The organism is Haloarcula taiwanensis (genome assembly GCA_002844335.1).
GTDB classification, from domain to species: Archaea; Halobacteriota; Halobacteria; order Halobacteriales; family Haloarculaceae; genus Haloarcula; species Haloarcula taiwanensis.
On sequence record CP019154.1, the window covers coordinates 1,070,095 to 1,985,220 of the forward strand.

Consider the following 915,126-nt stretch of genomic DNA (forward strand, 5'->3'; position numbering starts at 1 on the left):
GTCGACGGGCCGCCCGGAAGTGCCGGAACGAGGTCCATCGGACTGGAAATCGGGTAGTCAGCTTCCTCGAACGCATCAACGAACTGTGATCTGAGGTCTTCTTTGTCAACCATGGTCGGACGTTGTGCGAGTGTTATGATAAAAGGTTCGACATCGGTACACTTTCCCATTGTTTTTAGTTTATTCGAACCTTGCGCCGTTCTGACAATCGTGGTGCTGTATCACTGTGTGAACAACTCGCCGCTGCGGTCGACGAGACGGCCCGGGCCACTCACCGGGTTCGACCCTCGTCGTTCGTATCGCGGCGGGCAAGCCGTTCGGCAGTCTCCCGGTCCGTCTCGACCCGCTGGTCGTGTTCGCTTCTGACCAGCGCGTACAGGGCCAGCGGTGCAACCAGTGCGAGTAACACGACCACGACGAACAGTCCGCTTACGGCGGCCATCGTCACCCGAGGAAGATGTCTGCCAGGTCACTGCCCGCGGACCCGGTGTCACGGTATAGTTCAGAGTAGCCGCAGTTCGTACACGTGACGACCTGGAACTGGTTCGTCTGGATGTCGAACATCTTCGAGAGACCGCCGCCGGTGGTTGAGATGCTACCCACGTCAGTGCCAGTGTGGCCGCACTTCGGACAGCCGCGGTCGTCGTTTCGGGAGGTGTCGGAGGGCATTACACACGACTGTTCTCTCCCCAGCATAACAAATCTGGTGGCACTGTGACACGCACTCGGTCCCTTCTTGGCGGTGGCAGTTCGTTACTGGAATCTGTTATATTTTGTAATTGTGGAAAACGAGGCGGGCGAACGTAATGGTGCACTATGCCAGTTCCCACCCGCCTCAACGAACGGAAACGGTCCGGTTATTTGTTTGTTATGAATTCGTCTACTCGTGTGTTGTCTCAGTCGTCGGCGAGGATGGGTTCGCCGTGGGACACGTCGTCCCCGAGCAGGGCGATGAACTGCGCGAGCCACTCGGGGTGGTCGGGCCAGGCCTGCCCGGTGACGAGGTTGCCGTCGGTGACCACTTCGTCGACCCACGAACAGCCGGCGGCCTCACACTCTGCGCGACAGGCCGGGTACGATGTCATCTCGTAGCCGTCCAGTACGTCGGCGGCGGCGAGAATCTGTGGACCGTGACACAGCGCCGCGACTGGTTTGTCTTCCTCGAAGAAGTGCCGTACAGCGTCAAGCACCTCGTCATACGTCCGGAGATACTCGGGGGCACGCCCGCCGGGGACGACGAGCGCGTCGTAGTCGCTGGGATTCACGTCGGCCATCGTCGCGTTGAGGACGAAATCGTGGCCGCGGGACTCCATGTAAGTCTGGTCGCCGCGGAAGTCGTGTATCGCTGTTTTGATCGTCTCTTCGGCCGCTTTGTCGGGACACACTGCGTCGACCTCGTGGCCGACCATCTGTAGCGCCTGGAACGGCACCATTATCTCGTAGTCTTCGCCGAAATCACCGACGATCATGAGGATGTCTTTGCCCATTGGAAACACCACTGAAAGCTACTGCCGCAGTCAAAATAAAGCCGCAGGTGAATTACCAGAACGGTGTCATGCGTCGAGCGCCACCAGCACGTCCTCAATCTCCGCCAGCGAGTCGATGACATAGTCAGGTGTCACAGCACTCCGTTCCAGCGACCGCTCGTTGGACACGCCGGTCCGGACAAGAACGGTCGTCATTCCGTTCCGTTCGCCCATTGCGATGTCCGTCTCCAGCCGGTCGCCAACGACCAGACAGTCCGCTGGCCCACAGTCCAACCGTTCCAGGGCCGCCTGGACGGCAATCTCCGAAGGCTTCCCGAGTATCCGGTCCGGGTCCCGTTCGATGACGCCAGCGACGGCGTTGATTATCGCTCCGGAGCCCGGAACCGGGTCGCCGTCTTCGCCAGGGAACGTTCGGTCCGGGTCGGTTCCGAGGAAGACGGTGTCGTCGTCGACGGCCCGGAGCGCGTCGACCATGTCGTGGTAGTGGAAGCCGTCCGTCCAAGAGGCCAGTAACACGTCTGTCTCGGCTGGGTCTTCGGACAGCCGTGCCTCTGTCCCCGTGACCATGCTGCGGAGCGGCTCACTCCCGATGACGAACACGTCGTCACCCGCATGAGATCCGTTGAGGTACTCGCGGGTGACGACGCCGGAGGAACAGGCCTCGCCCTCGCGGGCGTCGACACCCAATCCCTGCAACCGCTCGACATACTCGCTCCCGTCGTGGATGGGGTTGTTCGAGAAGAAGCAGATTCCCAGACCACGCTGCCTGAACGTATCGATTGCCGACGCCGCGCCCGGCAACAGCGTGTTTCCGTGGTACACCGTTCCATCGAGGTCGATGATAACCCCCGCAACTGTCATTACCACTGCTCGGGTCCCAGCAGTGAAAAGTCCGTCTCAGTTGTGCAGTTCGACGCCTGCCACTTCAAAACGCGCCCCGCCGCTGTCACTCTCGGTCAGAGATACTTCCCAGCCGTGGGCTTCAGCGACTTGTTCGACGATAGCCAGGCCGAATCCGGTTCCGTCCTCCGTCGAGGAGTAGCCCATCTCGAACACGTCCTCAGCGTCGCCCTCGACACCTTCGCCGTTGTCTGCGATGTAGAAGCCGTCGTCGGACCCCAGTAGTCCGACTTCGATTTCCACGTCGCCGTCGTTGTGTTCGATGGCGTTCCGGAACAGATTCGCCAGCATGTCCTGGACACGCCCGCTATCGGCGTTGAGCTCCGTGCTCGACTCGACCGACATGGAGGCCTGCTCAGCCTCGATCCATGTCCACGCGGTCGACGCCAGCGTCGACAGCTCTGTCTCCTGTGGGTCACTGACCGTCTGGCCTTGCCGCGCCAGCGTGAGCACGTCCTCGATAATACAGCCCATCCGGTCCAGTGACCGGTCGATCTTGGCGACCAGTTCGGCTTCCTCGCTATCGGCGGGCTCCTCAAGCAGATCGACCGCGCCCTGAGCGACGTTCAGCGGGTTCCGCAGGTCGTGGCTGACGACGCTGGCGAACTCTTCGAGTCGCTCGTTCTGGCGTTCCAGTTCGCGCTGGCGTTCGACGCGTTCCGTGATATCGCGTGACACCAGCTGGAAGGTATCCGCCTTGCGGTGGCTGTCGACGGGGATGTACTGGTTGTGGTAGTGTCGTCCCCCAACGGCGTCCTCGGAGCGTGTCGCAGTCCCGTTTTTGACTGCGCTTTTCCCGGCTTCCAGACGCTGATTGGCCGCCTCACTGTCCATCACGTCACTTAGTTGTTGTCCGACGAGCGTGGCGGGGTCGCCACCCAGTCTGCGTGCCATCGAGGGGTTCGCTGAGAGGATGGTCCCGTCAGTCGTCAGGTGGACGATACCGTCCGGCGAGTCCGACACAAGCGATTCGAACTTCTTGCGGGTCCGCTCTTGGGAAACAACGTTCTCGATTCGGTTCGCTAGCCGACCGTACTGCTTGTCTTCGACGACTTCCAGTTTCAGCAGGTAGTCGGCGACGCCCGCCGCGATAGCCGCGCTCGCCGTCTCTTCGTCCCCGCGGCCGGTCAGCAAAATGAACGGGATAGACGGGTTCGTTTCTCTGATTGCCTCGAGCAGTTCCAGCCCGTCCATTTCGGGCATTTCGTAGTCACTGACGACGCAGTCAAACCCGCCCCCGTCAAGTCGTTCCAGCGCTTCCATGGCGCTGTTTGCAGCAACGGACTCGATGCCGTGTTGTTGCGTGAGCGTATCAGCGGTCATCTCCGCGAAAAAATCGCTATCGTCAACAACAAGCGTTCGTATATTAGTTTCAGCTGTCATATGGGCGGCAGGGTCCTTGTTCCCCCAACGGTCTGTCCGTACTTATATTTCAAGGGAGCCAGGTTGCCCGCTGGTCACGGCTCTGGCGGTACCGGTGGGGCCACCGAAACCCGAAGCGCAGGGCTGTGGTGGACCAGCGGGTCCGAGTTAGGAGCCGATATATCAACTATCGAGAGCACAGATCCGGTCACAGTAGCGTCAACGCGGTCGAGTCGCCACGGGTCGTGACCGACGCTGCCGACGAGGTGCGTCCCGAAGCGCCCGGTCGTGAAATATCGCTGCCGGTCGACGAGGAAGGCGGCCAGCGAGTCCGGTGGAAGCGCCACTGGCTCACCGCCGGAGGTGTACCGACACTCGAACAGTCGTCGCTCCCCGGCGTCAAGGACCCGGCGACGGTCAGCCGTTGAGAGCGTCCGTGGGACGGCATCACCAACCGTAATGCGAAATAGTTCCGAAACCGCCGTCGCTGTCCGCCTGTCGTCACCGAACAGCCCGAGCACACAGACCCCGCGCTGGCCGGTCGGCCCGCGGACGTAGGTTCGAACCGTGAGCAACTCAGACGGCCCAGCAACCTCGATACCAAACGTCTCGACGCGGTCGACGGTCGCTACAACGGCCGACACCCAGGCGTCACCGTCGGCCGTCTCGACGGTGAGCCAGTCGGGGACCGCCGATCGTACCGCGGCCTCGGAGACCGGCCAGTGACAGAAGCAGACGTCATCAAGCGTGACCTGCAGCGGACGGAGGGCGACCACATACTCACTGGGGCCGACACGCTAATCAGTGTACTGGGCACCCCCGTCGAGCCGGTGAAGCCGACCCGCAGTCACTGGAATCTCGGCGCAGTAGTGGACGAGCGGGTCGCCATCGGGGTTCTCAAAGCCCGACGCGGCGAACAGGCCGTTCGTCCGAATATCTGCGTGTCCTCTCTGCAGTGGCCACGGCTCGTGGTCGATGTCGGCGTAATACACCGTCCCGTCGTCACTCGCGGCATAAAAGCGGTACCGCTCTACTAGGAACGACTCCACCGAGCCCGGTTCGGGCGGCGACGGCGGTTCGGTCGGCTCGTATGTGGCGTGGAAATCCGCCGGTGGCGCGCGCGAACTGGTCCGGCGACTCCGGAACTCGACGCTGTCGCCGTCAGTCCGGACCTGCATCGACGCCTGGTAGTAGGACAGCTGGAACAGCTGCCGTGCCAGCGTGACGCTGAGGCGGTCGTCAGCGTCGAGGTTGTAGAAGTACACCCCCGGCGTCCCGTCGGCGACTACGTAGGTCCGGAGATTTAGCTCGCCGAAGGACCGCCCAATCGGACTGCCTCGCGGTCTGATGTCCGCCATCTGGAACGGGACCACGCTGAGCCACGCCTGCCCGTCGTACGTGTCGACATCGAGCTGATCCGGCAGTGTCGTCTGGATACTGTCGGGCTCGATCGGCCAGTGTATGAACCCCACGTCTCGCCACGTCATCGTCAACAGGTCCATACCTGTTTGTAGGGACCAGAGGGGTTTTTGCCTGCTGTGGGGTTCGGTGACAGGCACCAATAAAACCGCTCGCTCGCGCTGGCGCTAAAACTTTGTCAGTGCCGCTCCCAGCGTCGCGTATGGAGTTCGAGGTGATCCAGGGCGACATCGCTACACAGTCGGCGGACGCACTGGTCAACGCGGCGAACACGAGCCTCCGGATGGGCTCCGGCGTCGCCGGGGCGCTCAAGCGCGCTGCCGGGTCGGGCCTGAACGATGAAGCCGTCGCGAAAGGCCCGGTCGACCTCGGCGGTGTCGCCACGACCGACGCCTACGACCTCGACGCCGAGTACGTCATCCACGCCGCCGCGATGCCGCCGGGCGGTCAGTCAACCGCCGCAAGCATCCGCAACGCAACCCGAAACGCACTGGCAGAAGCTGACGCGCTGGACTGCGAATCAGTCGTCCTCCCGGCCATCGGCTGTGGCATCGCCGGGTTCGAGTTTGAGGCGGGTATCAGGGTTATCTGTACTGTTATCGACGAGTACCAGCCCGACTCTCTGACAGACGTGCGACTCATCGCTTACTCCGACGACGACTTCGCGGCAATGCAACGGGTCGCGGCCGACGTTCGCAGCTGACTGCCCGCTACAGCAGGTGTATCCGGCCGGCACGCCACTCCCAGGCGAGTTCCAGTGCGATCCAGCAGACGAGCCATATCGCAGCGAAACTAAACACCAGCCACGTCGAGCCGAGATACGTCGTGGTCCCGGTGACGGACTGGAGCCACGGATACGCTTGCACACCGACGATGAGCGTCGCGGCAAGTCCCAGTATCCCGGTCACGTAGTGCTCAATTGCGTTCCGTACCGGACACACGCAGGCGTCACCGCCCGTCGGCTCCTCGAACGCCTCGTTGCTCGGCCCCCGAGCATTGGTCATTGTTACCTTTCCTCAGTGTCAAGCTTCACCATACAGCGCAATAACCGTTTCGGCGGCTTACTCGTGGCCCGACACCCGAACTGGCTCGTATGGCTCTTCCAGCCACTCTACGTCGCTCGCCGTGAGGTCGATCTCCAGCGCCGAAACCGCTTCTTCGAGGTGTTCGAGGCTACTCGTCCCGATAATGGGTGCGTCGACCCACTCCTTGTCGAGCACCCAGGCCAGCGCGATCTGTGCCATCGAGGCGTCGTACTCGTCGGCCAGTTCCTGCACGCGCTCGTTGATTTCGCGGCCGTTGCCCTCGAAGTAGGGGTGTTCACGAGCGTAGTCGTCTGTCTCGCCCCGGACCGTCTCCTCGACCTGCTCGTGCGGGCGGGTAAGATAACCCCGGGCGAGCGGACTCCACGGGATAACGCCGACGGCCTCCTTCTCACACAGCGGGAGCATCTCGCGCTCCTCCTCGCGGTACAGCAGATTGTAGTGGTTCTGCATCGTCTCGAACCGCTCCAGTCCTTCGCGCTCGCTCGTCCGGAGCGCATCCGCGAACTGGTGGGTCCACATCGACGACGCGCCGACGTGCCGTGCCTGTCCCCGTCGGACCGCGTCGTCCAGCGCCCGGAGCGTCTGTTCGATAGGTGTGTCGTAATCCCAGCGGTGGGTCTGGTAGAGGTCGACAGTGTCCATCCCGAGCCGGGACAGCGAGTTCGCCAGTTCTTGCTCGATGGCCTTCCGCGAGAGCCCCCCGGAGTTTGGGTTGTCCTCGTCCATCTGGAAGTATCCTTTCGTCGCCACGACCTGTCCGTCGCGGTCGTAGTCGTCGAGGACGGTTCCGAGAACACGCTCGGACTCGCCCATCGAATACATATTGGCCGTATCGAAGAAGTTGATGCCGAGGTCGATGGCCCGCTCGATGACCTCGCGGCTTTCCGCTTCGTCGAGCACCCAGTCGCGCCACTCCGAGGTTCCGAAGCTCATACAGCCCAGACAGAGCCGGCTGACTTCCATGCCAGTCGACCCGAGTGTCGTGTACTCCATGCTCAGGTTCGCGTCCGCGCTGGCGAAAAAGGTTCGCCGCTGGTTACAGTGATTCCGCCGCGACCCGCCCGATGTATAGTCTGGCTACGACGTAGCCAGCGACCGCCAGCAGGACCGCCCCACCGACGTGGCCGTAGGTCAGTAGGGTCGGGCTATCCACTGCAAGCTTCGCCACCGTCGTCGCCGGGTGTTCCGGGAGGACGACGGCCCCACCGAAGAGGACGAGGGTGAGCACGGAGAACAGCAACTGCGCCGGGCGACGGTTCTGGAGCGTGACGCCCAGCACGACGCCGAGCGTCACGACGACGACGGTGACGGCGGTGATAAACAGCAGAATCGCGGCCGGGTTCGAGACGGCGATACCGTTCGTCGACAGCAGGGCGAGCCACAGGAGCGCCTGTGCAGGGGCAAGCAACACCATTCCGAGGGCTTTCCCGTCGATGATGTCGAGCAGCGACACCGGGGCCACGCGGAGTAGTTCCATCGTCCCGCGTTCGAGTTCCTCGGTGACGGTGTCGACGGCCACCGAGCCGCTGATGAACGGCGGCAGGAACAGGAGCAGTGGAATCAGGATGGTGTAGGTGAACCCGAAGTACTGGCTCGCACTGACGGTCTCAGGCAGTGGTACGGGGGGCGAGTCGAGATACGGCGTCCGCTCCAGTCGCTCCTGACGCTCCAGCGCGCTGAGGACCCGGCGCACTTCGACGACGATGAGCGTCGACCGAATGCTCCCCTCCGGCACGATAGCAGTGACCGCTATCTGCTCTCCTGGCCCGCGCGCTGACGGCACGTAGTCGCCGCGCAGTATCGCGTCAACCTGGCGCTGGTCGAACGCCCGCTGTGCCGCGCTCTCGTTCTCGAAGGCGGTAACGCTGGTTCCGTCCTGTTCGGCGGCCGCGGCCACCAGTTCCTCCCGGGCGTCGCCGGTGACGGCCATCTCCACCTCGCCGGCTGCGACCGAGCTGGGGTCGTACAGCGACGTGAGGCCGACGACGAGGAACGAGGAGAACCCCGCGACGAACAGCTGAATGAGCAACGCCAGCACGATGGTCTTCTCGCGGGACAGCGACCGAATGTCACGCCGCGCGATGACGATTCGCGGGTCGCGCCAGACCGGACGGTCTTCAGACAAGGGTACTCACCACCGCGAAGTTGTAGGCGAAGTGGACGACGATGGCCACAGTCAGGGCAGTCACGTAGGCGCGCCGCCCGCGGCTCGCGCCAACCGACGAGATGGCTGCCGTCACTGTGTGCAGTGCCAGCGGGAGCAGGAACAACAGGCCCGCGACCCACAGCGGCAGGCCGGCCGGCAGGGTCGCGCCCTGCAGGGCGGCTTCGCCGATGGGGAGGCTCTCTAAGTCTGACAGCCGTGCGATAAGCAGCCCTTTCTCCCCGATGAAAAAGCCGAGTCCGGAGAGCGCACCGACGCCGAGCGCCGACCGGAGCGTCCGCTCGTAGCGGGCGTGCTCGTAGCCGGCGTAGACGTGCAGGCTCTTGGCCACCTCCTCGATAACGACGATGACGCCGAGCACGAGCACGATGCCCAGCGACTGGTTCGTCCCGAAGACGTTCAGCGACACCGAATCGAGGACAAACAGGAACGCGATGGCTGCCAGCTCGGCGACGATGACCAGCGGCAACAGAACGATGCTCATCTTCAGCGCGCTCCGGCGACCAGTGATACCGCCGGCCAGCGCGTCGAGCACCTTCAGCGGAATCGGCCGCTGGGTGAACATGTCCTCTTCTCGATAGAGACCGGCCCCCAGACCGAACAGCACCAGTCCGGTCAGCAGCGGCGGTGCCGTCGAGAAGACGAACGACGAGAGCCCGATCGGCTGGCCGGTGAGGTCCATCACGACGAGCGTCAGCGGCGAAATGAGCGCAATCGGCGTCACGTCGGTGAAGATGGCCGGCACGAACGCGTAGGAGGTCAGCGTCACCGTGATTGTCACCGTCACGAAGGTGAGTTCCTTGAACGAGCGGGCGAACATCGCCCCGCAGAACGTCGCCGAGAGGAAGAGGACGACGAGCGGGACCACCGCCAGCACCGCGACGTAACTCCCCGCCGGCGCGATGTTCCCGAACCGGAGCGCCGCGGTGATGAGCGCCGCCACGCCGACAGCGCCCGCAAGGTACGGGAGCGTCTTCCCACCGATGATGTCGCCCCGCGAGGCTGGCGTCACCAGCAGGAGTTCACCGCGGCGGTTCAACCGTTCCGAGAGCATCGACGAGCCGTAGGCCTGGATGACGAAGTTCATCGGCACGATGTAGAGGAAGGCGAGCACGAGCGACTCGAAAGGGAACGGTGGCGAGATATCAGAGGGGGTGCCGCCCTGGACATCGCCGGTCAACCGCGCGCCGATAGCGCCGAGGTTCGCGCCGCTGCCACCGGCGGTTCCGCCGTTACCGACGCCACTTGCCGTTGCGCCGCCAGTGCCGCTCGTACCTGAACTGTCACCACTGTCGCCGGTGCTCGTCTTATCGCTGTCCGAAGACTCGGAGCCCGACTCGCCACCGTTGCCGCCGCTTCGGGGGTCAAACTGACTACTCCCCGACTGCTGCTCGTAGATGAGCGTCACAGAAACGGGAAACGCGGCGGTCTGGTTGTCATCCCGGGCGAGTGTTCGGTCGTTGTACTGCGCCGTACTGTCGCGTAGTTCGGCCAGTGCCGCCCGCTCTTTGGCTGTCTGTGGAACGCTCTGGAGCTGTGTCCCCCGATACAGGAGTTCCTGCTGGCGTCGCTCGATGGCTGCAGGATCCGGCTCACGGACGCCGAAGGTCGAGTCATTAGCTGCCACGTCGTAGTACGGGCTGCTCTCGTCGACGCCGATCCGGTAGATGCCGTCGTCCATGCCCGCGCCGGTACCACCGCTGACGGCTATCGCGGCGACCGCGCCCATCGCAACGAGGGACAGCGCCATCACGACGATGGTCCGCTTGTCGACACCGCCGGCGTTTTTTGTCACCTCCCACTTCGCGACGCGCAGGAGCTTGTCGGGTTGCATCTACTCCGCGTCCTCCCCGACGTATCGCGTGCCGCGGGTCCCGGCCTCGGCGACGTTGAGGAACACCTCCTCAAGGCTGGACTCCTCCGTTCGTATGTCGACTACGTCTCCGCCGTTTTCTTCTGCCTGTTCGCGTGTCGCTTCGACGGCGTCCATGCTCTCGACCACCCGCTTGTACGATCCGTTTTCCTGCACCGCGTCGGGCACGTCGACGGTCGTATAGACGTGATACCGCGTGTGACCGTACTCGGCCTGAAGTTCGTCGAGGTCGCCGCGAGCGACGATTTCGCCTTCGTTCATGATGACGACCCGGTCGCAGATAGACTCGACGTGAAAGAGATTGTGTGCAGAGAAGACGATGGTTTTGCCCTCTTTCGCCAACTGCTCAGTGAACTCGATGACGTAGTTCGTCGTCAGCGGGTCTAGCCCCGATGCCGGCTCGTCGTAGATGAGCACGTCAGGGTCGTTGATGAGCGACCGGGCGATGGCAACCTTCCGTTTCATCCCCTTGGACATGTCGCCGAGCTTCCGGTCGCGGTGTTCGAGTTCGAGTTCGTCCAGTGTGTCGTGCATCCGTTCCTCGGCCACGTCCGGATTTACGTCGTACAGATCGGCGAAGAACTTCAGATAAGAGACCGGCGTCATCTCCTCGTACAGCGGCGACTCCTCGGGCAGAAAGCCCAGTTGTTGGCGCATCTCCGCGGTCTCGGTGTCGAGGCCCGCTATCTCGGCCGAGCCGCTCGTCGGCTCCAGCAGGCCCGCGAGCATCTTCAGCGTCGTCGTCTTGCCGGCCCCGTTCGGCCCGATGATACCGAACACCTCGCCGCGGTCGACCGAAAACGAACTGCCCTGTACAGCGACGAAACCGCCGTACTCCTTTCGAATATCTCGGGCGTCAATCATCTGGCGATTGGTTGTGAGTGAACTAACCTATACCTTGGCTCCGGCCTATTGCTTCTGATAATGGCACTCGAACTCGGCGCGAGTAGCGTCTCACTCGAACGAACACCGGACGGCCGACGCCTGCTCGTCCGACACGATGTCGATGCGTCGGTCGACACTGTGTGGGATGTTCTGACCGACACCGACTGCTGGGCAGACTGGGGGCCGTCTGTCACAGCCGTTGAGACAGCGGACCGGTACATCACCGCGGGGACGACCGGTCGCGTTCGCGTCGCCGACGCGGTGTGGCTCCCGTTCGAGGTGACGGCTTGTGCGCCGTATCGCTGGACGTGGACCGTCGCACGGCTCCCCGCGACCGGACACTTCGCCGAGGAACGGACCACCGGCTCCGTCGTTGGGTTCGAGATTCCGCCGTTGGCGACTGGCTACGCCCCGGTGTGTGCCCGAGCGTGCCAACGGATCGCCGCTCTGGGAAAGCAACGCGAGGCGTAGGTAGCGCCGGGCCGACCCGTCAGGGCTGCACTGGCGTCTTCGAGCGCGTGTGAGTGTCTTCCTCGGGGTCGCCCGTCCTCGTGATGTCCGTAATCTCGAAGCGCGTCCCACCCTCGTCGCTTTCGGTCACGTCGATTTCCCAGCCGTGGGCTTCGACGATGCGCTGGACGATTGCCAGCCCCAGCCCGCCTTCACCGTCGGTGGCAGTATAGCCGTCGTCAAGCACCGCATCACGCTTTTCCGGCGGAATTCCGGAACCGTCGTCGGCGACATAAAACCCCCCAGACAGCTCGCCGACACGAATCGTCAGGTCAGCACTGCCACGTTCGAGGGCGTCGTCGGAGTTCACACTGCCCGTGGAGCCATGTTCCACGGCGTTCCGAAACAGGTTCTCGAACAGGTGACGGAGCCGATCCGGGTCGGCGTCGATGACGGCTGTTACTTCGTTTGCTAGTGTCGCATCCGCCGTCGGCACTGCCTCCCAGCAGCTCTCGACCAGTTCTTCGAGGTCAACGGGCTCAGTCTCGCTGATGACGTGTCCGCTTCGGGCCAGCGTCAGCGTCCGGTCGATGAGCGTTTCCATCCGGTCCAGCGCTGTCGCAGCCGTTTCCAGGTGTTCCGAGTCGCGGTCCATTCGTTCGAGTTCGAGCTGACCGGACGCGACGCTGAGCGGGTTTCGGAGGTCGTGTGCAACAACGGCCGCGAACTCGTCGAGGCGTTCGTTGCGCTGCTCGACGGCCCGCCGCTGGAACCGCTGTCGTTCGGCCTCGACGGCTCGCGAAATCGCTCGCGCTTCAAAGATGCCCGCGACCAGACCACCGGAGCCGCCGACACCAATCGCAAACAGCGCCCATCCGATAGTCCACCGGAGCGACCCGGCGGGCCAGGTCCACATCATAACCAGGTTCAGTAATAGGAAGCCACTGAGCCCGCCGGTGAACCAGATTCCGACCCGCTGGTACCGTGACGAAGTCAATGCTGAGTTTCCTAGCCAGAACCCACCGACGATAATCACCGCGGCAAACGGCACGACTGCCAGCATACTGACGACGAAATCGGCCGTGAGGACAGCCGGAATTCCAGAATCAGAAAAATAAAAGTAATTGCCGATAGTCCCGAGCAGAAGAGTCCATCCAACCCCCTGAATAAGGGCTGGCAGGCGATCTGGGTCTGTCACTTCTGTATCAGTTTGTTAGGTGGGCATTTACTGCTACTGGCCAACGGAACAGGTGTGTGTCGAGTTCTCCGCGCTGCCGTCCACCGGATTGCTAACCTGGCCTGTCCTTCCCGATGCTACTGTTTGGTTACGCGTGCGTCAGATACCTTGTGGATGTCGTCGTCGATCCCGGTGCCGTCACAGTCGTCATTCGGACATCGATAGTGCCAGCCGTCCTCCGTCGCCGCTCGCTCGGTAAACCGGTCACCACATTCGTCACAGTAGAGCTGCCCGTCCGAACACGTGTCGCGGTGGAGTTCGAGTTCGAGTTCTGTGCCGAAGGTCCGCTTGCAGTTCCGACAAATATGAGGCATATTCGAAGATACAGATTCATCCCTTATAGCGATACCGGAACGTTCACGCCCGCTTCTTTCCGTTGACGGAGGGTTCGGGTCGTCCGCCGTCCGTCGATTTTCGATATCTCATACACCTCATATCTTGGACAGTAATGGTTCCCAACGCTGACTACCAACGTACACATCTCGGCAACAGCCAGTTCGAGAGCAGACACGCAAGCTACCGTTCCAAGCGGTCCACGGTTATCGTCTGTCACGACGCCGCTAGACTGTTGTCACGTCAATCCGCGTGCCGCCGGATTCGCTGTCCCCGACCGACACCGTCCATCCGTGTGCCCGCGCCGCGGTGTCGACGAGGAACAGTCCGTATCCTTCCCCTTCCCGCGTCGTCCCGAAGCCCTGTTCGAACACTTTGTCGCGGTCTGATTCGGGAATCCCCGGGCCATCATCGGCCACGTAGAATCCCGACTCGGTGTCACCGACGCTGACAGTCACCGGTCCCTCGGTGTGAGCGACGGCGTTGTCAAATAGCTCGCGAAGGAGCAACTGAAGTCGGTCGTTTTCGGCGTCGATAGCCGCGTCTGTCGTCACTTCGAGCGTCGCGTCCTCGTAGCTCGCTGCGGCCCAGACTTCGGTAGCGACGTCAGAAAGCGAGAGCGAGTCGGGTTCCGAAACGGGGCGTCCGATGCTTCCGATACGAGACAGGTCGGTAAGGAGCGACTCGACCCGGGTGACGGACCGAAGCAATGCGTCTTCATGCGGCTCACCGATATCAAGTAGCTCTAACCGGCCCATGACGACGTTCAGCGGGTTCTTCGCGTCGTGGGAGACGCCGCTGGAAATACCGTTCCACTGGCTGGCACCGACCCACCAGTCAGTCGGCCACCGGGTCGCGTACGCTTCGAGCTTCGCGGCCAGCAGGGATGCCGGCGTTGCTGCGGTCACGTAATCACTGACGCCGGCCCGGAGCGCCTCGGTGACCCGGTCCGGTTCGGGGTCGGTTCCGACGAGTACTATCGGAATATCGGTACCCGCTGCCCGTAGCCCCTCGAATACCGCAACCCCGTCACAGTCGCCGTCGTCACTGATGACGACACCCCTGATATTCCCGTCAGCCGGTTCTGTACGTCGCTCGTGTCTGGGACCGCCTCGGCTGTTGCCCCGTCCGTGGTCAGCGCTTCGGAAAGTGCCTCAGCTAGATCAGTCACTTCGCGCCCGGCGACGAGATAGACGGTCCCACGAGCAGGCGTCATCCCGTGATATTACGAAAACGGGTGATAAGAAACCGACGGTGCCCTACAGCAGGTCCTCGACGTGATCGGCGACTTCCTCTGGCGTGTCACCGACCGGGACGCCGTTGTTCTCCAGCGCGTTGATTTTCGACTCGGCGGTCCCGGTGCCGGAGCCGGAGACGATAGCGCCCGCGTGGCCCATCCGCTTTCCGGGCGGCGCGGTGCGGCCGGCGATGAAGCCGGCGACCGGCGTGTCCATGTGCTCGCCGATGTAGCGGGCGGCCTCCTCCTCGTCCTCGCCGCCGATTTCGCCGCACATGACGACGGCGTGGGTGTCGGGGTCGGCCTCGAACTGCTCTAGGGCCCCGATGAAGTCCGTCCCGATGATGGGGTCGCCGCCGATGCCGATGGCCGTCGACTGGCCGATGCCGCGGTTGGTGAGGTTGTCGACGACCTGGTAGGTCAGCGTCCCCGAGCGGGAGACGAGACCGACGTTCCCGGACGAGAAGATGTTGCCGGGCAGGATGCCGAGCTTGGCGACGCCGGGCGTGATGACGCCGGGGCAGTTCGGCCCGACGAGGTGCGTGTCGGTCTCCTGGAGTTTGCGGTAGACCCGCGCCATGTCCTGGGTCGGGATGCCCTCGGTGATGGCGACGACGAGGTCGATGCCCCGGGCGTCCAGGGCCTCGAAACAGGCGTCGCCAGCGAAGGCCGGCGGCACGAACACGACGGCGGCGTTGGCGTCCTCCTCGCGGGCGGCCTGCTGGACCGTGTCGTAGACCGGCACGCCGGCGACCTCCTGCCCGCCGCGGCCGGGGACGGCCCCGGCGACGACGTTGGTGCCGTACTCCAGCATCTGTTCGGTGTGGAACTTCCCTTCACCGCCGGTGATTCCCTGTACAACGACGCGCGTGTCTTCGTCGACTAGCACACTCATGCTTCCACCTCCTTCGCGTACTCGACTGCACGCTGGACGGCGTCCTCCAGCGTATGTTCGACCGTGACGAGGTCTTCGTTCAGAATCTCCATTCCCTCTTCGGCGTTGGTGCCTGCGAGTCGGACGGTGACCGGCTTCGGAATCTCGTCGAACTGCTCCAGGGCCTGATTGATACCGTTGGCGACCTCGTCGCCGCGGGTGATGCCCCCAAAGATGTTGAACACGACCGAGTCGACGTTGTCGTCGGAGAACACCATGTCGAGGGCGTTCGCGATGCGGTCGGCCTTCGCGCCACCGCCCACGTCGAGGAAGTTGGCCGGTTCGCCGCCGTAGTAATCGACGAGGTCCAGCGTCGTCATCACGAGGCCCGCACCGTTACCGATGATGCCGACGTTGCCGTCGAGTCGGACGTAATCGAAGCCGTACTCGTCGGCCTTCTGTTCGAGTTCGTCGCCCTCCGCCGCTTCCTCGCCCATCTCCGCGATCTCGGGCTGGCGGAACAGGGCGTCACCGTCGATGTTCATGACGGCGTCGGCCGCGATAACCTCGTCGTCGCCGGTAATCATCAGCGGGTTGATTTCCGTGTCAGCGCCGTCACGGTCGTCCCAGAGCTGGTACAGCGTCGTGAGGACGCTCGCAACGTCGTTTGCGACCTCGCGGTCGACGCCGGCCTCGTAGACGACCTTCCGGGCCTGGAACGGGTGCATTCCGAAGGCCGGGTCGATGTGTTCACGAGCGATGGCGTCAGGGTCCTCCTCGGCGACCTCCTCGATGTTGACGCCGCCCTTCGTCGAGACCATGGCGACGGGGCGACCCTCGCCACGGTCCATCGTCACGCCGACGTACAGTTCGTTGACGAAGTCGACGGCCTCCTCGACGAGCACCTTCGAGACGTGGTAGCCCTTGAGGTCCATCCCGATGATGTCCTCGGCGGCCTCGCGGGCCTCCTCCCTGGACTCGACGAGCTTGATGCCGCCGGCCTTGCCGCGGCCGCCCACGTGGACCTGTGCCTTGATGGCGACCGGATATCCGATTTCCTCGGCCGCGTCGACGGCCTCATCTACTGTCTCGGCCAGCTGCGAGGCGGGCGTCGGGATGCCCGCGTCGGCGAAGACTTGCTTCGCCTGGTATTCGTGCAAGCGCATGTCATGCAGAAAGGCGAGCGGTGGCGATTTAAATCCGTCCGTTTCTCTTCTTGCGACCAAGCGGAGAGCGTCCCAGTTCATGTGGAAACCGTAAACGAGCCCGAAGGACGCTGTGCGTGGTACGGGACGGCAACTCAGGACGTGCGGGCACGTCCACGGTCGTCGGGTTCGAGCCGATAGACCCACAGCGTCGCACTCCGAAGTGAGCGCATGGCCGACAATAGGCACGGAACCGGCGACGTTGACAGTGAGACGCTCGATGCCGTAGCCGAGGCGCTTCGGACCGCTGAAACCGGCGTCGCGCTCACCGGCGCAGGCGTCTCGACGGCGTCGGGGATTCCCTCCTTTCGCGGCGACGACGGTCTCTGGGAGCGCCACGACCCGGCAGACTTCCACCGCCGCCGGCTCGACGCCGACCCGGCGGGCTTCTGGGCGGATCGAATCTCGCTCCGGGAGGCCATCTACGGCGACGTAGGCCCCGAACCCAACGCTGCTCACGAGGCACTGACGGCGCTCGAATCCGCGGGCCACCTCGACGCCGTGCTCACACAGAACGTCGACGGGCTGCACGACGCCGCCGGGACGGACCGGGTCGTCGAACTCCACGGCACCCATCGGCGCGTGGTCTGTGACGACTGTGGCCACCGGCGGGACGCTGAAGCAGTGTTTGCGGAAGTCGCTGAAGGTGGCGACTTGCCCCCGCGATGTGACTGCGGTGGTGTCTACCGGCCCGACGTGGTGCTGTTCGGCGAACCGATGCCCGACGTGGCGATGAACGAGGCCCAGCGTCTCGCACGGGACAGTGACGTGTTTCTGGCGGCTGGGTCATCGCTGTCGGTCCAGCCGGCGTCGCTCCTGCCGAAGATAGCGGCTGAGGCGGGGAGTACACTGGTCGTGATAAATTACGATAAGACGCCGCGTGACGCGGCTGCGGCGCACGTGCTCCGTGCGGATGTCACGCAGGTGCTCCCGGCGATTGTCGAGCGGCTGTAGCGGGCTACAGCTCGACGCCGCCGGGGATGAGGCTCTGTCCGCGCAGGAGGCTCCCGTCGTGGTCGTAGACGAGCAGCGTCCGCAACTCGTAGGCCCGTGACTCGCCCTCGCCGTCGGTGAGACGGACCCTAAACTGTGGGTCTTCTTGGGCGTCCGCTGTGGAGACGAGCGCGTCGACATCCGCTGTCGGTGCTGTCGCCTCGAAGACGTACTCACCGGTGAGTCGGTTCGTTAGCGAAAGCACACCGTCGCTTTCAGGCTGGCGGCGGAAGGTCACGTCAATGTCCTCGCCATCGAGTGTGCCACCGTCTACTTTGGTGAGGCGCTCGCGAAGCTCTCCTGTCGGCCCATCGTATACAATCGCGATCGTCGGGTCGTCGTTGTCGGTGGCCGAAGCCTGGATGTCGACAGTGAAGTAATCACGCCTCATTCCGGTGTTTACTGGTACGTGTCCCGGCCAAATGAACGTAACGGCGCACCGACTGTCGGTATCGGTAGCTTTTACCGGACCGGCCCACCCTCTGACAGTAGCATGGCCTGGGTGAAGTCAGAGTACGCCGGCGAGTTCGCGGTGCTTGCGACGTGGCTCGTGGGACTGGCCCCGTGGTCGGTGTCGCTGTTCGAGATTGAGGGGGTGACTGTCGTCGGGCTTCGGTTTCTCCCGTTCCGGTTCCAGTTCATCTTCGGTGCGACGCTCCCCGGAGAGCGGCCGTTTCTCTGGGCCTGGCAGGTCGCCACGTTTCAGGAGTCGGAGCCGCTGGCGCTCGCCGGGACACTCGGGGTCACAGCCCTCGCTGTTTTCCTGCTGCCGCTCGGCCTCAGCCTCTACTACTACGCCGCTGAGGAGCGTGTCGAGGCGGCGCTCCCTGTGGACCCAGTCCGACTGTTCGGCGGACTGCTCGGCCTTGTGGGCGTTCTGACGCTCGCGGCCAGCGGGCTGTTCATCACGTCGTTTCCCGGCATCACCGTCCCCGTCGGAACGCTCGTCGCCCTCGTGTTCGCCTTCTTCCTTCTGACCGTCGACCGAGCGTGACTGCCAGCCGGTCTCGTTCGTCCGACCGCTGGCGATTATACTCCTGATAATTTGGCGAGCGAATTTAAGTAGGTGGATACGATAGCAGAGGTATATTCCGCGGAGCACCGTGTGCTCCCCACTACACTACCGATGTCGAATCCAGAATCTCCCAAACCCGGTGACATCGTTTCGGACCCGCTCGGCCACATCCAGTCGTGGCTCTCACGGACCGCGACGGTGTTGAGCGGGGCGGCGGTTCCGACGGCGAACTACGACCCCAGCCGCCACGGGACACTGGTCGAGTTCGACGGCCTCGACGGCTACAACGAGGTGGAACGCTACTGGCTGAACGCCCCCTTCGCCTTCGCCTCTATCAACCACGACCCGGACCGTGACGAGCACCTGTATCACGTCGTCGAGCCGTCGCTGACCGATATTGAGCGAGAACTGCTCGACCGCCTGTTTGAAGACATCCGCATTCCACTCATCTACCGCGACGACGTCGACACTGACCCGGAGCGTGTCCTCGCCGAGGAACTCGAAGCCAGGCTGGAGGAGTACGGCGTCGTCATCGAGCCGGAGACGTTCTACCGGCTGTTTTATTACCTGCATCGCTCCTTCCAGGGCTACGGCCACATCGACCCCCTGATGCACGACCCGGATATCGAGGACATCTCCTGTGACGGGGCGAACCTCCCCATCTTCGTCTACCACGACGGCTACACGGATATCGAGACGAACATCACCTACGACGCCGACGAACTGAACGACTTCGTCATCCAACTGGCCCAGCGCTCGGGCCGACACGTCTCTGTTTCGGACCCTGTCGTCTCCACGACGCTCCCCGACGGCTCGCGCATCGAACTGGCCCTTGGCGAAGAAGTGACCCCGCGCGGCTCCGCGTTCACGATCCGGAAATACGCCGACGAGCCGTTCACGCCCATCGAACTGCTGGAGTACGGCACGTTCTCCGTGGAGATGCTCGCCTACCTCTGGCTGGCCATCGAGTCCAACAAGTCGCTCATCTTCGCGGGCGGGACGGCGGCCGGTAAGACCACGTCGATGAACGCGCTCGCGATGTTCCTGCCGCCCCGGTCGAAGGTGCTCTCGATCGAAGACACCCGCGAGCTATCCCTGTACCACGATAACTGGCTCTCCTCGGTCACCCGCGAGCGGCTGGACGACTCGGACATCACGATGTACGACCTGCTGCGGTCCGCGCTCCGGCACCGCCCCGAGTACATCATCGTCGGCGAGGTCCGCGGCGAGGAGGCGATTACGCTGTTCCAGGCGATGAACACCGGCCACACGACGTTCTCGACGATGCACGCCGACTCCGTCCAGACCGTCATCAACCGGCTGGAGAACGAGCCCATCAACGTCCCGCGGCCGATGGTCCAGAGCCTCGACATCCTCTGTGTGCAGGTGCTGGCCCGCTCGGGCGACGAGCGCGTCCGCCGCGCGAAGACCCTCGCCGAAATCGAGGGGATAGACCAGCGGACCGGCGAACTGGACTACTCGACGACGTACAACTGGCGGGCCACTGAGGACCGATTCTCCGAGAACAACAGCGAGCTACTGGACGAGATCCGCGAAGAGCGCGGCTGGACACAGTCGGAACTGCTCACCGAACTCCGCAACCGCCAGCGGTTCCTTCGCTATCTCCAGTCCGAAGGCATCACCGACTACCGGAAGTTCACGGCGATGGTCAACAAGTACTACGCGGACAAAGAGCAGGTCATGGCGAACATCGACGACGAGATAGCCTGACATGGCGCTGAATCCGCTCGGTCTGGCACCGCTCGCCGTCGTCGTTGGGATTCTCGGGCTTATCGGCTACAGCACGGTCAACGAGCGCTTCGACCGCAACGTCACGCGGCTGTCCCGACGGCTTTTCGGTCGGTATGTGGGACAGTCGCCCGAGCGGGAACGCCAGCTCGAAGCCGCATACGTCGACGAGACCTACCGCGGCTACGCCGCCAGAACGCTGGTGTACGCCTGTGCTGGTGCTGTTTCGGGAGCGATAACCGGCGCGTACGCTATCGGCGGCCTGCTGTTGATTCTCCCGGCGCTGGTGGAGCTTGCGCAGGGACTCCCCTCGACGATGGTGAACGCCTTCGGCCTGCGAACGTTCGAACTCGTGCTGACGCCGACACAGACGCTGTACATCCTCATCGGCGGCGGCGTGCTTTCCGGCGCAGTAACGGCCGGACTCGCGTACCTCTACCGCTGGGAGCGGCTCAAGAATCAGGCGGATGTGCGGAGCCGGAACATCGACGAGGGGATGGCCCGCACTATCGCCTTCATGTACGCGCTGTCCCGTGGTGGGATGTCCTTCCCAGATGTTATGCGTGTACTGGCCCGAAATCAGGAAATCTACGGCGACACGGCGAGGGAAGTCGGTGTCGCCGTCAGGGAGATGGACCTGTTCGGCCGGGACATGATCACGGCGCTCGAACATGTCTCCCGGCGGACCCCCAGCGAACAGTTCAAGACGTTCACCGAGAACCTCTCCAGCGTCCTCCAGAGCGGCCAGTCGCTGGCCCCGTTCCTCCGCGAGCAGTACGAGCGCCATCAGGAGGAGGCCGCCGAACGCCAGGAGGATCTGCTCGAACGGCTGGCCACGGTCGCCGAGGCGTACGTCACCGTGTTCGTCGCCGCCGTGCTCTTCCTGATGACGATTCTGCTCGTGTTCGGCCTGACGACGACGGACACCCTCTGGCTGTTACAGATGATGGCGTATCTCGTCATCCCGCTCGCCAACGTCGGGTTCATGGTGTACTTGGATATCAAGCTCCAGTCGCTCGGCATCGGGAGCGCCGGCACGACGGACGTTCTAGAGCGCTACGAAACGGCGTCGCTCGGCAAGCCCAGTTTCGCCTCCGGCCGTCTCGGCCTGCCCGACGGCGGCGTCGTCCCGGCCGACGAAGCGAACTGGCTCCGACTGCGGTTCTACGACCGCGTCAAATCGCTTCGGGACCTGCTCAGCTCCCCGATCCAGTCGCTCGTCTGGAACCCGGTGTACGTCCTCTACCTCGCCGTCCCAGTCGCTGTGGTGCTACTGCTCCTCCGCGCCCCCGCGGCGTTTCAGACCTCGTCTGTCAACGTCCGCATTCTCGACGATCTCGTTATCCAGTCGCTCCTGCTGGTTCTGGGGCCATTTGCGCTGGTGCGGTTCGTCTACACCCAGCGGCTCTCACGTATCGAGAACGCGACACCCGACCTGCTCGAACGGCTGGCGAGCCTGAACGAGGCGGGGATGACCGTCGTGGAGAGCCTCCGACGGGTCCGGGGCAGTGACATCGGCGTCCTCACACAGGAGATGCACCGCATCTGGGCCGACATCCGGATGGGCGCGAACGTCACTGACGCCTTGGTCCGGTTCGGCCGCCGCGTCCAGACGACGGCGATAACGCGCATCGTGACCCTGCTGACTCACGCGATGCACGCCTCGGGCCAGCTCGGCCCGGTGTTTCGCATCGCGGCGACCCAGTCACGGGCCGACCTCCGGCTGAAACGGCGGCGACGCCAGCAGATGCTCACTTACCTCGTCGTCATCTACGTCGCCTTCCTGGTGTTTCTGGTCATCATCGTCGCTGTACAGGAAGTGCTCGTCCCGAGTCTGCCCTCCAGCGTGCCGACGCCGGCCGGCGAGTCGAACCGCCTCGGCGTCGGCGTCGACCAGTTCGCTCGCTTCGGGCGCGTCGACAAGGCCGCGTACACGCTCGTGTTCTTCCACACTGCTCTCATTCAAGCAGTTCTCACCGGCTTCATCGGCGGCCAACTGGGTGAAGGGACGCTCAAGGACGGCGCGAAACACGCCGCGATTTTGCTGGGCGTCGCCTACGTCGCCTTCATTCTCCTCTCCTCGCCGGTTGCGTCGATGACGGTCACCAGCCCTGCTGTTTCCGGTGATCAAATAACGGTCGAATCGGCATCGCTGTCAGAGGGCGGGTTCATTGTTGTCCGGGAGTTCGAAGCGGACGGTAGAGTGCTCGGGACCTCTGAGTATCTCTCGTCGGGGTCCCACAGCGATGTCCAGATAACGCTGGACAGGCCGCCGTCGACCGGCCAGTCGCTCGTGCTCGTCGCCCATCAGGACACCAACGGGAACCAGCAACTCGACTATCCCGTCAGCGACACTTCGGGGTCGCCGGACCGACCGTATGCGTCGTCGACGGCCGGCGAGAACGTCACCGTCGAGTACACGGTCGAGTGACGCTGGATTTACGGTGCCCAATCGGGTAGGAGGCGCTGATGGAGTTTGCCGCCTTCGCCGACCGGGCCGACGCAATCGAAGCCGAGAGTGCCGATACCGCGATTACGGAGGCGGTCACTGACCTGTTCACCGATGCGGGATCGGACCTCTCGACGCTCGCTCGCTTCGTCCAGGGCCGGGTGTTCCCGGCCTACGAGTCGCGCACGCTCGACATCGGGCCGCGGCTTTGCTACGAGGCGATTGCCCGAGCAGCGGGCCAGAATATCAGCGCTGACGACGTGGAGGAGCGCCTCGCCGACATGGGCGAAATCGGGGCCGTCGCGGCCAGCTACGACCTCGGCGGCCAGCAGGGCCTCGCCGCGTTCGGTGCCGGCGGGACCGCCGCGCTGACCGTCGCGGAACTCGACGCCGAGCTACGGGACCTGGCCGCCGTCGATGGCAGCGGGAGCCAGGGGACGAAAGTCGACATCCTCTTTGGCCTGTTCTCGCGGTGCTCGCCGACGGAAGCGAGCTACCTCGCCCGGCTCGTCCTCTCGGAGATGCGCATCGGCGTCGGCGAGGGGACCGTCCGGGACGCCGTCGCGGCCGCCTTCGACGTGCCGGTCGACGCCGTCGAACGGGCCGTCCAGGTGTCGAACGACTACGGCACGGTCGCCGAGATGGCCCGCGACGAGGGCGAGGCCGGACTGGCGACCATCACGCTGGAAATCGGCCGCCCGGTCCAGGCGATGCTGGCCCAGGCCGGGACAGTCGCCGGCGCGCTCGAAGACTGGGACCGCGCCGCCGTCGAGTGGAAGTACGACGGCGCTCGCGTGCAGGTCCACTTCGACGGCGAAACCGCCCGGCTGTTCTCGCGGAACATGGAGGAGGTCACCGACCCGCTGCCGGAGGTGGTCGAAGCCGTCGAGGCGGCGCTCGACGCCCCGGCAATCCTCGACGGCGAGGTGGTCGCGGTCGACGCCGACGGCGACCCGCTCCCGTTCCAGGAAGTGCTGCGGCGCTTCCGCCGGAAACACGACGTGGCCGCGGCCCGCGAGGACGTGGCGGTCCGCCTGCACGCCTTCGACTGCCTGCACGCCGACGGCGAGGACCTGCTGGACGCGCCGCTGGAGACGCGCCACGACCGTCTCGAATCGCTGTTCCCCGACGGGAGCGACGCCGTCTCGGAGATGTGGCTGTCCGGCGACCCCGAGGAAATCGAGGACCTGGAAGCGGCGGCCCTCGCCGCCGGCCAGGAGGGCATCATGCTGAAGGACCCGACGGCGGCGTACTCGCCCGGCAAGCGGGGCAAGCACTGGCGCAAGCGCAAGCCCGACGTGGAGACCCTGGATTGCGTCGTCACCGGCGCGGAGTGGGGCGAGGGCCGCCGGGCGAACGTCCTCGGGTCGTTCGAACTCTCGGTCCGGACCGACGACGGCTACGCCACCGTCGGCAACGTCGCGACCGGTATCACCGACGAGGAGCTGGACGACCTGACCGAGCGGTTCGAACCACACGTCCGCGCCGAGGACGGCCGCGACGTGGCGCTTACCCCGGCGGTCGTCTTCGAGGTCGGCTACGAGGAGATACAGGTCTCCCAGTCCTACGACTCGGGCTACGCGCTCCGGTTCCCCCGGTTCCTCTCGGTCCGCGAGGACAAGACGCCCGCCGACGCCGACTCGCTCGAACGGGTCGAGCGGCTGGCCGAGTCCCAGTAAGACCGTCGAGACTGGGACGGACCGACACGCGTAATGGGCCGCTCCGAGAACGCCCGTACATGACAGTCAGACACGACGGCATCACCGCCGAGTGGCTCGGCTACGCGACGCTGCGGCTGGAAGGCGATGACACGGTCGTCTACTTCGACCCCGGCCGCTACGGCGTGCTCACCGGCGAGTGGGAACCGGACACGCCCGGCGTCGGCCATCCGCCGACGCGGGACTACGCCCCGAATGACGGCGACATCGTCTGTGTGACCCACATCCACCACTACGACCCCGACGGCATCCGCCGCGTCGCGGGCGAGGACGCCACCGTCGTCGCCTTCGAGGGTATCAACGTCCACGCGACTGACCGCGACCTCGACCGCCTCGCTGACCTCGACTACGAGGTCCGCAAAGTGTCGATGGAAGCTGACGTGTTAGTCGACGACGTGCCTATCTGGACCATGCCGGCGTACAACCACGAGGACGGCCGGAATGTGAAAGACGACGGCAACCCGATTCACCCGAAGGGTATCGGCTGTGGGTTCCTCGTCTCGCTGGACGACACGCGCGTGTTCTGGCCCGGCGACACCGACGTGCTGGACGGCCACGCCGAACTGGACGTGTCGCTGTTCGTCCCCTCCATCGCCCAGAACTACACGATGAACCGCCACGAGGCCGCCGACCTCGCCGAGGCGATGGACCCGGACCTCGTGCTCCCGATGCACTACAACACGTTCACGTCGCTGGAAGCCGACTCGGGCGCGTTCGCCGAGGACGTGGCAAAGCGCGGCGTTCCGGTCGTGCTGGACGAGAACTGACTGGCGAACCCGTCTGCGGCGACCCGAGACGGTGGTTTCCCGGTCCATCTGTCAGTCAAAACAATATTGGGGCGTTCAGCAGAACACCACCGACATGGAACGCGCCAGTGACCGAACAAGGGAAACACGTTCCCCAGCCGAACGAACGCCCTCGTTCGGTCACCTACTGCTTGTCTGGCTCCTTGTCGGGCCGTCGCTGTGGTCCCTCGGTTCTGCCGTGGCCGATGCGATTCAGGCCGAACTGCCGCTGTCGACGATGGGAGCCGGCCTGCTGTTCGGAACGATAGTCGTCGTGTCGTTCTGGACCGCCGGCTTTCAGCCCTCACTCAGGGCCAGTTTCGGCTATTTTGTCGCGGAACTGAGTATCTATCTGGTCTTGGCTGTCGGGGTCGTTACGGTCTTCGTTCCGACCTTTACACCGTGGGTTACGATTGCTGTCCAACTCGTGTCTATCTGTCTCGCCGCGACGCTGGTGTTCACCCCGGTCGGTGCGAACATACGGAACTGGTTCCGGCGACATGTCCGCTCTCTGCTGAAACTACCGCCACAAGACCGGTCAGTCGATCGCGACTGATGGATTCTCGACCGAGCAAACGCGGATTCGCTTTGTCGGTCAGTCGTTCCGGGTAGTACACTAATTGCGCACCGGTCTCACCACGACTGTTCCCATTTTCCACTCGACAGAAAACACTTACCGAGAGACAGTAGATGGACTCCTAATGCCCTCCTCCCGTCGGCGATACCTTCGTGGCTGTGTCGCGACCCTCGGACTGGCGTCCGCTGGCTGTCTCGGTTCGAACGGGTACATAGAGACTTCACCGATTGGAACTGAGACGACACCGGAATCAGGGGCTGGGACGCCCGCCCACAAGCGGAGCGGGGAAACGGAACCGTTCGTCGCCTGGCAGCAATCACTCGACGCAGAGATCACAGCGCCTCCAGTGAGTACGGGTGAGCGCCTGTACGTCGGGACGGCGTCGGGAACGGTCGCAGCACTCGCAACTGCTGACGGGAGCCAGCAGTGGTCATACGACGCGAGCGACCCCGTCAGTCACAGCCGAGACGCGTCGGGGACACCGTCTTCGTCGTACGCGGGAAAGAAGGACTGTACGAGGACCACAGCGTCGTCGCACTCGACCCCGAAACCGGCGCGAAACAGTGGACGTTCTCGCCCGGAGAGTGGTGGCTAGAGTTACTCGACGTAACCGAGGACACGGTGTACGTCGGGACGAACACCGACGCCCCGTCGAAGCAGGGGCGAACGCTCTACGCGCTCGCCGTCTCTGACGGGTCGGTGCAATGGTCCGGGGAAACCGGCGACCAGTACGAGGGAGCGGTGCGCAACGGGGCGATATACGTGGCGTCGTACGGGCGGTTCTACGCGTACGACGCTGAGACCGGTGAGCAACGGTGGACCAGTGACGTTTCGGACTACTACTCCCAGACGATGGTCGCCACCGACGACACGCTTTGTTATGCCGGCGACGTGGACGAGACTCACGGTACGCTCATCGGCGTCGCCGCCGACACCGGTGCGACCCGCTGGACCCACGACGACGGGTTCGTGACATCGACGACCCTCCACGACGGGACGCTCTACGTCGGTGGCACACACGTCGCCGCGCTCGATCCCACGACCGGCGAGCAACAGTGGCAAGCGGACCAGTCCGGGTACGTCCAACGGGCCCCGGTTCAGGACGGGACGCTCTATGCGGGTGGCGACGTGGTTCGCGGTCACGACAGTAGTACCGGCGAACTCGACTGGTCGTGGGAGCCGGACGTGAACGTCGAGGGACTGATGCCGGCGGCGGCCGTCTCCGATACCCTATACGTGAACTCGTGGACGGACGGCGACCCGCGGAACCGATTCAAGTTCGCGGTCGAGGCGACGGCTGGAACGAAACGGTGGACGTTCGACGCCGAGCGCGACCTGACCGATCTGTCTGTCGACGAACATCGGGCCTACGTCGCCGCTGACGATACCGTGTACGTGCTGGAATAACCGAGAACGCTCCGTCGATGCCGTGCCTACAGTATGCCCATCTCGCCCAGCCGCTCGGGCAGGTACGTCTCCGTCACGAAGTCAAGCCCCCGAGAAGCGAGCGCCTGCTGCTCGGCCTTCTTGTTGATGTCGAGCTGGAGCTCGATCTGTTCTTCCCAGAAGTCAGTCTGGAAACGCGGGTCCTCAAGTTCGCTCTCTAGGGCGTTGACGTCGGAGTCCGACAGCGGGTCCGTCGGCAGTTCGTACTCGACGATGTCCTCCGGGCGGATGCCGATGAACTGGGCTTCGGGGGTCGCCAGGTACTCCGAGAGGTGGGCAGATTTGATGGAGCCGTAGGAGACCGACCCGAAGATGCGGTACGACCACGGGTCACCGTCAGTGAACACCGTGACCGGGAGGGCCAGTTCGTCGTGGAGCCGTTTGATGAGCCGCCGGGTCGCCCGCGCGGGCTGGCCGCCGAGGTGGACGACAAGGGCGTCGTACTCGTCGTCGAAGCCGTTCTCGACGAGTCGGTCCCGCATCCCGCCGGTCTCCACGCAGAGGACGAACTCCGCGTCGTTGTCGAGGAACTCGATGGTGTCGGGGTTGTTCGGAATCTGGTAGCCGCCCTGCCCCACGTCGTCCTGACAGTGAATCTCGCGGTCGCCGCGGTTGGTCTGCTCGCGGAGGAGCAGCGGCCCCATCACCTTCGCGCCGGATTCTTCCGGGCGCATGTGGAAGTCCTCGCGTTTGACGTCGGAGACGATTTCGAGGTCCTCGATGAGGTTGTTCGACTCGTCCTGCGTGTTGAACTGGGCCTCGTCGAGGTCCCAGGACTCGGAGAGGTAGTACAGTTCACGCAGGGTCGACGAGCGGTCTTCCTCCAGTTGCTGGGAGAGGAAGTCGATGGTGTAGACGGCCTTCAGAATCTTCTCGGCCCCGGAAATCGTCTTCGCCGACCGGGTGGAGTTCCGGTCGCCGTACACCCAGACCTGTTCGTCCTCGTCGAAGACGATGTTCGATTTGGTCCGGGTGGGGATGGTCATCGTCGGCACCTCGCCGTCGGCGAACTGGTCGTAGAAGTCCGCCGCGAGGTCGATGAGTTGCTCGCGCGCTTCCTCGGTGTCGGGTGTGGTGTCTGAGTCGGTGCTCATATCAGGCGTTCACCGTGAGTTTCTCCTCTTCGACGCCGTCGACCGAGACGGTGAACTCGGCCTCGTCGGGGACGCTGTATTCGAGAACAGCGGTCTCGCCGGCCGCCACCGTCGGCGACCACTTGACGAACCACTCGCCGTCCATCTCGACGACGGTCGCGCCGTTCGTGTCCTGTGGCTCGGCGGTGACGATGTCGGTCAGGTCGATGTCGGCGTTCGTGTCGTCGTTGTTCTCGACGGTCACGCGGACGGTGCCGTCCTCGATTTCGCGCTCGACGAGCACGTTGTTCATGATGCGGGCCAGCGAGTCGTCGATGTGCAGGTCGTCGTTGCCGGTCACTTCGGTGAGCTTCTCGGCCATCTCCGGCAGGATGGTCGCCAGTTTGTCCTGTTTCTCGCGGCGCTGTTGCATCGACTGGCGCTTGTTCAGGTAGCTCTTGAGCTCGCGGGCGGCCTCCCGGATGGCGAGTTCGATTTCGTCTTCCATCTCCGGGACGTTGGCGATGGCGTCCTTGGACTCACTGGTGAAGGGCACGTTCGTCGAGGCGACGTGGACCATGATGACAGCCGGCCCCTTCGGGATGCCGGAGCCGCCGGGCTGGTCGAGGTTGTAGTTGCGCCAGCGGATTGACTTCACCACGTCCGTCGTCGCACAGGCACCGCGCTGGTACACCAGCGGTACGCGGTTGGCGAAACGCATCACGTCGACGCTGCCCTCGGCCTCCAGTTCGCCGCCGTAGGCGATGCCGGCCTCGACGATGAACGGGTCGCCGCCGTGGACTGACGCGTCACGCGTCGAGGCGGCGTAGAAGTCCGCGTCGAACTCCTTCCGGAGGCCTTCCTCGACGAGTTCCGCGCTGATGGGGGAGAGACAGTCCGTCGGCGGCGCGATGATGTCCGTCTCGCGCATCGCCGACAGCAACTGACTCGCAGTATCGCGGTCGGCGGCGATGTCGTCTACCTTCGGCGGGTCCTCCGGGATGTTCACGGCCGCGGTCCAGAGTACCTCCAGCACGTTCTCGCGGGCCGTCTCGCCGAAGGTGGCGTCGTCCTGCTTCTCGGTCATGTCGGCCGCGCGGTCGACGTACTCCCGGAGTTCGTCGCGGGTCAGTCGGTGGCGGCCCTCGTCGGCGAACTTGTCGGCCAACCGGCTCGCCAGCCCCTCGATTACCGCGTCGTCTTTGCGTTTCGTCGTTACGTCGTCAATGAGGGTGTAGAGGTCGCTCGACAGGGTATCACTGACGGCATCCCAAGCGGCCTCGACGGCGTTTTCTCGAACTGTCGCGCCGAACGTCGTGTCGCCGTCGGCCTCGGCGTCTTCGGCCGCCGAATCGACGATGGCTTCGACCTCGTGGTACGCGACCCGGGCGCGGTCGTGAATCGCCTCGGAAACGGCGGCGGCGAAGGTCGCCGTGGTTTCAGCGCCTTTGTTCGCCACGGCGTCCTCGACAGCGGCCTCGATGTCCGCGTCCTCGCCGACTTTCGGCGGCTGCCAGGCCATGCCGCGGCCGTAGTGGCGGTCGTTGAAGTTCGCGATGACGCTGTCGGCGGTCTTGCCGCCCACGCGGGTGAACTCCTCCTGCATGAACCCCGAGACGGAGTAGGAGTCGGTGGCTTCGAGCATCTTCAGCAGGGTCCCGAGTTCGACGCCGTGGGGGTGCGGGCGGATTTCTTCGGTCTCGTCGGGAAGGTCCGCACCTTCCGCGCGCTCGAACTTCAGGGACTCGTCCAGCCCCGGTTCGTCGAACTCGATGCGGGCGTGAGGGTTGACGACGGCGGTGTCCTGGATGTAGTCCCGCAGCGTCGAGCGGGCGCGCATGTTGGCCTCCATCTCCAGTTCGATCCGGGTCCCGTGAGGGCGCTCCCACGTCGTCGTCTCGTCGACGCTGATCTCGGGTTCGTTGGTGTCCGTGTCGACGATGAGTTCGAAGTACTGTGCCTCGTCCTGGCCCTTCGGCCGGGAGGTTATCTTCGCGGGCTTGCCGGAGGTCAGTTGCGAGTAGAGGACCGCCGCAGAGATTCCGATCCCCTGCTGGCCGCGGTTCTGCTCTCTGGCGTGAAAGCGGGAGCCATAGAGGAGCTTTCCGAAGATTTTCGGGGCCTGCTCTTTCGTGATACCGGGCCCGTTGTCCTCGACGACCAGCCGGTAGTAATCCCCGGCCTCCTGAATCTCGACGTAGATATCGGGGAGGATACCGGCCTCCTCGCAGGCGTCGAGCGCGTTGTCGACGGCTTCCTTGACGGCCGTGACGAGCGCCCGGGCCTCCGAGTCGAAGCCCAGCATGTGTTTGTTCTTCTCGAAGAACTCGGCGATGGAGATGGCCCGCTGGGATTCGGCCAACTCCTCGGCGATCCCCTCGCCCTCGCCGAGTCGCGACTGATACGAGGTCATTGTCGTGCGGTACGTACCCGCGTCGGGGTTAAAAGGTAATCGCCACCGGAGTGAAAGTGAACGCTGTCCCCGAAACCGCGGCCCCGCGCGCGTGCGGGAGCTTTATACGTGCCCCTCTATTAGAACTGGTAAGTTCCTATGTCAGGAGAGTCTGATGAGTACGGCGCAAAGTCGATCCAGACCCTCGAAGGGCTGGAAGCCGTCCAGAAGCGACCCGCGATGTATATCGGGTCGACGGACGCTCGTGGCCTCCATCATCTCGTCTACGAGGTGGTCGACAACGCGATCGACGAGGCGCTCGCCGGCTACTGTGACAACATCGACGTAACGATTCACGACGACGGCTCCGTCTCTGTCAGCGACGACGGGCGGGGAATCCCCGTCGATACCCACGAAGAACACGGCCGTCCGGCCGTCGAGGTCGTAATGACGATTCTCCACGCTGGTGGGAAATTCGACAACAAGTCCTACCAGGTCTCTGGGGGTCTCCACGGGGTCGGTGTGAGCGTCGTCAACGCCCTCTCGAAGTGGCTTGAAGTCGAAGTCAGGCGCGACGGCGCGCTCTGGAAGCAGCGCTTCGACCACGGTAAACCGGAGTACGACCTCAAGAAGGTCCGCGACCTCGAACCCGATGAGGAGACGGGCACGACGGTCCGGTTCTGGCCGGACGACGAAATCTTCGAGACCGGCGAGTTCAAGTTCTCGACGCTGTCGTCTCGACTACGCGAACTCGCCTTCCTCAACTCCGGTGTCGCCATCTCTATCCACGATGAACGCGACGGTGACACGGAGACGTTCGCCTACGACGGCGGTATCCGCGAGTTCGTCGAGTATCTGAACGAGACAAAGGACCCGCTCCACCGAGATATCATTTACTTCGAGGACGAAGAGGAGATCGCGGAAGGGCCGGTCCAGGTCGAAATCGCCATGCAGGGGACCGACGACCTGCAGGGTTCGATTCACGCCTTCGCCAACAATATCAACACGCGCGAGGGCGGGACACACCTCACAGGATTCAAAACCTCGCTGACACGGGTGGTCAACGACTACGCGACCGACAATAATCTGCTGAAAGATCTGGATGATACACTCAAAGGCGACGACATCCGCGAAGGGCTGACGGCTGTCATTTCTGTTAAACACCCTGACCCACAGTTTGAAGGGCAGACCAAGACCAAGCTCGGCAACAGCGAGGTCCGCGGCATCGTCGAATCGGCGATGCACGACGGACTTGCGACCTTCTTCGAGGAAAATCCCGACACGGCCGAAGCCATCGTCGGCAAGGCCGTCGAGGCCGCGAAGGCACGGAAGGCCGCACAGAAGGCCGAGGAACTCACCCGCCGGAAGTCTGCGCTCGACTCGACCGCACTGCCCGGAAAGCTGGCCGACTGCCAGACGCGGGACCCCGAGGAAGCCGAACTGTTCATCGCCGAGGGTGACTCCGCGGGTGGCAGCGCCAAACAGGGCCGCAACCCGGATTTCCAGGCCATCCTCCCGATCAAGGGGAAGATTCTGAACGTCGAGAAACACCGGCTAGACCGGATTCTTGAGAACAACGAGATACGGAACCTCATCACCGCGCTGGGGACCGGTATCGGCGACGAGTTCGACATCGACGACCTGCGTTACGAAAAAATAATCCTGATGACGGACGCGGACGTCGACGGAGCACACATCCGGACGCTCCTGTTGACGCTGTTCTATCGGCACATGAAGCCGCTGCTGGAAGCAGGCTACGTGTACGCCTCCCAGCCGCCCCTGTACCGGATTCGCTACCGCGGGAACACCTACGACGCGATGACGGACGCGGAGCGCGACACAATCATCGAGGAGAAGTGTGACGGGAACCCCACGCAGGTCCAGCGGTTCAAGGGCCTCGGTGAGATGAACCCCGACCAGCTCTGGGAGACGACGATGAACCCCGACAACCGGATTCTCAAGCAGATAACCATCGAGGACGCCGCAGCCGCGGACAAGATGTTCAATATCCTGATGGGCGACGCCGTCGAACCGCGCAAGGAGTTTATCAAGGAGCACTCGCCTGAAGCGGAGTGGGTCGACATATGAGTTCCGACGCTAACGACGCTAACGCCCCGGCAGAGCAGATCAAGCACGTCCGCATCGAGGACGAGATGGAGCAGTCCTACATCGACTACGCGATGTCGGTCATCGCGGGTCGGGCGCTCCCAGACGTTCGGGACGGGCTCAAACCCGTTCATCGGCGTATCCTCTATGCGATGCACGAGATGGGCGTCTCCTCGAACACCGCCCACCGGAAGTCCTCCTCGATTGTCGGGGACACGATGGGTGACTACCACCCACACGGCGACTCGGCCATCTACGACACGCTCGTCCGGATGGCACAGGACTTCTCGATGCGGTATCCGTTGATAGACGGCCAGGGGAACTTCGGCTCGATGGACGGCGACCCGGCGGCCGCCATGCGGTACACGGAGGCGCGGATGGCGCCCATCGCCGAGGAACTGCTTGAAGACATCGAAAAAGACACAGTCGATTTCTCCAGCAACTACGACGACCGCCTGCAGGAACCCGACGTGCTGCCGTCGAAGGTCCCGAACCTCCTGCTCAACGGGTCGTCCGGGATTGCCGTCGGCATGTCGACCAACATCCCGCCGCACAACCTCGGCGAACTGGTCGACGCGACGGTCCACCTGCTGGAAAACCCCGACGCCACCGTTGAGGACCTGATGGAGCATGTCAAGGGGCCGGACTTCCCGACCGGCGGCAACATTGTTGGCCGCGATGCCATCTACTCGGCGTACGCGACCGGCCGGGGCCGTTTGCGGGTTCGCGCAGAGTACGAGGTCGACCCCGAGGAGGGTCGCATCGTCATCAGTGAACTCCCCTATCAGGAGAATAAGGCCCGCGTCGTCGAGCGAATCGCCGACGACGTGAACGAGGGGAAAATCGAGGGCATCTCGGACCTGCGCGACGAGTCCGACCGCAACGGCGTCCGCATCGTCGTCGAACTCAAGCGTGGGGCAAACATCGACGTGGTCGAGAACCGGCTGCTCGACCATCATCTGGAATCCACCTTCGGCGTTATCAACCTCGCGCTGGTCGACGGTCAGCCGAAGGTCCTCTCGCTGAAAGAGAGCCTCCAGCACTACATCGACCACCGCCGCGAAGTCGTCCGTCGGCGCTCCGAGTACGACCTCGCCGAGGCAGAGGAGCGCGCCCACATCCTCGAAGGCCGGCTGAAGGCCCTGAACAACGTCGAGGACGTGGTCGAACTGATCCGCGACAGCGAGGACCGCGATGCCGCTCGGGCCGGTCTGCAGGAGTCCTTCGAGTTCTCCGAAGAGCAGGCCGCTCACATCGTCCGGATGCAACTCGGCTCGCTCACCTCGATGGAAGCGGCCGAAATCGAAGACGAGTACGAAGACGTACAGGACACGATCGACTACCTCGAATCCGTCCTCAACAGCCGCGAGAAGCTCGACAGCGTCATCGCTGACGAACTCCAGGAAGTCAAAGACGAGTACGACGACGACCGCCGAACGAGTATCATTGAGGACGAGGGGCAGGTCACTCACGAGGACCTCATCCCGGAAGAAGACTGCGTCGTCATCATCACCGAAGACGACTACATCAAGCGGATGCCGGTCGAGAACTTCGACCCCCAGAATCGCGGCGGCAAAGGGATAATCGGGGCCGATCCCAAGGAGAACGACCGTGTCTCGAAGGTGTTCCGGGCCAACAGCCACGACTACCTGCTCTGTTTCACCAATCAGGGCCAGGTCTACCGGCTCAAGACCTACGAGATTCCAGAGATGTCCCGGACGGCGCGGGGCAAGTCTGCTATCAATCTCATCGACCTGGACAACGGCGAAGAACTGACCGCCGTCGTCTCGACCGACGAATTCGGCGACGACGAGTGTATCACGATGGTGACCCGGAACGGCTACGTCAAGCGGACCTGCTGTTCGGAGTTTGAAAACATCCTCTCGACGGGAATCATCGCCGCCAAACTCGAAGACGGCGACGAACTCATCGACGTCGATGTCACTGACGGCACCGGCGACCTCGTCATCGCCACGGAGGCGGGGATGACAATCCGCTTCAGCGAGAGTGAGGTCAGCGAGATGGGCCGTTCAGCACGCGGTGTCAACGGCATCAAACTACAGGGCGACGACAAGGTCGCGGCGATGGTCGCCACTGACGACGACGACCCCCGGTCGCTGCTGACCGTCACGAAACACGGCTTCGGAAAGCGGACCAAACTCGACGAGTACCGCACGCAGTCCCGGTACGGCAAGGGGCTCATCGACATCAAGACCGACGACCGCAACGGTCGGGTGTCGACGGCCAAGGCGGTCACCGACGAGGACCATCTGGTCATCATGTCCGAACAGGGCCAGATCATGCGTATCCGCGCCGGCGACGTGTCCCAGGTCGGTCGGAACACGAAGGGTGTGACGATTATGGGACTCGAAGACGACGACCGCGTGGCGAGCGTGACGGTCGTTCCTGCTGTCACCGACGAGTAGCGGGTTCCGGCCGCGCTGTTTTCGGCGACCCCGTCGCAGTTACAGTACGCGCTTGCCAAAGGCGCTGGCGACGAGCTCACAGGCCAGTTCCGCAGTGCGGTTGTGTTCGTCGAGAATCGGGTTCACCTCGACCATCTCCATCGAGCGCAGCTGGTCATGCTGTTCAGCGACGTATTCCATCGCGATGTGGGCCTCGCGGTAGGAGACGCCGCCCCGAACCGGCGTCCCGACGCCGGGCGCTTCCGTCGGGTCGAGCCAGTCGAGGTCGAGCGAGACGTGTATCCCGTCCGTCCCGTCAGTCGCGATGTCCAGTGCCTCGTCGACGATCTCCGGCGCGCTTCGGGCGTCGATATCCGACATCGTGTACGCCGTGATATCGCTGTCTTCGATCAGCCGACGTTCCCTGTCGTCCACGTCTCGCAGCCCGACGATGACAACGTTTTCCTCGCTCACGGCCGGCGTGTGCGCCCACTCGTGGTCGGAGAACACACCGAGACCGAGGACGGCCGCCAGCGACATCCCGTGGATGTTTCCGCTGGGTGTTGTCTCCGGTGTGTTGAAATCACCGTGGGCGTCGAACCAGATGACGCCCAACTCCTCGTCGTCGCTGGCTGCGCCGGCCATGGTTCCGATACCGATCGAGTGGTCGCCACCCAGAACGAGCGGGAACCGGCCTTCCCTGCGCGTCGCATCGACCGCCGTCGTCACGTCCTCACAGACTTCCTTCGTCTCCCTGAAAAACTTCGCGTGACCGCTTTTCAGGCCGCCGGCGTCGGGGTCGCGTTCCTCCGGCCGCGGCACGGCGATGTCGCCGCCGTCGACGCAATCGATCCCGATATCTGTCAGCTGGTCAGCGAGGCCGCCGTACCGTATCGCTGACGGCCCCATGTCGACGCCACGCCGGTCGGCCCCGAGGTCCATTGGGACGCCGAGGACACGAACCTGTTGTTGCATACCGTCGCCTCCACGGGCGGCGAATAAAGACCCAGCGTTGGGCAAGCGATATTCAGCGGTCCCTACGTGTAGGGCGCACAGACCAGTTCGATACCCTCTTCAAAACGTATCTCAGGTTCCCAGCCTGTCGCCTCGTGCATCTTCGAGAAGTCAGCACAGGTGTCGTGGACGTACACGTCCTCAGGGATCGGGTTCTCGACGTAGTCCGGTTCGATGTCCGTTCCCAGTTCATCGTTCAGCATTTCGACGACCGTGTTAAAGTCGTAGGCCTCGCCGGTACCGAGGTTGTACACGCCGTTTAGTTCGTGTTCGGCGGCCAGAACAAGCCCGCGGACGATGTCGTCGACGTGGGTGAAATCCCGGGTCTGCTCGCCGTCACCGTACAGCTTCGGTGCGTCACCGCTTGCCAGGTCGTCGGCGAACTGCGCGATGACGTTGGCGTACTCCCCTTTGTGTTCCTCTGCGCCGCCGTAGCCCTGATACACCGAGAAAAAGCGCATCCCGGCCAGTGTCAGGTCGTAGTGGTTCTGGAAGTACTCCGCGTACGTCTCCCGGGCCATCTTCGAGGCCTCGTAGCCGGTGTTGACCGTCACGTCCATGTCCTCTGGCGACGGGTCGGTCCGGCTGCCGTAGATGGAGGAAGTGGAGGCGTAGACAACGGTGTCACAGCCGTCGTCCCGGGCCTGCTCGACAGTGTTGACGAACCCCTCGACGTTCACGCGAGCGCCGTGGGTCGGGTTGTCCTCATGCATCGCGTAGGAGGAGAGCGCTGCGAGGTGAAACACCACGTCCACGTCAGTCGGCAGGTCGTCATCGAGGACACTCTTCTCGACGTACTCTACGTCTTCTGATACGTTTTCCGGCGTACCGAGGTAGCCGTCATCCAGGGCGACAACGTCGTTGTTTTCGGCCAGTTTGTTCGCGAGGTTTGCCCCGATAAACCCCCCACCGCCGGTCACCAAAACGCGATTATCTTCCATATCTATGTCAGGTCAGCGATGCAATAAAGTACTAACGTTTTCCGCGATTCTAAGACGGTTCCAGACGGTTTACCGTCGCATTTAAGGACGGCTGTACCGAACAGGACATTATGTCATCTATCGAACTGACACCCAGTCAAAAGAACATTCTGCAGGAACTGGTAAATCTCTATCGGGAAAGTGAAAGCGCTGTCAAAGGCGAGGATATTGCCGAGAAGGTCGACCGAAATCCCGGTACGATTCGCAACCAGATGCAGAGTCTCAAAGCCCTGCAGCTTGTCGAGGGCGTCCCCGGCCCCAAGGGAGGGTACAAGCCCACCGCCAACGCCTACGACGCGCTCCAGATCCAGGACATGGACCAGGCCGCGGAGGTCCCGCTTCGGCACAACGGCGAGCTTGTCGAACATTCAAACGTCGAAGAGATTGACCTGACCAGCGTCCACCACCCCGAGGAGTGCCGTGCGGAGATCCAGCTGCAGGGCACGATGTCCGAATTCCACGAGGGTGACTCAGTGACAGTCGGTCCGACGCCGCTGTCGAAGCTCCAGATTATCGGGACCCTCGAAGGGAAGGACGACACCAACAACAAACTCATCCTCGCTATCGACGATATGCGGGCACCGGCGGGCGAGCCGGAACACTAGTCCGTGTCACTGGTCTTTTGAATTGTTTTCCTGCGGTCACCGGGATCGCATCATTTTGCATGGCGGCGAGTCTCACGGGAGAATCCTGTCCCCGCTGAGAGGGATTTCAAAGGGTTTGTATCAGTTGGTTTCGGAGTCCTCGGTATGACAGAGAACGTGGTCGTGCTCGGGTCGGGGTATGCCGGCGCGGGGGCGATAAAGAGTTTAGAGGACGAGTTAGACGGTGAGACGGACGTTGATGTCACGTGGGTTTCTGAGACGGACTATCATCTGGTCTTGCACGAGTCTCATCGGTGCATTCGGGACCCGAGTGTTCAGGAGAACATCGCTATCCCTGTTCACGAGATCAAGCAGCCCTCGACCGCCTTCATTCAGGACGAGGTCGTCGGCATCGACACCGACGCTCGGGAGGTCGCCCTCGCCGACTCCGCTGCTGTCGAGTACGACTACCTGCTGGTCGGGCTGGGTTCCCAGACCGCATTCTTCGGTATTGACGGGCTCGAAGAGCACGCTCTGACGCTCAAGAGCCTCGACGACGCCCTCAATATCCACGACAACATCCAGCAGGCCGCTCGCGAAGCCTCGACCAACGACCCCGCGCAGGTCGTCATCGGCGGCGCTGGCCTCTCGGGCATCCAGACCGCCGGCGAGGTCGCCGAGTTCCGCGACGAACACAACGCGCCCATCGACATCCACCTCGTCGAGGGCCTCGACCAGGTGCTGCCCAACAGCGACCCGGAACTCCAGGGCGCGCTGCGCAAGCGCTTGGAAGCCGCCGACGTGAACATCAAGTGCGGTGAGTTCATCGGCGAGGTCGACGAGGAGACCGTATACATCGGCGACGAGGACGAACTGGACTACGACGTGCTGGTCTGGACCGGCGGCATCACCGGCCGGGATTGCATGCAGGATGTGGATCTGGACAAGGACGAGCGCAACCACCGCGTCCACGCTGAGGGGAACTTCCAGACGGAGGACGAACGGGTCTTCGCCATCGGCGACTCGGCGCTGATCGACCAGCCGGGCGACCAGCCCGCGCCACCGACCGCTCAGGCCGCCTGGCAGGCCGCCGAGGTGGCCGGCGAGAACCTCGCTCGCGCCGCCCGCGGCCAGCCGCTAAAGACCTGGACCCACAAGGACAAAGGGACGGTTGTTTCGGTCGGCGAGAAAGCCGTTGCCCACGACGTGGTGAACGTCCCAGTTGAGACGTTTGGCGGGCTGCCGGCGAAACTGCTGAAAAAGGCGATTGCCGCCCGCTGGATCAACGACGTGACCGGCGTTGGTCGGGCCGCCAAGGCCTGGCCCGACATGTGAGACCACCTTTTTCAGCGTCGGGTTCGCGCTGATAGCGCGAACCACTCCTTGAAAAACGTGGGCGAACAAGGCCGGACTCGCCGCGAGGTGGCGAGTCCGGGGAAACCGCGCTTCGTTCCGCTCGCGCGGTATGCTGTTTCTGCCGGACTGCACCGCTACTACACAGCATTTGCCGCTGCCGCACTGTTTCTGCAATAGCATCCAGTCCCGATTAGCAGCGATTGGAAATCGGACTAGCGGTCAATAGACAGACCGGCGTGCCAGCTGTCGGCATCGGCTTCCTCGACAGCGGCGTCCATCTCGGCCAGATACGACACGGCGAGGCTGGCGCATTTCGCCGCTTTGCGCTCGCCTTCGGTTCGGAACTCGCCGGTGACTCGGTTGGCGTACACCGTACAGACAGCGCCGGCCCGCAGTCCGTACAGGTTCGCGAGCGTGAGAATCGTCGCGGCCTCCATCTCGAAGTTGAGGACGCCGGCCTCTTGCAGCGCCGCGATGCGCTCGTCGCTGCCGCTGGCCTCGAAGTCCTTGAAGCCGGGGCGTGACTGCCCGGCGTAAAAACTGTCTGTCGAGCAGGTGACGCCGAGGTGGTAGTCGTAGTCGAGTTCCTCGGCGGCGGCGACGAGCGCCGAGACGACCCGGTGGTCGGCACTGGCTGGATAGTCCTCGCGGACGTACTCCTTGCTGGTCCCCTCCTGTCGCACCGCGCCGGTGGTGATGACGAGGTCGCCGATGCTGGCGTCCTCCTGGATGGCCCCGCAGGAGCCGACCCGGATGAACGAGTCCGCGCCGACACGGGCAAGTTCTTCGAGCGCGATTGCGGCCGACGGGCCGCCGATACCGGTCGAAGTTACCGAGATGGGCGTGCCGTCGTGGGTGCCCGTGGCCGTGCGGTACTCGCGGTGTTCAGCCACGATGTCGTGGTCGTCCCAGTAGTCGACGACCTTTTCCACGCGCTCGGGGTTCCCCGGCAGTAGGACGCTGTCGGCCACGTCGGCCTCGCTCACTTCCAGATGGTACTGTACGTCGTCGTTCGGGTCTTCACTATCGCTTGTCATTTGTCGAGATGGTCGCTGGTGATTGTCGTCGGCAGGAGCTCCCCGAGTTCGTACACCGTCGGCTCGTCGCCGTCGGTGATGATCTCGAACGACTCGTCACAGAACTCGCTGAACGTCTGGCGGCACATCCCACAGGGAGTGACGCCGTCGCGTTTGCCCGAGGTGACGGCAACACGCTCGAACGACTGGTGCCCGTCGCTGACAGCCGCGCCGATGGCTACTTCTTCGGCATGTAAGCTGTTACTGTAGTTCGCGTTCTCGATGTTACAGCCGGTGTAGACGCTACCGTCACTCGTTTCCAGCGCTGCGCCGACGGTGTACTCCGAGTACGGCGCGTACGCCTCGTCGATAGCATCTCGCGCTGCGTCGAGGAGATCCTCCATGCACTGGGCGTCGCAGGGCCGTGTAGAAATTCTGTCGGTCTCTATAGCGGTCGGTGGTGTCAGGCGTCGGCGGCGCTGACGGCCTCGACGGCGTCGCGGACCGCCTGTGTGGTGTCGGCGACCAGCGCGTCGATGTCGTCGCTCTCTGCGTACACCCGGACGTACGGCTCGGTGCCGCTCGGGCGGACGAGCGTCCACGACCCGTCGTCGAAGGAGAGCCGGACGCCGTACTCGGTCGAGACATCCGCTTCGGGGAACGCGTCCGGCAGGCTGGATTCGAGTCGGGCCATCGTCTCGACCTTGGCATCGTCGGGACACTCAACGCTCACCTTCTCGTACGGCCGTTCAGAGATGACGGCTCGCCTGTCAGCGACGCTCTGTTCGGCGAACAGACGCGTCAGCACGGCCGCACTGGCCACGCCGTCTATCCAGCCACCGAAGGCGGTATGGATGTGTTTCCATGGTTCTGCGGCGAAGACGACTTCGGTTTCATCGGTCGCGTCCGCGCGAACGTCAGCGATTCCGACGTGGAGGGAACCAAGGTGGATGCGTTCGACGCGGCCGCCGGCAGCCTCGACCCGTTCGTCGATGCGGCCGGAGGCGTTGGGCGTCGTCACGACGACTGGGTCAGAAACGTCCGCGGCACGCGTGTAGTGTTCGGCCAGCATCGCGAGTATCGTGTCCTCGTGGATGACATCGCCGTCGGCATCGACGACGACGATACGGTCGGCGTCGCCGTCGTGACCGAACCCGAAGTCGGCGTCGGATTCGGCGACGAACTCGCGGAAATCGGCCAGCGTCTCCGGCGTGGGTTTGCTCTCGCGGCCGGGGAAGGTTCCGTCAACGTTTGCCTCCGTCGCCAGCACGTCGGCCCCCAGCTCCCGGAGCACCTGCGGCGTCGCCACGCTGGCCATCCCGTTCCCGCAGTCGACGGCGACTGTCAGTCCAGACGGGTCACCGCCGAGCGATTCAGCGTAGTCGGCGACAGCGCTCCGATACTCGTCGAGGTAGTCGACCGACTCTGTGTCGCCCCAGTCGCGCCAGGCCGTCGGCGTCGAACCATCCTCGATTCGCCCTTCGATTCGCGTCTCGTCGTCGTCGCCGTACTCGGTGCCGTCGGCGAACACCTTGATGCCGTTGTCCGTCGGCGGGTTGTGGCTCGCGGTGATCATCACCCCGTGGCGGCCCTGCGAGGCGTAGGCCAGCGCCGGCGTCGGCACGCGGCCGATTCTGACGACTCGCGCGCCGGCGCTTTGCAGTCCCGCGGCCGTCGCATCAGCGAGCGCTGGCGAGGTCACGCGCCCGTCGTACCCAAGCACGAACGTCTCGCCGTCCTGCCCAGCCGCCTGTCCGACTCGCAGTGCAAGGTCCGGCGTCACCTTCGATACAACATCACCGCGGATCCCCGCGGTCCCGAACAGTTCCATACCGGCGATGCGGAAGCCGACCGTATAATTCTCTCGTTCGCACGTCAGTTCAGAGACGCCCCGTGGACGGCTGGTCGAGAACTGTGGTTAGCGTCGGAGACAAGCGGTCGAAAAGAGACTGGAAAAGCCGATTACAGCAGTTCGTCGAAATCGTAGCCGTTGATGTCGACGCCGTCGGCAGTGACATCGGCGAGGTAAATACCGTTACCAGAGCCGGTGTCACGCTCGGCGGCGGCGTTGATCGAGGCGGCAGCGACTTCTTTTGCCTCTTCGTTTGTCATCTCTTCCTCGTAGCGGTCTTCGAGTGTCCCGTACGCGACGGTGAGCCCGGAGCCGGTGACAGTGTAGTCGTCCTTCATGACGCCGCCGGCCGGGTCGATGGAGTAGACGTGGTTGCCGTCGTCGTCGACGCCGCCGAGGATAGGGTTGATAGCGAAGAAGGGGCCGCCGCGGGCGAAGTTACCTGCCAGCGTCGAAAGCGCCTTCATGCTGATATCCTCACCGCGGCGTGCCTCATAGAGATTGACCTCCGCGCGAAGCGTCCGGATGAACGACTGTGCGCCGCCGACGCTCCCAACGAGGGTCAGCGCCGCCGTAGGGTGAATCTGTTCGACTTTCTGGACGTTCTTGTTCGAGACGAAGCGACCGCCAAGCGAGGCGCGCATGTCCGTCGCGATGACGACGCCCTCGGACGTGCTGATACCGATAGTGGTCGTTCCGGTCTTGTTCACCTTCTCTGAATCCTGTGTGGACTGTGCGGGGAGCTCGCCGACTTCGGGTGCGTACGGGTCGCTCTGGAACTCGTCAGCAGCCTGGGGTCCAGAAAGATCCGGCCCCGGAGTCATATCTCGCATTACTGTGGGGTACTAGTCGGGCGCTGATAAAACCTCTTTTCCTGATGAGCCTGACCGCAACCGTCGGTAGGCTCAGTCGGCTGTCCCGTCTTACGCGCTCGCCTGATCGTAGGCCTCGTTGAGTCCTGACACGGCCCGGTCCATCGGCAGTCGGAGTCCGAACCGCTCCGTGAGCATCGCTACCGGTAGCAGCACGATGCCCAGGAGCAGGGTAAGTTGATACAGTGCGAACAGCGTTGCGGTGTACAGTCGAGCTACCATCTTCCTCGGTCGTTTCAGAGAGAGACTTGTATATAAGTCTTGCTGCCACATTTCAGTCAAGAATTATCGATTATGAAGAACTGATGGGCCGCAGTCCTGCGGTTTACTCAAACGCCCGAGAAGACGAGCAACCGACTGGACAACTCTCTGAACAGATATAATGGGGGGATGAGTCAGACGGCTGGTTTGCATAAGTTATAGAGATAGTAACGGTGACGTGCGCAACAGAAGCGAATCAAAACTATCGAATAGTCGGGCCACGAGAGCTAATGTATGAACTACCTCGTGGCGATGGAAGCAGCCTGGCTGGTTCGTGATGTAGACGACATCGACGACGCTATCGGTGTCGCAGTAAGCGAAGCGGGGAAGCGGCTCAACGAGGCCGAGATGGACTACGTCGAGGTCGAGGTCGGCGCGACCGGCTGCCCGGCCTGTGGCGAACCGTTCGACTCGGCGTTCATTGCGGCCGACACGGCGCTCGTCGGACTGGTACTCGAGATGGATGTGTTCAACGCCGAATCCCCGGAACACGCACAGCGGATCGCCAAAAGCGAAATCGGCGGTGCACTCCGGGATGTCCCGCTGAAAGTCGTTGAGGTATTTGAGACCGAGGCCGACGAGGACGAAGCCGAAGCCGAGGCATAACTAAACCCACCTTGATTCGCTTGCCGTGGTAGCCGTGGGCTTTTTATATTACCTCTGGTAATTAGCGGATATGGACTTACCGACGCCACAGGACCTGCGGGAACGCCGCAACGAACTCGGGCTGACCCAGAGTGAACTGGCGGAGCGGGCTGACGTCTCCCAACCCCTTATCGCTCGTATCGAAGGTGGTGACGTGGACCCGCGGCTGTCGACACTCCGTCGCATCGTGACTGCTCTCGAAGAGGCCGAGGGCGGCATTATCAAAGCCCGCGACCTGATGAACTCGCCTGTCGTTGGCGTTGCGCCCGACGATTCCGTCCACCAGACGAAAGACGTGATGGACGAGAAGGGGTACTCACAGGTCCCCGTCATCCGGGATGGGGCCCCGCAGGGCCTCATCGGCAACTCCGATATCCGTCAGCGGCCCGAGGAGAACGTCGGCGACCTTCCAGTGGCTGAAGTGATGAACGAATCTATCGCAACCGTTGAGCCAGACGCACCCATCGACGAAGTCGACGCTTACTTGAACCATAATGCGGCTGTGATGGTCGTTGAAGGTGGAGAAACTATCGGTGTCATAACCGAAGCAGACATCGCGCGTACGGTCAGCTAACTCTGATTCTCACAAACGCGAATAGGGATAGTGGGCCCGTACTCCCCGTAGGAGGGGCTTACTACCGAAAACAGTGTCAGGGGTATATGTCTATTCTCACCAACGATAGACGTATTCACATGGCCAATCCCAGCGACCCACTGTACGCCGAACTCGAAAAGGCACTCGAAACCGCCGAAACTGAAGCGGCCAGATACCATATCCGCCAAGCACTCCAGATTCGGATTGCGGAGGAGACCGCCGGCAAAGACATCCTGTCAGCCTGAACGCGCCCGATGGGCATCCGTCGCGCCGCTCACTCGGTAAGTCCGAGGCCGCGAATCGAGACCGCCTCGTCCCCGTCAGTCACTTTGCCGATGACGCGCGCGTCCTCGCTGTCGTTGACGATTGCCGCAGCATCGGCCTCGGACACTGCGGCGACGAACCCGGTCCCCATGTTGAACGTCCGGTGCATCTCCTCGTCAGAGACCTCGCCTTCCGCTTGAACGAACTCGAAGACGGGCTGGGCCTCGAAGGGATCCGTAATCTCGTACCGGTAGCTCCCCATCCGCGTGAGGTTCGTCCAGCCGCCGCCGGTGACGTGTGCGGCCGCATGGGTCTCGCTGGCCCGGAGCGGGGCCAGCACCTCGCTGTAGATCCGTGTTGGCGTCAGCAGTTCCTCGGCGATGGTCCTGTCGGGGTTCGGCGGGAACGGGTCGTCGTACTCGTGGTCGCGCGTGACCGCCTCGCGCGCCAGCGTGAGCCCGTTGGAGTGGATGCCCGAGGAGGGCCAGCCGACGATCGCGTCGCCGGGCTCGGCCTCGCCGGGGAAGACGGCGTTTTTCGGTGCCAGTCCGGCGCAGGTCCCGGCGATGTCCAGCCCCTTAATCACGTCCGGCATCACGGCAGTTTCGCCACCCACGAGCGCCACGTCGGCCCGCTCGGCCCCTGTTCGGAGCCCCGCGCCGATGTCCTCGCTCGTCTCCTCGTCCGGCGTCTCGACCGCGAGGTAGTCGACGAACGCCACCGGCTCGACGCCGGCCGCGATGAGGTCGTTGGCGTTCATCGCGATGCAGTCGATGCCGATAGTCGAGTAGTCGTCGATGGCCTCGGCGACGAGGAGTTTCGTGCCGACGCCGTCCGTCGCGAGCGCGAGGTACTGGTCGCCGATGTCGACCAGCCCGGCGTAGTCGCCCTCGAACTCGCCGGCCGCGCCGATGAGCGCCTTCGTCGCTGCCTCGCTGGCGTCGATGTCCACACCGGTTTCTGCGTAGGTCAGTCCCTCCTCGCCCTCGGTGTCGTCCGCGGACTCGCTGTCGGTCATACCCGAGAGCGCGCGTGGCGCGGGCAAAAGAGCGTCGTTCCGGCGGAGGCGGCTTAGAGGACAAACAGCGCGCCGACACCGAGCAGAATCGACGGAATCGCCACGACGAGAAACACCGGCGTGCTCCATTCTCGGACCGTTCGGCCGTCGAGCGGGCCGAAGGGCAGCATGTTGAAGCCGGCGAGCAGGAGATTGATCTGCAGGCCCATCTGCGCGACTTCCCAGAGGAAACCGCCCGTGCCCGACAGTAGCGCCGCGACGAACGGGACGAGGAAGACGGCGGCGAGCGCGAGGTTCGTCACCGGCCCGGCGACGGCGATGAGGCCGTGTTGCTTGGCCGTCAGGCGGCCGCGGTGGACGACCGCACCCGGCGCGGCAAACAGGAAGCCGACGAGACCGCCCAGGACCGCGAACCCGAGCATCCGGTAGTCGGCCTTGAACGCGGCTATCTGGCCGAAGCGGACGGCGACAACCTTGTGAGCCAGTTCGTGTAGCAGGAAGCCGACACCGACGGTGAGCAGACTGACTGCGAACGTGCTGGCGATTTCGGCACCCGAGAGGCCGCCGAACTGGCCGAAGACGATGCGCCGGAACTCCCGTTCAAGGAAGAACGTGAACGCCAGCCCGAGCGCGAGCCAGGCGACGAGAAGGTCCCGGAGTTCGCGCTGGCTGAAGCTGAGGCCGCCGATGGTCCGACCCGCAGCGGTTCGCCGTCGTCGACCCGCCATCAGAGGACCCCCACGAGTATCTGCGTTCCTTCGCGGACGCCCTGCCAGAGCAGGCGCGAGACGCCCTGCATTCCGCCGATGTCCGACGAGATGTACGGGATCAACACCGGGAAAACGACGTACGACGCGATGGCGCTGCCGACGTTCGTCAGCGCGACGACGAGAATCAGCCGGAACAGTGGCACCGCACGCATCCGGCTGACGAGGTCCATGACCGGCGACTCCTGGTCGTTGAGTATCTCGTTGAGCGTCGCGATGTCGCTGATGTTGACGGAGATGTACCGGAGTTCGACGTAGCCCGCGAACCAGCCGGCCGCGAGCAGCGGGAACAGGCTGGTCAGCCAGCCGAAGGCACCGGCGGCGGCCGCACTCGACCAGTGTGCGCCGGCCACCTTCGCCAGCCCGCCGGCCAGCACGGCGTTGACGGCGACCAAGGCGACGAAAAGCTCCAGCAGTACCGCCTGGCTCGCGCCGCCGAGGATGAGCAGGCCAAAGAAGACGAGAAAGACGACCCCGAAGCCGTAGCCGACGAGCTTGTACAGCGACACACGACGGCCCCCCTCGGTGCCGGTGAGCGACTCCATCGGCGGGAGCGTCTCCGGATTGTCGAGATAGTTCTCGATGCCCTCACGGTGGCCAGCACCCACAACGGCGAGGACGTGATAGCCGGCCTCGCGGAGGGCGATAAGTCTGTGTGCAATGAACGCATCGCGTTCGTCGATGAGCGCCTCCGCGCCGCCGGGAGAAAACTGACGGAACTCCTCCATCATCGCGCTGACCACGTCGGTATCCGTCAGTTTCTCCATGTCGAACTCCTCAACGTCGGCCTCGCCGCGGAACTGGACCAGCAGTGCGGCGATAGGGATTCCGAGACCGGCCGCGGCAACACAGATGAGCAACAGCGTATCGAGCAAGCCCTCGACGGTCCCGCCGAGACCGCCCGGCAGAACCCCCGAGAGCGCCCCACTCGGGACAATAAACGGACCGCCGAAGGCCCCGGCGACGACCGCAAACAGCCCGCCGAAGACAGCGCCGACAGTCAGCCCGACGGTCAACGGCGGCCCCATCTCGGCCGCGAGACTGCCGACGAGCTTGAGCTTCTCGACGGCCGTCAGCCGCGCCCAGAACCGCTGGACGGTCGTCTGAATATCCCGGTCGACGAGTGCGACGCCGAGGCCGAGCCGTTCGGCGGTGTCGATGCCCGCTTTCATATCCGCACCCGGCTCGATGTCGAACCGGTCGCCCAGTCTGGTCTGGATGTACGACAGCATCCAGTACGCGAGGAACTGAAAGACGGTGTTCCCGCGCAGGAGGTCGCTCGCATCGAGGTCGTCAGGCGTTTCGCCTTTGATCTGGCGATACCGACCCTCGTCCAGTTCGACGGCGACGATATCGGGCTCGGAGTCCTCAATCGCTGATTCCACTTCCCTGACGCTGTGCTCGGAAACGTGAGCGGTTCCGACGACATCTACGCGTCCCGCCCCCGACGGTTCCGGGAACTCGTCTGCCGCCGACTCCGCGTGTTCGGTCATCACCCGCGTTACACATCCGCTTCCCTTACCCTTGTCGGGTCCAGGTGACTACGCTGAAACACCGACCGAAATCATGTTTGTGGCATTGTATGTTCCCGCCACGGGGCGAAGCTATTACCGACTCTCGTGTTAATACAGCCAGAGATGCCGTGGTAACTACTGGACGGTGACGGCATCTGTAAATACGTAATAGATTTGCTGATTCAAAAGACTGATATGTATAGAGTCAAACTGTATCGGATATACGATGTATGACCTGACTGGATTCCAGCGGGACCTGCTGTACGTCATTGCAGGCCTTGACGAGCCCCACGGGTTAGCAATCAAGGAAGAGCTCGAAAACTACTACGAAAGCGAGGTCAACCACGGCCGGCTGTATCCGAACCTTGACACGCTCGTCGAGAAGGCACTCATCGAGAAGGGCGAACGCGACCGCCGAACGAACTTTTACACGCTGACCAAGCGCGGCCAGCGCGAACTTGACGCCCGGAAAGAGTGGGAAGCACAGTACGTTTCGGCGTAGCCACGTTTTCGAAGCCCGTTCGACAGACTCAACCCAAGTGCTGGCCAACCTCGGGCCATGCCAACGGTACTGGAAACCTATATCGAGAACCGCTGGATGGTCCAGCCCAACCACTCGAATCATCTGGGTTCAACCCACGGGGGAAACGTCCTGAAATGGATGGACGAACTCGGGGCGATGTCGGCGATGCGCTTTGCCGGTGAAACCTGTGTCACCGCGCGGATGGACCAGGTAAACTTCAAGCGACCCATCCCTGTCGGTGACACGGCTCTTATTGAGGCGTTTGTCTACGACGCTGGCGAGACGAGTGTCAAAGTTCGGCTCCGGGCCGCCCGAGAGAACATCAGAACCGGCGAGACTGAATCGACCGCTGAGTCGTACTCGGTGTACGTCGCGGTCGACGAGGACCGGAACCCGGTTCTCGTACCCGACGTGGCGACCGAGACTGACCGTGGTGAACAACTGCGACAGCGCGCCCTCGACGGGGAAGCGAACCGCTGATACTGTCTGCTGCAATTACCACACTGTCACCTCGGAGCGACGACTACCGTACCGTCACGACGGGACAGCCAACAGTATGAGCTTTATTCGGCTCCGCCACGTACCACGACTATGACACTCGATGTTGAGACGCCGGAGCGGCCGGCGCTGTCTACCGGCGTCGCTGCCGATGAGTACGACGATGCGGACGTACAGGGCGACGAATACCGGCGCGAGGAACTCGCCGAGGCCCTTGACGACGGCGCGTGGGCCGACGCGTTCGAAGAATGGGCCGCGGACGCGTCGCTCGATGCCGACCAGTGGCAAATCGTCACCGACCTGGGACTCATCGAGGAGTTCGATTTCTTCTGGGACTCCTTCGCAGGTCGCGTCGGCTACCACGCACCGGGCTTGCCCGAGGACTGGCGCGAGCGGGAGACCCATCCGGGCATCGACTCCTGGGGGACGGTCTCGGGTATCAACGCCGGCCTGACCGAGTTCGGACAGGTCGTCTGTGAGGTACTGGCCGACGAGTACATTGACTGGGAAGCGGAAGAAGTCAGCGCGGACGACCTCCCGGACTTTTGAGCGCGGTAGCGGTTGCTGTCGTCAGTGCCGGTGTGGCACTCCAACGCTGTCGGCTCTGACTCGTCCCGAAGACCGGTCAGGGACCGGCAGCCTGATAACGACCCACGCGCTTGGACCAGATATGGCTGAAATCGTCACCCCACGCAAACGCGAGTGTGAGCGGTGTGGGCGGGTCGACGAGTGGGACCCGGACCAACACAGCTGGCGTATCGTCACTGACGACGGCACCAAGCAATCTGGCGACCCACACTGTCTCCACGAGTGGGATATCAACGGCACGTTCAATCCGCTGGCCGAGTGAGTTCGCCGCCCGCTGCTCCCGACTTTTCGACCGGCAGGCCTGTCACTGTTAGAACGGAGTCAGCCGACAGAATCCAACAAAAAGTCTCGGGTAGGCCGCACAGGCTCCGCCAGTGACCAACCGCCGGGACGCAGCTATGCCCCCGCTTCAGCCACGCCTTCGGTCACTGGTGCGCGTGATTCACCGCTGGTCTCGTTGCCCTGCTGAATCGTTACCGGTTCCAGCTCGACGGTCGCGGCGGAGTCGTCCTCACCGATAACCTGTCCCTCGGTGACCTCGGTCGTGCCAGTAAAGCCGGTCCTGTTACCGTTGTTAGTACCGACTGCGCTGAACTGGTACTGGGTCTCGGCACGGACACTCACGTTCGTGTAGCCCTCGTCAGTTCCCCAGTCGTCGTAGCCGGTCGTCGAGTAGGGCACGGTCATCTCGAAGTTCCCGTTCTGATCTGTCTGGGTCCGCTGGCGGTAGATGAACGTCTTGTTCGTGGCTGGGTTGCGCATCTGGACGGCGGTCTGGACTGTCGTGTTGGCCGGTCCGGTCCCTTCAATCGTCGCACCGGGGACGCGCTCGAATATTTTCGTCCAGGCGGAGTGCTGGTATTGCGGACTGTTCGGGAACGCCTCAGTCTCACTGGAACCGACCAGACGGTAGTGCTCCATCGCCGGTACACGCTCGCCAGGTGCGTCGCCGTAGCCGCCGAGTTGCGAGGTCGCATCCTGTTCGACGTACTGACGGGCCAGTTCAAGTGACTGGAACTGGCGGATGACCTGGCCCTGCTGTTGGCCCTCCGGCTCCTGTTCGTTCGTCGGTGCACCACGGTACTGCACGCCTTGGCTCGTCTGTTTGTTCTCCCAGTCGATGACAATCGGCTGAGGCTCGGCGGCACTTCCGTGGAAACGGTACAGCCGAGTGACCATCGTCTCGTAGTAGGCCTGGTGCTGGAACGTCACCTGGCGGACCCCACCGGCTTGGGACTGGATGTACAGCCGACTGTAGTAATCACTAGTCTGTACTCCGTCAACGAATGCCGGTGGTGCAAAGAACTTGCCACCGAGGTTTCCGTTGGTCTCAGCCATCTTCCAGTCGACGGCAACGTACCGCGTCTTCGCGTCGTCTTCGTCTGTGCTATTGAGGATACTGTTGGCCCGCGTCTCGTTCTGTGCGATCAGGAACGGTGCGGCCGTATCCGTTCCCTGCTGGAAGGGGTTCGCGTTCGGCACCCGTTCGCCTCGCGTCGTAATCCAGTGCCCGTAGTCCCACCACGACAGGACGCCGTACTGCCCCTGCTGGTAGTCGAAGTCGTCCTGTTTCTGATAGGTGCCGTAGTAATCGAGAGTCGCGTCACCACCGGTGCCGTACGCGCCCTCCGCGGGCGTGTTCCCTTCCATCCACTGTAGGCTCTCGTCCCAGCCCTGAATACTCGGCCCGGGACCGGTCGAACCGGCTTCGACCGGCGCTGTGCCGAACGCGAATAGTGGGACGACGATGACGAGAAGTACCGTGAGAATCGTCATGACCTGATAGTATTCGATCCCGTCGTCGGCGCTGAAATCGAACCAGTGGATGAATTGGCCGACGACCATTCCCGATAGCACTGCAATCGGCGCGGCCAGATAATACGCGAACCGCTGCTGTGTAAACGCGGCAAGTAGAATGAACAGTGCCCAGACGACGACGAGCAGTTCTTCAGCGGGCGCATCGTCGGAGAGGAACTGTTTTGCGAGCAGAAAGATTCCACCGATAGCCGCAACGATGACAGCAAACCCGTGTGCCTCGAACAGGACCCCAGCGCCCCGTAGCGGCGCGGCCTCGCCGACGGTTCCGGCCGTTTCACTGATCGTGAACCCGATGACTCTCGTTACGTTTCGCGTGAAGAAGTCCCACAGGCTGGGAGTCAGCAATGCCATCAGAACAGCCCCGGACGCGAGGATTCCAAACACGACCGCTGGATACACGTACCGGCCGTATTTGCGCTGCTCCATGAAGCGGGCTAGCCACGCCATGAACACACAACCGAAGCAAACGGCCAACGCCAGCCCCGGCTGGAGCAGCGACTGGGCGGTCGCTGTGATCTCTAGGACGTTGATTCTCGATGCACTCACCACGGCGGCAGTCGCCATCGTGATTGCGCCCGCGATAGCTGTGTGTTCTGGGCTGCTGTCGTGAACGTACTCCAGACACAGTCGGAGCAGGAAGAAGACACCGAGTATCCCGAGAAGGAGCACACCCGGGGGCCAGACCCAGAGATACATCGCAATTGCCACACCGGCCAGCATGGACCAGCTGATGGTGTCCCGGAGTGCGTCTATGTCTCGCTCGGTGAACTGCTCGTAAATCGGTTTGTCACGTGCGGCGACGCTGACCGCCACCATGACACCGAGGACACCGAGTACCTGAAAGAGCGCTTCGGCGACGTGGTGGTCAGAGAAACCGACGAGGCTCCGCTGCAAGAGCCACCCGGTCGAGAATGCCATCACAGTAACCGCAGTTACGCCGCCGAGGCGGCCGCCGAGTCGCCGTCCGATAAGATACGTCGGAATGGCAACTAGCGTCCCGAACACGGCCGGCGCGAACAGAACCGTCATCGCGACTGTCTGGTCACTGGGGGAACCCAGGCCGATAATCAGGGCCACTGTCGCGATGATCTGGTCGAAAAGCGTCCCGAACTGCCCGTTACTGGTCCCGTATGGGAACGCTGTCCACGGATCGAACGGCATCGTCGAGGGCCAGTTTTGTACGACGTACTGGGTCGAACGGTAGTGATACCAGGCATCGTTCCCGCTGAAGAGAACTTCGCCGTCAACAATGAAGTTCTCCCAGCTCCGGACGCGATTCCACAGCATGAACCCGAGCAGTACCAGGAGGACCGGAATGTGGTACCAGCGCTCGGCCCACTCTAGGGCGGACTCGAGTTCGGGGTTGTCGTCAAGATAGCCCCGTGATTGACTCATTGCACGGAAAAACTGCCAAGGCGCGCATAAGCCTTTTGACCTCTATGCGGGCGCAGGATGGAAACGCCTAACAGTACCGGTGGCACACCACCGACCATGCGAGTCTCGGTCGTGCTCTGTACGCACACGATGGAGCGATACGACGACTGTCGAGCGGCGGCCGAGAGCGTCTTAGCCCAGACCTACGACGACGTGGAACTCGTACTGGTTTCGGATGGGAACCGGGACGTGTACGAACAGTACGAATCCGACTTCGGCAACCGAGACGATGTCCTGATACACTGTAACGACGAGAACGTCGGACTGCTAGAGAGCCGGAACAATGGGGCCGAAGTCGCCACCGGGGACGTTGTCGCATTCATCGATGACGACGCCATCGCTGACGAGAAGTGGGTCATGGCGCTAGTCGATGCCTACCAACAGGAGAACGCGCTCGCGGTCGGCGGCCGAATGACGCCAGCGTGGGTCGCCGGCAAACCCAGCTTTCTGCCTGCGGAGTTCTACTGGCTTATCGGTGTGACCCACCGCGGATTTGGACCGAACGGCGACCCCGACGAATCCGGCGTCGTCCGCAATACCTTCGGCTCGAACATCTCCTTCAAACGGGACGTGTTCCTTGAACTGGGCGGCTTTGAGGACGACATCGGCGGCCGACAGGGCGAGAAGAACCTCCAGGGCGGCGAGACGGAACTCTGTGCGCGCCTGCGTAGCGAATACGACAAAGGGGTGTACTACACCCCCGACGCGCTGGTCGCACACAAGATATTCGACTACCGGACCGACCCGGGGTGGCTCGTGGACCGCGCGTTCTGGCAGGGCTACTCCAAGCGCGGGATGGAGGTGTTCGTCCCTGAATCGACCGGCGCGGAGTCGGACTTCCTGGGGGACCTCCTGTTCCGGTTCGCCCCGTCGCGTCTCCGCGATATCGTCACGTCCCCGTCGCTCGGGGCCGTCCTGCAGTTCCTCTTCCTCTTTCTGCTCACGGGGAGCGTCGGCGTCGGCTACCTCTATGGGATGTACGTCTGGCGGTAGCCTCAGCCGCGCCCCACTGACTCAGTTCAGCACCGAGTCCAGTACCTCGGTGGCCTCGTCGAACGTCAGGACGCCGGAGACGTGGCTACCGAGCGCGTAGACGCCGAGGCCCACGAGCGGGAGGATGCTCAGGTCGATGAACCACGGCCCGTATGGTTCCAGCGCGAGCAACAACAGCGTCGTGCCGAGGCCGAGAGCGAGCACCCGGACTGCCGGGAACCCGGTGAGTGGCTTGAGACCGACGTTACGCGCCGCTACCACGTGAGTCACCGCCATGAGCCCGTATGCGGTTGAGGTGCCGATAGCCGCGCCGACGATGCCGATTCGCGGTATCAGCGCTAGGTTCAGGACGACGTTCACCACCACCGACGCGCCGGTCGCGAGCAGCAACTGCCGCAGGTGTCCCCCAGCCTGTAGCACCGGCCAGATGACCCGCGCAATGGCGAAGCCGAGCACGCCCGGCAGGAGAACCTGGAGCGGTCGGACGCTCGCCTCATACGGTTCGCCGAAGTACACGGTGAGGAACTGCTCGCCCAGGACGAACACGCCGGCGACGAGCAACACCGTGAGGACGACGACGTACCGGAGGAGCCGCGACAGCAGCGACGTGAGGCGGTCTATCCGCCCGTCGGCCCAGAGGTCCGCCGTCGACTGAATCATCACCATCTCCATCGCCACCGAGACGACCCACATGAACTCAGAGACCTGCAGTGCCGCCCGGTAGTGACCGGTTGTCGTTGCGTCCCAGAAGTGACTGACAAGCAGGATGTCGACCTTGTACATGCTTGTCAGGAGGAGCGTGAGTACCATCGACTGGGCCCCGAACCGAACGAGCGGCCGCGCGTAGGTCCGGAGAGCCAGGCTACGTATCGACGGGAGTACGCCGGCCTCGCGGAACGCAAGTGCCGTCGAGAGCAGGCCGGTGAGCAGGAACCCGGTCGCGAACCCGGCGAAGACACCCGGCACGCCGTACCCGGCCCCGGCCAGCCCGAGCCCCACGACGGCAAGGATGACCGACCGGGCCGGGACGAGCGGTTCGGCGAGTTCCTCCCGCTTGTAGGCGTGGAGCACGCCGCGCCCAAAGTAGTACAGCTGCTCCCCGACGACCGCACCGAGCATCAGGTACAGCGCCGTCTGGAGCGTCCCGTCGGTAAGCCAGGTTATGAGCCCGACCAGCGCCGGAATCCCGACGAGGAGGCTCCCGACGTGGAGTGCGAAGGACGTGGTGACAACGCTTGCTCGCTCCTCGCCGCGCTCCCGCGAGGCGTAGGTCTTGGTCGCCTCGAACAGCCCGAGGTTCAGTATCTTCCGGCTCGGGAGGAAAATCGCCATCACGAGCGCGTAGGTCCCGAACCCGCCTTCGCCGACGGTACGGACCAGCAACGGGATGAAGACGGCGAAGGTCAGGAGTCGGCCGAGGTCGCCGGTAAACACCGAGAGGTAGCCTTTCAGGATGCTGTCGTCATCGGCCATCACTCGACGTAACCGAGGTCGCGCATCTGCTGTTTGAGGTCCTCGTCGACGTCCTCGCGCTCGACGTCGACCGTCTCGCCGTTCCGCACCATCGACACGTCGGCGTCGCGGCTCACGATTTTCGTCTCGAAGTCCTGCCACGCGACGGTCGTCGTGCCGTGCCACGGGGCGATGGTGAGCGTCTGGTCTCGGGGCGTCTCGCGGACGTCTTTCCCGTGCCACTCGGACGGGATCTCGCCGCCGACTTCGGCAAGCAGCGACGGGGCGATGTCGAGGACGCTGAGTGGCTCACACAGCGAGAGGTCGTTCGTCGCCACGGGCACGGTGGTCAGCGCGTCGACCACCCGCCGCCGCTGTGGCTGGTGGAAGTAGTGTCCGTCCTCGCCGAACTCGTCGCCATGGTCCGAACTGAACACCACGAGCGGCTCCGACGAATCCACCGAGTCGACGAGGCGCTCTATCTCGGCGTCCGCCCGAGAGAGGGTCTGGCGGTACTTCCGCGTAATCGTCTCCTTCTCGTCGGCAGTGAGCTTCTCAGGGGCGAACAGCGCCTTCCGGTCTATCTCCTTGGGCACGGCGTCGTCGCCGAGGCCGTACGGGCGGTGGGTGCCCATCATGTGGAGCCACATGAACCGCGGGCCCGACTCGTCGTTGAACGCCGCGATGGCGTTGTCGATGAGTTCGTCGTCCGGGAGCCGGTTCGATAGCTTCGCGTGGGGCGGCCGGAAGCGGTGGTAGACCTTCCGGATGAGGTCGAACTGTGAGGCGAACTGTCGGAGCGGGTTGCCGCGGTTGCCCGCCTCGCAGTAGTTCTCGTAGACGTCAAATCCCGCGTCGAACCCGAACCGCGGGTCAGTGTGGGGAGACGAGGAGAGGCCAATCGTCGTGTATCCGGCCTGGGAGAAGGCTTCGGCGACTGTCGGGGACATCGCGCGGGACTCGATAGCCCCCTGGTACGAGGCGGTCAGAATACTGGCGAGGCTCGGTCGCGTGTAGTGGGCCCCGGTCACGCCCCGGTGGTTCGAGAACGTAGAAACGAACTCCATCGCGTCTAGGAAATCGTGACGGACGGAGTCCGCAGTAACGAAGATGACATCCCTCATTGCTACCAGCACCGATTGAGAAACACTTGAGTCCTACGGTCAGTCCACGTAGCCGAGGTCTTTCAGCATCTCTTGCGTGTCGGCATCGATGTCCTGGTCGCTGACGTCGCTGCCGGCGCTGTCCCACGCCTGGAGCTTCTCGCGGAGGTCGTCGTACGGCGTCCCGTCCGTCGCGCCGGCGGCGACGAGGTCGTTCGTCTCCTCGGGGTCCGCCGAGAGGTCGTACAGTTCGTGCTCGGTCCCCTCGCGAATGAGCTTCCACCCCGGCGTGCGGAGGCCGATGGACTCCGCGAACTCCGGATAGGCGGTCAGGAACGCGTCTCGGTCTCCCGGCGGCGTCCCGTCGTCGTTCACGCGGAGGCTCCGCCCCTCGAACGCGTCCGGGACCTCGACGTCCAGCAGGTCGAGCACCGTCGGCGCGATGTCGATTGTCCGGACCTGGTCGGAGACGGTCTCCGCGTCGATGTCCGGGTGGTGGAACGCGAGCGGGACGTGCAGTTCCTCGTCGTAGAGCTGGCGGCCGTGGCCCGTGTAGCCGTGGTCGTCCAGCGCCTCCCCGTGGTCGGCCGTGAGAATCACGAGCGTCTCCTCGCGGAGGTCCCGCGCTTCGAGTTCGTCGAGTACCTGCTGGACGTACCCGTCGACGAGCTTCATCGCGGCCGTGTACTCGTCGTGCGTGTCGAGGTCGCCGCGGTCGTAGTTCCGCGGTTCGTGCATGTCGAAGTAGTGGACCCAGCCGAAGAAGGGGCCGTCGACGCGGTCTAGCTGCTCGACGGCGTCCTGTGTCACGCTCTTTGCCGTCCGACAGTGCAGTCTGATGAGTCCCGTCTGTCGCAGGAGCGACTTGAGGTTCCACTGCTCGGTCCCGACGTCTTTCACCGCACCGAACACCGTGTTGAACGTCTTCGTGTCGTATATCCGGCTCAGAATCGGGTACAGCGTATCGTAGGAGCCGCCGCCGTCACAGTACTCGTCGAAGCCCCGGCCCAGCCCCGAGTGCTCGTCGCTGAGGTGGTCGACGCTGACGACGCCGAACGTGTCGTGGCCCGCGTCCTGTACCGACTCCGCGAGGACGGGGATAGACTCGTCGAGCCCCCAGCCGTTCTCCTGGACGCCGTGGGTGTGGGGGTACGAGGCGGTCATGAACGACGTGAGGCTCGGGTCGGTGGTGTTTGCCACGGTGAACGCCCGGTCGAAGTACAACCCCTCGGTCGCCAGCCGTTCGAGCGTCGGGACGATGCCCTCCGAGATGCCCCGCTGGAGCCAGTCTTCCCGGAGACAGTCGATGCTGACGAGCAGTACGTTCTCGATAGCGTGTGAGTCGAAATCTTGCATTGTCAGTCCTCACCGATGATGGCGTTGACGCGGTACGGTCGCTCGTCCCGGTACTGCTGTTTCACTATCATCTCCGCGAGGAACCCGAACATCACCAGCTGGACGCCGAACAGGACCAGCGCGACGGTCAGGATGAGCCGCGGGACGTGCGGTGCCAGCGACTGTCCGAAGGCGTACTTGAGAAACACCATGTGTGACCCGATGAGGCCGCCGGCCGTCATCAGGACGAGCCCGATACCGCCGAAGAAATGCGACGGCCGGGTGGAAAACCGGTTCCAGAAGACGTGAAACAGGAGGTCGACGAACCCCTTGACCAGCCGCTTCATCCCGTACTTCGTCTCCCCGGCGGTTCGCGGCCGGTGGTCGACGGGCAGTTCCGTTATTTTGTACCCTCGCTTGTGGAGCTTCGCCGGGATGTACCGGTGGCCCTCGCCGTAGAGGTCTATCTCCTTCAGCCCCGCAGCTCGGTAGGCGGTCAGCGTGCATCCGAAGTCGTGAATGTCCGGCCCTGTCAGCTTCGCCAACCGTGTCTGTATTGCCGACGGAATAGTTTTCGAGAGCGGGTCGTCGCGGTCGCGCCGCCAACCGCTGACGCAGTCGTACCCCTCTTCGAGTTTCGTGAGGAGCTTCGGGATGTCTGCCGGATTGTTCTGCCGGTCGGCGTCCATCGTCACGATGTATTCCCCTATCGAGTAGTCGATTCCGGCAGCCAGGGCCGCACTTTGCCCGAAGTTACGTCGAAGTAAGACTCCTGTCACTTCGTCACGGTCCGTCGCGATCTGCTGTATCGTCTCGGCCGTCCCGTCCGTACTCCCATCGTCAACGACAACTATCTCGTATGGGCCGTACGTCGTATTCTCACGGAACGTAGACTGGATCTCGTCGACTAGCGGCTCCAGATTCTCGGACTCGTTATATGCAGGAAGCACAATAGACGTTTGGACGTCACTGTCGGTATCTGTCGCTGATACGGCCGACCCGTCCGGTAGACTCCCTGTTTTTGCCATTCTGAGGGTCTGTATGTGCTACAAGATGCGCATTTATTAACAGTTGCCATTTGCTACCTGCTCAAATTATGCCGATACCGCGAACATCCCGATCATTAGTCCTTTAGAGTGGTTTTCAGGCTGACACTCCCCTGATGAAGAGACGTATACAAAATCAACACGCATGCCTGTAATCGGGGTGCTGTCTCCCGGAACCGTACAGACTATTACAGTCAGTGGTCAATCACGAGGAAATGCCCTCTATCCTGTGGAACAGAATCAGCAAGTCGGTCCGACGTGAGCCGTTTGTGCCGCTCATCGCGCTCGCTGCGTTCCTGCTGATGGTCTTCGGTACCTGGCGACTGCGGCCGCATCTGACGTTTCCGGACGAAACCGGCGCTATCGAACTCGCTCTCAGGATGGGATACGAGCAGAACCCCTTCATCGATAACTTCCGGAAAGGCGGGAACCTCCACCTCTACCTTCTGGCGCTCTCTTTCGTCCCGGTGACGCTGTACTGGCTTGTGACCGGACAGTTCGGCGACATCATGTCGGGCGCAGCCAGCGTCGGAAGCTCGCCGAGCTGGGGTGTGTCTCCCGACCTTCTCACAGCCTTCTACGACGTGCTGTTCGCCGGTCGGCTTGTATCTGTCTTGTTCGGTGTCGGGACTGTTGTCGTCCTCTATTACCTTGGTAGAGAACTACTGGACCGCCGTGCCGGAATCCTCGCGTCCGTTTTTCTCACGACTTCTGTCGGGTATGTCCTCACCGCCCACTACGCTACTGAGGACGTCCCGATGACGTTCTTCCTCATGCTCGGATTCCTGCTAACGGTTCGTGCGTTTCATTCGAGAGAGACCAGAACGTTGTTGGCTGCCGCACTGGTCGCTGGTTTAGCAGCGTCGACGAAGGCAACCGCCGGGCTCCTCGTCTTGCCTATTGCTATCGTCATCATCGAACGCCACTGGGACGAATCGGGGACCGTCGGTGAGTTCATCAAAGCGGTTTGGAGGTACCCGACGCTAACTATACTCGGTTACATCGCCACGACCCCGTCAATCTTTTTCCATCCAGTGTCGTGGGCCGATGAGATTTCTCGGTACGTCGTCCGCAGTACGAGCGACTCCGTCTCGTACAACTGGTCTGACCCCGGGTGGCTCATTCAGCTTGCACACCTCGCCGAAGGACAGGGCATCGTACTGTTCCTGTTTTCGATACTGTCCGTACTACTCGTCATCGCTTTCCTCTTGCGAGGCACCCTTGACAGTGCGGTCTGGTTGTTGCTTCTCTATGCTATCCCGTACTTCGCAGTCATCACTCAGGGGAACATGACACAGTTCCCGCGTGTGATGCCGTTATTCCCGGTTCTCGCGGTCCTCGCCGGCGTCGCCGGGTCCGATCTGACCCGATCCGATCGCTCAATGCGCGTGGTCGGCATCGGATTTCTCACGCTCGTCGTCGTCTTTTCGGGCGTACACACTGTCGCCGGTGTCGCCGATGTCAGCCAGTCCCGGCAGGAGGCAACTGAGTGGACACACGCGAATCTGGATAGCGCTGATACTGTCGACGTGTATTCCCAGCGCGTGTACCTCCCGGAGTTCCCCGAAGAAGCGACCGTGAACCGGTACGTCATTCATTCGACGTTCCCTCGCGAGGAGTGGCAGCCGGGGCTTGAACGACTGGACTGTAACGCGCCCGAGTACGTCGTGCTCTCCAGTTACCACTACTTCCGCTTTTTCAAGGATCCGTCCGTGTACCCGGGTGTGACTGAACGCATGTCGGCGCTGTTTGCCGAGGAGGACTACGAAATCGTCCGGACGTTCGGTCCGCCGGTGGACACCGAACTCAGCGCGGAGCGAAAGTTCAGAGACAGCGCCGGACTTTCGTCGTTCCCCGAAGACGGAAACCCGACTATCGTCGTGCTAAAGCGGATAGACGATGAACCGGCTTGCTAATGACAACTATATGTCGAAATCACTCCCCGGGACCCGTTCTCTCCGCCCACAGACACTACAGAGTAGCCAGCGAATCACCCGTGACACCGAACGAAAGTGGATTCTATGACTGACGAATCACTCCCGAGTGTCTGCGTCGTGACCCATCCCCTCGCCGCTGCTGGCGAGAACGCCACACGAAGCCTGCTCGACATCCTGTCGGCTGTGACATCGGTCGCGCTCGTGACGGCTGATCTGCCGGCTGATTCCGAGATTCGCGACCGGCACGAACTCGTCGAGCTCACGCAGAAAGGCGCGGGCGACTCCGTCGTCACCGCCGCCGTCCGGTTCCTGTTGAACCAGCTCCGGATGTGCCGCGTCATCGCCGACCGTGACGAAGACGTAGTCCTGTTTTTCGGCGCAACGTCGTACCTGCTTCCCATTATCGCGGCTCGGTTGCTCGGTAAAACGGTTCTCGTCGAACCCCGCGGTGATGTGCCGCTGACGCTCCGGCTGAACTGGGAACAGCAGTTGCCGGACCCGGTGGCTGCCGGGCTCGCCAGTGCCGTCCGTGCACTTGAACGAGCCGGCTTCGCCGCGGCTCACGGGGTCATCACATACACGCCCGAGATGGCCCGCCAACTGGACCTGCATCCGGAATCCCCGACCGTGTATCCGACGGGGGCGCGCTACGTCCGGACGGATGAATTTCGCGTCCAGCAGCCCTACGCCGACCGCGACCGCATCGTCGGGTTCCTCGGTCGGCTTGACGAAGAAAAGAACGTCCGCGAACTCGCTGCTGTCGCCACAGAGCTACCCGACGACGTGACCTTCCGGTTCATCGGCGACGGTGACCTCCGGGAGTGGCTGGAAACCGAACTCGCGTCTGAAATCGAGCGCGGCGCAGTCGAACTCACCGGCTGGGTGGATCACGACGATGTGCCCGACCAACTCAACGATCTCTCGCTGCTCGTGTTGCCGTCACAGCCGACGGAGGGACTACCGACGACAATACTGGAAGCGCTGGCCTGCGGAACGCCGGTACTGGCCTCACCGGTTTCGGGCGTTCCAGACGTTGTCCGCGAGGGCGAAACCGGCTTCCTGCTTGATTCACGGGAGCCGCCGGCGCTTCGACAGACTATACTCGATAGTCTGGACCGAGACGATCTTGACAACATCAGCGAGAACGGACGCAACCGAATCGAGACTGAGTACAGCTTTGAGGCGGCCTGTGAGCGGTACAGGTCGATACTCAAGCGGCTGTAGGTGTGCTATCTTGCTGATTGGCCAGCGTTCCGATAGTCGGCACGTCACCTATCGCCTCACAGGCTGATTAGGCGCGTTACCACGGTATACGCTGATTTACACACCCACTCACAGAGATATCAACAAGTTCTAATAACGTCTTGTCCATCTCCTGATGCATACGGATGCGAATCGGACAAACATCGTTCATCTCTTTCGTTTCGAAGGGGCTCTCTTCTGCGGCCGGCTTCATCGCCACGATCCTGTTCGCACGATTACTCGGTGCGGAAGTCCTCGGGAGATACTATCTCTTGCTCTCTATCGTTGCGTGGCTCTCGCTTCTGGGATCTATCGGAATCGGCAGCGCGATTACGAAACGGGTCAGCGAGGGGACGGACATAGGGGAGTACAAGCTTGCGGGGGGGCTCACAATTGCAGCCATCGGTGGCGTAATCATTGTCGGTCTGTTGCTGTTTCAGGACGTCGTCACCAGCAGCTTTGATGTCGACCATATCGGGTTCGTAATTATCCTTCTCGCGGTTGGACTACTCGGGTCGTACGTCGATGCGATGCTCAACGGGGCCCACATGGTCCACGTCGCGGCGGTGCTCAAGGTTGCACGACGAATCGCCAGGACGGTCCTGCAGGTCGGAGGTGTACTTCTCAGCTTCGGATTGACTGCGCTCGTCATGGGGTATGCGCTGGGTGGCCTCGTCCTCGTGGTCGCCGGGCTCTACGTTCTCGGTGGACCGTACAACCTTCCGGAGAAGAAACACTTCGAGCGTCTCGTCGACTACGCGAAGTACGCTTGGATGGGGCGGCTCGAAGGGAAAACGTTCCAGCAAGCCGACGTTATCATTCTCGGGCTGTTCGTGCCGAGTTCGCTCGTCGGCGTCTATGGGATCACCTGGAACATCGCGAACTTCCTCATTATCTTCAGTACGTCGATCAGTGGCGCGCTGTTTCCAGAACTGAGCAAGCTGTCGGTAGACGATCGAGACCAACAGGTCGCATCCCTCGTAGAGGATGCGCTCTCGTACACCGGGTTGGTGACGATACCCGGTCTCGTCGGCGGGCTGTTGTTGTCCAATCGCATCCTTCGAATCTACGGTGACGAGTTCGTACAGGGGGCACAGGTCCTCGGGCTGCTTATTCTCTCTGTGTTGTTCTACGGCTACCAGAAGCAGTTCACGAACGCGCTCGGGGGGATCGACCAACCGAAGGCGGCGTTCAAGGTAAACGGGATACTGATCGCCTCGAACGTGACACTGAACGCGGCGCTTGTCTATACCATCGGTATGACCGGGGCTGCGCTGGCGTCCGCGCTGTCTTCGCTCCTGAGCCTGATCGGTGGCTATCTCATCCTTGGCAGACATCTCGACTTCAGTGTTCCAGTCACCGAAATCTTGCGACAGATTGGTGCGACGGTAGCGATGGGGATACTCGTCACCGTTCTCAACGGTGTGCTAACGCGGGCGAACGAACCGTTCCCCAACGAGGTCGCGACGACCGCACTTATCATCCTTGGGGCGGCCACCTATTTCGCAGTGTTAGTGTCTATCTCGTCTCAGTTCCGGACTGTAGTCCTCGACAACATCCCGCAAGTCGCTTCACTGCGATAACCGGTGAAGCTGATTACCGGAGATAGCCCAGCTCTTCCAGCTGTTTTTCGACATCATCATCAAGCGCCTGTCCGTCCTTCTGATCCTTCCGAACGCCCTTAGTTTCGAAGCTGTCGTAAACGGCTCCCAGAGACGATTCCTCGTCGTCTCGCGGATAGGACACCTGAGCGTTCTCTATCAGTATCGTTCGCGCCGTCGATCCGTGGTCGGCGACCTTTCTGACGCGGTCGCCGTCCTGTCGATAGACCGCTCGCCACGGGCCGCCGTATTTCGACCGGTCCTGACACGCTGCCGGTAACACTCGTTCCGGCTGTTCGAGACGGTGGGTCATGGCAATCGCATGATCGTCGACGGTGAACGATCCACGCTCGCCGTCGATCTCGTTTCTGACTACGTCGGGGAACCGGGTGAGGCTCGCGATCCGGTTCTCGACGACGCCGTCTGACTCGCCCGGCCGGCTAACGACGAGCGGGACGTGCGTCTGTACCTCGCTGATCCCCCAGCTGTGGTCCGCGACCTGAACACTGGGGTCGATACGACTTCGCTCGCCGAATCCCTCGCCATGGTCGCTTGTGATGACCAGCAGTGTTTCGTCTAGATCGCCTCGGTCCCTGAGCGCCGCTGTGAGGGACTCCATCGCGGCATCGAGTTGCCTGATACACCCGTCGTAGAGACTCTCCACCGCCCGGAGCTTCCACCAGTCCCCGTCGGTGGCAATCTCTCGTGACGGTGGGGCCGGCAGGGAATCGTGGAGGGCCTGTAACTCGTCGCCACCCCACTGATCGTACTCCGCGCCCGGCTCGTACGGGTAGTGTGCGCCCATCAGGTTGAGACACGCCGCCCATGGCCCGTTCCGGGACCCTGACCAGTCCAGAAACGAATCGATGTATTCAGTGGCTGACTCGTCTTCCGCCTCGGTTCCGCCGTCGTAATACTGGAAGTACAGCCCGTTGATCACCGACCGCAGCGGCGCATCGCTGTTGAAACACCGAGTGAGGTACTCGCGGTTCGTCTGATGCCCTTCGACATCTGAGGGTGCGATTCCCTCCTCAAAGTAGCGGTGACCCGGGTCCTGTCGCGGCCCGTCGACAGTCTGGAACGGTTCGACGAGGTTCGAGGAGACGCTGACGACGACGTTTGGGGTGAAGACACCCGTCTCATAGCCGTAGTCGTCCGCGAGCTCGCGCCAGATCGTGCTCTCCGGGTCCAGTTCCGATTCGTGCTTGGTCACGCCGTGCTCAGGGACGTGATAACCGGTAAAAATGCTCGCGTGGCTCGCAACGCTGTGAATACTCGGCGCACGCGCCTGTTCGTACACCTCTGCCTCGTCGGCGAACCGTTCGAGAAACGGCGTCGTCCGGGCACCGTACCCGTAGAGACTCATGTTTTTCGCCCGGACGCTATCGAGAATGACGAGGAGAACGTTCGGCGGATCCATTGTGTTGAGTGACCGGAGTGGCAATAATATGTCTTTCGTGAACTGCGGCGCGTAAAATACCGAGCGTGATCAATGCCAAAACGCCAGATATAACGGTTAACTCCACCACTGCTCCACCACCACTCATGCCGCGGGTTCTCGTCGGGCCGACCAAGGCGGATATGTCCAACGACGAATACGGGAAGAGCTACAATCTCTTGAATAATCTCTACGACGACGACTTTACTGTCGACACGTACACGCGGACGGTCTCCGACCGGCTTGACCCCGAAAACGTCACTGTGTACCCGCTCGGTGGCGCTAACCGGATCGCGTACTACGTGAAGTTGTACCGGACGCTTCTGGGAGATTTACGCACTGGTCCTGTAGACATATACCACCATATGAACCTTAGCTATCGGTGGTTCAATCCGCTTCTGGTTTCGGGCCTTCAGGGAGACGTCCCGATCGTCATCGGACCATGTCAGGCGGGACACGCGATTATGGCTGAGGAGTTCAACCGCATGGTCTCCTCGTGGGTGGGGTCGGATCTGCCGCGTCCACTTACGGACCCGCTACACGCGGCTGTCGACGCAACGCGTGACGCGGTTCTGGACCCGCCCCGGATGGAACTATTCGAGCGAACGCTGGAAGCCGCTGACCGGGTCGTCGTCGTCCACGAGGAAGCTCGGGACGTGTACGCCGAGTTGGTCGACGAGTCAAAGCTCCGGACGATCCCGCTCGGCGTGGATCCGGATCTCTTCGAGTACAGCGAGCCTGCCGACTCCAAGGTGCTCGTGGCTATCGGGAGTCTCAGGGAACGGAAGGGCTACGATATCCTGTTCGATGCACTTGACATAATCCGACAGGAGCATCCAGATGTCCATCTCAACATCTTCGGTGATGGGCCGCTGGAAGACGAACTGCACGAGCAGGTTGAGCACCTCGATCTGGAGGAGAACGTCACGTTCCACGGGTACGTCGACCAGTCAATCGTCCGGGAACACCTGTCGCAGGCGCGTGCCTTCATCCACCCGTCCCGGTCGGAGAGCTTCTCCCTCGTCCGTCTGGAAGCGATGTCAACCGGCTGTCCGGTGGTCGTCACCGATATATCCGGGGCGCGCGAGATGGTCCGCGACGGGGAGGAGGGCTTTGTCGTTCCGACAGAGTCACCGGAACCAATCGCAGACGCCGTCACCACCTTGCTCTCCGATTACGAACTCACGAAACATATAGCCAGACAGGCACGAGACCGTGTTGAGGAGAAGTACGACTGGCAGAAAATCGCGGAGGAGTACCTCGACCTGTACCGTTCGCTGTCTGGCTAAGGTCGCACCGACGTCTATCGCGTGCATCGAAAGGTCTTAAGCCGTCGACTGAGACGTTCGAGGTAAATATGGTCCTCGTAGTGCTGGGTATCGATGCACTCGACCCGGAACTAGTAGACTCGACGGCACATCCGAATTTGACGCTCGCTGATCACCACGCTATCGAGACGATCAGGAGCGTCGAGGGCGGCCCCAGCACGCACGAACTCTGGCCGACGATCATTACCGGCCTCAGGCCACCGGAACACGGGATCACGCTCGACAACGGCGTCGCCTGGGAGAACCCTGCCCTCCGATTCGGGAGCGCTGCCGCGGATTACCTCCTCCCGTCGGGGCTGCAGACGCGTCTCGGGGCGTGGCTACTGAATAACACCGAACAGGACGCGTTTCGGATCCCGGCGACGTATTACGAGGAGAACGGCCTGTCGACAGTGTTCGACGGCCGAGAGGCGGCACCAATCGGCATCCCGAACTACGTGATCGACCCGGACACCGAGGACCGCGAGCACAGCCTTCGGCGAAACCTCGGCGACCTCTTCGAGCGCGACCTCGAAGCGAAAGGCGGGCACTCGTCGACGGACCCGGCGCTGTTCTACGAGCAGTGCCTCGAAATGTCGATGGTTCGCCTCGCTCGCGCACGACGGGCGCTCAGAGGCGGCCGACACGAACTGGTGTTTGCATACACGAGCGGGCTCGACCTCGTCGGCCACGTCGCGTACGAACAGCCATCGCTGCAGGACCGCGCCTACGAGGAACTCGACGAGTTCGTCGGCGAGGTCCGTGACGACCTCGGTGACAACGACGAGCTACTGCTCGTCAGCGACCACGGTCTGCAGGACGGGGTCCACACCGACGAGGCGATGATTGCGGGGACCGACGCGGCCATGGTCGACGCGATCGAGAGCGTCGTCGACGTCCGTGCGGCCATCGAAGCAGAACTCGACGGGACCGACCACACGTCGACGCCGCAGGTGACGGCGTCGCACGACGGCGACCGGTCAGGGGAGGAAGTCAAGGAGCATCTCGAAGACCTCGGGTATATGTAGCTATGTCGGACGATCCAAACGTCTTGCTGGTCATCCTCGACAGCGCCCGGGCACAGAACCTCAGCGCCTACGGCCACGTCAACGAGACGACGCCGTTTCTGGACTCCTTTGCCGCGGAGCGGGCGACACTGTACGAGCAGGCCCGGGCCCCCGGTGCGCGGAGCGTCACGAGCCACGCGAGCATCTTCTCCGGTCTACACGTCGAAGAACACGGCGTCGTCTCGGCGGGCCACCGGCTGGACCCCTCGGCGTCGGTATTCTCGCAGTTGCGCGAGGACGGCTACGAAACGGGCGTGTTCACCGAGAACGACTGGCTGACGGCCGTCGATGTCGGACTCCGGGACGGGTTCGACGAGGTCGTCGGTGCACGGAACGTCCCGTTCCCGGGCGCAGTCAATCCCCACGAGTTCGTCTCGAACGAGGGGCGGGGCCAGTACGCGGAGTTCGTCAAACTCGCGCTAACAGACGACGCGCCGCTCCGGTCGCTGGCAAACGGTGTGGCGACGAAACTCCAGTCCGATTACAAGCGGCTCCTCCCGGACAGCGTCAGAGCGTCGACGCCGGCGGACGTCTACGTGGATTCGCTGCTGGACTGGAGCGACCGGCAGGAGGGGCCGTGGGCGGCGTGTCTCAACCTGATGGACGCACACATTCCGTACGAACCGATGCCCGAATACGACCAGTGGGGCGGCTCGGAGGCGTCGTCGCTGCAGGCCTCCTTCGAGGACCAGAAGTGGGACTTCAACGGCGGCCACCGGCCGTGGTGGCAAAAGAAGGCGGTGGAGTCGTTGTACGATGGGGCGATTCGCCAGATGGACGCGGAGCTCGAACGGTTGGTTTCGGCACTGGAACAGCGTGGCGAACTCGAAAACACCCTCCTCGTCATCACGAGCGACCACGGTGAAGGATTCGGCGAACGGAGCGACGTGCGGCCGGGCGTCCGGGTCGCAGAGCACGGCGTCACGATTCACGACAGCGTGCTCCACGTCCCGCTCATCGTGCGCCATCCGGGCCAGACCGAACCCCAACGGGTCGACGGTCCCGCGTCGCTGGTCGAATTTCCGCGGGTCGTGAATCGGCTTCGAGACGGAGACCGGCAGCCGGCCGGCTTCTGTCCTGACGGGCCGGTCCTCGCCACTGCGGTCGGCCTCGACGAACCGCTGCAGGAGCGTGCCGGTGCGTACGTCGACGACCTGTCGCCGTGGACTGCCACGTCGCGAGCGGTGTTCGAAGACGATAGCGAGGGCGTTGTCAAGTACTGTACTAGCCGCGACCACGCCGCCACAGTTGTCAGCCGCGACGCCCAGACGTCCTACAAGGTTTCCGACGACGGTGCGGAACACGTCGACCGTGCGTTCGAGTCGATAAAGGAACGCGACGTCAAGACGGCGGGCGAGGACTTCGACGACCTCGACGACAGGACATACCAGCGACTGGAGGACCTTGGCTACGTCTGACGGGCCGTGTCGACGCTCTCATACTCCCAGATCAGATCGAAGTAGCGCTGCATCCCAGCGACGAACGAGCCGTTGTCCGTGAGTGCGGCCTGCCGCATGTGGTTGGGAACGTCCGGCTCCTCGACCAGTAGAATCGCCTCACCGCTGTCGTAGTCCATGCTCGGATCGACGAGCGTCCCGCGCCAGGGGAGTTTCTCCGTGCTGAATCGCAGGTCGACAGCAGGGTACTCCGAGGCCAGTTGGTCGACGATGTCGGCCTGAACAGCAGCCTTCTCCGCTGGTAGCTCGTCGGGATGCAAGAAGAGAACGCTGACCTCGACTCCACGGTCGAGTGTCTCCGCCAGTGCGCGTTCGACGCTATCGAGGTAGGCGAAGCTATTGGTGATGACACGAAGCGTCGCTTCGGCGTCATCATACAGCCGGCGGGTCTCGCGTTCGCTTGGTTCGCCCACGTCGACGACGTGGAACAGTTCTGCCGTCGGCGAGATGTCTTCGCTTGCCCGTTCAAACCGTGGTTCGTACTCGGCGAGGAAGGCTTCGCGGTAGGAGTCGATGTCTGTGGCAAACGATTCGTATGATTGCCTGCGGTTCTCGACGGCCCGGTCGAGGATTTCGCCAGGCGATTTCGGCTGGTACTCTTTGGGACGGCCGGGAATCACCTTGATGAATCCGCGGTCGGAGAGCGACTCCAGCACGCCGTAGACGCGGGCCTTGGGGATGCTGCTCGCTTCCGCGAGATTCGGGGCCGTCGTTCGGCCGAGCGAGAGCAGCTGTTCCAGCGCTGTCGCCTCGTATTCGGTCAGCCCGACTAGGTCGAACACGTCCGCAGGGTCGCTCATACACGCTCATGTGTGGCAGGGAATGTAAAACGCGTCGCCCGCCGCCCAAATCTATTAGTGGGTGGCGGCGAGTAGTTACTCGCAGAGTGAGTAACATGACTGCGACATCCCAGACAGAGGAAGACGATCACCTGGCAGACATCGAAGACGGCTGTGGCTGTGCGGAGGTCTGGGAGCACATGAGCGAGCAGCGCAACGACTGACACGGCTGTTGTCAGCGCTTCCTGGCAGTCACCGCTTTTTTATCGGCGACTGCGAGAATCTGACCGAAAACCCGCACGCGGGCAGACCCGCATTTATTTGTCTTCGCGTGGATGACGTTGAGTCAATGGCCGACCGAGACGACGTCTGTATACTGTTGCCGACGTTCAACGAGGCAGAGACCATCGAGTCGGTCGTGTCCGGGTTTCGTGAGCAGGGCTTTACCAACGTTCTCGTCATTGACGGCGGCTCGACCGACGGAACACAGGAGGCTGCCGAGTCAGCCGGCGCGCGAGTCGTCGAACAGTCCGGCTCGGGGAAGGGGCAGGCCGTCAGAGAGGCGGTGACGCGTCACATCGAGCAGCCGTACGTCCTGATGGCCGACGGCGACGCGACCTATCGGCCCGACGAGGCGGACAGGCTACTCGAACCGCTGTTGTCAGGCCAGGCCGCCCACGTCATCGGAAACCGGTTTGCGGATATGCGACCCGGCGCGATGACGAAACTGAATCAGATCGGCAACCGCATCATTAACAGTGCCTTCGAAACGATTCACGGACGGGACCTCACCGATATCCTCTCCGGGTATCGAGCCTTTACGCGCCAGTCCTTCCAGCGGAGCTCGCTGACGGCTTCTGGCTTCGGTATCGAGACGGAGATGGCCGTCGAGTGTGTCAAACACAATATCTCGACGACGGTGGTGCCGATCACCTACCAGCCCCGGCCCGACGAGTCCGACACGAACCTCCGTCCGTTCCGGGACGGCGCGACAATCATCCTGACGCTGTACCAGATGGCAAAGACCAACAATCCACTGTTTTATTTTGGGAGCGTTGGCCTCGGGAGCACTGTGGTCGGGTTCCTCCTCGGCGCGTACGTGGCCTATGACTGGGTCGTCAACAGCATCTCACACGAGGTGATCGCAGTTGTCGGCTCGTTCGCCATTCTGCTGGGGATTCAGCTCCTCATGTTCGGCGTCCTGTCTGATATGCTCGTGGCGGTAAACCGCGAACAGACACGCCGCCTAGAGGACATTGCTGTCCAGCTCACACACGAGACCCGCGATCAGCCGGCGGACGTGTTCGACGACCAGCCGGTCGGTGACGCGGAGGGTACCGGAGAGAGTGATACAGAGACAACGCCAGCGGTCTCTCCGCACCAGCCCGACGAGTAGTTTAGAACGGGACCAGCGCGCGGAGCTGGGAGAGCAGACTGTTTCTGGTCGCTTCCCGTTTGCGCTCGAATATCGGATGGAGATCGTTGAGTAGCTCCTGCTCGTTGTCGAATTCCGTGGCGTTCGTCTCGTCAAGCGCCTCGGCGACGGTCATCGAGTGGCCCGACGCGTCGAACGGGACCGTGATGTGGCCGGCGGCGTCCCGGACCTCCCTCGCGGTCGCGGGATACTCGATGTCCACGTCCGACAGGCGGGCGTCGAGTGCCGCGATACCGAACTCGATGACGTCTGGCTCGTCGCTGTTATCGGCTGGTGGCCGTACTCCCATTGGTAAAGCGATGGGGCCGGGGGATAGAAAAGTCTGCGTTGTCCAGTCAGTTCTTGCACCCGGCCAGCCACTCCTCAGCCCAGTCCTCGATTTCGTCGAACACCGGACAGAGGGATTCACCCTTTGACGTGAGTCGGTAGTACGTCGCGACTGGCGCGTCTTCTTCGAGCCGTCGGTCGACAAAGTCCATCTCCTGGAGATCATCGAGGACCCGCGAGAGGGTACGAGAACTGGCATCGGTGGCCCGTTTGAGTTCGTTGAACCGCTGTTCGCCGTTCTGGAGTTCGTGGAGCACGACCAGTCGCCAGCGCGACCCGATCTGTTCCAGTGACTCGATGACGGCACACGGCCCGCTCTCCTCTTCCTCGTCCGCGGCAGTGAATACTTCAGATGACATCAGTGCTACCTGGTATCCCCATTGTCCGGGAACGTACAAATAGGTTCGGATACGAACCAAGTAACGTAATGAAACCACTAATCGCGGTTCGACAGTCTCGTAGCGAAACGACTCCGGCCATGGAGGTGAGCGCCTGATGGCGTTTGAGTCCGCCGGAGCGGGCGAGCTGTTCTTGCTGGGCCGACTCCTGTTCGGTGGGGTGCTTGCCTTCATGGGCCTGAACCACTTCCAGAACGCCGGCCAGATGACGCCCTACGCGGCGGCGAAAGGGCTCCCGGCACCCGCGGCGTCGGTCTACGGGAGCGGCGGATTGCTCCTCGTCAGCGGCGTCCTCGTCATCCTCGGCGCGTACCCCGTCATCGCGGCCGGGGCGCTGGCGACGTTCCTCGTCGCTTCCGCCGTCATGATGCACAACTTCTGGGCGGTCCCGGACGAGCAGGTACAGGACGAGATGACGCAGTTCCTCAAGAACATCGCCCTCGCCGGCGGCGCGCTGTCGCTGCTTGCGGTAGCTGGTACGTCGTGGCCGTACAGCGTCGGCCTGTCTATGTTCTGAGGTCCCGCGTCTACCACAGTCGGTTGCCTTCGCCCAGCACCATCAGTCACTGTTGGCGAGTGACACCTGTCGCCATCCATAAGCCGTCGCGTACCCGAACTGTGCGTGAATGATGCAGTCGCTGCCGACGCCGGCCATGCCCGCGTGGCTCCCATGGCAGGAAGCGGTCGTCCTCGTCGTGGTGCTTGTCATCCTTCTTGCCGTCCGCCGACTCTCGGGTGTACGACTGGGCGATGGTGTACGGGCGCGACTCCTGCTTGGGGTCCCGTGGGGGACGCTGGTGACAATTGCGGGTGTCACGGCGGTGTACCTGTTCCTGCAGGGCGCATGGTGGCACCCGCGGGACCCGCTTGTGACCCCGTTCCGGACGTGGTCGTACTTCTACCCGTTCGGGATGCTCACGGGGGCGTTCACTCACGGCAGTCAGGGCCACATCACGGGCAACCTCATGGGCACACTGGTGTACGGAACGGTCGCGGAGTACGTCTGGGGCCACTACCCTCGCAAGCGGGGTGTCCAGACCTTCACGTCGCTTCGGACGAACCCGTTTGCCAGGATTCTGGTTGTTCCCGTCGCCATGTTCGTCGTGGGTGTGTTCTCCGCGGTGTTCGCTATCGGGCCGATTGTGGGCTTTTCCGGCGTGGTGTTTGCCATTGCCGGGTTCGCGCTCGTGACGCGGCCGACGCTGTTTCTCGGTGCATTTCTCGGAACCCGCGTGCTCGACCTCCTGTATTCGGCACTCCGATATCCGGTGTCGACGGCCGCTGGCCAGACCCGGTTTGTGACGCCGTGGTGGTCGAACATCGCTATCCAGGGGCACGCTATCGGCATACTCGCAGGCGTCGTCGTGGCGCTCGCGTTGCTTCGGAGCCGGGACGAACACCCGGACATGTTGCGGGTGTTCTTTGCGACGCTCGTGTTCGCCGTCGCACAGGGCCTCTGGGCGGTGTACATCCCGCTCGGCAGCGGCCGGTTTCGGTTGTTCCGCTGGGCTGGGACGGCACTGGTGTTTCTCCTCGCGCTCGTCGTCGCCGCCGCGACCGTCGGCTCTGACCGGCGCCTTCGCCCGTCGTTCGACCGCCACCCGGCATCACTCGCAGTGATAGTGCTGCTCGTCGTCCTCGGTGCACTGAGTCTCGCTGCCGTCCCGACGAACGTCGTCGACCTGCAAGCGGACCAGCTCCCCGAAGACGGCATCGAGGTCAGAGACTACGTGGTGGCCTATGACGAGAACGTTCCGAACGCGTACTTCGAGAGTATCTGGGTGCCTACGCAGCAAGCGGAGACAACCGTCAACGCCAGCGGCGTCATCGTCGCTAGTGCAGAGCGGGAGGTCTGGATCGCCGCCGTCCAGCCGGGTCAGCTCGCAGTTAACGGCAAGGAGCGTGTCACGGTCGGTGGCTCGACCTGGCGTGAATCGGTGTACGCGAACCGGACGGACTGGTCGGTGCTTGGCAATGCCAGCGTCTACCGGGTTCAGCTCAGGCGCGAGAGGGGCCAGTCTCGGACCGCGTACACCTCGGAGCCATCGACGGCGGACGTGATACTCGACGGGCGGAACGTGACCGTGGCGGCCCGGCAGAACGGATTCGACGTGGTCGTAACACGGGGGAATGAAACGGTCGGGCAAGCACCGCTTCCGGCGAACATGACGCGGACGCGAATCGGCGGGCTGACCTTCGAGCGGAACCGCTCGCGGCTGTACGCGGGGACAGATGGGACTCGTGTGAAGATTGCGGAGCGCCGCCAGCAAGCGGCCTAGGTCCAGTCGATGCGGTACACTTCTGCGGTAATCGCCTGACGGTCCGATTCGTGGAACTCGAACTGTCGCGGCAGGTCGAACTCCGTCTCGAAGGCATGGGTCACTTCGCCGCCGTTGTCCCCGGCGAAGGATTCGACGAACGACTGGCTTCCGTCGTTGTGAATCGAGTACGACACGGCTGCGATGGACGCAGCAGTTTCGAGGAACCGTCGGTCGGCGTGTTCGTTGTCCGACTGCGCGCCGAAGGGCGGGTTCATCACGACGGTCGTTTCCTCGACAGGCGGGGACAGCGGAGCGGTGGTGGCATCTGCCCGAACCCACGACACTGGGGTCGTCGAACCGACCTTCCGCTCGTTTTTGCGCGCCGTCGACAGCGGCGCGGGGTCGATGTCCAGCCCCACAACCCGCGCCGGCGACCGCAACGCTGCACCCAGCGCCAACATCCCGGTGCCACAGCCCAGATCGACGACCATCCGTCCCTGAATGTCGCCTTGAAGATCCGCAGTATGGACCAGATGGGCCGCCAGATTCGGCGGAGTCCGGTACTGTTCGAGACTGGCCCGCGGATTGTCGAATCCGGCGACAACGGCGAGTTGCTGGGCGAGCGCACTCTTTGTCGGCATTACCTGAAATACGCAGAAATCATTCAAAAACGTTTGGAAATGCCCACTGGTTATGCTACCGGGAGCGTAACGACGAACTCGCTGCCGCCGAGGTCGCTGTCTTCGACCCAGATGTCGCCGCCGTAGTTGTTGACCATCACCGACACGAAGTACAATCCGAACCCTGTCCCCGTCGACTCGGGTCCACGCTCTCCCTTCTCGAAGATTGCCTCACGCTCTGCGGGCGGTATCCCGGGTCCGTCGTCAGCGATGCGAAGATGGACCATCGAGCCGACGCGGTCCGTCGTCACCTCGATTGTGGTGCCTGGACCGCCGTGCTCGACAGCGTTCGTCAAGATATTTCCGACGACATCGTCGAGGAGGTCGTCAGCCACGACCACGGTATCGCCATGGATGTCTGTTCTGAGCGTACAGTCTTCAGCCATTGAAACCGCTTTTTTCGTTGCCCCTTCGACGACCGGCCCTAATTCTATCGTCTCTGCCTCGGTCAGCTCATCGTCTGACATCGTGCTCAGGACGCTCCGGACCTTCTGTGTGAGGTCGACGATGTCCTGACTCCAGTCCAGAATCGTCTCGGCGTAGGCCGCCTGTGTCCCAGTAAGTGCATCTGCCAGCGTTTCTGCGCGCGCCTCGATGACTGTCATCCCGTTGAGGATGTCGTGCCTGAGAATACTGTTGAAAAACTCCATTTGCTCTTCGCGGCGCTTGAGATCCGTGATGTCCGTCCCCTCGACGATTACCTTCTGGACGGTCCCGTCGACCATTACCGGCCGGGCCACGACGGCGGTCGAGATACGCTGGCCGTCTGCACCGACATGCTCGGCCTCGAACCTGACCATCTCGCCCTCACTCGCCCGCTCAACAGCGTTCTGGCAACGGCACGCTACTTCGTCACTGTGGTTCCACCAGGGCGTTTCCCAGAACAGTTCCCCGAGGACGGCGTCGTCATCGGCGTCGATGAATCCGAGGGCTGTTGTGTTCGCCCTGAGAAGGTTTCCGTCAGCGTTGAGAATACCGATGAACGTCTCCGGTGAGTTGAACGTCGCTTCCAGCAGTCGCTGGCTCTGCTCGCGTGTATCAACAGCTAGCTCGCGTTCGATCTCTGCTTCGACCCACTGCGTGAGATGTTCGAACAGCGTCTGCTGCCAGTCCGAGAACTCCGAAATCGACTCGCTGTCGTTGACGAAACACAGCGTTCCGTACTCCGCCCCGTCCGCCCGCAACGTCGCGCCGACGTAGGCCTCTAGTCCGAACCGCTCGTAGGCAGGGTCAGTCGCCATTTCCTCACTTGCGTTGGTGACTATGTACATCCCGGATTCGCTGAGGGTGTGTCTACAGTACGTCTCGGAACGTGGTGTCTCGTCACCCGCCGTAATCGTGGATTGTAGACCGCTACTGGCGACGATTTCGTGGCTGTCGCCAGCGATCACTGCGATGTGTCCGTTCGGAAACCCGAGGTGTTCTCGACCGACGGCCAAAACTGGCTCGACGCGCTCCCGAAACGAGGTTCCGCTGGCCGCCATCGCCGCAGTGAGGTCCTGCATAGCCGCAAGATAGCGATCCTGTTCTTCCGGGTCGCTACCCTCGGCACCGTCCAGCGGATCATTCATAGCCGGAGACTCGACCTCCCCGGAATTGAACATTCGGCCCCGTTTCTCAGAAGCTGAAATGCGGCTGACCGGTAACAGTGTGGCAATCGATTCCCTCTACGGAGTCGCGTGTGGGAGTTCGATATAAAACGCTGCGCCACCAAGGTCGCTGTCCTCGACCCAGACATCGCCACCGTAGCTCCGGACCATCGTGTCCACGAAGTAGAGCCCGAAGCCGGTGCCGCCGGACTCAGAGCCCTTCTCGCCGCGCTCGAAGATGCGCCGGGCCTCGCTGCTCGGAATGCCGTCCCCGTCGTCGGCGAGACAGACTGTGACAACCCCGTCCTCGACCCTCGTCGTCACATCGATGGTCACATCGGCACCACCGTGTTCGACTGCGTTGAGAAAGAGGTTCGCGAACACGTCGTCGAGCAGTTCGTCGGCGACGACGGTAACGGCCTCCGATTCGACGGTGACAGTACAGTCGTCACCGACCGACCGGGCGCGCTCCGCCGCGGCCGTGAGGACGGCCTGTAGCTCCCGGTGTTCGTGGCTTCGCCCGTCCTCGTCGGTGACCGTCTCCAGCACTGACCGGACCTTCTCCGTGAGGTCGATCAGGTCGTCGCTCCACTGGACGATGGTCGACGCGTACTCGCGTTCCTGGCTGTCGAGCGTGTCTTCGAGGAGTTCGCCGCGTGCCCGAATGACGTTCATCCCGTTGAGGATATCGTGTTGCAGGATGCTGTTGAAGAAGTCCATCTGGTCTGTCTGGCGCTGAATCGCACGCTGCTGGCGGCTCCTGACGACTGCGTACCGGAGTGCCCTCACGAGTCGGTCACCGTCCAGATCCGCTTTCGGCAGATAGTCCTGTGCGCCGCGGTTGATCGCTTCGATAGCCATCTCCCGGTCCTGCATGCCCGTGAGAACGATGATCGGCACTCCCCTGACCATCTCGGTTGCCCGGTCGAGTGTCGCGAGCCCTGTTGACTCGGGGAGTCCGAGGTCCAGCAGCACCACGTCGTAGGCTGTGTCCGGCTGTTCACCGACCGGCGCCAAGGACTCGACGTGGGAAATCGTCACGTCATCGACGAAGTGCGCTACGGCTGGCGAGTTCAGGTGATGCTCGACGAGCTGAGCGTCGCCCGGATTGTCTTCGACGAGGAGCACGTTGAGGTGTATCGTCTCAGTCATCGTCATTTCGGTGGCCGCTTGACTACCGTGAGGAAGAACTCCTCGACGCTGCTCACGATGTCGACGAAGCCGTCGAAGTCGACTGGCTTCGTCAGATAGGCGTTCGCGTGGAGGTCGTACGATTCGATGATGTCTTCCTCCGCCTCAGAACTGGTCAACACGACGACCGGAATCCGCCGAAGCGACTCGTCGTCTTTCATCTCTTCGAGGACCTCTTGCCCTCCTTTACGTGGCATATTGAGGTCGAGTAACAACAGATCAGGCCGCGGTGCGTCGTCGTACTCGCCTTCCTGACGGAGGAACGCCAGTGCCTCGACACCGTTGTTGACGACGTGCAGGTTGTTCAGCACCTTGCCCTTCTCCAGCGCTTTCTCGGTCAGCTTGACATCGCCGGGATTGTCCTCCGCCAGTAGAATCTCCACCGGCCGTCCCTCGCTGGATTCAGTCATCGCCGCACACCTCCGTTACCGCGGGCAACGTAAACTTGAACGTCGCGCCGTCGTCCGACGGTTCGACCCAGATGCGTCCGTCGTGGCGCAGGACAATTCGCTGGCAGACGGCTAGCCCGATGCCGGTTCCTTCCGTGTCGTGGGCTCCGGCCCGGTGGAAGATGTCGAACACCTCCTCGCGGTCCGCCGCCGGAATCCCCGGCCCGTTGTCCGAGACGGTGAACACAACATCGTCGTCATCTCTGTCTGCGCTGACCTCGATACGTGGCTCCATGCCGGCTTCCACGGCGTACTCGATAGCGTTTTCCAGTAGATTCTGGAATACCTGCCCGACCTGGTTCGGATCGGCTTCGACGGGTGGCAGTGCCCCCACTGTGATGGTCGCGTCTACCTCTTCTATTCGCATCTGTAAGGCGTCCAGCGTCCGGTCGATCACCGCGTCCGGGTCCGTCTCCTCGAACTCGCTTGAGGTTGTCTCGACCCGCGAGTACCGGAGCAGGGCATTGACCATCTCCTGCATTCGGCGAGCCCCGTCGATGGCAAAGGCCATGTACTCGGCGGCCTCGTCATCAAGCTCGTCGCCGTATTCGCTGTCCAGCAGGTCCACGTAGCTTGATACCATCCGGAGGGGCTCCTGCAGGTCGTGTGAGGCGATGTAGGCGAACTGCTGGAGCGCCTCGTTCGACCGTTCGAGTTCCGTCTGCTTTGATTTGAGCCGCGTCTCCCGTTCGACCCGGTCAAGCGCTGCGGCCCCAGTACTCGCAAGAATATCGAGCAAGAACCGGTCGTGGCTGTCGAAGGATTCGACAGTCGGCGAGCCGATACACAGCATCCCGTAGTCCTCGAGCGGGAGAAACAGCACCGTCCGCAACGATGCCTGTGGCGATGACGGGTTCGATAGCGCCTGATAGTCCTCGACGACGGTCGGACTACCATCGTGGAACAGGCGGTTCTCGTCGCTTTCGGGACCCATCGGTGGGAGATCCGACGCTGCCTCCACCGCCGCGAAGTCGACCGCTTCGTCCGTCGCACCAATCGGATAGAGGGTGTCGTCGTCACTGTCGTAGGACCACATCGCTGCCAGTGGCTGGTCGATGATGCGCTGTGCGATCTGTGTCACCGTGTCCGCGACCGCCTGCTCCGTGCGGGTGTACAGCAGTTCATTCGTCGCTTCGCTGAGTGTTTCGATGCGCGCCTCACGCTGTTTGAGGTCAGTGATGTCGCGGGCGACGCTGACGACCTGCGTCAGTTCTCCGTCATCGCCGAACACTGGCCGATACCACGTCTCGAAGACGAGGCCATCCACTTTCTGTGTCACGCGGACCTCTTCGCCGTCCAGCGCTTGCTCGACAGCGGCGACGATGTCCGGATACTGGCCGTACGCCTCGAACACCGAGACGCCTTCGAGTTCGCCGGGTTCTAAACCGAGTTCGGCCAGTCCCTTCCCGGCCGAGTAGGTGAAGACGCCATCGGAGTCGAGAGTGAACACAACGACCGGAAGGTTCTCGATCAGTGTCTGGAGTTGCTGGCTCCGTTCAGTATGTTTGCGTTCCTGTCGCCGGATTTCGGTCACATCGTGAATGAACGCCACAACACGAGTTACGTCGTCGATAACGGCGCGCTCGAGCGACACTTCGACCCGCCGGCTCTCCCCATCCGGACCCTCTGTCGTCCACTCGACCTGTGTCGACCCCGACGTGGCTGCCTCCGCAATCAGGGCGTTTGCGTCCGCCGTCGAGAACCCCGGCGGGCTGAACTCGCCGACGTGCATCCCGACGACATCCGCCGGGGGACACCCGAGCAACGCGCCCGCTGCCTCGTTAGCCCTGACAACAGTCCCAGTGTCGGCGTCGTGGATCATAATCGGGTCCGGGTTCACCTCGAAAACGTCGCGGAAAAGAGTAGTGTCCTCCGTAGAAGCCATACAGAGATTCGGCTGGCGGAATATAAGACTGTATTCCCGCCGTTCTCAGGTCTGAGAACGCTACCAGGTGCCGTGGAAGGTGTCGAACTCCAGGGATTCTAGCGGCTTCTCGCCGATGGCAATCTCGTACTCTCCGGGGGTGAGCATCGGCTTCTTGAACTGCGGGCCGTCGTCGGTCGTGATGCGCGGACAGCCGGTGTTGACGTAGGCGTCCATCCCGAAGTTCGTCAGCCGGTCCGGTGTCACCTCATCCATGGTGATGAGGTATGCGTTCTCGTTGTTCTCGACGATTTCCTGGGCCTTGTCCCAGCGGCCCTGCCCGATTTTGGTACAGAAGATAACCCCCCAAGACTCGGCGTCCATCGCGCGGTGGACCGCGCCGTAGCGCTGCTTCATGAACTTCTCCGTGTCAGCGACGGTAACGACGTTGTTGACCGGGTCCGCGATGACGACGTGCTTCTCAGGGTGTTCCATCGCCAGCCCGAGCGGGTGGAACTTCCCGCCACCGACGTACAGCATCTGGTCGGCGTCCACGTCGGCGCTGGCGTAGTTACAGCCAAGCACCTGCCCCTCGTGGGTCAGCCGCTCGTCGCCGCGGCGCGTGTGGACCGTGTAGCCGCGCTCCTCTAGCCACTCGCGCATCTCCTCGAACTTGTTCATGTGCTGGGCCGTCGTCACCAGCCCCACGTCGGGGTCCTCTTCGGGGTCGGCGAGTTGCTCCTCACGGGCCTGCTCCATAATGGGGAAGACGTCGACGTTGGAGAACAGCGGCACGTAGATAATCTTGTCAGACTCCTTCATCGGTGAGTGACCGAAGTGGACGAACACGTCCGTCCGGCGCATCATGTACGTATCGAGGTCACAGGCCCCATAACAGGGCTGGCCCGAGAGCAACACCGTCACGTCGTCAGGCAGTTCCTCGCGGAGGTCGTCGGCCACGGCCGGGCCGCGGCGTTTCAGTCCCTCGGGGAACTGCAGGCCCACCTTCTCTGCGTCGCGCTCCTCGACAGCTTCGATGATTCGGTCGAGCTCGTAATCCCACTCGCGGTCGTGTTTGAGCGACAGTCCGGTGTTCCGGAGGTCGCCGTCAGTCCGCTCTTGACTCATTGAAACCCTGTACCCGTTCGAGCGTCATAACCCCCGTGTTTCGATGAGCGGGCAGTCACCTCATGATCTCGGCGAGTCGGCGCTCGACACGCTCGACGTTTTCCTCTAAGTCCCGGGCCATCTGATGTTGGGTTTCGTTTTCGTCAGCCAGCTCGTCGATGGACTCGGACACCTCGGCGGCACGCTGGGCGATTTCGTCGATCATGCTGGCGATTTCCTCGGCACTTGCGGCCTGGTCGTCAGTCGCCGCCGCAACCTCGCCGATGCCCTGTTCGGTTTCCGACGCGGCGTCGAGAATGGCCTCCTGATTGTCAAGCACCGTCTCGAGGTCAGTAAGCGCCTGCTGGATCGCGTCCGTCGTTTCCTCGACGTTTTCGGCGGTGTCGTCGGCCATTTCGCGGACCTCCCCCACGATACGCTCGACCTCGTCGGCGTGCTGCTTGGACTCGTCGGCCAGTTCCTTGATCTCGTCGGCGACGACCGCGAACCCGTCGCTGTCGCTGTTGCTCCGCGCAGCTTCGATGTTGGCGTTCAGTGCCAGCATGTTCGTCTGGTCCGCGATGTCGTTGATGACCTCGACAAACTCGTCGATTTCTTCGATGTGGCCCCGGAGCTCCGCCGAGTCCGACGCGACCTGTTCGGCGGACTCAGTCGCATCCTCGACGCGTTCGATGGTTTCCTCGGCTGTTTCGACGGATTCCTCGGCGAGTTCCCTGGCCTCACCGCTCTGGCTGCTCACTTCCTCGGCGCTGGAGGCGATTTCCTCGACGGTGGCGCTGAATCCGGAGACCTCGGACTGGACCTCGTCGAGATTGTCGGACTGCTCTCCGGCCATCTCCTTGATCTCGTCGGACTGCTCGGTAACGGCTGCGGCGGAGTCGCTGATTTCGCTGACCGCCGACTCGACGTCTGTCGCCATCTGTGACTGGAGGTTCTGGAGCGCTTCGCGCTGTTCAACGATATCGCTGAAATCGATCAGTAACTCCAGTGCTCCGATAGCCTCCCCGCCGGGACCCATGAGTGGGACAGCAACCGCCCGCGCGTGGGCCATCGTCCCGTCGGGCCGCTCGGCGGAGCGGAACTCGTCCTCGCGGACTGGCTCCCCTGTCCTGATGACCTCCTGAGCGAGCGTCTCGTCTTGACCTTCTGTGCCAAACACATCGTAGGCGTTCATCCCGACCGCCTCACTCGCCGGAAGGCCGAGAATGTTTGCCACTGCTTGATTCCAGTGTGTGATATCGCCGTCCGCATCAACCACGAACGCCGGCTCGGGTAAATCCGCGACAAGCGACTCGAACGCATGGAGCCAGAACTCTCCGCTGTTGTCCATTGACTCTGGTAGTAGACCGCTTTCAGGTGCAGTTTCCGCCATTGTGGGTGATATCTCGGAAACGGATATACCGTTTTCGACCGATTATGCGAGTTGATAACTGGATTGGGTCGCCTTTCCCGCGGGTGAAGCTACAGCCCGATCAGTATAGCGACGGTCCTGGCCGGAACAACCCGGTTTCGGCAGGCCTATACCGCCCGAGCCCATACACGACGATGATGAGCATCGAGACCGATACCGCCGCTGATATCGACGGTGACCACGTCGAAGCGCTCGCTACAGAGTTCGGCGAGGCAATCGCCGAGCTGCCGGTGTACCAGCGATTCAAGGAGACGAAAGACGCCGTCGAGAACCACGACGAGGCGCAGGCGGCTATCAAGGAGTTCGAGCAGATCCGAGAGGAATTCATGCTCGCCCGTCAGACCGGGAACGCTTCGCAGGAAGACCTCCGGAAAGTCCAGCAAAAGCAGGAGGAACTCCACGACATCCCGGTAATGAGCGACTATCTGGAGGCTCAGAACGAACTCGAACTGCGCCTGCAGGAACTCAACGAGATTGTCTCTGAGGAACTGGCCGTTGACTTCGGGCAGAAAGCCGGCGGTTGCTGCGAGGACTGAACACCGGGATTTTTGCGGTCGCGGTTCTGCTGACCCTGAGGCAGCTGGTCAGAAGCGGCGATACCGCCGCCAGCTATCGCCAGTCAGCGGTCCACTCGACTGACTGGGCGGTTACTCCTCGACTTCAGTTTTCACTACGACCGCCGGTCGTTCGCTCAGCCTGAGCACTTTGTCTGTGATGCTGCCGAGAAGGCTCCGGTACTCCGCCGGCCGCCGCTTCGTCCCGAGTACGAGCAGATCGACGTCCGCCTCGTCGGCGGTTTCGATGATGGACTCGGCTGGCCGTCCGTGTTTCAGGGTCGTCGTTGCGTCGACGCCGGCCGACTCTGCGTCGGCCTGTATCCGGGCCAGCGTCTCCTGACCCGTCTCTTCGAGGCCGTGTTCCGGTCCTTCCGACTCGTCGACGTACTCGTCGCCGCTGTAGGCCGTGTACACGTCTTCGTCGACGACATACAGCACGTGGAGGTCCGCATCGTGTTCCGCTGCGAGGGCAATTGCGTGGGATTCGGCATTGGTTGACGCTGCTGTCCCATCCGATGCGAGGAGGATATGATCGTACATACAGGTCACATTTCTCTCAGGTGGGAAATAAACTGAGGGCTCCGTTCTCAGACAGCGGGAGACACTACGACCATCGTGGAACTGGGTCCGGATGTCAGGCCGAACCATCCGTACAGCATCCAGCGGCCCCGGCACAGCGTCTTCGAAACACCTTAGCGACCGGGCGTGGCATCTCCCGGCATGACAGTCGAATCTGATTGGGACGACTGGCTCCCGCGTGCGGTGGAGTCGGCGACGCCTGACGGGCTGGCGATCTGGTATCTTGGCTGCAACGGCTTCATCGTGAAATCGAGCGGCGGGACGACCGTCTTCATTGACCCGTACCTCGGTACGGGCGACCCGCCGCGAACCGTCCGGATGGTTCCAGTGCCGTTCAACCCTGAGGACATCACTGAGTGTGACGCCGTTCTGGGCACCCACGAACACACCGACCACGTTCACGGGCCGTCTCAGGCCCCGATTCTCGCCGGGACGGGCGCGGACTACTACACCACTGACAGCGGTCACGACGTCATCCGCGAGGAGGCGTGGCTGGAGAACTACAGCGTTACTGACGATCAACTCCACGAGGTCACGGAGGGCGACACGCTCGATATCGGTGACGTGACCGTCCACGTCGAACCGGCCAACGACCCCGACGCCGAGCATCCGGTGTCGTACGTGTTCGAACATGACTCCGGGACGTTCTTCCACGGCGGCGACGCCCGTCCCGGCGAATTCGAAGCTATCGGCGAGCGCTACGACATCGATGTCGGCGTCCTCGCGTTCGGAACGGTCGGGATGATCGACGACAAGGAAACCGGCGAACCCACGCGAACACAGTGGTATAACGATGAGAACATGATCATCGAAGCCGCGAACGAACTCCAGCTTGACACCCTTGTCCCGACCCACTGGGATATGTGGAAGGGGATGACCACGGAGCCGACCGTCTTGCACAACCACGCCAACAGCTTCGCATATCCATCGGCGCTTTCAATAGTTGAAATCGGCGACCGGTACGATCTCGACTGAGAGCGGCCTGCCAGTGGCACACGGACGGCCTGCCCTGACTTCCGGGATCACGCCCTGTTCATGTTCCTGAACGTATGTATATAGATTATATTAACTGATAGGTTGTAGAAAAAAGGCGTAAATGTTGGTCAGGTACGTACCTTTAATACTATTGCTGAGACCATACAGACCATGAGCAATTCGCAAGCCTACGATGAAGTCACTGTCGCCGCAGATGGCGTGACAGTGACCAAGCGGTTCGAGGCGGACGAGTTTCCCGTGCCCGCCATAGCATTTAATCTCACGTCGCGACGGTCCGTTCCGGTGACAGTCAGGCTGGTCGACACCGTGCCGGCGGATGTCGCCGTCGAAGACCTGGGCTTTCACCCCGAGTACGGCAGTGAGTACTGGGACATCAACGAAGACCGGATCGCCTTCGAAAAGGAACTCGAACCGGAAGCCGACTACACGACCGTCTACGGTATTCGTGCGACGGGAACTGACGACGTCGAGAAGTTCCTGACAGAACCCGACATCGAGCGTGTGAACCCGCCTCTAGACGAGGACGAGGAAGACCTCGTCGGTGGCGGCGACGAGGCTGTTCGGGACGTCATCGCCGGTGACGCCGACAGCGTTCCCGGCCTCGAAGACGATGACGACGAAGACATCGAGACCCTCGACCTCTCGGACCCGAACAACCCGGATTCAGGCGTCGAAGCCCCCGAAGCGAGCAACGCTGCACCGGCAGACTCCGAGGTCCAATCCGGCGCTGTTGTCGCGACGATGGCACAGGAAATCCGGGATCAGAACGTCTCCCCGGAAGACGTGAAGCTACTCAAGCGTGCGCTTGACGCCGTCTCCGAAGATGAAGACGACGGTAACACCGGCGGCGTCAACGACGCCCGGATCCAGCGCATCCAGAGCGACGTCGCGGACCTCCGTGCGTACACCGACGCGCTCGAAGAATTCCTCGAAGAGAACGGTACCGGCGAGGACATGATCCAGGAGTTCGGCGAGCGTCTCGACTCCTTCGAAGCGGCTCTTGAGGATTTCCAGGACGAAGTCCAGTCGGCGACGAAGACAGCCACGTCTGCCTCCGATCAGGTCGACGACCTCTCCGAGGAAGTCGAGAGTGTCGAAGGGCAGCTCGACGACCTCGAAGACGACATCGAAGCCGTCCGCGCGGAAATCGACGACGGTGACCTCGCCGACCGGATCGACGAAACCGAATCGGAAATCGAGGAACTCAAACAGTGGCGCGAACAGCTGTCGTCGGTTATCGGCGGCGGCGATTAACCGAACTCGTTTTACCGGTCCCCCGTCTGTGCCTGCATAATGACGACGACGAGAGTGGCTGTGCCGCGCAAAGGCCGGCCCCTCGAAGCAGTGCTGGAGCGACTCGCCGGGCGCACAGGGACGACCGAGCTGGTCGACGATATCATCTCGACGCTTCGCTACGAGAAGGCTGTCACCAAGGGCAACCAAGACGCGGTCGCCGACGTGTACCATCGCATCAGCGACTACTCCTCGCTTGATGAGCCATACAGGCCGGAGTACACGCTGCTCCGTGACGACCGCGACGGGATGCCTCGACGGATCGTCTTCGACAGCGTCACAATTCCGACAGCGTACGGTGATGTCCAACTGGTCGGCCGCGAGGAGCCGTTCCGGGCGCTCCGGACTCATGAGTTCGCGCTCGGATTCGACAGCGCCGACCTCGTACTCGAAGAAGTCGTCCAGCTTCGGGACGACCCGCTGACCGCCATCCACGAAATCAACGACCGTATCGACCCGCTTGATACGGACGTACGGGTCGTAACCGGGCTGGGCGATACAGTGTACCACACGCTGCTTGCGACGCCGGATGTCATCGATGCACAGGACGGTCCTCTCGACCGGGCCTTCGTCACCAACTACGAGGGCGACCTGTGTATCTCACCGCGGTACGAACGGCTCGTCGAAGCCGTCCTCGGGACGAGCGCACTCGATGGTGTCTCCTTTACGTATCCCACCGAAGGCGGCGAGGAAGAAGAAGATATTGCGGCGACTGGTATCGGTGTCTACCTTACTGTCACGGGATCGACTGCACGCGATCACGGCCTCGAACTCGGCGAGCGGCTGTTCCCCAGTGAGACCGTGCTGCTGGAGAACGCCCACGAGCGTACCGAGACGACGGAACAGGTCGCCAGTCTGTTCGAAGACCCCGAAGAGACGGCGCTGCAATCGGTCTGAGACGCCGTCGTCTCAGAGACGCCGCCGCTCGATGAGTTTTGCCGCGACGCCGACGGGCACGACGACCCACGCCAGGAGCCCCGCGGCGACCATCGGCGTAGTCAGCCCGGCCTGTGCCAGCACGCTGCCGAAGCCGCCGGCGACCACGTCCACCTGCGAGAGCGCGAGCACGCGGAAGCAGTCCACCGGGTTGAGCAGTATCGCCGCGGCGATAGCGCCGGACCCGAGGTCGAACCCAGCGACGGCCCCCAGCGCGACCAGGTCGTGCAACAGCGCGACCCACAGCCAGATGGCCAGCGCGGCACCGAGTGCGTGTGTTTTCGTCCGTGCGACCGTCGAGACCAGTACCGCGACGCCGAGCATCGCGCAGGCGGTCAGGACCGCGGCGAGGGCGACGGCCGCGTACTGGCCGACGCTGGCGAGACCGAGATAGCGAACGGTCAACAGTGCGCCGGGAACGAAGCCGAGCAACATCGCGCCGGACAACACCGCCGCCCGGCCGATGGCAGTGCCGACGACGACACGGCCTTTCGTCACCGGGAGCGCGAGCAGGAGTTCGAGCGAGCCGCGCTCGTCGGCCCCGACGATGGCGTCGTAACCGACCGCCAGCGCGGCCAGGGGGACGAGGTAGACGCCGAGTTCCGCGATGGTCGCAATGACCGCGTCGAAGCGACCCGGGCCGACTGAACTCGCCCCGAACTGGACGACGGCGGTGGTAAAGAGGCCGAACAGTAGCGCCACGCCGAGCGCCCATCGGCTCCGGACGGCCAGCCGGTACTCACGGCGCGCGATGGTGAACAGGCTGCTGTCGGCAAGTCGGGCGAACGCCGATTCGTCGGCAGCGTCTGTGGTCGTGCTTCCCTCGGTACCGCCATCGTGCAGCCGGGTACCCGGAGCGTCGGCCGCGACGACGCCGCCGTCGGGTGTCGGATCTGTCGAGGAGTCGTCTCCCATCATGCCGGCTCGCCTCCCGAGTCCTCGGCGGCCGCAGCCGCAGTGCTGTCGGAACCGGTGCGCTCGTCGCCGTCGGCCGCCCCGACGACCTCGTGGAATGCGGCTTCGAGACCCGGTTCGCGGACCTCGAAACGGTCGATATCGTACTTGTCGCCGACGGCCGTCAGGAGGTCGTAGGCGTCGGTGGGGGCGGTGGTGACAGTCAGGTCGACGCCGCCGCGGCTGACACTCGACGCACCCTCGTAGTCTCGAAGCATGCCTGCCACGTCGCTCGCAGCCGCCTCAGACGTGAGCGACAGCGACACTGTCACCTCGTCGGCGGCGGCGCGGCGAAGCTCTTCGACCGGCCCCGCAGTCGCCACCTGTCCGTCCGCGATGATGACCGCCTCCGAGCAGAGCCGCTGAATCTCCCCGAGCGCGTGCGAGGAGAAGACGATAGTCACGTCGGTCTCCGCCGCCAGCGACTCCACAACCTCGTGGAACGCCCGGATACCGTCGGGGTCGAGTCCCGCGGTCGGTTCGTCGAGGATCAGCACGGCCGGCTCGCCGACGAGCGCAGTGCCGAGGCCGAGCCGTCGGTTCATCCCGTTGGAGTAGCCGCCGACGCGGCGGTCCGCGGCGTCTGCGAGTCCCACGGTGTGCAGGATGCGCTCGACGTGGTGGCTCCGGTCTTCCCGTGGTACCGAGCGCATCCGGGCGTGGAAGCGGAGTATCTCGCGTCCGGTCAGGCTCGGCGGGAAGCCGGCGTGTTCCGGCAGGTAGCGCACCCGCTCGCGGACGGTGGTACCGCCGGTCGGGTCCGCGCCGGCGACGGAGACGCTGCCATCGTCAGGCCGGTTCAGCCCGACGAGTAGCTTGAACAGCGTCGTCTTGCCGGCACCGTTCGTGCCGAACACGCCGAGGGTCGTCCCCTGTTCGACCGAGAGATTCAGTCCGTCGAGCGCCTGCACGTCGCCGTAGGCTTTCGATACGTCGTCGACTTCAATCACGTTCATAGTATTTCCTCCAGTCCTCGTGGGGCGGTTCGGTGAGCGGACGGGCGTCGACCACGCCGGGCGACTGGACGACCGGCACGGACGACTCGGCCAGCCGAACGGCATCAAAGGCCGGACTGCTTGCGAACACTCGCGCGGCGGGCTTCTCGGCGGTGACCTGCTGGACGGTCCCGGCTGGCTGGTAGCGCGTGTCGCCGACGCCGTCGTCGTCGATGTCGGTCGGGTTCGCCCGGGACCAGTAGTTCCCGACGCTCTCGTTCCAGTGGACCTGGTCGCTCATGACCGCAAGGACCGGCCTGTCGTTGCGGATAAAACTGTTCTCGGTCACGGTGCCGTCGGTACTCCCTGCGGCGATATGGACGCCGATATCGTTACCGACGACGAGGTTATCGACGATGCGGTTGCTGACGGAGTTGTAGACAAACAGCCCGTTCTCGTTGTTGACGAGGTGGTTGCCGCGGATGTCCGTGTCGTCGATGCTCTTGACGAGGATCCCGTGGCCGGACTGCCCGCTGTTGTTCACCGCCACGTTGTCCTTGATGACGAGGTGTTTCGACACCATCAGCGCGTACCCGACGTCGTTGTCGAAGGCGGTGTTGTTCCGCAGGTTCGAGTCGTCCGAGTACATGTAGTGGACCCCGTACCGGAGGTCCCACATCGTGTTCTCGCTGGCGTTGACGTCTTTCGCCCAGTTGAAGTAGAGTCCGTCCCGGACAGTGGTGATGTCGTTGTTCCGGATGACGCTGTCCTCGGTCTTCCATATCTGGATACCGTTGCCACGCTTGGTCAACTGCCGTATCTCCTCGCGGCCGACGATGGTGTTGCTCCGTATCTCGGTGTCGTCGACGCCGTTGAGCCAGATACCGAAGGTCATGTCGGTCACGCGGCTGTCGCGGACGGAGACCTCGCTTGCGTTGACGAATATCGCGGCGTCGTTGTCGGCGGTACTGTAGCCGCTGTTTCGGACCCAGAGGCCCGTCACGGAGACGCCCCGTGCTTCGACGGCGAGCACATCGCCGTCGCCGTCGCCGTGTAGCAGCGCCGATCCGGGACCGCTCCCGGCCAGCGTGACGTTCGGCGTTGTCACGACGAGCGTCTCGTCAAAGCGACCGTCGAGCGTGACGGTATCGCCGGGGCTCGCGGCATCGACCGCCGCCTGCGCGCTGTCGTAGGTCTCGCCGTCGACCGTCGCGGTCCCCTCGGCCGATGGGGCGGTGAACGAGTCGGTGTCAGGCACGTCGGGGTCGAAGTTGAGGCTGTCGCGGGCGCTGTCGGCTTCGCCGGCGCTGGCCATCCCGACAGCGACGACCGACAGCACGAGCAGGGCTGCGGTCCCGATGGCGAACACACGCTCGGAATCGTGGGACAGTGGGATCATGAGTGTGTTTCCGGGTGGTTTGGTTCAGCCGCAGTGGTCGTCGGGCGGTGCGGGGCGTCTCCCTCGTCGTCGGTGTCGCCGTCACGGTCCCGAACGGCGTCGGGAAGCCCGGTGAGCCCGCTACGGAATCGGGCCGGGAGTTCGCTGAACGTCGCGGCCTGATCGCGGTAGTAGTACGAAACCGCAAGCAGTCCAACAGCTGTGGCGGCCATGTATGCGCCGAGGCCGAACCGGGAGACGCTGGTGATATTGGCGACCTGGTACTGCCCCCACAGTGGCGGCGTGAAGCCGTCGACGCCCATCACCGGCGCTCCGGGGTCGAGCGTGTGACCAGCCTGCCAGAGGCGGTACTGGATATCGGCCAGCATCACGGTGAACACCAACACGGTGCCGCCGAACTGGTATTTCAGGCCGCGTTTGAGTTTCTCGGTAGTCGGTGCGACAGCGACGAACACCGACAGCAGCGACACGCCAATGAACGCCACCGGACCCAGCGCCCACTCGGGCACGTCGATGGCGTTCTCCTCAACGGGGAAGTTGGGCTCGACTAACACCGGGTCGGGGAAGTAGAACCCGACGTAGTGGTTCAGTCGCGCCATCTCGGTGAAATCCCCGGCCAGGTGCGGGTAGGCGTACAGAGAGACGCGGAGCGTCGTGCTCGGGTACTGCACCGCATCAACGCTGATGCGCCACATCGGGAACGCGAGCGCCGCGACGAACAGCAGCGCCGCTACCACGGGGAGGCCCCGCCTGATCTCGCGGAAGTCGTCAAGGGTGGGTCGTTGCATGGCTGGACACCTCCGAGGTGAATCGTGACTTACCCCTCCGCCGGTTCGACGATCATCCGGCTGCGCATCTCTAAGTGCAGGGCGCTACAGAAGTACGTGCAGTAGATCCAGTACACGCCAGGGTCGTCAGCCGTGAACGTGACCTCGCGGGTGTCCTGTGGGGCCACGGCGTAGTTGATGTCGTGTTCGGGGATGGCGACGCCGTGGATGATGTCCTGCACGCCCTCGATGTTGGTCGTGGACAGTTTCACCTCGTCGCCCTCCTGGACCGTGAAGTCCGGCAGGCCGAACTCCGAGCGCTTGGTCGTCATCTTGACGTGGACGCTGTTCTCGCCCGTGCGCTCGACGCCGGAGTCCTCCTCGGTGATGTAGGTCTCTTCGTAGTCGGCCTTGTCGTAGACCTTCTTCGCGTCTATCTTGTCCTTGTGGGCGAAGACGCAGTCGTGTGGCTCGGGGTAGGCCGGGTGGTCCGCGACCAGTTCCATCTCCGCCTCGCCCTGCCCGATGTGGATGAGCTGGTCGTTGTCGGGCATAATCGGGCCGACCGGAAGGAACCGGTCTTTCGAGAGCTTGTTGAGACTGACGAGCCACTCGCCGTCGGGATCGGTCGTCATCGCCTCCAGCGCCTGGATGTGGCCCGGGTTGTAGTGGACATCCTGTTTCTCGATGATGGGGTCTTCTGACCCCTCCTCGGCCTCGACGGCGGCCTGAATATCCCACTTGACGGCCTGCGAGTCGATGAACAGCGACGTGTAGGCGTGGCCGTTGCCGTCGAAAGTAGTGTGCAGCGGGCCGAGTCCGACGCGCGGTCGCCCGGCGACGACGTCCTCCGGGTCGGAGGAATCGGCCAGTGCCTCCAAGTCGATCATCGTCACCGTCGGCGAGAGCTTCCCCGCGACGAAGGCGTAGTCGCCGTTGGGTCCGACCTCGACGCAGTGGGGGCTTTTCGGCGTCGGAATGTACTTCACGATGGGGCGGTCACCCTGATTGAGCGAACTGCCCTGCGTGCCGTCGACGACCGGAATACCGTTGACTTCCTCGTAGTTGCCGTTCTCGACGGCCTGCTCGATGGCCGGGATGTCGAAGGCCTTGACGTTGTCCCGGTCGTCCTTCGTCATGCCCTGAATGTCGGTGGCCTCCTCGCTGTTGTACGCCGAGGAGATGGCCCACCGACCCTCTTTGCCGGTGTCGACGATGTCGAGGTTGCCGTCGACCTTGACCTGCCACTGGGTCTCCATCGACTCGGGGTCGACGGCGACGAACAGCGACGTGTAGTTGTCCGGGTTCTTGGCGTCGGTCCCGTCGTTGGGCAGCGGCGCGCGGAACTCGCCGTTGCCGAGCACGTACTTCGTGTCCGGCGAGAGGACACAGCAGCCGTGGATGGCCTGCATGTTCGGCACGTCCGTGATGGCGTCCGTCTCGAAGTACGTGAGGTTCACGCGGGCGATGCGACCGTTCGCCTTGTCGTTGACGTACAGGTACTCGCCGTCGTAGTCCCCGTCTGTCTCCGAGAGGTTCGGGTGGTGGTTGTCACCCCAGGAGTAGCCGCCGCTCTCTTCGAGCAGTTCCTTGGTATCATCGGTGAAACCATAGCCCGACGCACAGTCGGTGTTAAACACCGGAATGCGGGTGAGTTCGCGCATCGACGGGATGCCGATGACCCGCAGTTCGCCGGAGTGGCCGCCGGACCAGAAGCCGTAGTATTCGTCGTGTTCGCCCGGTTCGACCGTGTGGCTCGCGCCGCTGCCAGAGGGCGTCGACTGGCTGCCGGCGCTGCCATCGCCGCCGGTCAGCGCCGAACAGCCCGCAACGGAGCCCATCGCACCAGCGGCTACGCCGGCCTTCATGAAGTCTCGGCGACCGAGCGAGAGGCCGGGCAGTCCCAGCGAGATGTCGTCGTCTGCAGCCGTCTCATCCGGGGACTCGACATCAGCCAGTACCGAGTCGAGCGTTTCTTCGTACTCTTCGAGGACTTCGTTCGGGTCGCGGGGAGTCTCGTTTTCACTCATATCAGACCACCTTGATTGTGCCGACCATCCCGTTCATCTCGTGGGGGATGCAGTAGTACTCGTACGTTCCGGTCGTCTCCAGCGTGACCTCGTAGCTCTCGCCTTTCGGGATATTTCCTTTCTGCCCGTTGCTGTAGCCGTCCTTCGCGGCCTGCAGGGAGTCGAACCCACCGGAGGCGAAGTAATCCGCGCCATCGGGAATCTTGTCCTCATAGGCCGTCACCGTGTGGCCGATGCTACCGACGTTCTCGAACGTGACTGTCGTCCCTGCCTCGACCTTGATTTTCTTTGGCTCGTATGCCAGTCCGTCCGTCATTTCGACAGTACTTGTCTCGGCCCACTCGGAGCCGCTCCCGCCGTCGCCGGACTCGGTCTCACCGCCGTCTGCGCCGTCACCGCCGCTACCCGAGTCGCCGTCACTGCCACTGTCGGACCCGCCGCCTGATGAACAGCCAGCTAGTGTGACTCCAGCCGCGAGAGCCAGACCGCGAACGAATGTTCTACGTGTTTCCATGGTAGCTCACGGCTGCAACTCGAAGACCTACCTGTATATATAGGGACCCGCACTCTCATTTCGCAGGAAGTGGGGCGAATATGTTCGTCGGTAAATAGTGAATGGTAACTACTCGCGAACATCGCCGCAGAGTACAACAACTGTGCAATCGTCTCCGTACTCTCTGGGGTGGGTGGTGGGTGCCGGCGTCGGATGCACCGCGCTTCGGTGACACGGTCTGCTGTAGGCACCGCCTTCGTTCAACTGTCCACAGACTCTTGTAGCCGTGCGAGACTGGTCAACACCGGATACGTCCAGAGTTGGTCTTCGTACATATACGTGCAGAACTCGTGTGTTTCGAACCGGTGAACGCTAGAGTGGAGTTGATCCTGCCGGTCCTGTAAAATCGCAGCAATGTCGCTCTGGAACGTTTCACGATACCACTCGGGCACGACCGTACTGTCGAGTGTCTCAATAATCTCCTGCAGACTGCCGTGGTACTCCTGTATCGATTCTTGTTCGATTTTGACAGCGCGGTCCAGCGACGTCCGTTCGTCGATTGCTTGCTCAGCCGCAGCTACGAGTGACCGTTTGAGCGGCGGGGAAAATCCGACGTTCGTCTCAGGGTGAAATAGTGCTGCGTAGTCCTGTCCAAACTCGATCGCGACGTTTTCGACCAGCGATTCATCGTACACTGACTCGTAGTGGTCGACAGCTAGCACCGTGTCGGTGTAAGCGTCTCGTAGCGCTTTGACGGGGTCGGGTGCGGGTTGTCGGCTTCGCGGACCGACGGGGGAGGAGGGCTGTTCAACGGGGTCGAGGGCGCGGAGGCGCTGCAGGAATTCTTCGAGACCAGCCTGCTCGGCGGCAAGTTCAGTATGCTCCTCGTCAAGCACAGTGAGAGCCGTCTCTACCGGCTCGAGGATGTGGTCTCGCCATGTGTGCAGGAACCACTGCGCGCCGTCCTGCGCAGGCGTCGTTGCCATGCTAGTGTATCGTCTGGTAACAACAATAAGTGTTTTAGTTACCGGACAACACCGCTCTGTTCCGGACGGCTATTTATATAGTCCCGGCGTCGTTGCCGGGGCCATCGTGCGGTTTCGATATATTGGTATTTTCAATCCTCATAGAATACCAGGCGCCTCGGTGAACTGGCATGATTTATCTAGTTTTCCGGCAGGTATATCTGAGTATGTCCATATACGACCAAATATGCACCAGTAAATCCGTAACACGGATTTTTGAAATAGTAATGCTGTATTCGTTAGTGGTATTGAATTATATCTATATAAACTCGGCATAATGAGATAGAGAAATCTCATTTGGATCCATATTCCCAGAGATACACATTTCGATACATTCCGGTCCTGTCGTCCAGTCAATTGGTTGCGGGCAATTTTGCGGTGCTAAGTATTGCTACCAGTCAGTTGGTAGCGGCTGAGCGATTGCTCTGGCCGCACATCGCTCACATCCGGGTTTTTAAATAATGACGGCAACTCTACTCGGGTAATGACCGACGACGCCGACACACAAAACACGGGCCGACGGATACAGTCCGTGGAGAACGCCTGTGAGATTATTGAAGCTGTTCAGGAGTCACATAGCGCGACGTTGCAGGAGTTGAGCGAGCGAATCGAACTCTCCCAGGGAACGCTTCACACGTATCTTGCGACGCTGACCGACTGCGGCTTTCTCTCGAAGGACGACGACACGTACCAGCTTGGCTTTCGGTTCGTCACGATGGGTGAACACGTCCGAAACGAGACGGAACTCTATACCGCCGGCCAAGAGGAAGTGGACAAGCTGGCGGACAAATCCGGCGAGTACGTCCATCTGGTCGTTGAGAACGACGGGCGCGAAGTCGCCATCTACGAGCGGCGAGGGGAGCATGCCGTCGGGATGGACTATCACCTCCAGCTGCGGGAAGCACCACAGCATCTCCACGACAGCGCGTCTGGGAAGGCGATCCTCTCGTGTCTCCCAGACGAGCGTGTCAAGAGAATTATCGACCGAGAAGGGCTCTCACGACAGACACAGCACACGATTACGGACCGAGAGACGCTCTGCGACGAGCTAGAGACCATCCGGGAGCGGGGATACGCGACGAACGACGAGGAAGAAATCCGCGGTCTCCGGGCAGTCGGTGCGCCGATACTGGACAACGATGGGACCGTCGTCGGCGCGGTCAGTGTGACTGCACCGACCAGCCGTCTGAAAGGAGCCCGCTTCGACACTGAGATCCCCGAGATGGTGATGGAAGCTGCGAACCTCATCGAAGTCAATCTCGAAATGACGTCGTTCGACCGCGGCACATAATCGCGGTGTCTGACACCTGTCGCTCTGTGTCGGCGACGACCGCTACCCAACAACGGCGTTCAGTCTCCGTGATTTGGATACCTCAAATCTCTGCTGTCCGACTGTGACTGCGGAACGGAGCGATTCTCCCGGTGACTGAACCACAATAACAGTCGTACCACCGTTAGGAAGACCCTTGGATGGGCGTCTCCAGCCCGACAGCAGGCCTACAGGCTGTCTCCGGCGTCTCACAGGGGAATCTAGGTGGTATGCTCATGGACGGGAGTCTGCCACCGCCGTGCTCTGTTTATTTTTGATTTGGTCAAAAAGTCTATCCACCCTCTCTTCGGTACGTAGATTAGATCACAGCACACACGCGTCGATATCTTCGCGGTCATGTCCACTTTTATCGGCTCAGTGTCGCTTTTTCTATTGAATATACCAAGTTCGATTTTGCGAAATCTTCCGCATAGACAGCGAGAGTTTGGCCCATAATCCCGCAAGCACTTCTCACGAGAGTCTTCGATTGGTTTTGCTATTTTCAAATAGTTTGCTCCGGAGACACTCCCAAATATTTATTAACAATACCGGTATTGATGCCGATACACTGTCTCACTCCAGCCATTGGATGCTGACAGTCAGGACGGAACCGGCAGCTGAACAACGCAGCGTACTCGCCCCGTTGGTCCCGAATCGAGTGGGCGTACGCACCGCCGAACCCACAAACACTCATGAGCACACAGACGGAGCCACCAGAGCAAGCGCCAGATGAGGACGAATCGCCAATCGCGACTGCCCGCCGCCAACTGGAGCGGGCGGCCGAACACCTCGACCTTTCCGAGGGGCTGCTTGAGCAGCTCCGCCATCCATCGAAAACCGTCGAGGTATCTGTCCCGATCCGCCGAGCCGACGGGAGTGTCGAGGTGTTTAACGGGTATCGCGTCCAGCATTTCGAGGTTAGAGGCCCGTACAAGGGCGGTATGCGATACCACCCGAGCGTCTCCGCAGAGGAGTGTACGGCGCTGGCGATGTTGATGACGTGGAAGTGTGCGGTGATGGACCTTCCCTTCGGCGGTGCGAAGGGCGGAATCGTCGTCGACCCGTCGACGCTCACTGCACAGGAAACCGAGCAACTGACCCGCCGGTTCGCTGAGGAACTACGCGAAGTCGTCGGGCCGACGAAAGACATCCCCGCACCTGACATGGGGACCGACGAGCAGACCGTCGCCTGGTTCATGGACGCGTATTCGATGCAGGAAGGCGAGACAGTCCCCGGCATTGTGACCGGCAAACCAACAGCGGTCGGCGGCACACACGGCCGTGAAGAGGCACCCGGCCGAAGCGTCGCCATCGTCGCCCGCGAAGCGCTCGACTACTATGACGGAAATGTCGACGGTGCCACCGTCGCTGTACAGGGCTTCGGTGCTGTCGGCGCGAACGCCGCACGTCTGCTCGATTCCTGGGGCGCATCCGTCGTCGCTGTCAGCGACGTCGACGGCGGTATCTACGATGAATCCGGCCTCGATGTCGAATCAATCTCCGCTGACGGCGACGAACACGGCCAGCTGGGGGACGTTGACGCACCGCGTCAGCTATCCAACGCCGAGTTGCTGGAACTCGATGTCGATGTCTTGATTCCCGCGGCGGTCGGAAACGTATTGACCAAACAAAACGCTGCGGACGTGCAGGCAAGCATTATCGTCGAAGGTGCGAACGGGCCGACAACGACAGCAGCCGACGCTGTGTTCAAAGAGCGCGACATCCCAGTTATCCCAGACATCCTCGCCAACGCCGGTGGCGTCACTGCGAGCTACTTCGAATGGCTCCAGCACATTAACCGGCGGAGCTGGTCCCGCGAGGAGGTCAACGAAGAACTCGAAGCCGAAATGCTCGATGCATGGGAGGCGCTCCAGACCGAAGTCGAGGACCGCGATGTCACGTGGCGAACGGCGGCCTACATCGTTGCGCTCTCGCGAATCGGTGACGCTATGAACGCCCGCGGGCTATGGCCGTAGCAACGGATGTCGCTTCAGTCTACTCACTCGCGAGACCACAGTCGTTCCGTGTCACCTGTCGCGGTGCTCGGTGTCCCCTTCGCGCTCGGCGCTGACCGGCGTGGCGTCGACATGGGACCGTCGGCGATTCGCTACGGCGGCCTCAGTACCGCGCTCGATACGGCCGGCATCGAATACACTGACGCCGGGGATCTAGCACTGCCGACGCTACAGTCGCAGTCAGCGACTCCCGACGACAGTGCGAAGTACCTCGATGCGATCGCCGAAATGACCGACACCCTTGCCGACCGGGTGGCGACCGAGATAGCCGACGGGAGCGTGCCGCTGGTGTTAGGTGGCGACCACTCTATCGCCATGGGCACTATGCGCGGTGCAGCCCAGACGTCTGAACTCGGCGTCATCTGGTTCGACGCGCACGGCGATTACAACACCCCGACTACGTCGCCCAGCGGCAACGTCCACGGCATGCCGCTCGCGGCCGCCCACGGCTACGGCGACTTCGCAGAGATGCCGTGGGCCACCGCCCCGAGCGTCGCCGAGGAGAACACCGTCATCGTCGGCGCGCGGAGCCTCGACGCTGACGAACGAGCGGTCCTCCGTGAGAGCGATATCTCCGTCTTTACGATGGCAGATATCGATAAACGGGGTATCGAGCCAGTCACCGACGAGGCACTCGACATCGCGACTGACGGCGTCGACGACATCCACGTCAGCCTCGACCTCGACTGGCTTGACCCGGAGGACGCACCGGGAGTCGGGACACCGGTACCCGGTGGCGTCACCTACCGGGAGGCGCATACGGCGATGGAACGGGTCGCCGACCGCGACGCCGCCGAGTCGGTGCTGCGCTCGCTCGATGTCGTCGAAGTCAATCCCATCCTCGACCAGCGCAACACGACGGGCGAACGAGCGGCCGAACTCGCCGCCAGCGCGTTCGGCAAGCGGATTCTGTAGCTCTTTTCGAACCGCGGCAGGTACCCGGTCGTGTGGCCGCACGCTGGCCCGGAACACAGTGATTTATTACCAATGATTGCTACTGTGATAACATGGACCGCAATACTGCAGAGCCGCGTGTCGATAGCCTTCCTGGCCCACAGAGCAGCGAGTGGGTCGAGTACCACCACGAGACCGCCGCGCCGAGCACGTACGTGTACGATTTCGTCTGGGACATCACCGAAGACGCAATCGGTCCGTTCTGCACAGACGCGGACGGCAACGTCCTGCTCGATTTCACCTGCCACGTCGCCGCGTCGCCGCTCGGCTACAATAACCCGAAAGTGCTCGACAGGGCCGACGAGTTTGACATGGTCGACCCGCTGAAAATCGCCGGTCAGGACTTCTACGTCAGTACCGGTGGGTCGCCCGACGAAACGTCGCTGCCGGGCCCTGCCCACTTGATGGATCGGCTGACCGATATTACCAGCCACTACGACTTCGACACCGTCTTCCTCTCGAACTCCGGCGCTGAGGCCGTCGAAAACGCAATGAAGATCTGTTACGATAACTGCGAGACGCCGAAGTACGGCATTACCTTCGACGGCGCGTTCCACGGACGGACCCTCGGAGCGCTTTCACTGAACCGTTCGAAGTCCGTCTACCGCCGGAAGTTCCCCGAACTCAGCGGGATTCACGACGTGGAGTACTCAGAGGCCGGCGTCGAGCGCCTCCGTTCGAAACTCGACGCAGATACCGGCCATATCCCGCCCGAAGAAGTCGCGTTCCTCATTCTGGAGCCGATACAGGGCGAAGGCGGCTACCGCGTCCCGAGCCCCGAGTTCCTCTCGGCCGTCGACGACCTCTGCCGGGAACACGACATTCCGATCATCGCCGACGAAATCCAGTCGGGAGCCGGCCGCACTGGCGAGATGTGGGCCGTCGACCACTACGACATCGAACCGGATGTCATCACGAGCGCCAAAGCGCTCCGGGTCGGCGCGACCATCTCCCGGTCGGACATCTTCCCGTCCGAAACGTCGCGGCTCTCCTCAACGTGGGGGGCTGGCGACATCCTCGGCTCGATGCGTGGCGCGCTGACCCTCGCCGCTATCGAGGACCACGACCTGCTGGACAACGCCGCCGAGAAAGGGACGTACTTCATGGACCGACTCCGCGATATCTCGGCAGACCGTCCGCTGGTCGAAGACGTTCGCGGCCTCGGCCTTATGACCGCGGTGGAATTTGATACGGCTGACCGACGCGATGCCGTGATGGAAACAGCGCTCCAGCACGGTCTCCTCACGCTCGGCTGTGGCCAGAAATCCCTCCGACTGCTCCCGCCGCTTGATGTCACCGAGCGCGAGCTGGAACTCTGTGTCGACATCCTCGATTCGGTCTTTACCGAGGTTGCAGACGCTGTCGCGTCGGCCTGACTCTCGCTACTTCTGCGGTAACCGAAATGTTAAAATATGATTGATTCGACTGTGGCACTATGCCACGAGAGGCACGCGTAGACAGACGGAGGTATCTGCAGGCAATCGGTGGCACTGTCGCGACCCTGTCAGTCGCCGGCTGTCAATCGGGCAGCGGTGACTCACAGACGCTCACTGCGGGAACGGCGCCGGGCTTTCCGCCGTTTGAGATGAAACAGGACGGCGAACTCGTCGGCTTCGACGTCGAGCTACTGGAAGCCGTTGTCGCGGCGACGGAGTACGAGCTGAGCGGCTGGGAGGAACTGGAGTTCAAATCACTTATTCCCGCGTTGAACAACGGCAACGTCGACGTCGTCGCGGCTGGCATGACGATAAACGATGACCGCGACGAGGCAATCGACTTCTCTGACCCATACTACAGCTCGAATCAGGCCATCATCGTCCGGGAGAGCGGGTCGTTCTCGCCGTCGTCGCTGGCTGACCTCTCCGGGGCGACGGTCGGGGCACAGAAAGGGACGACCGGTGAATCCGTGATCAAAGACCAGCTCATCGAAGCCGGGACGATTCAGGCGTCTCAGTACAACGCGTACGGCAACTACGTGCTCGCCGTCGAGGACCTGCTGAACGAAAACGTCGATGTCATCATCATCGACGTCCCCGTGGCGAACTCGTTCGTGGCAGATCGCCCCATCAAGTCTGCGTTCGTCCACGAGACTGGCGAGCAGTTCGGCTTCGGGATTCAGTCCGGTGACGACGAACTCGCGGGCGCGCTCAACAGCGGGCTGACCACAGTTGAGGACGACGGGACGTACCGGGACCTGACCGAGAAGTGGTTCGGACAGAAGTGAGGCCATGGCAGCAATCCTACTCCAGACCGCTGACTGGCTGTTCGTCATCGACAATCTGGGCCTGTTGCTCGGCGGGACAGCTGTCACCATCGCGCTCACTGTCGCCAGTATTCTCCTTGGATTCGCCATCGGGTTCCCGGCCGGTGCGATAGAGGTGTACGGCTCGGAAAGGGCCAGTCGGCTGGTCGAACAGGTCGGGGTTGTCCTTCGCGGCACCCCGCTGTTGGTCATCATTATGATCCTGTACTTCGGCCTGTCCGTTTCCAGCAGCGCATTTGTCACGGCGACTATCGCGCTCGGACTCCGGAGTGCCGCTTACCAGTCACAGATTTTCCGCGGTGCGCTCCAGAGCGTCGACGACGGGCAACTGGAAGCGGCCCGCGCCGTCGCTATGTCCCGGTTCGAAGCGATCCGGTACGTCGTCGTCCCGCAGGCGCTCCGCCGGAGTGTGCCGGGATTCCAGAACGAGTTCACTATCGTCCTCAAGGACACGAGCATCGCCATCGTCATCGGCATCGGCGAACTGCTGACGACGGGTCAGAACCTCTACGAAGGCGGACAGTCGACCGCGGCGCTGGAGATATTCCTCGCCGTCAGCCTCGTTTATTTCGTGCTGACGTTCGCGACGAACCGGTCGCTCGATAGACTCAGTGACTACTACGCAGTACCGGAGGGAACGACATGACACAGCCATTACTCTCAATCGACGACCTGCACAAGTCCTACGGGAGCGAAGAAGTACTGGAAGGCGTTGGCCTCGATATGGATCAGGGAGACGTGACGGTTCTCATCGGCCCGAGCGGCTCAGGGAAGTCAACGCTGCTCCGGTGTGTGAACCGCCTGACCGAGATCAACAGTGGTCAAATTGTTCTCGATGGGCGGGACGTGACCGGGGCCGACACCGATGTCAACGAACTGCGAAAGCAAGTCGGCATGGTGTTTCAGGATTTCAACCTCTTTGCGCACCTGACGGCGCTCGAAAACGTCACGCTCGGCCCGAAAAAAGTGCTCGGCATGGACGCTGCTGACGCCGAGGCGGCCGGACGGGACCACCTCGAACAGGTCGGATTACTGGAACAGGCGGACTCGTACCCCGCTGAACTCTCCGGCGGACAGAAACAGCGCGTCGGCATCGCACGCGCACTCGCAATGGACCCAGAGCTGCTGCTGTTCGACGAGCCGACCAGCGCACTCGACCCCGAACTCGTCGGCGAAGTCGTCGAGGTAATGCGTGACCTCGCCGCCGAGGGCATCACCATGCTCGTCGTCAGCCACGAGATGGACTTCGCCCGGTCGGCCGCATCTGACATCGTGTTCCTCGACGACGGTGAAATCGTCGAACACGGCCCGCCGGAGCAACTGTTCCGGAACCCCACAGCGGACCGAACCGAACAGTTCCTGAGCAGATTGCACGCACACGAGGCGACGCCATGAGCACGGCCGAATCGACGACATCACCGAACCCGGGACTCCGTGACCGCGTCGGCACAGTGTTCACTATCCGCCCACTTACCGTGGGTCTAGCGCTGTTCTGGGTCTGGGTTCTCGCTCGCTGGACCACCGATTTCGTCCTCGCAGGGCTACTCGGGCTCGACCGCGGCACACCGTTCATCCCGGCAGCTCCGTTTCTGACAACAGCGGACACTATCAGCTCGCTCGCCGCGTCACTCGGTGCGGCCGGAGCGCCACTCGCGTGGGTCGCTGACACGCTCCGGTTCGCCGCCGACGCGACGGCGTACCTGCCGGCGCTGGCCCAGGGCATCTGGACGACGGTTCTACTCACGGTCTTCAGCGTCTGTCTCGGATTCACGCTGGCGCTTCCGCTTAGCGTCGTTCGCGTGTACGGTGGACGGTGGGCTCGCTGGCTCGCGCTGTCGTACACTGAACTCATCCGCGGGACGCCGCTGCTCGCCCAGTTGTTCGTGCTTTACTTCGCGACCTCACTCACGCAGGTTCTCAGAGGTGTCCCGGGGGTTGGTGTCGGCTTCGTTCCGGCGCAGGCGTTCTGGGTGGCCGTGATCAGTTTCACGCTGAACAGCGCTGCCTACCAGTCCGAATACCTGCGTGCGTCGCTGGAATCAGTCGACGGCGGTCAGTTGACTGCCGCACGCGCCATCGGACTCTCAAAGCTCGAGGGAATACGGTACGTCGTTGTTCCCCAGGGCCTTCGGCTCGCGCTGCCCAGTTGGACGAACGAACTCGTGTATCTCATTAAGTACTCCTCACTGGCGAGTTTCATCACTGTACAGGAGCTGTACGGCAGAACAAGTACTATCGCGAACGAAACGTACCAGTATACGGAACTCTTCGTGCTGGTGGCGATACTGTACTTGGCCCTTGTCGTGTCGGCATCGGCATTGATGGACCGCGTCGAATCGCACACTGCAACCGCCGGTGTCGGACACACGAGATAATGATTACCCTCTTGGGGCCTCCGATCAACTATTATAACACATCCTATGAGTCACGCTGATAGCGCCGGAGCACGGCTCACACTCGACCTGTGGCACCCGAACTGCTGGGCTATCGAGGCGACCGACCGCACGGACGGCGGCATTCTGGCGCACACGGTCCAACAGACCGTTCAGTCGTCGACAGTATCGGTCAACGGTGTGTTTACAGTGTATGGAGCTACGAAGTCGGCTGTCGAAGACTGCCTCGACGCAGTCCGTGCCTCACCCCACGCCGGAGAGATACAGGAACTCCAAGCACGGATCGGACACAAGCGCGATGCACCCGGCACCGTCGTCAGACAGTTTCTGCTAGAGTACGATCCAGACGAACTAGTCTGCCCGACGCTCCTTGAACACGGGTTCGTCCACAGTGCGCCTGTTCGTATCGAAGACGGTCGCGAACGCTGGCAAGTGAGTTTCACCGGCGAGCGGCCCGAAATTCAGTCAGCACTCGATGCCGTCGAAGCTGACGCCGACGCTGACGTGTCGGTCGAATCCATTGTCACGCCTGACAGCGATTCTGACCGGTCGGTGGGTAGGCTACGAACTGACTCGCTGACGCCGGCGCAGCGACGAGCCTTCGAAGCGGCCCGCGAAGCGGGCTACTATCAGTGGCCGCGCGGGATCTCGGTTCGCGAACTCGCCGCACAGATGGATATCTCGAAGACGACGCTCCTCGAGCACCTCCGAACTGCCGAGTCGAAACTTCTGGATCCCGAGTAGCCCTATCAGTGGCGCTTTCTTCGGATGGATTTTCCTGAGACGGCTGTAGTCATGGCACCTGCAGTTTCTTGCGGGGCAGCTCGTACGAGCCCGTGATAGCCTGGCTCGCTTGAGACAACTGAAATCGTCCGCTGAGCCAGTGCAGTTGCCAGGCAGTATCTGCTTAATTCGATATAGCGGTATGTGATTTACAAGTCCAGCACCCACCATCTTGGCTACGGCTAAAGCATGATAGAAATAACAAATCAGTCACAGCAGCGAGTAGATTTCAGCCTCGTACACATCCCTGACCCGAGTCCCCCATTCGTGGGTGTACGTGTCGATGACATCCTGTGCCACGTCGCCTCTGAGGTACTTGACGACACCGCGGTCGCCAGTCCGATCCCGGAGATGTGTCGTGAAGAAGTGTCGAAAGTAGTGCGGTGTCACGTTTTCTTCGGCCCCCCCACCGTCCGTGTACCACCCGAACTCGCGAGCGTGGGATTCGACGATGTGGTGTACCATGTTCGGCGTGAGTCGCTCTCCCCAGCTGTCGCTTGTGGACACAAACAGCGGCGCTGCGGGGGACTGCGTGTCCGGTCGAATCGCGAGCCAGCGTCGCAACACTGCGCCTAGCTCTGCGTCGACTGGAATCGTTGTCTCGCGCTTGCGCTTGTTGGATGCGGTCCGCTCTTCGCCGTTACTAGCCTCACCACGAGTCGGGTCTGCCGCGATGAACAATGAGTCCGGACGCCCATCAAGCCCCGGTCGGACCGGAATATCTGGTCTGGGGCCGGGGGTGTCGAGGTTGAGGTCCCGGATGTCGAGGTTACACAGTTCGCCGGCCCGCATTCCCGTTTTCAACAGTGTCACTGTGATAGCTCGCTCAAGTGGGTGTGAAATGCTATCAACGAACGCACGCATCGATTGGAGGTCTACCTCCCGACGGGTCGGGTCGGTGTTGATCGATTCGTCCATCTCCTCCATGACTAACGTCATCGGGTTCGAATCGAAGACGCCGACCTGAGTCATGTACGCAAAAAACCGGTGCAGATAGGATGCATACGTTGCGACAGTGCTTTCCTCGGCATCTCCACGGATACTGTGGACGTATGCCATACAGTCGCGGTGGGAAGCCTCCTGAACAGGAAGGGGCTGGCTGCTATCCGACAGATAGGACTCGAAGTCTCGCAGGACGCGCTCATAGGAGGCACGAGTCCGGTCGCTCTTTCCGTGGTACCTGATGTCATCGAGGAAATAGCCGATCGGGTCCGATTCGGCGTCTGGTGTGGCTGTATCCGTGCTCATTCGTCTCGAACGTACCCTCCATGTCGCCCGCTGTACTGCACTTCGTTGTTGGACTGCAGTTCCTGCAGCGTGTCTTCGAGTCGTTCCTCGATATCGTCGGTCAACTCGGCGAGCAGGTCATCCCACTCGTAATACTCCCCGTCAGCCAGGATGTCTCGCACCCGGTCTTTCAGCCCGTCACCCCCGGGGGTAGCGCCCGGAGAACGGGGCTTCTCGCTATCGCTCTCTATGGCGTCCGATTCAGCCGTCTCGGACACTGCTGGCTCGAAACCGCTTCGGCCTGCCTGTACCATCGTCCGGACGAACTCGCTTTGACTCATATCCAACTCCTCGGCGTGGGCCTGCCACTGTTCCTTCTGATAGGCCGGAATGTACGTTCGAACCGTCGTTCGCTCACTGTCACTGGACACAGTTTCCCCTCGGACGCCGGGAACTTCAATGTAGTCCCACATTCAGAGATAAAAGCCTTTATTTGGGTATATGATACCCTATTTCGCCGCATATGTGGCAGATATTCTATAATTTTGCGGAAATATAAGCATACACTCACAAATATAATAAATGCCAGAAAGCTGGCCCCATTTGTTGGTTCGCCCAGACGGGGGTTGATCTGGCACGCCGTGAAGTGTCGATACGGTACTCCGAATGACCTGGCTGCCCTGCGCGGTTGCTTCTTTGGCCGTCTCACGCACAAACATCCGCGGCCCCAATGACACATGTGCTGCCGCTGTTGGCATCCTACGGTGAAACAGTTCGGTCCTCTCCGTAGACACCCCAACCGGTCACTGAGCTCTTGGCAGACTATTCTAGTATGCTGGGCGACACCATCTCTCGCACTACTCTCTGAGACGCTGCGATTCCAACAGTCGTGGTCGTCCTATCCAAAGCTATGCATCTATTTGCATGTTTTACTGGCGTTTCAGACTCGTTTCCGACACTGTGCGGCTGGCGGAATCGCACTGCAGACGGTCCTGCTACGGTGTTGTCCGGCCTGTCCCGCCACACGCAGAGAGTCTTAGTCGGCCACGCTCCGACTTGCCATCAACATCCACTGTCCACACCATCTCCGTATAGCAATTCCAGCAGGCACGACGTACTGCTTTTCCTCGTGACTGCGCGGTTCCCGGGATCGCTTCCAGCACAGTCGCTAGAAACGCTTACGACTGTCTCGATCCTCCCGGAAATCGTCCGGAAAACTCCACCTTCAGCGGTTCCGGAAGGCTTCGTTTCTCAGATAGTCGCTGTATTTTCGCGTCATTTCATTGCGTCACTGACCATCTCATGACTTTTGTACAGACCTATTTGCCTGTCGTGATGGTGTAGCTGCCTTGCCACTCCCTGGGCGGCCGTGTCGTCGGGCAGTTGCGTGTCCTCCGCCAGAAGCAGTCATCAGTAAGCTCGGAAGAGGCACCCGGTGTTTCGTACCACAACCCAACGACTCTATCCCGTGTTGTCGAGCTACTTCGGGTTAGCAGCGATGTAGAACTGGAAACATCCTGTGGTTGTCTGCTCACAGTGAACTTCCGATCAGCATCTCAGGCCCTCGGGACTGCCAATCTCTTTTATCGCTCTACGATATGCTGCGAATGCTGCCCTTGCGTACACGCCCGTTGCCCTCGTTGCAACGGAAATCCGGTAGGTGTTCTGCAACCGATGTCCTCCGTCTGGAAGACTTTCTTCGTCTTCAAGTATTCGTGCCACGTGTCGCTGTTCCGTGTCACCTATTGAGTAGCAGGCCATCGAAAAAACATCGCACTGTCTTGGGGCGGTCTGTACGACTCTGTCCGCTCCTGTATAGTACCACCAAGCGTCCGATCGCTGGGACGCAACATCGAGCTATAGAGTACCGAACCGAAACCCTCCTGCATTAGCGTGTCGAGACTGAAACTAGCGATATGCGTTCCCGACGACACGCGTCCGCTCAGGTGGGTGAGTCCGGTGGCTAACGACGCACTTGTTCTTTTGTTCATGATTGCGATCGTTCTGGTAGTCATGATTGTGACCCTTATTGGTGGGTTCTATCTGGTTAAGTATCTCGTCGAGCGCACGTTCAATTCGTAAGCGTGGCTCACCAAAGCGCTCTAACTAGCTGACACTTTAATTACTATCGGTAATTCCGATGGCCGCCCCAGTGATGTACTCGGAACAAGTAAACTGCATATGACTATATGAATTAAGGGACAATCAGTCCTGCACAGGTTCGGAACGTGGAACCTACAAACCGAGATATTTCTAATATTTATTATAGGGAGTTAATACCTCATGAGTTATTGAAGCGCCCCAAGGCTGTAGATCAGCAAACAAACAGCGTCAACTAATGCCAGTTTCTTAAATAATATGCCCTGTGAAATCCTCGTTGGGTAACACACTCCTGTCCCGTTCCAGTCAATACAATGATTGTAACTCAAAGGCCACAAATGTCACAGGTTGGCCGAGACCCACTTCGGGGTTGAAACTAAAGGCGTCAAAAGGATACACTACCGATTGTCAGCCGTTGGGTCGGCTTCCTCATTCACCAAGCGATACACTCCGAGCACTAATAGGACTATCCCAGCGAGCCCAGCCCCGTAGCCGAGTGCATCCACGAGGCCACAGAGTTTGCATCTTGAGGCGGTGATTATACTGTATACCGTCCCGTTTTTTTCCACAAGGGCAGTGGCCGATGTGTCTCCAGTTGGATACTCGAAATCTGGCGGTGACTGATACACCCGAATAAATTCATCAGCACGAAGTCCTTGGTCAAACAACTCTTGGCCCCCCTCTGAAAGGTCACTGTACCTGAGCACCTCATCATCGGGAGAGACAACCGATTCATCCACCTCCGTGACGAGAACTTGGGTTCCCGTATCGGGGGCAACAAAAAGGAGTAGGCCAGATATGACGAGTGCTGCTACTCCAATTATAATGAGAGCCCGGCCGCTGAATCGAAATCCTGCTGGTGATCCCATTTTGTAGCCTGTCTGGAATGAATAAAGTATGTTTTCTAGATTCCTAATACGTCAGCTGAGGTAGCAAGCGCATCTTCCGTGCAAGAACTTATATCGGTTATGGCACCGTTGGCCTCCTGTTCGGGATTACCCGAGCGGTTGTCGCAAGGTGGTGGGTTCCCCGATGCGATAGCGGTTGCATACCAGATTTGTGCTGGTGATGCGTTATTGTGTGAAGTGATTTCACCAAGAGAGTGGTCCTTGGAATGAGCTTGGGAACAACCGCTGACGGTGTATCAATATTATCCACCAGAGGCGAGTGGAGGGCATTGTGGATGACAGTGAGCTCAAATTTATCATTTCGACCCACTAGACGCGACCGCGTAAGTTCCGGGTTCATCCGAAATCGGTAGTAACACGTCCGGTATTTCGACCTTTTTTTACGATCATTCTTCTGTAAATCGTAGTTCTCTGTATCGATTGTGCTGGCGAGCAATTGTTTCTGCAGCTAGTAGCTCGAATCCCGGCTTCTCTCCCTGTTTGTCTGTTATTACCCCTACCCTCAGAATCTGTGAGTCCGTATTCGGATTGGAGATCCGCCCCCCAGTAGAAGGCATCTGGTGTAGCATGTCGGCAGCGATCTGAACGGACCGAGCCGGGATAGTTCATCCTCGTGGCGAGGATATCTCTTCTCACGAGCCACTCGAATTCAGCGTTAGGCTCCCGTGAAAACGATGGCTGTCAACCGAAACCAGCGATGTATGGTCGACCGACCCGGACTTCCGCTAGAACACCTGTCAGTCTCGGTTTCTTCCGGTCGCTACGCCCAGAACCGTCGTCTCAGCGTCGAAATACGCCGGCGCGTCGGTTTCGATTTCGAATTCAAGAACGGTTTCGAGATCGCCAGAGTCTTCGGCGAATTGCTCTGCAAGATCTGTATATCCCTCAGCGAGTGTCCGGTATTCCTCTATTGTTGCCTGTTTCGATTGCGCTCGCTCCTGCTTAGCCTCGATTTCGCCGATAGTAGCTTCCGTATCACTGTCGGGGCGCTCGGAACTCTCGGTCAATGTCGCGCGAGCGTTGGCAGTGTCCTGTTCGATTTCTTCGAGCAAATCGGAGAGCACCGCGCTCTGTCGATCTATGTGACCCGCAAGAATCGCAGCCTGTGTTCGACAGTACTCGGCGAGTTCAGCCCGTGAAATATCGCCTACGTCGTCGCTCATTGAATGCGGTACGTCGCCAGCGCGAAAGTCGGTTTCGGTGAAAGCGGCGACGCGGGTTACTCTTCTTCCTCTTCACCGAGACTCTGTGACGGACCACCCGAGAAGACGAACTCGTGTTCGGCCTCGGTTTCGAAGCGGTTCAGGATGTCACCGAGTGGCTTCGCGTAGCGTTTGAGCTGTTCGGCCCGCGAAGACACCTCGTTGAGCTCTGCGGCCTGCTCTTCAGCTGCGCCAGCGACGGTCTGAGTCTCGGCCATCATCTGGTCACTCGTTTCAGCGGCCGACTGCAGTGTCGTTGCAACCGTTCGGAACCGGTCAAGTGAGTCACCCAGATCGATGTCCGGATTGTCCGCGTCCAGTTCTTCTAGCGTGTCCACGAGGGTGTCGAGGTCCTCCGAGATGGTAGCGAGACGATCCTTCTGATCGTAGGCGTCGTCGGAGATTTTCTGTGTCGATTCGGCGACCTGCTCGGACGCGTCACGGACGGACTCCGCACTGGACAGAACGACATCCCCGGATTCCGCGACTTCATCGGCGAAGCTGTTGAGCTGGCCGATTGTCTTTTCGAGTTCGTCGACCATACCGTTGAACTCGCTGGCGATACGATCCATCGATTCGTTCTCGCCGTCGGTGGCCATCCGCTCGGTGAGGTTTCCAGCGGCCGTCTCCTCCATCACGTCGGAGAACTCCTCGGCCTTCTTCTGGAGATACTTGTTAACTTCGAGGGCTTCGGCCCGGGAAACTTCCGCCTCTTTCTGTGCACGCTCGGCCTCGTTGATCTGCTGTTTGAGCGCGTCACGCATATCAGCGAACCCGCTGTACAGGCGGCCCACGTTGTCGATGCGGCTGGTAGCGATATCGACGTCGAGGTTCCCCTGTCGCATCTGGTCCGTTTTTCGGGTCAGGCGGTCAATCGACGTCGCCGTGTTGTATCCGAGTATCGCACCGACACCCGCAATGAGCAACACCATCAGTGCCGTCCCGATGAGCCCGTACTGTTGGACGTTCTGGACGAACCCAAATACCGCAGAGTTGGGCGCGTGCACGAGGACGACCCAGTCCGTTCCCTGTATCGGTGCGTAGCCGACGGTGTAGCGTTCGCTGAGGACGTCGGCCGCCGGCATGTCAGCGGTGACGCCGGATTGCTGTTCCGAGGACCGGAGGTCGTTTGCCTCGCTGATCGGCGCGGTAGCGCGGCTGTTCTCGCTGTACGACTGCAGCATATTCTCCCCGAGGCCACGGCTCCCGTCTCTGGGCTCGTCGATCATGACGACCGCCGACCCGTTGACGACTTGCGTAAATCCACCTTCGGCCCTGTTGTTCCCCTGTAGCGAGTTCGCAATCTCGTCGAGTGAGTATTCGATGAGTATATACCGGTTTTGCGAGGCATCGACAGGGCTGACAAAGCCAACGACTGGGCCGGAGTTTGTCTGATACACATCGGAGACGACGACATCGCTTGCCGTCTCGAAGTCGGTACCGGCAAGCCACCCCCTGCTCGTCGATTCGAGGGGTGAGTTGGTCAGTACCTGTGAGTTAGATGTGCTGGCGACAACTTGAGACTGGGCGGCGTTTCGTTCGATCAGATGGATATCAGCAGCGTCTGCCGACAAGGCGGCTTTCCGATTGTTGAGTTCGATATTGATATCGTCGGCATCGCTACTGGCCCAGATGTCATCTGAGGAGACGAATTGAGTCGATAGACGGTTTCGGTCTACCCACTGTGACAGGATGTCCGCTTCCTGTGCGGCGGCGTTCTGGTAGTCACTCAGAACCTGTTGTTCAGTGTAATCTCTGACTTGTTCTGTCGCGGCAAGGCCGATGAGCCCAACCGACAGCGCCATGATGAAGAGAACGATGCCGAATTTGAGTGCGAAGTTCCGCCGGATGAAATCCGGGACAACTGTCGCCAAAATCCCACCGGAGGCGTTCGAATCGGTCTCTGAACTGTCTGGTATCTGTGTGTCTCCTGAACTCATAGTTAGTTTCCTCCAAGCGAACAGTTCGCCGCTGGGTCGCTATCGCACGCGTACTGTACGTCCGCTGGTTCCCCGACCAGCTCGTAGTAGGTACCATAGGATTGCTGTATCTCCGACTTTCCTCTCACAACCGGCACCTGACGCATCGCCTGATGATCACAAGCTCGAAGCGTCTGCGGTCCGAGGCCGGCGTCGTACTCGTACCCTTCGAGCGCTCTGATGACATCGATCGGGTTGAACGTTCCCGCGCGCTCGACTGCGCTGGCGTATTGCAACGTTTGCGTATATGCGATATGTGCTGGCCCTGATGGAGTGGCTGATTTCGAGGAACCAGTCGAACTGCCGTACTCCTTACGGAACGCCTCTCGGAAGGTATTGGACAGCGGCGAGTTGATTGCCGGACTCCAGGCGACAGTTCCGATAACGCCCTCTATCGCATCGCCTGCGGTCTGGGCAATATCCTTCGAAGCCATCGGAAGAACGATATTCGACTCCGGGAACTCATCTCGGAACGCCCGGAGTGCGTTTACTGCGTCAAGGCCCCCGAGTCCAAGCACAATCACGTCGAAATCGACCGATTTGATGTCTGCTGCGTACTGGGAGTAGTCGCTTGTCCCGACCTGTGCGGTCGTGTCCCAGACAGGTGCCCAGCCGATATCTCCGAGGGCTGCATCCATATCATCCCGGAGCGTCTGTCCCCAGTCGCTGTCCTGAAAGATTTTGACGTAATTGACGTCGTCTCCGAACTCGGTACTGAGTGCCGGGGCCAGCGCCTTTGCCGCCATGCGGTTGTTGAATATCTCGCGGAAGGAGTACCGGTTACAGTCGGCCCCCGTCAGCGAGTTTGTGTTGGCCATCGTCGCCATGTACACGACTTGGTTCTTCGCGGCTACCTTCTGATTAGCCAGGCCGGAACTGCTGGACGTACCGCCAGCAAGCATAATCACTTCCTCGCTATCAACAAGCCGCTGTGCGTTACGCCGAGCGGTATCTGAATTGCCACCCGTGTCTTCGACAGCGAATTCGACATCCTTATCGAGAAGACCGTCACCGTCAAGAGGCGACTCGTACTTCTCGCTCGTTACCCACCCACCGCCGTTGTTAATGTGCTTGACAGCGAGTTTGAACCCCCGGAGTTCCTGCTTGCCGGCAGTTGAGTACGCCCCAGAGGAAGCGATGTTGAAACCAAATGTCACCGAATCCCCGGACACCGGAAAGTTTCCAACCGCTGTTGGGGTCGGTGTCCCATCTCCATCTGTTCCGGCCTCGCTGCCACCACAGCCTGCAAGTCCGGCCAACCCGGCCGCACCAATCGAACGGAGTAGGTTCCGCCTAGAGACCGACGGTCCACCTCCATCTCTCCCTGAATCCATACTGCCGTGTCTTAATTAGTATAGCACATAAACTTTTGGAGAAAACTTATACTGCCTATAAGCTGTGGCGAAAAATACGACCTTACGCGCTCCACTGCAGTAAGGAGAGACTAACAAAGCCGTCTGGCGGCTGGTTCTCCGGGATTTATACCCAGTCAGTGAGCAACGTCGGATATGACGGAGTTAGTTACGTTCGGTGAGACAATGTTGCGGTTGTCGCCACCCGACGACGAGCGACTGGAGACCGCAGACCAGTACACTGTCAGAGCAGCCGGCGCAGAGTCAAACGTTGCGGTCGCTGCGCAGCGGCTTGGACTCGATGCACTGTGGGCCTCAAAACTCCCCGATTCGCCGGTCGGTCGACGAGTCACAGGAGAACTCAAGCACCACGGCGTGTCGGTCGATATCGCTTGGGACGACGCGGACAGCGCCCGACAGGGAACCTACTATCTAGAACAGGGTAGTCCACCGCGTGGGAACGATGTCATCTACGACCGTCAAAACGCCAGTGTCACAACCGCCACACCGGCGGAGCTTCCAACCGAGACTATCGCAGACGCCGCGGGGTTCCATACCTCGGGTATCACACCGGCGCTGTCGGAGACGCTCAAATCGACTACTGCTGACCTCCTCTCGCTCGCACAGGACGCGGGTACGACCACGAGCTTCGACCTGAACTACCGCTCGAAGCTCTGGACGCCAGCCGAAGCCCGTTCAGTCCTGACCGAGCTATTCCCGTCTGTCGACGTGCTCGTCGTCGCAGAACGGGACGCGAACGTCGTGCTGGACCGGACTGGCGACCCGGAAACGATTGCTCGGGACCTTGCTGCCGAGTACGGGTTCGAAGCGACAGTGATTACCCGCGGCAGCGACGGGGCGCTCGCGCTCGCTGACGGGACCGTAACGGAGCAGCCGACCTTCGAGTCGACCGATGCACATCCGGTCGGCACTGGCGATTCCTTTGTCGGCGGCTTCCTCTCGCAGTACCTCTCCGGTGGCTCCGTTGCAGACGGGCTTGCCTGGGGGGCCGCGACGGCCGCACTCAAACGGACGATTCCGGGCGACATTGCCGTTGTGTCCCCCGACGAAATCCGCTCGATTCTCAGCGGCGACACGGAAGCGATTTCGCGGTAGCTACGCCGTCCAGCAAGCTTCTTATCCCTTCGCGGGGAACGGCAGGATATGATTAACTATGAACGCTGTAAACTGTGGCTCCCCGGAGACGGAGGTCACAATGCGTAGCGCGAAGATCGTCTGTACTCTCGGTCCCGCGTCGGATTCAGTCGACGACATCGCGTCACTTGCAAAAGCCGGGATGTCCGTTGCCAGACTGAACGCGAGCCACGGTTCGCCGGAACACCGCCGTGAGATGATTGATCGAATCCGTGAGGTAGACGAAGCGGTCGAGGAGCCGGTCGCGGCCATGCTTGATATGCCAGGACCGGAGGTCCGCACCGCAGAGATCGACGAACCGATTCAGCTCACGGAAGGGTCTACCATCCGGTACGTCGTCGGTGACGACGCGACGCCGGAAGAGGTCGGTCTCTCGCAGTCGATTACCGCAGTCGAGCCGGGTGATCGCGTGCTGCTTGATGACGGACGCATCGAAACGACTGTCGAGCGCGTCGATGATGATACAGTGTTTGCGACCGTTGAGAACGGCGGCAAGCTGTCCGCCCGCAAAGGCGTCAACGTTCCCGGTGTCGAACTCGACCTGCCGACCATCACGGAGAACGACAGACAGGAACTCGACGTGGCCGCCGAGAAAGAACCCGACTTCGTGGCCGCGTCGTTCGTCCGCGACGGCGAGGACATCTACGAGATCAGCCAGGCCCTCGAAGAGCGCGGCGTCGACATCCCCATCATCGCCAAGATCGAACGAGCCGGGGCCGTCGAGAACCTCGATTCGATCATCGACGAGGCCTATGGCGTGATGGTCGCCCGCGGTGACCTCGGTGTGGAGTGCCCGCTCGAGGATGTCCCGATCATTCAAAAGCGCATCATCCGCCGGTGTCACGAGGCTGGTGTTCCCGTCATCACGGCCACCGAGATGCTTGACTCGATGGTCCACTCCCGGCGGCCGACCCGTGCAGAGGCATCGGACGTGGCAAACGCAGTTCTTGACGGCACGGATGCAGTGATGCTCTCTGGCGAGACGGCCATCGGCGACCATCCGACCCGCGTCGTCGAGACCATGGACCGGATCATCCGTGATGTCGAGGGCAGCGAGGAGTACGCCGAGTCCCGCGAACAGCGCGTGCCAAACGCCGGTGATACCCGAACGGACGCGCTCGCGCGCTCCGGTCGGTTCCTCGCCCGCGACATCGGCGCGTCGGCGATTGTCGCGGCGTCCGAGTCCGGCTACACCGCGCTGAAATCGGCGAAGTACCGGCCGTCGATCCCCATCGTCGCGTCGACGCCGAGCGAGCGCGTCCGCCGGAAGCTCGCGCTTTCGTGGGGTATCACGCCCGTAACGACCGAGTACACTACCGAGGGCGCTGACGCCGTCATCCAGACGGCAGTTCAGGCGGCCCTCGACACCGAGGCCGCGGACAGCGGTGACACGGTCGTCGTCCTCTCTGGAATGATGACCGAACTGGAGGGGATGAACACGGCGAATATGCTGAAAGTCCACGTCGCGGCCGAAACGGTCACCAGCGGTCGCTCCATCGTCGACGGGTTAGTGACCGGTCCTGTCCATCGGATTTCGACAGCACCGCCCCGGGAGTCGCCGGGCGATCTCTCAAACGTCCCCGACGGGGCGATCTTGGCTGTTCCGGAGGGATTCGACGGCGAATTCGTCGGCGACACCAGCCACATCGGCGGCATCATCGACGGCCACGAGGGTGTCACGAGCTACGCGGCCATCGTTGCCCGTGAGCTTTCGATTCCGATGATATCGAACGCGGACCTGCCTGATACGGTCTCCGACGGGGCGACTGTCACACTGGATTCCGAACGCGGCGTCGTCTACGAAGAGGCCGTTGGACGAGAGGACATCTCGGGCAGAGAGCGAGACTACTAATCGCAGTAGAATCTGTGTAGTTAAGTATCGGTGGGGCAACCCTTCGACCAGCATGGGCGCTTACGCAGGGGTCGACCTCGGAGCGACACATATTCGGGCTGTTATCGGTGACGAGACGGGCTCGATAGTCGAGTCACACAAAACTGAGACACCGCGTGGACCGGCAGGTATCGCGGTCACGGAAGCGGTCCTCGACGCGATTCGGCAGGCCTGCGACGCTGCTGATATCGCCCCGACAGACGTGATTGCCGCCGGTATCGGGTCCTTCGGTCCGATGGATCTGGCTGAAGGCGTCGTGGAAAACCCAGCAAACCTTCCAGACACCATCGACCGGATTCCGCTGACCGGGCCGGTCGAGAACCTCATCGGCAGCGAGCGGGTCTCGTTGCACAACGACGCCAACGCCGGCGTCATTGGCGAACGGTTTTATTCGGACCGAAGCCCCGATGACATGGTGTATCTCACTATCTCCTCCGGAGTCGGCGCTGGAGTCGCTGTCGACGGGAACATCCTCTCAGGCTGGGACGGCAACGCCGGGGAAGTCGGCCACTTGACGATTGACCCGCACGGGTTCATGACCTGTGGCTGCGGACACGACGGCCACTGGGAAGCGTACTGCTCGGGCGAGAACATCCCGCGGTATGCCACACAGCTCCACCGAGAGGACCCTGTCGAGACGGCACTCCCAATCGAGACAGAGGAGTTTTCTGCGGCGGATATCTTCGAGTACGCCGGCGAAGACGAGTTCGCCTCACACGTTCTCGATCAGATCTGTCACTGGAACGCAATCGGCGTTGCTAACATTGTCCACGCGTACGCGCCCCTCGTGGTTTACGTTGGCGGGGCCGTTGCGCTCAATAACCCTGAGCAGGTGCTAGACCCCATCCGGGACCGACTTGATGACATGGTGATGTCGAACATTCCGGATATCCAGTTGACGCAGTTTGGCGACGATGTCGTGGTTCGCGGCGCACTGGCGTCCGCGCTGACTGGCGGCACAGGCGACCCGTCACAGCGCGTCTGAAAAGCGTCGACAAAACCGCACCGTCGCGTTACTGTTGCAGGTCGTACAGCCGCCGGAAGGCCGTCGGAGGGAACCGCGGCTCGACACGGCTCGGCGGACGTCCCTGCCCGTTGGTGACTGTCGCCTCGACACGGTCGACGACGCCGGATTCCGCCATTTCATAGAGGAACCGCTTGACGGTCCCGGCGGAGAGCTCGACTGATTCTGCCGACGCAATCGCCTCAGTCGTCGCCGTTACCGAAGAGCGTTCGCCCTCCTCTAAGTCGATGAGTTCTCTGAGGACCGCCTGCCGGTTCGTCGGCAGAGAGAGGACGATGCCCAGCGACACACAGGGGTCGGGAACTTCCCCGATAGCCGCGTCGACGTTGGCCTGTGTGATGCGGTCCTGACCCCGCTCCTCGGCTAACTCTGCAGCAATAAACAGCGCGGCAAGGGCATCGTGGGCGTTTCCGTCTGCCCAGTCGGCGATATGCCTCGCCAGACTGTGGTCGAGCCCCTGCTGAGCCAGCCCGTTCGAAGCTCTGGTCATCAACACGTCGACGAGCATCTGCCGTTGATAGCGGTCGATACTGATCGACTCCGCGGTGTACCGTGTCAGTTCAGTCGCCGACGGGTCGTCGCGACCGATAGCCAGCCAGCTGACGTTGCTCGGTAAGCCAGCAAACAGGTCAACGAGGTCCGGTGCCTGGATACTCTCCGGTTCGCTGATGTGGTCGACTGCAATGACGATCCCCGTGCGTTGCTCTCGGACGAGGTCGTGGAGCCGTGATTTGAGCGTCTCCGTCCCAATTCCGTGTTCCGGCACCGATTCGTCAACGAGTGCGTCCAAGATTGCGTGGTAGAACGCAAACTCGCTTGCGGTCTCTCTGGCGTTCACATAGACGAACGACGGAGAGGTCGGTGGCTGTGCACGGGTCGTCGTGTGGATGATCGCCTGTTGCTCCGTCGGGAGCTGTTCTAAGTTGGCGAACAGCGCCGTGATAACCGCGGACTTCCCTGAACCGTGGGGGCCGTACACGTACGCGTTGGGCGGAAGCTGGCCATCAAACACCGGATCGAGGTGGTCGAGCAGCCGTTCGAGGACCGGACCTCGGTCGGCCGGCTCCTCTATGTGGACGACCGGTGAGATGGACTCGTAATCCTGAATGAGCCGTGGCTCACCGTTCCGGCGTTGTCGACGCTTGATTCTCGCTTCAATGTCCATGCTTGGAAATTAGATCGTGTGTATATTCGATTGGACCTGTAAATAAAAAGCCGTATGAGTTCTTACGGCAGGGGGATCGCTGCGGACGTCGTGAACACTCCAGCCAGTGCCAGAATGCCCAGGATGAGGGTCGTCGTGATGATCGATGCGGCTGGCGGGTCGAAGTGCGTATCCGAGTGCGCGTAGAAGATGCGCTGGTAGACCTCACCGAACAGCGCGCCTAGGATACCGAAGAATGCGCCCAGCCCGAGCGCGACTAGGACACTCGCTCCGTCCGTCATCGCCATACTAGCGACGAACGTTGCTGGGAGCGTCATGTGGTGTGTGACCGGGAATTTCTCCACGCCGAGGTTCAGGAACAGCAGACTCGCTGCTGAGATACCGAACGGGAGGAAGAGACTCCCGGTCTTCGCGAAGATGTACGCACCGAGGATGCCGGTGATGAGCCCGAGCATTGCGACGTGTGTCCACTTGTACTGGTGTGGCAGCCACGGCTCGACAGCCGGTCGCTCGGCAGCCATGGCTCCGCCATCCGTTGCGACTTCGTCACTGTTGCTCGACCGCATCTTTCCGCTCTCGAACGGCGACATATCGAGCAGGCCACTTCCGCGGGCACGGCCGATAACCGGGTAGCCAAAGACCAGACGGGCGATAACAGCGGTCAGGATGACCCCTGCCGCAGGCGGATCGATCGGAATTCCGAGTCCGCCGGACGTCTGCCTGATCGCCATCCCTAAGATACCGAATACCCCACCGACAGCAAGCACGTCCGGCCGGGTACCGAGGGCGTAGGCGATGTCCTTCGCCGGGTGGTAGTCACCGTCGTCCGGCTCGTACATTCCGTCGTATTTCGCGGCGTAAGCGGCTGCTGCCACACCACCAGCGAAGGCGACGTGTGGCCCGAACACGGGACCGAAGGCCAGCGGGCCGACGATGCCGGCTCCGTACCCACCGGCGGCACCGGCAATGACGTCAGGAGACCCGCCGATGAACGACTCTGAGACGACGTTACCGGCTTCTCCGATAAGCACCATGAAGCCGGTGAAACAGAACGCCGGGAGTGCACCGATAGATGCCCCGAACGCGCCGCCCGCGAACGCCGCGATGGCGAGGACGAGCATATCGACTGCCGTGAGTCCGAATGCGATTGCCATCTGTTATTCCTCCTGTGCCCAGTCGCGGGAACGGTCGACGGCGTCGTCCCAGCGAGCGTACATCTTGTCTGCATCCTCGGCGTCCATCTCCGGCGAGAACTCCTCGTCGACCTGCCAGTTGTCCCGGAGTTCGTCGACAGTGTCCCAGTACCCAACAGCGAGGCCGGCGGCGTATGCTGACCCGAGGGCAGTGGTCTCGTCAACCTGCGGCCGAGCGATGTCCGTCTGGATGATGTCGGACTGGAGCTGACAGAGGAAGTTGTTCTTGACGGCACCACCGTCGACTCGCAGCGTCGTCATCTCGACGCCGGAGTCTTCTTCCATCGCTTCCGCGAGGTCGCGGGTCTGGTACGCGATAGACTCTAGAGTCGCACGCACGATGTGCTCCTTTCGCGTGCCGCGAGTCATCCCGACAATGGTCCCGCGAGCGCGCCCGTCCCAGTGCGGAGCGCCGAGACCAGTGAAGGCCGGAACCATGTAGACACCGTCGGTTGAGTCAACCGAGCGGGCCAGTTCTGCGGTCTGGGCGGCGTTGTTGATGAGGTCGACGTCTTCGAGCCACTCGATGGCCGCGCCGGCGATGAAGATGGAGCCTTCCAGCGCGTACTGAACGGGTTCACCGGACATCTGGAAGCCGACGGTCGTCAGCAGGCCGTTGTCCGAGGCGACTGCTTCGGAGCCGGTGTTCATCAGATAGAACGCGCCGGTCCCGTACGTGTTCTTCGCATCACCCTTATCGAAGCACGTCTGGCCGAACAGTGCGGCCTGCTGGTCACCCAGCGCGCCCGCAACGGGGACTTCCTCTTCGAGGAAGCCGTCCGCGTCGGTGTGGCCGTACAGACTCTCGTCGGAAGACGGGCGGACTTCCGGAACCATGGACTTCGGAACGCCGAACTCTTCGAGGAGTTCGTCGTCCCACTCCATGTCGTGGATGTTGTAAAGCATCGTCCGCGATGCGTTCGAGACGTCCGTGATGTGGTTGCCGGTGAGCTTGTAGATGAGCCACGCGTCGATGGTCCCCATCAGGAGCTCGCCGTCTTCGGCCCGTTCGCGGAGGTCAGCGCCGCGCGAGCTCTGCATCTTGAGCGGTTCCGCGTTGTCGAGGATCCACTCAGTCTTTGTCGCCGAGAAGTAGGCGTCACATTCCAGCCCGGTCTTCCCCCGGATCCACTCGACCTTGTCCTCTTCCTGGATTTCCTCGACCCGGTCGGTGGTTCGGCGGTCCTGCCAGACCAGCGCGTTGTGGACCGGTTTGCCGGTCTCCTTGTCCCAGACGATCGTCGTCTCGCGCTGGTTCGTGATGCCGAGCGCCTCGAGCTGTTCGGCACCGACACCTGCGTCCGCCAGCCCTTTCGTCACGACTTCCTGCGTGTTTTCCCAGATTTCGACGGGGTCGTGCTCAACCCAGCCGGGCTCCGGATAAATCTGTTCGTGCTTCTCGTAGGCGTTCGCAACGACCTGGCCGCTGTGGTCGAATACCATGAAGCGGGTACCGGTCGTTCCCTGGTCGATCGCGCCAACGTATGTGTCTGCCATTGTTGTGTTCTCCGTGGTGGAGGTAGCTTATTTATGAAAGCTACCACCTTGCCAGTAAACAACATAGTGAACCATTATAAAGATTACTAATGGTGATGTTTGGGGAGTAAAGAAAGGCCGGGACGGCGCTACCGTCCGGAATTGTACCGCTCAAGCTGCTTTGTGACCTGTGTGTCGAGGCGGTCAAGTGCAGACGGAACCGAATCAGGCCCATCCATACTGTCGACGGCATCTTCGATGATTGTTCGAACCGTATCGAACGGTCCGATCTGCGCGCCCCGCGTTGCAGTGGTATCGCGCGTCTCCATGAGCTGGTCGAACGCCGTTCTGTAGTGGGGGTTCCGGTCAAACCAGTTGTCGGCCCGGAGCCGTGGAATCGTCTCCTCGTGGACCGGGAAGTACCCGGTTTCCTGGTGCCACCGTCGCTGCTGGGCTGGTTCGGTAAGCCAGGTGAGGAACTCCCCGACAGCGTCGTGTACGGCCCCGGAAACTGCATCGCCGACCCAGAGGGATGCGCCGCCGACGAGTACACCGGTCCGGTCGTCGAGCACTGGGAGCTGGCTGGTTCCGACATCGAAGTCGGCGCTACGTTCGATACTGTTCAGCGACGACGTCGAGCCGATGAGCATCGCGGCGTTCTCCTCGGCAAAGTGGGTCCGAGCCGCCCCTCTGGCTTCGATTCCGGGGTCGTGGTACAGTCCGTCCGCTTCGAGGGTCTGCCACCATTCGAATAAGTCGTGGGCGAACTCCCCGTCAAGATAGCTCTCTGTCGGCGACCCGGACCGTCCGTTGTTCTCGTCTACGAGGAGCTGGTCAGCTTCGGCAAACCACTGTTCGACGAACCACGAGTAGTTCGCGAACGTGATACCAGTGTCCACGCCACCCCGGTCGACGAGCGTCTCAGCTGCGCTCCGAACGTCAGCGAGGGTTTCCGGCGGCGAACTGGGATCGAGCCCAGCCTGTCTGAACGCGTCCCGGTTGTACGCCATCACCGGGTTCGACGCATTGAACGGCAGCGAGTGGAGCGTCCCGTCGAAACGGTAGTAGTTCGTCACTGGATCGAGCAGCGCGTCGATGTGAGCGCTCGGGAGCAGTTCTTCGACCGGGATGAAATGACCACTATCGCGCGCACGCGTGGTGCCAATCTCGAATATCTGTGCGATCGCCGGTGGGTCACCGTTTTCAGCGGCGTTCAGCGTCGCATCGAGAGTCCCGCGATAGCTCCCTTTCGACCGCAGCGCGAGACTGATCCCGTCGGTCTGTGATTCGAACTCGCGGACGAGGTCTTCCAGCAGTAACGCCTTCTCGCCGCCCATCGCGTGCCAGAATTCGACGACAGTTCCGTCCGTGGTCGCCGCCGCCGAACCGGTCGCCAGTTCGAAGGACTCCAGCGACGCTTCAAGCGATTCAGCCCGCTCGGTAAGCGTGGAAACTCGCGTCGAGACCTCTGCAAGTTCCGTTGTCTGGTCCGCTGCGGCGTCGGCGGCGACAGCTGCCTCTTCGGCTGTCCGGGCGCTGATATCCTCGACATCGTCGACCATCGACACGACTTCTTGTGTGGAGTCGGCCTGCGTATCCGTCGCATCGTCAATCTCCTGGACGCTCGAATCGACCTCCTCGACCATCGAGACGACGGAATCCAGTTCATCAAGCGCACTGGCGACTGACGAGCGGGTGTCTTCGACACTCTTCCGGGTATCGTACATCTCCGAAACCGTCGCGTCAGCCTGTTCGTGAACCTCCTGGATAGACGCTGCAATCTCGTCAGTCGCTTCCTTCGTCTCTGTTGCGAGCGATTTGACCTCCTCAGCCACGACGGCGAACCCGTCGCCGGATTCCCCTGCTCGGGCAGCCTCGATGTTGGCGTTCAGCGCCAACATATTGGTCTGGTCCGCGACGTCCGTGATGAAGCCCACAATCTCCTCGATGTCAGACAGCAGGTCGTTCAGTTGTTCGACCTTGTCGACGGTCGCTTCGGCGTTGTCAGTCAATCGGTCGAGCGTCGTCATCGCCGAGGACGCCGACTCTAGTGCGGATTCGCCCCGAGCGCTGGCTTCGCTTGACGTGTCCGCAACCTCGTTTGCGGCGCTCGCTATCTCCTCAATCGTCGCCGAGAGGTTCCGCATCTCGTCGGAAATCGACTGTATCTCGTCGCGCTGCTCGTCCGAACCAGCCGAAATCTCGCCGACAGCACCGCTCACATCCCGGCTGGCGGACTTGACCGATCCGAGACGGGTGTCGACCTGTTCCGTTGCGGCGGTCACCTGTTCGCTGAACGACGCCATCCGATCGACAGTGTCAGTCCATTCCCGGAGCAGTTCCTCGTATGCGTCGTACAGCGGCTCAGCCGCCTCAGCTGGTGGCTGTCCGGGTTTTGCGGTCAGGTCGCCGTTAGCGTTCGCCTTGGCAACAGACGTGAGACGGTCGACAGTGGTTTCGAGCGCCTGGCGGTCTGCCCGCTCCTGTTCGAGTTCCGCCGCCAGTTGCTCACATCGTGCTTCCAGTTCCGCCCGTTCAGGGTCGTTTTCGGTCTCTGCGTCCTTCTGGAGGGCTTCTGCTGACGGCGGTTCAGTCTCAGACTCGTTTCCATCCCGCCCCTCTGTGACGCCGCCGTCGGTGTGCTCCCTGTCAGGCGGGCCGTCTTCTGAATCAAGTGGGTTCCATTTACTCATTGTCGCTCCCGTTGGCCGAACGACCAACACGCTCTCGGGAATAGTCCACTATCAAAATATATAATAGTTACTGTCGAAACGGTAGGAGTGATAATTAATACGCGAGCGCGGTTTCCATTCTACAACGTCGTCTCTAGTACGCCAGTATTTGAAAATATGGAGTTATCTCTCGAATTTGAGAGAATGTGGTCAACCACTACCTGGCCAATCAGCGAAAAATAATATGCTGTGCGTTCACAATTAACAGTAGGTGTCACGGTATTCCTCATGATTACATAGAAAATTTACTGTCCAAGCACCAGCAACGGTAAAGTGAAGTGTGTGCGCTCCAAAATCACGGAAAGATAGATGGGACCGACACCACACATCGCCGTCATCGGTGGCGGCTCGACTGGGGCGGGCATCGCGCGGGACCTCGCGATGCGCGGGCTCGACGTGACCCTCGTAGAACAGGGGAATCTAACCCACGGGACCACCGGTCGAATGCACGGGCTGCTCCATAGCGGCGGGCGATACGCCGTCTCGGACCAGGCCAGCGCGACCGAGTGTATCGAGGAAAACCGGGTACTGCGTGACATCGCAAGCCACTGTGTCGAAATGACCGGTGGCCTGTTCGTCAAGCGACCTGAGGACTCCGAGGAGTATTTCCAGAAGAAGCTCAGCGGCTGTGAGGAGTGCGGCATCCCCGCCGAAGTCGTCTCGGGCGAAGAAGCCCGCGCGATGGAGCCACACCTGGCGAAGGACATCGACAAGGCAATCAGCGTTCCTGACGGGGCCATCGACCCGTTCCGGCTGGTCGTCGCGAACGCCGCGAGCGCACAGGAACACGGCGCGCGCATCGAGACCCACTCCAAAGTGACCGACCTCCTCGTCGAGAGCGGCGAGGTCGTCGGCATCGAGGTCGAACACGACTCCGGCCCCGGCAAGCGCGTCCACGGCACGGAGGGCGGAACCGAACAGATCCGCGCTGATTACGTCGTGAATGCAACTGGTGCCTGGGCCGGCCGCATCGGTGACATGGCCGGGCTGGATATCGAAGTTCGCCCCTCCAAGGGTGTCATGACCATCATGAACATCCGTCAGGTCGACACCGTCATCAACCGCTGTCGACCGAAGGGCGACGCGGACATCGTCGTTCCCCACGAGACGACTGCGATTCTGGGGACGACTGACGAGGAGGTCGAGGACCCCGAAGACTACCCCGAGGAGCAGTGGGAGGTCGACATGATGATCGACACCCTCTCGGAGTTGGTTCCGATGCTCGACGAGGCGCGGACCATTCGCTCGTTCTGGGGCGTTCGCCCGCTGTACGAACCGCCGGACGTCGGCAGTGACGACCCGACCGACATCACGCGGGACTTCTTCCTGCTCGATCACGACGAGCGCGACGACCTCCCCGGCATGACCAGCATTGTCGGCGGGAAGTTCACGACCTACCGGATGATGGGCGAGCAGATAAGCGACCACGTCTGCGGGAAGTTCGGCATCGACGCCGACTGCCGGACCGCCGACGAGCCACTTCCGGGCAGCGAGGACTTCTCGGTGCTCCGGGACTACATGGACGAGTTCGGGCTGCGCTCGCCCATCGGTCGGCGGAGCGTCGAGCGACTCGGCTCCCGGGCCGACGAGGTACTCAAAACGGACGGCCCGAACCCGACCGTCTGCGAATGTGAAGGCGTCACCCGCGCCGAGATTCAGGACGCTATCGAAGGGTCCGGCTCGGACCTCAACGCCGTCCGCATCCGCACCCGCGCGTCGATGGGCAACTGCCAGGGCGGCTTCTGTTCCCACCGGATGGCGAGCGAACTCCACTCGGAGTACGACGAGAGCATCGTCCGCGAGGCCTGGGATGAACTGCTCCAGGAGCGCTGGAAGGGCCAGCGCCACGCCCTCTGGGGCGAACAGCTCTCGCAGGCGGCGTTGAACTACGCGTTGCACGCAACGACACAGAACCGCGATCAGGACCCGGCGGACGGCGAGCCGGTCGACTTCTCGGCGTTCGACACCGGCCACAGTCAGGCGGGCGGCGTCGACAGCGCGGACGTGGCCGCCGACGGAGGGACAGATGGCTATTGAGTCAGAGGTACTCGTCATCGGCGGCGGCCTCGGCGGACTGACCAGTGCGCTGGCGGCCGCCCGAGAAGGAGCCGACGTGCGACTGGTTTCCTACAAGCAGAGCACGCTTCGCCAGGCGTCTGGCCTGGTTGACGTGCTCGGCTACACGCCAGACGGCGACGGCCCACTGACCAACCCGTACGAGGCGATTCCGTCGCTCCCGGAGAGCCACCCGTACCGGAAAGTCGGCGTCCAGACGGTCCGTGACGCGCTGTCGCTGTTTGACGACGCGGTCCCGACCTACGAAGGCGAACACACGGAGACGAACGCGCTCTTGCCGACCCACGGCGGGAGTATCAAGCCGACCGCCCGCTACCCGGCTGGAGCCAGCGCCGGCCTCGCCAGCGACACCCGCGACACGCTGCTTGTCGGCATCGAGGAGATGGTCGACTTCGACGCCCCCCACGTCGCTGCCCATCTCGACGCGACGGGCGTCCCGTTCGATGTCCGCGGCGAGACGATCCGATTCCCGGGCGACCTGCGCGCGGACGCGAAGGTCACCCGATACGCCAAACTGCTCGATACCAACAGCGAGGTGGCGGTCCGCGGGCGCATGGTCCCGGCCCGCGAGGCGCTGGCACAGCGCGTGAACCCGTTGCTGGAGGACGAGGATCGGGTCGGGTTCCCGGCAATTCTCGGCGACGACAATCCCGGCGCGATCCGCGACGCACTGGGCGACCGCCTCGGCGTCGACGTGTTCGAAGTCCCGATGGGGCCGCCGTCGCTGCCCGGCCTCCGCCTTGAGGACGCGCTGTTTGCGGCGCTTGACGAGGCCGGGGCCAGCATCGAGACCGGCAACCCCGTCGTCGACTTCGAGGGCGAGGACCGCATCGAGAAGGTATTCATCGAGAAGAACGGTGCGAAGATTCCCAACAGCGCCGACCAGTACGTCCTCGCGACCGGCGGCTTCGTCGGCAAGGGCGTCGAGTCCGACCGCGAGGGTGTGTACGAACCTATCTTCGATTGCCACGTCCCCCACGCCGAGGACCGTTACGACTGGTTCGAGGGCCAACTGTTTGGCGACCACGAGTTCGCCCGCTACGGCGTGGCGACCGACGACGACCTGCGCCCCCTCGACGCGAGTGAGCACAGCGAGTTCGAGAACCTGCGGGCCGCCGGCTCCGTGCTTGGCGGGTACGACTTCGCCGCCGAGAAGTCCGGTAGCGGGGTCTCGATTGCAACAGGCTACGCGGCGGGCCAGCGCGCCGCACAGGAGGCACGATGAGTGACGCTGAAACCCCACCAGAGACAGAGTTTGACCCGGTAGCACCGAATACAGGCGAAGAGTTCGAACCAGTTGATGTCTTCCCCGACAGCGACGACTTCGACCTCCGTCCCGGCGCGGACTCCTGTTATAAATGCTCGACCTGCGACACGAACTGCCCTGTCGCGGAGGTCGACGACGACTTCCCCGGCCCGAAGTTCCAGGGTCCCGAACAGTGGCGGCTCAAGCAGTCCGACGACGACTACACCGTCGACGACTCGGTGATGGACTGCTCGAACTGCATGCGCTGTGACAACGCCTGTCCGTCTGGCGTCCCGCTCAGCCAGATGCACAACACCGCTCGCGGGGAGTATGTCAGCGAGCAGATGGACAAACTCTCCGTCGAGTACATCCGCAACCGCATTCTGGCGAACTACCGCACCTCCGCGTTCTTTGCGAGCAAGGTCCCGCGGTTGGCCAACTTCGCCATGAACTTCGGCCCGGCCCGCTGGGTCATGGAGAAGACACTTGGCGTCACCAGCGAGCGCGACTTCCCCGAGTTTGCACGGCAGACCTTCCGCGAGTGGTGGGCCGACCGCGGCGGTCAGGCGGCCTCGCGTGAGAACGCGAGGGAAGCGCGCGAGCGCCGCGGACTCCCCGAGGACGCCGACAAGAAGGTCGCGTATTTCCACGGCTGTTACTCCAATTACAACACGCCGGAGGTCGGCAAGGCCATGGTCCGGGTGTACGAGGAGTTCGGCTACGAGGTCGTCGCGCCAGAACAGAAGTGCTCTGGGACGCCGATGTTCGCCAACGGGATGCTCGACGACGCCCGCCGCCACGCCGAGACCAACGTCTCGTCGATGTCAGAACTCGTCGACGAGGGCTACCACGCCATCGCCTCCTGTACCTCCTGTTCGATGGCGCTCCGACAGGAGTACCCCGAACTGTTCGACATCGACGGCATCGACAAAGTGGCGGAGAACACGTTCGAAGCCGTCGAGTACCTCCGCATCCACGAGGACCTCAAGGGCGAAGTGCAGGCGGCTGACGTGGACGGCGAGCTGGCCGAAGAGTTCGCCTACCACGCCCCGTGTCACTCACGCAACCAGGGGCTTGATCGCCAGGCCGTCGAACTGTTCCGCGACCTCGACGGCGCTGAAGTTGAGGACGTGGGCGACTCCTGTTCCGGCATCTCGGGAACCTACGGCTGGAAAGAGGAAAAATACGAGAAGTCGATGGAAATCGGCGAGGAGATGTTCGAGCACATGGAACACGCCGAAGGCGATACCGGTATGACCGAGTGCCCGACCTGTGCGATGCAGATGGAACACGGGAGCGGATACGAGATCCGCCACCCGCTCGAACTCCTTGAAGCCGCGCTGGTCGAGTAAGTACCTCCTACTCTTCGCCGCGGACGAACGTGACTGGGCACGGCGCGTTCAGCATGACTTCCTGTGCGGTGGAGCCGAAGACGGCCTTGCCGGTCGGCGAGCGCTTGCGGCCGCCGACGACGACGAGGTCCGACTCCGTCACCTCTGCGAGGCTGACGATCTGTTCGCCGTGGTTGCCCACGGCACCCCGGACCTGCGTCGACAGACCGGCGTCGTCGAACCGTGAGACAAGTTCCCGGACGGTTGTGTGGCGGTCGGCGACTTCGTCGGGGTTGGCTTCGCCGGTCGATTCGAATTCGAGCCTGTCGACAACGCCGTCGTACTGGTCGTCGGTGAATACGTGTGCAACGATGACCGTCGCGCCGGCCGGACTCGCGATATCAAGCACGGCGTCAGCGAGTTCGTCGATTCGGTCGGCGTCGTTCGGTCCGACTGCGAGAAGAACGGTTTCGAGTGCCATACCGGCTACTCCGGGGGCAGACGCCTAAATCCTTCGATGGGTACTACTTTCGTAGTAAGTTATTCCAGCTATGCCGCAGCCGGTGACGCTCAGTGGCTCACCCAGTGTTTTTCATTCCGGCCGCGATGCCCTGGACGGTCAGCCGCAGGGTCCGGCGCTCGGTTTCGGTCCGGTGGGACTGCTTGAGCAGGCGGACCTGCAACAGGTTCAGCGGGTCGACGTACGGGTTCCGGCGCTCAAGGTTCTCCTTGAGCCAGTCCCGCGAGAGGAGCCCGTCCTGCCCAGTGATTTCGAGCACCTTCTCGACAGTGTCCTCGTACTCCTCGACGATTCGCGGGTAGATACGCTCGCGGAGTTCGGGGTCGGCGAGGTCGGCGTACTCCTCGGCGATTCCGAGGTCGGTACGGGCGAGTGCCAGCGACGCGTTGTCGAGTTTCGTCCGGAAGAACGGCCAGTTCTCGTACATCTCCTGTAGCGTTTCCATATCGCCGCCGTTTTCTAGGTATGCGTCCAGCCCGGTCGAGATGGAGTACCAGCCGGGGATGATACAGCGGGCCTGCGTCCAGGAGAACACCCACGGGATGGCACGGAGGTCCTCGACGCTGCGGTCCTCGCTGCGGGAGGCCGGTCGCGAGCCCATGTTGAGGTTCTCGATGACGGTGATGGGCGTCGCCTGCTCGAAGAACTCGACGAAGCCGTCGGTCTCAAGCAGGTCCTGATACTCGTCGCGGGCAGCATCGGCCGCCGTCTCCATTGCGTCCTCCCACTCGTCGGGGATCTCCTCGACCGGCTCCTCGATGGCGTTTTTCCGCGCCCGAATCTGGGCGTTGAGCATCTGTTCGAGGTTGCGCTCGGCGATGTCGTGGTTGGCGTACTTCTCGGCGATGGCCTCGCCCTGCTCGGTGAACTTGATCTGGCCGGTCACCGTCTCGTTTGGCAGGGCCAGCATGGCGTCGTTCATCGGACCGCCACCGCGAGAGATAGAGCCGCCGCGGCCGTGGAACAGACGCATCTCCACGTCGTAGTCGTCCGTGATGTCCGCCAGACGCTTCTGGTTGTTGTACAGCGACCAGTTGGCGGCGAGGAAGCCGTTCTCCTTGTTCGAGTCGGAGTAGCCCAGCATGATTTCTTGAATGTTGTCCCGGGCCTCCAGTGCCTGAGAGTAGGCTTCGTTCTCGAACAGCGTGCCCATGATGCGGCGCGCGCCCGAGAGGGCGTACTCCGATTCCAGCAGCGGCACCACGTCGAACCCGCAGTAACCGGGCAAGTCGACGATGTCGACCTGGTCAGCGAGGAACAGAACTTCAAGCGCGTGGCTGGGCTCCTCACACCACGAAATGGCGTAGGTGTCGATAGCGTCGATGCCGAACTCGTTTTGCCAGTCGGCGGTGGCGCGGAATCGGTCGAGGACGCGGGTAGCATCCTCCGAGAGCCCCTCGGTGTCTTCCATGTCGATGACGGGGTTGTCCTGCAGAATCGCTTCGGTCAGGAACTCGACGCGCTCGTCCTCGTCCATCGCCGCGTAATCGATGCCTTGCCGGTCGACAGCCTCGGCGATGGCGTCGGTGTGCATCTTCCGGTGGTCGCGCAGATCGAGGCTAGCGAGGGTGAAGCCGAATGTCTCGACTTTGCGGATCAGCGGGTCGACGTGAGCCTCTGCGATGACTTCGGCGTCGTTCTCCCGAAGACTGTCGGCGATGACGCGGAGGTCGGTCAGCAGTTCCTCCTCGTTCTCGTAGCCGCCCTGACGAACGTCGCTGACCCGGATGACGGATTCGCGCATCAGCCGGAGCTTCTGGCGGTAGGGCTCGTCCGGATAGCGTTCCTCAGCCTCCGCGGCGATGCCGGGGAGCCTGGACTTGTGCCGGTCCAGTCGCTCGTTGAACAGCGCGTCGGTCGCGATGTTCGAGGCGTCCTGACTGAGCACGCCGGAGAGTTCCTTGAGCTTGTTGCGGTACAGCGGCAGGACGGTATCGCGCTGGCGCTCTAGGGTCTCCTCGGTCACCTCGGTGGTGACAAACGGGTTGCCGTCACGGTCCGAGCCGGCCCACGAGCGGAACTCGTAGAGGGTGTCGATATCGATGTCCTCGTCGTACACGTCTTCGAGCGTGTGTTCGAGTTCGTCGTACACCTCGTCGATGACATCGAACAGGACGTTTTCGAGGTACCACTGCACGTTCAGTGCCTCGTCGGTGACCTCCGGCCGGCGGTCCCGTACCTGCGGGGTCTGCCAGAGGCTTGTCACTTCGGCGTCGAGATCCCGCTCGATACGATTCTGTTCGCGTTCGGTGAGTCGCCGCTCGTCGAGTCGTTCGATGTCACGGGCCACTGACCGGAGCTTCGCCTTCACTGTCTTCCGGCGGGCTTCGGTCGGATGGGCCGTGAACGTCGGCTGGATGAGCACGTCTTCGAGGACCTGCTCGAACTCCTCCGGGTCCGCGCCGCGTTCGGCCAGGTCCCGGACGGCTTCCTCGACGCTGTCTGCCAGCACGCCTTCCTGACTGCCTTCTCGGATTTCCCGGACCCGTTCGCGTTCCTCGGCGAGATTGATAAGTTCGAAGTAGGTAGTAAACGCGCGTGCGACAATGTCCTGCGTCTCCGGATTCAGCCGGTTCAGTGCCCGGTGGACCTCGTCCCGCGTCTCGGCGTCCCCGCGCCGGTAGTCGATACACGAGTTCCGAATCGTTTCTACCGTTTCGAACGCTTCGGTCGAGGTCTGTGCCTCCAGCACTTCGCCCAGGAGCGCACCCAGCTCCCGTACGTCCTGGTTTATCTCTCTGGCGTGCAAAGTCATACCACTTCATCCAGAACCGAGCCCTAAAACACTATTGAAACGGTGTATCAGGGATAGACGTTCGTGAAGAACCCGTTTGCGGAAAACAGCTATTATTAATCGTGGGGTTCTTTACCGTATCACACGAACCACATACGAGACAGTGGACTGCCAATGATAGACATCGCTCTGGACATGGAGCAGTACGACTGCCCCTTCATCGACACGACGGCAGACCACAGTGTCGCCTTTGCAGCAGTACACTGGGACTTCGATCAGCGTGCGCGGGAGTTGGAGACGCGGATGGTTGTCGAAGCCGAGGACGCGGGGATACTCGATACGGGGCTTGACAGCTTGCAGGCTCACGAGAACATGAACGACTGTGTGCTGTTACGCCGCGAAGAAAACGCCGCGCACATCCGGACGACGATCGAAGAAACAGCGGCGATGCAGACCATCAGGGACAACGGCGGGTACATCACCGGCCCGTTCCATATCGAGGCGGGCAGCGAAACCTGGCACGTCGGCTTCGACCGCGGCCGGGACGCCGACACGACGCTCTCGGAACTGGACCGCGACAACGAGTACGACGTGGTCGAACGCACGTCGACGACGCTCCCACAGCTTCAGGACCTTGTCCAGAACGCCGGCGCGGCGATGACGCTCGTCGACGGCTGTCGGGACCTCTCGGACACCGAACGCGAGACGCTGGAGACCGCCGTCTCCGAGGGCTACTTCGAGTCGCCCCGGGACGCGACGCTGGGGTCGCTGGCCGAGGACTTCGGCGTGTCCAAACCCGCCGTCTCGAAGAATCTCCGACGCGGCGAGCGGAAGATGATCGAGCGCGTCGTCGACGCACTGGACGAGATCGAGGACTGACACGGGACTCACTGCCGCCGCTGTAACGCGACCAGTCCCAGCACGCCGATTCCGGTCCCGACGTTCAGTAGGACCGTCGGCCGGGAGAAGCCGACGCTCACCTCGACGGCAACCCACGCCAGGAGTGCCACGGCGACGCCGACGGCCGCCGGCCGTGCCCACCGGCGAGTCGCGTAGGCCCCGTAACAGACGACCGCGGCTGTCAGCCCGAACACCACGAACAGCACCAGGCCGGGGACGAGGAAGGTATCGAACGGCGTGTTGTCGAGCGGCCCCGGCGGTAGTCCGACGAGCGTGCCGGCGGGAGCGGTAAGCAGCGCCGCGCCCCCGACGAGCGCGCGAACCGAGAGCTGGCCCAGCAGGAGTACCAGCAGCCAGCGCGACAGTTGCTCTCGTCCCGGCATCGATTGCGTTCCGTCCGCCCCACACTCGAAGGTTAGGGCCGCTGCAGGCCCGACGGCCCCGCCGCGTTAACATGTTAACTCAGGGCACTATGTGGCCGGCGAGTCTACAATTATTTGTTATGCAGAATACGGCTACACGGAGGCGCGTTCTCGGCGCGCTCGGTGCCGGTGTTGTCGGACTCAGCGGCTGTGTCAGTGACGACTCATCCATGACTGAACAGGACGATTCGGACGGCGGTGCGACGGACAGCGGCACGAACGGTGAATCGGGCGGCAGTGGCTCGGCACAGACAGTTACCATCGGGGTGCTCCAGCCCCGAGCCGGCGACCTGAAGTACTACGGCGACCAGGCGCTGTGGGGCTTCCTCTCCGGGCTGGCGTACAAGGGCGGGACGGAACCGCCGACAGACGCCGGGAGCGGCGAAATAACGGTCACTGCTGATGACACGGAGTACCGGCTGCTGATACGGGACACGGAGTTCTCGGCGGACACGGCCCAGACGGCGGCGACGAACCTCGTCGAGAACGAGAGCGTGGACCTGCTCGCGGGCTGTACGTCCTCGGCGGCGGCCAGCCGGGTCGTCACGACGGTCGTCAATCAGGCACAGGTCCCCATCATGCTCGGGCCGGCGGCGTCGGCCGACATCACGTCTAACTCGGCTACCTGTAGCGACCTCGTCTATCGGGCCAGCGAGAACACCGCGATGGACGCGCGATCGGGCGGGAAGTACGTCGCCAGAGAGACGGACGTATCGAGCGTCTACCTGTTCGGCGCGGACTACAGCTTCGGCCGCGCAGTCGTCAACAACTACCGAGACGTGCTCGAAGCTGAGGGCGTCGACATCGTCGGTGAGCGCTTTGTCGAACAGGGCTACGCCGAGTGGGACGGTTTGCTGGACAACGCCGAGGAGGCCGGAGCTGAGGGGGTCGTCGGCGGCTTCACGGTCGCGACGCTCCCGGCGATGTTCAATGCGTTCCTCTCGGGCGAGTATTCCTACCGCGTGTTCGGCGGGTTCGCAACCCGAATCACCAACAGCGTTGTCGGCGGGACGATGCAGAGCGTACTCGGCGAACCCCTGACCGAGGAGAAGATACGGAACTCACAGCTGGGGCCATTCACGACTCGCTACCACTGGAATCAGTACGACAATCCCATCAACGACGCGTTCGTCGAGAGCTACACCGACGCTTACGGCGTCGTCCCGGACCTGTTCTCGGCGGGGACGTTCACGGGCGCGTCGGCGATTCATCAGGCCATTCAGGAGAGCGGGTCGACCGACGGTGCAGACATCGCCACTTCCCTGAAGGGGCTGACTGTCACCGACACGCCGAAAGGCGAGAACGGCTACACTTTCCAGTCGTACAACAACCAGGCGCGGTCGGCGATGACCGTCGCGAACCCGATTCCGACGACCGACGAGTGGGCCGACAACTGGGGCGCAGCCATCATGCCCGGTGAACCGCTCGCCCGCATCAGCGACGACGAGACGACCATCCCGCAGGACAGCGATCAGATGGGCTGTTCACTGTAGGTATGCTCAGAACACAGGGACTGACCAGAGAGTTCGGGGGACTCACTGCCGTCGACAGCGTCGACTTCGAACTCGACACCGAACTCTGCTCGCTCATCGGTCCGAACGGGGCCGGGAAGACGACGTTCTTCAATCTGCTGACCGGGACCCTCTCGCCCACTGAGGGGACGGTCGAACTCCAGCGTGACGGACGGTGGGAAAACATCACCGACGCGTCACCCCACGAGACAGCCAGCAAGGGCCTCCACCGCTCCTATCAGGTGACGAATGTCTTCCCCAACAGCACGGTCTTGGAGAACGTCCGGGTCGCCGAACAGGCCCACAGCGACGACGCCACGACGTTCTGGCGTAACGTCGACCACTACGACGAGTTCACCGAGCGCGCCCACGAGCTTCTCGACCGGGTGGGGCTCGCCCGCCGGGCGCAAGATATCGCGAGCACGCTGAGCCACGGCGCGAAGCGCAAGCTCGAAGTCGCCATCGCGCTGGCCGGCGACCCCGCGGTCCTCCTGCTCGACGAGCCAAACGCCGGCGTCTCCTCGGAGAGCGTCGACGAAATCCGGGACCTCATCGAAGCAGTGGCGGAGGACTACCCGGTCCTGCTGGTCGAGCACAATATGGACATCGTGATGGGGGTCTCCGACCGCGTTGTCGTCCTGCATCAGGGCGCGGTCATCGCAGACGGACCGCCAGCAGAGGTACAGGCTAACCCCGACGTACAGTCGGCGTATCTCGGCGGCTACGAACCGGGGAGTCTGAATGATGAGTCGACAGCGGCCGAGTCAGACCCGGACTCGGGGGAGGGGACGGCGTGAGCCTGCTCGAACTCGCCGGCGTCCAGACCTACTACGGCGACAGCCACATCCTCGAAGGCGTCGACCTCTCGGTCGAGGAGGGAGAGGTGGTCGCGCTCGCCGGCCGTAACGGCGTCGGCAAGACCACCACGCTCCGGACGGTTCTGCAGTTGACGCCGCCCCGCGAGGGGTCGATTACCTTCCGGGACGAGTCGCTGGTCGGCCTGGAGACCCACGAGGTCGCCGGCCGCGGCCTCGGCTGGATTCCGGAGGACCGCCGGATATTCGGTCAGCTCACGGTCGAGGAAAACCTCCGTGCAGCGATACCGGACCCGGACGACGTGGGCGACGGCCTCCGGCTGGCCTTCGACTCGTTCCCCATCCTCGAAGAGCGACGCGGTCAGGACGCCGGCACGCTGTCGGGCGGGCAACAGCAGATGCTCGCCATCGCCCGCGGGCTGGTCGGCGACAACGACCTCCTGCTGGTCGACGAGCCGAGCGAGGGGCTGGCCCCCCAAATCGTCACGGACGTGGCCGAGGCGCTGTCGACGGCGAGCGAGGACGTGACGATGTTGCTGGTCGAGCAGAACCTCCCGCTGGCGCTGGACCTGGCCGACCGGTTCTACATCCTCGACAAAGGACGGGTCGTCGACGACGGCGAGACAGCGGCGGTCACGGCCGACGACGAACGGTTCAGGAGGTATCTGTCGGCATGATACTGGAAGCTCTCGCGGAGTTTCTGACGCTGGGCGAACTCGGCGGCGTCATCGTCAACGGTCTCGCCAAGTCGGCGCTGTACGTCATGATCGCAAGCGGCCTCACACTCATCTTCGGCCTGATGGGCGTGTTGAACTTCGCCCACGGCTCGCTGACGATGGTCGGGGCGTACCTCGGCGGCCTCCTGATGGTGGTGACGGTCACCGGCGGGACAGCGCCGCTGACTCGCCTCGGCCTGTTCTTCGTCGCCATCGTCGTCGCCTTCGCCCTGCTGACGGCGCTCGGCGGGGCCATCGAGACGACCATCATCCGGCCGCTGTACGACCGCCCGCCGATATACCAGATTCTGCTGACGTTCGGCCTGACGCTTGTCATCGAGGAGCTGACCCGCATCGTGCTGGGGGTCTACGGCCTCCAGCCGCTGTCTGACTGGCAGGCCGCGCTGGCGACCAAGCCGCAGTTCCTCCGGGAACCGGTCGCTCTCGGTCCCGTCAGCGCCGGCTGGATGTCGCTGTTCCAGATACTCCTGGGGGCGATTACCGTCGTCGGCATCTGGGCGTTCCTCACGCGGACCCGCTACGGCCTGTACATCCGGGCCGGGAGCGAGGACGCGGAGATGGCGGCGGCGCTGGGCATCGACGTGCGCCAGGTGTTCACTGTCGTGTTCGCGCTGGGTATCGGCCTGGCCGGCGCGGCCGGAACGCTCCTGATGTGGGACCCGACGTGGGGCGCGAGTGTGCCGCTTGCGGCCGAGACGCTGCTGCCCGCGTTCATCGTCGTCATCGTCGGCGGCCTCGGCACGTTTCGGGGCACCGTCGTGGCCGCCCTCGTAGTGGGGATGGCCGACGCGGTGACGACCTGGTGGTTCCAGAACGTCATCGAGTTCACCGGCCTGCCGGAACTGGTGCTGTTCCTCGTGCTCGTGGTGACGCTCATCGTCCGCCCGCAGGGCCTGTTCGGCGTCGAGGAGGTGGGGGGCCATTAGCGCCGAGACCGAGGCCGACGCCGAGGCGGCGTCCGAGCCACCGGAGACGACCGTCGAGACGGGGTGGCCCCGAGAGTACCTGCGGGACCACACCGCCCACATCCTCGTCATCGCCCTGCTGGCGCTGTATCCGCCGGTGTACCACACCCTGTTGAGCTCGCCGGTCAGCGCCGAGACGCAGATGCTCCTGCCGACGGTGGAGACGATGGTCGGCGTCCTCTATTTCGGCCTCTTTGCCATCTCGTTTGACTTCATCAGCGGCTACACCGGCTACCTCTCCTTCGGCCACGCGGTGTTCTACGGCACCGGCGCGTACACGGTCATCCTCATCGCCAACGGAAAGGTGCCGCTGCTTGGTCCCGGGACGCCGTTCATGCTGTCGTTGCTGGTCGGCGGTCTCATCGCCATCGTGCTGGCGATACTCGTCGGGCTGGTGTCGTTCCGCCTCTCGGGCGTGTACTTCGCGATGATCACGCTCGGCTTCGCGCAGGTGTTCTACGTGTTCGTCCGCGGCTGGGACTACGTGGCGACCAACCCCCGGGATGGCCCCGCCGTCGGACCAAGCCACGCCGAGGGCTTCCAGATCGGAGTCCCCGGAATCGACCAATTATCGCTGTCTATCGGCGTCCTCACTGGCGACGAGGTGGCCCTGCTCGGGGCCACGCTGTCCGGGACGGAAGTGTCCTACTACATGGTCGGGCTGGTCGTCCTCGCGTGTTACTTCGCCATGCAGCGGGTCATCCACTCCCCCTTCGGCCGGGTGTTACTCGCCATCCGGGAAAACGAGGAGCGGGCAATCGCCGTCGGCTACAACACCTACCTGTACAAGCTCGGAGCCTTCGCTATCAGCGGGTTCTTCGCCGCCGTCGCAGGCGGGCTGTTCGCCGGGTTCAAGCGCTCGGCCAGCCCGGAGAACTCGTTTTACTTCCTGGTGACCGGCGACGCGCTGCTGGCGAGCATCATCGGTGGCTTCGGCACGCTCGCCGGCTCGCTGTACGGCCATCTGTTCGACGAAACGGTGCGAGAGTTCCTCTCGAAGGCCGGGCAGGGCGGCGGCCTGTTGCCCTACCTCCGCGCGCTGCTGGGCCAGGGGACGCTGGACACGACGCTGGTCGGCGGGACGACCATCGGCGGCCTCATCGACCTGCTGTTGAACGGGCATGCCAGCCTCTACGTCGGCCTCGTGTTCGTGCTGTTCGTCCTCTACGTCCCCGACGGCCTGCTGGGCACGCTTCGCGCCCGGCTCGGCGGCACGTTCGCCGAGGCACTGCCCGCAAAGCTATGGGGTGACTCGGAATGACCGACGCCGGACACCCGACCGCCGGACCGACCGCCCGACAGCCCGACCGACCGAAACCGGAGGCAGAACCACGATGAGCCAGGAACCGGACCACTTGAAGGATTTCCAACCAGAACCGACCACTATGCAATACGCGACCAACGACGGCGTCGACATCGCCTACGAACGTGAGGGGCCGCCGGACGCCGAGACCGTCGTCTTTGTCGAGGGTATCGGCTACGGCCGCTGGATGTGGCTGTGGCAACAGGAGGCGCTCGTCGACGAGTACCAGACCATCGTGTGGGATAACCGCGGCACCGGGGACTCGGACGAACCAGAGGGGCCGTACACGATGGGCCAGATGGCCGGGGACCTGGAGGCCGTCCTCGACGACGCCGGCATCGAACAGGCCCACGTCGTCGGGGCCAGCATGGGCGGGATGATAGCCCAGCAGTACGCCCTAGAGTACGACCGGGCGCAGTCGCTGACGCTCATGTGTACCTCACCGGGCGGGCCGGAGGCCAGGCCGGTGCCCGAGGAGACACAGCAGCGGATGTTCGACGTGCCCGAGGACCTCGACGAGCGGGAACTCCGGCGGTACAAGATGCAACCGGCGCTCTCGGACTCGTTCATGGACGCCCACGAGGACCTCATCGAACGCATCGTCGACTGGCGCATCGACAGCGACGCGAGCGACCGGGCACTGGAGTGGCAAGGCGCGGCAGTCCAGGCGTTCGACGCGTCGGACCGCCTCAGGGAAATCACGGAGCCGTGCCTGGTCATCCACGGGACCGCCGACGAGGTGGTGCCATACGAGAACGGGGAACTGCTGGCCCGCGGACTGCCAAACGCCGACTTCGTCACCGTCCACGGCGGCCCGCACCTGCTGTTCATCGAGGAGTACGAGCGCGTCAACACACAGATTCGGGAGTTCGTCGACGATGTCTGAAATCGGTCCCGGCACCCCACAGGAGTGGGTCAGTGCCTGGAGCGAGCGCCGGGCCGCGCTCACGCCGGACCGCGAGGGACTGGTGGACGCGACGACCGGCGAGCGGTTCACGTACGCCGAACTGGACCGGCGCGCGAACCGGACCGCTCGCCTGCTCCGGCAGTACGTCGTCGGCGATGAATCGAGTGTTGCGGTCGTCTCGCGGAACCGCCCCGCCGTCGTGGACCTCTTCTTCGCGACCGGCAAGACCGGGAGCCGACTGGCCCCGCTGTCTCACCGGCTCGCACCTCCTGAACTCGCTGAACTGCTCGACCGCGTAGACCCCGACCTCCTCGTCGTCGAAGTCCCCTTCGCCGAGACTGTCTCGACCGCACTGGAGACAGCCGACGCGACGGCCCCCGAACTCATCCATCTCGAAACCGCCGACGGCGCGTCCTCGGATTCCACGCTCGACAGCACGCCCTACGCTTCGGCCCTCCCCGAGGACGACGGGCCCGTCGAAACCGCCACTCCGGCCCCCGGCGACACGCACCTCCTCCTCCACACCGGCGGGTCGACGGGGACGCCGAAAGAGACGAAAATCACCCACCGCGGTATCGTCTGGAACTCCCTGAACACGATCACGGCCTGGGGGCTGCGCGAGGACGACGTAACGCCGATGGTGTTCCCGATGTTCCACACCGGCGGCTGGAACGTCCTCACCGTCCCGCTGTGGCACATGGGCGGAACAGTCGTCATCGCCCGCGAGTTCGACCCCGGCGACGTACTGGAGACCATCGACGCGGAGGGCGGGACCGTCCTCGTCGCCGTCCCGGCTGTACTGCGGATGATGACGGACCACGACCGCTGGGCAGAGACGGACCTCTCGACGCTCCGCTTCGCCAAGTCCGGCGGCGGCCCCTGCCGCAAGAGCGTGATGGAGACGTGGTGGGACCGCGGCGTCGACCTCTCACAGGGGTACGGCCTCACCGAGTGCGGTCCCAACAACTTCGCGATGCCCGAGGGCTGGCCCCGTGAGAAGGCCGATTCGGTCGGCAAGCCGGCGATGCACGTCGACGCCAGAGTCGTCGCGCCTGACGATGCGGGCGATGGTGACAAGCAACCCGACCAGCGAGAGCCAGTCGACCCCGGCACCGTCGGCGAACTCCAGTTGCGCTCGCCCCACGCCGCGACGGGCTACCTTGCCAACCCCGACGCCACCGCCGAGACGTTCGGCGACGGCTGGGTGTCGACCGGCGACCTCGCCCGTGTCGACGCGGACGGCTACTACTATATCGAGGGTCGTACCAAGCATATGTTCGTCAGCGGCGGCGAGAACGTCTATCCAGCAGAGGTCGAGGACGCTATCGCCGACCATCCCTCGGTCAGTGAAGTCGTCGTGATTCCGGTCCCCGACGACAGGTGGGGACAGGTCGGGAAGGCCGTCATCGAACCTGCGACCGATAGCACGACGGGCGGGGCCGACGACCGGCCGCTGACACTTGACGGCCTCCGGACGTTCCTTGACGACCGACTAGCCCGGTACAAACACCCCCGCGAGGTTGCGTTCCTCGAGGCGATGCCGACCAGCGGCCCGGACAAGATTGACCGGGGTGCAATCTCGGACCGCTTTGGGTCGTAATCCGTCAATCCAGGCGTAGCTTCAAGAGGGGTGATGCAGTTCTATTTACACAATATGGTTGACACATATGCGACCGCAGATTCGATGCACGTGTTGCAGGTAGACGACACGCCGCTACTCGACGAGCCTGTCGATTTCCCGGATAGTCGAAACCAGGACTCGCTTACGCTGACCACAACCGACCGGGCAGACAGAGCGCTCGAACGCCTCGAAGGTACCGCTATTGATGGCATCGTCGTCGCGGATGACCTCCCGGACCGGTCCGGCTGTGCGTTCGCTGACGCGGTCCGCGAGCGGGACAGCACTGTCCCGGTGCTATTGCTGACCGAGTCGGACTCCGTCGCCAGCGACGTCCTCTCGAACGGTGTCACCGACGTTTTCAGCAGAGACACAGCTGCTGGCCGTAGTGACCTCCTCGCCAATCGGATTCGGCTGCTCGCCGAACATCACCAGTCGGCGGAACTCGCCAGCCGGACCAGACAGCAACTCACAGAGCTGGCAGAACAGTCGAACGAACTGCTATGGGTGTTTTCCGGGGACTGGTCCGAGATACAGTTCGTCAATTCGGCATACGAAACCATCTACGGCCGCTCCGTCGAGTCCTTGCAGGCCAATCCCGCGGAGTTCATGACGGCGATTCATCCCACAGACCAGGACAGTGTCATGCAGGCGATGCAGCGCGTTTCAGCCGGCGACTCTGCCGATATCGAATTCCGAATCACTAGACCGGAGGGCGAACAGCGCTGGGTACGGGCCACAGCCCAACCCATTATCGAGGATGGCACTGTCGCCAGAATCGTCGGCGCCTCGCGTGACATCACCGAGCGGAAGCGACGCGAGTCCGAACGCGCCGCGGAACTGGATAGCCTCGACGCGCCGGTCGATGCAGTCCCGGATCTGTTCTATGCACTCGACGAAAGCGGTGATCTCGTTCGCTGGAATGATGCACTGGCGGCAGCCACTGGATACGGGGACGCTGATCTCGCGTCGATGGCGCTACCAGCCCTCTTCGCCCCATCTGACCGTGAACGCGTTCGCCGAGGTATCGAGACGGCTCTTGCGACCGGTGAGTCGTCGTTCGAAGCTGAGCTGTTGACTGCCGACGGAACGGCAGTCCCGTACGAATTCACCGGTGGCCGAATATCAGCTGCTGACGGCTCGACGCTCGGCGTGGCCGGTATCGGACGGCAGACCGCTCCCCGCGGCAGCCGTCAACAGGCTCTTGAACGGCAAAACGAGCGCCTCGACGAGTTTGCCAGCGTCGTCAGTCACGACCTCCGGAACCCGCTTGACGTTGCCCGGGGCCAGCTAGAGCTCGCACAGCTGGAACACGACAGCGAGCACCTCGACGCAGTCGAGCGAGCCCACGACCGTATCGGACAGCTCATCGAGGACCTCCTGACACTGGCCCGGAACGGCGAGGCCGCACTCGACAGCGAGCCGGTGCCGCTCCAGACAGTCGTCGAGCAGTGCTGGCAAACCGTCGAGACTGGCGATGCAACGCTGGAGCTACGGACCTCGGCCGTGGTCCGGGCGGACCCAAGCCGCCTCCGGCAACTGTTCGAGAACCTGCTCCGTAACAGCGTGGAGCATGGACAGACGCCGCCTACCCAGAGACAGAATGACGCCGCCGGGCAGTTGGGGACGGCCTCGGTATCACAGTCGGAGGGAGCAACCGCCGGCCTGACGATAACTATCGGCGAACTGGACGGCGGGTTCTACGTCGCGGACGACGGCGTCGGGATTCCGGTTGACGAGCGTGAAGACGTGTTCGAGGGCGGCTACTCGCTGGCTTCGGGTCCCGGGTTCGGCCTCCGAATCGTCAGTGAGATCGTCGGTACCCACGGCTGGTCGATAACGGTCACGGAAAGCGACGCCGGCGGTGCTCGCTTCGAGGTCACCGGCGTCGAGTTCGAGACGGCGTAACTGTACCGCCGTGAGTACTCTCGGGTGACCACCACGTCACCCGGTGCCGTCCCAGTCAACACCAACAGATGGGGGCTGAACCTTACGCTTCGTCGAAGACGGTGTCGCCCTCGACGACGTGCTCTTCGACGGCGTCGAGGTCGAGTGTGACTCCGAGCCCCGGCTCTTCCGGAATCTCGATATAGCCGTCCTCGATGACGGTCTCCTCGACCAGATCCTCCCACCAGCCGAGTTCGTAGGAGTGGTACTCGACAGCCAGCGAGTTCGGGACCGCGGCCCCGACGTGGGCGCTCGCCATCGTCGCAATCGGTGAGGAAACGTTGTGCATCGCGACCGGGATGTAGTACTGGTTCGCCACGTCGGCGACCTTCCGCGTCTCGCGCATGCCACCGACCTTCGGCATGTCCGGCGCGATCATGTCGACAGCCTGGTTCTCGATAAGCCGCCGCTCCTCGGTGACGCGATAACGGTTCTCGCCGACGGTGATCGGCGTGGTCGTGGACTTGGTGACTTCCTCCTGTACCTCGAGGTTCTCCGGCGGAACGGGGTCTTCCAGCCACCAGACATCGTACTCTTCGATAGCCTCTGCGAGGCGCTTCCCGGAGCTACCCGAGAACGTCCAGTGACAGTCGAAGGCCACGTCAGCCTCGTCTTTGACCTCTTCGGTGACTTTCTCGACGATCTCGGCCTTGTGTCGAATTTCGCCCGGACGGAGGTGGCGGTTCGCGCGGTCCTTCTCCAGGCCGCTTGGCACGTCGAGGTCGAACTTCAGGGCGTCGTAGCCCAGTTCGTCGACGACGCGGCGCGCCTCCTCGGCGCAGGCCTCGGGGTCGGCCTCTTCCTCGGTGTGACAGTCGCAATACACGCGCATCTCGTCGCGGTATTTGCCACCCAAGAGCTGGTAGGCTGGCACTTCGAGAATCTTGCCCGCGAGGTCATGTAGCGCCACTTCGATACCGGCGATGGCCGTGACGGTCACGCCCTCGACGGACCCCTCGCCGCTCATCTTCTGGATGAGGTGTTCGTACAGGCGGTCGATGTCCAGTGGGTTCTCGCCGACGACGAACGGCTTCATCCGCTCGATGAGTTCCGGGACGCCAGCGCCCCAGTAGGCCTCGCCCGTGCCGACGATGCCTGCGTCAGTGTAGATTCGGACGAGCGTCCACGGGAAGTTCCCGTCGACCATCGTCGTCTGTACGTCGGTGATCTCCACGTCGCGGCCACCACCGCGCTTTGCGGTGACGCCCATCGTCTCCGCAGAGAGCTCCCGCATTGTGTACTCTGCGTTCGGGTCGTGCAGGTCAGCGTAGTCTACGTCGTTTGCCTTTCCCATACCCCCGCTTGCTAGTGGCGTCACAAAAGTGTAGAGGAAATCGGTTTCACACTGCCACGGCTACACGACACTCACTTTGCCTCACAGCCCTGCGCTCAGCTCACCGCCCTTGCTACGCTGATGCCCGTTACCCCCTGATTATAGGTTAGAAGTCGACTTAGTCGAGTGTCGCTGTTGCTATCTGAGATGGCTTTAGAGAAGTTGAAGTGGGACCGCCGAGATTCGAACTCAGGTCCGACGCACCCCATGCGCCGAGGATACCGCTACCCCACGGTCCCGCACTCTGGGAGAGGTGGGTGTTTTAATTAAGAGCTTCGCTTTGATGACGAGAGTGCCAGCCCGTGACGGGGAAGAGCAGTGGCGGAGCGGCCGGTCACTCGGCGACTTCGATACCGGGGCTTTCGATGGTGACGTCGGTAAGCGACCAGCCGTCGGTCGCAGACCGGGCATCGACACCGATGGCATTTTGCTCTGCGGTCACGGAGATTGTCGAGTCAGAGACAGTCCAAGAGGCGTTCGTCTTGACGGCGTGGATTCCCTGCAGTCGGCTCTCGATAGTCGTGTTCTGGATGGTCCACGCACCGGTCGTGCGAGCAGTGAAGACCCCAATATCTCGGGTTTCGAGCGTGGTATCTTCGAGTGTCCACGCGCCAGTCGAGAAGGCGGTCACGAGGCCGGTGTCGCTCTGGGAGACTGTCAAATCGGTCACCGACCAGTCACCACCGCTGTTGATGGCTTTGACGCCCGTATCACTCCGGCGGACCTCTGTGTTCTGGACCGTCCAGTCGCCAGTCGTTCCGGATGCGTCGACGCCGTCTGCGCCGGACCGGTCAACGACGACCGCGGCGACCGTCCAGTCACCGGCGGACTTGCGGACGTCGACGCCGTCACCGCCGACTTCGACGAAGCGGGTATCGCGAATCGTCCAGTCGCCGCTGGTGCCGCGGGCGAACACGCCGCTGTAGGTCGTGCTGGCGACGGCGGCGTCCTCGATAGTCCAGTTTCCAGTCGTGTTGGGCGCGTAGACGCCGACATCGGTAGCGATAACTGTCGTATCAGTGACCGTCCAGTCGCCGCTGGTTCCGTTGGCCGCGAGACCGAAGCGGTAGTTCCGTACGGTGAATCCGGTGACGTTCGCTTCAGCTGTGCCGGCCACCGTGATGCCGGTCCCGTTGACGAAGCGCGACCCGTCCAGTATCGCCCGGTCAGGGGCGACGAGAGTGATACTTTCGTTGATCCGGATCTCCTCACGGTAGGTGCCCGGCCTGACCTCGACAGTGTCGCCGCTATCGGCGGCATCCACGGCGGCCTGTATCGACCGGTAATCGGCACTCCCGGATTTGTCGACGGTCAATGTCTCCGCTGCTGTCTGGGACCCAGCTACGCTGGCTGGCATGACAGCCAGTGTCAGCAGTATCGACAACAGGATAGCACGTAGCCTCGTACGCGTACGTCTCATAGTTGGGATGATAGGGCGCGAATAGATGTAAACCGTAGTGTTCGTTTACTCGTCGCCGGCAGTACACTGCAGTAAAGCTGGAAGTACCGGCGACGCACGTGGCGGCGCAGCCCGCGAAAGCGTTATCGGCCGGACCGGCGAATCACCGGATGTGCTGGAGCTGAGGTACGAGTCGGGAACAATCCGCGTGTCAGGGGACCCGCCGTCGGACCTGCCCGCTGTCGAGTACGACCGGCGTTCACAGACAGGGCGAGCGCCGGCCTACCGGTACGCCGAACTCGCAGCCGAACTCGATGAGCGTGGGCTAGCATACGAGGACTGCGTCTGCTCTCTCCCGTCCCTGTCGCTCTCGACGGCGTACGACCTCAGAGACTACCAGCAGGCGGCTCTAGACGCCTGGCGCGAAGCCGACGACAGGGGGTGTCTCGAATTACCGACGGGGAGTGGCAAGACCGTTATCGGCATCGCAGCACTGGTCGCGCTGGGGACGCCAGCCCTGATCGTGGTTCCGACCATCGACCTGCTGGAGCAGTGGCAACGCGAGCTACAGCGGGAGTTCGACCAGCCGGTCGGCCGCATGGGCGGGGGCGAACAGCGAATCGAGGATATCACGGTTTCGACGTATGATTCCGCGTACCTGCGGGCCGACGAACTCGGCGACCGGTTCGGGCTCGTGGTCTTCGACGAGGTCCACCACCTCGGCGGCGAGGGATACCGCGACATCGCCCGCCTGTTCGCTGCCCCGGCTAGACTGGGACTGACGGCGACGTTCGAGCGGGCGGACGGAGCCCACGAGGTCATCGAAGAACTCGTCGGGCCGCTCGTCCGGCGAGTCAGCGTCGACGACCTGGCGGGTGAGCATCTCGCGGACTACGACATCAAGCGGATCGAGGTTTCGCTCACGCCGGACGAACGAGAGCGCTACGAGGAACAGCAGGGAATCTTCACCGACAAGCAGTCAAACATCCAGCTCCGGTCGGGTAGCGACTACCAGGAACTCGTGAAGCGGTCCGGTAACGACCCGGCGGCCCGCGAGGCGCTGCTGGCGAAACAGCGCGCCCGCGAGGTGATGATGAACGCCCAGCGGAAGGTCGACCGGCTGGCGACGATTCTGGACCGCCACCGCGGGGACCGAATCATCGTCTTCACCGCCCACACCGACCTCGTGTATCGGCTCTCCGAGCAGTTCCTGATTCCGGCGATAACGCACGAAACTGGGGCGAGCGAGCGCCGGGAGATTCTGGAGCGGTTCCGCGACGGGACGTACTCGCGGGTCGTGACGGCGAACGTCCTCGACGAGGGTGTTGACGTGCCCGACGCGAACGTCGCCGTAGTCCTCTCGGGGAGCGGTTCAGAGCGGGAGTTTACCCAGCGACTCGGCCGGATTCTCCGGCCGAAAGCCGACAGCGGACGGGCACTACTGTACGAACTCGTGACCGAAGAGACCGCGGAAGAGCGGGTCGCCAGGCGGCGGCGGTAGCGCGCCGTCGTTCCGCACCGCGGCGGCTGTCGACAGCGTTTTTGTCGCTCCACGGCGGAGGCACGCGTGTGCTGACGAAAGACCTCCTGCGCGTCTCGCGGGCCGGCGGCGGCTATCATTTGCAGTTCGCCGACGCCGACGCGGAGCGGCTGGCGGCCCGCGTGCTCGGGATCTACCAGGGCCACGTCGGCGAGTCCCGCGAGACGCTGGAGGCGGCACTTGTGGACGTAGAGCGTGAAGCCGACGATTTCAAGCTGGTCCGCGGGCTGGCGAAGCTCGTCGAGCGAGAGGCCACCTTCGAGACGCGAGCACCGGTCGACCCTGTCCGAGCCCGTCGCCGGGTGTTCGAAGCCGCCGCGGGCGTCGGCGTCGTGAGCGAGGCCGAGCGCGAACAGGCACTCGCAGAGGCCGCCGACCACTTCGACACGGACGCCGCCGCGCTGGCCGACGCGCTGTACGCCGACCGGGACTCACGACAGATTCTCACCGATGTCGATTCCCGCTGGGGGCCGGCCGAACTGCGGACCCAGTACAACCTCTCGCTGGCGCAGACGGCGCTGTTCGACGCAACGGAACTTCGGGTCCGCTCTTCGGACCCGAAGGCACTCGTCTCGGCGGTCAAACGCCTCCGGCTGATGTACGAGATTCGCCGGACGGAGACCGGCCGCGAAGTGGTCGTCACGGGGCCGGACGCACTGTTCTCGAACACGCGCCGGTACGGGACCCGGTTCGCCCGCCTCCTGCGCACGGTCGCGGCTGCGAGCGAGTGGGAGCTGACGGCGACCATCGACGACCGGGGTACCGAGCGGGAACTCACCGTCTCAGACGGAGACATCTCCGTGCCCGGTGTCGAGCCCGTAACGGAGGTCAGCTACGACAGCGGGGTCGAAGCGGACTTCGCGGGCCGATTCGCCGCGCTGGATCTCGACTGGGACCTCGTCCGCGAGCCGGAGCCCCTGGCCGCGGGCGAACACGTCGTCATCCCGGACTTCGCCTTCGAGTGGCGACCCGGGGCCGACACCGGGGTTCGGGACACCGGGCGCGGCAGAGATTCGGACAGGGCTGACGGGACTGCCGGTGAGGACGCCCCCTTCCGCGTCTTCTTCGAGATTATGGGCTTCTGGACGCCGGAGTACGTCGAGAAAAAACTCGCCCGCCTCGACGCCTTGGAGGACGTGGAGATGCTGGTCGCCGTCGACGAATCGCTCGGCGTCGGGGAGGAAATCGAAGCGACAGACAACCGGGCAATCCCGTATGCCGGGACAGTCAGCGTGAAAGACGTGCGGGACGCCCTGCGACCCTACGAGGAGCGACTCGTGCGTGAGAGCGCTGCGGAGATACCCGACAAACTGCGTCCGGATGCCAGCGTTATCTCGCTCGCCGACCTCGCCGCGGAGTACGGTGTCAGCGAGGATGCGCTAGAAAACGTGGCCTTTCCGGCTCACGAGCGCGTCGGCCGCACGCTCATCGATCCCACTGTGCTGGACGAACTGGCTGATGAAATTGAACCCGGGATGGCATACGAGGCGGCGACCGACCGGCTGGCCGACTACGGTATCAAGGACGACAGCGCTGCGCTCGCACGCATTGGCTATCGCGTCGTCTGGAAAGGACTTGGTGAGGGGACAATCCAGCCACGGGAGTGAATGGGCTGTGAGAAACGGCGGGGAACCCGCTCTCAAATACAGCAGATCCACACCGCAATGAATGGAGCCACCGTCGCTCAGGTCGGCTCGTCAAGTTGCTTCTCAGAAGACTGTCGCCGCCACTGTGGCGTTTCGAGGAGGAGTCGGAGCGGCCAGATAACGTAGTACAGCGGATGCAATGGACCAGGAAGCGGGTAAAACTGATACTCCGAGTAGGTCGGGTGAAGTGGCGAATACAACAGCAAGAACGGAACCAGCGCAGTCATCGAATCGCTGGCAGTCAGGTAAAACCGAGCGGCTTCGAACTTCGTGGGCGCCTCTGGCGTCCCGGCAGCCAGCGACTCGACGACGTCCTCGACTAATTCGGAGACGCGGCTATCCGTGCGAAGGCGGTCCAGTATCGGCGCTGGGAGGGAATATCCGAAGACAGAATGGGCGAGTGCGGCCCCGAGCAGTAGATTCCGCTCAACGCCGGTTTCCCGCGCCCGAGCAAGGACGTGTGGCCAGTCGGCTTCTCTCGACTCCAGTGCCGCAACGAAATCACAGAGCCACTTCAGGAGATACCAGCGGTGCTTGGTTCCGTGGAAAGCCAGCACGAGCAGTCGGTCTGGCTGTGCAAGCGCTGGAAGCGGTTGACCGCCGACCGATACGGTGTCGCGGTGATCCCAGAGTTCACTGAACGGTATGGAGAACGGTCGCTCGGCATCGCCAACACGCCAGCGAAGCTCCACGTCGAAATCTGGACCTCGCATCTCGTACTCGTGAACGATAGCTTTCGTCACAGGACCACCTAACAGCGCGGCGTCGTCCAGCCGCGGCGTGCCCCCGTGCCATTCGTATCCCCTCTCTTCCAGAATATCCGCAGCGACGGGGATATCTTCCGGATGGACGAGCAGATCCAAGTCGTTGTACTCACGCACCGTTGCGTCATCGTAGGCAGCGGCTGACAGCGCCGGCCCCTTGAACGGTATCGCGCGCACCCCGCGTGCCTCGAAGCGTTTCAGTATCTGCTGCAGCTCGGTCGTGAACGCGAGATTTCGCATCTGCTTTCCCTGTACGATGCTGCTAAGTCGTGTCAACACGGCCTCCGGCACGGTGAAGTCATCACCACACTTGCGTGCCATCGCTTCCAGCCCCTCATAGAGGAGTTGCACGACGCCGTGGTACCGGGCGAGTTCAACGACGCGGTCCCAGTCCGGCGTGCCATCCCTCGTGGGAGGCTCGGGGGAAGCGCCGGTGATAGTTGCGGTACGAGTACAATTGAGTACCAGTCGGAGTTCGGGTTCAGCCTCCGTCAGCATGAGTCACTCTGGAGATCAGATTGAATCCGGGCTGCGACATCCGGGATCGCATCGAGATGACGCGGCCGGCGGAGCCGTTTTATATCTGTCACATCGACAATCTCACCACAGGCGTTGAAATTGGATACAGCCTGGCCGTCGGCTTCCAGCGCGCCCAGCGTATACGTGTTATCTACGAGCGCCATGACCTGTTTGTCCGGCCTGACTGCGTCCACCTCGATTGTCTCGCCGTCTTCGAGCAAATAAATCCGTTCTAGCGGCACCGGAGTCGCGGGCTGGTCGTGCCTGAGTCCGTAGAAATGTCGAGGGCGTCCGCTGTGGACCTGTTCCGGCGGTTCGACCGGGGGGTCAAACATCTCGACCGCCTCCGGGTCGAGTTTCATCGATGGGTAGCCGCTCCGGACAATCGGTCCTTCATCGTCCAGCGCTATCGCAGCCACGTCGTCGCTGAGGACACGGTGTCCATCGAGCAGGCAGGCCATCGCAGTTGTCGTTTTTCCGACCCCCGACTCTCCGACGAACGCCACTGCACGCCCGTCGATGCTGACGGTACTGGCATGCAGCACGAAGTAGCCGCGCTGATCCAGCAGATGGTTCAACGCCGGGCCAACCAGTACGTGGCGGAGGACTTCGCTTGGCACGTCCGAGGCCGGGTCTACAGCGATGGATTTCCCGTCGAGAATTCTGACCGTTGCGGCGTCGTATAGCAGATAGTATTCGCGCTCGTCTACCGCGTGAAAGGTCGACCGGGGGTCTGCAGCCAGTGGGCGAGGAATACATTCGTCAGTGATGGTGACGTCAGCCTGCCCGTCGGGCGCTGGCTCAGCGAGCGGAAGCTCCGGTACGTCGAAAGCAGAGCGGACTGTCAGTCCAAAGGCTTCGTACGTGGCTGTCTTTGCCGTTGCCATCCTGCTAGTTGCCTCCCTGCGTGGCTGTCCATTGGTTCCATCCATGCTGAGATACACCCCATCGACGGCGCCCCTGATTCATACCAGACCGCTTGACTGCTGTGGTGGATAAGAATGGACTCTCTACTCCCAGCACACAGGCACAAAACCGTCGCGATGTATCCACTGAACGGTGCCAATGTCGAGTGCCGATAAAAAGGAAACTATTAGATATATGAACCGGCTGTGGACGCTAGTCCCACTTCCCGTATCCGTCGTCGTGGTCCCACCAGTTCGTCTTTTCTTCGACAGTTCCGTACGTTTCTACCGACGGCGTTTCGTATTCCTTCATGGGTTACCCCCACCTCTGCTTTCAGATGTTTTTGTATTTGTTATATAATCTATTACTGCTAAATTTCGAGAGAATAGGGTATTTACTATCCGTTAGCCACGCACTTCGTGTTCAGTGAGTATTTGGAAACGCCCAAAGTTGTCGACATCCCCAATGAGGACCTCACCGTTCGACTCGATCCAGGCGTGGGCCTCGAAAGTGTTGGATTGCGTATCCACGCCGAAGCGGAGACAGTGTGGCAAGTCGCTCGCCTCCAGCAGTGTGCTACCAGTCAGTGCTCGATCAAGACAGTCGTAGGTGCCCGGAAGATGTGATCCTGCTGTCAAAACCGCCCAGCGTACCACTTCTGGTGATCCAGACTGACGATGACACGGGAGAAACTGAGAGACCGTGCCGAAACAGCGCTCTGCGTCTTCCAGCCCAGCGACTGTAAGCAGTACTTTGCTCGTAACGATCAGTACCACTGCTTCACAGAGGAATAGCTTCTGCGCCCATGACAACGCTCTGAAATCACGGAGCCGGGCTCTCATCGACCTTGATGAGTTGCTCCGCGGCAAGCGTTTCCAGAAAACGTTCCACGTCATTTACTGCTCGGTCTCTGTCGATATCGTACTCTCTGACCAGCGCCGAGACGATGTCCGCTGGTTCCGTCGGTTCCTGAACCCGATCCCAGATATCCGGGCCAACCCCTGTCAGGCCCTGATACTGCCCCGTCTCGTTGTTGAGCAGCACGATCTCGCCGTCGATAGTTGTGGTGACACAGTCGTCAGTTGCGACGACAGTCGATCCGGAATCTATTGCGACCATGTGGATATCGGCGATACTCGCACTATTTGTTATGGACCCTTTTCACCCCCGTGGCAATTCTGATCACCGTAAGACGTGCCCTTCGCGCCCGTAGGAACCGACCGTAGTAAGTCGGTAACTATGCCGCATAGAAACCGCATCGGGAACAATGGTGGCTGCTACTCCCTCCGTCAGTGAAAAATACGCATCGTTGCGCCGCGTGGCACTGTACCGTCCGGCGTTGACAGGGAGTATCGTCGCAGCCAGCCTCTTCGTGATGCTACTGGAGGGTGTTGGCCTCTCGTTCCTGTTTCCGATACTCGACGCCGCACAGGCCGGGCAGGGTCTCCCGCTTCAGGCGGACGGCGTCACCGGTCAGTTCCTTTCGGCGTACGCCGCTGCAGGACTGCCGCTCACGCTCGAATTCATGTTGGTCGGCCTCGCGTGCGTGATGGTTATCCGATACACGGCATCGTTTGCGGTGAAATGGCTCGCAGCGAAGCTTACACAGACGTACGAACGCGATCTCAAGAACAGGGCCTACGAACTGGCGATGGGCGCGTCGGTTGCCTACTACGACGACAAGGGGTCCGACGACATCATGAACACGATTCTGACACAGACCCGGTACGCTGGCCGTGTCATCGGTCGGATCATCCAGTTCTTCCAGCAGGGAATCCTCTGCCTGGTGTATATCGGAATCGCACTGGCTATCGCACCGGTGCTGGCAGTCGGTGCGGCTGTCGCCCTCGGCGGCGTCACGGCGATTATCAGATACGGCATCGAGCCCGGCTACGCTGTCGGCGACCGTGTGGCGACGGCAAACGAACAACTGCAGGAGACAACACAGGCGGGGACGCAGGGGATCCGTGACGTGAAGCTGTTTGGTATGCGCGACGGACTGCTTGCTGAGTTCCGGGATACACTCGACCGATACACTGCAACCAGTGTCGCCGTTCGCCGGAACCAGGTCGCAATCGGAAGCCTCTATCGGCTCTCAGTCTCGCTGCTCCTGTTTGGGCTCGTCTACGTCGCCATCAGTTTTCGGGCGCTGTCTATCGCGGAACTCGGCGTGTTCCTGTTCGCGATGCTCCGACTCGCCCCCCGGCTGAGTTCGCTCAACTCTACCATCTACGCTATCGAGGGGGAGCTCCCACATCTGGTCCGAACCCACCAGTTTATCGACCGCCTTGAGGCCCAGCAGGAGCCAACTAACGGGCAGTCGGTTCCGGCCCGAATCGAGGCCCTCGCGTTCGAGAACGTCTCGTTCGCCTACGAGGACGAGCCAGTGCTTGCGGACTTCTCGATGGCTGTCGAGCGGGGGGAGTTCGTTGGCATCGTCGGCGAATCCGGCGGCGGTAAATCAACAGTCGTCTCGTTGCTCACTCGGCTCTACGAGCCGGACAGTGGTGACATCCTGGCAAACGGGACGCCGATTTCGACATATGCCCTTGACGAATGGCGTGACGCTGTTGCGATGGTCCGACAGGACCCGCATATCTTCAACGACTCCTTGCGGTACAACCTCACCGTCGGCAGGGATATTTCCGACGAGACGCTGTACGAGGTCGCAGAGAAGGCCCTCGTTCTCGAATTTCTCGAGGACCTCCCGCAAGGGCTCGACACGGTGCTGGGCGACGACGGCGTGAAACTCTCCGGCGGGCAACGCCAGCGCGTCGCACTGGCCCGCGCGCTGCTGACGGATGCAGAGATACTCGTACTCGATGAGGCAACCAGCGACCTCGACTCGAATCTGGAACGGCAAATCCACCGTACTGTCGAGACGCTTGACGGGGACCAGACCGTGATCGCAATCGCCCACCGGCTCTCGACCGTCTCGAACGCCGACCGAATCTACACCGTCGCGGACGGGCAGGTCACAGAACAGGGCAGCCACGCCGAACTACTCGACGACGGCGGGACGTACGCGGAGCTGTACGCGATGCAGGGAACGGCAGCCACACAGTCTTCAAGCGGTTGAGCGGCGCTCACTGGGACGGGTGGGCCACCAGATCAGACCTCTCGACGGCGCCCTTTCGGCACCTGTGACCTGAGTTCGCCGTAGACGTACAGGCCGACGCCGGCCGGTTCAGCCTCACCGGCGAGATCGTGAGTGACGACGAGATATCCCCAGTCGCCGTCCCAGTCGAGTTCCCGGTCCTCGCCGGCCACGAACGCTCGGGCGGCGTCCTCATCGAGGTGGATGACGTTCTTCGAGGCGCGGTCGCCGAACCGCTGGACGGCCTCCAGCGTCGGTTTCCAGTGTTCCTGGCGCGTCCGCAGGAACGTCATCCCAAGCCCCTCGATGTCCACCGGTGACGGCGGGCGACCCCGATACAGCCACAGTTTGCCAGCGCCGCGTTCCCAGAAGGAGTACCCCTCGAAGGTCTCCGCCGGGACGCCAAAGCGGTCCTGCCAGAACTCGAGCACTTCCTCGCGGGTCGCCTGCTCGGGGTCCTCGCGCTCGGCGTCCGTCTCGGGGAGTCGCGTGAACTCCGTGCTCCCGTCGCTCATTCCGCTCGCACCTCCAGTTTCGCACAGAAGAACCCGCCCGTATCGTTGTGATGCGGATAGATGCGCTTGGCGTTTGCCACGCGGGGGTCGAAGCGCTCGTCCTGCCACTCGGTGATGCCCGGAGCGTGGTCCAGTGGGAGGTCGTACTCGACGATTTCACAGGCCACCTCGTCGAGCACGTAGTCCAGCACGGCCTCGTTTTCCTCCGGAGCGAACGTGCAGGTGGAGTAGACGACGGTGCCGCCCGGCTTGGTCACCTCGACGGCCCGCTTGAGGATGCCTTTCTGAACACCGGAGATGCCTTCGACGTGCGAGAGCGACCAGTCCGCCAGCGTGTCGGGGTTCTTTCGGATGGTCCCCTCACAGGAGCAGGGCACGTCGACGAGCGCGCGGTCGTACCCCTCGCCGCCGAAGGGCTTGAGCGAGTGGTTGCGGCCGTCCTCGTGGGTGACGGCGACCGTCGTCGCGCCCAGCCGCTCGGTGTTCGTCCGCAGCGCCGAGATGCGCCCGAGGTTGTTGTCGGTCGCGACGACCTCGCCGGTGTCGTCCATCAGCGCGGCGAGCTGGGTCGTCTTGCTGCCCGGCGCGGCACAGGCGTCCCAGACCCGGTCGCCGGGCTGCGGGTCCAGTACGGTCGCCGGAATCGCCGACACCTCTTCCTGGCCGTGAATCCAGCCGTGGAAGTACGGCCAGTTCGCGCCGGGAGAGTCATCGGGCAGGACGAACAGGCCGTCGTGCCAGTCGACGGGGTCGTGGGCGATGTCCGTGTCGGCGAGCGCCGTCCGGACCCGCTCGACGGTTGCTTTGATGGTGTTGACCCGAACGGCCGACGGCAGCGGGCGTTCACACGCGTCGATGAACGCCTCGAAGTCGTCGATGATGGGTCGGTAGCGGTCGAGTGGTTCCATTGCCCGGCGTTCGCTGGCGGTCGGTTTGTGGGTTTCGAACGGCACCGGCCCATGGCTTTCAAGCCGTCGGCGGACGATACCCAAGGTATGGCACACATACAGGTCCACCGCGACGACATTTCTCTCGACTCACCGACATTGATCGAGGGACTCCCGGGCGTGGGGCTCGTCGGCAAGATCGCCGCTGACCACCTTGTCGATGTCTACGACATGGAGTACTACGCGTCGGCCCACTGTGAGGGGTTGCCAGAAATCGCCGTGTACGAAACGGACGACCCAGACGTTCGCCCGCCGGTCCGGCTGTACGCGGACGAGGACCGCGACCTGCTTGTCCTCCAGAGCGATGCCCCGATCTCCCCGTCCGGCGCGAAGGAGTTCGCCGGCTGTATGGTCAGCTGGTTCGAGGCTAACGACGCGACGCCGGTCTATCTCAGCGGCCGTCCGGCCGAGAAAGACGGGGTTCCGGGCGTGTACGGCATCTCGACGGGCGACGGGGCGAGGCTGCTCGCCGAGGCGGAGGTAACTCCGCCCTCTGAGAACGGCGCGATCACTGGGCCGACCGGCGCGCTGGTCCACGAGTCACAGCGAATCGGCCTGACGAGTGTCGGACTCATCGTCGAAGCCGACCAGCAGTTCCCCGACCCGGAAGCGGCGCGGGCGCTGCTCCAGACGGGCCTCAGTCCGCTAGCTGACTTCGAAATCGACACCGAGGCGCTGGTCGAGCAGGCTGAAGAAATCGGGCGCGCCAAGGCACAGCTGGCACAGCAACTACAGGAGAATCAAGAGGAGAGTACGAGCGCGCGACCGCTCGGGATGTATCAGTAATGGCGGGCGCAGATGACATCGTTCGTGGGCTACTGGTCGTAATCGTCGTCGCTATCGGCACGGTTCTGGGATGGGTGCTGTTTGTCAGAACACCTGACAACCTCGCCCAGTTGCTCGGCGTCCTGCTGGTCGTCGCTGTCGCCGTCGCCACAGCCCGTATCGGCAGCAACATCGCCAGCTCCCTCCTCCCGGTACACAACGTCGCGGAGGTCGCTGTCGAAGGGCCGATCAGCCGTGACGGCGGTAGCGGCATCACCAGCCCGCCGGTCGGTGCGTCGGCTGACGACATCGTCGAACAGATCGAACGGGCCGACGAGGACCGCGGCTCGAAGGCACTGCTCCTGAAGCTCAACACGCCGGGAGGCGAAATCGTCCCCAGCGAGGACATCCGCATCGCCGCCGAGGAGTTCGACGGCCCGACCATCGCTTACGCGACGGACGTGTGTGCAAGCGGCGGCTACGACATCGCCGCCGGCTGTGACGAGCTGTGGGCGCGAGAGGGCTCTATCGTCGGGTCAATCGGCGTCGTCGGATCGCGGGTCAACGCCAAGGAACTGGCCGACCGGTTGGGCCTCTCTTACGAGCAGTTCACCGCCGGTGAGTACAAGGACGCCGGCGTGCCGCTGAAGGAGATGTCCGAGGACGAGCGCGAGTACCTGCAGGGTATCGTTGACGATTATTACGACCAGTTCATCGACACCGTGGCCGAGGGCCGCGAGATGGACACCGAGACGCTCAAAGCCACCGAGGCGCGTATCTTCCTCGGCGAGGAAGCGGACGAGCGTGGACTCGTCGACCGACTCGGCACGCGAGACGATGTCGAGGCGAGTCTGGAACAACGGCTGGGCGAGGATGTGACGATCAAGGAGTACGAGCCTGAACGCGGACTTGCAGGGAAACTCCGCGGGGGCGCACAGCAGGTCGCCTTCGCCCTCGGTGCGGGTATCGCCGGCGTCGCCGACGGCGATATCGAAGGCCTCTCCTTCCGGCGATAGCTCGGGAGGTTTTTTATTCGGGGACCGCCTTCGCCGTAGTGTGACTACGCTGGTGGTGTGTATCGACAGAGACAGTCCGGCTGCAGCGGCGTGTCCCGTCGTCGGCCGCGACGCCGTCGAGTCACTCATCACCCAGACGGGCGTCGTTGACCCGGAAGACAGCCGGGTCAACTGCCTCCTCGAAGGGCTCGCAGTCACCGATGAACTCGAAGCCGAGGGGTCCTCGCCGGTCCTCGCCGTCGTCGGTGGCGGGAGCGACAGCGTCGGCTCGGACCGGGAGATAGCTAGCCAGATAGAGAGTCTGGTCGCCGAGCACGACCCCGACTCCGCGGTCGTCGTCGTCGACAGCGCCGACGACGAGCGGCTGGTTCCAATCATCGAGAGCCGCGTTCAGGTCGACGCCGTCGACCGCGTCGTCGTCCGTCAGGCCCGCGACATCGAGTCGACGTACTACCTGCTCAAGCAGTTCCTGGCCGACGAGGAACTGCGAAAGACAGTGCTGGTCCCCGTGGGAATCATCATGCTCGCGTTCCCGCTGTTGCTCGTCGTCACCAGCCCGACCATCGCCGTCGGCGCTATCGCGGCCGCCGTCGGCGTGTTCCTCATCTACAAGGGACTGGGTATCGACGCGTACCTGTCGCGGCTTCCCGGCCAGACCCGGGAAGCGCTGTATTCGGGACAGGTATCGCTCGTGACCTACGTCGTCGCCGCCGGGCTCTCGCTCGTCGGGGTCTTCGCCGGCGTGCTGGGCGTCTCCGCGGTCGGTGACATCAGTCCGTTCTTGCTTGCGAACCGTTTCGCCTTCGCGTCCGTCCCGTGGCTGACCGGCGCGGCGCTGGCCGCCTCGCTCGGTCGCCTGCTGGACGAACTCATCCAGCAAGAGGGGGTTCGGAGCGCGTACGTGAATCTCCCGTTCGGTGCGGTCGCAGTCGGCCTCGTCGTTCGTGGTTTTTCTGCGTACTTCCTCGAACGCGGTGGCGTGTTCGAGCCGTTTCAGGTGCCGGAGACGAACCTCGGCATCGTACAGATTCAGGGGTTCTTGCTGGAGGCTGGCACCCGTCTCGCGCTATTCATCCTCGCGGGTATCCTCATCAGTCTCGTTGGCGTCCGAGTGGCGACCTACGTCAGCCACACCGATATCGAAGACGAACTGGTGGAATAGACAGCGATTTACGCCGCCGACGGCTACCGGCGGCCATGACAGACGGCGCGTGGGTTTCGCTGTTCTCCGGCGGCAAAGACTCCTCGTGGGCGCTGTACCGGGCACTGGAACGAGGCCATCCCCTCGAACGCCTGGTGACGGTCCACCCGGACGGCGACTCGTACATGTACCACGTCCCGGCGACCCGGTTAGCCCGCCTGGCTGCCGAGAGTATCGGCATCCCACTGGTCGAGGTCGAGCCTGCCGATTTCGAGGCCGAGGACGTGTCCGACTCGGGCGAGCAGGGCGACGCCGAACTCGAACCGCTGGAAGCAGCACTGCGCGAACTCGACGATGAACTGGACGGCGGCATCACCGGTGTCACCGCCGGGGCTGTCGAGAGCGAGTACCAGACGACCCGCATCGAATCGATGGCCGAACGACTCGAAGCCAACGTGTTCGCGCCGCTGTGGCAAGAGAACCCACGCGACCTCGCCGACGCGATGCTGGATGCCGGCTTCGAAATACAGATTATCCGCGTGGCCGCCTACGGCCTCGACGAGTCCTGGCTGGGTCGCACGCTCGACGCCGACGCGCTCGACGAACTGGAATCGCTCAACGACGAGTACGGTGTCCACATCCTCGGGGAGGGCGGCGAGTTCGAGACGCTGGTCACCGACGGCCCGCACATGGACCGGCGAATCGAACTGGCGTACGAGACGGAGTGGGACGGCAGTCGGGGGACGCTCAAAATCGAAGACGCGTGGCTGGCGTAACTCACAGCGCCTGCAACATCGGTGGCTGTTAGCTCCCGTCCGTCAGCTGCGTGTGTGCACCGATGAGTGCGCCGGCGAGGTCTAAACTCTCGACCTGTGTCTCTCGGTCGATAATCGACTGGCGGATATCCGAATCGAGGATCATCGTGTCCGGGAACACGATGGTGTTGTCGAGGCTTGAGTTGACGACCTCGGCTCCCGAGAGGACGTGGACGTTCGCTCCGAGCGTAGTGTTCTCGATGGTCGCGTCCTCCGCGACAACGCTGTCCCCGTCGAGTTCCCACGCGACGGCCTCCAGATAGCTTTCGGGCGTCCCGATGTCGTACCAGGCGTCGTCGAAGGTGAACGCACGGACCGGCCCGTCGTCGACGAGCCACTGGATGAACCAGCCGGGTTCGTCCGGATTGTTCCCGTCTTCGAGGTACTCGTCGAAACGAATCGCACCGGGCGGAAAGGCGTAGCAGGCAATCGAGACGAGGGTACTGGTGGGGTCGTCGGGCTTCTCCTGGAACTCCGTAACTTCCTCGCCGTCGAGTTCGATGAGACCGTAAGAGCTGGCCTTTTCTAGGGATCCGACATCGTAGGCGGCGAGCGTGGGGTCGTCGTACTGCTCGAAGTAATCGACGAACTCCGCGATGTCGAAGCTAATGAGGTTGTCGCCGGCAATGACCAGCAGGGCTTCATCGCCGAGTCCTTCCCGGTCGACCAGTTGGGCGAGTGCGCCGACGACGCCGAACTTCTCGTCCTCCTCGGCGGTTTCCTCGACGGTCAGGGACGGCTTCTCGAAGTTGCTCGCGGCGATGTGGTCCCGGAAGTCGTCGGCAAACCGCTGGTTCGTGCTGACAAACACGTCGGTAATGCGATCGTCCGCCTCTAACTCGCCGAGAATCCGGTCGATGACAGTCGTCTCACCGACAGGAAGCAGCATCTTGGGCCGGTGCTTGGTGACAGGCCAGAGTCGGGTGGCGTACCCGCCTGCAAGGACAATCGCTTTCATGTTCGAAAAGAGACAAGCAGAATACAAGTTCTTTTTCATCGGCTGGACCGCGGCACTTATCGGTGCCCCGGAGTACAACCCCGTATGACTGACGACGCCGACGGGCAGGGGACTGCGGATGCGAACCTCACGGAAAAGATCAACCAGACGAACGTCGACGAGCGCATTTCCAGTCTGGAGGCGGCCTACGACGAGGTTCCGGTCACCGAGAAGACCTTCGAGCTATCACCTGACGAATATGCCGACGTGTTTACTGCGACACGTGGCACTGGGTACTCCGGGAACAGCGTCGTGTTCGTCACCCGAGACGGCTCCAATTTTCCGGACCTAAGCCAGCAGATACCCGAGCAGGCTGCCGGCGACACCCGCGACCGGGTGCTGCTGGTGCTGGGGCGCGGCGCTGACATGTGGGCACTCCCGGGCGGCGGCAAGGGCGATGAGTACGAGTCAGTGCAAGGGACAGCCATGCGCCGTGTCAACGAACAGACAGGGATCCGCTGTACGGTCACTGGAGTCGCGGAGGTCGTCCACTCCAAGTACTATCCGAACACCGATGCACAGGGGTCGGTACATACGCTCGATATCTACCTCGAAGCGGAGTACAAGAAGGGGAGCCTCGACGTGGACGAGTCGGAACTCGTCGGCGCGGCGTGGTTCGCGGAGCCACCCGAGCGCCTGACGCCGGGAGCCGAGGAACGGTTTGCGGCCCTCCTCGACGACAAGTGAGTATCGCAGGCGGTCAGTGCTCGACCAGTTCCACGAGCACGCCGCCGGTCGACTTCGGATGGAGGAACGCCACGTCGTGGCCCCACGCGCCAGGTCGCGGTTCCTCGTCGATTCGGTCGATACCACAGTCACTGACAGTCTCCAGCGCGGCAGCAATGTCGTCTGTCGCTAGCGCCACGTGGTGGATGCCTGGACCGTTGCTGTCGAGGTATCTGGGAATCGCGCCGTCGGCGTCCGGCAGCGGCTCTAGCAGTTCGAAGTAGCCGTTGTCCATTTCCAGAAACGTCACGTGGAGGCCATCAAACGTCTCCTCGTGGACGACCGGTGTCCCGAAGGCGTCAGCGAACAGTTCTGCGAGCGGGTCGGCGTCATCCGTCGCGATGCCGGCGTGGTCGAATTGCATGGACGGCCGTACACCGGGATAGCTTATAATTCTGGGAGCATTGAGGGCTGGAAAGCAGGCTGAATCTACGTTTCGACCGATCTCACATCGACGAGCCGGGCTGGTATTCGCCGAACACGTCGCGGAACACGTCACACACCTCGCCGGTCGTGGCGTACGCCTTTACCGCGTCGATGATATAGGGCATGACGTTCTCGTCGCCCTCGGCGGCGGCTCGGAGCGCGTCGAGTTTCGCCTCGACGGCCTCCTCGTCGCGTTCCTCCCGAACTGTGGCGACGTTGTCCTGCTGGGCCTGCTCGACGGCCTCGTCGACCTCCTCGATGTCTTGCTCGCCCTCTTCCTCGACCTGATACTCGTTGACGCCGACGATGATGCGCTCGCCCTCCTCCTGTTCGCGCTGGCGCTCGAAGGCCACGTCCTGAATCTGGCGCTGGACCCACTGCTCCTCGATGGAGCGGCGCATGCCGCCGCGCTCGTCGACCTCTTCGATGAGTTCGCGGGCCTCCGCTTCGAGTTCGTCGGTCAGCGACTCGACGTAGTAGCTCCCGGCGAGCGGGTCGATGGTGTCCGCCGCGCCGGACTCGTGGGCGAGAATCTGCTGGGTCCGCAACGCCGTTCGGACGGACTCCTCGGTCGGCAGGCCGATAGCCTCGTCTTTGCCGTTGGTGTGGAGGCTCTGGGTCCCCCCGAGGACGGCCGCGAGCGCCTGGTAGGAGACCCGAACGACGTTATTCTCGATCTGCTGGGCGGTCAGCGTTGATCCGGCGGTCTGAGTGTGGAACTTCAACTGTTTGGACTTCGGGTTCTGGGCGTCGAAGCGCTCGTCCATGATTCTCGCCCAGAGGCGACGCGCCGCCCGGAACTTCGCCACCTCCTCGAAGATGTTGTTGTAGGAGGCAAAGAAGAACGATAGCTGGGGCGCGAACTCGTCCACATCGAGGCCGGCGTCGATGGCGGCTTCGACGTACTCTATGCCGTCGCCGAGGGTGAACGCGATCTCCTGCGCGGCCGTGGAGCCGGCCTCGCGGATGTGATACCCTGAAATGGAGATGGTGTTGAACTTCGGCGTCTCGGCGGCGCAGAACTCGAAGATGTCGGTGATGAGCCGCATCGACGGCTCCGGCGGGTAGATGAACGTGTTCCGGGCGATGTATTCTTTGAGGACGTCGTTCTGGATGGTCCCGCGAAGTTCCTCGCGGTCGACGCCCTGCTTGTCGCCGACAGCGATGTACATCGCCAAAAGCACCGATGCGGGAGCGTTGATGGTCATGCTCGTCGACACCTCGTCCAGCGGGATGCCGTCGAACACGGTCTCCATGTCGTCGAGTGAGTCGATAGCGACGCCGGTCTTGCCCACCTCGCCGGCGGCCATCGCGTGGTCGGAGTCGTAGCCCATCTGCGTCGGCAGGTCAAACGCCATCGACAGCCCGGTCTGGCCCTGATCGAGCAGGTAGTTGAACCGTTCGTTGGTCTCCGTCGCGGTCCCCATCCCAGCGTACTGGCGCATCGTCCAGAGTCGGCCCCGATAGCCGGTCGGATACACGCCGCGAGTGTATGGCTCCTGGCCGGGGAAGCCGATGTCCTCCTCGTAGTCGACATCGGAGATGTCTTCGGGGGTGTACAGACGGTCTACTTCGTGTCCCTCGGTGTCCGTGGTGAACGTCTCCTTACGTTCGCCAAAGCGGTCGACGGTGGGCTGGACGTCGTCTTCTTCCCACTGAGCCTTCGACTCCCGTATCTCCGCCAGCTCGTCGGGGTCAAACATGGGCGGACTGTCGGACGGCGGAGGCTTAAGGGTTCTTAAATCCTTCACGGTTTGTAATACATCTCCTGCGGCGATCCACGGCGGGGTGTTCCGAGGTGGGTTTATATCGTCGTCATCTACCGAGGACGTATGCCAATCGAACCGGGTGACGGTGTCACCATCGAATACGTCGGCCGCTTCGAGGACGGGGACGTCTTCGATACGTCACGTCCCGAAGTCGCCAGAGAGCACGGCCTTATCGAGGCACAGGGCGTCGACGCGAGCGAGTACGCACCGCTTTCATTCACTGTCGGTGCAGGAGAGATCATCGAGGGGATCGACGAGGCGCTCGTCGGCATGGCTGCGGGCGAGGAAGCAACTGTCACAGTCCCCCCGGAGAAGGCCTACGGTGAGTTTCAGCCCGACCGCGTCCGCGAGTACGACCCCGACACGTTCGAGGGCATGGTGGGAAAAGAGCCCGACGTCGGAATCCATGTCGAGGCCGAAAACGGGCTTCACGGAGACGTGACTGCTGTCCGAGACGACGTCGTCGAGGTGGACTTTAACCACGAGTTGGCCGGCAAGACACTCGTGTTCGACATCGAAATCGTCGACGTCAGATAAGCCGTTCGTCGTGGGTAGCCGATCAATCGCCCGTGTCGTACTTATAGGTCGCTTCGTCGGGGTCGATGCCGAAGTCTTCGGGACCCTCCTCCGGCTCGGCCTCCTCGGATTCCCCGGCACTAGCCTGCTTGAACCGCGTGCGGAGGTGGCCGGGTACCTCGAATCGGTCGACGGCCACCCGGAGCGGTACCGCGTCCGGCTGGGTGTTCTCCTGTTTGGTCGCGAGCCGGTCCCGAAGCGAGTCAGGGAGTTGCGCCGGCTCGAGGCGCTCGAAGCCGAACTGCGCGAGGAACTCCGAGGCGTTCGTCAGCGAGTAGACGGTGTCGAACCCTTCATCGCCCGCGTACTCGACTAGCCGCTCGATGACGTGGGCACCGACGCCCTGATTGCGCCATTCGGGCAGGACACCGATGCTGGTCAGTTCACAAACCGGTTCGTCGCCGCCCTTGTGGATACGGATGCGGCCAAAGCCCGCCTTCTCGTGGCTCTCCTCGTCGATAGCGACAACGTAGTCCCGGGATCTGAAAGCCGTCTCGTCCAGCCCCATCTCCTCGATACGGTCGAGCAACCAGACTTCCTCGCGGTTTTTCGCATCCCGGACGTACATACCTGAAAGTTAACTGCCGCAGTCAAAAGGGTTTGCGGCGTGGCTGACATGGGCTAACGAGGTGGCGGAGAGGCAATCACTAAGGCAATCCAACATGATTGATTGCCCATGATATCGCTCGAGATGGACATGGTCCAGTACGACTGTCCGTACATCGACACGACACGGGACTACGAGGTGTCGTTTCTGGCCAAACAGTGGGATTTTCACCCTGTCGAGCGAGAGCTTGAGACCCGGATCATGGTCAACGGGGCGGACCGGGAAGAGCTGGACCGGGGGCTGAACGCGCTCGAAGCACACGACCACATGGAGTCTTATCAGCTGCTCCGCCGGAAGGGCGATCTGGCGCTCATCCGCTCGCGCATCGATGAGACGAACGCGATGAGCGTCATCCGCGACCACAGCGGCTACATCACCGGGCCGTTCCGCATCCGGGATGGGTCGGAGATCTGGCACGTCGGCTTCGATACCGAGCGCGTCGCCGAGGGGACCCTGTCGGAACTGGACCGGGACAACGACTACACGATCCGGTCCCGCGAGTCAGTCGACCTCGAAGATTACTACGACTTGCTACAGAACATCGATTCAGCGAAGCGGCTGGTCGATGGCTGTCGGGAACTATCGGACGTAGAACGAGATACGCTGGAGAAAGCCGTCGAAGGCGGCTACTTCGACACGCCCCGAGACGCCACCCTGTCGTCGCTCGCCGAGGAGTTCGGCGTCTCAAAGATGGCCATCTCAAAGAACCTCCGGCGGAGTCAGCGGAAGATACTCGACCGCGTCACGACGGCGATGAACGACGTGACGGAGTGAAGGTAGTTGATATTTGCCGCTACTCCGCCCCGCTCCCCTGCATCAGTTTCTGGATGTCTTCGTCGGCCGCTAGCTCTTCGGGGTCGCCGCTGGCGATGATATCTCCGCGCTCGATGACGTACAGGCGGTCCACGACTTCTGGGACGTGCGTGACGTTGGACTCCGCGATGAGAACCGCGATGCCTCGGTCGTTGATAGCCCGGATGTAGCGCTTGAGGCTCTCGACGACGACCGGAGCTAATCCCTCCAGTGGTTCGTCGAGGATGAGCAAATCAGGCTGGAGCGCCAGCGCCCGGCCGATAGCGACCATTTTCGCCTGGCCGCCACTGAGGTTCTGGACCTTCGCGTTCCGGCGGTCATCGAGTTCGGTGAGCACGTCGTAGACGCTCTCGATAACTGCGTCCTCGTCGTCGATGGCGCGGGCCTCCCCGCTGGTCCATATCGGGAGCCGGAAGTTCTCGTCGACAGTCATCCCGGTAAACAGCTTCCGGTCTTCGGGCTGATAGCCGATGCCTCGCTTGGGAATCAGCTCCGAGCGGATGCTGGTCAGCTCCTCGCCGCGAAATTTGACTGAGCCGCTCCAGACCGGTGTCAGACCCATGATACCGCGGAAGGTACTCGTCTTACCGGCTCCGTTGCGGCCAACGAGCCCGACCGCCTCGCCGGCGTTCACGTCGAGGTCGATGTCCTCGGTCACCTGGAACCCCTCGACGGCGGCGTTGAGGCCGCGAACGGACAGCAGCGAGTCGCTACTCATCCTCACCCACCCCAAGGAGGAGCCGCCGGAGTTCGTCGTCGGTTTCGAGCATCGTCGGCGGGCCGACCCCGTGGACTGCGCCCTGATGGAGCGCGACGACGCGGTCGGCGTACTCCGTGACGATGTCCATGTCGTGCTCGATGGTGACCGTCGTGACGCCCTCGGCCCGGCCGACCTCGACAATGGTCTCGATGACGTACTCCTTCTCACGGGTCGACACCCCGGAGGTCGGCTCGTCGAGCAGGAGGTAATCCGGGTCGAGGCCGAACGACATCGCCACGTCGAGCAGTTTTCGGTCGCCGTGGGGGAGCTCTTCAGCGACGGTGTCGGCCGCGTCTTCTAGGCGGAACTTCTCGAGCAGTTCCTCGACCTGTGCCTCGACCTCCTCGTGACCGTCGGCCATCGAGAACAGGCTCCAGGTCTTGTCCCGTTCGGTCAGCACGACTGTTCGGAGGTTCTCCCGGACCGTCATCTCCTCAAACACCTTGACGACCTGAAAGCTCCGAGCGATACCGGCGTCGACGCGCCCGTTCGCCGACATCCCGGTGATGTCGTCGCCGTCGAGGACGATGGAGCCCTCATCCGGTGAGAGGAAGCCGGTGAGGAGGTTGATGAACGTCGTCTTCCCGGCCCCGTTCGGGCCGACGATGAAGACGAGTTCGCCTTCCTCCTTGCCGAATTCGAGCGTGATATCGTCCGTTGCGACCAGTTCACCGAAGGACTTCCGCAGATTGCGTGCTTCGAGCATCTCAATCGACTCCAAAGAGGATTATCCGCAGGCTGGTCAGTGCCGCTGTCACCTTCCGTTCTATCGACTGCGCGGCGCTCCGGCCCCACGTCGACAGGATGGACGGTTCCCGGCGCAGTTCACTGAGCCGCGCGTTGACGACACCGCCGGACCGGAGGGACCCGACGATGCCCCGTGGGAACCCATACACCAGTATCAGGAGCACCACGCCGGTCAGGAACTCGTAGTACTGGGTGATGTCCTGCCCCACGTCCTGCAGGAATATGAGGACGACACCGCCGATGAGCGGGCCGACCAGCGTCCGGAACCCGCCCAGAATTGCCATGAACAGGATGTCGCCCGACCGGAGAAAAAACAGCGTCCCCTCCGGGCGGACGTACTGGCGGACGACGGCGTACAGCCCGCCCGCCACGCCGCCGTAGAGGCCCGAGATGACGAACGCGGCCCAGACGTACCGTCTGACCGGCAGGCCGATGAACCGCGCCCGGGTCCGCTCCTGCCCGATGGCGTCTAAGGCGTTGCGGAACGGCGACTGCGTGATGCGGTACATCACGAACAGGCCGACGAGGATGACGACCACTGTCAGGTAGTACGTCAGAATCTGGTACACATCGGGGCTGAACGCAGTCCCGAACAGAAGCGGCTGGTTCGCCGGCCCCGGCCGAATCGGAAGTCCGTCGCTCCCGCCGAGGGCGCTCTGTCCGAGCGCGATTGCGTAGAGGAGCTGTCCGAAGGCCAGCGTCAGGAGCGCGAAGTACAACCCCGTGTGTCGCAGCGACAGGACCCCGATGATGGCAGCCATCACCGTCGCGGCCGCGATGGCCCCGAGCAACAGCAGGCCGACGCTCTGGACGCCGGCATAGCGTGCGAGGACTGCAGTCGCGTACGCGCCGGTGCCGAAGAAGGCCGCGTGGCCAAACGATGTGAGCTTCGTATGGCGAAGCAGGAGATTCAGTCCGACTGCCGCGAAGCCGAACAACAGCCCCTGATGGATGACGCTGAGCTGGAGGCTATCTGAGAGGCTCGCGATGTCGGGGATGAGGAACAGGAACACGACCCCGAAGACGAGAAAGGCTCCTTCCCGACGGGTCAGCTCAACCCCGAGGAAGCGGTACGCTGGCGTTCCGTCGCGGTCGATGCGCTCAGGCATCACGCTGTCTCACCCCACGTTCCGAACAGGCCCTCTGGCTTGACCAGCAGGATGAGCGCCATGATTGCGAACGGGGCCGCGATTTCGCCGGGCGGGTACAGCGTAATCATCCAGCTCCGGATGACACCGACGAGGAGTGCGCCGACGAACGCGCCGCGGAGGCTTCCGAGGCCGCCGATGACGATGACGACGAAGGAAAGCACGAGCGGATTGGTGCCCATCTCAAGCGTCGCCGCCGTCGGCGGGACGGCCATCGCGCCAGCGAACCCCGCGAGGAAGGCTCCGAGAGCGAACACGAGCGTGAACACGCGGTCGGTGCTGACGCCGATGGCAGTCGCCATCTCGCGGTCGATGGCCGTTGCTCTGATGATGCGCCCGGTCTTCGTGCGTTCGAAGAACCAGAACAGTCCCGCAACGACGGCCGTGCCGACGAAGATGACGAACACGTTGTAGGTCGGGTAGTTCAGCCCGACGAGTTCGCTCGTCGGGATTGTGTTGATAGCGCTGTAGACGGCGTCGGTCCGTATCGAGCTGTCCCCCCAGATGAACTTCTTCACGTCGAGGAGGATAAGCAAGAGAGCGAAGGTCAGAACCAGCTGGTACACCTGGTCGCGGTCGTAGATCTGGCGCAGGAACACCGCTTCAAAGAGGGTGCCGACGGGGAGGAGGATGGCCGCCGTCACCAGCACGGCGGCGAGGACCGCGAGTATGAACACGGCGGTGCTGACGACGCCACCGCCCGGCGGGCCGACGATACCGATAAGAAACCCGAACACGCCGATGGCGGTGTACGCGCCCAGCGAGAACAGTTCTCCGTGGGCGAGGTTCAGGACATCCAGAATCCCCAGGATGACGGTCAGTCCCGAGGCGATCATGAACAGGATGAACCCGAACTGGATGCCGTTGAGCGTCTGGACGAGCGCGGCTGTGGGTGTTACGGCCATGGCTCGGTATCAGGCGCTCCAGCTGTCCAGCCAGTCGCTCCCGGTAACGCCCGGCGGCGGCGCTGTCTCGGTGGCGGCGTAGGTGTTCACGTCTTCGAGCCTGGCCGCGCCGAGATCGTCGTTGTACACCATCTGCCCGGCGAAGGAGTTCGACGCGCCCTGATGGTCCTCGGCGATGTTGTGGTAGCCGGCCGGTGTGAAGAAGCCGTGGCCCTCCAGAACCTGCGCGATCTGCTCCTGACTCGGGTAGGTGCCCAGCAGGTCGATGGCCTTCTCGACGGCCGTCGCCCAGGCGGTGACCGCCCCGTACCCGCTCATGTAGTGAGCCGTCGGGACCGTCACGCCATCCTGCTGTGTCGCGGCGTCGAACAGTTCGCGGCCGGGCTGCCAGTTCCCGAGCGCCGGCAGGCCCCAGTAGTAGTTGCGCGACCCGGAGTAGATGTCCGTCCCGGCCAGTGCATCGCCCGGCACGTCGCCGGCCGCGCTGTACAGCGTCGTGCCGAACACCGTCGTGTTCTCGAACATGTCGTTGGCGTTGGCCTGCCGGACGAACGTCGTCACGTCGCCGCCCCAGAGGCTAGAGAAGGTCACGTCCGGCTCTTCGTTGTTGATCGAGGTGATGTGATTCGACATGTCACTGGCCCCGAGTTCCGGGAATCCCTCGTAGACGATTTCGGCGTCCGTGAGCTTCTGAATGGCCTGTGTGAACACCCGCATCTCGTCCTCGCCGAAGGAGTAACCGGGGTTGACACCGGCGACGGTCGAGATGTTGTCAGCGCCGATGCGCTCGACGGCCTCGCGGGCCATCGTCACCACCTCCATGATGTCGTAGTTCTGGAAGCGGAAGGAGTAGGTCGGGTCGGTGACCGTCTCCTCGTAGAGCGTCGTCACCGTCCCGTCGGTCCCGACGTTGATGACCTCGTTTTTCTCGACTTCGGGGGCGATCTGACTGTGCGTGCCACTGGAGATAGGACCGAAGGTGACCTCTTTCCCTTCCTCGATGAACTGGTTGTAGCTGTCAAGGGGATTTGACCCCTCGTTGACCACGTCCAGTTCGATTTCTCGTTGCCCGCCGATGCCGCCCGCCTCGTTGATGCGCTGGACTGCGAGCTCGGCCCCGCGCTGGGCCTGAATCCCGAGGACGCCCGGGGCGCCACGGGTGAACGTCAACAGCCCGGCCTGTATCGGTTCCTCGGAGATGCCGCCGCCGGACTGCCCGCCCTGGTCCGCCGTGTCGCTGTCGCTCAGCAACGTCGAGCAGCCAGCGAGCGCTGCGGCGACGGCCGAGCCGCCAATCGCGGAGAGCAGTTGTCGCCTGCCGATACCTTCGCTGTCATGGTCCGTTGTCGTTCGTTTCATAGGTGTGTCCCAATACGCCCCGGACGAGTCCGGGGAAGCTGGTCACGCAGTGTGTGCCACGCTCACAGGGATAGCTGTTGATTCCGACGTAACCCCCGAATAACGAGAGGTTTACACGTAAACCACGGTAGCCGGCGAGACAGCGGAACGGCGTTCTCGCGCCGGACTGCGGGTCCGCCACAGCAGCCAGTCGGGTATACATGTCAACCCGCCCCTATTCGGACGTGTCTGGAGAACGTGTGACCGAATGGCATCCAGCACCTCTCACGAACGGCTCGAAGTCGAGCCGATCGACGAGTCCTCGATCCTGTTCGTCGACGACGACCACTACACGAGCGACACCGTCTGTCTGGTGACCGGCGGCGGGTCGGGCATCGGGCGGGCGACGGCGCTGGCGATGGCCGCCAACGGGGTGACCGCCGTCGCGACGGACATCGACGCGGACGGCCTCGGCGAAGTCGCGGACACAGCGGCGGCCCTCGACCTCGATGGGACCGTCGAGACAGTGACCGGCGACCTCGCGAATGATGCGGACATCGAGGCCATCGTCGAGACTGCGGCTTCTCACGGCACGGTTCGCTACCTCGCCAATATCGCCGGCCTCCAGCATATCGACGCCATCGAGGACTTCCCGATGGAGAAGTACGACCAGATGCACGACGTGATGTTGCGCGCCCCGCTCGCGCTGTCGAAACGCGTCATCCCTCACATCCGCCGGACCGACGACGGCGTCGGTGCCATCGGGAACATGGCGTCTGTTCACGGACACTACGTGACCTCGGATAAGGTGGCCTACAACGTCTCGAAGTTCGGCCTGCGGGGGCTGACACAGTCAATCGCCGCCGAGGGCGGTGACGGGCTCCGCGGGTTCTCTATCAGCACCGGCTACGTCAAGACGCCGCTGGTCGTCGACCAGATCCCCGACACTGCCGAGCAACGAGGAATCAGCGTCGACGAGGTCATCGACGACGTGATGCTGGGACAGGCCCGGGTCAAGGAGATGATGGACCCCATCGACGTGGCGAACCTCTTCGTGTTTGGCTTCTCGGCCCACGCCGACCATCTCAACGGCGGGGACCTGCTGTTCGACGGCGGCATGACAAAGACGTACGAGTGAGACAATGACGTGAGTAGCTGACCGGCCCCTGTGTCACACGGGCGGTGCGGAACCGGACTACCCGACCGGCCCAGTAACGCGTGCCGGGCGGCGGTACCAGTTTATACCAGACGACCAAACACTACGGAATACTGACGCAATGAGCGAACAAAACCACGTCGACTCCATCGTCCACGAACCGAGCCACGCGTTCGTCGAATCGACGAACGTCTGGAAATTCATGCAGGCGTACGACATCGACAACTACGACGAACTCATCGAGCGAACGACCACAGACCTACCCGAGGAACCCGACTCGGGCGTCGAGTGGTTCTGGGACCTGCTCCCGGAGTACCTCGACATCGAGTTCTTCGAAGACTACGATCAGGTCCGGGACAATAGTGCGGGGCCACAGTTCACCGACTGGTACACCGGCGGGACAATCAACGCCGCCCACAACGTCTTGGACCGCCACGCAGCGCGGGACAGCCCGACCCGAAACACAGTCGCGCTCATCTGGGAGGGCGAACCCGGCGACGTGCGGGAAGTCACGTACCACGAACTGAATCGGCAGGCCAGTAAAGTAGCGAACTACCTGGAGTCCGTCGGCGTCGGCACCGGCGACACCGTCGGCCTGTATATGCCGATGGTTCCCGAAGTCGCGTCGATACTGTACGGCTGTCTCAAGGTCGGCGCAATCGCCGTCCCCATCTTCTCCGGGTTCGGCGTCGACGCGACGGCGACCCGTATCGCCGACGCCGAGTGTTCCGTCCTGTTCACCGGCGACGGCTTCTACCGCCGCGGTTCCGGTGTCCACCTCAAGGGCAGCGCGGACGAGGCCATCAAGCAGGCCGGCGAAGAACTGGGGACGACGCCGGTCGAACACACTGTCGTCTACGACCGCCTCGGCGTCGCGGACGACCCCGACGAGACGATCCGCTGGACCCGCCGCGATGAGTGGTGGGACGAGGCTATCGAGACCGCCGACGACGAGTACGCGGCCACAGAGCTTCCGAGCAATCAGGAGTCGATGCTGCTGTACTCCTCTGGAACGACCGGCAAGCCGAAGGGTATCGTCCACACGCACGCCGGCGCGCTCATGCAGGCGGCCAAAGAGATATACTTCGGCTTCGACCACAAGCCCAGCGACCGCTTCTTCTGGGTGAGCGACATCGGCTGGATGATGGGGCCATGGACGCTGCTGGGGAACCACGCCTTCGGCGGGACTGTCTTCATGTACGAGGGCGCGCCGGACCACCCGGAACCGGACCGCTTCTGGGAGATGATCGACCGGCACGACATCACCACCTTCGGTGTCTCGCCGACCGCGATTCGGGCGCTCCGCAAGAAGGGCGACGAGTGGCTGGACGGGCACGACCTCTCAAGCTTGCGGCTGTTGGGGTCGACCGGCGAACCTTGGGACCCCGAGAGCTGGCAGTGGTTCTACGAGAACGTGGGCAACGAGGACTGTCCAATCATCAATATCTCCGGCGGGACCGAGATCATGGGGTGTTTCCTGATGCCGATGCCGATTCAGTCGCTCAAGCCCTGCACGCTGGGCGGTCCGGGGCTGGGGATGAACATCGACATTGTCGACTCCGCCGGCGAATCCATCGCTGACACGCACGAGCGCGGCTATCTGGTCGCTCGGGACTCCTGTCCGTCGATGACGAGGTCGCTGTGGAGCGGCGACGAACGCTACCTGAACGAGTACTGGTCGACGTGGGACGACGTCTGGGACCACGGTGACTGGGCACAGAAGGACGAGGACGGCCTCTGGTTCCTCCACGGCCGGGCCGACGACGTGCTCAACGTCGCTGGACGGAAGGTCGGACCGGCGGAAGTCGAAGGCGCGGCGATGGAACACGACGCCGTTAATCAGGCTGCCGCCGTCGGTGCCCCGGACGACACCACCGGCACTGCCGTCGTTCTCTACACCGTGCTCGAGCCCGGCTACGAACCCTCGGCCGACCTCCGCGACGATATTCGCGCCGCCGTCGGCGAGGAACTCGGTAAGCCGTTCCGGCCCCGCGAGGTACTGTTTGTCGACGAGTTCCCCAAGACGCAGAGCGGGAAAATAATCCGCCGAGCAATTGCTGGCGTCTACCGCGGGGAGGACCTGGGTGATATGTCCAGCATCGAGAACCCAGAGGCGCTTGACGAGGTCCGCGACGCGTCGTAATCAGCCCCTGACGGCATCCTCGGTCGGCTGCTCCAGCCGTAGCAGTCCGGGCAGTGCGAGCACCGCGAGGACGACTTCCGTCCCGCCGGCGACGAGGAACGCGGCGGGGTAGCCGAAAGCGCCAGCGACGGTGCCACCGACGAGGATGCCAGCGAGGAAGCCAACGCTACCGAAAATGTTGAACCCGGCCATAGCGGTGCCGCGCTCCGTTTCGCTGGCGAGGTCCGACACGAGCGCCATCGTCGCCGGGGCCATCAGCGCGCCGATAACGCCGGTCAGTACCATCCCTGCGCCGGCGATGGTGACCGTCGGCGCTTGCCCGACGCCGACAACAGTGAGTCCGTACAGCACCGACCCGACAACAATCGGACCGGTTCGGCCGATGCGGTCAGAGAGGATGCCGAAGGGATACTGCAAGAGGGCGAACGGGGCGAAAAAAAGCGCCAGCATGACGCCGGTTTCGCCGGGTCCAAGCTCGAACGTCTCTCTGAAATACAGGGTGCCGACGAGCGCGAAAAAGCCCGCGGTGAGGCGGTCAATGAACCCGAAGGCGTACGGCACGCCGAGCGTCGGCCGCTGTTTGAGCCCGGACACGGTCGCAGAAAGGCCCGACCGCCCGTCCGACGGTGCGCGGTCGGTGACAAGCAAGGCAGCCACTGCGACGACGAGTGACAGCGTGCTCGCCACGTACAGCGGAAGCGTCGTCTGAATTTCGTACAGTTGGCCGCCGAGTGGCGCTCCGAGCGCTGTGCCACTGCCGATCGCAATGCCTGCCGCACCCATATTCTTGCCGTGGCCGCCGCCGAGGTCCATCAGCATCGTCATCGCCAGGGAGAACGCGGCGATTGTCGCTCCACCCTGCAGCACCCGCAAGACCAGCACGCCGACAAATGGAAGCGAGACTGCCTCGGGAAGCCACGCGATGAGGGCGTACAGCACTGCGCCCGCGCCCGCCCCGCCGGCGATGTATGGCGTTCGCCGTCCGGTGGCGTCGCTGAGCACGCCCCACACGCCAGCGAAAACGACGAAAGCCCCGAACTCAGCGGCGAGGAACCACATGCTCGCATTCAGGTCCGTGGTCGCACCCAGCCTCCGGACGAGTCTGTCGACACCCGGATACAGCAGGACCTGCGCCAGCAACACGGCAAAGATAACGCCCGCGAGAACGCCCCGGTCTGTGCGGTCGGTCACAGACAACGGATACAGCGAGCCGAGAAAAATAGATGTCGGACCCGAGTATGGGACTCTCCTCGTGGAACTCGATAACCACCGACGACAGAACAGCACGTCCGGTTACTCGTCCCAATCCGCGTTACTCGGCACTGTGGGGCGGAACGAAACCGCAGTTCGAACAGCCGTTGTGCTTCGTCGTCTGGTAGCTCAATTCCGCCCCGCAGTTCGGACAGTTGTACTGGTCTGAACTCATTCGCTTACCTGTAGTGTTCGACAGTACCTAAACCTTTTCTCGACAATTGTACATAGCTCATCTTACGCATGATTTCAGGGAGTAGACGCCCTCAAATCCGAGGCGGCCTGCTGGTATGGCGGATATTCACACTGTTCAATTACAGTGAACAAGTCACAACATAGAATCGCTGGTCGACATGTATGGCTGTTCCTCTGTAGAAACTGGAAGAAACGCACACTCTGTTGGAGTGAACTGCGCAGTTCCACATGTCCTGAGACCGGGACAGGCGCGGACGACATCGACTCGCGTCGAAGTACTATCACGCCACCATTCAGTGCCGGCTGTCGGCTCCGAGTTCAACAACCACCTTACCGATTGATACGTCACCTCGTGGGGGTGTGGGGACAGATGTGAACGACTCATCGAGGGCAGTGACATAGGTGTTCCTATCAAAAAAAGAACGACGCAGAAACGGCGAGGCTTGCGCCCGTTTACATGTAGCCGAGGTCGCGCAGGCGCTCCATCAGGTCTTCCTTGTCCTGGGCGCGGCCGGCGCGCTCGGTCGTGTTCGCCATGTCCTGCAGCCAGGCAGGCTCTTCCGCGGACTTGTCGGTGCTGACCTCGCTCCCGAGCGAACGGAATCCAGCGAAGTACTTCGGCGAGACCGGTACGTCTTCCTTCTCGATGCCCTCGGGCAGGTCGTCTTGGCCCTGCGGGACGTAGCCGTCGTCCGGGTACCCCTCGACTGTGTCTGGGACGACGAAGTTCCAGAAGGCTTCCCACACGTCAGCCTCCGCGAACTGGAGAATCGACTGGATGCGGTCGTGCGGCGGGTAGATGTCCGGGTCGTGACGCGGCGAGAAGAACGTCTCGTCGGCGCGAGACTCCTGCTCGTCCCAGCGGATGCCCGACAGGATGCCGTCGACGTCGTGTTCCTCGATAGTGTCGTTGAGCGCCACCGTCTTCAGGAGGTGGTTGCCGACGTAGGTGTCGAGCAGGAACGGGAACGTGTCCTCCTCGTATTCGAGGATGTTCCGGATGTGGTGCTGGTTGTGCTCGGAGAGTTCGTCGACAGGGATGTCGTCACCCGGTTCGAGACCGTTCTCGTCGACGTAGTTGCCCACGTCCTCGTTGCGCGCCCAGATGACGTCGAGGTCCCACTCGTCGGCCCAGTGCTCGACGAAGTCGATGAGCTCGTCGAAGTGCTGGTAGTGGTCGATGAAGACGACCGGTGGGACTTCGAGGTCGAACCGCTCGGCGACTTCCTTGACGAAGTACAGCGTCAGCGTCGAGTCCTTGCCGCCGGTCCACATCACGACAGGGTTCTTGTACTCTTCGAGGCCAGTCTTCGTAACCTCGATAGCCTTCTCGATCTTGTGGTTGACAGTCGGGTACTCTTCGGGGTCTTCGCCTTCCCCGTCAGTGTAATCAACGTCCAGATAGTCCGGGAACTCTGCTGATTCGGACATAGTGTAATGAGATATAATTACGAATGCCAAGTACTTTTTGGATGACCGACAGGTGTGTGAGACAGTGGCAAATGGCTGACGGTCGCGTGCACACGGTCACTCAGTTTTTTGCGGCCCGCGCAAAAGACGTGATATGGACGACCGCCCAAGCCTCCCGGCCCGTCTCTTCCACCGCTGGCTGTTACGCTACGTCCCCGCCGCCGCGCTGATACTGTTTGCCAGCGCGCTGGTCGGGTACGGACTCGGCAGCCAGGTCCCCACCGAATGGCTTCAGACCCCCGGAACGGCCGGCGAAAACCCCTTTATGCCGGCTGAGTTAACGACCCTCTCGCTGACGGTCAACAACCTCGGTGCGTTGCTCGTGATGTTGCTCGGCGCGATTTCGCTCGGTTCGATGACGGTCCTCTCACTCGTCTTGAACGGATTGCTCATCGGGGTCGTCGTCGGTATCGCACTCAAGCAGGTTTCGCCTGTCGTCGTCGCCGCACTCATCGTCCCACACGGCCTTATCGAGATTCCCGCACTGCTCATCGTCGCCGCCGTCGGACTCCGGTTCGGCTGGCGCACGATTCAGTACATTCGCGGCCGGACGAACGAACTGGCCACTCGACAGGATATCCGGGAGGCCGGATGGCTGCTTGCGACGGCCGCCGTGTTCATCGTGATTGCGGCCTACATCGAAGCGAATCTCACCATCGAAATCGCGTCGCGATTTACCGACGCTGACCTCTCAGGCATTGCGCCGGCATAGCGGCATAGACCGCCCGGTAACGGTGTTGAGCTGCAGCTCGGCAAAACTGAATCCGTGACCGGGACGGGGCCGCGTTACGAGATAAACTCGTTGTCGCGCCAGTTGACGCCCTCTTCTTCCTCGCCGTCGCGGGGTTCCTCTGCAACGTTGATTGCAGCGGGCCGCTCTTCCCCATCGACGATGCGGACAGCTTCGAGTTCCTCGTCGACCGCCGCAATTGCCGTCAGCGTTCCCTTCTCTGCGACTTTCGCGACGTCACACAGGACTTCGAACATCGCGTACTGGAGTGCAGTGTTCTGGAGCACGGTCTCGCGGTCGCCTTTGAAACAGGCGTACTCGACGAGTTCAGACTCGATCTCTTCCTCCTCCTCTTCGAGTGCGCCCCACTGGGGGCCACCTCCGGAGCTTCCAGTACTCGCGGCTCCGGGCGGCCCCATTTCGTCGGGGTCCTCCTCGTACACCCGATTCTCCGTGACGCTCGCCTTGAGTTGGGCCGTCGGAGTGTACTTGCTCATAGAGTCGTCTTTGGCGACGGCGCTGACGATGAGCGTATTGTTTCGACGGGTGATATCGATGTCAGCGATTTCAGGTGGAAGATCCGGATCCTCGAAGAAATCGTATGCGTCTTCCAGTGGCAGTTCAAGTGTCGAGTGAAGTCTGTATACGCGGCTGGTCATGGTTGGGGAAGCGTGTATCAGTCGTCGAAGGCCGTCCGCTGACGCTGTAGTCACTACACCATAGGGGCCACTTGCTTATATGACCTGTCCTTCATTCGCGGTTGCACCGCTCTATATCAGGCAATCTATCAGGCGTATGTTAAAGGTATTTACAGACCTTCTAGTAGGCCATATGCTAGTAGTATCCAGTGCCTACTAGTCGTCCGCTGGTGTGGGGTCGCCGTCTTCCGGGGTCACATCCCCTTCAATACTGGGCGGGTACTTCCCGCGGTCGAGTTTCAGGTCCGACTGCGGTCGTGCCATGCAGGTCAGTGCGTAGTTCTCCCGTTCCCGGTCGGTCAGTCCACGGGCGGCAGGCTGGGTAACCGACCCCTCGACAATTTCCGCCGAACAAGCCAGGCACATCCCCACGCGGCAGGAGTACTCCTGTGCGATACCCTCCTCGATACACCGCGAGAGAATCGTCTCCTTCTCGGAGACAGTAATCTCCTCGCCAGTCCCCACAAATGTCACCGTATGCTCGGTCATGATCGGCCATTTGATACCCCCCAGCAAAACTCTTTATCACCGCTGCCCCGGAGTGAAACGGACTGTTACCGTCGACGCCACACCAAACACCCGCAACGGACCGCTCATTGCGAAGAATGGTTCCAGTCGTCCGCTGAAACCCGTAGCGGAATAATTTTCTCTCTCCGGGCAGGACGAGAGTGCATGACCACACACCAGGACGGCAACGCCGACGGAGCGTCGGCGACGGCACGGACCGTTTCCGTGGACGTTGTCGTCGTCGGGGCCGGGACATCCGGCTGTTACGCCGCCGCGACTGTCGCGGACGCGGGCTACGATGTCGTCGTCGTAGAGCGCAAAGACGAGACCGAAGCCGGCCACATCGCCTGCGGAGACGCACTGAAGGGAGCCAGCGACTTCCCCGATGCGATTCCGAAGTCACAGCTCGAACCGGCCTTTACCAACACAGATGTCGACCACGGCCGCTTCGAGATTCCGCAGGAAGACACTGTTCTCGAGATCCCCGTCCCGGGCGAACTCGCCGTCATCGACCGCTGGGAGTACGGTCGTTGTCTCATTGAAGGGGCAAACAACAGCGGCGTGGAGTTCCACTACGACACGGTCGTTCAGGACGTGCTACAGGACGACAGCGGCCGTGTGACCGGCGTAAAAGCCATGCGGAAAGGCGACCCCGTCACGTACGAGGGTGACATGGTCATCGACGGGGCCGGCGCACTGTCTATTCTGCAGGACAAGACGGACCTCGAAGACGCGACCTTCGACACGAACGTCCAGTACTCGCAGTTCTGTTCGGCATACCGTGAGATAATCGAAGTCGACGAGCCGGTCGAGTGGGACGACGCGCTCGTGTTCAAGCCGACCGAGCGCTCTGCCGGCTATCTCTGGTATTTCCCGCGCACGGACACGGAGATCAACGCCGGCCTTGGCTTCCAGATGAACGAGGAGCCGATGGAGCTAGTCGACGACCTCAAGCGCGACCTCCAGGGTCGAAGCGAGTTCGAGGGCGCGAAGGTACAGGATAAACTCGGCGCTGCGCTGCCGACACGCCGGCCGTACGATTCCGCCGTCGCGCCCGGATTCATGGCCGTCGGCGACGCCGCCGGACACGTCAATCCGACGACCGGCGGCGGTATCGCCGGTGCAGCCTACGCCGGGACCTACGCCGCTGAACAGGCTATCGAAGCCATCGAATCTGGCCGGACGGACGACGAAGCCGCGCTCTGGGAGTACAACGAGCGCGTGATGGACCACTTCGGCGCACGGTATGCGGCGCTTGACGTGTACAACATATTCACCACCGCCTACGACGTCGACGACCTGATGGCCCTGCTGGCCGCGTTGCCCGGCGAGAAGCTCGCAGAGGCACTGTACGGCGGTTCGACCAGCATCGGACTCGGACTCAAACTCAAGATGGCCGTCAAGAGCATCGGCCACCTCGGGACGATCAGGGACCTCTACCAGACAAAAAAGGCTGCCGACCGGCTACTGGACCATTACGAATCCTACCCGAGCGACCGGAGCGGCTTCGAAGCCTGGCAACGCGAGCGCGATTCGATTATGGACGATATCTACGACGTCACTGGCGCAGACCCCAAGTACTGATTCAGCGGTTCGTTGCGGCTTTCGGCTACATCTAACTCTCTGATAGACGTCTGTCAGTGTCAAGTGTCTGGCTTTGAATGTTATCTTGATAGTAATTAATTACTATATGAACTGAAATTCTGAACGACAAGTTTTATTATTCGACAACATGATAACAAAATGAAGTCGCACCGGCGTCGGTTGACCGGGGGGTCACCGAGATGGTGACAGCGTGTCGACCGTCGCCGAGTGGGGGTCAATCATGCTAGCACGTAGATTCAAATCTGACGACAGTGCAGTCTCGCCAGTTGTGGGTGTCATCCTAATGGTTGCAGTAACAGTACTGTTAGCGGCGACAGCAGCGACGTTCTTCCTCGACTTCGGCTCAGGGAACATCGGCCAGAGCGCGCCACAGGCGGCGTTCTCATTTGATTACGATGCCGGGAGTCCCGACACCCTGACAATCGAACACCGAAGCGGCGACTCGATTCGGGCCGGAAATCTGTACATCACTGTTAGCGGGGCTTCAGGAGCCAACGGACAGCACGATTTCTCGAGTCTCAGCGGCACGCTGTCGGCTGGTTCGGAAATCACGGCCGGGTCACGGGTGACGTTTTCCGGGGCATCGGACCTTTCTGACGCGACAGTCACACTGAACTGGAAGTCGCCGGATAGCGGCAAATCGATCCGACTCGCCAGCTGGGAAGCGCCGTAGCGTAGTCACTCGCTCAGCCGGCGGACTGCCCCGGTGACGACATCGACGCCGATAGCCAGCGAGTCTTCGTCGACATCGAATGTGGGGGTGTGGTGGCCGCCCGGATGGTCGGTCCCGATACCGACAAACGTCGCCGTCCCGCCGTGATTCTGGACGCGGTCCATCAGATAGGTGGCGTCCTCGCTGCCGCCGAGATCGTCGGTTCGAAGGCGGCTGGTGACGCCGGGAACTGTGTCGGCCATTTTATACACCACGTCTGCAAGCGTGTCGTCGCTGACCGCGCTCGGTGCTTCCGCCGTCGTCTCGATGGCGACCTCGCAGTCGTGGATCTCTGCAGCCGACGACATGACGGTGTCTGCCCGCCCGCTCATGTACTCCTTGAGCGGGGTCGTTTCGCCGCGGACTTCCCCTTCCAGCGTCGCCTCCCCGGGGACGATGTTCGTCGCTGTGCCGCCCTCGACGACGCCAGCGTTGACCCGTGTCGCGCCCTCGCCGTGGCGGCGAATCGCATGGAGGTTCTGTACGGCGGTCGCAAGGGCCTGTACAGCGTCCCGTCCCTGTGCTGGATGTCCTCCTGCGTGGGCTGTCTCACCGCTGAACGTCGCCTCGAACTGCCGAACGGCGAGGAAGCCGCCGACGCCGGCGACAATCTCTCCAGTCGGATGGTCGAGACCGACGTGTATCGCCAGCAGGTGGTCCACATCGTCCAGATGACCGCTTTCGGCGACGGCCTTCCCGCCGCCGATGACCTCCTCGGCGGGCTGGAAGACGACTTTGAACGTGCCGCGGAAATCACTCTCTTTCACCGCCTCCAGCACGCCGAGGCCGATTGTCGCGTGGGCGTCGTGGCCGCAGGCGTGCATGTACCCCTCGTTCCCCGAGCGGAACCCCGCGGCCGCCGGGGCGTGTGCGGCGCTGTCGGCCTCCCGTATCGGGAGCGCGTCGATGTCGACCCGGAGCGCGACGGTCGGTCCCTCGCCCTGTTCGACGACGGCCAGCGCACCGGTGAACCCTCCGTTGGCGGCCTCCAGCACGTCCTCCCGGGCACCGGCCTCGCGGGCCTTCGTCCGCCAGGCGTCGAGCTCGTCGTCGTCGGGGACCGCCATCCGCGCGTCGGCGTCGACGACATCCCGCCCGAGATGCAACTGGTCGACGCCGATGCGTTCCAGTTCGTCGACGATGCGACTGGTGGTGTAGAACTCCCGCCACGCGGGTTCGGGATAGCTGTGCAGGTCACGCCGGAGGGACCGGAGCCGCTCCTGCTGGGACTCGTTCATGCCGGCGAAACGGGGCACACTCACTTATAATAATCCACGGGAACGGCGGCGGGCCTACGACCCGCTGCCGACCTGCGTGCGCTGTTCGACGCCGGCCTCGACGTGGATGGCGTCCGGGAACGTCCGCTGAGTGACTGTCCGAGCGAACTCCTCGTAGCCGACTATCTCTATGGTCCGGGTGTAGACGGTGTGAGTCCAGGACTCGAAGCGGCCGCCGCCCGGCCCCAGCGACTTCGACTGCGGGATGCGTAGCTCCTGTGGCTGTTTCGGATGGGGGCCTTTCAGTTCGACCCCCTTCTGCTCGGCGTTTTCCTTGATCTCCGTGACGACGTCGTCGAGTCGGTGTCGGTCCCCACTGGTGAAAGTAAGCGTCGTGACAAAGGGCATCTGTAGACGAACACTCAGCCGCGAGTGACAAAAGACCATCTGTTTCCGTTGTGTCTCCGATATTCTCTTAAGTAGCGGTGTCATAAAATCCGATAATGATAGAGGCCACGAGCGCGGGAGCCATCCTCTTTCGCGATACGCGTGGCCGGCGGGAGTACCTCCTGCTCAAGAGCCGACCCGGCGATTGGGAGTTCCCCAAGGGCGGCGTCGAGGGCGAGGAAGAGCTCCAGCAGACCGCCATACGCGAAGTGAAAGAGGAGGCCGGTATCGGCGATTTCCGGCTTTTAGACGGGTTCCGCGAAGACTACGACTACGTGTTCGAGGCGAACGGCAACACCATCCACAAGACGGTCCACCTGTTCGTCGCGAAATCGTTCGAAGCGTCAGCCGAACTGTCCACAGAACACCGCGACCTGCAGTGGCGCGACTACGAACAGGCCATCAACACGGTCACGCAGGACGGCCCGCGCGAGATACTCGAAGAGGCACACGAGTTCCTCGACGAGCGCGACGACGAGGAAGAGTAACCGGAGTCGTGAACCCGGTTCTCAGAGCGCGACGCCGGCCAGCAGCGCCACTGCCGTCGCGTTACCCATACCGATGACGAAGCTCCCGACGACGGCGGCAAAGAGGAGCAGCAGGACCGGAATCCCCAGCAGCGCGACCGCGATGGCGATTTTCGCGCCCGTCTCGCCGCCGAGTTCGACCGCGACGATGCCGAGGATACCGACGAGGATGACCGCCCACGCCTCCCAGGCCCCCTGCTCACTGGCGGTGCCGTTCGAGGTCTTGATGTAGAAGTAGGCCGGCACGGCGATTCCGATGGGGAAGGTCAGCAACGCGACGATGCCCGCCGCAATCCACTGTATCGTCGTGTACTGGTCGAATATCCCGTCGCCGCGGGCGGCGGAACTCATACTGTCCCTCCACTGAGGGCACTGAACGCGGCGTCGCCTGTCGGCTGGGGCGCTGTGTTGAGGGCAATCGCGGCTGGACTGTCTCCAGGCTTCTGGTGTGTCATTCGTAACCGACGGTTTGTTTCTGAAGCTATCACATAAATAATCGGGTTGTGTCACCGAACGAAACGATTGCCAGGGACGCCGGCCCGGACAGGGCTCCGGCATCGGAACGAAGGGTTTTGGTCCGAAGCCGACAACGACTGCTCGTGGCTCCTGACTCCGAGTTCGCCTTCGAGTTGTCTGTCTGCCAGTGGGCCGAGCGAGCGTGGTCGCCGGCCGACGACGCGGCGGTGCTGGTCGCCAGACAGTTCGGGACGAAACACCGCCGCTGGGACACGATTGTACTGGAGTGTGACCCCGATGGACTCCGCGAGCGAGCGACGTTCGGCGGAGACGCGTTCGACTCGGACCTCCTGCACGTTCTACAGAACGCGCCGGCCGACTGGACGTACTACCGCGACGCGCTGCCTGACCCGGGCTATCCGTGGCGGTACGTCCGGGAGTCGATTCACGAGGCGGCCGACCGGGGTGCCGTCGAGACCCGCAAGCGCGGCAATCGCATCGAAATCCGTCGGGTACGCCCCTATCCGGACTGGCTCCGGCGGGTCGTCGCCATAGAGAACAAGCCCGACCTGACTGCCAGCGCCGCCAGGAACCTCGTTCCGCAACTACAGCGGGACATCGCGCTGTCGCTTGCCGACGAGGTGTGGGTCGCGACGGCGGCGACCGACGAGCGCGTGGAGCCGATTCTGCTAGCGGACCTGCCCGCTGCCGCCGGTGTGTTGACAGTCGACCCAGAAGCCGGTACGGCCGAGGCGGTCTGGCAACCGCGGTCGCTGTCGGTCGACGACCCCGGAACGCGCATTCTCGACCGCCCGACCGACGACACCAGCGCGGCCCGCTTCGAGTACGTAGACCCCGACTGGAAGCAGGAGCGGCGACTCACCATCGCGGAGCGAGCGTACGCTCGTGGGTGGCGCGCCTACGCCGACACGATGCGCCCCGACTGCCGGCACTTCCAGCTCACCGCTGGCGAGACTGGTGTGTATCCCTACTGTGCGGCGAAAGACTGTCTGCCGACAGCGGCGGAGTGTCGGGGCCAGTGCCCGTCCTACGAGCCGGAGCCGCCGGCGTGGCGGTCGATGGATTGGCCGCTCGACGGCGGGCCGGGCAAGGCAATAAAGCGGTTGTTAGCGCGGCGACGACGCCGCCAGCGGCCGGGGCTGTCAGAGTAACCGACCGATACCGCGGTCCGGTCTCATTCCTCGGACAGCTCGATATCTAGTTCGTCACGCGGAACGGCCAGCCTGAACGTCGGCACGGTCTTCTCAACGGTCTCCACGATACCCTTGTCCGCGAGGCTGCGAAGCGCAGAGCGAACCTCGTCGGTGTCGCGGTCCTCGCCGACCTCGCGGAGGGCGTGTAACACGGCGACGACACTCTGGCTCTCCTCGTCCGGTCCAGCGATTACGTCGACGATAGCCTGCTGGAGCGGGGTGACCGTCACTGTCTGAATCCGCTCGGAGTCTTCCCCGTCGATGAGCGTCGTCGCTTCCGGCGTCGCACAGATGAGGCTGTTGTCGTTGCGGTAGTAGTACTCCTTGAGTTCGGCTTCGAGGTACTGGTGGACCTCGCTTCCGCTGTCCATGTCCCAGCGCTCCTGCAACTCGCCGTTTTTCGTCGGCTGGAGCTCGACGATGTCGGCGAGTCGCTCGCGGGCCTCCTCCGAGAGGGTCATGGCCCGTCGGTACGACGACCACGTATTTCGGTGTTCTGAATCCGGGTAAGGCTCACTCGTGTCTGAGTGCGTCGATCGGGTCGACCCGTGCCGCCCGCCATGCCGGGTAGAGACCGGCGACGACGCCGACAAGGACGCCGACGCCAACAGCCAGCGCCATCCACAGCGGCGCGAGCGAGAACGTCACTTCAGCGTACCGAGTCGCGCCGTAGCCGACGAGGAGTCCCAGCGGGACGCCGAGCAGCGAGCCGATCGTCCCGAGCAGTGCGGCCTCGACGAGGAACACCTGCATCACGTCTCGGTTGCGCGCCCCGACGGCTTTCATGATGCCGATTTCACGGGTGCGCTCGGTGACGCTGACGAGCATCACGTTGGCGATGCCGATAGCGCCGACGACCAGCGCGATGACGGCGATACCTGTCACGAAGCGCGTGATGCGCTCGATAACGTCGCTAATCTCCTCAACGAAGTCGTTGCCCGACCGCGCGACCAGTTCCGTGTCGTCGGCCGACAGCGACCGCGCGTCCGCGTCGCCGGAGATGTAGCCCTGAATCGCCGACTGGGTCTCCGGAATCGCCCGCGGGTCGACGACGAGCGTCACCTGCGGGTACGCGCGCTGTCGCACGCCCGCCGCCGGGCTCTCGACGACGGAGTCGTAGAACGGGTCGATGGGGACGTACACCCGCGGCTGGCGGGCGAAGTCGCTAACCGGGACTTCCCCGCGAGTCCCGTTGACGACGCCGACGACAGTAACGTTCCGCTCGCTCCCGTCAGGCATCGTCATCGTGAGCCGCTCGCCGGCCGTGAGGTTCTCGGCGAACGACCCGGCCATGCGCTCGTTGACGACGACCGCCGACTCCTCGGCCCCGAAGGACCGGCCCTCGACGAGGACGCCGTCGCCGATGCTGGCCGGTCGCACTGCCGTGACCTGCTGTCTGGCCAACGTCCGGTTTCCGTGTCGTATCGACTGGGTCCGGACGATACCGCGCGGAAGCGCCGCCTGCACGCCCGGAATCCCCTCCAACTGCTGGACGTCGTACTCGGTAAACACCGGCTGGAGCGTCCGGTCGAAGTCGTCGTCGCCGGCGGGCGTCCCGAACACGTAGATGTTGCCCGCGTTCGAAGTCTCGATGTCGCCGACGATTTCGGCCTCGACGCTGGCCCCGAACGTGGCGAAGGTGATGACCGACGCGATGCCGATGATGACGCCGACGACCGTCAGCGCCGACCGGAGTTTGTGGGCCCTGATAGACCGGAGCGTGATGCGGACGCTCTCGCCGGCGTCCATCACTGTTTGCCCCCGGAGACGTCCTCGACGGACTGGATGTGGCCGTCCTCGACGTGGACGATGCGCTCGGCCCGCTCGGCGACGTGGCGCTCGTGAGTCACGAGCAGGAACGTGTTGCCCGCCGCGTGCAGGTCGTCGAACAGGTCCAAGATTTGCGCGCCGGTGTCCGTGTCGACGTTGCCGGTGGGCTCGTCGGCGAGAATCAACGCCGGGTCGGTCGACAGCGCACGGGCGATGGCGACCCGCTGGCGCTGGCCGCCGCTGAGTTCCGCGGGGACGTGGTCGGTGCGGTCGCCGAGTCCAACCTCAGAGAGGAGCGACCTCGCCCGCTCGCGGCGACGGGCGCGGTCCCAACCGTCGAAGACCAGTGGCAGAGCGACGTTTTCCACCGCGGAGAGTCGCGGCATGAGATTGAACGTCTGGAAGACGAACCCGACCTCTGTCCCGCGGATGTCGGCCCGCTCGGCCTCGCTGGCCGCCGAAACGTCCTGTCCGTTGACCACGACCTGCCCCGACGACGGCGTGTCCAGCCCGCCGATGAGGTTCAACAGCGTGCTCTTGCCGGAACCGCTCGGACCCATCACCGCCGTGTACGACCCGGCCGCCAGGTCCAGGCTCACGTCGTCGAGCGCCGTCACCGTCCCGCCGAGGTCGTACTGCTTGCTGACGCCCTCGACGCGGACGGTCGTGTTCGCTGGCTCGCTCACGGCCCCGCGTACGGACTGGACAGCAATGAGGGGTTCGACCGTTGTCAGCCCTGACGAAAGTTCCGGTGCTGTGATAGGAGCAACCCACTTACCACTCCAGTCCTAAGGCAGGCCAATGACAGCCAATACCGGACGGAGACTGGCTATCGTCGCTGTGTTTGTCACTATCGGACTGCTGGCCGCTGGGGCGGTCGCTGGTGTGTCCGGCCTCAGCGAGATGGGGCAACCGTCCGGCGACGAGGTGCTGGACCAGACCGAGCAGCGCTACGACGTAGCCGAGACGATTACCGGAACCGCGACTGTGACTGTGATGAACGACTCGGCGTCGAAGACTGCAACGGTCGAATATGCCGCCGCTGAGCCGAACAAAACGTGGGCCGCCGTCACGAGCGAGACCCGGTCGTACGAGATGGGGACGAACGGGACTGTCGTCTGGGCGGTCGGCGAGAACCGGTCGTATGCCCGCGAACTGACTGCGGAGTCCGTGGCGATGAACGACTCGACCGACCCGGTTCCCGAGGAGAACGTCACAGCGACGCTCCGCGGGACTTCAGAGGTCAACGGCGAATCGACGTACGTTCTCGACCTCGAACCGACCAACGAGAGCATCGACGCGCCGAACACGACGCTGTGGGTCGATACCGAGGACTACCGCGTTCATAAGATGACCACTGACGACGGAACGAACCGGACGGAGCTCACCGTCGAGGAGACGAATTTCAACGTCAGCATCGACGACAGTCAGTTCGCCCCGCCGGCTGACCGGGTCGCCGTCACGACCGTCGAAACGTACGACACCTACGACGCGGCTCAGTCGGCGACGGATATGGACCTGCCAGAGTACGAGAACGGGACTTTCGAGGAAGCGCGATATATCAGCCGGCCGGAGAGTACGGCCGTGGTCCAGCAGTACGACGCTGACAGCGAGAACGTGACCGTCCTGAGCGCCACTGGCGCGTTGAGGTACTTGGAGGACGTGGAGAACGGGACGGCAGTGCAGGTGAACGGGCAGAACGCGACCGCAATCGAGCGCGACGACAGGGCTGTCGTCTACTGGACCGAAGACGCTGTCACGACTGGCGTGGTCGTCGAGGGGACGACCGACGAGGCCGTCGCCGCCGCTGAAGAACTGTAGCGACGCCCGCTAACTGTCTGTATTCTATAGCTCTTCCAGCGTTCTCTTGACTGCTTCCCAGTGGCTCCCTTTCCAGAAGTGTTGCCCGCAGTCCGTACAGCGCCAGACCCGTTCGTCGTCCGCGGTCGGTGCGTACTCCGGCGTGGGTTCGACCGGGTCGACCTGCTCGACCGGCCCGTTACAGACGCCACAGTGGGCCGGCTCGTCGGCGAGCGAGAGTCGGAAGCCGGCGTCGGCGAGTTCCCGCAACTGGTCCTCGACCGCCCGTTCGGTGAGGAGCACGCTCTCGGATGCGCGGGCGGCGAGGTCGCTGTCCCGAGTTATCACCAGCCGGTCCTCACGTGCCGCTACAGCGAGGAGATCGTCGTCGGCCTCGGCGGCCCGGTCCAGCGCGTAGGCCGTGTCGTAGCCACACATCCGGAGATAGGTGGCGAGCTTGCCGAGCATCGCATCGAGGGCGAGCCGGTCGCGCGGGGTCTCCTCAGACATCGAGGAACTCGCGGACCCCCTCGGCGTCGCGGGTGTTCAGCACGTCCGCCGTCTCGGCCCATCCCCGCCGCGCCGTGTGGACGCCGTAGCGCAGGAGGTCGAGGTCGCCCGGGCTGTGGGCGTCCGTGTTGATGGCGATTGTCGCGCCGGCCTCGATAGCCTGCTTTACCGCGCCGCCGCCGAGGTCCAGCCGCGCCGGGTTGGCGTTTATTTCCAGGGCCGTGTCGTTGTCGGCGGCGACGGCCGCGAGCCGCTCCACATCCGCGTCCAGTCCCTCCCGGCGGTTGAGATAGCGGCCTGTCGGGTGGCCGATGACGTTCACGTCGGGATGTTCTGCGGCTGCGACGAGGCGGTCCGTGCCGTCGCCGTCGAGCGCGGCGTGGGGTGAAGCGACGACCACGTCCAGTTCCGCCAGCAAGTCGTCAGCGACCGAGACAGTGCCGTCTTCAGCGATATTAGCCTCGACGCCGGTGAACACGTCGATGTCGGCCTCGGCCGCGACCGATTCGACCTCGGCTATCTGCTCGCGGAGCTTCTCGTCGGAGACCCCGACGCCACCGACCATCCCCGGCCCGGTCGCGTGGTCGGTGACGGCGAGGTAGTCGTGACCGAAGTCGGCCGCGCCCGCGACCATCTCCGCGATAGTGTTCCTGCCGTCCGACCAGTTCGTATGGGTGTGGACGTCGCCACGGACCTCGCCTTCGGCCAGCAGGTTCGGCAGCGTCCCGTCGGCGGCGGCCTCGACCTCGCCGCGGTTCTCACGGAGTTCCGGCGGGACCCAGTCCATTCCCAGCGCGTCGTACACCGCGTCTTCGGTCTCGCTGGCAACCAGTTCGCCGGCCCGCTGGTCGTCGTCCTCGACGCCCTCGACATCGAAGACCCCGTACTCGTTTACCTTCAGGTCCCGCTCTATGGCGCGATTGCGGACCGCCACGTTGTGGTCCTTGCTCCCGGTGAAATACTGCAGCGCCGCGCCGAACTCGGCGGGGTCGACCACCCGCAGGTCGACCCGCACGTCGTCCGCGTAGGCGCTCGCCTTCGTCTCGCCGGACTCGATGACGCGGTCGAGCCCGTCCCAGTCGGCGAACCGCTCGACGACGGCGTCGGCGTCGGTGCTCCCGACGAGCACGTCCACGTCGCCGATGGTCGGCCGCCAGCGCCGAATCGAGCCCCCGAGCGCACACTCCTCGACGGCGTCACCAGCGGCCATGTACTCCCGAATCCGGTCGCCCTGTGGTCTGGCCTCGCCCAGCAGCGACCGTTCGTGGGCCTCGCGGGCGAAGTCGATGTTGTCGAGGATGTTCTGCTCGGTCTTCGCGCCGAAGCCGGAGACCTCCTGTATCTCGCCGGCCTCGGCCGCGGCCTCCAGTTCGTCGAGGGTGGTGATGCCCAGTGCATCGTACAGCGAGCCGACGGATTTCGGCCCAACGCCCTCGACCGCCGTGAGGGCGTCCATCTCGACGGGGAGTTCCTCGCGCAGTTCGGTCAGCTCCTCGATTTCGCCGGTCTCGAAGTACTCGACCACCTTCGCGGAGATGGCGTCGCCGACGCCGTCAATCTCGCCGACGCTGTCCTCGCCTTCGGCGGCCAGCCCCTCGATGGCCCCGGGGTAGTCCCTGATGTTCTCGGCCGCCCGGCGGTAGGCCCGGGGCTTGTACTCGACGCCCTTCGCGTCCAGCAGGTCGGCGAACTCTTCGAGCAGTGTCGCGATCTCGTCGTTCCGGCTCATGTCAGTAGCTCCGCCCGGCACGGCCAGTGCCGGAGTCCGCGTCCTCGTGTCCCAGCGCTTTCTGCAGGAATTTCATCCAGCGTTTTCTGTCAGCCGCCTCCTGTGCCTGCGCTTCCTGCTCGATATCCGCCGCACCGAGCTGTTCGAGGGCGTTGAGCGCCCGGTCGATGCCGATGATGGCCGTGGCGAGCTCTTCGCCGCGCTCGTAGCTCACGTCGTTGTCCTCGATTCGTTGCTTTCGCTGGAGGCGCTCGCGCCGCAGGTTCTTTTTCGCTTGCTCGACGCGCTCGCGCTCGCCCCGCGGAACTGTCTCCCGACGTTTGATTTCGAAGACGAACGACCGAAGTTCGATCTTCTCACCCTGGATGGTGATTTCATCGGGAATGTCCGCACCGACAGTCGCGCTGTCGCGTTCGATGCGCTCCAGCAACTGTTTGCGCTCGAACTCTTTCACTACCGGCTGTTAGGCCGGGGTGCCCTTACCCGCTTCGCCCGTGTTCTATCGAGGGTAGCACAGCGTTGCCCATTTGCTACACTCGCGTGTGCCTAGTTAACATCTCAAGCGAACTCTGTGAGCGGTCTCGACCGAGGTCGGCGATATCTTTTTTATCATCTCTATCGTTCGTATGATACGAGAATAACACCGTCCCTCTCGGTTATTATATGACTCTAACCTTCGAACCGCTTGACGACCGTCCGGGACTCGCGGTCATCGACCAGATAGAGCGCCAGCGCTACCGGATACACACGCCCGCTCCCATCGCGCTCAGGGACGCCGCGACCGACGTGTTCCAGTATCCCGTCGGGGACGCCGTCCGGATACGGACCCAGGCCATCGAACTCCCGACGGTCGTTATGGTGTACGTCCGTGACGACGACGGGGCGATAGCCGCTGAGGTCGCACAGTTCGAGTCGGAGACGCTGCCGTCGGACGATTACGTACTGGACCCGCTGACGCAGATAAAGACATATATGCGGGTCGAGGACGCCCAGATTGCCGTCACCGTCGACTCGGACCGGACCCGAATCGAGTTCGATTCCCCGACGGACGTGCTCATCGGCGCTCGGTCCCAGCACGACCGGCCCGCGGCCGCGGTCACGACGACCAAGGACCCGACCGACATGATGGCCGCTGTCGAGACCTTCGGGTCGGCGCTCAAGGCCTACGACCCCGAGCGCTCCTATCCAACGCTTCGCGGCCACCCCCCGGCGCTTGAGATCGGTGAAACGCTGGACATCCCGGCGGCTATCGACAGTCCGGACACCGGTGTCACGCTCGAACTTCCGCCCAATCTCGCGTCGGTTTTCGTCGCCGCACCGCTCTCGTACTACCTCGGAGCCTCGCTCGTCCCCGCATCCGAACCGCGGCTGACGACCGACACCGGATTTACCTACTCGCTCGACACAGCACGAGGCTTCGAATCCGAGGTCGGACGCACGCTCAAACGCCTGTTTTTCCTCGACTGTGTCACGCGCACGGAAGGATTCCATCAGATAGACCTGCACGAACGGGCGGCCATCGAACCGTACGTCGACCTCGACTTCCAATCGCTGTATCAGCAGCCGCTAGCGGAGCAGGTCGCCACCTATCTGCAGGTCCCGTACGACGTTATCGAGGACCACATTCCGAAGTGGCGACTGACGACCCACATCGACCCGGTGCCGGCGAACGCGGAACAGCTCCCGTATGTCGTCGACGACCTCGCCATCGTCCGGACACACCAGCAACAGCGGCTGAACCAGGCGAGCGTTCCGGCGGAGGTCGAGGCCGAGTTCACTCGTGATGATGTCATCACCCGCGCTGCGAGTTCCGACACTGCCACCGCCGCAACCGAGACGGACTACGTCGAACCGCAGGCCGAGGACTCACTGGAACAGGCCTGGATTGGGGACAGTATCCCAATCGGTGCGAGCAAGCTAACCAAAGCAGCGTTCGAACACCGGCTTGACCGCGACACGAACGCCGAGGACATCACGATTCGCGTCGTCCAGAACGACGCCCGGATGGATGAGGAACGACAGCTCGTCGACGACGTGTATGGCACCCGCGACGACCTGCCGTTCGATGTCACGGTCCACGACGACCTGACGACGGCGGAGCTCAGAACAGTTCTCACGACCGACGCGGAGTTCTTCCACTATATCGGCCACACCGAGCATGACGGCTTCGTCTGTAGCGATGGCAAACTGGACGTGACGACGGTCGACTCGGTCGGCATCGACACGTTCCTGCTGAACGCCTGCAACTCCTACAATCAGGGATTGGTGCTCGTCGAAAAGGGTGCAATCGCTGGCATCGTCACGCTCAACGAAGTTCTGAACGACGGCGCAGTTCGCATCGGTGAGACGGTCGCACGGCTGCTGAACTGCGGCTTCCCCCTTCGCGCGGCGCTTACCATCGCACGCGGTGAGAGCGTCCTCGGTGGTCAGTATATCGTGGTTGGTGATGGGGGAGTGACAGTTGCACAGACAGATGGTGGGATGCCAAACCTGCTTGAATTACAAACTACTGAAACCGGTTATACTGTAGAAATGAATGTATACTCGACGGACGGAAATGCGTTAGGCGCTATTATGTACCCGCATATCAATAAGTCTGAAGAACATTATTTAGTTCCGGGCAAAATTGACAGTTTCAGTGTAAATTGCGAGGAATTAATAGATTTTCTAGAGATGCAACAGATACCGGTCCGATATAAAGGCGAACTGCATTGGAGTGACTCAGTAGATATAGATTCTATAAATTGAGCGTTTCAACTAGCCAGCAATGCATCCACTGTGAAGGGAATTATTCAACTGAGTTTATTAGTTCTAGTGTCTATGGCCCGGGGTAAGCACTGTTATTAGCTGCCGCAGTCCCCGCCTGTGACAGTAGCAGCAGGAGGGTGAACAGCGCGCCGGTCATTTTTGGGTGCTCTGCGAGGTATTCGCGCATGGTGGTATCTGACATGATACAACTTCGATGATGGCGGGGAGATAATTAAATTTATTTGAAAAGTACCTACATATTATATATTGTATTAAGCATAGAATTAACAGTCAAATCCAGAAACTAACATCCACAAGACTGGAATCGCACGTTTAGAGGAAAGTAGCGCACGAACCGGTCGTGCGTACACATGAGAGGGAACCAGCGATACCCCCATCAGTAGCGTTTAGTAGCCAAGTATGTAATTGATAATCAGGGTCTAGTATTAATGTATGAATGGAAAATAGCTGATAACTATCTGAGAGATACACGTCCTGCTGGTTCGCTCCGGGGGTCGGACGCAGGGCGGATGTATGCGGCAATCGCTACCAGTTTGATGGAATGGCTGCTTGCTGGCGGCTTTGTCGACACCACCCGGAGGAAGGATGACTTCTGAGGAGCAGTGGCGGCTCGGAGACAAGACAGTTGAGCTGTCCAGTGCGGTCATCAGCGGCAGCCGCCGCGCGGCAACGCGCCATACACCGCTTCTCCGGACGGAATCAGTGGACCGACGCGACGAGCTGCGGACAGAGGTTCCGGTTCCACTTGCGAAAGTCGAGCAGCCTCAGGAGTGTACGGTGTTGCACGTCGATGATGATCCGCAGGTCGGTGAGCTGGTCGAGATGTATCTCGAACGCATCAACGACAAGTTCGACGTCGTTACCAAGACCAGCGCCGTCGCTGCGCTTGACGTCCTCCGGAGCGAGCAGGTCGACTGTATTGTCAGCGATTACGATATGCCAAACACCGATGGACTGGAGTTTCTAGAACTCGTCCGTGAGCAGTATCACGACATCCCATTTATTCTGTTTACCGGCAAGGGCAGTGAAGAGATAGCCAGCGAGGCAATCGCGTCGGGCGTCACGGACTATATGCAAAAAGGAGGGAGGTCAGACACGTACGATGTCCTGGCCAACCGAATCGAGAATGCTGTCGAACAACATCGCACCGAACAGCGGTTCTGGAACGCCCTCTCGTGGTATCAGCGGCTCGTTGAACAGGAGCTTGCGGGCGTCTGTATCATTCAGGACGGGGCGTTTGTCTACGTGAACCAAAAGCTAGCTGATATTTTCGGCTATGACCAGAGTGAACTCATCAACGAGTCTCCGGCCCTCCTCACGGCGGAAGGCGACGGCGACAGACTACCTGAGTCACTCCGAACAGCAGAGTCAGACGAGCTCGATACGTTCCACTCGGAGTTTGAGGGGCGACAGGCCGACGGTGAAACGCGTCCCATCGAAGTATCCGGCGGGTCGATTGAGTACGACGGCGACCCGGCGTGGATAGGCGTGCTCCGAGACGTCAAAAGCAATCCCGGTACTGGCGAGTAAGTCGCTGTTTGGCTGCTGCGTACAGCCCTTTGCTTTTCCGACTCAGACATCGCAGTATCATCGTAGTCTGCCGGTGACTGGCCCAGTATAAGCACAATCCATTTCCACGGCCCACTCCTACCGTAGTATAATGTCGGAGTGCGATGCCTGTGGGAAGCAGGAGAACATGCCGTATCAGTGCGGGCACTGTGGTGGGACCTACTGTGCGGAACACAGACTGCCAGAGGCCCACGATTGCCCCGGACTTGACAACTGGAGCGATCCGGGCGGCGTGTTCGACAGCGGGTTCGACGAGAGTGTAAACACCGGTCAGACCTCCGGTGGCGTCGCCGACCGGCTCGGTATCGACACCGGGCCCGGCGGGCCGCTGGCGTACTTCCGGGGGAACGTCACGTACCTGTTCTTGGCGATTATGGGTATCGTGTTCATCCTCGAACACGTTGTCATTCTCTCTCTGGGCAGCGACGCGTTTCAGACGCTGTTCGTCCTCCATCCGAACAATCCCGAGTACGTCTGGACCTGGGTCACGTCGGTGTTCTCACACGCTCCCTTCGGGTTCTATCACATCCTCGGCAACGGGATTATTATCTACTTCTTCGGCCGGATCGTTGAGCAGCAGATTGGGTCGAAGAAATTCGCGGTCTTCTTCCTCGCTTCCGGCGCGCTGGCCGGCCTCGGACAGATTGCAATTCAAATGGTGCAGGGCACTTCCGCCGGCGTGCTCGGAGCCAGCGGCGCGGCGCTGGCGATTATGGCGTTTCTGACCGTCTTGAAACCTGACCTCCGCGTATACCTGTACTTCTTGATTCCCGTTCCGATCTGGGCCATCACCGGCTTTTACTTCCTGTTGAGCATCTTCGGATCGCTCAATCCGATGGGGGCCGGCCTGCTCGGCGGTAACATCGCGCACCTCGCCCACCTCATCGGCCTCGTCATCGGACTCTGGTACGGCCAGAAAATAAAGGGACAGGCCCGGATCCCCGGCCAGATACAGTTCGGCGGTGGCGGCGGCCCCGGTGGACCGGGCGGTCCCGGCGGTCCCGGCCGGCGTCGTCCGTGACGATGCAGCTGGTTCGCCCCGAGTTGGTCCCCGACCCGTCGCTCTCGCAGGCCGAGATGGAGGCGCTGCAACGCGACATCGCCGAGGATGCGCGGTTCGAAGACGACCTGGACTTCTCCCCCGAAACCATCGCGTCCGCTGGGGATGCACCGGTCGACGACCAGACGACGCTGCGGACTGGCGACGGGGCCGCTGACCCACCGCTCGTCGCCGGCGTTGACCAGGCCTTCGTCGACGACAAGGCCATCTCGGCCATCGTCGTCCTGCGTGGCGGCGAGGTCGTTGAGCGGGTCAGCGCTGTCGAGCAGACCGAGATTCCGTACATTCCCGGCCTGCTGTCGTTCCGTGAAGGCGGCGCAATCCTGGCCGCGTTTGCGGAGTTGGAGATTGACCCCGACGTAGTGCTGGTCGACGGCAGCGGCCGCATTCATTTCCGGGAAGCCGGGCTGGCGACACACATCGGCGTCACACTGGACGTGCCAGCTGTCGGCGTCGCCAAGAATCTCCTCTGTGGCACGCCGGAGCAGTCGCTCGAGGAGACATACCCGGAAGGGGCGCGGATTCCGATTACTGCCGACGACAGCGTTGAGACCTGCCCTGGTGGAACGGTTATCGGTCACGCGCTCCAGACGCGTCAGTACGATTCACCGAACCGGTATATCAATCCGCTCATCGTCAGCCCCGGCCATCGCGTCAGTGCATCCACGGCGGCGGATATCGTCGACGCTACCACCGACGGCTACAAGCTCCCCGAGCCGACCCGACTGGCCGACAGCTACGCCGATGGGGCAAAGGCGTCCGTGGAGTGATGCTACGGTATCTGCGTCGGATAACCGACAGTATAACTTCCCGGGGTGTGTTCTCCCGGCCAACACATGGCGAAGACGGTGCTGATTACCGGAGCGTCCTCGGGTATCGGGCGGGCGAGTGCCGAGGCGTTCCTGGCCGACGACTGGACTGTCTGGGCGACCGCTCGCGAGGAATCGGACATCGGCGATCTCGCCGAAAACGGCTGTCAGACCGCCGAAATCGACGTGACGAACCCCCGCGAGTGCGAGCGGGTCGTCGAGGCGCTCGTCGACGCCGAGGGACGGCTGGACTGCCTCGTGAACAATGCCGGGTATCCGCAGTTCGGCGCAGTAGAGGACGTGTCGACGGCGGCGCTCCACGAGCAGTTTGACGTGAATCTTTACGGGCCGCATCGACTCATCCGCGAGGCCCTCCCGCACATGCGGGCCCGCGAGAACGGCACTATCGTCAACGTCTCAAGCGTTGCAGGCCGAATCGCGTTCCCGAACCAGGGGAGCTACGCCGCCTCGAAGTTCGCGCTGGAGGGCCTCAGCGACGCCCTCCGGATGGAAGTCGAGGAGTTCGGCATCGACGTGGTGCTGGTCGAACCCGGGCCGGTCGAAACCAACTTCAGCGACCGCGCTGACGAGGAACTCGACAACCTGGAAACGTCCGGCGCGTACGACTGGCTGTATCAGGCCCACGCGGATTCGAGCCTCGTCGGCATTCAGGACGCGCTCTCGGTCACGCCCGGGACAGTCGCGCTGACCATCCGCGATGCCGCCAACGCCAGCGATCCCGAACCGCGGTATCCCGTTGGGCAGGGCGCGCAACTGCTGCTCATGCTCGATTACCTGCCGGCGCGGTGGCGTGACGCGGCGTTCGGCGTTATCCGGAAACTGACCAGCTAAGCCGCGGCTGTCGCCTCTCTCAGTCCAGACAGGCCGCGACAACCGACAACAGGCGCTCGCCGCGCACTTCTTCGGCGAACAGCGGGACTCGGCGCACGTCGTGGCCGCGGAACATGTCCTGTGATCGGGCCAGCGCGTCTTGCTGGACTTGCCAGCGCCGCGCGCAAAACTCGCAGTCGGCGTGGTTCGGACCGGCGATGTCCACGTCCTTGCCGAGCACCTCGCTCGGGTCCTGCATCACCCGATTGACGACGACGGTGCTGACCGGAATATTAAACTCGTCGAGTTGAGCGAGCAAGCGCTCGGATTCGACAACAGACAGTTCCTCGGGCACCATCACGATGCGGAAGTCCGTCTTCCGGGGGTCCTGCAGAATCGACCGCAGGTGCTCGATTCTGTCCGACAGCTCCTGAAGATCCTCGATGCCGGCTTCGGCGTCGACCTCGTCGTCATCGCCACCGAACATCCCAGTGAGGTTGTCCATCATCCCCGAGAATCGCTCGCGGAGTTGCAGAATCTTCCCGACCATCGAATCCATCGTCTCGGGGAGTTCCAGCAGTCGGAGCGTGTGGCCGGTCGGCGCGGTGTCGATGACGACGCGGTCAAAGCGGTCGTCGTCGACGTAGTCCAGCAGGAGTCGGAGCGCCGCGGCTTCGTCGGCTCCGGGCATCGAACCACCGAGCAGTCCGTCCTCGCCGCCGATGGGGTCCTCGGCCTGGCTTGGACCTGCCGCACCGCCCGCACCCCCACCGAACATCCCACCGCCGCCGAGGAGTTCGCCCACACCGCCCAGTGCGTCCTCCTCGACGCCCAAGGGCCCCTCGCCCACGGCGGCCTCCGGATCGATCTCTGCGGCGTAGAGGGGAATATCCTCCCGGATGCGCGTCGGTGTCGCCGGGATATCCGCATCCAGCGTGTCTGACAGGGAGTGGGCAGGGTCTGTGGAGACGACGAGCGTCGCCGTGTTATCTCGCGCGGAGGCCAGCGCCGTGGCTGCGGCACACGTCGTCTTGCCGACGCCGCCTTTCCCGCCGTAGAGAACGTACTCCGCCGCGTCGATTCCCGCGGGTGCGTCGATATCGTCGACCGCCTCGACGTCGAGTTCGCTCATGCCAGAAGCTACGCTCGTCCGGCCTTGAGTACTTCCCGAAAAGGAGTTGTCCTACTGTCTCGAAGACCGCGCTTCACGGACATCGGCGCCGTCACGGAGTTTGTCCTCACAGTTCGGACAGACCCGAGGACCGTGACCCTCGACGGCTTCTGGTGTGAAAACCCGTACGTACTGCTCGGTTACGAACTCGCCGCAGTTCTGACACTCGGGCATCTATAGGTACACTCGTTCCACGATGTATATGCCTTCCGCTGCCAACGATTTCTTCCGGTTGATACGCAGGCGGCGTTACCGGTGGTCGGCCCAGAATGAGTCCAGTTGGCTCGCAAGGAAGTCCGGCGTCATTCGAGTGAACTCCTCGCGCTCGCCCGCCGGCAGGTACGGATACACTGAATGTCGTGCGTCCGGTGTGTACCGACAGCCGACCAGTGCCCGCACGCCGACTTCGTCGATGCCGCGGATGACGCGGCCGATAGCCTGGCGCGCGCGCCGCACAGCCGGCACTGTCAGGGCGTACTCGAAGGCGTTGTCCTCGCCGAAAGCGTCGCCGTATGCTCGCTGGACACCTCGGACGCGGGGCGAGCCGATGTTCACGAGCGGGATGCCGACGACCGCACAGGTCGAGAGCTTCTCCCCGTCGTAGTCGACACCCTCAGTCAGCGTCCCGCGCGTCGACGTGACCATCACCTTCCCGTCGCCGCTGAAGAACTCGCGTTTCAGCCGCTCGGTCTCCTCATTGCTCGAAGACTCGTCGACGAGGACCGGCTTCTCGACGGCCTCCTGCAGGTATGCGCCGGCCCAGCGTGCCTCCCGATAGTTCGGCATCGCCACCATCACATTTCCGGGTGAGCGGGCCAGCGCGCGCAGCGCCTGTGCGTACTCGTCGCGCGTCGGGTTCCAGTTCTCCCCGAGCGGTCGCATCGTTTCGGGGTCGCCGCGGTTGCGGGCGGTAAACGGCGTCGCGTCGACGAGGTACGATGCCCGGTTTTCCGCCGGGAACGGCAAATCGTAGGTCGTCGACCGGACCGGCCGTCCGTCGCCGGATTGCTCGTCCGGAGCAGTTGACCCTGTCTCGGCCATCGAGTCCAGTCCCGACACGCGAGTAAACACGTCCAGCGGCTCCAGCGTCGCACTCATCAGAATACCGCCCCCGAGTTCGTCGAAGACGTTCCGCAGGGCCGTCGCTGGCATACAGTTGTAACACACTAGACCCGGCGTGTACACGGTCTGGTAGTCGACATCGAGACCCTGTCCGTGGTTCGGTGAGTGCTCCAGTTCAATCTCTCGGAGGAACGTCGCGTGGTCGCGCTCCCACCATTGCCCGGCCAGCACGCCGACGGCGGCACACACCGGCTGGCGGGTCAGGCCCAGTTGGTCGATTGCGTCCTCGACCGCGGCCCCAACTTTCGACAGCGAGCGCCAGAGCGACCCGTCGTAGCCCTTGCGCTCGGCCCACTCGGTCAGTTCGTCCTGCTCAACCGTGTCGGGGTCCCGGAGCGGAATCTCCCTATCGTGTTCCGGCAGGGTCGACGGGTCCGCGCGCCAGCCCTCGTGTTCGGTGTCAAGGAACGACTCGATGCGGTCGTCGAGCCACCGCACGAGGTCGTCGTAGAACTTCCGGGCTTGGTCGACCGCGTCCAGCGGGACCTCCCGAGCGGACAGCACCTCGCGCACCTGCGCCTTGTGGTCGGCGCTCTGCTGGGCGCGCTGAATCAGCATGTTACAGTCGTTGCGCGCCTGCACGATGGTCTGGCGGCCGATGCGGTCCGACAGGAGGTCCCGCACGCGCTCTTCGAGCCGATGGGCCTCGTCGACGATGACGAGCGTCTGGTCGTCGAGCACGTCCGACAGGAGCGGGCGAGAGCCCGGGTCGAACAGGTGATTGTAGTTCCCGACGATAACATCGGCCTCGTTCAGCAGCACGCTCATTACCCGGTGGGGACAGGTCCCTCGTTCCGTCGCCGCTGGGAGGTAGTCGTCCATCGTCACGACGTGCCCCTCCCCGGCGGAGAAATCGACGGGCGAACCCTTGTTGCGGGCGTACCAGTCCGCCTCGAACGGACAGTATAGCGGCGGGTCTGATCCCTCTGCCAGCGACTCCGGGGCCGTTGGCTGGGCCCGCCGGTACGGTGAGGCCGCGCCCGCGGTCGAGAGCGTGTCGTCACCGAGGGTCGACTGCTCGGCCGCGTCGGGGCGCGCGGCCGCGGCAAGGTCCTGTCCTATCCGTGGGTCCCACCACTGGTCGTCGTCGGCCTCACCGTCGATTGCGGCGTCTGCGACAGCCGCGCCGTCCGAGCGCCCATCGTCTTCGACTAACCGCGCTGTCGTCTCCCTGAGGTCCTCACACCGGTCGTGCGTACCTACATCGTCCGGGAACTGACCCTCACGACCGTACGGGCAGAGGTCGCGTTTGCCGACCAGCGAGATGCCGTCGAAAGGCTCCTCGATACCGGCGTTGAGCGCTCGCAGGTCGTCGACAAACTGCTGGAGTTGCTGTTTGACCGGCGTGACGACGACCATCCGCTCGTACAGGTCCGTATCGCGAACCAGCGTCGCGCCGGCGGTGAGCGCGGCCATCGTCTTGCCGGTCCCGCATGGCCCTTCCATTGCGAGAAAGCCGCGTGCCTTGCCCGCCTCGATGGCTCGCTCGACGGCGTCGGCCTGGTTCTCGTACGGCTCGTCGAAGCCGAAATACGTGCGCCAGGACTCCGTGCCCGTCGATGCGGGGTCTGCCATTGAACCGGGGTTAGTCGCCTTCGTATTTGAACCGCAGGGTTCCTCGCCGTCGCAGCTGCTCAGTGCGAATCGCGTCAGAGCCGCAGTGAACCGAAAAACGGGCTGTGACTGACCGCCGTCGTCCAGTCACCGGCACCGAGCCGTTAGTCCAGCAGACCGAGGTCGCTGAGCCGCTCGACGATAGTATCGACGGCTTCTTCGGCGTCTTCCTTTCGCTTGCCACCAGTGACGACGAGCTTCCCCGAACCGAACAGCAGCGCGACCACGTCGGGTTCGTCGAGCCGGTAGACGAGACCCGGGAACTGCTCGGGCTCGTACTCGATGTTCTCCAGCCCGAGCCCGATGGCGATGGCGTTGAGGTTGAGCGAACTCCCGAGGTCCGCGGAACTGACAATGTTCTGGACGACGATTTCCGGGTCATCGTCGACCTGGATGTTCAGGTCACGGAGCTTATCGAAGACGATGCGCAGGCTCTGGTGGACATCGTCCGTGGATTTCGCACCCGTGCAGACGATCTTGCCCGACCGGAAGATGAGCGCGGCGGATTTCGGGTCCTGTGTCCGATAGACGAGGCCCGGGAACTGCTCGGGGTCGTAGTCGGCGCCTTCCAGGTCCATCGCGACGCTCTCAAGGTCGAGTTCTTGTCCGATACCGGTCGAAGCAACGACATTTTCGATGTCAATGCTCTCTTTTGGGTCGACCATATAGTGTTTTAAATACCGGATTTAAATCATATAAACGTTTGTGATGCTGTGATTACTAGTCGTTCTTCGACCTCTACCACGTCCGACAGATTCCATTCAAGTAGGTGTCTGTCGGTTGAGCGCTTCTGCGTTGGCCGGGTATTCCTGCCCTTCAGGCTGCCGGCCCGGCCGTCACTGGGCCGTTAAAAACGAACCTGTAGCGCTATACGGTCCGACCGTCGTTGTCGACGACGCTCGCGAACGCGACGTTTTCCTGTACGGTCTCGATTTCGACGGTCGGTGAGTCGCCCGGTTCGCCGTCGGGGACGATGACGACGTATCCGCGTTCGACCTTGGCAATGCCGTCGCCCTGATCGCCGAGCGATTCGATGGTCACGTTTCGGATTTCGCCCTCGTCGACCGGCGGCTGCGGGACGCCAGTGTCGACCCGGCCCGGGTCGGTCTCCTGTTTGGCCGTCTGTGTCGGGGTTGCCGTCGATGAGCCGGCGTCGACCTGCGAAAGCAGGCCGACACGGTAGGTCTCGCCCGGTGAAACTGCGCCGTGGGAGACTTCACTTTTCGGAACTTCGACAATATATCGGTCCCCGTCAGTCTCTATTTGGGCACTGAACAATGTACTGAGCGCGTCTGGAACTTCGACCATAGCCTATTCTACGGCTCATGATAGATAATGGTCCTGCCCTGTTGTGGTGAAAATTGCCGGCAGTTGTCGATTAGTCGTCGCCTTCGACGCGATTCGTTTCTGTCCCGACCCCGGCTTCGTCGAGCAGTTCCGTCCTGTGCTCGTCTAGCAGCGGTGCGCGACCACTAGGTGAGGGCATCGTCTCGGTCATCTTTATCGGACTGCCAGCGATGGTCATCTGGCTCTCCGCGCCGGGTTGCTCCACCTCGGCGAGCATCTCCCGGTCGTGGATGTGGGGGTCTTCGAAGATGTCCGCGGTGTTCTGGACTGGCGCGGCCGGCACACGCCCTTCGAGCAGACCGAGGAGCGTCTCCGAGTCGATGGTGGCGGTCCAGTCAGCGATCTCGCGGCGCAAGGACTCCCGGTTTGCGAGCCGGCTGCCGGCGTCGGGGTAGTCCGCGGCGAGGTCCGGGCGCTCCATCGCCTCACACAGTGCCTCCCAGTGGCCGTCGGCGAACGCCGCGATGACGACGTGGCCATCGGCAGCCTCGAAGGAGTCGTACGGGAACAGCGTTGGGTGGGAGTTCCCCTGCCGGGTCGGTGACTCGCCGTCACAGGAGTACTGGTACACCGTCCGCTCACATAGTGACACCATCGAGTCGTACATCGCTGTATCGACGTATTGCCCTTCACCAGTACGCTCGCGGTGATGGACGGCCGCGAGGATGCCGACGGCGTTCAGCACGGCGGTGAAGAGGTCGCCGACGCCGGGGCCGACCTTCGTCGGAGGGCCATCCGACTGGCCGGTGATTTCCATGACGCCGCCCAGCGCCTGTGCAATGAGGTCGAACGAAGGCTGGCCCTGCCGGTGAGTTTCGCCCGTCCGCGGGTCGCCAAAGCCCCGGATCGAGGAGTAGATGAGGTCTGGGTTGTGTTCCCGCAGCGTCTCGTAGCCGCAGTCGAACTTCTCCATCGTGCCGGCCTTGAAGTTCTCGACCACCACGTCTGCGCGCTCGACGAGCGAAAGGAACGCCTCGCGGTCTTCATCGGCCTCCAGATCGAGTTCGAGCGAGCGTTTCCCACGGTTGACGCTCTGGAAATACCCGCCGTAAGCCTCTTCATCGCCGTCGTTCACGAACGGTGGGTTCGACCTGATGAGGTCGCCGCCGGGGCGTTCGACCTTTACCACGTCCGCGCCCATGTCCGCGAGCAACATCGTGCAGTACGGTCCGGCGAGGACCTGTGTCAGGTCGAGCACACGCAAGTCGTCAAGCGCACCCATGCAAAAACCACGACGGGGCGGCCGCATAAACCTTCTTGAACGTCCGTTATAAATTCTTTAAGGCCATATTATCATGAAAGACCATTAGGTTTATCACTGCCCGACGACGACGACGTAGTACATGCCCCGGACCGTTATCCTCGGCGTGATTGGCTCCGACGCGCACGTCGTCGGCATCACGATTCTAGAGCAGGCGCTCTCGGCCGCTGGCTTCGAGGTCATCAACCTCGGCGTCCAGACGTCACAGGACGAGTTCGTCTCCGCCGCGAAATCTCACGACGCCGAGGCGGTACTGGTATCCTCGCTATACGGGCACGCCCGCCAGGACTGCGAGGGGCTGCACGACAAGTTCGACGACGCTGGACTCGACGTGCTCACCTACGTCGGCGGGAACCTCGCCGTTGGACAGTCCGACTTCGAGGAGACGCAGGCGACCTTCCGACAGATGGGTTTCGACCGCGTCTTCGACGCGGAGACGGACCCGGAGGAGGCAATCGAAATGCTCCGCGAAGACCTGCAACTGACGACAACAGAGACGGAGCAGATCAGGGTTGACGGGTGACTATGCCAACTGACGAGCGACTCAGCGACGACCAGCTACAGCGCATCGCAAACGACCTCAGAGACAACTGGCACACGGGCCGCGAAGTCGACTTCGAGGAGGCTATTGCCTTCCACGAGTCACTGCCGGCCTCGAAACAGTTCGCCAAAGTGCTGGAATCCGCCGACCAGCCGCTCCTCCAGCCACGGGCGGGCGTTCCCTGCCTCGAAGAACAGATCGATCTGCTGCGGTACCTGCAGGACGAGGGTGGCGCGGACCTCCTGCCGACGACCATCGACTCGTACACGCGGGACAACGAGTACGAGAAGGCCGAGGAGGGACTGGCCGCCTCCCGCGGCAGCGACGAGAACGAACTGAACGGGTTCCCGGCGGTCAACCACGGTGTGGAGGACTGCCGCCGGCTCATCCGTGCGCTCGACGCACCAGTCGAGGTCCGGCACGGCACGCCGGACGCCCGACTGCTGGCGATGGTCACGCTCGCCGGCGGCTTCCAGAGTTTCGAGGGCGGGCCGATATCCTACAACATTCCGTACACGAAACGGCACGACCTCGCGACGACCATCGAGCACTGGCAGTTCGTCGACCGGCTCTGTGGGGCCTACACCGAGCGCGGCGTCACCATCAACCGCGAACCGTTCGGCCCGCTGACGGGCACGCTCGTCCCGCCGAGCATTGCCATCGCGGTGATGCTCGTCGAGGGGGAACTCGCTGCGACACAGGGCGTCCGGTCGCTCACGCTGGGCTACGGACAGGTCGGAAACCTCGTGCAGGACGTGGCGGCGCTGCGCGCCCTGCGGAAGCTCGGCAACGAGTACCTCCGTGACGAGGTGACAGTCACGACCGTCTTCCACGAGTGGATGGGCGGCTTCCCGCCGGACGAGGCCCGCGCTAACGGCGTCATCAGCCTCGGCGGCGCGACGGCGGCCGTCGCCCAGCCGGACAAAGTCATCACGAAGTCCGCCCAGGAATTCCAGGGCGTGCCGACGAAGGAAGCCAACGCGGCCGGACTGCGAACGACGAGACAACTCATCGACATGATGATAGAACAGGACATCGACCTCGGGGGTATCGAAGAGGAACAGGCGCTCATCGAACGGGAGACGCGCCACCTGATGGACGCTATCTACGAAGCCGGCGACGGCGACGTGGCACAGGGGGTCATCAACGCCTTCGACAGCGGCGCGCTGGACGTGCCGTTCGCGCCGAGCGACGCCGCCAAGGGGGCGGTATTGCCGGCCAGAGACGACGACGGCCGGGTCCGCATTTTCGAGTTCGCGGACCTCGCGCTCCCTGACGAGATCAAGGAGATTCACGCCGCCCGGCTCGGCGAGCGGGCCGAGACCGAGGGCCGCGACCAGTCGTTCCGGATGGTCGCCGACGACGTGGACGCCATCAGCGACGGGAAGCTCATCGGGCGTCCAACGGGTGACAGCAAGCCCGCAGGGGGGGCCAGCGATGCGGATTGAGGACGTTCGAACAGTCCCGGGTCTGTCGGGCTTTTTTTTCGACGACCAGCGGGCCATCAAGGACGGCGCGACACAGTCCGGGTTCGCCTACGACGGCCAGCCCGTGACCGAGGGGTTCGACCGCATCCGCGAGGCCGGCGAGGCGCTCATCGTCGAACTCGAACTCGCGGACGGCACGGTCGCGACCGGCGACTGCGCCGCGGTCCAGTACTCCGGTGCAGGCGGCCGCGACCCGCTGTTCCGGGCCGAGGCCTACCGCCCGGTCGTCGAGGGGCCCGTCGCCGACGCCCTCCGCGGGCAGGATCCGACGGAGTTCGGGGCCAACGCGACGATGCTGGAAGAGATGAGCGCCCAGCGCTCGGGCGGCGACCAGCTGCACACGGCGGTCCGCTACGGTGTGTCGCAGGCGCTGCTGAACGCCGCCGCGCAAGCGCGGGGCGTGACGCCGACGGACGTACTTGCAGACACCTACGAGACCGAGCCGGCGACCTCTCCGGTCCCGGTGTTCGGCCAGTCGGGCGACGAGCGGCGTATCAACGCCGAAAAGATGCTCATCAAGGGCGTTCCGGTGCTGCCACACGGCCTGTTCAACAGTGTCGAGAAGGTCGGAGAGGACGGCGAAGGGCTGCGAGACTATCTCGCGTGGCTCTCTGACCGGGCGACGACGCTCGGGCCGGAGCCGTACTCGCCGCGCTTCCACGTCGACGTGTACGGCATCCTCGGCAAGGTGCTGGGCCCGCCGTACGACCGGACCGAGGTGATAGACTACTTCGAGACGCTTCGGGAGGCAGCCGCGCCGTATCCCCTACAAGTGGAGGGCCCGATGGACGCCGGCGGGCGGGCGGAGCAGATATCCCGAATGGCCGAACTCCGCGAGGGACTGGCCGATGCCGGCGTCGACGTGGACATCGTCGCCGACGAGTGGTGTAACACCTTCGAGGACGTGCAGGCGTTCGTCGACGCGGAGGCGGCCGACTTGGTCCAGGTGAAGACGCCGGATCTGGGCGGCATCCAGCGCTCGGCCAAAGCGGTGCTGTACTGCGACGGGACGGACACCCGCGCCTACGTCGGCGGGACCTGCAACGAGACGGTCACCTCGGCGCGGGCCTGCGCCCACGTCGCGCTGGCGACCGACGCCGCGCAAGTGCTCGCAAAGCCCGGGATGGGCTTCGACGAGGGCTTCATGGTGGTCACCAACGAGATGCGCCGGGCGCTTGCCAGACGAGACGCCGCCCGGGAGGTGCCGGCCGATGACTGAGTGGTCCGACCCCGACGCCATGGACCTCTCGGACGGCGAGACGTTCGACGCGCTGCTTGACCGCGCCGACACCCGGGAGAAGGGCCACTTCTTCGAGTTCTTCTCGGAGGGCGACGAACTCGCTCACGACCCCGGCCTGCGTCTCTCCCACCACGGCAGCGAGCAGTGGATGGGCCAGACGCTCAACCACGACCCGGCGTACTGGCGGGCCGACACCGCAGCGGAGCGCGGCTTCGAGAAGCGCCCGGTCCACCCGGACTACCTGCTGGCGTGCGTGATGGGCGTCACCGTCGAGGACCTCTCGGAGAAGGGCGGCTACTTCCTGGGGCGCGACGACGTGGAATTTCACAGACCGGCAACGGCAGGCACGCCGCTGTCGGTCACCTCGACCGTCGTCGACACACGTACGTCCTCGTCCCGGCCGAAGTACGGCATCGTGACGTGGGAGACAGCGGGCCGGAACCGCGAGACGGGCGAAACGCTGGTGTCCTACCGGCGAACGAACATGATTCCGCGCCGCGAGCCGGCGGCGACCGACGGCGGCGCGGTCGGCGAGCAAGACGAGGGCGGTCCGACGCTCCCCGACACGCTCCTCACGCCTGACGGCGAACGTTTCGAGGACTTTCAGGCAGCCCTCGACCGCGCCGACGCAGAGAACGCCGCCGTCGCCTACCGCCACGAGCGCGGGCGGACGATGGACGACCAGTTGGTCGCCGGCCTGCCGCTGGCGACGCTCAACACCGCGCGCCAGCACCACAACCGCGACGAGATGGCGGACTCGCCGTCGGGTGACATCGTCGCGTACGGCGACGTGACTCGCTCGATTGCGCTGGCCCACGCCCGCTCCGACGAAGCGACATACCGCGAGCAGCGGTTCGCTGACGAGCGGTTCCACGACTTCGTCACGCTCGGCGACACCCTCTACGGCTTCACGCGCGTCCTCGACTGTGACCCCGAGGCCGGGCCGGAGCGGGCCGGCGCGGTCACCTTCGAACACGTCGCGTTCAACCAGGACCAGACCCCGGTCTACTCGGGCCGGCGAACCGCACTCATCCAGCGAGACACATGACACGACTCTGCCGCACCTTCCAGACCGCACCGGCCGCGATACCGAACGACAACAGCGCGAAGTTCCTCGTTTCGGGGCTCACCAGCGAGGGGTTCCAGGCCCCCGACTGGCTCGTCCCCGACATCGAGGACGGCACCGCCCCGTCAATGAAAGGGGAAGCCGTCGACAACATCGTCGAGCACGTCCCCGACCACGCCGACGAGTTCGCTGGGGACATCCTCCCGCGCGTGGAGTGGGCCTACGACGACGCCGACGCCCGCGAACGCGGCATCGAGCAGGTGACTCGTCTGGCCGAGGCGGTCGGCGAGGAACTCGACGGCTTTGTCTTCCCGAAAACCGGTCGGCTCGACGACGTGCGTGACGCCGCGGGGGTCGTCGCCGACGCCGAGCGCGACGCCGGGCTTGCTGAAGGGACGCTGGAAATGGCAATCATTCTCGAAACGGCCCCCGGCCGCTCGGACCTCCGGGAAATCTGCCAGTACGCCGCCGAATCCCGGCTCTCCGGGCTCGTGTTCGGGCCGGTCGACTACACGGCGGAACTCGGCGGCCGCGCGCTCGACGGCGAGCGGCCCCGCTGGGACGGCCTGCTGGAGGCGCTCTCGAACGAGACGAGCGCGGCCGACATCGTCGCCATCGGCGGCCCCTTCGACCAGCTGTTTCACGAACGGGCCGGCGTCACCTACTACAACGCCGAGGGCTACGCCGACCAGGTCGAACACGAGGCGACCATCGGCATCGACGGCTCGTGGTCGCTCCATCCCAAGCAGACCGAGCAGGCCAACCGCATCCACATGCCCACGACCAAGGAACTGGAGCGGGACCTCCACAAGATAGAGTCGTTCAACGAGGCCAAACGGGAGGGGACTGGCGCGGTCGTCGTCGACGGCCAGATGGTTGACGAAGCGACCTACAAGAACTTCGCAAACACCGTCAAAACTGTCAGAGCTATCGACGAGACCCATCCCCCCCAGACCGAGGAGTACTACGATGACGACCTGCTGGCACGAGCGAGGGACGTGGAGCTTATCTTCGGCTAAGTCAGCAACAGCTTTTTATTCGAAATAGTTCGCCAGCCGTTGGGCTGCCTCGTCGACCCGTGGTGTCACCAGCGCAAACCTGACCCAGTCGCTTCTGGACTCGCCGAACGCTTCGCCGGGCATCCCGGCGACGCCGGCCTCATCGATGAGTTCGTACACGTTCTCGAACGACCCAGGGAAGTCGGGGAACCGCGCCATCACGTAGAAGCCGCCTTCTGGGCGGTTGTACTCGGCTCCGGCCGCCGCCAGCGCGTCACAGAAGGCGTCGACCCGGCCTTCGAGACGGCGTCGGCAGGCGGCGTAGTAGTCCGGGCTCGTCGTCTTCAGCGCCCGCAGGACGGCGTACTGGGCCGGCCGACTCCCGGTGACGTTCGTGAGCATGTGCTGGGTGCGAGCACGCTCCAGAAGCGAGCCCGTGGGACCGTCTTCCGGTGGGAAGATCGCGTAGCCGACCCTGAATCCCGTTATTGCCATCGTCTTCGAGAGGGAGTTGGTGGCGACGACGTGGTCGGAGTCGGCGTGCAGCGCCGAACTGAACCGGCCCGCGTAGTCGAAGTGGTCGTACACCTCGTCGCTGAGCAGCAGGGCGTCGTACTCCTCGGCGATGGCCGCGAACTCGGCTATCGCGTCGGCGTCGTACACCGCGCCGGTGGGGTTGTTCGGCGAATTGACGACGATGACGGCCGTCTCCTCGCTCGCGGCCGCCCGCAGGTCCGAGGGAGCGAGTCGGTTGTGGTCGTCGACCGGGACGAACGAGATGTCCGCGCCGATGAAGTTCGCCCGGCCGGCGTAGTAGGGGTAAACGGGGTCAGTCAGGAGAATCTCGTTGCCATCGAAGTAGTGGAGCCCGCCGGTCATCGCGAGGTGGTTCGCCTCGCCCGCGCCGTTGGTGACGAGGACGCGGTTCCGGTCCACGCCCCGCCGAGCGGCGATTTCGTCGCGGAGCGTCGTCAGCCCGACGCTGGGCGGATACTGGTAGTCGTCGGCTGGGGCCTCGGCGTAGTCCCTGAGCCCGTCCCGAAGGCCCTCCGGCGGGTCCCAGTCGGGATTGCCCGACACCATGTCCACCACGTCCCGGTCGGCCCGGGCCGCGTACTGCATGACCCGGAAGAACTGGGGTTCCGTGTAGTCCATACAGGTTCTGTGGCCGCCGGCCCCGTCTGTTTTTCTGTCTATTGGCGGACGTACAGCGTCAGCCCGCCAGCCGCCAGCAACAGCAGTCCCCACAGGAGGTCCGACCCCGGCAGGACCCAGAGGAACAGCGTCACGAGGCCCGACGTAACGAGTGACCAGCCAAGCGTCGTCTGATAGCTCATACCCGCAGTTGTGTCTCCGAACTGAAATACCCCGGCCTGCCATGAACGCTTATTCGCCCGTCACGACAACTACCGCCAATGGCAGACGACACAGCGAACCCAGTCGAGAAGCGCGTCGGCAAGCGTCTCCGAGAAGCTGATGCCACAGTCGCTACCGCGGAGTCCTGTACCGGTGGCCTTGTTGGCTCAAAAATAACGGACATCCCCGGCTCAAGCGACTACTTCGACCGCTCGCTGGTCACCTACTCCTACGAGGCCAAGCGGGAACTGCTGGCCGTCTCGCGGGAATCACTGGATGCTCACGGTGCAGTGTCAGAACCGGTCGCAGCGGAGATGGCTCAGGGCGTTCGCGACACCGCCCGAACCGACTGGGGCGTCGCCACGACCGGCGTCGCCGGCCCCGACGGTGGCACACCGGAGACGCCCGTCGGGACGGTCTACATCGCCGTCGCCGAGGCCGCGCCGTGGGGGACAAACGAGTCCGGCGTGACGGTGTCCCGCTACGAGTTCGACGGCACCCGTCGCGAGGTCAAGGCGGCCATCGCGACACAGGCGCTCCGGGACCTGGAAACCGCCTTACAGGAGTAGTAAGCCCTTTCAGTCGGGACACAGACGGTCAGGTAGATGAACAAACGTGGGCACGTCCTGAACGCCGTCCTCCTGAGCATCGGACTGGGGTACGTTCTCGACCCTTCGGGCGACGTGACAACTTTCGCGACAATCGCGGAAGTGTTTCTTCCCATCGTCCTGGGCGCACTGTTCCCCGATGTCGATACGGCCTTCGGCAAGCACCGCAAGACGCTGCACAACATTCCCGTCCTCATCATATTCCTGGCCCACCCACTGTATCACGGCGGCAATCTCCAGTGGGTGTGGCTCGGTGTCCTCACGCATTACGTGCTGGACTACTTCGGCTCCCGTCGGGGCATCGCGCTGTTTTACCCCATCTCGGACACGGAGTACGGCTCACCGACGGGCGTGACAACGTCCAGCGACCGCGCCGAAGCTGTTACCGTCGTGATTACCGCCTTCGAACTACTCGCGGTCGCCCTGCTCGTCCACGTCCTCCCGCAGTACCTGCCGCCGGTGGTCAGAACCTTCGTCGTCGACAACAGCGCATTTCTGGTTTAGTACACCTTCACATCGTTGAACCGACCGTCGTACGCGACATGGTCGGGGTGCGTCGGCTCGGTCCCCTGCAGCATCAGCCGGTCGAACTTGCCCCACGTGTTTTCTAGCCCCAGATGTGCCCACTCGACCGCCCGCCGGAGGTCGTGTGAGAGCCCGTCGCGATGGAACAGTGACCGCTCAACGTCGTTTTTCAGCGCCGTACTGAGCGCCGCCACGTCGTCGAACGCCTCGGCAAAGGTCACGTACGCCTCACCGACAGTCCCACGGACGTGGGCATACGACGAGACGAACGGCTCGTGACCGGTTTCCGACGTGAACGACTGCGCGCGGTCCCGGTGGTGGGCCAGTTGTTTGGGGTTGTACACTTCCAGCGCGTCGATATTGTCCTCATACGCTTCAATATCATCCAGTCCGAGACTGACGTTGAGAAAGCCGGGATGGGGGACGAGGACGGCGGCGTCTTGGCGGTCCAGCTCTCGCATCGCGCCGTCGAAGGTAATGAAATCTGGAATCGGCTCTTCGAGACCGATGGCCAGTACGTGCCGGCGCTGTTGCCAGGTGCCAGTAAAGATCTCTCTGGCTGGAAACACTGTCAGCTCTTCGTCGGAAAACGCCTCTGCTTGCTGCCGTATCTCCGGGAGCCGCGTGAAATGCGGCGCGTACACCAGCCCGTCGAGGCCACGTGCCTTCGCGCGCTCGACGACCCGGTCGTCGAGTACTTTCACGTGGAGATCAACGGCGTACCCCTCGGGTTGCACGGTCGACGCTAACTCCGTACTGCCATTAGGGGTTTCCGTTTCGGCAGTCTGCGAGACAGACGGCTGACAGGTGGCAGCCAACGTTTTTAACCCCGCGTCGCCTGCCACTGAGCAAATGCCACGCTGGGAGTGCGACATCGAAGGGGACGACAGACAGTTCGACCGCGTCGAGGAGCTCATCATCCACCAGTCGGTCGAACACGACCGCATCGAGTGCAAGGTCTGTGGTGCCGTTGTCCCCGACGGCTACTTCGCTATCAAGCACGCGTTCGACGAACACTCCCGCGCGGAGTACGTTCGCGCCTACGACGCCTCCGCCGCCGAGGTCCGCCGCCGCGAACAGATCAAGGAGTCCGTCGAGGCCGCCGCCAACATGAGCGAAGTCATCGACCGACTGGAAGGCGGCGAAGCGTAGCGACTGCCGTTGTGTTACCGCGTCGCCTGACCTGCACAGTGGTGACTGGAAACCAGTTTGAAACCGCTATGTGATCGCTTTTCCGCGGCGTACACCGCTCCGATTCGGGTTGAACGGAGAGCTATCGCTCTTCGGAGTCAAGAACCCGAATCTGGTCACCACGCACGGTAACCGGAATCGGGACCGTCGCCTCGTACAGTTCGACGGTGACCTGGTCCTTGCCCTCGTCGATGCGCTGGACCTGTGCCTTCTCGCCCTTGAACGGGCCGGCGATGAGTTCGACGATGTCGCCCTCTGCGATCCCTTCCACGTCCGGTTTCGGGGAGAGGAAGTGCTCGACTTCCGCCATCGAGGACTCGCCCTGCACGACGCCGTTGGCGTGGGGAATCTCGTCGAGGATACGGTCGAACACCGCAGCGTCGTCGGCTTCCACCATCACGTAACTCGTCAGCGAGTCCGGCGCGAGCGCGGCGTGAATCTCGTCTTCTTCCCGGGAGATGATCATGTCTGCGACGGTGCGTTCCTGGCTGGCCGTGGTTTTGACTGCGTAGATACCCATCGGTTTACACCGGCTTGCTGCCAGGTACGAAGGTCATCACGGCGAAGATGATGAACCCGAGCAGTCCGACCAGCGCGATGCCCGCGCCGGCGATTTTCGCGATCTGGGAGAACTCCTCCCACGACGGCGTACTCGCCAGTTTGAGTACGCGGATGTAGGAGGTGAGATCGTATGGAACGTCCATAGCGGGTCGTACCCACTGGTGGCTTTTCTATATTGTGGTGCGCGGCGACGACTCGAACCGCTCACAGCGTATCGCCTCGCTGAAAAGCGTAGTCGACAGAAGGGCCGACACCCCGGAACGGGCGTACAGAACCCGTTCGGTCAGTCGTCAGTCAGCGCAGTTCCGCCCGCTCCGTGGGTCCCCAGGTCGCCCCCGTCACCGGCATCGTCGGTTTCGAACTGGTCGATAAGCTCCTTGAGGTCAGTCGCCTGACTGGAGAGCGACTGTATCTTCTCGGTGACCTCCGTGATCGACGCCGTCTGTTCCTCGGCAGACGCAGCGACGTTTTCTGCCTCGGCGGATGTCTCCTCGCTGATCGAGCCGACTTCCTCGGCCATCGAGACGACTTCTTCCATCGAGGCGGCCTGTTCGTCAGTCGCGTCGCTGATAGCCTGCACACCGTCGTTGGCCTCGTTGACCTGCTGGACGATACTGGTCAGCGCGTCGGTCGCGTTCTCGACCGTCTCTTTCCCGGTGTCGACGCTCTCACCCATCTCCTGCATGTCCTCGACGGTGGTGTCCGTCCGGGACCGGATGTCGTCGATCATCGACTCGATATCAGTCGTCGCTTCCTGCGTTTCCTCGGCGAGCGTCTTGATCTCGCGGGCCACGACGGCGAACCCTTCGCCCGCCTCACCGGCCCGCGCAGCTTCGATGTTCGCGTTGAGCGCGAGCATATTCGTCTGTTCAGCGATTTCGTCGATAAGCGTCGTAACCTCGCCGATGCGCTCCATCTCCTCTGCGAGGGACTCCACCTGTTCGATAGCTTCGGTGGACTTCCGTTCGAGCGCCTCAATTTCGGCGGCGGCCTGCTCGGCGTATTCGCGGCCGGACTCGCCGTCGTTGACGGCCTGCTGGGACTTCGACGCGACTTCGTCGGTCGACGAGGTGATTTCCTCGACGGTCGCCGACAGGTCGGTCATCTCGTCGCTCACCTGCTGGATGTTCCGGTTTTGCTCGTCAGCGCCTTCGGCGATCTGTTGCACCGACTCACTCACCGACTCGCTGGCCGACCGCACTTCCTGTGCGCTCGCGGAGATCGTCTCCGTCGAGCTGTCGACAGTGCCGGCGAACCCTTCGATGCGGTTGACTGTCCGTTCGAGTTCCGCAATCATCTCGTTGAAACTTTCCGCGATGTCGACCATCGCGTCGTAGTCGCTATCGGTGGCCATCCGCTGGGTGAGATCCCCGTCTGCCGACTTGTCCATCACTTTGCTGAACTCGGCCGCCTTGGCTTCGAGGGCGGCTGCCATCGACTCGGCGTCTTCTTTTGCCGCCTCCGCCTCATCTCTGGCAGCCTCGACGTCGGTAATCAACGCCTGGATGTCCTCGCCCATCTCCTCTAGCGCCGCACCGAACTCGCCGGGGATGCTCTCGTCCAGCGCCGGGTCGTCGAACCGCTTTGCAGCGAGCGCGTCGGCCTGGTCTGCGGCGGTCGTCAGATACGCCTGCATCGATGCGAAGGAGTCGTACAGCTGTCCCATCTCGTCGACGCGAGTAGTCTCCGGGAGGGTGCTGTTGATCTCACCTGCGGCGATATCCTCTGCGCTTTCAGCGACACGGGCGAGTGCGTTCGCGGTTCCGCGTCCGATTGTCACGCCGACGACGAACAGCGCCCCGACGGCAAGCGCAAGCAGAAGCGCAATGTTCTGGGAGACAGCCGACTGCAGTGCAAACGCGCGGTCCTGGGGCACGTGATACAGCAACGCCCACTCAGTGCCGGTCACCGGCGTGTACGCCATCACGTACTTTCCGTCTTCCATGCCCGTTCTGGCAGAGACGGATTTGTAACCGGTTTCGCCGTTCAGCGCCGCCTCAACGCTCGTATCGGTCGCGTCTCCGGTTGCCGCGTACTCTTCGAGAATCGAGCTTTTCCGGTTGTCGAGTATGATCTGGCCACCTGACCCGACGACTTTCACGTCGCCCGTCGCAAACGGTGACGTGAACTCATGAGAGCGCGCCTCAAGCGACGCCGTCAGTACGACGTATTCGTCGCTGCCAGAGACAGGCTGAACGAACGCGATGACTGATTCATTACCGCTCTGGTATGCTTCGGACGTGTCCGTCGGTCCTGACGAGACGACTGCACCACTCGCGTCCGTCCACGGGTCGTCAACGTCGCTCAGTGCGACGCCGTTCAGGTCGTCGTCAGTGCTGGCGGTGACTGTGCCGTCAGCAGCGTCGACGTAATGCAGCGCCCGGACGTCTCCGGGAAGCCCGATGAGCTTCTGTTCGAGCCACCGCTGGTGTTCTGTATCCGAGGTTGACTCGGACCGGTCGCCGATAGACGCCGCGAGGAACGATGCCGTGGATTGCTTGTTCGAGACCCAGCTTGACACGGAACTGGACTGAGACTCCGCAACGCCGAGGATCTGCTCCTCGGTCTGTGACTCGACCAGCGAGCCCGTGTCGAGGTGGATCGCCGCGCCGCCGAGGGCGAGGATGACGACCACACCGAGCAACAGGACACCGAACTTCGCGGCGTAGCGCCGGCGAATAACGTCAGGGAGCGCACGTTCCGTCGCCTGTACCATTCGGCTGGGGAGTGAACTCATTGATTGCCTCCTGATTTGAAGAACCGTGACTGCAGTAGCTCCAGCGACTCGACCGACCCGTTCGTGACCCGTTCGATCAGGTACGAACTCAGCGGTTCGAGGTTCGCCGTCAGGTCAACGCTTCCGGACGCGCCCTGATAGTTCACCGCTCGACCTGCCTCGGTGAGTGACCGAACACGACCGAAGTCGCCGACTGAAACAGTGTGTCCAGACCCGCCGGAAACCGACTGAATGGTCTCGGCGATTGCCGGGCCGCTGGCTTCACCGGCCTGTTCGGCGGCACACGCCATCAAAAACAGCGCGTCATACGCGTTGACCGAGTACGCTCTGGGCTGGTCGATATCTGAGAGCCGACGGACGAGTTCGAAGTACGCTTGCGTCCGTGCAGAGGACAGCGACGCGCTGTAGAACCCGTCGTAGTACGACGGGAGGTCGCCACCGAACATCCCTGCAGACAACACCCACGGAACATCGTGCTCCGACTGGCTGTATGCGTCAAGGATACCCCGCTCCTGCCCGGAGACGCTGGTGAAAGTGACGGCATCAGGGTCGTTCTGGAACACGTCCGCAAGCGTGTCGTCGAACGACTCCGACGACGGGTCGTACCGCACATCGGCGACGACCTCGGCGTCCAGCGCCTCACGCTGTGCCGCTGCCAGTCCAGCACCGAACGAGTTGTCGATGCTCAGTAATGCGACGGAATCAGCGTTGATGTACAGCGGGTCGTCGACGACCTTCGCCATCACCACCGCTTGCGTCCCGTCGCTTGGCACCGTTCGGCCGAAGTATTTCCGCCCGTTGGCTCGACCGGCAGTCGATAGCTGCGGGGCAGTACTGGCCGGGCTGACCTCCATAATCTCGTCGCTGGCCGCCTCCGGTGCGAGAGCGAGCGACGCGTCACTGACGAGGCCACCGACGAAACCAATGACACCTCGGTCGACGAGTGTCCCGTACTGCTCGACAGCGGTTTCGGCGTTCGCTTCAGTGTCAAGGATGGTCACTTCGACATCATTCCCGCGGATACCACCGGCCGCGTTGACATCGCTTGCTGCCTGCTCAACCATGCGCTTGCCGTGTTGCCCGAGTGGGGCGAGCGCACCACTGAGCGGGAGGAGCGCGCCGAACTGCACAGTGCCACCGCTCCCGTTCAGGGACCCAAGGCAGCCAGATGAGATGCCCAAACCCCCGGCTGCCAGACATTTTTTGAGTACACCACGCCTCGAATCCGAGTACATGAACAGAGAATCTGAATTTCCGGATAAACGCTTTTCGGCGGGAGTATCATTTATGATAGCAAAAATGTAGATAGAGCGGCACGTAACGGCGATTAGTGGAAAGTAAAACCGAGGCGGCGAGGCAGATTAGTCGACGTAGTCGATGTCTTCGCCGAGTTGCTGGGCGGCCTTCTCCTGTTCGGCCTCGCTCTGACCGTAGATCTGTGGACTCTCGACGCCGGTGACGACAATCATCGTCTCCATCTTGCCCTCGAACTCATTGTTGACCGACGCGCCCCAGATAATGCGAGCGTCGGGGTCGATGCGGTCGTAAATCTCCTCGACGACGCCCTCGGCTTCCTCGATGCTCATGTCGGGACCACCGACCACGTTGACGAGCGCGGAGTTCGCGCCATCGAACTCCACGTCGAGCAGCGGCGAGCGCAAGGCAGAGCGGATGGAGTCCTGGGCCTTGTTTTCGGAGTCGGATTCGCCGAGGCCGATCATGGCGACACCGCCGTTCTCCATGATGGTCCGAACGTCGGCGAAGTCCACGTTGACGAGGCCGGGCTTGGTGATCAGTTCGGTCATCCCCTTGACCGAGCGCATCAGCACACGGTCGCAGATCTTGAACGCGTCCTGCAGCGGCATGCTGGGTGCGTAGTCGAGCAGACGGTCGTTCGGGACGACGATGACCGTATCAGAGACGGAGCGGAGGCGTTCGAGGCCGGCGTCAGCGTTGGCACGGCGGCGCTCACCTTCCGCGGTGAACGGAATCGTGACGATGGAGATGGTGAGTGCGCCGGCTTCCTGTGCGGCCTGTGCGACCACCGGGGCCGCGCCAGTCCCGGTGCCGCCACCGAGACCGGCGGTGACAAACACCATATCCGAGCCGTCGATAGACTGCTGGATATCCTCGATATCCTCCTGTGCGGCCTCCTCACCGATCTTCGGGACTGAACCGGCCCCGCGGCCGCCGGTTCGCTTGCGGCCGATGAGAATCTTCGTGTCAGCAGACACCTCGTCGGCGAGGTGCTGTGCGTCGGTGTTTGCGGCGACGAGCTTGGCCCCGTGGATGCCTTCCTCCATCATCCGGGTGACCGTGTTCCCGCCGGCACCGCCACAGCCGACAACCGTGATCTTCGTCTCCAGGTCTTTGACGACGCTTGCCAGTTCCTCGTCGGACATCGTCCCCGACGTCGACATGTCCTGTGACGGCGATGATGTAGTTTCGTTGACAGTTCCTCTGTCCGCGTCCTCCCCGTCTTGTTCTGCCTCGTCGATAGCGTCGTCAATTATCGAATCCATAATTTAAAGCGTCCTTGCAGACGAATAGTTATTAGTTTTCCCCCTCTGTCTGACGCTCGTCTGACGTGTTGATCCCCAGTTTCGGCGGCTAACGCGCCAGTGTTCACAGCGTATATCGACGTATACGCTCGCGCTGGAAGCGCTCCGGTCCGATCTCCTCCCCATCGATTTCGACTGACTCGCCCGAGGCGAGCTTCCCGAATTTCGGTCCTTCAGGGATGCCAGCCGTTCGCGCGAGGTCAGGATCGAACGCTGTCTCGCGGGCGATGAGTTCGTCCGCGGCCCACTCGACACTGTCGAAGCGTCGTTCGAGGATTTCGACGAGCGGGTCGACGACCGCTCGCAGGTCCGTCCCCGCCGGACAGATGATCGGCCCGGTGAACACCGTCCCGTTTTGCTCGGTCACGTACGCGATGGACTGCCGTTCGATGGTCTCGCGCAGCGCTTCGTTATCGACCCCGCGTACGTCCGAGATAAGTTCAGTGGGGAGTTCGAGCACGGTCCACTCGCCGTCGTATCCGGGCGCAAGCTCACCGAACCTCAGGCCATCGTCGACTGGGCAGACAGTGTCTTCGAGCGCCTCGACGAGGCCCAAGTTGACGCCGGTCGTCTCCTGAACGAACGTCTCGCTGACGACGCGGTAGCCCAGCGATTCGATAGCCGCCTGTAGGTCCGGCCGGTCGCCCTCCATGAGGGCGTAGTCGGCCGCACTGGCCTGGAGGGCGCGTTCGAGAACGGCGTCGCGCTCCTCGTCGCTGTCGGCCCACTCCGTCAGGACATCCAGTGACCAGTCAGCGGCGATGTGACCGACCGCCCAGTCCGTCTCGCGGACAACGCGCTCGAACCGCGGGGCGTAGTGGCCGCCGCCGACACCGAGGAGATGGCGGCGCGTCCCGTTCTCCCGCGGCTTGTCGGCCGGTTCGTCGGCGAGGTCCAGTATGGCTCTGGCGGCGGCCGCAGCGGCATCCGGGTCCTTCCACTGTGGTTCCGCGCTGCCGACCTCGACGAACATCGACGGGACTCCCACCGCTGTCGGGCCGTGGTGCGTACACTCCATGCCGACCTCGTAGTCAGGCGGGGCGTGGCGCTGGAGCGCCGAAACCACTGCCGTGTGTGCACCAGGACAGGCCCGGGCGAACCGGCCGTCTTCGCCGCCGTACTCCGCGATGCCAAAGTTCCCGGTGTGGTGGGCTGTCAGGAGTTCATCCGTCTCGCCGGCGTGTTTCGAGGCAAACACCAGCAGGTCCGGGCTGTCGAACGCCGCCCCGACGCGTTCGATGTCCAGATGCAACGCCTCGAACTCGCGGAGTTCCACGCCGTCAGTTCGGTACACCGTGCCGCCGCCCTCGCTGCCGGGCCGCGTCTCGTCGACGCTTGTCTCCCAGTCTCGGAGCGAGCGCAGGTGCTCCCCAATGTGAGTCGACGCCACGTCGGCGTGTGAAATAACGATGCCGAGCATCAGTCCGCGTTCTCCAGAGTAGCTGGGTCACGGCCTATCGCGGTCCGGACGGCGTCTCCGGCCAGCCCGAACAGGTGTTTCAGCGCCTCGCGGCGCTGGACAAACAGTCCGGTCCCGATAATGACGTACAGCCCCGTGTACGCCAGCAGGAGGTCGTGACTCGATATTGGCACAGCGACGAGGTCTCTGATGATAGTGAACTCAAGAACCACCTGCGAGATGAACAGCACGAACAGCCCGATTGCTTCGCGGATGCTGATCTCGAAGTTGACCAGAATGGCGAGCGCAAAGAAGGACTGGGCCGCCGTAATCCAGATCTCTGCGCCCTGTCTGGCGTCGAACGGCAGCACGCTGTACCCGCCGAGCGCGATGGAGTACACCACTGCGATGGTCCCGATGAGCAGTGTCCACTGATTGAGTTTGGACGAGATGAGGGCGTTGAACCCCGCCGTCGACCGGGCCTTGTTGACCAGCACGGCGACGACGATGAGTTCGGGCGACTCGCTGGCCAGCGGGGCGACCCACTGGATCATGAAGAACTCGGGGATGCCGTTCGCGACACCAATCTCCTCCAGCCCGTGGGCGAACGGCTCGACCGCAGTGAAAATCATCGCACCCGAGTAGCCAAACAGCGCCAGGACGACGAGCGGCCGCCACGGCAGCGACCACTCCTGGAAGTACTTCGGCACGCCAACGGTGTGCTCGCTGTGTTCGATGTCGGACTTGAGCACGAGACCGATGTACCCGACGTAGAGGCCGACCAGAAACAGCGTATCGAGGATACCGATGCCGCCGCCGAGGGGGACGAGAAACGCCCACATCGTCGCCAGAAAGAGGAAGGTGATCTCGGTCGCGATGTCGGTGTCCAGCTGGACGGCGTCGGTCAGGAAGCCGTCGCGTTTCGTGACTGCGGGGTCTCGCGTTTTCGCGGCCCGCCAGACGGTGAACACGGCGATGCCGGCCCAGCCGATGCCGATGAGAATACGGTTCGCGCCGGTCATGTTCGCGATGGCGAGATTCGCGTCGTGACAGGCGCGAGCGAGCCCCCCGGTCGCGGACTCGATTTCTGCCGCCGTGAACTGCCGGCAGGCTTCTGTCGTCGCGCCGCCTGCCCCGGCGTTCCAGGCGTACAGCGCGTCGACTGCGTACTCGGGAGCCACTGCGAGAATTGCGAGGACGGCGATAGCGAAGGCCCTCGGCACGTCTTTTTCGGCGGTTTCAGCGCCCCAGGCCAGCAGGAACGACGCCCCGAGAACGGCGAACCCACTGACCGCGACGGTGGTCAGGGTCCCGACGTCAATGCCGGAGGTAAAGAGGTAAATCCAGCCGACAGTCAGGGCCATCGCGACGGCAACCTGCAGCAGTGGGTGACGTAGACGACTCACTGTCGGACATGTGGCTAGGTCCGGCTGAAAAGCTTGCGAAAGTGTCGGCAGGAAGCTGTGTCTCGCAGAGCGTGGCGTTGATACGACCGGGGCGCGCTGACGTTGGTATGGACGTTTACGGACTCATCGGAAACCCGGTCGGGCACTCGCTGTCGCCGCCGATGCACGAGGCGGGCTACGAAGCACTGGGACTGGATGCACGCTACGTCACGTTCGAACCAGCGGCCGACTCTGGTGCCGACGCCATCGACGCGGCGAAGACGCTCGGAATAGACGGCCTCAACGTCACGATTCCGTTCAAGCAGGACGTGCTAGACGCTGTCGACCCCGCGCCGCTCGCCGAGCGCATCGGCGCGGTCAACACCGTCGATTTCACCGGTGAAACGCCCACGGGCTACAACACCGACGCGGTCGGTGCGGTCAGAGCGTTGCGTCATCACGACGTGGCGCTGTCGGGCACAGCTGTCGTCGTCGGGGCCGGCGGTGCGGGCCGAGCGGTCGCGTTCGGGCTCGCCGATGCGGGACTGTCGGTTCGGATTGCGAATCGCACCGAGTCCAAAGCCGACGGACTCGCCGATGAGGTCCCGGACGCCTCCGGCCATGGACTCGACTCGCTTCCCGACCTGCTTGCGGACGCCGACATCCTCGTCAACTGCACCAGCGTCGGCATGGATGAAGATGCGACGCCGGTCCCCGCCGACGCGTTGCACGGCGACCTCGCGGTGCTCGATGCGGTGTACACGCCGATTGAGACCCGTCTGCTACAGGACGCGGCGGCCGCGGGCGCAACGACAGTTGACGGCGCGTGGATGCTCCTGTATCAGGGGGTCGAAGCGTTCGAACGCTGGACTGGCGAGGACGCGCCCGTGGATAGGATGAACAGCCAGTTGCGCGAGCGCCTGTAGCGGACCGGTCACCAGCAAGAGATTTGTGTGGGGGATAAATACGTTCATGTATGGGTCTGCTTCAGAAATTGAAATCCGCCCTCGGGCTTGACGGGACTGGGTCAGCCACGTCGGGAACGAACCGCGACGTGGACGTGACCGTCGAGCGAGAGCCCTCTACTGAAGACGAAGACGCTGTGAAGGGGACGAACACCGCTGCGACTACCGAGACCCACACATCCGATACTGCGGACGGGGCCGGGACCGAATCAGGGGATGGGAGTGGAACAGCCACGCAGACGGACGGGTCAGAGCCTGCTGTGTCACCAACTCCCACTGACGACGAAACAGAATCTGTGACCGATGCGTCTTCCGCGGCGTCCGAGCAAGAAACAGCGCTCGACGACGAAGCCGGCGACTCGGAGACCACCGCTGACGAGGAGTCGGCCGAGGCTGCTGCTGGGGACGCGGGTGAGACCGATGACGGGGAAAACACTGCCCCAGTGACGGAGATCAAAGGTATCGGTCCCGCGTACGCCGACCGACTCGCCGGTATCGGCATCGAGACCGTAGGCGAGCTTGCCACTGCGGACGCAGCGGCCATCGCCGCGGACACCGACCTCTCGGAGAGCCGCGTTTCGGGCTGGATCGAGCGGGCGGAAGAGTTCTGAGACAGCTGGCAGTCCATTTCTGAACCGCAAGGGAATTAGTCGCCGCACTGTTTTCGTTCGGTAATGCAATCGGTCGAAACCGACCGGACGACGTTCACCGACCGTGCGGCCGACGCACCCTCAGTGGCGCGCGTCCCTGTCGAGGTTCGGGTGGACGTTGCTGACCCGTTTCTCGCCTATCGCCGGGCGCGCGACGAAACTGGCGGCGTGTATCTGGCGACTACCGGCGGCCAGTCGGGGTGGGGCTACTTCGGGACCGCTCCGGCGGACTTCCGCGAGGTCGACCCCGGAGCGGGCCGGACTCTCGCTGCACTGACCGAGTTCCTCGACGGCGAGCGCCTGGTCCGCGCTGACTGTGACGTGCCGTATCCCTGCGGAGCCGTTGGATGGCTCTCCTACGATGTGGCGCGGGAACTGGAGTCACTGCCCGACAGCGCCGACGCCGACCGCGCGCTCCCGAACCTACAGATAGCTCGCTATGACCGCTTCGCGGCCTGGGAGGAACCCCGCGGTGAGTCGGTGACCTTGCGCGTGACGGCCTGTCCGCGGGTCGGTGACTTCGAGACGCCAGAATTGGCCTACGAGTTCGGCAAACAGCACGCGCTGGACCTGGCTCGGGCGGCCGTACAGGGAGACCCCGCTGTCAAGGAGCCGCCAGTCGAGACCGACGAAGCGACCTTCGAGAGCGACTGCACGCGCGAGTCATTTGCTGACCGGGTCCGAACGGTCAAGCAGTACATCCGCGACGGCGACACGTTCCAGGCGAACGTCTCCCAGCGGCTCCGTGCCCCCGCGGCGGTCCACCCGGTCGAAGCCTTCGACGCGCTGCGAAGCGTGAATCCGGCACCGTACTCCGCCCTGCTTGAGTTCCCCGGCGTCGACCTCGTCAGCGCTAGCCCGGAACTGCTCTTGCACCGCGACGGCGACCGAATTGAGACCGAACCTATTGCCGGAACCCGGCCACGGGGCGAGACGCGCGAGGCCGACGACCGCCTAGAGGCGGACCTGCTCGACGACGGGAAGGAACGGGCCGAACACGCGATGCTCGTCGACCTAGAGCGCAACGACCTCGGGAAAGTAAGCAAATTTGGCAGCGTCGAGGTACCGGACTACCGGCGCGTCGACCGCTACTCGGAGGTAATGCATCTGGTCTCTGTCGTTGAGGGGCGACTCCGTGACGGCGCGTCCCTGCAGGACGCCATCGCCGCGGTGTTCCCCGGCGGCACCATCACCGGCGCGCCTAAACCCCGGACGATGGAAATTATCGATGAGGTCGAAGCCACGCGACGGGGACCGTACACCGGTTCTATCGGCCTGTTCGGCTTCGACGACCGAGCGACGCTGAATATCGTCATCAGAACGCTGGTCCGGTACGCCGAGGAGTACCACCTCCGTGTCGGTGCCGGCGTGGTTCACGATTCAGACCCGGACAGCGAGTATCAGGAGACGCTGGACAAGGGCCGCGCCCTCGTCAACGCCGTCGACGAGGCGCTCGGGAAGCGCGTCGACTTGGCGATGGAGGACGAGGGATGAGCGGCCACCGTGGCAGCGGGGGGAGCGGCGATAGCGGCGACGGCGGGGCCACCAGCGGCAACAACGCCGGAGGTAGTCCAGCGACAGACTCGCTGGCTCCGACCGTGTTGGTCGTCGACAACTACGATTCCTTCGCGTACAACCTCGTCCAGTACGTCGGCGAAGTGGTCCTCCGCCTCGGCGGGAGTGAGGACGATGTCATCGTCCGGCGCAACGACGCCATCGACATCGAAGACATCCGAGCGATGGGCCCCGACGGTATCGTCGTCTCACCGGGGCCGGGGACGCCCGAGGAGGCGGGCGTCTCGGTGCCGATATTCGAGGCGTTGGAATACCCCACGCTGGGTGTCTGTCTCGGACATCAGGCGCTATGTGCGGCCAACGGCGCGCCCGTCGGCCACGCCGAAGCGGTCGTCCACGGTAAATCCTCGTCGGTTACCCACGACAGCACAGGGGTGTTCGAAGACATCCCGGACCCGTTCGATGTCGGCCGGTACCACTCGCTTGCGGTCGACCGCGAGACCCTCCCCGACGTGCTAACTGAGACGGCCTACACCGTCACCGACGGTGACGCAACGGGCGACGACAGCTCCGAACCGACCGACGTCGGCCAAGGCGGTACCGATGAGTCACGAGTCGTCATGGGCGTGCGCCACGACGACCGCCCGCACATCGGCGTCCAGTTCCATCCCGAGAGCATCCTGACCGACCACGGCAAGACCATGATCGAGAACTTCTGCCTGCTATGCAATACCACGTAAACGGGGCGCTCGTCACCGAAGGCGAGGCGACGGTGTCAGTGCGCGACCGCGGGTTCATGTACGGCGATGCGGCATTCGAGACGCTCCGGGCCTACGGCGGCGAGCCGTTCCAGTGGCACGCCCACCGCGAGCGCCTCCAGCGGACGGCCGAGACGCTGGGCTTCGACGACGCCGTGCCAGATGACCTCCGTGAGCGCGTTGACGAGACGCTCGCGGCCAACGACCTCGACGAGGCGTACGTCCGGCTGTCTGTCACACGGGGTGTCCAGCCCGGGAAGCTCACTCCGGGACAGGATGTCGACCCCACTGTCGTCGTCATCTGCAAGGGGCTCCCGAGGGGCGGGCTCAACGGCGAGCGCGTCTGGGACGAGCCGGCGTCGGTTCAGACGGTCCGGACCCGGCGGATTCCGAGCGAGGCCGTCCCGGCGGACGCAAAGACGCACAACTACCTCAACGGGATTCTCGGCCGGCTCGAACTTCGAAAGGCCGCCGCTGGCGGCGAGCCCGCCGACGAATGTCTCATCCGAGACATGGACGGTAATCTGGCCGAGGGAGCGACGAGCAACCTCTTTTTCGTCACGGACAACGGCCTCCGGACGCCGAGTACGGATCTGGACCTACTGCCGGGGGTCACCCGCGACGTGGTAATGGACATCGCCCGCGGCGAGGACTTCCCCGTCGAGACCGGCCACTACTCGCTCGATGCCCTGCGTGATGCTGACGAGGCGTTTCTCACGAACTCGACGTGGGAGATCCGCCCGATTGCGACCGTCGACGGCATCTCCGTCGGGAGCGGGCCGATGACGAAGCTCCTTCAGCGGTTGTTCGACGAGCGAATCGAGGAGCGGCACTACTGAGATGGGCTTCGTTTTGTGGGTCATCGCTTCAGTACGTGAATAGGGCCGGAACCGGCGGTTTGAAACGGCTTACGTACTTACGGATGCATAGTATGGACGAGGACAGCCGTATCGTCGCGCTGGACGAGGTGCCCGATGACGGAACGTTTCTGTTCACTGTTCGCGACGGCTTCGACACGAAGGAGGCGATTATCGTCGAGTTGTCCGACGCGGTCGTCGCGTTCGAGAACTACTGTCCACACTGGACAGATGTCCGACTCGACAAGGGCAGTGGGGCGACAGTTCGCAACGGGCAACTGGTGTGTGAGAAACACGGGGCGACGTTCGAATCCGATTCGGGGCTGTGTAACTACGGCCCTTGCGAGGGAGCGGTTCTGGAGGAAGTCTCTATCACCACCGAGGACGGTGACGTCTACCTGACCGACGAGCGCTACGAGTTCGAAAATCAGGGGCCGTCGGGCGACCACGACCTCTCTTCGCGCGGTCGCATCGGCTTCTCGGGGAACTGAACGGCTGGAATCGGCGTCTCCGGGATTCGTTACGGGTTAGCTGATCCGGTACGCCGGCTCCGAGACCGCTTCGCATTTGCACTCCGGACACCGACTCGGTCGGTTTGTCAGGTCGTCGAAGTCCGTGAAGCCGCACTCCTCGCACTCCGGCGGCGCGACGAGGAGCTGTTCGTCGGTCGATTCCAGGGACTTGGAGATATGCTCTACGTGCGTGAGCGCGTCGCTGGTCTGTATCTCGAACTCGTTCGCGATTGTCCCTGCAGCCATCGCTTCGTCGCGTAGTTGGTCAGCGATGCGCTGGCGCGTCGTCCGACTTGCCTCGCGCATGGGAGAAGTTCGCATCCGACTGTTATAGGCTTTGTTCTGTTCTCGGAGCCCCGCAGTGACTCTCTCGGTAGTCCTGTCTCAGCCACGATACTTTATCACCGACGGCGGTGAACAGCGACACCCAATGTTCGATAGAATCCTCGTTCCGACCGACGGCAGCCCCGGTTCCGAGCGCGCGTTCGAGGTCGCTGCGACGCTTGCCGGCACTCACGATGCAGCGGTCCATGTGCTCTCGGTCGTCGACGAGCACGGGCCCACGGACGACGACTGGGACTACGACGACGGCTCCCCGGCGGATGCCTTCGTCGAATCCCAGACCGACCACGTCGACACCGAGGGTCTGTCCGTCACCCCCGCCGTCCGCGAGGGAGTCGTCCACGACGCGATTCTCGACTACGCCGACGAGAACGATATCGACCTCATCGTCATGGGAACCCATGGTCGGACCGGTGTCCGACGGTTCCTTCTGGGCAGTGTCACCGAAAAGGTCGTTCGCCTCGCCGATGTGCCGGTCCTCTCGGTCAAAGCCGACGCTGAGCCGGGGACCGTCTCGTTCGACGACATTCTACTCCCGACCGATGGCAGCAGCGGTGCAGAGGCGGCTATTGAACCGGCAGGCGCGCTCGCAAGCGCAACCGATGCCACTACCCATCTCGTTTCGGTCGTGGACACGCGGTCGCTCGGTATCGACGTCGGATCGACTGTCATCGTCGACGAACTGGAGTCGGTCGCGACGGATGCTGTCGGGGGGGCGTCCGACCGGCTCTCCGAGCTGGGAGTCGAGACTGTCGAGACAGCTATCACTCACGGCGTCCCGTATCGGGCCATCCTCGACGCTATCGAGGATACTGACGCCGACCTCGTCGTCATCGGCACTCACGGCCGCACCGGTGTCGACCGCTACCTCCTGGGTAGCGTCGCGGAAAAGCTGGTCCGAACGTCGCCGGTACCGGTGCTGACCGTTCGAGCACCAAGCGCCAGTGACGAGAGCTAACACCGCTACCACCGGTCAAACGGTGAGTTAGCAGGCGGGACGACGCTCGAATGGCGGTGGGACGAGCTATCCGAAGTTCTCGACTTTGGCATCATCAGTGCTAATGCCAGCGGCCTCCAGCGCCTCCGTGGCGGCATCGAGGAAGTCCGCGAAGCCGTAAATGAACACTTGCCCACCGTCCTCAACGGCATCGGCGACTGGCTCGGTCAGGGACGCCTCGCCATCGATGACCGAGACGAGCGCCCCGGCCTCGGCGAGCGCGTCTAGTCGGTCCCCGTGGACCGGCGCGTCGTCCTGATACACGACTGCGGCCTCGTTACCATCGTCCAGTGCACGCTCGGCGATACCGACCGCCGGACCGACGCCGGGGCCGCCGGCCAACACGACGACGCGGCTCTCGCCCTCGTAGTAATCCGACCCGAACGGCCCGGCGATACGGACGCCGTCGCCCGCTTCGAGCGCACCGAGTTTCGGTGCCAGTTCGCCGTCGGGGTCGATACCGACGGTGATCTCGAACGCCTCGTCGACCGTCGGCGAAGAGATAGTGTAGAACCGCGAGATATTCTCCCCGTCGACGGTCAATGTCAGTTTGACGAACTGACCCGGCTGTGCGTCGAAGGCATCCGGTGTCTCAAAGTCAATCGCCACGGTGTCTGGTCCGACATCTCGGACGGCAACCACGTCGAGGACTCGTTCATCCATATCCCAGAGTTACCGTGACTGGGCAAGGGGGTTACGGTCGCGGAGTTTCAGCCTAGTCGGATCGTATTGCCGGTTTTTTCCTACATACGGGTGATTATGCCGGTTTTTGCTCGAGACCATACCAAAATTCACTCAAAAGCGAGTAGTACGCGCGCGGGCGCTTACGGAAGGCTTTTCCTACCACGCTGGCTACCCGAGGGATATAATGCCAGAGGACCTGAACTGGGCCATCGGCGGCGAAGCCGGCGATGGAATCGACTCCACCGGGAAGATTTTCGCGCAGGCACTCTCCCGGGCTGGTCGACACGTCTTCACCTCAAAGGACTTCGCCTCCCGCATCCGCGGCGGGTACACCGCCTACAAGGTACGGACGTCAGTCGACCGCGTTGAGAGTGTCGTCGACCGCCTCGACATCCTGATCGCACTCACCGAGCGCACGATCCACGAGAACGAGGACGAACTCCACGAGGACTCCGTCATCATCTATGACGGCGAGCGTTCGACGATGCAGGACGTGGAAGTGCCCGGCGACGCGACGGCACTCGAAGTACCGCTGAAACGGCTCGCCGAGGACGCGGGTGGGGCCATCATGCTCAACGTCGTCGCCCTCGGTGCGGCGTGTGAGGTCACCGGCTTCCCCATCGAGAACCTTGACGAAAGCCTCGAAAAGCGCTTCGGCGACAAGGGCGAGGCCATCGTCGAGAACAACAAGGAAGCCGCCCGGAAGGGACAGGACTACGTGCAGGAGGAGTACGGCGAGTTCGACTACGACATGGAGACCACCGACGAGGACTACGTGCTCCTCAACGGGGACGAGGCCATCGGCATGGGCGCTATCGCCGCCGGCTGTCGCTTCTACGCCGGCTATCCAATCACACCGGCGACGGACGTGATGGAGTACATGACCGGCCGCGTCGACCAGTTCGGCGGGAAGGTCGTCCAGGCCGAGGACGAACTCTCCGCAATCAACATGGCCCTCGGTGCGGCCCGCGCCGGTGCCCGAGCCATGACCGCCACGTCCGGACCGGGTATCGACCTGATGACCGAGACGTTCGGGCTGGTCGCCACCAGCGAGACGCCGCTGGTTATCTGTGATGTGATGCGCTCCGGTCCCTCGACCGGGATGCCGACCAAGCAGGAGCAGGGCGACCTCAACATGACACTGTACGGCGGCCACGGCGAGATTCCACGGTTCGTCGTCGCGCCGACCACGGTTTCGGAGTGCTTCTGGAAGACCGTCGAGGCGTTCAACCTCGCCGAGAAGTACCAGACCCCGGTCTTCCTCGTTTCGGACCTCGCGATGGCCGTGACGGAGCAGACCTTCTCCCCCGAGACGTTCGACATGGACGAGGTCGAAATCGACCGCGGCAAGGTCGTCGACGAGAACGACATCGACGCCTGGCTCGACGAGAAGGGCCGCTTCCAGGCCCACTTCGCCGCCGCCGACGGCATCTCGCCGCGTGCGTTCCCCGGGACGACCGACGGCGCGCACATGACGACCGGCCTCGAACACGACGAACTCGGTCGGCGGACCGAAGACACGGACATCCGCATCGAGCAGGTCGACAAGCGCCAGCGGAAAGTCGAGACCGCCCGCGAGCAGGAGGACTTCGACTACCGCGAGTTCGGCGACCCCGACGCGGACACGCTAGTCATCTCCTGGGGCTCCAACGAGGGCGCGCTCCGCGAGGGGCTGACACTGCTGGAGGAGGACGGCTACGACATCCGGTTCCTCTCGGTCCCGTACATCTTCCCCCGACCGGACCTCACCGAGGAGATCGAGGCGGCCGAGGACGTCATCGTCGTCGAGTGCAACGCTACCGGCCAGTTCGCGGATGTCATCGAACACGATGTCCTCGAACGGGTCCAGCGCATCAACAAGTACAACGGCGTTCGGTTCAAGGCAGACGAACTGGCGACAGAGATAAAGCAGACGCTTGACACACCCGCGGAGGCAACACAATGAGTTCCGACGTTCGCTTCACAGACTTCAAATCCGACAAGCAACCGACCTGGTGTCCCGGCTGCGGTGACTTCGGGACGATGAACGGCATGATGAAGGCGCTGGCGGAGACGGGCAACGACCCCGATAACACCTTCATCGTCGCCGGTATCGGCTGTTCCGGCAAGATCGGGACGTACATGCACAGCTACGCGCTCCACGGCGTCCACGGCCGCGCCCTGCCCGTGGGAATCGGCGTGAAGATGGCCAACCCGGACCTCGAAGTGATGGTCTCGGGTGGTGACGGCGACGGCTACTCCATCGGGGCTGGCCACTTCATCCACGCTGTCCGCCGCAACGTAGACATGAGCTACGTCGTAATGGACAACCGAATTTACGGGCTGACAAAGGGTCAGGCCTCGCCAACCTCGCGCGAGGACTTCGAGACCTCGACCTCGCCGGACGGCCCGAACCAGCCGCCGGTCAACCCCAAGGCGCTCGCCTTGGCCTCCGGCGCGACGTTCATCGCGCAGTCGTTCTCCTCGAACGCACAGCGCCACGCCGAGATCGTCCAGAAAGCCGTCGAGCACGACGGGTTCGGCTTCGTCAACGTCTACTCGCCGTGTGTGACGTTCAACGACGTGGACACTTACGACTACTTCCGCGACGCCATCGTGGACCTCGACGAAACCGACCACGACCCGTCGGACCGCGACCAGGCCAAGGACAAGATTCTCGAAAGCGAGAAGGAGTACATGGGCGTCCTCTACCAGGACGAGGATTCAGTCCCGTTCGAGGAACGCGAGGGCGTCGAGGGTTCGATGGCCGAGATTCCCGACGGCGCGCCCGAGGGCGCGATGGACCTCGTCCGCGAGTTCTACTAGACCAGCCGTTTCTGTTTCTGATCTCCCCGCCCCGTTGGAGCAGTTCCTGCACGTCGATATTGAACTCGGCGGGCAGTTCGAGGGGCGCTTTGAGCATAACACGGGGAGCCGCCGGCACGTCTTCGTGGCAGGTAATCACCGTGGCGGGTCAGAACCTCGATCCTAGCCGGGAAAAACCCATCTCTGGTTAGCGGATTACGTCCTCATCAACAGGGGGACCACCGCCGACGTGGCCTGAATTCACGGGGCAAAGCAAGCGTCCGGCACACGAATCCAGACGCGGAAATCATCTGTGCGAACTCGACGATTGCGGCCGATGGGAGCACCATCGCTGGAGAACACGTTCCCGGCGTTGAAGACGGACCGACACTCGCCCACTGTGCTATACTCTATGGCGCCAGATATCTCTTCGGCGCGTGATCACCTACCTCGGCGTTCACGCCGAGGTTTGTCGGTGGACTCCCCGGTCTATCCACTATACCGTGGAAGGCGAGTAGTCGCCGTTCCCGTTCAACGTCCCCGACTTGAGGGCGAGGTGATTGGTCGCCCGTCCAGAACCAGACTTGAGCCGATTCTGGACGTACCTGTGTGCGATGTTGCGTGCCGCGTTGTAGTCGCTGTGTAGCTCTTTGCCGCACTTCTGGCAGGCAAACTCGTCGCCGTCGCGGTTGTCCTCGTGCGTGAATCCACAGTCGGCGTGACTACACCGTTGACTGGTGTACGCCGGATGGACTGTCGTTGATGAGGGGCTCTCGCTTGATCCGTGGGTCCCTCTGGCTGCTGGCGTGGTTCTCAGTGGCCGGAAGGTTCTGATAAACAGAAACAACAATCTTTACATATTATTAGGCCAGCCTAAAAATATGGAATATGGTAGTCAGTCAACACGACGCCAGTTACTCGCAGGGACCGGTCTCACAGTCGGCGCGGCACTGGCCGGCTGTGCGTCGATGACCGAGTCAGACAACACGGAAAACTCAAATGAGTCGACTCGGACAGAACAGGCAGACAGCTACGAGGCCTGTATCGAGCCAGTAGGGTGTCAGACTTTCGAGTCGGTACCTGAGACCTACATCGTCAACAACGGCGAGTGGGCCGATATGGCCTTTGCGCTGGGTCAACGCGACGGGTTCCTGACGTCGACGAACATGATACCCGGATTCCTCTTCGAGCCGTTCGGGCTGGACGTACCGCCGCGCTCGGAGACGGAGTCGATGTCGGCGATTAGCTGGGACAAGGAGATCTTCTACGAACGCGAGCCCGATGTGATTTTGATGGACCCTCACTACATGCATGGCACCGGCTGGGACGACTCATGGGACGAGTCAGATACCCGGGAAATCAGCGAAAACGTTGCTCCCTTCTTCGGGAACAACATCCTGCGCCGACGCGATTTCCACGACTACAAGCTCTACTCGCTGTACGGGGCCTTCGAGCGGCTCGCTGAGTTGTTCCAGGAACGCGAGCGCTACGAGGCGATGGCGTCTGTTCACGACGATCTTCAGAGGGAGATCCAATCGCGGCTCCCGTCGGATGGCAACCAGCCAACGATTGGTCTCGTCAACAGCGCCACTAATCCGAGCGAAGGGACGTTCTATCCGATGAATACGGATGCCGAAGGTATCGAAATGAAACCATACCAGGATCTCGGCATCGAAAGCTCGTTCACCCCTGAGCTGGTCGAGAATGGAACCATCGACTACGAACAGCTGCTTGAAGTCGACCCCGAGATCATCGTCGTCCACTGGGGAATCAAAACCACCGGCAACACTGATAGCTTCTCGCTGTCAGCGTTCCACAAGCAGTTCGTCGAGCCGATGGAGACCGATCCGGTCGGCAGCCAGCTGACAGCGGTTGAGGCGGGCAATATATACCCCGGTGCGTTCGGGTCACAGGGCCCACTGGTGAACCTGCTCCAGACTGAGATGGTCGCCCAGCAGCTCTATCCTGAGGAGTTTGGCGAGTTCGAACCCGAACGGTTTCCCGAGGTGGCCGACGACAAGCAACTGTTCGACCGGCAGCGGGTGAAAGACATCATTCAGGGACGCTTCTAACTGACGCATGTATCATCTCATGCAGTTCATCGAGGACCACTTAGCCGACGATGAAGCTGTTGGGCGAGAAGTGGCACAGGCCTAGGCGGAGGACCTACAAGAAAGGACGCTCGCGGAGAGACGTTCGTCAGCTTCACGCAACATTGCTATCTCGTTCGCAAACCGGAGTCACGGTAGGTCAGCGATATATGGGAGCCGATGCGCCGGATATCATGCCCTTCTGTCACACACACAATAGAATCGGGTTCGGACCCATATGTCGGTATCTCTAACGGAAGGTATGCACGTCTTCTGGCATCAGCGGGATCTCCGGATACCGGACAACCGCGGGTTGACTGCCGCTGCCGCAGACGACGAGGTACTGCCGGTGTACGTTCTCGATACGGACCTGCTGTCGAAGGTCGGGAAGCGGCAGCGAGCATTCCTGCTGGCCGGTGTCAGAGCGCTGAAAGCGGCGTATCGGGACCGCGACGGTGACCTGCTCGTCAGGAAGGGGGCCGCTGCCGATGTGCTCTCAACCGTCGTCGAGGAGTACGACGCCGACCGGGTGTACTACAACGACCACTACCGGCCGGCGCGCCGGAACCGACAGCGCCGTGTCGATGAGGCCGTGCCGACGAAGTCCCTGACCGACCTCGTCCTCGTCGATCCGGCCGGGCTCGACAGCCGGTACGAGAACCACAGCCGCTTCTACGACGACTGGCAGGCCCACCACAAGCTCCCGCCGGTCGACCCGCCCGAAGCGGACTCGCTTGCCGATGTGTCGGACCCGACGACGGCTCCGAGCATCGAGTCGGATATGGACCTGCCAACCCCCGGCTACGAGGGGGCACGGCAGCGGTACGACGACTTCCTCACCGGTGGCATCGAGACGTACAACGAGACCCGTGATGACATGCAGGCAGCCGTCGAGCGGCCGACAAGCGCCGTCTCGCGTATGTCGCCGTACCTCGCGGCAGGGATGATTGGTATCCGCGAGATATGGCGAGATGCGTCCGACCGCCACACCGAAGCCACCGGTGACGCCCAGCGGAACATCCAGAAGTACCGCTACGAACTCTCGTGGCGCGAGCAGAGCTATCACCTGCTGTACCACAACCCCACGCTGCTGTCAGAGAACTACAAGTCGTTCCCGAACCGTATCGAGTGGGAAAACGACGGGGACAACTTCGAGGCCTGGAAGCGCGGCGAGACGGGGTATCCGTTCGTTGACGCCGGGATGCGCCAGCTCGAACGGGAAGGATACATCCACAACCGGCCGCGCCAGAACGTCGCGTCCTTCCTCACGAAACATCTACTGGTCGACTGGCGCGAAGGCGCACGGCACTTCAGGAAGCGACTGGTCGACCACGACCCCGCTAACAACGCCGCAAGCTGGCAGTGGACGGCGTCTACCGGGACCGACTCCGTGGACGTGCGTATCTTCGACCCGGTCGCACAGATGAGCAAGTACGACAGCGGGGCGGACTACGTCACGGAATACGTGCCGGAGCTTCGTGATGTTCCGGCGAACAAGATCGTCGACTGGCCGACGCTCTCTGACGGCGAACGCGAGGAACTGGCTCCGGATTACTATCATCCAATCGTCGACCGAAACGCCGCCTACGAGCGAGCACAGCGCGTGTTTGAGACGGCGTTAGGGAAACGCTGAGGGAGGGGAAAGACAGTGGCGCTATGCCCTGTACTGCACGAGGAAATAAACCGCCACTGCAACAGAACCGGTGACGCCCGTGAGCCAGATGTCCGTGCTCAGGTACAGCCCCGGCGTGGGCGGGTGGTACTGTGTCAGTGGCCACAGCACTTCGTACGACCGCCCAGAGGCCTTCAACAAAAGCGAATCGGCGAGCAGGTGACTTACAGCCCCGAGCGACAGCAGCATGAACACGCGCCGTCGGTCGGCGCGGTTCACGACGACCGTCCCTACGAGGACTGCAACGAACGCGCCGCCGAGTGTGTGGATACCCAGCCAGTTGAACGGGATCCCCAGCGCCGCCTCGACCGCTGCAGCGTCCACGAGAAGCTTGATCTTCGCCATGTCCGGGATGAACGCGCCGGCCATCCCCACGGTGACGTACTCGCCAGTGAGCCAGTTGTACCGTAGTGACAGGAGGGTACAGATGGTGAACGCGATGAAGGCGTGCGAGAGCAGGTCCGGCATCAGGCACGCACCTCTTGTACTCTCTTGTGAAGCGCCTGTATCGGCCGAAGTGGCTCCTCACGCCGGCACAGTCCCCCTGTCTGCCAGTTCAGCCGCCACCCACAGACCAGTCGCCACAGCGTCCACAGGCCGGCGAGGGCAGAAACGATATACATCGCCATGTAGTTCACTGCCGGCACGCGCACGCTGTTCTCCGCGGTGATGGTCCGGTCTGGACCGAACGTGCCGTACACCTGCAGCGACTCGCCTTCGTCGACGGCTATGTCGACATTCCGGACTGTAACCGTGAGCGTGCCGCTGTGGTACTCGCCGCTGGCAGTGTACTCGTATTCGACGGCGATTTCGACTGGCTCGGTTCCGATGACACTGCCGGTCACCTGAACGGCCTCACCGACGTGGCTGTCAGGATGCTGGGCCAGCGCGTTTCCATCGGGATAGTCGCCCAGTTCGGGGGCCGGCGTGGCCATACCGAATCCGATCATGAGTGCGAATAAGATGGCCAGCAGTCCACAGACAGCTGCGACCCTGCCCACCCGCGAATGAAGCATTCAAATCTCGGTGCGGGCGGCGAGATATAAACTCTGGTGCTTGTGTCGCTCGTGGGCCTACTCAGGCTTGCCGGGCAGGACATCCGGATTTCCGGAGCGGTAGATGTACTCAACAGCGACGCCGGTCAGTGGCGAGTCGGCGGCCGTTGCGTACGACTTCGCGAGGTCGAGATACTGTTCGGTCACGTCGACGACTCGTCGATAGGCGGCTTCGTCGTCGGGCGCGAGCAGGTACTCGGCGGTGACGGGCGTCAGTTGGCCCTCCGCTCGATCATCCTCGTAGTCGTCCACGTCGTCGAGCCACACCTGTGCGCCGATAATGGCGAGAACGATGGCCTTGGCGAACTCGTCGTCGATGTCGAGGCCAGCGAGTCGGTAGAGGTCGAGCATCCCGTCGTAGAGGACACCGACGCGGGCGTACTGGGTTTTGCTGTAGGGAAGTTTCTTCTCCGTCTCGGTGAGCGTCGCTGGCGCCTCGTCGTACTCGGCGAACTTGTACGCTTCCCGGATATCGGTCAGCGCATCGGCGTCACCGTCCTCAGCCGCGGTCATCAGTTCCCGGAAGTAGTCGTCGCGGTCCTGATGGGCCTCGCTGTAGTCGACAGCCCACTGGTAGGCGTTCTCGACGACGGGAGGCATATCCTCCAACAGGCCGTCGAGGTGGGACTGCAGCGCGGATTGGGCGACCTCGGCGACGCGGCGGCGGTCCGCTTCACTCGCGTCAAAGTCAACCTCGAAATCTTCGAACTCGTCATCATTGATAGCGTCGCGCATGTCCCCGTCGATGAGCGCCTCGATGGAGAGGCGAGTCATCTGCTCGGCGCGCACGACCATTTCACGGGGTGCAAGGTCCTGTGCTGGCCCCTGTTCCAGCGCCGTCTCATCGACGGTCGGAACGCCGTCGGCGATTGTATCGATGACAGGGTCGCCGGGGGCCTGCTGACGGGCGTTACGGTAGACGTAGCCCAGCGTCAGCTGTGCGGGGAGAATGAGCTTCGTATCGTATGAGAACTCGACCGGACAGCCGAACTCGTCTTCGAGGGCAGCCTCAATGCGGTCGGTCACGTCGTCAACCATCGCTTCGGTCCGGTCGTCAATCTCGGATTTCAGTGAGAGGCTGCCGGCATCGAACACGCCGGTGTCCGCGTAGTATCCCAGCACCGCCCGTAGCGCCGTGGGCAGCCGCCGCCTGTCCGCGAGCACGCCCGCGCCTGTCTTGAGAACCATTGTATGTCGCCCCGGGTGTTCCCGTCATGGTAGTGGGGCCGTCTTTACCCTTTCGAGACCGCCCTCGGTGTATTCGGAAAGACTGATTACCGACAGGCAACACCCACAACCATGCGCGAGCGCTTTGACGTGGTGATAGCCGGAGCCGGGCCCGCCGGGGCGCAGTGTGCCCGTGATCTAGCGGAGCGAAACTACGAGGTGCTCGTTCTCGAAACCGAGTCCGAAGACGAGTTCCCGCGTCAGAGCAACAAGTCCACCGCCGGGACGTTCATGTCGGCGATGACGGGCTTTGCGATTCCCGATGACGTGGTGATGAACTATACGGACAACGTCGTGCTTGAGTCCCCCAACGACCACTACGTCCGTAATCAGACTGGGGCCGTCCTAGAGTTCGCGGAGTTCAAACAGTGGCTTGTCTCTGAGGGACGGAATAAGGGAGCGACCTACCGCTTTGACGCCCGCGTCTCGGCCCCCATCATGGAGAACGGGGAAATCGTCGGCGTCCGCTACGACGGCGACGAGGAGGTGTACGCGGACATCGTCATCGACGCCACCGGCCCCGCCGCGCCGCTGGCGAAGGAACTTGACGTGTGTGACCTCAAGCGGGACCATCAGGCAATCGGCGTTGAGTACGAGTTCGAGGGCGTTGAAATGGATCACGATGACTACGCCGACCTCCGGGATGCGATGATGCTCCGCCTGGATCACGACCTCGCCCCGGGTGGCTACTCCTGGATTTTCCACACCGGTGAAGACACAGCGAAGGTCGGCCTCTGTTACATCCAGAACGGCTCTCACCAGAAGTACGCGAAAGACGGGATGGGCATCGACGACTATCTGGAGTACTGGCTCGATTCGGACCCCAGATTCGACGACGCCGAAAAGATCGAGGGTACGCAAGCCCACCGCGGGTCGGCCCACATCCAGCCTCCTGACTCGATGAGCACGGACAGCTTCATGGCTATCGGCGACACTGTCCCGACTGTTGACCCGTTGTGGGGTGAGGGCATTCACAAGGGCATGAAGTCGGCCCGTGCCGCCGCCGCAACGGCCGACTCGGCGCTCAAGCCTGACGAACCCGACACCTCGGCGGAGAACCTCTCTGTCTACGACCAGCTCTGGCACAGCGAGGTGGCCCCGAAACACAACGCCCGCCTGATGATGACGGAACTGCTGTATCTCGCTCCGAACGAGCGGTACGATCAGTTGATGGACGACCTCCGGAGTACCGGACAGGACACACTCAGGCAAATCAACGGCGGCGACCGTCGGGCGATTGCGAAGCTCACCCATCTCTCGGACATGCCGATTCTCGTCGAATACGCCCGCCGCCGCCTCGATATTTGACGTGACCGCGAGAAGTGCGGCAGGTTTTTTTCCGCCGGCCCGGAGATTCAGGTGATGGGAACCCCCATTGGTGTGGTCGGTGACAACGCCCTAGCAGACGTGCTTCGAGACGCCGGCATGGCTGTTGAACGGGGTCGTGACGGCGCTGTTCCGAAGACCAACCGGGTCGTCGCTGTCGGCGAGGACGCCGTTGCTGCCGTGGCACGGGCTGTGGGTGACCCGCTGGTGTTACCGGTCGCGGCGGGTCGCGGCGTCCGGTCAGTACCCCGGGACGACGCTGTCGCTGCCGTGTCGGGACTTGCTGAAGCACGGGTCGAAAGACATCCAGTTCTCCGCGTGACGATGCCTGACGGGACGGTCGAACAGGCGTTCTGGGACGTGACCCTCGTTACCGCAGACGCCGCCCGTATCTCCGAGTTTACTGTCACGTCGACGGCCGACCGCATCGGACAGTTCCGGGCCGACGGCGTCGTGATCGCAACGGCCGCTGGCTCGCCGGGCTACGCCCATCGCGTCGGCGGCCCAATTCTGGCACCGTCGGAGCAGGCGGTGGTGGCACCGATCGCACCGTTTGCGACTGATCCGGATCACTGGGTCTTGCCGGCCGATGGCCTCAATGCCTTGGTTGAACGCGACGAGGCGACCGTCAAGCTACTCGTCGATGACCACATATCGCGGCCCGTCAGCTATCAGGAGCGTATCACGATCTCGCTCGGGTCCCCCGTTCGAACCGCCGTCGTTGACGAGAGTCGGTCCAGATTCGAGTGAGATTGGAAAGACACTAATGGACGGTGGACAGAGCTTTGCATATGCAGCCATCCGTAACGTTCTTTGGGCCACTGGATACCATTCTGGGGAGTCCCACAGTCGGCGGTGCGCTCCTCATCGAATACATCATCTTCGGAGTGGTAATTGTCAACTTCCTCACGCGGCAGCTCGCCCATAGAAGCCACGTCAAGCAATATAAAAACGATGGCGCAGAGGCGATCAGCCGTCACCCGGCACACACGTTCAGCAACATCGCACTGGTCGTGTTGTCGTTTTTCTACATGACGCTCCACCATCACGGTGGGATGGTCCTGTCCGTACTCGTTCTCGGCGCAGTCATCACTGACTTCTTCGAGTTCGAGTCCCGCAAGGTCGAAGCCCGCCGTGACATCCCGCTGGAACGGCCAAAAGGGGCCATCGTCGCCGCTCTTGTGGTGTTCATGTATGCGGGCTACCAGAGCCTGTTCTGGCTCATCAAGGGCCCGTGGAGCGCCATCGTCTGAAGACAGATTCTCGTTTTACCGACTTCGTCTACCTGTCGCTTCCCAGCCGCGTCTATCGATAGCGCTGCGCGTGCGGCCGGCAATCACCACACAACTACACAACCCCGTATGTGTGGTTTTAGTTTGAAATACTATTTGAGTGTGTAATTGTACTCGCGCACACTGTATGAACAGACCAAAATCTGGCGAAATAGTTTAATACCACCACAACGTTGTGTCGGTGTAGAGGAAGATGTCACACAGGTCCCTCACAACGGCGCTGACGCTGTACCGCGGGGAAACATTCACACTCGAAGAAGCAGCGACGTACAGCGGGGTGTCACCGAGCAAGTTCGCCACGGCGCTTCGGTCCCGCGGGATTCAGGTACGCGACGAAGACCACACGCCGGTGGATCGGACTGCAAACTGAGGGCGGCGTCGGCCCCGATTAGAAAGACATAACGACTGCGTCCTGTTATGCCGACCGCTCGTTGAGGTACGCCTGGAATTCGCTGATCAGCGGGAGCACGACCCAGAAGGTCAGTGCGCCCAGCACTGCGAACCAGAAGAACGCGTCGCCCATGAACAGGGCGATCTGGTCGAACGTGGTCGGTTCCTCGATAGTAAGTTCGCCAGTGAGCTGTGCCCCTTCGAAACTCGGCGTGTTGTACCATCCCTTGATGGTCATCCAACCCAGTCCGCCGACCATGAGGCACGCGAACCCCTTCATGAACTCGTCAGCCATTATCCGAACGTTAGGTAGCGTCGTCTTTAGACTTTCCCATTTCCTCGGTACGGAACCGCGTCGAGAACGCGTACACGACTGTGCCAGCGAGAATGCACGCGATTCCGGCGATGCCGACCGGCACGTCAATCTCCGAGGCCGGCGCTGAGGCCCGCTGTGTCGCCACGTCGACGAGGATGAATCCGGCGACGACGCTTATCACCGCAAACAGCGTCGAGAACACCGTCACAGCCTTGTACACGCGCAGCGGGACCACGACATCCCGCCGGTCCGAACCGTCTTCAGTCCCCGCTGGCTGGTCCTCTGTCATCGCTACTACTACGGACGGGAGCCACTTTACTGCGGCGAGACGAAGTCACTACGCTTGCGGTGGAACTGAGCTGCGGATGCAAAGAAACGACGGAGAAACTGGCCGAGTCGGTTACTTCGGCGGTCGCAGCCGGTAGTACCGACGGTTGAGGTCGAACATGTAGCCCTCGCGCATCGTCTTGAGCACCGCGTAGGTGATCGTCGCGCTGACGATGGGGACGAGGAACGTCAGGTCAAACAGCAGGTGCGAGTCCATCGGAACGAGGTTCTTGATGGACAGTGCGGCGATGGTCAGGCTGAAGATGACGCCGGACATCCCGACCGCGGCCCAGAAGGGCTGCTCGACGGGACGGCGCGCGGACCCCTTGTTCAGGAAGGGGACGATGGCGACGAAGCCGACGACCACGACGTTTGCCAACACACCGTAGGTTCGGTCGGCCATGAGCTTCGAGCCGCCGAGGATGCTCAGGTCGGGGTTCAGCGGACCGAGCTTGAGCAGGCCAAAGGACCAGTAGAGATACCAGTCCGGCAGGATAATCGCCGGCGTCACACTGGAGTTAGCAGGGTTTGGCATCTCCGGGGGCAGCGTCGCCGAGACGAACAGGATCATGCCCACGAAGAAGGACGTCAGCGCGATGTTGCGCATCATCTCGTGGGGCCAGGCCGGGAACGCGAGCACGTCACGCTCGACGTAGTCCGACTGCTGGCGGAGGTCCTGGTCCTCGCGGCGTGCCCGTTCGAAGTACTCGTACGTCAGCCGGGAGAGCCCCTGTGTCCGTTCCTTTCGCTCGGACCATGCGGGAGTCTCGTCGTCCGGCGAAACGATACCGGTGCCGGAACCGTCCGTGCGAACGTCGTCTGTGTCGTTGTCGCTCATAGTATTAGTGTGGTTCAGCGATCCCCTGCATCCAGACGATGCCGATGTGGACCGCGATGATGGCAGTCGTGATGAACGGCAGGAAGAACACGTGCAGGATGTACATCCGCTGTAGCGTGGCCTGCGAAAGCGTGAACCCGCCGAACATCAGCTGTGCGACCCACTCACCGATGAGCGGGATGGAAAGGGACATCTCGACGCCGATCTGGCCGGCCCAGAACGAGAGCTGGCTCCACGGCAGCAGGTAGCCGGTGTATCCGAACACCAGCGTCAGCGAGATGAGGACGATGCCGATGAGCCAGTTCAGTTCGCGCGGTTCCTTGTATGCCCCGGTGAAGTACACACGAAGCATGTGGAGGAACACGGCAGCGACCATAATCTGGGCGGCCCAGCGGTGGACCGAGCGCAGGAAGTAGCCGAGGTTGAGCTGGCCCATGATGAGCATCACCGAGTCGTACGCGACCGTCGGTGACCCGTCGGCAGCCGCGGCGGCCGGGGCGTAGTAGAAGCCAAGTAGCGCGCCGGATATCGCGGCAACGATGTACGCAACTGTCGAGAACGACCCGAGTGCGTACAGCGGGTACCAGTACCAGAACTTGTTGTCGAGGTTGTACTGCTCCGTGTGGCTCTTCGGCATCTGCATGTTGACCTTGTAGTAGAGATCTTCGAGGATCTCAAGATAGTCAACGACGCGCAGCCGTCGGTCGAGCCAGATAAGCACGGTCAGGTACACCGATTCGATCGGCGTCAGCTCGCGCGATTCCATCCAGCCTTTGTGATCGTGTTCGTCTTTGCGTTCGAGACTCATTGATTACTCCGTCTGTGGTGGGCGTGGCAGCGCCACGAACGTCGATTGCACGGGACTGAACGGGTCGTACACGGACTGGTGGCACTGACAGTAGATATCGTTGGCTGCGGCAAAGTTAGCGCTCCCGCTCTGCGTTTTGAACCCTGGCACGCAACAGAAGTGCGTGCATTTGTTCAGCCAGGCGATGAAGCCCTGGTCAGTCGCCTCGGAGACGAACGACTGGACGCTGCTGGGAAGCTCCGCGTACTCGCCCTCACCGTTTGCCATCTTTTCGACTTCGACGGACCTGATTATCTGCACCGGAGCGCCGTTCTTTCCGTCGCTGTTGGTCCGCCAGACGACGCTCGCAGGCTTTCCGACACCGGGGTCACCGATGCCGTTGCCCCATTCTTTGTAGTCGTCGAACATGTCGACCGTGAGTGGTTTGCCGGATTCGTACTCCCCTTGCCAAGAGAAGGTCCCGGTGTCGTTGAGGAACGTACTGTTCCGGTCGGATTGCGGATAGATGGCTGCGGTGCTCTGGATACCACAGTACTGGAACCACTGCGAGGAGTAGTCGATGCCGCTCCCGCCGAAGTCCGGTGCGACGGCTGCGCCGGCTTTCTCGTCGTACTCCGGCCAGAGGCCACTGATCTCGCCACCGTTGATCTCGATAGGGATGATCGGCATCCCTCGCGGGGCCGGTCCGGCGGTGTTCTCGACGGCGACGAACGGGGTCGTCCCGCCACCTTCGCCGGCGGCGTCTGTCGTCGCGTCGACGGCTGCGGCGCCACCGACACCGACGCTGGAGAGTGCTGCACTCCCGACGACGCCCTTTACGAAGCGACGACGGCCTGTTTCAGCCGGATATTTGTCTTCATCAAGTGGCATATTATTTCTTGTAGTATGGGTACACTGCGCGTTTGAATGTCTCTGCAAGCTTGTCGCCGTCCGCCATCGTCGTGCCGTCGACGTCTTCCTGACGGATATAGAGGTCTTCCCACTTGCGACGGCGCTTCTTGACGATCATCACGTCTGGGAGGAACTCCTTGCGGTACAGCAACATGATGAACGCCAGATCGATGAATATCGCTGTCAACACGCCGCCCATGAACATATTGGCCTCAATGAGGCGGACGGTCAGCGTTGTCCCGATACCGGACGCCCATCCGGCAATCATGCCGTACGTGAACAGCCCGACAAGGGCGACCTGAATGATCGTCAGGAGGACGATACCAACGGCCGCCGCTGTGCTCTCACGCGGCGGCTCGTAGCGGTGAATGTCGCCGTAGGTGGAACCTTCGGATGCCATTAGTTGTTCCCTCCACTAGTGTGGGGCGATTCGCCGTACTTCAACTGGAAGAAGGTGAATATCAGCGGGATGATAACTGCGAGTCCAGCGCCAAATCCGACGAAGTGGGGCTGGATCGGGACGCCGGCGTAGTGTGGGTCGACTTCGACCGGACCACCGCCACCGATTGTCTGTGTCGGGTACTCTTCGCCGACGACGATCGCACCCTTCATGTTGAGTCCCTCGTGGGGGACACAGAGGTACGGGTAAATGCCGTCCTCTTCGAAGGTATGCTCGTAGTTGACGCCGGCGCTGGACGTCGTACTTCCGGAGTCCAGTGGTCCGTCGCCGTCCGAGACGACGTTGTGGCCGCCGCCGTTGCCCGTCCATTCGAACTGGACGGTTGCGCCGTTGTCCACGTGGACGGCTGGCGGACCGAACCCGTACGCGCCGCCGTTGGCCTGCACGCCGACCTCGACAGTTACTGTGTCCTGCCCGGTCGCATCGACGGTCGACCCGTCGAAGTTCCCGACCGAATCCAGGAAACCGCCGTAGTCCGGGACGGTTTTCGCACCGTCACCGCCTTCCTCCTGTGCGGCGGCAGCGCCGGTGGCGCTGAGGGTCGCCGCAGCACCGGCGGCCCCCCCTGCTGTCCGGACGAACTCCCGTCTGTTCATATACACTGTAGAATCAGGACTGAGTTTGTATAAACCCACCGAATACCACCCGCAGGAACCGTCATTACCCGGCTTCGTCAGTTTCGTCAGCCCCCGCTTCAGACCCCGAATTCTGCGGGTCAAGCTCCGGGACGAACTCCGGTCGTTCGCCGTCCTCAAGCCCGATGGCACGCAGTCTGTCTCTGTACTCCTCGGAGCGGAAGGTATCGGAGAGTCGTGCGTTTGCGACGGTGAAAAAGAGAACGAGCGAAACGCCGATGAAAGCGACGCCAGCCACGACCAACAGCGCGATACTGGTTCCTCGGTTGCCGATGACGCCAGCGGTCGCGAGTACTGCGCCCCCCAGGAGTGCAATCCCGGCCAAAAACTGTGCCCCAGCAATCGCCTGCAGCATCCAGTTCCCGAGTTCGCCGCCACCCTCGGGGACCTCGTCCGGCTGGGGAAGGGGCCGGTCGGGGACGTTCTCAGGTACGTCGTAGGAATCCATGGAACACAGGGCGACTGTGGGCTTTACGTCACGCATGACGGTCCCCTCGCCTTCGAGACTTCCATCGGGATAGACGACCGCGTAGCCCTCATCAGAGTACGCAAGCACCCGCGGTGGGTCCCGGTGGCGTTCGATACGGGCGAACACGTCGCGGTTTGCGACGCGGTTTCGCAGGTCCCGAGCGACCCGGTCGAGGAGTTCGTCGCCGGTGATCCAGGAGTCTTCGTCGAAGGCAACGTCCCACTCCTCGGCGGTCATCTCGGCCATATCCGCCGGGCCGAAGTTGTCGAAGTCGTACTTTTCTTCGACCTGCTTTCGGAGCGCCTCCGTGTCGAGCTCTTCGTCCGGCTCACTGTCGTCACCCGACTCGCCGTCTTCGGCCGTCTCACCGCCGTCGCCCTCAGCCCCGGGCTCGCCGGGTTCTGGCTCGGCAGTTACTGCGTCCGCAGGGGTGTTCCCGCGCTCGTCCTCCGTGGGAGACGTCGAGTCCGGGTCGGCCATTGCTCGGGTGTACGGACCGCGACGGCTTACAAGTTCTGACCTTCTGCATCCGGCAGTCTTTAGCGAGCACTGTCCCTAGGTCGACTCATGGTGTCGGACGGCCTCGTGGCCACAGTCGTGTTACTGTCGGTAAGCCTCAGCCTCCCCTGTTTCCTGTACGGCGCGTACTACATCATCGAGACAGAGCCAGTCACCTGGGACGTGCTCGTGCATCATCTGAAGTTCGTCACGACGGGGCTGGTGTTGACCACCGTCCCGATGGTGGTCTGGATGATCCCGCGCCTGCCGGATCAGCTCGGTGGGCTGTCCGCTGTTCACGCGATGCTCGGGCTCCAAGCCTACGCGTTGCTTGCCTTCGGTGGAACGGGCATCGTCCGCATCTTCCGTGCAAAGCGGGAACATGACCTCTACAACGAGTACGATGAAGACCTGTTACTGGACGAAATCGGTGACGAGACGTTCAGCCACTGGCGCTCACGGCTCCGTATCGGCGTGTTCGGCTACGTGATCTTCTGGCTGCTGGCGTATCTGGTCGGCATCGTCCGGTTCGCTCTCCGGTACGTCGCGTAAGTGTCGCTGACAGCGGGCCTCATTCTCGGCCTCTGCGAACAGGCTAGATGTTTCATTAGCATTGCATGTCCATCGCTAGCTGTGGTTCCAATGTACGAACACATTCTCTTTCCGACAGACGGGAGTGACGGAGCAGCAGCCGCGCTGGCACACGCACGGAATCTCGCCGAGACGCACGACGCGACGTTACACATCATGACCGTGCTCGATACGTCGTCGCCACACATCGGGATGACCTCCGCCGGGCCGGAGGGAGCGACGACCGGCATGATTGCGGAGGAACACGACGCGTCGGAGCCGGGGATGGTCGGCGAAGAGCACAACATCGAATCGTCACTGCAGGAGCGAGCGCAGGCAATCGTCGAGGCTGCGGCAGACGAGGTCGACGGCGTCGATACCGTCACCACTGTCGAACGCGGCCCACCGCACAGCGCGATCCTCGACTACGCCTCCGAGAACGACATCGACCTCATCGTGATGGGGACCCACGGCCGGACGGGAATCGAGCGGTATCTACTCGGCAGCGTCGCTGAAAAGGTTGTTCGAACGTCCGACGTGCCTGTGCTCACTGCACGTCTCGGTGACGGCGAAAACTGAGCCGTTCGGCACGCGGCTACCACGCCTCGCCGGTGGCAAGGTCGACCTCGCTGTCGCCCTTTTCAGAGGGACAGACATCCGCGAGTACGCACGCATCGCAGTCCGCCGAACGCGCCCCACACACCGCTCGCCCGTGGTCGATGAGCAGGTGTGTGAACTGCTGCCACTCGTCTTCGGGTACCACGTCGAGCAGATCCTGCTCGATAGTTTCCGGGCGCTCTTGATCCGTAAGGCCCAGCCGTCGTGACAGGCGTTGGACGTGCGTGTCGACGACGATTCCCTCGACGATGTCGTGGCCGTGCTGGAGGACGACATTCGCCGTCTTGCGGCCCACGCCCGGGAGGTCAGTGAGGGCGGACATCGTGTCCGGGACCTCGCCGCCGTGTTCGTCTGTCAGAAGTTCTCCGATTCCCTGAAGATAGCCGCCCTTGTTGTTGTGGAACGTGATGCCGTAGATGTCCTCGGCGAGTTGCTCCTCGGAGGCCGCGGCGTAGTCTTCGGCGCTCTGGTACTTCTCGAACAGGTCCGCTGTGACTTCGTTGACTCGTTCGTCAGTGCACTGTGCCGAGAGGACGACGGCAATCAGCAGTTCCAGCCGGTTGCTGTAGTTCAGCGAGATAGCTGAATCGGGGTATTCCTCGTGGAGACGGTCGACGACCTCCGTTGCCTGTTCCTCGCGTGACTCCAGCGGCGTTCCCATACCGCAGGGCAGTGCTGGGCCCCCTTTTCCGTGTCGCTTTCCGCCGGGTCGTATTTGTATGGTGTCGCCTCACAGACTACGGTAACACCCTTGTATCAGTTGCGAGTGGAGTCACACATGCCAGGTCCAGTGTTTCTCCACGGCGACCGGGTGACGCTTCATCCACAGCAAGCAACCGACAGCGACCTGCTCCAGCGCCTATTCAACGAGCCGCAGGTTCGGCAGAACATCGGGTTCTACGAGCCACTTTCCGAGTCTGCCGCCGAAGATTTCGATAGTCGCGATGCCGATACGCACTTTGTTGTCTGTGTAGACGATGAGCCGGTCGGGTCGTGTCTGCTTCACGAAGACCGCCATCAGTGGGGGGTTGGTATACTCGGGTACTCGATCCGTCCGGATCACTGGGGCAACGGCTACGCCACCGATGCTGTCGACTGTCTCGCACAGTATGCGTTTCAAGAACTGCGGTTGAACAAACTCGGTGCGGACTGCTACGCCACCAACCCGGCTTCCGCGCGTGTGCTCGAAAAGGTGGGGTTCCAGCAGGAGGGACGACGGCGCGACCACGCCTTCGTTGACGGCGAGTACGTCGACTTGCTGGAGTATGGCCTGCTCGCTGACGAGTGGACGGCCTGAAATACACTCACACACCTACCGAAGCTTCTTTCAGTACCCCCTCATCGGTTCGTGTATGCCCGGACCAACATTCCTCCGGGGCGAAACAGTAGCGCTCCGAACGGTCGAAGACGAAGATGTCGAGTTCCTGCAAGAGACGGTCAACGACCCGGATGTCAGACACGGCCTCTCGGCCACAGAGCCGATCTCCGAACAGGCAGAACGCGAGTGGGTCGAATCCGTCGCCAGCGGCGAGACTGATGACGTGCATCTGCTCGTCTGTGTCGACGGCGAGGCGGTCGGCATCATCGGGCTGAACGACGTTACAGACCGGATCGGAATGGCCGAACTCGGCTACTGGCTCACGCCCGACGCGTGGGGCAACGGCTACGCGACCGACGCCGCCCGGACGATCACCGAGTACGCCTTTCAGGAGCGGCGGTTTCATCGGGTGTACGCGAAGGTCTTCGCCGGCAACGAAGGCTCCCAGCGCGTGCTCGAAAAGACCGGGTTCCAGCGAGAGGGGACGATGCGGGACCACTGGTTCCGCGACGGCCGCTACGAAGACGTGTACCTCTACGGTCTGTTAGAAGACGAACTGAACCGCGATGCGTAGCTACAGCTCGGCAAGGCCACGCAGGACCGTGTCGAGAGCCGACGCGACCCCGTCGGTGTCGCCGACCACAGTCGCCGCCCGAACACGACATCGCTGGTCGACGACGAACACCGCTCGCTGCCCGTGTCCGTCCTGCATTCGGACGCCGAACTGAGCAGCGACGCCGTGGGTGTCGGCCAGTAACGGATAGGGAAGCGATAGCGATGCCGCGAGCGACCGACAGTCGTCGATATCTGCCGCGAGAACGCCGAAGACAGCCACGGCATCCGCTACGCTCGCCCAGTCTGTCTGGGCTAACTCGGTGAGGAGAGTCTGTGAATCGGGGTCGTCACTGGGAACGAACGCCACAACCGCCGGCGCGCGGTTCGTCGCAGCCGACAGTCGATAGGCACCAACACCTCTGTCAGCGGTCCCTTGCAGATCGAAATCGGGGGCAGGGTCACCGGGCGAGAGCATACTGAGCGAACGGGAGTGCGGGCCAAAAGTTCCGTGGCCTGACCAAGCGACCGCTCCCCGTGTGGAGGCAGCGCTATCGGCGCGATGGGAGCAGCCCGACGGTCGGGTTTCGAACGGACTGCGTGTGAGTGACGCCCCGCATGACGGATGTTTCAGTCGCAAAGAAGCTTTATAACCCGTCCGACCAACCACCGTCGTATGGGAATGGAGAATCTGCCACAGGAGATTACAGCCCTCGTGGGTCGCGAGGTGTATTCGAAAAACGGCGTGTTTGTCGGCGAAGTCGAAGACCTCCGGCTGGAACTCGACCGCAAGGAAGTGACAGGGCTGGCACTCCACCAGCTTAACACGGAGCTATTTGACGAAGAAGTGAACGCGGCACGCGGCGTCATTATTCCGTACCGGTGGGTCCAGGCCGTCGGCGATGTCATCATCGTCAGCGATATCGTCGAACGGCTCCGTCAGCCCGAGGCCGGCGACGAAGAAGAAGAAGTTCCCGCCTAGTTGCCGTTCGAACTCTCGCTACTGGAACTATCGACACCCATCGCTTCGAACAGTTTCCGTTTGACGGCTTCTTCGGTGAGTTCCAGCAGTGTGTCTCTATTGTCGTCGCTCGTATCTAAGCCGGTGAAGATGCCCAGCGGTATCTCGACGCTGGCGTCGGTGGAGTGGCCCGCAGTCTCGCCCATCCCGCCGAACGCGTCCGACAGCACCTTCCCGATGTTCATCCGGATGTCCTTCGAGCGCGCGGCGAGGTAGATGGTGTCGTCGGCGATGGCGAACACCGCTGTGGTCGTGATGCCTTCCAGATTCAGGAGGTGCTGGGCTGCCTGCGCTAGCGCGTCGCGGTCCCGGATGAACCCGGCGTTGGAAACGAGGTGGCTCCCCTGGACCTCGCGGTTCCGGATCGCTTCGGCGAGCACGTCGAGGGTTTCCGGACTCATCGACGGCGACTCGACCTGTTCGAGGGTGTCGTGGTCGGCGAACGGGTACAGGTACGCCGCGGCGGTCAGGTCCGCCGGCGTCGTGTCCCGCTTGAAATCCAGCGTTTCGGCGCGGATTCCGTACAGCAGCGCCGTGGCGACACTCTGGTCGAGATTGAGGTCCAGCTCCTGGATATACTTCGTCAGAATCGTCGACGTGGCCGAGATGTTCGGCCGGATGTCGGAGAAGGTGGCGTCGTGTTCCAGTTCGTGTTCGTGCTCGTAGTGGTCGACGACGATGTCGACCGAGTCGATAGCCGGTTCGCCGCCCTTGGCAACGTCCACCAGTGCGAACGTATCGTACTCGTCGAGGTCCACATCCTCGTTCGATGTCAGTTCGATACCGAGGAGATTGACGAACGCGCGGTTCTCCTGGTGACCGATTTCTCCCTCGTAGATGATGTCGGCCTCGACATCGCGGCTCGCGGCGATGGCCCGCAACGCGGCGGCCGAGGCGATGGAGTCCGGGTCCGGCGACCGGTGAATCAGAATCGCCATACGCTCTTCGGTCCCGTCGATGACATCGCCCAGCTGTGAGGCCTTGTACTCAAGTTCGCCCGTTTCGAGCGCCCGGAGCGCAGAGTCCGCGATGACCGCGGAAGGGTTGATGACTATATCGGCACCAAGTTCAGTAAGGTCGTCGGCCGACACCGGGTCGTCGGCGCGAGCGACGATGAACTGTTCGCCGCCGGACTCGCGGATGTTTTGGACTGCTTCGGCGTTGGCGTTCACGTCCGGGGACATGATGAGAACAACGTCGCGGTCGGCAACTGTTTGAGCGACGTCAGTCTCGCAGATGTCGGCTTGCTGTGCGTTGAGGTCCTGATCACGGAGCGCCTCGACTCGCCCCTCGTCCGCGTCGAGGATGAGTACGTCTTTCCCCTCCTCGACGAGTTCTTCCGCCACGGCGTGGCCAACACTCCCACACCCGAGGATGGCGTAGGTCGACATAGAGGCCATCGTGATGCCGCTGGCTGTGCTCATTAGTGTCTGTATCGCTTGGCGTCAAGCCTCTTTAATGCCAGCTATTTCCCCAATAACTGGGAACGTCCACCAGACAGGCTGGCCTGAGAGGCCGTCAACCGTCGTTCAGAACCGTCACAGGAGTGCCCCGGTTCTTACCACAGTCAATCGCCGCTAGCCGAGTGTTGTGTGCAAGAATCGTGAGACCGACCGACACGAGGCGTCCGAATGAAAACCTATTTTACCAGGCCGTCCAGAGCAATGAGTGCACTGGGCCGGTAGCTCAGTCTGGCAGAGCGACGGCCTCTTAAGCCGTCGGTCGAGGGTTCAAATCCCTTCCGGCCCGCTTCTGCGAGGAATAGACCCGACGAGCGAAGCGTCCACGGAGGGATTTGAATGACGGCACGAGCGAGTGTCAATGAGCGATGTGCAGGTGGTTCAAATCCCTTCCGGCCTGTCAGACGGGCACGTCAGCCATTCAGCCGCTTTCGCATCTTGACGTGTGGAATGCCTGCTTCCTCGAATTCGTCACTAACTGTCTCGTAGCCAAGTTGTGCATAAAACGGCTCGACACGAGTCTGTGCGTGAAGCTTGAGCACTGTTGCGCCGTCGTCACGCGCGGCGTCTTCGACGGCTCGCATCAGTGCTGTCCCGACGCCATCGTCCCGATAGGGCTCGCGGACCGCGACCCGCTCGACCTTGCCGACCGTGGGTTCAGGAAACCGGAGCCGGGCAGTGCCGACTGGATACTCGCCGTCACAGGCCAGAAACTGAACGGCGTCCGAGTCGTTCCCGTCGAGTTCTTCCGCCTCAGAAACACCCTGTTCCTCGACGAACACCGCCTTTCGAACGGCAGTTGCTGCATCTGCGAATGTCTCCCAGGTGCCGACCTCGACTTCTAAGTCACTCATGGCCGCAGGTTCGAGCGGGTCCCCTGTATGTGCTGTTACTGAGAACCGCCGAAACCATCAACACAGACCCGGGTGTAGCGGGCATGCATGACGTACGACTACGCTCGTGACCACGAGCACGAACTGTCGGCGGAGTATCTGTACGCCTCTGACGCGGAGGTCCTGGGAATCTACGACGCCGATGACGCTCTACAGGTCGACGTGGCGGTCATCTGCCCCGAGTGCAGCGAGACACTCCGTCTGGAGACGACCGTCGACAAAGTCACGTCGTCCGGGACGGAGCTGCCGCTGGACGAAGACTACTACGACTGACCGCCAAGTCCCGAAATAATTTTTTCCGCGGCGCGAGTACAGCGGGTCGCTATGTCCGACTTCGATACGTTCGAGTGTTCGAGTTGTGGTGAGTCGTTCAAAGCGTACCCCGACGCGAATGCGGCACAGAAAGAAGCGTGTAGTCCGGTCTGCGAAACCGCGTCGTAGTCGACTGCGGGCTTTTCCTTAGCTGTCGGGGCTGTAGTTAGGCGCTTCGTCCGTAATCATCACGTCGTGTGGGTGACTCTCCTGCTGTCCCGCGGCAGAGACCCGCACGAACTCGGCACGTTGCTTGAACTCGGGAATCGTCTCGGCCCCGACATAGCCCATCCCGGACTGCATCCCGCCGACGAGCTGGTGGAGTTCGGAGGCCAGCGAGCCCTTGTACGGCGTCGCGGCCTCGACACCCTCGGGGACGAACTCTTCGCCCTCCTCGTCGTCCTTGAGATAGCGGTCGCCGCCGCCTTCGTTCATCGCGCCGACGCTGCCCATCCCGCGGTACTGCTTGTACTTCTTGCCGTTCATCGTGATGACGCGGCCCGGGGCCTCGTCGGTGCCGGCGAAGTACGAGCCGAGCATGACCGCGTCCGCGCCGGCGGCGATGGCCTTGATGGCGTCCCCGGAGTAGCGGATGCCGCCGTCGGCGATGACCGGCACGTCGTGCTGGCTCGCCACGTCGGCGACCTGCGCGACGGCAGTGATCTGAGGCATTCCCGAACCCGTGACCACGCGAGTCGTACAGATAGAACCGGGACCGATTCCCACCTTGACGCCGTCGGCGAAGTCGACGACGGCCTCGGCGGCCTCCCGGGTCCCGATATTGCCGACGACCACGTCGGCGTCGACTTCGGCCTTAATCTCGCGGGCGCTCTCGATGACGTTCGCGTTGTGGGCGTGCGCACAGTCGATGAACAGGATATCGGCGCCAGCCTCGTCCGCGACCTGCGCGCGGTCCATCTCGAAGGGGCCGACAGCCGCGCCACAGCGGAGCGAGCCGTCGTGATCGCGGGCGGCCTGGTCGTACTCGCGACGCTGGAGGATGCCCTGCATCGTGACCAGCCCGACGAGTCGGTTCTCGCCGTCGACGATGGGGACGCGCTCGATCTTGTGGTCGTACATCAGCTCCAGCGCTTCGCGGGGCGTCACGTCTTCGGGGGCGGTGACGACTTCGTCGGTCATCGCGTCCGTGACGGCGTCGTCCTCCCCGACTTCGAGGTACGGGCGGATGTCAGTCCCGGAGATTATGCCAAGCACTTCGCCGCTGTCGTCGTCGACGACCGGCGCGCCAGAAACGCCCTCCCGTTCCATCATCTCGTCGACCTCGCGCACGGTCTGGTTCGGGCTGGCTGTCACGACGTCGCGGATAATGAGTTCGTCGGCGCGTTTGACCCGCTCGATTTCGGTCGCCATCTGATCGGCGTTCATGTTGCGGTGGAGGACACCGATACCGCCCTGCCGCGCCATCGCGATCGCCATGTCACTCTCGGTGACGGTGTCCATCGCCGCGGAGAGGACAGGGACGGTCAGTTCGACCGACTTCGAGACCCGCGTCGTCGTGTCTGCCTCGTCTGGTTCGACGCGAGACTCCTTGGGTCTGAGGAGTACGTCGTCGAACGTCAGCGCCTCCGGTACTCGGAGCTTCTCTGAGAAAGGCTCGGAATCGTTCGCCATGTAAATCGTCCACGACGGCCCGGCAAAAGCGTTGCGAGACTCGGCGCTACGTGGGGTTCGATGCCACACCTGTCCTCGGCAGCACTTCCAGAAATCCGCTCCTGACCACTCATTTGTCACACCCTGCTGTTGAAGGTGAGACATCCGTCCACAAACGACGGGGTATTCCGGAAAAACGGTGGCGCATGTGCGCAGTTCTCACGCAACGATTATGTGCGAATGAAGGATAATTAAAAACATGCGACTCACCGAACCCGCACGGAACGGTACTGCCCGTCAGATGACGTCCACAGCGTCGGGCAACACAACGTTCACGTGGTTCGGTAACAAGTTCTGGCAAGCCTGTCGTGTTCGTCAGGACCGAGTGAGAACTTCCCGACGAGAGTTGGGTTACGCTCGACCGTAACACGACATGAGTATCTCCAGACACCCGATTGCTCTCGACATCGAGCAGCAGGTCGGCCGCGGTGGTCGGCTACTGGCGACTGTCATGGGTCTCCCCCTCGTCGACGGCATTTTCCCGGTACTCGTCCTTGCAGGGGCACTTTCGACCTGGATGGGCGTCCTTGAAGTGGGCTTGCTCGTCTTCGGCGGATCGGCCACTGTTGCCGTCGTGTTAGCCGAACTCGAAGGCGGCCCCCGACAGCAGGCGCGCTCGGTCCTCATCATCGGCGCTGTGTTGATGCCGATTGCGCTCGTTGAAGCAGCCCTTGCGCCGACGATCGCCGGGATCGTCAAACTGGCGACCCTCGAACGCTTCGCCGGCCTCGTCATCCTCGCAATCGCCGCACAGACCGCAAGCGCCCGCATCGGCGAGTACCTCCCGCGGCCGGCCGTTATCGTCATGCTCGGCCTGCTAGCCAGCCTCGACCCCGCGGGCGCAAAGCTGGTCACCGCCATCGAACCCGGCGTCTTGCTCCGCGCCGCCGCTACCACCGGCGTCGGTATCGGCTTCGCCTTGGCTGTCGCGCTGGCGAGTCCGTGGCTCCGCAACGCCGTCGACATCGACCGGTTCCGCTTCGGTAGCGCTGTCGCGCTCGGCGTCCTCGCCCTTTCTGTTCTCGGCGTGATGCCGACCGACGCGCCAGTGGCACTGGCTGTGCTCGCCGTCACGGCGCTGCTGTCGTTCGACCCGGAAAACGCCCGCACGCGCCACACGGAATACCGACCTGACGCCGTGGACCTCACCGCTGCCTTCGCCGACGGCGGCGCGTCACAGGGCGTCGCCGCCGACGAACAGACCGACGAAGGAGCTGCGGTCGAGTACGAACCCGAGCAGGAACGCGCCCCGTGGCTGTGACGAGGGAGAACTTTTAGGCCCATCAGGCCCGGCTGTCCGGTATGAGCGACAATCGCGTGGTCCAGGGACGGATGCAGACCCCTGAGAGCCTAGCCGAACTCATCGAAGGCGAGGACGTCATGGACGCAGAACCGATCGAAGACGCCGATTCCGACTGTCCGGAATGTGGTGAAAACGTCATCTCTGTAGGTTACATGCCCTCTGCACTGGAATTTGTTACTGGATACAAGTGCCAGGAGTGCGACTGGGCCGACACCGACCGCGACTGATCGCCGTCTGCCAATCGAAATCCCTTTAATGCGAGTCGGCTTACGCCGGAGTGCGGGGTCGTGGCCTAGTCCGGGAAGGCGGCTGACTCCAGAGGCCACGCGCCTGGGACGACACTTCGAGGGCTGATATACTGAGCGGCCGGCTGATCACCGGTTCGCGACGATGACCCTCTGGAGTTCCGAGGCGCAGGACGGAGATATCAGCCGATCGGGGGTTCAAATCCCTCCGACCCCATTCCTTATAAAAACAAAGCAGTGGATTCCGCTGCTTTCGCTTCACTATTCGAGAGCGGCCGATAACTCCGGCGTCATTAGTGGGTGAGCCGCGCGAGTCTCAACCACCGCCTACCACAGGGCTGTCGTGAGGTCTGTGTTCGGGTCATCGGGGACAGCGACCAGTGATGCCCTACCCGACGACAGCCGGGGTATCAAACATGACACCGGGAATCACGCCGAAGATTGCGCCGAGACATGGTTCGGCAGGTGATCTATTGGGTCTCTATGTGTGTGAGGGGAGGGCGTTCATGAGTCGGTCTGCCCTCTGAGTTGGAGTTTCAGGGGTCTTCGCCGGATTTGATGACGTATTCCGAAACGACGAAACTGGTGCCGTCCGTTCCGTACCAGATGATCTGAACCGGATCATCTATCTCGGGCTCGTGAATTTCACTGTCGTCATCGACATCTGCTCCATCCCGTTCAACGTCAATATCGCCACCGCCGCGTTCTCCCGTAATAACGAATGTGTCACCGGCCCTAACGGACAATCCTCCGTCAGACTGGTTCGCCCAGTCCCCTCTGGCAATGAGGAAGTCGTTCTGTCCCGTTTCGTCTTCGTCTGGATGACGACTTCAAGGCGTTCGGTGTTCGATTGGTCGAACACGTCCCCAGCCTCATGCCTGATCGTCAGCGTTCGCGTCGATTTCTCCCAGTCGAAGTCGAAACTCGCCTGTGGTGCGGGGGCATCCAGATCCTCAGCGATTCCCAACGTGAAGATGCTGAGGACACTCCCCAGAATAACGACGACACCGACGAGGAGAATCGTCGCAATGACGGAAGAAACACCACGGGGTTCCATACATCAGTTACGGTAATCCATATAAAAAGTGTGCCGGAGCTTTGAAAATCATGGATGTTAGAACCCACAGATGCCGATTGAGCCGGTTCAGTTCGCGTCGTGTCGTTTCACTGCCCGAGTCCAATGAGTTTACTTGGTGGCGGCTATCTGCCCACGCATGAGCCAGTTATTACGCGATTTACTTGCCGGAAACGCCGACCACGCGGCGGAGTTCCGGGACCGGTTCGATCAGGTCCAGAACTCCCAGACGCCCGATGCTGTCACGGTCTGTTGCTCCGATTCGCGGGTGCTTCAGGACCATATGTGGGGCAACAGCGAGCCGGGATATCTCTTTACGTGTAGCAACATCGGAAACCGAGTCATCCAGCGGACCGAGTCCGGCGAGGCGGTGTCCGGCGACGTGCTGTATCCGATCGAACACACGATGACCGAAACGGCTGTCGTCGTCGGCCATACCGGCTGCGGAGCGGTGACGGCGACGTACGATGATCTGACCAACGGGCTGGACGAACCGGCGGGTATTGAGCACTGTCTCAACGTCCTCAAGCCGCACCTCGAACCGGCGCTGGAGCACCTCCCTACGGACATCGAGCGGGCGGCAGCCATCAACCGACTCGTTGAGTACAACGTCGACAGACAGGTCGAGTTTCTCCGAAACAGCGACGACGTGCACGACACCGTCGACGTGTTCGGGGTCGTCTACGACTTTCAGGACGTGTACGGCGGCCGACGGGGAGAAGTCCACGTTATCAATATCGACGGAAAAACCGATGTCGACGCGCTTCGGGCGGCCAATCCCGATATTGCCTCACAGATCAACCGCCTCTGGGAGTACTAGTCCTGCTACCGACTCTCTCGCTGTTCGACCTTGTTCAGTTCGATCAGGAGCCTGAAAATCGCTTTCACGAGGTTCTCGTCGACGTCGAACTGTTCTGCGTTGTCGCCGGCTCGGTCCATCACGGCCTGCTCCTGTTGCTCGTCAGTCGTCGGCAGCCCCTTCTCGTCTTTGACCTGTGCGATGGTGTCGGCCACGTAGGTTCGCTGTGCGATCTTCTCGACGATTTCGCGGTCGATCGTCCGGATTTCGTCGCGCAGTTCGTCTAGCGACATGTCCTCTGGGTTCGGATTCGTGCTCATACTGTGTGTGTCCCTTCTGTTTGTGTCGTCGTCAGCCAGGTCTGTCCGGGTCGGTTATCCCAGGCGTCCTGTACGGCTTCGAGTGCCGCCCGCTCGCCGACGGCGGTGAATGACGGCCCCGTCCCCGACAGTGAGACGCCTTCGACGTGCTGGAGCGCGTCGAGTACCGGGTCCGTCTCGAAATCCAGTGCAGCCGAGAACGCGAGACCGTTGACCGTCATCGCTCGTTGGTAGTCGCCGTCGAGCGCGAGGTCCTCGACGAGACGGGCCATCGGCGCGACCTGTCGGCATCGCTCGACATCCGCGTCAGCACTGAAGGACTGTTCCGGCGGCGTCCAGACGAGCACGTCCCAGTCGATTTCCTCGCGGGCCAGGAGCGCGTCGTCCTCGTTGTCGGTGACGGTGACGCCGCCAAGCATCGACGCCGACGCGTCGTCGAAGGCCCCGGTGACGGTGACGCCCACGTCGCGGGCAGCCATGACCCCGAGGCGGGCCATGTCCTCGCGGCTCATCCGCTCAGTCGCGTCGAGTGCGTCGAGCGTCGCCATGACAGTCGCGTTTGCGGCTGCACTGGAGCTTTTGAGCCCCGACGCCATCGGGACCTCGCTCTCTGTGCGGACAGTCCCGCCGGAGACCGCCGGGACGCCCACGTTCTGTGGGCCGCCGTGGGCGTCGATGACGTACTCGACACAGCGTTCGATAAGCCGCGTGTCGGCGTCCGGCGCACCGCCGACCTCGCCGGTGACGCCGTCGGTCTCGGTCGTGAGCGTGACGGTCGCTGTCGTGTACTCGTCGATAGCAAACGCCGCGCCGCGGCCGGTCGCGAGCGCGTTAAGTACCGTCCCCGCTGCGGGCGCTGCTGCCTTCCCTTCCATCGACCTGTACTCCCGCGCGGACCTATTTACTAACTGCGATACCCCTGCATCGGGCACGGTGGCCCCAGCACCCGAAGCGACCGTTCGCAGTAACACGAGTAACACTATATCGACCAGTTCAAAGGAAACAGCAACGAGGAATGAGTATCAGGAACGCGCTCCGCGGCCTCACAGCAGGTATCGCGGTCCTTGGCTATGTTACCCTATTTGTGCTGTTGCAGGTCCGTGTGGTCCCAGTGTCGGCGCTGGCGGGGATTGCAGTACTCGCCACTGTTGCACTCGCCGTCGCAGGCGGATGACCCGCAGTTCGCCGCCTTCTGGTTCGCGGGTCGTCAGCTCAGGCGGACACGCCCGAATGGTGGCTCGCTCGTCTCGAACCCGCTGTCGAAGACGCCTGGAACGCGTATGCGGACCTAGTGCTGACAGCCGGACTGTTGGTCATCAGTGTCGGGTCCTTCGGCGGACTCATAACGTATCCGGGCGACGACCCGCCGTTTGGCCTCGCTATTGCCGGGTTCCTGTCGATGGTCTGTGGCCTCATCTCGCTCGGGTTTCTCATCGATTCGAGATACGAGTAAACGTGAGCGGTACGGGTTTGGCTCAGGCCGGGAACAGGAGGTACGGCAGAATAAACAGCAACAGGAACATGAACAGGAGAATGATGCCATAGCCGGCGAGCGTCCCGGCGGCTGTCAGCCACGCCGGATGGTCGAACTGCTCGGGGAGATGTGCCATACCGTGGAATTCAGTCGGGGACAGTATAGTGGTTTGGGAACGGGACGTAACCGAGGGACGGCACTGTCCGCCCTGTGCCTGCGAACGGTAGGCTTTCAACTGTCGGTTCAGTACACTGGCAAAAATGTATCTCGTCATCGTCGGTGCCGGCGATATCGGGTCGCCGTTGCTTGAAATTGCGACGGCAGGCGGCAACGAGGTCGTCGTCATCGAACGCAACGAGGAGCGAGCGGAACGCGCGTCGAGACAGTACGATTGTCTTGTGATTAACGATGATGCAACCGCAAAGGATACGCTAGAGGACGCCGGTGCTGACCGTGCTGACGCGCTCATCTCGACAACCGATCAGGACGCGACCAACATCATGGTCTGTCTGCTGGCACAGGAACTTTCGGTGCCGGACATCGTCTCAGTCGTCCACAACCCCGAGCATATGAACGTGTTCCGCCAGATCGGCGTCAACACGATGCAGAACCCACAGCGGCTTATCGCCGAATATCTCTATCGAGCGGTTAAGCGACCGTCTATCGTCGATTTCATGCGCATCGGCGATCAGGCGGAAGTGTTCGAAATAACGGTCCAGCCCGGGGCTCCGATTGCGGGCAAAACACTGCAGGAAGCCAACACAGCGGGTCTCATCGGCGGGCAGACGCTCATCGTGGCAATCGAGCGAAACGGCGACAGCGACCCGATAACACCCCGCGGTGATACGCGCATCGAAGCGGATGACCTCCTCACGGTCTACTCGGGGGACGGTGCGACGCCGGAGGTGACCGACATCTTCGGTCATTCCGAGGACCACAGCTGATATGTCGCGACGGAACGGCGGGCTGTTCCCGGCGGACCTGAAGACAATTGCCCGCGATATCGGCTCGCTTCTGCTGATGGAAGCTGGACTGATGACGATCACGGCCGCGATTGCGCTGGGCTTTCAGGAGGCCTACGCCGCTTTCGGGTTCGTCACTGCGGCCGGGATGACTGCCGCTGTCGGCGGCCTTGCGACTCGCGGGTTCGCCGATGCCCCAGCCCCACAGATGAAACATGGTATGGTTATCGCTGCCGGCGGGTGGCTGCTGGTCGCTGCGTTCGGGTCACTCCCGCTCCTGTTGACCGCGTGGTTCACGCCCCCTGCCGTCATGGACACGTTCGTTCCGGCCGAGATGGCCACGAGTACGTGGGAGCCGATCAGGGTCGGCGGAACGACAACGCTCTCCAGCCTGGCGTACTTCCGAAACCCACTCCACGCCTTCTTCGAGAGCATGAGCGGGTGGACAGGGAGCGGCCTGACGATGGCGATTCACGAGCCCTCGTTGCCCCGCGCAGTCCAGTGGTGGCGGTCGTTCATCCAGTACGTCGGCGGCGTCGGCGTCATCGTCCTGACCGTGTCTATCCTTTCACGGCCCGGCAGCGGCAGTTACGCGCTCTATCAGAGCGAGGCCCGCGAGGAAAAGATCCATCCAAGCGTCGTTTCCACCGTCCGAACGGTCTGGAAACTCGTCGCCGGCTACACGGTGCTTTCCTTCGCATTGCTGTTCGGTGCAATCCTCGCCAGTGACAGCGAGTACGCGGAGTCGCTGCCGCTGTGGAAGGTCGCGTGGCAGGCGCTTAATCATGCTATGACCGGCCTCACGACTGGTGGATTCTCGGTCACTGACAATTCGATTGCGACGTACAACTCGCCGCTCGTCGAAGCCGTCCTGTTGCCGATTATGATTCTCGGCGCGATTGCGTTCCCGGTCCACTACGTCGTCCTGCATGACAGGCAGATTCGCAAACTGGTGTCGGACCTGCAGACCCGCTGGCTGTTCATCCTGCTTGCAGTCGGTGTCGTCGCTCTCTCGACACAAAACGCGTGGTCAGTCTCCGAGACCACCGGCGCGTTCGCCACACAGTCGTTCCTGCCGTTTTCGGTCCCGATGCTTGACGCCCCACAGCTCGATGCAGTTCGGGACTCAGCGTTCCAGTGGGTCAGCGCCCTCAGCTGTACCGGCTTCCAGTCGGCACCGATCGGTCGCTGGCGCGCCGGCGGCAAGGTGCTCGTGGCCGGCGCGATGGTGCTTGGTGGTGCTGCGGGGTCCACTGTCGGCGGCATCAAACTCATCCGAGGGTACACCATCGTTCGCGGCATCGTCTGGCAGTTCTCGCGGGTGTTTCTCCCGACAAACGCAGTGGTTACGGTCCGCATCGGCGACCGAACGCTCGACCGCGAGTCGATGGAGCGGGAGTTCAGCGAAGCGGCCATCGTGACGCTGCTGTGGCTCATCATTCTCGTCACCAGCAGTGTTGTCCTCACCAACGTCGCAGGACCCGCGTTTGGCTACGCCGATGCCCTGTTCGAAGTGGCCAGCGCGCAGGGGAACGTCGGCCTTTCGACAGGTATCACCGGCCCGTCGATGTCTCCGGTCGCAGAGGCGATGTTCGTGCTGAACATGTGGGTCGGCCGTCTGGAGATAATACCGATACTCGTGTTCATCCGCGCTGGACTGTACGGGCTGGACCCGTGACTCGCCGGTCATCCCTCCGGCCGTCCTTTACTCTCGGTCAGGGTACACCTCGCCGAGAAACAGCCAGCGGGCTTTTGTGCCGCCTTCGGGTCTGGTCTCCTCCTCGACGTGGTAAAGCGCGAAGGATTTCTTCGCTGGGACCCCGCTCCACCGGCGATTGCGTCTCGTCATGGAATCGCAGGAGTTCCTGCGCGTAGATGATTGTATTGCGGAGTTCGTCAGGCGTCAACTGTGGCAGTTCCGTCGGAACCCGATCCGGAACTCCCTCAGGCGGTGTCGGTTCGTTTTCAGGACTGAACATACCGCCATCTCTGTCTGGGAGGCATATACCGAACTGGCAGCTACAGATAGGGAGAAAGCTTCCCGGACTCACTCGTTCCAGAACGCACCAGTAAAGAGCACGAACACTGGAATTATCTCTAACCGACCGATCCACATCAGGAAGACCATCAGCAGTTTGCTGGTCCCCGGGAAGAGTTCGTAGGTCCCGAACGGCCCCAGAAACCCGAACCCGGGACCGATGTTTCCGATAGTCGCTAAGCTTGCGCTGAAGGCTTCAAGCACAGTTAGTTCGAGCCCGACACGGCCCGCATCGAGGAGGAGGAACACCGTCGCGATACCGAGCGTGAGCAAGTACAATAGGGTGAACCCGTATATCGCGTTGATAACGCTCTCGTCGATGACCTGCCCGCCGAGCCGGACTGGTTTGACGGCGCTGGGATGGGCTGTCGTGAATAGCTGGCGTCGGATACTCTTGAACACGACGAGCCATCGGACGATCTTGATACCGCCACCGGTCGACCCTGCCGAGCCGCCGATAAACATCGCGAACAGCAGGACACCCTGTGCGGTGCTGCCCCACTCGGCAAAGTTGCTCGTCGCATACCCGGTCGAGTTCAGCAGCGAAGCGACCTGAAACGTGGCCTGCCGGAGCGAGTTTTCAAGCGCTCCCTGCGTGATACCACCGAGTTCAAGTGGCGGCGCGGACCCGGTGAACAGCAGCCCCCAGAGGATGACGGCCACGCCGGCGTTCGCACCGAGGTACGCCTGTAGTTCGCGGTCCTTGAGGAAGGCGGCGTAGTCGTCCTGCAACAGGAGGTAAAACAGCGCGAAGTTCATCCCGGCGATGAGCATGAACGGAACGACGACCCACTGGACGGCCGGCGAAAAGTAGGCGATGCTCTCAGCCTGTGGCGAGAAGCCGCCGGTCGGCAGCGTCGTGAACCCGTGGGCAACGGCATTGTAGGCGTCCATGTTCGGGGCCATCGATGTCTGGCCGAGGCCAAACAGGATGAGGACGAGCAGGACAGTAAAGCCCAGATAGAACAGCCAGAGGAGTCGGGCGGTCTCGGCTATCTTCGGCGTCAGCTTCTGGAGTTCGGGGCCGGGCGCTTCCGATTCGATCAACTGTGCCCCGTTGACGGCTGCCTCCGGAAGAATGGCGACCATCAGGACGATGATACCCATCCCGCCAAGCCACTGGGTGAGCTGTCGCCACATCAACAGCGCGTGTGAGTGGCGAGTGAACGATATTTCGTCGGTGGCGGTCGCGCCAGTGGTCGTAAACCCGGACATCGACTCGAACAGCGCGTTCACGGGCTCACCGAGCGCTGATTCAGTGCCATACCCCGCGATAACGTAGGGGATCGCGCCGATAACCGCGACGGCACCCCAGGAGAGACTGACGAACAGTAGCGCCTCGCGTGGTCCGAGTTCGTGAGTGTCGCTGACTTGCTCCAGCACCACACCGACCGTGATAGCGACCGCGATAGAAATCAGGAAGGCAGCGGTATCGTCTCCATACAGCAACGCAATCCCGAGCGGGACCAGCATTGCGACGGCGAGATATTTAATCACAGTGCCGGTCAAGGCAATACTCTGTCGCCAGTCGACACGAATCGACATCACTGATCACCGACCATTATCTGACGCTCACACACCCGCTATCAAAAAGCCCCGCGTTCTAACAGCGCTGCTTCCGGCGACACTCCTCGTTCTCAGCGTCGCTTCGGTGGGTTTCTGTTCCGTCCTGACAGCGTACCGACCGCGTATGCAGTAGCCTCGTCCGCTGTCAATTCGCCGTTGAAACTGCTGGCGACGCTGAACTGACGACTTAGACGTGGCCGTGTTCTTTTGCCCCCTCCCGGATCTTCTTTGACCGCTTTCGGACGCGTGAGACGTACCGTTCGATTTTTTCCGGTTTCTCGCCGTAAAAGGACGCGGCCCAGTGGACGTCGACACCATCTTGGGTGAGGAAGTAGGCGACAAGCGTGTCCCGGCCGGCCTGGATAACCGTCGGCGGCACGCCGCGCTCGCCGGTTCCGGCTTCCTGAAAGCCGTTCACGTCGAAGTACACGTCGGCGTACAGCGTCGCCATCTCGGGGTCATCGAAGGCGATCCCCTCGTGGTCCGGGGCCTCGAATCGGTACCGTGTGTCACCCTCGCCTGTCGTTCGTTCGACGATACGCACATCGAGGATGTACTCGCGGTAGGTGGAACTGTCCGTCGCTGCAGCAGCGGTGTCTGATTTTGGCATGGATAGGTCGGTTTGGTGTTACGGTTGCCGGCTTGTTCTGGCCGCAAGCGCTGCCACCGCGGCGAGTGAAGCGAGAACCAGCGCTATCGGGAGTGACCCGTTCGCGCCGGTCGTCGACTGCTCGCCGCCTGGCGCTGTGGTCCCTGCGGTACTCGGGGTACTGGCTGACCCGGCTGTGGACTCGCTGTCGGGTGACGACGCGTCGGTCATGCCGGCCACTGTCTCCGTCGTCGCGCCCGGTGACACTGCGAGCGCTGTCGGCGCAGTCGTTGGCTCGACCGCGCCGCCCCCGTCGGCATCGATTTGGCTCGACGTGACGGTCAGCTGCGTCTCGCCGCCGTCGACGCCAGCGAGCTGGACCGTCGCGAGCGTCACGTCGCTGGCACCGGGCTCGATCTGCCCGTCGAGATCAGCCGCCTCAAGCGTGATTGTCCCGCCGTCTGAACTAATGACGGGTTCAGTCGTGAGACCGAGGCTGGCCGGGTAACTCGCGTTTTCGAACTGGGCAACCGCGGGGTCGTCAACTGTGAGTTCGAGCTGGTAGCCGGCCAGTCCGTTCGGCGCGCTGGTGAGGACGACCGGTGCGGCCATCGTTTCACCGGCAGGGACGGAGTCGGTCTCGATGCTGATTGTCGGCGTGCTCTGCCCTGCAGCGAGCGCGGGGACCGCCCCTGCGAGGCAGACGAGCGCGACGAGTGCGAGCGGGATGCCAGCGGCTCGGACGCAACCGCGTATGGAATAAGTGGTGTCGTCGGTCATTGTGTTGCTGTATCGAAAGATGGGGGGATCTCGGTTGCGGCCGTTAGTTGACCTCTTCGTAGAGCGCCGTCACGTCCGCGAAGTCGAGTTTGCCGTTCTCGTTGAAGTCGTACGCGCCGGTGTTCAGCTGGACGCTGTCGGAGTCCATGTTCGAGAACAGCACCTGCACGTCCTCGTAGTCGAGGCGGCCGTTGCCGTTGAGGTCCTCGAAATGCCCGTCGCCGTCCGGATCAGTCGGCGCGGCGTCGCCGACGACCGTCTGCGGGCCGCCCACGACGATACCGTTCCGAGCTTCTGCCTCGATGGCGTTGCCGCTCTCGTCGTCCATCTGCTCGATAGAGACAGTCAGGTCTGTCGTGCCGCCGCCGTTGGCGCGGACGTCGAGCGTCGCGAGTTCCACGTCCATCGCGCCTGACTGGACGTTCGTGTTGACGTCGGCAACCCGGATTGTCGCCGACGAGCCGTCGTCGCTGATGGAACTCTCGGTGAGTCCGAGTGCGTCGGGGAATGAGACGCCGGTGATAGACGCGATTTCGGGGTTCGAGACGCTGACGGTCAGCCGAGCGCCGGAGAAGCCAGCGGGGAGCGACGAGGCAGTCAGCGAGACGGTGCCTGTCGACCCGCTGCCGACCGCGGCGGAGTTGGCGCTGACGACGACGTTGGGCTGGTAGACGTAGAGGCCGTCGTTCGGGTACGAGCGAGCGGGGCCGCCAAAGCCGTCCTCACAGCAGAGCACGCGACCGTCCCGCATTGTGTAGACGTTGTCGATATTCCGGAGCGCGTCGTTCGCGTCTTCCGGAGAGTCGGTGAAGTCGGGACCGGTGATGACCGGTTCGAGCGTCGAGACGTTGTAGTCCGATTCCAGCACACCGCGGTAGACGACGCCGCCGTCGACGCGGTCAAGCTGGATATCGCCCTTGTCGTCCGCGAGCGCGTCGTTAAACTCCGAGATGCCGAAGTAGATGAAATCGCCGGGCTGGGAGTCGTCGACGCTGTCGACGCCCTCGGCCTTGTTGAACTCGATTGACGCGCCGATTTCCTTGGCGGCCGCGCGGGTCTCCAGGAACGGGACGCGCCGGAGTTCTTCGTCGACGCCGTCAGGCCCATTTGCCTCGTACTGCTCGGCCCACTCGATGATTTCCTCGTTCGAAATGTAGTTCTGGTTCCCGTTCTCGATGACTGCGAGGTCGGCCTGTTTGATCGTCTCCGCGGTGACCTCGTCGCCGTTCTCCCAGTCAGCGTGGGCGCTGAGGTAGTCGGCCTGGGTCACGTTGTCGTACTCGCTGACCCAGGACTCGACCTCGGCGTTGGTGGCGTGGCCGAGTTCGATCCATTCGATTTCCAGCGGGGTCTGTGCGGGGGAGTTCCGCTGGCCGGCCTCTGCGGCGTTGGCCGCGTCGTTGGTAATCTTGGGGGCGTACAGCGTTCCGGCGACATCCATCGGGTCGTCGTACTCCGGAATCGGCTCGTCGGCGACGAACTTGTAGATGCCCTTGCTGTCGCCGTCGGAACAGCCGTAGACGGTCCGCTGGTCGCCTTCGATGTCGGGTGCCTCCCACGAAGCCCGCCCCATCACGTAGTACTTGACCGCCTCGGGTTCGTCGGCGGTCGGCTCACGGAAGTCGACGAAGTACCCGTACCGGTACGGGTTCGGGTACACGTCGTCAAGCAGCGTCGTCGCGAGGTTCTCGCCGTCGCCCTGGTCGTCGCGCTCCGCCCCGAGGTAGTACGCGAGGAACTCGACGCCGGTGAGCGCCCATGAGCCCTGTGCATAGAAGTTCTCGTCGAGGTCGCCGCTCTCGGCGTAGGACTCGATTGCGCCGGAAATCTCACTTGGGTTCGGCCGGTTCCAGAACTGACACCCGCCAATGAGTCCTTCGCCTGTCCCAGCCTCGACGATGTCGCTCACCGTCGCCGTCAGACTGACGCGGGGATGTGCGTAGTTCTCCTCGGCGGAAATCATCGTCCCCCACGGACTGAGGTCACCGTAACAGTTGATCCGCGTCCCGCCGTGTTCGCGGAGTGATTCAGTGTTCGTGAGGTTCATCGCGTTCTCGGTGTCCGCGCTCCACTCGCCGTTCTCGTCCTGGCTGAGCGGGATCCGCGAGACGCATCCGGGGCTGTTCTCCCAGTTGGTGAACAGGTACCCCTCGGTCCCCTCGTCGTTGCTCGGGACGAACTGATTGCAGTCGGGGTTCGTCGCCGCGCCGCCGTACTGTGTGCCCGCGAAGTTCTCCTGTGTGATGTCTGTCCCGTCGGGCGTCTGGACCACGCCGAGGCGCGCCTCGCCGCCGTTGATAGGTTCGCGGCCCTGGACGAGGATTTCGTAGTCGCCGGCCGCGGACCGGACCTGTCGCTGTTTCTCCTCGGTGTCCGGAATCCCCACTTCCGGGAAGTCGTCGTTGCTCCCGTCGAACTCGAACTGGAAGCCGCTGAAATAGCCCACTGCGGCTCGTCCGAACGGTTCGGGATTCTCCCCTTCCGGGTGCTGGAGGCTGTAGAGGAGCGAGCCGTCTTCGAAGACGAACGGCCCGGTCACCTCCGCGCCAAACGCTGTCGTCGAGAATCGCTTGAGACTCCCGGCGACGCTCGGAGCGCCCGGTGTGTCTGTTTCTTCGACCTCTTCCCCGCTTGCCACGCCGATGACGCTGGCCCCAAGTGCAGCAGCCACCGATTGTGAAAGTACCTGCCGTCGAGTGAAATCGACCATGCGAGTGAGGAGTAGCAGTGATTATTAAAGCAAGTTTATAATATTTGTATGATGTTTCTGGAGTAATCTTGTGATACCTGTCCGACACATACCTCTATTCTGACGGACATATCACAAATACTGCTATTTTTGCGGGATGTGTACCGAATGGTTCCGATGACGGTCCCTCACGAGTCGATTCGTAATCACCTACTTACCAGTGAGCAAACTGAATAGTCGACGCGTGCATTATTTCACACTGTCAGGTTACAAGTAATACGGGCAGTCGCCGTAGCCCGCGGCTACATTCCCATGTCGGCGGCCGGGTCGGGAATCGGCAGCGCGTTCGGCGACACGCCGAGCAGTTCCGCCGCGTGGTCGAGCGCCATGTCGAAGCCGTAGTACCGCTCCAGTTCGTCGCCGTCGGCGGTCGGCCGGACCTTCAGCATCGCGTACCCCTCGATATTCTGTGCGACCGCGGCGCTCCCGGAGTCGCTTTCGAAGGTCAACAGCCGTTCCTCGTCTGTCTCTCGATATGTGGCCGTGATGCCGTCGGCCGACGCCTCGACGGGGAGTTCGGAGTCGGTCATCGCCGGTCCTATGGCGTGGAGGTATGCGAACCTGGCGGTTCGAAACCGCAAACGCGAAGCGAGCGGGCCGCCAGGGACACCCATGGCGAAGTGGCTCCAGAGCGGCCGCCGGCGCGACATGTGTGTCCTGCTGGCCGCCGCAGCGGACGGGGAACTCTCCGGCCAACGGCTGAAGACGCGGCTCGAACGCCGCTACGACACGCGAATCGAACCCAAGAGCTTCTACGGCGCGCTCGAAGCGCTGGAGTCGGCCGGGTTCGTCAACCACCGCGAGGACGGCATCGCCGACAAGTACTCGCTGACCGACGCCGGCGAGCGGCGGCTTCGGGACCAGTTCGAATGGATGCAGGCGGCGCTCGGCGAGGACAGTTGATGCCGCTGCTCGTCGGCTCCCGACGACTTTCGCTACGCCGGCACTGATCGATGGGGTATCCTTTTGTGAGCGGTCCCATAGAACACGGATATGTCCCTGTCCCGCTCGCTCTTCCTGGCAGGTCTGGACGCCCTCCCGTTTGCGGCACTCGCCAGCATCGCAACGTACGTCTTCGCACGCACAGCTATCCAGCCGTCAGCAGTCGTCGGGATGCTCGCCGCAACGGTCGGCGTGGCGGTACTCCTCGCGCTGGGAACCATCAGCGCGAATCGGTATCGTGCGAACGGAAAATCGTTCTACTTCACGCGCGCGGTCGTCGTCGAAGGACTCCTCTCGATTCCCTAATCGAGAAGTTCGCTGGCAATGGTATTGCGGAGGACCTCGCTGGTCCCCTCGTAGATCTCGTTGAGTTTGGCGTCGCGGTAGAACCGCTCGGCCGGGAAGTCCTTCGTGTAGCCGTAGCCGCCGTGGACCTGAATGCCCTCGTTGGCCACTTCCCGGGACACCTCTGAGGCGTACAGTTTGGCTTGGGCGGCCTCCTTGACGAACGACTCGCCGGCCATCTTCTTATCAGCCGCCTGGTGCATCAACAGGCGGGCCGCTTGCGTCTTCGTGTCCATGTCTGCGAGCTTGTGCTGGATAGCCTGGAAGTCGCTGATCGGCTGGTCGAACTGTTCACGGTCCTGGGCGTATTTCAACGCCTCGTCCAGCGCAGCCTGTGCGATGCCGACGCCGCGGGCCGCGATGGTGATGCGCCCGCCGTTGAGCGTCTTGAGCGCGTGGACGAACCCACGGCCCTCCTCGCCGAGTCGGCGGTCGGCGGGGATTCGCATGTCGTCGAACCGCAGTTCGGCGGTCGGACAGCCCTTGTCGCCGAGTTTGTGCTCGGTCCCTTCGACGATGAAGCCGTCGTCCTCCTCGGGGCGAACGATGAACGAGGAGATGCCCTTGTTGCCGGCCTCGGGGTCGGTCTTTGCGAACAGGACCACGGTGTCGGCAACGGAGCCGTTGGAAATCCAGAGTTTGCCGCCGTTGACCAGATAGGCGTCACCGCCGTCGACCGGTTCGGCGGTGGTGTCCATCGCCGGCACGTCACTGCCCGCACCCGCTTCGGACAGGGCGAACGCGCCGATTTCCTCGCCCGCTGCCAGCGGCGTGAGGTAGGTCTCTTTCTGGGCCTCGTTCCCGAACTCGTAGATCATATTGCAGGCCAGCGAGATGTGTGCGGCGACGATTGTGCCCAGTCCGCCGCTCCCCCGCGAGATCTCTTCGAGGGCCATGGCGTAGCTGTGGTAGTCCAGTTCGGCCCCGCCGTATGCCTCCGGAATCGGCATCCCCATCAGGCCGAGGTCGGCCATTTCGTCGACGAGGTCCCACGGGAACTCATCGGTTTCGTCAATCTCCGCTGCCCGCGGCTTGACTTCCTCGTCGACGAAGTCCGCGACCATATCCTGTATCTGGCGTTGTTCCTGTGTGGGGCTAAAGTCCATGATAGATTCTAACGCTGGTTGGGTCTTTACTGTTGGCCAACGCGCGGCCCGTTGCCGGGTATTGTACTCTGTCGGTATTTGTCACCGCGGGTCTGTCAGTCGTAGTCGTAGAAGCCCCTGCCGGACTTTTTCCCGAGGTCGCCGGCCGCGACTTTGCGTTTGAGCAGGTAGGCTGGCTTGTAGCGGTCACCCAGCTCCTCGTACAGCGTTTCAGAGGCGTCGAGGACCACGTCGAGGCCGATGTGGTCGGCCAGTTCGAGCGGCCCCATCGGAACATTCGTCCCCAGCGTCAGCCCGCGGTCGATGTCTGCCTTATCGGCGACCCCCTCGTCGTAGGCCCGGATGCCCTCGTTTATCCAGGGCATCAACACGCGGTTGACGACGAAGCCGGGCTTGTCGTCAGCTTCCCAGGTCTCCTTGCCGATGTCGTGAGCGAACTCCCGACCGAGCGTCACCGTCTCGTCGCTGGTGTGCTCGCCGACGACGAGTTCGACGCCTTTCATCACCGGGACGGGGTTCATGAAGTGTAGTCCAAGGACCTGTTCGGGCCGGTCGGTGGCGCTGGCGATGGTCGTAATCGAGAGCGTACTCGTGTTGCTGGCAAGCACCGTGTCCGGTCCGCAGATCTCGTCGAGGTCCTCGAACACAGACTGCTTGATGTCCATATCTTCCGTGACAGCCTCGACGACGAGGTCGGCGTCCGCGAGGACGTCCATCTCAGTGGTGCCGGTGATGCGGGCTGTCGCCGCCTCCGCCTCCTGTTCTGTCACTGTATCGCGCGCAACGAGTGTCTCAAAGCTCGACTGAATCTCCTCGAACCCGGCGGCGACTAGTTCTTCTGTCACATCGCGCATGACGACATCGTAGCCGGCCGTCGCGGCGACCTGAGCGATGCCGTTACCCATCGTTCCAGCGCCGACGACGCCGACGGTGTCGACTGTTTCGAGATGCATACCCGCGCCTTCGGCCGGCGGTCGTGTAAGTCTGCCGACGGTATCACCTCATCACGAGACCGGAAATCTACCGAGGGAATCAGTCACAGACTTAGCGGCAAGCACTGCCTCGCGGCGGAATATTCACTCGAAATGTAGTAAATGTCAGCAAAAAGATACTTATGATGTGCCAGAGAACGAACTTGTGATGAGAGACCCTGCGGGCAGCAGGCTCGGAGAAAAATTCGACTGGTCACCGGATGGCCAGTCTCTGCCCCTACATCTGACAAATGAGTAAGTCACTCGACATCTCGACCACCGAAGCCGAGCAGACTGTCACGGAAGTCATCGACACCATCGCCGCGACGACACCGGACGTCCGCCGCGCTGTTGCCGACTACCGTGGCCAGAGCAACTCCGTCAACCCCACCGGCGACGACCAGCTCGCGGCTGACCTGCGCGCCGACGAACTGTTCGAGCAGCGGGTGCTGGGCATCGACGGCGTCGCCTCTTACGCCAGCGAAGAACGCGCGGACGTGAAAACGACAGACGGTCGCCTCCACGTCGCGATGGACCCCCTCGACGGGTCGAGCAACCTCGAACCCAACAGCGGGATGGGGACGATCTTCGGCGTCTACAGCGAGCAGCCGCCGACGGTCGGCACCAATCTGCTCGCCGCCGGGTTCGTCATCTACGGCCCCATCACCTCGATGGTCGTCGCTCGGGACGGCAGCGTCCGCGAGTACATCCTCGAAGACGGCGACAAGCGGGTCGTCGACGACGACGTGACGGTTCCGGAGGACCCCACGGTCTTCGGGTTCGGCGGCGGCGTCGACGCCTGGACCGACGAATTTGAATCCTACGCCGAGGACATCCGCCACGAACTGAAACTCCGCTACGGCGGGGCGATGGTCGCGGATATCAATCAGGTGCTCACCTACGGCGGCATCTTCTCGTATCCCGCACTGGAGTCACGCCCCGAGGGGAAACTTCGAGTCCAGTTCGAGGGCCACCCGATGGCCTACATCCTTGAGTCGGCCGGCGGGCGGTCTTCCGACGGCGACCAGTCACTGCTCGAAATCGAACCCGACGAGCTACACGAGCGGACGCCGCTGTATCTCGGAAACGACGACCTGATCGACCGGCTCGAAGCGAATATCGACTGACGCCCTGTCAGTCAGTAGCCGAGGTATATCGCCAGCGCTTTCAGAACGCTGTACAGTCCGATAGCAACGCCCAGTAGCCCGCCGAGAACGGTTCCGACGATGCCGTCGGGCCACAGCGAGAGCGGGTTCGGAATCCCGACCGACGGGAGCGCTGGAATCGGGAGGCCACCGCTGTCAGCCGTTACGTTCCCGACACGTAGCCCGTCGACAGTCAAGTTTCCAGTGGTGTTGTCCGGCATCGAGCGGGCAAACTCCGTCGTTCGCGTCTCGCCGGCGGGGACCGTGACTGTCCGCGTTGTCAGTATCGAGGTGTTGAGCGCGACGATCACGTTGTGGTCGCCGCTCGCAGTCCCCCGGTTTTCAAGCTCGACGGCGATGACGGTTCGCTCGCCGGGGCCGAGTTCCGATGGAACTGCCGTGGCGTTCGTGACCAGGATATCCGGCTGTCCGGGTTCTTCTGTCTGTGTCTCGGTCGTCTCGGGTTCGGCCGTCGACGTTTCCGAGTTGGTTGTCGCCGCCTCCGCATCCACGTCTGTCGCTGCCGTCCGTTCGACTCCGACGACGAACGTCGAAAGTCCCGGAGAGTCAGCCCGGTAGACGATGTGTGACTCGCTCCGGCCGGCAATAGCAGTCGCTAAGGGCGTCCACCCGCCGTCCTTCCGGAACAGCGTCACAGCCTCGGGTTCCGCACCGACTGCCGCCAGTGTGTCACGGTCAACAGTAAACGTGAACGTCGCGCCCTCAGCCGGAACGGACCCGTGGTCGATATCGAACCGGCTGACGCCAGTGTGACCGGTGGCAGTCACGAACGCTGGCGTGGGCTGGCGGGAGCGGACGGTGAGTGTGGCGGATTCGTTACCCGGGAACGACGCGGCAAGCCGTTCCAGCGTTCCGTTCTCACCGGTGACGAGTGGCCCCTCCGGAGACCGAATTTGCTGTGTCTGGCCGGACCCGTTCACCGAGACGTTCGCCGTAGTCGCGTTCGGCTGTCGCACAGTTACGTTCCCGGCGGACCCGTTCCCAACGACGGACACGACTCTGGTCACACTATCCGTGTTCCCGAGCGGGTCAGCGACTGTCACGGTTACCTCGTGACTGCCGGGTGAGGCGAAGGCTACGGTGATATTCTCGCCGGTGAGGATGGTATCACTCCCGACTTGCCACCGGACCGAATCGACGCCCTGATTGTCTGTCGTCTCCGCTGCGGAGAAGGTCACTGACTCGCCGACAGTTGCGTTCTCCGGCCCAGCGACACTGACGTTCGGCGCGGAGTCGTCATAGAGGAACGTCTGCTGTCGTCCAAAAGAGTTCTCGTTTCCGTTCTCGTCGGTCACCGACATCAGCAGCAACGAGTACTCGCCTTCTTCGGGGAACGTGTACGTCCGCGTGTACGTGTTCACGTTACCGGTGCGTTCGGTGAATCCCGAGATGTTGAGTGTGTCTATCGACGGGCCACCGACGGAGACTCGAAGCTGTTGTATCGGTTCGTGAATGCCGACAGAGATACGGGCGGTGGAGCTATTGACGCGGCTTACCTCGAACGACTGATACTTCGGCACGACGGAGTCCATCCCGCTGACGGTGACTGACTTGTGCGGAAGCTCGTTCCCCGCTTCGTCGGTGATGCTGGCGGCGTCACGGAGACTGACGGTGACGTTGTCTGTGTCGACCTTTTTTTCCAACAGGAGGGAGACGCGCACCCCCGTCCTGTTTGTTCCGGAAGCGTCGATTGATGTGACTGAGACGTTTTCTACTCGGCCCGCAGTTAGCTCGAAATCCGCTGCCTGAATCGTACTCGTGTCTAACGACCCGCCGTCGTCGAACAGGGTTACCTCGATAGTCGTAGCGTTGCCCCGCGTCGCATTGCCCCACTCCGGCGACTCGGTGTCGTCAGCCGCAGCGGTGCCAGAAGCAACAGTACCGAGCAGCGTGAGCAAAAGAAGGGCAACGAGCAGCGGAAGCCACCAGCGACGACGCCCGGTCGACAGCGCTGTCTCGCGAGGGTCACTGGTGGCACTCATAGTACATGGGTAGCCCGGCACCCGATATCAATGGTGCGCCACCATTATGAGAGGTGATAATCGCGTGTGGGGACTATCTGCAATCTATATCGGGGTACCGAACCCGTCGTTGACAGTCGCCCCGCTGGCATCGCGTTTCCAGGGAGTATACAGTCCCTACCAGTTCGGTTTCAATAGTAAACAGTGTGTATTTAATATACAGGATGACAACAGGATAACAGACCACGTGGGGGCGTGGTTGCGGAGGGTGACGTGTTCACAACGGACCGAACGGTCCCGATAGGGACCATCGACGGGTGGTGTAGCGCCCTGCTCGACGAGCTTGCAGCCGTCGAGCGAGAACTATGGCTTGTTGTCGCCGTGACGCTTATCGTCGACGTGTGGCTGACACACGTTGGCCTTCAGCACGGCCTACACGAAGGCAACCCCGTGATGCGGGCTGCGATAGAGACGTTCGGGATCGCCGTCCTCGGCGTGACGAAAGTCGGCGTTCTCGGGCTGGCGGGGGTGACCCGCCGTCTGCTGAGCGATCAGCGCGGCGTCGTCGTGCCGCTCGGGCTGGCGCTCCCGTGGGTGGCGGCGGTCGTGATTAACGCGGCCCTCCTGATTAGTCTGTAGCTACCTCGGGGGTATACTGTACTCAGCTTTCGTTCGCTCACCGACCCAACAGCCCGCACGCATTGGGTCGCTGTAGGCGACTCAGGCGCGGACATTCCGTTTGGCTATTAGTTCCGTTGTGCGTAATTTCTGTCTGGAAAATCCCATGGACGGCGGTACCCTTTTCCCCACAGTCTGAGACATAACCCGTATGTCGCCTGAGGTGAACCCGTTTGAGAGTTTACAGGAGCAGATCGACGACGCGTCGGACTATCTCGAATATTCGACTGACGTGCTTGAACGGCTGAAACACCCCGAGCGAGTGCTGGAGGCAAACCTTTCCGTGGAGATGGATGACGGCTCCGTCGAGGTGTTTCGTGCCTACCGATCACAGTTCAACGGTGACAGAGGGCCGTACAAGGGTGGCATCCGCTATCACCCGCAGGTCACACGCGACGAGGTCAAGGCACTGTCTGGCTGGATGGTGTACAAGTGTGCTGCTGTGAACATCCCCTACGGCGGCGGGAAAGGCGGCATCGAGATCGATCCGCGACAGTACTCAGCCAGTGAAATCGAGCGGATAACGCGGTCGTTCGCGAAGGAACTCCGCCCGATTATCGGCGAGGACCAGGACATCCCCGCACCCGATGTCAACACCGGCCAGCGCGAGATGAACTGGATCAAAGACACGTACGAGACGCTGGAAAACACCACCGAACCCGGCGTCATCACCGGCAAGGCTCCGGAATCGGGCGGCAGTGCGGGCCGTGTCGAGGCGACCGGTCGCTCGGTGATGCTCACCGCGCGGGAGGCCTTTGACTACCTCGGCAAGGACATCGAGGACGCGACGGTGGCCGTGCAGGGCTACGGAAACGCTGGCTCCGTGGCTGCAAAACTCATCGAGGACCTTGGCGCGAACATCGTCGCAGTATCAGACTCCTCCGGAGCCGTCTACAACCCTGACGGGCTCGACGCCCGCGACGCGAAGGCGTTCAAGAGCGAGACCGGGTCGCTGGCCAGCTACGAGGGCGCGAGGGAGGAGCTGACGAACGAGGAGTTGCTGACGATGGATGTGGACCTGCTCGTTCCGGCGGCGCTCGAAAACGCCATCGACGGCGACCTCGCGCAGGATGTACAGGCTGACATCGTCGTGGAGGCGGCAAATGGCCCGCTGACGCCGAACGCGGACGACGTCCTCACCGAGCGTGACGTGGCCGTGTTCCCAGACATCCTCGCCAACGCCGGTGGCGTCACGGTGTCGTACTTCGAGTGGGTCCAGAATCGCCAGCGGTTCTACTGGTCCGAAGAGCGTGTGAACAACGAACTGGAGACCATCATTACGAACGCGTTTGACGACCTCGTCGAGACATACGAGCAGACCGGCGCGCCGAACTTCCGGACGGCGATGTACGTCGTCGCAATCCAGCGTGTCGTCGCTGCGGCCGAGGAAGGCGGCATCTGGCCCTGACCGCGTCCCGGACTCAGTCGCGGCTATCGCGGGTGTTTTGCCGGCGCTTCCCCTACTGTGTGTATGGACATTTACGAGCGCCAGGTTCGCGTCGAAGCCCCACTGTCCGAGGTCTGGAAGTTCCACGCGACAGGCGATGGACTGGTCGCGCTGACTCCCGACTGGATGAACATCCGCATCGAGGAGGAGCGGGGACCGGATGGTGAGCCCGACCCTGAAGAACTGACCGCTGGGTCGGTCGTCGTCTCCTCGATCAAGCCCTTCGGCGTGCCGCCGCGCCAGCGCTGGGTGTCGAACATCGTCGCCCGGGAGGAAGGCGACGACGAGGCGATGTTCCGCGACGTGATGGCGGAGGGACCGTTTCCCCACTGGGAGCACACGCACACGTTCCGGGCGCTGAGCGACAGGGAGACGCTCGTCCACGACCACGTCGAGTTCGAACTGCCCGGCGGACCGCTCGGCCGGGCGCTTGGCCCCTTTGGCTGTCTCGGGATGGAGCCGATGTTCCGGTATCGCCATCAGCAGACGAAGGAACTGCTCGAAGGGTAACCAACACGTCACGGACCCGACTATGGTATCCGGTGTTTCTTTAGTCCCGTGCCGGATACTATCGCGGGATGAGTAGACGTGTCGTCGCAATACCAGATGTGGCTGTGCTGTCTCCGTGCCACAACGGAGCAGGATGGGCGTGACCGAGCCGCGAATCGACCCGCGAATCGGGCTGGTCGTCGCCGTTCTCGCGGTCAGTACGAGCGCGATTCTCGTCCGGTGGAGCGATGCCGCGGCGTCGGTGGCGGCGTTCTACCGTGTTCTGTTGACGACCGCACTGCTAGCCCCGCTGGCGCTGGGGCGGCACCGGTCGGCGTTCGGGCGGCTCGCTCGACGGGACGTACTGGCGGCGGCGGCGACCGGCGTCGCGCTCGCAGTGCACTTCGCCGCGTGGTTCGAGAGTCTGGCGTGGACCAGCGTCGCGGCGTCGGTCACACTGGTCCAGTGTCAGCCGCTGTTCGTCGCCGTCGGCGCGTGGGCGCTGCTGGACGAGCGCGTCACGCGTGGCACGACGGCAGGCATTCTGGTCGCTATCGGTGGCATCGTCGTGATGTCAATCGGCGAACTGCTCGGCGGCGGAGCGGTCGGCACGCGGCCACTGTACGGCAACGCCTTGGCTCTCGTCGGTGGCGTTATGGCCGCCGGCTATGTCCTCGCCGGGCGCTCGCTCCGCCAGCGGTTCCCCCTTGTCCCGTACGTGACCGTCGTCTACAGCGTCGCGGCTGTATCGCTCCTCGTTTTCGTCGTCGCGTCGGGCCACCCCGTGACCGGCTACCCACCACGGGAGTGGGCGCTGTTTCTCGCGATGGCTGTCGGCCCCGGCGTGTTCGGCCACACCGTCCTCAACTGGGCACTAGCACACGTCGAATCAAGCATGGTCAGTGTCTCGCTGCTCGGCGAGCCGGTCGCGAGCGCGCTGCTGGCACTGCTGTTGCTCGCAGAGACTCCCGGGCCGTCGACCGTCGTCGGTGGGGCCGTCGTGCTCGTCGGTATCGGCGTTGTTGCCAGAAGTCGAGCCGTCGGGGCACCCCCCGCAGACTGAGGCCGTTCCGGTCAGCCTACGCGCGTTTCTCTACGGCTCCACGGATTTCTGCGGCGGCGAAGTCGTGGTCCGGGCGGATGTTGACGAAATCGAGGAACTCCTCCGCGGCCAGCAACTCAGACGTATCGTAGTGACGTGCGGCGGCGGCGACTGCGGTCGGTGCACCGATGAGCGGCTCCAGTGCGCCCAGCGCACACGCGAGATCATAGGCCCGGGCGTCACTGATCGCCGCTTCACGGACGCTCGTGGCGTCGATGAAGTACAGGTCGTCGTGGGCCACGAGCACGTTCTCACAGCGGAAGTCGCCGTGTGCCAGGCCGTCCTCGTGCATCCGGTGGAGGAAGTCAAACACCGTCGGACTGTGTCGCTCGACGGTTTCGGCCGGGAGGTCGTCCAGCGGCTCGAAGTCGGGGATGTATTCAAGTACCAGCACGCCCATTCCATCGTATTCGAATGCCTCGATTGGCTCGGGAGCGTTGACGCCGATTTCCCGCATCCGCTGGGTCGCCGCCAGCTCGTGTTCCGCCATCTCGTAGGGCGTCCCGAAGTGCTCGAAAAAGCCCTCTGTGCCGGACGAAAACGCGCCGATGTTGCGGCCGGCGGTCAACAGCGTGTGAACCAGCGAGTTCTGCCCCGTGATGACCTTCACGAACCACTGGTCGTTGACGACAAGCGGCGTCGAGAGCCAGTTATCGGCCTCCAGAAACGTCACGTGGGCCGCGGGCTCGTCGTACCGTTCGATTACCGCCTGCACCACGCCTTCGAGTTGCTCCCAGGGGACCGTCCCGCGGAGGAATCGCCGGAACGCCATTCCCTCTAGGAAACGCCGTGGACGGGCAAATGGCTTGTGTCTGTCGGCGTGTGCTATTTAGTAACACAAAACATAGCTTCGGTATGGAGTTCGACGTTCCCGGCGAACACCGGATGATACGGGATTCAGTCCGCGAGTTCTGTGAGAATGAGATTCAACCGATAGCACAAGACATCGAGGACGAGCACCGCTTCCCGGCCGAGATATTCGAGGAACTCGGCCAACTGGACGTGATGGGTGTGCCGATCAGCGAGGAGTGGGGCGGGCTCGGCGGCGATACGCTGATGTACGCGCTGGTCGCCGAGGAACTCGGACGCGTCTCTGGGAGTATCGGACTCTCGTACGTGGCTCACACGTCGCTCGGGAGTAAGCCGATAGAGCTGTTCGGCACAGCCACACAGAAGGAGCGCTGGCTTACACCGCTCGCCACCGGCGAACAGCTCGGCGGCTGGGCGCTGACGGAACCGGGAAGCGGGAGCGACGCCAGCGACATGGACACGACGGCCAAGCGAGACGGCGACGAGTACGTCATCAACGGCACCAAGCAGTTCATCACGAACGCCTCCGTCGCCGGCTCGGTGCTCGTCAAGGCCGTCACAGACCCCGGAGCGGGCTACGACGGCATCTCGACGTTCATCGTCGCGCCCGAGGACGACGGCTGGGCGGTGACGACCGAGTGGGACAAGATGGGGCTGAACGCCTCGCCGACCTGTGAACTCCAGTTCGACGACTGCCGGATTCCTGCGGACCGACTGCTCGGCGAGGAAGGAGCCGGCTGGGAACAGACGCTGCAGACCCTCAACGGCGGCCGCATCTCTATTGCTGCGCTCTCGACGGGACTCGCACAGGGGGCCTTCGAGGCCGCGAAATCCTACGCCACCGAACGCGAACAGTTCGACCGTCCCATCTCGAAGTTCGACGCCGTCCGGGACAAAATCGTCGAGATGGACCGCAAAATAGAGCGTGCTCGGCTGCTGACTCACAAGGCTGCGACGATGTACGACCAGGGAGAAGACGTAACGCGACTCTCGTCGCTTGCGAAACTCGACGCCAGCGAAATCTGTCGCGAGGTCGCCGAAGACGCCGTCCAGGTGCTTGGCGGCTACGGCTACACGACAGACTTCGCCCCGCAGCGGTTCTACCGGGACGCGAAGCTCATGGAAATCGGTGAGGGCACAAGCGAGATACAGCGGATGGTACTCGGCCGAGAACTTGGACTTTGACGACGCCTACAGCGTTCAGATGTCGGACGGACTCTCCGGGACGACCGTGACTGGCACGTCGGCGGCGTCGATGACCGAAACCGCCGCGTCGCCGTCGCGGATTTTACCGGCTAGACCTTTCGGCTCGTGGCCCATGACGATATGTTGCACATCCACGTCAGCCGCGAGTTCGAGTAGTTCGTTGCCGACCCGCGTGCCCGAACGCATTGCAGACCGACCGACGTGTTCGATAGCGACCGTTGCCACGACATTGGTGTCGCGGAATCGGTCCCGCATCTCGTCCCGGAGTTGCATGGCCGTGCCGTCGGCGGTGTCTTCGTCGACGAGGTGGACGACGTACAGTTCCTCACCAAGTCCGTCTGCGAGTCGAACCGCCGTATCGATGACTGCCGGGGAGACTGAATCGTTGGCGATTGCAACGAGAATGGTCATACAGGACCCACGGCCTTCGCGTCCAAATCACTTTCTGCCAACCTAACAGGTTGGCTTACTCTGTCGCCTTCAGGTTGTGGACAGCGTCAACGTACTCGACCACCTCGGCAGTCGGTTGGATGGCCGAGAGAATCGCGTCGGCGTCCTTGTACGCCATCGGCGCTTCGTCCCGGACGCCTTCGATGACGGACTCCGAGTAGATGCCGTCCATCGCCGCGGCGAACTCGTCCATGTCGACCTCGCTGTGGGCCTGCCGACGGCTCATCACGCGACCCGCGCCGTGTGGTGCTGTCTGGTGGTACTCGTCGTTACCCTTCCCTCGTGCGATAATCGACCCGTCGGCCATGTTGAACGGGACCAGCAGCCGCTGGCCGTCGCGGGCCGGGGTCGCCCCCTTGCGGATGGTGAGGTCGCGGAAGTCGATGTAGTTGTGAATCGACTGAAAGCGGTCGACGGGGTCGATACCCAGCGCGTCACAGACGGCGTCGCTCATCAGGTCGCGGTTCCAGCGGGCATATTGCTGGGCGAACAGCATATCGACGAGGTAGCCGTGGGCCTCACGGCCTTCGAGCCAATCGAGGTCCGTGTTGCGGTCCTCGTCGTCGCTGCTGTGGATGGCGTCCTGCACCTGTCCCAGCGCGTCGAAGGCGTCTTCGATCTCGGAGCCGTCGAGTTCCCGGCGTAGCCGCTCTTTCCGGATGTATGACTCGCCCATGCCGCCGGTGACCCAGGCGTAGAGGTCCCGGGATTCGACGGTGTCCGGGTCGAACTTCAGGTACTCGACGTACTCCTCGGGAATCTGCTCGCGGATCTCGCCGATGGTCCGGCGGTCCGTCGCCGTCGACTGCCAGTATTCGGCGACGGACTTGCCGAGGTAGCGGGAGCCACTGTGGATGACCAGCCAGTAGTCGCCCGATTCGCGTGCCTGTCCGAACTCGATAAAGTGATTCCCGCCGCCCAGCGTCCCCGCGCTCTTGATGATATACCCCATGCCCTGGCGCTGGTCTGCCAGCACGCGGTCACACAGCGACTCGAAGTACTCCTCGTCGTAGCCGTCGAAGTCGAACTCCACAGGGTCGATGTGTTCGCCGAACCGCTCCGCGTAGGCTGCGTCGAACTGCTCGAAGACGCGGTTAGCCCGCTCGAACGGGAACTCCTCGACGAGGTGGACGGCGTCGTCGTAGTCGTGAACGTTTCGCCCCATCGGGACCGCCTCGCGGACGCGTCGCTCGCGCTCGGCGTCTTCCAGCGGGAGGTCCGGTCCGAGGTTTGTCGCGGCCATTCCACAGCCGACGTCGACGCCCACGATGTTCGGGACGACACGGTCGCCCAGCGGCATGGTGAAGCCGATAGGTGCGCCGGCTCCCCAGTGCGTGTCCGGCATGATCCGCACCGGTTCGGTGAACGCCGGGTGGTCGATGAGCGTCTCGATCTGCTCTCGACACCCGCTCTCGACGAGCGATTCGTCGTCGACCATCACCCGCGCCGTGGTGTGTTCGCCCGTCAGTTCGAGTACCATTGGTGTCATAACGTAATCGCATGGAGGGTTTGAACCTCACGGTGGCCCGTAAGCGACTGGCACTCCGCCGAAGCAACAAAAACCCGAGGCCGAACAGGAGGTGACAGGCTAACCCGGTGATATATTCCTTCTCAGCCGCTGAGATGGGTTTTCACTCTGTGAGAACTCCCGTTCCCTTATATGCCACCGTAGTTCGGAATTCCACATGTGAGGTGACACAGATGTCCTATCAAGCGGCGAACCCCTTGGCAGACGAGTTCGAGTTCGAGCTCGGCGGGGCGTGGACCGCGTACTGGCTAGCGTTCCTGCGTGTCGTGACCGGCTGGTGGTTCTTCCACGCAGGCGTGACAAAGCTCATCGAGAACGGGCTGGCCTACACCTACGGGCCGACGTATCTCAAGCAGATGACTGGCACGGCACTCGGTCCGATCCCCGTGCTGATGGGCGAACACCTAGGCTGGTTCATTCAGGCGATGGTCCCGCTGGGCGAGACGCTCATTGGGCTCGGACTGATGGTCGGCGCGCTGGTCAGGCTCGCCTCCGTGTTCGGGGTCTTCTTCATGGCCCTGTTCTGGATCGGCAACGCGAGCTTCGGCCACGGGCTGGTCAACAGCGACTTCATGGGTCTGCTGCTGTTCATGACGATGATCGTGCTGGCGACTGGTCGCTACTACGGCCTTGACGCGATCATCGAGAGGACCAAACTGGTCAAACGAAACCCGAAACTGAGGTACCTGCTCGGTTAAGGAGGTGACCACCAATGCAACAACACACCACCGTCATCGACAAAGCGGCGATGGCACTCAGCGGCGGTCTGATGCTGCTGGGCGTCGTCGTCCTCGGCATCGTGGAGATACTGGCGGGTAAGCCCTACAGCGCGGCACCGCTGACGAACGAGGCGGGCGAGGTCATCGCGACTCCGATGGTCGATCCGACGCTCCGGACCGGGCTGGTCTTGGCCGGCATCCTGGTCCTGGCTCTGTACGGGCTCTACAAGCTCGTCGCCCCGATGAAGGGGGCGGCGGCCACGACACAGCAAGACGTAACGGCGGACTGAGCAATTGTCGTTTTCGCTGTTGTGACTCGATATGTCGTCTCTGCCGACAGAATTGTTAATGGGTGCCGTTCCACCCCACCACGTCCCCACTGACAATGTATTTACTGTGGCCATATTAATCAAGTGGGGTAGTTTCGTATTCTGATAGAGCCCACCACAACGCTCATCTCTGTGGTGGTGTTGAAATGTATATGCCTTCGCTGGTGGTTCACTACGCCTTCGTGGGGTTACTCGCTGCAACGCTGCTTGGCGCTGCATTCGATAAGCGGTCGCTGCTACTGTCGATACTCGTCGTCACGTTCCCCGACGTTGACGCGTTTATTGGGCTCTACTGGCAGGCCGGCCACCGGGCCGCGACGACGAACCTCGTTATCCCGGCGGTGCTGGCGCTCCTTATCGGAGTCGACCTGTACGTGCGTGACAAATCGTATATCAGGGGCCGCTGGGGGGCTTACGGTGTTCGGGTCAGTTGGTTCTGTGTCGTGGTATATGTGGTCGGGCACGTACTGCTAGACCTGATTACGGGCGGTGCAAACCTCTTCTGGCCGCTGTACGACCAGTTCTATCAGCTCAGCGGTCACCTAGAACTGTCGAGCCAGCGCGGCATCGTCCAGACGTTCGTCGAACTGCCCGAACCGCGCGCTCAGACGCCCGGCGGCACCGGCACGGGGGGCAGCGGTGGGTCGACCACACAGTCGATGGGCAACTCCAGCGAGGTCCAGATGAGCACCGGCATCGACCCCAACCCGGGACAGCCGGAACCCGAGGCCGTCGACCGCGTGTTCCCCATCGCCCGGAGCGGCTGGGAGCTGGTCATCCTCGTTGTCGGGACGCTCGCCACCGCCGCTCGTCTCCGCTTCGGCCACGACCTCTCGGACGAGTGATAGAGCGTCGGTCGGCATCGAGGCGCGTTCGCTTTCGAGTCCTTCATATACGCCGTGGCCAACCGGAGAACCATGGGCTTCGAGGTACGCCGACGACTCAGTGTCGCCGACACGGTGACGTTGTTTAACGCCGTCGTCGGGTTTGTCGCCGGAGCCATCGCCTTTACCGACCCGCATCTGGCCGCTCGCCTCATTCTGCTGGCGGTCATCGCCGACGCAATCGACGGCATCGTCGCCCGGAACGGCGACAGTTCGGCGGTCGGCCCGCTGCTCGACTCGGTGACCGATGTAGTTTCGTTCGGTGCGACGCCGAGTCTCTTTCTGTACGTGCTGTTGACAGACGCCTACGGCGGTATCGAAGGTGCACACCCGGCCGTGTTCGTCGGTCTCGCGTTGCTCGCCTCCGCGTACGTTGTCTGTTCCATCGTCAGGACGGCGTTCTACTCGACGTACTTCGATTCTCCCGACCAGCGGCCGGGTATGCCGAACACGCTCGGGAGTATCATCATCGCGACGGCGTATCTGAGCGGTATCACGAACCCGCTCGTGTTGAGTATCGGCGCGCTCGCGCTCTCGCTTGCGATGATCGCGCCCTTTGACTACCCGAAGCCGGGACCAAAACACGCCATCCCGATGGGTGTCGTGCAGGCGGTCGCCGTCGTTGCGCCGGCGGCACTGTTCCGGGCCGGACCACGGGCGATGCTCGCCATCGCGCTGCTGTTTTTCGCGCTCGGTCCGTGGGTTTACCCCGGCGAGTAACCCTCGCCGGTCGCACTCCGCTCAGACCGCCTCCTCGATGAACTCCGTCAGAGTGTCGTTGAAGACCTCGGCTCGTTCGACCATCGCCAGGTGGGCAGCGTCGGGAACGAACGACACCTCGCCGTCGGGGATCTCGCTGGCCAGCGTCTCGTGATACGCTCGTGGGGTCAGTTTGTCGTGTTCGCCACAGACAGCCAGCACGGGCACATCAATCTCGCCCAGTCGGTCCCGCACGTCGAAGCCATGACAGGTCATGAAGTCGCGGCGGGTCACTGCCTGCCCGACTGCCTCCATCTGCTCGCGTGAGCGCGACACGGCCGCGTGATCGATGTCGTGGAACAGGCGGTCCCGTTCGTGCAGGAACTCGACAGCACGGTCCCAGTCGTCCGCAAGCCATTCTTGCAGCCCTTCGAACACCGGAAGTTCGGGGCCGGTCCCAAGCAACACAATCGCTTCGGGCGCCCAGTCTCGCTCCAGCGCGACCCACTGTGCAATGGCACCGCCAAGCGAGTTCCCGACCAGCACGTCCGCGTCTGTCTCCCGCCCCACAGCGACTACGTCGTCCGCGTAGGCGTCGAGTGTCGTGGTCCCGGCCGCGGTGTCGATATCGTCCGACTCTCCGTGACCTGACATGTCAAGCGCGACAGCGGGGTGGGTTGGCCCGGACGGGGCGTACTGGCGACCCCACACTCGGTGTGTCGCGCCGCTACCGTGGACATACAGCGCTGTCGGTCCTCCCCCAGCAGGCTGTGTCTGTCTGTACGCCGTGACTCGCCCGTGGTGACTGACCCGTTCCATGCGGTACCGTTCGGAAGCGGTGTGGATAAAAGATTGGCGCGCCCAGATACAGTGTGAACCGCATTCAATCAACTTCCAGTATTTTCCCGCAGTACAGCGCATTTCAGCGATAGGTTTATATACTAATCTCGCTTACTTTGAGTTAGCATGACTTCGGAACAGCAGTTGTTCGACGAGACGCCCCTCCGCCGATTCGAGTACGACGACAGCGTCGTGCTCGCGGCGGACGTGGGACCCGATGCCGACGCGAGTGTCGATGTGGTCGACGGGACCGTCATCGTCGTCGCTGACGGCCACCAGTACGAACAGGAACTCCCTGGTGACGACGCACGAGCGTTTATGAACCACGGGGTTCTCACTATCGAACTGTCAGAGCGCGAGGGAGATAACTGATGAGACTTACTGTCAAACCACTCAAACAGAAAGACGCCGGCCGAGGCCTCGCGGCTATCGACCGCGCCGCGATGGACGAACTCGACCTCGAGAACGGCGATTACATCGTTCTCGAGGGGAAACAGGACAGCCGCGCGGTCGCCCGCGTCTGGCCCGGCTACCCCGAGGACGAGGCGAAGGGTATCGTCCGTATCGACGGGCAGCTCCGGCAGGAAGCCAACGTCGGTATTGACGACCACGTAAACATCGAGAAAGCCGATGTCAACCCCGCGACCTCGGTCACCGTCGCGCTACCCCAGAACCTCCGGGTCCGGGGCAACGTCGGGCCGATGATTCGCAACAACCTCAGCGGGCAGGCCGTCACGCAGGGCCAGACCGTCCCGGTGAGCTTCGGCCTCGGCCCGCTCTCCTCGATGTCCGGACAGAAGATTCCCCTGAAAATCGCGGAGACCGAACCCTCCGGCACGGTCGTCGTGACCGACTCCACGGACATCCAGGTCAGCGAGATGCCCGCCGAGCAGGTCCACAGCGGCGAGGGCGCGCCCGAAGCGAGCGACACGCCCGACGTGACCTACGAGGACATCGGCGGTCTCGACCGCGAGCTCGAACAGGTCCGGGAGATGATCGAGCTGCCGATGCGCCACCCCGAGCTGTTCCAGCAGCTCGGCATCGAGCCGCCGAAGGGCGTCCTCTTGCACGGCCCGCCCGGTACCGGGAAGACGCTGATGGCCAAGGCCGTCGCCAACGAAATTGACGCGTACTTCACCACCATCTCCGGCCCGGAGATCATGTCGAAGTACTACGGCGAGAGTGAGGAGCAGCTCCGCGAGGTGTTCGACGAGGCCTCCGAGAACTCCCCCGCCATCGTCTTCATCGACGAAATCGACTCCATCGCGCCCAAGCGCGGCGAGACCCAGGGCGACGTGGAACGCCGCGTGGTCGCCCAGCTACTCTCGCTGATGGACGGGCTCGAAGAGCGCGGACAGGTCATCGTTATCGGCGCGACGAACCGCGTCGACGCTATCGACCCGGCGCTGCGCCGCGGCGGCCGCTTCGACCGCGAAATCGAAATCGGCGTCCCGGACAAGGAGGGCCGCAAGGAAATCCTGCAGGTCCACACCCGCGGGATGCCCCTCTCCGAGGAAATCAACATCGAAAACTACGCCGAGAACACCCACGGCTTCGTCGGCGCTGACCTCGCCTCCCTCACCAAAGAGAGTGCGATGAACGCCCTCCGGCGCATCCGCCCGGAACTCGACCTCGAATCCGACGAGATTGACGCCGAGGTGCTGGAACGGCTGGAAATAAGCGACAAGGACTTCCGCGAGGCGATGAAGGGCATCGAGCCCTCCGCGCTCCGGGAGGTCTTCGTCGAAGTCCCTGATGTCACCTGGGACTCCGTCGGCGGCCTCGAAGACACCAAGGAACGACTCCGGGAGACTATCCAGTGGCCGCTCGAGTACGAAGACGTGTTCGAGTCGATGGATCTGGAAGCCGCCAAGGGCGTGCTGATGTACGGCCCGCCCGGCACCGGGAAGACCCTCCTCGCGAAGGCAGTCGCCAACGAGGCCCAGTCGAACTTCATCTCCGTGAAGGGGCCGGAGCTGCTGAACAAGTTCGTCGGCGAGTCCGAGAAGGGCGTCCGCGAAGTGTTCAGCAAGGCCCGCGAGAACGCCCCGACCGTGGTGTTCTTCGACGAAATCGACTCCATCGCCAGCGAACGGGGCGGCGGCACGACCGACTCCGGCGTCGGCGAACGCGTCGTCTCCCAGCTGCTGACGGAACTGGACGGCATCGAGGACATGGAGAACGTCGTGGTCGTCGCGACCACGAACCGCCCGGACCTCATCGACGACGCGCTCCTGCGCCCCGGTCGGCTGGACCGGCACGTCCACGTGCCCGTCCCCGACGAGGACGCCCGGCGCGCCATCTTCCAGGTCCACACCCGGAACAAGCCCCTGGCCGACGGCGTCGACCTCGACGAACTGGCCCGCCGCACGGACGGCTACGTCGGCGCGGACATCGAAGCGGTCGCCCGCGAAGCGTCGATGGCCGCGACCCGGGAGTTCATCAACAGCGTGGACCCCGAGGAAATCGGTGACAGCGTCAGCAACGTCCGCGTGACAATGGACCACTTCGAGCACGCGCTTGAGGAGGTCGGCCCCAGCGTCACCGAGGAGACCCGCGAGCGCTACGACGAGATCGAACAGCGCTTCGACCGGGCCGAACCCGGCGTCACCGACGAGAGCACGGCCAGCCGCACCTTCCAATAGGGACGGGCGACACACCAGCGCTGATGTTCCGCAGTTGAGGGTCGATTTTCGTTGCGTTAATGATCGTCAAGCCTGTCGAGCGTGATTTCGAGACATTCGTAGGCTTCCTTTGTCGCACCGGCCCCGCCGACAGTGACCGGTCCTGAATCGGCGTCGATGGTGAGCGACCGTTCCGCCGGGTTCTTGCTCGATGCGGGATAGATGAGACTCTGCCGGGCATTTATTACGGGTCCTGATATCGTTGTCTCAGTTCGGTCCGTCGTCGAAAGGACCCGAGCGCGAGCAGTGATCGGCGTCCCTTCCCGTAGCGCCAGTGCCGCCATGAGTACTGCAAATTGAAACGCGGAGAACGTCCGCGGGAACGCACACATGTCGGCGACGTAGCATTCCGTTCCCATCAGCCAGTGACTGCCGAGAAACATCGTGAACTCGTCATGTGCGAGGTTCTCGTTGTCGAATGTAGTCGCCTGATGCTCTGCCATCGAGTCAGTCAGCAGTCCGGAATGCCCAGTGAGCCCGCGCTGCATATCGGCGGTCACAAGCAGCGGGGTAATGCCGCTCTCGATTGTCCGGACCGCCGTCGCGATGTCCTCATATGCGGGCGTCGATGCTGTCTCATCGCCGTGGACAAGTAACAATACCAGTACATCCCGCTCGATAGCGGCGCTGAGTTGCGGCATAAACGCAGAGAGGGCCGATTTCGGGAGCGCAATCGTGAGACTCTCATCGGCACTTTCAATAAGTGATTGCATCGCACTGATGACTGACGACTGGGTCCGGTGGATTTCCAGTCCCGATTGTCCCATCAGCATAGAATTCGGTGCTACGTGTATAAATTGTCTCCTGAATCGGAAGCAAGCGGCGCTGAGACGGGAACCGTCATCAGCAGAGAGAGGTCTGGTGTAACTTCTTTATGTGCGTGTCTCTTTGGATGGGTGATGAAGTCACAGCCCACCGTCCTGTTCGTCCGCAGTCCGAGCCAGGACAGGGCCGCGATTTCGATGCTCCGGGACAGTGGCCTCACCGTCAACGAGTTCGACGGGGTTCGTGATCTGGAGTGTGCGCTCGGGGACTACGACACGGACTGCGTCGTCACGAACTGCGAAGTGGAGAACGTGGACGGGACACAGTATCTCGGTGGGCTGACCGTGATCGAACGGCTGCGGGAGAGCCACCCCGAACTCCCGGTTGTCCTCTTTGCCGAAGTGACAAACGGCGACATCGCCCGCGAAGCCTACAGCCGCGACGTGTTCGGCTACATTCCGAGTACAGTAAGCGATGCCCACCAGCGACTTCTGGCACAGGTCGATGCCGCTGTCGCTTCCAGTCCGGCCCGGCAGCGGGCGAACAAGCGAAAACAGCTCAACGAGGCTGTCCGGCTGGTCAATCAGGCGCTCGTCCGCTCACAGTCGCGGATGGATATCGAACGCGATGTCACGGCGGTTCTGGCAGGCACAACCAGATACACTGAGGCCTGTACGGTGACCTGTCAGTACGACAGGCCGGTCGTTCGAGCGCTGGGGTCACAGCGTGACCACGTTTCTATTACCGCACCGGACCCGTTGCGCCGCGCTGAGTCAGAAAACCGACTGGTCGTTGCAGACATCGACCACGCAACGGTCGCAGACGACACAGAGGCACTGGAGACGGACTGCACCCGAATTCTTGCGGTCCCACTGGTGTACGGCGGGGATTCGTACGGTGTCCTCGGAGTATACGCCGACAGTGTCGACACCTTCGACGCGGAAGAACAGGATACGTTCAGGGAGGTCGGGCACAACATCGCGCTGGCTATCGACGCCAGCCAGACGAAAGACGCGCTCCAGCAGCGGACGACGGAGCTGGAACAGCAGAAAGAGCGGCTCCGAGAGCTCGCACAGATTATCTCACACGAACTCCGGAACCCGCTTCAGGCGGCGATGGGTCGGGTCGAGCTGCTAGCCGCTGAACACGCCGCCGAGGAGTTCGACGCCATCCAGCGCAGCCACACTCGGATGTCGTTTCTCATCGACGATCTCATGGAGATCGCCCGAGAAGGCGGCAGACAGTACACCGTCGAGCCAGTCGCGCTCTCCGACGTGATGGCCGACGCTTGGACGACGGTCACCACCGATGGGTCGACCATCGAAATCGACTGTACCGAGACGATACTGGCCGATAGCAACCGCCTGCGTCAGCTTGCGGAAAACTTCTTTCGGCTCGCCACGGAGCAGGGTGACACCGGGAAGATAACGATCACCGACACGGCCGACGGATTCGCGCTTGAACACGACAGCATCCCGTTAGAGGTGGGACAGGAGGGACCGTTTGAGCTCTATTACGCTTCCAGTGACGAGGGTGGCGGACTCCATCTCGCCGTGATCCGAGAAATCGCACAGGGCCACGGGTGGGAAATCGCCCTCTCCAACGACCCGACGGGACGGGTCCGGCTGCACGTGACCGGTGTTGAGCGGCCGTCAGCGAAACCCACGTAGCGACCCCGCCTCGCCGTACGTGACTCGAAACCGTATTTTGCATCCAGTCCGGAGTTGCGGTATGGATCTTCAGGCTCGGTATCGCGTGCCAGCACTCACTGGCCTGTTGACGGTCGTGTCGCTCGCGCTCGTGTTTGGGGCCGTTCTCGGGGCGATTCCCCGGTCGGCTCTCCCCGCTGCGCCCGCGAGCGTGCTCGGGGCAATCCCTCACGCCAACGCTGTGGTCAGCGCCCTCGCTATCGGCACAATCGTCGGTGGCGTTCGAGCAATCCGGCGTGGCAACGTCTCCCGACACCGGAAGCTGATGCTCTCCTCGTTTGGCCTGTTCGCCCTGTTTCTCGTGCTGTATCTCTATCGGATAACGCTCGAAGGGCCAACGGACTTCACCGGTCCGTCGGTCGTCGAGACGTACTTCTACCTGCCGTTTCTCGCCGTCCACATCCTGCTTGCCATCATCGCTATCCCGGCGGTGTACTACGTCCTGCTGCTGGCCTACACGTACCCCGTCTCGGAACTGCCGTCGACGAACCACCCGCGGGCCGGAAAGCTGGCCGCGGGGCTGTGGCTGATCTCGTTCTCGATGGGTATCGCCGTCTACGCGATGCTGTACCTGATCTGGTGAAGACTAGCGCTCCGCTCTGAGCAGGCCGAACCACAACATGTCTCGCCACGCGCCGTCGAGATACCACTCCGCCCGGTGCGTGCCTTCTTTGCTGAATCCCAGTCGGTCGACCACTGCGACGGAACGGTCGTTCCCGCCAACAATCTTCGCCGACCACTTCCGGAGCGCTCGCTGGTCGAAGCCATACTGGACCAGTCTGCCCGCTGCCTCGGTGGCGTACCCCTGGCCCCAGGCATCCGGGTCGAGCCAGTAGGCCAGTTCGGCTGTGCCCCGCTCTGGGTCGTGGTCGGTCATGGCGACGAGTCCGACCGGCTCGGTTCGGTCCTCGACCCGTCCGGGACTTCCGTCCGGGTCGATACAGACCAGTAGATGGACCGAGTCCTCGTCGGACAGCGTCTCCTCGTAGTAGGACTCCATCTGGTCGGTGGTCGGTGGGCGGGCGTACGTCCCCAGCCCCCAGACCTTCTCGTCGTGAAACACGCGCTGTATCCAGTCGAGGTCATCCCGCTCCGGGGACCGGAGGGCAGTTCGGTCAGTTGCGAGGAAGGACGGCCCTGGCATGCGTGAGTCCTTGCTCGGACTGCGCAAAAATGTGGTGCCAGTCTGCACCGACGACGCTAGTCGTCAGCCGGCCTCGATTGCGTCCCGATATCGGGGCGGGCAACGTCGCGGTCCGTCGCCTCGCCCTCGATGTCGTAGGGGTATTCGCCGGTGACACAGCCGAGACAGAGGTCAGTTTGGCTCTTGTCAAGCGTCTCTGCGATGGCGTCGATGGAGAGATACGACAGCGAGTCCGCCTCGATTTCGCTGCGGATCTCGTCGACGGACTGGTTCCCGGCGATGAGTTCGTCCCGTGAGGCCATGTCGATGCCCATGTAACAGGGCGCGACGATGGGCGGCGCTCCGATTCGGACGTGGACCTCCTCGGCCCCGGCGTCTTTCAGCAATTGGATCAGTTGCGTCGAGGTGGTCCCGCGGACGATAGAGTCGTCGATGATGGTGACGCTTTTGCCCTCGATAGTCGACTTGATGGGGTTGAGCTTCAGCCGGACGGCCCGCTCGCGCTCGTCCTGGGTCGGCATGATGAACGTGCGGCCGACGTACCGGTTTTTCATCAGCCCTTCAGCGAATTCGATGTCCGAACCGTCGTCCTGTGCGGCTTCGGCGTATCCGGAGGCGAACGCACGTCCGGAGTCAGGCACCGGCAACACCACGTCCGATTCGACGCCGGACTCTTCCCAGAGTTTCCGGCCTAGTTCGCGCCGGACCTCGTAAACGAGGTTCTCGTCGATGGTCGAGTCCGGTCGCGCGAAGTAGACGTGTTCGAAGAAACAGTGGGCCGTGTTCTCGGGCTGGATTAGCTGGTAAGTGTCGTAGCCGGTCCCGTCGGCGTGCAGGACGACGAGCTCGCCGGGCTTGACATCCCGGATCAGTTCGCCGTCGAGCGTGTCGATGGCGGCCGACTCGGAGGCGAGGACGTAGCCGTCCTCGAGTTCGCCGATACACAGCGGCCGGTTGCCCTGCGGGTCGCGCACACCGAGCACCGTCTCGTCGTGCATGATGGTCAGTGAGTACGACCCGTGGATACGGTTCATCGTCCGCTTGACGGCCCGGACCAGGTCCTCCTCCAAGAGATTACGCGCGAGGTCGTGGGCGATGACCTCGGTGTCGCCGTCGGACGTGAAGGCGTGGCCGAGGTCGGCCAGTTCGTCGCCGATTTCGTCGGCGTTGACGAGGTTCCCGTTGTGCGAGAGGCCCAGCGACCCCGACTTGAACGAAACGGAGAACGGCTGGGCACAGCAGGCGTTGACGCTCCCGGCAGTCGGGTATCGGACGTGGCCGATCCCGTTCGAGCCGTTGAGCGCCTCCAGATCGCCGGGATCGAAGGCGTCACCAACGAGTCCCATTTCGACGTGGCTGTACTGCTGGAACCCGTCGTGGGTGACGATGCCAGCCGATTCCTGGCCGCGGTGCTGGAGCGCGTACAAGGAGTAGTAAAGCGGTCGGGCGGCGTCACGGTCCTCCAAAGAGATGCCAACAACGCCGCACTTCTCGTGCATTTGTGTTGAGTGTGTTATTCGCCCGCTTTCGACTGCCACTCGTAGTCACGTCGCTTGGCCGACTTGCCGAAACCGCACGACGAGCAGACCTTCTTTTTCGTGTGATACGACTTTTCACCACACCGTCGGCACTTCGTGTGTGTCGTGGTGTTTTTCTTGCCCTGACTCGGAGTTCCTGCGCCAGTCATGGAGTAATTGAGACGACGTTATCGCCGCGTATAATCGTTGTGTCTTCATCCTCAACGACGAGGTTCATGTGTTGGTCGTAGCCGGTGAGTTCCCCCTCGAACAGCTCGCCACCCTTCAGCTGTACGGTGACTGTCTCACCGAGGGACGCTTCGAGTACATCCAGCGGTCGTCCACTCATGTACGGTTTGGATAGTGATGGCCGCTTAAACGTACCGTTTGCGCGATGGCACTCCCACCACGGTTCCGATATCCTAGACCTCGACGCTAAACGGCGCTCGGTCGGCCGCTCGGACGGCGAAACCAGCCAGCAGGTCCGCGAGCGCGTCGAGGTCGTCGGGGTCGATAACCTCGACCGGCGTGTGCATATAGCGGTTCGGCAGGCCGACGTTGACCGACGGAATTCCACCCCGCGAGGTGTAGAAGGCGTCCGCGTCGGTCCCGGTCCGGATGCCCGTCGCCTGCAACTGAATGTCGATGTCCTCCTCTTTACCGGTCTCCCGGAGTGCGTCGACCGCGACCGGATGGTTCGCGCTCCCGCGAGCGACGACCGGTCCTTCGCCGAGTTCCACACCCGTCGCGGCCTTGCCGGGCGAGCCCGGTGCGTCCGTCGCGTGAGTCACGTCAGCGGCGATGGCAACGTCAGGCGCGAGGTCGAACCCGACCATCTTTGCACCCTGCACGCCGACCTCCTCTTGTACTGTCGAGACCGCGTAAACCGTCGCGTCCACATCCGACTCTGCCGCACGGCGAAGGCCCTCAGCGGCCGCCCAGATACCGATGCGGTTGTCCATCCCCCGGGCCGCCAGCCGGCCGTTCTCCAGTTCGCTCAGCGTCTGGACGAACGTCACCGGGTCGCCACGGTCGACGAGCGATTCCACTTCGTCGCCGTCCGCTGCACCCACGTCCACGTGCTGTTCGGCGATCTCCGGCACGGAGTCGTCATCCGAGTCCCGGAGGTGAATCGCGGTCTGTCCGACGACGCCCGAGACGGGACCGTCGGCCGTGTGAATGGTGACGTGTTGCCCGCGCGAGACAGTCTTGTCTGAGCCGCCGATGCGGCCCAGTTTGACGAACCCGTCGTCGGTGAAGTCCCGAACAATGAAGCCGATCTCGTCCCCGTGGCCCGCGAGCGCGACGGTCGTGTCGCCGCCCTCGACTTTCGCGACAGCGTTCCCGTAGTCGTCCGTTCGAACCTCGTCGGCGAACTCGCTGACGTAGTCGAGCCACACCCGCTGGCTGTCGGCCTCGTATCCAGACGGACCGGGCGTTGTCAGAAGGGATTCGAGAAACTCTCGTCGTCGTGTGTCCATAGGCGACATAGATCCCCCGTGGTCATGAAAACAGCGGACTGCACACGGATGGGACCGGCTGTCGTAGCCCGGTACCGCCACGGCTAAGAGCCGCGGCGTCGAACTGTCACTATGGCAGAATTCACCTTCCTGGAAGTACATCTCGACGGTGCGGAGTTCACTGCGAACGCTCCGTTCAGCGCTGGTGACGATGACGACGGCTCAGACAGCACGTCGTCGTGGTCGCGGACGGACAGATCACGCGACGAAACGGACGCAGAAGGCGGCAGTGGCCCCAGTGTCGCTCGCCTCGCACTCGCGGTACTCGGTGTCGTCGCAGTTGTCGCGCTCGTGCTGCGCCTGTACCTCGGCGGGTCCGATGACGGTGCTGCTAGCGATGGCGACCTGTAGCGGATAGGCCCCGCTCCCGAACCGGACGCGGGGAGTCGTTTTTACAGGGAGAAGGCCTATTTCCTCCCGCCACATTTCAGACGTATGGGATTATACCACAGTGTACAGGCTGTCGCCGGCGCGACCGGCGACGGTCCCATCGACTGGAGTGCTGTCGCCGACGCCGCAAAGGGGGCCACTGACACAGGCGACCTCACCGTCGAGAAGCCTGAACGCGACGGCTACGCCACCGACGTTCGGGACGCCAGAGACCGCGTTCGTGAGGTCGGTGAACTCGCCTTTGATCTGCCCGAGACTGTCGAAATCCAGAACCGCCACCACTGGATCGACGCCAACGTCGCGACGTTCAGTCGCGTGATGGAGCCGATCGAACAGCAGGCCGAGTACATGCCCGGCATCGCCCGCGTCGTCAACACCGGGTCGATGGCCGTTGCATTGTCGTTCCTAGGAAACAACGTTCTTGGCCAGTACGACCCCGTCCTGCTCGCGGACAACGACGCCCACGCGCTGTACTTCGTGCGCCCCAACATCAACCGGGTCGCCGATCAGTTGAACGTCGAGCGGGACCGCTTTCGCCGCTGGATTGCCTTCCACGAGGTCACGCACGCGGCGGAGTTCGGCGCGGCCCCGTGGCTCTCGGACCATCTCGAAACGGCGATGGAGGACGCCATCGACAACCTCACCGACGGCAACATCGACCGGACGGCGCTTGGTGAACTCGATACGACGATGACCGCCGTCGAGGGGTACGCGGAACTGCTGATGGACCGTGCCTTCGACGACGCGTACGACGACCTGCGGCGGAAAGTCGATCAGCGCCGACAGGGACGTGGTCCCATCGCGTCGCTTATGCGACGACTGCTCGGTCTCGGGATGAAACGGCAGCAGTACGAACGCGGAAAGGCGTTTTTTGACACAGTCGCAGACGCCCGCGGCGTCGCTGCGGCCGGGCGCGTCTGGGACTCGCCGGACACCCTTCCCACTGAAGACGAAATAGAGACGCCGACGCTGTGGATCGACCGCGTCGACCCCTGAAGTAGGCTACAGCACGCTACGTGGCCGTACAGACCGCTTATTTCTCCGGCTCTTCGACAGGCGCTTCGATTTTCGCGACGTCGAGGAGGATTTCGCTGTTCGATTCGTCGACAGCGACAACCGTCCCGGCGACGACGAGCTTTGAGATCGGCGTCGGGCCGAGAATGACTGCCTGGCCTTCGCTGAAGTCCTGTACCGAACTCTGGAGGTGGAACCGGGCGCGGCACTTCTCCGGGTCGTGGACGTTCGTAAAGTTGATTTCCTCGACAGTGACGTCGACCCGTTCGTAGTCGTGAGCGACGACGACGCTCTCGGCCTCGTCGATCTGCTGGCGGTCGATTGCGTCGAAGGCCTCGGAGGTCGGCTTGTATCCGCCTGTCGGGCCGGGAATACCTTCGACAAGCCCCAGCGAGGTCAGGCTCTGCATCTGGTTTCGTACTGTTCCGGGGTTCCGGTCGATCTCCTCGGCGATTGTCTCACCGGTGACCGCCTCACCGGTCTGTTGATACCTGTTTACCAGCGTCGTAAGCATCGTTCGCTGGCTGTTGTTCAGATCGATGCTAACCATACCGGTGTGTATCGGGAGCGGCTACTTATCCCATTGGGTTCACTCATTCGACGCCAGTCGCTGGCACGGCCGCAGCTACTCCATGTATCCCAGTTGTTTCAGGCGGTCTTCGACGGCGTCGCCGTCGTCGCTCCCGAGCGCGTCCGCGATGCTGAGCGGGTCGCGCTCGCCGACGGCGGGGTCCTCGGCAAACACCGGGAGCACCTCGCCGCGCATGTCCGTCGGCACCGCACAGCCGTGGGCAGCTAGCAGCGTCGGGGCGATGTCGAGGATGCTGATACGGTCGAGTTCGCCCTGTGGCTCGAAATCCGGCCCACTGGCGGCGAAGATGCCGTAGGGCGTGTTCTCGGCCGCCCAGCGGTCAGGGCCGCTCTGGACAGTCCCGCCGCCGATGCCGTCGTTGACGTGGACGCCCGGACGCTGGTCGACGACGACCTCCGGCCCGGCGTCGACATAGGGGCCGCTGTACACGTCCTCGCCCCGGTACACGTCGGTAAACAGCGGGCCGTGTTCGTCCTCGACCTCGCGCAGGTCGGCCATCAGCGACTCGCGGACCGATTCCACGTCGAACCGGGGGTTGATGTACACAGGCCCCTGCCCACTGGCGACAACTTCCGTCTGTTCTAGGTCGATAGCTTCGAGCTTCCGGTCCCGCTTGACGCCGTCGCGCTGTGGAACAAGCTGCTGGATGGACTCGGGGACGACGCGAGCGAGCGTGTCGACCAGTCCAGCACGCTTTGCGACCGCAAGCAGGTTCTCCCGGTCGAGTCCGATCCGGGTGAGGACGGCGTCGACGCTGGTGTCCCGGACCTGATAGCCGTTTTCGGCCAGCCACTCGTTGATGTAGAACTCCGTCTGGGTCGCGTCGCAGCCGTGATCGGACATCAGGACGAGGTTCAGCTCCTCCCGGTCGTCGAGTCGGCCGACCCACTTGTCGACCAGCTCCCACGCGCGCAGGCTCGGTTCGTCGTCCCAGAAGAAGTGATGCAGGACATTGAGGTAAAACAGCGTCACGTGGACGAAATCGAGGTCTCGCTCGTCCAAGAGCGTCGTCGCTACCTCGAATCGCTTCTCCAGCAGGTCGAGAATGGCGTCGACCTCCGCGCCGCGCTCGTCGTTCGAGGACAGCAGCGGGTCCGGGTGGACGCTGTAGTCGAACCGGGATTCAAGTTCCTCGGCCAGTTCCGGCGGCGAGGTGTAGCCGGAGCTGATTGACCGGTATTCGCCCTCGACGGCGTCAGGGCCGCCGGCGACGACGAGGTCGTCGATGTCCCGCGGCGGGTACATCGTCGGCATGTTGACGACGCCGGCCGACTGCCCCTCGTCGTTGAGGTAGTCCCACAGCTCGGCGGTATCGTAGTCGCCGCCGTTCATTACGGTGATCTCGCCTGCGGCGAGGTCGACGTTCTCGAACCAGAACACGCCAAAGCCACCGGGGTCTTTCCCCGAGGAGTAGCACTTCCAGTTCGGGAACGTCACTGGCGGCAGACAGCTCCGTGTCCCCGCCCAGGTACCGGTGTCCCGTAACGCGGCCAGATTCGGGAGCTCGCCGGCCTCAATCCACGGGTCGAGCAGTTCCCAGCTCGCGCCGTCGAGGCCGACGACGAGGGTCTTCGTCATGCTGAGACGGAGACAGGCGAGTCACTAGTCCCTTTCGCACCCGTCGCCAACGCGGGCCGACGGGCGACCGCGGGTCGAAACTAACAACGCGTCACTTTTGAGCGCGCCGCCGGAACTGGCAGTATGAGCAACCGGTCGGACATCGCACCGGACACCGTCTCGGTCGAGTTAACCGAGGACGGCGTCGTCGTGGAGTACCTCGACGGCCGCCAGGCGTTCTATCACGGCGTCCCAACGGCGGTCGAAGGGAGCATCCAGACTGCCCCGGGAAAAGACACACACGTCCTGATTACCGACGAGACGGAGACGTCGGGTATCCTCGTGTACGTCAACGACCTCCGGACGCATGACGACATTCTCGAAGAGACGGGCGTCGGACGGGTCATCCTTGACGACGGCGAGGAAGACGAACTGTTTCCGGGGGTCACGGTCCGGGACAATCAGATGCGGACAGAAGTGGAAGTGGACTACGACGTGACGAACGGCCGGGTATTCGTCTTCGAGGAGGACGAACTCGGCGAGCGGAGCTTCGAAATCGTCGAAGCGTAATGCCTGTGGTGCGGGTGCGTGACTGCGAGGGCGAGGACCGTTACTGGATGTAGGACGGGTCTTCGTCGTCACAGTTCTCCTCGTGTTGACGCGCGTCGCTCTGGTCGTCGAACATCAGGCCACAGGTCTCGCACTTGTACCACGTGACCTCGTCTCGCTCGGTTTGGACAACCATACCAGAGATTCCGACGGCCGCCCGTATATTATTTTCCCGCAACACAACGGGAACCCTCAAGGGAGTCGGATTGCAAGAAGGCGGCATGAGCGGGGCCACTGACGCCGGTGTCGAACTCACAGTCGAGGGTGCGAACAAGCGCGACGCCGGGCGCGGTATCGCACGACTGCCGGAGTCCGCACGGACTGAGCTGGGCGTGCTGAGCGGGTCGCCCGTCATCGTTGAAGGCGACGATAGGACTGTCGTGAAGGTCTGGCCGGCGGATGACGACGGGTCCTTCGTCCGCATTGACTCAGATACCAGAGCGAACGCCGGCGTCAACATCGGTGACACGGTCACCGTGACCAGCGGGTCAGTCTCCGAGGCCACTGAGATCGCCGTCCAGCCGGTCGAACCGATGCCGGGCAGCGAGGACTACGAGAGTCTGGTCAGGAAGCGCCTCGTCGATCAGATAATCCAGGCCGACGAGCGGACCCACATCGAGGGGCTGGGGACCTTTCTCGTCCGCAAAACGTCGCCGTCGGGGCCGGTTCGGGTCACCGGCACGACGGCAGTGACTGTGCTGCCCGGCCTCGACGGCGGCAGCGATACCGACCAGTCGTCATCCGACGAGGCAGCCACGGCGAACACACCGACCGCCGAGACGGAGTCCGGGGTGAGCTACGAGGACATCGGCGGCCTCGACGAGGAACTGGACCGCATCCGGGAGATGATCGAGATGCCCCTCTCCGAGCCCGAGGAGTTCCGCCGCCTAGGCATCGACCCCCCGAGCGGCGTCCTCCTGCACGGCCCGCCCGGGACGGGGAAAACCCTCATCGCCCGTGCCGTCGCCAACGAAGTCGACGCCTACTTCGACACCATCTCCGGCCCCGAAATCGTCTCCAAGTACAAGGGCGAAAGCGAGGAGCGACTCCGGGAGGCCTTCGAGAAGGCCGAGGCGAACGCGCCGGCTATCCTCTTTGTCGACGAAATCGATTCCATCGCGGGCTCCCGCGACGAGGACGCCGACATGGAGAACCGCGTCGTCGCCCAGCTGCTCACACTGATGGACGGCCTCGAAGACCGCGGCCGGGTCGTCGTCATCGGGGCGACGAACCGCGTCGACGCCATCGACCCGGCGCTGCGCCGCGGCGGCCGCTTCGACCGCGAAATCGAGATCGGCGTCCCCGGTGAGAGCGGCCGTCGCGAGATTATGGATGTTCACACGCGGGACATGCCGCTCCACGAGGACGCAGATCTGGACCGCATCGCCGCACAGACCCACGGTTTTGTCGGGGCGGACCTCGCGTCGCTGACCACTGAAGCCGCGATGGCCGCACTCCGGGCGGACCGCGATGACGGTGACGTCCACCAAGACGACTTCGAAAGTGCGCTCGCCACCGTCGACCCCAGCGCGATGCGGGAGTACGTCGCCGAGTCGCCGACGGCGACGTTCGACGACGTGGGCGGGCTGTCCGAGGTCAAACAGACGCTGACGGAGGCTATCGAGTGGCCGCTGTCGTACGGAGAACTGTTCACCGCGACGAACACGGACCCACCGAGCGGTATCCTGCTGTACGGCCCGCCCGGGACGGGGAAGACCCTGCTGGCGCGGGCCGTCGCCGGCGAGAGCGACGTGAACTTCATCCACGTCGCCGGGCCAGAAATCATGGACCGGTACGTCGGTGAGAGCGAGGAAGCCGTCCGAGAACTGTTCGAGCGCGCCCGCCAGACCGCGCCGAGCATCATCTTCCTCGATGAAATCGACGCCATCGCCAGCCACCGCGGCCAGGGCAACGAAGTCACCGAGCGCGTCGTCTCGCAACTGCTTGCCGAACTGGACGGCATCACCGAAAACCCCAATCTGGTCGTGTTGGCCGCGACCAACCGCCGGGACATGATCGACGACGCGCTGCTGCGGCCGGGTCGCCTCGAACAGCACGTCGAGGTCCCCAACCCCGACCGTGACGCTCGCGAGGAGATTCTCGCTGTCCACACCGCCGGGAAACCGCTCGCTTCTGACATCGATATCGGGGACCTCGCCGAGGAGACTGATGGTTTCTCTGGCGCAGAACTGGAGGCCGTCGTCCGTGAAGCGTCGATGTTGGCCATCCGGGAGGTGGCGTCCGCCTACGGGCCCGAGGAAGCCACCGAGAACGCCGACGAAGTGACGATTACGCGTGCACACTTCAGCGAAGCGCTGGAACGGGAACGCGCGCGGTAGCCACGAGCGACGCGGTCGGGTCAAGCCGTTTTGCAGCAACTGCTGGTCAGTGGTTTCTCTTGACGCGTTCGGCCGAAAGGCGAGGAGAGGCGAAAGGGTCGACTCCGGGAGAGGAGTAAAAAGGCTGTCCGGACAGCCTTGGCGGACGAGCGACGCCGAGTGGCCGAGCAGCGAGACGGGCGTTAGCGCCGGCATCGACGTGAAAAGCGCCTTGCCGGCAGCTACTCGTAGCGAGTGGACACGCAAAAAAGGCCCGGTTGTCGGGTTCCGGCTACGCCTTATCGTCAGGCGACTCCGAATCCGGTTGGTCAGTGGGCTCCTGCTGTGGGGCGTTGCCTCCGCCTCCACCGTCGCCGTCCTCTGTAGCTGATTCCGACGCGCCACGTCGGCCCAGTAGCGGGAGCGACCGACCGCGAAGGAGCCGCCGGCCGCCGACGACTGGAACGGCGAGGGCGACGAGCCAGGGCGCGAGACTCGCAGCAGTCACCAGCAGGCCTCGGGTGAACACGTATACGTCGGTCACCGACGAGAGGAACGCAGTGACCAGCGACCGCTCGTGGTACGGCACCTGCTGGGCCGACGGTTCCGGCGCTGGCTCGTGGATTTCGACACGCAGCGTCGAATAGGCGACCCGCTGTTCGAGTGAGCGTTTCTGTGCTTCGAGACGTTCGATGTCACTCTGCACTGACGACAGTTCGTCCTCGATGCGGAGCAGTTCTTCCGTGCTATTTGCCCGGTCGTAGAAGGCCCGCAGTCTGTCGCGGCGCTCCCGGAGATTGGTCAGCCGCGCTTCGAGGTCGACCAGTTTGTCGGTCACGTCTTTCGTCGTCGTCTCTTCGGAGCGGACCGTCCCCTGCTCGGCCACCATCGACTGGGTCGACTCGTACTCCTCGCTTGGCACTCTGACGACGATGTATCCGGTGTACCACGTTTCGCCGTCATCGCGGTGGAGTTCACGGTTGGAGTCGCTCACGTACCCGCCGGACGCGCGAGCGCGGGCGGCGATTGCGTCGGCCGTCGTCGAGTAGTTCTCCACTTCGACCACCATCCGGCCGTTGCGGATGATGGCCCGGTCGGCCGCCGCGTCGCCGGCCTGAATATTCCCGCTATCCGCGGCGTTCGCCCCGGAGTCCGCTTCGACGGGCTGACTTGAGCTGCTGTCACCGCCGGACATCTGTGCGCCGTCACCGCCGCCCTGTGGCCCGCCCGCGTCGCTGCTCCCACCCAGACCGGCACAGCCGGCAAGGAGGAGGAGGGCGACGACAGCGAGGACCCTAACTCGCGAAGCCATACGGGATGGAATCGTCCTGACGACGGTATAATGACAGCGAACGCTCAAAAACCGCTTTTTGTCAAACAGCGACTGCGGTTATGGCCAGTCCGTCCGGCGGTCTGCAAGCGCCGGAAACTCCTCGCGGACCTGTTCGACACGGGTCGAGTCGAGAGTGGCAGTCACCAGCGCGGGGTGGTCGTCGGCGCTGGCGAGCGTCGTTCCCCACGGGTCGTACACCGTCGACCGACCCAGCAGTTCCGCGTCCTCGAATTTCCCGACGCCGTTCGCTGCGGCGACGTACAGCTGATTCTCGACTGCGCGGGCGCGACCGAACAGTTTCCAGTGCTCGACGCGCGGATACGGCCACGCACTGGGCACGAGCGTCAGCGTCACGCCCTCGTCGACGAGGTGGCGGTACAGCGCTGGGAACCGGAGGTCGTAGCAGGTGGTGACTCCGACAGTGAACCCCTCGAAGTCGACAGTCGGAACCGTCTCACCCGGCTCCAGTAGCTGGGATTCCGCGGAGTCGTAGCCAAACAGATGCTGTTTGCGATACACTGCCCGTCGCTCCCCGTCGCGGTCGAAGAATACGGCGGTGTTCGCCAGTCCGGCATCGGCGGGCACGTCGAACCCGGCCTCAGCGCTCGTCGCCAGGTCCTCGACGACGCTCCCGGCCAACACAGCCACGTCGTGGTCCGCGCCGGTGCTGCGGATTCGACTGAGCGTCTCGCCGTCCAGCCCCTCTGCTTCGCGTGCGTATCGGTCGAACGCGAAGTAGCCGACGTTGAACAGTTCCGGAAGCACGACGAGGTCCGCGCCGTCCGCGGCCGCGTCCTTGATGGCGGTCGTCGCGCGGCTGACGTTCTCGGCGACCGAGTCCGACGAGACGTCTATCTGGGCAAGTGTGAGCCTCATGCTTCGACTTCGAGGTCGTCCCGCAGCGCCTGTTCGAGGTTCTGCATCTCGCCGTCGAGGTTCCGCTTGAAGAAGCGCTCGACGCCCGGGAGCTTGCCGTCGACGATGAACCGGTTCGTCAGCTTCGTGCCGCCGTCGGCTGTCTCTTCGAGTTCGTGTTCGCCCTGAACGGTCATCACCTTCGAGCGACCGATAAAGCGAGCGTACTCCGGGCGACGCTGTTCGACGTCCTCGGTTTTCACCGTCATCGTCTGGTTGACCACCGGAATCGGGAGTTCGATCGACCAGTTCGCGTGTGTGTCGTCGATGATTTCCCAGTCAGTGACCACACTAATCGGCCGAGCCCGTTTATCCGGGTCAGTGATGAATTCCCAGACACGTTCCGGTGTGGCCGGCACAGTCATCGTTCGTTCGACCCGGACAGTCATGGAAGATACTGAGGACTACTGGCCGATGAATCCACCGATTGTAACAGTGCGGAAAACCCGGCAGCGGCTATCCAGTCGGCGTGACGCGCCACGTCGTCGACCGTGCGCGCCCCCATTTCTCGATCTCGACCTCGTCGGCCTCCTCAGCTAAGCGTGGGAGTCGCGCACCCACTTGCTTCGACGAGAGGCCGAGCTGCTCAGCGATGTTCTTCGCGCGGAAGTAGCTCTCCCCACGCGAGACGCTGTCCCGGAGATATTCGAGAATGCGTCGGTCTTCCTCGCTGTAATCGGCCATATAGGAGATACGGTCTCGGCGTTTTTAACGGTTCCCTTCACAGTCTCGCAGCTGATACCGGTATCAGGCGTCGTAGGCGTGGATCGCCACGATAGCCACGGCCGCGGCGAGCATCGCGAGCCCGAACGCGCCGCCGGACGTCACGAGCAGGTTCCCCGTCTCAAGCTCCTGTGCGTGCAACACTGCGTAGTTGTAGCTGTTAGTTGCTGTGAACAGGGCCGCACCGACCGAGACGAGCCCGAACACTAGGGCCAGGCCCATCCCCATGTCGCTTTTGGACGCCTTGGAACTCATGTACGACGCTTTCGGTGTTGCCCACTTAGTTCATTCGGGCTGGGGCCACAGGACATATACCGACCCGTCGAAGCGAACCAGCCGCTCGTCTCGGACCCGGTGCTCTACGTCAACGAGACCCGCGGCGCGTGGGACCGGGCGAACCTCACACAGTCCGAGACGCCGCTGCACCTCGCGTTCGACACCTACAACCCCAAGCCGTACCCCTACACGATTACGAAGGTCGGCTACACCATCCGGATGAACGACGTGACCGTCGGAGAGGGCGCTCCGTCGTCGAGACAGACACGGCACGGCCAGCGGAAGGAAAAAACCGGACCGGTTCGGCGTCGCTTACTCGATGGTCGTGTGCTCGGACTCCTCGTTGAGCGCGAGGTTCGTCGCGATTTCGGCGCTCCGGACCGCGAACTCGGCGGTCTGCTGGAGGCTGACGAGCACTTCACGCACTTCCAGCAGCGCCTCGTTGTCCATCTCCGGCAGGTCGTCCAGAATCTCGTGTTCCTTGTCGCCGATGTCCTTGTACAGCTCCCGGACCTGAATCGCGGTGTCGTAGTTGCGGTCGACGGCTGCCTGCACCGCCAGCTCGGTGATGTCGTTGACCTGGTCGGTGAACTCGCGGATGCGCCGCATCGTCGAACTGTCGACGTTGAGCGAGTGGTCCTCGGTCTCGAGGGCGATTTCGGCGATGTCCTCGGCGTTGTCGGCAGTCAGTTCGAGGTTCTTCGCAATCGAGCGGTAGCCGATGAGCGGGAAGCCGTCGTTGAGGCCGATGGCCCGCGCGAGATTCGGGTTCTGGTAGGCCGTGAAGATGAGGCGAAGCAGGAGGACGAATATCTTGTTGGCCTGTCGCTCGCGGTTGAGCGCCCGCTGCGCGAGATCGGGGTTGCCGTGTGCGAGAGATTTTACTGCCTCGTTTCGCATCGTCGAGCCGGTGGACTCCAGCCGTTCGAGGAGGTTGTTGAGCGTGAAGTCCTCCGGGTCGACGGAACAGCGGATGGCGATTCGGTCGGGCGTCTCCTCGATGACACCAAGCCCCATCAGCTGGGTTTCGGCGTTGTAAACGGCGTTGATGTGAGAGGATTCCAGCGTCTCGCCCTCTGGGGCTTCGACGTGGATGACGCGCCGGCCGAGCACGTACTGGGCGACGATAGCCCGCTCGACAGACGCAGCATCGAGATTCTCCGCGTGGATGATAGCCTCCGACTCCTCGGTCTGGACGGACTCGGGCATGACTGTCAGCGTGCCTTTGCCGCCCATCCGTAGCGACACCTCGTCACCTTTTTCGACGTCGTGCGCACTGGCCCACTCCGCAGGCAGCGTCATCGCGAGCGTCGACGGCCCCAGTCGCTGGACTTTCCGTGTTTCCATATGTCCTTTGTGGGGCGTGAGATACCTTAATCTTGACTATACATGATAAAATACCGCGGGCGATATATCATGGCCTGCCGCCCTCGACTGTGGAAGCGTCAGACGACTTCGACAAGTCTCCGCTCGTGACGCCCGACGCGGACCCGCAGCCAGCCGCGCAGTTCCTCGTCTAATTCCGAGTCGCCAGTGTCGACACGGAGCGTGCCGATGCCGTCCAGCTTCCGCCGCGAAGCGACCACTTCGAGGTCACACTGCCTGATGACCGCCGGCGACAACTGTTGGTTCCCCCGGCCGAACACGAACCCCTGCCCGCCGATGGGCGATACAACGATGATATTCCGGTCGCCGAGAGCATCGAGAATGTCCGATTCGGCAGCGTCGCGGACGAGTACCTCTCCGTCGCGCCACACATCGACACCAAGGGTCGTCCCGTCGAATCCGATTTCACCTTTGATAGCGCCGACAGTGCTCCCCGGACCAAGAATGTACGTGACGCCTGGTTCGACGGCGTCGGCGACGCTCTCTGCGAGGGACCCGACGCTCCCGCCGCCCAGCTGCTTGGCCGACTGGCGCTGGTCGGCGACGGGGACCGTGGCGACCGCCCGCAGTTCCGTGACGACCTCCCCGCCCCTGAAGGCGTCCTCGTCGATGTCGTTGACCTCCGCACGCTCCGTCTCAGAGAAGCGGGCGACGATGCGGCCGGCCGCCCGCGGCGACACGCCGAACACGGAGGAGTACACCTTGACGCCCGCCGGCACCCCGAGAATCGGGATCGTCGCGCCCAGTTCGTCGAGGGTCATCGCCACGTCCACGGCCGTGCCATCGCCGCCGACGAACAGAATCACGTCCGCGTCAGCCTCGACGAAGGCCCGGACCGCCGCCCGCGTGTCCTCGCTCGTCGTCTCGTCGGCGGTTGCCGGAGCGCCGACAACAGTCGGGTCGAATCCTACCTTGCGAGCGATATCCGCACCCATCGGGTCACCGTACGTGAGCAGTTCCACATCCGCCCCAACCTGGGCGAGCGATTCCAGCGCGATCCGTGCCCGGTCCGGTGCGCGTTGCTCCGCACCGCGACGGCGCGCCTCCGCAACTTTCCCGTCAGTGCCCTTGAGGCCGACGCGGCCGCCCATGCCAGCGATGGGGTTGACCACGACACCGATTCGTCGCATTCGCCGTCACTACGCGACCCTGCGGCAAAAGCGGTCCGGGAGCGTGCCTTTCAAGCCACCCCACGCAGAACGCACAGCTATGTCAGTCGTACTCCAGAGTGGCGTCCAGACAGGAATCATCAACGCGTCCGGCGCAGTCATCACGCTCGGTGGCCTGCTGCTTACGTTTCTCTGGCTGAACCATCTCTACCGGTAGTCACTCCGCCGTTGGTGAGTCGACGCGCTCGCTGAACCACGCCGCTGCCTCCTCGACTAGCTTCTCCTCTGTCCCCTCGAACCGGACGGTCACGTGGTCGCCCGGATAGCTACCGACCTTGACCGGGAACTGCTCCTGTACCTCCGCGAGTCGGTCGAGCAGCGCGCTCTCGGGCTCATCGGCGTCGACGGTGCGCACGTACCGCTGCTCGCCGGTGAACTCGTCGGCGACCTCCTCGAACATCCGCTTCATCTCGGCCGGCACGCCCGGCAAGACGTAACAGCTCTCGACGACACAGCCGGGTGCGACGCCCTCGTGATTGGACAAGACACGGGACCCCTCCGGCACCTCGCCGGTCCCATCGGTCAGGTCGTCGCGCGTATACCCGCCGTGTTCCTCCAGCCACGCGATGGCGTCCTCGCTCTCGACGACGTCCCGGCCGAACGCCGCGGCGACGGCCTCGATGGTTTTGTCGTCGTGCGTCGGTCCGAGGCCGCCGGTGACGATGACGGCATCGAACTCCGCGTGGTACTCGTTGACCACGCGGGCGATGTCCGCGATCTCGTCGGGGACGACCGTCGTCCGTCCGACAGTGACGCCCCGCTCCGCGAGCTGTTGTCCCAGCCACGCGGCGTTCGTGTTGACCGTCTCGCCACTGAGCAGTTCGTCTCCGACCGTGACTACCGCGACGCGCATACCGCCTGCTTGGACTGGGGGACACAAATACTGTCGGTCACAGCACTTAGCGGTTTCAGTGAATCGGAGAGAAATGCTCCGTCAGGGATTTGAACCCTAGTCATCACCGTGAGAGGGTGATATGATTGGCCGGACTACACCAACGGAGCGTACACAACTTCGTAGCGAGGAGATACGTATAATCATTGCGTTTCAGCCCCGCCCTGTGCTGGTTTATCATACTGGTCGCTGTAACTATTACCAGCTCTCTGCGGTAGCGAAATGTCACACGGACGCACAGCCGGACGTATCACTCATCGTCAAACGGTGATCCAGCGGCGTCGGGTTCCTGACCGGCGAGGCTGATTATGTTCTCGCGGCCGACCCTGAGCTTCGAGATATCGCCGTCGTCTTCCATGTCAGAGAGGAGCATGCTCACTTTCGACTTCGACCAGTCGGTGCTGTCGACGATATCCACCTGCTTCATTCGGCCGCCGTTCTCCTCCAGCAGCTTGCGGACGCGGTCGCTGTCGGTGAGTAACTCCTCGTCAGGGACCGCCGGTTCGTCGGGCGTATCGGTGTCCGCTGTTGCATCGCCCGGCGGAGCCGACGACGGCTGCTCCGTGGCCGCAGCGGCTGACGGTGTCGAAGCGGGCGGTTCGTCGTCGTCGGTTCCCAGCACCTGTCCCAGCGCGCCGGACCGCCACGCGGCCGCACCGCCGGCGACGAGGGCGATAAAGATGACGACAGCCGGGAGCATCCACGATGGCCCGCCACTGGACCCGTCAGGGGCGTCGGCAGCCGCCGTGGTACCGCGCTCCGTCTCGGTATTCTGCCCGGTCTCGCGCGGTTCCAGTTCCACGTAGGGCCGGCGGTCGTTGAACGACTGCTCGCCGTTCCACGTGACACTCGCGCTGTTTTCGAGCGAGTCAGGGGCGCTCTGTGAGTCCGGGTCCGGCTGGACATCGACGAACGTCAGTTCGGGGCCGCGCTCAAAGACGAACGACTGACTCGACCCGATGTAGAACCCGCCGTCGAATACGTCGCTGACAACCACTGCATCGCCCTCGACGACCGCGAAATTATGCCAGCGGAACGACATCTTCACCGTCCCAGTGTTCTGGAGCGGGTCGACCGTTGCCGACCGGTCGTAGTCGGTCGCACTCATGTTCCGGCCGGTCACGTTCGTCCCGTACTGCGTCAGCAGCGTCGACTGCCTGACGAAGTTCTGGTATAATGGCTGCTCTGACTGCTCGAACTCCGCGGCGAACTCCTCGAACTGCTGTTGCTCGGACTCGTTCGTGAGCGGGGTCCTGTGGAGGATAGCCCACTCCGCGGACCCGTTCTGATACAGCGTGACCTGGAACGTCGTCCGGTCGAACCTGTCCGGCGTCTGGACGCCGACGCTCTCGTCGGTCGGCTGTGCCACCGCCAGCGGCGCGGCACCGCTTCCCAGCAAGAGAACCAGCACGAGACTGGCGACGACCAGGCGTACCATCTGTCGTATATCATCGATGGACCGCATAAAAGCGCTGTGAATAGCACTGTTCTCAGTCAGTATCGGGCCGGTGTCCGGTGATTTCTCGATACGAGTACAACGAAGGTGCTGGTGACCGAAACCGGTGTCGCGCGCCGTGCGGGCGCTCGATCTCACAGCCCTCACCGGGTTCGAAGTAGATTCAATCGGCACTCTGTCCCGTGGTATCGGTTGTCTCTCGTCTAACACGTGACCATGGGAGGGGGCGATTCCTGTTTTGACACCGGTGTCTTGGCTTCTACACCGGTATTTCGCATAAATTTCCGGTGGGTTATTTAGAGAGGAGGGTCCAACGAACGGTAACCTATGGGAATTGCTGAGTTCGCAAGAGACGGCCGCGTAGTGGTGGGCGATCGGCCGGGCGCAGCAGTGGTAGCCGCTGTAAGTGGCTTCCTCTTGCTGGATTTAGTTGCAAAGCTCGCTGGGACAACCGTGTTCTTCCTCGGAACCAAGTTGCTGGGTGGCTCCCTCACTGTGGGCTCGTTGCTCTCGATGGTGGTGGACGGGCTGCTCGTCGGACTAGCGGTTGGACTCGCCGGAATCGGCCTGTCGATGACATACAGCATCCTCGACTTCGCTAACTTCGCACATGGGGACACGGTGACTGTCGGGGCGTTCCTGGGATGGGTCGCCGCTTATATCACCGCTGGCCTCGGGACCGGAGCCCCGATTTCAGAGCTGTTTATGCTTAACTCGGGACGGCAGTTGAGCACCGTTTCGACGTTCGGTCCGGTGCTTCTGGGTCTCGTCATCGCCGGCGTTGGGTCCATCGGTATCGTGTTACTTATCGACCGCCTCACCTATCGCCCCATGCGCGACACGGACAACATCTCGTTGTTGATTGCGTCAATCGGCGTCGCGCTCGCGCTGCGCTATCTCATCGCGTTCGTCTTCGGCACGCAGACCAGTGGGGTCGCAAGCGGCGGGCTTCGGGTGACCGTTTTCTCGATGGTCTCGGTGACCGACAACGAAATCACTCTGCTGGTAGTGTCGGTCCTGCTGATGCTCGGCGTCCACCTTCTGCTACAGCGGACGAAACTGGGCAAAGCAATGCGGGCGATGGCTGACAACGAGGATCTCGCACGCGTGACCGGGATTCCGACTGAACGCGTGATCCGGCTCACCTGGATTCTCGGTGGCGGCCTGGCGGGCATCGGCGGCTACCTCCTTGTTCTGGAAAGCGGCACCATCGCGTTCAATTTCGGTTGGATACTGCTGTTGCTCATCTTTGCCGCCGTTATCGTCGGCGGTATCGGCTCGATATACGGGGCGATGGCCGGCGGCGTCCTCATCGGGTTGGTTGACAGTCTGGCCCTGATCTGGTTGCCATCTGGGCTGACCCGGGCTTCCGCGTTTCTGGTGCTCATCGTCGTCTTGCTGTTGCGCCCGTCCGGCATCTTCGGGGGGGTGTCGACAGCATGAGTACTGTTGATACTGTTCGAGACCGTCTGGACGCACTCCCAGACGTAGGGCTAGTTCTCGGCTTCATCGCCAGTATCTGGGCCGTCATGCTCGTGCTGGCAATCGCTGTCGGCGGTGCGAACTGGACGAACCTCGCCGCCGGCTTCGTCGGCAGCGTGACCGTTCTTATCGGTGGCTATGCCATCCTCGCGCTGGCGCTGAATCTCCAGTGGGGATACACCGGCCTGTTCAATATCGGCATCGCGGGGTTCATGGCCGTCGGCGCGTACACGACGGCGGTGCTCACCGCGCCAACTGACCCGGCTGCCGGGGCGGTCCCGGGCTTCGGCCTCCCGCTGTGGTTCGGCCTCATCGGCGGCATGGTGATGGCCGCTATCGTCGGCGGCCTCGCAGCGCTACCGGCGCTTCGACTGAAAGCAGACTACCTCGCCATCGTGACGGTTGCGTTCTCCGAGATCATCCGGCTTATCGTCAACTGGAACGGCCTCGCCGAGGTCTCGCTGTTCGGGGTGCCGTTCGGAACCGGCGGCGCGACTGGTATCTCGTTCAAGTCCGCGAACGAGGTGGCGTCGACGCTTATCAACGGCGTCGGGCAGCCACTCGTTACCGCTGCGGAGGGTGTCGGCGTCTCCGGGCCGAACCTGGCGAACCTCACGTACGGAATACTCCTCTTGCTGGTCGTGGCCGCGAGCTACTGGGTGCTCGCTCGAATCACCAATTCGCCGTTCGGCCGCGTGCTGAAAGCGATCCGCGAGGACGAGACCGTGACCCAGTCACTGGGCAAGGACACCCGGCTGTTCAAAATCAAGACGTTCATGATCGGCTGTGCGCTGATGGGGCTGGCCGGCGTCCTGTTCCGCGGACAGGCGGGCTACGTCAGCCCGCAGCAGTTCAGACCGACGATTACGTTCTACGTGTTCGCGGCGCTCATCATCGGCGGCTCCGGATCCAACACCGGGAGTATCATCGGCGCAGCGACGTTCTCCGGGCTGCTGTTCTACCTGCCCGCCCGACTGGGCGAGAACGTCACTCTTGGCGGCACTCGCGCACCCGGCAACATCATCGACGCAGTCGCCGGGCTCGGGTCGCTGGATCCACTTCCTCTCCTCGCATACACCATTAGCAACGTCAGTACGCTCCGGTTCGTTCTCATCGGCGTCGTGCTGATATACATCATTCAGAACCAGCCAGAGGGGCTGCTTGGCCACCGGAACGAACCCGCAACGAGCGTGCGCCTCGATAGATCGCAGTCAGGGTCAGGAGGTGAGGCAGATGAGTGAACCTGATGCTGCACCGCGACAGGAGACCGCCGTCACGAGCGACGCGATCGAGTCGCCACTGCTGGAAGTCGACGGCCTCCGCAAGGAGTTCGGTGGCGTCGTCGCGGTCGACGGGGCGACGTTCTCCGTCGCAGAGGGGTCGCTCACTGGCCTCATCGGGCCGAACGGGGCCGGCAAGTCGACGACGTTCAACTGCATCACGGGCATCCACGAGCCGACTGGCGGTCGGGTTACCTTTGACGGCCAGAATATCACCGGGCTCGCGCCGTACACGCTCGCAAACCGCGGGCTAGTCCGGACGTTCCAGATCGCCCGCGAACTGTCCGACATGACCGTCATAGAGAACGTAATGCTCGCGCCGGGCGGGCAGGTCGGTGAATCGGTCATCCGGTCGGTGACGCCGGGGCTTCGCGGCGACGTGATCGCGGACGAGACCGCCGTTCGCGACCGCGCGTGGGAGACGCTGGAGTTCTTCGAGATCGATCACCTCGCACACGAGAACGCCGGCAATCTGTCGGGCGGCCAGCGAAAGCTGCTTGAGATGGCGCGGGTCCTGATGACCGACCCCGAGATGATCCTGCTGGACGAACCACTCGCCGGCGTCAATCCGACGCTCGAAGAGAAGTTGCTGGAGCGGATCCACGAACTCCGCCGAGAGCAGGGCCTGACCTTCCTGCTGGTCGAACACGACATGGATGTCATTATGAACAACTGCGAACACATCATCGTCATGCACCAGGGGAGCGTCCTCGCCGAAGGGGACGCCGAGACCATCAAGTCGGACGAGCGGGTACTCGAGGCGTATCTGGGAGGTGACGTATGAGCCAGCGTGCAACGGAGTCCGAGACTGTCACGCTCCCTAACCCAGCCGAGCGACTTCTCGCCATCCGGGACCTCGATGCGGGCTACGGCGACCTGCAGGTCCTGAGTGACGTCCACATGGACGTTGCGGACGGCGAGTACGTCGTCATCGTCGGCCCGAACGGAGCCGGCAAGTCGACAGTGATGAAGTCCGTCTTCGGCCTGACGACGTACATGGGCGGGGATGTCATCTTCGACGGGACCGATATCAGTCAGCGAAATCCCGACGAAATCATTTACGAGGGAATCAGCTACGTGCCCCAGACCGGCAACGTGTTCGGCTCGCTGAGCGTCCGCGAGAACCTCGAGATGGGCGCGTACATCCTCGACGAGGTCCCGGAGAACCGCATCGAGGACGTGTATGAGCGGTTCCCGATTCTCCGGGAGCGGTCCGACCAGTCGGCCGGGACGCTGTCGGGCGGCCAACAGCAGATGCTCGCCATGGGCCGGGCGCTGATGCTCGACCCCGACCTGCTGTTGCTCGACGAGCCGTCCGCCGGGCTCGCTCCCGACCTCGTTGACGATATGTTCGACCGCATCGACCGCATCAATGACGACGGCACGGCTATTCTGATGGTCGAGCAAAACGCAAAAGAGGCACTTCGGCGGTGTGATCGGGGTTACGTGCTCGTACAGGGGCAGAACCGCTACGAGGACGACGGAACGGTTCTCCTCAACGACGAGCAGGTTCGACAGGACTTCCTTGGCGGATAAATAAAAACGGTCGGCGCTGCGGCCCCGTTACTGGTTCATCGCACTGTTGATCTCAGACGTGTAGGACGACTGTTGTTGCTCGAAGCCGACCTGATTGACGATGGTTCCGCCCTCCGCTTCGAACGCGCCGGCAAACGCCTCCTGCAACGCCTGCCCGTAGCTGTTGTTCACGTACAGCGTCGATGCAGTCTCGGCACCGAGTTCGTCCACGCCGACTTGCGCCAGGACCTGCCCCTGCAGGGCGTCGCTGGGTGGGGTACGGAACATGTAGTCGTTGTCTTCGAGGTCGGTAATCGTCGGCGACGTGGACGCCGGCGAACAGCCGACGACGCCGCTGTCGATGAGCACGTTCCTGGCGACCTGTATCGACGTTTCGGAGCTGGCCGCACCGGTGATAGACGGATAGCCCGCACTGACCAGTGAGTTGGCCGCGTCGATGCCCGCCTGCGCCTGCGTCTGGGTGTCACCGACCTGATAGTCGAACTCGAAGTCGACCTCGCCTTCGAGTTGCAGGGCCGGAAGTATCGCGCCGTCGCGGATTGGCCTTCCGAGCGGCCCGAGATCGCCGGTCTCGGGCATCAGCACACCGAACCGGATCGTCCGTCCGGAGTCGCTCCCGGAGCCGTTTGGTTCCGGCTGCGGGATGTCGTCGCCAGCGTTGAAGTCGACGGTGCTGAGCGATTCGATGCCACCGCCGTCCTGGAAGCCAAAGACCTGATACTGCGCGGAGGCCATGTCCCCGTTTTCGTCGAAGTTGACTGCACTCGACGCCCCCTCGTACTGGATGTTCTCGCCCGCGGCGGCCGCTTCGACGGCCGCTGGCAGTTCGGAGGGACCGTACGTGTCACCCCCGGGGTTGGCGACGACGCGCATGTGATTCCGGACGGCTTGTCCGTCGTTTTCGCCGGCCAACACGTTCGCGAGAATCTGAACTGCCGTCGCGTCGTAGGCCTGTGAGGTGAACACGCCGGCCTCGTCGTAATCGAATTCGGAGGTGAACAGGTCGGTGAACGTATCGACGCCGGGACCGGCCGCCGACGGGGCCGTGCCACGGGCGTTCGACATATCGTTGCCGACGTTGCTCGGCAGCTCCCCGTCCTGCAGTCCGTCGGTGACGAGGATATCGGCGGCGTCGTCGCCATAGTCGGCATAGAAGTCCTTGAACAGTTGGACACCACTCTGGGGGTAGCCGACGACCATCAGCACGTCCGGAGACTCCGGACCGCTGTCGCCACCGGACTCGGTCCCGGTTCCGGTCATTCCGCCATCACCCCCGTCCCCGCCGTCTCCGCCATCTCCGCCGGTCTGTTCGGTCGAGCAGCCTGCTAATCCGCCGAGCAGACCGACAGTGCTTATCGCCCCGGTTCGCTTCAGGAACGCTCGCCGATTGGTATCGCGAGACATACCACTTACCAGTGATGCACATCTTATAAAACTATATCCTCCCGTAACCCTGCTGTTCCGTAGTCTGCTACGAGCGCATCGATATTTTTTGTTGCCGTCGTTAGATATTAACGTTGAACTACTCGCTATCGGTTCAGATAGCGCTCAGAGGACCAGCACCGCTGCAAAAAACGTCGATGGTCGTCCCTTACTCGAAGTGACTGACCGACTTCTCGTACTCTTCAGCAGCCTTGTCCCAGTCGACGACCTCGAAGAAGGCGTCGATGAAGTCACCGCGGGCGGGACCGTAGTCGTAGTAATAGGAGTGCTCCCAGACGTCGAGCGCGAGGATGGGATGGGAGCCCCAGAGTGCGCCCTGGTCGTGCTTGTCGACCGGCACGTTGCGCAGTTGCTTGGCAACGGGGTCGTACACGAGCAGCGCCCAGCCGCCGGCGGCAGATGCGGCGGCTTCGAACTCGCCTTTCCAGCCTTCGTAAGAGCCGAAGTCCTCCTCGATGCGGTCACGGAGGGCACCCTCCGGCTCACCGCCGCCGTTGGGGTCCATGTTCTCCCAGAACAGCGTGTGGAGATAGTGCCCACAGCCGTTGTGGGTGACGTTGCCCATCGCAGCAGCGCTCGAGCCGAAGTCACCGGACTCGCGGTTCTCGGCGAGCGTCTCCTCGGCCGATTCGAGGCCGTTTACGTACCCCTGGTGGTGGGTGTCGTGGTGCCAGGTGAGCACCTGCTCGGAGATGTGTGGCTCCAGTGCGTCGTAGTCGTACGGGAGCGGTGGCAGTTCGGGATTTGAGTGTTCGGACATATGAAAACGCCTCCATCAATATCTGTCGCGCGGCTGCCTGTTAAACGTTTAGGAGCCATTTGGTAGCACTAGACAAGGACAGCGAGACAGAGCGGTGACGGCCCGTGGCAGAGACGCTATCGAGCGCCTTCGTTTCGCGTGTAAGCGCCCGGGAGAGTTCAGCAAAGCAGAACGAAGCCGCCCTAGTCGTCTCCTCTGGCCTGCTCGAACATCGCGAGGGCTTGCTCGCGTCGCTCACTGTGGTCGACAACTGGGTCCGGGTACTCCGGCGCAGCGTTGCGCCGTTGTGTGAGCGAGCACTCGTTCCAGTCGTGGATAACTTCTGGCGCAGCGTCCCGTAACTCCGGGACGTACTCCTTGATGTACTCGGCGCTCGGGTCGTAGTCTTCACCCTGTGTCATCGGATTGAAGATGCGGAAGTAGGGCTGTGCGTCGGTCCCCGTTGAGGCTGCCCACTGCCAGCCGCCGTTGTCGTTGGCCGTGTCGTGGTCGACCAGTTTCTCCCGGAACCACTCGTAGCCGTGCCGCCAGTCGATGAGTAGGTCCTTGGTGAGGAAGGAGGCGACGATCATCCGGACGCGGTTGTGCATGTAGGCTTCCTCCCGGAGCTGTCGCATTCCGGCGTCGACGATGGGATAGCCCGTCTCGCCGTCTTTCCAGGCCTGCAACAGCTCTTCGTCGTTTTCCCACTCTATTGGATTCTCGTAGGACTTGTAGTTCGAACTGACGACGTGGGGATGGGCAAACAGTACTTGCGTGTAAAACTCTCGCCAGGCCAGCTGGGACTGGAACTCACGGACGGACTCGCGACGGTCGCCGCCGGTCCCCTCCTTGGCGTCCTGCGTGCGGTCGTACACCTCGCGAATACCGATGGTACCGAACTTCAGATGAGCCGAGAGCCGGGACGTGCACTCGTCAGCCGGGAAGTCCCGGCGCTCCTCGTACTCGTAGACGTTCTCGTCGAGGAAGTCATTGAGCAGGGCGCGCGCTTCATCGGTTCCCGCCGCTGGCACGTCCGCTTCCGGTTCCTCGAAGCCGAGGTCGGCCAGTGTCGGGAGCGTATCGCCGTCGACGTCGGCCAGTTCGTCGGCTGACGGCGGCTCATAGGGAGCCGCCTTCTCGCGGTCGTGCCATTTCCGGCCAAAGTAGGTGAAGACGCTGTAGGGGTCGCCGTCGTTCGTCGTAATCTCACCGGGTTCGTGCAACACGGCGTTCTGGACGGCCTCGCGGGCCACGTCCGCATCGTCGAGGGCTTGCCGGACGGCCGCGTCACGTTCCCGTGCGAGCCCGGAGTAATCCTTGCCCCAGGTGACTTTTTCGGCGCCGTACTCGGCTGCCAGCTCTGGCAAAACGGAGGTGGGGTCGCCCTCAGCTACAATCAGGTCACTGCCGCGGTCGCGGTACCACTCGCGCAAACTGTCGAGCGCGTCCAGCATGAACACGACCCGTGGTGGGCCAGCGTGGTCGAGCACGGCCCTGTCGAAGACGAACACCGGGACAACCCGGTCGGACGGTGTCGCCGCGGCGAGGCCAGCATTGTCCGTCGGCCGGAGGTCACGGCGATGCCAGTGGAGACGCATACGTAGTACACGGACCAGCCCGGCCAAAAGGTACTGCCCAACGATGTTGGTCTGGCAGGCGCTGACGGACACCACTGTTATCTTGCCGCCGGTCGAGGGCCAACGTATGGAAGACGCGACCGTGACGCTGTCTGTTGACGACGGAATCGCCACAGTAACGCTGAACCAGCCGGAGTCGCGGAACGCCCTGTCGGCAGAGTTGGCCGACGCACTCACCGCGCAGTTCGAAGCAGTGATGGACAGCGACGCCCGGTGTGTCGTACTGGAGGGTGCGGGACCGGCGTTTTGCGCTGGCGGAGATATCAATGCGATGTTACAGGGCGTGAAACACGACCGACCGCCGGCCACGCAGGTCGAACTGGTGGTTTCGTCGCTCCACGAAGCGATTCGGACCGTCCATAGCTGTCCGCTCCCGGTCGTCGCAAAAATCGACGGCCCCGCCTTCGGTGCCGGCGCAGGACTCGCGCTGGCCTGTGATATACAGATCGCAAGCACTGCCGGCCAGATCGGCTTTGGCTTCCGGCAGGTCGGACTGGCGTGTGACTCCGGCGTCTCCTATTTCCTTCCACGTATCGTCGGCCCGAACAAGGCCAAAGACCTCCTGTTTACCGGCGAACTACTGGATGCTGCGGCGGCCGAGGAACTCGGGCTGTTTACCCGGGTGTTCGACGCAGAGACGTTCGAGTCGGAGTTTTCGGCGCTTGTCGCGGATATCGCCGCTGGACCGACGGTCGCACTCGGGCACGCCAAGCGGCTGGTCAACCGAAGCCTGGACAGTTCGCTGGAACAGGCACTCGAAAACGAAGCCACCGCGCAGGGTGTCGCGTTCACGACTGCCGATCACGAGGAAGGGACGACCGCGTTCGTCGAGAAACGCGACCCGGAGTTCGAGGGCCAGTAAGTTGATTACTGTGACCGACGCAACCACTGAGTCAGCAATCGGTAGTCAGCAGACAGATAATGTCTACGAGCTTTCCAACGCAGATTCGACCGAGCACACGTACCGTGACTGAGCGCGTCTGTCCCTCCGCCGGGACGGGAGTTCTGACATGACCGACAACCCCCCGGACTGGGAGTTCAGCGAGCGGGATATGTACATTCTGCGAGAGCTCTCGGCGGACCCCCAGCGGTCGTCCCGCGAGCTTGCGGACCTGCTGGAGTCCGAGTACGACATCGACGTGTCTCACGTAACGGTCAGCGAATCGATCCGAGAGATGCGTGACGCGGACGTTTTCCGGGAGACCATCGTCCCGAACGAGGAACTGTTCAATTTCGCACTGTTCGAGTTCAAGTTCAATCCCGAGCATTTCGCCGACTCCTGGCACGACGCGATGGTGTCCATCCGGGACGACCGGCACACGCTCTTTTACTTCCTCTCCGACGGTGAATATCAGTGGAAGTCAGTGATGATGTTCCCGAGCCGAACGGCCGAATCCCGCTGGATACACGACTTCTATAAGGAACACGGCGACGTGATCCAGAACGTCCGGAACTCGGTCGTTCACAATGTCCTGAAGTTCAAGACAGACCCGGAGGTGTTCACAGAACTCAACGGTGAACGGTCGTAGCCAACGGGAGAGACGGATCGAAATAAAGACGAGAGAATCCGACGCAGGGCCAGCCTGCTTACAGTTTCCGCTCGGCGTCCTCGGCCAGTTCCTTCATCCGCTTGCTGACACGGCCCGCGTCAGAAAATTCGTCTTCGCTCATCGCCGTCGCCAGCGAGTTTCCGAGCACGAACACGGCGTGTTTGTGTTCGCTCTTCGATTTGTGCACGTCGGAGGGACGCACGTCGAGTTCCTGGTAGGCGTCGAACAGGTCGGGGTCAACCGAGTCCATGTCGTCGCGGAAGTACTCCATAATCGTCACCATCTGCTCGTGTAGCTCGAGAAGCTCGTCTTTGTGCATAGCTACAGTATGCGGTGGCATGTGCATAAGAATTGCTTGAGAAGGGATACCAGACGCTCACGCCTGTATTTTCAGAAGACGTACTCGTCGTCGTGGCCCATCATGCCGTCTTCTTCGAACCCTGGTTCCTCGTCTTCGTCCTGTGGTCCGGAGGTTTTGTACGCCTTGAGCCCGGTCGATAGGAGGTCCTCGATGGCTTCCTCGCGGTTGAGGAACTCGCCTTTTTCGACGAGCTGCGCGATCTGCATCTCCAGGTGTTCCGGGATATTGATCTCTACCTTAGGCATCGCAACATAGGGGGCTTCGACTATGCCCTATTTAAACCTGACGGGGGTATGTTCGGAGATTGCAGAATTACAATTGTAGAACTGAGAGAGGAAGTTCGTAAACTCAGATATTAATTTCCGCGAATCGGAATCCGGTTACTGTCACGTCGCGTGGCAGGTCAGAACGGCGAGAACTCGGCGGCTCCGGGCGGCGGTCCGGTTGTGCGCGGAATCGAGCGTATAGTTAGGCTCAAAGGTGCGCAATCCTAAGACATGGCTGATGGAACCACTGCGTGGTGACGGGACGACGGTTGGTGAGACAACGGTCGTCGCACGCGGGTGTCGCCTCGACGATGCACCGGTGCGAGCGGTACTGGAGACAGACGCTCGCCCCCGGTTCTTCTGGGCGGCCGGTACAGAATCAATCGCAGCCCGCGGGAGCGCGGCGACTGTGACTGCCGACGGGCAGTCGCGGTTCGACGACGTTCGGACAGCGCTCGAAGCGCTGTTCGATGACTGCTCCGTTCCCGACAGCCTCCCGAGCATCGCTCGACCGCGAGCGTTCGGTGGGTTCGCTTTCCACAACGGAACACACGAAGGGGAGGACTCTCCCTGGGATGGGTTCCCAAGCGCGGCGTTTTTTCTCCCCGAGATACAGGTGACAAGGAGAGACGACGACGCCTGGCTCACGGCGATTGCGACAGGTCCCGAGGCCGCGACCGAAGCTGAGACGCTACTGGGTGAGTGGCGCGACAGGCTAGCCACAGACACCGAACGCGAGCCGGGCACCCCACCGGGAATTTCACACCGGAAGCGCACGCCAACACAAGACGGCTGGCGCGAGCAGGTGTCGGCCGCCATCGCAAGCGTCGACTGCGGCGACCTCCAGAAGGTCGTCCTCGCACAGAGTCTCAGGGTCGCGCTGGAGACCGACCTGTCGGTCCCCGACGTGATGGCGCGGCTGTCCCGGACCTATCCGGACTGCTACCGGTTCATGCTGTCGCCCGAGGCCGGCGGCACCTTCTTCGGGGCCACGCCGGAGCGGCTGGTCTCGGTCCGCGGGCGCACCGTCAGGACAGAGGCGCTCGCCGGCTCGACGGGCCGGGGCGACACGCCCGCCGAGGACGAGTGGCTCGCCGCCGAACTCCTCGATAGCGAGAAGGACCGCCACGAGCAGAAGCTCGTCGCCGACGCGATACGCGACCAGCTGGAGCCGTTCGCCTCGACGGTCCGCATCGGCGACCGAACGGTCCGCCGGCTCGCCACGGTCCAGCACCTGCGCACGTCGATAACGGCCGAACTCGACGACGACGAGCACGTCCTCTCACTTGTCGAGGCGCTCCACCCGACGCCGGCCGTCGGCGGCCTGCCGCCGGACGCCGCGCTGCGGACGATACGCGAGACTGAGGCGTTCGACCGCGGCTGGTACGCCGCCCCTATCGGCTGGGTCGACGCCGCCGGCAACGGGACTTTCGCCGTCGGCATCCGCTCGGCCGTCGCCACGGAGCAGAAGACGACCCTCTTTGCGGGCGCGGGCATCGTCGCCGACAGCGACCCCGACCGCGAGTGGGACGAGGTCCAGCTCAAGTACCGGCCGATTCTGGACGAACTGGAATGACCGCGCCGAACGTCAACACGCTGTGGGCGGAGACACTCGTTTCCGAACTCGTCGCCGGCGGCGTCGACGCAGCGTGTCTCTCGCCCGGCAGCCGCTCGACGCCGCTGACGGTGGCCTTCGCCGAACACCCCGAGGTCGAGGTGTTCTCCCACCTCGACGAGCGCTCGGCGGCCTTCTTCGCGCTGGGCCGGGCCCGCCGGACCGGCGAGCCGACGCCGCTGGTCTGTACCTCGGGAACTGCGGCCGCGAACTACCACCCGGCAGTCATCGAGGCGAACCAGTCAGGCGTCCCGCTGCTCCTGTTGACGGCGGACCGACCGCCGGAGCTCATCGACAGCGGCGCGAACCAGACCGTCGACCAGGAGAAACTCTACGGCGATGCCGTCCGGTGGTATCGGGACATGCCCGAACCCGAGGCCGAGCCCCGGAAGATGCGGATGCTCCGGACCACGGCGGCCCGTGCGCTCACCGAAAGCACCGGCGCTGACCCGGGCCCGGTCCACCTGAACTGTCGGTTCCGGAAGCCGCTGGAACCGACGCCGACGCCCGCGGACGATCCGGCCGGCGTCCCGGACGACTGGGCGGGCGGCGACGACGCGGCCGAAGCCGGCCGCGACGGCCCGTTCGTCTCGACCAGCGAGGGCGTCGCCGAACCGGACGAGGAGACGGTGCGCCGCGTTCGAGCGGCGATCCGGACCGCCGAACGGGGCCTCATCGTCGCCGGGCCGGCCGACCAGGGGCTCGGTGCCGCCTCGCTGGAGCGACTGGCGTCGGCGACGGGCTTCCCCGTCCTCGCGGACCCGCTGTCGGACCTGCGGTTCGGCCCCCACGTCGACCGCCTCGACGTGCCGGTCTGTGGCGGCTACGACGGCTATCTCGGCAGCGGCGGCGTCGAGGAGTGGGGCGACCCCGACGTGGTCGTCCGCTTTGGCGCGTCACCGACCTCGAAGCCGCTGCGACATTACCTCCGTGACGCCGACTGCCGGCAGTTCGTCGTCGACCCGAGCGGCGGCTGGCCGGAGGCCGAATTCACGGCGACAGACCTGCTCGTCGCCGACTCCGACGCTACCGCGGACGCGCTCGCGGCGGAGCCGCTGGGTGGCGGTTCGGAGTCGTGGCGCGAGCGGTTCGCCGGGGCGGAACGGGTCCACTGGGCGGCCGTCGACGAAACGGTCGCCGAAACCTACTGGGAGGGCGGCGTTCTCGCGGACGTGGCCGCGCTGGCCCCGGACCCAGCCACGCTGTTCGTCTCCAACAGCATGCCGGTGCGGGACGTGGACCGCTTCGGGCGGCCCCGCGACGCCGACCTGACCGTGCTGGGCAACCGCGGGGCCAGCGGCATCGACGGCATCACGTCGACGGCGCTCGGGGCCGGCAGCGCGACGGCGGACCCGCTCGTGCTCGTCACCGGCGACCTGGCATACTACCACGACATGAACGGCCTGCTCGCGCTCGGGCGCTGTGGCGTGGACGCGACGGTCGTCCTCGTCAACAACGACGGCGGCGGCATCTTCCACATGCTCCCAATCGAGGACCACCCCACCTTTGAAGACCAGTTTCGGACGCCACACGGTCTCGATTTCGAGCCGACAGAGGCGCTCTATTCGCTTGAGTTCGAGCGGGTGGCCGACCGCCGGGCGTTCCGCGAGCGGTTCGGCGAGTCAGTCCGGAGCGATGGGACACAGGTCATCGAGGTCCAGTTCGATGCCGGCGACAGCCACGCAGTCAGAGACCGGCTTGCCGAACAGGTCGCCGAGGCCCTCGCCGGCGACTGATTTTTCAGAGCCGCAACACCGACGCTGTCAACAGCGAGAGTCCGAACGGGAGCCACGTCCCCGACAGCGCGAGCGCCCCAATGAGCGAGAGCGCGCTGATGTTCAAGACCACCAGCAACACCGCCGTCGTCAGGCTCCAGCTCCCAAATACCATAATCGCAATCGTGGGCTCGGACTGGAGGTAGCCGACCATGAAGAGGGTACAGGCCCCGATTGTCAGGTTGACCCACAGGGGGAACGCCGGCAACAGTGCGCTGAACAGCATCACCGGATAGAGGGCGAACGTGATGGCAAACAGCGTCAGCCCCCGGCCGGTCGGCATCTCCAGAAGCGACCCGCGGGACGGCGTGTCGGTCTGGCGAACGGAGTACGTGGCCGACGAACTCCATGTGGCCTCGCCGCCGGCATTGTCGCTGAAATCGCTAGTCGCAGCAGCCCCGGAGCGACGGGTGGAACCTGCGTTCGACGCGGCCGCCGTTCCGCTGGTCGGATCGGTCGACTGTTCGTCGCTCGACGACGCATCGGTGTCGGTCGTCGAGCGGTCGGCTCTGTCTTCGGCGACGCGCTCCCTTGCAGCCCGTTCTCGTTGTTCTCGCTCCCGGGCGCTTGTCCGGGACGTGCCCTGACCAGCGCTTGCCTCGGTCCGGTCGCTACCTGACGGAGATCCGCCATAGCCCGCCCGCCGTGCCGCTTCGGCCACGTCACTGCTGTGGGCGTCTGCTATATTGCTCTCGCCCGCAACGTAGGCGTCGTGACCCAGCCGGTCGTATCGCGCCCGCTCGTCCTCGTCGGTGAGCACGTCCCGGGCTTCGATGAGCCGCTGTGTCGCCTCGCCGGCGTCAGCAGCGTCGCTCACGTCGGGGTGTGTCTCTTTCAGTCGTTCCCGATAGGCCGTTTCGATGGCCGCCGTCGACGCGTCAGTCGGGACGCCCAGTATCTCGTAGAACGTCTCGCTCATGGCGGCCGAACCACCCGTCCGCGGCTCTGGTCGGTCACTCCTCCTCGACGCCTCCGTCAGTCTCCGCGCCACGGCCGGACGACTCGCGGTCCCTCGCGAGGCGTTCGAGCGCCGCCGCGATGCGTTCGAGCGTGAACACGAACCGCACGATTAGATACAGAACCCAGGGGACAACGGCCACTAGCAGGCCGAGGAGAATCTGCTGGACGATAAGCAGGCTGTACAGGACGATAGCCACGGAGAGGCCTGCGAGTATCCCTATCACCGCCTTGCTGTTCGGGTTGGAGGGCATCGCTAGCCCGTTCACGCCTGCGGAACCAAAGCGTTTGCTCCCGCGTGGATACGAGGAATCTTTTTGCGAGGGCCGTCCCGAGCCACGGTATGGTCTCTGAGCTATTCGACCCGGCCCGCTGGACCGCCGTCGACCGGTTCGACTTCACCGATATCACCTACCACCGCTCGACGGAGACGGGCGCAGTCCGCATCGCCTTCGACCGGCCCGAGAAGCGCAACGCCTTCCGCCCGGAGACGGTCGACGAACTCGCGACGGCGCTGGACCACGCCAAGCGCCAGACCGACGTTGGCTGTGTCCTCCTGACCGGGAACGGCCCCTCTGAGAAGGACGGGGGCTGGGCCTTCTGTTCCGGCGGGGACCAGTCCATCCGGGGCGAGAGCGGGTACGAGTATCAGGCGGACGAAGATAGCGAGTCGCGGAGCGACTCGGAGCGGTCGAGCGGGGAGTCCGGCGACCCGCGAGACGTCGGCGACCCGGACGCCCCCGAGAACGTCGGCCGCCTCCACATCCTCGAAGTCCAGCGCCAGATCCGTCACATTCCAAAGCCCGTGGTCGCCGTCGTCCCGGGGTGGGCCGTCGGCGGTGGCCACTCCCTGCACGTCGTCTGTGACCTCACGCTCGCCAGCGAGGAGCACGCGAAGTTCCTCCAGACGGACCCCGACGTGGGCAGTTTCGACGGTGGCTTCGGCTCGGCGTACCTCGCCCGACAGGTGGGCCAGAAGAAGGCCCGCGAGGTGTTCTTCCTCGGCAAGACCTACAGCGGCGAGGAAGCCGCCGAGATGGGGATGGTCAACGAAGTCGTGCCACACGAAGACCTCGAAGACACCGCTATCGAGTGGGCCGAGCGGATGAACGAGAAGTCGCCGACGGCGATGCGGATGCTGAAGTACGCCTTCAACCTCGACTCGGACGGGATGGTCGGCCAGCAGGTGTTCGCCGGCGAGGCGACCCGGCTGGCCTATATGACCGACGAAGCACAGGAGGGTCGTGACGCCTTCAACGAGGGCCGGGACCCGGACTTCGACGACGTGCCCTGGCACTACTGAGCCGACGGAACGGAAGGAACTGCGCGCTCAGTCCTCGTAGGCCAGCGTCATGACCCACTGCGAGAAAGTATCGTCGTGGGGGTCGACTTCTTCATCGCCGATAAACGGCGAGAGCTGGTCACCGGCCATCAGGAGCGAGAAATCCAGATCGCGGGCCGCAGGCGTCAGGTAGTACGTGTTGTGGCCATCGTACACCGTCTCCTCACGCTGAATGAGGTCCTTCTCGAACAGGGACTCGACGATGCGACTCCCCTTTCGCGAGGAGACGTCGAGTTCCTTCCAGAAGTCGCTCTGGTGGATGCCACCGGACTCCCGAATCAGTTCAAGCCCGGCCCGCTCACCATCAGAAAGGTCCGCCTCCGACGCTGCTGAACTCATGTATTACTCATACCGTGAGTCGGCCGCTTAAATCTGACCTTCGACCGGGCGGTACGGCGTCCGACATGGCGGCCCGGCCGCGTGCTGATACTCGTGGTCGGCACCCAGTGTGATGAGCGACGACGACCGCGTCCCGAATCCGTCGCCGTGGACGCAGACGCCGTACTCGTGGTCGCTGATGGTTTCGCCTGCCCGGTCAATCCATTCGCCGGCGGACTCGCCCGGTTCCGGTCGCATGGCCTCGTGTAGCCGCGCCGCGTTGTTCGCCTGCTCCTCGCCGGCGTCGGGCCGACGCGATGGAATCCGGTAGTCGCCGTCCGCGCCGACGTTGACGACGACGTGAACCCCGGGCTGGAAGTTCCGGACCGCGAGCTGCCCGTCCCATTCCAGCAGCACGGCGGCGTTCTCGTCTGCCAGCAGAAGATTGAATCCCGAGTATTCGGCCTCTCTGGTCGCCTGTTCGACAGCGCGGGCGGCTGATTCGGCCGTTTCGTGGCTCAGCGCGTCCCGGACGAGCAGGCCGCGTGAGCGGTCGCCGGCAAGATCGGTGTCGATCCAGCGGTTCGTCACCGCCGCTAGCAGGCCGTGCTCGTTGTAACCTATCCACGTGCCGTCAGCTTCTTGGTCGGCGGGCGCGACGACGCGACTCCCCCAGTGGCGCTGTCGCGGCGGCTGTGACGGCCTGTCGAGTCGCTCGTCGCGGTTCGCTGCGACCGCGACGGGCGTGCCGTCGAAGACCTGCCACGCGAGGACGATTGTACACACGGGCTTCTATACGCTATCGACGTAGAAAACCGCTTGGCTGTGGCCCCCAGTCCGCTATGCCGATTCGTCCGATTCGCTGGCAGTCCTGAGCCGCGACCGGACGGCCTCGCGGTCGACGGTGCCCGAGGGCGTCCGCGGGAGCCCGTCGACGACCCGGACCGTCTTCGGGACCTCGTAGGCCGCGAGCCGCCCGGCGCAGTGCTCGCGGACGGCCGCGGGCGTCACGTCCCCGACGACCAGCGCGGCGACCCGCTGGCCCCACTCCTCGTCCGGCAGACCCACCACGGCCGCGTCCTCGACGGCGCGGTGGTCCCGAACCGCCGCGGCGACCGTGCCCGCGTCGACGTTCTCGCCGCCGGTGACGATACGGTCGTCGACGCGGCCCTCGACCCAGAGGCGGCCGTCGCCGTCGCGGTAGCCCAGGTCGCCTGTCCGGAAGCCGAACTCGCCGAACGCCGCGCCGTCGCCGCTTAGATAGCCCGACGTCACTGTGGGACCGTCGACGACTATCTCGCCGCGTTCACCGGGATCGCAGGGCTCCCCGTCCGAAACGACCGTCACGTCGGTGAACGCGAGCGGCTGGCCGACGGTGCCGGCATAGTCGAAGGCCGTCTCCGGCCGGGCCGTCGCTATCTGGGACGCCGTCTCGGTCATCCCGTAGGTGGGACAGACCGGGACGCCCCGCTCCCGACAGCGGTCGACGAGCGCCTCGGTCGCCGGCCCGCCGCCGAGCAGGACGAACCGGAGCGCGGACGGCGGTTCCCAGCCCGCATCGAGCAATCGCGAGAGCATCGTCGGCACCAGCGAGACGCCCGTCGCCCCGTGCTCCGCGATGACCCGCTGGGTCGCGTCGGCGTCGAACGACCGCTGGACGACGACCGCCGTGCCGTACAGCGCGCTCCGGACGAACGGGGCCAGCCCGCCCATGTGGTAGGTCGGCAGGCAGACCAGCCAGCGGTCCGTCGGCAGGACGCCCAGCCGGTAGGAGGACGCGACGGCGCTGGCGACGAGGTTGCCGACCGTCAGCCGGACGCCCTTGGGTTCGCTCGTGGTCCCCGAGGTGAAGACGACGAGCTGGGTGTCCGTCCGGGAGAGGGCCGCCGGCGTCACGTCGGACTCCCGGTCGGCACTCGCTCCGTCCGGCTGGACCGGGAGGTCTGCCACCGAGACGACCGGGCACGTCGCCGCTTCCGCGGCGAGGTCGCGCGTCGACGGCTCACAGACCAGCAGGTCCGCCTCGACGGTCGCACACTGTGCCCGGAGCGTCGCCGCGTCGAGTTCGACGTTCAGCGGCGCGAGCGTCGCGCCCAGTCGCATCGTTGCGAACAGGAGCGTCCCGGTTTCGGGTCGGGTCGGCAGGAGTGTCGCGACGGTTGGGTCTGCGTCGAGTCGCCGGTCGAAGTCGGCGGCCACCGCGTCGACGGCGGCGTCGAGTTCGCGGTATGTCGCCTCGTTGCCTGCGTCCGCCGCAACCATCGCCGTCCGGTTTGGCGTGGCGCTCGCCCGGTGGGTCACGAGGTCTTTCGTCGGCCAGTCGATTGGGTCACGCATCGGTTTCCACCTCTGCTGGATTGATGCCGAGGCCGGTCGACTGGGGGACCGACATCGCGCCGTCGGTCACCGTCGTCGGGTCCGGCGCGAGGTCGACGGCCAGTCTGTCGCCGGTCGCCAGACCGCAGGCCGAAACGTCAGGAATCGCGGCGGCGACGTGTAGCGCCGCGAGGCGGGCGACGACCGCGTCGATAGTCGTCGTGACGACCGGCTCGACGCCCTGCTCGCGGGCGCGCATCGCCAGCGTGTGGGCGTTGCCCGGGCCGCCCAGCACCATCGGTTTCAGTATCAACACGTCGGCTGCGTCGGCGTCGAGCACGCTGTCGACCCGACGGTCGACGAGCGACTCATCAAGTGCGACGCCGACGCCATAGCCCCGAAGCTTGGCGTGGCCGGTGAGGTCGTCGGCCGGGAGCGGCTGTTCGACGTAGGCCACGTCCAGCGGGGCGAGCCGGTCGATGGCGTCTGCGGCCTTCTCGCGGGACCACGCGCCGTTGGCGTCGGCCCGCAGGGTCACGTCGTCGCCCACGCGCTCACGGACGGTCCGAACGCGCGCGACATCTTCGTCAACGGTTCGCTTCCCGACCTTGACCTTACAGCAGTCGTAGCCGGCCGCGACCGCCCGCTCGACGGCGTCGGCGGTTTCGGTCGGGGACCCGTCGCCGACTGTCGCGTTGACCGGGACGCGATTACAGTGCCTGTCGGAGTCGAACCACCGGTATAGCGGCACGCCATCGGCCCTGGCGTCGGCGTCCAGCAGCGCGGTCGCGAAGCCGTGGCGGGCGGCGGGAACCGATGCGGCGTCAAGCGAGAGGAGAATGTCTGTGTGCCCGCCGTCGGCCGCGACTGTGGTCGCGTCATCGAGCGCGCGCTGACAGTCGTCGGCGGACTCAGTCCAGCCCGGAAGCGGCGTGGCTTCGCCGACACCCGTTTCGCCGCGGTGGTCGTAGCGGACGACGAACCCTGAACGCTGGCTGATAGTCTCGCGGGCGGTGGCAAGCGGACTCGACAGCGGGAGCGAGAACGAGTCGACCTTCATAGTAACTGTGGGATGGCGAGTCCCAGCGCGAACAGAACGGAGTGGGCGAACAGCGTCTGGCCGACCCGTTCAAGCGTCGGGTTCAGCGCGTCGCCGCTGGTCTGCGTGAGGACTGTTTTCGAAATCGTCGCCGCCAGTGGCAGGGTCAACAGCGGAGCCAGTGCCGGCAGCCCGTACTGGCCGTCAAGGGCGAACACGACCGGGACAGCGTAGGCCATCCCGACCAGCAGGAGAAATTCGACGCGGCTCCATCTGTAGCCCATGTAGACGGCCAAGGTCTTCTTGCCCGCGGCGCGGTCCGTCTCGCGGTCGCGGATGTTGTTGACGACGAGAATCGCGGTCGACAGGCCGGCCGCCGGGAGGCTCGCCGTGATAGCGGCGGCAGTGACTGACCCCGGCGGGAGTGTCATCGGGAACGTGCCGACGCCGCTTGCGCTCGCAACAGCCTGCACGTAATATGTGCCGGTGACCGCGATGACGCCAAAGTAAACGAACACGAACAGGTCGCCCAGACCGCGGTAGCCGTAAGGGAACGGACCACCGGTGTAGAGAATCCCGGCGGCGATACCCGAGAGGCCGACGACGACGATGGGAAGGCCGCCGACGGCAACGAGATAAATACCGATGACGACGGCGAGCCCGTAGGTCGCGATCATCGCTCGTTTGACTTCGTCGGCGTCGATGAGGCCGCCAGCGGTCACTCGGGTGAACCCCTCGCGTTCGTCGGTGTCGGCCCCCTTCACCGCGTCGTAGTAGTCGTTCGCGAAGTTCGTTCCAATCTGGATGAGCAGCGCACCCACCAGCGCTGCGACTGCCGGCAATAGAGCGAAGACGCCGGCGTGGACTGCCAAGCCCATCCCGACGATGACCGGCGCGGCCCCGGCAGGCAGTGTTTGTGGCCGCGCGGCCATCACCCACGCCTGCCGCTTCGAAACGTCCGCCGTCGCTGTACTCATTGGCGAAAACTGGGGACGCTATCCCCAAAGCGACTGTGGTTCGACGGACACCCAAAATATGACCCGTTCTGAGACAGCAAGATCAGGGGAGTATCACAACCACTTTATCATGATTAACCATACGATAGCCTGAGATGCATAAGCCACTGCTTACCACGGATTTTCTCGACCGGGCGCGGGAATACTACGGGGATAAAGAGGCCATCGTCGCCACGACCGGCGAGCGCTTCACATACGACGAATTCGGCGAGCGAGCCGACGGGTTCTCTGCGGCGATGGCTGCCCGCGGCATCGAGAAGGGGGACCGGGTGGCCGTGCTGGACCCGAACACGCACTACCAGCTCGAAGCGGCCTACGGGACCATGCAACTGGGCGCAGTCCACACACCACTGAACTACCGGCTCGTGCCGGACGATTTCGAATATATTCTCTCGGATGCGGAGGTCGACGCCGTCTACGCGGACTACGAATACGCGGATAAAATCGAGCCGATCCGCGACGAGGTGCCCACCGAAATTTTCGTCACCAACGACACCGACGCCGTCGACGGTGACTGGGAGTCCTTCGACGACATCATCGAGGAGGCGGGGACCGACTACGACCGCCCCGAGATGGACGAGGACGACCTCATCACCATCAACTACACGTCGGGGACGACCGGCGACCCGAAGGGCGTCTGCCGGACCCATCGTACCGAAACGCTCCACGCTTACATCGTCGCGCTCCACCAGGAGATCTCGGACGACGACGTGTACCTCTGGACGCTCCCGATGTTCCACGTCAACGGCTGGGGCCACATCTTCTCCGTGACGGGGATGGGCGCGAAACACGTCTGCACCCGCGGCGTCGACGCCGAGGGCATCTTCGAGGCCATCAGGACCGAGGACGTGTCCTACCTCTGTGGCGCGCCGACGGTGCTGAACATTCTGGCGGACCGCTACGACGACCACGATGGCGACATCGAGACAACGGGAGCCAACGACGTTCGCATCGCCACGGCCGGCAGCGCGCCGCCGGAAGCAGTCATCCGGACCGTCGAGGACGACTTCGGCTGGTATCTGAAACACGTCTACGGCGCGACCGAGACCGGCCCGCTTGTCACGACCTCCGACGCTCGCCGCTTCTTCGACGACGGCAGCGACGCCCGCTTCAGCGTCAAGAAGCGGCAGGGCATCGGCTATCTCGGGACAGACGTCCGGGTCGTCGACGAGGACGGCAACGACGTGCCCCACGACGATGAGACGCTGGGGGAAGTCGTCGTCCGCGGCAATCAGGTGATGGACCGCTACTGGAACAAGCCCGAACAGACCGAGGAGGCCTTCTCGGACCGCGTCGAGGGCTACTACCACATGGGCGACCTGGCGACGGTCGACGAAGACGGCATGATCGCCATCCGCGACCGCAAGAAGGACATCATCATCTCCGGCGGCGAGAACATCTCCAGCATCGAACTGGAGGACACGCTTTACGAACACGACGCCGTCAGCGACGTCGCGGTCATCCCTGCGCCGAGCGACGAGTGGGGCGAGACGCCGAAGGCCTTCGTGGTCCCGAACTCCGGTGACCCCGACAACCCCGGTGTGACAGCCGAGGACCTCCGGACGTTCACCCGCGAACAACTGGCGACCTACAAAGTCGTTCGCCGGGTGGAGTTCGTCGAGGAACTGCCCACGACGGCGACCGGGAAGGTCCAGAAGTACGAACTCCGCGAGCAGGAGTGGGAAGACGAGGACGAGATGGTCGGCCAGGGGTAGCGACGCGCGCCACCCTCACAGACATGTAGAAGAGGGATTCTGACACGAGCCAATGACAACACACGTCGACCGGTAATAGTGTGGATGTGTCAGCGTCCGATTCCAGAGACGGTCTTTTAAGTCAGCGACCTATACTGTGTGACAACTACCCAAACCTATGACGCATATTGCTGACCCTATCCGTATTCTTCACGTCGACGATGAGCCGGGGTTTGCCGACATGACGGCAACGTTTCTCGAACGCGAGGACGACCGGATAGACGTCCAGACTGCGACGAGTGCCACGGCGGGGCTGGAAACTCTGGCCGACACCGACATCGACTGTGTCGTCTCTGACTACGATATGCCCGAGCGGAACGGCATCCAGTTCCTCGAAGCCGTTCGCGAGGAGTACAGGTCGCTTCCGTTCATTCTCTACACTGGCAAAGGGTCGGAGGAAATCGCAAGCGACGCTATCTCGGCTGGTGTCACCGATTATTTGCAGAAAGAGAGCGGCACGGACCAGTACACGGTGCTGGCAAACAGAATCACGAACGCTGTGGAGTCCCAGCGAGTCAAGCGAGAGCGCAACCGCCAGCTTGACGCCATCGAGAGCGCAAAGGAGGGGATCAGCATCCTTGACGAGGACGGGCGGTTCATCTTTGTCAACGAAGCGTACGCGGACCTCTACGGCTACGAGCCCGAGGAGATGCGGGGGGAGCACTGGGAACTGCTGTACCGGGATGAGGACATCCCGCGCATCTACGAGGACATCCTTCCGACTGTCGAAGAAAACGGCTACTGGACCGGGACGACGATGGGACTCCGTGCTGACGGGAGCACATTCACCGAGGACCACGTGCTCGCGATGACCGACCACGGCGAGCTGGTCTGTACAGTCCGGGACCTCTCTGAAAGACAGGGCGACGAGCAGGAGCTGTCCCGAATCAAACGTGCGATGGACGAGGCACCCATCGGTATCGTGATCACCGGTCTCGAACAAGAAGGGACTCCGATAATCTACACCAACCGCCGGTTTCTGGAACTGACCGGCTACACAGAGTCGGAGGTACTCGGCCGAAACTGCCGGTTCCTGCAGGGCGAGGCGACAGAGTCCGAGCCGGTCGACGCAATGCGTGCGGCCATTGAAGCGGACGAGTCTGTGTCGGTCGAACTCCGGAACTACCGGAAAGACGGGACCCTGTTCTGGAATCAGGTGACTATCGCACCCGTGCGTGACGATGACGGAGCGGTCGTCAATTACGTCGGGTTCCAACAGGATATCACCGAGCGGAAAGAACACGAACACCGCCTCAGAGCACTCAGTGAGTCGGTCCAAGACCTACTCCGGGCTGACACCCGCGAAACGGTGGCCGAGATCGGCGTCGAAACGGCGCGCACTGTCCTGGGGCTCGAAGCGAACACGATTCACCTCTACGACGAGGACGCACGGACTCTCGAACCGGTCGCCGCATCCGACGCGATATATGAGCTGATAGACGAGTTGCCGACCTTTACGCCCGGGGATAGCATTGCATGGCGCGTCTACGAGTCCGGCGATGCTCTCGCCGTCGACGACGTCCATGCTGACCCGGACATCTACAACCCGGACACGCCGATCAAAAGCGAACTGTATCTTCCGCTTGGCGAGCATGGCATCCTGCTGGCCGGCTCGGAGACGGCCGCGGCGTTCGACCAGCGGGACGTCGTCCTCGGGGAGATTCTCGCCGGACACGTCACCAGCGCGCTCAAGCAGGTCGAAGGGACCGAACAGTTACGTGACCGCGAACGGGCTCTCGAACAGCACAACGACCGGCTCGAATCGTTCACCAGCGTCGTCTCACACGACCTACGGAATCCGCTGAACGTCGCCCAAGGCCGACTGCAACTCGCACGCGAGCAGTGTGAGAGTGAGCATCTGGCCGCTGTCGAGCGAGCACACGAGCGGATGGACACGCTGCTAACTGATCTGCTCACGCTGGCACAGGACGGTGATACCGTCACCGACCGCGAACCGGTCGCGCTCGCATCGCTCGCCGAAAACTGCTGGAAGACTGTCGAAACGGCCGATGCGACACTCATCACCGATATCGACCGGACCGTGCTGGCAAACGAGAGCCGTCTGAAGCAGTTGTTCGAAAATCTCGTTCGGAATGCGGTCGAACACGCCGGAACGGATGTGACCGTGCGGGTCGGGGCATTGGACGACGGGTTCTACGTCGCCGACGACGGCCCCGGTATCTCCGAAGACGAGCGAGAGACAGTGTTCGAAGCCGGCTACTCGACGAGCTCGGAGGGAACTGGGTTCGGGCTCAGTATCGCCCGGCAGGTCGCCTCGGCACACGGCTGGGAGCTCAGCGTTCGAGACAGTGCCGATGGTGGCGCACGCTTCGAGATTACCGGCGTCTCGTTTTGTGATTCGTAGCGACTGGGGAAGCGTCCGTCTGGGGTGTCGTTGGCACCCGTTCGAAGGGCCTCGCCGCCCCGCAACTGCTCGATACCGTTCGCAAAACCGTCGCAAACTGCGTTCCGTTAGTCTTCGAGCGCGTCGGCGATACGGTCAAGCGACCGTCGCATGTCGTGGACTTCGTCCCGGAGCTTTCGCATCTCGCGCGTGAGCTCCTCGTTGTCGCTGCCGCCCGATTCCTCGTGCTGCCCTGGCGGGCCGCCGCCCATGCCGCCGGGACCGCCCGGACCGGGGCCGCCGGGGCCGCCGCCCATCATGCCGCCCATCATCTGCGCGAACGGGTTGCCGCCGCCCATGCCGCCGGGGCCGCCGCCACCGCCCATCATCTCTTCCATGCGCTCTTCGCGGCTCATCTCTTCGCCGTCGCCCTCGCCTTCTTCGCGCTCCTCGGCGCGCTGCTGTCGGATCTCTTCGACCCGCTCGCGGAAGGACTTCTCCTCGCCGCCGTCCTCGGTCGCATCCGCCGATTCGTCAGCGTTCTCAGGTTCATCGTCTGCCATACGCCCGGCTTTGGTTGGGCCGCTGAAAAGGGTTGCCGTCCGAAGGCAGGCTGCGGTACAGGCGGTTAGCGAAGGACGCTGGTCCGGAGAATCTCACCGTATTCAGGTGACTGGTTCGCGAAGTTGGAGATGAACCGAGTCACGCTGGCGTCCGGCCAGGAGGTCGTCGGGTCGTGCGCATACCGTTCGACGTTTCTCTGACGGGGTTCCGAAACCTTGGGCTGCTGAAAAGACGGTCGAGAGTGCCTGATATAGCCAGCGACAGCCCGTCTCAGGCGAGCCGTCGGACTAGCACCGAGAGCCCCAGCCCACAGGCGAGGATGACGACGAGGTTGAACCCCGCCCTGAACAGCGGTCGATACCTGTCGGTGACGAACGTATCAATCGCCGACGACGCGGAGAAGTAGAACTGGAGCGTCGCGATGAGCGCCACGAGCGTGAGGATAGCGAATACTGCCCACTGTGCGTAGATTGCTATTGCCGGTCCGGTGTCGTCGTCCGGTTCGTCAACAGCGTCGCCGGTGTCCTGTGCCACTGCGTCGGTGGTGGAGGTGTCACTCATTGGTCTGTCTCCGTGCGATGAGGAGGCCGCTTGCGAGGACTGCAATCAGTCCGAGCACCGCCGTGAAGCCGGGACCTTCTCCGGCCGCAGTCTGCTGTGGCTCTTCCATCTCCCGGTCTTCGGGGCGGTCCTGCTCGAAATCGCTGGACTGGAAGCCGATCTGTTGTCTGGTTTCGTTCTCCTGCAGCCGCTCCGTCGGATGGAGGTTCGCCGGAGAACTTTCCGTCCCGACGATGACGCCGTCCGAGAGCAGCATCCCGTCAAGCCAGTAGTTGTAGTCGTCAGGCACCGTCAGTTGCGTTCTGATGATCTCCGTTCGGCCGGGCCGAATCTGACCGACCCGCACGGTCGACTCGTCTGCGATGACGTTCGAGTCAGCCTGCCGCGCCCGGAGGCGCAGCGAGAGGTCATCAGACGGATTGTTGCCGGCGTTCGTGACGTACACCGAGACGTTCAGCGTCGTCTGGTTGTTCGAGACGCTGTCAATCCGATAGGTGATGGAGTCCAGCGGGACGCCGGCGTTCTCGAACCGCTGGAAGGTCACGGTACTGCGAGCGTACGCCGGAGTGAGTGCGTCGACGTTCTGGACCGACCGCTGACCGGTCTCGACGCGGTTACCGTCCTCGTAGACGATTGTGTCGATCCGATAGCCGCCCGCCCGCTCGACTGTAATGTTTGACCGCACCGATACTTCTCGTTCCCCTTCGATTGTGCCGACTGACTGCCGCGTGGTCGTCGCGACGAGGCCGGTGTCCGCATCTATGGCCCGCGTCTCGACAGTGACGTTCTCGGCCGGCCCGCCGCGATGTGAGAGTCGGGCGTCTAGAGAGAGCGTCACAGTCTGGCCGTCGACCGACGCCGGTTCGATGGTCGTCTCGCGGAGGTCGAGGTAGCTCTCGCGAACGTTGTCCTCGGGTTCGGAGAGCGCGCCGGGGACCGCTGTTGCACCGATGAGCATGGCCAGGACGACCACGACCATGCCACCGGTCAGGAGGGTTTCACGTCGCACAGACGAATGGCCAACAGCCGCCTTTAAATGTCTTCTGCACTGTCAGATTCGGAACACAGCGACGTCAGTCTCCACCGTTACCCGAACGCGCCGAGGCTCGACTGAAGGTCCCGGTCGGTCCCGCCGTCTGAGAGTTCGTAGCCAACGAGCTGGCGGAGGTCCACGGCGTAGACGCTGCCGTTGTTCGCAAGCACGGCGACTCGTCCTTTCGTCCCTCGGACGGTCCCCGTCGCCAGGATTTCATCCATCGGTCGGTCCGACAGAGTCAGACCGTACTCGAAGTCGTAGGTCGCCAGCGGGTCGTAGCGCTCACACAGCGACGCCCACCAGTCGGTGTCGACGGACTGGTCGAAGCCCGATATTTTGGTGGGCACTCTGACCCGGTCCCCCAGTTCGGCGGCGATGTCGGCTTCGACCTGTCGGGCGATACGGCCGTCGGCGACGGTCCGGAGGTGGGCGGCCTTGTCTGCTCCCTGCTCGCGGAGCCGGGTTTCCAGCCGCCAGGAGCGGGTGACGCCGACCTTGATAACATCGGGCGCGAACGCCGCCAGATACACCGCGTGTTCCTCGTCGCAAGTGTCGAGCGGTTTGTTGCAGTCCCCGGTACAGCGAGCACACGGCCAGATGTCGGTGTGTTCCGGGCAGTATGGCGCGGGGTCGTTGTCACAGTGAAAATGTCGGTCGCCGTCGACCGCGCCGGCGCAGTGTCGCTCGCCGAGTGTGTATGAGAGTTCGGTGTCCGGGTCCAGCCGCTCAGTAATCACGCTCCCGTCCTCGGCCAACAGGAGCGCGGCGTGTTCGTCGACCCGCGCGCGATAGCCCACGACCTGCACGTCCGGCGGTTCGGCGCGGAGCCGCAAATGGCTGCCGGGACGATGTTTTTATCGTTGTCTGTCATATCTTCAGACATGGCAAATCTACAGCTCCGAAGTCCGGCGTTCGACGACGGCGAGCGCATTCCCGAGGAACACGGCTACTCGGCAGCGAACACGAATCCCCCGCTGGAGGTCGAGACTGTCCCGTCGAACGCCTCGTCGCTCCTCCTCATTGTCGACGACCCGGACGCGGAGGAGCCGGCCGGGAAGGTGTGGGACCACTGGCTCGTCTGGAACATCCCGCCAGATATCGGCCGGATTCCGGAAGGATGGGAGCCTGCCGAGGCAACAGAGGGACAGAACGACTTCGGCGAGGTTGGCTGGGGCGGTCCGAGTCCGCCCGACCGAGAACATACCTATCGGTTCCTCCTGTACGCGCTAGATACGACGCTCGACCTCTCTCCGGCGGCAGACAAAGATGACGTATACGACGCGGCTAGCGGCCACGTCGTCGAAAAGGCACAACTGAACGGTACGTATCCGGCCTGAGCCGCGCTCAGAGTTCTTCGAGCAGTTCGCGGGTCGACTGCCGCACCGCGTCGTCGCTCGACTGTTCGGGTTCCCAGCCGAGCGCGGAGAGCTTATCGATGGAGAGGCGCATCCGCGGCACGTCGCCGGTCCAGCCGCGGTCGCCGCCGGTGTACTCGTACTCGGGGTCGATATCCATCTCGTCGGCGACGATGCTGGCGATGCGGTCGACCGAGGTAGTCGTCCGCGTGCCGAGATTGAACACGTTGTGGTCCCTGTCAGCGTGTTCGACGGCAAACAGCATCGCGTCGAGACACTCAGAGATGTGCATGTAAGATTTCTCCTGGCGGCCGTCACCGAGAATCGTCAGCGTCGACGGGTCCTCGGAGAGTTTCTCGATGAAGTCGGGAATGACCGCCCCCCGCAGGCGTGGCCCGACGATATTGGCGAACCGGAACACCCACGACTGGATGTCGTGGCTGTGGGCGTACGTCGAGACGAGTGACTCCTCGGCGAGTTTCGCCGCGCCGTAGACGCTGATCGGCTCAAGCGGCGCGTAATCTTCCGGTGTCGGTCGCGGCGCCTCGCCGTATACCGTGGAGGACGACGTAAACACCAGATTCCCGACGCCAGCGTCCTGCATTCGTTCGAGGATGTTGTACGTGATGTCGCTGTTGTCCTCGAACTGCCGGCGGGGGGTGTCCGTATCCACCAGTTTCGACGCCGCGAGGTGGACAACGAGGTCGACGTCGCTCGTGATAGCCTCAGCGACGACATCGGGGTCGGTAAGGTCACCGTCTAGATAGGTTGCGTCCCCGTGGACCCACTCGGATTGTCCGTTCGCTTCGTTGTCGACGACCACTACGTCGTTGTCCGGAACGAGGCGCTCCACCAGATGCGACCCGATAAAGCCTGCCCCGCCGGTGACGACTATTCGCTTCTCTGATACGTCCATAGTTGCGATGTTACGTATGCGAGGTAAAACGTTGCGGTCGCGGCCGATTCCAGTGGAGTCGGTAGCCCCGTACCGGATGACAACGTCGTTTTATAGCTTCCCCTGTGAGAGTCGGCTATGACTCGATTCACTCGCCGCGGCTTCCTCTCGGCGACGACTGTCGCTCTCGGCGCGCTGGCCGGGTGTGTCGGTGGCGGTTCCGAGTCGGCCGGAACGGAGACGCCGACCCCCGCGCCGGGCCAACCGCTCTCGACGCCGGTTGCAGGCGACCCTGAAGCTGACGTTACGGTCGCTGTGTACGAGGATTACGCCTGTCCGCACTGCGCGACCTACTCGGAGTCCGTCTTCCCTAAAGTTCAAGACGACTACCTCACTGCTGGAGCCGTCCGGTACGAGTTCCATGACTTCCCGATACCGGTCGACGAGGAAGTATCGTGGCAGGCCGCAAGCGCCGCGCGTGCCGTACAGGACAACGTCGGCGACGAGGCCTTCTTCACCTACTCCAAGCGTCTGTTCGCAAACCAGAACCAGCTGGGGCCGGACACCTACGCCGACCTGACGGAGGGACTGGACGTCGACGGCGAGACCGTTCGAGCGGCTGCGACGGGGGAGCTGTACCGCCCGACGGTCTCCGGTGACCGCGAGGCCGGTATCGACCGCGGCGTCCAGGGAACACCAGCCGTGTTCGTCAACGACGAGCAGGTCGAGTGGAGCGAGATTGCTTACGAACCGGTCCGGGACGCTATCGAAGCGGCACGGAGCGACGGATGAAGGACTCCCCGCAAGTGACGGTACTTCGGCTGGGCCACCGCCCCGGTCGGGACGAGCGGATGACGACCCACGTCGGACTCACCGCACGCGCGCTCGGGGCAGACAAGGTCGTGCTGGCCAACGCTGCCCGCAACCAGGCCGACACCGTCATTGACATCACCGACCGGTTCGGCGGCCCCTTCGACGTGGCTTCGACGGAGGAGCCAAAGCGACTCATCCGCGACTTCGAGGGGCGCGTCGTCCATCTGACGATGTACGGCGAGCCGGTCCAGGACGTGGAAGGCGACGTTCGCGCGGCCCACGCCGAGGAGCCGCTGCTGGTCGTCGTCGGCGCGGAGAAAGTCCCCTTCGAGGTGTACGAACACGCCGACTGGAACGTCGGCGTCACCAATCAGCCACACTCCGAGGTCGCCTCGCTAGCTGTCTTCCTCGACCGCCTGTTCGAAGGCCGGGAGCTGGACCGCGACTGGGAGAACCCCGACAGGGTGGTCGTCCCGCAGGAAACCGGCAAGCGGGTCGTCGACCCGGACGAAGAGTGATACCCACGCAGTTGTGCCGCGGGCCTTTTATCGCTCGACGCTAACTGTGGCTCAGATGTCGCGTCACAACGTGTTGCTCGTCGTCGCTGACAGTCTCCGCGCTCGGAGCACCTCCGTGCTGGGCTATCGCCGTGAGACGACGCCCTTCCTCGACGCCTTCGCCGAGGAAGCAACGGTGTACACGCAGGCTCGCAGCCCGAGCAACTGGACCGTCCCCAGCCACGTCAGTCTGTTCACGGGCCACGAAACCCACGAACACGGCGTCGACCACACCGCTAGACTCGACGCCGGCCACACGATCTTCGAGGAACTGGCCGATGCGGGCTATGACACGGGATTGTTCTCCGATAACCCGTTCCTGACCGACCACGAGTCGGGCCTCGACGAGGTGTTCCAGACGGCTGTCGGCTCGCCCGAAGAGTACGATTCGGCGTACGAGACCAACGGCTCGCTGGGCGACTGGCCCAACGGCTTCTGGTACGCCGATCGGACGCTAGAGTGGATCTCTGAGCGGGAGGGCGACTGGGCCGCCTGTATCAATCTGATGGACACCCACCGCCCGTACGAACCGCTCGCCGAGTACGACGAGTGGAGCGACGAGCGCTCCCGCGACATGCAGGAGTCGATGGGATTCAAGTGGCACTGGGAGTTCCTCTCGGGGACCCTCTCGCTTGGCTTTGCCGGCATTCTCGAACAGATATACGACGGCGCAGTCCGGCAGGCAGACGCCATCTTCGAGAGTCTGATCCGTGGACTAGAGGAGCAGGGTGTCCTCGACGACACGCTGGTCGTCTTCGCCGGCGACCACGGCGAGGGGTTCGGCGAGCCGACGGCGATTCCTGCGGAGCCGCCGGCGGTCAGCCATCGCATCGGGACCCACGACACGATGTACCACGTCCCGCTCATCGTCCGTGCCCCCGGCCAGCGTGAGGGACACCGCGTCACCGACCTGGCGACGCTCAGCCGATTCCCCGACGCCGTCCGCGCGATGGCGCTCGGCGACGGCAACGCCGACGGCCCGGCGTTCGCCTCGCCGAACGGGACCGTCGTCGCGTCCCAGTCCCCTATCGGTCCGGCGATGCGCGAGGAGGCCGAACGGGTCTGTGGGGACGCCACCCCGTTCGCAAAACACGCCAGGCTGGTCTATCACGACCGGCCCGGCGACGAAGTGCGAAAACGGGCGGCGTGGGGCGACAGTGCCCACGAATCCATCATCAAAGGCTGTGGCGGCACAGCCGAGGATACCGATATCGATGCCGCCATCGTCCGGAACCACTTCGACAGCGACCGGTACGCGGACGTGGATATTGCAACGCCGCTCGACGGCTACACCGAGTTCGAGGATGCGTCCGACACGCAGTTTGCCGGGGACCTCGACGAGCGACTGGAGGCACTGGGATACAAATGACGACAATACCCGACACAGAACTGGTCCTTGTGGTCGCCGCCGACGAGAACAACGTTATCGGTCTGGATGGCGGCGTCCCCTGGCACTATCCCGAGGACGTGCGCCAGTACAAGGCCCGTATCGCCGGCCACCCTATCATCCTCGGCCGGCGGACGTTCGATTCGATGAAGCCCATCCCGGACTGCTACACCGTCGTCCTGACGAGCGACGACAGCCGGAGTGCCAATGCGGAGACAGTCGAGTACGCCACGACGCCCCAGATAGCCGTCGAAGCAGCCGCCCGCGCCGGTACGACCGAAGCGTTCGCCGGCGACAGCGCTGGCGCAGGTGACTCGCCGCCTATCACGTACGTCATCGGCGGCGAGGCGGTGTACGACCTGTTTCTCCCGTTCGCCAGCCGGGTTTTCCTCAGCCGCATCCACGAACGCAACGAGGGCGACCGGTATTTCCCGGATATGGGTTCAGAGTGGACAGAACTGTCCCGAGAGTCGTACGACGGGTTCGATGTCATCGAGTACAAGCAGGCGTCGCCGCGGCCGCTTGAGGACCTATGACCGGTCACCGATGAAGCAGGCGACCCGAAACTGTCCGTGGTTTGAAAACCATAGCTGTTAAAGTAATCCAACTGACTACTATTCGGCAGCAACACGCGATGTTAGATAAAATCAAAAAATCCGTATCAGATGTACTCTCGGGTGGGAAGGAGCAGTCGGATAACGGACTACAGGCAGGCACGGTGAGTAATAAACGCATTCAGGCTAGCTCTGCCGGCGACGACGGTGCAGATTCGACCGGCGAACCCGAATCGAATCTCTACGAGTGTCCGTCCTGTGACTCCGTCTTCGTCGCTATCGACAAAGAGACGTGCTCCTCCTGCCGGACTCCGGTCGAGCGAATCGAATAGCGGGGCGGCGCTGTTGGATACCGTTTCAAACGGTAGCGGAAAACACTGCTCACCGCCGCTGTTGCTGAACATCGGGCTCGAGAGCGCTCCGTGCCAGCAGCACGGTCCCGTCCCGTGTCGGCGTTCAAGAGAGGACGACCCGATGGTTTTAACCACGTGACTCCCGGATGTGCGGGTAATGGCTTTTGAGGAACTCTTGGAGGACCCCGTCATACAGAAGTACCTCCACGAGCTGGTCGGACCGAAAGGGATGCCGGTCGCCGCCGCGCCGCCGGACGGCGAAGTGACCGACGAGGAACTGGCCGAAGAGCTCGGGCTCGAACTGAACGACGTGCGCAGAGCGCTGTTTATTCTCTACGAGAACGACCTCGCGACCTATCGTCGGCTCCGAGACGAGGACTCCGGATGGCTCACGTACCTCTGGACGTTCCAGTACGAGAAGATTCCCGAGCAACTGCAAGAGGAGATGCACCGCCTGCTCGACGGCCTCGAAGAGCGCCGCGAGTACGAGCGGGAAAACGAGTTCTACCTCTGTGAGCACTGTGGCATCCGCTTCGAATTCGGCGAGGCGATGGAGTTCGGCTTCGAGTGTCCCGAGTGTGGCAATCAGGTCGAAACGATGGAGAACACCCGTCTCGTCACCGCGATGGAGAACCGCATCGAGGAGCTCAGAGACGAGCTGAACGCCGACGTGGACGTGGAAGCCTGATGGTCGTTCTCGGTACAAAAGTGTACGTCGCCGGCGACGCCCGGGACCGTACGCTCGACGGACTGCGCTCGATGGTCGGCAACGAACTCGGCGACCTCGACGTGGAATACGACATCGGCCTCCGGGACGACGAGTTCCCGTCGGTGACTGTCGACGGCCCCGACGAAACCGTTGCGCGAAACCTCCTCCGCGAGGAGTTCGGCGAGCTGGTCGCCGACCACGAGGACGGGGAGACGTACGTCGGAACGCTCGACTCGTGGGACGAGGACGGCTTCGTTCTCGATGTCGGCTTCGGCCAGACGGTCCGGATTCCGGCTGAGCAGCTCGGTCTCGGCCAGGGGACGCCGACCCAGATCCGAAAGCGGTTCGGACTGGTCCAGCACCTGCCGCTCCGGTTCGTCGCCGGCGACCCGCCGCGTCTCGCCGAAGTCGAACAGGATCGCCTCTACGAGTGGACCCGCGGCAACGGCCGCATCAACGCCAACAGCGTCACCCGCTCGGAGGCGCGCGCCACGGTCAACCGCGCCGGCCACGCACAGGACATCGTCACCGTCGAACGCATCGGCCTGCTGGAACAGAGCATCGTCTGTAACCCGGACACCGACCCGCCGGGACTGCTCGCCGACATCGGGCAGTACATGCCGTCGGAGCTGCTGGCAATCGTGCCCTGACTTTCGAGCCATGAAACGCCGCCACCTCCTGCTGGTCGCCGTTCTCGCACTGGTCGCCCTCTCGGGCTGTACCGGCTTCTTCGGCTCCGAAGAGGTCGACCCGGAGCGGCTGAACGAGAACGCGAGCTACGACTGGAACACCTCGGCAGACGGGACCATCGTCATCGAGGAGTCGAAATACACCGCCGTCTACGCCGTCGAAAACGAGACGACGTTCGACGTGTACACCGTCGACAGCCTCGGGCGCGAGCGGAGCGTCCCCATCAGTGCGCTTCGGTTCCGGTACGAGAACGGAACTGTCGTTAGCGCCGCCAACTCCTCGCTGAGCGCCTCGGAAACCCGCCAGCGAACGACTGTCAATCTCTCCGGGAACGTCTCCGGAAAAGTGGGGTACTCAGTTGGGCGGACCGGCAAGCGCTTCGCCTCCCCGACCCTCGTCGAAGACGGATCGTACACGGTCGTACTCCCGCCCAACACTGGGGCCGGGATACCGTTCCTCTCACGGATTAGCCCGGGTGGCTACGAGTCCGAGACCGTCGACGGCCAGCAGGTCATCCGCTGGGACGAGGTGACCGCCGACCAGATTATCGTCCGGTACTACCTCGACCGTGACCTGTGGCTGTTCGGCGGCCTGTCGGCCATCGCCATCGTCATCGGCGTCGTGGGAACGCTGTACTACTACCGGCAGCTACAGGCGGTGATTCGCCGACGCAAGGAGGCCGGTATCGACCTCGAAGAAGAGGACGGCGACGACGACCCGCGGGACCGCGGGCCGCCGCCAGGAATGCGCTGAGGGCGGAACGGGACTGAGCACGGTTCGCAGACGCTAACCGGGTCACTTTTTCGCATCCGGCGTGCACACACGGCTATGAGCAACGGGTGGTTCGCCGGGCTGGACCCGGACGACGACGCGGCCGCTGTCGAACAGATAGCGGCCGGGCGAGCCGACACGCCGGAAGACTGGCCACAACAGGCCATCGCGGCGGGGTTCGCAGACGATGAAGCGGCCTACTACGACCGGCTGCACGAGGTGACGATGGCGGCCACCAGCGCGGCGGTCGCCGAACAGGAGGGCGCCGACGACCAGCAGCTTGTCCACGCGGTGCGGGCGATGGCCGACTGCGAACGCACGGCGAATGAACTCTCCGAACGGGTCGCTGAATGGGGCGGAAGCCGATACGGCGACAGCGGAAGCGGCGTCGAGTACGCCCGCTCACTGGCCGACCGGGAGGACGAGGACGAGGGCGACACGGCACTTCGAGCGCTCGCCGAGCAGACGGCCGGGCTGGCCGACGAGGCGGACTCGCTTCGGGCGTACATCGAGCGGACCGCGCCCGCCGTTGCGCCGAACCTCTCGATGCTGGCCGGACCAGTGCTGGCGGCCCGGCTCATTTCACTGGCCGGCGGCCTCGAAGCGCTGGCGAAGAAACCGAGCGGGACGGTGCAGGTTCTCGGGGCGGAAGACGCGCTCTTTGCCCACCTCAAGGGGAACGCACCGTCGCCGAAACACGGCGTCATCTTCACCCACGAGTACGTGCGCGGAACTCGCCGGGAGGACCGCGGGTCGGCCGCGCGAGCACTCGCCGGGAAGCTCTCGATTGCCGCCCGTATCGACCACTACAGCGGCGACCGCCGGCCGGACCTGCAGGCGGAACTCGACGACCGAATCGAACGGATTCAGGCACGAGCCGAGGAGGGAGACGACGAATGACGCTGCCAAACGGCGTCGAACGCCACGACTTCGGCGGCGAGGCGAGCCTCGCCACACAGGGACAGCCGGTGTACGGCGAGCGGACCGACGGCGACTGGCGGCGGTGGGACCCCCACCGCTCGAAGCTCGGCGCGATGCTCGAACAGGGAATGGACACCGGCCTCGACGGCGGCGAGACGGTGCTGTATCTCGGTGCGGCGGCCGGGACAACGGTGAGCCACGTCGCCGACTTCTGTGGCCCGACTTACGCCGTCGAGTTCGCCCCTCGGCCGGTTCGGGAACTGCTCGACGCCGCGGAGAGCCGTCCGAACCTCTTCCCGCTGCTCAAGGACGCCCGCAAGCCCGGGAGCTACGCCCACGTCGTCGAACCGGTCGATGTCGTCGTGCAGGACGTGGCGACACGAGGGCAGGCCCGGGTGGCGGCGCTCAACAAGCGGTTCCTCGGCGACAACGGCCGGCTCCTCGCGGCGATCAAGGCCCGGAGCGAGGACGTGACCGCCGACCCCGACACTGTGTTCGACAGCGTCCGCGAGGAACTCAGCGCCGAGTACGAACTGCTTGAGACGGCGCGTCTGGACCCGTATCACGAGGATCACCTCGGTATCGTTGCCCGGCCCCGCGAGGACTGATTCGGTCCCTTCTGCTCACGCGACTTACTTCACGCGCGGACCAGTTATGCGGGCTGTGCGGGCAGGGACGGAAGGCTTTACCGGGTCGATTCCGATGTGCTGAGTAATGGACGCGACGGGTTCTGCCGAGCATTTTACCCGGATGGGGACGCTCGGCATCGAGGAAGAGTTCTACGTCGTCGACGAGTTCGGTCGCCCGACGTCTGGCACGGACGAGCTCGTCTACGAAACGGAGCCGCCAGCGGTTCTCGACGGCCGGCTCGATCACGAACTGTTCAAGTGCGTTATCGAGACACAAACACCGCGTATCGACGACCCGGCGGACGCCGGTGACCACCTCCGGTCGGTCCGGGATGCGCTGGTCGGCCACGCCGACGCGAACGGGTTCGGGGTCGCCGCCGCGGGCCTGCATCCGCTGGCGAAGTGGCGCGAACTCGAACACGCCGAGAAGCCACGCTACAAGTCACAGCTGGACCGCATCCAGTATCCACAGCACCGCAACACGACCGCGGGCCTGCACGTCCACGTCGGTGTCGACGACGCCGATAAGGCCGTGTGGGTGGCGAACGAACTCCGCTGGCATCTCCCGCTGATGCTCGCGCTGTCGGCCAACTCCCCGTACTGGAACGGCTTCGACACCGGGTTGCAGTCCGCTCGCGGAAAGATCTTTGAGGCCCTGCCCAACACTGGGATGCCGACGGCGTTCGACGATTACGACGCCTTCGAGGCGTACGAGCGGCGGATGCTCGAAACGGGCAGTATCGACGACCGGGGCGAACTTTGGTTCGACGTGCGACCCCACTCCGGCCACGGCACCGTCGAAGTGCGTGCGCCGGACGGGCAGGCCGATCCGGACCGCGTGCTTGCCTTCGTCGAGTACGTCCACGAACTCGTCGTCGACCTCGCTGAGCGCTACGAGGACGGCGAATCCGGCCGACAACTCCGCCGAGAGTTCCTCGACGAGAACAAGTGGCGCGCGATCCGTCACGGCCAGTCCGCGGACCTGCTGTCGCGCGATCTTTCGACCACACGCTCTGTCGAAGAACTGGTCGAAATCGAGAGTGACCGACTTGATATCGATGGTTTGTGGGAGCTGTATGACCGCGAAAGCGGCGCAGAGCGACAGCGCCGGCTTCGCTCTGAGGAGGGTGTCATGGCGCTCGCGGACTCACTGCGACTGGCCTGACCTGGGACCGGAACCGGCTGATTGGCACGGCAGAGAGCTATAGCCAAGGTTTTTATTCAGCTGTAGCTTTTGTCCTCACAGAGACAACGTATGTCTGCAGACGACACCGACCACGACGACCTCGAGGACACAGACGATGTCCGTGACCGAATCGAGCAGGAGGCAGACCGCGCGGTCGAGCAGTTCGACGAAGGGATTGTCGACCTGCTGGCGTGGGTCCTCGACACGGAGACGCGGGCGCGGATCTACGTTCACTTGCGACAGCAGCCCGAAAGCACCAGCGAGGAGATAGCCGAGGGGACCGGCCTGTATCCGAGCACTGTCCGCGAGGCCCTGGCCGCGCTCACCGAGGAAGAGGTTGTAACGCGTCAAAAGCGTGAGAGCGACGGCGCGGGCAACAACCCCTACGAGTACAGCGCCATCTCGCCGAGCGACCTCGTCAACACCATCGTCGGTGACATCCAGTCGGAACTGAACACGGTGTTCAACCTCGACGATCACATCGGTGGCGAAACGACACTAGAACCTGACGACGAGCCGGTAACGATCTCTGTCGAGGATGCGAACGACGACGCCGACGCGAGCGAAGATACTGGCAGCGACGAGGGCGGATCTGAGGACGAGAACGACGACGCCGACGTGTAGTCAAACCCCGCTCAAGCGAGCTGTTTCGCAAGTCGATATTACTAAACCTACCCGTGCCGTTGCCCGGGATATGAATGTCGCGCTGGGGGGAACGTTCGACCCGATTCACGACGGACACCGCGCGCTGTTCGAACGCGCATTCGAACTCGGGGACGTGACAGTCGGCCTCACCAGCGACGACCTCGCGCCGAAGACGCGCCACGACCAGCGCCACGTTCGCCCGTTCAGCGAACGGCAATCCGCACTCGCCGACGAACTCGCGACGCTCGCCGCTGAGAAAGGGCGCGAGTGGGAGGTCCGGGAACTCACCGAGCCGACCGGCATCGCCACGGAGCCGCAGTTCGACACGCTCGTCGTCTCGCCCGAGACAGAGACTGGCGGCCGCCGAATCAACGAAATCCGCGAGGAACGGGGCCACGACCCGCTCAAAATCGAAGTCGTCCCGCACGTCCGCGCCGAAGACGGCGACATCATTTCGTCGACCCGGATCGTCAAGGGCGAAATCGACGAACACGGGAACCTCACCCCGAACCGCACTGGCCGACAAAACATTCCGTAGCTACCAGCCCGGCGCTTCGAGTCCGGCTGTCTCCAGCAGGTCCTTCCAGCGTTGCTGAATCGTCAACCGGGAGACGCCCGTCGCCTCTGCGACGGCTGACTGGGAGCGCTCCTCACCGGCAACCAAGGCACCGACGTACACGCTGGCCGCCATCGTCGCCTGTTTCGATCGGTCTTCCTCCGGGACTGTCGAGAGAAACAGGTCGACCGCGTGGGACCGCGCCGCCGTCCCGAGGTCGAGCCTGTCCGACGCTGTTTCGATGTCGGACAACCACGTATCGTGCTCGATGCGGTCACTGGCGCGGTACATATCACTCCATTGCTCCCCCTCCCACCTAAACCTTCGTCGCCGGCAAGCGAAGGGTTCTTGATGCCAACGCGGATATCGACTGGTGCGCGCGGGTTGCCGAGCCAGGCCAAAGGCGTAGCGCTTAGGACGCTATCCCGTAGGGGTCCGCCGGTTCGAATCCGGTCCCGCGCACTTCTCGGCTTGAACAACTCGTGAGTGGCGTGAATGCGGAATGAGGATTCGAACCCTGCAAAGAACGCGCAGCGAACCGTTGTGAGCGAGCATTTCTTGCTCTGGTTCGAATCCGGCCTGGACACTCCGACTACAGACTCCGCCCTCGGTGTCAGACCTGATTCCCACACCGCAGGAATCGCAACTGCCGCTTATGAGGAATGTCCGCCTCGTTCCAAACGAGGGACTGACGATGTCGGTGTATGACCCACTCCGTGACCCGTCTGCTCGCCCCGCGGGAGCAACTCGCTTCGACTATGCGGTCGACGATGCGGACAACCCGACGGAGCTCACCGTCTTCAGCGATCAGGACGGTGAGCTCCCGACTCACTGGATTTCGGTCGACATCGAGCACGCTGTCGCGCTCGACGAGATGCGGTGAGCGAGGCGTGCGCTCGCTCGGGACACGTCTCTCGATTTCTTGAGAACGGACTGGACGGCGAACGCTCTGGAAGCGTTGTGTCCGAAGTAAGTTTGCGTGGGTGCAGTCCCAAGGGAATGCACCTGCACTCTGAGAGTGCGTGGGACCGGATTCGAACCGGCGGACCCCTACGGGACAGCGCCCTCAACGCTGCGCCGTTGGCCTGGCTTGGCTACCCACGCGCGCTCTTGCTTAGTGCATTCAACTGTTCCCGGTGGGTAAATAAAAGCGCTTTCGTTTAGAGCCGCCCCGGGAGGGTGTGACACTCGGTCGAACCGGACGTTTGAAATATCACGAAACCGCTACGGGGGGCATGGCCAAATACTCGACCGGCAGTGGTGGCGACAGCGCCGGCGGGAGCTGTGAGCTCTGCGGTAGCGACGGCGACCTCCAGACCGCGAACGTCGCTGGTGCGACCCTTCAGGTGTGTGACAGCTGTGCACGTGACCACGGGGAAAACGAGCGAACGACGGGTAGTGACAGCTCGCGCGACGAGCAGAACCGGAAACGCAAAGCCGCACAGAACGCGGCGAAGCTACAGGACGCACAGCAAGCCGACACGTCTCACTGGGAGGACGGCGCTGATTACGACGACGACCAGCTCCCGTATCTGGTCAGCAAGTACGGCGAGCGCGTGACAGAGGCGCGCCAAGACGAGGGACTGCAGACGAGTGAACTGGCCGAGGAGCTCGATCTGGACGAAGCGGACATCCTCGCTGTCGAGCAAGGGCGCGCGACGCAGGCGAACGTCGGCGGGTCGACGATCAAGGCGCTCGAACAGTACCTCGACATCGACCTCGTCGAGTCCAGCTGACCCCCTGATATTTTGCCGACTCCGGCGTAACTGTCGGTATGGATCTCTCCGCTGAGCAGCGAGCCATCCGTGACACCGTTCGAGAGTTCGCCGTCGAGGATATCCGCCCGAAAGCCGCCGATGCCGACCGTGAGCAGTCCTTTCCCGAAGAGTGCTGGGACGGGCTCGCAGATATCGACATCACTGGACTGACGACGCCAGCCGAATACGGCGGCTTCGACGCCGACAAGCCGACGTACGCGCTGGTCAACGAGGAACTCGCGTATGGGTCGCTTGCGGTCGCGACGGCGCTGTCTGTCCACTGCCTCGCGACCTCATGTATCGCACAGTTCGGCTCCAAGGCAGTGCAAGACGACTGGCTCCCGGAGATGGTTGACGGCCGCCCGGTCGGCGCGTTCGCGCTCTCAGAACCACAGGCGGGGTCGAATCCGCGGGAGATGTCAACGACCGCTCGACGGGACGGTGACGAGTACGTCATCAACGGCGAGAAGCAGTGGATAACCAACGGCAAACGGTCTGGCGTCGTCATCGTCTTCGCGAAGACCGACCCCGACGACCCCGACTCGATAACGCAGTTTCTGGTGCCGAAAGACACCGACGGGCTCACCGCCGGCGAAAAAGAGGACAAGCTCGGCCTCCGTGCGAGCGACACGACCCCCCTCCAGTTCGACGGCGTCCGCGTGCCCGAGCGCTACCAACTGACTGAGGAAGGCAAAGGGCTGGCCGCAGCGCTGTCGATTCTGACGACCGGCCGGGTCGCTATCGCCGCTCAGGCGGTCGGCCTCGCACAATCCGCGCTCGACGAGGCCCTCGACTACGCCACGGAACGCGAACAGTTCGACCAGCCGATCAGCGAGTTCCAGGCGATTCAGCACAAACTCGCGGACATGGCGACGAATGTGCAGGCCGCGCGATTACTGACGTGGAACGCCGCACAGCAACTAGAACGCGGCGAGCAGCCGAGAGCGGCAGCGAGCATGGCGAAGTACTTCGCAAGTGAGACAGCGGTCGATGTGGCGAACGAGGCGATCCAGATCCACGGCGGCTACGGGTACACGACCGACTACCCCGTCGAGCGCTTCTACCGCGACGCGAAGGTGACGACTATCTACGAGGGGACCAGCGAAATCCAGCAAAACATCATCGCACAGGACTTGCTGGAGTGAGTCCAAGAGTGCGAAGCGGTTTTGCGGGCGTCGGCCGTACCACTGTATGTGACACACGACGCCGTCATCTACGACCTTGACGGGACGCTCGTCAGGCTGGCTGTCGACTGGGGGACGGTGACCAGCGACGTTGCGACGGTCCTGCGCGACCGAAACGTCGACCCTGGGGCCCGCGACCTCTGGGAGATGCTGACGCTGTCCTCGGAGACTGGCCACCGTGACGCCGTCGAAGCGACGATCACCGACCACGAGCGGACCGGTGCGCACGAGTCGGAGCGACTGGCGCTCGCCGAGGGGCTCCCACACAGCGTCCCTGTCGGCGTGTGCTCGCTCAACGCAGAGGAGGCGTGCCAGCTGGCGCTGGACGTTCATGACCTCGACAGTTACGTTGGCCCGGTCGTCGGCCGTGACACCGTCGCGTCATCGAAACCGGATCCGGAGGGACTGCTGGCGATCGCCGACGAAATCGGGGTCGATCCCGGTGCAGCCGTATTTGTCGGCGATTCAGAGAGCGACGCGACGGCCGCCCAGCGGGCCGGGATGGCCTTCGAGTGGGCGAGCGAGTTCGATCAGGCCCGGTACCGCGCGTAGAGGTAGACACAGACGGCCGTCAGGAACCAGATGAGCGCGCCGACGCGGACCGCGAACAGCGCCCGCGCGGTCCATGTCTGAAGCGTGACCGCGGTCGACGCGAGGACGACGAGCGGCGAGCCGACGAGAATCGTCGTCACGAACGTGACCTGCATTACCCACCCGAAATCTACGCCGTCCGGGTCCGTCTTCTCGACTGTTGGCACGTCCGATGGTACAGCTAGGTGGGGCAAGCGCCTTGCGATTTCCTGACCGAGTCGCGCAACCCGAACAGGTAAGGCGGAGGCGCGCCCCCGCTCGGATATGCCAACTGTCCGGGATCTGCAGGCGATGGCTGGTGAGGAGCCGATCACGATGCTGACAGCGTACGATGCCGTGACCGCGAGCATCGTAGATGACACCGGTGTGGACATCATTCTCGTAGGCGACAGTATGGGGAACGCCGTTCTCGGTCACGACGACACGCTCCCGGTCACCCTCGACGAGATGGCGTCCCGGGTCGGCGCGGTCGCACGCGGCGCAGACGACGCCTTGGTCGTCGCCGATATGCCGTTTCTCTCCTTCGGCGCAGACGAGAGCGAGAGCATCCAGAACTGCGGACGAATGTTGAAAGAGGAGGGTGCGAACGCGGTCAAGCTCGAATCAGGGCCACATACGGTCGAGCTGACTGAGCGACTGACGGAGCTGGGCATCCCGACGATGGCCCACCTCGGGCTCACGCCCCAGAGCGTGAACCAGACCGGCTACACCAGACAGGCGACCGGCCGGGAGGAGGCCGAGGAAATCCTCGACCTCGCGCGAGAACACGAGGCCGCCGGCGCGTTCGCGCTGGTGCTCGAACACATCCCGGCCAACCTCGCCGCTCAGGTTACTGAGACCGTCGACATCCCGACCATCGGCATCGGAGCCGGCGGCGACTGCGACGGCCAGGTGCTCGTGTTCACCGACGTGGTTGGCCTCTCTGAGCGGAGTCCCCCCTTCGCCGAGCAGTTCGGTGACGTTCGCGGTGAGGTGGCCAACGCTGTCGACGAGTATATCGACGCCGTCGAGTCTGGCGAGTTCCCGGGCGAGTCACACAGCCACACCGAAGACGAACTCGACGACCTGTACTGAGAAGGCTCAGCCCGCCGTGGCCGTCCGGTTCTCCAGCCAGGCGTCGTAGGCCGATTGGTTCTTGACGACAACAGTGGCGTCCATCTTGCTGTGGCCGGCCCCGCACATCTCGGCGCAGTACAGCCGGTACTCGCCGGGGTCAGTGGCGCGCGTTCTGGCTGTCATCGTCCGGCCGGGGAAAATATCCTGTTTGACGCCCAGTTGCGGGATGTAGATCGCGTGAATCACGTCCGTCGTTTGCAGCCTGAACGTGACGTTCCTGTCCGCGGGAAGGACCAGCCGTTCTTCAGTCGTGACGTTCGCCTCTGCGTAGGAGAACTCCCAGCCCCACTGGTAGGCGAGCACGTCTATCTCGGTGTCGTCCGCGAAGGCGTCGTCCCCGTCGGCGGCCTGGGCCGCCGCGGGCGTGATGTAGGGGTTCGCCATCACCACGAACGCCGAGACGCCGACGAAGACGAGTATCGCGCCCGTCGCGGCCGTCCAGGTCACCTCTAGCGCCGGGTCGTCGACCGTCGGTTGCGGGTCGTCGTTGTTCCGGAACCGGTAGATCACGTACACGAGCGTGAGTTCGACGAACAATGTCAGCGGCAGAGCGACGTACAGGAGCTGTTCGTTGAGGTCGTCGATAGCCGCCCTGTTGACCGACTGCGCTGTGGCCGGCGCAGCAAGTAGCGAGAGTCCGACCACGACAAGACTTGCCTGTATCACGCGCCGTCGGAGACGCATTGTCACACTGTACCAATTCGCATGTCAAATAACTTGCCCAAGCCACGGACATAGAGGCCGTTACTGCTACGGACCCAAGCCCCCTGCGTAGTTTTATGACCGTGGGCCTGTCAGAAAGTGGTAACGTATAGCATGACTGACCGAGCACTCGTCCCGGCGTGCCGAGCCACAGACAGATGCTGAACAGGGCTATCGTCGAGGGGACCGCCCTGGCCGTGCTGGCGCTGGCGGTGCTTCTTCTGTGGCTCCGGGAGCGGCAGAAAGCACGACCGGAGAGCGACGGCGGCTACACGACCCGAGAGGAGATTGAATTCGAAATCGGTCGACTCCAGTCTGAAGTGTACCGCTGGCTGACGACAACGGACCACCGGGATATCGGTCTGCTCTACATCGCGTTCGGCACTGCCGCCGGTCTATGGGGCGGTGTCGACGCGATGATGCTCCGGACAGAACTGCTGACGCCGCCGGCGGACATCTGGACGCCGGAAACGTACAACGCGCTGTTTACAACGCACGGGCTGACGATGCTGATATTCTTCGTCCTGCCCGTGTTCTTTGGCATCGGGAACTACGTCCTGCCGCTGCTCATCGGGGCCGACGATATGGCATTTCCGCGGGTCAACGCCGTCGGGTTCTGGCTCTTGCCCCCGGCGCTGCTGCTCGTCCGGATGGGCCTCCTGATTCAGGTGCTCGGCCAGGTGCTGAATCTGGTCCTCCCGGCCGACGCCATCCGGTTTTTCCTCACGATGCGGGAGGTGAGCGTCGGCTGGACGCTGTACGCCCCGCTGTCGGTCCAGCAACCGAACCCACAGATTGACCTGCTGTTGCTCGGCTTGCATCTCTCCGGCATCGCCACCACGGTCGGAGCCATCAACTTCATCACCACAATCGTCTACGAGCGCGGTGAGGGCGTCAGCTGGGCAAATCTCGACATCTTCTCGTGGAATATGCTTGTCACAAGCGGGATTGCGCTGTTCGCCTTCCCGCTGCTCGGGAGCGCTCTCGTGATGCTCCTGCTCGACCGAAACCTCGGGACGGCCTTCTTCGCCACCGAGGGCGGCGGTGCCATCCTCTGGCAACACCTGTTCTGGTTCTGGGGCCACCCCGAAGTGTACATCCTCTTTCTCCCGGCGACGGGGCTGATGAGCCTCATCCTGCCGAAGTTCGTCGGCCGCAAACTGTTCGGCTACCAGTTCATCGTCTACTCGACGCTGGGGCTCGGCGTCCTCTCCTTTGGCGTCTGGGCCCATCACATGTTCACGACAAGTGCTGACCCGCGGGTCAAACTCTCCTTTATGGCCGTCTCCATCGCCATCGCCGTCCCGAGCGCCATCAAGGTGTTCAACTGGATCACGACGATGTGGGAAGGGGACATCCGGCTGACTGCGCCATTTATTCTGTGTGCCGGCGGCATCGGGACGTTCATCGTCGGCGGCGTCACCGGCGTGTTCCTCGCCGTCATCCCCGTCGACATCCTCTATCACGGGACCTACTACGTCGTCGGGCACTTCCATCTCATCGTCGTCGGTATCATTCCGTTCCTGATGATCGCCGCGAGCTACTACTGGTACCCGCTCATCACCGGCCGGTGGTACGACACGCGGCTGGCGCGGTTCCAGTCGCTGCTCATCGTCTTTGGCTCGTTCGTGACGTTCATGACGTTGCTGGTCATCGGCGGGCTGGGGCTCCCGCGGCGGCAGGCCATCTACCCGCCGGAGTACCAGTTCGCCCAGCAGATTGCGACGGTGGGCGGCTACGTCATCGGCCTGAGCGCCCTGCTGTGGCTGTACAACATGCTCGTCTCCTACTGGCGGGGGACGCCCGTGACGACGACGGACCCGTGGGGGCTGAAGGCGACGAACCAGTTCACCCGCGAGTGGCAGTGGTTCGAACAGCGGCTGATGGACAAGTACGACATGGAGCCGACGGAGCCGGAGACGACGCGGCGCTCCTACGCCCCTGAAGCCGAACCGACTGGGCTGGCCGGCGGCGTCGGCACCGTCGCCCAGACGGTCTCTCGGAACGCCTGGATGGCCGCAGCCGGCGGCTTCGTCGGGACAGTCCTGATGAGTGGCGGACTTATTACAGCGATACTCATCGGCGTCCTCGACCCCGTCTCGTTCGGTGAAATCGCCGAACTGGTCGGACTGCCCGCGAGCCCGGCCATCGGCGCAGTCCTGTTCCTCATCGGCGGGACCGTCACCTGGCCGCTCCTGTTCCTTGCGTTCTCCGACTACCTCCCCGGTCGCCTGCTGTTCGAAACCGGGCTGGTGTTTGCGACGCTCATCTCCAGCGGGTTCGCCATCGCCTTCTACACCGGCCAGAGCGGGCTCGCGTTCGTCGGCTACCTCACCTTCGTCGTCGTCTCCCACTGGGCGTACGGCATCGGGCTGACCGTGACCTTCCAGTATCTCAAATCGGACGAGGTGCTACAGACCCGGACCGATGGGGGCGGCTGACAGATGAGCGACGGCGCTGACTCGTTTGTGTTCCAGTATCTCGCGCCCTTCGTCGGCGTCCTGCTCATCGCAGTCGGTATCGCCGGAGCCGTGCCCGGCGGCTACGCAATTATCGAACCGGAGCTGGAGAACTGCGGAAACCCGACTATCGGCGTGGAAGGGCCGGAGGAGACCGCCGAGCGGTTCGGTGGGGACGAGGGGCCGCGGCTCCCACAGGTAACCTTCGAAGACCTCTCTTCGGCAGAGCAGACGGCGTTTCTGACGGCTGTAGACGACCCGGTCGGTGAGGAACAAGTCGTCGGTAGCGTACCCAACGCCGATGCTTTCCGTCGCGGGTCTATCGTTACCTACGAGGGCGAGCGGTACTACGTTACTCTCGTCGCCGAGAACACCTGTTTCGCGGCCGCGCCGCTCCAGTTTCCGCTCGGCGTGTTCGCCATTGCGCTGGGCTTTCTCGGCATCTTGGCCCCGCCCCTGTACCGGCGACTGGTGCGGCTAGAACAGCGGGCCGGCCGGTCGAAGTAGCGACCATACACTCGGCGTTCATTCAGAGCGCAGCGCCGACGTAGAGGACGACAACGAGGACCACCCACACGAGGTCGACGAAGTGCCAGTAGAGCGACGTGGTCCGGATAGCCGTGTCCCGCTCGGGCGTGTAGTGGCCCCGGAGCGCGCGACCGAACGCGATACCGAGCAGCAGGACGCCGAGCGCGACGTGCAGGCCGTGGAGGCCGGTCAGGCCGTAGAACGCGCTCCCGAACGCCCCCGAGCCGATGCCGAAGCCCTCCACGGCAACGAACTCGTAGTACTCGTACACCTGTCCGCCGAGGAAGACGACGCCGAGCGCGAGCGTCACCCCGAGCAGGCCGAGGAACCGCTTCCGGTTTCCGTCTTCGAGTGCCTCATGCCCGTAGTGGAGCGTCACACTGCTAGCGAGAAGTAGCGCCGTGTTGACGACCACGAGCGAGCCGAGCAGCGGCGGGAGGTGGGCCGGCGGCCACGACCCGGCCCGGATGACGGCGTAGTAGACGAAGCCAGCGGCGAACGTCGCCACGTCGGAGACGAGGAACAGGATCATCGTCGTGGCGTACAGGTCTGCGCTGGAGTCTCCGGGCCGCTGCAGGTAGTCGGCGATGAACGCCTCGTTGGCCCAGCCAGCGAGCCCCGCGACGAGACCGCCCGCGCCGAGTACGCCTAGCGCGAGCGGGACTACGGTCGGAACCAGGTCCAGCCCGACGAACACCAGACCAACGCTCAGATACAGCGACGCGGCACCGATTGCAGCGACGAGCGGCCATCGACTCCGGTGTTCGTGGCCGTCTTCGGCGACGTGTTCGGTTCCCGTCTCCGTCGAACCAGCCATGCGGGTCTGTAGCACCGGGGCTGGTAAAACCGTACCCCCGCGGCTGACACATCCATCGCCGGACTCACCCGAATCTTTATCAGACCGTCAACCGACACCGAGAGTGTGGTTTACGAGACGGGCAACCAAACGGTAGACGACGCCGTCGCCCGCGTGCTTGACGGCGAACGCCTCGACCGCCGGGACGGGCTAGCACTCATCGCACAGCCGGTCGACGACCTGGCGGCCGGGGCCGACTACGTCCGCACGCAACTGGGCGACGACACGGTTGATGCGTGTTCAATCGTAAACGCCAAAGCCGGCAACTGCGCGGAAGACTGTGGCTTCTGCGCCCAGTCGGTCCACTTCGACACCGGCATCGACAACTACGGCTTCCTCGGCCCCGAGAAGATACTGGAGGCCGCACAGCGGGCAGAGCGCGACGGCGCACAGCGGTTCGGAATCGTCGTCGCCGAGAAGGGCGTCTCGAAGGAGAACCGCCCGGAGGAGTGGGAGGAGGTCCTCGAAGCCATCCGCCTCGTCCGTGACGAGACGGACGTGGAGGTCGACGCCAGCCTCGGCATCCTCACGGAGGAGGAAGCGGCGATTCTGGCCGACGAGGGGCTGAACCACTACAATCACAACATCGAGACCTCGCCCCGATACTTCCCGGAGGTCGTCCAGACCCACACCTTCGAGAAGCGGGTCGAGACGCTCCGGGTCGCCAAGGACGCCGGCATGGACCTATGTGCCGGCGTAATTCTTGGGATGGGCGAGTCCCCGACGGACCGAGTCGACGCGGCGATGGCCCTGCAAGATATCGGGATCTCCTCGCTTCCGGTGAACATCCTGAACCCGGTCGCTGGAACCCCCATGGCCGAACAGGGGCTGCCCGACATCACGACCGAGGAGGTCGTCAAGACCATCGCAGTGTATCGCCTGCTCCATCCCGAATCCCGCGTGCGCCTGACCGGCGGGCGCGAGGTAAATCTCGATACGGACGGACAGGTGGCCGCACTGGAGGCCGGCGCGGACGGCATTCTCACTGGTGACTACCTCACTACTGAGGGCCAGACGGCCGCCGACGACCTCGAAATCATGGCGGAGGCCGGGCTCGAACCGAACACCGAAGCAAACGAGTTCGACCCCGAGGCGGTCAAAGAACGCGCGACCGACGAGACAGACACCGAGACGGCGGCAGGAACAGCACAGACCAAATCAGAGCTCAAATCCGACGACTGACAATGGACGACATACGCTTTGCAGTGCTTGGAACCGGTGGTATCGGACGGCGGACGCTCGAAGTCTCACAGCACAAGGACGGCCTCACCGCCGTCGCGGCCTGTGACCGCAACGGCGTGGCGATCGACCACGACGGTCTCGACGTGGACGAACTGCTGGCGGCGACGGAAGGCAATATCGCGAGTGGGCCACAAGACGGCGGATTCGACGACGACGTTGCGACCGACGGCGGCGCGGCCGCCGCCAAATCCGACGGCGTCAAACAGCACGGCGAGGAGGCCGGCATTATCGCAAGCGAACAGGGGAAACCCACAGAAACGCCCATCGACGACGTTATCCACGAGAGCGACGCTGTCGACGCCGTTCTGCTGGCACTGCCGAACCTCGAACACGATTTCATCCCGCGCGTGGCCGAGCGCTTCGCTGAGGCCGACTACGAGGGAGTCATGATAGATGTGCTCAAGCGCTCCCGCGTCATCGGGATGCTCGACGACCGCGAGGCGAAACTGAAGGAGTCGGGCATCACGTTCGTCTGCGGGGCGGGCGCGACCCCCGGCTTCCTGACCGGCGCGGCGGCGCTCGCCGCCCAGTCCTTCGTCGAGGTCGAGGAAGTCGAGATCTGGTGGGGCGTCGGCCTCAAGTCCGGCTACGAGGACAACCGGGGGACGGTCCGGGAGGACATCGCCCATCTCGACGGCTACGACATCGAGACAGCCCGGGAGATGAGCGAAGCAGAAATCGAGGAACTCATCGACGAACACGACGGCGTGCTTGAGTTCCACGACATGGAGCACGCCGACGACGTGCTACTGGAGCGTGCGGGCATCTGTGACGCCGAGGACGTCCACGTCGGCGGCGTCCTCGACGTGCGCTCGGACGAGAAACCGACCACGACGACGGTCAGCGTGACGGGCACAACATTCGACGGAGAAACGGGAACGAATACCTTCGAATTGGATGATGTGACGAGCATGGAGGCCAACGTCAACGGGCCGGCACTGGGTTATCTGAAAGCCGGCGTCCGCAACAACCGCGCCGGGCACTACGGTGTGTTCGGCCCTGCCGACCTGATGCCCGGCTTCTGAAACCGCTTGATTCTGTTTTTCATGACTCACGGCTTCGATTTGAACGACCGACTCGAACAGCGCGAGGCACAGAACCTCCGCCGGCATCTGGAAGTCGCCGAGTCCGTCTCGGCGCGGACCCGCTTTGCCGACGACCCGAAGGGAGAACCACCGGAATTCGGGGACGAGGCCGCCGTCTTCGCCTCGAACAACTACCTCGGGCTGGCCGACGACAGCCGGGTCCAGCGAGCGGCCGAACTTGGCGCACGGACTGTCGGGACCGGCGCAGGGGCCTCACGGCTGGTCACTGGTGACACGCGGGTCCACCGCCGGCTGGAGCGCGACCTCGCGGCCTCGAAACGGACCGAGCGAGCCCTGGTGTTCTCGTCGGGCTACGCGGCCAACATCGGAACTATCGACGCGCTGGCCCCGGATGTCGTCTTTTCGGACGAACTGAACCACGCCTCGATTATCGACGGCTGTCGCGTCGGGGCGAGCGAGACGGTCGTTTACAACCACTGCGACCCGGACGACCTCCGGGCGAAACTGGACACGCGAGCGGCCGATGTCGACGGGGACGAACAGTGGCTCGTGGTCACCGATTCTGTGTTCTCGATGGACGGAGATATCGCGCCCCTGTCGGCTATCTGCGACGCCGCCGACGAGTACGGCGCGTGGGTGATGGTCGATGAGGCACACGCGACGGGGTTGTTCAGTGACAGCGGTGGCGGTGTCGTCCAGCGCGAGGGGCTGAGTGACCGCGTCGATGTGCAGTTGGGCACGCTCTCGAAGGCATTGGCGAGCCAGGGTGGCTATATCGCCGGCGACGAAGTGCTTATTGAATACCTGCTGAACGCCGCGCGGTCGTTTGTCTTCTCGACCGGCCTATCGCCACCGAACGCCGCGGCGGCTCAAGAGGCGCTGCGAATCGCTCGCGAGACTGACCGTACGACGGCGCTCTGGGACACCGTGGCGACACTCAGGGACGGGCTGGAGACCATGGGCTACGAGGTGCTTGGCGAGACGCATATTCTTCCGGTCGTCGTCGGCGACCGTAGCGACGCGCTGGAGCTGGCCGACCGCCTGCGCGACCACGGTATCGTTGCCCCTGCGATTCGGCCGCCGACGGTACCAGAGGGGACCGCTCGTATCCGGGTCGCGCCGATGGCGACACATACCGACGACGACATTGCGCGGTGTCTCGACGCTTTCCGAACCGCGGGCAAAGCGGTGGATGTGCTATGAGCGACACAAGTGGGGATTCGGGCTCTGACCGCGGGACTGGCCACATCGCTGCGGACGGCGTGTTTGTCGTCGGCACCGACACCGGCGTCGGCAAGACGGTTATGACCGCCGGGCTGACGGGCTGGCTACGGGACGCGGGTACGGAGGCGGTCGCTATCAAGCCCTGCCAGACCGGACATCCGCCGGACGACGACGCGGCGTTCGTCGAGTCCGTCTGCGGGACCGCGGACGCCGCAGTCTGTCTGGAACGGTTGTCGCCGCCACTGGCACCGGAAGTGGCCGCGAGAGAATCAGCCGAGGATGTCACGCTTTCCTACGAGGCGATTCGCGACGGGGTCGCCGACATCGTAGCAGGGAGCGAGACAGCCGTCGTCGAAGGTATCGGCGGCCTGCGTGTCCCGCTGGCGGACGGTCGAGAGGTCATCGACCTCGTCGGGGATGTCGGGCTTCCTGCGCTGGTCGTCGCCCGTTCGGGGCTTGGCACGCTCAATCACACGGCGCTAACAGTCCAGGCGCTCCGCCGGAGAGGCGTGCCAGTCGTCGGTGTCGTGCTCAACGAATACGAAGGTGCGACGACCGCAGAACGCACGAATCCGGAGGTAATCGAGCGGATGACTGGATGTGCCGTCTGGTCCGTTCCACCGCTTGACATCGAACCGGCGGACTGCGTGGTTGACGTCCTCAGAACGCATCTCCCGCAGTCAGTGTTACAGCCGGCTCTCAAGCAGTAGCTGTCGGTGCGTTGCCCAAGGGGATGGAACGGGGGCAGACCCCCGTCGTGTGACACTACGGAGCCGGTGAGGCTCCATCTGATGCTTGACTACCGATCACTAAAATAGTAAGGCACGTTTCATCTGGAGATTACCCCGTAGCGCGGGACCGTGTTCCGTTAGGAACGAACTAACCCCCAGCCGAAACGACGGTCCTACAGATCGACTGACAGCAGCGTTTCGATGTCGACACCGTCGTCAAGTAGCGTCTGCATACGGTCGACCGTTGCCTCGTTGCGCGTCTGCCCGGTTCGAAGTACCTCCTCAACCCTGTCTATCGTCGTCCGCGTATCCGACTGGACTGACAGCACTGGGACGTTTTTCTCGGCCGCCTGTCCGATAACCGCACTGGGGGGCTGGAACCCACCTGTGAGAAGGAGCGCCTTGATACCGGACGCTTCGAGGGCCGCGGTCTGGACCTCTGAGCGGTCACCGCCGGTGACGACGACGGCATCGCGCGTCCGCCGGAAGCGTTCGAGCGCGCTGCTCCCGCTCATTGCGCCGACGCTGAACCGCTCGACGTGTACGTCGGTGTTGGCATCGCCAGTGAGGATGTCCGCGCCGAGATTCCGGGCGAGGTCGGCAACGGTGACGCCGGCGAGCGAGCGGTCACGCGGCAGAATGCCGTGGACTGGAATCCCCTCGCCTTCGAGGAACGGAACCACGTCGTCTGCGAGTTCATCGACCGTCGCGTCGGTGACGCCGTTGAACAGGACGCCGTCCAGCCGGTCGCCGATTGCCCGGGCCGCAGACAGAATTTCGTCTGTGTCACTGGGCGTGTCGTAGCCGGTGACTAACAGCACGCGGGCGTCGAGCAGCTCCGCGATATCGATGTCAGTAAGATCGACGATACTGCCAGTCGCCAGATCGCTGCTCCCTTCGACAAGGAGCAGGTCGGTCCCGTCCGAGCACGCCTCGATACCCTCCTGCAGTCGCTTGCGGAGGTCATCCGGGTCCTCACGCCCGCGGATGGCTTCCTGAATGAACGTCGGCGAGTAGACGATGGGTTCCATGTCGTGGAGGTCGGTCTCCAGATCGAGCAGTTCGCGGGCGAGCATCGGGTCCTCGTCCCGCGTCTTGCCGACCGCGCTCCGCAGGCGCGTTCCCTTGGGCTTCATGTAGCCGACGTCGTAGCCCGCGTCGTGGGCGCGCGTCGCTAGCGCGAGCGTGATAGCCGTCTTGCCGATACCTTCCTCCAGTGACGTGACGAGTAGCGTGTTCGTGTCGGTCATAGTTTCTCCTGGTCGAGGGTGAGCCGCAGGTCGACCGCCTGCACCCCGTCGGGCGTCGCGACGAGGGGGTTGATGTCCAGTTCGACGATAGCGGGGAAGTCAGTGACGAGTTGCGAGAGCCGCTGGATGGTTTCGACGAGCGTCGCTTCGTCGACGGGGTCGCGGCCCCTCGCACCGCGCAACAGCGGTGCGGAGTCGATGTCGTCGAGCATCCCTCTTGCCTCGGTCTCGCTGACAGGGGCGACACTGACAGTGTTGTCTTCGAGCACCTCGACGAAAATACCGCCGAGGCCGAACAACAGCAGTGGCCCGAACTGCGGGTCGCGGTTCATTCCGAGGATCGTCTCGACGCCGTTGTCGAGGTCGACCATCTCCTGTACCTGAACGCCGAGAATCGTCGCGTCCTCCTGATAGTTGCGCGCCCTGACGACGAGGTCCTCGTAGGTATCTCGGACGTCTTCGACGGGGACACCGACCTCGACGCCGCCGATGTCCGACTTGTGCAGGATGTCCGGGCTGACGATTTTCATCACCACGTCGTCGCCGATCTCCTCCGCGATAGCCTCTGCTTCGACGGGTGAGGAGACGACATCGCCCTGCGGTGTCGGAATCCCGTACGCGTCAAGCAGTTCCATCGCTTCCACACCGAGCCGATTCGACCCGCGCCGGGCACCGGATTCGAGTATCTCGCGGGCCCGCTCGCGGTCCACGTCGAAGGTCGTCGGCTCCTCGTACTCGGTCGCCCTGATCTCACGATAGCGTCTGAGCGCGTCCAGACTCCCGACGGCGCGGGCCGGGTCGAAGTAGTTCGGCACGCCCGCCTCGCTCAGGACGTTCGCACCGGCATCGACCGACTTCCCGCCCATCAGTGTCGCCGCAACGGGCTTCTCGAACCGCTCCTGCTGCTCGACGACGCGTTCCGCGAGTTCCTCGAAGGAAAGCACTGCTGTCGGGCAGGCAACGACGACGGCCATCGAGACATTGTCGTCCGCCAGCACCGTTTCCAGTGCTGTCTCGAAGCGTTCCGCAGGCGCATCGCCGATGATGTCGACTGGGTTGTAGATGTTGGCCTCGTCGGGCATCTCCTCGCGGAGCCGGGAGAACGTCTCGTCACCGAACTGCGCGAGTTGCAGGTCCGAGTCGCCGACCGCGTCGGTCGTCATCACGCCGGGACCGCCGGCGTTCGTCACGATAGCGATTTCGTCTCCGTCCGGGAGCGGCTGGCCCGCGAGAATCTGGGCGTAGTCGAACAGTTCCTGTACGGATTCGACGCGGAGCGTCCCGGCTTTGTCGAGGCCCGCCTCGTAGGCCCGCTCCGATCCGGCCATTGCGCCGGTATGGGAGGCCGCCGCGCTCGCACCCGCGTCCGTCCGGCCGGACTTGACGAGGACAATCGGCGTGTCCTGTGTCACCTCACGAGCCGTCTGTACGAACGACGACCCGTCGTTGATGTCCTCAAGATAGCCCAGGATAACGTCGGTATCGGGGTCGTCGCCCCACTCGGCGACGAAGTCGCTCTCGTCGAGTACCGCCTTGTTCCCGAGCGAGACGATGTCTTTGAAGCCAACGTCGCGCTCGGCGGCCCAGTCCAGCACGGCGGTGATGAACGCGCCCGACTGGCTCATAAAAGAGATGTCGCCGTCGCTGGCCATCACATTGCCGAAGGTGGCGTTGAGCCCGACGGGTGTCGACATCACGCCGAGGCTGTTCGGGCCGACCAGATTCAGGTCGTATTCGCGGGCCGCCTCGCGGAGCCGTCGCTCGCGTTCGGCCCCGTCACTGCCGGTTTCACCGAAGCCAGCAGTAATAACGACGACGTTTTCGATACCCGCTTCCCCGGCGTTCTCGATGACATCGACCGCCACCGTCGGCGGCACGACGACGACGGCAACATCGACCGACCCAGGGTCATCCAGGCCGGCGAGGTTGTCGTAACACAGCAATCCATGTACTGCCTCTTTGTTCGGGTTCACGGCCACGACCTCCCCTGTAAACGAATCAAGCAGGTTCGTGGTGACCGCGTGACCGACGGACCCCTCCGAATCGGTCGCCCCGACCACTGCGACACGTTCCGGCGCAAACAACGTCGATAATCGTCCCATGCCTCTACTCGGTGGTTACAGTGGGGCCCGAATATATGTGTGGGGAACTCCCAGCGAGCGGGAATCTAGACGATTCATTACCGCGATTTCGGTGTGACGGTGTTTTTGTTCGTCACTCCCGTAGCGGCGTCCGATGACTGACGCAACACTCCTGGCTCCGTTTGACGACACGGTAGTCCGTGGAGTTGCGGAGACGAACAGGGTCGACGAGAAGCAGTTACGATCCGCGCTCGCCGACCACCAGCGAACGATGCGCGAGAATCCGGGTGTCGAGGACCTCGTTTACGAATGGCGAAAGCGATTCGACGACGTAGTACTACACCGCACTCCAGAGACGTTCTTCGTGGCGGTCAGAGAAACCGTCTGGGAGGAGTATGGCACGCATCTCGGCCTCGACGATTACCTGCTCGCTGCGGTCGTCGCAGTCCATCAGGAGCAGGTCCTCCGTGAAACAGCGGTCGAGAGCGGCGCTATCGGTGAGAACGCTGTCGCGCTGGTTGTTTCCAGGCCGTCGCCCCAGTAGGCGTCTTCCCTCTTATATCAGGTGTCAAAGCCGGGCCAAAGCGACAGTTGTGATTGATGGATAATATTTCACTTCAAGCAACCAGCCATTCCATCTGAGAATATAATTTTTGGGTTCCCGAAAACATATTTTCACAAAACAATCTTTAAGTGGCTTCCACTTATACGATAAAATGACCATGCCAACACAAGAGCACGTCCGACGCGAGTTCGGGGAAGTCGAAGAGAACGAACTCCGCCTCGACAAGGAGAAGTCCGAGCAGGTAATCAACGCGCTGAATCAGGACCTGGCAGACACGTACACGCTGTATCATCAGGTCAAGAAGCACCACTGGAACGTTGAGGGTGCTGAGTTCCGCGACCTCCACCTGTTCCTCGGCGACGCCGCCGAGCACGCCGAAGAGGCGGCCGACGAGCTTGCAGAGCGAGCGCAGGCTCTCGGTGGCACGCCCATCGCCGGTGGCAAGGCACAGGAAGAGCACGCATCGGTAGAACCGGAAGGGCAGGACGTGTACGACATCCGGACGTCGCTCGAAAACGACCTCGAGATGTACGGCGACGTCATCGAGTCGCTCCGTGACCACATCGATCTCGCGGAGAACCTCGGCGACCACGCCACGGCGCAGATCCTCCGTGAAATCATCGTGCAGACGGAAGAAGACGCCCACCACATCGAGCACTACCTCGAAGACGACACGCTCGTCATGGACTAACTCGGCACAAGCCTTTCTCTCTCAGTTTCTCCTCCCGGATAGTTCCCCATTTACCACGGGGAGTACAGCGTGAGGTGAGTCGCTCCGGCAGGGAGCAGTCCGAAACGCGAAGGAATGAGAAACGCGAGCGGGGACGAACGGACTATCGTCGAAGGTCGACAGTTACGTCGGTCGAAATCCAGCCGTCTCGGTTTCCGTCTTCGGTGAACACGGTTCTGTCAGCACCGCTGTCCAGTGCTGCAACGTCCGGGCGATCCTCGGAGGCCTCGACATCGTCCGTCTGTGATGGCATTACCAGAGTTAGGCACCCCTAAAGCTAAAAGGATTTTGGTTGGCCTAATCACCCGTGGACACTAGCCGCCGGCACCGCGACGGAGGCTCCCAGACGCTGGCCACTGCTACGGCGCGGCCTTTAGTACCCGAGGCGACAAGGGAGAGGTATGAGTTCGGACGACGACCTTACCGCTCTGATTACGGACCTCGTCACGACGCTACAGGAGCTTGAGACGGAGGTCGAGCCCACGACCGACAGCGGCCTGCCGAGGCCACCGACGCCAGGTGAACTCCTCCGGTTCACTAGCGACGTGACTATCCCTGCAGTCATTCTGGTCCTGAAGACCAATATCGAGGCGCTGAAACTCCTCCGGCGCGCCCTCCGGATGGCCGAAGGCCGGCCGACATCGACCGGCTCCGCCTCCGACGAAGTTCGACAGCGTGCGAGTGAACTGAGTCGGGCCACGCTCTCCCGTCTCGACGGTGCACTGACAGACCTCCAGCAGGCTGTGGAAGGAACGCCGGAAGACGAAGAGGCCCGCGAGCTCATTCAGGAAGCCCAACAATTGCGTAATCAGATCCGAGATCGGTTAGCAAATGAGCCGGGGGTGAGTGACGAGATGCACTCCGAGCAGGCTACTGACGTGCCAGTAGACGTAGATGCCGAGCTACGGTCGATAAAGGACGAAATCGATGGTCCGGATAGGGGCGATGACGGTACCGAAAACGGCGATGGAAGCGATGAGGAATAACGGATTTCAGTACGGCGCGAAATCATACTTCATAAAACATAATGATTTATTATAGTACAAGTATAGATATGAATACCCATGTCCAGCTCTACCGCTCCGGGTGGTCGACGGGCGACTCTGTTCGTCCGGTCTGACCTCCCAGCGCCGTCACGGAAACGCTGTAACGCTATCGAAGGCGAACTCCGGGAGCTGGTGTGCCGTGGCGTACTCACTGAGGTTGAGACGGTCGAGTGGGCGAAACGCGTCCCGTTACAGGGCTCTGGTGACGGACCCGAGCGAACCCTCTACAACGAGTTCGCGGAGTGGGCCCGCGAGGCCGGGGTCTGTCTCGCACCGTTTTTCGACACCCGCCTCTGTTACAGTTCGACGACGGGTGAGAAACGCCGGGAACTCGTCATGCCGGCCGTCTGCCTCGCAGTCTACGAGGGCGGCGACCTCGTACAGGTGGCTCCCTTCGCTGACGCGGGCCGGGCGGAATCTGTCGAGGAGTGCATCGCGGAACTCGACGAGACGGGGACCCTCCCGGACACCGGTTCGACGACTGTCTCGACCGTGTGATACACCCCGCCTCGCCGCGTCTGTGACCCATCAGTACTCTTGCCGCGACGCAAAGTATGAAGTCCTGTTTGTAATATAACACATCTATATGACATATCAGGCGACACGTCGTGACGTACTCGGGACGGGCGCGGCCGTCCTGGGCAGCCTCGCAGTCGGCTCGACGACCGCAAGCGCCGCGTTACAGACCGACGGGACCACCGTCACGTTCCTGCACGACACCCACGTCCACGGCCGGTTCGCCAACGCCGGCGCGGACGGCCTCAACGTCTCCCGGTACTTCGGGCTGATGAACGACATCGCCGAGGACACGGACGCCACGCTCCGGGTGGGCAACGGCGACGACCTGGCGTCGTCGGTCCTGTCGGCGGTGTTCGACGGGCGACACGTCGTCTCGACGTTCAACGCCGGCGGCCTGGACTTCGACACCTACGGCAACCACGACTTCGACATGGGACCCGAGGTCCTCCGCGAGCGGGTGGGAGACAGCCTCTTCACCTGGGTCAGCGCGAACGTCCGCGAGGGCGGGGCCGTCTTCGCTGCCGACCAGGGCGCACAGCAGTACGTCCTCACAGATGTCGGCGGCGTTACGCTGGGTATCACCGGCCTGATTACGCCGGAAGCCCCCGAAATCACCTCTATCGGGGAGAACACGGAGGTCCTGGACCCGGCCGCCGCACTGCAGGAAGTGACAGAGCAGATACAGTCCGACGGTGCCGACGCGACCATCGTGCTCTCCCATCTCGCGAGCGAAACCGCACGGACCGTCGCCGAGGAGGTCGACGGCGTCGACGCCATCATCGGGGACCACGCCGCGACGGTGCTGGAAGAACCGGCGGTGGTCAACGACACCGTCCTCTCCTTCGTCGGCGACGAGTACGAGTACCTCGGCGAGTTGGCGCTGGGTATCGGCGACGACGGCGTCACGGACCACGAGTTCGCGCTGCACGACGTCGGGGCGTCCTCGGCCGGCACGGACCCCTTCGTCAGCCTCGTCCAGGACCACTACGAGACGCAACTGGAGCGGCAACTGGACGTAGTCATCGGGCAGACTACCCAGCCGCTGGACACCCGCCAGTCGGTCGTCCGGGCGCGGGAGTCGAACATGGGGAACTTCGTCGCCGACACCATCCGGGCCGATGTCGAGGCCGACACCGCGCTGATGAACGGCGGCGGCATCCGGACGGACACGCTGTACTTCGAGGACGCGAGCGAGGACAACCCCGCGGACATCACGCGGCGCGTGGTCGTCGACATACTCCCGTTCCCGAACAACGTGGTCGAACTGGAAATCACGGGCGAGACGCTGCTCGCGGCGCTGGAAAACGGTGTCAGCCGCATCGAAGAAGGAGCCGGCCGGTTCCCGCAGGTCAGTGGTATCACCTACACCTACGACCCCACCGCGGAGAGTGGCGACCGTATCATCGAAGCCACGGCGGGCGGCGAGCCGGTCGACCCGGCGGCGACGTACACGCTGGCGACCAACGACTTCGTCTCCGGCGGCGGCGACGGCTACAGCATGCTCAGTGACACCACCGTCCTCGTCTCCTCGAACGAGGGGGCGCTCCTCTCTGACCTCGTCATCAACACTATCGAAGAAGCGGGAACGATTTCGCCGACGACGGAGGGGCGTATCACCAGACAGGGCGAGGAGAACTAATCAGACGGGGTCCCAGCGGTAGCCGTCCCAGTCCTGGCTCTCTGGCACCTTGATGCCTGCGTCGGGGTCGCGGAGTTCCTCGACGTAGACGGGTTCGACCGTGTCGCCGGTCTCGACTTCGTCCGTGGTCACCTGTCCGAGCGCGCGGACGAACTCGTCGCTCGCGCCGTCGACGTCCGTGATGTCGAACTCGACGATAGCGAGCGTGTTGGGCTCGCGGACGCCCGGCGGCGTCGCCGTCGAGTGGGTCCAGGTGACGACCTCGCCGGTCCGGTCCGAGAGGTCGAAGGTCTCTTCCTGGGGTTCGCCACACTCCGGACACAGCGGATGGGTGGGGTACGAGACGTGGCCGTTCGAGCACATGCCTGCTTCCAGCGTCATTCTGCGGCCTCCATGATGGTGGTGATGACACAGTTGCCGAAGCCGCCGACGTTACACGCCAGGGCGGTGTCGGCCTCGACCTGCCGCGGCCCGGCCTCGCCGACGAGCTGTTCGTATATTTCGACGCCCTGCGCGACGCCGCTGGCCCCCAGCGGGTGGCCCTTGGACTTGAGGCCCCCGGAGGTGTTGATGGGCAGGTCGCCGTCCTTGGCGGTCGCGCCATCCATTGCCAGCTCCCAGGCCGTGCCCTGGTCTGCGACGCCGATGCCCTCTAGCTGGAGGAACTCCAGAATCGTGAACATGTCGTGAAGCTCGGCCACGTCGAGGTCGTCGGGGCCGAGGCCGGCCATCTCGTAGGCCTGCTCGCTCGATTCGACGACCCCGCCCATGACAGTCGGGTCGTCGCGCTCGTGAACGACGTGGGTGTCGGTCGCCCCGCCGATGCCGGAGACGACAGCGTACTCGTCGGTAATCTCTTTGGCCCGTTCCTCTGTCGTGAACATGAGCGCGGCGCTGCCGTCCGTGATCGGACAGAAGTCATACAGCCGCAGTGGGTCAGCGATGATCGGCGACTCAAGCGCTTTCTCCATCGTGATTTCCTTCTGGAACTGCGCCTTGGGGTTGTCCACACCGTTTCTGTGGTTCTTGACCGCGACCCGGGCGAGCGACTCCCGCGGGGCGTCGAACCGCTCCAGGTAGTGCCGAGCAGTCATCCCGGCAAAGGAGGGGAGCGTGACGCCGTGTTTGTACTCGTCGGGGTGGGTAATCGAGGCGATGATGTCGGTCGCCTGGCCCGTGGTCTTGTGGGTCATCTTCTCCGCGCCGACCAGCAGCGTCATCTCGCTGGCCCCGCTGGCGACTGACTGCCAGGCCTCGTAGATACCGGCCCCGCCAGAAGACGAGGTCTGGTCGACTCGCTCGCTGTAAGCCGGAAGCACCCCCAGATCGTGGGCCAGCAGGTTCATGATGCCCGTCTGGCCCTCGAACTCGCCGCTCGACATGTTCGAGACGTACAGGTGCTCTACGTCGTCGGGCGCGACGCCGGCGTCCGTGAGACACTCCTCGCCCGCCTGCGAGAGTAACTCACGGATCCAGGCGTCGCGTTGCCCGAACTTCGTCATTGACGCGCCGATTACTGCGACTCCCATACCTGTGCCGTCACAGGGGTCTCGTGTATGTATTACGGTCTGACCTATAGAGCGAGTGTAATGTTCAGGCAGTCGTCGTAACGACCGATAGCCCCTCGGCGGGTTGGTCGCCGGCCAGTGAGACGAGCAGCCGCCAGCCATCCGCAGTTCGCTCCGCTTGTGCCATCTGTGGCGTGATACTCGTCCGGCGCAGTAGCTCGACGGCAATCGGCAACACCGGACAGCGAAGGTCCGACAGTGTCGGGCGATAGTTCTGTAATGTGATATATCTGGCACAGCGGCCGGGACCGACGGCTGCGGGTTCGATTGCTGCCTCGTCGACAAGTCCCGCTGCTTCGAGGTCGGCGACGGCGTCCCGAACCGGTTCGGGCCCGCTCGGCTTGCGCGGTAACTGTCCGGCGGCTTCGCGGAGGGTGTCCGCCTGTACTTCCGGGTCGAGATTGTCGGCGATCGCCGTGGCCATACTTTCGAGCATCGCCAGACAGAGGCGCTCGCGGTTCTCCGTCTCCTCGGCCGCTTCGAGGTAGCTGTCGATGACTGCCTGCTCGACGGAGCGATGACGGCCCGACAGCACCTCGAACAGCGACCCGGCGACCGTATGGCAGTACTCCGGGAGCGACGACGGGCCAGTCCTGACGGCATCGGTCCCCCACGGCGCTTCACAGACGATGAGGCCGTGGACGGTGACGCGGGGGTCGTAGCGACGGAGGGCACTTCGGTATGCGGTCGCGACGCTGGCCGCTTCGGCAGCCGTCTCGCGGTCCGGGAACTGCATTCCTGACACTGGGAACGGCGGCGTGCCCGTTCTGGCGCTGACGACGCGGTACGGCCCGACAGCCACACTGAGTTCCGAGAGCCTATCACGGATGTCTGCGAGCGTTCGTCCGACCATGAGTCCTTACAGGTCTCCGGCGACGATGTCGGCGACGCGCTGGCGGTCGAATAGCTCCCGGTCCACGTCGTACACCTGCGATGCTGCCCGCTCGGTGACGACCAGATTCGTTATCGGCCCCTGGTACAGCGGCCCACCGCGGAACACGTTCCCGTTCTGTACTGCCGTCAGTTCGCTTCCAGTCTCATCCGATTCGAGGTAGCTGACGACTGTGTCCTCGAACTCCGCGCGTGTCTTGGTCTCGTGTCCGCGCAGGAGCATGTACTCGGGGTCGATGTCAAGTAGCGTCTCGAAGTCGACCGTGCTCCGGTCTGCGTGGAAGTCCCTGACATCAGTTTTTGCGAACGCGTCGCGAACGCGCAGGTCCCGCCACTGTTTGAAACTGGTCCCGTCCTCGATGAGGTACGGCGAGAAGCTCGTCGGCTCGTTGCCCCCGGCCCACATGATGGCCACTTCCGGCCGGTCGGAGTTCGAGTCCGGAACGATGTCACCCAGACCCGTCCGGAACTCCTCGTGGAGGGACTGGAACGCCTCGAACCGGTCCGTTCGCTGGAACGCCCGGGAGAGTTTCTCGAAGGCTTCGTACAGCGTGTAGTAGGTGTAATCGTGCCACGTGTAGCCCGTCGAGAAGATACTGTTCCCGAAGAATGGCGCGATCTGGGACTCGATTTCCTCGATGTCCGACCGCTCCCAGGACCCGCGGCTCTGCAGGAAGTTCGGGTCCATGACGTGGATATCAGCGTCTATTTCGTAGAACTGCTCCTTGCCGACACCGCTGTCGCCCCACAGCTTCCTGAGCGAGCTCCCGTCGACGCTGACGCCCGGTATCTCGTCGTAATACTGGGTGTGGTACCGTGAGGGGAGCCAGACGCCCTCCGGTGCATCGAGGCCGAGCGCGATTCCCATGTCGGCCCAACTTCCGTTGTTTGCGACCCAGCCCTCCGGCACTGACTCGAAGGAAACCTCGCCGACTGGCTCCATCGAGACGGAGTAGCCCGAATCCGTCGGTTCTGCGGCCGCAGTCGACTCCGCGGCCGACGTACCGGACCCCGTTGGATTGTCAGTCGTCCCCTCACTATCGCTCCCGGTCTCCGACTGCCCTGAACAGCCGGCGACGGCACCTGCCAGCCCGGCACCGGCCGCAACGATGTACTCTCGTCGGTCCATATATTTTTAGGCTTGCCTAATTGGTTTAAATCTTCCTATATTTAGGCAGGCCAAAAACACCCCGAATCGCCAAACGACACTACTGCCCCCGGCAGTGAGAATCCACACAAAGTATATCCGTGTGTGCTAACCACACACGGAATATGCAGGAGGCTTGGCTCCAACTACAATGTCCGGCGTGTTCGGTTGCCTGGGAAGCGCAAGTAACTGATCTCTCTGCCCCGGAGACGCAGTTCGCCTGTGACGACTGTGGGGCCGAGCGGTCGCTGTCGGAGTTTATGCGGACCACCCGCGACCTCGAAGTGCTGCAGGAGTTTACCGAATCCTAGTATCGCGCTCGCGCCGCCGCCTTCCACTCTTCGCCGCGTTTGACATTGTTCGGAGGGCGGCGTTTGCCCACACTCGCCAGCCGTCCTGCCAGCGTCCACTCATCGGCGTATTCAACCGTCTGCCGCTGTGCTGTTGCCACAGCAGCCCGTTGGCGGTCAGTCACGTGGGCGCTAATCGCGGCGGTGATAGCCGCCGCCTCGGCCTGTGATGCGTCCGCCGGTATCGACAGCGACAGGTCCTCCGGCCCCTCGCTGCCGGTTGTCAGTACCGACTCCGCGTCCGACTGTGGGGTGTTGCGAGTCGTCATGTTACAGTGGGATGTTGCCGTGGTCTTTCGGCGGTGTATCCTCGCGCTTGCGCTGCAGGAGGTCGAGGTCCTGAATGAGGCGCTTGCGCGTCTCCTTCGGTTCGATGACGTCGTCGAGATAGCCCCGCTTCGCCGGCCCGTACGGATTGGCGAACTCGTCGCGGAACTCGTCCATCAGTTCCTGCCGCTTGGCGTCCGGGTCGTCGGCCTCCGCGATCTCGTTTCGGTAGAGGATGTTGACGGCACCCCGCGGCCCGAGCACGGCCATCTCCGAGCCGGGCCAGGCGTAGTTCACGTCGCTGCCCAGGAACTTCGAAGACATGACGATGTACGCGCCGCCGTAGGCCTTCCGTACGACGACCGACAGCAGCGGGACCGTTGCCTCGGCGTAGGCGTAGATGAGTTTCGCGCCCCGCCGGATGATGCCGTTGTGCTCCTGGTCCGTGCCGGGCATGAACCCGGGCACGTCGACGAGCGTGAGGATGGGGATGTTGAACGAGTCACAGAAGCGGACGAACCGAGCCGCTTTCTCTGCCGCGTCAATGTCAAGCGTCCCCGCGCTCACGCGTGGCTGATTGGCGACGACGCCGACCGACTGGCCGTCCATCCGCGAGAACCCCACCACGACGTTGCGTGCCCAGTTGCCGTGGACCTCGAAGAAGGAGTCTTCGTCAACGATGGCGTCGATGACCTTCGTCATGTCGTAAGGCTTGCGTGGGGCCGAGGGGACGATATCGGTCACGCCGGGAATCTCTCGCTCAGGGTCGTCCCACGGCTTGACTCGCGGCGGGTCCTCCATGTTGTTCGCCGGGAGGTACGACAGGAGTCGGCGGATGTTTTCCAGCGCTTCCTCCTCCGATGGGTACGAGAAGTGAGCGACACCGGATTTGGTGGAGTGAGAGCCCGCACCGCCGAGTTCCTCTTTCGACACCTGTTCGCCGGTCACCGTCTCGATGACGTCCGGCCCGGTGATGAACATGTGGCTGGTGTCTTGCACCATGAAGGTGAAGTCAGTCAGCGCCGGGCTGTAGGTGGCTCCGCCGGCACATGGCCCCATGATCGCGGATATCTGGGGGATGAGACCACTCGCCTTGGTGTTGCGCTCGAATATCTTGGCAAAGCCCACCAGTGAGTCGACGCCTTCCTGAATGCGCGCGCCGCCGGAGTCGTTGAGTCCGATGACCGGGACACCGTTCTCGATGGCCCGGTCCATCACTTTACAGATTTTGTCGGCGACGACTTCGCCAACGGACCCACCCAGTACGGTGAAATCGTGTGCGAACAGGAACACCTTCCGACCGTCGACTTCACCGTAACCGGTAACAACCGCATCACCGGCGAACCGTTTCTCTTCCATACCGAAGTTCGTCGACCGGTGCTCGACGAACGGGTCGACCTCGTTGAACGTCCCATCGTCGACGAGAAAGTTGATGCGCTCGCGGGCGGTCATCTTGCCCTTCTCGTGCTGGGATTCGATACGAGCTTCACCGCCTCCGAGTTCAGCTTCGGCCCGTTTCTGTCGCAACTCTTCGACCGCGTCGTCAGGTGCCCCAGTCTCGTCTTCTGGTTCTTCCTGTTGACTCATCCTACCACTCCATCCCGCCGTTGACACCAAGTACCTGTCCTGTCATGTAGCTCGATTCCTCGCTGGCAACGAACCGCACGATGCCAGCGATGTCTTCAACGCGCGCGAACCGGTCGAGCGGAATCTCCCGCAGAATCTTTTCCTGAACGCGTTCGGGCACCTCCTCCAGCATATCGGTCTTGACGAAGCCCGGCGCAACGCAGTTCGCGGTTGACCCCGTGTGTGCTAACTCAAGTGCGAGCGTCCGTGTAAAGCCAAACAGCCCCGATTTCGTCGTCGCGTAGTTAGCCTGCCCGATGTTCCCTTGCTGACCGACGACGCTAGAGATATTTATCAGTCGGCCGTGCTCGGCGTCGCGAATGTCGTCGTAGAAGGCTTTCGTCCCGTTGAACACGCCGCCAAGGTTGACATCGATTACCGTCTCCCAGTCGTCGCGGCTCATGTTTTCGAACTTTTTGTCGATAGTGATTCCAGCGTTGTTGACGAGCACGTCTGCGGACCCGAACTCGTCGGCCACCTTCTCACGCATTGCCCGGACCTCATCGAGTTTCGCCACGTCGGCCTGGGCCGCGATAGCGGTGCCGCCCCCTTCCCGGATGTCCTCGACGACGGCGCGGGCTTCCGCGTCCGAGGACCGATAATTAACGACGACGTTAGCCCCGTGAGCACCGAGATCTTTGGCGATTCCGCGGCCGATACCACGTGAGGACCCAGTGACGACACAGGTTTGATTGTCCAGGTTCATTCGTGGTTGATGGGAGCCCTGTTGCTTCGTACGCTCATCACCTAATCTGGCAAAGCACAGCCAAATAACAGTTCGCCTTATACAACATTAAACGTCGAATTTAGAATATAATGATGCTGCTAGTACACGAGAAGTGACGGCTAGAAGACAGACTCACGAGGGTAGCAAAGAAGAACGCCAAATCTTTTAGGATGGCCTAAAGAGATACGGCCAGCACATGACAGCCGACATCTGCGTAATGGTGCCGACGATTCGAAACCACGAGTGCATGCGGTCGTACTTCCAGAACGCCCGGGACCACGGGTTCGATCTGGACCGACTGTTCGTCGTACTCATCACCGAGGACTTCTGTGACACCGACGCGATGGAACAGATGCTCGACGAAGAGGGCGTTGACGGAGCCGTCTACGACGGAACCGCCCGCGAGGCGTGGTTTGAGGCCCACGGCGCGAGCGGATACTCGCATCTTATCCCCGAAGCAAGCCACGCACAGACCTCGTTTGGCCTCCTGTACATGTGGGCCAACGACTACGAGTACGGTGTGTTCATCGACGACGACACGCTACCACACGATGACGCGGACTTCTTCGGGACGCACATGGAGAATCTCGCCTACGAGGGCGAGATTGAGACGGTCAGTTCCGACGAACAGTGGGTCAACGTCCTCTACCAGAACGAGGACGAACACGGCCTCTACCCGCGTGGCTACCCCTACGCCGCAATGGACGAGACGGTGTCGACTGAGCAGAGCCGCGTCGATGACGTGGTCGCCTCGCAGGGCCTCTGGACGAACGTGCCCGACCTCGACGCTGTTCGCATTCTGATGGACGGCGACCTGCAGGGTCAGGCCCAGACCCGTACGACCGGGGCAGACTTCGACGATGACTTCGTCGCCGCAGAGGGACAGTACCTCACCGTCTGCTCGATGAACCTTGCGTTCCGTCGCGAGGTCATCCCGGCGTTCTACCAGCTCCCGATGGACGACAACGAGTGGGACGTGGGCCGCTTTGACGACATCTGGTCCGGCGTCTTCCTCAAGCGGGCCTGTGACGTGCTCGGTAAGCAGATCTACAACGGCGACCCGCTGTGTGAACACAACAAAGCGCCCCGCTCTACGTTCTCGGACCTCACCAACGAGGTCCACGGGCTCGAACTCAACGAACACGTCTGGGAGATCGTCGACGACGCCGGCGCGGACGCGGACTCCTACGCCGAAGTGTTCGAGGACATCGCCGTGGCGATGGCCGACGGCGATTTCAGCGACTGGGAAAACGGTGCCTTCCTTAACTACTGCGGCGAATTCATGCTCGACTGGCTGGCATGCCTCGACGAACTAGACGACGCCGCGGCGGAACAGGTCCCCGCAACCGCCGACGACTAGAAAGGCATAAGTTGTTTAGGCAACCCTAAATCAAATAATGAGTGATTCTAACGATATGACGGGACGTAACGCAACGCAGTCACGACGACGCTTCCTCGCCCTCAGTGGCACCACCGCGACAGCGGCGATTGCCGGCTGTTCCGGTATTCTGAGTGGGGGCGACGGCGGCGATGGTGGAAGCGACGGTGGGACCGGTGCTGGGACCGGTCAGCTTTCCCTCTCGGACTTCCGTGGCTCCGGCCCGCTGGTGGCACAGCGGGACGCTCCCGGCGGGACCTCAATCGAGGAGCTGCCGGACCTCAGCGGCGAACTGACGCTGTACCTCGGTGGTGGCGAGGGCGGCCTCTACCTCGACCTCATCGAACTGTTCGAACAGCTGTATCCTGATTTCTCTGCTAACCACCGGCTCGAAGCATCCAGTGACCTCGCAAACACCATCATCGAGGAGAACGAGGCGGGCGCAAGTCCAGCAGACGTGTTCATGTCGATCGACGCTGGCTCACTCGGTGCCGTGGCAAACGCTGGCGCGACCGCGAGCCTCCCCGAAGAGGCGCTGTCGACGGTTCCGGACGCGTACCAGGACAGCGAGGGCCGCTGGGTGGGCATCGCCGGCCGCGCCCGAGCGATTCCGTACAACACGAACCAGATCTCCGAATCCGACATCCCGTCGACGGTTCAGGAGTTCCCGGAGACCGCTGCGCTCGAAAACAGCATGGGCTGGGCCCCGAGCTACGGCGCGTTCCAGTCGTTCGTCACCGCGATGCGACTCATCCGCGGCGACGACGAGACGATGTCGTGGCTCCAGGCGATGCAGGACCACGGCATTAGTACCTACGCCGACGAGTTCCGCGTCTCAAACGCCTGCGCCGACGGGGAACTGACCGCCGGCTTCGCTAACCACTACTACACGCTTCGAGTTCAGTCTGCCCGCGAAAGCTCGCCCATCGGCCTCGCGTTCACCGAAGGTGATGCCGGGGCACTCGTCAACGTCTCGGGCCTCGAAATCATCGACGGAACCGACAACGCAGACCTGGCAGCGAACTTCGTCCGGCACGTCCTCTCGGCGGAGGCACAGGAGTTCTTCGCCACCCGGACGTTCGCGTATCCGATGATTCCGGGCGTCGCACCGGTCGGTGACCTGCCGCGTATCGACGACCTGAACCCGCCGGATATCAACCTGAGCGAACTGGCTGACGTGGCCGGAACCGTTGACTTACTTCGAGACGCTGGCGTCCTCTAATATGGGCACAAAAGACCGCTACGAGCGGCTTCGGGAGCAAGCGACCACGTCGGAGCGAGACTCGTCTCCGCACACGCTGCTCGCAGTGGTCTCGCTGGCAATCTCGCTGCTGTTACTTGCACCGCTGGTATGGGTGTTTCTCCGGGCGGGTGAAATCGAGTTCGGGCGTGCGGTGGAACTACTCACGAGCGACACGACTGTCTCGGTGACGCTGAACACGCTAGCGCTTGTGACTGGTGTCACCGTCGCGTCGATTCTCATCGGCGTCCCGCTGGCGATTCTCACCGCCCAGACGGACCTGCCGTTCAAGCGGTTCTGGACGATTACGTCCGCGCTGCCGCTGGTCGTCCCGAGCTATATCGGGGCCTTCGCGTTCGTTTCGGCGTTTGGCCCTCGCGGCGTCCTCGCGGACCTGCTTTCGCCGCTCGGCATCGAGCAGATACCGACGATATACGGCCTGCACGGCGCGATACTTGTGCTGACACTGTTTACGTACCCGTACGTGTTCCTGACCACGCGCGCGTCGCTGCTGTCGTTCGACGGGACTGTGGTCGAGGCCGCCCGGACACTGAATCACACGCGCTGGGAGGCGTTCCGCCGTGTCACGTTGCCACAGATCGCGCCGGGCATCGCGGCCGGTGCCCTGCTGGTGGCGCTGTACACGCTTTCGGACTTCGGAACACCAGCGATTATGCAGTACGACGTGTTCACGCGGATGATATACAACGAATTCGGTGCTCGCCGGCTGGACTACGCCTCCGTGCTCTCGATGCTATTGCTTGTGATGGCGCTTGGTATCCTCGCCGTCGAGTCCCGCCTCAGCGCGGGGCGAGACGGAGCCTACGTCAGCAGCGGCTCGCGCCGGCCCGGTCTCATCAGGCTCGGCTACTGGAAAGCCCCGGCACTGCTGTTTTGCGGCGCTATCGCGTCGCTGTGTCTGGTGCTTCCGGTCGGCATCTTGCTCCAGTGGCTCCTCCGTTCCGGCACGGGCTACAGCGGTGGCGGTTTCACCTTCGATGCGGCCTACGCCTGGAACTCGGTCGGCCTCGCCGCAGCCGCGGCGGCCATCTGTGTCGTGGCAGCGCTCCCGATAGCGTATCTCTCCGCGCGCGGTAGTTCGGGCTTCTCGTCACTCCCCGAGCGGGCCACGTACGTCGGCTACGCCGTCCCCGGGGTCGTGCTCGGCCTGGCGCTCGTGTATCTCGGGCTCCGGTACGTCCCGTTCCTGTACCAGAGTGTCATCCTGCTGGTGTTTGCCTACGTGATTCGGTTCCTCCCGCAGGCCGTCGGGACGACCGAATCCTCGATTCTGCAGGTCGATCCGAGCTACATCGAAGCGGCGCGGTCCCTGGGCTACCACCCACTCTCGGCGTTTCGGAAAGTCGTCTTACCACTCGTTGCCCCGGGAATCGCCGCCGGGGCCGCGCTAGTGTTCCTGACGACCATGAAGGAATTGCCGGCAACGCTGATGTTACGCCCGACGGGCTTCGAAACCTTCGTCACGTACATCTGGCTCGTCCAGGGTGCCGGCTACTACGGACAGGCGGCGGTCCCGGCTCTCGTGCTCGTCGGCCTCTCCGGACTCTCGATGCTGGTCATTCTTCGACGGGAGGACACAAGCTAATGTCTCGACAAACACGCACACAGCAAACATCGGACTTCGACGACGTGGACGCGGCGGTAGCGAACCCGGACCGGACGGTCCTGGAACTGGACGACGTCTCCAAGGACTACGGTCACGAAGTCGCCGTCGAGAACCTATCACTCGATGTGAAAGACGGCGAACTGCTGACACTGCTGGGGCCATCCGGCTGCGGGAAGACGACGACACTCCGGATGATTGCCGGGCTGGAACGCCCCTCTGACGGGCAGATATCGATCGCCGATGAAGTCATCGCCGATGGCTCCTCGTTCCGGAAGCCAGAGGAGCGCAACATCGGGATCGTCTTTCAGGACTACGCGCTGTTCCCGCATCTCACCGTCGCCGAGAACATCGCTTTCGGGCTGACCGAGATGGACGAGCAGGCCGTCGCCGAGCGGGTCGACGAACTGCTCGAACTGGTCGACCTCTCGTCCCATCACGACAAGATGCCGAGCCAGCTTTCCGGCGGCCAGCAACAGCGCGTTGCGCTCGCGCGCTCGCTGGCCCCGGAACCGGATGTCCTGCTGCTCGACGAACCGTTCTCGAACCTCGACGTGCGCCTGCGCGTCGAGATGCGCGAGGAGGTTCGCAAAATCCTGAAGCGGGCCGGCGTCACCGCCATCTCAGTGACCCACGACCAGGAGGAAGCCCTCTCGATAAGCGACCGCGTCGCCATCATGAACGACGGGACCATCGCTCAGGTCGGTGACCCCGCTGAAGTGTTTGAAAACCCCGAGAGCCGCTTCGTTGCGAGCTTCCTCGGGCAGGCGAGTTTCCTCTCGGCCCGGGTGACCAGCGATGTCATCGAGACTGGACTGGGTTCGTTCGACATCGAGTTGCTGAACGGGCCGGTCGAGGCGTACAACGGCGCGATGGTGGACGTGCTGGTCCGGCCGGACGACCTGCAGGCGATGCCAACAAACGAGTCCCAGGCCGACGGCTACGTCGTTCACCGCCAGTACAACGGTCCGTCGTTCGTCTACCGGGTCGAACTCCACAGTGGCGACGTCGTCCACTGCATGCACAACCACGTCGAGACATTCGAACCGGGCCAGCCGGTCGAAGTTGATCTGGTCGCCGACCACGACCTGGCCTGGTATCCGACGGAATGACGCGACTGCGCCGGCCGGGGGTACAGGCGGGGCTGATAGCGTTGCTCGGCGGGCTCGCCGTCTTCACGCTCGCCCACGTCGTCTTTCCCCATCATACAACCAACCATGACGAAGGCGTCTACCTCCAGCAGGCCGCCATGCTGCTCGAGGGGCAACTGTTCATGTACCCGCCGGTCGAGGAGTCGTTCCGACCGTGGTTCTTTGTGGCCGACGGTGAGCGGTTGTATCCGAAGTACGCCCCGGTTCCGGCGGCGATGTTTGCCGTCGGGAAACTGCTCGGCGGCTACCGCGTTGCGCTCGGCCTGATTGGGACCGGCGTCCTTGCGCTAACCTACCATACCGTCCGCGAGGCGTTCGACGCCCGGACGGGCGTGGTGGCGACCGTCCTCATGGTCGGGTCGCCGCTGTTTCTCATCGAGGCCTCGGTGTTTCTCTCCTACGTGCCGACGACGCTGTGGAACCTCGGCTTCGCCGCGGCGTATCTCCACGCCGACCGGACCGGGAGCCGGAAGACGGCGGCAGGTGCCGGCCTCGCTATCGGCGTCGCCTTCTTCGCGCGGCCGTACACCGCAGTGCTGTTTGCAACGCCGTTTATTATCCACGCGCTGTGGACGCTCCGGACGCTCGACCCGGCGTGGTTCACGCGCCTGTCACTGACTGCCGTCGGCGGGCTTACCGGTGTCGCCGCGACGCTTGCATACAACCACGTCGTCACCGGCTCAGCCCTGCTGTTCCCGTACGAAGTGTTCGCCCCGCAGGACGGGCCGGGCTTTGGCCACCGGGAGATTCTGGGCTACTCTCGGGAGTTCACGCCGGCGATGTCGCTGGACGCCAACGCCGAACTCCTCTGGAAGCTTCTCACCCAGTGGGTCGTCGCCGGGCCGCTGGGGACGGCGGCAGCAGCTATCGGGCTCGGGGCCGTCGTGCGTCGCGGAATAGACGGCCGGCAGGCGGCGCTGGCCGGGGTCCTCCTGACGGTCCCGCTCGGCAACGGCTACTTCTGGGGCACCGTGAACATGCTCGGCGACCTCTCGGACCCGACAGACGGCTTAGTCGCTTTCCTCGGGCCGTTTTATCACGTCGATATGCTCGTCCCGCTGACGGCGTTCGGTGCCGTCGGGGTCGTTACCGTTGCCCGATGGACACGGCTGCTGGTAACCGAGCGGGTCAGCGCGGATCGGGTCCGTCCAGTCTTGGTCACTGTGGCGCTGTGTGGCGCGGCGCTTGGCGGCGGCGCGGCCGTCACAACAGCGGCCGAGCCGGTCTCGGACAACTACGAAGTGACCCAGCAGCTAGAGCAGGCTTACACGCCTTTCGAGGAGCGAGACCTCGACAACAGTCTCGTCTTGCTCCCGACACCGTACGGCGACTGGCTGAATCATCCGTTCCAGTCGGTTCGTAACGACCCCGGCTTCGACGGCGACACCGTCTACGCGATGCAACACCGCCAGTTCGAGGTCATCGACGCCTACCCCGACCGGACCTACTACCGCTACGCGTTCCGCGGCGAGTGGGTCCCGTATCTGGGGCTGCCCGTCGAGCCGCGGCTCCAGCCGGTGTCGGTCGCAGAGGGCCGGACGGTCCGGACGGATGTATCGGCGTCAGTTCCCGAACAGGCCGCGCTGGTCTCCATCCGGCTCACAAGCGAGGGTGAGAACGACTACGCGACGGTTACCGGGACCGATACGCTGGACTTGCGGCTCTCGACGGACCGCGACCGGACGCGGCTCACCGGCGACGGCATCGAGGACCAGGTCAGCGTCCCGACGCCGGCGGACGGGACAGTCACGCTCATTATGTTTGTCGACTACGGTACTGGTGCGGGGTTCGAGTACCGGGCGGAACTCCCGGTTTCCCAGACGGACAACGGCGTGCGGGCGCTGACACCGCGACTCGAAGTCTGTAAGGATCAGCGCCGCTGCGGCGGCGAGGCAGCCTACGTTCCGGGCACACACCGCGACGGAATCAGCATGAACGCGACCACAACAGCCGAAACTACGTGATCCGTACCGATGACTGACTACGAACTCACCAGACGCGACGCGCTGAAAGCCCTCGGTGCGGCGGGCGTCACCGTCGGCGGCGCGGCGGCGCTCGTCTGGAACGAATCGGGAACCGACAAGAGTGCCGAGTCAGCCGAGAAAGACACTGAGACGGCCGAATCGGAGTTCGGCGACCACGAGCGCGAGACGTATCATGCCGTCGCCACTATTGTCTATCCGAGCGAGGTAACGGGCGTCCGGGAATTCGTCAACAGCTACGTCACCAGCCGGGTCGAGGCAGACCCTGAGCGAGCGGCAGAAATGACGACCGCCGTTGCGGACCTCGACGCTTACACCCGAGAATGGGAGGACACAGTCTTCACTGCGTTGGACACAGAAACGCAGGAAGAAACGCTGCGGGGAATGGGCGTTAAGGCTGCCGACCCGGAGCCACATGGCGACCCGAGGCACCGCGTCCGCTACTACCTCGTCAACGACCTCCTGTTCGCGCTGTACAGTTCGCCGACCGGCGGCGAGCTTGTCGGAATCGAGAATCCGCAGGGCTACCCCGGCGGAACGAGTAGCTATCAGCAGCCACCGAACGACCGATAAGCCGGGACCCGTCGCCGATTACGTCGGCGGTGTTACCGGAACCGTTCTTCGAGCGCAACCCGGACGATCGACTTTGCGATGGCGGCCCCGCCGGAGAACGGGTCGAGTTTCGTCTCACCTTTCCGCTCGTCGTACTCGATAGGGCGTTCACGCACGTCGTAGCCGCGCATCAGTGGCCGCATGAGCAGTTCCGCCGAGAGCCCGGTGTTCTCGGTCCAGACGATCTTCTGGAGGACCTCGCGGCGGTAGGCCCGCATTCCGGTAGTCGTGTCGTGGACGCGCTTGCCCATGAGTACACTCGCGAGTAGGGCGAACAGCTCGTTCCCCAGCTTGTTCATCGCCGGCATCTGCTCGGCCCCGTAGTACAGCCGGTCGCCGCTGACAACGTCGGCCCCGTCGTTTATTTCTGCGAGGAAATCGGGGAGGCGTTCCATCGGATACGTGTCGTCACAGTCCGTCGTGACGACGACCGGCCGGTCCGGCGTCAGCACGGCTTCGCGGACCGCCACACCGTATCCCTGCGGTTCCTGTTCGATGACTGTTGCACCGTGTTCGCGGGCGATTTCCGGCGTCCGGTCACTGGAGCCATCGACGCAGACGACCTCGGCACGCCCGTCGGTCACTGTCGCGATATCGTCGAGAACAGTGCCGATTGCTTCTTCTTCGTTGTACGTCCCCATGACGACCGCGAGGTCGTCAAACGTGTAGCCGGCTGAATTTTCAGCCCGCGAGCCCTGAATAGCCATTGCTCATCCGTCAGAACCCACGGTTCTTGAATGTTTAGGTTTGCCAAAATCAGTGATCGTCGAGATACATTTCTATCGGGGTTGCATCCTCCCAGAGGTGCGTAAACAGGTCCCTCGCCCACGAAATAGCGCCGTCCGTCTCCGAAATAATCTTCGCCGACGGCCAGGCCCCGTCGAGTTCTGGGAGCGTGATAATCATCCAGTTGTCGGCGACGGCGAGTGCGTACGGGACCGGCGTGACACGAACAGTCGTTTCCTCGAACCGAGTTATATCGAGCGAGACGGACTCCGTGTCGAGCATCTCGTCGATTACAGCACAGCTGACCACGAGCCGCGACTCGGCGTTGTCCGGCATCGCCGCCTCGTACTCGGGGTGGTAGACGGGCGAGATGACATCGCAGTGAGGGACGCTCTCGACGCGGGACACGACTTCCCGGACCGGTCGGTTGATATCGGTTTGCGTGCCACGGATGACCGTGTAGTCACCAACTTCAGGCAGGCGACACCGGAACGGCTGTGGTAGCACTGACGTGTCATGAGCCTCCCAGTACTGGAGGTCGAGAGCGAGGAGTTCCTCAAGCCGTTGCTGGCGGTGAATCGTATCTGCGACGAGGCGGCCGGTACCGGTGAGTCGCCAGCCGTCGTCCGTTGAGGTGACTATGCCGCGGCCTTCGAGGTTCGAGAGCGCGTCGTAAATCGCTGATTCGCTTGCAGTAACTGCTGACAGCAGTTCGTTGGTGGCCTTGGCCCCGGGACACAGCGCGCCGATGATGTCCGTCCGGACAGACGACGTTCGGACGTACTGAATTAGCGATTCTACGCCCATACTGTCCCCATGTTCTGTAGCTCATAGTTTTCGCACATATCAGTTTCCATTTGTAACGGAATTCTCTTCGAATAGGACACTATTCTCTCGGGCATGGGATATTATTGCAGCCAATGTGTCCATCTTTTTTATCGCTCACGACGCAGAGACTGTTGCTGTCCACGTAAGACCACGTCCCCGCTGAACGCAATGGAGCACGTTGGTCTTGTGGAGTTGCCACGTTCGGGCCGGGCGATGTCGTGCCTCTGACATATATCGCCAGCCCGAAGGGTCATGCAATCACCGTGGGTTGCCCGCCCACGGTGCTCATTGTCTCCGCTGTCGCCTCGTCCAGGCAGGTATTTACTACGGACTACTCTCTCTTGGCTCCGTATCGACTGTCCGCAGTCTGGCAGTCACCGTGAAAACCAGCCTCGGCCGATAGTAATGGGTCAGTTCTCGGGCGGTTCGTCTGTCCCGATCCGAATCTCGTAGGCCTCGATATCTTCGAAGGCAGCGACCTGCCCACCGACTTCGACCGGCCCGTCAGCCGTTTCAACGACCAGCGTCGCGACCTCGCGGTTCGAACTGAACGACGCCTGGTCAACTTTGCCTTCAACGACCCGGTGGTCGCCTGTCTCGACATCCCGGCCCTCGATAGTCGCGTAGAACTCCCCGTCCAGCGTCACCAGATCGGAGATACAGCGCCTGATCGTCCCGTAGCGGCGCGGGAACGGCAGCCCGTCTCCGTCGCTGGCGATCGTTTCAGCGGTCGTCCACAGCACCGTGTTGAGGAACCCGGAGACCAGGAACCCGAGTTCCGACCGATTGAAGATGACGCCGTATCGGTCCGTGTCACCGCGGACGCTCTCACGGGTCGCGTACATCGAGTAGTTCCCATCGGCGACGGCGACGACCGGTGTCGTGATACCGCGGCGGGCCTTCACCGTGGTCGCGATGGACTCGTAATCGAACCGCGCTGGGTCGGGCGCGTCCACACCCGGTGAAATGAGAATTTCAATAGCGATGCCGGACTGCTTCCGGGCCGCGAGTCTGTCTTCGAACCGCTCCAGCAGGGCCGGGGTCAGAGACAGCGTCAGTTCGTACTCGGCCGTCTCGATGATATCTTCGAGGTACCGGAGTATCGTCGGCCGAGATTTGACGAGTGAGACGGCTTCGGGCTCCCGTGCAGGAGCCGTATAGCGCGAAGAGAGGTCGTCGACGAGATCATCGAGTGAGTCCTGTATCCCCTCGAAGGCTTCCCGCGGGTCGATAGCCAGAACTTTCATCGGCCGGGACTCCTTGAGTTCGACCAGCCCGACGTCGCTGAGGCTCCGGACCGTATCGTACACTCGCGGCTGTGGAATGTCCGTGTTCTCCGATATCTCCGACGCTGTCAGCTCACCGTGTTGTAACACGGCCAGGTAGGCTGAAATCTCGTACTCGCCGAGATTGAACCGCGCAATTACCTGTTCGAGCGATGCTTCCAAGTCGTCACTAGACATAGTGGGGCGTTTGCGAGTCGAGTACTAAGAACTTCGGCACTCTCTTCAGCAGACAGTTTCAGGACCAGGCGCGTGCCTCTCCGCTATCGTTCGCTGTCCCATCACAGCGACCCGCTACCCTGTAGACTCGATTGTTCGAGTCGCCACGGCGAAAAATGTGCGCTGTCGGTGTGGTTTAGTAGGCGTTGGAGATCTGAGAGACGACATCTGCGGGCGCAGCACCGGAGTTCAGTGATGAGATAGCGGATTCGAGCGAGGACTTGACTGCCGGCGGTGCGGCCAGGCCGTGTGCCACAGACGGCGGCTGAGCATCGCTGTTCTGGAAGTCTGCTATCTGATCCTTGGAGAAGTCGTTGAACGGGTCGGTGTTCACGTCAGTTCGCGGCGGAATCGACCCCTTCTTCGGGTTGAAGATCTCCTGTGCCTCGGCCGTGCCGACGAACCGGCACCACAGCGTAGTCGCTTCCGGCGACGGGTTGTTGACCGGATACGGGAACGAGTCCATGTTGAGTGCGTAGTAACCGTCGGTACCCGGGAACGTCACGTGGTCCCACTCCTCGCCGTACGCGAGGTCGTTCGTAATGTACGTTCCGGCCGCCCAGTCTCCCTGGTGGAGGAACGCCGCTTCGCCGTTGATGACCTGGTTGTTGGCCTCGGTCCAGGAAATCGAACCGGCGTCGCTCGGGATGTAGTCGAGATAGGACTGTGTGGTCTCGACTGCCGACTCCAGAGCGTCGCTGTTGGCGTCGACCTCACCGTCGACGAAGATAGCGCTGTAGGTCTCGGCGTCCGTTTCGCCGAGGAGAACAGTCGCAAACATCTGGAAGCTGGACCACGGCGCACCGGTCTGGTGTGCCATTCCGGTGTAGCCAGCATCGCTGACCGTTGCCAGCGCGTCGACGAGGTCAGACGGCGTTTCGAGGGCTGTCGGGTCGACCCCGGCGTCCTCGACGACCTCGACGTTGTAGAAGAGGTTGTTGATCCGGTGGATGTTGAGCGGGACCGTCACGTAGTTCCCTGCGGGCTGGGCCGCGTCCTTGACACCCTGGAGATATGCGTCCTCCATGCTGTTCTCTGACCACACGGAGTCGCCGATGTCCTTCAGCAGGTTCGCATCGGTGAAGGGGAGCAGATTGTTTCCGGGCCAGGACTGCCACGTACTCGGATGGTTGCCGTTCTGCACCCGTGTCCGGATGTTCGCCTGCAGGTTGTCACCCGCACCACCGGCGATGAGGTTCTCGTCGAACGGAACGTCGGGGTGTTGCTCCTTGAAGGCGTCCATAACGGACTGAATCGCTTCGAGTCCGTCGCCTTCGCCCCACCAGTGGGCGACTTCGAGCGTCCCATACTGTGGCCCGCTGTCGGTACTGTCCTCACCGCTGCTGCCGTCGCCACTGGTACCGTCGCCGCCGTCACCGCTGCTGCCGTCGCCGCTGCTGCCATCACCACCGTCACTCCCACCGCAGCCAGCCAGCGAGGCCGCACCTGCTGCGCCAGCAATCCGAAGAGCGTTACGCCGCGTCAACCGTTTATTTGAGTTGTCGTCAGTCATGGTTGCACCAATACCTCATAATTCCTTATTGAAGATTCGCACTTAATACTTCTGTATAGCAAAAGTCACCATTTGACATTCGTATCGATCCCGGTAAATCATCTATATCCCACGATTTCTCGGGTTTGAGCGGGCGAACAAATTAATCGTATGTGAGTAAATACCTCACTATCTTACATCTGTGAGATTACATTTACCCGACATATCCGCTTTGAGATGAGGTCTATCCGGGTATATTGGGACAAAAAAGCTCGGGCGCGGTTCGGCCCGGGGACTTACAGCGAATCGAACTCGACGACTGCTTTTATCTGGTCGTCCCCGTCTGTGAAGGCCGCCTCGACGTGCTCCGGGTCGGTAACCGTCGTGACCAGATCGTCGAGCAGCCATTCCGGAAGGTCCTGTAAGGTCTCGACGGCGTCCTCGAAGTGCGAGACGTGTGAGTTGACAGTCCCGATGAGACACTTGTTGTGCAGGACAATCTCGTTGTGGAGCGAGCCGCCATCGACTTCAAATTCCCACGGCTCCGGGATGCCGAGCAACACGCCGACCCCGTTCTGGTCGAGCGCCTTGACCGTCTGGAACGCGTGCGGGGCGAACCCGGTTGCCTCGTAGACGTAGTCCATCGCCTCGTAGGTCTCCGGGAGTTCATCCACCGGCGTCTCACGGGAATCGACGTACGTGCTGCCTATCTCGTCGATGATGTCGACCGTCGGGTCGGGCCGGTCGCGCCGACCGACACAGTACGTCCGGTCGTACTCCTGTTCAAGCATCCACAGCGTCAACAGTCCGAGCGAACCGTTCCCCAGCACGCAGGCCGACTCCGGCCGCCAATCGAATGGCTCCCGCGTGGCGTAGGCGTGCTCGTTTGCCTTCTCGGTAATCGAGAGCGGCTCGACGAGAAAGCCGTAGTCCGCGACCGCTTCCGGGACGGGGACGAGGAAATCTGCCGGCGAGGTGAAATACTCGGCCATGAAGCCGTGGTCGCCGACGATGCCACGTTCCGTGTACTCGCCGTCCGGAGCCATGTCGGGTTCCCCCCGACGGAAATACTCGTTCGTTTCGCCGTTCGGTTTCCGCCGGACAGTCGGCGCGACGACCTGCCCCGCCTCGAGCCCCGTGCCATTGGGCTCTTCGACGACGCCGACCGCCTCGTGTCCGAGAACCATGTGGTCCGCCCCGTCGGGGAACCCGCCGTGGGACCCGTTCAGGACTTCGTGGTCTGTGCCGTCAACACCAACGCGGAGTGTCCGGACGAGTGCCTCGCCCGGGTCAGGCGACGGTCGCTCCCGCTCTAGGAGCTGTGGGCCGTCGTCGTCCCGCGTAACACCAATCACTTTCATGCCAGGCAGAGAGTGAGAACACTGGGGATTAAGTCTTTCTTCAGGTCTCTGTCTCGCTGACGCTGACAGCCGCGCCAGTTTCGCTGGAGCGGTAGATTCCGTCCATCACGCGCTGGACTCGCAGCGCCTGCTCGACGGTGTTTACCGACGGTGGCGACCCGTTCCGAACCGCAGAGACGAACCGTTCCTGCTCCGTTCGCTGTGGGTCCGACCGCTGTGTCTCGACATCGGTCGTCCGATGGTGCATCCGGCCGGTGTCGGCCGTCTCAAACAGTGTCAGCGACTGGTCCGCGAGGTCGAGTTTTGCGCCCGCGTCAGTTCCGCGGACGTAGTACTCCTGACTGTCCGGCCGGTTCGCCGCCCACGCCACCTCCAGGGATATCGTCGTGCCGTCATCACAGCGGATGAACGCACTCGCGGAATCGTCCACGCTGAACTCGGCTGCACCGTGGTCCGCGCCCCACATCTCGACGTACGCGTACTCCTCGTCGACGCCGAACTGGGCGCGGGTGTCACCCGACACTTCCACGACGGCTGGATGACCGGCAACGTGCAGCGACAGGTCGATAGCGTGGGCTCCAATGTCGATGAGTGAGCCGCCGCCGGCCACGTCGTTGCGCGTGAACCATGACCCTCGTCCTGGGACGCCGCGACGCCTGATGTAGTTCGCCTCGATATGAGACACATCGCCTATGTCGCCCGCGTCGCGGTAGCCCACGAGCGTCTGAACCGGGTCGGCAAATCGGTTGTGGAAGCCGACCATACAGAACCCGTCTGCCGCTTTGGCGGCCGCGGCGATCCGCTCGGCGCTTTCGAGCGTGTGTGCAAGTGGTTTCTCGACGAGCACGTCCAAGCCCGCCTCAAGCGCCGCTACGACGTACTGCTCGTGGTATCTGTTCGGCGTCGTCACCAGCGCGGCATCGACGGACCCGAACATCGCCGACGCCTCCTCGTACACTGCCGCGTCGTACGTCTCGGCGAACCGGCGGCGCGCATCGGCATCGACGTCGACGCCCGCCGTTATCGAGACCGGTTGGTCGAGCTGACGGAGGTTCGTACAGTGGATATCCGCGATGTTCCCCAGTCCGATGATGCCTATGCGAACGGTCTCAGTCATGATTTTCGAAGAGTGCGGCCGGAAGCGGATTAATACAACTGCTGTTCACGCTCTTCGCGTTCCTCCTCCTGTTTCTGCTTGGCCTTCTCTCGCCGCCGGCCGCGCCGATACTGGATGATGCCGGGGACGATTTTGTTCTTCAGGTCGAGGACAAACGACACGATACCGTAGGCCCAGAAGAAAAACAGTACGAGCATCCCGCTCCAGTACAGCATCGCGAGGTGGCTGCTCATATCAGTCGTCTGATTCTACTTCGCTACTTGATGCAGTGCTTTCGGCCTCGTACGGAATGAGGTCGTGGACAATCGCCTCGCCGGTGGCCGAGTCGAACAGGTGGACGTTCCGTCGGTCGATGACGACCCCGATCTCATCGTCTTCTTCGAGATCAGAGTCGGGGTCGATGCTCATCAGTAGCTGGTCGTTCGTCGCCAGTTCCTGCGACATCGACGTTTCGCCGTCGCCCAGCAGCAGGTAGGCGAATATCTCGTCGCCCATGGGTTCGAGAATGTCGGTCCTCGCGGTAATCATTCCCGATGGGTCAGGGACCTCCGACTTGAGGTCGCCCGGATAGATGTCCTCTGGGCGGATACCCAGCGTCACGTCGTCACCAACTCCGACACCTTCGATGGACGATGGGTTGAACGCAAGCGAGAAGTTCGGCGTCTCCAGGGCGTCCTCCGTGACCGTCCCCTCGACGAAGTTCATCGACGGCGAGCCGATGAAACCGGCGACAAAGAGGTTGTCCGGCTCGTTGTAACAGGTCAGTGGCGGGTCGATCTGCTGGAGCTGCCCCGAATCGAGGACGGCGATACGGTCGGACAGCGTCATCGCCTCCTCCTGATCGTGGGTCACGTAGATGATGGTCGTGTCCAGCTCCTTGTGCAGGCGCTGGAGTTCCGTCCGCATGTGGACCTTGAGCTTCGCGTCAAGGTTTGCCAGCGGCTCGTCCATCAGGAACACGTCGGGCTCGCGCACGATGGCGCGGGCGATAGCGACGCGCTGACGCTGTCCGCCGGACATCTCCTCGGGCATCCGGTTGAGCATCCCCTCTAGCTGGACGATATCCGCGGCCCGCTCGACCCGGCGGTCAATCTCGTCCTGTGGGTAATCCCGTAACCGCAGCCCGAAGGAAATGTTGTCGTACACGTCCATGTGCGGGAACAGCGCGATGTTCTGGAACACCATCGCGATTCCGCGGTCCTTCGGTGGCAGGTTCGTCACTTCACGGTCGCCGATGTATATCTCACCCTCGGTTGGGATGGTGAGCCCGGCGATGGTCTCCATCGTGGTCGACTTCCCACAGCCGGATGGGCCGACAAAACAGATGAACTCGCCGTGGGCGATATCGAGGTTCATGTCGTCGACCGCGGTGACCACGTCACCCTGGTCGTCGTAGCGTTTCGTCACGTGTTCGAGTTGTACTCGTGCCATTGTGTTACTCCTTGAGTGCGCCTGAGGTCAGTCCGCTGACGATGCGTTCCTGTGCGACGATCACGAGGATGACGACGGGGAGAACCCCGACGATGCTCGCGGCCGCCATGAGGTTGAACTGGGTCGTGTACTGGGTCTGGTAGCTGAGAATCCCGCCGACGATAGGCGACCATTTGGCCGCCTCCGGCGAGGTCGCCATGATAGAGCTGAAGAAGTACTCGTTGTAGACGGCGATGAACGTCAGCACGGCCGCGGTCGCCACGCCCGGCGCGGACAGCGGCATGATGACGCGGAACAGCGCGCCCAGTCTCGTCGTTCCTTCGACCCGCGCGGCGTCCTCCAGCCCGTCCGGAATCTGGCCGTAGAACGTCGTCAGGATGAAGATGGACAGCGGCATAAACAGCGCGCTGAACGGCAGTACCATCGACCCCGGCGTGTTCAGTAGCCGCGGTGGGGTAAACAGCGGGATGGACGTGAACGGTACCGTAATCGGCGCGTTGCCGGCAAACGCCTGGAACAGCGGTATGACGAACGCAGCCGGCGGGAAGTAGCTGATCGCCAGGATACCGAGCATCAGCAGTGCGCGGCCGGGGAATCGGAGACGGCCGAACACGTAGCCTGCGAGGCTCGCCACGAACAGCACGATGACCGTCGTCGTGACCGCCAGCGCGAAGCTGTTCAGCATGTACAGGTGGAAGGGAACCTGCTCGAAGACGGTGACGAACGCACCCGGATTGAACCCCTTAGGGACCGGCAGCGGGAACGTCCCGCTGACGCCAAAGAGGTTCACCGTGGGGAGGAAGCTCCCGGCGAGTAAGTTCCCCTCGGGGGTCACCGCCAGCACGACGAGCCAGTAGAAGGGGAACAGCGTCGTCACCAGGAAAAACACCATCGCCGCGTAGAACAGCGCCCGGTACACCTTGTCCGGGTTCTTGATGGCGCTCTGTGTCCACCGCTGTAGCGGCCCGTCGCTCGACTGCTCTTGGGTGTCAGTTGGCGTCGCCATGTTAGATCGCGTCCTCCCCTTGCCAGACGATGAGTCCCATCACGACCGTCCCGATGATGGCGGCCGTCACGAACGCGATGGCCGCGGATGTCCCCTCGCGGGTGGTAAACGTCGCGACGACCATACACGACAGCGATGGCACGACGGTACAGCTCGACACCGTGTCGATGATGCCGTACACCCGCATCGCCTGTACCGACCGGAACAGCACGGCAACGCCGATAGTCGGCAGGATGAGCGGGAACGTGATGAGCTTGAACTGCTGCCACTTCGTCGCCCCGGCGACCCTCGCCACGTCGTACAGGCCCCGGTCGATGCTCTGCAGCCCAGCCAGAATGAGCAGGGCCATGAACGCCGACGTCTTCCAGATGTCGGCGACGATGATGATAAACGTCGCACTCGGCGTGTCGTTGAGCGTGTTCGTCGGCGCGAGCAGGCCGAGGTCAGCAAGCGGTGGCGTCAGGAACCCGACGTTCGAGTTGAACATCAGGAAGAAGATCATCCCCTGAATGACGATTGGGACGGCCCACGGGATGATGATCGCCGCCCGAATCCACCGCCGGCCATAGAAGTCCTGGTCAAGGATGAGCGCCTGCCCGAGACCGATGAGCGTCTCGAAGAGCACGCTCACGACGGCGAAGATTATCGTGACGACCAGTGCGCTGTTCAGCAACGCACTCATGCCAAACCCTTCGGGCAGGAACGTCGTTCCGCCCGGCAGGAACCGGTTTTTCTCACCGGTGAACAGCTCGATGTAGTTCCCAGCGCCGACGAAGGTAGTGCTCGAAAAGTCCGCCGAGAGCGCGAACAGCGACAGCTCGAAGGTCCGCAACAGCGGGTACAGCGCGACGATACCCAAGAGTACGAACACGGGAATCAACAGCAGATACGCGTACTGCGTGTCGCTGAGGTTCTCCATCCACCGCATCATGCTGACGAGTGCCCCCGAGCGTCTGGATTCACGGCCGGTTTCTGTACTCATCTGGTTACCTCCGTCCGTCGTTTGAATGTGTCATGGTAAATAATCACAGGGATGGTTTTGTAACGCTTGCCTGTGGCTTCAGGTTTGCTCGGTCTCTTCCAGCGCGGACTCAAGCGTCGCCATCGCGTCGGCCGAGGAGGCTTCCTGACCGACTGCGCGGTTCGCTTGCTGTGCGATCTTGCTGGACTGGTCGCTCCAGACAGCCGTCACCGGGCGCGGCATCGTGTTGTTACCGGCGACCTGCAGGGTGTCCATGTACCGGCCAACGACGGGCACGTTCTGGGCCTCGCTGGAGTTGAACAGTTCGGGCCGCGGCGGCAGCCATCCCTGAACGGACAGTAGCGTGAGCTGGAAGTCCGGCTGCATCGCGGCGCGAATGACCTGCGTCACGGCGTCTGTGTTCTCACTGTTGGGGTTGACCGTCATGTGCCAGCCACCGAGCGCAGCCGTGGAGCCGCCCGTGCCGGGCTGTGCCGCCTCGCTTTCGGGCACGGCGTACGGAATCGGCATCGCACCGAGGTTTTCGCCGAGCGCCGGATCCTCTGTTTCCTCTGGGTCACGCCCGCCGAGTGCCAGCGAGTAGGGCCAGTTCCGGTGGAAGACGGCGTTGCCGTTGACGAACGGCGCGCGAGCGTCTTCCTCCTTCCAGCCGAGGATTTCGGTCGGGGTGAAGCCGCCGCCGTACCCCTCGAACTGGCCGCCGAAGTCCTCGCCGTGGACGAACTTCCGCATCATGTTCAGCGAGTTGATGACCTCTTCGTTGTTGACCGTGATCGGCCGGTCGCCGATGGGGCCAAAGAGGTTGTCGCGGCCGCCGAAGTACGCGCCGCCCCACGAGGACATAACCTCGTTGAACGTACAGCAGGAGGTCCCCTCGTAGATGTCCCACTGCGTGGTGAAACCGAAGTCGACGTCGGCGTTGTCGTAGGTGTCCGCCGCGATGTTCGACCACTCCTCCCAGGTCATCGGCTCGGTCGCCCAGTTGTTGCTCTCGGGGCTGTAGCCGGCTTCCTCAACGAGGTCCTTGCGGTACTGCATCGTCGGGAAGTCCGGGAACACCGGGACGCCGTACAGGTTCCCGTTGCTCGGGTTCCGAGCCGTGTCGGTAAACGCCGAGAAGTAGTTGTCCGAGACATCCGAGAGGAGTTCCTCCGGCAGCGTTTCGGAGAGGTTCTGGAGCTGTCCCCGCTGGATGAAGATGTTCGTCCAGCCGTTGTCCATCAGGAACATGTCCGGGTTCGTCTCGCCGGCCGAGAGCAGTCGGTTGTAGTTCGCCCGAGCCGCACCGGTGTCCTGGTCACGGGGGACGAATTCGATCTCGATGGAGTCCGGCAGGCCGTTGTCGTGGAGAGCCTGCTTGATTGCGGGGCCGTTGTTCTGGACGGCCACCGGGTCGAAGCCCCACTGCACGGTCGTCGCCTCCCCGCCGCTTCCGTCACCGGTCGATCCGCCGTCGCCGCCGCCACCGCCGCCTCCGTCGCCACCGCCGACGAAGTCAGCACAGCCTGCTAGTCCGCCGACAACACCTGCTGCTCCGGCGGCACGGACGAACCGTCGCCGGGAGACGCCTGTTGAGTTCCGCTCGCCGCTTGTGCCATTGTCCGACATATCTATTCTGAGCTATCCCGGACGCACCTTAAAGGTTGTCCATAATTAACCACAGGTGTTGTTAACTGTCGGCCTCAACCCAGAAGAAGTGATATATTTTTGACCAGTAGCCATTGTATAAATCTTTCAGTATATATATGCACGGATAAGTCAAACAGCCGTTTGCTACACGGAGGCCCTCAAACGCGCAAACTGAACGAAAGTTTACTAATCCCGAAAAACGGCGCCTGTGTCACTCGTACGTGACGTCCGTAATTGTAATCTCGGTCGCTTCGATTTCCTCGATGACGGCTCCCCAGCCGCCGACTTCGTACGTTCCGCTATCAGTGGCCAGCGTCGCGCTGATTCGGCCGGCCATCTGTGCAAGCGGGACCGGGTCCGTCCGTCCGATGCTACTCCCGGTGTAGTCGACGGCGGTGATGCGCCCGGTCAGACCAACCGACTCCTTCGTTTCCGTGTCGTACCCCTCGACAGTAGCCTCGATAATCGCGTCCTCATTCAACAGCGGTTCGATGTCGCGGACAGCGTGTCGGAGGTCGACGTACGTCGTCGGGGTTTCCGGCGTCCGCTCGGTGTACAGTGTGTCCCAGATCTCCCACAGACAGGTCAGGAAAAACCAGTGGAAGACGTAGGTGTGAGTTCGGTCCTTGACGAGCACACCGTACTCGTTGACCGAGTCGTGGTGGGGCGCAAAACACGTCCAGGTCCGGTCGACAAGCACGAAAAACGGGGCCGGAATCTCGCGGTTCCGGGCCTCCGTACAGGTCCCTTCGATGTCGGAAAGCGGCGGGACTTCCTCGTCAGGACTCGTACAGATGCTGAGTTTGATGTTCACGCCGCGGTCGTGGGCGGCGATGAGTTCTTCCCGGACCGCGTAGAACTGCTCGGGGTTCACGCCGACCTGAATCTGGTTTTCCGCCGCTTCGATGAGCTCCCGGGCCCGGCTGACGACCGTTTCGAACCGCTTGACGATACTTACCTCGTGCTCGGATATCTCGGGCTGGTTCCAGCGTTCCTCGATGGTCTCGGCCGCGTCGAGGTACTTGCTCGACCGTGACCGCAGGTCCTCAAGCACTACGTCGGGATTTCGCGCCCGAGCAGTCAGGCTATCCTGCTGGAACGTCTCGATATACCCCTTCGACTCAAGATCCCTGAGCACGTCGTATATCCGCGGGTCCGGAACGTCACAGGAATCGGCGATGTCCGTCGCCGATGCGGTCCCCAGCCCCAGCAACGCCACGTAGGCCTCCGCCTGGTACGGAGAGAGACCGGCATCTTCGAGGACATCGGTTAGTTCGCTGTCGTCCATGTGTATACAGGGAAACTGAGTACGCAGTTAACGTGCATGGTTATCCATCGAGGTCACTGATTAGTCCTTGCCCTCGACGGGCCACTGCGGTTGTTTTGGGGCCTCGATTCGGGCACACTCCTCGTCGGTCAGGTCGACGTCGAGCGCTCCGACGTTCTCCTCAAGCTGGTCCATCGTCCGCGGGCCGATGATCGGCGCGTCGACGACATCCTGCTGGCAGAGCCACGCCAGGCTGACCTGTGCCGGTGTCGCGCCCTTCGCGTCGGCAATCGCCCGCACCTCGTCGAGGACCGCCCAGTTTTCGTCGCTGAACCGGTTTGCCGTGTACTCGTCCGTGCTCGCCCGTCCCTCGGCGAGGTCGTCGCCGCGCTCGTACTTCCCGGCGAGGAAGCCGCCGGCCAGGGGCGACCACGGGATGACGCCGACACCCTCCATCTCACACACCGGCAGGAGGTTCGCCTCCTCGTGGCGGTCGACGGCGTTGTACTCCGGCTGCATCGAGACGAACCGCTCGTACCCTTCGATGTCCGCGGTGTACAGCGCCTTCTGGAACTTCCAGTTGGCCATCGTACTGGCGCCGATATAGCGGACCAGCCCCTCGTCGACGAGGTACGTCAGCGCGTCCAATGTCTCCTCGATTGGCGTGTCGTCGTCCCACCGATGGATCTGGTAGAGGTCGAGATAGTCGACGCCGAGGCGGTCCAGCGTGGCGTGACACTGGTCGATGATGTGTTTCTTCGAAAGCCCGCTGCCGTTCGGCCCGTCGTGCATGTCGAAGTACACCTTCGAGGCCAAGACCAGTTCGTCGCGTCGGGCGGAGTCGACAGCATCGCCGAGTATCCGCTCGCTCTCGCCGTTCGAATACGCGTTGGCTGTATCGAAGAAGTTGATACCCAGATCCAGCGCTCGTTCGAGTATTCGGCGGCTCTCGTCCTCGTCATTTAGCATCCAGGGCTCGGCGCTTCCGAAGTTCATCGTTCCGAGACAGAGTTCGGACACGTCGAGCCCTGTCGACCCGAGCGTGGTGTATGTCACCGAGGAATCGTTCATGACAGTTCATACCACAGCTGTTGTTAAAGAATTTTGGGACTGCATATCGTTGTCAAAACATGAGCCGGAAATCCCCACAGAACAGTCCTACTCCGATGGACGCACTCGAAACCTTCAGAGACGAGTCCTACACCGGGGCAAACAGGTGCTGGCCGTGTACGGTACTGAATCTTGGCTTCGTTGGAGCGCTTGCCATGCTTCTGCGCGGGCGTGACCGTCCGCGGTCGAGCCTACTGGTCGCTGTTGTCGGCGTCGCGATCGTCTATTTCCGAGGGTATCTGGTCCCGTACACGCCCGAATTTGCCCCGCGGCTGGTGGCGGCATCACCGGTTCCGGACGAGTGGTTCCACGCGGAGCCAGCACAGGGGGACACATCCCAAGAAGACGTGACCCGACGGGAAAACGAGTCGCTGGCCGACGACGTCGAGATGGACGGCGAAACCGTCTTCCGGGAGCTTTCGGCAGCCGGCGTCATCGAAGCCGAGGGTGAACAACTGTTTCTCACGACGGCTGTAGACGTGGCGTGGCACGAGCGGATGGACGAGCTGGCCGACGACTCACTTGACGCCCTCGCCGCGGCGCTACAGGCGTCGCTACCGGGAGTTGACGCTGCTGAACCGTACGTCGACGACGCGGAGTGGCTCGCACTCGGCGCGGACCACGCGAAGCTCCTCCCCCGTCCAGTCGTCGTCGCCGAACTCGCAGCTTACGAGGTCCTCGGCGAGCGTCTCGACGACGAGCGGCTCAGAGTCGCTGGCGCGGAGGCGTTCCGGATGTTCCTCGACAGGTGCCCGGTCTGTGACTCCGAACTAGTCGAGTCATCGTCAGTGTCGTGCTGTGGCGGCCATCTTGGACCGCGTCAGGACCCCGATGAGACGCTGGTCTGTCCGACCTGCGAGCAGCGACTCTACACGTTTGAACTGAGCGATACCTGAAACCAGTCACTCAAAGCTGGGGATCTACTGGCTAGTCGGCATGCAGGACGCACTCCGGGCTCGGAGCGCAGAGCCAGTAGACAACGGACGGGGGGAGGTCCCGCCTGACCGCTGGTGCGTGCGGTCCCATGGACAACCATGCTGCGTGGCAGACAGTTACCGTCGGCCGGGTTGGGGGTGGTGGGAACGATGTGACCAAACAGCGGCCTCACATAGTTCCGGACTGCAGGGGGAATGTACCCAGCCAGTAGAATACTACAACTGCTGTTGTAAATATATTTCGGTGGCTGAAGAACACTGCCTATTAAATCCTCGCACACGGAGATGATGATATGAAGAACATCGACGACCTCGTCGACAGCGCGTCCGACTTGGCACAGCGTGGCCTCTCTAAGGGCGAGATTGCTGACGAGCTCAACGTCTCACGGGAGACGGCAAGTTGGCTTGTCGAACGCAGCGGCACCGGCACGGAACCGGACACGAGCGACGACGGCGGTCCCCACGACATCCACGTCGACTGGTCCGCTGTCGGGCGTGACAGCAACCGGCTGTATCACGCGGGCGCAGCGATGGCGGACCTGCTCTCGAAGAAAGGCGACGACGTAGACCTTACTATCGGCATCGAGAAGGCCGGCGCGCCGCTCGCGACGACTGTTGCGCGGGAACTGGAAACAGACCTCGGGACGTACGCCCCGACCAAACACCAGTGGGACGACGACGAGAGCGAGACCAGTGACGGTTCGTTCTCCCGGAACTTCGCGCAGATCCGGGACCGCGACTGCTACGTCGTTGACGACACTATCACGAGTGGCAAGACGATGGGAGAGACAATCGATGCAATCCATGAACAGGGCGGCAACCCTGTGGCCTGCGTCGTGCTGGCTGACAAGCGCGGTGTCGGCGACATCCGCGGCGTCCCGGTGTACTCTCTGCTACAGGTCATCCGAGTTGGGAGCGACGGCGACTCGTAGCGGTCCTGCTCAGCTGTTCCGAGCACGTGTTCGCTGCGCGGTCTCCGAATCGACGTGGCCACACGAGAGACTATCCTTTTATTCGTGCCGTGCGTAATTCGTGGTATGACTGTACTGTCGTTTGACGAACAGGGCGTGGATGTCGTTTACGAGGGGACGGAGTTCCGCCTCGAAAAGGCCCTCATCGAGGATGCTATCCAGAAGTCGTATCCGAACGTCACCGACCACGAGGTGTTGCAGATGGTCGAGCCGGAACCAGCGCTGTCAGGAGAGCCACAGCGTATCGCCGAAATTGTGAACTGATTCGACGTAGTTCCCTTGTGGGCTACAATTCCGTTGTGAGAAGTACTTCTGGCTGAGAACGCATATCCCGTTTGCAGGCGTTTAAGCAGGTGAATATGCGCTAATTAAGCATCCGAGCAGTAGGCATTTAAGCCGTCAGCGCGCACTGGGTGATAATGTCAGACCCACGTATTGCCGGGGCTAGCGTAACACAGTTCGGGAAACACCCCGAACGGACCGGCCGAGACCTGTTCGCCGAGGCCGGACTCGAAGCGCTCTCGCAGGCTGGAATCGACCCGGAGGACGCTGAAGCGCTCTATTACGGCAACTTCATGGGCGAACTCGCGGAACACCAGGGCCACCAGGGCCCGCTGATGGCCGAGGCCATCGGGCTGGACGTTCCGGCGACCCGCGTGGAAGCGGCCTGTGCATCCGCCGGGACAGCCGTTCGTGAAGCCGTCAAGACGATCCGGAACGGCGAGGCGGAGGTCGTCGTCGTCGGCGGCGCGGAACGGATGACCAACATCGGGACGGCAGCGGCGACAGACGCGCTCGCCATCGCCGCCGACGACCTCTACGAGGTCCGTGCCGGGATGACCTTCCCCGGGGCGTACGCGCTGATGGCCCGGTCGTACTTCGACCAGTACGGCGGCTCCCACGAGGATCTCGCTCACGTCGCCGTCAAGAACCACGAACACGCCCTGGTCAACGAACACGCACAGATTCAGCAGGAAATCACGATCGAGGACGCGCTGGAGGCCCCGACGATTGCGGACCCGCTCGGCCTGTACGACTCCTGTCCGATTACTGACGGGGCCGCGGCTGCCGTCCTGACGACGGAGGCCTACGCCGAGGAACACAACTTGGACGCCCCGGTCGCCATCACCGGGACCGGGCAGGGCGGCGACAATCTCGCGCTACAGGACCGTCCACATCTGGCACAGACGCCCGCCGCCGACAAGGCCGCCGAAGAGGCGTACGGCGACGCCGGCGTCGGTCCCGACGATGTCGATTTCGCCGAGGTCCACGACTGTTTCACCATCGCTGAAGTGTTCGCAATCGAATCGCTTGGCTTCTACGAGCGCGGTGAGGGCATCGCCGCGGCGCGCAACGGGGAGACGACCCGCGATGGCGACCGCCCGATAAATCTCTCGGGCGGGCTGAAAGCCAAGGGTCACCCGGTCGGCGCGACCGGCGTCGCCCAACTGGCGACCGTTGCCTGGCTTCTCGACGGGTCGCATCCGCGGGCCGACGCCGTCCCGGACAGCACCGTCGGTGTCGCACACAACGCGGGGGGTACGGTCGCGTCTACGACTGTCCACGTCATGGAGGTACAAGAATGACTGAATCCGCACAGGATGGCGAGTACGACGCGTGGCTCGACAGCATCGAATCTGGCGACGGGTACTACCTCGAATGTTCGAACGGCCACGGCTGGCTGCCGCCCCGGCGAGTGTGTCCGCGCTGCCACGACCAGGAACTCTCGGCGGTCGATCTGCCAGAATCCGGCGAAATCGCGAGCCACACGACGATTACCGTCCCGACGCCACAGTTCGAGGACGACGCGCCCTACGTCACCGCCATCGCCGACTTCGGCCCGGTTTCGGTTACGGGACTCGTCCGCGGCGTGGACCCTGACGACGTCGCTATCGGCGACGTGGTCGGCATCGATGTCGGCGAGCGCGTGACGACCGGCGAGAGAGCCGTCGTGTTCCGGCCGCGCTAACTCAGTTCTCGACCGTTACCGACGTCACTCTGTCGCGGACCACGTCGACGAACTCACCGGGGTGTTCGACGTGGGGCAAGAGCAGCGAATCACCGAACACGACGAGCATCGCATCCGCCTGTTCGGCCAGGTCACGACCCTTCGACAGCGGTGTGATGTCGGCATCCTCACCCCAGACCAGCGTCACGGGCACGTCGAGGCTTGCCAGTACTTCGCCGAGGTCGTCCTCCGGGTCGAGGAAGCCGGAGACGAACGACGCCGGCGCGAACCGCGCACCGGGCTGGTGGCCGCTCTGCCACTCGTAGTCGACCACTGCGTCGGTGAGGTTGTCCATATCGTAGTACCCGTGGTCAGCGTGGAAGTGGCGGATGGAGGGCTTCGAGACGGTGAGGTTGTAGATTGCCTCGCCGACGACGGGCGCGCGCAACAGCGATCGGAGCCAGACGGTGCGGTTCCCCATCGAAGTGTCTGTCGGGCAGATGAGGACAAGTTCCTTCACCTCAACCTCCTGTGCCGCGCTGGCGGCGTATGCCCCTGTCAGAGACGACGCGACGACGGTCGCGTCGGTGGTGTTGTCCTCGATGAAATCGCGGACGAAGGCTGTGTACAGCGAGGCCGAGTACAGCAGCGGCGGGCGGTCTGTGTGCCCAAAACCCGGTAGGTCAGGCGCGATGACGTGGTACTCCTCCGCCAGCGTGTCGAACACCGTGTGGAACTCGTGACTGCTGGCAGCGGCGTTGATGCCGTGAAACAGCACGAGGTCCGGGTCCGACGGGTCGCCAGCCTCAGTGTACGCGATATCGAACCCGCGCCAGCGGTACGTCCCCTGTTCCCCCTCGAGCATCGGTTCGAACGCACCGGCCTGCGACTGCAGCACGCGGTTGGCAGCGGCTGTCGCACCGACCGCTCCGACGACCGCACCGAGCGCCTTGCGGAGTTTCATATTGATGACTTGGAGCCCCGAGTATGTTATACATGCTGGACGAGCGTCAGATGACTGTCGCTATCGTCGCGGGCAACCGTAGCCGCGGACGCGACAGACCCGAACTCAGTTCTCGTCGCGAGGCTCGTCGAGACACTCCCGGAGCGGCGCGAGAACCTCGTCGACGACGGTGTACGGGTCGGTGTGGCGCTCGATGACAGCGTCGACGTACTGTTCGATACCGCCGCGGCGGTCGAGTTCATCGACCAGTAGTTCGTTTGCGTCCTCCCGGAGCAGGGTTCGGATCTCGGCGGCGAATCGCTCCCGTGCCTGCCCCTCTCGTCGGCCGGTTCGGTCCAGATAGTCGCCGTGGTCGGCCAGCGCGTTCAGGAAGTCCTCGACGCCCTCGCCCCGGTTAGCCACCGTCTCCACGATTGGGGGGTCCCACGTCTCCGTGCCGCTCTCCTCGGCGTCTGCCTCGGCGTCGTCGGCTGCGAGTTCAGTCGCGCCGTGATGGCCGGAGTTCGGTCGTCCGCTCTGTCCCTGAAGCATCTCCCGGAGCTGCTGGACAGTCCGGTCGGCTCCGTCGAGGTCAGCCTTGTTGACGACGAACACGTCACCGATTTCGAGGATCCCGGCCTTGAGCATCTGCACGTCATCGCCGCTCCCCGGCGGCACGAGCACGGCGACGGTGTCGGCCGTGCGGACGATGTCGACCTCGTTTTGGCCTGCACCGACCGTCTCGACGATGATCTTGTCCTTGCCGAAGGCGTCCAGCGCGGTCACGGCGTCGGTCGTCGCCGTTGACAGCCCGCCCAGCGAGCCGCGAGCGGACATCGACCGGAAGAACATGTCCATGTCGCCGGCGTTCGAGGCCATTCGTATCCGGTCGCCGAGTACTGCGCCGCCGGAAAACGGCGAGGACGGGTCGATAGCGATGACACCGACAGTCTGGCCCCGCTCGCGGTAGGTCGCTGCGACCTTGTCGACCAGCGTGGACTTGCCCGCGCCGGGACTGCCGGTGACGCCGACCACGTCGGCTGTCCCGGTGTGCTGGTGGAGGTCGGAGATGATCTCCCGATACCCCGGCGAGCGGTTCTCTATCTTCGTGATGACCCTGGCGAGAGCGCTGTGCTTGCCCGCAAGCAGGTCAGCGACGAGGTCGCTCATCGCTCGGGCGCGTTCTGGTGGATGTAGTCGATCATCTCCTCCATCGACGCGCCCGGACCGAATATCTCGTCGACGCCCTGCCCGCGGAGTTCTTCCTGATCGTCGTCCGGAACGATGCCGCCGACGAGAATGAGACGGTCGTCGAACGCATCGTACTCCTTCAGTCCGTCGAGAATCTTTGGAACGAGCGTGTTGTGCGCCCCCGAGAGGATGGAGATGCCGACGACATCCACGTCCTCCTGCACGGCGGCCTGCACGACTTCGTCGGGTGCTCGGTGGAGTCCCGAGTATATCACTTCGAAGCCGGCGTCTCGGAGCGCCCGCGCGATGACGTGTGCGCCCCGGTCGTGACCGTCGAGTCCGACTTTCGCCACCAGACACCTGATGGTCCGTTCCGTCTGCTCCTGCTCGACACTCATGCCAGTACGTACCGCGCGGTGTGTTTTCATTCTTGCCCTATTCATCATGACTGATGTCGAGTACGGCTCCCCTCGGGGAACGAAGATTGAGAGTGGGCATTCCGCACCGCGTGTGTGAGCCGGAACCAGTCCGGCCGTTCGGCCTGCAGTCGGCTGTGACCCTGGGAGGTCTGTATACCGTGCCCTGAGCGGTCAAAGAAGGGCGACAGGGAGGACTGAGACAATTCCAGAGAACGACAATTCTAAGTTCGCTGCTAGCGGCGTTTCCACCAGTGCGAACAGTCGCCGTCATCCCCGCGTACAACGAGTCGAGCACCATCGGGTCGGTGATTGACGGGACCAGCCAGCACGTCGACGAGGTCGTCGTCGTCGACGACGGCTCGTCTGACGACACCGCAGCCGTCGCCCGGAAGCACGGTGCACACGTCGTCACGCATGTGTTCAACACCGGTGTCGGTGGGGCCGTCAGGACGGGCTATCAGTACGCGATTCGGCACGACTACGACTTCGTCGTGCAGGTCGATGCCGACGGCCAACACGACCCGGCGAAGATTCCGACCCTGCTGGACCACGCGGAGGACGCGGACATGGTCATCGGCAGCCGCTACCTGAACGAGAGCATCGAGGATTACCCGCTGGTCAGGCGGCTGGGGATCACCTTCTTTACCACCGTCGTCCGCAAACTCGGCGGCATCGACATCACCGACGTGACCAGCGGCTTTCGCGTCTACCGCGTGTCGGCCTTAGAGGACATCCTCCACCGCTCGGACAACCACTGGGCGGTCGAACAGACGCTCGATGCGGCCCAGCGCGGCCACCGCATCGAAGAAGTATCGATAGAGATGCCGATCCGGGACGAGGGCGAGTCGCAGTTCAGCCTCGACACGCTCGTGCTGTACCCGCTTCGGATGACTGACACGGTGTTTCGCGTCCTCCTCTTTCGCTAAGTATGGTCTTTGGATTCGATTACTCACTGGTCAACCTCCTGTCGCTGGTCGTCGGCCTGGCCTTCCTCGCGAACGGGTACATCATCGTCAGAAGCGAACGCGAGTCACTAGAGCTGTTTGTGATGTCGCTGCTGCTCGGCGCAGGGCTCATCGTCGTCGCCGTCGTTCCCAACGTGTTCGAGGTCGTGGCGCGGCTGCTGGGCCTCGAATGGAAGGCGCGTGCCATCCTCGTCATCTCGAACCTGACGCTGTTCGTCGCGGTGACGTACCTGCTCAACCGAATCGGGCATATGTACGACCGGCTGTCGCGGCTGAACGAGGAGCTGAGCCTCCTCCGGAGCGAACTGGAGGAACACCAGCTACGGACCGAGGACGAGCAGGATGACTGACCGGGCGGTGTTGTCGATAGATTTCGAGCTGTTCACCCAGACGCCGGCCTACCGGAGCGCATCGGGGACGACCGACCGCGACGGTGTCGGCCTCGACGGCGGTCGATTTTTCAGGGACACGCTCGCAAAGTACGATGCGACTTCGACCGCATTCGTGGTCTCATCAGTCGCTCAGACCCATCCCGACGCCGTGCGAGCGCTGTCTGATGCGGGTATCGAAATCGGCTCGCACACGCAGACACACCAGTTGCTCTCTGCTCTCGACAGCGAGGAGCGACGAGCGGAGTTGTCCCAGTCGAAGGCCGTGCTGGAGCGAGTTACCGGCAAACGCGTCTCCGGGTTCCGCGCGCCTGCCTTCGACATCACCGACGACCACTTCGACCTGCTTGCCGATACCGGGTACACGTACGACTCTAGCGTCGTCTCCAGTCGGTCAATACCGGGGTGGTACGGCGGCGAGTACGACATTCACGAGCCGGTGCCGGCGACGGCCGTGCGTCCAGACGCGCCGGACAGCGTTACGGAGTTCCCGGCGAGCGTCATGCCCGGCCTGCAGTTACCTCTCACCGGGACCTGGCTCCGGTTTTTCGGCCCGCGATACACGATTCTGGGCATGAAATTACTAGCCCGGCGTGGTATCACGCCAATGCTGTACGTCCATCCGTGGGAACTGGTCGACCTGCCAGCCGTTGAGGGAGTGCCGACGCGGGTGTACGTCAGAACTGGTGACTGGATGCGCCGGGCCGTCGAACGGATTCTGCAACAGGACTTCGAGTTCACGACCGCACGGGCCGTTTTAGCTGACGGTGAGGCGGCCGCGTCACAGCTACACAGGGGCGAGACGCCGTGACGAGTCGGGCTCGTGACCTGGGCATCACGGTTGCCCAGTACGGTATCGCCGTCGGTGCGCTTTCGTGGCTGCTCACGCAGTTCGACATCGGGAGCGCAATCGACCTGCTCGCCGGCGTCGAGAGCGAGACAGCGCTCGCGATCGTCGCCGTCAGCGCCCTCGGCATCTGTGGCCGAGCCTACACGTGGCACGCGGTAATCTCCCCGCTGTCCCCTGTCCGGTTCCGGACCGCCGCTGGAACGACCCTCATCGTGAACTTCGTCAACCAGTTGCTCCCCTCGCGGCTCTCCGGACGGCTAGCCGCACCATTTGTCCTCCGGAGCCAGACCGGGATGGACTACAGCGACGCCGCAGCCGCCTCAGCGCTTCACACCGCTGTCTTCGCGCTGTACTACGGCGTCGCGGCGACCGCGGGACTCGTCTTGGCGATTCCACTGCTCCGGCCCGAACTCCTCGTGGTGCTGGCGCTCGCGACGAGCCTCTACTTCGTAGCCGGTCTCGCCATACTGTTCGGAGGACTCAAGCTCACCTATCTGGACCGCCTTATCGGCTGGCTGTCCGGGGTCGCAGTCCAGGTCCCACGCGTCGGCGAAAGGCTCGCGGCCCGACTCGACGGCCTGCTCGAATTCACGGACAGCTCAACCACGACGTTCCGGACACTGGCGAGCGAGCCGGCAGTGTGGCTGCGGTACGCAATCGGCTGGGCCGTCGATCTCGTCCTTGCGCCCGGCGTCCGCGTCGGCTTGCTGCTGGGGAGTTTCGGCGTCGGGTTCGAACCACTGGTCGCGGTGCCGCTGTATCTGCTGGTCGCATACACTGTGACACTCTTGCCGCTGACGCCCGGCGGTATCGGCATCACCGAAGCGACGGCGACAGCGGTGTTCGTCGCGCTGGGCATCCCGGCAGCAGTTATCATCCCGATCATCTTCGTCGACCGGTTCCTCAGTATCTACCTGCCGTCGCTTGCGGGCTGGTATCCCTCTGTTCGACTCGACGTGACGTCACTGACGACAGAGTAGCCGGAAAGAGCTACGCAAAGAGGGACTCAGAAGGGCGGATGCCGGCTCGTGTCGCACTGGCCGTCACGCTCCAAAATCAGCGTGTACTGGTTCGCCGCGAGTTCCTGCTCGTCGGCGAACTGGTCCGTGTGCGGGACAACGCCGAGTCGGAGCAGGTCGGTAAAGGAACCGGGCGTCGGCCGCTGGGGCACGAAGTTCGGCGGCCGCTCCCCGAACTCCGCGACGATTCGGTAGTTATACTCCTCGTTCAGAAGCTTCCGGAGGTAGACGGCCTGTGCGTCACCGTTCCGGTAGTAGGTGTCTTCTTTGAGGTAGAGCAGGTCACGGTACCCGACCTGAATGTATCGCGGACACGCCATCGCTTCCTCCGCTTCCGAGTCCTGACCGGCGACGTGGCGGGCGGTCAGCGAGTGCGGGATAGCAGTGTCTTGGATGTGGACGCGATACGACTCCACCACGTCCCCCTCGTCGCTGTTGTCTTCGAGCCACGCTGTCGCCTCGTCCCGGGGCATCGACGCGAACTGGGCTGCCCCGATACCGGCGTAGACGGCCGTTGTTACCAACAGAACGGCCATCACCGGTCGCGCCAGAGACGACGAGCGCTCGCGGAGGTCCACCAGTCGTCCCCCGACGAGTAAGGCGAGCAGCGGGAACGTCGGCAAGAGGTGGTGGACCCGGAAGTCGTGCCACTGAGAGAACATGGCGATGTAGGCTATCAGTCCCGTCAGGACGAGGACAGTGCCGTGGACGGCGACACCGCGGTCACGCAACGTCGCAACGGTCGCCACGATGCTGGCTGCGGCCGCGGCAACCAGCGGCAGTCCAAGCGCGCTGAAGTACCCCCGCAGGAACCACCACCACATCGGGGCGTCGGGACCGGTCGGGTGACTCATCCGCGAGGTCGAGCCGCCGAACACCCGCTCGATGAACGGCTCGGGACCCGCCACGAGCGCGGTCGGGAATCCAAGCACGATCATGACGAACCCAAGCAAAGCGCCGCTCAGGAGGAGCTTCGGCCGGTACAGCGTCTCCGTTAGCGGCGCGTCAGCGACACGGGCACGCAGCAGGAAGGCGACGCCGATAAGCAGGATAACCGGCGCGGCCGTCAGTTTGAACGCGATGGCGACCCCGCCAGCGGCGCTCGCCGCTAGAAACAGCGTTCCGTCGTCGGTCTGAACGTACCTGACCAGCAGGTACAGCGCGAGGAGGACAAACACCAGCGCCGGCATATCCTCGCCGGCTTCCTTCGAGATGGTGAGGAAGCCGAAGGTCAGCGAGAGCACGACCGCCGACAGCCGGCCCGCGTTGCGCCCCTCGATTGCGACGCCCAGGCGGTAGGTGAGGTAGACGGCACAGAGTGCAGCAACGACGTTGGTTAGCCGGATGAAGACGAGGCTCCCGGTCCATATCCACTCGGGCGTGGCGGCCCAGGCCTCGTAGTGGCCGAACTCCCAGCTTGGGAAGGCGATGGCTGTGAACGCGCCCAGGTCGCCGGTCAGTGCTGCGACAAGGACGACAGGGAGGATGGCGAGTACGTAGAGGTACAGCGTCGCGCCGAACGGGGCCCGGCCCCACTCGACACCGGCCTTGAGACCCTCGAAGGTCGGTTCTTCGAGGACTGAGCCGTAGACGACCATCGCGTCGAGCAGGCGGCTGTACTCGTCCCGGGTCGCGAAGTTCGGGATGCGGTGCCAGAACCAGAATCCGACCAGCACAGTCGACAGGAGGAGAATATAGCGGAGATAGGGGTCGTCCCGGAGGTCCGACCGTCCCTGTTCGACAGCACGTCGGGGCAGTGACCGCCAGCCACTCATCGTGTCAGTGCTCCGGTGTGTGCGTTGAAAAGGTTGCCCTTCTCAGAAGTAGTCGGCATCGAACTCCCGGCGAAGGATGTAGTGGTTCGCGTACCCGCGGACGTACTTCGCAAACAGCGAGAGATACCCCTCGTCGGCCTCACGGCGGGCCGACGTAGCGACACAGGAGTCCGCATCGTAGACAATCCGGCCGTAGTCTTTCATCCGGAGAGAGAGTTCTGTATCCTCCATAAACGGAATGTCTTCGTCGAAGCCGCCCGCGGCCTCGAAGGCGTCGGCCCGGAAGCTACAGTTGAAGCCCGGTTGCTGGACGAAGCCCAGCGGCCACGAGACCCGATACCAGTAGTCCGACAGCAGTTTGAACAGCACGCGGTGTTTGAGGCTGTCTTCGAGCGGGCGTGCGGGGCCGCCGACCCCCACCACATCGTCGTCGGTGTAGTGCCTGAGATGCAGGCGGACCCAGTCCTCGGGGACGACCGTATCGGCATCGGTAAACAGCAGTATCGGCGCTGTCGCGGCTTCTGCTCCGCGGTTCCTGGCGATTCCCGCTCCGCCCTCGTCGCACCGGACGACGGTGTCGACGAAGGGGGCGTCGCGGGCTACCTGTTCCGTCCCGTCGTCGCCGCCGACCACGACGACCAGTTCGACGGGCTGTGACTCGAAGGGAGCCAGACAGCGGGCCAGCGACTCCGCCTCGTTGTAGGCCGGGACGATAACTGCGGCGTCCATCTGAGCGGCAGGTAGATTGTACAGACAGAAATAGCAAGCGATGCGACGGCCTGCCTCTCACTCAGGGAGTCACGAACGACGAGCGAGGGTGGTTCCCGCGAGGACAGCGACGAGTGCGATTCCGGCGAGTGTCCCGAACAGCGCCGTCACGTTCGCGAAAGCCAGAATCGACCCCGCCAGCCCGCCACCGAGCGCGCCGACCCCGAACACACCCAGATACGTGTAGCCGTACGACAGTCCGCGCGTGCCAGTGGGCGTGTGCTCCGCGACGGCGGCCTGATACATCGGCTGGACGACGAACAGCGCGACGCCCAGAAGCGCACCGAGCACCGCCAGCGGCCCGAAGCCTATCGCCGACACCGGAACGAACAGCACTGCAAGGACGGCAAGCACGAGGAACGACCCGGCGATACCGTACTCGACGGGAATCCGGTCGCTGAGTTTCCCCCCGGCGTACTGGCCGAGGACGCCGATGAGCAACAGGCCGGCGTAAAAATAGTCCTGTGGCTTGAAGGCCTGCCCCGTTCCGGTTTCGATGCCAAGCGCTGAGAGCACGGTGGGTGGCAGTAACGTCTCCACCGGGATTGGCTCGAAGCCCGGCAAGTCTCGCAGGAGTTCCGGGAGGAACGTGAGGACACCGCGGTAGTACAGCCCCGAGCACATGACGACGACGAACACGAAGAGAAAACTCCCGGCCAGCAAGTGCTTGCTCTCCGAGAGGAACTCTCCGAGGGAGTCGATGCCGCTGTTGGCCTTCGACCCGCCGTCAGTCGCCGTCGTCACCGCCGCCGTTTCGTCGAAACTCGCCTGCGAGGCGTAGACGGCGGCGAGCAGCGCCGGAACCCCGAGAACGAGCGCGACGGTCCGCCACTCGGCGACCAACAGGAGAATCGCGGCGACGAGCGGACCGAGACCGATACCCAGGTTGCCAGCGACGCCGTGATAGGCGAGTCCGGTCCCGCGCTGTTCGACACCTTTGCTGATAAGCGAGAGCCCCGCCGGATGGTACACGCTGGCAGAGATTCCCCAGAGGATGAGCGCGAGCGCGATAACGACCATACTCGGAGCCAGTCCCAGCAGGATGTACGACCCACCCATGCCGAGCAGACAGCCGGTGATGAGCCGGCGGGAACCGATTCGGTCGACGATGATGCCGCCCGGGAGCGCGCCGGCCCCGAACAGGCCATAGCCTACTGTTACGATGACGCCGACGGTCGCCGTTGTCACGTCGAACTGAGCGATACCGAGGTTAATGAGGTCGAACTCGGTGAGCCAGATGACGACGAATATCGGGACCGCCATCTCGTAGGTGTGGACCAGCCCGTGTGCGAGCATGACCAGTGCAGTGATCGCTCGGTCGTTCGCGTTCACACTGTGGTTCGTGTCGGCCGCCGGCAAGTGTGTGACGGTTTCGCGCATTCACGTGTGCGCCTTTTTGACCCCTCTCAAAAGCAGGGGTGGGTTTTTATGTCCGAACAGTATAGGCGGCAAGTGTGAGCAAGATCAAGGTGTCACTCCCGGACCAGGTGGACTCGGACATCCAGCGACTCGTCGAACAGGGCGAGTTCCTCAACCGCGACCAAGCAGTCGAAGATCTCCTGAAGCGGGGGATTTCGGCCTATAATACTACGACCGAAGAGACCGAAACGCTCGACGAAGAGATTTTCGACCAGACGGCCTCCGAACAGCAGGACCCCGCGATGCAGGACGACTTCCTCTAGTCGCGGTTCTGTGAGAGCCGGCCGTCGTCCTCAGCTGCCTGCTGTCTGGAGCCGTCGTTCTCCTGCCGACGTTGCTTCATCTTTGCGCCGGGTTTCGGACCGCTGTCGACCGACTCGTACGGGGTTTCTGCGATGCTCTCCGGGATGAGATACCACGCGAGAGCGCCACCGACAGCGGTGCCACCAACGAACACGCCAACGACAATCAGCAGCTCGGCACCGCCATACATCGTCACAAGCCCCATCGACCCGCCGATAAGGAGCGCAAACCCGACTTGCGTGTATCTGAGAAAGCGTTTCCGGTCGGCGTCCGTCATCGAAGGGCCGACCATCAGGAGCCCCCGTAACAGTCGGCGTCTGTCCGTTCGGCCATCAGTAAAAGCCCCGCTCTACGTCTTCCTCGATGACGTCTTCGAACTCTGCGTCGAGTAGTTCCTCCGCTTCCTCGAACGTCTCGGTGAGTTCGGTCATCTGGTCGGGCCGGTCGTGGTGGTCGAACTCCATCGGCCCGTAGGCCGGGGAGTCCATCGCGTCCATCATATCTTCCAGCAGCGCTTGCGGCGATGTGGGTGCGTCAGCGTGCGTTTCGAGCACCGTTTCGAGGTTCTTCGCCTTCTCCTTGGCGTCGTCCTCGTCTTCGGGCCCCTGCTGGACGCCGAAGATGCCCGAGCCATCGGTCGGGAACAGCGGGTCGATGTCGTCGTCGATTCGGCGGGCCACCTGCGACCCGACGCCCTGTACCTCGAAAGGGTTCTTCGCGTACGTCTTGAGCTGGTAGACGCCGGCATCGGGGTGTCCGAAGTAGATATCCTCGCCGATTCCGTTCGCGCGGTCGCCCCCGACGGCACGCCAGTCCCCCGGATTGGCATTGCTCTCCATCACGTCTTCGAGAATGTCCTGCCAGTCGCGAACGCGCATTGTCAGTTTCCTGTTTGAACTGGGTCAGAATGAACCCATCGGTCCTGAATGGCACAGTGACCGGTCGTCGCTGCGCGGGAGCGAAGCATCCGGGTGACAGCCAGCCTGTCAGTGGCGTAGCCGAACGGCTTTACTCCCCGGAACAGCCAGACGTGGTATGGAAAGCGAACGCAACGTCCTCGGCGGGGAACTGGCCCCCTGCTCGATGGACCCGAAGACGGGCTTCATGCGCGACGGATACTGCTACCCGCTCCAGCGTGACCCCGGTCGGCACGAGATCTGTGCCGTGATGACTGCGGAGTTTCTAGAGTACAGCAAGGCGCAGGGCAACGACCTCGTGACGCCGCGGCCGGACCTGAACTTCCCGGGCCTCGACCCCGGCGACCACTGGTGTGTCTGTGTCCCGCGCTGGATAGAGGCTCACGAGGCCGGGCGTGCACCGCCGGTGAACCTCGACGCGACGAGCGAAGACGTACTCGAAGACGTATCGCTGGAGACGCTGCAGGAGTACGCCGCCGACACGGAGTCCGAAGCCGATGCGACCAGCGAATGACCCGCGGCGCGAACGACTTTTGAGGGTCCGCCCCCTCGCTTGGGCCGTGCAACAGGGGAGGGCCAGCCAGTGAGCGCGGATCGCGTTCGCGGCGTCGTCGTCGACATCGAGGAGCCGAAGACGGTGACCACCCAGTACGGGGAAAGCGACCTCTGTGAGGTGACCATCCGCCCTGAACGCGGAGCCGGCGAACCGACGACAGTGACACTCTGGGGGAAGTGGACTGAGAACGCCGCCGTCATCGAGACAGGCATGGAGATCGCCGTCTACAACCCCGACGAGCGGGAGTACCAGGGCGAGCAGCAGTACTCCGTCGGCGGCGACGCCACCCTCGTCGTCCAGCCGGATTTCCTCGTCGACGTGACCGACATCCGGGCGTGGGTGCAGTGCCCGCGGATGTACTACCTCCGGAAACTCGACGGCGCGGACCACGCCTATCCGCTGGTGAAGGGGACCGTCGTCCACGAGGTGTTCGGCGACCTGCTCCGTGGCCGGGACCTCGACACTGCTATCGAGGAGCAGGTGGACGCCGCCGGACTGGATATCGGATTGCTGGGCCGAGAGTCCGACGAGGTGGCCGGCGACGTGCGTGACCACGCCGCAGCTATTCAGGGCTGGCTCCAGCAGGGGACGCTAACTGAAACAGACCAGTGGCGCTCCGAGATGACGCTCATCTCCGAGCGGTTCGGCATGAAGGGGCGGGCCGATGCCGTCCGGCGCGGGATGCCCGTCGAACTCAAGACCGGCAAGAACACCAAGCGAGAGCCCCGATTCCAGGACAAGATTCAGGCGACCGCGTACGCGCTGATGCTCGGCGAGCGCACGGCCGGCGCGGACAGCGCCGTCGAGGCCGCGCCGGATACGGGCACGCTCCTGTACACCAAAAACGCCGCCGTGGACCGCGCCGAGGAAAGCGGCGACCTCTCACCGGCCAAGGAGTTCTCTATCGGGAGCGGGCTGCTGAACTACGTCGTCCGGACGCGCAATGCGATTGCGGCGATGGAGTACGACTGTAGCGTGCCGACCGGCTACGAGGCCAACGCGAAATGCGAGTACTGCTTCGAGCAGGACACCTGTATGGCCGTCTCCGGCCGCCTCGACCAGGAATCCAAGGCTGGACAGGTCGGCCGAGCGGTGCCCGACGAGGAACTGGACTACTTCGAGCAGTTCTACGCGGCAATCGAGGCCGAGCGCCGGTCCGTCCATCGGGAGTACGCGAAGCTCTGGGAACAGACGCCCGAGGAGCGCGCCGACAACGACCGCGCGCTCATCGACCTCGAACCGACCGGCCGCCGGGAACTCGACGGCGGCCGGTGGGAACTCCGCGCGACCGGGACCGGGGCCGTCTCGAAAATCCGCGAAGGAAATCTCGTGCTCGCCAGCGACGGCGACCCGGTGACCGGCAACGCTGAACTGGCCCGCGTAGAACGTCTCGGCGAAGAAATCGTCGTCACGGCTGACGAGCCACTGGACCTCCGGCGGCTGGACGTGTACCCCTCCGAGCTGACGACCGACCGGCTCCAGAACGCGCTCCACGACGCCGTGCTCCTCCAGTCGCCCGAGCAGAAGGACGTGCTGTTCGGGCGGCGCGAGCCGGACTTCAATACCGTCGAGGAGACGTTCATCGACAACAACGACGCCCAGAACGAGGCCGTCCAGTTAGCGGTCGGCGCGGAGGACTTCGCGCTCGTTCACGGCCCGCCCGGGACGGGCAAGACCTATACGCTAGCCCGAATGGTGCGGGCTCTGGTTGCTCGCGGCGACCGAGTACTGCTCTCTGCCTTTACCAACCGCGCCGTGGACAATCTGCTGGAGGCGCTAGAAGACCAGGGGTACACCGATATCGTCCGCGTCGGCACGGAGAGCGGTGTCCGCGGGGACATGCAGAAGTACCGGCTGGAGACCAGCGGCGACCCCGGTGCGTGTGCGAGCCGGCTCCAGACCGCACAGGTCGTCGCGGCGACGACGGCCACCTGTGGCGGGAGCACGCTCCAGACCCAGGAGTTCGACGTGGCCGTCGTCGACGAAGCCGGCCAACTGACCGAGCCGGGGACGCTCGCGGCGACGACGCTCGCCGGCCGGTTTGTGCTCGTCGGCGACCACCAGCAGCTCCCGCCCGTGGTCCAGTCGGAAGACGAGACGCTGTCGACCTCGCTGTTCGAGCGCCTGATGGAGGCCCACCCCGAGGCCGGCATCATGCTGGACCGCCAGTACCGGATGGCCCAGCACATTCAGGCCTTCGCCTCGCGAGAGTTCTACGACGGGCAGTTGCGGCCCGCGACCGGCGAGGTAGCGGCCCAGCGGCTCGATGACCTCGACAGCGTCTCGACCACGAGCCTGCCCAAGCGGCTCCGGGACCGCGTGGCGTTTGTCGACCCCGACGGCAGCCAAGTCGGCAACACCAACCCCGCCGAGGCCGACCGGATCGCCGACATCGTCGCGTCGTACCGGTCGGCGGGGGTAGCAGCCGACGATATCGGCGTCATCGCCCCGTACCGCGCGCAGGTCGCGGAGATATCGAAGCGTCTACCCGACGTGACCGTCGACACGGTCGACCGGTTCCAGGGGTCGAGCAAAGAAGTCATCATCATCTCGTTCGTCGCCACCGGAGCGCTCGACAGCCCCATCTTCGAGGACTACCGGCGTATCAACGTCGCGCTCACGCGGGCGAAGAAGGCGCTCGTGCTCGTCGGCGACGGCGACGCGCTGGCGACCGACGAGGTGTACGGTCGGATGGTCGAATGGGCGCGGGGCTGACTACCCGTCCGTGTCGCCGGCCCTATCGCCCAGCCGCAGTCCCGCGAGGTGTGCGGTGAGGCGTTCTCGCAATGTCTCTCTGAGCGCTGTTGCAGTGTCCTCGTCGATATCGTACACGCGGGCGATGCCGCCGAGAAGGCTCGACGAACTCGCCGTGTCAGCCCCCACAGTCGCCAGGTCGCGACGACGCTGGAACGGCGAGCGCGTCACGAACACCGTCTGGAGCCGGTAGTACGGGACGATGCGGGTCGTCCGCCGCCAGAACCCGCTCCGGGTCGCGAGCACAGAGTCGTCCAGGTCGAACCCGCGGTGTCGCCAGCGGAGGTGGGCCGCCGGCGCGACCGGGAGAAAGAGGAGGGCTGTGAGCCACCAGTAGCCCGTTTCAAGCACCAGCGCGTCCACGGCGTAGGCGACCGCGGTGAGCCCGGCTGCGGCCAGCGAGAAGCGCGCGAGATAGCGCCGTCGGGCGCGTTTGGGCGACCGCTCGAAGTCAAGGTCGCCGAACGGTTCGATGTCACGGGCCAGTTCGTACACCTCCTCGCGTGGTGCAAGCGGGACGGCGACACCCTGCGTCGACTGCTGGTTCCCGCCGCTGTAGCCGGCCGTCTCGACGGCCAGCGTCGCGTAGCCGAACCGCCGCATCAGGACGTTTTCGCGGATAGTTACCGTCTGCACCTTCTCCAGTGGGATGTTGCCGCTGTAGCGGCGCAGGAGTCCACGCTCGTACCGGAGGTCGCCGTCAGCCTGCGTGAGCTGGAAGCCGTAGTATTCGATGACGGTTAGCGCCACGCTAACGACCAGTGCGAGCAGGAAGAACTGAGCGAGCGAAATCGCAGCGAAAATGCCAACTCGCGTTGTTTCTGGTGAGCCGGCTAGCCAGCGGACGACAGGCCCATTCAGCGACGCTCCAACGAGGGTCGCATTGAACCGCAGCACGGCCCAGACAATGTCCATCCCCAGCGGGAGCGACGCCAGCGTGAGGACCGGCGCGGCCGGTCGAACAGAGACGAGGGCGTACGTCAGGAGTTCGCGCTGGTCGAAGGCGAACAACAGCGACCCGTCCGGCTGGTCGCGGTCCTCCACCTCCGACGTCGAAACCGGGTCCCCGTGCTCATTCGCGGTCTGGGCGTCGCCCGCGCGTGCCGGAGTGGGGCCGGTCACGCCGGGGAGGTCCGCGTGAGCCGACCGGACAGCTGTCGCAGTCTTAGACACCGCATCGGAGGTGGCCGCCGCAGTTTCGTCGTCCCGGTCGTGGGTCCGCACGTAGTTCCGCAGGCGTCTGACTTCGGCCTCGTCGACTGCATCGAGGGTGGCCTCCGTCGCGCTGCCACCGGCTGTCTCGAAGCGGACGATAGCGAGGCCGAGCAGGCGATTGAGGATGTTCTGCTCGACATCGAGGTTCTGGACGCGGCCGAGCGGAATCTGCCGGGACTGTCTGGCGAAGACACCGGATTCGACGGTGAGCGTGTCCCCGTCAAGTTCGTAGCGAAAGCGGAGGTAGCGCGCCAGTGCGTAGCCGCTGAATGCCAGCGCGCCGAACAGGCCAAGCAGCGGAACCGCAAACGCCGGCAGTCCGAGCATCCCGGTCCCAAGTGACCCACCGAAAAAGCCGAAGAAGCCGCCCTGCAGCGCCGCTCGGGCGACGCGCAGGACCGCACTTCGCGGGTGGAGCCGGTTCATACCGCGTCCGTCGCCTCGCTCTCGTTCGCGAGGTCACGGAGCTGTTCACGGAGTTCGGTCGCCCGTTCCGGCCGCAGCCCGGGAATAGTGATGTCCGCGCCGCGGGTCCCGGCGGTGTAGACGACGACACTCGCTAGCCCGATAGCGCGTTCGACCGGACCGCGCGTGGTATCGACGTGCTGAACACGGACGTACGGGACTGACGTGTCGGTCCGGGTGACGACACCGCGAAGGAGAAACAGTGCGTCGTCTTGCAGGTCAAATCGCCAGATTCGGTGGGCAGCGACGGCGTGGACGACACCCAGAACCACGAGCACGACCCAGCCGCCGACGATGACCGTCTGTGGCAGTGGGACAGCAAACCGGTCGACGAGATATGCGATGACGCCGAGCACCGACGCCTGAATAACCGTCGATAGAATCCACAGCAGTCTCACCCGCGGATGAATCGACTCCATGTCTCATCCGAGGGCCCGCCCGCGGATTAACGGTTTGGCTCCGGGACGGAGGTGGTGGCCGCACAGTCACTCGGCGACGACGCCGGTCGGCTACACGCGCTCGTTGACCTGCTCCGCGACCCGCTCGCCGGGCCGCCGGAGGTGCCCGCTCTCGACCTCGTAGACGTACCCGGTCACGCTCACGTCGTCGGGAATCAAGTCGTGGTTTTCGAGGTATTCGACCTGTGCCGCACACGCCGCGTCGATGTCGTCGGTCATCCGGACCCACTCCGCGAGTGACGCGTCGCCGATATTCAACTCCGGCAGCGCCGGGTCGAGGTCGACGTCGTCGAGGTCGCCGTCGACCGCGGCCTCGAACCCTTCGATCACGTCCTCGTCGGACGCGCTCATCATCCCACAGTCGGTGTGGTTGACGACGATGATTTCGGTCGTATCGAAGTACTGTGTCGTCAGCGCGGCCGAGCGGATCACGTCGTCTGTGACCTTGCCGCCGGCGTTGCGGTAAATCTGTGCGTCGCCCAGCGAGAGGCCGAGCGCGTCCTCGACGGGGATGCGCTCGTCCATGCAGGCGACGACGAGCAACTGCTTGTCTGTCGGAATCCCCTTCCGACGCCGCCGCGCCCAGTCGTCCCGTGCGTCGACACCCTCGTCGACCGATTCGTGGACGTGGCCGGCTTCCGGCTCGTCGTGCTCGTGTGCGCCGTCGCTCCCGTGTGTGTGGTGTGGCATTGCAGAACACGCCTTTGTGCCCCGTGGACTTTACTGCTTGCTCGACAACAGGCCAGCGGACAGAAAGCACACAGTCGAACGGTGCCAGCCGTTCAGTCATCAGTGGCGACCGCGCTGTCGTCGGCATCCCCGTTCTCGATTTCGTTCAGGACTCGCTGGTGGAACTCCTGGAGGACGGCCGACTCGTCCTCCGCGAGGACCACGTCGCTTGCCATCAGCGTCGCCAGGCCGAAGGCACGCGGCGACGGCGAGTCGACGCGGGTCCGGACCACGTCCACGTCGCCGGCCCGTATCGCACGGAGGACGGACTCGATGCCGTCGATGTTCAGTTTGTCCTCCAGAATCTCGCGGTAGGTCTCCTCGACGACGGCGAACTCGCCCAGGTCCTCGGCGAACCCAAGCAGCATCTCCGAGGAGACCTGCTGTTCGCTTGCGGACTTCTCGTAGCCCTTGTAGCGTTTGAGTATCATCAGCGACCGCGTGGCGTTGATGCGGAAGTACCGCTGGAGGAGGTCGGTCCCGTCGAGGCTGGCCCGCAGGTCCTCCCGTGCCGTCTCCGGGTCCAGGTCCCGGACGATGCGCGAGATGTCGACCTTGCGGTTCAGCGGCATCGAGAGGGTGAAGCCGTTGTCGGCGACGGCGACCTGGACGTTCGCGCTGGCCGCCTGCGCGATGTGGTACGCCAGGAGCCGCGAGAAGCCGTCGTTGAACCGCCGGCCGTAGTTCGAGTGGACGTGGTAGTGGCGTTCGTACTCGTCGTGGTCCAGCGTCTCCTCGACGACCAGCCGGTCCGACGTGGCGACGCTCTCTGGACCGGCGTAGGCCACCTGCTCGCGGAACATCCGAGCGATTGCCCGTACGCTATTCTCGTCGACGGGGAACTCTCGGAGCCAGTTGCGGACCTCAGACATCCCGCCGTCTTCCAGCCGGTCCAGCAGTTGGCCCTGGAAGTCGAGTATCTCGCGGCCGAGGTCATACGAGAGGGGGAGCCGCTCGGAGAACCACGACGGGACCGTCGGCCGCGCGGCGGTCCGGTCGACGTACACCTTCGACCCGCGGCGATACCGGTACTCGAAGTTGTCCCCGCCCAGCACGAACACGTCGCCTTTCTCTAAGGTATCCAGGTACGACTCGTCGAGTTGGCCGACCCAGCTGTCGTCGCTCCGGGTGACCACGTCACAGGTAAAGGAGTCCGGAATCGTCCCGATGTTGGTCATGTAGATGACCCGCGCGAGCCGGCCGCGCTTGCCGATGAGGTGCTCGCCCACGTCGTAGTCCTCGTAGTGGTGTTCCCCGTCGGGCGGGTCGTTCGTGTCCCGCCAGATTTTGGCGTAGACGTTCTTGTCCTCCATCCCGGGATAGTCGGCGGTCATGTACCGCATCAACTGCTCCCAGTCACCGTCACCGTAGTTCCGGTAGGGGTAGGCCCGCCGGAGGACGCTCTTGAACGTCGCCTCGGGGCGAACGTCGTTGATTGCCATGCCGTAGACGTGCTGTGTCGCCACGTCCTGTGCGTTCTCGGGGATGAACACGCGGTCGACGAATCCCCGCTCGCCCTTCTCCAGCATCACCGCACACTCTACGAGTTCGTCGCGGTCCAAGGCGATGACCCGTCCCTCGACGGTCTCGCCGAGTTGGTGACCGGCGCGGCCGATGCGCTGGAGGAGCGCGGCGACGGATTTGGGGGAGCCGACCTGCACGACGAGGTCGATGTGGGGCATGTCGATGCCCAGTTCCAGGCTGGTCGAGGTCGTCACCACGTCCAGCGTCCCGGCTTTCAGCGACTCCTCGATGTCGCGTCGCTTCTCCTTCGAGAGCGAGCCGTGGTGACACCCGGAGTTCGATTCGTCGTAGTCGTCGAACTTCTCGCGGAGGTTGTGCAGGACGCGCTCAGCCCCCGACCGGGTGTTCGTGAACACGAGCGTGTTGGTATGGGACTGGACGTGCTCGTGCAGTTGCGTGTAGAACCGCTCGGTGACGATGTCCCGCGGTGTGTTGATGAGGTCGTCGGCCGGACAGGACAGCTCCATGTCGAAATCGCGGGAAAAGCGCGTGTCGACGATTTCGTAGTCGCGGGGGGCCCCGCCGGGCTCCTCGCGGCCGACCAGAAACTCCGCGACAGTGTCCAGTGGCTCGACGGTGGCCGAACAGCCGATTCGGGTCGGCGGTTCCTCGACCATTTCCTCTAATCGTTCCAGCGAGACGGAGAGGTGGGTTCCGCGCTTGTTCTCCGCGAGGCTGTGAATCTCGTCGACGATGACGTACTCGATGGTTTCGAGCTTCTTTTTGAATTTCGGGGAGTTCAGCAGGATAGCCAGCGTCTCCGGCGTCGTGTTGAGGATGTGGGGCGTCGTCTCCAGCATCGCCTGGCGCTCGCTGTCGCTGGTGTCGCCGTGGCGGATGGCGTGGCGGATTTCCACGTCCTCGCCGCGGTCGTCGAGCTTGGCCGTGATGCCGTCGAGGGGCTGTTCGAGGTTCCGGTGGATGTCGTTGGCCAGCGACTTCAGCGGGGAGACATAGAGGCAGTAGACGGAGTTCGCAAGCTCGTTTTCACGGGCCTTCCCGAACAGTTCGTTGATGATGCCGGTAAACGACGCGAGGGTCTTCCCGCTCCCCGTCGGGGCGCAGATGAGGGCGTTCTCGCCCTCGTGGATGAGCGGGATGGCCTCCTTCTGTGGCGGCGTGAAGAAGCCGCCGTTGCCGGGGACGAACTCGCCGAACTGCTCGACCCACCACTCCTGGACGACGGGCGCGAGGCGGTCGAGTACCGCCGCGTCGTCGATGTCGACCGCGTCCGGATCGAAGTCCGGGTCCGTCGCTGCGAGACGCTCGCGTCCTCCCATTGTCGGCTCTTACCGGTCAGTAGGACTGCCACGTCAAGTCGGTTCCGCCATATCGGCGGGGAAAACGCCTAAGCGACCACCGTGTCTGACCAAGGGCATGGCTGAATCCTTCGACGTACTGACGCCGCTAGTGACACCATTCGACGCCGACGGTGACCTCGATATCGCGGGCCTGGAGTCGCTGGTCCGGCACGTCTCAGCGGCCGGCGTCGACGGTATCGTCCCCTGCGGGACGACCGGCGAGTTCGAGACGCTCTCGCCCGGCGAGTACCGGACCGTCGTCAGAACCGCGGCTGACACAGCGCCAGACGACTGCCACGTCATGGTCGGGACGGCGGCGACGGACGTTGCGACCGTCGACGAGCGGATGGCGTTCGCAGCCGAGCAGGGCGCGGACAGCACGCTGGTCGTGCCGTCGTACTACGGCGGCCAGGCCAGCGCAGCGGGCAACGAGGCCTTTTTCGACGCGGCGCTTGCCGACGCTCCCCTGCCGGTCTACCTCTACAACATCCCCGGGGCCGTCGGGCAGAAACTGTCCGTCGAGACGGTCGCCGCGCTCGCTCAGTCCGACGCCGTCGCCGGACTCAAAGACTCCTCGGGTGACCTTTCCTACGTCACCGCAGTCATGAATCAGACGCCCGACGAGTTCACCGTCTACCAGGGCCACGACGGTCTGTTCGTCCCGTCGCTCGTGGTGGGCGGGGACGGCGGCGTCAGCGCGCTCTCGCACCTGCTGTTCGACGACTTAGAGCGGGCGGAGACCGCCATCGAGAGCGGCGACGTGCCACAGGCCAGAGCGGTCCAGCGGGATGTCCTCTCACCGCTTTCGGAGGCGTGTGCCGAGTTCGGCTTCGCGCCCACGGTGAAAGCCCTGCTCGCCGACCGCGGCGTCATCGACCACGCGACGGTGCGACCGCCCCGGGACTCACTGTCGCCGGAGGCGGTCGCGTCGGTGACCGAGCGGCTGGAGTGACCTCAGACTCAAACGAGTCTGTGAGGTTCCACGAGATTCATTACGCTGGGCGGCAGTGAACGGAATATATGTCGTTGCTGCCCTCCCGCGGTCCCGACACGAGCACCTCACAGGACGGGGAGCTTCAGGTCGTCGGGGTCGACGAAGACGTTTCGGCGGTCCTCGACGCCCTTTCTTCGGAAACGGCCAGAGAGATACTCAACACGGTCTACGAGGAGCCGGGCACGCCCTCCGAACTGGCAGACCGGCTCGATATGTCGATACAGAAGGTCTCCTATCATCTGGAGAAACTGGAAGACGAGGAACTCATCGCCGTCGCTGGGGTCCAGTACTCAGAGAAGGGCCAGGAGATGAAGGTATACGAGCCGCCGGAGGACCCGCTGGTGTTGTTCGTCGGCACGCAGGAGCGCAAGCAGTCCCTCCGGTCGCTCGTCCGCCGCGTCCTCCCTGTTATCGGTATCCTCACCGCGGCCAGCGTCATGCTGCAACTCCTGCTCGGACAGTTCCCGCTTCAGTTCGGGAGTGCAGGGGCTGGCGGCGGGGACGCGGGAGCCGGCGGTGACGGTGCCCAAGGTAGCGGGGACGCTGAGAGTCTCGAAGCGGCGAACCGGACAGCCGCGTCGGCCGAATCTACGCCGACCCCGACAGCGTCGGACGACGGTGGGTTCCAGATAGCCGAAGCGACGGAGACACCAGAAGCCACGCCGGCCCCCGAGAGCACTCCGGCCCCGGAAGCCGATACCCCGGTCCAAGCGATGACCGAGGAGGCGCGACAACTGACGACCGAGGCCGCGAGGGGTAGCGGCGGCTTCCACATCGAGCCCGGCGTGGCCTTCTTCCTCGGCGGGCTGCTGGTCCTGACGCTGTACGTCTCGTTCTGGGCGTACAGAAACTACCGCTGAGCCGGTTTGGCGGTCCAGTCGCTTCAGTCAGAATCGAGTCGGTCGGCGACCAGCACGCCAGCCTGCTCGGTGACCATCTCGACGGCCGTCAGCGCGTAGCCAGAATCGGTGAAGGCGTCGGCGAGGACGCCGACCGTCGCCGGGTCGTCAACCTCGGGGCTGTAGAACGGGGCGTCGGGGTCGTCGTCGCCGAACAGCATCACGTCCCCGAGGACGATTCGCCGTGGCCCCAAATCGGCGATGGTGTCGATAGCCTCGCGTTTTTCGTCGTCGCCTAGGTGGTGCATCGCGAAGTTCGACGTAACGACGTCCACTGAACGGTCGACGTTCGGCGCGCGGAAGCGACCGTCATCGAAGGAAACGTTCCCGACGCCGCGCTCCTCAGCTTTCTCCCGCGCTTTGTCCAGCATCCCGTCGCTGATATCGCGGCCGATAACCTCCCGTGCGTCGGGCGCGAGCGCGAACGCGATGGCTCCGGTGCCAGTGCCGAGGTCGAGCACCACGTCGTCAGTTTCGGGGGCTGCGTGCTCGACAACGAAGTCGACACAGGCGCGATACGCCGCTGAATCCTGGTTCTCGTCGTAGGCGTCGGCGTGTGCGGAGAACCGTTCGGCGTGTTCGTCGAGTGATTTCTTCATACTCGCGTCTCGGCGTACTCGCACAAGTGTCTCCCGCTCCGTTTCGTGGGTTTGCCGCAAGCGCGGTTCGGTTAAAATGGTTTTTGAGCCACGGGTGAACTTTTGCTATCCCCGTCCGAAGCATGAACTGCGCCGTCGACGGGTGACCTTCCCACACGGCCGCCCTGACCCCGTCCCCGCCGACGGCCACCGCCCTCACTCCGCTGACGCTCCCTGGTGGTTCCCCTGCCACGTGTGCCCCCAGACACCAACCCTTTGTCTGTTCGCTCGCTGTCGTCCGGTATGCGTCTCACGTTTCTCGGCACCGGAAGCGCCATGCCGACCGGCTCTCGAATGCAGTCCGGCTATCTACTGGAACGCGGCGGACACCGGCTGCTCGTCGACTGTGGTAGCGGCGTGTTGCACTCACTGGCCCGAACAGATGCGGGGTACGAAGGCGTCGACACCGTCTTGCTGACACATCACCATCTGGACCACGTTTCCGACCTCGATGTGCTGATGAAGGCCCGCTGGCTGGCCGGTGAGACGGACTTCACTATCGCAGGGCCGCCGGGGACAAGCGACCTAGTTCGTGACCTCCTCGAAACACACGACTATATGCAGGACCGGCTGGACCTGACGCTCAGGGACCTCGACGGCGGACCTTTCGAACTGGCGGGGTTCAGCGGCGACACCTGCGAGACGCGCCACTCGATGCAGTGTTTCGCCTACCGGCTCTCTGTCGATGACGGACCGGCAATAACGCTCGGCGCTGACTCCGAGGCGTTCACGGACCTCATCGAGTTCGCCGATGGCTCGGCCGTGCTCGTCCACGACTGCTCGTTCCCGGACGACGTGGACGTATCGAACCACCCGACACCCGAAACGCTCGGCCGGACCCTCCGCGATGCCGACGCCGAGGTCGGGCGCGTGTACCTCACCCACCTGTACCCACACACGGAGGGACGACACGAGGAGATGGTTGCGTCGATAGCAGACAGCTACGACGGCGACGTGCAGTTCGCCGAGGACGGCCTGACGATAACAGTCAGCTAGACGCGTTCGAGCGTGACGCGGAACTCGGCCCCGCCAGCGTCGCTTTCGGCCACGCTGACACTGCCGCCGTAGGATTCAGTCAACGCCCGAACGAAGCCGAGCCCGAAGCCGGTCCCCGGACTCTCCTGTCCTTTCACACCCATCTCGAAGATATCCTCACGCAGGTCCGGCGAGACACCGCCCCCGTCGTCGCCGAAACAGACGGTGACTTCGTCCGGACTGGCTTCGGCTGGTGAGACCCGCACATGAATCTCACCGTCGTTGTGGACCGCCGCGTTGGACATGATGTTCGTGAACACCGAATCGAGCAGGTCACCGCCGTACACCTGATAGTCGAACTCGGCCGCATCGAAGTCGACGGTCAGCGACTCGTAGTTGGCCTCGATGTCACGGACCGTCTCCCCGAGGACCGTGTCGAGGTCCCGAGGCTCCGGATTGTCTTGTGCTTCAAGCGTCGAGACGAGGTCGCCAACGCGCTGGATGAGGTCGGCGGCGCTCTCGGCCGCACGCTGGATCTTGCCGGCGTACTCTTTCGTCTGGCCGTCGACCTGTCCCGCGACGACATCGGCGAACCCGGCGATGACCTGAAGGTCGTTGCCCAGGTCGTGGCGGAGAAGCCGGTCGTACATCTCGATCATCTCCTTTCGCCGTTCCAGGTCCCGGTGTGCCCGTTCTAGCCGTTCACGGGAACGGATGTTGGAGATGGCCGTCGCGGCGTGGGTCGCGAGAATCTCCATCGGTCTGACGTACTCGTCCCCGAACTCCTCGACGGTTTGTGACCGTTTGACCAACACCGCTGTCACCTCGTCACCCATCCGGGCCGGGACAGCCAGCGCACCCGTCACGTCCGAGTCGGCCGTGACAGCGGCGTCAGCGCCCTGTTCGACGAGCGTCTCGCCGGCCTCCTGCGCCCGTCGAGCCAGGTCACTGGGTGGCTCGCCCTGAACGAGATTCGGGTTCGTGCTGTGGACGACCCGGAGGTCGTCGTCACGAACCTCGACGAACGTAGAGTAGGAGAACTCGAACAGCAGCGACATCGCTTCGAGCGTGAGGGAAACGACCTCGTCGACGGACTCACACCGATTGAGCGCCTGCCCGTACTTGTTCAGGTCGGCGACCTGTCTGGCAAAGTCCTGTTGTTCTTCGAACGACATATCACCCACTCCTCGCAGACATTGGAACTACACATAAATGGGGAGCGGAGCAAAAAACGGTTTCGGGGGACTCAATGCTGAAATGAAGAATTACAGACACGCCCACCCGGTTCGCGATCTCAGTCGAGTCGGTACCGCAACAGTGCAGCGATGCCACCGAGGTTCGAGAGCTGCTGGCCGGGCGCGAACTCCGCCGAAAAGACGGTCACGTCCCCACCCTTCTGCTCGGTCGTCTCGATTATGTCGTCGACGTCGATGTCCCAATCGCCCTCGCCGGCCCGCTCCAGTCGGAGCCGTTCGTCCAGCACGAGCAGCGTCTCGATTGCGCCGTAGTCGGCCGCCTTGGCGACCTCCTCCGGGCCGTAGGCCACCTCTGAACCGGAGCCGATGCGCTCCATCAGTTCGTCGATGTAGTCCGCCTCCTCGGCGATGCGGGTCTGCTGTTGGACATCCTCAACGGCACCGCGTTTGAGCACCTCGTGGACACCACGGTCGCCGACGGCCGACGTGTCTACGACGGTAATCTGTTCGGCGATATCGGGAATCTCGTCCTGAAAGTGGTCCAGGGCGTCCTGTTTGGTGAAGCCGGGACCCGCAAGGATGTAGGCGTCCACGTCCTGCCGTTTGAGGACTGACGCCAGCTCGTCGAACAGTTCCTTCCGTGGACGGGCGTACTCCCCCTTTCCGGTCGTCGAGGTGATGGTCGCCCGCTCCTCGGTGCCGTACTGGGCGACGGTGTGGACGTGTGCTTCGCCCTCCTCTACAGTTGCAATCGCAACGTCAGGATTCTCCGTCGCTTCGACGGCCTCCTCCAGTCGGTCGGCCTGGTCGGGCTTGAGGTGTTTCTCGACGGTGAGTTCGGTGTGTTCCTCGACGTTGAGCGTGTGGTGGAAACCGAGCTGGTCCTCGCGGGAGCAGTCGACGATTTCGCCGCCCACGCGGAGCCGGTTGGCAAACTTCGCGAACTCCACGTCGGTGACCTCGATCTGAATCCACATCGGTTCGCGCTCGCCGCCCTTGTCCCGGAGGTTGTCGTCGTTGCGCTGAATGCGCCGCGTCGTGTCGCCGGAGACGAGATCCCCGGGCTCGATGACATACGAGAGATGCCAGAGATCATCCAGCGTCTCTGGGACCACCTCGATGCGTTCTGCCCCTTCCGCGGTGGTCTCCTGGCTCGGTATTTGCATACTGAAGCGTCCGCTTCTGGGACACAAGTGTTCTGCCATTCGATGCGCCGACGGTCCGGGTCAGGCCGCAGGCTGTGCGTCAGGCGTCTCATCGCCAGCGTCGACGGCGGGCATGTCTCGCACGGCGGTCCCGACTGCGTAGGTCCCCGCCACGTTCGCGTAGAACGTCACGAAGGGAGCCAGCACTGCGCCGATGACGACGGCGTTCAGCGCGCCGATGATGACGCCGGCGAGCAGACTGATACCGAACGCGACCAGCCAGCCGGTAGCGTAGGTCCGACTGAACGCGAGCCGGCGGATTTCATCCGGTGCGAACGCCGCCGCAATGGCGTCCGTCCGGACGTACGCAACGATTGCGGCCGGGAGTACGTACGCGATGGCGAGCGATAGCACAGTCATCGCGAGCGTTGCGACGAGGACGATGATGGCGACGGCCAGTCCGCTTCCGGTCCCGTTGCCGCCCAGCCCCAGCGTCGCGCCGCTTGTGAACACCGCCACGAGAGCGATGGCCGCCGGGATGAGTGAGTAGGCGAATCCGATGACGAACACCTTCAGGCCGTCCATGCCGAGGTCGCCCCAGTCGTCGAACACCGGTGGCTCGGTTTCGCCGTTCAACACCGCCCGGAGCGTCCGGGTGATGTAGCCGAGAACGAAGAACACCGGTACGACGAGGAAACTCAGGAGCAGCAGCACGCCCCCGATGGCGATGGTTTTCACTGCGCTGTCACTGTCTCGTGGATACGAGAGTGCTTCTTGGAACATGATGGTACTCCGTGACATCAGCCTGGCCGGCGTGGCCGGTGCCACGTCAGTCGCGACGAGGTGTCACATCAAATTATAATACAACTTACAACTATATATACCAGTACGTGTGCAGTGCTAACACTCGTAAACGCGGCGGTAGAGTCAGCGGCTGTTGGGGTCCCCGTCCGCGGCCGCCTGCAGCCGCGCGAACGCCTCCCACGAGGGGTCGGCTCCGGGATGGGACCGCTGGGTACCGTCGACGTACAGCCCCGTCCCCTCGCTCACCTCGCCGACGACGGCGGCCGGTGTCCCCCGGTCCCGGAGCGCGCTGACAACGTTGTCGGCGTCCGCAGGGTCGACGGCGGCCAGCAGCGTCCCGCAACTGCTGACGTGCCAGGGGTCGATGTCGAGGGCGTCACAGAGGGCATCGACGCCGTCGGCGACCGGCATCGCGTCGCTGTCCACGTCAAAGCGGACGCCCGCACCGTCGGCCATCTCGATGAACGCACCGACGATGCCGCCCTCAGTGGCGTCGTGCATCGCCGTCACATTGCCGGCGCTGGCCGCGGCCATCGCGTCCTCAACGAGTGCGGTGTCAGCCAGACGTTCCTGTGCGGTGGCGATTCGGTCGGGCGACAGTCCGATCTGCGCCGGGAAGAGGCGGGCGAACAGGCCCGTGACCTCCGCGGCGGGGCCGGTGCCGACGACCAGTTTGTCGCCCGGTCGCGCGCCGTCGGGCCGGACGACGTCGTCGTGGGACCCCACCCCGAGTACCGTCGCGCCGCCGACCCAGGAGTAGTCGACGCCCGAATACCGGGCGGTGTGGCCGGTGACGACGCTTACGCCGACTTCCTCGGCCCGGCCGGCGAAGCCGTGCCACATCGCCGCCAGTTCGTCATCGGTCATCTCGGGCGGGAGCGTGAACGTCACGGAGAGGTGTGACGGCGGGACGCCCGAGACGGCCACGTCGGCCAGCACCACGTCGAGTGCGAACCGACCGGCCCGCTCGAACCCCAAGCCGGGGAGGACAGAGAGCGGGTCGGTAGCTGTGACCAGCGCCTTCCCGTCAACGTCGATGACGCCGAAGTCAATGCCGTGAGTCGGCCCCAGCGTCACATCCTCTCGGTCCGCGCCCAGTTCCGGGTAGATGACGGTATCGAACAGTTCGCGGTCGATTTTCCCGAGGTCACTCATGCAGGTAGTCACCTCCGACGCGGTGTACTCTCTGCTCCGACATCGTCAGTCCTCAGTCATTCGGCTGCCCCCGGGCGGCAGGAACTCCTGTATCTGGTCCGGGCTGGCCACCTTCCGGACGAACGTCTCATCGGCGAAGCGGTCCTTGAACTCCCGATAGAGTCGCTTGGCGATGTCGTTCTGGGCGTACTGACCCGGCTCGACGGTGATACTCGTTGCAGCCTGTCCCTCGATGGCCGCCGGTGGGCCGCCGATGACCCGCGTCTCGTCGTCGCAGGTGATGCCGACAGCGATGCCGGCCGGCGTGGACTCGAAGTACGTCCGGTCGCCGCGGACGGCGAAGCCGCCCTTCTCCAGGTACTCGCCGCTCTCGGGCGTCTTCGAAACCTGGTCAGGGTCGACCATGTACACGTCGCCGGCGAACTTCCCATCTTTCCAGACCGAAGAATAAGAGACGGCGAACTGCGCGGCCTGGTCCAGCGACGACTGCGGGAAATCCACCTCCTTGGACGGCTCGCTGGGGCCGGTGGCCTTGAGAACCGTGACCGGGCCGCCGTGAGCCTGCGCGTGGAAGAACTTGTCACCGCCCTCCAGATACTTCTGGACGAGTTCCTCGTTGTCGTCCGCGTCGCGGCCGCCGATGACGAGGAAGCCGTCCGAGGTATGGAACCAGCGGAACTGCTCGTACCAGCGCTCGGTCGACCGAGTGGGGATGGACTGCATCGAGAGCCAGTCAGTCGATTCGTCCTCACTATCGTCTTCCTCGGCCTCGTCCTCGCCGTCGTCGGCCTCCCACTCGTCGCGGCGCTTCTTGACCGCTTCGAGGTCTTCGCGCGTGTTCTCGATGGCGGTGAGCGCACCCTCCTTTTTCTCCTCGATGCGTTTTGCCTCCTTGTACAGTTCGTCGGCGTTCTTCTCGACGCCAGTGAACGCGTCGACCGTGACCCGCGTCCCGTCGATGTCGAGCGTCACCGTCCCCTCGCTGCCGTCCAGCGAGACGACCGCCTCCGCGGCCGCGATGCCGCGGTCGGCCCCTTCGTCGAACTTCGCTTCGATGTCGTCCCAGGCCACGTCGTCCTCGCGGGCGGCCCGGACCGTCGAGAGCACGTCGTCGACGAGGTCGTAGTTGGCGTACAGCAGTTCGGCCTTCTCCCGTTCGGCCTCGGCGTCGGCCTCGAAGTCCTCGATGGCCTGTTCCTGCTGCTGGATGATGCGCTTCTGTTTCTCGATTTCGGCCTCGAAGTCCGGACGCTGTGTTTCGCCGCCCTCGACTTCCTCCTCCCGCTGGAAATTGAAGAAGTAGTCGTCCAGCGCGGGATTGAACTCCGTGAAGGATTCGCTGTACAGTTCCTCGTACTCCGACAGCGGAATCGGGGTCACGTCGACGCGCCTGCGGTCCAGGTCATCGCCGGACCCTCCGTTGTCTGCACCGTCGTCGAGCGTCTCGTAGTACACCCGCGGGTCGACGTTGCCCTCGCGCAGGCGCGTCCCCATCTCGTCGACGAGTTCGTACAGCCGCTGGAAGTCGGACTCGGTGAGTTCGTCAACGGCGACGTTGTAGTCGATGCCGGCGCGGGTACACAGCTCCTCACCGTAGAGGCCGCCGAAGTTCAGTTGCGTCGCCAGCGTCCGGACGAGGTCGGCGTCGGATTCCGTGATACGGGCGACGAAGCCGTCGTAATCGACGGTCATCGGATTGAATCGCGCCGACGGGAACTCGTAGGGCGTCCCCGGCGCGACGGTTCGGGACTTGAGCCGCACCGTCTCCAGACAGTCGATGACCTCGCCGTGTTCGTCCAGCACGGCGACGTTCCCGTCGCCGAACAGCTCCGCGACGATGGTGGTCGAGGCGTCGTCGCGGTCGAACTCCAGTTCGATGATGCGGTCGAACTCGAACTGCTCGACGCGGACGAGGTCGGCCCCCGAAAGCCGGTTCCGAAGCATCATGGCGAAGTCCGGTGGCCGACCCGGCGCGTCGGGGACGTGGCTCTGGTCGGCAACGTGAGCGCGCTTGACGTCACCGACCTCGATGAGGAACTCGACGCGCCCGCGGTCGAAGTCCCGGAGCTTCAGTCTGACGAGGTCGTCCTCGGGGTAGAGGTACGCCTTGTCGAGCTTCGCGCCCTCGTAGCCGGCGAGTTCACCCTCCAGGGCGGCGAGGTCGACGCTCGTCAGTTCCCGCTTGTGGTCCATGTCGGTGGCTGTCGGCGGGCACCCAAAGGCGTTCCGTTACCCACCGTCGGCGATTGCCTCGCCCGTCTCCAGTCCGTTCCGCAGGGCCGCGTGGAGCCGACCCTCGCCGGCCACCCAGTCCCCGGCAAAGTGCAGGTCGTGCTCGGCGGCACACGACAGCAGGTCGTGGTCGACTTCGCCCTCGGGCTGGGAGTAACGCCAGTGCTGGTGGTCGGCCCAGTCGGGGTCGGCCAGCCGGTCGTCGCCGAGCAATCGCGCCGTCCGCGCGGCGATGTCGCCGACGAGCGAGTCGGGGTGTTCGTCGTAGTTCGCAATCGACCACGGCTCGTTCATCTGGACCAGCAGCAGAGACTCGCCGTCTGGGACGTGGCCGTCCTTGCACTCTTCGCGGCCGATCCAGCCGATGTCGTGGTCCTTATCGCTGTTGACCGCGGCGTACCACGGCACGTCGAGTTCGAATGGATAGTGCAACACCCCAGCGATGACCGTTCGGTAGGGGACCGACGCGATCTCCTGCCGAAGTTCCCGGCAGTCGTCGTGGTCCCACCGCGACTGCCCCAGCAGGTCAGCCGTCTGTGGGGCTGGCGGTGTCAGCAGCGCGGCGTCGAAATGCCCCAGGTCCGCTCCGTCGTCGTCCTCAAGCTGCCAGCCGTCGCGTTGTCGCTCCAGACGCTCGACCCGAACGCCGTTCTCTATCTCGGCGTCGGTCTCGTTGAACAGCCGTTTTGCAATCTGTGTAATGCCTGCCTCGTACGTCCACTTGTGTTCGTCGGCGTCCCGGCCGACATCGATGTCGCCGGTCCTGTCGAACGCATACACCGGTTCCTCGATATCAACGAGTCCCTCGGTCGGGAGCGTCTCCGTGACCAGTTCCGTCACGCGGCCGTCGTCTGCCTTGAGATAGTTCGCCCCGTACTCGTACGTGCAGTCGCCCTGTCGCCGGGTCGCAGCGCGCCCGCAGACGCCGCGGCTCTTCTCGAACACTGTTACGTCGACTTCCGCGTCGTGGAGCGCGTACGTTGCCGCCGCACCGGCAGCGCCGGCACCGACGACGGCGAGGTCACGAGCCATATTGACCAGTCGGACGGTACGAGTAAAAATCCACCACACAAGCAGTTCGGACCGCCCGCCAGTGGTCCGATTCAGCGGCCCCGGCCGCGCCGGAAGCCCTGACGCGTCCAGCAGATGACCGTGAGTATCGTGATAGCGACGCCCGCCTGCGCGAGTGAGAACCCGGGGCCTTGGGCCGCGGTCGTTGCCCGGTCGTCACTAGCAGCTCCGGAAAGGGACTGGTTTTCGACGGTGAGCGGGCCAGCGGCCTTGCCGTTGACCCGAACGGTTCCGTTGACCGCCTCGAACTCGGTCTCGACGACGATCTCTTCGCCGGGGTTGAGCGCCACTCGGTCCCGTGCCACGGGTTCGCTGTCGACTGTCACAATCAGTGTCTCGTTGACCGGCCGCGAGCGAGTGTTCGTTACTGTTGTTCGCACAGTCGTATTGAACCCGGCCCGGACCCAGTCAGCCGACAGTGACGCATCCGAAATCCGGACATCGGCGCTGCCCTGCCCGGTCGGCGTGGGTGCCCCGTCGGTGTCCGCTTCAGTTTCCATCCCGAACCCGACGGTTCCGTTCTCGCTACCGGCCGTGTTGTCAGCAGGCGCGCCGCCGCCCGCCGTGTTCTGTGTAGTCGTGTTCTCCCCGTCGTCTGAACCATTCGAGCTATCGCCTGAACTGTCCGAATCATCGGAGCTGTCGTCTGAGTCGTTCGAATCATCGGAGTTCCCGTCATCGTCGTCAGAATCGCCTCGGTCAGCGCCGTCGTCGCCGTTTGTCTCCTCCCGGCTTCCGTTCTCGGTCGGTTCCTCTGTCTCCGTAGTTTCTGTAGGTTCCTCGGTTTCAGTCGGCCCCTCTGTCTCGGTCGGCTTCTCTGTCCTCTCAGTTTCTGTGGGTTCTTCAGTTTCAGTCGGCTCCTCGGTCTCTTCGTCAGTCTGCTCACCGTCATCCGGTGTGTCTGTCCCGTTGACCTGCCCGAGTAGTGTCCCTGTGTGGCGGTCGAGAACAGACGAAACGGCGGTCCCGGGTGTGCTTGCTGTACCATCAGTCCCGCTCTGTGGACTGGCGTCAGAAGCGACCACGCCGCCGACGGCGAAGACAGATGCGAACACAGCGATGGCAAAAACGACGGCGACGGCAGTACAGAGTGTTCTGGCCCCGCTCATACAGTGGTGTACGTGAGTAAAGGATTAGTTACGCAGCAGCCAAACCGCCGGTAAGGTCGTCCGTCCGACACTGAAACAGGAGCGATAGAACGTCTCTGTCGGCTGGGGCCTCACACTCGTCGACGGAGGCGGGCGAAACCGGTGATCAGCGCCAACACGATTGCGACTAGCTGAACAGTAAATCCCGGGCCGGACGCTGCGACCGTTTCGGCGGCTGGCTCTGCGCCACCACCGCTTTCACCAGTCTCGTCAGCCCCGGAGCCGCCCGTGCTCTGGGCAGCATCCGAGCCGACGCGGAGGTCACCGGCACTGACGCCGTTGACTGCGACTGGGCCGTCGACAGCCTCGAACTCTATCGTCACAGTAGTTTGTTCGCCGGCGTTGAGTCGAACGGTCCGAGAAGCGACCGAATCGCCGCCGACGGTGACTGTCAGTGCCTGCTCGACGGTTTCGTCGCTCGGATTCTCGACTGTCGCTCGCACTGACGTGTTGAAGCCAGCCCGGACCCAATCAGCCATCAGGGACGCATCAGCAACGGTGAGTTCGGCGGGCGTCGGCGCCGATGCATTCGTCGAGGGCGCCACTGTCGTCTGGGTGGACCCATTAGCGACCGGGGAAACGATAGCAAGGGTTGCCAGGTTTGGCGATGTCGCCCGAATAGACCTGTTCGTTCCGTTTACCGTACTCGGTAGCTGACTCCAGGACTCGTTGTGGTACTGATACACCCGGACCGCGTCCATCGACCCGTTGTCCGGAAGCGCCGATTCGTTGAGCTGCAGCGTGTACGTCGCCCGGCTGACGGCAGACGCATTCGCGCCGGAGGTGACAGTCACGTACCCGCGCACACCGTCTTCCTGAACCGCGGCCATGTCGTTCGGCGTGGCGTGTGGACCAAGCAGTGTCGTGTTGAACCCAGCACTGTCATTAGTCACGTTGAGCGAGAGCGCCGAGAGAGTGATCACCGGCGCGGTCTCGGACGGCCCGGAGCGGTTCAGCGACTGGGAGACCGTCGAGTTCGCAGCGTCGGCGGACACCCGGACGGTGACCCCGTTATCGATCTTGGACTGGGAGATAGCGGGTGCCTCTGCGCCGCCGCCAGTGTCGGTCTCGTCCGAGTCATCATCGAAATCGAACCCGCCACCACCGCCACCACCACCGCCGCCTCCGCCACCACCGCCTCCGCCGCCACCGTCACTACTGGCTTCAGCTTCGACGGCGAGCGTTTCGGTAGGGGTGTTGCCAATAGAGAGCGACCGGTTGCCCTCATTGTCGAAGGAGATGCTGAATGACACAGTTGCAGTTTCTCCGCCGGCGATCGGACCGATGGTTTTGGACTTGAGTGTCTGATTGCTCGCTGCGAGCGCCGCGGTGTAATTCCCACTCTCCGTGCCGACATTTGCGACAGTCGCTGTCACGTCCACTGACTCACCGGTGTCGACGGACTGATTGCTCAGTTTTGCGTCGCGGACCTCGAACGTCGCGGGTTGTGTCACTGAGATAGTTCCGCCAGAGTCACCGTTGACCGCCACGTTGTACTCGCCGCCACTCTCGAAGACGTAGACGAAGGTAACCTCGGTCTGTTGTCCGCCCGAGAGCGTGGCGTTCGTCGTGTCCGCGATATCAGCGTTGGTCTGGAGGCGAACCGGGGAGGTGCCCGTCTCGTCACCGTTGTTGACGACTGTGGCAGTCACCGCCACGGGTTCGCCTGTCCGGGCGGTCGTTCGGTTCAGTTCGACGGCGGCCGTGTCGAACGCCGCCGGCTCCTTGACCGTGACCGTGCCCGCCCGCTCGCCATTGATAGCAACCACGTAGTTCCCGCTGTTGTTGAAGACGTGTTCGTACGTGATTTCCGTCGCCTCGCCGCCGGCTACGGTCACTTCCCGGCTCTCAACGACGGAATTTGCGACTGAGAAGGTGCCCGTGACGTTCCCCGTCCGCCCACCGGTGTTCGTTACAGTCGCGCTGAGTTCGACAGCGCCACCCTGGGTCACGGATTCGCTACTGACCGCCGCGTTGCTGATTTCGAACGTCGCCGGCTCAGTGACGGTCACACGGGCCCCGAACTGGTTGTCGACGGCGATGGCTCGCGTCCCCGCATCGCTGAACGACTGGACGAACGTGACGGTCGTTTCCTCGCCGCCGTCGAGTGTCACCGATTGCGTATCTATCGTGGTACCATCTTCCTGCAACCGCACATCGGCCGTCCCGGGCTGGTCGCCCTCGTTCCGGACGGTCGCGGTGACCGCTATCGACTCTCCGGTGATGACATCCGTTCGGTTCAAGTCGACAGCGGTGGTTTCGAACGTTGCCGCCTCAGACACGCGGACCGTCCCGACCCGCCCGTCGTCAAGGTCGATAGGGTATGCGCCGACGGCAGTGAACGGCTCCGTGAACGAGACGGTCGTCGATTCTCCAGGTTCTAGTTGCAGTTCCGCGGCATTTTTCCGTTCGTCAGCGACGGTAAGCGGGACCTCATAGCTACCGGCCTGGTCGCCGGTGTTTGTGACCGTTGCAGTCACCGCGACGCTCTCGCCCTCGCTCACACTCGTCGTGTTCAGCGCCCTATCAGATACCTCGAACGTCGCTGGCTGCTCCACTGTGACCGTCTGCGTCTCGCTCCCGACCGTGAACTGGTACGTCCCGGGCTCATCGAACGTTCGCACGTACGTTTCCGTCCCGGAGTCACCCGGGGCAAGGTCGAACGAGACGGTGTCGACGACTTCGGTCTCCGTTTCGATCCAGAACTCCTGCTCTGCGGTCACGGCCCCGTCGTTCCTGGCCGTTACTGTCAGCTCTGCCGCGTTGCCCCGGGTGACCGTCGTTCGGTTCCAGCTCGCATCAGTGACCTGCATATCGGGCTGGCCGACGGTCAGGGTGCCGGCGGTGACATCTCCGACCGTGACTTCGTGGTCACCCTCGTCAACAGCACCGTCGAGTCGATAGAGTAGTGTCTCGTTGACTGTCTCTCCGGCCGGAACCGTCGTCGACTCCTGTCCGACCTGCGTGCCGCCGACGTCGATTGGCAGCGTTATCGTTCCGGCCTGTCCACCAGTGTTCTCCACCGTAACCCACAGCTCCGGCTCACGGGTCCCGATGCCGCCCGTGTCCGTGTCAGTATTGACCTGGGTGTCGATGAGCCCGGCGTCCCGAACCTGAATCGAGGCCTCGTCCGCAACTTCGACAGACCCGACCGACTCGCCGTTTACTCTCAGGGCATACGTCCCTTCGGTGTCGAAGGTCGGCGAGAACGTCAGCGTCTCCGTCTCGCCGTTCTCGATTTCAACGGTCCGGGTGGCGATTTCGATGCCGTCAGCCTGCAGCACGACCGTCTCTGTCGCCGAGCCGTCGCCGTCTCTGGGGTTTGCCATCCGAGCGGTGAGTTCGACTGGCTCATCCGTTACTGTCGATTCGTCGCTTAGCTGCGAGTACTCGACGGTGAACCGAGTGGACTCCTCAATGGTGATCGTCGGGTTCGAATCCCCACCAGCTTGCAGTTCGTATTCCCCGGCAGACAGCTCGTCGAAGGCCCCGGTGTCCAGCGTCCACGAAGCCGTTTCCGTGTCGCCGCCACCGACCTCGACATCGAGTTCGTTGACCATCTGAGACTCTCCGGTGTCCGTGTTCTTCAGCGTCGGTGTGATGGTCAGCGCGCCGGTTTTCCCGCCGGTGTTTTCCAGCGTGTGCGTTACTTCGATGTGTTCACCTCGCGTGATCGTAGTTCGGTTGACGGCCGTCTCAATGACCGTGATACTCGGCGGTTCGACGACGGTCACCGTCCCGGCTGAGACACCGTCGACGGCGAGGTCGTATTCGCCCGTGTCATCAAGCGTGATTGGGACGCTCTCCGTCGTCTGCCGGCCGCCGTCGACGGCAACGTCGACTTGCTTAAGTTCCTCGTCGTCTGCCGTGACCGTTACCTGTTTCGTGCCGTTGACGCCCCCGGAGTTTTCAGCCGTGAACGCCACTTGAAACCCTACGCCAGAAACGACTGAGAACGGCGTGTCGTACGTCCCAGAACTGTTGGTTTTTGTCGCTGACGCGTCGGTCACTTCGATAGTCGCTGTCTCGTGATTGGCTGCCGTTGCGACACCCGGTCCAAACATCGGGGCCGTCGACACCGCAACCACAGCCAGTAGCGTCATCGCTGCTAGCCACAGGCCCGTACTCTTACCCATGGGAGGGGCGATGACAGTATGGTAATTAGTTAGCGGGAACGAATCGCGGAGTAAGGTACTATTATCGCGTATACTGTCCGCTACCGCCGGTTCTGGTCTAATAAGGGCCGAGACCCGGCATTATGGGTAATGGCCCGTTCGCCGCGCCCGGCCCACAGGGCTGGCGCGTCGGTATACATATAGTCCCTCAAACGCCGGCCGTTCTTTCGCTCATCGCCCGGCTCCTGCCGCGCGATGCAGCAACTCCTGCTGGCCAAACACACAACAGCATGGTTCCACAGCCACACTCTGTCGACAGGACGCTCGGTCACATGCCCGGGCAGCGGATCAGAAAGCCATCAGAGACGCTTGCTCACGTACGGCCCGTCCTGCTTGTACCCGAGTTTCTCCCGGTAGTACTGCCGGACGCCGATACCGGAAATGACGGCCAGCTTCGGGAAGCCGGCGTCTCGGGCCAGTGCCTCGGCTTTTTCCAGCAGTTTCTTGCCGTACCCCTTGTGCTGGTGGTCGTCATCGTCCCCTTCCTGCCCGACGCCGACAGCGTTGCCGTAAACGTGGAGTTCACGCACGATTGCGGCGTCCTGTAGCTCCCGGCGGACCGGGTCGTTCGGGAACCGAAGCCGGCAGAAGCCGACGAGTACGTCGTTGTCGAAGTCCTCGAAAGAGATGAAGTGTTCCGTGCCGCCACAGGCCTCGTAGGTCATCACGCCGAGTTCGATGTTCTCGGCGGCCTCGTCGCTGTGTCCGGCCTCGCGACAGCGGATGCAGTCACACGTCCAGTCGTGTTCTTCCATCCGCTGCCAGGCGAGCTGTCGGAGGTTCGACTTCCAGACGCCGCCCTCGATGAAGTCCGCCGGGATGTCCCGCTGGACGCGCTGGAGGCGAGTGTAGCGGGGGATCATGTCTTTGATTTCGGCGACCAGCTCAGCGGCCTCGTCGTTGGAAAGCGGGTCGAACTCGTCCTTGCGCCACCAGTCGTAGGTGACGGTTCCCTCGACGATCAGCGTCGGGTATATCTTGAGGTAGTCCGGCCGCCAGTCGGTCTGCTCGAAGATGCGCCGGAAGTCTTCCAGACACATCTCCTTGGACATCCCGGGCTGGCCCGGCATCATGTGGAAACCGACTTTGAACCCCGAATCGCGTAGCCGGCGGTTCGCGTCGATGGAGGCCTGAACGCCGTGGCCGCGGTGCATCTCGCGGTTGATGCGCTCGAAGGTCGTCTGGACGCCCACCTCGACTTTCGTGCCCCCGAGGTCCAGCATCCGGTCGATCTGTTCGGGGTCACACCAGTCGGGCTTTGTCTCGAAGGTCGTGGCGACGTTTCGGACGTCGGCGGTCTCGTTCTCGGCGATGACGTCCTCCAGATAGCGGAACTCGTAGTCGTCCTCGGCGAAGCTCACGTCCTCTGCGGGCGTCGGCTCCGCGTCGACGTCGAAGTCGTTCATCGCCTCCAAGGCCCGCTTGACGAACCACTCCTGATAGTCGTGGCTCCGGGCCGTCATCGTCCCGCCCATCACGATGAGTTCGGCCTTGTCGACGGGGTGGCCGATCTCCCGCAGTTGGTTGAGCCGGAGGGTGACCTGACCGTACGGGTCGTAATCGTTCTGTTCCCCGCGTGCGGCCGCGGGTTCATGCCCAGTGTATGACTGCGCGGAGGAGAACTCCGAGTCGGGGCCGCCGGGACAGTACAGGCACTTCCCGTGGGGACACCGCTCGGGCGACGTCATGATCGCGATAGGGGAGACGCCTGAGGCGGTCCGAACCGGCTTGCGCTGGAGCACCTCCTCCAGCACCTCGCGGTGCTCCTGTGGCGCGTAATCGAGTAGTTCGGAGTTTTTTGGCACTTTCGGCGCGGAGTACTCCCGGCAGACATCAATCTTGGCTGATTCGACGTCGTCGCGTTCGACCTCGCCTGCGAGAATCCGGTCGACCAGCTCCGCACACACCTGCTGGAAGGTCTCTGTCTCGTCTGGGTCCGGCGTCTCCGTGCTCATCGGCGTTGTGCGAAATCGGCTCCTCGGCCGAATAAGCGTGTCGCTCGGGTATCGTCAGCGACAGGGGATAGCCGTGGGGTTCATTGTGCTGTCATACCAAGGTAGCACATGAGCAGTGACGCTGACGACACCGAGGGCCTCGACCGACCGACCTTCCGCGGGTGCGTGTTCTGTTACAGTGCGGAGTGGGCATACTACGGTGCGAAGAAGGCAGTCAGGTCTGTCTCGGCGACCGATACGTAGCGGGCTCCGGGGTAGCCAGCAGCGAGTGAGCATTTGCAGCCGCTAAAACGTCAGCTCCTGACCACAGAGAGCCGGCTCTGTTATCTCAGTTGACATTACTGGACGAGCCTTCTGTGTTTGAGCGGGTCGAGTGAGTGCACGGACACGGTCTTGCCGGGCTGAAACCGCTATCGGGAATCCGTGGGTAGCGAGTGGCCTGAACACTACGCCCGTCTGTAAACGTAAACAGCAGACGGTGCCGATTTCAGGGGCGGCGATAAGCTCTTCAATATGTCTGTTCCGTGGTTATTCGCCAGTTCAGGGACTGATAATCTGCGCGAAAGGGTTAATTTGTGATAGTCGTACCATGTGTACATATGGCACAGCCAACGGGAGATATTGGGCAGCCAACAGACGGCAATCCAGGCCCAGTCGAGCGGCTAGAAAGCTTCGTATCCTATATCCCAGACGGGTCGACAATCCCGGACAAACAGTGGCGTAACCGACACCGGAGCGTGGTGCTTGTGACGTTGCTGCACATACCGTTTCTGTTCGGGCTCGGAGTCTACAGCGGGTCGACTCCGATAGCTGAAGCGCAGATCCCCGCTACCGCGCTGCCTCGGGTCCTCCTGCTTTGTGGGGTTGTGTTCGCCCTGTCGGCGGGGAGCCTCATCAAACGATTCAGGCGGCGTGTCAGGACGATTCTCTCGGTCACGGGTGTGTTCGTTTCGTCGCTCGCTCTCGTCCAGTTCTCCGGCGGCTATATTGAAGCCCACTTTCACTTCTTCGTCGGGATGGCGATGGTCGCCGTGTACGAGGACTGGGTCCCGTTCTTATGGGGACTGGCGTACGTGGTTCTCACCCACGGCTACTTCGGAACGATCGACCCGAGTCGCGTTTACAACCACACGGCAGCGATTAACAACCCCTGGGTGTGGGGGCTTATCCACGGAGGGTTCGTCCTGATGCTGTGTGTCGCCCTTGTGAACAACTGGGTGTCGACTGAGCGGTCACGCGAGAAATCGCGAGCGCGTTTCGAACAGGCCGAACAGCGCGCCTCGGAGATTGACGATCTCCAGGCCAAACAAGAAGAGATAGAGCGGCAACGCGCCGAAGCCAAGAAGGCCCGCGAGAAGGCGGAGGAGAAAATGCAGGCTGCCGAGCGGCAAAACACGGAACTCCAGGAGACAGCCAGCAGATTCAGCGAGGCGATGGCGGCCGCTGCCGACGGTGACCTGACGGTTCGCGTCGACCCCGACGTGGCCGACAACGAAGCGATGGCACAGATCGCTGAGTCGTTCAATCAGATGATGACGGAGACGGAGTCTGCGATGGAAGAGATACAGGCGTTCTCAGAGGAGGTTGCGTCCACGAGCGATCAGGCCACGGCCGGTGCCAACGAGGCAACGGAGGCCAGCGAGGACATGAGCGAGTCGATTCAGGGCATCGCCAGCGGGGCGGTCGACCAGCGTGAGATGCTCGAAACCGTTTCCAGCGAGATGACTGACCTGTCGGCGACCGTCGAAGAGGTCGCCGCGTCCGCCGAGACCGTCGCGGAGCGGTCCCGCGAGACGGCCGAAATAGCGGACACCGGCGAGGAGACGGCACAGGAGGCGATTGCGGGGTCCCGGGAGGTCCAGACCGCCATCGATTCGACCGTCGAAAACGTGGAGCGGCTGGACGAGAAGATGGCCGAAATCGGCGAGATCGTCGATCTCATCGGCGACATTGCCGAGCAGACGAACATGCTGGCCCTGAACGCCAACATCGAGGCTGCACGGGCCGGGAACGGGTCGGGCGGCGACGGGTTCGCCGTCGTCGCGGACGAGGTCAAACAGCTCGCCGAGGAGACGCAAGCCTCGGCGACCGAAATCGAACAGCTCATTGCCGAGACCCAGGCGCAGACCGAAACCACGGTCACGGAGGCACGGGGTGCCAAGGAGGATATGCAGGAGAGTACGGAAGCCGTCAAGGAGGTCGTCGATACGTTCACGCAAGTCGCCGAGAACGCAGAGGCGACCGACAACGGGATTCAGGAAATCAGCGACACGACGGACGACCAGGCCGCCACGACTGAGGAAGCGGTGTCGATGGTCGAGGAAGCCGTAGACATCAGCGAGGCGACCGCCGCGGAGACCGAAACCGCCTCCGCGACCGCACAGGAACAGGCCGCGTCCATGTCGCAGGTCAGCGCCAGCATCGAATCGCTGGCCGAGCAGTCCGAGCGGCTCCAGACGATGCTGTCCGAGTTCGAAGTCGGCAGCCGCTAAGATTCACTCGTCCCAGTACTCCTTTTTGGCGTTTATATCGAGATACGTCGACAGCGTCCGGTCTGCTTTCTCGCCGCCAGGGGGCGACCCTGCGTACAGCCCGACCATCTCCCGGTCGGGGTAGACGGTAATGTCCGGCTCCTCCATTGTCGAAACCATCAGCAGTCGGAGTTCAGACTCGCCGGCTTCGATTTCGTGTGTACTCTCCTCGCCAGCCGGGAGCGCAACGTAATCGCCCCGTTCTAGCGTGTGTTCTTCGGCCTCAGGACCGAGCCGGAGTGTGCCCGTTCCGCCACGGACGAATATCGCTTCCTCGTTGCCCTCGTGGTAGTGGCGCACCCAGAGCCGCTTGCCCGGCGGCACGGCGTAGAGGCTCGCACCGAGTTGCTCACCGCCGGCGGCGTCACCGATCTGCTTGCGCTTGAACGTCCGGTCGCCGTGGTCGTGGTCGGTCCAGTCGAGGTCAGCTTCGTTGACGGGGCCGTCGCTCATGCCCGGTCAGACTGCCAGCAGAGAGAAAAAGCCTCTTGCGCTACAGTTCGTCGGCCAGTACGTCCAGCGTGGCGTCGAGGACGGCCGGGCGTTCGCCGGCCAGATAGCGAATGGTCCCCTCGCGGACGCTCCGCGTCGCGACGCCGCCTTCGGGAACTCGCTCGCGGACCTCGTTGACTAGCTCGTGCAGGTCCAGCTCGCCGTTGGCACGGATATACATCGTGTCCGTCGAGATGCCGAGCACGGCGTCGCTCTCGTCTCGGACATCCCGGTGGAGTTCATCGAGCAGGAGCGACTCCGGCGGGAACTCGTACTGGTGGGTGAACGCGTCCGTATCGAGGACGGCGATGTCGACATCGCCGACGGTCCGGTGATCGAGGTTGGCACGGGCGGTGGACACCTCTTCGTCGACCTTCTCGCGGAACTGCTCGGCAATGTGGCCGGCCAAGCCGCCCACATCCTCCTCGTCGTCACCGAACACGAGGTCGGTGATGAGTTCGCGCTTGTCCTCGTAGGACTGGTAGTGGGCCTCCAGCGCGACGGCTTCGCGGAGCTCCGACACCGCGGTCTCGTCGTACCCCGCCTCGCTGGCGGCGTCGACGTACGGCTCGGGGATATCCTCCCAGAAGCTCACAGCCGGAAGGTGTTGCAGGTCGTCGCGAACGTTCTCGTTGACGTGTGCAGCGACGTTGGCTGCGAGCGCTGTCGACGTGGTCTCGGAAACGGTGTCAGCGGACGGCGAAACGACAGCATCGACCGTGTCGACGACCGCGCCGTCGACGTCGATGTCGTCGATGACGACGCTCGGCGCGCCGTAGACGTTCAGCAGGTCGAAGCCGTCGAGACTCTCACGCGTGCCACCGGCGGCGACGAAGACGAACAGCGGGAGCTTCTCCTCGTGGCGCTCCCGGTTGTCCAGCATCGTCGTCGTGTCTTTCGTCGCGTCGTCCATGTCGTAGACGCCGCCCTCGATAGGTCGCCGGTCGAAGTAGTGATACTTCGCGTCGGCGCGGCGGTGCTGCTCGGTGACCAGCGGGAGTGCCGCGCGTTCGAGCGCGCTGCCGGCGAGATAGCCGTCCGCGGTGTTGGCGTGGCGGACGATGACCGGTCGGTCGGTCAGCACGGCTTTCCGGATCTGGGTCGCCGCTTCGACTAGTTCCTCTGAGAGGTTCGCGACCGCCGTATCGTCGGCGAGCGGCTCGACCGTGTCAGGTCGGGCTTCGTCGTCAAGTGCGTCGGCAAGTCGCTGTTCGACTTCCTCGCGCTCCTCGGCTTCGAGGACATCGAGCTCCTCGGTCTCGACCTGCAGTTCACCGCGACGTTCGCGGACTTCGCCTGACAGTCGGATGTAGTCGTCTTCCTCGACCTCGGGGTAGGCACGGACGCCGGCCTCGACGAAAGCCGCACAGTCGACGGTACCGGTCTCGTCCTGTAGTTCGAATACCGTTGGCCCGGAGGTCTGCCGGATACCGACGACTTCACCTTCCAGTCGAACGTCCGCGCCGACGTGGTCGTCGAGGTCGCCGATAGCCGCGGCGACCGGTTCGGCGGTAGTCGCCTCGTCCGTCTGCTCCTCACTCTCCGCGACGGCTTCGTCGCCGGACTCGGTGACGGCAGCGGTGTTCGACCCGCCGTCGTTGCCACCGACAGCCGCAGTGCCCTCGACGCGGTCGGCGTCGTTGGCCCGGCTGACAGCACCGGCGCTTGCGGTACTCTCGGATTCAGACTGGCTCGTGCCGGCGTCGTCGTCCGAACTCGATTCGTCGTCGCTCTGGCTTGGTGACTCGTCGGCTGTCGATTCGGACTCGACCTCGCCGGAGCCGTCGTCGGACTGTGCTTCGTCTTCGTCGTCCTCGTTCTCAAGCAGGACAGAGTGTCCGATCTCCGGGTCGTCGACGAGGACGCCGCGGAACTCGCGTTCGGACTGGCGGATCGACCAGCCGAGGTCGACGTTGCCGTTGTCACGTACGTTCTTGACCTGGACGTAGACGGTGTCGCCCGACTCCCAGTCGAGGGAATCGAGCCGCTGGTCCAGTTCGCTCCGGTGGAGCAGCCCCGTTACGCTGTCGCCGATGTCGACGAACACGCCGAACTCGGCGAAGCCGTCGACACTGCCGCGGTAGTAGCGGTCGACCGATAGCTGGTCGGCACGCGAGCCACGGAACTCGAACAGGGCGTCCTCCTCGTGGAGGTCACAGATGCGTCCTTCGACAGATTTGCCGCAGATGATACACGAACCCATTACACGGTGCAAGCATGTCGGGCCTAAAACGGTTGTCGAATTCCGGACGAACGGAACGGGGCCGCTATTCGAACATCTCGCTCTCTTCTTCGAGCATCTCAAGCCCTGTAGCGACGGCTTTCGCCTGCTCCGGGAACAGAGCGACTTCGATTTCGCTCCCCTGTTCGTCTTCGAAGGCAATTTTGACGCGCTTGTCGCCGTACTCTCGAACGTCGACGCCTTCCACGTCGTACATCTTGATCGTCGCTTCTTTGTTCGACGGGCCAACGCTCTTGAACGCGCCATCTTTGAGTTCCAGCATAAACTGGTCGATGTCGATACTGAGCATCGTGGAGAGATGCACGCGGGCAGCCCCTAAAACCCGTAGTCGGCGACCAGCACCGAGAGGGCGTGGAAGCCGCGGAAGCCGTAGCCGAAAATAATGGCGGCGGGGATGGCCCCGACGATCGCCGCCACCGGGAGCCTGACGTTGTGGACTACAGCAGTGCCCAGCAGATATAACCCCGCACCCCAGGCGGTGACGAGAACCCGGACCTCGGCGCTGGGCAGCCCAGCCAGCAGGCAGGGGGCCATCGCGTAGCACATCACCTGTACAGTTTCGCTCACGCCACCGCGGTCCGACGCGACGGGGAGCAACAGCAGGGTCTGCAACGCTGCCGTCAGATGCACCGTCGCCGGCGTGACGAACACAAGGATAGCAAACAGCGCCAGCACCGCGACGCCGGGCGAGAAGCCGCCGATAGCGGGGTACTCAAACGGCCCCGTAGACAGGAGGCCCCGCTGGGCCAGTTTGACGACGGCGTACCGGCTCACCTCCTCGAAGAGGACCACCGTCGCGGCGAACACCAGTCCCGGTGCCTGGTCGCCCGGTGCGACGCCGGCGCGAAAGAACCGCCGCGGACGACTGAGTATCTCGACCCACGCGCGCAGTAGCGCGGTCGGCCCCCGGTCCCGGCCGCCGGTCGGATTCTCGACCCACTGAGTCACGCCGCAAACTTGGGCGCGAGGCGGTTTGACCGTTTCCTTCTCTCGGTCAGCAGCCTGCCGTTGGCCGGACACGCACGACGGTATGTGCGGCTAATCGTCTGCACCCCCGGATCACACGCTCACGGCTCGGACGCGCACACGGTCCTCGCCGCTAATCGTCTGCGCCGACGTTCTCCGCGCTCTCGAAACACGCCGGGTCCGGCTCAATGTTCGCGTACTGGACTGCTTCCTCACCGAGCGTCGTCACCCGGTCTTCGATGTCTGCGTCAGTTATCCGGCCGTCAGCGACGTAATCACCTGCGTTCGGAACCGCGGCCTGATGCGGGATGACCCAGCAATTCAGTGCCCGGCAGACCGAGCGGAGGTGTTCGAGCGCGGTGATCGGAAAGCCCCCGCCAGCGACCGCAAGCAGCCCCACAGTCTTGTGTTCGAACTCGTCGAAGCCGCAGTAGTCGAGTGCGTTCTTCAACGCACCGGAGTATGACCCGTGATACACCGGCGTCCCCAGCAAAATCGAATCAGCCGCGTGGACCCGGTCAGTGAATTCGACGGCGTCGCCTACCTCGCGGTGGTCGGCATCGAACACCGGCAGGTCGAACTCCCGGAGGTCCAGCAGTTCCGTCGTCGCTCCCAGCTCTTCGGCAGTGGCGAGCGCGCGCTTGATAGCAACTCTGGTGTAGCTCTGGTCTCTGAGACTACCGACGACGCCGACGACGTGTGGTTCGGCCATGACAGTGCTATGGAGTGGACCCGGTATATCAATGGGGGTGACAGAGTGTGTCGCTGGTCTCGGTTCCGTTGCCGGAGTGTCACGGCTACGGTCCGTTGGCCGACGTCAGTTGTCGTGGTACACGTAGAGACGGCTGAGATACGGTGCTATGTGGCCCATCCGTACCGGTCGTACAGCGTCCCGGGCTGTGCGTGGTCGACAGTAGCAGTAGCCGAGAGTGATTGCACAGGGGTCGCCGGCGCAAGCGTCTGAAGCAGCAGTCTGTGGGTCAGGAGCCGAGCTGAATTTTCTCCGACGAGGCCTCTTCGCGGGAGCGGTGGCCGAGGTCGGCCTTCAGCGCCTCAATGGCCTCCTCCGGGTCGGTCTCCGAATCGAAGACCCGGTCGAAACCGAGCGCTTTGAACGTCTCGCGCGTCTCCTCGAAGGAATCCTGTCCGACAGCGAGGTTGCCGCCGATGTACGTCGTCACGTCAAGTCCTGCCTCATTGATCTGCTGCTGGAACCCCTGACAGTCCTGCTCGGCGTGGCCGTACAGCGACGACACGAGTATCGCTTCGGCGTCGTGTTCATCCGCGGCGTCGATGAACTCCGACTGGGACGACTGGACACCGAGGTTGACTACGTTGAACCCTGCCGCTTCGAACGCTCGTTCCAGAATGGTAATCCCAACGACGTGCGCGTCGGAGCCGATGACACCGAGGATGACTGTCCTCATACAAGAGCATCAATGGGTGTCAACTACATAAACCTAATGATAAACCATGATAGATTATGCGAACAGTTCACACACGCTGGGGGAGGATATTAGCCATGATAGCCCAAACGAACCGATAGACACAGCATATGGTACGCGACACGCCTCAGCATCTGGCCGAGCCTCGGGTACTGCGCTGCCTGTCACGCCAGTCCATCCGGTGTAGAACCGGCTCGGAACAGCCCGTCTTTCCGTCGTCGGGAGACGCATGACGACCATCCGCCGAGCCTTCGACGCTGACGCCGACGGTATCCGCAGAGTCGCACGGGCGGCATGGCACGACGCCTACGACTCCCTGGAGTCCGAAGTCATCGACGAGACGATAGCCGACTGGTACGCCGACCCGCTGGGGAGCGCGCTGCACGGGTGGGCCGGTGGCGTCCCCGCCAACGACCTCGACGATATCGAGGCGGTGCTGCTGGTCGCCGAGCAGGACGGGGACATCGTCGGGTTCACACAGGGCATCACCATGCACACCATGGGGACGATGCTGCGGTTGTACGTCCACCCGGACCACCACGGAGAGGGCATCGGGACGGCGCTGTACGACCGGCTCGAATCGATGTTCCGGGAACACGGCGTTGAGCAGTTCCGCGCGCTCGACCTGGCCTCGAACGACCGGAGTCGGGAATTCTTCGAGAACCTCGGCTTCGAGCGGGTCGAGACGCGCACGCTCACTATCGGCGGCGACCCGTACGATGAAGCGGTCTACGCTCGCGAGCTACCGCCCGCCGACGAGTAGCCCGCGCGGCTGTGGGGATCGCGGGCCTCGACGGCGGACAAAAGCGACCCAGCGCCGCTCAGATACCGCGGACTGTCTCGATGAGGCCGACGGATTCCAGGGTCATCCAGCAGACGAACACCACGTACAGGCCGAGCAGCGTGTACGCTTCGCGGTCGGTGAGTTCGAGGTCCGTCCGCGTGAAGACGATGAACACGAGCGTCGCAAAGCCCAGAAATCCCATCGTCGGAATGGCCACGAGGAAGTCGATTGTCGCCCGCCCGGCCAGCAGGACGCCGACTGGAATCGCCACTAAGAGATTGAACGTGTTGCTCCCCAGAACGTTCGTCAGGCTCGTGACACTGTCGTCGTTTTTCGCCGCCCGGACGCTGACGAAGGCGTCGGGAAGGCTCGTGCCGGCGGCGATGACAGTCAATCCCCAGAGGAACGGCGGCGTGTCGAAGATAACACCCAGCGAGAGCGCTCCCTGGACCATCCCCTCGACGCCGACGGTGATGACGACGAGGCCGACCCCGAGCATGCCCCACTCCCGGCCCGGACGGACGCTGTGGGTCTCGTCTGCGACGTGGTCGCTCGCGTCCTGCTGGTGCAGGAAGACGTAGATGCCGTAGGTCACCAGCGGGACGACGGCGAGTGCGGGGGTCAGGACGGCCGCCTGGTTCGTCCCGCCCGGGACGTAGGTCGCCCCGAGCGCGAACACGATAAAGAGGATGAGGACGCTGATAACGTAGAACTGGGCGTCCTTGTGGACGATGTCGCGCGTCGACCGAAGTTCCTCGCTCGACAGCGCCGCGAGGGCTGGAATCACGAGCAGATTGAAGATTGCGCTTCCGACGATGGCCCCGACGCCCAGCGAGAACTCGTCGTGGATGACAGTGCTGATGACGACCGAACTGATCTCCGGAAAGCTCGATCCGACGGCGACGACGATAGCACCGTGGACCGCTACCGGCAGCCCGTAGTACTTGCTCAGTCGTTCGGCGGCCTGCTCGAAGTACCCGCTGCCTTTCCAGATGACCACGGTTGCGATGACGATGAGGGCGACCGAGCCGAGCAAGCCAACCATTGGGAACGTATTAGCCACAGGGGTTCAAGATGTATGCCACTCGCGGTCAGCGTTTGAGGCGAGCGACGACTCCATCGCCGGCCCCCTCGCACTCGACCAGCCCGTCGTCTTCGAGGTCCGACAGCAGCCCGCGGAGCCACTCCCGGCCGTACTCCCCGTCGGGAGCGTAGTCGACGCGCACGCGGGGGCCGAGGTCGTCCAGCCGCAGTTCGTCGTACTCCTTCAGCGCCGAGATGACCCGGCCCCGCATCTGTCGGCGGCTCCCCTCGAACTCGGGCTGTGTGGGCACGTCCGGCGCGGTGAAATCGCCCGTCTCGTACGCCCCGCACCACTCGCGCCAGGGGCACTCCGCGCCGTCGCAGTCGGGCGTCTTCTCGCAGGCGACCCCGCCCAGTTCCATGATGGCGTTGTTCCAGACCCGTGACTGTCCCTCCGGCATGAGCGCGCTCGCGGTCGCCTCGAATGCCGAGTCGTCGTCCGGCACGTCGAAGGCGCGGTACAGGACGCGCTTGACGTTCGTATCCACGACTGCGTTCCCGTTGTTGAACGCGAAGGAGGCGACGGCGTTGGCGGTGTAGGGGCCGACCCCCATCAGGTCGCTGAGGCCGTCCGGGTCCCGGGGCCACTCGCCGTCGTAGTCCTCGACGATTTGCCCCGCGGCCTCGTGGAGGTACTTCGCCCGGTTGTTGTACCCCAGCGAGTGACTGGTCCAGAAACCCACCACGGCAGAACGGTCGGCCGCTGCCAGCGCCGCCGCAGTCGGCCAGCGGTCAAGAAAGTCTTCCCATGCGTCGACGACCCTGTCCAGCTGGGTTTGCTGACTCATCACCTCAGAAACGAGAATCTCGTAGGGGTCTGTTGTCTCCCGCCACGGGTACGAGCGGTGATCCGCCTCGTACCACTCCACGAGCGCGTCCCGGACAGCCGACGGGTCCGTGGGCACGTCTCCCGGGCGGTCCGTCGCTGTCGACTGGTCGGTCATACCCCCGCTTGGCTCTGTCCTGATTTGTGCGTGGCGGTCGGTACCGCTCGTCTGACCGTGCGTCTGGAGAGAATCCCCTCGACAGAGAATGGAATCCTGCAATAGCCGGTGATATCAGTCGTCGGCTTCGGGTCGGCCCCACTCGAACTCGGTTCCGTACCAGTCCGGCTCGTCCTCGCTGAACACGTCCGCGAACACGAACATCGCGCCGTCGGGGTAGGTCGTATCGATGTACAGCCGCCAGCCGTGGGCCTCCGCGATTGTCTTGACGATAGAAAGGCCAAGCCCGGTCCCGTCCTCGCTCGTCGTGTGGCCGTACTCGAAGATGTTGTCGACCGCGTCAGTCGGGATTCCCGGCCCGTCGTCGGCCACATAGAATCCGTGTTCCGTCAGTCCGACCGTGACAGTCACGTCCGGGCCGACGTGGTCGATAGCGTTGCGAAACAGATTCTCGAAGGCGCGTAAGAGTCGCGTCCGGTCGGCGTCGATGGTTCGACTCCCCGTGACTTCGATGCCAGCGCTTTTGTTGTCGATGTTGTCCCACGCATCGGTGACGACGGCCTCCAGCGGAACCGGAGCGGTCTCCTCGACGCTTGCTCCCTTTCTCGTCAGCGTCAGCACGTCGTCGATTATCGACTCGATACGGTCGTGTGCGTCTTCGAGTTTCTCGATGTGGGACTGGAGGTCGGCTGCATCCGTCTCCGGATCCGACAGCCGCGTCGCAAGCAGTTCGACATGTCCCCGAGCGACCGTCAGCGGATTGCGGAGGTCGTGGCTCAGCGTCGACGCGAACTCGTCCAGCCGCTCGTTCTGCCGTTCGAGTTCGCGGCTCGACCGTTCGGCTTCCTCACGAGCCGCCTGCGCCTGTCGGATCTGGCTCCGGAGCGTATCCCGCATGTTCTCGAACGCGTCGTACAGCCGTCCGATCTCGTCCTGCCGAGTGGTCGAGATATCGACGCCGAGGTCACCCTCTTTCATCGCCTGCGTTCGGTCGCGGAGCTGTACCACTGGTCGAACCGTGTGCCGTCCGAAGAGATACCCCGCGACGCCCAGCGTGACGACTGCCGTCCCGATGACAGCGAGAAATCCCTGGCGGACAAGTCGGCTGGTCCCGTACAGCGACTCGCGCTCGGCGCTCGTCGCGACCACCCACGACGTGCCGTTGACGGGCGTGTACGCTGTGACACGGTCTTCAGTTTCGATAGTCGTCGTTCGGCCCGCTGTTGCGGCCCGGAGACCGTCCTGACTGAGCGGCGCGGAACCGTCCTGACCGTCGATAAGCGGGTCTCCGTCCCCGGTGAGCAGTCGCGTTTCAAACCCGCTGCGACCATCGTTGAACTGTCCCACCGGGACCCGCGCAACCAGAATTAGTGCCCCGTCGCCATCGGAGACGGGAGTCACAAACGCTATCGAGTGGCCGCTACCGTCCGCGTATGCCGTCGATTGCACTACTGTCTCAGTACCGGTCGTATCGTTCAACGTCGCCAGTACTGGGGACTTCCACGCGGGGTTGACCGCCCACGGAGCCCGGCCGTCTGTGCTCTGGTCAGTGCTAGCAACAACGACCTCCGAGTCGTCGACGGTGGAGACGTAGTGAAGCGACCGAACCCGTGACGACTCTGCCGTGGCTGCTGTGGTGAGGTACTGTCTGATATCTGCGGGCGTTCCAGTGTCGTACACCCCTGCAGCCGCGATAGCGATGGCATTCGTCTCGGTGGTTGTCCGCCACTGCTCGATGCTGTCGGCGCGATGCGTGGCCGACGTTTCGAGGTCCGTCGCTGCGTCGCTGACAACCCGTTTCTGTATCTGCAGGTAGCTGCCGAAGCCGACGGCTGCGAGTACGACGACGATTACTGCCAGCGCGACCGCGGATTTTGCCGCGTAGTTTCGCGCGTACACGCCCGGGAGTGCTGCGCGAAGCCGCTCTCGCAGCCCGTCGTGCTGGCCGGACCCTGCTGTCTCGTCCCCACCACCTGTCATTATCTGATCTGAACCCTTCAGTGGTCGACCGCTACCAATCGTTATGTTCAACCCATGATATAATTTATCATATGATATACTGGCGTAGACACGTGTTTTGACGGAGCGGCCTCAGACGAGTCGTAAGGGGTTTCCTCGCGCTCGACGTCTCCTTTCGTATGAGCCTCGAAGATCTGCAGGATGATATCGAAGCGGCGTACGGCGACTTCGACGACGAGTTCGAGCTGTCCATCGACCGTGAGACACGCAACGAACTCGCGATGCTGTCAGTCGCACTCGACCCAGACGATCCGGACGAACTCGTCAGGCGCGCGGTTCATATGCTGTTTCAGTCGACCGTCGACCGTGGGACACTTGATTTCCACCTCCGGTCGAGTTACGACTGCACGTACGACGAGTACCTCTCAGGGATGACCTTCGACCAGATGACCGGGAACGACTTCCCCCAGCAACAGGACAAGGACGACCGGCGCTACCAGTTTTAAATCAAGAGCCCCAGCGCCAGCACTGTTGCGACACCGAGGACGACCGAACTCCAGAATGCGACACGGGTGGCGAAGGCGCGGTTCGGTCCCGGGGCGGTCAACGCTGCTTTGATCATGATACTGGCGGCCGTCGCGATCAGGATGGCGACCATCGCCGTCGGTCCGTCGATAGCGCCGCCGCGGTACAACAACACGGCTGAGGTCGTCGCCCCGGCACTGGAAACCAGCCCGCCGAGGGCCGACGTGACGTAGAGACCTGCTGTTCCGAACTGCGTCTCTGCGAACCCGCCAGCGACTACGACCAGCAGAAATACCCCGCCAAAAGCGAGCGCATTCCGTAGAGAGAACGGGCTTTCAAGCCCCATTTCGACCGTCTCGGACCAATCTGCGGTGTATGCGGCGACAACGACACTGCCGACAATGACGGCCCCAAGCGGAACAACTGCCTCGAGTAAAACGCCGCGCTCAACGGTGAAGAACACGGTAATAAGGAGATTCCGGAGCGCCATCGCTGCGTCGGCCAGCAGAATCGCGGCAACGGCATACGAGGTTGCGTCCGGCCGCTGTCGAACGTGGTCGAGCATCGTGCCGACCACCGCCGTCGACGACGCGAGACCGCCGAAAAAGCCGGTGACGGCGATGCCGCGGCCGCCGTACGTCTGGACGATGGCGTAGTTGACGATGCCGATGCCGGCGACGAACACCACCATCAGCCAGATGACACGCAGTTCCACGGTCACGTCGACCAGTCCGCCAGGCAGTTCGACCGGTTCGGACGGAAGCAACGGGTAAATGACGAAGGCGATGATGGCGAACTCCGTCGCTGAGCGTAGTTCCTCGCGAGTGAGCCCCCACGCAAGGGAGTGGAGTTCCCGCTTGAGCACCAGTAGCAACGACGAGAAGACGGCGACCGAAACGCCTTCGAGAATGAACCCCTGTGCGACCAGTGCCCCAATGCCGTATGCGACGAGCATCGAGACAGATGTGGTCAGCGATAGCCCCTCTTCTTCCGCACTGCCGAGGAGCCCCTGCACTGCGAGCAAGATCCCCTGCACGATGACCAGGACGCCACCGACGACGAGCAGCGCCTGGCTCTCGACCAGCGTGAACACCGCAGCGAGCAGGCTAATCAGCGCGAACGTCCGAACGCCGGCCGACTTCTGTGACCACTCCCGTTCGAGCCCCAGAAACATCCCAAGCGCCCCCGCGAGCAGGATTCGAAACACTGTCGTCTGAATTGGGACCGGAGAGAGCTGCAAAAGAATCGACATAGAGCACATACGTATGACATAAGTTAACAGTTGTTGGTTCCGGGCATGTGTTTCTCGTTCGGCAGTCAGCGGTCGACCACCGGTACAAGCCAGCGATGTGTCTCGTCGCTACCCGGGAACGACAGCCTTACCAGCGGCGGTGTGACCTCGTTACAGGTCGACGTACTGGTCTTCCCACTCACGGCGGGCGTCGATTTCGCGACGCCCGCGGCGCGTGAGGGTATAGAAGTTGGTCCGGCGGTCGCGCTGGCCCTTCTCGACGAGTCCCTTGTCGACAAGCGTGTCGAGGTTCGGATACAGGCGACCGTGATGGATCTCCTTCTCGTAGTACGCTTCGAGTTCCTCCTTGATAGCTAACCCGTGGGGCTCTTCCCTGCCAGCGATCACGTAGAGCAGGTCACGCTGGAATCCTGTCAAGTCGTGCATCGATTCTCCTATGTAATGATTTAGTATCTATACTGTTAAATATATCGGCCCAGAGAATTTGATATAGTTTCGGCACCTCTAGGTGTCGAATTTTCTGTATGTAGGCCCTCAGTCATCGTTTTGTCCATACGGTAAATACAGTCAGTATATCATCATTCTCCGGAAACTGATGGCAGCCGTATTATTTGTCACTGTAGGTTACAGTTGGCAGAAACACGCCTGATTGTAGTGGAAGGAGTAGTCAACCCACCGTCACCGTGTCACATCCCAGAACGATGACCGACCTCTGACAATACGATCACATCAGCGCAGGGGAAGCACTTCGCGGCACTATTACCGGTGAGCTTGGGGTGACAGTCACGCATGGTGGTCAAGGGCGGCGTCACCGAGGTCAGCATCGAGGTTGAACTGGCGCGGCACACGCGGCGGACACACAACTGTCTATCGAGCGCGTCGTATCGCCGAGCAGTTACGTTTCAGAGACACAGAAGTCACTTGTATTAGACTGTTAGCAGCGAAGTAAGTGGAAAGCGGTCGCGAAAAACGCGACCGCTTGCCGCCCTGAATTGGTCCCCGCTGACGCTTCGGCCCTCCAAGCGAAGCGTCACTTGGTCGAATGGGGCAGAATAACTTAAAAGTACCGGCCCCGTCCAGCAGATGTTAGTTATCGAAGTAGATGTGAATGTAAGTTGTAACTAATCTAGATATGTTCCTCCTCAAGCACCCATCCGAGTGCCCGCTTGTAGTGAGTGAACATCATCCGGACCCGCTCGTGGTTCATCTCCTCGTCGTCTAGCTGTTCAACAAGGAACTCGTACTGCTCGCGGATCTCGTCTTCCGAGCGCATACGTGGGCGTAGACAGCCCGCACGGAACAATCTTGAGGGCTGCCTTCTCACTATGTCGTATGAAAGTCCGCGGGGAACGCGAGTGTCAAGACTGTGGCACGCGGTGGCGGTACTACGAGACCGGAAGCATCGCCTGTCCGGACTGTGGTAGCATCCACAGCGTCGGGATCGACGAGCACACCGAGCACACGGATACACCAACCACGCTCGACCTGACGCCGGTACGGAGCCGAATCGACGCGGACCCGACACAGGAGATCGCTGACGCGGCAGCGGAGCGGTGCCGAGAGTACACGCGCAAGCGGGGGTTCATTGACGCAGGCGAGCTTCGACAGTTTGACCGGACGTTCGTCGCCGCAGTCGAACTCCAGCACATCGGCGCACACCTCACGCGGGAGTTGCGCAGCGGCGACCCGGCCGAGCGGTACTTCTACGAACTGCTCGGCGGGGCTGACGACGGCAATCGTCCGGCCGTCGAAGACGTCCCGTCGGCGCTTCGCGTGCCGTACGGTTTAGCGATGGCGGCCGCTGTCGACAGCTATCAGCGGGACGTACGGACGTATCTGGACGCTCACCCGGACCCCACAGCACGACAGCTCTCCGGGCGGATTCGCGACCACCGAAAGCGGGTCGAGGCGCTGGACGGCGACGTCGACTCCGCGGACGCCAACCGTCTCGTTCACGCGGCCCGGGACCTGGGGTCGTACATCACCGGTGACGAGAGCGCCTTCGTCAGGGCCGAGAACTGGCTCGCTGGAATCGAGGACGACACCGTCTAACCCCTGAGTCGCCGGAGCAGCGGCTCGTCTAGGCAGTCCGACGGCACCGACCTCTTCCACGCCGCGGTCTCGATGCCCTCGTCGTCGAGCCCCGGGTCCGACGCGAGCGCCGTCGACGCGGGCGTGCCGCGGTAGGTCCCGAAGAAGAACGTCGCCTCGCGCCCGCCGTCAGTCACTGTGACCTCGGTGACGGCGGCCAGTCCGTCGACGGCGATGTCCACCCCGGTCTCCTCGCGCACCTCGCGGCGCACGGCCGCTCGGCGGGTCTCGCTGGCCTCGACGCCGCCGCCCGGGAGCTTCCACGTGTCGTCCTCGTAGACGAACAGCACGCGGTCGTCGGGGTCGGTGACGAGCGCACCCACTGCCCAGTGGCGGCCGCGCTCGGCGCGGGCCCGGACCGCATCGACGCTCGCCGCGTCGGTCTCGCGGGTCACACGCCGGGTGAGCACGTCACGGTTCCGGAAGGCCGCGAGCGCCGGCATTCAGGGGAGGTCGACGTCGATGTCGTGTTGCAGGCCCGTCGCTTTGACCGTGTTGTACAGCAACATCGCGCGGGTCATCGGGCCGACGCCGCCGGGGACCGGCGTGATTGCGCCAGCGACCTCCTTCGCGCTCTCGTACTCGACATCGCCGACGAGTTCGTACCCCTTCTCTGTGTCGGCGTCGACGCGGTTGATACCCACGTCGATGACCGTCGCGCCCTCCTGAATCATCTCGCCGTCTATCATCTCCGGGACGCCGGCCGCGGCGACGAGGATGTCCGCGTTTCGCGTCCGCTCGGCGAGGTCGTCGGTCCGGGAGTGACACACCGTCGTCGTCGCGTTGCCACCCGGGGCTTTCTGGATGAACAGGTTCGCCATCGGCTTGCCGACGATGTCCGACCGGCCGACGACGACGGCGTCCTTGCCCTCGGTGTCGACGCCGGCGCTCTCGATGAGCTTCTGGACGCCGTGGGGCGTGCAGGGCTTGTAGCGGGCGTCGCCGGCGACAAGTCGGCCAACGTTCTCCGGGTGGAAGCCGTCGACGTCTTTCATCGGGTTGATAGCCCGGAGGACCTCCCTATCCTCGACGTGGTCGGGGACGGGCATCTGGACCAGAATGCCGTTGACATCGTCGTCGGCGTTGAGGTCCTCGATTGTGTCGTACAGTTCGGCGGCGTCCGAGTCGGGGTCGATGTCAATGTCGATGGCCTCGATACCGACCTCTTCGCAGTCGTCCTGTTTCATCGAGACGTACGTCTCACTGGCCGGGTCCTCGGACATCAGCACCGTCGCTAGCGACGGACGGTGGCCGGCGTCGGCGAGGCGGTCGATAGACGCGACCAGGTCGTCCCGAATCGACTGTGCGACGGCGTTGCCGTCGATAATCTCTGTCATTAGGTACAACGGCGGCACGGGGCGGTATGAACGTCCCGGATTTCGGCCAGCCGCCACAGCGACCCTGCTCAGGGACAGTCCGACTCGGCGACCGACTTCCGCTCGGCCCCCTGCCGGATGGCCCGTGTCGCGCCGTCCGGGACAGCCACCGTCATCGCCTGCCCGCCGTAACCGTGGGTCTGGTCGTGGCCCCGGACCACCACGCATGCGACATCGCCGGGAACCGCAATCGTCTCCGAACGGGTGAACGGAGCCGTCGAGTGAGCGTGCAGGAGGTCCCGGCGGCCGAGTCGGTCTCCGGCCAGCGTCTCGACCTGCCACCAGTCCGCGTAGCCGTCCTCGCCGTCGTCGTCGTGATACAGCGTCACGTCGAACCGATAGTCCTGCCCCCCGCTGTTCGTCACGGCCACGTCGGTCACGTTCGCTTCACGCAGGTCTAGGTCAGAATGCTCGGTTCCCTCCGTCGGGGTCAGAGCGGTCGTCGTCGGTTCCGTAGGCGGCGTCGTCCCGGTTTCGGACGGCTGCGAGTCTGGGCCAGAGCCGCTGTCACAGCCGGCGAGCGCGGTAACTGCCGCCACGCCCGCAGTCAGGACCGCGCGACGCGTCCTGTCGGTCTCGGTCACGCTGAACGCAACGGTGAGTGTGGTGAAAAAACAGCGGGCACGCCGGAGTGCTCGGACGAGCGCGTCGTCGGTAATCAGGGTATACGTTCATGCTGTCAGCCATCCATTGTGTCTCATGGTTGTCAGACGCCTCTTGGGCCTGCTCGTCAGCGAAACGAACAGAGGATCGAGCCGAAAAATCGGACGAATCCGGCACAATGCCGTCGAAATCGTCACCCGTCCGTTTCGGATGCTCTACTCTATCGTGTTCATGACGGTCCTGTTTGGCGTTCTCTACACGATATTCTACGACAGCGGAGCGGTCGCCGCCGTCAACGCCGCGGAAGGGGACGCGGTCGGGATGGCACTGGCGTTCCTGCCGCCGCTACCCATCCTCGCGCTTATCGCCGTCGCGATGGCGGTTCTGGTCCCGCTCACGATGCTGTTCAGGGACGTCAGTGACGAAAGCCGGTACCGCCGGTAAAACGACGGTCGGGACCGCTCAGTCGTACAGCGTGTACTCGTCGGTCATCTCGTCCACACGGTCGCTGACTTCCGCGACGACATCGTCGTCGTGGGGGGCGTCGACGACCTTGTAGATGAGGTCTGCGACTTCGCGGCAGGCGTCCTCGTCGAAGCCGCGGGTGGTGAGCCCGGGCGTGCCGGCGCGGATGCCCGAGGGGTTGAACGCCGAGCGGGTCTCGCCCGGAACGGTGTTGGCGTTGAGGACAATGCCGGCTTCCTCCAGCGCTTCCTCGACTTCCTTGCCAGTGGTGTCGGGATGGGAAGGTCGGAGGTCAATGAGTACGAGATGGTTGTCCGTGCCGCCCGAGACCAGCGAGAGGCCGTGCTCTTTGAGTCGGTCGCCGAGCGCGATGGCGTTGTCGACGGTCTGCTGGGCGTACTGCTCGAACTCGGGGGCCAGCGCCTCGCCGAAGCCGACAGCCTTGCCGGCGACGTTGTGCATCAGCGGGCCGCCCTGAGAGCCGGGGAAGACGGCGGCGTCGATGTCGTCGGCGTACTCCTCGTCGCACATGATGATGCCACCGCGGCCGGCGCGGATGGTCTTGTGCGTCGATCCCGTGACGAAGTCTGCGACGCCGACCGGCGACTCATGGACGCCGGCAGCGACGAGACCGGTGATGTGGGCGATGTCCGCAAGGTGGTAGGCGTCGACCGCATCGGCGGCCTCCTGAATCCGCTCGAAGTCGACCTCCCGGGGATACGCGGAGTAGCCCGAAACGATGATGTCCGGCTCGAACTCCTCTGCGTGGTCGCGGAGACCCTCGTAGTCGATGTAGCCGGTTTCCTCGTCGACCTTGTACTGCTCGACCTCGTACACCTGACCGGCGAAGTTCGCCGGGTGGCCGTGCGAGAGGTGGCCGCCGTGAGTCAGGTCGAGCGAGAGAATCTTGTCGCCGGGTTCGAGGACGCCGAGATAGACGCCCATGTTGGCCTGCGAACCGGAGTGTGGCTGGACGTTGACGTGGTCCGCACCCCACAGTTCCTTCGCGCGGTCGATAGCGAGTTCCTCGACGTCGTCGGCGTACTCACAGCCGCCGTAGTAGCGCTCGCCGGGATAGCCCTCGGCGTACTTGTTCGTCAACTCGGAGCTCTGTGCCTCCATCACAGCCTCGCTGACGTGGTTCTCGCTGGCGATCATCGCCAGCGTGTCGTTTTGCCGGCCCCGTTCGCCCTCCAGAGCGTCCGCGACTGCCGGGTCCGCTTCCCGGACGGTTTCGTAGCTCATGTATCCGAGTCAGGACCGATACGACAATAATCTACCCTTTGGTCCCCGCGTGTGTGACAGTCTTATTCCGCGTCCGGTGCTGAATATGGTTGGCGATGAGGCCGTGCTGACAACCGTACGTATATATCAGATGACGTTCCACATATTCACATATGGTCACCTGGGGGGTGGCAGGCGAGCGGGTGGGCCGGGACGGCGGTGAAACGCTGGACTGGGATGGGGAAACGGTCGACCCGACCGCACTGGTGCACCAATTACACGATCGAGAAGTCACAGACGGCGAACAGTTGCCACACACTGTCGACGACTGTTACAGTGGGTCCGTCACCGAGTTGGCGCTGCCGGCAGTGGATGCCACGGTAACCCGAGTCGGCACTGACACGGATGCTGAGACGGTTGATTCACCGACGACGCTTGAGACAGGAGAGTACCTGTTGACGATGCAGGCCCGTGCTTCGGATAGTGGCCAGGAGTCGCCGCTTGGCATCGTCGACGACATTCGGATCCACGTCCGCTTCGACGGTCCGGCGTCGCTCCACTCGGCCGGTGTTACCACTGTGCTTGCCTTCCGGGAACCGACCAGTATAACCGTCGGGTTCGTCTGGGAAACGAACGCAGAGCGGCCGCACCTGCAGGTCCCTGCGACGCCCGCAGGCCTTGCAACGGCGGTCACCCATCTGGGCGGGGCCCATCACACGATGCAGCCGTCCCGCTCGCACCCAGAACTCCGCGGACACCCGCCAATAGTCACGACCGGTGAAACGACCCGTATTCCCGAAACGGTTCGACAGAACCGTCCCGAAACCGGAATCACACTCTATGTTCCGGAGTGCGAGGCGGAGCTGCTCGTCAGCGCACCGCTAGCCTACTATCTCGGGGCGGACGTGGTGGTTGAGTCACGGGATACCGCGCTGTTGACGGCCGAAGGCACGTCTGTGAACCTCTCCTTTGACGCCTGGCCGTCGTTACAGGCCGGCGTCGCGGCGCTACTCCGCAAGGTGTTCTACCTCGACTGTCAGGTCAGACGCGTCGACCCGGCAGAGAGCGGCCCCCGTATCACGTCGGCGCTCTCACTCGACGCGGAGACGCTTCGGTCGCTGTCGCCAGCTGGGCGGCTCGAGCGATACATCGAGGTCTCCGACGAGGCCGTGCGCTCGATCCTGCCTGAATGGCCCCTTTCGACGTACGTCTCGCCGAAACCGGAACGGGTCCGCTGTCTCCCGTTCCTGCTCGACCGGCTCAGCCTCATCTACCTGCCGGACAGTTCCCGGCTCGACCGGGGAGAGCTTCTCGACAGGACGCTGGCGGATTCGTATCTGAGTCGTGGGTCAGCCGAGCGTCCGCCGGTTATCGAGCCGAATCTGCGCGAAGGGCAGTTGCACTCGTGGCTCGCGCCAGGGAACCCGATAGACGCGTGCAAAACGCCAGCGGAGGCGTACCTCAACCGCTACCGGATTCAGAACCGGGATGCCGACAGTCAACGGGTCGCGGTCGTCCTCAACGATGAGGAGATGGCCGACGAGCACACGGAAGTCACAGAAATATACCGGGCAGCGGACCTACCAATGGACGTCCAGGTCAGCAAGCTGCTGTCGGTCAACGAGCTGGCCGACGTGTTCCGACAGCCGGCCGATTTCGTCCACTTCATCGGCCACTGCGACGAGGAGGGACTGCGCTGTCCCGACGGTAACCTGGCACTGGCATCGCTATCAGAGGCCCGAACACAGACGTTCTTCCTGAACGCCTGTGGCTCCTACGATGAAGGGCTTGACCTTGTCAAACAGGGCGCGGTCGCCGGCGCGGTGACACTTACCGACGTGTTGGACAAGCACGCCGCCCTAGTCGGGACGGCCTTCGCACGGTTGCTCAGCAACGGATTCAGCATCCAGCGTGCGCTGGAACTCGCCCGTCGGCGGATAATGATGTGCAAGGACTACGCGGTCGTCGGCGACGGGACCTACTCAATCGTTCCCAATCCTGCACACCCAGCGGTCGTCTGGCTCTCCGAAGGGGAGACAGGCTTCGACGTAGAGTGTACGGTCGTGTCCCCGGAACGGCCCGGTGAGAGCTACCGGCTACCGTTCGACGACAGCGCCGCCCTGAACGGCGAGCAGACGAGCCATTCGCTCAGCGTTTCCGAGTTGGCCGACACGCTGAGCCAGACGTCACTGCCTGTCATCTATGACGGGGAGTTTCACTGGTCCGACGACCTGGCCGCGCGCCTCCGGACGGATTTCTGACGGAACCCCACACTGCCGGGCTCCGAAAGCGAAACCGAGGCGGCTGCAACCGGTTCAGCGTCCGGTCATCAAGTAGTCACAGTAGGTCGCTACTTTGTATTCACTTTGCGTATTAGATACTGTGCTGAAATCGCGGGTTTGCAGAACGGAAAGCAGAGAGACAGCCATTTGTTCTACCGGTTTCATGCGAAATCGACGCTCAGAATCGGTGGTTCAGTCCGTGAGGCGAGCGGCTTCTGCTTAGGACAGTTGACCAATATTTTATCGCCTCTTACCAGTGTGTGTTGTCTGATTGTTAGCGAAATCAACACAGTATGGCCGGTAAAATTAAATATACTAATGCACTAGATACTGCCAAGGGACAATGACCGAAAATCTCCTGCAAGACGACGTCGGTTCTATGTTGACCACGGTGTTTGGGGCAACTGACGAGCCGGTGTACGTCGTGAACCCGTCGCGGCGGAGCATCTCGGAGCTTGTATCGACACTGGACGCGGACTCGGACGCCCCCGAAGTTCGGCTGCTGGCCGACGAGCGGGCACTGAAAGATGTCATGGACGACTTCCTCGTTGCGAGCACCGCGGCCGACCTCATCGACGAGGAGCGGCTCACGATGCGACTGCTCGACGACGTGCCGAACCACTCGGTTGCGGTGACTGTCGATACGGTGTATGCGCTCGTGACGATCAGCGACACGGTCGGCGGTCTCGGGACCGACGACGCGGCGTTCGTGGACAACGCCTACGACTACTACGACTCGACTTGGGAAGACGCCGACGAGTACTCGCTCCGGACGCCGCCGCTCAACCGCGTCCAGAGCACGCTGGAATCCGACATCGGCCCGGAAACCGCGTCGGACTTCAACGACGTTCTCAGCTCTCTGTCGACGGCCCGCGGCGATGGTGACGGGCTTGATGAGGTCACCATCAGTCTGCTCGTGGCTGCCCGAAACGGCGAACTCCTGTACGACATCAGCAAATGGGGCGAGGATGTCGGGCTGGCGAGCAAGGCGACGTTCTCGCGGACGAAGACGAAACTCGAAGACATGAACCTCATCGACACTGAGAAGGTCCCGATCGACGTGGGCCGACCGCGGCTCCGCCTGATGCTCGGTGACGACCGGCTCAAAGACGCCGACCCGGACGAACTGGCGTCCGTGGCCCAGTCCATCCTCGCCGCGTAGGTTTTTCTCCCTTCACCACGAGGGCTTCGGCATGCGAACTGTCGAAGTTGTCGGGCGTGGACCGGCCGTCGATGCACTCACTGCGTTTCTCGCTGATATCGACGTTTCAGTAGCACAGCCGCCGACACCGGCGGACAGCGGTGGCGATCTCGCCGTCGTAGTCGATACCGTCGGGTCAGAGACGTTTGCGGCGTGGAACGGCCGAGCGAACGGCGATGGCATTCCGTGGGTCGCCGTCGAACTGGGCGGCATCGGCGGCGTCCCGGTGACTGACGCCGCGGTCAGCGGGTTCGGACCCGAGACGGGCTGTTTCGACTGTCTCCGGGCTCGGGTCGAGGCTTCAGTCGATGACACCGAGGAGATCACAGAAGCCCCGGCTGCGGCCACGCAACGATTCGCGGGAGCGTTGGCCGGCCGACTGGTCTCCCGGTTTCTCGACGGGGACGCTGCCCTCTTTGGGACGGTCACGGAACTCCCACATACGCAGCGGCGGTTCCTGCCGGTCCCGGGCTGTGACTGTGGCGAGACGCCGAGCCGCACCCTTGACGACGGTCGCCGGACAGCCCCGGACAGCGAGGCGCTCTCACGGGCGGAACTGGGCCTCGACGAGCGGGTTGGTATCGCCACGGAAGTCGGCGAGGTCGAGTCGTTCCCGGCTCCGTACTACCTGTCGACGCTCGCCGACACCACCGGATTCAGCGACGTGTCGGCCGCCGCCAAGGCCGCCGGTGTCGCTATCGACTGGGATACAGCCTTCATGAAAGCGCTCGGCGAGAACTACGAGCGGTACGCAGCCGGCGTCTACAGAGACGGGACGCTGCAACGCGGGACCGTCACCGATGTTCCGGATGCCGTCACACCCGATGCGTTCGTGAGGGACGAATCCGAGTGGGACGACTCGACGGCACTCCGCTGGGTCCCGGCGAAAAATCTACTGACCGATGACCGTCGGTCGCTGCCCGCCGAAACCGTCCACTATCCGCCGCCATCGGACGCTGTCAGGCCGGCAACGACGACCGGGCTCGGACTCGGAAACACCGTCACCGAGGCGTTACTGACCGGGCTGTACGAGGTCATCGAGCGTGACGCCGCGATGCTGTCGTGGTACTCGACCTTCGAGCCACTCCGGGTGGTTGTCGAGGACCACGAGCAGTACGACACGCTCCAACGGCGCGCGACATCTGAGGGGCTCGACGTGACGGCGCTGTTGCTGACACAGGACGTGGACGTGCCAGTCATCACTGTCGCGCTGGAACAGGACGAATGGCCGCGCTTCGCGCTCGGGACCGACGCAGATCTGGACCCGGGCGCGGCCGCCATCGGCGCGCTGGAGGAGGCGCTCCAGAACTGGATGGAACTCGACAGCATGGGGCCAGAGGCGGCCATGGACGCACAGGGCGCAATCGGACGCTACGCCGAATCACCCGGCGAGGCCGCCGACCTGACGGCCACCGAGACGGCGGTCCCGCTGGACTCGCTCGGCCCCGATGCAGACCTCTCCGGTGAGGCGGAGCTAGAGACACTGTGTGACCGGTCGGCGGATGCGGGGCTCACGCCACACGGGGCACGGCTGACAACGCGCGATCTCGAACAGCTCGGGTTCGAGGCAGTCCGCGTCGTCTGTCCGTCGGCCCAACCGCTGTTCTTCGGTGATTCGTTCTTCGGCCAGCGGGCCGAAGCTGTGCCGGCCGAGTTGGGCTTCGAGCCGCGGCTCGACAGGGAGCAGCATCCGTTTCCGTAGCGCCGACGCAACGAGAGGCGGAGTCGAATAGCCGAAGTCCGTAATCAGATGCCAAACGTCGCCCGCAGCATATCCCGCGTCCCCGGCCCCAGACCGACCGCGGTGACGGCGATGAGCAACAGGAGCGCGTACCGCGGGCTATCGTCGATGAACTCCTGATTGAACAGCGAGACGACCAGCGAAGCGACGGCGAGCTTGACGATCAGGAACGGCCACGACGTGCCGATGGCGGCCGAGAGGCCGGCCGGCTGGAGCGCCTCGGTGGCTTCGATGATGAACTCGTTGGCCGGGTGTTTCGGATAGTACGTCAGTGGGACGTTGAGGGCGTCGAGCCAGTCGGCCAGCAAGACGTTCGCGACGCCGTCGATTGCGTGGCCCCAGATGACGAGCAGACCGATATAGCCAGTTCCGTCGTTCAGCGCCGGGCGGTAGGACTCGAACAGGCGGTACAGACCGTACGACAGCGCTGACGCCAGCACGACAGTCGTGATAAGGACTGACGGATACAGCGTCGCATACTCACGAGTAAGGGCGACAACCGTGAGATACAGAAGGGTCACGGCGACGAACGCTCCGCCGATAGCGCCGGTCGTCCGGTAGTAGCTATCGATGACGCCACGCTGTTCGAGGTCCACGCAGGCGACGAGGACGAGCAACGTCAGCAGGAACACCGTCCCGTAGATGACGGGACTGATGATGAGCGAACTCAGCGGGTACTCGACGATGGGTGTGACCCCGGCGTCGACCGCGCGATCGGTCGCGTCCTCGACGGTCCGCAACGCGCCGCCAAGCAGCATGAACGGCACGAACGCGAAGTAGAGCTTCGGGTCTTCGGCGATGTCCAGTCGCTCGAGGAGGAAGTAGACGCCGACGAGCATGTACACCAGAATCAGCATGTAGCCGACCTCGGAGACGATAGTGTACCCCGGCTCAGCGATGAGCCGCCCATCCTGAATAGCCGCCCTACAGCCATCGTACAGCGGTTGTGGGCCGGATGCAGTCATTTCGGCACAGCTGGCCGACTTGGCGTCGGCGTACACTGGGCCCCAGAAGTACTGCCAGAGGAACCGATCCCAGACGGCCTGTGGAGCGGCCATAACGGCCCCAACCGCAACGAGGAGGACTGCAACGAAAGAGCCCACCCAGAGCTGGCCGGGCCCGTACTCATCGACGGCTCGCTCGAACGTTTCCATGGCCGAGTGACCGGTGGCAGGCGGTTTCAGCGTTCCGGTCCAGTGTGCGTGGAGCGAAAGTCCGCGAGCCAGACGCGGCGGGGTTTGGATGTGAAAGTGAGTTTACTCTCCCCTGAGCGCCTCGTTGCCGGCCGCTACGAATGCCTCGTGAGCCTCGCCGTTGGAAGCGACGACAGAGTCGCTGTCGTGAGTCCAAGGCTCGCCATCGAGGTCAGTGACTGTGCCGCCAGCCTGTCGAACCATATGGACGCCGGCGAGCGTATCCCAGGGTGCCATCGGGCGCGTGCAAACGAGTCCCTCAAGTGCCCCGTCGGCAACGTGGGCCAGCGTTGCCTGGAACGACCCCAGGCGCCGGATGTCACCGAATCGGTCGCCGACAGCACTACACAGCCGACCGAACTCGTCCCGGTCATCGCGGTCCCACCAGCCGACGGGGGCCACCGCAAACGTCTCCGGGTCGGTTCGTCCACTTACCGAGAGTTCAGTCCCGTCTCGCGTCACATTTTCAGGGCCGGCCGCATAGAGGTCACCATACGAGGGGAGATAGATCACCGATGCGACCGGGTCGCCATCGACGACCGCACTGACAGCGGTCCCCCACAGGCGCATTCCGCGGACGTAGTTTGCCGTCCCGTCGATCGGATCGATTACCCACACAGAGCCGTTACGTGGGATGTTGTCGACTGCTTCGGGTTCGTAGTCGGCCTCCGGCCCGGCTCGCGGCGAGAGGGCTTCCTCACAGAGGAATCGGTCGCCGGGAAACGCTTCCAGAACAGTGGCGACGACCTGTCGCTGGGCGTCGCGGTCCGTCTCCGTCACGAGATCGTTTTTGTTGGCCTTCGACTCAACGTTGAGGTCGCCCCGGAACTGCTCCCGGGCTACGACACCGCCAGACCGGGCCGCTCGCTCGGCGACCGCCGCCCGGTGGCTTGCATCTGTCATACCTGACGGTGGACCGCCCTCATTCAAACCGTCTCGCCTTCCAGCAAAACAGGGCCGACCACCGGCGATGGATTACTCCTCCTCGACAGCCTCGTCAACAGCGTCGAGAATTGCCTCAGCGATGTCCCGCGCTTCGTTGGGTGTGTACAGGACCTGGTTCCCTAGTGACTGTTCAATACGGACGTAGCCGTCATCGTCCTCAATGGAGAAAAACGCCGTATTCTCCAGCGGTGGCACGTGCAGGCTGGCCCCCTCGGACTGGTCTGTGGCCATGTTACTTCTTAACACATAGGGTGGCTTAAATCTACGGCCCAGAACAACAACACCCCCTCCAGTTACAGAAATTAATAATCAGACCCAAATGACTTAGACTCATGCCGAGAATTCATAGCTATGGCATCGCTACGCGGGGCGCTCCGGTTCAGTAAGGACATCTCAGTTATCATGCTTTTAGGAGCTGTTTACGTCCTTGGATTAAGCGTCGCAACGCTGCTCAGCGCATTGGAGAACCGGCTGCCACGAGTACACGCTGTTGGCGGCGAAATCCGGAGTCGACTTCGCCGCCCAGTGTGAGACACCCCGGTAACCGAGTCGCCCCGGGGCAGTCAGCTGGCACACGGCATCAGGGCGTTTCCGAAGCGTATCAATCAGATTCGACGAATTCCAGCGACCGTAGGCGATAGTCGAGGCCCTCACACCTGTCTTTAAGCATCAATTCCGGCGTACTGCGACTCTTCCCATCGTGGCATCCTGCTAGTAGCTAGTTCATATTGTCTGATATATCTGCAACTAAAGCACGCCACTGATACAGGATACTAATCTGATAAATGCATGATTCGCAACGTACATTAGTGCCTGAATAGTGTGCCTTACTGATAGGTGCTCACTACACAATACCGTCATGGCGCGAAGAAATTCTGGCCAATCAGGGAGATGTGAGCGGTTTCGTGCTAACTATTGTTATTAATTATGAATTACCGCACCCAACAGCTTTATTATATGTTGCTTTGACATGACATCCTGTGTGGGAACTATGCGGTACCTATCAGAACTTAACCATTGACATCAGATAAAATGGGGCCTACTAGTCGTATTCGCAGAAAGCCGACCAGGGGAGTGGAGAGTGCATGCTACTAGACGCACCAGTTTCAGCCGAGGTACGGGAATGACAATACAAGCAAACCAGGCAAATCAAGCGGACAAACAGGGGATTGCAGCCAAGACTGCAGACGAGTTTCTCGTCACGCCAGAGAGTGAAGTCACGCCGGTTTTGAGCGTCGTGATGCCGACTCTCAACGAAGAGCAAGGAATCGTCGAGTGTATCGCCCGGATCAAAACAGCGGTCTCCGAGTTGCGCGTCCCGACTGAGATTATCGTCAGCGACAGTTCGACCGACGCGACACCGGAGTTAGCCCGCGAGCGAGGGGCGACAGTCGTGACCCCCGATGAACCGGGCTATGGCTATGCGTATCGCTATGCGTTCGGCAAGGCGCGGGGAGAGTACATCGCGATGGGCGATGCTGACACGACGTACGATTTCGAGATGATTCCGCAGCTTCTCGATCCCGTGAAGAACGGCGACGCGGATATCTGTATGGGGAGTCGACTTGAGGGAGAGATTCGGGACGGTTCGATGCCGCCGCTACACAAATACGTCGGCAATCCACTGTTGACACGATTCCTGAACACGTTTTACGGGGCCGGTGTAAGCGACGCCCACAGCGGGTTCCGCGTGTTCACCAAGGACGCGCTCGAAACGCTAGAGCTAGAGACGACCGGCATGGAGTTCGCCAGCGAGATGATTATGGAAGCCGGCGCGAACGACCTCACCATCGAGGAGGTCCCGATTATCTACCACGAGCGTGAAGGCGAGGAAACGCTCGACAGTTTCAGTGACGGCTGGCGACACGTCCGTTTCATGCTCGTGAACGCGCCTGAGTACCTGTTCTCGTATCCGGCCCTGCTGCTCGTCTCTGCCGGGGCACTGTTGATGTCACTGTCAATCGCCCAGCTGTCGATCAGTGGCGTCAACTTCGGGATACAGACGATGGTGGGCGGGTCGCTGCTGGCAATCGTCGGGTATCAGGTCTGGACGCTCGCACTGTTCAGCTCCATTGCCGCGAACCCGATAAACAAACCCGATGGTGTACTCGTCGGGATGGTACGGGAGCAGTTCCAGTTGGAACACGGCGCGTCCATCGGCATTCTCGCGGCTGCAGTCGGGATTCTGTACCTCGGGAGCGTGTTCGGACAGTGGCTGCTCGCCGGCGAGACGGCGTTGCCGTCAGCCACAGCGACCCTGCTGGCCTCGACAGTCGTAGTACTCGGACTACAGACCGTGTTCGGGTCGTTCTTCATGAGTATGCTCGCAGACAGCAGCTAACCGTCGGTTATCCCTTTTTCGAACGAATCAGGCCCGCGTACATCTGCTAGAGCACGCGTTCTCCGCACACGCAACGTCGGGCTGTGTTCGGTTCTCGGCAACGAACTGCCACTCGTTTCGGCCCACGCTGTCGGTACCGTTCGAATAGGTGAGCTGTCTGTACAGCCCGTTGTAGTTCATCACGCTATCGTACTCTGTCTGGGAGTAGCGCTCCTCGTCAATGCCGTCCTGATGGGCGTCGAGGCCCATCGCGTGCCCGAATTCGTGCATGAACAGCGAAGCGGTGAGTTTCGTCGAATCGAACCGCTCCATCGCCGCGACCTCAGGTCGTCCCGCACCGACGAAGTAGTCGTCCCCGTTGTAGGCGACATCGTCGGTGAGCAGGACATAGTAATAGCCGTCAGACCGGTGCTGCGAGTGGTTGGCCCGGAAGTCATAGATGTCGTTTCCGGCCCCAGCGCGGGATTTCGAGTAAACCGTCCCGTTGGCCGAGAGGTTCGTGTCGTCCGTGACGAGATGGATATCGATTCCAGTGGAGCCGTCGGGGTTCGAAACAGGTGCCTTCTCGAACGTCTCGACGATGGACGTCTGGACCGGCTCGCTGAGCGTCGTTGACTCCGTGGAATCAACCTCCACGTAGATGTCCGTTCGGAGCGGGTCCGCATCGGGAATCGCCTGTTCACAGCGGACTTCCATGCCGTCCGGATAGCCGTCGCCGTCCGTGTCCGCACTGGTCGGGTCGGTATCGTAAACGGACCGCTCTAGCGAATCGGATAACCCGTCTCCGTCTGTATCAGTGGCATTCGGGTCGGCCTGTATCTGCTGCGCGCTTGGCGTATTGGCCCCACCACCGCTAGCAGTGTTCACTTGCGGCGGCCCCCCGGCGGCTGGAAGCACGACACCAGCGAGAAGCAACATGACGAGGCCAACGGCGCCGAAACGAGCCAGCGCTGCGGTACGGAGCCAGCGGTGGCTGGTGTCGGCACAGTTACCCGGTTTTTTAGATTCAGTATTAAGATTGATTTTGGAAACTGCACCTATACAGGCCCCCAATATTCGAGTTAGAATAGACATAGATGGCACCTATACGCCAATATTCTCAATTACTGGTTAAGAAGTTAATTCCCCAAATATCAATATCAATTTCGATATTGGAAACGATCATAACGCAGTGGTCTCCGGCTGTGGCTGTCGGTATCTTCAATGGGCTCGGTTCAGTAACGGAAGGCAATGCGTGTCACCCGACGGTTCTGGCTCGCGGTCACTGCTGCTGGTAGTCTCCTCGTGGGTGGTGGGGTGCTTGATGCACCCCTGTTGGTGGTCGGTGCTGTCGGGCTCACAGGCTGGCTACTCGCAATGCAGTTTGCGTTCGTTCGTGGCGTCTCACAGCTCAGGGACGATCTCACGGTGACCCAGTCACTCGACCGGGCCCGGGTACAGACCGGCGCCGAAACGACGTACACACTCGAAGCATCAGTTGACGCCGCCGGCGATCACCTGCCGCTCTCTGTCGAGACAGAGATTCCACTCGTAGCGCAGATGGAAGCGGGCCCCGATTCAGCGGTCACTCTCGGTACATCGATGCAGTCGTCGTCGGTGACACTCCCGCTCACCTGGGAGACTGTCGGAGAGTATACTATTCCCGGAGCCACAGCGACGGTCAGCGACGGCACCGGGCTGTTTACCCAATCGTTCGCGACGGCACCAGGTCCCGAAGTACTGGTCGAGGCACCGTCAGTCGGCCCGATTCACGTTGGGCAGGGTGGGAAACAACTGCTACGCGGTGTCGGCGAACACGATGCCCGCGGGCGGACAGGTGGCCTCTCGGCCGAGGAAATCCGGAAGTACGTCCCGGGCGACGCACTGAAATACGTCGACTGGAAGGCGACTGCCAGACTCGACGAGGCGCACGTCCGCAATTACGAAGCCGAGGGGAACCGTAGCGTGGTCCTCGTCTTTGACCACCGTCAGACGCTGGGCGACGGTGCACCTGGCAACACGAAGCTAGAGCACCTCAAATCGGTCGCCGCGGCGTTCCAGCAGCGTGCCGAAACGACCCGCGATCCGCTGGGTTACGTCACTATCGGCGACGCGGGCGTAACGGAAACGAGAGTTCCAGTGGCGAGAACCGAGGCCTACAGGTCGTGCCAGCACCGGATCAACGACCTCGACGCCAACGCTGAAACGCCGGCAACAGCCCCCGCAACAGCGGCTGCCACCGGAAGAGTAACGGGGGCGGTGAATCCAGCAGCCGACACACAATCGCCGATGGAAACGGTGCTGCTCGCGTATCGAGACGCTACCGGATCGAAACGACATCTCCCCAATCAACCGCTGTACAACGGTTTGCAGACGGCCCCACACGAAATACGTAGTGCGGACCTGTTAGTTATCTGTACAGACGACAGCAGCCCGAGCGAACTGCGGAACACAGTCGGCCAGGCGAGACGCAACGCAACGGAGGTCGTTGTGTTCATCACTCCATCGGTGGCCTTCGATACCGACCGCCTCACCGACCTCGATACCGCTTACGAACGGTATCGGACCTTCGACCAGTTCCGGCGTGAGCTGAACGAAATCGACTCGGTGACGGCCTACGAGGTCGGGCCCCTAGACCAGATCTCGACTATTCTGTCCGCCGGCCCAGCCAACACAAACCAGCGGGGGTACGCATGAGTACAGCACTGAACTCGATGGGACGGTCGCGCCGAGCACTACCCACCGTGCTCGGCCTGCTTGGTATCGTCGGAGCAACAGGAGGGCTTCTCCTGGATGGACCGGTATGGCTTGGCCTCATCGGTGTTGTCCTCGGCGGCCTCTACCTGTCCGGAACAGCCGTTCTCGCGGTCGTGCTTGGACAGATAGCACTCGTCACAGTTGAGACGCCGTCACTGCTATCACTCGCCCTTGTCGAAGGCGGCCTGTTCCTCACATTGCTTTCGGTGGCTACCAAGACGCCTGACAGTCGAGTCGCCAGCAGCCTCGTCGCACTTATCGTGCCGCTGCTCGGCGGCTTCGTCTGGCTGTCGGTCTGGCGCTGGACCATAGACCCCCTCAGGGTTGGGTTCGCCATCCTCGTCGGAACTGCCATCGTCGGCTATCTGCTCCATCGCTATCTGCTGATAGAACTCGACATCGTGACTGCAGACATCGCTTCGGATCGTGATTTCCAATGAGTCAACCTGCGCCCTCGAAACCGGATATGACAGCAGATGACACCGACCAACAAGCCGATGTTGTGCGGGACCGTCAGACACTCGAAGCGGAGCTTGAAGTATTGCGGGAGGAAAACCGTCGATTACGTGAATCGTACGCACGCGCGAGGCGAGCAACGTTCAGACGGACCGCAGTAGGCTTTTTCGCAGTCGGTGGACTGTCTCTCGTCGCGGCGTTTGTCTTTCCGGCCCTGCAAACCATCTTCATCGCGTTCGGTGGGACCGGTGTGTTTGCCGGCATCGTCACGTTCTATCTCACCCCCGAGCGGTTCGTCTCGGCGTCGGTCAGTGATACGGTGTTCAACACGCTGGCAGATGTCGAACAGCACCTCGTCAGCGAGCTGGAACTCCAGACTGAGAGGATATATGTCCCAACAGCATCCCATCCGGAGACGGCTGCGCACCTGTTCGTCCCCCAGCACGTCGAGTACGCGGTCCCCGACCCGGAGCAGCTAGAAGAACTGTTCGTCACGGGCGTTGAGGCAGAACAGGGAATATCGCTTCCCCCGACTGGTGACCGGCTATACACCGAGTTCGAGCAGGCGATGTCGGGCACGTTCGGTACCGGTCCCGATGCAATAGCGACACAGCTGACTGCAGCCCTGTCCGAGCAGTTCGAACTCGTTGATGACACGACAATCGAAATCGATAGCGAGAATCAAACCGCTTCTATCGCCATCGACAATCCGGCGTTCGGCGATATTCACCAGCTAGATCACCCAGTGGTGTCCCTGCTTGCGGTGGGATTTGCCACGGGCCTTGATCGGCCGGTTACCGTCGATACGCGCGATGACGACCGGTTCAGCGGTGTCGTGACCGTTTCGTGGGACACACCCGAACAACCGTCACAGTCCAGTGACGCGGCGACCCCAGAACAGGAGATGGCACCGACTCCGGAAACCGACTAACTGCGGTCCGGGCGCTATTCGAACTCGCGTTTCGTTCCGCCGTCACCAACTGCCGTTTCGACGCCTGCACTGTGATCGGTGTCGGACCCGGGCGGCGTGATCGACTGAAGGATCTCTTCGATAACTGTTTCGGCACTGATCTGGCTTAGCTCGGCGTCACTGCTCATAATGAGACGATGACGCAACACCGGGAGCGCCATCTCTTTCACGTCGTCCGGAATGACATATTTTCGGCCGTTCAGACAAGCAACCGCTTTGGCTGTATTCTGCAGTGCGAGTGTCGCCCGCGGTGAGGCCCCGTGAACGACGTTTCGGTGGTCCCGGGTCGCGCCGACGAGCGCGAGAATGTACTCCTTGATGCTGTCTTCGATGTGTGTCTCAGGAACTACTGCCCGAGCGTCCAGAAGCTCGTCCCGGGAGATGACCTGTGAGATAGAGTCCGCATCGAGCGTCGGGTTCGCGTCGAACCGATCCAGTATTGCACGCTCCTCATCGGAATCGGGAATCTCGGTGACGAGTTTCATCTGGAATCGGTCGCGCTGTGCCTCCGGGAGTTTGAACGTCCCCTCCATCTCAAGCGGGTTCATCGTCGCAACGACGGTAAACGGCGTCGGGAGTTCGAGCGTCGACCCTTCGATAGAGACCTGCCCCTCCTGCATTGCTTCGAGGAGTGCGCTCTGTGTTTTCGGCGGAGCGCGGTTGATCTCGTCAGCGATGACCAGATTGGTAAACACCGGCCCTTTCTGCAGTTCGAACTCCCCGTTTCGCTGGTGATACACCGTCGTGCCAGTGATATCCGCCGGGAGCAGGTCAGGCGTCATCTGGACCCGGGAGTGCTGGAGGTCAGTCGCGTTGGCGACGAGCGTGGCAATCGTGGTTTTCGCGACGCCGGGGACCCCCTCCAGAAGCACGTGACCGCGTGTGAGCATTGCGACAGTAATATGACGAAGAATCTGCTCGTTACCGATAAGAACTGTGTCCGTCTCCTCTTTGAGACGGTCGTACAGTACCGACGGATCAGTCATTACGTTGACGTTCGGGCCGCTGTTTAATAACGGCTTCCGTTACTCGCTCCACCTGAGCGGCCTCCCAGTCCGGGTGACGGGCTCTGAGATACTTCTTGACGCCCTCCCGGGACAGGTGTGGGTTCGGCTCGCTGCTCCTCTCTTCGCGGAATCGGTCCCGGAGAGACTCGTCGAGACGGCGGTCGTACGCGAATAGCGCCCCGACCAGCACGACGCCACAGAAAAGTAACAGCACGTCTGACCGCTGCATGGCGAGGACGGCAGCGGCCACTGGCGGAACGCTACCGGCATGCGAGTAGTCCAGCAGTGCCGTATCGTGGTCGGCAACGAGATTCATGACAAAGCGGCGATTGTCACCGCGTTCAAGCATCGCATTCACGAAGATGCTCGGGTCACTGACAGCAATGATCTGACCATCACCCACCGATTCGCTCGTGACGACGGGCCGAGACGCTAACTGCTCCTCGCCGTCGAGTTCGCCGTTGCCGTCGGTGTCGAGATAGGCGTATTCGGAGGTGGTGACGAGCGTCGTCGCGTTGCCGGCCCTGACAGTCGTGCCGTAGTTGAGGACGATAGTATCGACACCCGCCGTCTCCGGGTAGTTGCCGACGGGCGTCGCTTCCGGGAGCGAGGCGTTCCGGTAGTAATTCCGGTTGTCATACACTGGACGGCCGTCGAAGCGTGCCTCCGCCCCGACAGCAGCAAGCAGGGCATTTCCGTGTGGGCGGTAATCGTCGGCGACGACGAGTGTCCCGCCGCTCCGGACGAACTCAGCGATTCGTGTCCGCTCGCTGGACGAGTACGGCTCCGCCGGCGAGAGAACAACTGCAACGGTGTCGTCCGGGTCACTGGCCTGATACTGACTCACATTCGTTCCGACAGTCACGTTTGCACCAGCGTTGGCTGCGACGGTTCGGAGTTCGTCTGTCCCGTCCCACTGTGAGTTATACGCACCGAACGCTGCTGAGGACGTGCTCGCAGCGTAGACGAGTGCGATGACCGTGAGGGCGGTGTAGGCGGCGAGTAGTAGCTGTGGGAGCGTGAGCGATGGCAGCCGGGAGTCCTCAGAGAGCGGTGTCAGCGCCATCAGACCAGCCCCGGCGGTAGAATCGCAAGGATCCGTTTGATGACTACGTAGGCAAAGCCCACCAGACCGATTCCGATGAGCCACCAGAGTCGTCGCCGCCAGCGCGGCGAGACGGTCTGCGGTGCGACCAACTCGACTGTGACGAGAAACCCGATCAGCGAGACGACGAAAAACAGCTCCAGCGTCAGCGCATCCAGCAGGGTCAACACGAGGATGCTACCAAGCACCCACATGAGATGCCCGTAAATGAACTGCTGGCGCTGTCGGGTCGCCATACAACGGCGTTCTTGTCGGCAGACAGTCAAAGTTCCGACCGACAGCCGCCAGCAGGGAGTGGCTTATTTGACAACCTAGCAGTGAGAGTCAGTCGTCGCTAGACTGTCTTTCGGTAACCGAATCGTCATCGGGCGTCCGCGTTCGGTCGCCGCTCGGGAGCAACGAAACCGGTGACGCTGTCAGATACGGCACCGTTGCGACGAGGGCACCGAACAGGGCGAGCAAGACGCCGCCGACGAATATCGCTGCGAGGATGGCCGGCGGAGTCCGCGCGGAGAGGCGGAACCCGAAGAAGACGAGCCAGCCAGCCCGCTCCAGCAGCTGTAATGCAACGACTGACAGGCCAAGCGCGAAGCCGGTCGCCGGAATCGCGATACGAGCGATGTCGGCCAGAATTGTCCGCAGAATCCGCCATTGCGTCGCGCCGGTCGAGCGGTGGATGCCGATGGCCTGCCGACGCGCGTGGACCCCCTGTGCGAACGTCGCCGTGGTACTGCCGACGGTACTCAGCGCCGAGAGGACGACAAGGACACCGAGAATCAACTGAACGTTCCCGAACACGCCCTCGACAGACCGTTCGATGGGCGTGCCAGACGCGTACGACCCGCTACTTGCCACCGCAGATGCCAACCGACGGTCGCCGGTCACCTCGTACTCCGCTGTGGCGAGGGTGGTCCCGTTGGCTGTCATCCGGTAGGTGTACGTTCCGGGCTGACTGCGTCCGTTATCCGGAGAGAACCGCGTTTGCGTGACGTTTCCGGGTGGCATGTAGACGGTCCGGTTTCGGGAGACACCGGGACCGATGACGCCCACAGTGCGTGTGATCGGTTCCTGCCAGGGATTTGCGAGCCCGACCCTGAGCGTTGGCGTCGTCAAGACCGACCCTGACGACGGCGATATCGACAGCTCCCCGTACAGTTCCCGCTCAGTTCCACGGACAATCTGAATGTCGTGTGTCGCCGTCTGGGTTCCGGAACGGGCCGTTATCGTGTAATTCCCCGGCTCGCGTGGCAGGGGAACGACGGCGACACCGCTCGACCCAGTTCTGACCGACGGTCCGTTCACTGTGACAGTGGCGTTCGAAACCCGCGCTCCAGTTTTCGTGACGACAGGAACGGAGAGCCCCGACCCGGGCGGGGCCTGTGACGGCAGCTGGTTCGGTATCTCGATAGCGTTCGGTGAGACGACTGACACTGAATGGGTGTACTCCCCGGCAGTAGCGTTTGCGGTCCCCTGCTTCGACGCGGTAAAGGAGACAGTGCCACTCCGTTCCTGTCCCGGCGGGACTGCCACCGTTGTAGTCCGCTGCTGGCCTCGATACCGGACTGTGACATCCCGGTCCGCACGTTCGGTACCGACGTTTCGGACTGTGACGGTGAGATTGACTGTATCGCCCTCCGTGACGCGTCCCGGGCCTGACAGCCCCGTCACGACAGCGCCCGACTGGTTGGCAGCGACACCGCCAGCATCGTCGATCCCTGCGACCGACCCTTTCACGCGAATCATGTGGACCTGCCCCGGTCCGGTCGCCAGGTCGGCTGCGGAATCACGCGGCAGAATGAGCAGGTCATCGAGCGTTCTAGCGGCGTCGTACCGTCCGACGACGGTGACCCGGCGGACTCCGGGCTTGACGCTCCCACTGACGGTCAGTTCGTCACCAACCCCGACATCAAGCGTCCGTGCGAGGTCGCTCCCGATGACGGCCTCGTCGTACCGCTGTGGTCGCTGGCCTTCGACCAGCGTGGCACCGGTGACGTTCGCGAACGCGTCGTACTCCGCCCCGTGGGCCATGTACGGCTGGCCGTCCGAGACCTGCGCGTAGATGATTTCCGGGCTGGCCGGTGTCCCGTCGGCCCGCAGAGCCGAGGCGTAGTCGGCATCGAGGCGGCTGTTCAGCGGGTGGGGCGCGCCGGCTTCGGTGATGGTCCCGGAGCCGCCCGCCCCGCCCCCGAGCGGAGACGCGAGGCCGGCCAGTGAGACGACCAGCAGGAACGTGATGCCGAACACGGTCAGCGTCGCCGCCGTCGGGACGACCGAGCGCCACGAGAGGAACGTCGGTGTGACCCAGTGCCGGACCCTCGCAAGCCCCGACTGCCCGGACTGCCCGGATTGAGTATGACGGTCCCCGAGGGCAGCCGGCGGGCGAGTCGCCGCCGGATAGGCCGCGAGCGCGCCGGCCACCAGCCCCATCAGAACAAATATGCCGGCGACGACACCGACAACAGTGGCGCTCTGCCCGGTGACGGTGATATCGAGCGCGATTGGGAGTCCAACGTAAATGGCGACGTTGACAAGCGCCTTGATCAGAATGAGTCCGACCGCGTAGCCCAGAACAACGCCAGTGGTCACGAGGAGACCAGCGCGGAGCGTAAACAGGAGTCCCACCCGCCACCCCGACGCCCCGGTCGAGCGGATGACCCGGATCGCGTCGAGTCGGTCGCGGACACTCATCCGCGTGACGTTGTAGACGACGATGAGGACCAGCAGTCCGCCGGCGGCCGCGGCGATACCAAGCGCCCAGAGGACCTGCTCCAGACCGCCGAGGACATACAGGAGTGCACTGACCAGCGGTGCTCCCTCGCTGGGCAGACTCCCCAGCCCGGTTCCGCTCGGGCTATGATCGACGACGAAGTAGCCGGTGACGCCGACCTGCCGTGCAGTCGAGGCGTTCGTCACGTACCACTGATTAGAGAGGAATGTCGTCCCCCGTTCCTGTGGCACGACAGTGAGCGAAACGGTGCCGTTCGACCCGTTGATCGCCCGAGTTCGCTGCTGGGGGACCGGTCCCCGGCCGTCAACACCGTCCGGAAGTGTCGGTAATCGACCCTCCTGCCACTGAGCCGACCCTTCGATGAGCACGCGTGGCGTATCGGGCGGGATACCGACGAGACGAACGTCGGTCCCGTTTACCGTCGCCGTCGCTGACGGGAGCACGGTGACATCCCCGCTGGGTTCCGGTGGGCCGTTTTCGGCGTCGTGGTAGGTGACAGTCCCGGAGTTCGCAAGCGGCTCAGCGAACGTTTCCGAGTACGTGACGGCAGTGAACAACAGCAGTACCGTGCCGATGAGAAACGCGGCCGTTACGGCGACGACGACGACCGTGAGCCGATCCCGTCTGGACCAGCGAAACAGGAGGGCGTTTCGGTATCCCATCGGTTCGTTAGTTCGTCTCCGTGGACGGGCTCGCGTCCGGCGTCGAGGCGGTATCAGAAACGAGCGTGCCGCCGCGGATGAACAGCCGTTCGTCGAACCGTTGTGCCAGTTGCGGGTCGTGGCTGATGACGACGAGAGCGGTTTCCGTCGATTCCTTCATGCTGAACAGGAGGTCTAGCACCGACTCGGCTGTGTCCGGGTCCAGCTGCCCGGTCGGCTCGTCGGCGAGGATAATTTCGGGGCGGTTTGCGAGCGCGCGCGCAATGGCGACGCGCTGTTTCTCGCCGCCGCTCAGCGTCGCAGGATACTGGTGTTCAAGCCCGGTGATTCCAAGGCGCTCAAACAGCGTGTCCAGCCAGTCTGAGTCGCGGTCACCCGCGTGCTCCTGCGGGAGCGACGCGTTCTCGCGGGCGGTCAGGTCGCCGATGAGCTGGAAGTCCTGAAAAACGAACCCGAGCGTTGTCCGCCGAAGGCTCGCGCGCTGGCGTTCGGACAGGGTGCTCGCGTCCCGACCGTCGACTTCCAACCGTCCGCTAGACGGGGGTTCTAGCAGCCCGAGGACGTTGAACAGGGTCGACTTCCCGGCCCCGCTCGGTCCCTGAACGAGCAGTGCCGCGTCGGACCCGACCGTGAGTGAGACGCCGTCGAGAATCGTTGTCCCCCGTCGTGTGACACACAGCTCCGAGCCGACGAGGACGGGGTCAGTCATTGTCGGCCTTTCTGCCGGCCTCGTATTGTATGCCACGGTTACATACCCGGGAGAAACAGGGACGGGGGCCAAGCCATGTGCGCTCAGCAACTCGTCTGGTTCCCGCCAGGCCGAACGAGGTACACCGAGTCGAGACCGCGCGTGTCATAGACCACGTCGTTCTCGTAGCGCCACTCCTCCAGCGCCGCGGGCGTGGTCTTCTCGCTCCCTGCTGGGAACAGGTGCGCTCCGGTCGTCCCCCACGACGCCCGCGATAGCGTCGGGCAGTTAGGTTCCGCACCACCACCGAGCCACCGAGCAGTCGGCTGGTACGTTCCGTTGGACGCACCCGGATAGTACAAGTCGACGATACGGCTGAACGGGTGGTCGGACGCCCACTGCTCGTCGACGTGGTCCGCAGTAAACGTCGCGGCCGCGAACTGCGATTCGGTCGCTCCGGTCGGGAACGCCAGCGTGTCGAGATTGACGAACGCGATGGGCATCGTCGCAACTGCAGCAACCACGACGATGATCGTCACAACGGTTGCGAGTCGGTGGCTGTGTGTCCGTGCCGTTCTAAGCCCGCCGTCCGGTGACATCGACCGCCGATAGGCGACCGACGCGACGCCGATGCCGGCGAGGACGAACAGAGGGAGATGGACGAAGGTCTGTCCGCGAAGCGCTGTCCCGTAGTACTCCGGCGTCAGCGAAGCGGTCAGCGAAAAGTACACGATGACGATTGGCGCCAGCAGCAACGCCAGTACGACCGGGCCGATCAGTCGACGGTCGCGGCTCGCACGCGGCAGGCCGACGACCGCAAACACAACCGGAACGGCGAAGGCTGCGACTAATATCAGGAGGCCAGTCGGCGTGGTCTGTGTCCCGGGAAACACGGTCTGTACCGCGTTCGCACCGAGCGTCAGGAACCAGAGCCCGACCGCGCCGCCGATCGTCACCCGCTGGAGGCGAGCGCTCGTCCGCTGGAACCAGACCAGCGTCGCCACGAGGAGGACGACCCAGGCCAGGAACAGGCCCGGATACGCGCTGACGCGGTCGACGTACGGGACCTCGAGAAGCGAGCGTTCTGCGATCCGATAGTACCCCCACATGTACACCCAGAAGCCCGCGACGACAGCGAGGGCAGTAACAGCGTCACGGCGGGTCGGAATCCGGGCAAGATGGGCGGCTAACACCCCCGTCAGCACCAGCGCAGCGATGAGTGAGCTAAACGTATGCAAGAGCGGGAAGACAGCGAACAGGACGACCACAACCGCCCCCCATCGACGTCGGTATCGCTCCGTCGTGAGCAACCGGTGGACGGCAATCGCAAACAGCGGGAGCAAGAGGAACGCCAGCGCCTCCTCGTCCGTCTGTCCGGTCCGTCGGAGATAGATGCCTTCCAGCGCGAGCCCCATCCCGACCACGCCCATCGCCAGCGTCGTCCGCGAATAACGCCAGCGACCCGTCTGCGCGAGGCGTTTGACTAGCGCCATCGCGGTCAGACAGGACGCTGCACCGGTGACCGCGACGACCGGCTGGGCGATGTACAGCGGCCGTTCACCGGTGAGTGCGCCGACGACCGTCAGCACAGCGGTAAATACGATGTTGTCCGCGCGGAACCGTGTAAGCGGAAAGCTCCCCGTCCGAAGTGTGTCTCTCGCCAGAGCGACGTAGCCGAATCCGTCTAGCGTCGAGGGCAACGGTGTCCAGTGCAGCGTCGTCAGTCGGGCCGCGACTGCTACGGCCAGCACAGCCACGATGAGCAGCACTCGCCCCGTCCGGCCGTCACTCATTGGCGGGTCCTACAGCGGGTGGGTGTAAGATAGTTACCGCATTTCGTCGGCCCCGTCGTGTTTACTGTCCTCGTCTGAGTTTACATGGGCGTCCCTAGGTTGTCGGTAGCGATGGCCGCCGACCCGTCGACCCCGACACCAACGAACCACGACTGCCGGGTTGCCACTATCAGATTCAACAGTTCGTACGCGTACTCGTTTCCGCTGGTGCGCGCTGAAGACAGCAGTTCCAAACAGAATTCGGACCACAGCAACGAAGGCCAGGGACTGGACGGTCAGCGGTCCCCGTTCGACTTGATCTCGCGGGCGCGGTCCACAGCCGCTTCGGCCTGTGACCGGTCGACTGATGTCGGCGCGAACGCTGCGGTCTCGAAGGTTTCGACCACTGTTTCGAGATCTGCCATCCGGTCCTCTGGAACGCCGTGCTCCTGGCTCCGCTGGAGGAGTTCCCAGTGCGTTGCCCCTTCGTCAATCCCGTTTTCTACTGCTAGCACGTCGTGAACGGCGGTGTACGCGACCATCGCTGCGGCGTCGTAGTTCCCGCTGTCCAGATACGATTCGGCGCGGTCCTCGAACGTCGGCGTCGTTTCGTCTGACGACGTCGCCGATGGGTTAGGGTCAGTCATTGACGTGTCACCCGTCTCCGTCGGGACAGGCGAGTCCGTCTCCCGGGATTGGCGGACCCGTGGCACGACAAACCAAGCGGCGACGACAACCGCAAGCGCTACCCCGCCGCCGAAGACGGGCAGCCAGCTGGAGCCCATAACCGCGTTCCCGAAGGCTGCTGCCGGGTTCCCGTCTGAGCCAACCGGTGGGTTGCCGCCGCCGGACCCGGCCGCCAGCGTCGCCGTTGCAGTCGCGTTACCGAGGTTTGTCCTCGGCTCGTCGTACGTGGCCGTAACAGTAACGGACTCGTTGCTCTGCGGATTCTCGAAAACGGTCTGGAACGACCCGTTCCGGTTCGTCTCGACCCGCTGTGTTCCGCCAGCACCGATCTGCAGGCGTACCGGGCGACCAATCACAGGGTCTCCAGCAACGGTCTGGAGTTGCCCTCTGACGAGAGCCTCGCCATCCGTGCGTGATGCACTCACTGAGAGGTTCGTTCGAGTCTCGACGACGACAACAGGGGTCTCCGACTGGACGCCTGCAATCGCTCGGTCTGCATACGGAACCCGGGCGACGACCTGACGCTCCCCGTCGTTTACCGTCGTCGGGAGTCGGATCGTTTCTGTGACGGTGCCGTTCGGTCCGGTCGTCGTCCGTGCAATGACAGTGTCACCAATAGCAAACTCAACCGGGACCGCATCGACACCGTCCGACGCGACTATCACGGACGCCGTGGCGTTGAGTTGGTCGCCATATCCCACCACGTCCGGTGCAATGTCGCTCGTCACGTCCGGGGTTACCTGTTGTACCTCAATGGTGAACGTGGCGTTGTCGGACAGGTACACCGAGTCAGCGTCCGGAACGTACTCGATTGCGATGGGCTGTGACCCGAGCCTGGCTGAGCGTGGCTGGTACCGCGTTTCAAACACGCCGCTCGAATCAGTCTGCACAGTCCGTGTCCGGTTCTCGATCCTGAGTTCGATTGCTTCGTCGTCGATGACCGTGCCGTTCTCAGTCTGTATCCGCCCGGAGACCGTTCCGGGGTCGCGAAAGGATGCAGTCGCATCTATCGCCTGAACCGTGAGCGTCGTGCCGACGAGTGTCTCTTCACGGATCTCCGCCTGCGTTGCCGCAATGTTCTCTGTCGTCTCGTTAATCTCGCTCTGTCCTGAGGAGAGGTCGACAGACGTGGCGTTCTCAATCTGTTCAAGGTTCTGGGTCAGTTCTTCGCTCCTGTCACTAATGCTCGATGCTGTTCGCTCCATCGCACGCGCGGTGATGCGGGCCTCGCGTTCGTTACCGCGTTCGCGTGCCGTCTGATACGCCGCGTACTGTTGCCGATACCGTTGGACCTCGTCCGTGAGATTCCGCTGGTTCTCGCGTGCAGCCTCGAACTCCCTCGCAGCGGTATCATCCGTATCCGACGAGGTGTCTCCGGCGACTTCGACGTACTGCTCCAGACGTTTGTCGTAGTCGTTGCCGAGGACTGACCGAGCACGGTCGTACTGGTCGTTCGACAGCGCAATACTGCTGTCTTCCAGCCGTCCGCCCAGCGTCTGCGCTAACCAGGCAGCCGTTTCGTCGCTGTACTCCCCGTCAGATACCGAATCCGGGTCTTCCTGTTGCGTCTTATTGTTGTCCGCTGGCGTCTCTACCTGACGGTCCAGAACCGGACCCCCGTCGTTGGCTTGCACTGCTGTCACCCCACCAACGCCCGCTGTAAGTCCCATAATTGCGAGGGTGATGAACACGGCCCACGACTGGCTCCGGAACACACCGAGTTATTCCGCTGGTTTGATAAAATGCGTTCGGTTGACTCACCGGAGGCAGTTCCAGTCGGGTACTGCGACAGAAAGCAAAGCAATCAGCTATTTTTTTACCGTGCCGACATGACTCATTGGCAATGGCTGAAACCCGGGCGTGGAAACTACTGCTGCCGCGCCAACTCCGCCACCTTCCGGCCGATCTAGCAGGCGTTATCGGCGTGGTGATTCTGACGAACCTAGCTGCCCTCCTGCCGGTCGTCTCCGACACCCCAGTCCGCATCGTCGCAGGACTCGTGTTCGTCCTCTTCATTCCCGGCTATGCGTTCATCGCGGCGCTGTTCCCGGAGGCCGGAAGCGGCCCGACGGCTGATGAGGAGAACGGTACGAATCCACAAGCCGACGGAATTGACGGTATCGAACGGACTGCACTCTCATTCGGCCTCAGCATCGCGCTCGTTCCGCTGGTCGGTCTGGTGTTGAACTTCACGCCGTGGGGCATCCGCCTGCTTCCGATTCTCGTCTCGCTCAGCGGACTGACGCTCGTGTTGACTGCTGTCGCGGCTGTTCGACGCTGGGCATTGCCCGCTGACGAACGGTTTCGCGTCCCGTACCGTACGTGGCTCAGTGCCGGCCGTGATGAACTGTTCTCGCCGGCTTCACGGACAGACGCAGTCCTGAACGTCCTGCTGGTCCTGAGCATCCTGCTTGCGGCCGCCAGCGTCGGATATGCCATTACGGTGCCGAAAGACGGCGAGCGGTTCAGTGAGTTCTACCTGCTGACAGAGGACGAAGACGGCGAACTCGTCGCTGACGGCTATCCGACGGAGTTTCGCCAGGGCGAGGGCCGCTCGCTGATTGTCGGTATCGGCAATCAGGAACACGAACGGACAGAGTACACCGTTGTCGCCGAGTTACAGCGCGTCGAGCGCGTCGGCAACGAGACGCAGGTCCGGGAGCGGTCGGAACTGCGACGCTTCCAGCCGACGCTAGGTCACAACGAGACCTGGCAGCGCCAACACGAGGTGACTCCCGGGATGACTGGCGACAGGCTTCGGCTCCAGTACCTGCTGTACCGTGGCTCACCGCCTGCCACCGTGGACCAGTCGACCGCATACCGGGAAGTCCATCTCTGGGTGAACGTAACCGGCTAACCCGTGTTCTCGTAGAACCCATGTAACTCGGGACTGTCCCACTGCCTGCCGCTTGAACACCGAACCCGGCGAACAGCTTTTATTTTCCCGGACCGTTCGCTTCACGGTGTACCCCGCAGGCCACTTCCTCCTCGCAGCCATCCCGTTGACAGTGTATACGGTGGCCCGGTGGCGTCGCCTCCCGTCCGGGCCGATGGTACTCCTCTTGCTTGTCGCGACGCAACTCCCGGACGTAATCGATAAACCGCTCGCGTGGACGTTCGCTATCCTTCCGAGCGGGCGAATGCTGGCCCATTCGCTGGTCGTCTCGCTACCCATCCTCACCATTGTTGTGCTGCTGGCTGCACGTTGTGGCTATGTGCGGTACGCTGTGGTGTTTTCGGCCGGCTACCTCTCACACATCGCCGGCGACTTCTACCCCATCGTGCGGCTCGGGACAGAGTACTACTTCTTCCCGAACCTGTTCTGGCCGCTGTTGGCGGCGAACCCAGATAAAACGCCGTCGTTTGCGGCGCATTCACCCGACAGTCTGCTCTCGTTTGCTGTCCCTGTGGCCGTCTTCGGACTGGCCGTCAGCTACAGTCTCGTGACGGTATACCGAAGAGACGACCGGTTCCCCGCCGGAGTGCCACCGCGATAACACTTCGTTCAACAGTCGTCGCCTGCCAGAATGGCGGCTCTCCGGCGACGGAAGGCAAGTTGTCAGTCAGATATTGTCGCTGCCGTTCCCAACGCTACGGGCAAAAGGACAGCGACCGTCTTAGGATGGGGCCACGGGTTCGATCGGCGCTTCGCCGCAGTTGACACAGATGTACTCCTCGTCAACAGTGCGTACGACCGGTGAATTGCACGTGATGCACTTGAGTTTCGCCGCACGAGATGGCTTTGCGTAGTCCCCCATTGTGTGTACCTTACAGACACATGTTATTTGTAAAATAATATAAAATTACCCCTTACAGCAATATTGTATCAGCAGCCGCTGGTGACCGGATAATGCAATGACTCGTGCCCTCGGTGGGGACACCGCAGGAAGAGAGCCGTGGCAGAGAATAGACAAAACCGCCGGTAAACTGTGAGGGTTCGTTACTCCCGGCGTGCCAGGAATCCGGCACCTAGCAGTGCTAGCACCGCGACAAGTACGGTGAAACCGGGACCGCTCGAACTCGTGGTCTCGACCGAACCCTCGGTGCCAGCTGTTGCCGTGTCGTCGGGTTGCTGGGCACCACCACCACCTGCGGTCGTGGCCGTTTCCGTCTGCTCATCGTCGTCTTCTGTTTCGGTGCTGTCGTCCGTGGTAGTCTGGTCCTCAGTATCGGTCGTCGGTTCGTCCTCAGTGTCCTCACTATCGGAGTTGTCGTCTCCGCTATCGCTATCGTCACTCCCGTCGTCGCCACCGCCACTGTTGTCGCCATCGTCGCCACCGCCACTGTTGTCGCCGTCGTCGCCACCGCCACTGTTATCGCCGTCGTCGCCACCGCCACTGTTATCGCCGTCGTCACCACCGCCACTGTTATCGCCGTCGTCGCCATCGGTTTCATTCGACTGCGACAGTGTGATTGTCCCGGTGGCGGAGTTGATTTCGTTGGAGTCCTCGCCAACGGCGATGTGAACGTATGTGTAGGTCCCGTTTGGCCAGGAGTCCAGTGTTTCGACATCGACAGTGGTATCGGAGGCGTCGGACACCGTCGTCGCCGAGGCATGCAACACGTCGTCACCGGTCGGCTCTGGTGATGCTTCGGAGAGAACGAATCCGAACAGACCGACTAGCCCCGCAGACGGCATCGCTCCCGCTGCCGTCGAGTCCCCAACGGGGAGGGTGGCGTCATCATCGGCCGACGAGACGCCGTTGACGCCATCAAAGGAATTCTCGACCGTGACCTGCTCTTCCGAGAAGTTCTCATCGATGTCGCCGGTCACGCGAACGGTGCTCGTTCGCTGTTGGAGTTCGTCCTCGTCGAACAACAACACGGCGTGCGTGACAGAGTCATCGTCCAGTCCGGTCTCGATATCGAGCGACACGTTGTCACCAGCAGCGACATCGTTGGCGGTCGCATTGACTGTGGCTGGGCTTTCCTGAACCAGCGTCTGTTCGACGCCGACAACGGTCACGTTTCCATCGGCCGAGACGTTGTTATCCGAAACGGACAGGCCCTGCCCGTCATCGACAGTGACCAGAATGAAGCCGTACGCGCCACCCGAGTCAGGTGTGTAGGAGGTTTCGAGCACACCGTTGTCATCTATCGAGTCGACCCCCTCGGCATCGTCTAGCAGTTCGACAGAGTTAGCGTTGGAGTCATTCGTAAAGATATCAGCTAGATCGGTTCTGACGCTGCCTTCACTAAACCCGGCCGCAGTTGGGTCCTCAGAGAGACGGACAGCGAGCAGTTGCGCCTCGTCGCCGGCAAGTCCCGTGGTTCCAGCCCCTGTCGTTGATTCGAACGTGAGATCAACTGATTCGCCTGCCTGGTGAATCGTGTACTCTTCCCTGTTGAGGGGGACGTCACCGGTCTGGGCGGACTCAATGTTGATGTACGTCTGTGGAGCGGCTATCGCCGTGGGGCCGGTAGAGGATGTCCGAAGCGGGAGCAGTGACCGCTCCCAGACATCTACGTTTTCCGTCACTGCCGTCGTTTGTCCGTCATCCACTGGCGTTGCCGCTGCTGATGTTACCGACATGGGAGCGGCTAACACCAGCAGCACTGTAATCGCACAAATTACAGTGTGTTTCCCGTTTGGTGTTTTATACATTACTGAATTTTTTCGAAAGGGCACGGTATAATTCTTATGCAGTGACATTCGACGATACACGGTGTCATATGAAGGTTGGAAGACATGTAGACACCGTTCAAAGTTATAGTATGCGAACGCTGAGTCTGTGTCTCGGTACGTGCCTGTTTACCCGGTAAGAGCTACCAGAAGAGTGACTGTTCGACGCCGTCCAACTGACAGCGCACCAGTTCGCGGTATCAGGTTGGCACTATATCGCCGTGGGACCGGTATGTTCAGTGACGTTCGGTGACGGAATGTGTGCCTTGTTCGGCACCGCCGATCAGTTATTCTGCGCCGTCTTCGTCGTCATCACCAGTGCTATTCGGTCCACCAGCGTTATCTGGGGGCCCGCCGCCGTTGCCCGGACCATTGCCGTTGCCCGTCCCACCGTTGTCAGAGCCGCCACCCGGACTCACTGTCACTGTACCGGTGTCCGAGTTGATGGTGCCAGTTTCATTACCAACTGCGACGTGGACGTACTGGTATGCGCCGTTTGGCCAGGACTCCAGCGTCTGTACCGTTACATTGGCGTCAGAGTCAGCGCTGACGACCGTTGCTGAAGCGTGGATAACGTCGCCGTCGGCATCTGATTCAGCTTCAGAAACCACCACGCCGAATATACCCTGTAACCCGATTGCGGGTAGCGACTGGTTTTCGGAGAGGTTGATACCTGCGAGACTGGTGTTGTCGCCGACTGTCGCAACACCGCTGACGTTGTCAAAGGAATTTTCCACAGTGATCTGGTCCTGACTGAAGCTCTCATTTAGCTCGCCAGACACGGTCACCGTGCTTGACTGCCGCTGAAGTTCGCCTCGCCTCACCAGCATCACTGCGTGCGTGGCGTTTTCGTCCTCCATCTCGGTGTCGATATCTAGCGTAACGTTGTCACCTGGATTGACCGGATTCTGAGTCGGCTCGACGGTCGAAGCGTTGTCCTGTACAATCGCTTGCTCGACACCGACGACAGTCACGGTCCCGTTGACGGAGACGTTGCCGTCCGACACCGACAGGCCCTCGTCACCCTCGTCGACAGTCACCAGAACGAAGCCGTATGCACCGCCCGATTCAGGGGTGTAGGACGCATTCAGTTCGCCGTTCTCGTCTATCGTGCCGACGCCGTCCGCGTCATCAAGCAGTTCCGACGACGTGGTGTCGGAGTTGTTTTCAAAGACATCCCCGAGGGACGCGGTAGAGATGTTGCTGGCGTTTATCCCTGCCGTAGCTGGTACTTGATCAAGTTTGACAGCGAGCAGTTGCGCCTCGTCGCCGGCGAGCGACCGCGTTCCGGCACCGATCCGTGGTTCGAAGGACATGTTGATCGACTCGTTGCGCTCGTGGATCGTCACCGTCCGTTTGTTAAGCGGTAGGTTGCCGGTTGCAGCCGATTCGACGTTGATGAACGTCCGCGGTGCCACTATCGTGGTCGGCCCTTCTGATGTCGTTCGGAGCGTGAGTGGAGACCGTTCCCACACGTCGACGTTTTCGGTTACCGAGATCGATTGACTCTCGGCGACAGGAGTTGCCCCGACAGTGGACATCACTGATAACGGACCAGCCAACACGAGTGCGACTGCCATTACGAAGACGACAGTCGGTTTTATTATTGGCGTTTTTACCATTACTGAAATATTACTGAGGGCTTTGGTATATTTCTTGTGCAATGATACTATTTGGGTAGCCCAAAACACCCCTCTGGAAGCATACAATGCACAAACTGGGATTTAACTGACTGTATTGTTTCAATTATTTCTTTTTGATAAGTATCAAGTAATAAGATGATAGCTAACCAGTGGTAAACAGTCTATATAATAACATCGTACCTGTAACTGCATCTGCTGCTATAACTACAGAAAATCCGAGGCGAAAGCCTCGTCGTTTACCACGTGACAACCGGAGTTAGAGTCCAGTCAGGACGACCGCACAGCGGAACCAGAGCACGGCGATCCTCATCGCAGATAGACATCTCTGTCACATCGGGTCGGAGAATTGCGAGGGAAGATCGCTCCGTGCGAGTCTTCCAGCACCGATCGGCCCTCGTCTGTTCCGCGAGATACCACCGGGGTCGGCGGCGTACTCGCGACCGTGACGATGGCCGCTCACTGTTTGTGAGGGACCGTGTCGGTCCAACAGTGCGAGGGAAGGGATTTGAACCCTTGGACCCCTACGGGAGCGGATCTTGAGTCCGCCGCCGTTTCCTGGCTTGGCTACCCTCGCACGTGTATTGCATTACGGTACACACGGTGGTGCGGTATAAATGTCGTACGGAAGCGACTCGGGTCCAGACGGTAGTGACAATCAGACATACTGAGCGCGGGTGCTGTCGCGCGAGCAGGTGTACACCACATTCGAGGACCTCACGTAACCGACAGAACCGGTGGTTTGACCCGCCCTGAACCAGTAGTGGAGGCATGGACGACCACACGCGTGACCCGACCGTCGAGGCCCCTGACGGGAACCCATCGGGATGGCGAACCGACGGCCAGTGGGAACACGAGACGCTCAGACGGGCCGTGGTCCACGGCGTCCGCCTGTACAACTCCGGGGAGTTCCACGAATCACACGACTGCTTCGAGGACGAGTGGTACAACTACGGCCGTGGGAGCACGGAAAGCAAATTCCTCCACGGGATGGTGCAGGTCGCCGCCGGCGCGTACAAGCACTTCGACTTCGAGGACGACGACGGGATGCGGTCGCTGTTTCGCACGTCGCTGCAGTACTTCCGTGGCGTCCCCAACGACTACTACGGCGTCGATTTACTCGACGTGCGCACCACAGTAACGAACGCACTGTCGGACCCGTCGGCACTCCATGGATGGCAGATCCGATTCGACGGCGAGTACCCGACGTGTCGCCCGGAGGACATCGAGTTCGCGGAGTCGCTCGAACACTGACTGAATCCGGATAATTCTAAAGGCTGGAAGTGTTAGCACGGGTAGATGCGAATCGAGCAACTGGGAGACGGGGATCCAGAGGTGGCCGTCGTGGGAAGCATCCACGGCGACGAACCGTGTGGCCGAGACGGGATCGAAACCGTCCTTGCCGACCCGCCTGCGGTCGAGCGACCTGTCAAGTTTATTATCGCGAACGAAGCCGCCCTCGAGGCAAACAAGCGGTATCTCGATACTGACCTCAACCGCTCGTTCCCCGGCGACGCCGACAGCGAGTCTCGCGAAGCACGGTTAGCCGCAACTATTACGTCTGAACTCCGTGACTGCACGTCCTTTCGCTGCACTCCACGCAGTCCTACGACGGGATGTTCGCCCTCGTCGACGAGCTCACGCCGGAGATGGAAGCCCTCTGCAGTGTGCTTTCCGTAGACGCCGTCGTACAGACGAAGGGCGCAAACGAGGGCCGAATGATCGCAACAGTCGACTCTGTTCTCGAAGTCGAGTGTGGCTATCAGGGCTCTGCTGAAGCCGCCGAGAACGCAGCGCAGGTCATCCGGGAGTTCCTCGCCGCGACCGGCGTTACCGCTGAGTCTCCCCCACAGCGAGAGACGTCACTGCCAGTGTTCCAGCTCGGCGAGCCGATTCCGAAGGCAGCGGCCGAGCAGTACGAAGTGTTCGTCAGGAACTTCGAGCCGGTACCCGAAGGCGACCCTGTGGCAGCAGCCGACGACGAAACCGTCGTCGCAGAGGAGCCCTTCCACCCGGTGTTGCTCTCAGCCTACGGCTACGAGGACGTGTTCGGCTTCACCGCGGACCGAATCGGAATGCTAGACTGAGACAGATTGCTGATCCGCTGAGTTAGACGGCAAACGCCTTTCGGAAGACCGAACAGAACCCGCATTGTCTTCCGGGAGTCAGTTGTCACACGCGTTTCCCTCTCAGTTGCCGAGAGTCCATTCAATGGTTTGGAAAGAAGCTCAGGCAATCCGATTGTAGAGACTGTCCGGTACGAAATTTCCCAGAACACTGCGAGCCTCGTATATCGATCCGCCTTCGCGGTTTTCTCTGTACCAGAACGGCGGCTCAAGTTTCCTGATCCGCTGCATGTCGCGGTCAGTGAGTTCGAAGTCAAAAACGTCAATGTTCGCTTCTATGTGTTTCGGCGTCGCCGCTTTCGGAATCGTGACAACATTCTCCTGTTGTATCAGCCACCGGATAGATACCTGCGCTGCCGATTTGCCGTACCGATCTCCAATCGAACGCAAGACATCGTCTTCAACAGCTCGCCCCTCCGCAAGCGGACTATATGCGGTAACTGTGACATCGTTGTCCTGGCAAAATCTGACGAGTTCCTCGTCACCCCAGTAAGGATGGTATTCAATCTGATTCGTCGCAATAGGAGCGTCCGAAAGTCGCATCGCCTGCTTGAGCTCCTTGATAGAAAAGTTACTCACCCCGATCTGATTGACCAACCCGTCATCGACGAGTGTGTTGAGCGCGTTGACTGTTTCTTCCATATCGGCCAGCGGATTCCACCAGTGGACCAATAACAGATCCAGATACTCCGTTCCCAGCCGTTCGAGACATCCCTTCGCGGCCTCTATCAAGCGTTCATACTCGACCATTTCGGGATATCCCTTGATTTTCGTCGTCAAGAAGATGTCTTCCCGGTCAACGCTGGATTGTTCGATTGCGCGACCGACGGCCGCTTCGTTTTCGTATGCCATCGCAGTGTCGATATGCGTGTACCCACAATCAAGCGCATTCTTAACCGCGTTGTAGCATTTGTACCCTCCGGTTCGGTAGGTACCGAACCCGAGAGTAGGGACCGTGGTCGTACCATTCTGCTCGGGAGCCATGTCGGCTGACTGCTGTGGTCGCTTCATTTTCCTCAGTTGTATCCGCTACAATCATGCCGGTAGAACGGGGCCTGTATTGGTATGAGCTTTATAATTCAACTGATTCAGATATGGACTGAGGAAGTGAAATATTAGTGATGTGATGTTGGAGATATGATTTACAGCTCTGTGCTACGATTTCATCGGAACCATGCTGAAACGAAGTCCCCGCGATTCGATTGGCTTTACACAGGGGTTTACTTCGTTTCTGTAGCGTGTGTAGCTGGGAAGAGATGATAATCTGTGTGGCATAGCAGCCAGACGACTCGTTACACTTGGTACCGAAAAGAAAGCCACGCAACATCAGGCTGAGACCATCACAAGACTACGAATGATATCCGAGGTCAGACAACCGGTCGCGGATCTCGGTAGAGCCGTGTTCGACGCCGGACTCAAGTGGACGGTCCGATTGAATTGATATCCGCTCATCGGCATCGAAAACCAACCACGGTACTTCAATGAGTTCTGGGACACGAAGTTCTCCGGGATGCCCATATTCTCGTACGGGGAACGGCCACAACCAGTCTGCAACTAGGTTCCCATGATCTGACGTGACCACTGTTTTGCCATCAACAGTGTCAAGCAGTTCTCGAAGATGTGGGAACAGCAGTTTGAGGTTTTCCCGATACGCTTCCCAGACACGTTGTTCTGAGACATCTCCCTGTCTCAGCCGTGCCCAGATTTTCTGTTCATCATCCGCTGAACTACCAACGTCTGCTCCTTTCGCTTTCTCCCGACCTTGCATTCCGGAATCAACCATTTCTCTGCCTGTTGGGCCGATAAATGGATGATGAGGCTGAATAAAATGTGCGAGTATCCGCTTGTTCGGATACGTTTTTCTGGCCGTTTTAACAGCAGCTACCATGTCTTCTGGGGGCACTGTTCCGATGTCCTCATCCCACTCTGTCTCCCACACGTTGATGACAGAATGAAAAACAGTGTCGAGTTCGACGGTACACCACTCGTCAACTGAGTGCATCGGATTGGCGGTTACGTACACTGTGTCGTAATATCTTCCCGCAGAGAAGTGCGCCTCAAGGAAACCGGGTGTACTAGACGCCTGGGATAGCCGCCGTTTCAATTGCCCTTCAAAAGGCTGCAGATCCGCAAACATATCGTATCGGCAGGCATCAAGAAGATAGCAATTATCCCAGTCCTCGGCCATCAAATCAAAGCCACTCGGTGAAACCGTGTCGAAATACTTGTTCACGATACCGTCAAAAATCCCATCATTTGTATATTGATATTGTGAGGCAATCAATTGGTTTGACCTCCAGATGTCCGGTATGTACCTCTGCAGTTTGGTCATGGTAGTATACACTTCTACGCATCACTTAGCGATAAGCTGCCTAACTGGTGGTAGAGAGTTTTTACCAGTATTTTGGATAGGTGATTCGGGTATGCTGCTACGGTTTTTCGAAAGTCAGAATCAGTGTTAGTCGTGATGCCTGACCCCGTCTTGCAGCCAGATAGAGTTCCTATTGTTTATTTTCCGGATCAGCTACAAGTCTGGGGCAGCAACTTGCGATTGTAAGGTTGTGTTCATATTCCGTGAGAGTGGAGTCTAAATGCCCGCCTGGTGAGCCGAGATCAAAAGGTGGAATCTGTTCTGCGTATCATCGCACGTGATACTTAGACGAAGCGATGCCAGTGAGTAGTTTCAGCATCCAGTTTGACACTAGGATAGAGAAGTACCAGCGATAGCTTTCTTGAGCTGTGTCTGCGGTAACACCGAGTACAGTCCAGTTACCCACCTGACTGTATCGCATACAATTCAGCGTATTTCCCTTCACTTTCAACCAGTTCGTCGTGACCGCCACACTCGGAAATCCATCCGTCTTCCATCGTATAGATCCGATCAGCATTCTCGACAGTTGAAAGGCGATGAGCGATAGCGATAATCGCATAATCTCGCTCCATCGCTTCGATTGCCGCCTGCACTTCCTTCTCAAGGTTCGAATCCAGGTCGCTCGTTGCTTCGTCTAGAATTAACAGGTCCGCGTCTTTCAGAATCGCTCGCGCAAGAGCGACGCGCTGTTTCTGCCCACCCGACAAGCGGACACCGTCGTCACCCAGTTGAGAATCGAGTCCGTTCGGGAGGTCCGTGATGAACTGGTCCACCTTCGCGATTTCGCAAGCCCGTTTGATCTCAGCGTCCGTCGCATCCCGATTGCCGACGGTGAGGTTATGTCGAAGCGTGTCGTTGAACATATACGGGTTCTGGCGGACTATCGAGATTCGGTCACGCCACTCGCTGATATCCATTTGGCCGATTGGGTTCCCATTTGCACGTATCTGACCGCTGTCTGGCTCATAGTAGCGAGCCAACAGGGAGACTATTGTCGACTTCCCGGCACCGGACTGTCCAACGAAGGCGACGAACTCGCCTTTCTTGAGTTCGAAATCGACCTCCCGAAGAACGACCTCGTCGTCCGTATATGAGAACGTGACATCGTCGAACTCGACTGTTTCGACCTCTTTCGGGGTCGGTTGCTCTCCGGTGTCCGGTTCTTCCCACTCTTCGAGATCCCGCATGAATGACTGTGTCCGAACCAGATGGGGAAGGTTCTCTTCGACTTTGTAGAACCGCTTGTTAATCCCGCTTGCTTTGGGACCGAGCTGAAACATGAGAAACAAGAACAGGCCGAGTTCACCGAACGAGAGATTGGTGAATGTCAGCGCCACGTAAATAAGTGCGAAGATGAGTACGGAGACGACGAGATTCTGTGACTTCTTGATCGCTGCCCGATTCCGGCGGTTCGCGACTTTCGAACGCGTGTACTCTTCGAGGGCGTCCTCATACTCGCCATAGATTTCTGTTTCGAGATTAAACACCCGGATGTCTCGAATGCCAATCATGCCGGCCTGAACCACTTGTTGCATCCGTTCGTTTGCCGCTGCAACGCGATCACCCAGATCGTATCCTGAGCCGATGAGATGTCGCAGACCGAGTCCCACACCACCGATGATAAAAATAGCAAATGCTGTGAGTTGCGGTGAGATCCACGTTGCGAGAGCGAGATAGGCAACAGTGAGTAGTAGCAGATCGAACAGCTTCACGAACCGCTTGATGACTTTTGAGGCTGCTTTCGACTCGGTGACAATCGCGTTCAAGATGTTGTCCGACCCCTTTCGGTCGAGAAATTCCATCTCCGTCTCCAGAGCGCTATCGAAGAGGTTCTCGCGGATGTGGCGCTCGTAGGAAAGCTGGAGTACATCGCGTAGCCACGTGAGGAGAAACGACGACGTATAGCGCAGACAGGTCGCTAACGCCACTCCGCCAATGACGTACTCGATCGTGAACGGAATCCCGAGTGTCTGATAAACGGTGAAGAAAATACCCGCTATGCCATCAGCCTGTGTCACCGGTTCTGATGACTGCATGAGTTCAATGATAGGGATGATAAACGTCAGTCCGACGCCTTCTAATACGGCCGTTACCAGACCGAGCCCGACGATCATCACAGTGAATTTTGGGGCATATCGGGCCGCATAGAGAAGCGCGTCAAGTTTCTCCTGCCGTGAAATGGTGTCTGAGTTTCTGTCGGTCATCTATTCAATTGTTATCCTCGGGACCGTTGGAACAGACTGTGCCATCTTTGGCTACAGCGGTTCGGCCAGTACACGCCAACGATTGCCATCTGCACATTGATATAGTGAAAAAGGACGATCTGCTTCCCTTGTTATAAGCTTACTACTGTATTTTCAGCTGTGAGGGAGGACAATTCCACCAGCAGCGGTTCTACGTACGGGTTTGTGTGATTTGACTGACTGTAATGGAGAGTACCCGTTGTTAAGCGGATATTCCGAGAGGGACTCGCAAATGAATTTGCGCGACGTGGTCACGGCGCTTCCTGGGTATCTCTGCGTTTGTACCGAGTGCTCATAGCGGAGAGGTGAGACTCAGCAGCAAAGGGACGACCAGACTTTCAGAATGATCCGATCGGGGATCCAGTATCAAACAGCAGCGCTGTAACGTATCGCCCAACGTCTGTATACACCTCTTAACAAAAAATATTCACTCAGAATACACTTCGCATGGGCAGAAAAATATCGGTGATTATCCCCACTCACTACCGAAATGACCTCCTCCCCACAGCGATCGAAAGCGTGGCCCGACAGGATTACGAACCCGTCGAGCTGATCGTAGTTGATGACTCGGGCGAAGGGTACGCCGAACCGGTGCTTGCAGAGTACGACGAGGTGATAGACAAGCCGATAATAAAAGAGGAGAACGAGGGGTGGCAGGCAGCCTACACGACTGGAATCGAGCAGTCGACCGGCGAGTACATCCAGTTTCTGGACGACGACGACTACCTCTACGAGACGAAACTGAAAAAAACGGCGAACGTTCTCGACCAGAACCCGGAGGTCGGTGTTTCGTACTGCGGCGTAGTCCGTGGTGATGAGGGGGATTTCTACCCAAAACAGGAGGTGTCAGGCCATTTTCTGGAACCAGCGCTCCGGTTCCAGACGTTTCCCATGTGGACAGGCTCGATGTTGATGGAACGAGAAGTACTGTGTGACTGCCTCCCAATGGCTGGGATGGGTGAGGAAGACGACTTGGACATCGAACTGGGCGACACAGACCTCAAAATAGAGCTCGCGAAGCGGACGAAAGCCGACTACGTCGACGAGTGTCTGACGTTCTATCGTCAAGAAGGAAACAAGTTATGGACCGGAAAACGGAGGTTTAAAAAAATACTACAGAACATTCGTCATCAAAAAGACATATACAATCAGTATCCAGAGATACGTCGAGACCTCCTTGCAGAGTGGTACGAGCGTCAGGGACGGAACTGGCTTGACGAACAGATCTGGTCAGCGAAAGCGATACAGTGTTTTATTAAATCTGCCTACTATGAGCGGAAACAAAAGTTTCCGAGGATAATCGAGACGCTGGCCGCGATCCTCGGCCGACCTGGTGTGATGTCAGCGGTGCGCGTGAAGCGAACCTTGCTTGACGGGTAATAAACGGACATCCAACGCCCAGTTGTGACACAGATGGGTTCGTCGGTGGGACTTGGCGGTGGAACTGAGGCACGCATCGTGGCGGACTTCCACTTGTGCAGGGCGACGACTAGAACGGTTCGATCCACGCTATGATTTATTCTCCCGTAGACCGTGCTTGAGAATGTATGTCAGAGCAAATCCAGCAAGAGCTCGATGTCGACCGGTTTACACTGGGGCTCGTTGGGCCGGAGCAAGAATGGGCGGGCACAGTCGCCGATGGCGGGACCGTTCGCACACATACGCCCCCTGCGTGCTGGGGCCCGATGATTACCCCCGAGTTCCGCGGCGGCCACGAGGTAACGCGACCGATCCGAGTCGAGAACGCTGAACCCGGTGACGCGCTCGTCGTCCAGATCAAGGACGTCGAGGTGACGAGTGTCGCGACAAGCACGGGCAGCATGGCCGAACGCGAGGACGCCTTCGGGAGCGACCCGTTCGTCGACCATCGGTGCCCGGAGTGTGGGACCGAGTGGCCCGACAGCGTCGTCGAGGGCACCGGCGAAGACGCGATTCGATGTGCGGACTGTGGGGCCAACGCTTCGTCTTTTGGCTTCGAGTTCGGCTACACCGTTGCCTTCGACGAGGACCGCTCCGTTGGGCTCACCGTCGGCCCCGATGGTGCTGCGGACCTCGCAGAGCGCGCCGACGAGGCGATGGCGCTGCCCGACAACTCCCGGCAACACCCGATTCTGTTGTACAAGCCCGACGAAATCCCGGGAACGCTCGGCCACCTCCGCCCGTTCATCGGGAACATCGGGACGACACCGTCGGTAGAGTTCCCCGATTCACACAATGCCGGTGACTTCGGCCAGTTCCTCATCGGGGCCGACCACGACTGGGGCCTCGCCGACGAAGCAGCGCTGGACGCCCGGACGGACGGTCATCTAGACTCGAACGACGTCCGCCCGGGAGCGACGCTCATCTGCCCCGTCGAGATCGACGGCGCGGGGCTCTACGTCGGTGACTTGCACGCCAACCAGGGCGACGGCGAGCTCTCGCTTCACACAACCGACGTGAGCGGTCGCACCGAGCTCGAAGTGAGCGTTATCAAAGATCTCGATATCGACGGCCCGCTCCTGCTCCCGAACGAGTCGGACCTGCCGGATATCGCCAAGCCGTACACGGACGCCGAGCGGGAGGCGGGTGAGGCCCTCGCCGCCGACCACCACGTCGACGACGTCGTCGATGCAGCGCCGCTCCAGATAATCGGGTCCGGTGCCACGATCAACGACGCCACCGAGAACGCGTTCGCACGGGCTGGGACGCTCTTCGATATGTCAGAGGGAGAGGTCCGAGCGAGATGCACGTTCACTGGCGGTGTCGAGATCGCCCGACTGCCCGGCGTCGTACAGCTCTCGATGCTCGCCCCGATGTCCCTCCTCGAAGAACGGGGACTGGCCGATACCGTCCGCGAACAGTACAACCTCTAGCAGCACAGCGTCCGTCTGTGTTCACCCGCCGCGCATTGCGGGAAAAATCTCGACTGACGCGCCGGGCGGAACTCGGTCCGAGTACTCAGCGTTGTCGCCGTCGACCATCACACGGACGCTTGGTCTGAGTTCGCCGGCGTCGTTGACCAGTTGGGGCTCCGCACGCGGGTACGCGTCAATGAAGGCCGCAATTACAGCCTCCACCGTGTCGCCGTCTACCGGAACTTCGACTGTCTTCGACCCCGTCGCCGCCCGAAGCGGCCCGTACACAGTCACATCCACACTGCTCAGTCACGTCCCAGTCCTCAAAAAGACCGGGCCCCGTCTCGAAATCGCTGCCAGATAAGACCTGATTCACCGGCAAGCGGAGGTCACGGACGTGGGCGGCTCTGTGGAACAGCCAGTGGCGGTGAGGGCGTGTCACATAACAACCGTGGTGTCGGTGAGAAATTCTCGCTTCGCTCGTTTGGCCTCTGGCCCCTCGGACACGAGCCCGGGTTCCGATGCGGTGTCATCAAACCGGTTCGGATCCGGCGAGACGGCCTCGAGAATCTCGGTGAATGTTGCGCCCTGTCTGCCAGTGATATGGACGAACCCGCCACGTCGGCGCTGCTCAAACGGCGTCGTCTCCGGATCCGGGAATGCGTCCCGAATACAGCTGACGTTCTCGCGGAGGTACGCCGAAGCGTCGTACTGGGAATACTGACAGTCGGCATAGAGCTGCTCTTTGTTTCGCTCGTTGAGGTCAGCCTCGACGTGCTTGGATGACTCGTACCGCACCCCCACGGGGGAGATATCGCCAGTGAGGAAACTGAGGTTGACAGTGAAGCAATCCGGGTATCGGAGAATCAGTAGAAAGAATATCTGCTCGTCAACGGTGTAGCGTTCCTGCAAGCGATAATAACACTCCAAGTAATACGCCGCGAGCGCCCCGATCCAGTCGTCACGCTCACCGTTGAGATACGCGGTTGCGACTTCATAATAGTCCTCGCCAGCGACCTGCTGTAGGCGATGCTCGAAGCTCTGTCTCATTTCGTCCAGTTCGTCCTCGTACACTTCCGTCAGGGGCACGTCTGGGTCGTCGAGTAACTCGCTCTTTCGCTCGCCGGCCGCCGCAATTCGCATCATATTCTCGTGTACGGATCGCTCCGCCTCCACATCTGGGAGCGGGACTCGAACAGCCTGTTGGCGAAGGATCTCCGAGCCGGACTCCATACGCTCACGCCAGTCAGTCATAGATGTATGTCTGGTTGCTTCCAAGTATTAATCATTTGTAGATACCCCAGAGTTGTAACCGATGACAAGCACCCAGAAGAAGTTTACAAGCCGAGTAGAAACTAGCGTGACGCTACTATGCCCTCCAAGCAAGCCGTCAGTAGCCTCGGGAGTCTGCTCGCCGTACTCGGACTCTCCAGGGTCGCAACAGCACAATCTACAGCCCCTGGTGGCGTCGGTGATCCGGCCCTCAACGTCGTCATCCGGTTCGGTGTCGGGTTCATCATTCTCGCGGTGTTGGGCGCCGCAGCCGCCGCCATCGGCCCGACGTACACGACGAATGCCGTGCGAGAGATTCAGGACGACCCCGGCGGGGCAATCGGCTGGGGCGTCCTCGTCGGCATTCTGGTCCCTATCGGACTGGTACTGCTCGCACTGACCGTCATCGGCGCGCTGATCTCGATTCCCGGGTTGCTCCTTCTCGGCGTCCTCGGTATCGTCGGCACCGGGATTACCGCCGTCTGGGTCGGCAACTCGGTCATCGGCGACGACGGGACCGTCAGGGCGACGGACGGGGTCGCCGGCGGGTTGTTACTGGCCGTCCCCTTCGCGATTCCAATCGTCGGCGGCCTCCTCCTCAACCTCATCACGCTCGTCGGTCTGGGCGTGGTCGGCCGGGACCTGTACGAGAGTTGGACGGACTGAACGGTTTCTCGGGTTCTACCGCAATGGTCCGCAGGACACGCTCACAAACACATCCTCGATAACGGGTGAGCTGTCAGGTACCAGCGTGTACCGGTCCGATACGGGTCGAACAAACTGAGAACGCTCGCTATTCATCCCAGACGATCAAACCTCAGTGTCGGTTTGTTCCTGGTTATTGGAGCAATTTACAAGATACTCGATGGTGCGAGACGTCGTCGTTTCGGCGGTGACACCTGCGCCGGTAGCAGTGACATCGAACGCGACGGTCGCGCGGTGTTGTCCGGGTGACTGGCAAGCTATTGTCGCCGGCACGTCGAACGCGTCACCAATACCGGCTGAAACACTGGTCGTCTCCATCGCGTCTGCCTTGACGGTCAGCCCATCGCCGGCAGTAACGGTGACTGTGACAGCAAAGTCGACCGGTTGTGTGAAGCGATTACGGACAGTTACGACCGTCACTTCGTGAGCACCACTCCCCTCAAGACGAACGGTATCATCGGAGTAGAGCAGCGACATGTACGCGTCTTTGTCGGCGACGACATTGACCGTCGCATCGCGCTCGACTGACGCCGCACTGTAACTCCCAGTTCCAACAGCGAAGCTTGCAACGACCACCAGCGCACACAGAACCAACACCCGTCTACGCATCATCTACCTCCGGTGGAACGGCGTTCGAACCGATACGCATCTGGCGTGAGAGGACGTAGTGACACGCTGATGAGACGGTAAACACAGCGATCAGGAACACAGTCCACCCAACGAACGGGACAGCCGCGAACGGCTTGATACCCGCGTAGGCTAGCGATGTAAGGACGATTCCGATACTGCTGAGGCCCACGTAATAAAGACTCCAAGGAATATCGTAGCGGTCGACGAGTTCGAGATATATGTCGAGGTCGGCTGCGGACTCGGTGAGTCGCACGTCCCCTTCCCGCTGGTCAAACTCTATAACGCCCATATCAGCCATTTTAGGCAGATGAAACTGCTGGAGTGAGGTGTACACAGTCTTGCGCTCACTCGCCGAGATTTCGGCCACGCTGGTCTCGTTCTCCCAAGCGGCAACTTGCTCGGCGAGATCCGAGAGCGAAGTAGGGTCTGGCGTGCCGCTCAGGAACTGAATAGCATATCGTCGCCGCCGATTACTGAGCATCTCAAATGCGTCGTCTCGCGACAGTTCATCCGGTTCTGTGTCCGACTCGATAGCGGTGTCCGATCCGGTCTCCGTCGAAGCATCTCCAAATACGTTTGTAGACTGGTCACCAGCCGCCCTTGTCGATGTCTTGCTCATATTATCCCCAGCCCCTTGCTTAGATACCGGTCGTTGCCGACGACACGACCATGTCGTCTAAGCATTACTTTTCATGTTATGTTATAATATTATCGACTGTTTACGTATTAGTCGTCGTTTATACTTTGATACGTACAGTGACGAGTGGTAAATTGGCAGGGTTTGTCGTGTGATCTCCCGCAAATGGCAATGTAAAACATCTAAATACCGCTATAACGGTTTGCTCTCTCAAACACAGGGTAGAAGAGACTGTATAACACCAGCCGCTGGGTCGCAAAGACCCATATCTGTGCTTCAAACACTGCAACCCGTCCTGTCAAAGAGCGGAATACAATGCCCTTGTCAGTGGTTGCATCAACTGTCACGTCCGGCCCACGACACGTGGGGGGTGGGCGTGCACGAACAAGGTGCAAAACTGATGCAACGACGCAAATTCCTGATCGGTTTAGGATCGCTCGCGGCTGGTACAGCTGCTGCAACTGGGACTGGTGCGTTCAGCACCGTTCAAGCATCTCGTAACTTTACTGTGGGCACCACAGGTGACGCAAGTGCAGAGTTAGCACTTGAAGGAGCCAACAACGAGTATGTGACCGATGATGGGGTGGATGGTGAACTCGAAATTACTTTCGACAATCTCAACCCGGATGCAGTTACGGGTGTCAACGAACTATTCACAATCAAAAACAACGCCGATCACTCGGTAGAGGTCTGGGGAGATCCGGATGGTCCACATGCAGATAAGGTCGTCTTCGTCCGTAACGGGTACACGAATGATTCACAGGCGACGCTTCGACAATCTGATCCCCCGTCAATTAACGCTGAAATACTTGATGCAGAAGATGAAAACGGCGCTGTTGCATACACCAGCGGGACAGTCGGAAAGAATTCTGGTGGCCGGATAGAATTTGGTCCCGGTAAGCAATGGTCTTTTGCCATGATTGTTGATACGCGAGGTATCGACCCTAACGAGGAAATCCTTGACAGTGTCACTGTGTTCGCAGACAATTTTGACTCCTGAGACCGCTCTCAGATAGCTGATTATTGGACCTCTTCACCTCAGTGACCGAAACTTTCGATGTAGTACTTGCCGATCACTGTCTAGCCACCAATTTATTAATGTTCCTTTAGAGATAAAGCATAGTGTCAATGGATCGGCTAAAAAAGTGGTTGGAGACCGCGCTTGAATCGGGGGTGATTATATTTCTCATCGCGATGGTACTCGGCCAGATACTGGGCCAACCCGTCCTCCTGGGATTTGTCACGACCGGCAGCATGCAACCGACGCTGGAACCGGGCGACGGGTTCGTCGCGATCCCCGCGGACCTCGCTGGCTCCGTTGAAGAAGGGGACGTTGTTACGTTCCGGGCCGAGGAAATCCAAGGGGGTGGACTGACAACTCACCGGGTCGTCGACAATACTGACCGCGGATACATAACACGCGGTGACAACAATCCCTTCACCGATCAAGATAGCGACGAGCCCCCTGTAACCAACGCACAGATTGTCGCTGTCGCCTGGCAACCAGGTGGGGAAGTTGTTGCAGTTCCGGGAGTGGGGACACTCGTCAACGGAGTCCGGAATGGCCTGTCGTGGGTACAGCAACGAGCGGCATCGATATTTGGAGTGCGTTCGCTGCTGGGGACACAAGGGCTGGCATACTTGCTTCTCGGAGTCTCAGTCGGTGCGTACGTGCTCGACTTCGTGTTGAGTGGGAACCGTGATCGTGGCCGACGGGACAGCTCACGGGACACGGGGACGAGCGTCAGGCTACTGATCGGAATCTTCGCAGCGGCGATAGTGTTGTCAGCAACAGCGACGATGGTCGCGCCGGCGGGCCCACAGGAGTTCGGCGTGGTCAGTGCTGAATTCGACTCACCGGGACCGCGCGTCATCGAACAGGGAACGACGGAGTCAACGCAGTATCGGCTCGGTAACGGTGGGTACGTTCCTGTCGTGACATATTTTGACCCTGCAACAGATGGCATCGCTGTCGAACCAAACGAGACGGTGATACCAGCCCGTTCGACAGTCAATGCGACGCTGTCGCTGACAGCACCGCCAGAGAGGGGCTATTACCGAAAGTTCGTTGTTGAGCACCGATACCTCCTGATCCTCCCACAGTCGACGATCCGATCGCTGTATCTCGTCCATCCGTGGCTCCCGATTATTACCATCGACGCGCTTCTCGGAGGCGCGTTTTACGTGCTCGGGACGGTGCTTGTCGACACCGGCCGTGTCAGGTCGCGGTCTCGCGATAGTCCATCCAAAATTCGTCGGCTCCTTACGCGGTTGAGATAGTGTTATAACCCAAATAATTACCAATAAGACTCCATTATATCTTACACAATGGATGGTGGGGGCCGGACAATCAGACAGGACATCGCTGCTAATTACGTGTTAGTGGTTCTCTGCGTGGTACTTATAGGGGCCGTCGGTGGCTATCTCACGTACACAACACACGTCGAACCGGGAACCACGACGGAGATCAAGGAGGTTTCGTCCTGGCAATCGAGCGGGGCGTTCTCCCATCAGGCCACGGTCGTCAACGGAACGACCGCGTTCGACGAGGGGACAGTCCTGCAAAACCGATCCGTGTACTTCCGGGGGGTGAGCCCAAAGCTGAACGGCACGTTCAGGTATGCGTACGAGGCCCAGGAAGGGAACCTTACGACAGAGACGACAGTGTTACTCAAGTATCGCTCTGTTGAACCGGCCGATGACGGCAACGGGACGACGTACTGGGACGTTACCCGCCCAGTCGCGCAGGATCGAACCGAGGCGCTGAGACCAACCGAGCGCGCGACGGTGCCCTTCTCCACGAACGCAAGCGCGGCCATTGAGCGGGCACGGCGTATTGACGCGGAGCATGGCAACACGCCCGGGCAACTCGAAATCGCGTTCATCGCCCGCGTAGACGTGTCGGGGACGCGAAACGGCCAGCGAGTCGACACCACAAACACGTACCGACTCCCCATCATCCCCGGTGACAGCGTCTACCGAGTGGCAGACCCCGGCGTCGATACTGCGTCGGGGTCACAGACTGAACAGGTATCTGTCCTCGTAGAGTACGGGGCCCTTCGCCGTGTGGGCAGTCCGCTGCTACTCTTGCTCGCAGTCGGTTCACTGCTTGGCTTGCTGTATGCCCGCCAAACTGGCCGCCTGTCAGTTTCCGAGGCCGAGCGCCGGTGGGCTGATTATCGAACAGCCAGAGCAGAGTACGATGATTGGATCACGATTGGTCACCTGCCGTCAGATACTGATAAGATGCCGGCGATAACGGTCGATAGTCTTGAGGGACTGGTTGACGTAGCGATCGATACGAACAACCGCGTCATTGAGAATGTATCGTGTAACCAATACGTCGTGTTCGTTGACGACCGTTTGTATCGGTATGAGCCACCGTTAGAACCCACCGCCAAAGGTGATGACGAACGTGCCAGCGACGAACAAGGTAGTTCAACTGACCAAACGAAGGATGGGATGACGGTGCCCTCACAGTTACAGGCAAATACGAACCATTCTGATAACCCGAAAGACCACTGATCCGCCATCAATCAACTGTAGAATTCCTGTCGGCTTTCTGGTTCTAATCTGAGCCAGTGTTACCGAAACGACTTCTCGCCGTTACTGACGGACGGAGTCAGCTGGCCCCGGGACATCCGAGTTCGTACGGATCCTTGTACACGCCCTGCGGAATCGAGACCGAGGTTGGCTCGTCGTAATCAGTGTACTGGACCGTAATCGTCGCGGTTGCGGTCGCTCCCCGCTGTGAGATCTCGATGTCGAGTTCCGACTGGACAGGGCGATTCGTCTCCGGGTCAAGCCACAGTCGCGCCGTCGCGTTCTCAAGCGAACCGCGGTTTAGATCCATGCCACCAGCCTGTCGGCGATCGATAAGTGATTCGATAGTCTCGGCGCTCGGGGAGGCCGTGGCGAGGACAGTCCGGTTGCCGTCACGCGTCTCATTGCCCTGCCAGTAAACATTCGAGCGTTCGAAAAGCAGTAGTTGCCGATGGAGCGGCGTCGCGGTCGCCCACGGTTCGGAGCGAGAGACGTTCTCGACAGCGTAGCCGCCCCAGGGATCCTGACAGCCCTGGTACGCTCTGTAGCCGTCGATGTAGGACTTGACCGTCTGGCCTCGCGTCCGTGTCGTCGCTTGCATTCGTCGTGTGGAGACGTTCACTGCACCCTCTCCGTCGACCCGTACGGTCCGTGACTGCTCGCCATCCGACGCGGTCACGTGCATGTCCATCTCGAACCGGTACGCTTCGACGGCGGCGACAGTGCTGTTCGCCTCCTCGACGGCCGCGACGGCGCGTTCGTCGCTAGGCGGCGGACTATCACCCACGAATGTGCCACATCCAGCGAGGAGGGAAACGAAGCAGACGGCGAGGACCAATCGTCGCATACGATACCGTCGTTCCCCGTCGGTCTAAAACATCATGGATCCGACTGGTGATGTCCCTCACAACAATCTGGAGTCGAGTTGGGTCTGTAAGTCCACCACTAGAATGTACGCCGCCAGTGCGAGAACGAGCACCGAAAACCCGGTCCAGAGGTGGAGATTCACTGCACCCTCTCCGACCCACTGTGGGACTGCCGGGCGCATAACGGGCGGCTGGAGCGGCCAGAGCAAGTCCGACGACACGTACGGATCCGGGGGGAGGATACGTTGGTTGTCGGCTACCAGATGTGAGAGATGGGCGAACGCAAACGCCGCCCCGAGTCTGGTCCGGTTGGTTCGGGCTGCGTACGCGACGACGGCAATCGAGAGCGGAATCGCGAACGGAAGCGAGTGCATAAACACCCGCCCGGAGGGAATCAAATGGAGTTCGTACGCTAATGGTTTGTCGATGAGATCCGGGAACTGGCTGCCGAAAAACGTGACTGCGACTAGCTGGAGCGACGGGAGGTGTCTGTCCCGGAGAAGGGCGTATCCTGCAACGGGGAGAAGGGCGATGATGAAGTGTTCGCTCGGGAGGACCATTCTCTATCCTGGTAGTGTGTCAAGTCGACGTGCGAGCAAATACCTTGTGTGGGATGGGGCTCTGCGTGTCGCATAGTATTCCGGTGAAGAGTCCATCGTGGACTGCATGCCTTCCCGCGCATGACTTCAACTAGCCTAGTGTGGGCAGTAGGCGATTACACTCGGTAGAGGGTGTGTGTGTCTCGTGAGGCTCACTTCGAGGCACAGGCAAACTATATCTCGTTTCAGCAGGCGTACGTTGACTGCTCCGATTATCAGACCGACGCAAAGGCAAGCCGAGAGATGGCACGCAAACTGGTGGCGAGCCTCGACGCGGATATCGACGTCCCGCGTGTCGGAATCGGAGCCGCCGACTACCGTGACATCACTTGGGACCTGCTTGCGGAGTACGATATTAACTCACTGGTCGTCATTCTCGATGAAATCGACAAGTTAGACGACGACGAGCTGTTACGCAGCCTCTCGCAGGCTCGAGAGAGCGGGAAGGCAGAGACACACGTCGGCGCCATCTGCATCAGCAACAGGATCGAATATCGCGAGCAGTTGAGCGAACGCATCGACTCCAGTCTTCAGGAGAACGAACTCGTCTTTGACCCCTACGATGCCGGCCAGTTACGGCGATCCTCGAAAACCGAATGGATGCCTTCGAACCAGACGTGTTGGAGCCCGACGTGATCCCGAAGGTCGCGGCCCTCTCAGCCAAGGAACACGGGGATGCACGGAAAGCGATCGATACGCTATACGAAGCTGGTCGTCTCGCTGAGAAACAGGGGACAGGAACAGTCACAGTCTCACATGTCGATGACGCCGTCCAGCGAGCAGAAGTGAACCGTTTCGAGAAACTCGTTCGTGGGACGACGCCACATATGAAATACATTCTCCGAGCGCAGGCGCTACTTACTGTCGACAACCCAGAACAGGAGGCGTTTCGAACCCATCAGATATACACGCTCTATCTGAAGGTCGCGGAGCAGGCTGGAGCGGATCCGCTCTCCGAGGATCGCGTGTACCGGCTGCTGAAAGAACAGTCGTTTCTCGGGGTGACTGAGTCGAATCACACAGGGGGTGGACAGGGTGAAGGGAGCTACCTGGAACATCGACTGCTTCGGGATCCAGAGGTCGTCATTCAGGCCATTGATAGCTCAACGAAGGGCGGGGACCCATGACGGCACTTCACTCGTTACAGGGTGTGTGGGTCGGCTTCGATATTAAACCGCAGAGGGGAGCCAAAGCGCAGTTCCGTTTCCGATAGAGTTCATGTTACCACGACCCGTCAATAGCTCGCTGATAGACGGTTTCGGCCTGATCTGCAACCGCATCCCAGTCGTATTGCTGCGCACGTTCGACGGGATCCGTCGCTGGGCGGTCACCACCTAAAACATCGTCGAGTGTTTCTGTGAGGGAGTCAACAGTAGGATCAACGAGGAAGCCCGCACCATCGATGACTTCGTCCGCTGCCGAATCCGGGTGGTCAGCAGCAATCACGGTGCAGTCGGCGGCCATCGCCTCGACGAAGGTAATTCCGAATCCCTCTCTCGTTGAGGGAGACGCGAATATGTCTGCAGCCCGCATATGGCCGAGAACATCCTCGTACTCTTCAAGAAAGCCTAACATCGAAACGCGGTCGGCGTGTTCCAGTGATTCGCGTTTGGTATCCAGCCGGTCACGCTCCGGGCCGTCACCGATGATCCCCAGCGTGACGTCATGCCTGTCGGCGACTGCATCGAAAGCCTCTAGCAGAATGTCAACGTTCTTGTGCTCGATCAGTCGACCTGCGAAGACGATGTCGTAGCCGGTGTCGGGGCGGGGGGCCGTCTGGACCTGCTCGGTATCGAGCCCGTTGGGCACGACCTCGATATGCTCGCGATTCGGGCCGATGTCAGCGAGGTTGTCCGCAGTGATGCCTGAAACAGCGATCGGATGCTGGGGCGTCTTGGCAGTGAGTTGTTCGACGAGTTTGCCACCCGGAGCGAGCAGGCCAAGGTACTCCTCCCAGTAGTCGCCCCAGACCTCGTGCCAGGTCGTGACCACTGGTGTGCTAGTCCCGAGGCTAGCAAGCTTCGTCGAGAGAACTGGAAAATACGGGAAGACGCTAGCGATCGCAAGGTCGTGTTCATCGTCGCTGAGACGTCGGCGGAGCGGTGGAAGTGCTCGGGCGGCAAAATCGATGGCCTCGGTGATGGACCGGCGGTCGTCTTCGTAGAGCTCTGCTTCGGGGGCGACCGCACGGAGGGTCATTCCCTCGTGTGTGGTCTCTGCCGGTCCGTCCCAGAAATGTCGGCCGTAGATCGTGATATCGTGGCCTTCGTCGGCGAGGCGGGTGCCGATTTCGTGGATTCGCTTTTCTGCACCGCCGGTTATGAAGGGATAGATGACATTGCTCACGAAGCAGATATCCATCACTACGTGAATGCCACTTCCCATAGAACCATCTTTAATACTCTGTTTCAGTCAAAGGCGTGGGCTGACGTAAGAGAGACACCTAAACGCCATAGCCATACGAATTCGGTGATGACCCAGAGAGCCGATTGGTTGTTTTCGTGTTCAATCGTTTGGTACCCGGGATGCAGAAATCACTAGCTTCGGAAGAATAAAATCATATCCAGAAAAATAGTCGGATACATGACTGCTTCCCCGCGGAACATAATCTTGCTTTCTGCGGACGCACTCCGAGCGGACCACCTCTCGTGTTATGGCTACCATCGAGAGACCTCACCTGTCCTCGATGAGCTGGCCGAGGAAAGTATTCGGTTCACGAATGCCTACAGCGCGAGCTCACACACACGCGAAGCGGTTCCTGCGCTGCTGACCGGGGAGTACCCCGATGTGGCGATCAACGATAGCTACCGGCTTGCTACGGAAACGATTGCCTCTCGTCTTTCGGAGGCAGGGTTCGCGACTGGCGGATTCCATTCCAATCCGTTCGTTTCGAGAGCATATGGATTCGATCAGGGCTTCGATACGTTTGACGACGATCTTCATTTCGGCCAGCACAAACTCGTCGCCCTAGCCCAGCGCGCACTTGACAAACTACGAAATCGCCATTATGCTCGGGCCGAAGAGATCAACGAGCGGTCGCTGTCGTGGATTGATTCGCTGGATTCTGACGATCCGTTCTTCCTCTGGAGCCATTACATGGACACCCATGGACCGTACGAGCCACCAGGTGAGTACGCGACGCTGTATGCAGACAAGAAATTGTCTGGCCGCGACGCCCAGTCGCTGTACCAGCGTGCTATTGATAAGCCGGAATCGATTACCGAGGAAGAACGTCAGCTGTTGATTGATCTGTATGACGCTGAAATCCGTTACAACGACGAGCATATCGGTGAGTTCCTGAACGAACTCCGAAGCCGGGATTTGCTGGAGGATTCGCTACTGGTGGTCACCGCTGACCATGGGGATGCGTTCGGTGAACACGGCTACTACGAGCACCCGCGATATCTCCACGATGAGATAACGCATATCCCGCTGTTCGTTCGGGAACCCGACGGGGCTGATAGAACAGTAGAGACGCCGGTAAGCACGTTAGATATCGTGAGTACATTCAAACGGATTGCAGGGCTGGATATTGATTCTGAACGTGTATCGTTGCTAGACCAATTGGATGCTGACCGAACGGTGTTTCTCCAAGCCCGCGGTGAGGACGAACACAGCCACATTCGCCGATACGCGCTTCGGACGCAGGAAGGTTCCTGCTTCTGTGAACGTGATCGAGAGAGTGGTTCGATTGAGTTCGAGGAGTGTTCAAGCCGCTCACTCCGTGAAGATCTTGAGACACACGTTAACGAGCGTGTTCGAATGGAAGGTGGCGAAGATGGAGACGACGAGGGCGAGGTAGATGAAGAAATCGAGCGTCGGTTGAATGCACTGGGATATAAGAGCTGATCGAGCGTGAAGATATCAGTACATACGTCCCATTTTCCGTACGGTTCCAACAGAGAGGGGTATGTAAGTGGTGGCGGAGAACAAGTCGCACACCGTGTCTCAAAGGGGCTGGCAGGTCGTGGTCATGAAGTAACGGTCTTCACTGCGTCGGATGATGAACGCTCGGTCTCGACTGAAGATGGGATGAAGATCGTCCGGTACAGGTCATTCGGATCTATCGGAAATACATCTGTAGCCCCAGAACAATTTGTTCCCAATTCCACTGAGACAGATCTAATTCACATTCATAATACTACTCCCCCGGGTGTTATCTCCGGCCTGCTCCATTCGATGGGGTCTGAGGCCCCCGTAGTACTCACACATCATGGGAACGATCGGTTTGTCGCAGACGGAACAGTAATTAAAATGGCCATTGACTACGCGTACGCAGAGGTCATCTTAGATCATATATTAGACTGGGTTGATCAAATTACAATCCCCTCAAAGTCATATGTGCAGGGGTCAGACAGACTCTCTCGTTACAAGTCGAAGATGATAGAGATACCCAATGGGATTGATATGGATGATATACATTCACCTGAGTCAGCTACCTATGCGGAGGAGACATTCGACATAGCCTCTGACCGGCCGATGGTGTTTTTTATAGGCGATATGATAGAGAAAAAAGGCCCAGATATTCTCGTGGAAGCGGCTAACCGTTTGGATAATAGCATACAGTTTGTTATCGCAGGGGATGGCCCCTTGCTCAGTGATTTGAGGGAGAGCGGCAATCCGCAGATCAAGTTTACCGGGTATATTTCCGAAAAACAAAAAGTTGCCCTATTTAATAGGGCCGATATTTTTTGTCTCCCCTCTCGAACACATACAGAAGTCTTCCCTCTGGTAGTGCTAGAGGCTTATGCATCAGGGACTCCGGTAATTGCCAGTGATTTATCCACTTTTGATAGGTTTGTCACTGATCAAGTCACTGGACTTCGTTTTAAGACTGATGACGCTCAAGATTTGTCTGAAAATATAGAAAAGATTGTGAGTGACTGTTCAAAGTTGAGTGCCTTATCTGACAACGCGTATCAGGCAGCAAAGGAGTATCAATGGAACTCAATTATTGACCAGTACGAAGAGGCATTCAGAGAGGTTAATCGCATTTAATTGGCTAGTTGCCATTGTCTATCACATTCATATTATTTCTGAAAAAACCTCTTGAACCTCGGATCGACTAACTGAACCAAAAAGTAGTACAAGAGTAGCATAGATTACACCACCAACCACGGCCACAATCATTATAGACAGAATATTATTGCTTATGAGATTATTCAAATTATCTAATACAAAATACGTTATTGCTCCAGCACCAATCGTTCTTAATGCCCTAATATCGGAAAGAGGATTGTATCCCATTTTCAGCGCAGCCAGAGTGTGGAACAATATCATTGAGCCGTAACTAATAGAGGTGGCAACACCTGCGCCAACAATACCCAACCGCGGAATTAGCAAAAGATTAAGTACAAGATTTAGGACTGCCGCCGAAAGTGTAGCTAATACTAATATTTTCATATCACCTTTTCCTTGCCCGACTGCAAAGATAGGTCGTGAGAGTGAAAAGAACAATACTCCAGGAAGCAATATCTTTAGCGGCACTACTGTAGGAGTGAAATCCACCCCAAAGTATACTGTTACAAACTCTTCAGATAATATAAATAACCCAATGCTACATAGCAGTGTTATGATTAGCGTAAAGCGAGTTGCTTTTGAGGTTAAATTCGTAATCCTATCAAAATCTCCCTCCTTCCAGATAGCAGACGTAGAATGGACTAGAACAGTTTGAACGGAGTGTGGAATGAACCACAGTAGTTCGGCAACCGTTAGCGCTGCCTTATAATACCCCAGTTCGTCACTCGGTCCATAATTCCCCAAGATAAGAACGTCTACATGGTATAGCGAGGTAGTCAATAATCCCAGTGCGAAACTCCAAATCCCATATGTGAGCAGTTTTTGCCTTTTAATGTGTAGATTGGGCTTATCCTGCAGAGTTGAGTTTCTAATAACATATAGCGAAACAAACCCAAGTGGCAATACAGACAGTAAGTGGCCAGCTAAGACGCCAGAAACTCCAAAGCCGTACGCAGCTAATCCAATCCCGATTCCTGCGGATCCCAGCTTAAATAAGACATTCAGTGATTCTGAATATCCTTCTTTACCCAATCCCATTAAGCCGTATCTTGAAATCTGGAATAGTTGGTTAGATACTATTATAAGACATAGTATCGGGACATATTTTGTATATTTTTCAGATATGAGTAGTTCGGCATTTAATTCAGTCAACAAAAATAAGCAACTAGCAAGGATAGTTGAAGTAATTAGGCCAGATTTTAAATAATATTTATGTATCTGAAATGCCCGTCCCCTTTTCTCTGGTATTTCAGCAATGAATTTTCTAACCCCGTCATTAAATCCAAAGTTTGCAACCAGAGTTAACACAGACACAAGCGAGATCGCGTACGCATAGTTTCCATATAATTTAGCGCCTAATATTCTCACGATAATAGGGGTGAAGAAAACACTAATAGCAATTATTCCAAGCTTCCCAAATAAGATTGATACGAACCCCTTTATGATACCTGAATCATCTCTACTCATTGAGATACCACTTGTAAGATTTTACGCTCGTAATTGACCACAGGTACCAAAGTACGACTTCCATTATGATAGCTTTTAGGTTAATTATTTTCCTCTAATCAATAGAAGTCACTTTGTGAACGCCGCAATTGTGTCAATCTTCATGGACATACAGCACCCTACCGTTTGAATATACTAAGTCGGATCGGTTCGTGACATTTCTGAATGCCCCGTTTGGCATTGGGCCATTTGCTCCTGCTGCTCTGACACCATACTCTTTCATACCTTCTGAGACTAGGACTGGGCCGGTAGCATGCCTGCTAAATTCGGTATAGTTATGAGGATAAAACAGACCTTGAGTCACTTCAGCTTCGTCTTTAGGATACATGACATCAAAGTTGCCCTCAGCAGCGAAGGGTGCACCGAGTTTGTGATCTGTAATTACAGTTTCGTCTGAATACTCACTAGCCCATTTTGATCCATCCTCTATTCCTGGCTCATAAGTATGTAAGTGGATTAGAGGTACAGTCAGTTGGAGTAAGACAGAAAGAAGCACCAACGACAACAGCAGCCCAGACATCAAGTATTGTAGGGGTTCCTGAATCGTTTTTATATACCTTGCGTATCCAATCATCATAACAGGCACGGCAAATGTGTAACTACGACCCGCAAGCCAACCTGCAGATGCAATCATAAACACAATAGAAAGTAGCGCCGCGATAATACCCCATGACACAGCAATTAAAGAAATATGTCTCTCTTTTGAAAGAGTGTCTGTCAGCGCATAGAACCCACCGATAGCTGATAGAGGGAGCAATACTGGCAAAGAAATGAGCGAATAGAATGCACGGCCTTGTCCACCACCTCCGCCACCACCACCCCCTCCAGCGTATGCATTCAACGGATTTGAGAAGTCAAGAGTAAAAAATGCCAAGATCGAAGACTGCAGTTGGGCTATGTACGGTATGAGTGGTAGTTCAAATATTTGAATAAATAAGAGAGCAGAAATTGATAATAATATCAAACCAGATATTGCCTTTTTTCGATGTTGGGTGTACAAGAGTGCGAATAGAAACCCAAGGATACCAGAAAGTATAAAGAATTTCTCTGGATCCCAATAAAATAGAAACGCGAGGAATGTGGACAAAATAACCAAATTTCTTATTTTATTGATGTGTCCGGCTGAGTTACTTCTAATTTCTATCTGAAGTACAACAATGCCGAGGCACATAACTCCAGTAACAGTTGCATACAGCTCTATTGGATAGCGGGGGGTAGCCGGAACTGCAAATCCTGCCGTAACGGCTAAAATGATAGCTGTAAGACCGGAAACACCCATCTTATCGAATAATATATAGAAGGAAGCCATTATTATCAAAATGGATGGGAAAGTGGTGTATGAAGCACTAAAAGGTACGTTTGCGGTAATTTTCAGGATTGAAAGCATCAACGGCAAAAGCGGGAGTTTAATTTTCGAGTTGATTTTCCCCCAGTACTTTGTTACATCAAACGAGTTGTCAGTAGGAACATTCCCAGTGGCAACTATCTGATCACCGACAAAGTAGTCCGCATAAAAAAAGGTATTTCTTGCATAGTCTGTCGGTATCTGTTCACCAACCCAGTATAGATATATCGAAATAGATATTAATGCTACTACTAGCCCTGTTTTAATTTTGATTTTTCTTGATATCTGGATAGAATTGTCATATGATAGTGCTTGCCTGAGCAATCGTTGAGTAGCAGAGTTTGAACTCATATACTTAGAGATACCCAAGGTCAGACAGTCGGTCTTTCATATCGTCGTCCAACTCAGCATCACTATTCACATTTTGATCTCTAGAGAACTCTCTGAGTCTGGAGTCCAATTCGTTACTGAGTCGTGCTTTTACATCGGGTTTGTGTTCACTGATGTCTTTAGCTTCGTCAGGAAGCTCATACAGTTCTGTGCGGTCATTGGAAGATATCAGTTTATGTGTTTTAGTTCGAATTCCGTGCGTGTCTGAGGGATGAAACTGGTCAGTCTCAAGAGCTGAACCATACTTACTAAGAATGTGTTTTGTTTTTTCGAAATAATCACTACTGCGGTGAATGATAGCTTTCTCTCTGTTTCCAGGAGTGGTTCCTTGGAACTGCTCATCGTCACAGCCTGCACGGCGGGCCAACTCCTTTGTAATATCAATGTGCTGAACTAAGCTATCAGTCTTTTCACAATCTAGACCGTGAGTAACGAGGGGGACACGTACTAAACCGTCATGAGTGGATAGTTTGTGTGATAGAACGCCCATCTCTCCTAATAGGTCTCCGTGGTCTGACGTGATGATTAAAATTGTGTCACCAACGTCAGAGTTCGTCAGAAGATCAAATATTTCACCGATCTGAGAGTCAAGGTAGTGAATCAATCCATCATACGCAGCAATGAGCGCTTGAGATTCATCATCAGAGAAATCAAGTCCGGTTGCCATATGCTCATGAAGATTAGCTCCAACATCCTTAGCGAACGTTCGCGCTTTTTTTGCAGACATGTCTAACTCATCTGTGAACCGATTGTGGTGGCCGGTAGGGGGATAGTATGGTGTGTGCGCTCCCTCGGTGTGTGCGTAAATGAAAAATGGTTCATCCCCGTCTTGCTCACGTATCCATTGTTTGACCATGGCATTTGCCAAGAAATCAGTACAGTGAGCACCGGTGTCAAGTGTGTATCCTGCCGAGTGCCTTCGAAGATTTAATACAAACTTCAGAAACGGTCCTACACCGGCAGAGAGAAGATTGTCCTTAGATATATACTCAAATGTCCCAAAACCGCGGTTCATATCAGTTGCATCTGAAAACCATGGATTCCCTGAAACACCATATGTTTGATAGCCTGCTTCGGACAAGAGCTCAGGCAATGTTGTAATATCTTCAGGGATCATATCTCCTTCAGCCACAGTGTTGTGATACACCGGGTACGTACCCGTCAATATTGAGGTTCCCACTGGGAGAGACCAAATGCCTTCAGAGATGCAATTATCAAATGCAGAACCATCATCACTGTTTGCGATGCGGGAAAGATTTTGAGTTGTCGCCCGGGAGTAACCGTGAACGGATGTATGATCTGCCCGAATGCTATCTATAGTAAGCCAGACAATGTTCGGTCGATTTGGTTTCACCACTGCCGGATATCGAACCCGCAAATAAAAGTCTTACTGGGATGCTGGACAGTCTAGCAAATTGTGCATACTTCAAGATATCATAAACATATATCATCCGTGCTCTGAAAATAGGTGTACCTGAATGTCTGATCCAACACTGTCCATTGTTACGATAGCAAGAGACAAAAAAGAGTTTGAGGCATGGCGTCAAAGACTTTCTGAACAAACGTTTGACGATTATGAGATTTGCTACTCAACCACAGATGGAATTCCACAGGCTTGGAACGAGGCAATATCTAAGGCAAACGGCCAAATAATACTGTTCACCGAGACAGATACGTACCCTCTACATGACGATTGGCTGGAGACGGTAGTGGACCAGTACTCGGATAACGCCGATAATGTGGTTCATTTTGGAGAGTTCAGAGGCTATAACCCGTTCAATTTCTCAAATACTGCTGTATCTGCAGATCTGATGAAACAGTATAGTCTAAATGAAAGCTACGCGGTAGGAGAGGATAGTGAATTGTTCGCACGGATGGACAAGGAGGGTGTAGAATTTGAACACGATCTCAATGTTCCTGTTTTTCATGAATCTAAATCAACCGACAAAGTGTTATCTCGGAGTTTCGACTACGGTCGAGTGAAAGCGAGGTGTGCTATAAATCACGGCCGACTTGGGCCAAGTAAAAATACTGACAATACGACGTATAACAGCAGCAATAGAGACAGGGTCTTGTTCTTTGTCGAGCGAATCAAGCAAGTCATTATGAGCCAACTTGCCAGCGTTTTGTTTTTTATTGGGTTCGGTATCGAATACATTTCTCACTTGATTAGCGGAACAAATAGGGAGACAGAGTGATGGATCTCTCGGTGAGTGATAAAATCAAGCGTTTATTGTTGGTATACCATTACAAGAAACTTAAAAAAATAACAGGTCGGAGTATGAGAAACCCGTATAAGCCTTCCAACCAATTCCTGTGTCCAGACCATTCTGGACCAAACCGATAGTAATGAAGATACTGCACATACAGCATCCCTTTGTCCCAAACCAAGGCTATCAAGAGAATTATCTTCCGAGGAAGCAAGCCGAACTTGGGCATGAGGTTACGATGGCAACATCTGACGTTCTTCCCGAAAAATTCACAGAACAGGCGAATGAATCTGAGTTTAGCTGTGGCGACTACGAATATCATGATGTGGAAGTAAGAAGGTTGCCGTCGCTTTCCGTTCACGACGCTGCCACCTTTACCCGAGGGATTAAAAAGTTGGTTCGTAAAGAGGATCCAGATGTCATACATTCTCATCGCTTAATCAGTTTGCATACCGTACAATCATTGCTTGGGAGCAGAGGAGTTGACTCGAAACTATTCTTCGACGCACACGTCGACAACGATAATTTTCATCTTGATACAGTGGGAAAATCTATAGCATTTAATCTCTCGAAGAGAACAGTTATTCCAGCGGTTCAGCGGAGCGCAGACGGCATAATAGCTGTAAATCCTTATTGTGAGATCTTCTTGAGAGATAGATGTGGTATTCCCGCGGATGACATAGACTTTCTTCCATTAGGTGCAGATACTAACAAATTCTTCAGTTCGGAAGATGCTCGCCAGTCAACTCGAAACGAACTAGGCTACGACGATGAGATCGTGTACATATTTGCTGGCAACGTACTACCGACTAAAGACTTGGAAAACCTGATTGAGGCATTTGCGACTGTAGACACCCCGCAAAAGCAACTACTGATTTTAGGGGAAGGGAACACAAAGTATGTAGAACGATTGCGGAGACTGGCCAATAATTTAAACGTATTTGACAAGATTACGTTCCATGATTTTGTTCCACACTCTGAGCTGTATCGATATTATAATGCTGCTGATATCGGGGTTTGGCCCGGAAAGCTTGGTATAACAATAATTGAAGGGATCGCTTGTGGGCTGCCTGTAATTCTCCCGAAATCGCCGGCAACAGAATTCCTAATAGAGGGGAATGGGTCATCATACCACAGGGGTGACGTAAGTGAATTAGCCAATCAGATGGAAACATATGGATATAATGAACATATGCGTATTAAAGCTGCTAATGCCGCAGAAAGAATTGTAGATGAAAAACTGTCTTGGGATAGAATCGCTAGCAGAAGTATTGAAATATATACAAGTTTCTAAACCAATAACTAAGCAATCACGCCATTGAGTGCAGTGGCAGGGTCGCCGCGATCAGGTGACCATCGAATCTCATCGTATGGATTCAAGCGATGCAGCCAAATTATGAACTAAGGGAGGAGATGTGAACTTACATCTACCTGTGACCATCGTCGCTTCAGTATAAACTCCAACCACATCTACCTTGGACTCATTGTACCATTAGCGGCCGATATCAGTAAACAGAGGCTAAGACGGGATAAAGCTCTTGAATAAGCTAATCGAAAACATCCTAATCGAGTTTTGAACCCCGTTTGCGTAACCTGCTTGACCCGCACAGTGTTGTGCTCTCGATCTCCTTGTCACGGAAATCAAAAATATCTGGACAGTCACAATGCATTCGTCTCGTTGACAAGTATATGAAAACAATACACACCGTAACAACGAGTGGCTTCAACTCTCCTCAGCCGCTTCCAGCTCCACTAGCGTCAAATCACGATCTAGCATACAGTAGTCATGCGGCGGGTCACCAACAATCTCGGATATCCGATATTCCTCATCAAACTCAGCCCCAGCAGGCTCACAGTAGGGGTGGCTGGGACATTCGGTGTGTGGACAGGGGCCCGGCAGCGACGCCTTACTCCCAGCGTACGCACCCTTCGAGGGGACGTTGGCCTGAATCGGTGCGGGCTCAACCTCGACGGCCCGAACGCCGTTTTCATGCACGGCACAGTCTAGCGTTTGCCCGCTCTGGCGGACGTTGGTGATCCGGTAGCGGTTTCCGGTCGTCAGATTGAGACATTGGTCGCGGTAGGGACAGCCCTCACAGCCGCTGGCTTCGCCGCGGTAGACGAACTCCGCGCCGACCTCGGCGAGGCGCGTCCCGACGAGCGTGACAGTGGTCATACCGGGCTATAGAACGCCGCCACGGTAAAGTATCATGACCGCCCGGTCAGTTCGTCCAGTTTGTCCAGATATGCCTCGCGGGGCACCTGATACAGCGAGCGGTGGTCTAGGTCGCCGTCGGCGAACTGGGTCGCCAGCTCCACCGCTCCCTCGACGGCAGCGTCGCGGCGTTCGTAGGAGTCGGCGTCGCGCTCAACGTCGGGTTCCAGATAGAAGGTGACGTACCAGCGCTCCCCGGTCCGGTCAGCGCCGGGGCGGCGGGTCCGCTTCCCGCGCGTGAGATAGATGGTCGGGAGACACGGGGCCGGGAACTGCTCGGAGTCGAAGACGTCCGGACGATATGCGAGGATGAGTTTGTCGTCGGTCTCGTTCCACACCGTCCAGTCGTCAGGAAGGCCCGACAGGTCCATATCGTCGAATTAGCGCGGACCGCCAAGAATCCGCTGGTCCGTCCCAGAGTTCGCCAGCTCTGGATACCGACAATCAGTGGCGCGGCGGAACGTCAAAGCGTCACGTTGCACTACTACGTGTCACGTTCTCAGCCGCCAATCAATCCGGCAACAGATTCACATCAATCCAGCGCTAAACACTGGCCGACACACCGAAGAGAACAGTTGACAACCGACACAGTATATAAACCAGCGAAAAAAATAATGAGATGTGCTAACATACGTGTGGCCCGCCATCCCCGAGTTCGGCCGACCAGCGCACCGAAATTTATCGGCGGTATGCCCACAAGAGGGCAAAGTTCTTATATGAACAGAACTCGTACGGTAAATAGTATCGGAAACAGTTCGACACTGATTCCCGTTACCAAACCAGGTCGGAACAGTCCCCGTGTTCCGCCCGGCAGGTCAGCCATGGAAGGGTACACGCGCCACCCTGCAGTGAAGGGGTATTCAGCGGCTGTATGCGGTCACATCTGTAGCGGGCAGCACCGAGGACGAGCGGACACACAGCCCAGAGGCCAGCCCGCAACGGCCGGCGGTCGCCTGCAGCCACGACGGATTACTGAGATAGCATGAGCAAGAACAAAGAGACACTTGAAGCGCTGAGCAAGGAGTACCGTGACACGATACCGGCGGACCTCCGGAAGACGAACACGTTCGACTGGTATCTGCAACAGTTGTACGACGAACCGAAGATCGCCCGCAACGCCCACCAGCGCGTGGCGGATATGTTCGACTACTACGGCAAGTCCTACGACGAGGAGGCCGGCGTGGTCGAGTACGAACTGGCGAGCGAGGACCCGCTGAACGACGGCGAGAACACCTTCTACGGCCGGGTCATCCACGAGGCGATCCACGAGTTCGTCAACAAGGTCAAATCCGGCGCTCGCGGGCTCGGCCCCGAGAAGCGCATCAAGCTACTGCTGGGGCCGGTCGGGTCGGGCAAGTCCGACTTCGACCGGCAGGTCCGGCGGTACTTCGAGGACTACACGAGCCGGGACGAGGGGCGGATGTACACGTTCCGATGGACGAACCTCTGTGACGTGATTCACGACCAGGACCCGGCCGACGACGTGGTCCGGTCGCCGATGAACCAGGACCCACTCGTGCTCCTTCCGCAGGCACAGCGGGACAAGGTCATCGAGGACATCAACGAGGACCTCGATGCGCCCTACACCATCCGGAACGAGCAGTCGCTGGACCCCGCCTCGGAGTTCTACATGGACCGCCTGCTGGCCGAATACGACGACGACCTCCAGGCTGTTCTCGAAAACCACATCGAAATCGTCCGCTTCGTCGCTGACGAGAACCAGCGGCGCGGTATCGAGACTTTCGAACCGAAAGACAAGAAAAATCAGGACGAGACGGAACTGACCGGCGACGTCAACTACTCGAAGATAGCCATCTACGGCGAGAGCGACCCGCGAGCGTTCGACTACTCCGGGGCGTTCTGTAACGCCAACCGCGGGATATTCTCCGGTGAGGAGCTGCTGAAGCTCCAGCGGGAGTTCCTCTATGACTTCCTCCATGCCAGTCAAGAACAGACAATCAAGCCCAAGAACAACCCCCGCATCGACATCGACCAGGTCATCGTCGGCCGGACGAACATGCCCGAGTACCGGGACAAGAAGGGCGATGAGAAGATGGAGGCGTTCAACGACCGGACCAAGCGCATCGACTTCCCCTACGTCCTCCAGTACGAGGCCGAGGCCCAGATTTACCAGAAGATGCTGCGCAACGCCGACCTGCCGGATATTCAGGTCGAGCCTCACACCCTGGAGATGGCGGGCCTGTTCGGCGTGCTGACCCGCATAGAGGAGCCGGACAACGAGTCCATCGACCTCATCCAGAAGGCGAAAGCCTACAACGGCGAAATCGACGAGGCCGACGACGTGGACGTGAAGAAACTCCGCGAGGAGGCCGAGAAGATGGCCGACATCGGCGAGGGGATGGACGGCGTCTCCCCGCGGTTCATCGGCGACGAGATCGCCGAGGCCATCATGGACTCGATGCACCGCAGCCGTGACTTCCTCTCGCCGCTGACGACGTTCAACCACCTCGAAGGCAACCTCGAAAACCACGGCTCCATCGACGAGGAGTCGTTCAGCAAGTACTACCGCTTCCTCGAACTCGTCCGCGAGGAGTACAAGGAGCGGGCCATCGAGGACGTGCGCCACGCGCTGGCCTACGACATGGACGAGATTCAGCGCCAGGGCGAGAAGTACATGGACCACGTCATGGCCTACATCGACGACGCGACCGTCGAGGACGAACTCACCGGCCGCGAGCAAGAGCCCGACGAGCAGTTCCTCCGGTCGGTCGAGGAGAAGCTCAATCTCCCCGAGGACCGCAAGGACGACTTCCGGCAGGAAGTGTCCAACTGGGTGTCCCGGCGCGCCCGCGAGGGTGACACGTTCAATCCGCAGGACAACGACCGCCTGCGCCGGGCGCTGGAACGCAAGCTCTGGGAGGACAAGAAGCACAACATCAACTTCTCGGCGCTTGTCTCCAGTTCGGAGATGGACGACGAGGAGCGCAACCAGTGGATCGACGCCCTCATCGAGCAGGGCTACTCCGAGGAGGGGGCCAAGGAAGTGCTCGAGTTCGCCGGTGCGGAGGTCGCCAAAAGCGAGATGGAAGAGTAATGACAGGCCAGGAGTACATCGACCGCGCGGACGAGTCTCTCGACGCCGCCTACGAGGCCCCGATGAGCCTCGCGGAGTACGTCGACACCGTCCTCGAAACGCCCCAGGTCGCGGCGCATGCCTCAAAGTACCTGCTCGACGCCATCGAGGACGCGGGGACCCGGATGGTCATCGAGGAAGGCGACGAGAAGGAGCGCTACCGCTTCTTCGACGACCCGTACAACGACGGCGAGCACGCCATCCTCGGCAACACTGAGGTGCTGAATGCCTTCGTCGACGACCTCCGCTCGATCGCCGCGGGTCGCGGGAAAGACGAGAAGATAATCTGGCTGGAGGGGCCGACGGCGACTGGCAAGTCCGAACTGAAGCGCTGTCTCATCAACGGCCTCCGGGAGTACTCGAAGACGCCCGAGGGCCGGCGCTACACCGTCGAGTGGAACGTCGCCGGGGCCGGCGGCAGCGCCACCAGCATGACCTACGGGAACGCGGCCATCGAAGACGAGGACGACTGGTACGAAAGCCCCGTCCAGGCCCACCCGCTGACGGTGTTCCCCGACGACGTGCGGGCGGACCTGCTCGCCGAGGTCAACGAGCGGCTGGACGACCACATCCCCATCCGCGTCGAGGGCCAACTGGACCCGTTCTCGCGGGAGGCCTACGACTTCCTCGAAGAGCAGTACCGCCGGCAGGGCGAGACGGACCTGTTCTCCGCGGTGACACAGCCTGCCCACCTCCGGGTGAAGAACTTCGTCGTGGACGTGGGCCGGGGCATCGGCATCCTCCACTCCGAGGACGAGGGCACGCCGAAGGAACGGCTCGTCGGCTCGTGGATGCACGGCATGCTCCGGGAACTGGACTCGCGGGGCCGGAAGAACCCGCAGGCGTTCAGCTACGACGGCGTCCTCTCTCAGGGCAACGGTCTGCTTACGGTCGTCGAGGACGCCGCCCAGCACGCCGACCTGCTCCAGAAGCTGCTGAACGTCCCCGACGAGAGCCACGTCAAACTCGACAAAGGCATCGGAATGGACGTGGACACCCAGCTGGTCATCATCTCGAACCCAGACCTCGAAGCCCAACTGAACAAGCACGCCGACCGCGAGGGCCAGGACCCGCTGAAGGCGCTGAAACGCCGGCTGGACAAACACGAGTTCACGTACCTGACGAACCTCTCGCTGGAGGCGCAGTTGCTCCGGCGCGAACTCACGAACGAGACGGCGGTCTGGGACCCCGAGTCCTGGGACGAACTGGAGACGTGGATTCAGGAGCCACTGACCATCTCGGTCAGAGACGAGGTGGCCTCGGCCACCGAGAAGGAGCTGGCTCCACACACCGTCGAGTCCGCCGCGCTGTACGCCGTCGTCTCGCGGCTCGACAGCGCCGAGATCCCCACCGGGCTGGACCTCGTGGACAAGGCCCTGCTGTTCGACCGCGGCTACCTGATGGAGGGCGACGAGCGCGTCGACATCGACGACTACGACCTGGAGACTACCGCCGAGGACGGCGACCACGGCATCCCGGTCACCTACGTCCGTGATATCATCGCCGACCTGCTCCACGAGCCACAGGACCGACATCACTCCGACCTTCCGGTCGAGCACGTGCTGATGCCACGGGACGTGCTCAACGCCGTCGCCGAGGGGCTCGAAGACGCCCCCGTGTTCTCGACCGGTGAGGCCACGGAGTACGAGGAACGCGTTGTGACTGTCAAGAACTACATCTTCGGCCAGCAGGAACAGGACGTACTCGACGCGATGATGCGGGACAAGCGCGTCGACGAGGCGACCGTCGAGGAGTACATCGAGCACGTCTACGCCTGGGAATCGGACGACCAGATAGAGAACGAGCGGGGCGAACTCGTCGACCCCGACCCCCTGAAGATGAAGGTGTTCGAAATCGAGCACCTGGGCCGGTTCGACGAGAAGAACTACGACGGCAACGAGCCCGACCACGCCGTCGAGCAGTTCCGCACCGACAAGATAATCACGGCGCTGAACCGCCACGCGTGGCAGCGCCGCGACGAGGAGTTCCGCGTCGGCGACGTCAACCCCAAGGAGATTCCGGTCATCAACACGGTCCTCGGGAGCTACGACTGGGACGATATCAAGCGGACCTACGAGGACTTCGAGCCCGGGCAGTGGGACAACCCGCCGTCCGGGACCGAGACGGCCCGCCTCAAGGCCAAGACGCTCTCGAACATGGTCGAGATGTTCGACTACACCGAGGCGTCGGCCGAACTGACGAGCAGGCACGTCATGAGCCAGGTGAGTTACAGATGGGACTGAAAGACGACCTCGAACGGTACCGCGACGTGGGCGAGGAGCGCCGTCAGGACCTCGCCGAGTTCATCCAGTACGGCGACCTCGGCCAGTCGCGGGGCGACTCCGTCCGCATCCCGATCAAGATTGTCGACCTGCCGGAGTTCGAGTACGACCAGCGCGATCAGGGCGGCGTCGGCCAGGGCGAGGGGGCCGAAGAGGGCGACCCGGTCGGCCAGCCACAGCCCCAGCCCGGCGACGGCGACGACGGGGAGGACGGCGACCCCGGCGAGGAAGGCGGCGAACACGAGTACTACGAGATGGACCCCGAGGAATTCGCCGAGGAACTCGATGAGCAACTCGGGCTCGACCTCGAACCCAAGGGCAAGAAGGTCATCGAGGAGAAGGAGGGCGACTTCACGGACATCACCCGGACCGGCCCCTCCTCGACGCTGGACTTCGAGCGACTGTTCAAGAAAGGACTCAAGCGCAAGCTCGCGATGGACTTCGACGAGGACTACGTCCGCGAGGCGCTGAAAGTCGACGGCTGGGGGCCGGCCACCGTCTACGAGTGGACCCGCGAGCAGAACATGCCCGTCTCGAAGGCGTGGATAGACGACGCCTACGAGGAACTGCCCGCCGACGAGCGGGCCGTCTGGGACTCCATCGAGGAGATGGAGGACAACGTCGAGCGCGTCGAGACCTCCCAGCGCATCCGCCGGGAGGGCGTCGACCAGATTCCATTCCGCCGCGAGGACGAACGCTACCGCTACCCCGAAATCGTCGAAGAGCGGGAGAAAAACGTCGTCGTCGTGAACATCCGGGACGTGTCGGGGTCGATGCGCCAGAAGAAACGCGAACTCGTCGAGCGGACGTTCACGCCGCTTGATTGGTATCTCACCGGTAAGTACGACAACGCCGAGTTCGTCTACATCGCCCACGACGCCGACGCCTGGGAGGTCGAACGCGAGGAGTTCTTCGGCATCCGCTCGGGCGGGGGCACGCGCATCTCCAGCGCGTACGAACTCGCCGCGGAGGTCCTCGAAGAGGAGTACCCCTGGAGCGAGTGGAACCGCTACGTGTTCGCGGCGGGCGACAGCGAGAACTCCTCGAACGACACCGAGGAGAAAGTCATCCCGCTGATGGAACAGATTCCGGCGAACCTCCACGCGTACGTGGAAACCCAGCCGAGCGGCAACGCCATCAACGCCACCCACGCCGAGGAGGTCGAACGCTCCTTCCGCGACGCCGACAACGTCGCGGTCGCGTACGTCTCCTCGCCGGAAGACGTGGTGGACGCCATCTACGACATACTCAGCACGGAGGACCAATGAACAACGACAGATTCGCGAAACAGCGCGTGGCCGACGACCTCGACGAGCCCGTCGAGGAGGCCGGCAATCTCGCCAGAAAGCTCGGCCTGAAGCCGTACCCGGTGAACTACTGGATCGTCGACTACGACGAGATGAACGAACTCATCGCCTACGGTGGGTTCCAGCAGCGATACCCCCATTGGCGGTGGGGAATGCAGTACGACCGCCAGCAAAAACAGGGCCAGTTCCTCGGCGGGAAGGCCTTCGAAATCGTCAACAACGACGACCCTGCTCACGCCTTCCTCCAGGAGTCGAACACCCTGGCCGACCAGAAGGCCGTCATCACCCACGTCGAGGCCCACGCGGACTTCTTCGCCAACAACGAGTGGTTCCGCATGTTCACCGACGGCTCCTCGCGGACGACGACCGATGCCTCCGGCGAGGACCGCCGCCGCGGCCCCGACGCCGCCGGAATGTTAGCCCGCCACGGCGACACCATCCAGGAGTACATGCAGGACCCCGACATCGAGCGGGCCGAGGTCGAGCGGTTCATCGACCACGTCCTCTGTCTGGAGGACAACATCGACCAGCACGTCCCCTACAGCCCCGTCGAGACGGTCCCCGAGGAGTTCGAGGACATCGAAGGGGCCGACGTGACCGACCAGCTGGATGACCTCGACCTCTCCGAGGAGGTCAAACGGCAGGTGTTCGACGAGGAGTGGCTGGACGCCCAGCGCGACGACGACGAGAACGTCACGTTCCCCGCCGAGCCCGAGAAGGACGTGCTCGGCTTCCTCCGGAAACACGGCATGCAGTACGACGAGGACGCCGAACGCGCCACGGAGATGGCGGACTGGCAGAAAGAACTGCTGGAGCTGCTCCGCCGCGAGGCCTACTACTTCGCCCCCCAGAAGATGACGAAGGTGATGAACGAGGGCTGGGCCTCCTACTGGGAATCCCTGATGATGACCGGCGAGCAGTTCGCCGGCGACGACGAGTTCATCCTCTACTCCGACCACATGTCGAAGGTGCTGGGCTCGGGGGGGCTGAACCCCTACAGCCTCGGCCTGGAGATCTGGGAGTACGTCGAGAACACGGAGAACCGCCGCGAGGTCATCGAGCGCCTACTCCGCGTCGAGGGCATCACCTGGCGGAACTTCGACGACAGCGTCGACTACGAGATGGTTCAGGACCACCTGGAGCCGCCCGAGTGGCTCACCGATGTCCCGGGCCACCTCGACGACCTCGACCCCGAGGACCCGCGGGTCGACGCAGACGGGCTGGCGGCGGCCCGCGACGGCGCGTTCGATGTCGAACAGTACCCTTGGAAGGTGCTGACTTACGAGGGGCTGGCCCAGCGCCACTACTCGCTGGTCAAGCCCCAGTACCGCGGGTTCGTCTCCCGGGTCGGCCAGGAGGAACTGGAGCGGACCGCCCGCTACATGTTCGACGACTCGCGCTACGACAGCGTCACGGACGCACTCGAGGACGTGGACTACACCCGCGGCTGGGAACGAATGCGAGAGATTCGGGAGAGCCACAACGACGTGACTTTCCTCGACGAGTTCCTCACCCAGGAGTTCGTCGACGACAACGACTACTTCACCTACGAGTACACCCACGCCTCCGGCGACTACCGGGTGACCTCGACAGACCACGAGGACGTCAAGAAGAAGCTGATGTTGCAGTTCACCAACTTCGGCAAGCCCACAGTCGTCGTCGAGGATGGCAACTACCAGAACCGTAACGAACTGCTACTGGCTCACCGGTACAACGGCGTGATGCTCGACATCGGGCAGGCCAAGGAGGTCCTGAAGCGCACCTTCGAACTCTGGGGCCGCCCGGTGAACCTCCTGACGATCGTCAAGGAGTTCGACGACCATGACGTGGAGGTCGCCAAACGGCGCGACCGCGAGCCCGAGCCCGAGGAGGTCGGCAAGCGCATCCGATACGACGGCGACGAGGTCACCGTCACCGACGTGGACTGGGCCGAGGTCGAACACCTCACGGCGACCGACATCGACTACAACACCAAGCCCGACGAATGGCTGGCCTGAGTGCTGTGGGGCACTCTCGGCGCAGGCGGAGAACCGCCCTACGACACTGACAGGCAGTTTCTCGTTACAGCCACCCAAATCATAGATAATAAATGTCCTATCTTCACATAGGTCCGGGGAGTGGCATTCGATATGAGCGCGACTCGGTTCACTGTCAAAAGCGATGCACACACCGATGTAGTGGATATTACCGAGCAAGTCCGGGAGGTAATCCCCGCAGACGCAGAGGGAACCTGTACCGTGTTCGTCCGCCACACCACGGCGGGCATCACAGTCAACGAGGCCGAGCCGCGGTTGCTGGGAGACCTCAGCGACGCACTCGGTGACCTCGTCCCGGACAGCGGGTGGGCCCACGACGAACTGGACGGCAACGCGGATTCACACGTCCGGGCGATGTTCGTCGGGCCAAGCGAGACGATTCCCGTCCGCGACGGGGACCTCGATATGGGGACGTGGCAGTCCGTGCTGTTCGTTGACTGTGACGGGCCGCGCGAACGAGCGGTTGACGTGGTCGTTACCGACTGAATCGGAGTGCAGGTGATCCCGGTCAGGCCGCTTCGACCTGCTGCTCGCCGTATATCTCGGCGATTTTTTCACGGTACGCGCTGCGGATGTTGCGGCGCTTCTTTTTCATGGACGGCGTAAGCAAGTCGTTCTCCGCGGTCCACTCCCGGGAGACAAGCGCAAAGGACTTGATACGCTCGACGCGTTCGAGTTCCTCGTTGACCGCGTCGACGGCGGTCTGGACCCACGCGTGGACGCGTTCATCATCGACCAGTGCTTCGGGATCGGCGGGAAGGTCGACGCCCTCGCTGTCGGCCCACCGGCGGAGTTCCTCGAAGTTCGGAACGATTATCGCGCCGACGAACTTCTGGTCGTCGCCGACGACCATGACCTGGTCGACTCGGTCGCTCGTCGCGAACTGGTCTTCGATGGGCTGTGGCGCGACGTTCTTTCCGGTCGAGAGGACGAGCAGTTCCTTGAGGCGGTCGTGGTAGATGAGGAAGTCGTCGTCGGTCCGCTCGACGATGTCGCCGGTTCGGAACCACTGGGTGCCGTCGATCTCCGTGAAGGCCCGCGTCGTCGCATCGGGCGCGTTCCAGTACCCCTGCGTGACGTTCGGGCCGTCGACGAGCAGTTCGCCCACGTCGCCAGTGACGTCATCGAATTCGCTGGCGTCGACGACACCGGTGTCGATGTGAATGTCGACAGCAGGTAGCGGGGCTCCCAGCGTTCCGGGACGGATATCTTCTGGCGGATTCACCGTCAAAACCGGCGACGTTTCCGTAAGCCCGTATCCTTCGAGAATCGTCAGCCCCATGCCGAGGAACGTCTCACAGAGCGTTTTCGAAAGACTGCCGCCGCCGCTGACCATGAACTCGATGTTCCCGCCAAGCCGTTCTTTGACGGTGCTGTAGACGAGGCGGTCTGCGAGCGAGTGTTTCGCTGTGAGTATCGGTCCAGGGTCGTCGGTTCGGGCGTAGTCGCGGGCTACGTCCATCGCCCAGTCGAAAATCCGCTTTTTGAGCGGGGACTCGCTGGCCTGCGTTCGCATGTTGTCGAAAATACGCTCGTAGACTCTGGGGACACTCAATCCGGTCATCGGTTGGACGGTCTGGAGGTCGTCGGCCAGCGTATCCGGGCTTTCGGCGTAGCTCACAGCCGCGCCGGAGGCGTACATGAAGAAATGACCCGCGAGGCGCTCGAATACGTGTGCCAGCGGGAGGAACGCTATCGAACGCGTCTCGGCGGTAACGGTCGGCAGGTCCGACGACTTGTCCGGTCGTGGCCCGATTCGCCTGCGCGTCTGGTTGACGTTCGACCGGAAGTTGCGGTGAGTGAGCCGGACCCCTTTCGGTTGGCCTGTCGTTCCGGAGGTGTAGATGAGGCTCGCAAGGTCGTCGGGGTCGCGCTCGTCAAGCCAGGACTGGTACGCCGACTCGCTGAACGTCTCCTCGCCGCGCTTGTACACTGTATCGAGTGTGTACACGTCTTCGCGGTCCACATCGATATCGTCCATGACGACGATGAACGAGAGCGAGAGAGCGTCCTCGACAGCAAGAACGCGGTCCAGCATCGCAGCGTTCTCCACGACGACAGCGCTCGCCTCCGGGTCCGACAGTAGATACTGGACCTGGTTCGGTGAGGAATCCGTATACACTGTCGTCACCACCCCGCCCGCAGAGAGAACGGCAAAGTCGCTCAGCGCCCACTCCATCCGCGTGTTGGCCAGAATACCGACGCGGGCGTCCGGGCCGACACCGAGGTCACGGAACCCTGCGGCCAGGTATTTGACCAGGTGATGCATCCGCTCGTAGCTGATCTCGGCGTAGTCGCCGTCGGGAGCCGCCGGTATCACGTCGCCAGTCAGTGACCGGTCGTAGACACCACCCTTGTACAGTTGGGCGGTCGTGTCAGCGTTCCGGGCCGCGCTTGCGGCAAACATTTCGCCCAGCGTGTCGTCGCCGATGACTTCGTCAGTATACGCTTCCTCGGCCTGACGCCAGTCAGAGTGATTGCCTGCGGTCATGTCATACCGCAGTGTTCACTAGGCCATCCCAAATATGTGCAGGGTGTTAACACTCAATTGGTTTGTCGGAGTTGATTCCGTCAACGGTTTTAGACGAGGAGGCGACGAGTGAGGGGCAAGGTGTCGCACCAAGATTTTATCGCGGCCACAGCATAATTGACCTATGGTCATCTCGACGGAACCAGCCTGGGGTGAAGCCGTGGAGCAGTTCGTCAAAGAGCACAAGAGCGCGATCGTGTACGCCGATATCGAGCAAGAGACAGTCCTGCACGAGGGAGCGGTTCGCGTCCTCGCAAACGGCTGGGTCGAACTACCAACGGGGCGACTCCTCTCGCCAGACGCTGTCCACCACATCGATACGCAGAGCGGCTGAAAGGAACTGAGTAAGGTGTTGTTGGCGAGGGAAGTCCACAGACCTATCGCGCGAGCGAACTCATCGATTGGTGGTCACTGCCCAGAAGACAGCTAGAGCAGACGCCTTATTGCCACTCTAGCCGGCAGTCCTCGTTGCAAAAGTGGGCGGTTTCGACGCCGCCGTCCTCTATCCATGTGATGACGCGGTGAGTCACTTCGTTGGCGATAGCGTCACCGCAGGTAGCACACTCCGGTGCCTCGTCCTCGTCGATATCTTCGTGGTGATCTGATGTCGGGTCGACCATCTTATTTGAGAGTGTCTTTCACGCCACTTAATCTCACATACTTACACTGAACATCACGAACATACACGAATGTCGAACCGGTAACAGAAGGCTAGCGACACGTAGTTACCGCAGACAGACGCTCGATAGAAGATGCCCGCTATCGGTCCCGGGTAACGGACTCTCCGGGGGTCGTCGTCGCGCCCGTCGAAAGGACGACACCGGCGTTCAGACTGGTGTTGATGGCCGTCTTCGCACCGTCGCCCGCGACGACACCGAACTTCCGTCGGCCCGTCGAGACGCGGTCGCCCTTCACCGTCATCTGGACCGGGTCGCCGTCGTGGCGGAGGTTCGCCACCTGCGTTCCCGCGCCGAAGTTGACCTCGCGACCGATGACGCTGTCACCCACATAGGAGACGTGGGGAACGTTCGAGTCCGCCATCAGAACGGTGTTCTTGAGCTCGACGCCGTGGCCGACGTGGGTATCCTCCCCCAGAAGGGTCGCCCCACGGACGTATGCGTTCGGACCGACGTGTGCGCCCGAGCGGACCAGCGCCGGTCCCTCGATGACGACGCCGGGTTCGATGACCGCGCCGGTCTCGACGACGACTTCGCCGCGCAGGTCAGCATCGCCACGCACCTCTCCGTCGAGTCGCCGGTCCAGTTGCCCCAGTTTCCACTCGTTGGCCTCCAGTAGCTCCCAGGGCCGGCCCACGTCCAGCCAGCGGTCGACTTCGACGGCAGTGACCGTCGACTCCTCAATGACTCTCGCAAGGACATCTGTGATTTCGCGCTCCCCGCGGTCGCTGAGCGGCACGTCCAGCCAGTCCCGCGCTTGCGCCGGGAAGACGTACGCTCCGGCGTTCGCCAGGTCCGTCGGTGGGTCGTCGGGCTTCTCGACAATGCCGGTGACAGTGTCACCATCGGCCGACAGCACGCCGTAGCTCGTCGGATCGTCGACGCGGTACGCGGCGACCGACGGTGCGGCGTCAAAGAGGGCGTTCAGGCTCTCGGCGTCGTAGAGGTTGTCGCCGTTGAGAACTGCAAAGGGGCCGTCGAGGTGGGCCTTCGCGGCGGCCACTGCGTCGGCGGTCCCCAGTTGCTCCTCCTGAACGGCAAAGCTGACCGGGACGCCGCTGTACTCGTCGCCGAAGTACGAGCGGACCGCCTCGGCCTCGTAGCCGACGACGAAGATGAGTTCATCGGCCCCCGCCTGGATTGCCATGTCGGCGGTGTGTGCCACCAGCGGCCGGTCCGCGACCGGGAGCATCGGCTTCGGTGTGTGGTCTGTCAACGGCCGCATACGCGTCCCCTGGCCTGCCGCGAGTACGACTGCTTGCATGGTCGGTCCGTTGCTCGGGCCCGAAAAATACCTACCGCTGTTGACTCGTTCGGGAGGCGGATTATCGAGAAGTCACGCTGATTCGGTCGTGGAGAAAGCCCTATCTACACCTATTCCACGGCCTCGAACGTCCACTCTGCCCCGAATGGCGTCGTCCGGTAGTCCCACCGCCTGTCCGCGTCCGGTTCCGTCACCAGTTCGATAGTTCTGGTTTCCCCAGCAGGAATCCGCTGCGTGTAGGGGCCATCAGAGTCAATGTACCACGTATCTGCGGAATAGCCGGCAAATATACCTGGTTCATCTGGCGTCTTGAACTCGAAGATGGACTTGAACATCCCCGCACTGTCGCCCACGTTCTCGACCTCCATTTCGACTATCGCTTCATCGCCCGTGACGTCCTCCGGCGGAACATCGATGTTCGCCAGTTCGAATTCGGGGAAGCCACCGGGTGACTGAAGCGGGATTTCGACATCAGCGACTGCACTCCCTTCTGCGAGATTTATGCCGAACGCGAGGTCGTCAATCTTGGCCTTCGGGACAGCGTAAATCAGATGGCCGCTGTAGGTCTGCCCTGGATTGATGTTCTCCCCGGCTGCGTTCGTTCCGTCACGGCCTGCGGCCGACTCGCTCACGAAGCTCGACTCAGGAACGACAAAGTCGTCTTTCGACACTGTCTTCGCCTCGCCAGTTCCGTTCTCGAACGTCACGCTCAGAATCAGGAGGATATTATCTGAGACCGTTTCGCGAATGGCATGGACGGTGTTATCTCCCAAAGCCCGTTCGCCAGAGGGCAGTTCGTAGGCGATCATCTGTTCGTAGGACATATCAGACACTGTGGCCTGAACGCCGCTCGCAAGTTCGATGGTTTCCCCAGTACTCCCCCGCTTCGGGAGGACCGACACGGTTGACGTGACCGTATCGTCGACGGCGTAGAAGTCCGACGACGGTTCAAACGCCCAAGCACCGGCGTACTCGGCGTCGACACGATAGCTATGCGAGACTTCTTCGCCGGACGCCAGTCCGTCAGCGTTGACTGTGACTGTCTGTGGCTCAGTGTCAGCTGATTCTGAGTGGACGAACTCAATGGTTGCATCCCCGGAGATCGGCTCACCACCGACGTTGACGGCAGTCACGTCACCCTTGACCGTGTCACCGAACGCGACCTCTTTTGGCCCACTCACGGAGAGCAGTTTCAGCCGTGCCGGTGCCTCTTGATCTACTTCATACGTTGGTTCCGGCGTTGGTGTCGACTCACTGGTTCCGCCTCCGCCGTCTCCTCCGTCGCTCCCACTACATCCTGCAAGGCTGAGTGCAGCGATGCTGCTTCCGATCGTACTTACGTATGTTCGCCGTTTCATATACTACTGGCTTCATATACATATATAAATATGTGTTCTTTTATCCATATAATTGTCAGATATTAATACACAGAGCGGCGACACTGCGAAGCTCGGAGGTTGAATTCGCGGCTACGTACCGGCCGGTCAGAATATTGACGCGTCGAGTAGCGGGCACAGCAGTCGCTCACTGGTTTGCTTACGACAGTAATGTGCTCGGTCAGGGATTTGAACCCTGGTCCTCGGCTCGAAAGGCCAAGATGATTGGCCGGACTACACCAACCGAGCGTACTCATTCGTTCCGGGTGGACCAATTTAACCCCATCGAAATAGACGCTACCTGAGGATGCGTACCATTCCCAGAGACATCCAGATTGGGTGACAACTGTCGTCACACTTTATCGGTCAGACCGACTGTCCCACGATATGTCGGTCAGTTCGTTCGTCAAGAGCAACTTCTTGGCCGGGCTCGTTCTCGTTGGTCCGCTTGTGGCAACCATCGCTATCGTCCGCATCATCCTGGGCTGGGTCGGGGGGTTCCTCGACCCGCTCATCCGCGGGACGCGGCTGGCGGCGCTGACGGCGAACAACGTCTTGCTTGCCCAGTTGCTGACGCTCTCGGTTCTCGTCGCGCTCGTTACCGTTCTGGGCTATCTCGCCCAGCGAAGTATCGGCCAACAGCTCTTCGGGAAGACGGGCCAACTGGTCACGTTCGTCCCTGTTGTTCGGACCATCTACGGCAGTATTCGGCAGATGACCACCTCCGTGGTCAATCGGCAGTCGGACTTCGAGTCCGTCGTGTACGTGGAATACCCTCGGGAGGGTGTCTACCAGCTTGGGCTGAAAACAGGGACAAGCCCCGCAGATGTCTCCGAGGCAGCCGATGAACGCGCATCGAGCCTGTTCATTCCCGGAAGCCCTAACCCGACCCAGGGGATGCTCGTGATGGTTCCCGAAAGCCAGACCTACGAGTCCGACCTCAGCGTTCGGGCAGCCATCCGCCTGCTGATGACGACCGGCATGGCACAGTCCAACGACGCCATTCCACTCGACGACCCGAGGTCAGCAGCGGAGTGACCGACGCCGGGTAGGGCGGCGACGGCGCTGCCGGTCCCAGCAGCTTACTTCCCTTCGAAGTCCGGTTCTCCGTCGCCCATGAACGCGTTGATGCCCTCCATCACATCGTCGGTGCCGATGAGATGACCGAAAGCCTGTGATTCGACTTCGAGGCCGGCGTCGATGTCGTCGCGGCCGGCGAGCATCGCGCGCTTGGTGAGTTTCTGTGCGACCGGCGGGCCGGCGGCCATGTCCTTCGCCAGTTCGAGCGCGTGCTCGTGGAGGGCGTCGTTGTCGACGACCTCGTTGATGAAGCCGTATTCGGCCATCTCGTCGGCGTCGTAGCGGTCGCCCGTGAAGATAATCTCCTTGGCGCGGCCTTCGCCGACGATGCGGGCGAGGCGCTGTGTGCCGCCCCACCCCGGCAGGAGGCCGAGGTTGTGTTCGGGCTGGCCCAGTTCGGAGCGCTCCGAGGCCACGCGGAGGTCGGCACAGGTCGCCAGTTCCATCCCGCCGCCCAGCGCGTAGCCGTCGATCCCGGCGACGACCGGCATCGAGCATTCCTCAAGCTTCCCGAAGGTTTGCTGGCCCTTGCGGGAGAGTTCGATAGCGTCCAGCGGCGTCGCGTTCGAGGCCATCGCCTGGACGTCGGCCCCCGCGGAGAACGCCTTGTCGCCGGCCCCGGTCAGCAGGATAGCACGCACCTCGTCGTCTTCTTCGAGCAGGTCGACGGCGTCGGCGAGGTCGTCCATCAGCTCCGGGCTGACAGTGTTCATCCTGTGTGGGCGGTCGAGTTCGATGTGGCCGACCATCTCGCCGGGGTACTCGACGGTGACGTTGTCGAACTCTGCCGGCGCGTCGTCTTCACTGCCGTAGAAGCCACCGTCCTCTGCGGCCTCTCGGAGGCCGTCGGAGACGGCGTAGCGCTCCGCGCCGGTCTCCTCGTGGGTTTCTTCGAGTGTGTCGACGAGCGTCTCAAGACCGGTCTTGTCGGCGATTTTCGCGGGACCGTCCGGGAAGCCACCGCCGAGCTGGACAGCCTGGTCGATGTCCGCGACGGGGGCCACGTCGTTCTCGACGAGCTTCCCGACTTCGTTTGCCATCACGGCGATGAGGCGGTGCTCGACATCTTCGCGGCCGGCATCCGTCGGAATGTCGACGCCGCCGTTCTCGTAGTCGTAGAAGCCTTTCCCGGTCTTCTTCCCGAGTTCCTCGTTCTCGACTTTCTGTTCGAGTAGCGGACACGGGGCGTAGGGCTCGCCCAGCACTTCGTGCATATATTCGAGGACGTGGAGGCCGACATCGTTCCCCACCTGATCGGAGAGTTCGAACGACCCCATCGGCAGGCCCATGTCGAACTTCGTCGTCGAGTCGACCTCGGCGATGGTCGCCTCATCGCTGTGGACGAGCCACGCGGCCTCGTTCATCAGCGGGACGAGGATGCGGTTGACGATGAACCCCGGCGAGTCCTTGCGGACGCGGACCGGTGTTTTACCGAAGTCCTCCGCAAGCGCCTCGATAGCGTCCAGCGTGTCGTCGCCGGAGTGTGCGCCGGAGATTACTTCGACCAGTTGCATTCGCACCGGCGGGTTGAAGAAGTGCATCCCGCAGAACTGCTCGGGCCGTTCGGTGACTTCCGACAGTTCCGTGATGGAGAGGCTGGACGTGTTCGTGGCGAAGATGGCGTCTTCGGGGGCGTGTTCTTCGACCTCTGTGTACACGTCTTTCTTGATCTCCATCTTCTCCGGCACGGCCTCGATGACCACGTCGACGTCGCTGACTGCTTCCTCTACATCGACAAGCGGCGTCACGCGGTCCAGCGCCGCGTCAGCCTCGTCCTGTGTGAGCTGGTCCCGCTCGGCCAGCTTGTTCAGCGACCATTCGATGTTGTCGTAGCCGTCCTCGACAAACTCGTCTTTGATGTCTCGCATCCGCACGTCGTAGCCTGCGAGTGCGGCCACTTCGGTGATTCCATGGCCCATATTCCCGGCACCGAGCACGGCGATAGTGTCAATATCCTCGAAATCCATGACATATCGTTCCACTGCCGGCCGAGGCTTCAACGTTTCTCTCATTAGAAAACCACTTTCGAGTTTATTTCGGATTACAAACCATTAATGCAGTTCACGTCAACACACCACATATGGACTTCCAACTAACGAAAGAGCAGCGACAGATAAAAGACGAGATTGCCCGGTTCGCGGAAAACGAAATCAAGCCCGTCGCGACCGAGTACGACACGGAAGAGAAGTTCCCCCGAGAGATCGTCGAGAAGGCCGCTGAGATGGGGCTGACAGGTGCGAACATCCCGATGGAGTACGGCGGCGCAGGCTACGATACGCTGACGAACGCCATCATCGCCGAGGAGCTGTTCGCGGCCGATCCCGGCATCGGTCTGAGCATCCAGTCGGCCGCCTTCGGCGCGGACGCACTCATTGGATTTGGCTCGGAGGCCCAGAAAGAGGAGTACTTGGAGCCGGTGGCGACCGGCGACGCCATCATGGGCGCGGCCATCTCCGAACCCGACACCGGTTCAGATGTGTCGTCGGTGTCGACACAGGCGCGCAAGGAGGGCGACGAGTGGGTCATCAACGGCAACAAGATGTGGATTACCAATGGCTCGGTCGGTGACTACTTCGTCGTGCTCTGTGAGACCGACCCCGACGCAGAGGGGCGGTACAACGGCTTCTCACAGATTCTCGTCGAGTCCGACCGCGACGGGTTCGAGGCAGAGAAGATTACGGGGAAGCTCGGCATTCGCGCGTCGGACACGGCAGAGCTCATCCTCAACGACGTGCGCGTCCCCGAGGACAATCTTGTCGGTACGCGCGGGGCCGGCTTCCTCCAGATAATGCAGTTCTTCGACGAGACCCGGACCGGCGTGGCCGCACAGGGTGTCGGTATCGCCCGCGGGGCCGCCGAGCGTGCCCTGGAGTACGCACAGGACCGCGAACAGTTCGGCCAGTCCATCTCGGAGTTTCAGGCCATCCAGCACAAGCTCGCCGAGATGTTCACCGAAATCGAGGCGGCACGGCAGCTCACGCATAAATCCGCATGGAGCGTCGACAACGACGCCGACCGGCTCACCGAGTTGGCGTCGATGGCCAAAGAAAAGGCCTCCCGCGTCGCCGTCGAGACGGCCGACGAGGCCGTCCAGATCCACGGTGGCGCTGGCTACGTCAACGACTTCGACGTCGAGCGGTTCTACCGCGACGCAAAGATTACCCAGATCTACGAGGGAACGACCGAGATCCAGAAGAACATCATCGCCCGGGAACTGCTCGGAAAGGGCATGACCTGAGCAGTCCCCGGTTGTCGACGTGAGACACCCGTCTCCCGAGGGTGCGCTCGTTGAGTGAGGAACGACAGCAGTCCAACCGCTGCTTTTTAAGCCGCCGAGTAACGTAGAGTAGCCAACTATGGGCGACCGAGTCCCACGCCGTGCTACTCGCCCGCTCCGGACCGTAATCAGTGGTTGCTCCCCCCGCCGCCGTTGTTGTCCCCGGTGACTCGGACCACGACCGACTGTCTCGTGTGCAGACGATACGCTCCCCCCACACTACACTAATGTTCGACCGACTGAAAGCGGATATCCGTACAGCACTCGCAAAGGACCCGGCGGCGACCAGTGCCATAGAGGTCGCGCTCACCTATCCCGGCCTGCACGCGATCTGGGCCTACCGGGTCGCGCACTGGCTCTGGACCAACGACTGGACGCTGCTCGCCAGACTCGTCTCCCACATCACGCGGTTCCTGACAGGCGTCGAGATTCATCCCGCCGCGGAGGTCGGCGACCGCGTATTCATCGACCACGGGATGGGTATCGTCATCGGTGAGACGGCCGAGATCGGCGACGACGTGCTCCTGTACCACGGCGTGACGCTCGGCGGCACGTCCATGCGACGGGAGAAGCGCCACCCGACAGTCGAAGACGGCGCGACCGTCGGTGCTGACGCCTCGATAATGGGACCGATTACCGTCGGAGAAAACGCCTCCGTCGGCGCTGGCGCTGTCGTCGTTGACGACGTGGCGCCGGAGACGACAGTCGTCGGCAACCCGGCGGAACCAGTCGGTGCGGACGGTGTCACTTCACCGAATCCAGACCCTATCATCGCCGACGGGTAACAGGGACAGACACGTTCTTTTCGGTCGAGCTAGTACCACAGCAGCATGAGTGACTCGCCACACGAGGCGTTACGTGCGGACCCCGACATCGGGCCGCTGGTCGCGGCACACGGCGAACTCACGCTTGACCCCGCATCAGACCTCTTTGAGCGACTCGTCGTTTCGATTCTCCGCCAGCAAGTGTCGATGGCGTCGGCCGCCGCAACGCGAGAGCGGCTGTTCGACGCCGTCACCGTGACGCCGGCGGGCATCAGAGAGGCAGATGACGAGGTGCTCCGGGATGCTGGTCTCTCGCGGCAGAAGACTCGTTACGTCAACGAGGTCGCCGACACGTTTCTGGACCATGGCTACTCGCTGGAGACGTTCGCGGACGCCAGTGACGAGGAGATCCGCGAGGCCCTGACAGCGATTACGGGTGTCGGCGACTGGACTGCAAATATGCAACTCCTGTTCGCGTTCGGCCGCGAAGACGTGTTCCCGGTCGGCGACCTCGGCATCCGCAAGGGGTTCGAAGCCGTCGTCGGAGAGGGGTACAGCCGCGCAGAGATGCGCGAGTACGCCGAGCGGTGGTCGCCGTATCGGAGCTACGCGAGCCTGTATCTGTGGCGGGCCAGCGAGGATATCTCCGAGAGCGTCGCCGAAGTGCGCGAGGACTGAGCCGGTTCGGAATCTGGTGCGAACGGTTACTCCTCGCTCTGTTCCTCTTCTTCGGTCTCCACGTCTGACTCGTCGTCGGCACGGCGGGTCACGTCGACCTGATAGTGCTTGAGGATGTCCCGTCCCAGCAACAACGGGTAGTCCATGTGCCCGCGGTCTTCGACGCTTGCGGTGACGGTGTGCTGGGTCCCGCCAACACCGACGACAAGGTCGACGACCGGGCGCGACCGACCGGACTTGAGGCTCCCGGACTTGATTTTCACGATGTCGAGAATCGGTCCCGTTCCGATTTCCGCGGCGAGTTTGGCGTCGATACTAGTTCTGGTCGCACCCGTGTCGGACTTCGCGAGGACGGACTTGGTCCCCTGGGTCCCGGTGACGACGACCTCCTCGATGTAGCCCACGACGACGTTCTCCTGCGCCTGCGGCTGTGGCTTTTTCGGCGTACACGCGGGCTTGGAGTCGTCGAGTCGGTCCGAGAGCCGTTCGACAGTTTCGTCGTCGACACTCCCGCCAGCGCGCTCGATGGCGAGCTGGGCGATATAGGGAGCGGGGCTGACACCACTTGCCTTGAACAGGCCGCGGAATCCGGCGGTGGGGTTGACTTCGAGCACGTAGTACCCGTCGTCGCTTTGCACAATGTCGACGCCGGCGTAGTCCAGCCCGATTGCCTCCACCGAGTCGAGGGCTATCTCCCTGACCCGCTCGGGGAGCTTGCCGGTCATGTCCTCAACGTCGCCGCCCAGCGCGACGTTGGTCCGCCACTCGCCCTCGGGCGCGTAGCGGTTCATCGCGCCGACGATCTGGTCGCCGACGACGTACACGCGGAGGTCGTGGTGGCGTTTCTCGTCGTGTTCCATGTACTCCTGTAAGAACGCGTAGCGGCCCCCGACCTGTGCGTTGACCTGGTTTTCGATGTCGACCATCCACGTTCCGCCGCCGTGAGTGCCGATGGCCGTCTTGTACACCGCGCGGTCACCGAAGCGGTCCCGCTCCTCGTTTAACATATCGCTCGACAGCGCGAGCAACGCGTCCGGGACCGGGACGCCGGCGTCGGCCAATGCGGCAGCGCTCGCAAACTTGTGTAAGGCCGTCGTCGCCGCCATTGGCTCGTTCAACATCGGTGCGAGCCGGCTGATGGTCATCCCCAGTCCGATCCCTTCGGCAGGGTGTTCGCTGCTTGACAGCAGCAGTCGGTTCGCAACGACGTCGACACTTGGGTTGAGTGTCATCTCGCCGTCAGCAACGCTGACCGCAGTGTTTTCCGCGCGAAGCCACTCCGTTCCGTAGCCCATCTCGTCGACCGCGTTCAGAATCGCCTTCGATTCTTTGCTTGAGTGGAGACTGAGAACACCCACTGTGAGGTCTTGGTCGCTCATGTTGTCGCCTTCTGCCGGCCCCAGTATAGGTGTACGGATGCGGCATGCGGCACGGCCAGTCCGGACCTGCCTCGCCGGAGGGGTTTTATCAGCCGCCTCGTGTTGTGAGTGCATGGGCAAGGCCGAGCCGTTCACCTACGACGGGGGAATTGTGTCGCCGGGGGAGACCCGCAACATTCGCTATACGGTCAGCGAGACGTATCTGGGGGATGCCGTCCGAATGCCGGTTACCATCGTCAACGGGGAACGGCCCGGTCCGACAGTGTTTCTCACCGCAGCGGCACACGGCGACGAACTCAACGGCATCGAGGTCGTCCGGGAAGTGGCCCACGAGTGGGACCACGAGGGGCTGGCGGGGACGCTAATCTGTCTCCCGGTGCTGAACGTCCCTGCGTTTCTGGCACAGGAGCGATACCTGCCCATCTACGACAGAGACCTGAACCGCTCGTTCCCCGGTGACCCCGACTCGACGAGCGCCAAGCGGATGGCACACAAGATTTTCCGGAACTTCCTGGCCCCCTGTGACGTGGGCCTCGATTTCCACACGTCAACACGCGGGCGAACTAACATGCTCCATGTCCGGGCAGACATGGACGACCCGTCAGTCGCGCGGGTCGCGAACGCCTTCGCGTCGAACGTCATCATCTCCTCTGACGGCCCGTCAGGGTCGCTCCGGCGGGAACTGAGCGATTCGGGCGTCCCAACGATCACGATAGAGATGGGCGAAGCCCACCGGTTCCAGCGACCGCTTATCGACTCGGCACTGGAGAGCGTCCGGTCGGTGCTCGCGGAGTTTGGCCTCCGTGACTCCGATACGGTCCGGTGGCCGGGCTGGCGGACAGTCATCGACGACAGTGGCGAGAAAACCTGGATACGGGCGGACTCGGGCGGTTTAGTGGACATGCACTACGACCGCGGCGACCTGGTGTATGAAGACGACGTGATCTGTACGATCGCGAACCCGTTCAAGACGGAGAACACGCTGATGCGTGCGCCGTTTACCGGCCTGCTGGTCGGCATCCTCGAGAATCCACTGGTGTATCCCGGGAACCCCCTCTGTCACCTTGTCAGACTTGATGACCGGACACAGCGCGCAATCGAGTGGAACCGTCGGACGGACGACGACGATTGGTAACTGCGGAGTAGTCAATTGACGAACGTCTTCGGGCAGGATTCCGGCGATACGCGTCCGTTGTAGAAACTACTATCTGTCCCCGGACTAACCCCCCAGTGTATGAGTCAGTCTTACAATCGCGGCACCGTCGAGGACTTCGGACGGTGGCGGGAGTTCACGGCCGGGATGTGGGCCTGGATCTTCCACAAGTTCACCGGCTGGGTTCTCGTGGGCTACCTGTTCACCCACATCGCGGTGCTGAGCACTTCGGTCGGCGTCGATCCGGCGAGCGCACAGGCAGGCACCGACCTCTACACCAGCACGCTCAGCGGCCTCGAATCGCTGCTGATCGTCCGGTTCCTCGAAGTCGGGCTCCTGGCCGTCGCCGTCTTCCACATCCTCAACGGGATTCGACTGCTGATGGTTGACCTCGGCGTTGGGCTGGAATCGCAGGACAAGAGCTTCTACGCCTCGCTCGTGCTGACGGGCGCCATCGTCGTCGCAAGCGTGCCGACGTTCCTCGGGGGGAAACTACTCTAATGGCACAGCACTACTCCTCCTTTGACCGCGGCGGCCGTCGCTGGCTGTTCCAGCGCCTGACAGCGGTGTTCCTGATCGGCGTGCTCGCGTTCCACTTCATGCTGTTGCACTTCGTGAACCACGCCGCAGATATCACGTTCCTGGGCACGCAGGCCCGAATGAGTCAGGTCAGCTACTTCGCGACGATGTGGCTGTTCCTCGTGACCGCGACGTTCCACGGCGTCAACGGCGTGTACAACGCGCTGGTCAACCAGGGACTCACCGGTTCCCAGAAAAACGCAGTCAAATATATGCTCGGCATCGCCGGCCTCCTGCTCGTCGTGCAGGGGACCCGCGTGTCGCTGGCCATGACGACCCTCGTCTGAACTATGAGCACGCAAATCGAACAACAGGAGACCGAAACGGAGGCCGACGAGGAGACAGAGCCCGAGGTCGAATCCCCGGGTGACCGTCGGCGCGCACAGCGAGACGAACGACAGGCACAGGAGCAGGCCCAGCGAGAAGTCGAAGAGGAGACGCTCGACGACGAAGACACGATCACGCTGAAGGTGTTCCGCTATGACCCCGAAGTCGAGGGGAAGCAGGAACCACGGTTCGACGACTTCCGCGTCCCGTTCCACAAGGGGATGACTATCCTCGATGCCCTCATCTACGCACGGGACCACTACGACTCATCGCTGACCTTCCGACACTCCTGCCGGCAGGCCGTCTGTGGATCCGATGCGCTGTTTGTCAACGGGAGACAGCGACTCGGCTGCAAGACGCAGATATCCGAGCTCGAGGACCCCATCCGTATCGAGCCACTGCCCCATCAGGAGGTCGTGAAGGACCTCGTCGTCGACATGGAGCACTTCTACGACCAGATGGAGGCCGTCGAGCCGTACTTCGACGCCGACGAGCTCCCTGAGGACGAACTCGAAGAGCAACGCCAGACCCGGGAGAACCGCGAAAAGGTCAAGATGTCCACGCGGTGTATCTGGTGTGGCGCGTGCATGTCCTCGTGTAACATCGCCGCCGGCGACAACGAGTACCTCGGCCCCGCCGCCATCAACAAGGCCTACCGGTTCGCGATGGACGAACGCGAAGGCGAGAACCGCAAGCAGGAGCGCCTGCGTATCATCGAACAGGAACACGGCGTCTGGCGCTGCCAGACCCAGTTCTCCTGTACCGAAGTGTGTCCGAAGGACATCCCGCTGACAGAGCACATCCAGGAGCTCAAGCGGGAAGCAGTCAAGAACAACCTCAAATTCTGGTAGCGCCGTCACGTCCCTGAGACGTAGTTTTCCGATGTAGCCTTTCACAGCCGCTCACTCCGCGCACTGAAAATTTCAGTGTCTGTATAGTTTACCACAGAGTCGTGGCTCTCTCATATATATCCGTCTTTGGAGACTCTCTAGAGACAATCTGGCCCCATTTGGGACAGTGCGAAAGAACTTGCCATCTAGTTGGCCGAAACGAATTTTCAGTAGCACAGAATAATTTTCACCGGAGGGACACTCCATGCGAACAACACATTCACCATGGTGCGGGAGGATATCCCGATGACCGATGACAGCGCCAGTCGGCAGGTGAGCAGGCGGCGTGTCCTCAGTGCGGGCGGGGCGGCACTCGGCGGGCTCACGCTGGGCGGCGCTTCGGTGGTCGCACAGTCCGACAACGGTGGCGGGAACGCCCGTTCCTACCGGGTAACAGTGACGAATCTCACACAAGGGCAACCGTTCACGCCGCCGGCAGTTGCAGTCCACCGGCCAAGCGTCGAGGTGTTTGCAGTCGGCGACGAGGCGAACGAGCCGACGCGACAAATCGCTGAGAACGGCAATCTCGACCCGTTGGTCGGCCTAATAGAAGCGACCAACGCGATTCGCGGGGCGGCTGTCGGCGAAGGGCCAGTCGTCCCGAAGGCCGACCCGGGCAACACGGGCCACCCGTACTACCGGGAACTCCACATCGAAGCCGACGCCAGCGCGCGGTATCTGACGTTCATCAGCATGCTCATCGCTACGAACGACGGCTTCGTTGGCCTCGATACTGTGCCGCTCCCACAGGAGTCAAACAGCTCAGTGACCTACTACGCGAACGGATACGACGCCGGCACTGAACAGAACACAGAGCGGTTTGAAGACTTGGTCCCACCGGCGAAGACGCTGATTCTCGGCGGCGAAGCCGAAGGAACGACTGAGAGCAACCCAGACATCGCCGAGGACGGGGTCATCACGCCCCACCCGGGCATCAGAGGGACTGGGAATCTCCCGCAGGCAGTGTACGACTGGGACGAACCGGCCGCAGTCGTTCAGGTCGAGCGACTCTGAACTGCGAGACACTGGCGGAGTGGCGACTGCGATGGCTTCGTCGGTACCGTCTCGTCCAGCGTCGCCAGCGTGGCGCGCAAGCGGTGCGTCGCGACACCGGGTGAAATAAAGTGGGTTCGGACAGGACAAGGCCCCAAACGGGGAACTGCGTTCAGCTATCGGAACAGATAAACTCGAAGCGCGCACCGCCGCTTTCGCTGTCGGTGGCGATGACCTCCCAGTTGTGTGCGTCGACGATTTGTTCGACGATGCAGAGCCCGAACCCGGTTCCCTCATCGGCCGTCGAGTAGCCGGGTTCGAACAGGTCCGCGGTGCCGTCCTGAAAGCCCGCGCCGTCGTCCGTGACGTAGAATCCCCACGGCTCTGTTCCGACGGTGACGGTCACGTCGTCGCCACCGTGTTCGATAGCGTTCCGAAAGAGGTTCTCAAGTAATTCCAGCATCGCGCCTTCGTCGGCCTTGATGCTGTCGTCAGCAACAGTTTCAAGCGTCGCGTTCTGGGTGTCGACCATCGACCAGGCCCGCTGAGAAAGGGCGTCGAGGTCGACTGTTTCGATCTCCGTCGGGTCGACGCCCTGTTTGGCGAGTACGAGCAAGTCGTCGATGAGCGTGTACATTCGGTCAATGCTCCGCTCGGCTCGCTCGAAGTGTGCTTCTTCGCCGGTCTCACGCGCGAGTTCGAGCGAGCCGTCGAGGACATCCAGCGGGTTCCGGAGGTCGTGACTGATAGCGTCCGAGAAACGCTCAAGGCGCTGGTTCTGTCGTTTGAGTTCCTGTTCGCGCTGTTTCCGTTCGGAGATATCGCGGGTCGTAACGACAACGTGGTCTTCCAGCGGGCCGCTCGCGACCTGCTGGCCACGGGATTCCGCCCAGATCCAGTCACCATCGGCGTGGCGATATCGGTGTTCGATGACAGCGACGTACCCCGGGTCGTCTATCATCCGGCCGAACTCGGTGAGCGCGGTCGAGAGGTCGTCCGGGTGTACGTACTCGAAGAGGTCCGAGTCTTGCATTTCCTCTTGCTCGTAGCCGAGGACGCGTTCCACAGACGGGCTGATGTACTCGACGCTGCCCTGCTCGTCGAACACAGTGAGTACGTCGGAGGTGTGTGTGACGAACTGGTGAAACTGGGCCTCAAAGCGCGGCCGGTCGCTGACATCGCGGGAGGTGAATACTCGGCAATCGCGGTCCGTCTCAGTGGCCGTTGAGACGATGGTTTCGAGCCAGAGCCAGTCGCCGTCGGCGTTTCGGAACCGGTACTCGGTCCCGTCGTCCTCTCGTTCGCCCACGAGTGTGGCGCGGACGCGGTCTGTATCTTCTGGGTGGACGAGATCCAGCCAGTTCGTGCCGACGAGCGACTCCATATCATACCCTAATATACGTTCGATAGCCGGACTCACGAACCGTATCACCAGTTCGGTGTCGGTAACTGTCAGAACTGATGGTGCTTCTGCTAACACCGCTTCGAAATCATCAGTTGACGTGAGGTACTGGTCTGGCATCAGCGTTGAAACGGGCCGGGGCCGTACTGAGACTATCCGGTTGCTCTAGTATCAGTAGTTGGTTCCTAAGTATTCACAGCGTGTGATATAATTCCATCGGATAGGTCAAAATTCACTTTTACTGACAGTACGTGCCGGTGTCAGAAATGGGATACAGCCCACTAGAAGCGTCACGCTCGGTAACGCAACAGGGAGGCTTAAGTTTGGCTAATCCTAAGCCGAAACCACGCCAAGAGACACTCTCACAATGTACGAACACGATGTCATCGTGGTCGGCGCGGGTGGCGCTGGCCTCAGGGCGGCTATTGCAGCGGACGAAGAGGGTGCAGACGTTGCCCTCGTGACCAAGCTCCATCCGGTTCGGAGCCACACAGGTGCCGCGGAGGGGGGAATCAACGCCGCGCTGCAGGAAGGGGACTCCTGGGACCTCCACGCGTACGACACGATGAAGGGGTCCGACTACCTCGGCGATGCCCCTGCTATCGACACCTTCGCCAAGGACGCCCCGGAAGAGGTCATCCAGCTCGAACACTGGGGAATGCCCTTCTCGCGTGAGGACGACGGGCGCGTCTCCCAGCGACCCTTCGGCGGTCTCTCCTACCCGCGGACGACCTACGCGGGTGCCGAAACCGGTCACCACCTCCTGCACACGATGTACGAGCAGGCGGTCAAGCGCGGCATCGAAGTGTACGACGAGTGGTACGTGACCCAGCTTGCGGTCACTGACCACGACGACCCCGAGGACCGCGTCTGTCACGGCTGTGTCGCCTACGACATCAAGTCCGGGGAGATTCAGGGCTTCCGGGCGAACAACGGCGTCATCCTGGCGACCGGCGGTCTGGGGCAGGCCTTCGACCACACCACGAACGCCGTCGCCAACACCGGGGACGGCTGTGCGATGGCCTACCGCGCCGGCGTCCCGATGGAGGACATGGAGATGATCCAGTTCCACCCGACCACGCTCCCGTCGACAGGCGTGCTCATCTCCGAAGGGGTCCGCGGCGAGGGCGGCATCCTCTACAACGACGACGAGGAGCGGTTCATGTTCGAGCACGGCTACGCCAACAACGAGGGGGAACTGGCCTCCCGCGACGTGGTCGCCCGGGCCGAACTGACGGAGGTCAACGAGGGCCGCGGCGTCGAGGACGAGTACGTCGACCTCGACATGCGCCACCTCGGCGAGGAGCGCATTCTCGACCGTCTTGAGAACATCCTCCACCTCGCGGAGGACTTCGAGGGCGTCGACGGCCTTGAGGAGCCGATGCCGGTCAAGCCCGGCCAGCACTACGCCATGGGCGGCGTCGAGACCGACGAGAACGGCGAGACGTGCATCGACGGCCTCTACGCGGCCGGTGAGACCGCCTGCGTGTCGCTACACGGCGCGAACCGACTCGGGGGCAACGCCCTGCCGGAACTACTCGTGTTCGGCGCTCGCGCCGGCCACCACGCCGCCGGCAAGGACATGAAAACCGCCGAAATCGAGACTGGTCCCTCCGCCAAAAGCGAGCCTGGCGACGTGGAGCCACCGGTCGAACCCGGCGCAATCGACGCCAGTAGCGGCGACGTTGCCGCAGACGGGGCCGCTGTCGAACCGACGGCGGTACTCGAAAGCACCGTCGAGCAGGAACGCCAGCGCGTCGAAACCCTCATCGAGTCCGACGGCATCAACCACGCTGAAGTTCGCGCGGATGTCCAGGAGACGATGACCGAGAACGTCAACGTGTTCCGGACAGAGGAGGGCCTGGAGAAGGCCCTGCGGGACCTTCGGGAAGCCCGCAAGGAGTACGAGAACGTCGCTGTCGAGGACCCCTCCCGGACCTACAACACGGACCTCATCCACACCATCGAGACGCGCAACATCCTCGACGTGGCCGAGGCCATCACGCTCGGCGCACTTGCCCGCGAGGAGTTCCGCGGCGCACACTGGCGCGCCGAACACCAGGAGCGCAAGGACGACGAGTGGATCAAGCACACGATGCTGGCATGGAACGAGGGCCAGCCGGAACTGTACTACAAGCCCGTTATCCTCGAAGGCGACGAAGAGACCTACGAACCGAAGGTCCGGTCGTACTGACGACCTGCCCACCGCCTGGGTTATCTGTTTGTGCGAGTTTCAGGGCGCGCCGACGAGGATAAACGTGCTCTCAGTATCGCCGTTGTGGATCGCTCGCTCCGCCTCCGGCGGAAGCCTGATTGCGTCGCCGGCTTCGAGGGACACCTCGTCGCCGTCAACCTCGACAGTCGCTGTTCCCTCGACGAGGACGTACACCTCTTCGTGACCTTCGTCGGCGTGGTCGTGCGGTTTGCCGGTCCAGCCAGCCTCACAGTCCAGCACAGTGACGCCAACCTGCTCACAGTCCAGCGGGTCCCGGAGGAAGTGCATCGCATCTGCGACCGGTTCCACGTCGGTGTAGTTGACTTTCGTGTAGCTCACGTCCAATACTGTCGTCGGCCAGCATGAAATAAGCTGTTGTGGATCCGATAGGAATAGGCAAGGGACAGATACCGCTCCGACGATAGACGGTACCACAATGGTCCAGCAAACGCCCGGCTAAACATCACTCGACTGCCGGGAGCGTTGCGCGGGGAAACACCCGGAATCATCACTTACTTGGTTGTCAGGAACGTATATTAGGTAGCTTGGAAGGGTGGCTCAGTGGTAGAGCGCTACCAGCCAACATGCCAGAATCGGTTGGTGGTTACCCCGCAAAGGGCTCCGCGTGGTTCGACTCCCGCCCCTTCCATTTTCCGTCATTCATCGTGAGCGGATGCGACCGGCTTCGATGTGCCACACCGGCGGCTCAGCCCTGATAGTTGGGCTGGCCAGAATTACTGCACACACCGGAGGGGCGGCTGGGAGCTACGAACTGTTGGCGTGGGAGCTAGCGGCTCACAGGAAGTGGAAAGGTAAGGAATGTGGGGGTGGGGGGTGGGGGTGGTGCGGCACCAGTACGGTGCCTATCTGGAACAAAGCGGGGAGATGTATAAAAAATCACCGCCGAGATTATCAGATCTGATTTTTCGTCAGGCCGTCAGTACCGGGCACCACGCCATCGCCGTAGATAACAAAGAGAGAAACAACAGCGACGTGTCCCGGTTTCGACCAGTTACTTGTGGGTGAATAGCACGACGTTCCCGTCGTTGATGGTCGTACAGAGGTCCATCTCGAAATCGAGATTGAGCGACGTGAACTCCTGCTTGCAGACGACCATATCGTCGAACGGCTCTTCACAGGACGGACAGGCTACAGCCGTCGTGTTCTGGTACGAAGCGATCGCCTCGTTATCCTCGCGCGGCGTCAACGACGAGCGGAGTTCGTCGAAGTCGTCCATGTTCGGGCAACCGCGGGCGTGCGTCATAAATCATGCGCCACCCCGTCACCAAGGTATTAAAGTTTATTTGTGGTAATACAATCACAATGACTTCACCCGGTGTCGGAACGCGCTTTGCACTCGTCGCAGGAACCACGGAAACCGCAAGTCGGGCGGGTATCAGCGCCGCTGGAGCCGATCCCGAGCTCATGTCAGTAACGCCCGCGGCGGATGCAGAGTTGGTGACATACGGCAGTCCGGTCCGGACGGACGTGACACCAGTCAGTCCAAGCGGCTGTCCGACGCCGGCACTGGTGACACGGGCTGTCCGAGAAGTCCTGGGGTTTGATACCACAGTTATTGACGGCGGACTGGCGGAGCGAACGGGAGCGCCAACGGTCGCTGTCGGCGCACGTCCGGGAAAAGACATCGCAGAGCAAGACCCGGTGTCGACGGCCCACGGGGCGTTCGCGGCCGCCCGACAGCTCGGGCAGGCGCTCCCGGCCGACGAGTTGTATCTTGGCGAGACTATTCCCGGCGGGACAACGACGGCCCTCGGCGTCCTCCGGGCATTGGGTGAGGACGGGATGGTCTCATCGTCGCTTCCAGAGAATCCCACAGAACAGAAAGAGAAACTGGTCGCCGAGGGACTCCAAGCCAGTTCGTTGTCACCGGGTGACGCCGCAAACGAACCGAAACGGGCGGTCCGCCGGATGGGTGACCCCGTTCTGGCAACGCTCGCTGGTCTGACCGCGGGAGCCGTCGAGAGCGATACCGCCGTGACACTCGCCGGCGGCAGCCAGTGCATCGCGGTCGCTGCGCTGGTCCGCCACGGCGGCTACGAGGGACCGCTCGGACTGGCGACGACGAGCTACGTAGCTGACGACGAGAGTGCCGACGTGCGAGCCTCCGCTGCTCGGCTCGATATCGACCTGACGGTAACGGACCCCGGATTCGACCAGAGCGACCACGTCGCGATGGAGCGGTTCGTCGCCGGCGAGGCCAAGGAAGGGGTCGGAATGGGCGGCGCGCTGGCGCTAGCCGACCGCGCCGGCATCCCGATGGCAGAGGTACGGGACCGGTTTGGGGCCCTCTACGACGACCTGATCGGCGACGCGCCCTCAGCGACGGCCGAGGAGGGGACGTGAGGATGGACGGGGTCGTCCTCGCCGGCACAAGCTCCGGCGTCGGCAAAACCGTTGCCACGCTGGCGACTCTGACAGCGCTCGAAGACGCCGGGTATCAGCCCCAGCCGGCCAAGGCTGGCCCGGATTTCATCGACCCGAGCCACCACGAGGCGCTCGTGGACACGCCCTCGCGGACGCTCGACCCCTGGCTCGCTGGCGAGGCTGGTATGTGTCGCACCTACTGGCGCGGCACAGGGGATATCTGCATCGTAGAGGGCGTGATGGGGCTCTACGATGGGACGAAGACGTCGACGGCAGCCGTTGCCGAGGGGCTTGACCTCCCGGTCGTTCTGGTCGTGGATGCAAAAGCCGGGATGGAGAGCGTCGCCGCAACGGCGCTGGGGTTCGCACGGTACGCCGACCGCATCGGCGCTGACATCGACGTGGTCGGCATCCTCGCACAGCGCGCCCACGGCGGCCGGCATGCCGACGGTATCAGGGACGCGCTCCCCGAGGACCTCACCTACTTCGGCCGGATTCCGCCGATGTCGGACCTGGAGATTCCCGACCGGCATCTCGGACTGCACATGGGCACAGAGGCCGGCTTAGACCGCGACGCGCTCTCGACAGCGGCGGAGACTATCGATGTCGAACGGCTTGTCGACGTGGCCCGGACACCGCCGGCAGTCGAGACGGCGAGGACGACTACTGACGGCTCACTGGCCGACCGTCGGGTCGCCGTCGCACGGGACAGCGCGTTCTGTTTCACCTACCCCTCGGTACTCGAACGGCTCCGTGCCGAGGCGACCGTCGAGCCGTTCTCGCCGGTCGCCGGCGACCCAGTCCCCGACGCCGACGCGATATATCTGCCCGGCGGCTATCCGGAGCTCTACGGTGAATCGCTCGAAGCCAGCGGCACACTCGACGAGCTAGCCAGTCGTGCCGCCGACGGTGTCCCCATCTACGGCGAGTGCGGCGGCCTGATGGCGCTGTCGGAGTCGCTGACGACGACCGGCGGCGACACCCACGAGATGGCCGGAGTCCTCCCCGCGGACATCGAGATGCAAGACCGGTATCAGGCGCTCGACCACGTAGAGCTAGCGGCGCAGTCAGACTCTGTCGTGGCTGGGTCCGGGACACACCGCCGCGGCCACGAGTTCCACTACTCAGCTGCGACCCTCGACAGTGACGCGTCGTTCGCCTTCGAAATGGTTCGAGGCGATGGTATCGACGGCGAACACGACGGTCTCACAGAGTACAACACCGTCGGCACGTACTGCCACTGCCACGGAGAAAGCGGTGCGTTCGACCGTCTACTGGCAGTGCCCTCGACGGACATCTGACGGCGGGCCTGCCGTCGGACGCGCGGCTGACTGCCCGCAACCTTTTTTTCGACAGACAGCATCGTTCTGATAATGAACGAGTTGCGCGACCTGCTCGGAGACCTGGTCGCAGACGTCGACGCCGTGTTCCTGTTTTCCCCGAACGCGTCGTTCTTCGAGGAGTTCGCAGACGTCGATGAAGAAATCGTCGTTGTCGGCCCGGAGAACACCCTCGATGCGGAGCCGTTCGTCGAGCTACCCATCGATTTCACCGACCTCGAAGGCCGCCTCCGCTTCGGTATCGAAGGCGCACTGGAGCAGGGCATCGTCGACGAGGGCGACGAGGTCCTCTGCGTGACCGAAGTGCTGGACGGTGCCGAGAACACGCTCGTCCGGGTTCAGACGAACGACTTCTCGCCCTCTGGTGTGTACGACATGTTCGTCAACTCGCGGGCAGACGCAAGCGTCGTCCGCGACGTCTTCGAGGTCGCTATCGAACTCGGAAAGAAGGGGCAGAAAGGCAAGCCGGTCGGTGCACTGTTCGTCGTTGGCGACGCCGGTAAGGTGATGAACAAGTCCCGGCCGCTGTCGTACAACCCTTTCGAGAAGTCCCACGTCCACGTCGGCGACCCCATCGTCAACGTGATGCTCAAGGAGTTCTCGCGGCTCGACGGGGCGTTCGTCATTTCAGACGCCGGCAAAATCGTCTCCGCGTATCGGTATCTCGAACCCTCCGCGGAGGGGGTCGACATCCCCAAAGGACTCGGTGCGCGGCACATGGCGGCGGGCGCGATCACCCGTGACACCACCGCGACGGCTATCGTTCTCTCTGAGAGCGACGGGCTCGTACGGGCGTTCAAAGGCGGGGAGCTAGTCCTCGAAATCGACCCCGAGGAGTACTGAGGATGCAGCTCGGCTTCGACTGGGCGACGATCATCCGGCAGGTGTTCTCACCGCAGGGAACGTTCATCCTTTCGCTCGTGGTACTGGCTGTCGGTATCGTCCTCGGCTATCTCGTCTGGCGCTCCTCCCGGCGGTTTATGCGCGAACTCGGCGTCCCAGAGGCAGTAGAGGGAACCCCATTCGAGCGGACGGCGAGAGGGCTCGGGACATCGACGGTCGGCATCGTCTCGAATCTGGCGGCGCTGTTCATCTACATCACGACGGTCACTGCCGTCCTCAACATCGCACAACTGACCGACCCGGAACTGTACTGGGCCCGTTTCACGTCGTTCCTGCCCGATCTGTTTATCGCCCTGTTCGCCGTCATCATCGGCCTCATTGCGGGCGATAAAGCCAAGCTCATCGTCTCCGAGCGACTGCGCAGCGTCAAGATGCCCGAGGCGACGGTGTTGCCAGAAGTCGTCAAGTACAGCATCTTCTATCTGGCAGTGCTCATCGCGCTCGGTCAACTGGGCGTCGAGACCCTCGCCCTGCTCATTCTCCTCGGGGCGTACGCGTTCGGGCTCGTGTTCGTCTGCGGGCTGGCGCTGAAAGACATCCTGCAGGCCGGTGCGGCCGGTCTCTACCTCCTGTTGACAGAGCCATACAGCATCGGGGACGAGATCGTCATCGGCGACCAGAGCGGCATCGTTCAGGAGGTGGACATTCTCGTCACGCGTATCGAAAGCGACGGTGAGGAGTACATAATCCCGAACAAGCGGGTGTTCAATACGGGTATCGTCCGTATCCGGAGCTAAGCGCTGTGTTACGGTTCTTCGGTCGCTGTGTCGTCCGAGCCCAGCGGCTCGGCCGGAACACCGGCGACGGTCGTTTCCGGCGGCACGTCGTCAGCCACGAGCGAGTTCGCCGCGACCTGTGCGCCCGGACCGATTTCGACGCCGGGAAGGACAACCGCGCCCGCACCGACCATCGCCCGCTCACCGACGACGACCTCGCCGGTTCGGTACTCGTCCTGCAGGAACTCGTGACACAGCAGCGTCGCGTCGTAGCCGATGATGGCGTGGTCCTCGACAGTGATGAGTTCGGGCCAGAACACGTCGGGCGTCGATTCCAGGCCCCACGCGACGCCGTCGCCGACGGTGACGCCCAGCCGGGACAGCAGCCAGTTCTTGAGCCGAAGGCTCGGCGAGATGCGACAGACGAGGATGACGACGTAGTTGACCATCACCCGGAGCGGGTGTTTACCGTCCGGCCACGGGAATAAGGAGTTGTACGGGCCGGGCGTCGGGTGCTGGCGCAGCCGGTCGTGTCGTGGACCACTCACGTCCGTCGTGTACGGGGCCGCGATAATCAAACCCGTCGGCTCGCCGGCGGTCACCGCGTCCAGAACGTCGGCGTCAGCATCACCAGCACGGGGACAATTTCGATTCGGCCGACCCACATCAGCAGTATCATCAATACCTTGCTCGACCGGGCGAAGCCCTCGTAGGTCCCGTACGGGCCGGCCTGTCCGAACGCGGGGCCGATGTTGAAAAACATCGACGCGGCGGCACTGAGGGCCTCGAACTCGGTTATCGGCGCCCCAGAGCGCTCCCCATCGACGACGAGGAGAACAGTTCCGATGACGAAAAACACCATTGCCACTAACGTGTAGGCGTACACGTCGCGGACAGTGTCTTCACTGATAGCCTCGTTACTGAGCCGTACTGGGCGGATGCTCCGTGGATGGGCCGCGACGTTCAGGTCCCGCCAGAAGGACTTGGTGACGACGAGCCAGCGGAGCGTTTTGATAGAGCAGGTGGTGCTGCCGGCCATCCCGCCGATGAACATCATGACGAAGAGGACGTTCTTGGCCCCGGCAGACCAGGTATTGAAATCCGTCGAGGCGAACCCGGTCGTTGTGACGATAGCGGCGACCTGGAAGACAGCGTGTCGGACAGTGTCCCCGACACCGCCAGTGACGCCCTGGTCAAGTACCAGCAAGCCACCAACAAGCATTGAGCCGACAGCAAGGATTCCGAGATAAAAGCGGAACTCCTCGCTATTGCGCAGTCTGTGGGTGTCGCCACGGAGCAGCGCATACAGCAAGACGAAGTTCGTCGCGCCGACGATCATAAACAGCGTGACCGCCCACTGGACGGCCGGCGAGAACGCGCCGATGCTCTCGGCTCGCGGAGAGAATCCGGCGGTTGCGATGGCGGTGAACGCGTGTGCGACTGCGTCAAAAAGCGTCATCCCGGGCGCGAGACCGCTGGCACCGAGCGCAGCGAGAATTAGCGCTGCCCCTGCGGTCAGTCCCAGGTACAGCAGTCCGAGGATGCGCGCCGTCTGCTCGATACCGGGAGTGAGCTTCGTGACGTTCTCGGTCCGCGCTTCGGTCTCCATGAGCTGTGCGCCCGCGACCGAGAGCCGCGACAGCACGGCCGTCGCAAGCAACAGGACGCCCAGCCCGCCGAGCCACTGGAGGACCTGCCGCCACATGAGCAGCGCCTGCGAGTGAGCGTCGAAGTCCCTGATGACCGTCGCGCCGGTGGTCGTGATGCCGCTCATCCCCTCGAACAGGGCGTTGACTGGGCTGGCAAACACTCCTGTGCCCTCGATGTACAGCGGCATCGCACCGACGACAGCGATAGTCAACCACGCCAGGGACACCGTGAGAAACGCCTCACGGTCGCGAATGTGTTCGCGCTGGAACCGGGCCAGCGCTTTGCCGACGCCGAGAGTGACTGCTATCGTGACCAGATACGGCCACGGCGACTCGGCGTAGAGCAGGGCCACGACCACCGGAATCGCCAGCGGAACGGCTAGCCACTGCATGATAGCCCCGAGGACGTTCAGCGCGGACCGGATATCGACGGTTGTCAGTGCCACCGCAACTCACCGTCCGGCAGGCCGCCACCACGTGACCGCTGACGCTGCAACCACGCGCTCAGTCCGCACCGCCGCGGATGTCGTCCATATGGTCGATGCGCTGCTGAACGAGGTCGTCTTTGCCGATATCGTGGCGGACCCGAAGGCCTTCGGTGCCGGCGCGCTCCAGCGATTCCTCGGCGATGGCTTCCGCATCCGCGATGGTCTCCGCGAGGCCGACGACGGCGTAGGAACGGGAGGTGGTGGTGTAGATACCGTCCTCGCGGTCGTCGACGCTCGCGTAGAACAACAGCGCCTCGGGAGCGGTGTCGCTCGCGTCACCGGACTGGTCGGCGTGCTCCTCGACGACGCTCGCGATGACATCGTCGTCGATAGTCACCTTCGCCCCGGCGTCAGGGTCGGTCGGGTAGCCGTCCGGAACGGCGTACTTACAGACAGTCGCCAGCGGGCGGAAGGACAGTTGCGGGAGCGGGTCGTCGTCGCGGGCGGCGGTCAGCACGTCAAGGAAATCCGTGTTGAGGACTGGTAGGGTGTTCATCGCCTCGGGGTCGCCGAAGCGGGCGTTGAACTCCACCACGCGTGGTCCCGTTTCGGTGAGCATGAACTGCCCGTAGAGGACGCCCTTGTAGCCGTCGAGGGCGTCGACGGTCGCACGGAGCACATCGACGGCGTCCATGTAGTCGTCCTCGTCCATGAACGGCAGATGGAGGCTGGCGTCGGAGTAGCTCCCCATCCCGCCGGTGTTCGGCCCTTCGTCGCCCTCGTAGGCGCGCTTGTGGTCCTGGACGGCGGGCGTGACGCGCAGTTGCCCGTTGGCGACGAACGCCTGGACGGTGAACTCCTCGCCGACGAGTCGCTCTTCGAGGACGACGCGGTCGTAGTCGGCGTTCCGGAGGTACTCCTTGGCCTCCTCGGCGGTGCACTGGTCGCCGATGACGCGGACCCCCTTGCCGCCCGTGAGACCGGCGGGCTTGACCGCGAGGTCACCGTCGTACTCGTCGATGTACTCGCAGGCGGCGTCCATGTCCTCGAACGTCTCGAAGTCCGGACAGCCGGGGATGTCGTGTTCCCGCATGAACCGGCGCTGGAACGCCTTGTCTGTCTCGATACGAGCCTCCTGCTCCTGTGGCCCGAAGGTGTAGATGCCGGCGTCGTCCAGCGCGTCGGCGACTCCAGCGGCGAGGGCTGCCTCGGGTCCGATAACCGCCAGCGTGGCGTCGACCTCCCGGGCGTAGGTCGTCACGGCCTTCGGATTGGTCGTGTCGAGTGCCTCGAAGCCGTCGGCGAGAGCGACGATACCCGGGTTCCGGTTGCTAGCACAGGCGTACAGCTCCCCAGGCGAGTCCGCGAGCGAGCGCGCAATCGCGTGTTCCCGGCCACCGCCACCCACGAGCAGCACTGTCTCTGACATACCCGAAGGCCGGATTGGCTCTCACGTAAGTATTGTCTTTTCGCCGGTTTTCGCTGACTGTGGCGGTCGTTTCTGTTTCGAGTGCGCTCGCGTACAGGTCGCTGGATGGAGACCGGGAGCTACTTTACCCGACCGTCTGACACACGGGTACATGTCCCCGCCCCGCCCATTTATCGACCCCACAACAGGAGAGCTGGACACGGCCCAGATACTCTCGGAGGCCGTTCCGCTCGCGAAGCTCATTGGCGTCTTCGTCGCCGGAAGCCTCCTCCCCTACGCCATCGTGTTCTTCGGTTCGGAGGGGTCCGTACCGGGTGCAGTACTGGCCCTGCTCGGTGAGTTCATCCTCGCCGTCGGAGCCGGTGTCGTCCTTATGTACGTCATCGCCCGTGGAATCCGGCTGGCCGGCGAGTAAGTCCTCGCTGCCGGCGTCGCGTTCCTTTTCACCGCGGCGCTCCCAGCCACAGGTATGAGCGACGCCACGGACCCGGTATCTCGCAATCGACTCGACGAGGCGGAGAGCCCGTATCTCCGCCAGCATGCTGACAATCCCGTCAACTGGCAGCCCTGGGACGAGACGGCTCTAGAAGCCGCAAAGGAACGGGACGTACCAATCTTCCTCTCCATTGGCTACGCGGCGTGTCACTGGTGCCACGTCATGGAGGAGGAGAGCTTCGAGGACGAGGAAATCGCCGAGCAGCTCAACGAGCACTTCGTTCCGATAAAGGTCGACCGCGAGGAGCGCCCGGATCTCGACTCCGTGTACATGAGTATCTGTCAGCAGGTGACCGGTGGCGGCGGCTGGCCGCTGTCGGCCTGGCTCACGCCGGAGGGAAAGCCGTTCTACGTCGGGACCTACTTCCCGCCGGAGGAGAAGCGCGGCCAGCCGGGCTTTGGCGACCTGCTCCAGCGCCTTTCAGACTCGTGGTCGGATCCCGAACAGCGCGAGGAGATGGAAAACCGTGCCCAGCAGTGGACTGAGGCAATCGAGAGCGACCTCGAAGCGACGCCCGCCGCTCCCGAAGACCCCGCTGAGGACATTATCCAGACCGCGGCGACCATCGCCCACCGCGGAGCGGACCGACAGGACGGCGGCTGGGGTTCCGGCGGGCCGAAGTTCCCCCAGAACGGGCGACTGCACGCGCTGCTTCGGGCACACGCTGATGGTGGACAGGAAGACTACCTGACCGTCGTCGAGGAGACGCTCGACGTGATGGCCGACCGGGGACTGTACGACCACGTCGGCGGCGGCTTCCACCGTTACGCGACCGACCAGCAGTGGGCGGTCCCGCACTTCGAGAAGATGCTGTACGACAACGCCGAGATTCCCCGTGCCTTCCTCGCGGGCTACCAGGCCATCGGCTCCGAACGCTACGCCGCGGTCGTCCGGGAGACCTTCGAGTTCGTCCAGCGCGAACTCCAGCATCCAGACGGCGGCTTTTTCAGCACGCTGGACGCCGAGAGCGCGCCCGTCGATGACCCCGAGGGCGAGACGGAAGAGGGGCTGTTCTACGTCTGGACGCCCGAGCAGGTCCGCGAGGCCGTCGACGACGAGACCGACGCGGACATCTTCTGTGACTACTTCGGCGTCACGGAGCGGGGGAACTTCGAAGGCGGGACGGTCCTTGCGGTTCGAAAGCCCGTCCCGGCGCTCGCCGAGGAGTACGAACGAAGCGAGGACGAAATCACGGCGAGCCTCCAGCGGGCCCTGAACCAGACCTTCGAGGCCAGAAAGAGCCGACCGCGACCGGCCCGCGACGAGAAGGTGCTGGCCGGCTGGAACGGCCTGATGATTCGGGCGCTCGCCGAGGGCGCTCTCGTGCTGGACGACGCCTACGCCGACGTGGCTGCCGACGCCCTCTCGTTCGTCCGGGAGCACCTGTGGGACGCCGACGCGGGGCGACTCAACCGCCGGTACAAGGACGGCGACGTGGCCATCGACGGCTACCTGGAGGACTACGCGTTCCTCGGTCGCGGCGCGCTGACGCTGTTCGAGGCGACCGGCGACATCGAGCACCTCGCGTTCGCTATGGACCTCGGACAGGCCATCACAGAGGCGTTCTGGGACGACAAACAGGAGACGCTGTTTTTCACGCCGACCGGCGGCGAATCGCTGGTCGCACGGCCCCAGGAACTGACCGACCAGTCGACGCCGTCCAGCACCGGCGTCGCCGTCGACCTCCTGCTGTCGCTGTCGCATTTCAGCGACGACGACCGCTTCGAGGACGTGGCCGAGCGGGTCATCCGGACCCACGCCGATCGCGTCTCCTCGAACCCGCTCCAGCACGCCTCGCTCACGCTGGCGACGGACACCTACGAGCAGGGCGCGCTGGAACTCACCTTCGTCGGCGACCGGTCGGAGTACCCCGACGAGTGGACGGAGACACTTTCCGACCGGTACATTCCGCGCCGTCTACTGGCCCACCGACCGGCCGACGAGAGTCGTTTCGAGCAGTGGCTCGGAACGCTGGGACTGGACGATTCGCCGCCAATCTGGGCCGGCCGCGAGCAGGTCGATGAGCGGCCGACGGTGTACGCCTGCCGGAACTTCGCCTGTTCGCCACCGAAACACGACCTCAAGACGGCGTTAGACTGGGGCGCGGGAACTGACGACGCGGCGTGAGAATCAGGCCATCTCGGCTTCGATTTTGTCGGCGAGGTACACCGCGATAGGGACCGGCTCCTCCTCGACGAATCGGGCAACCTCCTCGCCATTGTGTTCGACGACGACTGTCGGGATGAGTTCGATATCGTATGCCTCGACCTCCGGTCCTGTCTTCGAGCCGTCCTCCTCCTTCTCAACGGGGTAGTGGTGGACCACTGCGTCGGGGACACCGGCGGCTTTCAACGCCGCCCCGAAGTCGGGGAGCTGTGCCCGGCAGTCCTTGCACCAGTCGCCGCCCCAGATCTTGTACTCGAACTCGTCGGCGTAGCGCGTGAGAACGTCGACAGTGTCGGAGTAGGCGTCTTCGACCCACACCGGATTCGGCTCCATGGTTTCGAGCGTCTGACTCATGACCGGCTATATGTATTCGGGGGGCTTGAAATCCCCGGCCACGGACCCCCCGGTTCAGACGGGCTTCTGCGGAAAACGCCGCGTTTCAGCCGAGGTAACGACCGGACACGCTACCGGTCGACCGCCACAGTCGTCCGAACGTCCCGCGACGACCGCCCGATTTCAACGGTGTACGTTCCGCTGTCGACCGTCCACCCGGAGTCGGGGACGTACCGCGAGAACGCGAGGTCATCCAGCGTCAGTGTCACCGTCTGTCGTTCACCGGCGTCCAACTGCACAGCTTCGAATCCGGCGAGTTCACGCACGGGGCGGTCAGCGTCCTCGACGGACGGCGGTCGGACGTAGGCCTGAACGACCTCCCGGCCCTGCCTGTCGGCGACGTTCTCGACTGTGACTGCGACGGTCTGCTCGTCTGTGATTTCGGCATCGCCGTATGCGAATGTCGCATACGAGTGGCCGTGCCCGAAGGGGTAGGTCAGGTTCGCGTCTTCGTCGTCGAAGTGTCGGTAGCCGATAAAGACGCCCTCATCGTAGTGGACTTGATCGTCAACGCCGGGGTAGCGGCGCTCGGGCCCTGCAGTCGGGTACTGGCTCTCCGGGGCGAACGTCACCGGGAGCCGGCCGCTGGGGTCGCAGTCGCCGTAGAGGACTGCCGCCGCCGCGTCGCCGTCCGCCTGTCCGGGGTACCACTGTTCGATGACCGCGGCCACGTCCTCCCGCCACGGGAGTTCCACTGGGCCGCCAGACCTGACGACGACGACGGTGTTCTCGTTGGCGGCGGCGACAGCCGAGACGAGTGCGTCCTGTCGGCCCGGCAGTTCGAGCGACTCGCGGTCCCGGGCCTCCGTCGTTGCATCACGGACGAACACGACGGCGACATCGGCTGCCGCGGCTGCATCGACAGCGTCGTCAAGCGACGGCTCCCGTCGGGTGTCGTCCTCAGCCGTACCGTCAGCATCGTCGTCACCGACGAACGGTAGAAGGTCGAACAGCGAGACGGACTCGATCTGTCGGATGCCAAACGCGGTCGTGACAGCGCCCTCGGCGCGAGATTCGATTCCTTCGACTGGTGTGACCGAGTGGACCGGCGACGTCTCGGAGGAGCCACCACCGCCAAGTTTCGGCTCATCGACATTCGGCCCGATAACAGCCACGTCCGCCCCATCGGCCAGCGGCAGGACGCCGTCGTTGTCGAGCAGGACCGTCCCGCGGGCCGCCACGTCCGCCGCAATGTCACGGTGGCGCTGACTGTCGATTTCACCCACCTCATCGTCGTTTTCACCGTCGTCGGCAGCAGTCCGGCCGCCGTCCAGTCGCCCGAACCGGTCCATCTGCCCGAGCACCCGCCGCGCCATGTCCACCAGTCGGTCGGCTGGAACCTCGCCGCTGTCGATGGCCGCTGCCAGCGGGTCACCGAACAGGCCCGCGCGTGTCGCGTCCGGGATGCCGTCGGGCCACTCGTAGCTCCCGGTTCCGTCGTCGGGGACTTCCGCCACGCCGGGCATCTCCACGTCAAGACCTGCGTTGGCCGCGCCGACGGTGCTCTCCAGCCCGTACCAGTCCGAGACGACGTAGCCGTCGAACCCCCACGCACCTTTGAGCACGTCACCGACGAGGCGCTCGTGGTCGCTCATGTGCGTGCCGTTCACTCGGTTGTACGCCGTCATCACCGAGCCGACGCCGGCGTCAACGGCCGAACGGAACGGCGGGAGGTACAGCTCCCGGAGCGTCCGCTCGTCTACTTCCGCGCTGACGGTCGTTCGGTGGGTCTCCTGGTTGTTAGCGACGAAGTGTTTCACCGTGGCGACGACGTCAGCGGACTGAATGCCGTCGATAAGGCCGGCTCCGACAGCGCCGGCGTGGACGGGGTCTTCGGAGAGATATTCGAAATTGCGGCCACACTGCGGGACCCGGATGACGTTCACACCGGGCGCGAGCAGCGCGTCCTGTCCGAGTGCCGTCGCTTCGCGTCCCATCGCCGCGCCCTGTCGCCGGGCCAGATCGGTGTCAAACGTCGCTGCCGTCGCAATCGACGCGGGAAAGGCGGTCGCGCGATGGCCCTCTGCACGGATGCCGAGCGGCCCGTCGACGAGACGAAACGGCGGAATCCCGGCCTCTTCGACGCCCGGGAGGTACCCCGTCGCTGTGCCCTCTGGGTCGGTTGCGCCGCGAACGAGCGCGAGTTTCTGTGCGCGAGACAGCCGGGCGAGCAGCGCTTCGATGTGGTCCTCATCAGCCATACCGAAGTTCACGACCGGGCGGGCCTTAGGCTGTCGACTGGCTATGACACCGACTCGGACCGTTGCGTTGATTCCGCTCCGAGTCCCGAGACGACGAGTTTCGCGCCGCCTGACCGGCTTTCCGTCATCTCGACATCCCACCCGTGGGACTCGACGACGTGCTGGACGATTGCCAGTCCGAGGCCGGTCCCCGACTCGGAACTGCTGACGCCGTGTGTGAATATCTCCGCTCGTTTCTCGGGTGGGACGCCGGGCCCGTTGTCGCCGATTGCGAACCCTTCGGGGGTGGCGTCGACGCGTATCGTCACTGCCCTGTCCGCGGCGTCGTCCGACCGCCCGCCTGCGGCTCCGTGCTCCACACTGTTCCGAACCACGTTCTCGAACAGTTGCAGGAGCTGGTCACGGTCGCCGATAATCTCTCTGTCGCCGTCGATCTGCAGCGTCGCCTCGCCGGTGTCGACGTGACCCCAGGCCGCCTTCGCCAGCGCCGAAAGCCGTAGCTCGACCCGGTCGGTCGTCTGCTCGTCGCGGGCGAAGGCGAGCACCTCGTCGATGAGGCTACTCATCCGTTCGTGGGCTTTCTCCACACGGTCGAACTCCTCGGGGTCGTTGCGTTCCCGGGCCAGCGCCAGTCGGCCCGAAGCCACGTTCAGCGGGTTCCGCAGGTCGTGTGAGAGGACGGCGGCGAACTGGTCGAGCTGCTGGTTCCGGCGTTCCAGTTCTCGCTCCCGCTGCTTTTGTTCGGTGATTTCGTGGACGAGAAAGACACGCCCGACCAGCGCGTCGCGGGCGTCGTGCAGCGGTGTGAGCCGGATGTCGAAAAATCGGTCGCGTTGCTCGACGACGGCTGCTGTTTCTTCGGCGTCGTCGTTCAGACTGCGGTACTTTTCGAGAAGCTCAGGCGACGTTTCGAGCGCAGCCGCGACGGGCTGGCCGACGAGAGCTTCGTCTCCGAGGAGGCGGCGGCCAGCGTCGTTGGCTTCGAGTATCCTGTCGTTCGTGTCGACGACGAACACAGCGCTGTTGAGCGACTCGACGACCTCACGGTGGGCGACCGGCGAGATGTCCAGCAGTCGCCCCCTGAAGAACGCCCACGAGAGCGTGATTCCGGTTCCTGCCAGCAACAACGGTGTGAGTTCGATGCTGGTGTCGCCGAAGATGCTGAGAACGCTCCCGAACCACGGGAGGCCGATAGCCAGCAGAACGGCGTACACCTGCTTTCGGTACAGTTCACCGGAGCCGAGCCCGTAGTGGATGATGAGCGCACTCGACGCGGCGATGAGTGCGTAGGAGTACACGAGATGTCCCCAGAAAACAGGCCCGGCTGTGATCGTCCAGCCGTACATGCCGGTGTCCGTCGGGCCGGATACAGTGTATACCAGCCCGTCAGAGCCGGCGAGCAGCGCAGTAAAGAACACGACTGGCTCGATGCTCAGGAGCGCGTAAGTCCACCGATTGAGATACCGGTCGCGGTTGGTGTATGCCAGAGAGAACACGAACAGTCCGGCTATCGCGGGCATTACGCCGACGTACAGGCCATATGCGAAGAGAAGAGCCACGTCGGTCCCGCGCGTCAAGACACCGGCCGCGACACAGAGGTCCCAGACCGAGAGCCCGGCAAGCAGGACCGCGAGTGCGGTCCCGCCGGTGTAGTCGCGCCGCCTCCACGCGTACGCCGACAGCGTCCCGAGAACAACGGCCACGACGAGCAAAAGAAAGGCGTACGCAACAAGCAGCGTTGCCATTACTGAACACTCCTGCCCAGCGAGTAAATGGGTTCCGCCGGTTCGAGGGATTTACCCACTCGCTCGGCATACCGGCAGGTATGCCTGTCGACAAGCAGGAGTTCGACGAGATACTGTCGTTCGAGCTCCACGAACCTGCGGACATTCTCGACGCCGACAAACTGTACACTATCCCGGAAATCGCCCGCCTCCTGCAGGGGCTCCCGGCGGACGCCGAACTCAGCGAGGCCAACGAGTCGGTGTTCATCGACTGGGCCATCCCGTGGATGATATTCAATCAGGACGACCTCGTCATCGCCGACCCGCAGGACGATGATGTCGTCGGACTGTACGGTCTTGCCGAGTCATGAAGCTCCTCGTCGCCGGCAATGACCGCGTCGACGCGGGCAAGACCACGTTCAGCGTCGGCCTGCTCAAACGGACCAGCGCCCAGGGATTCAAGCCCAGAGCGGGCAACAACTACTGGTTCGACCACGACGACTATCAGCGGGCAACAAGCGAGGGGCGGCTGTACGGCAAGGACGCCAAGCGCCTCGCGGCCGCGTCCCCGGGCGACGTGGTCCCCGAGGAAATCAACCCGATTCACCGGCTGTGGCATCCCTCGCCGGGCGCGGAGACGGGCCTGCTCGGCAAGGAGAACCAGCAGTTCGTCGTCGACCGGGTCGGCCGCCCGAGTGCCGAAACCGGCGTCGAGTACGTCGTCAACGGGACCGTCGACGTGCCCGACTCCGTCGCCGAGCGTCTCCCGCTCGCCGACGCGCCGCGGGTCACCTCGGTCGCCGACTTCAACGACCTGATGCGCGTGATGCACGTCGAGGCCCTGGAGTCACTCGCCGCTGACATCGAGTCGGCCGACCGGGCGGTCGTCGAGTCCTACGGCGACGTGGCCCGGCCGCTGTCGGGTATCGAACCCGACGCCGTGGCCGTCGTCGAACCGGGCCGAGCGCGTATCTACGACGGCGACCGGTACGCCAAGGCCTGTCAGATTGCCACGGGCGGCCCCGGCGACGGCCAGCTGGAGGAACGGGTGCCCAACGTCGTCGACCTCATCGAGCAGGTCGCGGCAGTACGGCTCCCCGCGCTCGACAGCGAACAGCGCAGTGACCCGGCGGCTGTCGCCGATGCCTACGACCACGCCTACGACGCGTTGCTGGCCTGTGCGTTCGACTGAAAACTGTGCGCTCGGCCGCGCTCTCAGAACTTTGCGGCTTGCAGCGCCAGTTCGATGTCCTGATACGGCGCATCGGTAACGCTCGGTCCGTGACCGGTGTGCATCTCCTGTAGGTCCTCGTCGACAACCGACAGCATTCGGTCGATGCTCTCGACGAGCAGGTCACGATTCCCTTCGTCGAGGTCGGTCCGGCCGAAGCTCCCGTTGGCGAACACGAGGTCGCCGGCGAACAGGACGCCGGCGTCCGCAGAGTAGAAGCAGAGATGGTCGTTCTTGTGGCCGGGCGTGTGCAGCGCCCGGTAGCCGTGGTCGCCCAGCTGTATCGTCTCGTCGTCGGCGATAGCGTTCTCGATGCCGTCCTGCTCCGTGTCGTAGCCGTACACCGGCACGTCGAAAGCGTCGACGACGCTGTCGAGGTTCTCGACGTGGTCGTAGTGGGTGTGAGTGACGGCGATAGCGTCGATATCGTCGACGTGCTCTTTGACAGCCGACACCACGTCGAACTCGTTGCCGACGTCGACCAGCACAGTTCGGTCCCCGGTGACGAGAAACACGTTGCTCGTGAAGGCTTGCTGCCCGCGGGCGAGATTTCGAATCATTACCCGCCTATTTGCCGTCATGCCGGATGTGGGTGTCGTTCTGTCACCGGTCGAGACGCGCTGCACGCCCGCACCCACAGGGCTATGTACGTGGATATGCAAACGGGGGATAGTAGAACATCATGTCAGATTCGGACCTACCTGTAGTGCTTATCGTCGAAGACGAACCAGACGTTGCCGAGACGTACAAACTGTGGCTCCAACAGGAGTACGAGGTCCGCATGGCACAGAACGGCGACGAGGGCCTGGAGCAACTAGACGCGGATGTCGACGTCGTCTTGCTCGACCGGATGATGCCCGGACTCTCCGGGGACGAAGTGCTGGAACGCATTCGAGAGCGTAATCTGGGCTGTCGGGTGGCGATGGTCACCGCCGTCGAGCCGGACTTCGACATTCTGGAGATGGGCTTTGACGCATATCTCTCGAAGCCGATCCGGAGCGAACAGCTCCACGAAACGGTCGACAATCTGCTGGACCGCTCCGAGTACGACTCCCTGCTACAGGAGTACTACGCACTCGTCGAGAAGCAGGCAACGCTCGAAGCGACGAAGTCGAGCGCGGAGCTGGCGGAGAGCGACCAGTACGACGAACTGACCCAGAGAGTCGCGGAGATGCGAGACGATCTCTCGGACACACTCGGTGGCATCGAAGACGACTCCGATTTCATCGCGACGCTTCGCGGACTGAGCAACGATGAAGACAACTGAGCGACAAACAATGTATGATCTCACCTCAGTACTAGAGTTCGATGCGCTCAGTGAGGTCCGGTCAGGGTCCAGCATCCTGATCTCCGGCCCGGCAATGAGCGGGAAGGACCGGCTCGCATACGATATTCTCGCCGACGGTCTACGCGAGGGGGACGGCGCGGTGGTCGTGACGACCGGTGACGGCGCAGGCAGCGTCGTCGAGGAGTTCCGGTCGCTCGTTCCCGACCTCGACGACTCCCAGCTCGGTGTCATCGACTGTCGCGGCGAGGGTGGCACGGACGAGGAGGTAATCGGCAACGCCCACGCGCACCACGTCTCTTCGCCCGGTGACCTCACCGGCATCGGTATCGGCATCACGAAGGCGCTGGAGGGGCTGCACAATGCCGGCAACGAACAGGGCCGGCTGGCCCTCGTCTCGCTGTCGACGATGCTGACCTACACGGACAAGAAGACCGTCTTCAAGTTCTGTCACGTGCTGTCCTCGCGGCTGGATTCCGCGGGCTACATCGGCGTGTTCACCATCGACTCGGGCGCCCACGACGACCAGACCCTGCAGGTAATCAAGCAGGCGTTCGACGGGATGATCGACGTGCGCGACGCCGAGGGTGGCGGCCGAGAGGCCCGCGTGCTTGGCCTCGCCGGCGAGCCGACAGACTGGCAGGATATCTGAGTTCGGAGCCATCCGCGGGAGGTCCGAACGCCCTGCCGGCCCGGGAAGGAAGTATTTTGCCGCTCCGGGACACCCACCCGATATGGACGTAAAGCTGCTCGAAGCGACGGACGACCCCGAGGATCTCATCTGCAAGGCAGCACGCAACGACTACAGCGACACCTCCGTCGGCAGCCAGTCGTTCGAAGCGACGATGGCCGAGGTCGACGGCGACACACTTGACGACAAAAAGGAGACGCTCATCGGGCATCTGCTCGACCACGGCCACTTCGGCCCCTTCGAACACGCGCAGGCCACCTTCGCCGTCGAAGGCGTCTCCCGCTCCTGTATGGCACAGATCACCCGCCACCGCCACGTCTCCTTCGACGTGCAGTCGATGCGGTACGTCTCCTTCGACGACGTGGACCCAGAAGCCGTCCGCGAGGGCGAACTGGTCGTGACACCGCCGTCCGCGACAGACCCGGACTGGATCGGCCGGAACCAACAGAAAGCGAGCGTCTCCGACGAGGAGTTCGAGAAGCGCACGGAGGTATTCAAAGACACCATCGAGCAGGCGGTCGAGTCGTATCAGGAACTGCTCGAACTCGGAATGCCGCCGGAGGACGCCCGGTTCGTGCTGCCGATTGGCACCAGGGTGAACATTGTGATGTCGATGAACGCCCGGATGCTGATGCACGTCGCGGATATGCGAGCGGCGGCAGACGCACAGTGGGAAATCCGGGAGATGACCGAGGAGATGCTCGACCTGGCGGCCGACTGGTGTCCCAAGACCTTCGAGTACTACGAACGGGAGATGAAGGGACGCAAGAACCGGCTCGCGCCCTGACGTATCTGGGACCCCGCACGGCGATTCAGCGCGGCTGTCTCCGGCCGTTGGCATCGACGATTGTTGAATCGGCCTTGATACTCACAACGGTAATGGCAAGACGTAAGTCGTTTTCTTGCGTATACGGTCGGATTTCAGAGTATCAAAAGACGAAACGAGTACGACACATTCATTACCGCACATCCTAGATGAACAATTGTGTCTTACGAGGTTGAACGTCCCACCCGTCGGTCGGGAACTGCGTCTGATGTGATGTGTGCTGTCGACGATGTCGACGGCCAGCAGCGGTTCGTCATCGCCGATATTGCCCACGATGACACCTGGATTTCGATGGTAGCGGACGAGACCTGTACACTTACAGCCTGGCGATAGCGGACGACCACTGGCTGAAAAGTTTTTGGTGGCTGCTCTGTGACGTTGGAGTATGGAATACGACGATATGCTCGACCGGGCGATGGAGGAAACGCCGGATATCGACGGCACAGGTGAACGGTTCGAGGTCCCGGACCCGGATGTCCGACAGGAGGGGAACGTCACCGTCTACGAGAACTTCCAGTCGACGTGTTCCCGACTCGGACGCGAGGACGACCACGTGATGAAGTTCCTGCAGAACGACCTCGGGACGAGTGGCCACATCGACGAGAGCGGGCGGGCGCGGTTGACCGGCGAGTTCGACGCCGACCGTATCGAGGCGTCCATCGACGAGTACGTCGAGGAGTTCGTGCTCTGCTCGGAGTGTGGACTGCCGGACACGCAACTGGAACGGGAACAGGGCGCGCTGTTGCTCCGCTGTGAGGCATGCGGCGCACGCTCGGCAACAAGCGAGTAGTTACTGCAGTCCTTTCAGCGTCTGCAAGTCGTTTTCCGTGCGGGTAAAAACAGCGAGCCGATGGCTCGCATGACAGTTCGGGCAGTGGAACGTCGTGTCGTGTCGCGGCAAATCTGTCGGCGTCGACTCCCAGTCTTTCTTACACTCGGGACAGAGCAATCGGACGTACGCTTCTTCCATGTATGTTACTCACACACATATCCGATGATTAAAAGCCTTGGCGTCTCCCCATAAGTCTGCCTTCACCCGGGCGTCAGGCCGGGAGGTCCTCGGCTTCGAGGAGTTCCTTGTACCGGTTTCGGATTGTCACTTCGGAGATGTCAGCGACGTCGCTGACCTGACTCTGCGTGACTTTCTCGTTTGTCAGCAACGCGGCGGCGTAGACGGCTGCAGCGGCGATGCCGACCGGCGACTTGCCGGAGAGCATCCCGGACTGACGAGCGCCTTCGACGAGGTCGCGGGCCTGTCGCTGAGTCTCCTCGCTGAGGTCAAGGTCGGAGATGAACCGCGGGAGGTAGTGTTCCGGGTCTGCCGGCTGGACTTCGAGGCTGAGTTCCCGGACGATATAGCGGTAAGTCCGTGTGAGCTCCATCTTTTCGACGCGGGAGACGCGGGCCATCTCGTCGAGCGACCGGGGGTTTCCAGCCATGCGGGCAGCCGCGTACAGGGCGGACGTGGCGACGCCCTCGATGGAACGGCCCGGGAGCAGATCGTCACCGAGTGCGCGGCGATAGATGACGCTGGCCGTCTCACGGACGTTCTGGGGCAGGCCCAGCGCAGAGGCCATGCGGTCGATTTCGCCAAGCGCCTGCTTGAGGTTACGCTCCTTGGAGTCGCGGGTCCGGAACCGCTCGTTCCAGGTCCGGAGCCGCTGCATCTTCTGGCGCTGCTCGCTGGAGAGGGAGCGCCCGTAGGCGTCCTTGTTCTGCCAGCCGATGTTCGTCGAGAGGCCCTTGTCGTGCATCATGTTTGTCGTCGGCGCGCCGACGCGGGACTTGCGGTCCTTCTCGGCGGAATTGAATGCACGCCATTCCGGGCCGCGGTCAATCTCGTCCTCTTCGATGACCAGTCCACAGTCTTCACAGACTGTTTCGCCATGCTCGGCGTCGGTAACGACGTTGCCACTACATTCGGGACAGGTCTCTACAGCCTCCTGTTCCGTCGGTTCGGTTATTTTCTCGTCTCGCTCTCGTGTGTTTGTCCGCGTTGTTGATTCACTCATGATTGGGAGTCCTGTTCTGCCGGGTGCAGAAATTTTAATATTGGTTGGGGAACTGTCTTACCCTATAGTTAGTTCGTAAAGTATATAAACCTTTCGCCGCTTTTTCCCTCGAACCGCAATACAACGGCATGATAGGTTTCACCATGGCTCGCTGTAAGGGTATATAATTTTGGCGGTCGTCTCCGACTCCCGTGTGTAGCGCACAAATCGGGGGGCCGCAACATCGTGTGACTCTGTCGGTGTACTGCAGAACAACCGCCGCCTTGCTGCTACAGTCACCCCGATTCAGTCGGAGACAGCGAATGGGCCCCGAAATTATCGGGCCAGTGGGAGTCACAGTGTGGTTCCGCACATCGTGGAGGGGTGATGAGGTGTAAAGAACGATGTTACCAGTCACTACATTTTAGTTACATATACATTCCAGATACGTACAGCAAGGACGGTGACATCCTGTTTGGGAAGTATCGCTGCGACCGCTCAATCGAGCGAGATCCACGCCAGAAACAGCAGCCCACCCAGTTCCAGTATCGCGACAAACGTCATCGCGCGGCCGGCGACAGGGGCGGCGTTTCGTAACAACACGGCGACCTCTGGGTCAAGCACGTAGTAGTAGACGGACAGGCAGTTCTCGGCGAGCAACAGGAACCCGAAAACCGTCAGTCCGAGTGCGTGTTTCGAGCCCACCGACAGGTAGTTGCGGGCCCAGACAGATAGCAACGCAAGCAGCACCACGACGTTGAGCGCAGACGCGACACTTGCCGCGGTCATCCAGACTGCCATCTGTCCCCTCCTATGCCGGCTCGTGGTAAAACTCCATGCTCGATTTCAGCCATTGTCACTCTATCTCCGCAATGATTTCTTCGATGGTGTCCCAGTACTGTTCAGTCCTGTCCGTCAGCGTGTAGACGGACCCGTAGTCGCCGCCGGTGTTGTCGACAACGCCATTGTCCAACAACACGTCGAGGTGATGCCGGACAGTTTTGTAGTCGAGGTCGAGGTCCTCCGCGAGTTGGTTGGCATTCCGAGGCCGTCGCTTGAGGGCTTTGAGGATACGGGCTCTGTTTGGCCCCCCACGGGTCCCTGAAAGAACATACCAGAGGACACCCTCCATCAGCGGACTCAACTCTCCGGGCACACGTATATCCTCTGGCCAACTCCATGATAGCTGCCTACGACCGAAACCAGGGCGGCTATGCATCAGCGGACGCAGCGGGACCCGGGTCGACCCGGCTGGACAAAAAGGAGGTGGTCGTCGGAGGAGGGCCGTTCTGGTTTGCTGTCATACCCACGCAAACTGTGGTGTGCGCCGGGCTATGGAAGCAAGACACCAGTGCCATCGACGTTGTCGCCGTTGATGGCGTGAATGTACCCGTTTGAGGCTTCGATGTTCGTGTCGACGATGGTGGCCTGGCCGCCGTTGAGGACGGTCCCGTCCACATCTATTTTCGCTCCGTTGAGTGTCGGCACCTGATCGGAGGTAGTGACCGACTCGGCGTCGCGACGACCCGGTGCCACGTGGTACGTGAGGATTTCGGCGAGGTCGTCTCGTTCCAAGAGTTCGTCCTTGCTAATACCTAAGACGTGCAGCAAGTTTTCGAACGCCGTATTAGTGGGCGCAAACACGGTCAGTTGTCTGTTTCCGTCGAGTGTCGCCACAAGGCCTGCTTCGCCCAGTGCCTCAACCAAGATCGTGAATCGGTCGTCATTCGAGGCAATGTCGGCAATTGTCTCGCCGTCTCTCGGCGGCGCGGCGCTCGCGGCACCGACGCACCCGACTGCGACTGCTGTTCCGGCACCGATACTCCGCAGGACACTGCGCCTGGTCTGTTTCATGATGTGACCCGGGAGATTCGGAGGACTGTTGACACTTAACCGATTGCCGAACTGAGACCCAAATTAGACCATAGTTTCAGACCGTAAACAGATGTCCTTCGGTCGGGACATCAAAGAGCCCGATACGTGCGCCCGCGTCCAGCCACGCGTGCCCGTACGAAAACGACGCCAGCGCGTTCACGAGGTCGTCGTCGTCTCTAAAGTGACGCCCATCTTCAAGATACGACGACGCCATCTCCTCGCACTCCAGAGCGGCGTCGTGCATCGGCGTTCCATCTGGAGGAGCGACTGATGCCGCGTCAAGTGCTTCGGCAAGCAGTCCCTCGTACCGGTCGGTTTTCTCTTCGAGGTCGGCGGCCATACCCCCAGCGAGCGGCGGCAGCGGCCTAAGCGTGTCGTCACGGTTCGAGTTCGGCGCACGACAACACAAGCTAAATACGGCCTAGTAGTCTAACTTGGCTAATGACAGAATCGGTCGAACACCGACGACTCATCGTCGCTGGAACGGGCGCAGCGGGACTGACAGCGGCTATCTACGCCGCCAGAAGCAACAATGACCCACTCGTTCTGGAAGGCGACGAACCCGGCGGGCAGCTCACGCTGACCAGCGAAGTCGAGAACTTCCCCGGCTTCCCGGAGGGCCTCTCCGGTCCGGACCTCATCAATAACATGAAAGAACAGGCCCAGCGCTTCGGCGCTGAACTCGAACACGGTATCGTCGCCGACATCGACGACAGCGAACGGCCGTTCCGCGTGGAACTGTCGAACGGCGATGTCTACACCTGCGACGCGTTCATCGCCGCTTCCGGGGCCAGCGCCCGCACGCTGGGCGTCCCCGGCGAGGACGAGCTGATGGGCTATGGCGTCTCGACGTGTGCGACCTGTGACGGCGCGTTCTTCCGCGGCGAGGACATGCTCGTCGTCGGCGGCGGCGACGCAGCCATGGAGGAGGCCCACTTCCTTACGAAGTTCGCCGACACCGTCTACATCGCGCACCGCCGCGAGGAGTTCCGCGCCGAGGACTACTGGATCGACCGCGTTCAGCAGAAGGTCGACGAGGGCGAAATCGAGATCATGCGGAACACCGAACTGCTGGAGATGCACGGCTCCCCCGAGGACGGGGTCGACCACGTCACCCTCGCACAGAACGACGAGGGCCATCCCAGCGAGAAGCTCGACGACGACGGGACCGAGAGCTTCGACTTCGACGTGGGTGCGGTCTTCATCGCTATCGGCCATACGCCGAACACCGACTATCTCGAAGACACCGGCGTCGAACTGGACGACACTGGCTACATCCAGACCCACGGCGGCACCGGCGGCGACCAGACCGCGACCGACGTGGACGGTATCTTCGGTGCCGGCGACGTGGTCGACTACCACTACCAGCAGGCCGTCACCGCCGCCGGGATGGGCTGTAAGGCCGCCATCGACGCCGACGAGTACCTCGAATCCCGGGCCGAGGCCGCCGCCGAGGCGGAGTCCGAGGCTGCGGCAGAAGCCGACGACTAGCGGTTCTGTTTCGCTGTCGTCGCTACATCCACAGACCCTTTAGGATAGCCCCCTGAGTCGGTGGCATGGCAACCGACACTGTCACGCTGACTATCGACGACGGCGAGGAGACCGACGAACTCACAGTCCCGAGCGAACTCGTGGACATCCTCCGGGAATCGCCCGAGGAGACGGACCCGCAGGTCGTCGGCGACATCGCGATGTTCGGCATGACCCAGCGGATTCACAGCGCCGTCCACCACGCTCAGGGCGAGCCGGACGAGCAGATCGTCGCGCTCGAAGCGGAGACCAGCGAGCTGTTCGAGGAGCGGTTCGGACAGTCCTTCGCCGAGCTGACCGGCCACGACCACTGATTTCCGACGGCCGAGTTCCTAAAACGTCCAGTGCAACACCACGCCGTCGTCAACCCGGTCGACGTCGGCCAGTTCCGGCTCCGGGAAGTCCTCGATGAAGCCGTCGCCGTCGGCCAGCGTCGGCGCGTCCCGGCCGCCGATGACCTTCGGACCGATGTAGACGAACAGGTCGTCGACCAGCGCCTCCTCTAGCAGGCCGAAGATGAGTTCGCCGCCACCTTCGACCATGAGCTGGTCGATGCCGTCGCCTTCCAGCTTCGCGAGCGTCGTCGTGAGGTCGACCCGGTCCTGGCCGGCAGCGATGACGTACGCCCCGGCGTCTTCCATCTCCTCAACGAAGTCCGGCGGCGCGGCTTCGCTGACGAGGAGGTAGGTCTGGGCGCGGTCGTCCAATACCGTGGCGTCCGGTGGCGTTCGGATGCGGGAGTCAGCGACGACGCGTGCGGGGTTTTCCGGCTCGCCGCGGTCAGTCCGGGCGGCGCGGCGGTCGGGGTCATCGATAGTCAGTGAGGGGTCGTCGGCGAGAATCGTGCCGACACCGACCATCACGGCGTCGCTGTCGGCTCGGAGCTGGTCGACCCGGTCGAAATCCTCCGGTCCGGAGATAGCGATTTGTTCGCGGCGGCGGGAAGAGAGCTTCCCGTCGACACTCATCGCGGCGTTGACGACGACGTGCATACTCGTTCGTGCCGGTGACACGTCAAACGGCTTTTGGGTTACGCTCGGGTGGAGGTCGTCTCGGGGCGCTTCGAGAGCTTCCGGACATCGAGTTTCTTCACGGTGCCGTCGGCGGTTTTCAGCTTCAGCACCGTCTTTTTCAGTACGAGTTCTTCGACGTCGAGCGTCGTCTCCGTGCTCCAGCCCCGTAGCCTGACCATCCCTTCCTCGTCGATTTCGAGGAACGTGCGGGGCTTGCGCTGGGAGCCCATCGTCCACTCCTCGTCGCCGACGGAGAGTTCCTGCCCGCCGCTTTTCGACCAGCGGAACACGCAGGCGAACTGCTCGCGGGGCTCGTCACCGCGATCGTGGTCGACGCGGGTCCACTGCTCGAAGTCGACGCCGAAATGTGCGGCCCACAGTTCCAGATACTCGAAATCGAACTTCTTCGTGCCGCCGTTGTTCCGACCGCTCCGCCAGATGACGTGGGCCTCGGATGGTTTCGACCCGAACAGACTTCCCATAGTCAGGCCCCCCGATGTCCGCGCCCAGTATCAGCTCCGATATTTTCCTGCCCGGTTAGCTTGACAGATTCGGTAACGGGACCTTCGGCCGTCTGAAACACACTAACTCGGTCAGAGAGCATACACTGAGAGATTGCAGTATCACAAATAAGAATTTTGGGCGATTTCAAACAGGTGTCGACGGCCATGCCCGCAAAGGCTGGCCGAAAACGCTTTTGAGTGCTCCCGTCGAACCGTCAGTCGATGTCTCTCGAAGACCATGCCGAGGAGCTCGCCTCCGACCTCGGTGTTGACAAAGAGGAGGTCACACGCGACCTGGAGAACCTCGTGAACTACTCCGTCCCGATGGACGAGGCCAAGCAGAGCCTCAGACGGAAGTACGGTGACGGCAGCTCGGGCGGCGACAACACGCCGTCGAGCAAGGCCATCAGCGAGGTCACGACCGACGACTCGAACGTGACGGTCACCGCCGTGGTGCTCACGTCCGGTCGGCGGTCCATCCAGTACAACGGGGAACAGCACGTCATCCGCGAGGGCGAACTCGCCGACGAGACGGGGAAGATATCCTACACCGCCTGGGACGGCTTCTCGGGCGACCTCCAGCCCGGCCAGACCGTCCGGCTCGGCAACGCCGGCGTCCGGGAGTGGGACGGCCAGCCCGAACTGAACCTCGGCGACAGCACCGACCCCGAGGTCGTCGACGAGACGCTGGACATCGACTACGAGGTCGGCGGCCGCGCCGCCCTACAGGACCTCGCGCCGGGCGACCGCGGCATCACTGTGGAGGTGCAGGTGCTGGAGTGCGAGCAGAAGGTCATCGACGGCCGCGACGGCGAGACGACGATTCTCAGCGGCGTCCTCGGCGACGAGAGCGGCCGGCTCCCCTTTACTGACTGGGAGCCCCACGCGGAGATCGAGGAAGGGGCGTCCGTACGCCTCGAAGAGACGTTCGTCCGCGAGTTCCGCGGCGCGCCGTCGGTGAACGTCTCGGAGTTCTCGACCGTGACCGCGCTGGACCGCACGGTCGAGGTAGCCGAAGACGCCCCGCGGCTGTCCATCCGCGAGGCCGTCGAGAGCGGCGGCCTGTTCGACGTGGAACTGGCCGGCAACGTCATCGAGGTGCGGGACGGCTCAGGCCTCATCGAGCGTTGTCCGGAGTGTGGCCGTGTCATCCAGAACGGGCAGTGTCGCTCCCACGGCGCGGTTGAGGGCGAGGACGACCTGCGGACGAAGGCGATTCTCGACGACGGGACCGCCACCGTCACCGCAGTGCTGGACGACGAACTGACCGCCAGGGTGTACGGGGGCGACCTCGACGACGCCCGCGAGCACGCCCGGGACGCGATGGATAAAGAGGTCGTCGCCGACCGCATCGCCGACCGCATCGTCGGCCACGAGTTCGTCGTCCGCGGGTCGCTGTCGGTCGACGAGTACGGCGCGAACCTCACCGCATCGACGTTCGCCGAGGCCGACGACGACCCGGCGACGCGTGCGCGGACCCTGCTACAGGAGGCAGACACATGAGCGAATCCGGAGACAGCGGCCCCGGCCGCCGGGAGGTCGCCCATCGACTGTTCGCCGCGGAGTTCGATGACGCCGACTTCTCGTATTCGGAGTCCGACGAGGAGCGCGCGCCGAACTACGTCGTCACGCCGACCGGCGCGCGGGTCAACCGCCTGTTCCTCGTCGGCGTCCTCACCGAGCTCGAACAGGTCAACGACGACGTGTTGCGCGCCCGTGTCGTGGACCCGACCGGCCCCTTCGTCGTCTACGCCGGCCAGTACCAGCCCGACGAACTGGCCTTCCTCGAAGCCGCCGACCCGCCGATGTTCGTCGCCGTCACGGGGAAGGCCCGGACCTTCCAGCCCGACGACAGCGACCGGGTGTTCACCTCGGTTCGGCCCGAGAGTATCAGCGAGGTCGACGGGGACACGCGGGACCGCTGGGTCGTGCAGGCTGCCGAGCAGACCGTCTCGCGCATCGGCCAGCTGGCCAGCGCGAAGCAGGCCGGCCTGACCGGCGACGAACTCAGACTCGCGCTGCTGGACCAGGGCATCGACGAGAGCGCCGCGGCCGGCATCACGCTCGCGCTGGACCACTACGGCACGACCGGCGACTACCTCGACGCGCTCCGAACGACGGCGCTCGACGCCGCTCGCGTCGTCGCCGGCGACACGGATGAAGCGGAAGGGTTGTCGCTATCGCCGGGCGACGGGACCGACGACCCGATTCCGCTGCTCGCCTCCCTCGACCTCGATACTTACCCTTCCACCCCGGAGACGACTGACGAAGACATCGCCGCGACGGCCGAATCGGGGTCGCCATCGGAGGCAGCGACTGACGACGGGGAAGCGACCGGGCCGAGCGCACAGACGGCCGAAGCGTCAGATATCGAATCATCGACGGCCGACGAGGCCGACGCGGCCGAGAGCGGTGCGCCCGCAGACGCCGCCGACGCCGAGCCGGCCCCAGAGTCGGCCGGGGCCCCGGCCGGCGACGAATCGCCCGAACCGGACGCCGACGCGGCTACGAGCGACGCACCCGCCGAAACACCCGAGCCAGCGACCGACGCCGAACCCGACGAGACGACCGCCGGCGACTCCGCGGGTGAGGACGCGCCCACGACGCCCACACCGAGTGAGTCCGTGAACGGATCTCCGGCACCGAGCGAGCCGGCGACCGACGCCGATTCGACGGTGGAGGACGAGCCTGAATCGTCGTCGGAACCCGGGGCGGACGAGGACCTCGGCGACTTCGACACCGAGTTCGAACTGGACGAGGACGAGCGCGAGGAGATAGAGCAGGAGTACGGCACGGACTTCCAGAGCGGGACCGAGGTCGACGAGCCCGGCGAGGCCGACATCGAGACGCCGGACCCCGAGGAACTGGCCGATGCGGCCGAAGAAGGGGCACCCGCAGACGCCGCCGACGCCGAACCGGCCCCCGAATCTCCGGGCGCACCCGCCGGCGATGAATCCCCCGAACCGGACGCCGACGCCGCCACCAGCGACGCTCCCGCCGAAACCCCCGAGACTGCGACCGACGCGGCGGCCGACGAGACCACTGCCGGCGACTCCGCAAGCGAGGACGCCACAGAGGACGTGGACCTCGAAGACGCCGCTATGGAAGTCATGGACGAACTCGACGACGGCAGCGGGGCCGACCGCGAGGAACTCCGCTCGACGGTCGCGGGCCGCTACGGCGCGGACGCTGACGCCGTCGAAGACGCCATCCAGGACGCGCTGATGGGCGGTCGCTGCTACGAGCCCGAGGACGGCAAGCTCAAGCCAATATAACCGAACGACGGCTCATAGCCGGTTCCGGGAGCGCTCTGGGATCGAGCCGCGGTGCTTTTTTCGCCCGACGGCTAACACAGGAGCGATGCGCGTCGAACCGCTTCCCGGCGTTCCGGCAGCCACAGTCGATACCGACGGAGAGCGGTTGCTGGCGGTGGCTGATTACCACGCTGGCATCGAAGCGGGGCTCAGATACGAGGGCGTCGAACTCAAGTCGGCCGCCGCGGACCGTCGGGAGCGGTTGCTGACGTGTCTGGACCGCGCCCGTGCCGACCGGCTGGTGGTCGTCGGCGATCTGGGCCACGCTATCGGCGACCCGTTCGACGACGAGCGGGCGGAACTCGAAGCGCTGTTCGACGCACTCGACGTGCCCGTGACGCTGGTGAAAGGGAACCACGACGGCAGTCTGGAGCCGGTCCTATCCGACCTTCCCGCCGATATCGAGGTGACGCCGGGACACGGGACCCGCATTGGTTCGGTCGGGTTCGCCCACGGCCACACCTGGCCTGCACCGGACGTGCTCGAAGCGGACGTGCTCTGTGTCGGCCACGAACACCCGGTCGTCCGACTCGAAGACAGCGTCGGCGGCGCACAGAAAGAGCGGGCCTGGCTCCGCGGCTCGCTGGCGACTGATCCCTTTGCCGAGCAGTTCGACCAGCCGGTCGACGACGCGCCGGATATCGTCGTCTTTCCTGCCTTCAACGACCGCTCCGGGGGGACGTGGGTCAACGTCGACGGCCAGGAGTTCCTCGCCCCGTTCCTGCCCGAGGGCATGACGGATGCCGAGGCGTTCCTGCTCGATGGCACGCGGTTAGGGGCCTACCAGCAGGTCTGAGCCGGCTGTCTACCTATTCTTCCGAAAGCGCTGCTTCGAGGTCGTCGACAAGTTCGGCGTTGCCGAGGAACGTCGGCGTCCGGTCGTGGATACCATCCGGTTCAACGGCGAGTAACGACTGCGACCCATCGCTGGAAGCGCCACCGGCCGCTTCGACGAGATATGCGAGCGGGGCCGATTCGAAGTGGACCCGGAGTTTACCGTCCGGATACCCCGTCGTCGCCGGATAGCCGAACAGTCCGCCGTACTCGAGGACCTGCGCCAGATCGGCGACAGTCGCCCCACCGTAGCGGAGCTTCAGGTCCCGCTCGAAGGCCTGGGCGATGTCGTTGAACTCGTCGCTGCGCTCGCCGGTCTTGCCCGCCAGCCCGACCACTGTCGCCTCCGCCGGCAGTTCGAACTGGCCCCAGCGCTCGCTGTGCCCGTCCCGGAGGAGGTGCTCCTGAACGACATCGCGGTCGGACCGTGCGATTGTCAGCGTCGTGTACGGGCCGTACAGTACCATCAGCGACGCGACCATTTCCCGGCCTGCCGCGGGGAGTTCGGCGTCGTAGACCCCAATTATCGTCCCCACAGAGTTGTTCGAGGCGAGGTTCGAGGAGCCATCGAGCGGGTCGATAGCGATACTGTAGCCCTCGCCGCAGTCGACCACGTCGCTGCGCTCCTCGCTCGCGTACGCGCCGATACCGTCGATGTGTGCGAGCGCGTCGAAAAACAGGTCGTCGGCCCACACGTCGCCCCCGACCTGTTGTTCCCCGCTCGGGTTCTCGCCGGCAGCTCTGTTGGCGTAGTTCGCCAGGTTCCCGCTGACGTAATGCGCCGTATCCTTCACCGCTCGTTCGATTTCATCGAGCGTGTTCACGGGCCATCACCGGTCGCAGTTGCACAGGCGTCAGTCATGGTTTCACATGTCTCTGTGCAACGACATAAGGTTGTACCCGCCATTCCCCTGCAACGCCCGCAGTCCTTCGGTTACCGACAGCGGACGAGACGATGTGACACAACGTGTTTAACCCGGTGTAGTCGCTAGAAAGGGGCGATGACTGACGGGGTCGCTCGCGGCGATGACGCCTTTACCGCACTCGGTCCAGCCGTCCGCAGTGCGCTCTCAGAGCGCGGCTTCACGACGCCGACCGACCCACAGCGAAAAGCAATTCCGACCCTGGCTGACGGGCGGGACGCGCTGGTGGTCGCACCGACCGGTACCGGGAAGACGGAGACGGCGATGTTGCCGGTCTTCGACGCATTAGCACAGTCCGAGGACCGTTTTGGCATCGGCGCGCTGTATATCACGCCGCTTCGGGCTCTTAACCGCGACATGCGCCAGCGTCTGGATTGGTGGGGCGAAACGCTCGGCCTCGAAGTGGATGTTCGCCACGGCGACACGACGGACTACCAGCGCCAGAAGCAGGCCGACGACCCGCCGGACGTGCTCGTAACTACGCCCGAGACGCTCCAGGCGATGCTTACCGGGTCGAAGCTCCGGACTGCGCTGGCAGATGTCGAACATATCGTCATCGACGAGGTTCACGAGCTCGCCGCGGCCAAGCGCGGCGCGCAGCTGACCATCGGACTCGAACGGCTCCGAGAGCTGTCCGGGCAGTTCCAGCGCATCGGACTCTCGGCGACTGTCGGCGACCCACACGAGGTCGGCCGGTTTCTCACCGGCGGCCGGACGTGTGCCATCGTGGAAGTGGACATCGGCAGTCGACTGGACATCGAGGTGATCCGGCCCCAGATTACCGACCGTGACGAAGAACTGTCGAGCACGCTCGTCACCGACGCTGGAACGGCCAGTCACGTCCGCTACATCGCGGACCTCATCGATGACCACGAGTCCGTCTTGCTGTTTGTCAACACCCGACAGACAGCCGAGGCGCTGGGCTCGCGGTTCAAAGAGTTGGGAACCGATCTCGGCGTCCACCACGGCTCGCTGTCGAAGGAGGCCCGTATCGACGTGGAGGACCGGTTCAAGGCCGGCGACCTCGACGCCCTGCTGTGTACCTCCTCGATGGAACTGGGCATCGACGTGGGCCACGTCGATCACGTCGTCCAGTACGGCAGTCCCCGGCAGGTGTCCCGTCTCGTCCAGCGGGTCGGCCGGGCCGGCCACCGGCGTGACCTCGTCTCCTCGGGCACGGTTGTCACCACCGACACCGACGACACGCTGGAGGCGCTGGCGATTGCGAGACAGGCCGAAGCTGGCGACGTTGAACCGGCCGAAATACACGATGGCAGCCTCGATACCGTTGCTAACCAGGTCGCCGGGCTAGTGATGGACACCGGCGAAATCCGGGCGATGCGGGCCTACGAGATACTGACCCGCGCGTACCCGTTCCGTGATCTCGGCGAGGCCCAGTTCAAGCAGGTCGTCGAAGAACTCGCAGCGAACAACGTCATCTGGCTCGACGAGGACCGGGACACCTTAGAGAAACGCCGCGGGACCTGGCAGTACTTCTATCAGAACCTCTCGATGATCCCTGACGAGGCCACCTACGACGTGGAAGACGTAGCCTCGGGCCAGCAGGTCGGGACCCTCGATGAGAAGTTCGTCGTCAACTTCGCCACGCCCGGCGAGGTGTTCGTCCAGCGCGGGGAGATGTGGCGCATCACGAACATCGACGAGGAGGAGGAGATCGTGACCGTCTCGCCCATCGAGGACCCCGCCGGTGAGGTGCCATCGTGGGTCGGGCAGGAAATTCCGGTTCCGAGGGCCGTCGCCGCGGAGGTCGGCGAACTCCGCCGCGTGGCCGGCCGGCAACTCCAAAACGGCGCGGACACCGACGCCGTCGCCAGAGACGTAGCGACTCGCTATGCCGCCGGCCCGGAAACCGTCGCGGACGGCCTCTCGCAGGTCGAGAAACACGAGGGCCCGATTCCGGACGACACGACCATTCTGGTGGAGTTCCACGGCCGGGAAGTTATCATCAATGCCTGCTATGGGCACAAAATCAACGAGACGCTGGGACGGATCCTCTCGGCGCTGCTCGGCCAGCGAGCGGGCGAATCAGTCGCGATGGAGGTCGACCCCTACCGGATTACGCTGGAAGTCCCGCGACGAATCACCGCCGGCGACGTCATCGAAGTCATCGAGGACACCGACCCCGACCACCTCCCGGCGCTTATCGAACTCAGCCTGAAAAACGCCGACGCGCTGAAGTTCAAGCTTGCACAGGTAGCGACGAAGTTCGGCTCGCTCAAGCGCTGGCGCGGTCGCGGGTCGACGGACTTCGGCCGCGACCGTCTGCTCGCTGCGCTGGAGGACACGCCGATGTACGACGAAGCCCTGCGCGAAGTGCGCCACGAGGACCTCGCCATCGAGGCGACGGCCGACCTTCTCCGAGACATCCAGAGCGGCGACGTAGCGCTCGAAACAGTGGGTGAGCACACGCCCATCGGGACCGGCGGTAGCTCCTCCGGGCGGGAGTTGCTCTCCCCGGAGAACGCCGACGCGAGCGTCATCAACACCGTCAGGGAGCGCATCCAAAGCGACCGTGTCATCCTCATGTGTTTACACTGCAAAGAGTGGGACCGAAAACAGCAGGTCAAGCGCGTGCGCGACCAGCCGTCGTGTCCGCACTGTGGCTCGACCCGCATCGCCGCGCTGAATCCCTGGGCCGAGGAAGTCGTCTCGGCCGTCCGGACCGATGACAAGGACGAGGAGCAGGAGAAGATGACCGAACGAGCCTACCGCTCGGCCTCGCTGGTCCAGAGTCACGGGAAGCAAGCGGTGGTCGCGCTGGCGGCCCGCGGCGTCGGTCCGCACAACGCCGCCCGCATCATCAATCATCTGCGTGAGGACGAAGACGAGTTTTACCGGGACATCCTTCGTCAGGAGCGAGAGTACGCGCGGACCCAGTCGTTCTGGGGTTGAGGGCCAGCGTACGCCAGCAGCCTAGCTCAATTCCCGGATCGCTTCCGCGAGTCGCGGCTCGATAGCAGCAGGCTCAGGCGCTTCTATCGTGAGTTTCGTGTGTCGCTCGTCGGCGTCGGTCATCTCCGAGAGCAGTCCGGCGCTGCGGTCGACCTCCAGATACACCGTGAGATGGCTGTCGTCGAACACCGGGACGACTTCCACCTCGTCGACCTGCTCCGCGAACTCGCCGCGCTGTGGCCGGAACTCGAACTCCTGAACGAAGTTCGTCGAGGTGGTAAACAGACTCCCGGCTGTGGCCTCACAGGCAGAGGCATGGAGCGAGAAGCCGAGCGAATCGAGCGCGTCGAACACTGCCTGCGTGCGGTGTGTCGGTTCGACCTCGATGTAATCCTCGTCACCGGGGTCGACCGCCATCGAGATATCGAGTCCGGTCTCGATTTCGACGGCCGTCGAGCGTGTCGTTACAGGCGTCACCCGGGGAATATGGACGGTCGTCTCGAAGCGACGTTCCTCACCCGCCTCGATGGTGAACGGCTCGGTGAGTTGCCACTGGTCGATGATGGCGTCCTTGTACCCCTCGTCGGATCTGTACTCAGTTTCCAGCGCGAAGTAGATCGCGTCGATATCCTGGTCCGTCGAGCCGCCCTCAACGTGAACTTCGGCACGGACGGACTCACCGGCTCTGACGGAATCTGCCGGCAAGACCGTGTCCACCGTAGCAGACCCGATGCCGATTCTGGAAAGCACGTCTTTCATTGGTAGTGTGCAATTCAACCGTCATATAGTATAAAGTTCAGGGCGATACGGGGCGAAGAAATTGCGTATCGACGGACACGGGCGCCTGCGCGTGGCGGCCCGTCAGCACATAGAGCCGTCGATACCGACTGGTATCTGCGACAGTTGCCCAATCGATCAGGTGTCAAGGGCATCCTGACCGAGTATGACCAGCCCCGCTATGTTGTTATCCAGATCAGTCAGAGAGTGGGCGCGGAACTTGTATGGCTGTCGCTGACCGCTGTCGAGTCGAAGGCTGGCCGTGACAGTCGTTCGGCCAGTACGGAGTGCGTTGTCAACCGCGTCAGTAATCATCTCCCGCTCGTCGTCAGGAAACAAGTCAGTGATCGCCGTTCCAACGGCTGTCTGTTCGGTGTGGCCAGTAGCCTCGAGTGCGCGGCGGTTACAGTGCTTGAGGGTGCCATGAGTATCTGTAACGAACAGTGGCTCATCGAGCGTGTCGAGCGCTTGTTGAATGACCGCCCGCTCCTCGCGTAACTCCTGCTCACGGGCGTACCGTTCGGTGATGTCGGTAAACGCGACGACGAGTTGCTCGACCTCACCGTCTCTGATAATCGGCGTGGTATTGACTTCATGGACGACTTCGCCGACCGGATGAGTAAGGGTCACCGTATATGAAATTGTTTCTCGCATGTCGACGCATTTCCGATACGCGCCGGCGACCGCTCTGGCATTCTCGTCGCCGAGTGCCTCCTGTGGGGTCTTACCGATAAGTTCTGACTCTGCAAGTCCGGTAAACTCCTGAACCCGTGAGTTACACCGACGGAAGCGAAACCCGTCTTGCTCGACATCAACAAGCAGGAGTCCGTTCCGCGCGTTCTCGAAAACAGCGGCGTACTCCTCTTTGGTCTCGCGTAGCTGTTTTTCCGAGTGATACCGGGTGACAGCGTTGTTAATACGGTTGGCCAGTAGTTCGTACTGATCAGTTCCGGATTGTTTCTGTAGGTAGTCAGTTGCGCCAGCAGAGATCGCATCGCTTGCGATCTCTTCGCTTCCTCGGCCAGTAAACAGAATGAACGGGAGTTTGGAGTGTTCCGCCCGGACGGCTTGTAAAAACTCAAGTCCGTCGATACCGGGCATCTCAAAGTCGGAAACGATGCAGTCAGGGGAGAAATCGTCGAGTAGCTGTAGCCCCTCTGTCGCGCTTGCAGCAGTCTCCACGTTGAACCGACTGTCCTTGCGTTCGAGGAGGTCGGCAGTCAGGCTAGCAAGCCCCTTATCGTCATCGACATGTAGAATGTCAACGCCCCCCATATGCTTTGGTTGGACTGTACTGGATTATTTCTTTCTATCATCCAACTGATACTACGGCCCGGAAACACACCGCAAAGACAGCGCATTCTACTCCACTGGTCGTGCAATGCTGTGGCTTAGTATCATAGCATCTAACGACCAAGTTCTGTGTATTTGACACTATCCGGGTCACTCAAACCACTCGGGGCACAAAGGGGAGCATGACCGAGTGGCGTGACGCGTCGGCTCCCACCTGTCCAGAGTGTGATGAGTCGCTGGAACCCACCGCGATGACCTGCCCACACTGTGACGCGACGCTGCTCACCGACGAACAGACCGAGATGCTCGACGAGCGCCTGACCGAGACGCTTGAGTCGATGGACTCCGGTGCGCCGACGTGGGCAGTCACGCTCACTGGCCTCTCGCTCGGAATCGCCATTGCGCCGCTCGTGCTGTACGCGGTCGTCATCCTCGTCGGCGATCTCTCGCTTCCCGTGGCCGTCGGCGTCCTGCTGGCCGGCTGGCTCGTCCCGGCCGCATATCTCTCTCGGCTTCGCAATCCCAGCGAGGTGCTGGCCCGCGGGCTGTACCTCGTCGTCGCCGGTGTAGCCGTCGTCGTGGTCGTAGTGGGATATGAGGTCTTCCTGTCGAATGGCCCATCAGTCGTCTCCGAGCAGACTGCGCTCGTGTCGCTCGGTCTGGCGATTCCGGCGGCACTGGGCGCGCTCATCGCGCGTCGCGCCGCCCGACGGGCTGACCGGCAAGCCCGCGGAGAGCCGGGGCCGCTGCACGAGCGATTCAGTATCGACGACGAGTCCGACGACTGAAAACGCCTAAGCGGGCCGCCGTTCTCCACCCGTGCATGCGACTGGAGGAGTACTGGGGCATCGGCCCGAAGACGTCCGAACTGCTCACCGAGGAGCTGGGCGTCGAGCGGGCCATCGAGGCAATCGAGTCGGCGGATACACGAGCGCTAACCACGGCTGGCCTCTCTCAGGGGCGCGCAACGCGCATCCTCCGGCGGGCGACCGGGGCCGAATCGATGGGCCTGCTCGCCACCAGAGACACCCGCGACGTGTACAAGGAACTGCTTGACCTCGCCGAGGAATACGCGGTCACGGCGGCTGCGGCCGACAGCATCCGGGTGCTGACGCCGCTGCCGACCCGCGAGGCGATGGACGAGCGGCTGGACGACGTGCTCGAAGCGCGGGACACGTGGGCCGGCCTCGCCGACGAGGACCAGCGGGCCGTCCTCGACGCGTTCGAGGACTACGACGCCGCCGGGGGCGAACTGGCCGCGGTCGACGTGGCGCTCGCGCTCCGGGACACCGGCGTCGAGAACGGCGTGTTCGAGCCGCTCGCCGCCCTCGACCGCGACTCCCTGGCGACCGGCCGGGCGGCGCTCGCCGGCCTCGCGGGCGACGGCGACTCCGTCGGCGAGGGGGCCGACGACGAACTGGACCGTCTGCGCGACCGGCTCGGGCAAATCGAGGACCTCGCGGCCGCCTCGATGGAGGTCGTCGAGGCCGTCCAGGAGGGCGCGCGGCGGCCCGACGAGTTCCAGGACGCGCTGGTGCGCCACGTCACGAGCGAGACCGGCGTCGACGCCGCCAGGGTCCGGGACGCGATGCCCCGCGAGGCGACCGACGCCCGCGACTTCGTCGACGTGGCGTTGCGGGAACTCCGGAGCACGCTGCGAACCGACGTCCGGGAGCGCGAGCAGGCGGTCGCCGACCGGTTGGAAGACGACCTCGCCGATGCGCGTGCGGAGATCGACGCCGCGGTCGAGGCGGTAGACGACATCGCCTTCTCGGTGTCGCTGGCCCGGTTCGCCATCGCGTTCGACCTGACCCGCCCCACCTTCGTCGAGGGCCGCAAGACTATCGCGGTGCAACGGGCCCGCAACCTCACAATCGCCGACGTGGAGAGCGTCCAGCCGGTCACCTACGCCATCGGCGACCACACGCTGGAGCTAGACCGGGCGAACCGACCGCCCAGCGGCGACCGGGTGGCCGTTCTCACTGGCGCGAACTCCGGCGGGAAGACGACCCTGCTGGAGACGCTGTGTCAGGTCCAGTTGCTCGCCCAGATGGGGCTGCCCGTGCCCGCCGACGCCGCCGAGGTGAGCGTCGTCGACACCGTCGTGTTCCACCGCCGGCACGCCTCGTTCAACGCCGGCGTCCTCGAATCGACGCTGCGCTCTGTCGTGCCGCCGCTGACCGAGAGCGACCGGACGCTGATGCTCGTCGACGAGTTCGAGGCCATCACCGAACCCGGCTCCGCCGCCGACCTCCTCCACGGACTCGTGACGTTGACTGTCGACCGCGACGCGCTGGGCGTGTTCGTCACGCACCTCGCGGACGACCTGGAACCGCTGCCCACAGAGGCCCGCGTCGACGGCATCTTCGCTGAAGGGCTGAATCAGGACCTCGAACTGCAGGTCGACTACCAGCCTCGGTTTGGCACGGTCGGAAAATCCACACCGGAGTTCATCGTCTCCCGACTGGTCGCGAACGCCAAGGACCCCGTCGAGCGAAACGGGTTCGAGACACTCGCCACGGCCGTCGGCGAGGAAGCGGTCCAGCGGACGCTCTCAGACGCCCTCTGGACCGACGAGTAGCCGAGTCAGGACGGCGAACTGGCGACGACTCGCTCCTCCCCTTCGACCGCCTCGGCGATGTTTTCCAGAAGCCGCCGTACCTCCCGGCGGTTGTACCAGCGGATGAGCGGCGCGAGGAGAACCTCCGGGAGTGGCCCGGGGACCTCGTACTCGGCCGCGTATGTGAGCCGCGTGCCCCCGCGCTCCGGTTCGAACCGCCAGGCTATCCGGCCCGTCAGGTCGCCGCTCATCTCGTAAACGATACGCTCGGGCGGCTTGTACGTCGAGGCACGGACCTCACCGGTGAAGGTGATTCCGAACATTTTGTACTCGTACGCAGCGCGGTTTCCGCTGTTTGGCAGCCGCTCGATGCGTTCGGCGCGGGTAAGGCTCGGCGTGACGGCCGCCTGGTTCGACGGCTCGTCCATGAACGTGAACACTGTCTCGACTGGTGCATCGAGCCAGCGGTCGTCGGACGTATGGACGGTCATACATACCGCTTCGTGCGCCAGTATCTTACAGGCTCGGCTCACAGTGACCGCAAGCGAGGGTACCGGTTGTGACCGGCCCCGGCGGCTACAGCCGCCGAGTGCGGCGTGACCGGGTTCTGTTCTTCGAGTCGCGTCGCCGCCTGCCGATGACGGCGGCGAGGTATATTCGATGCATGGGTGTGGACTTCCCGGCAGGAATCGAACCTGCACCGGGCGGAGGCCCGGATCCGTCTGGAATGTTCGGGAAGACAGCGACGATGGAGGAAGGCGGGACTTACGCATCACCGGTCACGTCGACGCGGTTGACCGCCATCACGCCGAACCCTTCTTGCAGGAGTTCAGTGCGGTCGCCGTCGACCTGCATCGTCAGCGACACATCTGCGTCGACTCGGATATCGGTCCAGGTGGGCCGCACGCTGGTCACGCGGTCGACGGCCACGTCTTCGACGCCGTCGACGGCCGCGAGGACGTCGGCGACACCGGCTGCGAGGGTCTCGGACCCGCCACGCGGAACGCGCAGTGATACGTCGGCCGATACCTCGGTCGGGGGGGTCGCCTGCAGCGACATAACGCCGACGGCCGGGGTCGAACCGGGCCGAAAGGGCACTCACCAATCGAGTCGCGTCGGTCGGGGACTGCGCGGGTGGCGGGCGCGTACGTCCGGCCCGGAGCGGCCGGTACAGGATTCCCACACCGGGACGATGGGGAACCCGAGGCTGGACAGCGAGGTAGCTACGCGATGCAGTACAGGCTCAGGGGCGAGTGGCGACACACCGGTAGGCCACACTGGCCGGCGTAAGCCTCTCAGGCGGAACAGTCGAGCGGTGGGTAGAGTCCCGCTGCTCGACAGTGAGCCAGATCAAATCGCCGCCGCAGTGCGGCGTCCATGAGTGGGAGGCCGGTCCCACGGCGGCGAACTAGTCTATGGTGCCACGTGCGGAATTTTCACCGAACAGGTGTCCGCGGCGGCCCGTTCCCCAATAAGGGGTGCATACTCGATCGTAGCATCAAGGCTACGTTCGATAGCCGACCGCCCGCTGTACAGCCAGCGAGCGAACGACGTTGGCGCGGGAACGGGAATTGCGTAGGTCATGGGTCACCACGTCGGTGAAAGCGACGTATATACGACCAGAACCGGTGATATATTAAATCTGTTTCAGACATGATACCAGATGACAACCGGCTGCAGTTACTGAGACGGCTGCAGTCCACAATACGATGTCAGTCGGCCGCTGCTGGCTGTTTCGGTGCGGCCGGTTCGTCAGCATTCGCCTCGCCGTGTGACGCTGTCCCCGCCAGCGTCCGCGTGGAGTTGCCCACGACGAGCAGACTGCTCGCCGTCATCGCCAGGGCCGCAAACAGCGGATTGAGAACGCCGAGCAGCGCGAGCGGGAGCGCAACGGCGTTGTAACAGAACGCCCACGCGAGGTTCTGGCGGACGCGGGTGCGGGTCGCGGCCGTCACCGCGAACACGTCGGGGACGGCCCGCAGGTCGTCGGTCGTCACGACCGCGTCGGCCGCGTCGGCGGCCAGCGACGTGCCCGACGCCATGGCGATACCCACGTCGGCGGCGGCGAGCGCCGGCGCGTCGTTGCTCCCGTCGCCGACCATGGCGACGGTCCCGCGGGACTGCAGCCGCTCGACGACCTCGGCTTTCGCCTCCGGCGGGACGCCAGCAAACACCTCGTCGACGCCGTCGTGGCGGTCGAAGGGGGCGGCGGCCTCGGGGCGGTCGCCGGTGATGACGACCACGTCGCGGTCCCGGGCGAGCGTCGAGACGACCGACTCCCAGTTCGCGCGGAGCCTGTCCCCCGCGACGAGTACGTCCCGCGCCGTGCCGTCCCAGCCGACCAGCGCCGGGACCCGCCCGTTCTCGGTCGCGCGCTCACACCGGCTCCGGAGCCCGCTTGGCACCTCGAACCCGAGGTCCTCGAACAGCGCCCGGGTCCCGACGACGACCCGGTCCCCGTCGACCGTCGCGCTGACGCCCTGGCCCGGGTGTTGCTCGAACGCCGAGACGGCCGCGTCGGGGACCGGAACGGCGTCGGTCACCGCCTCGGCTACGGGATGGTCCGCGAACTGCTCGACGGCGGCCGCCCGGGCCATCGCCCGGTCGTCGGCCCGCTCCAGCAGTTCCATCTCGCCGGTCGTCAGCGTGCCCGTCTTGTCGAAGGCAACCACGTCCGCGTCGGTCGCCGTCTCGAACACCGCGTCGCCAGTGACGACGGTGCCGCCGTCCAGCGCCCGGCGGATGCCGGCCGCGGTCGCAAGCGGCGTCGCAAGCCCCAGCGCGCAGGGACAGGAGACCACGAGCACCGCCAGCCCGGTCAGCATTGCGTCCGTCAGCGTTGCGCCGGTGACGAGATGCCCGCCGGTGGCGAGCACAGCCAGAACGACCACCAGCGGGACGAAGACGGCGGCGATTCGGTCGACCAGCCGCTGGACGCCGCCGCGCGTGCTCTGGACCTCCCACAGCAGGTTCGTCAGGCGGTCGACGGTGCTCTCGGCGTCGGGCCCGACGCGGGCGACGACGCCGCCCTGTGTCACCAGCGACCCGCCGATGACCTCGTCGCCCGCGGTCTTCCGGACGGCCAGGGACTCGCCGGTGACGAGGGACTCGTCGACGGCCGCGGTCCCCTCGACGACCGTGCCGTCGACCGGGACGCGCTCGCCGGACCGGACGACGACTTCGTCGCCCGGGTCGAGGTCGCTGACCGCGACCTCCTCGTGGTCCCCGTCGGCGCGTCGCCGGGCGCTGTCGGCCCGCTGTGTCGTGAACTCGGTGAGGCGGTCCAGCGCCCGCCGCCGGACCCGGTCCTGGTAGTAGTCGCCGACCGAGACTGCCATGACGATGACCGTCGCCACGTCGAAGTACACCTCTGTATGTCCCAAAATGACGGCGACGACGCTGTACAGGAAAGCGGTCACGGCAGCCATCGCCACCAGCAGGTCCATGTTCGGCCGGCCGGCCCGGAGGCTGACGTAGGCCCCGCGAAGCAACGGCCACCCGGTGTAGCCGACCACGACGCCGGTCATCACGGCCATGTTCCACAGCAGGTAAGCTCCTGCCTGCCCCGACGGGTCGAACAGTAACAGGGACGAATCGACGCCGAGATACGCCGGGTAGAGAAAGAGGATGTACCAGAGCATGGTCATCATCCCGAAGAAGCCGCCGACGATGAGCCGGCCCTCCAGTTCGTACTCGTCGTCGGTCTCCGTGGCCTGCAGGCTGGCGCCGTAGCCGGTGCCGGCCACCGCGTCTGTGAGGTCCGATTCCGTGAGTGCGTCGGCGTCATAGGTGAGTTTCATCGTCCCCGTCGGATAGCTGGCGGCCGCGGCGACGATGCCATCGTGGTCTGTGGCCCGCGCTTCGAGGAACGTTTCGCAGGTCGCACAGTGCATCCCGTCGACCGAGAGGAAAGCCGTTTCACCGTCGGCGTCGTCCGGGTCGGGGCCAGTGTCGGCGGCGTCGCGGGTTTCCGTCGCCGGGTCGTCAAGGGTTCGCGCGACTTCCAGACAGCCGCGACAGCAGAACGTCCCCTCGACCGCGTCGTCGGTGACTGGCGCATCGACCGGCAGATCACAGAGCGTACAGTGGGTCATGTCCAGGGCATCGGCAGGGGTGGTTTCGGGATGGCGATACCGAACGCCGCAAGCCCGTTCGACAGCGGGACGAGCGCGAGCGCGATGAAAACGACACCGAGCGCCCGGTGCAACGTCGCGCGATGGCCCGGCGACAGTGTTCCGAAGGCAGTCCCGTAGGCGAACACCAGCGGAAACGTCCCGAGACCAAGCGCGGCCAGCGAGAGGCCGCCGGTGAGCGCGGAGCCGGTGGCGAAGGCGTACAGGAACGCCGGGTACAGCAGCGGGCAGGGGAGCAGGCCGTGCATCGCACCCAGCGCGACCATCCCGGGGCCGTCGACCCACCTATCGACCCTAGCAACGAGCGACGCGGAGAGTCGCTGGAACAAGTCTCCGACCAGCGGCAGCGACCGGGCCACGTCGACGGCGCGGCCACGGGAGAGATACCCCAGTCCAACGGCAATGATAGCGAGGCCGACAAAAACCCCGACGGTTCCACGGACGGCGGTCCCGAAGCGTGCCAGGCCGGCCACGTCGTACAGTACACTGCCAGCAGCGCCAAGTACCGTCCCGACGAGCGCGTAGCTCACCGTCCGTCCAGCGTTGAACAACGCGTGTTGGCGTATCTCGTGGCCTGACACCGGCCCGCCGTCGTCGAGTCTGTCGGCGTAGGTTGTGACTAACGGCCCGCACATCCCAAGGCAATGGACACTCCCAATGAGTCCCAGCCCGACGAACGCCGCGAGCCCGGCCGTTTCACCGGAACTCAGCCCCGCCGTCCCGAACTGCATGTCAGACGGTACTCGACTCTGTTGGTTGTGTCATCCAGAACAGACTGCCGGCGATGATGACGACGCTAACCAGCGAGAGCGCGACGATGGAGCGGCCGGTTCCCTGCATGTAGTATGCGACCGGCGCGAGCCCGAGCAACACCAGCAACGTTACCAGCCGGGGGCTTGACGCAGACATGTCTGGCCGTACGTTAGAGGGATTATAAAAAGAAATGGGTCGTTCCTGCCTGCTGAAAACACCATCAGGGGTTTTTTTAGGTAATCTGCTATTCTCCCAGATATGGTACGGCACGAAGCTAGAGGCAGTCAGCTGCCGGATTCGCACGACGCGGTGGGGGTGCGACGATGGCGCTGAGTCGTCGACAGTTCGTCGGTGCCGCAGCCGGGACAGCGGCACTGGCCGCAACCGGCACGGCGACAGCACAGGAGGAACCGGACTACGGCGGCTGGTTCGATGACGTTTCGAACTACGACGGGACCGTCGACAAGCGCGGGCAAGACACCGTTACGATCACTGTCGGCGCGCAGGGGAACAACGGCGCGTTCGCCTTCGACCCGGCCGCGGTGATGGTCAGTCCTGGCACGGAGGTCGTCTGGGAATGGACCGGCGAGGGCGGCGGCCACAACGTCGTCTCGGACGGCGACGGGCCGCTCGACTCCGGGGGCGCGGTCAGCGAAGCCGGCACGACCTACAGCCACACCTTCGAATCGGAGGGTATCTTCAAGTACGTCTGCGTCCCACACGAGGCGCTCGGGATGAAAGGTGCGGTCGTCGTTCGGCCCGGCAGTTCGGGCGGGGGCAGCGGCTCCGGCGGCCAACAACAGCAAGGACCGCCAGCGAACCCAGACTACGGCGGTTGGTTCGATGACGTTTCGAACTACGACGGCACTACCGTCGACAGAACTGGCGACGACAGCGTCGAGATATCGGTCGGGGCACAGGGGAACAACGGCGCGTTCGCCTTCGACCCGCCCGCAGTGCGGGTGACGCCTGGGACAGAAGTGACGTGGAAGTGGACTGGTGAGGGTGGCGGCCACAACGTTGTTTCGGATGGCGATGGCCCGCTGGACTCCGGTGACCCAGTCAGCGAATCGGGGACCACCTACAGCCATACCTTCGAAGAGATGGGCGTGTACAAGTACGTCTGTACGCCTCATGCGTCACTCGGGATGAAGGGCGCTGTCGTTGTCGGTGGCCCGCTCGATGGCAGCGGTGGCGGCAGTGGCGGCGGAAGCGGACAGGAAGGTAGCGGTATCGAACTCTCCGGCCCGCAGTGGCTCCTCTCAGGCTCGGTCCTGCTTGCGTTCTTCTCGCCGCTGTTGTTCGCAGTCGCGATGCGACGCCGCCAGAACGGGCGGCCGCCACAGACGGGAGACAGTGGCGAGCTGCGTCGGGCGACCGGCCCGGAGCCGGTTGAAGAGGCTGCCGAAACTGAACCGGCCGTCGAGCTGGGCCACGACGAGTACGACCCGAAGGGAACGGCGGCGCTGGTCGCCTTCTACTTCGTGTTGATTGCCCTGCTGTGGGTGTTCATGTACTTCGTCGAGTTCCTCGGCCGCGTCTCCATAATCGGGTGATACCATGCAGGTTCATAGATTCGAAAAAGTTTGGCTCGGTGCAGCGATACTGCTCATCGTCGGGTTCATCGCGACCATCGCGTACGGTTCGGTCGGCGTTGGCGTCGGGATGGTCGATGATTCGGGCGGACAGATCAGCGCACAGGAGGTACAGAACGGGAACACTGGCACCCAGTTCGACGACCCCGGTGTCGTCAAAGAGGACGGGCAGTACGTCGTGTACGTCGTCGCCCGGCAGTTCCAGTTCGTTCCGGGAAGCGGAGACAATCCGGTGCAGGTGCCCGCAGGTGCCAACGTAACGTTCAGAGTAACCAGTGCAGACGTGGTACACGGCTTCTCTGTGGTCGAAACCAACATCAACACGATGGTCATCCCGGGCCAAGTTTCCGAAGTCTCGGCCCGGTTCAACGAACCCGGTACCTACGGGCTCATCTGCCACGAATACTGCGGGGCGGCCCATCACACGATGGGTGGCTCCGTCGAAGTCGTCCCGCCGGAGGAGTACGATATGCAACAGGAGAACATCAGTCAGTCCGCAGATGATGCACAGGCCCAGGAGGAGGCGGATCAGTAATGGTGTTCGTCGACTCCTATCCGAAAACGTCGAAACTCGTCCGGAGCGAGTTTATTGTGGCATTTGCCGCCCTCGGAATCGGCGCGCTATTTGGCATCATCCAGTCGCTTCACCGCACTGGCGTGTTCCGCGGGTTCGTCAGTTCGGCGGACTACTACACGATTCTGACGGGCCACGGCGTCCTGCTGGCGCTCGTGTTCACCACGTTCTTCATCGCGGGGCTGTTCACGTGGGCTGTCGCTAACAGCCTCGAACGCGAGCTACCACACCGCATCGCTTGGTCGGCCTTCTGGGTAATGCTCACGGGGACAGTGCTCGCGGCCGTGTCCATCATCGGTGGTATCGTCGGCGCGCCGTCGGTTCTGGGTCACGACCTCGAAGCCGACGTGCTGTTTACCTTCTACGCCCCGATGAAGGCGCACCCGGCGTTTTACATCGGTGCCGCGCTCATCATCGTCGGTTCGTGGATCGCCGGCCTCGCGTACTTCAAGGCGCTGTGGGAGTGGCGCTCTGAGAACCCGGATGAGCGCATTCCCCTGCAGACGTTCATGGTCCTGACGACGATGCTGATGTGGTACGTCTCCACCATCGGCGTCGCCGTCGAGGTCGTCGTATTCCTCATCCCGTGGTCGCTCGGACTTATCCAGAACATCGACCCGCTGCTGACCCGGACACTGTTCTGGTACTTCGGCCACCCGGTCGTGTACTTCTGGCTCATGCCGGCGTACCTCGTCTGGTACACTATCCTGCCGAAACTGGCCGGCGGGCGACTGTTCAGTGACCCGCTCGCTCGCGTGGTCTTCGTCGCTTTCCTCCTGCTGTCGACCCCGGTCGGCTTCCACCACCAGTACACCGACCCCGGTATCCCGTCAGGGTACAAGTTCATCGCGATGACGAACACGATGTTCCTCCTGTTGCCCTCGCTGTTGACCGCGTTCACCGTGGTTGCCTCGGTTGAGCATGGGGCTCGCCAGCGGGGTGCAAAGGGCTACATCTCTTGGCTTCGGGATCTGCCCTGGGGTAAGCCGGCCTTCGCCGGCTGTATGCTCGCCGGGCTGATGTTCGCCGCCGGTGGCTTCTCCGGCATGATTAACGCCGGGATGAACATCAACTACCTCATCCACAACACCATCTGGGTGCCTGGCCACTTCCACCTCACCGTCGGGACCGCGTTCGCACTGACGGCGATGGCTATCAGCTACTGGCTGGTCCCACAGATCACCGGGAAGAAACTCCGACAGCGAAGCCTTGCTTCAGTGCAGCCGTACGTCTGGTTCGTGGGCATGGCAGTGATGTCGAACGCAATGCACCGTGCGGGCCTCGCCGGTATCCCGCGACGGACTGCCGAACCGACCTACGACGAGTTCGCGTTCGAGGGTGTCGCCGGAACGGTCGGCGAGATGCGCCTGCAGATCGCTATCGGCGGCTTCCTGCTGTTCGTCGGCGCGGCGATGTTCCTCATCGTCATGGCCGACACCCTGCTCGCTCGCCGTGGCGGGACGCTGTCGGTCAACGGCAATATCCCGGAACCGCTGTCCGGCGCCGATCACAGCCCGCGCATCCTCGACAACTACAAGCTCTGGACGGCGATTGCCCTGCTGCTCATCGTCATCGCCTACGGGCCGCCGCTCGCCAGCATGGTTGCTGACGGACTATTCGCGCCCGGTAGCCCGCCAATCCCAGTCTAACACCACTTCACTACTCTCTCATCATGTTCGAAGACGTCGACGGGCCGGAGCAGAAAACGCTGCTACGACTCCTCATCATCGTCGGAATCGGTTTGCCCATCCTCATCGAAGTCGTTACCTTCGGGAGTATGATGGGGCATCACTTGCTGGGAGACACCGGCGCTGAAGCGGTCCCCGAAACGCCGACAGCGGCGGAGACTGGTGCCGGCGTCGGTGACCCGATTCTGGAATCCGCGGATGTCTCGGCCCGGATCGATGCGGCGTCTGTCGTCACCGCTGACGAGGGGTGGCGGTTCACGCTTACGGTCAACGTGACGAACACCGGGGCAGACCCCGCAGCGGTTCGTCTCGACAGCGTTACCACCCGCGGCGGGGAGACGGTTGCGGATACCGCGAGCACTGGACAGCTACCAGTGGGAAACACTGATAACGTAACGCAGTCGTGGCTCCTCCCTCCCGGCGAGCGCCCGGACAGCGTCTCTGTAACGGTGTTTGTGTATCCGGACGGGGACGGAGTACAGTCGACGCAATACACCGTCGCACTCGGTGATATTCCCGTTTCGAACCGCTGACCGCCTCACCCGTCGACGGGGTCGTCACAGGACGGGCAGATGTCGGCATCAGACGGAAGCGACTCGCCGCATTCGCTACAGTACGACTGGCCGGCGTCGCGGCCGCCCGGCGTGAAGACAGACGTATCATCCATCCACGCTTCGTCGGTTGTCTCATTCGTATCGCCCGGTCCAGCCGTCTCCGAGTCCATGTCTGTACCACTGTGGTCGACCGGGCCCTCAGGGTCCGCGTCGTCGTCTGACGACTGCGCGTTGTTCTGTGCTGATTCGTGAGCTGCCGGTTCCGCCGCCGGAACCTCGTCGGGTGAAAACACTCGTGTCCCGGTGTGCCCCGGTGACTCCACGTCACTGCCAGCGGCTTCCGTGTCGGTTTCCTCTCCAGTCTGGTCCCGGGACTCCGGTGCGGCGTCGGCAGCCTGTTCGGCAGCTGGGCTCCCCTCGCCGTTTTGCGCCGTCCCGACCGGCGGCATAACCGGGAACCGCTGGTCAGGACGGCGCTGCGGGTTCGAAAGCGGTGCGCGGATTCTGACGACGGCCCCGGCGAGCAACTGGAAGAGGAGGTACGCACTCGCCAGTACACCGGGGACGGCAATGCAGAGGAGTGTGGCCTGTGCTGGCTGGACGCCCATCAGTTGGAGTGCCGCCTCACCCACGGGACTAACGCCGGCCTGAGTCAGCCACGGTGACAGCCCCGACTGGACGCCGGGTGCGGTGACCATCTGGACCAGCCACCCAGTACTAAGCGAGACTGCGCTTACAAACACCAGCAGCGACAGGAATGAGGGGACCGAAAGTGTGTACACACGGTGACCGTAAGCGACGGTCCGAACGACCAGATGCACTGTTCCGAACAGTGCAACCACCGTGAGCGGCCCTCGCTGACCGAGACTCAGACTCACCAGCAGGCAGCCGAGGAGCACACTGCCGGGGATAGCGAGCAACAGACTCGGGTGGTCCAGCCGATACGCGTCGACGAGGTTGCCGTGCCTGTTCCGAAGCCGGCGGTTGATGAGGACGACGGTGGCCAGCGACGGACCGCCGAGCCAGAGACCAGTGGCAAGTACAGTTCGTAGCGAGACGGTTCGACCAGCAAATGTCGCGAGAACAGGTCGTTCGAGCCCCGGGAACTGCGCCAGCAGCAGCCCCGTCGCGAGTACCCAGCCACCGTAGACGAGCCATGCCACGCCCATGCCAACAAACAGCCAGGTTTCAACTCGCAGTAATGCGGCGGACTCACGGACTTCCAGCCACAGTCGACCACGCTCCATCAGCCTGATGTTTCCCGACCGACCGCTTAATTATGGGTGGTCACGCCGCCCGAATTGTCATCGTGGCGACACCAGACAGTTCGAGTTCGTCGCCCGGTTGGATTGGTTCCCGGTCGCCCTTCTGCAGTTGGGTCTCGTTCAGCCGCGTCGGGTTGTCCCCGAGATCGACGACATAGTACCCGTCGGGCTGTCGGTCAAACCGGACGTGTTCGCGGTGGATTCGGACCGCTTCGTCTTCCGGTCGCCCGGCGTCCAGTAGCGCCGCCCGGATTTCCCGGCCGATGCGGTCCCCGTCTTCGACGGTGATGTCTCGACCTTCGACCGCGAGGACGAGTTTGTCCGGGACCGTCGCGTCGTCGGTGGACTGTGAGGCGAGTGTGTCGACGGCGTTGCCCGTGGCTGCTGGCTCACTCTCCGTCTCGTCGGCAGTCGACGACTCAGCTGTCGAATCAGCCGTCGATGTGTCACGGTCGCCGCGATGCGCGTCGAGATCTTCCCCACAGTTGACACAGAAACTGGCGTCGTCGTCAACAGCGGTGTCACAGGACGGGCACGCGTCGAGTGAACCGTCGTCTTCCGGTGTGATGTCCTGTACGTCGGCACCACAGGCGACACAGAAATTCGCATCGGCGTCAAGTTCGTGGTCACAGTCCGGACAGCTAATCGTCGCCACGTCGTCATCTGCCTCCGAGGTTTCGTCGGATGTCTCGGCGTCCTCATCAGAGTCACTGCTGTGCTGTTTCGAGGTCCCATCGGCCTCGTCGGGTTCCGTCGTACCGTTCGGCCTGGTTCCGTTTTCGGCCTCGATGTCGGCGTCAGTTTCGTGTTCCGTCGCTGTCTCTGCCGTTTCCGCCGTCTCGTCACCGACCTCGGCTGCCCCAGTATCCGAGGCCGCATCCGCCGATGCTTCGTCTTCGGTGTGGCTATCAGGGGTGTCGGATTCGTCGGTAGCCTCTACGGCCCGGCCATCCATTGGGTCCGTCTCGTCCGTGCCTTCCGGTATCAGGTCGGCGTCGTCCGGTACCCCATCATCGGTAGCAAAATCGGCGGCGCTTTCGTCAGTGTGTTGCCACTCACCACAGTCCGGGTTTGTGCACCATCCGCCCGCGACTGTCGGATCAAAATCCTCGTCGCATATGGGGCATTTTACCGTGCGGTCGGATTCAGGCATGGATTTCGTTAGGCCCTACAGAGTCGAGAAATAAAATACTTGTCCCACGAAACTTTCTCTCTACTCGTCTGTCATGATCACTGTGTCACGTTCGGAAATATCGAGGTCTGGATCGATATCTCGAACTGGCATACCGCCGCTTTCCGGCGTTTTCGGGAGCGCACTATCAGCAAACAGGAGCACGGAGATGTTGTCCTTCCCGCCGCGGTTGTTTGCCAGTGACACGAACTCCTGACTCGCCGCGTCGAGGGACGCTGCGTCGAGGACAACGTCACGGATCTCGTCGTCCGTGACAGCCGCTTCGCGGATACGCTCGGCCACCGTATCGGCGTGGTCCGAATCAACGTACTCCTCGTACAGTTCCGGTGCGTCGGTCTGGGCGTCGATGAGTCCGTCGCTGGTCGCCAACACCGTGTCTTCCGCGTACAGCCTGACTGTGCGCGTGTCCACCCCGACAGTCGCCTCGTCGGGGTCCTCGTAGCCGGACCCGCCCAGCGCGCGTGTGATCTCGTTCCCGTTCGGGTGGACGTGTGCCTCGACGGGGTCGATTTCGTCGTTGTCGACCCATTCCTGAACGACGGCGTGATCTCTGGTCAACGGCGAGATCGTTTCACGGACACTGTTGACGACGTAGGCCCGGCTATCACCGACCCAGCCGTAATGGAGCTTGCCGTCGGCGTAGATCCCCGCGACAACCGTCGTGTAGGATTGGGTCCCGGTCTCGTTTGCGTACCGGATGATCTCGCGGTGGGCCGCCGTAATCGCCTCCGCCACGGCAGTTTCGAGTTCGCGCTCACCGGGCGGGTCCGGAAGGACGTCACGGGCCACATCCACATCGAAGCCTCCGGGATAGCTCCGGGCCGTCCGGATCGCCACGGGGGCAAGCTGTTCAGCCACAATAGTCGTCGTGATGTACGACGCGATATCGCCGGCATCGTGTCCGCCAGCGCCGTCAGCGACCACGAACACGCCGGCCGAGCGGTTCATCGGCTTCCCATCGCCATCGGTGTCAGACGTATCTGCGTCGGCAGTGTCGGCTGCGTCCGTGTCGTCAGCGGTATCGGCCGCCGTCTCAGTACCGGCTGTCTCGCCTGTCACATCCGCCGTCTCGTCGCCGCCTGCTGTGACCGGCTCCTTCGACTGTGGTCTGTCTTGCCCGCGGTAGCCGTCTCGATGGCCCTCCTCAAACACCGTCAAAGAGACGCTGTCCTCGTTAATGCCCTGTCCTCGCTTCCTGTCGCCGATGTCATAGTTCGTACTGTATCTCATGACTCCTCCGGGTGGAACTCGAACGTGACCCCGTAGGTCGGATGGACCAGCGACACCAGATCGCCGTCACTGAGTGTCACCGATTCGGGGGGCACGTCGCCGTGTCTGTCGGTCGGGTCCTCGCCTTCGGAACGCAGGCGGTTGCGTCCGGGTTCGGAGAGGACTCGCTGCCAGCCAGCCCCTTTCTGGACGAACGTCCCGTTGAGGCTCCGGTCGTGGAGGGCCCACTCGCCGTCCTCGATATCGAACTGTACCTGCACCGAGGAGATGTACTCTCCCTGCGGATCTTCGATTGTTATCGATGCCGGGGGACCGCTCGCGCCCTGTCGCCCGATAGTGTCGCCCGGTTCAACGGTGAACTGCCTGTCCGCCTGGATGTACGTCACCGACGCTGTCGCGGGCGGCGTCGGATCGCGCCGTTCAAGCACCTCCTTGAGGACCGTCGCGTTCCGGTATCTGTCGCGATAATGTGATTGCGTGGCCCGTTCGACGATTTCGGCCAGATAATCGTCGCAGTCGGCCCCGAACGCTTGCGGGTTCACCCCGTCTTTCTTCGGGACGCTCCCCTTGAGCAGGAACAGGAGTATCTTCCCGATAGAATACACGTCCGACCACGGCCCCTGCCGAACGTCAGTCCGGCTGGCCTCGGCGACTTCACGGGGCTTGAACGGCCCCAGAATTGTCGTCCCGGTGTTCCCAGAGGCGGGGTCCCCGGAGGCGTCGAAGCCCGTCGCCGTGTTGAAATCGATCAGTGTGGGCGTGATGTCGGGCGTGAGCATCACGTTCTCCGGTTTCAGGTCCCGGTAGACGATCTCGTTCTCGTGGAGAAACCCCATCGCGTCACAGAGATCGATGCCGATCTGGCGGACCTGCTCGCTGTCGTCGATCGGGCCGTGCTGGTCGATGACTTCGTCGAGCTCGATCCCGTCGACGATCAGCTGGACGACCAGAAACGGAACGTCACGCTCTATGACCTGATCGTAGTAATCCATCACGTTCTCGTGGCCGCCGGCTCGGCGGATGCGTTCCAGCGAGTCGACCTCCTTTTTGAAGTACTCCTCAATGATGTCGGGGTCGTTCTGGGATTCGGTGTAGTTGGGGTATTTCACGGCGACCGACTCGCCGCTGTCGATGTCTCTGGCGCGGAACGCCTTTGCGAACCCCCCCTTGCCGAGGAACTCCTTAAGTTCGTACTGGCCGGCAATGACATCACCGCTCTCAGGTTCCCAGTTCATGAATCACCTGTTTCTCCGGCCAGTGGCGGCCATGCTGACAACACAGATCCGGACAGTCACTTCTGGATACCTTCGTCAGTGACGATTTTCGTCGCTTTGTTCTGCTCTTTGCGCCCGCCTTCCATCACGATGCGCGTCTCCCGCTCGGCTGTCTGGACGGCTTCGGCATCCTCACCGTGGATGCGCGTCATCCGCTCCAGTTGCGTCTGGGCTTCGGCGACGTTGCCCTTGCCGAGTTCCGTCTTGATTACAGTCTGGCGGTGGTCCACGTCGACCTGTTCGTTGTGCTCGGCAAGTTTCGACTCGTCGTCGGTGTAGTCGACGGTGATTGATTCCCGCGTCGTCTCACCGCCGGCGTGCAGCGTGACATCCGCCAGAGTCACGGCGTTTTGCGGGTCATTGGCCGGGGCGTGTATTTTCAGTACGACCCGCTGGGTTTCCCGCTCAAGCAGGTCGGGCAGCGGCACGACCGCCGTGTTGTCCTCCCAGTCGGGGTTCACGGACTGCGTCTGTGGGAGCGAACGGTACACCTCGCTCACTTCGACACCGTCAGCCACGTCGAGTTCGAGACGGGCGTCAGGAGCAACAACGGTCCCGGCCTCTTCAACTGCGTCGCCAAAGAACGACTCGATGTCACCGGCGGCGTCCAGATGTGTCCACTCGCCGCGAGCAACGGTCCCAAGCGTCCGAATCGTCTCCTCGCGGTAGTCGCTCCCGATGCCGGCCGCCTTGATTCTGATGCCCTCAGTGTCGATTTCGCGGGCCAGCGTCCCGAACGCTTCCGGGTCGTGGGAGTTGTCCTTCCCGTCAGAGAGGAGCAGGACCCGCCGGGCCGTGTTGTCGTCGGTCGGTAAATCCTGCAGGGACGCCTTCGCTTCCAGCAGGCCGCTGTACATATCAGTGCCCCCGCCAGCGGAAATGTCGGCGACCGCGTCCACTGCCGTTTCGCGCGAAATAGTTCCCCACCGCGTCGGCGCAAGCACCGTCGTGACCTCATTGTCGAAGGCGATGATCGAGACGTAGTCGTCTTCGTCGAGAAGCCCGAACACCCATTCAGCGCCGGCGCGTGCCTGCTCGATGTCGTCGCCGGCCATCGACCCACTGGCGTCGATACAGAGGGCGATCTGTCGCGTGGGTGGTTCCTCCAACCGTCCGGGCTCAACTTCGATTTCAGCGGTCAGTTTCGCCCCGCCCGTCGGCACGTAGGGTCGGTTGACCTCGCTCACGACAGTAGCGGTCATACTGGTAGATGGGTCGTACGGAGTAATTATATGTTTCCCTCAAATCGAGGAAAAAAGTTTCACGCACCGTCCGATTCGGTAGCCTGTTGCTACTATCTGTTCTGCGGCGGTAGGAACTATCTACGGTGCCCGTCACGCTGTCTCAACTCGACTCCCCACCCAGAGAAGGGTTCCGAACAGCGCCACGATGGTGAGCGGGAGGAGCCACTGGAACAGTGAGAGCAGCCCAGCGCTTGCCTGCACGCCGACAGCGAGCAGGATAGTGGGCCCACAGCAGGCGAACCCAGAGAGTAGTCCCGGGAGTCCCGACACAGCCCCTGCACCCGGGCCGAGACGGCAGGCCGCTGGGCCGCGCCACGCGACGACGGAGACAGCGAGGTTGAGTCCGACCAGCAATGCCAGGACTGCCCCGAGAAGCATATTCAGCGGGGCCACGAGCAGTTCGACCGGGCCGACGACCACTAGTGCAATCGGTTCCCACTGGAACGGGCCGACCTGTCGGAACGCACGGGTAAGCGGGTTACTGACGACAGACACCTCGTAGCCGGCGGGGCCGAGACCGAGGTGTCTGAGACCAGCGAGGTACAGCAGGAAGTACGTCAGTCCAGACACAGCCAGGCCCACTTGTCCGTCACGGCGGCTAAGCGCTCCGCTGACCGCAACCACGGTGTTCCGAAACAAGCGTTGGATGCTGGCAGCCACAGTAGCCCGGTCGGTCGGATTGTCAGTTGACATACGCACTCTCCGGATAGAAACCGGCCCAGGCGAACCACATCGCGTCGAAGGACAGCGTGCGGTCCAGCGGGAGCGAATCGGCATCATACGCCGTCCCGTCAATCGTGTAGCCGTCGTCCGACGCCGTAACTGACAGCGATTCCGGGTTCGCGTACACGTACCCGGTTTCGAGGGCAGTATCCGCGACAGCGACGTACAGCGTGTCGTCGATACGGCCGGTCAGCACCCGCTGGCGCAGCAGTGTTTCCTTGTCGAATGCGAGCGCCCCTGTTTCGGTCCGGGTTCCGATGACGACAGCCTTCGGATGTGCGCGGCTGTCGTCGTGTAGCGGCTCGAACAGCGTCCGCGTACTCGAATAGTAGCCGCGCTTCTCGTTGTACTGGCCGTACGGGTCAACGCCGTAGCGCCGCTGGAAACCGGTGTCTTCGGTGAGGATTCGCGTCTCCGGGTAGGTTCTAGACCAGCGATCCCACGTCGTCCAAGTGACCCGGAACTCCTGCAGTGACTCGCCAGTTAGCGGGCCTGTAATCGCTGTTGCCAGCATCTGTGGCCACCAGCTATCCGTGCCCCGGTCGTACATCGTCAGATTTGAGTTTACCAGTCGCCCGGAGACACCGAACTCCACCGGGCCACGTTCGAACCCCTGTGCGGTGCCCGTCAGCGGGCAGTACGTCACAGCGACGGCGTCGCCGGCAATGGTGTCGTTCACGATTTCGTGGTGGACAAGAATATACTGCGGATAGGCTTTCACCTCCCCATCCCGGACCAGACCGAATACCGGGTCGTCCGCAGCCAGTCCGTCCGGGGGCGTGTCGGCGAACGTCGGGTCGTCGATGGCTGGAATACCGTCTTTACGAACACCGCCGCTGACGATGTTCTCTTCGAGTGTCCCGATTTCGAAGTCCAGATGCAGGCGGCTGTCCGCTGTCGGTGGTTCTGGTCTGTCGTTCTGATCGGTTGCCGTCGACGCCGCGCTGGTTCCAGTACTAGACCCCGGTGCCGAGCCGGCTCCAGTAGTAGCACCGTCATCTCCCGCGCAGCCTGCGCCGCCGAGCGTCACACCGGCTCCAACCGTAGCGAGAAACCGTCGGCGGGAAATTTCCATATCATATATGCATTTCCCAACCACTAAGTCTCGCGGTGAGGGACCGGTAACTCCCTGCTCAGCCACTTATGCAAGAGATTTCGGTGAACGGTCCAGCGGTCGGGCCGCCTAACTGACGAGGGTATCGACCAGCGACGAAACGTATGTCAGTTCGTCCTCGTTCACGCCGTGACCCATTCCCTCGTAGATGCGTTCCTCCACGTCGCCGTTGAGTTGCTCGAAGACCGAGGCCGTGACGTGAACGCGCTCTTCGGGGATGTGCGGGTCAACATTGCTACAGCCCAGAAACACCGGCGTCTCCTCAAGGTCGCCCTCGTACTCACGCTCGTCGATAGACTCGCCGATGAGACCGCCACTGAGGGCCACAAGGCCGCCGTAGCGTTGTGGGTTACGAGCAACGAACTCGCTTGCGAGACAGGCTCCTTGAGAGAAGCCCAGCACGAGCACGTGCTCGGTCGGAATCCCGGCTTCCTCGGCCTCCGTGACGGCGTCCTCGATAGCCTGCAGTCCCGAGGTCCGACCGGGTTCGTTCTGCTCAACCGGCGAAAGAAACGAATTGGGATACCAGGTGTTTCGCGCGGCCTGTGGCGCGAGGAGAGCCAGTCCGTCCTGCTGGAACTCCGCCCCCATCTGGACGATGCTTCGAGCCGTCGCACCCCGACCGTGGACCAGCACTGCCGCTGCACTCGCCTGCGACGGCGCGGTGCCCGCGGTCACGAGCTGCTGCCCCTGATGAGGGCCAGTCATCGCTCTCTTCCCGGCCGTCGGCCGCGTCCTGTCACGCCCGTCCAGTCAGTTTCTGTTCTCGGTCGCCCGGCGTTCCAAGTCGGCCACAGTGTCGAGTGCATACTCCAGATAGCGCCCGGAGACACTTGACTTGGCACATCGGTCAGTCGGCCTAACTGTCACGTATTCAGGTTCGCAGGCGGAGTTCGATGTCGTCGCCGTCGCGTACTGTGAGGCCAGTACCGGTTTCGGAGACAGCGTAGTCGGACTGACGCAGGCGCTTCTGTGTCGCATCAAGGGTCGCTTCGTCGGGGAGCCGAATTTCGAACCATGCCAGCCCCTGCCCGGCGTGGGGCTTGGATCGCCGTTTCCAGACGTTGGCCCCGATATGATGATGGTAGTCACCGGCCGCCAAGAACACCGCGCCGTCGTATGTGGCCCTGACGCGGAGTCCGAGTGCATCAGCGTAGAACGCCCGGGCCGTCTCCACTGACGAGACTTCCAGATACACGTGTCCGATATCGGAGTCGGCGGGCATCGACTGTTCGCCGGTCGCAGCGGCCGCGACTGACTGCGTATCGAGGGGGTCGGTTACCATTTCGACGTGACCCGACGGTGTCTCCTCCCACGACGCCCGCGGAAAGTCCCGATAGATTTCGACGCCGTTCCCGGCCGGGTCCGACAGATACAGCGCCTCGCTGACACCGTGATCCGATGCGCCGTCGAGTGTCCACTCCGAGTTGATACGCTGGAGTGCGTCACCCAGCGCCGCTCGCGATGGGACGCGAAACGCGACGTGATACAGCCCGGTCGCTGAATCCTCTCTCACTGGTGCGTCTGGACGGTGATTTAGAATCAAGAGCGCCTGTCCGCCCGCACCGAGTATCGCGCGGTCGGCGTCTGCGTCTATAACGTTGAGGCCGACAACAGCACGGTAGAACTCGACAGTCGGTGATAACTCAGCAACAGTCAGGGCCACCCGACCAATCTTGGTGTCCGAGGGAAGGGTCGCTTTATCCATGTTGAAAATAGGCGTAGCTGGTCCATAATTCTGGGTGCCGGTCGTCGGCACCTGCAACACGTTTGAGCTGGCTGGCTCGGTCCGTCAACAGTAGTGTGTATTTTGCTACCAATCCTCCATGATATTTTAGAAATGATAAAATTTAGCGCAAAATACCTAGAATATACTCCGTGGCAAGAATTATGCATAAACTATTACGTAGTACTAGCACAGCCGTGTGTTAACCTTCATCAGAGTAGTACTATAACCTTCGAGTTGTTACCTTGGGTTGACTATGAAAAAGCAGGAGCTCATCCACCTTCACGGCCTGCTTGCACAGGTACAGAACCACTACGAAGCCGAATCCGGGACAGAAGTAGACCACGACGAATACGAGGAACTTGGCGTCAAGCCGACATCGATTCACAAGTCGAAAACAGACCACAAGGCCGCTGTCTTTGCGATTGCTGACGGTATTGCCTCCGAGATGGCTGACGAAACCAAAGAGCCTGTTTCTGCCGCCGCGGACTAACGGTTCTCCGTAGCTTCTACGCGATTTACCCGACGAGCACTGCGGCTAGTGACTGTATAACCGCTATCAGAGATATGCTTGAGTTACAATACGCCGAGAGTGTCGCGCACTCCGCTGCTCGGAAGCCAGACTTACTCGTCGATTAATTCCTCGAACTCGGGTAACACGTCGTCCGATTCGTCTCCGGACTGGTCCGATGGCAGGTCGCCGGATTCGGCTGCCGGTTCCGCGGACGAGGACTCGTCTTCAGTCGTCTCGTCGGACTCCTCTGGAATCTCCTCGATTTCCAGCACGTCGAGCGGGATGTTCTCCAGCCGCTGCCCGATCTCCTTGCGGGCGATCCGGGCGGCGTGTTCGTCCCGTTCGACGTTGAACACAGTCATCTCCAGTTCGAGTGCGACGAGACTCTCGTCGGCTGCGAGAAAGGCAGGTTCCAGTGTCTCACCGCAGTGCGGACAGTGCCGGTCTCCCATGTTGATTTCGACGTAGTTGAGGTCAGGATTCAACATCTCGCCCGTCTTCGAGATGGCGATGCGAACTGCCTCATCCGCAGATGCCACGTCGTACACTGGGACTGCGGCCTCGACAACAACTCGGCAATTCATGGTAGTATGTTTGTTTCCCAATATAATGAAGGTTAGCCCTGACCCAGAGAGTACCACACGCCACGGATATCAGGAGTCAGCAAGACGGAACGGACGATCAAGCGGTACACAGACGGCTACTCCAAAACATCACGACGACGAAACGCAGGGATATGCGAGCAACCCGCGGTTTCCGAGTTGCGAGTGTGTGCCAACACAGCGCGGACAGAACTCGTAACGCCATTACCTCCGGGGCCGTATACTCGGACAATGGAGCAGGGCGTCATCGATGTCGGGTCGCTTGCCGGCGGTATCGATTTGCAGGCAACTGTCGAGAGCGGACAGTCTTACCTCTGGAACCGAGAGGATGGCGAAATGTACCAGCGCGACGGGGCAACCGGCGGCGGCGCGTGGTACTGGACGACAATCCAGCGAGACGGGTCACCAGCGGTCATCCGCGTCCGGCAGCGAGACGGGGTGCTCGAATGGGAATCGACAGTCGACGCTGAGACGGCGCTCAGGCGACTCCTTCGACTTGACGACGACCTCGACGCGATTCGGGCGACGGCACCGGACGACGACGTGGTCCAGTCGGCCTATGAGACGTTCTGGGGGATGCGACTCGTTCAGGACCCCCCGTTTGGCGCCCTCATCTCGTTCATCTGCTCGGCCCAGATGCGCGTGGCGAGGATTCACAGTATGCAGCAGGCACTCCGCGACGCGTTCGGCGAGGAAATCGAGTTCGGCGGGCGGACGTACAACGCCTATCCGACGCCGTCCGCGCTGGCAGAGACAACAGAGGAGCGGCTCCGGGACCTCGGACTGGGCTATCGCGCGCCGTACGTCCAGCGCACCGCGGAGATGGTCGCCACTGGCGAAGCCCATCCCGAAGAAGCCGTCGGACTAAGCTACGAGGACGCCAGAGAGTCGCTTACCCGCTTTGTCGGCGTCGGTGACAAGGTCGCGGACTGCGTGTTGCTGTTCTCGCTTGATTACCTCGAAGCGGTCCCACTGGACACCTGGATTCGGACGACCATCGAGGAGTATTACCCGGAGTGTGAGCGGGGGAACTACGCTGACACGTCGCGAGCAATCCGGGCCGCACTGGGTGGGGAGTACGCCGGTTACACGCAGACGTACCTGTTCCATTACCTCCGAACGGGCAGTAACGAGGAGTGAGACGCGTAGCGGAAGGCGACAGTATAACGGAGTCCGCCAGCAAACTCTCGGCCATGGCTCGAACGCGAGCACACGTATTCGTCTCCGGTCGTGTTCAGGGTGTCTATTACAGAGCGACCACGCGGGAACGCGCACAGGACCGGGACGTCGACGGGTGGGTCCGAAACCTCGACGATGGGCGCGTCGAAGCGGTGTTCGAAGGCCCCGAAGCTGACGTGGAAGCGATGGTCGAGTTCTGTCACGAAGGGAGCGAACGCGCGAACGTCACCGGCGTCGAAGTCGAGTACGGGGACCCCGAGGGCATCGAGGGCTTCGAGGTCAAGTGGTAAGTCCCGTAGAGTTACTTCGCTGGCGGGCGAACCCGCGGGTATGCTCACCGGCTCCGAAATGGGTGTCGTTGATGAGAATGCCGCCGCGCTCGGCGTCCCGCGCAAGCAGCTGATGGAGTCGTCCGGTCACGCCGTCGCGCAGGCGATCCGTACCATCGCTGACCCCGGCGAACAGGTCGTCATCGTCGCTGGACGGGGAAACAACGGTGGAGACGCGCTCGTCGCCGCCCGCTTTCTCGACGACTACGACCTCCGAGTCCTCCTGTTGGGCCGACCGGGTGCTATCTCGACGACGATTGCCAGGGAGAACTGGGATGCCCTCCAGCACGCCGAGTATCCGACAGAGACGGTCAGGGATTCCTCGGCACTGAACCTCGGCACTCCCGACATCGTCATCGACGCGATGCTTGGCACAGGTATCGCCGGTGATCTCCGGGAGCCAGCGGCGACGGCCGCCGAGGCAATGAACGAGAGCGACGCGACCGTTCTTTCGGTGGATGTGCCGTCCGGCCTCGACGCCGAGACGGGACGGCTGGCCGACAACGCCGTCGACCCCGACCACGTCGTCACGTTCCACGACACCAAGCCGGGCCTCCCCGCCCTCGACGTGCCGGTCACCGTCGCCGACATCGGCATCCCAGAGGCGGCGGAGCTGTTCGTCGAGCGGGGCGACCTCTCTCGCCTCGAACGGGACCCCGCGAGCCACAAGGGCGACAACGGCGAGGTGCTGGTCGTCGGCGGCGGCCCGTACACCGGTGCACCGGCACTCAGCGCACAGGCCGCGCTCAGAGGCGGGGCCGACCTCGTCCGGGTCGCCTGCCCCGCTGTCGTCGCGCGCGAAATCCAGTCCTACAGCGAGAACCTCATCGTGCGGCCGTTCGACGGGGACCACCTCGCGCCGCCGCACGTCGACCGCCTTGCTGAGCTGGCGGCGGACCACGACACGCTGATTCTCGGGCCAGGGCTCGGAGACACCGACGCGACGCTGGATGCTGTCGCGGACCTGCTGTCCGGGTTCGAGGGAACGGCCGTCGTCGACGCCGACGCGCTGTCAGTGGTCCCGGACGTCGAGACGGACGCAGAACTCATCTGCACGCCCCACCAGGGCGAACTTCTCGGGATGGGGGGTGAAACAGCCGAGGACTGGCGGGAACGGGCAGACCTCGTGGAGTCTTTCGCAGCGGAAATCGGACACACGCTGCTGGTCAAAGGTCCGTACGACATCGTCTCCAACGGCGAGCGGACCCGCGTCGGCCGGACGGGCAATCCGGGGATGACGGTCGGCGGAACCGGCGACGTGCTTGCGGGTGTGACGGGCGCACTCGCCTGCGGTCAGGACCCACTTGATGCGGCCGCTATCGCTGCCTACACTGTCGGCAGCGTCGGTGACCGGGTCGTCGACGACCGTGGCTACGGGCTGGTCGCAACGGACCTGCTAGACGAGATACCGAGCGTACTGTGGCAGCAAGAAGCAGAAGCGTAGCGTCCGCAGTCAGGCCGACGCACCGACCAGTTCCCCCGCTTTTGCCCGCGATTGCTCGATGATCGCCGGCCGCGCCTCGAACTCGATGACCACCTGGTCGCCGTAATCGACTGTCTCGACGCTGGCGTGGTCGTGAATCCACGAGACGAGGCTCATCGTGTCGTCGGTCATCGGGAGGACGAGCCGCTCGCGCTCGTAGTCCGGCAGTTCGTGGTCGATGCGCTCGGCCAGGTCATCGATGTTGAGCCCCTGTTTGGCGCTGACGGCGACGGGGTTCGGGGCCAGCGAGGAAAGGGCGTCCTTCTTGCGGCGGACCTCTTCGTCGTCGACCGTGTCGGTCTTATTGAGGACCGTGACGATGGGAGCCTCGTTGCGCTCGTACAGCGTATCGTGGCTCGTCACCAGTTTCTCCCGGATTTCCTCGACAGACTCCGAGACGTCGACGACAAGCAAGACGAGGTCAGCGTGGTACACCGACCCCAGCGTCGACTTGAACGACTCGACGAGCCAGTGCGGGAGGTCCTGAATGAACCCCACCGTGTCGGTGACCAGCACCTCGCGCTTCCCGACCTCGGCGCGGCGAGTGGTCGTCCCGAGCGTTGTGAACAGCCGGTCTTCGCTCTCGGCCGTCGTGTCGAGGTCGGGGTGGAGGTCGTCGTTTTCGTCGACATCGAGGTCGTCGGCAAGGCGGCGCAGGAGCGTCGACTTCCCGGCATTGGTGTAGCCGGCCAGCGCGACGAGGTCGAAGCCGGACTCCCGACGCTGTTCCCGGCGATGTCGCTCGGTCTCCTCGATGGATTCCAGTTCATCCCGGATGTTGGCGATCTGCTTTTTGATGTCCTCTTCGCGGGACTCGTCGTACTCGCCGAGACCCATAAATCCCGGACGCTCGTCGCGTTTGGCGAGGCTGGCCTTGGCCTCGGCACGCGGAAGTTCGTACCGAAGCTCCGCGAGTTCGACCTGCAGCTGTGCTTTCCGCGTCTGGGCCCGCTGGCCGAAGATTTCGAGAATAAGCCGGAAGCGGTCGATGACACGCACCCGCTCGGGGAGTTCGTTCCCGATATTGTATGTCTGGTACGGCCCGAGCTGGTTGTCGAAGATGACGACGGCAGCCCCTTCGCGGGCGACTACGTTGCTCAGCCGCGTTACTTTCCCCTCGCCGAGGTGGTACGCCGGGTCCTCCGTTCTGGTCTGTGTGACCTCGCCGACGACATCGTACCCGGCCGCCCGGGCAAGGTCCCGGATTTCCGTCGTATCAGCGGTACCACTGTCGACGCGTTTCGCGATGACCGCTCGTTCGGTGGTGTGTGTCGCCGTCACTCGTCGTGAAGATACGGTGTCCGATTATTTAACCCCCCGGGCGGTTCACGGCAACATCCAGTGAGCCGGCAGTTCGGCAGTAACACGGCAGATTCCGTGGGTGAATAGCGACCGGTAGCTGAGATGGGAGCCCCCGGCTCGCGATAGCCACCACGGCAGTGGCGTTGCGCTGGCCTATTCGAGGTCGAAGCGGTCGAGCTTCATGACCTTGCTCCACGTGTCCACGAAGTCATGGACGAGCTTCTCCTCCGCGTCGGCAGAGCCGTAAACTTCCGAGATGGCTCGCAGTCGGTCATTCGAGCCGAAGATGAGGTCAATGCGTGTAGCTTCCCACTTGACCTCGCCAGTGTCGCGGTCGAGACCCTTGTAGACATGTTCGGAGTCCGCTGCCGGCTCCCACTCCGTGCCCATGTCGAGCAGGTTCACGAAGAAGTCGTTGGTCAGCGTCCCCGGCTCGTTGGTGAGGACGCCGAGGTCGGTGTCCCCGTGGTTCGCACCGATGGAGCGCATCCCGCCGATCAGAGCCGTCAGTTCCGACGCCGTGAGGTTCAGCAGGTCCGCGTTGTCGACCATCACTTCTTCGGCCGGTCGCGTGATGTCGTCCTGGATGTAGTTTCGAGCCCCGTCGACCGTCGGTTTGAGAGCGTCGAAGGAGGCGGCATCGGTGTGTTCCGGCCCGGCATCCACTCGCCCGGGTTCGAACGGAACCTCGACGTTGTAGCCGGCGTCGGCTGCCGCCTGCTCGACGGCCGCGTTGCCACCGAGGACGATGAGGTCGGCCAGCGAGACACGCGTGTCGTCGTCCCGAGCGCCGTTGAATTCCTCTTGGATGCCTTCGAGCGTGGTGAGGACCGTCTCCAACTGTTCGGGCTCGTTGACTTCCCAGTTCTTCTGGGGTTCGAGGCGGATTCGCGCGCCGTTGGCCCCGCCGCGCTTGTCGCTGTCGCGGTAGGTCGACGCCGATGCCCACGCGGTCTTGACGAGCTGGGAGATAGAGAGGTCCGAGTCGAGGATTTCTGCTTTGAGCTCGGCGACCTCTTCGTCACCGATGAGGTCGTAGTCGGCGTCCGGGAGCGGGTCCTGCCAGATCATCTCCTCGTCCGGAACCTCCGGTCCGAGGAACCGCTCGGGCGGGCCCATGTCGCGGTGGGTAAGCTTGTACCAGGCCTTCGCGAAGTTCATCCCGAACTCCATCGGGTTTTCCTGGAAGGTTTCCATGATCTCCCGGTAATCCGGATCTCGCTTCAGGGCGATGTCCGTCGTGAGCATCATCGGCGTCTGCTTCTCGTCCGGGTCGTGGGCGTCCGGGACGCTGTTTTTCAGCTCCTCGCTCTTCGGAGCCCACTGCCACGCGCCGCCGGGGCCCTTCTCCGGCTCCCACTCGTAGTCGAGCAGGTTGTTGATGTATCCCATATCCCACTCGGTCGGCGACTGGGTCCACGGCCCTTCGATACCGCTCGTGATCATCTCGCCGCCCTTGCTGTTCCCGTTCTCGTTTTGCCAGCCAAGACCCTGTTGCTCGATGGGGGCTGCTTCGGGTTCGGGACCGAGATTCTCTTCGGGATCGTCAGCACCGTGGACTTTGCCGAACGTGTGTCCACCGGCGATGAGTGCGGCTGTCTCCTTGTCGTTCATCGCCATCCGGTCGAACGTCTGGCGGATGTTCTTCGCCGACGCTTCCGGGTCCGGGTTACCGTTTGGCCCTTCCGGATTCACGTAGATGAGGCCCATCACGGATGCGCCGAGCCCTTCCTCGATTTCACCGGGCTCGTCGAAGCGCTCCTGGGTTTCCATCTCGTCTTCTGGCCCCCAGTTGACAGCCTTGTCCTCCTCGAAGGCGTCTTCGCGGCCGCCAGCGTAGCCGAACGTCTTGAATCCCATCGACTCGATGGCGACGTTCCCTGCGAGAATCATCAGGTCAGCCCACGAGATCTTTTTGCCGTATTTTTGCTTGATTGGGAGGAGCAGCCGCCGTGCCTTGTCGAGGTTCGCGTTGTCCGGCCAGCTGTTGATAGGTGCAAAGCGCTGTCGACCGCCAGCCGCGCCGCCGCGACCGTCGGCAGTCCGGTACGTCCCCGCGCTGTGCCAGGCCATCCGGATGAACAGCGGGCCGTAGTGACCGTAGTCAGCCGGCCACCAGTCCTGTGAGGAGGTCATCAGCTCTTCGAGATCCGACTTCACCGCTTCGAGGTCGAGCTTCTGGAACTCCTCGGCGTAATCAAAGTCGTCTTCCATCGGGCCGACGTCCCGAGCGTTCTGGTCGAGGATCTCCAGATTGAGCTTGTTTGGCCACCAATCCTGGTTAGATTTCGGTCGCTTCGAACGTCCGCCTGCGGCACCGCTCATATCGGAATTCGGTGTTTCTGCCATCTTAACAGTAAGAAGGATTCGTCCCTCGGATACAAATCTTTGGATATGAGTAAAGAAATAGTACCGTGTCGAAAATAATTCCCTGAATTCTTCGGGTAACCCAGGCAGCAGAAAAACTATTTCTTTCTGACACACTCGGATATAAGCAGAGACAGAGGCGAGCACAAAGGATTTAAAAGCAGACGGTCAGGTACGCGGTATGGGTGAGTTCGTACTCCAACTAGACGGGTTGGGCCTCCAGCAGATGGGCCTCGAATTCGGTGGCGGCGGCCTTATCGGCGGAATCATCGGGTTCGCTGCCAAGAAGGTCGCAAAGCTCATTGCCGTCATCGTCGGCATCGAACTGGCGCTGTTCAAGTTCCTCGAGACACGCGGAATCCTCGAAGTGAACTGGAACGCGATAGGCGGAGCCGCACAGAACGCGACTGGGACTGCCGGGAACGCGGCAGCGACACAACCGCCGTCTTGGGTCACGTCGCTGCTCTCGGCCCTGCCGGTCAGCGCTGGTTTCACGGCCGGCTTTCTCGTCGGCTTCAAGAAAGGGTAACGCGACGCCGCGGCGTTAGCGCGTACTGATGTCGTCTTCGTCTTTGATGATTCGGGTCTCCGCCTCGCCGCTTGTGTGTTCGTTTACCACGTCGTAGAAGTCGTTCTGGAGACCGGCCGGGAACGTCAGCACGCCGACCCACGAGCCGTCTGACTGCCACTCCTCGCGTTCGAGGTCGCCGAACTGCCGGATCTGTGCCTGTGCGCTCCCGGCGTAGTCTGCGGGGACCTGCACCGCGACGGTGACCTCGTCGAACCGGATCGGAATGACCGGCCGGAGTGCATCGAGGGCGTCGTCAACCTGTGCCTCGACGGGCTCCATCGGGTCGACCCTGAAGTCGGTCTCTTCGAGGGCCGACTCGATGCGTTCCGGCGGGTGTGGCGCGTCGTCCATCTGGGGGTTGACCGCGTTGCGCGTGATGCGCTGGATGAGCTGTTTGTGCTTTTGCTCCTGCATCTCGCGGCGCTGGTCGGCCGTGATCTGAATCTCCCCTCGCTTGATGACCTCGGGGATGATGGCCATCGGGTCCGTGGTGTCGAACACCTCTTCGAGCATGTTCTCGGGCGGTCGGTCACCCCGAGAGGCGTCCTCGAACACGTCCTCCGCGGCGATAACGTCTTCGAGGTCACCGTCGAAGTCATCGCGTTTTATCGCTAGCGCAGCGTCCGGTTCCACCAGTACCTCGAACCGCTGGCCGTGGGATTCGAGGCGCGCCGTCACCGCCTCGTCAAGCGATATCATACCCATCGGTAGCAGTGGACCACTTAAAGGCCTTACTGCGTGGTCGGACAGAAAAGAGCCGAGCCGCCCCGAAGGCTGTCGGAAGCGTTACTCTTCTTCGGTGTCTTCGTCGTCCTCGTCGTCGCCAGTGTCGAGCAAGTCGGCCTCCGCGAGATGGGTCTCCTTCTCCTCGTCGGTCAGCTGGCCGAACGTCTCCGTTTCGACGTCAACCGTGGCGACGCCGATGCCTTCCGGCGTGAGTTCGTCGTCATTGACCGACGCGAGCGCGGCCAGTGCGAGGTCGACGCCCTCATCGAGGTCCATCCCTTCGTCGTAGTGCTCTTCGAGGTAGTCCCGGATGTCGCCGCGGTCGGCCCCGACGGCGAGGGCCTTCCACTCGTAGGGTGTGCCAGAGGGGTCGGTCTCGAACAGGCGGGGCTCGCCGTTGACGATGCCGCCGATGATGAGCGCGACACCGAACGGGCGCGCGCCGCCGACCTGCGTGTACTGCTGGATGTAGTCGGTGATTTCCTTGGTGAGGGTTTCGACGCCGACCGGCTCGCCGTAGCGCAGCTGGTTCACCTGCGCCTGTCGGCGGGCGAAGTCGATGAGCTGTCGGGCGTCGGCGACGTGGCCGGCCGAGGCGATGCCGATATGGTCGTCGGCCTTGTGGATTTTCTCGACCGAGGAGCGCTCCATCAGCGGCGACCGGATGCGCTTGTCCACGGCGAGAACGACGCCGTCGCTCGTTCTGACGCCGATGCTTGCTGTGCCGCGTTTGACCGCTTCGCGGGCGTACTCGACCTGGTAGAGGCGTCCGTCCGGGGAGAAGATAGTAATCCCGCGGTCGTAGGCCTGCTGTTGGTTTTGTCCCTGCATAGTTATCGGAAATCGAGTGCTGTCGCGCCGACGAACGCGCCATCGGAGGCCGTTTCGACGTCGTAGCGTGGCGGCCGAACGGTAGCGCTCCGGTCTGCGTTCTCGAACACGACGTGTCTCTGTTCAGTGGCTTCCGGCGGCCCGCGTATATACTTTTCTTCACAGGCGCGGACGGTGCCGCTAATCCCCCGGATGCGGACCCGAACCTCGTGGTCGTCGACGGTGTTCAGGCAGGTCAGTGCGGCCCGTGCCGGGTCCGTCTGGCCGCGTCTGGTCCGGACGATGGCCTCGGCCGTGCCGTCGTAGTCGTGGAACTGGAGAACGGTCATATCCGTCTCGGCGCTGCCGGTGTCGCCCAGCAGGTTCTGGGCGGCGTACCACACCTCGCGCTGGAACGCCCGGCGGTCCAAGGCGGCATCCGGCCAGGTCTCGATGGCAACGGCGAGATACCGCCACCGGGGCCGGAGGTGTTTCGGGAGGTGTTTCATACACAAGCGTTGGAACGAAGCACAATGAGCGGTGCGGTGTGCTGACCAGTCAGGGTGGCGGTAGCAGAGCTACTGCTCGCCACCGTCGGCATCGTTTGCGTCGTCTGCCATCCGAACGCCCGGCTCGATGACGGCGTCGCTCTGGCGCCCGCGGTTGCGCTCCGCGACTCGGCCCCACTCCGCCAGTCCCTCGCGGACGGTGTCGGCGTCGAAGCCGATGGTCTCCCCGACCGCGATGAGGTCCCGCGGTGCGCGAATCTGGAGATGGTTGCTCGGCGACGCCGAGACGACGAAAGGTCCGCCGGCGTCCTCGACCAGTTCCCTGAGCTTCCGGAGTTCCTTGATAGCCCGGACGCGAGTGCCGCCGGAGGCCCGGAGCACCGGGCCGAAGTCGAACTCGACGCGGACGCCGTTGTCGGCCGCCGCGTTCGCCAAAACGTGGTTGAAGTCGCCGTCCCCTCGCATCGGGTGGGCAAGCACGTCGACGGTCGGTTGCTCGACAGCGAACCGATTGATGCGGCGGTCGCCGCCGTGGACGACGACGACCGTCCGGTCGCTTCGGTAGTTCCCGACGAACCCACTCGCTCGTGAGGGGTCGTCCGCCCGGACTTCGACGCCGGCCGCGACATCGACGCCGTACGCGTCACTGATAGCGTCAGCCTCGTACTCAGCTGGCTTGTCGCCGTGGTTCCTGACGACGATACCGTCGTAGCCCGAATCGGCGGCCGTCAGCGCGTGCCGGGCGACGGTACTGTCACCGTCAGGGTGGGCGTAGACGGCCTCGTACATCACAACTCCTCTAAGAGTTCGCGGGCGTTAGCGACGGCTTTCTCCCGCTTTGCGGGGTAAGCCTCGACTTTCGCCCGGAGCGTGATGCCGTCGCCACGCTCGACGTCGCCACCGAACGCGGCCTGTTTATCGAAGGTGAGGAAAAACGAACAGTTGTCGTCGACCCGGTCGTCCAGTTCCGCACGCACCGCGTCGATGTCCGGCGCTGACGCGACCTGCGTGAGCACATGCCGGATATCGTCGGCGTTCTCGACGCGAGCCGAGAGGACGATGATACGGTCGCCGTAGTGTCCCTCGCTCTGTGCGCGCTCGATAGGGTAGTCCTCAGGCAGGAACGTTCGGAGCGCTTGCTCGACACGTTTGTCGTCCTCCGTCGCGTAGCAAAAGGTCCGAAGGTCGACGTAGTGGAACGGAACCGACGACATCGAGGCCCTACTCGTCCTCAGCGGCTTCGAGGTTGTCTTCGGGGACGCCCTGCTCCTGCCCGTCCTCGAAGGAAACCGTGTAGTTGGCGTCGCCGAACATCGTCTCGACGACCTGCGTGATAGTGCCTTCCTCGCCGTCGTAGTCGCTGTGCTCGTCGTGGAGAATAACGCTGTCGTCCTCTTCGAATGCCATACCGTGCGGTACTCGGTGGCTCGTCAAAAAGGGACTGATTCGGGTTTGCTCGACTCAGCCGCGGACGTGGTCGGAAGTGTACCGTGATACGTCCTGTTTGAACCAATCGGGACGGCGACAAAACTCGGTCGGACGTAGGGTAGGCGGTGTGGCCACAAGAGACGACCGCCTCGATTGGGTTCTATCGCTTCCGTTACGAAATGAGCGAGATTAGACCAGTCTAAATATTTACTTAGATAAATAGAATTAAGTGGACAGGAGTTCCACATTGGCGTGCGTTCCGTGATTGACGGAACGCAAAGGCGTACAGATCGAGTGGGTAGAACGACCCGTCAGGTCGTCACAACAGCCAAAGAGTTCCTGCTACACGGGAGCGTGGCTATCATTGTTCGGACCGCTTCCCGTGTTTCGCTTCGGCTGAGTCAGCCCAACATGTACCCGAAATAATATGTCTATTTATTGATAGCAGCGCATTGGATACAGCGGCGGAATCGCCCGGGAGAAGCCACGACAGCCCATCTGTCACAACAACTGTTATGGGACTCTCTAAACTATCAATCGACATGGTCAGCCCACCGCCTTCCCCCATCGAGACGGTTGTTTCGTCGAGGTGTCAGACACAGATAGGACACAGATGACGAGCGTCGACGACCTGTGGTACCTCTCCGACGGAGCCTGTCAAACGGCCGAGCAGACGTATCACGACCTCCGGAAGCGCTACACGGATTTCGTCGAGTTCACGCGCCATCGGAACGTCCCGCGGAACCGGTTTCGAGACGTGGCCACCGTCGCCCGGGACCACGGTGCGCCCTACGGCGCGCACGCGCTCACCTACCGACCCACTGGCGAACTACTGCTTGTCCGCCACGAGGGTGTCGACATGTGGGTTCTGCCCGGCGGTGAACTCGACGCCAGCGAATCGTTTCAGGAGGCTGCACTGCGGGAATTAAACGAGGAGAGCGGCATTGAAGCGACAATTGAGGGACTGGCGATGCTCGGACGAGTCGAGTTCTACTGTGACGGCAACATGGCCTGGGGCGTCCTACCGGTGTACGAGGCGAGAGCGGAGACAACCAGCATCGCCGTCGACGACCCGGACCACGAAATCAGTGAGGCCCGGTGGTTCGACGAACTGCCGGCCGACACGCGCGACCGCGAGGAGATTCTGCAGTGGCGCGGACAGCGGTTCGGCGACGGGGCGTAATCCGTCGAGATTGAACCCGCTACTCCGGCCCGAAAGACTGTCCCTCGCGGGCATCGGCGTTCATCCGCCGGATGGTCGCGCGGGCATTGCTGGCGTCGTACCCGAACAGCACGCTCTCGGCGTACTCGTCAGCCACCTCGACAGCCTTCGAGAGGTCGTCAACGTCCACGTCGACGGCGTATAGCTCGATGCTAAACGGGGTCGAGAGGCGGTCCTGCCAGCCTTTCGCGAGAATCTCCAGCCAGTAAGTCGTCGAGTACGCCATGTCGTAGATGGGGACGACGTACTCGTCGACGTACTCAGCGATGTCGTCGACAGCAACGCCGGAGCGGGCTTCGAGATGGCCGGGATAGGGGTCCGGATACAGCGTGAGGTACATCTCACCGGGTACGCGCTTGCGGGCCTCGGCAACGAACTCCGTGATGACGTTCGTGCGCCAGGCCGACCAGTCATCAAAGTCGCTCTCGGCGAAGCGCCGCTCGCACCGGTCGCAGTGGCAGTACTCGTCCCGGGGGAAGCCCACATCGTCGAGGCGGACATCCTCGTTGACAGTTGCCGCCTCCTCGATGATGTCGAGCAGTCCCTCGCGGTAGCGGTCGTGGGTCGGACAGACGTACGTCCAGTCGAAGTAGGGCTGATTCCGTGTCGCCGGCGTTCCTTCGTCGTCGAACGCGAGCAGGTCCTCCTCGCTCTCGACCGCGTTGTCGCCAAAACAGGACACCATGTTGACCGCGCCCGCAATCGGTTCGACAGCGCGGCCGGTCACGTCCTTGACCTCGTAGAACGCCCGGTCGAACTCGGACCACTCCGTCTCCTCCTCGTTACGGGTGACGACGCCGTACATACACGCTGGTACGGCGGTTCACCGGGTAAGGGTTCGGAAAGCGACGGCACTGCCGACGAAACAACTGAGAGAATACTGCCGACCGTCGGGCCCCCTCATACGACGCCGTTGGGGACCAGTGGGCAGGGCGGCCGACAGTAGGTTTAGAGGGCGATACAGCCGAGTTAGGCAGCCTTACCGCTTGACAACGTACACGAGGGCAAGCGCCGCGACCGCGACGAGGGCGATGACTTTCTTTTGCATCATTTCAACAAACGAACACCGATTATAAAGAACTATCGCCGTGCTAATCGTCGGCATGCTCGCCGGTATCAGAGCCGGTGTCGGCGTCAGAGCCGGGAATATCCGCCTCGTCGTGGGTACCGACGGGCGGTCGGTTTACCGCTGCCGCTGACGTGTCTTCGAGAGTCGTCCGGTCGTCGGCGTCTAGCGACTCCATCTCGCCGCCGGACCGCGCGTCCTGGTCGATGCGCATCGAACAGAACTCCGCGCCACACATCGAGCAGAAACGCGCCTCCTTGTAGTTGTCACCGGGGAGCGTCTGGTCGTGGTACTCGCGGGCGCGGTCGGGATCCAGCGCTAACTCGAACTGTTCGCGCCAGTCAAAGGCGTAGCGGGCCTCCGAGAGCGCGTCGTCCCAGTCCTGTGCGCCCTCGCGGCCGTTTGCCACGTCGGCGGCGTGAGCGGCGATGCGATAAGCCGCGAGTCCGTCCCGCACATCGGCTTTCTGCGGGAGCCCGAGGTGCTCTTTGGGAGTTACGTAACAGAGCATCGCCGCGCCGGCGCGGGCCGCCTCCGTCGCGCCGATGGCGCTCGTGATATGGTCGTAGCCCGGCGCAACGTCGGTCACGAGCGGGCCGAGGACGTAGAACGGCGCGCCGTCACAGACGTTCTGCTGGCGTTCGACCTGCTCTGTGATCTGGTCCATCGGGACGTGGCCCGGTCCCTCGACCATCACCTGCACATCGTGTTCCCAGGCGGTCCGCGTGAGGTCGCCGAGCGTGTCCAGTTCGGCGAACTGTGCGTCGTCGCCGGCGTCAGCGAGACAGCCCGGCCGGAGCCCGTCGCCGAGGCTGAAGGTCACGTCGTACTCGCGGAATATCTCGCAAATCTCCTCGAATTTCGTGTACAGCGGGTTCTCCATGCCGTTCTCCTCGATCCACTTCGCCAGGATGGACCCGCCGCGAGAGACAATCCCCGTTTTGCGGCCGTCGGTCAGCGGCAGGTGTTCCATCCGGACGCCAGCGTGGATGGTCATGTAGTCGACACCTTGTTTCGCCTGCTTCTCGATGACATCGAGCAGCAGTTCGTGGGTAATCTCACCCGGGTCGCTGGCGCGCTTGACCGCCTCGTAGATGGGTACTGTTCCAATGGGGACCGGCGAGTGCTCGACGTTGGCCGACCGTATCTCGTCAAGGTTGCTCCCGGTCGAGAGGTCCATCACCGTGTCCGCGCCGTAGTGGACAGCCGTGTGTAGCTTCTCCAGTTCGCCCTCGATGTCGCTTGTCTCCTCGCTGTTGCCGATGTTTGCGTTGACTTTCGTCGCAAACTCCCGGCCGATAATCATCGGGTCCAGCGCGTCGTGGCCGACGTTCGCGGGAATCACCGCCTGTCCGTCAGCGACTTGCTGTCGGACGAACGCCGGGTCGACGTTCTCGCGTTCGGCGACTCGCTCCATCTCCTCCGTGACGGTCCCGTTCTGCGCTGCTTCCATCTGCGTCATGATTACTAGGTTATACTACTTAGTTATAAAACACCGTGGTCAAAAATGTGAAAGGCGCCCTGTCAATACTGGGAACAACCCCAACACAGATGTACCCGAACAAGAAATGACCGAATAATGGCCCGACGTACCCGGCGTGCAGTGCTTGCGGCACTGGGAAGTGGTATCGCCGCAACTGCAGGCTGCGGGGCGTTCGGTCGAGGGCGAGTGGACGTGCTGGTCGCGGGGAGTCTGCAGAACGCGGCCAGTGAGACGCTCCAGGGCCAGACAGACATCGAGCTGGCCGTCGAAGCCCGCGGATCAGTACAGGCTGCTCGTCTCGTTGCCGACGGGAAACGAGACCCCGCTATTGTCGCCCTAGCGGACCCGACCCTGTTCAGCCGAGTCATGGACACTGCCTGGCACGCAGTGATCGCCGGCAACGAGATGGTGCTTGCGTACAACCCAGAAACGACCGACGGGACGCGCATCGCGGACGCAGAGCCGTGGTATGCCCCGCTTAGACGCGACAGCGTCTCGCTCGGCCGCACCGACCCGTCGCTCGACCCGCTTGGCTATCGAACGCTGTTCGTGCTGGCCCTCGCGGCGGACTATTACGACGAGCCCGACCTGTCCAATGCTATCCTTTCGCCGGACCAGACGTACCCCGAGACACAACTGCTCGCGCAGTTCGAGACGGGGGCCGTCGACGCCGCCTTCGTCTACCGGAGCATGGCGGTCGAACGCGACTACCCGTTCCGAGAGTTCCCGCCGGAGATACACCTCGGTGACCCCGCGCAGGCCGAACAGTATCAGGCCGCCACCTACGAACTGCCGAACGGCACGATACTCACTGGCAGCCCTATCGAGTACGGGGCTGTCCGCCGTGCTGCTGCAGAACCGGCGCGTACAGCCTTCGAGGCAGTCCTGTCCGGAGACTGGCTCGCACCACACGGATTTACCGTCCGTCAGGCGTATCCTCGACTGGTGGGAGATGTCCCGAGCACTGTCACGCGGTGAGACCAGAGCCGGCCATACGGTCGGCGTGCGCGAGCTCGTTCCCGTTCTGGGAGCGGTGCTGCTCCTGTATTTCGTCGTTCCAGTGCTCGTGCTCGTTCTCACGTACTCCCCGACGGCGCTGCTGACGAGTCTGACAGAGACGTACGTCATCAACGCCGCAGTCACGTCTCTCGTTGCCGCACTCGGCAGTACAGTCATCGCTGTCGTGTTCGGCCTGCCACTGGCCTACTGGCTCTCGCGGACCACGAGTGTGCTGGCGACCGTCGCGATGGGTGCCGTCGTCCTCCCGCTCGTCCTCCCGCCAGTCGTCAGCGGGATGTTGCTGTTGACAGTCGTCGGCCCGAACGGACTCGGCGGTCTCACCGACCTGACGGTGACGCGGTCGCTACTTGGCGTCATCGCCGCCCAAACGTTCGTCGCGTCGCCGTTTTTCGTCGTCACTGCCAAAGCCGCCTTCGATGGCATTGATGACCGGCTCGAAGAAGCCTCACGGTCACTCGGGCGCGACTGGGTTGGGACGATGCGCTCGGTGACGGTCCCACTCGCAAAGCCCGGGCTACTCGCCGGCCTCGTCCTGACGTTTGCCCGCGCGATGGGCGAGTTCGGCGCGACGATGATGCTGGCGTACTACCCGCGGACGCTCCCCGTCCAGATATGGGCCTCGTTTATTTCGGACGGGTTGGACGCGGCGCTGCCGGTGGCGGTCGTCCTGCTGGGCGTCGCGCTCGGAACGCTGCTGGTGGTCCACGCGCTCCGGGCGACGCCGTGGCGGTAGCGGGCCGGCAACGCGAAAAGAACGCCGACTTACCGCTCGTGGGCCCAGAACTCCTCGTCGACGGTGACTTCCTTCTTGAACAGCGGCACTTCCTCCTTGAGGCGGTTGATGCCGTCCTCGACTGCACGGAACGCCTCGCCGCGGTGGCCGGCCAGGATGACGACGAAGACGATGTCCTCGCCGGCCTCGACCACGCCGGTCTTGTGGTGTAAACGGACCGCATAGACGCCGTCGCGTTCTTCGAGGTCCCGCCGGAGCGCGGCCATCTTCTCGGCGGCGACCTCGTCGTAGCGCTCGAACTCTAGCAGTTCCGTCGGCGGGTCCTCCGGCCCCTCCTGTGCGCGGACGCGCCCGGTGAAGGTCGCAATCGCGCCAGAGTAAACTTCGTCTGGGTCCCGCTTGACATCCGCGACGAGTGTTTCCAGCGTGATGTATGGGTCCCGTTCCTCCAGCGCCGTGACGATGTCGTCGAGGTCAGCGTCCGCGCCGTGGGGCGCGCGGTGGAGGACGGGATCGGCGGCCTCGCGGTCGCCGAGGACCACCTTCGGTACCGCCGCGTCCGAGTACCCCTCGACGAGCGCGTAGTCGTAGTCGGGCGCAAGGGCGTCCAGCGTCTCTGTGAGCGTCCGTGACTCGCCCGTCGCGTACCACTCGCCGTCGTCAGTGAGTGCGACCGTTTCGGCCGCCCCGGCGTCGCGGTGACGAGCCGTGTCCTTCCCGTCCGTGTCGACATCCGGCGGGTGCGTACAGTGTTTCACCGTCGCGACACGTCCGGTCTCGGAGAGCCGCTGTGTCAGCCGCTCTACCAGCGTGGTCTTCCCCGACTCGGAGTGGCCGACGATTCCCAGCACGTGCATGCGCGCCTCTAACACAGGAACGTAGATAGGCCTTGTTCCTGACCGCGGGGCCGTGTCTACCGCTCGGCAGTAGCCGACGCGGTACCCGGCTCCTACCAGTCCGACGGGGGCATGCCGCGGGTGGTCGTACTCTATATTGATTACCTACCGGAGAGTAGCGACGCTATGACTGTCGTGGCCGAGTTCACAATCGACTCGGACGAGTTCATTCTCGGGAAGGTGCTGGCGAGGGGCGACAACACGCACGTGGAGATGGAGCGGGTGGTGCCCGCCTCGGGGCGGGTGATGCCGTACATCTGGGTCCACGGCGGGGCGTTCGACGAGTTCGAAGTCGCTGTCGAGTCGAGTACGTACGTCCAAGCACTGCGCTCGCTCGACCGCATCGGGGAAAGCGCCCTCTACCGCGTCGAATGGGCCGAGGACGTGGAGAGTCTCATCTACGGCATGGCGGAGACGAACGCCACGATTCTGGAGGCCAGAGGCAACGTCGAGTGGTTCTTCCGTATCCGGTTCGACGACCACAGCGGGCTCACGGACTTCCACAACTTCTGTACGGACCACGACATCGTGTTCCAGCTGGACCGCGTGTACACGCTCGCGGAGGAGTACGACGGCGGGTATATGTTCGACCTGACCGACTCACAGCGGCGGGCGCTGGTCCTGGCCGTCGAATCGGGCTACTTCGAGGTGCCGCGTGGCACGACGCTGGGCGAACTCGGGGCGGAACTCGGTATCTCGGAGCAGTCGGTCTCGGAGAGCATCCGCCGCGCGACCAACAAGGTACTCCACTCAGTGATGTTCGACTCGCCGAAATGGGAGCGATAACAGGCGTCGACATATAAATGGGTGATATAACAGGTAATAGTGCCTTACCCTTCCGGGACGTTCCTCAGAACAGATGTCCAAGAGAGAGACGCTGAACTGGAGTTCGGTCTTCGATTGCCTGGCGAACGACGAACGGCGGGCCATCCTGAGCTTCCTGGTCGACGAGGACGGCCAGGTGACGATAGACGACGTGGCCGGACACCTCGCAGTCGACGGCGACGACGACACCGCGGTCGGCCGGGCGCGCGTCCAGTTGCACCACGTCCACCTCCCGAAGCTCAACGCCGCGGGGCTCATCGTCTGGAGCCGCGACCAGGGCACCGTCCGGGAGACGACACTCGCGTACCAGCTCCCCGTCGGAGCCATCACGACCGCGCCGGTGACCACGGCCCAAGGTACTGAAACCCAACAGGTGAGCGACTGACGGAGACGATGGTCGATAGCACAGACAATAACGAAATCGTGGACGCGATGACCGAGCCGTACGACTCGGTCACCGGCGTCGTCGTCCGGGCCGTCTCGACAGCGAACGACTGCGACCCCCTCGACCTGCCGCCGCTGGCGGACACCGTCGACGGGGACGTTCTGGAGGCGCTGTTCCCCGTGCCGGACAGCGACCTGACGGTGTCCTTCGAGTTCGCCGGCCGGGCCGTCGTCATCCAGAGCCCGGCGACGGTGTACGTACAGCCGGCGTCCCGGAGTGAGTAACCGGGGCGGTCCGCCTCGCAGGGCTTACCGCTCGACGGTTTTCTCGACGACACGGATGTCTTCGATGGCCGTGGTCGGGTACTCGCCGTCGGCGTCTTTCTCGTTTGCCTTCACCATATCCCAGACGACGTTGAGGCCGGTCGTCACGCCCTCCAGCGCTTCCATCTCGCAGCCGGTTTTGCCGACTGTCTCGACGGCAACCGTGAGTTCGACGGCCTCGTCGCCGACGGTGAACTCGACTTCGACGTTCGTGATGGGGATCTGGTGGCACATCGGCACCGTCTCCCACGTGTGTTTCACCGCCTGAATCGCGCCGATGCGGGCCGTCGTCAGCACGTCGCCTTTCTCCACCTCGTCGGCGTCGATGGCCGCCAGCGTGGACTCGGTGAGCCGAATCTGTCCGCGCGCGACTGCGCGGCGCTGGCTCTCGGCCTTATCGCCCACATCAACCATCTGTGCGTCCCCCTCCTCGTCGACGTGCGTGAACTCCTCGGGCATACCTCCCTGTAGCCGATGCCGGCCCAAAACCGTGCGGGTCCGTGCTACCGGCGGACGAGCCCCAGCAGGTGGCCCACAGCGGGCGCGACGAGTCGCTCCGCGCCCGTCCGAGCGGCGTTCTCGCTGCCGGGGAGACAGAACACCAGCCGGTCGTCGACGATGCCGGCGGTCGCCCGCGAGGCCATCGCCATCGGCCCGACTTCCTCGTAGGAGAGCCAGCGGAACAGTTCGCCGAAGCCGGGAATCGGCCGGTCAAACAGCGGTTCGATGGCGTCGACAGTCACGTCGTCGGGCGTGAGACCAGTCCCGCCGGTCGTCAGAACCACGTCGACCCCGTCATCCAGCAGGCTGGCAACGGCGTCTTCGATAGCGTCCATCTCGTCTGCGACGAGCCGACGCTCGGCGATCTCGTGGCCCGCGGCTTCGCAGGCCGCAGCGATGCTGTCACCTGCTGGGTCGTCGTCCAGCGTTCGCGAGGTCGAGACGGTGAGGACGCCTATTTCAACCCCTTCAGCGTCGTGGGCGTGATGGTCGTCGTGGGTGTGTTCCCTGTGGTCGTGTCCCACCTCGCTGTCGTTGGCGTCCTCGTCGTGGTCGTGTCCCATACAAGGGATGACAGTCGGCGGCAAAATATACCCTCGGCTGCGTGGCCGGCGGTCGCACTAACTCTAGCAGCGTCCACGACAAGTGCCAGTCGATATGAGCGGTGCTTATTCGTAGTATGGGAGCCGTTCGACGATCTCAGCGAAGGCCACGTTCTCGCGGACCTGATTCATTTTGACACGGAGGCGCTCCCCCACATCGGCGTCGGAGACGATAACGACGTACCCGCCGTCGATACGTGCGACGCCGTCGCCCTTGTCGCCGATGTTGTCGATTTCGACGACACGCGTTTCACCCTCAGCAACGGGCGGGGACGACGGTTCGAACTCAGGTTCCCCGCCCGGTTTGTCGGACCGGGAATCGGACTGGGTCTCAGACTTGGATTGTGAATTGGACCGAGGCCCGGGCTCCGAGTGGGAATTGGACCGAGGCTCGGGACTGGATTGAGACGGTGACTGGGGTGTGGGTGCCTCGGCCGCCGGCTCGAACAGCGCGATCCGGTACAGCGTCTCGGAGGCCAGCGTTCCCAGTTCGACCTCTTGTTTCGGAATCTCGATCACGTACGAGTCGTTGTGCTCCTCGACGGGTGCGGTAAAGAGACAGTGAAGATCTGAATCGGTCGCCATTAGTATAATTGGTTCGGCTAGGACCGGAACTGCATTGATTCTGGTGTTTTCGATCCGCCGGGCCGACCGCTACCGGAGGGGAGGCGAACAGGCTGTGCACGCCCGCTATCGAGCGAGCCGTCGGGCAGCGATCGGGGATTACTCGAACTCGAACAGCCGACGGAGCTCGCGCTCGATGGCGTCAGTGAACGCCGACAGCACTGTGTCGAACGTCGCTTCGTCGCCCGGCAGAGACTGCGCACGCGCCGCAGTGTCGTCGGGCAGCCGGATGCTGAACGTCCCGTCCCCCTCGTACACCGGCTCGCTCTCGCTGAGAATCTGCCGGTCTATCCCGCGAAGGACTTCGGAGTCGTACTGCCCATGCAGTTCCTGATACGCGTTCGAGTACGCCGCTTCGAGCTCCTCGAAGTAGTAGGCGTACTTCTCGTCGAATTTCTCGGCGTCGAACTCGGTCATGGCTGCAGTGTCGCCGGGGCGAGGGTAAAGGGTTCCGTGCCGCCGGGGACAGCACACCCGGTCGAGACCGACGCGCTCGAAGTCGGGTTTCGGTGCCTATCGGCTCCGGCCGGACACCGGCTATCGCTCCCCTGTAACCCCGATTTCACCGGCGAATTGCGTGAAGAACTCGTCCATGAATTCCCGACGCTGCTGACCAAGACGCCGGCCGGGGTAGGTGTACAGCATATCGACGCGTTCCTGCGCCCAGTCCCGGAGAAGTGCGATATCCGGAGAATCGGTGGACTCGACATCGGTAGCTGACGTGTCATCGATGACCGCGTATTTCTCACCCATCCGCCCGGACCGCTCGCCGACGATACAGGCCAGTCGAATGAGGCCGCGCGCGCCGGCAGCGTCCAGCTTGTCCGCGTCGAAGAGGAGTTTCGCCTCCAGCGTTTCCGGTTCCGGGGAACTCGCCCGGATACTGTGTGTTCGGATACAGTGTTTCAGACGGCCGATTCGATCAGGTTCCACACCTTCGGCCGCGAGTAGTTGCGCGGCTTCTGCTGTGGCCCATTCGTCGTGGTCATCGATGTCACCGGCCCGCTCCCGGGGCCGACCGATATCGTGGAGCCACGCCGACGCGGCGAGGATATCCCGGTCGACCGAGCCGTCGCAGTCGTCCGCGAGTCGAAGTGCGATGTCTCTGACTCGCTTGGCGTGAAACTGGTCGTGGGCTGGGAGGGCGTCTTCGTAGTACGACAGCGACAGTGTTCGGGCGAGGGGGCCAAGTTCCTGTGTCATTGGCAGCGGTGGCACCTCGCGTTCGGGCTGAAATAACTGCTGTGAAATACGTATACATCGTTGACATGTTTCGAGGGCGTGCCACTCAGCGGGCGTCAAGCAGGTCGTCGAGGAGCTTCCGCTGGGCGGCAGCGAGGTGTTCGGTGAACGTCGAGGTAGAGATGTCCAGCGCGTCGGCCACGTCGCCGGCGGTCGCCTCGCGCGGGTGCTCGAAGTACCCCATCTCGTGGGCCCTGGTCAGCACCTCACGCTGGCGGCTGGTCAGTTTTGCTCGGTCGAGGACGACCGGCTGGTCCGTCTCTGTGGACGTGTCCTCCAGTAGCCGTCGGAGTTTGACCGTCTCACCCTCGGATTCGAGGTCGTCGACGATGTCTCGCAGGGTCGGGATGTCGTCAACGAGGAACGTGACGACGATGGAGTCGGTGTCTGCCGAGAACTCCTGAACGACGCAGCCGGCTGCTTCGATACGTTCACACACGCAGCCCTGTCCGGCTGCCCGAGACAGCTGAAACACGTGTCGCTGGTCGTAGGCGAACACGTGGTCGGCGCTTGGGTCTGCACTCTGTAGCACTGACGGCGTTCCCTCACTGCCTTTGAGCGTGAACTCTTCGACAACCCGGCCAGCACCGCCACTCGTTGCGCTCCGGGAGACTGACGACACCGACCACTCCTCGTCAGCGTGCGGTTGCACCTGACACGACCGAGGGCCGAACACTTCGACCTCGGCAAGCATTCGGCCCGACATGTGTGGGGAATCCCCCGGCTAGCATAAAAGAGTCTGTGCGAACATGTTCGTATAAAAAACCGCCATATAATGGGCCTAAGATGTCGGGCTGGCAGTTCATCGGGGTGCTGGGACAAACCCCGAACACAGCGACGCAGATAGCCGTTCGAATCGCTGGCGAACCGAGATGACACAAGATTATGAGACGCAACACGATACTCATCGGTCTGTTGATAACGGCGGTGCTGCTGCCGATGTGGTACGTCGCATTGCACGGCGAGCCACCGTCGGAGGAAATCGCTATCGACGAGAGCGTCAGCGACATCCGTCCGCTCGAAGGCCCGGTCGAGACGCCGAACAAGCTGTCGCCGAGCCAGGTCGGCGTCGTCGTCTGGGTCGCCCTGTTCGGCCTCGTGGGCGTGCTGACGGCCGCCCACCAGTTCATGAACAGAGCGGTCCGGCCACCCGACGACACCGAACCGGTCACCGACGGCGGAACCGTCTCGCTGCCGTGGCTCGACACGGAGAACCGCTGGGTCGTCGAGTACCACGACGCCTCGGACGCCATCGAAGGACTCGTCGCCATGAGCGGACTGACGGTCCTGTCTATCGTCTTCGCGGCGTTGTTCACCGGCGAGTACCTCACGCTCGCCCGGACCCAGTACTTCGGGCTGTACGCGACCGGGATGTTTCTCTCGCTCGCGCTCTCGACGGTCGCGTACTACGCCTGGTTCATGCCGCACGTCGAAGTCGCCGAACTCAGGGGGCACGAATGATAGAGTATCCGAAACCCGATGAAGACGACGAGGAACAGGGCAACGACTGCTCGTGTGACGGGGCCGCCGGTACGTCTCCAACGCTGTACGGGGACGCCCGCGCAGAACTCCGCCGGCGTGACTTCGCGAAGTTCCTCGCGACCGTCGGCGGTCTGACTGCCGTCGCCAGCCTCACCGCACCCCTTGCCAGCACCACGCAGGTGTTCGAGCGAGGGTACAAGGGGCCGGTGTACTCCGACGGCATCCACCTCGTCGACGGCGAGGGCGAGCGCATCACGGAAAGCCGGCTCTCCGAGGGCGAACATATGACCGTGTTCCCGGAGCCCCGGCCCGGCATCGAGGACGCACCGACGCTGCTGGTGCGCTACGCCGAGTCCGACTACGGTAGCGGCGTCGCGGAGGGGTTCACCGTCAGCGGCTACGCCGCCTTCTCGAAGGTGTGTACCCACGCCGGCTGTATGGTCTCCGACAGGGAGGAGGACCTGGTCGTCTGCCCCTGTCACTTCGGGAAATTCAACGTCCTTGAGGGCGCAGCGGTCAGCGGCGGCCCGCCGGGGCGGGCGCTCCCGCAGCTCCCGATTACGGTGACCAGCGACGGATTCCTCGTCGCCACCGGTGACTTCGAGGGGCCAGTCGGCCCCGGAGGTGGATAATGTCTCGCGCCAAAGCCGTCTACGACTGGTTCGACACCCGCCTCGACCTGGAGAACGGCCAGACGTTCCTCGGGAAGGCGTTCCCGGCCGAGGACTCGTTCCTGCTGGGGGAGGTGGCGCTGTTCTGTTTCCTCCTCCTGATTCTGTCGGGGGTCTTCCTCGGGTTCTTTTTCGAACCCTCCACGTCCGATGTGGAGTACGACGGCAGCGTCCAGAAGTTCCAGGGCGAGGAGATGCCCGAGGCGTTCGTCTCGGTGTTGCACATCACCTACGACGTGCCCTTCGGGATGTTCATCCGCCGGCTCCACCACTGGGCGGCTCACCTCTTCGTCGCCTCGATAGGGTTGCACATGTTACGGGTGTTCTTCACGGGCGCGTACCGCAATCCGCGGGAGCCGAACTGGGTCGTCGGCACCGGGCTGGCGGCCCTGTCGATGGGCGCGGCCTACACCGGCTACGCCCTGCCGTTCGACGAGTTCGCCGCCACCGCGACCAGCATCGGCTACAACCTCACCATCTCCATCCCCCTGTTAGGTGATTTCCTCGGCCAGGTGGTGTTCGGAGGGGAGTTCCCCTCCAGCGCCACTATCCCGCGGCTGTACTTCCTGCACGTCCTCGTGATACCGGCGGCTATCGCCGTGGGGCTGGCCGTCCACATGGCCATCCTCATCCGGCAGAAACACACCGAGGCCCCGCGGGACGGCGACGTGACGGCCGGCCGCAAGCCCGTCGACGAGGAGGACGACGACATCATCATCGGCCTGCCCGCGTTCCCGAATCAGGCCGCCGTCTCGGCGGTGGTGTTTTTCGTCACCGCGGCAACGCTGTCGGCGCTGGCGGGCCTGCTGCCGGTCCACAACGTCGCCGAGTACGGTCCGAACGACCCCGCGTCCACGCCGGAACTCATCATGCCGGACTGGTTCCTGATGTGGGTGTACGGCTTCCTGAAGCTCCTGCCACAGATCAGCTTCAACGTCGGCCCCGCCCACATCAACGGGGAGTTCGTCGGCGGCATCGTCCTCCCGGGGCTCGTGTTCGCCGCGGTCGCCGCCTGGCCCTTCATCGACCGGACGGAGCCGACCCACTTCACCGCGGACCCGCTGGACCGGGCCTGGCAGACCGGCGTCGGCGTGGCCGCCGTCGCGTTCATCATGATCGCCTCCATCGCGGGGATGAACAACATCCTCGCGGGCCAGGTGCTTGGGACGACGACCGGCGTGGTCAACCCCATCCTGACGGCCGCGCTGCTGGTCGTCCCGCCCGTCTTCGGCGGGATTACGTACCTCCTGTTGCGCGACGGAGAGCCGTCGCCGTCCCGGGAGGGGGACGTGGCCGCCGACGGCGGCGCTGTCGACAGCGACGCGGACGCCACCGAACGGGAGGGAGACGGATGACGACGAGCGTCGAACTGAGCGAGCGACAGTATCGCCTGCTGGATACGACGAGTAAACTGGTCGGCCTCGCGCTGGTCGCCGCCGGCCTCGAAGTCGGCGGCAGCACATCGACCGGCATCGCACTAGCCGTGGCCGGCACCGCCTGCGCGACTGCGACTGTGTTCATCACCAATGAGTAGACACGACCCGACCGACGACGAGGCGGACAGTGCTGGAATCAGTCGCCGCGACTTCGTGCGCGGCCTCGGAGCCGCGTCGCTGCTGGGCGCGACGGGGCTGTCCTTCGCCGACGACGGCATGGACGGCCTGCAAGCGGTCGACGACCCCATCGGCAATTACCCGTACCGGGACTGGGAGGACCTCTACCGCGACGAGTGGGACTGGGACTCCGTCGCCCGCTCGACACACAGCGTCAACTGCACTGGCTCCTGTTCCTGGAACGTCTACGTCAAGGACGGCCAGGTCTGGCGCGAGGAGCAGGCCGGCGACTACCCGACCTTCGACGAGAGCCTCCCGGACCCAAACCCGCGTGGCTGCCAGAAGGGGGCTTGCTACACCGACTACGTCAACGCCGACCAGCGCGTGCTCCATCCGCTCCGGCGCACCGGCGAGCGCGGCGAGGGCCAGTGGGAGCGGATTAGCTGGGACGAGGCGCTGACCGAAATCGCCGACCACGTCATCGACGAGGTACAGGCGGGTCGGTACGACGCGATTTCCGGGTTCACGCCGATTCCGGCGATGTCCCCGGTGAGCTTCGCCTCCGGCTCCCGGCTCGTGAACCTGCTCGGCGGCGTCTCCCACAGCTTCTACGACTGGTACTCGGACCTGCCGCCGGGCCAGCCGATTACGTGGGGCACCCAGACCGACAACGCCGAGTCCGCCGACTGGCACAACGCCGACTACATCATCGCCTGGGGGTCGAACATCAACGTCACGCGCATCCCCGACGCGAAGTATTTCCTCGACGCCGGCTACGAGGGCGCAAAGCGGGTCGGTATCTTCACCGACTACTCCCAGACGGCCATTCACACCGACGAGTGGCTCTCGCCCCACGGCGGCAGCGACACCGCGCTCGCGCTTGGGATGGCCCAGACCATCGTCGACGAGGGGCTGTACGACGAGGAGCATCTCAAAGAGCAGACCGACATGCCGCTGCTCGTCCGGGAGGACACCGGCAAGTTCCTCCGGGCCAGCGAAGTCGGCCTCGCCGAGGACGCCGACGACCCCGAGAAGGTGTTCGTCATGGTCGACGCCGACGGCACCCTCCGGCGCGCGCCCGGCTCGCTGGGCGAACGGGACGGCCAGAAGGACTACTCGGCGAGCATCGAACTCGACTTCGACCCGCAGTTGTCGGTCGAGCGGACCATCGAGACCGACGCGGGCAGCGTCGCGGTCAGGTCGGTCTGGGAGAACCTCACTGACGAACTCAGCCAGTATACGCCGGAGTTCGTCCACGAGGAGACCGGCGTCGGCGAAAACACCTACCAGCGAGTCGCCCGCGAGTTCGCCGAGGCCGACGCGGCCAAAATCATCCACGGCAAGGGCGTCAACGACTGGTACCACAACGATCTGGGCAACCGCGCCATCCAGTTGCTCGTGACGCTGACGGGCAATCTGGGCGACCCCGGCACCGGCCTGGACCACTACGTCGGCCAAGAGAAGATCTGGTCGTTCCACGGCTGGAAGGTGCTCTCGTTCCCGACCGGCAGCGTCCGCGGGGTCCCGACGACGCTGTGGACGTACTTCCACGCCGGCATCCTCGACAACACCGACCCCGACACCGCCGAGAAGATACGCGAGTCCATCGACGAGGGATGGATGCCGGTCTACCCCGAGGAACGCGAGGACGGGAGCCGGCCGGACCCGTCGACGATGTTCATCTGGCGGGGCAACTACTTCAATCAGGCCAAGGGCAACGTCGCCGTCGAGGAACAGCTCTGGCCCAAACTCGACCTCGTCGTCGACATCAACTTCCGGATGGACTCGACGGCGATGTACTCGGACATCGTCCTGCCGGCGGCCAGCCACTACGAGAAACACGACCTCTCGGAGACGGACATGCACACCTACGTGCACCCGTTCACGCCGGCCGTCGAGCCGCTGGGCGAGGCCAAGACCGACTGGGAAATCTTCCGCCTGCTCGCCGAGAAGATACAGGAGCGGGCCCGTGAACGGGGCGTCGAGCCGGTCGAGGACCGGAAGTTCGACCGCACCATCGACCTGACGACCATCCACGACGACTACGTCCGCGACTGGGAGACCGGCGAGGAGGGCGCACTGGAGGAAGACAGGGCCGCCGCGGAGTTCATCCTCGAACACTCCGAGGAGACCAACCCCGAGGACAGCGACGAACAGATAACGTTCGACGACATCGAGGACCAGCCCCAGCGGTTCCTCGAAGCTGGCGACCACTGGAGTTCCGACATCAAGGACGGGGAGGCGTACGTCCCGTGGCAGGACTACGTCCACGACAAGAACCCCTGGCCCACCTTCACCGGCCGCCAGCAGTACTACATCGACCACGACTGGTACCTCGAACTCGGCGAGGAACTGCCGACCCACAAGGAGGGGCCGGAGAACACCGGCGGGGACTACCCGCTGTCGTACAACACGCCCCACGGCCGGTGGTCCATCCACTCGACGTGGCGCGACGACCCCAAGATGCTCCGCCTCCAGCGGGGGGAACCGGTGGTGTACATCAACCCCGAGGACGCCGAAGAGCGCGGCATCGAGGACGGCGACACCGTCGAGGTGTACAACGACCTCGGGGCCGTCGAGGTGCAGGCCAAAATCTACCCGTCCAGCGAGCCGGGGACCGTCCGGCACTTCTTCTCCTGGGAGAAGTTCCAGTACCCCGACCGGGACAACTTCAACACGCTCGTCCCGATGTACATGAAGCCGACCCAGCTAGTGCAGTACCCCGAGGACACCGGCGAGCACCTGCACTTCTTCCCGAACTACTGGGGGCCGACGGGGGTCAACAGCGACGTGCGCGTCGACGTCCGACCGACCGGAGGTGACAGCGAATGAGCACCGACCAACAGGACGAACAGGGCGAGGACGATACGCTGGTCAACGTCGCCGACGGCGTCGACCACCAGGTCGCGATGGTGATGGACCTGAACAAGTGCATCGGCTGCCAGACGTGTACTATCGCCTGCAAGAGCCTCTGGACGGAGGACGGCGGGTCGGAGTACATGTACTGGAACAACGTCGAGACCAAGCCCGGCGAGGGCTACCCGCGGGGCTGGGAGGACTCCGGCGGCGGCTGGGAGTCCAGCGAGCACTCCGACCGCTCGCCGGGCGAGATTCCAGACGAGGAAGACTACGGCCGCGCCTGGGAGTTCAACCACAGCGAAATCATGTACGAGGGCAGCGACGAGCCGCTCCGGCCCCGCGAAGGCGCGGAATGGGGCCCCAACTGGGACGAGGACCAGGGGGCCGGCGAGTACCCCAACAGCTACTACTTCTATCTCCCGCGCATCTGCAACCACTGCACCCACCCCTCCTGTGTCGAGGCCTGCCCGCGCTCGGCGCTGTACAAGCGCCAGGAAGACGGCATCGTTCTCGTCGACCAGGACCGCTGTCGGGGCTACCGCTACTGCGTCGAGGGCTGTCCGTACAAGAAGGTGTACTACAACACCGTCTCGAAGAAATCGGAGAAGTGCATCTTCTGTTACCCGCGCATCGAGGGCGAAGGTCCCGATGGAGAGACGTTCGCGCCGGCCTGTGCCGAGGAGTGCCCGCCCCAGCTCCGGCTGGTCGGCTTCCTCGACGACGAGGAGGGTCCGATTCACAAGCTTGTCAACGAGTACGAGGTTGCCCTGCCGCTCCATCCGGAGTTCCGGACCCAGCCCAACGTCTACTACATCCCGCCCTTCGCGCCCGGCCAGCACACGGAGGACGGGGAGACAGTCGACATCGACCGCATCCCACGACAGTACCTCCGGGACCTGTTCGGCGACGGCGTCGACCAAGCCCTCGACACCATCGAGCGCGAGCGCCAGCGGGCCCGACAGGGCGAAGACAGCGAACTGATGGAACTGCTCCAGGACAAGAACCCGGCCAAACAGTACCGATTGGAGGTCTTTGACGATGACTGACCACCGACACACGCTCACACTCACGGCGGTGCTGGCGGGGCTCATCGTCGTTTCGACGGTGGCCGCGCCGATGGCCAGCGCCCGGCCAGCACACGAGATACCGGTTTCGGAGGTATCGACGGCCGACCTCGCACAGCCGGACGCCGACGGGTGGACGGGGGTGCCGGCCTCTGACGTGCCGCTTTCGAGCGCCCCGAGTAGCGTCCCGAACGCCGACGACACGTCCGTCGAGACGGTCGACGTGCAGGCGGCCCGGACTGACGAGCGCCTGTACGTCCGTCTGCAGTGGCACGACGCGACACGGGATACAAACGCCAGCGGCACACGGGCGTTCGCCGACGCGGTCGCGGTCCAGTTCCCGGTCAACACGAGTTCTCGGCCGCCGATAGCGATGGGCGGCCCGGACAACCGCGTCAACGTCTGGTACTGGAGCGGGTCGACCGGGACGCAGGAACTGCTGGCCGGCGGAGTCGGTTCGACAACCGCCTTCGAGAACCCGACCGTCTCGGCCAACGCGAGTCACAGCGGCACCGGCGGCAACGCCACCTGGACGGTGGTCTACTCGCGGCCGCTGGACGTCTCCGGCGAGAACCGGACCGACCTGCGGACCGACGGCGACCTCGACGTGGCCTTCGCCGTCTGGAACGGCTCCAACGGCGAGCGGTCCGGCCAGAAAGCGGTCAGCGAGTGGCACTACTACCCGTTCAGCGGCGGCCCGCAGGGCCCGCCCTACGAGACACTGCTGTGGACCGTCGCCGGTATCGCCATCGTCGCTGTCGTCGGCGTCACCGGCTTCGGCATCTATCGGACACGGGGGGTCGAGTGATGGCGAGCACGCCAGCCGACTCGATAGATGACCTCGATGAGACTGCCGCTGCCCGCGGCGCGGTGTACGCGACGCTCGCCAAGGCGTTCGAGTACCCCGAGGAGTCGTTCCACAGCGCGGCGGCCGACGGGACGCTGGAAGCGGATTTGCAAGCGTGTCTCGACCGGACAGGCCTCGACGTGACCGTCCCGTCGCTCACCACCGGTGATGACTACGAGACGCTCGCGGCCCGCTACAACGACATCTTCGAACTCGGCTACAGCGAGTACACCGACCGCACCGACGGCTCGCTGGAGGCCGAGGGGCCGCCAGTCCCGCTGTACGAGTCCAAATACCGGCCGGACCACTCCTGGAACGACGTGAATCTCGACCTCTCGCGGGCCTACAGCCACTACGGCCTCGAAATCGACCAGGAGACCCGGGACAACCACGACGCCGTGACCTACGAACTGGAGTTCGCGGGCTACCTGGCCCGCCGGGAAGCCGCCATCGGAGACGACGCCGCAAGTGCCAGGCTTGACTTCCACGACCGCCACCTCGGCCACGCCGCGGCCGGCGTCGCCGACCGGCTGGCCGACGAGCCGGGGACCGACATCTACGGCGGCTTCGGCGAACTGCTGGAGGCGTTCGTCCGGGCCGACCGAAACGACCTCGCGGACCGACTGGAGGGGAAGCGATGACAGCCACCTTCCAGCAGCGAGTCCGGCCGCTACTGCTCGGCGGGGACCGCTCGCTCGCGGACCTCGCGGTCGGCACGGCGGCCGTCGCGGTGGCCGCCCGCTACCTCGCGGTTCTGTTCGTCAACGCGCCGGGATACGGGGTCCCGGTCGCGCCCGGCCCGTTGACGGTCGCGTCCACGGCCGTCGTCGCCGCCGCGGCGGTCACCGTCGCCGTCACCGACGCCGACCCGGCCGCCGGCGTCGGCCTGCTGTTCGTCGGCGTGTTCGGCCTGCTGTCGGTCGTCAGTAGCGCTGTGGCGCTCCCGGCGGCCGCCGCCGTCGTCCTCGGGACGGCGACGGTCGCGGCGGTCTCGGGCCGACGGCTGGACCCCGTCTCGGCGGCCGCGTCCGCCCTGCTCGTCGCGGCGCTGAGCGTCGGGCTGGCGAGCGGCGTCGGCGGCTGGACGGGGCTCCGACCGGCGGCCTCGACCGCGGCGCTGCTCGGGGTCGCGGCGACGCCGGCGTTCGCCGCGACGGACTGGCGATCGCTGTCGACGGCGGACTGGGGCGCGATACTCGGCGGCGTCGCCGCCTTCGCCGTCGTCCTCGCGGTCGGCCGCGCCGTCCCGTTCGTCACCGGCGCGGTCACGCTCACCGGCAGCGGCGTTGTCGGAACGAGCCTCCCGGTGGTAGCACTGGCCGCGGCCGGCGCGGTGACGACGGCCAGCGCCGCCAGCCGGACCCGCCGCTGGACGCTGCTTGCCGGCGTCGCGCTGGTCGCGTTCGCCGGCGTCCCGGCCTCGCTCCCGCGGGCGCTCCCGTTCGCGCTCGGGGTCGCCGCGCTCACGCGCGGGGAGGGACAGCCATGACCGGGTGCCACGACGACGACGAGTTCGAGAAGCACCTCGAAGAGGACCCCGACCCGCAACTGGACCCCGAGCGCAGCCCGGGCCTGCACACCGACATCGAGGCGCTAGAGGACATCGAGGTGAGCCGCGAAGACGTGACCATCGGCGAGGCGACGCCGGAGGAACTGGCCGCGAGCGACACCGAACCTGTCGAGGACGACGCGGCGGCGTCGCTGCTGTCCGACATCGAACACGGGGAAAAGACCGAGCGCCGCCGCGCCGCGCTCGAACTCAAAGACCGCGCGTCCACCGGCGAAATCGTGGCGGCACTGGCCCGCGCCGCGACGACCGACGACGACAGCGACGTGCGCCAGTTCGCCGTCGAGGCGCTGACCGCCCACGGCGGTGAGCGGGCCGCAGCGGTGGCGGTGGAACTGCTTTCCGACCCCGACCCGTGGGTCCGGGCCGAAGCCGTCGTCACGCTCGACAACGTCGACCGCGAGGCCCACGAAGAGGATATCGCGGCCGCTATACACGACGACCACCACGCGGTCCGGCGCAACGCGGCCATCTCGCTGTTCAAACTCCGCGGCGAGGGGATGGCCGACCTGCTGTTAGAGCAGAGCCGGGACGACAGCGAGCGGGTCCGCGAGTGGGCCGCGCACATGCTCGGCGGCGTCGACGAGGACCGCGCTCGCGAGCGACTCCGCGAACTCACCGACGACCCGGCAACCGTGGTCCGCCAGACCGCCGAGCGGTCCCTCGAAGCGGACCCCGGACGGTTCCGCCGACAGTTCGGCGGCGCGCTGGAGAACGACGCCCGACTCCTGCCCGGCGAAGACAGACTCAATCGGATGCCCGACCTCTGACGATGACTGACGGAACGCCCACCACACTGACCGACCGTATCGAAGCCGCACTGCGAGACGTGCGCGACCCGAACGCCGACCTCTCCGTGTTCGACGCGGGCTTCGTCGAGAACATCGACGCGGCCAACGGCGACGTGACGATCGAGGCCGACCTGACCGCGCTGGACGGCCAGACGAGCACGCAGGTCGTCCAGGCGATGCTCCACGCGGTCGACGACGTGGACGGCGTCGACAGCGTCCACGTCGAACGGACGACGCCATCGAGCGAGGGGCAGGCCGGTGTCGAGTCGTTCGACCACGTTATCGCCGTCGCCAGCGCGAAGGGCGGCGTCGGCAAGTCGACGGTCGCCACGCATCTGGCCTGCGCGCTGGCCGCCGACAGCGACGTGGCGCTGTTCGACGCCGACATCCACGGCCCGAACGTCCCCGAGTTGCTTGACGTGAGCGGCCCGGTCCACTCCAGCGAGGAGGGCGACCCGCTCCCGGTCCGAGCGGGCGACATGGACGTGATGAGCGTCGGTCTGATGGAAAGCGGCGCGCCGCTGGCCTGGCGCGGCGCGATGGCCCACGACGCCCTCGACGATCTGTTCGAGAACACCGCATGGCGCAACGACGAGATACTGGTGCTTGACCTGCCCCCCGGAACCGGTGACGTGGTGCTGACGACGCTACAGGAGGTCCCCGTCGACGGAGTCGTCGTCGTGACGACGCCGTTTCACGCCAGCGTCAGCGACACCAGCCGAACGGTCGAGCTGTTCCGCGACAACGACGTGCCGGTCCTGGGAACCGTCGTCAACATGGCCGAATACGTCTGTGATTGCTGTGGCGAGCCCAACGACCTGTTCACCGGTAGTGCGCTTGAAGACCTCGATGCCGAGGTGCTGGCCGAACTCCCGTTCTCGCAGGACCTGCAGGAAACGCCAGTGCCCGGCGACGTGCCCAGCGCGGTCAGCGATTTGGGGGATGCCGTGGAATCGGCCCTCGACACCGCCGGCGAGGTGGGCGTCGAACCAACCGCCGATATCCGGGGCCTGCCGCCACAGGAACGCAAGGATCTGGTTCGAGAGCAGTTCACCGCGCTGGACAGCGGCGAGTCGTTCGTCCTCGTCAGCGACCGCGACCCGACGCCGGTCGGACAGTTCCTGGGCCGGCTCGCGGAGGCCCCGCGAGAAGCCTTCGACCCGTTCGAGGTCCGCCGAGAGACACCGTCCGACTGGGTGCTGGAGACTGTCAAGCCGTAGGACGGTCGCTGGCAGTCGACAGTGATAGCCGGGGACATACCTCGCGGGCAGGACTAAAGGCATAATTGTCCGCACCCGTAGTAGTAGCATAATGACCGCGATACTCGTGACAGCGGGTCGACTCCCCCGGGGTCGCGCACGCACCGTGCCCCGGCGGGTCGGAGGGGTAGCGTGACCGACGCGTTTGCGGTGATGAACGCTATCGGGCTGGTCGGGTTCGCGTTCGTCGGCGCGGCGAAGGCTGTCGAGGAGCGCTACGACGTGTTCGGCGTCACGGTCGTCGGCGTGATGACGGCGCTGGGTGGCGGGACGACGCGGGACCTGCTGTTGAACCGCGTTCCGAACTCCCTGCAGTCGCCCGGCGAAGTGGCCCTGTCGCTCCTCGGCGTCGCCGCCGCCGTTTTGCTCGTGCATTTCCTCGACGACGGCCACCAGCATCCGGTCGTCCTGACGGCCGACGCCATCGGGCTGGCGGCGTTCACCACCACCGGAGCGCTGCTGGGTCATCAGGCCGGCCTCCCGGTGTTTGCCGTCGTCGCGCTGGCGACGGTCAACGCGGCCGGCGGCGGCGCGATATCGGACCTGCTGCTGGGCCGGACGCCGTTCATCCTCCGCGAGGACTTCTACGCGTCCTGTGCCGTTATCGGTGGTCTCGCCTTCTGGGCGCTGGCACAGATGGGCGTGCCGCTCAGCGTAGCATCGGCCGGGTGCGCGCTCGCGGTGCTGTTGGCCCGGGGGCTGGGCATCGGTCGCGGATGGTCGCTCCCGACGGTGCAGGCGTGGGAACGACGCGACGCACAGTAGGACCGCGCCGCCGCTCCGGATTCTCGTCTGTCATGCCCCGCTCTCCTGCATCCGCTGGGCTTCGTCGCTGTGACCGACTGTGCGACCGCCTGCGGGAGCTGTCTCTCGTACTCGTCGCGATGGCGATGACGGCGCACACGACTCTGAGCGGGTATTGACCGCGAAAATGGATGAGGAAACAGTCAGCCGCCGCGACGAACCCGGTCAGTGCCCCGCAGGTCCGCTATTGCCCGAGCATCTCCCGGGTCGTGGCTGCCAGTGACGCGTAGAACGCTTCGCGTGTCTCTGCCTCGACGTGGCCGAGGAACTCGTCAGCCCACGCATCAAGATGCTCCGCACGGAACTGGGAAAGCCGTTCGTCGAGACCCGCTTCTGCCAGATAAGCGGCGAACTCCAGTTCGGTCGCAATGTGGTCGGGGAGGTCCGGATGGTCGGCCGCAGGCTGGACGCCGAACTCCCGGTACCAGCGCACGACAGCCATCGTAGCTGGTCCCTTGACCGGGCCGAGTTCGTCCGGGTCGTCGCCGTCGCGATAGACGCTCTCGTAGGGTGGACACGGTGGCCCTTCCGGCCCGATAAACAGCCGGGTGTACTCGGCGCTGAGACGGCGAAGGTCAACAGAGCCAACGTCGCCGACTACCGGGACCAGTTCGCCGGTCTCGACGGCTTCGACCAACTGTTCGGTCGGTTCCCGCCAGCATTCGGCGAGGACGGCGTAGGTCGCTGCGGCGTCCGAGCGGAATCCGTCGCTGTCTGTGCTGCGCTCGGATGCTCGCTCACGCTTGGCGGGGGCATCAGTCTGTCCAGTCATTGTCGCTCCTGTCGACCGCCGTCAGTCGCGTACGACTCCGGTCTCTCGACTCGCTGAATCGGGACGTATTTCAGGCCGAGCGTGACGATGAGTGCGCCGAAGGCGACGATACCGAGGGTGACAACCACCTCGACCAGCGTCGGGGTGTAGGCCCCCGCAGTCGCCCAGATGTCTGTCGTGATGCCGGCGTACTCGCCACCGGTCGAGATGCCCGGTGGGAGGTCGATGTTAGCGACTTCGTATCCCGTGAACACCAGCCGGATCCCTTCGAACATCGTGCCGAAGACCGCGAGGAGGCTCGCGGTGAAGATGACCGACACGCGCTTCCGAAGCGATGGAATCATCAGCATGATGAGCGGGACTGCCCCGCCGACGACGGTCCAGAGCCAGAAGTAGACGGACTCGCCGATGAGGAAGCTGCTGGTGATGGCCCAGAACTCGAAGTGGTTCGCCCAGGCGTGGGGCAGTCGCTCGGCCGCAAGCAGGTAGACCACGTGCAGCGCGAGGAAGATGCCGAGTATCTTCCCGAGACTCGTGAGTTCCTCGCGGTCGACCTCGTAGTTCGTGAGCCGGTCTGCGAGTACCGACACGACCAGCAACAGCCCGAGCCCGGAGACAAGCGCCTTGGCGATGAACACCGGTGCGACGAGGGGGCTGAACCAGTCGCCACGTCCGATCTGCGTCGCGAAGATCCACCCGGTCACTGAGTGGAGTGCGACGGCGGTCGGGAGGGCGAGTGCCGCGGTCCAGAACATGAGCGTGCGGTCACGCTTGCGTCCGGCGTCGGTGTCATCGACACCCAGTGCGAGCGGCGACCCCCGCGCAGCAAGGTCGCGGCGAGTCAAGAGCCACAGATACCAGAGGTTTAGCACGCCATAGAGGATGACAATGCCGAAGTCCCACACCATCGGCGAGCGGAAGTCCGGCGAGGTGACAAACTGGTAGAGCCGCTCGGGCCGCCCGATGTCCGGGAGGATGAGCAGGCCCGCGACGGTGATACAGGCGAGACTGACCAGCACGCCGAGCCGTGCGAACCCCTCGTAGCGGTGTGAATGGAAGAACTTCGGTGCGCTGGAGATGATGAGCCCCCCGGCAGACAGCCCGACGAACAGGACGAACATCATGATGTACAGCCCCCACGAGAAGACGTTGCGCATCCCCGTGGCGACCAGCCCAGTGGTAAGTTGGTAGCCCCAGGCTGCCAGTCCAGCGACCATGAGGGTCGCGAGCAGCCCGAGCCACAGCTTTCCTTTCGTCCCGAAGGCCGGAATCGCGATCCGTGACGAGTCAGCGGCCATCAGTCATCACCTCCGGACCCCACTGCCGGGACGTGTGGATCTGCATCACCCTCGATGGAGTGGTGGCTGCCACCCGAGCCGCTACTGTCGCTGCCACCGGCCTCAGATGGCACGTCCTCGGTCCCATCGGACCACGGAGAAACATCGTCGAGTTCGCTCTCCATCTTATCCGACGTCTGCGGCCGACCGGGACTCATCTCGCCGCTGATGTAGTGCGTCTTCGGGTCCGTTCCGCGGTCTTCGAGGAGCTGGTCCGTCTCGTACTCGTTGATGTACTTCGAGACGGTACTCCCCTCGTCGTCGAGGTCGCCGAAGATGCGTGCGTCGGCCGGGCAGTTGACGACACAGGCCGGGTCGAGTCCCTCGTCGACGCGGTGGCTACAGAACGTACACTTCTCGACGACGCCCTGTGGCCGCGCGGCAACGTCGCCCGTCCCCTCCTCGGGCATCTGCTCGGGTTCGTCCCAGTTGAACACCCGCGCGTTGTACGGGCAGGCGGCCATACAGTAGCGACAGCCGATGCACTTGTCGTAGTCGATCTCGACGATCCCGTCGTCCCGGGTGTACGTCGCGTTGACCGGACAGACCTTCACGCAGGGGGCGTTTTCGCAGTGCTGGCACGCCGTCGGCTGGTACTCCATATCCAGCGACCCGCTCCCCCCGTCTTCGGGATAGCCACCGGACGGGGTGTCGATCTTGTCGCCGCCCTCCGTCAGGACACGGTTCCAGAACTGTCCCATCGGGACGTTGTTCTCCTGTTTACACGACACTGCGCATGCCTGACAGCCGATACACCGCTCCTGGTCGATTACTAGGCCGTAGTTCGTCATCGTTAGTCACCTCCTGCGCGTGGTGCGTCGGCACCTGCTCCGCGCGGGTTATCGGCTTCGTACTTGTCTGTGTCGACATCATCGGGGGCGGGTTCGACTTCGACCCGGACGTCGTAGAACGCCATCGTCTGGCCGACCTCACTGACCTCGTTGTGCGTGAGGTCGTTGTGGTGGCCCGCGATGTAGTCGCGTGACCACCATCCCTGGTCAGTGTTTACCAGCCCCGGTTGGAACGCCTCGTTGTACTTCGCCTTCACGATCATCTCGCCGCGGTCGTTGTACACCCGGACGTACTCGCCGTCCTCGATGCCGCGGGCCTTCGCATCCGACGGATGGATGTCCAGCTGTGGTTCGGGGTTGACCTCACGCACCCAGTTCAGCATCTCGTACTGCGAGTGGATTCGGAACCGACTGTGCTTCTGCATGAACATCAGCGGGTACTCGTCGGCCTTCTCGTAGTCGTCGGCTGTCCGGTCTTCGAGTGGCCGCGGGAGGTCGAACGTCACGCCCTCCTCGCTCGGGGCGTCATCGTCGTACATCTTGATTCGCCCCGTGTCGGTGGGGAACGCATCGGTGAACTTGACGATGGGAATGTTCTGCTTCTTCTGTGTGCCCTGCTCGGACAGCGTCTCGAAGTCGATGGCGTCGTCCCGGCTGGCGAGTTCCCGGAGCAGTTCACGTTTTGTCTCCGGGAAGTAATCACCAAATCCAAGTCGCTCCGCGAGCCCGCGGATCGCGTAGTAGTCATCTCTGGCCTCCCACATCGGCTCCTGGACCTTGTGTCGATAGCTGATGTGTGGATGGGACCCCCAGCTGGAAACGATGTCCTCCTGTTCGAACCAGTGTGGGACCGGGAAGATTATGTCTGCATGCTGGACCGTATCCGTGTGATGCATGTCCGCGACGACGAACATCTCGAGGCTCTTGATAGCCTCTCTGAACCGCTGTCGGTCCGGGAACTGGTTGCCCATCATGTTCGACTCGATTGAGTAAACGGCCCTGACCTTGTGCGGGTCACCGTCGATCATCGCGTCCGGGTAGTCGGAGAAGCGCACCGATGGTCCGGGATCAGCATCTTCGGGCGTACTCCAGCCGCCGGTACTGAGCGTTGCACCGCCGGAGTGGTGCGCGTGGATGTTTCCGTGCCGGCCGTAGTCACCGGTCAGCCCCATCAGCATCGCATAGGTCTGGCCGAAGATGTGCCCGTGTTTGTACCGCCCGAGCGCGTAGCTCGGGGCGATGCCACCGGGGCCACGAGTCGCCAGCCACCGGACTGCAGTGCGGATGTTCTCCGCGTCGACACCAGTCTGCTCGGCGACTTCCGACGGCGCGTAGTCAGCTACGTGGTCTCGGAGTCTGGTCAGTGCCGTCTCACACTCGATGCCGTCGACAGTGAACTCCCCGAACAGCGCATACGGGCCGTCGGTCTCGGGTTCGAGTTCGACTGCCGTGTTACTTCCCTGTTCGACAGCGACGACCTGATCATCACTGCCGTCGTCGAAGACAGTGCTCGACTTGAGCAGGTCGCCGGTATCTTTCCGGACTAGCGCAGGACCGGTCGTCCGCTGCCGAAGGAACTGTTCGTCGTACGTCCCGTCCTCGAAGACGGTGTGCATCATCGCAAGCGCGAGATGCACGTCTTTCCCGGGTTTGACCGGGAGCCACAGGTCGGCTTTCGATGCCGTCGTCGTGTACACTGGGTCGACCACGACGAGCTTCGCCCCGTTCTCGACGGCATCGAGCACCTCCGAGGCGTCCATCTGGAACTGGCTGGAGAAGAGGTCCGACCCCCAGACAATGATGGTGTTCGCGTTCTCCCAGTCTTCGGCTTCGTTCGTCGAGGGCAGGTAGAAGCCGGTCCCGGTGACACGGTTGAAGCCGCGGCCGACGTTCGTGTCAATTGTGGACGCAGGCTGGGTCGAGCCGAACAGAGAGGCCAGGCGGCTGAACGCCGTTCCGGACTGTCCGTAATTCCCGAATCCCACATGGAAGAGAACACTTTCTGGGCCGAAGTCTGCTTTCAGCGACTGCATCTTGTCGGCGACGAGGTCGAGTGCCTCGTCCCAGGAGACGCGCTCGAACGCGGCATCCGGACCGCGTCCGTCGGGGTTTGGCTCGTCGGGCGACCAGTCTGTGCGCTTCATCGGGTACTTCAGTCTCGTCGGGTCGTACACACGCTGGGTGTGTGAGAGGCCGAGCACACAGGCCCGCTTGTACTGCTCGTCTTCCGGCGGGTGTGGCTCGACCTTCTTCACCTGGCCGTCGCGGACGTGGACGTCGATGGGACACTTCCCGCGACAGTTCGGCGAGCAGACGGTCTGGATGACCTCGTTTTGCCCGACGTAGCTCTCGATACCGGAATCGCGGTTTGACGGCCCGGTTCCGTCTCCGCTTTCGACCAGCGTCTGGAAGAACTCGCCCCCGCCAAGACCGAGGGCAGCGGCTGCTCCGCTGGCTTTCAGTACGTCACGTCGGTAAACGCCGTCGTCGTCAGTCATCGTCGAATCCCTCAGGTTTGGTCGGCCGCTCGTCTTCACCGAACTCCGCCAGTACCTCCTCGTGGTACTTTTCATGGAATTCGGCGTCGCTCAGTTCCCCGTTCGAGACGCGAATCGCGTCACGAGCCATCCGTAGCCCCAACTCAGTGTTGTACTCGACGCCGTCAAGCATCGCTGTTGCTTCATCTTCCCACTCATCAATCGGCGTCAATCTCGGCTGCTGTGGGTTATTCATGGCTCTAATTGTCGATTTCTTTCGGACCTCGGTAGGACGCGCGCTGTATTATGAAGGGATTTAAGTACCGGCGGGTGTACCCGTCCGCGGTCAGACCGATCGAGCGTATGCCAGAGACCCGGGACATAGCCGAAACAGACACTCGGAGAACGCTCTGTTCACGCGCAAGTCGTTCGATGACTGGGAGGAGTCACTCCGTCGCCAGTGCATCCAGCCCGAAAAGGCGAGTCTACGGATCGAAGGCGGCCGTCGCGAGTTTCGATTCGACGGCGTTCAGGCGCTGAGAGAGGGCTGATTTCGAGATACCGAGTGTCGATGCGAGTTCGTCGAGGGTCGTCTGTCGGGGCTGCTGGTAGTAGCCTTCGTCGACCGCAATTATCGCAGCTTCCCGTTGTTTTGTCGTGAGACAGGAGAGGTCGACAGTCGCGGGCTCCGACTCAGTCTCGTCGTCTTGACGGGATGTCAGCCGTCGCAGACGGACTCGTTCGGCGGCCGATTGCAACTGCTCGACTAGCTCGCTGATGACGCTTCGGTCTGAGACGTACGTTTCGATGAAAAGCGAGTCACCGTCTACGCGTCGCGTTCGTGGGACACACCCGACCTCGCTAAACGCGAGACAGAGACAGGCGTCACCGACCTGATTTGTCGAATGGAGGACCCGTGCGGTACCGGTCTCGTCAGTGACAGTCACCTCCGCGTGACAGACGCCATCGTCGATCTGGTTCTGAGCGTTTTCGATGTCTGCATCCGGCTCCGAAAGTGGACACGAACAGTCATCGGACAGTTCAATTTCGAACAGAACCTTGAGGGTCCGTTCGGTGGCGGTCCCCGATGTCGCCCCTGTAGGCCCGCTTTCGGAGTGTCCCATTCTGACTGTCACTCGACTATCTTCAGTTAAATGCATTGTGTCGTATATCGCCATAATCGGCAGATAGCGATGGGTTCGTATCAAACGTTCATGCACAAATACGCGCCAGCGGTCACGACGGCCGCGGACGTACACTGTGGTTCGTCGCGACCTGTAGACGGCGTCAACTGGCACGTGGGATTGGTGTCACCAGAGTCACAAGATAAATGCCGCCTCCGCCTCATACACAGGTAATGGTCCTCTCGGACGTTTTGCTTGCCCCCCTGGGACTAGCTGCCCTCCTTCTTGCGGTGCCGATTGTGGTGCTGTACCTCATTCGACCGGACCCGCAGGAACTCACGCTACCGACCTTCCAGTTTCTCGTCGCTGGAGAGCGCCAGCAGTCAGCAACGCCGTTTCTCGAACGGATTTCACGCAGCCTCCTCCTGCTGTTACAGGTGCTAGTCGTGCTGGTGCTCGCGGTCGGACTGGCGACGCCGTACGTCACTGTCTCCGAGCGGGCGACAGTGGAGGAGACCGTCATCGTCGTCGATACGAGCGCGTCCATGCAGACCGACGCCGACGGCCAGACGCGCTTCCAGCGGGCCGTCGCAGCCGCCCGGGAGGAGGTGACGGGGACGACCTCTATCGTCACCACGACCAACGGTGGCGAGGTGGTGCTCCAGCGCGGTACGCCGACAGCGGCGGAGGGAACGCTTGACGGACTCAGCCCGACAGACACACCGGAAGCGCTCAGCGGTGCCATCTCGCAGGCGACCTCGCTCGCCGGCGAGAACGCCAGAATCGTCGTTCTGAGCGATTTCGCTGGCGACGAGTGGACCACCGCGGTCACGACAGCCCGTGGACGTGGCCTCTCCGTGGACCTCCAGCAGTTCGACGGCGGGGGCGACGGGAACGTCGGCTTCATCGACCGCCGATTCTCTGGCTCGGCGGTGACGCTGTCGGTGAAAAACTACGGCGACTCGTCAGTCACCCGGACTGTTCAGCTCGGCAACGCCCAGCGAGAACTACAGCTCGGGCCCGACGACGTGGGGTCAGTGACGCTACCGGTCCCCGCCGGCGGGAGCGAAGCCCGGCTCAGCCCGGGCGACAGTTTCGGGACCGACGACAGCGTCTATATCGCCGCGCCGACTGACGCGGCCGTCGACGTGCTGGTGCTGACAAACGACCGGAACCGGTACCTGATTACCGCGCTGTCGGTCGTCGACCGGGTGAACGTGACGGTCAGGCAGCCGCCGACGACGATTCAGGGCGACTACGACGTGATTCTGTACAGCAACGTCGACAGGAGTTCGTTGCTCCCCGGGAACGTCGAAACCGGGCGCGAACTGGTCGAAGACGGCGGCGGCGTTGCGGTGCTGGCACAGGACACCCTCCCGCAGCGATACCGAGATCTCCTCCTCATCGAACCCGGCGAGACCCGGACAAGCGCGACGGTGGGCCAGACGGCACAGACACAGCTCACCCGCGGCATCGACTTCCAGCCCCCGGACGAGTACATTTCCGGGTCGCTACGTTCCGGGTCGGCCCAGGTCCAACTGGGTGACGGGACGCCGCTCATCGCGACGGAGGACCGGAACGGCGGGCGGGTCATGTACTACGGCTACATCGAGGACCGATCCAGCTTCAAGTTCAACTACCAATACCCCGTGTTCTGGAAACGAGCGGTGTACTACCTCGCCGACAGGGAACAGCTCCCGGCCCTGAACCACGCGACCGGCGAGACCGTCCGGTTCGGCAACACCACCGTGGAAGGGCCGTCCGGTTCCGTCTCCGGACCCACGGTCCCGCTCCAGCGGGCCGGCTTCTACCGGAGCGAGACCCGGCAGGTCAGCGCGTCGCTGCTGGACGAAAGCGAGTCAAACACCGCCGTCGAGGCGCTCAACCAGCGCTCCGGGACGGCTGGAAATCTCACCCGGACCGAGCGACGGTCAGTGCCGCGGCCGCTGACCGAGTACTTCGCGCTGGGCGGGCTGGTGCTCGCACTGGCCGAGGTCGGCTATCTGCGCCGCCGGGGTGACCTCTGATGGCGGTCTCGTACACCGTCGCGGAGGGGCTCACCGTCGGCGTCGAGCACCTCTGGCCGCTGGTCGTCCTGCCGGTCGCCGTCGGCCTCCTCGCGTACCTCGTCCGGCGTGGCGACGCCGGACCGCGGTCGGCTTCGAACCGGAGTCGCCGACTCCTGCTTGCCAGCCGCGTGCTTATCGTCTGCCTGCTCGTCCTCGGCGCGATGGGGCCGTACACCGTCCAGACCAGAGAGACGCCGGGCGAGCCGGGCGTGACACTGCTGGCGGACGAGTCCGCGAGCATGGGCATCTATCCGAACACGACCGACGAACTGGTACGGGACATCGAAAACGAGGGTGTTCCGGTGACGCGAGCGACGATCGGCAGCGGGTCGAGTTCGCGGCTCGGCGACGGCGTAGCGGCAAATCTCCGGGAGAACGGGACGGTCGTCGTCGTCTCCGACGGCCGCGTCACAGAGGGGCGGAGCCTGTCGAGGGCCGCAGAGGACGCCGGTACACTCAACGCCACGGTCCACAGCGTCCGGCCGCAGTCGCCACGCACCGAACGCGCTGTGGCGATAGCGGGGCCGTCGACGGTGAGTCGCGGCGTCCAGTCGCAGTACACCGTCTCGATGGCGGGCGTGAGCGTCCTCGAATCAGTGCCCGTCGAAGTGACTATCGACGGCGAGACGGTCACCGAGGGCGAACTCCGGCCAGATGGCACGCTCACCGTCGACCACACGTTCGAGGAGATTGGTTCACACCGCGTGACTGCGACACTCTCCGGCGACGACGAGTACGCACGAAACGACGTGTTCTACAAGAGCGTCCGCGTCGTCGAACAGCCCGACGTGCTGTACGTCTCGCAGGGCCAGTACCCACTGCGGAACTATCTCGACTCGCTGTACAACGTTTCGACGGCCTCGTCGGTCCCGGCGGACCTCGATGACTACGCCGCCGTCGTCGTCCAAGACACACCGTCGAGCAGTATGGGGAACACCACCGCGCTGCAGGACTTCGTCATCAACGGCGGCGGGCTGGTCGTCGCGGGCGGCGACAACGCCTACGAGAACGGCGGCTACGAAACGTCGCCGGTGGCCTCGATGCTCCCGGTCCGCGTCGGGAACGCGACCGGCGGCGAGTCGAACATCGTCATCCTCGTCGACGTGTCCGGGAGCGCCGAGAGCGGTCTCTCGGTACAGAAAGCCGTCGCACTGGACGTACTCGACCAGCTCGGCGACGAGAACCGGGTTGGTGTCGTCGCGTTCAACCAGAACGCGTACCGCGTCTCGGAGATGCAAGCGCTCGGTCAGAACCGCGCGGAGACTGTCGACAAGATACGGCGGCTCAACAGCGGCGGCGCGACTGACATCGCCGTCGGACTTCAGGGTGCCGACGAACTACTGGGCGACCGCGAAGGGACGATCATCCTCCTCAGCGACGGCCAGGACCGGCTCGGCCCGCCGGCGGCCGTCGCCAACCAACTCGGCCGCGAGGGGACCCGCGTCATCTCGGTCGGCGTCGGCAAGCGCGTCGGCGTCGCGACGATGCGCCAGATCGCCGGCGAGTCCGGCGGCTCGTACTTTGCCGCCGACGAGACAGAGCGGCTACGGCTCCTCTTTGGCGGTTCCTCGCGGCGCTACCAGGGGGAGAACCTCACCATCGTCACTGAAGACACGTTCATCACCTCGGGCGTCGAGCTGACGGCCAATCCCGGCCAGGCGAACAACGTGCAGGTCAAGCCCGGGGCCGACTATCAGGTCGCCACTGCCGACGGGAAGCCGGCCATCGCCTCCTGGCGGTTCGGGCTGGGCCGCGCGGTCTCGATCACCGCCTACGAGTCGGACAACACGATGGGCGGCCTGCTCGACCGGCCGGATTCGCTGGTGGTCACCAAATCGGTCAACTACGCGGTGGGCGACCCAATGCGCACGCAGACCGGCGTCATAGCGGTCGGCGATGCCCGGGTCGGGAGTCCGACGACGCTGACCTATCAGGGAGACAGCCGCCCTGCCGCGCCAAACATCTCCTTCCGCCAGGTCGGTGACGGGCGATATCGTGGTGAGTTCACGCCCAGAGAAGCGGGGTATCAGACGGCACTTGACACCGAATACGCGGCGAACTACCCCGTCGAGTACGCTTCGTTCGGGCCGAGTGAGAGCCTCGATGCGCTCGTCGAAGCGACCGGCGGGCAGACGTTCAGTCCGAACCAGGGCGAACAGATAGCCAGCGAGGCACGCCAGAAATCCACTCGAGTCCGAACCGTTCGAGAGAACTGGGACTGGGTCGCTCTGCTCGGCGCACTCCTGCTTTTCACCGGCGAGGTGGTCGCCCGGCGCGTTCAAGTGTACCGCGGTCGCACCTCCCTGGAGAGTGGTCTCCCGTGAGCGCAATCGGCCGGCGCATCAACGTCGGACTCGTCGTGTTCGTCGTCCTGTCGATGGTCGGCACCGGCGGAACGACGGTGCTGTACCAGGACTCAGCCAGCGAACTGCGTGCGCAAAACCAGGAACTGCGCCAGCAAAACGCCGACCTCCGGGAAGATCTGGATGACACCAGGAGTGAACTGGACTCTACCCGGACCCGCGTCGACGAACTCGAAGACCAGTTGGAGACGCGGTCGGAGGACGTCGACCAGGTCGCAACTAACCTGAACCAGACAGAAGAGCAACTGAACGCGACAGAGAGCCAGTTGGCGGAGACTCGGCAGTCGCTCCGCGAGAGCCAGGACCGCGTCGAAGAGCTGGAGGTGACAGTCGGTGACCTGCGAGACGAGCGCGACACGCTCGAGAGCGAAGTCGATGACCTCGAGTCGACAATCGACGATCTGGAGAGCGAAAACGAGGAGCTAGAGGACGAGCGTGCCGAACTCGAGGACCAGGTGTCCGACCTGCAAGACGAGATCGACAGCCTGGAATCACGGATAAGTACGCTCGAAAGCGATATCGAAGAACTCGAAAGCCAAAACCAGGAGCTGCGAGACGATATCGAGACGCTCTGTAGCCAGCCCGAGAACCAAGACAAAGCCACCTGTGAGGGCTACTAATGGACGAACCAGACACAGACACCGGAGAAACCGGCGGCGAGGGCCCCGCAGAAGACGGGCGGGCGCAAGCCCGCGAACGCATGGCCGCCGCCATCGCCGAGGTTAGACGCGAAGGCAAGAAGGCGGCGTTCGTCTATGCCGTCGTCGACGCAGTGCTGATCTTTCTCTTGGTGAACCTCCTCCTGACTGTCCTCTCGCCGGTCGAGCTCCCGACGCAGTTGTCGGTCCCCGCGGCGGTGACGGACCCGGTCGGCACGGCCGTCGGTCGCTCGGTGTCGGGGCTATCCTTCCCCACGGGCGCAGTTGTCGGCATGGTCCTCGGAGTGGGCTGGCTCGTCGGCGAATATCTGTACCGGGTCCGCCAACCACTCGTCGAGCAGTTCGAGGCGGCGAACGCAAACGTCACCGACGCGCTCCGGACGGCCCGGGACGCGGTCGAGGACGGGGCCGAGACGCGGATGGCGGCCCGGCTCTACGAGGACGTCCTCGACGGCCTGAGACAGAGTTCGAGCGTCGCGCTTGTCGACAGCCGGCGACTCATCGGGACGCTTGTTGTCGTAATCTTGCTGAGTCTGGCGACAGTGCAGGTTGCCGTCGTCGACATCGGGCTGCTCGACCGCGACACAGTTGAGACGGACTCGCCAGCCGACCGGCCAAGCGAGTACGAGGGACTGGAGGACGGCGACGCGATACTCGGGGACAGCGAGGACGTCCAGGCCGGCGACGAGAACCTCACCGCCGAGATCGAGTCGACCGGCGGCGAGGAGGAGATCGACCGGAGCCAGTCGTTCCCATCCTCGCCGAACACCGGGGAACCGGGGAGCAGCGGCGGTACAGTCGACAGCCAGCAGGCCGGGTTTGCCGGCCAGGAAAACATCGAGGACGCGGACCTCATCCGCGAGTACAATCTCAGGATTCGAGAGCAGGACACGGACGACGAGGATACCGACCCATGAGCCCAGAGCAAGACATCGACGAACTACAGCAGAAGATCGCAGACGCACGTGAACAGATCAGCACACGAATCGTCGGCCAGGAGGAGGTACTGGAGCAACTGCTCATCTGTATCCTGGCTGACGGCAACGCCCTGCTCGAATCGAACCCGGGGCTGGGGAAGACGACGATGGTCCGGACAGTCGCGGAGGTGACCGACCTTCAGTTCTCCCGGATTCAGAACACCCCCGACCTGATGCCGTCCGATATCACGGGGACCGAAATCATCCGCGAGACCGACAGCGGGCGTGAGTTCGTCTTCGAGAAGGGGCCGGTGTTCGCCAACGTGGTGCTGGCCGACGAGATTAACCGAGCGACGCCGAAGACACAGGCCGCCCTGCTGGAAGCGATGCAAGAGAAACAGGTGACCGCTGCGGGCGAGACCTACGAACTGCCCCGTCCCTTCTTCATCCTGGCGACGCAGAACCCCATCGACCAGTCGGGTACCTACGCGCTCCCGGAGGCCCAGACCGACCGCTTCATGCTGAAACTGCTGGTCGATTACCCCGACTACGACGAGGAGCGGACAATCGTCGACATGTACACCGCCGGCGCGGAGCAGGTGCCGGTCGAGCGCTCGCTGACCCGCTCGGAGATTCAGGAGATTCAGCAGCTGGTCCGCGAGATGCCAATCGCCGACGACCTGCGCGACCGAGCGGTCCAGCTCGTCCGCCGGACCCGTGAGGCCGACGATATCGAGTTCGGTGCCAGCCCGCGAGCGAGTATGGCGCTCGTCCAGACAGCGAAAGCGCGGGCCTTCCTGCAGGGCCGCTCGCACGTCACCGGCGCGGACATCGAGGCGCTGGCCGCGCCCGTCCTCCGCCACAGGATCATTGTGGACTTCCGGGCTGAGCGAGCGGGTCAGACAGCAGACGACCTTATCGCGTCGCTGTTGGAATGAGCGAGTCAGTGACCGCAGTTTGGCGGGCCTGCCCCCTGGAGGGTCGACCGTGACTATCGAGCCCGACTTCCTGGACGAACTCGGCCGGTTCACTGCCGCCCTGAACCGCCAGACGACCTCGATTCGACAGGGCGATCAGGAGTCCCCCCGAGTCGGCGAGGGGCTCACGTTCAGCGACTACCGGCGGTACTCGCCGGGCGACGACACGCGGCGAATCGACTGGAAACTGTTCGCCCGGACGGAGGAGTACTTCATCAAGCAGTACGAAGAGGAGCGGAGCCTGACCGTCCACCTGCTCGTCGACACGAGCGCGTCGATGGACTTCGGCGACGCAGCGAGTCACAAGTTCGAGTGCGCCGCCAAGCTCGGCCTTGGTTTCGCCTACCTCACCGCGGAGGAGAACAACGATTTCCAGTTCTGTACGTTGCGTGACCGGATCGAGCGTATCGACACCGGCCAGTCGAACCGCGGCGAGATACTCTCGCTCATCGACCAGTTGAACGGGGTGACGCCCGACGGGACGGCGGACTTCCGCTCGTCGCTTGAGGGGTACGCCCAGCGCATCCGATCGCGCTCGCTCGTCGTCGTGTTCAGCGACTGCCTGACCGAGCCAGAGGCACTCGAATCGGGTATCGCCGCGCTTGCCCGCAACAACGCCGACGTACTGTTGGTCCGCGTGGTCGCCCCGGAGGAGCGAGACCCCGGCGTCGTCGGCGACGTGTTGTTCGCGGATCCGGAAAGCGACGAGACACGCCGGTCGTACTTCAGCGGCTCGCTGGCCGAGACGTATCAGTCGCGGCTCGACGCCCACATCGACTCGGTGTCGAACCGCGTGACCGCGCTGGGCGCGGACCACGTGCTGGTCGATACCGGTGAGGAGTACTTCGACTCGTTTGCGAGTATCTGGCTCACGTGAGACCGGTGGAAGTCAAGGCTCCGAGGCGGTCGAGCGGGGAGTCACTCACGGCGAGCGGCGCCAAGTATCGGCCTATGTGTGATGTTTAAGTATACCACAGCCATGGTATGTGTCATGCCACCATCCCCACTGGGCAATGCGGCTCCGTTCGGGATGCACGACAAGCGGTTGTCGATACTGCTTATCGACGACGACGCGGACCAGGTCGATCTCTCTGCCACCTTCCTGGAACAGGAGCTGCCGGATGCGGAGACGACAACGGTGGTCGAGCCAACGGCTGGACTCACCGAGGCCATCGAAGGCACGTACGACTGCGTCGTCTGTGATTACGATATGCCGTCACGCGACGGCCTGGCGGTGCTGGCCGAACTGCGAGACGCGGGGATCACGGTTCCGTTCATCCTCTTCACCGGAAAGGGGAGCGAGGAAATCGCGAGCCGGGCGATTTCCGAAGGCGTCGATGAGTACCTCCAGAAGGGAGGCACAGAAAAGTACACCATCCTCGCAAACAAGATCGAAAACCTCGTCGAGAAACACCGGGCGGAACAACAAGTCCAGCGCGGGTTTCGAGCCATCGAATCCGCACAGGAAGGAATCGGAATCATCGACGAGAACGGCGTTTACCAGTACCTCAACGACGCGTACGCGGCGATTTACGACCGAGGCCGCTCCGAGATAATCGGCGAGCACTGGGAGATGTTGTACCCTACCAAAGAGGTCGACCGATTCACGGACGAGGTCCTCCCAGAACTCTACGAGCGCGGGTCATGGAGCGGCGTCGCAACCGGGCTGACAAAGGCCGGCGATCCCGTCCACGAGCGGCTCGTCCTGACGCCGACGAGCGACGGCGGCCACGTCTGTCTCGTCCAGCGCGTCGCCGAGGACACTGGACCGTCGAGCGAGGAGGCGCTCGAGACCAGGGCCCTGAACGCGACCTCCGTCGGCGTGACGATTACGGACCCGGACCGAGACGACAACCCGCTCATCTACGTAAACGACGGGTTCGAGGACCTCACCGGCTACGACCGGGACGCGATCCTGGGTCGGAACTGTCGGTTCCTGCAGGGCGAGGGAACCGACCCCGAGACGGTCGCCTCGATTCGGGACGCCATCGCCGAGGGGGAGACGACATCGACGACAGTGCTGAACTACACCGCCGACGGCGACCCGTTCTGGAACTTTCTCGAAATCTCTCCAATCGAAGACGACAGCGGAACTGTGACGCATTTCGTCGGATTCCAGCGCGATGTGACCGAACTCATCGCACATCGCAACGAGATGGAAGATCAGATCGAGTGGCTGAATGAGTTTGCTGAGGTCGTCTCACACGATCTCAAGAACCCGCTGTCGGTCATACGCGGCAACATCGAACTGGCGTTACAGACCGGTGAGATGGACCGATTATCGGAGGCAAAGCAATCCGTGGCGCGGCTGGACGAGTTGATTGACGACCTCTCGAACGTCATGCGCCAACAGGAACTGGTTACCAACCCGGAGTCGGTCGATTTCGCGGCCGTCTTCCGGTCGCTAGACCAGTTCGACACCGTGTCGCGGTCGGTAGATATCGTCGATTCACGCAAGATCGTCGCAGACGAGCAAGCGCTGGCCCGACTGGCCGAGAATCTCGTCAGGAACACGCTCGAACACGGCGGGCCGGACGCCGGGATACGTATCGGGACGCTGTCGGACGGATTCTACTACGAGGACACCGGCGAAGGGGTCCCTGACGGAACTACCGACGAGGTGTTCAAGCCTGGCTTCTCAACGAAAGAGGACGGGACCGGATTTGGGATGGTCAGCATCCGACAGATCGTTCGCGCTCACGGTTGGACCGTTTCTCTCGGCGAAAGCGACGCCGGCGGCGCGCGGTTCGAGTTTACTGGTGTCGAGACCGTCACGTAATCAGCGCAGTCCGGTCGGAGCGCTCACTCCGCGAGAATGTGTGCCGGCAAGTCGTCGCGGATTATCGTATCGCAGTACTCACAGCGGACGCCGTCGTCGCCGACGGCAAAGCGGGAGTCGACGGGCTCGTCCTCGGTCGTGATGCAGTTGTGGTTCGGGCATTCGAGGACGCCCTCGACGACCGACGGCCGCTCGACGCGGCGCTTCTCGACGACATCATAGTCACGGATGATGTTGATCGTCGCCGCGGAGGCGATGAGCGAGAGCACGTCGACCTCATCCTGGGAGAGTTCGCGGCCCTCGACTTTGACCACGTCTTTGTGTCCCAGGCGGTCCGAGGGCATGTTCATCGCGACGGAGACAGAGTCGCCGCTGGTTCCGTCGATGCCGAGAATCGCCAGAACGTTCAGCGCCTGGCCGCCCGCGATGTGGTCGATGACGGTGCCGTTGCGAATCTTCGAGACGCGGAGTTGCTGGTCGTTGTCGCTCATTTGTCGCCTCCGAGCATCAGGTCGAGCAGCGCCATCCGTACCGGGACGCCGTTGTGGGCCTGCTGGAAGTACTGTGCATGGGTGGTCTCGTCGACATCGTGAGCGATTTCGTCGACACGCGGGAGCGGGTGCATCACGGTCAGGTCGTCTTTGGCCGCCGCAAGCGTGTCGGCGTCGATCTGGTACTGGCCGGCGACTTCGCGATACTCGCTCTCGTCGGGGAACCGCTCGGCCTGAATGCGTGTCACGTAGAGCACGTCCAGGTCAGGGAGAATCTCGTCGAGGTCGGTGTGCTCGCGGACCTCCGCGCCGGCCTCGTGGAGGTCGTAGCGGACCGAGCGGGGGAGCTGGAGCGATTCGGGACTGATGAAGTGCTGTCGGGCGTCGACGGTCGTGAGTGCGTGGGCCAGCGAGTGGACCGTTCGTCCGTACTTCAGGTCGCCCATGATACCGATAGTCAGGTCGTCGAAGCCCGCGTTCTCACGGATGGTGTAGAGATCGAGCAGCGTCTGTGTCGGGTGCTGGCCGGCCCCATCGCCGGCGTTGACGAGTGGCACGTCGACGAACTCGCTTGCCATCTTCGCGGACCCCTCCATGGGATGCCGGAGCACGAGCGCGTCAGTGTAGCCCTCAACGACGCGGACGGTGTCGGCCAGCGACTCGCCTTTCTTGACGCTCGAGGACTCGACCGAGCCCATGTCGACGATGTCGCCGCCGAGGCGCTTCATCGCCGTGGTGAAGCTCATCTTCGTCCGGGTGCTCGGCTCGAAAAAGAGCATGCCGAGCAAGGTGTCGCTGTGCCGGTCCGCAAACGCCCCCGGGTCAGCCGCGATGTCGGCCGCGTGGTCGAGCACCGTCTCGATGTCGCCCCGCGAGAGTTGTTTCGCGCTGATGATGTGGTCGTGCCGCATTTCACTCGGTACCGCGCTCCGGACGGTCTTGAATCCCCCGACACGGGAATTGAACGGTCGCTTACATCATCAGGGTCTACTTCGAGAGCGGCGGAATCGAGGGCAGAACTGCCAGCGGCGGGAATACAGTCCGAGTCAGGGATTGCTCTGCCAGACATCGACGCGTGGCTCTGTGTACGCCTTGCCGACGATGTCGGGAATGCCGTCACCGTCGAGGTCGACGACTTTCGCCTCGTGGGTGGGGATGCCGGTGTTCAGTTGTTTGCGCTCGAAGGTCCCCGCCCCGTCGTTGTGGAACACGAACTGTCGCGGTTCGTGTCCGTCCTCAAGACCCATTTCGGCGACGAAGATGTCGGGGTTACCGTCGCCGTCGAAGTCCGCCACGTCGAGGCTGTGTGGGTTCGAGAGGTCGTCGTGCAGTAGGGTCAGATCCCACTCGGGCGGGTCGAACACGCCCAGCCTGGCCGGGCGGTCGTCGAGATACGGTTCGTCGCCCTCGACGAGGATTATCTCCAAGTCGCCGTCGCCGTCGATGTCCGCGATAGCGACGCGGGTACACTGCCAGCCATCGGCGATCTGCTCTCTGTCCCAGCCGTCGGCCGTCCGATGGAAGACGTTCGGGCCGGCAACGATTTCGACCTCGCCGTCCCCGTCGACATCCTCGACAGCGACACCCTCGACATCGAGGTCCTCGGCGACGACGTGGCGGTTCGCCACCGGCCACGGTTCTCGTGTCGGGTCCTCTGGAATATCGTAGTAGAATACCGTCTTAGACTCCTGAGACAGTCCGACGACCTCGTTTTCTCCGTCGCCGTCCACGTCCGCCACGGCGGTGTCGTGATACTTCTCGAAGTCGTCGGTGATGAGCCGACGCGTCCACTGCTCTCGGGGGTCGTCCGGTATCTCGAACCACCACAGTTTGTGCCGGTAGATGTTCTGACCGGCCACCATATCCGGGCGGCCGTTGCCCGTGATATCACCGAGCGAACCGCCGACGGAGAGTTCAGGTGCGCTGGCAACGTCGTGGCGCTCCCAGCCGGGATTCTCGTACCAGAACACGTTCGTCTGGAGCCAGCGGGCCAGCGGCCCCATGCCGAATACGGACAGCAAGTCGACTGACTTATCCACGAGTGGGAACTCGACCTCGTGCTCGTCGCCGAGCGCCCCGACGATGATGTCCGGCCGACCGTTCCCCGTGAGGTCGGTCGTGAGACAGAAGCTCATCGTACTCGCCGGCGGCGAGGCTTCGATGCGCTCGTGATGGAGGTTCATGTCCCAGCCGTTCGGGTGTATCGCTATTGTTATGGCCGGGCTAACACCGACCAACGGCGATCAAGAACTCGTAGCAGGAATCCGTGTGGCGCTCCGCGAAGAGCCACTTCCGTCGAGGAGGCGCTCCAGCGTGGCCGCCCCGTGATCGATCTTCGCCGTCGGGTCGCTGTCGAGTTCGTTTTCGTAAATCACCCAGTCGACACCAGCGTCGCTCGCGGCGTCCAGAACCGCATGCATGTCCACGGCCCCCTCGCCATGCGGGACATCCTCGTAGCCCTGGAACGGCCCGGCCGGGGCCACGTCCCGGATATGGACCATCCTGATTCGGTCACTACACAGCGAGAAGAGGGCACACGGGTCGTAGCCGGCTTCACGGATCTCCGCGACCTCCGGCTCGAACATGAGCGCCGACGGCTTGGTCCGGGCAACGAGGTTCCACATAGGCGTCTCGCTCGGTATCGTTGTCGGGTCGTGTGCCCGGAGGGCGGTCAGCAACCGGTGTGTGCACTCCCCGACAGCGGTGGGTATCGGCGTTTCGTCGGTGAGCCGTCCCGCCGCGTCCGGAAGCAAGGGGCGGAACGTCCGCCGTCCCGTATGATACCCCAGCTGCATATCACACGCTTTGAGGCCGGCAGCGGCGTCGCGGAGCCGGTGGGAGAGCGACCGGATGTCGCTCCGGGTCCGAAGCTCGGACGCCGAGAGATGTGGGATAACGAGTGTCTCACACCCCACTGTTCGACACCGGACCAGCAGGTCTGACTCACCATCCAGCGCAGCCTCAACCTCGGGAAGGTCCGCGTGGACAGCAACCGGTTCAAGACCGACGTCATCAAGTGCCGTTGCGATATCTCTGGGCGATTCCTCGTGGAACCGGTGTGCGAATTCGACTCCATCGTAGCCTGCAGCCCCGACACGGCGGAGGATTTCAGGGAGCGGTTCGGATAGGGTACGGATACTGTATAACTGAAGGGCCGTGTTTGGTCCACTGCCCATATCCATAGTTGGAGTGTACTCATTATTGTTACATACACGTTATCAACCCACACTGAGGACGGCTCGAACAGTTCGCCTGTTGGGATCGCCGCCATCGAAGGCACAGACCTACCGTGGACAGCGGGTGTGGCAACAACGACCGTATAAAAGTAGGCAACAACCAACCGTCGTAAGTCAGTCCTTTCAGCCCACGGTAGTCCTGTTCGTGACGGCCGACACAAGGATTCAAACCCGATAGACAGTCCAGCCACAGTATGCTCGCAATCGCTGGCGGCAAAGGTGGCTGTGGCAAAACGACCATTGCCCTCGGCGTTGGGCAAGCACTGGGGACGCCGACTAGACCGGCGCTGGTCGTGGACACCGACCGTGATATGCCAAACCTCCACCGACGTGCTGGGGTCAATCCATCGCCCGGAATCACAGATGTCACGGCCTCGGCTGAGCCGACCGCAGTTGCACAGCGCGCGACGGCCGTCGAAAGCGTCGACGTACTCCCCTGTCAGACCGCAGCCGGGACCGCTATCGACAATGCCATCAACAGGTTGTCCCGACCTGATCGGCCCGTAGTACTCGACTGCCCGGCCGGTGCTGGTCCGGACGCCGCTCGTCCGCTACGGGGGGCTGACAGAACAGTGCTCGTAAGTACACCAACACGTCAGAGTCTCACCGACACCGCCAAGACTGCGGCGATGGCCCGCGCGCTCGATGCACCGCCTGCGCTTACGGTCCTCGTCGGCAGCGACGGGTCCGTAGACCCGTCGACCCTGCTGTGCTGCCCGGAAACGATTCACGTCCCGTCGGTGTCGAAGCCGCTGGAATCGGACCGAGCGAGGGCACGATACGTCGAGATAGCGGACGTTCTCACCAAGCGGAATACTTAATCTCGTGGGAAAATAATTTCTCAGTGGTATGGCCAACCGGTTGCGAACGGGGATTGATGTCCTCGACAGAAAGCTCGATGGTGGCATCCCTGCGGGGAGTATCGTCGTGCTCTCTGCCCAGCCGGCTAGCCAAGCGGAGCTGTTCCTCTACGAACTCACCGCCACGCGCGGGACGCTGTGGCTGTCACTCGACCGGACCGCCGAATCTGTCATCGCGAGCATCGAGCAGACGCCGGCCAACACTGGAGATCCGACGGTGCGGCACATCTCCGGCGAAGCACCCCTCGATAACGCCGGCAAGCTCGTCTCGGCGCTGCCGGAAACCTCGAACCTCATCGTTGACCCACTGGACGTACTGGAAGCACAGGAGCCACACTCGCGTTTTCGGGCGTTCATGAACGACCTACAGAACCACATCGTCAACACCGGCAGTCTCGCTATCGTTCACTGCCTCGATGGACGTGACGTGCCACCGCTCCGGGATACGACCGAGCACTTCGCGGACGTGGTGTTCCAGCTCAACACCACAACGAACGGTGACGAGGTGGAAAACCGCCTCGCGATTCCGAAGTTCCGTGGCGGGCGCGCCCCCACAGACATCATCAAGCTCAACCTCGTCGAAGAGGTCAGCATCGACACCAGCCGCGACATCGCCTGATTCTATTCGCCGCCCGGCCGTGGCTCTCTATCTGTCGACCCGAACTCAGTACCGACAAGTATCAACAGGAACAGTCCGAGACCAACACCGGCACCCGCTGCCAGTCCGGTGCCGATGCTTCCAGTCAACACGACCGTTCCGACGCCGAAGGCGATTCCCGGCGGGAACGCGAGCAGTGACGGGTACACCAACGACACTCGCATGCGTAGTGATGACGTGTCGTGCGTATAACGGTTCGCCCGTGTGTCCTCGGAGAATAGCAGTCGCTCGGAGTCATAAAGCCGCTCGCTGGCGCACAGCTCTGCAGACCCGATCGGCGTGTTCGCGGCGCAGTTACTCTTCAGCGCCTTCGATCTCTTCGACGATCTCCTCGGCGTCTACGTCGGCGTCTTCCAGCGCGTCTTCGATGTCTGCGCCGCCGGCACCGCCCATGCCGCCCATCATACCGGGCATGCCCATGCCGCCACCGCCGATCTCCTCCTGGACGATGATGCGATCGATGTCGAGCAGCTGGGTGAGCTGCTGGGCGATCTGCTGTTTGCCCATCATCCACTGCTGGTTCATCGTCAGCTGCGGCGTCGCCTCGATGTAGAGCGTTTCTTTCTCGACTTCGACAGTTTCGTACTCAGGCTCGGACTCTTCGTCCTCGCCTTCGTCGTCTTCACTCTCGACGAGCTGTTCTTCCTCGACGGTGTCGGTCTGGAACCACACGTCAAGTTCCATGTCGAGCATCATCTGAATGATGCCCTGTGCCTTCTCCTCGCGGTCTGTGACCTCTTCGAGAATCTCGTAGTCGTACTCGACATCTTCACCGGCCAGCGGATGGTTGAAGTCCACTCGCGCGCGCCCGCCGATGATGGTCTCGACGTGACCGTGCTCGCCCTCGATGTCGACGTGTGCACCGGGATAGCGGTCATCCTCGGGGATCTTGTCCTTTGAGACCGTCCGGACTTCTTCCTCGTCGTACTCGCCGAAGGCGTCGGCTGCTGCAACGGTCACGTTGCCCTCGTCGCCGACCTCTTTGCCGTAGATGTCCTGCTCGACGTCCGGGAAGATGTGGTTCTCGCCCAGCACGATGGTTCGCGGGCCGAACTCCTGCTGTTCGGTATCGATGCCGTCTTCCTCGGCGACCGCTTCGTCAGTCGTGTCGACAAGCTGGCCGCCGTCGACGGTGCGGGCGGTGTAGGCGAGCTTGACAACATCGCCCTTCTGGAGTCCCTCCGCCTGTTCTTCTTCGTCTGCGGTTTCTTCATCGACTTCAGTCTCAGACTCGTTGCTCATACCCTGTTCGTCAGTCGTGGCACTCTTAAGGACAACGTTTCCCGGTCAACAGCGGTCGAGCAACTTCGGAAGTGACCAGCTACTACTCGCTTTCAGCCAGCAGTCGGTCGAACTTCTCTCGGCCGATGTTCCGCCCCGAGATGGGGAGAACGACCGTTTCACCCCGTAGTTCGTCTCCAGCCTGAAGCGCCGCAGCGACAGCCGTCGCACAGGCCCCTTCCATGACAATTCGGTCCGTCTCGAACAGGCGTGCTACGGCGTCCGCAATTTCGTCTTCGGAGACGAGCCGGAAGTCAGCGAGTCCCGCCTGCAGTATTTGCGTCGGGAGCGCGAACGGCACCCGGGTCGCGACGCCCTCTGCGATGGTGTCGACGCTGTCGAGGGGCTCCAGCGTCTCCTCGTTCCAAGCGCGGTACACCGCGGGCGCACCCGCCGCCTGGACACCGACGACGGCGGCGTCGGTCATCGCCCCGAGCGTGATGCAGTACCCGGCTGCGGCGGTGCCGCCGCCGACGGGGCAGAACACGCGGTCGACATCGGGGCGCTCGTCGAGGACCTCCAGCCCGGCAGTGCCGACGCCAGCGAGCAACTTCGGTTCGTTGCCCGAGTGGACGTAGCGCGCCGCACGCTGGGTCGCCAGGGTCTCGATGTGTTCGCGGGCCTCGTCGTAGTCCTCGCCATGCTGAATGACTTCTGCGCCGAGTTGCTCCAGCGCATCGACTTTTCCGGCGTTGGCCTCTTCCGGGACACCGATGGTGACCGGTACGTCGAACTCGCGGCCGGCCCAGGCGATAGACTGGCCGTGGTTCCCCGTACTCGCGGCGAGCAGTCCAGCGTCTTGGAACTCCTCGTCTATGGAGGCGACGAGATTTACACCCCCACGGACTTTGAACGCTCCAGTCGGGAGCGTATCCTCCCGCTTGAGCAGAACATCCGCGTCGAGGGCTTCGGAGAGGGCTTCGCTGCGGACCAGCGGCGTTTCCGGGAGATGCTGCCGGATGCGTTGCCGGGCGCGCGCGACCGTTGCAACTGTCGGCGGCGTCAGGTCGTGGTACGGAAAGAGGGTCGTCTCGTCCGGGGAGTCGATCGGCTCGTAGCGACCGGCCATACTACTACCCGAGAGAGCGGACACAGTAAATGGCGCGGTCGACGGGAGCGTTTTTCAGCGGCCCGGCCCAGCCCCACAGTATGTACGAAGTCGAGGTGAAAGTGCCAGCGGACATCGAGACTGTCGCGGAGCGACTCGACGAACTCGGGGCCGAGCAGGTCGATACGGTGATACAGACGGACACGTACTACGATGCGCCCCACCGGAATTTCGCCGAGACAGACGAGGCGTTCCGGGTCCGCCGTGAAACCAGAAAAGGCGAAACGGACGCGAAAGTTACTTATAAGGGCCCACTCCTCGAAGCGGAGTCGAAGAGCCGAGAGGAGTTCGAAACAGGCGTCGAGAACGGCGACGATATCGACGCAATCGTCCAGCACCTCGGTTTCGAGCCGGCGGCGACCGTCCGGAAGAACCGCCGGGTGTACGAAGTCCGGGAATACGACGTCACGCTTGACGCGGTCGACGGTGTCGGCGAGTTCGTTGAAGTCGAACGAGAGACTGACGGCGACATCGAACCCGTTCGAGAGGGGGCCTACGGGGTGCTTCGGGACCTCGGTCTGAATCCCGACGAGCAGCAACGGACCTCCTATCTCGGTATGCTACTTAGCGATGCGAACGAGTAATCATTCAGCCGTTATCTGTTCCCGTAAGTTATAGAACCCGGCCAGACGAAGTCGAGGCAATGACTGAGCGGAACATCCACGTCCAACCTGCGAGCGGGCTCGCCGTCGAAGATCAAGACATCGAAGTCGTAGAGCGCAAGGGTATCGGCCACCCGGACTCAATCTGTGACGGCATCGCGGAGACGGTGTCGCGTGCGCTGGCACAGACGTACATCGACCGCTTTGGCACAGTCTTGCATTACAACACAGACGAGACACAGCTCGTCGCTGGCACCGCCGCCCCGGCGTATGGCGGCGGCGAGGTGCTTGAGCCGATCTACATTCTGGTCGTCGGTCGAGCGACGAAGAAGTTCGACGGCGAACGCATCCCGGCCGAAAGCATCGCTCTTCGGGCCGCACGCGACTACCTCGACGAGCAGTTCCCACATCTCGACCTCGGGTCCGATGTCATCGTCGACGTTCAGTTCGGCGAAGGGTCGGGCGATCTCCAGACAGTGTTCGGCGAGGAGGCGACAGTTCCGATGGCAAACGACACGAGCTATGGCGTCGGCCACGCTCCGCTAACGGAAACAGAACAGATCGTCCGAAACACCGAGCAGAAACTGACCGGCGAATACGCCGAGGCAAACCCGGTCGTCGGCCAGGACGTCAAGGTGATGGGCAAGCGCGAGGGCGACCACATCGATGTGACCGTGGCCGTCGCAATGGTCGACGAACACGTCCCGGACCTCGAAGCGTACAAAACCGCTGTTTCGGACGTTCAAGCATTCGTTACCGACCTCGCAGAGGAGTACACCGACCGTGACGTAACGGTCCACGTCAACACGGCCGACGACTACGACGCCGAGTCAATCTATCTCACGACCACTGGGACCAGCGCCGAGCAGGGCGATGACGGCTCCGTCGGGCGCGGAAACCGCGCGAACGGGCTCATCACGCCGAACCGCCCGATGAGCATGGAGGCGACATCCGGCAAGAACCCAGTTAACCACATCGGAAAAATATATAATCTTCTCTCGACAGAAATAGCACAGTCCGTCGCGAATGAGGTTGACGGCATCCGACAGGTCCAGATGCGCCTTCTCTCACAGATCGGGTCACCGATTGACGAACCCCACGTCGCCGATGCCACAGTTGTCACCGAAGACGGTATCGCGGTCGGCGACGTCGAATCGGAGATTCAGGCCACGATTGACGACGAACTGGCCGACGTGACCGACATTACGCGACAAGTCATCGAGGGGAACCTCTCGACGTTCTGAGACGGCCAAGCGATATCCCTTTACTCGCTGGTAGTCAACTCGCAGACATGCATCCCCCAGACGCCGACAGCGTACTCGTCCGCCACGGCGAGCTCGGCGTCAAAAGCGACCAGGTCCGCCGGAAGATGGAACACCAGCTGGCGGACAACCTCCGTGCGATGCTCGACGCCCGCGACCTGCCGGGAGATATCGACCAGCGGCGGAACCGACTGTTCATCCACACCGACCACCCCGAGGGCGTGACTGCGGCTGCGGCCGACACGTTCGGCGTCACCTCCGCATCGGCAGTCGCGACGACCGACCCGACGCTATCCGAAATCGCAGACACATTGGCCGAAACCACGCGAGAGCAGTACGACGGTGGCACATTTGCCGTCGAGGCCCGCCGGGCGGGGCCACCATCGGCACATCCCTTTTCGAGTTCGGACATCGAGTCCACCGGCGGGACCGCTGTCGGGGAAACAATAACCGACATGGGCGGCGAGCCCGTTGTCGACCTCGACGAGCCCGATTTCGAACTGTTTGTCGAGTGTCGCGCCGACAAGGCGTACGTCTTCTGTGAGAAGCGCGCCGGCCCGGGCGGGCTCCCGCTGGGGACCCAGCGACCCGTCGTCGCGCTCGTCAGCGGCGGCATCGACTCGCCCGTCGCCGCCTGGAAGCTCATGAAACGCGGCGCGCCGGTGATTCCCGTCTACGTCGACCTCGGTGACTACGGCGGCCCCGACCACCGGGCCCGGGCCCGTTCGACCGTCGAGACGCTCGCCGCGTACGCGCCCGGACACGACCTCTCGCTTTCCGTGGTCGACGCCGGGGACGTCGTCGCCGACCTCTCGGAAGACCTCGGGTCGCTCCGGATGCTCGCGCTCCGCCGGTTCATGCTCGCGGTCGCCGAGGCTATCGCCCGCGAGCGCGACGCCGTCGGCATCGTCACCGGGGAGGCCATCGGCCAGAAGTCCAGCCAGACCAGCGCGAACATCGCGGTCACGGACGCCGCGACGACGCTCCCGGTCCACCGGCCGAACCTCACCGTCGACAAATCCGAGATAACCGACCGCGCGCGGGCCATCGGAACCTTCGAGGACTCGACAATCGACACCGGCTGCAACCGTGTCGCGCCGTCACACCCCGAGACCAACGCCTCGCTCGAAGCGGTCCGAGCGGCCGAACCCGACGACCTGCTCGACCGAGCCGAGGCCCGCGCCCGGGACCGCGCCGTCGTCCCCATCGAAAGCTAAATTTCCGGGGCGGGCCAGAGTTGAGCCATGACGCAGGTCTGTCTCGTCGGGAGCGAGGACGTGAACCTCCGGTACGAACTCCTCTCGCGCGAGACCGCACGGAACGCGCTTGCCACCTACGACCTGCAGGAACCGTTCGCGAACACCGTCGCCGTCGACACCGTGAGCCTGGGGGCGGCGGTGGCGCTCCTGAACGACCTGAACTGGTATCTCATCCGTTTCGCCGACGCCGCCCTCGTCCGCGACCCCTCCATCAGCGAGACGGAGTGGCTCTCCCGAGACCTCGCCGCCGCGATTCGGGACGACGACATTGCCCCCGAGGACACCGGGCGCTTTCTCAACGTGTACGGCGTCGTCGAGAGCGAGCCATCGGACGCGGACGAGACGGCTGACACCCAGGCAGCGGCCGAGCGACCGCCGGAACTTGTCGAGCCGATGCTTCTGACGCGGACCGGCGACACGATTCCCGAGTACGACCTGCAGGACGTGGACGACACGCTCGTCGTGCGGGTGACCGAGTCCGAGTTCGGTGCCTGAGAAAAGCGCCCGGGTGTCAGAGGCACGGGCACTCCGGGTGGGCGCTGCCGACGGGCTGTTCGCCCACGGTCCCCACCACTCGTCCGAACCGTATATACCGAATGGCCGGGAAAGTTCCCGACCCCTGAGAATCAATGCCTGTTTTCAGAAATACTGGGGCGAAGAGCAAGAACGATACCGGATAGCGACGAACGACGAGACGGACATGGGACAGCCCTCACCGGTGGTCGACGTCGTCACGAAGCGATACGAGTTCCTCGTCGCGTTATCAGCGCCGAAAACAAAACCCGAACTCGTAGCCTCGCTCGACCGGTCGCGGTCCACCGTCGACCGGGCGGTCGGCGCGCTCCGCGAGGCCGACCTCGTCGAACGGACCGGCAGCGAGTACGTCGTCACCTATGCGGGCCGACAGGCGACGGCAGCCTACGAGGGGTTCTGCGACCGGCTCGACGCCCTCCAGCGTGCCCATCCCGTTCTCTCCGCGCTGCCCGCCGACGTCGACATCGACCCGGCTGTCCTCCACGGCGCGGACGTAGAGACCGCGTCGCCGGCCGCACCGACCGTCCCGACCGAGGAGACCGTCGACGTCCTGGACGGAACGACGTCGTTTCAGGGGACCGGCCCGGCCGTCCTCCCGCGCTACGTCGACGTCATCGAGTCCCTGTGGAGCGACACGACCGTCGACGTCGAACTGGTGGTGACGGAGGCCGTCGCCGAGTCGCTGGAGAGCGCGCTCCCCGACAGGCGTGAGACGCTCGAAGACCTGTCGAACGTCTCGCTGTACGTGACCGGGGAACCGATGCCGTACGCGGTCTGGACCGCCGACAGGGCCGACGGGGCCGTCAGCGGTATCGTCGTCTACACGGAGACAGGTATCAAGGGGACCATCAACAACGACACCGCGGCGATGAACGAGTGGGCCCGCGAGAAGTACGAGGCCTACAGGCGGGACGCGCGCCCGCTCGACTAGTCGTCGAACATCCCGGTCGACATGTACCGCTCGCCGCTGTCCCAGTAGACCGTGACGACGAGCGGGTCGTCGACGCCGTCGGCAACGAGTTTCCCGGCCACCTCCCGCGCGGCGAGATTCGACGCGCCCGAGGACTGGCCGACGAGGATACCCTCCTCGCGGGCGAGGCGTCGACACTCGTCTTCCGCGTCCGCAAGTTCGACCGTCACCACGTCGTCCAGCAAGTCGGTGTCGAGGTTGTCACTGACGAAGCCCGGCCCCATCCCCTGGAAACTATCCTCGCCGGTTCCCGGTTCCATTCCCGAGAGGACGGCGTTGTCCGCCGGCTCGACCGCGACGATGTCCATCTCGGGGAACGCCTCGCGCAGCCGGCGGCCGGTTCCGGTGAGGGTCCCGCCGGTCCCGACGCCCGCGACCAGGGCGTCGACGGTCCGGTCGCCGACCTGTTCGAGTATCTCCTCGCCCGTCGTCTCGTAGTGTGCCCGCGGGTTCGCCGGGTTCTCGAACTGCCGGAGCTGGACGTGGTCGTCGCGGTCACACAGTTCGTCGGCGCGCTCTTTCGCGTCGGAGATGTCGCCCTCGACCAGTTCGATGTCCGCGCCGTAGGCCTTCATTATCTGGCGGCGCTCGGGCGACTTCGAGGCCGGCATCACCAGCACCACGTCGTACCCCTTCGTCGACCCGACCATCGCCATCCCAATGCCGGTGTTCCCACTTGTCGGTTCGACGAGCGTATCACCCGGTTCGAGTGCCCCGTTTTGCTCGGCGTCGTCTATCATGTACTTGGCCGGCCGGTCCTTGGCGGAGCCGCCGGGATTGAACGACTCGACCTTCGCCGCGACGGTTGCCCCCTCCGGCGCGCGGACCGAGACCAGCGGGGACCCGATTGTATCGAGAATGGAGTCTTTCATCGCCGCCGGCTACGCGGCCCCGACTTAAACGCCTACTGAAGGTCCCAAACAGTTCGTTGTCTCCCGGGCCGCGGCAGCGCTTTCCGGCGTCGACACCATTCAGGTGAACATGTTTATGTCGTCGACCGGCAGTACCGAGTAATCAACCGACAGCGTGTCCTTCGTCGCCCGGACCTTGCCGACGAACGCGGAGATGTCGTCGAGTTGTCCCTCCAAGACGAACAGTTCCATACAGTACCGGTCGCCGACGTGACTGTGGAAGTTCGACGCGACGATCGACTCGTGGTCGTGGCGGAGGTGCATCATCTTCTCCTCAACCGTGGTCGTCTCGTAGTCAAACAACACAGTGACGACCGCCATCAGTTCGCGGTCCTCCAGTCGCTTGTCCTCGAACTCGCCCATCAGGTTCCGGACTGCTTCACGAACTACTTCGCTGCGACCCGTGTATCCGTGTTCGTCGGCGAACGTGTCGATTCGCTCTTCCAGTTCGTCCGGCATCGAGATGCTGACTACGCCCATGTAATAACTCGGTCGCGTTGGGGTATTAATATTTCATATCCAACGCATCGGACGGCGCTGCGGCTGTCCGCGTGCGCTCGTCTATACATACAGAAAGCCCACCCGGGAGAGATGTCTCTCCCGGGTGGGCTGTGTAAGATATGAATGGTGGCGGCGAACCGGATTTCCCAGAGGCTCGCGCACTCCAGTACTCCCCGGAACGCTGGCGGGCTTATCTTCCGTGTTCGGGATGGGTACGGGAGGCAACCCCGCCGCTGTGGCCGCCTAACGCCGAGTCGCGGAATCGAACCGCGAGGATACCGGTCTCGGTCGGTCTCCACCGTGTGTTCGTGCGATCCAGTTTGCGCCTGGACTCGTTCAGCGACGAGTAAATCGTCGGTGAATGAGTCACAGTGCGTATGAATGATGGCTTTGGTCTGTTAGTGCTCGTGGGCTTAACGTCTCGTTACCTCGACGCGCACACCCCGAGTCTATCGACCGCGTCTTATACGCGGGACCTCGGCGGTGTCTCTTTTCCAAGTGGGTTTCGAGCTTAGATGCGTTCAGCTCTTACCCCGTGTGGCGTGGCTACCCGGCACGTGCTCTCTCGAACAACCGGTACACCAGTGGCCACCAACCGTAGTTCCTCTCGTACTATACGGTCGTTCTTGTCAGACACCATAACACACCCAGTAGATAGCAGCCGACCTGTCTCACGACGGTCTAAACCCAGCTCACGACCTCCTTTAATAGGCGAACAACCTCACCCTTGCCCGCTTCTGCACGGGCAGGATGGAGGGAACCGACATCGAGGTAGCAAGCCACTCGGTCGATATGTGCTCTTGCGAGTGACGACTCTGTTATCCCTAGGGTAGCTTTTCTGTCATCAATTGCCCGCATCAAGCAGGCTAATTGGTTCGCTAGACCACGCTTTCGCGTCAGCGTTCCTCGTTGGGAAGAACACTGTCAAGCTATCTTTTGCTCTTGCACTCTTCGCCGGGTCTCTGTCCCGGCTGAGATAGCCATAGGGCGCGCTCGATATCTTTTCGAGCGCGTACCGCCCCAGTCAAACTGCCCGGCTATCGGTGTCCTCCTCCCGGAGTGAGAGTCGCAGTCACCGACGGGTAGTATTTCACTGTTGACTCGGTGGCCTGCTAGCGCAGGTACCTGTGTAATGTCTCCTACCTATGCTGCACATCGGCGACCACGTCTCAGCGACAGCCTGCAGTAAAGCTCCATAGGGTCTTCGCTTCCCCCTGGGTGTCTCCAGACTCCGCACTGGAATGTACAGTTCACCGGGCCCAACGTTGGGACAGTGAAGCTCTGGTTAATCCATTCATGCAAGCCGCTACTGATGCGGCAAGGTACTACGCTACCTTAAGAGGGTCATAGTTACCCCCGCCGTTGACAGGTCCTTCGTCCTCTTGTACGAGGTGTTCAGATACCTGCACTGGGCAGGATTCAGTGACCGTACGAGTCCTTGCGGATTTGCGGTCACCTATGTTGTTACTAGACAGTCCGAGCTTCCGAGTCACTGCGACCTGCTCCGTTCCGGAGCAGGCATCCCTTCTTCCGAAGGTACGGGACTAACTTGCCGAATTCCCTAACGTTGGTTGCTCCCGACAGGCCTTGGCTTTCGCCGCCATGGACACCTGTGTCGGTTCTCGGTACGGACATCATGCTCGTCTTTTCATGGGCCCCAGGTTGAATCACCTTGCGCTGTGCCGCCGTTCGTCCGCTTCGTGCCATTACGGCTTCCACGGAGTTGGACGGTTCGACCGGGCGAAGGCCCGGCGTGATCGACCCCAGGGCGTCAACTTTCACTGCATGATGGCACAGGAATATTAACCTGTTTCCCATTTCGTCACAGTCGAGTTGCGGTGTGACTTAGGACCGGCTAACCCTCAGCTGATCAGCAGTGCTGAGGAACCCTTATCCATTAGGCCGTCGGGGTTCTCACCCGACTATCGCTGCTACTATGGCCAGGATTTTCGTCACTAATCGGTCCACAGGAGCTCTCGCCCCCGCTTCCATCCAATTAGAGCGCCAATCTACTCGATCACCCTATAACGGGTGCGGACAGGTCTCGGTGGTGGATTTGAGTCCCGATCATTTTGGGCGCCTCAAACCTCGGCCGGTAAGCTGTTACGCTTTTCTTAGAGGGTAGCTGCTTCTAAGCTCACCTCCCGGCTGTCTAGGGCTCGAGACCACCTTCAGAGGATTACACTTAATCCACACTTGGGGACCTTAACCTATCTCTGGGTTGTTCCCCTCCTGGTACACAGGCTTACCCCGCGCACCGGAATCCCCGCGTCAAACAGCGTCTGTAGGTTTGGAGTTTGACAGGTGTGCCGACTCCTCTCGGAGGCGGACACACCAATCGGTCGCTCTACCCCACAGACTACCTCGGCGGAGGTCATGCTTCGACATGTTTCGATTGGAACCAGCTGTTGCCGGACTCGATGGGCCTTTCACCCCTACACATAGATCACGAGAGGGTATTGTAGGACACCAACTCTAACAGACTTCCACGTGCCTTTCGGCACGCTTCATCTTGTCCATGCGTAGATCGTCCGGATTCGGGTCGTGTCCACATGGCTCCCCGCGCTTGAACACGGCGGCCCTCGGGCAAATGAATGCCCTGCGGCCATGTCGGTTTCCCTGTGCCTCCCCGGATACTCCGGTTAGACTTGCCATACAGACACACTCCCTGGCTCGTTTTTCAAAACGTACGACAGAACATCGGCTTCCCGTGAGTCTTACTGGACGCTCGCGCGTCGGTCATTCGTCATGGGACCTTGTATGCCCTGTCGCTCGATCGCCAACTGATTTCATGCTCTATTTCGCCTCCCTTCTGAGGGTACTTTGCAGCGTTCGTTCACACTACTTGTTCACTATCGGTCTCAGGTTGTGTTTAGCCTTCGCAGTCGATGCCTGCGTTATTCGCGAGGGATATCCAACCCCCGCTACTCTGGCACTACCGCACAGCGTACTGGTCTTCAGTACGGGGTTGTCACCCTGTATCACGCTCTGTTCCAAGAGACTTCGTGAAGACGGTCGGCTGATGAGAGGTAGCCCGGACACCACATTGCCCGTGAGGGCTTCGGTTTGGGCTGTATCGCGTTCACTCGCGGTTACTGACGACATCACGTTGCGTTTTCTGTTCCTCCCGATACTGAGATGTTTCAGTTCTCGGGGTTCCTCATTGCGCGAAGCAATTGCAGAGGAGATTCTCATTCGGAAATCTGTGGTTCTTGGCCTCCGTGCGGCTCCCCACAGCTTATCGCAGCTTGGCACGTCCTTCATCAGCGCCTGAGCCGAGCAATCCACCAGCTGGCATAGTAGCCAACGTCGTTGTGACTCGTTCAACTGAACGAGTCCAGTGGACGCCTGGATCGCACGTACACACGGTTTCATATTCGCCCCCAAGGTGGAGATGGTGGGCGAATCGACCCTTCCCAGGCTCGGTTTCACCCGGCCTGGTGCATCTGTCGTCGTATCACATCCGAACGCCGTCCCACACTTAAGGGGCACGGTTCGGGAGCGATACGAAGTACGGACCCGTCGGGAGTTGCACCCGACATCCCGTGAAGGGATATCCGCCTCGGATAGGTCTTGTGAGCCCAGTGGGCCCATGCAGTAGTCGGCGCTTGCCGACTCGCGGTGACTTGTGGTCACCAGTCAGTGTAGGTGGGTCAGGGCAAGGCCCTGATCCCGGTCAGTAGGAGGTGATCCAGCCGCAGATTCCTCTACGGCTACCTTGTTACGACTTAAGCCCCCTTGCGGAGCCCAGATTCGACCGTCGCATGACGGCCTCATCCGGACCCCACTCGGGTGCTTTGACGGGCGGTGTGTGCAAGGAGCAGGGACGTATTCACCGCGCGCTTCTGACACGCGATTACTACCGAATCCAGCTTCATGCGGGCGGGTTTCAGCCCGCAATCCGAACTACGACTCCGTTTGGAGATTAGCTTCGCCTCTCGGCGTTGCATCCCACTGTCAGAGCCATTGTAGCCCGCGTGTTGCCCGGTCCATTCGGGGCATACTGACCTACCGTTGCCCATTCCTTCCTCCATTTTAGCAATGGCAGTCCTCCTAGTGTACCCAACCACCGCAGGGGTGTTGCTGGCAACTAGAAGTGTGGGTCTCGCTCGTTGCCTGACTTAACAGGACGCCTCACGGTACGAGCTGACGGCGGCCATGCACCTCCTCTCAGTAGCGTCGGGTAAAGTCGTCAACCTGACCGTCATTACTACTGTCGGGACCGGTGAGATGTCCGGCGTTGAGTCCAATTAAACCGCAGGCTCCTCCGGTTGTGGTGCTCCCCCGCCAATTCCTTTAAGTTTCATCCTTGCGGACGTACTTCCCAGGCGGCTCGCTTATCGTCTTCACTACGGCACATCACGTGCTCATGGCGCGTGACATACCTAGCGAGCATTGTTTACAGCCAGGACTACCCGGGTATCTAATCCGGTTCGAGACCCTGGCTTTCGTCCCTCACTGTCGGGTCCGGTCTCTCAACGTGGTTTCCCCATTGGTGGTCCGTCCAGGATTACAGGATTTCACTCCTACCCCGGACGTACCCGTTGAGTCTCTCGGCCCCAAGCTGTGTAGTTTCCACCGGACGCCGACCAGTTGAGCTGGTCGATTTCCCAATGGACTTACACAGCAAGCTACGGACGCTTTAGGCCCAATAATATCGGCCATCACTTGGACTGCCGGTATTACCGCGGCGGCTGGCACCGGTCTTGCCCAGTCCTTGTTCCTGTACCACCTTACGGTACAGAAAAGCGAGGGCTATATGCCCTCACACTCGGAGTCCCCCTATCGCACTGTCGTGCAGTGTAAAGGTTTCGCGCCTGCTGCGCCCCGTAGGGCCCGGTATCTTGTCTCAGATACCGTCTCCAGGCTCTTGCTCTCACAACCTGTACCGATTATCGGCATGGTGGGCCGTTACCCCACCATCTACCTAATCGGCCGCAGCCACATCCTACAGCGCCGGAACGTTTCTCACTCTCGACACTCCAGTCTGAGAGTGATATCCGCTATTGGCCTCAGTTTCCCGAGGTTATCGCGGTCTGTAGGGTAGTTTGGCCACGTGTTACTGAGCTATATGCCACGAGTCTGAACTCGTGCGACTAGCATGGCTAAATCGGACTCCGATAGCAATGGCCTCCGGCAGGATCAACCGGAATGTGCTGATATACATCAGCGGCGGAAGTGGTTGCACTCCGTCGGAAGCAAACACACTGGTTCCTACGCCAGTGTTGACTACTGCATGGGTCCGTGGGCTCACATCAGATTCCATCTTGACGGCGGACCGCAGGGGTGGAATCCTCATAGCGTGGATCTCGCCAACCCCAGAAGGGAAGGCGAGTTCCGTTCGTGGCTCGGGCCGACCCAGGTGGCCGACCGAGCATGTCGACCCGGGCTCGCTGCCCGGTGCGACCTTCGCATTAGTTCAGAAGACGGGGGGAACATATAAATGAATCGTCTCGGACCTGCCCTGTGCAGGACACACACGACGCATACGTAACGTGATGCCGTGACACGAATAACCGCAAGACAGCGACAGGATGTCTATGATCCAAGGTGTCTTTATATTTGGACTTTGACACAGGGCCCAGCAGCCAAGGGCCAGCAATCCATTATATATCAATCGGGAGGGTTACGAACCTGACGGTAGACAGTTGTAGTGTACTAAACGGTGTGACAAAACAAGTGTCGGGACGCCGGGGAAGCTATCGCTCAGAACAGGGGCCAGCGCTGATCGCGACAGAGAAATATCTTACCGTCATCGTGAACCAGGACGCGCGTACAGTGGTAAAATCAGGCGGTCAGCGAGTCAATGTGGCCTTCCGAACGGAGCTGGTCAGCGTCTTGTCCCTTGTAGCGCCATTCGATGTTGGCCTTCTCGTCTTGCCAGTCCCACGGTTCAGCGAGAACGATGTCGTCCTCGTTGATCCAGGTCCGGAACTTCATTCGGCCCGGAATCCGACCGAGTCGAGTTTCACCGTCCTCGCAGCGAATACGGACGTGATTCCCGCCAAGGTGCTCTGTTACCACTGCGAACATCTCGTCACTTGTAGGCATGCGGAGATTCCGCCGCCCTGAATCGTCGCTCACAGTATAAATACGGTCGCCGTCCGTATAAGTTGTTTGAGAGGCGAGATAGCGTGTACCATGCCGCCGTGCCATGACAGGAATTGACCAGTGACTATCGGAAACAGTGAAATCCAAGAACGGACTGACGACAAGACGTAGATTCAGTCGGCAGTCAGCGCCTGCGGTTCGTCGGCTTCCTCGGACATCGCATCCGTCAGTCCGGATGCGAGCGCAAACACCGCTTCCTTATGATCTGTCTTTGATTTGTGGATCGATGTCGGTTTCACACCAAGGTCAGCGTACAGATCATGCTGGACGCTTGTGTCCGCCTCGTGCTCGTAGTGGTGTTGTACCTGCGCGAGAAGGCTGTGAAGGTGAATGAGTTCTTGTTTCTTCATTAGTGTCCAATCTTATGGTGTGGAGGGTAATAGTACTACCTTGCCAACGACCCACACGTGGTGCCCATTCAGATACAGTCCTCATCAGTCTCAGGTACAAATATCGGATGGAATACCAGCGCAATAACTCCGACAACCCGGGTTTCGGCTTCAGTTGGTACTATTCATATACTTATTGCCGATGTTAAATGAAGGGTGCAAACGCAATTATGACAGTTCTCTGTCGCTACTGTTCCAAGGGAGTAACGGACTATTGACCTGCGAAGCGCTCTCAATCATGAAAGACCACGAAATATATTAGATATCGAACACTTAATACCTGGTGAGCACGTACCTATGGCCGTGATGAACTGGAAACACCCACGAGACAAAACTGCGGCTATGGCGAAACAAGAAGAAGCAGACAGCGGGACAGAGTGGTCATTCATTGCAGCGCTGGTTGCTGCTGCATAACGACTTTTTCCCGTTCAGGGTCGGGTTCTGTAGCAGCAGGTGTATGTACCGCAGACAGGGATCATCAAGTGACGGTCCTGACACCGACCGACGTATTGTGGACAACAGCGCGGTTGATGCCAGTACACTGGTATGTATGCGGTTCCGAATGGTCCGACCAGTGCGACAGTTCCTCCTCGAACAGCCGGTGCCACGCATCCGGGTACGCAGTCTTCGAGACGTTGACTGAGACGGTTGTCGCGGAAGGTGACTTGCCAGCCCGTGGCGAAACAAGCGTCCTGTTCTGGATAGTGGTCTCGATGGTAATGCGGCTCGACGACGAGAAATCCGTCTGTCCATCGAGCGAAAGGACAGAAAGGTAGACGCTGCCGCTTTCGGGAGTACACCGAAAGCCAGGTTTCCGTGAGACAACCAGTCCCTCCTCCTGAACCCGGTACACTGCACCGCTGGTGTAGACGATATCAGTCCCCGAATCGGTTTCCCGGATGAACGCTCCAGTGGAAATATTCGCGGACCGTCCGTCAACAGTCACGTTCAGGGTTGACGACCGGATAGAGAGTCCGTGGCCCTGTAGCTTCATACTCGTGGTTCGTCGTGGGGCTTCGCTCTGGATGTGGTCGTCCGTCGTCTCTGCGAACCCAATCATCGACGTTTCGGCGACATCAGTTGTCGCTCCCTGTTGAATGGCGTCGAAGGCACCAAGCCCACCAAGCGTTACCAGCGCAATGCCGGTGATGATGATACTGAACGTGAGCGTAAACGCGAGCAGGTCGGACACACCGCGGTCGTGACCGTTTGACAGTTGTGCGATCATCCGCGTGTCACCTCCATACAGTTGGCTGTCGCATTATACGAAACCGCCAGCGGCCCGCTAGAGACGACAGACGAGCAGACACTAGTTTCATTCTCGAATCGGACGACAGCGTACCGATTCAACCCTGATGCGTTCACGTACACGCGCGTTCGTGACGGGTCCCCAGTGACCTCGACATTATACGACTGATCCGCGATCCGTTCCGGGTATGTCGCTCGAAACGACACTGACGAATTGAGGGTCTCGGTATCGAATGCATCCAAGCGAATGAGGTCGCGCGCGATACCATCGCCGATGTTCTCTAGAGCTTCTTCCGTCACTCGCTCACGCTGTGACTCGACCATCTGGCTCCCGCCGATGAGGAGACCGGTCACCAGCAGCGACGTGATGCCGATAGTGAGCGCCTGCGTGACCGCGGGCGAGACGCCGCGACTGTCAGACAGCAGTTGGTCAAGGCTCATCCGCCGTCCACCTCCACCAGAACTGTTCGGTTGTAGCTCGCAGATGGCCTGTCATAGGTCACATCTATAGCAGGGACGACGGGATAGTTGACACGCGAAACTGGAGATGCATAGTTCGAGGACGGGAACGTCCCGACTGCCGCAAACCGGTATTTCCCTTCGGCCTTATTTCCGTTCTTTATTTTCACTGAGTACGGTGGGTCGAGACTGTGGTAGCTATCGAAGGAACTGCTGTTGCTTCCGACAGTGCATGACCCGGCAACCAAGTCGACGGTGACATCACCGCTGCCGTGACATTGCGTCTTGCCGTCGACTGTGACATTGTTCCCACTCCCAACAGTGCTCGGCTCGATTGACAGTGTTAGATCCGTGGAGCTGTTTCGAACACTAACAGTGAAGGTATTCATCGAACCGCCAACGACATCAGCAGTGAGGTTGAACACCGCGATACGAGAGATATCATTGGCAACTAGCCAGTCGTTCTGTGGACCACCCGATGGGTCTGGTCGCTGGAACTTGGAGGACGTGCCCGTCTGGTTTACTTCAGTGCCGAGCGACGCGGACTCGTTCAGCGTCGCGTTGAGATAGGTGCCGCCGCTGCTTGCGACAACCCGGTTGTGTGTCCGCGTGTAGTTCTGGAGCGCGTGTTCATATCGCCCCTCGAATCCGTCGAGATCGTCGCCGCGTGCCTTAATTGCAAGCACACCGAGGTCCCGCTCGACGGAGGCTTCGCGGTCAGCCGAACGCTCAATAGTATCTGCACTTCCGGTGGTCGTGATACCGTCAGTGACAGCGAGACTGTGGGCAAACAGTATCGTGCTGAACACGACAATAGCGATGGCGACGCCACCGATCAACAACAGTTGTCCGCGTTCGTTGGCTACCATACGACCAGACGCACCTCCACGACATTGTAGACAATAGAGTCAGGCTCCGCGTCGGGGGCGAAATACCCGTCGACAGCCGAGAGGGACGGGCCGGTACCGCTGCAGTCGCCGATCCGGGCGGGCATATTGTCGGTCAGTGTCACTGTTTCGGTTGCGACGGCTGCATCTGCCGGCCTCTCAACGACGTTCTCGTCTGATTCCTGCGAGACGAGCGCGGTCTGTCGTGCACTCGAATCCGAGTCCCAGTAACTGAAGTAGAGGTTGTACTGTTCTCCCTGCCGGTCAAAGCTCCGATTCAACATCGACTCGAAGGCTGTGGAGCTACCCGTCTGGTTGCCGTTGAGTGTCGGTGTGCCGACGCTGTAACACGCCGTCGCGTTGTGCAGCGCTCCGGTTTCTGCCGCCAGTGATAGCGTGTCGCTCGCGCGTGTTTCCAGTGCCGCCGTCCGCTGCTGAGCGCCTGTCTGGAACGGGCCGGTGTCGACTGCTGACAGGCCGTAGACGGTCGCCGTCACAACGACGATAGCCGCGAGAACGCCTTCCAGCGTGTAGGCTTGGCCGCGCATCGTTACCACACCCTCACGACGAGCCAGCAGACCGGGTCACACTGGCCGGTTGCGTTGGTCAGTTTCACGACACGGGTCGTCGACGCAACGTTGTCTCGACCGGCGGCATCAGGCCCCCAAGCGAGCCGTTGGCCGTGGCTATCGACTGCCGGGTCCCGTGTTCCTGCTTTGAGCGCTGACGCGTTGACCACCGTTACGTTCACGCGTGGATTCACGCGGCGTTCCGTCGCGACATCGAGTCCGGCGTTGGTCTTGAGGTTATCGAGTTCGGAACTGTCCTCGTTGAGGGACTCGTTGATCCCACCGCTCGTGTTGTATCGAATGAAGTTCCGTGTCCCCTCAACCGAGTGGTTTTCAACAAGGTACGTCGCCGCCCTGTCTGCAATTGGTTGGTTACGCTGTACGTCTGGGGATTCGTACACGCCGACCGCACTGCCCTGTACGAATGCCAATACCCCGATGATCGTCACGAGCAGGACACTCACTCCGATGGCGAAGTCCTGCGGTGTTTGTGCTCTTGTATCCATATCCCACACACCCTATTTGTATTTGATACGTCCGCTGTCGACCCGCGAGTTGGATGCTAGCCCACGGCGATCCACACCACCAGTGCAATTGTCGACAGGACGACCGCGAATTTGACGCCTGCGACGAGCTTCACTTCCCGAATGTAACCGGCGATAAACGACGACAGCAACGCCTGCAGCGTCACCGCATGGAAGAACAGCATCGACAGCAGTTCCGTGTCGACGCTGCCACCGAACCCGCCGCCGGGCGCGCTCGGGTTGCTCGCCCCGGACGCCTGCGTCGCCAGCCCAGACATCACGTCGAGGAACTGTGTTTTCAGCAACGCCATCACGCCGAGCAGCGTCAGGTACGTCATCAGAATGATGACCGTCTGCATCCGCGTCCGGGATTTGCGCTCCCGTTCGATATCGTCTTGATTTTCCGAGGCCTGTGCGGCCGTCGAAAGCACGTCCTGAATCTGACTGGAGGCTTCCTGTGCCTCAGCGATGAGCTTGACCGTCCGCGCCAGTCGCGGGACGTTGTACTTGTTGTTGAATTCCCGGAGCGCATCTTTCAGGCTCGTGCCGTAGTTGACCTTCGCGTGAATGGTCTCAAACTCCTCAGAGAGTTTTCCCGAGGACGTTTCGGAGACAACCTTGACCGACTCCAAAAGCGTCATCCCAGTGTCGTTGGCCGACGCCAGCTTCCGGAGGTTCTCGGATAGCTTTCCGATGATCGCCTTCCGCGAGCGTTGGTTCCATTCGTAGAATATCATCAGCGGGACGAAATTGAGGTACATCGGGACGTACACCCAGAAAAACGTCGACCGAACCGGGACAGCGATCATCCCATCCAGCGATAGCGGGGCCCAGCCGATGACGATAGCCGCGACGACAGCGAGAATTGACAGCGGAACCGTCAGCCACAGCACCAACAGCGGATGGTCACGGAAGAACAGGTCAGGCCGTGTAAGGATAGCGAGGAGTTCGTGAGTTCCTTCCCGGCTCTTGATCCGGTCGAAGACGCTGTAGGTCCCTGTGTAGCTCTCGATGAGCCCGAGGTTGAACACGCCGACACCTTCGTCGACGACGAGTTCCTTCTCACCGGGGCTCGAACGCAGATAGCCGTCGCCGATGGAGTCCTGCGTGACAGTCGAGACGAGGACGAGAAAGCCCAGCCCGGTCAAGGGAATCAGCCCGTACACGGTGCCGTAGATGAGCGACTTCTGGGCGTTACCCATCATCGACATAATGACCAGAATGATGATGAGAAGCAGCGGGAACAGCGAGAGCGTCATGTACATCTCGCCGAACAGCTCCAGCGTCTCCAGCATCTTCTCCTGTTCCTGCCGGGCGGTTCGCATGTGTTTTTCCTTCTGATCTTCGAGGAAGGAGGTCATGTCTCCGCCGGAGTTGATGATGGAGAGCATATCCGTCAGGAACTGCGACAGTTCGTCCGAGGGGGTCTGGAGCGCTTGATTCCGAACAGCAGTCCGGTAGTCGGTATCGAAATACTCCGTCTCCAGCACGATAGACTGGAACTCCTTTGCGACCTCACCGTACGTGTCTTCGGCCTTCCCCATCGATTGCAGAATTTCGAGTTGGTTGAGCCCGCCGACGGACAGCGCATACATGAACGAGATCGAGTCGGACAACAGGACATTGATTTCGCGCTCGCGCGCGCTCGCACGGAAGTACGGTATCGAGACCAGCGACCCGAACCCGATTCCGAACCCGATGGCACCGAATACGAACCCGGTCACGATGACGAGGAATGGGAGTTTCAGCATATCGAGGATCGCTGAGACGCTCTCAGACACCGGAATCCCGATGAGTGTCGGGGCCTCTCCACCGGTAAACAGCAACTGGACCAGCAGATACCCGAGGAACGTGCCGACGAGCCAAAGCGCCAAGCCGGCGATGACACCGACTGCGAGTGCGCGTGCAAGGAACATCTCAACGTTGTCGGCCATCCGGGCCTCTGCGAGTTTGTTCTCGACGCTGTTGACGAAGTCGCCCTCGTCGTCGAACACCATCTGGTACGCCGGGTAGAACGTGTCACCGAGGGCACCGCCGCTGCCCACCTGTTGCTGACTCGGTGTGTCGAGGCTCATTCGCTATCTGCCTCCGCACCGGCCTTCGGAACGAACTGGCCGAAGTCGATGCTGTCTTCGTCATCACTCTCCTCAGAATCGTCCATCAGCGCTGAGACGATATCCGGGGTTTCGCGGCTCTTGTAGGTGTTGAACAGCGGTTGTGCGTTATCAAGTACCTGCTTGGTCTCCTCGACCATCTCCGGCGGCGCGTCCGGCCGGGGCACCATCTCCTCTTTCTCCGGGTCGATGTCGATCTTGACGGATTCCATCTCTCGGAGGTCCTCAAGCGACAGTTCGAGCTGGTCGTTGGCGATGAGCGTGAGGATGGTCTCGGGGTCGTTGATGAACGCCTGTATTGTCGCTGCGACCTGCGTGTAGGTGTTTAGCCCCTTTTCGATGAGGTACGCGAGGACGACTTTCCGCTTGAACAGTTCCTCGTCGAGTTTGTCCTGGGTCCACCCGCGGTCGAACTTGATTTCTTCGAGGGTGTTGGAGTTCCCCATCTGGATGTACTCGTCCGTCTCGGCGCGCCACTCGTAGACGTCCCGGACGTTGATTTCGTCGTTCTCGGCGGAGTACTCGTTGATTTCGGTCAGGGACTTGTTCCGGCGGACCTTGTTCCCGTCGACCCGCGTCTGGGTCTGAATCGAGACGAGGTCGAGCGCCGTAAACAGCGTCTTCGAGACGTTGATTGGCTCGGTGGTGAACCGCTTGATGACCTCGCCCACGGAGTCGGCGTGGAAGGTGGTGTAGGTGGTGTGCCCGGTCGACATGACCTGGAACAGCGTCCGGCCCTCCTCACCACGAATCTCACCCATGACGATGTAGTCGGGTCGCTGGCGGAGCGCGGCCTCCAGCAGGTCGAACTCGTCGACATCGCCCTTGTCGTCCTCACCGAACGAGGGGCGCGTGACGCTGGCCACCCAGTTACGCTGTGGGAGTTCGACCTCACGCGTGTCCTCGATGGAGACGATCTTGGAGTTTGACGGGATGAACAGCGAGACAGCGTTTAGGCTGGTCGTCTTCCCCGAAGCAGTACCGCCGGCGAAGATGAGGCTCTTGTTGTTCTCGATACAGAGCCAGAGGAACGCCATCTCGTCCAAAGAGAAGGTGTTCCAGTTGATGAGGTCGACCGGGGTAAACGGGACGTCCTTGAACTGCCGGATGGTGTAGTTGGTCCCGTGATCGGACACCTCACGGCCGAGCGTCAACTGCGCACGCGACCCGTCCGGGAGCGTCGCGTCGACCTGTGGCTGGCGCTTCGAGATACCCTTCCCGGAACGCTGTGCGAGTTTGACGACGAAGTCGTCGAGTTCGCCCTTGCCGTGTTCGACGTTCGAGATGATCTGCTCGTAGTCGGTGTGATAGACGAACACCCGGGAGTTGTACCCGTCACAGGAGATGTCCTCCACGTTGATGTCGTGTTTGACGCCGTCAATGCGGGCGTAGCCGACGAAGTCCCGCTTGAGCATGTACAGCAGCTTCTCGACCTGATACTCGTTTAGTTTCGGTTCGTCGTCTTCGAGGATAGCCGGTTCCGGACGTGTCGAGATGCCGGAGAGTTGCCCCGTGGTTTCACTTTGAGTCTCCTCGTCTAGTCCGAACAGCTCTTTGACCTGGCCGAGAACGCTCTCTTCGCCGCTACCGGAGACTGAGCCGTCGTAGAGGTCGTACCGTGAAAGGAGCTGTTCGGCCTCCCGCTGGATGACCTGTGCCCGGTCGGCGTCGGTCCCCTGGACGATCACGTCATCCTCAGAATACTTGATCGCGGTTTTGAGTTTGCCCGACAGGAACTCCCGAAGGTCGATCTCGATGTCGGTGAGATACGGCTCGATGACGTAGTACTTCTTCTCGTTCTCTTTCCGTGAGTGGAAGATGACGACGCAGGCGTAGGGCTTGTTCACCCAGTACCGTTCCAGTTCCCTGAAGTGGGATTTCTTCGACTGGGGAACGGCTTTTTCGAGGTCATAGCGGTTAACGACAGTTGTGTGGCCCTCCCGTGTCGAGAAGAACTCGTCTTCGTCCAGTTCCGGATTCACGTCGACGGTGTTTTCGTCAACGTACTCGTGCAGTTCACTGGCGATGCCTTCGGCGGCGGAGAGCTTGTTTTCCGTGTGTTCAGGGTCGAAGGTTAGATACTCACTGGCATCGAAAGGAATGACCTCGCCGTCACTGTCACGGGGGAGGCTGCCGTCCTCGTAGTAATACTCCTGTTTGAAATGCTCCCACGTGTAGATATCTTTCGCGACTGGCGTCGTTGTTGGATCAAGATACTCTTCGAATGGCGCTTGGAGTGTTTTCCCGGCGCTCGCCGCGTTTTCGAGTCGCTGGCTGAGTTCTCTCGGCTCGAAGCCGAGGTACACGCTCCGGTCAAACCGGCCGCCGTCGTGGACCTCCCGCCGGAGATCATCCCACGTGTATTCGCCGACCCGGACAGGCTTGTCAGTCAGGCTCCCCCCACTATTGACCTGCTCTGACTCACCTCCCCCAGTATCATCGATAGCCATTGTTATTCATCTCCCGTTAGGCAGGAAAAAACTTTACCCCCATCAAATGTAACTGAAAAAGAGCTTCCGGTCGTTTGTATCACGGTCTCCTCACGGTAGTAAGTGGACCATACTGAATGTTTCGCCGACCCTTACTGTCAATTAATGAACGACTCTATCCGGGCCATCGCTTCTTTGAGGTCATCAAGGCCCGTCGCGTACGACACTCGCAGATGACCTGATCCACCCTCGCCGAAGGCTGTGCCGGGGACGACCGCGACTCGCTTTTCCTGAAGCAGACTTTCGGCGAACTCACCGGCATCGTCCCAGGGACACTCCGGGAACGCGTAGAACGCCCCAGCCGCCGGGAAGCAATCAAGTCCCATTTCTTCGAAGCGCGTGAGGACGTACTTCCGTCGGCGGTCGTACTGCGCGGCCATTTCCGTGACCTCGTCGCGGCAGTTGTCGAGTGCCTCCATAGCGGCGTGCTGAGCCGTTGTCGGGGCCGAAAGCATCGAGTACTGATGGATTCGGTTCATCGCCTTGATAGCCTCTGGCGGGGCCATCGCGTAGCCCAGTCTGAACCCCGTCATCGCGAACGCCTTGGAAAACCCGTTGAACACGACGGTCCGCTCGCGCATCCCGGGAAGGGTCGCGATAGACGTGTGGTCGTGTTCGTACGTGAGATCGGCGTAGATCTCGTCGGCGAACACGAGGAGGTCGTTTTCGCGGCAAAAGGCTGCAACGGACGCCATCTCCTCGGCCGCCATCGTCGCTCCGGTCGGATTGTTGGGGTAGCAGTACACGAGTGCGTCGGCCTCGGCCGCACCGGACGACTCCAGCACCTCTCGGGTGAGTTTGAACTCGTCTTCCGCGCGTGTTGGAACGTCAATCACGTCGATGCCGGCGAACGTCGCGCCGGGGACGTACGAGACGTAGCAGGGCTGGGCGATAGCGATTGAGTCTCCGGGGTTTAGCAGCGCCCGAAAAGCGAGGTCTAGACCCTCGCTCGCACCCGCGGTGATGAGGATTTCCTCGTCAGGGTCGTACTGCAGGTTGTGTGTCGCCGCTTCGTAGTCTGCAATGCGTTCCCGGAGCTCCCGCTTGCCGCGATTGGCGGTGTAGGAGGTCTGGCCGCGTTCGAGCGACGCGATAGCGGCTTCACGGGCCGCCCATGGGGCAGAGAAGTCCGGCTCACCGACCCCGAGCGAGATGATGTCGTCCATCTCCTCGGCCAGTTCGAAGAATCGACGGATGCCGGAGGGCGGCACGCTGTCGACTCTGTCCGCTGGCTCGAACGTCATGGTGAGACGGACAGCCGGTCATCGTCGTCGTGGTCGTCGAACTCCATCCCCTGCTCCTTGTACGACTCCATGATGTAGTGGGTTACCGTCTGCGTAATCTCGGGGATTGGTGCGATTTTGTCGCTGATGAAGTGCGACACTTCGCGCATCGAATCGCCCTCAACCTCCAGATCGAAGTCGTAGTCACCGCTGACGAGGCGCAGTGACGTCACTTCCGGGAACTTCGCTATCCGGTCGGAGATGTCGTCGTAGCTGGTCTCACGGTCCAGCGTAACGTTGAGTTCGACAGTGGCACGGACGCGTTCCTCGTCGCTCTCGACCGCGTTCCAGTCGACGACAGCTTGATAGCCGCGAATGATGCCTGCCTCCTCAAATTCGTCGATAAGTTCGGCTACCTCGCTCTCGGAGTAATCGGTCAACCGAGCGATGTCCTCGGTCGTGTAGCGAGCGTTCTCCCGTAGCAGGTCGAGTATCTCGCGGCGACTGCTCATACAGTGCCAGCAGAGTGACGCGGACAAAAGCCTTGCTCAATAGTGGGAGAGGATCACATCATTCGGGTCGAACCACACCAGACGGTTTTAATATCTCTGCCGGTTAGATGTTGATTAATGTTCGAAGAGGGTGGCCAGCGGGCAGATTCCGACACGGGATGGGCACACATCGCGAACCACGATAAGGCGGCAACAGTTATCGACACGCTACTCCGTCTCGATGCGGACGAGACGTACACGAAAACCGCCCTGAGTGAAGCGGCCGGCGTGCCGCTGAAGACGTTGTACCTTGATGGGACGCTCGAAGAGCTAGTGACGGTCGGACTGCTGGAAAAACACGAAGCAGACGGGAAAGAGACGCTGTTCTCCGTCGACAATGGGAGCGAGGCGTTCGAGGCAGCGAAGGCTTTCGATGCCGCAGCAGCGACATCTGGCGAAGTGGACAACTGAGTAAAGCGGCTGTCACAGAAGTCAGCCCAGCGTCCGTGGACTTTTGACGGTGACAGTCGTAGTGAGAGGCGATGGTTTCACTCGATTCGGAGTCCGACGTGCTCGGACGTGGGGACAGAGCACCGACGTTCGAACTCCCGGGAGCGGACGGAAAAACGCACTCACTGTCGGATTTCACGGACAAGGACGCACTACTGGTCGTATTTACGTGCAACCACTGTCCGTACGCGAAAGCGAAGATTGGAGAGCTAAACCGTCTCGCGACAGACTACAACGATCTCGCTGTCATTGGAATCAACGCCAACGACCCTGAAGAGTACCCAGACGACTCGTTCGAGCGGATGCAGGAACTCGTCGACCGTGGAGAGATACAGTACGACGCGTATCTATTCGATGAGGCACAGGATGTCGCGGCCGCGTACGGCGCTCGCTGTACCCCCGATCCGTTCTTGTTCCGAAACGACGATGGAACGTTCAAACTGGCGTACCACGGCCGCCTCGACGACGCACCGAACCCGGACGACGAACCGAGCGAGCGGGAGATGGCTGCACACGTCGAAACGTTGCTCAGTGGCGACCAGATTACGGCAGTCGAGAAACCATCCAGAGGGTGCTCGATAAAGTGGAAGCCCGGTAACGAACCAGCCTACTGGGACGTCTGAATAGAACGGCGGAGCGCGAGCGGAAGCTTCGGGAAGTTGCGTTGCCGGAGCGAGTGACGACCTGTGGAGACCGGTCGAGACATCCCGAGCTACAGTACCTTTATGCGGTGGTGAGACATTCGTCAACATAGATCATGAAGAAGCTCATCAACGATGCGGAGACGGTCGTCGACGAGATGCTCGACGGGATGGTCGCGGCGTACCCCGACACCGTTCGCCGGTTACCTGACACACAAGTGCTGGTCCGGGACAGCGCGCCGGTCGACGACAAGGTGGCGGTCGTCAGCGGCGGCGGGAGCGGTCACGAGCCGACACACGCCGGCTATCTGGGCGAGGGAATGCTCGACGGTGCAGCGGCGGGAGAAGTGTTCACCTCCCCGACAGCGGACGAACTCGAAGCGATGGTCGACGCCTGCGACAGCGGGGCGGGCGTCCTGCTGGTCATCAAAAACTACGAGGGCGACGTGATGAACTTCGAAACGGCCGGGGAGATGGTGGAGATGGAGGGGACGGAAGTCGCCGAAGTCGTGGTCGACGATGACGTGGCCGTCGAGGACTCGCTGTACACGAGCGGTCGCCGCGGCGTCTGTGGGACGATTCTCGTCCACAAGGCCGCCGGCGCGAAGGCCGCTGAAGGCGCGGACCTCGACGAGGTACAGCGCGTGGCACACAAGGTCGTTAACAATGTCGGGACGATGGGCATGGCCCTCACCTCCTGTGTCACCCCTGAAAAGGGGGAACCGACGTTCGACCTTGGCGAAGACGAAATCGAACTCGGCATCGGCATCCACGGCGAGCCGGGGGTCGAGCGGACAGAGGCGATGTCCGCCGACGAGATTACCGAGGAACTCACCGAGGCCGTCCTCGACGACCTCGAACTGGACGCCGGCCAAGAGGTCGTCACCATCGTCAACGGGATGGGCGGGACGCCACAGATGGAACTGTTCGTCGTCAACCGTCGCCTGCAGGAACTCCTCGGTGAACGGGACATCGAGACGTGGGACGCGTGGGTGGGAGATTACATGACCTCGCTGGACATGGCAGGGTGTTCAATTACGGTCTGTGCGGTGGACGAGGAACTGAAAGCGCTGCTGGGCGCGCCAGCCGAAACACCGGCTCTGACGGTCCGATGAGCCCGGAGAGCGACGCCGCGGCCGCTGCCGTCGCGGCCGTCGAGAACGTCGCGGACAGAATCGAGACCGAACGGGAGCACCTCACCGATCTTGACTCCGCAATCGGCGACGCCGACCACGGCGGTAACATGGCCCGGGGGTGGCAGGCAGCAGCCGAAGCGGTTACCGACCTCGACAGCCCAACGGTCGAGGCGGTCGTCAAAACTGCCGGAAAGACCCTGTTGTCGGAGGTCGGTGGGGCGTCGGGGCCGCTGTACGGCGGTTCGCTCGTGTTCGCCAGTGCGGAGCTGAGCGACGGCCTCACCGCCGAATCGGCCGTCGCCTTCGCGGAGACGTACCTGGAGAAGGTGCAGGACCGCGGCGACGCGAAGGTCGGCGACAAGACGATGATCGACGCGCTCGTCCCAGCGGTTCACACGTTCAAGAAGTCCGTCGAGACGGACGACCTGCCCCCGCTCGACGCCCTCGCGAAAGCCGTCGCGGCAGCGGAGCACGGCGTCGCATTCACCGTCCCCATCCGGGCCGCAAAGGGTCGGGCGTCGTATCTGGGCTGGCGGTCAGTCGGGCATCAAGACCCGGGAGCGACAAGCACGCTGTACATCATGGAAGAGCTGCTGGCGACGGCCGCAGATCACCTCGACCAGGTAGTCCCGTCGGTCGACGCCACCTCTCCGACGATTCCCGATGGGGAGGCGACCGAGGAATAATGGTAGGACTCGTTGTCGTTTCCCATAGTTACACTGCCGCACAGGGAATCTCGGAAATAGCCGCGGAGATGGCCGGTGAGACACCCATCGAACCGGTCGGTGGCGACAGTGACGGTGGTATCGGGACGGTCCCCGACGACATCGAAGCTGCGCTTGCTGCCGCCGACGACGGCGACGGTGTCGTTGTCCTCGTGGACCTCGGTAGCGCCGTTATGAACACCGAGGTCGCCATCGAACTGAGCGAGACTGAGGCCGCGATAGCGGACGCGCCAGTGCTGGAGGGCGCAGTCAACGCGGCGGTAGCCGCCACCAGCCCGGACGCGACGCTCGGTTCCGTCCGGGAACAGGCAGAAGCGGCTCGGGATGTCGACAAGCTCTGAAAGAAGTCATGCTGGCGGTGCGTGTTGACCGACGAGAGTTCCGGCAAGCACACACCTGACAGCCGTCGACCGAAGGCCCAGCGATGAAACGCAGGCTGTCGTGCTCCTGTTAGATTTCGTCCAGCGATTCGAACCCACTCCAGCACTCGCAATCGAGGTCGTCGATGGACGTGACTTCGTCCGGAAGCGAACTTATCGGCATCCCATCGTCGAACTCGTCACACTCCTCGATGTGGATAGAAAAGTCGCTACTCGACATGATTGGCATAGTCAATACTACCGCCTAGCACTGCAAAAATCCTCGGAATCGAGACGCACTGGCACACAGTACGAACTGATTACACAGCGAGAGCCGAGACGGATGCCGCTCGTATTAGAACATGGTCGTTACCCGGTATCGTCTGTCTAGAGAACGCTTATTTGTTGATGCCTTTATGGTTCCTGATACGATACAGTACGCAATGAACTCCGGGAGTGGGACAGTGGACCAACCTCTGAAAGAGGCGTCGTCCGTATTGGTGCTGGCACGCGATTCGAGCGACGCCGAACGAGAGGGCTGTGCAGGATTCCTGGCTGAGCAAGGGGCCAGTGAGTCGAAAGCAATCTGTGTCACAGTGACTGAGTCCCCCGATTCCCGCCTCTCGCTGTGGCAACAGCACCTCGACGACGAGATGCCCGAGGAGGCGATCATCGTCGACGCCGGCAGCGAGTTACCGGCGAACTCACAGGCAGCGGCCTCTGGCGCATTTCCCTCATTGACGCTCGATACCCTCCCCGGGACAGTGGCCCCGATAGATATCGGCGCGACCGTCTCCCGACATCTCGGTCGACTGAAACAGTCGGATGCGCCGCTACTGCTCTGTCTCCATTCAATAACTGGACTGCTCGAGTCCTGGGAGCGTGACCGCGTCATCGCGCTGGTGACCGCATTGAACCGCCAGTGTGCCGAGATGAACGTCTCAAGCCACCACCACATGGACCCGGAGGCTCATACGGAAGAGACAGTTGAGATGTTTCGGCCGCTGTATGATGTCGTCTACGAGTATCTCCCGGGCCACGGCTGGACCGTCACGGCGTCGAAAGACGCAGAGGAGTCGCCGACGTTTCGGAATACCGTCACCCCACCCGGCGGCGTCAAGAAGGGCGACCCGGAGGAACCCGAAACGATTCCGATACCGTACTCGTTTGATCAGGTGCTGGAGCTGATCTCCGCCCCGCGGCGACGGAGTCTCCTGTATCACCTGAAAGACCGGTCTGAAACCGAGATCCCACTTGACGACCTCGTCGACCGCGTCTACGAGCGCGAAAAGGCGATTCCAGCCAGGGAGACGCCAAAATCGCGCGACGAAGTGGGCGTATCGCTGGCACACAACCACCTGCCGCGGCTGGACGATCTCGGGATTCTCTCATACGAGACGGCGGCCAACACTGTCGAGTACTATCACAATCCCGCGCTGGAGTCGGTCATCCGGTACGTCGAACGCCTCGAACTCGGTTAGTCCCGGCCTGGACCCACTCATTTATGTCACCGCTCCCGACATAGCCCGACATGGATGAAACCCCGCTCCCGGAAGTGACAGCGCAGTTCGCCCGGACACTGGCACCGGCCAGCGATGCAGTCATCGAGGAGATGGACGCCAAAGCCGACCGGGAAGGATTCCCGACGGTCGGCCCCGCAGTCGGCGGGTGGCTCCGCCTCGTCGCCCGGATGGTCGACGCCGACCGCGTCTTCGAGTTCGGCTCCGGCTTCGGCTACTCGGCCTACTGGATGGCTCCAGCCGTGCCCGACAGTGGGCAGATCGTTCTGACGGAGATTGACGCCGACGAACTCGAAGACGCCCGTGAGTTCCTCGACCGCGGCGGGTTCAGCGACCGGGCAGCCTTCGAGCACGGGGACGCAATCGAAATTGTCGAGGGGTACGACGGCCCGTTCGACGTTGTGCTCATCGACAACGAGAAACACCGATATACAGAGGCCTTCGAGGCTGTCCGGGAGAAAGTGCCGGTCGGCGGGGCCGTAGTCGCCGATAACATGATCGAGGCCGGGCCGCTGGAGTTCGAGGCAGTCCGGGCACTGCTGGACGGCGATGACATCGATGCGAACGAAACGAGTCGCGGTATCGCCGCGTATCTCGAATGCGTCGGCGACGACCCGGAGTTCGAGACAGGGCTGTTGCCGCTAGGCGAGGGCGTTGCCGTGAGCGTCCGTATGGAGTGAGCGGCACAGGACCAACACGCTCTGATTCTCGCCGACGAAAATGCGGGTGCATAGCTTATGTATGAGGCCACACAACTCAGCGGCAACGCTGGTCCTAACGAATGAGTCTGATGATAGATATTCGGAAGCTCGGGTTGTTCAATCAGATGGCTAAAGAGGGCGGCAACACCGTTGCGAACCACCTCAGCCAGATGACAGGGATGGAGACGGAGATGGAGATCACGAAGATCAACTTCATCGATATCCCGGATATCAAAACACACGTCGGCGACGAGAAGCAGATCGGTATCAGTATCGAAATGGTCGAAAAGCCCCATGGGCATATCCTGTTCCTGTTCAACGCCGCCAGTGCGAAGGACCTCGCTACTGGGATGATCGGCGATATGGGTGAGACAGACCCCAACGCGAGCGGTTTCACCGATATGGAGCGATCAGCGATTCAGGAAATCGGCAACATAATGACCAGCGGCTTCATCGACGGCTGGGCGAACGTGCTCGATACCACCATCGACATCTCCACGCCGAACTTCACGTTCGGCCCGGGGAGTGGAATGGTGGACCAGCTCGTCGGCGATCGGGACAACGAGATGGCGCTGATGTTCGACTCCCGCGTCCACGCACTGGAGTCCGATATCAACGTAAAGGTGTACACGTTTCCGGAACTCGAAGAACTGGTCGACCTGATGCAGGAAATCGAAGTGTAAGCAGGCCGTAATGATGGAGACGGCGGGCGCGACGGATGAACTCCTTGTCCTTCATAAAAGATTTAGCAGTGTTTCTTGTATCGTGGGCCCTTGCGTCATGATATGCCAGGAGGTAGCCCACAAACTCTCCGACCGTTCCTGTGGCGTGCAGAAACACTATATCCGGACACAGAGGTCGTCTCTCGTACCCACGAGGGCATCGTCCGTCACGACTACGCCGAATATGCCGAGCGGACGGCGCAGTTAGCGAACGCAATCGAGGCAGCCGGCTATGGCGACGGCGAACGACTCGGGACGTTCTGCTGGAACCACAGCCGTCACTTCGAGACGTACTTCGGGGTGCCGGGGACCGGTGCGCAGCTACACACGATCAACCCGCTCCTGCCCGACAAACACATCCAGTATATCGTCAGCGATGCACAGGACGAACTCATCTTCGTCGACGAATCGCTCCTGCCGAAACTCGAGGGTGCCGCCGCCGATGATCCCGACTCCTTCGAAACGGTTGAGCAGTTCGTCGTGATGAGTGAGTCCGTCCCGGACACTGACCTCGATGCCGTTGCCTACGAGTCGTTCATCGCCGACCAGCCGACGGAGTACGACTGGCCCGAACTGGAGGAGGAGCGTCCTGCCGGCCTTTGTTACACATCCGGCACGACCGGGCGGCCGAAAGGCGTTGAGTACACCCAGCAGATGCTGTGGAGCCACACGATGGCGATTCAGTCGCCACAGGGGATTCCGCTCGACGACGACGACGTCGTGATGCCGGTCGTCCCGATGTTCCACGTCAACGCGTGGGGCCTCCCGTTTTCGGCAACTGCTGGCGGGGCCAAGCACGTCTACCCCGGGCCACAGCCGGAGCCGGCGGACCTCGCAAAGCTCATCGAGGAAGAGGATGTCACCGTCACGGCTGGTGTCCCGACTGTCTGGCTGGGGCTGATGGAGTACATCAAAGAGAACGATGTCGACCTCTCATCGCTTGAGCGGCTCATTGTCGGCGGAAGCGCCGCGCCGGAAGCAATGATTCGGTTCTTCGACGACCATGACGTGGAACTGGTCCACGCCTGGGGGATGACCGAGACGGCTCCGGTGGGTGCGGTAGCGTCCCTGCGGAGTGACTTGGCGGACGCTGACTACCAGACGCAGCTAGATAAGCGGGCAAAGCAGGGGCTCGTCACGCCCGGGCTGGAGTTCCGTGTCATCGACGACGACGGCAACGAGGTCCCGCACAACGGCGAGGACTTCGGCGAACTCCACATCCGCGGCCCGTGGGTGACCACGGAGTACTTCAAGCGGCCGGAGGCAAACGAACAGGAGTTCGAGGACGGCTATCTGAAGACCGGCGACGTGGTGTCCGTCGACGAGGACGGCTACATCAAAATTGTCGACCGGGCGAAAGACGTCATCAAGAGCGGCGGGGAATGGATCTCCTCGCTCGAACTAGAGAACGAACTGATAGCCCACGACGACGTGAACGAAGCCGCAGTCATCGGTGTCCCACACGAGCGCTGGCAGGAGCGCCCCCTCGCGATGATCGTTCCGACGGCCGACGCCGACGAGGAGACGCTCGGTGACGAACTCCGGGCGCACATCCTCGACTCCTACCCCAAGTGGTGGGTCCCGGACAACTTCATCACCATCGACGAGGTGCCAAAGACAGCAACCGGGAAGTTCGACAAGAAGTCGCTCCGTGACGAGTACGCCGACGAATCGCTCGTTGAGGGCCGCGTCCCCGACGATGCCGCACCTGAGTGAGAGAGTACGGTACAGTTACTGGACGCCTGCGACGAGATCCCGAACTTCGGTCCGGTAGGTGGCTGGCTGGAGGCCGAGGTCGACGTCGACTGAGACCGTGATGCCGTCGCTCAGGTCGGTTTCGACGGTCTGTGCGAAGTTCTGCGCCGGGTACGCACCCCCGGAGATGATGACAAAATCACCGTGGTGCCAGACGGCGAACATCGCCGAGATGTCGATGTTGCTGGCCGGTATCTCGACCGCCTCATTTTCCGTCACCGCAAAAGAGATTCCCTCGAACGGGTACACAGCGGACAGTTCGACCGTTTCGGCCGTCTCACCGGTGGCGATATCGATTGTTCCCTCGCCGGATTGCTCGATGTCTGTCAGCCCCTGCGCTTCCATCTGTTGTTCGAAACTGTCGCGAGCGTTTGTTCTGACTTCCGAAAGTAGTTCCTCGCGGCCCGCGCCAGCCGGGAGATTGTCGAGGTTCGGGCTGAAATCCACTCGCGTGGCGAAAAACACGGAGAGCGCAGTCTGGACCTGGTCGAGGGTACGGCTGGCGACGCGCTCCTGTAGCTGTTCGTCGACATACTGGACCGTGCTGGAGACGGCCTCGACCGAAACCGGACCGTAGCTTCGGTCGAACACTGTGTCCGAGGACTGGTCCGTTCGCGTCCAGCCACCGTCTTTCAGTTGTGCTGTCGGAACGTTCGGTGGCGGTGCCTCGGCTGCAGCCAGAAACGAACACCCCGCAAGCCCGGCGGTTCCGAGGGTTGCTCCGGCGAGCAGGTAGTCTCGACGATTCATGTTCGAGGAAGGCCACAGCCATGCAAAAGCGTGCTGGCCGATTATCAGGAGTTTCCAGAAAACAACTACGACGGTGTTTGGCAGAGTTCCACGGAGTATATGAGTACACAAACCATGATATTTGCCATGGACCTACTATCCGAGAAACTCGTTCCGGAGCACGCACACGAGGTCAAGGAAGAGGCTCGGGAGTTCGCCACGGAGCACATCGAACCAGTTGCAGGGGAATACTACGCGTCCGGAGAGTACCCCTGGGAAGTGCTCGAAGCGGCGACGGAGGCCGGACTCGTCGCTCAAGATATCGGCGAAGAGTGGGGTGGGAGCGGCTACGACCTCCAGCAGATGCTTGCGATGGCGGAGGAACTGTACAAAGCCGACGCAGGGATCGCGCTGACGATTCAGCTCGCTAGCTTCGGCGCAGAGATTGTCGAAGACCACGGCGCGGACTGGCAGAAAGAAGAGTTCCTCAAGCCCGTCGCCGGCGGTGACCAGCTTACTGGCCTCGCTGTCTCCGAGCCGGAGACGGGGAGCGACCTCGCCGGGATGACGACGGCCGCCGAGAAGGATGGCGACGAGTGGGTGATCAACGGCGAAAAGTACTGGATCGGCAACGGGGTCGAGGCGGACTGGGTGACGCTGTACGCCAAGACCGGCGACGACCCGAACGACCGCTATGGGAACTACTCGATGTTTATTGTCCCGACGGATGCCGACGGCTACCACGCCGAACACATCCCCGAGAAGATGGGCTTCCGGGCGTCCAAGCAGGCCCACATCGTGCTTGACGACTGCCGGATTCCGGAAGAGAACCTGATCGGCGTCGAAGGGGCTGGCTTCTATATGCTTGCCGAATTCTTCAATCACGGTCGCGTTGTCGTCGGCGGCCACGGCATCGGTCTCGCTGCGGCGGCCATCGAAGAAGCCTGGGAGTTCGTCCACGACCGCGAGGCCTTCGGCAAAACCGTCGACGAGTTCCAGGCTGTCCAGCACAAACTGGCCGATATGCAACTCGGCCTCCAGTCCGCCCGAGCCCTCACCTGGCACGCGGCCGAGCGCGTCGCCAATCAGGAGAACGCCGGCTACTGGGCCGCGCTGGCAAAGACCAAGGCGACCGAGGCTGCGATGGACTGTGCGGAGAAGGGGATGCAACTCCACGGCGGCCGGTCCGTGCTAACGGAGAACCGGATCTCCCGCGTGTACCGCGACGTTCGGATTCCGGTCATCTACGAAGGAGCCAACGACATCCAGCGGAACCTCATCTACAACCAAGCCCCGATGTAACCGGTCGGTATCAGCCGACAGACACCGGTTGATTGATTGGGTCACGGACAGCGTGTTTTTCCCGGGAACACCACCCTTCGAGTGTTCTTTGGGGAATCTGACTGGCCAGCTGTCGCTACGACGGCAGTTCACCCCTGACAGTCTCCACAGCCCGAATGTACCAACTAGACTGGTCAGTACGCTACTGTACGCGGTCTGTGTGGGTCATACTGAGCTGGTACACCACCCTACAAGTGTTCTGACATCACCACCCAGCTGACCCGACACCACTATACAAGTGTTCTATCACCACCCTGCGAGTGTTTTTAGTTCGGTTGCAACCGGACTAGAACAGTGAACACGCGTTCACACACCACCCTGCAAGTGTTCACACGGCGGTGTACAGACATCTGAAATTCCCGAAGACACCACGCTGCAAGTGTTTTATTGCGTTGTTCGGAGTCTCAACGCGTCCCCTCACACCACCGTGCAAGTGTTTCACGTACTAAGCGAGAAGACTGTATCGGAACACCACCCTGCAAGTGTTTCAAAAAGACCGTTTTGGGCGGTTTTGCCGTCGGATCGAGGGTTCACACCACCCTGCAAGTGTTTTCGAAACGGAATACCGTGGGGCTGTGGTAGCGAAAGAGGACACACCGGTCTGCAAGTGTTCTACACACCGCAACGGGGACCAGATGCCTGCATAGTCGCATCCAGCTTATTATTGATTGTGGGTACACACACCACCGTGCAACTGTTCTTGTCGTCACGATATGGAGACTGCCGCTGAACACACACACACCACCGTGCAAGTGTTCTGCCGCGTGAGCCGGAAGGGGTGTGCAAAAACGTGGGCTACGTGAACTGCCAGAGGTTCTGTTGCTCATCGTCAGTGGTGTCCGGTGCCTCGAATTCAGTCGCCTCGTCTTCCAGATAGTGTTCGAGAATTCCGTTGACGTTACTCGGTACGGCATCACTGTAGGATGACTGGAGGGCGGCGTTGATGATATCGGTCGGGTCGTCGGTGACTTCGTAGATGTACTTGCGCCCGCCCTTGCGACCAAGGTTGCGCTCGGCTGAGCGGACCAGCCCCTGCATCGAAAGCTGGTCAAGGAACTCGTAGATTTTCCGCTCAGACTTCACACGGCGGCCGCTCGACTCCGCGATAGAGGAGTAGAGGTTGTAGATCCGTTTCGTCGACGCTTCGTGTTTTGGTTCGATAAGTGCAAGCGTCGTCGCGAGATACGTTAGCGCCTGCTGTGAACTCAGGTCGTGCTCGAAGTAATCCAGCAGTTCGTCAGTCTCGATGGTGTCTGTCGCCCGCCGTGTATGGGCTTCCGTCACACCGTCTGCGCCTTCCATCCGCGCATACTCCCCGGCTTTTTCCAGAATTCGAAGCCCCTGTCGAACGTCGCCCCGTTCCTGTGCCGAGAAGGCCGCCGCAAGCGGGACGACATCTTCGCCGAGTACGTCTTCCCGGAACGCGATGTTGGCGTAGTAGCCCAGAATGTCGCGAAGTTCGGTCGCGTCGTACGGGCCAAACTTGATCTCTCGCTCGCCCAGCGTCGATTTTACCTTGGGTTCCAGCACGTCGACGAACTTGAGGTCGTTCGAGATACCGATGAGTCCGACCTTCGCATCGGTGATCGGCGTGTTCTCGTTCGCTTCAGCCCGTGGCAGTTCGTAGAGGAAATCGTTCCGCGCGTCCGCTGGGATGTTGTCAATCTCGTCCAGAATGATGAGGACGTTCCCACCAACAGCTTCAATCTCTTCGTAGAGAAATTCGAAGACGCTGTCAGTGCTGTAACCGCTCTCCGGGAGTTGGTTCTCAGGATCCCGGAACTCGTTGACGAGCGTGTTCACCAGTGCATACGCTGACCGGTAGTTCCGGCAGTTTATCGGCCCGACAACGGTGAGCGGGATGTCCTCGGCCTCGGCCTTCTCCTCGAGTTTGTCCCGTACCCACTTCGTAACCGCCGTCTTTCCGACTCCTGTTGGGCCGTAGACGAAGACGTTGTTGGGGTCGTGGCCGACAATGACATCCTGAAGCGCGTTGATGTAGAACTCGATCTCCTCGTCGCGGTGAAATATCGTATCCGGCGTGAACGTGTCTTTTTTCAGCGGTTGCTTTCGTTCGAAGATTGCATCAGTCCCATCGAACGGGTTCTCGTTCACGTCGACCATGTATGCCACCTTTCGAGTGACTCTATATAAAACCAGTGACCACCGTTCAAGTGTTTCAAGTGTTCCTACGTCGAACAGTCACACACCACCCTGCAAGTGTTTCTCCACTCCATCTCGAAAACAGGCACGAACGGTCCGCTACGTCGAGAGCTGAGCTAACACACTTGAGTCCTGCGATTCTTGCTTCATCAATTCAGAGTAGATATAGAACTAGAATATAATTCTTATATCTTGTTGTACATGCAATTTATACTGGTACATGTTGAATAGCGTGTTCTACAGATTTCCCACCAATAAGCCTCTCATCGCACCTAAATCACCGCATTGAGCTACTGGCCAGATCACATAATCTCAACAGACCAGAGCAATCTTGCGTCCGCTTAAATAACAAAAAAGGGGCTCCACCCCTCCCCACCCCCACCCCTGCAAATGCCAAGAACACTTGCACGGTGGTGTGTGTGGGTCCCAATCTGTGAGCGAGATTTGGTATAAAAACGCCCCGGCGTCTGTCTGGCATACAGTTACATTCCACAGTGAACCGCAGACAGAACCGATCCTACCCACGACACGCGGCATCGTCTTTACTTTGTGACAGCCCGTAGACGCCGTATGGACGATCTCACAGTAACGTTCGTCGACCGGGGCCGCGTACAGGCTGACCGAAACTTTGTCGTCGATGGACACAGCGTTGCGACGGCCTCGAACCGCGACCCGGAACACGAGTACGAAACGTACGTCGTGTGGAACCTTGTCATCGAAACGCCCGAGTTGACCGTCCTCTGGGACACCGGCTCGCACCCGGAGGCTGGAGCCGGGTACTGGCCGACACCGCTGTATGAGGCGTTCGCGCACGTCGATGCCGCCGAGCACACTCTGCCAGCCGACCTAGAAGATGCAGGCTACAGCGTCGACGGCATCGACGCCGTCGTGATGAGCCACCTGCACCTGGACCACGCCGGCGGCCTGCACAACTTCGCGGGAACAGACGTGCCTATCTACGTCCACCGTGACGAACTCCCATTCGCGTACTACAGTGCTAACACCGACGAGGGTTCTATCGCCTACCTCGCCAGCGACTTCGACCGCGAGTTGAACTGGGAGGTCGTCCACGGCGACAGCCATCATCTCACCGACGGTGTCGAACTGCTGCACCTCCCCGGACACACGCCGGGACTCATGGGCGCGTTCATCGACCGGCCGGAACAGCCGCTGCTGGTCGTCGGCGACGAAGCGTACGTCGAGGCCAACTACGCCGGCCAGCCCATGGCGACGAGCCTCCTGTGGAACAACGGCGCGTGGAAGGAGAGCCTCGAACGGTGCCGCGACCGCCAGCGTGCCACAGGGGCCGAAGTGCTGCTCGGCCACGATCTCGCGGTGTTTGAGGACGCATCCGGGACGATGGACTGAGACACGGTTCGCGTCAAGTCAGTCCGAGACAGCGACGAGAGTTCGGCGTTCGCCGCCTTCGGTCGCTACGACCCACCGGTCATCGTGGCGCTCGACGACTGCCCACACGCCGAAAAACAAGTGTAACTCCAGTTCGAGACCGCTGACGCGTTCACCGGTCTCCTCGATACGGAACTCGCGTGCGTCGTGACATGTTTCCGCAAGGCTGCCGACGGGTCGGCCGTCGTGCGGACCGCGGTGGCCAGGTCGGGGGGAGCCGTCACTGTTCGAGGTAACCGTACGTCTCCTCCAGATAATCGATAATCCAGTCGACTGTCGACTCGTCGTACGTCCAGAAGCCGTAGAACTCGCGTGGTTCGCGCTCCTCGGCCAGCAGGGCGCACTTCTGGGTCGGGTCACCGCCGCCGTCGAACACGACGAACCACGAGTCGGCGATTTCGTCGGACCGCTCCAGATGCAGCGTAAACGTGCTGTACTCGGGCGGGTCAACGTCAGGGACGGCATAGGCATGAACGTCCACATCGGTCTCGCCCAGCCGCTCGTAGAGGTCGAGTTCGCCCTGCAGGGTCGAGAGCGTCTGGAAGCCGGCGTGGAGGGTCCCCTGGCCCACCCGCCACGCGCGGTCTTCAATTTCGCGGGACGCGGCAGTCATCCGCTGGATAGACCACGAGGTGAACATTGTCTCGTCGAGGTGGTCGAGAATCGACGCGTACGGACTGTTGTCCCGCGTGATGTACTGACGGCCTTGTTCGAGCGAGTCGGTGAACGAAGTGAGACTCGCAGCTGCGATGACCTCCTCGTCCTCGCTGAGGGTAATAAACTCGCCCGGTCGCCCGCTCTCAGTCTGCTCGGTCTGAACCTGAACGTTGCGGTCCGCGAAGCGCTCGCGCAGGTCTTCGGCCACTGTCGGCCCGGCGTTGAAGATAGTCAGCGTCTTCTGGTGGTCTTCGACGCCGGCGATGAGTTCCGTTAACGACATCCTCGACTGTACAACGGTATTCACTGTGTTAGTCGTTGCGGGAGGAGGAACGCGCATCGGTAATCACAGGCAAAAAGTGTCACAGAGATGTATAAACTGGATGAAAGGATACGCACAAACACCGACGAATCCGCATTTCGAAAACGGCAATCTGAGGTCCTGTGGCGAAAGATAACGATTAATGAGTGGTGATGTAGTGGAAAATCTTTAGTCATGGCCCCCCAACGGACTGGTACGGCACCAGAGCTGGGGCCGAGGATTTCACAATGACAGACAACGAACTAATCTGGCGAATCGCCGGTGGTTCCGGTGACGGAATCGACTCGACAAGCCAGAACTTCGCGAAGGCCTTGATGTGGTCGGGGCTGAACGTGTTCACACATCGTCATTACCCGTCGCGTATCCGCGGCGGCCACACGTACGTGGAAGTACGTGCGAAAGACGAACCGGTACAGTCCCGCGGGGACGGCTACAACTTCCTGCTGGCACTGGGTGACTCTTTCGCCCGCAACCCACAGGAAGAGGCCTACTACGGCAAAGAGGAGCTCAAACCACTGTACGAGAACTTCGACGACCTCCGAGAAGGGGGCGTGCTCCTCTACGACGAGGGACTGCTCGACGACGAGGATGTCGACGAGATCGGTCTCGAAGAGGCCGCCGAGGAGAACAACTGGCACGTCGTCCCGATGGATCTGCGCGGTATCGCCAAGGAACACGGCCGCGAGATCATGCGGAACACGGCCGGTATCGGCGCGACCGCGGCCATCCTCGACATCAGCACCGACGAGTTCGAGAAGCTCATCAAACAGAACATGAGCGGCGACATGCAGGAAGCGAACCTCAACGTCCTGCACGACGCCTACGAAGCCGCGAGTGAACTCGACGTCGACCACGACATCGAGGTCCCCGAGGGCTCTCACGACGAGGAGCAGGTCATCCTCTCGGGCTCGAACGCTATCTCTTACGGCGCAATCGACGAGGGTTGTCGCTTCATTTCGGGCTACCCCATGACGCCGTGGACCGACGTGTTCACCATCATGTCCCAACACCTGCCCGAGTTCGGCGGCATCTCCGAGCAGGTCGAGGACGAAATCGCGGCCGCCGCGCTCGCCCTCGGTGCGTCCCACGCCGGCGTGAAGGCCATGTCCGGGTCCTCCGGCGGTGGCTTCGCGCTGATGTCCGAGCCGCTCGGACTGGCGGAGATGACCGAGACGCCTATCGTGCTGGTCGAAGCGATGCGAGCCGGCCCCTCGACAGGGATGCCGACCAAGCCCGAGCAGGCGGACCTCGAACACGTCCTGTACACTTCACAGGGCGATTCGGCTCGCGTCGTGTTCGCACCGGCGAACATCCGCGAGTGTTACACCCAGACCCGCTCGGCGTTCCGCATTGCCTACGAGTACCAGATTCCGGCTATCGTCATCTACGACCAGAAGATACAGGGCGAACTCCGGAATCTCCCTGCCAGCCACTTCGACGAGGAGCCGAACGCCGACCCCGGGTCCGTCCTCACCGAGGAGGAGATTCAGGACGCCGCACACCACTCTTCCGGGAAGTTCCAGCGGTTCCTCCACGAACCCGAAGACGGTTCGAACGTCAGCCCGCGCTCCGTGCCGGGCCAGAAAGACGGCCGCTTCCTCGCGACAGGCAACGAGCACAACCCGTCGGGCCACATCAGCGAGGACCCCGAGAACCGCGTTGCCCAGATGAACCGTCGGCTCAACAAGCTCGACGACATCCGTGCTGATCTGGACGAAAACACGTCCCACCAGACCTACCACGGACCCGACGAGGCCGACTACGGCATCCTCGTGTGGGGCAGCCAGCAGGGGACCGTCTTCGAGGCTGTCGACCGGCTCAACGAGAACGGCCACTCCGTGAAGGCGCTCGGCGTCTCGGATATGGCTCCGTACCCGAAGGAGGAAGTCTCCGAGTGGCTCGAATCGGTCGACGAGGCGCTCGTCGTCGAGATGAACGCCACGGCCCAGTTCCGCGGCCTGACCCAGAAGGAACTCGGCAAGTACGGCGACAAGATGTCGAGCTTGCTCAAGTACAACGGCAACCCCTTCGAGCCCGCCGAAATCGTCGACGGGTTCGAGTCCAGCATCGACGGCGAGGAACTCGCCGCGAGCAACATGAAGTACCTACCCGCGGCAGGTGACTAACCTATGAGTGCATTCTCAGCAATCAACGAAGAACGCGAAATCGAGCGCGACGAGTTTACACCCGGCATCGAACCGCAGGCGACCTGGTGTCCGGGCTGTGGCGACTTCGGCGTCCTCAAGGCGCTCAAGCAGGCCATGCCGGAAGTCGGCAAGAATCCCGACGAGGTCGCGCTGTTTACCGGCATCGGCTGTTCGGGCAAGCTCAACAGCTACTTCAACAGCTACGGGTTCCACACCATCCACGGCCGCTCGCTGCCCGTCGCCCGGGCCGCGAAGCTCGCCAACCCCAACCTCGAAGTCATCGCGGCCGGCGGGGACGGCGACGGCTACGGTATCGGCGGGAACCACACCATCCACACGGCCCGTGAAAACCACGATATGACCTATATCGTGTTCAACAACGAGATTTTCGGGCTGACCAAGGGCCAGACATCGCCGACATCGCCGAAGGGCCACAAGTCCAAGACACAGCCCCACGGGTCGGCGAAGTCGCCGATTCGCCCCCTGTCCCAGCAGCTCAACGCCGGCGCGACCTACATCGCCCGGACTGCCGCCGTGAACCCGAACCAGGCCAAGGAAATCATCGCCGAGGCCATCGAACACGACGGCTTCGCGCACATCGACTTCCTGACCCAGTGTCCGACCTGGAACAAGGACGCGAAACACTACGTCCCGTACACGGACGTGCAGCAGTCCGATGAGTTCGACTTCGACGTCTCGGACCGCGCGGAAGCCGCGGAGATGATGCGAAAGACCGAGGAACGCCTCTACGAGGGTGAAGTGCTGACCGGACGGATGTACGTCGATGACAGTCGCCCATCCTACGGCGAGGAGAAGCGCCAGATCGGCGAGATGCCCGAGGAACCGCTCGCAGAGCGGTACTTCGACGAGGACGCGGAGTGGGAGCGGACCTACGACAACCTCCTCGAACACCACAAATAGGACTCGCTGCCGGACTGCGAATACCATCTCGAACGACGGTTTCCGGTTCGGAAGATATTTTTTCATGCACCGAAAAGATTAGTCCATGAGTGCCGAGTCTACGGAGCGTCGAATCCTGTCGGTCCTCGAAGAGGACGCACAGGCCTCGTACGCAGAAATCGCGGAGCGAGCCGACGTATCGAAACCGACAGTCCGGAAATACATCCAGAAGCTCGAAGAGGAGGGCGTCATCGTCGGGTACTCCGCCGATGTTGACCCGAAGAAGCTAGCAGGCCAGTCGATTGCCCTGGTCGGCATCGATATCGCGAGCGATTGCTACGTTGAGGCTACGCGGAACCTCAAAGAGATTCCGGAGATGGAAGAACTGTACACGTCAAGCGGTGACCACATGCTGATGGCGGAGGTCCGAGCGATGGACGGCGACTCGCTGGCGGATGTCATCGAAGACAAGATTCTCGCCCTCGACGGCGTTACCGCCGCACATCCGTCGTTTCTCCAGGAACGGCTGAAGTAACGGGTTTTTAGACGCTCCAGCGCTGACTGCACGGTATGCCTTCTCGGCTGGTGCTCGGCCTCGGGCCAACGGCCGCGGACATTCTCGACGCGATTAGCGGCGACCGCGGTGATCTGGCAGTCGTGACACAGGACGAGCACCGTGCTGAAACGCTTCGAGCGGATGGAATCGATGTCCACGAAGCCGACCAGGCCGATCCGTCTGTTCTCGCCGGTCTCGACATCCAGCCCGAAAGCGTCATCGTCGCCAGCGAGGACCCAGAACAGAACGTCAGCGCGGCGATGACCGCGCGTGACCGCTTTCCGGACGCGTTCCTCCTCGCCTACGCCGGGCACGGCGCGACAGTCGACCAGCGCGACCGACTCGACAGCGTGGCGGACCGGCTGGTCACGCCGGAGACAGTCATCACCGACTACGTCACCCAATCCGTCGGCGACGAAGGAACGCGAGCCAGACAGCTCCATCAGGTGCTCCGGGACATCGACGACCATCTCGCCGTCGTCACGCACGACAATCCCGACCCTGACGCGATTGCTAGCGCTGTCGCCCTCGGCGCGCTTGCTGAACGGGCCGACTGCGAGGTGACAATCTGTTACTACGGGGAGATTTCGCATCAGGAAAACCGGGCGTTCGTTAACCTCCTCGAATTCGACCTCCGGAACCTCGATGCTGAGTCGCCGGACGAGCTGGAAGCGTTCGACGGCTTCGCCCTCGTCGATCACTCCAGAGCCGGTGTCAACGACCAGCTCCCGCCGGAGACACCTATCGACATCGTCATCGATCACCACCCGCCGCGTGTCCCAGTCGAAGCCCGCTTCGTTGACCTCCGCAGCGGCGTCGGGGCGACGAGCACCCTGCTGGTCGACTATCTCCAGCGGTTCAACGTCGACATTCCGACACCTATCGCAACGGGCCTGCTATTCGGCATTCAGGTCGACACGAAGGACTTTCGTCGGGAAGTCGCTGCCGCGGACTTCGAGGCCGCCGCGCATCTCGTGACAAACGCTGACATGGCGACGCTCCAGCGTATCGAAGACCCGAGTGTGAGTCCGGAGACGCTGTCAGTCATCGGCCGCGCGATTTCGAACCGCGAACAGGAGGGGTCAGTGCTCCTGACCGGCGTCGGCGAGATCAGTGACCGTGACGCGCTCGCACAGGCGGCCGACAGGCTACTTGATCTGGAAGGCGTCCATGCGACAATGGTGTACGGCGTCGTCGACGGGACGATTTACGCGTCCGCTCGGGCACGCGGCGCGGATATCGACCTCGGCGAGGCGCTCCGGGACGCCTTCGGGCAGATCGGGTCCGCAGGCGGTCACGCCGATATGGCGGGCGCACAGATCGACCTCGGGATGATTACCGTCGACGACCGCGAAGAGTCGCTGGCGGAAATCGTCCGATCGATTGTCTCCGACCGGTTTCTCGACGCCATCCAGTCGCGGTCCCACCGGCTGCTCGGCCGTGTCTATGCCCGCGCCGACTATGACGTGGCCGCGTTCACGGAGTCGACGGCGCTCAGACAGGACAGCGAAGATACCCCCGCGACGGCTGAAGACGCATCTGGGGAGGCCGGCGACGAGAGCACAACGGACTGGAACTCCGATGTGATGTTTCTCGAAAACGGTGACGAAGGCGGCAATGACGAGACAGAACAGGCAGCCGACGCGGCTGAACCGACAGACGACGAGTCAGAGCAGGGGGCGGACAGCCCGGAGACACTCATCGAACCAGATGACAACGACCGGTCGTAGGCGAGCCTTTTTTATTGCCGGTCGAGAACTCTGTGCCGATGGAGGACTCGAATCGGCCGACGGTCGGAGACTACATGACACGCGAGGTTGCCACCGTCGAGCTCGACGATACCGTCGGGGAAGTCGCCCGACGAATCGCCGATAACGACCACTTCAGCGGGTTTCCGGTGACTGACGGCCGCCGCGTCGAGGGGTTTGTCAGCGCACGTGACCTGCTGCTCGCGGAGGACCACGAGCCGATGTTCCGCGTGATGACCGACGATATCCTCGTGGCGCACCCGGACATGGCCGTCCAGGACGCCGCGCGCGTCATCCTGCGGTCGGGGATCCAGAAACTCCCAGTTGTCGACGACGCCGGCCACCTCGTCGGCATCATCTCGAACGCTGACGTGATTCGCTCACAGATCGAGCGGGCGACACCGGGCAAGGTGGACAAGCTTGGCCGGACGCTCGAGAACATCCACGGCATCACGACACACGAAGGCCGCCGTGAGGTAGAGCTTGCCGACCTGACGCCGACACAGACGACAGTGTACGCCGACGAACTCGAAGGACGGGTGTACGAACTGGAGCGCGGACTGGCGGAACCGCTCGTCGTTATCGACAACGGCGGCGACCTCTTGCTGGCGGACGGCCACCACCGCGTGAAAGCCGCCGCACGGCTCGACATCGATGAGATGGACGCCTATGTCATTGTCCTCGATGAGACGGTCGAGCTTGGGATGGCCGAGACGGCCGCGGACTCCGACTTGGAGTCAATCGACGATATTGAAGTCGTCGACTACGCCCACCACCCGCTCGTGCAGACGACGGAGCGACTCCAGGACTAGTCCGGAGCGATGTGATTGACGCTAGCACCCCGCTTTCCCCGAACCTTCTTACTAAATCATGACATACACCGGAGTATGTTCGACGAGTCGGACCTCCAGCGCATCCGCGAGCGGAAAGACGAGTGGGAAGCCGAGACACTGGACCCCGTACTGGACGCCTACGGCGAGCGCAAAGAGCAGTTCGCAACGGTCTCAAACCTCGATGTAGACCGGCTGTACACGCCACTCGACGTGGATGACATCGATTATGAGGACGACATCGGCTTCCCCGGTGAGGAGCCGTTCACACGCGGCGTCTATCCAACGATGTACCGCGGCCGGCAGTGGACCATGCGACAGTTCGCGGGCTTCGGGACCGCTGACGAGACCAACGAGCGCTTTCACTACCTCATCGATGAAGGCCAGACCGGGCTGTCGACGGCCTTTGACATGCCGACGCTGATGGGGATCGACTCCGACGACGTGATGGCCGATGGCGAGGTGGGCAAGGAAGGCGTCGCCGTCGACACGCTGGCGGATATGGAGCGGCTGTTCGACGGCATCGACCTCGGTGAGGTGTCGACCTCATTCACGATCAACCCTAGCGCTCCCGTTATCTATGCGATGTACATCGCGCTGGCCGACCAGCAGGGCGTCCCGCGTGAGGAGATCCGTGGGACGCTCCAGAACGATATGTTCAAAGAGTTTATCGCTCAGAAAGAGTGGGTTATCCCACCGGAGCCGTCGCTGAAACTCGTTACCGACACCATCGAGTTCGCCAGTCAGGAGACCCCGAAGTTCAAGCCCATCTCGGTGTCGGGATATCACATCCGCGAGGCGGGTTCGACGGCGGTACAGGAACTCGCGTTCACGCTCGCGGACGGCTTCGCCTACGTCGAGGACTGCCTGAGCCGGGGTATGGACGTCGACGAGTTCGCCCCACAACTCTCCTTCTTCTTCAACTCACACAACTCCATCTTCGAGGAGATAGCGAAGTTCCGCGCGGCCCGGCGCATCTACGCCCGCGTGATGGACGACTGGTACGGCGCAGAGGCCGACGCCAGCAAGCAACTGAAGTTCCACACTCAGACCGCCGGTCAGTCACTGACCGCTCAGCAACCGCTGAACAATATCGTCCGTGTGACGATTCAGGCCCTCGCAGGTGTACTGGGCGGCACTCAGAGCCTGCACACCAACAGCTTCGACGAGGCCCTGGCCCTCCCGTCCGAGCAGGCCGTTCGAGTCGCCCTCCGGACACAACAGATCATCGCGGAGGAGTCGGGGGCCGCCGACATCGTCGACCCGATGGGCGGCAGTTTCGCCATCGAGTCGCTGACCGACGAGGTCGAAGAGAAGGCGATGGCCTACATCAATCACATCAGGGACGAACTCGGCGACGGATCGGTCCGCGACGGCGTTATTCAGGGGATTCAGGACGGCTACTTCCAGCGTGAGATTCAGGACGCCGCCTACGAGTACCAGCAGCGCGTCGAGAACGAGGACGAGGTCATGGTCGGCGTCAACAAGTACACGGTCGAGGAAGACACCGAACCCGAGATTCTCACCGTCGACGAGGACGTACAGGAACGCCAGCGGGACAAGCTCGCGACGGTCAAGGCAGACCGCGACGACGCGGCCGTGGAAGCAGCGCTCGACGAACTGCAGCAGGTAATCACTGACGGCGGGAACGTCATGCCAGTCATCATCGACGCGGTGAAAGCCTACGCGACGATGGGCGAGATTATGGCCGTCTTCGAGGCAGAGTACGGGAGCTATCAGGAGACAGCAAGCATTGCCTGACCGCTAGACTGTCCGCTCCATTGTTTCCAAGGCACAAAATCCCCTCATCACCCGCATCAGGCACACTGATACGACCCGAGTCCCTCCCGGTCGACAGATTCGGACCCGTTCAGGTTGGTCGACTCGGTCAGGACAATCAACTCCACGCGTTTCATCGCGTCGCCGTGGCTTCGGTTCCACCGCGAACACAGATACGTTGCGAGCGACCGTCGGAGGCTGGGTTCGTGACGCGCTGTCCCGAGGAACTTCTTCCAGCGCTGGTTCGGGAACCGGTCGGACACCTCCGGTGGCCGTGAGAGATTGACCGGCTCCCCGGCAAGCGCGTCGACCCGGTTCCCAGACTCCAGAGTTGCCGGGGCCGCGTACCACCACGTTTCCTGTGGCGGGTCTGGCGCGAACATGTTCCAGCTCCGGTCCTCGATTCTATCCGGCGTGCCCGTTGGTGCGGTGACAAAGCCGACCGCGACGGCGTTGAGAATCACAATCGCGACGATACCGAGCGTCGCTACCGAGCGCGTCGTCGTAGGGAACCAGATCTGTGGCGGACCTGTCGTTGAATCCGGCCACCGCGGGCGCAACGCTTCGATTGCGTCGGGCCAGCGGTCTGCGAGCGGGTCCCAGAACGGCGTCGGCAAAAATAGTACCAATCCGAGAATCGAAACGAGCGGAAACACACCCAGGAGAAACGAGAGTGCCATGCAGATGTGGGCGGTGACGAACGCCGCGACCAGTCCAGTCCGATATCTTCCGGTCCAGATAAGCAACAACGGGGACCCCACGAGCAAGGCAAGCCAGAGCCAGTTCCCCAGGACCAGCACCGGGTCCCAGCCCGCAACCACGTCACCAAGCCGGATAGTGAGGTGGTCGAGCTGGAACGCGTACTGCACCGCAGTCCCTTGGTGCCAGTACGTACCACGAAGCTTCATGAGGCCGTTCGTCACGTACACGGCAAGCACTTGGAGGAGGATTCCTGCAGTGCCGGCGGTGGCGACCCGTGTCGAGGCGGACTCCGCCGACCCGTTTTCCCAGCCACAGCCGAGCGGGAGCAGGAGGCTCCAGAACAGTAGTCGCCGAAACAGCGTATCGCCGGCATTGAGGACGATGGGGTTCCGAAGCTGTATCGATACGAGCAGGACGAACGCGACGCCCGCACTCAGACGGGGTCGGTAGCCGACCACCAGCGCGAGGGCTGTGAGTGCTGTCAGTCCGAAGACTACTACCGGCAGCCAGACGGTCCCCCAGACAGCGAGCGGCGACATGGGCCCCAGAACTGGATACAGTTCAGTCAGTGTCGAGCGTGGGAGCGCGCCACTATCGGTATAAAACGCACCGATGTCCGACAACCGCAGCGCGATGTCGGTGAGGAGACACAGCCCGAGCACCACTCTGAACGCTGCAAGCGCACGTCGGTCGATAGCGATACGGCGGACCAGCCGCCGACGGAAGGCAATCTCGGAGAGCATCTGTGGGGAGGGCGACGAGACACTGACTTAGTGTCACGTATGCGACTAGAATCCGCTTTTTAGCCGGGCTGAATTAAACTAACGGAATGTAGGGCTCAGGCAACAAGAGACCGGACAGTCGCTATACACAGCGTGTGATGCCACACCGCCTCTCAGGACCCGGCCGCGTCGTCGATTCGCTCAGAGACGTATATGACGAGACCGAGCAACACGCCAAGTACGATACCGATGGTGACGAATCCGTAGATAGCGACGCCAAACGGCGTCGGCGGCAGTGCGATCACACCGAACAGTTCCGGTTCGAGGTCCTCCGGCCGGATGCTGCCGAGAACGAACCCCATCACTCCGGCAAGAACAACGATAGCAACGTACAGGCGAAGGACGATCTGTCGTCCAGACCTGGCCTCAACTTCGCTCATGTGGAATCAACGGCGCGAAGACGATTAGCCTTTTTCACTTCCACGCCGTAGCTATCCTATGTCACAGAAGGAGCTACTGTTTCTCGTCCTGACCGGAATTGCACTCATGATGTTCGTGACGGCTATGGTGCTCGTTTCCGGCGCAAGCTAACGGGCACTGTCAGTTCGGTCGTGGCTACGGATGAAACAAAAGCAGCGAAAACAGCGGGACGCTTACGAGTCGTCTTGTTCTTCCTGCCCGCCGTCGGCGAGTAGCGATGGGTCCTTTTCCGGACTGTCAGCTTCGAGCTGCTCGTCGAACCACTGGAACTCGCGGTCCAGCATGCCGTCGCGCTCAAGGTTCCACGGGTCACCGTCCTCGACCTTCGGGCCTTCGAGCCAGGACTGGACGATGTTCCAGACGAAGAACAGCTGGCCGATAAACAGGATGACTGCGCCCACCGTCGCTGCTTGGTGGAACGTCGACACCTGCGTCAGTGGCGCGATAGCGCCGTCGAACTGGTAGGTGGCGTAGCGCCGGGGCATCCCCAGATAGCCCAGCGCGAGCATCGCGAAGAACGTGATGTTGGTCCCGACCATCGAGAGCCAGAAGTGCGCTTTGCCGAGGGTGCGCTGGTACATCCGGCCGGTGAATATCGGGAACCAGTAGTAGATGCCGGCGAAGGCCGCGAAGCCGATGGCCCCCATCACGATGTAGTGGAAGTGACCCACGACGTAGTAGGTGTCGTGGAGGATCAGGTCGACGGGGATGGAGGCGAGGAACACGCCGGTGACGCCCCCGATGATGAAGTTCGAGACGAAGCCGATACAGAACAGCATCGGCGTCGTCAGACGTAGGCGGCCGTTCCACATCGTCGTGATCCAGTTGAACGTCTTGACAGCGCTCGGTATCGCAATCGCAAGCGAGACGGCCATGAACGACGCCCGGAGCCGCGGGTCCATGCCCGTCGAGAACATGTGGTGGGCCCAGACGCCGAAGGAGAGGACCCCGATGGCGAGCGTCGAGTAGACGACGAACTTGAAGCCGAACAGCTTTCGGCCGGAGAACTTCGGCAGGATGAGGCTGACCAGTCCCATCGGCGGCAGGACAAGGATGTACACCTCAGGGTGGCCGAAGAACCAGAACAGGTGCTGCCACAGCAGCGGGCCGCCACCTTCGACGGCGAAGAACGTCGTCTGAAGGTTCCGGTCGAGTAGCAGCATCACGATAGCGCTCCCCAGCAGCGGGAAGGCGAACAGGATGAGCGCTGACTGGGTGAGGATCGTCCACGAGAAGATGTCGAGGTTCGCCCAGTTGACCTCCTCGTTGCGCTCCGTGAAGATGGTCGCGATGAAGTTGATCGCTCCCATCGTCGCCGCAACACCCGAGAGGTGCAGGCCCAGCAGCATCAGGTCGACGCCGGGGTTCGCCTGCTCGACCGATAGCGGCGTGTACATCGTCCAGGCCGTGCGGGCCGGCTCGATCATGTTGTCGGTCACCGGCGCGAGGAAGAATCCCGCCCAGATCAGCAGTGCCGCCGGCGGGAGGAGCCAGAACGCGATGGCGTTGATACGTGGGAACGCCATGTCGTCAGCCCCGATGAGCAGCGGGATGAAGTAATTCGCGAACGCCGCGATGATGGGCGTCCCGAACAGGAACAGCATCGTAATGCCGTGACTCGTCAGGATGGAGTTGTAGGCGTTGTTGCCAAGGATGGCTCCGGCGGGCGTGACGAGCTGGATGCGAATGAGCATCGCCATGATCCCACCGACGGCCAGGGCGATGACCGCGTACACCCCGTACAACAGTCCGATGTCCTTGTGGTCGACGGTTGTTAGCCAGCGAATGATACCTGCGGGCTTCTCACGGTTGATGACGGTCGTCTCGTCACCCGTGACGGCCCCGCCACCCGCGAGCGGCGTATACGAACGCCAGTTCTCGACACGGGTGAGAAGCGCGGCGACGCCGACGAGGAGGACGGCCATCAGCCCCGTCAGCACAATATCTCCTGCTACCATAGTCGTCCTTCAGGACTGGGACATTATCAAAGGGTCGATTCCTGCAGCAACGACCATAAAATACGGCTTCCATCCCACATTGAAACCGCAAAAACAAGCGGCCACCGCACACGGTCACCCAGTGGCAAGCGCGGTCGGTCTTCGAAGCAGTCTGTCCGACGCCCTCCGCTCAGTCTTCGTGGCCCAGTTCGCCGTTCTCTTTCTCAGCGTTCTCGACGGCCTTCCCCGCGTAGTAGGTCAGGACGGCGAGCAACAGGAACATCGAGATAATCAGTGCGAACTGCATCCCGGAGAAGACGGGGTCGGTTCCGAACGCCGGGAACGCGGCGAACGCGACGATGAAGAAGAAGAGAATCCCGAGCGGGATGACGTTCACGGTGAGGTCGAGCAGGGTATCTTTTTCGAACCCGAACAGTGCCATGCCTTCTCGTTAGGGCAGGCCAGTAAATAGAGTGTTGGTTTCCGAATCGCGCTGGTGCCTGTCTCAGGCTGCGGTCTGTTCCATAACCGAAGCGACGCCGCCCATCCCGATCATCACCGCGCCCGCCACGGCGACGGCCACCAGCCGAGTGAACAGCGGCCCGGTCCCGACGTTCGAGAGCGCGATGTCGGCGGCCGGGACCTGCCAGACGGTAAACGCAGCGGCGAGGACGATAAGAACGACTCCGACTCCGAGCAGGGTCGGCCACGGCCGCTCCACGTACCCGGACTCGGTGAGGATACCGGCGATACTACCGCCGAACAGTATCAGGCCGAAAACAGCCACTGGAAAGAGTCCGACAAACACGCCAATTTCTGACAGTGCTAATCCCAGTGCGACAAACAGCGGCCACGGACTTGCGGTCGGATACTGGTCGCTTAGTCCCGGCTCCTCTACCATACCAGTTCTTGAGGCCGACTCGTCATATGTCCATCGGACCGCGCCCGTGGGCACAAACTATTTGTTCACCATCCGGCTTGGTGGGAGTAATGAGTACACGCACGGTCGAACGGGTCGACGGCTGGGAGTCGGTTCCGTTCGACGGCGGGTTCGCGGGCCTGCAGGACCTCGCCGGACAGGAGTTCTCCGGCGCGGTCATCGCGGGTCCGACGCGCCTGTTCATGTTGAACGGGACCGTCGTCGGCGTCCTCGACGGCACCATCGAGGATTTCGAGGACGCGTCGGGAACAGCCAAACGGTCACCGCACGAGGCGCTGCCACTGCTTGCAGTGATGCAGGAACGCGCCGACGAGGTGAAAGCACAGTACTACACTGAAGATACAGCGCTTGCAGAAGTCGACCAGACACTGTCGAGCGGGAACTTTACTGGCTTTATCGAACTCTCCGAAAACGTCCTCTCGGGCGACTACTACACCGTGTATCATCAGGGCCGTTCGATGAGCGTCGCGTGGGTCGGTAACTCGGATAAGCTGCTCACCGATGACGAGGCCTTCGAGACAGCCAACGATGAGGTCGGTATCTACGAGGTCATGCCAGTCGATATCGAGCCGATTGAGATTCCAGAACCGCCCGACGACAGGGCGGACGAGCAGTCAGCAGACTCGGCGGCCGCCGGCGTCGACCCGCTTGACGCTGATGATAAGGCGGCTGTCGCCGACGAACCGGCCGACGCCGGTGCGGCGGACGCCGCGCCGGCAGGCGGGGCAGAGCCGGGCGGAACAACGCAACACGACCACAGCAGCGACGACCCGGTGGAGCCGTCCACAGACTCGGCCGGAGATACTGTAGCCGATGGAACCGACGATGCTGGACAGGCCCAGGCCGAGACAGAGTCGACACCGGACCGCGGCCCCGCAAGCGGCGGCCCGCCCGGATCGAAAGCTGCCGGTGCGAATCCGGGCCGGTCCCGCGGTCGGTCCGGGTCAGATGCGCAACCGAATGCGGACGAGAGGCCGAAAGCGGATAGCCGGCCAGACAGCAGCGCAACCGAGCGAGCGACGACGGAGACTGACACCGCGACACGGAGAGAACCCGACCACGACGCCACCGAACGGGAGACCGGAGTGCGTGAGACTGCCGGGGAGACCGAGCAGCAGCGACCGGCGACCGAGCCGTCACAGACACAGGAAACCCAGCACGCCAGCGCACGGAGCGCCCCGACACAGAGTGACCAGGCGGCTTCGACAGACCGCCGCGAAGAGCCGGCAGAATCGAAACCGACCCAGCGCTCCGAGTCACAGCCGTCCCGGTCCGGGGCTGATACGGCAACTCCGACGCCCGAAGCCGGTTCTGGCGGGGCGAGTGGGGATCTAGAGACGCGCTCGGTCCCGTCGCTGGACCCGAACAAGTCCGGCGGTGCGCAGGAAAGCACAGCCACCAGCGTGTCACCCACGCAGACGCCACCGACGGGTGGGCAACAGGCGTCGGCACCACGACGTGACCAGCCGGCACAGGACGACTCGAAACCGTCGACCGACTCCAGCGTTCAGGGACCGGCACCGGCACAGGACAGCCGCGGCCCAGCCGAAAACGACCCACAGCAGGCCGAGGCACCGCAGCCACAGCCGTCGGCAGGGGACCAGCGACAGTCGCCTGCCAGCGAGGAGCTGTCACCACGCGAGCGAGAGCGTGTCGCGGAGCTCGAATCCGAACTCGAACAGCAAGCCGAGACGGTGTCGGAACTCGAATCTGAACTCACCGATCTGGAGGCAACGAACCGAGAGCTTCGAGACGAGCGCGACCGTCTGGAGTCGGAGCTAGCCGACGCACGGGCCGAAATCGACCGGCTGGAGGAACAACTCGACGAGCAGAACGACGCCGCCGCAGGTGGTGCCCGGCTCAGCGCCGGCGAGGCGATAAACGGGACGAACCTCTTCGTCAGGTACGATTCGAAGGGCAAGGCGACGCTTGAGGAGGCCAAGGACGGCGAGGCGAGCCGCGAGGAGGTCGAGGCGAACCTCAGGCTGGAGTATCACACGCAGTTCGAGGCCGAGGGCGCAACGGTCAACGGGACGCCTTTCGAGGAGTACCTCGAAGACAGCATCCAGTACCGCTTTGTTAACTGGCTCATCCGGAACCTCCTCTATGAGATTCGAGATACTGGCCATGCAGGGGCCATGAAGGACCTCTATGAGGGGCTTCCGGCCATCGACCGCGCCGAACTGAACGGCAACGTCACAGTGACCTACACAGAAGACGGGCAGGAGAACCGCTCGCAGGAACGGTTCGATGTGGTCGTCCGCGACCGGATGGGGAACCCGCTGGTCGTCGCAAACATCAACGACTCGCGCGAACCGGCCTCCGAGGGCCAGATGTCGGACCTCATCCGAAACGCCGAGCGGGTCGGTAACGCCTCCGGGTCGCTTGCGTCGGCGTTTCTCGTCACGAGCAGTTTCTTCGAGCCGGGCGCGCTCGAAACCGCCGAAGAAGCGACCTCCAGTGGACTGTTCAACCGCGATAAGCGCAAGAGCTTCGTGAACATCTCACGGAAAAAGGGCTTTCACCTCTGTCTGTTAGAAGCGAGAAACCAGGAGTTCCACCTGGCGGTCCCGGAACTCTGAGAAAGAAGCTTAGCCTTCGATTTCGGCCGCGTCTTCGATCTTCATACCCTCGAGCTTGTCGATGATTTCGTCGACCTTTTCGTCGAGGTCGTCGACGAACTCACCGGTCTGTTCGGTCGTGATCGCACCCTGGCTGGAGGGCTCGATGAGGTTCTCCTCTTCGAGAACGCGCAGGGAGTACCGCACCTTGTGGTGCGGGTAGCCGGTTTCGTTGGACATCTTCACGATACCGATAGGCTCGTTCTCGATAACCATGCGAAGCACCTGCAAGTGGCGCTCTAGCATGTCAACTTCCTTTTCAAGCCTGTCTATCATGGCAATTGTTAACTTGTGTTTGCGGTATTTAAAGGTTCTCCCTCGGATAATCGCTACAACGTTGATACGTTCGAACAGGGGTGTCTTAAAACCGTCGTAACGGTTCACATGGGTACTGCTCACGAGCGTGATTTCCGGACCGTAATCTGTTTATCACGGTGGCTGGAAGGTGCGTGCGATGACCGTAACCATCGTCGGCTCACAGCTCGGCGACGAAGGGAAGGGCGGCATCGTCGACCTGTACGGCGACGACGTAGACGTCGTCGCGCGCTATCAGGGCGGCGACAACGCCGGCCATACCGTCGTCCACGAGGGCGAGGAGTACAAGCTCTCGCTGGTTCCGAGCGGAGCCATCCGCGGCAAGGTCGGCGTACTCGGCAACGGGTGTGTCGTCAATCCGCGAACGCTGTTCGACGAGATAGACACGCTTCAGGAACGCGGCCTCGACCCGGACGTTCGCATCGCTGAACGAGCACACGTCATTCTCCCCTTCCACCGCGTGCTCGACGGCATCGAGGAGGAAGTAAAGAGCGAAACGGATCAGGAAGTCGGAACGACAGGTCGGGGTATCGGTCCGACCTACGAGGACAAGGCCGGTCGGCGCGGTGTCCGCGTCGGCGACCTGCTTGACCCGGACGTACTCAGGGAGCGCCTCGAATACGTCGTCCCCCAGAAGCGGGCCGTCGTCGAGGACGTGTACGACCTCGACGTCGACGAGCTTGACGACCCGGACGCCTTCGACGTGGACGCCATCTTCGAGGAGTTCCGCGAGTTCGGCCGCCGCTTCGAGGCCGAGGACATGACTGTCAACGCTGGCGCGTTCCTCAGCGCGACCATCGACGAGGGCCAGAACGTCATGCTTGAGGGCGCACAGGGAACCATTATCGACATCGACCACGGGAACTATCCCTACGTCACCTCTTCGAACCCGACGGCCGGTGGCGCGGCGACCGGGACCGGACTCAGCCCCGGCGTCGTCGGCGACGGCGAGGTTATCGGTATCGTGAAGGCGTACCTCACCCGGGTCGGAAGCGGCCCGCTCCCGACCGAACTCGGGGGCGTCGCCGGCGATACGCCCGGCTACGACGAGCAGGGCGAAGGCGAAAACGAGGAGCTGGCGAACTACATCCGCGAGGAGGGGGGCGAGTACGGCACCGTTACCGGCCGTCCGCGACGCGTCGGCTGGCTCGACCTGCCGATGCTCCGCCACTCCACGCGGGTCTCCGGCTTCACCGGCCTCGCCATCAACCACCTCGACGTGCTCGCCGGCCTCGACGAAGTGAAGGTCGGCCACAGCTACACGCTCGACGGCGAGCAGTTGGCGTCGATGCCCGCGACCACCGAGCAGTGGAAGCGCTGTGAAGCCAATTTCAAGTCCTTCGACGGGTGGCCCGAGGTCGACTGGGCGGACGCCGCCGACGAGGGGTACGACGCGCTGCCGGAGAACGCGAAGGCCTACGTCGAGTACATCGAGGACGAACTCGACACCCCGGCCTACGCCATCGGCGTCGGCCCCGGCCGCGGTGAAACTATCGTCCGCGAGCATCCGTTCTAGCAGGCGCTCCGTTCTGACTCGGCGGTCGAGTTCACACACGAGTACCCGGCGACGGGGCGATACCGCTGGGAGAGCGGCAGACTTTTGCGACCGCCGGTCTTGGTCGAATGTATGAAAGAGGACCTGATGGAAATTATCTGCTGCCCTCTGGACAAGCACGACCTCGACCTCGAAGTGACGGAGCGCGACGACGGCGAGATCCTGTCGGGCGAACTCGTTTGCACCGAGTGCAGTGAGACGTTCCCCATCGAGGACGGCATCCCGAACCTGCTCCCCCCGGACATGCGCGACGAGGCACCGGCCTGAACCTTTTTTTCCTCGCCACGCGGAGTCACGTCCGTGCCTGACTCCCTGCCCGTGCACCTCAACCGGACGGACATCCACAGTCTGGAAGTTCCAAACGAGTTCGACGCGACAGGGAGTTTCGACGTTCGATTAGTCAACCACGGCGAGGCCCTGCACGTCCACCTTCATCTCGACGACTCGCTCTCTTCTGTCGCGTCGCTCGACGCCACAAACCACCACGTACGGGCCGAAACCGATCGGTTAGTCAGAGTGACCGTTGACGGTGACGGGCCAGTCCGTGGCAAGCTAAAGGTCGTGACCGGATATGGCGCCGAGACCCGGTACATCGACATCTATATTCCGGAAGGTGGGACCGAGAACGAACCGGTCATCGTCGACGACGAGCTGTCGAAGCCACAGCCGAAACCGGCGGCAGAATCAGCGTCCGGTCTCGAAGACCTGTCTGCGGGACCGATACTGGCGGCTGGCGGTTTCACCGTCCTGATTGCGGGACTCATCACGCTGGTGCTCACCGAGAGCGTGCTATTGACAGTCGTCGCTGTACTCGCGGTCACAATCGTCATAGGACTCCTCTCCGTCGCCGTTCGCCCGACCTGACGCGCCGCTACTGTTCCGTCTCGACGCCGCCGAGGTTCCCCTCGTCGTCGAACAGCTTTGCTCGCAGGAACCGTGTCCGGTACCGGTTGGCTCCCTCGTAGATATCGGCTTCACGGATGTCGTCTGCCTCGCCGTCTGCGACGGCATCGATGATATCCTCGATCTGTTCTTTCTCGCTGGGCGTGAGTTCGAACTCGTAGGTCTGGGCTTGCTCGCCTTCGAGCTTTGTCCACTTGCGCGCGCCGGCGATGACAAGCGAGCAGGGCTCCCGGCAGGGAAACTCACCTGACCCGCCGTCGACATCGAGTTCTGTCTCCTCGTCGTACTGCCACTCCCGGCGTTTGAGACACTGGGAATCGTCACAGCAGGCCTCGGCGACCCAGTTGACGTGTTCGTAGCCGTCACCGCGGTCCCAGGTCTTGACAACGCCGTAAATCCCGGTCTGGCGGTCGACGGTGTCCCGCCAGTGGGTCACGTCGAGGTCCCCCTCCTGTTCCCGGTGCCAGTTCGCGATGGTCGCCGGGTAGAACGCGTCGACCGTCGTGACGAACTCGCTCGCCGATAGCTCGGGGAACGCCCACCCGGTCTGGAGCGACGGCGCGGTCTTGAGCGGGCGGTAGCCGCCGTCGTCGTCGTGTTTCGCAATTTCGCGTGCGTCGAGGGGGTCGTCGTACTCGTCGAGCGCGCTGGTTCCGACATCGACGTCGGCGCGGTGCCGGATGCTGTATGTCCGCGTTCCGTCGGAGAGCGTAACGGTCAGGTGCAGTTCCCCCCAGGTCGCGGACACCCCGTCGGCGAGCGCGTCGTAGCGCTCGGCCACGTCTCGCTGCTCTGCCCCTTCGAGCCAGCGGAGGAACGCCCAGCGGTCCGCCTTCTGGGGCGCGGTGGCGTGCCAGAAGTACCAGTTTCGGACGTACGGTGACTCCGCCGCTACCGTCCGAAGCGTCTCCTCGTCGATGCCGCTGTGGTCCACATCCGGTGTTCGGAACGTGTACCCGTCACTCTCGTGGGTCACGTGGAGGTCGTCGAAGGCGATGCCATCGGGGGCAGTTGCCACCAGCGCGTCCACGTACTCGCCGTCCATACTGGAAAACGGTACTCGGTCGGCAAAAGTCGGCTGGTTCCGGCCAGCAAGCGGCGTAATCAGTTCCGGTCTCTGACCTGATAGCGGCAGTCGGCGACCTGTCAGTCGCCGGTCGCGGGCGTCGCGCCGCCAGTCTCCTCGCGCACCTGCTCGATGGCAGCGCTCACGTCCGCGCCCGCGTCGGCGGCCCGCTCCAGCACCACGTCAGCCATCAGCGGCTCCGTGCCGACTGCGCCGGCGTACCAGATGTCGTGGCCCTCGACAGTAGTCGGCACGTCGTAGCCCGTCCGGTAGTCGTCGGTCAGACCCATGTCCTCGGGGATGTCCTCCTGCGTGTGAAAGCCGTCGGCGATAAACAGCGGCACGACGACGATGTCGTCGCTCTCGAAGTAGTCCGCAACGTCGTCGACTTCAGGGTCCTCGTCCATGAACAGCGACTGCACCTCGTCGAAGCGGTCCCGCGCGCGGATGCGGTCGGCATGGTACTGGATGGCCTTCGCGGAGTTTTCGTTGCGCTCCGTCCCGTGGCCGACGACTGCCAGACCGAACCCTTCGCCAACATCGGGATCGCCGGTGACAGACTCCGCTCGCTGGACGATGACATCGCTCATCGAATCATGCGTTCCGACCGGGCCACAGTAGTGGACCGTCTGGGCCGTGTCCTCGGCGGCCAGCGTCGCGTTGGTCGCGCTCGTCCCGTCGGAGTCCCACAGCTCGGGGTCCCAGTCTTCGAGTCGGAACTCCCGTGGGATGACCTGCTCGGTGAAGTAGCCCTCCGAAATGAACAGCGGGACCAGATACACCTCCTCGGCGTCGACGGTCCGCAGGGCCTCCCGGAACGACGGTTCCTCCTTCCAGAAGGACTCACGGACCTCGGAGAACGCGCCCGTCGCCCGAATCGTGTCGGCGTGGTCGTAGGTGGGCGTACTCGACTCGGCGTTCAGATGGGAGCCGTGGGCCGCGATAACGAGTGCTTCGTCCATGCACTTCGGTTGGGGCGAGTCGTCCTTAGGGCCTTCGTTGCCCTGTACAGATAGCCGGCGAGCTGTGCAACATTGCGCGCCGAAATGTGTCTTTGCCGCCCGATTCCGCCCGATCACAGCCCGAACAGGAGGACGTAGAACAACAGTCCAGCGGCCGCAAGCAGTGCCGCGTGTCCCAGCGCGCCGGCAGCGACGACGATGCCGCCGATGATTCGCTCCGCTGCTCCCAGGGGCTGTCCGAACGCCTTCCGCTCTCGTTGTGCAATCGCCATTGTCTTTCCCTCGTGTAGAGAGCGGACGCCGAGGGGGACAAACCCCCCGGCCTGTTCTCACTCGCTGGGAGTGGGGCCGCAGTTCTGAGGGGATAGCGCGCCCGTGTGTCGGTTATGGCCCGACACGGCCTGTCCCGTACCCGTGGTCGCCCGCCGGCGATAGAACGACTTTTGCCCGCGCCGGGCGTGGCCGACGCCAATGTCACTCGCCGCCGCGACCAGGGACGCCGTCCGCGAGCGCCCGTTTCTCTACGACGCACTTCGAGCGGGCGTCGTTAACTACACGGCCGCCGCGCGCACGCTCGACATTGACGGCGATGCGGAAGCCGTCGCGACCGCCCTCCGACGGTTCGCCGAGGAACTGGACGACAGCCCGGCCCACGACAGCGACGCCCGCGTCTCGATGCAGAGCGGGCTGGGTCGGGTCGAATCGCCCGACGCTGTGTCGGCTATCGTCTTCCGAGTCGGGGACGCCGCCTTCGCCGAGGGCGCTGGCTCGCTAACGGGCATCGTCGCTACCGGCGACCTCTCGCCGCCGGCGCTGGCCGAGGTGCTGGGCCGCCTGCGGGCGGCGGACGTCGCGGTCGAGGCCGCCGGCGTCACCGACGACGCGCTCGTCGTGGTAGTGGGTCGCCGTGCGGGACCGGACGCGCTCCGGATGGTTGAGGCGGTGGTGCAGGGATGAGTCGCCTTCCGACGGCTTAAAGCGGGCGGACGCAGTTCCTCCCGGTAATGACGCTTCGCGTGACGAACACGTTGACCGGTGAGAAAGAGGCCTTCGAGCCGCGCGACCCCGATTCCGTGTTGCTGTACTACTGCGGGCTGACGACCTCCGACCCGCCCCACCTCGGCCACGCGCGCGGCTGGGTTCATGTCGACGTGATGGCCCGCTGGCTCGACTATCTGGGCTATGACGTCCACCACGTCGAGAACTTCACCGACGTCAACGAGAAAATCGTCGCCCGCGTCGGCGAGGACGGCGATAGCGAGGCCGACGTGGCCCGCCACTACGTCCGGCAGGTCATCGACGACATGCGCTCGCTCAACCTCGGCCGCGCGGAAGTGTACCCCCGCGTCTCAGAGCACGTCCCCGAAATCATCGACCTCGTCGAGCGCCTCGTCGAGAGCGGCCACGCCTACGAGGCCAACGGCTCCGTCTACTTCGACGTGACAAGCTTCGAGGACTACGGCAAACTCTCGAACCAGTCCGTCGAGGACATCGAATCACAGGGCGCGGACACCGAAGGCGAGAAGCGACACCCGGCCGACTTTGCGCTCTGGAAGGCCGGCGGCGTCGACCCCGAGGACATCGCCGAACATCAGCACCCGGAGGCCGCCCCGGCCGAGGAGGCCTGCCAGACCGCACAGACCTGGGACTCTCCGTGGGGTGAAGGCCGACCCGGCTGGCACATCGAGTGCTCGGCGATGTCGATGACACACTTAGACGAATCCATCGACATCCACGTCGGCGGGCAGGACCTTGTCTTTCCCCACCACGAGAACGAGGTGGCCCAGAGCGAGGCCGCGACCGGCGAGCAGTTTGCGAAGTACTGGCTCCACGTCCGCCTGCTGGAGACCGAGGAGGAGAAAATGTCCTCCTCGCTTGGCAACTACTTCAGCGTCAGCGACGCAGTCGAGGAGTTCGGTCCCGACGTGCTCCGGACCTTCCTGCTGTCGACGGCATATACTTCGCGGGCGACCTACAGCGACGAGACTGTCTCGGAGGCCGAGGAGCGCTGGGACCGCCTCTCCCGGGGCTACGAGCGAGCGGCTGAAGCCTGCGACGATGTGGACGCCCACGCGAAAGTGACCGACGAGACGCTTCGGGATGCTGTCGACGACGCCCGCTCGACGTTCGAGGCCGCGATGAACGACGACTTCAACACGCGGGAGGCGATGACCGCACTGCTGAACCTGACCGCTGCGGTCAACACGCACGTCGACGGCCGCGACGAGTACGACTACCGGGGGCTCCGGCGCGCCGTCGAGACGTTCGAGGAACTGGGCGGCGACATTCTGGGGCTGTCCTTCGGCGAGGACGGCGGCGGCGACGTGTCGCTGGCCGGCGACGTGGTCGACCTGGTCCTGACAGTCCGTGAGCAGGAGCGGGACGCCGGCAACTACGAGCGGGCCGACGAACTCCGCGACGAACTCGAAGCCCTCGGCGTCGAGGTCCAAGATACTGATGACGGGCCGACATATCGAATCTGATATTTCATATCAAGATTGCGTATTTAGGACATTCTAACACGCCTCACTACGATTTTATATACTATTAGTGCGTTTATATAATTGTTATGAAATACGTACCAACTACTGTCGGTTTCACCCGGATGATCGTCTCTCTCATGCTCGTTGTTGCCGCGGTCGGCGCGGTCGCATCCCCCGTCGCCGCACAGAGCGACCAGCCCGACTGGGCCGTCCAGATGTTCGAGGACATGGGACCGATGGTCGAGACGTACAACGCGAACGTCGACCCGGAGGACTTTGGCTTCATAGCTGGTGAGCTACAAGGTGAGAAGGTGAACCTCGTGGTGGACGACCCCGAGAACGGAACCGAAGCGTCGGTGTCGTTCAGCATGAACAACGCCCTTCAGATGCAGGAACTGGCGCTTGGCACCCGTGACGACGCTACTATCCAGATGAACACGGACAAGGCGACGATGGACCGAGTCATCGCGTCGAACAACCCCACTGTGGAATTCAAGAATGCCGTCACCGCGGGCGAAATCAGCGTCTCCGGTATCGGCCTCTTGGGCGGCGTCAAGTGGTACGCGATTAACGTGGTCGCCGACGTCCTCCGGGGCATCTTCGGCTGACGCGGCCGACGCCCAGCGGCCACAAAACGTTTTCCCGTACCGGACAGTGCTTGGAAGTAGATGGTACGCCGCTTGCTCCCCGTCGCCGTGGCGCTCCTTCTCGTGACCTCCGGCTGTGTCGGGCTCATCACCGGCGAGACGGTCACCTTCGAGGCCTCGCCCGCGACCGTTTCTGACAGCACGCTCGACTCGACCGGATACGAACTTAACAACGCGACACAGGCGAACGTCACCCGCGACGTGACCGTCGCCGGGCAGGACCGGACGGTGCGGCTCGTGACCGAGCGCAGACAGTACACCCGGAGCGGCTCCCTGCTCGGCGTCGAGGTCGTGGAGCTGTCGCGGTTCGTCGTCGTCTCCGTTCCGAGCGCGACCGTCGCCGGCCAGACGCTCAACCCCGCCGCCGACTGGGCGAACCGGCGGGTCCTCGAAGCGGTCCAGGGCCAGACCGGCAGCATCGACGACGTCGAGTCGGCCGGGAACCGGACGGTCCGGGCGCTGGGCGCGGACCGCCAGGTCAGCGAGTACACCGGCACGACCGAGGTGGCGGGCCAGTCCATCGACGTCCGCCTTCACCTCGTCAGCTTCCAGCACGAGGGCGACATCGTCATCGGCGTCGCCGTCCACCCCGAGACCGTCGACGAGACCGACGCCGTCGACGACCTGCTGTCCGGCCTCCAGCACGGCGGCGACTGACGGGCTTCGGGATGCAGTGAGTTCGGACGCCGGCGGCCTCGGGCATACCCTTTTTATCGGGCGCGGTGATGGCTGGGCCATGAACACCGTCCTGGCGCTGGGCCTGGGGCTCACCGTCGTCGGCCTGGCGGGCTACGTCGCGGGCGTCGCGGTGCCGTACCCCGGCCGCGCGTTCTCGGTGACCGCCTTGCTCGCCGGGATGACGCTGCTGGCCGTCGGCCGCTCGGACGAGACGGAGGGCGGGGCGTGATATCCGCACTCGTCTACGCCGGCGAGACGGCCGAGCCCTACGACGACCTCGGGGCCGCCCGCGCGGCCGCGGGGACGACGTGGGTCCACGCCGCCGAGGCGACCGACGAGGAGATACGCGCCGTCCAGTCGGCATTCGACCTCCACCCGCTCGCCATCGACGACCTCCGGGGGGACGTCCGGGCCAAGACCGAGGAGTACCGCGACTACACCTTCGTCCTGCTGAAGACGATGCGGCTCACCCCGGGCGAGACCACCTTCGAGAAGGAGGTGACGACAAGCCCGGTCGGCGTGTTCGTCGGCCGCGACTGGGTCGTCTCGCTGGGCTTAGACGAGGCCCGGCCGGTCCAGCGCGTGATGGACGCCGCCCGCCGGGGGGACGAGCGCCTGCTCCAACACGGCCCGGACTTCACCGCCTACCGCGTCGTCGACGTCGTCGTCGACGCCTACTTCGACCTGCTCGACGACATCGAGACGGACATCGAGGAGATAGAGGAGGAGGTCACCGTCTCCACCGACAGCGAGACCATCGAGAAGATAAACGACGTCCGGCGGGACCTGCTGTCGTTCCGCAAGCAGGCCTGGCCCGCGCGCGAGGCCGTCGGCAGCCTCGCCCGTGGCGACCCAAAGCAGATACAACCACAGACGGAGAAGTACTTCCGGGACGTCTACGACCACCTCGTCCAGATTGTGGACCTGACCGAGACCTACCGCGACCTCGTCTCGGGTGCGCGGGACATCTACCTCAACACCGTCTCGCAGTCGACCAACGAGGTGATGAAGGTGCTGACCGTCGTCGCGACGGTCTTCATCCCGCTGACGTTCGTCGTCGGGGTCTACGGGATGAACTTCGCCGACAGCCCGTACAACATGCCGGAACTGGGCTGGACCTTCGGCTACCCCGCGGTGATGGTCGGCATGGGCCTCATCGTCGCGATACTGCTCGGCCACTTCCGCCAGCGGGGCTACCTATAGCGCAAGCGGGACGAGCAACACCCCCATCAGCGTCGCCCGGCGGGACCCGAACCGCGGCGGGAGATGTCCGACCAGCGTGGCCGCCCCGAACGCGCCGACGCCCACGAGGCCGGCAAACAGCGCCGAGAGGCCGACAAGGACCGCGACCACTGAAAGCGAGAGGGCCGTCTGGTCCACCCGACCGACGGCACGGAGATAGCGGTCACCCAGTGTCGGGACGAGTATCGCGCCAGCGACGGCGGCGACGGCGACCGCCGCGAGCAGCGCCGGGAGCACGAGCGGCACCTCGGCCCGGTCGAGCGCGACGAGGACACCGGTTCGGGGCGTCCCGAGCGAGATGAGCGCGAACAGCGCAAACACCGCTGTCGCCGTGTTGACGCCACTCGTCGTCACGATGAACGCACGCGGCCCACGCTCAGCGACCAGTCCAAGCGCCAGCGTGGCCGCGATGGCGCTTGAGACGCCCGGAATGTAGCCGACAGCGCCACCGCAGAGCGTTCCGACGCCCGCGAGAACGACGACCGTTCGCCGCGGCGTCGTCACCGCCGCGTCGGCCTGTGGCGGGACCCCCTCCCCCTCGATGGCGGCCAGGAGCACCGGCGCGCCGAACAGCCCCGAAAACAGCGGGACCAGTACGTCGGAGACTGGCAGCACTCCGGTCACCGGCGCGTCGAGGAGGGCGATTCCAAGCAGGCCGCTGGCTGCCAGTGAACACGCCGCGCCGATTTGCCGACGGCGGCCCTGTTCCGTGACCACAAGCAGGACAGCGACTCCCGCGAGAAGTACCGACAGCCACGGCTGGAGCAGCGGATACGCTCGCTCCATCAGGAGGGTGAGTGGAACCGCCAGCGGGACGGCAAACACTACGGCCAACCCGCTCCCCAGCGCTGACAGGCGCAGCGCCTCCCGACCGCGACCCTCGATGACCAGCTGGTGGCTCGGCAGCGCACTGGCCGCCAGTGCCGGGTCCGGCACGCCCAGCGCCAGCGCCGGAATCACGTCGAGAAAGGTGTGTGTCACCCCGGCCGCCAGCATTGCCACGCCGACGTAGAGTCGTGGCCCCGGTAGACTGCTCGCCGCCGCGGCGAGCAAAAGTGCGAAGGTGTTGGCGTGCAACCCCGGAACGAGCCCGCTAAGCGTTCCCAGTCCAACTCCCGCCCCAACCGCAGCGAGGAGCGCGAGCGTCGCTGTCGGGTCGACGGCGGGAGCCATGGACTGCATAGCGGGGCGTGGCCCCGTTCCCGTACTTGAACCTCTGCGACGTTCGGCCCGGCTACCACTCTACAGCGTAGTGCGGGCCGACCGGACCGTGTTCGGCGTGAGTCCCGGCGCTAGGAGGGGTGGTGAGACAGCAGTGCCGACTGTCGGTCGCGACCAGTCCTTTCGAGAGGGCGCTCCCGAAGAGGCGACAGCGCAGGTCCGACTCAGCCAGACGTTCTCTTCCGACCGAAGCCCCCTGAACCTGGCGAGCTTTTTGGTGTGCCGGCCATTCGTACACACATGAGCAACGAGTCCCGAAAGTCGGCCGGGTTCAAGGACCGGACGCCGGTAACGACAGCCAGGGAGGCGCTGCTGGACGCAGTGTTCCCACACGAGCGGACGGAGCGCGTCTCGCTACGCGACGCCGACGAGCGCGTCGTCGCGGGGGAAATCACCGCCGAGCGAGCGGTGCCCCACTACCGGCGCGCGGCGATGGACGGCTTCGCCGTCAGCGCGGAAGACACGTTCGGCGCGAGCCAGCGGTCGCCGGAATCGCTCCAGGTCGGAGAGACAGTGACCACCGGCACGGCGACCCGCGTACACACGGGCAGCGAACTCCCAGCGGGTGCCGACGCCGTCGTGATGATCGAGGAGACCGAGGTCGCCGGTGACACCGTCACCGTGTTCGATGCGGTTGCTGGCGGGGAGAACGTCGCTCCTGTCGGCGAGGACGTAGAGCAAGGGCAGACGCTGTATGCAGACGGCCACCTGCTCCGCCCGTCGGACCTCGGGCTGTTGAAATCGGTCGGGAACGACGCTGTCGAGGTGTACGAGCGGCCGACTGTCAGCGTGATTCCGACCGGTGAGGAGTTAGTCCAAGATGACCCGGAACCGGGCCAAGTAGTCGAGACGAACGGCCAGACCGTCACGCAGTACGTCGAGCGCTGGGGGGGTGACGCGACCTACCGCGACATCGTTACCGACGACGTGGACGCGCTCCGGGCGGCCATCAGCGACGACTTGGACCACGACCTCGTGGTGACGACCGGCGGCTCTTCCGTCGGCGAGCGGGACCTGCTCCCGGAAGTCGTCGACGACCTCGGCGAGGTGCTGGTCCACGGCGTCGCGCTGAAGCCGGGTCACCCGGTCGCGCTGGGCGTGGTCGAAGAGACGCCGATTCTGATGCTCCCGGGTTATCCGGTCGCCTGCATCGTCAACGCCGTCCAGTTCCTCCGGCCGGCGCTCCGCCGTGCCGGCCACCTCCCGGCGACCGACCCGCCGACGACCGAGGCCGAACTCACGCGGAAGATAGCCAGCGAGCCGGGGACCCGGACCTACGCTCGGGTACAACTGCGCGAGGAGGACGACGACGGACCGACCGCGACGCCGACGCGGGCCAGCGGGTCGGGCGTCCTCTCCAGCGTCGCGCTCGCCGACGGCTGGGTCGTCGTGCCGGAGTCCGTGGAGGGCTACGACGCCGGTGACACTGTGCCCGTCGAGGACTGGGAGTGGTCCCAATGAGCGACCGCCGCGAGTTCCGCGACCTCGCATCACCGGAGGAGGCCCACGAGGTCGTCGCAAACCTCGACATCGACCCCGACCCGGAAACGGTCCCGCTCGCCGACGCCCGCGACCGCGTCCTCACCGAGCGGATCGACGCCGACATCGACGTGCCAGGGTTCGACCGCGCGAGTATGGACGGCTACGCCGTCCACGCCAGAGACACCTTCGGCGCTGACGAGGCCGACCCGGTGACGCTGTCGGTCGCCGGGGAAGTCCACGCGGGTGAGAAGCCCGACGTAACGGTCGAACCGGGTTCGGTCGCCGAGATTTCGACCGGCGCGGTGATGCCGCCCGGTGCCGACGCCGTCGTGATGGTCGAGCGAACGACTGAAACCGACGCCGGCGTCGAGATACGCACATCCGTCGCGCCCGGTGATAACGTGATGCTCGCCGGCGCAGATATCGCGGCCGGCGCGCGCGCCCTCGGTCCAGGAACGCGAATCACGCCCCGTGAAATCGGACTCCTGTCTGCCCTTGGCGTCGACGAGGTTCCGGTGCGTGGCCGGCCACAGGTCGGCATTCTCTCGACGGGCGATGAACTTGTCCGGCCCGGGGACCCCCTCGACAGCGCCGCCGGCCAGATTTACGACGTGAACAGCTACACGCTGGCGGGCGCGGTCGCGGAGGCCGGCGGTGAGCCGGTGATGTACCCCCACGCTGGCGACGACTACGAGGAAATGGAGCGATTGCTCCACCAAGCGGCTGACGAATGCGACCTCGTCCTCTCGTCAGGGTCGACCAGCGCCAGCGCGGTCGACGTCATCTACCGCGTCATCGAGGAACGCGGCGAACTCAGGCTCCACGGTGTGGCCGTCAAACCCGGCAAGCCGATGCTCGTGGGGACTATCGGCGACTCGGCGTACGTCGGGCTGCCTGGCTACCCAGTTTCGGCGCTGACTATTTTCCAGACGTTCGTCGCGCCAGCAGTACGGAACGCTGCTGGACGGGAGCAGCCACAGACAGCTACGGCCTCCGGCACAATGGCAGTCCAGGAACGCTACGGCGAAGGGCGACGACGCCTCATGCCAGCCGGGCTGGTCGAAGACGACTCCGGGTCGCTGCTGGTCTACCCGGTCGACAAGGGCAGCGGCGCGACGACGAGCCTCGTCGACGCCGATGGCTTCGTCGACGTGCCGCCGGGGACCGACTACCTCGCCGAGGGGGAGACGGTCGATGTGACGCTGTTTTCCCCCGCCGTCAGGCCGCCGACGCTGCTGGGCATGGGCGAGGACGACCCGCTCCTCTCGCGCCTGCTCGATACAATCGACCGCCCGCGGTACCTCCCGCTGGGATCGACCGAGGGAGTCCGCCGCCTCGGCAACGGCGTGCCCGACGTCGCCGTCGTCGCGGGTCCGACCGACGCCGACCACGAGGCAACCGATATCGGCGGCTGGCAGCGCGAGTGGGGGCTGGTCGTCGACGCCGAGGCCGACATCTCCGACCTGGCCGACCTCGTCGACGGCGACTACCGCTTCGTCAACCGCGACACCGCCTCCGGACTCCGTCGGAGCTTCGACGACGCGCTCGACGCTCTTGGCGAGGAGCGGGGCCTCGGTCGCGCCGAAGTCGCCGACGCCGTCGACGGCTACGAACTCACGACGAAGGCCCACGAAAGCCCCGCCCGGAAGGTCCTGGCGGGCGACGCGGACGCGGGCCTCGGTCTCCGCGCCACGGCGGCGAAACTCGGCCTCGGCTTCGTCTCGCTCGGAACCCAGCCCGTTCGGGTGCTCGCTAATCCGAATCGGCGGGAGAAAGACAGCGTCGACGCGCTCGCCGCGACCCTCGAAGACCTCGACTCGCTGGCCGACGGACTGGCTGGCATAGAAGTGCAGTGACGGCGTCGACCTGAGCACCGTGACACCCGCCAAGATTACGCTATGACCCGCAAGCGACTGCGACGTACCTGCGCTTGCAGGTACCACTGGAAGACGGCACTGGCGACCTGAAGTGATAAACACGAGCAGGGCTGAATGGGTCACAGCGATGCCCGACACATCGGTTGCCGCTGACCTCGATTCCCCGTTCCGGTTCGAGTACGAGCCTGCGACACTCCGATACGCCCCTGACGCCGTGCAGTCGCTGGGTGCGGAGTTAGACGCGCAAGGCTACAACAGTGCGCTGGTCGTCTGTGGCGCGACCGTTGGTGACACGCCGGCTGTGATGGACCCCGTTCGGGAGGGTCTCGGCGACCGACTGGCCGGCACCTTCGCCGAAACGACGCCAGCCAAGCGGCTCGGCACCGCCTGCGACGGACTCGAACGCCTCCGAGAAGTCGATGCCGATTGTCTCGTGGCCGTCGGCGGTGGGAGCAGTCTCGACGTTGCGAAAATCATCAGTATCCTCGCAGCGACTGACCGCGACCCGGCGGCTGTCGGCCAAGCGTTTGTCGACTCCGGAACGATAGCTGTCCCCGAGGCGGAGCTGCCGCCGATTATCGCCGCCCCGACGACGCTGGCCGGCGCTGACCTGTCTCTCGTCGCCGGGGTCACAGCCGCGCCAGACACCTGCCCTGTGAACGAGCCTGCCAGTGGTGGTGTCAGCGATCCGAAACTGATGCCCGAAGCAGTCTGTTATGACCCCGATCTGATTGCGACGACGCCCCGTCCGATCCTCGCGGCGTCAGCGATGAACGGCTTCGATAAAGGTATCGAGACGCTGTACGCGGCCAGCGCAACGCCAGTAACCGACGCCACAGCCTCTCGCGGCCTCGGCCTTCTCACGGACGGACTGCTCGCATTCGGTACTGGTGACGACGACCCATGGGTGTACCAGTCGCTCACCCAGGGTCTCATGCTCGTCCAGTACGGCATTTCGCGGGCTGACGGGACGACGCTCTCACTGATTCATGCCCTCGGTCACGGGCTGACCCGGGCCTACGAGGTCCAGCAGGGCGCGGCCCACGCGGTCATTGCTCCGCACGCACTCTCATATCTGTTCGAGCAGGTCGACGGTCGGCGGTCGCTTTTGGCCGACGCACTCGGCGCCGGCGATGCTTCAGACCCCACTGCTGCGGTCATCGACCAAATAAACGACGTGGTGACTGCGCTTGGACTCCCGACGCGACTTCGGGATGTCGACGGGCCCGGCCGCGAGGCGTTCCCCGAAGTTGCTGATGCCGTCCTCGAAGACGCCTTCATAGCGAACGCCCCGTCAGAACTGGCACCCACACGAAAGGACATTGTCAGTGTGTTAGAGTCGGCCTGGTAGCCGGCAGTGAATGCCGCTCAGAGCTCCGGTAGACCCCGAATACCGTCTCTCTGGTGCGGTTTCGCGCGAATCGCCCCGCGATTTCGCGCCTTTTTAGTCCACGCTTTGCGAGGAGTAGGTCGCGCGGTCAGGTCGACCCCGACGAAATAAAAAGGTCCTATCTACATGTCGGGCCAGGCCTTGGCGGCCCGACCAACGCCGGTCACGTCGTTGATCCAGCGGGCGGCAATCGCTTTCTTCAGCAGTTTCGCGGGCAGCCCGCCAAACGTCTCAACTGGGACGTTCACCACGTCGTGGGCGACGGCTTTCTCCCCGACGGAGACGACCGTCCCTTTGTCCTTGTGGGTCCACGTCTTCAGCGGCTGACCCCGTGCCGCCCGGGCGAGGTTTTCGCCGGCCACCTCGGCGGCCTGCCAGGCGGCCTGAGCGGTCGGTGGCGCGGGCTGGTCGCCCGGCTGGTCGATCAGCGCCGAGTCGCCGATGGCGAAGACCCGTTCGTCCTCCGTCTGGAAGTTCCCCTCAGCGTGGACGCGGTGGTTGCGCTCGTCTTTGTCCAGATCCACATCCTGCATGCAATCCCGGCCGGTGATGCCGCCGGTCCAGACCAGCACGTCGTAGTCCAGTTCGTCCTCGTCGCCGATGTATACGGTCTCCTCGTCGACCTCGCCGATGAACTCACCGCACTTGATGTTCACGTCGGCGGCTTCCAAGCGCTTGCGCAGCGCGCCCTGGAGTTCCGGGTCGCTGTTGGGCAGCACCTGGTCGAGGCCCTCGACGAGGTGGATGTCGATGGGCGCGTTGTGTTCGTCGCGGAACTCGGCGACCTCGCCGGCGGTCTGGATGCCCGAGAGGCCAGCGCCGCCGATGACGACCTGCGCGGGGTCGTTGGTCGAGGCTTCGCGAGCGGCCTGCTGGATGTTGTCGTGGATATTGAGGGCGTCGTCGAGGCTCTTGAGCGTCAGAGCGTGCTCTTCGAGCCCGTCAATACCGAAGAATGCGGTCTGGGAACCCAGCCCGACCAGCAGGTAGTCGTACTCGACAGCAGCGGAGTCGGCGAGGGCGACCTCCCGAGCGTCGGTGTCGATGCCGACGACCTCGTCCTGAATGAAGGCGGTCGAGGGCTGCTTGATCTCGTGAACAGGGATAGCGATGTTCTCCTGAACACTCGGGTCCCGAATGCACCGATGAGACTCGTGCAAGACCAGATGATAGTCCGTCTCAGAAACCCACGTGACATCAACGTCCGCCTCACCGTCTAACTCGTCCTCTAAACTCTTTATTGCCCCCGCGCCGGCATACCCCGACCCGAGCACGACCACGTTCTCTGTCATAGGCCACTCTCCGGAGTCATTAGATACAAACCCTTTGGAATCGGTCTACGGCTCTGCTGTTGTCCTCGCATACTGGCTCATGGTCGTGGTCCAGTTTCCTAAGTTTGCAGTTGCCTTCGGTCACCATCCCGAGAGAAAACAGCGCCTACCGTTCCGAAAGACGACTCTTAATCACCAATTACGATTCGAGCGGTCGTTTCCAGACAGCTAATTGGGAGTCAGTCGGGCTACCAGGCACCACGACGGTTGTCCTGATGAGCAGGACTGTTCGGCGTGGAGTGATCGCGCTCATTCGACGCGGCCCACGCAACGGCGTTGTGCAAGAGCCTCTGGACGACTGGCCGGTGGTACACGGGAAACGTTTCGTGACCGGGTTGGAAGTAGAATATACGCCCTGCACCACGGTAGTAACAACACCCGCTGGGAAATACCGTGCCGTCGTCGCACCAACTTACAGTCACCAGGGTGTCGGGTATCGGTAGGTCGAACCCCTTTCCGTATATCTCGGCACGTTCGAGTTCGAACTCCTCGGGAAGTCCGTCGGTAATAGGATGGCTCGCTTTGACGACCCAGACGTGCTCACGCTCGCCCTCCTCGCGCCACCGCAGGGTACCAGTTCCCCCGATAAGCGCCTCGAACGGCTTCGATTCGTGGCTGGAGTGAAGCGGAATGAACCCCATCCCGTCACGGACAGCCTGCTCAACGCGGCTCGCAGCCGCATCGCTGACGGCATCATGTGCGACATCGCCCCACCACAGTAACACGTCAGTGTCGGTGAGCACCGTCTCGGTGAGTCCGTTAGCAGGATCATCAAGTGTCGCTGTCCGAACAGTGTGGCCGTAGGACGTAAGCATCTCAGCCAACGTCGTGTGGATCCCGTCGGGGTACATCGCATTGGCGGGGCCTGTCGCCCGTTCGTGCCGGTTTTCGTTCCACACGGTGACTGCAACCATACAAGAATACACTGAATAACCAGAGAAAAATATGACTACTCGCTCGCGGCTGAAGAGCAACGTGTCAATACTAGCGAGGATCGAAGTGATCCCGGTACCTGTTCAGGCATTCGACTGGTTTTTTCGAACATCGCGACCAGCCGACGCGACGAGCTGCGACAATAGTTGAAATCGCCTGCGGCAGCAACCGTGCTGGGAAGCCATAATCAGGTACCGCTGGATATGGCGGGCCATAGTTCTTTCCGACATCGGTGTGGGAGTGTCCACCGTGTCTCCCGATGTAGTCCACAGACGGTGGTTCCGGTACCTGCACAGGGGTAGTTATTAGCCGGCCGCGGCCGAAATCACGACAAGATATGAGCGATTCACCGGAGAAGCTTTCCGTCTGGTGTGCTGGCGAGGACTGGTGTCCTATAACCACGACGGCGTCCCTTATCGGGAAGAAGTGGCACCCCGTTATCATCCACCGGCTGCTTGATAACGGCCCCTCAGGATTTAACGAACTCAAGGAGAACGTCGACGGTATCTCATCTAAAGTGCTCTCCGACAGCCTCGAAGACCTGCAGGAGAAGGGGCTCGTCGACCGCGAAGTAATCAACGAACAGCCGTTTCGCGTCAATTACTCGCTCACCGAACACGGAGAGTCACTGGAGTCCGTAATTACCGAAATGGCAGCGTGGGGCGAGACCTACCTGCAGGAACCGACAGAGGCTGATGAGCCCGCAGAGTAGGTCCCGCAGGCAATCGCTTTTATTGGTGCCCGACGAACTGTCGTGTATGCCCGTTACTTCGGATGACGAACTCAGAGACATTCTCGAACTGGACCGCGTCGCCGTCGTCGGCTGCTCGACCAGCCCCGGCAAGGACGCCCACGAAATTCCGAAGTACCTCACCGAACAGGGGTACGAGGTGATACCGGTCAACCCCTTTGCTGACGAGATATTCGGGCAGAAGGCCTACGACTCACTGGCAGATATTCCCGGTGATATAGACATTATCGACGTCTTCAGGCCCAGCGACGAGGTCAGCGATATCGTCGACGCGGCCCTGGAACGCGACGACGACGCCGTCATCTGGCTGCAGCTCGGCATCCACGACGACAAGGCCGTCGAACGCGCCGAAGCTGCTGGCCGCCGCGTCGTCCAGGACCGCTGTATGAAGCCGACACACCAGCAACTGCTGGCCTGAACAGGCAGATAATGGCTGAGTACGGTTGACACGGCCGTCGCCCGGTACGGTTTAGTCCGTGGCTGAGCCACATCCGGTGTATGCTGCCGTGGGAGCCAGCGGCGTACTGGCTCGTTCGGATGCTGTTCCACCGGGCGCTGGCGGTTATTTACCTGCTGGCGTTCGTCGTCGCAGCCACGCAGTTCCGTCCGCTCGCGGGCGAGGACGGCCTGTTGCCGATACAGCAGTACGTCGACCGCTACGAGTTCCGTGACCGGCCCAGTCTGTTCTATGTCTATCCGAACGACCGCGTCATCGGTATCACAGCCTGGGCCGGCGTCGGGCTCTCGGCGCTGGCACTCGTCGGAGTCCCGTCGTGGCTCCCGCGTCCGTACGCGGTCCCCGTGTCGATACTCCTGTGGCTCCTGCTGTGGGCGCTGTATCTCTCTTTCGTCAACGCCGGGCGGACCTTCTACGGCTACGGCTGGGAGTCGATGCTGCTGGAGACCGGCTTCCTCGCGGCATTTCTCGGCGCGGGGACAGCGGGGCCACCGGTCGCTGTCGTGTGGCTCCTCAAGTGGGTGCTGTTCCGAAATATGTTCGGTGCCGGACTCATCAAACTGCGCGGGGACGACTGCTGGCGGGACCTCACCGCACTGGACTACCACTACGAAACCCAGCCGATTCCGAACCCGGTGAGTTGGTACGCCCACCACCTCCCCGACCGGTTCCACCGACTCGAAGTGCTGGGAAACCACGTCGTCGAAGTCGCCGTACCGTTCCTCTACTTCGCGCCACAGCCGTGGGCGTCAGTAGCGGGGGTAGCGACCATCGGCTTTCAGTGCTGGCTCATGCTGACGGGGAACTTCTCGTGGCTCAATGCCCTCACTATCGTTCAGGCTATTGCGGCATTCAGGGACGACGTTTTCACAGCAACCCTCCCGGTCACTGCTCCGAGCGCGACTGCGCCGCCGCTGTACCTGCAGGCGCTGTCGGTCGGACTCGCTGCTGTCGTCCTCTGGCGTAGCATCGGACCGGTCCGCAACATCCTCTCGGAGCGGCAGGTGATGAACACCGCTTTCGACTCGCTCCGGTTAGTCAACGCCTACGGCGCGTTCGGCTCGATTACCAGAACGCGCTACGAAATCGTCGTCCAGGGGACCACCGACGAGGTCGTCACGGCCGACACGGAATGGGAGACTTACGAGTTCAAAGGCAAACCAACAGACCCAGCACAGCGGCCGCGGCAACTCGCGCCCTACCACTACCGGCTTGACTGGCAGTTGTGGTTCGCGGCGATGACCTCTTCGCCGCGACGGAGTCCGTGGTTTCTCGCGCTGCTGGACCGACTGCTTGCAGGCGACGAGGCTACCGAAAAACTGCTCGCCTCGGTGCCGTTCTCGGAGACCACGCCGACGCACGTCCGTGCGGTCCGCTACCGGTATCGGTTCACGACGCCCGAAGAGCGCCGCGAGACTGGGCAGTGGTGGGAGCGCGAACGCGTCGGCACCTATGTCAGCCCGATCAGCGACGGTGACCTGCGACTCGCCGACGTTTGAGATGGGGCGTCAGTTCGCGTCGTTCCTGCGCGCTGGCGGCGTCTTCGACATGACCTTCCCCCACTTCGAACGGTTATCGGCGATCCGCCGATAGGCCCGCTCGCGGAATCGCTCGTAATCCTCGAACTGCCGGAGAAACGAGAGCAGCGGCCGAGCCGCCTTGCCCATGTCGGTGTATGTGAGCGCTGTCTCGATGGATTCCCCGCAGGAGTACACGTCCTCCTCGGTCACCAGATGCGAACAGGATTCGTAGTCGTCCGGGAGTCGCTCTAGTACGTCGTCGTCTAGCTCGGAGAAGCCCACGACCCTGAGGTCGGACCGCTCGTCGATGAAGTCCGCCCACCACGTACAGAAACCGCAGTCGTCGTCGTAGACGAGCGTTGCGTCGCTCATATACGAGCTACGTGCCAGAGGCACAAACACCTGTGGTTCAGCCGGCAGGGATTTACCGCCGGTCACCGCAGGCACGGGCATGGAGCGGTTCGTCAAGCTGGTCGTTGCTGGCGGGCTGGCGCTGGTAGCCGGGCTCTGGACCGTCCGACTTACGGCCTCGCTCTCGGCGCTCTGGCTCGGCGGGGTCGCGCTCGCGGTTCTGGGACTGGTCGCCCTCGGGGTCGGTATCGGTCGGGAGCTGTCAATCACTCGGTGACCACGACTGTGTGACGCCAACTGTTTTGCCCGCCGCTCTCCACAGAGCGCGTATGGACGAGGATGCGGTCGCCGAACTGATCGAGGACGCGCTTCCGGAGGCACAGGCGACGGTCACCACGCCGCGGGACCCCGACGACGACAAACACTACGCGGTACGCGTTGTTTCGCCGGCGTTTGAGGGCGAGTCGCTGGTCGACCAGCACCAGCGTGTCCACGACGCGCTGGGAGAGCATCTCACTCGCGACATTCACGCCATCGAGCTGACGACGCTGACGCCCGAAGAAGCCGAGTAACCGTGTACCCCGGCGGTGCGGCTCTGCTCGACCGTCGGTACGCCTTTATTGCCGACGCTGTTAGTGACGGTATGGGATTTGAGCCCGAAGAACTCTCCCCGGATGAAGTCACGGATCAGGTAGACAGCGTCATCGAAGACAACGAGGTTGTGCTGTTCATGAAAGGCAATGAGCTGATGCCACAGTGTGGCTACTCGAAGAAGGCCCTCGCACTGCTGCAACAGCACCGCGACGACATCGAGACAGTGGACGTGCTCAAAGCGACTGATGCCTATCGGGAGGCTCTAGAGCGCCACAGCGGGCGCGAGACGATTCCACAGACGTTCGTCGACGGGGAGTTCATCGGTGGCAGCGATATCCTCGAACAGCTTCACGAGCGCGGCGAACTCGGCGAAAAAGTCGGTCAGTAACTGCGGTCGGGAGCGGCGTTACTCTTCGTCTTCGTCTTTCATGTCGCCGAGCTTGTCGACGAGGTCGCTCGTGGTCGCCTCCGTCTCGAAGGAGACCGATCCGTCGTGGTCGTTCTCGTGGACCGCAACGCCATCGCTGTCGTCTGCATCTACGTCGTTGTCCTTCTGTTCGGATTCATCGTAGCTACCAAAGCCCATACACACACAACTCGGAGTCCCACACTAAAATTCGCCGGTTCCTGCCGAGCTACAACCCTCCAATGACATAGCGAGACAAGCAAAGGTTCTTTACCGTGCTTGCACTCCCGCTAGATAACGGCAGTCGAGAGCCGTGGTTTTACCGACGGCTATCGGGCCTCCATCTCCAAACTTATGAGTTCCGCAGACGAGACACTTGATCGAATTAAAGCACAGGTCGAAGAAGAGACACCGGACGACATCGAAATCGAATCTGTCGCGTTCGAGGGACCGGAACTAGTTATTTACACGCCGGACGCGCAGACGGTTGCCAACCGCGACGGTATCGTCAGAAATCTCGCACAGACGCTGCGGAAACGAATCAACGTTCGCCCCACGCAAGAAGCACTCGTCCCGCCGAACGAAGCGCGGACTCGAATCACGCAGACGATTCCCGAGGACGCTGGCGTCCAGAACTTGGATTTCGACCGCCAGACCGGCGAAGTGTTCATCGAAGCCGAAAAGCCCGGTCGCGTCATCGGCCGCCACGGGGCAACCCTCGACGAGATCTCCGCCTCCGTCGGCTGGACCCCGGAGGTCGTCCGGACGCCGCCGATGGAGTCCTCGACGGTCTCGAACGTCCGGAATTATCTCAAGCAGGAACGCGAGGAACGCCGGGACATCCTCCAGCGTGTCGGTCGCCAGATCAACCGACCTACCACGAGCGACGAGGACTGGGTTCGGCTCACGACGCTCGGCTGCTGTCGTGAAGTCGGTCGCGCCGCATTCATCCTCTCGACGCCGGAGTCCCGAATCCTCATCGACTGCGGTGACAAACCCGGTGCTGAGGGCGAGGTTCCGTATCTCCAAGCACCCGAAGCCCTCGCGGCTGGGCCGAATTCTCTCGACGCCGTCGTCCTGACCCACGCCCACCTGGACCACTCTGCGCTCATCCCCATCTTGTTCAAGTACGGCTACGACGGGCCGATATACACGACCGCGCCGACGCGGGACCTGATGGGCCTGCTCCAGCTGGACTACCTCGACGTGGCCTCGAAGGAGGGCCGCACCCCACCCTACGAGAGCCAGCAGGTCCGGGACGCGCTGAAACACACGATTCCACTGGAGTTCGGCAACGTCACCGACATCGCGCCCGACATCAAGCTCACGATGCACAACGCCGGGCACATCCTCGGCTCGGCGGTGTGTCACTTCCACATCGGCGAGGGCCGGTACAACGTCGCCTTCTCTGGGGACATCCACTACAAAGATACCCGCCTGCTCGATGGCGCGGTCAACGACTTCCCGCGAGTCGAGACACTCGTGCTTGAGTCGACCTACGGCGGGAAAAACGACTACCAGACCGACCAGTCCGACTCCGAGCGGGTCCTCAAGGACGTTATCAACGAGGCCCACGAGAACGACGGCAAGGTACTGATTCCGGCCTTCGCCGTGGGTCGGTCGCAGGAACTCATGCTCGTTCTCGAAGAAGCGATGCGAAAGGGCGACATCCCGACGATGCCGGTGTACCTCGACGGGATGATTCGGGAGGCGACGGCCATCCACACCGCGTATCCGGAGTACCTCCGGGACGACCTCCGCCAGCGTATCCTCTACGAGGACGAGAACCCGTTCCTCGCAGAGCAGTTCGAGCAAGTCGACGGCGGCGACGAGATGCGACGGGACATCGCCGACGACGAACCGTCTATCATTCTGACGACCTCCGGGATGGTCACCGGCGGCCCCGTGATGTCCTGGCTCCGGCTGCTGGGCAGCGACCCGGACAACACGATGGCGTTCGTCGGCTATCAGGCTGAGGGGACGCTCGGTCGGCAGATACAGCGGGGTCAGGACGAGGTCACCCTCGGCGACACGAGCGGGCCACGCGCCGAACGGGTGAGCCTCAGACTGAACGTGGAGACGGTCGACGGCTTCTCCGGCCACGCCGACCGACAGGGGCTCGAATCGTTCGTCGAGACGATGCATCCGCGGCCGGAGAAAATCCTCTGTGTCCACGGCGACGCGTCAACGACGAACCAGCTGTCCTCGGCGCTGTACCAGAAGTTCAACATGCGGACCCACAACCCGAAGAACCTCGAAACGTTCCGGCTGTCCTAAACGGCGAGTTAGCTCTCCTCCGAGAGATTCAATCCGGCAAACAGCCGCGCCGAGATCACTTGCTCGACGATGTCGACGAGGACGGTGTCGTCACTCGTGTAGTCGGCGAAGATACCGAGTGGCACCTCGCCGCCGGCCATCTCGCGGTGTCCGCCTGCGCTCCCAACATCGCTCAGGGACTCGCTCAGCACGTCGCCGATGTTGACCCGGGAGTCGGTCGACCGGGCGCTGAGCTGGATAGCGTCTTCGACAATGCCGAAGACGATGGCTGTCTCGACGCCCTCAAGCGTCGCCAGATAGTCGGCCGCCTGCGGGAGTGCGTCCCGCTCCCCTGTCCGGCCGACGTGTGATATCAGCACCGACCCGCGGACCGTCCGGTTCTCGATTGCGTCGGCGATTGCATCGACGGTCGCGCCGCTGACAGACGGCGAGGAGAGCTGCCGCAACAGGCCAGAGTCGGCCGTGTCGGCCAGAAAGCCGGCCGCGCCGTACTCGTCCGGCGTCACGCCGCGCAGGAACCCCAGCGTCTCCCGCCGGATGGCAAACAGCAACGCTGTCGCCAGACGGTCATTGAGTTCGATGTCGAGGTCTCGGAGGTACTCGGTCAGTATCGTCGCCGTCGCTCCGATCTCTTCCCGGTGGTCGACGAACGTGGCCGCGATATCCTCGGCTGGGTGATGGTCGATGACGATGTCAACCGAGACATCTTCGGGGACCCGGTTGTTCGACCCCGGAACAGAGTGGTCAACGAAGGCGAGCAGCTCCGAAGACTCGCGGTCGGTCACGTCGGCCGGGTCGAACTCCCGGAGGTCCATCTCCAGCAGATTGACGAACGAGCGGTTCTGCTGGTGTGAAATCTCCCCGCTGTAGAGGATTCGCCGTTCGTCGATGCCGATGGCGGCCGCGATGCGACCGAGCGCGAGCGCGCTGGCAAGACAGTCGGGATCGGGGTTGTTGTGACAGACGATAGTGAGTGAGTCGGCTTTTCCAAGCAGATTTTCGAGTTCCGTTGCAGGGCGCATCTATCAGTTGCCCCTTCGACCTCCTGATACAAGCGTGTGGGGGCCGGCAGACACGCAGTGTATAGAAGCCAAGAACAGCCGGAAAGCCACGGTTGGCGGCCCTCGCGGGACGCGCTGCAATGCTCACGACCGGGCGCGCAGTTGCTGGACGAGAACGCCGAGGACGAGTGCGAGACCGAGGTTGACGAGCACACCGAAGACACCGATAGCCGCGACAGCTGCCAAGTCGTCCGTTCTGGAAACCCCGGTCCAGCCCAACTGGAGCGCGATCAGTACCAGAATGACCCCGAGAAGCGCCGTCGGGTAGGCCGCGATGACACCGACAGCGAGGAACGCGGTCAGCACGTAGCCCGCGCCGAGTATCAGATTGGCACCGGGCGTTCTGGCCCCGAAAGCGTACTTCCCGGCGACGCCGCCACTCCCGTGACACATCGGAAACGCGCCGAAAGGAACCGCGACCAGATTCATCAGCCCCATGCTGTTCGAGAGCTGGTCCGCGGATACGTCCTGGTCGAAATAATCGGCGAGCAGGACCGACGTGGCGAGGGCGGCGTTACCGACCGTGACCGCGACCTGAGCGAGGATAGCCTCTACCGTCTGCACCGACAGTGTCATCGTCGGGAGCATAAACATGGCGTCAACCGCTGGAACGGCCGGCGTCGGAACCCCGGTCTCCACGAGAGCGATGGCCGCTCCAAAGACGAAGACGGCGAAGGCGCTCTGCCCGCTGTAGCCGACCACCGCAAGGACAGCGACGATACCGGCGGCGACGGCCACGAGCTTCGGGTCGTCGAGTCCGAGACCGACGCCGGTCTCCAGCAGGACCAGCGCGACACCGAGTTGTACCCCACGAACAACAGTGTCATCGACGTACTGGTTGACAGTTTCGAGCGACTGTGTGGTGCCAAGCGCGAGTAAAAGCACTGCCAACAGGAGCCCTGCGACGACGAGTTCCCCGGTCGAAATGGTCCCGGCGATGACCAGCGCGGCGAAAGCCTTCATCGGCTCGACCGATATCGGAGCACCGTAGTACAGCCCCCAGACGACCTGAAACACGCCGAACCAGACGAGCATGACTGGGAGCGAAAGCTCTGTCAGCACGGCGACAGCCACGACAACCGGGAGCACCGTCGCAGAGTCCCCGACTGCTCCGGTCAGTTCGGTCCACGACAGCGAAACCGTCGTCCGGTCGCGGAACCGGAAACTCATGACGGTTGGTACCGACGGCGAAACAGTGAGCGTACCGGCCCGCGGCGGCCGCTACTCCGAGTACTCGTAGGGCGCACGGTCCCCGTCAGTGTCGATGTACGCCTCGTTTATCTCCCACTCGCCGTCCTCTGTTTCAACCATGTACTCGCCGTAGTAGGGGACGCGGGTGTCGACTGTCTCGCGGAACGCGGCGCGCATCGACTCCTTGGTCGTGCCGATGTCGCGCAGGTCGTCGTTGCGGTTCAGACAGCCCTTGAGATACCCGTCGTGGGTGAGCCGGACGCGGTGGCAGTTCGCACAGAAGTTCTCGTTGCCGACGGGGTCGACGATTTCGACCATCCCGCTGTTGTGGTTGTTGACCGGCTCCGTCCGAACGCCGCCGTCGGACGCGGCCAGCGATGTGGTCGCGCCGCTACTTTCGACCGCCGCGTCACTGCTGTGCATCCAGTAGCGCTTGCGGTCGTGCATCTCCCGGTGTTCGACCTTGTCGGCGCGGTCTTCCAACCAGTCGTGGACGCGGTCGATGTCGATGGCCCACTCCGGGTGGCCAGCCAGCTCGGGCATGTACTCGATGAGTTGGAGCTGGAGGCCGGGGTTCTCGGCGACGTGGTCGACCATCTTCGGAACGTAGCCCGCGGTCGGCTCGAAGACGACCATATTGAGCTTCACCGGGGCGAGGCCGGCGTCCAGCGCCGCTTCGACGCCTTCGAGAACGCGGTCGTAGGCCCCGCTCTGTGTCAGTTCGGCGAAGGCCTCGCTATCGAGGGCGTCCTGCGAGACGTTGACTCGCTCGAGTCCGGCGTCGACGAGGTCCGGGGCGCGTCCGGGGAGGAAGGTGCCGTTGGTCGTCATCGACACCTCCATCTCGTCGGGGGCGCGGCGGACAATCGCTTCGAGGTCTTCCCGAAGCATCGGCTCCCCGCCGGTGAACTTCACCGAGTCGACCCCGAATTCGGCGGCGACTTCGAGGAAGGCCACGATGGTGTCGGCAGTGAGTTCGTCGTCCTGTGCCTCCATCGGGCCCCGTGTGTCGCCCAGCCCCTCGTTGTGGCAGTAGACGCAGTCGAAGTTACACCGGTCGGTGAGGGAGACGCGGACACCGGAGACCTCGCGACCGAAGTCGTCTTCGAGCATATCCTTGCTAACTGTTCACAGCACAGCCTATTAAATGGCGTGACTGTTCCGGTTCCGTCGTCGGACACGGGGTAACGATTAACCAGACCACCGCCCTGCACTGCGTATGGACATCGTCGACGCGCTGGACGGGCGACATGGGACCACCTGCTTCGTCGGCGCTGGGGGGAAGAAGACGACGATGGCAACGCTCGCAGCGCGACTGGAGCAGGCAGTCGTCACCGCGACGGTTCGGATACCCATCTTCGACGGCTGGGTCGCGGACGTTGTCGTGACTGAGAGCCCCCGATCAGCCATCGACACGGCGTCTGCGTGGCCGCTGGGCGTCGTCCCGGCACAGGAGCGACCGGACCGCTACCGCGGCTACGACCCGGAAACCGTCGCCGACCTGGCTGACATCGCGTCCCCGATTCTGGTGAAAGCTGACGGCGCGCGGATGCGGGAATTCAAGGCGCCGAGCGACCGCGAGCCACAGCTCCCCGCGACGGCATCGACGGTCGTCCCCATCGCGAGCGCACACGTCGTCGGCGAACCGCTGACGGACGACATTGTCCATCGGGTCGACGAGGTGGCCACAATCACAGGGCGTGCCCCCGGCGACGAGATTCGACCGAGAGATGTCGCCGCGGTGCTCGCCAGCGGCCGCGGCGGGCTGAAAGACGTGCCAGCCGACGCGACCGCGATTCCGCTGCTCAACATGGTCGACGACGAGCGACTCGAAACGAACGCGCGGGCTGTCGCCGAGGCGATTCACGACCGCGCCGACGTGCCACGCGTGGTGCTCGCGGAAATGCGAGCCGACGATCCACTGGTGGCAGTCGTCTGAGAGCGAGCCGACGCCGGCCCCGTTCGTTCAAAACCGCTCGGCCGCGGCCTCGAACTCCTCGCGGGTGTTGAGGTTCTCGAACGTCTCCAGCGTGGTGTGTTCGAGCACGGCTTCGCGCTCAACGACGACGTAATCGAGGTCGAACAGCGGTTCGACGACCTTGTGCTCGCCGCGCTCCAGCGCTCGCCGGCAGGCGTCGTGCATCGCGTCCGCGTGATACACTGCCTGCGTCGTCTGAAACCACTCGTCCGGGCGCGGAACTGCGGCCTCGTGGGACGCCGCCTGCTCGAACAGGTAGTCGACGAATGTCGGATCGACAAAGGGCATATCGCAGGCCACCACGGCGGCGTACTCGCTGTCGACGGCCTCCAGCCCGGTCGCGATGCCCGCCATCGGCCCCTGGTCGGGGTCCGCATCGAGCGCGAACGTCGGGTCGAGGGCGTGGCCTGACAGCGCGGCGTCGATGGCCTCGACCTGGTCCTCGCGGCAGTTCACGACGAGCTCGTCGACGACCTGACCCAGTCGGTCGGCGACGCGGCGAATCATCGGCGTGCCAGCGAGGTCGGCGACGGCCTTGTCGCTGTCGCCGAACCGCGTCGACCGGCCGCCAGCGACGATAGTGCCTGCGCGCATACCCTGCCTTCTCGGCTCTGGCAGAAAGGCGCTTCGTGCATGGCTGGTGGGGATAATCCTTTAGTCGACAGACGGAGGAGTGAGGTATGATGACAGTAGCCAACCGGGACCGGATGCTCCACGTCGACCTGTCGTCGGCGTCAGTCGAAAGCCGTCCGGTCCCAGAGGGTTGGCGTCGCCAGTTCGTGGGCGGCAAGGGACTCGGCGCTCGGTACCTGTACGACGAACTCGACGCCGGCACCGACCCGCTTGGCCCCGAGAACCTCCTGTTGTTCATGCTCGGGCCGGTATCGGGGCTGTTGCCGGGTGAGACGAGATATGCCGCAGTCACGAAGTCGCCCCTGACCGGCGGCTTCCTCGACTCGTACGCGGGCGGGACGTTTCCGGACACGCTAGCCGGCGCGCTGCGGAACCACATCGGGATTCTGGTCACCGGGCGCGCGCCGGAGCCGGTCACACTTGTCGTGGAGGACGACGGCGCGACGGTCGAACCCGCCGAGACGTGGGGACAGGACACAGCCGAAACTGACGCGGCGTTCCCCGAGGCCGCAGTGGCGTGTATCGGGCCGGCCGGCGAGCAGGGCGTCGCATTCGCCACCATCGCCTCCGACGGCGGCGAACACCACGCCGGGCGAGGCGGTGCCGGGGCGGTGATGGGCGCAAAACGGCTGAAAGCCGTCGTCGTTCGCGGCGACCCGCCGACGGACCTCGCGGAGTTACGGGAACGGTACGCAAAGCGGTACCGCGAGGGCGACACCGGCCAGTGGCTACAGGCCAGCGGGACCGTCGAGACGGTCGATTTCGCCAACGAGGTCGGCGCGCTCTCGACGCGCGGCTGGGAGGACGGCCAGTTCGAGGGCGCCGACGGCGTCGGCATCGAGGCCGTCCAGGAACTCGCCGCAGGCCGGGAGTACGACGACGAGGGTAGCCCCGGCGGCTTCCGCGTCCAGACCGAAGACGGCGAGACCATCCCGCGCGGCGCGACAGCGATGAGTCTCGGGGCCGGGCTCGGCATCGACGACTTCGATGCCGTGGCGGCGCTGGGCGAGACCTGCAACCGGCTGGGGCTCGACCTCATCAGCGCCGGGAGCGCCGTCGCGTGGGCCATCAAGGCCGGCGATGCCGGCCTGCTCGACCGCTCGCTCGAGTACGGAAGTCCCGACGATGCGCAGGCGCTCCTCGAAGAGATTGTCGCGCGGGAGACAGCGCTCGGCGACGCTCTGGCCGACGGTGTCGATGCGGCTTCAGACCGTCTGGGCGGAGCCGACCTCCTGCCGACGGTCAAGGCCATGGAACTGCCCGCCTACGACCCCCGCGGCGCGCGGAGCATGGCGCTGGCGTACGCGACCAGCGACCGCGGGGCCTGCCACCGGCGGGCGCTCCCCATCGAGCGGGAGGCCTTCGACGGCGACTGGAGCCCCGAGCGGGCGGCCGCAGCCGTCATTCGCGAACAGGACCAGCGCTCGGCACTGTGGTGTCTCATCGTCGACGACTTCGTCGGCGACGCCTTCGACGACCTCGGCGCGGAGTGGCTCGACGCTATCGGCCTCGACACGGACGACGACCTCGCGACGGTCGGTGAGCGCGTCTGGACACTCACTCGCCTGTTCAATGTCCGCGAGGGCGTCTCGCGGGCCGACGACGAACTCCCGGCAAAGCTACAGGAACCGCTCGATTCGGGACCGAACGCGGGCGCGGCGGTCGACGCCGAGTCTTTCGACGCGATGCTCGACGCCTACTACGGCCAGCGCGGCTGGGACGCCGACGGCCGGCCCACCCGCGAGACGATAGAGCGACTGGGCCTCACGGACCCACTCGACCCGTCGACGCTCCCGGCAGGCAGGACACTCGGAGAATGACAGACCAGATAGACCTCGACGACCTCGACGTACAGGACGACGAAGAGACGCCGAACCGGGGCGACTGGTTCTGGAGCGGGGAGGGCGAACCCGAGGACGAACCGGTGCCAGCCGGGGACGGGGCGGCATCGGCTGACGACGCCACGGACGCGAGCGCAGACGCGGACAGCGAATCGGCCGACAGCCCGGGCGGCCAGCCGGTCCCTCACGTCCCGCGGGAGAACAAGGACAAGCCGGTCGGCATCCCGACGGACAGCGGCGGCGCGGGCGGCGCGGCCGCGGCCGACACCGACTCAGCCTCGAATGTCGCCGAGGACCCGGACGCTGGCGAGGAGGCCGTCGAAGCGAGCGGTCCGCACGGCGGCGGCATCGACGACATGACGATGGCCGTGACCTACGACGCGGCCCGGCAGTTCGCCGACCCGCAACTGGTGTTCCGTGAGGCGCGGGGATGGGCCGACTGGGTCGGTATCGTCGGCGACGTCGACGCCTTCGTCATCAACAAGTTCCAGCGCGACCACGGCATCGACGCCGACTTCTTCAGCGGCGCGGGCCAGGAGCCGGCCGAGCGCCTCGCCGACATCGACGAGCACTCGATGTTCTACGCCGAGCGGATGGTCCTGGTCGGCCGCCCGGACGACGAACCCGTCGCCGAGCGGGCCGGCTGGGAGTTCGTTCCGCTCGCCGACGCCGCAGAGAAAGCGGACTGGGACCTCGTCGACGGGTAACGCCGTATTTTATAATGCTTGCTGGTCATTGTCATACACGAACAACAATGACACTTCGAACCGCGATCCAGCAGTCGAAGATACTCACGTTCGTGGTACTGGGAGCCTTCGTCTGGCTCTTACTGACACTGTTCGATGTCGCGTCGACCATCGACCTCGCGACCGGGACAACCTCATTCGTTGGCCAGAACGCGCTGGGCGGGGTCGCCGGGGTGCTCGTGTTGACCATCGTACTCGGGGCGCTCGTGGTCCTGTACTCCGAGATTACCGAGACGGACCCGGCTCCGCAGTCGTGGCCGCCATCCGAAGAATGACCTACTACAGCTGCGAGGAATGCGGCCAGATGATAGACCTCTCGGCGTTCGAGGGGCAGCCGCGCCGGCAGGAGTGTCCGGTGTGTGAGGAGACGACGCTGTGGACGCCCGAGTTCGAGGGCGAGGGGGTGTCGTTTTGACGCTCGCCTTCGAGGTGAGCGACCGGCTGTACGAGGCCGCCCAGGAGTGGGCCGACCGGCGGCTAGAGGACATTGACGAGGCGCTGGAGACCAAAGTCGAGCAGGCGCTGCTAGAGATTGAACACCTCGTTTCACAGTCCCACGACGTGGTCTTCGAGGTCGACGGCCGCGAAATACGGTACGAACCGACCGAGGAACTGGCCGCGTTGCTCCGTCGACAGGCCGAAGAGAGCGGGATCGACGAGAGTGCCGTTCTGAAGATGCACGTCGACCTCTACGCCAACGCGTTCCTCGACGAGGTGACGGACGAGCAGAAACCGCCGGGGACGCCGTCTGAGTGACGGCACCAAAATTTAAGCCCAGTCACTGTGACAGTTGATACATAATGGCACACGAACAAGGCGAGTGGAAACCCAAAGGTGCGACAGAGACGTTCAACGGCTTCGAGGTCTGGGACCACGGCGTCTGGCCGGCTGACGTGAACCAGAACGACACGACGAGCGACGAGGAGTAGCGGCGTCCGCCTTCAATTCTCACAGCTGATCAGCGGCGGCTACGGGGCCGGGAAGGCCCGCTTGTCGCGGGGCGGGACGTAGAAGTTCGAGCGTGACACCACCTCGATGAACTCCAGCAGACCGTTGTTCTGCCGGTCCCGGAGCTCTTCGTGTTCTTCCCGGAGCCACCAGCCGTTCATCGCGTCCCGGACCTCTTCGAAGTCACGCGGGTGCTCCTGTAGCGAGAGGAAGTGCAGGCCGGCCTGACCGCCGTCAATCGTGTTGAAGTCCCGCCGGAGAAGAATCGGCTCTCCGTCCTTGCGGGCGCGGGCCACCTTCTCGAAGTGGCCGACCTCCCCCTCGCTGCTCGCGTGCTCGCGGACCACGTCGGCGAAAGGGAGGTCGCCCCTGTCGATGTCCGCCGGCGAGAACTCCGCAGAGAACAGTCGCTTGACGCGGTCGGACTGGGCGAGTTCCCACCAGGTATCGAAGGCCTCGTTGATTCGTGAGAGGTGTATCGTCGTCCCGCCGGCGTAGGGACCGTCGTCGATTGTAACGCGGTCCTCGCTGGCCTGGGTGCCGGACCGGCCGGCAAAAAAGCCAGAGAACATATAAGACTCCTCGGGGATGTCGGCAGGGACGCCTTCGGCATCAGCGTGGGCCGCCGGGAGTCCCTCGCCGATGAAGCCGCCGCGGCGGTCGGCGACGGAGAACACGTCACCAAGCCGGCCCTGAATCTCCGTATCGGCCAGCCTCGGCCGCGTGTCGAACATCGCGGATTCTGCGGCGGCGAGGTGCGAGGGAACGTCGCTCGCGAGAACGAGCATCGCGTCGAAAGACTGCAGGTCGGGGTCGTCCGTCCGGGAGAGGGCTCGCGGGCTGCGTATCGGGGACGTATCGAGCGACCCGTAGGTGTCGAAGTAGTTCGTCCCCCAGGCGAGCATGTGCAGGAGCCCTGCACTGTTGAATTCATACGCGTCTTCCAGTGTTCGCATCGCTAGCTCGACAGTCTCCGCGGCTGCATCCGACGGCTCGGTGTCGAGGTCGAGCATGAACAGCCGGAAATGATGTGGCAGCAGGTCGTTGCCGGCGGCATCGCTCCGGAGGCGCTCGTTCCAGGCGTGTTGCCGTATCGGGAGTTCGTCGGCTCGCGGGTTCGGGTCGAGGTCACCCGTCGGTGACTCCGCTTGTCTGGCCAGCAAGGACGAACAGCCGCTGAGACCGGCCGCTCCGGTGAGTGCAGAGAGCCGAAGCAGCAGTCCGCGGCGCGAAGTCATGGTATACTATCACAGGGGTGGAACTACGGGGAGAAAAACTTTGTCTCAGGAGCACAGGTCGCAACGGTTTTTTAGTTGCCAGTCCGTACCACATTCCATGTTAACTATACCCATTCACTCGGAACCGGGACTCAATCTCCCGTTTCCACCCGATATGGGCGCGGCAGTCCTCGGTGTCGGGCTGGTCGTCCTCGCCGTCATCACGTACGATATCTATCAGCAGCACTGGGCCGGAGAGGGTACCTGATGGCCACCGAGCAATCGAATTCCAGGCTGACCGCCGTTTCACTTCTCGGATATCTCCGAATTCTGGTTTACACCCTCGCTACGCTGCTGGCGCTGTCACTGCTTGTTGTCGGCACAATCGGCCTCATCGCCGAACTCAAGGGGAGCTGGCACTGGCAGATTCACCTCGAATCGACCATCAGCTACATCGGGCTGTTCGTCAGCCGCCTCCTGATGGTCCTCGTGCCGCTGTTCGTGGTCCTCGTCGTCGGTCGACGGGTGGTCCCCGATGCGTGAGCGACTGCGTGTGAACCCATTCGGGGTAGTCGCGGCGGTGTCGGTCACGCTGCTCTGCGTGCTGGTCGCGGGTGCGGGAGCGGTCGCAGTCATCGCACAGTCGGTCAATACCTGGCGGTCGCTCTTTCTCATGGAACAGGCGATGGCGTTCCTGCTGCCCGCGGTGAAGGTCCTGCTGGTCGTCGGCCTCGTCGCCAGCGTGGGGCTCGTCCTCCGCATCCAGTAGCCTAGCCGATCTGGGCGACGATTTCGTCCTCGAAGCGGACCAGGCCCTCACAGACTAGCGCCGCCGCGAGGAACAGTCCGTCGTCGGCCTCCTCGCGCATCTCGTCGGTGAAGTCGACGACCCACTCGCTGAGGTGTTGCTCGATGAACACCCGCTCGTAGCCGACGGTCTCCTCGTCGCCCTCGCGCTGGCGCTCGATGAGATAGCGCAGGAACGCCAGTTCGACGGCGATGAAGTCGTCCTCCTCGGGGTACTCCTCGGGGGGTGCCCACCCCGCCGCGGCGTAGCTGGCATCGACCTCGGCCAGCCCCTCGCCGATGAACTCCGTGTCCTCGCGGTAGTTCGTCTCGTGGGGCAACACCGGCGGGCGCGGGCCGACGAGCAGGTCCGTGTACTCCCGTTCGAGGTCGTCACGCACCGCCGACACCGACCGGTCCGCGTTGTCGTCGATCCACGCCCGTAGCATCTCGAAGCCCTCGTCCAACTGGTCGTTGATGGAGTCGCCCGGCAGCTGCACGTCGCCGCTCAACAGCCGCTCGACGAACGCCTCGTCGGGCACGTCCCAGAACACGTCGATGACGAAATCGACCAGTTCGAGGCGGGCCTCGTAGACGGCCGCGTCGTTCATCGTTTCTCCCCCTGATCGAACAGCAGACGGCTCCGACAGTCGCTACAGTACTCGAAGACCGAGTGGTCGGCGTCGGGGGCCAGGCCCTCGACCTGACTGCCGACCTCCTCCTCGATTTTGGTCGCGGAGGCGACGCTGGTGAACGGCTTGCCACAGCGGACGCATTCGAGCATGTCGCCGTCGTGGACGGTCACCCAGGCCTCGCCGCCCCGGTTCTCCGGGAGCAGGGAGCGGTCCAGCCCGTCGTGCATCGTAATCGCCGTCTCGGGACACCCCTCCTCGCAGAGCCCGCAGTTCACGCAGTCCGCGTGGTTGAACGCCAGTTCGCCCTCGCCGGTCCGCTGGATAGCGTCGGTCGGACAGAGGTTCGTACAGGTCGGCGTCAGCGTGCACGCGTCGCTGACGTCCATGACGCCGAAGTCCTTCAGCCCGCGAATTACCTCCCGCTCGGGGTCGACGTGGTCGAGGATGGTTCGGACGCTCTCTAGAGTCCAGCCGTGGCTGTCGAAGTCGGGGTTGGGGCGGGGTTCCTCGCGGTCGGCGTCGCTGCGGCCCGTCGCCTCGTAGTCGCCGGCCGGTATCGGCGTCTCGTCGAGGCCGAACTCGACGAACCCGGACAGTGACTCGGCGAAGGCCTCGGGGTTGCCCGCTTCCGGGGCGAAAAAGCCGACGCGGTCGCCTAGGCCGAGGTCGGTCGTCGCCTGATTGAGCCGGTCGACGAGGTCCTGCTTGGGGTCCGGCCCGGAGTGGAGACAGGAGCCGCCACAGCCGACGATGGCGACGCCGTCCGCGCCGGCCGCCAGCGCGTGCATGACGTGTGCCTCGCCGACCGTGTCGGTGCAGTTGACCCGGACCGGGAGGATGGGCGGGTAGTCGAGGTCCCCCGACTGGACGGCCTTCCGTCCGTGCGCCCGGAGCCGCTCCATGGCGTACTCCGAGCAGACGAACGCGATGACCTGCGTATCGATGCCGTCGTCGCCGCGCGAGAGCAGGCCACCGTCGGCGTCGTCCTCCAGCAGCGCCTCGACTTCGCGTGCGAGCCGGCGGTTCGACGGCTCGCGGAGCTGTGTCGCGCCCGTCGGACAGGCGCTCGTGCAGGCCCCGCAGTTCTCGCAGGCGGCCTCGTCGAACTCCACGGAGTCGATGGTCGGCCGGTCGACCGCGCCGTGGGGACAGGCGTCGACGCAGGCCGTACACCCCTCCTGACTGGACGCGCCAGCGGCACAGACGTCCATCTCTAGGTCGAGGAACTGCGGCTTCTCGATGCCGCCCAGTTGCGATTCGACGGCGGCGATAGTGCCGGCGTCGACCGGGCCGGTGTAAAAGCCCAGCCGGCCGCCGCGGGCGTCGTCGCGGCCGCCGGGGTAGATGACCTGGTCGACCTCGACGGTGCGCGTGACCCCCGCCAGGTCGATGGCGTCGGTCGGACAGGTGTCCGTCCACGCGCCGTCCGGTGCGTCCGGGTAGATGTCGACGGGGAACTCCGTCACCATGCCGTCGGGACCCTCCCGCACGCAGTCCATGCAGTCGATGCAGTCGTCGGTGACGCGGGCTTCCAGCGTGAGTTCGTACTCGCCGTACGAGCCCTCGATGTCGACAACCCGCCCGCGCTCTATCGTCACATTGCTCAGCCCTTCCACGTCAGCGAAGTCCTGCCCGTCCGCGATGACCGTCACGTCGGCGTCGTCGGTCAGCGACCGGGCGGTCCCCGGGTCGCCGACGACGGCGACGCGGTTGCCGGCGTCTTTCGACACCGTTCGCGAGGGTGCTTCCTCGCGAAGTCCCGCGCGTGTCGCGTTGATGAGGCGGGCCGTCTTGTCGGTTGCCGCCGCCTCGCCGTGGACCCAGGCGTTGGTCTCCCGATGGTCGACGAACACCGACGCCTCGGGGTGCAGGCCGTGCTCGTCCGCAAGCCCGCGAATGCGGTCCTGACACGACGGTTCTGGCGTCGTCGCGATGATCTGGTCGAGGTCGTACTCCTCGATGACCTGTGACATCCCGGCCAGCCCGTCCTGGCAGAGCAGTTCGGAACTGGCGACGACATCGACATCGTCGACACCGTCCCGTACCGCTTCGAGGTCGATGTTACACGACCCCCCACAGGAACACACAAAGGCACCTATATTCATTAATCATGCAAAATCCTGTCGAAGTAATAGAACTTGCGGAGTGTTCACATATGTGTTCGTGAACACAACCCCCAAAATTTTGGCCCGTCAAAAAATCCCCAGTAATAATCATGGCAAAATATGACACCTTTTATCATACATGACAGTGAATTTGTAGCACGCCTAGTTAGACAATGACAAACCAGATTGCGTGGCAAACGTGGACAGCATCGGTAATGGGTGGGCACCATTCACCATGAGTACACAACAGGACCCAGTCTCACTGGACCTCGACCGGCGCTCGTTTATGAAAGCGAGCGCCCTCGCAGGGGGCGTCGCCCTCGGCGTCAGCGGCGCTGGTCGGGCACTTCAGGAGGACGGCGAGGAAACGGACGGAGCAGACACGGACACCGAACTGACCAAGACAATCTGCAACTACTGTTCGGTGGGCTGTGGCTTCCGCGGCGAGCGACAGGGTAATTCCTTCGTCGGCATGGAGCCATGGCACGAACACCCGATAAACGCCGGGTCGCTGTGTTCGAAAGGGGCTGGCATCTACGAGACCGAACACTCCGAGAAGCGTCTCAAGCACCCGATGATACAGGAGGACGGGGAGTGGCGCAAGATGGGGTGGAACGAGGCCTACGACCGTCTGGCGACGGACATCCGGGCGCTGTGGCCCGACGACGACACCTCACCGGACGAGGCCGTCGACGTCGACGCGGAGCACAGCCGCGAGAGCGTGATGTTGCTCGGCAGCGCCCACCACTCCAACGAGGAGGCCTACGCCATCCGGAAACTGGCGGCGTTCATGGGCACGAACAACATCGACCACCAGGCCCGGATTTGCCACTCCACGACGGTGACTGGGCTGGCAAACACCTGGGGCTACGGCGCGATGACGAACACCGTTCAGGACTACCGGAATTTCGACCTGAATATCATCATCGGCCAGAACCCCGCCGAGGCACACCCCATCGCGATGCAGCACATCCTCGAGGGGCAGAAACGCGGCGGGACCATCCTCAATCTGGACCCGCGGTTCACCAAGACCTCGGCCCACGCCGACGAGTTCATGCGGTTCCGGCCGGGCACCGACGTGGCCCTGATGATGGGTATCATCAAAGAGCTCCGGGACAAGCACGGGCTCGCGATGGACCCGGACGCGGACGACAGCGGGCAGAACATGCTGACCGACCGCGTCCAGGGCTGGGAGGACGTCGACGCTGAACTCGACCAGTACGACAAGGAGACCGTCGAGGAGATAACCTGGGTGTCCGCCGAGGACATCGAGCGCATCGCCGACATGATAGACGAGGCCCGGCCCCACATCCAGATCGAGTGGGCGATGGGCGGGACCCAGCACAACAACGGGACCCAGAACATCCGCTCGTACGCGATGGCGAGTCTCGCTTCCGGGAGCGCGGCCCGGAGCGGCGGCGGCCTCCAGGTCATGCGTGGCCATGCAAACGTCCAGGGTGCGACCGACCTCGCGGTCGCGAGCCATATCCTGCCGGGGTATTACGGTCTCTCAGCCGGCGGCTGGTCCTGGTGGGCCGAAATCTGGGACCGGACCCCGGAGACCAGCGGCGACACATCGTTTGCGGACATGTACAACCGGTTCGAACTGATGCCGCCGGAGAAGTATGTCCGCCAGAGCCCGAACTACGAAGGGAGCGAGGACGCCGACTCGCTACCGCCGAACGCCGACCACGGGCCGAACAACCCGGCGGAGAACTCGATGATGTTCCAGAACGGGCTGACGGTGGCCCGCTGGTTCGAGTCGGCGCTCGACCGGGAGGACCGGTACCAGGAGACGCCGATATACCAGCCCGACCAGACGAAAATCGCGTTCTTCTGGGGGCACTCGGCGAACTCCATCAGCGAGATGGAGCAGATGAAAGAGGGGATGGAGAACCTCGACCTGCTGGTCGTTATCGATGTGTTCCCCTCGGTCGCGAGCGTCCTCCCGGACTACGAGGACGGCCCGCCGGTGTTGCTGTTGCCGGCGTCGAGCCAGTACGAACACTACCGGTCGCTGACCAACACGAACCGGTCGGTGCAGTGGTCCGAGCCGGTCCGCTCGCCGGCCCACAACTCCAAGCCGGACCTCCAGATAATGCAGGAGCTGGCCGGCTATCTCGGCTTTGGCGAGCACTTCGACTGGGGCGCAGGCTCGGAGCTGTACAACGGCAAGTCCAGCTACGAGGGCGTCGTCCGGGAGTTCAACCTCGGGACCAACACCATCGGCTACCGGCAGACCCCCGAGCGCCTCCAGCAACACTTAGAGTACGACTGGGCGTTCTCCAACGAGGACCTCAAAGGGGCCGAAGGAACGCCGGTCGCAGGCGAGTACTGGATGCTCCCCTGGCCCTGCTGGGGCGAGGACCACCCGGGCACCCCGATTATCTGGAACGACGACTTGGACCCCAACAACGGAGGGCAGGACTTCCGGACCCGCTGGGGCGTCCAGGCACCCACGCCGGAGGACTGGGAGGCGATGCCGACCGACGACGACTACCCGATGCAGGAGACGCTCGACGCCGTCGGCGACCGGTACGAGAGTCAGGAAGAAGCGCTTGACCTGACCCGTGCGCCGTACGACCCAGAGTGGGCCGACGACGACGATACGGCCGCGGACGGCATGATTCACGGCATCCCGGAGTACCCGGGCTGGAAGGTGACGCCGCCACAGAGCCTCGTCGACCCCGAGCAGGAGGTCCAGCCGGACGAACTCACCATCCCACAGCAGTACGCGCTCGACAATCAGGAGTCTGTGTACACCGCCGCGCAGGCGCTGAACGACCCTGACACCGGGAGTGCAGTGTTCGACGAGTACCTTGAAACGATGATTGGCGAAGGCGTCGACCCCGAGTTCTACGAGGAGTACGACTACGCCCAGCCCGACGCGCCGACCGGGCGCGGCCGGGCACGGGCCGTCGTCTGGAGCTTCCTCGACAAGGTGCCGGTCCACCGTGAACCCATCGAGGGGCCGGACACGGAACTGCTGAACGAGTGGCCAGCGAACGGCCAACAGCGGAACTTCTACCGCCTCGACCAGAACAACCTCGTCGAGCAGGAACGGGCCACAGATATAATCCACAATCAGGACGACGGTCCAGATCTTGACACCATCATGACCAGCGGGCGGCAGGTCGAACATCAGGGCGGCGGCGCGGAGACGCGAAACAACATCCACACCGCCGACCTCCAGCCGCACATGTACGCGGAGATTACGCCGAACAAGGCGGAAGAACTCGGCGTCGACGGCGGTGATCTCGTGGTCATCTCCTCGACGGACCGTGGCTCCGTGCTGGTGAAAGCCCGCGTGACGGACCGGCCGAACGACCAGGAGGTGTTCCTGCCGTACCACTGGGGCGGCGTGTTCAAAGGCGAGAGTCTGGAGGACAAGTACCCGGACGGCCACGTCCCCTACGCCATCGGGGACTCGGCGAACGCCATCACGTCCCGGGGCTACGACGTAGAGACACAGATGCAGGAGACAAAGGTGTCGATGGTCGCGGTCAACCCGGCGACACCGGCGGTACTGGACCGGTACAACATCGACGTGGACCTCGACTTCGACTTCCCGCAGGACGTGAACGACGTCGGGACCCAGAAGGACTTCGATGTCCGCGACAACTCGACGGTGCAATGAGGTGAGCTAGTATGTCAACAGGAAATGAAGTAATGCACGACGGCGTGATGAGTACCGGCGAGGACGCGCGCATCTTCCCGGACGTCGAAGCGTGCATCGACTGTGGCGGCTGTGTCGTCTCCTGTAAGCGTACGTGGGATGTCCCACGGGACGAACAGCGAATCAGTATCGCGACGATGCTCGAAGGCCAGGAGGCAGCCTCCGGGCTCAACGCGAGCAGCGGTCGAGCGATGGAACAGAGCGAATCGCCCGGCGAGACCGCGGTGCCGATGCAGTGTTACCACTGCTCGAACGCGCCGTGTGTGTCGGTGTGTCCGACCGACTCGCTCATCTCGAAGGAGAACGGCTTCGTCCGGGTCCGAGACGACCTCTGTATCGGCTGTCAGTACTGCCTCTCTGCGTGCCCCTTCGGCGCGCCCCAGTTCCCCGACGAGGACGAGGGGGTCGCCAACCTCGTCGGCAGCGGCGGCAATATGGACAAGTGTACCATGTGCGAGGAGCGCCAGGACGTCGGCAAGGGGCCGGCCTGCGCCGAGGAGTGTGCCACTGACGCGATTCTGGTCGGAACGCCTGAACAGATCTCGGACGAACTGGACAACAGGGACAGTGGCACCTTCTTCAACGACGTCGCCATGGACATCATCTTTGGCGAGGACGCCAGTGAGTTCCAATGACAAACACAGAAGACCTTCCAGAGGTGAACGGCTACAGCCGCGTCTCGGTGCTCGTCAGCGCGGTCGTCGGCCTCGTGGTCGCAGGGCTGGCGCTGTTCTGGGCACAGGGATTCAGGCTCGGCTACGAGTCGCTGTACCGGGTCAATCCAAGCGTCGAGGGCGGCGGTATCGGCGCGGACTGGGTGTTCGGCAACACCATCCCCGCGCTCGATTTCCTCATCGCGCTCATCCACGCGGCCGACGTCATCATGGGCGCGTTCATCCTCGTGATGGTGTTCATCCACTGGGCGGCGTTCCAGCGGCTCGCCGGCCAGATGCGCGACCCGGGAGAGGACGTGGGCGAGGCCGTCGCGGCCGACGGTGGCTCGCCGGCTCCCGGTGAAGGACAGGGAGGTGACAGCTCGTGAGCAACCTAGACCACGGGAAGTTCACGCGCGTGACGACCCTGTTCCACTCGCTGCTGGGCCTTGACGTGTTCCTGCTGTTTTTCACCGGCTACGCCATCATGTTCAACGACGAACTGTGGTGGATGCTGACGCTGATGGGCGGGGCCTCCGGTGTGACGGCGATTCACCGCATCACCGGCATCGGGCTGGTCGCGCTCGTCGTCTTCTGGATCACACTGCAGGTGATCTCCTCGACCGGACGGAGCAACTTCGCGAAGATTCTCCCGGCGAAAGACGATGTTGACGCGTTCATTCAGGACATCCAGTTCGTGCTCGGCCGGGTCGACGAACGGCACCCGAGCGCCCGGCAGTTCGCCGGCTACAAGGCCGACGAGGTCCCGCTGCTGTCCTACATCGGCAAGGGCGTCGTGTTCATCTTCTCCATCGAGCTGACCCTGCTTGCGATTTCGGGGCTGCTCATCTGGAGCAAGACCGGCCTCGCTGCGATGTTCCAGACCAAGGCGGCCGCGATGGCCTTCGTGACGTTCCACGGCCTGCTGGGCGTCATCATGCTGATGGGGGTCATGTTCCACATCTTCGAGCACGGGATGCACCCCGCCTTCTACCCCGTCGAGACGAAGGCGTTCATCCCCCGGAGCATGGTGCCCGAGCACCACGGCGACGACGATGAGGAGCCGGACACCACGGGGATTGAGCGCCTCTCGCTGTCCCCGTCGTGGCGAACGGTCTCGACTGTCTTCGGCGCGATGACCGTCATCGGCATCGTCTCGGTGCTCATCGGGAGCATCTTCGACGAGGGCTATCCGGTCCCGCGTGAAATTGCCATCGGCGGCGGACCGTCGAGCATCCTGTTGACCGTCGGTATCAACCTCGGGATGGTCGTGCTCGGCGTCGGCCTCGTGCTCTCGATGTACGGAAACGTCCTTCGCATCCGCTGGGAACAGCAGTTAGAGCAGGAGCGGGAGCCGACGACTGCGGCCGACGGAGGCGAACCCCAGACCGACGGCGGCCAGCCTGAATCAGACGACACCGAGAACTGACCCGACTGAGAACCGTTTTCTGTGCAGCTACGCGATGAGTGCCTGTCCTTCCGGCGATAGCTCGACGCCGACATCCTGTCGGGTCTGCTCCTGAATCTGGTTCAGGTTCCGCGTCAGGACCTTGAGAATGTCTTTGGGTTCCGGATAGACGAGCATGTTGCCGTCGCCGTCCTCCATGACCAGCTGTGTGTCGGAGAGCGCGACCTGATCGCCCTCGATGCTGGCGACGATGACATCCAGTGCTTCCGCGCCGCCGGGGTCGCCTTCCGTCACCTTCGTGATATAGAGCGCATCAAGCCCGATGAGGTCCTTGTACTCGCGGACCTGTTCGGCGCAGGCGACCATGTCCTGTGTCACCGCCGTCTTCTGATCATTCCCATGAGCACCCTCGTAGCAGTGTTTACAGATTCGCAGTTCGAGACGCATGTCCCTGACTATGTGACTGTCTCTCATTACCGTTGTGGCGGGGCCGTGCAACCAGTAGTGTTTACTGTACCGCTGTGAAATGATAGCATATGGCATCAGCGCTCAACGCGGTGTATCTGGCACTGGTCGTCGTCGTCGGTATCGTCGGAACGCTGTTCGTCGCGAGCATCAGGTCCGCTGACGTGCAGCCCAGATGGCTCGAACTATCCTCGATTGGGGTCGTCGTGCTGTTCCTGCTGGGGCTGGGCGTCCAGTTCCTCGCGTAACTGCACACCTCGATCTGACACGCCACTGCTGAAGCGATAGCTATAGCGTGTCCTTCCCTGCGCAAAATATACAGACAGATGAGTGGTAATATATCTCAGTACCAGTAGAATATAGTTGTCTCTATCCAAAACTCGAATATATTTCGCGCTATTTGCATCTACGCTGCTGTGTTAGTACTATATTTCGAAAAATTGTGTCTAAAACAGATATTCAGACGTACTACATCGAAATTCGGTGTGTTTAGCTACTACTTGGAACATATCCAGTGATACGAAACGCGTAATCGATGTGTCTCAGTTAGCGTAACAGTAGTACATCCATTATTGAGATACGGACTACGGCAGAGTCATGGTAGCATCCAGTACCGACCGATGTACGATGACGTTGACAACCGTTCACTCATACGGAACAATACGCAGAGACACCGGTTATCAGCCAACGCTACGAACTAACAGTATCCAATGAAAGCAGGGGCTCGTGTCCCCTTACGGGTGTTATGTGACGATATAATACGTGGCAAACGCTTACGTGCACTTCGAGTTCTCCCTTGACCGGTCTGTGTTGTGCTACAATCGCTGTCCGAGTACGGCCGTGTTGTCGAAAGTACGCTGCTCAAGCGTGGCGTCCACAGGATTGTACTATCGTTCCCCGTCGCTGAACACTGCCGTCACGAATAGGTGACGTTCAGCTCAATCACGTTGGCGACTTCCAGTACTTTCTGCGGGAGTTCCTCGCGGAACCGATCGCCACGGAACCGATTGGTCGGTCCCGAGACGCTGATCGCACCGAGAATGTCGTCATCGTGGTTGAGCACTGGGGCAGCGACGCAGCGAAGCCCTTCGAGACGCTCTTCGTCGTCGAAAGCGACGCCGCGCTCCCGAACGTCCGCTAACTCTTGCTCCAGCTCCGCTCTGGTGCGTATCGACTTGCTGGCCTCCCCACCGAGTCCGTGGCGGTCGACGATTGCATCAATCCGTTCGGTCGGCATGTGTGCGAGAATCGCTTTTCCGAGCGCTGTCGTATGAAGCGGAACGCGCGTTCCGACGTGGGCCTTGACCTGCACGGCTTTGTCTCCCCGAGCGCGGTACAGGTATGACCCGCGGCCGTGTTCTTCGACAAGAATATTCGCGAGTTCGCCGGTTTCTGCAGCCAGCCGATCAACTTCTGGCTTCGCAATCTCGAACAGTTTCTCCCGGTGACGGGCGTACGCGCCCAGTTCCAGGAATCGGAGTCCGACCTCGTACACGCCGTCTCTGTTGACAACGTACTCTTCTTGCTCCAGCGTGCTCAAGTAGTTGTGAACCGTGCTCTTCGGGATGCCGAGGTGCTGTGCCAGTTCGGTGACTCCGGCCCCATCGAGGTCTTTCAGTGCGTCAAGCACCTCGAATGTCGTCTCGGCGGATTTGACTGGGTTTTGAGCGGTCTTTGCCATACCCGGTCATGGTACGCCCTCGTATTAAACAGTTGTTCAAACATCTGGGACAGAGCGGTGGCTTCGACGGCACACTGGTCCCGGTCATGGCATATCAATAGCACCTCATTGCAGACTGTAGCGCGTCTGTTTCGGCCGATTGTCGCAGACAGCGATACCCACGGCGCGGGCAGTCAAATGAAGTGTAATAACTCCGTCGGCGCACATCCCTACCAGACCCACACACAGGCGCACAATCGAAATCAAGCCGAGGGGTGAGCGGGGTATCACGCTGTGACACCCTATCCAAAGCGGGTACTGACCCGTGCTCGGTCCGATGGTCGCTCAGACGACTGTAACGGGATTTTTCAGCGTTCCGATGGACTCGATGTCGATAGTGACTTCATCTCCCTCCTGCAGCGTGAAATCGTCGTCGGGAACGAGCGAAGTACCGGTGAGTAGCACTGACAGCTCGGGGACTGCGTTGTGTGCGGTGTAGTACGAAACGAGTTCCTCGCAGGTGCGTTTCATCTCGCTGGTGTTGGTCTCGCCGTGATAGACACGGTCGCCGCCGCGGTGAATCGACATCGAGAGCGTCAGCGAGTGCGGGTCCTCGATATCCGTGGCGACGGCCGGGCCGACCGAACAACAGCGGTCGTACACCTTAGCCTGGGGCAGATACAGCGGGTTCTGCCCCTCGATAGACCGACTGCTCATGTCGTTACCGACAGTGTAGCCGACGATTTCTCCTTCGTAGAGAACAACCGCGAGCTCAGGCTCGGGCACGTCCCAGTCTGAGTCGGCTCGGATACCGACCGCTTCGCCGGGACCGACAGTCCGATTCGGCGTCGATTTGAAGAATATCTCCGGTCGCTCCGCGTCGTACACGTCGAGGTACATCTCGGGCGTGTCGCTTTCCTCCGTCCGCGCTTCTTCGCTGATCTGGTATGTCACGCCAGCGGCCCAGACTTCGTCGGCAGTAACGGGATCGGTCGCATCTGCTCCGAGCCGCTGTTCGGACACTGCCTCGGCAGCATCGAGGTGGCGGGCGCTGAGTTCGTCCGGCGGGGTCTCCGCAATCGACGATGATTTGAGGAGGTCACGGAACGTTCGGAGCTGGGGCTTGACGCTGGTCAAATCGTACGTACTGTCCCCAGTTTCGACCGCTAACCGCTGTGAGTTCCCGTCGCGTAGCTGGTAGTATCTCATACAGAGATGCAAACTGCAACACTACATGAATCTTGTGCTGCCAACGGTATGGCTCTTGCCTGTCGTAAGACCGCACTGATATTTGCTGTGGAAGGCGGCTATCCGGTGGTAGGCAAGTAATTGGGCGCAACCACTATGTTCCACAGAGCTACACACGCCCAACTTCCTGCCGTCGGGCAACAACCACCTTTCAATCAGGCGGATCTCTGTTCAGCAATACGGAACACTGCGAATGACAGACGTACATACGTTATTCTGATATCCCAGTGTGTGTCGTGAGACCCAGCAGCTCAGTTCCTATTCGAGGCACAGGTGTTTGAGTGATAGCATTACGGCTTTCAATCCGCCACCACCTTTGTAATGTCCATTTGCAACAAGTCACAAGCAATAGATAAATCGCACGCGAATTCTGCAAGCACTGCCCACACGGTTACAACCACACTCGGACTTTTCTGATCCATATTCGAGTATACAAGCAGATATTATCGACATATGTCATTGCTAGACTGGATACAGCGTTTTTAATATCAATTCTCACTTGGGAACCCGAAAAATCCGAACAGTATCGCGCTTTCCATCTATCGAATCCACTTCGATAAGTCCACAGTCTGTGAACACCGCCTTCCAGTCCCGATAGTACAGCGGGACGTTGTCATCGACGTAGTTTACTTCACCTGCGTCGCCACCTTCGTTCTCGACGGTGATTAGCAGATCGTCCACAATCCGTGCCAGTTCCTCGAACGCCCAGTCGACATCCGGATGGAGGTGCTGGAGGGTTTCGACTGAAAAAACGGCATCGTACGTGTCATCCGCGACATCCGTGACGAAGTCCTCGATAGCCATCGCGTGGAACGAACCGTCGGCCGCGAGTTCGGGATACGTCTCGGCAAGGATGTCCAGCGCGTCGGCGTTGATATCGACTCCGGTTAGATCAGAGTAGCCAGCGTCGGACAATGCGGCGAGGTGCCGCCCGGAACTGCACCCGACCTCTAGAATAGCCGCGTCTCGCTCGACATGCTCTGCAAGTATCGACTGCACCAGCTCACTCGTCTCGTCCGCTCCATAGTAGGCATAATACGCGGGAGAGTACTCGCCGGACCGGTCGGCCCACTCCTCGCGAATGTCGGTAGAGTCCACGGTCAACTCGGGTGGGGAAGACGGAAAGTTCTGCCGGAACGGTCGTGATGACCATGACCGAAAGACGCAACAGCCACCCAGACGACCAGCATGCCATGGGCTGGACAGTGATGCCGGACTTCGAGGGACACGACGAGGCACGCGAGCAGTTCACCTGGGAACTGCCGGAGTCGTACAATCCGGCCGTCGACTTCCTGCAAAAACACGACGACCCCGAACGGGTAGCGCTCGAACAGGCGTACCCCGACGGGCGACGCGAACAGTACACGTTCCGCGAACTGGACGCGCTATCGGACCGGTTCGCGACTGGGTTGGCTGGGCTCGGCGTTGAGGCTGGCGACCGAGTCGGTGTCGTCGTGCCACAGAAGCCACAGAACCCGGTTACGCACCTGGCGAACTGGAAGCTCGGAGCCGTGTCGGTTCCGCTGACGGTCCTGTTCGGCACGGACGCGCTCCAGTACCGACTGGACGACGCCGGCACGAACGTCGCGATTATCGATCCGGCCGTGCGTGACGACATCGACGCAGTTCGGGATGCCTGTCCGGCGCTGGAACACGTCGTCGAAATCGAAACCGACGCGCCGGCGGGTGATGTCCACGCCTTCGAGGATGTGCTCGCCGCGCCGGAAAACACCGACATCGAACCCTACGAGTCCACGCCGGACACCGATACAGCGATACTGTACACGAGCGGGTCGACCGGGCCGCCGAAGGGCGTCCGCCACTCCCACGCGCTCTGGCTCGGGCGCGCGGCGGCGGCGTACAACTTCTTCGACCAGGGACTCGGCCCGGACGCGACCGTCTGGACGCCCGCGGACTGGGCCTGGGGCGCAGCGCTGGGCGGGACGCTCTTTGCGACGTGGCACCACGGCGGGACCGTCGTCGGCTACCCCGCTTCGGGCTTTGACCCCGACGAAGCGTTCGGCCTGCTCTCGGAGTTCGGCGTCACCCGGTCGTTCGTGCCCGCGACGGCCCTCCGGATGCTGATGGACGTCGAGAACCCGACGGCGACGTACGACCTCGACGTCGAGACCATCGCCGTCGGCGGCGAGTCGCTGACGCCGGAAATCGTCGACTGGGTGGCCGAGACGTTCGACTCGGTCACCATCAACGAGTTCTACGGGCAGACGGAACTGAACCTCGTCGTCGCCAACAACTCGAACTGGTTCGACACCCGGCCCGGCAGCATGGGCAAGCTGCTGCCGGGCTATGACCTGGCGATTCTGGACCCCGAGGCCGCCGACCGCGGCGTCGCCGACCCCGTTCCGGCCGGCGACCTCGGCGAGATAGCGCTGCGCCCCCACGACCGCTCGGTGTTCTTCGACGAGTACTGGAACATGCCCGAAAAGACGGCGGCCAAGGAGGTCGAGGGCTGGTTCGTCACCGGCGACCTGGCCCGGCAGGACGACGACGGCTACGTCTGGTTCAAATCGCGCAAGGACGACGTCATCATCACGAGCGGCTACCGCGTCGGGCCGACGGAGGTCGAGAGCGCGATTCTCGAACACCCCGACGTGGTCCAGGCCGGCGTCATCGGCGTCCCCGACGACACGCGCGGGGAAATCATCAAGGCCTACGTCGAGACGGCCGCGGACGCGCCGGCACGGGAGACGCTCCGGTCGGAAATCGAGTCCGTCGTTCGGGACCACCTCGCCGAGTACGAGTACCCCCGCGAAATCGAGTTCGCAGACGCGTTGCCACAGACGACCAGCGGGAAAATCCGGCGCACAGAACTCCAGGAGTGGCACGCCGACGGCGAGTCATCGTAGCTTTCGGGACCGAACAGTCACTTGGTGCCGAAATCGGTGAAGTGAACACCACATCTGGGACGCTGTGTTCGTATCCTGGTTTTCTATCGATGCGTCGGCATAAATGCCTGAACCCATCACGGATTATGTTCAGAAATTGCGGTTTATGAGCAATATATAGTAATAAATACCGTCATTATACGCTTAAATACGAAATACGACACCAAATTAACGGCGCTTGGAGACTCTAACGCAATACGGATTCGAGACACCGGTCAGTTACCTGTCGATAGCACGGTTCCCGGCACAATCTACTCCAAAACACGGCTGCTCTACTGGCGCGCCGACAGAGCCTCCGGCGGTGTGCCTATACGACACTGGTTGTCGGTGCAGAAAGTATGAATGAAACGGACAGCCAGGATAGCCCGGCGTTCGGACGCGGGTAATCCCGTTTGCCTCCTCCACCCCGCGACCCCACGAGCGACGGGTGTTCGATGGTCCGCTGCTCACTTCCGTGCCTGGCGGGGTGCCATCGTTTAACCACGTGGGCACACCCCTGCAGGTGCGACCACGCGGACCGCCGTCCCCGTGGGACGAGGCTTCCACGTTAGCTTACGGGGTCCACGTCCGTCAGACCGGACGCCCCCGGTGTTCGGTCCCCGCTCAAGACCACAGTGCGGGCGAGGAGGGGGGCCTAGCCCCCCGACCTAGTCCATCTGAAACTCCGCCGCCACCCCATAAGGGCCTTTCGGATGCGCCCACAGACCGCTGGACGACGACCCAGTGGGCAGACGGGCCTACAGCAGGTCCAGCGCCCGCGCGAACCACGTGCCACCGAGCGGGATGAGACAGCCGACGGCGACAACGCCCCAGCGGTGATGTTCCATCAGCGTTGACTCGGTCAGCCCCAACACGAGGCTCTCGGGGACGGTGACCGCCCAGAGGAGACTCAAAGCGACGATGAACACGCCCATGCCGATGCTCGCGCCCGCCGCGACGCTCGGGTCCGACCGCCCCTCGCGGCCGGCCGCCAGCACGATAATGCAGACGAGCGCGAACACGCCCGGCAACAGCGGGGACAACGCCCCCGAGTTGTAGTACGCTCCCACGGCGCTCGCGGTCTCGACGAGGCCGTACGGAACCGCGAGCGCAAGGAGATACAGAACGCAGCCGACGATGCCGACAGTTGGAGCGAGCCGCAGGTCGTCCATATCGTCGCTGTGGCCGGCGGCGTCTTAACAGCGACGTTCGAGCGAAACGAGGAAATGTCGGCTCTCCGTATCCGTGACCATGGGACTGGGTTCCACCGCGAAAAAGATACAGAAGGTCGCCGACATCGCAGAGGACCTCTACAAGAAGGTCAACGAGCTGAAAACACAGCTCGAAGACCTGCGAAGCACTGTCGACGAGACGAACACCCGCGTCGACGGGATGGAGCAGGAACTGGCCGAACAGCGCGCGCTCATCGAGGCACTCGCCGAAGAACGGGGCGTCGACCCGGAGGCAGTCGTGGCCGAAGTCGCCGCTGACACTGATAAGAACACAGCTGAAGCGGCTTCAGAGTAACTCCCAGACAGCGGTACCATGAGCGCGGCGGAACCGGTTGGTTTAAATCATAACGTCATCATACCATTGTACGTAGGGCGCTTAGCTCAGCTTGGACAGAGTGCTTGGCTTCGGACCAAACCGTCGGGGGTTCAAATCCCTCAGCGCCCGTATCGGTTAGTTCCGGCGAATTTTCGGGTTTAAATCTTTCTAATCGCAGATTCTGGATTTATAATCTCGGTTCCTTTCGTTCAACAATCGAACGGTTCTGAACTGGAGCGGTAACGTCTGGTGATTCGCCTACATCTGCACCGTTCGTCTCTGAAAAAATCAATCGGCAATTGAGGGGTCACCACCGCTTGTATCGGAAACTCACGGCATTCAGGAACCGCCTCGAACGCTGTCAAGTGTTCCGTTCTGAATATATAGAAGGAGTTCAACAGTCACGTCTGGTCCGACGACCACTACCCGACGCGCCTGTGGCGTGTGAGCTGTCCCGGGTCCGGTCAAGTGGATAACGGCTCTCTTTCTCGCTTTGATCGCCGTCTCAGTGGAGCATATCAAGCAGGAAGATTGCGAGGAAGCCGACGAAGAAGAGCGTCGTCGACACCGGTGTCTCGGGAACTTTCCCGGCCTTCACCAGCAGTTCCTCGGTGACGAGGTACAGCAGGGCAGCGGAACCGAAGGCGAGGATAATCGCGATGGGGGCGCCGGTTACTCCGTCAAGTGCAAGCACGCCACCAGTTACGCCTGACGCGAGCAGCAGTCCGAAGACTGTCGGGACTGCGAGTTTCTTGACCACCCCGATATCTCGTGGGAGTGCGATGACGCCAGCAACACCGAGGAAGAGCACCTCGATGGCCAGCGCCACGGCGATGATGACGCCGGTGTCGGGATTGTCAAGGAAGGTTACCCCAATGAGGACTCCGTCAATGAGCATATCGATACTCACGGTGATGAGCAACCCCGCCGCGCCAGCAAACTGGCCGCCAATATCGCGCTTCTCGATGGTCTTACTCAGCCGGTGGATGCCCAACATCGTCGCAACCCCGATGGCGAACCCAAGCACTACGACTCGGGGTGCCCGGTCGTGAATGTTCGGGAGCAACTCAGCGGCAACGGCGGCGATCACAACTCCGGCCGCGAAGTGCTGAATGTTGCTTTCCATCTGCGGCCCCGGTGGATAGGAGATGGCGATTACGCCGCCCACCAAGGCGGCCACAACCGCGAGCGCGGTGTACGACAGCGCCTGAACCAGTACCATACGGCCCCTGCTGACCGAAGCGTCAAGAGTGTTTATCAGATACTGTTCACTGGTCCGGCAGTGGACGCGTCGCTGCTGGCTATGTGCTGTGTATTCAGCACGAGCCCACGAGAAAGTCTGGTTTCTCACATATAACGGGCATTCGACACCGTGGATTACGATGCCTCAAGCCCAACAAGGAAACCCGTCCACCAGTCGAGCGAGCGCCCTCCGCGCCCGTCGCGGATTTTCACCACCCAAACTGCCCGACAGCGTTGGCCCGAAATTCTCTATGAACGCAATGTTGTTGCTTTCCTTCGCTCGTCAAGCGGTTGGGACAGGGCTTGTGCCTTCCGGTGATTTACCTCTAGTCACACTGTACGCCGCTAAGAAACTCAATCACTCAGCGGGTATCGAACGAGTTAATCACGTCACCCGTGGAGTACGTCTCGACCAGGTTCTGTTCCTCGAAGTCGGCATCATCGCTCCAGATAGCTGCATCGTTGGCAATCGCGCACGCCAGATAGAGAACGTCGTCGGGGTCGGTGTCACCGATTGCTTCGTCTGCGTGCTTGATAGCTGGGTGGAAGTCTCCGGCAGGAACGACTTCGATGTACTGGAACAGGAGATCGACGAACTGTGCCACGCGGTCCGGTTCCATCCCGGACTTCTCCGCGATCAGTCGTTTGTAGCTATCGATCTCGTCGTGGACGAATGCCGGTGTCAAGAGGTCCGGTTCGAGTGTGACGATGAGTTCTCGCGTTTTCGAATCAGCGATGAGGGCAGAGATGACGACGTTGGCGTCGATGACCAGTTTTATTCGTCGTGTCTACGCCGATTCTTCGTCGACGCGCTTCCGTCCACGCTCGTTTATCTTGTCGGCGATCTCCTGTACGTCGGTCTCGGTGAGTTCGCTCTCACTGGTGAGTTCGTCCATCACTTCGAGCGCCTCGATCTTCTCTTCGATGGCCTGTCGTGTGACCTCGCTCCAGTTGATCTCGGGGTGTCTTTCCATGCGTTCCTTGAGGTCGTCGTCCACGTTGACAGTGATACTGGGCATACAACAAGCTATGTGTTCACAGAATACTGTGTTTTTCGGTGAATCTTAGGACCACTGATTTTGGCCGCCTCAGGCCAAACAATGGACTTCGTTCACCAGTCGAGCGAGCGCCCTCAGCGCCCGTGGCATTTTGCTGCGAGCAGACAGTACGAACTGAAGAGTGTTGCCTGTGGAATTTGCAGCAGGGCGGAGCCGGCGTGACGGTAATCAAGTCCACGGCGCACGTAGCCGTCTGCACGCGTCCAATCGCTCGGGACCTGAAGCGCTACCGTTCGATGCCGACCACTATCAGGTCGATGTACTGGTCGAAACACCCGATACTGTAAGGGCAAGTGGCGAGCGTCTGAAAGAGTCCAGAGAGCGGACCTGGTCGTCGGGTTGCGCTGCAGTGACCTACCGTAGCTGCCAGTACAGCGACCACGATAGCTTCGCCGTCAAACACCGACGGGAGCGTCCCGTAACAGTGGTAAAGTGACTGTGTTCACCGACCCATCTACTATCCGGCTTGAGAGAACACGGAAGGAGCGCCTGTGCCGATACATTATTACTAACACAAGATTCTATTATCACAGGAATTATTAGAAATAGCTGTATATTTAATAACACAGATGGTATCTATCACGCGGCGACGACTACTGCAGACGGCTGGCGCTAGTGCAGCCGCGACGACGGTAACCGGCTGTCTCGGCCAGGGTGCGGCCTCGCTTGATTCCGTGACTGTAGGGTACGTCCCGATCTACCCCAACATGCAACACTACGTAATGGAACGGGAGGGCTACTACGACGCTGTCCCGGCAGAGGTCACTGTCGAGCGTTTTAGCTCGGGCCCCAGTGTCGTCACAGCGTTTGCCAGTGGGGACGTCGATGTCGCGTTCTTTGGCGTCACTCCGGCGATGGTACTCGCCGACAGAGGCACGCACGCAGGTGTTCTCGCTGCGAATTCACGAAACGGGTTCAAGATTATGGGGACAAGCAAGCTCGTCGACCTGTACGAGCAAGAGGCCGACGCCGTTTTCGACCGCTTCGAGCGTGAGAACGGACGAAAAATCCGGTTCGGTGTCCCACCGGATGGGAGCGTTCCCGACATTGTGCTCCGGTACTGGATTCAAGAGGCTCTCGACGCCGGGGAAATTGACACCGTCATCGACAAGTCGAAGGTTCCACCGGCGAAAGCGGTCCAGACAATTCAGTCGGGCGATATCGATGCGACCGTCATTCAGGAGCCGTTCGCGACGATAATCGGCCGTGAAGACGGCTACGGCGAACTCGAATGGTCGGGGACTGTCCTGGAGAACCATCCAGTGACGGTGCTCTACGCGACTCAGCAGGTCATCGACGCGAGCGATATCGCACGGTCACTGGTCGAACAGCACACCGTAGCGACCGCATTCACAGCGAGCGCACCGGACGTGGCCGCGGGCCACGCCGCGTCGGTCATCGGCTCGGGTGTAAGCGAGGAACTCGCTCAGGCGGCCTTCGAGTCACAGGCGTCCGATTTCATCTCGGACCCGCATGCTGTCACCGAGCAGACCGCGACGATGGGCGAGTTCGTTGCGAGCGTCGGAAACATCGACGAACCGGTGCCGAGTGAGGAACTGTTCGCCTTCGGCCCCTACGACGCCATCGAGTCATGAGCGCGCCCACCGACACCGGTCCCGAGACGCTGCTGGACGGAGGCGTCGAGAGAGAAGCACGGCGATATCTCCGTGGCCTCGGGGGCCTGGCGAGTTTCCTGCTTATCTGGTGGGTCGGAGCGCTGACGACGCAGCCGTCGTATCTGGTTCCGGGACCCGTCGACTCCGCACGCGCCTTCGTCCAGCTGTTCGCAACCTCGACACGAATCGTCGCCCCGCTCGCCGGACTGGAACTCGTCTTGCCGACGGGACTTGCACATCTCACACAGACCCTGTTTCATTACATCCCGGGCCTACTGCTGGGTGCCGCCTGTGGCAGTAGCCTCGGACTGGCGATGGGCTGGCACGACGTGCTAGACGACTGGCTGCGGCCACTCGTCCGGGTGCTGCGGCCGATTCCGCCGCTGGCGTGGGTCGTTTTCGCCATCGTCTGGTTCGGTATCCATCACACGGGAGCGGCCTTCATCGTCTTCGTCGGCGCGTTCTGGATTAACTTCTATGCCGCCTACGGCGGCGTCGAGGGCGTTTCGAGCGAACTCACCGACGCCGCATCGACGCTGGGAGTCAAACGGGACCTGTCGATGCTGAAGCTGGTCGCGCTCCCGAGTGCCGCCCCGCAGCTGCTGACGGGCTTCCGTACCAGCATCGGACGCTGCTGGATGATTGTCGTCGGGGCCGAACTGTTCGGTGCGCCCGGTGTCGGCTACGAGATCATCAACGCCGCGAACAACCTCGCGATGGAGACCAGCGTCGCGTACATGTTCCTCATCAGCCTCGCCTTCCTTACGATGGACGTTGGCTTCCGGCTATTCGAACGGAGGGCTCTCGCATGGCGCTGAGTGAACGGTCGTCGGACCCGGCCAAAGCGGGTCGGAAAATCGTCGTCGACGGTGTCAGTAAGGCCTACGACTCCGTACAGGCACTCTCGGGTGTCTCACTCTCCGTTCGGGAAGGCGAGTTCTGCTGTATCGTCGGTCCGTCGGGCTGTGGCAAGACGACGTTGTTGCGAACGATAGCGGGCCTCGAGGACACCGACAGCGGCTCGATTCTGGTCGACGACGACCGGGTCACGGAGCCGGGGCTTGACCGCGGGATGGTTTTTCAAGAGTACGCGCTATTCCCGTGGCTGACGGTCCGGGGGAATATCCGTTTTGGTCTCGACCGGCCCGCGTGTGACTGTCCCGATTGTGAAGGGCGGATACGGGAACTGGTCGACCTCGTCGGTCTGTCAGGGTTTGAGGATGCGTATCCCAAGGAGCTCTCGGGTGGGATGAAACAGCGCGTCGGCATCGCCCGTGCGCTCGCTGTCGATCCGGAGATACTGTTGCTGGACGAGCCTTTCGGCAGCGTAGATGCCAGAACACGCGACCGACTCCACGACGAACTGCTCGATATCTGGGCCGAAACCCGCCAGACGGTCGTCTTCGTCACTCACGATATCGACGAGGCCGTGAAACTAGCTGACAGGGTCGTTGTATTGGACGACGACCCCGGCACTGTCCAGTCGACAGTCACCGTCGACATAGACCGTCCCCGAGAGCGAACGTCCCACCGGTTCGTTGAGTACGTCGCACGCATCCGAGCGGAACTCGGTCAGACACCTGGTGCTAGCCAAAGCAGTCGATAAGACAGCTCTTCCTGCCTCGAAAGACGGCCCATGTAGCAGGGCCGCCACACTATCGCTCTACGTCGCAGTGAACACGCCGTCCTATGAGATAGTGTCACAACGGCCCGTTCGCAGTAGATCGACTGAAGAGCACGGCCTGGCTGTCAGCGAGCGTTACCGGTTCGCCCGGGTCCTTGACTGCCAGCCCTGGGGAGGCGAGCGCGACATCCCACCCGTTTTCGTCGACATCGACAAGATGACTGGGAGTGACGGTTTCGGCAACGCCTTCCATGGTCCCCACGAACAGGAGTTCTTCGCCGGTCTCCGAATCGGTGCGGTAGCCGTAGTACAGTACTGTCCCGTCAGTCGGATAGACGTAGTCGAGTACATCTTCGCCCGTAAGGTCTGTCGTCACCCAGTCGTGCTCGTGGCGGAACCGTCTGACTTCGAGGTCGAACGCGGTTCGGTCGTCGTCCTGTGTGTCGGTCCAGTGTGAGAGCGTGGCGAAGTGAGCGATGTCCCGCATCCAGTCGAGACCCAGTTGTTCCAGGTCCTCGACGGAGAGGTCGTCGCCGACGGGTGTCCCGACCACAGAAAGTAGCGCTGCCATTTCCGCCTTGTCGTAGTCGGTCATGCTGACCGTGTCGCTGAGACACGTCAGGAACGCGCTCAGTTCCGCGCGGCTTTCGAATCCCCACTCCTTGAGACGGGTGAAAAACCGGTCGTCTTCGAAGTCGCGGTCCCGTATCTGCCATTCGGGGAAGTTCTTCTCCTCGGCGAGGACTTTCAGGTTCCAGACGGCGTCCGTGTCGCGGACGAAGCCCCACGGGGCTCGCATGTTGGCGTGCGTGAAATCCATCGGACAGCCGGGCATGAAGCCGTGAAACAGGATCGTCGTGGCGGGATTGTTGTAGGCCCGTTCGAGTTGCTCCTGCCGGCTGTCGCCGAGATATCGGTTTATCTGTGGCTGGCTGAACGGCGGGTCCGGTTCGAGCTGTGTCCCGCGGCGGATCGTGTCGTGGTTCGCGACCCCGGAGATCCAGTTCTCGCCCATGTCCGCGACCTCGCGGACGCGCCACCACTTCGTCGCCCAGAACGTCTGCAATGCCGGCGTATTGTGGGCGAACGTGACCGGCCCCCACTGGTAGGCGTGGGGGTGTTCCTCGATGAGCGTCCGGTACGTCGACGCGAGTTCCCAGTCCGAGCGCGGCCACGGGCGGCCGTCCTCGTAGATCATCCACGGACGGTACTCGACACCGGCCACCTCCTGTGTCACCCGGTCCATCTCGGCGAGGTACTCGTCGTCGTGGTACTCCTCCTCGGCCTCGGGGTCCCAGTTCGTGAAGTCCTGTGCGCCGTCGACGCGGATCCCGTCCGCCCCGAAGTCCATCTTGCGGCGCTGGAGTTCGAGCAGGCCCGCACGGACGACCGGCTGGGTGTAATCAAGCTCCTGCCCGTACATCCCCGGTCCGGCGAACCACTCGTCGTTGAGCAGTGGGAGCGCGCCGTTGTCGGCGTGGCCCAGCGCGATGTCGAAGACGACCTTGACCGGGTCCGGCATCGTGTGCAAGGTCGCGATGAGGTCGACGAGTTCGTCCGGCCGACGGCTCTCTAAGATGGCCGGGTTGACCGTTCCGAACCCGGAGATGACAATGTCGTACCCCCAGTTTATCATGTCGGGGCGCCTGACTGTCGCCGTGAGCTGCCCCTCGCTCTCGGCCTCGGGGAGCCAGTAGCCCAGTTCGTCTTCGTTCTGTGTGATGGGGGCGAGCGGCATTAGCTGGACGGCGTCGTACCCGGTGAAGTTGCGTTCGGCCGGCGTCAGCGCCTCGCCGTCGCGCTGTTTCTGACCGATTCGGTCGAAGACATCGGTGAGGCCAGCGAGCGTGCCCGACTCGGTTGCGGTCCCCGGGTGGACTTCGAGCATGCTCGTCGCAGGCTCGAATCGGGGCAATCCGTCGTCCTCGTGGGCGTGCGGGGCGGCACCGTCCTCTGCGAGCGCTTGGAAGTACGCACGGTCGTCTCGGCGCTCATCGAGGCGGTCCATGTCGTACAGCTCCGGCGGGCCGTAGGCACCGAAGGGCAGTGAGTCCGCAAACGGATCCGTGATGGTCTCCCGGCTGCCGTCCTGCTCGTAGCTGAGGCGGTAGAGCGTCCCGAGCTGGTCGCGAGTCCCCGGCCGTGGTCCGTCAACCGCCGCCCACGTAAACTCCCCTTCCCGGCGCGTCTCCACGAGCTGTCTGTCGAAGGCGACGGTCTGCTCAGCGGCGGCCAGGTCGACCGGCTCTGTCGCCGTCAACAGTTCGAGTTCCACAGATTCGGCCGGCACCGCACCGACGAGTTCCGGCGTCCAGAACCCGAACTCCGCGTGGCTGTCTCGCCAGTGTGCACCGAGCCGGGACGTGATTTGCGTCGCCGCGTCGAACCGACTCTCGTGCTCGTCGAGTCGGTCACGCTGCCAGGTACACAGCGCGTCGGTCGCATCGGGTCGGAAACTGGAACGCGCCATCAGACGTCATCCCATTGCCTGTCCGATTCGTTCATAGCACGTATGTCTCTCACACACAATATGAGCGTTTCCCTCACATCACTACCTGTGCCCCACCCGCACAGCCGAGAGCGTTGCCTCTGGTCAGCCCGTTCACGCAGGCGAAAATTACAGTATCGAGCCGACCACCAGCTGCCGGGACAGCAGTCACGTGCCGCGGTCGCCCACAAAAAAGCCGCCGCCCTGCCCTCAGTCGTCGGCCGGTTCCACGACGCTGTCGAGTCCGGTCATCTCCAGCCCGCCGCCGATGGTCCGGTTCGGATACGGCATATTGATGTCCTCGGCATCGAACCGCTGCTTGACTGACTTGACGTACTCGGCGCGGGTCTTGACGAAGTCGGACCGACTGGGGTTTTCGATCCAGATACGGGACTGGAGTCCGACAGAGGAATCACCGAGTTCAACGAGGCGAACGGAGGGCTCGGGGTCGTCCATAATCCCCGGGTGTGCCCTGGCCTCGTCGAGAATGATTTCAGTCGCTTCGTCGATGTCGTCGTCGTAGTCGATGCCGAACACGAACTTCAATCGGAGCTGGTCCTTTGCGACGGGGTTTTTGATGACGCCGTCGGTCAGATTCGAGTTCGGCACGGTAAGCAGTTCGTTGTCGAAGGTCCGGACGCGAGTCACACGGAGGCTAATGTCCTCAACGACGCCTGAGTTACCGTCCCACTCGATCCAGTCACCGATGCGGAACGGCTTGTCGGTGTAGATGAACACGCCGGCAACGAAGTTCTTGATGACATCCTGCATCGCGAAGCCGATGGCCAGCGTCGCTGCCGCGGCGATGGTCGCCAGCGACTGCAGGAAGTTCCCGTACTCGGCCATCCCGAAGGCGACGGAGATGGCGACGAACACGATACCGATGCTGACGACCTTCTTCAGCGGCCGCCGAGCGTGCGTATCGAGGTCGCGGGACTTGAGCGAGCGGTCGACGATAGGCAGGACGATTGCCTTCCCCAGAACGTAGACGAGGGCGAAGACAACGACGAAGACCACTGCCGAAGCGATAGAGCCGGCCGCTGGCACACCGAGCCCGTTGAGTAGGTCGGCGAGTGGCTGGACCTGCATCATTTCTCAAACACAGCAGTGTGTCCCCGAACCTGAATCACGGTGGCGTTGACCAGCTTAGCAAGGTCGTCGGCGAGTTCCTCGGTCGTCGTGCCGCCGCGGGACGAGCGGAGGAACTTGACTTTCACCAGGTCGGTGTTCTCCAGCTGGTCATCGAGTTCGTCCGCTACTGATTCGATGCCGTGTTTGCCGACGCGGAGTGTCGCGTCGAGGTCGTGTATCCGAGACTGTCGAGAAGAGTCACTCATGTACACGGTTTAGCGCGGACAGCCCCTTAAAACCAGTAGTCGTAAAGAATCCTCAGTCGTACGGGTAGCGGGACTGTGACCCACAGTCGCAGGTGATGACGACGTGGCCGGACTGGGTTCGCGAGCGGGCGTTGTGGCCGTGCAAGAGATACGTGTCGCAGGCGTCACATGTCGACCGCTCGAACGACCGCGGCAGCCGCAGACGGTGACGCTCCGCGACGCGTCGCGCGCGCCGGACGTACGACCGAGCACGGTCTTCGTTGCCAGCCTGGACGGCCTCGCGAGCGAGCGACTGGAGGCGCTCGATACGCTCGCGGGCGATGGTCGCCTCGTCCGTCATTGGCGGTACTGGGTCGGCGGCGGGAAAATGCCTTCCGAACGAGCTGGCAACTGCGATCTATTACAACCCCTCACAGGGAAAGTCGATAGGATTTTCGGCCCCGGTGGAGTTGCCCGAGACGTGCGCGTCCTGAACTATCTCGAACTAGCCGACCGCCTCGACCGGTCGGGCATCGGAACTGCCGTGGACCACCAGCGGGCGGCGCTGTCCGAGACCGACATCGAGGTGGAGACGACGCCCTGGCAGGAGGGCCATCCGGCGTGGGCACTGGGTGGCAATATCGCCTTCAACGATCCGGTGTTCCGAGCGTTTGACATCGCTCACTGCAACATGATCGGACCGGGGTCCGTCGCTGTGGCACAACACGCGGCGCAGGCAGACATCCCGCTCGTCCTGCACGCCCACGTCACCCGCGAGGATTTCCGGGATAGCTTCCGCGGGTCGAACCTGGTCGCGCCGGCACTGGGTCGGTACCTCCGGTGGTTCTACTCGCAGGCCGACCTCGTGCTCTGTCCCTCCGAGTACACGAAGGACATCCTCGAGTCGTACCCGGTCGATGCGCCGATACGGCCGATGACAAACGGCGTCGACATCGACGCGCTGGCAGGCTACGAGGATATGCGCGAGGACTACCGCGGGCGCTACGACCTCGACGGGATGGTCGTCTTCGCCGTCGGCAACGTCTTCGAGCGCAAGGGGCTGACGACGTTCTGTGAACTCGCACAGGCAACGGAGCACGATTTCGCGTGGTTCGGCCCATACGACGCCGGGCCACAGGCCTCGAAGACCGTCTCGCAGTGGGTGAACGACCCGCCAGAGAACGTCACGTTCACCGGCTGGGTCGAGGACATCCGCGGCGCGTTCGGGGCCGGCGACGTGTACCTGTTCCCGACGAAGGCAGAGAATCAGGGTATCGCCGTGCTGGAGGCGATGGCCTGCGGGAAGGCGGTCGTCCTTTCCGATATTCCGGTGTTCCGAGAGTACTACGAGGACGGCCACGACTGTCTCATCTGTTCTGACAAAACGGAGTTCCGCGAGGCACTGGAGCGTCTCGCCGAGAACCCGGACCTGCGGGACCGACTCGGAGAGAACGCTAAAGAGACGGCCAGAGAACACAGCTTAGACCGGGTCGGTCGTCGGCTGATCGAGACGTACGAAAAACTGGTCTGATCGCCGCCCCAGCGGATTTTATGCTGAGCGGGGGTCCGTTGCGACAGCTACCGACGGTGAGCGACGCCAGACGACTGCGACCAGTGCTGCGCCGACAAACACCAGCGCACCGGCGACTGAGAACGCGAGCAGAAAGCCGTAGCCGCCAAGCCAGCCGCCGAGTATCGACCCGACGCCGCTCGCCAGCCCAGAGACGGCGGTGTAGATGCCGAGCGCCTCGCCGCGAATCGCCGCCGGCGCGAGTTGGGTGACGACGCTGGCCGCGGTGACGGCGATGACAGCCCAGGCGACGCCGATGAGGGCGAACACGACGCCGGTGACCGCTGTGCCGACGAGCGCCGCCGAGAAGAGCAGTCCCACGACGGCGACGGCCGGGTGAAGCGCCGCGCGGGCGAGCAGGCTGCCGACCTGAAGCCCGCTCGGGTCGTACCGCTCGGCGAGTTTGCCGGCGCGGTCGTACCACAGCGCCGACCCGACGCTGGAGACGAGATACAGCGCAAAGACCAGACCGGAGTTGTAACCGAGCGTCCGCGAGAGATACAGCGGCAACGGTCCCCAGAACACGCCGAACCCGACGAAGAAGGCGACGACGCCTCCGAAGTAGACCGTCAGCGCCGGAGTGAACCGGGCCACGACGTCCCGTGGATGTATCGACCGCGTGAGCCAGTACAGCCGGCCCGGGCCGACCGGGAACGTCGCGCTCCTGACCGGGAGCCGGCGCGACCGGGCGATGGCCCGCGAGAGCCGGCTGGCTCGTGGGCTGGCGAGTTCGTCGGGGTCGGCCGGTAGCCACTTCGCCGCGAGCGCCATCGACAGAGAAACGGCGGCCGCACACAGCCACAGCAGCGACTGCTGGGCGGGAACCTCACCGAGCGGTCCCGAGAGCAGCGTCGTCCACACGAGGCCGAGGACGAGGCCGCCGGCCCACCCCCAGCCCTGGTAGCGGTTCAGGACAGCGAACCGCGCGGGCCAGTCCCGCTCGACGGTTCCGACGGTGACGAGCAGGGTCAGCACCGGCGCGACCGCGCCCGCCGCGAACCACAGCAGGCCGTTGCCGACGATGACTAGCCACGGCCGCTCCGTCAGCGAGACGAGCACCAGGGCGATGACCGCCAGTCCCAGCGCGACCAGGACGAGCGAACGGCGCTTCCCCGTTTTGTCGGCGACGCGCCCGAAGACGAGCGCGCCGGGCGCGCCCGCCGCGGCGGCCACCCCGGCGAGGACGCCCAGCATGAACGTCTCGCCGCCGATGGCGACAAAATACAGCGGCACGAGCAGCGAACCCGCGCCCAGTGCCACCGATGCGAGCGCCCAGGCGTACAGCCAGCCGTCCCGGTCCATTACCCACACTCCACCACGGTCCCGGAAAAGCGCTCTGGCGCTTGGTGGCGGGTGACAATCACCTGATTAGTGGCTTGCCAATGGCAACGGTTTAAGCCCTGGTCCTGCTACGCCGCGGCGATGGCACTGCCGCACGTCGCGACGTTTACCGACACGTATCTCCCGACCGTCAATGGGGTGACCTACACGGTGCAGACGTGGCGGGACCGCTGGCGCGACCGCGGCGGTCGCATGGGCGTGGTCTATCCGAAAAGCGACCACGACCCCGCCGACAACGAGTACCCGGTCCGGAGCCTCCCGTTCCCGTTCTACGAGGGCTTTCGCCTCGGGATGCCACAGATACCGAACGGCGTCCGGGACGCCGAACTGGTCCACGCCCACACGCCGTTCAGCCTCGGGATGGCTGGCCAGCGACTCGCGGGGAAGCTTGACATCCCGTTCGTCGCGTCGTATCACACGCCGACGAGCGAGTACGCCGAGTACGTCTCCTTCAACGGCGCTGTCGAGTCAGCGGTCCGCTCCAGCGCCGAGAGCTACGAACGCTGGTTCCTTGGCCGTGCCGACACCGTTATCGCGCCAAGCGAGCGCGCAGCGACCCATCTCCGGGAGTCTATTGGCCTCGATACAACGGTGTCCGTCGTCCCGAACGGCGTCGACACGACCGTGTTCGAACCGGTCGACACGACCGACTTCCGGGACCGCTACGACCTCCCCGACGGCCCCATCGTCGGCTACACCGGCCGCCACGGCTACGAGAAATGTCTAGCTGACATCATCACCGCCTGCGAGGGGCTGGACGTGACTGTCGTGCTCGGCGGCGACGGCCCGGCCCGTGAAACCCTCGAAGCGACGGCCGAACACAGCGATGTCGACGTGCGGTTTCTCGGCTTTCTGGACCGGGCGGAGCTTCCCGAGCTGTACTCGACACTTGACGTGTTCGCGTTCCCCAGCCCCGTCGAAACGCAGGGGCTGGTCGCGCTGGAGGCCAACTGCTGTGGGACGCCCGTCGCGGGCGTCGACGCCGGCGCACTCAGCGACACCATCGAAGACGGTGAAACCGGCTACTCATACGACGAAGGCGACATCGACGGTTTTCGCCGGGCTATCGAGCGCGTCCTCGATGACCAGATACAGCTTCGAGAGCGCTGTCTTGCCCGGCGGGACGTAATCAGCGTCGAGCACGCCATCGACAAACTGGCCGACGTGTACGCTAGCGTGCTGTAACCGTCATCCGAACAGCGCCGGACTCCGCAGCTCAGGCCCGCGAGTGTGACCAACCGATACCGAACGCGAGCCCGTTGAGTGTCCCGAGCAGTATCCCGAGGTAGAAATCCCCCAGTGAGACGGCCAGTATCAGGCCAGCCCCGATTCCCAGTGCCAGCCCCTTCAGGACTGTCGGCCAGTGGAGCCAGCTGAGTCGCCCTTCGGCGTCGTCGCTCATACGCTCTTTCGGGCCGCCGGCGAGTAAACTGTACCCATTCGTCACGGGCGCTCGTGCTGGTCACGGGCGGACTGTCGCTCTGCCAGCGCAGCGATGCGGCGTTCGACGTCCGGATGCGACCCGGGCAGCAGCCGTTCGGAGACGCTCCGCCAGCGGTGGGCGAGCCGTTCGGCCCGTCCCTCCGGCGGGTCGGGCGTCCCGTCTGCAATCGCGTACGGCACCACACACAGTTCCCGCACACCGGTCTCAGCAGTTCGGATGTCCGTGGCCGGGCGCTGGTCCGCTGTCAGCGTCTCCAGAGCACTGGCGAGCGCCGCCGGGGAGCCACAGATGGCGACGCCGCCTGCGTCCGCCGCGTACTCCCGGACTCTGGACAACAGCCGGTAACAGGTCGTGCTGGCGAGATACAGCGCCGCGGTAAACGGTACTGCGGCGAGCGCGAACGCGACCAGCGGGAGGTGAAAATAGGCAGTGCCGACGGCGTTTCTGCTTATCTCTCCGTCGAGGAACCGGTGAGTGAACACCGACGTTTCGAGCGTGGTCCGAAGCCTCCGGGTGGCGCGTGCGCTCACAATCGGCAGGAACGCCGCCGCTGTCATCACGAACGAGTCGCCGTTTTTCAGATGCGCGAGTTCGTGAGCGAGGACGGCGTCCAGCTCGTCGTCGGCAAGCTGGTCGATGAGCGCCGTCGTCACGAACAGCGTCCGCTCGCCGGGTCGGCTCGCGGCGTAGCTGTTCGGCGTCGCCGAGTCGATGACGCGCACTTCGGGCGTTGCCATATCCACCGTCTGGGCCAGCCGTGCGACCCGCTTGCGGAGCTGTGTCGCAGTCCGCTTGCGTTTGATCGCGGTGAAGCGCTCTCTGGTGGTTTCCGGCCCGGGTGCCTCGGGCAGGTCCGGGCCGCCGGCGGCCTTCCGTAGCGTGACCCGGTAGCCAAAGCAGCACTGGAGGGCCAACACGAGCGGTGTCCCGGCGAGCACCACGGGTCCGAGCGGGACCAGATGAAACCCCCGGGTCCAGACTGACGCGCCGACCGGGAGGCCAAGCGTCGGGAGCAAGCCGTACGCGACGTGTGCCAGGACGTACGCCGTGACCACGGCGAGGGCGTCGAAGGCGACCAGCCCGAGCAGGATGGCACCCAGCCGTAGCCGGCGTGTACTGTGGGTGGAGGGCACTCTCGTGTCTATTTCACCAGCCTGTTCAAAAAGCGTGACGGGGCGCAAACCCGTCGACCGCGACGCGGGCGAAAAATCACTCGTTCGCTCCGCTCACTCGTGTCCCTACGCTAGCGCGCTGCCGGCGCGGATTATCTCGCGTTCGCCGAAGGCCGGTCCGACCAGTTGCAGGCCCACGGGGAGCCCATCGTCGGTCTCGCCGGCCGGCACGGAGATAGCCGGGAGGTTCGCCAGGTTCACTGGGGTCGTGTTGGCGTCGGCCAGGTACATCGTGAGCGGGTCGTCAAGGCTTTCGCCGCGTTTCATCGGCGGGACGGGCATCGTTGGTGACGCCAACACGTCGGCGTCATCCAGCGCCTCGTCGAAGTCCTGTTTGACCCACGCCCGGGCGTCCTGTGCCTTCTTGTAGTACTTGTCGTGGTAGCCCGCCGAAAGGGCGTACGTTCCGAGGAGAACCCGGCGCTTGACCTCCTCGCCGAAGCCCTCCTCGCGGGCGTTGGCGAAGGAATCGTTCCAGTTGCCGTCGTAGCCGCCCGACTGTCCGTAGCGGACGCCGTCGAACCGCGCGAGGTTCGAGGACGCCTCGGACATGGCGATGACGTAGTACGCCTCGACGGCGTGTTCGACCGAGGGCAGGTCAACCTCGTGGTAGCTCGCGCCCTGTGCTTCGAGGTCGTCCAACGCCGTCCAGAACGTCTCGACAACCTCTTGGTCAGCCCCGTCGAGCAGCTCTGTCGGAACACCGATAGAGAGTCCGTCGACGTCACCGTCGGCAGCCGCCGCGTAGGAACCGTCGGCCTCGGGTGCTTCCTGTGTCGTTGCATCGTGTTCGTCCGGGCCGGCGATAACGTCCAGCAGTTCTGCAGCGTCCTCGACGGTCGGCGCGATGGGGCCTATCTGTTCGAGGCTGTTCGCGTAGGCCACGAGGCCGTACCGGGAGACCAGTCCGTAGGTCGGTTTGATGCCGACGACGCCACAGAACGCAGCCGGACAGCGGATGGAACCGCCGGTGTCGCTCCCCAGCGCGAGGTCAGCATCGCCGGCCGCGACAACGGCGGCCGAGCCACCGGAGGAACCGCCAGGGACGCGGCCCTCGGCGACGGGGTTCTCGACGGGGCCGAACGCCGACGTTTCGGTGGTCGTTCCCATCCCGAACTCGTCCATGTTGGTCTTGCCGGGGATGGTCGCACCGGCGTCTTTCAGCCGCTGGACGACCGTCGCGTCGTAGGGCGGGACGTAGTCGGAAAGCATCGCCGAGCCACAGGTCGTCCGGACGCCTTCGGTTGAGATGTTGTCCTTGACTGCGACGGTCGTGTCCGCCAGCGGGCCGTCCTCGGCCCCCTCGATTGTCTCGTCGGTGACGTAGCCGTTGTACGCCGTCATCTACGACACCTTCGGTCCTTTGAACTGTCCTTCCTCGGTGTCGCTGGCGTTCTGGAGTGCGTCCTCCTGTGAGAGACTTTCACGTATCTCGTCGGGGCGCATCACGTTCGAGAGGTCTGCCTCCCGTTCTGTCTCGGGCACATCGTCGAGCGCTTCGAACGCGTCGAGGATGTCACCGAACTGCTCGGTGAACCGCTCGATCTCGTCGTCTGCGAGGTCAACACGGGCGAGGTCGGCGACGTGCCGGACCTCCTCGGGATCGACGGCGGGGTCGCTCATGTCGGGCCGGAGTGCTGGATACGCGGTAAGCGTTTCGAAACACCGGGCAGAAATATAAATAAGTTAACAATTGTGGGAGGTAATACACACGATTTGCCAACTCTTGTTTTCCGTTCCGAAAATTGGACTTCTGAAACAGACAAAAGTTTTAAGTCGCCGTAGATACAACAATAGGATACAACACGTTTTTCGGGTACGATACCCGGTTGTCCCACCCCCAACAAATGACCGATACCAGCATCCGCCGATACTCGAACGAGCGCGAAACGGAGACAGAGCAGACGGAGGAAGAGGAGTCGGAATCACTCGTCTGTCCGGAGTGTAGCGGTGCGCTACTCTCCGACAGCGAGCGCGGTGAGACGGTGTGCGAAGACTGTGGGCTGGTGGTCGAGGAGGACGAGATTGACCCCGGTCCCGAATGGCGCGCGTTCGATTCGAAGGAGAAAGACGAGAAATCCCGCGTTGGTGCGCCGACGACGAATATGATGCACGACAAGGGCCTGTCGACCAACATCGGCTGGCAAGACAAGGACGCCTACGGCAACTCCCTGTCCTCACGCCAGCGTGAGAAGATGCAGCGCCTGCGCACATGGAACGAGCGGTTCCGGACACGGGACTCCAAAGAGCGCAACCTCAAGCAGGCGCTTGGCGAAATCGACCGTATGGCCTCCGCGCTGGGCCTGCCCGAGAACGTCCGCGAGACCGCGAGCGTCATCTATCGGCGCGCCCTCGACGAGGACCTGCTCCCCGGCCGCTCCATCGAGGGCGTCTCGACAGCGTCGCTGTACGCCGCCGCGCGACAGGCCGGCACACCGCGGTCGCTCGACGAAATCGCCGGCGTCTCCCGCGTCGAGAAGGATGAAATCGCTCGCACCTACCGCTACGTCGTCCGCGAGCTGAGCCTCGAAATCCAGCCCGCCGATCCCGAAAGCTACGTCCCGCGGTTCGCGTCGGACCTCGACCTCTCCGAGGAGGTCGAACGGCGCGCCCGCCAGCTGCTCCAGAACGCCAAGCAAGAGGGCGTCCACTCCGGGAAGTCGCCGGTCGGCCTCGCCGCCGCCGCCGTCTACGCCGCCTCGCTGCTCACCAACGAGAAGGTGACCCAGAGCCAGGTCAGCGAAGTCGCCAACATCTCCGAGGTTACCATCCGCAACCGCTACCACGAACTGCTGGAAGCGGAAGACAACATCCACCCCTGACCGGTATCGTAACCTAAACCTCTGACTGTGCCGTTCCGTCGGTATGGAGACGACCCGCCATTTTGTCGCAACCGTCTACGTTGTCAGCGACGGCCGCGTCGCGTTGCACGAACACAGCAAGCTCGACATGTGGCTGCCAGCCGGCGGCCACATCGACCGCGACGAACTGCCCCACGAAGCCGCGCTCCGCGAAACGCGCGAGGAACTGGGTCTTGATGTCGACCTCATCGCACCCCAGCAGGATATCGAGAGCGAGACGGTCCAGTCGATACCTCAGCCACAGCACTTCCTGCTCGAAGACATCAACGTCACCGCTGAGGGGGAGGTGGGCCACCAGCACATCGACTTCATCTTCTACGGCCGGGCGGACAGCCGCGACATCACACCGGGGCCGGGCGAACAGCCGGCCGAGGACTGGGAGTGGTTCTCCGTGGCTGACTTACGTGACCGGAGCGGGGAACTCCCGGCAGATGTCGTCGAGGTCGGCCAGCGAGCAATCGAGTCGGTTCACGAGCCGTAGCCGCAGCTCACTCGATGAGCGCTTCAATGTACTTCGTGACGTGATTGTCCATCCGGCGCTTGTAGCCGGCCTGCCGGGCGAGGCGGTCGAGTTCGCGGGCCGCCAGGGAGCCGTACTGGGCGGCCTTCTTGTCCCGGTCCGCAATCTCGTCCGGGAGCGACTCCCGGGCGGCCGCCCGGAGCGCGACTTTCCGCGTCTCACCGTCGACCAGCAGGTCGCCGTCCAGTCGCAGAGCAGCCCCGACGACGCGGTCGTGCAACAGCGGCGTCACCGGTTCGACGCCCGCGGCCCGCAGCGCGAGCACGTCCCGCTCTAGCTGGTCGGGGAGCGTGGCGACGACCTCGCGCTGTGCGCCCCTGACCGTGTCAGCGTCGACCCGGGGGTCCTCGGGGGCCTTTGCAACCTTCGCGTAGCCGCCGAACAGTTCGTCGGCTCCCTGCCCGAGCGCCAGCCGGTCGAAGCCGTCCGCCGCGACCCGTTCGGCGGCAAGGTACAGCGGGAGCGCTATCTGTACGTCCATGGCGTTGACCCGCCCCGTCGCGCGGGCGATCTCGGGCACGGCCCGCTCGATGGCGTCGTGGGTGAGTTCGGCGACGCGCACGTCGGTCCCCAGCAGGTCCGCGGCCGACCGCGCCGCCTCGACGTCGTGGCTGTCCGGGAACCCGGCGACGTACAGCGGCGCGTCGAGCCGCGCCGCGAGCAACGCCGAGTCCACGCCGCCGGAGAAGGCGATTGCCAGCCCGTCGGTGTCGACGGCGTCGACGCTGGTCTCGACGGCCGCTTGGACCGCCTCGACCGCCGTCTCTCGGTCCGGAAACGGGTCGGGCGACGGCAGCGTGAAGCGGCGTCTGGTCCCGTCGCCGTCGCGGACGTGGCCCGCGGGGAACGACCGCGGGTCTTCCAGCGCCGCCGGGTCGTGACCCCACTGGTCGTGGCCGAGTCGCCCCTCTTCGGCAACGTCTCGCTCCACGAACAGCGGGTAACGCCCGAGCACGTCCCGGACGAGCGTCCCGTCCACGTCGCCCGCGAACCCGCCGGTCCCCGGGAGCGGGTCGCCGCTGTCGAGCGCGTCGGCGACGGCGGCCGCGTCGGCTCCCTGCATCACTGTAGGAGCTCCGCGATACCGTTCTTGACGCGTCGCTTCGCCCCGCCAGCCGCCTGCCGGAAGCTGATGCGCCACGGCGTCCGCTTCCCCTCGACAGTCGTCTTACCCTCGCGGATCGCGTCTAGAATCGCCTCGACGGTTCGTTCGTCCGTGCCGACGTTGGTGACCGCCTGCCCAACCATCTCCGCGATGTGGGCGTCACTGCCAGCGGTCATCGGCAGCCCCTTTCGTCGCGCGAACCGCTCGGCCTGCCGGTTCGACCGCCCGGTCAGCAGCCGCGAGTTGTACACTTCGATGGCGTCGGCCGTCGCGAGTTCGGCCTTCGAGATGTGTTCTAGGACGCCGTGGCGGGACTCCTGAAACGGATGCGGGACGACCGCGAGCCCGCCCTGCTCGCGGATGCGGTCAAGCGTCTCGTCGAAGGGGAGGTGGGGCGGAATCGCCTCCTGTATCCCCAGCGCGAGGACGTGTCCGGCGGCACACGTGACCTCCATGCCGGGAATCCCGACGAGGCCGTACTCCGGGGCGAGTTCGGCCGCCCGGAGGCTGGCGTCGATTTCGTCGTGGTCAGTCACAGCCAGCGCGTCCAGTCCGACACCGCTGGCTTGCTCTAAGAGGAGCTCGACCGGGTCCCGGCCGTCGTACGACAGCGACGAATGCGCGTGTAGCTCAACCGACTGCACAGGTGTCGATAGCGGGGGGCAGGGCAAAAACGCCCCGGTCCGCCCCAGTGCTCACAGAGAACAAACCGGCCGCCGTGTCCAGGGCGGCCGAATGCCCGAAGGAACGCCCATCTGTCCCACGAGACTGAGCGTGTGTTTCCCGACGACACGACCGTCAATCGACGGTCGCATGTGATAGTTACCGGCACGCAGGAATGAGTCGTCCCCCTTGGTTTGGCGGGGATTAAAGTAGGGCTGTCCGGGTCGGTGGCAGCGGTTACTGCGAAGCGTGGTGCTGAGAGCCAGAAACCCCGGCCACCGGGAGACCGCAGGTCGCCCGAGCAGCGGGCGTGTAGCGCTGCCGACACCCCTCCCGTTCCGGCGTAGCCGCTCGGTCAGCCGACAGGGCGGGACTGAACGCGGGGCTGGTCAGTAGTACTTGCAGTTTCTCGACTAAACACGAGCGGGTCAGTCTGCCGAACTCCCGCCAGCGACCGAGTTCCCGCCGGTGTCGAACGGCAGCGGCCCGTGAACCTCGGCGTCCTCCAGATAGCACTGCGGGTCCGGGGCGAACAGGTCGTCCTCGACGGTGAGCGCACGCAGGCGCGACGCGCCGCGGCAGACCCCAGCGTAGCGGCAGTCGGCACACTTCCCGCTGAGGTGGTCCTCGCGGTTCCGGAGCGCCCGAAGCAGCGGATTCGACTCGTCCTCCCAGATGTCGCCGAACGAGCGGTCGCGGACGTTCCCCAGCGAGTACCCCTGCCAGAACTGTGTGAGGTGGACGTTGCCCTGATAGTCCACGTCGGCAACGCGTTCGCCGGTCGGGTCTCCGCCGTTGACCCGCAGGTACTCGTACACTCGCTGGGCCTGCGCGTCGCTCATGTGCTCGCGGGCGTACTCGACGAGGTAGGCCGCGTCGGCGTAGTTCCCGACCAGTAGTGTCTCGATTTCCTCGCCGCGGTCGTGGTACTTCCGAGTCATGTCACAGACCCGCTTGACCGCCTGCCGGCGGTCCTCAGGTGTGAGGTCAGCGTCAACGATTTCGGTCCCGCGCCCGCCGTAGTCCAGATGGTAGAAACAGAAGCGGTCGACCCCCACGTCGGTCAGCAGGTCCACGACGCCCTCCAGGTCGGCGGCGTTGCGCTCGGTGATGGTGTACCGGAGGCCGGTCTTCAGGCCCGCGTCGAGGCAGTTCTCGATGCCCTGGACCGCGCCCTCGAACGCGCCGTCGACCCCGCGGAAGTCGTCGTTTCGCTCCGGCAGGCCGTCGACGGAGACGCCGGCGTATTTCAGCCCAGCATTCTTGAGCGACTCGGCGCGCTCCTCGGTGATGAGCGTCCCGTTGGTCGAGAGCACCGGGCGGACACCGACCTCGTTCGCGTAGGCGACCAGTTCTTCGAGGTCATTGCGGACGAGCGGTTCGCCGCCGGAAAACAGCACCACCGGCGCGCCGTAGTCGGCCAGGTCCTCCAGCAGCGCCTTCCCCTCGGCCGTCGAGAGCTCGCCGTCGGCGATGTCGGTGTCGGCGGCGGCGTAGCAGTGGTCGCAGTAGAGATTACACTGCTTCGTAACGTTCCAGACGACGACGGGGCGGCGCTGTTTCCGGTCGCGTATCTGGCGCTTGGTCGACTCGTCGGCCGCGTCGTACCGGAGGCCATCGCCCTCGGCATCGAGGTCACAGAGCAGTTTCGAGACCGAAATCATCGGTTCTCACCCCGGAGTGTCTCCGACTCCATCTCGTCGATGCTCATCGTGGCATCTTCCCCCGTCGCCCCCGACCCGAGGGCCGCGTCGTCGGTCTGGTAGCGGCGGGTCTCGTCGGCGGGACACAGCCACAGCGTGACGGCGGTCCGGCCAAACAGCGACGCGGCCTGCTCCCTGGCGATGTCGGCGGACGGTGCGCTGACGCTTCCGACGTGGGCCAGCGGGTCCGCCGTGTCCTCGCGGACGAACACCTCCCACTCGCGGCTCGTTGCGCCCCGCGGGGCGTCCACCTCGTGGTCGAACTCTTCCATACCCCCCTGTTAGTCTCCCCAAGAAAAACGGGACTGGCGTGTTCTCAGCTACTGGGAACTACCCGCCCTCACTCGGAGCCCTATGCGTCCCGGAGCGTCTCCGTGTCGACGTCCTGCCGGACGCGTATCGCACTCTCGCCGACCTGCTCGACGGTCGGGTCGTCGAAGACCGGCCAGTACGACAGGCGGAACGTCTCCCGCTCGGCGGACTCCGCGGCCCCGCGATAGACGGCCTCGACGGCCGAGCGCCGGGCGGGCGCGTTGGGGGCGAACGCCAGCGTGACCTGCATCCGCGCGGTGTCGTAGGACTGCTCGTCGCTGCCCGGAAAGACCGTACTCGCCAGCGCCCCGTGGAGGTCGCCGTCAACGCCCTCGAAACTGCCGGGGGTCGGCGACGGGAACAGCACACCCTGGGCGTCGGCGGCGACGTACGCGTCGTAAAACAGGGGCCGGGTCTCGGGGCTGGCACTCGCCCACGACTGGCCCTCGCCGGTCCTGGCCTCAAGCAGCGCCGCGGTGAGGTCCTCGTCCCGGTCGCCGCTGAACCGGACGTAGACGCTCCACTCGTTGCCGCCGATGTAGGTGAGCCGTCGCTCGCCCTCCTCGTCGGTCTGGTAGTACACCCGGTAGCCGGCGTCCGACGACCCCTCGGTCATGCCCCGGGCTTCGAACGAGTCGAGCAGGGCCTCCGTCGGTCCGCGGGCGATGACGACGACTTCGAGCGCCTCGGTGCGGTATGTCATCGCCAGCGGGATGCTGTCTTCCGTTCGGGCGTCGCTGGCCGCGTCGGCGATGAGTTCGTTCCCGGCCGACGCGTCGAGCCGAGCGAACCGCAGGTCGGAGACGTTCACGGTCTGGTAGCCCACCTGCGCGGGGTTCGAGTACGGGAGCGTCCACAGCGGGGGGAGCCAGCGCCGGAGCCGGTACGCTGCCGGTACGCGCTGGACTGTCGGCTCGGGGGTCGGTGTCGGGGTGTCGGGCGCGGTGTCCGTCTCGCTGCCGAACAGGCCGCCCGAGCAGCCGGCGACCGGAACCGAGAGCGCGGAGCCGAGCAACGCGAGCGTCCGCCGGCGCGTCTGGTTTCGAGGCACGGTTTGAGAGCCTTGTCCGGATGTTTTTCCACCGAACCTATGAGCGTTGTGCAATCCCGGCAGACCGCCAGATGTTGGCGGGACGCTGGCGGGTCGAGGCCCCGAACGCGTCGACCGACTCGTTTTTCATCGGCCGGACGTACTACAGACCGATGCCGGACCGACACGGGCCGACTGCGGCGTTGGGCGTCGGCGGCGGACTGGCGGCCTGTGTCGCCGCCGGATTCGGGTACGCGGCCCTGACCGGTCCCATCGGGGCAGTACGGACCATCCACGTCTGGGTCGGGACCGCGTGGACGGCGCTCGTCCTCGCGTACGGGTTCGTCCTGGCACCGCTGTTGCGCGAACGTGATACGGCGGCGGCCTACCCGATAGTGGCGCGGCTCGCACCGACGACGCTGGTCCTGCTGCCGACGCTGACGGTCGTGACGCTGGCCGCCGGCGTCACGATGGCGCTCGCGTACGGTATCGTGTGGCCGATGACGACGCTCGTGCGCGCCGTGTTCGGCGTTGCGGTCGCTATCGCCGGTATCGCACTGCTCGGCGTGTTGCCGGCGGACGTACTCACCTACCGCGAACTCCGCAGTGCGGACCCCGACCCGGAACGGGTCGTCTCCCTCGGCGTCCGGACCGCGACACTGCTTACCGTCCAGGGGGCGCTGCAGGTCACGATGCTGTTCCTGATGCTCCGCGTCGCCGCGATGACCGGCTAATCAGAGCGTCGAGAGGAGCACGCGGTCCAGTTGAAACAGCAACGCGACGCCGCTGACGAGCAGGAGGTACCCGGCGAGCCGGCGGACCGATTCCGTCCGCTCGGCACCCGGGAGTACCTCCCTGACCTGCCCGCCGGCGACCTTGCTCCCGTAGGCGACACCGAGCATCGGGAGCCCGAACCCGACGCCGTAGCTAAACAGCAGGAGTCCGCTCTGTGAGATGTCGCCCGTCGTACCCGCGTACGCCAGCACAGCGCCGAGGACCGGGCCGACACACGGGAGCCAGAGGATGCCGATGACGAGCCCGAGCGCGAACCCGGCGGCGATAGGGTGGGCCGAACTGGAGAGGATGCCGAGCCCGTCGACCCGTCCCGAGACCTTCGACGCCGTCGCCGCGTACGCCTCGTGGAGGTCGTCGTCGGCCATGACCGCGCCGAAGGCGATGATGACGAGGAACGCGGGGGCCCGCAGCGAGTCGGAGGTGAGCGTCCCCAGGTAGCCGGTGACCAGGCCGACGAGGGTAAAGGAGACGACGCTCCCGCCGACAATCGCGAGCGGTTTCAGCCGGTGACCCACGCTCCCCGACAGGAGCGGCGGGAGCACCGGGAGACAACACGGCGTGAGAACGGTCATGGCACCGGCGGCAAACGACGCCAGGAGTGAGACCGCTGCCATACCCGTATTTGGATTACAAAAGGTAAAAACATCTGCTGTCCGTCCCTCCGGTGATGGCCGTCCTCTCGCTGTCTACAGTCTCGAAGTATTTCGGGCCGAAGGTCGGTGTTGAGGGGATCGATATCGAGGTGGGTCGCGGCGAGTCGGTGCTGTTGTTCGGTCACAACGGGTCGGGCAAGACCACGCTACTCAGGCTCCTGGCGACGCTGACGCGACCGAGCGAGGGGACGATTTCGCTTGAGGGAACCGAGTTCTCCCGCGACCGACCGACACAGCGTGGGGAAATCGGCTTCGTGGCACACGAGACGTACCACTACGAGCAACTGACTGCCCGGGAGAACCTCCGCCTGCACGCCAGGCTACACGGGGTGGACCGGAGCCGGTGTGAGACCCAGCTCGACGCCGTCGGGCTCGCGGACAGAGCCAGCGACCCCGTAAGCGAGTTCTCCCACGGGATGGCAAAGCGGCTCGCACTCGCGCGGGCGACGCTGCATGACCCTTTGCTGTTGTTGCTAGACGAGCCGTTCACTGGACTTGATCAAGAGTCTCTCCTACGAGTGACGGACCAGCTACGCAATCTGGAGGAGACGACAATCGTCTTCGCGACACACGATGTCGACCACGGGTTCACTCACGCCGACCGGGTGCTCACACTCAAGGGAGGACAGCTCGTCCGTGATATTGACACGGCCGACTGTCCCGGGCCGGACGCGATCAGACAACAGTACGTGGACACACCTCGACAACCATGATTCGACGGTATCTGCGCGCAGTTCGGGCTATCGCGGCGAAGGACCTGTTGCTCGAAGCCCGCGGGAAGCGGCGGGCCAACGGCGCGGCGGTGCTGGCGCTGCTGATAGTCGTCATCTTCTCGTTCGTGTTCGTCCGCCGGGTCGACGAGCCGGCGGTCATCGCCCGCGGTGGGCTCTGGATAGCGCTCGTGTTCGCCACGACGCTCGCGCTCTCCCGGGGCATCGCCGTCGAGGACGACAACGCCGCAATCGAGGGGCTGATGCTCGCCCCCGTCGACCGGTCCGCGATCTACCTCGGGAAGGTCTGTAGCTCGGCGGTGTTCGTGACGGCTATCGGGTGGGTGACCCTCGTCGCGGTGACGGTGTTTCTGGGGACGCCGTTCGAGCCCGCCCTGCTCGTCCAGTTGGCGCTCGTGTTCCCGCTCGCGGCAGTCGGATTCAGCGCCGCCGGCGTGTTACTGACCGCGCTGACGCTGAACTCACAGGTCAACGAGTCGCTGCTCCCGGTGTTACTCGTCCCGCTTGTGGTGCCGGTCATCCTCGCTGGAATCGAACTCACGAGCCTCTCCAGGGGGCCGTTCTGGCTGTCGGAGTGGTTCCGAATCCTCCTCGTCTACGACGGGGCCGTGCTCGTCACCGGGTGGGTGAGCTTCGAGTTCGTCATCGAAGCCTGACCCCGTCACTCGCGGGCACCGACGGCACCCGAGGCCGGGTCGAACAGGAAGACCAGCGCCATCCCGACGAGCATCACCGCGACGCCGAACCATATCTGGTTGGCCAGCGGGTAGCGGCTGATTTCAATCGAGAGTCCGCCGGCAGTGCGGGTCGCGACGACGTACGTGTCGCCAGCAAGCCCGCGCTCGATGAGCGGGTCGTTGGTCTGCATGTCGCGCCCGCGATAAGACTGCTCGGCGACGGTGCCGTCGGCGACCAGCGTATCGCCCCGATACAGCTGGACATCGTACTGATGATCAACGACCCGTGGCGTGTACGCGTCCGTCGGTGGGGCCGATATGGGTCCGACGTTCTCGCCGGTAGTGTAGACGAGCGCGTCGATATTCTCTGAGCGGGGATCAGAGAGGGACCCACGGGCGACGATTACCGATCCCTCTTCGAACTGCACCGCCCCACTGTCGGCACCGACCCACACGCGCGAGTCGTTGAGCTGTGCGATGGTGGTGTTCTCGAAGCGCTGGACCGCTGTCACCTCCCCTTTCACGAGCAATACTGACGTCGAGGGGGAGACCGAGCCAATCTCGGCCGGCGTCATCGCTGCGTCGGTTATCGTCGGCGTGTGCTCCGGCGAGTAATTGGTTACCTCGACCGTGTACGGCGACCCCTCGACGTCGCGGACGATTCGCTCCCCGGTATCGTCCAGTTCGGTCGCGCCGGCGATACCGACGGACGCCGTCGTCGAGAAGACGTAGACGAACGAGACAGAGACGACGAGTAGCGCCGCGCCGACGTGGATGAGCGCAATGCCAGTCTCGTTCAGCTTCGCGCGCCGTCCGGTTAGCCGACGGAGGCGTCCCGTGTAGCGGACGACCCATGCGCCTGCGAAGTACACTGCCGGCGGGAGCACGGTCACTACACTGAGACTCCCAATAGCGCGGTAATACGCCGGGTCGAACGGTTCAGTCGACGCCAACTGCCATTCCGGTCGTGCCAGCCCGACACCAACAACGAGGGCGGCAATGAGCACTGCGGCGGCCGTTCCGACTGTCACTCGCGTGCTGAAGCGCTCTTGCTGTGCGTACATCCCGCCAGCAAGCAACATCGCGACGACGACCGGGAAGCTCCAGAGGTTGTAGTACCGCGCGTCAACACTGACCTCGACGCCCGAAGCGAGGCTGCGCACCACGGGAAACGTGAGGCCCCAGAGCGAGACGAACGCAAGCATGATGAACCCGAGCACAGCAGCGTGGTAAATCGTCGCCCGGTCGAGCAGCCCCGCCTCATCTGTGTCTCCCTGTTCAGTCCTGAACCAGTGGACGAACGCGGGGCCGACTGCCAAGGTGCTCGTCCCTCCGAGAAGGAACAAGACGCCGCTTCCGATGCCCCCACCGGCGAACGAGTGGACGCTCCGGAAGACGCCGCTCCGGACCACAGTCGTCGCGTAGATAACCAGCGGGAACAACGCGGCCGTGGCAGCGGGCGCGAGCACCGCGTACCGGCCCGAGCGTCGGTACTGATTAAGCGTGTGTAACACGGCAGTCAGGCCGAGCCACGGAATGAGCACGGACGTTTCGACCGGATCCCACGACCAGAAACCACCCCAGCCGAGCACCCGGTACGCCCAGAGCCCGCCGAGCGTTATTGCGGCGGTCAACAGAAGCCACGACGCCCGGAGCCAACGTGTCATGCCGTCCAGCCAGTCGTCGAGCACGCTCTCGGTCCCCCGGAGCCTGGCAACGAAGTGTGTCACGCCAACAGTGAAGGGCACCACTAACAGTGCGTACGCCGAGAACGTGATCGGCGGGTGGATCGCCATGAACGGGTCAACCAGCAACGGATTCAGACCGCTGCCATCCCGTGGAATCCCGTTCGCTGCGACGGCGGGATACCTTGTCGACAGGGGGGTAAACGGACTGTCAGTGACGAGCATCCAGGCGAAGACGGTGACAACCCCCATTCCGAGGGATTGGGGGAGACGCGCGCCACGCGCACTATACCGATCCAGAAGCAGAGTCGCTGTGACGACAACGGCCGTAAGCATCGCCCACAGGAGCACCGACCCCGCGTTGGACGCGTAGACGCCCGTGACTTTGTACAGCGTCGGGAGATAGTTTGCAGTGTTGTCCCAGACATACGCGTTGGTGTAATCCCCACTGAGAAACTGCAAGGTCAGGTACAGCAGTGCAATGACGAATGACCCCGTCGCAACTCCTGCAGCGCCTTTGCTGACCCGAAGGAACGACTGGTCGCCGGTCGCGTACTCGTAGCCGAGCAATACTGTGGCGAGTACGCTCCCGAACAGGCCGATTGCCAGCAGCCAGGTACCAACGGCAAGACCGAACACGACCGCTGTCATGTTGCCTCCTCGGACCTCTCTTCAAGTATTGCGAGTAGTTCGTCCCGCCCGATATACCCCTCAACGCTCTCGACAGTTTCGCCTTCGGGTGTCATGATCCGATGCTGTGGTGGATACGTCGCCTGATGCTGGCGAACCAGCCCCGTCCCGTTCCCAGGTTCATCGATGTTTACCGCGAGCAAGACGTACTCATCTAGCACAGCGCGAACGGTTTCGTTTCGATAGTGGTTCTTGTCATACCGCTCGCAGTACGTGCACCACGTCGCCCAGTAGTAGACCAGAACCGGCTTGTCCTGTGACTGGGCCGCGTCGAACGCAGTGCTGGGCTCAGTTTCCCACTCTAGACCTCCCTGATACGTGTGCGCGTCGTCACGGACCACCGGTGCGGCGTTCATTGAGTAGTGGCCCACCCCAAGGACCACTAGAAAGAACGCGACGGTGAGCGTTTTACGAGCATTCATTTGCTGACTGGAATAAAAGATGTAGTGCCAGAAAGGCTGTCGATTCCGCTTACTTGCGCTGTGCGTAGGCTACAGCGATTAGCGCGATGATCAGCGCAGCGGCCATCATGAACGCAGCAGTACTAGTCGGGGAGCCTCCGTCACCGCCACCGCGGACCCCGGCTTGCTGTGGGGCAGCCGTCTGCTGTGACGCAGCCGTCTCTGCAGGCGTCCCGACAGAGGCGGCGTCGTCGGTCTCCGGAGCAGATGCGTCACCTGCGTCTTCAGGGAGCATCGGCTCGCCGCCGCTCCGGGACGGGATGCGCGGCATCTGCTGTTCGGGGTACTGCCCGGTGAGACTGGTCATGAACGCGGTGACGTTTTCGGCCTGCTGGTCGGAAATGTTCTGCCCCACCTGACAGGAAGCCATCACTTTCGTCGCGTTCTCCAGCGTCCGAACCTGACCGTTATGGAAGTACGGCGCTGTATGTTCAACGTTCCGGAGCGTCGGAACCTTGAATTTGTGTTCGTCACTGCTATCACCGGTCACGCCGGCGCGCCCGGAGTCGGCGTACAGGTTGTACCGGTCGATGTACTGGTCACACTGCGGGTTCGACCCCTGGTAGACGCCCAGTTTCTGGTAGTACCCGTTCCCGTTCTCCATCTGCCACTGCGGGCCGTTGAACGCGGGACCGGAGTGACAGCCCTGACAGCCCAGTTCCTTGAACGTCTCCATCCCGTTGAGTTGTCGTTCGGTCAGGGCGTCCTCGTCCCCTCTGACGTACCGGTCGTACGAGCTGTTCGGGGTGATGAGCGTCCGCTCGTAGGCTGCGATCGCGTCGACGGTGTTGTTGAGCGTGACCGGGTTCTCGCCGCCGTAGACCTCCTCGTACATCTCGACGTAGCCCTCGTTGCTACGTATCTTCTCCATCGCCGCTTCCGAGGTCGGCATCCCCATCTCGACGCCCGCGGTGATGGGCCCTTTCGCCTGTTGTTCGAGCGTGTCGGCACGGCCGTCCCAGAACTGGGTACTCATGAACACGGCGTTCCACACCGTCGGCGAGTTCCGCGGCCCGGTCTGGCCGTGGACGCCGCGGCCGACGGTCCGGCTGCCGTCACCACCTTCCATCACGTTGTGGCAGGTGTTACAGGAGATAGACCCCGTGTCGGACAGGCGGGGGTCGAAGAACAGTTTCTTGCCGAGCTCGATTTTCGCCTCCGTGTCGTTTGGCTGCCGGACCTCCTCGTAGGACGGCAGCGGCTGACTGGTCGGCGGCTCGACGGGTAAATCGGATGTCTCGTTGCTACTCTGATTACTCGTCTGTGCGGTTTGTTGCGCTGTCTCGTCAAGCGTGTCGCCCACTGCCTCGCCCGACGGCCCCCCATCCACAGCACCAACGGTGCTTACGATCGGTCCGCCGATCAACAGCAGCGACATGCCAACGACGAAGACGGCGCGAGCCAACGGCTGTCGCGACATATTCGCACATGTTCCGGCTCCTTCTTAAAACGGAGCGGTAAATATACAGGGAATCCGTCGACACAGCCGGTCGCAGTCTATCGATTATCGGCCTACGAGTCCGTGGGAATCCGCACAACAGTTTTTAAGTTGGCCTGAAGAACTGAGCGTATGAGCGTATTGGCACGGCTCGAAACCCGCGGTATTCCGTCCCTCCGCGCGCTGTTGCGGTCCAACGTTATCAAGTACTTGACCCTTCTAGCCGGAGTCGCGTCGCTGGGAAGCGTCTTCGGTATGGCGTCGGATTCGATGTACGGCGTGAGCCACAAGATTAACCTCATCGCGTACTGGCACATCGGTCTGGCGACGGCCGCGGCGGTCGCGCTCACCGTGACGTTTCTCGGCTGTGCCCTCTATCTGGCGACCGAGACGCCGTTCTGGGAGTTCCTCGCCCACTCGTCGGGCGAGGTCGGGTTCCTCATGGTCACGCTGACGCTGGTGACCGGGAGCGTGTGGGGGCGCGTCATCTGGAACAGCTGGTGGGAGTGGACCGACATCCGTCTGGTCACGTTCCTCATTATCTGGTTCATCTACGCGGGCTACCTGCTCATCTACTCCGCCGGCGGGGACTCCGCCTCACTCAAACGCATCACGTCGGTATACGGCATCATCGGGTTCGTGACCGTGCCGCTCTCGTACCTGTCCACGCGGCTCTGGACCCCCACGTTCCACCGGCCGACGGCGGGGAACCCGGACACGCAGGCGACGATTACCGTCCCGGCGCTGTTGCTCTCTATCGCGGCGCTCCTGCTGGTCTACCTCTATCTCGTCGGCTCGCGCGTACAGCTACGGGAACTCAAGCGCCGCGTCGACTACGCACGCCGCGACCGGTCGCTCGACGACCACGCGATGGGGAAGGGGGGTGAGTGAACGTGGAACCCCTCCTCCTCGTCGGGTACAGCGCTGTCTTCCTAGCGCTCATCATGTACGTCGGCTACCTCCGGAACCGGATTACGGCGCTCGAAGAACAGGTCTCGGACCTCGTCGACCAGTAACCCCGTCTCACAGCTGCACGCTGAGGTCGAGCCGGCTCCAGCCGGTCGCGCCGTCCGGGAACGGGCTCGAACGCACGCGCGTCTGCTCCGTTCCGGTCCCGTCGACCGCTTTCGCCACGACGGTGTAGCTCGTGCTGTCGGGCTGCCACTCGTACTTCCACTGTCGCCAGGTGTCGGGGTCGGGCAGCGGGTCCGACAGCGTCGCCGTGTCCCACGTCTCGCCGCCGTCGAGCGAGACGCGAACCTCCTGTATCCCGTCGGTCCCGGCGTAAGCGTGGCCGCCGAGCTGGACCCGTCCGTCCGAGAGGCGGTTGCTTGCGCCGAACTTGACGACCGTGTTGACCGTCCCCATGCCGTTCCAGCCCCGCTCCTCCCAGTAGCCGCTCTCCGACTGGTCGACGACCTCGATTTCGTCGAGCCACTTCACGTTGAGCTTCCCCCACCGGTTCGGAATCAGCGCGCGGACGGGGTAGCCGTGCTCGCGCGGGAGTTGCTGCTCGTTCATCCCGTAGGCCAGCATCGCCTCCGAGAGCATCGACATCGGCACCGAGTAGTAGTAGTCGTCGGTCGCCCGGAGGACGACGTGGCTCCCGTTCGCGCCGGCCTCGTCTAGGAGGTCCAGCAGCGAACACCCCGTCCAGAGGGCGGTCCCTATCTGCTCGCCGTCGACCGGGTCGCCCAGACAGCGTAGCGTCTTGAACCGATGTACCGTCTCGCGCTGTCGGAGTTCCTCGTAGGTGAACTCCCGCTCGGTTTCGACGTTGCCGGTGACCGAGAGCGCCCAGTTCTCTGCCTCGACGGTCGGCGGGCGGGGGTTGATGTCGACGGTGAAAAACGAGTCCGTCGTGTCGACCAGCCCCACCATCCCGTCGACGTTGAGCGAACGGTCAGCCGCCGCGTCGAGACGCTGCTGGACCAGGTCGGACGCCTCGCTCTCGGACGGCGGCGTCGACAGTTCGTCCGTCCGGGACCCGCTGCCCTGGACGAAGCCGACGGCGTGTGCGACGACGTTGTAGGCACCGAGACCGGCGAGGGTCTTGACGAACGCCCGCCTGTCGTCAGGGGTCGATAGCTGGTCGGCGTCGTCGGTCGAGCGCGCAATCACCAGCCCGGTCCCGATTGTCCCAGCGGCGGCGGGCACCACGGCGGCCAGCGGTGACCAGACGGTCGCGGCGACGAGCGCCCAGACGACGGCCAGCGAGAGGGCCATCCCGCCGACGTTCGGGGCTTCGCCGACGAGGCGCTCGCCCGCCCGGAAGCCGGCGTAGCTGACCGCGCCGGTGACGCCGGCCAGCGCGATGCCGAACACGAGGAGGGCAAGCGAGAACGACAGGTCGCCGAAGTTCCAGATGATGGAGGCGACCACCGAACTCGGAAGGACGTCCAGCGCGGTTCGGCTGGCCGCGATTATGACGAACTCCCGCGTGGTGCCATACAGCGCGAAGGAGGTCCCCACAACCGAGACGCCGCTGGCGAAGACCGTCAGCGCACGACGAGACCGGCCCTGGAAGACCGAAGGTGTCTCACTCATAGGTCAGACGGTGTTATTCCCGGCGTGGCGCGGCCACTCGTTCGCTGTTCGTTCCGTCCGACGCGTTGCCGTAGGCCCCCTTGTCGTAGCCCGTGACGTTCGCGTGGGTGCCGTTCATCGACCCGTACTGCGTGGAGTTGTTGTGACCCGACGGGTGCTCGCCCTCGTGTGCGCGGATGGACAGCGACTCCGCCTCGACCGCGCTCCCGTTGTAGTACCCCTTGGCGACGACCGTTCGTCCGGCGGACATCGTCTCCGGCATCGGCCCCTCGTAGACGACGGGCACCGACGCGTTCCCGTCGGTGACCGCAAACGAGAGCCGCTCGTTCGTCTGCTCGATGTCGATGGCGATGCCTTCGAGGTTCACTCTGTCGCCGTCGTATTCGCCGGTGTTCGTTATCTTGGTCGGTGTCGTAAACTCGGCCGCACCGCCCATCGTGGTGACGGCCATCGCTCCGAACAGCACCGGGATTACCACGCCCCCGACGAGAAGCCTTGTTTTCGTTTGCATAGATAGTGTGGTGTCACGGCCGGACCGGTCGGTCACGACACGGTTCGTGTGTAGACACGTGATGCATACAGGAGTTTGTAACTACCGAACGCGTACGCATCCCTGTTGAAGAGTAGGTCCGCAAGCGTGTTTCAGTAGTGCAGCCGGTTATCAGGTTTTGGGAACGCACGCCGCTATTATTCCCCCGAACATATTCACTTACTCGTGACCGGTATGGTCGCGTGACGCGTCGGGCGGAACGCAATTCGATAACTATGACTGATACAGGAGACATTGACAGACGTCGGTTCATCGCGAGTATCGGCACAGTAGTTGCGGGGGCATCCGTCGCGGGGTGTACTGCGCCCGGGACGACATCGAGTTCGGCGGAGCAGTCGCCGAGCGGCGAGACCGAAGCGGACGCCGGCGGGGCGACGGCCACCCCGACCCCGACGGAGGAAGCGACAACCGCCGCACAGTCCGGTGGTGGGGACGTGCCGTCCTCGGTGTCGTCGTATCTCAGCGACACGAGCAACTTCGACGGCAGTGTGACCGACGCGACCGGACAGGACACCGTCACGGTGGAGGTCGGGGCATCGGGGAACAACGGGAACTTCGCTTATGCTCCGGCGGCAGTCGAGATATCGACCGGCACGACGGTACAGTGGGAGTGGACGGGCAAGGGGGCCGCACACAACGTCGTGGCCGAGGACGAGACCTTCAACTCCGGTTCGTCGGAAAGCGGGACAGGCGTGAAGTTCGAATACACCTTCGAGGAGACCGGCGTGTACAACTACTACTGCACGCCCCACAAGGCGCTCGGCATGAAAGGCAGCGTCATCGTCCGGTAACGCGGTAGCGATCGCCGGACTGAATCCGCCATCGGCTTCTTCTCTGCGGCGTGGTGCCTCATTCTGTGGTCGCGGCCAGTGGCCAGCGACTCGGCTGCCGGACGACAGCCGGATTCGATATAGCATCAGCTAATTTATGACCTCTCTCCCGAGAGTGCCTCGAAAAGCGAGTCGATGCGCCGAGCGTTGCGTTATGCGTCGTAGCCGGCGTAGTCCATCAGCTGTTTGAAGATGTCGGTGTCCATCGCTTCTTTGTAGACAACACCGGTGATCATCCCACCGGGGTACGAGGTCCCGTTCATCGCGTGGCTGACCTTGTGACAGTGCGCGAGGTAGATGCCGGGATCGGCGTCGGCTTCGAACTCAATCGTGTGCCGACCGGCGGGCGGGATACTGGTGATATCTTGGTCGTGGCGGGCGGCTTCCGGAATCTTTCCGCCGTCCTTGTGGGTCACCTGGAAGCGGTGGTTGTGGATGTGCATCGGGTGGTCCATGTACCCGTTGTTACATATGTGGATGCGCACCGTATCGCCCTGCTCGACGATGATCGGCGAGCCGTCCTCCGGGTGAAGCGTCCGGGGCGCCGACTTACCGTTGACGGTGAACGTGTCGGGGCGGCGGTTGCGAACATCGTAGCTAGCGTCCATGCCTGCCATCTGTCGGTTCAGCCGGGAGTCCCACTCCTTCAGGGTCATGAAGTACTCCTTGTCGGCCGGCTCGTACCCCTTCGGATCGACGCGGAAGATGCCGTACATCCCCATGTCGATGTGGCGATGGGTCTGGTAGTGGCAGTGATAGAGATGCGTGCCCGGCACGTTCGCGGGGATGGTGTAGGTGTGCTTCTCGCCAGGGTCGATACGAATACCCGTCGTCGTCGGGACGCCGTCGTCTTCCCACTGCTTCTGGACGGCGTGGAAGTGGACTGTGTGCGGGCGCATGCCGTCCGTGTTGTCGAAGGTGACCTCCATGTCCTCGCCCTCCGTCGTCCGGAGAATCGGCCCCGGGACGCTCGGTTCGCCATCGTCAGCTTTGAACGCCCACACCTTCGGCAGTTCGACCGGGCCGCCCATCGACTCACCGGGATGGGCTTCGTGTTTGGCCGGAACGGAGGACAGCGTCACTTCGCCACCCTGTTCGTCGACGTTGACGATTTCCGGCGGCGACGTGGTCGGGAGGTCGCTGTCGGATTGTGCTGGGGTAGTGGTGGTGTCGACTGACTCTTCAGTTGGAACCTCACCCGGAGCGGTACAGCCCGCAAGCGCGACCGTGCCGCCGAGGCCGGAGGCTTTCACGAAGTCGCGACGGGAGATGCCCGATCCGGGTGCGCCGATCTGGTCTTCCATAAGCAATTGGGGGTAAGACACCACAGTATAAACCCCCAAAGCGAGTTCTCAGGCCAACAGAAGCGTTCTCAGTAATTGGGAACGACTGCACGATTACAGATAAGTTCCCCATATATTGCGTGCTGTGTTACGGAAACGTCGACTCTGTCGGGCGGTAGGCGGTTCTAAGTCGGTTACATTAAACGTCTTGGGCGGGCAGTGTCGGGCAAGGATGGTCCGGGACCCCTTCGCTGACGAGGAGACGCCGGAGTTACAGGCGGTCCTCGACGCACTCGACGACGAGGACTGCCGCGCCATTGTCAGCGTTCTGGAGGAACCGTTGACGGCGAGCGAGATATCCGACCGGAGCGGCGTACCGCTATCGACGACCTACCGAAAGCTGGAGCTACTGACGGAGTCCTCGTTGCTGTACGAGGGTGTGGAAGTCAGGTCGGACGGTCAACACGCCAGTCGGTACGCGATTGACTTCGAGGAGGTCGTCATCAGCCTCGACGAGGAACTGTCGCTCACCGTCGACATCTCACATCGCGCTCGGACGCCGGACCAACGGCTCGAAAACCTCTGGTCTGAGGTGCGAAAGGAGACATAACCATGGTACACATCCCAAGTTCACAGGTCGGCATCGTCGTCTCGAAGACACTGATCCTCATTCTTGGTGGACTGATAACGTACTACTCGTATCAGGCGTACAGCCGGACGAAAAGCCCCCAGCACAAGTGGCTCACATACGGGTTCGGCGTGGTGACGCTCGGTGCGTTTGCCGGCGGCGTGCTCGACATCGCCATCGGCAGGTATCTCGGCCAAGAACTGCTTCCGGTAAGCGTCTTCACGTCGAGTTCGCTAACAGCCATCGGTCTGGGCATCATCCTGTACTCGCTGTACGTGCGGTAGCGAGCACGGAGAGCGCCCACCCGGTAACAGATTCGCTTCTTCCGCCTCGATCTCGTCGGAACGGGCCGCTGGTCCGTTTCGCGTCGTGACGGTGGGATTCCCACCGACTGGAAACGCTACGGACGGTATATCTGTACGGACGTGTCAATCAGGAGCATGCTCGGAGCGAACGCAGTGTTGTTAATCGGAATGAAGACAGTCACACTGTTCTGTGGTGTGGTACTGACGACGTTGACCTACCGCGCATACCGTCGCACTCAGGCACCGGCGATGCGGGCGCTCTGTTTCGGCATCGGGTTCGTCACGCTGGGCGCAATACTCGGCGGGAGCCTCCACCAGCTCGTCGGGCTGCCGGTGGCACAGAGCGTCACTGTCGAAGAACTGTTCACCGCTGCTGGATTCTTTATTCTGACGTACTCGCTGTACACCGATCAACCGACCACGACGACCTGAGTCACGAGTCCTCGGCGGGCGTGCGTTCACGGCCGGTCAGGAGTGTCGGCAGCGATTGTGGGCTATGCTCGACGAAGACGGCGACGAGGTTACCCGCGAACAGGACGGTCCCGAAAAACGCGAGTAGCCCGACTGCCAGTGCCGTGCCGTTCGGTGTCTCAAGCCACTGCTGACTCACGAGAAGGGCGTATGCGATAGTCAGTGCAACGCCATCGACCGCCGCGATACGGTGGTCGTACAGGTCATCGACCATCGGCACGTCCTCGAAACCGAGACGGTCGCTGTACCGATGGACCCAGATGATGAACGGGACGACGTGATACAGCGTCCCGAAGACGACAAAGCCGACGCCGCCGACGAGCAATACTGTCGACGGCTGACCGAGCAGCCCGGTGTACGCCAGCGGGTCGGTCCACCACGCGACCGCCGTCAGGCCTGCCCAGAGAAACAGCGACAACGCTGCGACGCTGTAGCGGGTCAGCATCGGTGACCACTCGACTCGCGCACCGATAAGCTGTCGCGCCAGAAGCACTGCCACCACGCCGAGCCCAGCAGCGACCAGTACTGCACCAAGCCGGGCCAGAACGAGCGAGCCGACCAGGCGACCGCCAGCCAAGACAAGGACGCCGACCGGATAACAAGCGGTCTCGACCCGCTGGACCGCCGTGTCAATGCGGCCGGTGTCGGCCTGGGTGAACATCGGGGCGAGCTGGGCCAGCGCGCCCGCGACAGTAGTCAGGACCGCGCCGAACACGGCGAGCGTTCCGTGGGCCAGCAAGAGCCCCTGCCGGCCGATTCCCAAAAGCGGGAGGACGCCGGCGGCGTGGTCCAGCGCCAGCACCAACCCCGCAGCCGTCACGAGGGCGAAAAACACCAGTGCCCAGCCGAAGTGAATCGCCGTGACGTCGGGCTCCGCAGTGAGTAGCGTCCGCCCGACGTTGTAACAGAGGGTCCAGACTCCGACCAGCGCGATTGCGCCAGCAACTGGCAATAGCTCGGGAGTCCCCGTTAGGAAGCCAGCTGCCAGCCCTACGAACCCGACCGCTGCGAGTGGTAACTGCACAGCGGCAAGGCGATGCGAATGAAGTTCGATGCCACACCAGACCGGGACGAACTGCGTCAGTGCGCCCATGATGGTGAGACAGACCCATCCCGCAAGCAGCAGGTGGACCTGTGCGAGGTGGGCGGCCCGACCCTCGACGACGCCGACCGTGACACCGGCGACGAGAAACGCCAGCGCGACGACGAAATGACGCAGCGGAACCGTCATCGGCGGTGCGGCGTCTGCGTCCACGTCGGCAGGTATTCCGCTCATTATCGTCTGATACGGTTCTGTCCCTGCTGGCAGTGTGGCCGAATATGTTCGGGAAAAGGGTCGGCCCGCTTACAACCGAACGAGAACACATGACGCCGAACCACCAGCCAACAGCCCAAACCGCGGCCCTGGTTTCGGAAACCGATGCGCCCGATCACGCACCGACGGAGTGCCTCAATGTGCAGTCGCTGGGGCCGCCAAAGCCGCTCAAGCAAACGCTGGAGTTGCTTGCGGATCTTGACGACGATACCGTGCTCGTCCAGTTCAACGACCGTGCCCCACAGCACCTCTATCCGAAACTCGAAGACAGAGGATACGACTTCGAAAGTGTTGAGACCGAGGACACGACAGTGACGGTCATCTGGCGCAGATGAGTCGGAACACGGAGTCACCTGTCGATGTTGACGAAGCGGTCGCTCGTATCAACAGCCGCGGTGCGAAGATTCAGCAGGAGCAACTCGAACAGACGCTGTCACAGCTCCAGCAGGACGGTGACCTGACGGCTGCCCAGCGGCTGGCGGTGGAACAACTGAGCGAGCGGCTCGTCGAGCGACTGCTCGCTGTCCCCCGTGCAAGTCTTCAGGACGCGGCAAAGAACGCGGACGACGAGCGGATCGAAACGGCGATTTCCCTGTTCGAGTGAGGCGAGCGGTCGTACTCCCCTGGCGACTAGTGCGTCCGCAGAATACGATGTCCGAACGAAGAGACAGCCGACCAGTATGCGCCTACTCCGACGACGCCGCCAGAACGAGCAGTGCCTCGCTGTCCGCCGCTGCGGTGGGGGAGATGTCCTGATCCCCGTCAAACCGGACGACATCACCGGGAGAGAGTGACAGCGTCTCGTCACCGAGCGTCAGGTCCACAGCGCCTGAACGGAGGACGAACACGATGTCCCGACCGGGATGCTTGTGCGCCGGAATCGACTCGCCCGCACCAAGCGTCAACTGGACCGTCTTCGGCTCCCCGTCAAACAACCTCGTCCGGCCGTCTTCACCGCCGTCGAGCGTTGCTCGCTCCGTTTTTGCGGCAGTAGATTCGCTCATTGTTTCGGGAGGTCCGCGACGTACTTTTCTGGACCGTCCTGCTCACACTGGTAGTTCGCCGCGTCGAACGCCTCGACCTCGGCTTGCATTTCGTAGAACAGTGGCTTCGGTTCGTGGTCGTTGATGATCCGAAGCGTCTCCCCGGACGACAGCGCCTCAAAGGAGTCGTGTATCTTCGAGTGTCGCTCGGGCGGCGGCGTCTCACGCAGGTCGAGTGTGGTTGCTGGCATCACCTGCGTGTTCGCCGGGAGTCGGGGAGGGGGTTGCCCCGAACACGTTCGGGAGTAGGCCCTGATGTGTGCCACCCGTTCACTCTACTATGAGCCTTCTCTCCGGCCTCCGCGGCGGCTCAGACGTCGGGTTTGACAGCTACGGAACCTTCGTTCTCGAACACAACCCCGACCCCGGCCCGTTTCTGTCTGAGACAGCGGTACTGACCGGTGCCGACCACGCTGCCTTCCACCGCCTCACGATGGACCTGTTCGACGAGCGTGGCGTGTACGACATGACCTTCGGGTACAACCTCGCACGGCTGAACCTCGACCATCGGCACCCGGACGCGGGCTTCCGCTACGGCCGTGAACCCGACGGCGGCAGTGTTCTCAGAGCGGAGTTCACGCCGACGACCGAGTTCTGCCCCCAGAGCGACACGCTGACTGTCGGCGCGTTCCGCGCCTGGAATGGGCTCTCGGACCGCCACGAGTACGATCTTGTCCGCGTTCGCGTAAGCCCGGATCACCACCAGAGTACGAGTATCAACGACAAACTCCAGCAACTCGAGACACGGTACCGACACACCGGTGAACTCCAAGCCGACGATGAAGGCGAAGCGTCCGACGAGAGCGTCCCGTTCTGACAGCCGACAGCCCGCAGCGTAGCGTGCTCAGTGACCTCGTGAAGCATACCCGCTGGCAGTCGGTCCGGGCAACCACACTGGCAGAATACTGCGGGGAGAACCAACCTTTTGTGACGGCTGAAAACATGGAAACCATTATACGGTCTGCTGGGGGACATATCGTAAGCCGAGTCGACTGGGGTGAGATATCGGTGGCCTGGTGGGACCGTGGAGGGGTCTCTCTACGAAAAGGGTAACAGCGTGCCAAAAAATGATAGTATTGCACTTCCACCGCGATGCCAAAGCCAGCCGGGGGCGAAACTGACATGAGTAGCGGCATCGTCCGAGATGCGGACGGGACCTACAACAAGCGGCTTCTGGGACTCGTCCTTCTCGTTTTACTCGCCGCCATCGGCGCTGGTGTCGGAACTCTCGGTCTCACCGACACTAACGACCCGGCTCCCAACCAGCCCGCCGTTGAGACGCCGCCTACTCCGACAGAGTCACCCTCGGCAGAGACACCGGCCGGAACCGACTCTACGCCGACCGAGAGCGGCGGCAGTGGCTCGCCGCCACCGAGTGCGCTCCTGACTGAAACCCCGACACCGGCTACCGACGAGTCGAACGGGACACCCACCAGCAACACGACGGTTGCGTAGCCCGGTCCCGCTGGGACGTCTCACTTGCTAGCGTCGCTACTTCGAAGGGGTGCGCCTGTGGGAGTTTTCAAGAAAACAGGAGCGTGAGATTGAAGCCGGTCACGACGAGGCCAAGCACTGTCAGGAGCACCGGCGGGCCGTAGTAGAGCAGTGGGTCTTCCTCCAGCACGCCGCCCCAGATGCTCAAGCCGAGACAACAGTAGATAACAAGCAGTTTGAGTCCGAGGAAGCCACCGCCGCCGAACGACTGGATCGCCCACCGAATCGCGGGATTCGCCTCGGTGAACGTCGGGACGAAATAGACGATGGCGATGGTAGTAACCACGTCGCCGACGCCGTAGGTCGCCAGCGCCACCGCCCACACGCTGGAGAACGACCGGACAGAGAAGGAACTCCCCTCCAGCGTCAGCCAGTCGCTATCCGCAGACCCCATCCTGTACCGGGGTACGTCTAGCGGCCATATATACTGCGAGGGCCAGTTATCTGATTTGAAAAAGGAGTTCCGTGTGGTTCCTGCAGAATACCGGCATAGGACCTCATTATGACTGCGCTACGTCTTCATCTTCACTTCCTGAAAACCATAGTCGAGGGCAGTGGAAGTTCGTAGTCAGACATGCGTTTCAGCTATTGGCTGCGGGTCGTTGAACAGGTCACTCACCTCGCGTGGGACGTGTGCTCCCGACGCTGTTGTACGTTCGTGTGCTGCCGGCGCGGGTGCATGGAAAGGGACTTATCTTGTGGGCGGCCACGACGAGGTAATGAGCCTGTCCGACGCGGACCACGAACTCGTGGTCGAGGAGATCGGTCGGGAGCCGACACGGGCGGAGGCCGCTCTCTTCGAGAACCTCTGGAGCGAACACTGCGCGTATCGCTCCTCTCGCCCCCTGCTGTCGGCGTTCGACTCCGAGGGCGAGCAGGTCGTCATCGGCCCCGGCGACGACGCAGCCGTCGTCTCCCTGCCGTCCCACGGTGACGGCGAGGAGATGTACATCACGATGGGCGTCGAGTCCCACAACCACCCGTCCTACGTCGACCCCTTCGACGGGGCGGCGACGGGCGTTGGCGGTATCGTCCGCGATACACTGTCGATGGGCGCGTATCCCATCGCGCTGGCCGACTGCCTGTACTTCGGCGACTTCGACCGAGAGCACTCCCGCTATCTCTTCGAGGGCGTCGTCGAGGGTATCTCCCACTACGGGAACTGTATCGGCGTCCCGACCGTCACCGGCAGCGTCGCCTTCCACGACGACTACGAGGGGAACCCGCTCGTGAACGTTTCCTGTATCGGCCTGCTGGAACCCGAGCGGACCATCACCGCCGAGGCACAGGAGCCGGGCAACAAGCTCGTCCTCGTCGGCAACGCGACGGGCCGGGACGGCCTCGGCGGCGCGTCATTCGCCAGCGAGGACCTCGCCGAGGACGCCGAAACGGAGGACCGGCCGGCTGTGCAGGTCGGCGACCCGTACTCGGAGAAACTGCTCATCGAGTGCAACGAGGCGCTGCTGGACGAGGGCCTCGTCGAGTCGGCCCGCGACCTCGGGGCCGCTGGCCTCGGTGGGGCGTCTTCGGAACTCGTCGCCAAGGGCGGCCTCGGCGCGCGCATCGAACTCGACCGCGTCCACGAGCGCGAGCCAAACATGAACGCCATGGAGTACCTGCTCGCCGAGAGCCAGGAGCGGATGGTCTACGAGGTCGCGCCGGAGAACGTCGACCGCGTGGCCGAACTCGCCGAGCGGTTCGACCTCGGCTGTTCGGTCATCGGCGAACTCACCGAGCCGGGTACGAACTACGTCTGTACCTTCGAGGGCGAGACGGTCGTCGACGTGGACGCCGCGTTCCTCGGGGACGGTGCGCCGATGAACGACCTGCCGAGCGACGCGCCACCGAAACAGGAACGGAACCTGCCGACCGTGTCACTGGAGGAAGCCTTCGAGCGCATCGTCGCCAGTCCGAACTGCGCCTCGAAGCGGTGGGTGTACCGCCAGTACGACCACGAGGTGCAGGTCCGCACGAGCGTCCTGCCGGGGGACGACGCCGCCCTGCTCGCCATCCGCGAAGCCGGCACCGGCCTCGCTTTCTCGGCCGGCGCGGACCCCAACTGGACCGACGCGGCCCCCTACGAGGGCGCTCGCGCCGTCGCCTTGGAGAACGCCACCAACGTCGCCGCGAAGGGCGCGACGCCCCACGCGGCCGTGGACTGCTTGAACGGCGGAAACCCCGAGAAGCCGGACGTTTACGGCGGCTTCAAAGGCATCGTCGATGGCTTGGCCGACATGTGCAGCGACCTCGACGTGCCGGTCGTCGGCGGCAACGTCTCGCTGTACAACGACTCCCAGGAGGGGCCGATTCCGCCCACGCCGACGCTCGCACTGGTCGGGGTCAAGGAAGGCTACGACGCTCCGCCGCTGTCGCTGTCCGGTGAGGGAACGCTCGTGGTCGTCGGCGACACCGCGCTGGAAGGCGAGACCGACCCGCGGCTGGGCGGCTCTGAGTACACCGCGCAGTTCGGCGGAACCGACCGCTTCCCCGCCCTCCCCGCCGATACGACGGAGGTCGTCGAGACCGTTGCCGAGGTCGCCGACGCCGACCACGTACTGGCGAGCCACGACGTGAGCCACGGCGGCCTCGCGGTGGCACTTGCGGAGATGGTCCACGAGGACGCCGGCGCGTCGGTCGAAATCGAAACGGTCGACCGCGGGACCAAGAACCGACTCCTGTTCAACGAGCGGCCCGGCCGCGTCGTGTTCGAGACGACCGACCCGGCAGCAGTCCGTGAGGCCTTCGATGGCGTCGCGCCGGTGACGGAGCTCGGTGCGGCCACCGGCTCGAACCACCTCGATATCACCGTCACCGACGAGCAACTGCAGTACGACGCCGCGGAAATCGCCGCTCTGCGGTCCGTTATCGACGACGAACTGGCCTGATTACCAGCGGATATCGAACCGCGTCCCGCCCATCTCACTCTCTGTGACTGTGACCGACCAGCCGTGTGCTTCAGCGATGCTCTGAACGATTGATAGGCCGAACCCTGTCCCGTCCGAGTTCGTTGAGTAACCGTGTTCGAACACCAGCTCACGGTCGTCCGGTGGAATACCGGGACCATCGTCCGCGATGGAGAACCCACTCTGCCCGTGTCTCTCGGGCACAGACACAACAACGGAGCAGTCAGCGCCCGCGTGCTCGATGGCGTTCCGGTAGAGATTCTCGAAGAGCTGCTGGAGGCGCTCGGCGTCCGCCTCGACGGTCGCTTCGGTTTCGATGGTAAGCGTTGCGTCCTCGGTTTCGACCTGTTGCCACGCGTCGGCGGCGACGGTTTCGATGGAGACGCTCGCGGTCTCTCCGACGACTCGCCCCTGCCGCGCGAGCGTCAGCGTATCATCGAGAATCTGGGCCATCCGGTCGTGTGCTGCAGCGATCTCCTGTAGCCCTTCCTGCACAGCCCCATCCTCAATGTCATCAAGCAGGAGGTGGGTGCGGCCGGAGGCGATGTTCAACGGGTTCCGAAGGTCGTGGCTGACGATACTGACAAACTCGTCGAGCCGCTCGTTCTGGTGTTTCAGCTGTTGTTCCCGGCGCTTTCGATCTGTGATGTCGGTGTATATCCCGAACCCTTCCAGCTGGCTGCTGTCACGGGTGACAATCGTACTCCGGAACAAATAGGTCCGGACCTCGCCTGATGCGGTCATCCGTCTGACCTCTTGCTCTGACTGACCGGTCTGTTCCCACCAGTCTGTCCTGATACCTTCGGCGTCGGACCCGGGTGGCGCAAGGAGTGTCCGAAGCTTCGCTCCGACTGCATCCGTCTGGTCGTAGCCAAACGACTCCGCAAACGCTTCGTTGATCGACTTGACGTACGGTTCTCGCTGCTCGAACCCGACGACGACAGCCGGGTTCGGAATGTTTCCCAGAAGCGCGTCAAATCGTTCCTGTGCCGCCAGCTGTACGCGGAGTTCACTCGCGACGAGTGCGACGTATCCCTCGTGGTTGTGCTGGATTATATCACAGATGTCCTGTGCATCCGTGTTGTCTATCTCCGTTTCGTCGCTGATACCGAGGTCGGCTATCGCGTCGTCGACGATAGCCGACGCCTTCTCGATGCCCACCGTTTCTGCGAACTTTGAAACGAGTCCTGTTCGATCCATCTGTTACTCCGGCAGTGCCAAAAGCACCGTTGTCGTGTTGTGAAAGCCACTGAGCTGTCCGGCCTGCATACACAGCTCCCCGTACGTCTCAAACCCAGCGACTGGAGCCGACAGGGTCGACGTGATACCGTCGACAGCCGCCGGAAACGCGTCGTCGAAGAGAATCTGACGGCACGCGCAGTCGTAGACGAACGCGCCGGCGATATTACCGTCGCACAGCGAGACAGCGTCGACAGCAGCCTGCTCGGCGGACCTGATCTGGTCCCTTCTGTCGCCATGCATTATCCGAAGGACAGTCCCCGCCGGAATATCGACGGCGAACTGCAGTGCGCCAGTCTCTTCAATCGCAGTCCGTGGCCAGCGAATCTTGTAGGTGTCACCCTGGTCGATGCCAAACAGGTATGCGACCATGAGCTTCCTGAGCTGCGCTGAACCGACGGGGACATCATCGACCGCGACCCCTAACGTCTCCGCAACGTGGTCTCGGACGGCGTCTTTCCACACGTCGAAGGCTGGCTCACCGTTGAGTTCGTGAACCACGTTTCCGGAGACATCAGTTACCTCCCAAGGCTCCGAGATGGGGCTGTGACCGTGGTTGACAGTAATGATCGGACGTTTCTCGCCGGAAACGAGTACGAGAACGACTGCGTCCTCGACAACTGACGCATCACAAAACACCGGCGTTGACTCCATCCGGAGACCGTCAGACGCTGCCCCACCTGCGAATTCGACATAGGGGCCGAGCCGTCGCTGGACCGCCAACGACAACTGCTCACCGACACCTGCGAGACCGTCGTGGAGAACGATCGCTGACTGGTACGGTTCTTCGATGTTTCCAGGAAGCGACCGGACAGCGTCTCTGACAGTCCCACGGGTGTTGTCGCTGAGGCCAGCAGCAAGGGCCGTATCGAACCGGAACGAATCACTGGTAACGAGCGTGACGGCCACGCCGGTATCCATCGCTCGCTCCTCGGTGAACGTGCCACTGGCCGTACAGCCGACAACGGCTGTCTCGTCGCCGACGAGCGCATTCACGCCCGCCAGAACGGCTTCAGCATCGAACTCCGAGCTAGCAAACACTTGACAGAAATCCACTCGCTCGGCGTCAAGCCGGTCACGAGCAGTGCTTGTCGCCTCCCGGCCAGCGCGTTTCCCAGCAGTCGCCACTGACGTTCCCGTAGCGACCGCCGTACGTGCGTCTGACTGGGGCGACATCGTACAACAGTTATTGACGTGTAAGCCTATATACCCCTCCCCAGGAATATCAGATCTGATATTTATGCCGGTCGGCGAGGCCTTATCGACCGTCTCAGGCCAGCGCCAGCGCGAGACCGAAGGTGAGAACCAGTCCGACCAGCAGTACGCCGAGCCCTGTGCCGACCTGCGACATGGTGAACGCGCTCTGTGGGGCCGTCGAGCGAAGCGGCGGTTCGCGCGCGGGGAGTTCGACGTGTTCGGGGTCGTAATCCGGCCGGTCCTCCTCGTGGTGGTCGTCTGCCATAGTCGGTGGTTCAGGAGCGTCGTACGTGTAGCTGTCGGATTGGCACTGCGTATCGGCCAGACACTTGCACCAGTCGAAACGGTCAAGCGGCGTTGTGTCGAATCCACAGCTATCGAATGACGCTCACGAAACGGATCATCCCCTGTATCGACGTGGACGTAGACGAGAACGGTGACGCGGCAGTGTACACGGGAGTCAACTTCGAGGATCTGGAGTACACCGGCGACCCGGTCGAGATGGCAAAGGCCTACAACGAGTCCGGGGCCGACGAGTTCGTCTTTCTGGATATCACCGCCTCCGCCGAGGGTCGCGAGACGATGCTCGATACAGTGTCGGCCGTGGCCGACGAGGTGTTCATCCCGCTGACCGTCGGCGGTGGCATCCGGACGCGCGCCGACATCAAAGAGACGCTGCGGGCCGGTGCGGACAAGGTATCGATCAACTCCGGGGCCATCGCCGAACCGGACCTCATCAACGACGGCGCGGCAGCCTTCGGGAGCCAGTGCATCGTCATCTCCGTCGACGCCCGGCGGCGCTTTGACAACGACGGCGAGCACTACACCGAGGTCGACGGCGAGTCCTGCTGGTTCGAATGCACCGTCAAGGGCGGGCGCGAGGGAACTGGACTGGACGTCATCGAGTGGGCCACCGAAGCAGAAGAGCGCGGCGCGGGCGAGCTGTTCGTCAACTCTATCGACGCCGACGGGACCAAGGATGGCTACGACATCCCGCTGATGAAAGCCGTCTGTGACACCGTCTCGACGCCGGTTATCGCTTCCTCTGGCTGTGGGAGCCCGGCCGACATGGAAGAAGTGTTCGTCGATGCCGGCGCGGACGCCGGTCTCGCCGCCTCTATCTTCCACTTCGGCGAGTACTCCATCGCCGAGACCAAGGAGTATCTCGACGGCAAGGGGATTCCGGTCCGACTGTAACACCGTCCCCGGCCTGGGGTCGAAATAGTAAATAGCCGTACCTGTCTCTTTCTTTGTATGACGCAGTTCTCTGGGCGTCTCGGATGGCCTCGGTTTTTTCCGCGTCTCGGCGTTCGGTATCAGCTGTCGGCGTTAGCGGGCACAGATTCGGCAGTCGCTGGCAGCATCCGTCCGTGGGGGAGGTCGTACCCGGGGCGTCAACTGGCTGAGCGACAGTGGGGGTACGGCTCCAGAGAGTCACAGCGCCGTGGCCTAGCATCGGGCAGGCTTTATCCGCCCACCACGGAGCATCACCAATGAAATGGCGGTGTGAGTGGTGTGGCAAACCTCACGAAGAAAATGACCCGCCGTGTGACAACTGCGGGCACGGTTCCTTCGAGGAGGCCGTGACGCAAGTCAACGAAGAAGTCGTCGAGGGCGGCCCCAGATGGGTCTGTCTGGACTGCGGTCGCCAGCACCAGAAGAACTCGCCGCCGTGCAAACGCTGTGGCGGGAGTAACTTCGAGCGACGGACGGGGCCGCCGGAGGACGATCCGCTGGATGATATAAAGACCGGCTGGCTGGACGTGCTCGAAACGAAGTACGTGCTCGGCTACGCCGCCGTGGCACTGCTGCTCGGCCTCATTGTGCTTGCTGCTGTCGGCGGCATCACGCTGCCGGGCTTCGCCGCCGAAACCCCCGCCGGCCCACCGCAGATCGCATCCCCCGCCGGAAGCGGCGACACCGTCGACTCGCTCTCGCTCGCCGCAGTCGAGGGCACCTACGTCGACGTGTACAACGTCCGGCGGTCGGGCGTCGGCGGCGGGACGGTCTCGCGGAACGCGACCCTAGACGACGCCGCAGCCTACTACAACAAGGGCCGTGTCGACGCGCGATACGACAACGGCGAGCGGCCGACGCGCGAAGGGGTCTCCCGGTTCGCCCCCTCCTGTGAGCGCCCAGTCGTGGTCAGCTACGAGGTGGCCTACGACCGGACGCCACAGTCACTCAGCCAGTACCAGAACGAGACGGCGCTGGCAACCGCACTCGTCGACAGCTACATTGAGCGAGGTAACAGGATTCAGAGAGCGGAGGACGGACTGATCGGTCTCGACATCCACGTCGGTCCGGACGAACGCGTGTTCGTCACGTACGTGCTCTGTTAGAATTACGCGGCGGCTTCGAACGCGTCGGTAAAGCTGTCTGCCTTCTCGATGACGGCGTCGGTTCCGTCTTCGAGCGCTTCCAGCGCGTCGACGCCCTCCTCGGTCTTGATTGTCAGCACCGGGTCCGTCTGGCCACCGGACTGTTCCGGGTTCACGTCGTAGGTCGCCGCCGTGACGCCCTCTGTCTCCAGCAGCGCCCCTTTGATGACGTTCATGAACGTGTGGTCCTCACCGGCGATTTCGATAGAGAGTTCCGTGTCGGATTTGTCGATAACGCGAAGGTCCATACCCATCTGTTGGTCACCTGCGACCCATCAACGCTTCGCTTCCCGTCCGCTGTGTCGGTGACAGCGTGACACCCGGAGACTACACGAGTGCGTACACCATCAGGAAGCCAAAGTAGAGGAGTACGAGCGCGCCCAGTGCCTGGAGTCGGAACGTCGAAAGCGACTCTTCCTCCTCGCTGTGGGCCGCTCGAAAGGCCTCAATCTCCTCGTCGCCGAGTTCGTTAGGGTGGGCCAGACCGCGGTGGAGCGCGAGCCAAGACTCGCGGGCGAACGGCCGGCCGCAGTACGAACACGTGTGGGCCGTGGCGTCGGCCGGGACATCGTAGGCTGGTTCGTCGTCGGTACTTGTCGCTGCCGTATCAGCTACCGGCTGGGTTGCTGTGTCAGTCATAGATGTGGGAGTGCCACCTCCGGCTGTGAGACGACCCAGAGACTCGTCATCGTATAAAACACCATGACCGCGATGAACGGGTACTGCGACCGAATCGCCTGCAGTCGCGCGGGAAACAGGTCGTATGCGGCGGCGTGGGCCACCCAGATAGCGACCAGATGACCGACGATGACCGACGCGAGCGCGACCGCGCCGAACCACGCCGGCAGGTCGACGGTCGGCACTACTGCCGGATTCGCAAACGGCGACGTGAGCGCGACGGCCAGTGAGGGTGCGAGGACGAGGAAGTATCCGAGGTAATGCGCGAAATGATAGCCGACGGCGATGGCGACGAGCGGCGGCGCGAACCGCCGTGCGAGAACAGCCGGGGTCAGATACGTGTCCGACATATCGCGGGAGAGCCGGACCGCGAGTCGATACACGCCGAGGAAGCCGGCGAAGCCGACGCCGAGCGCGACCGGATACAGGAGATGCGGCGGGACACCGGCGGCGACGAGTGGCGTCGTCAGGTCCCGCCAGACCGGTGTCGTGACCAGTCCGTCGTAGGTCGTGACCCACAGCAAAGCGATCACGAAGGCGACCTCGTCAGGCCCGTCGACCAGCCGCGGCGTCGAGAGGTCCATGCCGGGGAGTCGGAGTCGGAGTCCGTCCTCATCGCGGCCGATGGGTGCAAAGCGACCGTAGTAGCGGAACACCCGTTCCACCGGGTCGGCGTGAGCGAACCAGTCGTCAGGCCCGAACACGAGCGCGCCCGCGAGTGTCACCACAGCGTAGCCGGCGACAACTGACGCGAGCAGTCGGGGCTGGTCAGCGAGGGGGCTGACGACCTCTACCCATACCAGCACGAGCAGGCCGCCGACGGCGGGCCACGACCCGACGCGGGCCGGGTAGCTGCGGTCGAGTGTCGGGAGGAACCCAGCGAGGGTCTTGAATGGATTGAGCGTCGCCCAGCTGTTCCCCACGAGGTACGTTGTCATCGTCAGCCCAGCCCACCAGCCGACCCAGACGAGCAGTATTGCGAGATTCGTCCGGGCGTTCGTCGGCCCGATGAAGCCGACGACGAACACTGCGGCGAGTCCGGCAAGCCCGATGAGCTGCCCAGCGAGCCGGAGGATGCCTTCGAAATTACCCGACAGCGGTCGCCCCCAGTCGTGTATCCGCTCAATGAACGCGCGGTCAGTGACAAACGACGCCAGCAGGAACGACGCGCCGACGGCCGCGCCGCCGGTACTCAGAAAGAGCCACGTCGGGATCGTCAGTGACTCTCGACCGCCACCGGCGAGACTGCCGCCGTGTGCGCTCGCCGTCCCTGTCGCGGCCAGCCAGCCCAGCCCACACACCACAAGCGCGACTGTGCGACGCCTCCCAGATGTCATCGTCGATAGTTGGGGCTTCGCCCCCGTGTAGTTTCCGGGATGCCGGCGAGGCACCCGTCGGATCGAGGTTGCGGTGGCACAGGCCGCAGGGAATTGGATGGGCTTTTAGTATTCCGTTCGCAAGGGCCCTAGTATGAGTGTCTCCGATGAACACGCGGACGACGGGCACGGGGACCACCACCTCCCGGCAACGGAGGACTGGCCCCACGGGTTCGGCGAGGCCAGCTGGTGGCCCTTTGTGACGGCGATCGGTGGTTCGGGCATCTACGTCAGCGCGGCCCTGCTCGTGCTCTCGATGGGTGAGAACGCGCTTGTCAGCCAGACTGTCGGGGCAGGAGCGATGGCCGGGAGCGTCGGCCTCTTCCTCGTCGGCATCTACGGCTGGCTGTACCACGCCTTCGTCTCGGACTTCTGGGAGCGCGGGACGGACTACCACTCGGACAAGACGCTGAAGTTCGCCATGCTCCTGTTTCTCGGGAGCGAAATCGCCACGTTCGGCGCTGGCTTCGTGTACTACTTCATTGTGCGCGGCGGCGAGGTCTGGACACAGGCGGCAGTGCCCGAAGTGTTCGGCTCGCTGGTGATTATTAACACGCTGATTCTGATTGCCAGCTCCGTGACGCTGCACTTCAGTCACGTCGCGCTCCGTAACGGGGACCGCAGCCGGTTCCTGAAGCTGCTGGGCGCGACGCTGCTACTGGGCATCGTCTTCATCGGCGGACAGGTCTACGAGTACTACGAGTTCATCGTTCACAAGGGCTTTACAATCGGTGGCGGCATCTACGGGTCCGCGTTCTACGGGCTGACTGGGCTCCACGGGCTCCACGTCACGATGGGCGCTGTGCTCCTCGGTATTGTCTTCATCCGCGGGTACTACGGGCAGTACTCGGCTGAACGGCACACCTCCGTCTCGACGGCGTCGATGTACTGGCACTTCGTCGATATCGTCTGGATCTTCCTCGTCGTCGTGCTCTACATGGGCGCGAACCTGGTGTAAGTCGCCGACGAGTTTTAGACGGCCGCCGCTCGTTTCACACGTATGGATCGGCTAGACATCAGCGGGAGCTTTGACGTTCACGAGTACCGACACGGGCTCAAGCTGCTGAAAGACGACCGGGGTACGATGACGCTGTCGAACCGAGAGGGGTTCGCCTGTCCGGCCTGTGGCAACGAGTTCGAGACGCTCTTTATCAGCGACAAACGGACAAACACCTTCGGAAACCCCGGGTCGCCCTTCTGTCTGGTCCGGACTGATGACCAGCTGCTGGTCCTGACACATTGAGCCGGACCGACTTCGGTAACAAGGCTTATTCCACCGCATCCGATTCGGTGAGGTATGCATCGGATTATCCCCGCAATCGGCCTCGCTGCCCTCGTCGTGCTATCCGGCTGTGTGACGGCGACGGTTGATTCGACTGTGGCCGCCGACGGCACAGTTTCGGAGTACGACCTGACCCTCGAAATGTCCCCGTCAGTGTACGACGGGCTTCAGAATCAGGCCCAGCAGGAAGGCTATGACTCGGTCGAAGGATATCTTCTGGCCGACGTGAACACCAGTCGAATGTCGAACTACACGTACGAACAAGAACTGGAGGGTGAGAACGTCACGCTCTCGATGACATTCACGGACTGGAACCCCGGCCCGGAAAGCGATGTGTCGGTCAACGCGAGCGGGGGCAACGTCACGTTCGAAGACCGGACGTTCGTTACTGCGAACGAGGATACTGATGTGGCCTTCGGCGACGGCGTCGCAGTCGAGTACCGGCTGACGATGCCCGCCGACATCTCGTCTTCGAACGCTGATATCGTTCAAAACGAGACCGCTGTCTGGGAGTACGCGGCTGATGAGCCGGTCGAGGACCCAATCCGCGCGACCAGCCCCGCGCCCTCGTCGGCCTTCGGTCCCGGTATGGGAATTCCCGTCGCCGTCGTGGCACTGCTGGGGGCCGCGCTGCTTGCCAGTCGGGACTGAGTAGCTGCGTCACCGCACCGCTGTTTTTATATTCGGACGCAACGCCGACCGACTGCTCGACACTCTTCCAGACGGGTGGACAACGATACAGCCAATATATACGATGTTTTATAATATGGGTTTATTGTCGTTTCGTCCGGAGACAGGACGATGCGCGCAGCCAGACTCCACGAGTACACGCACGACATGTCGAACGGGCTCTCGATAGACGACGTAGGTGCGCCACAGGTCGCAGCCGGAGATGATGTCATCGTCGAAGTCGACGGAGCCGGCTGGTGCCAGACTGACAATCACATCATCGAGGGAATGTGGGAGCAGTACGTCCCGCAGGACCTCCCGATGACGCTGGGCCACGAGAACGCCGGCACAGTCGTCGAAACGGGCGACGACGTCGACATCGTCTCGGAAGGCGACAAAGTCATCTGCCACCCGGTCCAGACCTGTGGGACCTGCCGACCGTGCCGGCAAGGTGAGACCATGTACTGCGAGAACGACGCGTTCAACGGACTGACGACCGACGGCGGCTTCGCCGACCAGTTACTGACCAGCGACCGGTCGGTCATCCCGCTCCCCGATGGCGTCGACCCGGCTGACATCGCCCCGCACGCCGACGCCGGTATCACGGCCTATCACGCGGCGAAGAAAGCCGTCGACGGACTCAATCCCGGCGACACAGCGGTCGTTATCGGCATCGGCGGCCTCGGTCACATCGGCCTCCAGTGCCTCGACGCCATGTGTGCCGCCGACCTCGTCGCCGTCGACATCAAGCAGTCCGCTCGCGACCTCGCCGCCGACCTCGGTGCACACTACACCATCAACCCAGAAAGCGAAGACGTCGCCGCCGAGGTCGAAGCCATCAGCGATGGCGTCGGTGCCGCACAAGTCCTTGACTTCGTCGGGGCCGATGAGACGACGGCGCTCGCGCCCGATATCTGTGCCGCCGGCGGCGACCACCACATCATCGGCTACGGCGGCCATATCCACGAGCCCGCGCAGGCGCTCGTCAACGGCGAATTCGCTTATCAGGGAAACATCGTCGGTCAGTACACCGAGCTGCAGGAACTGGTCGCACTCGTCGACCGCGGCGCGGTTACCCTCCACACGACCCAGTACGACCTCAGCGAGGTGAACACCGTCGCACAGATGCTGGAAAACCGGGATATCGACGGGAGAGCGGTTATAACGCCCTGAACCGTTTCCGAGACGGTATCCCATCGCCGGGCGGAGGACCCACCGTCCGGCTCAGTGACCGTCGGCGCGGGTCTGCTCTGTGTCCTCGGCCAGATCATGATAGCGTCTGAGAAACGTGTCTCGACTCACGGTCCCGGCACCGGCCGCTTCGAGTCGGTCTTCCAGCCCGGCCCGGCCGAAGTGACAGTCCTCTTGGTAGCAGGGCTTGCACAGATATTCGAAGGACTTGCCGTCGCGGTTCCAGCGGTCCCCGTACTTATCGTACTCTCGGGCGTCCGACCGGGCGACCGTTTCACCGCAGGCGATGCAACAGACGTCTTCGTCGGTGTCGCGGTGCCAGGCGTTTCGGAAATCCATCAGAACCACACTCCATCTGACTGTCCGCACGTGCGTCCGTCGTGCCGGTCTCGCGGGCACACCGCAGTCTCCGCCAGTAATTCGTGCTGTGTGACCATCGTTTACGGCTAGAAATTCCGCCCGGCAGTCCGTTGCCGTATCGCATCACTGCTGAGGTTCATTTTTATATTAGCTTGCGGAGCACCGTCGGAACAGTGACACAGTTCCTGTAACTGTCGACAAACCGCCTTCGGTAGAATACACGGCTAACCCGTAAACCAACATTCAAAAGCGGAAAGCCGGTGGAGGGATTTGAACCCTCGGCCTAATCCTTACGAAGGATTCGCTCTGCCAGTCTGAGCTACACCGGCGCGTCGCTCGCGTACATCAGTTGTTGGACGCATAACCGCAATAAGGATTGCGAATCGGGGCCACCGAGAGAGACGTTCTCACTCAGCTCGGGACCCGACGACGGTGACCGGGTCGTCCGCCTCAAGCAGGACCTGCTGGGAGACGCTCCCGAACACGGCCTTGCCGGTCGGTGACCGCTTTCTGGACCCCATGACGATCTGGTCGACGTCGAACTCCTCGGCTAGGTCGATGATGCCGTCAGCCGGCGGCTGCTGGCCCTCAGCTAGCTGGACATCGACATCGTGGTCCTCGAGATAGTCGCGTACGAGCCTGACTGTCGAGATCCGCTCGACGTTGCGTATCTCCTCGGGCGCTTCCGCCTCTTCCTTGGTCAGTGCATGTGTGATTACGGCCTTGATCTCGGTCTCGGCAGACGGTAGCTCCGCGACGAAGGCGGCCTGGCCACGAGCGCGGTCTTCATCGGCATCGACTGGGACAAGTATCGTGTACATGTTTTACCCTCCTAGATACAAGCGTCCGACTTCCTCGTCGTTAAGCAGTTCGGTCCCCGTGCCGGTGAACTTGATTTCGCCGCTTGCGAGCACGAAGCCCCGGTCGGCGATAGAGAGCCCCTTTTCGGCGTTCTGTTCGACGAGCAGGATGGTCGTCCCGAGGTCGTTGAGCTGCTTGATGCGCTCGAACACGTCGTCGATAAACCGCGGTTCGAGTCCGATAGACGGCTCATCGAGCATCATCACGTCCGGTTCAACCATTAGCGCGCGGGCCAGTTCCAGCAGGCGACGCTGGCCGCCCGAGAGGGTGCCGGCAGACTGGCTCCGGAGGTCGGCGAGCACCGGGAACTCCGCGTACAGTTCCTCGGCACGGGCGGCGGCGCGGTCGTCGTCGTTGAACACGTACCCGCCCATCAGCATGTTCTCGTGGACGCTCATCCCCGGGAAGACGCTGGCATCTTGCAGCACGTAGCTCATCCCGTTGCTGAGGTTCTGCTGTGGCGACCGGCCAGTGATGTCTTCGCCCCGAAACGACACTGTCCCGGTCTGGACATCCGCGAAGCCGTAGATGCTCTTCATCAGCGTGGACTTCCCCGAGCCGTTCGGACCGATGAGACAGGCGACCTGTTCGTCCTCGACAGCGATGCTCACGTCGTGTAACACCGTCGTGTTGCCGTAGCCGGCTGTGACGTTCTCCATCCGAAGCACCGGCTCCCCGGTCGAGTCGCCCGTGGCGTCTGGTGTGGATGCCATACTTACTCCCTCCCGAGGTACGCGTCGAGCACGCGCTGGTCGTTCTGTATCTCTTGGGGCGTCCCCTCAGCGATACGTTCGCCGTGGGCCAGGACGTAGATGCGGTCGGCGATGTCCATGACGAAGTCCATGTTGTGTTCGATGAGGAAGATGGTCGACTCCTGTTCCTCGTTGGCACTGCGGATGTAGTCGATGAGATTCCCAAGCATCGAGGGGTTGATGCCACCGGCCGGTTCGTCCATCAGCAGGATCTCCGGTTCCGACATCAGCTCCATCGCGAACTCGAGTAGCTTCTGCTGGCCGAAGCTCATCCGCCCGGCGCGGGTCTCGGCCAGCCCGCCGAGGTCGACGTAGTCCAGCAATTCGTCCGTCCGGGCGAGCAGCGAACTGTCGGGGCGACGCATGAGGCTTGAGACGTCAGCGCCGCCCTCCTGTGCCGCAAGCAGCAGGTTCTCGCGGACGGTCATGTCCCCGAAGATGCGGGTTTCCTGGAACATCCGGCCCAGGCCGGCCCGCGCGATTTTGTGTTCGGGCCAGTCCGTCACGTCCTCGCCCTGCAGGTAGACCCGGCCCTCGTCGGGCGTCAGCGTGCCGGTGATGCAGTTGAACAGCGTGGACTTGCCCGCGCCGTTCGGCCCGATGAGGCCGACGATTTCGCCGCTGTGGATTGCGATGTCCACGTCGTCGACGGCGGTCAGCCCGCCGAAGCGCTTCGTGACGCCGTCCGTCTGCAACACCGCACGGTCGCTGTCCGTGTCGGTCACCGGGCCGCTCGTCGCTTTACTCATCGGCACTCACCTCCGATCCGTCGTCAGTATCTGTGGCGGCCATGCCGCCGTGCTTGTAGTAGTCCATCTGGCTCGCGTATTCGCTGAGCGTTCCGACGACCCCCTTGGGGAAGCCGATAACAGTGATGATGACGGCCCCACCGAGCAAGACGAGCTGCCACCCGACGGCGTACGTCTCCACGAGTTCGATGATGGTGTGGAGGCCGAACGCGCCGATGACGGGGCCGGCAACGGTGCCGGACCCGCCCAGCAGCGCCATCGCGATGAGCTCCACGTTCCACGCGCCGTTGTAGGCGGTCTGGGGGTCGATGAACGTGTTGAACAGGCTGTACGCGGCCCCGGCAAAGCCCGTGAACAGGCCGGCCAGCATCCACGCGGCTGTCTTGTAGTAGGTGGTATTGAACCCCATCGCCGTGGCCTTTTCCTCGTCGTCGCGGATGGCGTTCAGCACGAAGCCAAAGCGCGTCCCCGAGAGGTAGTAGACGAGCCCCATCTCGAAGACGAGAACGCCGAGGAACAGGTAGTAGAAGGTCTCGGCCGACGGCGTCTCCAGCAGTATCTTGCCGCTGGCGCCACCGGTGATATCGAGGATGCGGGAGACCTGTTGCGCGACCAGCAGGACGCCCAGCGTCGCAATGGCAAAGTAGTGGCCACGGAGCCGAAGCACGACGATGCCGATGATAGCTGCGAAGGTGACGGCGAGCAAGCCGGCCAGCAGGAACGCGACCGGGAACGCGAGGGCGAAGTCCTTCGTCAGGATGGCCGTCGCGTACGCGCCGATCCCGAAGAAGGCCATATTCCCGAAACTCGGATACCCGGTCTGTCCGCCGACGATGTCCCAGGAGAGCGCCAGGATGGCAAACAGGAACATCTCAGTGAGCACTGTCATGTAGTACCCGCCTTCGAGGCCGAGGAGAGGGAACGAGGCTGCAACCAGTGCTCCAAGACCGAGAAGCGGCCAGCCGTAGTCGTCACAGGTCCCGAGGAACCGGTCGACTTGCTCCGGCGGAAGAATCGACCGGAGGACGCCGCCAGACTCCTCGTCAGTCGTGCTCATTGGTCAGCCTCCTGGCCGAACAGGCCCTTCGGTTTGAGAATGAGCAAGACGATGAGCAGCGAGAAGCTCACTGCGAGCGTCCACTGCGAGGACGCGAAGCCGGCGACCAGTTCCTCGACCGAGCCGAGCAACAGGCCGCCGATGAGCGCGCCGGGGATGCTTCCGACGCCGCCAAAGACCACGATGATAAAGCTCTTGAGCGTGTAGATGAGCCCCATCTGCGGCTGGATGTTCAGAATGACGGCGATGAACGCGCCGATACCGCCGGCGATAGCCGATGAGACGCCGAAGGTCACCGCGCGGGTGTGCTCGACGTCGATGCCGACCAGCGCCGCGGCCTCGGGGTTCTGTGAGACGGCCCGTATCGCTCGTCCGGTCCGTGTTTTCTGGAGGAACACGTACATGAGCGCAGTGAGGACGAGCGCGCCGGCGAAGGCGACAAGTTTCATCTTCGGGACGACAATACCGGCGAGAGTCATCGACGGGTCCGCGAAGCTGACCTGAATCGACCGCGGGTTCGCCGACCACGCCTGTATCGCCAGTTGCTGGATGGCGATGCTCGCGCCGAAGGTCACCAGCAGTGTGAGGAAGATGTCGGTTCCGATGACGCGCGAGACCAGCGTTCGCTGGAGCGCGTAGCCGATTCCGAACAGTACGGCGATGGCAACCGGGATGGTCGCCAGAAACAGGAGCGGCGACCCCTCCGCGTTCCCGGTAATCAGCGTCAGCACCCAGTAAGAGGTGTAGCCGCCGAGCATCACCATCTCGCCGTGGGCGAGATTGATGATGTCGACGACGCCCCAGATGAGCGCGAATCCGACCGCCACGCCTGCGAACAGCGCACCGACCAGCAGGCCGTTGACGACGAACTGGGTGGCAGCCATCGCTCTCAGCGCTCGCTCCAGTCGGGCATCGGATATATCGGTTCCGACTGTGCGACGTTCTCCGGGTACGTGATCTGGAGGCCCGGGTCAGGCTGCCACTGATAGACCAGCATGTTCTTGTCGATGACGCCGCTGTCATCGAAGGCGACAGACCCGTACACCGTCGAGAATTCGGCCTGTCGGATGTGGTCTCGGACCGCTGTCGGGTTGAGTTCGTCGACGTTCTGGAAGGCGTTCATATAGGTGAGGATGACTGCCTCGCCGGCCGCGCTGTGGTAGTCCGGCGTGTAGTCGTAGTTCTCCTCGATAGCCGAGACGAAGTCGCCGGTCTTGCCGAACACCGGATCGTCGAAGTTCGCGTTGACGGCCCACGAGGACGGCCCGTACAGATAATCACCGTTCGCGCCGGCCTCGTTCTTGAACGATTCGTTGAGGCTGCCGACGGTCCCCATCGCCGCGTCGACGTTGACGTTCTGACTCTCCATCTGGTTGGCCAGAATAATGTTGTGCTTCTGGTGGGCACACAGCAGGAGGATGTCAGCGCCGCTGTCTCGAACTCTGCCGAGGTTCGTCGAGAGGTCAGACGTGTCCGAGGGGAACGTCTGATCGACGACCAGTTCCAGATCTGTGTCACTGATTTTGTTCCGTGCGCCCTCTGCGGTCGACTGGCTGAACGTGCCGTCTTCGGCAAGGATCGCGATAGACTCCGGTGCCGAGTCCTGTGCGAGGCACATGTCGATGTAGCTCTTGGCGTACTTGTTCGCCGTCGGCAGGAGGCCGAAAATCCACTCGTTGCCCTGTGCGAAAATTTCCGGGCTTGCGCCGCCGCCCTCGACCATCGGCTTCTGGTTCTGTGCGGCCACGGCGCTCGCGGGCAGGGTGACCGTACTTGAGTACGGTCCGAGCAGGTAGTCGATCCCTTCGCGGTCGATGAGTTCCTGATAGATGGACTTCGACTGGGAAGCGTCGGTGCTGTCATCACGGAGCACCATCTCCAGTTCGTACGTGTTGCCGTCGCCGGCCTCGACGCCGCCGGACTCGTTGATGCGCTCGATGGTCAGTTCGTACGCGTCCTTGTACAACTGCCCGAGGTCGGCGTTGTCTCCAGTGAGACTCATCGAGCCACCGAGAGTGATGACGTTCGTTCCACTGCCGCTTTCGCCGGTGGAGCCGCCGTCGCCGCCACCACTTCCATCGCCCCCGTCGCTACTGCCGTCGCCCCCGTCACCAGAACAGCCAGCGAGGCCGGTCAGTCCGAGGACACCTGTGCTTCCTGCCACCTTCAGAAACGCGCGTCGGTCGTGTTGTCCAGTCATGGGTCGGTTTACACCCGTGTATCAATGATACACGGCCTGTACGTTCCGTTGTGACATACCCTATTAAATGTTAAGGATACGGCGACAGAGACAGACCCGTACGTATAAAACTCTCTCTTAGAGCGAGCCACGCGGAAGAGCGGCCTACCAGAGTATATGCGGCCAGAAGACCGCGAAGGAAACGAGGACGAGCCCTGTCAACACGAGCGTCATCAGGACGTTCAGCACGACACCGGCCCGTATCATATCCCGCTGCTCTAGGTGGCCGCTGCCGAAGACAATGGCGTTCGGCGGCGTCGCGACGGGGAGTGCGAACGCGAAGCTCGCCGCGATAGCCCCGGTAACCGTCAGCGTGATCGCAGCCTGCACCGGCTCGACGCCGAGTGTTCCGGCGAGCACGCTCCCGAGGCCGATGAGGATCGGAGCGAGTATCGTTGTCGTCGCCGTATTTGAGGACAGTTCCGTCACCAGCACGGTGAAGACGACGACAGCAAGCACGACGAGGACCAGCGGTGCGCCGACTAGAGTATCGAAGACAGTCCGTGCCAGCCACGTCGTCGCCTCGGTTTCGGCCAGTGCATCTGCCAGTGAGATGCCGCCACCGAACAGGATAATCGTCCCCCAGTCGATATCGACCAGATTCTCCCAGTCGTCGGCGCCGGAAAGAACGAGTGCCGGAATCGCGAGCAGTCCGACCACCACGAGATACAGGACGCCGCGATGCCCCGTCAGACCGAACACAGTGTCGCCTGCGCCGCCGAACAGTGTCACGAACACCGGGTCGGGAAGAATGCCTTCGAACAGGAACCCAAGCCCACCGAGGATCCACAGGCCCGCTGTAGCCGCAAAGATATACGCTGCGCGGCGACCGCCCGTCGATAGCGGCCCCTCCTCCGCAAGATACGCTTTCGCCTGCGCGTTGGCCCCACTCACGTCCTCGACTTCCGGCGGGTAGAGCCAGAACGTCAGAACGTACCACGTCAGTGGGAGGGTCAACACGACGATCGGAAGCCCGATGGCCAGCCACTGCACGAACGATATCTCGACACCGATGAGCCTGTCGAGAAACGCCACGGCGACGACATTTGGCGGTGTCCCGATGAGGGTCCCAACCCCGCCGACGCTCGCCGCGTAGGCCGTGCCGAGCAAGGTCGCGACCCGCATGTTCGATGTCTCGCCGTCGGGAACATCTCGACCGACAACCTCGGCAAGCACACCCAGCGCGACGGGCGTCATCATCGCCGTCGTCGCCGTGTTCGACACCCACATCGAGAGAACCGCCGTCGCAACCATGATTGCCAGAATGAGCAGTCGTGGCGAGCGCCCCATCCAGCTAATGAGGTGCAGGGCGATGCGACGGTCGATGTTGTGAGTCTGGAGCGCCTTCGCGAGCATGAAGCCGGCCACGAACAGGTAGATGAGCGGGTCGGCAAACCCCGAGAGTGCGGCCTCCATCTCGGTGTAGATGCCGAACACCGTCAGTAACACCGGTATCAGCAGCGCCGTTACCGGGAGCGGCAGCGCGTCGGTCACCCAGAGAATCGCCGCGAAGGCCATCGTCGCCAGTGCATACTGGGCGGCGATATCGAGTCCGGACGGCGTCGGGACCGCGGCTATCACAGCTGTCGAGGCGAGCGCGACGGCAATCGCCGCCGCCGTTCGTCGCGGTCGCGTTCGACCCGACCAGGTCATGGCAAGCCCCGCTGGTTAGTCACCGCGTCTCGGCGTCCGTTGGATATCCCTTCGGTCATGGTTAGAAGTTCGAAACCAGCACGCGAACCTGCTCGGTAGTCAGCTCCGACTGGTACAGATCGAACAACACTTCGAGTCGTTGCTCCGAGAGGCTCCGGTTGTTGTTCTCCAGCATCGAGATGTGAGCCTGCATGATATCGTCGATTTCCACCTCGACCTCCCGCTGGCCGAACCCCGCCGCGACGCGGAGGAGCCGCCACGCTGTCGGCGAGATGTCGTGGATGTCGATATCGTCACCCTCGCTCACCTCCATCTGCTACTATTCCCCACCATCAGACGAATGAACATAACTGTTCGTCTTAGCGTGTCAGCCGAACGTCGAGAACGACGTTGTGTTCTTTCGGGGCATACGACCGAACAGTGTGGCGCGTTTCGACCGTCACGTCGTACGTCGGCTCCGCAGCCGCCCGGATCACTCGCTCGCCGGGACCGAACAGGTCATCCTCGTGCTGAATGTCGTAGTAATGCAGAACGCACTCGTCGGCCGCCAGACAGACGGCGGTCTCAAGAAACTCATCGGCGCTGTGGGGCAGGTTCATCACGACGCGGTCGGCCCAGCCCTCGTACTCGCCGGCAACCTCGCGTACGTCGCCACAGATACCGGTCACGCGGTCGGAGACGCCGTTTTGCTCTGCGTTTGCCCGGAGGTACTTGATCGCCGTCTCGTTGATGTCGGTCCCGACACAGGTCGCCTCGCGTTTGGCGAACGGAATCACGAACGGACCGACACCGGCGAACATGTCGAAGGCTCGCTCTCCCGCACTGACCTGCTTGGTAACACGATGGCGCTCTGTCGCCAGCCGCGGCGAGAAGTACACTTCGGCGAGGTCGAGGTCGAACGTACAGCCGTACTCCCGGTGAGTGACTTCCGTCCCCTCACCAGCGAGTACGTCCCAGTCGCGGACCCGCTGTTCGCCCTTGATTTTCGATGCGCGATTCAACACCGCTCGCACGGGGAGGTCCGACTTCATAATCGCGTCGGCAATCGCCCGCGCCCGCTCGTCGTCGTCCTCGTCGACAATCGCGATGTCGCCGATACGTTCGTAGCTCGGATCGAAGCCGAGGGCATCCGCCGGCATCGTCTGGCCCTCGCGGACCGGCGGGTCTGCCTCCACGACGGCCAGGTCCGACGGCACCGCTGTGGGGTCGGTGACAGGAACGTATAGCTGGCCGTCGACGACCGTGATATCGTAGCCGTCGTCGACGAGGTTTGCCTCGGCGAGGCGCTGGCGCGTCTCTTCGCCGGCCTCGCGGGGAACGCGAACGCAGGGAACGCCCATACGTCTCTTCCCCGACCGTGGGCGGTAAGCCTGACGCTTCGCGCCCTTTATGCCCGGCGGCGACCCACTCCGGATATGCTCACTTTCGTCGGACTGGGCCTCTATGACGAGCGCTCTGTCACGGTCGCAGGCCGCGACGCCATCCGGGACGCCGACCGGGTGTTCGCCGAGTTCTACACGAGCCGGCTGATCGGCACTGATCTCGAAACGCTGGAAGACGCGCTGGAGACGAGTATCGAACTCCGCGACCGTGCCGGTATCGAGCAGGACCCCGAGCCGATTCTCGAAGCCGCTGAGCGCGAAAGCGTCGTCTTCTGTACCGCCGGGGATACGATGGTCTCAACGACACACACTGATCTCCGACTCCGTGCCGAGAACCGCGGTATCCAGACCCGAATCGTCCACGGAACGACCGCCCAGACTGCCGCCGGTTCGCTGACCGGCCTGCAGAACTACCGCTTCGGGAAGGCCACAACGCTCCCCTTCGAAGACGCCCACGGCGGTGACGGCGTTCCGGATAGCGTCGTTGCTACCATCGAGGACAATCAGGACCGGGACCTCCATACGCTGGTCTACCTCGATATCAAGGTCGACGACCCCCACTGGGACGACAGCGACGACACGTACATGACCGCAAGCCAGGCCGCCGCCATGCTGTCGGAGCCATTCCCGGACACGCACGGCGTTGTCGTGGCCAGAGCCGGTAGTCCTGAACCACTGGTGGTTGCTGCTACGCTCGACGAACTCGCTACACAGACGTTTGGCGACCCGCTACATTTGCTTGTCATCCCCGGGTCACTTCATCCGCTTGAGGCGGATGCACTGGAGTCAATCGCTAGTGCAGCGCTAGAATAGCGAGTGTCGGTCCCGCGGCGCGGTTCAGTCGTCACCGGGCGCTGCGGGGCTCGACTCCGACCGGTCCTTTTCGAACGCCGTTCCGAGGTCGTACTCTGTTCCGGTCACGAGAAACAGAAGGTCCTCGACGATAACCGTGAGTTCCGGTAGCTCCCGCATCAGTACCCACGTCAGCCCGACGAGGACGATGACGGAGCCGAACTGCGCCACCATCCGGTCGACGATGTAGTAGGACACGAGCTGTGGGTCACTGAGGCCAAACAGCGTCATGACCGTTCCCGGGAAGAACTGCGCCTTCTGGAGGCCAAAGGCCAGGGCGATCCCGAGGTTCCGAAGGAGATTCAAGAGATAAATGATACCGACGGCCCCGACCAGCACGCGGAGCTTCCGCCGCCACGGTGCCTTGACTGCCAGTATGCCGCCAGCGAAGATGGAGATGCTGCCGATACCTGTACAGGCCAGAATAATAGTGTACGTTATCGGCCGCTCGTTCCTGTCGAACCAGAACGTGTTTTCGTAAGGGTACTGCTTCGACGCGATGTCGATGCCGTTGTACGAAAGCCCGTCGACTACCATCGGGTCGTACCCGATGAGCGTCATCAGGAAGGCGACCTGATCAGTGACGATCTCGATGATTGTCTGGCGGAGCGGCCCGATGGTGAGAAAGGGCACGTAGATGACGCCCATGATACCGATGGCACGGGTCAATACCAGCAACGACTCCCGGCCGTTCCAGAGTAAATAGCCGGTGTACAGCGACAGTGGGACGGCCATGACGCTTCCCAGTCCCTCGACGACGCTTTTCTGTATCAGTATGAAATGCGGGGCCAGGACGAGCCAGTACGCCGCGAATAAAACCCAGCCGGCCGTGCCAACGGGGCGGGCCAGGCGCGTATCGTACTGGGCAACGGCCACGCTTCCCAGAAACGCCGCAAGAACGAGCCACATCAGCGGTTCCGAAACTGTGACCGGGTCGAACGACAGTCCAGCGATGTCGACGCCTGCCTGCAGGACTGTCTCACTCATTGCTCGTACGTTAGCCAAACCGGCGTATATGTTTTGTCGTTGCGCTACTGTGCGGTAGTGTCGTCAGACCGACCTATCGGTAGCGCTGTCGCTACCGCCGTAGCACACGAAAGAAAGAACGGTGTTCAGGGACCGGAGGTGTTCCGGTTAGTTGTCGCGTCGGACGGCGAGGAGCGCAGCAGCGACGAGCGCGATGAGCGCGATAGCTGCCGTGAAGCCGGGACCTTCCGCGGCGGTGGTCTCAGCTTCTTCGGTTCCGGAGTCCATGGTGGTGGCCTCCTCAGTCTGCTCCTCGGTTTCGGTTTCCGTGTCCGGCGCTTCGGTTTCGGTTTCCGTGTCCGGCGCTTCGGTCTGCTCTTCCTCGGCTGAGACGGTCACGTTCGCACTGTCCGTGACGGCGGAGCCGTTGGCGGTGTATGGACCGTCAGCGCCCGGGAAGTCGTACGCTTCGTTGCCGTTGGTGTCGAGGTGCGGCATCGCGATGGCCGTGAAGTCCTCGTCCATCGGCTCGTCGAGCGTGATCGTGATGTCCTCGTGGCTGCCTGCCTCGAGGTACTCCGAGTTCCCGACAACGCTACCCTCGACCTCGCCGTCAAGGAGAGTGCTGTCGTGAATCACGATGAAGCCACCCTCGGACAGCTGCGCGCTGTCGACGACGACTTCGCTTCCGTCGGATTCCTGGTCACTGATGCTCACGGTGGCCGTGTCGGCTTCGACGATGCGGCCGTCTTCCTCGTCGCTGAAGTCAGAGTCACCATCGACGTCGAGCGTCTCGACGGTGAAGTTCGTGCCGGCGGAGTATTCGCTGAAGTCAGCCGTGGCAGTGTACGTGCCATCAGGTGCGACATCAGTTTCCGGGCGGAGGACGAACGGGTTCGCCTCGCTTTCAGACTCCATCTCAACTTCGAGTTCGGAGCCGGGGGCGACGTTCGTCGTACCAGTCACTTCCTGCCCGGCCGCGGCCGAGACCGTGACAACACCGCTGTCGTCAAGGTTCAGCGTCGCGTCGCGCTCAGACGTGGTGTAGATCGCACTGTCACTGTTGCGGTCGTCGGTCAGCGGACCCTCTCGGACGGAGAAGGTCGCGTTGAGGCGCGTGTCCTCTTCGCCAACGATCGTCTTGCCGTTTTCGAACTCAACGTCGCTGGTATCAACAGCGACGAAGTAGGTGTTGTTGTCCGGGTCGTCGACAACAGTTACGGCGCCACTGCTGTTCGAGAAGTCAATCGGCTGTTCCTCAGCGTTCGCACCGACATCGGTTCGGTTGACGTAGAGTCGGAGGCCGGAGTCCGTCGTATCACTGCTGTTGATGCGGTCCGGCGTGGTGTCGGTCGCGTCAATGAACGCTTCGGTTGCGTCAGACGCGCTTCCGTCTTCCTGCTCGTATTCGAGTGCACCCTCGATACCGGAGGCCTGAATCTCGTGGACGACAACGTCCTCGGCTGCGAGGTCGTCGGACTCGGTGAGGTTCACGCCGATGCGGTCGTAGATATCGACATCGTCATCGTCGATCTCTGCGTCGCTCGGGGCGGCCCACGTATTGATGCTTTCAACGGAGTTCTCGTTGAGGCGAAGCGTCCCGACTGCGTCGGGGCTGGTGACGTCAGGGGAAGTCCCTGCAGTCACGTTGATCGAGTAGGAGCCGGCTTCAAGTGCGTCGTCCGAGAGCGTTCCTCGGTTGAAGCTGCCACCCTCTTCGACCTCATCAAGGTCGTCGTCACCAGGGACACTGAGAACCGTGTTGGTTCCATGGGTCCCAGCGGTGTAGCTGTTGAACTGAACAGTGACTTCGCCGTCACCATCTTCGTCGGTCAGCTGACCTTGGATGTAGTAGTTGTCGTCTTCCTGGCTACCAACGTTAATCACGGCGTCCTCGGTGTTGGACATCTGGACCGTGATGTTGGCGACATCGCCGAGCTCGTCCTGAACGGTTCCGGTTTCGAAGCTTGCCTCACCGTCGTCGGACTCGGAGACGTTGATCTGGTCGGATTCCGCGGAGACGCCGGTCTGGTTGTCCGTCACCTTGACGTAGTACGGACTGTCGTCGGCGCTCTGGTTGCCGAAGTCGAACACGACATTTTCGTTACCTTGGAGGTTTTTGACAATTGTGTCAACCTTGTCGTCGTCTTCGTTGAACAGCGTTGCGTTGGCCGGCTCGCCACCACGGTTCGTGGAGACGTTGACAGCCAGCGTGTCTGTGTCGTCGATGTTGGCACCGTCGCCGACATCATCGTCGATGTTCACTTCCAGACTGAGGTCGCTGACTGTGACGACCGCTTCCTCAGTATTGTCGACACTGATCGTGTAATCCTCGCCAGTGTCGAAGTCACTGGTGTCAACGGTGTAGACTTCACTGTTGTCAGTGTACGAGTCGGACAGAACGACGCTGTCTGCATCAACCTCGATGGATGGGCCGTTGTTAGTGGCGTCTGCGTCGGCGTCTTCAATGGCAATCACTTCGCCGCGGAAGGCGTTGATGTCCGTATCGTTTGAACCAGACGCCTTAATCGTCTCGGACGTCACATCAATGTCCTCAGCGACGATTGTGTTGTCGCCACCGGTGAGGTTGCTGACCTTGACAGTCAGGTTCCGGTTCGGCTGAACGTCCTGAGCAAGACTGAACGCGAGACGTCCGTTCTGCCCGTCAGCACCGACGCTGGTGATGCCGTAGTTGCTCGGGTTCTTGTTCCCGTCGAGGTAGACATCGATGTCAGTGGCAGAGACTGCGCTGCCGGTCGATCCATTAAGTGCCAGTTCAACTGTGCCGCTATCGTATTCTGCTGCCTGCTCGACGCTGACGTTCGCGGCGGCGGCTGCGCCACCGGAGAACGCGATGGTCCCGGCAAATACCGAGAAGACCATCAGCGCCGTCAGGAACAGACTGCGGATTTTTTCGCTTGTATCTGTCATGTTTGTGTTTGCTATCGGGCGACCCCAGCAGTTTTCCACCTGGTCGGAACGCGGCCACCGAGGCCCCGCATAGACCGAACCGGCGTACTCACTTCTGGCGTCATGGGTAGGGGTATCGGTACATTGCCCGAAGTGTGGTAAATGCTTTGTGGAATAAAGCTGGTAAGTATACTACAAGTAGTCATCAGCGAATAATGTTTTTGAACATATATTTACACCTGATATGGTATTTCCGTTGACCTGTTAGATAATTAGAGAGGATCCACGCCGGCTGAGGCAGTTGTCTGAAGAGCGCCACAGACCGGTGTGTCTCGCTCGGAGTTCATTTCGAAGAGAGCGCCAGCGTCCGACTATACCCAGTCACGACTGACAGTCGGCAATTAGCTGCATGGAAGCGAAGGCACAATCCCGAATCGGGAACCGGGCCGCGAATCGGTGACGCTGTATGAGACTGTTGGCACTGCCCACGTGCGCGCGGAAGAAAGAACGGTGTTCAGGGACCGGGGGTGTTCCGGTTAGTTGTCGCGTCGGACAGCGAGGAGCGCAGCAGCGACCAGCGCGATGAGCGCGATAGCTGCGGTGAAGCCAGGGCCTTCCGCTGCAGTGGTCTCGGTTTCAGTGTCCATCGGCGTGTCCTCAGGCGTGTCCTCAGGCGTGTCCTCAGGCGTGTCCTCAGGCGTGTCCTCAGGCGTGTCCTCAGGCGTGTCCTCAGGCGTGTCCTCCGGTTCCTCGGCTGAGACGGTCACGTTCGCACTGTCCGTCACGGCAGAGCCGTTCGAGGTGTACGGACCGTCAGCACCCGGGAAGTCATACGCTTCGTTGCCGTTGGTGTCGAGGTGCGGCATCGCGATGGCCGTGAAGTTCTCGTCCATTGGCTCGTCGAGCGTGACCGTGATGTCATTGTAGGTACCGGCTTCGAGATATTCGGAGTTCCCGATAACGCTACCTTCGACATCGCCGTCAAGCAGTGAGCCGTCGTGGATGACAATGAACCCACCGCTAGACAGCTGCGCGCTGTCGACGACGACTTCGCTTCCGTCGGATTCCTGGTCACTGATGCTCACGGTGGCCGTGTCGGCTTCGACGATGCGGCCGTCTTCCTCGTCGCTGAAGTCAGAGTCACCATCGACGTCGAGCGTCTGGACGGTGAAGTTCGTGCCGGCGGAGTATTCGCTGAAGTCAGCCGTGGCAGTGTACGTGCCGTTTGGACCGACAGTTGCTTCCGGACGGAGGACGAATGGATTTGCCTCACTTTCAGACTCCATTTCGACCTCAAGCTCGGAGCCAGGAGCGACATTCGTATCGCCGCTCACGGTCTGTCCGGCCGCGGCTCCAACAGTAACGAAGCCGTCCTCGTCGAGGTTCAACTCCGCGTTGCGTTCGGACGTTGTGTAGAGTGCGCTTTCGGATGTGCTATCGTCGCTCAACGGCCCTTCCTGAACGGAGAAGGTCGCGTTGAGTGCCGTGTCCTCTTCGCCGGTAATCGTGTTACCAGACTCGAACTCAACATCACTGGTGTCGAGAGCAACGAAGTAGGTGTTGTTGTCCGGGTCGTCGACAACAGTCACGGCATCACTGCTGTTCGTGAAGTTGACGGGATCTTCATCCGCGTTCGCACCGACATCGGTCCGGTTGACGTAGAGTCGGAGGCCGGACGCACTCGAGTCATCATTGATACGATCCGGCGTAGTGTCGGCAGCGGCGATGAACGCCTCAGTCACGTCGGAAGATCCGTTATCTTCCTGCTCGTATTCGAGGGCACCTTCGATACCGGATGCTTCGATTTCGTGGACGACGAGATCCTCAGCTGCGACATCGTCGGACCGCGTGAGGTTCTCACCGATGCGATCGTAGATGTCGATATCCTCGTCGTCGATATCCGCGTCACTCGGTGCAACCCAAGTCCGCATATTCTCGACTGAGTTCTCGTTAAGTCGGAGCGTTCCAACATTATCAGGGCTGGTGACATCTGGGGACGTCCCTGCAGTCACATTCATCGAGTAGGAACCGGCTTCAAGCACGTCCTCATCGAGGGCTGCTCTGCTTCCGGTAAAGCTACCACCCTCTTCGACATCATCGAGGTCGTCGTCACCGGGGACACTGAGAACCGTGTTGTTGTTGTTAGTCCCAGCGGTGTAGCTGTTGAACTGAACAGTGACTTCGCCGTCACCATCTTCGTCGGTCAGCTGACCTTGGATGTAGTAGTTGTCGTCTTCCTGGCTACCAACGTTAATCACGGCGTCCTCGGTGTTGGACATCTGGACCGTGATGTTGCTGACATCACCAATCTCATCCTGTACAGTTGAGGTTTCGAAGCTTGCGTCACCGTCGTCGGACTCGGAGACGTTGATCTGGTCGGATTCCGCGGAGACGCCGGTCTGGTTGTCCGTCACCTTGACGTAGTACGGACTGTCGTCGGCGCTCTGGTTGCCGAAGTCGAACACGACATTTTCGTTACCTTGGAGGTTTTTGACAATTGTGGCAACCTTGTCGTCGTCTTCGTTGAACAGCGTTGCGTTGGCTGGCTCGCCACCACGGTTCGTGGAGACGTTGACAGCCAGCGTGTCTGTGTCGTCGATGTTGGCACCGTCGCCGACATCATCGTCGATGTTCACTTCCAGACTGAGGTCGCTGACTGTGACGACCGCTTCCTCATTATTGTTGACACTGATCGTGTAATCCTCGCCAGTGTCGAGGTCACTGGTGTCAACGGTGTAGACTTCACTGTTGTCAGTGTACGAGTCGGACAGAACGACGCTGTCTGCATCAACCTCGATGGATGGGCCGTTGTTAACGTTGTCTGCAGAGGTGTTTTCAACGGCAATCACTTCACCGCGGAAGGCGTTGATGTCCGTATCGTTTGTCCCAGTCGTCGTGATTGTCTCGGATGTCACGTCGATATCCTGAGCGACGACGGTTCCGTCACCGCCACTGAGACCGGTGACCTTGACAGTCAGATTCCGGTTCGGCTGAACGTCCTGATCGAGACTGAACTCAAGACGTCCAGTCGTCCCGTCGTCAGTCCCATCGACAGAGGAAACATTGTAATTACCGGGGTTCTCGTTCCCGTCAATGTAGACATCGATGTTCCCTCTTGGGACTGCGCTGCCGGTCGATCCATTAAGTGCCAGTTCAACTGTGCCGCTATCGTATTCTGCTGCCTGCTCGACGCTGACGTTTGCGGCGGCGGCTGCGCCACCGGAGAACGCGATGGTCCCGGCAAATACCGAGAAGACCATCAGCGCCGTCAGGAACAGGCTGCGGATCTTGTCTGAGTTTCCTGTCATAGTTTGTGTTTGCTATCGGGCGACCCCAGCAGTTTTCCACCTGGTCGGAACGCAATCACCGCAATCGCGTGTAGACCGAACCGGCGTACTCACTTCTGGCGCCATGGGTAGGGGTACAGTCTAAACGATAGGTGTATACTGTAAATGTTTTGTGGTTAGGATATCTGACTGTCATGACTGGTCAAGGATTGAAACGCCGTCCGTGGCGATCAGATGTAGGAGAAGCAGCGTGGATTCCAAGCTATAATTCCGTCATTCGTGCGTCTGACGGGTTGAATGTACATCGTGGAGCTGGTTTCATTGGCCAGAGATACCAGACCCTCACGAGTGCTAACTGCTCACTCAGGAACGAGTCCGCAGAAGAACCACACCTGACAGCTACGGCATGAGAATAGAGGAGGATTGAACGGTCACTTCCGACTAGTACCGTCAGTTCGTTACAATTTCGATTTCACGGCTATCGGGGTCTTTGGTGAACGCGTAACGGTCGTCACAGCTACCGGGATCACGGTAGTCCTCGGCGTGGCGCCCCATCAGCGTCTCCCACGCGTCGTGGAGGTCATCAGTCTGAACCGCGAGGTGCCCCCACGCGTCGCCAAGTTCGTAGGACCGGCCGTCGTAGTTGTATGTGAGTTCGACTGACATCGCCTCGTCGGGAGCATCTTCGGGCTTGAGGAAGTACAGGGCGAAGTCGTCGAACTCTTCGCGGCGGAACAGGTCGTAGTCGAGCTTTCGGGTGTACCAGCCGATAGCCTGGTCGGCGTCTTCGACGCGGATCATCGTGTGGTCGAGCGACCACTTCGCGCCGTGGTCCCGCTCGACGATCTCGATCTCATGGCCGTCGGGGTCTGTGACGAAGGCATAGGAACCGCCACAGGAGTCTGGGTCGCGGTAATCCTCGACACCGGCGTCCATCAGGTCGTCGTAGGCGTCGTACACGTCATCACAGCGGACGGCGATGTGTCCCCACGCGTCGCCCATCGTGTACGAGCGCCCGTCATGATTGTACGTGAGTTCGAGCAGTGCACCCTCGTCGTGGACGTCCTCCGGACCAAGGAAGACATTCGTGAACGTGTCGGCTTCCCAGCGGCCCTTTTCCTCGTAATCGAAATACGTCTGGTACCAGTCTAGCGAGGCGTCCAGATCCTCGACGCGCATCATCGTATGATCGAGTGACCACATACACGGCATGTGGTCCGAGCGAGCGAAAAGGCTACCGCCACAGGCGGTTCCGTCCGGATTCGATACTGCGGGTCACCGCGTCGCCGAACTGGTCCGAATTGCCGGCAGATAGTACCACCAGACCACGGCCAGTAAGACGAGAGAGCCTACCGGGACAGCCACGTAGTTGAGCCGCCTGTTGAATCCCAGAAACACGGGAAACTGGGTCAGACCCGCACCTGCAAGAGCAAGAGCGGTGACCCGAACATCCTCACGCCAGACGACACCGGCGGCAGCGCTGGCCAGGGCAAGGGCATACAGCAGGACGCCTGAGCCCCACGACTCGATAAACTGCGGGAGTGCGTTGGTAAACCGAACGAAGTAGCTATAGGCCGAGAGTAGCTCCGGCGGATTCGTATTAAAGAGCCCAAAGGAGAAGATGAGCGTCAGTTCTGCTCCGATTAGCACTACTGTCCACGGGACGAGGCCGGCAACGACAACGGCCACAAGACGGCGTCGGGGACCGCGATCCATATCTGGTCGCAGGGCTCCACACCCATGAACGCATCTACTTCTTTGTCGGAACTTAGATGTCGTGTGCACGCGCGGGCCGACGCGCGACAACCACTACCGGTTGGCGACGATTCGCAGGATATCTTCGTCCGCGAGTTCGTGGTCACGCCCGACCTGCTGTTCGTCGTGCTTGGCGCTCGGGCCGGTCACACGAGCGAAGCGGAACCGCTCGTCGAAACTTCCGCCGAGTTTCTCGCAGGCGTCGTCGACGGTGTCTCCCTCACGGAGGATCAGCGGTTCCTCACGGTCAACGCCGCGGCCCGGCTTGTCCATGTAGATCCGTATCAGGCCGAGCTCCTCCCAGATGCGTTCGGTGAGGCTGTCCAGCCCTTTCTCCTCCTCGGCGCTAATAAAGATCGCTTCGTCGGGGTCGATGTCCCGCTCTCGGAGTTCGTCTTCGACTTTCGGGAGGTAGTCTGGCTCAATGAGGTCGGCTTTGTTGACCGCGACGAGCGAGGGCAGGTAGACGCGGTTGTCCATCACACCGTCAACGAGCTGGTCGATATCGATGTCCTCGCCGATAGTCACGTCGGCGTTGACGTAGCCGTGCTCACGCAGGACGGCCTTGACTGTCTCGTCGTCGAGTTCGACGCCGGAGGCCGTGTTGACCGAAATCCCGTCTTTACCCTTCTTTCGAACGTTAACCCACGGCGGGTCCTGATCGAGGCGAATCTTGTTCTTGTACAGCTCTTCGCTGAGGCGGTCGTACTGGTCGATCTCGAAGACGGAGATTAGGAAGACGATGAGGTCCGCGGTCCGGACAACGGACAGCACTTCTTTCCCACCACCGCGGCCGCCAGCAGCGCCCTCGATGAGACCCGGAACGTCGAGAATCTGTATGTTCGCTCCCTTGTGCTTGAGCATCCCCGGGTACACGTCGAGCGTGGTGAACTCGTATGCGCCGGTCTCGGACTCGGCGTTGGTCAGTGCGTTCAGCAGCGTCGACTTCCCGACGCTTGGGAACCCGACGAGCGCAACAGTCGCGTCACCGTGTTTCTCGACGCCGTAGCCACCGCCACCGCCCGACGAGGCCTGCTGTTCGAGCTTCTCCTTTTTCTCGGCGAGCTTGGACTTCAGCCGACCGATATGGGCCTCTGTAGACTTATTGTAGGGAGTGCTGGCGATTTCGTCCTCGAGTTCCTGAATCTCCTCTTCGAGCCCCATTAAGTGTATGTCGGCCCCTCACACCGAATAAGGCTTTCCTCCCTCGTCGACGCCACCCCCGCGGCACGCGTCATGGCTGTCTTCCCGTTCAGAATGGTCAAACGACCCTCATGTAATTCGACACACCTATAGGCCACCCTCCGTCATATGTCGATAATGGGAGCGGCGAGTCGGTTCCGCGACAGTACGCAGATACTGCTGCCAGTCGGTGCGCTCGACGGGATTCGCGATGAGTTGGAACAGCAGTTCACTGTGAGTGTTCATCAAGACGGTGAGCAGATTCGGATCATCGGCTCTCCGGTCGAAATCAAAGACGCAAGTGATTTTCTCGCACGGCACGGCGTGACGTTCGCCTGAGCCGACAGGGATCCTATTTTTTGTCGTGCTGGACGCTCCGTCGATAGAATAGTGAGCGTTCGAGCGTGTGGAGGCCTCACGCAGCGATCCGTGAAACGCAATCCTTTAAACCGCCGCGAGGATTCCACTATGTATGGCTGGAACTATCGAAGTCCTCGTTCCCGGTGGGGAGGCCAACCCTGGCCCGCCACTCGGCCCGGAACTCGGCCCGACACCGGTGGACGTGCAGGCAGTCGTACAGGAGATCAACGACCAGACGGCAGCGTTCGACGGCACCGAAGTCCCCGTCACCGTCGAGTACGACGACGACGGCTCCTTCGAGATCGAAGTCGGTGTCCCGCCGACGGCCGAACTCATCAAGGACGAGGCCGGCTTCGAGACTGGCAGCGGCGAGCCTCAGGAAGACTTCGTCGCTGATCTCTCCGTCGACCAGGTCAAGCAGATCGCCGAGCAAAAGCAGACTGACCTGCTCTCCTACGACCTGAAGAACGCCGCAAAGGAAGTCGTCGGGACGTGTACCTCCCTCGGCGTCACTATTGAAGGCGAAAACCCACGCGAGTTCAAGGAACGCATCGACGCGGGCGAGTACGACGACGTGTTCGCGGCCGAAGCACAGGCGTAAGTCGAACCGCTGTGCGACTGGCGTGTGTTTTCCCTTGCTTTCGACGCTGCTGAGCCACTGCACTGTCTGCTGGACCCCCGTCAACAACTGGTCCCTGCGAACCGGAAACACGCCCGTCAGCGGCCCTTGGGCTGGTTCGACGGGTTTAAGTGTCGCATTGGCGTCTACCCGCACGAGACAGGCATCCGCCTGTTTCACTGACCCGTAGAAGCCGATTGGCGTACTACGGAGGTGAACAATGGCAGATCAGGAAATAGAGAACGCAGTCTCGCGCGCACTCGAGGACGCACCTGAGCGGAATTTCCGCGAAACGGTCGACCTCGCTGTGAACCTGCGCGACTTAGATCTTAACGACCCGTCGAACCGCGTCGACGAGTCCGTCGTGCTTCCTGCTGGCACCGGTCAGGAGACCACTATTGTGGTCTTCGCCGAGGGCGAAACCGCCCTTCGTGCTGAGGAAGTCGCAGACGACGTACTCGACGAGGACGAACTCGAGGAACTGGGTGGCGACGACGACGCCGCCAAGGACCTCGCCGATGACACTGACTTCTTCATTGCGGAGAAGGATCTGATGCAGGACATCGGTCGCTACCTCGGGACCGTCCTCGGTCCGCGTGGGAAGATGCCGGAACCGCTCGACCCCGACGACGACGTCGTCGAGGTCATCGAACGCATGAAAAACACCGTGCAGCTCCGCAGCGGGGAACGGCGAACGTTCCACACGCGGGTCGGCGCGGAGGACATGTCCGCCGAGGATATCGCGGACAACATCGACGTTATCCTCCGCCGTCTGCACGCGGACCTCGAGAAGGGCCCGCTCAACATCGACACGGTCTACGTGAAGACGACGATGGGGCCTGCGATGGAGGTTGCCTGATATGAGCGCCGAATCCGAACGCAAGACCGAGACCATTCCCGAGTGGAAGCAGGAAGAGGTCGACGCCATCGTAGAGATGATCGAGTCCTACGAGAGCGTCGGCGTCGTCAACATCGCCGGGATCCCGTCCCGACAGCTACAGGACATGCGACGTGACCTGCACGGGACCGCCGAGCTCCGCGTCTCCCGGAACACGCTGCTTGAGCGTGCACTCGACGAAGTCGACGACGGACTCGAAGACCTCAACAGCTACATCACCGGGCAGGTCGGGCTCATCGGAACCGACGACAACCCGTTCTCGCTGTTTCAGGAACTCGAGGCCTCCAAAACGCCCGCACCCATCGGTGCCGGCGAGGTGGCCCCGAACGACATCGTGATTCCGGAAGGCGACACGGGCGTCGACCCCGGTCCGTTCGTCGGCGAACTCCAGAGCGTGGGTGCCGACGCACGCATTCAGGAGGGCTCCATTCAGGTCCTCTCCGACTCGACGGTGCTTGACACCGGCGAGGAAGTCTCCCAAGAACTCGCGAATGTGCTGAACGAACTCGGCATCGAACCGAAGGAGGTCGGTCTCGACCTCCGCGCCGTCTTCGCCGACGGTGTGCTGTTCGAGCCCGAGGAACTGGAACTCGACATCGACGAGTACCGGAGCGACATCCAGGCGGCTGCCGGCCGAGCGTTCAATCTCTCGGTCAACGCCGACTACCCGACCGCGACGACGGCCCCGACGATGCTCCAGTCCGCTCGTGGCAACGCCAAGAGCCTCGCGCTCCAGGCGGCCATCGAGGACCCCGAGGTCGTGCCTGACCTCGTGAGCAAGGCCGACGCACAGGTCCGTGCGCTCGCCTCGCAGATCGACGACGAGGAGGCACTCCCGGAGGAGCTCCAGGGCGTCGAGGCCGACGTGGCGACAGAGGAACCGACTGACGACCAAGACGACGACACCGCATCCGAGGACGACGCCGACGACGCGGCCGAGGAGGCCGACGACGGCGACGATGACGACGATGAAGACGCCGGCGACGCGCTCGGAGCGATGTTCTAACAACTCACACTACAACAATGGAATACGTATACGCTGCACTCATCCTGAACGAATCGGGCGAAGAAATCAACGAAGACAACCTCACCGACGTGCTCAACGCCGCTGGCGTCGACGTCGAGGAGTCCCGCGTCAAGGCCCTCGTCGCCGCCCTCGAGGACGTCGACATCGAGGAGGCCGTCGACCAGGCCGCTGCGGCACCGGTGCCGGCAAGCGGTGGCGCGGCCGCACCCGCCGAGGGTGACGCTGACGAGGCCGACGATGCCGACGAGGAAGCCGAAGAAGAGGCTGCCGACGACGGCGGCGACGACGATGACGACGAGGACGACGAGGCAAGCGGTGAGGGCCTCGGCGAACTCTTCGGCTAACTCGGTTCAACACAGCTCAGTTTTTTCTTTGCGTGCGCTCGACCGGTGAGAGGAGTCAATACTGACCCCGCCGATAGCCGTATCTCTATTGGACAAGTATGCTGAGCCACGACCGAGCTGTAATCCAGCGTGTACTGCCTGACATACGAGTCTGATTACACCGAAAACGGGTCTGATGCGGCCTTAGCTACCGATCCTAATCGTATCGGAGTCAATCGAGATGGGTGAGTCGTTCGTGGTTGCGCCACTCTCGTCGACTTCCTTCAGGTAGATTTCACCCGTCGCAGTATCGTCAACCGACCCACTGGCCGTGTCGTTGTACACTGTGACTTCGTACGTGTAGTATCCGGCATCGAGGTCGGTATCGTAGCCAGCCCACGCCGGATACGCATCGGTCCCGGTAAGGTCACCGCTACCCACGGTGACGTTCTCAGTGCCTGTGTACACTGTACTGCCGTCACTCTTGTTCTTGACAGTGAGGCTCACCTCGCGTTTGTCGCCGACAGTTCCCTCATTGTTGACTTCGACGGTCATTCGCTGTGCACTACCGCGGCGTTCGATGAGCGTCGAAGTGTTGTAAGTCTCTGCACCGATATTGATGCCCTGCGTGTCGTTTACCACGACATTCGACCGACCAACGAAGAACGACTGCTTTGCTGAGGTGCTGTTCCGTGTCTGGACGTAGTACGTGTAGTTACCGCGGTCAGACGGGAGGCTGAGGTTCACCTGCTTCGTCTCTTTGCTTGTGAGAACGTTGGTTGTTGCGGCGTCAGACACTGCGAACGTCGAGCTCGCGTCGTCGGTGTTCTTTGCATAGAGTTTCACATCGGCGGTTCCGCCTTCTCCTCCGACGTTCGTGACGTTGACCGTAGCGTTTGCAGACTCGTCATTGTCGATTGCGCTCGTGGCGCGCACAGAGTCGACTTGCATGAACTGTTCGTCAATGTCGCCGACGTAGATATTTCCGCCCCACTGCTTCCCAGTAGCGGACTCGGAGCGGTTGGGGTTCGTGAGATTGAACCTGTACTGGTACGATTGCCCCGGAGCCTTACTTGCAGTCGCCAGCTCAATGTTGAACTGTGCCGTTTCGTTTACTCCGATCTTTTTATTCCGCGTCTTGATTGTGCTTCCATCGAAGGTAGGCGTGAGCTCTGCAGTACCGGCGGTGGTACCAACGTTTTTCACCGTCACCGTTACCTCTGCGTTCTCTGTTTTCAGAGTCCGCGCTGGGGCATCGACATCAACGTAGTTGAATTTCGGCTCCAAAACCTCGTTTTCAATAGAGTTGGTCTTGAATATAACCACCGCGTCGTTGTAGTCAGGATCGCCGTAACCGTATGCGTTGCTGGGGCTTGCGTTATCTTGTGAGAGTTCATACAGGTACACAAATTCACCGTCAGCGAGGTTTAGCCTCGCTGATCCGTTCGCAAGTGCGGTGAGCCGTTCCTCACCAAGCATATCCCGGAGTTTCCGCTGTGCCTTGCCGGCCTGCCCGTAGCCGGGAATCACCTCTCCATCGGCCAATATGTCTGCGTTTGAGCTGCTTTCGTCGGTAGAAATTCGGACCCCACCTGGATTGCTGCATCTCTTGGTGTAGTAGTTCGTGCCGTCTATCTTGAACCGAATGTCCGTATACGTCGTTTCATAGCAATAGTAGGATGTGGCGGTGACGGAGAAGCTCGAATTCGCTTCGAAAGTCTTGGTGAACTCGTATGGGTCCGGATAGTCGTCGTTAATCAGCCGTCGTTCAGCATGCGGGCCGTTCACATCGCCGTCTTCGAAGCTGTATCCCACGTCGCGCCACAGTGGAATCTCGTGGTCGCCGGACTGATTGTTGACGACCAGATCCATGTCTACTTTCGTGTGCGTAATCTGATAGCCGTTACTACCCTCAAGCTCAGCTCCCTTGAGTTCGATTGTTGCGTTGACCCGCTCGTTGGTTGTCATCCCTCCCTCGTCACGCTCGACCGCAGTATTCGACCGCACGTTTAGGAGTCGCCAGGCAGTCTGGTTTTCAGTGGTAAAGTTCACTCGATAGAGTCCATCTTCGGACGGCGCTGTAACGGTCTGTGTGACCGTCGTACTCTCTCCCGGGCCAAGCTGTTCGTCCGTTGACTTGTCGGCTCCCCAGTCTCTGCCGATGCGAAGCGTCTGGGAGCCTTCTTTGCCCCCAGTGTTCGTGACATTGAAGCTGACTTCGGTCTTGTTCTCTGGCTCGACCGGGTTGTCGACGCCGAGGCCAGTGATATCGAACACTGGTGGGGCCGACCCGCCGACAGTGAAGGTCCCATAACTGCGGTCGTCCGGCGTCTCGACGACGTAGGTGTAATTACTGTATGACGGTGCAGTGAGCGGACCGCCAGTGAGAGTTACCGTCTCTTTTTCTGAACCGCTGTTGGTTCCATTGAGCGTGAGCGTTTTCTCCTTCGATTCAACCTTTGTGTTCGACTCGTTTTTGATGAGTATTTTGACGGCGTCGGACTTACGGATATTGCCGGTATTTTTGACTGTCGCCGCGATCGTGACTGTGTCACCGCTCTTTACCCCACCCGGTGGCGAAACCGATGTCACCTCAAAGACACCGACGTCACCGACAACGAAGTAGTGGCCGTCGTCGCTGTACTGCGAATACGTGTCGTCGTCCGTCGTGACCTCGATATCGTAGGTCCCGTTCTCGTCGGTCGGCATCGCCGATCCAAAATCAACTGTCCGGCTGTTGCCCGGATGGACTGTCACGTGCCGCGTAGCGGTCACCGAGCCATTAACCAGCAGCGTGACGCTCTGTTCGGCTGTCATACTGCCGTTGTTTTCGACTGTGACATTCGCTTCTGGGACCTGATTGAGCCGTGCTGTTGCGGGGATCGAGGCACTAGTTATATTCAGTGACGGTGATCCGGGCACAGCCGTGTAGTTGACCAGCTCGTAGGCTTCGTCTTGCTCAGATGCCACAGTGAAGTTGTGTACACCGCTGTCGGCATCTATCGACTTGCTCACGCTAGCTGAATCGCCACCAGTAAGCGTGACCGTGGCTGTCGCATTATCTGCCGCCCCGGACCGATTCAGTCTGATCACTTGGGTGTCTTGCAAACCACCAGAGTTCCGTATCGTGGCATTCACAAGTGCTTTCTGACCGTCTGATGGGTCTTCTTGCACCGACATGTTCCGTACTTCGAACACCGGGTCGCTCACGTTGCCAAGTGCAAAGTTAATATAGATGGTCTCACCCGGCTCCGCTGAATTCGGAGTCACCGTGACGTACTTGTCGTCGTATGCGTCCTGTGCCCAGTCCGCCCACGCGCGAGCGTAACTGCTGTTCTCGATTGTCAACGTAGCGTTGGTGACCTGTGACGGGGCACAGGTGGTGCTCGGCGAAGAAGAGTCCCACGAGCCGTTCCGTACGCCTTCGTATGTCGCCTCAGTGAATAGCGCCGTTTGAAGTGCTGCTTCGTGTGATCGGTTCGCCGTCGTGTTCGATTGAATCGCGACCGAACTCCCCCCCATCTGGTGCCCAGAGATATTCGCGAACGAGACTGACAGCGCCCCTTTATCGTAGTTCACGGCCGGGGGCGACGACATCGTCGCGCCCGACTCGGTCATCCGCCATACACCTCCGCCTTGATAGCCAACTTGTTGGCCGTTTTCCTGATACTGAAGCGTCTGCAACGTCCGATTCCCCGTCGAACAGGTCGAGTTACGGTTCAGCGTCAGGCTGTATGTCGCGTCGTCCGTCACAGCGACATCAGACCGAACCCGGTCCGGAAGCTTAACTGACTCACTGGTATCTGACCGCTGGAAGCTCTGATCGACCGACAGCAGCACCTCCTCAGCGAGCTCGACATTCGCGTCGTCGTTGATATCTCCGATTGTCTGCTGGCCCGCCTGAACGATCAGTATGGCACCAATGATGACTGCACTCGCCAACAACACCACACCCAGAACGTGCGATACACCCCGGTCTCCAGCCCCCCGGCTGCCCCACTCGAACATACTCAAATACATACCAACTATTGCACATAAATGTACTGTTTCAATATAAATTAATGAAGATTTATCACGGACATCCAAGCATGACTATCACACATACAGTCTCAACCCACCACAAATCCCACGCTACACGACTGGCGCTCCTGCTTTGCATTACAATATGTACAGCAACTATTCGGTAATCAGCCAAGACAATATGCTATTGTCTGTGCCATTTTCACTCATGATAGCGTAAGTGGTGGACAATAACAATTTCACAAACAACACAGACTCTGGTTTGCTCAGTACCTGCATCCGAGGGGACTAGACGCTACCTGCGAAGCCAGGACTGCAAACGCAACTTCTAATTGGAGAAAGACGTGTAATTACTGGTCTGCCCTTGTGGGTGACCGTACGTGTTCTTTACTGTTACGAACAGCGTTGTAAATTCGCTTATCTGGGCCGGTATCAAATCTGCCTGGCTGCACAGTTGACCCGTTGAGAGTCATGGTAACTCCTCAACCACAGTAGCACAATAAGGATGGACTCGCCGGGATTTGAACCCGGGGCCTCTCCCATGCCAAGGGAGTGATCTACCCCTGATCTACGAGCCCTTGTGTGCATTATCTGCTTCCCGATGGGATTGCTTAAACCCATCGAAGCACCGGGACATAGGGAACCGGCCTCATGGTCGCAAACAGATCAGTATTGCATCGACTTCCAGGGGTGCGTGGAGATCTGGTAATTGGAGTTACAGTACGGCCACAATGGTTATAACGCCTGATACCATCCCTACAGTAATCTCAGTTCAGTGAATCAGGCTTATGAACCGTAGGAAAAATGAGACGCAGTCTACCAACCGTCGTGTCGCCCGGGCACTCTGGATCGGAAGGCCCCAGCGCGGGCAGACGACACTGGACTTCGCAATCGGTATGAGCTTGTTTTTGAGCGTCCTGATATTCATTTTCCTGTTCATTCCGGGACTTTTGTCGCCGTTTTCGGCAGGGGTTCAGGAGGAGACGGTCACGACTGACAGAGTTGCCGACGGCCTCACAATGGGGATGCTTGGTTCGCCACAGCAGCCGTACGTTCTGGACGAACACTGTACGCGAGAGTTCTTCGCTGGAAACGCACCACCGTCAGGATGTGGCTACGACTCCGGTGGGAGTACAGAAGAACGGGTTGGGCTTGATCCGGCTTTGGAGAACGTGAACGTCACAATTCGGGGGAATGCGACGGCAACGGCAGCCACCGACGAAACGCTCTGTTGGGATGGAACAGATGAGGAGCTCGTTGCGGCCAGTGGTGGCTGCGGAACGATACTCACGACTGGCGGGAATCCGCCGACAAACAACGACGCGTCGGTCACTGCGCTGCGAGTGGTATCGCTGAACGGGCAGGACGTCACAGTACGCGTGGTGATGTGGTAGCATGCGTGCGCAGGCGCACACGCTCGAAGCCATCGTCAGCGGAATGCTGTTACTGGCAAGCCTGGTGTTTGCCCTCCAGATGACAGCGGTGACGCCGCTGTCTGCGAGTACGTCGAGCCAGCACATCGAGAACCAGCAGCAGGCAATCGGCCACGGAGTCCTCGCCTCGGCGGCGGCAGAGGACGCGTTAAAACCGGCTGTGCTCTACTGGGACAACAGCACGGCGCAGTTCCATAACACGGCCGGTGGTCGGGAATATTACACGAACGGGCCACCGGACAATCGGTTCGGAGAGTTGCTGGAGCGTGCGTTCGACCAGCGAGGAATCGCTTACAACGTCTACCTCAGGTTCCAGAATATGCAGGGGCGAACCGTCACGACTCGATACATCTACAGCGGTGAGCCGAGCGACAACGCAGTGCGTGCCAGCCACACAATCACGCTCATGGACGACGACCATCTGCGAGACGCGGATGGGACGCGAAACAGCACACGGCTTGGTGACCCGGCGACCGATTATACGGTTTCGGACACCGGGACGAACGTCTACAACACGGTCAGCGTGGAGGTGGTCGCGTGGCGCATCTGAACGACGACGACCGCGGACAGATAATTCTCATCGCCGCCCTGGCCCTGGCGGTGACGTTCATCGGGCTGGCGCTGGTCGTCAACTCCGCGATTTACACGCAGAACCTTGCCAGCCGGGGCGAGGTCGCCGGGAGCAACGACGCACTGGAGATGCGGGCAATTGTAGAGGCGAACGTCGAGCGGGGCATTATCGCGGCGAACAGGTACAACTACTCGACGCAGACGACGCTCGAAGCCAGTGTGCGTGAGAGTGTTCGGACCGTCAGTACACAGACGGAGCGACAGCGGGTCACGAGCGGGGCACTGGTGAACGCGACACTCACCGGTTCGCCGACATACGGCACACGGATCGCACAGAACGATACGTCACTGTTCGAATCCGGTGAGGCGACCCCGAGTGCCGATTGGATGGTCAGAGAGCGGGTCACTCGCCCGGGTGACGGCACGAACGCGACCAGAGGGTTCGTCATCAACGCGACGGACATCCCGACGGACTCTGCGGACGCGTTTGCTGTCACAGCGAACGGTACCGGTGGCAACCCGAAATGGACGATGCAGGTCTGGGGGGATGTCGGACCCGGTGGGACCGTAAACGTGGAAGTCGACACACCGAGCGGCACACAGACGTGTACCGTCCCTATCGAGGAGCCGTATGCCCACATTGACGTGACTGACGGAACAGTGCAGAGCAAACCGTGCCTCGCGCTGCAGGGCGGGAGTTTCGACGGACGGTTCGCCCACGGTGTCGGTGACGAGTACAACATCACGTACGAATCGGGCGACCAGATCAGGGGGAACTACTCGCTGGTCGTCCGCGATAGCACGCCAGCAAGCACGCTCGATACAGCACCTGCGTCGCCGTTCAGCACGACCGCGATTTATAATACGACCGTCCGCTACCGCTACGACACCTCGAACTTACGGTACGAGGCAAAGATACGGGTGGCCCCGGGTGAGCCGGATGCGTCGTAACCGCGCTGTCTCGACGACGCTGAGCTACACGCTGAGCCTGGCCATCGCCTCGATTCTGGTGTCTGGCCTCCTCATTGCCGGCGGGAACTTCGTCGAGGACCGGCAGGAGCAGGTTATCAGAGACGAGCTCGAAGTCATCGGACAGCAGGTCGCCGCCGACATCGGGCGTATTGATCGGCTGGTGGTCGCTGCCGACACCGACCCGACTGCGCGGCTGAATCACACGTTCCCGGCGCGGGTGAGTGGGTCCGGCTACCGGGTCTCGATTGCCCCCGCCGCCGATGAACTAACGCTCGAATCGACATCGCCGGAGGTGTCGGTGACTGTGTCACTCACAACCCGGACAGACCTGGGAGACTCCACCGCTGACGGCGGTGTAATAACCGTGTTCTACGACGAATCGAGCGGGCAACTGGAGGTCCGAAATGGCTGACCGCGCCGTCAGCGAGGTGTTGAGCTTCGCTCTGGTGTTCAGTCTCATTGTAGCTTCGATAATTCTTGTCTCGGTGAGCGGTCTGGGGGCGTTACAGAACGCCCGGGATGCGGAGCAGATAGAGAACGCTGAGCGGGCGTTTGACGTGCTCTCGGACAACATCGCAGACCTCCACAAACAGGGCGCACCGAGCCGTGCCACGGAGGTCAGTCTCGGTGAGGCATCGCTCAGGACGGGTGAAAACACGACAATATCGGTCCAGGTCCACGACGGGACCACTCCCAAAGACGTCGGAACATGGAAGATCCGCCCAATCATATACGCCGGCAATCAGGAACGAGCGCTCGTATACGAAGCCGGGGCAGTGTATCGGACGAACCGGGACGGTGGGGTACAGAAACGAACGCCGCCGATACTCGTCTCGGACGACCGCGCACTCATCACTGTGGTCGGTACGACCGCCAGTGAACAGCAGAGCCTGGGCGGCTCGACGGTGCTCGTCCGGACAACCCACCGCGACAGCAACGTGTCGTTCGCCGATACCGGTGGGAACATCGAACACGTCAACGTCAGTGTCGACTCAACCCCACAGCGTGAGGCACTCTGGCAGTCGTACTTCGAGAGTGAAGGGTTCAGCTGCGGGGCCAACGGCTGGTGTAACTTCACGTCGTCCGGCGGCATCCAGCGGACGTACGTCGTCTACCACGATATTGCGGTTGACATCGACCAGTAATGGATCGCCTATCCGCTGGTCACGTTAATCCGGTTCTCCGAGACGTGGAGGTACGTCAGCCGGATGATGTTCGTGTTCTTCGGGACGGCTCGCTCGTTTCTGAGCGCCCGGTCGTAATGGACCAGTCCGCCGTTATCCACCGTGACTGACCCAGCGACGAGGCCGCCGTACAGCTCTGCCTTTTTGAGCGAAACACTGCTGGCACCGACACCGCCGGCGGGTGCGTAAATCACGCCCTCGAACTGCGGGGTATCGGTATCCCCTTCGATGACGGCGTCGAAGTCCGACTGGCCGTACACCCAGAACTGCGTCGAGTTCTGCGCGGTATCGACATCGACCTCGCCGGTACGATAGATGTGGAAGTGGTGGCCGCTGGCGGACGTAGCTTCGCCTTTGACGTAGAGACGCACTTTCCCGGCACCGTTCACTTTGATCCGTCCGCCGTTCTCGATGTAGACGTAGTCTCGGACGGCGATGGTCACGTCGTCACCGCCTGTGTTAATCGTCAGCGTCTCACTGTCCAACGTCAGGTCTTCCAAGTAGTACGTGCCCGCGTCCAGCGTCTGGTCACCGGCGGCGAGCTGGTCGCCCGAAATGCTGCTGGTCGCACCGTTGTCATTGGTGGCACTTGCGTTGGCGACTCGCCGGGTCACCAGGCCGTCGATAGCGCCGGCTCCCTCAACGCCTGAAATCTGTCTGACATCGCCGTTGACAGTGCCCTTGATGTGCTTCGTGGTCGAGTATTCCACGTCACGGGTAACGACGCCGCTACCCTTGACCTCGACCCGGTCACCGGACTGAACAGTGCCGTCTACCTCGCTGTTCCCTTTCACGTACACGTCACCGGCTGTGGTGATCGTTCCGAACGACCCTCGTGATGTCGAGTAGTCGCCGACAGACGAGTTGTAGCTGTCCGTTCGAGCGGGGTCGGTGCCACTACCGGAGAGCGTAATCTGCCCGCCAGCGGACGTAGCCGCGACGGCACTCGTCACTTCTCGCGGCCCTGTCGGCACGACTAGTGTCGTGGTCACGCTGTCGTTTTCGTGATCGTAGTACGCGTCGCCATCTGTCCGCTCTTCGAAGTAGCGCCCCCATGACCGGTAGTAGTCGCTCTCGACGGTGATATTGACCGTTCCGGTATCTAGCGGATTGACGTTTCCGGCCGCCTGGTCGGGGTACACCTGCGTCGTGCCGTTCTTTGAGATGCTGGCTTGTGAGCCAAGCGAGCGGTCACCGCGGACGGTGATAAGCGGGAGCGTCAGCGTCGCGTCGCGATAGTAGAACTCCGGCGGTGAGACCATGACACTGCCGCTGCCAGAGCGCCGCCACACGCCACCGCCCTGATAGGCGACTTTCTGGTTCCCGTTCTCGTAGACGACCGCGCCGAGTTCCTCCTCCATCAGCGTGACAGTTGTCGGGGGCGAAGCCGAGTGGTTGGTGATACTGACTGTCATCCGACCCGCTGTGTTGTTGGTTCGGTACGTGGATCTGTCCGTCCCGACGAGCGATACCTGCTGGCTGTCAGCGTTCCCAAGTGCCACCAGCGCCGCCTGTGAGTCCAGTTGGGTCATCCCCGTCTCCGCCCGGGAGACATCGAGCCCAGCCTCAGTATCGACCAGCGCTGTCGCTCCTAGACTGACAACGATGCTGGAACCGACGATGACGAGACTGAGGACCAGTATCAGCCCGAGCGGGGCGGATTGTGCGCGTTCCTGACCCCTGGGGGAGTGCATTATCCGACAGTAGTTATCATAGCTGATAAGATTGCTGGCCGAATTATCGCAGCCACCGCGCAGCGGCTGACTCTGTCGGCTGCACTGAATATCGTCCGAGTTTGGATACTACCCATTCTGATATCCGGTGGGCGACCGTGTTGGCTATCAGCCGGATGTGATGTTGACGTCGTTCGTCGAGATGTGGACGTACGTAACAGACGGGATTGCCTGTGGAATCGTCGTTGTCTCTGTCCGCTGAAGTGCCTCGTCGTAGTGGATCCCGTAGTTGTTCGACACAAACGTCACGTCACCCACAACACCGCCGTAGACGTGGGCGTTCTGATCGAGTGTTATGTCCGCCCCATCGTTGTCCGGTCCGTTCGGACCGTAGATAACGCCGGTGAACTCGGCGTTGTTATCGAACTCGACATCTGCGTCGGGATTCGTATACACCCAGAAGTTCGGGGCTTTATCATCTTCGACAGTGACGAGTGCTCCGTTCCGTTGATAGTAGTCGCCTTCAACGTAGACATTCACTCTGTTCCCGCCAACGACCGCTATTTGCTGGTCGTTCTGTATCGTGATCGTTCCGTTGACGACGATGTTGACATCGCCGCTGGAGGTGTCGATACGGGCGTTTTCACCACTGTTGAGTGTGATTTCCGAGAGGAAGTAGTCACCGGCCGTCAGTTCGCATGTCGACGCGCAGTTCTCAAGCCTGTTCGAGCTATTGTCGATGTCGACACTCGGGTCGGCGTTGTCGTTCGACGACGAGATACTCGACCGACGTGTATCGATGAGGCGCTCAACAGAGTCGGGTGCGGTGACTGAGGCGTTCTGTGCGCTCCAGCCACTGACACCGCCAGGGTAACCGCCACCGCTAGCTGTCCCCCCGTAAGAAAGGTTGCCACGGATTTCCCCGTTATTGCTTATTTGTACGTCGCCACCGGATTCGAGGTCTCCCTCAATGATGGCATTGTTCTCCACATCGACATCGCCAGCAGAGATGATTCGCGAATTCGAGCTGTCGGGGAACCCACTGTACGGACCCACCGAGGAGTTGTAGCTATCTGCCTCGGCATTGTTTTTGATTGTCATTGATGTCCCGGGTGTCCCAGCGACGATCCCGCCCTGTACTGGCGGATTGGTCGCAGGGACGAGCAACTCGAGGGTGACAATGTTACTGCTGTGGTTGTAATCGACCGAGCCGTCGGTCCGCGTCTCGAAATACTGTCCCCACGCCCGGTAGTACTCACTCTGTACCCGAACCTCGACTTTTCCCGACTCGAGCGGATTCACTGCCCCCGCTGATTTGTTGGGCCAGTACTGTTTCGAAGCGTTATGTGAGATAGATGCGCTGTCTCTGAGTGCCCCGGACCCACTCACCGTCACGAGCGGGAGCGTCAGCGTCGCGTCCCGGTAGTGGAACTCGGGCGGTGACACCATCACTGATCGACCGTCGCCGGTCGACCGCCAGACGCCACCGCCCTGATACGCGAGTCGCGTCGCACCGTTGCCGCGGTAGGCCACCTCGCCCATCGACTCGTTGACTACAGTCGTCCGGTTCCCGGACGTTGTGTTCCGATAGGAGACGTTCATCCACCCGGCGCTCCCGTCGATGTAATAGGTACTCGAACCACTCGCGGGAAGGGTGACTTGCTGGACATCCGTCTGTCCCAGTGCTACGAGCGCGGTTTTGGAATTGAGTTCCGTCAGTGACTTTTCGGTTCGCTCCACATCGAGTTGCGTTTGTGTGCTCGTGATCGCGTCCGCACCCAGCGCGACGACCGCCGTCGTCGACACAATCATCACCGCAAAAACCAGTGCTAGCCCGAGCGGAGCACTCTGGCCGCGAGTCCCGAGGCTCAGCCCAGCGCTACCCATACTACGCACAATTACCGCAGCAAATGATTTAAAACAGCGGGGCAAGTTATCAATTGCAATACTGTGCGGGTCGTTGCAGTGTCGACTCGTGAGCGGCATCGCTACTTCGAGGCGCGACCGGGAAGCGGAACGGTTTAGTCGCGCCCTCTCAGACAGGGAGATGGGAACAGCACGACCGCAAATCTGACTCGCTGTGGCCTTTCACAGCTCGGGATTGCGGCCGTGTTCGGCACTGTACAGTGCCAATACGCCTCGTAACGAGAGCGGTTCGTGCGGTTCCAACCAGATTACAATGGCACGAATGCATACACGCCGTCGCGGTTCGTCCGACTCGGACAAACCGGCGGCAGACGAACCCCCGGAGTGGAGTGACGTCGACGAGGACGCCATCGAAGCGCGCGTCGTCGAACTGGCCGAACAGGGCCACTCGCCCAGCGAGATCGGCCTGAAGCTGCGCGACGAGGGCGTTCAGGGCACGCCGATCCCTGACGTCTCGCTCGCGACCGGCAAGAAAGTCACCGAGATTCTCGAGGAGAACGAAGCCGAACCGGACCTGCCGGAGGACCTTCGGAACCTGCTCGAACGGGCCGTCCGCCTTCGCGACCACATGGACGAGAACCCCGGTGACTACCAGAACAAGCGTGCGCTCCAGAACACGCAGTCGAAGATCCGACGCCTCATCGACTACTACCGCGGCGACGAGGTCGACGAGGACTTCACCTACAGCTACGACAACGCCGTCGAAGCGCTGGGTCTCGAATAGATGTCGGCGACCGGTCGGGAACCGACGCCAGCCACGTCGCCCAGTGACCTCGCCGGGTCGCTACGTGAGGCCACGTTCGTTCGCCTCGTCAGCGATGCGACCGGCGAGGCGCTGGCTGCGACCGGCCTGCTGGCGCGGGCGCTCGATGACACGCCGTTCCAGGCGAGCGTCGTCCGCCCGTTCGAGGACCCCGACCGGACCACCGAGACCGACATCACTGTCGCCATCGGTCGCACGCAGCCGACCGCCGACGTGACGCTGACCGACCGCGCCGCCGCGACTGCCTTCGAGACCGCTCGCGAACTCGGCACGGCCGACGCCGCGCTCGCCCTGGCTGGCACGATTGCCGCCGGGGACGTTGACGGGACTGTTGCCGAAGCCGCCGAGCAGGCCGGACTGGAACGCCGACCCGGCGTCGCCGTTCCGACAGCGGACCTCGCGGACGGGCTGGCCTACTCGACGCTGTTCGTCGCGCCTTTCTCGGGCGACGCCGACACAGTGCGGGCCGAACTCACCGAACTGGGCCTCGGCTCGGATTCGGTGCAAGCCGGTGATCTCTCGACAGACGACCACCGACGCCTCGCGTCGCTGGTCGCGTTAGCTGTCACCGAAGATGCACCGCCCCGGGCCGCTGAGACGGTCCAGCGCGCGCTCCGCCCGACGACGGGCGGCCCCTTCGAGACGGTCGGCGGCTACGCCGACGTGCTCGACGCCGTCGCCCGCGAACAGCCGGGCACCGGCGTCGCGCTCGCGCTCGGCCATGAGGCTGTCCACGATGACGCGCTGGCCGCGTGGCGGACACACGCCGCGCGCGCCCATGAAGCAGTGTCCGAGGCGGCCACAGGCCGGTACGACGGCCTGTTCGTCGCCCGCGGCGACGCGATGCCGACCGGCACCGTCGCCCGTCTGTTCGCGGACTATCGCGCACCAGAACCGGTGACGCTCGTTGTTACCGACGGCCGGGCCGCAGCCCGCGCCACGGACGGGCAGGACGTGACAGAAACGATGCGCGCGGCCGCCGACGCTGTCGGCGGCGACGCCGTCGGGACGGGCGACCGGGCACGCGCCCGGTTCGACGCCTCGACGGCCGACTTCATCGAAGCGTTTCGGGAGGCAGTATGAGACGGGCCGAGATTCGGACGACACACGACTCGCCCGAACGCGTCGCACGCGCGGTGCGGCCGGACAACACCGACGAGATGACCACACGCGTCGAGGGCGACGCCGTGGTCACGACCGTCGAGCGCGATTCGACCGGCGGCCTGCAGGCGACCGTCGACGACTACGTCGTCAACATCCGGGTTGCAGCACAGCTCGCAGACCAACACACACAATCCAACCATGAGTGAACGAAGCGTTTCCAAGCGCACAGAACAGAAACGGTGGTACACCGTGCAGGCTCCCGAGCAGTTCGACCGGGAGGTTCTCGGTAAGACACCGGCAGACGAACCGGACAAGGTGCTCGGACGCACCATCGAAACAACGCTCGGCGAACTGACCAACGACGCCAGCGAGAACAACACGAAGCTAACCTTCAAGATCAACGAGGTCGCCTCAGACTCGGCGTACACGGAGTTCATCCGCCACGAACTCACGCGGGACTACCTCCGCTCGCTCGTCCGCCGCGGCTCCTCGAAGGTCGAGGCCTACATCACCGTGCTGACCACAGACGACTACCGCGTCCAGGTCCAGCCGGTCGCCGTGACGACGAAGAAGGCCGATGCCTCCCAGGAGAAGGCCATCCGCCGGACGATGATCGACCTCGTTCGCGAGACGGCCGAAGACCGAACCTTCGAGGAGCTCGTCGACAGCGTCGTCGAAGGGCGTCTCTCCTCGGCCATCTACGGCGAGGCCAAGGACATCTACCCGCTCCGACGCGTCGAAATCAAGAAGACAACGCTCGAAGCGCGCCCCGAAGAAGTCGCCGCGGAAGAGGAGACGGCCGTCGACGTGGACGAAGAGGACGTCGACGTCGAAGCCTAGACGTTCCAGCACCAACGGTCGATTTTTCTGCCGCAGTAAGAGACCGATTCACAGCGACGCAGCGGACCTGCCCCTCTCCTGTGACGCTGTTGCCGACGGTCGGAGTTAGCGACCGCTACCGCAAAACAGCGCACAGACGACACACCCAGCACAGACGAGAGAAGCTCCGAAAAAGCGACAGCGATGCTACTCGCCGGTCGTCGCCGTTTCTGGATTTTCGGTTACAACGACGGTTCCGACCATCCCGGCCCGCTCGTGCGGGATGCAGAAGTAGGCGTACTCGCCGAGCACCTCGAAGGTGTGGGTGAAATCCTGACCCTCGTACATCGTCCCGCCAGAGGAACTCCCCCAGTTGTCGCGGGCGGCCTGTTCAGTGTCGAAGCCGCCGGAGGCGAAGTAGTCCGCCTCGTCTGGGATCTCGTCTTCGTAGGCCGTGACCGAGTGGCCCTGTTTGCTCGTGTTGAGCCACCGCACAGTCGTTCCTGGTTCGACAGCGATGCGAACCGGGCGAAACGCCTTCGCGGACATCCCCACGTCGTAGTCGGTGTCAGCGCTCCCACCGCCGAGGCAACCGGCGAGCCCTGCGACTGCCGCCGGGCCGGCCGCACGGAGAAAATCCCGTCGCTCCATACCGCGACTCAGGACCGCATAGTCAAAGACCGCTCGGTTTTGGACCACGAATCAGCCGGCGGCGGTCACTCGAAGGTCAATCCGTCACGGAGTTCGCGGGCATCGTCGAGCAGGCCGTCGCGGTCGTCGGCGGTCAGCGTCACGTGGCCCATCTTCCGGAGGGCGTACACCTCGCGCTTGCCGTACCAGTGCAGATGTGCTCGGGGCGTCGCCAGCACGCCGTCTTCCCCCTCCAACTCTGCCGGCTGCCGTTCCGCAACGTCGCCGAGGATGTTCGTCGAGACGGTCGGGAACCGCTGGTCGGTCGACCCCAGCGGCTGGCCGGTGACGGCCCGCAGGTGTTGCTCGAACTGCGAGGTGTGACACCCCTCGATGGTCCAGTGCCCGGAGTTGTGGGGCCGGGGCGCGATTTCGTTGAGCAAAATCTCGCCGTCGGTCGTCTCGAACAGTTCGATGCCGAACACGCCGCGGCCGTCCATCACGTCGAGCACGTCGTGAGCCACTCCACGCGCGCGCTCACGAACAGCGTCCGACGCCCGTGCCGGCGCGACCGACTCCCGGAGTATTTCCTCGCGGTGGATAGTCTCGGTGACCGGGAACGTGTCCCGCTCGTCCACGCCGCGACAGCCCATGACCGCCAGTTCCCGCTCGAAGTCGACCATCTCCTCGACCATCGCGGGACCGGCGATGTCGTCGATAGCGTCCTCAACAGTCTCCGGCCCCTCGACGCGGATGTTTCCGCGACCGTCGTAGCCGCCGGTCCGGGCCTTGAGCATCGCAGGGTAGCCCAGTTCCGCACAGGCCTCCCGGAGGTCGTCAGCGGTGTCGACGGCGCGGAACTCGGGGACTGGAACGCCGGCCTCCGAGAGCCGGCGCTTCTGGACGAGTTTGTCCTGAATCGTCCGGAGCGTCTCGGGAGCGGGATGTACCGGCGTCCCTGTCTCCTCAGCGACCCGTTCGAGCACGTCCGGGTCGGCGAGTTCGATCTCGAAGGTGAGGTAATCGGCGCGCTCAGCGAGTTCCCGCAGGGTCGCCGCCTCGTCGAAATCCCCGACGAGCTGGTCGCGGACGACCGACGCGGCCGGGCAGTCCGGCGTCGGGTCGGTCACGAGCAGTTCGAGGCCAAGCGGCGCGGCCGCCTCGCCCAGCATCCGGCCGAGCTGGCCACCGCCGACCACGCCGACGGTCGGCCCTGGTGACGTGAGCGTCATACCGCGCGCTTCCACAGCAGCAGGGTTAACGGTTCGGTTCTCGGCCGTAGGACTCGTGGACCCACACTGTCATGTCGTTCGAGCTGTATTTCGTTCGCATCCGGTGGGTCTTGGGCGCGTACCCGGCGGCTTCGAGCTGTTCGTCAGGGACCGTGCTGTCAATCCGCTGGGTGATGATTATCGGCGGCTGGTCACTCTCCGCCTGCTCGACGAGCATGTCGGGCCGGTTCTCACACGAGACGTTCACGTCGTCGGCCGCGTAGTACCACGGCAGCGGCAGCGAGTTGTGCCACTGCAGGCAGGTCGGTCTGGTGTTCCACCACGAGTCGTTCCACTCACCGCGGTCTTCCTTGACGTACGCGTCGTCGCCGTCGTATGCATCGCCGCGCTCCCCGTGATACATCACTACATCGGTGCCGTTCCCGTTGGCCGTCGCGATCCGGTCCATCTCGGCCAGATCCGCACGGAGCGACTCCTGTGGCTGAGCGTACTGGACCAGCGAGTTCTCCTCGAGATGCTCGTTTGTATACACCCGCGTTGCGCTCGTGTTGACGACGAGTACAGTGACGAGCAGAACGATGGCGGCGGCGATGACAGCGCCGGTCACGTCGTCAGCCGACAGCGATTCGTTCCCCCATCGGACAACGGCGGCGAACCCGACGGCGGCTGGAATCGACAGCGGGACGACGACGTGGACGGCGAGCCACGGCGCGCCGATGTCGGTCCCGATGGGGTAGCCCAGAATCGAGACGTAGCCGCCGTAGGCCGCGAACGGGATGAGGTGACGCGGCTCGACGATTCCCAGTCGGTCGACCGCGTACCCGAAGACCGAGAACAGGAGCAGCGGTGCCGCAGTGTAGCCCAGCGCTTTCAGCAGTACCTCGTAGTGACCGTCGACACTCTCGTAGAACGTCTCGATAGACGCGACGAGGCCCGTTTCAGTGGTCGTGGCTTTCTCCGAGGCCGGCGAGAACCACTCGCTGTACTGGTCAGCGACGCGCTCCCAGGTGGTCTGGACGAGCTCCGGGAACAGCGATGGGTTCGTCACGCCGGACCAGAAGTTTATGTCGCCGCTGGCGGCCGGTGCTGGCGGATGTTCGATACCGGCGACACCAGCGCCGCGGGGCGCATAGAAGAACAGCGAGATGAGGCCGAACACCAGCGCGGCGAGGACGATATGACTCGCGTACGCCGCGAGGACGGAGGCGGCGCTGTCGTGGCGGTCGCGGAACGAGCGGACGGTGGTGACGACAAGCCCGACGTCCGCCCGAACGCGACCAGCGACGCGGCCCCAGATGGCACCGATACTCGGGACGGTTCGGAGGAAGGCGGCGGCGTCGCGGTAGCCGTTCGGGAGCACGAGTACCTTCGCCAGCAGGAGGCCGGTCGCGCCGAGCCACGTCAGTACGTAGACGATAGCGTTCTCCTTCGAGGCGAATCCGAATGCCATGAACGCCCCGGCGCCGTAGAGATAGCGCGCCTTCCGGGTGTCGACAAACCGGACGAGCAGGCCGAAGGCGGTGAACATGAACGCCGCGACCAGCACGTCGCTACGCATAAACCGCGAGAAGTACAGGAGAACTGGATTGAGTGCGAGAAAGGCGGCCATGAAGACTGTCTCGTCGGACCGGAGGTGTCGGCGAAAGAGCAGCGCTGTCAGCGGAAGCAGGCCACCGACAATCGCGACTGGGAGCCGCATCGTGAAATCGGTCGGCGCGGCGAGGGTGAACACCCAGCTATCGACGTGCTGGATGAACGGACCGTGGATGATGTATCGGTAGGCGAACGACCCGGAATCGCGGAGATGGAGCGCCCAGTAGGCCACGCGGCCTTCGTCGAAATGGGCGACGCGGCTCCCGAGTGCTGCGACTCTGAGGACGAGACCGAGAAGCGTCGCGGCGACGACGAGCTTCACGGTCGCGCGGGGGTCGTCCGCGAACCAGGACCGGCTCCGGTCCCGGACATCGCGGAGGGCGGACGGCAGGGACGGCTCAGCCATACCTGGCTCAAGCACATGGGGCATTAGAATCCTTCTGGTTTCTATAACAGGATTTTAATCCAGCCGTTCGGCACGGCGACCGGCCCCAGCTACGGAACGGTAGTACTTTATTCGGCCCTCCCCGGGTGTCAGGTATGGTGCAGCTCGGGCTGGTTGTCGCCCAGTACGACAAACACGGGGCCGTTATCGAGGAGATGGAGCACGGGGCTTACGAGGCCGCTGCCGACAGCGACGCCGAAATTATCGCGTCGATTGATGTCCCCGGGTCCTACGACACGCCGCTGGCCGCTGACCGGCTCGCGCGCCGATCAGATGTCGACGCTGTCGCCGTCCTCGGCGCGATCATCAGCGGCGACACCGACCACGACCAGGTCATCGGCAACGCCGCTGCGCAGGGGCTGACCGACGTGTCCCTCGACCGCGACACCCCAGTCACGCTGGGCATCATCGGCCCGGGCATGAGCCAGGACGAGGCTGAGGCCCGAACCGACAAGGGGGCCTCGGCCGTCCGGAGCGCAATCGAACTCGCCACCGAACTCGAACAATGACTATGGACTTCGCTTCCCGCGTCGAACGTGTAGAACCGAGCGCGACCCTCGCGATCAGCAACAAGGCCGCCGAACTGGAGGCCGAGGGCAAGGATGTCGTCGACCTGAGCGTCGGCGAACCCGACTTCGACACGCCGGAGAATATCAAACAGGCCGCCAAGGACGCACTCGACGCCGGGCACACCGGCTACACGTCCTCCAACGGCATCCCCGAACTGAAAGAGGCTATCGCCGACAAGCTCCACGACGACGGCCTCACCCAGTACGGCCCGGAGAATCTCATCGTCACGCCGGGTGGCAAGCAGGCCTTGTACGAAATCTTCCAGACCGTCATCGACGACGGCGACGAAGTCGCCCTGCTCGACCCGGCTTGGGTGTCTTACGAGGCGATGGCGAAACTCGCCGGCGGCACGCTGACCCGCGTCGACACCGCCGCCCACGACTTCCAACTGGAGGGCGCACTCGACGACCTCGCCGACGCCGTCTCCGACGAGACGGAACTTCTCGTCGTGAACTCGCCGGGCAACCCTCACGGTGCCGTGTACTCCCGTGAAGCGCTCGAGGGCGTTCGCGACCTCGCCGTCGAGCACGACATCACGGTCATCTCCGACGAGATTTACAAGGAGATTACCTACGACGGCGTCGAAGCCGCCTCGCTGGGCACGCTTGAGGGTATGGAAGACCGGACTATCACCCTCAACGGCTTCTCGAAGGCCTACTCGATGACCGGCTGGCGGCTGGGCTACTTCGCGGCCCCGGAAGAACTGGTCTCACAGGCTGGCAAGGTCCACTCCCACTCGGTCTCGTGTGCCGTGAACTTCGTCCAGCACGCCGGCGTCGAGGCCATCACGAACACCGACGACGCCGTCGAGGAGATGCGCCAGGCCTTCGCCGAGCGCCGCGAGTTCCTCATGGGTCTGTTCGAGGACCACGGTGTCCACGTCCCCGAACCCCAGGGCGCGTTCTACATGATGCCCGAAATCGCTCCGGACGGCGACGACACCGAGTGGTGTGACCAGGCCATCTCCGAGGCGCAGGTCGCCACCGTCCCCGGGACCGCGTTCGGGACGCCCGGCTACGCCCGCATCTCCTACGCCAACAGCAAGGAACGACTGGAGGAAGCTGTCGACCGGCTGGCCGAGGCCGACCTCATCTAACCGTCGGCTCACACAGCCCTCTCTAGTCGCTCGAACCACGGCGAAAACCGGGAGAGGCCCGGAAACGGGCTGTTTTGTTACGTGACGACGAACACCGTCACCAGCGTGAGGATGACGAGCGTCTCGGGCAGGACCGTGAGGATGAGTCCCCGGCCGAACATATCAGGGTCCTCGGCGATGGCCCCAACGGCCGCCGCACCGATACCGCGCTCGGCGAATCCGGAGCCAAGCGCCGCTAACCCGACGGCGAGGGCCGCAAGTCCCCCGGCGAGATAGCTGGCTGCCTCGGCGGATATCGCAGGACTACCCGTCTGTAACATAGCCGCAGTTACGGTGCCTGACATGGCGGCTTAGTATCCGAGGGGAGGGACAATCATCTGGCTGATACATTCCAAACTCTGGTGCTCATGGTCGCCTTTTAGGGTTATCGGTGGTGAAGGAACACGAATGTACACTTTTACCGGCTGAGGAGCGCTTGATTGTCGCCACTCTGGACAACTCACCTTTCGAACTCGCCACAGGTCCGTGCGAACCGTTTTGACTCGACCGTTGGAACAGCCGGTATGCGAACTCGGAGAACAATGCTTGCCCTCTCTGCCGGGACACTCTGTCTCGCCGGCTGTGGGGCTCCCGGCGGCTCGAACGGCGGTCTCACTATCGAAGTGGCAGATGCGACCGCCGCGCCAGGCGAGACAGCGAGAATCGCGGTACAGGCCTCGTCGGTCGGCGTCCTGACCTGGCAGTTGGCCGAGATTCCCGAGCGCTGGCAGGTGGCACACGAGAACTTCGAGCCGCAGCCGACCGCCGTGCGGGAGTCCTATCCGCCCGAGCTAGTCTGGGATCCCGTCGCCGAGTCAGTGACAGGCAGCTTGGCAGTCGCCGTCCCGAACGGAGCGACACCCGGCGAGTACGTGCTTGCGGTCGAGGCCGGGACGGCCACCGCAGACGAGCGCGCCGTCTCGGAGGCGACAGTCACTGTCGAAGCGTAATCACTCGCTCCGCTCGTCGAGAATCCGGTCGATGATGTCCCCCGTCGAGAGCAGTCGGTCGGACGCGTGGGCCTCCAGCGGGCTGGCCCGGCGGACCTCACAGTCGATACCCCGGGCGGACAGCGCTGCTTCGAGTTGGTCGTCGTCGTGGTGCTGGTCGTACCCAAGCGCGATGATGTCCGGTTCGATGCGTTCGATCGGGACAAAGATATCTTCCGAGTGGCCGAGATGTGCTTTATCGACGGGTTTGAGTGCGCTGACCATCTCTCGCCGTTGCTCGTCCGGGACGACCGGCGGCTCCTTGTGCGTGACGTTGACCGACCGGGCCACGATGACGTGCAGTTCGTCGCCCATGTCGGCGGCGTCTGCGAGGTAGTGGGCGTGGCCTGGGTGCAGGATATCGAACGTGCCCTGTGCGACGACGCGGGTCACTTGTCGAACTCCTCCTCGCGCAGTTCGGCGTCGATGTCGGCCTGGTCGAAATCGAAGAAGGACTCCTCGGGCGGCTCGACGTCCAGCACCGGGAGGTCGACCTCGCTCCCGTCGCTGTCGAAGGCCTGCCAGTCGTCGCGGCCGTACGGGTAGCCGACAATGATGTGGACGTCGCCGCGGCCGAACGTGGCCAGGTCGGCGTCGCTGGGCTGGAGGACGCCGTTCGGGTGGGAGTGAATCGATCCCGCCGCTCGCATGTCGTTTGGCACCATGCTCGTCTTGACGGTCGCGCTGACCGGGTTCGACTCCGTTCCCGGAATGACTAGTACGTCGGTCAGCACCGTGCCGTCGTCGTCGAGCCCGAGCTTGCTGGCGTCATCGCCCCGGAGAAAGCCCATATATTCGTTGGGATGGGCCTCCTCGGAGGCTGCGAGCGCGAACTCGAGTGCGGACTCTGCGATCCCGAGTATCCCGCCCGTTCGGAACAACCCCATATCACGCAGTCGGGTCGGACGCTTTTTACGCGTTGTGTTCGGCCCTCCGCGGATTCCGAAGAGTACAAACGGGGGAGCACCGAAGGATTGACAAATGTCTTCGCCAACTGGCACCGGTGACGGTGCGACGGTCCCCGACGGCGGGACCATCGTCTACGATCTCGCGGACCAATGTACGTCCGATGATCTCGAAGAAGGCGCACTGTATCACGCAACTGTCAACGGCACCGTCGAATACGGCGTGTTTGTCGATCTCTCCGATGCTGTCTCCGGGCTCGTCCACGACTCTAATCTCTTGGGCCAGTACGACGTGGGCGACGACCTCATCGTCGAACTCGGCGAGATCCGCCCCGACGGCGACCTGAGCTTCGAGGAAGTACGGGTCGCCGACTACGAGGACGAGCGCGTCGTCCACGGCGACGCGACCACCGTCGCCGACCTCGCCGACGCGACCGGCGAGACGGTCATCATCGAGGGCCAGGTCGTCCAAATCAAACAGACCGGCGGTCCCACAGTGTTCCAGGTCCGTGACGAAACCGGCATCGTCCCGTGTGCTGCCTTCGAAGAAGCTGGCGTCCGCGCCCATCCCGACGTGGAGATCGACGACATCGTCCGCGTCTCGGGCCGGGCCGAAGAGCGCGACGACGGCCTGCAGGTCGAGGCCGAGTCGTTGACTGTCCTCGACGGCGACGCGGCTGCCGACGTGGAGAGCGACCTCGACGCCGCGCTGGCCGAGGCCGCCGAACCAGCCGACGTGGAGCCGCTCGTCGAGTGGCCCGCTTTCGAGAAGCTGTGGGACGACCTTCGTGAAGTCGCGACGGAACTCCGAAAGACGGTGCTCTCGGGCCGTCCGATCCGGATGCGCCACCACGCCGACGGCGACGGACTCTGTGCAAGCGTCCCGCTACAGGTCGCGCTGGAATCGTTCATCGCCTCCCAGTACGAGGACGCCAGCGCGCCCCAGCACCTCCTCAAGCGCCTGCCGAGCAAGGCCCCCTACTACGAGATGGAGGACGTGACCCGAGACCTCAACTTCGCGCTAGAGGACCGCACCCGCCACGGCCAGAAGCTCCCGATGCTGCTGATGCTCGACAACGGCTCGACCGAAGAGGACACGCCGGCCTACCGCAACCTCCGGCACTACGACATCCCGGTTGTCGTTGTCGACCATCACCATCCGGACCCGGAGGCCGTCGAACCGCTCATCGAACAACACGTCAATCCCTACCTCCACGACGAGGACTACCGCATCACGACGGGCATGCTCTGTGTCGAACTCGCCCGGATGATAGACCCCGACCTCACTGAGGACCTCGCGCACGTTCCCGCCGTCGCCGGCCTCTCGGACCGCTCGGAGGCCGAGGCGATGCGCGACTACATCGACCTGGCGAGCGAGCAGGGCTACGACGAGACCGACCTGCGGGACATCGGCGAGGCACTCGACTACGCGACCCACTGGCTGCGCTACAACTCCGGCGAACAGCTCATCACCGACGTGCTAAACGTCGACTGTGACGACCGGGACCGCCACGGAGAAGTCGTCGACTTCCTGGCCGAGCGGGCCGAACGCGACGTCGAGGACCAGCTCGACGCCGCCATGAGCCACGTCGAACACGAGCGCCTCGACAACGGCGCACACCTCTACACCATCGACGTGGAGAACCACGCCCACCGATTCACGTACCCCGCCCCCGGCAAGACCACCGGCGAAATCCACGACCGGAAGGTCGCGGAGACCGGTGACCCCGTCATCACCATCGGCTACGGCCCGGACTTCGCTGTCCTGCGCTCGGACGGTGTTCGTCTGGACATCCCGCGGATGGTCACCGAACTAACCGAAGAAGTCGACGGTGGCGGCGTCTCTGGGGGCGGCCACCTCGTTGTCGGCTCCATCAAGTTCGTCAAGGGCCGCCGCGAGTCGGTCATCGACGCTCTCGTCGAGAAGATGGCCGAAGCCGAGATCGACGAGGACCTCGGAAGCTCGACGGCGCTGCCCGAAGAAGTATAGGGTCAGCGCTCGTTTTTACGCCTCGAAGGACACGCGGCGAGCGGCGAGTCCGGCGACCACGAGGAGACTGACCACCGCGGCGAGGACCCCGACCGGCGTGTCGAACCCGCCGGCTGCCCAGTCCGTGTCGAAGACCGCGCCGAAGTAGGCCGCCGCGTCGCTCCCGTGGAGTACCACCACGACCTCCCGGTTCTCCGTCGCCGCCTGCTCGTTCCAGTTGAGGCTGCCGACGACGACGCGCTCGTCGTCGACGACTGCGCCTTTCGCGTGTATCTTTTCGTAGCGGCCGTCGGGGTCGGCCACCTTGGCCGCCAGCGCCGCGTCGTTGCGCTTGGCCCACTCCCGGAACCGCTTTGCCGTCCGTGTGTTCTCCTCGCGGACGTACCACGCGTCACTGAGGAGCAGGCGGACCTCGACGCCGCGGGATGCCGCTCGACGGAGCGCCCGGAGTAGCGGGCTGTCCCAGTCCCCGACTGTCGGCTGGACGACGTCGACGGAGTCGTCCGCGCTGTCTATCGTCGCGACGAGCTCTCCCTGCGCGTTGTCCGGGGTGACTAGGAGGTCCGTCCGCCGGACCGTCACCGACTCTGCGGAAAAGCGGGTCTGATACTCCCCAGTTGCCGGCTCTCCGCGCTCGAACTGCCGGCCCCGACGGTACTGCCCCCACGACTTGCTGTCCTGCCAGCCGGCGTCGGAACGGAACGTCCGGTTCAGCCCCGCGACGACCCGCGGCTGTGCCGTCACCACGCCCCAGCCCCGACTGCTGTTGCCGCCGGTACCAGCGGGCTTCCAGTTTTCCGTCAGCACGACGGCCTGCTCGTCGGCGACGGCGTACTTGGCGTGGTGGTAGCGGTATCTGGCGCGCGAGCCTGTCAATACCCGAACCGGGACGCCGGCCTCGGTCAGCCGGTCGAGGGTGCGGGCTTCCGCGGCGGTGCGGCTACCGACCGGTTCACCTTCGAGAAGGACGCGGACTGTCGCGCCGCGGCGCTGGGCGGCGATGAGGGCGTCGGCGACCCTGGCCGAGGAGAGTGTGTACCCGGCCAGGTACACCCGCTCGTCGGCGTCTCGGATCGGCCGAATCGGAGCAGCGGGTGTATCCGGCAGCGTGAACGCACGGACCTCGCCACCGGCGGCCCTGACGACGGGGCGGTCGGTCGCGCCAAGCGGCCGCCAGCGGACGACCGAGCCGTGCACGACGCCGAGTTCGCCCTCCGCCGGGTCGGCGTACCGGACGGCGTCGACGGTCCGGTTGCCGCGCTGGAGTCGGATACGCTCGCCGCTGTTTGCCAGCCCGAGGTGTCCACCGAGGCCCACGACCGGCCAGTCGGTGAGCGTCCGGGTCCGGTTCGGTGCCGTCGAGAGGACGACGCGCCCGCTGGCGGTCGTGTTCGGAACGGGGGCGGTGCTGTCGCCGTCGGTGACGGCGTACTCCCCGATGTTGGTCTCGTCAGGAATGCTGAGGACGACGAACTCCCCCTCGTCGCCGCCGGCGACGGGGTCCGGGTACACCGCGTGAATCGACGGCTCGTCGGGACCGCCGGCCGTCGTCGCGGTCGAAGCGGCCTGTCCGGTGGCGGTCTGTGGGGCCGTGGCTACGAGGACGAGCACGCAACAGACGAGTGTGAGCGACCGCATCGGGGCGTCTGGCCGCCCTTTCGCATAAAAAGGTTCCCGGGCTCAGGCGCTCGCCGCTTTCTCCGCCTCGGCCTGGACCAGATACGCGCGGTCGTCCGTATAGCGGGCGGCCTCGTCGAGGGCCGCTTCGGTCCCTATCTGTCGGAGCGCCCACGCGGCGGAGGCGCGAACTGAGTCGCTGTCGTCGGATTTGAGGACGTCGCTCAGCGGCTCGATAGCGCGAGTATCCCCAAGTAGGCCGAGGGCCCGAGCCGCGACCGAGCGGACCTCCTCACTGTCAGCGTCGAGCCGATTGGCGACCGGCTGGACCGACTCCGCACTGCCGATAGCGCCCAGCGCGCGGAGCGTGACCTTCTGGAGCGCGGGATCGCCGTCGCCGTCGATATAGTCGTGCAGCGTCTCGGTGGCGCGCTCGTCGCCGATTTTCCCCAGTACCTCGATGGGCCCCTTGTCGCGTTTCTGTGCGCGCTGGTGCATCGCGTCAAAGGCCGGCTCGGCGTCGCTCCCGAGGTTGTACAGGAGGTCGACGATGTAGCCGTCGAAGAACTCCGACCCGAGTTTGTCGTAGGCGAACAGCACCTGCTCGAAGTCCCCTTCTTCGGCGTGGAGCTTTGCGGCGTTCCATTCTGGCGGGAAGTCTTTTCGGTTCTCGTTCGTCAGGATGTCGTAGAACCCACGCGCGTCGAGTTGCTCCTGCACTGTGAGGTCGTCCCAGACTTCGGCATCTTCGAGCCCCGTTTCTAGCGTCTCGGCCGCTTCGAGAAGGCCCTCGATAGTCTCAGCGTCCTCGTCGGGGTCGAGGTTTGCCGAGTCGATGGCGTCGGCGACTGTACTCAGTGCGTCCCCGGCAGCGACGAAATCGCCGCCCGTGTCGGCGTCGTGGTCGACGAACTCCGCGCTTTCGTCGAGGAACGTCTCGACGGCGTCCTGAGCCTCGGCCTCTCCGTCGTCGGTCCACTCGCTGTCGGTGACAGTGTCGGCGGCGTCGGAAACGATGGCGACGACATCCTCGGCGTAGGGGCCGCGCTGTGCACCGAGATCGTCGCGGAGGTCGGAGAGCTGTGACTCCAGTTCCTCCCGGGGGTCATCGGCGTCATCGTCGTCCTCGTCGGGTTCGGGCAGGTCAGCGGCTTCGAGGTCGCTCTCGATGTCGTCGAGGGACGACTCAACGTCGTCGAGGTCGGCTTCCGTCTCTGCGGCCTCTAACGCGTCGCCGGCCTCTGTGAGACGCGATTCCAGTTCTTCGGCGGTCACGTCGCTCCCATCTGCCTCGGCGTCGTCCGACGCGTCGGCCTCGTCGTCCCCGTTGCTCATGTCCAAGACTGTGTCGGAGCGGGCCAAGAGCGTTTTCCTTTCGCGGCGGCGGTTGCGTCCCGTCGCTGCCGGGCCAACGAGCAAAGAATATGTATCGGGAGTTGCAGTGCCATGGGTAGCGAGCATGACTGACGCGACACCACCGGACGACGGACAAAACCCGACCACACCGGAGGAACCGGAAACCGCCGGCTTCGTCGAGTACGGCATCGACGACAAGCCGCCGCGAAAGCAGGCGATACTGCTCGGCGTCCAGCACTACCTGACGATGATCGGCGCGTCCGTGGCGATTCCGCTCGGACTCGCGGGCGCGATGGGCATGTTCGAGGCCGCGCCGGAGCAGGTCGGCCGTCTCATCGGGACGTTCTTCGTCGTCTCCGGCATTGCGACGCTCGCCCAGACGACGCTCGGAAACAGGTACCCGATCGTTCAGGGCGGAACGTTCTCAATGCTTGCACCCGGGCTGGCCATTATCGGCGTGCTGGCCCAGCAGGGCGCAGACTGGCAGACCATGCTCGTAGAGCTACAGGGGGCCGTCATCGTCGCTGGTATCGTCGAGATGGTAATCGGCTACAGCGGTCTCATGGGAAAGCTGAAGCGGTACGTCGGTCCGGTCGTCATCGCGCCGGTCATCGCGCTCATCGGCCTCTCGCTGTTTAACGTCCCACAGATAGCGAACCCGAACTTCGGCGACCCGGGGACCGGTCAGAACTGGTGGCTGCTCGGGCTGACAATGCTCTCGATTATCGCGTGTTCACAGTACCTCGACCGACGCCACCGGGCGTTCAAGCTCTTTCCCGTACTCTTGGGTATTCTGTTTGCGTGGACTGTCGCAGCCCTCCTCTCGGTCACCGGCGTCTTTACATCGGGTTCGGTCAGCTACGTCTCGCTCGGTTCGGTCGCGAGCGCACCGCTTGTCCAGCCCATCTACCCGTTCCAGTGGGGGCTCCCGCAGTTCACGCCGGGTTTCATCGTCGGGATGTTCGCTGGAATGCTCGCCTCCGTCGTCGAGAGCTTCGGCGACTACCACTCCGTCGCCCGCATCGCCGGCCGCGGCGCGCCGAACAGCCATCGGATCAACGACGGTATCGGCATGGAGGGAGTCGGAAACGTGTTCGCTGGCATCATGGGCACCGGCAACGGCTGCACCTCCTACACTGAGAACGTCGGCGCAATCGCCATCACCGGCGTCGCGTCCCGCTACGTCGTACAGATTGGCGCTGCGGTGATGATTCTGGTCGGCTACTTCGGACCAGCGGGCCAGTTGTTCGCGACCATTCCGTCGCCAATCATCGGCGGCCTCTATATCGTCATGTTCGGACAGATCGCCGCCGTGGGCCTCTCACAGCTCAAGTACGTCGACCTCGATGCCAACCGAAACGTCTTCATCGTCGGCTTCGCGCTCTTTGCCGGTCTCGCAGTCCCTGAGTACATGAGCCAGGTCGGCCAGGGGATGGACGTCGGCGGTGCAACGGCCCTCCAGCAGGGCCTCGCGGCCGTGCCGGTGCTGGGGAGCGTCCTCGGAACCGATGTGGTTGCGACAACGCTGTTCGTCATGGGCGGGACCGGGATGGTCGTCGGTGGCATTGTCGCCTTCATCCTCGACAACACCGTGCCCGGGTCCCGCGAGGAACGCGGCCTCGCGGCCTGGGCCGCGCTCACAGAAGACGACAGTGAATACGTCTCAGCAGCAGACCGGATCCGCGGCCGCGGCGGCGATCGTCCGTCCGCGGTGAGCGACGACTGACCGTGGGCGAGGACGGCGACGGCACGACCGCAGGCACCGAACTACCCGTCGACACCGAGCAGTACACGGGCACACTCCGAACCGGCGGGACTATCGTCCTCGGTGCTGACCGCCTTGTGGTCGACCGCGATGACGAGCCGGTGGTCGTCGACCTCGACGACGTGGTCGAGGTGAGTCTGCAGGACATCGACTGGTTTCTCGCGGTGATGAGCGCCGCGCTGGTCGGGTTCGGCCTGCTGTCGCTCGGCCGGTCCGTCCTCCTCGGCGGGGCCTTCGCTGTCGCTGGTGCCGTCAGCCTCGCACTCACCTACCGCAAACGGTACGCACTCAGGATACGGGTCGCCGGCCGTGCCGACCCGCTCAGGTGCTTCCCCGCGGACCCACAGACGTTGCGTGCCGAATTAGAGCAGGTGCTGACCGACTGACCGGAAACCGCCCACACTTACGCCGGTCCCCGTCACAGTGGGTCGTATGTCCGCAGACAGCGTCCAGTCGCTCATCGACCAGTTACACGACGAAGCCGAGATGGACCGGCCGAACGACCTGACGCCCGACGTCGGCATCATCATGGGATCTGACTCGGACCTGCCGACGATGGCCGGCGGGCAGGGCAAGCGGCCGGGAGCTTACGCCGCGCTCGCGGACGAACTCGGCTTCGAGGAACAGACGGACTACACCGACGCGCCCGAGAGCCGCTTCACCTTCGAGACGTTCGTCTGCTCGGCCCACCGGACGCCAGATCTGATGTACGCGTACGCGGAGACGGCCGCCGACCGCGGTGTCGACGTTATTATCGCCGGTGCTGGCGGCAAATCCGCGGACCTGCCGAACATGACCGCCAGCATCGCCTATCCGCTGCCTGTCATCGGTGTCCCAGTGCAGGAGAAGTCCGTCGACTCGGTCATCGGGATGCCACAGGGCGCGCCCATCACCGCGGTCGACGCCGGCAAGTCCTTCAACGCCGCGCTCTCCGCGGTACAGATTCTCGCACGACAGTACGACGAACTCCGTGACCGCCTCGTCTCATATCACGAGGGTCTGCAGACTGACGTCGGCGAGGCGTCACGTGATCTCCACGAACTCGGGACGCCCGGATTCAAACGCGAGTACTGGGACGAGTGAACAGCGGGGGGACACACCTGGGTGGTGTGGCGGATGCAGGGCACTTTCGGTCTGAGAGCGCGTCGGCTCTTAAAGACCCACAGGGCCGAAAAACCGAACAATGAACCCTTATATGCGAGTACTTCTAACCGACAGACGATAGGAGATACCGGAATGAGTAATCCATGGATCGCCATCGGCGCGCTCGCGGTCGTGGCACTGGCCATCCCACTGACGATGATGGCAGTTTCGAGCCTCTTGCGGCCCAGCGTGCCGGAACAAGGCAAACGCACCACCTACGAGTCCGGTGAAGTGCCGACTGGCAGCAGTCGACAGATCAAGTTTAATATCCAGTACTACATGGTCGCGCTGCTGTTCGTCGTCTTCGACATCGAGACCGTCTTCATTTTCCCGTGGACGGTCATCTACAGCGACGCCGTCGCTGCGGTCGGGATGACCCAGGCACTGCTACCGATGGTCGTATTCATCGGAATTCTCGCCGTTGGACTCGGTTGGGCCTGGCGTAACGGTGCAGTTCAGTGGGTGCGCAGTCCGCGCGCCACGAAGGGGGCAGACACATATGAGTAGTGACCAGACACCACCGGCTGTCGAAGACGTATCGACACAGGAAGCCCGCATGGGTGACGGGGCCGACGACCGCTTCAACTCGACGCTACGCGAGGCGTTCGGGTCGACGCCGTTCATCCTGACCAAGTTCGACAAGTTCATGAACTGGGTCCGGGGCTCCTCGATGTTCATGCTGCAGTTCGGGATCGCCTGCTGTAGCATCGAGATGATCCACACCTACGCGATCAAGCACGACCTCGACCGCTTCGGTTCGGGGGTGCCACGCGCGTCCCCGCGCCAAGCGGACGTTATCATCGTCCCGGGGACCATCGTCTCGAAGTTCGCCCCGCGGATGAAGCGTGTCTACGATCAGATGCCCGAGCCGAAGTTCGTCGTCTCGATGGGATCCTGTACCATTTCCGGCGGCCCGTTCCAGGAAGGGTACAACGTCATCAAGGGCGCGGAAGAGGTCATTCCGGTCGACATCCACGTGCCGGGCTGTCCGCCACGCCCCGAGGCACTCATCTACGGCGTCGCCAAGCTGCAAGAGCGCATCGCCGAGGGTGAGTCCTCGCCAGTGACCGTCAAGCCCTACGAACTGGAGCAGTTCGGTGATCTCGAACAGGACGAGCTCGTGGACAAACTCGCCAGCGAAATCGACGAGGAAGACCTCGTCATGCGGTACAACTGGAACGACTCTCCATAACTTGCCATGAGTTTAGAAAAACCATCACGCGATACGGCGCTCGATGTCGGCGTTACGGAGGACGGCCTCGATTACGACGCGCTCGCGGACTTGCTCGGGGGCCATGTCCTCGACCGCGAGGAGCACGTCAACGCCGAGGGGTTCGTCATCCGTCCCGACGAGGTCCAGGAAGTCCTCTCGACGCTGAAAGAGGAAGCTGGATTCGACCACTGCGCCTGTGTCACGGCACAGGAGTACGACGACCGGTACGAATCAATCTACCACCTGCGGAAGTACAACGACCCGACACAGGAACTGTCGATTGTCGTCCCGTCGCCGAAGGACGACCCGCACAACGAGTCGGCCGCTCGCGTCTACGACACCGCGGACTGGCACGAGCGGGAGGCCTATGACCTGGTCGGCATCGACTACGACGACCATCCAGACCTCCGGCGCATCCTGCTGCCTGAGACCTGGCAGGGCCATCCCCTGAGCCAAGACTACAATCAGGACCAGCCACAGATCGTCTCACTGCGCGAGCACGCGAACCCGTTGAAAGACGACAAGCGCAGCGAGGACGACCCGGACACGATGTTCGTCAACATCGGGCCGCACCACCCGGCGACTCACGGCGTGCTCCACGTCGAGACGGTGCTTGACGGCGAGCAGATCGCCGACCTCGAACCCGACATCGGCTACCTGCACCGCTGTGAGGAGCAGATGTGTCAGCAGGGCACCTACCGTCACCAGATCATGCCGTACCCGGACCGGTGGGACTACATTTCCGCTGGGATCCTCAACGAGTGGGCGTACGCGCGCGCCGCCGAAGACCTCGCGGATATCGAGGTCCCCGAGTACGCGCAGGTCATCCGGACGATGGCCGCAGAGATGTGCCGCATCGCCTCCCACGAACTCGCGCTGGCGACGTTCGCGCTGGACGTGTTCGGCGACTTCACCGCCGTCTTCCAGTACGGCATCCGCGACCGCGAAATCGTCCAGAACCTGCTCGAAGATCTGACCGGCCAGCGGCTGATGTTCAATTACCTCCGGCTGGGCGGGGTCGCCTGGGACCTGCCCGAGCCCCGCGAGGAGTACTTCGAGAAGATCCGCGACTTCCTCGATGACCTCCCGCACAAGCTCGAAGAAATCCACGACCTCGTCACCGGGAACGAGATTTTCCAGATGCGGTGTGTCGACACCGGCGTCCTCTCCCCGGAGCAGGTCAAGCAGTACGGCGCGACCGGCCCCGTGGCACGCGGCTCCGGCGTCGACTACGACATCCGGCGCGATGACCCGTACGGCTACTACGACGAACTCGACTGGAACGTCGTCACCGAGCAAGGCGGCGACAACTTCAGTCGCGTTCTCGTCCGCCTCCGCGAGGTCGAAGAGTCCGCCCGCATCATCGAGCAGTGTGTCGACCTGCTAGAGCAGTGGCCGGAAGACGACCGCGAGATTCAGGCCAACGTCCCGCGGACGCTCCGCCCGGACCCCGACAAGGAGATCTACCGCTCCGTCGAGGGTGCGAAGGGCGAACTCGGCATCTACATCCGCTCGGACGGGACGGACAAGCCGGCCCGGTTCAAGATCCGCAGCCCGTGCTTCTCGAACCTGCAGACGCTGCCGGAGATGTCCCAGGGCGAGTACATCCCTGACATGATCGCCTCGCTCGGGAGCCTCGACATCGTGCTCGGGGAGGTGGACCGGTAATGCAGTCGGCGCCGTTACCGGAAACGCTCGCGAACCTGCTGGGGCTGGATCCCAACAGCACGGCCGTGATGATCGTGCTGAGCCTCGTCGGGGCCGGACTCATCGGGACACTCATGATGACGAACACGGCGCTTGCCGGCCCGTGGGCGAAGCGAAAGATTACGGCCGCGTTCACTGACCGCATCGCCGTCGACCGCATCGGTCCGTACGGGCTGTTCATCATCGTGGCCGACGCCGTCCGGCTGCTGTCGAAGGAACTCATCGTTCCCGAAGGCGTCGACCGACCGGCGTGGGACCTCGCGCCGCTGATTATCGCCAGTACCGCGCTGCTTGGCTTCGCCGTGATTCCGATGGGGAACGGCATCCACCTCGCCGACCCCGAAGTCGGGCTGGCGTACGTGTTCGCCGTGGCCTCGACCACGTCGATCGGTCTCGTGATGGCCGGCTACGCATCGAACAACAAGTACTCGTTCCTCGGCGGGCTGCGCGCCGTCGCGCAGAACCTCGCCTACGAGATCCCGCTCATTCTGACGGGCGCGTCGGTCGTCATCTTCGCCGGCTCGCTCCAGATGAGCGAAATCGTCGCGGCCCAGCAGCAGTCGCTGATCGGCCCGCTGCCGTCGTGGTACGCGTTCGTGAACCCATTCGCGTTCGTGCTGTTCATGATCGCGAACCTCGCGGAGGTCGGCCGGAACCCGTTCGACATCCCGGAAGCGCCGACCGAGATTGTCGCCGGCTACCAGACCGAGTACTCCTCAGTGTACTTCGTCCTGATCTACCTCGGGGAGTTCATCCACATCTTCCTCGGTGGGGCGATCATCGCTACGATCTTCCTCGGTGGACCGGCCGGTCCGGTTCTCCCGGGCATCGTCTGGTTCCTCATCAAGATCTGGGGCGTCTTCCTGTTCACGCAGTGGGCCCGCTCGGCGGTGCCCCGCGTCCGGATCGACCAGCTCATCGAAATCGGCTGGAAGGGAATGCTGGTGCTCTCGCTGGCGAACCTGCTGCTGACTGCCGTTATTGTCGGGGTGACCGTCTGATGACGGCCACACGAACCGACCCGCGAGCGACCGGAGGTGACCTGTCATGATTGGAATCCTGAAATCAATGGCGACGACGATGAAACACGCCCTCGACGGGGAGACGTTCACGGTGGAGTACCCGGACGTCGCCCCCGAGGTGAGTCCCCGCTTCCGCGGCGTCCACAAGTGGAGCCAGGAGCGGTGTATCTGGTGTCGGCAGTGTGAGAACGTCTGCCCGAACAACACCATCCAGATCGTGATGGACGAGCAGCGCAACGGCGAGCAGTACAACCTCCACATCGGCCAGTGTATCTACTGCCGGCTGTGTGAGGAGGTCTGCCCGACTGACGCGATTCTGCTGACCCAGAACTTCGAGTTCACCGCGGACACGAAAGACGAGTTCGCCTACGACAAGGAGCAACTCAAGAACGTGCCGTGGTACAAGGATATCGACCCGCTGGAGTCCCGCGAACCCGACCGGGGCGCGTGGATCGGCGAGGGCGACGGCGAAGTGGATTACCAGTAATCCCTTTTGCGGCGGATTTTATCGGGCTTCTCTTAGGACAGGCGTCGCGGCTCCTTCGTCCGTACGTGCCGAGGTGACGTGCTGCTCAGCGAGGCTGGCTTTCCAGTAGTACTCCCAGAGTAGACTGTCTCAATCGCCCGAACCCATCTAGATACTGATGCGTATTCTCCAGAAGGACAGAAGTGCCCCGAAATATGGGGGCCATACCGGCAAACAGTGGCTCTACTGGCGAGACGAAAGAGGAATCTTCAAAGGGACGCCGCAAAGAGTCTCCAAGTAAGATGGCACTGGCAGAGTCAATTGCGTTCGCGCTGTTCGCTATCGTAACGGTGAGCAGCGCTGCGGGCGTCGTGTTAGTCCGGGACGTCTGGCACTCGGCGCTGTTACTGGGCGTTTCACTCGTCAGCGTCGCAGTGTTCTACGTAATGAACCAGGCGGCGTTCGTCGCAACGATGCAGATCCTGGTGTACGTCGGCGGCGTCCTCGTTCTCATCACCTTCGCGGTGATGCTGACCCGCGAGGACGAGTCGGTGATCGAGGTGACACCATGACCACAAAGCCCGAACTACAGACGGAGGGGAGTTTCGTCGCTGGACTGGCCGCAATCGCCCTGTTCGTCGTCCTCGGTGCAGTGTTCATGGGCGTCTCGTTTCCCGCGCCAGCGGGCTTTGGCGAGGGAGCAGCAATAACTAAGAGCCTCGGCGCGGCGATGTTCGACATCGCTCCGAGCGCGATTATGGGCGAGGGTGAGACGGCTGTTCCCGGTGAAGGGTTCCTCGTTGCCTTCGAGACTATCGACATCGTGCTGGTAGCCGCACTCGTTGGGGCCGTCATGCTTGCCCGACGAGAGGGTGCTGGCGAGTCAGTAACACTCGGTGTCGAAACCACGGATGACGACGACATGGCTGTTGCCGCTGACGGTGGCCCGGGGGGTGACGACTCGTGATTCCGGCTGAGACGTACCTCCTCCTGTCGGCGGCCATATTCTGTATCGGTCTGTTCGGCATCCTCACCCGACGGAACGCGCTCATCTTCCTGATGTCCGTCGAGTTGATGCTGAACGCTGCGAATATCAACCTCGTCGCGTTCTCGCTGCAACACGGGAACCTCACCGGCCAGGTGTTCACCCTGTTCACGATGGCACTCGCCGCCGCGGAGGTCGCCATCGGCATCGGTATCGTCCTGGTCCTGTACCGCAACTTCACAGACGTGGACGTGACGAAGGCGACGACGATGAGGTGGTAACAGATGGCTGCATTCACATACGCTCCGGCGATTGTCCTGCTGCCGTTCGTATCGTTCCTCGTCGCGCTGTTCGCCGGCGACCGCATGCCGAAAGGCGGCGCGTTAGCTGGCATCACCGCGACGGGCGGGTCGCTCCTGCTATCGATCTGGGTCGCGCTGACGGTGGCTGGCGGTGAGGTTCACAACGAGATACTGTACACGTGGACCGCAAGCGTCGAGTCGCTCCGGCTGAACTTCGGCCTGCTGCTCGACCCGCTGTCTGCGCTCATGCTGCTTATCGTCTGTCTCATATCCTTCCTCGTCCACATCTTCTCGCTCGGCTACATGAACGACGAGGGCGAGACCGGTCTCCCGCGCTATTACGCCGGGCTCGGCCTGTTCACGGCGAGCATGCTCGGGTTCGTCGTCGCCAACAATCTCCTGATGGCGTTCATGTTCTTCGAGCTGGTGGGCCTGTGTTCGTATCTGCTCATCGGCTTCTGGTTCCGTCAGGACGGCCCGCCGAGCGCCGCGAAGAAGGCGTTCCTCGTCACCCGCTTCGGTGACTACTTCTTCCTCATCGGCGTCGTCGGCATCTTCGCCACCTTTGGGACCGGCCTCTTCGCCCCCATTACGCAGGGCGGCGAAGTAGTTGCCGAGAGTTTCCCGATGCTAGCCGAACACGCTATCGTCGACGGCGAGGTCGAAGGTATCGCGATGCTGGAGACGGTCGGCATGGGACCACAGGCCTGGTTCACTGTGCTTGGCCTCCTCGTGCTGGGCGGTGTGGTCGGTAAGTCCGCGCAGTTCCCGCTGCACACGTGGCTGCCTGACGCGATGGAAGGTCCGACGCCGGTCTCGGCGCTGATTCACGCAGCGACGATGGTTGCAGCCGGTGTGTACCTCGTCGCACGGATGTACGGCTTCTACGCGCTCTCGCCGACGGCGCTGGCCGTCATCGCCCTTATCGGCGGCTTCACCGCACTGTTTGCGGCAACGATGGGCCTGGTCAAACAGGAAATCAAACAAGTACTCGCGTACTCCACCATCTCCCAGTACGGGTACATGATGCTCGCGCTGGGGTCGGGTGGCTACATCGCCGCTGTCTTCCACCTGACCACCCACGCCGTGTTCAAGGCGCTGCTCTTCCTCGGCGCGGGGTCGGTCATCATCGCCATGCACCACAACGAGAACATGTGGGACATGGGCGGTCTGAAAGACCGGATGCCAGTGACCTACTGGACGTTCCTCGCCGGCTCGCTCGCACTGGCCGGTATCGTTCCGTTCGCCGGCTTCTGGTCCAAGGACGAGGTGCTGTACGAGGCACTCATCCACGGCTTCGGTACTGAGGGCGGCCTCGGGACGGCCTACCTCGTCGCGTACGCGATGGGGCTGCTGGCCGTGTTCTTCACCGGCTTCTACACCTTCCGGATGGTGTACCTGACCTTCCACGGCGACGCCCGCTCGGACACTGCACGCGACCCCGAGCCCGTCCGCTGGAACGTCAAGGGCCCGCTGACGGTCCTTGGCATCCTCGCCACAACCATCGGGTTCATTAACATGGCCCCGGTCAAGAAGCTCACCGGCGCGGAAATCGACTTCCTCCACAAGTGGCTGACCGGGCCCGAAGAGGGCGGCTGGCCAGCCCTTCTCTCGACGGACCTACACCACTACGAGGAACTGCTCCACAATGTGCCCCACGTCGACCCAGCGTATCCGCTAGGTGGTGAGACCGGGACGCTGCTGGTTTCAGCAGCCCTCTCACTCGGGCTGGCACTCACCGGCGTGCTCGTTGCTCGGAGCCTCTATGCCGGTGCCGACCCGGTCGAGCATACGGACAAGCTTGGCGGTCTGAAGACGCTACTCATGCACAATTACTACCAGGACGAATATCAGGTGTGGCTCGCGACGGGTGTCACCTACCCGCTCGCCCGTGTGATGAACAAGTTCGACCAGGGTGTCGTCGACGGTGTCGTCAACGGCATCTCCAGCGTGAGCCTGTTCGGCGGCAGCCGCATCCGACGCATCCAGTCCGGCGTCGTCAGCAACTACGCGACGCTGCTGACGCTTGGACTCGTGCTCTTGCTTGCTGCCTTCGGCGTCATGGGAGGGTGGTTCTAGATGTGGGTCGCTGCGCTTCTGCTCGTGACCCTGCTGGGAACCGGTCTCGTGTTCCTCTCGCCTGACCGGTACGCCGGAAAGCTCGCCGCTGCCGTCAGTGCGGTGCCAGCGCTTGGCAGCCTCTACATGTACTGGGTGTACCTCACGCAGTACGGCGGCACGGGGAACGCCCTGCTGTCGCCCGCCGACATCGCATTCGGCCAGCAGATCCCGTGGATCACGCTGGGTGAACTGGAAGTGTCGTACTACGTTGGCCTCGACGGCATCAGCATGCCGCTGCTCGCGCTGACGACGGTCCTGACGACGCTCGCAATCGTCTCGGCGTGGACGCCCATCGACGAGCGCCAGTCCCAGTTCTACGGATTGATGCTGTTCATGGAAGTGAGCCTCATCGGCGTGTTCTCCGCGCTCGATTTCTTCCTCTGGTTCGTCTTCTGGGAGGGCGTCCTCATCCCGATGTACCTGCTCATCGGAGTCTGGGGCGGTCCGCGCCGGAAGTACGCCGCCATCAAGTTCTTCGTCTACACGAACGTGGCGTCGCTGATCATGTTCGCGGGCCTGTTCGCGCTCGTGTTCAGTACTGGTCTCACGTCGCTGTCTCTGCCCGCGATGGCTGAGGCGTTCCGCACCGCGAGCGGACTCCCGACCATCGCCGGCGTCAACCTGATGACCATCTCCTTCATCATGATGTTCTTCGGGTTCGCGGTGAAGGTGCCCGTCTTCCCGCTACACACGTGGCTCCCTGACGCTCACGTCGAGGCCCCGACACCGGTGTCGGTTATGCTGGCCGGGGTCCTCCTGAAGATGGGGACCTACGCACTGCTGCGGTTCAACTTCACGATGCTTGCGGACACAGCACGGGCGCTTGCGGTTCCGCTTGCAATCATCGGCGTCGTCAGCGTCATCTACGGCGCGATGCTCGCGCTGGCACAGCGCGACCTCAAGCGAATCGTCGCCTACTCATCGATTTCGTCGATGGGTTATGTCATCCTTGGGCTGGTCGCGTTCACGCCCTACGGCATGGGCGGGGCGACCTTCCAGATGATTGCCCACGGCCTCATCTCAGGGCTGATGTTCATGGCCGTCGGGGTCATCTACAACACGACCCACACGCGGATGGTCGGCGACATGTCCGGCCTCGCGGACAGGATGCCCTGGACGGTCGGCATCTTCGTCGCCGCCGCCTTCGGCTACATGGGCCTGCCGCTGATGGCCGGCTTCGCCGGGGAGTACTTCATCTTCCAGGGCTCGTTCAACGCGCCGACGCTCGGCGGAGCCGCGCCGGTGTTGACTTCGCTGGCGATGTTCGGCATCGTCATCGTCGCCGGCTACCTGCTGTGGGCCATGCAGCGCACGCTGTTCGGTGCCTTCAGCCTGGAGACCGACTACGAGGTCAGCCCGGCCGCGTTCCACGACGTCGCGCCGCTGGCCGTGTTGCTCCTGCTGGTCATCGCACTCGGTGTCGCGCCGGACCTCTCCTTTGCTATGATACAGGACTCGATATCACCGGTTCTCGAAATCGGAGGTGGTGCATAGATGGTCGCACTCCCTGACTGGATGGCGCTCGCCCCGGCACTCTCGCTGGCCTTCGCCTCCCTGGTGTTGCTGCTGTCGGACTCAGTCAACCCAGACACGACGAACACGGGGCTGCTGGCTGGTATCTCGGCGCTTGGATCACTGGTCTCCTTCGGCTTCGCCGGCTGGTTTATTACCGCCGGCACCGGGATGGCAAACGGCACCGGCGTCGCGCTGTTCAATGACCAGCTCGTCGTCGACCAGATGGCCCTGTTCTTCATGGCCATCGTCGGTAGCGTCACGACCCTAGTCGTGCTCGCGAGCTACGACTACGTCGCTGAGCACAGCTACCAGGCCGAGTTCTTCGCACTGGTTCTGCTGTCTGCGACCGGGATGAGTATCCTCAGTGCGGCCAACAGCCTGGCAACGGCCTTCGTCGCACTCGAGCTTGTGTCGCTGCCGTCCTACGCACTCGTCGCCTTCCTCAAGGAAAACAAGGGCAGCGTCGAGGCAGGACTGAAGTACTTCCTCATCGGCGCGGTGTCCTCGGCAGTGCTGGCCTACGGCATCTCGCTGGTGTACGCTGCGACGGGCGTGCTTCGATTCGACGGCGTCGCAACAGCTATTTCCAGTGGCACGATCCAGACCATATCCGAGGGGTCGATACAGGCCCAGTCCGGTGAGCCAGCCGTCCCGATGGCTATCCTCGGCGTCGGTATCCTGATGATCATCGGTGGCGTCGCGTTCAAGACCGCCTCCGTGCCGTTCCACTTCTGGGCACCAGAGGCGTACGAAGGCGCACCAGCACCGATCTCGGCGTTCCTCTCCTCGGCGTCGAAGGCCGCCGGTTTCGTGCTGGCGTTCCGTGTCTTCGCTGTCGCCTTCCCCATTGGCGACCTGCTCGCCGCTGGTGGAGCGATCAACTGGGTGATGGCGTTCCAGATCCTCGCCATCGCGACGATGTTCATCGGGAACTTCGCCGCCGCGACTCAGGAGACAGTCAAGCGGATGCTGGCCTACTCCAGCGTCGGCCACGCCGGCTACGTCCTCATCGGCCTCGCCGCCGTCTCTGGCTCCGGCGAGGGACTGAGCCTCAGCCTGAGCGCCGGGATGTCTCACCTGCTCGTCTACGGCTTCATGAACACGGGCGCGTTCCTGTTCATCGCGCTGGCCGAGTACTGGGGCGTCGGCCGACGCTTCGAGGACTACAACGGCCTCGGCAAGGAAGCGCCAGTCGCCTGCGCGGCGATGACGGTGTTCCTCTTTAGCCTCGCCGGCCTGCCTATCGGCGGCGGGTTCTTCTCGAAGTTCTACCTGTTCTCGGCGACCCTCAACGTGGGCGCGTGGTCGCTGGCCGCCGCGCTTATCATCAACAGCGCACTCAGCCTGTTCTACTACTCCCGCGTCGTCAAGGCGATGTGGATCGAAGAACCGAACGGCAGCCGGACCATCGAGTCCTATCCGATGGGACTGTACACCGCCGTGGTTGGTGCCGCGGTCGTGACTGTCCTGCTCGTCCCCGGCTTCAACCGCGTTTCTGAAATCGCGTTCCAGGCCGCGCAGTTGCTGTAAGCGCGGTTCGACGCGTCTTCTTACGCCGACTCGTAGACGAACACCCCGCCGCTCTCGCGTTTCTCGACGCGGCCAGTGACTTCGAGTACGTCCAAGTGACCGACAGCCTCGCTCATCCCGGCGAAGTACTCCGTAGCTGGGAGATCGCCGAACAGCGCCGTCATCACGTCGCTGGGCGTCGTCGCGCCGCCGGAGACGATGTCTGCGACCTCTGCGGTACGCTGGTCGTGTTCCGCGAGGATGTCATCGATGCGTTCCCGCGGTGATTCGACTGGCTCGCGATGGCCGGTGAGAAAGCGGTCGTGACCCTGCTCACGGAGCCACCGTAGCGAGTCGTTGAACGCCGGCAACACCCGCGGCCGCGTCCCGCTCTCGTCGGGCACCTGCAGGAACGGATTGGGCGTGATGTCGCCCAGCACGTTGTCGCCGACAATCGCTTCACGACGACCCTGCAAATCGTACGAGAAGATGATTTCGCCCGCGGAGTGGCCCTGCACGGTGTCGATGATTAGTTCTGTGTCGTCGACGGTGACGGTGTCACCGGCTGTGAGCGCGCGGTCGGTGTCGACACTCTGGGCATATGGCAGGAAGGCTTCCGGTAACTGTGTGACCGTTTCGGCAGTCTCGCGTGAGACACCGCACCGCTCGAAGAAATCCGCAAAGTAGGACTGTTCGGTGTGTAGTTGCGCCGCGAAATCACGCATGATCGCTGCCCCCGGTTCGCTGGCGAGGACACGCGCCCCCCGCTCAGCGAACCGGTTTGCCATACCGAAATGGTCCGGGTGCGGATGTGTGACTAGCACCTGCTCGATGTCGGCCGGTGACAGCTCGCGCGCTTCGAGCGCCTCGATCAGACGCGACCACGCTTCCTCACTGTCGGGTCCCGGATCAACAATCGTTCGACGCGCGATGTATGCATTGACTGGCCCGACCTGAAACGGCGTCGGAATCGACACCCGTGTGAACATATCGCCTCGTTGCAGGTGGCGGCGCAAAACAGTTCGTACCCGCACGACACGTTTACTATCGTGGGCGCTCGCTGTCCCCCGGTTAGCCGTAGTTCTGCACTGTTTTCCGGGCACAAGAGATATATTCGTCCTTCGCGTAGGGACAGATATGAACAAGCACTTCGAAGACGCACGGTACTACCTGAAACGCGCCGGGGAGACCGCTACCAAAGGCGTCAAAGAAGAACTCGAACCGGTCGAGGAGCGGTTCCGCGAACTCACCGGGAAGGAGGAAGAGCCCGAACCCAGCCGACTGGAGGCGGTCAAAGCGGACCTGAAGGAGCTACAGGAGAAAGCCGAAGGTGAGGCCGAGGACGCCATCGCCGACGCCCGCAAGAAAATCGGCGAGTATCGCGGTGCCGAAGAGACCGAAGCGTAGTCGGAAAGCAATTCTTAAGGGATGCGCTCGAATAGAGTTGAGTGCGTCGGGTTGGTGATCTAGTTCGGTTATGATACCTCCTTCACACGGAGGAAGTCGGCGGTTCGAATCCGCCCCAACCCATCCGTTCGCTTCACACTTTTGACCGAGACCAGTCCTCTCGAAGCAGGTCCTGCCACAGCGACGTCCACGTGAATCCCGACCTGCCGCCGCACAGACTGTCGGATATCCGCCGGCGATAGTAACTCACACGGACGAGCGGAGCGTACCCGACCGCTTTTACCGCTCGGTAAACTATAGAGGGTATGACCAGCAGCGAGTCCCACGCGTCGGCCGACGGCCCCGTCGCCGGGGAGACGGTCCGCCACGGGACGGGCGTGAACTCGAACCGCGCGTTCCCGACGGAGGGGTATCCGCACAACCTCGACCCGTTCGTCCTGTTCGAGCAGTTCTACATCGACCCCGACGAGGGGTTCCCGATGCACCCACACCGCGGCTTCGAAATCGTCTCGTACATGATTGAGGGCGGCATGGAACACGAGGACTCCCTCGGGGTCACGAACACCGCCTACGAGAACGACGCGATGCGAATCACCACTGGCAGTGGGATACGCCACTCCGAGTTCCCCGCCGACGGGCGGGCCTGTACGGGCCTCCAGCTCTGGGTGAACCTGCCGTGGGCGCAGAAGGTGGTCGACCCGGACTACGTCGACGCGAGGGCCGAGGAGCTGCCGACGGCCCAGCGGGACGGCGCGACGGTCACGACGGTCGTCGGCGACGGCTCGCCTATCGGCCTCCAGACGCCGATGGAGTACCTGGACGTGACCGTCGCCGGCGCGTGGACGTGGTCGGTGCCCGACGAGTGGGCCGGGTTCGTCTACGGCGTCGACGGCAGCGGGACGGTCGAGGGACGGCCCCTCGCCGCCGGTGACATCCTGCCGGTCACTGACGCGCGGTCGGTGACGCTGCGGAGCGACGAGTCGCTCCGGGCCGTCGCCGTCTCGGGCCGCCCGCACGGGGAGCCGATTCGACAGCGTGGTCCGTTCGTCCTGTGAGAGCCGCCGTGGTGACTCGCTGACGGCCGAGAGCGGGTGTCCGTTCGAGGCTGGACACGTTTTACCAAATGGTAAGACTCTTTTGCGGGCGACCCCTGCCGTGACATATGGCAGATGTTGCAGTTGTCGGCGGTGGTCCCGCCGGTCTGAGTGCGGCACAGTACGCTGCGAAAAACGACCTCGAAACGATCGCCTTCGATACGGACGAGTCGTGGATGCACAAAGCGCACCTGTTCAATTACCCCGCCGTCCGGTCCATTAGCGGCGAGGAGTTCCTCACCATCGCCCGCGGGCAGGCCCGCGACCGAGGTGCGACGCTCCACGAGACGGAGGTCACCGGCATCGGGCAGACCGACGACGGGTTCGTCCTGACGACGGACGAGGACGAGTACACCGCGGAGTACGTTGTCCTGGCGACCGGCGGCGACCGGAGCCTCGCCGAGGACCTCGGCTGTGCGTTCACCGACGAGGACGTCGTCGACGTGACTGTCGACATGGAAACGTCCGTCGAGAACGTCTACGCGACCGGTGCGATGGGCCGAGCGGAGAAGTGGCAAGCGGTCATCGCAGCCGGTGACGGCGCGGCCGCCGTCCTCGACATTCTCTCGAAAGAGAAAGGCGAGTACTACCACGACTTCGACATGCCGTCAGACGTGCCGGAACTCTAATGATGCAGTCAGATTCGGCTCCCACAATGAATGCCGCTACTATCCCAAATCGCACTGTTGGAAACGCTCGCGTGCCGTCGGTGGTGAGCGCCTGATGACACCCGAACTCAACGTCGTGTTGCTCGTTGTCGGTCGTGTCCTCTTCGGCGGCGTCCTCGCCTTTACTGGCCTGAGTCACTTCACGCAGACCGAACAGATGGCCGGTTACGCCGAGTACAAGGGGCTCCCAGCGCCGCGACTCTCCGTCCTCGCGTCAGGTGGGCTCCTCATCCTCGGTGGGCTCGGTGTAACCGTGGGCGTCTTCCCAGTCGTCGCGGCGGTCTGTCTCGCCGCGTTCCTCATCGTCTCGGCGGTCGCGATGCACGACTTCTGGGCCGTGCCCGACGAGGACCGACAGGACGAACTGAACAGTTTCCTGAAGAACGTGACACTCGCGGGCGGGGCACTCGTCGTCGCCGCGTCAGCAACTGGTACATGGGCGCTCAGCGTCGGCATCAGCCCCCTCTGACGCTGGCTGTTCGGCCCAATCTACTGAGACGGGTACAGTGAGTCGAGAATGAAGTCGTTGACGGCCCGCTTGGCTTCGTCGGGTGCGTCCTCGTGGCCGAGCGCGATCCGTCGGCCGCGGGCCGCGTGAATCACGTCCGTGATGAGCTGGCCCATCAAGTCAGCATCGACATCGCGAAACGCGCCCTGCTCAACTCCGTCTTCGATGACAGTCGAGATGCTTTCTCGAAGGCGGTCGTAGTGCTCGTTGAACAGCGCTCGGTGCTCCGCGTCGTTTTGCGCGTAGGCGTACAGTTCGTGGTACACCTTCATCCGGTCCCAGTGCGAGAAGTCCTCGAACTCCGGACCGAACAGACATCGATCGATGCGGACATCAAGCTCCGTCCGGGGGTCGGTTTCGTCGTCAACCTCGACGCTGCCCTCGTACTGGTCGATAATATACTCCAAAAACGACGAAATCAGGTCGTACTTGCCGTCGAAATGGTAGTGGATCACCTGTCGGGACATCTCCATTTCCTCGCCGATATCCCGGACCCGCAAGTCCTTGTAGCCGTGCTTGCTCAGCGCCCGAAAGGTTGCCTCCATGATGACCTCTCGGGTGTCCTGTGGCGTGCTCTGCCCGTCCGATTCGCTCATGCCCTGTTTTATCGTGGTAGGCACATATCGGTTTCTCCATCCGGCGGGATTGCTGAGCCAGCGTCAGACCGACGCGTGCTCCACCGGGAGTGTCCGCCGCTGCTCACGCACGTTCGACGAACCGAGCGTCGGCGGAGGTGTGGCCCCGGTTGAACGACAGCACCTTCGCCCGGATCACGTCCCCAGCAGACACCGACGACGGCACGTCCTCCGTGAACAGGACGAATCCCTCGACTTTCCCGACGGCGACGCGGTCGCCGGAGTGGTGGTCGCTGAATTCGCTGATGCCAAACTCGTAGGTCTCACCGATCTCTACAGGTGGTTCTCGTTCCTTTGCGGCCTCGTGAGCGCGTTTCGATGCGCTGCTCTCTGAGCGACGGGTGATCGCGAACGCCAGCACGAGGCCCACAGCGAGGGCCACCCCGCCGGCGACGAGCCAGGTCGGTTCCATGCCAAGCGTTGCAGGACGGACGGATTAATACCTTTCAGACTCCGGCGACAGCGTTACAGTCCGAGACGGTCCAGGATTCCGCCGCTGGAATCCGAGTCCCCGCTCCCTGAGTCCCACTCTGTTGGTAGCTCTGCCGCGAGCGAGGCGACCTCGTCGTCGCTGAATCGTGGGTCCGCCGTCGCGTCGTCGAGCCAGTCCGCCCACTCCTCAGCCGTCATCTGCCCCTGTGAATCGACCTCCCACTGGTCGACCAGCGCCTCCCGGTCACGGAACGGGATGTCCATGCCGCTGTCGCCCCAGTATAGCGGGGAGAGCGCGAACTCGTGGGTATCGTCCTCCAGCCAGACGAGCCGGTAGGGGTAGTCATTGTAGCAGAACACGTCGTCCGCCGAGACGACGTCGCCGTTGGGGAGCTCCAGGGTCCGGGCCATCACGCACACATAGGAGCTACCGACGTTTCAGCGTTGTGCGCGAACCAACACCGCTACGTGATCGGGTCGCACAGCGCCCACTCGTCCGCCTCTGGGTCGAGGTTCGATGGTTCCGCGCCGCGGGCTGTCACGATGCCAGCGTGGTAGTACATCGCCTTCAGTTGGAACACGGTGGGTGAGTGATAGACGCTGCCGTCGGTCAGCTCTGCGCGGCGGAGGTCCCCGTCGCCGGTCAGCACCCGCTGGCGGACCGCCTCGTCGCCGCGGAGGAACAGTTCGACGGTGAACTCCGGGTGGAGCGCGTGGAGGTACTCGACGAACTCGACGAGCGTCGGGGCCTCGTAACCATCTCGATGGCAGGCATAGAGCCCGTCAACCAGGAGTTCCGTGGCGGGGTAGTCGGAGACGACGCGGCGAACAAGCTGCCCCCACTGTGGGGCGATATCGATGAAGCGCCGGCGGGACCGCTGCCAGTCCTCGAACCGCTGCAGAGCGGCGTCGAGGTCGCCGACCGTCCGGAGCGCGAACCTGACCACCTCCCGCCCCAGCGGTGTCAGCGTGGGTGTGCCCTGACCGGTCTCGATCAGATTCAGAAACGCCGCTCCGGCGATAGCCCCGTCGACGGCACCGACGACGTGGGACGCAAGCAGGTCCCGTGCGTCATCGTCGTGGTAGACCGTCAACGGCACCGCGATGTAGTTCTTCGGATGGTTGAGTCCGAAGTTCTGATCGGCGACACCCTGGGCACTGGCCTGAAACCGGACCGCCGAAGCGGCATCCATCGACCCGTGGCCGACCACGCGTGGCCGTTCCAGAACCGCGACTGAGCCGCCGGATTTGACGCCCAGCACACCGACGTTTAGCTCGCGGGCCATCGTCCGGGCGGCGGTTGAGATACCGCTCTGAGGCGCAGCCAAGAAGGCCACGTTGGCCTCGTTGAGCCGGTCGTGTGCCTGCACAACCCCGCGCTCGGTGTCGATGGCACCGTCACCGGTGTAGCCCTTCGCCTCGACGGCGATGAGCGGCGGCCGGTCACCGAGTCGGTCGACGGACAGCAGGTCCGTCGAGAGCGTCTGTACGCCAACGAGGTCGGGATAGCCGGTCCCGACCCGGACGTGGTTGAACGGCGCGAGCGTCGCCTGTACGGACGCCTCGATAGGTGTGTCGTCCAGCCAACGCTGCTGTGCGAACTGCGTGTCCGCGACGACGTAGGCGTCCTCGCGGTCGGTAAATAGCCTCTCTTTCGTCCGGGCGAGTACCTGTGGCTCGGAGAGTCCCGACGCCGCTGTGGCCATAGACGGCGTTCGCACAGGGCGGACATGAGTGTTCTGTCCCCGTTCGAAGCCCCTGTTCTGGGTCTCACCGGCAGTACTGTTATTATCTGATACGATAAGGGGATGATATGACTGTCCCACTTCCAGACAGCGTACAGGACCGGTTCTGGGCGCGGCATTCGAATCCCAAGAGCGGCTGGTCGCGTGTGCCGACCGGCGCTGTCATCGTGTACGCCGTGTATCAGCGGGACTGGCGGCTCCTGGCTGCGGCCTTCCTGTGGACGCTGGTCAACCCAGTCCTATTCGCGCCGCCCGAGACTGAGGACGCCTGGATGACCCGTGCTGTGCTGGCAGAGCGGTGGTGGCTCAGGGAGCAGGACAGCGGAACGATGGGCCTCGATTATCCGAACGCCTGTAACACTGCCGGCGCGCTGGCGTCGATTATCGCCCTGTACGCTGCCTGGCGTCGTCGGCCGGTCAGCGCTGCAGTCGCAACGGTTGCGATGGGGGGATTGAAGCTCTGGTGGCTCCGCGAACTCGTCCAGAAGTACGACGCGCGTGAGGGAGAGACCAACGGACATAGGTAGGGTAGTGGCTGCCTGTTCGCGTCCGACAGGGGCCTGCGGATGCGACCGCAAAAGAGGAATGTCTCTGTTGGTCGTCAGTACTGGTGGAGCGGCTGCTGGCGGATCTTGGCTCGCAACTCCCCAATAGAGGGATCGCCGTCGCCGCCGAACTGCTGTGTCACCGAGTGGACCTCCTCGCGGGAGATCTTGACGTTGCCCTGCTCGATAACGTCGGCAGGTCGCTCACGGAGCTCACGAATCGTGCCGACCGCGAGCAGGAACGGAATGGCCCACGCAGAGAGCGTGTTGCCGCGGGTTTCGGGCATGGCCTCGAGCCACGCCTGTGCGTCGTCGAGGTAGCCCTCCGCTCGCTCGGTTACCTGCTCGATGACGGGGACCAGCGAGTCGACGTTGTCCGTGTTGCTCACGTCGCTGTGATCGAGTCCTTGCTCGTGGAGCAACTCCAGCGGGAGGTAGACGTTGTTCTCCTCTTCCATGTCCGTCGCGGCGTCCTTGGCGACGTTGACGAGCTGGAGTAGCAGGGCGAACGACCGGGCGTTTTCCTCCATCTGGGCGATCTGCTCGTCGGTGGCTTCGTGGGAAACCAGTCCGGTCACCAGCGTGCCGACGGTGCCCGCGGCGTACCAGCAGTACTCTTCGAGTTCGTCGAGCGTCTTGATTCGAAGCCCGCCGGCCTCGGCGTAGCGGTCGACGAACATCGCCATCCCATCGACGAGTTCCCGGACCGGCCCGCGGATCGTCCGCGTGGAGTGGTCGTCGAGCGTGTGAAACACGTCGACGATGCGGCCCGCGTTCTCGACGACTTCCCAGTCGGCGTTCGTCGTCGTGGGGATCCACTCTTCGACAGCGTCGTGGAACGACGACACGGTCGTCCCGCTCGATGGTTCGAGCGAGCGGCTGTACGTCTGCAGGAGTTCAGTCTGTACCGCTGGAGGGAGATGACCGGCGTCCTCGATAGTGTCAGCCACACGACAGAGGAGGTAGCCCAGACAGATGTCCCGGGCCATCGGTTCGTTGAGTTCCGAAATTGTGAGACTAAACGTCCGCGACACACGATGGACGGCATCGTAGCACCACTCGATGTCTTCCGAAGACGACCGGTCTGTGTGGTTCTGAGACATTCCCGACATCCGGGGTAGGGCATACGATGATAAAAATGGGACGGCTACGGTGTCAGTCTCGACCCGGTCACGGGTCGGTGTTCCGACAGACTCAGGAGTGTCCGAGCCTAACTCGACGTATGAACGGCACAGCAACGTGGGGGCTGCGACCGTGAACAATCGGGATACAGCAGTGTTGGTGCTGACGGTCGTTGCTGCGATTATCCTCCCGGGACTCGCAAACTGGGGCTTCAGCACACTTGGCTACCCCTGGGTCGGGAGCGCTGTCTGGGCGCTGGGGTACGGCCTCGGCGTCGTCTTCATCTGGTACGAGTGGGTCCGGCCGCTCGATATCACCGGCCCAGAGGGCGTTAGCGGGAGTGAGGACTCAAGCGAGTGACGTGCTGTTCGGCTCCCTGACTACACACTAGCAGTTTTTTTCGCCATGTCTGCTCCCGGAAACACACGTATTGGAAAATTCTCATACAACACCCGTGGTACCCGCCTGACAACATTTATAGCCGTGGTCGGCCCAACGTGAGGTATGACAAACGAGGCACTCGGCGAGAGCCGTCCCGGAACGAGGGGACGCGCCGGGTGGACACGCGAGCAGGCGAGTCGGATCGCGCGCACCGACGACACCGTTGCCCCCATCGTCTATCCGCCGGAAACCGAACAGATTCCCGAGGTTCATATCTGGGACACCTGGTTCCTCCGCAACCGCGACGGCACGCTGGCGACAGTCGACGGCTACCGGGTCTGTTTTTCCCTGACGGCTCCGTCCGACTTGCTACCCGGCAAGCGCCACGACGTGGCGACCATCCGCTGTTTCTACTCTGACGACGGTCGCAACTGGCACAACGCTGGCCCGGTGTTCGAGGACGCACTGGGGCAGCGCCAGTGGGCCGGGTCCGCCCTGTATGACGACGACGGCAGCGTCTATCTGTTCTACACTGCGGCCGGCGAGGAGAGGGCCGAAGACCTGACATACACCCAGCGTATTGTCGGTGCAGGTGGCGGCAGCATCGACACGACAGACGGGTTCGAACTCTCGGGTCCGTGGACCCACCACGAACTGCTACAGCCCGACGGCGAACGCTACGAGCGCGAAGACCAGTCCCGCGGGATGATATACACCTTCCGCGACCCGTGGTTCTTCGAGGACCCGGAGACGGGCGAGACGTGGCTCCTGTTCGAAGCAAACACGCCGGTTCTGGAGGGGAGCGACATCTGTGGTGGCGACGACGCGTTACAGGAGTTCAACGGAAGCGTGGGCATCGCTCGCTCGCCGACCGGCGACCCGCTGGCGTGGGGGCTTGAAGACCCACTGCTGGACGCTGTGGGCGTCAATCAGGAACTCGAACGGCCACACATCGTGTATCAGGACGGCCTGTACTACCTGTTTATCTCCAGCCACCTCCACACCTTCGCGCCGGGCCTCGAAGGGTTCGACGCGCTGTACGGCTTCGTCGCTGAGGAGCTACGGGGCGAGTACGTCCCGCTGAACGAGTCGGGGCTCGTCGCCACGAACCCCGAAAACGCGCCGTTCCAGTCCTACTCGTGGATGGCGTTTCCCCACGACGGCGAGGTGCTTGTCCAGAGCTTCTTCAACTACTACGACTTCGACGGCGAGACGCTGGACGAAATCGCCCATCTGTCCGAATCCGAGCAGATGCGCCGGTTCGGCGGCTCGCTCGGCCCGACGCTCCGGCTCGATGTCGAGGGGAGCCGAACGCGCATCATCGGAACGCTCGGGCACTGGCACATCCCGCTGGACGGCGAGGGACTGCCGCCGACAGACCGGGAACTGATTCGGCGCGGGCAACGGGCCGACGCCGGCACCGGGAGCTACGGCGCGCGGACGGGGTCAGAGTAACCGACACAGCGGCGTTTTCGCGGATACCGCTTACCAGACAGAGTCCAGTTCCCAGACGTCCAGCGACGCGACGGTCGCGCGCCCGCCCTCGGCAGACAGCGAGATACCGGTCGCGTCCTCGCGGGTCGGGTACACGCGGCTGGTCAGGCAGTGCCGTTCGTTAGCGAACACTTCGACGACAGAGCCGTCGACGAAGACGCGCAGCGACAGCGGCGCGTCGTAGGGCTGGACTCGCATCGACTGTGTGTCGCCGGTCGCTTGAGGGTCGGTGCTCGAGGCCGACCGGTCGACGGCGATCTCGCTCTCGTAGGTGTACCGGATTGGCGTCCGCTCCTCGCCGTCCGGCGATTCGAGGACGGACAGCTCGACGGCTTCGGCGTCCTCCAGACGGACCGTGGCGCGAAGCTCGAACGACCGGCTCTCGACCGGCAACTCCTTGCTATCATCGTCGCCGAGCCGCACCACGTCGTAGCCGGTGTGCTCGCCCCGTAGCTCGGTGAGTTCCGGGGCCGGCCGCTGGCAGAGGCCGCCGTCGTCGGCCAGGGACAGCTCCCGGGGCAGCGACATCGCGCCCGACCAGCCGGCGTCCCACTGCCCGCTCACGTCCCGGGCCTCGGGGAGCCACCCCCAGGTCAGGATGCGACCGTCGTCGGTCCACATCGACTGCGGCGCGTAGAAGTCGCCGTGGTCGAGCTTGTCCCGGCGGTCGACCTCGAACTCGCCGTCCGCGTAGGTGCCCAGGAAGTACACCACGTCCTCGTAGTTCGAGATGTGCAGGAGCTGGCGGTCGCCGAAATCCAGCAGTTCCGGGCACTCCCAGACGGTGCCGGCGGTGTCGCGGTCGCCGGTGAGGATCGGGCCCTGATACTCCCAGTCCCGGAGGTCAGCGGACTCGTACAGCAGGGCCGCGCCGCCGCCGCCCTCCATGCCGGCCCCGATGAGCTGATACCAGGTCCCGTCCTCGCGCCAGACGCAGTGGTCCCGGAACTCCCCTTCCCAGTGCTCGGTGCGGAGCACCTCCGGCTCGGCCGGCAACTCCTCGATGATGGGGTTGTCCGGGTCCTTGTCCCAGGCCGTGAGGTCGTCGTCCGCGGCGGTGGCGATACAGGGGAGCTGGCGCTTGTCCCGACCGCCGGTGTACAGCACGGTCGGGACGCCGCCGTCGTCGACCGCACAGCCCGACCAGCAGCCGTCCCGGTCAGGCCCGTCGGGCGAGGGCGTGAGCGCGACCGGACGGTCCTCCCAGTGGACGAGGTCGTCGCTGACCGCGTGGCCCCAGTGGATGGTGTTGTGGAACGGGCCGACGGGGTTGTACTGGTAGAACAGGTGGTAGCGACCGTTCCAGTGGATGAGGCCGTTCGGGTCGTTGAGCCAGTTCGCGGGCGGGGTGACGTGATAGGACGGCCGGCACGGGTCGTCGTCGAGGCGCTTGCGTAACTGCCCAAACGTGTCGGCATCCTTCGGACGGCCAGTCAGCGGATGCCGGTCGTCGGTCGCCAGAAATCTCAGCGCGTTCTCGATGAGCGTCTCGCGGTTGCCCCGACACACGTCGTGGGTCGGCTGGGCGAACGCCACCGAAGAGCCCACCCCGAGCACCTGCCCGTCGCCGGGCTCCCAAGAGATGGCCGCCATCTGTTTGACCACGTCGGTGTCGCCCCGGACCGTGCTGGCGAGGACGTCCCCGGACTGTGGCGCGATGGACTCGTATCGCGCGTACGGAATCGTCACGCCCGGGCCGCGGGTGTGGACGCGCAGGGTGTCGTAGTCCGCGTGGATCGGGTGGTCGGCATACAGGGCCTGCCAGAGGTGGCCGGTCGGCTCGGGGATCTCCTCCCAGCCGGTCGCATCTGGCGCAACCGCCTCGAATCCCAGTGGTTCGACGGCCGAGAGCGCGCTCAGCGTCAGCAGGAGCGAGCCGCCGTCGCGGACGTACGCGGCTAGCGCTGGCGCGTCCGCAAGGGCTCGCCCGTCGAACAGTTCGTCCCGGTGCCACCAGAGGACATCGTACTCGGTGGGTTCGACAGAGGAGAGTGCGCACCGCTCGGCATCGTCGAGTGTCTCCTGACACCAGTCGTAGGCCGACGCCTGCTCGTCCGTACAGGTGTCGGCGTAGAGACAGCCGATGCGTGGCGAATCTGCCATTGCCCGTTATCCCTGCCTGAAATATAAAAACATTCGGCAATCGTTTTTGAGTGAATGTGCACGATATTGTGTATTGCGGCGTTGCTGTGGGCAGCACCCATCCGGCAGCCCACTGGCTGCCTACAGCGTAGCCTCACCCCGCTCAGCGACAGTGTACAGAGACAGTCAGGGAGGGCTAACAGCCAGAGCAGTAGCTGACAGCGGACTATCGATGAAAAAGCGAGCAGAGCCGGTCAGTGGACGCGAGCGTTGCGGGCCTCGGCCTTCCAGTCGATGACGGTCTCATGACAACTGGGACAGACGAACTCGGTGAGCTTTGTCGTCTGATCGTTGTATGACATCCGCGTGCCACAGTTGGTGCAATCCATTATAATTGTATATATTCTACTATGGGATATAAATTTTCTCCTGCACATGGTCGGCCCGGGCGGGAGACGGCCTGACACGGCTGAATTGTGCTATCTCCTCACATGGATCGGATCAGAAGCTCCCGTCTGTGTCGACAGCGCCACCGCGACACAGTTCTCCAGAGCGAACAGACAATCGACGGGTAGCTGAGAGCGCGTGGCTGGCTGGGACTACGACCCGCCGTGTCCCGTCGGGTCGATTTTCGGGTCGGTGCTACCGTCCTCGATATCCGAGCGGTCGGTCGTGTCAGTCGGCGACAGCGAGCGCTCGTCAGCGGTCGTTATGTCCGGGTCCGGCGTCGTCTCAGTCCCGACGAAGCGGTCGTCCACGTCGACGGGGTCGCCATCGAGTCTGGCTTTCGCCCTCGAAAGCCGCTGTTCCACGGCATCGAGTTCCGCTTCCAGGTGGTCGATGGCGTCCGGATAACAGTCTCTGGCGTCTGCGAGGGCAGTTTCGAACGCCGCTTTTGCCGTCTTGTACTCCGCTAACGCGGCGTCGGGCTGGCTGGCGTCGGCGTACCAGTCCCCTGCCTCCATCGCGTCCGTCGCAACCGCCCGTCGCGCGGTGACGAGGTGCTCCGCGACGGTCCCCAGTCGGTCCCGGACCCGCTCAGGGTCGCCAGCGAACCGGCGTTCATCCGCCCCCCAGTCGAGCTCGAGGACGTTTCGGTAGGCTTCGAGCGCCTCGGCCCAGTGTTTGGCGGCAACAGCGGGGTCCTGCGCCGCGACAGCCTCGTTGTCGGCTGCAGCCGCAGTGCGCAGCGGCGACTGTTCGAGGTCATCGATGACCGTTTCGAGTCGGTCACGCTCGGCACGGATGTCGGCAAGTTCTGGAACGCCCTCGGTCGGAAGTGAGAGAATCTCGTCATACTCCGCTCGCGCCACCTCGTAGGCGTCGTACGCCGCCTCGAATTCGCGCCCTCGCCAGCGCTGCTCACCGGTGTCGACTGCCCGTCGAGCGCGGCTGCGACGGACCTCCGCGAGTGTCGCAGTGTGGCGTTCTCGCACCGTGGTAACGCGGTCTTCGAGCGCGTTCGCATCGTCGGACGGCCCGAACTCCGTGGCCGTTTCACCGGCCACGTCAAGGCGGTCCCCGGCTTCCAGCACCGTCGCCAGTGCCTGCTCGTAGTCCCCTTGATCGCGCTGTTCTGTTGCTCTCACGAGCATCCGCTTGACCTCGTCCAAGATATTCTCGACGCGAACCCACGCCTGTGACGCATGGGAAAGATACGCGGTCAGGTCGACGATTCCCTGTTTGCCACAGTGAACCCGCCACTCCGTCCCACCACACCGCCGGAGCGTGATCTGACCGTGGCCCAGCGAGTGGTCTCCCGCGACCTGATCGATATCGACGTGTGGGACGGCGAACCGCCTGTCGCCGTCGTCGTTTCCCACTAGCACGATGAGTCGCCTGTCCGTCACGACGCCGATCATGCGGTAGTTGCTGCCCGGCTGCACCGTCTCGCCAGACTTCGACGTACCGAGTTCGACGCCGTGTTTGCGGCTGGTGAGAGCGAACCGTGGGGTCTCGTCGTCGTCGACGGCTGCCAGTGCTGGCTCGTCGTGGAGATAGCCGGTCGAGAAGAGCCCGCCCGGACCGGTGCGGGTGAGGATATCAGGTGGATCCTCCAAATTATTTAATTTGATAATTTTTCCCATTACCGGAGCAAAATACACCTGAAGACTTGAGTTTGACTTATGAATTCTGATACTGGTGTAGTAAATTACTGCAGTCTTCACCTGAATTGCGCTGTCGCGTTCCCGTCAGGCCGCGGCCGTCGATATCCCGCGTATCTCGCCACGCCGTCCGTCAGCCGGCAGACGGCTGTCTGACTTGACTTTAGGTGTCATGCTCGCATAGCCGAGCATATGCCACGTACTCGTCTCAGCGGGAGTCCGTCTCAGAAGCGACGGGGTGGTGACCTCGCAACTGACGCGACCGGCCTCGGAATCGACACTGACGTATTCGAACTGCTCTCGACTGGTCGCGGTCACAAAATGGCACAGTCCGAGCCCAGAATCGCACAGTGGCTGGACTGCTGGCGGAATCCCTAGTTGGTCTCGACGAGACGCGCCGCGATCCGCTGTGCGCCGATAGTCGGTGCGATGTCCGGTTCGTCGGCGGCGATGACTTCGATATCGCGGTTCAGTTCCGCGCTGAGTCGCTCCTCGAACTCGTCGACGATACCGGGAATGCAGGCCATGCCGCCGGTGATGGCGATCGGCCGGTCCAGTGCTAGCTGGTACACTTTCATGTAGTCGTTTGCCAGCTCCGGCAGGAACGTGTTCGCCAGTTCGTCGACGGCGTCGTCGAGGTACTCGTTGACCGCGTCCATCACAGAGCGCTCGATGGTGAACTCGTGTGAGCCGCCGCCGGGCTGCTGGATGATGTCCGTGAACGGCTCGAAATCGACGAAGTCGGCGTGCTCCTCCTTGTATTCGCGAGCAGTCTGGTTGTCTATGTTGACACGGCCCTGCGTCTCTTCTTCGACGTAGTTGGCGATCATCCGGTCGACCTCGTTCCCGGTCACTGCGCCCGTCGTGAACGGCGAAAGTTGTTCGCCGCGGCGGTACGCAGAGGCTTCGAGGTTCGTCGACCCCATGTTGACAGCGACGAAGATCTCGTCGATGGCTTCGAGGTCGTCGCCGAAGGCCGGGATGGAGCCACACAGTGACTCTGGATAGCTCTCGACGAGTTCCAGCCCGATCGAGGAGTTCTCGATGACGTTCTGGAGGTTCTCCAGCCCAGTCGGATTGTCGATGGTCGGAATAGCGTACACGACGCCGCTGTTTGCCGGGATGTCGTGTTCCTCGATGATCGCCTCGAAGAACGTCTTGGTCATCTCGGCCCGGTCGGCGTCCTCGGGCAGTCCCGACCGGAGCATGTACTCGACGCGATCCGGATACTCGCGGGCCGCTTCCTCGCCGTAGAGGATTTTCTCCTCACCGGTCAGGGCGTCCTCGTACGTCGCCATGCAGGTCAGTGTCTTGATGATCCGGTTCTCCGTGCCGTGTTCGCCCGGCAGGGCAATGACGGTCCGGGTACTCCCGAGCTTGACCCCGACCGGAACGGCGGCAGCGCCGCTTGACGACACACCGGCGTCTGATTCGGACCCGGTGTCGTCGTCCGCATCCTCGTCACTCATATACGGTCGTCCTTGTCGACCGCCCGATATATATCCTCTCCCTAGTATTCAGGACTGATAGCTGCCCCCTCGGGTGACTGATACTGCAGCATCCTCGATATCAGGAATGTGACGGAAAGAACTGCTGCTGAAAACGAGCGTTATGTCATCGCTGTGAGCTTCGCGATGTAGACGAGGCTCAGCATGTGGTCGTCGACGCTCAGCTCGTTGTCGTCGTTGGTCGCCGACTCGTCGATGCCGAGCAGATAGTCCGAGAGGTCGTCCTGTACGTCCTCGGTGATCCAGTCGATAGAGCGGTAGTAATCGAGCGCTTCGTCGGCCCCCTGATACCCGGAGTGCATCAGCAGGAACTCCAGCCACTCGAAGACCACGAACTCTGCGGCGTAGGTCTCGGGCAGCGCTTCGAGATAGGGTTTCTCCTGTGCGTCACCACCGAGGAACGGCAGGAGTTCACGGTAGAGCCCGGAACGGAACGAACTCCCCGCAAGCACCTCTTCGTCGGAGTCGTCGAGCCCCATGTCGAGATCTGTCGGGTCCGGAACGTCCTCGTCGCCCATCCCGTTGCCCCGCTGACGAGCCATCTTCCGTAACTCGTCGAGGTCGTAATCACGCGGGTTGATGGTCATGATACTGACCCTTCAATCTACACAATCATAAATCTTGCACACCGTCAGACGGCCGTCATGCACACGCTCGCGGGCATTTCGGTCTCGTCCGCGTTCCGTCCCCCAGTTGCGAGGTTGATAATCGGGACCACATTTTTATAGTGGCTCGGAGTCGACCTGTGGATACTTGGATGATGAACCGGCAATCAGAAACCGGTCCAGCCCGCTTCTGTGTGACCAACGCGAAAGGCGGGACCGGAAAGACGACAGTTGCTATCAACGTAGCCGGTGCACTGAACGACCGCGGCCGGGACGTCCTCTTTATCGACCTCGACCCACAGGGCAACGCCACGGAAGGCGTCGGTCTCGTCGAGGCGTACGACGCCGACCCGCCGACGCTGTTCGACGCACTGACTGGTGACCCATCGGCGCTGGGTGACCTCATCTGCGAGGGTGAGGAGATGGACGTGATCCCCTCCAGCATCGATATGCTCCAGGCCGAGCACGAACTGACCATCGCCGACCTCATCGCCCGGGTCAACACCCAAGGCGGGGATATCGACCAGGCCGCGCTGGCCTCGTTCGCGATCAACATCACGCCAGAGATGGTCACGGGGTCACACGCGCTCGACACGCTCGACCGGGCGCTGTCGACGCTCGACGCCGAGTACGACTACGTTATCATCGATTGCCCGCCGTTCTACGGGAAGCTGACCGACACCGGAATGTACGCCGCACAGAACGTCCTCATTCCCGCGCTGACTGAAGCGACCTCCGAGCGAGCCATCGAACTGCTGATGGACCAGATGGCCGCGATGGAGCGCCAGACCGACGCGTCGATCAACACGCTCGGCGTCGTCGCCAACCGGGTCGAAACGACATCCGAGGACGAGACGATGCTCGAATGGTTCAACATGGCATTCCCGGACAGTCCCGTCTGGGAGGTCCGCAAGCGGGTCGCGCTCCAGCGCGCGTTCAGCGCCGGCCAATCGATTTTCGCGACAGAGGAATCGTGTGATATGGCGGCTGTCTTCGAGGACATCGCCGCAGAACTCGACAAGCAGTTCGGCTTTACCGACACAGAGGTACCAGCATGAGTGACGACGAACGTATGGACAGAGCGGAGCGCATCCGACAGATGCGCGAGGGGAACAAAGCAGAGACTACCGACGACACCGAGGAGACGGACGATGACTCCACGGATGGGTCCAGTGACCACTCCGACGACAGCGGAAACGAGGAGACGCCGGTCAGGGCCGGTGACGCGGAACCGTCGGCCGCCCAGAGCGACGACGCGCCTGAGGAAGCGGCGGCCGATGGACAGACTCCTGACGACAACGGCAGCGACACGAACGCCGACGGCGCAACCACTGCCCAGACCGATACTGACGCGATGGCCGCCGCACAGCGAGCGGCCGAGGCCTCCGCACAGATGACCAGTGAGAACGTCGACGCCGGTGTTGCCGACCAGCCGACAGACGACCTTTCGGCCTCGGCCAGCCCGATGCAGGGGCCGACCGGCGTCGAGTTGCCGGACCAGGAACTCATCGAGGAGGCGATGGCGTCGGACAACACCGCCACGACCGAAGGTGGCGCTCGCGCCGCGGCTATCGATGACGACGCGACCCAGACAGAAGAGCTGGTCCGGGTACTCGAGTTCGCGCTCGGTGACGAGTACTACTGTCTCGACATCGACTACGTCGAGGAGATCGTCAAGCGCGAAACGGTCACTCGCGTCCCAAATACCGAGGACTACGTCGAGGGCGTCGTCGACCTCCGGGGCCAGATTACGACGATTCTCAACCCCAAGGTGATGATGGACATCGACAGCGACGGGACCGAGAATCTCATCGTCGTCTTCGACGCAGGCGTGTTCGAGGAACAGGGTGCGATGGGCTGGATCGTCGACGAGGTCCGGCAGGTCGTCCCCGTCGCCGAGTCCGAAGTGAACACCGCCCCGGTCGACGGCGAGTACATCAACGGCGTCGTCGACCGTGACGACGAGGACGAGTTCGTCATCTGGATCGAACCCGACGACGTTCTCGGGAACGCAACCGCGGACGGCGAGGACTGACGCTACTGTTTTCAGCTTGATTGCATCCCCTCATGACGGAATAGCTGCCGGACCGCAGAGAGTCCGCCCAGCACAGCGGCTCCGCTTCTCATGTCGGAGACCTTGAATCGGCTACTCACTGACCGACAAGAACGGGGTTCGCGAGACGCGCCATCAGGACTCGCGCCACTTGTGGCCGCACTCGACACAGGTGAATAGCCGAACCTCGTAGGAGCCGCCCGGCTTCGGCAGCATCTCGTAGTAGGCCTGGTCGCTGTCGCAGTCGTCCGCCGGACAGGGCTCCTGCATCGTCTCGGTAGCGTCCTGCGTCGCGTCGGCCACGGCGGGTGCCCCGTCGTCCCGCTGTGCATCCTGGGTCGCCATCGCCGCTTCTGCCTGCGAGTCCCGGGGTTCCTCGTTTTCACAGGAGCGACACACCCAGGTGTCGCCCTCCGTGTGCATTACCGAGCCACACTCGTCACAGAATTGCATATAACGTCGGGATACACGGGTGTCGGATATATGTGTTAACTTCCGCTCCCCCGTGGGTTTCAGGTACCCGCTCATGCTGACGGCCGTGAAAATCTCGCGTCTTTGAGAGGGGTATCCGGGCCGTTTTCCCGCCCCTTACTCACTGTCCGGCTTCTCGCCGTGGAGGCCCAGTTCTTCGCTGACGAGATCGACCGCGTTCTGGACGGCACCCACCGTCCCGAGATAGCCTGCGCCCACGGTCGTCTTGAGCGCCAGCGCGGCCCCGCCGGTGAGGACAGAGGGGCCGACCTTCGCCACGGCGTCGTCGCCGACCGAGACGAGCCAGCCCGGCACGTTGAACTGGTACTGGGTCAGCCGGGGCTGGAACTCGCCGTGGCCACCCTGTGACCGTTCGACGAGTGTTCCGATGTTGTCAGCGGCGACGCGGGCCTCGCGGATGGCCGCCGCCGCGCTCGCCGGCACGGCCTCGCCGTCGCTGTCGACGACCCGGGCCGCGTCGCCGACCGCGAAGGTGGACTCGCCGAGTCGGAGGTCCGCCCGGACGACGGGCCGGTCGGAATCGAGCGCCGGTGACCCCTCGATACCGCCGGTCCAGACGAACTGGTCCATCGGCAGGTCCGAGCCGTCCGCGAGCGAAATGGCGTCGGCGTCGGCTCCAGCCACGCCGGTCCCGGTCATGACTGTCACGCCGGCGTCGACCAGCGCGTCGTGGACCGCCGACTGAAACGACGGGGGGAACGACGGTGCCACGGCGTCTTCCTGTTCGAGCAAGCGGATCTCGATATCACTGTCCTCGCGCATCTCGGCCAGTTCGCCGGCCACCTGCACGCCCGACAGGCCAGCGCCGCCGACGACCACGCGGTCGCCGTCACTGAGGGTGTGGAACCGCTCGCGGATCGCGCGCGCGTCATCGAGGCGCTTCAGCGGCGTCGCGTGCTCGCGCACACCCGGGAGGTCATAGAACGCCGTCTGCGCGCCGAGACACACCGCCCCCACGTCGTAGGACAGCGTCTCCGACTCGTCCAGCGTCGCAACGCCGGCATCAGGGTCGACATCGGTGACCGTCGCCTGTCGGATTTCACAGTCCAGAACGGCGTCGAGGTCGACGGTAATTTCCTCGGCTAGCGACGGCCGCCGGACGACCCGGTGGAGTTCGTGCTGAACGAGATGCTCGGACTGTTCGTCGACGACGACCAGCGAGACGCTATCGGGGAGTATCTGTTGGAGCTTTCTGGCGAGCGTGAGCCCGGCGTACCCGGCTCCGAGAACGGCGACACGCATACCGTTCGATTGGAGCTAGACGCTGAAAGGCCTGCCTCCATGGGACAGACAGGCGAGCGATCATCATACCATTTATATTCATGCACTCTTCTGATTAGGCTAGCCTAAAATGGACGACGGTGCCGAGTTACTTGTCGGCGAACTGTTTGCGTCCCTTGCTGAGGAGGGGCGGACAGAGACACGTGAAGCGTTGTTGGAAGTGTACCAAGACAGCGCGGTCCGGGAGCGGGAAGCGCTTTCGCGGACGTTACTGTCTGAACTACTGGCGCTGTTAGACGCCCGACTCGACCGCGATGCGGAAGTCGAGATACTGGCGAACTCGGTCGGCTCGCTGGTAGAACGGTTTTCGGCTATCGTGCAGTCAATCCCTGCCGCGGTGGTCGTAATCGACGCGGACAGGTCGATTCAGTTCTGGAGCGACGGTGCCGAGCGACTGTTCGGCTGGAACGAGAGTCGGGTGACCGGCCGTTCGTACGCCGAGACGCTTGCGGAGTCGCCAGCGACACTCGACGACCTGCTATCCTCTCTCGTCTCCGGAGAGTCGCTCACCGGCGTTGAATCCTCCCACCGGCACGCCAACGGGTCGACGCTCGACGTGCAGTTGTGGGGAGCGCCGCTCGCCGGCGAGAGTACAGACGGTGCGTCGTTGTTTGTCACCGACATCTCGGAGCAGAAACAACGCGAGCAGCGGCTCATGGTCCTCAACCGCCTGTTTCGGCATAACATCCGTAACGACGTGACTGTCATCCGCGGGCATCTGGACCTGCTCAGCGACGAACGCCAGAGTGAACATATCGATATCATCGCGGACCGTATCGAAGATATCCGTAGTCTGAGCGAGGCCGCACAGCAGATTGAGCAACTGCAACACAGCGACGAGACGGAACGGCGAACCTTCGACCCGAGCGCACTGCTCTGTGACCGGATCGGCCGTCTGCGGACCGAGCAAGCGACCCTTGCCCTTCGGCAAGACGTGCGCGTCACGGGCCGCGTTGTCGGTCACGAACTGCTCCCGTATGCGCTCGACAACGTCCTCGACAACGCAGTGGAACACAACGACGCTGAGACGCCCCGTATCGATGTGACTGCCGAGCCAGCGAGCGGAAGCGACCGCGTCATCTTCCGGATAGCTGACAACGGTCCGGGGCTTCCGGATACGGAGCAGTCGGTCCTCACAACTGGAACAGAGACACCGCTCGCGCACAGCACGGGCACGGGGCTGTGGCTCACGCAGTGGATCGTCCGGGAGTCTGATGGGTCGATCTCGGTTTCGGAGAGCCGGTTCGGCGGGACCGAAGTCGAGATCCGCCTCCGGCGGCCAGTCGACTGACTCAGAACAGCGCCTCGTCCTCGTCGAGAATCTGTGCGGGGCCGCCGACCTCCCAGACGCGGGTGTCGACGCCACAGTCGGCGACCGCCTCTTCGACGCGGCCGACATACTCATCAGTCGTATTGATGTAGACGCTCGCGCCGGTGTCGACGGAGAAGTACACCGGCACGTCCTCGGCATTCCGGAGTTCCCGGACGGCGTTGAATATCTCGATGGTGCGGGGCTGCCAGTACACCCAGCCGGCCGGTCCGGTCATCGTCGCGGCGGCCAGCGAGAGCGAGTCCTTCTCGGCGAGGTCGAAGACGGCGTCGAAATCGCCGTCGTACAGCGCGTCGCGCATGTCCGAGATCTGGCCGTGGATGTGGGCCATCCGCGACTCGAACATGTGGCTCTCGGCAGCCTCCTTGTGGGCTTCCTCGGTTTCCTTGTAGGAGGGGACCATCCCGGCGACGATCCGCAGGTCGTCTTCCAGGTCCGTCTCGATGCGCTCGCTCCGGCAGTCTTTGTCGTTCATCCCGGTCCGGAGGTGCGAGAACGCGCCGGTCACGGCACGCGCGGCCGACGAGGACCCGCGGCGCGCGACCGTCGAAATCTCAGGCCGCGTCATCTCGAGGCCTGCCGCCTCGACGAGAGCCATCGCCGCGGCGGCAAAGCCCGACGAGGAGGAGCCAAACCCGATGTTCGTCGGGAAGTTGTTCGCCGACTCGAAGCGGACACCGTGGTCGATGCCAGCGAGGTCGCGGACGTGGTCCACGACGGCGTCGATACGTTCGGCTCCGCGGCCATTGACCTCCTCGCCGTCGATGACGTACACGTCTTCCTCACGGTCCGGGTCGAAGGCGGCCGTCGTCTTCGAGTGGCTCGGTGCGGTACAGACGGAGATGCTGTCGTGGTACGGCAGTCGCAGTTCCTCGTCGCGCATCCCGTGGTACTTGACCAGCCCCTGAATCGGATGTGCCTTCGCGGTCGCTTTCATATCTCACCCTTCCGGGCCGGTCACTTTGCTATTGCGAACCGCCGGCGCCGGCGTGGTCGGCAAACGGCGTCAGTACTCGGGGTTTTCCTCGCGGATGCCCTCGCGCTTGTTGACGAGGCGGGCGAGCGTGAACAGGGCGTCCGAGAGCCGGTTCAGGTAGATGATAGCCGTCTCGTTGACGCCGGCCTCCTCGGCGGCAAAGGAGACGCAACGGCGCTCGGCACGGCGACAGACCGCGCGGGCGTGGTGAAGCTTCGCCCCCGGCTCCGACCCGGAGGGGAGGATGAACGATTCGAGCGGGTCCAGCTCCGAATCGGCCTCGTCGATGAGATCTTCGAGCGTCTCGACGTGGGACTCCTGTATCCGTGGGTCGTCCTCCTCTGGGCTGGGGTTGGCGAAGTCGGCCTGAACGATGTGGAGGTGGTTCTGGATGACCCGGAGCTTTTCATCGATATCGTCGTGGCCGGTCGGCCTGACGACACCGACCAGCGCGTTCACCTCGTCGACAGTGCCGTACGCCTCGATACGGCGGCTGTCCTTCGATACCCGCTCCATGTTCCGGAGATCTGTCTGGCCCTGATCGCCGCGACCGGTGTAGATAGTCATAGCTGAATCTGGCACTGCCAGCGTCTTATAGCCGTGGGCGAATCATTGGGGAGCGCGGGCGCCCGAGCCACGTGCCGACTCTGGGCTCTCAGCCCCGCGCTTAGAGCCGGCGGCGGACCTCAGAGAGCGCAGCCGGAGAGATATCCAGCTGGGCAAACAGCGCCTCACGTTCGTCGTCGTCCCCGTGGCCGGCGACGAAGCCGTTGAGCCGGGCGGCGACCGTCGAATCGACGAACGCATCGCCGTAGATCTCTTCGAGTTCGTCGGCGACCACTGGCGTCGAGCGGAGTTCGTACTTCTGGTGGTACCCCTCCGCCAGATAGAACCGGTCGAGGGTTTCGATTGCCGTCTCGACGGACTTCCCGGTCTGCGATTCCAGTTCCTCACGCGTCCGCGCTGCGGTTTCGCGCTGCCGGTCGTCGTGGGCTAACACCACACCGCGATACTGGCGCTTCAGGGGCGCGGAGAACGGCGCATGGTTCGCCCAGAACACGTTCAGCAGGGCCTCGTAGCTCACCGTTTCCGGGTCGTACTCGACCTGCACGACCTCTGTGTGGTCGCCCAGCGAGTAGTAGCTGGGCTCCGGCTCGGTTCCACCGGCGTAGCCCACTCGCGTCCTGACCACCCCCGGCATCGCGCCGAAGCGGGCGTCTGGGCCCCAGAAACAGCCCATACCGAACGTCGCTGATGCTGTCGCCGCCGGCCCCGGTGCCTCGGCATCGACAGCCAGTGCTGTGGGATGGGTTGGCTCGTACGCACTCGGAGTCATACTTGAAGACAGGGCTTCGAGCCGTTTGCCTGCTTCGACGCCCCGTGTGGAACCGGGAAATTCAACTGTACCCCCATGGAAACAACTCAGTATGAGCCTCGAACTCGAACACTACTGTCCTGAATGCGAAGAGTACCGCGATTTCTGGAAGGTCGCGAGCACGACGATGCATCTGGGGACCAAGGTCAAGTGGCACTGCCCGGAGTGTGACTACGGGTTCGTCCGCATCGACGGCGAAGTCGACACCGGACAGGCGGCATAGCTCTCCGGAGCGGTATAGAGACCTCTTAGCAGCCGTTTTACACTGTCACCGAGAAGCATCTGTTACCGATGAGCCTCAACCCGGACGGTGCAGGGAGCGCAGCCACCGAGCGACCGCAGGCCCCGCACGAACTGTCGATGACCGTGGTTGAGTACACCAGTGAACCGGACCGGTGCACCGTGTCACCGCGGGGGCTCTCCGGCGTCGCCAAGCTGTCGACGTGGATGACCGTGGATAAGTCGGTCGTCGTCGGTCTCGATGCGATGCGGTGACCGAGAGTTTTTACCGGGGAACCACGGACCTAGAACCGATGAGCATCGAGGTTCTACTGGTAGACGAAGACGTAGACGTTCTGGAAATTGTCGGGACGTTTCTGGGACAGGAAGACGGGTTCGAGATAACGACGGAGGCCGATCCGGAAGCGGCACTGGACCTGGCAACTGACGGTGATTTCGACGCCGTCGTCAGTGACTACAAGATGCCCCGGCTCGACGGAATCGAGTTGTGCGCCGCGCTCCGCGAAAACGGTGTTGACATTCCGTTCCTGCTGTTCACGGCGCGCGAACACGACGATGTCGCAGATGCCGCCACCGAAAACGGCGTCACTGCCGTGGTCCAGAAAGGAACGGGCACGGAGCAGTACGGCGTGCTCGCCGACCGGATTCGAAACACCATCTAGCGGTCTATCTTTGGCAGTTCCAGCGTGACGACCGCCCCACCGTCCGGACCGCTACCAAAGTTCACTGTGCCGCCGTAGGTTTCGGCTACCCAGACGACCAGCCACAGGCCGAGTCCAGTTCCGTGGCGCAGTTGCGTAATCGGCTCATCACCGGTCACGACATCGAGTTCGTGCTGTGGAATTCCCGGACCGTCGTCGGCGACCGTGATCGAGACGGTTCGCTGGTCTGTCGTCACCTCGATGCGGACCGACGGGTCGTCGCCGGAGTGTTCGAGGCTGTTTTCGATGAGTTCGCCCAGGATTCGATGTAACCGTCCATCGCCCGCTGTCACCGACGTATCCGGAAGGTCTGTTTCGATTCTGCCGGCGTGCGTGTCGCGATATGATGAGACGATATCCGTGACAGCCGCGGACACGTCGACCGGGTCCGTGCCGAACTGGTCGCGGCGAACGGACCGCTCCATGTCTCGTGCCCGCTCGCTCAGTGATGCCATCTCTTCGGCCTTTCGCTGGAGTCTGTCGAGAATGGCGGCGCGCTCGGCGTCGTCGATTCGGTCTTCCAGTGCATCAGCCATGCCAAGGACGACAGTCAGGTCGTTCCGGAGGTTGTGCCGGAGGACGCGGTTGAGCAGTTTCAACCGACGCTCGCGCTCCCGCTGGTCGGTGATATCAGTGTAGATTCCGAATCCACGGACGCTGTCGCCGTCCCGGCTGTACGGCACGCCCCGGAAGAGGAAGTCACGGAACCCCGTCTCGGTCATCAGTCGGAGTTCGGTCTGGAAGGGGTCGCCGTTCGGCTGCTTGCCGTCGAACCGAGGTAGTTCATCGCGACTGGTGTCCGGTGGGCGGAGGAGGTCGGACAGAGGACTGTCGACGGCTGTCTCCTGACCATACCCGAACACGTCGGAAAAGGCAGGGTTGACT

General features: G+C 62.8%; 875 protein-coding genes, 13 tRNA genes, 3 rRNA genes, 1 other RNA gene and 8 pseudogenes (2 of these 900 cut by a window edge). 430 read left to right on the forward strand and 470 right to left on the reverse strand.

Features of this window, described 5'->3' with window-relative positions; all coding sequences use genetic code 11:
- The 7 genes from BVU17_05595 to BVU17_05625 form a co-directional block, all read right to left on the reverse strand.
- Positions 1-113, reverse strand: the 5' end (the start) of a protein-coding gene (locus tag BVU17_05595) for a hypothetical protein (GenBank protein AUG47024.1). 136 nt of this gene lie to the left of the window's left edge; the window shows 113 of its 249 coding nt (coding positions 1-113); its start codon is at positions 111-113; its stop codon lies beyond the left edge, outside the window.
- 331 nt (positions 114-444) lie between these two features.
- Complete coding sequence (locus BVU17_05600; protein AUG47025.1) at positions 445-669, reverse strand: nucleic acid-binding protein; 225 nt, start codon at positions 667-669, stop codon at positions 445-447.
- Positions 670-896: 227 nt separating this feature from the next.
- Positions 897-1,487 (reverse strand): protease, encoded by a 591-nt coding sequence (locus tag BVU17_05605; GenBank protein AUG47026.1) that lies wholly within the window; start codon positions 1,485-1,487, stop codon positions 897-899.
- A gap of 66 nt (positions 1,488-1,553) precedes the next feature.
- Entirely contained in the window at positions 1,554-2,348 is a 795-nt protein-coding gene (locus BVU17_05610) for an HAD family hydrolase (protein ID AUG47027.1), read from the reverse strand.
- Positions 2,349-2,384: 36 nt separating this feature from the next.
- Positions 2,385-3,770: a hybrid sensor histidine kinase/response regulator gene (locus tag BVU17_05615; GenBank protein AUG47028.1), complete on the reverse strand. Its 1,386-nt coding sequence runs from the start codon at positions 3,768-3,770 to the stop codon at positions 2,385-2,387.
- Positions 3,771-3,844: 74 nt separating this feature from the next.
- Positions 3,845-4,525: a hypothetical protein gene (locus BVU17_05620; GenBank protein AUG47029.1), complete on the reverse strand. Its 681-nt coding sequence runs from the start codon at positions 4,523-4,525 to the stop codon at positions 3,845-3,847.
- Between the two features lie 21 nt (positions 4,526-4,546).
- Positions 4,547-5,251, reverse strand: a complete 705-nt coding sequence (locus tag BVU17_05625; protein ID AUG47030.1) for a hypothetical protein — start codon at positions 5,249-5,251, stop codon at positions 4,547-4,549.
- Positions 5,252-5,370: 119 nt separating this feature from the next.
- On the opposite strand from BVU17_05625, the gene BVU17_05630 reads away from it, so the two are divergent.
- A complete protein-coding gene (locus tag BVU17_05630) occupies positions 5,371-5,871 on the forward strand; it encodes an Appr-1-p processing protein (protein ID AUG47031.1) in 501 nt (166 codons plus the stop codon).
- 7 nt (positions 5,872-5,878) lie between these two features.
- On the opposite strand, the gene BVU17_05635 is transcribed toward BVU17_05630, so the two are convergent.
- Genes BVU17_05635 through BVU17_05655 form a run of 5 tightly spaced genes read right to left on the reverse strand, consistent with a single transcriptional unit; the run spans position 5,879 to position 11,115 of the window.
- Positions 5,879-6,172: a hypothetical protein gene (locus BVU17_05635; GenBank protein ID AUG47032.1), complete on the reverse strand. Its 294-nt coding sequence runs from the start codon at positions 6,170-6,172 to the stop codon at positions 5,879-5,881.
- Positions 6,173-6,229: 57 nt separating this feature from the next.
- On the reverse strand, positions 6,230-7,207 hold the full coding sequence (locus BVU17_05640) for an aldo/keto reductase (GenBank protein AUG47033.1): 978 nt from the start codon (positions 7,205-7,207) through the stop codon (positions 6,230-6,232).
- A gap of 43 nt (positions 7,208-7,250) precedes the next feature.
- A complete protein-coding gene (locus BVU17_05645) occupies positions 7,251-8,339 on the reverse strand; it encodes an ABC transporter permease (GenBank protein ID AUG47034.1) in 1,089 nt (362 codons plus the stop codon).
- Positions 8,332-10,212, reverse strand: a complete 1,881-nt coding sequence (locus BVU17_05650; protein ID AUG47035.1) for a protease PrsW — start codon at positions 10,210-10,212, stop codon at positions 8,332-8,334. The genes BVU17_05645 and BVU17_05650 overlap by 8 nt, the downstream gene beginning before the upstream one ends.
- Positions 10,213-11,115, reverse strand: a complete 903-nt coding sequence (locus BVU17_05655) for an ABC transporter ATP-binding protein (GenBank protein AUG47036.1) — start codon at positions 11,113-11,115, stop codon at positions 10,213-10,215.
- Between the two features lie 60 nt (positions 11,116-11,175).
- On the opposite strand from BVU17_05655, the gene BVU17_05660 reads away from it, so the two are divergent.
- Positions 11,176-11,607, forward strand: coding sequence for a polyketide cyclase (locus BVU17_05660; protein AUG47037.1), 432 nt, complete (start codon positions 11,176-11,178; stop codon positions 11,605-11,607).
- Positions 11,608-11,626: 19 nt separating this feature from the next.
- Here BVU17_05660 and BVU17_05665 read toward each other — a convergent pair whose 3' ends face one another.
- From BVU17_05665 to BVU17_05685, 5 genes and pseudogenes are all read right to left on the reverse strand, one after another.
- On the reverse strand, positions 11,627-12,649 hold the full coding sequence (locus tag BVU17_05665; GenBank protein ID AUG47038.1) for a two-component sensor histidine kinase: 1,023 nt from the start codon (positions 12,647-12,649) through the stop codon (positions 11,627-11,629).
- Between the two features lie 251 nt (positions 12,650-12,900).
- Complete coding sequence (locus tag BVU17_05670) at positions 12,901-13,137, reverse strand: transcriptional regulator (GenBank protein ID AUG47039.1); 237 nt, start codon at positions 13,135-13,137, stop codon at positions 12,901-12,903.
- 246 nt (positions 13,138-13,383) lie between these two features.
- Positions 13,384-14,372 (reverse strand): annotated as a pseudogene (locus BVU17_05675) (hybrid sensor histidine kinase/response regulator).
- 43 nt (positions 14,373-14,415) lie between these two features.
- Entirely contained in the window at positions 14,416-15,288 is an 873-nt protein-coding gene (locus BVU17_05680; protein ID AUG47040.1) for a succinate--CoA ligase subunit alpha, read from the reverse strand.
- A complete protein-coding gene (locus BVU17_05685) occupies positions 15,285-16,433 on the reverse strand; it encodes a succinate--CoA ligase subunit beta (protein AUG47041.1) in 1,149 nt (382 codons plus the stop codon). Before BVU17_05685 ends, BVU17_05680 begins: the two co-directional genes overlap by 4 nt.
- A gap of 210 nt (positions 16,434-16,643) precedes the next feature.
- Here BVU17_05685 and BVU17_05690 point away from each other — a divergent pair, with 210 nt between their 5' ends.
- On the forward strand, positions 16,644-17,426 hold the full coding sequence (locus BVU17_05690; GenBank protein ID AUG47042.1) for an NAD-dependent protein deacetylase: 783 nt from the start codon (positions 16,644-16,646) through the stop codon (positions 17,424-17,426).
- 4 nt (positions 17,427-17,430) lie between these two features.
- Here the strand turns inward: BVU17_05690 and BVU17_05695 are convergent, their stop codons facing one another.
- The gene (locus tag BVU17_05695; GenBank protein ID AUG47043.1) at positions 17,431-17,856 is read right to left on the reverse strand and encodes a hypothetical protein; all 426 of its coding nucleotides are present in this window, start codon (positions 17,854-17,856) and stop codon (positions 17,431-17,433) included.
- 102 nt (positions 17,857-17,958) lie between these two features.
- Between BVU17_05695 and BVU17_05700 the strand changes: the two genes are divergently transcribed.
- From BVU17_05700 to BVU17_05730, 7 genes and pseudogenes are all read left to right on the forward strand, one after another.
- Entirely contained in the window at positions 17,959-18,459 is a 501-nt protein-coding gene (locus BVU17_05700) for a TIGR04206 family protein (protein AUG47044.1), read from the forward strand.
- A gap of 132 nt (positions 18,460-18,591) precedes the next feature.
- Entirely contained in the window at positions 18,592-20,211 is a 1,620-nt protein-coding gene (locus BVU17_05705; GenBank protein AUG47045.1) for a type II secretion system protein, read from the forward strand.
- A gap of 1 nt (position 20,212) precedes the next feature.
- Positions 20,213-22,660 (forward strand): type II secretion system protein, encoded by a 2,448-nt coding sequence (locus BVU17_05710; protein ID AUG47046.1) that lies wholly within the window; start codon positions 20,213-20,215, stop codon positions 22,658-22,660.
- Between the two features lie 38 nt (positions 22,661-22,698).
- The gene (locus tag BVU17_05715; GenBank protein AUG47047.1) at positions 22,699-24,357 is read left to right on the forward strand and encodes a DNA ligase; all 1,659 of its coding nucleotides are present in this window, start codon (positions 22,699-22,701) and stop codon (positions 24,355-24,357) included.
- 59 nt (positions 24,358-24,416) lie between these two features.
- Positions 24,417-25,163 carry a hydrolase gene (locus BVU17_05720; GenBank protein AUG47048.1) on the forward strand — a complete coding sequence of 249 codons (747 nt, stop codon included), beginning with the start codon at positions 24,417-24,419 and terminating at the stop codon, positions 25,161-25,163.
- Positions 25,164-25,257: 94 nt separating this feature from the next.
- The gene (locus BVU17_05725) at positions 25,258-25,737 is read left to right on the forward strand and encodes a hypothetical protein (GenBank protein AUG47049.1); all 480 of its coding nucleotides are present in this window, start codon (positions 25,258-25,260) and stop codon (positions 25,735-25,737) included.
- A 145-nt stretch (positions 25,738-25,882) separates the two neighbouring features.
- Positions 25,883-27,165: pseudogene (locus tag BVU17_05730) on the forward strand (serine/threonine protein kinase).
- A 26-nt stretch (positions 27,166-27,191) separates the two neighbouring features.
- Here the strand turns inward: BVU17_05730 and BVU17_05735 are convergent.
- Positions 27,192-28,298: a DNA topoisomerase VI gene (locus BVU17_05735; protein AUG47050.1), complete on the reverse strand. Its 1,107-nt coding sequence runs from the start codon at positions 28,296-28,298 to the stop codon at positions 27,192-27,194.
- A gap of 1 nt (position 28,299) precedes the next feature.
- Positions 28,300-30,690, reverse strand: coding sequence for a DNA topoisomerase VI subunit B (locus BVU17_05740; protein ID AUG47051.1), 2,391 nt, complete (start codon positions 30,688-30,690; stop codon positions 28,300-28,302).
- Between the two features lie 138 nt (positions 30,691-30,828).
- Here BVU17_05740 and BVU17_05745 point away from each other — a divergent pair, with 138 nt between their 5' ends.
- Both BVU17_05745 and BVU17_05750 read left to right on the forward strand, forming a co-directional pair.
- Complete coding sequence (locus BVU17_05745) at positions 30,829-32,757, forward strand: DNA topoisomerase (ATP-hydrolyzing) subunit B (GenBank protein AUG47052.1); 1,929 nt, start codon at positions 30,829-30,831, stop codon at positions 32,755-32,757.
- Positions 32,754-35,201, forward strand: coding sequence for a DNA gyrase subunit A (locus BVU17_05750; protein AUG48841.1), 2,448 nt, complete (start codon positions 32,754-32,756; stop codon positions 35,199-35,201). The genes BVU17_05745 and BVU17_05750 overlap by 4 nt, the downstream gene beginning before the upstream one ends.
- A 39-nt stretch (positions 35,202-35,240) precedes the next feature.
- Here the strand turns inward: BVU17_05750 and BVU17_05755 are convergent, their stop codons facing one another.
- On the reverse strand, positions 35,241-36,155 hold the full coding sequence (locus BVU17_05755; GenBank protein AUG47053.1) for an arginase: 915 nt from the start codon (positions 36,153-36,155) through the stop codon (positions 35,241-35,243).
- 62 nt (positions 36,156-36,217) lie between these two features.
- On the reverse strand, positions 36,218-37,135 hold the full coding sequence (locus BVU17_05760; GenBank protein ID AUG47054.1) for a nucleoside-diphosphate sugar epimerase: 918 nt from the start codon (positions 37,133-37,135) through the stop codon (positions 36,218-36,220).
- 110 nt (positions 37,136-37,245) lie between these two features.
- On the opposite strand from BVU17_05760, the gene BVU17_05765 reads away from it, so the two are divergent.
- Both BVU17_05765 and BVU17_05770 read left to right on the forward strand, forming a co-directional pair.
- Positions 37,246-37,779: a TrmB family transcriptional regulator gene (locus BVU17_05765; protein ID AUG47055.1), complete on the forward strand. Its 534-nt coding sequence runs from the start codon at positions 37,246-37,248 to the stop codon at positions 37,777-37,779.
- A gap of 144 nt (positions 37,780-37,923) precedes the next feature.
- A complete protein-coding gene (locus BVU17_05770) occupies positions 37,924-39,093 on the forward strand; it encodes an NADH dehydrogenase (GenBank protein AUG47056.1) in 1,170 nt (389 codons plus the stop codon).
- 233 nt (positions 39,094-39,326) lie between these two features.
- On the opposite strand, the gene BVU17_05775 is transcribed toward BVU17_05770, so the two are convergent.
- From BVU17_05775 to BVU17_05790, 4 genes are all read right to left on the reverse strand, one after another.
- Positions 39,327-40,151, reverse strand: a complete 825-nt coding sequence (locus BVU17_05775; protein ID AUG47057.1) for a uridine phosphorylase — start codon at positions 40,149-40,151, stop codon at positions 39,327-39,329.
- Entirely contained in the window at positions 40,148-40,534 is a 387-nt protein-coding gene (locus tag BVU17_05780; GenBank protein AUG47058.1) for a cytidine deaminase, read from the reverse strand. The genes BVU17_05775 and BVU17_05780 overlap by 4 nt, the downstream gene beginning before the upstream one ends.
- Before the next feature lie 59 nt (positions 40,535-40,593).
- Positions 40,594-41,961 carry a phosphomannomutase gene (locus BVU17_05785; protein AUG47059.1) on the reverse strand — a complete coding sequence of 456 codons (1,368 nt, stop codon included), beginning with the start codon at positions 41,959-41,961 and terminating at the stop codon, positions 40,594-40,596.
- Positions 41,962-42,092: 131 nt separating this feature from the next.
- Positions 42,093-42,815, reverse strand: coding sequence for a proteasome endopeptidase complex, archaeal, beta subunit (locus BVU17_05790; GenBank protein ID AUG47060.1), 723 nt, complete (start codon positions 42,813-42,815; stop codon positions 42,093-42,095).
- 534 nt (positions 42,816-43,349) lie between these two features.
- On the opposite strand from BVU17_05790, the gene BVU17_05795 reads away from it, so the two are divergent.
- From BVU17_05795 to BVU17_05805, 3 genes are all read left to right on the forward strand, one after another.
- Positions 43,350-43,721: a hypothetical protein gene (locus BVU17_05795; protein ID AUG47061.1), complete on the forward strand. Its 372-nt coding sequence runs from the start codon at positions 43,350-43,352 to the stop codon at positions 43,719-43,721.
- A 70-nt stretch (positions 43,722-43,791) separates the two neighbouring features.
- A complete protein-coding gene (locus BVU17_05800; GenBank protein AUG47062.1) occupies positions 43,792-44,334 on the forward strand; it encodes a transcriptional regulator in 543 nt (180 codons plus the stop codon).
- A gap of 86 nt (positions 44,335-44,420) precedes the next feature.
- Positions 44,421-44,600 carry a hypothetical protein gene (locus tag BVU17_05805; protein AUG47063.1) on the forward strand — a complete coding sequence of 60 codons (180 nt, stop codon included), beginning with the start codon at positions 44,421-44,423 and terminating at the stop codon, positions 44,598-44,600.
- Positions 44,601-44,629: 29 nt separating this feature from the next.
- Here the strand turns inward: BVU17_05805 and BVU17_05810 are convergent, their stop codons facing one another.
- The 3 genes from BVU17_05810 to BVU17_05820 are packed head-to-tail and all read right to left on the reverse strand — an operon-like array spanning position 44,630 to position 47,897.
- Entirely contained in the window at positions 44,630-45,637 is a 1,008-nt protein-coding gene (locus BVU17_05810; GenBank protein AUG47064.1) for a phosphoribosylformylglycinamidine cyclo-ligase, read from the reverse strand.
- 53 nt (positions 45,638-45,690) lie between these two features.
- On the reverse strand, positions 45,691-46,365 hold the full coding sequence (locus tag BVU17_05815) for a metalloprotease (protein AUG47065.1): 675 nt from the start codon (positions 46,363-46,365) through the stop codon (positions 45,691-45,693).
- Entirely contained in the window at positions 46,365-47,897 is a 1,533-nt protein-coding gene (locus BVU17_05820; protein AUG47066.1) for a conjugal transfer protein TraB, read from the reverse strand. Before BVU17_05820 ends, BVU17_05815 begins: the two co-directional genes overlap by 1 nt.
- A 247-nt stretch (positions 47,898-48,144) precedes the next feature.
- Between BVU17_05820 and BVU17_05825 the strand changes: the two genes are divergently transcribed.
- The 4 genes from BVU17_05825 to BVU17_05840 all read left to right on the forward strand — a co-directional run bounded on the left by BVU17_05825 (position 48,145) and on the right by BVU17_05840 (position 49,789).
- A complete protein-coding gene (locus tag BVU17_05825; protein ID AUG47067.1) occupies positions 48,145-48,420 on the forward strand; it encodes a PadR family transcriptional regulator in 276 nt (91 codons plus the stop codon).
- Between the two features lie 57 nt (positions 48,421-48,477).
- A complete protein-coding gene (locus tag BVU17_05830) occupies positions 48,478-48,921 on the forward strand; it encodes an acyl-CoA thioesterase (protein AUG47068.1) in 444 nt (147 codons plus the stop codon).
- Positions 48,922-49,032: 111 nt separating this feature from the next.
- Positions 49,033-49,488, forward strand: a complete 456-nt coding sequence (locus BVU17_05835; GenBank protein AUG47069.1) for a hypothetical protein — start codon at positions 49,033-49,035, stop codon at positions 49,486-49,488.
- Between the two features lie 121 nt (positions 49,489-49,609).
- Positions 49,610-49,789: a hypothetical protein gene (locus BVU17_05840; GenBank protein ID AUG47070.1), complete on the forward strand. Its 180-nt coding sequence runs from the start codon at positions 49,610-49,612 to the stop codon at positions 49,787-49,789.
- A gap of 134 nt (positions 49,790-49,923) precedes the next feature.
- Here the strand turns inward: BVU17_05840 and BVU17_05845 are convergent, their stop codons facing one another.
- Positions 49,924-52,740, reverse strand: coding sequence for an MFS transporter (locus BVU17_05845; GenBank protein AUG47071.1), 2,817 nt, complete (start codon positions 52,738-52,740; stop codon positions 49,924-49,926).
- A gap of 96 nt (positions 52,741-52,836) precedes the next feature.
- On the opposite strand from BVU17_05845, the gene BVU17_05850 reads away from it, so the two are divergent.
- On the forward strand, positions 52,837-53,772 hold the full coding sequence (locus BVU17_05850; protein ID AUG48842.1) for a glycosyl transferase family A: 936 nt from the start codon (positions 52,837-52,839) through the stop codon (positions 53,770-53,772).
- A gap of 21 nt (positions 53,773-53,793) precedes the next feature.
- Here BVU17_05850 and BVU17_05855 read toward each other — a convergent pair whose 3' ends face one another.
- The 4 genes from BVU17_05855 to BVU17_05870 are packed head-to-tail and all read right to left on the reverse strand — an operon-like array spanning position 53,794 to position 58,690.
- Entirely contained in the window at positions 53,794-55,245 is a 1,452-nt protein-coding gene (locus BVU17_05855; GenBank protein AUG47072.1) for a hypothetical protein, read from the reverse strand.
- Entirely contained in the window at positions 55,245-56,348 is a 1,104-nt protein-coding gene (locus BVU17_05860) for a sulfatase (GenBank protein ID AUG47073.1), read from the reverse strand. Before BVU17_05860 ends, BVU17_05855 begins: the two co-directional genes overlap by 1 nt.
- A gap of 39 nt (positions 56,349-56,387) precedes the next feature.
- Positions 56,388-57,683, reverse strand: coding sequence for a hypothetical protein (locus BVU17_05865; protein AUG47074.1), 1,296 nt, complete (start codon positions 57,681-57,683; stop codon positions 56,388-56,390).
- A gap of 2 nt (positions 57,684-57,685) precedes the next feature.
- Entirely contained in the window at positions 57,686-58,690 is a 1,005-nt protein-coding gene (locus BVU17_05870; protein AUG47075.1) for a glycosyltransferase group 2 family protein, read from the reverse strand.
- 233 nt (positions 58,691-58,923) lie between these two features.
- On the opposite strand from BVU17_05870, the gene BVU17_05875 reads away from it, so the two are divergent.
- The 3 genes from BVU17_05875 to BVU17_05885 all read left to right on the forward strand — a co-directional run bounded on the left by BVU17_05875 (position 58,924) and on the right by BVU17_05885 (position 63,470).
- Complete coding sequence (locus BVU17_05875) at positions 58,924-60,624, forward strand: hypothetical protein (GenBank protein ID AUG47076.1); 1,701 nt, start codon at positions 58,924-58,926, stop codon at positions 60,622-60,624.
- Positions 60,625-60,729: 105 nt separating this feature from the next.
- Positions 60,730-61,869, forward strand: a complete 1,140-nt coding sequence (locus BVU17_05880) for a glycosyl transferase family 1 (protein AUG47077.1) — start codon at positions 60,730-60,732, stop codon at positions 61,867-61,869.
- A gap of 164 nt (positions 61,870-62,033) precedes the next feature.
- Positions 62,034-63,470: a polysaccharide biosynthesis protein gene (locus tag BVU17_05885; protein ID AUG47078.1), complete on the forward strand. Its 1,437-nt coding sequence runs from the start codon at positions 62,034-62,036 to the stop codon at positions 63,468-63,470.
- Positions 63,471-63,483: 13 nt separating this feature from the next.
- Here the strand turns inward: BVU17_05885 and BVU17_05890 are convergent, their stop codons facing one another.
- Entirely contained in the window at positions 63,484-64,908 is a 1,425-nt protein-coding gene (locus tag BVU17_05890; protein AUG47079.1) for a sulfatase, read from the reverse strand.
- A 125-nt stretch (positions 64,909-65,033) separates the two neighbouring features.
- Here BVU17_05890 and BVU17_05895 point away from each other — a divergent pair, with 125 nt between their 5' ends.
- From BVU17_05895 to BVU17_05905, 3 genes are all read left to right on the forward strand, one after another.
- Positions 65,034-66,215, forward strand: a complete 1,182-nt coding sequence (locus tag BVU17_05895) for a group 1 glycosyl transferase (protein AUG47080.1) — start codon at positions 65,034-65,036, stop codon at positions 66,213-66,215.
- Positions 66,216-66,283: 68 nt separating this feature from the next.
- Complete coding sequence (locus tag BVU17_05900) at positions 66,284-67,261, forward strand: hypothetical protein (protein ID AUG47081.1); 978 nt, start codon at positions 66,284-66,286, stop codon at positions 67,259-67,261.
- A 2-nt stretch (positions 67,262-67,263) separates the two neighbouring features.
- Positions 67,264-68,718 carry an arylsulfatase gene (locus tag BVU17_05905; protein ID AUG47082.1) on the forward strand — a complete coding sequence of 485 codons (1,455 nt, stop codon included), beginning with the start codon at positions 67,264-67,266 and terminating at the stop codon, positions 68,716-68,718.
- On the opposite strand, the gene BVU17_05910 is transcribed toward BVU17_05905, so the two are convergent.
- Entirely contained in the window at positions 68,709-69,557 is an 849-nt protein-coding gene (locus tag BVU17_05910) for a TrmB family transcriptional regulator (GenBank protein ID AUG47083.1), read from the reverse strand. The two genes, BVU17_05905 and BVU17_05910, sit on opposite strands and share 10 nt — an antisense overlap.
- A gap of 328 nt (positions 69,558-69,885) precedes the next feature.
- Here BVU17_05910 and BVU17_05915 point away from each other — a divergent pair, with 328 nt between their 5' ends.
- Positions 69,886-70,932: a glycosyltransferase, TIGR04182 family gene (locus BVU17_05915; protein ID AUG47084.1), complete on the forward strand. Its 1,047-nt coding sequence runs from the start codon at positions 69,886-69,888 to the stop codon at positions 70,930-70,932.
- Between the two features lies 1 nt (position 70,933).
- Here the strand turns inward: BVU17_05915 and BVU17_05920 are convergent, their stop codons facing one another.
- A complete protein-coding gene (locus BVU17_05920) occupies positions 70,934-71,260 on the reverse strand; it encodes a hypothetical protein (GenBank protein AUG47085.1) in 327 nt (108 codons plus the stop codon).
- 46 nt (positions 71,261-71,306) lie between these two features.
- Positions 71,307-71,657 (reverse strand): transcriptional regulator, encoded by a 351-nt coding sequence (locus BVU17_05925; GenBank protein AUG47086.1) that lies wholly within the window; start codon positions 71,655-71,657, stop codon positions 71,307-71,309.
- 136 nt (positions 71,658-71,793) lie between these two features.
- On the opposite strand from BVU17_05925, the gene BVU17_05930 reads away from it, so the two are divergent.
- Positions 71,794-72,213, forward strand: a complete 420-nt coding sequence (locus BVU17_05930) for a quinol oxidase (GenBank protein ID AUG47087.1) — start codon at positions 71,794-71,796, stop codon at positions 72,211-72,213.
- A 109-nt stretch (positions 72,214-72,322) separates the two neighbouring features.
- Positions 72,323-73,975, forward strand: coding sequence for a peptidase (locus BVU17_05935; GenBank protein ID AUG47088.1), 1,653 nt, complete (start codon positions 72,323-72,325; stop codon positions 73,973-73,975).
- Here BVU17_05935 and BVU17_05940 read toward each other — a convergent pair.
- The 7 genes from BVU17_05940 to BVU17_05970 form a co-directional block, all read right to left on the reverse strand.
- The gene (locus BVU17_05940; protein AUG47089.1) at positions 73,972-74,598 is read right to left on the reverse strand and encodes an RNA methyltransferase; all 627 of its coding nucleotides are present in this window, start codon (positions 74,596-74,598) and stop codon (positions 73,972-73,974) included. The genes BVU17_05935 and BVU17_05940 overlap by 4 nt on opposite strands.
- A gap of 50 nt (positions 74,599-74,648) precedes the next feature.
- A complete protein-coding gene (locus tag BVU17_05945) occupies positions 74,649-76,208 on the reverse strand; it encodes a histidine kinase (GenBank protein ID AUG47090.1) in 1,560 nt (519 codons plus the stop codon).
- 96 nt (positions 76,209-76,304) lie between these two features.
- Positions 76,305-77,378, reverse strand: a complete 1,074-nt coding sequence (locus BVU17_05950; protein ID AUG48843.1) for a histidine kinase — start codon at positions 77,376-77,378, stop codon at positions 76,305-76,307.
- Between the two features lie 2 nt (positions 77,379-77,380).
- Positions 77,381-77,827, reverse strand: coding sequence for a two-component system response regulator (locus BVU17_05955; protein AUG47091.1), 447 nt, complete (start codon positions 77,825-77,827; stop codon positions 77,381-77,383).
- Positions 77,820-79,751, reverse strand: a complete 1,932-nt coding sequence (locus BVU17_05960) for a histidine kinase (GenBank protein ID AUG47092.1) — start codon at positions 79,749-79,751, stop codon at positions 77,820-77,822. The genes BVU17_05955 and BVU17_05960 overlap by 8 nt, the downstream gene beginning before the upstream one ends.
- A 60-nt stretch (positions 79,752-79,811) precedes the next feature.
- The gene (locus tag BVU17_05965; protein ID AUG47093.1) at positions 79,812-80,858 is read right to left on the reverse strand and encodes a diphthamide biosynthesis enzyme Dph2; all 1,047 of its coding nucleotides are present in this window, start codon (positions 80,856-80,858) and stop codon (positions 79,812-79,814) included.
- 55 nt (positions 80,859-80,913) lie between these two features.
- The gene (locus tag BVU17_05970) at positions 80,914-82,188 is read right to left on the reverse strand and encodes a histidine kinase (protein AUG47094.1); all 1,275 of its coding nucleotides are present in this window, start codon (positions 82,186-82,188) and stop codon (positions 80,914-80,916) included.
- A gap of 218 nt (positions 82,189-82,406) precedes the next feature.
- On the opposite strand from BVU17_05970, the gene BVU17_05975 reads away from it, so the two are divergent.
- Complete coding sequence (locus BVU17_05975) at positions 82,407-82,805, forward strand: regulator (protein AUG47095.1); 399 nt, start codon at positions 82,407-82,409, stop codon at positions 82,803-82,805.
- Positions 82,806-82,916: 111 nt separating this feature from the next.
- Here the strand turns inward: BVU17_05975 and BVU17_05980 are convergent, their stop codons facing one another.
- Positions 82,917-83,366 (reverse strand): universal stress protein UspA, encoded by a 450-nt coding sequence (locus BVU17_05980; protein AUG47096.1) that lies wholly within the window; start codon positions 83,364-83,366, stop codon positions 82,917-82,919.
- Between the two features lie 180 nt (positions 83,367-83,546).
- Between BVU17_05980 and BVU17_05985 the strand changes: the two genes are divergently transcribed.
- The 3 genes from BVU17_05985 to BVU17_05995 all read left to right on the forward strand — a co-directional run bounded on the left by BVU17_05985 (position 83,547) and on the right by BVU17_05995 (position 86,591).
- The gene (locus BVU17_05985) at positions 83,547-84,380 is read left to right on the forward strand and encodes an MBL fold metallo-hydrolase (GenBank protein AUG47097.1); all 834 of its coding nucleotides are present in this window, start codon (positions 83,547-83,549) and stop codon (positions 84,378-84,380) included.
- A 171-nt stretch (positions 84,381-84,551) separates the two neighbouring features.
- On the forward strand, positions 84,552-85,655 hold the full coding sequence (locus BVU17_05990) for a hypothetical protein (protein AUG47098.1): 1,104 nt from the start codon (positions 84,552-84,554) through the stop codon (positions 85,653-85,655).
- A gap of 39 nt (positions 85,656-85,694) precedes the next feature.
- Entirely contained in the window at positions 85,695-86,591 is an 897-nt protein-coding gene (locus BVU17_05995; GenBank protein ID AUG47099.1) for a hypothetical protein, read from the forward strand.
- A 12-nt stretch (positions 86,592-86,603) separates the two neighbouring features.
- Here BVU17_05995 and BVU17_06000 read toward each other — a convergent pair whose 3' ends face one another.
- From BVU17_06000 to BVU17_06030, 7 genes are all read right to left on the reverse strand, one after another.
- Complete coding sequence (locus BVU17_06000) at positions 86,604-87,548, reverse strand: ABC transporter permease (GenBank protein AUG47100.1); 945 nt, start codon at positions 87,546-87,548, stop codon at positions 86,604-86,606.
- Complete coding sequence (locus BVU17_06005) at positions 87,545-88,540, reverse strand: ABC transporter ATP-binding protein (protein ID AUG47101.1); 996 nt, start codon at positions 88,538-88,540, stop codon at positions 87,545-87,547. Before BVU17_06005 ends, BVU17_06000 begins: the two co-directional genes overlap by 4 nt.
- Positions 88,527-89,918 carry a copper-binding protein gene (locus BVU17_06010; protein ID AUG47102.1) on the reverse strand — a complete coding sequence of 464 codons (1,392 nt, stop codon included), beginning with the start codon at positions 89,916-89,918 and terminating at the stop codon, positions 88,527-88,529. Before BVU17_06010 ends, BVU17_06005 begins: the two co-directional genes overlap by 14 nt.
- Positions 89,915-90,706 carry a hypothetical protein gene (locus BVU17_06015; protein AUG47103.1) on the reverse strand — a complete coding sequence of 264 codons (792 nt, stop codon included), beginning with the start codon at positions 90,704-90,706 and terminating at the stop codon, positions 89,915-89,917. Before BVU17_06015 ends, BVU17_06010 begins: the two co-directional genes overlap by 4 nt.
- A 29-nt stretch (positions 90,707-90,735) precedes the next feature.
- On the reverse strand, positions 90,736-92,715 hold the full coding sequence (locus tag BVU17_06020) for a nitrous-oxide reductase (GenBank protein ID AUG47104.1): 1,980 nt from the start codon (positions 92,713-92,715) through the stop codon (positions 90,736-90,738).
- Position 92,716: 1 nt separating this feature from the next.
- Positions 92,717-93,229 carry a copper-binding protein gene (locus BVU17_06025; GenBank protein AUG47105.1) on the reverse strand — a complete coding sequence of 171 codons (513 nt, stop codon included), beginning with the start codon at positions 93,227-93,229 and terminating at the stop codon, positions 92,717-92,719.
- 239 nt (positions 93,230-93,468) lie between these two features.
- Positions 93,469-94,194: a hypothetical protein gene (locus BVU17_06030; protein ID AUG47106.1), complete on the reverse strand. Its 726-nt coding sequence runs from the start codon at positions 94,192-94,194 to the stop codon at positions 93,469-93,471.
- 523 nt (positions 94,195-94,717) lie between these two features.
- On the opposite strand from BVU17_06030, the gene BVU17_06035 reads away from it, so the two are divergent.
- The 9 genes from BVU17_06035 to BVU17_06075 all read left to right on the forward strand — a co-directional run bounded on the left by BVU17_06035 (position 94,718) and on the right by BVU17_06075 (position 103,911).
- A complete protein-coding gene (locus BVU17_06035; GenBank protein ID AUG47107.1) occupies positions 94,718-95,524 on the forward strand; it encodes a transcriptional regulator in 807 nt (268 codons plus the stop codon).
- A gap of 710 nt (positions 95,525-96,234) precedes the next feature.
- Positions 96,235-97,518: an amino acid dehydrogenase gene (locus BVU17_06040; protein AUG47108.1), complete on the forward strand. Its 1,284-nt coding sequence runs from the start codon at positions 96,235-96,237 to the stop codon at positions 97,516-97,518.
- Between the two features lie 6 nt (positions 97,519-97,524).
- Positions 97,525-98,472 (forward strand): arginase, encoded by a 948-nt coding sequence (locus BVU17_06045; GenBank protein AUG47109.1) that lies wholly within the window; start codon positions 97,525-97,527, stop codon positions 98,470-98,472.
- A gap of 92 nt (positions 98,473-98,564) precedes the next feature.
- Positions 98,565-99,887: an aspartate aminotransferase family protein gene (locus tag BVU17_06050; protein ID AUG47110.1), complete on the forward strand. Its 1,323-nt coding sequence runs from the start codon at positions 98,565-98,567 to the stop codon at positions 99,885-99,887.
- A gap of 59 nt (positions 99,888-99,946) precedes the next feature.
- Entirely contained in the window at positions 99,947-100,735 is a 789-nt protein-coding gene (locus tag BVU17_06055) for a basic amino acid ABC transporter substrate-binding protein (protein ID AUG47111.1), read from the forward strand.
- Between the two features lie 4 nt (positions 100,736-100,739).
- On the forward strand, positions 100,740-101,420 hold the full coding sequence (locus tag BVU17_06060; protein ID AUG47112.1) for a glutamine ABC transporter substrate-binding protein: 681 nt from the start codon (positions 100,740-100,742) through the stop codon (positions 101,418-101,420).
- Positions 101,417-102,169 carry a glutamine ABC transporter ATP-binding protein gene (gene glnQ / locus BVU17_06065; protein AUG47113.1) on the forward strand — a complete coding sequence of 251 codons (753 nt, stop codon included), beginning with the start codon at positions 101,417-101,419 and terminating at the stop codon, positions 102,167-102,169. The genes BVU17_06060 and glnQ overlap by 4 nt, the downstream gene beginning before the upstream one ends.
- Positions 102,166-103,149 (forward strand): amino acid ABC transporter permease, encoded by a 984-nt coding sequence (locus BVU17_06070; GenBank protein AUG47114.1) that lies wholly within the window; start codon positions 102,166-102,168, stop codon positions 103,147-103,149. The genes glnQ and BVU17_06070 overlap by 4 nt, the downstream gene beginning before the upstream one ends.
- A 45-nt stretch (positions 103,150-103,194) precedes the next feature.
- Complete coding sequence (locus tag BVU17_06075; GenBank protein ID AUG47115.1) at positions 103,195-103,911, forward strand: transcriptional regulator; 717 nt, start codon at positions 103,195-103,197, stop codon at positions 103,909-103,911.
- A 249-nt stretch (positions 103,912-104,160) separates the two neighbouring features.
- On the opposite strand, the gene BVU17_06080 is transcribed toward BVU17_06075, so the two are convergent.
- The 6 genes from BVU17_06080 to BVU17_06105 all read right to left on the reverse strand — a co-directional run bounded on the left by BVU17_06080 (position 104,161) and on the right by BVU17_06105 (position 112,538).
- Entirely contained in the window at positions 104,161-105,198 is a 1,038-nt protein-coding gene (locus BVU17_06080; protein AUG47116.1) for an integrase, read from the reverse strand.
- The gene (locus BVU17_06085; protein AUG47117.1) at positions 105,195-105,650 is read right to left on the reverse strand and encodes a hypothetical protein; all 456 of its coding nucleotides are present in this window, start codon (positions 105,648-105,650) and stop codon (positions 105,195-105,197) included. Before BVU17_06085 ends, BVU17_06080 begins: the two co-directional genes overlap by 4 nt.
- Positions 105,651-107,675: 2,025 nt before the next feature.
- A complete protein-coding gene (locus tag BVU17_06090) occupies positions 107,676-108,146 on the reverse strand; it encodes a hypothetical protein (protein ID AUG47118.1) in 471 nt (156 codons plus the stop codon).
- A gap of 776 nt (positions 108,147-108,922) precedes the next feature.
- Positions 108,923-109,348, reverse strand: coding sequence for a hypothetical protein (locus BVU17_06095; GenBank protein ID AUG47119.1), 426 nt, complete (start codon positions 109,346-109,348; stop codon positions 108,923-108,925).
- 56 nt (positions 109,349-109,404) lie between these two features.
- The gene (locus BVU17_06100; protein AUG47120.1) at positions 109,405-111,327 is read right to left on the reverse strand and encodes a HAMP domain-containing protein; all 1,923 of its coding nucleotides are present in this window, start codon (positions 111,325-111,327) and stop codon (positions 109,405-109,407) included.
- Positions 111,328-111,329: 2 nt separating this feature from the next.
- The gene (locus BVU17_06105; GenBank protein ID AUG47121.1) at positions 111,330-112,538 is read right to left on the reverse strand and encodes an ABC transporter leucine-binding protein; all 1,209 of its coding nucleotides are present in this window, start codon (positions 112,536-112,538) and stop codon (positions 111,330-111,332) included.
- 336 nt (positions 112,539-112,874) lie between these two features.
- Between BVU17_06105 and BVU17_06110 the strand changes: the two genes are divergently transcribed.
- The 3 genes from BVU17_06110 to BVU17_06120 all read left to right on the forward strand — a co-directional run bounded on the left by BVU17_06110 (position 112,875) and on the right by BVU17_06120 (position 116,749).
- The gene (locus tag BVU17_06110; GenBank protein AUG47122.1) at positions 112,875-113,834 is read left to right on the forward strand and encodes a 2-keto-3-deoxygluconate kinase; all 960 of its coding nucleotides are present in this window, start codon (positions 112,875-112,877) and stop codon (positions 113,832-113,834) included.
- A 100-nt stretch (positions 113,835-113,934) separates the two neighbouring features.
- Entirely contained in the window at positions 113,935-115,725 is a 1,791-nt protein-coding gene (locus BVU17_06115) for a pyruvate kinase (GenBank protein AUG48844.1), read from the forward strand.
- A gap of 52 nt (positions 115,726-115,777) precedes the next feature.
- On the forward strand, positions 115,778-116,749 hold the full coding sequence (locus BVU17_06120; protein ID AUG47123.1) for a glucokinase: 972 nt from the start codon (positions 115,778-115,780) through the stop codon (positions 116,747-116,749).
- 28 nt (positions 116,750-116,777) lie between these two features.
- Here BVU17_06120 and BVU17_06125 read toward each other — a convergent pair whose 3' ends face one another.
- The 4 genes from BVU17_06125 to BVU17_06140 all read right to left on the reverse strand — a co-directional run bounded on the left by BVU17_06125 (position 116,778) and on the right by BVU17_06140 (position 123,315).
- On the reverse strand, positions 116,778-117,953 hold the full coding sequence (locus BVU17_06125) for an AAA family ATPase (GenBank protein ID AUG47124.1): 1,176 nt from the start codon (positions 117,951-117,953) through the stop codon (positions 116,778-116,780).
- A 62-nt stretch (positions 117,954-118,015) separates the two neighbouring features.
- Positions 118,016-119,107 (reverse strand): hypothetical protein, encoded by a 1,092-nt coding sequence (locus BVU17_06130; protein AUG47125.1) that lies wholly within the window; start codon positions 119,105-119,107, stop codon positions 118,016-118,018.
- A gap of 3 nt (positions 119,108-119,110) precedes the next feature.
- Positions 119,111-120,643 (reverse strand): glycerol kinase, encoded by a 1,533-nt coding sequence (locus tag BVU17_06135; GenBank protein AUG47126.1) that lies wholly within the window; start codon positions 120,641-120,643, stop codon positions 119,111-119,113.
- 128 nt (positions 120,644-120,771) lie between these two features.
- Positions 120,772-123,315 carry a histidine kinase gene (locus tag BVU17_06140; protein AUG47127.1) on the reverse strand — a complete coding sequence of 848 codons (2,544 nt, stop codon included), beginning with the start codon at positions 123,313-123,315 and terminating at the stop codon, positions 120,772-120,774.
- Positions 123,316-123,663: 348 nt separating this feature from the next.
- On the opposite strand from BVU17_06140, the gene BVU17_06145 reads away from it, so the two are divergent.
- Genes BVU17_06145 through BVU17_06155 form a run of 3 tightly spaced genes read left to right on the forward strand, consistent with a single transcriptional unit; the run spans position 123,664 to position 128,028 of the window.
- Positions 123,664-125,391, forward strand: coding sequence for a sn-glycerol-3-phosphate dehydrogenase subunit A (locus BVU17_06145; GenBank protein ID AUG47128.1), 1,728 nt, complete (start codon positions 123,664-123,666; stop codon positions 125,389-125,391).
- Positions 125,381-126,655 (forward strand): anaerobic glycerol-3-phosphate dehydrogenase subunit B, encoded by a 1,275-nt coding sequence (locus tag BVU17_06150; GenBank protein ID AUG47129.1) that lies wholly within the window; start codon positions 125,381-125,383, stop codon positions 126,653-126,655. The genes BVU17_06145 and BVU17_06150 overlap by 11 nt, the downstream gene beginning before the upstream one ends.
- Positions 126,652-128,028, forward strand: a complete 1,377-nt coding sequence (locus BVU17_06155; GenBank protein ID AUG47130.1) for a sn-glycerol-3-phosphate dehydrogenase subunit C — start codon at positions 126,652-126,654, stop codon at positions 128,026-128,028. The genes BVU17_06150 and BVU17_06155 overlap by 4 nt, the downstream gene beginning before the upstream one ends.
- Positions 128,029-128,035: 7 nt before the next feature.
- On the opposite strand, the gene BVU17_06160 is transcribed toward BVU17_06155, so the two are convergent.
- Together BVU17_06160 and BVU17_06165 are read right to left on the reverse strand one after the other, a co-directional pair.
- A complete protein-coding gene (locus BVU17_06160) occupies positions 128,036-128,488 on the reverse strand; it encodes a universal stress protein (protein ID AUG47131.1) in 453 nt (150 codons plus the stop codon).
- A 97-nt stretch (positions 128,489-128,585) separates the two neighbouring features.
- Positions 128,586-131,282, reverse strand: a complete 2,697-nt coding sequence (locus BVU17_06165) for a phosphoenolpyruvate carboxylase (GenBank protein AUG47132.1) — start codon at positions 131,280-131,282, stop codon at positions 128,586-128,588.
- A gap of 153 nt (positions 131,283-131,435) precedes the next feature.
- Here BVU17_06165 and BVU17_06170 point away from each other — a divergent pair, with 153 nt between their 5' ends.
- Entirely contained in the window at positions 131,436-132,140 is a 705-nt protein-coding gene (locus tag BVU17_06170) for a helix-turn-helix domain-containing protein (protein ID AUG47133.1), read from the forward strand.
- 8 nt (positions 132,141-132,148) lie between these two features.
- On the opposite strand, the gene BVU17_06175 is transcribed toward BVU17_06170, so the two are convergent.
- A complete protein-coding gene (locus BVU17_06175; protein ID AUG47134.1) occupies positions 132,149-132,544 on the reverse strand; it encodes a hypothetical protein in 396 nt (131 codons plus the stop codon).
- Positions 132,545-132,663: 119 nt separating this feature from the next.
- On the opposite strand from BVU17_06175, the gene BVU17_06180 reads away from it, so the two are divergent.
- The 8 genes from BVU17_06180 (at position 132,664) to BVU17_06215 (ending at position 142,347) form a co-directional block, all read left to right on the forward strand.
- Complete coding sequence (locus BVU17_06180) at positions 132,664-134,076, forward strand: branched-chain amino acid ABC transporter substrate-binding protein (protein AUG47135.1); 1,413 nt, start codon at positions 132,664-132,666, stop codon at positions 134,074-134,076.
- A gap of 2 nt (positions 134,077-134,078) precedes the next feature.
- A complete protein-coding gene (locus BVU17_06185) occupies positions 134,079-134,891 on the forward strand; it encodes an ABC transporter ATP-binding protein (GenBank protein AUG47136.1) in 813 nt (270 codons plus the stop codon).
- On the forward strand, positions 134,888-135,586 hold the full coding sequence (locus tag BVU17_06190) for an ABC transporter ATP-binding protein (GenBank protein ID AUG47137.1): 699 nt from the start codon (positions 134,888-134,890) through the stop codon (positions 135,584-135,586). Before BVU17_06185 ends, BVU17_06190 begins: the two co-directional genes overlap by 4 nt.
- Positions 135,583-136,572, forward strand: a complete 990-nt coding sequence (locus BVU17_06195) for a branched-chain amino acid ABC transporter permease (protein ID AUG47138.1) — start codon at positions 135,583-135,585, stop codon at positions 136,570-136,572. Before BVU17_06190 ends, BVU17_06195 begins: the two co-directional genes overlap by 4 nt.
- A gap of 151 nt (positions 136,573-136,723) precedes the next feature.
- Positions 136,724-137,872 carry a branched-chain amino acid ABC transporter permease gene (locus tag BVU17_06200; GenBank protein AUG48845.1) on the forward strand — a complete coding sequence of 383 codons (1,149 nt, stop codon included), beginning with the start codon at positions 136,724-136,726 and terminating at the stop codon, positions 137,870-137,872.
- 124 nt (positions 137,873-137,996) lie between these two features.
- On the forward strand, positions 137,997-138,800 hold the full coding sequence (locus BVU17_06205) for a 3-oxoadipate enol-lactone hydrolase (protein ID AUG47139.1): 804 nt from the start codon (positions 137,997-137,999) through the stop codon (positions 138,798-138,800).
- A complete protein-coding gene (locus BVU17_06210; GenBank protein AUG47140.1) occupies positions 138,793-140,421 on the forward strand; it encodes a long-chain fatty acid--CoA ligase in 1,629 nt (542 codons plus the stop codon). Before BVU17_06205 ends, BVU17_06210 begins: the two co-directional genes overlap by 8 nt.
- Positions 140,422-140,475: 54 nt before the next feature.
- A complete protein-coding gene (locus BVU17_06215; protein ID AUG48846.1) occupies positions 140,476-142,347 on the forward strand; it encodes a hybrid sensor histidine kinase/response regulator in 1,872 nt (623 codons plus the stop codon).
- A gap of 82 nt (positions 142,348-142,429) precedes the next feature.
- Here BVU17_06215 and BVU17_06220 read toward each other — a convergent pair whose 3' ends face one another.
- From BVU17_06220 to BVU17_06230, 3 genes are all read right to left on the reverse strand, one after another.
- Positions 142,430-143,680, reverse strand: a complete 1,251-nt coding sequence (locus tag BVU17_06220; protein ID AUG47141.1) for a gluconate dehydratase — start codon at positions 143,678-143,680, stop codon at positions 142,430-142,432.
- Between the two features lie 207 nt (positions 143,681-143,887).
- A tRNA-Pro gene (locus BVU17_06225) sits at positions 143,888-143,958 on the reverse strand.
- 95 nt (positions 143,959-144,053) lie between these two features.
- Entirely contained in the window at positions 144,054-145,139 is a 1,086-nt protein-coding gene (locus tag BVU17_06230) for a pectin esterase (GenBank protein ID AUG47142.1), read from the reverse strand.
- A gap of 151 nt (positions 145,140-145,290) precedes the next feature.
- Here BVU17_06230 and BVU17_06235 point away from each other — a divergent pair, with 151 nt between their 5' ends.
- Both BVU17_06235 and BVU17_06240 read left to right on the forward strand, forming a co-directional pair.
- On the forward strand, positions 145,291-146,619 hold the full coding sequence (locus BVU17_06235) for a DNA repair helicase (GenBank protein AUG47143.1): 1,329 nt from the start codon (positions 145,291-145,293) through the stop codon (positions 146,617-146,619).
- Positions 146,620-146,687: 68 nt separating this feature from the next.
- Complete coding sequence (locus BVU17_06240; GenBank protein ID AUG47144.1) at positions 146,688-148,265, forward strand: hypothetical protein; 1,578 nt, start codon at positions 146,688-146,690, stop codon at positions 148,263-148,265.
- Between the two features lie 77 nt (positions 148,266-148,342).
- On the opposite strand, the gene BVU17_06245 is transcribed toward BVU17_06240, so the two are convergent.
- The 4 genes from BVU17_06245 to BVU17_06260 all read right to left on the reverse strand — a co-directional run bounded on the left by BVU17_06245 (position 148,343) and on the right by BVU17_06260 (position 151,612).
- Positions 148,343-149,566: a hypothetical protein gene (locus tag BVU17_06245; protein ID AUG47145.1), complete on the reverse strand. Its 1,224-nt coding sequence runs from the start codon at positions 149,564-149,566 to the stop codon at positions 148,343-148,345.
- Positions 149,560-150,474, reverse strand: coding sequence for a hypothetical protein (locus BVU17_06250; GenBank protein ID AUG47146.1), 915 nt, complete (start codon positions 150,472-150,474; stop codon positions 149,560-149,562). The genes BVU17_06245 and BVU17_06250 overlap by 7 nt, the downstream gene beginning before the upstream one ends.
- Positions 150,475-150,897: 423 nt before the next feature.
- The gene (locus BVU17_06255) at positions 150,898-151,335 is read right to left on the reverse strand and encodes a hypothetical protein (GenBank protein ID AUG47147.1); all 438 of its coding nucleotides are present in this window, start codon (positions 151,333-151,335) and stop codon (positions 150,898-150,900) included.
- Positions 151,316-151,612: a hypothetical protein gene (locus tag BVU17_06260; GenBank protein ID AUG47148.1), complete on the reverse strand. Its 297-nt coding sequence runs from the start codon at positions 151,610-151,612 to the stop codon at positions 151,316-151,318. Before BVU17_06260 ends, BVU17_06255 begins: the two co-directional genes overlap by 20 nt.
- A 151-nt stretch (positions 151,613-151,763) precedes the next feature.
- Here BVU17_06260 and BVU17_06265 point away from each other — a divergent pair, with 151 nt between their 5' ends.
- A complete protein-coding gene (locus BVU17_06265) occupies positions 151,764-153,572 on the forward strand; it encodes a multidrug ABC transporter permease (GenBank protein AUG48847.1) in 1,809 nt (602 codons plus the stop codon).
- 32 nt (positions 153,573-153,604) lie between these two features.
- Here the strand turns inward: BVU17_06265 and BVU17_06270 are convergent, their stop codons facing one another.
- Complete coding sequence (locus BVU17_06270; GenBank protein AUG47149.1) at positions 153,605-154,105, reverse strand: hypothetical protein; 501 nt, start codon at positions 154,103-154,105, stop codon at positions 153,605-153,607.
- Positions 154,102-155,013 carry an SAM-dependent methyltransferase gene (locus tag BVU17_06275; GenBank protein ID AUG48848.1) on the reverse strand — a complete coding sequence of 304 codons (912 nt, stop codon included), beginning with the start codon at positions 155,011-155,013 and terminating at the stop codon, positions 154,102-154,104. The genes BVU17_06270 and BVU17_06275 overlap by 4 nt, the downstream gene beginning before the upstream one ends.
- A gap of 87 nt (positions 155,014-155,100) precedes the next feature.
- Here BVU17_06275 and BVU17_06280 point away from each other — a divergent pair, with 87 nt between their 5' ends.
- Genes BVU17_06280 through BVU17_06295 form a run of 4 tightly spaced genes read left to right on the forward strand, consistent with a single transcriptional unit; the run spans position 155,101 to position 158,750 of the window.
- Positions 155,101-155,838: a 3-isopropylmalate dehydratase gene (locus BVU17_06280; protein ID AUG47150.1), complete on the forward strand. Its 738-nt coding sequence runs from the start codon at positions 155,101-155,103 to the stop codon at positions 155,836-155,838.
- Positions 155,838-156,833, forward strand: coding sequence for a signal peptide peptidase SppA (locus BVU17_06285; GenBank protein AUG47151.1), 996 nt, complete (start codon positions 155,838-155,840; stop codon positions 156,831-156,833). Before BVU17_06280 ends, BVU17_06285 begins: the two co-directional genes overlap by 1 nt.
- 40 nt (positions 156,834-156,873) lie before the next feature.
- Entirely contained in the window at positions 156,874-157,995 is a 1,122-nt protein-coding gene (locus tag BVU17_06290; protein AUG47152.1) for a hypothetical protein, read from the forward strand.
- 35 nt (positions 157,996-158,030) lie between these two features.
- Positions 158,031-158,750, forward strand: a complete 720-nt coding sequence (locus BVU17_06295) for an ATP-binding protein (protein AUG47153.1) — start codon at positions 158,031-158,033, stop codon at positions 158,748-158,750.
- Positions 158,751-158,778: 28 nt separating this feature from the next.
- On the opposite strand, the gene BVU17_06300 is transcribed toward BVU17_06295, so the two are convergent.
- Positions 158,779-159,747, reverse strand: a complete 969-nt coding sequence (locus tag BVU17_06300) for a glucose-1-phosphate thymidylyltransferase (GenBank protein ID AUG47154.1) — start codon at positions 159,745-159,747, stop codon at positions 158,779-158,781.
- Positions 159,748-159,831: 84 nt separating this feature from the next.
- Here BVU17_06300 and BVU17_06305 point away from each other — a divergent pair, with 84 nt between their 5' ends.
- Complete coding sequence (locus BVU17_06305; protein AUG47155.1) at positions 159,832-160,473, forward strand: NTP pyrophosphohydrolase; 642 nt, start codon at positions 159,832-159,834, stop codon at positions 160,471-160,473.
- Between the two features lie 13 nt (positions 160,474-160,486).
- Here BVU17_06305 and BVU17_06310 read toward each other — a convergent pair whose 3' ends face one another.
- Positions 160,487-160,876 carry a methylmalonyl-CoA epimerase gene (locus BVU17_06310; GenBank protein ID AUG47156.1) on the reverse strand — a complete coding sequence of 130 codons (390 nt, stop codon included), beginning with the start codon at positions 160,874-160,876 and terminating at the stop codon, positions 160,487-160,489.
- A gap of 82 nt (positions 160,877-160,958) precedes the next feature.
- Positions 160,959-162,641 carry a methylmalonyl-CoA mutase gene (locus tag BVU17_06315; GenBank protein ID AUG47157.1) on the reverse strand — a complete coding sequence of 561 codons (1,683 nt, stop codon included), beginning with the start codon at positions 162,639-162,641 and terminating at the stop codon, positions 160,959-160,961.
- Between the two features lie 129 nt (positions 162,642-162,770).
- Here BVU17_06315 and BVU17_06320 point away from each other — a divergent pair, with 129 nt between their 5' ends.
- Entirely contained in the window at positions 162,771-163,244 is a 474-nt protein-coding gene (locus BVU17_06320; GenBank protein ID AUG47158.1) for a peptidylprolyl isomerase, read from the forward strand.
- Positions 163,245-163,266: 22 nt separating this feature from the next.
- Here BVU17_06320 and BVU17_06325 read toward each other — a convergent pair whose 3' ends face one another.
- Entirely contained in the window at positions 163,267-163,851 is a 585-nt protein-coding gene (locus BVU17_06325) for a GNAT family N-acetyltransferase (GenBank protein AUG47159.1), read from the reverse strand.
- Between the two features lie 108 nt (positions 163,852-163,959).
- On the opposite strand from BVU17_06325, the gene BVU17_06330 reads away from it, so the two are divergent.
- Positions 163,960-164,664: a helix-turn-helix domain-containing protein gene (locus tag BVU17_06330; GenBank protein AUG47160.1), complete on the forward strand. Its 705-nt coding sequence runs from the start codon at positions 163,960-163,962 to the stop codon at positions 164,662-164,664.
- Positions 164,665-164,683: 19 nt separating this feature from the next.
- Here BVU17_06330 and BVU17_06335 read toward each other — a convergent pair whose 3' ends face one another.
- Genes BVU17_06335 through BVU17_06355 form a run of 5 tightly spaced genes read right to left on the reverse strand, consistent with a single transcriptional unit; the run spans position 164,684 to position 169,622 of the window.
- Entirely contained in the window at positions 164,684-165,421 is a 738-nt protein-coding gene (locus tag BVU17_06335) for an ABC transporter ATP-binding protein (GenBank protein ID AUG47161.1), read from the reverse strand.
- Positions 165,414-166,169, reverse strand: a complete 756-nt coding sequence (locus BVU17_06340) for an ABC transporter ATP-binding protein (protein ID AUG47162.1) — start codon at positions 166,167-166,169, stop codon at positions 165,414-165,416. The genes BVU17_06335 and BVU17_06340 overlap by 8 nt, the downstream gene beginning before the upstream one ends.
- A gap of 1 nt (position 166,170) precedes the next feature.
- A complete protein-coding gene (locus BVU17_06345; GenBank protein ID AUG47163.1) occupies positions 166,171-167,319 on the reverse strand; it encodes a branched-chain amino acid ABC transporter permease in 1,149 nt (382 codons plus the stop codon).
- The gene (locus BVU17_06350; protein AUG47164.1) at positions 167,319-168,263 is read right to left on the reverse strand and encodes a branched-chain amino acid ABC transporter permease; all 945 of its coding nucleotides are present in this window, start codon (positions 168,261-168,263) and stop codon (positions 167,319-167,321) included. Before BVU17_06350 ends, BVU17_06345 begins: the two co-directional genes overlap by 1 nt.
- Positions 168,264-168,272: 9 nt before the next feature.
- Positions 168,273-169,622 (reverse strand): ABC transporter substrate-binding protein, encoded by a 1,350-nt coding sequence (locus BVU17_06355; GenBank protein ID AUG47165.1) that lies wholly within the window; start codon positions 169,620-169,622, stop codon positions 168,273-168,275.
- Between the two features lie 247 nt (positions 169,623-169,869).
- Here BVU17_06355 and BVU17_06360 point away from each other — a divergent pair, with 247 nt between their 5' ends.
- Entirely contained in the window at positions 169,870-170,739 is an 870-nt protein-coding gene (locus tag BVU17_06360; protein AUG47166.1) for a D-beta-hydroxybutyrate dehydrogenase, read from the forward strand.
- A gap of 139 nt (positions 170,740-170,878) precedes the next feature.
- Positions 170,879-172,900 (forward strand): acetyl-CoA synthetase, encoded by a 2,022-nt coding sequence (locus BVU17_06365; protein ID AUG47167.1) that lies wholly within the window; start codon positions 170,879-170,881, stop codon positions 172,898-172,900.
- Here the strand turns inward: BVU17_06365 and BVU17_06370 are convergent, their stop codons facing one another.
- Complete coding sequence (locus BVU17_06370) at positions 172,901-174,091, reverse strand: MFS transporter (GenBank protein ID AUG47168.1); 1,191 nt, start codon at positions 174,089-174,091, stop codon at positions 172,901-172,903. It abuts the gene before it with no gap.
- A 708-nt stretch (positions 174,092-174,799) separates the two neighbouring features.
- Positions 174,800-175,777, reverse strand: a complete 978-nt coding sequence (locus tag BVU17_06375) for a nodulation protein (GenBank protein ID AUG47169.1) — start codon at positions 175,775-175,777, stop codon at positions 174,800-174,802.
- Between the two features lie 133 nt (positions 175,778-175,910).
- Here BVU17_06375 and BVU17_06380 point away from each other — a divergent pair, with 133 nt between their 5' ends.
- Positions 175,911-176,528, forward strand: coding sequence for a hypothetical protein (locus tag BVU17_06380; protein AUG47170.1), 618 nt, complete (start codon positions 175,911-175,913; stop codon positions 176,526-176,528).
- Between the two features lie 74 nt (positions 176,529-176,602).
- Here the strand turns inward: BVU17_06380 and BVU17_06385 are convergent, their stop codons facing one another.
- Positions 176,603-177,205 (reverse strand): hypothetical protein, encoded by a 603-nt coding sequence (locus tag BVU17_06385; protein AUG47171.1) that lies wholly within the window; start codon positions 177,203-177,205, stop codon positions 176,603-176,605.
- 195 nt (positions 177,206-177,400) lie between these two features.
- Entirely contained in the window at positions 177,401-177,733 is a 333-nt protein-coding gene (locus tag BVU17_06390; protein ID AUG47172.1) for a (2Fe-2S)-binding protein, read from the reverse strand.
- A gap of 183 nt (positions 177,734-177,916) precedes the next feature.
- Here BVU17_06390 and BVU17_06395 point away from each other — a divergent pair, with 183 nt between their 5' ends.
- Together BVU17_06395 and BVU17_06400 are read left to right on the forward strand one after the other, a co-directional pair.
- Positions 177,917-179,335, forward strand: a complete 1,419-nt coding sequence (locus tag BVU17_06395; protein ID AUG47173.1) for an electron transfer flavoprotein — start codon at positions 177,917-177,919, stop codon at positions 179,333-179,335.
- 241 nt (positions 179,336-179,576) lie between these two features.
- Positions 179,577-180,029, forward strand: a complete 453-nt coding sequence (locus BVU17_06400) for a type IV pilin (protein AUG48849.1) — start codon at positions 179,577-179,579, stop codon at positions 180,027-180,029.
- A gap of 5 nt (positions 180,030-180,034) precedes the next feature.
- Here the strand turns inward: BVU17_06400 and BVU17_06405 are convergent, their stop codons facing one another.
- Positions 180,035-181,306, reverse strand: a complete 1,272-nt coding sequence (locus BVU17_06405; GenBank protein AUG47174.1) for an N-acyl-L-amino acid amidohydrolase — start codon at positions 181,304-181,306, stop codon at positions 180,035-180,037.
- Positions 181,307-181,360: 54 nt separating this feature from the next.
- Positions 181,361-181,693 (reverse strand): 30S ribosomal protein S10, encoded by a 333-nt coding sequence (locus BVU17_06410; protein AUG47175.1) that lies wholly within the window; start codon positions 181,691-181,693, stop codon positions 181,361-181,363.
- Positions 181,694-181,788: 95 nt separating this feature from the next.
- On the opposite strand from BVU17_06410, the gene BVU17_06415 reads away from it, so the two are divergent.
- Positions 181,789-182,220 carry a biotin transporter BioY gene (locus BVU17_06415; GenBank protein ID AUG47176.1) on the forward strand — a complete coding sequence of 144 codons (432 nt, stop codon included), beginning with the start codon at positions 181,789-181,791 and terminating at the stop codon, positions 182,218-182,220.
- Between the two features lie 21 nt (positions 182,221-182,241).
- Here BVU17_06415 and BVU17_06420 read toward each other — a convergent pair whose 3' ends face one another.
- A complete protein-coding gene (locus BVU17_06420; protein AUG47177.1) occupies positions 182,242-182,610 on the reverse strand; it encodes a hypothetical protein in 369 nt (122 codons plus the stop codon).
- A gap of 248 nt (positions 182,611-182,858) precedes the next feature.
- On the opposite strand from BVU17_06420, the gene BVU17_06425 reads away from it, so the two are divergent.
- Positions 182,859-183,887: a hypothetical protein gene (locus BVU17_06425; protein AUG47178.1), complete on the forward strand. Its 1,029-nt coding sequence runs from the start codon at positions 182,859-182,861 to the stop codon at positions 183,885-183,887.
- A 23-nt stretch (positions 183,888-183,910) separates the two neighbouring features.
- On the opposite strand, the gene BVU17_06430 is transcribed toward BVU17_06425, so the two are convergent.
- Genes BVU17_06430 through BVU17_06440 form a run of 3 tightly spaced genes read right to left on the reverse strand, consistent with a single transcriptional unit; the run spans position 183,911 to position 186,385 of the window.
- The gene (locus tag BVU17_06430) at positions 183,911-184,390 is read right to left on the reverse strand and encodes a hypothetical protein (GenBank protein AUG47179.1); all 480 of its coding nucleotides are present in this window, start codon (positions 184,388-184,390) and stop codon (positions 183,911-183,913) included.
- A 52-nt stretch (positions 184,391-184,442) separates the two neighbouring features.
- Positions 184,443-185,678, reverse strand: coding sequence for an ABC transporter permease (locus BVU17_06435; protein AUG47180.1), 1,236 nt, complete (start codon positions 185,676-185,678; stop codon positions 184,443-184,445).
- On the reverse strand, positions 185,678-186,385 hold the full coding sequence (locus BVU17_06440; GenBank protein AUG47181.1) for an ABC transporter ATP-binding protein: 708 nt from the start codon (positions 186,383-186,385) through the stop codon (positions 185,678-185,680). The genes BVU17_06435 and BVU17_06440 overlap by 1 nt, the downstream gene beginning before the upstream one ends.
- Before the next feature lie 115 nt (positions 186,386-186,500).
- Here BVU17_06440 and BVU17_06445 point away from each other — a divergent pair, with 115 nt between their 5' ends.
- A complete protein-coding gene (locus BVU17_06445; protein AUG47182.1) occupies positions 186,501-187,520 on the forward strand; it encodes a hypothetical protein in 1,020 nt (339 codons plus the stop codon).
- 24 nt (positions 187,521-187,544) lie between these two features.
- On the opposite strand, the gene BVU17_06450 is transcribed toward BVU17_06445, so the two are convergent.
- The 3 genes from BVU17_06450 to BVU17_06460 are packed head-to-tail and all read right to left on the reverse strand — an operon-like array spanning position 187,545 to position 190,192.
- Positions 187,545-188,009, reverse strand: a complete 465-nt coding sequence (locus tag BVU17_06450; GenBank protein ID AUG47183.1) for a hypothetical protein — start codon at positions 188,007-188,009, stop codon at positions 187,545-187,547.
- Positions 188,002-189,738: a DNA polymerase/3'-5' exonuclease PolX gene (locus BVU17_06455; GenBank protein ID AUG47184.1), complete on the reverse strand. Its 1,737-nt coding sequence runs from the start codon at positions 189,736-189,738 to the stop codon at positions 188,002-188,004. Before BVU17_06455 ends, BVU17_06450 begins: the two co-directional genes overlap by 8 nt.
- Position 189,739: 1 nt before the next feature.
- Positions 189,740-190,192 carry a hypothetical protein gene (locus BVU17_06460; GenBank protein ID AUG47185.1) on the reverse strand — a complete coding sequence of 151 codons (453 nt, stop codon included), beginning with the start codon at positions 190,190-190,192 and terminating at the stop codon, positions 189,740-189,742.
- A gap of 209 nt (positions 190,193-190,401) precedes the next feature.
- On the opposite strand from BVU17_06460, the gene BVU17_06465 reads away from it, so the two are divergent.
- The 5 genes from BVU17_06465 (at position 190,402) to BVU17_06485 (ending at position 196,797) form a co-directional block, all read left to right on the forward strand.
- Positions 190,402-192,486, forward strand: a complete 2,085-nt coding sequence (locus BVU17_06465) for a hypothetical protein (protein AUG47186.1) — start codon at positions 190,402-190,404, stop codon at positions 192,484-192,486.
- A 606-nt stretch (positions 192,487-193,092) separates the two neighbouring features.
- The gene (locus tag BVU17_06470; protein ID AUG47187.1) at positions 193,093-194,037 is read left to right on the forward strand and encodes a PAS domain S-box protein; all 945 of its coding nucleotides are present in this window, start codon (positions 193,093-193,095) and stop codon (positions 194,035-194,037) included.
- A 130-nt stretch (positions 194,038-194,167) separates the two neighbouring features.
- Positions 194,168-195,097 (forward strand): rhomboid family intramembrane serine protease, encoded by a 930-nt coding sequence (locus tag BVU17_06475; GenBank protein AUG47188.1) that lies wholly within the window; start codon positions 194,168-194,170, stop codon positions 195,095-195,097.
- Positions 195,094-195,906, forward strand: coding sequence for an endonuclease V (locus BVU17_06480; protein AUG47189.1), 813 nt, complete (start codon positions 195,094-195,096; stop codon positions 195,904-195,906). The genes BVU17_06475 and BVU17_06480 overlap by 4 nt, the downstream gene beginning before the upstream one ends.
- Before the next feature lie 66 nt (positions 195,907-195,972).
- Positions 195,973-196,797, forward strand: coding sequence for a short-chain dehydrogenase/reductase (locus BVU17_06485; GenBank protein AUG47190.1), 825 nt, complete (start codon positions 195,973-195,975; stop codon positions 196,795-196,797).
- Between the two features lie 19 nt (positions 196,798-196,816).
- Here BVU17_06485 and BVU17_06490 read toward each other — a convergent pair whose 3' ends face one another.
- The 5 genes from BVU17_06490 to BVU17_06510 all read right to left on the reverse strand — a co-directional run bounded on the left by BVU17_06490 (position 196,817) and on the right by BVU17_06510 (position 203,252).
- Positions 196,817-197,908 (reverse strand): arsenic-transporting ATPase, encoded by a 1,092-nt coding sequence (locus BVU17_06490; protein ID AUG47191.1) that lies wholly within the window; start codon positions 197,906-197,908, stop codon positions 196,817-196,819.
- Positions 197,909-198,196: 288 nt separating this feature from the next.
- Positions 198,197-200,644 (reverse strand): helicase, encoded by a 2,448-nt coding sequence (locus BVU17_06495; protein ID AUG47192.1) that lies wholly within the window; start codon positions 200,642-200,644, stop codon positions 198,197-198,199.
- 143 nt (positions 200,645-200,787) lie between these two features.
- Positions 200,788-201,348 (reverse strand): TATA-box-binding protein, encoded by a 561-nt coding sequence (locus BVU17_06500; protein AUG47193.1) that lies wholly within the window; start codon positions 201,346-201,348, stop codon positions 200,788-200,790.
- 202 nt (positions 201,349-201,550) lie between these two features.
- Complete coding sequence (locus tag BVU17_06505; protein ID AUG47194.1) at positions 201,551-201,991, reverse strand: deoxyribonuclease; 441 nt, start codon at positions 201,989-201,991, stop codon at positions 201,551-201,553.
- Between the two features lie 70 nt (positions 201,992-202,061).
- Entirely contained in the window at positions 202,062-203,252 is a 1,191-nt protein-coding gene (locus BVU17_06510) for a CoA transferase (GenBank protein ID AUG47195.1), read from the reverse strand.
- Positions 203,253-203,373: 121 nt separating this feature from the next.
- On the opposite strand from BVU17_06510, the gene BVU17_06515 reads away from it, so the two are divergent.
- From BVU17_06515 to BVU17_06535, 5 genes are read left to right on the forward strand one after another with little or no spacing between them, the layout of a single operon-like run.
- Positions 203,374-203,814 (forward strand): methylaspartate mutase subunit S, encoded by a 441-nt coding sequence (locus BVU17_06515; GenBank protein ID AUG47196.1) that lies wholly within the window; start codon positions 203,374-203,376, stop codon positions 203,812-203,814.
- A gap of 2 nt (positions 203,815-203,816) precedes the next feature.
- Complete coding sequence (locus BVU17_06520) at positions 203,817-205,280, forward strand: methylaspartate mutase subunit E (GenBank protein ID AUG47197.1); 1,464 nt, start codon at positions 203,817-203,819, stop codon at positions 205,278-205,280.
- The gene (locus BVU17_06525; protein AUG47198.1) at positions 205,270-206,538 is read left to right on the forward strand and encodes a methylaspartate ammonia-lyase; all 1,269 of its coding nucleotides are present in this window, start codon (positions 205,270-205,272) and stop codon (positions 206,536-206,538) included. Before BVU17_06520 ends, BVU17_06525 begins: the two co-directional genes overlap by 11 nt.
- Complete coding sequence (locus BVU17_06530) at positions 206,531-207,607, forward strand: acyl dehydratase (protein AUG47199.1); 1,077 nt, start codon at positions 206,531-206,533, stop codon at positions 207,605-207,607. Before BVU17_06525 ends, BVU17_06530 begins: the two co-directional genes overlap by 8 nt.
- A complete protein-coding gene (locus tag BVU17_06535; protein AUG47200.1) occupies positions 207,604-208,644 on the forward strand; it encodes a citrate lyase subunit beta in 1,041 nt (346 codons plus the stop codon). The genes BVU17_06530 and BVU17_06535 overlap by 4 nt, the downstream gene beginning before the upstream one ends.
- 15 nt (positions 208,645-208,659) lie before the next feature.
- On the opposite strand, the gene BVU17_06540 is transcribed toward BVU17_06535, so the two are convergent.
- Positions 208,660-209,778: an aspartate aminotransferase gene (locus BVU17_06540; GenBank protein AUG47201.1), complete on the reverse strand. Its 1,119-nt coding sequence runs from the start codon at positions 209,776-209,778 to the stop codon at positions 208,660-208,662.
- Between the two features lie 260 nt (positions 209,779-210,038).
- On the opposite strand from BVU17_06540, the gene BVU17_06545 reads away from it, so the two are divergent.
- Positions 210,039-210,548 carry a damage-inducible protein CinA gene (locus BVU17_06545; protein ID AUG47202.1) on the forward strand — a complete coding sequence of 170 codons (510 nt, stop codon included), beginning with the start codon at positions 210,039-210,041 and terminating at the stop codon, positions 210,546-210,548.
- Positions 210,549-210,584: 36 nt separating this feature from the next.
- Complete coding sequence (locus BVU17_06550; GenBank protein AUG47203.1) at positions 210,585-211,091, forward strand: hypothetical protein; 507 nt, start codon at positions 210,585-210,587, stop codon at positions 211,089-211,091.
- Here BVU17_06550 and BVU17_06555 read toward each other — a convergent pair.
- Positions 211,088-211,849 (reverse strand): metal-dependent phosphoesterase, encoded by a 762-nt coding sequence (locus BVU17_06555; protein ID AUG47204.1) that lies wholly within the window; start codon positions 211,847-211,849, stop codon positions 211,088-211,090. The genes BVU17_06550 and BVU17_06555 overlap by 4 nt on opposite strands.
- A gap of 115 nt (positions 211,850-211,964) precedes the next feature.
- Between BVU17_06555 and BVU17_06560 the strand changes: the two genes are divergently transcribed.
- A complete protein-coding gene (locus BVU17_06560; GenBank protein ID AUG47205.1) occupies positions 211,965-212,264 on the forward strand; it encodes a hypothetical protein in 300 nt (99 codons plus the stop codon).
- A gap of 121 nt (positions 212,265-212,385) precedes the next feature.
- Here BVU17_06560 and BVU17_06565 read toward each other — a convergent pair whose 3' ends face one another.
- The 7 genes from BVU17_06565 to BVU17_06595 all read right to left on the reverse strand — a co-directional run bounded on the left by BVU17_06565 (position 212,386) and on the right by BVU17_06595 (position 220,943).
- Complete coding sequence (locus BVU17_06565; protein AUG47206.1) at positions 212,386-212,823, reverse strand: transcription elongation factor Spt5; 438 nt, start codon at positions 212,821-212,823, stop codon at positions 212,386-212,388.
- 4 nt (positions 212,824-212,827) lie between these two features.
- Positions 212,828-213,007 (reverse strand): protein translocase SEC61 complex subunit gamma, encoded by a 180-nt coding sequence (locus BVU17_06570; protein AUG47207.1) that lies wholly within the window; start codon positions 213,005-213,007, stop codon positions 212,828-212,830.
- 140 nt (positions 213,008-213,147) lie between these two features.
- A complete protein-coding gene (locus BVU17_06575; protein AUG47208.1) occupies positions 213,148-215,601 on the reverse strand; it encodes a methyl-accepting chemotaxis protein in 2,454 nt (817 codons plus the stop codon).
- Positions 215,598-216,731 (reverse strand): amino acid ABC transporter substrate-binding protein, encoded by a 1,134-nt coding sequence (locus BVU17_06580; GenBank protein ID AUG47209.1) that lies wholly within the window; start codon positions 216,729-216,731, stop codon positions 215,598-215,600. The genes BVU17_06575 and BVU17_06580 overlap by 4 nt, the downstream gene beginning before the upstream one ends.
- 231 nt (positions 216,732-216,962) lie before the next feature.
- Entirely contained in the window at positions 216,963-218,123 is a 1,161-nt protein-coding gene (locus BVU17_06585; GenBank protein ID AUG47210.1) for a cell division protein FtsZ, read from the reverse strand.
- 103 nt (positions 218,124-218,226) lie between these two features.
- Entirely contained in the window at positions 218,227-219,582 is a 1,356-nt protein-coding gene (locus tag BVU17_06590) for a hypothetical protein (GenBank protein ID AUG47211.1), read from the reverse strand.
- On the reverse strand, positions 219,582-220,943 hold the full coding sequence (locus BVU17_06595; protein ID AUG48850.1) for a sodium:calcium antiporter: 1,362 nt from the start codon (positions 220,941-220,943) through the stop codon (positions 219,582-219,584). The genes BVU17_06590 and BVU17_06595 overlap by 1 nt, the downstream gene beginning before the upstream one ends.
- A gap of 131 nt (positions 220,944-221,074) precedes the next feature.
- Between BVU17_06595 and BVU17_06600 the strand changes: the two genes are divergently transcribed.
- The 6 genes from BVU17_06600 to BVU17_06625 all read left to right on the forward strand — a co-directional run bounded on the left by BVU17_06600 (position 221,075) and on the right by BVU17_06625 (position 226,182).
- Entirely contained in the window at positions 221,075-221,872 is a 798-nt protein-coding gene (locus BVU17_06600; protein ID AUG47212.1) for a shikimate dehydrogenase, read from the forward strand.
- A gap of 50 nt (positions 221,873-221,922) precedes the next feature.
- Entirely contained in the window at positions 221,923-222,522 is a 600-nt protein-coding gene (locus tag BVU17_06605; GenBank protein AUG47213.1) for a hypothetical protein, read from the forward strand.
- 63 nt (positions 222,523-222,585) lie between these two features.
- A complete protein-coding gene (locus tag BVU17_06610) occupies positions 222,586-224,055 on the forward strand; it encodes an aminodeoxychorismate synthase, component I (GenBank protein ID AUG47214.1) in 1,470 nt (489 codons plus the stop codon).
- Positions 224,052-224,816, forward strand: coding sequence for an anthranilate/aminodeoxychorismate synthase component II (locus BVU17_06615; GenBank protein AUG47215.1), 765 nt, complete (start codon positions 224,052-224,054; stop codon positions 224,814-224,816). The genes BVU17_06610 and BVU17_06615 overlap by 4 nt, the downstream gene beginning before the upstream one ends.
- The gene (locus BVU17_06620) at positions 224,801-225,673 is read left to right on the forward strand and encodes a 4-amino-4-deoxychorismate lyase (protein AUG47216.1); all 873 of its coding nucleotides are present in this window, start codon (positions 224,801-224,803) and stop codon (positions 225,671-225,673) included. Before BVU17_06615 ends, BVU17_06620 begins: the two co-directional genes overlap by 16 nt.
- A 92-nt stretch (positions 225,674-225,765) precedes the next feature.
- Positions 225,766-226,182: a 2Fe-2S ferredoxin gene (locus tag BVU17_06625; GenBank protein AUG47217.1), complete on the forward strand. Its 417-nt coding sequence runs from the start codon at positions 225,766-225,768 to the stop codon at positions 226,180-226,182.
- A gap of 36 nt (positions 226,183-226,218) precedes the next feature.
- Here BVU17_06625 and BVU17_06630 read toward each other — a convergent pair whose 3' ends face one another.
- The gene (locus BVU17_06630; protein AUG47218.1) at positions 226,219-226,509 is read right to left on the reverse strand and encodes a transcriptional regulator; all 291 of its coding nucleotides are present in this window, start codon (positions 226,507-226,509) and stop codon (positions 226,219-226,221) included.
- Between the two features lie 124 nt (positions 226,510-226,633).
- Between BVU17_06630 and BVU17_06635 the strand changes: the two genes are divergently transcribed.
- Positions 226,634-227,503, forward strand: a complete 870-nt coding sequence (locus BVU17_06635) for a universal stress protein (protein AUG47219.1) — start codon at positions 226,634-226,636, stop codon at positions 227,501-227,503.
- Between the two features lie 66 nt (positions 227,504-227,569).
- Here the strand turns inward: BVU17_06635 and BVU17_06640 are convergent, their stop codons facing one another.
- Entirely contained in the window at positions 227,570-228,205 is a 636-nt protein-coding gene (locus BVU17_06640; GenBank protein AUG47220.1) for an oxidoreductase, read from the reverse strand.
- Between the two features lie 205 nt (positions 228,206-228,410).
- Here BVU17_06640 and BVU17_06645 point away from each other — a divergent pair, with 205 nt between their 5' ends.
- Together BVU17_06645 and BVU17_06650 are read left to right on the forward strand one after the other, a co-directional pair.
- Positions 228,411-230,171 carry an oxoglutarate--ferredoxin oxidoreductase gene (locus BVU17_06645; protein ID AUG47221.1) on the forward strand — a complete coding sequence of 587 codons (1,761 nt, stop codon included), beginning with the start codon at positions 228,411-228,413 and terminating at the stop codon, positions 230,169-230,171.
- The gene (locus tag BVU17_06650; protein ID AUG47222.1) at positions 230,168-231,031 is read left to right on the forward strand and encodes a 2-oxoacid ferredoxin oxidoreductase; all 864 of its coding nucleotides are present in this window, start codon (positions 230,168-230,170) and stop codon (positions 231,029-231,031) included. The genes BVU17_06645 and BVU17_06650 overlap by 4 nt, the downstream gene beginning before the upstream one ends.
- Before the next feature lie 475 nt (positions 231,032-231,506).
- On the opposite strand, the pseudogene BVU17_06655 reads toward BVU17_06650, so the two are convergent.
- A pseudogene (locus tag BVU17_06655) lies at positions 231,507-231,764 on the reverse strand (transposase).
- A 127-nt stretch (positions 231,765-231,891) separates the two neighbouring features.
- Between BVU17_06655 and BVU17_06660 the strand changes: the two are divergent.
- Both BVU17_06660 and BVU17_06665 read left to right on the forward strand, forming a co-directional pair.
- On the forward strand, positions 231,892-233,082 hold the full coding sequence (locus BVU17_06660; protein ID AUG47223.1) for a ferrichrome ABC transporter substrate-binding protein: 1,191 nt from the start codon (positions 231,892-231,894) through the stop codon (positions 233,080-233,082).
- Positions 233,083-233,362: 280 nt separating this feature from the next.
- Complete coding sequence (locus tag BVU17_06665; GenBank protein ID AUG47224.1) at positions 233,363-234,733, forward strand: FAD-binding protein; 1,371 nt, start codon at positions 233,363-233,365, stop codon at positions 234,731-234,733.
- Positions 234,734-234,754: 21 nt separating this feature from the next.
- On the opposite strand, the gene BVU17_06670 is transcribed toward BVU17_06665, so the two are convergent.
- From BVU17_06670 to BVU17_06680, 3 genes are read right to left on the reverse strand one after another with little or no spacing between them, the layout of a single operon-like run.
- Complete coding sequence (locus tag BVU17_06670) at positions 234,755-235,240, reverse strand: metal-dependent hydrolase (protein AUG47225.1); 486 nt, start codon at positions 235,238-235,240, stop codon at positions 234,755-234,757.
- Positions 235,240-235,788: a hypothetical protein gene (locus BVU17_06675; protein AUG47226.1), complete on the reverse strand. Its 549-nt coding sequence runs from the start codon at positions 235,786-235,788 to the stop codon at positions 235,240-235,242. Before BVU17_06675 ends, BVU17_06670 begins: the two co-directional genes overlap by 1 nt.
- 57 nt (positions 235,789-235,845) lie before the next feature.
- Positions 235,846-237,015: a hypothetical protein gene (locus BVU17_06680; protein AUG47227.1), complete on the reverse strand. Its 1,170-nt coding sequence runs from the start codon at positions 237,013-237,015 to the stop codon at positions 235,846-235,848.
- A 111-nt stretch (positions 237,016-237,126) separates the two neighbouring features.
- On the opposite strand from BVU17_06680, the gene BVU17_06685 reads away from it, so the two are divergent.
- From BVU17_06685 to BVU17_06700, 4 genes are all read left to right on the forward strand, one after another.
- On the forward strand, positions 237,127-238,362 hold the full coding sequence (locus BVU17_06685) for an FAD-dependent oxidoreductase (GenBank protein AUG47228.1): 1,236 nt from the start codon (positions 237,127-237,129) through the stop codon (positions 238,360-238,362).
- Between the two features lie 54 nt (positions 238,363-238,416).
- The gene (locus BVU17_06690) at positions 238,417-239,130 is read left to right on the forward strand and encodes an ATP-NAD kinase (GenBank protein AUG47229.1); all 714 of its coding nucleotides are present in this window, start codon (positions 238,417-238,419) and stop codon (positions 239,128-239,130) included.
- 41 nt (positions 239,131-239,171) lie between these two features.
- A complete protein-coding gene (locus BVU17_06695) occupies positions 239,172-239,633 on the forward strand; it encodes a hypothetical protein (protein ID AUG47230.1) in 462 nt (153 codons plus the stop codon).
- A 232-nt stretch (positions 239,634-239,865) separates the two neighbouring features.
- A complete protein-coding gene (locus tag BVU17_06700; protein ID AUG47231.1) occupies positions 239,866-240,042 on the forward strand; it encodes a hypothetical protein in 177 nt (58 codons plus the stop codon).
- Between the two features lie 45 nt (positions 240,043-240,087).
- Here the strand turns inward: BVU17_06700 and BVU17_06705 are convergent, their stop codons facing one another.
- From BVU17_06705 to BVU17_06740, 8 genes are all read right to left on the reverse strand, one after another.
- Entirely contained in the window at positions 240,088-240,357 is a 270-nt protein-coding gene (locus tag BVU17_06705) for a hypothetical protein (GenBank protein AUG47232.1), read from the reverse strand.
- A gap of 10 nt (positions 240,358-240,367) precedes the next feature.
- Positions 240,368-240,667, reverse strand: coding sequence for a hypothetical protein (locus BVU17_06710; GenBank protein ID AUG47233.1), 300 nt, complete (start codon positions 240,665-240,667; stop codon positions 240,368-240,370).
- Positions 240,668-240,778: 111 nt separating this feature from the next.
- The gene (locus BVU17_06715) at positions 240,779-241,543 is read right to left on the reverse strand and encodes a cytochrome B (GenBank protein AUG47234.1); all 765 of its coding nucleotides are present in this window, start codon (positions 241,541-241,543) and stop codon (positions 240,779-240,781) included.
- A gap of 4 nt (positions 241,544-241,547) precedes the next feature.
- On the reverse strand, positions 241,548-242,351 hold the full coding sequence (locus BVU17_06720) for a cytochrome B6 (GenBank protein AUG47235.1): 804 nt from the start codon (positions 242,349-242,351) through the stop codon (positions 241,548-241,550).
- Between the two features lie 3 nt (positions 242,352-242,354).
- A complete protein-coding gene (locus BVU17_06725) occupies positions 242,355-243,221 on the reverse strand; it encodes a cytochrome B (GenBank protein AUG47236.1) in 867 nt (288 codons plus the stop codon).
- Position 243,222: 1 nt separating this feature from the next.
- Entirely contained in the window at positions 243,223-243,642 is a 420-nt protein-coding gene (locus BVU17_06730; protein ID AUG47237.1) for a hypothetical protein, read from the reverse strand.
- Positions 243,642-244,298 (reverse strand): halocyanin, encoded by a 657-nt coding sequence (locus BVU17_06735; GenBank protein AUG47238.1) that lies wholly within the window; start codon positions 244,296-244,298, stop codon positions 243,642-243,644. The genes BVU17_06730 and BVU17_06735 overlap by 1 nt, the downstream gene beginning before the upstream one ends.
- 64 nt (positions 244,299-244,362) lie before the next feature.
- The gene (locus BVU17_06740; protein ID AUG47239.1) at positions 244,363-245,286 is read right to left on the reverse strand and encodes a hypothetical protein; all 924 of its coding nucleotides are present in this window, start codon (positions 245,284-245,286) and stop codon (positions 244,363-244,365) included.
- Positions 245,287-245,373: 87 nt separating this feature from the next.
- On the opposite strand from BVU17_06740, the gene BVU17_06745 reads away from it, so the two are divergent.
- A complete protein-coding gene (locus BVU17_06745; GenBank protein AUG47240.1) occupies positions 245,374-245,856 on the forward strand; it encodes a hypothetical protein in 483 nt (160 codons plus the stop codon).
- A gap of 90 nt (positions 245,857-245,946) precedes the next feature.
- A complete protein-coding gene (locus tag BVU17_06750; protein AUG47241.1) occupies positions 245,947-246,453 on the forward strand; it encodes a universal stress protein in 507 nt (168 codons plus the stop codon).
- Between the two features lie 16 nt (positions 246,454-246,469).
- Here the strand turns inward: BVU17_06750 and BVU17_06755 are convergent, their stop codons facing one another.
- Positions 246,470-247,153, reverse strand: a complete 684-nt coding sequence (locus tag BVU17_06755; protein ID AUG47242.1) for an endonuclease III — start codon at positions 247,151-247,153, stop codon at positions 246,470-246,472.
- A 117-nt stretch (positions 247,154-247,270) separates the two neighbouring features.
- Here BVU17_06755 and BVU17_06760 point away from each other — a divergent pair, with 117 nt between their 5' ends.
- Entirely contained in the window at positions 247,271-247,789 is a 519-nt protein-coding gene (locus BVU17_06760) for a GNAT family N-acetyltransferase (GenBank protein ID AUG48851.1), read from the forward strand.
- 55 nt (positions 247,790-247,844) lie between these two features.
- Positions 247,845-248,384 (forward strand): GNAT family N-acetyltransferase, encoded by a 540-nt coding sequence (locus BVU17_06765; protein AUG47243.1) that lies wholly within the window; start codon positions 247,845-247,847, stop codon positions 248,382-248,384.
- Here BVU17_06765 and BVU17_06770 read toward each other — a convergent pair whose 3' ends face one another.
- Positions 248,385-248,840 carry a topoisomerase gene (locus BVU17_06770; GenBank protein ID AUG47244.1) on the reverse strand — a complete coding sequence of 152 codons (456 nt, stop codon included), beginning with the start codon at positions 248,838-248,840 and terminating at the stop codon, positions 248,385-248,387. It abuts the gene before it with no gap.
- 204 nt (positions 248,841-249,044) lie between these two features.
- Between BVU17_06770 and BVU17_06775 the strand changes: the two genes are divergently transcribed.
- Positions 249,045-249,344, forward strand: a complete 300-nt coding sequence (locus BVU17_06775; protein ID AUG48852.1) for a photosystem reaction center subunit H — start codon at positions 249,045-249,047, stop codon at positions 249,342-249,344.
- Here the strand turns inward: BVU17_06775 and BVU17_06780 are convergent.
- Positions 249,341-250,807 carry a phosphoesterase gene (locus BVU17_06780; protein ID AUG47245.1) on the reverse strand — a complete coding sequence of 489 codons (1,467 nt, stop codon included), beginning with the start codon at positions 250,805-250,807 and terminating at the stop codon, positions 249,341-249,343. The two genes, BVU17_06775 and BVU17_06780, sit on opposite strands and share 4 nt — an antisense overlap.
- A gap of 251 nt (positions 250,808-251,058) precedes the next feature.
- Between BVU17_06780 and BVU17_06785 the strand changes: the two genes are divergently transcribed.
- Positions 251,059-251,132, forward strand: a tRNA-Lys gene (locus BVU17_06785).
- Positions 251,133-251,256: 124 nt separating this feature from the next.
- Here the strand turns inward: BVU17_06785 and BVU17_06790 are convergent.
- Positions 251,257-251,697, reverse strand: a complete 441-nt coding sequence (locus tag BVU17_06790) for a GNAT family N-acetyltransferase (GenBank protein AUG47246.1) — start codon at positions 251,695-251,697, stop codon at positions 251,257-251,259.
- A gap of 87 nt (positions 251,698-251,784) precedes the next feature.
- On the opposite strand from BVU17_06790, the gene BVU17_06795 reads away from it, so the two are divergent.
- Positions 251,785-252,009, forward strand: a complete 225-nt coding sequence (locus BVU17_06795; GenBank protein AUG47247.1) for a hypothetical protein — start codon at positions 251,785-251,787, stop codon at positions 252,007-252,009.
- Between the two features lie 186 nt (positions 252,010-252,195).
- Here BVU17_06795 and BVU17_06800 read toward each other — a convergent pair whose 3' ends face one another.
- Complete coding sequence (locus BVU17_06800; protein AUG47248.1) at positions 252,196-253,680, reverse strand: IMP dehydrogenase; 1,485 nt, start codon at positions 253,678-253,680, stop codon at positions 252,196-252,198.
- 412 nt (positions 253,681-254,092) lie between these two features.
- On the opposite strand from BVU17_06800, the gene BVU17_06805 reads away from it, so the two are divergent.
- The 3 genes from BVU17_06805 (at position 254,093) to BVU17_06815 (ending at position 255,484) form a co-directional block, all read left to right on the forward strand.
- On the forward strand, positions 254,093-254,980 hold the full coding sequence (locus BVU17_06805) for a hypothetical protein (GenBank protein ID AUG47249.1): 888 nt from the start codon (positions 254,093-254,095) through the stop codon (positions 254,978-254,980).
- 41 nt (positions 254,981-255,021) lie between these two features.
- Complete coding sequence (locus BVU17_06810) at positions 255,022-255,249, forward strand: hypothetical protein (protein ID AUG47250.1); 228 nt, start codon at positions 255,022-255,024, stop codon at positions 255,247-255,249.
- Between the two features lie 57 nt (positions 255,250-255,306).
- Positions 255,307-255,484: transfer RNA gene (locus BVU17_06815), tRNA-Trp, on the forward strand.
- Between the two features lie 408 nt (positions 255,485-255,892).
- On the opposite strand, the gene BVU17_06820 is transcribed toward BVU17_06815, so the two are convergent.
- Positions 255,893-256,324, reverse strand: a complete 432-nt coding sequence (locus BVU17_06820; GenBank protein AUG47251.1) for a hypothetical protein — start codon at positions 256,322-256,324, stop codon at positions 255,893-255,895.
- A 157-nt stretch (positions 256,325-256,481) separates the two neighbouring features.
- Here BVU17_06820 and BVU17_06825 point away from each other — a divergent pair, with 157 nt between their 5' ends.
- Positions 256,482-257,162, forward strand: a complete 681-nt coding sequence (locus BVU17_06825) for an IcfA (protein ID AUG47252.1) — start codon at positions 256,482-256,484, stop codon at positions 257,160-257,162.
- 5 nt (positions 257,163-257,167) lie between these two features.
- Here the strand turns inward: BVU17_06825 and BVU17_06830 are convergent, their stop codons facing one another.
- Positions 257,168-257,461 carry a chorismate mutase gene (locus BVU17_06830; protein AUG47253.1) on the reverse strand — a complete coding sequence of 98 codons (294 nt, stop codon included), beginning with the start codon at positions 257,459-257,461 and terminating at the stop codon, positions 257,168-257,170.
- Positions 257,458-258,336 carry a shikimate kinase gene (locus tag BVU17_06835; GenBank protein AUG47254.1) on the reverse strand — a complete coding sequence of 293 codons (879 nt, stop codon included), beginning with the start codon at positions 258,334-258,336 and terminating at the stop codon, positions 257,458-257,460. Before BVU17_06835 ends, BVU17_06830 begins: the two co-directional genes overlap by 4 nt.
- 140 nt (positions 258,337-258,476) lie before the next feature.
- Here BVU17_06835 and BVU17_06840 point away from each other — a divergent pair.
- From BVU17_06840 to BVU17_06850, 3 genes and pseudogenes are all read left to right on the forward strand, one after another.
- A pseudogene (locus BVU17_06840) lies at positions 258,477-258,914 on the forward strand (hypothetical protein).
- Positions 258,915-259,195: 281 nt separating this feature from the next.
- A complete protein-coding gene (locus tag BVU17_06845; GenBank protein AUG47255.1) occupies positions 259,196-259,879 on the forward strand; it encodes a potassium transporter Trk in 684 nt (227 codons plus the stop codon).
- A gap of 1 nt (position 259,880) precedes the next feature.
- Positions 259,881-261,575 (forward strand): potassium transporter Trk, encoded by a 1,695-nt coding sequence (locus BVU17_06850; protein ID AUG47256.1) that lies wholly within the window; start codon positions 259,881-259,883, stop codon positions 261,573-261,575.
- 27 nt (positions 261,576-261,602) lie between these two features.
- Here BVU17_06850 and BVU17_06855 read toward each other — a convergent pair.
- The 6 genes and pseudogenes from BVU17_06855 to BVU17_06880 form a co-directional block, all read right to left on the reverse strand.
- Positions 261,603-261,876 (reverse strand): annotated as a pseudogene (locus BVU17_06855) (hypothetical protein).
- A 68-nt stretch (positions 261,877-261,944) separates the two neighbouring features.
- Positions 261,945-263,480: a potassium transporter TrkH gene (locus BVU17_06860; GenBank protein AUG47257.1), complete on the reverse strand. Its 1,536-nt coding sequence runs from the start codon at positions 263,478-263,480 to the stop codon at positions 261,945-261,947.
- A 208-nt stretch (positions 263,481-263,688) separates the two neighbouring features.
- The gene (locus BVU17_06865; GenBank protein AUG47258.1) at positions 263,689-264,111 is read right to left on the reverse strand and encodes a hypothetical protein; all 423 of its coding nucleotides are present in this window, start codon (positions 264,109-264,111) and stop codon (positions 263,689-263,691) included.
- Positions 264,112-264,129: 18 nt separating this feature from the next.
- Positions 264,130-264,870 carry a cell surface protein gene (locus BVU17_06870; GenBank protein AUG47259.1) on the reverse strand — a complete coding sequence of 247 codons (741 nt, stop codon included), beginning with the start codon at positions 264,868-264,870 and terminating at the stop codon, positions 264,130-264,132.
- A 43-nt stretch (positions 264,871-264,913) separates the two neighbouring features.
- A complete protein-coding gene (locus tag BVU17_06875) occupies positions 264,914-267,580 on the reverse strand; it encodes a cell surface protein (GenBank protein AUG47260.1) in 2,667 nt (888 codons plus the stop codon).
- Positions 267,581-267,861: 281 nt separating this feature from the next.
- Positions 267,862-268,149, reverse strand: a complete 288-nt coding sequence (locus BVU17_06880; protein ID AUG47261.1) for a hypothetical protein — start codon at positions 268,147-268,149, stop codon at positions 267,862-267,864.
- An 82-nt stretch (positions 268,150-268,231) separates the two neighbouring features.
- Between BVU17_06880 and BVU17_06885 the strand changes: the two genes are divergently transcribed.
- Both BVU17_06885 and BVU17_06890 read left to right on the forward strand, forming a co-directional pair.
- Complete coding sequence (locus tag BVU17_06885; GenBank protein ID AUG47262.1) at positions 268,232-268,522, forward strand: multidrug DMT transporter permease; 291 nt, start codon at positions 268,232-268,234, stop codon at positions 268,520-268,522.
- A 90-nt stretch (positions 268,523-268,612) separates the two neighbouring features.
- Positions 268,613-268,867, forward strand: a complete 255-nt coding sequence (locus tag BVU17_06890) for a hypothetical protein (GenBank protein ID AUG47263.1) — start codon at positions 268,613-268,615, stop codon at positions 268,865-268,867.
- Here BVU17_06890 and BVU17_06895 read toward each other — a convergent pair.
- Both BVU17_06895 and BVU17_06900 read right to left on the reverse strand, forming a co-directional pair.
- Positions 268,864-270,012: an acyl-CoA dehydrogenase gene (locus BVU17_06895; protein ID AUG47264.1), complete on the reverse strand. Its 1,149-nt coding sequence runs from the start codon at positions 270,010-270,012 to the stop codon at positions 268,864-268,866. The genes BVU17_06890 and BVU17_06895 overlap by 4 nt on opposite strands.
- 95 nt (positions 270,013-270,107) lie before the next feature.
- The gene (locus tag BVU17_06900) at positions 270,108-270,965 is read right to left on the reverse strand and encodes a 3-hydroxybutyryl-CoA dehydrogenase (GenBank protein ID AUG47265.1); all 858 of its coding nucleotides are present in this window, start codon (positions 270,963-270,965) and stop codon (positions 270,108-270,110) included.
- Between the two features lie 269 nt (positions 270,966-271,234).
- Between BVU17_06900 and BVU17_06905 the strand changes: the two genes are divergently transcribed.
- Entirely contained in the window at positions 271,235-272,110 is an 876-nt protein-coding gene (locus BVU17_06905) for a fructose-bisphosphatase (GenBank protein AUG47266.1), read from the forward strand.
- Between the two features lie 11 nt (positions 272,111-272,121).
- Here BVU17_06905 and BVU17_06910 read toward each other — a convergent pair whose 3' ends face one another.
- The gene (locus BVU17_06910) at positions 272,122-274,131 is read right to left on the reverse strand and encodes a PKD domain-containing protein (GenBank protein ID AUG47267.1); all 2,010 of its coding nucleotides are present in this window, start codon (positions 274,129-274,131) and stop codon (positions 272,122-272,124) included.
- Positions 274,132-274,365: 234 nt separating this feature from the next.
- Here BVU17_06910 and BVU17_06915 point away from each other — a divergent pair, with 234 nt between their 5' ends.
- From BVU17_06915 to BVU17_06930, 4 genes are all read left to right on the forward strand, one after another.
- The gene (locus BVU17_06915) at positions 274,366-274,749 is read left to right on the forward strand and encodes a hypothetical protein (protein AUG47268.1); all 384 of its coding nucleotides are present in this window, start codon (positions 274,366-274,368) and stop codon (positions 274,747-274,749) included.
- Between the two features lie 190 nt (positions 274,750-274,939).
- Complete coding sequence (locus tag BVU17_06920; protein AUG47269.1) at positions 274,940-276,196, forward strand: glutamate dehydrogenase; 1,257 nt, start codon at positions 274,940-274,942, stop codon at positions 276,194-276,196.
- A gap of 63 nt (positions 276,197-276,259) precedes the next feature.
- Positions 276,260-276,745 (forward strand): cyclase, encoded by a 486-nt coding sequence (locus BVU17_06925; GenBank protein AUG47270.1) that lies wholly within the window; start codon positions 276,260-276,262, stop codon positions 276,743-276,745.
- 139 nt (positions 276,746-276,884) lie between these two features.
- Positions 276,885-277,787 (forward strand): EamA family transporter, encoded by a 903-nt coding sequence (locus BVU17_06930; protein ID AUG48853.1) that lies wholly within the window; start codon positions 276,885-276,887, stop codon positions 277,785-277,787.
- Positions 277,788-277,803: 16 nt separating this feature from the next.
- Here the strand turns inward: BVU17_06930 and BVU17_06935 are convergent, their stop codons facing one another.
- The gene (locus BVU17_06935; protein AUG47271.1) at positions 277,804-278,598 is read right to left on the reverse strand and encodes an aminoglycoside phosphotransferase; all 795 of its coding nucleotides are present in this window, start codon (positions 278,596-278,598) and stop codon (positions 277,804-277,806) included.
- An 83-nt stretch (positions 278,599-278,681) separates the two neighbouring features.
- Between BVU17_06935 and BVU17_06940 the strand changes: the two genes are divergently transcribed.
- The gene (locus BVU17_06940; GenBank protein AUG47272.1) at positions 278,682-279,821 is read left to right on the forward strand and encodes an acyl-CoA dehydrogenase; all 1,140 of its coding nucleotides are present in this window, start codon (positions 278,682-278,684) and stop codon (positions 279,819-279,821) included.
- Between the two features lie 15 nt (positions 279,822-279,836).
- Here the strand turns inward: BVU17_06940 and BVU17_06945 are convergent, their stop codons facing one another.
- Together BVU17_06945 and BVU17_06950 are read right to left on the reverse strand one after the other, a co-directional pair.
- A complete protein-coding gene (locus BVU17_06945) occupies positions 279,837-280,253 on the reverse strand; it encodes a universal stress protein (protein AUG47273.1) in 417 nt (138 codons plus the stop codon).
- A 55-nt stretch (positions 280,254-280,308) separates the two neighbouring features.
- Positions 280,309-281,772, reverse strand: coding sequence for an RNA-splicing ligase RtcB (locus BVU17_06950; protein AUG47274.1), 1,464 nt, complete (start codon positions 281,770-281,772; stop codon positions 280,309-280,311).
- Between the two features lie 221 nt (positions 281,773-281,993).
- On the opposite strand from BVU17_06950, the gene BVU17_06955 reads away from it, so the two are divergent.
- The 4 genes from BVU17_06955 to BVU17_06970 all read left to right on the forward strand — a co-directional run bounded on the left by BVU17_06955 (position 281,994) and on the right by BVU17_06970 (position 284,472).
- Positions 281,994-282,518 (forward strand): DoxX family protein, encoded by a 525-nt coding sequence (locus tag BVU17_06955; GenBank protein AUG48854.1) that lies wholly within the window; start codon positions 281,994-281,996, stop codon positions 282,516-282,518.
- 14 nt (positions 282,519-282,532) lie between these two features.
- Entirely contained in the window at positions 282,533-282,829 is a 297-nt protein-coding gene (locus tag BVU17_06960; GenBank protein AUG47275.1) for a hypothetical protein, read from the forward strand.
- A 191-nt stretch (positions 282,830-283,020) separates the two neighbouring features.
- Positions 283,021-283,713 (forward strand): hypothetical protein, encoded by a 693-nt coding sequence (locus BVU17_06965; GenBank protein AUG48855.1) that lies wholly within the window; start codon positions 283,021-283,023, stop codon positions 283,711-283,713.
- A gap of 72 nt (positions 283,714-283,785) precedes the next feature.
- Positions 283,786-284,472, forward strand: coding sequence for a CDP-diacylglycerol--serine O-phosphatidyltransferase (locus BVU17_06970; GenBank protein AUG47276.1), 687 nt, complete (start codon positions 283,786-283,788; stop codon positions 284,470-284,472).
- A 21-nt stretch (positions 284,473-284,493) separates the two neighbouring features.
- Here BVU17_06970 and BVU17_06975 read toward each other — a convergent pair whose 3' ends face one another.
- Positions 284,494-285,270, reverse strand: a complete 777-nt coding sequence (locus tag BVU17_06975; GenBank protein ID AUG47277.1) for an alpha/beta hydrolase — start codon at positions 285,268-285,270, stop codon at positions 284,494-284,496.
- Between the two features lie 147 nt (positions 285,271-285,417).
- On the opposite strand from BVU17_06975, the gene BVU17_06980 reads away from it, so the two are divergent.
- Positions 285,418-285,663, forward strand: a complete 246-nt coding sequence (locus BVU17_06980; protein ID AUG47278.1) for a hypothetical protein — start codon at positions 285,418-285,420, stop codon at positions 285,661-285,663.
- Positions 285,663-287,936: an AAA family ATPase gene (locus tag BVU17_06985; GenBank protein AUG47279.1), complete on the forward strand. Its 2,274-nt coding sequence runs from the start codon at positions 285,663-285,665 to the stop codon at positions 287,934-287,936. Before BVU17_06980 ends, BVU17_06985 begins: the two co-directional genes overlap by 1 nt.
- A 56-nt stretch (positions 287,937-287,992) precedes the next feature.
- Here BVU17_06985 and BVU17_06990 read toward each other — a convergent pair whose 3' ends face one another.
- Positions 287,993-288,745 (reverse strand): hypothetical protein, encoded by a 753-nt coding sequence (locus tag BVU17_06990; GenBank protein ID AUG48856.1) that lies wholly within the window; start codon positions 288,743-288,745, stop codon positions 287,993-287,995.
- Positions 288,746-288,874: 129 nt separating this feature from the next.
- Here BVU17_06990 and BVU17_06995 point away from each other — a divergent pair, with 129 nt between their 5' ends.
- Both BVU17_06995 and BVU17_07000 read left to right on the forward strand, forming a co-directional pair.
- Entirely contained in the window at positions 288,875-290,410 is a 1,536-nt protein-coding gene (locus BVU17_06995; protein AUG47280.1) for a hypothetical protein, read from the forward strand.
- A gap of 61 nt (positions 290,411-290,471) precedes the next feature.
- The gene (locus BVU17_07000; protein ID AUG47281.1) at positions 290,472-291,032 is read left to right on the forward strand and encodes a hypothetical protein; all 561 of its coding nucleotides are present in this window, start codon (positions 290,472-290,474) and stop codon (positions 291,030-291,032) included.
- A 3-nt stretch (positions 291,033-291,035) separates the two neighbouring features.
- Here the strand turns inward: BVU17_07000 and BVU17_07005 are convergent, their stop codons facing one another.
- The 5 genes from BVU17_07005 to BVU17_07025 all read right to left on the reverse strand — a co-directional run bounded on the left by BVU17_07005 (position 291,036) and on the right by BVU17_07025 (position 294,591).
- Positions 291,036-291,593, reverse strand: coding sequence for a GNAT family N-acetyltransferase (locus tag BVU17_07005; GenBank protein AUG47282.1), 558 nt, complete (start codon positions 291,591-291,593; stop codon positions 291,036-291,038).
- 56 nt (positions 291,594-291,649) lie between these two features.
- Positions 291,650-293,092 (reverse strand): amidophosphoribosyltransferase, encoded by a 1,443-nt coding sequence (locus tag BVU17_07010; GenBank protein AUG47283.1) that lies wholly within the window; start codon positions 293,090-293,092, stop codon positions 291,650-291,652.
- A 14-nt stretch (positions 293,093-293,106) separates the two neighbouring features.
- Entirely contained in the window at positions 293,107-293,280 is a 174-nt protein-coding gene (locus BVU17_07015) for a 50S ribosomal protein L37e (GenBank protein AUG47284.1), read from the reverse strand.
- Complete coding sequence (locus BVU17_07020) at positions 293,277-293,459, reverse strand: Like-Sm ribonucleoprotein core (protein ID AUG47285.1); 183 nt, start codon at positions 293,457-293,459, stop codon at positions 293,277-293,279. Before BVU17_07020 ends, BVU17_07015 begins: the two co-directional genes overlap by 4 nt.
- Positions 293,460-293,532: 73 nt before the next feature.
- Positions 293,533-294,591, reverse strand: a complete 1,059-nt coding sequence (locus BVU17_07025) for an endoglucanase (protein AUG47286.1) — start codon at positions 294,589-294,591, stop codon at positions 293,533-293,535.
- Positions 294,592-294,702: 111 nt separating this feature from the next.
- Here BVU17_07025 and BVU17_07030 point away from each other — a divergent pair, with 111 nt between their 5' ends.
- Together BVU17_07030 and BVU17_07035 are read left to right on the forward strand one after the other, a co-directional pair.
- Positions 294,703-294,981 carry a hypothetical protein gene (locus BVU17_07030; protein ID AUG47287.1) on the forward strand — a complete coding sequence of 93 codons (279 nt, stop codon included), beginning with the start codon at positions 294,703-294,705 and terminating at the stop codon, positions 294,979-294,981.
- A gap of 84 nt (positions 294,982-295,065) precedes the next feature.
- A complete protein-coding gene (locus BVU17_07035; protein AUG47288.1) occupies positions 295,066-296,016 on the forward strand; it encodes a hypothetical protein in 951 nt (316 codons plus the stop codon).
- 37 nt (positions 296,017-296,053) lie between these two features.
- Here BVU17_07035 and BVU17_07040 read toward each other — a convergent pair whose 3' ends face one another.
- On the reverse strand, positions 296,054-296,584 hold the full coding sequence (locus BVU17_07040; GenBank protein ID AUG47289.1) for a TrmB family transcriptional regulator: 531 nt from the start codon (positions 296,582-296,584) through the stop codon (positions 296,054-296,056).
- A 75-nt stretch (positions 296,585-296,659) separates the two neighbouring features.
- On the reverse strand, positions 296,660-298,204 hold the full coding sequence (locus BVU17_07045; GenBank protein ID AUG47290.1) for a nucleotide pyrophosphatase: 1,545 nt from the start codon (positions 298,202-298,204) through the stop codon (positions 296,660-296,662).
- Positions 298,205-298,327: 123 nt separating this feature from the next.
- Between BVU17_07045 and BVU17_07050 the strand changes: the two genes are divergently transcribed.
- Positions 298,328-298,753, forward strand: a complete 426-nt coding sequence (locus tag BVU17_07050; GenBank protein ID AUG47291.1) for a hypothetical protein — start codon at positions 298,328-298,330, stop codon at positions 298,751-298,753.
- Between the two features lie 260 nt (positions 298,754-299,013).
- On the forward strand, positions 299,014-301,131 hold the full coding sequence (locus tag BVU17_07055) for an AAA family ATPase (protein ID AUG47292.1): 2,118 nt from the start codon (positions 299,014-299,016) through the stop codon (positions 301,129-301,131).
- Between the two features lie 271 nt (positions 301,132-301,402).
- Here BVU17_07055 and BVU17_07060 read toward each other — a convergent pair whose 3' ends face one another.
- The 5 genes from BVU17_07060 to BVU17_07080 all read right to left on the reverse strand — a co-directional run bounded on the left by BVU17_07060 (position 301,403) and on the right by BVU17_07080 (position 304,303).
- Positions 301,403-302,422 carry a hypothetical protein gene (locus BVU17_07060; protein AUG47293.1) on the reverse strand — a complete coding sequence of 340 codons (1,020 nt, stop codon included), beginning with the start codon at positions 302,420-302,422 and terminating at the stop codon, positions 301,403-301,405.
- Positions 302,423-302,500: 78 nt separating this feature from the next.
- Complete coding sequence (locus BVU17_07065) at positions 302,501-303,319, reverse strand: carbon-nitrogen hydrolase (protein ID AUG47294.1); 819 nt, start codon at positions 303,317-303,319, stop codon at positions 302,501-302,503.
- A complete protein-coding gene (locus BVU17_07070) occupies positions 303,316-303,747 on the reverse strand; it encodes a polyketide cyclase (GenBank protein AUG47295.1) in 432 nt (143 codons plus the stop codon). The genes BVU17_07065 and BVU17_07070 overlap by 4 nt, the downstream gene beginning before the upstream one ends.
- 67 nt (positions 303,748-303,814) lie before the next feature.
- Positions 303,815-304,042, reverse strand: a complete 228-nt coding sequence (locus BVU17_07075; GenBank protein ID AUG47296.1) for a hypothetical protein — start codon at positions 304,040-304,042, stop codon at positions 303,815-303,817.
- Positions 304,043-304,105: 63 nt separating this feature from the next.
- Positions 304,106-304,303, reverse strand: a complete 198-nt coding sequence (locus tag BVU17_07080) for a hypothetical protein (protein ID AUG48857.1) — start codon at positions 304,301-304,303, stop codon at positions 304,106-304,108.
- Positions 304,304-304,396: 93 nt separating this feature from the next.
- Here BVU17_07080 and BVU17_07085 point away from each other — a divergent pair.
- A pseudogene (locus BVU17_07085) lies at positions 304,397-304,603 on the forward strand (hypothetical protein).
- A 66-nt stretch (positions 304,604-304,669) separates the two neighbouring features.
- Here the strand turns inward: BVU17_07085 and BVU17_07090 are convergent.
- The 5 genes from BVU17_07090 to BVU17_07110 all read right to left on the reverse strand — a co-directional run bounded on the left by BVU17_07090 (position 304,670) and on the right by BVU17_07110 (position 309,269).
- The gene (locus tag BVU17_07090; GenBank protein AUG47297.1) at positions 304,670-305,704 is read right to left on the reverse strand and encodes a histidine kinase; all 1,035 of its coding nucleotides are present in this window, start codon (positions 305,702-305,704) and stop codon (positions 304,670-304,672) included.
- Between the two features lie 98 nt (positions 305,705-305,802).
- Positions 305,803-306,873: an N-acetylglucosamine-1-phosphate uridyltransferase gene (locus tag BVU17_07095; GenBank protein ID AUG47298.1), complete on the reverse strand. Its 1,071-nt coding sequence runs from the start codon at positions 306,871-306,873 to the stop codon at positions 305,803-305,805.
- Positions 306,874-307,069: 196 nt separating this feature from the next.
- On the reverse strand, positions 307,070-307,765 hold the full coding sequence (locus BVU17_07100; protein ID AUG47299.1) for a competence/damage-inducible protein A: 696 nt from the start codon (positions 307,763-307,765) through the stop codon (positions 307,070-307,072).
- A 74-nt stretch (positions 307,766-307,839) separates the two neighbouring features.
- Positions 307,840-307,914: transfer RNA gene (locus BVU17_07105), tRNA-Glu, on the reverse strand.
- 140 nt (positions 307,915-308,054) lie between these two features.
- The gene (locus BVU17_07110; protein AUG47300.1) at positions 308,055-309,269 is read right to left on the reverse strand and encodes a hypothetical protein; all 1,215 of its coding nucleotides are present in this window, start codon (positions 309,267-309,269) and stop codon (positions 308,055-308,057) included.
- 318 nt (positions 309,270-309,587) lie between these two features.
- Here BVU17_07110 and BVU17_07115 point away from each other — a divergent pair, with 318 nt between their 5' ends.
- From BVU17_07115 to BVU17_07130, 4 genes are read left to right on the forward strand one after another with little or no spacing between them, the layout of a single operon-like run.
- Positions 309,588-310,703, forward strand: coding sequence for a branched-chain amino acid ABC transporter permease (locus tag BVU17_07115; protein AUG47301.1), 1,116 nt, complete (start codon positions 309,588-309,590; stop codon positions 310,701-310,703).
- A complete protein-coding gene (locus BVU17_07120; protein AUG47302.1) occupies positions 310,700-311,983 on the forward strand; it encodes a branched-chain amino acid ABC transporter permease in 1,284 nt (427 codons plus the stop codon). Before BVU17_07115 ends, BVU17_07120 begins: the two co-directional genes overlap by 4 nt.
- Positions 311,976-312,806 (forward strand): ABC transporter ATP-binding protein, encoded by an 831-nt coding sequence (locus tag BVU17_07125; GenBank protein AUG47303.1) that lies wholly within the window; start codon positions 311,976-311,978, stop codon positions 312,804-312,806. The genes BVU17_07120 and BVU17_07125 overlap by 8 nt, the downstream gene beginning before the upstream one ends.
- Positions 312,803-313,558, forward strand: a complete 756-nt coding sequence (locus tag BVU17_07130; protein ID AUG47304.1) for an ABC transporter ATP-binding protein — start codon at positions 312,803-312,805, stop codon at positions 313,556-313,558. The genes BVU17_07125 and BVU17_07130 overlap by 4 nt, the downstream gene beginning before the upstream one ends.
- Positions 313,559-313,585: 27 nt before the next feature.
- On the opposite strand, the gene BVU17_07135 is transcribed toward BVU17_07130, so the two are convergent.
- The 3 genes from BVU17_07135 to BVU17_07145 all read right to left on the reverse strand — a co-directional run bounded on the left by BVU17_07135 (position 313,586) and on the right by BVU17_07145 (position 317,341).
- Positions 313,586-314,962 carry a branched-chain amino acid ABC transporter substrate-binding protein gene (locus BVU17_07135; protein AUG47305.1) on the reverse strand — a complete coding sequence of 459 codons (1,377 nt, stop codon included), beginning with the start codon at positions 314,960-314,962 and terminating at the stop codon, positions 313,586-313,588.
- Positions 314,963-315,149: 187 nt separating this feature from the next.
- On the reverse strand, positions 315,150-315,761 hold the full coding sequence (locus tag BVU17_07140) for a superoxide dismutase (GenBank protein ID AUG47306.1): 612 nt from the start codon (positions 315,759-315,761) through the stop codon (positions 315,150-315,152).
- Between the two features lie 182 nt (positions 315,762-315,943).
- On the reverse strand, positions 315,944-317,341 hold the full coding sequence (locus tag BVU17_07145) for a deoxyribodipyrimidine photolyase (GenBank protein ID AUG47307.1): 1,398 nt from the start codon (positions 317,339-317,341) through the stop codon (positions 315,944-315,946).
- Between the two features lie 106 nt (positions 317,342-317,447).
- On the opposite strand from BVU17_07145, the gene BVU17_07150 reads away from it, so the two are divergent.
- A complete protein-coding gene (locus BVU17_07150) occupies positions 317,448-318,242 on the forward strand; it encodes an enoyl-CoA hydratase (GenBank protein ID AUG47308.1) in 795 nt (264 codons plus the stop codon).
- Positions 318,243-318,390: 148 nt separating this feature from the next.
- Positions 318,391-318,909 carry a winged helix-turn-helix domain-containing protein gene (locus BVU17_07155; GenBank protein ID AUG47309.1) on the forward strand — a complete coding sequence of 173 codons (519 nt, stop codon included), beginning with the start codon at positions 318,391-318,393 and terminating at the stop codon, positions 318,907-318,909.
- A gap of 58 nt (positions 318,910-318,967) precedes the next feature.
- Here BVU17_07155 and BVU17_07160 read toward each other — a convergent pair whose 3' ends face one another.
- Positions 318,968-319,249 (reverse strand): metal-binding protein, encoded by a 282-nt coding sequence (locus BVU17_07160; GenBank protein ID AUG47310.1) that lies wholly within the window; start codon positions 319,247-319,249, stop codon positions 318,968-318,970.
- 71 nt (positions 319,250-319,320) lie between these two features.
- Positions 319,321-319,536 (reverse strand): cell surface protein, encoded by a 216-nt coding sequence (locus tag BVU17_07165; GenBank protein ID AUG47311.1) that lies wholly within the window; start codon positions 319,534-319,536, stop codon positions 319,321-319,323.
- Positions 319,537-319,795: 259 nt separating this feature from the next.
- Between BVU17_07165 and BVU17_07170 the strand changes: the two genes are divergently transcribed.
- The gene (locus BVU17_07170) at positions 319,796-321,133 is read left to right on the forward strand and encodes an isochorismate synthase (protein AUG47312.1); all 1,338 of its coding nucleotides are present in this window, start codon (positions 319,796-319,798) and stop codon (positions 321,131-321,133) included.
- Positions 321,130-322,908 (forward strand): 2-succinyl-5-enolpyruvyl-6-hydroxy-3-cyclohexene-1-carboxylic-acid synthase, encoded by a 1,779-nt coding sequence (locus BVU17_07175; protein ID AUG47313.1) that lies wholly within the window; start codon positions 321,130-321,132, stop codon positions 322,906-322,908. The genes BVU17_07170 and BVU17_07175 overlap by 4 nt, the downstream gene beginning before the upstream one ends.
- Positions 322,909-322,912: 4 nt before the next feature.
- Here the strand turns inward: BVU17_07175 and BVU17_07180 are convergent, their stop codons facing one another.
- Together BVU17_07180 and BVU17_07185 are read right to left on the reverse strand one after the other, a co-directional pair.
- Positions 322,913-323,866, reverse strand: a complete 954-nt coding sequence (locus tag BVU17_07180; GenBank protein AUG47314.1) for a molecular chaperone DnaJ — start codon at positions 323,864-323,866, stop codon at positions 322,913-322,915.
- A gap of 34 nt (positions 323,867-323,900) precedes the next feature.
- Complete coding sequence (locus BVU17_07185) at positions 323,901-324,158, reverse strand: hypothetical protein (protein ID AUG47315.1); 258 nt, start codon at positions 324,156-324,158, stop codon at positions 323,901-323,903.
- 89 nt (positions 324,159-324,247) lie between these two features.
- Here BVU17_07185 and BVU17_07190 point away from each other — a divergent pair, with 89 nt between their 5' ends.
- Positions 324,248-325,207, forward strand: coding sequence for a 1,4-dihydroxy-2-naphthoyl-CoA synthase (locus BVU17_07190; protein ID AUG47316.1), 960 nt, complete (start codon positions 324,248-324,250; stop codon positions 325,205-325,207).
- A gap of 27 nt (positions 325,208-325,234) precedes the next feature.
- Here BVU17_07190 and BVU17_07195 read toward each other — a convergent pair whose 3' ends face one another.
- From BVU17_07195 to BVU17_07215, 5 genes are read right to left on the reverse strand one after another with little or no spacing between them, the layout of a single operon-like run.
- Positions 325,235-325,585 carry a MarR family transcriptional regulator gene (locus tag BVU17_07195; protein ID AUG47317.1) on the reverse strand — a complete coding sequence of 117 codons (351 nt, stop codon included), beginning with the start codon at positions 325,583-325,585 and terminating at the stop codon, positions 325,235-325,237.
- Between the two features lie 27 nt (positions 325,586-325,612).
- A complete protein-coding gene (locus tag BVU17_07200; GenBank protein AUG47318.1) occupies positions 325,613-326,350 on the reverse strand; it encodes a hypothetical protein in 738 nt (245 codons plus the stop codon).
- A 54-nt stretch (positions 326,351-326,404) separates the two neighbouring features.
- Entirely contained in the window at positions 326,405-327,901 is a 1,497-nt protein-coding gene (locus BVU17_07205) for a 2-succinylbenzoate-CoA ligase (GenBank protein ID AUG47319.1), read from the reverse strand.
- Entirely contained in the window at positions 327,894-328,940 is a 1,047-nt protein-coding gene (locus BVU17_07210; GenBank protein ID AUG47320.1) for an o-succinylbenzoate synthase, read from the reverse strand. Before BVU17_07210 ends, BVU17_07205 begins: the two co-directional genes overlap by 8 nt.
- Entirely contained in the window at positions 328,937-329,896 is a 960-nt protein-coding gene (locus BVU17_07215; protein AUG47321.1) for a 1,4-dihydroxy-2-naphthoate polyprenyltransferase, read from the reverse strand. Before BVU17_07215 ends, BVU17_07210 begins: the two co-directional genes overlap by 4 nt.
- A 134-nt stretch (positions 329,897-330,030) precedes the next feature.
- Here BVU17_07215 and BVU17_07220 point away from each other — a divergent pair, with 134 nt between their 5' ends.
- A complete protein-coding gene (locus tag BVU17_07220) occupies positions 330,031-331,650 on the forward strand; it encodes a long-chain fatty acid--CoA ligase (GenBank protein ID AUG47322.1) in 1,620 nt (539 codons plus the stop codon).
- 157 nt (positions 331,651-331,807) lie between these two features.
- A complete protein-coding gene (locus BVU17_07225) occupies positions 331,808-334,054 on the forward strand; it encodes a two-component system sensor histidine kinase/response regulator (GenBank protein ID AUG47323.1) in 2,247 nt (748 codons plus the stop codon).
- Positions 334,055-334,161: 107 nt separating this feature from the next.
- Here the strand turns inward: BVU17_07225 and BVU17_07230 are convergent, their stop codons facing one another.
- The 4 genes from BVU17_07230 to BVU17_07245 form a co-directional block, all read right to left on the reverse strand.
- The gene (locus BVU17_07230) at positions 334,162-334,596 is read right to left on the reverse strand and encodes a hypothetical protein (GenBank protein AUG47324.1); all 435 of its coding nucleotides are present in this window, start codon (positions 334,594-334,596) and stop codon (positions 334,162-334,164) included.
- Positions 334,597-334,867: 271 nt separating this feature from the next.
- Positions 334,868-335,158 carry a hypothetical protein gene (locus BVU17_07235; protein AUG47325.1) on the reverse strand — a complete coding sequence of 97 codons (291 nt, stop codon included), beginning with the start codon at positions 335,156-335,158 and terminating at the stop codon, positions 334,868-334,870.
- Positions 335,151-336,167 carry a PGF-CTERM sorting domain-containing protein gene (locus tag BVU17_07240; protein ID AUG47326.1) on the reverse strand — a complete coding sequence of 339 codons (1,017 nt, stop codon included), beginning with the start codon at positions 336,165-336,167 and terminating at the stop codon, positions 335,151-335,153. Before BVU17_07240 ends, BVU17_07235 begins: the two co-directional genes overlap by 8 nt.
- A 77-nt stretch (positions 336,168-336,244) precedes the next feature.
- On the reverse strand, positions 336,245-337,000 hold the full coding sequence (locus tag BVU17_07245) for a hypothetical protein (protein AUG48858.1): 756 nt from the start codon (positions 336,998-337,000) through the stop codon (positions 336,245-336,247).
- A gap of 75 nt (positions 337,001-337,075) precedes the next feature.
- Between BVU17_07245 and BVU17_07250 the strand changes: the two genes are divergently transcribed.
- Positions 337,076-337,531 (forward strand): phospholipid-binding protein, encoded by a 456-nt coding sequence (locus BVU17_07250; protein ID AUG47327.1) that lies wholly within the window; start codon positions 337,076-337,078, stop codon positions 337,529-337,531.
- A 7-nt stretch (positions 337,532-337,538) separates the two neighbouring features.
- On the opposite strand, the gene BVU17_07255 is transcribed toward BVU17_07250, so the two are convergent.
- Positions 337,539-338,465, reverse strand: coding sequence for a UDP-glucose 4-epimerase (locus BVU17_07255; GenBank protein AUG47328.1), 927 nt, complete (start codon positions 338,463-338,465; stop codon positions 337,539-337,541).
- Positions 338,466-338,582: 117 nt separating this feature from the next.
- Here BVU17_07255 and BVU17_07260 point away from each other — a divergent pair, with 117 nt between their 5' ends.
- The 13 genes from BVU17_07260 (at position 338,583) to BVU17_07320 (ending at position 348,197) form a co-directional block, all read left to right on the forward strand.
- On the forward strand, positions 338,583-339,236 hold the full coding sequence (locus BVU17_07260) for a disulfide bond formation protein DsbA (GenBank protein ID AUG47329.1): 654 nt from the start codon (positions 338,583-338,585) through the stop codon (positions 339,234-339,236).
- Positions 339,233-339,775, forward strand: coding sequence for a tRNA (cytidine(56)-2'-O)-methyltransferase (locus BVU17_07265; protein ID AUG47330.1), 543 nt, complete (start codon positions 339,233-339,235; stop codon positions 339,773-339,775). Before BVU17_07260 ends, BVU17_07265 begins: the two co-directional genes overlap by 4 nt.
- Before the next feature lie 55 nt (positions 339,776-339,830).
- Positions 339,831-341,183: a sulfatase gene (locus BVU17_07270; protein AUG47331.1), complete on the forward strand. Its 1,353-nt coding sequence runs from the start codon at positions 339,831-339,833 to the stop codon at positions 341,181-341,183.
- A complete protein-coding gene (locus BVU17_07275) occupies positions 341,180-341,737 on the forward strand; it encodes a dihydrofolate reductase (GenBank protein ID AUG47332.1) in 558 nt (185 codons plus the stop codon). The genes BVU17_07270 and BVU17_07275 overlap by 4 nt, the downstream gene beginning before the upstream one ends.
- A 98-nt stretch (positions 341,738-341,835) precedes the next feature.
- Positions 341,836-342,087, forward strand: a complete 252-nt coding sequence (locus BVU17_07280) for a hypothetical protein (GenBank protein AUG47333.1) — start codon at positions 341,836-341,838, stop codon at positions 342,085-342,087.
- A gap of 178 nt (positions 342,088-342,265) precedes the next feature.
- On the forward strand, positions 342,266-342,796 hold the full coding sequence (locus tag BVU17_07285) for a transcription factor E (protein AUG47334.1): 531 nt from the start codon (positions 342,266-342,268) through the stop codon (positions 342,794-342,796).
- Positions 342,796-343,467, forward strand: coding sequence for a hypothetical protein (locus BVU17_07290; protein ID AUG47335.1), 672 nt, complete (start codon positions 342,796-342,798; stop codon positions 343,465-343,467). The genes BVU17_07285 and BVU17_07290 overlap by 1 nt, the downstream gene beginning before the upstream one ends.
- A gap of 10 nt (positions 343,468-343,477) precedes the next feature.
- Positions 343,478-344,260, forward strand: a complete 783-nt coding sequence (locus BVU17_07295) for a hypothetical protein (GenBank protein AUG47336.1) — start codon at positions 343,478-343,480, stop codon at positions 344,258-344,260.
- A gap of 75 nt (positions 344,261-344,335) precedes the next feature.
- Positions 344,336-345,178, forward strand: coding sequence for a nucleolar (locus BVU17_07300; protein AUG47337.1), 843 nt, complete (start codon positions 344,336-344,338; stop codon positions 345,176-345,178).
- Entirely contained in the window at positions 345,175-345,807 is a 633-nt protein-coding gene (locus tag BVU17_07305; GenBank protein ID AUG47338.1) for a fibrillin, read from the forward strand. Before BVU17_07300 ends, BVU17_07305 begins: the two co-directional genes overlap by 4 nt.
- 106 nt (positions 345,808-345,913) lie before the next feature.
- Positions 345,914-346,993 (forward strand): carboxylate--amine ligase, encoded by a 1,080-nt coding sequence (locus tag BVU17_07310; protein AUG47339.1) that lies wholly within the window; start codon positions 345,914-345,916, stop codon positions 346,991-346,993.
- Positions 346,994-347,083: 90 nt separating this feature from the next.
- Entirely contained in the window at positions 347,084-347,638 is a 555-nt protein-coding gene (locus BVU17_07315) for a transcriptional regulator (GenBank protein AUG47340.1), read from the forward strand.
- A 70-nt stretch (positions 347,639-347,708) separates the two neighbouring features.
- Positions 347,709-348,197, forward strand: coding sequence for a phosphopantetheine adenylyltransferase (locus BVU17_07320; protein ID AUG47341.1), 489 nt, complete (start codon positions 347,709-347,711; stop codon positions 348,195-348,197).
- Here the strand turns inward: BVU17_07320 and BVU17_07325 are convergent, their stop codons facing one another.
- Positions 348,198-348,506, reverse strand: coding sequence for a cyclin (locus tag BVU17_07325; protein AUG47342.1), 309 nt, complete (start codon positions 348,504-348,506; stop codon positions 348,198-348,200). It abuts the gene before it with no gap.
- A gap of 86 nt (positions 348,507-348,592) precedes the next feature.
- On the opposite strand from BVU17_07325, the gene BVU17_07330 reads away from it, so the two are divergent.
- Positions 348,593-348,677: transfer RNA gene (locus tag BVU17_07330), tRNA-Leu, on the forward strand.
- Between the two features lie 232 nt (positions 348,678-348,909).
- A complete protein-coding gene (locus BVU17_07335) occupies positions 348,910-349,098 on the forward strand; it encodes a hypothetical protein (protein AUG48859.1) in 189 nt (62 codons plus the stop codon).
- 136 nt (positions 349,099-349,234) lie between these two features.
- Here the strand turns inward: BVU17_07335 and BVU17_07340 are convergent.
- Positions 349,235-349,319 (reverse strand) — tRNA-Leu (locus tag BVU17_07340).
- Between the two features lie 131 nt (positions 349,320-349,450).
- Here BVU17_07340 and BVU17_07345 point away from each other — a divergent pair.
- From BVU17_07345 to BVU17_07355, 3 genes are read left to right on the forward strand one after another with little or no spacing between them, the layout of a single operon-like run.
- A complete protein-coding gene (locus tag BVU17_07345) occupies positions 349,451-349,951 on the forward strand; it encodes a transcriptional regulator (GenBank protein AUG47343.1) in 501 nt (166 codons plus the stop codon).
- Between the two features lie 38 nt (positions 349,952-349,989).
- Positions 349,990-351,117 (forward strand): acyl-CoA dehydrogenase, encoded by a 1,128-nt coding sequence (locus BVU17_07350; protein ID AUG47344.1) that lies wholly within the window; start codon positions 349,990-349,992, stop codon positions 351,115-351,117.
- Between the two features lie 48 nt (positions 351,118-351,165).
- Complete coding sequence (locus tag BVU17_07355) at positions 351,166-351,708, forward strand: phosphoglycolate phosphatase (protein ID AUG47345.1); 543 nt, start codon at positions 351,166-351,168, stop codon at positions 351,706-351,708.
- Here BVU17_07355 and BVU17_07360 read toward each other — a convergent pair.
- Entirely contained in the window at positions 351,687-351,914 is a 228-nt protein-coding gene (locus tag BVU17_07360; GenBank protein AUG47346.1) for a hypothetical protein, read from the reverse strand. The two genes, BVU17_07355 and BVU17_07360, sit on opposite strands and share 22 nt — an antisense overlap.
- Positions 351,915-352,011: 97 nt before the next feature.
- On the opposite strand from BVU17_07360, the gene BVU17_07365 reads away from it, so the two are divergent.
- Positions 352,012-352,821 (forward strand): 3-methyl-2-oxobutanoate hydroxymethyltransferase, encoded by an 810-nt coding sequence (locus tag BVU17_07365; protein AUG47347.1) that lies wholly within the window; start codon positions 352,012-352,014, stop codon positions 352,819-352,821.
- 6 nt (positions 352,822-352,827) lie between these two features.
- On the opposite strand, the gene BVU17_07370 is transcribed toward BVU17_07365, so the two are convergent.
- Positions 352,828-353,547, reverse strand: coding sequence for a cytochrome c oxidase subunit II (locus tag BVU17_07370; GenBank protein AUG47348.1), 720 nt, complete (start codon positions 353,545-353,547; stop codon positions 352,828-352,830).
- Between the two features lie 176 nt (positions 353,548-353,723).
- On the opposite strand from BVU17_07370, the gene BVU17_07375 reads away from it, so the two are divergent.
- Together BVU17_07375 and BVU17_07380 are read left to right on the forward strand one after the other, a co-directional pair.
- Positions 353,724-356,006 carry a cytochrome C oxidase subunit I gene (locus BVU17_07375; GenBank protein AUG48860.1) on the forward strand — a complete coding sequence of 761 codons (2,283 nt, stop codon included), beginning with the start codon at positions 353,724-353,726 and terminating at the stop codon, positions 356,004-356,006.
- Between the two features lie 3 nt (positions 356,007-356,009).
- Complete coding sequence (locus BVU17_07380) at positions 356,010-356,531, forward strand: hypothetical protein (protein ID AUG47349.1); 522 nt, start codon at positions 356,010-356,012, stop codon at positions 356,529-356,531.
- 22 nt (positions 356,532-356,553) lie between these two features.
- On the opposite strand, the gene BVU17_07385 is transcribed toward BVU17_07380, so the two are convergent.
- Positions 356,554-357,369, reverse strand: coding sequence for a cox-type terminal oxidase subunit III (locus BVU17_07385; protein AUG47350.1), 816 nt, complete (start codon positions 357,367-357,369; stop codon positions 356,554-356,556).
- 105 nt (positions 357,370-357,474) lie between these two features.
- On the opposite strand from BVU17_07385, the gene BVU17_07390 reads away from it, so the two are divergent.
- From BVU17_07390 to BVU17_07405, 4 genes are read left to right on the forward strand one after another with little or no spacing between them, the layout of a single operon-like run.
- Positions 357,475-358,590 (forward strand): biotin synthase BioB, encoded by a 1,116-nt coding sequence (locus BVU17_07390; protein ID AUG47351.1) that lies wholly within the window; start codon positions 357,475-357,477, stop codon positions 358,588-358,590.
- Between the two features lie 2 nt (positions 358,591-358,592).
- Positions 358,593-359,675, forward strand: coding sequence for a transcriptional regulator (locus BVU17_07395; protein AUG47352.1), 1,083 nt, complete (start codon positions 358,593-358,595; stop codon positions 359,673-359,675).
- Between the two features lie 21 nt (positions 359,676-359,696).
- Entirely contained in the window at positions 359,697-360,899 is a 1,203-nt protein-coding gene (locus BVU17_07400; GenBank protein ID AUG47353.1) for an 8-amino-7-oxononanoate synthase, read from the forward strand.
- Positions 360,896-361,630: a dethiobiotin synthase gene (locus tag BVU17_07405; protein ID AUG47354.1), complete on the forward strand. Its 735-nt coding sequence runs from the start codon at positions 360,896-360,898 to the stop codon at positions 361,628-361,630. Before BVU17_07400 ends, BVU17_07405 begins: the two co-directional genes overlap by 4 nt.
- A 194-nt stretch (positions 361,631-361,824) precedes the next feature.
- Here BVU17_07405 and BVU17_07410 read toward each other — a convergent pair whose 3' ends face one another.
- Positions 361,825-362,901: a hypothetical protein gene (locus tag BVU17_07410; protein AUG47355.1), complete on the reverse strand. Its 1,077-nt coding sequence runs from the start codon at positions 362,899-362,901 to the stop codon at positions 361,825-361,827.
- The gene (locus tag BVU17_07415) at positions 362,898-365,003 is read right to left on the reverse strand and encodes an acetyl-CoA synthetase (protein ID AUG47356.1); all 2,106 of its coding nucleotides are present in this window, start codon (positions 365,001-365,003) and stop codon (positions 362,898-362,900) included. Before BVU17_07415 ends, BVU17_07410 begins: the two co-directional genes overlap by 4 nt.
- A gap of 133 nt (positions 365,004-365,136) precedes the next feature.
- On the opposite strand from BVU17_07415, the gene BVU17_07420 reads away from it, so the two are divergent.
- From BVU17_07420 to BVU17_07440, 5 genes are all read left to right on the forward strand, one after another.
- Entirely contained in the window at positions 365,137-365,526 is a 390-nt protein-coding gene (locus tag BVU17_07420) for a hypothetical protein (GenBank protein ID AUG47357.1), read from the forward strand.
- A 178-nt stretch (positions 365,527-365,704) separates the two neighbouring features.
- Positions 365,705-366,238, forward strand: a complete 534-nt coding sequence (locus BVU17_07425; GenBank protein ID AUG48861.1) for a DNA starvation/stationary phase protection protein — start codon at positions 365,705-365,707, stop codon at positions 366,236-366,238.
- A gap of 440 nt (positions 366,239-366,678) precedes the next feature.
- Entirely contained in the window at positions 366,679-367,263 is a 585-nt protein-coding gene (locus BVU17_07430) for a hypothetical protein (protein AUG47358.1), read from the forward strand.
- Between the two features lie 78 nt (positions 367,264-367,341).
- Positions 367,342-367,821, forward strand: coding sequence for a hypothetical protein (locus BVU17_07435; protein AUG47359.1), 480 nt, complete (start codon positions 367,342-367,344; stop codon positions 367,819-367,821).
- A gap of 88 nt (positions 367,822-367,909) precedes the next feature.
- Positions 367,910-369,481, forward strand: coding sequence for a 2',3'-cyclic-nucleotide 2'-phosphodiesterase (locus tag BVU17_07440; GenBank protein ID AUG47360.1), 1,572 nt, complete (start codon positions 367,910-367,912; stop codon positions 369,479-369,481).
- Here BVU17_07440 and BVU17_07445 read toward each other — a convergent pair whose 3' ends face one another.
- From BVU17_07445 to BVU17_07460, 4 genes are all read right to left on the reverse strand, one after another.
- Positions 369,482-369,862 carry a nucleic acid-binding protein gene (locus tag BVU17_07445; protein AUG47361.1) on the reverse strand — a complete coding sequence of 127 codons (381 nt, stop codon included), beginning with the start codon at positions 369,860-369,862 and terminating at the stop codon, positions 369,482-369,484.
- The gene (locus BVU17_07450; GenBank protein ID AUG47362.1) at positions 369,859-371,010 is read right to left on the reverse strand and encodes a 3-ketoacyl-CoA thiolase; all 1,152 of its coding nucleotides are present in this window, start codon (positions 371,008-371,010) and stop codon (positions 369,859-369,861) included. The genes BVU17_07445 and BVU17_07450 overlap by 4 nt, the downstream gene beginning before the upstream one ends.
- Before the next feature lie 64 nt (positions 371,011-371,074).
- Positions 371,075-371,902 (reverse strand): hypothetical protein, encoded by an 828-nt coding sequence (locus BVU17_07455; protein AUG47363.1) that lies wholly within the window; start codon positions 371,900-371,902, stop codon positions 371,075-371,077.
- Positions 371,903-371,908: 6 nt separating this feature from the next.
- Positions 371,909-373,069 carry a Fe3+-hydroxamate ABC transporter substrate-binding protein gene (locus BVU17_07460; protein ID AUG47364.1) on the reverse strand — a complete coding sequence of 387 codons (1,161 nt, stop codon included), beginning with the start codon at positions 373,067-373,069 and terminating at the stop codon, positions 371,909-371,911.
- Between the two features lie 143 nt (positions 373,070-373,212).
- Here BVU17_07460 and BVU17_07465 point away from each other — a divergent pair, with 143 nt between their 5' ends.
- Positions 373,213-373,398, forward strand: a complete 186-nt coding sequence (locus tag BVU17_07465) for a hypothetical protein (protein ID AUG47365.1) — start codon at positions 373,213-373,215, stop codon at positions 373,396-373,398.
- Here BVU17_07465 and BVU17_07470 read toward each other — a convergent pair.
- The 3 genes from BVU17_07470 to BVU17_07480 are packed head-to-tail and all read right to left on the reverse strand — an operon-like array spanning position 373,395 to position 376,036.
- A complete protein-coding gene (locus BVU17_07470) occupies positions 373,395-373,706 on the reverse strand; it encodes a hypothetical protein (protein AUG47366.1) in 312 nt (103 codons plus the stop codon). The genes BVU17_07465 and BVU17_07470 overlap by 4 nt on opposite strands.
- A 1-nt stretch (position 373,707) precedes the next feature.
- Positions 373,708-375,291, reverse strand: a complete 1,584-nt coding sequence (locus tag BVU17_07475; protein ID AUG47367.1) for a methylmalonyl-CoA carboxyltransferase — start codon at positions 375,289-375,291, stop codon at positions 373,708-373,710.
- A 1-nt stretch (position 375,292) separates the two neighbouring features.
- Complete coding sequence (locus tag BVU17_07480) at positions 375,293-376,036, reverse strand: beta-ketoacyl-ACP reductase (GenBank protein ID AUG47368.1); 744 nt, start codon at positions 376,034-376,036, stop codon at positions 375,293-375,295.
- A 217-nt stretch (positions 376,037-376,253) separates the two neighbouring features.
- On the opposite strand from BVU17_07480, the gene BVU17_07485 reads away from it, so the two are divergent.
- Genes BVU17_07485 through BVU17_07510 form a run of 6 tightly spaced genes read left to right on the forward strand, consistent with a single transcriptional unit; the run spans position 376,254 to position 384,005 of the window.
- Positions 376,254-377,417 (forward strand): alpha-1 4-glucan-protein synthase, encoded by a 1,164-nt coding sequence (locus tag BVU17_07485; protein AUG47369.1) that lies wholly within the window; start codon positions 376,254-376,256, stop codon positions 377,415-377,417.
- Positions 377,418-377,472: 55 nt separating this feature from the next.
- The gene (locus BVU17_07490; protein AUG47370.1) at positions 377,473-378,657 is read left to right on the forward strand and encodes an iron ABC transporter substrate-binding protein; all 1,185 of its coding nucleotides are present in this window, start codon (positions 377,473-377,475) and stop codon (positions 378,655-378,657) included.
- Position 378,658: 1 nt separating this feature from the next.
- Entirely contained in the window at positions 378,659-380,281 is a 1,623-nt protein-coding gene (locus BVU17_07495) for an iron ABC transporter permease (GenBank protein AUG47371.1), read from the forward strand.
- Complete coding sequence (locus tag BVU17_07500) at positions 380,281-381,411, forward strand: ABC transporter ATP-binding protein (protein AUG47372.1); 1,131 nt, start codon at positions 380,281-380,283, stop codon at positions 381,409-381,411. Before BVU17_07495 ends, BVU17_07500 begins: the two co-directional genes overlap by 1 nt.
- A complete protein-coding gene (locus BVU17_07505; protein ID AUG47373.1) occupies positions 381,408-383,414 on the forward strand; it encodes a hypothetical protein in 2,007 nt (668 codons plus the stop codon). Before BVU17_07500 ends, BVU17_07505 begins: the two co-directional genes overlap by 4 nt.
- A 9-nt stretch (positions 383,415-383,423) precedes the next feature.
- On the forward strand, positions 383,424-384,005 hold the full coding sequence (locus BVU17_07510) for a hypothetical protein (protein AUG47374.1): 582 nt from the start codon (positions 383,424-383,426) through the stop codon (positions 384,003-384,005).
- Between the two features lie 32 nt (positions 384,006-384,037).
- Here BVU17_07510 and BVU17_07515 read toward each other — a convergent pair whose 3' ends face one another.
- The 13 genes from BVU17_07515 to BVU17_07575 all read right to left on the reverse strand — a co-directional run bounded on the left by BVU17_07515 (position 384,038) and on the right by BVU17_07575 (position 398,456).
- Complete coding sequence (locus BVU17_07515) at positions 384,038-384,751, reverse strand: glycosyl transferase family 2 (protein AUG47375.1); 714 nt, start codon at positions 384,749-384,751, stop codon at positions 384,038-384,040.
- 49 nt (positions 384,752-384,800) lie between these two features.
- Positions 384,801-385,577, reverse strand: coding sequence for a hypothetical protein (locus BVU17_07520; GenBank protein AUG47376.1), 777 nt, complete (start codon positions 385,575-385,577; stop codon positions 384,801-384,803).
- 431 nt (positions 385,578-386,008) lie between these two features.
- Positions 386,009-387,061 carry an ArsR family transcriptional regulator gene (locus tag BVU17_07525; protein AUG47377.1) on the reverse strand — a complete coding sequence of 351 codons (1,053 nt, stop codon included), beginning with the start codon at positions 387,059-387,061 and terminating at the stop codon, positions 386,009-386,011.
- A gap of 175 nt (positions 387,062-387,236) precedes the next feature.
- Positions 387,237-388,613 (reverse strand): sugar ABC transporter substrate-binding protein, encoded by a 1,377-nt coding sequence (locus tag BVU17_07530; GenBank protein ID AUG47378.1) that lies wholly within the window; start codon positions 388,611-388,613, stop codon positions 387,237-387,239.
- 275 nt (positions 388,614-388,888) lie between these two features.
- Positions 388,889-389,953: a glucose dehydrogenase gene (locus BVU17_07535; protein AUG47379.1), complete on the reverse strand. Its 1,065-nt coding sequence runs from the start codon at positions 389,951-389,953 to the stop codon at positions 388,889-388,891.
- Positions 389,954-389,993: 40 nt separating this feature from the next.
- Positions 389,994-391,070 (reverse strand): oxidoreductase, encoded by a 1,077-nt coding sequence (locus BVU17_07540; protein AUG47380.1) that lies wholly within the window; start codon positions 391,068-391,070, stop codon positions 389,994-389,996.
- Positions 391,071-391,099: 29 nt separating this feature from the next.
- Complete coding sequence (locus tag BVU17_07545) at positions 391,100-391,303, reverse strand: hypothetical protein (GenBank protein ID AUG47381.1); 204 nt, start codon at positions 391,301-391,303, stop codon at positions 391,100-391,102.
- 1 nt (position 391,304) lies between these two features.
- Entirely contained in the window at positions 391,305-392,501 is a 1,197-nt protein-coding gene (locus tag BVU17_07550; protein ID AUG47382.1) for a sugar ABC transporter ATP-binding protein, read from the reverse strand.
- Positions 392,502-392,505: 4 nt separating this feature from the next.
- Positions 392,506-393,507 (reverse strand): sugar ABC transporter permease, encoded by a 1,002-nt coding sequence (locus BVU17_07555; protein ID AUG47383.1) that lies wholly within the window; start codon positions 393,505-393,507, stop codon positions 392,506-392,508.
- 1 nt (position 393,508) lies between these two features.
- Positions 393,509-394,489: an ABC transporter permease gene (locus BVU17_07560; protein AUG47384.1), complete on the reverse strand. Its 981-nt coding sequence runs from the start codon at positions 394,487-394,489 to the stop codon at positions 393,509-393,511.
- Positions 394,490-394,567: 78 nt separating this feature from the next.
- Complete coding sequence (locus BVU17_07565; GenBank protein AUG47385.1) at positions 394,568-396,097, reverse strand: sugar ABC transporter substrate-binding protein; 1,530 nt, start codon at positions 396,095-396,097, stop codon at positions 394,568-394,570.
- A gap of 232 nt (positions 396,098-396,329) precedes the next feature.
- Positions 396,330-397,406, reverse strand: a complete 1,077-nt coding sequence (locus BVU17_07570; protein ID AUG47386.1) for a TrmB family transcriptional regulator — start codon at positions 397,404-397,406, stop codon at positions 396,330-396,332.
- Positions 397,407-397,466: 60 nt separating this feature from the next.
- Positions 397,467-398,456: an aldo/keto reductase gene (locus tag BVU17_07575; GenBank protein ID AUG47387.1), complete on the reverse strand. Its 990-nt coding sequence runs from the start codon at positions 398,454-398,456 to the stop codon at positions 397,467-397,469.
- A gap of 59 nt (positions 398,457-398,515) precedes the next feature.
- Between BVU17_07575 and BVU17_07580 the strand changes: the two genes are divergently transcribed.
- The 5 genes from BVU17_07580 (at position 398,516) to BVU17_07600 (ending at position 402,370) form a co-directional block, all read left to right on the forward strand.
- Positions 398,516-399,391, forward strand: coding sequence for a hypothetical protein (locus BVU17_07580; protein AUG47388.1), 876 nt, complete (start codon positions 398,516-398,518; stop codon positions 399,389-399,391).
- Between the two features lie 332 nt (positions 399,392-399,723).
- Entirely contained in the window at positions 399,724-400,362 is a 639-nt protein-coding gene (locus BVU17_07585) for an orotate phosphoribosyltransferase-like protein (GenBank protein AUG47389.1), read from the forward strand.
- A 105-nt stretch (positions 400,363-400,467) separates the two neighbouring features.
- Positions 400,468-400,665 carry a hypothetical protein gene (locus BVU17_07590; protein AUG47390.1) on the forward strand — a complete coding sequence of 66 codons (198 nt, stop codon included), beginning with the start codon at positions 400,468-400,470 and terminating at the stop codon, positions 400,663-400,665.
- Between the two features lie 155 nt (positions 400,666-400,820).
- Positions 400,821-401,987, forward strand: coding sequence for a 3-ketoacyl-CoA thiolase (locus tag BVU17_07595; protein AUG47391.1), 1,167 nt, complete (start codon positions 400,821-400,823; stop codon positions 401,985-401,987).
- Positions 401,984-402,370 (forward strand): nucleic acid-binding protein, encoded by a 387-nt coding sequence (locus BVU17_07600; GenBank protein ID AUG47392.1) that lies wholly within the window; start codon positions 401,984-401,986, stop codon positions 402,368-402,370. The genes BVU17_07595 and BVU17_07600 overlap by 4 nt, the downstream gene beginning before the upstream one ends.
- A 1-nt stretch (position 402,371) precedes the next feature.
- Here BVU17_07600 and BVU17_07605 read toward each other — a convergent pair whose 3' ends face one another.
- The 3 genes from BVU17_07605 to BVU17_07615 form a co-directional block, all read right to left on the reverse strand.
- On the reverse strand, positions 402,372-403,313 hold the full coding sequence (locus BVU17_07605; GenBank protein ID AUG47393.1) for an alpha/beta hydrolase: 942 nt from the start codon (positions 403,311-403,313) through the stop codon (positions 402,372-402,374).
- A 105-nt stretch (positions 403,314-403,418) separates the two neighbouring features.
- Entirely contained in the window at positions 403,419-404,462 is a 1,044-nt protein-coding gene (locus BVU17_07610) for an LAO/AO transport system ATPase (protein AUG47394.1), read from the reverse strand.
- Positions 404,459-404,881 (reverse strand): methylmalonyl-CoA mutase, encoded by a 423-nt coding sequence (locus BVU17_07615; protein AUG47395.1) that lies wholly within the window; start codon positions 404,879-404,881, stop codon positions 404,459-404,461. Before BVU17_07615 ends, BVU17_07610 begins: the two co-directional genes overlap by 4 nt.
- A 272-nt stretch (positions 404,882-405,153) precedes the next feature.
- On the opposite strand from BVU17_07615, the gene BVU17_07620 reads away from it, so the two are divergent.
- The 4 genes from BVU17_07620 to BVU17_07635 are packed head-to-tail and all read left to right on the forward strand — an operon-like array spanning position 405,154 to position 408,086.
- Positions 405,154-405,828 carry a glycosyl transferase family 2 gene (locus tag BVU17_07620; GenBank protein ID AUG47396.1) on the forward strand — a complete coding sequence of 225 codons (675 nt, stop codon included), beginning with the start codon at positions 405,154-405,156 and terminating at the stop codon, positions 405,826-405,828.
- Between the two features lie 2 nt (positions 405,829-405,830).
- Positions 405,831-406,217: a hypothetical protein gene (locus BVU17_07625; protein ID AUG47397.1), complete on the forward strand. Its 387-nt coding sequence runs from the start codon at positions 405,831-405,833 to the stop codon at positions 406,215-406,217.
- Positions 406,210-407,067 carry a polysaccharide deacetylase gene (locus tag BVU17_07630; GenBank protein AUG47398.1) on the forward strand — a complete coding sequence of 286 codons (858 nt, stop codon included), beginning with the start codon at positions 406,210-406,212 and terminating at the stop codon, positions 407,065-407,067. Before BVU17_07625 ends, BVU17_07630 begins: the two co-directional genes overlap by 8 nt.
- Positions 407,064-408,086 carry a hypothetical protein gene (locus tag BVU17_07635; protein ID AUG47399.1) on the forward strand — a complete coding sequence of 341 codons (1,023 nt, stop codon included), beginning with the start codon at positions 407,064-407,066 and terminating at the stop codon, positions 408,084-408,086. The genes BVU17_07630 and BVU17_07635 overlap by 4 nt, the downstream gene beginning before the upstream one ends.
- Positions 408,087-408,112: 26 nt before the next feature.
- On the opposite strand, the gene BVU17_07640 is transcribed toward BVU17_07635, so the two are convergent.
- The 3 genes from BVU17_07640 to BVU17_07650 form a co-directional block, all read right to left on the reverse strand.
- The gene (locus tag BVU17_07640) at positions 408,113-409,900 is read right to left on the reverse strand and encodes a dolichyl-phosphate-mannose--protein mannosyltransferase (protein ID AUG47400.1); all 1,788 of its coding nucleotides are present in this window, start codon (positions 409,898-409,900) and stop codon (positions 408,113-408,115) included.
- A gap of 42 nt (positions 409,901-409,942) precedes the next feature.
- Positions 409,943-410,629, reverse strand: coding sequence for a glycosyl transferase (locus BVU17_07645; GenBank protein AUG47401.1), 687 nt, complete (start codon positions 410,627-410,629; stop codon positions 409,943-409,945).
- A gap of 69 nt (positions 410,630-410,698) precedes the next feature.
- Positions 410,699-412,048, reverse strand: a complete 1,350-nt coding sequence (locus BVU17_07650; GenBank protein AUG47402.1) for an MFS transporter — start codon at positions 412,046-412,048, stop codon at positions 410,699-410,701.
- Between the two features lie 74 nt (positions 412,049-412,122).
- Between BVU17_07650 and BVU17_07655 the strand changes: the two genes are divergently transcribed.
- The gene (locus BVU17_07655; protein AUG47403.1) at positions 412,123-412,350 is read left to right on the forward strand and encodes a CopG family transcriptional regulator; all 228 of its coding nucleotides are present in this window, start codon (positions 412,123-412,125) and stop codon (positions 412,348-412,350) included.
- Here BVU17_07655 and BVU17_07660 read toward each other — a convergent pair.
- Both BVU17_07660 and BVU17_07665 read right to left on the reverse strand, forming a co-directional pair.
- Positions 412,347-412,682, reverse strand: a complete 336-nt coding sequence (locus BVU17_07660) for a hypothetical protein (GenBank protein AUG47404.1) — start codon at positions 412,680-412,682, stop codon at positions 412,347-412,349. The two genes, BVU17_07655 and BVU17_07660, sit on opposite strands and share 4 nt — an antisense overlap.
- A gap of 40 nt (positions 412,683-412,722) precedes the next feature.
- Complete coding sequence (locus BVU17_07665; protein AUG47405.1) at positions 412,723-413,268, reverse strand: hypothetical protein; 546 nt, start codon at positions 413,266-413,268, stop codon at positions 412,723-412,725.
- 157 nt (positions 413,269-413,425) lie between these two features.
- Between BVU17_07665 and BVU17_07670 the strand changes: the two genes are divergently transcribed.
- Together BVU17_07670 and BVU17_07675 are read left to right on the forward strand one after the other, a co-directional pair.
- Positions 413,426-413,821: a hypothetical protein gene (locus BVU17_07670; GenBank protein AUG47406.1), complete on the forward strand. Its 396-nt coding sequence runs from the start codon at positions 413,426-413,428 to the stop codon at positions 413,819-413,821.
- A 69-nt stretch (positions 413,822-413,890) separates the two neighbouring features.
- Positions 413,891-416,578, forward strand: coding sequence for an AAA family ATPase (locus tag BVU17_07675; protein AUG48862.1), 2,688 nt, complete (start codon positions 413,891-413,893; stop codon positions 416,576-416,578).
- On the opposite strand, the gene BVU17_07680 is transcribed toward BVU17_07675, so the two are convergent.
- The 4 genes from BVU17_07680 to BVU17_07695 form a co-directional block, all read right to left on the reverse strand.
- A complete protein-coding gene (locus BVU17_07680) occupies positions 416,579-418,258 on the reverse strand; it encodes a hypothetical protein (GenBank protein AUG47407.1) in 1,680 nt (559 codons plus the stop codon).
- A complete protein-coding gene (locus BVU17_07685) occupies positions 418,255-418,716 on the reverse strand; it encodes a hypothetical protein (GenBank protein ID AUG47408.1) in 462 nt (153 codons plus the stop codon). The genes BVU17_07680 and BVU17_07685 overlap by 4 nt, the downstream gene beginning before the upstream one ends.
- A 90-nt stretch (positions 418,717-418,806) precedes the next feature.
- Positions 418,807-419,445, reverse strand: a complete 639-nt coding sequence (locus tag BVU17_07690) for a carbonic anhydrase (protein AUG47409.1) — start codon at positions 419,443-419,445, stop codon at positions 418,807-418,809.
- A gap of 92 nt (positions 419,446-419,537) precedes the next feature.
- A complete protein-coding gene (locus BVU17_07695) occupies positions 419,538-422,288 on the reverse strand; it encodes a helicase (protein AUG47410.1) in 2,751 nt (916 codons plus the stop codon).
- Between the two features lie 97 nt (positions 422,289-422,385).
- On the opposite strand from BVU17_07695, the gene BVU17_07700 reads away from it, so the two are divergent.
- Both BVU17_07700 and BVU17_07705 read left to right on the forward strand, forming a co-directional pair.
- Positions 422,386-423,261, forward strand: coding sequence for a dihydrodipicolinate synthase family protein (locus BVU17_07700; protein AUG47411.1), 876 nt, complete (start codon positions 422,386-422,388; stop codon positions 423,259-423,261).
- A gap of 68 nt (positions 423,262-423,329) precedes the next feature.
- Entirely contained in the window at positions 423,330-424,163 is an 834-nt protein-coding gene (locus BVU17_07705) for a transcriptional regulator (GenBank protein ID AUG47412.1), read from the forward strand.
- Between the two features lie 23 nt (positions 424,164-424,186).
- Here the strand turns inward: BVU17_07705 and BVU17_07710 are convergent, their stop codons facing one another.
- Positions 424,187-424,801: an SAM-dependent methyltransferase gene (locus tag BVU17_07710; GenBank protein AUG47413.1), complete on the reverse strand. Its 615-nt coding sequence runs from the start codon at positions 424,799-424,801 to the stop codon at positions 424,187-424,189.
- A 282-nt stretch (positions 424,802-425,083) separates the two neighbouring features.
- On the opposite strand from BVU17_07710, the gene BVU17_07715 reads away from it, so the two are divergent.
- Positions 425,084-425,836, forward strand: a complete 753-nt coding sequence (locus BVU17_07715) for an MBL fold metallo-hydrolase (protein AUG47414.1) — start codon at positions 425,084-425,086, stop codon at positions 425,834-425,836.
- Here BVU17_07715 and BVU17_07720 read toward each other — a convergent pair.
- From BVU17_07720 to BVU17_07760, 9 genes are all read right to left on the reverse strand, one after another.
- Positions 425,833-426,990, reverse strand: coding sequence for a histidine kinase (locus BVU17_07720; protein AUG47415.1), 1,158 nt, complete (start codon positions 426,988-426,990; stop codon positions 425,833-425,835). The genes BVU17_07715 and BVU17_07720 overlap by 4 nt on opposite strands.
- A gap of 119 nt (positions 426,991-427,109) precedes the next feature.
- Positions 427,110-428,177, reverse strand: a complete 1,068-nt coding sequence (locus tag BVU17_07725; GenBank protein ID AUG47416.1) for an mRNA surveillance protein pelota — start codon at positions 428,175-428,177, stop codon at positions 427,110-427,112.
- Positions 428,178-428,237: 60 nt separating this feature from the next.
- Positions 428,238-428,939: a hypothetical protein gene (locus tag BVU17_07730; protein ID AUG48863.1), complete on the reverse strand. Its 702-nt coding sequence runs from the start codon at positions 428,937-428,939 to the stop codon at positions 428,238-428,240.
- Positions 428,940-429,083: 144 nt separating this feature from the next.
- Positions 429,084-430,115 carry a hydrogenase expression protein gene (locus BVU17_07735; GenBank protein AUG47417.1) on the reverse strand — a complete coding sequence of 344 codons (1,032 nt, stop codon included), beginning with the start codon at positions 430,113-430,115 and terminating at the stop codon, positions 429,084-429,086.
- Between the two features lie 45 nt (positions 430,116-430,160).
- Entirely contained in the window at positions 430,161-432,308 is a 2,148-nt protein-coding gene (locus tag BVU17_07740; protein ID AUG47418.1) for a hypothetical protein, read from the reverse strand.
- A 36-nt stretch (positions 432,309-432,344) separates the two neighbouring features.
- A complete protein-coding gene (locus BVU17_07745) occupies positions 432,345-433,379 on the reverse strand; it encodes an NAD/FAD-dependent oxidoreductase (protein AUG47419.1) in 1,035 nt (344 codons plus the stop codon).
- Positions 433,380-433,450: 71 nt separating this feature from the next.
- Positions 433,451-434,527, reverse strand: a complete 1,077-nt coding sequence (locus BVU17_07750; protein AUG47420.1) for a hypothetical protein — start codon at positions 434,525-434,527, stop codon at positions 433,451-433,453.
- Positions 434,528-434,637: 110 nt separating this feature from the next.
- Positions 434,638-438,669: a cell surface glycoprotein gene (locus BVU17_07755; protein ID AUG47421.1), complete on the reverse strand. Its 4,032-nt coding sequence runs from the start codon at positions 438,667-438,669 to the stop codon at positions 434,638-434,640.
- Between the two features lie 371 nt (positions 438,670-439,040).
- A complete protein-coding gene (locus BVU17_07760; protein ID AUG47422.1) occupies positions 439,041-440,696 on the reverse strand; it encodes a tRNA uridine(34) 5-carboxymethylaminomethyl modification radical SAM/GNAT enzyme Elp3 in 1,656 nt (551 codons plus the stop codon).
- Positions 440,697-441,316: 620 nt separating this feature from the next.
- On the opposite strand from BVU17_07760, the gene BVU17_07765 reads away from it, so the two are divergent.
- On the forward strand, positions 441,317-443,188 hold the full coding sequence (locus BVU17_07765; GenBank protein ID AUG48864.1) for a methyl-accepting chemotaxis protein: 1,872 nt from the start codon (positions 441,317-441,319) through the stop codon (positions 443,186-443,188).
- A gap of 3 nt (positions 443,189-443,191) precedes the next feature.
- Here BVU17_07765 and BVU17_07770 read toward each other — a convergent pair whose 3' ends face one another.
- The 6 genes from BVU17_07770 to BVU17_07795 form a co-directional block, all read right to left on the reverse strand.
- Entirely contained in the window at positions 443,192-443,680 is a 489-nt protein-coding gene (locus BVU17_07770) for a cupin (protein AUG47423.1), read from the reverse strand.
- A gap of 40 nt (positions 443,681-443,720) precedes the next feature.
- A complete protein-coding gene (locus tag BVU17_07775; GenBank protein AUG47424.1) occupies positions 443,721-445,922 on the reverse strand; it encodes a DNA-binding protein in 2,202 nt (733 codons plus the stop codon).
- A gap of 64 nt (positions 445,923-445,986) precedes the next feature.
- A complete protein-coding gene (locus tag BVU17_07780) occupies positions 445,987-446,250 on the reverse strand; it encodes a hypothetical protein (GenBank protein AUG47425.1) in 264 nt (87 codons plus the stop codon).
- Between the two features lie 26 nt (positions 446,251-446,276).
- Positions 446,277-446,909: a hypothetical protein gene (locus tag BVU17_07785; GenBank protein ID AUG47426.1), complete on the reverse strand. Its 633-nt coding sequence runs from the start codon at positions 446,907-446,909 to the stop codon at positions 446,277-446,279.
- 151 nt (positions 446,910-447,060) lie between these two features.
- Positions 447,061-447,639: an FMN reductase gene (locus tag BVU17_07790; protein AUG47427.1), complete on the reverse strand. Its 579-nt coding sequence runs from the start codon at positions 447,637-447,639 to the stop codon at positions 447,061-447,063.
- A 268-nt stretch (positions 447,640-447,907) separates the two neighbouring features.
- Positions 447,908-448,354, reverse strand: coding sequence for a methylaspartate mutase subunit S (locus BVU17_07795; GenBank protein AUG47428.1), 447 nt, complete (start codon positions 448,352-448,354; stop codon positions 447,908-447,910).
- Positions 448,355-448,601: 247 nt separating this feature from the next.
- Between BVU17_07795 and BVU17_07800 the strand changes: the two genes are divergently transcribed.
- Complete coding sequence (locus BVU17_07800) at positions 448,602-449,135, forward strand: GNAT family N-acetyltransferase (GenBank protein ID AUG47429.1); 534 nt, start codon at positions 448,602-448,604, stop codon at positions 449,133-449,135.
- 58 nt (positions 449,136-449,193) lie between these two features.
- Here BVU17_07800 and BVU17_07805 read toward each other — a convergent pair whose 3' ends face one another.
- The 3 genes from BVU17_07805 to BVU17_07815 all read right to left on the reverse strand — a co-directional run bounded on the left by BVU17_07805 (position 449,194) and on the right by BVU17_07815 (position 453,163).
- Entirely contained in the window at positions 449,194-450,201 is a 1,008-nt protein-coding gene (locus BVU17_07805; protein ID AUG47430.1) for a sodium:calcium antiporter, read from the reverse strand.
- Between the two features lie 46 nt (positions 450,202-450,247).
- On the reverse strand, positions 450,248-451,183 hold the full coding sequence (locus BVU17_07810) for an adenine glycosylase (GenBank protein ID AUG47431.1): 936 nt from the start codon (positions 451,181-451,183) through the stop codon (positions 450,248-450,250).
- Between the two features lie 114 nt (positions 451,184-451,297).
- The gene (locus BVU17_07815) at positions 451,298-453,163 is read right to left on the reverse strand and encodes a two-component sensor histidine kinase (protein AUG47432.1); all 1,866 of its coding nucleotides are present in this window, start codon (positions 453,161-453,163) and stop codon (positions 451,298-451,300) included.
- Positions 453,164-453,321: 158 nt separating this feature from the next.
- Here BVU17_07815 and BVU17_07820 point away from each other — a divergent pair, with 158 nt between their 5' ends.
- Positions 453,322-453,648 (forward strand): hypothetical protein, encoded by a 327-nt coding sequence (locus BVU17_07820; GenBank protein ID AUG47433.1) that lies wholly within the window; start codon positions 453,322-453,324, stop codon positions 453,646-453,648.
- On the opposite strand, the gene BVU17_07825 is transcribed toward BVU17_07820, so the two are convergent.
- Together BVU17_07825 and BVU17_07830 are read right to left on the reverse strand one after the other, a co-directional pair.
- A complete protein-coding gene (locus BVU17_07825; protein AUG47434.1) occupies positions 453,645-454,928 on the reverse strand; it encodes an MgtC/SapB transporter in 1,284 nt (427 codons plus the stop codon). The two genes, BVU17_07820 and BVU17_07825, sit on opposite strands and share 4 nt — an antisense overlap.
- Positions 454,929-455,069: 141 nt before the next feature.
- Positions 455,070-455,345 carry a PadR family transcriptional regulator gene (locus BVU17_07830; protein ID AUG47435.1) on the reverse strand — a complete coding sequence of 92 codons (276 nt, stop codon included), beginning with the start codon at positions 455,343-455,345 and terminating at the stop codon, positions 455,070-455,072.
- 906 nt (positions 455,346-456,251) lie between these two features.
- Between BVU17_07830 and BVU17_07835 the strand changes: the two genes are divergently transcribed.
- A complete protein-coding gene (locus BVU17_07835) occupies positions 456,252-456,971 on the forward strand; it encodes a hypothetical protein (protein ID AUG47436.1) in 720 nt (239 codons plus the stop codon).
- Here BVU17_07835 and BVU17_07840 read toward each other — a convergent pair.
- From BVU17_07840 to BVU17_07850, 3 genes are all read right to left on the reverse strand, one after another.
- Positions 456,968-457,453: an NUDIX hydrolase gene (locus BVU17_07840; protein AUG47437.1), complete on the reverse strand. Its 486-nt coding sequence runs from the start codon at positions 457,451-457,453 to the stop codon at positions 456,968-456,970. The genes BVU17_07835 and BVU17_07840 overlap by 4 nt on opposite strands.
- Entirely contained in the window at positions 457,454-458,347 is an 894-nt protein-coding gene (locus tag BVU17_07845; GenBank protein ID AUG47438.1) for a bifunctional 5,10-methylene-tetrahydrofolate dehydrogenase/5,10-methylene-tetrahydrofolate cyclohydrolase, read from the reverse strand.
- Between the two features lie 68 nt (positions 458,348-458,415).
- On the reverse strand, positions 458,416-458,970 hold the full coding sequence (locus BVU17_07850) for a hypothetical protein (protein AUG47439.1): 555 nt from the start codon (positions 458,968-458,970) through the stop codon (positions 458,416-458,418).
- 115 nt (positions 458,971-459,085) lie between these two features.
- Between BVU17_07850 and BVU17_07855 the strand changes: the two genes are divergently transcribed.
- Complete coding sequence (locus BVU17_07855; protein ID AUG47440.1) at positions 459,086-459,433, forward strand: hypothetical protein; 348 nt, start codon at positions 459,086-459,088, stop codon at positions 459,431-459,433.
- 18 nt (positions 459,434-459,451) lie between these two features.
- Here the strand turns inward: BVU17_07855 and BVU17_07860 are convergent, their stop codons facing one another.
- A complete protein-coding gene (locus tag BVU17_07860) occupies positions 459,452-460,699 on the reverse strand; it encodes a serine hydroxymethyltransferase (GenBank protein AUG47441.1) in 1,248 nt (415 codons plus the stop codon).
- A 152-nt stretch (positions 460,700-460,851) separates the two neighbouring features.
- Between BVU17_07860 and BVU17_07865 the strand changes: the two genes are divergently transcribed.
- The 3 genes from BVU17_07865 to BVU17_07875 all read left to right on the forward strand — a co-directional run bounded on the left by BVU17_07865 (position 460,852) and on the right by BVU17_07875 (position 465,863).
- Positions 460,852-462,939 (forward strand): hypothetical protein, encoded by a 2,088-nt coding sequence (locus BVU17_07865; protein AUG47442.1) that lies wholly within the window; start codon positions 460,852-460,854, stop codon positions 462,937-462,939.
- A 364-nt stretch (positions 462,940-463,303) separates the two neighbouring features.
- On the forward strand, positions 463,304-464,122 hold the full coding sequence (locus tag BVU17_07870; protein ID AUG47443.1) for a hypothetical protein: 819 nt from the start codon (positions 463,304-463,306) through the stop codon (positions 464,120-464,122).
- 31 nt (positions 464,123-464,153) lie between these two features.
- Positions 464,154-465,863 (forward strand): bacteriocin biosynthesis protein SagD, encoded by a 1,710-nt coding sequence (locus BVU17_07875; GenBank protein ID AUG47444.1) that lies wholly within the window; start codon positions 464,154-464,156, stop codon positions 465,861-465,863.
- 44 nt (positions 465,864-465,907) lie between these two features.
- Here BVU17_07875 and BVU17_07880 read toward each other — a convergent pair whose 3' ends face one another.
- From BVU17_07880 to BVU17_07890, 3 genes are all read right to left on the reverse strand, one after another.
- A complete protein-coding gene (locus tag BVU17_07880) occupies positions 465,908-467,056 on the reverse strand; it encodes a hypothetical protein (protein AUG47445.1) in 1,149 nt (382 codons plus the stop codon).
- A gap of 102 nt (positions 467,057-467,158) precedes the next feature.
- Positions 467,159-467,998: an inositol monophosphatase gene (locus BVU17_07885; protein ID AUG47446.1), complete on the reverse strand. Its 840-nt coding sequence runs from the start codon at positions 467,996-467,998 to the stop codon at positions 467,159-467,161.
- 72 nt (positions 467,999-468,070) lie between these two features.
- A complete protein-coding gene (locus BVU17_07890) occupies positions 468,071-468,271 on the reverse strand; it encodes a hypothetical protein (protein ID AUG47447.1) in 201 nt (66 codons plus the stop codon).
- A gap of 892 nt (positions 468,272-469,163) precedes the next feature.
- On the opposite strand from BVU17_07890, the gene BVU17_07895 reads away from it, so the two are divergent.
- Positions 469,164-470,381 carry a glycosyl transferase gene (locus BVU17_07895; GenBank protein AUG47448.1) on the forward strand — a complete coding sequence of 406 codons (1,218 nt, stop codon included), beginning with the start codon at positions 469,164-469,166 and terminating at the stop codon, positions 470,379-470,381.
- A 27-nt stretch (positions 470,382-470,408) separates the two neighbouring features.
- On the opposite strand, the gene BVU17_07900 is transcribed toward BVU17_07895, so the two are convergent.
- Positions 470,409-471,248, reverse strand: a complete 840-nt coding sequence (locus tag BVU17_07900; GenBank protein AUG48865.1) for a hypothetical protein — start codon at positions 471,246-471,248, stop codon at positions 470,409-470,411.
- Between the two features lie 363 nt (positions 471,249-471,611).
- Between BVU17_07900 and BVU17_07905 the strand changes: the two genes are divergently transcribed.
- Genes BVU17_07905 through BVU17_07915 form a run of 3 tightly spaced genes read left to right on the forward strand, consistent with a single transcriptional unit; the run spans position 471,612 to position 474,504 of the window.
- Entirely contained in the window at positions 471,612-473,057 is a 1,446-nt protein-coding gene (locus BVU17_07905; protein ID AUG47449.1) for a hypothetical protein, read from the forward strand.
- Positions 473,054-473,557 (forward strand): hypothetical protein, encoded by a 504-nt coding sequence (locus BVU17_07910; GenBank protein ID AUG47450.1) that lies wholly within the window; start codon positions 473,054-473,056, stop codon positions 473,555-473,557. Before BVU17_07905 ends, BVU17_07910 begins: the two co-directional genes overlap by 4 nt.
- Positions 473,554-474,504 (forward strand): hypothetical protein, encoded by a 951-nt coding sequence (locus tag BVU17_07915; GenBank protein AUG47451.1) that lies wholly within the window; start codon positions 473,554-473,556, stop codon positions 474,502-474,504. The genes BVU17_07910 and BVU17_07915 overlap by 4 nt, the downstream gene beginning before the upstream one ends.
- Positions 474,505-474,518: 14 nt before the next feature.
- Here BVU17_07915 and BVU17_07920 read toward each other — a convergent pair whose 3' ends face one another.
- From BVU17_07920 to BVU17_07950, 7 genes are all read right to left on the reverse strand, one after another.
- Complete coding sequence (locus BVU17_07920) at positions 474,519-475,529, reverse strand: magnesium chelatase (GenBank protein ID AUG47452.1); 1,011 nt, start codon at positions 475,527-475,529, stop codon at positions 474,519-474,521.
- The gene (locus BVU17_07925; protein AUG47453.1) at positions 475,522-476,616 is read right to left on the reverse strand and encodes a hypothetical protein; all 1,095 of its coding nucleotides are present in this window, start codon (positions 476,614-476,616) and stop codon (positions 475,522-475,524) included. Before BVU17_07925 ends, BVU17_07920 begins: the two co-directional genes overlap by 8 nt.
- Complete coding sequence (locus BVU17_07930) at positions 476,616-476,891, reverse strand: hypothetical protein (GenBank protein ID AUG47454.1); 276 nt, start codon at positions 476,889-476,891, stop codon at positions 476,616-476,618. The genes BVU17_07925 and BVU17_07930 overlap by 1 nt, the downstream gene beginning before the upstream one ends.
- 88 nt (positions 476,892-476,979) lie before the next feature.
- Positions 476,980-480,045, reverse strand: a complete 3,066-nt coding sequence (locus tag BVU17_07935) for a permease (protein ID AUG47455.1) — start codon at positions 480,043-480,045, stop codon at positions 476,980-476,982.
- 7 nt (positions 480,046-480,052) lie between these two features.
- A complete protein-coding gene (locus BVU17_07940) occupies positions 480,053-480,754 on the reverse strand; it encodes an ABC transporter ATP-binding protein (protein AUG47456.1) in 702 nt (233 codons plus the stop codon).
- Positions 480,755-480,837: 83 nt separating this feature from the next.
- Positions 480,838-482,526: a sodium:phosphate symporter gene (locus BVU17_07945; protein ID AUG47457.1), complete on the reverse strand. Its 1,689-nt coding sequence runs from the start codon at positions 482,524-482,526 to the stop codon at positions 480,838-480,840.
- A gap of 275 nt (positions 482,527-482,801) precedes the next feature.
- Positions 482,802-484,862, reverse strand: coding sequence for a hypothetical protein (locus tag BVU17_07950; protein AUG48866.1), 2,061 nt, complete (start codon positions 484,860-484,862; stop codon positions 482,802-482,804).
- A 173-nt stretch (positions 484,863-485,035) separates the two neighbouring features.
- On the opposite strand from BVU17_07950, the gene BVU17_07955 reads away from it, so the two are divergent.
- Both BVU17_07955 and BVU17_07960 read left to right on the forward strand, forming a co-directional pair.
- Positions 485,036-486,049: a hypothetical protein gene (locus tag BVU17_07955; GenBank protein ID AUG47458.1), complete on the forward strand. Its 1,014-nt coding sequence runs from the start codon at positions 485,036-485,038 to the stop codon at positions 486,047-486,049.
- A gap of 193 nt (positions 486,050-486,242) precedes the next feature.
- Positions 486,243-486,689, forward strand: coding sequence for a hypothetical protein (locus tag BVU17_07960; protein AUG47459.1), 447 nt, complete (start codon positions 486,243-486,245; stop codon positions 486,687-486,689).
- A 443-nt stretch (positions 486,690-487,132) separates the two neighbouring features.
- Here BVU17_07960 and BVU17_07965 read toward each other — a convergent pair whose 3' ends face one another.
- The 3 genes from BVU17_07965 to BVU17_07975 all read right to left on the reverse strand — a co-directional run bounded on the left by BVU17_07965 (position 487,133) and on the right by BVU17_07975 (position 491,032).
- A complete protein-coding gene (locus tag BVU17_07965; GenBank protein ID AUG48867.1) occupies positions 487,133-488,671 on the reverse strand; it encodes a PGF-CTERM sorting domain-containing protein in 1,539 nt (512 codons plus the stop codon).
- Between the two features lie 431 nt (positions 488,672-489,102).
- Complete coding sequence (locus tag BVU17_07970; protein ID AUG47460.1) at positions 489,103-490,356, reverse strand: PGF-CTERM sorting domain-containing protein; 1,254 nt, start codon at positions 490,354-490,356, stop codon at positions 489,103-489,105.
- Positions 490,357-490,948: 592 nt separating this feature from the next.
- Positions 490,949-491,032 (reverse strand) — tRNA-Leu (locus BVU17_07975).
- A 194-nt stretch (positions 491,033-491,226) separates the two neighbouring features.
- Here BVU17_07975 and BVU17_07980 point away from each other — a divergent pair.
- Both BVU17_07980 and BVU17_07985 read left to right on the forward strand, forming a co-directional pair.
- On the forward strand, positions 491,227-491,709 hold the full coding sequence (locus BVU17_07980; GenBank protein AUG47461.1) for a hypothetical protein: 483 nt from the start codon (positions 491,227-491,229) through the stop codon (positions 491,707-491,709).
- A gap of 45 nt (positions 491,710-491,754) precedes the next feature.
- Positions 491,755-492,542, forward strand: a pseudogene (locus BVU17_07985) (succinylglutamate desuccinylase).
- A 141-nt stretch (positions 492,543-492,683) separates the two neighbouring features.
- Here BVU17_07985 and BVU17_07990 read toward each other — a convergent pair.
- The 3 genes from BVU17_07990 to BVU17_08000 form a co-directional block, all read right to left on the reverse strand.
- Positions 492,684-493,592, reverse strand: a complete 909-nt coding sequence (locus BVU17_07990; GenBank protein AUG47462.1) for an aldehyde oxidoreductase — start codon at positions 493,590-493,592, stop codon at positions 492,684-492,686.
- 337 nt (positions 493,593-493,929) lie between these two features.
- Entirely contained in the window at positions 493,930-494,769 is an 840-nt protein-coding gene (locus tag BVU17_07995) for a hypothetical protein (protein ID AUG48868.1), read from the reverse strand.
- A 581-nt stretch (positions 494,770-495,350) separates the two neighbouring features.
- Positions 495,351-497,156, reverse strand: a complete 1,806-nt coding sequence (locus tag BVU17_08000; GenBank protein AUG47463.1) for a multidrug ABC transporter permease — start codon at positions 497,154-497,156, stop codon at positions 495,351-495,353.
- Between the two features lie 486 nt (positions 497,157-497,642).
- On the opposite strand from BVU17_08000, the gene BVU17_08005 reads away from it, so the two are divergent.
- Positions 497,643-498,575: a glycosyl transferase gene (locus BVU17_08005; protein AUG47464.1), complete on the forward strand. Its 933-nt coding sequence runs from the start codon at positions 497,643-497,645 to the stop codon at positions 498,573-498,575.
- 167 nt (positions 498,576-498,742) lie between these two features.
- On the forward strand, positions 498,743-500,047 hold the full coding sequence (locus BVU17_08010) for an acetamidase (GenBank protein AUG47465.1): 1,305 nt from the start codon (positions 498,743-498,745) through the stop codon (positions 500,045-500,047).
- Positions 500,048-500,068: 21 nt separating this feature from the next.
- Here BVU17_08010 and BVU17_08015 read toward each other — a convergent pair whose 3' ends face one another.
- Together BVU17_08015 and BVU17_08020 are read right to left on the reverse strand one after the other, a co-directional pair.
- On the reverse strand, positions 500,069-500,329 hold the full coding sequence (locus BVU17_08015) for a molybdopterin synthase sulfur carrier subunit (protein AUG47466.1): 261 nt from the start codon (positions 500,327-500,329) through the stop codon (positions 500,069-500,071).
- Positions 500,330-500,467: 138 nt separating this feature from the next.
- A complete protein-coding gene (locus tag BVU17_08020) occupies positions 500,468-501,283 on the reverse strand; it encodes a hypothetical protein (GenBank protein AUG47467.1) in 816 nt (271 codons plus the stop codon).
- A 117-nt stretch (positions 501,284-501,400) separates the two neighbouring features.
- Here BVU17_08020 and BVU17_08025 point away from each other — a divergent pair, with 117 nt between their 5' ends.
- Entirely contained in the window at positions 501,401-501,967 is a 567-nt protein-coding gene (locus tag BVU17_08025) for a hypothetical protein (protein AUG47468.1), read from the forward strand.
- 144 nt (positions 501,968-502,111) lie between these two features.
- Here BVU17_08025 and BVU17_08030 read toward each other — a convergent pair whose 3' ends face one another.
- The gene (locus BVU17_08030; protein ID AUG47469.1) at positions 502,112-502,615 is read right to left on the reverse strand and encodes a hypothetical protein; all 504 of its coding nucleotides are present in this window, start codon (positions 502,613-502,615) and stop codon (positions 502,112-502,114) included.
- Complete coding sequence (locus tag BVU17_08035) at positions 502,608-503,168, reverse strand: hypothetical protein (GenBank protein ID AUG48869.1); 561 nt, start codon at positions 503,166-503,168, stop codon at positions 502,608-502,610. Before BVU17_08035 ends, BVU17_08030 begins: the two co-directional genes overlap by 8 nt.
- Positions 503,169-504,401: 1,233 nt before the next feature.
- Between BVU17_08035 and BVU17_08040 the strand changes: the two genes are divergently transcribed.
- Positions 504,402-505,553 carry a signal peptidase I gene (locus BVU17_08040; GenBank protein AUG47470.1) on the forward strand — a complete coding sequence of 384 codons (1,152 nt, stop codon included), beginning with the start codon at positions 504,402-504,404 and terminating at the stop codon, positions 505,551-505,553.
- Between the two features lie 114 nt (positions 505,554-505,667).
- Positions 505,668-506,798: a hypothetical protein gene (locus BVU17_08045; GenBank protein AUG48870.1), complete on the forward strand. Its 1,131-nt coding sequence runs from the start codon at positions 505,668-505,670 to the stop codon at positions 506,796-506,798.
- 97 nt (positions 506,799-506,895) lie between these two features.
- Here BVU17_08045 and BVU17_08050 read toward each other — a convergent pair whose 3' ends face one another.
- Entirely contained in the window at positions 506,896-507,603 is a 708-nt protein-coding gene (locus BVU17_08050; GenBank protein ID AUG48871.1) for a hypothetical protein, read from the reverse strand.
- A 117-nt stretch (positions 507,604-507,720) separates the two neighbouring features.
- Positions 507,721-508,242, reverse strand: a complete 522-nt coding sequence (locus BVU17_08055) for a metal-dependent hydrolase (GenBank protein ID AUG47471.1) — start codon at positions 508,240-508,242, stop codon at positions 507,721-507,723.
- Between the two features lie 543 nt (positions 508,243-508,785).
- Between BVU17_08055 and BVU17_08060 the strand changes: the two are divergent.
- Positions 508,786-509,408 (forward strand): annotated as a pseudogene (locus BVU17_08060) (orc1/cdc6 family replication initiation protein).
- A gap of 94 nt (positions 509,409-509,502) precedes the next feature.
- On the opposite strand, the gene BVU17_08065 reads toward BVU17_08060, so the two are convergent.
- Positions 509,503-510,642, reverse strand: coding sequence for a hexosyltransferase (locus tag BVU17_08065; GenBank protein ID AUG47472.1), 1,140 nt, complete (start codon positions 510,640-510,642; stop codon positions 509,503-509,505).
- Between the two features lie 222 nt (positions 510,643-510,864).
- On the opposite strand from BVU17_08065, the gene BVU17_08070 reads away from it, so the two are divergent.
- Positions 510,865-512,130: an arylsulfatase gene (locus tag BVU17_08070; protein ID AUG47473.1), complete on the forward strand. Its 1,266-nt coding sequence runs from the start codon at positions 510,865-510,867 to the stop codon at positions 512,128-512,130.
- Between the two features lie 6 nt (positions 512,131-512,136).
- Positions 512,137-513,279, forward strand: a complete 1,143-nt coding sequence (locus BVU17_08075; protein AUG47474.1) for a hypothetical protein — start codon at positions 512,137-512,139, stop codon at positions 513,277-513,279.
- 27 nt (positions 513,280-513,306) lie between these two features.
- Here BVU17_08075 and BVU17_08080 read toward each other — a convergent pair whose 3' ends face one another.
- Complete coding sequence (locus BVU17_08080; protein ID AUG47475.1) at positions 513,307-514,767, reverse strand: hypothetical protein; 1,461 nt, start codon at positions 514,765-514,767, stop codon at positions 513,307-513,309.
- A gap of 1,739 nt (positions 514,768-516,506) precedes the next feature.
- Positions 516,507-517,895 carry a hypothetical protein gene (locus BVU17_08085; protein ID AUG47476.1) on the reverse strand — a complete coding sequence of 463 codons (1,389 nt, stop codon included), beginning with the start codon at positions 517,893-517,895 and terminating at the stop codon, positions 516,507-516,509.
- 124 nt (positions 517,896-518,019) lie between these two features.
- On the opposite strand from BVU17_08085, the gene BVU17_08090 reads away from it, so the two are divergent.
- Positions 518,020-518,739 carry a hypothetical protein gene (locus tag BVU17_08090; GenBank protein AUG47477.1) on the forward strand — a complete coding sequence of 240 codons (720 nt, stop codon included), beginning with the start codon at positions 518,020-518,022 and terminating at the stop codon, positions 518,737-518,739.
- 151 nt (positions 518,740-518,890) lie between these two features.
- Positions 518,891-520,045 (forward strand): hypothetical protein, encoded by a 1,155-nt coding sequence (locus BVU17_08095; protein AUG47478.1) that lies wholly within the window; start codon positions 518,891-518,893, stop codon positions 520,043-520,045.
- A 429-nt stretch (positions 520,046-520,474) separates the two neighbouring features.
- Here the strand turns inward: BVU17_08095 and BVU17_08100 are convergent, their stop codons facing one another.
- Together BVU17_08100 and BVU17_08105 are read right to left on the reverse strand one after the other, a co-directional pair.
- Positions 520,475-520,927 carry a hypothetical protein gene (locus tag BVU17_08100; GenBank protein ID AUG47479.1) on the reverse strand — a complete coding sequence of 151 codons (453 nt, stop codon included), beginning with the start codon at positions 520,925-520,927 and terminating at the stop codon, positions 520,475-520,477.
- A 32-nt stretch (positions 520,928-520,959) separates the two neighbouring features.
- Positions 520,960-521,337, reverse strand: coding sequence for a hypothetical protein (locus BVU17_08105; GenBank protein AUG47480.1), 378 nt, complete (start codon positions 521,335-521,337; stop codon positions 520,960-520,962).
- 611 nt (positions 521,338-521,948) lie between these two features.
- On the opposite strand from BVU17_08105, the gene BVU17_08110 reads away from it, so the two are divergent.
- The 5 genes from BVU17_08110 (at position 521,949) to BVU17_08130 (ending at position 530,171) form a co-directional block, all read left to right on the forward strand.
- Positions 521,949-524,021: a serine protein kinase PrkA gene (locus BVU17_08110; GenBank protein AUG47481.1), complete on the forward strand. Its 2,073-nt coding sequence runs from the start codon at positions 521,949-521,951 to the stop codon at positions 524,019-524,021.
- A complete protein-coding gene (locus BVU17_08115) occupies positions 524,021-526,303 on the forward strand; it encodes a kinase anchor protein (protein AUG47482.1) in 2,283 nt (760 codons plus the stop codon). Before BVU17_08110 ends, BVU17_08115 begins: the two co-directional genes overlap by 1 nt.
- Complete coding sequence (locus tag BVU17_08120; protein AUG47483.1) at positions 526,294-527,610, forward strand: hypothetical protein; 1,317 nt, start codon at positions 526,294-526,296, stop codon at positions 527,608-527,610. The genes BVU17_08115 and BVU17_08120 overlap by 10 nt, the downstream gene beginning before the upstream one ends.
- Entirely contained in the window at positions 527,607-529,646 is a 2,040-nt protein-coding gene (locus BVU17_08125) for an AbrB family transcriptional regulator (protein AUG47484.1), read from the forward strand. Before BVU17_08120 ends, BVU17_08125 begins: the two co-directional genes overlap by 4 nt.
- A gap of 132 nt (positions 529,647-529,778) precedes the next feature.
- Complete coding sequence (locus tag BVU17_08130) at positions 529,779-530,171, forward strand: hypothetical protein (protein AUG47485.1); 393 nt, start codon at positions 529,779-529,781, stop codon at positions 530,169-530,171.
- A gap of 22 nt (positions 530,172-530,193) precedes the next feature.
- Here BVU17_08130 and BVU17_08135 read toward each other — a convergent pair whose 3' ends face one another.
- The gene (locus BVU17_08135) at positions 530,194-532,176 is read right to left on the reverse strand and encodes a long-chain fatty acid--CoA ligase (GenBank protein AUG47486.1); all 1,983 of its coding nucleotides are present in this window, start codon (positions 532,174-532,176) and stop codon (positions 530,194-530,196) included.
- Positions 532,177-532,339: 163 nt separating this feature from the next.
- On the opposite strand from BVU17_08135, the gene BVU17_08140 reads away from it, so the two are divergent.
- Entirely contained in the window at positions 532,340-532,549 is a 210-nt protein-coding gene (locus BVU17_08140; protein ID AUG47487.1) for a hypothetical protein, read from the forward strand.
- A gap of 106 nt (positions 532,550-532,655) precedes the next feature.
- Here the strand turns inward: BVU17_08140 and BVU17_08145 are convergent, their stop codons facing one another.
- From BVU17_08145 to BVU17_08160, 4 genes are all read right to left on the reverse strand, one after another.
- Positions 532,656-532,835, reverse strand: coding sequence for a hypothetical protein (locus BVU17_08145; GenBank protein AUG47488.1), 180 nt, complete (start codon positions 532,833-532,835; stop codon positions 532,656-532,658).
- A gap of 139 nt (positions 532,836-532,974) precedes the next feature.
- On the reverse strand, positions 532,975-534,156 hold the full coding sequence (locus BVU17_08150) for a glucose-1-phosphate thymidylyltransferase (protein ID AUG47489.1): 1,182 nt from the start codon (positions 534,154-534,156) through the stop codon (positions 532,975-532,977).
- 110 nt (positions 534,157-534,266) lie between these two features.
- Complete coding sequence (locus tag BVU17_08155; protein ID AUG47490.1) at positions 534,267-535,514, reverse strand: hypothetical protein; 1,248 nt, start codon at positions 535,512-535,514, stop codon at positions 534,267-534,269.
- Positions 535,515-535,706: 192 nt separating this feature from the next.
- Positions 535,707-535,781: transfer RNA gene (locus BVU17_08160), tRNA-Glu, on the reverse strand.
- Between the two features lie 138 nt (positions 535,782-535,919).
- On the opposite strand from BVU17_08160, the gene BVU17_08165 reads away from it, so the two are divergent.
- Positions 535,920-536,570 carry a hypothetical protein gene (locus BVU17_08165; protein AUG47491.1) on the forward strand — a complete coding sequence of 217 codons (651 nt, stop codon included), beginning with the start codon at positions 535,920-535,922 and terminating at the stop codon, positions 536,568-536,570.
- A gap of 44 nt (positions 536,571-536,614) precedes the next feature.
- Here the strand turns inward: BVU17_08165 and BVU17_08170 are convergent, their stop codons facing one another.
- The gene (locus tag BVU17_08170; protein ID AUG47492.1) at positions 536,615-538,579 is read right to left on the reverse strand and encodes a 3-hydroxyacyl-CoA dehydrogenase; all 1,965 of its coding nucleotides are present in this window, start codon (positions 538,577-538,579) and stop codon (positions 536,615-536,617) included.
- A 113-nt stretch (positions 538,580-538,692) separates the two neighbouring features.
- Between BVU17_08170 and BVU17_08175 the strand changes: the two genes are divergently transcribed.
- The 3 genes from BVU17_08175 to BVU17_08185 all read left to right on the forward strand — a co-directional run bounded on the left by BVU17_08175 (position 538,693) and on the right by BVU17_08185 (position 541,331).
- Positions 538,693-539,850 carry an acyl-CoA dehydrogenase gene (locus tag BVU17_08175; GenBank protein AUG47493.1) on the forward strand — a complete coding sequence of 386 codons (1,158 nt, stop codon included), beginning with the start codon at positions 538,693-538,695 and terminating at the stop codon, positions 539,848-539,850.
- Between the two features lie 266 nt (positions 539,851-540,116).
- Complete coding sequence (locus BVU17_08180) at positions 540,117-540,674, forward strand: serine O-acetyltransferase (protein ID AUG47494.1); 558 nt, start codon at positions 540,117-540,119, stop codon at positions 540,672-540,674.
- Between the two features lie 45 nt (positions 540,675-540,719).
- Positions 540,720-541,331, forward strand: coding sequence for a 3-methyladenine DNA glycosylase (locus BVU17_08185; GenBank protein ID AUG47495.1), 612 nt, complete (start codon positions 540,720-540,722; stop codon positions 541,329-541,331).
- Positions 541,332-541,357: 26 nt separating this feature from the next.
- On the opposite strand, the gene BVU17_08190 is transcribed toward BVU17_08185, so the two are convergent.
- Positions 541,358-542,710 carry an ATP-dependent carboxylate-amine ligase gene (locus BVU17_08190; GenBank protein ID AUG47496.1) on the reverse strand — a complete coding sequence of 451 codons (1,353 nt, stop codon included), beginning with the start codon at positions 542,708-542,710 and terminating at the stop codon, positions 541,358-541,360.
- Positions 542,711-542,822: 112 nt separating this feature from the next.
- Between BVU17_08190 and BVU17_08195 the strand changes: the two genes are divergently transcribed.
- The 5 genes from BVU17_08195 (at position 542,823) to BVU17_08215 (ending at position 546,673) form a co-directional block, all read left to right on the forward strand.
- Positions 542,823-543,845: a deacylase gene (locus tag BVU17_08195; GenBank protein ID AUG47497.1), complete on the forward strand. Its 1,023-nt coding sequence runs from the start codon at positions 542,823-542,825 to the stop codon at positions 543,843-543,845.
- Positions 543,846-543,944: 99 nt separating this feature from the next.
- Complete coding sequence (locus BVU17_08200; GenBank protein ID AUG47498.1) at positions 543,945-544,364, forward strand: succinate dehydrogenase, cytochrome b556 subunit; 420 nt, start codon at positions 543,945-543,947, stop codon at positions 544,362-544,364.
- Positions 544,364-544,729 (forward strand): succinate dehydrogenase, encoded by a 366-nt coding sequence (locus BVU17_08205; protein ID AUG47499.1) that lies wholly within the window; start codon positions 544,364-544,366, stop codon positions 544,727-544,729. Before BVU17_08200 ends, BVU17_08205 begins: the two co-directional genes overlap by 1 nt.
- 3 nt (positions 544,730-544,732) lie before the next feature.
- Positions 544,733-545,620: a succinate dehydrogenase gene (locus BVU17_08210; GenBank protein ID AUG47500.1), complete on the forward strand. Its 888-nt coding sequence runs from the start codon at positions 544,733-544,735 to the stop codon at positions 545,618-545,620.
- Positions 545,621-545,905: 285 nt separating this feature from the next.
- On the forward strand, positions 545,906-546,673 hold the full coding sequence (locus BVU17_08215) for a hypothetical protein (protein AUG48872.1): 768 nt from the start codon (positions 545,906-545,908) through the stop codon (positions 546,671-546,673).
- Positions 546,674-546,824: 151 nt separating this feature from the next.
- On the opposite strand, the gene BVU17_08220 is transcribed toward BVU17_08215, so the two are convergent.
- Entirely contained in the window at positions 546,825-548,174 is a 1,350-nt protein-coding gene (locus BVU17_08220; protein ID AUG47501.1) for a PAS domain-containing sensor histidine kinase, read from the reverse strand.
- A gap of 247 nt (positions 548,175-548,421) precedes the next feature.
- Between BVU17_08220 and BVU17_08225 the strand changes: the two genes are divergently transcribed.
- Entirely contained in the window at positions 548,422-550,248 is a 1,827-nt protein-coding gene (locus tag BVU17_08225) for a succinate dehydrogenase (protein AUG47502.1), read from the forward strand.
- A gap of 39 nt (positions 550,249-550,287) precedes the next feature.
- Here the strand turns inward: BVU17_08225 and BVU17_08230 are convergent, their stop codons facing one another.
- Positions 550,288-550,608: a cupin gene (locus BVU17_08230; protein AUG47503.1), complete on the reverse strand. Its 321-nt coding sequence runs from the start codon at positions 550,606-550,608 to the stop codon at positions 550,288-550,290.
- 208 nt (positions 550,609-550,816) lie between these two features.
- On the opposite strand from BVU17_08230, the gene BVU17_08235 reads away from it, so the two are divergent.
- Positions 550,817-550,918 (forward strand) — tRNA-Gly (locus BVU17_08235).
- Between the two features lie 363 nt (positions 550,919-551,281).
- On the opposite strand, the gene BVU17_08240 is transcribed toward BVU17_08235, so the two are convergent.
- On the reverse strand, positions 551,282-551,506 hold the full coding sequence (locus tag BVU17_08240) for a hypothetical protein (GenBank protein AUG47504.1): 225 nt from the start codon (positions 551,504-551,506) through the stop codon (positions 551,282-551,284).
- 86 nt (positions 551,507-551,592) lie between these two features.
- Here BVU17_08240 and BVU17_08245 point away from each other — a divergent pair, with 86 nt between their 5' ends.
- The 4 genes from BVU17_08245 to BVU17_08260 all read left to right on the forward strand — a co-directional run bounded on the left by BVU17_08245 (position 551,593) and on the right by BVU17_08260 (position 555,634).
- Positions 551,593-552,633: a TIGR00303 family protein gene (locus tag BVU17_08245; GenBank protein AUG47505.1), complete on the forward strand. Its 1,041-nt coding sequence runs from the start codon at positions 551,593-551,595 to the stop codon at positions 552,631-552,633.
- A 2-nt stretch (positions 552,634-552,635) separates the two neighbouring features.
- Positions 552,636-553,955, forward strand: a complete 1,320-nt coding sequence (locus tag BVU17_08250; protein AUG47506.1) for a cobyrinic acid a,c-diamide synthase — start codon at positions 552,636-552,638, stop codon at positions 553,953-553,955.
- A gap of 72 nt (positions 553,956-554,027) precedes the next feature.
- Entirely contained in the window at positions 554,028-554,837 is an 810-nt protein-coding gene (locus BVU17_08255) for a hypothetical protein (protein ID AUG47507.1), read from the forward strand.
- Positions 554,838-554,839: 2 nt separating this feature from the next.
- Complete coding sequence (locus BVU17_08260; protein AUG47508.1) at positions 554,840-555,634, forward strand: mechanosensitive ion channel protein MscS; 795 nt, start codon at positions 554,840-554,842, stop codon at positions 555,632-555,634.
- 8 nt (positions 555,635-555,642) lie between these two features.
- Here the strand turns inward: BVU17_08260 and BVU17_08265 are convergent, their stop codons facing one another.
- From BVU17_08265 to BVU17_08275, 3 genes are all read right to left on the reverse strand, one after another.
- The gene (locus BVU17_08265) at positions 555,643-556,215 is read right to left on the reverse strand and encodes an acetyltransferase (protein AUG47509.1); all 573 of its coding nucleotides are present in this window, start codon (positions 556,213-556,215) and stop codon (positions 555,643-555,645) included.
- Positions 556,212-557,654 carry a potassium transporter TrkH gene (locus BVU17_08270; GenBank protein AUG48873.1) on the reverse strand — a complete coding sequence of 481 codons (1,443 nt, stop codon included), beginning with the start codon at positions 557,652-557,654 and terminating at the stop codon, positions 556,212-556,214. The genes BVU17_08265 and BVU17_08270 overlap by 4 nt, the downstream gene beginning before the upstream one ends.
- Positions 557,655-557,766: 112 nt before the next feature.
- A complete protein-coding gene (locus tag BVU17_08275) occupies positions 557,767-559,119 on the reverse strand; it encodes a phosphoribosylamine--glycine ligase (protein ID AUG47510.1) in 1,353 nt (450 codons plus the stop codon).
- A gap of 151 nt (positions 559,120-559,270) precedes the next feature.
- Between BVU17_08275 and BVU17_08280 the strand changes: the two genes are divergently transcribed.
- Together BVU17_08280 and BVU17_08285 are read left to right on the forward strand one after the other, a co-directional pair.
- A complete protein-coding gene (locus BVU17_08280) occupies positions 559,271-559,534 on the forward strand; it encodes a hypothetical protein (GenBank protein ID AUG47511.1) in 264 nt (87 codons plus the stop codon).
- A gap of 54 nt (positions 559,535-559,588) precedes the next feature.
- Positions 559,589-561,742: a thioredoxin domain-containing protein gene (locus BVU17_08285; GenBank protein ID AUG47512.1), complete on the forward strand. Its 2,154-nt coding sequence runs from the start codon at positions 559,589-559,591 to the stop codon at positions 561,740-561,742.
- Positions 561,743-561,745: 3 nt separating this feature from the next.
- Here BVU17_08285 and BVU17_08290 read toward each other — a convergent pair whose 3' ends face one another.
- The 3 genes from BVU17_08290 to BVU17_08300 all read right to left on the reverse strand — a co-directional run bounded on the left by BVU17_08290 (position 561,746) and on the right by BVU17_08300 (position 566,120).
- A complete protein-coding gene (locus BVU17_08290; protein ID AUG47513.1) occupies positions 561,746-562,135 on the reverse strand; it encodes a thiol reductase thioredoxin in 390 nt (129 codons plus the stop codon).
- A gap of 110 nt (positions 562,136-562,245) precedes the next feature.
- The gene (locus tag BVU17_08295; GenBank protein AUG48874.1) at positions 562,246-564,375 is read right to left on the reverse strand and encodes a glycosyl hydrolase; all 2,130 of its coding nucleotides are present in this window, start codon (positions 564,373-564,375) and stop codon (positions 562,246-562,248) included.
- A 41-nt stretch (positions 564,376-564,416) separates the two neighbouring features.
- Positions 564,417-566,120 (reverse strand): PAS domain-containing sensor histidine kinase, encoded by a 1,704-nt coding sequence (locus BVU17_08300; GenBank protein ID AUG47514.1) that lies wholly within the window; start codon positions 566,118-566,120, stop codon positions 564,417-564,419.
- Positions 566,121-566,200: 80 nt separating this feature from the next.
- Between BVU17_08300 and BVU17_08305 the strand changes: the two genes are divergently transcribed.
- Together BVU17_08305 and BVU17_08310 are read left to right on the forward strand one after the other, a co-directional pair.
- The gene (locus BVU17_08305; GenBank protein ID AUG47515.1) at positions 566,201-566,470 is read left to right on the forward strand and encodes a hypothetical protein; all 270 of its coding nucleotides are present in this window, start codon (positions 566,201-566,203) and stop codon (positions 566,468-566,470) included.
- Positions 566,467-567,291, forward strand: coding sequence for an ATPase (locus BVU17_08310; protein AUG47516.1), 825 nt, complete (start codon positions 566,467-566,469; stop codon positions 567,289-567,291). Before BVU17_08305 ends, BVU17_08310 begins: the two co-directional genes overlap by 4 nt.
- Positions 567,292-567,314: 23 nt before the next feature.
- Here BVU17_08310 and BVU17_08315 read toward each other — a convergent pair whose 3' ends face one another.
- The gene (locus tag BVU17_08315; GenBank protein AUG47517.1) at positions 567,315-567,890 is read right to left on the reverse strand and encodes a flavoprotein; all 576 of its coding nucleotides are present in this window, start codon (positions 567,888-567,890) and stop codon (positions 567,315-567,317) included.
- 122 nt (positions 567,891-568,012) lie between these two features.
- On the opposite strand from BVU17_08315, the gene BVU17_08320 reads away from it, so the two are divergent.
- The 4 genes from BVU17_08320 (at position 568,013) to BVU17_08335 (ending at position 570,922) form a co-directional block, all read left to right on the forward strand.
- On the forward strand, positions 568,013-568,597 hold the full coding sequence (locus BVU17_08320; protein AUG47518.1) for a DNA-binding protein: 585 nt from the start codon (positions 568,013-568,015) through the stop codon (positions 568,595-568,597).
- Positions 568,598-568,607: 10 nt separating this feature from the next.
- Positions 568,608-569,267 carry a hypothetical protein gene (locus BVU17_08325; GenBank protein AUG48875.1) on the forward strand — a complete coding sequence of 220 codons (660 nt, stop codon included), beginning with the start codon at positions 568,608-568,610 and terminating at the stop codon, positions 569,265-569,267.
- 82 nt (positions 569,268-569,349) lie between these two features.
- Entirely contained in the window at positions 569,350-570,093 is a 744-nt protein-coding gene (locus tag BVU17_08330) for a thymidylate synthase (FAD) (protein ID AUG47519.1), read from the forward strand.
- Positions 570,094-570,517: 424 nt separating this feature from the next.
- Positions 570,518-570,922 carry a translation initiation factor IF-2 subunit beta gene (locus tag BVU17_08335; protein AUG47520.1) on the forward strand — a complete coding sequence of 135 codons (405 nt, stop codon included), beginning with the start codon at positions 570,518-570,520 and terminating at the stop codon, positions 570,920-570,922.
- Here BVU17_08335 and BVU17_08340 read toward each other — a convergent pair whose 3' ends face one another.
- The 6 genes from BVU17_08340 to BVU17_08365 form a co-directional block, all read right to left on the reverse strand.
- Complete coding sequence (locus tag BVU17_08340) at positions 570,923-571,102, reverse strand: hypothetical protein (protein AUG47521.1); 180 nt, start codon at positions 571,100-571,102, stop codon at positions 570,923-570,925. It lies immediately after the preceding gene.
- A gap of 73 nt (positions 571,103-571,175) precedes the next feature.
- On the reverse strand, positions 571,176-572,144 hold the full coding sequence (locus BVU17_08345) for a transcription initiation factor IIB 2 (GenBank protein ID AUG47522.1): 969 nt from the start codon (positions 572,142-572,144) through the stop codon (positions 571,176-571,178).
- A gap of 477 nt (positions 572,145-572,621) precedes the next feature.
- Positions 572,622-572,924 carry a hypothetical protein gene (locus BVU17_08350; GenBank protein AUG47523.1) on the reverse strand — a complete coding sequence of 101 codons (303 nt, stop codon included), beginning with the start codon at positions 572,922-572,924 and terminating at the stop codon, positions 572,622-572,624.
- Between the two features lie 55 nt (positions 572,925-572,979).
- Positions 572,980-573,255 (reverse strand): transcriptional regulator, encoded by a 276-nt coding sequence (locus tag BVU17_08355; GenBank protein ID AUG47524.1) that lies wholly within the window; start codon positions 573,253-573,255, stop codon positions 572,980-572,982.
- A gap of 200 nt (positions 573,256-573,455) precedes the next feature.
- A complete protein-coding gene (locus BVU17_08360; GenBank protein AUG47525.1) occupies positions 573,456-573,977 on the reverse strand; it encodes a hypothetical protein in 522 nt (173 codons plus the stop codon).
- Positions 573,978-574,053: 76 nt separating this feature from the next.
- Positions 574,054-574,338: a hypothetical protein gene (locus BVU17_08365; protein AUG47526.1), complete on the reverse strand. Its 285-nt coding sequence runs from the start codon at positions 574,336-574,338 to the stop codon at positions 574,054-574,056.
- 101 nt (positions 574,339-574,439) lie between these two features.
- On the opposite strand from BVU17_08365, the gene BVU17_08370 reads away from it, so the two are divergent.
- Both BVU17_08370 and BVU17_08375 read left to right on the forward strand, forming a co-directional pair.
- Positions 574,440-575,489 (forward strand): thioredoxin reductase, encoded by a 1,050-nt coding sequence (locus BVU17_08370; protein AUG47527.1) that lies wholly within the window; start codon positions 574,440-574,442, stop codon positions 575,487-575,489.
- Between the two features lie 65 nt (positions 575,490-575,554).
- The gene (locus BVU17_08375; GenBank protein ID AUG47528.1) at positions 575,555-575,842 is read left to right on the forward strand and encodes a hypothetical protein; all 288 of its coding nucleotides are present in this window, start codon (positions 575,555-575,557) and stop codon (positions 575,840-575,842) included.
- A gap of 18 nt (positions 575,843-575,860) precedes the next feature.
- On the opposite strand, the gene BVU17_08380 is transcribed toward BVU17_08375, so the two are convergent.
- Together BVU17_08380 and BVU17_08385 are read right to left on the reverse strand one after the other, a co-directional pair.
- Positions 575,861-576,520 (reverse strand): 2,5-diamino-6-(ribosylamino)-4(3H)-pyrimidinone 5'-phosphate reductase, encoded by a 660-nt coding sequence (locus BVU17_08380; protein ID AUG47529.1) that lies wholly within the window; start codon positions 576,518-576,520, stop codon positions 575,861-575,863.
- Between the two features lie 38 nt (positions 576,521-576,558).
- Positions 576,559-577,023, reverse strand: a complete 465-nt coding sequence (locus BVU17_08385; protein ID AUG47530.1) for a hypothetical protein — start codon at positions 577,021-577,023, stop codon at positions 576,559-576,561.
- A 243-nt stretch (positions 577,024-577,266) separates the two neighbouring features.
- Between BVU17_08385 and BVU17_08390 the strand changes: the two genes are divergently transcribed.
- The 3 genes from BVU17_08390 (at position 577,267) to BVU17_08400 (ending at position 581,154) form a co-directional block, all read left to right on the forward strand.
- Positions 577,267-578,547, forward strand: coding sequence for a replication factor A (locus BVU17_08390; protein AUG47531.1), 1,281 nt, complete (start codon positions 577,267-577,269; stop codon positions 578,545-578,547).
- On the forward strand, positions 578,544-580,319 hold the full coding sequence (locus BVU17_08395; protein AUG47532.1) for a hypothetical protein: 1,776 nt from the start codon (positions 578,544-578,546) through the stop codon (positions 580,317-580,319). The genes BVU17_08390 and BVU17_08395 overlap by 4 nt, the downstream gene beginning before the upstream one ends.
- An 85-nt stretch (positions 580,320-580,404) precedes the next feature.
- Positions 580,405-581,154 carry a phosphoesterase gene (locus tag BVU17_08400; protein AUG47533.1) on the forward strand — a complete coding sequence of 250 codons (750 nt, stop codon included), beginning with the start codon at positions 580,405-580,407 and terminating at the stop codon, positions 581,152-581,154.
- Between the two features lie 13 nt (positions 581,155-581,167).
- Here the strand turns inward: BVU17_08400 and BVU17_08405 are convergent, their stop codons facing one another.
- On the reverse strand, positions 581,168-582,016 hold the full coding sequence (locus BVU17_08405) for a fructose-bisphosphatase (protein ID AUG47534.1): 849 nt from the start codon (positions 582,014-582,016) through the stop codon (positions 581,168-581,170).
- A 177-nt stretch (positions 582,017-582,193) separates the two neighbouring features.
- Between BVU17_08405 and BVU17_08410 the strand changes: the two genes are divergently transcribed.
- Entirely contained in the window at positions 582,194-585,028 is a 2,835-nt protein-coding gene (locus BVU17_08410; GenBank protein AUG47535.1) for a helicase, read from the forward strand.
- 21 nt (positions 585,029-585,049) lie between these two features.
- Here BVU17_08410 and BVU17_08415 read toward each other — a convergent pair whose 3' ends face one another.
- Together BVU17_08415 and BVU17_08420 are read right to left on the reverse strand one after the other, a co-directional pair.
- Positions 585,050-585,787 (reverse strand): SpoOM family protein, encoded by a 738-nt coding sequence (locus BVU17_08415; protein AUG47536.1) that lies wholly within the window; start codon positions 585,785-585,787, stop codon positions 585,050-585,052.
- Positions 585,788-585,943: 156 nt separating this feature from the next.
- The gene (locus BVU17_08420; GenBank protein AUG47537.1) at positions 585,944-587,080 is read right to left on the reverse strand and encodes a PAS domain S-box protein; all 1,137 of its coding nucleotides are present in this window, start codon (positions 587,078-587,080) and stop codon (positions 585,944-585,946) included.
- Positions 587,081-587,280: 200 nt separating this feature from the next.
- On the opposite strand from BVU17_08420, the gene BVU17_08425 reads away from it, so the two are divergent.
- Together BVU17_08425 and BVU17_08430 are read left to right on the forward strand one after the other, a co-directional pair.
- On the forward strand, positions 587,281-587,886 hold the full coding sequence (locus BVU17_08425; protein AUG47538.1) for a zinc ribbon domain-containing protein: 606 nt from the start codon (positions 587,281-587,283) through the stop codon (positions 587,884-587,886).
- A 35-nt stretch (positions 587,887-587,921) separates the two neighbouring features.
- On the forward strand, positions 587,922-589,679 hold the full coding sequence (locus tag BVU17_08430; protein AUG47539.1) for a DNA mismatch repair protein: 1,758 nt from the start codon (positions 587,922-587,924) through the stop codon (positions 589,677-589,679).
- A gap of 5 nt (positions 589,680-589,684) precedes the next feature.
- Here BVU17_08430 and BVU17_08435 read toward each other — a convergent pair whose 3' ends face one another.
- The 4 genes from BVU17_08435 to BVU17_08450 form a co-directional block, all read right to left on the reverse strand.
- The gene (locus tag BVU17_08435) at positions 589,685-590,149 is read right to left on the reverse strand and encodes a bacterio-opsin activator (GenBank protein ID AUG47540.1); all 465 of its coding nucleotides are present in this window, start codon (positions 590,147-590,149) and stop codon (positions 589,685-589,687) included.
- A 274-nt stretch (positions 590,150-590,423) separates the two neighbouring features.
- Positions 590,424-590,717, reverse strand: coding sequence for a hypothetical protein (locus BVU17_08440; protein AUG47541.1), 294 nt, complete (start codon positions 590,715-590,717; stop codon positions 590,424-590,426).
- Positions 590,718-591,370: 653 nt separating this feature from the next.
- Entirely contained in the window at positions 591,371-593,752 is a 2,382-nt protein-coding gene (locus BVU17_08445; GenBank protein ID AUG47542.1) for a copper-translocating P-type ATPase, read from the reverse strand.
- Positions 593,749-594,522, reverse strand: coding sequence for a hypothetical protein (locus BVU17_08450; protein ID AUG47543.1), 774 nt, complete (start codon positions 594,520-594,522; stop codon positions 593,749-593,751). Before BVU17_08450 ends, BVU17_08445 begins: the two co-directional genes overlap by 4 nt.
- A 345-nt stretch (positions 594,523-594,867) precedes the next feature.
- Here BVU17_08450 and BVU17_08455 point away from each other — a divergent pair, with 345 nt between their 5' ends.
- Genes BVU17_08455 through BVU17_08470 form a run of 4 tightly spaced genes read left to right on the forward strand, consistent with a single transcriptional unit; the run spans position 594,868 to position 598,934 of the window.
- Positions 594,868-596,100 (forward strand): halocyanin, encoded by a 1,233-nt coding sequence (locus BVU17_08455; protein AUG47544.1) that lies wholly within the window; start codon positions 594,868-594,870, stop codon positions 596,098-596,100.
- A 4-nt stretch (positions 596,101-596,104) separates the two neighbouring features.
- Positions 596,105-596,674 (forward strand): cytochrome C oxidase subunit II, encoded by a 570-nt coding sequence (locus BVU17_08460; GenBank protein AUG47545.1) that lies wholly within the window; start codon positions 596,105-596,107, stop codon positions 596,672-596,674.
- Entirely contained in the window at positions 596,674-598,362 is a 1,689-nt protein-coding gene (locus tag BVU17_08465) for a cytochrome C oxidase subunit I (protein AUG47546.1), read from the forward strand. Before BVU17_08460 ends, BVU17_08465 begins: the two co-directional genes overlap by 1 nt.
- A gap of 23 nt (positions 598,363-598,385) precedes the next feature.
- Complete coding sequence (locus BVU17_08470; protein AUG47547.1) at positions 598,386-598,934, forward strand: hypothetical protein; 549 nt, start codon at positions 598,386-598,388, stop codon at positions 598,932-598,934.
- Between the two features lie 5 nt (positions 598,935-598,939).
- Here BVU17_08470 and BVU17_08475 read toward each other — a convergent pair whose 3' ends face one another.
- The 9 genes from BVU17_08475 to BVU17_08515 all read right to left on the reverse strand — a co-directional run bounded on the left by BVU17_08475 (position 598,940) and on the right by BVU17_08515 (position 608,705).
- Positions 598,940-600,202 (reverse strand): zinc ribbon domain-containing protein, encoded by a 1,263-nt coding sequence (locus BVU17_08475; GenBank protein ID AUG47548.1) that lies wholly within the window; start codon positions 600,200-600,202, stop codon positions 598,940-598,942.
- 40 nt (positions 600,203-600,242) lie between these two features.
- The gene (locus BVU17_08480) at positions 600,243-601,373 is read right to left on the reverse strand and encodes a DNA-binding protein (GenBank protein ID AUG47549.1); all 1,131 of its coding nucleotides are present in this window, start codon (positions 601,371-601,373) and stop codon (positions 600,243-600,245) included.
- Positions 601,374-601,433: 60 nt separating this feature from the next.
- Complete coding sequence (locus tag BVU17_08485) at positions 601,434-602,642, reverse strand: protein phosphatase (protein AUG47550.1); 1,209 nt, start codon at positions 602,640-602,642, stop codon at positions 601,434-601,436.
- A complete protein-coding gene (locus tag BVU17_08490; protein AUG47551.1) occupies positions 602,639-603,877 on the reverse strand; it encodes a serine/threonine protein kinase in 1,239 nt (412 codons plus the stop codon). The genes BVU17_08485 and BVU17_08490 overlap by 4 nt, the downstream gene beginning before the upstream one ends.
- A 56-nt stretch (positions 603,878-603,933) precedes the next feature.
- Entirely contained in the window at positions 603,934-605,118 is a 1,185-nt protein-coding gene (locus BVU17_08495; GenBank protein AUG47552.1) for a hypothetical protein, read from the reverse strand.
- A 132-nt stretch (positions 605,119-605,250) separates the two neighbouring features.
- Positions 605,251-605,853: a hypothetical protein gene (locus BVU17_08500; protein AUG47553.1), complete on the reverse strand. Its 603-nt coding sequence runs from the start codon at positions 605,851-605,853 to the stop codon at positions 605,251-605,253.
- Positions 605,843-606,913 carry a hypothetical protein gene (locus BVU17_08505; protein ID AUG48876.1) on the reverse strand — a complete coding sequence of 357 codons (1,071 nt, stop codon included), beginning with the start codon at positions 606,911-606,913 and terminating at the stop codon, positions 605,843-605,845. The genes BVU17_08500 and BVU17_08505 overlap by 11 nt, the downstream gene beginning before the upstream one ends.
- Positions 606,914-607,066: 153 nt before the next feature.
- Positions 607,067-607,705, reverse strand: coding sequence for a phospholipase (locus tag BVU17_08510; protein AUG47554.1), 639 nt, complete (start codon positions 607,703-607,705; stop codon positions 607,067-607,069).
- 166 nt (positions 607,706-607,871) lie between these two features.
- A complete protein-coding gene (locus BVU17_08515) occupies positions 607,872-608,705 on the reverse strand; it encodes a glyoxalase (GenBank protein ID AUG47555.1) in 834 nt (277 codons plus the stop codon).
- Between the two features lie 274 nt (positions 608,706-608,979).
- On the opposite strand from BVU17_08515, the gene BVU17_08520 reads away from it, so the two are divergent.
- Positions 608,980-609,216, forward strand: coding sequence for a metal-binding protein (locus BVU17_08520; protein ID AUG47556.1), 237 nt, complete (start codon positions 608,980-608,982; stop codon positions 609,214-609,216).
- Between the two features lie 131 nt (positions 609,217-609,347).
- Here the strand turns inward: BVU17_08520 and BVU17_08525 are convergent, their stop codons facing one another.
- Complete coding sequence (locus BVU17_08525; protein AUG47557.1) at positions 609,348-609,821, reverse strand: hypothetical protein; 474 nt, start codon at positions 609,819-609,821, stop codon at positions 609,348-609,350.
- 249 nt (positions 609,822-610,070) lie between these two features.
- On the opposite strand from BVU17_08525, the gene BVU17_08530 reads away from it, so the two are divergent.
- Genes BVU17_08530 through BVU17_08540 form a run of 3 tightly spaced genes read left to right on the forward strand, consistent with a single transcriptional unit; the run spans position 610,071 to position 612,791 of the window.
- Entirely contained in the window at positions 610,071-610,979 is a 909-nt protein-coding gene (locus BVU17_08530; GenBank protein AUG47558.1) for an 8-oxoguanine DNA glycosylase, read from the forward strand.
- A 53-nt stretch (positions 610,980-611,032) separates the two neighbouring features.
- Positions 611,033-611,308 carry an acylphosphatase gene (locus BVU17_08535; GenBank protein AUG47559.1) on the forward strand — a complete coding sequence of 92 codons (276 nt, stop codon included), beginning with the start codon at positions 611,033-611,035 and terminating at the stop codon, positions 611,306-611,308.
- A gap of 40 nt (positions 611,309-611,348) precedes the next feature.
- A complete protein-coding gene (locus tag BVU17_08540) occupies positions 611,349-612,791 on the forward strand; it encodes a bifunctional ADP-dependent (S)-NAD(P)H-hydrate dehydratase/NAD(P)H-hydrate epimerase (protein AUG47560.1) in 1,443 nt (480 codons plus the stop codon).
- Positions 612,792-612,800: 9 nt separating this feature from the next.
- Here the strand turns inward: BVU17_08540 and BVU17_08545 are convergent, their stop codons facing one another.
- Together BVU17_08545 and BVU17_08550 are read right to left on the reverse strand one after the other, a co-directional pair.
- Entirely contained in the window at positions 612,801-614,111 is a 1,311-nt protein-coding gene (locus tag BVU17_08545; protein AUG47561.1) for a GTPase HflX, read from the reverse strand.
- Positions 614,112-614,285: 174 nt separating this feature from the next.
- Complete coding sequence (locus BVU17_08550) at positions 614,286-616,481, reverse strand: catalase/peroxidase HPI (protein ID AUG47562.1); 2,196 nt, start codon at positions 616,479-616,481, stop codon at positions 614,286-614,288.
- Between the two features lie 199 nt (positions 616,482-616,680).
- Here BVU17_08550 and BVU17_08555 point away from each other — a divergent pair, with 199 nt between their 5' ends.
- A complete protein-coding gene (locus tag BVU17_08555) occupies positions 616,681-617,028 on the forward strand; it encodes a hypothetical protein (protein ID AUG47563.1) in 348 nt (115 codons plus the stop codon).
- Between the two features lie 15 nt (positions 617,029-617,043).
- Here BVU17_08555 and BVU17_08560 read toward each other — a convergent pair whose 3' ends face one another.
- From BVU17_08560 to BVU17_08585, 6 genes are all read right to left on the reverse strand, one after another.
- On the reverse strand, positions 617,044-617,769 hold the full coding sequence (locus BVU17_08560) for an rRNA metabolism protein (protein ID AUG47564.1): 726 nt from the start codon (positions 617,767-617,769) through the stop codon (positions 617,044-617,046).
- 87 nt (positions 617,770-617,856) lie between these two features.
- Positions 617,857-618,627, reverse strand: a complete 771-nt coding sequence (locus BVU17_08565; protein ID AUG47565.1) for a proteasome endopeptidase complex, archaeal, alpha subunit — start codon at positions 618,625-618,627, stop codon at positions 617,857-617,859.
- A gap of 2 nt (positions 618,628-618,629) precedes the next feature.
- Positions 618,630-619,115, reverse strand: a complete 486-nt coding sequence (locus tag BVU17_08570) for a ribonuclease P (protein ID AUG47566.1) — start codon at positions 619,113-619,115, stop codon at positions 618,630-618,632.
- A gap of 69 nt (positions 619,116-619,184) precedes the next feature.
- Positions 619,185-619,904 carry a ribonuclease P gene (locus BVU17_08575; protein AUG47567.1) on the reverse strand — a complete coding sequence of 240 codons (720 nt, stop codon included), beginning with the start codon at positions 619,902-619,904 and terminating at the stop codon, positions 619,185-619,187.
- The gene (locus BVU17_08580; protein ID AUG47568.1) at positions 619,904-620,329 is read right to left on the reverse strand and encodes a hypothetical protein; all 426 of its coding nucleotides are present in this window, start codon (positions 620,327-620,329) and stop codon (positions 619,904-619,906) included. Before BVU17_08580 ends, BVU17_08575 begins: the two co-directional genes overlap by 1 nt.
- A 7-nt stretch (positions 620,330-620,336) precedes the next feature.
- The gene (locus BVU17_08585; protein AUG47569.1) at positions 620,337-620,522 is read right to left on the reverse strand and encodes a DUF1918 domain-containing protein; all 186 of its coding nucleotides are present in this window, start codon (positions 620,520-620,522) and stop codon (positions 620,337-620,339) included.
- Positions 620,523-621,156: 634 nt separating this feature from the next.
- On the opposite strand from BVU17_08585, the gene BVU17_08590 reads away from it, so the two are divergent.
- Positions 621,157-621,726, forward strand: a complete 570-nt coding sequence (locus BVU17_08590) for an NUDIX hydrolase (GenBank protein AUG47570.1) — start codon at positions 621,157-621,159, stop codon at positions 621,724-621,726.
- 19 nt (positions 621,727-621,745) lie between these two features.
- Here the strand turns inward: BVU17_08590 and BVU17_08595 are convergent, their stop codons facing one another.
- Positions 621,746-622,570, reverse strand: a complete 825-nt coding sequence (locus tag BVU17_08595) for a hypothetical protein (protein ID AUG47571.1) — start codon at positions 622,568-622,570, stop codon at positions 621,746-621,748.
- A 286-nt stretch (positions 622,571-622,856) separates the two neighbouring features.
- Complete coding sequence (locus BVU17_08600; protein ID AUG47572.1) at positions 622,857-624,293, reverse strand: phosphomethylpyrimidine synthase; 1,437 nt, start codon at positions 624,291-624,293, stop codon at positions 622,857-622,859.
- A 117-nt stretch (positions 624,294-624,410) separates the two neighbouring features.
- Here BVU17_08600 and BVU17_08605 point away from each other — a divergent pair, with 117 nt between their 5' ends.
- Complete coding sequence (locus BVU17_08605) at positions 624,411-625,292, forward strand: ABC transporter substrate-binding protein (GenBank protein AUG47573.1); 882 nt, start codon at positions 624,411-624,413, stop codon at positions 625,290-625,292.
- On the forward strand, positions 625,267-626,067 hold the full coding sequence (locus tag BVU17_08610) for a sulfate ABC transporter permease (protein AUG47574.1): 801 nt from the start codon (positions 625,267-625,269) through the stop codon (positions 626,065-626,067). The genes BVU17_08605 and BVU17_08610 overlap by 26 nt, the downstream gene beginning before the upstream one ends.
- 29 nt (positions 626,068-626,096) lie before the next feature.
- Here BVU17_08610 and BVU17_08615 read toward each other — a convergent pair whose 3' ends face one another.
- Positions 626,097-626,924 carry a molybdopterin synthase gene (locus tag BVU17_08615; GenBank protein ID AUG47575.1) on the reverse strand — a complete coding sequence of 276 codons (828 nt, stop codon included), beginning with the start codon at positions 626,922-626,924 and terminating at the stop codon, positions 626,097-626,099.
- 165 nt (positions 626,925-627,089) lie between these two features.
- Between BVU17_08615 and BVU17_08620 the strand changes: the two genes are divergently transcribed.
- The 3 genes from BVU17_08620 to BVU17_08630 all read left to right on the forward strand — a co-directional run bounded on the left by BVU17_08620 (position 627,090) and on the right by BVU17_08630 (position 628,457).
- Complete coding sequence (locus BVU17_08620; protein ID AUG47576.1) at positions 627,090-627,749, forward strand: hypothetical protein; 660 nt, start codon at positions 627,090-627,092, stop codon at positions 627,747-627,749.
- Positions 627,750-627,822: 73 nt separating this feature from the next.
- Positions 627,823-628,173, forward strand: a complete 351-nt coding sequence (locus tag BVU17_08625) for a hypothetical protein (GenBank protein ID AUG47577.1) — start codon at positions 627,823-627,825, stop codon at positions 628,171-628,173.
- 47 nt (positions 628,174-628,220) lie between these two features.
- Positions 628,221-628,457 carry a hypothetical protein gene (locus BVU17_08630; protein ID AUG48877.1) on the forward strand — a complete coding sequence of 79 codons (237 nt, stop codon included), beginning with the start codon at positions 628,221-628,223 and terminating at the stop codon, positions 628,455-628,457.
- A gap of 24 nt (positions 628,458-628,481) precedes the next feature.
- Here the strand turns inward: BVU17_08630 and BVU17_08635 are convergent, their stop codons facing one another.
- The 6 genes from BVU17_08635 to BVU17_08660 form a co-directional block, all read right to left on the reverse strand.
- On the reverse strand, positions 628,482-628,955 hold the full coding sequence (locus BVU17_08635; GenBank protein AUG47578.1) for a molybdenum cofactor biosynthesis protein C: 474 nt from the start codon (positions 628,953-628,955) through the stop codon (positions 628,482-628,484).
- A 44-nt stretch (positions 628,956-628,999) separates the two neighbouring features.
- Positions 629,000-629,560, reverse strand: a complete 561-nt coding sequence (locus tag BVU17_08640; GenBank protein AUG47579.1) for a molybdenum cofactor biosynthesis protein B — start codon at positions 629,558-629,560, stop codon at positions 629,000-629,002.
- A gap of 105 nt (positions 629,561-629,665) precedes the next feature.
- On the reverse strand, positions 629,666-630,184 hold the full coding sequence (locus BVU17_08645) for a hypothetical protein (protein ID AUG47580.1): 519 nt from the start codon (positions 630,182-630,184) through the stop codon (positions 629,666-629,668).
- A 138-nt stretch (positions 630,185-630,322) separates the two neighbouring features.
- Complete coding sequence (locus tag BVU17_08650) at positions 630,323-630,640, reverse strand: hypothetical protein (protein ID AUG47581.1); 318 nt, start codon at positions 630,638-630,640, stop codon at positions 630,323-630,325.
- A gap of 120 nt (positions 630,641-630,760) precedes the next feature.
- Entirely contained in the window at positions 630,761-631,426 is a 666-nt protein-coding gene (locus BVU17_08655; protein ID AUG47582.1) for a metal-dependent phosphohydrolase, read from the reverse strand.
- Between the two features lie 85 nt (positions 631,427-631,511).
- On the reverse strand, positions 631,512-632,171 hold the full coding sequence (locus tag BVU17_08660) for a bacterio-opsin activator (protein ID AUG47583.1): 660 nt from the start codon (positions 632,169-632,171) through the stop codon (positions 631,512-631,514).
- A 179-nt stretch (positions 632,172-632,350) separates the two neighbouring features.
- Here BVU17_08660 and BVU17_08665 point away from each other — a divergent pair, with 179 nt between their 5' ends.
- The 12 genes from BVU17_08665 (at position 632,351) to BVU17_08720 (ending at position 644,323) form a co-directional block, all read left to right on the forward strand.
- Positions 632,351-632,926, forward strand: coding sequence for a hypothetical protein (locus BVU17_08665; protein AUG47584.1), 576 nt, complete (start codon positions 632,351-632,353; stop codon positions 632,924-632,926).
- On the forward strand, positions 632,923-633,579 hold the full coding sequence (locus tag BVU17_08670) for a (2Fe-2S)-binding protein (protein ID AUG47585.1): 657 nt from the start codon (positions 632,923-632,925) through the stop codon (positions 633,577-633,579). Before BVU17_08665 ends, BVU17_08670 begins: the two co-directional genes overlap by 4 nt.
- Positions 633,579-634,973 (forward strand): cytochrome b, encoded by a 1,395-nt coding sequence (locus BVU17_08675; GenBank protein ID AUG47586.1) that lies wholly within the window; start codon positions 633,579-633,581, stop codon positions 634,971-634,973. Before BVU17_08670 ends, BVU17_08675 begins: the two co-directional genes overlap by 1 nt.
- Positions 634,970-635,152 carry a hypothetical protein gene (locus tag BVU17_08680; GenBank protein AUG47587.1) on the forward strand — a complete coding sequence of 61 codons (183 nt, stop codon included), beginning with the start codon at positions 634,970-634,972 and terminating at the stop codon, positions 635,150-635,152. The genes BVU17_08675 and BVU17_08680 overlap by 4 nt, the downstream gene beginning before the upstream one ends.
- Positions 635,145-638,003, forward strand: coding sequence for a nitrate reductase (locus BVU17_08685; GenBank protein ID AUG47588.1), 2,859 nt, complete (start codon positions 635,145-635,147; stop codon positions 638,001-638,003). Before BVU17_08680 ends, BVU17_08685 begins: the two co-directional genes overlap by 8 nt.
- Positions 638,000-639,076, forward strand: a complete 1,077-nt coding sequence (locus tag BVU17_08690) for a respiratory nitrate reductase subunit beta (GenBank protein ID AUG47589.1) — start codon at positions 638,000-638,002, stop codon at positions 639,074-639,076. Before BVU17_08685 ends, BVU17_08690 begins: the two co-directional genes overlap by 4 nt.
- Positions 639,069-639,902, forward strand: a complete 834-nt coding sequence (locus BVU17_08695) for a DMSO reductase (GenBank protein AUG47590.1) — start codon at positions 639,069-639,071, stop codon at positions 639,900-639,902. Before BVU17_08690 ends, BVU17_08695 begins: the two co-directional genes overlap by 8 nt.
- Positions 639,902-640,582, forward strand: coding sequence for a molecular chaperone (locus BVU17_08700; GenBank protein ID AUG47591.1), 681 nt, complete (start codon positions 639,902-639,904; stop codon positions 640,580-640,582). Before BVU17_08695 ends, BVU17_08700 begins: the two co-directional genes overlap by 1 nt.
- Complete coding sequence (locus BVU17_08705) at positions 640,579-641,430, forward strand: phosphate ABC transporter permease (GenBank protein AUG47592.1); 852 nt, start codon at positions 640,579-640,581, stop codon at positions 641,428-641,430. Before BVU17_08700 ends, BVU17_08705 begins: the two co-directional genes overlap by 4 nt.
- Positions 641,427-642,278: a protein phosphatase gene (locus BVU17_08710; protein AUG47593.1), complete on the forward strand. Its 852-nt coding sequence runs from the start codon at positions 641,427-641,429 to the stop codon at positions 642,276-642,278. The genes BVU17_08705 and BVU17_08710 overlap by 4 nt, the downstream gene beginning before the upstream one ends.
- 2 nt (positions 642,279-642,280) lie before the next feature.
- The gene (locus tag BVU17_08715) at positions 642,281-643,519 is read left to right on the forward strand and encodes an ATP-binding protein (GenBank protein AUG47594.1); all 1,239 of its coding nucleotides are present in this window, start codon (positions 642,281-642,283) and stop codon (positions 643,517-643,519) included.
- A gap of 192 nt (positions 643,520-643,711) precedes the next feature.
- Positions 643,712-644,323, forward strand: a complete 612-nt coding sequence (locus tag BVU17_08720) for a hypothetical protein (GenBank protein ID AUG47595.1) — start codon at positions 643,712-643,714, stop codon at positions 644,321-644,323.
- 223 nt (positions 644,324-644,546) lie between these two features.
- Here the strand turns inward: BVU17_08720 and BVU17_08725 are convergent, their stop codons facing one another.
- The 6 genes from BVU17_08725 to BVU17_08750 form a co-directional block, all read right to left on the reverse strand.
- Entirely contained in the window at positions 644,547-645,134 is a 588-nt protein-coding gene (locus BVU17_08725; protein ID AUG47596.1) for a cytoplasmic chaperone TorD family protein, read from the reverse strand.
- On the reverse strand, positions 645,131-646,432 hold the full coding sequence (locus BVU17_08730) for a molybdopterin oxidoreductase (protein AUG47597.1): 1,302 nt from the start codon (positions 646,430-646,432) through the stop codon (positions 645,131-645,133). The genes BVU17_08725 and BVU17_08730 overlap by 4 nt, the downstream gene beginning before the upstream one ends.
- Entirely contained in the window at positions 646,432-647,262 is an 831-nt protein-coding gene (locus BVU17_08735) for a 4Fe-4S ferredoxin (GenBank protein AUG47598.1), read from the reverse strand. Before BVU17_08735 ends, BVU17_08730 begins: the two co-directional genes overlap by 1 nt.
- Before the next feature lie 2 nt (positions 647,263-647,264).
- Entirely contained in the window at positions 647,265-649,760 is a 2,496-nt protein-coding gene (locus BVU17_08740; protein AUG47599.1) for a dimethyl sulfoxide reductase, read from the reverse strand.
- Complete coding sequence (locus BVU17_08745; protein AUG47600.1) at positions 649,753-649,995, reverse strand: hypothetical protein; 243 nt, start codon at positions 649,993-649,995, stop codon at positions 649,753-649,755. Before BVU17_08745 ends, BVU17_08740 begins: the two co-directional genes overlap by 8 nt.
- Positions 649,996-650,224: 229 nt before the next feature.
- Positions 650,225-650,863: a transcriptional regulator gene (locus BVU17_08750; protein ID AUG47601.1), complete on the reverse strand. Its 639-nt coding sequence runs from the start codon at positions 650,861-650,863 to the stop codon at positions 650,225-650,227.
- Between the two features lie 233 nt (positions 650,864-651,096).
- Between BVU17_08750 and BVU17_08755 the strand changes: the two genes are divergently transcribed.
- The 7 genes from BVU17_08755 to BVU17_08785 all read left to right on the forward strand — a co-directional run bounded on the left by BVU17_08755 (position 651,097) and on the right by BVU17_08785 (position 660,627).
- A complete protein-coding gene (locus tag BVU17_08755) occupies positions 651,097-652,890 on the forward strand; it encodes a hypothetical protein (protein AUG47602.1) in 1,794 nt (597 codons plus the stop codon).
- Positions 652,890-655,256, forward strand: a complete 2,367-nt coding sequence (locus tag BVU17_08760) for a magnesium chelatase (protein AUG47603.1) — start codon at positions 652,890-652,892, stop codon at positions 655,254-655,256. Before BVU17_08755 ends, BVU17_08760 begins: the two co-directional genes overlap by 1 nt.
- Positions 655,253-655,915 (forward strand): chromosome partitioning protein, encoded by a 663-nt coding sequence (locus BVU17_08765; GenBank protein ID AUG47604.1) that lies wholly within the window; start codon positions 655,253-655,255, stop codon positions 655,913-655,915. The genes BVU17_08760 and BVU17_08765 overlap by 4 nt, the downstream gene beginning before the upstream one ends.
- The gene (locus BVU17_08770; GenBank protein AUG47605.1) at positions 655,915-656,871 is read left to right on the forward strand and encodes a hypothetical protein; all 957 of its coding nucleotides are present in this window, start codon (positions 655,915-655,917) and stop codon (positions 656,869-656,871) included. The genes BVU17_08765 and BVU17_08770 overlap by 1 nt, the downstream gene beginning before the upstream one ends.
- Positions 656,868-657,809 carry an AAA family ATPase gene (locus tag BVU17_08775; GenBank protein ID AUG47606.1) on the forward strand — a complete coding sequence of 314 codons (942 nt, stop codon included), beginning with the start codon at positions 656,868-656,870 and terminating at the stop codon, positions 657,807-657,809. The genes BVU17_08770 and BVU17_08775 overlap by 4 nt, the downstream gene beginning before the upstream one ends.
- 49 nt (positions 657,810-657,858) lie before the next feature.
- Entirely contained in the window at positions 657,859-658,725 is an 867-nt protein-coding gene (locus BVU17_08780; protein ID AUG47607.1) for a hypothetical protein, read from the forward strand.
- 153 nt (positions 658,726-658,878) lie between these two features.
- A complete protein-coding gene (locus BVU17_08785) occupies positions 658,879-660,627 on the forward strand; it encodes a hypothetical protein (protein ID AUG48878.1) in 1,749 nt (582 codons plus the stop codon).
- A 23-nt stretch (positions 660,628-660,650) separates the two neighbouring features.
- Here BVU17_08785 and BVU17_08790 read toward each other — a convergent pair whose 3' ends face one another.
- The 4 genes from BVU17_08790 to BVU17_08805 form a co-directional block, all read right to left on the reverse strand.
- The gene (locus tag BVU17_08790) at positions 660,651-661,118 is read right to left on the reverse strand and encodes an aspartate carbamoyltransferase regulatory subunit (protein ID AUG47608.1); all 468 of its coding nucleotides are present in this window, start codon (positions 661,116-661,118) and stop codon (positions 660,651-660,653) included.
- On the reverse strand, positions 661,115-662,029 hold the full coding sequence (locus tag BVU17_08795; GenBank protein ID AUG47609.1) for an aspartate carbamoyltransferase: 915 nt from the start codon (positions 662,027-662,029) through the stop codon (positions 661,115-661,117). Before BVU17_08795 ends, BVU17_08790 begins: the two co-directional genes overlap by 4 nt.
- 135 nt (positions 662,030-662,164) lie before the next feature.
- Positions 662,165-663,322 (reverse strand): hypothetical protein, encoded by a 1,158-nt coding sequence (locus BVU17_08800; protein AUG48879.1) that lies wholly within the window; start codon positions 663,320-663,322, stop codon positions 662,165-662,167.
- A gap of 39 nt (positions 663,323-663,361) precedes the next feature.
- Positions 663,362-664,294 (reverse strand): sugar phosphate isomerase, encoded by a 933-nt coding sequence (locus tag BVU17_08805; protein ID AUG48880.1) that lies wholly within the window; start codon positions 664,292-664,294, stop codon positions 663,362-663,364.
- Between the two features lie 254 nt (positions 664,295-664,548).
- Here BVU17_08805 and BVU17_08810 point away from each other — a divergent pair, with 254 nt between their 5' ends.
- Positions 664,549-665,175 carry a CDP-4-dehydro-6-deoxy-D-gulose 4-reductase gene (locus BVU17_08810; GenBank protein ID AUG47610.1) on the forward strand — a complete coding sequence of 209 codons (627 nt, stop codon included), beginning with the start codon at positions 664,549-664,551 and terminating at the stop codon, positions 665,173-665,175.
- 28 nt (positions 665,176-665,203) lie between these two features.
- On the forward strand, positions 665,204-665,833 hold the full coding sequence (locus tag BVU17_08815; protein AUG47611.1) for a transcriptional regulator: 630 nt from the start codon (positions 665,204-665,206) through the stop codon (positions 665,831-665,833).
- A gap of 2 nt (positions 665,834-665,835) precedes the next feature.
- On the opposite strand, the gene BVU17_08820 is transcribed toward BVU17_08815, so the two are convergent.
- The 3 genes from BVU17_08820 to BVU17_08830 all read right to left on the reverse strand — a co-directional run bounded on the left by BVU17_08820 (position 665,836) and on the right by BVU17_08830 (position 668,222).
- Positions 665,836-666,036 carry a hypothetical protein gene (locus BVU17_08820; protein ID AUG47612.1) on the reverse strand — a complete coding sequence of 67 codons (201 nt, stop codon included), beginning with the start codon at positions 666,034-666,036 and terminating at the stop codon, positions 665,836-665,838.
- Between the two features lie 130 nt (positions 666,037-666,166).
- The gene (locus BVU17_08825; protein AUG47613.1) at positions 666,167-667,114 is read right to left on the reverse strand and encodes a peptidylprolyl isomerase; all 948 of its coding nucleotides are present in this window, start codon (positions 667,112-667,114) and stop codon (positions 666,167-666,169) included.
- 82 nt (positions 667,115-667,196) lie between these two features.
- Positions 667,197-668,222 (reverse strand): serine/threonine dehydratase, encoded by a 1,026-nt coding sequence (locus BVU17_08830; GenBank protein ID AUG47614.1) that lies wholly within the window; start codon positions 668,220-668,222, stop codon positions 667,197-667,199.
- 80 nt (positions 668,223-668,302) lie between these two features.
- Between BVU17_08830 and BVU17_08835 the strand changes: the two genes are divergently transcribed.
- The 5 genes from BVU17_08835 to BVU17_08855 all read left to right on the forward strand — a co-directional run bounded on the left by BVU17_08835 (position 668,303) and on the right by BVU17_08855 (position 672,849).
- Complete coding sequence (locus BVU17_08835; GenBank protein ID AUG47615.1) at positions 668,303-668,845, forward strand: adenylate cyclase; 543 nt, start codon at positions 668,303-668,305, stop codon at positions 668,843-668,845.
- 59 nt (positions 668,846-668,904) lie between these two features.
- The gene (locus BVU17_08840) at positions 668,905-670,107 is read left to right on the forward strand and encodes an S-adenosylmethionine synthetase (protein ID AUG47616.1); all 1,203 of its coding nucleotides are present in this window, start codon (positions 668,905-668,907) and stop codon (positions 670,105-670,107) included.
- A gap of 47 nt (positions 670,108-670,154) precedes the next feature.
- Positions 670,155-671,342, forward strand: coding sequence for a tRNA 4-thiouridine(8) synthase ThiI (locus BVU17_08845; GenBank protein ID AUG47617.1), 1,188 nt, complete (start codon positions 670,155-670,157; stop codon positions 671,340-671,342).
- Positions 671,343-671,369: 27 nt separating this feature from the next.
- Positions 671,370-671,879, forward strand: a complete 510-nt coding sequence (locus BVU17_08850) for a hypothetical protein (protein AUG47618.1) — start codon at positions 671,370-671,372, stop codon at positions 671,877-671,879.
- A 205-nt stretch (positions 671,880-672,084) separates the two neighbouring features.
- On the forward strand, positions 672,085-672,849 hold the full coding sequence (locus tag BVU17_08855; protein ID AUG48881.1) for a hypothetical protein: 765 nt from the start codon (positions 672,085-672,087) through the stop codon (positions 672,847-672,849).
- On the opposite strand, the gene BVU17_08860 is transcribed toward BVU17_08855, so the two are convergent.
- The 16 genes from BVU17_08860 to BVU17_08935 all read right to left on the reverse strand — a co-directional run bounded on the left by BVU17_08860 (position 672,846) and on the right by BVU17_08935 (position 690,825).
- Positions 672,846-673,760 (reverse strand): cysteine synthase, encoded by a 915-nt coding sequence (locus BVU17_08860; GenBank protein ID AUG47619.1) that lies wholly within the window; start codon positions 673,758-673,760, stop codon positions 672,846-672,848. The genes BVU17_08855 and BVU17_08860 overlap by 4 nt on opposite strands.
- Positions 673,761-673,859: 99 nt before the next feature.
- Positions 673,860-674,279, reverse strand: a complete 420-nt coding sequence (locus tag BVU17_08865) for a nickel-responsive regulator (protein AUG47620.1) — start codon at positions 674,277-674,279, stop codon at positions 673,860-673,862.
- 145 nt (positions 674,280-674,424) lie between these two features.
- A 5S ribosomal RNA gene (gene rrf, locus BVU17_08870) occupies positions 674,425-674,547 on the reverse strand.
- A 182-nt stretch (positions 674,548-674,729) separates the two neighbouring features.
- Positions 674,730-677,604: ribosomal RNA gene (locus BVU17_08875) — 23S ribosomal RNA — on the reverse strand.
- 376 nt (positions 677,605-677,980) lie between these two features.
- Positions 677,981-679,453: ribosomal RNA gene (locus BVU17_08880) — 16S ribosomal RNA — on the reverse strand.
- The 16S, 23S and 5S rRNA genes sit together here, the layout of an rRNA operon.
- 634 nt (positions 679,454-680,087) lie before the next feature.
- Positions 680,088-680,384, reverse strand: a complete 297-nt coding sequence (locus BVU17_08885; GenBank protein ID AUG47621.1) for a translation initiation factor 1A 2 — start codon at positions 680,382-680,384, stop codon at positions 680,088-680,090.
- 140 nt (positions 680,385-680,524) lie between these two features.
- Positions 680,525-680,761 carry a metal-binding protein gene (locus BVU17_08890; GenBank protein AUG47622.1) on the reverse strand — a complete coding sequence of 79 codons (237 nt, stop codon included), beginning with the start codon at positions 680,759-680,761 and terminating at the stop codon, positions 680,525-680,527.
- 517 nt (positions 680,762-681,278) lie between these two features.
- Positions 681,279-682,028, reverse strand: coding sequence for a hypothetical protein (locus tag BVU17_08895; protein AUG47623.1), 750 nt, complete (start codon positions 682,026-682,028; stop codon positions 681,279-681,281).
- Entirely contained in the window at positions 682,025-682,489 is a 465-nt protein-coding gene (locus BVU17_08900) for a hypothetical protein (GenBank protein AUG47624.1), read from the reverse strand. Before BVU17_08900 ends, BVU17_08895 begins: the two co-directional genes overlap by 4 nt.
- Positions 682,486-683,376, reverse strand: coding sequence for a hypothetical protein (locus BVU17_08905; GenBank protein ID AUG47625.1), 891 nt, complete (start codon positions 683,374-683,376; stop codon positions 682,486-682,488). The genes BVU17_08900 and BVU17_08905 overlap by 4 nt, the downstream gene beginning before the upstream one ends.
- Positions 683,370-683,942, reverse strand: a complete 573-nt coding sequence (locus tag BVU17_08910; GenBank protein AUG47626.1) for a hypothetical protein — start codon at positions 683,940-683,942, stop codon at positions 683,370-683,372. Before BVU17_08910 ends, BVU17_08905 begins: the two co-directional genes overlap by 7 nt.
- A 2-nt stretch (positions 683,943-683,944) precedes the next feature.
- Positions 683,945-684,469, reverse strand: coding sequence for a hypothetical protein (locus BVU17_08915; protein AUG47627.1), 525 nt, complete (start codon positions 684,467-684,469; stop codon positions 683,945-683,947).
- A gap of 56 nt (positions 684,470-684,525) precedes the next feature.
- Entirely contained in the window at positions 684,526-686,562 is a 2,037-nt protein-coding gene (locus BVU17_08920) for a flagella assembly protein j (protein AUG47628.1), read from the reverse strand.
- Positions 686,559-689,051, reverse strand: a complete 2,493-nt coding sequence (locus BVU17_08925) for a secretion system protein (GenBank protein AUG47629.1) — start codon at positions 689,049-689,051, stop codon at positions 686,559-686,561. Before BVU17_08925 ends, BVU17_08920 begins: the two co-directional genes overlap by 4 nt.
- Before the next feature lie 137 nt (positions 689,052-689,188).
- On the reverse strand, positions 689,189-690,334 hold the full coding sequence (locus tag BVU17_08930) for an aromatic amino acid aminotransferase (protein AUG47630.1): 1,146 nt from the start codon (positions 690,332-690,334) through the stop codon (positions 689,189-689,191).
- Positions 690,331-690,825: an AsnC family transcriptional regulator gene (locus BVU17_08935; protein ID AUG47631.1), complete on the reverse strand. Its 495-nt coding sequence runs from the start codon at positions 690,823-690,825 to the stop codon at positions 690,331-690,333. Before BVU17_08935 ends, BVU17_08930 begins: the two co-directional genes overlap by 4 nt.
- A 117-nt stretch (positions 690,826-690,942) precedes the next feature.
- Here BVU17_08935 and BVU17_08940 point away from each other — a divergent pair, with 117 nt between their 5' ends.
- The 9 genes from BVU17_08940 to BVU17_08980 all read left to right on the forward strand — a co-directional run bounded on the left by BVU17_08940 (position 690,943) and on the right by BVU17_08980 (position 698,834).
- Positions 690,943-691,275, forward strand: coding sequence for a hypothetical protein (locus BVU17_08940; protein AUG47632.1), 333 nt, complete (start codon positions 690,943-690,945; stop codon positions 691,273-691,275).
- Positions 691,276-691,346: 71 nt separating this feature from the next.
- Positions 691,347-691,937 carry a thioredoxin family protein gene (locus BVU17_08945; GenBank protein AUG47633.1) on the forward strand — a complete coding sequence of 197 codons (591 nt, stop codon included), beginning with the start codon at positions 691,347-691,349 and terminating at the stop codon, positions 691,935-691,937.
- Between the two features lie 134 nt (positions 691,938-692,071).
- Positions 692,072-693,070 (forward strand): dihydroxyacetone kinase subunit DhaK, encoded by a 999-nt coding sequence (locus BVU17_08950; GenBank protein AUG47634.1) that lies wholly within the window; start codon positions 692,072-692,074, stop codon positions 693,068-693,070.
- On the forward strand, positions 693,067-693,777 hold the full coding sequence (locus tag BVU17_08955; protein AUG47635.1) for a dihydroxyacetone kinase subunit L: 711 nt from the start codon (positions 693,067-693,069) through the stop codon (positions 693,775-693,777). Before BVU17_08950 ends, BVU17_08955 begins: the two co-directional genes overlap by 4 nt.
- A complete protein-coding gene (locus BVU17_08960; protein ID AUG47636.1) occupies positions 693,777-694,157 on the forward strand; it encodes a PTS mannose transporter subunit IID in 381 nt (126 codons plus the stop codon). The genes BVU17_08955 and BVU17_08960 overlap by 1 nt, the downstream gene beginning before the upstream one ends.
- Before the next feature lie 461 nt (positions 694,158-694,618).
- Positions 694,619-695,656 carry a hypothetical protein gene (locus BVU17_08965; GenBank protein AUG47637.1) on the forward strand — a complete coding sequence of 346 codons (1,038 nt, stop codon included), beginning with the start codon at positions 694,619-694,621 and terminating at the stop codon, positions 695,654-695,656.
- 50 nt (positions 695,657-695,706) lie between these two features.
- Positions 695,707-696,375 carry a methyltransferase gene (locus tag BVU17_08970; GenBank protein AUG47638.1) on the forward strand — a complete coding sequence of 223 codons (669 nt, stop codon included), beginning with the start codon at positions 695,707-695,709 and terminating at the stop codon, positions 696,373-696,375.
- A gap of 101 nt (positions 696,376-696,476) precedes the next feature.
- Positions 696,477-697,079 (forward strand): chemotaxis protein, encoded by a 603-nt coding sequence (locus BVU17_08975; protein AUG47639.1) that lies wholly within the window; start codon positions 696,477-696,479, stop codon positions 697,077-697,079.
- Between the two features lie 102 nt (positions 697,080-697,181).
- Positions 697,182-698,834, forward strand: coding sequence for a fatty-acid--CoA ligase (locus tag BVU17_08980; protein AUG47640.1), 1,653 nt, complete (start codon positions 697,182-697,184; stop codon positions 698,832-698,834).
- Positions 698,835-698,849: 15 nt separating this feature from the next.
- On the opposite strand, the gene BVU17_08985 is transcribed toward BVU17_08980, so the two are convergent.
- Positions 698,850-699,623 carry a hypothetical protein gene (locus tag BVU17_08985; GenBank protein AUG47641.1) on the reverse strand — a complete coding sequence of 258 codons (774 nt, stop codon included), beginning with the start codon at positions 699,621-699,623 and terminating at the stop codon, positions 698,850-698,852.
- 126 nt (positions 699,624-699,749) lie between these two features.
- Here BVU17_08985 and BVU17_08990 point away from each other — a divergent pair, with 126 nt between their 5' ends.
- The gene (locus BVU17_08990) at positions 699,750-700,904 is read left to right on the forward strand and encodes an acyl-CoA dehydrogenase (protein ID AUG47642.1); all 1,155 of its coding nucleotides are present in this window, start codon (positions 699,750-699,752) and stop codon (positions 700,902-700,904) included.
- An 834-nt stretch (positions 700,905-701,738) separates the two neighbouring features.
- On the opposite strand, the gene BVU17_08995 is transcribed toward BVU17_08990, so the two are convergent.
- Positions 701,739-703,067, reverse strand: coding sequence for a cell division control protein Cdc6 (locus tag BVU17_08995; GenBank protein ID AUG47643.1), 1,329 nt, complete (start codon positions 703,065-703,067; stop codon positions 701,739-701,741).
- A 609-nt stretch (positions 703,068-703,676) separates the two neighbouring features.
- On the opposite strand from BVU17_08995, the gene BVU17_09000 reads away from it, so the two are divergent.
- The gene (locus BVU17_09000; GenBank protein ID AUG47644.1) at positions 703,677-704,474 is read left to right on the forward strand and encodes an MBL fold metallo-hydrolase; all 798 of its coding nucleotides are present in this window, start codon (positions 703,677-703,679) and stop codon (positions 704,472-704,474) included.
- Between the two features lie 259 nt (positions 704,475-704,733).
- Here the strand turns inward: BVU17_09000 and BVU17_09005 are convergent, their stop codons facing one another.
- Complete coding sequence (locus BVU17_09005; GenBank protein AUG47645.1) at positions 704,734-705,453, reverse strand: histidine kinase; 720 nt, start codon at positions 705,451-705,453, stop codon at positions 704,734-704,736.
- Positions 705,454-705,719: 266 nt separating this feature from the next.
- Between BVU17_09005 and BVU17_09010 the strand changes: the two genes are divergently transcribed.
- The 6 genes from BVU17_09010 (at position 705,720) to BVU17_09035 (ending at position 713,434) form a co-directional block, all read left to right on the forward strand.
- A complete protein-coding gene (locus BVU17_09010) occupies positions 705,720-707,618 on the forward strand; it encodes a 2-ketoglutarate ferredoxin oxidoreductase subunit alpha (protein ID AUG47646.1) in 1,899 nt (632 codons plus the stop codon).
- Between the two features lie 3 nt (positions 707,619-707,621).
- Positions 707,622-708,560, forward strand: a complete 939-nt coding sequence (locus BVU17_09015) for a 2-ketoglutarate ferredoxin oxidoreductase subunit beta (GenBank protein AUG47647.1) — start codon at positions 707,622-707,624, stop codon at positions 708,558-708,560.
- A gap of 85 nt (positions 708,561-708,645) precedes the next feature.
- Positions 708,646-709,074: an AsnC family transcriptional regulator gene (locus BVU17_09020; GenBank protein AUG47648.1), complete on the forward strand. Its 429-nt coding sequence runs from the start codon at positions 708,646-708,648 to the stop codon at positions 709,072-709,074.
- A gap of 35 nt (positions 709,075-709,109) precedes the next feature.
- On the forward strand, positions 709,110-710,825 hold the full coding sequence (locus tag BVU17_09025) for a DHH family phosphoesterase (protein AUG47649.1): 1,716 nt from the start codon (positions 709,110-709,112) through the stop codon (positions 710,823-710,825).
- 38 nt (positions 710,826-710,863) lie between these two features.
- Positions 710,864-711,655 carry a hypothetical protein gene (locus tag BVU17_09030; GenBank protein AUG47650.1) on the forward strand — a complete coding sequence of 264 codons (792 nt, stop codon included), beginning with the start codon at positions 710,864-710,866 and terminating at the stop codon, positions 711,653-711,655.
- Between the two features lie 75 nt (positions 711,656-711,730).
- Positions 711,731-713,434: a methylmalonyl-CoA mutase gene (locus tag BVU17_09035; protein AUG47651.1), complete on the forward strand. Its 1,704-nt coding sequence runs from the start codon at positions 711,731-711,733 to the stop codon at positions 713,432-713,434.
- Positions 713,435-713,490: 56 nt separating this feature from the next.
- Here BVU17_09035 and BVU17_09040 read toward each other — a convergent pair whose 3' ends face one another.
- From BVU17_09040 to BVU17_09060, 5 genes are all read right to left on the reverse strand, one after another.
- Positions 713,491-714,867: a hypothetical protein gene (locus BVU17_09040; protein ID AUG48882.1), complete on the reverse strand. Its 1,377-nt coding sequence runs from the start codon at positions 714,865-714,867 to the stop codon at positions 713,491-713,493.
- 182 nt (positions 714,868-715,049) lie between these two features.
- On the reverse strand, positions 715,050-715,316 hold the full coding sequence (locus BVU17_09045; GenBank protein ID AUG47652.1) for a cox cluster protein: 267 nt from the start codon (positions 715,314-715,316) through the stop codon (positions 715,050-715,052).
- Positions 715,317-715,529: 213 nt separating this feature from the next.
- A complete protein-coding gene (locus tag BVU17_09050) occupies positions 715,530-717,314 on the reverse strand; it encodes a cytochrome c oxidase subunit I (protein AUG47653.1) in 1,785 nt (594 codons plus the stop codon).
- 169 nt (positions 717,315-717,483) lie between these two features.
- Complete coding sequence (locus BVU17_09055; protein AUG47654.1) at positions 717,484-717,735, reverse strand: hypothetical protein; 252 nt, start codon at positions 717,733-717,735, stop codon at positions 717,484-717,486.
- Positions 717,736-717,798: 63 nt separating this feature from the next.
- Positions 717,799-718,194, reverse strand: a complete 396-nt coding sequence (locus tag BVU17_09060; protein AUG47655.1) for a hypothetical protein — start codon at positions 718,192-718,194, stop codon at positions 717,799-717,801.
- A gap of 89 nt (positions 718,195-718,283) precedes the next feature.
- Between BVU17_09060 and BVU17_09065 the strand changes: the two genes are divergently transcribed.
- Positions 718,284-720,815 carry a hypothetical protein gene (locus tag BVU17_09065; protein ID AUG47656.1) on the forward strand — a complete coding sequence of 844 codons (2,532 nt, stop codon included), beginning with the start codon at positions 718,284-718,286 and terminating at the stop codon, positions 720,813-720,815.
- A gap of 9 nt (positions 720,816-720,824) precedes the next feature.
- Here the strand turns inward: BVU17_09065 and BVU17_09070 are convergent, their stop codons facing one another.
- Positions 720,825-721,130: a hypothetical protein gene (locus BVU17_09070; protein ID AUG47657.1), complete on the reverse strand. Its 306-nt coding sequence runs from the start codon at positions 721,128-721,130 to the stop codon at positions 720,825-720,827.
- A gap of 178 nt (positions 721,131-721,308) precedes the next feature.
- Here BVU17_09070 and BVU17_09075 point away from each other — a divergent pair, with 178 nt between their 5' ends.
- The 3 genes from BVU17_09075 to BVU17_09085 all read left to right on the forward strand — a co-directional run bounded on the left by BVU17_09075 (position 721,309) and on the right by BVU17_09085 (position 723,588).
- Positions 721,309-722,685, forward strand: coding sequence for an adenylosuccinate synthase (locus BVU17_09075; GenBank protein AUG47658.1), 1,377 nt, complete (start codon positions 721,309-721,311; stop codon positions 722,683-722,685).
- A gap of 111 nt (positions 722,686-722,796) precedes the next feature.
- Positions 722,797-722,991 (forward strand): hypothetical protein, encoded by a 195-nt coding sequence (locus tag BVU17_09080; GenBank protein AUG47659.1) that lies wholly within the window; start codon positions 722,797-722,799, stop codon positions 722,989-722,991.
- A gap of 33 nt (positions 722,992-723,024) precedes the next feature.
- Entirely contained in the window at positions 723,025-723,588 is a 564-nt protein-coding gene (locus tag BVU17_09085; protein AUG47660.1) for a hypothetical protein, read from the forward strand.
- 7 nt (positions 723,589-723,595) lie between these two features.
- On the opposite strand, the gene BVU17_09090 is transcribed toward BVU17_09085, so the two are convergent.
- Complete coding sequence (locus BVU17_09090; protein ID AUG47661.1) at positions 723,596-724,672, reverse strand: hypothetical protein; 1,077 nt, start codon at positions 724,670-724,672, stop codon at positions 723,596-723,598.
- A gap of 101 nt (positions 724,673-724,773) precedes the next feature.
- Complete coding sequence (locus tag BVU17_09095) at positions 724,774-725,655, reverse strand: hypothetical protein (GenBank protein ID AUG47662.1); 882 nt, start codon at positions 725,653-725,655, stop codon at positions 724,774-724,776.
- Positions 725,656-726,126: 471 nt separating this feature from the next.
- Between BVU17_09095 and BVU17_09100 the strand changes: the two genes are divergently transcribed.
- The 5 genes from BVU17_09100 to BVU17_09120 all read left to right on the forward strand — a co-directional run bounded on the left by BVU17_09100 (position 726,127) and on the right by BVU17_09120 (position 730,666).
- Complete coding sequence (locus BVU17_09100) at positions 726,127-726,612, forward strand: hypothetical protein (GenBank protein ID AUG47663.1); 486 nt, start codon at positions 726,127-726,129, stop codon at positions 726,610-726,612.
- A 47-nt stretch (positions 726,613-726,659) separates the two neighbouring features.
- Positions 726,660-728,138 carry a cysteine--tRNA ligase gene (locus BVU17_09105; GenBank protein AUG47664.1) on the forward strand — a complete coding sequence of 493 codons (1,479 nt, stop codon included), beginning with the start codon at positions 726,660-726,662 and terminating at the stop codon, positions 728,136-728,138.
- Between the two features lie 86 nt (positions 728,139-728,224).
- Positions 728,225-728,746 carry a hypothetical protein gene (locus BVU17_09110; GenBank protein AUG47665.1) on the forward strand — a complete coding sequence of 174 codons (522 nt, stop codon included), beginning with the start codon at positions 728,225-728,227 and terminating at the stop codon, positions 728,744-728,746.
- A 60-nt stretch (positions 728,747-728,806) separates the two neighbouring features.
- Positions 728,807-729,442: a hypothetical protein gene (locus BVU17_09115; protein AUG47666.1), complete on the forward strand. Its 636-nt coding sequence runs from the start codon at positions 728,807-728,809 to the stop codon at positions 729,440-729,442.
- Between the two features lie 246 nt (positions 729,443-729,688).
- Complete coding sequence (locus tag BVU17_09120; GenBank protein AUG47667.1) at positions 729,689-730,666, forward strand: magnesium and cobalt transport protein CorA; 978 nt, start codon at positions 729,689-729,691, stop codon at positions 730,664-730,666.
- Here the strand turns inward: BVU17_09120 and BVU17_09125 are convergent.
- Positions 730,661-731,887: a hypothetical protein gene (locus BVU17_09125; GenBank protein AUG47668.1), complete on the reverse strand. Its 1,227-nt coding sequence runs from the start codon at positions 731,885-731,887 to the stop codon at positions 730,661-730,663. The genes BVU17_09120 and BVU17_09125 overlap by 6 nt on opposite strands.
- Positions 731,888-731,939: 52 nt before the next feature.
- Entirely contained in the window at positions 731,940-732,164 is a 225-nt protein-coding gene (locus BVU17_09130; protein ID AUG47669.1) for a hypothetical protein, read from the reverse strand.
- Positions 732,165-732,166: 2 nt separating this feature from the next.
- Between BVU17_09130 and BVU17_09135 the strand changes: the two genes are divergently transcribed.
- From BVU17_09135 to BVU17_09145, 3 genes are all read left to right on the forward strand, one after another.
- A complete protein-coding gene (locus BVU17_09135; protein AUG47670.1) occupies positions 732,167-733,387 on the forward strand; it encodes a molybdopterin molybdenumtransferase MoeA in 1,221 nt (406 codons plus the stop codon).
- The gene (locus tag BVU17_09140) at positions 733,375-735,264 is read left to right on the forward strand and encodes a molybdopterin biosynthesis protein (GenBank protein AUG47671.1); all 1,890 of its coding nucleotides are present in this window, start codon (positions 733,375-733,377) and stop codon (positions 735,262-735,264) included. Before BVU17_09135 ends, BVU17_09140 begins: the two co-directional genes overlap by 13 nt.
- A gap of 148 nt (positions 735,265-735,412) precedes the next feature.
- Positions 735,413-736,636 carry an alcohol dehydrogenase gene (locus BVU17_09145; protein ID AUG47672.1) on the forward strand — a complete coding sequence of 408 codons (1,224 nt, stop codon included), beginning with the start codon at positions 735,413-735,415 and terminating at the stop codon, positions 736,634-736,636.
- Positions 736,637-736,797: 161 nt separating this feature from the next.
- On the opposite strand, the gene BVU17_09150 is transcribed toward BVU17_09145, so the two are convergent.
- Positions 736,798-737,967 (reverse strand): NADH dehydrogenase, encoded by a 1,170-nt coding sequence (locus tag BVU17_09150; protein ID AUG47673.1) that lies wholly within the window; start codon positions 737,965-737,967, stop codon positions 736,798-736,800.
- 227 nt (positions 737,968-738,194) lie between these two features.
- A complete protein-coding gene (locus BVU17_09155) occupies positions 738,195-738,920 on the reverse strand; it encodes a trehalose utilization protein ThuA (protein AUG47674.1) in 726 nt (241 codons plus the stop codon).
- Between the two features lie 356 nt (positions 738,921-739,276).
- On the opposite strand from BVU17_09155, the gene BVU17_09160 reads away from it, so the two are divergent.
- The 3 genes from BVU17_09160 to BVU17_09170 all read left to right on the forward strand — a co-directional run bounded on the left by BVU17_09160 (position 739,277) and on the right by BVU17_09170 (position 741,646).
- Positions 739,277-739,651, forward strand: a complete 375-nt coding sequence (locus tag BVU17_09160) for a transcriptional regulator (GenBank protein AUG47675.1) — start codon at positions 739,277-739,279, stop codon at positions 739,649-739,651.
- 46 nt (positions 739,652-739,697) lie between these two features.
- Entirely contained in the window at positions 739,698-740,108 is a 411-nt protein-coding gene (locus BVU17_09165) for a CoA-binding protein (GenBank protein ID AUG47676.1), read from the forward strand.
- 80 nt (positions 740,109-740,188) lie between these two features.
- The gene (locus tag BVU17_09170) at positions 740,189-741,646 is read left to right on the forward strand and encodes a hypothetical protein (GenBank protein ID AUG47677.1); all 1,458 of its coding nucleotides are present in this window, start codon (positions 740,189-740,191) and stop codon (positions 741,644-741,646) included.
- A 9-nt stretch (positions 741,647-741,655) separates the two neighbouring features.
- Here the strand turns inward: BVU17_09170 and BVU17_09175 are convergent, their stop codons facing one another.
- Positions 741,656-742,039 (reverse strand): thiol-disulfide oxidoreductase, encoded by a 384-nt coding sequence (locus tag BVU17_09175; protein ID AUG47678.1) that lies wholly within the window; start codon positions 742,037-742,039, stop codon positions 741,656-741,658.
- A 308-nt stretch (positions 742,040-742,347) separates the two neighbouring features.
- On the opposite strand from BVU17_09175, the gene BVU17_09180 reads away from it, so the two are divergent.
- Entirely contained in the window at positions 742,348-742,590 is a 243-nt protein-coding gene (locus BVU17_09180) for a BolA family transcriptional regulator (GenBank protein AUG47679.1), read from the forward strand.
- Between the two features lie 71 nt (positions 742,591-742,661).
- Positions 742,662-743,000 carry a glutaredoxin gene (locus BVU17_09185; protein ID AUG47680.1) on the forward strand — a complete coding sequence of 113 codons (339 nt, stop codon included), beginning with the start codon at positions 742,662-742,664 and terminating at the stop codon, positions 742,998-743,000.
- A gap of 18 nt (positions 743,001-743,018) precedes the next feature.
- On the opposite strand, the gene BVU17_09190 is transcribed toward BVU17_09185, so the two are convergent.
- Positions 743,019-743,198: a death domain-associated protein gene (locus BVU17_09190; GenBank protein ID AUG47681.1), complete on the reverse strand. Its 180-nt coding sequence runs from the start codon at positions 743,196-743,198 to the stop codon at positions 743,019-743,021.
- Between the two features lie 174 nt (positions 743,199-743,372).
- Between BVU17_09190 and BVU17_09195 the strand changes: the two genes are divergently transcribed.
- A complete protein-coding gene (locus tag BVU17_09195) occupies positions 743,373-745,295 on the forward strand; it encodes an mRNA 3'-end processing factor (protein AUG47682.1) in 1,923 nt (640 codons plus the stop codon).
- Between the two features lie 8 nt (positions 745,296-745,303).
- On the opposite strand, the gene BVU17_09200 is transcribed toward BVU17_09195, so the two are convergent.
- The 3 genes from BVU17_09200 to BVU17_09210 form a co-directional block, all read right to left on the reverse strand.
- Positions 745,304-746,317, reverse strand: coding sequence for a DHH family phosphoesterase (locus tag BVU17_09200; protein ID AUG47683.1), 1,014 nt, complete (start codon positions 746,315-746,317; stop codon positions 745,304-745,306).
- Between the two features lie 123 nt (positions 746,318-746,440).
- Positions 746,441-747,526 (reverse strand): sulfate transporter, encoded by a 1,086-nt coding sequence (locus BVU17_09205; GenBank protein AUG47684.1) that lies wholly within the window; start codon positions 747,524-747,526, stop codon positions 746,441-746,443.
- A 51-nt stretch (positions 747,527-747,577) separates the two neighbouring features.
- Positions 747,578-748,660: a cyclic pyranopterin phosphate synthase gene (locus BVU17_09210; GenBank protein ID AUG47685.1), complete on the reverse strand. Its 1,083-nt coding sequence runs from the start codon at positions 748,658-748,660 to the stop codon at positions 747,578-747,580.
- Between the two features lie 106 nt (positions 748,661-748,766).
- Between BVU17_09210 and BVU17_09215 the strand changes: the two genes are divergently transcribed.
- Positions 748,767-749,486 carry a dehydrogenase gene (locus tag BVU17_09215; protein AUG47686.1) on the forward strand — a complete coding sequence of 240 codons (720 nt, stop codon included), beginning with the start codon at positions 748,767-748,769 and terminating at the stop codon, positions 749,484-749,486.
- A 27-nt stretch (positions 749,487-749,513) separates the two neighbouring features.
- On the opposite strand, the gene BVU17_09220 is transcribed toward BVU17_09215, so the two are convergent.
- Positions 749,514-750,119, reverse strand: coding sequence for a molybdenum cofactor guanylyltransferase (locus BVU17_09220; GenBank protein ID AUG47687.1), 606 nt, complete (start codon positions 750,117-750,119; stop codon positions 749,514-749,516).
- An 86-nt stretch (positions 750,120-750,205) separates the two neighbouring features.
- Between BVU17_09220 and BVU17_09225 the strand changes: the two genes are divergently transcribed.
- The 4 genes from BVU17_09225 (at position 750,206) to BVU17_09240 (ending at position 753,501) form a co-directional block, all read left to right on the forward strand.
- A complete protein-coding gene (locus tag BVU17_09225) occupies positions 750,206-751,978 on the forward strand; it encodes an aldehyde ferredoxin oxidoreductase (protein AUG47688.1) in 1,773 nt (590 codons plus the stop codon).
- Positions 751,975-752,706 (forward strand): hypothetical protein, encoded by a 732-nt coding sequence (locus tag BVU17_09230; protein AUG47689.1) that lies wholly within the window; start codon positions 751,975-751,977, stop codon positions 752,704-752,706. The genes BVU17_09225 and BVU17_09230 overlap by 4 nt, the downstream gene beginning before the upstream one ends.
- Before the next feature lie 47 nt (positions 752,707-752,753).
- Positions 752,754-753,020 (forward strand): hypothetical protein, encoded by a 267-nt coding sequence (locus BVU17_09235; protein AUG47690.1) that lies wholly within the window; start codon positions 752,754-752,756, stop codon positions 753,018-753,020.
- Positions 753,021-753,174: 154 nt separating this feature from the next.
- Positions 753,175-753,501 (forward strand): hypothetical protein, encoded by a 327-nt coding sequence (locus tag BVU17_09240; protein AUG47691.1) that lies wholly within the window; start codon positions 753,175-753,177, stop codon positions 753,499-753,501.
- Positions 753,502-753,713: 212 nt separating this feature from the next.
- On the opposite strand, the gene BVU17_09245 is transcribed toward BVU17_09240, so the two are convergent.
- Positions 753,714-754,931: a hypothetical protein gene (locus BVU17_09245; GenBank protein ID AUG47692.1), complete on the reverse strand. Its 1,218-nt coding sequence runs from the start codon at positions 754,929-754,931 to the stop codon at positions 753,714-753,716.
- 246 nt (positions 754,932-755,177) lie between these two features.
- Between BVU17_09245 and BVU17_09250 the strand changes: the two genes are divergently transcribed.
- Positions 755,178-755,453, forward strand: coding sequence for a hypothetical protein (locus BVU17_09250; protein ID AUG47693.1), 276 nt, complete (start codon positions 755,178-755,180; stop codon positions 755,451-755,453).
- A complete protein-coding gene (locus tag BVU17_09255) occupies positions 755,446-755,679 on the forward strand; it encodes a hypothetical protein (GenBank protein AUG47694.1) in 234 nt (77 codons plus the stop codon). Before BVU17_09250 ends, BVU17_09255 begins: the two co-directional genes overlap by 8 nt.
- Position 755,680: 1 nt before the next feature.
- Here the strand turns inward: BVU17_09255 and BVU17_09260 are convergent, their stop codons facing one another.
- Both BVU17_09260 and BVU17_09265 read right to left on the reverse strand, forming a co-directional pair.
- The gene (locus BVU17_09260; protein AUG47695.1) at positions 755,681-756,307 is read right to left on the reverse strand and encodes a molecular chaperone TorD; all 627 of its coding nucleotides are present in this window, start codon (positions 756,305-756,307) and stop codon (positions 755,681-755,683) included.
- Positions 756,304-758,436 (reverse strand): ferridoxin, encoded by a 2,133-nt coding sequence (locus BVU17_09265; protein AUG47696.1) that lies wholly within the window; start codon positions 758,434-758,436, stop codon positions 756,304-756,306. The genes BVU17_09260 and BVU17_09265 overlap by 4 nt, the downstream gene beginning before the upstream one ends.
- A 235-nt stretch (positions 758,437-758,671) precedes the next feature.
- Between BVU17_09265 and BVU17_09270 the strand changes: the two genes are divergently transcribed.
- From BVU17_09270 to BVU17_09285, 4 genes are read left to right on the forward strand one after another with little or no spacing between them, the layout of a single operon-like run.
- Complete coding sequence (locus BVU17_09270) at positions 758,672-762,073, forward strand: formate dehydrogenase (GenBank protein ID AUG47697.1); 3,402 nt, start codon at positions 758,672-758,674, stop codon at positions 762,071-762,073.
- 11 nt (positions 762,074-762,084) lie between these two features.
- Positions 762,085-762,747, forward strand: coding sequence for a formate dehydrogenase (locus BVU17_09275; protein AUG47698.1), 663 nt, complete (start codon positions 762,085-762,087; stop codon positions 762,745-762,747).
- Positions 762,744-763,154 carry a hypothetical protein gene (locus BVU17_09280; GenBank protein ID AUG47699.1) on the forward strand — a complete coding sequence of 137 codons (411 nt, stop codon included), beginning with the start codon at positions 762,744-762,746 and terminating at the stop codon, positions 763,152-763,154. Before BVU17_09275 ends, BVU17_09280 begins: the two co-directional genes overlap by 4 nt.
- Positions 763,151-764,194 (forward strand): hypothetical protein, encoded by a 1,044-nt coding sequence (locus BVU17_09285; protein AUG47700.1) that lies wholly within the window; start codon positions 763,151-763,153, stop codon positions 764,192-764,194. The genes BVU17_09280 and BVU17_09285 overlap by 4 nt, the downstream gene beginning before the upstream one ends.
- 27 nt (positions 764,195-764,221) lie before the next feature.
- Here the strand turns inward: BVU17_09285 and BVU17_09290 are convergent, their stop codons facing one another.
- From BVU17_09290 to BVU17_09305, 4 genes are all read right to left on the reverse strand, one after another.
- On the reverse strand, positions 764,222-764,620 hold the full coding sequence (locus BVU17_09290) for a hypothetical protein (GenBank protein ID AUG47701.1): 399 nt from the start codon (positions 764,618-764,620) through the stop codon (positions 764,222-764,224).
- Between the two features lie 934 nt (positions 764,621-765,554).
- Positions 765,555-766,319, reverse strand: coding sequence for an IclR family transcriptional regulator (locus tag BVU17_09295; GenBank protein AUG47702.1), 765 nt, complete (start codon positions 766,317-766,319; stop codon positions 765,555-765,557).
- A gap of 324 nt (positions 766,320-766,643) precedes the next feature.
- Positions 766,644-767,507: a fumarylacetoacetate hydrolase gene (locus tag BVU17_09300; GenBank protein ID AUG47703.1), complete on the reverse strand. Its 864-nt coding sequence runs from the start codon at positions 767,505-767,507 to the stop codon at positions 766,644-766,646.
- Between the two features lie 534 nt (positions 767,508-768,041).
- Positions 768,042-768,644, reverse strand: a complete 603-nt coding sequence (locus tag BVU17_09305) for an SAM-dependent methyltransferase (protein AUG47704.1) — start codon at positions 768,642-768,644, stop codon at positions 768,042-768,044.
- A gap of 95 nt (positions 768,645-768,739) precedes the next feature.
- Between BVU17_09305 and BVU17_09310 the strand changes: the two genes are divergently transcribed.
- Positions 768,740-770,413 (forward strand): AMP-dependent synthetase, encoded by a 1,674-nt coding sequence (locus BVU17_09310; GenBank protein AUG48883.1) that lies wholly within the window; start codon positions 768,740-768,742, stop codon positions 770,411-770,413.
- A gap of 384 nt (positions 770,414-770,797) precedes the next feature.
- Here BVU17_09310 and ffs read toward each other — a convergent pair.
- An RNA gene (gene ffs, locus BVU17_09315) (signal recognition particle sRNA) lies at positions 770,798-771,110 on the reverse strand.
- 79 nt (positions 771,111-771,189) lie between these two features.
- On the reverse strand, positions 771,190-771,603 hold the full coding sequence (locus tag BVU17_09320; GenBank protein AUG47705.1) for a hypothetical protein: 414 nt from the start codon (positions 771,601-771,603) through the stop codon (positions 771,190-771,192).
- Between the two features lie 79 nt (positions 771,604-771,682).
- On the opposite strand from BVU17_09320, the gene BVU17_09325 reads away from it, so the two are divergent.
- Both BVU17_09325 and BVU17_09330 read left to right on the forward strand, forming a co-directional pair.
- Entirely contained in the window at positions 771,683-771,958 is a 276-nt protein-coding gene (locus BVU17_09325; GenBank protein AUG47706.1) for a hypothetical protein, read from the forward strand.
- Positions 771,959-772,033: 75 nt separating this feature from the next.
- A tRNA-Arg gene (locus tag BVU17_09330) sits at positions 772,034-772,108 on the forward strand.
- Positions 772,109-772,484: 376 nt separating this feature from the next.
- Here the strand turns inward: BVU17_09330 and BVU17_09335 are convergent.
- From BVU17_09335 to BVU17_09345, 3 genes are all read right to left on the reverse strand, one after another.
- Positions 772,485-773,201, reverse strand: coding sequence for a hypothetical protein (locus tag BVU17_09335; GenBank protein ID AUG47707.1), 717 nt, complete (start codon positions 773,199-773,201; stop codon positions 772,485-772,487).
- Between the two features lie 382 nt (positions 773,202-773,583).
- Positions 773,584-774,000 (reverse strand): DNA-binding protein, encoded by a 417-nt coding sequence (locus tag BVU17_09340; GenBank protein AUG47708.1) that lies wholly within the window; start codon positions 773,998-774,000, stop codon positions 773,584-773,586.
- Positions 774,001-774,009: 9 nt separating this feature from the next.
- A complete protein-coding gene (locus BVU17_09345; GenBank protein ID AUG47709.1) occupies positions 774,010-774,240 on the reverse strand; it encodes a hypothetical protein in 231 nt (76 codons plus the stop codon).
- Positions 774,241-774,953: 713 nt separating this feature from the next.
- On the opposite strand from BVU17_09345, the gene BVU17_09350 reads away from it, so the two are divergent.
- From BVU17_09350 to BVU17_09360, 3 genes are read left to right on the forward strand one after another with little or no spacing between them, the layout of a single operon-like run.
- Positions 774,954-775,874, forward strand: a complete 921-nt coding sequence (locus tag BVU17_09350) for a nitrate ABC transporter substrate-binding protein (GenBank protein ID AUG48884.1) — start codon at positions 774,954-774,956, stop codon at positions 775,872-775,874.
- Complete coding sequence (locus tag BVU17_09355; GenBank protein AUG47710.1) at positions 775,871-776,713, forward strand: nitrate ABC transporter permease; 843 nt, start codon at positions 775,871-775,873, stop codon at positions 776,711-776,713. Before BVU17_09350 ends, BVU17_09355 begins: the two co-directional genes overlap by 4 nt.
- Complete coding sequence (locus tag BVU17_09360; protein AUG47711.1) at positions 776,704-777,501, forward strand: nitrate ABC transporter ATP-binding protein; 798 nt, start codon at positions 776,704-776,706, stop codon at positions 777,499-777,501. Before BVU17_09355 ends, BVU17_09360 begins: the two co-directional genes overlap by 10 nt.
- A 94-nt stretch (positions 777,502-777,595) precedes the next feature.
- Here BVU17_09360 and BVU17_09365 read toward each other — a convergent pair whose 3' ends face one another.
- The 4 genes from BVU17_09365 to BVU17_09380 form a co-directional block, all read right to left on the reverse strand.
- Positions 777,596-779,989 carry a hypothetical protein gene (locus tag BVU17_09365; protein AUG47712.1) on the reverse strand — a complete coding sequence of 798 codons (2,394 nt, stop codon included), beginning with the start codon at positions 779,987-779,989 and terminating at the stop codon, positions 777,596-777,598.
- 228 nt (positions 779,990-780,217) lie between these two features.
- Positions 780,218-781,096 carry a mechanosensitive ion channel protein gene (locus BVU17_09370; GenBank protein ID AUG47713.1) on the reverse strand — a complete coding sequence of 293 codons (879 nt, stop codon included), beginning with the start codon at positions 781,094-781,096 and terminating at the stop codon, positions 780,218-780,220.
- On the reverse strand, positions 781,096-781,344 hold the full coding sequence (locus BVU17_09375) for an RNA-binding protein (protein AUG47714.1): 249 nt from the start codon (positions 781,342-781,344) through the stop codon (positions 781,096-781,098). Before BVU17_09375 ends, BVU17_09370 begins: the two co-directional genes overlap by 1 nt.
- Before the next feature lie 52 nt (positions 781,345-781,396).
- Complete coding sequence (locus BVU17_09380) at positions 781,397-781,684, reverse strand: ribonuclease P (GenBank protein AUG47715.1); 288 nt, start codon at positions 781,682-781,684, stop codon at positions 781,397-781,399.
- A gap of 120 nt (positions 781,685-781,804) precedes the next feature.
- On the opposite strand from BVU17_09380, the gene BVU17_09385 reads away from it, so the two are divergent.
- Positions 781,805-782,854, forward strand: a complete 1,050-nt coding sequence (locus BVU17_09385) for a glycosyl transferase family 1 (GenBank protein AUG47716.1) — start codon at positions 781,805-781,807, stop codon at positions 782,852-782,854.
- 18 nt (positions 782,855-782,872) lie between these two features.
- Here the strand turns inward: BVU17_09385 and BVU17_09390 are convergent, their stop codons facing one another.
- The gene (locus BVU17_09390; GenBank protein AUG47717.1) at positions 782,873-784,195 is read right to left on the reverse strand and encodes an MFS transporter; all 1,323 of its coding nucleotides are present in this window, start codon (positions 784,193-784,195) and stop codon (positions 782,873-782,875) included.
- 120 nt (positions 784,196-784,315) lie between these two features.
- On the opposite strand from BVU17_09390, the gene BVU17_09395 reads away from it, so the two are divergent.
- Positions 784,316-785,419 carry a glycosyl transferase family 1 gene (locus BVU17_09395; GenBank protein AUG47718.1) on the forward strand — a complete coding sequence of 368 codons (1,104 nt, stop codon included), beginning with the start codon at positions 784,316-784,318 and terminating at the stop codon, positions 785,417-785,419.
- A gap of 31 nt (positions 785,420-785,450) precedes the next feature.
- Here the strand turns inward: BVU17_09395 and BVU17_09400 are convergent, their stop codons facing one another.
- The 4 genes from BVU17_09400 to BVU17_09415 all read right to left on the reverse strand — a co-directional run bounded on the left by BVU17_09400 (position 785,451) and on the right by BVU17_09415 (position 788,473).
- On the reverse strand, positions 785,451-785,636 hold the full coding sequence (locus tag BVU17_09400; protein AUG47719.1) for a hypothetical protein: 186 nt from the start codon (positions 785,634-785,636) through the stop codon (positions 785,451-785,453).
- Positions 785,637-785,677: 41 nt separating this feature from the next.
- Positions 785,678-786,811, reverse strand: a complete 1,134-nt coding sequence (locus BVU17_09405; GenBank protein AUG47720.1) for a protease — start codon at positions 786,809-786,811, stop codon at positions 785,678-785,680.
- Between the two features lie 105 nt (positions 786,812-786,916).
- On the reverse strand, positions 786,917-788,194 hold the full coding sequence (locus tag BVU17_09410) for a glutaminyl-tRNA synthase (glutamine-hydrolyzing) subunit A (GenBank protein ID AUG47721.1): 1,278 nt from the start codon (positions 788,192-788,194) through the stop codon (positions 786,917-786,919).
- The gene (locus BVU17_09415; GenBank protein ID AUG47722.1) at positions 788,195-788,473 is read right to left on the reverse strand and encodes an asparaginyl/glutamyl-tRNA amidotransferase subunit C; all 279 of its coding nucleotides are present in this window, start codon (positions 788,471-788,473) and stop codon (positions 788,195-788,197) included.
- 224 nt (positions 788,474-788,697) lie between these two features.
- On the opposite strand from BVU17_09415, the gene BVU17_09420 reads away from it, so the two are divergent.
- Positions 788,698-789,672: a transcription initiation factor IIB 2 gene (locus tag BVU17_09420; GenBank protein ID AUG47723.1), complete on the forward strand. Its 975-nt coding sequence runs from the start codon at positions 788,698-788,700 to the stop codon at positions 789,670-789,672.
- A gap of 43 nt (positions 789,673-789,715) precedes the next feature.
- Positions 789,716-790,192 carry an NUDIX hydrolase gene (locus tag BVU17_09425; protein ID AUG47724.1) on the forward strand — a complete coding sequence of 159 codons (477 nt, stop codon included), beginning with the start codon at positions 789,716-789,718 and terminating at the stop codon, positions 790,190-790,192.
- A 7-nt stretch (positions 790,193-790,199) separates the two neighbouring features.
- Here BVU17_09425 and BVU17_09430 read toward each other — a convergent pair whose 3' ends face one another.
- The 5 genes from BVU17_09430 to BVU17_09450 form a co-directional block, all read right to left on the reverse strand.
- Positions 790,200-791,294, reverse strand: a complete 1,095-nt coding sequence (locus BVU17_09430; protein AUG47725.1) for an asparagine synthase — start codon at positions 791,292-791,294, stop codon at positions 790,200-790,202.
- Complete coding sequence (locus BVU17_09435; protein ID AUG47726.1) at positions 791,294-791,980, reverse strand: phosphoesterase; 687 nt, start codon at positions 791,978-791,980, stop codon at positions 791,294-791,296. Before BVU17_09435 ends, BVU17_09430 begins: the two co-directional genes overlap by 1 nt.
- 447 nt (positions 791,981-792,427) lie before the next feature.
- Positions 792,428-793,663 (reverse strand): radical SAM/SPASM domain-containing protein, encoded by a 1,236-nt coding sequence (locus tag BVU17_09440; protein ID AUG47727.1) that lies wholly within the window; start codon positions 793,661-793,663, stop codon positions 792,428-792,430.
- Positions 793,660-793,974, reverse strand: coding sequence for an rSAM-partnered protein (locus BVU17_09445; protein AUG47728.1), 315 nt, complete (start codon positions 793,972-793,974; stop codon positions 793,660-793,662). Before BVU17_09445 ends, BVU17_09440 begins: the two co-directional genes overlap by 4 nt.
- 80 nt (positions 793,975-794,054) lie before the next feature.
- Positions 794,055-795,065 carry a hypothetical protein gene (locus tag BVU17_09450; protein ID AUG47729.1) on the reverse strand — a complete coding sequence of 337 codons (1,011 nt, stop codon included), beginning with the start codon at positions 795,063-795,065 and terminating at the stop codon, positions 794,055-794,057.
- Between the two features lie 71 nt (positions 795,066-795,136).
- On the opposite strand from BVU17_09450, the gene BVU17_09455 reads away from it, so the two are divergent.
- Positions 795,137-795,778 carry a hypothetical protein gene (locus BVU17_09455; protein ID AUG48885.1) on the forward strand — a complete coding sequence of 214 codons (642 nt, stop codon included), beginning with the start codon at positions 795,137-795,139 and terminating at the stop codon, positions 795,776-795,778.
- On the opposite strand, the gene BVU17_09460 is transcribed toward BVU17_09455, so the two are convergent.
- Entirely contained in the window at positions 795,779-796,453 is a 675-nt protein-coding gene (locus BVU17_09460) for a cytochrome C biogenesis protein CcdA (GenBank protein AUG47730.1), read from the reverse strand.
- A 53-nt stretch (positions 796,454-796,506) separates the two neighbouring features.
- On the opposite strand from BVU17_09460, the gene BVU17_09465 reads away from it, so the two are divergent.
- Together BVU17_09465 and BVU17_09470 are read left to right on the forward strand one after the other, a co-directional pair.
- Positions 796,507-797,205, forward strand: coding sequence for a heme ABC exporter, ATP-binding protein CcmA (locus BVU17_09465; protein AUG47731.1), 699 nt, complete (start codon positions 796,507-796,509; stop codon positions 797,203-797,205).
- A complete protein-coding gene (locus BVU17_09470) occupies positions 797,202-797,879 on the forward strand; it encodes a cytochrome C biogenesis protein (protein ID AUG47732.1) in 678 nt (225 codons plus the stop codon). Before BVU17_09465 ends, BVU17_09470 begins: the two co-directional genes overlap by 4 nt.
- 5 nt (positions 797,880-797,884) lie before the next feature.
- Here BVU17_09470 and BVU17_09475 read toward each other — a convergent pair whose 3' ends face one another.
- The 3 genes from BVU17_09475 to BVU17_09485 are packed head-to-tail and all read right to left on the reverse strand — an operon-like array spanning position 797,885 to position 802,039.
- Complete coding sequence (locus tag BVU17_09475) at positions 797,885-800,236, reverse strand: cytochrome C biogenesis protein CcmF (GenBank protein AUG47733.1); 2,352 nt, start codon at positions 800,234-800,236, stop codon at positions 797,885-797,887.
- The gene (locus BVU17_09480; protein AUG47734.1) at positions 800,233-800,697 is read right to left on the reverse strand and encodes a thioredoxin family protein; all 465 of its coding nucleotides are present in this window, start codon (positions 800,695-800,697) and stop codon (positions 800,233-800,235) included. Before BVU17_09480 ends, BVU17_09475 begins: the two co-directional genes overlap by 4 nt.
- A gap of 49 nt (positions 800,698-800,746) precedes the next feature.
- Positions 800,747-802,039 (reverse strand): cytochrome C peroxidase, encoded by a 1,293-nt coding sequence (locus BVU17_09485; protein AUG48886.1) that lies wholly within the window; start codon positions 802,037-802,039, stop codon positions 800,747-800,749.
- 267 nt (positions 802,040-802,306) lie between these two features.
- Here BVU17_09485 and BVU17_09490 point away from each other — a divergent pair, with 267 nt between their 5' ends.
- The gene (locus BVU17_09490) at positions 802,307-803,065 is read left to right on the forward strand and encodes an ABC transporter permease (GenBank protein AUG47735.1); all 759 of its coding nucleotides are present in this window, start codon (positions 802,307-802,309) and stop codon (positions 803,063-803,065) included.
- A 132-nt stretch (positions 803,066-803,197) separates the two neighbouring features.
- On the opposite strand, the gene BVU17_09495 is transcribed toward BVU17_09490, so the two are convergent.
- A complete protein-coding gene (locus BVU17_09495) occupies positions 803,198-804,721 on the reverse strand; it encodes a sulfite oxidase (GenBank protein ID AUG47736.1) in 1,524 nt (507 codons plus the stop codon).
- A 13-nt stretch (positions 804,722-804,734) separates the two neighbouring features.
- Positions 804,735-805,232, reverse strand: a complete 498-nt coding sequence (locus BVU17_09500) for a cytochrome c biogenesis protein CcmE (protein ID AUG47737.1) — start codon at positions 805,230-805,232, stop codon at positions 804,735-804,737.
- A 254-nt stretch (positions 805,233-805,486) separates the two neighbouring features.
- Here BVU17_09500 and BVU17_09505 point away from each other — a divergent pair, with 254 nt between their 5' ends.
- Positions 805,487-806,062, forward strand: coding sequence for a halocyanin (locus tag BVU17_09505; GenBank protein AUG47738.1), 576 nt, complete (start codon positions 805,487-805,489; stop codon positions 806,060-806,062).
- 191 nt (positions 806,063-806,253) lie between these two features.
- On the opposite strand, the gene BVU17_09510 is transcribed toward BVU17_09505, so the two are convergent.
- Complete coding sequence (locus BVU17_09510) at positions 806,254-807,405, reverse strand: hypothetical protein (protein AUG47739.1); 1,152 nt, start codon at positions 807,403-807,405, stop codon at positions 806,254-806,256.
- A gap of 211 nt (positions 807,406-807,616) precedes the next feature.
- Here BVU17_09510 and BVU17_09515 point away from each other — a divergent pair, with 211 nt between their 5' ends.
- The 3 genes from BVU17_09515 (at position 807,617) to BVU17_09525 (ending at position 808,749) form a co-directional block, all read left to right on the forward strand.
- Positions 807,617-807,994 (forward strand): transcriptional regulator, encoded by a 378-nt coding sequence (locus BVU17_09515; protein AUG47740.1) that lies wholly within the window; start codon positions 807,617-807,619, stop codon positions 807,992-807,994.
- 2 nt (positions 807,995-807,996) lie between these two features.
- Positions 807,997-808,296, forward strand: coding sequence for a hypothetical protein (locus BVU17_09520; protein ID AUG47741.1), 300 nt, complete (start codon positions 807,997-807,999; stop codon positions 808,294-808,296).
- A gap of 156 nt (positions 808,297-808,452) precedes the next feature.
- Complete coding sequence (locus tag BVU17_09525; GenBank protein ID AUG47742.1) at positions 808,453-808,749, forward strand: hypothetical protein; 297 nt, start codon at positions 808,453-808,455, stop codon at positions 808,747-808,749.
- A 1-nt stretch (position 808,750) separates the two neighbouring features.
- On the opposite strand, the gene BVU17_09530 is transcribed toward BVU17_09525, so the two are convergent.
- Positions 808,751-810,064: a hypothetical protein gene (locus BVU17_09530; protein ID AUG47743.1), complete on the reverse strand. Its 1,314-nt coding sequence runs from the start codon at positions 810,062-810,064 to the stop codon at positions 808,751-808,753.
- Between the two features lie 89 nt (positions 810,065-810,153).
- Between BVU17_09530 and BVU17_09535 the strand changes: the two genes are divergently transcribed.
- Positions 810,154-810,438 carry a hypothetical protein gene (locus BVU17_09535; protein ID AUG48887.1) on the forward strand — a complete coding sequence of 95 codons (285 nt, stop codon included), beginning with the start codon at positions 810,154-810,156 and terminating at the stop codon, positions 810,436-810,438.
- Positions 810,435-810,707 (forward strand): glutamyl-tRNA reductase, encoded by a 273-nt coding sequence (locus BVU17_09540; protein AUG47744.1) that lies wholly within the window; start codon positions 810,435-810,437, stop codon positions 810,705-810,707. Before BVU17_09535 ends, BVU17_09540 begins: the two co-directional genes overlap by 4 nt.
- 82 nt (positions 810,708-810,789) lie before the next feature.
- Here the strand turns inward: BVU17_09540 and BVU17_09545 are convergent, their stop codons facing one another.
- Together BVU17_09545 and BVU17_09550 are read right to left on the reverse strand one after the other, a co-directional pair.
- Entirely contained in the window at positions 810,790-811,107 is a 318-nt protein-coding gene (locus BVU17_09545) for a cupin (protein ID AUG47745.1), read from the reverse strand.
- The gene (locus tag BVU17_09550; protein AUG47746.1) at positions 811,104-811,337 is read right to left on the reverse strand and encodes a hypothetical protein; all 234 of its coding nucleotides are present in this window, start codon (positions 811,335-811,337) and stop codon (positions 811,104-811,106) included. The genes BVU17_09545 and BVU17_09550 overlap by 4 nt, the downstream gene beginning before the upstream one ends.
- An 89-nt stretch (positions 811,338-811,426) precedes the next feature.
- Between BVU17_09550 and BVU17_09555 the strand changes: the two genes are divergently transcribed.
- Together BVU17_09555 and BVU17_09560 are read left to right on the forward strand one after the other, a co-directional pair.
- Positions 811,427-811,963 carry a hypothetical protein gene (locus BVU17_09555; protein AUG47747.1) on the forward strand — a complete coding sequence of 179 codons (537 nt, stop codon included), beginning with the start codon at positions 811,427-811,429 and terminating at the stop codon, positions 811,961-811,963.
- A gap of 305 nt (positions 811,964-812,268) precedes the next feature.
- Complete coding sequence (locus BVU17_09560; GenBank protein AUG48888.1) at positions 812,269-812,601, forward strand: hypothetical protein; 333 nt, start codon at positions 812,269-812,271, stop codon at positions 812,599-812,601.
- Positions 812,602-812,668: 67 nt separating this feature from the next.
- Here the strand turns inward: BVU17_09560 and BVU17_09565 are convergent, their stop codons facing one another.
- A complete protein-coding gene (locus BVU17_09565) occupies positions 812,669-813,034 on the reverse strand; it encodes a hypothetical protein (protein AUG47748.1) in 366 nt (121 codons plus the stop codon).
- A 325-nt stretch (positions 813,035-813,359) separates the two neighbouring features.
- Here BVU17_09565 and BVU17_09570 point away from each other — a divergent pair, with 325 nt between their 5' ends.
- Positions 813,360-815,525 carry a phosphoribosylformylglycinamidine synthase II gene (locus tag BVU17_09570; GenBank protein ID AUG47749.1) on the forward strand — a complete coding sequence of 722 codons (2,166 nt, stop codon included), beginning with the start codon at positions 813,360-813,362 and terminating at the stop codon, positions 815,523-815,525.
- On the opposite strand, the gene BVU17_09575 is transcribed toward BVU17_09570, so the two are convergent.
- The 3 genes from BVU17_09575 to BVU17_09585 form a co-directional block, all read right to left on the reverse strand.
- Positions 815,526-816,743, reverse strand: a complete 1,218-nt coding sequence (locus BVU17_09575) for a two-component sensor histidine kinase (protein AUG47750.1) — start codon at positions 816,741-816,743, stop codon at positions 815,526-815,528.
- A 3-nt stretch (positions 816,744-816,746) separates the two neighbouring features.
- A complete protein-coding gene (locus BVU17_09580; GenBank protein AUG47751.1) occupies positions 816,747-817,958 on the reverse strand; it encodes a hypothetical protein in 1,212 nt (403 codons plus the stop codon).
- Between the two features lie 94 nt (positions 817,959-818,052).
- Positions 818,053-818,244: a hypothetical protein gene (locus tag BVU17_09585; protein AUG47752.1), complete on the reverse strand. Its 192-nt coding sequence runs from the start codon at positions 818,242-818,244 to the stop codon at positions 818,053-818,055.
- Between the two features lie 116 nt (positions 818,245-818,360).
- On the opposite strand from BVU17_09585, the gene BVU17_09590 reads away from it, so the two are divergent.
- Both BVU17_09590 and BVU17_09595 read left to right on the forward strand, forming a co-directional pair.
- Positions 818,361-819,176: an imidazole glycerol phosphate synthase subunit HisF gene (locus BVU17_09590; protein ID AUG47753.1), complete on the forward strand. Its 816-nt coding sequence runs from the start codon at positions 818,361-818,363 to the stop codon at positions 819,174-819,176.
- Between the two features lie 296 nt (positions 819,177-819,472).
- Positions 819,473-820,321 carry a hypothetical protein gene (locus BVU17_09595; GenBank protein ID AUG47754.1) on the forward strand — a complete coding sequence of 283 codons (849 nt, stop codon included), beginning with the start codon at positions 819,473-819,475 and terminating at the stop codon, positions 820,319-820,321.
- 2 nt (positions 820,322-820,323) lie between these two features.
- Here BVU17_09595 and BVU17_09600 read toward each other — a convergent pair whose 3' ends face one another.
- From BVU17_09600 to BVU17_09610, 3 genes are all read right to left on the reverse strand, one after another.
- On the reverse strand, positions 820,324-820,608 hold the full coding sequence (locus BVU17_09600) for a DNA-directed RNA polymerase subunit L (GenBank protein AUG47755.1): 285 nt from the start codon (positions 820,606-820,608) through the stop codon (positions 820,324-820,326).
- Positions 820,609-820,687: 79 nt separating this feature from the next.
- Positions 820,688-820,999 (reverse strand): DNA-binding protein, encoded by a 312-nt coding sequence (locus BVU17_09605; GenBank protein AUG47756.1) that lies wholly within the window; start codon positions 820,997-820,999, stop codon positions 820,688-820,690.
- The gene (locus BVU17_09610; protein AUG47757.1) at positions 820,996-822,375 is read right to left on the reverse strand and encodes a hypothetical protein; all 1,380 of its coding nucleotides are present in this window, start codon (positions 822,373-822,375) and stop codon (positions 820,996-820,998) included. Before BVU17_09610 ends, BVU17_09605 begins: the two co-directional genes overlap by 4 nt.
- Positions 822,376-822,508: 133 nt before the next feature.
- Between BVU17_09610 and BVU17_09615 the strand changes: the two genes are divergently transcribed.
- From BVU17_09615 to BVU17_09630, 4 genes are all read left to right on the forward strand, one after another.
- A complete protein-coding gene (locus BVU17_09615) occupies positions 822,509-823,372 on the forward strand; it encodes a cox-type terminal oxidase subunit III (protein ID AUG47758.1) in 864 nt (287 codons plus the stop codon).
- A gap of 42 nt (positions 823,373-823,414) precedes the next feature.
- Positions 823,415-823,657: a flagella cluster protein gene (locus BVU17_09620; GenBank protein AUG47759.1), complete on the forward strand. Its 243-nt coding sequence runs from the start codon at positions 823,415-823,417 to the stop codon at positions 823,655-823,657.
- Positions 823,658-823,711: 54 nt separating this feature from the next.
- Positions 823,712-824,347 (forward strand): PGF-CTERM sorting domain-containing protein, encoded by a 636-nt coding sequence (locus BVU17_09625; protein ID AUG47760.1) that lies wholly within the window; start codon positions 823,712-823,714, stop codon positions 824,345-824,347.
- Positions 824,348-824,497: 150 nt separating this feature from the next.
- Positions 824,498-825,538 (forward strand): D-arabinose dehydrogenase, encoded by a 1,041-nt coding sequence (locus BVU17_09630; protein AUG47761.1) that lies wholly within the window; start codon positions 824,498-824,500, stop codon positions 825,536-825,538.
- Positions 825,539-825,589: 51 nt separating this feature from the next.
- Here the strand turns inward: BVU17_09630 and BVU17_09635 are convergent, their stop codons facing one another.
- The 11 genes from BVU17_09635 to BVU17_09685 form a co-directional block, all read right to left on the reverse strand.
- Positions 825,590-825,895: a hypothetical protein gene (locus BVU17_09635; GenBank protein ID AUG47762.1), complete on the reverse strand. Its 306-nt coding sequence runs from the start codon at positions 825,893-825,895 to the stop codon at positions 825,590-825,592.
- 276 nt (positions 825,896-826,171) lie between these two features.
- Positions 826,172-826,245: transfer RNA gene (locus BVU17_09640), tRNA-Thr, on the reverse strand.
- 78 nt (positions 826,246-826,323) lie between these two features.
- Positions 826,324-826,737 (reverse strand): universal stress protein, encoded by a 414-nt coding sequence (locus BVU17_09645; GenBank protein AUG47763.1) that lies wholly within the window; start codon positions 826,735-826,737, stop codon positions 826,324-826,326.
- A gap of 3 nt (positions 826,738-826,740) precedes the next feature.
- Positions 826,741-827,490 (reverse strand): ABC transporter ATP-binding protein, encoded by a 750-nt coding sequence (locus tag BVU17_09650; protein ID AUG47764.1) that lies wholly within the window; start codon positions 827,488-827,490, stop codon positions 826,741-826,743.
- Between the two features lie 2 nt (positions 827,491-827,492).
- Entirely contained in the window at positions 827,493-828,278 is a 786-nt protein-coding gene (locus tag BVU17_09655) for an ABC transporter ATP-binding protein (GenBank protein AUG47765.1), read from the reverse strand.
- A complete protein-coding gene (locus BVU17_09660) occupies positions 828,271-829,335 on the reverse strand; it encodes a branched-chain amino acid ABC transporter permease (GenBank protein AUG47766.1) in 1,065 nt (354 codons plus the stop codon). The genes BVU17_09655 and BVU17_09660 overlap by 8 nt, the downstream gene beginning before the upstream one ends.
- Positions 829,332-830,219: a branched-chain amino acid ABC transporter permease gene (locus BVU17_09665; GenBank protein AUG47767.1), complete on the reverse strand. Its 888-nt coding sequence runs from the start codon at positions 830,217-830,219 to the stop codon at positions 829,332-829,334. Before BVU17_09665 ends, BVU17_09660 begins: the two co-directional genes overlap by 4 nt.
- Positions 830,220-830,224: 5 nt before the next feature.
- The gene (locus tag BVU17_09670) at positions 830,225-831,535 is read right to left on the reverse strand and encodes a branched-chain amino acid ABC transporter substrate-binding protein (protein ID AUG47768.1); all 1,311 of its coding nucleotides are present in this window, start codon (positions 831,533-831,535) and stop codon (positions 830,225-830,227) included.
- A gap of 144 nt (positions 831,536-831,679) precedes the next feature.
- Complete coding sequence (locus BVU17_09675; protein AUG47769.1) at positions 831,680-833,227, reverse strand: anion transporter; 1,548 nt, start codon at positions 833,225-833,227, stop codon at positions 831,680-831,682.
- Between the two features lie 61 nt (positions 833,228-833,288).
- The gene (locus BVU17_09680; GenBank protein AUG47770.1) at positions 833,289-833,540 is read right to left on the reverse strand and encodes a hypothetical protein; all 252 of its coding nucleotides are present in this window, start codon (positions 833,538-833,540) and stop codon (positions 833,289-833,291) included.
- A 46-nt stretch (positions 833,541-833,586) separates the two neighbouring features.
- A complete protein-coding gene (locus BVU17_09685; GenBank protein AUG47771.1) occupies positions 833,587-834,567 on the reverse strand; it encodes an SAM-dependent methyltransferase in 981 nt (326 codons plus the stop codon).
- A 75-nt stretch (positions 834,568-834,642) separates the two neighbouring features.
- On the opposite strand from BVU17_09685, the gene BVU17_09690 reads away from it, so the two are divergent.
- Entirely contained in the window at positions 834,643-835,422 is a 780-nt protein-coding gene (locus BVU17_09690) for a diphthine synthase (protein AUG47772.1), read from the forward strand.
- 24 nt (positions 835,423-835,446) lie between these two features.
- Here BVU17_09690 and BVU17_09695 read toward each other — a convergent pair whose 3' ends face one another.
- From BVU17_09695 to BVU17_09720, 6 genes are all read right to left on the reverse strand, one after another.
- Positions 835,447-836,448 (reverse strand): archaeosortase A, encoded by a 1,002-nt coding sequence (locus BVU17_09695; protein AUG47773.1) that lies wholly within the window; start codon positions 836,446-836,448, stop codon positions 835,447-835,449.
- Positions 836,449-836,595: 147 nt separating this feature from the next.
- The gene (locus tag BVU17_09700) at positions 836,596-839,358 is read right to left on the reverse strand and encodes a PGF-CTERM sorting domain-containing protein (GenBank protein ID AUG47774.1); all 2,763 of its coding nucleotides are present in this window, start codon (positions 839,356-839,358) and stop codon (positions 836,596-836,598) included.
- A 515-nt stretch (positions 839,359-839,873) separates the two neighbouring features.
- Entirely contained in the window at positions 839,874-842,645 is a 2,772-nt protein-coding gene (locus BVU17_09705) for a PGF-CTERM sorting domain-containing protein (protein ID AUG47775.1), read from the reverse strand.
- Positions 842,646-843,074: 429 nt separating this feature from the next.
- On the reverse strand, positions 843,075-843,827 hold the full coding sequence (locus tag BVU17_09710; GenBank protein ID AUG47776.1) for a glyoxalase: 753 nt from the start codon (positions 843,825-843,827) through the stop codon (positions 843,075-843,077).
- A gap of 72 nt (positions 843,828-843,899) precedes the next feature.
- A complete protein-coding gene (locus tag BVU17_09715) occupies positions 843,900-844,340 on the reverse strand; it encodes a TIGR04206 family protein (protein AUG47777.1) in 441 nt (146 codons plus the stop codon).
- A gap of 93 nt (positions 844,341-844,433) precedes the next feature.
- Positions 844,434-845,543, reverse strand: a complete 1,110-nt coding sequence (locus tag BVU17_09720; protein AUG47778.1) for a GTP-binding protein — start codon at positions 845,541-845,543, stop codon at positions 844,434-844,436.
- Between the two features lie 156 nt (positions 845,544-845,699).
- Here BVU17_09720 and BVU17_09725 point away from each other — a divergent pair, with 156 nt between their 5' ends.
- The 5 genes from BVU17_09725 (at position 845,700) to BVU17_09745 (ending at position 848,809) form a co-directional block, all read left to right on the forward strand.
- Complete coding sequence (locus tag BVU17_09725; GenBank protein AUG47779.1) at positions 845,700-845,900, forward strand: hypothetical protein; 201 nt, start codon at positions 845,700-845,702, stop codon at positions 845,898-845,900.
- 133 nt (positions 845,901-846,033) lie between these two features.
- The gene (locus BVU17_09730) at positions 846,034-846,522 is read left to right on the forward strand and encodes a 50S ribosomal protein L11 (GenBank protein ID AUG47780.1); all 489 of its coding nucleotides are present in this window, start codon (positions 846,034-846,036) and stop codon (positions 846,520-846,522) included.
- Positions 846,523-846,760: 238 nt separating this feature from the next.
- The gene (locus BVU17_09735) at positions 846,761-847,399 is read left to right on the forward strand and encodes a 50S ribosomal protein L1 (protein AUG47781.1); all 639 of its coding nucleotides are present in this window, start codon (positions 846,761-846,763) and stop codon (positions 847,397-847,399) included.
- Position 847,400: 1 nt separating this feature from the next.
- Positions 847,401-848,444 (forward strand): 50S ribosomal protein L10, encoded by a 1,044-nt coding sequence (locus BVU17_09740; GenBank protein ID AUG47782.1) that lies wholly within the window; start codon positions 847,401-847,403, stop codon positions 848,442-848,444.
- 17 nt (positions 848,445-848,461) lie between these two features.
- Positions 848,462-848,809 (forward strand): 50S ribosomal protein P1, encoded by a 348-nt coding sequence (locus tag BVU17_09745; protein AUG47783.1) that lies wholly within the window; start codon positions 848,462-848,464, stop codon positions 848,807-848,809.
- 183 nt (positions 848,810-848,992) lie between these two features.
- Here the strand turns inward: BVU17_09745 and BVU17_09750 are convergent, their stop codons facing one another.
- Positions 848,993-852,796 (reverse strand): hypothetical protein, encoded by a 3,804-nt coding sequence (locus tag BVU17_09750; protein AUG47784.1) that lies wholly within the window; start codon positions 852,794-852,796, stop codon positions 848,993-848,995.
- 518 nt (positions 852,797-853,314) lie between these two features.
- Positions 853,315-853,386, reverse strand: a tRNA-Ala gene (locus BVU17_09755).
- Positions 853,387-853,596: 210 nt separating this feature from the next.
- Here BVU17_09755 and BVU17_09760 point away from each other — a divergent pair.
- From BVU17_09760 to BVU17_09780, 5 genes are read left to right on the forward strand one after another with little or no spacing between them, the layout of a single operon-like run.
- Positions 853,597-854,202, forward strand: coding sequence for a hypothetical protein (locus BVU17_09760; protein ID AUG47785.1), 606 nt, complete (start codon positions 853,597-853,599; stop codon positions 854,200-854,202).
- A 1-nt stretch (position 854,203) separates the two neighbouring features.
- Positions 854,204-854,791 carry a hypothetical protein gene (locus BVU17_09765; protein ID AUG47786.1) on the forward strand — a complete coding sequence of 196 codons (588 nt, stop codon included), beginning with the start codon at positions 854,204-854,206 and terminating at the stop codon, positions 854,789-854,791.
- Positions 854,779-855,762, forward strand: coding sequence for a hypothetical protein (locus tag BVU17_09770; GenBank protein ID AUG47787.1), 984 nt, complete (start codon positions 854,779-854,781; stop codon positions 855,760-855,762). The genes BVU17_09765 and BVU17_09770 overlap by 13 nt, the downstream gene beginning before the upstream one ends.
- Entirely contained in the window at positions 855,752-856,195 is a 444-nt protein-coding gene (locus tag BVU17_09775) for a hypothetical protein (protein ID AUG47788.1), read from the forward strand. Before BVU17_09770 ends, BVU17_09775 begins: the two co-directional genes overlap by 11 nt.
- Positions 856,188-856,928, forward strand: a complete 741-nt coding sequence (locus BVU17_09780; protein AUG47789.1) for a hypothetical protein — start codon at positions 856,188-856,190, stop codon at positions 856,926-856,928. The genes BVU17_09775 and BVU17_09780 overlap by 8 nt, the downstream gene beginning before the upstream one ends.
- A gap of 8 nt (positions 856,929-856,936) precedes the next feature.
- On the opposite strand, the gene BVU17_09785 is transcribed toward BVU17_09780, so the two are convergent.
- Positions 856,937-858,661, reverse strand: coding sequence for a hypothetical protein (locus BVU17_09785; protein AUG47790.1), 1,725 nt, complete (start codon positions 858,659-858,661; stop codon positions 856,937-856,939).
- 147 nt (positions 858,662-858,808) lie between these two features.
- Complete coding sequence (locus BVU17_09790) at positions 858,809-860,452, reverse strand: hypothetical protein (GenBank protein AUG47791.1); 1,644 nt, start codon at positions 860,450-860,452, stop codon at positions 858,809-858,811.
- A 367-nt stretch (positions 860,453-860,819) separates the two neighbouring features.
- Between BVU17_09790 and BVU17_09795 the strand changes: the two genes are divergently transcribed.
- Genes BVU17_09795 through BVU17_09810 form a run of 4 tightly spaced genes read left to right on the forward strand, consistent with a single transcriptional unit; the run spans position 860,820 to position 863,273 of the window.
- Complete coding sequence (locus BVU17_09795) at positions 860,820-861,290, forward strand: 30S ribosomal protein S15 (GenBank protein AUG47792.1); 471 nt, start codon at positions 860,820-860,822, stop codon at positions 861,288-861,290.
- Positions 861,291-862,412 (forward strand): hypothetical protein, encoded by a 1,122-nt coding sequence (locus BVU17_09800; protein AUG47793.1) that lies wholly within the window; start codon positions 861,291-861,293, stop codon positions 862,410-862,412.
- Positions 862,409-862,639 (forward strand): KEOPS complex Pcc1-like subunit, encoded by a 231-nt coding sequence (locus BVU17_09805; GenBank protein ID AUG47794.1) that lies wholly within the window; start codon positions 862,409-862,411, stop codon positions 862,637-862,639. The genes BVU17_09800 and BVU17_09805 overlap by 4 nt, the downstream gene beginning before the upstream one ends.
- Positions 862,632-863,273 carry a 30S ribosomal protein S3ae gene (locus BVU17_09810; protein ID AUG47795.1) on the forward strand — a complete coding sequence of 214 codons (642 nt, stop codon included), beginning with the start codon at positions 862,632-862,634 and terminating at the stop codon, positions 863,271-863,273. Before BVU17_09805 ends, BVU17_09810 begins: the two co-directional genes overlap by 8 nt.
- A 186-nt stretch (positions 863,274-863,459) precedes the next feature.
- Here BVU17_09810 and BVU17_09815 read toward each other — a convergent pair whose 3' ends face one another.
- From BVU17_09815 to BVU17_09825, 3 genes are all read right to left on the reverse strand, one after another.
- A complete protein-coding gene (locus BVU17_09815; protein ID AUG47796.1) occupies positions 863,460-863,903 on the reverse strand; it encodes a halocyanin in 444 nt (147 codons plus the stop codon).
- A 65-nt stretch (positions 863,904-863,968) separates the two neighbouring features.
- Positions 863,969-865,114 carry a 5-(carboxyamino)imidazole ribonucleotide synthase gene (locus BVU17_09820; GenBank protein ID AUG47797.1) on the reverse strand — a complete coding sequence of 382 codons (1,146 nt, stop codon included), beginning with the start codon at positions 865,112-865,114 and terminating at the stop codon, positions 863,969-863,971.
- A gap of 25 nt (positions 865,115-865,139) precedes the next feature.
- Entirely contained in the window at positions 865,140-867,113 is a 1,974-nt protein-coding gene (locus tag BVU17_09825) for a dolichyl-phosphate-mannose--protein mannosyltransferase (GenBank protein AUG47798.1), read from the reverse strand.
- Positions 867,114-867,247: 134 nt separating this feature from the next.
- Here BVU17_09825 and BVU17_09830 point away from each other — a divergent pair, with 134 nt between their 5' ends.
- Both BVU17_09830 and BVU17_09835 read left to right on the forward strand, forming a co-directional pair.
- On the forward strand, positions 867,248-867,661 hold the full coding sequence (locus BVU17_09830) for a 6,7-dimethyl-8-ribityllumazine synthase (protein ID AUG47799.1): 414 nt from the start codon (positions 867,248-867,250) through the stop codon (positions 867,659-867,661).
- Positions 867,658-868,818, forward strand: a complete 1,161-nt coding sequence (locus BVU17_09835; GenBank protein AUG47800.1) for an aspartate aminotransferase — start codon at positions 867,658-867,660, stop codon at positions 868,816-868,818. The genes BVU17_09830 and BVU17_09835 overlap by 4 nt, the downstream gene beginning before the upstream one ends.
- A gap of 77 nt (positions 868,819-868,895) precedes the next feature.
- Here BVU17_09835 and BVU17_09840 read toward each other — a convergent pair whose 3' ends face one another.
- Positions 868,896-869,162: an ATP synthase subunit C gene (locus BVU17_09840; protein AUG47801.1), complete on the reverse strand. Its 267-nt coding sequence runs from the start codon at positions 869,160-869,162 to the stop codon at positions 868,896-868,898.
- A gap of 219 nt (positions 869,163-869,381) precedes the next feature.
- On the opposite strand from BVU17_09840, the gene BVU17_09845 reads away from it, so the two are divergent.
- On the forward strand, positions 869,382-869,807 hold the full coding sequence (locus BVU17_09845) for a hypothetical protein (GenBank protein ID AUG47802.1): 426 nt from the start codon (positions 869,382-869,384) through the stop codon (positions 869,805-869,807).
- Here BVU17_09845 and BVU17_09850 read toward each other — a convergent pair whose 3' ends face one another.
- Together BVU17_09850 and BVU17_09855 are read right to left on the reverse strand one after the other, a co-directional pair.
- Positions 869,808-870,239: an FAD synthase gene (locus BVU17_09850; GenBank protein ID AUG47803.1), complete on the reverse strand. Its 432-nt coding sequence runs from the start codon at positions 870,237-870,239 to the stop codon at positions 869,808-869,810.
- A complete protein-coding gene (locus BVU17_09855) occupies positions 870,236-870,733 on the reverse strand; it encodes a proteasome protein (protein AUG47804.1) in 498 nt (165 codons plus the stop codon). Before BVU17_09855 ends, BVU17_09850 begins: the two co-directional genes overlap by 4 nt.
- A 94-nt stretch (positions 870,734-870,827) precedes the next feature.
- On the opposite strand from BVU17_09855, the gene BVU17_09860 reads away from it, so the two are divergent.
- A complete protein-coding gene (locus BVU17_09860; GenBank protein ID AUG47805.1) occupies positions 870,828-872,741 on the forward strand; it encodes a RecJ like exonuclease in 1,914 nt (637 codons plus the stop codon).
- Between the two features lie 15 nt (positions 872,742-872,756).
- Here BVU17_09860 and BVU17_09865 read toward each other — a convergent pair whose 3' ends face one another.
- Together BVU17_09865 and BVU17_09870 are read right to left on the reverse strand one after the other, a co-directional pair.
- On the reverse strand, positions 872,757-874,379 hold the full coding sequence (locus BVU17_09865) for a phospholipase (protein ID AUG47806.1): 1,623 nt from the start codon (positions 874,377-874,379) through the stop codon (positions 872,757-872,759).
- Between the two features lie 42 nt (positions 874,380-874,421).
- Positions 874,422-875,693: a phycocyanobilin lyase gene (locus tag BVU17_09870; GenBank protein ID AUG47807.1), complete on the reverse strand. Its 1,272-nt coding sequence runs from the start codon at positions 875,691-875,693 to the stop codon at positions 874,422-874,424.
- 124 nt (positions 875,694-875,817) lie between these two features.
- Between BVU17_09870 and BVU17_09875 the strand changes: the two genes are divergently transcribed.
- From BVU17_09875 to BVU17_09940, 14 genes are all read left to right on the forward strand, one after another.
- Positions 875,818-877,440, forward strand: coding sequence for a xanthine permease (locus BVU17_09875; GenBank protein ID AUG47808.1), 1,623 nt, complete (start codon positions 875,818-875,820; stop codon positions 877,438-877,440).
- Between the two features lie 2 nt (positions 877,441-877,442).
- On the forward strand, positions 877,443-877,865 hold the full coding sequence (locus BVU17_09880; GenBank protein ID AUG47809.1) for a hypothetical protein: 423 nt from the start codon (positions 877,443-877,445) through the stop codon (positions 877,863-877,865).
- Positions 877,866-877,911: 46 nt separating this feature from the next.
- Positions 877,912-878,562, forward strand: a complete 651-nt coding sequence (locus BVU17_09885) for a 5-(carboxyamino)imidazole ribonucleotide mutase (protein ID AUG47810.1) — start codon at positions 877,912-877,914, stop codon at positions 878,560-878,562.
- A gap of 153 nt (positions 878,563-878,715) precedes the next feature.
- Positions 878,716-879,129: an NADH dehydrogenase gene (locus BVU17_09890; protein AUG47811.1), complete on the forward strand. Its 414-nt coding sequence runs from the start codon at positions 878,716-878,718 to the stop codon at positions 879,127-879,129.
- Complete coding sequence (locus tag BVU17_09895) at positions 879,122-879,814, forward strand: NADH dehydrogenase (protein ID AUG47812.1); 693 nt, start codon at positions 879,122-879,124, stop codon at positions 879,812-879,814. Before BVU17_09890 ends, BVU17_09895 begins: the two co-directional genes overlap by 8 nt.
- A 6-nt stretch (positions 879,815-879,820) precedes the next feature.
- Positions 879,821-881,503, forward strand: a complete 1,683-nt coding sequence (locus BVU17_09900; GenBank protein AUG47813.1) for an NADH dehydrogenase subunit D — start codon at positions 879,821-879,823, stop codon at positions 881,501-881,503.
- The gene (locus BVU17_09905) at positions 881,503-882,543 is read left to right on the forward strand and encodes an NADH dehydrogenase (GenBank protein ID AUG47814.1); all 1,041 of its coding nucleotides are present in this window, start codon (positions 881,503-881,505) and stop codon (positions 882,541-882,543) included. Before BVU17_09900 ends, BVU17_09905 begins: the two co-directional genes overlap by 1 nt.
- Before the next feature lie 46 nt (positions 882,544-882,589).
- Positions 882,590-883,051 (forward strand): (4Fe-4S)-binding protein, encoded by a 462-nt coding sequence (locus tag BVU17_09910; GenBank protein AUG47815.1) that lies wholly within the window; start codon positions 882,590-882,592, stop codon positions 883,049-883,051.
- A 281-nt stretch (positions 883,052-883,332) separates the two neighbouring features.
- Positions 883,333-883,602: an NADH dehydrogenase gene (locus BVU17_09915; GenBank protein ID AUG47816.1), complete on the forward strand. Its 270-nt coding sequence runs from the start codon at positions 883,333-883,335 to the stop codon at positions 883,600-883,602.
- Complete coding sequence (locus tag BVU17_09920; protein AUG47817.1) at positions 883,599-883,997, forward strand: NADH dehydrogenase; 399 nt, start codon at positions 883,599-883,601, stop codon at positions 883,995-883,997. The genes BVU17_09915 and BVU17_09920 overlap by 4 nt, the downstream gene beginning before the upstream one ends.
- Positions 883,994-884,296 carry an NADH-quinone oxidoreductase subunit K gene (locus BVU17_09925; GenBank protein AUG47818.1) on the forward strand — a complete coding sequence of 101 codons (303 nt, stop codon included), beginning with the start codon at positions 883,994-883,996 and terminating at the stop codon, positions 884,294-884,296. The genes BVU17_09920 and BVU17_09925 overlap by 4 nt, the downstream gene beginning before the upstream one ends.
- Before the next feature lie 3 nt (positions 884,297-884,299).
- Positions 884,300-886,396 (forward strand): NADH-quinone oxidoreductase subunit L, encoded by a 2,097-nt coding sequence (locus BVU17_09930; protein AUG47819.1) that lies wholly within the window; start codon positions 884,300-884,302, stop codon positions 886,394-886,396.
- Positions 886,397-887,932, forward strand: a complete 1,536-nt coding sequence (locus tag BVU17_09935; GenBank protein ID AUG47820.1) for an oxidoreductase — start codon at positions 886,397-886,399, stop codon at positions 887,930-887,932.
- Entirely contained in the window at positions 887,933-889,483 is a 1,551-nt protein-coding gene (locus tag BVU17_09940; protein ID AUG47821.1) for an oxidoreductase, read from the forward strand.
- Positions 889,484-889,503: 20 nt separating this feature from the next.
- Here BVU17_09940 and BVU17_09945 read toward each other — a convergent pair whose 3' ends face one another.
- The gene (locus BVU17_09945; GenBank protein AUG47822.1) at positions 889,504-890,451 is read right to left on the reverse strand and encodes an MBL fold hydrolase; all 948 of its coding nucleotides are present in this window, start codon (positions 890,449-890,451) and stop codon (positions 889,504-889,506) included.
- Positions 890,452-890,599: 148 nt separating this feature from the next.
- On the opposite strand from BVU17_09945, the gene BVU17_09950 reads away from it, so the two are divergent.
- The 5 genes from BVU17_09950 (at position 890,600) to BVU17_09970 (ending at position 893,100) form a co-directional block, all read left to right on the forward strand.
- Positions 890,600-890,869 (forward strand): hypothetical protein, encoded by a 270-nt coding sequence (locus BVU17_09950; GenBank protein AUG47823.1) that lies wholly within the window; start codon positions 890,600-890,602, stop codon positions 890,867-890,869.
- 48 nt (positions 890,870-890,917) lie between these two features.
- Positions 890,918-890,992: transfer RNA gene (locus tag BVU17_09955), tRNA-Val, on the forward strand.
- A 182-nt stretch (positions 890,993-891,174) separates the two neighbouring features.
- Positions 891,175-891,924: a pirin gene (locus BVU17_09960; protein AUG47824.1), complete on the forward strand. Its 750-nt coding sequence runs from the start codon at positions 891,175-891,177 to the stop codon at positions 891,922-891,924.
- Between the two features lie 107 nt (positions 891,925-892,031).
- On the forward strand, positions 892,032-892,592 hold the full coding sequence (locus BVU17_09965) for a thioredoxin reductase (GenBank protein ID AUG47825.1): 561 nt from the start codon (positions 892,032-892,034) through the stop codon (positions 892,590-892,592).
- Positions 892,593-892,686: 94 nt separating this feature from the next.
- Positions 892,687-893,100 (forward strand): quinol oxidase, encoded by a 414-nt coding sequence (locus BVU17_09970; protein ID AUG47826.1) that lies wholly within the window; start codon positions 892,687-892,689, stop codon positions 893,098-893,100.
- Positions 893,101-893,120: 20 nt separating this feature from the next.
- Here BVU17_09970 and BVU17_09975 read toward each other — a convergent pair whose 3' ends face one another.
- From BVU17_09975 to BVU17_09990, 4 genes are all read right to left on the reverse strand, one after another.
- Positions 893,121-893,735: a TetR family transcriptional regulator gene (locus BVU17_09975; protein AUG47827.1), complete on the reverse strand. Its 615-nt coding sequence runs from the start codon at positions 893,733-893,735 to the stop codon at positions 893,121-893,123.
- Positions 893,736-893,838: 103 nt separating this feature from the next.
- On the reverse strand, positions 893,839-894,186 hold the full coding sequence (locus BVU17_09980; GenBank protein AUG47828.1) for a hypothetical protein: 348 nt from the start codon (positions 894,184-894,186) through the stop codon (positions 893,839-893,841).
- Positions 894,187-894,239: 53 nt separating this feature from the next.
- Entirely contained in the window at positions 894,240-894,617 is a 378-nt protein-coding gene (locus BVU17_09985; GenBank protein AUG47829.1) for a hypothetical protein, read from the reverse strand.
- Between the two features lie 53 nt (positions 894,618-894,670).
- A complete protein-coding gene (locus BVU17_09990; GenBank protein AUG47830.1) occupies positions 894,671-895,912 on the reverse strand; it encodes a hypothetical protein in 1,242 nt (413 codons plus the stop codon).
- A gap of 107 nt (positions 895,913-896,019) precedes the next feature.
- Between BVU17_09990 and BVU17_09995 the strand changes: the two genes are divergently transcribed.
- Positions 896,020-896,478, forward strand: coding sequence for a hypothetical protein (locus BVU17_09995; protein AUG47831.1), 459 nt, complete (start codon positions 896,020-896,022; stop codon positions 896,476-896,478).
- Positions 896,479-896,552: 74 nt separating this feature from the next.
- Here the strand turns inward: BVU17_09995 and BVU17_10000 are convergent, their stop codons facing one another.
- Positions 896,553-897,599 (reverse strand): farnesyl-diphosphate farnesyltransferase, encoded by a 1,047-nt coding sequence (locus tag BVU17_10000; GenBank protein AUG48889.1) that lies wholly within the window; start codon positions 897,597-897,599, stop codon positions 896,553-896,555.
- 178 nt (positions 897,600-897,777) lie between these two features.
- Between BVU17_10000 and BVU17_10005 the strand changes: the two genes are divergently transcribed.
- Positions 897,778-897,978: a hypothetical protein gene (locus BVU17_10005; GenBank protein AUG48890.1), complete on the forward strand. Its 201-nt coding sequence runs from the start codon at positions 897,778-897,780 to the stop codon at positions 897,976-897,978.
- A 144-nt stretch (positions 897,979-898,122) separates the two neighbouring features.
- Positions 898,123-899,454 (forward strand): glycoside hydrolase 68 family protein, encoded by a 1,332-nt coding sequence (locus tag BVU17_10010; GenBank protein ID AUG47832.1) that lies wholly within the window; start codon positions 898,123-898,125, stop codon positions 899,452-899,454.
- Positions 899,455-899,484: 30 nt separating this feature from the next.
- Here BVU17_10010 and BVU17_10015 read toward each other — a convergent pair whose 3' ends face one another.
- The gene (locus BVU17_10015) at positions 899,485-901,596 is read right to left on the reverse strand and encodes a sucrose-6-phosphate hydrolase (GenBank protein AUG47833.1); all 2,112 of its coding nucleotides are present in this window, start codon (positions 901,594-901,596) and stop codon (positions 899,485-899,487) included.
- Positions 901,597-902,174: 578 nt separating this feature from the next.
- Complete coding sequence (locus tag BVU17_10020) at positions 902,175-903,662, reverse strand: hypothetical protein (GenBank protein ID AUG47834.1); 1,488 nt, start codon at positions 903,660-903,662, stop codon at positions 902,175-902,177.
- A 210-nt stretch (positions 903,663-903,872) separates the two neighbouring features.
- On the opposite strand from BVU17_10020, the gene BVU17_10025 reads away from it, so the two are divergent.
- A complete protein-coding gene (locus BVU17_10025) occupies positions 903,873-904,058 on the forward strand; it encodes a hypothetical protein (protein AUG47835.1) in 186 nt (61 codons plus the stop codon).
- Here BVU17_10025 and BVU17_10030 read toward each other — a convergent pair.
- Positions 904,055-905,149: a hypothetical protein gene (locus tag BVU17_10030; GenBank protein ID AUG47836.1), complete on the reverse strand. Its 1,095-nt coding sequence runs from the start codon at positions 905,147-905,149 to the stop codon at positions 904,055-904,057. The two genes, BVU17_10025 and BVU17_10030, sit on opposite strands and share 4 nt — an antisense overlap.
- A 140-nt stretch (positions 905,150-905,289) precedes the next feature.
- Complete coding sequence (locus BVU17_10035) at positions 905,290-905,775, reverse strand: flagella E (protein ID AUG47837.1); 486 nt, start codon at positions 905,773-905,775, stop codon at positions 905,290-905,292.
- Between the two features lie 173 nt (positions 905,776-905,948).
- On the opposite strand from BVU17_10035, the gene BVU17_10040 reads away from it, so the two are divergent.
- The gene (locus BVU17_10040; protein ID AUG48891.1) at positions 905,949-906,851 is read left to right on the forward strand and encodes a chromosome partitioning protein ParA; all 903 of its coding nucleotides are present in this window, start codon (positions 905,949-905,951) and stop codon (positions 906,849-906,851) included.
- Complete coding sequence (locus tag BVU17_10045; protein AUG47838.1) at positions 906,848-907,828, forward strand: chemotaxis protein CheW; 981 nt, start codon at positions 906,848-906,850, stop codon at positions 907,826-907,828. The genes BVU17_10040 and BVU17_10045 overlap by 4 nt, the downstream gene beginning before the upstream one ends.
- Positions 907,829-907,981: 153 nt before the next feature.
- Here BVU17_10045 and BVU17_10050 read toward each other — a convergent pair whose 3' ends face one another.
- Positions 907,982-908,299: a DNA-directed RNA polymerase subunit M gene (locus BVU17_10050; protein AUG47839.1), complete on the reverse strand. Its 318-nt coding sequence runs from the start codon at positions 908,297-908,299 to the stop codon at positions 907,982-907,984.
- A 135-nt stretch (positions 908,300-908,434) separates the two neighbouring features.
- Entirely contained in the window at positions 908,435-909,580 is a 1,146-nt protein-coding gene (locus tag BVU17_10055) for an NADH dehydrogenase (GenBank protein ID AUG47840.1), read from the reverse strand.
- A gap of 109 nt (positions 909,581-909,689) precedes the next feature.
- Between BVU17_10055 and BVU17_10060 the strand changes: the two genes are divergently transcribed.
- The gene (locus BVU17_10060) at positions 909,690-910,910 is read left to right on the forward strand and encodes a histidine kinase (GenBank protein AUG47841.1); all 1,221 of its coding nucleotides are present in this window, start codon (positions 909,690-909,692) and stop codon (positions 910,908-910,910) included.
- Position 910,911: 1 nt separating this feature from the next.
- On the opposite strand, the gene BVU17_10065 is transcribed toward BVU17_10060, so the two are convergent.
- The 3 genes from BVU17_10065 to BVU17_10075 form a co-directional block, all read right to left on the reverse strand.
- On the reverse strand, positions 910,912-911,886 hold the full coding sequence (locus tag BVU17_10065; protein ID AUG47842.1) for a diphosphomevalonate decarboxylase: 975 nt from the start codon (positions 911,884-911,886) through the stop codon (positions 910,912-910,914).
- 69 nt (positions 911,887-911,955) lie between these two features.
- Entirely contained in the window at positions 911,956-912,492 is a 537-nt protein-coding gene (locus BVU17_10070; GenBank protein ID AUG47843.1) for an ATP:cob(I)alamin adenosyltransferase, read from the reverse strand.
- A gap of 100 nt (positions 912,493-912,592) precedes the next feature.
- Positions 912,593-913,261, reverse strand: coding sequence for a peptide-methionine (S)-S-oxide reductase (locus BVU17_10075; protein AUG47844.1), 669 nt, complete (start codon positions 913,259-913,261; stop codon positions 912,593-912,595).
- Between the two features lie 330 nt (positions 913,262-913,591).
- Between BVU17_10075 and BVU17_10080 the strand changes: the two genes are divergently transcribed.
- Both BVU17_10080 and BVU17_10085 read left to right on the forward strand, forming a co-directional pair.
- Positions 913,592-913,795 carry a hypothetical protein gene (locus tag BVU17_10080; GenBank protein ID AUG47845.1) on the forward strand — a complete coding sequence of 68 codons (204 nt, stop codon included), beginning with the start codon at positions 913,592-913,594 and terminating at the stop codon, positions 913,793-913,795.
- A 38-nt stretch (positions 913,796-913,833) separates the two neighbouring features.
- Positions 913,834-914,202, forward strand: coding sequence for a hypothetical protein (locus BVU17_10085; protein AUG47846.1), 369 nt, complete (start codon positions 913,834-913,836; stop codon positions 914,200-914,202).
- Here BVU17_10085 and BVU17_10090 read toward each other — a convergent pair.
- Positions 914,199-915,126, reverse strand: the end of a protein-coding gene (locus BVU17_10090; GenBank protein ID AUG47847.1) for a transcriptional regulator. 2,960 nt of this gene lie beyond the right edge of the window; 928 of the gene's 3,888 nt are visible here — the last part of the coding sequence; its start codon lies beyond the right edge, outside the window; the stop codon is at positions 914,199-914,201. The two genes, BVU17_10085 and BVU17_10090, sit on opposite strands and share 4 nt — an antisense overlap.

Coding starts and splice junctions, on each gene's coding strand:
- BVU17_07950 (AUG48866.1), bottom strand. CDS start 484,862: ATGGGACTTACAGCGGGCGTTGGTGGGGTGACAGCAGTGCAAGCCAAC.
- BVU17_09700 (AUG47774.1), bottom strand. CDS start 839,358: ATGACAGATACAAGCGAAAAAATCCGCAGTCTGTTCCTGACGGCGCTG.
- BVU17_06950 (AUG47274.1), bottom strand. CDS start 281,772: ATGGTACTCGAACTGACGGGCGAACACACCACGGCGCGGGTGATGGTC.
- BVU17_05630 (AUG47031.1), top strand. CDS start 5,371: ATGGAGTTCGAGGTGATCCAGGGCGACATCGCTACACAGTCGGCGGAC.
- BVU17_10080 (AUG47845.1), top strand. CDS start 913,592: ATGAGCCTCAACCCGGACGGTGCAGGGAGCGCAGCCACCGAGCGACCG.
- BVU17_06620 (AUG47216.1), top strand. CDS start 224,801: ATGCAATACCACGTAAACGGGGCGCTCGTCACCGAAGGCGAGGCGACG.
- BVU17_08760 (AUG47603.1), top strand. CDS start 652,890: ATGGCGGTCTCGTACACCGTCGCGGAGGGGCTCACCGTCGGCGTCGAG.
- BVU17_09500 (AUG47737.1), bottom strand. CDS start 805,232: ATGCAAACGAAAACAAGGCTTCTCGTCGGGGGCGTGGTAATCCCGGTG.
- BVU17_09060 (AUG47655.1), bottom strand. CDS start 718,194: ATGGTAGAGGAGCCGGGACTAAGCGACCAGTATCCGACCGCAAGTCCG.
- BVU17_08220 (AUG47501.1), bottom strand. CDS start 548,174: ATGCCAGACCAGTACCTCACGTCAACTGATGATTTCGAAGCGGTGTTA.
- BVU17_08485 (AUG47550.1), bottom strand. CDS start 602,642: ATGAGATACAGTACGAACTATGACATCGGCGACAGGAAGCGAGGACAG.
- BVU17_06965 (AUG48855.1), top strand. CDS start 283,021: ATGCCTTCGCTGGTGGTTCACTACGCCTTCGTGGGGTTACTCGCTGCA.
- BVU17_07480 (AUG47368.1), bottom strand. CDS start 376,036: ATGAACCTGGACAATCAAACCTGTGTCGTCACTGGGTCCTCACGTGGT.
- BVU17_08630 (AUG48877.1), top strand. CDS start 628,221: ATGACCGAGCCGTACGACTCGGTCACCGGCGTCGTCGTCCGGGCCGTC.
- BVU17_06215 (AUG48846.1), top strand. CDS start 140,476: ATGGTTGACACATATGCGACCGCAGATTCGATGCACGTGTTGCAGGTA.
- BVU17_07030 (AUG47287.1), top strand. CDS start 294,703: ATGGCAGAATTCACCTTCCTGGAAGTACATCTCGACGGTGCGGAGTTC.
- BVU17_07660 (AUG47404.1), bottom strand. CDS start 412,682: ATGGTCGGCCCTTCGATGACGGACGCCGACCGGAAACGCTTTCTCAGA.
- BVU17_08215 (AUG48872.1), top strand. CDS start 545,906: ATGACCGATGACAGCGCCAGTCGGCAGGTGAGCAGGCGGCGTGTCCTC.
- BVU17_07170 (AUG47312.1), top strand. CDS start 319,796: ATGGAACCACTGCGTGGTGACGGGACGACGGTTGGTGAGACAACGGTC.
- BVU17_06935 (AUG47271.1), bottom strand. CDS start 278,598: ATGGCGTTCCGGCGATTCCTCCGCGGGACGGTCCCCTGGGAGCAACTC.
- BVU17_09655 (AUG47765.1), bottom strand. CDS start 828,278: ATGAGTAAAGCGACGAGCGGCCCGGTGACCGACACGGACAGCGACCGT.
- BVU17_07060 (AUG47293.1), bottom strand. CDS start 302,422: ATGGCTTCGCGAGTTAGGGTCCTCGCTGTCGTCGCCCTCCTCCTCCTT.
- BVU17_06605 (AUG47213.1), top strand. CDS start 221,923: ATGGGTCTGCTTCAGAAATTGAAATCCGCCCTCGGGCTTGACGGGACT.
- BVU17_07615 (AUG47395.1), bottom strand. CDS start 404,881: ATGAGTGTCGAGCAGGAGCAGACGGAACGGACCATCAGGTGTCTGGTG.
- BVU17_09595 (AUG47754.1), top strand. CDS start 819,473: ATGAAATGGCGGTGTGAGTGGTGTGGCAAACCTCACGAAGAAAATGAC.
- BVU17_06750 (AUG47241.1), top strand. CDS start 245,947: ATGTACGAACACATTCTCTTTCCGACAGACGGGAGTGACGGAGCAGCA.
- BVU17_09235 (AUG47690.1), top strand. CDS start 752,754: ATGACACTTCGAACCGCGATCCAGCAGTCGAAGATACTCACGTTCGTG.
- BVU17_07745 (AUG47419.1), bottom strand. CDS start 433,379: ATGGCTCGTGACCTCGCCGTCGTCGGTGCCGGCGCTGCCGGTGCGGCG.
- BVU17_06880 (AUG47261.1), bottom strand. CDS start 268,149: ATGACCGACTCCGAACTCCCCGTCGAGGCGTCGGCCGACGGCATCACG.
- BVU17_05805 (AUG47063.1), top strand. CDS start 44,421: ATGTCTATTCTCACCAACGATAGACGTATTCACATGGCCAATCCCAGC.
- BVU17_09205 (AUG47684.1), bottom strand. CDS start 747,526: ATGAGTTTCCGGTTCCGCGACCGGACGACGGTTTCGCTGTCGTGGACC.
- BVU17_09170 (AUG47677.1), top strand. CDS start 740,189: ATGCTGCCGTGGGAGCCAGCGGCGTACTGGCTCGTTCGGATGCTGTTC.
- BVU17_09110 (AUG47665.1), top strand. CDS start 728,225: ATGAAATACGTACCAACTACTGTCGGTTTCACCCGGATGATCGTCTCT.
- BVU17_07865 (AUG47442.1), top strand. CDS start 460,852: ATGGTCACCTGGGGGGTGGCAGGCGAGCGGGTGGGCCGGGACGGCGGT.
- BVU17_07490 (AUG47370.1), top strand. CDS start 377,473: ATGACGGGACGTAACGCAACGCAGTCACGACGACGCTTCCTCGCCCTC.
- BVU17_09185 (AUG47680.1), top strand. CDS start 742,662: ATGGGATTTGAGCCCGAAGAACTCTCCCCGGATGAAGTCACGGATCAG.
- BVU17_07755 (AUG47421.1), bottom strand. CDS start 438,669: ATGACGCTACTGGCTGTGGTTGCGGTGTCGACGGCCCCGATGTTTGGA.
- BVU17_05800 (AUG47062.1), top strand. CDS start 43,792: ATGGACTTACCGACGCCACAGGACCTGCGGGAACGCCGCAACGAACTC.
- BVU17_06005 (AUG47101.1), bottom strand. CDS start 88,540: ATGAACGTGATTGAAGTCGACGACGTATCGAAAGCCTACGGCGACGTG.
- BVU17_08430 (AUG47539.1), top strand. CDS start 587,922: ATGCGACTGGAGGAGTACTGGGGCATCGGCCCGAAGACGTCCGAACTG.
- BVU17_09665 (AUG47767.1), bottom strand. CDS start 830,219: ATGGCTGCCACCCAGTTCGTCGTCAACGGCCTGCTGGTCGGTGCGCTG.
- BVU17_08055 (AUG47471.1), bottom strand. CDS start 508,242: ATGGTCCTCCCGAGCGAACACTTCATCATCGCCCTTCTCCCCGTTGCA.
- BVU17_08185 (AUG47495.1), top strand. CDS start 540,720: ATGAGTGACTCGCCACACGAGGCGTTACGTGCGGACCCCGACATCGGG.
- BVU17_06470 (AUG47187.1), top strand. CDS start 193,093: ATGACTTCTGAGGAGCAGTGGCGGCTCGGAGACAAGACAGTTGAGCTG.
- BVU17_07045 (AUG47290.1), bottom strand. CDS start 298,204: ATGACGAAGACCCTCGTCGTCGGCCTCGACGGCGCGAGCTGGGAACTG.
- BVU17_07100 (AUG47299.1), bottom strand. CDS start 307,765: ATGCGCGTCGCGGTAGTCACGGTCGGAGACGAACTGCTCAGTGGCGAG.
- BVU17_08990 (AUG47642.1), top strand. CDS start 699,750: ATGGACCTACTATCCGAGAAACTCGTTCCGGAGCACGCACACGAGGTC.
- BVU17_09825 (AUG47798.1), bottom strand. CDS start 867,113: ATGGCTGAGCCGTCCCTGCCGTCCGCCCTCCGCGATGTCCGGGACCGG.
- BVU17_08940 (AUG47632.1), top strand. CDS start 690,943: ATGTTCGAAGAGGGTGGCCAGCGGGCAGATTCCGACACGGGATGGGCA.
- BVU17_07860 (AUG47441.1), bottom strand. CDS start 460,699: ATGAGCTACGAAACCGTCCGGGAAGCGGACCCGGCAGTCGCGGACGCT.
- BVU17_08805 (AUG48880.1), bottom strand. CDS start 664,294: ATGGGCAGTGGACCAAACACGGCCCTTCAGTTATACAGTATCCGTACC.
- BVU17_09215 (AUG47686.1), top strand. CDS start 748,767: ATGGACATCGTCGACGCGCTGGACGGGCGACATGGGACCACCTGCTTC.
- BVU17_08005 (AUG47464.1), top strand. CDS start 497,643: ATGGGCAGAAAAATATCGGTGATTATCCCCACTCACTACCGAAATGAC.
- BVU17_09400 (AUG47719.1), bottom strand. CDS start 785,636: ATGAGCGACGACGCCGAAGGGCGACTCAGCTGGCTCCACTGGCCGACA.
- BVU17_08695 (AUG47590.1), top strand. CDS start 639,069: ATGACTGACCACCGACACACGCTCACACTCACGGCGGTGCTGGCGGGG.
- BVU17_08740 (AUG47599.1), bottom strand. CDS start 649,760: ATGACTGACGACGACGGCGTTTACCGACGTGACGTACTGAAAGCCAGC.
- BVU17_09065 (AUG47656.1), top strand. CDS start 718,284: ATGAGTACACGCACGGTCGAACGGGTCGACGGCTGGGAGTCGGTTCCG.
- BVU17_07820 (AUG47433.1), top strand. CDS start 453,322: ATGAGCCTCGAAGATCTGCAGGATGATATCGAAGCGGCGTACGGCGAC.
- BVU17_08445 (AUG47542.1), bottom strand. CDS start 593,752: ATGACCCACTGTACGCTCTGTGATCTGCCGGTCGATGCGCCAGTCACC.
- BVU17_07995 (AUG48868.1), bottom strand. CDS start 494,769: ATGGCCGAGGACTGGGATAATTGCTATCTTCTTGATGCCTGCCGATAC.
- BVU17_05995 (AUG47099.1), top strand. CDS start 85,695: ATGACGACGACGAGAGTGGCTGTGCCGCGCAAAGGCCGGCCCCTCGAA.
- BVU17_08170 (AUG47492.1), bottom strand. CDS start 538,579: ATGGATTTCGAGGATATTGACACTATCGCCGTGCTCGGTGCCGGGAAT.
- BVU17_08315 (AUG47517.1), bottom strand. CDS start 567,890: ATGATTCGAAATCTCGCCCGCGGGCAGCAAGCCTTCACGAGCAACGTG.
- BVU17_06060 (AUG47112.1), top strand. CDS start 100,740: ATGGCAGCAATCCTACTCCAGACCGCTGACTGGCTGTTCGTCATCGAC.
- BVU17_07970 (AUG47460.1), bottom strand. CDS start 490,356: ATGTCCACTGTCGGGGCAACTCCTGTCGCCGAGAGTCAATCGATCTCG.
- BVU17_05835 (AUG47069.1), top strand. CDS start 49,033: ATGACACTCGATGTTGAGACGCCGGAGCGGCCGGCGCTGTCTACCGGC.
- BVU17_09075 (AUG47658.1), top strand. CDS start 721,309: ATGACCGTAACCATCGTCGGCTCACAGCTCGGCGACGAAGGGAAGGGC.
- BVU17_05640 (AUG47033.1), bottom strand. CDS start 7,207: ATGGAGTACACGACACTCGGGTCGACTGGCATGGAAGTCAGCCGGCTC.
- BVU17_10010 (AUG47832.1), top strand. CDS start 898,123: ATGACAAACGAGGCACTCGGCGAGAGCCGTCCCGGAACGAGGGGACGC.
- BVU17_06485 (AUG47190.1), top strand. CDS start 195,973: ATGGCGAAGACGGTGCTGATTACCGGAGCGTCCTCGGGTATCGGGCGG.
- BVU17_06560 (AUG47205.1), top strand. CDS start 211,965: ATGCCACGCTGGGAGTGCGACATCGAAGGGGACGACAGACAGTTCGAC.
- BVU17_07570 (AUG47386.1), bottom strand. CDS start 397,406: ATGGACGACAGCGAACTAACCGATGTCCTCGAAGATGCCGGTCTCTCT.
- BVU17_09775 (AUG47788.1), top strand. CDS start 855,752: ATGCGTCGTAACCGCGCTGTCTCGACGACGCTGAGCTACACGCTGAGC.
- BVU17_07270 (AUG47331.1), top strand. CDS start 339,831: ATGTCGCGTCACAACGTGTTGCTCGTCGTCGCTGACAGTCTCCGCGCT.
- BVU17_05755 (AUG47053.1), bottom strand. CDS start 36,155: ATGCAACAACAGGTTCGTGTCCTCGGCGTCCCAATGGACCTCGGGGCC.
- BVU17_08690 (AUG47589.1), top strand. CDS start 638,000: ATGAGCACCGACCAACAGGACGAACAGGGCGAGGACGATACGCTGGTC.
- BVU17_09535 (AUG48887.1), top strand. CDS start 810,154: ATGACGCCGAACCACCAGCCAACAGCCCAAACCGCGGCCCTGGTTTCG.
- BVU17_08305 (AUG47515.1), top strand. CDS start 566,201: ATGCCTGTCGACAAGCAGGAGTTCGACGAGATACTGTCGTTCGAGCTC.
- BVU17_05860 (AUG47073.1), bottom strand. CDS start 56,348: ATGAGGGATGTCATCTTCGTTACTGCGGACTCCGTCCGTCACGATTTC.
- BVU17_07385 (AUG47350.1), bottom strand. CDS start 357,369: ATGGCTGGTTCGACGGAGACGGGAACCGAACACGTCGCCGAAGACGGC.
- BVU17_08260 (AUG47508.1), top strand. CDS start 554,840: ATGCAGCTCGGCTTCGACTGGGCGACGATCATCCGGCAGGTGTTCTCA.
- BVU17_06295 (AUG47153.1), top strand. CDS start 158,031: ATGACAGACGGCGCGTGGGTTTCGCTGTTCTCCGGCGGCAAAGACTCC.
- BVU17_07345 (AUG47343.1), top strand. CDS start 349,451: ATGGCCAAATACTCGACCGGCAGTGGTGGCGACAGCGCCGGCGGGAGC.
- BVU17_08225 (AUG47502.1), top strand. CDS start 548,422: ATGTACGAACACGATGTCATCGTGGTCGGCGCGGGTGGCGCTGGCCTC.
- BVU17_06795 (AUG47247.1), top strand. CDS start 251,785: ATGACGTACGACTACGCTCGTGACCACGAGCACGAACTGTCGGCGGAG.
- BVU17_09430 (AUG47725.1), bottom strand. CDS start 791,294: ATGCAGGGAGCCGACGCGGCCGCCGTCGCCGACGCGCTCGACAGCGGC.
- BVU17_07375 (AUG48860.1), top strand. CDS start 353,724: ATGCTGAACAGGGCTATCGTCGAGGGGACCGCCCTGGCCGTGCTGGCG.
- BVU17_07485 (AUG47369.1), top strand. CDS start 376,254: ATGACAGCCGACATCTGCGTAATGGTGCCGACGATTCGAAACCACGAG.
- BVU17_08415 (AUG47536.1), bottom strand. CDS start 585,787: ATGAAAGACGTGCTTTCCAGAATCGGCATCGGGTCTGCTACGGTGGAC.
- BVU17_06550 (AUG47203.1), top strand. CDS start 210,585: ATGAACAAACGTGGGCACGTCCTGAACGCCGTCCTCCTGAGCATCGGA.
- BVU17_07925 (AUG47453.1), bottom strand. CDS start 476,616: ATGGCGCTGACACCGCTCTCTGAGGACTCCCGGCTGCCATCGCTCACG.
- BVU17_09515 (AUG47740.1), top strand. CDS start 807,617: ATGGTCCGGGACCCCTTCGCTGACGAGGAGACGCCGGAGTTACAGGCG.
- BVU17_08770 (AUG47605.1), top strand. CDS start 655,915: ATGGACGAACCAGACACAGACACCGGAGAAACCGGCGGCGAGGGCCCC.
- BVU17_07640 (AUG47400.1), bottom strand. CDS start 409,900: ATGAGTGGCTGGCGGTCACTGCCCCGACGTGCTGTCGAACAGGGACGG.
- BVU17_06955 (AUG48854.1), top strand. CDS start 281,994: ATGTCCTATCAAGCGGCGAACCCCTTGGCAGACGAGTTCGAGTTCGAG.
- BVU17_08645 (AUG47580.1), bottom strand. CDS start 630,184: ATGGCGACCGATTCAGATCTTCACTGTCTCTTTACCGCACCCGTCGAG.
- BVU17_05795 (AUG47061.1), top strand. CDS start 43,350: ATGAACTACCTCGTGGCGATGGAAGCAGCCTGGCTGGTTCGTGATGTA.
- BVU17_07650 (AUG47402.1), bottom strand. CDS start 412,048: ATGCGCGAAACCGTCACACACTTGCCGGCGGCCGACACGAACCACAGT.
- BVU17_09275 (AUG47698.1), top strand. CDS start 762,085: ATGTCAACAGGAAATGAAGTAATGCACGACGGCGTGATGAGTACCGGC.
- BVU17_08495 (AUG47552.1), bottom strand. CDS start 605,118: ATGACCGCTACTGTCGTGAGCGAGGTCAACCGACCCTACGTGCCGACG.
- BVU17_08090 (AUG47477.1), top strand. CDS start 518,020: ATGTCTGATCCAACACTGTCCATTGTTACGATAGCAAGAGACAAAAAA.
- BVU17_05765 (AUG47055.1), top strand. CDS start 37,246: ATGTCATCTATCGAACTGACACCCAGTCAAAAGAACATTCTGCAGGAA.
- BVU17_07465 (AUG47365.1), top strand. CDS start 373,213: ATGCAGGAGGCTTGGCTCCAACTACAATGTCCGGCGTGTTCGGTTGCC.
- BVU17_05940 (AUG47089.1), bottom strand. CDS start 74,598: ATGCCGACAAAGAGTGCGCTCGCCCAGCAACTCGCCGTTGTCGCCGGA.
- BVU17_07665 (AUG47405.1), bottom strand. CDS start 413,268: ATGCGCGTTCGCGACTGGCAGGACATTCTCGAAGACGTGATGGAGAGC.
- BVU17_07780 (AUG47425.1), bottom strand. CDS start 446,250: ATGCTCAGTATCGACATCGACCAGTTTATGCTGGAACTCAAAGATGGC.
- BVU17_06020 (AUG47104.1), bottom strand. CDS start 92,715: ATGAGTGAAAACGAGACTCCCCGCGACCCGAACGAAGTCCTCGAAGAG.
- BVU17_09230 (AUG47689.1), top strand. CDS start 751,975: ATGACAGACCAGATAGACCTCGACGACCTCGACGTACAGGACGACGAA.
- BVU17_09345 (AUG47709.1), bottom strand. CDS start 774,240: ATGCCCAGTATCACTGTCAACGTGGACGACGACCTCAAGGAACGCATG.
- BVU17_07175 (AUG47313.1), top strand. CDS start 321,130: ATGACCGCGCCGAACGTCAACACGCTGTGGGCGGAGACACTCGTTTCC.
- BVU17_08905 (AUG47625.1), bottom strand. CDS start 683,376: ATGGTAGCCAACGAACGCGGACAACTGTTGTTGATCGGTGGCGTCGCC.
- BVU17_09970 (AUG47826.1), top strand. CDS start 892,687: ATGACACCCGAACTCAACGTCGTGTTGCTCGTTGTCGGTCGTGTCCTC.
- BVU17_08130 (AUG47485.1), top strand. CDS start 529,779: ATGAGCGCGACTCGGTTCACTGTCAAAAGCGATGCACACACCGATGTA.
- BVU17_10000 (AUG48889.1), bottom strand. CDS start 897,599: ATGTCTCAGAACCACACAGACCGGTCGTCTTCGGAAGACATCGAGTGG.
- BVU17_05850 (AUG48842.1), top strand. CDS start 52,837: ATGCGAGTCTCGGTCGTGCTCTGTACGCACACGATGGAGCGATACGAC.
- BVU17_09710 (AUG47776.1), bottom strand. CDS start 843,827: ATGTGGTCACTCGATCATACGATGATGCGCGTCGAGGATCTGGACGCC.
- BVU17_07625 (AUG47397.1), top strand. CDS start 405,831: ATGGTCTTTGGATTCGATTACTCACTGGTCAACCTCCTGTCGCTGGTC.
- BVU17_05665 (AUG47038.1), bottom strand. CDS start 12,649: ATGCTGGCAGTCGTGCCGTTTGCCGCGGTGATTATCGTCGGTGGGTTC.
- BVU17_05685 (AUG47041.1), bottom strand. CDS start 16,433: ATGCGCTTGCACGAATACCAGGCGAAGCAAGTCTTCGCCGACGCGGGC.
- BVU17_05735 (AUG47050.1), bottom strand. CDS start 28,298: ATGAGCACCGACTCAGACACCACACCCGACACCGAGGAAGCGCGCGAG.
- BVU17_06255 (AUG47147.1), bottom strand. CDS start 151,335: ATGAGAGCCCGGCTCCGTGATTTCAGAGCGTTGTCATGGGCGCAGAAG.
- BVU17_08180 (AUG47494.1), top strand. CDS start 540,117: ATGTTCGACCGACTGAAAGCGGATATCCGTACAGCACTCGCAAAGGAC.
- BVU17_09635 (AUG47762.1), bottom strand. CDS start 825,895: ATGGATTTCCGAAACGCCTGGCACCGCGACACCGACGAAGACGTCTGT.
- BVU17_08925 (AUG47629.1), bottom strand. CDS start 689,051: ATGGCTATCGATGATACTGGGGGAGGTGAGTCAGAGCAGGTCAATAGT.
- BVU17_05975 (AUG47095.1), top strand. CDS start 82,407: ATGAGCATCGAGACCGATACCGCCGCTGATATCGACGGTGACCACGTC.
- BVU17_06895 (AUG47264.1), bottom strand. CDS start 270,012: ATGGACTTTAGCCCCACACAGGAACAACGCCAGATACAGGATATGGTC.
- BVU17_06150 (AUG47129.1), top strand. CDS start 125,381: ATGGCTATTGAGTCAGAGGTACTCGTCATCGGCGGCGGCCTCGGCGGA.
- BVU17_08550 (AUG47562.1), bottom strand. CDS start 616,481: ATGGCAGAAACACCGAATTCCGATATGAGCGGTGCCGCAGGCGGACGT.
- BVU17_06945 (AUG47273.1), bottom strand. CDS start 280,253: ATGACCATTCTCGTTGCAATCGCCAACGATTCAGTCTCCCCGGCAGTC.
- BVU17_05790 (AUG47060.1), bottom strand. CDS start 42,815: ATGCGAGATATGACTCCGGGGCCGGATCTTTCTGGACCCCAGGCTGCT.
- BVU17_07845 (AUG47438.1), bottom strand. CDS start 458,347: ATGACAGAGATTATCGACGGCAACGCCGTCGCACAGTCGATTCGGGAC.
- BVU17_06845 (AUG47255.1), top strand. CDS start 259,196: ATGTATCTCGTCATCGTCGGTGCCGGCGATATCGGGTCGCCGTTGCTT.
- BVU17_06670 (AUG47225.1), bottom strand. CDS start 235,240: ATGCCGGACCTGCTCTCGCACGCCTTCATCGCGTTCACCATCTGTACC.
- BVU17_10045 (AUG47838.1), top strand. CDS start 906,848: ATGAGTGACGACGAACGTATGGACAGAGCGGAGCGCATCCGACAGATG.
- BVU17_05900 (AUG47081.1), top strand. CDS start 66,284: ATGGTCCTCGTAGTGCTGGGTATCGATGCACTCGACCCGGAACTAGTA.
- BVU17_06335 (AUG47161.1), bottom strand. CDS start 165,421: ATGAGTAGCGACTCGCTGCTGTCCGTTCGCGGCCTCAACGCCGCCGTC.
- BVU17_06725 (AUG47236.1), bottom strand. CDS start 243,221: ATGCCACTTGATGAAGACAAATATCCGGCTGAAACAGGCCGTCGTCGC.
- BVU17_07830 (AUG47435.1), bottom strand. CDS start 455,345: ATGCACGACTTGACAGGATTCCAGCGTGACCTGCTCTACGTGATCGCT.
- BVU17_08420 (AUG47537.1), bottom strand. CDS start 587,080: ATGGGGGGCGTTGACATTCTACATGTCGATGACGATAAGGGGCTTGCT.
- BVU17_08275 (AUG47510.1), bottom strand. CDS start 559,119: ATGTCAGAGACAGTGCTGCTCGTGGGTGGCGGTGGCCGGGAACACGCG.
- BVU17_05980 (AUG47096.1), bottom strand. CDS start 83,366: ATGTACGATCATATCCTCCTCGCATCGGATGGGACAGCAGCGTCAACC.
- BVU17_06180 (AUG47135.1), top strand. CDS start 132,664: ATGCAGAATACGGCTACACGGAGGCGCGTTCTCGGCGCGCTCGGTGCC.
- BVU17_09935 (AUG47820.1), top strand. CDS start 886,397: ATGTGGGTCGCTGCGCTTCTGCTCGTGACCCTGCTGGGAACCGGTCTC.
- BVU17_07500 (AUG47372.1), top strand. CDS start 380,281: ATGTCTCGACAAACACGCACACAGCAAACATCGGACTTCGACGACGTG.
- BVU17_06120 (AUG47123.1), top strand. CDS start 115,778: ATGGGCGCTTACGCAGGGGTCGACCTCGGAGCGACACATATTCGGGCT.
- BVU17_06665 (AUG47224.1), top strand. CDS start 233,363: ATGCACGTCTTCTGGCATCAGCGGGATCTCCGGATACCGGACAACCGC.
- BVU17_09505 (AUG47738.1), top strand. CDS start 805,487: ATGACTGATACAGGAGACATTGACAGACGTCGGTTCATCGCGAGTATC.
- BVU17_06415 (AUG47176.1), top strand. CDS start 181,789: ATGATAGAGGCCACGAGCGCGGGAGCCATCCTCTTTCGCGATACGCGT.
- BVU17_07890 (AUG47447.1), bottom strand. CDS start 468,271: ATGGCCACAGACCAGTCCGAGGGGGCCAGCCTGCACGTGCCACCGCTG.
- BVU17_08095 (AUG47478.1), top strand. CDS start 518,891: ATGAAGATACTGCACATACAGCATCCCTTTGTCCCAAACCAAGGCTAT.
- BVU17_09810 (AUG47795.1), top strand. CDS start 862,632: ATGAGTGAACGAAGCGTTTCCAAGCGCACAGAACAGAAACGGTGGTAC.
- BVU17_06055 (AUG47111.1), top strand. CDS start 99,947: ATGCCACGAGAGGCACGCGTAGACAGACGGAGGTATCTGCAGGCAATC.
- BVU17_08745 (AUG47600.1), bottom strand. CDS start 649,995: ATGAATAACCCACAGCAGCCGAGATTGACGCCGATTGATGAGTGGGAA.
- BVU17_07730 (AUG48863.1), bottom strand. CDS start 428,939: ATGTTCCAAGAAGCACTCTCGTATCCACGAGACAGTGACAGCGCAGTG.
- BVU17_06230 (AUG47142.1), bottom strand. CDS start 145,139: ATGAGACGTACGCGTACGAGGCTACGTGCTATCCTGTTGTCGATACTG.
- BVU17_06640 (AUG47220.1), bottom strand. CDS start 228,205: ATGGATGAACGAGTCCTCGACGTGGTTGCCGTCCGAGATGTCGGACCA.
- BVU17_09365 (AUG47712.1), bottom strand. CDS start 779,989: ATGGCGCGTTCCAGTTTCCGACCCGATGCGACCGACGCGCTGTGTACC.
- BVU17_06085 (AUG47117.1), bottom strand. CDS start 105,650: ATGTGGGACTACATTGAAGTTCCCGGCGTCCGAGGGGAAACTGTGTCC.
- BVU17_08590 (AUG47570.1), top strand. CDS start 621,157: ATGACGAGCGTCGACGACCTGTGGTACCTCTCCGACGGAGCCTGTCAA.
- BVU17_06070 (AUG47114.1), top strand. CDS start 102,166: ATGAGCACGGCCGAATCGACGACATCACCGAACCCGGGACTCCGTGAC.
- BVU17_09180 (AUG47679.1), top strand. CDS start 742,348: ATGGACGAGGATGCGGTCGCCGAACTGATCGAGGACGCGCTTCCGGAG.
- BVU17_09415 (AUG47722.1), bottom strand. CDS start 788,473: ATGAGCGACCCCGCCGTCGATCCCGAGGAGGTCCGGCACGTCGCCGAC.
- BVU17_07695 (AUG47410.1), bottom strand. CDS start 422,288: ATGGGAGGACGCGAGCGTCTCGCAGCGACGGACCCGGACTTCGATCCG.
- BVU17_05660 (AUG47037.1), top strand. CDS start 11,176: ATGGCACTCGAACTCGGCGCGAGTAGCGTCTCACTCGAACGAACACCG.
- BVU17_06885 (AUG47262.1), top strand. CDS start 268,232: ATGGCGAAGTGGCTCCAGAGCGGCCGCCGGCGCGACATGTGTGTCCTG.
- BVU17_09465 (AUG47731.1), top strand. CDS start 796,507: ATGGCCGTCCTCTCGCTGTCTACAGTCTCGAAGTATTTCGGGCCGAAG.
- BVU17_05935 (AUG47088.1), top strand. CDS start 72,323: ATGATGCAGTCGCTGCCGACGCCGGCCATGCCCGCGTGGCTCCCATGG.
- BVU17_09380 (AUG47715.1), bottom strand. CDS start 781,684: ATGACGGACGAGGCGACCATCGCCCGCGAGCGTATCGAGCGCCTCCAG.
- BVU17_06125 (AUG47124.1), bottom strand. CDS start 117,953: ATGGACATTGAAGCGAGAATCAAGCGTCGACAACGCCGGAACGGTGAG.
- BVU17_05910 (AUG47083.1), bottom strand. CDS start 69,557: ATGAGCGACCCTGCGGACGTGTTCGACCTAGTCGGGCTGACCGAATAC.
- BVU17_07595 (AUG47391.1), top strand. CDS start 400,821: ATGTCAGACCCACGTATTGCCGGGGCTAGCGTAACACAGTTCGGGAAA.
- BVU17_06210 (AUG47140.1), top strand. CDS start 138,793: ATGTCTGAAATCGGTCCCGGCACCCCACAGGAGTGGGTCAGTGCCTGG.
- BVU17_05905 (AUG47082.1), top strand. CDS start 67,264: ATGTCGGACGATCCAAACGTCTTGCTGGTCATCCTCGACAGCGCCCGG.
- BVU17_06535 (AUG47200.1), top strand. CDS start 207,604: ATGACACGACTCTGCCGCACCTTCCAGACCGCACCGGCCGCGATACCG.
- BVU17_07405 (AUG47354.1), top strand. CDS start 360,896: ATGAGCGACACAAGTGGGGATTCGGGCTCTGACCGCGGGACTGGCCAC.
- BVU17_09475 (AUG47733.1), bottom strand. CDS start 800,236: ATGACAGCGGTCGTGTTCGGTCTTGCCGTTGGTACCTGGCTGCTGGCA.
- BVU17_06645 (AUG47221.1), top strand. CDS start 228,411: ATGCCAGAGGACCTGAACTGGGCCATCGGCGGCGAAGCCGGCGATGGA.
- BVU17_09390 (AUG47717.1), bottom strand. CDS start 784,195: ATGGACCGGGACGGCTGGCTGTACGCCTGGGCGCTCGCATCGGTGGCA.
- BVU17_07555 (AUG47383.1), bottom strand. CDS start 393,507: ATGGCGACGCCAACTGACACCCAAGAGCAGTCGAGCGACGGGCCGCTA.
- BVU17_08580 (AUG47568.1), bottom strand. CDS start 620,329: ATGTCGTCGGTTCCGTTCCACTACGTCGACCTTCGGACCTTTTGCTAC.
- BVU17_08710 (AUG47593.1), top strand. CDS start 641,427: ATGACCGGGTGCCACGACGACGACGAGTTCGAGAAGCACCTCGAAGAG.
- BVU17_08245 (AUG47505.1), top strand. CDS start 551,593: ATGACTTCACCCGGTGTCGGAACGCGCTTTGCACTCGTCGCAGGAACC.
- BVU17_05820 (AUG47066.1), bottom strand. CDS start 47,897: ATGACCGAACACGCGGAGTCGGCGGCAGACGAGTTCCCGGAACCGTCG.
- BVU17_09570 (AUG47749.1), top strand. CDS start 813,360: ATGAGCCTGTCCGACGCGGACCACGAACTCGTGGTCGAGGAGATCGGT.
- BVU17_08525 (AUG47557.1), bottom strand. CDS start 609,821: ATGAATTGCCGAGTTGTTGTCGAGGCCGCAGTCCCAGTGTACGACGTG.
- BVU17_06960 (AUG47275.1), top strand. CDS start 282,533: ATGCAACAACACACCACCGTCATCGACAAAGCGGCGATGGCACTCAGC.
- BVU17_06675 (AUG47226.1), bottom strand. CDS start 235,788: ATGCTTCATTCGCGGGTGGGCAGGGTCGCAGCTGTCTGTGGACTGCTG.
- BVU17_10055 (AUG47840.1), bottom strand. CDS start 909,580: ATGCGTGTCGCCGTTCTCGGAGCCGGGTACGCCGGGCTCACGCTCGCC.
- BVU17_05760 (AUG47054.1), bottom strand. CDS start 37,135: ATGGAAGATAATCGCGTTTTGGTGACCGGCGGTGGGGGGTTTATCGGG.
- BVU17_05825 (AUG47067.1), top strand. CDS start 48,145: ATGTATGACCTGACTGGATTCCAGCGGGACCTGCTGTACGTCATTGCA.
- BVU17_06730 (AUG47237.1), bottom strand. CDS start 243,642: ATGGCATCCGAAGGTTCCACCTACGGCGACATTCACCGCTACGAGCCG.
- BVU17_06195 (AUG47138.1), top strand. CDS start 135,583: ATGATACTGGAAGCTCTCGCGGAGTTTCTGACGCTGGGCGAACTCGGC.
- BVU17_07550 (AUG47382.1), bottom strand. CDS start 392,501: ATGGCACGAGTACAACTCGAACACGTGACGAAACGCTACGACGACCAG.
- BVU17_09010 (AUG47646.1), top strand. CDS start 705,720: ATGACAGACAACGAACTAATCTGGCGAATCGCCGGTGGTTCCGGTGAC.
- BVU17_08625 (AUG47577.1), top strand. CDS start 627,823: ATGTCCAAGAGAGAGACGCTGAACTGGAGTTCGGTCTTCGATTGCCTG.
- BVU17_06175 (AUG47134.1), bottom strand. CDS start 132,544: ATGCCGGGACGAGAGCAACTGTCGCGCTGGCTGCTGGTACTCCTGCTG.
- BVU17_06260 (AUG47148.1), bottom strand. CDS start 151,612: ATGGTCGCAATAGATTCCGGATCGACTGTCGTCGCAACTGACGACTGT.
- BVU17_07255 (AUG47328.1), bottom strand. CDS start 338,465: ATGGACGTATCAGAGAAGCGAATAGTCGTCACCGGCGGGGCAGGCTTT.
- BVU17_06140 (AUG47127.1), bottom strand. CDS start 123,315: ATGAGTAAATGGAACCCACTTGATTCAGAAGACGGCCCGCCTGACAGG.
- BVU17_08830 (AUG47614.1), bottom strand. CDS start 668,222: ATGGCCGGTCGCTACGAGCCGATCGACTCCCCGGACGAGACGACCCTC.
- BVU17_07050 (AUG47291.1), top strand. CDS start 298,328: ATGAGCAACCGGTCGGACATCGCACCGGACACCGTCTCGGTCGAGTTA.
- BVU17_08320 (AUG47518.1), top strand. CDS start 568,013: ATGTCAGATTCGGACCTACCTGTAGTGCTTATCGTCGAAGACGAACCA.
- BVU17_05875 (AUG47076.1), top strand. CDS start 58,924: ATGCCCTCTATCCTGTGGAACAGAATCAGCAAGTCGGTCCGACGTGAG.
- BVU17_09050 (AUG47653.1), bottom strand. CDS start 717,314: ATGGTAGCAGGAGATATTGTGCTGACGGGGCTGATGGCCGTCCTCCTC.
- BVU17_08620 (AUG47576.1), top strand. CDS start 627,090: ATGACTGTCGTGGCCGAGTTCACAATCGACTCGGACGAGTTCATTCTC.
- BVU17_07195 (AUG47317.1), bottom strand. CDS start 325,585: ATGAGTTCAGCAGCGTCGGAGGCGGACCTTTCTGATGGTGAGCGGGCC.
- BVU17_07605 (AUG47393.1), bottom strand. CDS start 403,313: ATGAAACTCCGCAAGGCGCTCGGTGCGGTCGTCGGAGCGGTCGGTGCG.
- BVU17_09760 (AUG47785.1), top strand. CDS start 853,597: ATGAACCGTAGGAAAAATGAGACGCAGTCTACCAACCGTCGTGTCGCC.
- BVU17_09695 (AUG47773.1), bottom strand. CDS start 836,448: ATGAGTGAGACAGTCCTGCAGGCAGGCGTCGACATCGCTGGACTGTCG.
- BVU17_09820 (AUG47797.1), bottom strand. CDS start 865,114: ATGACGCTCACGTCACCAGGGCCGACCGTCGGCGTGGTCGGCGGTGGC.
- BVU17_08140 (AUG47487.1), top strand. CDS start 532,340: ATGGTCATCTCGACGGAACCAGCCTGGGGTGAAGCCGTGGAGCAGTTC.
- BVU17_08535 (AUG47559.1), top strand. CDS start 611,033: ATGGCTCGAACGCGAGCACACGTATTCGTCTCCGGTCGTGTTCAGGGT.
- BVU17_05845 (AUG47071.1), bottom strand. CDS start 52,740: ATGAGTCAATCACGGGGCTATCTTGACGACAACCCCGAACTCGAGTCC.
- BVU17_09965 (AUG47825.1), top strand. CDS start 892,032: ATGGCAGATGTTGCAGTTGTCGGCGGTGGTCCCGCCGGTCTGAGTGCG.
- BVU17_07210 (AUG47320.1), bottom strand. CDS start 328,940: ATGAAGGTCGACTCGTTCTCGCTCCCGCTGTCGAGTCCGCTTGCCACC.
- BVU17_05710 (AUG47046.1), top strand. CDS start 20,213: ATGGCGCTGAATCCGCTCGGTCTGGCACCGCTCGCCGTCGTCGTTGGG.
- BVU17_06710 (AUG47233.1), bottom strand. CDS start 240,667: ATGACAGAGGACCAGCCAGCGGGGACTGAAGACGGTTCGGACCGGCGG.
- BVU17_06050 (AUG47110.1), top strand. CDS start 98,565: ATGGACCGCAATACTGCAGAGCCGCGTGTCGATAGCCTTCCTGGCCCA.
- BVU17_06680 (AUG47227.1), bottom strand. CDS start 237,015: ATGGTTCTCAAGACAGGCGCGGGCGTGCTCGCGGACAGGCGGCGGCTG.
- BVU17_07080 (AUG48857.1), bottom strand. CDS start 304,303: ATGGGCCTGGCCCTAGTGTTCGGGCTCGTCTCGGTCGGTGCGGCCCTG.
- BVU17_07135 (AUG47305.1), bottom strand. CDS start 314,962: ATGTCTCGCGATACCAATCGGCGAGCGTTCCTGAAGCGAACCGGGGCG.
- BVU17_06825 (AUG47252.1), top strand. CDS start 256,482: ATGAGCCAGTTATTACGCGATTTACTTGCCGGAAACGCCGACCACGCG.
- BVU17_07310 (AUG47339.1), top strand. CDS start 345,914: ATGGACGCGACGGGTTCTGCCGAGCATTTTACCCGGATGGGGACGCTC.
- BVU17_05615 (AUG47028.1), bottom strand. CDS start 3,770: ATGACAGCTGAAACTAATATACGAACGCTTGTTGTTGACGATAGCGAT.
- BVU17_07305 (AUG47338.1), top strand. CDS start 345,175: ATGACGCTGCCAAACGGCGTCGAACGCCACGACTTCGGCGGCGAGGCG.
- BVU17_06920 (AUG47269.1), top strand. CDS start 274,940: ATGTCGCCTGAGGTGAACCCGTTTGAGAGTTTACAGGAGCAGATCGAC.
- BVU17_06820 (AUG47251.1), bottom strand. CDS start 256,324: ATGGAACCCCGTGGTGTTTCTTCCGTCATTGCGACGATTCTCCTCGTC.
- BVU17_07585 (AUG47389.1), top strand. CDS start 399,724: ATGAAGAACATCGACGACCTCGTCGACAGCGCGTCCGACTTGGCACAG.
- BVU17_10065 (AUG47842.1), bottom strand. CDS start 911,886: ATGAAAGCGACCGCGAAGGCACATCCGATTCAGGGGCTGGTCAAGTAC.
- BVU17_06360 (AUG47166.1), top strand. CDS start 169,870: ATGGCATCCAGCACCTCTCACGAACGGCTCGAAGTCGAGCCGATCGAC.
- BVU17_06115 (AUG48844.1), top strand. CDS start 113,935: ATGCGTAGCGCGAAGATCGTCTGTACTCTCGGTCCCGCGTCGGATTCA.
- BVU17_06450 (AUG47183.1), bottom strand. CDS start 188,009: ATGTCTGAGGAGACCCCGCGCGACCGGCTCGCCCTCGATGCGATGCTC.
- BVU17_09815 (AUG47796.1), bottom strand. CDS start 863,903: ATGGAGCGACGGGATTTTCTCCGTGCGGCCGGCCCGGCGGCAGTCGCA.
- BVU17_06590 (AUG47211.1), bottom strand. CDS start 219,582: ATGCTCGGCATCGTTATTTCACACGCCGACGTGGCGTCGACTCACATT.
- BVU17_07545 (AUG47381.1), bottom strand. CDS start 391,303: ATGAGCAGCCACCTCGCGATGCTGTACTGGAGCGGGATGCTCGTACTG.
- BVU17_06475 (AUG47188.1), top strand. CDS start 194,168: ATGTCGGAGTGCGATGCCTGTGGGAAGCAGGAGAACATGCCGTATCAG.
- BVU17_06095 (AUG47119.1), bottom strand. CDS start 109,348: ATGAGCGACGACGTAGGCGATATTTCACGGGCTGAACTCGCCGAGTAC.
- BVU17_08210 (AUG47500.1), top strand. CDS start 544,733: ATGAGCACGCAAATCGAACAACAGGAGACCGAAACGGAGGCCGACGAG.
- BVU17_08640 (AUG47579.1), bottom strand. CDS start 629,560: ATGGGACACGACCACGACGAGGACGCCAACGACAGCGAGGTGGGACAC.
- BVU17_09015 (AUG47647.1), top strand. CDS start 707,622: ATGAGTGCATTCTCAGCAATCAACGAAGAACGCGAAATCGAGCGCGAC.
- BVU17_07025 (AUG47286.1), bottom strand. CDS start 294,591: ATGGACACACGACGACGAGAGTTTCTCGAATCCCTTCTGACAACGCCC.
- BVU17_06075 (AUG47115.1), top strand. CDS start 103,195: ATGAGTCACGCTGATAGCGCCGGAGCACGGCTCACACTCGACCTGTGG.
- BVU17_07130 (AUG47304.1), top strand. CDS start 312,803: ATGAGCCAGCGTGCAACGGAGTCCGAGACTGTCACGCTCCCTAACCCA.
- BVU17_06860 (AUG47257.1), bottom strand. CDS start 263,480: ATGTCGATTCGTGTCGACTGGCGACAGAGTATTGCCTTGACCGGCACT.
- BVU17_08145 (AUG47488.1), bottom strand. CDS start 532,835: ATGGTCGACCCGACATCAGATCACCACGAAGATATCGACGAGGACGAG.
- BVU17_09905 (AUG47814.1), top strand. CDS start 881,503: ATGCAGTCGGCGCCGTTACCGGAAACGCTCGCGAACCTGCTGGGGCTG.
- BVU17_06045 (AUG47109.1), top strand. CDS start 97,525: ATGTCGCTTCAGTCTACTCACTCGCGAGACCACAGTCGTTCCGTGTCA.
- BVU17_06250 (AUG47146.1), bottom strand. CDS start 150,474: ATGGCAACGGCAAAGACAGCCACGTACGAAGCCTTTGGACTGACAGTC.
- BVU17_09225 (AUG47688.1), top strand. CDS start 750,206: ATGATGACAGTAGCCAACCGGGACCGGATGCTCCACGTCGACCTGTCG.
- BVU17_07735 (AUG47417.1), bottom strand. CDS start 430,115: ATGAGTGACCTCGGGAAAATCGACCGCGAACTGTTCGATACCGTCATC.
- BVU17_08785 (AUG48878.1), top strand. CDS start 658,879: ATGCACGACAAGCGGTTGTCGATACTGCTTATCGACGACGACGCGGAC.
- BVU17_09730 (AUG47780.1), top strand. CDS start 846,034: ATGGCTGGAACTATCGAAGTCCTCGTTCCCGGTGGGGAGGCCAACCCT.
- BVU17_09845 (AUG47802.1), top strand. CDS start 869,382: ATGCGAACTCGGAGAACAATGCTTGCCCTCTCTGCCGGGACACTCTGT.
- BVU17_09585 (AUG47752.1), bottom strand. CDS start 818,244: ATGGCAGACGACCACCACGAGGAGGACCGGCCGGATTACGACCCCGAA.
- BVU17_09565 (AUG47748.1), bottom strand. CDS start 813,034: ATGGGGTCTGCGGATAGCGACTGGCTGACGCTGGAGGGGAGTTCCTTC.
- BVU17_05880 (AUG47077.1), top strand. CDS start 60,730: ATGACTGACGAATCACTCCCGAGTGTCTGCGTCGTGACCCATCCCCTC.
- BVU17_09940 (AUG47821.1), top strand. CDS start 887,933: ATGGTCGCACTCCCTGACTGGATGGCGCTCGCCCCGGCACTCTCGCTG.
- BVU17_06015 (AUG47103.1), bottom strand. CDS start 90,706: ATGCAACGACCCACCCTTGACGACTTCCGCGAGATCAGGCGGGGCCTC.
- BVU17_07090 (AUG47297.1), bottom strand. CDS start 305,704: ATGGAAACACGGAAAGTCCAGCGACTGGGGCCGTCGACGCTCGCGATG.
- BVU17_05865 (AUG47074.1), bottom strand. CDS start 57,683: ATGCAAGATTTCGACTCACACGCTATCGAGAACGTACTGCTCGTCAGC.
- BVU17_08540 (AUG47560.1), top strand. CDS start 611,349: ATGCTCACCGGCTCCGAAATGGGTGTCGTTGATGAGAATGCCGCCGCG.
- BVU17_07435 (AUG47359.1), top strand. CDS start 367,342: ATGTCCAGCTCTACCGCTCCGGGTGGTCGACGGGCGACTCTGTTCGTC.
- BVU17_08200 (AUG47498.1), top strand. CDS start 543,945: ATGAGTCAGTCTTACAATCGCGGCACCGTCGAGGACTTCGGACGGTGG.
- BVU17_06310 (AUG47156.1), bottom strand. CDS start 160,876: ATGCAATTCGACCACGCCGGCATCGCGACGGATGACGCCGACCCGCTC.
- BVU17_08025 (AUG47468.1), top strand. CDS start 501,401: ATGCCCTCCAAGCAAGCCGTCAGTAGCCTCGGGAGTCTGCTCGCCGTA.
- BVU17_09915 (AUG47816.1), top strand. CDS start 883,333: ATGGCACTGGCAGAGTCAATTGCGTTCGCGCTGTTCGCTATCGTAACG.
- BVU17_08010 (AUG47465.1), top strand. CDS start 498,743: ATGTCAGAGCAAATCCAGCAAGAGCTCGATGTCGACCGGTTTACACTG.
- BVU17_09000 (AUG47644.1), top strand. CDS start 703,677: ATGGACGATCTCACAGTAACGTTCGTCGACCGGGGCCGCGTACAGGCT.
- BVU17_07740 (AUG47418.1), bottom strand. CDS start 432,308: ATGGACCACAAGCGGGAACTGACGAGCGTCGACCTCGCCGCCCTGGAG.
- BVU17_06170 (AUG47133.1), top strand. CDS start 131,436: ATGATAGACATCGCTCTGGACATGGAGCAGTACGACTGCCCCTTCATC.
- BVU17_05955 (AUG47091.1), bottom strand. CDS start 77,827: ATGACTGAATCCAGCGAGGGACGGCCGGTGGAGATTCTACTGGCGGAG.
- BVU17_08070 (AUG47473.1), top strand. CDS start 510,865: ATGACTGCTTCCCCGCGGAACATAATCTTGCTTTCTGCGGACGCACTC.
- BVU17_07750 (AUG47420.1), bottom strand. CDS start 434,527: ATGAGCGGGGCCAGAACACTCTGTACTGCCGTCGCCGTCGTTTTTGCC.
- BVU17_08390 (AUG47531.1), top strand. CDS start 577,267: ATGTCTCTCGAAGACCATGCCGAGGAGCTCGCCTCCGACCTCGGTGTT.
- BVU17_09720 (AUG47778.1), bottom strand. CDS start 845,543: ATGGGGCTCGAAGAGGAGATTCAGGAACTCGAGGACGAAATCGCCAGC.
- BVU17_05745 (AUG47052.1), top strand. CDS start 30,829: ATGTCAGGAGAGTCTGATGAGTACGGCGCAAAGTCGATCCAGACCCTC.
- BVU17_08890 (AUG47622.1), bottom strand. CDS start 680,761: ATGAAGAAACAAGAACTCATTCACCTTCACAGCCTTCTCGCGCAGGTA.
- BVU17_06685 (AUG47228.1), top strand. CDS start 237,127: ATGCGCGAGCGCTTTGACGTGGTGATAGCCGGAGCCGGGCCCGCCGGG.
- BVU17_08100 (AUG47479.1), bottom strand. CDS start 520,927: ATGACCACTGTCACGCTCGTCGGGACGCGCCTCGCCGAGGTCGGCGCG.
- BVU17_09420 (AUG47723.1), top strand. CDS start 788,698: ATGACCGATACCAGCATCCGCCGATACTCGAACGAGCGCGAAACGGAG.
- BVU17_06275 (AUG48848.1), bottom strand. CDS start 155,013: ATGGAACCACTCGACCGCTACCGACCCATCATCGACGACTTCGAGGCG.
- BVU17_08355 (AUG47524.1), bottom strand. CDS start 573,255: ATGGAGGGTGTCCTCTGGTATGTTCTTTCAGGGACCCGTGGGGGGCCA.
- BVU17_08455 (AUG47544.1), top strand. CDS start 594,868: ATGGCGCTGAGTCGTCGACAGTTCGTCGGTGCCGCAGCCGGGACAGCG.
- BVU17_08700 (AUG47591.1), top strand. CDS start 639,902: ATGGCGAGCACGCCAGCCGACTCGATAGATGACCTCGATGAGACTGCC.
- BVU17_07260 (AUG47329.1), top strand. CDS start 338,583: ATGACTCGATTCACTCGCCGCGGCTTCCTCTCGGCGACGACTGTCGCT.
- BVU17_09455 (AUG48885.1), top strand. CDS start 795,137: ATGTTGGCGGGACGCTGGCGGGTCGAGGCCCCGAACGCGTCGACCGAC.
- BVU17_09355 (AUG47710.1), top strand. CDS start 775,871: ATGAGCGCGCCCACCGACACCGGTCCCGAGACGCTGCTGGACGGAGGC.
- BVU17_09725 (AUG47779.1), top strand. CDS start 845,700: ATGGGAGCGGCGAGTCGGTTCCGCGACAGTACGCAGATACTGCTGCCA.
- BVU17_07990 (AUG47462.1), bottom strand. CDS start 493,592: ATGAAGCGACCACAGCAGTCAGCCGACATGGCTCCCGAGCAGAATGGT.
- BVU17_08655 (AUG47582.1), bottom strand. CDS start 631,426: ATGACACAGGAACTTGGCCCCCTCGCCCGAACACTGTCGCTGTCGTAC.
- BVU17_09660 (AUG47766.1), bottom strand. CDS start 829,335: ATGAGCACGACTGACGAGGAGTCTGGCGGCGTCCTCCGGTCGATTCTT.
- BVU17_08720 (AUG47595.1), top strand. CDS start 643,712: ATGAACGCTATCGGGCTGGTCGGGTTCGCGTTCGTCGGCGCGGCGAAG.
- BVU17_07770 (AUG47423.1), bottom strand. CDS start 443,680: ATGAGCGACGGCCCCGTCAACGAAGCTGACCTCGACTGGACCGACCAC.
- BVU17_09375 (AUG47714.1), bottom strand. CDS start 781,344: ATGAGTGACTCTTCTCGACAGTCTCGGATACACGACCTCGACGCGACA.
- BVU17_07580 (AUG47388.1), top strand. CDS start 398,516: ATGAGCCGGAAATCCCCACAGAACAGTCCTACTCCGATGGACGCACTC.
- BVU17_05635 (AUG47032.1), bottom strand. CDS start 6,172: ATGACCAATGCTCGGGGGCCGAGCAACGAGGCGTTCGAGGAGCCGACG.
- BVU17_05600 (AUG47025.1), bottom strand. CDS start 669: ATGCCCTCCGACACCTCCCGAAACGACGACCGCGGCTGTCCGAAGTGC.
- BVU17_07685 (AUG47408.1), bottom strand. CDS start 418,716: ATGGAGTCGATTCATCCGCGGGTGAGACTGCTGTGGATTCTATCGACG.
- BVU17_07815 (AUG47432.1), bottom strand. CDS start 453,163: ATGACAGGTGGTGGGGACGAGACAGCAGGGTCCGGCCAGCACGACGGG.
- BVU17_09520 (AUG47741.1), top strand. CDS start 807,997: ATGGTACACATCCCAAGTTCACAGGTCGGCATCGTCGTCTCGAAGACA.
- BVU17_09145 (AUG47672.1), top strand. CDS start 735,413: ATGCCCGACACATCGGTTGCCGCTGACCTCGATTCCCCGTTCCGGTTC.
- BVU17_07455 (AUG47363.1), bottom strand. CDS start 371,902: ATGGTCGGACGAACGCTCGCAGACATCCGTGATAGGCTCTCGGAACTC.
- BVU17_09575 (AUG47750.1), bottom strand. CDS start 816,743: ATGGATCGAACAGGACTCGTTTCAAAGTTCGCAGAAACGGTGGGCATC.
- BVU17_09035 (AUG47651.1), top strand. CDS start 711,731: ATGTTCGACGAGTCGGACCTCCAGCGCATCCGCGAGCGGAAAGACGAG.
- BVU17_05670 (AUG47039.1), bottom strand. CDS start 13,137: ATGCCTCATATTTGTCGGAACTGCAAGCGGACCTTCGGCACAGAACTC.
- BVU17_09630 (AUG47761.1), top strand. CDS start 824,498: ATGCGCGCAGCCAGACTCCACGAGTACACGCACGACATGTCGAACGGG.
- BVU17_06995 (AUG47280.1), top strand. CDS start 288,875: ATGAAGTCACAGCCCACCGTCCTGTTCGTCCGCAGTCCGAGCCAGGAC.
- BVU17_08480 (AUG47549.1), bottom strand. CDS start 601,373: ATGCCTGAATCCGACCGCACGGTAAAATGCCCCATATGCGACGAGGAT.
- BVU17_08980 (AUG47640.1), top strand. CDS start 697,182: ATGCCAGGAGGTAGCCCACAAACTCTCCGACCGTTCCTGTGGCGTGCA.
- BVU17_05680 (AUG47040.1), bottom strand. CDS start 15,288: ATGAGTGTGCTAGTCGACGAAGACACGCGCGTCGTTGTACAGGGAATC.
- BVU17_06010 (AUG47102.1), bottom strand. CDS start 89,918: ATGATCCCACTGTCCCACGATTCCGAGCGTGTGTTCGCCATCGGGACC.
- BVU17_07700 (AUG47411.1), top strand. CDS start 422,386: ATGGCTGAATCCTTCGACGTACTGACGCCGCTAGTGACACCATTCGAC.
- BVU17_09480 (AUG47734.1), bottom strand. CDS start 800,697: ATGAATGCTCGTAAAACGCTCACCGTCGCGTTCTTTCTAGTGGTCCTT.
- BVU17_06690 (AUG47229.1), top strand. CDS start 238,417: ATGGGAACCCCCATTGGTGTGGTCGGTGACAACGCCCTAGCAGACGTG.
- BVU17_09425 (AUG47724.1), top strand. CDS start 789,716: ATGGAGACGACCCGCCATTTTGTCGCAACCGTCTACGTTGTCAGCGAC.
- BVU17_07295 (AUG47336.1), top strand. CDS start 343,478: ATGAAACGCCGCCACCTCCTGCTGGTCGCCGTTCTCGCACTGGTCGCC.
- BVU17_06570 (AUG47207.1), bottom strand. CDS start 213,007: ATGGACGTTCCATACGATCTCACCTCCTACATCCGCGTACTCAAACTG.
- BVU17_06910 (AUG47267.1), bottom strand. CDS start 274,131: ATGAGTGCCACCAGTGACCCTCGCGAGACAGCGCTGTCGACCGGGCGT.
- BVU17_06315 (AUG47157.1), bottom strand. CDS start 162,641: ATGTTTGACCCCGACGAGCTGGCGGAGATACGGGAGTCGAAGGCTCAG.
- BVU17_08120 (AUG47483.1), top strand. CDS start 526,294: ATGGGACTGAAAGACGACCTCGAACGGTACCGCGACGTGGGCGAGGAG.
- BVU17_06375 (AUG47169.1), bottom strand. CDS start 175,777: ATGTCCGAATCAGCAGAGTTCCCGGACTATCTGGACGTTGATTACACT.
- BVU17_06980 (AUG47278.1), top strand. CDS start 285,418: ATGACTTCGGAACAGCAGTTGTTCGACGAGACGCCCCTCCGCCGATTC.
- BVU17_09320 (AUG47705.1), bottom strand. CDS start 771,603: ATGGACGACCTGCGGCTCGCTCCAACTGTCGGCATCGTCGGCTGCGTT.
- BVU17_09885 (AUG47810.1), top strand. CDS start 877,912: ATGTCCGCAGACAGCGTCCAGTCGCTCATCGACCAGTTACACGACGAA.
- BVU17_08300 (AUG47514.1), bottom strand. CDS start 566,120: ATGGCAACGCTGCTTGTTGCGTACGCCTTTCTTTTGCTCGTCGTGGCC.
- BVU17_08020 (AUG47467.1), bottom strand. CDS start 501,283: ATGACTGACTGGCGTGAGCGTATGGAGTCCGGCTCGGAGATCCTTCGC.
- BVU17_10025 (AUG47835.1), top strand. CDS start 903,873: ATGCCACGTACTCGTCTCAGCGGGAGTCCGTCTCAGAAGCGACGGGGT.
- BVU17_09890 (AUG47811.1), top strand. CDS start 878,716: ATGAGTAATCCATGGATCGCCATCGGCGCGCTCGCGGTCGTGGCACTG.
- BVU17_09875 (AUG47808.1), top strand. CDS start 875,818: ATGACTGACGCGACACCACCGGACGACGGACAAAACCCGACCACACCG.
- BVU17_07945 (AUG47457.1), bottom strand. CDS start 482,526: ATGAGTGACGGCCGGACGGGGCGAGTGCTGCTCATCGTGGCTGTGCTG.
- BVU17_07930 (AUG47454.1), bottom strand. CDS start 476,891: ATGGCGACCCGACAGCGCCAGCAGTTCATTTACGGGCATCTCATGTGG.
- BVU17_08570 (AUG47566.1), bottom strand. CDS start 619,115: ATGAAACACCTCCCGAAACACCTCCGGCCCCGGTGGCGGTATCTCGCC.
- BVU17_09030 (AUG47650.1), top strand. CDS start 710,864: ATGGAGGACTCGAATCGGCCGACGGTCGGAGACTACATGACACGCGAG.
- BVU17_08985 (AUG47641.1), bottom strand. CDS start 699,623: ATGAATCGTCGAGACTACCTGCTCGCCGGAGCAACCCTCGGAACCGCC.
- BVU17_06760 (AUG48851.1), top strand. CDS start 247,271: ATGCCAGGTCCAGTGTTTCTCCACGGCGACCGGGTGACGCTTCATCCA.
- BVU17_07150 (AUG47308.1), top strand. CDS start 317,448: ATGGAAGACGCGACCGTGACGCTGTCTGTTGACGACGGAATCGCCACA.
- BVU17_06355 (AUG47165.1), bottom strand. CDS start 169,622: ATGAAACGAACGACAACGGACCATGACAGCGAAGGTATCGGCAGGCGA.
- BVU17_09460 (AUG47730.1), bottom strand. CDS start 796,453: ATGGCAGCGGTCTCACTCCTGGCGTCGTTTGCCGCCGGTGCCATGACC.
- BVU17_07795 (AUG47428.1), bottom strand. CDS start 448,354: ATGAGGACAGTCATCCTCGGTGTCATCGGCTCCGACGCGCACGTCGTT.
- BVU17_10040 (AUG48891.1), top strand. CDS start 905,949: ATGAACCGGCAATCAGAAACCGGTCCAGCCCGCTTCTGTGTGACCAAC.
- BVU17_09975 (AUG47827.1), bottom strand. CDS start 893,735: ATGAGCGAATCGGACGGGCAGAGCACGCCACAGGACACCCGAGAGGTC.
- BVU17_07180 (AUG47314.1), bottom strand. CDS start 323,866: ATGAGCGAGACGTTCTACGAGATACTGGGCGTCCCGACTGACGCGTCG.
- BVU17_08670 (AUG47585.1), top strand. CDS start 632,923: ATGATAGAGTATCCGAAACCCGATGAAGACGACGAGGAACAGGGCAAC.
- BVU17_05960 (AUG47092.1), bottom strand. CDS start 79,751: ATGGCTTCTACGGAGGACACTACTCTTTTCCGCGACGTTTTCGAGGTG.
- BVU17_08000 (AUG47463.1), bottom strand. CDS start 497,156: ATGACCGACAGAAACTCAGACACCATTTCACGGCAGGAGAAACTTGAC.
- BVU17_09125 (AUG47668.1), bottom strand. CDS start 731,887: ATGCAGTCCATGGCTCCCGCCGTCGACCCGACAGCGACGCTCGCGCTC.
- BVU17_08950 (AUG47634.1), top strand. CDS start 692,072: ATGAAGAAGCTCATCAACGATGCGGAGACGGTCGTCGACGAGATGCTC.
- BVU17_07825 (AUG47434.1), bottom strand. CDS start 454,928: ATGTGCTCTATGTCGATTCTTTTGCAGCTCTCTCCGGTCCCAATTCAG.
- BVU17_08685 (AUG47588.1), top strand. CDS start 635,145: ATGAGTAGACACGACCCGACCGACGACGAGGCGGACAGTGCTGGAATC.
- BVU17_08935 (AUG47631.1), bottom strand. CDS start 690,825: ATGAGCAGTCGCCGCGAGATACTCGACCTGCTACGGGAGAACGCTCGC.
- BVU17_07380 (AUG47349.1), top strand. CDS start 356,010: ATGAGCGACGGCGCTGACTCGTTTGTGTTCCAGTATCTCGCGCCCTTC.
- BVU17_06540 (AUG47201.1), bottom strand. CDS start 209,778: ATGGACTACACGGAACCCCAGTTCTTCCGGGTCATGCAGTACGCGGCC.
- BVU17_09245 (AUG47692.1), bottom strand. CDS start 754,931: ATGACTTCGCGCCGCGGACTGCTGCTTCGGCTCTCTGCACTCACCGGA.
- BVU17_07810 (AUG47431.1), bottom strand. CDS start 451,183: ATGACCGACCAGTCGACAGCGACGGACCGCCCGGGAGACGTGCCCACG.
- BVU17_05720 (AUG47048.1), top strand. CDS start 24,417: ATGACAGTCAGACACGACGGCATCACCGCCGAGTGGCTCGGCTACGCG.
- BVU17_07840 (AUG47437.1), bottom strand. CDS start 457,453: ATGCCGGCGCTCGCGGCCTTCCGGAACCGTGACGTGCTCACCCGGCGT.
- BVU17_06985 (AUG47279.1), top strand. CDS start 285,663: ATGAGACTTACTGTCAAACCACTCAAACAGAAAGACGCCGGCCGAGGC.
- BVU17_08775 (AUG47606.1), top strand. CDS start 656,868: ATGAGCCCAGAGCAAGACATCGACGAACTACAGCAGAAGATCGCAGAC.
- BVU17_05650 (AUG47035.1), bottom strand. CDS start 10,212: ATGCAACCCGACAAGCTCCTGCGCGTCGCGAAGTGGGAGGTGACAAAA.
- BVU17_07250 (AUG47327.1), top strand. CDS start 337,076: ATGGCAAATCTACAGCTCCGAAGTCCGGCGTTCGACGACGGCGAGCGC.
- BVU17_09150 (AUG47673.1), bottom strand. CDS start 737,967: ATGACAGAGAACGTGGTCGTGCTCGGGTCGGGGTATGCCGGCGCGGGG.
- BVU17_07315 (AUG47340.1), top strand. CDS start 347,084: ATGTCTGCAGACGACACCGACCACGACGACCTCGAGGACACAGACGAT.
- BVU17_09895 (AUG47812.1), top strand. CDS start 879,122: ATGAGTAGTGACCAGACACCACCGGCTGTCGAAGACGTATCGACACAG.
- BVU17_09740 (AUG47782.1), top strand. CDS start 847,401: ATGAGCGCCGAATCCGAACGCAAGACCGAGACCATTCCCGAGTGGAAG.
- BVU17_07220 (AUG47322.1), top strand. CDS start 330,031: ATGCATAAGCCACTGCTTACCACGGATTTTCTCGACCGGGCGCGGGAA.
- BVU17_05895 (AUG47080.1), top strand. CDS start 65,034: ATGCCGCGGGTTCTCGTCGGGCCGACCAAGGCGGATATGTCCAACGAC.
- BVU17_05625 (AUG47030.1), bottom strand. CDS start 5,251: ATGGACCTGTTGACGATGACGTGGCGAGACGTGGGGTTCATACACTGG.
- BVU17_06875 (AUG47260.1), bottom strand. CDS start 267,580: ATGGTCGATTTCACTCGACGGCAGGTACTTTCACAATCGGTGGCTGCT.
- BVU17_05715 (AUG47047.1), top strand. CDS start 22,699: ATGGAGTTTGCCGCCTTCGCCGACCGGGCCGACGCAATCGAAGCCGAG.
- BVU17_05950 (AUG48843.1), bottom strand. CDS start 77,378: ATGACTGAGACGATACACCTCAACGTGCTCCTCGTCGAAGACAATCCG.
- BVU17_07720 (AUG47415.1), bottom strand. CDS start 426,990: ATGTCGTTCGAAGAACAACAGGACTTTGCCAGACAGGTCGCCGACCTG.
- BVU17_10075 (AUG47844.1), bottom strand. CDS start 913,261: ATGACTCCGAGTGCGTACGAGCCAACCCATCCCACAGCACTGGCTGTC.
- BVU17_06850 (AUG47256.1), top strand. CDS start 259,881: ATGTCGCGACGGAACGGCGGGCTGTTCCCGGCGGACCTGAAGACAATT.
- BVU17_06900 (AUG47265.1), bottom strand. CDS start 270,965: ATGCATCTCGAAACAGTCGACACCGTCGGCGTCGTCGGCGCTGGAACG.
- BVU17_07460 (AUG47364.1), bottom strand. CDS start 373,069: ATGGACCGACGAGAGTACATCGTTGCGGCCGGTGCCGGGCTGGCAGGT.
- BVU17_07420 (AUG47357.1), top strand. CDS start 365,137: ATGACTGACGCAACACTCCTGGCTCCGTTTGACGACACGGTAGTCCGT.
- BVU17_07475 (AUG47367.1), bottom strand. CDS start 375,291: ATGAGTCAACAGGAAGAACCAGAAGACGAGACTGGGGCACCTGACGAC.
- BVU17_05830 (AUG47068.1), top strand. CDS start 48,478: ATGCCAACGGTACTGGAAACCTATATCGAGAACCGCTGGATGGTCCAG.
- BVU17_08510 (AUG47554.1), bottom strand. CDS start 607,705: ATGACTGGCCCTCATCAGGGGCAGCAGCTCGTGACCGCGGGCACCGCG.
- BVU17_08190 (AUG47496.1), bottom strand. CDS start 542,710: ATGAGCGACCAAGACCTCACAGTGGGTGTTCTCAGTCTCCACTCAAGC.
- BVU17_06185 (AUG47136.1), top strand. CDS start 134,079: ATGCTCAGAACACAGGGACTGACCAGAGAGTTCGGGGGACTCACTGCC.
- BVU17_09560 (AUG48888.1), top strand. CDS start 812,269: ATGAGTAGCGGCATCGTCCGAGATGCGGACGGGACCTACAACAAGCGG.
- BVU17_06455 (AUG47184.1), bottom strand. CDS start 189,738: ATGAGCCGGAACGACGAGATCGCGACACTGCTCGAAGAGTTCGCCGAC.
- BVU17_08335 (AUG47520.1), top strand. CDS start 570,518: ATGGAATACGACGATATGCTCGACCGGGCGATGGAGGAAACGCCGGAT.
- BVU17_07265 (AUG47330.1), top strand. CDS start 339,233: ATGAAGGACTCCCCGCAAGTGACGGTACTTCGGCTGGGCCACCGCCCC.
- BVU17_10070 (AUG47843.1), bottom strand. CDS start 912,492: ATGACTATCTACACCGGTCGCGGCGATCAGGGCCAGACAGATCTCCGG.
- BVU17_08255 (AUG47507.1), top strand. CDS start 554,028: ATGAACGAGTTGCGCGACCTGCTCGGAGACCTGGTCGCAGACGTCGAC.
- BVU17_06530 (AUG47199.1), top strand. CDS start 206,531: ATGACTGAGTGGTCCGACCCCGACGCCATGGACCTCTCGGACGGCGAG.
- BVU17_07290 (AUG47335.1), top strand. CDS start 342,796: ATGGTCGTTCTCGGTACAAAAGTGTACGTCGCCGGCGACGCCCGGGAC.
- BVU17_06515 (AUG47196.1), top strand. CDS start 203,374: ATGCCCCGGACCGTTATCCTCGGCGTGATTGGCTCCGACGCGCACGTC.
- BVU17_08250 (AUG47506.1), top strand. CDS start 552,636: ATGGACGGGGTCGTCCTCGCCGGCACAAGCTCCGGCGTCGGCAAAACC.
- BVU17_06500 (AUG47193.1), bottom strand. CDS start 201,348: ATGGTCGACCCAAAAGAGAGCATTGACATCGAAAATGTCGTTGCTTCG.
- BVU17_05855 (AUG47072.1), bottom strand. CDS start 55,245: ATGGCCGATGACGACAGCATCCTGAAAGGCTACCTCTCGGTGTTTACC.
- BVU17_08410 (AUG47535.1), top strand. CDS start 582,194: ATGACTGACGGGGTCGCTCGCGGCGATGACGCCTTTACCGCACTCGGT.
- BVU17_09210 (AUG47685.1), bottom strand. CDS start 748,660: ATGCTCGAAGACGACTTCGGTCGCGAGGTCTCCGGTGTCCGCGTCTCC.
- BVU17_08175 (AUG47493.1), top strand. CDS start 538,693: ATGGACTTCCAACTAACGAAAGAGCAGCGACAGATAAAAGACGAGATT.
- BVU17_08105 (AUG47480.1), bottom strand. CDS start 521,337: ATGGACCTGTCGGGCCTTCCTGACGACTGGACGGTGTGGAACGAGACC.
- BVU17_05970 (AUG47094.1), bottom strand. CDS start 82,188: ATGGACAACAGCGGAGAGTTCTGGCTCCATGCGTTCGAGTCGCTTGTC.
- BVU17_07775 (AUG47424.1), bottom strand. CDS start 445,922: ATGGGTTCGTGTATCATCTGCGGCAAATCTGTCGAAGGACGCATCTGT.
- BVU17_08380 (AUG47529.1), bottom strand. CDS start 576,520: ATGCACGTCGTCGTCAACGCCGCGATGAGTGTCGACGGGAAGCTCTCT.
- BVU17_09910 (AUG47815.1), top strand. CDS start 882,590: ATGATTGGAATCCTGAAATCAATGGCGACGACGATGAAACACGCCCTC.
- BVU17_07670 (AUG47406.1), top strand. CDS start 413,426: ATGGAAAGCGAACGCAACGTCCTCGGCGGGGAACTGGCCCCCTGCTCG.
- BVU17_07560 (AUG47384.1), bottom strand. CDS start 394,489: ATGAGTACAGAAACCGGCCGTGAATCCAGACGCTCGGGGGCACTCGTC.
- BVU17_06350 (AUG47164.1), bottom strand. CDS start 168,263: ATGGCCGTAACACCCACAGCCGCGCTCGTCCAGACGCTCAACGGCATC.
- BVU17_07805 (AUG47430.1), bottom strand. CDS start 450,201: ATGGTTGGCTTGCTCGGCTCGGTCGCCCTCATCGTCATCGCAACCGTG.
- BVU17_09395 (AUG47718.1), top strand. CDS start 784,316: ATGGCACTGCCGCACGTCGCGACGTTTACCGACACGTATCTCCCGACC.
- BVU17_08845 (AUG47617.1), top strand. CDS start 670,155: ATGCATCCCCCAGACGCCGACAGCGTACTCGTCCGCCACGGCGAGCTC.
- BVU17_07020 (AUG47285.1), bottom strand. CDS start 293,459: ATGAGTGGACGACCGCTGGATGTACTCGAAGCGTCCCTCGGTGAGACA.
- BVU17_09690 (AUG47772.1), top strand. CDS start 834,643: ATGCTCACTTTCGTCGGACTGGGCCTCTATGACGAGCGCTCTGTCACG.
- BVU17_05885 (AUG47078.1), top strand. CDS start 62,034: ATGCGAATCGGACAAACATCGTTCATCTCTTTCGTTTCGAAGGGGCTC.
- BVU17_07440 (AUG47360.1), top strand. CDS start 367,910: ATGACATATCAGGCGACACGTCGTGACGTACTCGGGACGGGCGCGGCC.
- BVU17_08725 (AUG47596.1), bottom strand. CDS start 645,134: ATGACTGGACAGACTGATGCCCCCGCCAAGCGTGAGCGAGCATCCGAG.
- BVU17_08080 (AUG47475.1), bottom strand. CDS start 514,767: ATGAGTAGAGATGATTCAGGTATCATAAAGGGGTTCGTATCAATCTTA.
- BVU17_06780 (AUG47245.1), bottom strand. CDS start 250,807: ATGAGCACAGCCAGCGGCATCACGATGGCCTCTATGTCGACCTACGCC.
- BVU17_08705 (AUG47592.1), top strand. CDS start 640,579: ATGACAGCCACCTTCCAGCAGCGAGTCCGGCCGCTACTGCTCGGCGGG.
- BVU17_09195 (AUG47682.1), top strand. CDS start 743,373: ATGAGTTCCGCAGACGAGACACTTGATCGAATTAAAGCACAGGTCGAA.
- BVU17_06270 (AUG47149.1), bottom strand. CDS start 154,105: ATGAGCGACGGGAGCACGGAGTTCACGCGACTCCCCGAGACGGACGCC.
- BVU17_07185 (AUG47315.1), bottom strand. CDS start 324,158: ATGCCCTCCAACCCGAACAGCAAGGCGGTGATAGGGATACTCGCAGGC.
- BVU17_09670 (AUG47768.1), bottom strand. CDS start 831,535: ATGACTGGACAACACGACCGACGCGCGTTTCTGAAGGTGGCAGGAAGC.
- BVU17_06300 (AUG47154.1), bottom strand. CDS start 159,747: ATGAAAGCGATTGTCCTTGCAGGCGGGTACGCCACCCGACTCTGGCCT.
- BVU17_09645 (AUG47763.1), bottom strand. CDS start 826,737: ATGTACACGATACTTGTCCCAGTCGATGCCGATGAAGACCGCGCTCGT.
- BVU17_10030 (AUG47836.1), bottom strand. CDS start 905,149: ATGAGTGACGAGGATGCGGACGACGACACCGGGTCCGAATCAGACGCC.
- BVU17_07065 (AUG47294.1), bottom strand. CDS start 303,319: ATGAGGCTCACACTTGCCCAGATAGACGTCTCGTCGGACTCGGTCGCC.
- BVU17_07445 (AUG47361.1), bottom strand. CDS start 369,862: ATGACGCTGGAAGCAGGCATGTGCTCGAACGGCCACGTCTCGTACCCC.
- BVU17_07110 (AUG47300.1), bottom strand. CDS start 309,269: ATGCGGTCCATCGATGATATACGACAGATGGTACGCCTGGTCGTCGCC.
- BVU17_07590 (AUG47390.1), top strand. CDS start 400,468: ATGACTGTACTGTCGTTTGACGAACAGGGCGTGGATGTCGTTTACGAG.
- BVU17_08675 (AUG47586.1), top strand. CDS start 633,579: ATGTCTCGCGCCAAAGCCGTCTACGACTGGTTCGACACCCGCCTCGAC.
- BVU17_09980 (AUG47828.1), bottom strand. CDS start 894,186: ATGGAACCGACCTGGCTCGTCGCCGGCGGGGTGGCCCTCGCTGTGGGC.
- BVU17_06330 (AUG47160.1), top strand. CDS start 163,960: ATGATATCGCTCGAGATGGACATGGTCCAGTACGACTGTCCGTACATC.
- BVU17_07280 (AUG47333.1), top strand. CDS start 341,836: ATGTTAGATAAAATCAAAAAATCCGTATCAGATGTACTCTCGGGTGGG.
- BVU17_06755 (AUG47242.1), bottom strand. CDS start 247,153: ATGGGAACGCCGCTGGAGTCACGCGAGGAACAGGCAACGGAGGTCGTC.
- BVU17_07190 (AUG47316.1), top strand. CDS start 324,248: ATGGTCTCTGAGCTATTCGACCCGGCCCGCTGGACCGCCGTCGACCGG.
- BVU17_08360 (AUG47525.1), bottom strand. CDS start 573,977: ATGAAACAGACCAGGCGCAGTGTCCTGCGGAGTATCGGTGCCGGAACA.
- BVU17_05695 (AUG47043.1), bottom strand. CDS start 17,856: ATGAGGCGTGATTACTTCACTGTCGACATCCAGGCTTCGGCCACCGAC.
- BVU17_06410 (AUG47175.1), bottom strand. CDS start 181,693: ATGCCCTTTGTCACGACGCTTACTTTCACCAGTGGGGACCGACACCGA.
- BVU17_05780 (AUG47058.1), bottom strand. CDS start 40,534: ATGGAGGATCTCCTCGACGCAGCGCGAGATGCTATCGACGAGGCGTAC.
- BVU17_06220 (AUG47141.1), bottom strand. CDS start 143,680: ATGGGAAAGGCAAACGACGTAGACTACGCTGACCTGCACGACCCGAAC.
- BVU17_06130 (AUG47125.1), bottom strand. CDS start 119,107: ATGGCAATCGCATTCGGACTCACGGCAGTCGATATGCTCGTCCTCGCC.
- BVU17_08660 (AUG47583.1), bottom strand. CDS start 632,171: ATGTCGGGCCGAATGCTTGCCGAGGTCGAAGTGTTCGGCCCTCGGTCG.
- BVU17_08850 (AUG47618.1), top strand. CDS start 671,370: ATGACGCAGGTCTGTCTCGTCGGGAGCGAGGACGTGAACCTCCGGTAC.
- BVU17_06745 (AUG47240.1), top strand. CDS start 245,374: ATGGTGTCGGACGGCCTCGTGGCCACAGTCGTGTTACTGTCGGTAAGC.
- BVU17_07095 (AUG47298.1), bottom strand. CDS start 306,873: ATGCGACGAATCGGTGTCGTGGTCAACCCCATCGCTGGCATGGGCGGC.
- BVU17_09680 (AUG47770.1), bottom strand. CDS start 833,540: ATGGAGGTGAGCGAGGGTGACGATATCGACATCCACGACATCTCGCCG.
- BVU17_06800 (AUG47248.1), bottom strand. CDS start 253,680: ATGGCGAACGATTCCGAGCCTTTCTCAGAGAAGCTCCGAGTACCGGAG.
- BVU17_09685 (AUG47771.1), bottom strand. CDS start 834,567: ATGGGCGTTCCCTGCGTTCGCGTTCCCCGCGAGGCCGGCGAAGAGACG.
- BVU17_08600 (AUG47572.1), bottom strand. CDS start 624,293: ATGACGCAGATGGAAGCAGCGCAGAACGGGACCGTCACGGAGGAGATG.
- BVU17_06385 (AUG47171.1), bottom strand. CDS start 177,205: ATGACCAGCCGCGTATACAGACTTCACTCGACACTTGAACTGCCACTG.
- BVU17_06420 (AUG47177.1), bottom strand. CDS start 182,610: ATGAGTTCCGCCGCCCGCGGCGACGGGATATTCGACCAGTACACGACG.
- BVU17_09135 (AUG47670.1), top strand. CDS start 732,167: ATGAGCAACGAGTCCCGAAAGTCGGCCGGGTTCAAGGACCGGACGCCG.
- BVU17_06790 (AUG47246.1), bottom strand. CDS start 251,697: ATGAGTGACTTAGAAGTCGAGGTCGGCACCTGGGAGACATTCGCAGAT.
- BVU17_07535 (AUG47379.1), bottom strand. CDS start 389,953: ATGAAAGTGATTGGTGTTACGCGGGACGACGACGGCCCACAGCTCCTA.
- BVU17_06405 (AUG47174.1), bottom strand. CDS start 181,306: ATGAACGAGTCCCAGCAGGAGCGGCTCCGGTCCCTCCGGCGTGACCTG.
- BVU17_06465 (AUG47186.1), top strand. CDS start 190,402: ATGACTCTAACCTTCGAACCGCTTGACGACCGTCCGGGACTCGCGGTC.
- BVU17_07430 (AUG47358.1), top strand. CDS start 366,679: ATGAGTTCGGACGACGACCTTACCGCTCTGATTACGGACCTCGTCACG.
- BVU17_08285 (AUG47512.1), top strand. CDS start 559,589: ATGAGCGACGCCACGGACCCGGTATCTCGCAATCGACTCGACGAGGCG.
- BVU17_08530 (AUG47558.1), top strand. CDS start 610,071: ATGGAGCAGGGCGTCATCGATGTCGGGTCGCTTGCCGGCGGTATCGAT.
- BVU17_06490 (AUG47191.1), bottom strand. CDS start 197,908: ATGAGCGAACTCGACGTCGAGGCGGTCGACGATATCGACGCACCCGCG.
- BVU17_09250 (AUG47693.1), top strand. CDS start 755,178: ATGGCCACCGAGCAATCGAATTCCAGGCTGACCGCCGTTTCACTTCTC.
- BVU17_06345 (AUG47163.1), bottom strand. CDS start 167,319: ATGCCTGAGCGCATCGACCGCGACGGAACGCCAGCGTACCGCTTCCTC.
- BVU17_08555 (AUG47563.1), top strand. CDS start 616,681: ATGGGTGAGTTCGTACTCCAACTAGACGGGTTGGGCCTCCAGCAGATG.
- BVU17_06135 (AUG47126.1), bottom strand. CDS start 120,643: ATGGCAGACACATACGTTGGCGCGATCGACCAGGGAACGACCGGTACC.
- BVU17_09930 (AUG47819.1), top strand. CDS start 884,300: ATGGCTGCATTCACATACGCTCCGGCGATTGTCCTGCTGCCGTTCGTA.
- BVU17_09490 (AUG47735.1), top strand. CDS start 802,307: ATGAGCGTATTGGCACGGCTCGAAACCCGCGGTATTCCGTCCCTCCGC.
- BVU17_06810 (AUG47250.1), top strand. CDS start 255,022: ATGAGCGACAATCGCGTGGTCCAGGGACGGATGCAGACCCCTGAGAGC.
- BVU17_08135 (AUG47486.1), bottom strand. CDS start 532,176: ATGACCGCAGGCAATCACTCTGACTGGCGTCAGGCCGAGGAAGCGTAT.
- BVU17_08365 (AUG47526.1), bottom strand. CDS start 574,338: ATGGCCGCCGACCTCGAAGAGAAAACCGACCGGTACGAGGGACTGCTT.
- BVU17_08125 (AUG47484.1), top strand. CDS start 527,607: ATGAACAACGACAGATTCGCGAAACAGCGCGTGGCCGACGACCTCGAC.
- BVU17_09470 (AUG47732.1), top strand. CDS start 797,202: ATGATTCGACGGTATCTGCGCGCAGTTCGGGCTATCGCGGCGAAGGAC.
- BVU17_08475 (AUG47548.1), bottom strand. CDS start 600,202: ATGGAGCGTGGTCGACTGTGGCTGGAAGTCCGTGAGTCCGCCGCATTA.
- BVU17_07015 (AUG47284.1), bottom strand. CDS start 293,280: ATGACTGGCGCAGGAACTCCGAGTCAGGGCAAGAAAAACACCACGACA.
- BVU17_09785 (AUG47790.1), bottom strand. CDS start 858,661: ATGCACTCCCCCAGGGGTCAGGAACGCGCACAATCCGCCCCGCTCGGG.
- BVU17_07875 (AUG47444.1), top strand. CDS start 464,154: ATGCGAACTGTCGAAGTTGTCGGGCGTGGACCGGCCGTCGATGCACTC.
- BVU17_09175 (AUG47678.1), bottom strand. CDS start 742,039: ATGAGCGACGCAACGCTCGTCTACGACGACGACTGCGGTTTCTGTACG.
- BVU17_08715 (AUG47594.1), top strand. CDS start 642,281: ATGACTGACGGAACGCCCACCACACTGACCGACCGTATCGAAGCCGCA.
- BVU17_08795 (AUG47609.1), bottom strand. CDS start 662,029: ATGCGGCACGACCACATCATCAGCGCGAAACAACTCTCGCGGGGCGAC.
- BVU17_09615 (AUG47758.1), top strand. CDS start 822,509: ATGAGTGTCTCCGATGAACACGCGGACGACGGGCACGGGGACCACCAC.
- BVU17_09600 (AUG47755.1), bottom strand. CDS start 820,608: ATGGACCTTCGCGTTATCGACAAATCCGACACGGAACTCTCTATCGAA.
- BVU17_07540 (AUG47380.1), bottom strand. CDS start 391,070: ATGACTGAGACCGTTCGCATAGGCATCATCGGACTGGGGAACATCGCG.
- BVU17_06695 (AUG47230.1), top strand. CDS start 239,172: ATGCAGCCATCCGTAACGTTCTTTGGGCCACTGGATACCATTCTGGGG.
- BVU17_06390 (AUG47172.1), bottom strand. CDS start 177,733: ATGACCGAGCATACGGTGACATTTGTGGGGACTGGCGAGGAGATTACT.
- BVU17_09805 (AUG47794.1), top strand. CDS start 862,409: ATGAGACGGGCCGAGATTCGGACGACACACGACTCGCCCGAACGCGTC.
- BVU17_09270 (AUG47697.1), top strand. CDS start 758,672: ATGAGTACACAACAGGACCCAGTCTCACTGGACCTCGACCGGCGCTCG.
- BVU17_08515 (AUG47555.1), bottom strand. CDS start 608,705: ATGGATAAAGCGACCCTTCCCTCGGACACCAAGATTGGTCGGGTGGCC.
- BVU17_08815 (AUG47611.1), top strand. CDS start 665,204: ATGGCCAACCGGTTGCGAACGGGGATTGATGTCCTCGACAGAAAGCTC.
- BVU17_07470 (AUG47366.1), bottom strand. CDS start 373,706: ATGACGACTCGCAACACCCCACAGTCGGACGCGGAGTCGGTACTGACA.
- BVU17_05605 (AUG47026.1), bottom strand. CDS start 1,487: ATGGGCAAAGACATCCTCATGATCGTCGGTGATTTCGGCGAAGACTAC.
- BVU17_07230 (AUG47324.1), bottom strand. CDS start 334,596: ATGGCAGACGATGAACCTGAGAACGCTGACGAATCGGCGGATGCGACC.
- BVU17_07910 (AUG47450.1), top strand. CDS start 473,054: ATGAGTACAGCACTGAACTCGATGGGACGGTCGCGCCGAGCACTACCC.
- BVU17_06925 (AUG47270.1), top strand. CDS start 276,260: ATGGACATTTACGAGCGCCAGGTTCGCGTCGAAGCCCCACTGTCCGAG.
- BVU17_07320 (AUG47341.1), top strand. CDS start 347,709: ATGAATGTCGCGCTGGGGGGAACGTTCGACCCGATTCACGACGGACAC.
- BVU17_10035 (AUG47837.1), bottom strand. CDS start 905,775: ATGACCATCAACCCGCGTGATTACGACCTCGACGAGTTACGGAAGATG.
- BVU17_08810 (AUG47610.1), top strand. CDS start 664,549: ATGCTCGCAATCGCTGGCGGCAAAGGTGGCTGTGGCAAAACGACCATT.
- BVU17_06035 (AUG47107.1), top strand. CDS start 94,718: ATGACCGACGACGCCGACACACAAAACACGGGCCGACGGATACAGTCC.
- BVU17_08605 (AUG47573.1), top strand. CDS start 624,411: ATGGCCCGACGTACCCGGCGTGCAGTGCTTGCGGCACTGGGAAGTGGT.
- BVU17_08150 (AUG47489.1), bottom strand. CDS start 534,156: ATGCAAGCAGTCGTACTCGCGGCAGGCCAGGGGACGCGTATGCGGCCG.
- BVU17_08895 (AUG47623.1), bottom strand. CDS start 682,028: ATGATCGCACAACTGTCAAACGGTCACGACCGCGGTGTGTCCGACCTG.
- BVU17_07790 (AUG47427.1), bottom strand. CDS start 447,639: ATGGCCGAACCACACGTCGTCGGCGTCGTCGGTAGTCTCAGAGACCAG.
- BVU17_06870 (AUG47259.1), bottom strand. CDS start 264,870: ATGACCGACGACACCACTTATTCCATACGCGGTTGCGTCCGAGCCGCT.
- BVU17_09800 (AUG47793.1), top strand. CDS start 861,291: ATGTCGGCGACCGGTCGGGAACCGACGCCAGCCACGTCGCCCAGTGAC.
- BVU17_08560 (AUG47564.1), bottom strand. CDS start 617,769: ATGATATCGCTTGACGAGGCGGTGACGGCGCGCCTCGAATCCCACGGC.
- BVU17_06905 (AUG47266.1), top strand. CDS start 271,235: ATGAGTAAGTCACTCGACATCTCGACCACCGAAGCCGAGCAGACTGTC.
- BVU17_06365 (AUG47167.1), top strand. CDS start 170,879: ATGAGCGAACAAAACCACGTCGACTCCATCGTCCACGAACCGAGCCAC.
- BVU17_10050 (AUG47839.1), bottom strand. CDS start 908,299: ATGCAATTCTGTGACGAGTGTGGCTCGGTAATGCACACGGAGGGCGAC.
- BVU17_06705 (AUG47232.1), bottom strand. CDS start 240,357: ATGGCTGACGAGTTCATGAAGGGGTTCGCGTGCCTCATGGTCGGCGGA.
- BVU17_06830 (AUG47253.1), bottom strand. CDS start 257,461: ATGAGCACGAATCCGAACCCAGAGGACATGTCGCTAGACGAACTGCGC.
- BVU17_07760 (AUG47422.1), bottom strand. CDS start 440,696: ATGAGCACGGAGACGCCGGACCCAGACGAGACAGAGACCTTCCAGCAG.
- BVU17_07450 (AUG47362.1), bottom strand. CDS start 371,010: ATGGGAGTCGCAGTAATCGGCGCGTCAATGACGAAGTTCGGGCAACGC.
- BVU17_06160 (AUG47131.1), bottom strand. CDS start 128,488: ATGGCACTCGAAACCGTTCTTCTCGCAGTCGGACCGAACGACGCCGAC.
- BVU17_09675 (AUG47769.1), bottom strand. CDS start 833,227: ATGACCTGGTCGGGTCGAACGCGACCGCGACGAACGGCGGCGGCGATT.
- BVU17_07215 (AUG47321.1), bottom strand. CDS start 329,896: ATGAGTACAGCGACGGCGGACGTTTCGAAGCGGCAGGCGTGGGTGATG.
- BVU17_08595 (AUG47571.1), bottom strand. CDS start 622,570: ATGTACGGCGTCGTCACCCGTAACGAGGAGGAGACGGAGTGGTCCGAG.
- BVU17_09745 (AUG47783.1), top strand. CDS start 848,462: ATGGAATACGTATACGCTGCACTCATCCTGAACGAATCGGGCGAAGAA.
- BVU17_06305 (AUG47155.1), top strand. CDS start 159,832: ATGACTGACGACGCCGACGGGCAGGGGACTGCGGATGCGAACCTCACG.
- BVU17_09780 (AUG47789.1), top strand. CDS start 856,188: ATGGCTGACCGCGCCGTCAGCGAGGTGTTGAGCTTCGCTCTGGTGTTC.
- BVU17_08385 (AUG47530.1), bottom strand. CDS start 577,023: ATGGGAAGTCTGTTCGGGTCGAAACCATCCGAGGCCCACGTCATCTGG.
- BVU17_05930 (AUG47087.1), top strand. CDS start 71,794: ATGGCGTTTGAGTCCGCCGGAGCGGGCGAGCTGTTCTTGCTGGGCCGA.
- BVU17_09525 (AUG47742.1), top strand. CDS start 808,453: ATGCTCGGAGCGAACGCAGTGTTGTTAATCGGAATGAAGACAGTCACA.
- BVU17_07610 (AUG47394.1), bottom strand. CDS start 404,462: ATGAGCGACCTCGTCGCTGACCTGCTTGCGGGCAAGCACAGCGCTCTC.
- BVU17_08900 (AUG47624.1), bottom strand. CDS start 682,489: ATGAGCCTTGACCAACTGCTGTCTGACAGTCGCGGCGTCTCGCCCGCG.
- BVU17_09190 (AUG47681.1), bottom strand. CDS start 743,198: ATGGGCTTTGGTAGCTACGATGAATCCGAACAGAAGGACAACGACGTA.
- BVU17_09070 (AUG47657.1), bottom strand. CDS start 721,130: ATGATAGACAGGCTTGAAAAGGAAGTTGACATGCTAGAGCGCCACTTG.
- BVU17_08490 (AUG47551.1), bottom strand. CDS start 603,877: ATGAACTGGGAACCTGAGAGCGGTGATGTCATTGCCGGCCAGTACGAA.
- BVU17_07705 (AUG47412.1), top strand. CDS start 423,330: ATGTCGTTGCTGCCCTCCCGCGGTCCCGACACGAGCACCTCACAGGAC.
- BVU17_09325 (AUG47706.1), top strand. CDS start 771,683: ATGGGACTGGGTTCCACCGCGAAAAAGATACAGAAGGTCGCCGACATC.
- BVU17_08665 (AUG47584.1), top strand. CDS start 632,351: ATGAGACGCAACACGATACTCATCGGTCTGTTGATAACGGCGGTGCTG.
- BVU17_07515 (AUG47375.1), bottom strand. CDS start 384,751: ATGGCTATTCAGGGCTCGCGGGCTGAAAATTCAGCCGGCTACACGTTT.
- BVU17_05840 (AUG47070.1), top strand. CDS start 49,610: ATGGCTGAAATCGTCACCCCACGCAAACGCGAGTGTGAGCGGTGTGGG.
- BVU17_07530 (AUG47378.1), bottom strand. CDS start 388,613: ATGACTGACGACAACTCAAATAAACGGTTGACGCGGCGTAACGCTCTT.
- BVU17_06340 (AUG47162.1), bottom strand. CDS start 166,169: ATGCTCGAAGCACGCAATCTGCGGAAGTCCTTCGGTGAACTGGTCGCA.
- BVU17_08440 (AUG47541.1), bottom strand. CDS start 590,717: ATGTCGCTGCAGGCGACCCCCCCGACCGAGGTATCGGCCGACGTATCA.
- BVU17_07205 (AUG47319.1), bottom strand. CDS start 327,901: ATGCGTGACCCAATCGACTGGCCGACGAAAGACCTCGTGACCCACCGG.
- BVU17_09100 (AUG47663.1), top strand. CDS start 726,127: ATGTCACTCGCCGCCGCGACCAGGGACGCCGTCCGCGAGCGCCCGTTT.
- BVU17_09335 (AUG47707.1), bottom strand. CDS start 773,201: ATGGTACTGGTTCAGGCGCTGTCGTACACCGCGCTCGCGGTTGTGGCC.
- BVU17_07870 (AUG47443.1), top strand. CDS start 463,304: ATGACCGAAAATCTCCTGCAAGACGACGTCGGTTCTATGTTGACCACG.
- BVU17_08065 (AUG47472.1), bottom strand. CDS start 510,642: ATGGATATCTGCTTCGTGAGCAATGTCATCTATCCCTTCATAACCGGC.
- BVU17_05610 (AUG47027.1), bottom strand. CDS start 2,348: ATGACAGTTGCGGGGGTTATCATCGACCTCGATGGAACGGTGTACCAC.
- BVU17_09295 (AUG47702.1), bottom strand. CDS start 766,319: ATGGCAAAGACCGCTCAAAACCCAGTCAAATCCGCCGAGACGACATTC.
- BVU17_08370 (AUG47527.1), top strand. CDS start 574,440: ATGACAGAATCGGTCGAACACCGACGACTCATCGTCGCTGGAACGGGC.
- BVU17_06650 (AUG47222.1), top strand. CDS start 230,168: ATGAGTTCCGACGTTCGCTTCACAGACTTCAAATCCGACAAGCAACCG.
- BVU17_09200 (AUG47683.1), bottom strand. CDS start 746,317: ATGCGCCCTGCAACGGAACTCGAAAATCTGCTTGGAAAAGCCGACTCA.
- BVU17_09220 (AUG47687.1), bottom strand. CDS start 750,119: ATGCGCGCAGGCACTATCGTCGCTGGCGGCCGGTCGACGCGGTTCGGC.
- BVU17_07125 (AUG47303.1), top strand. CDS start 311,976: ATGAGTGAACCTGATGCTGCACCGCGACAGGAGACCGCCGTCACGAGC.
- BVU17_08350 (AUG47523.1), bottom strand. CDS start 572,924: ATGGCAGTCTGGATGACCGCGGCAAGTGTCGCGTCTGCGCTCAACGTC.
- BVU17_08425 (AUG47538.1), top strand. CDS start 587,281: ATGACCGAGTGGCGTGACGCGTCGGCTCCCACCTGTCCAGAGTGTGAT.
- BVU17_06245 (AUG47145.1), bottom strand. CDS start 149,566: ATGCTGACGGAGGCTGAACCCGAACTCCGACTGGTACTCAATTGTACT.
- BVU17_09445 (AUG47728.1), bottom strand. CDS start 793,974: ATGGAAGAGTTCGACCACGAGGTGGACGCCCCGCGGGGCGCAACGAGC.
- BVU17_09025 (AUG47649.1), top strand. CDS start 709,110: ATGCCTTCTCGGCTGGTGCTCGGCCTCGGGCCAACGGCCGCGGACATT.
- BVU17_08155 (AUG47490.1), bottom strand. CDS start 535,514: ATGAAACGGCGAACATACGTAAGTACGATCGGAAGCAGCATCGCTGCA.
- BVU17_09530 (AUG47743.1), bottom strand. CDS start 810,064: ATGAGCGGAATACCTGCCGACGTGGACGCAGACGCCGCACCGCCGATG.
- BVU17_09155 (AUG47674.1), bottom strand. CDS start 738,920: ATGGTTGCAGTCACCGTGTGGAACGAAAACCGGCACGAACGGGCGACA.
- BVU17_10060 (AUG47841.1), top strand. CDS start 909,690: ATGGACGACGGTGCCGAGTTACTTGTCGGCGAACTGTTTGCGTCCCTT.
- BVU17_06505 (AUG47194.1), bottom strand. CDS start 201,991: ATGGTCGAAGTTCCAGACGCGCTCAGTACATTGTTCAGTGCCCAAATA.
- BVU17_10020 (AUG47834.1), bottom strand. CDS start 903,662: ATGGGAAAAATTATCAAATTAAATAATTTGGAGGATCCACCTGATATC.
- BVU17_06145 (AUG47128.1), top strand. CDS start 123,664: ATGGGACCGACACCACACATCGCCGTCATCGGTGGCGGCTCGACTGGG.
- BVU17_06495 (AUG47192.1), bottom strand. CDS start 200,644: ATGGCAGACCCCGCATCGACGGGCACGGAGTCCTGGCGCACGTATTTC.
- BVU17_09090 (AUG47661.1), bottom strand. CDS start 724,672: ATGGACGGCGAGTACGTGGACGCGCTGGTGGCAACTGCCCCCGATGGC.
- BVU17_06080 (AUG47116.1), bottom strand. CDS start 105,198: ATGAGCACGGATACAGCCACACCAGACGCCGAATCGGACCCGATCGGC.
- BVU17_07140 (AUG47306.1), bottom strand. CDS start 315,761: ATGTCCGAACACTCAAATCCCGAACTGCCACCGCTCCCGTACGACTAC.
- BVU17_07040 (AUG47289.1), bottom strand. CDS start 296,584: ATGGTTAGCATCGATCTGAACAACAGCCAGCGAACGATGCTTACGACG.
- BVU17_08310 (AUG47516.1), top strand. CDS start 566,467: ATGAAGCTCCTCGTCGCCGGCAATGACCGCGTCGACGCGGGCAAGACC.
- BVU17_09865 (AUG47806.1), bottom strand. CDS start 874,379: ATGCGGTCGCTCACACTCGTCTGTTGCGTGCTCGTCCTCGTAGCCACG.
- BVU17_07005 (AUG47282.1), bottom strand. CDS start 291,593: ATGCCAGGGCCGTCCTTCCTCGCAACTGACCGAACTGCCCTCCGGTCC.
- BVU17_06110 (AUG47122.1), top strand. CDS start 112,875: ATGACGGAGTTAGTTACGTTCGGTGAGACAATGTTGCGGTTGTCGCCA.
- BVU17_06325 (AUG47159.1), bottom strand. CDS start 163,851: ATGTACGTCCGGGATGCGAAAAACCGCGAGGAAGTCTGGTTGCTCGAC.
- BVU17_09580 (AUG47751.1), bottom strand. CDS start 817,958: ATGTCGCCCCAGTCAGACGCACGTACGGCGGTCGCTACGGGAACGTCA.
- BVU17_07575 (AUG47387.1), bottom strand. CDS start 398,456: ATGAACGATTCCTCGGTGACATACACCACGCTCGGGTCGACAGGGCTC.
- BVU17_09650 (AUG47764.1), bottom strand. CDS start 827,490: ATGGCATCCACACCAGACGCCACGGGCGACTCGACCGGGGAGCCGGTG.
- BVU17_07855 (AUG47440.1), top strand. CDS start 459,086: ATGGTTGTCAGACGCCTCTTGGGCCTGCTCGTCAGCGAAACGAACAGA.
- BVU17_10085 (AUG47846.1), top strand. CDS start 913,834: ATGAGCATCGAGGTTCTACTGGTAGACGAAGACGTAGACGTTCTGGAA.
- BVU17_09790 (AUG47791.1), bottom strand. CDS start 860,452: ATGATTGTGTCGACGACGGCGGTCGTCGCGCTGGGTGCGGACGCGATC.
- BVU17_09715 (AUG47777.1), bottom strand. CDS start 844,340: ATGGATCGCGGTCCCCGACGCCGTCTTGTGGCCGTTGTCGTTGCCGGC.
- BVU17_08860 (AUG47619.1), bottom strand. CDS start 673,760: ATGAAAGACTCCATTCTCGATACAATCGGGTCCCCGCTGGTCTCGGTC.
- BVU17_09115 (AUG47666.1), top strand. CDS start 728,807: ATGGTACGCCGCTTGCTCCCCGTCGCCGTGGCGCTCCTTCTCGTGACC.
- BVU17_05750 (AUG48841.1), top strand. CDS start 32,754: ATGAGTTCCGACGCTAACGACGCTAACGCCCCGGCAGAGCAGATCAAG.
- BVU17_07645 (AUG47401.1), bottom strand. CDS start 410,629: ATGGACGCCGCAGTTATCGTCCCGGCCTACAACGAGGCGGAGTCGCTG.
- BVU17_08030 (AUG47469.1), bottom strand. CDS start 502,615: ATGCGTAGACGGGTGTTGGTTCTGTGTGCGCTGGTGGTCGTTGCAAGC.
- BVU17_09105 (AUG47664.1), top strand. CDS start 726,660: ATGACGCTTCGCGTGACGAACACGTTGACCGGTGAGAAAGAGGCCTTC.
- BVU17_09795 (AUG47792.1), top strand. CDS start 860,820: ATGGCACGAATGCATACACGCCGTCGCGGTTCGTCCGACTCGGACAAA.
- BVU17_07940 (AUG47456.1), bottom strand. CDS start 480,754: ATGACTGACCCCGTCCTCGTCGGCTCGGAGCTGTGTGTCACACGACGG.
- BVU17_07835 (AUG47436.1), top strand. CDS start 456,252: ATGAAAGTCCGCGGGGAACGCGAGTGTCAAGACTGTGGCACGCGGTGG.
- BVU17_07690 (AUG47409.1), bottom strand. CDS start 419,445: ATGCCACACCACACACACGGGAGCGACGGCGCACACGAGCACGACGAG.
- BVU17_05920 (AUG47085.1), bottom strand. CDS start 71,260: ATGGGAGTACGGCCACCAGCCGATAACAGCGACGAGCCAGACGTCATC.
- BVU17_08195 (AUG47497.1), top strand. CDS start 542,823: ATGGGCAAGGCCGAGCCGTTCACCTACGACGGGGGAATTGTGTCGCCG.
- BVU17_08615 (AUG47575.1), bottom strand. CDS start 626,924: ATGCACGTGCTGGGAATCGTCGGCCACTCCGAGTCGGGGAAGACCACG.
- BVU17_05740 (AUG47051.1), bottom strand. CDS start 30,690: ATGACCTCGTATCAGTCGCGACTCGGCGAGGGCGAGGGGATCGCCGAG.
- BVU17_08375 (AUG47528.1), top strand. CDS start 575,555: ATGGCAACCGACACTGTCACGCTGACTATCGACGACGGCGAGGAGACC.
- BVU17_09985 (AUG47829.1), bottom strand. CDS start 894,617: ATGGCCCGGACCCTGGAGCTCCCCAACGGCGACGTCGTCTCGGCGGAC.
- BVU17_06970 (AUG47276.1), top strand. CDS start 283,786: ATGGGCTTCGAGGTACGCCGACGACTCAGTGTCGCCGACACGGTGACG.
- BVU17_06025 (AUG47105.1), bottom strand. CDS start 93,229: ATGGAAACACGTAGAACATTCGTTCGCGGTCTGGCTCTCGCGGCTGGA.
- BVU17_07935 (AUG47455.1), bottom strand. CDS start 480,045: ATGGGATACCGAAACGCCCTCCTGTTTCGCTGGTCCAGACGGGATCGG.
- BVU17_07600 (AUG47392.1), top strand. CDS start 401,984: ATGACTGAATCCGCACAGGATGGCGAGTACGACGCGTGGCTCGACAGC.
- BVU17_09620 (AUG47759.1), top strand. CDS start 823,415: ATGGATCGGCTAGACATCAGCGGGAGCTTTGACGTTCACGAGTACCGA.
- BVU17_08345 (AUG47522.1), bottom strand. CDS start 572,144: ATGAGTGAATCAACAACGCGGACAAACACACGAGAGCGAGACGAGAAA.
- BVU17_08975 (AUG47639.1), top strand. CDS start 696,477: ATGAGTCTGATGATAGATATTCGGAAGCTCGGGTTGTTCAATCAGATG.
- BVU17_07565 (AUG47385.1), bottom strand. CDS start 396,097: ATGTCGGACAATGGCACAAGCGGCGAGCGGAACTCAACAGGCGTCTCC.
- BVU17_07960 (AUG47459.1), top strand. CDS start 486,243: ATGGTACTCCTCTTGCTTGTCGCGACGCAACTCCCGGACGTAATCGAT.
- BVU17_08755 (AUG47602.1), top strand. CDS start 651,097: ATGGTCCTCTCGGACGTTTTGCTTGCCCCCCTGGGACTAGCTGCCCTC.
- BVU17_09735 (AUG47781.1), top strand. CDS start 846,761: ATGGCAGATCAGGAAATAGAGAACGCAGTCTCGCGCGCACTCGAGGAC.
- BVU17_07920 (AUG47452.1), bottom strand. CDS start 475,529: ATGACTGATCCGTCGGTACTGTACGACCGTCTCAAAGAGGAGACGGAC.
- BVU17_08465 (AUG47546.1), top strand. CDS start 596,674: ATGGTGTTCGTCGACTCCTATCCGAAAACGTCGAAACTCGTCCGGAGC.
- BVU17_06280 (AUG47150.1), top strand. CDS start 155,101: ATGGCACACATACAGGTCCACCGCGACGACATTTCTCTCGACTCACCG.
- BVU17_06320 (AUG47158.1), top strand. CDS start 162,771: ATGCCAATCGAACCGGGTGACGGTGTCACCATCGAATACGTCGGCCGC.
- BVU17_06715 (AUG47234.1), bottom strand. CDS start 241,543: ATGAGCGACAACGACACAGACGACGTTCGCACGGACGGTTCCGGCACC.
- BVU17_05775 (AUG47057.1), bottom strand. CDS start 40,151: ATGACAAGCGATAGTGAAGACCCGAACGACGACGTACAGTACCATCTG.
- BVU17_07410 (AUG47355.1), bottom strand. CDS start 362,901: ATGACCGACACGAACACGCTACTCGTCACGTCACTGGAGGAAGGTATC.
- BVU17_10015 (AUG47833.1), bottom strand. CDS start 901,596: ATGGCAGATTCGCCACGCATCGGCTGTCTCTACGCCGACACCTGTACG.
- BVU17_06155 (AUG47130.1), top strand. CDS start 126,652: ATGAGTGACGCTGAAACCCCACCAGAGACAGAGTTTGACCCGGTAGCA.
- BVU17_09765 (AUG47786.1), top strand. CDS start 854,204: ATGCGTGCGCAGGCGCACACGCTCGAAGCCATCGTCAGCGGAATGCTG.
- BVU17_07070 (AUG47295.1), bottom strand. CDS start 303,747: ATGACTGTCCGGGTCGAACGAACGATGACTGTGCCGGCCACACCGGAA.
- BVU17_07285 (AUG47334.1), top strand. CDS start 342,266: ATGGCTTTTGAGGAACTCTTGGAGGACCCCGTCATACAGAAGTACCTC.
- BVU17_09265 (AUG47696.1), bottom strand. CDS start 758,436: ATGAATATAGGTGCCTTTGTGTGTTCCTGTGGGGGGTCGTGTAACATC.
- BVU17_07630 (AUG47398.1), top strand. CDS start 406,210: ATGACTGACCGGGCGGTGTTGTCGATAGATTTCGAGCTGTTCACCCAG.
- BVU17_07010 (AUG47283.1), bottom strand. CDS start 293,092: ATGCACGAGAAGTGCGGCGTTGTTGGCATCTCTTTGGAGGACCGTGAC.
- BVU17_09045 (AUG47652.1), bottom strand. CDS start 715,316: ATGAGCGAAGTTGAGGCCAGGTCTGGACGACAGATCGTCCTTCGCCTG.
- BVU17_05985 (AUG47097.1), top strand. CDS start 83,547: ATGACAGTCGAATCTGATTGGGACGACTGGCTCCCGCGTGCGGTGGAG.
- BVU17_07300 (AUG47337.1), top strand. CDS start 344,336: ATGAGCAACGGGTGGTTCGCCGGGCTGGACCCGGACGACGACGCGGCC.
- BVU17_08395 (AUG47532.1), top strand. CDS start 578,544: ATGAGCGAATCCGGAGACAGCGGCCCCGGCCGCCGGGAGGTCGCCCAT.
- BVU17_07425 (AUG48861.1), top strand. CDS start 365,705: ATGCCAACACAAGAGCACGTCCGACGCGAGTTCGGGGAAGTCGAAGAG.
- BVU17_08500 (AUG47553.1), bottom strand. CDS start 605,853: ATGTCAACTGACAATCCGACCGACCGGGCTACTGTGGCTGCCAGCATC.
- BVU17_07505 (AUG47373.1), top strand. CDS start 381,408: ATGACGCGACTGCGCCGGCCGGGGGTACAGGCGGGGCTGATAGCGTTG.
- BVU17_06770 (AUG47244.1), bottom strand. CDS start 248,840: ATGCTCTCGCCCGGTGACCCTGCCCCCGATTTCGATCTGCAAGGGACC.
- BVU17_09370 (AUG47713.1), bottom strand. CDS start 781,096: ATGCAGGTCCAGCCACTCGCCGACCTACTCAACGGGCTCGGTGTGCCA.
- BVU17_05725 (AUG47049.1), top strand. CDS start 25,258: ATGGAACGCGCCAGTGACCGAACAAGGGAAACACGTTCCCCAGCCGAA.
- BVU17_07510 (AUG47374.1), top strand. CDS start 383,424: ATGACTGACTACGAACTCACCAGACGCGACGCGCTGAAAGCCCTCGGT.
- BVU17_08115 (AUG47482.1), top strand. CDS start 524,021: ATGACAGGCCAGGAGTACATCGACCGCGCGGACGAGTCTCTCGACGCC.
- BVU17_07415 (AUG47356.1), bottom strand. CDS start 365,003: ATGGGACGATTATCGACGTTGTTTGCGCCGGAACGTGTCGCAGTGGTC.
- BVU17_07365 (AUG47347.1), top strand. CDS start 352,012: ATGCCAACTGTCCGGGATCTGCAGGCGATGGCTGGTGAGGAGCCGATC.
- BVU17_09510 (AUG47739.1), bottom strand. CDS start 807,405: ATGGAAGACCAGATCGGCGCACCCGGATCGGGCATCTCCCGTCGCGAC.
- BVU17_09440 (AUG47727.1), bottom strand. CDS start 793,663: ATGATTTCGGTCTCGAAACTGCTCTGTGACCTCGATGCCGAGGGCGAT.
- BVU17_06040 (AUG47108.1), top strand. CDS start 96,235: ATGAGCACACAGACGGAGCCACCAGAGCAAGCGCCAGATGAGGACGAA.
- BVU17_07120 (AUG47302.1), top strand. CDS start 310,700: ATGAGTACTGTTGATACTGTTCGAGACCGTCTGGACGCACTCCCAGAC.
- BVU17_08820 (AUG47612.1), bottom strand. CDS start 666,036: ATGCGAGTGTCGTTGGTGTACCCGTCACTGCTCGCGTTCCCGCCGGGA.
- BVU17_05915 (AUG47084.1), top strand. CDS start 69,886: ATGGCCGACCGAGACGACGTCTGTATACTGTTGCCGACGTTCAACGAG.
- BVU17_05655 (AUG47036.1), bottom strand. CDS start 11,115: ATGATTGACGCCCGAGATATTCGAAAGGAGTACGGCGGTTTCGTCGCT.
- BVU17_07400 (AUG47353.1), top strand. CDS start 359,697: ATGACTCACGGCTTCGATTTGAACGACCGACTCGAACAGCGCGAGGCA.
- BVU17_05700 (AUG47044.1), top strand. CDS start 17,959: ATGGCCTGGGTGAAGTCAGAGTACGCCGGCGAGTTCGCGGTGCTTGCG.
- BVU17_09255 (AUG47694.1), top strand. CDS start 755,446: ATGCGTGAGCGACTGCGTGTGAACCCATTCGGGGTAGTCGCGGCGGTG.
- BVU17_08790 (AUG47608.1), bottom strand. CDS start 661,118: ATGAGCGACAACGACCAGCAACTCCGCGTCTCGAAGATTCGCAACGGC.
- BVU17_06610 (AUG47214.1), top strand. CDS start 222,586: ATGCAATCGGTCGAAACCGACCGGACGACGTTCACCGACCGTGCGGCC.
- BVU17_08575 (AUG47567.1), bottom strand. CDS start 619,904: ATGTACGAGGCCGTCTACGCCCACCCTGACGGTGACAGTACCGTCGCC.
- BVU17_06865 (AUG47258.1), bottom strand. CDS start 264,111: ATGCCAAAATCAGACACCGCTGCTGCAGCGACGGACAGTTCCACCTAC.
- BVU17_07145 (AUG47307.1), bottom strand. CDS start 317,341: ATGCGTCTCCACTGGCATCGCCGTGACCTCCGGCCGACGGACAATGCT.
- BVU17_08280 (AUG47511.1), top strand. CDS start 559,271: ATGTCCCCGCCCCGCCCATTTATCGACCCCACAACAGGAGAGCTGGAC.
- BVU17_09945 (AUG47822.1), bottom strand. CDS start 890,451: ATGTTCACACGGGTGTCGATTCCGACGCCGTTTCAGGTCGGGCCAGTC.
- BVU17_06775 (AUG48852.1), top strand. CDS start 249,045: ATGGAGAATCTGCCACAGGAGATTACAGCCCTCGTGGGTCGCGAGGTG.
- BVU17_06165 (AUG47132.1), bottom strand. CDS start 131,282: ATGACTTTGCACGCCAGAGAGATAAACCAGGACGTACGGGAGCTGGGT.
- BVU17_07520 (AUG47376.1), bottom strand. CDS start 385,577: ATGGGCGTAGAATCGCTAATTCAGTACGTCCGAACGTCGTCTGTCCGG.
- BVU17_08910 (AUG47626.1), bottom strand. CDS start 683,942: ATGCGCGGCCAAGCCTACACGCTGGAAGGCGTTCTCGCGGCTATCGTC.
- BVU17_05705 (AUG47045.1), top strand. CDS start 18,592: ATGTCGAATCCAGAATCTCCCAAACCCGGTGACATCGTTTCGGACCCG.
- BVU17_09555 (AUG47747.1), top strand. CDS start 811,427: ATGAGCCTTCTCTCCGGCCTCCGCGGCGGCTCAGACGTCGGGTTTGAC.
- BVU17_09545 (AUG47745.1), bottom strand. CDS start 811,107: ATGAGCGAATCTACTGCCGCAAAAACGGAGCGAGCAACGCTCGACGGC.
- BVU17_09540 (AUG47744.1), top strand. CDS start 810,435: ATGAGTCGGAACACGGAGTCACCTGTCGATGTTGACGAAGCGGTCGCT.
- BVU17_08960 (AUG47636.1), top strand. CDS start 693,777: ATGGTAGGACTCGTTGTCGTTTCCCATAGTTACACTGCCGCACAGGGA.
- BVU17_07035 (AUG47288.1), top strand. CDS start 295,066: ATGGGATTATACCACAGTGTACAGGCTGTCGCCGGCGCGACCGGCGAC.
- BVU17_06100 (AUG47120.1), bottom strand. CDS start 111,327: ATGAGTTCAGGAGACACACAGATACCAGACAGTTCAGAGACCGATTCG.
- BVU17_09165 (AUG47676.1), top strand. CDS start 739,698: ATGCCCGTTACTTCGGATGACGAACTCAGAGACATTCTCGAACTGGAC.
- BVU17_05870 (AUG47075.1), bottom strand. CDS start 58,690: ATGGCAAAAACAGGGAGTCTACCGGACGGGTCGGCCGTATCAGCGACA.
- BVU17_07980 (AUG47461.1), top strand. CDS start 491,227: ATGGACGACCACACGCGTGACCCGACCGTCGAGGCCCCTGACGGGAAC.
- BVU17_06400 (AUG48849.1), top strand. CDS start 179,577: ATGCTAGCACGTAGATTCAAATCTGACGACAGTGCAGTCTCGCCAGTT.
- BVU17_07715 (AUG47414.1), top strand. CDS start 425,084: ATGCGTCTCACGTTTCTCGGCACCGGAAGCGCCATGCCGACCGGCTCT.
- BVU17_08110 (AUG47481.1), top strand. CDS start 521,949: ATGAGCAAGAACAAAGAGACACTTGAAGCGCTGAGCAAGGAGTACCGT.
- BVU17_07370 (AUG47348.1), bottom strand. CDS start 353,547: ATGCGTCTCCGACGGCGCGTGATACAGGCAAGTCTTGTCGTGGTCGGA.
- BVU17_06660 (AUG47223.1), top strand. CDS start 231,892: ATGGAATATGGTAGTCAGTCAACACGACGCCAGTTACTCGCAGGGACC.
- BVU17_09855 (AUG47804.1), bottom strand. CDS start 870,733: ATGGGGTTGTTCCGAACGGGCGGGATACTCGGGATCGCAGAGTCCGCA.
- BVU17_07395 (AUG47352.1), top strand. CDS start 358,593: ATGGACGACATACGCTTTGCAGTGCTTGGAACCGGTGGTATCGGACGG.
- BVU17_09625 (AUG47760.1), top strand. CDS start 823,712: ATGCATCGGATTATCCCCGCAATCGGCCTCGCTGCCCTCGTCGTGCTA.
- BVU17_06520 (AUG47197.1), top strand. CDS start 203,817: ATGCCAACTGACGAGCGACTCAGCGACGACCAGCTACAGCGCATCGCA.
- BVU17_07165 (AUG47311.1), bottom strand. CDS start 319,536: ATGCCTAAGGTAGAGATCAATATCCCGGAACACCTGGAGATGCAGATC.
- BVU17_06940 (AUG47272.1), top strand. CDS start 278,682: ATGGAGTTCGACGTTCCCGGCGAACACCGGATGATACGGGATTCAGTC.
- BVU17_08520 (AUG47556.1), top strand. CDS start 608,980: ATGAAAAAGCAGGAGCTCATCCACCTTCACGGCCTGCTTGCACAGGTA.
- BVU17_09860 (AUG47805.1), top strand. CDS start 870,828: ATGTCTTCGCCAACTGGCACCGGTGACGGTGCGACGGTCCCCGACGGC.
- BVU17_07055 (AUG47292.1), top strand. CDS start 299,014: ATGAGCGGGGCCACTGACGCCGGTGTCGAACTCACAGTCGAGGGTGCG.
- BVU17_08240 (AUG47504.1), bottom strand. CDS start 551,506: ATGGACGACTTCGACGAACTCCGCTCGTCGTTGACGCCGCGCGAGGAT.
- BVU17_08165 (AUG47491.1), top strand. CDS start 535,920: ATGTCGGTCAGTTCGTTCGTCAAGAGCAACTTCTTGGCCGGGCTCGTT.
- BVU17_07885 (AUG47446.1), bottom strand. CDS start 467,998: ATGACAGATGCAAGCCACCGGGCGGCGGTCGCCGAGCGAGCGGCCCGG.
- BVU17_09750 (AUG47784.1), bottom strand. CDS start 852,796: ATGTTCGAGTGGGGCAGCCGGGGGGCTGGAGACCGGGGTGTATCGCAC.
- BVU17_07350 (AUG47344.1), top strand. CDS start 349,990: ATGGATCTCTCCGCTGAGCAGCGAGCCATCCGTGACACCGTTCGAGAG.
- BVU17_09995 (AUG47831.1), top strand. CDS start 896,020: ATGACTGTCCCACTTCCAGACAGCGTACAGGACCGGTTCTGGGCGCGG.
- BVU17_09310 (AUG48883.1), top strand. CDS start 768,740: ATGGGCTGGACAGTGATGCCGGACTTCGAGGGACACGACGAGGCACGC.
- BVU17_09835 (AUG47800.1), top strand. CDS start 867,658: ATGACTATGGACTTCGCTTCCCGCGTCGAACGTGTAGAACCGAGCGCG.
- BVU17_05815 (AUG47065.1), bottom strand. CDS start 46,365: ATGGCGGGTCGACGACGGCGAACCGCTGCGGGTCGGACCATCGGCGGC.
- BVU17_05990 (AUG47098.1), top strand. CDS start 84,552: ATGAGCAATTCGCAAGCCTACGATGAAGTCACTGTCGCCGCAGATGGC.
- BVU17_08565 (AUG47565.1), bottom strand. CDS start 618,627: ATGCAGGGACAAAACCAACAGCAGGCCTACGACCGCGGGATTACTATC.
- BVU17_09960 (AUG47824.1), top strand. CDS start 891,175: ATGACCAGCAGCGAGTCCCACGCGTCGGCCGACGGCCCCGTCGCCGGG.
- BVU17_08400 (AUG47533.1), top strand. CDS start 580,405: ATGCGCGTCGAACCGCTTCCCGGCGTTCCGGCAGCCACAGTCGATACC.
- BVU17_06000 (AUG47100.1), bottom strand. CDS start 87,548: ATGATGGGAGACGACTCCTCGACAGATCCGACACCCGACGGCGGCGTC.
- BVU17_09360 (AUG47711.1), top strand. CDS start 776,704: ATGGCGCTGAGTGAACGGTCGTCGGACCCGGCCAAAGCGGGTCGGAAA.
- BVU17_08970 (AUG47638.1), top strand. CDS start 695,707: ATGGATGAAACCCCGCTCCCGGAAGTGACAGCGCAGTTCGCCCGGACA.
- BVU17_08955 (AUG47635.1), top strand. CDS start 693,067: ATGAGCCCGGAGAGCGACGCCGCGGCCGCTGCCGTCGCGGCCGTCGAG.
- BVU17_08930 (AUG47630.1), bottom strand. CDS start 690,334: ATGACGTTCGAGCCAGCGGACAGAGTCGACAGCGTGCCGCCCTCCGGC.
- BVU17_09990 (AUG47830.1), bottom strand. CDS start 895,912: ATGGCCACAGCGGCGTCGGGACTCTCCGAGCCACAGGTACTCGCCCGG.
- BVU17_07075 (AUG47296.1), bottom strand. CDS start 304,042: ATGGCCGATTACAGCGAGGAAGACCGACGCATTCTCGAATATCTCCGG.
- BVU17_09080 (AUG47659.1), top strand. CDS start 722,797: ATGAAAGAGGACCTGATGGAAATTATCTGCTGCCCTCTGGACAAGCAC.
- BVU17_06975 (AUG47277.1), bottom strand. CDS start 285,270: ATGGAACGGGTCAGTCACCACGGGCGAGTCACGGCGTACAGACAGACA.
- BVU17_09290 (AUG47701.1), bottom strand. CDS start 764,620: ATGCGTCTCGAACTGCGAATCTGTAAACACTGCTACGAGGGTGCTCAT.
- BVU17_05965 (AUG47093.1), bottom strand. CDS start 80,858: ATGAGTCAAGAGCGGACTGACGGCGACCTCCGGAACACCGGACTGTCG.
- BVU17_05890 (AUG47079.1), bottom strand. CDS start 64,908: ATGGATCCGCCGAACGTTCTCCTCGTCATTCTCGATAGCGTCCGGGCG.
- BVU17_05770 (AUG47056.1), top strand. CDS start 37,924: ATGACAGAGAACGTGGTCGTGCTCGGGTCGGGGTATGCCGGCGCGGGG.
- BVU17_06205 (AUG47139.1), top strand. CDS start 137,997: ATGCAATACGCGACCAACGACGGCGTCGACATCGCCTACGAACGTGAG.
- BVU17_08325 (AUG48875.1), top strand. CDS start 568,608: ATGTATGATCTCACCTCAGTACTAGAGTTCGATGCGCTCAGTGAGGTC.
- BVU17_06395 (AUG47173.1), top strand. CDS start 177,917: ATGACCACACACCAGGACGGCAACGCCGACGGAGCGTCGGCGACGGCA.
- BVU17_07680 (AUG47407.1), bottom strand. CDS start 418,258: ATGAACCGGCTCCACCCGCGAAGTGCGGTCCTGCGCGTCGCCCGAGCG.
- BVU17_09005 (AUG47645.1), bottom strand. CDS start 705,453: ATGTCGTTAACGGAACTCATCGCCGGCGTCGAAGACCACCAGAAGACG.
- BVU17_07225 (AUG47323.1), top strand. CDS start 331,808: ATGACGCATATTGCTGACCCTATCCGTATTCTTCACGTCGACGATGAG.
- BVU17_05785 (AUG47059.1), bottom strand. CDS start 41,961: ATGGAACTGTTCGGGACCGCGGGGATCCGCGGTGATGTTGTATCGAAG.
- BVU17_08650 (AUG47581.1), bottom strand. CDS start 630,640: ATGACCGAGTTCGACGCCGAGAAATTCGACGAGAAGTACGCCTACTAC.
- BVU17_07115 (AUG47301.1), top strand. CDS start 309,588: ATGGGAATTGCTGAGTTCGCAAGAGACGGCCGCGTAGTGGTGGGCGAT.
- BVU17_08635 (AUG47578.1), bottom strand. CDS start 628,955: ATGCCCGAGGAGTTCACGCACGTCGACGAGGAGGGGGACGCACAGATG.
- BVU17_08435 (AUG47540.1), bottom strand. CDS start 590,149: ATGACCGTCCATACGTCCGACGACCGCTGGCTCGATGCACCAGTCGAG.
- BVU17_08855 (AUG48881.1), top strand. CDS start 672,085: ATGGGACAGCCCTCACCGGTGGTCGACGTCGTCACGAAGCGATACGAG.
- BVU17_05925 (AUG47086.1), bottom strand. CDS start 71,657: ATGTCATCTGAAGTATTCACTGCCGCGGACGAGGAAGAGGAGAGCGGG.
- BVU17_09280 (AUG47699.1), top strand. CDS start 762,744: ATGACAAACACAGAAGACCTTCCAGAGGTGAACGGCTACAGCCGCGTC.
- BVU17_06740 (AUG47239.1), bottom strand. CDS start 245,286: ATGGCCGACCCGGACTCGACGTCTCCCACGGAGGACGAGCGCGGGAAC.
- BVU17_08835 (AUG47615.1), top strand. CDS start 668,303: ATGTACGAAGTCGAGGTGAAAGTGCCAGCGGACATCGAGACTGTCGCG.
- BVU17_09705 (AUG47775.1), bottom strand. CDS start 842,645: ATGACAGGAAACTCAGACAAGATCCGCAGCCTGTTCCTGACGGCGCTG.
- BVU17_08295 (AUG48874.1), bottom strand. CDS start 564,375: ATGGCTGATGAGGACCACATCGAAGCGCTGCTCGCCCGGCTGTCTCGC.
- BVU17_06835 (AUG47254.1), bottom strand. CDS start 258,336: ATGGAAGGGAAGGCAGCAGCGCCCGCAGCGGGGACGGTACTTAACGCG.
- BVU17_08340 (AUG47521.1), bottom strand. CDS start 571,102: ATGGAAGAAGCGTACGTCCGATTGCTCTGTCCCGAGTGTAAGAAAGAC.
- BVU17_06625 (AUG47217.1), top strand. CDS start 225,766: ATGGACGAGGACAGCCGTATCGTCGCGCTGGACGAGGTGCCCGATGAC.
- BVU17_06545 (AUG47202.1), top strand. CDS start 210,039: ATGGCAGACGACACAGCGAACCCAGTCGAGAAGCGCGTCGGCAAGCGT.
- BVU17_06805 (AUG47249.1), top strand. CDS start 254,093: ATGAGTATCTCCAGACACCCGATTGCTCTCGACATCGAGCAGCAGGTC.
- BVU17_08270 (AUG48873.1), bottom strand. CDS start 557,654: ATGCAGTGGCTAGCCGTTCCGCTGGCGATTCCGGTGGTCGTGGCCCTG.
- BVU17_09495 (AUG47736.1), bottom strand. CDS start 804,721: ATGAGTGAGACACCTTCGGTCTTCCAGGGCCGGTCTCGTCGTGCGCTG.
- BVU17_07160 (AUG47310.1), bottom strand. CDS start 319,249: ATGCACAAAGACGAGCTTCTCGAGCTACACGAGCAGATGGTGACGATT.
- BVU17_09920 (AUG47817.1), top strand. CDS start 883,599: ATGACCACAAAGCCCGAACTACAGACGGAGGGGAGTTTCGTCGCTGGA.
- BVU17_08205 (AUG47499.1), top strand. CDS start 544,364: ATGGCACAGCACTACTCCTCCTTTGACCGCGGCGGCCGTCGCTGGCTG.
- BVU17_08915 (AUG47627.1), bottom strand. CDS start 684,469: ATGGATACAAGAGCACAAACACCGCAGGACTTCGCCATCGGAGTGAGT.
- BVU17_09840 (AUG47801.1), bottom strand. CDS start 869,162: ATGTCAGGCACCGTAACTGCGGCTATGTTACAGACGGGTAGTCCTGCG.
- BVU17_07525 (AUG47377.1), bottom strand. CDS start 387,061: ATGTCTAGTGACGACTTGGAAGCATCGCTCGAACAGGTAATTGCGCGG.
- BVU17_09900 (AUG47813.1), top strand. CDS start 879,821: ATGAGTTTAGAAAAACCATCACGCGATACGGCGCTCGATGTCGGCGTT.
- BVU17_08825 (AUG47613.1), bottom strand. CDS start 667,114: ATGAGCAACGAGTCTGAGACTGAAGTCGATGAAGAAACCGCAGACGAA.
- BVU17_06510 (AUG47195.1), bottom strand. CDS start 203,252: ATGGGTGCGCTTGACGACTTGCGTGTGCTCGACCTGACACAGGTCCTC.
- BVU17_05945 (AUG47090.1), bottom strand. CDS start 76,208: ATGAATGATCCGCTGGACGGTGCCGAGGGTAGCGACCCGGAAGAACAG.
- BVU17_06285 (AUG47151.1), top strand. CDS start 155,838: ATGGCGGGCGCAGATGACATCGTTCGTGGGCTACTGGTCGTAATCGTC.
- BVU17_08470 (AUG47547.1), top strand. CDS start 598,386: ATGTTCGAAGACGTCGACGGGCCGGAGCAGAAAACGCTGCTACGACTC.
- BVU17_08290 (AUG47513.1), bottom strand. CDS start 562,135: ATGAGTCAGACGCTCGAAACCATGGAGCCGAATCCGGTGTGGGTCGAA.
- BVU17_06435 (AUG47180.1), bottom strand. CDS start 185,678: ATGGACGCCGGCGAGAGCGTCCGCATCACGCTCCGGTCTATCAGGGCC.
- BVU17_06720 (AUG47235.1), bottom strand. CDS start 242,351: ATGAGTCTCGAACGCAAAGACGAACACGATCACAAAGGCTGGATGGAA.
- BVU17_07710 (AUG47413.1), bottom strand. CDS start 424,801: ATGAAGAAATCACTCGACGAACACGCCGAACGGTTCTCCGCACACGCC.
- BVU17_06600 (AUG47212.1), top strand. CDS start 221,075: ATGGACGTTTACGGACTCATCGGAAACCCGGTCGGGCACTCGCTGTCG.
- BVU17_09410 (AUG47721.1), bottom strand. CDS start 788,194: ATGACGGCGTACAACGGCTACGTCACCGACGAGACAATCGAGGGGGCC.
- BVU17_08460 (AUG47545.1), top strand. CDS start 596,105: ATGCAGGTTCATAGATTCGAAAAAGTTTGGCTCGGTGCAGCGATACTG.
- BVU17_07725 (AUG47416.1), bottom strand. CDS start 428,177: ATGCAAATACCGAGCCAGGAGACCACCGCGGAAGGGGCAGAACGCATC.
- BVU17_07955 (AUG47458.1), top strand. CDS start 485,036: ATGGCTGAAACCCGGGCGTGGAAACTACTGCTGCCGCGCCAACTCCGC.
- BVU17_06735 (AUG47238.1), bottom strand. CDS start 244,298: ATGAACAGACGGGAGTTCGTCCGGACAGCAGGGGGGGCCGCCGGTGCT.
- BVU17_08995 (AUG47643.1), bottom strand. CDS start 703,067: ATGGTCGACGTGAACGAGAACCCGTTCGATGGGACTGATGCAATCTTC.
- BVU17_05810 (AUG47064.1), bottom strand. CDS start 45,637: ATGACCGACAGCGAGTCCGCGGACGACACCGAGGGCGAGGAGGGACTG.
- BVU17_06380 (AUG47170.1), top strand. CDS start 175,911: ATGGACGACCGCCCAAGCCTCCCGGCCCGTCTCTTCCACCGCTGGCTG.
- BVU17_08450 (AUG47543.1), bottom strand. CDS start 594,522: ATGCAGTTCGGGACGGCGGGGCTGAGTTCCGGTGAAACGGCCGGGCTC.
- BVU17_08680 (AUG47587.1), top strand. CDS start 634,970: ATGACGACGAGCGTCGAACTGAGCGAGCGACAGTATCGCCTGCTGGAT.
- BVU17_09160 (AUG47675.1), top strand. CDS start 739,277: ATGAGCGATTCACCGGAGAAGCTTTCCGTCTGGTGTGCTGGCGAGGAC.
- BVU17_07000 (AUG47281.1), top strand. CDS start 290,472: ATGGATCTTCAGGCTCGGTATCGCGTGCCAGCACTCACTGGCCTGTTG.
- BVU17_09020 (AUG47648.1), top strand. CDS start 708,646: ATGAGTGCCGAGTCTACGGAGCGTCGAATCCTGTCGGTCCTCGAAGAG.
- BVU17_08735 (AUG47598.1), bottom strand. CDS start 647,262: ATGACGAACTACGGCCTAGTAATCGACCAGGAGCGGTGTATCGGCTGT.
- BVU17_06630 (AUG47218.1), bottom strand. CDS start 226,509: ATGCGCGAGGCAAGTCGGACGACGCGCCAGCGCATCGCTGACCAACTA.
- BVU17_06090 (AUG47118.1), bottom strand. CDS start 108,146: ATGGGATCACCAGCAGGATTTCGATTCAGCGGCCGGGCTCTCATTATA.
- BVU17_08750 (AUG47601.1), bottom strand. CDS start 650,863: ATGGGACACTCCGAAAGCGGGCCTACAGGGGCGACATCGGGGACCGCC.
- BVU17_07275 (AUG47332.1), top strand. CDS start 341,180: ATGACGACAATACCCGACACAGAACTGGTCCTTGTGGTCGCCGCCGAC.
- BVU17_09605 (AUG47756.1), bottom strand. CDS start 820,999: ATGACTGACACAGCAACCCAGCCGGTAGCTGATACGGCAGCGACAAGT.
- BVU17_06525 (AUG47198.1), top strand. CDS start 205,270: ATGCGGATTGAGGACGTTCGAACAGTCCCGGGTCTGTCGGGCTTTTTT.
- BVU17_06585 (AUG47210.1), bottom strand. CDS start 218,123: ATGGATTCGATAATTGACGACGCTATCGACGAGGCAGAACAAGACGGG.
- BVU17_08965 (AUG47637.1), top strand. CDS start 694,619: ATGAACTCCGGGAGTGGGACAGTGGACCAACCTCTGAAAGAGGCGTCG.
- BVU17_06635 (AUG47219.1), top strand. CDS start 226,634: ATGTTCGATAGAATCCTCGTTCCGACCGACGGCAGCCCCGGTTCCGAG.
- BVU17_07800 (AUG47429.1), top strand. CDS start 448,602: ATGACGACCATCCGCCGAGCCTTCGACGCTGACGCCGACGGTATCCGC.
- BVU17_08585 (AUG47569.1), bottom strand. CDS start 620,522: ATGGCATTCGAAGAGGACGACAGCGTTATTCTCCACGACGAGCACAGC.
- BVU17_09055 (AUG47654.1), bottom strand. CDS start 717,735: ATGGCACTGTTCGGGTTCGAAAAAGATACCCTGCTCGACCTCACCGTG.
- BVU17_09870 (AUG47807.1), bottom strand. CDS start 875,693: ATGAGCAACGGGGACGACGAGGCCGACGCGTCGGACGACGCCGAGGCA.
- BVU17_07235 (AUG47325.1), bottom strand. CDS start 335,158: ATGAGTGACACCTCCACCACCGACGCAGTGGCACAGGACACCGGCGAC.
- BVU17_09950 (AUG47823.1), top strand. CDS start 890,600: ATGAACAAGCACTTCGAAGACGCACGGTACTACCTGAAACGCGCCGGG.
- BVU17_06765 (AUG47243.1), top strand. CDS start 247,845: ATGCCCGGACCAACATTCCTCCGGGGCGAAACAGTAGCGCTCCGAACG.
- BVU17_06030 (AUG47106.1), bottom strand. CDS start 94,194: ATGGCAACGACGCCTGCGCAGGACGGCGCGCAGTGGTTCCTGCACACA.
- BVU17_07905 (AUG47449.1), top strand. CDS start 471,612: ATGCGTGTCACCCGACGGTTCTGGCTCGCGGTCACTGCTGCTGGTAGT.
- BVU17_08040 (AUG47470.1), top strand. CDS start 504,402: ATGGATCGGCTAAAAAAGTGGTTGGAGACCGCGCTTGAATCGGGGGTG.
- glnQ (AUG47113.1), top strand. CDS start 101,417: ATGACACAGCCATTACTCTCAATCGACGACCTGCACAAGTCCTACGGG.
- BVU17_09830 (AUG47799.1), top strand. CDS start 867,248: ATGGTGCAGCTCGGGCTGGTTGTCGCCCAGTACGACAAACACGGGGCC.
- BVU17_08945 (AUG47633.1), top strand. CDS start 691,347: ATGGTTTCACTCGATTCGGAGTCCGACGTGCTCGGACGTGGGGACAGA.
- BVU17_09300 (AUG47703.1), bottom strand. CDS start 767,507: ATGAGATACTACCAGCTACGCGACGGGAACTCACAGCGGTTAGCGGTC.
- BVU17_08840 (AUG47616.1), top strand. CDS start 668,905: ATGACTGAGCGGAACATCCACGTCCAACCTGCGAGCGGGCTCGCCGTC.
- BVU17_09590 (AUG47753.1), top strand. CDS start 818,361: ATGACGCTCACGAAACGGATCATCCCCTGTATCGACGTGGACGTAGAC.
- BVU17_09610 (AUG47757.1), bottom strand. CDS start 822,375: ATGACATCTGGGAGGCGTCGCACAGTCGCGCTTGTGGTGTGTGGGCTG.
- BVU17_09260 (AUG47695.1), bottom strand. CDS start 756,307: ATGAACGACGCGGCCGTCTACGAGGCCCGCCTCGAACTGGTCGATTTC.
- BVU17_07335 (AUG48859.1), top strand. CDS start 348,910: ATGTCGGTGTATGACCCACTCCGTGACCCGTCTGCTCGCCCCGCGGGA.
- BVU17_07495 (AUG47371.1), top strand. CDS start 378,659: ATGGGCACAAAAGACCGCTACGAGCGGCTTCGGGAGCAAGCGACCACG.
- BVU17_06700 (AUG47231.1), top strand. CDS start 239,866: ATGTCACACAGGTCCCTCACAACGGCGCTGACGCTGTACCGCGGGGAA.
- BVU17_06565 (AUG47206.1), bottom strand. CDS start 212,823: ATGGGTATCTACGCAGTCAAAACCACGGCCAGCCAGGAACGCACCGTC.
- BVU17_08865 (AUG47620.1), bottom strand. CDS start 674,279: ATGGGCGTAGTCAGCATCTCGATGCCGGACGAACTGGAAGAGCGAATC.
- BVU17_09550 (AUG47746.1), bottom strand. CDS start 811,337: ATGCCAGCAACCACACTCGACCTGCGTGAGACGCCGCCGCCCGAGCGA.
- BVU17_05690 (AUG47042.1), top strand. CDS start 16,644: ATGGCCGACAATAGGCACGGAACCGGCGACGTTGACAGTGAGACGCTC.
- BVU17_06575 (AUG47208.1), bottom strand. CDS start 215,601: ATGAGTTCACTCCCCAGCCGAATGGTACAGGCGACGGAACGTGCGCTC.
- BVU17_08920 (AUG47628.1), bottom strand. CDS start 686,562: ATGAGCCTCGACACACCGAGTCAGCAACAGGTGGGCAGCGGCGGTGCC.
- BVU17_06890 (AUG47263.1), top strand. CDS start 268,613: ATGTCCCTGTCCCGCTCGCTCTTCCTGGCAGGTCTGGACGCCCTCCCG.
- BVU17_07915 (AUG47451.1), top strand. CDS start 473,554: ATGAGTCAACCTGCGCCCTCGAAACCGGATATGACAGCAGATGACACC.
- BVU17_07895 (AUG47448.1), top strand. CDS start 469,164: ATGACAATACAAGCAAACCAGGCAAATCAAGCGGACAAACAGGGGATT.
- BVU17_06430 (AUG47179.1), bottom strand. CDS start 184,390: ATGACCCTCTCGGAGGAGGCCCGCGAGCGACTCGCCGACATCGTCGAG.
- BVU17_09095 (AUG47662.1), bottom strand. CDS start 725,655: ATGGACGAAGCACTCGTTATCGCGGCCCACGGCTCCCATCTGAACGCC.
- BVU17_07325 (AUG47342.1), bottom strand. CDS start 348,506: ATGTACCGCGCCAGTGACCGCATCGAGCACGATACGTGGTTGTCCGAC.
- BVU17_07880 (AUG47445.1), bottom strand. CDS start 467,056: ATGGAAACGTTCGAGCGAGCCGTCGATGAGTACGGGCCCGGCCAGCTC.
- BVU17_08610 (AUG47574.1), top strand. CDS start 625,267: ATGTCCCGAGCACTGTCACGCGGTGAGACCAGAGCCGGCCATACGGTC.
- BVU17_08330 (AUG47519.1), top strand. CDS start 569,350: ATGGACGTAAAGCTGCTCGAAGCGACGGACGACCCCGAGGATCTCATC.
- BVU17_08730 (AUG47597.1), bottom strand. CDS start 646,432: ATGGCCGCTGACTCGTCACGGATCGCGATTCCGGCCTTCGGGACGAAA.
- BVU17_07155 (AUG47309.1), top strand. CDS start 318,391: ATGACCGACAACCCCCCGGACTGGGAGTTCAGCGAGCGGGATATGTAC.
- BVU17_06615 (AUG47215.1), top strand. CDS start 224,052: ATGAGCGGCCACCGTGGCAGCGGGGGGAGCGGCGATAGCGGCGACGGC.
- BVU17_06445 (AUG47182.1), top strand. CDS start 186,501: ATGACAGCCAATACCGGACGGAGACTGGCTATCGTCGCTGTGTTTGTC.